The organism is Variovorax paradoxus, assembly GCF_040544635.1.
In the GTDB taxonomy this organism is placed as follows: Bacteria; Pseudomonadota; Gammaproteobacteria; order Burkholderiales; family Burkholderiaceae_C; genus Variovorax; species Variovorax paradoxus_R.
In genome coordinates this window covers 110632-775110 of the sequence record NZ_JBEPKJ010000001.1, presented here as the reverse complement: position 1 = coordinate 775110, position 664479 = coordinate 110632, and the positions used below count along the sequence as shown (strand labels likewise).

Genomic DNA, 664479 nt, shown 5'->3' with positions numbered 1-664479 from the left:
GGTTGGGCGTCCTGAGTGGATTGGGTGTTTGGCGACTTCCAGTCTCTCAAACCCAATCCGGATGAACACCGGATACAACCTATTGAAGCTTCACACCTAGCCAGGCCAGCCCGGTGCGAGCCGGGATCGCCCTCTTTTTGCGGCAGCGCACAACGCGCGCTGCCGTAAAACATTGCCCTGCCCCGTTTGTGGGGCAGTGCACATACGCTAGAGTGTCCTCATAAGAGTCAAAAACGGGGACTGACATGGCCAAGAAGGCGCCACGCCGCACAGCGCAACGCATCCTCGAAGCCGCACTGGAGCTGTTCAACCGCTTCGGGGAGCCGAACGTCTCCACCACGCTGGTGGCGGGCGAGCTCAACATCAGTCCGGGCAACCTGTACTACCACTACCCCGCCAAGGAAGAGCTGATCAACAAGCTCTACGAAGGCTACGAGGCCGAGCTCAACGAGCTCCTGCATGCCAGCGAGGGCGTGCACGATGTGGAAGACGCCTGGTTCTTCATGCACAGCCTGTTCGAGCTGATCTGGCGCTACCGCTTTCTTTACCGTGACCTGAACGACCTGCTCAGCAAGAACCGGCATCTCGAGACGCAGTTCCAGCTCGTGCTCAAGAACAAGGCGCGCGCCATCCGCGTGCTCATCGCGGGGCTGAGCCGGGCCGGGCACCTCGACATCGATGCCCACGAAGTCGACACGCTGGCGCAGAGCATGGTGGTGGTGCTGACCTACTGGCTCAGCTATGAATACGTGCGCAACCCGCGCGAGGCGCTCGAACCCGCGCATGCCCAGGGCGCACTGATGCGCGGCGGCCAGCACACGCTGCACCTGCTCGCGCCCTACTTGGGACGCGAGCAGCGGAGGCATTTGCTGACACTCAGCAACGCTTACAGCGGCGAAGATCCCGCAAACGCGCCGCCGCCGCCGGTTGCTCCCCTCGATCTGGCGGCCTAGATGACCATGCCCCATCCAGACTTCAAACCGCTTTCGCTGATGTCCGCCAGTCCGGTTGCCGCGGCAGGAGCAGCAGCGGAACCCTGGACGCCGCTGCCCTACGTGGACGTGCCGCGCTACGACGCGCACACCGTGCAGTCGCAGTGGCCGCGCCTGCATGCCGGCCACCCCATGCCGCCCCCGGCCCGGGAACATCCGCTGGCCGACGGCTGGGCGCTGTACCACAGCGGCGAGTTCGAGCGCGCCGCCGCGCTCGGCCTGCTGCACGGGCCGGACGGCCTGGTGCTGGCCAACCAGGCCACCGCGATCTACGCCAACTACCTCGAGCCCCGCGAGGCGGTGCGGCTTTCGATGTTCCGCCAGATCATCGAACGCGCCGGTGCGCAGGCCACCACCGAACCCGACAACTGCCAGGCGCTTTACTGGCAGGCCTACGCCCTCGGCCGCTACAGCCAAGGCATCAGCGTGGCGCGCGCGCTGGCGCAGGGCCTCGGCAGCAAGCTCAAGGGCGCGCTCGAACGCGTGATCGAGCTGCGGCCGGACCACGCCGACGCGCACATCGCACTGGCCGCCTTCCACGCCGAGGTGATCGACAAGGTGGGCGCGCTGGTCGGGCGCATGACGTATGGCGTGCGCGCCGAAATGTCGGTCGAGCTGTTCGAGCGCGGCCTCGAGCTGCACCCCCACTCGCCCAGCGCGCTGATGGAATACGGCCGTGCGCTGCTCATGCTGCACGGCGACGCGCGCATGGGCGAGGCAACGCAGCTGTACGAAAAGGCCGCGGCGCTGGAGCCGGTGGACGCGAAAGAACGGCTGGACGTGGAACTGGCCCGCGCGGGGTTGTCGGACTGAGGCCCCCGATGGGCAAGGCCGGTACTCCCGGCTACCGCGCGCATCTAAGATGCGCGCTGTCTGCTTTTTCTTCAATTCTTGACCGCCATGTCCGACCTCAACGCCCAATTCGAAGCCGCCCAAGCCAATTCAAAGCTGCTGGCCGAGCGCCCCGACAACCCGACGCTGCTCAGGATCTACGGCCTCTTCAAGCAGGCCACCGAAGGCGACAACGCCGCCAAGAAGCCCAGCTTCAGCGACATCGTCGCGCGTGCCAAGTGGGACGCGTGGACCACGCAAAAGGGCCTCGGCGCCGATGAGGCCAAGCAGAAGTACATCGACCTGATCGAATCGCTGCGAGGCTGACCTCCACCCTTCAGCCGACGATCCCGCGCTCGTGCAGCGCGGCGATCTGCTCGGCGCTCAGGCCGATCTCCTTCAAGACCGCGTCGGTGTCCGCGCCCAGAGCGGGCGCGTTGTACCGGTGGCTGGCCGGGGTGAGCGACAGCTTGGGCACGAAGCCGGGCACCGCGAGCGTGCTGCCGTCCGCCATCCGCACCTGCTGCAGCATGCCGCGCGCGGCGTAGTGCGGGTCGGCCGCAATGTCGGCGATGGTGTAGATGCGGCCGGCCGGCACGTGCGCCGCATCGAGCGCGGCAAGCACTTCGTCCACGGTATGCGCGGCGGCCCAGTCGCCGATGGCGGCATCGAGCATTTCCACCTGCGCCACCCTGCCCGTGTTGCCGGCCAGCGCCGGATCGGCGGCGAGGTCGGGCCGGCCGATGCATTCCATCAACCGGCGGAAGATGCTGTCGCCGTTGCCCGCCACGATGGCATAGCCGCCGTCGGCGCAGCGGTAGGCATTGGTGGGCGCAATGCCGGGCAGCGCGCTGCCGGCCGCCTCGCGCACCGCCCCGAAGGCGCTGTACTCGGGCAGCAGGCTTTCCATGCAGTTGAAAACGGCCTCGTTAAGCGCCACGTCCACCACTTGCCCCCTGCCCTTCGGATATTCGGGGCTCACCGTGGCATGGCGGTGCTGCATGGCCATGAGCACGCCGATCACGCCGTGCAATGACGCCAGCGTGTCGCCGATGGACACGCCCACGCGCACCGGCACGCGGCCCGGTTCGCCCGTGAGGTGGCGCAGCCCGCCCATGGCCTCGGCCACCACGCCGAAACCGGGGCGGTCGCGGTAGGGGCCGGTCTGGCCATAACCGCTGATGCGCAGCATCACGAGCGCGGGGTTCGCGGCCAAGAGCTCACCGGGGCCCAGGCCCCAGCCTTCCATCGCGCCGGGCCGGAAGTTCTCGATCAGCACATCGGCCTCGGCGGCAAGCTGCCGCACGATGGCCTGGGCTTCGGCCTGGCGCAGGTCGAGCGCAAGCGAACGCTTGTTGCGCGACTGCACCTGCCACCACACCGAGGTGCCGTCTTTCAGCAGCCGCCAGGTGCGCAGCGGATCGCCCGCGCCGGGCGGTTCGATCTTGATCACCTCGGCGCCGAAATCGGCCAGCGTGCGTGCCGCGAAGGGCCCGGCAATGAGCTGGCCGAGCTCGACGACCTTGAGGCCGGCCAAGGGGCCTGCGACGGCTGGCTCGGCAGCGAAAGAAGAAGTGTTCGTCATGGCGCCAGAGTGTGCCGTGGCCTTGCCGTGGTTCCGGGCAGCCCTTGTGGGGCGGGAAAACACCTATGAATTCTTGACCTGACGTTTTCGGTTCTTTCCGCAGTGCAGCATTCGCCCAGCCAGGTGCCCTCTCTCCCGAGGAGAAAGCGGTTTGCTGCATCGCAATGTCCTCGTCCAGCCGCTTGCATGAAGGTCAAAAAAGTATCAGTTTCGGGGCTCAACTCTGGTTGTGGGCGTCCGGAGCGATTCGTACAGTCCCCCCCACGCCGTCATGCGGCACCGAGCAGAACGAAGAGACAAGGAAAAAGGAACGTCCATGCAACCCGATCTGGAAATCGTCGAAGTCCGCGGGGACGAATCGTTCACCGCCTGGGCGCACGGCTATCCGTATCGCACGGTGCGTTGGCACTTCCATCCCGAGTACGAGATCCAGCTGATCGTCGAAACGCGCGGCGTGTATTTCGTGGGCGACCACGTCGGCCACTTCGAGCCGGGCAATCTCGTGCTCATGGGCCCCGACCTGCCGCACAACTGGATCAGCGACGTGCCCGCAGGCCAGAGCGTCGAGCGGCGCGGCATCGTGATCCAGTTTCCGGCCGGGCTGGTGGACAGGATGGCGGGCACATTTCCCGAATTCGCCCGCATCGGCCCGCTGCTGGCCGAGGCCGGTTCGGGCCTGCTCTTCTCGGCCGAGACGGCGGAAACCGCCAAGCCGATGATGGAAGCGCTGCTCGAGGCGCGCGGGCTGCGCCGCGTGATTCTGCTGATGTCGCTGCTCGAACTGCTGGAGGGCAGCAACGACCGCCAGCGGCTCGCGAGCCCGGCGTTCAGGCCCGACCCCAAGGCGTTCATGTCGCACGCCATCAACAACGTGCTGGCGCACATCGCAGCCAACCTGGGCGACGACTTGCGCGAGCCGATGCTGGCCGAGCTGGTGGGCCAGAGCCCGAGCGCCTTCTCGCGCTCGTTCCGCAAGCACACGGGCCAGTCGTTCGTGCGCTATGTGAACCGCCTGCGCATCAGCCGCGCCTGCGAGCTGCTCACCAACAGCGAAAAACCGGTGCTCGACGTCTGCATGGACGTGGGCTTCAACAACGTGTCGAACTTCAACCGCCAGTTCCTGCTGCACAAGCGCATGCCGCCGACGAAGTTCCGCAGTTTCCACCGCATGCAGGCCGCGGCCTCGCGTGCCGCCAGCCCGCCGTAGCGCGCTTTTCGAGTTCCCCATGCCGTCACCGGCGCGGCGCTTCGGGCGCCGTGCGGGGCGAGCCTTTGCCCGCGTTTTTTCACGACAGCCATAAACCCAGGAGACACAGCCACCATGAAGAACCTTCTCAAAGCCACTGCCATCGTTGCCGCATTGGTCTGCGGCGCCTCCGCCGCGCAGGCGCAAGCCCCCAAGCAGCCGCTGCGCATCGGCATGACCTTCCAGGAACTGAACAACCCCTACTTCGTGACGATGAAGCAGGCGCTCGAAGAAGCCGCGGCCAGCATCGGCGCGACCGTGGTCACCACCGATGCGCGGCACGACGTGGCCAAGCAGATCGGCGACGTGGAAGACATGATCCAGAAGAAGATCGACATCCTGCTGCTGAACCCGACCGATTCCACCGGCGTGCAGTCGGCGGTGCGCTCGGCCAAGAAGGCGGGCGTGATCGTGGTGGCGGTGGATGCCAACGCACAGGGGCCGGTCGATTCCTTCGTGGGCTCGAAGAACACCGACGCGGGCCGCCTCGCCTGCGAATACCTGGCGAAGAACATCGGCGAAAAAGGCGATGTGGCCATTCTCGACGGCATTCCGGTCGTGCCGATCCTGGAGCGCGTGAAGGGCTGCCGCGAGGCGCTCGCCAAGTACCCCGGCATCAAGGTGGTGAGCACGCAGAACGGCAAGCAGGAACGCGCCACCGCGCTCACCGTGACCGAGAACATCCTGCAGGCCAACAAGGGCCTGAAGGGCATCTTCAGCGTGAACGACGGCGGCTCGATGGGCGCACTCGCCGCCATCGAGGCCAGCGGCAAGGACGTGAAGCTCGCGAGCGTGGACGGCGCGCCCGAAGCCATCAAGGCCATGCAGAAGCCGAACTCCAAGTTCATTGCCACCACCGCGCAGTACCCGCGTGACCAGATCCGCCTGGCCATCGGCATTGCGCTTGCGAAGAAGTGGGGCGCGAACGTGCCGGCCGCGGTGCCGGTGGATGTGAAGCTGATCGACGCCGAGGGCGCGAAGACCTTCACCTGGTAACCCGCATTGGCCATGACCTCCTCCGCAGAAGAGATGCTCCGGCTGGAAGGCGTGTCCAAGCGCTTTCCGGGCGTGAAGGCGCTCTCGGGCATCGACCTTTCGATCCGCAAGGGCGAGGTGCACGCGCTGCTCGGCGAGAACGGCGCGGGCAAGTCGACGCTGATGAAGATCCTCGGCGGCATCTACCAGGCCGACGAGGGCCGCATCTTCATCGACGGCCGCGAGCGCGAGTTCGCGGGCTACAGCGACGCGATCGCGGCGGGCGTCGGCATCATCTTCCAGGAGTTCAGCCTCATTCCGTACCTGAACGCGGTGGAGAACATTTTTCTGGGCCGCTATCTGAAGAACCGGTTCGGGCTGCTCGACAGGGCCGCCATGAAGCGCTCGGCGCAGGCGATTTTCGAGGAGCTGGGTGTGCAGATCGACCTCGGCGTGCCGATCTGCCGGCTCTCGGTGGCGCAGCAGCAGTTCGTGGAAATCGGCAAGGCGCTGTCGCTGAAGGCGCGCCTGCTGGTGCTCGACGAACCGACCGCCACGCTCACGCCTAACGAGGCCGGGCATCTGTTCAAGATCATGCGGGAGCTGCGCGCCAAGGGCGTGGCGATGATTTTTATCTCGCACCACCTGGACGAAATCTTCGAGGTGTGCGACCGCATCAGCGTGCTGCGCGACGGCGCCAATGCGGGGCACGCGGAGGTGGGCGCGACCGATGTGAACGCGCTGGTCGAGATGATGGTCGGCCGCAAGATCGAGCACAGCTTTCCGGCCAAGCCGCAGCCTGCACCGCGCGGGCGCAAGGTGCTCGAGGTGCCGGAGATCCAGCTCGCCAAAGGCGGGCCGATCAACAGCTTCGACCTGCACGAGGGCGAGATCCTTGGCTTTGCGGGGCTCGTGGGCTCGGGCCGCACCGAACTGGCGCTGGGAATGATGGGCGCCGACCGCGTGCACCGCAAGACCGTGCTGCGCAACGGCAAGCCCGTGCGCCTGAACGACCCGACGCAGGCGCTGGAGAACGGCATCGGCCTGCTGCCCGAGAGCCGCAAGGTCGAGGGGCTGATCACCGACTTCACGATCCGCTTCAACATCTCGATGAACAACCTCGGCAAGCACAAGAGCGCCGGGCTGGTGAGCCAGAAGTCGGAAAAGCAGTCGGCCGCCGAACTCTCGAAGCGTGTGGGTGTGAAGGCACCGAGCGTCGAGACGCGCGTGGCCACGTTGTCGGGCGGCAACCAGCAGAAGGTGGTGATTGCGCGCTGGCTCGACCACGATTGCGAAGTACTGATCTTCGATGAGCCCACGCGCGGCATCGACGTGGGTGCCAAGGCGGAGATCTACAGCCTGATGCGTGAGCTCACACAGCAGGGCAAGTCGATCATCATGATTTCGAGCGAGCTGCCCGAGATCGTGGGCATGTGCGACCGCGTCGCTGTGTTTTCGGGCGGGTCCATCGTGGCCACGCTCGAGGGCGACTCCATCAACTCCGGCGACATCATGCGCCACGCAACGACAGGGGGCCCGCAATGAATGCAACCGCCATCCACCCTACACCGCCCACACCCGACGGCGGGTTCTTCACCCAGCTGCGCCGCTCCACGGCCCTTCTGCCGCTGGTCGGCCTGGTTGCGATCTCGGTCTTCATGATCGTCGCGACCGACAACTTTCTCTCGTGGGGCAACCTGCAGAACATTGCGCTGCAGTCGTCGATCAACGCGATCATCGCGGTGGGCATGACAGCCGCCATCCTCACCGGCGGCATCGATCTCTCGGTGGGCGCGGTGGTGGCGCTCTCGGGCACGCTGGCCTCGGGAATGATGGTGCAGTTCGGGTTGCCGCCGATGCTCGCCGTGCCGCTCGGGCTGGCGGTGGGCGTGGTGATCGGCCTCTTCAACGGCTACTGCGTGGCTTACCTGCGCATGCCGCCGATCATCGTGACACTGGCCACCATGGGCATCGCACGCGGCATTGCGCTGATCTACACCGGCGGCTATCCGATCGACGGGTTGCCCGACTCGTTCGCCTTTCTCGGCGGCGGCGTGCTCGCGGGCATCAAGGTACCGATCCTCATCATGCTGGCCGCGTACCTCGTGGCGTATGTGCTGCTCAACATGGCGCCGTTCGGCCGCTATGTGTATGCCATCGGCGGCAATGAGGAGGCGACGCGGCTCTCCGGCGTGCGCGTGTCGCGCTACAAGCTGCTCGTGTATGCGCTGAGCGGTTTCACCGCAGCCGTCGCCGGCATCGTGCAGGCGGCGCGCGTCACGAGCGGGCAACCCGGCGTGGGCGTGGGCTTCGAGCTCGACGCCATCGCGGCGGTGGTGATGGGCGGCACGTCCATCGCCGGTGGGCGCGGCGCCATCGTGGGCACGCTGGTCGGCGCGCTCTTGCTGGGGGTGCTGAACAACGGGCTCAACATGATCGGCGTTTCGCCGTACCTGCAATTGATCATCAAGGGCGGAATCGTGCTGCTTGCGATCTTCATCAGCCGAGAAGCCAAACGCTGACTCCCCTGTCTTGCTCCTTCCCCCTCTGGGGGAAGGCTGGGATGGGGGCAGGCAGAGCGTGGCCATTGGTGACGCCGCTTGCCCCCACCCCTGCCCTCCCCCAGAGGGGGAGGGGGAAAAACCAAACCCAACACAACCTCTGACCACAAGGATCCCATGTCGTACCAAAAACTCCAGCCCGGCGCATCGGGCGCCATCGGCGACCTCGCCGCCATGCAGGCCGTCGTCTGCCACGGCCCGAAGGACTACCGCCTCGAATCCGTGCCGATGCCCGCCATCGGCCGGAACGAATTGCTCATCTCCATTGCGGCCTGCGGCATCTGCGCCTCCGATTGCAAATGCCACTCGGGCGCGAAGATGTTCTGGGGCGGCGACGGCCAGCCTTCGTGGGTCAAGGCACCCGTCATTCCGGGCCACGAATTCTTCGGCTATGTCGAAGCGCTGGGTGAAGGCGCGGCCGAGCACTTCGGCGTGGAGAAAGGCGACCGCGTGATCGCCGAACAGATCGTGCCCTGCGACAAGTGCCGCTTCTGCACTTCGGGCAAGTACTGGATGTGCGAGGTGCACAACATCTTCGGCTTCCAGCGCATCGTGGCCGACGGCGGCATGGCCGACTACATGCGGCTGCCGCCGACCTCGCGCGTGCACAAGATTCCCGACGGCATTTCGCTCGAAGACGCGGCCATCATCGAGCCGCTCTCCTGCGCGATCCATACGGTGAACCGCGGCGACATCCAGCTCGACGACGTGGTGGTGATCGCGGGTGCCGGCCCGCTGGGCCTGATGATGGTGCAGGCCGCACACTTGAAGACGCCGAAGAAGCTGATCGTGATCGACCTCGTGCCCGAACGCCTCGCACTCGCGAAGCAGTTCGGTGCCGGCGTGACGATCAACCCGAAGACCGAGAACGCCGACGCCATCGTCAAGGGCCTGACCGAGGGCTACGGCTGCGACGTGTACATCGAGACCACGGGCGCGCCCATCGGCGTGACGCAGGGGCTGGACATGATCCGCAAGCTCGGCCGCTTCGTCGAGTTCAGCGTGTTCGGTTCGGAGACGAGCGCGGACTGGTCGATCATCGGCGACCGCAAGGAGCTCGACGTGCGCGGCGCGCACCTGGGGCCCTACTGCTACCCGATTGCCATCGACCTGCTGGCGCGCGGGCTCGTCACCTCGAAGGGCATCGTGACGCACGACTTTCCGTTGACCGAGTGGGAGCGCGCCTTCACACTGGCCAACTCGCTCGATTCCATCAAGGTGCTGCTCAAGCCGCAGCCCCGATCCTGAAAGACGGTGTTGCCATGAAATACGTGATCGGCGTCGACATCGGCACGCAGAGCACCAAGTGCCTGCTGGTCGGCATCGACGGCAAGGTGCTTTCGCAAAGCAGCGTGGCCTACCAGCCGGAGACGCCGAAGCCGCTGTGGGCACAGCAAGATTGCGAGGTGTGGTTCGACGCGGTGTGCGAGAGCGTGCGCGCCTGCGTCGCGAAGAGCGGCGTCGCGCCATCCGATATCGCGGCGATGTGCGTGAGCAGCCTCTACGGCGGCGCGGGCATCCCGGTCGACAAGGCGATGCAGCCGCTGCACCCGTGCCTGATCTGGATGGATCGCCGCGCCACGGCAGAGGTCGATGCGGTGAACGCGACGGTCGACGTGGCGCGCTTGCAGGCCATCACCGGCAACGGCGTCGACAGCTACTACGGCTTCACCAAGATGCTGTGGATTCGCGAGCACCTGCCCGATGTGTGGGCAAAGACGCGCTACTTCCTGCCGCCCAACAGCTATGTCAATTGGCGGCTCACCGGAGAGCTCGCGGTCGACCACAGTTCGGCCGGCAACATCGGCGGCGTGTACGACGCGGCGCAGCGCAGCTGGTCGGAAGAAGCACTCGGCATGCTCGGCATTCCGGCGCGCATGATGCCGCCGCGCCTGATCGAATCGAGCGGCGTGGTCGGCGGCCTGAACGCCGAGTGGACCGCGAAGCTCGGCCTCGCCGAAGGCATGCCGCTGATGGCGGGCGGCGTCGATGCGGCGGTGGCCACTTTCTGCGCGGGCGTGACCGGCAGTGGCGACCACGTCGCGATGATCGGCACCAGCATGTGCTGGGGCTTCGTGAGCCCGACGGTGGATGCGCGACACAGGCTCGTCACCATGCCTCATGTGTACCGCGGCGCGGACCGCAGCTACGTGTTCGGCGGCGCCATCACCGCGGGCGCGGCCGTTACGTGGTTTCGCGAAACCTTCTGCCAGGCCGAAATGGCCGAGGCCGCGCGCACCGGCGAAGACGCGCACGCACTCATCGAGCGCAAGGCCGTTGAGGTGCCGCCCGGTGCGGAAGGCCTGGTCTTTCTGCCCTACATGATGGGCGAACGCAGCCCGATATGGGATGCGCAAGCCAAGGGCGCGTTCATCGGCCTCTCGCTCGCGCACAGCCGCGCGCACCTGTATCGCGCGGTGCTCGAAGGCGTGAGCTTCGCGCTGCAGCACAACATCGAGGCTGGCCGGCAAAGCGGGCAACCGCTGGACGACCGGCTGATCGTGGTCGGTGGCGCCGCGCATTCGGATCTCTGGATGCAGATCGTGGCGGACATCACGGGCTACCCGGTGTTCACCATCGAGGAAGAAGTCGAGGCGGCTCTCGGTGCTGCAATGCTCGCGGCGCTTGGTGCGGGTCTGGTGGATGCGGCGGCTGCGGAGCGCGGCTGGGTCACGCTGGTGGAACGCGCTCGGCCGCAACCTGAAGCGCAGGCTATCTATCGCAAGCGCTTCGAAATCTACAAATCTCTTTACCCCGCATTGCGTGATGCGATGCATGGGCTGACGTGAAATCTTGCTCTTCGGTTTGTTGCGTTGGGGGGCATGGGCATTCAGGGCGCGCACCCGCCGACGGGGTACCTTGCTCCGCGAATGTCCCCCGGCCTGCGGCCTCCTCCTTTGTTTCGCTGCGCAAGGCACCCCATCGACGTGAGCGTTGTTCAGAGCGGTCGTTGATCGAACGGAACAAACGCAGCGCCCAGTGTGCACAGGCCATCGGGTACTCCCCGCAGCGAAATAAAGGAGGAGCCGAAGGCGGGGGACATTCGCGGAGGGGAGTACCCGGTGGCCTGTGCACGCGCCCCGAATGCATTCCAGCGCACGCCATGCCACCACAGTAAACAACCAACATGAAAACATCCTTCGACTTCTCCACCAAACGCGCACTCGTCACCGGTGCCAGCAGCGGCATCGGCCGCGCAGTCGCAGTCCGGCTCGCGCAATCAGGCGCGGCGGTAACGGCCGTGGGCCGCAATGCCCCAGCACTCGACGCCCTGCACACAGAAGCCGGCTGTACCCCACTGGTGATCGACGTCGAAAACGCGGCCGCACTGGAACGAGAACTCGCAACGTTGCCAGCCTTCGATCTCGTGGTGAACTGCGCCGGCATCGCACTGCTCGAATCGGCGTTCGACTTCCAGCCCAAAAACTTCGACGCCGTGATGGCCGTCAACGCGCGCGCCGCGGCGCTGGTGGCCTCGCGCTGCGGCAAGGCGATGGCATCGGCCGGCGTGCGCGGCAGCATCGTCAATGTGTCGAGCCAGGCTTCGCTGGTCGCGCTCGATGCGCATCTTTGCTACTGTGCGTCGAAGGCCGCCATGGACGCGATCACGCGTTCGCTCTGCCTTGAATTCGGGCCGCACGGCATTCGCGTGAACAGCGTGAACCCGACCGTCACGCTCACGCCCATGGCCGAACAGGCCTGGGTCGATCCTGCCAAGAGCGCCGCGGCGCTCAGGAATATTCCGCTCGGGCGGTTTGCGCAGGTCGATGAGGTGGTGGCGCCGATCTTGTTTCTGCTCTCCGACGGCGCTTCGATGATCAGCGGTGCGGCGCTGCCGGTGGACGGCGGCTACACCATCGTCTGAAGCTGCCGCGGCGAAGCGTCGTCAGGCAAAGCGGCTTTTGCCACCCGGCGCATCGAGCAGCGCGTCGAGGTTCTTCGCGATCTTCTGCTCGATCTGGTCGCTGAAGCTGCTGAACAGAAAACCCAGCGTGGCTTCCAGCGTGAGCGTGTTGGCCGTGACCTCCACGGTGCCGTCGATGCCCGCACGGCTGAACTGCGCAACGTCGCTGGTCTCGCCCTCGGTGTAGGTGCATTCCAGGCCGTAGTCCTGCTCGACCTGTTGCATCCATTGGCGTGCGACTTCGCGTGCGCCGGCAATGCCCAGCGCGTGGTTTCGTTCGATAAGGATGTCAGGCACCGTGATCTCCGTGGTTGTCTTGGTTCTTGTGGATGGATTTCTTCGTCTGCAGGATACCGGTGGCCGTTTGCAACGCGTGGCGCCGCTCCTCCATCGAGGGCAGCGCGGCAATGCGGCGCACCTCCTTGTAGAAGCGCGGCCAGTTGCGGCCCTCGCGCTCGAACAGCGCCTCGAAACCCGGAACCAGGTCGTCATACGCACCCTGGGCTGCGAAAGTCGCATTGTTGGCGCGTGCCACCCAGAGGTCGTAAGCACCCTGGCGCGGGCCCAGCCATTCTGCGCGCAGCCTTGCGTAGCGTTCGCGGAAATCGTCCATCGCCGCCTTCTTCATGGCGTCGACCGTCGCCCACTCGCCGGCCTTGGCCTGCGTGGATTCGTACACCTGGTTGAGCGCACGTCGCGTAGTGAGGGCCAGGGCGCGAAACTGCTGGCGCTGCGCATCGAAGCGCGCGTATTCGCTTCGCGCGGCGTCGCTGGCCTCGCGCTGCAGCCACAGCGCGCCGCCGATGCGCTCCACCGCCGTGGCGTACGACTCGTTGAAGACCGTGTCGCCGGGCACGTAGAGCACCTGGTGCGCGAGTTCATGAAACACGATGCGCGCCAACTCGCCTTCGGGGTACCCGATGAAGGTGGAAAGCAGCGGGTCGCCGCCGGCCCAGTTCATCCAGCCCAGGGTGGAATACGCCGGCACGGGGTAGACGGCGGTCTCCAGGCCCTTGGCGCTCTGCGCCTCGGCTTCGGCCTTGGCCGCGGCCTCGTCGTAGTAGCCGCGATAGCCCACGCAGCCAGCCACCGGAAAGCACCAGTTCTTGAGCGTGAGCGAATATGGCGGCGCGGCCACCACGTTCCACACCGCCGCGCGGCGGCGCAGGTCGGCGTAAGAGGTGTAGCTCGGGTTGTCGGGCAGCGCCAGTTCGGTCACGGCAAAGCGGCGGATGCGCTGCGCGAGCTCGAGCTTGGCTTTCAGCGGCTCGGAAACCGCCGGGTCGGCCAGCCACTCGGGCACCGGCTTGGCGGCCCGCATGATGCCGATGTGGCCGCTGGCCGACTGCCAGTAGTAGCCGAGGTCGGCGCAACCGCCGAGCAACAGCAGCGCGGCGGCCAGGGTGAATGCGGGGGCAGCCCTCACTCCAACCCTGTTCCGGAGGGTGAGGGAACCGCACGTTCGACTTGCACCAGGCAGTCGTAGAACGTTGGCCCCCGGCCGATGTCCGTCAGGTGCTGGCTGGTGAGCTGGTTGACGTTGGTGCCGTCCATGCCGAGCTTGCGCCACCAGATGCCCATGCCGTGCACCACGCCGGGCCGCGCGCGGCGCGAGACTTCGGCGCGGCAGCGGTGCTCGCCGCGGCTGTTGAAAACGCGCACCGTGGCGCCGTTCTCGATGCCGCGGGCGGCGGCGTCCGCCTCGTGGATCTCGAGCAGCGGCTCGCCTTCGATGGCGCGCAGGCTCGTCACGTTGACGAAGGTCGAATTGAGGAAATTGCGAGCCGGCGGCGAGATCATTGCCAACGGAAACTCGGTGGAGCCGCCCGCGGGTTCGTAGTTGGGCACGTGGTCGGGCAGCCCGTCCATGCCTTGCGCCTGGAGCCGTGCGCTGAAGAATTCGCAACGGCCCGAAGGCGTCGGAAACTTGCCGTCGGCAAAAGGCGCTTCAGGCAGCGGCAGGCTGGTGAAGCCTTGCGTGAGCAGCTCTTCGTAGTCGATGGCGCCAGGCGCAAAAGCGGTGCGGCACAGCGTCTCGTCGTCTTCGGAGAAACAGGGTTCGTCGAAGCCCATGCGGCGCGCCAGCTCACGGAAGATCCAGGCGTTGCTGCGCGCCTCGCCGCGCGGCGCCACCGCAGGGCGGTTCAGCAGCACGTCGGTGTGGCCATAGCTGCAGTGGATGTCCCAGTGCTCGAGTTGCGTGGTGGCGGGCAGCAGATAGTCGGCGTAGTCGGCGGTGTCGGTCTGGAACTGCTCCAGCACCACGGTAAAGAGGTCTTCGCGCGCAAAGCCCGCCACCACCTTGCCCGATTCGGGCGCCACCGCGACCGGGTTGCTGTTGTAGACCACGATGGCCTTTACCGGCTTGGCTTCGTCGAGCAGCGCGTCGCCGATGGTGCTCATGTTGACGGTGCGCGGCCGGCGCCCGGCGAGCAGATCGGGCCGCTGCAGCGCGGCGCGATCGGCCGGAAAGTGGCCCGAACTGCTCAGCAGAAGCCCACCCGCGCGGTCGCGCCAGGCGCCCACCAGCGCGGGCAGGCAGGCAATGGCGCGCGCCGCATTGCCGCCGCCGCGCACGCGCTGCATGCCGTAGTTCAGGCGAATGGCGGCGGGTTTGGTGGTGCCGTAGGCCTGGGCCAGCGCGACGATCTGCGCCTCGGGCACGCCGCACACGGCGGCGGCGCGCGACGGCGGCCATTGCAATGCACGCTCGCGCAACTGCTCCCAGCCGAGCGTGTGGTTTTCGATGTAGTCGTGGTCGAGCCAGTCGTGCACGATGAGTTCGTGCATCAGCGCCAGGGCCAGCGCGGCGTCGGTGCCGGGCAGCAAGGCGATGTGCTCGTCGCATTTGTCGGCGGTTTCGGTCTTGCGCGGGTCGATGCACACCAGCCGTGCCCCGGCGCGCCGGGCGGCCTGGGCATGGCGCCAGAAGTGCAGGTTGCTGGCAATGGAGTTGCTGCCCCAGATCAGGATCAGCTTGGCCTCGGCGAAAAACTCGATCCGCATGCCGATCTTGGCGCCCAGGGTGTAGACCATCGCCTCGCCGCCGGCCATGGAGCAAATGGTGCGGTCCAGCAACGTGGCGCCCAATTTGTGGAAAAAACGCCGATCCATGGACTCGCCCTGCACAAGACCCATGGTGCCTGCGTAACTATAAGGCACAATTGTTTCCGGATCTGTCTGCAATGCACGGAGATGCGCGGCGATGTCGTCAAGAGCGGCGTCCCAGCTTATGGGTTCGAACTGGCCGCTGCCCTTGGGTCCGGTGCGTTTCATGGGCTGCACGAGGCGCTCGGCATGGTCGTTGCGCTCGATGTAGCGCGAAACCTTGGTGCAAAGGACGCCGCCAGTGTGCGAATGGGCCGGATTGCCCTGCAGCTTTACGGCCACGCCGTCTTTGACGGTGGTGACCAGAGCGCAGGTGTCCGGACAGTCGTGCGGGCAGGCGCCCAGAACCGTGGAAGTTTCGGTGGGGAGAACAGCAGTTGTAGAGACCGGGGCATCGTCCATCCGGCAAGTCTAAAGTTTTCCAGGTAGTGCGCGGCATTGCGCAAAAGAGGTTTTCACCATGATGAATCGCAGACATTTTTCACTGGCCACCGGCGCGGCAGCGCTGGGTGGCTTCCAGCTGGCCAGGGCACAGGGCGACACGCCGCTGGTGCTGGGTCAATCGGCCCCCTTCACCGGCCCGGCCGCTCAGCTCGGCATCCAGTTTCACCAGGGCGCCAAGCTGTTCCTGGACCAATACAACGCCCAGCCCGGCCGCCGCCAGGTGGTGATCAAGAACCTGGACGACGGCTACGAGCCCGACCGCTGCGCCGCCAACACCCAGAAGCTGATCGACGAAGACGTGTTCGCGCTGTTCGGCTACATCGGCACGCCCACCAGCATGGCGGCGCTGCCGCTCGCGGTGAAGGACAAGGTGCCTTTCATCGCGCCGTTCACCGGTGCGATGTCGCTGCGCGAGCCGTTCCAGAAGAACGTGTTCCACCTGCGCGCCTCGTACAACGACGAGACCGCGCTCATCGTGAAGCAGCTGACGCACCTGCACCTGAAGAAGATCGCGGTCTTCTACCAGAACGACGCCTACGGCAAGGCCGGGCTCGACGGGGTGACCCTGGCGCTGTCGCAGCAGGACCTCAAGCCGGTGGCTCTGGCCACGGTGGAGCGCAATTCGGTCGAGGTGGCTTCGGCCGTGAAGAGCATCGTGGCGGCACGCCCCGATGCGGTGGTTCAGGTGGGCGCCTACAAGGCATGCGCGGCCTTCATCCGCGAGGCCCGCAAGGCAGGTTACGGCGGCACTTTCTTCAATGTGTCTTTCGTGGGTACCCAGGCGCTGGCCGACGAGCTCGGCAAGGGCGGCGCGGGCGTGATGGTGACCCAGGTGGTGCCTTCGCCCTACAACCCCGCCAACGCGATCACGCGCGAGTTCAGCGATGCCGTGAAAAAAGCCGGCGCCGCGGCGAGCGCCAATTTCTCGAGCATGGAAGGCTACCTTGCGGCCAAGGTGCTGACCGAAGGCCTGCGCCGGGCACCGGGCAAGGCCTCGCGCGACGGCCTCATTGCAGGGTTGGAGAGCATCGACCGCCAGCAGTTCGGCGGCTTCGAGGTGTCGTTCTCGGCCAAGAACCACGTCGGTTCGAAGTTCGTCGAGCTGTCGATGATCACCGCGGACGGCAAGATCAGGACCTGACCGCCCTGACCGGGCGGTATCAGCCGCTCAAGCCGTCCACCGCCTGGAACATGGCCTGGCGGGCCTGGCTGACGACCTGGCCGCGCCAGGCGTCGGTGTCGGTATAGAAGGCGTCGCGCATCTGCGTGCGAATGCCGTCGGCCAGGTCGGCCGGTGCTTCGGGGTGCTTGTGCAGCCAGTGGTCGGCGCGCAGGGCGCCCAGAACTTCCAGCATCGGCAGCGTGCCGTATTCGAGCGCAATGCCGGTGTACTCGGCCTGCGGACACTCCTGGTACACCGCTTCGCATATCAGGCCGCGCAACGGGGCCGAGGTGGACGAACCGTCGTAGATCGAGGTCACAGGCGCCGCGGGCGCGCCCCACCAGGCGTTGGCGCGCGCGTAAGCTGCCTTGTCGTCCCTGCCGGCGAAGATGCGTTCGCCGATGCCGTTCGGGCCGAGCCCCGTGTGCAGGTCGATCCAGGCCAGCCGTCGCGCGCTGCCCGCGTGGCGGCGCAGCACGTTGCGAAGTGTCCTGTTGCTCCAGGTTGGCGCCTTGCCGCCGAAGAACAGCCCGTCGTCGAACTGGTATTGCCCGCCGGTCACGGCCGCCTGGAATGCGGCGGCGCCGTGCTTGTCGATCCATTTCTCGACGGCGGCCTGGTTCTCCGGCGTGGGCGGCCAGCTGTCGGGCAAGAGCAGCGGATGCAGCTTGGCATAGGCTTCGTTGACCGGCAACGGCTGCGAGAAATCGACGAAATTGCGGTTCAAGTCGACGTTTTCGTGCGTGACGCGCCGGCCGTAGGAAAAGCCGTGCGGATTGAGCGCGTGCACGTACAGCACCGCAACACCCTGCGCCTTGGCTTTCTCGCGCCACTCGGCGTCGTGCAGCGCGAACACCTGCACGCCGCTGCCGCAATGGCCTTCGGCGCCATGGCAGGCACTGGAAACGATCAGCAGGCGTTCGGCGTTGGCATTGCCGTCGAGCGCCACATCCATCGAAAGCTCTTCGCCGCCCTGCCCCTTGGCCGGATGCGCGTGCGGCTCGACCGTCAGGCCCGCGCTCACGCAGGCCTGCAGGAACTTCTGGCGCGCCTGGGCGTAACGCGGCGAAAACGCCTCGCCGATGCCGATCAAGGCGCGGTTCCTCCGGGCTTCAGGAACTGCTCGGCCAGTTGCACCCAGCAGGTGGCGCCCAGCGGGATGAGGTCGTCGTTGAAGTCGTAGCTCGCGTTGTGCAGCGTGCACGGCCCTTCGCCGTGGTGCACGTCGCGGTGCGAACCGTCGCCGTTGCCGATGAAGGCATAGGCGCCGGGCTTGGCCTGCAGCATGAAGGCGAAGTCTTCCGAGGTCATGGCGGGTTCCTGCCGCAGCACGTTCTCGGCGCCGACGATGCCGCCCATCACGCGGCGCGCGAAGTCGGCCTCGGCCTCGGTGTTGATGGTGGGCGGGTAGTAGCGCTCGAAGCGGAAGTCGCAGGTGGCGTCGTGCGCCGCGCAGATGTGGTCGGCAATCTTCTTCATGCGCGCTTCGATCATGTCGAGCACCTCGATGGAGAAGGTGCGCACGGTGCCCGTCAGCTCGCAGTTGTCGGGAATCACGTTGTTGGCTTCGCCCGCGTGGATGGTGGTGACCGAGATCACGGCCGAATCGGTCGGCTTCATCTTGCGCGTGAGAATGGTCTGGAAGGCCTGCACGATCTCGCAGGCGACCGGCACCGGGTCGATTCCGGTCTGCGGCAGCGCGGCATGGCCGCCCTTGCCGATGACGTTGATATAGAACTTGTTGCCCGACGCCATCACCGGCCCCGGGCTCACGGCGAACTGGCCGGCCTTCATGCCGGGCCAGTTGTGCATGCCGAACACGGCGTCCATGGGGAACTGCTCGAAGAGCCCTTCCTTGATCATTTCGCGTGCGCCGCCGCCGCCCTCTTCGGCCGGCTGGAAGATCAGGTACACCGTGCCGTCGAAGTTGCGGTTCTTCGCGAGGTGCTGGGCGGCCGCGAGCAGCATCGCCGTGTGGCCGTCGTGCCCGCAGGCGTGCATCTTGCCGTGGTGCTTGCTGGCATGGGCGAAGGTGTTGAGCTCGGTCACCGGCAGCGCATCCATGTCGGCGCGCAGGCCGACGGCGCGGTTGCTGGTGCCGTTCTTGACAATGCCCACCACGCCGGTGGTGCCCAGGCCGCGGTGAATGGGAATGCCCCATTCCGTGAGCTTGCCTGCCACCACATCGGCGGTGCGGACTTCTTCGAAGCAGAGTTCGGGATGGGCGTGGAGGTCACGTCGCACGGCGGCGATGCCGGCCGCCTGCGTGACGAGCGAATCGATGAGTTTCATGGGGCACAGTCTAGGCTTTGCGGAAATCGCCGCAAAGACTGTGCCGGGCAAACCCCCAGGCAGCGTTCAGGAAACCGGTCAGCGGCCGAGGCTCTTCAGGTACTCGGCGCGGGCGGCCACGGCGGTGTCCGTGAAATCGGTGAAAACGCCGTCCACGCCGAGCTTGTAATAGATCGCGTACTCGTTCTTGCCGTCCTTGTTGTAGTCGGCCGCCAGGCGGCGCGACTCGTTGCGGAAGGTGAACGGGTGCACGAACAGGCCGGCCTTGTGCGCGTCGGCGATCAGCGTGGTGGGCGAGACCGAGGTGGCGTCGGCGTCGTTGATCTTGCCGTCCTGGTTCACGTCGATCGGTTTGCCGTCGGCGCCCACGCTGCCCTTCACGCTCACGATGTAGCGCTTCCACGGGCCGATGCCGTCGGCATAGGTCTTGATCTCGGCCAGGCCCGCGGGCGTGACCATGACGTCGAAGTTGCGCTTGTCGCCCGCCTTGGTCCATTCGTAGGGGCGGTCGACCGGCACGGCATAGGTCATGGCGCCGGTCTTCATGTCGATGCCGTCGCCGTCGATCAGCTGGATGAGCCGGGTGTTCAGGCCCTTGGCTTTCATGTACTTGAGGCTGCCGGGCTCGAACGATTGCACGTAGATGGGCGCGGTCTTGCTGTTCCAGCCTGCGGCGTTGATGGCCGCGATGACCTTGTCTTCCATCGGCAGGCCCAGGTCGCGGAAGTAGGTCGGGTTCTTGGTCTCGGGATAGATCGCGATGGTGCGGCCGGTTTCCTTCGTCTTGGCCTTGGCGAAATCGATGATCTCCTGGAAGGTCACGACCTTGAACTTGCCGTTGAACTCCTGCGGCCGCTCGGGGTCGGTCGAAATACCGCCCAGCGTCTTGATTTCGGCCAGCGTGAAGTCGTTGCTGAACCAGCCGGTCTGGGTTTCGCCGTCGACCTTGATGGTCTTCTTGCGCGAGGCGAAACGCGGGTGCTTGGCCACGTCGGTGCTGATGGCCAGGTTGGGGTCGTGGCGGGCGATGAGCACGCCGTCCTTGGTGGAGACCAGGTCCATCTCGATCACGTCGGCGCCGAGCTCGATGGCGCGCGCATAGGCTTCGAGCGTCTGCTCCGGCAGCAAGCCCGATGCACCACGGTGCGCAATGACCAGCGGCGGCTGGCCGTCGAGCGTCAGCAGCTTGTGGGATGAACCGGGGCCGGTGGTACCGCAGGCCACAAGGCAGAGGGTGGCGGTCGCGGCAAGGGCGAAGTGAAGTCTGCGCATCGTCTTTTTCTCCATCCAAAAGAGGCGCAGCGTACCCGCTTCGCATGACACCCGGCGACAACCGCCGGCGCATGGCGCCGACTTCTTGGACAATGTGTTGCATGCTCCATACGCTTTCCCCTCAAAGCCTCGCACTGGCCCAGGCGCTGGTGCGCATGAACACCGTCAGCGCGAACAGCAATCTCGAACTGATCGACCTCGCGCAGAGCCACCTGGCCGCGCTAGGCGTGAAAAGCCGCATCACCTACAACGCCGAGCGCACCAAGGCCAACCTGTTCGCCACTCTCGGCGAAGGCAAGCCGGCCGGCGTCATCGTTTCGGGCCACACCGATACGGTGCCCTGGAACGGGCAGGAATGGAGCGTCGACCCGCTCTCCGCCGTGGTGCAGAACGAGCGCCTCTACGGGCGCGGTTCGGCCGACATGAAGAGCTTCATTGCCATCGCCTTGTCCAATGCCAGGCGCTTCCTGGAAAGCGACTCGCCCTTCGCGGTGCACTTCGCCTTCAGCTACGACGAAGAAATCGGCTGCTTCGGCGTGAGGGAACTCATTGCCGACATGCGCGACGCGGGCATCAAGCCGCTGGCTTGCATCGTGGGCGAGCCCACCAACATGGTGCCGGCCATCGCGCACAAGGGCGTGTACCGCTACAAGTGCTGCGTGCGCGGCAAGGAGGCGCATTCGTCGCTCACGCCGCACTCGGTCAACGCCATCGAGATGGCGGCGCGCCTGGTCGGCAAGGTGCGCGACATGGCCGAAGGCTTCGAGCGCAGCGAGCCGCGCTACGAGGGCTTCGACGTGCCCTTCAGCACCGCGAGCGTGGGTCAGTTCCACGGCGGCATTGCCGACAACGTGGTGCCGCGCGACGCCGAGTTTCGCTATGAATTCCGCGACCTTCCCACGGCCGACGCGAAGCGCATGCAGGCCGACGTGCTGGCCTATGCCGCGAGCATCGAGCCCGCGATGAAGAAGGTGGCGCCGGATGCGGGCTTCAAGTTCGAGACCATCTGCGAGATCCCGAGCTTCCTGGGCGCGGCCGACGACCCGGTCACGCGGCTGGCCCAGCGCCTCGCGAACGAAGAGCGCACCACGCTGGTGGCCTTCGGCACCGAAGCGGGTATTTTCAAGAATGCCGGAATCCCCACCGTGGTGTGCGGCCCGGGCAGCATCAACCAGGCGCACCAACCCGACGAATTCGTGAGCCTGGAGCAATTGGCGCGTTGCGAACTGTTCATGGAGCGCCTCGCGGCCACGCCGACCATTGGCTGAAGACAACCACGGCAGCAGTGCGCTGCAGCAGATGAAGCGCGTCGCGCTCGGCCTGCTGTGCGCCGCGGCGCTGCTCTATGCGCTGGCCAGCGCGCTGCACGGGCAGCATCCGGCCTGGGGCTACGTGGCCGCCTTTGCCGAAGCCGCGATGGTCGGCGCCATCGCCGACTGGTTTGCGGTGGTGGCGCTGTTCCGGCACCCGCTCGGCCTGCCGATTCCGCACACCGCCATCATCCCGAGCAACAAGGACCGCATCGGCGCCAAGCTGGCCGGCTTCATCTGCAACAACTTCCTGAGCACCGCGCAGGTGCTTGCCAAGCTGCGCGAGTTCGACGCGGCCGGCCGCATCGCCGACTGGCTGGCGCGGCCCGCCAGCGGCGAGAAGCTGGGCGAATGGGGCGTGGCCGCCGCGCGCTACGGGCTCGGCGCCTTCGACGACGAGCGCGTGCGCGACTTCATGGGCCGGGCCGCCGCGGCCGGCCTCGAGAAGATCGATCTCTCGCGCCTCACCGGCCAGGCGCTCGATGCCCTCACGGCCGGCGGGCGCCACCAGGCGCTGCTCGACGACGTGCTGCAGCAGGTGGCCGGCCTGCTCGAAGGCGAGGAGGTTCAGGCGCACATCACGGAAGCCATTGCGCGCGAGATAAAAACGCTGCGCTACGTGGGCCTGGACCAGATGGCGGCCAAGCTCGCCACGCGCAAGATCGTGGCGGCGGTGGCGCGCACCATCGGCGAACTGGCGGCCGAGCCCGGCCATCCGATGCGCAAGCGCTTCGACCACTTTGTCGACGACTTCGTGGTGCGGCTCAAGCTCGACCCCGAGTTCCAGCAGCGCGGCGAACAGATCCGCGCCGAGCTGATGGCCCACCCGGCCCTGGGCGACTACCTGCACGGGCTCTGGGGCGAACTGCTGGCCTGGCTGCATGACGATCTCGGCCGGGGCGACTCGACGATCCGGCGGCGCATCGCGTCGATGGCGGGCGCGCTGGGCACGCGGCTGCAGGCCGACGAGGCGATCCGCCGCTGGATCAACGAGCAGATCGAGGCGGCCGCGCCGCTGGCCATCGAGCGCTACCGCGAGGACATCCGCCGCTACATCGAGGAGCGGGTCGCCGAATGGAACGCCGAGGAAATGACCGTGGAGCTCGAGCACCACATCGGCCGCGACCTGCAGTTCATCCGCATCAACGGCACGCTGGTGGGGGGGCTGGTGGGGCTCCTGATTCACACGGTGACGCAGCTGCTGCGCGGGTGAAGGGCCCCGCGCCCATTCCTTTTCCCGCGGGTAATCCGCAGCGGACGAAAGTCCACATGTCGCGGGAGAGACTGCGCCACATCCCCTTCCTCCTTCTAGACTGCGCGCGCATCCACCCGAAGGAGAAGACATGCCCCGTCGCCCGCTCCGCGCCGCCGCAGCGCTGATCGCCACGCTCGCCCTGCTGGGCGCTTGCAGCACCATCGCGCCGCCGCCACCGTCCACGCGTCCTGTCTCGTGGGCCGCGCCCGAGGTGCTAGTGCCGCCGTCTTCATTCTCGGGCGTGCACGGCGTGGCTATCGATGCCAAGGGCCGGCTGCTCGCCGGCTCGGTGCTCGGCAACACGCTGTGGGAGGTCGACCGCACCACCGGCGCGGCCAAGGTGCTGATCGACGCGCCCGAAGGCCAGGCCGACGACATCGCGGTCGGCCCCAAGGGCGAACTGGCGTGGACCAACTACCTCATGGGCATGCTGCGCTACCGCGAGAGCGACAGCGCGCCGATGCGCGTGCTCGCCAAGGACCTGCCCGGCCTCAACTCGCTCGATTTCGACCGCCGCAACAACAAGCTTTATGCCTCGCAGGTGTTCCTTGGCGACGCGCTCTGGGAAATCGACCGCGAAGGCCAGAAGCCGCCGCGGCTCATCAAGAAGGACATGGGCGGCTTCAACGGCTTCGAGGTCGGGCCGGACGGCATGCTCTACGGGCCGCTGTGGTTCAAGGGCCAGGTCGTGAAGATCGATCCGGCCAACGGCCAGATGACCGTGATTGCCGACGGCTTCAAGATTCCCGCCGCGGCCAACCTCGACGGCAAGGGCAACCTCTGGGTGGTCGATGCGCGCAGCGGCGAGCTGGTGCGGGTGGACCTGGCCACCGGCCGCAAGACCGTCGCAAAGCAACTGCGGCCGTCGCTCGACAACCTCGCCATTGCGCGGGACACGCCCGACGGCACGATCTACATCTCGAACATGGCCAACAACGAGATACAGGCCTTCAACCCCGCCACGGGCGCGCTGCGCACGCTCACCAGCGGCAAGCTCGCGGCGCCGGCGGGTCTCAAGATCAACGGCCACACGCTCTGGGTGGCCGATGTGTTCGGCTTCCGGCAAGTGGACGTGCGCAGCGGCGAAGTGCGCGACGTGTTCCGCATGCAGCGCGACCCCGAGCTCGACTACCCTTTCGCCATCGGCCTGTCGGGCAAGCTGTTTGCGCTGACCTCGTGGTTCACCGGCACCATTCAGCTGGTCGATCGCCAGACGCTCAGGACCGTCGAGACCCTCCACGGCCTGAAGGCGCCCTTCGACGCCATGCCCATGGACGACGGCAGCGTGATCTATGCCGAAATTGCCACCGGCGGCATCACGCGCGCCAAGGGCCCCAAGTTTGCCGAGAAGCAAGTGCTCGCTAGCGGCCTGGGCGGCCCAGTGCAGATGATCATCGGCCAGGACGGCGCACTCTACGTCACCGAGGCGGCGGGCAAACTGACCCGCATTCCGCTCGATGCCAGCGCACCGCTGCGCGCCATTGCGGAGGGCCTGGCGCTGCCGGAAGGCGTGGCGCAAACGCCGTGGGGCAGCTTCATCGTGGCCGAAAGCGCGGCACGCCGGCTGGTGGAAATCGACCCCGCCGACGGTACGCGCCGCACCGTGGCGGAAAACCTGCCGATCGGGCTGGCCGCGGGCCCGGGATTGCCGCCGCCTTATGTGGTGACAGGCGTCGCCGTGGGGGGCGACGGGACCATCTACATGGCAGCCGATCGGAACAACGCGATCTATCGGATTCGCCCCAAACGGTGAGCCGCAAGGATGTAAACAGAACCAAACCGAATTCCGTTTACTTTTAAAAACAATCATTACAAACTGGTCGGCGAACGACTCGTTACAACCCTTTCGACACCCGAATCACGGTGCGAGTCGTTCTTTTCCAAGGAGAAGAAAAGTATGACTCCCCTCGTTGTTGGCCAGTTGCTGTCGCCCGAGTATTCGCTGGGGCTGGTGGCGCTCTCGTTTCTCATCTCGTTCGCGGGTTCCTTGGTGGCGCTGATCTGCGCGGGGCGCATGGTCGGTGCCGACGGCAAACCCAACCTCGCGGTCGTCGCATGCGCCGCCGTGGCGCTGGGCGGCATCGGCATCTGGTCGATGCACTTCATCGGCATGCTGGCTTACCGCCTGCCGGTCGGCATTTCGTACAACGTGCCGCTCACCATCGTGTCCCTGGTGGCGGCCATCCTCATCTCCGGCATTGCGCTGTACCTGGCGGGCGGGCGGCGCAAATTCAGCAAGTCCGGCTGGCTGGCCGGCAGCCTGCTGGCGGGCCTGGGTGTTTGCGTGATGCACTACATGGGCATGTTCGCGATGAACATGCGCGCCTCGATGGATTTCGACTCCAACGTCGTGGCGCTGTCGGTGGCCATTGCCATTACCGCGGCCGGCGCGGCCCTGTGGCTGGCCTTCAACCTGCGCCGGCTCAGCCACCAGATCGCGGCGGCGGCCGTGATGGGCGTGGCGGTCTGCACCATGCACTACGTGGGCATGAGCGCTGCCAGCATGATCTGCATTGCGGCCGCGCCCACCGATGCGCTCGCCATCGGCGGCAGCTACATGGGCCTTACGGTGTTCGGCACGGCCGGCGCCGTGCTGATCTTCATTTACTGGGTCATCACGGGAAGCAGCCTGGACGCACCCGCTGCGGCGCGCCGGGTCCGCACCAGCTAATTGGCGCAAGCCGGGCGCGCGGCGGCGCCCTAGAGTCGGTGCAGAGCGAAAGCCATCTGCACTGACTCCTCCATGCCCGTCATCGAATCCCGGCTGCACGCGGCCAGCGAATCCTTCCAGGCCCACCGCGCCGGCATGCTGGCGTTGCTCGGGCAGGTGCGGGCGCACGAGGCCCGCTCGGCGGCGGCCTCGAATGCCTCGGCCGAGCGCTTTGCCAGGCGCGGCCAGTTGCTGCCGCGCGAACGGCTCGCGCTGCTGCTCGACACCGGCGCGCCTTTTCTGCCGCTGGCCTCGCTCGCGGGGCTGGGCCACGACAACGAAGACCTCGGCAAGAGCGTGCCCGGCGGCGGCGTGATCGCGGGCATCGGCCAGGTCTCGGGCGTGCGCTGCATGGTGAGCGCATCCGATTCGGGCATCGACGCCGGCGCGCTGCAACCCATGGGGCTCGACAAGCAGTTGCGCGTGCAGGAGATTGCGCTCGAAAACAGGCTGCCCTACGTTCAGCTGGTGGAAAGCGCGGGCGCCAATCTCATGCAATACCGCGTGCAGGACTTCGTGCGCGGCGGCGGCATCTTCCGCAACCTGGCACGGCTCTCCGCCGCGGGGCTGCCGGTGGTGACGGTGACGCACGGCTCTTCGACCGCGGGCGGCGCGTACCAGACGGGGCTTTCGGACTACATCGTGATGGTGCGGGACCGCACCCGCGCTTTCCTGGCGGGCCCGCCGCTGCTCAAGGCGGCCACCGGCGAAATCGCCACCGAGGAAGAGCTGGGCGGCGCCGTGATGCACACCCATGTCTCGGGCCTCGGCGACTACCTGGCGGAAGACGACCGCGATGCCATCCGCATCGCGCGCTCGATCCTGGGCGGCATCGACTGGGCGCGCGGCGAGGCGACACGCCAGTTCGCCCCACCGCTCTACCAAGCCGAAGAGCTGCTCGGCATCATGCCGGGCGACGGACGGCAGCCGGTCGACATGCGCGAGGTGATCGCGCGCATTGCCGACGGCTCCGAGTTCCTCGAATTCAGCGAGCACTACGGCAGCGCCACCGTGTGCGGGCACATCCGGCTCGAAGGCCACGCGGTGGGCATCGTCACCAACAACGGCCCCATCGACTCCGACGGCGCGACCAAGGCCACGCATTTCATCCAGGCCTGCTGCCAGTCGCGCACGCCCATCGTCTACCTGCAGAACATCACGGGCTACATGGTGGGCCGCGCGCACGAGGAGGCCGGCATCATCAAGCACGGCGCCAAGATGATCCAGGCCGTGACCAGCGCCACGGTGCCGCAGATCACACTGCATTGCGGCGCCTCGTACGGCGCGGGCAACTACGGCATGTGCGGCCGGGGCTTCGCGCCGCGCTTCTGCTTTTCGTGGCCCAACGCGCGCACCGCGGTCATGGGCGGCGAGCAGGCGGCGAAAACCATGGCCATCGTGATGGAGGCGGGCATGGCCAGAAAGGGCACGGTCGACCGCACGAAGATCGACACCATGCAGCAGCAGATCGTCGAACGCTTCGAGCGGCAGATGAGCGTGTTCACCACCAGCGCGCTGCTGCTCGACGACGGCGTGATCGACCCGCGCGACACGCGTGCGGTGCTGGCGGAAGTGCTTTCGGTGTGCCGCGACGCCGATGCGCGCGTGCCGCAGGCGATGCAGTTTTCGGTGGCAAGACCATGAGCTTCAGCAAGATTCTTGTGGCCAACCGCGGCGAAATCGCGGTGCGCGTGATGCGCACCGCGCGCGCCATGGGCTACCGCACGGTCGCCGTGTATTCGAGCGTGGACGCCGATGCCGAACATGTGCGCCACGCCGACCAGGCGGTGTGGATCGGCGAGCCGCTGCCCGCGCAAAGCTATCTGAACATTGCCGCCGTCGTCGAAGCCGCGCGCTCGAGCGGCGCGCAGGCGGTGCATCCCGGCTACGGCTTCCTGGCCGAGAACGCGGAATTCGCGCAGGCCTGCCGCGATGCGGGGCTGGTGTTCATCGGGCCGTCGCCCGAAGCCATTCGCGCAATGGGCGACAAGGCGGGCGCCAAACGGCTGATGCAAGCGGCCGGCGTGCCTTGCATTCCGGGCTATGAAGGCGCCCGGCAAGACCCCGCCACGCTCGCTGCCGAAGCCGCGCGCATCGGCTGGCCGGTGATGATCAAGGCAACGGCCGGAGGCGGCGGGCGCGGCATGCGGCTCGTGCCCTCGGCCGAGGCTTTTGCCGATTTGCTGCAAGGCGCGCAATCGGAAGCGCTCCACGCCTTCGGCGATGCAACGGTGATTTTGGAACGTGCCATCGCCGCGCCGCGCCACATCGAGATCCAGCTGTTCGCCGACCGGCATGGCCACGTCATCCACCTTGGGGAGCGCGACTGCTCGGTGCAGCGGCGGCATCAGAAGGTGATCGAGGAATCGCCCTCGCCGGCGGTGTCCGCGGCCTTGCGCGAACGCATGGGAGCCACCGCCGTGGCGGCCGCGAAAGCCATCGGCTACGAAGGGGCGGGCACGCTCGAATTCCTGCTCGATGCCGAGGGGCGGTACTGGTTCATGGAAATGAACACGCGGCTGCAGGTGGAACACCCGGTGACCGAGGCCGTGACCGGCCTCGACCTGGTCGAACTGCAATTGCGCGTCGCGGCCGGCGAGCCGCTGCCGCTGACGCAGCAGGAGGTGCGCATCAGCGGCCACGCCATCGAAGTGCGGCTTTGCGCAGAAGATCCGCAGCAGGGCTTTCTGCCGCAAAGCGGCACGCTCGCCAGGTGGCGCCTTGCTCCAGCCCTGCGCACCGAACACGCGCTGCGCGACGGTGCTTCGGTGCCGCCCTTCTACGATTCGATGATTGCAAAGCTCGTGGCGCACGGCCGCACGCGCGACGAAGCCCGGCAGCGGCTGCTCACGGGCTTGCAGGACACGGTGGCGCTGGGCGTCGCGACGAACCAGCAGTTGCTGCAACGCGCATTGGCGCATCCGGTGTTCGCGAGCGGCGGGGCGACCACCGCTTTCATCGCCGAACAGCTCGACGGCCTGCTCGCACCCGACGCCGCGGCTGAAGCCCGCGCCTCGCTGCTGGCCGCGCTGCTGCTTCAACTCGGAGACCGAGGCTGGCCTTCGCCGCTCGCGCACAAGCTGCCGAATGCGCTGCGCTTCGCGCTCGGCGGCACGCCTCACGCGGCACGCGTTCAGCCTCTGGGTGCGTGTGGCTTCGACATCGCCCTCGGCGACCGGCCGCCGGTACGCATCGAACTGCTTGCGCTGCCCGGTGACGGGCATGTGCGCTTCTCCTGCGATGGCTTGGCCGAACAAACCGTGGTGGCGCGCGAGTCGGCGAACCGCCTCTTCTTTCACTTTCGCGGCCGGGCCTTTCAGCTCGACAACCTCACGCACGTTGCGGTCGCGCGAGACGACGCCACCGCCGGCGACGGGCTGCTGCGCGCCTCGATGAACGGCCGCGTCATCGCACTGCTGGCGGCGGAAGGCGACACCGTGGCCGCCGGCCAACCGCTCGTCACGCTCGAAGCGATGAAGATGGAACATATGCACTGTGCGCCGCGCGGCGGCCGGGTGGCCGCGTTGCATGTGGCCGTGGGCACGCAGGTGGCCGCGCGCCATGTGATGGCGGAAATCGCCGACGCATGACGATGCCGCACTTGCGACGATATTTTTCGAAAGCCGTCCGATGAACGCTTCTTCCCGGTACCGCTCCGTTTTCTCCCCCGGCCTGTTCGCCGGCCAGGTGATCGTCGTCACGGGCGGCGGCTCCGGCATCGGCCGCTGCACGGCACACGAACTCGCGTCTCTCGGTGCGCACGTGGTGCTGGTCGGCCGCAACCTCGAAAAGCTCGAGGCGGTGCAAGCCGAAATCGCCGGCGACGGCGGCAAGGCCGGCACGCAGGCCTTCGATATCCGGCAGGAAGAAGCCGTGCGCAGCGCGGTGGCCGCCATCGTGGCCGCGCACGGGCGCATCCACGGGCTGGTGAACAACGCGGGCGGCCAGTACATCACGCCGCTCGCGGCCATTTCGGCCAAGGGCTGGGAGGCGGTGATCCACACCAACCTCACGGGCGGCTTCCTCGTGGCGCGCGAGTGCTTTCTGCAGAGCATGCAGGCGCACGGCGGCGCCATCGTCAACATCGTGGCCGACATGTGGGGCTCGATGCCCAACATGGGCCACAGCGGCGCCGCGCGCGCCGGCATGGTGAGCTTCACCGAGACCGCGGCGCTCGAATGGGCCGCGAGCGGCGTGCGCGTGAATGCCGTGGCGCCGGGCTACATCGCATCGAGCGGCATGGACCACTATCCGCCCGAAGCCGGCGACATGCTGCGCGCCATGCGCAACACCGTGCCCGCGGGCCGCTTCGGCAACGAGGCCGAGACCTCCGCCGCCATCGCCTTCCTGCTGAGCCCGGCCGCGAGCTTCATCAGCGGCAGCGTGCTGCGCGTGGATGGCGCGCGCCCGCAGGTGCGCATGGGCTGGCCGATGGCACTGCCCGATGCGCAGGCGCAACAGCGCGCGGCGGTGCGGCCTTTCGACGGCTTTCACCTCGCGCAGACGCCGCGCGTTTTCAAGAACGGCGACGAACCGAACGACTGACTGGAGACAACCGCATGCAGTACACCCACGAGCATCTCGAAATACAGAAGACGCTGCGCCGCTTCATCGACGACGAGATCAATCCGCATGTCGACGAATGGGAAGAAGCCGAGATCTTTCCCGCGCACGAGGTCTTCAAGAAGCTCGGCAACCTCGGCATGCTGGGCCTCAACAAGCCCGAGGCCTTCGGCGGCGCGGGCCTCGATTATTCGTATGCCATGGCCATGGCCGAGGCGCTGGGCCACATCAGCTGCGGCGGGGTGCCGATGGCCATTGGCGTGCAGACCGACATGTGCACGCCCGCGCTTGCGCGCTTCGGCAGCGACGAGCTGCGCCGCGAGTTCCTGGCGCCCGCCATTGCGGGCGATATGGTCGGCTGCATCGGCGTGAGCGAGCCCGGCGCGGGCAGCGACGTGGCGGGCCTCAAGAGCCATGCGCGCAAGGACGGCGACGACTACCTCGTCAGCGGCCAGAAGATGTGGATCACCAACAGCCTGCAGGCCGACTGGATGTGCATGCTGGTCAACACCAGCGATGGGCAGAGCGCAGCGGGCTATAGCCCTCACCGCAACAAGTCGCTCGTGATGGTGCCGATGGACAGCCCTGGCATCGAGAAGGCGAAGAAGATCCGCAAGATCGGCATGCATTCGAGCGACACCGGCCTGATCTATTTCGACAACGTGCGCGTGCCCCAGCGCTATCGCATCGGCGAGGAAGGACAGGGCTTCGTCTACCAGATGCAGCAGTTCCAGGAAGAACGGCTGTGGGCCGCCGCGAGCTCGCTCGAACCGATGGAAGACTGCATTGCGCAGACCATCGGATGGGCGCAGGAGCGCAAGATGTTCGGCGCCACGCTGGCCGACCAGCAGTGGGTGCAGTTCAAGCTGGCCGAGCTCAAGACCGAGGTGGAAGCGCTGCGCGCCCTCACCTACCGCGCCTGCGACCTGCATGTGCAGGGCGAAGACGTGCTCGAACTGGCCTCGATGGCCAAGCTCAAGACCGGCCGGCTCACGCGGCAGGTGGCCGACACCTGCCTGCAGTTCTGGGGTGGCATGGGCTTCACGCTCGAGAACCGCGTCTCGCGCCTGTACCGTGACGGCCGCCTCGGCTCGATCGGCGGCGGCGCGGACGAAGTGATGCTCGGCATCCTCGCCAAGACGATGGGCATCGCCAAGCGGCCACCACGCGGCTGACGGCGGCTGAAGCGCACATGGATGCCGAACTGCAAGCCGACCGCGCGGCGCTGGCCGACACGGTGCGGCGCTTTGCCGAAAGCGAGATCGCGCCGCACGTGCAGGCCTGGGACGACGCCGGCGAGTTTCCCCGTGCGCTGTATGCACGCGCCGCGGAACTGGGCTTGCTCGGCCTCGGCTACCCCGAGGCGCTGGGCGGCACGCCGGCCCCGTATTCGCTGAAGCTCCCCGCATGGATCGCGCTCGCGCGCCACGGAAAAAGCGGCGGCGTGCTCGCGAGCCTGTTCTCGCACAACATCGGACTGCCGCCCGTGGTGCTGCATGCGAGCGATGCGGTGCGCGGCGAAGTGGTTCCGCCTGTGTTGCGCGGCGAGAAGATCGCGGCCCTCGCCATCACCGAACCCGGCGGCGGCTCCGATGTGGCGGCGCTGCGCACCACGGCAAGGCGCGACGGGGCGCACTACGTGGTGAACGGCGAGAAGACCTTCATCACCTCGGGCATGCGCGCCGACTGGATCACGGTGGCGGTACGCACCGGCGAGGAACGCGGTGCGGGGGGCATCTCGATGCTGCTGGTGCCCGGCGATGCGGCCGGCCTCACGCGCACACGCCTCGCGAAGATGGGCTGGCTGTGTTCCGACACCGCGGCTCTGCATTTCGACAACGTGCGCGTGCCCGTGCGCTACCTTCTTGGGAACGAAGGCACAGGCTTCCGCATGGTCATGGGCAACTTCAACGGCGAGCGCATCGGCCTTGCAGCCGGCGCGCTCGGGTTTGCGCAAGCCTGCCTCGACGAAGCGCTGGCCTGGGCGCGCGAGCGCAAGACCTTCGGCGCCGCGCTCATCGAGCACCAGGCGGTGCGGCACAAGCTCGTGGACATGCAGATGCGCATCACGTCCACCGAAGCGTGGCTCGAAGCCGTATCGGCCGAAGGCGATGCGCACGAAGCGGCCGGCCGCTTCAATGCGCCCGAATGGGTCGCGCAGGTCTGCATGCTGAAGAACCACGCCACGCAGACCATGCAGTTCTGCGCCGACCAGGCCGTGCAGATCCTGGGCGGCATGGGTTTCATGCGCGGGACGGTGAGCGAGCGCGTCTACCGCGAAGTGAAGGTGATGATGATCGGCGGCGGCGCCGAAGAAATCATGAAGGAGTTGGCTGCGCGGCAGATGGGCTGGCTTTAGACCCTAGGCCCCGGCGGTCAGTCGTTCTGCTCGCTCTCGCCTTGCCGGCCCGCAGCGAGTGCATTCGCCGCGCGCAGCTTGTCCTTCTTGCTCGGCCGCTTGCCCTTGATGCCGCCGGTGCCCGAGGCATCGACCATCGGCGCGGGGGCCTCGGTCGGCTCGAAGCCTTCGATGCGCTCGCGCGGCAGGCTGAGGCCCTGGCGTTTCTCGATCAGGCGAAAGTGCGCCTCGGTGGCCGCGCTCACGAAGCTGATCGCCAGCCCGCTTTCGCCGGCGCGGCCGGTGCGGCCGATGCGGTGGATGTAGTCGGTGGGCGAGCGCGGCAGGTCGTAGTTGATCACCACGGGCAGCTGCGCAATGTCGATGCCGCGCGCCGCAAGGTCGGTGGCAATCACCACGTCCCAGCGGCTTTCCTTGAACTGCGCGAGGATGCCGGTGCGCGTGCCCTGTGCAATGTCGCCATGGAACGGTACGGCATACACGCCGTTCTTGTAGAGCTTTTCGGCCACGATCTGCGCCGAATGCTGCGTGGCGACGAAGACCAGCACGCGCTCCCACTCGTTTTCTTTCAGCAGGTGGCGCAGCAACTGCGTGCGGCGGTTCGCGTCGACTTCGATCACGCGCTGCACGATGGCGGGCTCGGTGCCGGGCTCGCCCTGCACGTCGATCACCGCCGGGTCGCGCAGCGTGCCGTCGGCCAGCGCCTGGATGGCGGGCGGGAACGTGGCTGAGAACAGCAGGTTCTGGCGCTGCGCCGGCAGCAGCGCGAGGATGCGGCCCAGTTCTTCGGCAAAGCCGAGGTCGAACAGGCGGTCGGCCTCGTCGAGCACGAGCATGGACACTGCGCCGAGCTTCAGCGCGTTGTGGTCCACCAGGTCGAGCAGCCGGCCCGGTGTGGCCACCACGATGTCGGCCCCGCCGCGCAGGCTCATCATCTGCGGGTTGATCGACACGCCGCCGAAGGCAATCGCGATCTTGAGCCGTTCGGGCAGGTGCTGCGCCAGGCTGCGCATGGTTTCGCCCACCTGGGCCGCGAGTTCGCGCGTGGGCACGAGCACCAGCGCGCGCACGCGGCGCGGCGTCCCTGCGGCTTCACCGGCCAGGCGCTGCAGCAGCGGCAGGGAAAATGCGGCGGTCTTGCCGGAGCCGGTCTGCGCCGAGCCCCGCACGTCGCGGCCCTGCAGAATCGCGGGAATGGCCGCAGCCTGGATGGCGGTCGGCGCGGCATAGCCGCTTTCGGCGGCAGCCTGCACGAGCGCGGGGGCCAGGCCCAGTGATTCGAATGGCATGTGAACAGACAGAGAAAAATGAACCGAGAGACAGTAAAAACGAAGCGATGAAGAAGAGATCGACCGAATGGCAACGATGAAAAACAATCAGGCCAGCGCCCTGGTGTACTCCACCGAGGCCGGCGGCCGCATGTGCCCCGAATGCCGCGCGCCGATGGCGCAGTGCCGCTGCAAGGCAGCGAACGCACGCATTCCGGCCACCGATGGCATTGTGCGTGTATCGCACGAGACCAAGGGCCGCAAAGGCAAGGGCGTGACGGTGGTCAAGGGCCTGGCGCTCGATGCGGCGGCGCTCGCGGCCATGGGCAAACAGCTCAAGACGGCCTGCGGCTCGGGCGGCACGGTGAAGGACGGCACCATCGAGATCCAGGGCGATCACCGCGAACTGGTGATCGCGGCACTCACGAAGCACGGCCACGTGGTCAAGCGCGCCGGAGGCTGAACCCCATGAAACCCGAAGACCTGCAGCGTCTCGTCACACTCGAAATGCCTTTCGGCAAGCACAAGGGCACGTTGATTGCCGATTTGCCGGGCAATTATCTGAATTGGTTCGCACGCGAGGGTTTTCCCGCGGGTGAGATCGGCAGGCTGCTCCATTTAATGCATGAAATAGACCACAATGGGCTTTCCGGCCTGCTCCAACCGTTGCGAAATCGCCCGCCCAGACGTGATGTTTCGTAATAACCGCGAATTTCGGCACGCTTTTGCCGGATCGGATTGATAATCGAGCCTACGTGTCTGTGAGCTTGTCTCCCGTGCACGTAATTCGGTGATCGGTCAGTTTCGCGCCACAGCGCATTTGTTTGTTGTGATTCTGGGACTCCATCGCTTTGTCTTGTTGGTTTGAATTAGGAGTCCCTCAATGGGCAAGAAACTCTACGTAGGCAACCTCGCCTACTCTGTGCGTGACAACGACCTGGAACAGGCTTTCGGCGAGTTCGGCTCGATCGTCAGCGCCAAGGTCATGATGGAACGCGACACCGGTCGCTCCAAGGGCTTCGGTTTCGTGGAAATGGGCACCGACGCTGAAGCGCTGGCTGCCGTTGAAGCCATGAACGGCCATTCGCTCCAGGGCCGCGCCCTGACCGTGAACGAAGCACGTCCGATGGAAGCTCGTCCCCCCCGTACCGGTGGTGGCGGCTACGGCGGCGGCGCTGGCGGTGGTGGCGGCGGCTACGGTGGTGGTGGCGGCGGCGGCTACGGTGGTGGCGGCGGCGGCGGTGGCCGCAGCGGTGGTGGCGGTGGTTACGGCGGCGGCGGCGGTGGTCGCGGCGGCTACTAAGCCCTTCCCCCGAGACTTCGCTCTCAAATAAAAAAGCTCCTTCGGGAGCTTTTTTCGTTTCTGCCCTCCTCGTCTTTTTTGCGCGAGGCCCTGGGAGCACCCTTGTACGCATTTGTCCTTACCGCGCCGGTCAGCCAACGGTCAGCCGCGGGCGACGACCCTCACCCGTCCAATCAAGAGGGTCGAGACAATGCGTATAAAGAGTCAGGCTGACTTCTTTTCGGGAGTCATGTTCACATCAGTAGGCGGTGCCTTCGCCATCGGTGCCACCACCTACACCATCGGCGACGGTGCCCGCATGGGCCCCGGCTACTTCCCGCTCATGCTGGGCATCCTGCTGGCCGTGCTCGGGGCATTCATCATGTTCCAGGCGATGGTGGTCGAAACCGCCGGCGGAGATCCGATCGGCAAATGGGCCTGGAAGCCATTGGCTTTCGTGCTCGGCGCCAATCTGGCTTTCGGCGTGCTGCTCGGCGGGCTGCCGAGCATCGGGTTGCCCGCCATGGGGATGATCGTCGCGATCTACGCGCTCACCATCATCTCAAGCATGGCCGGCCAGCATTTCAAGCTGCGCGACGTGCTGGTGCTGTCGACCATCTTGGCGGCCGGCAGCTACGTGGCCTTCATCTGGGCGCTCAAGCTCCAGATCCAGGTCTGGCCTACTTTCATTTCGGGTTGAGGAGCACACCGCCATGGAACTGTTCCACAACCTCGCGACCGGCTTCGGCGTCGCCTTCACTTTCACCAACCTGCTGTATTGCCTGGTCGGCTGCATCTTGGGCACGCTGATCGGCGTGCTGCCGGGCATCGGCCCGGTCGCGACCATCGCGATGCTGCTGCCCGCCACGTACGCGCTGCCGCCCGTGTCGGCGCTGATCATGCTGGCCGGCATCTACTACGGCGCACAGTACGGCGGCTCGACCACCGCCATTCTGGTGAACCTGCCGGGGGAATCGTCTTCCGTGGTCACCTGTATCGACGGCTACCAGATGGCAAGGCAGGGCCGCGCGGGCCCCGCGCTCGCCGCCGCGGGCCTGGGCTCGTTCTTTGCGGGCTGCGTGGGCACGCTGATCCTGGCTGCCTTTGCGCCACCGCTCACCGAGCTGGCCTTCAAGTTCGGCCCGGCCGAGTACTTCTCGCTGATGACGCTGGGCCTGATCGGCGCGGTGGTGCTGGCTTCGGGTTCGCTGCTCAAGGCCGTGGCCATGATCGTGCTCGGCCTGCTGCTCGGCATCGTCGGTACCGACGTCAATTCGGGCGTCGCGCGCTTCAGCTTCGACATTCCAGAGCTCACCGACGGCATCGGCTTCGTGGTGATTGCCATGGGCGTGTTCGGCTATGGCGAAATCATCGGCAACCTCTCTCAGCCCGACGACGAGCGCGAAGTTTTCACGCACAAGGTGAAGGGCCTGTGGCCCACCAAGGAAGACTTCAAGCGCATGACGCCCGCGGTGCTGCGCGGCACCGCCCTGGGTTCGGCGCTCGGCATCCTGCCCGGCGGCGGCGCGCTGCTGGCGGCCTTCGCGGCCTATGCGCTCGAGAAGAAAATCAAGATGCGTCCCGGCGAAGTGCCCTTCGGCAAGGGCAACATCCGCGGCGTGGCATCGCCCGAATCGGCCAACAACGCCGGTGCGCAGACCTCCTTCATTCCGCTGCTCACCCTGGGCATTCCGCCCAACGCGGTCATGGCGCTGATGGTGGGTGCGATGACCATCCACAACATCCAGCCCGGCCCCCAAGTGATGACCAGCAACCCGGAACTCTTCTGGGGGCTGATTGCCTCGATGTGGATCGGCAACGCCATGCTGATCGTGCTGAACCTGCCGCTGATCGGCATGTGGATCAAGCTGCTGACGGTGCCCTACAAGTTCCTGTTCCCCGCCATCGTGCTGTTCTGCGCGATTGGCGTGTACTCGACCAACAACAACACCTTCGACATCTGGATGGTGGCGGCCTTCGGCTTCATCGGCTACCTGTTCATCAAGCTGAAGACCGAGCCCGCGCCATTGCTGCTGGGCTTCATCCTCGGGCCGATGATGGAAGAAAACCTGCGCCGCGCGTTGCTGCTGTCGCGCGGCACATGGAGCGTGTTCGTCACGCGGCCCCTGTCGGCGGGCTTGCTGGTCGCGGCGGCGTTGCTGCTCGGCATCGTGCTGCTGCCGTCGATCAAGGCAAAACGCGAAGAAGCCTTCGTCGAGGAATAGGCCCGCCCCAAGCCGTCAGCGCATGAGCAGTTGCCAGGCCATGCCTGCGAGTGCCGATGCGAGCACTACCGGAATCACGCCGGCCTTGAAGCGAAAGAGCGCGATGGCCGCGAGCGCGCCGATGACGGCGGAGGGAAACTCGAAGGGCCCTGACAAGCCCTTCGGCCAGAGCACGTGGTACGCGAAGAAGACCGCCAGGTTGACGATCACGCCGACCACGGCCGCGGTGATGGCGGTCAGCGGCGCGGTGAATTTCAGGTTGCCGTGGGTCGACTCGATGAAAGGGCCGCCCAGCAGGATGAACAGGAACGACGGCAGGAAGGTGAAGAAGGTCACCACCGTCGCGCCTGCAACGCCCGCCGCGAACAACGCATTTGGGCCGAACAGCGCCTGGCCCCAGGCGCCGACGAAGCCCACGAACGAAACCACCATGATCAAGGGGCCGGGCGTGGTTTCCCCCAGCGCCAGCCCGTCGATCATCTGGGTGGCGCTGAGCCAGTGGTAATGGTCGACCGCGCCCTGGAACACATAGGGCAGCACCGCGTAGGCGCCGCCGAAGGTCAGCAGTGCCGCCTTGGTGAAGAACCAGGCCATCTGCGTGAGCGCGCCGCTCCATCCGTACAACGCCGTGAGTGCGCCCAGGGCGCCGAGCCACAGCAGGAAAAACACCACCAGCACGCGCGCGAAGCGGCCCCAGCCAAAAAGCGCGTGCGGCGGCGTCGGCGTGTCGTCGCCGATCAACGCCGGGCCGTCCGATGCCGCGGCGCCGCCGTGCCCGCCGCCCGGTGCGAAGTACGCCGGCGCAAAACGGCTGCCGAAGTAACCGATGGCGCCGGCGGCCAGCACGATCAGCGGAAACGGTAGCCGCAACGCGAAGATCGCGACAAAGGCGGCAACGGCAATCGCCCAGAGCCATGCATTCTTGAGCACCCGCGAGCCGATGCGCCAGGCGGCGAACAGCACGATGGCCGTGACCGCGGGCTTCACGCCATAGAGCAAGCCCGCCACCGCCGGCACGTGGCCGTACGCCATGTACGCCCACGACAGCCCGATCAGGATGAAGAGCGAAGGCAGCACGAAGAGCACGCCCGCCGCAATGCCGCCCCAGGTGCGGTGCATGAGCCAGCCGATGTAGGTGGCGAGCTGCTGCGCTTCGGGGCCGGGCAGCAGCATGCAGTAGTTGAGCGCATGCAGAAAGCGTTTTTCCGAAATCCAGCGCCGGCGCTCCACCAGTTCCTGGTGCATGAGCGCAATCTGCCCCGCCGGGCCGCCGAAGCTGATGAAGCCGAGCTTGAGCCAGTAGCCGAAGGCCTGCCAGAAGCTGACGGGTGCGGGGGGACCAACGGGCTCTGGCGCTGCCATGAAATGGGACTTTCTCGTTTGGCTATTTCAGGAATGCGTCATAGGCCGTCTTCAGGATCAGCGCGCTCACCACGACGATGAACACCCCCCGCACGAAGCCGGCCCCGTGCTTCAACGCAACACGCGTACCCAGCAGGCTGCCGGCCACGTTGGCCACGGCCATCACCAGCCCATAGTGCCACCAGACATGCCCCTTGAGCGCGAGCAGCAGCAGGGCCGCGGCGTTGGTGAGCGTGTTGATGATCTTGGCCGAGGCCGAGGCGTTCAAGAAGTCGTAGCCCATCCAGCGTACGAACAGAAAGACCAGGAAGCTGCCCGCCCCGGGGCCGAAGAAGCCGTCGTAGAACCCGATCGAAAGCCCGATGGCGCAGGCCGCCAGCGTTTCGGCGCGCCCGCTGAAACGCGGAACGTGGTGGCGGCCAAGATCCTTGCGCGCGAGCGTGTAGAGCAGCACGCCCAGCAGCACGATGGGCAAGGCCCGGCGCAGGAAGTCGCCCGGAAACAGGGTGACGCCCCAGGCGCCGAGCATCGAACCCGCGAAACCGAGCACGGCGGCCGGCCAGAGTGCGCCCCAGCGCATCTGGACCCGCTGGCTGAACTGGGCAGCCGCGGCGGCCGTGCCCCAAATGGACGCACTTTTGTTGGTGCCCAGCAACGTGGCCGGCGGCGCGCCTGGAAAGACGGCAAAGAGAGCCGGCACGAGGATCAAACCGCCGCCGCCCACGATCGAATCGACAAAACCCGCGAGCAGAGAGGCGCCCGTGACCACCAGCATTTCCATGCCGTGATTGTCGCATCGGCATTGCTACCAAAACAGGAGCATCAGACAGAGACAGGATGAGGCAGAACTGCTGTCTTCAAGCGGGGAGAAATGTCTGGATCGCGTTTGTGGGGCACATAAAAAAGGCGCCGACCAGCGGCGCCTTTCAAGTTCAAACACGGCTTCTCGAACGGAAGCCTTGAAGAATTTTTCTTGTAGACCGAATTTTGTCTCCTCGGACCCTCGGCAGCACGAGCTTGGCCCGTTCGCGAGTGGGCAGACTTTAGGCGGTGCACCGGGTCAGTGCATTGGGAATTACCCGCTTTGCCTTACCTGCGAAGACCTGTTGACAAGCAAAAGTGTTTCGGAGCGTTAACAACACGACTCCGAGGTGGCACGACTTGTGCACGCAAGCGACTGAGCCATCCGTGGAGGGACCGTGCCATGTCCATGTCCGAAAGCGAACGCATTGCCCTTGCCGCGCGCCTGCACGTGGCGCTGCGGCGAAAGCACGGGCGCGTGACCGACACCGAATGGATGGCCACCAATGCCGAGTACGCCACCGAGATCGTGCGCATGACGCGTGCACATGCCGCGGAGACCAAGGACGAAGATCTCTACCTGCTCGCCACCCGCCTCGAGCAGGCCATGGAGCCGTTGGCGCGCGCCGCAAGGCTGGCGGCGCGTGCGCCCAACGGCAATCCGCCGAACCCGCTGGCGCGCTACGTGGGCCGCCTGCGCTGATTCTTTCCCCGCTCGGCGTTCAGAGTGGGGGATGCAAGGCACGCCGTCGGCGGGATCGCGCCACACCCCGCAACTTAACCCGCAGCGAGCGCCGCCTTGCGGATGGACTGCAGCGTGCTCGCGGGCGTGATGGCTTCCGGATCGAGCAGGCAATGCAGGATTGCGGGCTTGCCGCTCGCGCGGGCGCGGGCCAGCGCAGGACCGAACTCTTCCGTGCGGGTCACGCGCTCGCCGTGGCCGCCGAACACTTCGGCATAGCCGCGGAAGTCGGGGTTCTTGAGCTGCGTAGCGCTCACGCGGCCGGGATAGTGCTTTTCCTGGTGCATGCGGATGGTGCCGTACATGGCGTTGTCGAGCAGCACCACGATGATCGGAAGCCCGTACTGCACGGCAGTGGCGAACTCCTGCCCATGCATCATGAAGTCGCCGTCGCCCGCAAACACCACCACCTCGCGCTGCGGCCACAGCCGCTTGGCGCCCACGCCGGCCGGAAGGCCATAGCCCATCGATCCGCTGGTCGGCGCCAGCTGGCTTGCGAACGCGCGGAACGGCCAGAAGCGGTGCACCCATGTGGCGAAATTGCCCGCGCCGTTGCAGAAGATGGTGTCGGCCGGCAGCACTTCGCGCAGGTGCTGCATGACCTCGCCCATCTGGAGCGGGCCCGGAATGCGGATCGGCGCCGGATCGCTCCAGCGCAGGAAGTCCTCGCGCGCGGTTTTCGTCTCGGCCTGCCAGGCCGGCGGTGAAGCCGGGCGCAATGCAGCTACCGCCTCGGCAAACGCCTGCGGCGTGGCGTGAATGCCCTGCGCCGGGCGGTAGAGCTTGCCGAGTTCGTCGGCATCGGCATGCACATGCACCAGCGCCTGCCTGGGCTGTGGAATGGCGAGCAGCTCATAGCCCTGCGACGGCACCTCGGACATGCGACCGCCGACCAGCAGCACCAGGTCGGCATTGCGGATGCGTTCGAGCATGCGCGGATTCGCGCCCAGCCCCAGGTCGCCCGCATAGCAGGGATGCTCGGCCGACAGCAGCATCTGGCGGCGAAACGAGCAGTACACCGGCAGCGAGAACGCCTCGGCGAAACCCGCGAACTGCCGGGTTGCGGCTTCTGACCAGCGGCTGCCGCCGAGGATGACCACGGGCCGCTGCGCTTGCGACAGGCGCTGCTGCAATTCAGCCATCTGCGCCGCGCCCGGATAGGTTTCGGTCACGGCATAGGGCTGCGCATCGGCCACTGAAGCGGCTTCGGTCAGCATGTCTTCCGGCAGCGCAATCACCACCGGCCCGGGCCGGCCCGAGGTGGCGACGTGGAAGGCACGCGAGACCAGCTCGGGCACGCGCGCCGGATCGTCGATCTGCACCACCCACTTGGCCATGGTGCCGAACACCGCGCCGTAGTCCAGCTCCTGGAAGGCTTCGCGGCCGAGGGCCTCACGCGCGACCTGGCCCACGAAGAGCAGCAGCGGCGTCGAATCCTGGTGCGCAATGTGCACGCCGGCCGCCGCGTTGGTGGCGCCCGGCCCGCGCGTGACGAAGCACACGCCGGGTTGGCCCGTGAGCTTGCCCTGCGCCTCGGCCATCATCGCGGCGCCGCCTTCCTGGCGGCACACCGTCACGTCGATGGATGCATCGTGCAGCGCGTCGAGCACGGCCAGAAAGCTTTCGCCCGGCACGCAGAAGAGCTGCTTGACGCCGTGGGTGATGAGCTGGTCGACCAGGATCTGGCCGCCGGTGCGGGGAGAAGTCATGCTGTGTCCAATCAGAAATTCATTCGAGAGCTTCGCATGCCGCGGCAATCCGTGCACACGCCTCTTCGAGCTGCGCCATCGACGTCGCATACGAAATGCGGAAATACGGCGCCAGCCCGAACACGCTGCCCGGCACCACCGCCACTTCGTAATCCTGCAGCAGGTAGCTGCAGAAGTCGCTGTCGGTCTGCAGCAGGGCGCCGCTCGCCGTGCGCCGTCCGAGCACGCCGGCACAGCTCGCAAAGGTATAGAAGGCGCCTTCGGGCACGCGGCAATGCAGGCCCGGCGCGCGGTTCAATGCGGCCACCACGAAATCGCGGCGTGACTGGAAGTCGTCGCACCGTTCGGCCACGATGTCTTGCGGCCCCGTGAGCGCCTCGATCGCGGCCGCCTGGCTCACCGACGACGGGCACGAGGTCGACTGGCTCTGCACTACCGCCATGGCCGCGATCAGCGCGCGCGGCCCGGCCCCGTAGCCTACGCGCCAGCCCGTCATTGCATAAGCCTTCGACACGCCGTTCACGGTGAGCGTGCGTTCGCGCAGCCGCGGCTCCACGGCCGCCGGCGTGGCAAACGCCAGGCCGTCATAGAGGATGTGCTCGTAGATGTCGTCCGCCAGCACCCACACCGCGGGATGCCGCAGCAGCAGCTCGCACAACGGCGCGAGCTGCGCCGCGCTGTAGGCCGCGCCACTCGGGTTCGATGGCGAGTTCAAGAAGAGCCAGCGCGTGCGCGGCGTGATGGCCGCCTCGAGCTGCGCGGTATCCAGCCGAAAGCCCTGCGCCTCGCTGCACGGCACGCTCACTGGCACGCCGCCGCAGATCTGCACGATGTCGGCGTAAGAGGTCCAGTAGGGCGCCGGCAGAATCACCTCGTCGCCCGGATTCAGGCTGGCCATCAACGCATTGAAGATGACCTGCTTGGCACCCGCGCCCACGCTGATTTCATTCAACGCAAAGTCCAGCCCGTTGTCGCGCTTGAACTTGAACTGCACCGCGGCCTTCATGGCCGGGCTGCCGTCGAGCACGGTGTAGCGCGTGTCGCCGCGCTCCATGGCACGGGCCGCGGCGGCGCGAATGTGTTCGGGCGTGTCGAAGTCCGGCTCGCCCGCGCCCAGCACGATCACCGGCCGGCCGGCGCGCTTCAACGCGTTGGCATGGTCGGTGATGCGCAGGATTTCCGACACCCCGATGGCGCGCACGCGCTGCGCGGGCTCGAACGCGGAAGCAGTCGAACAAGAAGGCGCGGAATCGAGAACGGTGGATGTCACTTCGCGTAGGCCTCCAGCGGCTTGTCGTTGGGTTCGGCGAAGAGCTGCTTGAGCGCCGCGCTCATCGGCAGGTTCAGGCTGGTGTTCTTCGGCGGAATCGGCGCGACGAACCACTTGGTATAGATCTTCTCGAGCTCTCCGCTCTTCATGAGGCGGCGCAGCGCGTCGTCCACCGCGGCCTTGAAGGCCGGGTCGTCCTTGCGGAACAGCAGCGCGATCGGCTCGGAGCCCAGCGCATCGCCGACGATGCGGTAGGCCGCGGGGTTCTTCGAGTTGGCGATGATCCCCGCGAGCAGGTTGTCGTCGAGCACGAAGGCATCGGCGCGGCCCGACTCCATCAGCAGGAAGCTCTCGAGGTGGTCTTTGCCGAGCATCGTGTTGATGGTGGTGTTCTGCGCCCGTTCGCGCTTGCGCAGCAACTGCACGGCAGTGGTGCCGGTGGAGGCCGACACGGTGCGGCCCGCCAGCTGGTCGAGCGAGGTGATGCCCGAATCGACCTTGGTCGCCATGCGCACTTCGCTCACATAGGTGGTGAGCGCAAAGGCGACCTGCTGCTGGCGCGCGGTGTTGTTGGTGGTGGGGCCGCAGCCGATGTCGAGCGTGCCGTTCTGCACCAGCGGAATGGTGTTCTGCGCGGTGACGGCCATGTATTCGAGCTTGGCGGAGGGCGCGATGTCCTTCAGCACGCGCTCGCAGAGCTCGACGTGGTAGCCCACGTATTTCTCGTTCGCGCCCAGCATGTAGGCCATGGGCGGCGAGGCCTCGCGAACGCCGAGCACGGCCTTGCCGCTGCTCTTGATCTTGTCGAGCGTGCCGCCGGCCGGAGCCTGCTGCGCGGCCGCGCCGAATGCGAGCGCGAGCAGCGCTGCGGCGGTGAGGGTCTTGAATCGCATCTTCATGTTCTCTGTCTCCTGGTGGTTTTTCTGTGAAAGGGCGCGGCACGTCCTGCCAGCACGGCATGCTTTTTCGTGGGACATCGCGGAACCGGCTTCGCCGGGCCGCAGATGTCGCCCCCGGTAGGGGGTTGGAGAAGCGACACGAAGTGCGCGGAGCCTGGGGGCGAGCCTCAATCTCCGATGTCGAAGGTGACGCCCTGCGCGAGAGGCAACGCCGTCGAGTAGTTGATAGTGTTGGTGGCGCGGCGCATATACGCCTTCCAGCTGTCGGAGCCGGCTTCGCGGCCGCCGCCGGTTTCTTTTTCGCCACCGAAGGCGCCGCCGATTTCGGCACCGCTCGGGCCGATGTTGACGTTGGCAATGCCGCAGTCGGACCCCGCGCTCGACAGGAAGCGCTCGGCCTCGCGCACGTTGAGCGTGAAGATCGACGACGACAGCCCCGCGCCCACCGCGTTATGCCATTCGATGGCGTCGTCGAGCGTGCTGTAGCGCACCACATAAAGAATGGGCGCGAAGGTTTCGCGCAGCACCGGGCCGTCGTGCGACTTCAGCTCCACCAGCGCCGGACGCACGTAATAAGCGTCCTGCGTGCCGATGCCTTCAACGCGCTGGCCGCCATGCACCGTGGCGCCGATTTCGCGGCTTTCGCCGAGCGCCTTCTGCATGCCGTCGAACGCGGCGCGGTCGATCAGCGGCCCGACCAGCGTGCCGGCCTTGCGCGGGTCGCCGACCTGCACGTTGCCGTACACCTTCGCAAGCTTGGGCACGAGCGCGTCGTACACGCTGTCGTGCACGAAGAGCCGCCGCAACGTGGTGCAGCGCTGGCCGGCCGTTCCCATCGCCGAGAACGCGATGCCGCGCAGCGTGAGGTCGAGGTCGGCCGAAGGCGTGACGATGGCGGCGTTGTTGCCGCCGAGTTCGAGAATGGCACGGGCGAAACGAGCGGCCAGCTTCGGCCCCACCTGCCGGCCCATCGCGGTGGAGCCGGTGGCCGAGAGAATCGGCACGCGGCGGTCGTCGACCAGCACTTCGCCGATGTCGCGCTGTCCCACCAGCAGGCCGAGCAGGCCTTCGGGCGCATCGCCGAAGCGCGCGATGGCGCGCTGCGCAATGGCATGCACGGCCAGCGCGGTGAGCGGTGTTTTTTCCGACGGCTTCCACACCACCGAATCGCCGCACACCAGTGCCAGCGCCGCATTCCACGACCACACGGCCACCGGAAAGTTGAAAGCCGAGATGACGCCGCACACACCCAGCGGATGCCAGGTTTCCATCATGCGGTGCTCGGCGCGCTCGGTGGCCAGCGTCAGGCCGTAGAGCTGGCGCGAGAGGCCGACCGCGAAGTCGCAGATGTCGATCATTTCCTGCACTTCGCCGGCACCTTCGCTCGGGATCTTGCCGGCTTCGAGCGTGACGAGGCGGCCGAGGTCGGCCTTGGCGGCGCGCAGTTCTTCACCCAGCAGGCGCACCAGTTCGCCGCGGCGCGGCGCGGGCACGTTGCGCCAGGCCTTGAAGGCTTCATGCGCCCGGCCGATGGCCGCTGTCGCTTCGGCGGCGCTGGTCTGCGGCACCTGCGCGATGACCTCGCCCGTGACCGGCGAACGCACCGTCAGCTCGCCGCCGGTGCAGGCGCTGCGGGGCACGCCCAGTCGCTGCAGCAGCTGTTCGACTTCGGTGGGGAGGGAGAGAGGGGCTTGGGCTTCGGGCATGGGCGCGCTCCGGGAAGGAGGAGAGAAGGAAAACAGGGGGGGGCGGGAAACCCGGCCAATATCTGCGAATCCTGCGCGGTTGCCTAGTGAAAAATTGGAAGGACCTGATGCGTTTGCGGAATGAACCGGGCCTCCGCCCCGTACGCGACGGGCTGCGCGCCTACGCGCAAGGCGCCGCCCGGCGCTGAAGATCCGCACCCCGGTGTGCCCCGTGCGCGGCCCCCGGGAGCCCGAACCACCGCACGCTCAATCGCCATACCGCCATGAAAGTGATCCACACCCTCTACGCCGCGATCCACGCGTTGATGGCGCTTGCCTTCGCCATCGCCTCACTCGTCCTGATCGTGATCGCAGCGCGCGCCGGTTGGGGCGCGGTGATGCAGGGCCTCGATCTTCCAGCGGCGGAGGCCATCATCGAAGCAGTGGGTCTGCTCGCCGCCGGGGTGGTGGCACTTCAGATCTCGCAGACCGTGCTGGAAGAGGAAGTGGTGCGCGACGCGCACATCGGCGCGCCGACGCGGGTGCGCAGGTTCCTCTCGCGGTTCATGGTGGTGATCGTGGTCGCCGTCGCGGTCGAAGGGCTGGTCGCGACGTTCAAGGCGCGCGAGGCGCCCGAACTGATGCTGCACGCCGCCGCCATGCTCGGTGCCGTGGGGCTGCTGATGGCGGGCTGGGGCCTCTTCATCCGCCTCAACCGCTATGCCGAGGAGTTGGAGCCCGAGGCAATGGCGGAAGCCAAGAGCGAAGACAGGAAGCTGAAATGAATCCGGCCGCCGCCGCCGCCGCGCCTATGCCGGGCCCGGCGCATCGGGCAACGGGATCTTCTGCCCTGCCGGCGACCCCGCCAGGCTCTGCGCAGGCCTTCTGAGCGTTGCATCGAAGGGATTGATCTTCGGCCCGATGGCCGCTGCCTCGCGCTTGAGCAGCTCGACCACGGTGGGCATGCGGTCGGCATTGAGCCGGTCGGCAATCGTGCCCACGCTCAGCGCGGCCACCGCGCGGCCTTCGCGGTCGAGAATGGGCACCGCCACGCCGGCCATGCCTTCGAGCAGGCCCGTGTTGCGCCCCGCATAGCCGGCCTGGCGCACGCGCTCGATCTCGGTGCGCAGATAAACCTCGTCGTACACGCCGTACTCGCGCACGCGCGAGAGGTTGAAACGGATCACTTCCTCGCGTTCGGCCTCCGGCAGAAAGGCCAGGATCGCGAGCGCGCCCTGCCCCACGCCCAGCGCAATGCGCCCGCCGATGTCGCCCGTGAACGAGCGGATCGGAAACGGCCCTTCGCTGCGGTCGAGGCAGATTGCGTCGAAGCCGCTGCGCGCCAGCAAGAAGATGCTGTCGCCCAGGCTCGCGCACAGGCGCAGCAGAACGGGGCGGCAAATGGAGCGCAGGTCGCCGGGGTTGCCTGCACTGGCGGCCAGCGCGAAGAAATCGATGCTCAGCCGGTAGAGCTTGCTGCGCTCGTCTTGCTCGACCATGCCCTCGGCCATGAGCGACTGCAGCAGGCGGTGCGTGGTGGCCTGCGTAAGGCCCACCGAACGTGCGATTTGCGTCACGCGGCCGCCCTCGGCCTGCACCGCGCCGAGCGCGCGGATCACCGAAAAGACACGCGGCACGCCGCCGCTGGCCGCCGAGGGGGTTTCCATACCTTGCTCCTGTGGAATTCTTGAGATCGCTTCCTCTCATGATATTCCGTTGAACGGAATAAATCAGAGAAATATTCTGATTAATGGAATACCCGAGGCGATCTGGCGCAATCGTTGCAATAGAGTGAATTGAAAGTTCTCTCTTGTCCGTCGCGTGCACCAAGGTGCTGCACGCCATTCACGACCGCGCAGAAAGGCCCTTCCATGTCATTCCTACGGCTCACCGACGTGACCAAGTTCTACGGTGCCACGCGCGCCGTGTCGGCGATGAACCTCACGGTTGAGAAGGGCGAGTTCGTCTCGCTGCTCGGCCCTTCGGGCTGCGGCAAGACCACGACGCTGCAGATGATCGCGGGCTTCGAAGCCGTGTCGAGCGGGCGCATCGAGCTCGCGGGCAAGGACATCACGCATGCCAAGGCGAACACGCGCGGCCTGGGCATCGTGTTCCAGACCTACGCTCTCTTCCCGCACATGACGGTGGCCGACAACGTGAGCTTCGGCCTCGAGATGCGCAAGATGCCGAAAGCCGAACGCGCTGAAAGAGTAAAGCAGGCGCTCGCGCTCGTTCATCTCGAAGCGCACGCCACGCGCTACCCGCGCGAGCTCTCGGGCGGCCAGCGCCAGCGCGTGGCACTGGCCCGCGCGCTGGTGATCGAGCCGCCGGTGCTGCTGCTGGACGAACCGCTCTCCAACCTCGACGCCAAGCTGCGCGAGGAAATGCAGTTCGAGCTGCGCCAGATCCAGCGCAAGGTCGGCACCACCACGGTCATGGTCACGCACGACCAGAGCGAGGCCATGTCGATCAGCGACCGCGTGGTGGTGATGGAAAGCGGCTGCGCCACGCAGATCGACCATCCGCACCGCGTGTACGAGCACCCGAGCACGCGCTTCATTTCCACGTTCGTGGGCAAGGCCAACCTGCTGGACGCCCGCGTCGTCGCCTGCGGCGCGCGCAGCTGCCATGTCGAGGTCGGTTCGCTCACGGTCGAGGTCGACGACACCGGCTACAAGCCGGGCGACCCGGTGCTGATGAGTGTGCGCCCCGAAAAGCTGCAGCTGGTGGAGGCTGGCCGCGGGCGTCTCGACGGCACGGTACGGGAACGCTTCTTCCTGGGCAGCCAATGGCTCTACCGCCTGAGCACGCCCGCCGGAGACCTGACGGTGCTGAGCCCCAACGACGGCCGCGAGGCGCTCGACGAAGGCAATGCCACCGGCATCGACTGGCCCGCGCATTGCACGCGCCTGTTGCCGGCCGAGGCGGCGGTGGCGGCCGCATGAGCGGAATGAAGAACAAGGCCACGCCATGGTGGCTGTCGGGACCTGCGCTGCTGCTGTTCGCTGCCTTGCTGGTGGTGCCGCTCGCGCTCACCGCCGTGCTGTCGTTCAACGTCTACGACCCGGCCACCGGGCCGAAGGCCGGCGAGTTCACGCTCGAGCATTACACGCATGTGTTCACCGACTCGTACTACCACGGCATCTTCTGGCGCACCTTCTGGATCTCGGGCGTCGTCACGCTGATCTGCGTGCTCATCGGCGCACCCGAGGCCTATGTGCTGAGCCGCATGCGCAACCCCTGGCGCTCGGTGCTGCTGCTGGTGGTGCTGGCGCCGCTCTTGGTGTCGGTGGTGGTGCGCGCTTTTGGCTGGAGCATGCTGCTCGGGCCCGAAGGCGCGGTGAACGGGCTGCTCCGGCTGGTGGGCATCGGGCCGGTGAAGATGCTCTACACCGAGATCGCGGTGATCGTGGCGCTGGTCCACGTGATGCTGCCCTTCATGGTGATTCCGGTCTGGACCTCGCTGCAGAAGCTCGACCCCGGCGTGGAGAACGCAGCGCTTTCGCTCAAGGCCTCGCCCTTCACCACGCTGCGGCGCATCGTGCTGCCGCAGGTGATGCCGGGCATTCTCTCGGGCAGCCTGATCGTGTTCGGCCTGGCCGCGAGCTCGTTCGCGATTCCGGGGCTGCTCGGCGGAAGGCGACTGAAGATGGTCGCGACGGTGGTCTACGACGAGTACCTGCACGAACTCAACTGGCCGCTCGGCGCCGCCGTCGCGTTGGTTCTGTTGGTGGCCAACCTCATCGTGATGCTGAGCTACAACCGCCTCGTCGAAGGCCGCTACAAGAAAGCGCTGGGGTAGTCAGATGACCAAGAACGGCCCCCTCGCCCTCGCGTTCAACGCGCTCGTCATCACCTTCATGCTGGCGCCGCTCGTGGTGGTGTGCATCGTCGCGTTCACGCCCGAGAACACGCTGACGATTCCCACCACGCACTTCTCGCTGCGCTGGTTCAAGGCGGTGTTCGCGCACCCCGACTTCATGCAGTCGTTCTGGAACAGCCTGTGGCTCGCGCTGGCCTCGGCCACCATTGCCACGCTGCTCGCGGTGCCGGCTGGCATGGCGATCACGCGCTACGAGTTTCCGGGGCGCGACTTCCTCAATGGCCTGTTTCTCTCGCCGCTGATCATTCCGCACCTGGTGCTGGGCGTGGCGCTGCTGCGCCTCTTCGCGCTGGTGGGCGGCACGGGCAGCTTCGGCTGGCTGGTGATGGCGCACGCGCTGATCGTCACGCCCTACACGCTGCGCCTCGTGGTGGCTGCGCTGGTGGGCTTCGACCGCAGCGCCGAACAGGCCGCGCTCTCGCTGGGCGCAAGCCAGGCCACGATGTTCCGGCGCATCACGCTGCCGATGATCCTGCCGGGCGTCACGGGCGGCTGGTTGCTGGCTTTCATCAACAGCTTCGACGAAGTGACGATGTCGATCTTTGTCACCTCGCCCAGCACGGTGACGCTGCCGGTGCGCATGTACATGTATGCCACCGAGTCGATCGATCCGCTGATGGCGGCCGTGTCGGCGCTGATGGTGGCGGTAACGGCCATCGCCATGGTGGTGCTCGATCGCGTCTATGGGCTGGACCGCGTGCTGGTGGGGCGCCGATAGATGAGCTTGCCAAAGCTTCAACCGCTGCTGCATCGCGTGGCCGAAACCGGCCGCGCCGCGGTGCCCTTCACGCTCGACGGCGAGCCCGCCTCCGCGCTCGCGGGCGACACGGTGCTGACCGCGGTGCTCACGCAAGCCACCCAGTTGCGGCGCAACGAATTCAGCGGCGCACCGCGTGCGGGCTTCTGCATGATGGGCGCCTGCCAGGATTGCTGGATCGCCACCGAGCAAGGCGAGCGGCTGCGCGCCTGCTCGACCTTCATTGCGCCGGGCATGGCACTGGTCACGGGAAGGAGCACCGCATGACGGCCTCTTCCGCGTTGCAGCCGGTGATCGTTGGTGCGGGGCCGGCCGGCGTGCGTGCCGCAGAGGCGCTGGTGGCGCACGGCCTGCGGCCCGTGGTGATCGACGAAGCTTCGCGCGCCGGTGGCCAGATCTATCGGCGCCCGCCCGCAAGCCTGGTCCAACGCACCGCGCAAGCACTCTACGGATTCGAGGCCCGCCGCGCCAACGCCGTGCACGCCGCCTTCGACGCATTGCGCGAACGCATCGACTACCGCCCCGACAGCCTGGTGTGGAACGCGCAGGGCGGCCGGCTCGACGTGCTGCACGGCCCCACGCGCAGCACGGCCAGCGTGCCTTACGGCCAACTGATCGTCGCCACCGGCGCCACCGACCGCGTGCTGCCGGTGCCGGGCTGGACATTGCCCGGCGTCTACACGCTGGGCGGCGCGCAGGTGGCACTCAAGTTCCAGGGCTGCACCATCGGCGAGCGCGTGGTGTTCATGGGCACCGGCCCGTTGCTCTATCTGGTGGCCTATCAATATGCAAAGGCAGGCGCAAAGGTGGCCGCGGTGCTCGACACGGCACGGCTCGCCGACCAGGTGGCGGCAACGCCCGCGATGCTGCGGCAACCGACGGTGTTCGCCAAGGGCGTGTATTACGTGGCCTGGCTGCGCGCGCATGGCGTGCCGCTGCACAGCGGCGTTCGCCCGTTGCGCGTGCGCGGCGATGCACAAGAAAGCCGCGTCACCGGCGTGGCGTGGCACGACGGGCGCGAAGAGCGCACGCTGTCCTGCGATGCCGTCGGCTTCGGCTATGCGCTGCGCTCCGAAACCCAACTGGCCGACCTGCTCGGCTGCCGCTTCGAATTTGCGCCGCTGCACCGCGCCCATCTCCCGGTGCGCGACGCGGCCGGCCGCTCCAGCGTGCGGGGCGTGTACCTCGCGGGCGATGGCGCCGGCATCATGGGCGCCGATGCCGCCGAATGGGCCGGCGAACGCGCCGCGCTCGCGCTGCTGGCCGACCATGGCGTAGCCGTCGACACCGCGCGCACCGAAGTGCTCGAACGCAAGTTCCACAAGCTCTCGGGATTCCGCGAGGGGCTGGAGCGCGCCTTCCCCGTGCCGGACGACTGGGCCGCGCATGCGCCCGACGAGCTGGTGGTCTGCCGCTGCGAGAACATCACGGCGGGCACGCTGCGCCAGACCGTCATCGAGAACGGCGCCGACGAAATGAACCGCCTGAAAGCGCTCTCGCGCGTGGGCATGGGCCGTTGCCAGGGCCGCATGTGCGGCGTAGCCGCAGCCGAGATCCTGGCGCACGCCACCGGGCAGCCGCTGCAGCAGGTGGGCCGGTTGCGCGGGCAGGCACCGATCAAGCCGATTCCGATTCACCTGGCCGCCGCGCCATCCGCCGAAGGAGCCGGCGAATGACCGGGCGCAAGACATTGCGCACCGATGTTGCCATCGTCGGCGGCGGCATCGTCGGCGCCTCCGCCGCACTCGCATTGCGGCAGATGGGCATCGGCGTCGCGCTGCTGGAGCGAGACCTCTGCGGCTCGCGCTCCAGCGGCGTGAACTACGGCGGCGTGCGCCGCCAGGGCCGGCCGGTGAGCCAACTGCCGCTGGCGCAACGCGCGCACCGCATCTGGGGCCGCCTGCGCGAAACGATCGGCACCGACGGCGAGTACCTGCGCTCGGGCCACTTCAAGATCGCGCGCAGCGAAGCCGACATGGCGTCGCTCGAGCAGTACCGCGCGCAAAGCCTCGACTTCGATCTGGGGCTCGAACTGATTTCCGATACCCGCCTGCGTGAGCGCTGCCCCTGGCTCGGCACGCGCGCCGTCGGCGGCTCGCTGTGCGCGGAAGATGGGCAGGCGAACCCGCGGCTGGTGTCGCCGGCCTTCGCGCTCGCGGCACAGCGCGCAGGCGCGCAAATCTTCGAGCGCCACAAGGTCGACGAAGTGGCGCACGACGGCACGAAATTCATACTTCGATCGGGCAATGCGCTCGAAGTGCTTGCGCCGGCGCTGCTCAATTGCGCGGGCGCATGGGCCGGTCCCGTGGCCACGTATTTCGGCGAAGCCGTGCCGCTGCAATCGGGCCATCCCGCGATGGCAGTGACCGAGCCGCTGCCCTTCTTCATGAACTGGAGCCTCGGCGTCGAAGGCGGCGGCATCTACTGCCGCCAGGTGGCGCGAGGCAACCTCGTGCTGGGCGGCGGCGGCGCGGGCGTGGCGCTCGATGCCGATCGCGCGCGCTCCGACCGCGACGCGATCGCCTCGCTCTCTGAGCAAGCCATCGAGCTGCTGCCCGCGCTACGCCATGCGCACTTCATCCGCACCTGGAGCGGCACCGAGGGCTACCTGCCCGACCGCCAGCCGGTGCTCGGCCCGAGCCGCACCACGCCGGGCCTGTTCCACGGCTTCGGCTTTGCGGGCGCGGGCTTCCAGATTGGCCCAGCCGCCGGCGAGGTACTGGCCGAACTCGTGCGCGATGGCCGCAGCAGCACGCCGATCGAGGCCTTCTCGATCGAACGCTTCTTTCCCGAAGAAACCACCACCAGCCCACCCTGAAAGGAAAACACCATGTCCCGTTTCCAGAAGATTTTTTTCTTCTCTCTTCGCCGGACCGTGCTCGGTGCGGCGGCGGTTGCCGCGCTCGCGGCCAGCGGCGCGGCCGGCGCGCAGACCAAGACGCTCTACATCGGCATGAACGGCGGCACCATGGAGAAGGCGTACACGCAGTACGTGTTCCCCGCCTTCGAGAAGCTGCATGGCGCCAAGGTGGTGGTGGTGCCGGGCACCTCGTCCGACATCCTCGCGAAGGCACAGGCCAACAAGGACCGCCCGCAGATGCACGTGATGTTCCTGGACGACGGCATCATGGTGCGCGCCATCGGCATGGGCCTGTGCCAGAAGCAGCGGCCCAACCCCTCGCTGGCCGAGATCTACCCGGCCGCGCGCTTCAAGGACGACATGGCCAGCGGCGTGAGCCTGGGCATGACGGGCCTGGCCTACAACGCGAAGATGTTCAAGGAAAAGGGCTGGGCGGCGCCCACCTCGTGGATGGACCTGGCCGACCCCAAGTACAAGGGCAAGGTGGTGTTCCAGTCGATGTCGTCATCGTCGTTCGGGCTGCACGGCTTTTTGATGTTCAACCGCATCCAGGGCGGCAACGACAAGAACGTGGAACCGGGCTTCAAGGCCTGGCCAACCACCGTCGGCCCGAATGTGCTCGAGTACATCCCGAGCTCGGCCAAGTTGTCTGAAATGGTGCAGACCGGCGAGGCCGCGATCTTCCCGCTGACGCCCACGGCCGTGGCAGCGCTCAAGACCAAGGGCATTCCGGTGGAATACGCGCCGCCGAAGGAAGGCGCCGTGGTGCTGATGGTGGGCCAGTGCGTGATTGCGAACAACAGCGAGCCGGAACTGTCGCAAAAGCTCGCCGAGTTCTTGCTGAGCCCGCTGGCTCAGGCCAATGTGTTGCAGTATGGCGCGCAGATCCCCACCAACCCGAAGGCACCTGCCGTGGGTGACGGTGTGCAGCAGGTAGCCGATATCAACAAGTGGATGAAGACTGCGGTCACCATCGACTGGGACAGCATCAATGCGAACCGTCCTGCTTGGAATGCGCGTTGGAACAAGACTATCGAGAAGTGATTAGTACGTGAGTGTTAGGGCCGTGGCGTTCGGGACGCGCACCCGCCGACGGGGTACCTTGCTCCGCGAATGTCCCCCGGCCTGCGGCCTCCTCCTTTATTTCGCTGCGCAAGGCACCCCGCCAGCGGGTGCGTTATACGGAGCGGTCGTTGATCAGCGGAACACCCAGAGCGTGTCCAGGTGCACAGGCCACCGGGTGCTCCCCGCAGCGAAATAAAGGAGGAGCCGAAGGCGGGGGACATTCGCGGAGGGGAGTACCCGGTGGCCTGTGCACTCGCCCTGGACAGCAGCGCCTCGAACACACAGCCCCAACAAGCAAACGCCTCAGCGATTCGCTTCCAGAATCCACCCCGCAGCCTTCTCGGCCATCATCAACGTCGGGCTGTTCGTGTTGCCGCTCGTGATGGTGGGCATGGCGCCCGCGTCGACCACGCGCAGCCCCTGCACGCCGCGCACACGCAGTTTCGAATCGAGCACCGCCATCGGGTCGCCGTCGGCGCCCATCTTGGTTGTGCCCACCGGATGGAAGATGGTGGTTGCGATATCGCCGGCCAAGCGCGCCAGGTCTTCGTCGCTCTGGTACTGCACGCCGGGCTTCCATTCCTCCGGCTTGTACTTGGCGAGTGCGGGTTGCGACGCTATGCGGCGCGTCACGCGCAGCGAATCGGCGGCCACCTTGCGGTCCTCGTCCGTGCTCAAGTAGTTGGGCGCAATGGCGGGCGCGTCCTGGAAGCGCGGGCTCTTGATGCGCACGGTGCCGCGGCTCGTCGGATTGAGGTTGCACACGCTCGCCGTAAAGGCCGGAAAGCTGTGCAGCGGTTCGCCGAAGGCGTCGAGCGACAGCGGCTGCACGTGGTACTCGAGGTTGGGCCACTCGTGCTCGGGCGAACTGCGCGTGAAGGCGCCGAGCTGCGAAGGCGCCATGCTCATCGGCCCGCTGCGCTTCATCAGGTATTCGAGACCGATCTTTGCCTTGCCATACATCGACGAGGCCAGCACGTTGAGCGTGGGCGCGCCGTTGATCTTGTAGACCGCGCGAATCTGCAAATGGTCTTGCAGGTTGGCACCCACGCCGGGCGCGTCGACCACCACATCGATGCCGTGCTGGCGCAGCAGCTCGGCCGGGCCGATGCCCGAAAGCTGCAGGATCTGCGGCGAGCCGATGCTGCCGGCACACAGCACCACTTCGCGCGTGGCATGCGCGGTGATCATCTCGTGGCCGTCCCACACCTGCACGCCGGTGCAGCGCTGGCTGCCGTCGGGCTGGGTCTCGATGATCAACTTGGTGACGTGCGCGTTGACCCACATCTCGAAATTGGGCCGGCCATAGCACACAGGCCGCAAGAAGGCCTTGGCCGTGTTCCAGCGCCAGCCGTTCTTCTGGTTGACCTGGAAATAGCCGACGCCTTCGTTGCTGCCGCGGTTGAAGTCGGTGCTGTGCGGCACACCGGCCTCCACGGCGGCTTCGGCGAACGCGTCGAGGATGTCCCAGCGCAGCCGCTGCTTCTCCACGCGCCATTCACCGCCGGCGCCGTGCAGCTCGTCGGCGCCGAGGTAGTAGTCCTCGTGCTTCTTGAAGTCGGGCAGCACGTTCTGCCACTTCCACCCATCGTCGCCCGTAAGCTGCGCCCACTGGTCATAGTCGCGCGATTGGCCGCGCATGTAGATCATGCCGTTGATGCTGGAGCAGCCGCCCAGCGTCTTGCCACGCGGATAGCGCAGCGTGCGCCCGTTCAGGCCCGCATCGGGCTCGGTGCTGTAGAGCCAGTCGGTGCGCGGATTGCCGATGCAGTAAAGGTAGCCCACCGGAATGTGGATCCAGTGGTAGTCGTCCTTGCGGCCGGCCTCGATCAGCAGCGTGCGCTGTTGCGATTTGCGGGTCAGCCGGTTGCACATCAGCGCACCGGCCGTGCCGCCGCCGATGACGATGTAGTCGAATGTGTTGTCGCTCATGGCGCCTGCTTGTCTCCGGGGAACGATATTTTTGATGCTCATGGGCCCTCCGCGGGCCTGTTGGGCAAGTTTCGCCCAAGCTGCCGGCAAAAAGCCAATGATTTTGGCGCGATTGGCTTATAAATCGCTCTTATATGACTGCCGCCGCCTTGGACCTCCAGATTCTGCGTGCCTTCGTTCTCGCGGCGCGCGAGGGCAGCGTGTCGCGCGCGGCCGAGCGGCTGCACCTCACGCAGCCGGCGGTGAGCCTGCAACTCAAGCGCCTGGCCGAAGAAACCGGGCTCCAGCTCTTTACACGAACGCCGCACGGGCTGGCGCTCACGGCCGACGGAGCCGCGCTGCTACCGCAGGCCGAGCGCGTGCTCTCGGCCGTGGGCGACCTGCAGCAGGCCGCGCGCAACCTGCAGGGCACGGTGCGCGGGGCGCTGCGCATCGGCACCATCCTCGACCCGGAGTTCACCCGGCTCGGCGTGTTCCTGCGCGAGCTCGTCGAATCCGCGCCGCAGATCGAAACCGAGTTGCGCCACGGCATGAGCGGCACGGTGATGGCCCAGGTGCTGCGCGGCGAGCTCGACGTGGGCTTTCATCTCGATACGGACGACGACGGCGATGCCGCCACGCCGCCGCTGCTCGCGGCGCGCACGCTCACCCGCTTCACCTACCGCGTGGTCGCGCCCGCGGGCTGGGGCCCACAGGTGCTGGGCCGCGACTGGAAGACGCTGGCGGCATTGCCCTGGCTTGCCACGCCGCCGGAGTCCGCGCACCACCGGCTGCTCGGCAAAGTGTTCGGCCCCCTCGGGCTTTCGCCGCGCCGCGCGGCGCTGGTGGACCAGGAAGCCTCGATGCTCGACTTGCTGAAGTCAGGCGTGGGCCTGAGCCTCTTGCGCGACTCCATCGCCATTCGCGAGAGCCAGTCGCACGGCCTGGTGATGGCCGACCGCGTACAGCTGGACTGCGCGCTGCGCTTCGTCTCGCTGGCAGCGCGGCGCAACGAGCCGGTGATCGCGAGCGCATGGAACGCGCTGGCGCGGGCCTGGAATTGATCGGAACAGGGCCGCAAATGATCGTTCGGACGGCGTTCCGCCCTACGCAAAGCGAAGGCGCAGCGTACGGAAAAAGACGATTCATCCGGTTACGATGCGCCCTTTCCGACCGCTTCTTTTTTCTTACTCCGCCCTGCCCCGCCGCACCATGCCCATAGCAACTTCGCCTGCCGACGACGCATCCGCCGCCGGCAGCGTGTTGCCGCGCATCGAGCAGCGCGAGCAGGACGGCCGCAGCTGGACCGTGGCCAGCGGCCGCTGGACCACGCTGGCCATGTCGTCGCGGACCGCGTGGCAGGCCCTCGAGAAAGACCTGGCAGGCGCACCGCCCGCGGACGACCGCGCCTGGGACCTTCGCCCCATCGAGCAGCTCGACCACATCGGCGCGCAGTTGCTGTGGGAACACTGGCGCCACAACTGGCCGGCCACGCTCGAGATGTCGCCGCAGCACAAGGCGGTGCTCGACCAGGTGGCCCAGTACACGGTCGGAACGCCCGAGGAGCCGCCGCCCACGCTGGCCGAGCGGGTGCGGCATTTCTCGCACACCGGCGCGCGCGCGCTGGAAGTGATGCGCGATTTCGTAGGGCTTGTCGGCCAGCTCGCACTCGACGTGGGCACGCTCCTGCGCGCGCCGCATCGCGCGCCCTGGCGCGATTTTTCGGGCCACCTCTATCAGTTCGGCGCCACGGCGCTGCACATCACGGCGCTGGTCGGCCTTCTGATCGGCGTGGTGCTGGCCTACCTCATCTCGCAGCAGTTGCGCCAGTACGGTGCCGAGGCGTTCGTGGTCAACATCCTCGGGCTGTCGCTGATCCGCGAGCTCGGGCCGGTGCTTGCCGCGGTGCTGATCGCGGGGCGTTCCGGGTCGGCCATCACGGCGCAGATCGGCGTGATGCGCGTGACCGAAGAACTCGACGCCATGCGCGTGATGGGCATTCCGCACGGCTTCAGGCTGGTGATGCCGCGGGTGCTGGCCCTGGCCATTGCGATGCCGCTGATCAGCCTGTGGACGTCGATGGCGGCGCTTGCGGGTGGCATGTTGGCGGCTGATGCCGCGCTTGACATTTCACCCGCCTACTTTCTATCGGCCCTCCCTCGCGCGGTGCCGATCGTCAATCTTTGGCTCGCACTCGCCAAGTCGGCGGTGTTTGGCATCTTGATTGCGCTGATCGGCTGCTACTTCGGCATGAAGGTGAAACCCAACACCGAGAGCCTGGGGCGCGGCACGACCTCGTCGGTGGTGACCTCGATCACCGCGGTGATCCTGGTGGACGCGCTGTTCGCGGTGCTGTTCAAGGGCGTGGGGTTTAGAGCATGAGCGATTCGAACAGCGTGGTCGATATCCGCAAGCTCTGGACGGTATTCAAGAGCGCCGACGGCGAGGTCGTGGTGCACCGCGACCTCGAGCTGCGCATCGAGCGCGGCGAAGTGCTGTCGCTGGTCGGCGGCTCGGGCACCGGCAAGACCGTGCTGCTGCGGCAGATTCTCGGCCTTGAAAAACCCTCGAAGGGCACCGTCGAGGTGCTGGGCCGGGCACCCGGCGAGCTCAGCGCCAAGGGCGCGGCCAACGTGGGCATGCTGTTCCAGCACGGCGCGCTGTTCTCGGCCTTCAGCGTGCTCGAGAACATCGCCTTTCCGCTGCGTGAGCTCAAGCTGCTGCCCGACGAGCTGATCCGCAACGCGGCACTGGTCAAGCTGCAGATGGTGGGCCTGGAGCCCCGGCACGCCAACATGAGCCCCGCGGACCTGTCGGGCGGCATGATCAAGCGCGTGGCGTTGGCGCGCGCGCTCATCATGGACCCGCCGCTGCTGCTGCTGGACGAACCCACGGCGGGCCTCGATCCCGAGGCCTCCGACAGTTTTTGCGACCTGCTGCGCGGCCTGCACCGCGAACTGGGCCTGACGGTGGTCATGGTCACGCACGACCTGGACACGCTGTTCGACCTGAGCACGCGCATCGCGGTGCTGGCCGACCACAAGGTCATCGTCAGCGGCTCGGCGCGCGAAGTCATCGCGTATCCGCATCCGTTCATTCACGAATATTTTCTGGGAGGGCGCGGCCAGCGCGCCCTGGAGGCCCTTCATGACAAACCCTCCAACGCCCCGCCGCCATCCGCCGGCGCGGCCCACTGAAAGGTAGCCACACATGGAAAACAAAGCCCATGCCCTCGCCGCCGGCGCCTTCGTGCTCGGCCTCATCGCCGTGCTCGTGGGGCTGGTGGTCTGGTTCACGCGCGACAACACCGTGCGCAACATCTACGAGCTCTCCACGCGCGACGCGGTCAGCGGCCTGCAGCCGCAGGCCATGGTGCGCTACCGGGGCATCGCGGTCGGCAAGGTGACCTCGATCGACTTCGACCCCAAGACCCGCGGCAATGTGCGCGTGCGCATCACGGTCGACCAGCGCGTGCCGCTCACCACCTCGAGCTTCGCCACGCTGAGCTACCAGGGCGTGACCGGCCTGGCCTTCATCGCGCTGGACGACAAGGGCGAATCGAGCGTCGCGCTCGCGCCGAACAACGACGATCCGCCGCGCATTCCGCTCAAGCCCTCGATGCTGGCGCAACTGCAAGACCGCGGCGAAGCCATCATCAACCAGGTCGACGAGGCGACGAAGCGCGCGAACCGGCTGCTCGGCGACGACAACCAGAAACGCGCAGCCGAGGCACTGGAGAACATCGCGGCAGCCTCGGCCAGCGCCAACACGCTCCTGAAGCAACTCGACAACACCGTGAAGACCGGCCTGAATCCGACGCTCGCCGCGCTGCCCGGCACGCTGTCTTCGGTAAAGACGGCGGCGGGCGACGTCTCGCGCGTGGCCAACAACTTCAACACCACCGTGGGCCGCCTGAATGCGCCGGATGGCCCGATCGAACGCCTGGGCGACGGCACCAAGGCGCTGGCGCAAGCGGTCGATTCGTTCAACTCGGCCACGCTGCCGCGCGTGAACCGGGTGGCCGACGACACCTCCCGCGCCGTGCGCCGGCTCGGCCGTGCGGCCGACGGCATCAACGACAACCCGCAATCGCTGCTGTTCGGCAACGGTGGCACCGCCGCGGGACCCGGCGAGCCGGGCTTCTCCGCGCCGCCCGCCACCACGTCCCTCGGACGCCCCTGAAGTGATGACCATGAAGAACGCCATTCACCCCCGTCCGCTCCTTGGTTCTGGTCTCGGTCTCGGCTTGGGTCTCGGCCTTGCGCTGCTGCTCGCCGGCTGCGGCGCGCTGCCCGACAAGCCCGCGCGCGCCACGCTGTACGACTTCGGGCCCGGCCTTGCCGCATCGGCCACGGCCAATCCGCCCGCAACCGCATTGCCCACGCTCGCGCTGGCCGAAATCGAGAGCAACACACGGCTCGACGGCACGCAGATTCTTTACCGGCTCGGCTATGCGGATGCCAACGAACTTCGTCCCTACGGGCAGTCGCGCTGGAGCCTGCCGCCGGCTCAGCTGCTGCGCCAGCGGCTGCGCGATGCGCTCACCGAGCGGCGCACCGTGCTCGGCCCGGAAGAAAGCGCGACCATCGCGCGCACCGAGGGCCGGGTGCCCGACACGCTGCGCATTTCGCTCGACGAGTTCAGCCACTATTTCGAATCGGCCGGCAGCAGCGTGGGCCTGGTCCGCCTGCGCGCCACGCTGATTCGCGGCACCACGGCCGGTGACCGCGTGCTGGGCCAGCGCACCTTCACCGTGCGCCGGCCGGCACCGAGCGCCGATGCACCCGGCGGCGTGAAAGCGCTCGCCGCGGCCACCGATGCCGCCGTGGCCGACGTCGTGCAATGGGTGGATCAGTTGCCGCGGCAGTAAGCTCTGCTTCGGCTCGACAGTGCCCTACCAACAACCCCGAGGAGACCTCACCATGAACGCAACACGCATCGCCGGCATCCTGCTCATCGTGGCCGGTATCGCGGGCCTCGGGCTCGGGGGCTTCAGCTTCACGAAGGAAACGCACCAGGCCAAACTCGGCCCGCTGGAGTTCTCGGTGAAGGAGAAGCAGCAGGTCAACTTCCCCGCCTGGGCGAGCGTGGCCGCCATCGTGGTGGGCGGTGCGCTGGTGCTGTTCGGCGGCAAGAAGAGCTGATCGACCCCTAGGGCGGCGAGCCGCCGAGCCCCGCCAGCAACTGCGGCAGCAGGGTTTCGGATGGCCCGCGCAAGACCACTGCCGCCGCATCGTCCAGATGCGGCAACGGCTCCATGTTGAGCGTGATCAGTTGGCAGCCGTGCGCCATCGCCAGCTGCGGCAGTTCGGCCGCCGGATAGACGATGGCCGTGCTGCCGACCACCATGAACACGTCCGACTCCTGCGCCGCCGTCTGCGCATCGAGCAGCACGCCGTGGTTCAGCATTTCTCCGAACATGACCACGTCCGGCCGGGCCCGCGAGGCGCAGCGCATGCAGCGGTGAAAGGGCCAAGGCCCCTGGCGGTTGCCGCAGTGGTCGCAGCGCCACCGGCGCAGCGAGCCGTGCAGTTCGAGCACGTCCAGCCCGCCGGCCAGCGTCAGCAGGCCGTCGACGTTCTGCGTGACCAGGCGCGTGGCGGGACGCAGCCGCTGCAGCAGCGCGAGCGCGGTATGCCCCGGGTTCGGCGCCGCATCTTCTACGGTGGAAAGCCGCTGGGCCCAGAAGCGCGTGAAACCCGCCGGATCGCGCTGCAAGTCTTCGGCGTGCGAATACTGCAGCGCGTTCTGGTTCATCCAGAGACCGTCGGTGTCGCGGTAGGTCGGAATGCCCGAAGCCCTGGAAAGGCCCGCGCCGGAGAACACGACGATGCGTCGGGCGGCGCCCAGCAGGGCAATGGCGGATTCGATGGGGGGTGTGGAAAAAGCAGTGCCCAGGGTCATGGATCCAGATGTGCGGAAGCGTTCCTTCCGGCCGACGTTGCACCCAGCCGCTCGGAGACCGTGCCCGCGCAGGCCTTGAGCGCGCGTGCGATTTCGCCGTCCCAGGCGGTGTCGAAGATGGCCGCCGGGCCGATGGCCGTGACCGACAGCACGATGGCGCCCGTGTGGTCGAATACCGGCGCCGACATGGCGCTGACGCCCTCGATCACCTCGCCTTCCGAGCGGCTGATGCCATGCGCCCGCACTTCCTGCAGCTGGCGCTCGAACTCGCTCCACGAAGGCAGGGGCGGTTGCGGCGGCATGCCGGCTTCTGCGGGCTGCTCGCCGGCCTTGCGCTGCTTCTGCCGCTGGCGCTCGGCGTCGAGCAGTTGCCGCACCGTTTCGGCGTCGAGGTAGGCGGCGAACACGCGGCCCGAGGCCGTGTTGGTGAGAGAGAACACCGTGCCGTGCCGCATGTTCACATGCACCGGCGACGGCGACTCGGCCGTGCGGACGATGGTTGCGCCGCGCGCCCCCCAAACCGCCAGCGCCACCGTATGGCCGATGCGCTGGGCCACCTCGGCGATGAGCGGCGTCGCAATGTGCACCGGGTCGGCCTGCTGCAGGCTGATGAGCCCCAGTTGCAAGGCCAGCGGGCCGAGCAGATAGTGGCCGCTGGCGCGGTCCTGCTCGATCAGGCCCAGCCGCCCGAAGCTCACCATGTACGGGTGAGCCTTGGCGGCCGTCATGTCGGCTTCGCGCGCCAGGTCTTTCAGCGCCATCGGCCGGCCGTGGTGCACCAGCGCGCGCAGCAGCTGGCCACCCACTTCGATGCTCTGGATGCCGCGCTGGGCGGCGCGGTCGGTGTCATTGGCTGCCATGGCCCGCCTTGGCGTCTGATTGTTCGTTCATGAAGAAGGGATTAGACATTAACCGATCTCGGGTTTACACTTCGATGATTCGTTAACCGCGAATTCATTTGCTTTAGACGAATCAAAATTTCGATCCACCGACGGAGACACACGATGAGCCAAGCCAAGAAGTTCGCCAGCCAGGCCGACCTGGAAGAAAAGAAGATCACCTTCAGCCAGATCTCGGAGCACGCCTGGGCCTACACGGCCGAGGGCGACCCGAACACCGGCATCGTCATCGGCGACGATTGCGTGCTGGTGGCCGACACCCAGGCCACCCCCGCCATGGCCGCCGACGTGGTGCGCCGCATCCGCGAGGTGACCGACAAGCCGATCAAGTACGTGGTGCTGACGCACTACCACGCGGTGCGCGTGCTGGGCGCGGCCGGGTATTTCGAAAAGGGCGCCGGGCACATCCTGGCCAGCCAGGACACGCGCGACCTCATCGTGGAGCGCGGCGAACAGGACAAGGCCAGTGAAATCGGCCGCTTTCCACGCCTGTTCCAGAACGTGGAAACGGTGCCGCCAGGCCTGACCTGGCCCACCATGACCTTCACCGGCAAGATGACGCTGTGGCTCGGCAAGCTCGAGGTGCAGCTGATCCAGCTGGGCCGCGGCCACACCAAGGGCGACACGGTCGTCTGGCTGCCCGAGGAGCGCACGCTGCTGTCGGGCGACCTGGTCGAGTTCGGCGCCACGCCGTATGCGGGCGACGCCTACTTCCAGGACTGGCCGCAAACACTGGACAACATCGCGGCGCTGAAGCCCGCCGCGCTGGTGCCGGGCCGCGGCGCCGCACTCACCACCCCGGCCGAAGTGGCCGAGGGCCTGACCGGCACGCGCAACTTCATCTCCGACGTGTACGCCAGCGTGCAAGAGGGCGTGAAGGCCGGCCGCGACCTGAACACGGTCTACAAGGACACCTACGCCAAGCTCAAGCCCAAGTACAGCCAGTGGGTGATCTTCGACCACTGCATGCCGTTCGACGTGAGCCGCGCGTACGACGAAGCCTCGGGCCATGCCGACCCGCGTGTGTGGACGGCCGAGCGGGACGTCGAGATGTGGAAGGCGCTGGAAGGCTGATCGGTTTTTCTCCCTCCCCTTCCGGGGGAGGGTTGGGGTGGGGGCACGCGGCGCCAATTTCGAGCGCAGCCAGCCCCCATCCCAACCTTCCCCCAGCGGGGGAAGGAGCAATACAAAGACACGGAGACAAAACGTGATCGACTATCAAAGCCTGCGCTTCGACTACAAGCGCCACGCCGACCAGGACGCGGCCACGCCCGCCCACCACCCGGTGGTCGTCGTCGGCGCCGGCCCGGTCGGCCTCACGCTGGCCATCGACCTCGCGCTGCGCCAGGTGCCGGTGGTGCTGCTCGACAACGACAACACCCTCTCCAGCGGCTCGCGCGCGATCTGCTTCGCCAAACGCACGCTCGAGGTGTTCGACCGCCTGGGCTGCGGCGACCGCATGGTCGACAAGGGCGTGTCGTGGCACGTGGGCAAGGTGTTCTTCCACGACGAGCAGGTCTACCGCTTCGACCTGCTGCCCGAGCCTGGCCACGAGCGGCCGGCCTTCATCAACCTGCAGCAGTACTACGTCGAGGGTTATCTCGTCGAGCGCGCCGCGGCGCTGCCGCTGATCGACTTGCGCTGGAACAACAAGGTGACGGGCATCGAGCAGCGCGACGACGGCGCCGTTCTCAACGTGGAGACGCCCGAGGGCGAATACCGGCTGCAAGCCGGCTACGTTGCCGCCTGCGACGGCTCGCGCTCCAACCTGCGCCAGCTGCTGGGCCTCGAAGCCAAGGGCCGCGTGTTCCGCGACCGCTTCCTGATTGCCGACATCACCATGGACGCGCAGCTCCCGACCGAGCGCCGCTTCTGGTTCGACCCCTCGTTCCACCCCGGCCAGAGCGTGCTGCTGCACAAGCAGGCCGACGGCATGTGGCGCGTCGACTTCCAGCTCGGTTGGGACGTCGACCCGGTGGAAGAACGCAAGCCCGAGAACATCACGCCGCGCGTGCGCGCGCTGCTCAACAGCATCGGGTTCGAGGGCGTGCAGTTCACCATCGGCTGGGCCAGCGTCTACACCTTTGCCTGCCAGCGCATGGAGCGCTTCCGCCACGGCCGCGTGCTGTTCGCGGGCGACTCGGCGCACGGCGTGTCGCCCTTCGGCGCGCGCGGCGCCAACTCGGGCGTGCAGGATGCGGACAACCTCGCGTGGAAGCTCGCGGCCGTGCTCGAGGGCGAGGCACCCGATGCCCTGCTCGACAGCTACGCGAGCGAGCGCGAATTCGCAGCCGACGAGAACATCCGCCACTCCACGCGGGCCACCGACTTCATCACGCCCAAGAGCGACGTGAGCCGCCTGTTCCGGGATGCGGTGCTGGAGCTGACGAAACGCCATGCCTTCGCGCGCACGCTGGTCAACAGCGGGCGGCTCTCGGTGCCCGCTGTGCTGCGCGATTCGCCGCTCAACACGCCCGACGCCGATGCCTTCGCCGGGGCGATGGTGCCCGGCGCCGCGGCGGCCGACGCGCCCATCGTGCGCGCCGACGGAAGCACGAACTGGTTGCTGCGCGAATGCCATGCGGTGCAGTTCACTGCGCTGGTGTTCGGCACCGGTGACGCGGCCGAGCGCAGTGTGCAGGCGCTGAAGGCATGCGACTTTCCGCTGCACATCGTGCGCGTGGAAGCCGCAACGTCCGGAGGCGAATTCGCCATGCGGCGCTACGACGCACAGCCCGGCACCATCTACCTGCTGCGGCCCGACCAGCATGTGTGCGCGCGCTGGCGGCACCCCACGGCGGCAAACGTTCGCGCCGCCATCGACCGAGCACTGGCAAAAAAGGGATGAACCGTACCATGCAACAACACCTGATCACCGCGCCGAACCTCGAAGCGCCCGACGACTTCTACGAGGCGCTCATCGAGGCCCACCAAGGGCTTTCCACCGAGGAAAGCCACGCCTTCAACGCACGGCTCGTGCTCGTGCTGGCCAACCACATCGGCTCGCCGGCCGTGCTGCGCGAGGCCTTCGAGGCCGCGCGCAGCAATTGAGCGCCGCACGCCATCCAACCTCATCGCGCTTTTCGAAAGAGAACACCATGACCCAAGCTTCCGCCAACGACGATCGGCGCTACCTGAGCGGCTTCGGCAACGAGTACGCCTGCGAAGCCGTTCCAGGCGCCCTGCCGCAGGGCCGCAACAACCCCCAACGCGGGCCGTTCGATCTCTACACCGAGCTGCTCTCAGGCACCGCCTTCACCGCGCCGCGCCACGAGAACCGCCGCACCTGGCTCTACCGCCGCCAGCCTTCGGTGGTGTCGGGACGCTACCAACCCTACGCCCAGCCGCATTGGACGACCGGCGCCGACCGCGGGATCGCGCTGCCGCCCGAGCCCCTGCGCTGGCACCCGATGCCGCTCGACGGCGCGGCCGAAGTGGACTTTATCGACGGCATGCACACGGTGGCCGCCAACGGCGATGCCGAATCGCAGGTCGGCATCGGCTCGCTGATGTACCTTGCGGGCCGCTCGATGGAACGCCGCGCCTTCGTCAATGCCGACGGCGAGATGCTGCTGGTGCCGCAGCAGGGCCGCCTGGTCATCACCACCGAACTGGGCGTGCTCGACGTGAAGCCCGGCGAGATCGCGGTGCTGCCACGCGGCATGGTGTTCAAGGTGGCATTGCCCGACGGAATCTCGCGCGGCTATGTCTGCGAGAACTACGGCGCGCATTTCCGCCTGCCTGAACTGGGACCCATCGGCTCGAACGGCCTGGCCAACGCACGCGACTTCCAGGCGCCCGTGGCCGCTTTCGAGGAAAACGGCGGTGCCTATGAACTCGTCAAGAAATTCGGCGGCCGCTTCTGGAAGGCACCGACGAAGCAGTCGCCCTTCAACGTGGTCGCATGGCACGGCAACCTGGCGCCGGTGAAGTACGACACGGCGCACTTCATGGCGATCGGCTCCATCAGCTTCGACCATCCCGATCCCTCGATCTTCACCGTGCTGACCTCGCCCAGCGACACGCCGGGCACCGCGAACTGCGATTTCGTGATTTTCCCGCCGCGCTGGATGGTGATGGAAAACACCTTCCGTCCGCCATGGTTCCATCGCAACCTCATGAGCGAATTCATGGGCCTGGTGCTCGGCGAGTACGACGCCAAGCCGGGCGGCTTCAAGCCTGGCGGCGCGAGCCTGCACAACTGCATGGTGCCGCACGGGCCCGACGAGGAAGCCTTCGACAAGGCCACGCATTCGGACCTGAAGCCGCACAAGCTCGACAACACGCTGGCCTTCATGTTCGAGAGCCGCTACCGCTTCATTCCGACGAACTTCGCGCTGCAGAGTCCTGCGCTGGACACGGACTACGCCGATTGCTGGGCCGGCCTTAAAGACCAGTTCAAGCCCTGACGGCCGACGAGCAGACGCCACACCTAAAGAAAGACATTCCATGACCGCACTCAACGCCACCCATGACCCGAAGCTGCGCAGCTGGGTTGCCTCGGCCAATGAAGCCGGCTGCGACTTCCCGATCCAGAACCTGCCTTTCGGCCGCTTCCGCGCGTCGGGCAGCAGTGAGGCTTTCCGCATCGGCGTGGCCATCGGCGACCAGGTGTTGGACCTGAAGGCTACAGGCCTCGTCGATCCCGACGACATGAACGTGCTGATGAGCGCGAGCGTGAAAGACCGCCAGGCCCTTCGCGCCGCAATTTCGATGGGCCTCGCCGAAGGCAGCGACAAGCAGGCCGCGTGGGCGAAGGCGCTGCTGCCGCAGGCCCGGGCCGAGCTCACCGTGCCCTGCCGCATCGGCGACTACACCGACTTCTACACCGGCATTCACCACGCCACCACCATCGGCAAGCTGTTCCGCCCCGACCAGCCGCTGATGCCCAACTACAAGTGGGTGCCCATCGGCTATCACGGGCGCGCCTCGTCGATCGGCGTGAGCGGCCAGGTCTTCAAGCGCCCGCAGGGGCAGACCAAGGCGCCGGATGCGGCCGAGCCCAGCTTCGGCCCTTCGAAGCGGCTGGACTACGAGCTGGAACTGGGCTTCTTCATCGGCCGCGGCAATGCGCTCGGCGAGCCGATTGCCCTTGGCGAGGCCGAAGACCACCTGTTCGGCGTGACGCTGCTCAACGACTGGTCGGCGCGCGATCTGCAGGCTTGGGAATACCAGCCGCTCGGCCCCTTCCTCTCGAAGAACTTCGCGAGCACGCTCTCGCCGTGGATCGTGACGATGGAAGCGCTGGCGCCGTTCCGCGCCAGGTTCGAGCGGCCCGCGGGAGACCCGCAGCCGCTCGCGTACCTCGATGCGCCGTCGAACCGCGAAAACGGCGCGCTCGACATCACGCTCGAGGTGCTGCTGCAGACCGCGAAGATGCGCGCCGCAGGTGAGGCGCCCGCACGCCTCACACGCGGCAACACCACCGAAGCCGTCTACTGGACCGCCGCGCAGCTCGTCACGCACCACACGGTGAACGGCTGCAACCTGCAGCCCGGCGACCTGCTGGGCTCGGGCACGCTCTCGGGCCCCAAGCCCGACGAAGCCGGCTCGTTGATCGAACTCACGCTGGGCGGCAAGCAGCCGATCACGCTGCCCAATGGCGAGAAGCGCACGTTCCTTGAAGACGGCGATACGCTGGTCATGCGCGGCTACTGCGAGCGCGCGGGCGCGGTGCGCATCGGCCTGGGTGAAGTTGCCGGAACCGTGATCGCCTGAGGTCTGCGTGTTGTCCCCTCTCCCTCTGGGAGAGGGAGAAAAACCGTCATGGCGCGGTCGCGGCGGTGCCGGCTGCCGGCCACGCCACTTCGCTCGCCACGCGCGGCTTGCCGATCGGCGCGCCGGCCTTGCCGATCCTGACGGCGGCCATGTCGGCCTCGCTCGGGTACTGGTCCATCAAGACATAGTCGAACACCCGGCGCGCAATGGGCGCCGCGGCGCCGGCACCCCAGCCGGCGTTCTCGACGATCACCGCAAGGGCGATCTTCGGGTTGGTGGCAGGTGCAAAAGCCATGAACAGCGCGTGATCGCGCTGGTGCTCTTCGAGCGCACGGGCGTTGTACCTGGTGTTCTGCGCTTGCGTCACCGCCTGCGCCGTGCCCGTCTTGCCCGCCGCCTGGTAGCCCGCACCGGCAAACACGCTGCGCGCGGTGCCGCTGGTCACCACGCTGGTGAGGCCTTCACGGATCACCGCGACGTTGGCGGCGGTGTAGCCGAGGTTCTCGGCCGGCGGCTGCGGCAGCGGCGCCACCTCCCCGCTCACCGTGTTGCGCGTGGCCAGCACCAGATGCGGCTTGTGCTTCATGCCGCCGTCGGCCACGATGGCCGTAGCCTGCGCGAGCTGCAGCATGGTGAAGGCGTTGTAGCCCTGGCCGATGCCCAGAGAGATGGTCTCGCCCGCATACCATTTCTTCTGCTCGGGCCGCTTGTAGGCGTTGCGCTTCCATTCGGTGCTCGGCAGCACGCCGCGCACTTCGCCGCCCAGGTCGATGCCGGTGATCTGGCCGAAGCCGAGCGGCTTCATGAAGTCGTGGATCAGGTCCACGCCCATCTCGTTGGCCAGCGAGTAGTAATAGATGTTGCTCGACACCTGGATCGAGCGCCGCATGTCCACGCCGCCCAGGTTGCCTTCGGGGCTGCCGAAGCGGTGGCCGCCGAAATTGAAGTAGCCGGGGTCGTTCACCACCACGCTGGCGCCGCGCTTGCCGGTTTGCAGGGCAGCCATGGCCATGAAGGGCTTGTAGGTCGAGCCGGGCGGGTAGGTGCCGCGCAGGGCGCGGTTGAGCAGCGGCTTGTCGAGCGATTCGCTGAGCTCTTTCCAGCTCTCGGTGTCGATGCCTTCGACGAACAGGTTGGGGTCGAAGGTGGGCTTGCTCACGAAGGCCAGCACCTCGCCGGTCCTGGGGTCGATGGCGACCAGCGCGCCGCGGCGGTCGCCGAACATGTCTTCCACCAGCTTCTGAAGCTTGATGTCGAGCGACAGCATCACGGTATTGCCCGGCGTGGCCGGATGGCTCGCGAGCCGGCGCACGGCGCGGCCGCCGGCCGAGGTTTCCATCTGCTCGACGCCGGTCTGGCCGTGCAGCGTCTTCTCGTAGCTTTGCTCGATGCCGAGCTTGCCGATGTAGTCGGTGCCCTTGTAGTTGGCCTGGTCTTCCTCGGCCCAGTCTTCCATCGCGGTCTTCTCGCGCTGGTTGATGCGGCCGATGTAGCCGAGCACGTGCGAGGCGATCTCGCCGTGCGGATAGTTACGGAACAGCCGCGCCTTGATTTCCACGCCCGGAAAGCGATAGCGCTGCGCCGCGAAGCGGGCCACTTCCTCGTCGCTCAGGCGGGTGCGGATCGGAATGGAGTCGAAGCTGCGCGAATCCTCGCGCAGGCGCTTGAAGCGGCGGCGGTCGCGCGGCGAGACCTCGAGCACCTGCGTCAGGCTTTCGATCGTTTCCTCGACATCGCCCACCTTGGAAGGCGTGATTTCCAGCGTGTAGGCCGAATAGTTCGAGGCCAGCACGATGCCGTTGCGGTCGAGGATGAGGCCGCGGTTGGGCACCACGGGCACGATGGCCGTGCGGTTGCTCTCGGCCTGTTCCGCCAGGTCTTCGTGCCGCACCACCTGCAGGTAGAACAGCCGCGAGCCGAGCAAACCGAAGGCGAACAGCACCACCATGCCGATCACGATCACGCGGCGCTTGAAGCGCGCGAGGTCGGCGGCAACGTTGCGGATTTCAGTCATGGCGGCGTGAGCTTAGGCGCGTGCAAGTGCTTTTGGCAAATGCGAGGCTGGGCCTTATAGGGGACGGTTCTCGTCCGGTTCCGGGGTGCGCAGCTGCGGCGCGAGCAGCAGCGCCGTCGCCAGCGGCCACAGCGCGGCCTCGATGGCCGGCGAGATGAGCACCGTCCAGCCCGGAAACACGCCGCCGCCGATCATCCGCGTGACCACCTCGATCAATTGGGACAGCGCAAAGAGCGGCAGCACCTGCAGCGCCTGCGACGCCACCGGGTACCAGAGCAGGCGACGGTGGATGGTGATCGCGAAGAAGCCCAGCGTGGTGTACGAGAGCGCATGCTGGCCCAGCATGGAGGCCTGGTGCACGTCCATGCACAGGCCGAACACGAAGGCTGCGCCAATGCCCACGCGCATCGGCTGGTGCACGCCCCAGAACACGATGGCCAGCGCGAGCAGGTCGGGCATCCATGCGGCACGGCCGATCGGAATCATGTTGATGAGCAGCGCCACGACGAGGCTCGACCACATGAAGAGCGGGCTGACGGGCAGCAGAAGCTGCTGCTGGCCGGGACGTTTGATCATCGGGCGCGCTCCGCGGCTTTCTTCTCGGCCTTGTCCGCCTTGTCCGTCTTGGAGGTGGGCTTGGACTCGGGCTTCTTGCGCCCCGCCGCAGCGGGCGCCGCAGGCGGTGCCGCGGGCGCTCCCGTGGGCGCCAGAACCAGCACGTAGCGCGCGGCCGTCACGTGGGCCAGCGGCACGCAGTAGATGCGCGCAAAGGCCGAATCGGCGCGGCGCTCGATGCGCTCGATCTTCGCGACCGGCAGGCCGGGCGGATAGACGCCGTCGACACCGCTGGTGGAGAGCAGATCGCCTTCCTGCAGGTCGGCATTGGCGGCCATGAAGCGCAGCTCAAGTCCGGCGCTGTGCGCCGACGCGTCGCCGAAGGCCACGCTGCGCACGCCGGTGCGGGTGTTCTGCACGGGAATGGAAAGGTCGCGGTCGATGACCAGCGTGACCTCGCTCGTGAAGGGCTGCACCTGCGTCACCTGGCCGAGCACGCCGTAGGCGTCGATCACCGGCGAACCGGCGGCCACGCCCTGCGTGAGCCCCTGGTCGATGACGATCTTGCGCGTGTACGGGTCGGCGGCGTCGTAGAGCACCTCGGCCGCGCGGCCGGGCGCCTGGGTGGTCTGGCGCAGCTCGAGCAGCGCACGCAGGCGCGCGTTGTCCTCCGCGAGCGTGTCGGCCTGGCTCGCGCGCTCCGCCTGCAGCATGAGCGCCTTGCGGGCTTCCTGCTCACTGTGCTGGGCCGCCTGCAGGTCTTCGAAGTAGCGGCTGCCGCCGACCACCATCTGCACCGGCTTGAGCGCCAGCCACTGCACCGGATAAAGCACCGCGCCGACGGCCGCGCGTATCGGCTGCACGAGATGGAAGCGCGCATCGGCCACCATCAGGAACAGGGCCAGCGCACCGAAGAAAATCAGCTTGCTCAGGGCCGACTGCCCCTGGTTGAACAGGGGTGGGGCTGTGCGATCGAGCGTGCCCAAGGGCATGGTTCAGACCTGGCTGCGCAACGTCAGATGGCAAAAAGGCCGGCCTGCACACGCAGAGCCGGCCGATGATGGCGGTAGCGCATTCACTCGCTCGTGAAGATGCTTCCCAAGCGGTCCATGCGCTCGAGAGCAATGCCGCAACCGCGCACCACGCAGGTCAGCGGGTCTTCGGCCACCAGCACCGGCAGGCCGGTTTCCTCGGCCAGCAGGCGGTCCAGGTCGCGCAGCAGCGCGCCGCCGCCGGTCAGCATCATGCCGCGCTCGGCGATGTCGGCGCCCAGCTCGGGCGGCGTTTGCTCCAGCGCGTTCTTCACGGCCGAGACGATGTTGTTGAGCGGATCGGTCAGGGCTTCCAGCACTTCATTGCTGCTGATGGTGAAGCTGCGCGGCACGCCTTCGGAAAGGTTGCGGCCCTTGACTTCCATCTCCTTGACCTCGGAGCCCGGAAAGGCCGAGCCGATGTTCTTCTTGATGACTTCGGCCGTCGGCTCGCCGATCAGCATGCCGTAGTTGCGGCGGATGTAGTTGATGATGGCTTCGTCGAAGCGGTCGCCGCCGACGCGGACCGAGCCCTTGTAGACCATGCCGCCCAGGCTGATGACGCCCACTTCGGTGGTGCCGCCGCCGATGTCGACCACCATCGAGCCCGAAGCCTCGCTGACGGGCAGGCCGGCGCCGATGGCCGCGGCCATGGGTTCTTCGATGAGGTAGACGGAGGTGGCGCCCGCCGCCTCGGCCGCGTCCTTGATGGCGCGGCGCTCGACCTGGGTCGAGCCGCAGGGCACGCAGATGATGATGCGCGGGCTCGGCGTGAGCAGCGTGCGCGGGTGCACCATCTTGATGAACTGCTTGATCATCTGCTCGGTGATCACGAAGTCGGCAATCACGCCGTCCTTCATCGGGCGGATGGCCTCGATGTTGCCCGGCACCTTGCCCAGCATGGCCTTGGCTTCGCGGCCGACGGCCTGGATCACCTTCTTGCCGTGCGGACCGCCCTCGTGGCGGATGGCGACCACGGAGGGTTCGTCCAGCACGATGCCCTTGTTACGGGCAAATATCAGTGTGTTGGCGGTGCCGAGATCAATCGCAAGGTCGGTGGAAAAGTACCGACGGAAAGCTCCAAACATGTGCGGAATCCTCTGGAGCACGCCTGCGCATCGGCAGGTCGTCGCTCTGTTTTTGGTCGTTTGACGGGGTGAATTGATCGTTTTTGGCGCAAAAGCCGGCGCGTTCGCGGGGGTTGCGGCAAAGGCGGGATAATACCCGAATCCCCTCTGAATCCCGTGTTAGCACCCCTTCCGGCGTGCGATTACTTCCGGTTTTTTAGCCGGTTCGACCCATGTCACTTTCCGCTTCAGATATTGCACGCATTGCCTCGCTGGCAAGGCTACAGCTTGCTTCCGACGAAAGCGAGCGCATGCTCAGCCAGATTAACGGCTTCTTTGATTTAGTCGAACGTATGCGTTCGGTCGACACCGCCGGCGTCGAGCCGCTGGCGCATCCGGTGGCCGCCATCGAGGACATCACGCTGCGTTTGCGCGACGACGTGGTGAGCGAGCCCAATAACCGCGAAACCAACCAGAAGAGCGCCCCGGCCGTCGAAGCCGGCCTGTTTCTCGTGCCGAAGGTGATCGAATGAGCGGCGAATTGCATCAAATGGGCGTGGTCGCCCTGGCCAAGGCTTTGGCCGACCGCAAGGTTTCCGCCGTCGAAACCGCGCAGGTTTTCCTCGGCCGCATGAACGCCCACCAATCGCTTGGTACTTTTGTCGACGTGAACGAGGAAGTCACGCTGGCACAGGCCCGCGCGGCCGACGCGCAGCTTGCCGCCGGCAATGCCCCAGTGCTGGCCGGCGTGCCGATTGCGCACAAGGACATCTTCGTTACCACCGATTTCGCCACCACCGCCGGCTCGAAGATGCTCGCGGGCTACCGCTCGCCCTTCGACGCCACCGTGGTGCGCCGCCTGGCCGAGGCCGGCGCGGTCACGCTCGGCAAGCTGAGCTGCGACGAGTTCGCGATGGGCTCGGCCAACGAGAACGTCGCCGTGCCCGCCGTGGGCCACGACAAGGCCGTGCCGGTGCAGAATCCCTGGAACCGCGAACGCATTCCCGGCGGCTCGTCGGGCGCCAGCGCGGCCGCCGTTGCGGCGCGCCTGGCTCCCGCGGCCACCGGCACCGACACCGGCGGCTCGATCCGCCAGCCGGCCTCGTTCTGCGGCGTGACCGGCATCAAGCCGACCTACGGCCGCGCCTCGCGCTACGGCATGGTGGCGTTCGCATCGAGCCTCGACCAGGCCGGCCCCATGGCCCGCTCGGCCGAAGACTGCGCGCTGCTGCTGTCGGCCTTCTGCGGCCCCGACCTGGACCGCGACTCGACCTCGCTCGACAAGCCCGCCGAGAACTTCGGCCGTTCGCTGAACGATTCGCTCGAGGGCCTGCGCATCGGCGTACCGAAGGAGTTCTTCGGCGAAGGCGTGGCGCCCGGCGTGCGCGCCGCCATCGATGCGGCGCTATCGCAGTACGAGAAGCTCGGCGCCAGGCGCGTCGAAGTGACGCTGCCGCTCACCGAGCTGTCGATTCCGGTGTACTACATCCTCGCCGCGGCCGAAGCCTCGAGCAACCTGAGCCGCTTCGACGGCGTGAAGTTCGGCCACCGCGCAAAGCAGTACAAAGACCTGGGCGACATGTACGAGCGCACACGCGCCGAAGGCTTCGGCGACGAGGTGAAGCGCCGCATCATGATCGGCACCTACGTGCTCTCGCACGGCTACTACGACGCCTACTACCTGCAGGCGCAGAAGGTACGCCGCATGATCGCCGACGACTTCCAGCAGGCCTTCAAGCAGTGCGACGTGATCGCCGGTCCGGCCGCGCCGACCACCGCATGGAAGATCGGCGAGCACGGCGGCGACCCCGTGGCCGACTACCTCGCCGACATCTTCACGCTACCTGCATCGCTCGCAGGCCTCCCGGGCATGAGCGTGCCCGCAGGCTTCGATGACAGCGGCATGCAAGGCTCGAAGCAGGGCATCGGCAAGCCGATGCCCGTGGGCCTGCAGCTGATCGGCAACTACTTCGGCGAAGCGAAGCTGTTGAACGCGGCCCACCGCTTCCAGCAAGCCACCGACTGGCACATGCGCACGCCGGAGGGCTTTTGAGATGAGCGAACCCGTGAACACATTCGAAGCACAACAACAGGGCCGCCCGACCGGCCCGCTGGTGCGGGGCTATGAAGTCATCATCGGCTTCGAGACGCACGCGCAACTGTCGACCGCGAGCAAGATCTTCAGTCGCGCCTCCACCGCCTTCGGCGCCGAGCCCAACACGCAAGCCTGCGCGGTGGACATTGCGCTGCCCGGCACGCTGCCCGTGATGAACAAGGGCGCGGTCGAACGCGCCATCAAGCTGGGCCTCGCGCTCGGCTCGCACATTGCGCCGCGCAGCGTGTTCGCGCGCAAGAACTATTTCTACCCCGACCTGCCCAAGGGCTACCAGATCAGCCAGTACGAGATTCCCGTCGTGCAGGGCGGCTCCGTCTCGTTCTTCCTCGGCGAAGAAAAGAAGACCGTGCGCCTGGTGCGGGCCCACCTCGAGGAAGACGCGGGCAAGTCGCTGCACGAAGACTTCATCGGCCAGAGCGGCATCGACCTGAACCGCGCCGGCACGCCATTGCTCGAAATCGTGACCGAGCCCGACATGCGTTCCACCGCCGAAGCCGTGGCCTATGCGCGCGAGCTGCACAAGATCGTCACCTGGATCGGCATCTGCGACGGCAACATGCAGGAAGGCAGCTTCCGCTGCGACGCCAACGTGTCGGTGCGCAAGCCCGGCGAGAAGCTCGGCACGCGGCGAGAAATCAAGAACCTGAACAGCTTCAAGTTCATGCAGCAGGCCATCGACTACGAGATCAACTCGCAGATCAACGAGCTGGAAGACGGCCGCAAGATCGAGCAGGCCACCGTGCTGTTCGACCCCGACACCGGCGAGACGCGCACCATGCGCACCAAGGAAGACGCGGCCGACTACCGCTACTTTCCCGACCCGGACTTGCCGCCGCTCGCCATCGAACCCGAATGGATCGAGCGCGTTCGGGCCACCATGCCCGAACTGCCGCGCGCCATGGCCGAGCGCTATGTGCGCGACCACGGCATGTCGGAATACGACGCGGCACAGCTCACGCAGAGCCCCGCGCTCGCACGCTACTTCGACGACGCGGTGAAAGCCGGCGCAACGCCCAAGCTCGCCAGCAACTGGATTACCGGTGAGATGGCGCGCCGCCTGAATGCACAAGAAATCGGCATCGAAGCGGCACCGGTCACGGCGCAGCAGCTGGCGCAGATGGTCGGGCGCATTGCCGACGGCACGCTGCCCAACAACGCGGCGCGCCAGGTGTTCGATGCGCTCTGGACTGGCGAAGGCAGCGATGTCGACGCCATCATCGAAGCCAAGGACCTGAAGCCCATGAGCGACGCCGGCGCGCTCGACAAGATCCTCGACGACGTCATCGCCAAGAACCAGAAGAACGTCGACGAATACCGCGCCGGCAAGGAAAAGGCCCTGAACGGCCTCGTGGGCCAGGTGATGAAGGCCAGCGGCGGCAAGGCAAACCCCGCGCAGGTCACCGAACTCTTGAAAGCCAAGCTGGCCTGACCGGCGCCCGCCGGCGGCGGGCTACTTGCCGCCGCCGTTCTGGGGGGACCAGATCTGCTTGAGGCGCGAGCGCTCCTCGTCGAAGCGCGCATTCACGCGCTTCTTCTCGTCTTCCTGCTCGCCGATGAAGCGGTTCTGCACCGCCACGCTCTGCGCGTTGTCCTCGAGCTTGCGGCGCACCGCGCCCGGCGCCTTGCTGACGTCGTGCTTGTAGAACTCGAGTTCCTCGTCGATCTTCTTGCGGTCTTCAGCGAGTTCGGCCAGACGCTTCTGTGCGGCCTGGATCACTGCGTCGACCTGCACCAGCGCCTCCTTGCGCTCCCGTTCGTGCACGGTCACGTTGGGGTAGCGCACCAGCAATGCACGCTCGCGCCGGCGCTCGTCGATCAGGCGCGTGGCCTGCAACGCCGCCTCGCGGGCCCGGTCTTCGCGCTCGGCCAGTTCGCGCGCGGTGTACGTCGGCTCGATCTTGCGTCGCGTGGTGCCGCTCGGGCTCAGCTCGCGCTGCTCGCGGTCGATGCATTCGGCAATCGGCCGGTCGGCCGTGAGCGTGCGGCCGCGGGCGTCGGTGCAGGAATAGATGGCGGGCGGCGCCGGCGCGGGCGCGGGCTGTGCCGGCGCTGCGGCAGGCAGCAGCGCCACCATCAGCAGCAACAGCGGCGGCGGCGCCCAGATGGCCGCGAAGGGCCGGGCCGTCTGATCGAGCTTGCGCACAGGCATGAGATGGGTCTCAGTTGGCGCCATAGCGGGCGCGGTAAGCGAGCACGCGCTCACGGTGCGCCCCGAGGTCGGCGGCGGCGTTGCCAGACAGGTAGTTCAAGAGGTCGTCGAGCGTGGCAATGGCGACCACCTTCAGGCCCAGCTGGTTGCGCACGTACTGCACCGCGCTGTGGTCCACGTCCACGCCGTTCTCGGTCGCTTTCTCCTGCCGGTCGAGCGCAATGGACACTGCGTGCGGGGTAGCGCCGGCGGCTTCGATGGCCGCAATCGATTCGCGCACCGCGGTTCCGGCCGACATCACGTCGTCGACGATGAGCACGCGGCCCTTGAGCGGCGCGCCGACCAGGTTGCCGCCCTCGCCGTGGGCCTTGGCTTCCTTGCGGTTGTAGGCAAAGGGGTAGTTGCGCCCGCGCCGGGCCAGTTCGGCTGCCACCGTGGCGCCCAGCGGGATGCCCTTGTAGGCGGGGCCGAAGATCATGTCGAACTCGACACCGCTCTCGATCAGCCGGTCTGCATAGAATCCGGCGAGACGCGCGATCTTGGCGCCGTCGTCGAAGAGGCCCGAATTGAAGAAGTAGGGGCTCAGGCGGCCGGCCTTGGTCTTGAACTCGCCGAAGCGCAGCACGCCTGCGTCGAGTGCGAACTGGACGAAATCCTGCGCCACCGCACTGCTTTCCACACCATCTACAGCCATCGGAATTTCCTTGTGTTCAAACTGACCAGCCTCAATCTCAATGGCCTGCGTTCGGCCGCCACGAAGGGGGTGGCGGACTGGGTGGCCGAACTTGCGCCGGATTGTATTTGCATGCAGGAGATCCGGGTGCAGGCGAGCGACATCGAGGGCCGCTTCGAGGAAATGGCCGGTCTCAAGGGCCATTTCCATTTCGCCGAGAAAAAAGGCTACGCCGGCACCGCCATCTACACGAAGCATGCGCCAAGCGCCGTGGTGGTGGGCTGGGGCGACGCCGAATTCGACGCCGAGGGCCGGTACCTCGAACTGCGCTTCGACACGCCCAAGCGCAAGCTCTCGATCATCAGCTGCTACTTTCCGAGCGGCAGTTCGGGCGAGGAGCGCCAGGAAGCCAAGTTCCGCTTCCTGAAGGGATTCTTTCCGCACCTCACCGCGCTCAAGAAGGAGCGTGAATTCATCCTCTGCGGCGACATCAACATCGCGCACAAGGAAATCGACCTCAAGAACTGGCGCGGCAACCAGAAAAACAGCGGCTTCCTGCCCGAGGAACGCGCCTGGATGACCCGCCTGCTCGACGCCGGCACCGACGGCGCGGGCTTGGTGGACGTGTACCGCACGCTCAAGCCCGACACCACGGCCGAGGCCTACACCTGGTGGAGCAATCGCGGCCAGGCCTACGCCAACAACGTGGGATGGCGGCTCGACTATCACCTGGCCACGCCGGCGCTCGGCGCGCTGGCGCGCACCGAGCAGATCTACAAGACCATCAAGTTCTCGGACCACGCGCCGATCACGGTGGACTACGACTTCACGCTCTGATTGCCCTGTCAGCGTGACAGCGCGGGCAGCGCCTTCTCCAGCGTCGCGACGAAGGCCTGTATCGCTTCGGTCTCGTGCGCACCGCGCTTGGCGATGCGGTAGAAGTCCAGCCCCACCTTCGGCTTGACCAGCACGTCGGTGCACACGCGGTGCCTGCGGCAGGCTGCGAGCGCGAAGGTCGGCATCACCGCGGTGCCGAAGCCGGCCTCGATCATCGAGATCAGCGTGCCGAAGAAATTGAAGGCGGGCCGCTGCGCATCGGCACGGCCAATGGTGGCCAGGTGCCGGTCGATCACCTTCTGGATCGGGTTGCCCGGCGGCAGGCCGATGAGTTCGGCCGTGCGCAGCGCGGACCACGGCACGGTGCCGATGGCCGGTGTTTCATCGGCCTCCTTTGCAGACGGCGCCACGCGCATCAGGTGAAAGCGCCCGACCGGCGTGCGCTCCAGACCCGCCGCCGCCTTGAAAAAGAAGCCGAGACCCAGATCGGCATCGCCGGCCGCGACCATGGCCTCCACATCGCGCAGGTCCGCATCGAAGAGACGCAGGCTCACTTGCGGATTCGCTTGCCGGAAGGTGCTGAACACCTGCGGCAGCAGGTGCGACGACACCAGCGGCGTGGCCGCGATGCGCAAGGTCTGGCGCGCCTCGTCGCCCTCCGCGCCGAGCTGCGCGGCCACGTCGTCGAGGTCGGTGACCAGCCGCTCCACCACCGGCAGCAAGCGCCGCCCCGAGGGCGTGAGGCTCACCATGCGCGTGGTGCGATCGAAGAGGCGGCAGCCCAGTTGTCGCTCCATCTCGCGGATCAGGATGCTCAGCCCCGCCTGCGTGATGTGGGCCTGCTCGGCCGCACGCGTGAAGTTGCCCAGCCGTGCCACCTGCAGGAAAGCGCGCATCTGGCGGGTCGAGAGGTTCATAAGGATTCATGATAAATCCATAGCACATCTAAATTTCACAAATGATGAACTTCCGTTCCCAATACGGCTGGAGACAAACGGAACCCCCGGAACCATTTCAAGAGCCATGAACGACAACCCAGTGATCATCCTCGGCGCCGGCATCGGCGGCCTGACCCTCGCGCTGAGCCTGCACCAGGCCGGCATTCCCTGCCGCGTGTACGAGGCCGTGCCCGAACTGAAGCCGCTGGGCGTGGGCGTGAACCTGCTGCCGCACGCGGTGCGCGAGCTGACCGAGCTCGGCCTGCTGCCGCAGCTCGATGCGGTGGGCGTGCGCACGAAGGAATCGATCTTCTTCACCGAACACGGCCAGCTGATCTTCCGCGAAGCAGCGGGCGAGCACGCGGGCTACGACTGGCCGCAGTTCTCCATTCATCGCGGCGACCTGCAGACGGTGCTGCTCGAAGAAACCCTCAAGCGCCTGGGCCCTGACAGCGTGGTCTGCAACCACCGCTGCACCGGCGTGACGCAGGACGCGGACGGCGTCACCGTGCACTTCGCCGGCGGGGCCGCCGTGCAGGATGTGCGAGGAGCCGTGGCCATCGGTTGCGACGGTATCCACTCGGCGCTGCGCAAGCAGCTCTATCCCAACGAAGGCGCGCCGCGCTACTCGGGCGTGAACATGTGGCGCGGCACCGCGCGCTGGAAGCCCTTTCTCTCGGGCGCGAGCATGGTGCGCGCGGGCTGGCTCGCAGTCGGCAAGATGGTGATCTACCCGATCCGCAACGACATCGACGCCGAAGGCCGCCAGCTCGTGAACTGGGTCGCCGAGATCCACGCGCCCCAGCCCGCGATGCGCGACTGGAGCCGCGCCGGCCGGCTCGAAGACTTTCTCCCCGCGTTCGCCGACTGGCATTTCGACTGGCTCGACGTGCCGGCGCTGATCCGCGCCTCGGACACCATCCTGGAGTACCCGATGGTCGACCAGGACCCGCTGCCGCGCTGGACGCACGGCCGCGTCACGCTGCTGGGAGACGCCGCGCATCCGATGGTGCCGCGCGGCTCCAACGGCGCGGGGCAGGCGATCATCGATGCGCGCTTCCTCGCAGGCGCGCTCAAGGACCTGGGCGTGGGCACCGCGGCGCTCGAAGACTACGACCGCATTCGCGTGAAGGCCACCACCGACGTGGTGCTGACCAACCGCATCAACCCGCCCGACGCGATCCTGCGCGAGGTGTTCGAGCGCTCGGGCGGCCAGCGCTTCGGGCAGATCGAGGACGTGGTGAGCCAGGCCGAGCTGCAGGCCATCTCGGACAACTACAAGCGCGTGGCTGGCTACGACCCGGTGGCGCTGAAGGCGCGTGCCTCGTACCTCTGAGCGCCGATCCTTCCTTCACAGAACAAGACGGAGACAACCCATGCGATTCATTGCCAAGACCCTCACCACCCTGCTCGTCGCAGCAAGCGCTGCAGCCGCCCATGCCTGGCCCGACCAGCCGATCACGCTCGTCGTGCCCTACACGCCGGGCACCGGCATCGACCTTGTCGCGCGCCAGCTCTCGGCCCGCCTTCCCGCGTTGCTGGGCCAGCCGGTGATCGTGGAAAACCTCGCCGGCGCCAGCGGCAACATCGGCAGCGAAAAGGCCGCGCGCGCCAAACCCGACGGCTACACGCTGCTGGTGCAGGTCAACACGCTGGTGATGAACCGCAGCCTCTACAAGTCGCTTGGCTACGACCCCGTGGCTGACTTCGCACCGGTGTCGCTCACCTCGTGGGGCACGCTGCTGCTGGTGACCAACCCGAACGTGCAGAAGGCGGCTTCGGTGGCGCAGATGGTGAGCACGGCCAAGGCGGAGCCGGGCAAGCTGACATACGCCACGCCCGGCGTGGGCACGCCGCATCACCTGTCGATGGCACTGCTGATGCAGGGCAGCGGCACGGAGCTGATGCATGTGCCCTACAAGGGCACGGCCGGCGCGGTGACCGACCTGCTGGGCGGACGCATCGACTACATGTTCCTGCCGGTGCACGTGGCGCTGCAGCACATCCAGGCCGGCAAGCTCAAGGCCATTGCCACGGGCAGCAGCAAGCGCCTGCCACAGCTGCCCGAGGTGCCGACGCTGGCCGAGGCCGGCGTGACCGCCGACAACGTGGACATGTGGTACGGCGTGCTCGCGCCCAAGGGCACGCCGCCAGACGTGGTGGCGCGGCTCAACAAGGAGATTGCAGCGGTGCTGAAGCAGTCCGAGGTGGCAAAGTCGTTCGAATCGCAGGGCATGGTGCCGGCGAGCTCGACGCCGGCCGAATTCGGCGCGCTGGTGAAGAAGGATGCGGACCGCTGGGCGGGCGTGGTCAAGCGCGGCAACATCACCGCGGACTGAGTTCCTTCAGCGCGGCGCTGTCTTGCCCGCGTGCCGCGCCAAGTGCACCTGGTGCAGCGTGATCTTGCGCACCTCCGCCTGGCTGGTCTCGATGTGCGCGCGCAGCAGCATCGCGGCCTGGTCGCCGCGGTTGGCGCGCACAGCCTTGAGGATCTTGGCGTGCTCCTCGTAGGTGGCGTCGATGCGCGGCTGCTGGGTGAAGTCGAGCCGCCGGATGATGCGGATGCGCTCGGTCACGTCGCTGTGAACGCGCGCCATCTCGGCGTTGCCCGCGGCAGCCACGAGCGCGCAATGAAAAGCCTCGTCCCATTGCGCCACCTGCGCGGTGTCGCTGCTGCGCTGGGCCGCGGGCACGAGCCAGATCTCGGCCAGCGCGTCGAGCAGGCTGCGGTCGACGCGGCGGTCGGCTTCGCACAGGCGATGCACGGCGGTGGTCTCGAGCACCATGCGCAGGTCGTAGAGCTGCTCGAACTGGTCGAAGTCGAACGGCAGCACGCGCCAGCCGCTGCGGAACAGCACCTCGACGAACCCTTCCTGCTGGAGGCGGAACAGCGCCTGCCGCACGGGCGTGCGCGAAACGCCGAGCCGCTCGCTGATTTCGTTCTCGGTGAAGCGGTCGCCCGGAACGAGGATGAAATCGGCCACGTCGCGCTTGAGCTGCGCGTAGACCTCGTCGGCGCGTGTACGAAAAACGGTCGCGTCGGCGGCGGGAACGGCAGATGCGGGCGAAGCGGAGCGGGAACGAACGGTAGGCACGTGTGGAATGGTAGTCGCTGTCATCGCCCGCCGCGCAGCGCCGCCAGCAGCGCGGTGCTCGGCGCGGTCCAGCCGACGATGCCGCCCTGGGCGCAGACCATCTCGAGCGTGGCGGCCTTGAAGGCCGGAAAGTAGCTCTCGGTGCAGTCTTCGAGCAGCAGGCAGTCGTAACCGCGGTCGTTGGCTTCGCGCATCGAGGTCTGCACGCAGACTTCGGTGGTCACGCCGCCGAACAGCAGGTGCGTGATACCGCGCTGTTGCAGCAGTTCGTGCAGGCCGGTGGCATAAAACGCGCCCTTGCCGGGCTTGTCGATGACGATCTCCCCGCCGACGGGTGCCAGCGCCTCGATGATCTGGTTGCCCGGTTCGCCCGCCACGAGAATGCGGCCCATCGGGCCTTCGTCGCCGATGCGCAACGCAGGGTTGCCGCGATCGCGCTTGGCGGGCGGGCAATCGGAGAGGTTAGGCTTGTGCGCCTCCCGGGTGTGCACCACGAGGCCGCCGGCTTCTCTCCAGCCCTGCAGCGCTACCTGCGTGGCAGGAACGATCGCTTCCAACAACGAAACATCGTTGCCCAGCGTTTCGCCGAAGCCGCCAGGTTCGATGAAGTCGCGCTGCATGTCGATGAGGACCAACGCGGTGTTTTTTATCTCGAACTCGTAGGGGAAGGGAATGGCTTCTTCTATGCGCATTTTGTTGCTCGCTTGTTCAACGGGTGCATCCGAGGGCAAACACCCCACCGCAAACCGGGCGGCCTCCCAATCGACAGCAGGGCACTCATGCCACAGCCTCTACAGGCTCATGGTGCCCGCCACCCATGTGTGCCCCGATCACATGCCTTTCAGCGCCCGCCGCCGAAGTCTCGAACACGATGCGGCCCTCGCTCATCACGACGATGCGGTCGGCCAACTCCAGCAGCTCGTCGAGGTCTTCGCTGATCAGCAGCACCGCCCCGCCCTTCTCTCGCACCTGCACGATGCGCTCGTGGATCTCGGCAACCGCAGCAAAGTCGAGGCCGAACACGGGATTGGCCGCGATCAGCACATTGATGTCGCCCGCGAGTTCGCGCGCCAGCACCGCGCGCTGCACGTTGCCGCCCGAAAGGCTGCGAATCGCAGCGCCCTCGCCCTGCGTCTTGACGCCGTATTCCGCGATCCACTCGCGCGCCCGATTGCGCCAGAAGGGAAAGTTCAACACGCCGCCGCGTGACAAAGGCGGCCTGTCGAAATCGCGCAGTGCCATGTTCTCCGCCACGCTGAGGTCGCCCACGCAGGCGTTGCGCAGCGGCTCCTCGGGCAGGCTGCGCACCTTGAGACTGCGGTTCTCGCTCCGGCGTGCGCTGTAGGGCTGGCCCATGACCGTCACGCGGCCGGCCAGCCGCGGGCGCTGCCCGACCAGGGCCTCGACCAGCTCGCGCTGCCCGTTGCCCGAAACGCCCGCCACGCCGAGGATTTCGCCCGCGCGCACGAAAAGGCTCAGATCGTGCAGTGCCAGCGTGCCGCGGTCACCTTGCGCCTTGAGGCCTTCGACCCTCAACGCGACGGGCACCGCCTCGGGCACGGTCTTTCTGGCAGCAGGCGATGCCGCCGGCGCAGACGACATCGCAGCCTGGCCGCCCATCATGGCCTGTGCCAATTGCGCAGGGCTCGTGTCCGCCACGCGGCAGTGGTGCACCGCCTTGCCGCGGCGCAGCACCGTCACGCTGTCGGCATAGGCCATCACTTCGCGGAACTTGTGCGTGATGATGAGCACGGTGCACAAGCCGCTTCGCGCGAATTCACGCACGTGGCCGAGCACCTCGTCGGCCTCCTGCGGCGTGAGCACCGAGGTCGGTTCGTCGAGGATCAGCAGGCGCGGCTTCAGGTAGAGCTGCTTCAGCAGTTCGAGCTTCTGCTTTTCGCCCGCCGCGAGCTCCGATGGCCGCACATCGAGATCGAGGCTGAAGGGCGTGGTCCCCAGAAAGGCCTTGAGCTCGGCCCGCTTCGCCTTCCAGTCGATCAATGCCGGCGTCTTGCCGCCCGCGAGCAACAGGTTCTCGGCCACCGTCATGCCCGGCGCCAGTGTGAAATGCTGGTACACCATGCCGATGCCGAGCGCGCGCGCCACGATGGGGTTGGCAATGTCCTGCTCGCGGCCGTCGATCAGGATGCTGCCTTCTTCCGCGCGCTGGAAGCCCGCGACGCATTTCACCAGCGTGCTCTTGCCCGCGCCGTTCTCGCCGAGCAGCGCATGCACCGTGCCAGGCTCGACGCGCATCGTCACGCGGTCCATCGCAGTGAAGGCGCCGAAGCGCTTGGTCAGTTCGTACGTGTCGAGCGCGAGGGCGCCGCTGCCCGCAGGCAGTGCGCCGATGGCATGGGACGTGTCGGCCATGCGTTCGTCAGTCCAGCGCGGCCAGCAGCGCCTGCGACGTGGCGTGGGCGCCGAACACGCCACCCTGCATCGTGATCATCTTCAGCGCCGCAAGGTGGTTGCCGTGGTCGGTGGCGGCGGTGCAATCGGACAGCAGCAGGCATTCGAAGCCGCGGTCGTTGGCGTCGCGCATGGTCGTGTGCACGCACACGTCGGTGGTGATGCCCGCGAGGACCAGGTTCTCGATGCCGCGTGTGCGCAGGATCAGCTCCAGGTCGGTGGCGTAGAACGAGCCCTTGCCGGGCTTGTCGATCACCACCTCGCCGGCGAGCGGCGCCAGTTCGGGAATGATCTCCCAGCCCGGCTCGCCGCGCACCAGGATGCGCCCGCACGGCCCGTCGTCGCCAATGCCCACGCCGTTGGCGCCGATCTGCCGCGATCGCCAGCGCTTGTTGGCGGGCAGGTCCGCCAGGTCGGGCCGATGGCCTTCGCGCGTGTGGATGATGTGAAAGCCCAGTGGCCGCAGCGCCGCGAGCGTGCGTGCGATCGGCTGGATCGGTGCCTGCACCAGCGAGAGGTCGTAGCCCATCACGTCGACGTATCCGCCCTTGCCGCAGAAGTCGGTCTGCATGTCGATCACGATCAGCGCGGTGTTGTCGGGCCGCAATGCGCCGTTGTAGGGCCAGGCATAGGGCTCGCCGGCAACGTGGCGGATGGGTGTCGTTGTCATGGCGTTCAGTTCCTTGTCGATGAAAGTTCGCCGGGGCTTCCGACCGCCGTGCTGCCGGGCCTGCAGGTAAGCACCAGAATGACCAGTGTGAGCACGTAGGGCACGGTGTTGAACAGGTGGTAGCCCCAGCCGATGCCGATGGACTGCAGCGCGGGCCCGATGGCACCCGCACCGCCGAAGAGAAACGCAGCGCCCACGCAGCGCAGCGGGCTCCACCGCGCGAAGATCACGAGCGCTACCGCAATGAGGCCCTGGCCGCTGGAGATGCCTTCGTTCCAGCTGCCTGGATAGAACAGCGTGAGCGACGCGCCGCCGAGCCCCGCAATGAAGCCGCCCGCCGTCGTCGCCGCAATGCGCAGGCCCGACACCGAATAACCAAGCGCGCGCGTCGCCTGCGCCGAATCGCCCGCCATGCGTACCAGCAGGCCGGCGCGTGTGCGCGCAAAGCCCCACCAGAGCAGCACGGCCAGCACCACGCCCAAGGGCACGAGCGCGTTCAGCTGCAAGGCGGAGCTCACCACCGGGTTGTCGCTCCAGAAGCCGAGAGGTATCGCGGGAATCTGCGGCGCCTGTGGCTGGATGAGCGGCTTGCCCAGGTAGAACGCCAGGCCGGTACCGAGCAGCATGAGTGCGATGCCGGTCGCCACGTCATTGACGCGATCGAGCGAACACAGCAAGCCGTGCAGCAGCGCAAGCAATGCGCCCGCCACCGCGCCGATGAGCACGCCGAGCCATGCCGAATCGGTGAGATACGCGCCGCCGAAGGCCGCCATGGCCGAGAGCACCAGCACGCCTTCAAGCCCGAGGTTGATGCGGCCCGATTTCTCGGTGAGGCATTCGCCCAGGCTCACGAACAGGAATGGCGCGCCGACGCGCAAGGCGCCGCCGACGATGCCGGCCACGAGGGCGATCCACTGGTCCGCGGTCATGGGGCGGCCTGCGCGCCGCGCGCTGCGGCATTCGCCTTGGGCGCGGCCCTTCGGCTCAAGGCCTTCCAGTCGACCGTGCGCAGCCCCTCGCTCGCAAGAATGAGCACGAAGGCGATGCCCTGCAGCACCAGCACCGACGCATCGGGCAGCCCGAGACGGCGCTGCAGCAGGCTGCCCGCCGCGCCAAAGCCGCCGAAGAGAATGGCAACCGGCACGATGGCCACCGGGTTGTGCCGCGCGATGAACGACACCAGGATGCCCGCATAACCGTAGCCCGCGATCAGCGAGGCGTTGGCGTTGGTGTGCACCGCCGCCACCTCGACCGCACCCGCGAGCCCCGCGCAGGCGCCGCCGAGTCCGCAGGCGCCGAGGATGAGCCGCGTGGCCGGCAGCCCGACGAGTTGCGCGGTGCGCGGATTGCCACCCACCACGCGCACCGAAAAGCCCGAGGCCGTGGCACGCAGCCACCACCCGAGGCCCAGGCAAGCCACCACGCCGATGGCAAGGCCCCAGTGCACGTCGGAACCACCGATGCCGCCGATCAGCAAGCCGGCGTCGAGCGCATAGGTCGACGGCTTGTTGAGGCTCGCCGGATCGCGCAGCGGCCCTTCGACCAGGTGCTTGAAGATGCCGATGGCGATGTAGGCCAGCAGCAGGCTGCTGATGGTTTCGTTGATGCCGCGGTACTGGCGCAGCCAGCCCGCAAGAGCGATCCACAGCGCACCGGCCACCGCGCCGGCGAGACAGACCACCACCGTGCCCAGCACGTTGCCGGGAAGCGGCAGCGCATGCGCGAGCGCGGCCGAGGCCAGACCGCCCAGCACCAGCGCGCCTTCGCCGCCAATGACGATGAGCCCGACGCGCGCCGGCAGTGCCACGCACAGCGCGGTGAGCATCAGCGGCGCGGCGCGCTGCAGGGTGTTCTGCCACGAGAACCAGTCGCCGAACGCGCCCTTGAAGAGCGTCGCCCAGACCTCCACCGGATCGACCCCGGCAAAGGCCACCAGCACGCCGAACAACAGCAGCGCCGCCGCAATGGCGAACACCGGCAGGGCGAATTCCTTGAGCGCGTGGCGCATGGTGAGGATGAACCCGGAATCAGGCCGAGCCGATGACGCCTTCGACCAGGTAGTTCATCTTTTCCAGCTCCAGGTCGGTCTGCTTCAGCACCTTGCCCGCCGGCACCACGACGGCGCCCTTGTTGTCCTTGATGCCGTCCTTGAAGATGTCGAAGGTGCCCGCGATCATCTTGGCCTTGATTTCGTCGGCCTGCTTCTTCGCGGCGTCCGGCACCATGGGGCCGTAGGCGGACATCTTCACGTAGCCTTCCTTCAGACCTCCGCGCAGAAAGTTGGGGTGCGGCTTGCCGCTTTGCGCCGCCTCGATCGCGGCCTTGTAGGCCGTGAGCCAGTTCCACTCGGCACCGGTGAGGTACGCGTTGGGCGCGAGCTTGGCCTGGCTCGCGTGGTAGCCGCAGACCATCTTGCCGCGCTTGGCCGCCGTCTCGACCACCACCTTGGGGCCATCGACGTGCATGGTGAACACGTCGCAGCCCTGGTCGGCCAGGCTGTTGGTGGCTTCCGCTTCCTTCACGGCCATCGACCAGTCGCCGGTGAAGATCACGCTGCAGGTGATGCCGGGCTTGACCGAGCGCGCGCCGAGCGTAAAGGCGTTGATGTTGCGCAGCACCTGCGGAATCGGTTTGGCGGCAACGAAGGCGATCTTGTTGCTCTTGGTCATGTGCGCCGCGATCACGCCGTTCAGGAACTGGCACTCGTCGATGTAGCCGAAGAAGCTGCCGGCGTTCTTGGGGTGCTTGCCCTCTGTCCAAAGGCCACCGCAGTGCGAAAAGCGCACGTCGGGGTTCTTGGGCGCCACGGCAAGGATGTGCGGATCGAAGTAGCCGAACGACGTGGGAAACAGCAGCTTGGCGCCGTCCTGCGAGATCATGCCGGCCATGGTCTTCTGCACGGCGGCGGTCTCGGGCACGTTCTCTTCCTCGACCACCTTCACTCCGGGCAGCTTCTTGACCTCGGCCGCGGCCATGGCGTGCGCCTGGTTGTAGCCGTAGTCGTCGCGTGCACCGACGTAGATCACGCCAACGGTGAGCGGCTTGGCCTGTGCGCCGGCAAGGGCGCTCCAGCCTCCGAGGGTGCCAGCGGCGCCGAGCGCGGCCAGGGATTTGAGGGACTCGCGGCGATTCAGGGGGCTGGTCATGGCGTTCTCCGGTCTTGGATACAAGGTGGGGTGCAAAAAATGTGCCTGCGTGTTCAGCCGATCAGGCTCACGTGGGCGGCGGCCACGCGCCAGCCATCGGCGGTGCGCAGCCAGGTCTGGCTCTGGCGGCCGGTCTGGCGGCTGCCTTCGCGGCGGAACTCGACGTTGGCGGTCGCAAAGTCGCGGCCATAGGTGGTGATGACGGTCCGCAGCAGCTCGCGCGGCGGGCTCTGCACCGGCAGCGACGCGCGAAAGGCGCTGATGGCTGCATGGCTGTAGTGGTTCTCGGCGTAGCCGTAGCGCAGCGTGTGCGAACTGTTCCAGAACAGCTCGTCGAGCACATCACGGCGGTTGGCCAGCAGCGCCTCTTCGTACCGCGCAAAAACTGCGCTCACCTCGGCCAGCACTTCGGGGATGTTGATTTCCAGGGTCATCTGCGAACCTCACGTTGAAAGATGTCGAGACTGAGTTTCTTCATTGCGACAAAGCTCTCGGTGCTCAGCGTCTCTACCGTGCGCGGCCGTGCATCGCCGTAGCGCAGGATCTCGGCCACCTTGGTGGGCCGCTTGGTCAAAAGCAGTACCTCGTCGGCCAGGTACACGGCCTCTTCCAGGTCGTGCGACACCAGCAGCATGGTGGTGCCGGTCTGCATGAACACCTCTTGCAGCTTCTCTCGGATGAAGAGCGTCATCTCGAAGTCGAGCGCCGAAAACGGCTCGTCGAGAAACAGCACTTCGGGGTTGGGTGCGAGAGCCCGCATGATCGAAGCGGTCTGCTGCTGGCCGCCCGAGAGTTCGTAGGGAAAGCGCTTCAGGTCGAACTTGACGTCGAACGACGCCACCAGTTCTTCCATGCGCCGGTCGACCTCGGCCTTGCTGCGGCCTTCGAGCTTCAGCGGATAGGCGATGTTGTCGATGGTGCGCATCCACGGGAACATCGCCTCGCGGTAGTTCTGGAACACGTAGCCGATCTTGGTGTCCTTGCGCTGCTTGCCGTCGAACAGGATCTCGCCCGAGTCGATGGGAACCAGCCCCGCGATCATGTTGATGAGCGTGGACTTGCCGCAGCCATTGGGGCCGAACACCGAGACGATCCTGTGCTTGGGAATGTCGAGGTCGAAGTTCTCGTACAGCGGCCAGCCCGCAAAGTACTTGGTCAGGCCGCGAATGGTGATGTGCGTGCCGGCCGGGCCGGGCTTGAAGACGGGCTTGGGCACGTCGGCATACACGGGGCCGTTCACGACGATGTCTTGCGTGGCTTTCATCGGCCGCTCCAGTGCACGATGCGGCGCTCGGCCACAAGAAAAAGAATGTTGAGCGCATAGCCCAGCGCACCGGCGGCAAGAATGGCCGCGTACATGCTCTTCACGTTGAGCACCTGCTGCGCATCGATGATGCGGTGGCCGAGGCCGGTGTCGGAGCCGATGAACATCTCGGCCACGATGACGATCACCAATGCCATCGACACCGCCGAGCGCAGGCCCACGAAGCTGGGCTGCAGGCTTTCCCACACCAGCACGTCCTTGAAGATCTGCCAGCGCGAGGCGCCCATGACGCGTGCCGCCATCACGCGCTGCTTGCGCGCATTGATCACGCCATAGGCGCTGTTGAACACCACGATCAGCAGCGCGCCGAAGGCTGCGATGGCCACCTTGTTGACGTCCGACACGCCGAAGATCAGGAGGAACAGCGGAATCAGCGCGGACGAGGGCGTGGAGCGGAAGAAGTCGATCAGGAATTCGACGCTGCGGTAGGCCTTTTCATTGCTGCCGAGCAGCACGCCCAGCGGCACGCCGACCACCGCCGCAATCAGAAAGGCCTGCAGCGTGCGCCACACGGTCATTGCAAAGTCGGTGAGCAGCGGCCCGCCCGCGAGCCCCGTGATCAGCGCCGCGACGGTGTCGGCGGGCGTGGGCAGCAGGATCGGCTTGATGAAACCGAGCCGCACCGCCAGGTCCCACACGATGAACAGCACCACGGGTCCGATGAAGGGCAGCAGCCGGTCGCGCAGCGGGGGCTTGGGCATTGCCGCTGCCGTGGCTCCGGCGGCCGGCGGCGTCCACGGCGCGGCCGTGGTCGTGCTTGCGTCGGCCATGGTCATGCCTTGTAGAGGAGGCCGTCCACCAGCACCTTCTTCTCGAAGATGCCCTTTTCGGTGAACAGGTCGTAGAACTTCTGGAAGTACGCCACGTCGCTCGGCTTGAACTCGTTGTAGAGCATGTACGAGGCGAGCGGCACTTCGGCCGTGAGCTTGCCCTCGATGGCGGTGTAGCCCTTCATGTGCTGGCGCGCATCGTCGGGTTTGCTGCGCACCAGTTCCACGCCGCGCGCGTAGGCGGCGATGTACTTCCTGGCCACTTCGGGGTTCTTCTTGATGAACTCGCTGGTGAGGCTGGCGGCGCCGCCGTGCCACGGCGCCATCGGATCGCCCAGGATGTACTTGGCGACCACGCCGGCCTCGATGACGCGCGTGGTGCCGTTCATGCGGCCCACAGTACCGGTGGGCTCGAGCGTGTAGCAGGCGTCGACCTGGCCCGCAACGAGCGCGGCCACGTGCTGGCCGATGGGAAGCTCGCTCACCGTGGCGCCCTTGGCGCCGGCGCGTTCGAGCATGGTCTTGCACAGGGTCACGTTCTGGATGCCGGGGCCGGATGCGATCTTCTTGCCGGCCAGCTCGGCCATGGTCTTGATCGGGCTGTCCTTGGCGACGATGAATTCGTCAAGTACGAACTTGGCGTTGCTCGGGTTGGTGCAGAAGATCTTGAAGAGGCCCGGCTGCGCGATCTCGCCGATGGCAAGGTTGGCCGAGCCCGTGCCGTTGGAGCTGCCGTCGCAGCGGCCCGCGAGCATGCCTTCCATGACCTGCTGGGCGCCCGCGAACTTGAGCGGCTCCACATCGAGCCCTGCTTCCTTGAAGTAGCCGCGGTCGACCGCGGCAAAGAAGGGCAGGCCCGCGGCCACGGGCCAGAAGCCGATGCGGATCTTCGGTGCCGCTTGCGCACGCACGATGGCCGGTGCGGCCAGCACGGCCAAGCCCGCTGCGCCGGCCTGCAGCACGTGGCGGCGCGACGCGGTGGCGGTCAATTTTTCAGGGATGCTCATGAAGACTCCTCGATCGGTCAGGTTGAAATGGCTTGGGAAGAAGCGGTGCGGCTCGCGATGTAGGCACGCCAGCCGCCGTGGTGGCTCACGTCTTCGGCGTCGGCCAGCGCGTGGCCTTCGCAGATGAAGCCGTGCACCCAGCTGCCGTCGGCAAGCTCCACGCTGCCGAGCCCCAGCGGAGGCGGAATCAGGGCCAGGAAGCTTCCGACCTGCGCAACCGGAACCGACCACACTTCGAGCGCGATGGCCGTACCGCCCATGGCACTGCTCTGCAGCCCCGGCTTGGGCGGCACGGTGCCGGGCAATGCATGAAGCCGGTAGTGCGGCGCGGTGGTCGTGGCACGCAGCAGCGTGGCGCCGCGTTCTGTGAGCTGGCTGTTGAGCGGCATGCCCGAAAGGTGCGCGCCGACGACCGCGATGGACATGGTTTGCACTTGCGAAACGCCCAGGCGGGGAATGGCGCGCGGCTCTGGCAGCGGCAAACCAGTGGCCCCCTGTGGCAAGCCCGTGGCGTGGTGATAGCGCTGGCCCAGATCGGCCAGCGCAAGGTCGCTGCCGCAAGGGCCGATCAGCGTGATGCCGAACGGCAGACCATCGGCGCGCAATGAACTCGGCACCGAGATGGCGGTGTAGTCCAGCAAGTTGACGAAGTTGGTGTATGCGCCGAGGTTGCGGTTGAGCACGATCGGGTCGGCGCGCATCTGGTCGCGCGTGTAGTGCGTGGGAGCGGTCGGCACCAGCAGCACGTCGATGCCGCGCCACATCGGCTCGACCTGTTGCGCGAGCGCGCGCAGTCTTGTCTGCGCCTCGAACACATCGGCGGCGCTGTACCCGCGCCCGCTCTCGAGAATGCCGCGCACCGGTTCGATCACCTGGGAGCCGTGTGCATCGAAGAACTCGCGCACCGCGGCATAGCGCTCGGCCACCAGTGCGCTTTCATAGAGCAGCGCGGCGGCCTCGGCCAGCGGGGCGAAGGGAATCGTCACAGGCGTGCCGCCGAGCGCGACCAGCCGCGCCTGTGCGTCGCGGAAAGCCTTTTCGGCTTCGGCATCCCCGAAGAAGCTCAGCGTATCGGGCACACCGAATCGGAATGCCGACGGAAAGGGGTCGCTGCGCAAGGCGAGCTCCCGCGAATAGGGGTCGCGCGCATCCGGACCCGCCGCCGCAAGAAGCACATCGACAGCCAGGCCGACCGTGCGCGCAAAGATCGACACGCAGTCCGCGCTCTGTGCCGCGGGCACCACGCCGAAGGCGCTCAGCAGCCCGCGCGAAGGCTTGATGCCGACGATGTTGTTGAGCCCGGCGGGCACGCGGCCCGAGCCGGCGGTGTCGGTGCCAAGCGCGAAATCGACCTCGCCGGTGGCCACCACGTAGGCCGACCCGGAGCTGGAACCGCCCGAGACGTAGCGCGCGTCGAAGGCATTGGGCACTTCGCCATAAGGAGAGCGCGTGCCGTTCAGGCCGCAGGCGAACTGGTCGAGGTTGGTCTTGCCGAGCAGCGATGCTCCGGCATCGAGCAGCTTCTGCACCACCGCTGCATGTGCCGAGGGTTTGCGGTCGAAGGCCGGACAAGCGGCCGTGGTGGGCACGCCGGCCACGTCGATGTTGTCCTTGACGGCAAAGCGCAGGCCGGCGAGCGGGCTGTTACCGGAAGCCGCGCCGGGCACGGGCTGCGCCAGGCGTGCAATCCACGCCGCGGCAGTCGATCCGTTTTCTTCATGCACCATTTCAAAGCATCCAAACTTGTGTACAAGATGAGATGCAAGCAATGTGCCAGGGCGATCGGAGGTCGCCCTTCAGGGAATTTCTGCTCGGGGTTTTGCCCCCTCTCCCTCTGGGAGAGGGAGTAAGACCTCAGCTGCGCTTGGCTTCCCTGTAAAGCTTCTCTACCTTCGGCAGATTGGCTTCGAGCTTCTGGATGCGGTCCGGCCCGCTCGGGTGGGTGGAAAGGAAACTCAGCCCGCCCTGGTTCTTCGATGCCGTGGCCATCTTCTTCCAGAGCGACACCGAAGCCTGCGGGTCGTAGCCCGCCCGCGCCGCGAGTTCCAGGCCCACCAGATCGGCCTCGGTTTCATCGCTGCGGCTGAACTTGAGGGTGATCAGCTGCGTTCCCGCGCGCGCGGCCAAGTCGCCCATCTGGCCGAGCCCCAGCAGTTGCGCACCGATGGAAAGCGCGGCGCCGGTGCCGGCGCTCTTGGCCAGGCGGGCGCGCGCATGCTCGCGCAGCGCATGGGCCATCTCGTGCCCCATCACCATCGCGACTTCGTCATCGCTGAGCTTGAGCTGCTCGAGGATGCCGGTGAAGAAGGCGATCTTGCCGCCGGGCATGCAAAAGGCATTGATCTGCTTGCTGCCGATGAGGTTGACCTCCCATTTCCAGTCGCGCGCCCGCGTGTTCCAGGGCGTGGCGAACGGAATCAGGCGGTTGGCGATGGTGCGCAGCCGCTGCAGCTGCGCATTGCCGTCGCCCGCGAGCGCGCTCTTGGCGCGCGCCTGCGCGAGCAGTTGGCCGTATTGCTGCACGCCGGCGGCCTCGATCCGGTCGGCCGGCACCAGGTTGCGCGCCATCGATGCATTGCCCACGCTCACCTGCGCCAGTGCCGGTCCGGTCAGCGCCACGCCGGCCGCGGCAAGCAGAAAGGCCCGCCGCGGCTGCCAGGCCGAGGAGCTGGATGGTGAAACCGCGGAAGGGTCGAGAAGCTCGCATCGTGTGCACATGCGCGGATCATAGGAACAATTGCCGACAAAAAGACGGCTCGGCGCACGCCGCGCCCTCATGGACAATCCGGGGTTCATGTCTGCCCAGCCCGCCGAAACTCCCACCGCCTCTTCCCTGCCCTGGCGCGACGCGCTGAAGGTCTATCTCGAGCCTGCCACCCTGCGCATGCTGGCGCTCGGCTTTTCCGCCGGCCTGCCGCTGCTGCTGGTGCTGGGCACGCTGAGCTTCCGCCTGCGCGAGGCGGGCATCGACCGCACCACCATCGGCTACCTGAGCTGGGTGGGCCTGGCCTACGGCTTCAAATGGGTCTGGGCGCCGCTGGTCGACCGGCTGCCGCTGCCGCCGCTGACCACGCTGCTCGGCCGCCGGCGCGGCTGGCTGCTGCTGGCGCAGGGGTTGGTGATCGCGGGGTTGATCGGCATGGCGCTGAACGACCCGCGCCAGGGCCTCGTGCCGCTGATCTGGTGCGCACTGCTGGTGGCCTTCGGTTCGGCCACGCAGGACATCGCGCTCGACGCTTTCCGCATCGAATCGGCCGAAACCCGCAAGCAGGCTGCGCTCGCTGCCGCCTATCAAACCGGCTACCGGCTCGCGATGATCTGGGCCGGTGCCGGTGTGCTGTGGGTCGCGGCCTGGGCCGAGGTGGTGCCGGCGGCCGGCGTCACGGGCGCGGCGGCGTACCAGAACGCGGCCTGGAAAACGGCCTACCTGGTCATGGCCGCCTCGATGGCGGTGGGGGTGCTCACGGTGCTGCTCTCGCCCGAACCCGTGCGCCGCGTGCTGCCCAAGGCCAGGAATGCGGCCGAGTGGCTGCAAAGCGTGCTCATCGAGCCCTTCGCCGACTTCATCCGCCGCTACAAGTGGCAGGCCGCGCTGATCCTTTCGCTGATTGCCATCTACCGCATCAGCGACGTGGTGATGGGCATCATGGCCAACCCTTTCTATGTGGACATGGGCTTCACCAAGGACGAGGTGGCCACGGTCAGCAAGATCTACGGCGTGATCATGACGCTGGCCGGCGCCTTCGTGGGCGGCGTGCTGTCGATGCGCCTGGGTGTGATGCGCGTGCTGATGCTGGGCGCGGTGCTCAGCGCCGCCAGCAACCTGCTGTTTGCCTGGCTGGCCTCGCGCGGGCACGACCTGACGGCGCTGATTGCGGTGGTGTCGGCCGACAACCTGGCCGGCGGCATCGCCTCGGCGGCCTTCATTGCCTACTTGTCGAGCCTGACGAACATCAGTTATTCAGCCACGCAGTACGCCTTGTTCAGCTCGCTGATGCTGCTGCTGCCGAAGTTCATCGCCGGCTACTCGGGCGTTTTTGTCGATGCCTACGGCTACGCCCCGTTCTTTACCGCCACCGCCCTGCTGGGCGTGCCGGTGCTGCTGCTGGTGGCGCTCGCCGCCCGCATCACCACGACCACAGGCCCCGCAGAGCGTCAATAGAGCACGGGCCCTATAGGAAAACAGCTGACGCTGCGCGGCCCGCGCAACTGGTAGGCTGTCACTTTCTGGTTACCTTTCGCATCGCTTTCAAAGCGTTTACTTTCGCCCCCGCAACCCACAAGCAACGTGCCGCCCCGCATTTCCCCCCTTCAGATCAGCGCCTTCACGGCCACCTCGGCCGTCGGTGTCGGCAAGGAGCCGCTCGCCGAAGCGCTCGAGCATTCGCGCAGCGGCCTGCGCGCCAACGATTTCGGCGACGCACCACTGCCCACCTGGATCGGCCGGGTCGACGGACTCGAAGACATTCGCCTGCCCGAAACTCTGGCCTCGTGGGATTGCCGCAACAACCGGCTCGCCTGGCTGGGCCTGCATGCAGACGGGTTCCCCGAAGCCGTGGCGGCCGCGCGGGCCAAGTACGGGCCGTCCCGCATCGCGCTGATCCTGGGCACATCGACATCCAGCATCGGCGAAACCGAACTGGCCTACACCCAGCTCGACGCCGAAGGGCTCTTTCCCCAGAACCAGCGCCGCCCGGCCGTGCACACGCCGCATTCGCTGGCCATGTTCGTGCAGCAGGTGCTTGGGCTCACCGGCCCCAGCGAGACGATTTCCACCGCCTGCTCGTCGAGCGCCAAGGTGTTCGCCTCGGCCGAGCGGCTGATCCGCCTCGGGCTGGCCGACGCCGCCGTGGTCGGCGGGGTCGACACGCTGTGCGGCAGCGTGCTGTTCGGCTTCAATTCGCTCGAACTGGTGTCCAGCGAGCCGTGCCGGCCCTTCGACGCCGGCCGCAAGGGCATCAGCCTCGGCGAGGCGGCCGGCTTCGCGCTGGTGGAGCGCGTGCAGGACGATGCCGGCCTGCCGCTTCGGCTGCTCGGCTACGGTGAAGCCAGCGACGCGCATCACATGTCGACGCCGCACCCCGAAGGCCTGGGCGCCGAACGCGCGCTCGACGAGGCGCTGGCGCGCGCGGGCCTTGCGCCCGAGGCCATCGACTACATCAACATGCACGGCACGGCGAGCCAGAAGAACGACGAGGTCGAAGGTGCCTTGGTGGCGCGCCGCTTCCCCGCCACCACCCACGCCAGCTCGACCAAGGGCTTCATGGGCCACACGCTGGGCGCGGCGGGCATCGTCGAATCGGTGATCAGCCTGCTGGCGATCGAGCGCGGCCTGATGCCCGGCACCGTGAACACGAACGAACTCGACACGGGCTTCGGGCCGCAGATCAAGCTGCAGCCCGCGCATGGCGAGGTTCGCTACGCGCTGACCAACTCCTTCGGTTTCGGCGGCAACAACTGCTCGCTGGTCTTCGGCAAGGCCGCCCAATGACCGCCGCGAACCAGGCTCCGAAGCCGCCCACGCTCTACATCGAAGGCCCGGCCTTCTGGACGCCGACCCTGCCCGGCTGGGACGCCGCCCGCGCCGCCTTCCGCGGCGAAGGCACGCTCACCGACCCGCCCGCCAAGCGCCCGTCGCCGCAGGTGCTGGCGCCGGCCGAGCGCCGCCGCGCGCCCGACACCGTGGCCTTGGCGCTCGAGGTGGCGGCCGCATCGATGGCGGGCGCGGGCCGCAACGCGGCCGACGTACCCTGCGTGTTCGTGTCGGCGCATGGCGATCTCTCGATCAACGACTACATGTGCAGCACGCTCGCCACCGACCCCACGGTGCTGTCGCCCACGCGCTTTCACAACTCGGTGCACAACGCGGCCGTGGGCTACTGGACCATCGGCACCGGCTGCATGGCGGCCAGCAATTCGGTCTCGGCCTACGAAAACAGCTTTGCGGCCGGCCTGCTCGAAGCCGCGGTGCAATGCGCGGCCGACCAGTCGCCAGTGCTGCTGGTGGGCTACGACACGCCCACCGTGGGTGCGCTGACCTCGGTCACCGACAGCCAGGGCCTCCTGGCCGTGGCGCTGGTAATTGCACCCGAGCGCACCGAGCGCACCGTGGCGTCTTTCGACTGGTCGCTGGAGAACGGCAGCGGCACCATGCCGGCGCCGCTTTCCGACGCCGCGAAGACGCTGGCGCATATCAACCCGATGGCGCATGCGCTCGGCCTGTTCGAATCGCTGGCGCGCGTGGCGGACGACGACCCGCCCGCGCCGCTCGACCTGCCGCTTTCTTCCACCCTGGCGCTGCGGCTGCAACTGCAGCGGGTCCGGGACTGACGCTCCATGACCGGCACTGCGCATACGTGTGACGCAGTGATCATGGGCGGCGGGCTCGCGGGCCTCACCTTGGCGCTGCAGCTCAAGCAGCGCTTTCAGGACATCGACGTGCTGGTGCTGGAGCGGCGCAAGCACCCGGTGCCGCACGCGGCCCACAAGGTGGGCGAGTCGTCGGTGGAAATCGGTGCGCACTACTTCGACACAGTGCTCGGCCTCAAGCCCCACATGGACGGTGCGCAGCTGCGCAAGTTCGGCTTCCGCTTTTTCTTCAGCGAGGGCCGGCGCGACATCGACCAGGTCACCGAAATCGGCGCCAGCCGCTACCTGGCGGTGCCCAGCTACCAGATCGACCGCGGTATTTTCGAGAACTATCTCGCGCAGGAAGCCGTTCGGCGCGGCGTGCGCTTCGACGATGCCGCGCTGGTACGCCATGTCGACCTGGCCGAGGATGCCGACGCGCCGCACCGCCTCGAATGGTCGCGCGGCGGCGAAACCCACAGCGCCGAGGCGCGCTGGATCATCGATGCCTGCGGGCGCGCCGGGCTGCTCAAGCGCAAGCTGGGGTTGGCCGAGCCCAATGCGCACGACGTCAACGCGGTGTGGTTCCGCATTGCCGATCGCATTGCCATCGACGACTGGAGCGACAACGCCGACTGGCAGGCGCGCTGCGATCCCCGCGCGCGCTGGCTTTCAACCAATCACTTGTGCGGCGCCGGGTACTGGGCGTGGCTGATTCCGCTGGCTTCGGGCTCGCATTCAGTAGGCATCGTGGCCGACCCCAAGCTGCATCCGCTCGACACCTTCGACACGTTCGAGAAGGCGATGCAGTGGTTCGCCACCTACCAGCCGCGGCTGTACGACGCGCTCGACGGCAAGCGGCACCTGCTGCAGGACTTCGCGTTCCTCAAGCACTTCTCGCACGGCTGCAAGCAGGTGTTCTCGGGGCACCGATGGGCGCTGACGGGCGAGGCCGGGTTGTTCCTCGACCCGTTCTATTCGCCGGGCAGCGACTTCATCGCGATGAGCAACACCTACATCACCGATCTGGTGGCGCATGACCGCGCGGGCCGTTCGCTCGAGGCCCGCGCGCAGCTCTACGACCAGATCTATCACTCGTTCTACGAGAGCACCCTGGCGCTCTACCAGGACCAGTACCCGCTCTTCGGCGACCCCGAGGTACTGCCGGTGAAGGTGATCTGGGACTACGCCTATTACTGGGGCGTGCTGTCGCAGATTTTTTTCCAGCAGCGGCTCACCGACCTGATGCTGCTCGGCAGCCTGAAGGAAGAGCTGCAGCACTGCCAACGCCTGAACCTGGCGGTGCAGCAGCTGCTGCGCGCCTGGTCCGCCGCAAGCGCCAGGCGCAACGCCGCGGTCCTGCTCGACCAGGCCGCAATGCCGTGGTTCGCCGAACTCAACCAGAGCCTGAAAGGCCCGCGGCTGGACGATGCCGGGTTCAAGGCGCGCATCCGGGCCTCGACCGCCCAGCTGCGGCAGCTCGCCCGCGAAATCCTCGCGCGGGCCCGGGCGGACAATGCGGACCTGAGCGGCTCCGCCCTTCCCTCGATCCTCGGAGAAAACATGAGTTCGCCGCCCGCCAACGCGGAAAGCGGCGCTATGCTTTTCGCAGCACTTCCGGTTGACGCCCGGAAGCCGCGTTTACCCAACTTTACGGAGCGTTCAAGCCCCGTTGCCCCCCGTGCACGACCATGAAGCGCATGAGCACCCCCCAACTCCTGATGATCGAAGACGACGCCCGCCTGGCGCAGATGGTGGGCGAATACCTGACGCAGTCGGGTTTTCTCTTCACCCATGCCGGCGACGGCGCCAGCGGCCTCGAGCAGCTGCAGCAGCACGCGCCCGACCTGGTCATCCTCGACCTGATGCTGCCCGACACCGACGGCCTTGAAATCTGCCGCCGCATCCGGTCGCTGCCGCCTCCGGCTTCCAAGGTGTCGGTGCTGATGCTCACCGCCAAAGGCGACCCGATGGACCGCATCATCGGCCTGGAGATCGGCGCCGACGACTACCTGCCCAAGCCCTTCGAGCCGCGCGAACTGCTGGCGCGCATTCGCGCGGTGCTGCGCCGCCGCAGCGAGAACGCCACTGACACGGAAGCCAGCACGGTGATGCGTTTCGGCACGCTCGAGATCGACCGCAACGCACGCACCGTGTCGGTGGGCGGGGCGCTGGCCGACCTCACCTCCTACCAGTTCGACCTGCTGGTCGCGATGGCCGAGCGCGCGGGCCGCGTGCTCACGCGCGACCAGATCATGGAAGCCGTGCGCGGCCGCGAACTCGAAGCCTTCGACCGCTCGATCGACGTGCACATGGGCCGCATCCGCGCCGCCATCGAGGTCGATGCCAAGAACCCGAAGCGCATCCTTACCGTTCGCGGCGTGGGCTACGTCTTCGCCAAGCAGCAAGACTGATGCTTCGAAGCCTGTATTCGCGCCACCTCTACGTCCGCATCTGGCTCGCGGTGGTGGGCGGCGTCGTCATCCTCACGCTGATGGCCAACTGGATCGTGCGCGAAGCCGCGGAGGCCGAGCGCGAGCGCCTGGCGCCGGTGCCGCGCAACGTGGTGGTGCTCGACGCGCAAGACCGCACCATCGGCACCGGCAAGGCCCTGCGCGTGCCGGGCCAGGGGCTGGAATTCGACGTGACGCTCGGCGACGGCAAGGCCATCACTCTGCGCGTGGCGCCGCGCGACCGGCCCTCGGGCACCGGCGGGTTCGCGCCCTGGCGCACGCCTTTCGGGCTCGGCTGGATGATCGCGCTCGTGGGCATTGCCGTGGCGCTGGGCGTGTACCCCATCGTGCGGCGGCTCACGCAGCGGCTGGAGTCCCTGCAGCGCGGCGTGCAACGCTGGGGCGAAGGCGATCTCTCGGTGCGCGTGATCGAAGAAGGGCAGGACGAAGTGGCTGATCTCTCCAAACGTTTCAACGCCTCGGCCGAACGCATCGAAAAGCTGGTGCGCTCGCACAAATCGCTGCTGGCCAATGCATCGCACGAGCTGCGCTCGCCGCTCACCCGCATCCGCATGGGCCTGGAACTGATGGGCGAACGCCCGAGCCCCGCGGCGCGCGACGAGATCTCGCGCAACATCGGCGAGCTCGACCAGCTCATCGACGAAATCCTGCTGGCCAGCCGGCTCGACGCGAGCGAGGCCGACGTGGGCACCATCGAGGCGGTCGACCTGACCGGGCTCGCGGCCGAGGAGTGCTCGCAGGTGAATGCCGAGCTCGACCTGGTGGAAGGCACCGACAACGCGAAGCTCACCGTGCCCGGCGTGTCGCGCCTGCTGCGCCGCGCCATCCGCAACCTGCTGGAGAATGCGCGCCGTTACGGCGCGGGCGAAATTTCGGTGGAGCTCGGCAGCGCCAACGGCTTTGCCACGGTGCGCGTGAATGACCGTGGGCCCGGCGTGCCGGCCGCCTTGCGCGAACGCATCTTCGAGCCCTTCTACCGGCTGCCCGGCGCCAGCGAGCGCAACGGCGGCGTCGGCCTCGGGCTGGCGCTGGTGAAGTCGATCGCCGAGCGCCACGGCGGCACCGTGCGCTGCGAAGAGCGACCGGGCGGAGGCGCCAGCTTCGTCATCCGGTTGCCGGCGGCCAGCCGAAGCTGACCGCACGGCGGGGCCGAAGTCAGGCTGGGGCCTGTCGGCCCCACCTAAAATCCCGCCCCTATGCAGAGATCGCACATCGTCAGGCCCGCGGCCATGTTCTGGGGGCTGGTGGTGTTCATGCCCGTCGGCGTCACCTACCTTTCGGCCCTGCTGTTGCTCGCCACCATGGGGCTCGCCGGCGGGTACCGCGAACGCTTCGCGCGGCTGCGCTCCAACCCGCTGTGGTGGCCCGTGGTGGCATACCTGGCCTGGACCTTCATCGTGCTGGCCTTCGGGCCGCACTACCCCGAAACCGGCTCGAACCTGTTCCACGGGCTGCGCATCGGCCTCACGATATTGATGGCGATGGCGCTCACGCGCGAAGAAGCGATCTGGGCGCTGCGCGGCTTCCTGCTGATCGCGGCGCTGAACGTCCTGCTGATCGTGGGCTTCTACGCCATCGGCTTTCCGATCTGGTCGCCGCTGCGCGCGGTGGTCATGGAAGTGGGCAACAAATCGATCAGCAACGCACTGCTGTTCAGCGTGGTGGCGTCCACGGCCGCCGTGTGGGGCATTGCCCAAATCGCCGCGCACAGGCCGCTGCGCGCCATTCCCGCCTTCGTGCTGGTGCTCGGCCTGGGCCTGGTGGTGGCGCTGCCGCTGACCTCGCGCACCTCGGTGCTCGCGCTGATGCTGGTGATTCCGGTGGTGTGCATCCACCAATGGCGCAGCCACCTGAAGATGCTGGTGAGCGCGCTGGTGCTGGGGGCCGTGGTGCTGGCGGCCGGGCTCTATCAGTTGCCGCAGCTCCAGCACAAGGTCGAGACCGGCATCGAGGAAATCGAGAAGGCGCAGGCCGGCGCGGTCTTCAAGGGCAGCTGGGTCATCCGCTACTACATGTACCGCGACACCGGCCTCATGATCGCCGACCGGCCGCTCGCCGGCTGGGGCATCGGCGGCTGGACCAACCAATGGCACAAGCGCGGCCCGGCGCTCTTTGCAGATTCGAACATGCCGCACAACGACTTCCTGTGGGTCGGCGCGCAGGGCGGCCTGCCGGCGTTGCTGAGCCTGCTGGTCATCATGGTCGGCGCCGTCTGGCAGGCGTGGAAGCGGCCCGACATTGCGGGCCGCTATGCGCTCGCCGCCACGCTGATTGCGCTGATCGCGTCGAGCGTGAACTCGGCGGTGCGCGACGCGCAGATTGGCCTGGCGCTGTTGTGGATTGCCATGGTGTACCTGCGGCTTGCGCAGGAACCCCGGAGCACCCAGCCCTGGAACGACCTGTGGCCGGGAAGCCGCATTGCAGCGGTGCCAGAGGCTCCCGCTTCCAGTTAGAGAGCTAGCCGCTAGAGGCTAGCTACCCGATAGCGGCCCCGCTCAGTGCCGCGACGACACCGTCTCACCCGCCTTCAGGCGGTAGACGGTGCCGCAGTACGGGCACTTGGCTTCACCGGTGCGCGCCACGTCCAGGTACACCTTGGGATGGGTATCCCAGAGCTTCATGTCCGCCTTGGGGCTGGGGCAGAACACGCCGCCCTGGTGGTTGAGCTCCCTGGCCAGGAGTTCTACGACTGCGTTGGTAGGCATGGGTTCTCTCAGACTTTCGTGAGCCAGTGGGCGTATTTGGGGTTCTTGCCGTTCACGATGTCGAAGAAGGCAGCCTGGATTTTTTCGGTGATCGGGCCACGCGAGCCTCCGTCGCCGCGGTTGCCGATCTCGATGCGGTCGAGTTCGCGGATGGGCGTGACTTCGGCGGCAGTACCGGTGAAGAAGGCTTCGTCGGCAATGTAGACCTCGTCGCGCGTGATGCGCTTCTGCACCAGCTCGATGCCGAGGTCCTTGCACACGTGCAGGATGGTGTTGCGGGTGATGCCGTTGAGCGCGCCGGCCGACAGGTCGGGCGTGTAGACCACGCCGCCCTTGACCACGAAGATGTTCTCGCCCGCGCCTTCGGAGACGAAGCCGCTCGCGTCGAGCAGCAGCGCCTCGTCGTAGCCGTCGTCCAGCGCTTCCATGTTGGCGAGGATCGAGTTGGTGTAGTTGCTCACCGACTTGGCCTGCGTCATCGTGATGTTGACGTGGTGGCGGGTGTAGCTCGAGGTCTTCACGCGGATGCCGCGCCGCATGCCCTCTTCGCCCAGGTAGGCGCCCCAGGACCAGGCCGCGACCATGGCGTGGACTTTGTTGCCCTTGGGGCTCACGCCGAGCTTTTCGGAGCCGATCCAGATCAGCGGGCGCAGGTAGCAGCTTTCGAGCTTGTTCTCGCGCACGACCTGTTTCTGGGCCTCAATGAGCTGTTCCTGCGAGAAGGGGATCTTCATGCGCAGGATCTTGGCGCTGTTGAACAGGCGCTCGGTGTGCTCGGCCAGGCGGAAGATGGACGTGCCGCCATCTGCCGTCTTGTAGGCGCGCACGCCCTCGAAGGCGCCGCAGCCGTAGTGCAGCGTGTGGCTCAGCACGTGGATCTTGGCGTCGCGCCAGTCCACGAGTTCGCCGTCCATCCAGATCTTGCCGTCACGGTCGTCCAGCGAGGGGGGGATCGAGCTCATTTCCTGATTCCTTTGGGAGCTGTGTAGGGAGCGACCGGGGGAAGTCGCAAAAGCTTTCGATTTTACGGTGGCCGCCGGAACGGCGTGCCCGACAATGGCCGGTTGTGCAAACCAGTGGAAAAAGGGTTTCCGTGTCCGTATTCAAGAACGTCATCGTCTATCGCATCGAACCTGCCTGGTCCCAGACATTGACCGAGGCAGAAGAAGGGCTTGGCAAGCAGCGCTTCGAGCCCTGCGGCCCCTCGCAGGAAAAGTCCGCCGGCTGGGTGGAGCCCCGCGGCGAGGCCAACGGCCCGCTGGTCGAATCCATCGGCGGCCAGTGGCTCGTCGAATACATGATCGAGAGCAAGGCAGTGCCCGGCTCCGTGGTGCGCCGCAAGCTCGACGAGCGTTGCGCGCAAATCGAAGCCACCACCGGCCGCAAGCCCGGCAAGAAGGAAAAGAAGGAACTCAAGGAGGACATCACCCTCGAGCTGCTGCCGATGGCCTTCACCCGCAGCGCCCGCGTGGCCGTGTGGATTGACCAGGCCGAACGCCGCCTGGTGATCAACAGCGCCAATGCCGCGCGCGCCGACGAAGTGGTGACCAGCCTCGTGAAGTCGCTCGACGGCTTTGCCGTGGCCCTCATCAACACGCAGGTGGAACCGGCCGCCGCCATGGCCAACTGGCTCCTGACGCAGGAACCGCCGGCCGGCTTCACGATCGACCGCGAGTGCGAGCTCAAGGCTTCGGACGATTCCAAGGCCGTGGTGCGCTACGCCAAGCACCCGCTCGACATCGAGGAAGTGCAAAAGCACATCACCGATGGCAAACGCCCCACGCGCCTGGCACTCACCTGGGACGACCGCGTGTCTTTCGAGCTGACGCACGGCATGCTGATCCGCAAGATCGTGTTCCTCGAAGGCACGGGCGACGGCGCTTCGGGCGGCAAGAAGGAAGACAATTTCGACGCCGACGTGGCCATTGCCACCGGCGAGCTCGGCCAGCTGGTGCCGGCGCTGCTCGATGCGCTGGGTGGCGAAGCGGCCTTCAGCGGCGCGCCAACGGATGCAGCACCCAAGGCTGCAGCTGAAGCGCCCACGACCACCACCTCGGCGGACGCCGAGGTCGAGGAAGACGCGCCGTTCTGATCTGACGGCGCCCCGCGGCCGCTCAGCCCGCCGCGTTTTCTTCGGAAGGCGGAGCGTTGTCGGGCTCCGCTTCGGGGCGCGTCAGCGTCCAGCTTTGCAGCTTGCCGCCGTTGAACACAGCGTCGACATACGAGCCGCCCGTATCGGTCCACCGATAAAGCTCGGGCTGCTCGTTTTGCGGCGAGCGCAGTTCGCCAAGCGCGCGCGTCATCGCGATCACGTGCATCAGCGTGACGCCCTTCTTGAGCTTGGCATTGAGCATCACCGAGCTTGCGACATAGCCGACCGGGCGATCGGCCGCCCGCTTGAGCACCTGCATGGCACGGGTGAAGTGCATCAGCAGGAACATCACGATCACGCCGCCCGCCAGGGCGACGCCGCCCCATCCGCCGCTGCGCCAAGCCAGCCCGAGAAGGACGATGGCGCCCACGGGCACCAGCAATTTCTGGAAATTCATGGGGCGCATTGTCGCCGCGCGACGGCCCCCGCCTTGCCGGCGTCATTCGAAAGTACGCATCTGGATAGCGGGCACTTTCTTGCCGCCCCCGGCAAGGCAGGCGGCAGTAGCGGCCGTGGCTACCGCCGGGCGCGCGGCGCGGTACTCGCCTTGAAAAGCACGTGGCGCGGGGGCGCCAGCCGGCACATTTCATCTCACGGGCATCAGCCCGGGCCACTGAAAAGCGTATGAGTATTCCCCGATCCGTCACATTCGTTCGTCTCAGCCTTTGCGCCGCACTCACGGCCGCCGCACTCAGCGGTTGCTACGTGGTGCCGCTCGGACAACCCGCTCCCGCAGCGCCGCCTTCGCAGGCCTATGCCGTGGCACCGGGCCCGGTGGCGCAGAGCTTCAGCGCGCGGCTGTATCCGTCGAACGCCGAAGCGGCGCGCTACGGAACCATTGCGGGCACGGTGACCAACGACATGAACGGACGCGGACGCTTCAATACGGTGATCGGCAATGAGCAGTTTCAGGGAGAGGCGACCCGGGTTGCGGGCTCGCGAGGTGCCGGCCTGGCGAATGCCAGCGGCAATCGCGGCGGCAACCTGAGTTGCCAGTACACGATGAACTCGGCCACGTTGGGTAGCGGCCAATGCGTGCTCAACGGCGGACCGGCGTTCACGATGCACATCGGGGGGTAGGGAGGGTAGCCCGGCGCGCCTGTGGTGCGCCGGGCATTTTTTCCCCGGCAATCAATCAATCGAGGCGGCGGACCACGTCCATCGCCTCTTCGATGCGTTCGACGGCGTGAATGGTCAGGCCTTCGATTTCCTTCGTGCCCTTGCGCGGCGCATTGGCCTTGGGCACCACGGCCACGCTGAAGCCCAGCTTGGCCGCTTCGCGCAGGCGCTCCTGCCCACGTGGCGCGGGGCGCACTTCGCCCGCCAGCCCCACTTCGCCGAACGCGATGAAGCCCTTGGGCAGCGGCTTGCCGCGCAGGCTGGAGGTAATGGCCAGCATCACGGCCAGGTCGGCCGCCGGTTCGCTGATGCGCACGCCGCCCACCGCGTTCACGAACACGTCCTGGTCCATGCAGGCCACGCCCGCATGGCGGTGCAGCACGGCCAGCAGCATCGCGAGGCGGTCGCGATCCAGGCCTACCGAAAGGCGGCGCGGGCTTGGCCCGCCGTTGTCGACCAGCGCCTGGATTTCCACCAGCATCGGCCGCGTGCCTTCGAGCGTGACCAGCACCACGCTGCCGGGCACCGGCTCGGCATGCTGGCTGAGGAAAATCGCGCTCGGGTTGGTCACGCCCTTCAGGCCGCGCTCGGTCATGGCGAACACGCCGATTTCGTTCACGGCGCCAAAGCGGTTCTTGATGGCCCGCACGAGGCGAAAGCTCGAATGCGTGTCTCCCTCGAAGTACAGCACCGTGTCGACCATATGCTCGAGCACGCGCGGGCCCGCGAGCGCGCCTTCTTTGGTGACGTGGCCCACCAGCACCACCGCAGTGCCGCTGGTCTTGGCGAAGCGCGTGAGGTGGGCCGCGCATTCGCGCACCTGCGCCACCGAGCCCGGGGCAGAGGTGAGCTGGTCGGAATACACCGTCTGGATGGAATCGATCACCGCAATGGCGGGCCGGTTGGCATCGAGCGTGGCGATGATTTTTTCGAGCTGGATTTCGGCCAGCACCTGCACCTGCGAGTGGTCGAGCCCGAGCCGCTTGGAGCGCAGCGCCACCTGCGCGCCGCTTTCCTCGCCGGTGACGTAAAGTGCGTTCTGCCCCGCGCGCTGCAGCGCATCGACGGCCTGCAGCAGCAGCGTCGACTTGCCGATGCCTGGGTCCCCGCCGATGAGCGTGACGCCGCCCGACACGATGCCGCCGCCCAGCACACGGTCGAGCTCGTCGAGCCCGGTGGGCGTGCGCGCGACGTCGGTCGCTTCTATTTCAGAGAGGGTTGCGAGTTCTGACACGCCCGCGAGCGCGGCGTACTGCGTGCCGAAGCGGTTGTTGGCCGGGCCGCTGTTGCTGCCCGCCACCTGCTCGATGAGTGTGTTCCAGGCGCCGCAGCTCGGGCATTTGCCGAGCCACTTGGGGCTGGTGCCGCCGCATTCGCTGCAGACGAAGAGAGATTTTTCCTTGGCCATGCAAGGAGTTTAGGTGTCCGCACAAACCCTGATGGAAAACGGCTTGGAAAGAAATTCCCAATCATTTAACATGTTAACTAATTCGCCGAACTAGAACCGTGGCCAGCACCTTTACCCACCGCAACCTCCCGCGCCTGCTGCTGCAGGCCCGTGAAGCCGTCATGGCTCACACGCGGCCCAGCCTGCGCGAGCACGCGCTGTCCGACCAGCAGTGGCGTGTGCTGCGCGTGCTGGGCGAGCACGGCGCGGTGGAAACCGGCCGCGTGGCGCGCGAGGCGTTCATCCTTGGGCCCAGCCTTACCGGCGTGCTCGCGCGCATGGAGCGCGACAACCTCATTGCCCGCAGCCGCGACCCCGAAGACCAGCGCCGCACCGTCGTCGAAGCCACTGCGCATGGAATGAAGCTAGTGAAGAAGCTGTCCTCAAGCATTGAGGCGCACTACCAGTGGTTGGAGCAGTCGCTGGGCAAAACCAAGCTGACGCAGCTGTATGGGCTGCTGGACGAACTGATCGCGCTGGAGCAGCCTGAATGACCCCCTCTTCTTTCGTGCCCACCGGCACTGTCTACGGCACGCTGCTGAACTTCCGCGCGGAAGTGGAAGCGCTCGCGCAGCAGATGACGCAGCCGCCCTACAAGGCGCCACCGAAGGCGCCCGTGCTCTACGTGAAGACAGCCAACACCTGGAGTCCGCACGGCAGCGCGATTGCGGTGCCTTCATCCGTGCCGGAGGTGGAGATCGGCGCCAGCATCGGCATGGTGATCGGCGCCGAGGGCGACATCGAAGGCTTCGTGCTGATGAACGACCTCTCGATTCCGCATGCGAGCTTCTTCCGCCCACCGGTGAAGTTCAAGTGCGTCGACGGCTTCCTGGGCATCGGCCCGGCGCTGCGGGACGCGCAAGAGGTCGCCAACCCGGCGAACTTTCGCGTCGAGGTGCGCATCAACGGCGTGCTGAAACAGTCGATCGACTTCTCCCAGCTCGTGCGGCCGGCGCAGCAACTGCTCGCGGATGTGGGCGAATTCATGACGCTCGCGCACGGCGACATATTGCTGCTGGGCTGCGACGCCGGGCGGCCGCTGGCGCGCGCGGGCGACCGCATCGAAATTTCCTCTCCGGGCTTCGAGACATTGATCAACACGCTGGTGCAGGAGACCACCGCATGAAGCACGCACGCGTCATCTACGAAGGCCGCGAACACACCGGCATCTCTCACGAGTTCAACGGCCAACCCGACGCGGCTGTGCGCCTGGACGACGGCCGCATCGTGCCGCAAGAGCAGCTCACCTGGCTGCCCCCGCTCGCGCCCACCGCGCGACCGCGCACCATCCTCGCACTTGGCCTCAACTACGCCGACCATGCCAAGGAGCTCGAGTTCAAGGCGCCCGAGGAACCGCTGGTGTTCGTCAAGGGCCAGAGCACGCTCATCGGCCATCGCCAGCACACGCACCGCCCGGATGGCGTGCAGTTCATGCACTACGAATGCGAGCTCGCCATCGTGATCGGCAAGACCGCGAAGAACGTGAAGCAGGGCGACGCCTACGACTTCATCGGTGGCTACACCGTGGCCAACGACTACGCCATTCGCGACTATCTCGAGAACTGGTACCGCCCCAACCTGCGGGTGAAGAATCGCGACACCTGCACGCCGCTCGGCCCGTGGTTCGTCGACGCGGCCGACGTGCACAGCCTTCCGGGCGGACCGATGGCGCTCGCACTGCGCACCACCGTCAACGGCACCGTCACGCAGCAGGGCAGCACGCGCGACATGATCTTCGACGCGCCTTTTCTCATCGAGTATTTCAGCCACTTCATGACGCTGTCGCCGGGCGACCTGATCCTCACGGGCACGCCTGACGGCGTGGTCGATTGCAAGCCGGGCGACGTGGTCGTCTGCGAGATCGAGCGCATTGGCGCGCTGGTCAACACCATCCAAGGAACAGCATGAGAGTCGATCACCTGATCGCCGGCAAGCGCGTGGCCGGCACCGATTACTTCGAGACCGTCAATCCCGCCACGCAAGAAGTGCTGGCCGAGGTTGCCTCAGGCGGTGAAGCCGAAGTGAACGCGGCCGTGGCCGCCGCCAAGGAAGCCTTTCCGAAGTGGGCCGGCATGCCCGCACCCGAACGCGCGAAGCTGGTGCGCAAGCTGGGCGACCTGATCGCCAAGCACGTACCCGAGATCGCGCAGACCGAGACCGACGACTGCGGCCAGGTCATCTCGCAAACCGGCAAGCAGTTGATCCCGCGCGCGGCCGACAACTTTTATTACTTCGCCGAGATGTGCACGCGGGTGGACGGCCACACCTACCCCACGCCCACGCACCTGAACTACACGCTGTTCCATCCGGTGGGCGTGTGCGCGCTCATCAGCCCGTGGAACGTGCCCTTCATGACAGCCACCTGGAAGGTCGCGCCCTGCCTGGCCTTCGGCAACACTGCGGTGCTGAAGATGAGCGAGCTCTCGCCGCTCACGGCCGCACGGTTGGGCGAGCTCGCGCTCGAAGCCGGCATTCCGCCGGGCGTGCTGAACCTGGTGCACGGCTACGGCAAGGAAGCCGGCGAGCCGCTGGTGGCACACCCCGACGTGCGCGCGATTTCGTTCACCGGCTCCACCGCCACGGGCAACCGCATCGTGAAGAGCGCGGGCTTGAAGAAGTTCAGCATGGAGCTGGGCGGCAAGAGCCCGTTCGTGATCTTCGAAGACGCAGACCTCGACCGCGCGCTGGACGCGGCGGTGTTCATGATCTTCAGCAACAACGGCGAGCGCTGCACAGCGGGCTCGCGCATTCTGGTGCAGCGGTCGATCTACGCCGACTTTGCCGCGAAGTTCGCCGAGCGTGCGAAGCGCATCGTGGTAGGCGACCCGCTCGACGAGAAGACCATCGTCGGCCCGATGATTTCGCAGGCTCACCTGGCCAAGGTACGCAGCTACATCGAGCTCGGCCCGAAGGAAGGCGCGACGCTCCTGTGCGGTGGCCTCGAGGTCCCGGGCAACTTGCCGGACCGCGTGAAGAAGGGCAACTACGTGATGCCTACCGTGTTCGCCGACGTCGACAACCGCATGCGGATAGCGCAAGAGGAAATCTTCGGCCCGGTCGCCTGCCTGATTCCGTTCAAGGACGAGGCCGATGCGATCCGTCTGGCCAACGAGATCGAGTACGGCCTCTCGAGTTACGTGTGGACCGAGAACATCGGCCGCGCGCACCGCGTGGCGGCCGCGGTAGAGGCCGGCATGTGCTTCGTCAACAGCCAGAACGTGCGGGACCTGCGCCAGCCCTTTGGCGGCACCAAGGCCTCGGGCACGGGCCGCGAAGGCGGTACCTGGAGTTATGAAGTGTTTTGCGAACCGAAGAACGTTGCGGTGTCGATGGGGTCGCACCATATTCCGCATTGGGGTGTGTGAGATGAACACGGAATACCGTCCTGGGCGCGCTCCCGCCGACGGGGTACCTTGCTCCGCGAATGTCCTCCGGCCTTCGGCCTCCCCCTTTATTTCGCTGCGCAAGGCACCCCATCGACGTGAGCGTTGTTCAGAGCTGTGGTTGATCGGGCGGAACAAGCGCAGCGCCCGGTGTGCACAGGGCATCGGGTGCTCCCCGCAGCGAAATAAAGGAGGAGGGGCGCAGCCCCGGGGGACATTCGCGGAGGGGAGTACCCGGTGGCCTGTGCACACGCCCTGAACAACGACACAGAGCAATTGCAATGAGCCTCTACGCCATGCAGAAATTCCTGTTCGTCCTCAACCGCGACACAGACGTGCAGCGCCGCTATGCAGAAGGCGGCGGCACGCGCAAAGCCTTGCTGGCAGCCTATGATTTCAACGACGAAGAGCGCGAAGCCATCGACAAGGGTGACATCGGCAAGCTCTACGTGCTCGGCTGCAACGGACAGCTCCTGATGCACTTCGCACCACTGCTAGGCATCGCATGGGCCGACTACCTCGAAGCCATGCGCGAAGGCGTGCGCAAATACGGTCCGGTGCGCGCAGGCATCTATGCGATGACGACCGGCACAGACGAAAAGGTGGCAGGCGTATGAGTTTGGTTTTTGCAGGCGTTTGCAGCCACGCCCCCGGCATCACCGGCCGCGCGCACCTCGCCGATCCGGCGGTGAAGGACGAATTTCACGCGCAGTTTCATCGCTTCGGCGAAGCGATGCGCGCGACGAAGCCCGATGCGGTGATCGTGGTCGCGGCCGAGCACTTCGCGAATTTTTTCATGAACAACATGCCGGCCTACGCCATCGGCATGGCCGACAGCTACGAAGGGCCGATCGAAGACCCGAAGTGGCTCGGCATCGAGAAGACCAAAGTGCCGGGCGACGCCGCGCTCTCGCAGCGCCTGATTCGCGAAGTGATGCAGACGGTAGACGTGGCCTACGCGGAAGAATGGAAATTCGACCACGGCATCATGGTTCCGCTGCACTTTCTCACGCCGAAGTTCGACACCAAGATCATCCCCGTGAACATCAACTGCCAGGGGCCACCGCTCACGCCGCTGCACCGTGCATGGGCCTTTGGCGAAGCCTTGCGCCGCGCCTGCGACAAGGCGCCCGAACGCATTGCGCTGGTGGGCACAGGCGGCATTTCGCACTGGCCGGCCACGCCCGATTCGGGCAAGGTGAACGCCGAGTGGGACGCCGAGTTCATGCGTCGCTGGTGCGCGAACGACCGCGACGCATTGCTCTCGCAGGCCGAGTACAACGACGAAGCCACTTACCGCGAAGCGGGCCAGGGCGGCTTCGAGATCCGCACCTTCCTGAGCGTGGCAGCCGCTGCGCGCGGCAAGGGCGAGATCCTGCATATGAAGGCCATCCCCATCTTCGCGGTGACATGCACCGCCGCCACGATGTCGATCGAAGAATGAACGGAACACCGCCATGCCTCATCTCGTGATCCTGTACACGCCCAACATCGAAGCCGAAACCGACATGTCGGCCCTCTGCCGCACGCTGGCCGACACCATGCTGAAGCAGCACGACGAGGCCGGCAAGCCGGTGTTCCCCGTCGGCGGCACGCGCGTGCTGGCCTACCCGGCCGCGCACTACGCGGTGGCAGACGGCAAGGCCGACTACGCCTTCGTGTACCTCAACATCCGCATGGCAGGCGGGCGCTCCGAAGCCGTGAAGAAAAAAGCCGGCGACGATCTGCTGGCCGACGTGCGCACGCATTTCGAGCCCATCTTCGACAAGCGCCACATCGGCATCACGCTGCAGATCGACGAAAGCCCGGGCCAGGTGTATGACGGCAAGCACAGCAACCTGCATCCCCTCTTCAACAAATAACCTCATGCTCACTTCCGACACCATCGCCAGGCTTGCGGCCGAACTGCACGAGAGCGAGAAGTCGCGCGTGCAGGTCGAGCACTTTTCCAAGCGCTTTCCCGAAATGACGGTGGAAGACGGCTATGCCATCTCGCGCGAGTGGGTCAAAGCCAAGATCGCCGAAGGCCGCACGGTGAAGGGCCACAAGATCGGTCTCACCTCGCGCGCCATGCAGCTCTCCAGCCAGATCGACGAGCCCGACTACGGCACGCTGCTCGACGACATGTTCTTCGAGCAGGGCGATATTCCCTTCACGCGCTTCATCGCGCCGCGCATCGAGGTGGAGCTGGCCTTCATCCTCGGCAAGAAGCTGCAGGGCCCGAACGTCACGATCTTCGACGTGCTGGCCGCCACCGACTACGTGGTGCCCGCCATCGAGATCATCGACGCGCGCATCGAGCAGTTCGACCGCCACACAAAAGCGCCGCGCAAGGTGTTCGACACCATCGCCGACAACGCGGCCAATGCGGGCATCGTGCTCGGCGGCCGGCCGGTAAAACCCGACGCGGTCGACCTGCGCTGGGTGAGCGCGCTGCTCTACAAGAACGGCGTGATCGAGGAATCGGGCGTGGCCGCGGCCGTGCTCAACCACCCGGCCACAGGCGTGGCCTGGCTCGCGAACAAGCTCGCGCCGTGGGACGAACACCTCGAAGCCGGCGAGGTGGTGCTCGGCGGCTCGTTCACCCGGCCGACCACCGCCCTGCCGGGCGACACATTCCATGCCGACTACGGCCCGCTGGGCAGCATCGCCTTCCGTTTCGCTTGAAAGACTTCCATGCAAACACCGCTCAACACCTTCAAGCAGGCCATGCAGGCCGGCGAACAGAAAATCGGCCTCTGGGTTGGCCTGGCCGACGGCTACGTGGCCGAGATCCTGGCCGGCACCGGATTCGACTGGCTGCTGGTCGACGGCGAGCATGCGCCGAACGACGTGCGCTCGGTGCTTGCGCAGTTGCAGGGCATTTCGAGCACATGGTCGGCACAGCCCGAGTCGGAGCGCTCGCATCCCGTGGTGCGGGTTCCGGTCGGCGACACCACGCTGCTCAAGCAGTACCTGGACATCGGCGCGCAGACCCTCCTGGTGCCGATGGTCGACAACGCCGAGCAAGCGGCACGCATGGTGCAGGGCATGCGCTACCCGCCTGAGGGCATCCGCGGCATGGGCAGCGCATTGGCGCGTGCCTCGCGCTGGCAGGCGTACCCCAACTACCTGCACGAAGCCAACGCGCAGACCTGCCTGCTGGTACAGGCCGAGACGGTGGAAGCCATGAAGAACCTCGACGCCATTGCCGCCACGCCGGGCGTGGACGGCGTGTTCATCGGGCCGGCCGACCTGTCGGCGTCGATGGGCTTCGTGGGCCAGCCGAACCACCCCGAGGTGCAAGCCGTGATCGCCGACGCCATCGCGCGCATTCGCAAGGCCGGCAAAGCGCCGGGCATTCTCTCGACCACCGAGGAACAAGCGCGCAAGTGGCTGGCCGCAGGCGCGCAGTTCGTGGCCGTGGGCGTGGACACCATTCTGCTCACAGGGGCGGCGAAGCAGCTGGCGTCGAAATACAAGAACGCCGCGAGCGCCGTGACACCCAGCGGCTACTGATAGATCCATTCATTCATTCTCTTTCGCACCGGAGCACCTTTGATGCAACGCGCCACGCTTGCGGCCATTTCCACGGCCGCCACCCTGTTCCTCGCCGCCTGCGCCCCCATGGGCACCGGCAAGCCGCAAGCCACCACCGCCCAGCAGGAAACCAACCGCCAGACGGTGCTCGCGTTCTACGAAAAGGGCCTCAACCAGAAGGACGCTGACGCGGCCCTGCAATACGTGGGCAACCGCTACGTGCAGCACAACCCCACGGCGGCCGACGGGCCCGAGGGCTTTCGCAAGTTCATCGCCTTCCTGCGCGAGAAGTTTCCGAACTCGCGCAGCGACATCAAGCGCAGCTTTGTCGACGGCGACTACGTGATCCTGCACGTGAACGCGGTGCGCGAGCCGGGCACGCGCGGCAGCGCCATCGTCGACATCTTCAAGCTGGAGAACGGAAAGATCGTCGAGCACTGGGATGTGGTGCAGCCCGTTCCCGAGACCGCCGCCAACAAGAACGGCATGTTCTGACGCCTCATCCTTCATCCACGAGCCAGCCCACGCCAGCCGAATGACCACGCCCAAAGATTCCCCGCCGCGCTTTCGCTCAGCCACCATCCGCGAGGGCACGATCCGCGCCACCACGCGCAGCTTTCTCCATGCGCTGGGCCAGGACGACGAGGACATCGCGCGCCCGCACATCGGCGTGTTCCACACCGGCGGCGAGATGAGCCCGTGCAACCTGAACCTGCGCGAGCAGGCGCAGCACGCCAAGACCGGCATCTACGCCGGCGGCGGCACGCCGCACGAATGCCCGGTGGTGTCGGTGAGCGACGGGCTCACCATGGCGCATTCGGGCATGCGCTTCTCGCTGATCTCGCGCGAGCTGATTGCCGACAGCGTGGAGGCTTCCACGCGCGGCCACCAGTGGGACGGCATCTTCGCCATCGGCGCCTGCGACAAGAACCTGCCGGGGCTGATGATGGGCATGGTGCGCTGCAATGTGCCGAGCGTGTTCGTGCATGGCGGCTCGGCGCTGCCGGGGCAGATGCTCGGGCCCGATGGCCGCGACCTCAACGTGGTCGACACCTACGAGACCATCGGCAAGGTGCTGGCCGGCACCGCCACGCACGGCGAGCTCGACGCCATGAGCCGCGCCTGCCTGCCCACGGCGGGTGCCTGCGCGGGCCAGTTCACGGCCAACACCATGGGCATGGTGTCCGAGGCGCTGGGCCTTGCGCCCATCGGCTCGAGCATGGTGCCGGCGGTGTTCAGCGAACGCGCGCCCCTGATGCGCCGCGCCGCGAAGAACCTCATGAAGGCGGTAATGGGAGACAGCCCCTTGCCGCGCGACATCGTCACGCGCAAGGCGCTCGAAAACGCCTGCGCCGTGGTCTCGGCCACGGGCGGCTCGACGAATGCCGCGCTGCACCTGCCGGCCATCGCGCACGAGGCGGGCATCAAGTTCCACCTGGACGACGTGGCCGAGATCTTCGCGCGCACGCCGCTCATCGCCGACCTTCGCCCGGGCGGCCAGTACCTGGCGCGCGACGTGTTCTACATCGGCGGCGCGGGCGTCATTCTTCGCACGCTGATGGAGCAGGGCTTTTTGCACGGCGACGCGCTCACCTTCACCGGCCGCACCATGGCCGAAGAGCTGGCCGATGCCGCCGCGCCCGACGGCCGCGTGGTGCGCGCAGCCGGCAACCCGATCACGCGCGACGGCGGCCTGGCCGTGCTCAAGGGCAACCTCTGCCCCGACGGCGCGCTGCTCAAGACCGCGGGCCTGCAGACGCTGGTGCACCGCGGCCCGGCGCGCGTCTTCAACTCCGAAGAAGAAGCCCAGGCGGCGGTGCAGAACCGCCGCTACCAGCCCGGCGACGTGATCGTGATCCGCAACGAAGGCCCCAAGGGCAGCCCCGGCATGCGCGAAATGCTGGGCATCACCGCCCTGCTCTACGGCCAGGGCATGGGCGACAAGGTGGCACTGCTGACCGACGGGCGCTTCTCGGGCGCCACACGCGGCCTGTGCATCGGCTATGCGGGGCCCGAGGCAGCCGACGGCGGGCCGATTGCGGTGCTGCGCGACGGCGACGTGGTGGCCATCGACGCGCGCGCCGAGGCGCGCAGCATTTCAGTGGAACTGACGGCGGAAGAAATTGCGCTCCGGCTCTCCCAACGTGAGGTAAACGCGGGGGTCCCGCACCGCGGCTTGCTGGAAAAATATGCACTCACCGTGCGCCCTGCCCACCAGGGCGCAGTGACCCATTCGGGCGCAGTCACCTGGCTGCGCGACGAGTCGTGAACCGCAACCAACCACCAACACCCGGAGACAGACCATGACATTCACCCGCCGCCACATGCTGCAGACCACCGGCGCCTCGGCGCTGCTCGCGAGCCTGGGCCAGCACGCCTTCGCGCAAGCGTCGCTTGAAACCGCCACCATCGTCACCGGCTTTGCGGCCGGCGGCACCTCGGACACCACCTGCCGGCGCATCGCGCAGAAGCTCAGCCCCGACTACGCCAAGTCGGCCGTGGTCGAAAACCGCACCGGCGCGGGCGGCCAGATCGCGGTGAGCTACGTGAAGGGCCGCCCGGCCGACGGCGCCACCATCCTGCAGACGCCGACCTCCATCCTCACGATCTACCCGCACATCTACAAGAAGCTGCCCTACGACCCGATGGTCGACCTCACGCCGGTCAGCATCGCCTGCATCTTCGACTTCGGCTTTGCAGTCGGCCCCTCGGTGCCGGCCACCGTGAAGACGGTGCCCGATTTCCTCGCCTGGGCCAAGGCCAACCCGACCGGCGCCAACTTCGGTTCGCCCGCCGCGGGCTCCACGCCGCACTTCATCGGCGCGCTGCTGGGCAAGAAAGGCGGCGTCGAACTCAAGCATGCCGCCTACCGCGGCACGCAGCCGGCCATGCTCGACCTGCTGGGCGGCAACATCTCGGCCGTGTCGGGGCCCATCGGCGACATCACGCAACACCTGGCCTCGGGCAAGGTGCGCATCCTCGGTGTTTCGGGTTCCAAGCGCAGCCGCTTCGCGCCCGACGTACCCACCTTCGGCGAGCAGGGCATCCAGGACATGGCGCACAGCGAATGGTTCGCCTTCTTCCTGCCCGCCAAGGCCTCGCCGGAGCTGGTGGCGCGGCTGAACGCCTCGATGAAGACCGCGCTGGCGCACAAGGACGTGATCGAAGGCCTCGGCAACTTCGGACTGGAGGCGATGTCTTCCACGCCGGGCGAGCTGACCGACCTGCTCAAGAAAGATACCGCCAAGTGGGCGCCGATCGTCAAGGAAGTCGGCTTCACCGCGGAGGGATAACCCATATGAAGGAACTGCAATGAACACACTCGCCACCCGCGTGCCGCCGTCGGCACCGGTCCATCCCTCGATCCATCCGGACGAACGCGCCGCACGCGAAGAGCTTGCGGCCTGCTACCGCGTCTTCGCGATGCTGGGCTGGACCGAGATGATCTACAACCACATCACGCTGCGGCTGCCTGACAGCGTGACGGGGGGAGAAAAGCAGTTCCTCATCAACCCCTTCGGGCTGCACTACAGCGAAGTCACGGCCAGCAACCTGGTGAAGATCGACCTGCAGGGCAAGGTGCTCGACGGTTCGACCTACCCGGTGAACCCGGCCGGCTTCACGGTGCATGCCGCCATTCACGACGGCTTGCCCGGCGCGCACTGCGTGATGCACACGCACACCACGGCAGGCGTGGCCGTGGCCTGCCTGCAGGGCGGCCTGCAGCAGACCAACTTCTATACCGCCCAGTTGCACGACATGGTGGCGTACCACGACTTCGAGGGCATCACCATCCATGCCGACGAAGGTCCGCGCTTGCTCAAGAGCATCGGCAACCGCAACGCGGTGATCCTGCGCAACCACGGCCTGCTGGCCTGGGGACAAACGCTGCCCCAGACCTTCGCCATTCTGTGGACCTTGCAGCGCGCCTGCGAAGTCCAGATGGCAACGTTTTCCATGGGCGCGGCCATTCCGGTGAGCGAGGACATCGCGCAGCGCTGTACGCGCGATGCGCTGCAGTTCAGCCCCGAGCACGGCGCGGGACAGGACGTATTCGATGCCCTGATCCGCCAGGTGGACCGCATCGACCCCAGCTACCGCAACTGAAGCGATCGATTCCATGAAGATTTGCATTTACGGCGCCGGCGCGATCGGCGGATGGATCGGTGCCGGCCTCGCGCAGGCCGGCGAACGCCTCAACGTGGTGGCACGCGGCGCCACGCTCGAGGCATTGCAGCAGGGCGGCCTGTCTCTGATGCGCGGCGACGTGCGCACGCGCATGCCCGTCAACGCGGTGGCCGACCCCGAATCGCTGGGCGTGCAAGACCTGGTGGTCATCGCCGTGAAGGCACCCGCGCTGGCCGGTGTGGCCGAACGCATCGGGCCGCTGATCGGGCCTGACACCATCGTGCTGGTTGCGATGAACGGCGTGCCGTGGTGGTTCCTCGAGGGCGGCTTCGGCGGCGCCATCACCGGCCATCGGTTGGCGGCGGTGGACCCCGACGGAGCGATTGCCAGGGCCATTCCCGCCCGCAACGTGATCGGCTGCGTGGTGCACGCGAGCTGCTCGCTCGATGCGCCCGGCGTGGTGCGGCATCACTTCGGCAACGGGTTGATCGTGGGCGAACCTTCGGGCGAAGCCACGCCGCGCGTGAAGAAGCTGGTCGAATTGCTCAAGAACGGCGGCTTCGACACCACGCTGTCGCCGCAGATCCAGAAGGACGTGTGGTTCAAGCTCTGGGGCAACATGACGGTGAACCCCATCAGCGCGCTGACGGGCGCCACCACCGACCTGATCATGGGCGACGACTACGTGCGCGGCTTCATCTCGGCCGTGATGCTCGAGGCCAAGGAAATCGGCCGCCGCATCGGTATCGAGATCACGCAGAGCCCCGAAGACCGGCACGCGGTGACGATGAAGCTCGGCGCGTTCAAGACCTCGATGCTGCAGGACGTGGAAGCCGGACGATCGGTGGAGCTGGACGCGCTGGTGACCGTGGTGCGGGAACTGGGCGAACTGACGGCGGTGGCCACGCCGTTCACCGATGCGCTGCTGGGATTGGCCCGGTTGAGGATGCGGCAGCTCGGCCTGTATTGATTGGGCGCTCTACGTTCATCCTCAACCCATCACAGGTTTTCGCGGCATCGTCACCCACCAGGCCGTCACCACGATCAGCAATCCACCGGCCCACCCCCACGGTCCGATTCGCTCGCCGAACCCGAACACCGCGATCAACGCGCCGAACACCGGCTCGCTTCCCATCAGCAGCGACACCCGGCTCGGGCTCGAACGCGAGGCCGCATGGTTCTGCGCGAAGAAAGCGAAGACCGTGCACAGCAGCACGAGGTAAGCCATGCCCCACCAGAAGGAGGCCGTGGCAGGCGGCATGTGCCACGCGCCCTTCGACACAGCGAGCGACAGCGCCATCGCGCCGAGCGCCATCACACCCGATTGCACGGCGGTCAGCGTGAGTGCCGGCATCGAATGGCGGCCGGCAAGCCTTCGCGTCATGCAGACCATCACGGCGCGCAGGAAGGCGGCGATCACCATCAGGCCGTCGCCCCACCCTACCGAGATGTCCGCGGGCGAAGTGGCCGACAGCATCGCGGCGCCCACCGCCGACAGGCCCGCCGCCCAGAACATGCGCCGCGCCGGCCGCTGCCCGAGCAGCCACCATTCGACAAAAGGCGTGAGCGCCACGCACAGGCTGATCAGGAACGCGGCGTTGCTCGCCGTGGTGAGCGACACGCCGAAGGTCTCGCAGACGAAGATCGCCAGCAGGTTGGCGCCGAGCAGGCCGCCCACCGCAACGCCTTGCCGCCATTGCGCGTTGAAGAGCGGCTTGAGCGCCGGCAGCAGCACGACGAAGGTCAGCCCGAAGCGCAGCGCGATGAACTCCAGCACGGGCAACTGCTGCGTGGCCTGCTTGGCCACCGCATAGCTGCCGCCCCACACGGCCGCCACGAGCAGCAGCATGACCTCGGCGGCGCCGATGCCGGCCCACTTTCTCCCGCCCCATGCGCCCGGGGCAATGCCGCGCACCTGCTTTGAATCCATACTGTCGACCCGCCGTCCTGAACAACAAAGAAAAGAATTGTTCCGGGCATCACACGGGCCGAACAGCCGTCGGCCGGAACAGGACCCTTGCGCCGTGGGAACGAATTCATTTCTCAAAGTACTGCCGGAGATGGTGACCTTCCTGCGGGTCGCCGAGCTGGGCAGCTTCTCCGCGGCCGCCGATCTGCTGGGCATGACGCCGTCGGCCGTGAGCCGGCAGGTGAAGCGCCTGGAAAAGGAAATCGGCGTGCAGTTGCTCCAGCGCACCACGCGCCAGCTGCGGCTGACCGAGCCCGGCGTCGAAGCCTTCGCACGGTGCCGCGAACTGGTGCTGGCGGCGCAGGGCACGATGGACATCGCGCAGCAGTTCTCGAAGAAGCCGAGCGGGCTGGTGCGCATCAGCGCACCGAAGGCCTTTGCGCGGCGCGTGCTGCATCCGCACATCCTCGAGTTTTTGCAGCGCCATCCCGAGGTCGACGTGCAGCTCATCGTGGACGACCGCGACATCGACCCGATTCGCGAAGGCGTGGACCTGGTGGTGCGGCTGACGACGAAGCCGCCCGAAGGGCTGGTGGCGCGGCCGCTGATGCCGGTCGCGCACATCCTGTGTGCTTCGCCGCGCTACCTGGCAGAGGGCGCTGCCATCGAACACCCGCGCGACCTGCTCGCGCACAGCTGCCTCTCGCTCGGCGAGCACGAGCGCGACAACCATTGGCGCTTCAGAAAAGGCGATGAAGATGAAGGCGAAACCGAGGTCGTGGTGCGAGGCCGTTATGTCTCCAACCACAGCGAGGTGCGGCTCGAAGCCGCGCTCGCGGGACTGGGCGTGGCCTGCGTGCCGGCCTTCATGGCGCAAGAGGCCTTGAAGGACGGCCGCGTCGTGCGGGTGCTGGCCGGCTGGGAGTTCCAGGGCAACTACCGCGGGCACGCGTACATCCTTTATCCGCCCAGCCGCTTCACCGTGCCCAAGTGCCGGGTGCTGATCGACCACCTGCTGGAGGCGCTGGCCACCCAGGACGGCAGCCGGAAGAAGCTCAGTGCTTCTTCAGCAGGGTCCGCACGGCCTCGGGCAAGGAGTTGACCTGAGGCATGAAGTGGTCGAGCACGGCGCCGAGGGCGACGGCGCAGACCACCGCGCCGAGCAGCGGCTTCCAGGTGAGCCGCACGGCGGCCATCAACCAGCCCTCGCGCGCCACGCGCACGGCAGCGCGGGCCGATACGTACGAGAACGCCACCTCGACGGCCACGGCCAGTAGCGCGTCCCAGCTGAAATACAGCAGCACGAGTGAGCCGGCACCGAGCACGATGGCCACGCAGATCAGGAAGATGGCGACCACGGGCACCACGATGATGGCGCCTTCGTCGGCGCCACCTGCGACCTCGAGCGCGCCGCTGGCTGCATCGGAAAGCACGCCACCTTCGTCAGCGGTGCCGGTGGCGGATGGATGATTGTGCGAACCGCCGCCAAGGTCGATGTCGGGCGCATCGACGTCGAAGTTGGCGCGGCGTCCCTCGACCAATCGCCTGGCCCACCAGCGCAGCACCAGCAGGTAGCCGAGATATCCCACGCCCAGCGTGAGGAAATAGCGCACGGCCAGCGACTGCACGTCGAACACATGCATCTGCAACGCCGACACGCCCCACATCAGCAGCAGCGTGAAGGTGCCGATCAGGATGCCGTGCGTGCGCAGGCTGTAGTTGCGATGCAGGTCGCGCTCGAGCTGCGTTTCCCAAAGGCGCACCGAACGCCAGTTGGAAAGAACCTTCATTCGTCGGCGGGAGCGAACGGCACGCGCGGCGCCACCGCGCACATGAGTTCGTAGCCGACGGTGCCGGCCGCCTGCGCGACCTCGTCGATAGGCAGCACCGCGCCGGTCACCGCCGAGCGGCCCCACAGCGTGACCTCGGTGCCGAACTTCGCGTCGGGCACGGGCGTGAGGTCGACGGTGATCATGTCCATGCTCACGCGGCCCACCATGCGGGTGCGCACGCCGTTCACCAGCACCGGCGTGCCAGTGTTGCAGTGGCGCGGATAGCCGTCGGCATAGCCGACCGCCGCCACGCCGATGGTGAGCGGCCCGTCGGCCGCGAAGTTGGAGCCGTAGCCGATGGTGTCGCCGGCCTTCAGCGTCTGCACCCCGATCAGCTTGGTCGACAGCGTCATGGTGGGCTGGAGCTGCCAGTGCGCCGCATCGTGCTGCGGAAAGTCGGGGGCGCTGCCATACAGCACGATGCCGGGGCGCACCCAGTCGCCGCGGGTCTGTTTGGCGTGGCGCAAGGTGGCGGCGCTGTTCGCGATGGAGCGCTCCCCCGGCAGGTCGTGCGTCACGCGCTCGAACACCGCCAGCTGGTGCGCAATGCCGCGCGCGCCGTCGGCGTCGCTGAAATGCGTCATCAGCGAAATCTCGTCGACCTGCGGCAGCGCGTTCAGGCGCGTCCAGGCCGAGCCGAAGCGCTCGGGCGCGAAGCCCAGGCGGTTCATGCCGGAGTTCATCTTGAGGAACACGCGCTGCGGCTTGAGCGTCTTGTGGGCCGCGAGCATGTCGATCTGCTCGTCGCAATGCACCGTATGCCAGAGGTCGAGGCGCGAACACAGCTCCAGGTCGCGTGCGTCGAACACGCCTTCGAGCAGCAGCACCGGGCCCCGCCATCCGAGCGCGCGCACGCGTTCGGCTTCGGCCAGGTCGAGCAGCGCAAAGCCGTCGGCGCCGCGCAGGCCCTCATACACACGCTCGATACCATGGCCATAGGCGTTGGCCTTGACCACGGCCCAGACGCGGGCATCGACCGCGGCGCGCCGGGCCCGGTCAAGATTGTGTCGAAGCGCGGCGGTGTGGACAGTAGCGAGAATGGGGCGCGGCATGGGAAAACATCGAATGGTGAATAGACGGGTTTTAGCATCATCGCGAGCAGGCCCGTCCAGGGTAGCAACGCTGATTTCGCGGCCGTACCCCCATGCTATAACCGCCCATTCGCCAAAAGACGCGACACTTTTTCACTACTGCCAGCACCCTCCTGGCCAGCCAGCCCATCGATGAAGCGCGGTTTCTACACGATCATGTCGGCCCAGTTCTTTTCGTCGCTGGCCGACAACGCGATCTTTGTCGTGGCGGTCGAGCTCATGCGAAGCTCGGGAGCGGCCGAATGGCAGAGAGCGGCGCTGGTGCCGATCTTTGCCGTTTTCTACGTGGTGCTGGCGCCGCTGGTGGGCGCTTTCGCAGACGCCCTGCCCAAGGGGCGGGTGATGTTCATCAGCAACGCGATCAAGGTGATCGGCTGCCTGATGATGCTGTTCGGCTCGCATCCGCTGCTCTCGTACTCGATCGTGGGGCTTGGCGCCGCGGCCTATTCGCCGGCCAAATACGGCATCCTGACCGAGCTGCTGCCGGCTTCGCAGTTGGTAAAAGCCAACGGATGGATCGAAGGGCTGACGATCGCATCGATTCTTCTGGGCATCGTGCTCGGCGGCTCGCTGGTGGGGCACGCCGTGTCGAGCCAGCTGCTGTCCTTCGACATGCCGCTGATCAACACCGGCGTCGATTCACCGGCCGAGGCGGCCATTTCGGTGCTGATCTTCGTCTACGCGCTGGCCGCCTGGTTCAACACGCGCATTCCGCACACCGGCGTCGAGATGCGGCCACTGCGCGCCATTCCGGAGCATGGCCTGGCGCGCAACATGCTGGCGCTGCTGCCCGACTTCTGGCACTGCAACGCACGCCTGTGGCGCGACAAGCTGGGGCAGATCTCGCTCGCCACCACCACGCTGTTCTGGGGCGCCGGCGCCAACCTCAAGTACATCGTGCTGGCCTGGGCCTCGCTGGCGCTCAACTACAACACCACGCAGGCCACGGCGCTCACCGGCGTGGTCACCATCGGCATGGCGGTGGGCGCCATCGTCGCGTCGATGCGCATGCGCCTGGACATGGCGACGCGCGTGATTCCCATGGGCATTGCCATGGGCCTGCTGGTGATCAGCATGAACCTGATCGGCAACGTCTGGATCGCCGTGCCGTTCCTCATCCTGCTGGGCGGGCTGGGCGGCTTCCTGGTGGTGCCGATGAACGCGCTGCTGCAGCACCGCGGCCACAACCTGATGGGCGCGGGCCGCTCCATTGCGGTGCAGAACTTCAACGAGCAGGCCTGCATCCTGCTGCTCGGCGGCTTCTACAGCGCCTGCACCGGCCTGGGCCTGTCGGCTTATGCGGCCATCGGCGCCTTCGGCGGCGTGGTGGCGGGCTGCATGTGGCTCATTCAGCGCTGGCATCATCACAACCTGCGCAAATACCCCGAAGAAGTCGAGCACCTGCTCGCCATCGCCCGCAGCGATAAGCACCACTAGCCCCGCCGCTGCGGCCTTTTGCTTTCACCAGAAACACCGCGGAACCGGCTTTGCCGGGCCGCTGGTGTTGCCCCCGGTAGGGGGTTGGCGAAGCGACACGAAGTGCGCGCAGCTTGGGGGCGAGCAATATTTTTTATGGCCGCTCTTGCACTGATCTTCAACGCCTTTGTGTGGGGCGTTTCGTGGTTTCCGTTCCGGCAGATCGAAAGCCACGGGCTGCACCCGGTGTGGACCACCTGCCTGATCTACGTGGCCATTTCACTGGCGATGGGCTTCTTTCGCCGGCACGCCTGGCGCGGTTTCGCGGCGTTCCCGATGCTGGTGGCGCTGGGGCTGGCGGCCGGTTTTACCAACCTGGGTTTCAACTGGGCCGTGACGCAGGGCGACGTCGTCCGCGTGGTGCTGCTGTTCTACCTGATGCCGCTGTGGAGCGTGCTGCTGGGCTGGGCCGTGCTGGGCGAGCGGCCCACGGCGGGTGCGCTCGCACGGGTGGCGCTGGCGCTCACCGGCGTGGTGGTGGTGCTCAAGGCCCCGGGCGTCGACTGGCCCGTGCCTTCGAGCCTGCCGGACTGGCTGGGCGTGGCGGCCGGCTTCAGCTTTGCCGTGACCAACATCCTGCTGCGCCACCTGCACAACGCGCCGGGCGAATCGCGCGCCCTGGCCATGTTCTGCGGCTGCGCGCTGGTGGCCGGCATCGCCGCGGCGAGCGGCACCCTGGCCGGTGCGTTCGCCTCTCCCCTGTCGGCCGCGCCGGGCTGGATCGGATGGGCCGCATTGCTGGGCGTCGGTTTCGTGGTGGCCAACGTCTGCCTGCAGTACGGCGCGGCCCGGCTGGCGGCCAGCGCCACCGCGGTCATCATGCTGTCGGAGGTGCTGTTCGCCAGCGTTTCGTCGGTTGCGCTGGGCGCGGCCGACATGAGCCCGCGCATCCTGGCCGGCGGCGCGCTGATCGTGCTGGCAGCCGTGTGGTCGGCATTTGCACGAACACCGACACAGGGCGATGATCGTCTTTCGTCTCCCACCACCTAAGGTACACCCATGACCGGCATCTACGACTTCGAAGCCAACCAGATCGACGGCAAGAACGTGAAGCTCTCGGACTTCCGGGGCAAGGTGCTGCTGATCGTCAACACGGCCAGCCAATGCGGCTTCACGCCGCAATTTGCGGGGCTCGAGGCGCTGTACGAAAAGTATGCCGCCCAGGGACTCGTGGTGCTGGGCTTTCCATCGAACCAGTTCGGCTCGCAAGACCCGGGCACCAACGAGGAAATCGGCGCGTTCTGCACCACGAACTACGGCGTGAGTTTTCCGATGATGGAAAAGATCGACGTCAACGGCAGCAACGCCGCGCCGCTCTACCAGTGGCTGGCCAAGGAGAAGCCGGGGCTGCTGGGCAGCACGGCCATCAAGTGGAACTTCACCAAGTTCCTGGTCGGGCGCGACGGGCAGGTGCGCAAGCGCTATGCGCCGCTCGACACGCCCGCCTCGCTCACGCGCGACGTCGAGGCGGCGCTGGCGGCCGCCTGAGGCCTTCGCTCAGAAGCGGAAGCTGGCGGTCTTCGAGCCGCCGCCCACCGTCACCGCCTGGCTCTTGACGTTGCCGCCGCTCATGGCGGCCTCGACGGTGTAGCGGCCCGCCGGCAGATCGACCAGGCAGACCGGACCATTGGCGCGCAGCGCCAGCGAAGGCGCGCCGTCGGCGCCCTTGATGTCGACCTGGACATCCGCCAGGTAGGCCCCGTCGGAGCGCGCGAAAAGCAGCGCCAGCGGATGCTCTTTCATGGCGGCACGCATCGCGTTGGATTCGTCCGAGCCGATGCCGCCGCAGACATAGCGCACCGCACCCTCGCCCTTCCATTGCGGCATGGCGGACTGGGCTTGCGCACCACCGGCAGCGCCCACCGCGCACGCAAACGCCAGCAAGGCACGCCGCAAGTTCTTCGGGGCGATGAAAGAAGCTTGAACGGAAGACATGAGGCTTGCTCCTTGGAAAATCGGTGCCTCGATGATGCGGCGCGAAAGTCTCCCGCGCGAGTCGGACCAGAGCGCTCTTGCGTGTGCGATCAGGCCGCCGCCAGCGCCGCGTCGAGCAGCTCGACCCAGTGGCGCACGGGCGTTTCCTGGCTGCCGCTTTGCAGGTGCGTGATGCAGCCGATGTTGGCGGAGGCAATGACGCTCGGCTGCAGCTGCCGCAGGTGGCCGAGCTTGCGGTCGCGCAGCGGGTAAGCCAGTTCGGGCTGCAATACCGAGTAGGTGCCGGCCGAGCCGCAGCACAGGTGCGATTCGTTCATGGCCACGCGAACGTCGAAGCCGAGCGCGCGCAGATGCGTCTCGACGCCGCCGCGCAGCTTCTGGCCGTGCTGTAGCGTGCAGGGCGGGTGGTAGGCCACCACACCCTCCGGTGCGCGCACGCGGGCCTTCAGCGCCGGAACCAGATCGGGCAGCAGTTCGCTCAGGTCGCGTGTCAGCTCGCTGATGCGTGCCGCCTTGGCGGCATAGGCCGCGTCGTGCTGCAGGATGTGCCCGTACTCGCGCACCGTGACGCCGCAGCCCGAGGCGTTCATCACGATGGCTTCGACTTCATTGCGTTCGACCTGCGGCCACCAGGCATCGATGTTGGCGCGCATCTGCGCCTTGCCGCCTTCCTGGTCGTTGAGGTGAAACTTGACGGCGCCGCAGCAGCCGGCCTCCTTCGCGATCATGGTCTGGATACCCGCCGCGTCGAGCACGCGCGCCGTCGCGCTGTTGATGTTGGGCATCATCGACGGCTGCACGCAGCCCGCGAGCATCAGCACCTTGCGCGCATGCGTGGCGGTGGGCCAGGCGCCCTCCTCCTGCCTGGCGGGAACCTTGGCCTTGAGCGCATCGGGCAGCAGGCCGCGCACCGCTTGGCCGAGCTTCATCGCAGGACCGAAGAGCGGCGACGGCAGGCCTTCCTTGAGCAGCCAGCGCGTGGCCGATTCCATGGCGGGGCGCGGCACTTTCCCGTCGACGATCTTGCGGCCGATGTCGACCAGGTGGCCGTACTGCACGCCGCTCGGGCAGGTGCTCTCGCAGTTGCGGCAGGTCAGGCAGCGGTCGAGGTGCAGCTGCGTGCTGCGCGTCGGCGCCTTGCCTTCGAGCACCTGCTTGATCAGGTAGATGCGCCCGCGCGGGCCGTCGAGCTCGTCGCCGAGCAGCTGGTAGGTCGGGCAAGTGGCCGTGCAGAAGCCGCAGTGCACACATTTGCGCAGGATGGCTTCGGCCTCGCGGCCGTCGTCGGTGTCGCGGAATTCGGGGGCGAGTTCGGTTTGCATCGCGGGTGGGGTGTCGTTTGTCTTTATTCGGCTGCGAAGAGCCGGCCGCGGTTGAAGATGCGGTGCGGATCGAACTCGTGCATCAGCGCGCGGTGGATGCGGGCCACGGGGGCGCTCAATGCATCGAAGCGCGGAACGTCCCCACCCGCTGCACGGGAAGCGGGCATCCTGAACAGCGTGGCGTGTCCGCCGGCCGCATGCGCAATGTCGCGGATGCGTGCGGCGTGTTCGGCTGGCGCCTTGTACCAGCGCTGTCCGCCGTGCCATTCGACGAGCGGCGCGTTGCCGTCGATGGCGAGCACCGGCGCGGTCTGCGGCACCGACAGGCGCCAGAGCGCCATGGCGCCTTCGTCGGCGGCGAACCAAGGGTGCTGTTGGTCGCGCAGCAATCGCCATTCAACGGCAGCGAGCGCGTTCTCCTTGCGCTCGCCGCCCAGGTGCGCGCAGGCCGCCTCCACCGCCGCGACCGCGCCGCGCAGGCGCAGGTACAAAGTGCCGACGCCTGCTTGTTCGAACCAGCAGCTCGCATTCAGCGGCAGCGGCCGGCCACCCCACTCGTTGAGCAGGCGAAGTGCGTCCGCCTGGTTGCAGGTGAATTCGAGCGTGGCCTCGGCAGGCGCGACGGGCAGCACCTTGAGGCTCACCTCGGCAATCACGCCCAGCGTACCGAGCGAGCCCGCCAGCACGCGCGACACGTCGTAGCCGGCCACGTTCTTCATCACCTGGCCGCCGAAGGTGAGCACCTCGCCGCGGCCGTTGACCAGCGTGGCGCCGAGCACGTAGTCGCGCACCGCGCCCACGCTGGCGCGCGCGGGGCCGCTGAGGCCCGCGGCGACCATGCCGCCCACGGTGCCGGCTGCGGCGTTTTCGCCGAAGTGCGGCGGCTCGAAAGGCAGGCACTGCCCTTTCTCGGCCAATGCGGCTTCGAGTTCAGCGAGCGGCGTGCCGGCGCGCACGGTGACGACCAGTTCGCTCGGCTCGTAGCTCGTGATGCCTGTCAGCGCGGCGGTGTCGAGGACGTCTCCTTGCAGCACCTCGCCGTGGAAGTCCTTCGTGCCGCCCCCGCGAATGCGAAGCGGCGTGGCGTCGGCGGCCACGGCGCGGATGCGCCGGGCGATCTGGCTGAGGGCTTGATCCATGGTCTCTTTTGTTTTTTCAGAAGCGCGGCAGATCGGGGTGCGGGAGTTGTCCGCCGCGCACCACCTGCTTGCCGTACTCGGCGCAGCGCTGCAGCGTCGGAATGACCTTGCCGGGGTTCAGCAGCCCCGCCGGATCGAAGGCGCGCTTCACGCCGAACATCTGCTCGTTTTCGGCCGCGGTGAACTGCACGCACATGCTGTTGAGCTTTTCCACGCCCACGCCATGCTCGCCCGACACGGTGCCGCCCATGGCCACACTGGTCTCGAGAATGTCGGCGCCGAAAAGCTCGCAGCGGTGCAGCTCGTCGGGGTCGTTGGCATCGAACAGCACCAGCGGATGCAAGTTGCCGTCGCCGGCGTGGAACACGTTGCAGCAGCGCAGGTTGTATTTTTTCTCCATCTGCTGGATGGCGAGCAGGATGTCCGCGAGCCGCTTGCGCGGAATGGTGGAGTCCAGGCACATGTAGTCGGGGCTGATGCGGCCCGAAGCCGGAAAGGCGTTCTTGCGGCCGCTCCAGAACTTCATGCGCTCGTCTTCGCTGGTGCTCACCGCAATGGCGGTGGCGCCGGAAGCACGCAGCACGGCGGTCATGCGGCCGATCTCTTCTTCCACCTCCTCGGGCGTACCGTCGGATTCGCACAGCAAAATCGCGGCCGCATCGAGGTCGTAGCCCGCGCGCACGAAGTCTTCGACCGCGGCGGTCATCGGCTTGTCCATCATCTCGAGCCCCGCGGGAATGATGCCGGCCGCAATCACCGCAGCCACCGCATCGCCCGCATTGCGCACGTCGTCGAAGCTGGCCATGATGCAGCGCGCCAACTGCGGCTTGGGCACGAGCTTGACGGTGACCTCGGTGGTCACGGCCAGCATGCCTTCGCTGCCGATGACCAGCGCGAGCAGGTCGAGGCCGGGTGCATCGAGCGCCTCGCCGCCGAACTCGATGGGCTCACCTTCGGCCGTGAAGCCGCGCACGCGCAGCACGTTGTGCAGCGTGAGGCCGTATTTCAGGCAATGCACGCCGCCCGAGTTCTCGGCCACGTTGCCGCCGATGGTGCAGGCGATCTGGCTCGATGGATCGGGCGCGTAGTAAAGATTGAAAGGTGCGGCGGCTTCGCTGATGGCGAGGTTGCGCACGCCGCACTGCACCACGGCCGTTCGGCTCACCGGGTCGATCTTCAGGATGCGGTTGAACTTGGCGAGCGAGAGCGTCACGCCCAGCGCATGCGGCATGGCGCCACCCGAGAGCCCGGTGCCCGCGCCGCGCGCCACCACGGGCACGCCGAGCCCGTGACAGGTCTTGAGCACGGCCGCCACCTGCGCCTCGGTTTCGGGCAGCGCCACCACGAGCGGCCGCTGCCGGTAGGCGGTGAGGCCGTCGCACTCGTAGGGCGTGGTGTCTTCGGTGTGCCAGATGAGTGCATGCGCCGGCAGATGGACCTGCAGGGCGCGCACGATCTGCGACTGGCGTTCGGATTTCTGCAGCGAATCTTGCTGGACGGCGGTGAGCGGCGCGTTCATGCGGAAGCCTCTCTCTTCTTCTCTTCGGGCGAAAGTTGTCTCGTGGTGTACCGCACTCTACGGAATTGCGGAGCCGCTGGGTTGAAGCTTTTTTGCGCGGCGCTTGAAAGAACTTTGCCGTGCGGCCCCTTTTTTTTCTTCTTCAGCGCAGGCTCTGCACCAGCCAGTCGACAAATGCAGCGCATTCCCAGCGATCGAGCGTGCCGGGCTGCCAGCAAATGGTGTGGCGGTGCGGCGAGGGCACGGGCCGGTCGGAAAGCGGCACCAGCCGGCCCGATTCGAACCAGGCGGCACCCATTTTCAGGCGCACCAGCGCCACGCCGAAGCCGCTGGCGGCGGCGTCGTAGACCAGGCCCAGGTCATTGAACTGGGAGCCGACGTGCGGCTCGGGCTGGTCGATGCCGCAGCTCGCGAACCAGGTGCCCCAGGGTTCGAGCGGGCTGCGGATCAGCCGCGCACTGGCAATTTCGGCCGCGGTGCGAAAGCCGTCGAACGGGCCGAATTCGTTGAGGAAGCTCGGGCTGCAGGCGGGCACCACTTCTTCTTCGAGCAGCAGGCGGTGTTCGCAATCGGCGTACGCACCGGTGCCGTAGCGCACTTCGAGATCGGCCTGCTCGGCCGTGACGTCGAGCAACGGAATCGACACCTGCAGCACCAGCTCGATGTCCGGATAGATGTTGCGGAACAGCTCGAGCCGGGGCATCAGGAACTGGCGGCTGAAGGTGGGCGTGACAGCGATGCGCAGGCGCGTCGCGCGTTGTTGCGCTGCGTTGCCGGTGGGTGTGGCTTGCAGCGCCGCGAGGCCGGTGCGCACATTGGCGAGGTAGGCCGCACCGTCGGCCGTCAGGCTGAAGTCGCTGCGACCGAACAGCTTGAAGCCGACATGCGATTCGAGTTGGCGGATGCGGTGGCTTACCGCGCTGGGCGTTACGCACAGTTCATCTGCCGCACGGCCCGCATGCCGCAGCCGGGCCACGGCTTCGAAGGTCAGCAGGCACTGGATCGGGGGGATGTGCTGGAGGGCCATGTCTTTACCCTCTTGTGTCTTGTTCTTGGCGCTGCTGTTCAGGGCGCTGCTGTTCAGGGCGCTGCTGTTCAGGGCGCGTGCAAAGGCCACCGGGTACTCCCCTCCGCGAATGTCCCCCGGCTTCGCCTCCTCCTTTATTTCGCTGCGGGGAGCACCCGATGCCCTGTGCACCAGGGCGCGCAGCTGGTGTACGACCGATCAACGACCGCTCTGAATAACGCTCACGTCGATGGGGTGCCTTGCGCAGCGAAATAAAGGAGGAGCCCGCAGGGCGGGGGACATTCGCGGAGCAAGGTACCCCGTCGGCGGGAGCGCGCCCTGAATGCCCCATCTCAGTCCTCAAAGAAGCTGACAGGCAACCCAGGCACATCGACGCGCATCGAAATCACTGTGCCCGATGCCGGCTTCTGCTCGATCTCCGCGGCAGGCCGGCCCTTGCGTCCGCTGGTGACGAACATCGTCTTCAGGTCGTCGCCACCAAAGCAAGGCATGGTCGGGCACTGAACAGGAACGGAGACAGACGCCACGATTTCACCCGTTGGCGCGAAGCGCAGCAGCTGGGCGCCTTCGAACATTGCAACCCAGTAGTGGCCTTCCGAATCGATCGTGGCGCCATCGGGCCGGCCTTCATAGCGCACGGGCGACCCGGGTGTCCAGCCTTCGGGCTTGGCCTCGAACTGGTGGAACACGCGTGCATGCGAAAGCGAATTGGCCTCGGCATCCCAGTCCCAGGCGCACACCACATGCGCGGCGGTGTCGGCCCAGTAGAGGGTGCGGGCATCGGGCGAGAACGCGAGGCCGTTGCCGGTGGTGGACTCGTTGGCCATCTGCGTCAATGTGGGCGCCACGTCGGTGTCTGTGCGCGCGTCGAAGCAGTAGAGCGCGGCGTTGGCCCGGTCCTTGGCCTCGTTGAGCGAACCGCCCCAGAAACGGCCCAGCGCATCGCATTTGCCATCGTTGAAGCGCATGGTGCGCACGTCGTGCTCCACGCGCGCCATCGCGACCAGTTCACCGCCCCATTCGCGGGCCCGGTAGATGCCGTCGCGCAGTGCGATCACGAAACCGCCGCTCCTGGCCGGCGCTATGCAGCCGGGCTCGGTGGACAAGGACCAGCGCTCCACCCTGGCGGCCGGCGTGCCGATTTCGCCGCGCGTGCGCAACACGGCACGACCGGGAATGTCGAGCCAGTAGAGCGAGCGTTCGTGCGGATGCCAGAACGGCGACTCGCCGAGCTCGCAAAGGCTGTCTTCGAGGGTGGTCCACATGATGATCGGATTGTGCATCCGACCCAGACAAAAAAAAGCCCGCTGACGCCGAAGCGCTCGCGGGCTGAACATCCAAAGGAGACCTTGCTGAAAAATTCGTTCCTGTTTTTCTTCTTGTCACCAGCAGCCCGCGCACCACATGCCTTCTTCGTGGAACACCGCGGAACCGGCTTTTCCGGGCCGCTGGTGTTGGCGAAGCGACACGAAGTGCGCGAAGACTGGGGGGTTACCTATTGCTTGGGGTTTACCTGTTGTATGCGGTTTCGCCGTGCGAGGAGATGTCGAGGCCTTCGCGCTCTTCTTCTTCCGACACACGCAGGCCGATGGTGAGGTCGGCGATCTTGAAGGCGATGAACGCCACCACGCCCGACCAGACGATGGTCAGCAGCACGCCCTTGAGCTGGATCCAGACCTGGGCGCCGATGCCGTTGGACACGATGCCGGCCGTGACCCAGTCGCCCACGAGGCCGGGGCCGCCGAGTGCCTGGGTGTTGAACACGCCGGTGAGCAGCGCGCCGACGATACCGCCGACACCGTGCACGCCGAACACGTCGAGCGAATCGTCCGCGCCGAGCAGCTTCTTGAGACCGTTCACGCCCCAGAGGCAGGCGAAGCCGGCAACGAAACCGATCACGAGGGCGCCCATCAAGCCGACGTTGCCGGCCGCGGGGGTGATGGCCACCAGGCCTGCCACGGCACCCGAAGCGGCACCCAGCATCGAGGCCTTGCCGCGCATCAGCGCTTCACCGATGCACCATGCGAGCACGGCGGCGGCGGTGGCCGAGAAGGTGTTCATGAAGGCGAGCACGGCGCTGGTGCCGGCTTCGAGGGCCGAACCTGCGTTGAAGCCGAACCAGCCGACCCACAGCAGCGAGGCGCCGACCATGGTGAGCGTGAGCGAATGCGGCGTGAAGGCTTCCTTGCCGTAGCCGACGCGCTTGCCGATCACGAAGGCACCGACCAGGCCTGCAACGGCTGCGTTGATGTGCACCACGGTGCCGCCCGCGAAGTCGAGCGCGCCCCACTGCCAGATCAGGCCGGCCTTGGCGTTGTTGGCATCCACCACGTTGGCGGCGGTGTAGGCATCGGGGCCGAGCCAGAACCAGACCATGTGGGCCAGCGGCGCGTAGCTGAAGGTGAACCAGATCACCATGAACAGCAGCACGGCCGAGAACTTGGCGCGCTCGGCGAAGGCACCCACGATCAGGCAGCAGGTGATGCCGGCGAACGTGGCCTGGAAGGCAGCGAACAGCAGCTCGGGGATGTAGACGCCCTTGCTGAAGGTGGCGGCGGGCGCGAACACGCCGGTGGCCGGATCGAAGATCCCCTTCATGAAGAGCCGGTCGAATCCGCCGAAGAAGGCATTCCCTTCGGTGAACGCGATGCTGTAGCCGTAGATGAGCCACAGCACGACGATCATCGAGAAGGTGACCATCACCTGCATCAGCACCGACAGCATGTTCTTGCTGCGCACCAGGCCGCCGTAGAACAGGGCCAGGCCGGGAATGGTCATCATGATGACGAGCAGCGTGGACAGCATCATCCAGCTGGTGTCACCCTTGTTGAAGGAAGGAGCGGGAGCCGCGGCGGGCGCTGCTTCGGCAGCAGCGGGCGCGGCGGCAGGTGCCGCAGCCGCAGGGGCGGCCGCGGGAGCCGGGGCGGTTGCAGCCGGTGCCGTGGTGGCAGCCGGCGCTTCGGCCGCCGGCGCCTGTGCGAAGGAGGCGGTGCCGGCAGCGAGCACGCTCAAGCCGAGCGCAAGAGAAACAAGCAGTTTTTTCATGGTTGTTTTTTTCCGGGCTGATCAGAGGGCTTCGCGGCCGGTTTCACCGGTGCGGATGCGAACGACCTGCTCGAGGTTGTAGACAAAAATCTTGCCGTCGCCGATCTTGCCGGTGCGGGCCGCGCCTTCGACGGCTTCGATCACGCGGTCGACGAGGTCGTCGGACACCGCCGCTTCGATCTTGACCTTGGGCAGGAAGTCGACCACGTACTCGGCGCCGCGGTACAGCTCGGTGTGGCCCTTCTGGCGACCGAATCCCTTGACCTCCGTGACCGTGATGCCTTGCACGCCGATGGCCGACAGTGCTTCGCGCACCTCGTCGAGCTTGAACGGTTTGATGATGGCTGTGACCAGCTTCATGATGACTTTCTCCTTCTTGGATGGAATGAATGGTGCGGCAGCTTGGGCCGCACCTTGTTCTTGTGCCTGCTTACAGGGTCTTGCTGAGCGTAACGATGAAGCGCGCCTTGTTGGGCGAGTAGTACTGCTCGCCGATGGGGCCGAAGCCGAAGTCGACGCCCGGGTTGCTCAGCGCGAGGTAAGAGCTCTTCTTGTTGGCGCCCTGCACCGAGCCGGCCAGTGCCAGGCCGTTGCCGAAGTCATACGACACGCCCACGTTGTAGTCCACGTAGCTCTTGTAGCCCAGGCTGCGGATGTCGCTGGACATGTGGGTGTAGCCCACGGCGGCCTTCAGCGTGAGCTTGGGCACGATTTCCTTGCTGTAGGCCAGGTTCAGGTAGCCGGTGTTGCGGCCCTTCAGGCCCGAGCCCGACTTGTAGCCGGCGTAGCCGAAGTAGTCCTTGGAAACCGTGTGCGAGTACTTCAGGGTGAACGAGCCGATGGCTTCGTCGGCCCAGGTGCCCGCGCCGTAGAGCTCGGTGGTGTTGCCGATGGAGTTGCCCGGGTAGATGTAGGTGAGCGCGCCCACGTCCAGGTCGAACGGGCCGGCCTTGAACTTGTAGCCGCCGTAGAGGTCGCTCTCGATGCTGTTGCCCTGCAGCCAGTTGACGCTGGAGTTCCAGTTGCCGATGTAGAAGCCGCTTTCGCCGAACGCGTAGTCGAAGCCGCCCTGGATGGCGGGCTTGAAACTCTTGGTCTTGGCGTAGTCGTTGTTCCCGATCATGTCCTGGTCCTGGCCGCGGAACTTGTAGTTGCTGGTCAGGGCCACATTCCCCGTGAGCTGAGCGCTCGCCAGCATCGGCAGGGCTGCAAGGGCGACCATGGCCACTGCCTGGGCGAATTTACGGTGCATCATCGAGACTCCTCGGAGTTGGTTGGATTGTTGGGGGACACCGTTTCATAGCAGGGAGCGTGCCAAAGTGCTCGTTCCGCCCTGCTGTGTGGCCATGGCCCCTGTCTCCGCAACCCGATTGAAAAGTTACAAGAGTGTTCAGGTGCGGCGCCCCTTCGGGCACCGCGGTGCATAAGTCCGACCAAAAACGGGCGCACCATATTGGGGAGAGGTAGAAGAATGAGCTTGTCTTTGGTGCAAAGCCGCGCTTTGCTTGGGCTGGAAGCGGCCAGTGTCACGGTCGAGGTGCATCTGGCGAACGGCCTGCCGAGCTTCACGCTCGTCGGCTTGGCGGAAACCGAGGTCAAGGAAGCGCGCGAGCGCGTGCGCTCGGCCATCCAGAACGCCGGCCTCGAGTTTCCCAATAACAAACGGATCACGGTCAACCTGGCGCCCGCAGACCTGCCCAAGGACTCCGGCCGCCTCGATCTGCCCATTGCGCTCGGCATCCTCGCGGCCAGCGGGCAGATACAGTCCGCCCGGCTGGCGGGGCATGAGTTCGCCGGCGAGCTCTCCCTTTCAGGCGAACTTCGGCCCGTGCGCGGTGCGCTGGCCATGGCGCTCGCCCTGCACACCCGCGGCATCGCGACACGCCTGGTGCTGCCCACCGAAAGCGCAAAAGAAGCGGCTCTGGTGCCCGGCGGCGAGGTGTACGGCGCCAGGCACCTGCTGGACGTGGTGCAGCGCTTCATGGCGGAAGACGCCGAACTGCCTCAAACCGAGCCGCCCAGCGCGGATGGCTGGGCCCGGGTCCATGCCGCCACCGCGGCGCCCGCGCCCCTGTATGCCGACCTGGCCGACGTGAAGGGACACGCGGGTGCCAAGCGCGCCCTCGAAATCGCCGCCGCAGGCGGCCACAGCCTCCTGATGGTCGGCGAGCCGGGCTCGGGCAAGTCGATGCTGGCGCAGCGCTTTGCAGGGCTGCTGCCGCCGATGAGCATCGACGAGGCGCTGGAGACCGCGGCGGTGGCGAGCCTGGGCGGAAGCTTCTCGACCGACCGCTGGATGAACCGGCCGACCTCGGCGCCGCACCATACGTCGAGCGCGGTGGCACTGGTGGGCGGCGGATCGCCCCCGCGGCCGGGGGAAATCTCGCAGGCGCACCACGGCGTGCTTTTCCTGGATGAATTCCCCGAGTTCGCGCGCTCCGCCCTCGAGGCGCTGCGCGAGCCGCTCGAAACCGGCACCATCACCATCGCGCGGGCGGCCCGGCGTGCCGAGTTTCCTGCGCGCTTCCAGCTCATTGCGGCCATGAACCCCTGCCCCTGCGGTTACCAGGGCTCGGCGCTGAAGGCCTGTCGCTGCACGCCGGACCAGATATCGCGCTACCAAGGCAAGCTGAGCGGCCCGCTGCTCGACCGCATCGACCTGCACATCGAAGTGCCAGCGGTCTCGGCACAGCAGCTGCTCGATGCGCCGGCCGGCGAGGCGACCGGCAGCATCCGCACCCGCGTGGTCGCCGCGCGCGAGTTCGCGCTGCGGCGCCAGGGCAGCCCCAACCAGGCGCTGCAGGCCGGCGCCATCGACCGGCACGCCGCGCTGGACGACGCCGCACGGCAGTTCATGGTCAACGCCGCCGCCAAGCTCGGCTGGTCGGCGCGCAGCACCCACCGCGCGCTCAAGGTGGCGCGCACGGTGGCCGACCTGGCCGGCGCCGAATCGGTGCAGGCCGTGCACGTGGCGGAGGCGGTGCAGTACCGTCGGGGGTTGCGAAACTGATTGCTGATCGGCAGTGAACTCCCCCGCGCCCGCGCTCTACAACCACCGCATGGTGGGCTGGCTTTCGCTCGGCCAGCTCATCACCTGGGGCAGCGTCTTCTACGCCTTCGCGCTGCTGATGGAGCCGGTCGAACGCGAGCTGGGGCTGAGCCGGGCGCAGTCGTCGCTGGCCTTCAGCCTCGCGCTGCTGGCCGAAGGCGCGCTGGCGTGGCCGGTCGGCCGCTGGATCGACCGTGGGCATGAGCGGGCGGTGATGACGGGCGGCTCGCTGGTCATCACGGCCGGCCTGCTGCTCCACAGCGTGGTGCACAGTGCCCTCGGTTTCTACGGGGCCTGGATGCTGCTCGGCGCGGGGCTGGCGGCCACGCTCTACAGCCCCGCGTTCTCCATCGTCACGCGGCGCTTTCCCAACGACTTTCGCCGCGCGATCATCACGCTGACTTTTCTCGGCGGGCTGGCCAGCACGGTGTTCATTCCGCTGGTGGCCTGGCTCATTGCGCAGCTGGGCTGGCGGCATGCGCTGTGGGTGCTGGCGGCCATTCACCTGTGCATCTGCGCGCCGCTGCATGCGCGGGTGCTGCGGCATGCGCCAGCATCCGCTGCCGCCGCAACGACCACAGCCGGGAGGTCCCGGGCCAGCGCATCGGCCGCCGTTGCCCCCGCGAGCCACTACATGCGCACCGCCCCCTTCCTGCTCGTGGGTGTTTTCACCGTGCTGCTGATGGCCGTGACGGCCGCGCTGCCGCCGCACATGGTGAGCCTGCTGCGGGGCGCGGGTCTCAGCGAATCGTGGGCCATTGCCGTGCCCGCGAGCATCGGGCTGGTGCAGGTGCTGGGGCGGGCGCTGCTGTATTTCTTCGAGCACCACTTCGACCTGCATCTGGCGAACCGGCTGATTCCCTGCCTGATTCCGCTCGGCCTCCTCGCGCTGCTTGCGGGCGCCGGCCATCCGGGCGCCGCGCTGCTGTTCGTGTTTTTCTACGGCATGGGCAACGGCATGCTCACGATCGTGAAGGGCACCGCCATTGCGCAGTATGTGAACCGCGACCACGTGGCTACGCTCAACGGCGCGCTGGGCCTGCCGAGCGCCATCGCCCGCGCCCTGGCGCCATTGATGCTCGGCGTGCTGTGGCAGCCGGAGGCCGGCTACACGCCCGGCCTCTGGGTGCTGCTGGCGGCCAGCGTCGCCGCGGTGCTGGCGCTGGTCGGCGCCCAGCGCTGGCGCCGGGTGCCCCGCACGCCTACTTGAACTCGTGGCTGACCACGGGTGCCGAGCGGCTGTCCTGCACCGTGATGCGCTGCCGGTACACATCGAGGTCGCCGTTGCGCACTTCGATGTTGTAGATACCCGGCCGAAGCGACAGCGACTTGAGCGGCGGGCTCACGCCGCGGTCCGCACCATCGACGAAGACCTGGCCCCAAGGCCGGATGTTGAGCACCACGCGGCCATTGCCGGGCGGAGCGGCAGGCGATGCGGGCGGCGGCGTGGCGCCGCCGGCCACCACGGTGGGCACGGCGTTGGTCGGGCTCGTGCCGGGTGCCGCGGGCACGGTCGGCGAGAGCCGGTTCAGTTCGGCGATGGCATTGCGTGCCTCGCGCGCATGCAGGCCGCGCCGGTACCGGCGCAGGTAGGCCTCGTAGCCTTCGCGCGTGTTCTCGGCCTGGGCCAGGTTCCAGTCCTCGACTTCGGAGGTGGCGAGGGCGGCCTCCGGCGGTGTGGCCGGCGTCGGTGTTGTCGGCCCCGGTGGCACTGCCGCGGTGGCCGGCGCTGCCGGGTTGGGTGCGATCACCGGCACGTTGTCCAGCGGCGTCAATGACCCGGCGGGCGCACTGGCCGCTGCCGCGGGAGGCGTGGCCCCGCCGGGCGCTGCCGCCACGTTGCCGCCTGGGGCGCTTTCACCCGGCGGCACGGCAGCGGGAGGAGGTGCGTTGGTGGACATCGGCCCCGAAGGCGGAGGCACCGGTGCCATGGCGGTCGAGGTCTCCTGCTGGCCCGAACTCAGGCGAAGGCCGATCCAGCCGCCCACGGCCACCAAGGCGATCACCAGCACGCCCACCAGCTTCCACGGCGGGCGCGACGACGACGGCTTCCTGGCGGACATCGGCTGCTGCTGCTTGCCTGCGGCCGATGGCGCGCGCGCCGGCGCGGTCGCCTCGTGCGGTGCGGCGGCCTTGGGCGCTGGCGCCGGAACCGGCTCCGGGCTGGCCGCCGGCTGGGTCAGGGGTTTGGGCTTGGCCGTTTCGGGGGCGGCGGCCTTGGCCTGCGCAGCGGCGGCCGATGCAGCAGCTTCCCGCACCGCGGCGGGCTTCGGAGGTGTCGACGCCGCTGGTGCTTGCTGCGGTGCCGGCGCCAACGCCGGCGCGGCTTTGGAAGCCGCTGGAAGAATGACCGTCGGTGCCCCCAGCCCGCTCACATAGGTGTCGCCGAGCTTGGCCAGACCCAGTTCGGCCGCGAACGCGGCCACGGTCTGCGTGCGGTCCTTGCTGTGCACGGCCAGCGTGTGGTCGACCGCCGCGCAGAACGCCGGGCTCAGGTCGCCGCGGCCGAGCGAAGACAACGGCACGTAGGCGTCCTGCACGCTGCGCACCACGGCCGAGGGCGGCGGATGGCCGGTGACCGCGCGGTACAGCACGGCCCCCAGCGCATAAAGATCGGTCCACGCGCCCTGCAGCAGCGTGTTGTCGTCGGCGTACTGCTCGATGGGCGAATAGCCCGACTTCACCATCACCGCCACTTCATCGACCAGGTCGGCAATCGACTTGCGCGCCGCGCCGAAGTCGAGCAGCACCGGCAGGTCGTCTTGCTGGATGAAGATGTTGTCGGGTGCGATGTCGCGGTGAAAGCACTGGCTGCGATGCAGGGTTTCGAGCGCGCCGAGCAGCGGCCCCAGCATGCCGAGCAGCCAGGCTTCGGTAATCCTGGTCGGCTCTTCTTCGGCCAGGCGGCGCAGCGTGCGGCCGCGATACAGCTGGATCGCCATGTAGGCGGTGGAGTTCGCCTCCCAGAAACGGTGCACCCGCACCAGGGCCGGGTGGCTGAACTGCGCGAGCGTGCGCGCTTCGTTGATGAAGCTGCGCAGGCCCGCCTGGAAGGTGGCCGTGAGCCGGTCGGAACGCACATGCACGCTGTTGTCGCCCACGCGGCGCGCGAGCATCGACGGCATGTATTCCTTGACGGCCACCTCGCGCTGCAGCGAATGGTCGTAGGCGCGATAGACGATGCCGAAGCCGCCTTCACCGATCACTTCGAGCAGCTCGAACTCGTCCAGCCGGTGGCCGGTCTCCAGCGGATGGGGCCGCTCCTGCGGCTCGGGCGGCGCGCTGCTGCCATGGCTGCTGCTGGCGTTCGTCGTCATGCATCTCCTCCCGCGGCGGGGGTCTGTTTACTCATGCCCATGGCACATGCCCCTGTGAAAACAACTTGGAAAACAACGGCGTGTTGAGGCCCCCGCCGTGGGCGGCGGTGCGCAGCGGCGAGCCGTCCGCCTGGTTGGTCCACCAGTAGCTGGTGCTTCCGAATGCATCGAAGCACAGCGGAAGCTCGGGCCAGCCGAGGCGCTGCTGGGCACCCGCGCCGGCGCTCCCGGCCGCGGGCCCCAGGATCGACAGGATGTCGTCCGAGCCGCCGCTCGCGGTCTGGAAACCGCCATGCGCCGCGGCCAGCACCTGGTGGTCGAACTGGTCGGGTGCCACGCTGTGGCGAATGGCCTGCAGCAAGGCGGTGCCGCACTGCCAGTACCACGCGGCGGAGCCTTCCAGCATGGAAGGCCGGTAGTTCGATGCCGCGACCTGCAGCGTCACGCACACGGGGTAGTAGCGCCCCACGCGATCGCAACTGGGTGCAATGCAACCAAACTGCACCGCGTCCACACCCTGCGTTGCCGGAATCGCAAAGTTCCAGACCGGCGCGACGACGTAGTGCCGCGTCATGGCATCGGGCCAGCGCTTGAAGGAACCGAGCCCGTTCTGCATCCAGCGGTCCCACCAGGCCTGGAGCTCGCGCGGCATGCGGCGATAAAGAAAGTCGCCGGCCGAAGGCAGCTTGCCGTACCAGCCGATCTGCTCGTCGGTCGGCACCCACACGCGCGTCGAAGGAATGCCGCTGTTCATGTCAGGATTTCCCCGGGCACGAGAAGCCGTTCATCTGTTGCAGGCGCAGCGGGTTGTAGACGCTGTTCGCAGTCACCGCCAGCACCACCTTCTTGCCTTGCATGTCGAAGGTTGCGTTGAACGATTCGGGCGAACTGCCCGCCGAGACCGAGGCCTTGTCGAAGAGCCGATGCAGCGCCCACGGCCCTTCGGTCACGATGCCGCCGGCCGGCGTGCCGTTGGCAGTGGTGACCTGCAGCCGCACCTGGTTGCTGTTGCGCGGGCCGGGCCACTTCACGGTGCTTGGAGCCTGCGGGCCGTGCGCGTAGCGCACCGTCTGCCCATCGATGTCGAGCGTGAACTGGCTGATGGCGGCGTCCATGTCCTCGGGCCGCAGGTCGATGGTGAACGACGGCGTGCGCCCGCCGGCCATGCCGGTAAAGAACACGTCGCGGATCGCCTGCGCCTTCTGGAATGAATCGAGATACGCCGAGCGTCCCGGTGAGCTGCCGTCGACGCCCTTCTTGAAGGCCCAGGGGTTGACGGAGGTGTCGACCTGCGAGGCGAGGTTCTTCTGGAAGAAGTCGTCCATCATGCCGCCCGGCGCGAACAGCTGCGCGAAGTCGCCGGCCGCCACGTCGCGGTTCGAACCGCGCGAGAACGGATAGCGCCCCGCAATGGCCTGGTTGCAGAACTGGCCGATGGTGGCGGCCGCGCTCTGCCCGATGTTCTGGCGCGTCACCGCCGCCGCCTTGGACGACGCGGTGGCCGAAAGGTCGTTCAGCATGCCCTGGAACGGCACCGGCAGCCGGCCCGCCTCGGCCTGCACCTTGGTGACCGCATCGCTCGAAGGCGGGATGTTGCCGCTGCGCAAGGCCGTGTCGGTGGCGGTAAGGAAGGTGTAGAGCTCGTTGATGAGCGCGGCGGTGGCGTCGATGGGCGCCTGACCGCCGGCCTTGGGCGCGGTCACCATGCGGCGCAGCGGCGCAAAGTGGTTATCCACCAGCGACTCGGGCCGGTCCGGCGCGGTGTTGCGGCGCTGGCTGCCGTCGGGCTGACCGATGAGTTGTTCGATGCGCTCGCGCGTGCTGGCCACGCGGTTCTGCGCCTGGTCGAGCAGGCTGCGCGTGGCCTCGTCGTGGTTGCGCAGCAGGTCGGTCTCGCGCGCGGCACCGCGAATGAGGCGCGACATCGGCGACTCCGAGGTCGAGAGCACGCGCGTCATCTGGATGCTCTGCAGCAGCGAGCGGCTGTCGGCCAGGCGGACGTCGGCCAGGTACTCGTCCCAGATGCGGATGTAGTCGGTGAGATAAAGCCGGCGCACCTCGCGCAGCAGCAGCTCACGCGACGTGATGTCGGTCATGCCCGGCGCGCGGATCTGCAGCACCCAGCGGTCTTCCTGCTCGAGCGCGAGCGTGGTCTCCGCCATGCGCTTGTCGAAGATGTCCCAGTAGCCGCGGTAGGTGAACAGCGTCGGGATGCCGTCGGTCAGCGGCTTGCCGCTTGCGCGCTTGATGACCAGCGCCGACTCGGCCCCCGCCGCCTCCGCAATGCTGAAGGCGTTGGGCGGGCTGGTCTGCAGCAGGATGCGCCGCAGCCGCGCATAGGAGCGCTGCGCCAGCGGCACGCCGGCCAGGCGGTCGCGCGTCTGGACCACGAGCCGGTCGTCCTTGGCGAACGGCGACGTGACCACGCGCCCCGCGAACAGCGCCTGCAGATGCGTCTCGAGGTTGGTGCGCTGCTCGCGCGTGAGCGCGGCGCCGATCTTGCGGTCCACGTCGGTCAGCAGCCAGGCCTGCAGAAAGTCGGCGTCGTAGCGCTCCGCGTCGTACAGCATGAGGTAGGCCTTGAGCGCCTCGTAGCTGTATTCGGCATCGGTCTTCGAGGCTTCGCGCAACGCCTGTTCCACGCGTTGCGCCGCTTGCGGCAACAGCACGCTTTCGAGCGCGCGCTGGTAGACGCCATCGGTCGCCGCCTGCAGCTTCTCACCCTGGTAGAGCCCGAAGCGGTAGCTCACCGGCGGATCGCCGATGTCGAACTGGCTCGACTTGGGCAGGTCGCGCAACCGGTCGAGCACCAGCAGCGAGCTGGCGAGATCGCTGTTCGAATCGACCACCGTCGGCAGCTCGCCGCGCGCCGCGGCCTTGTTGAAGGCCTTGGCGTTGTTGTCGACCTCGGCCACGTAGTCGCGGTTGTTGCGCCAGCTGTTGATGCCCGCACCCAGCAGCACGACCAGCAGCAGCCCGATGAGGCTGTAGCCCGCCAGGTCGATGGCCCGCTTGCGCCGGTACCAGCGCAGGTTGGTGCCGGCCACGCCCGCGTCGCGGAAGATCACTTGCTGCAGCAGCTCCTTCAGGAAGTAGCTCTTGCCCGGACCCGGCGGCGGCGCGGGCGGCGCGTTGACCTGCAGGTAGCGCTTGATGGCGCCCATCACGCGGTCGAAGGCCGTGCCCTCCTGCGTGCCGCTCGTGAAGTACACGCCGCGCAGCATCGGCGCGACTTCGAACTTCGAGGGGTTGAACACATCGGCCAGGAAGGTGCCCAGGATGTCCTCGAAGCTCGCGAACTGCTGCGGCAGCAGGTAGGCCTGCGCGCGGCGCATCTGGTCGGGCTCGGCCGCCAGCAGCTCGGGCAGGCGCTCGTCCAGGCGCTGGTGCAGCAGCTTGTATTCCTGGTGGAAGCGTTCGCGCAGGTCGGCCTTGGCCGGGTCCGCCGGGTTGGCGTCGATCGGAAAGGTAAAGCCCCAGACCTGCGAACGCTCGGCCCGGCCCAGCGAGCCGAAGTACTCGTTGAAGCCGGCCAGCAAGTCGGTCTTGGTGACCAGCACGTACACCGGAAAGTTGATGCCCAGATCGTTGCGCAGTTCGAGCAGCCGCTTGCGCAGCGCCATGGCGTGGCGCGCGCGCTGGGCGTCGTCGGCCAGCGGCAGATCGGCAATGCTGATCGTAAGGATCGCGCCGTTGATCGGCTGGCGCGGGCGGAACTTCTTCAGCAGGTCGAGAAAACCCTTCCACTCGCTTTCGTCGGTTTCGCGGTTGCTCTCGTGCGTGGTGTAGCGCCCGGCTGTGTCGATCAGCACCGCCTCGTTGGTAAACCACCAGTCGCAGTTGCGCGTGCCGCCGATGCCGCGCACCGCGGCCTTGCCGAGCTGGTCGGCCAGCGGAAAGTCGAGGTCGGAGTTGACCAGCGCCGTGGTCTTGCCCGAGCCCGGCGCGCCGATGAAGATGTACCAGGGCAGCTGGTACAGGTACTGCCGGTCGAACACCGCGAAGCGGCCCGCGGCCTTGCCTTCGGCGCCCGAACCGAAGCGCATGTTCTTCAGGATGGCGGTGGCGTCGGTGAAGCCGCTTTGCAGCTCCTTGATCTCGGGTGCGTCTTCGGGCTTGGCGGCCTTTTCTTTCGTGGACGGCGTGCGCAGCTGGTTGAGCAGCTGCGCGTTCAGGCGCCGCTCGCGCCATTTGCGGTACAGCACGCGCGCAATCCAGATCGCGAACATCAGCGCGATGACCACGATGCGGACGAACTCGCTTTCGAGCGGCCGGTAGCGGCCCACAGCGATGACGGGGCCGATGACCCAGATCAGGAACGCAAGCGCCAGGAGCCCGAAAAAGACCCACAGGTCGCGGCTCACGAGAAAACGGAAAATCGCGCGCAGCATCAGCGGGTTCCTCCCTGTGGCTGCGGCTGCGGCGCGGCTGCGGCCACGGGGGCCACCAGCAGCGTCACTTCGACACGCCGGTTGCGCGCGCGGTTGGCCGGCGAATCGTTGGGCACCAGCGGATCGGCATCGCCTCGGCCTTCGGCGCGCAAGCGCTCGGGCCGGGTGACGCGCGTAGCAATCATTTTCTTGACGGCATCGGCACGCGCCTGCGAGAGCTGCCAGTTGGACGGGAAGCGCACGCTGCGAATCGGCTGGTCGTCGCTGAAGCCGCTGATGAGCACGTTGCCCTCCACCGAATTGAGCGCGTCGGCCACGCGGGCGAGCACGGGCGCATAGCGGTCGAGCACGCGGTCGGAGCCCGAGCCGAACAGCCCGTCGCCGCGCAACACCACCACGCTGCGGTCGGCCTCGTCGCGCACCGTCAGCAGGCCGTCGCGGATCTCGGGTTCGAGAAAGCGCTGCAGCCGCGGCTGCGGCGCCGGCGCAACGGCCACGGCGCGCTGCGTCTGCGGCAGGCGCACCGCATTGACCGCGGCGAACGCGCCGTCGGAGCGGCCGGCCAGGCTGAACGTGAGCACCCCGAACACCAGCACCAGCAGCACCGCCGCCACGGCGCCCACGGCCCACAGCGGCAGCCAGTTGCGCGTGCGGCGCACCGGCGCGCTCGCATCCTGCCAGTGCGGCGACAGCGGCACGGCAATTTCGCCGCGCGTTTGCCGAATGATCTGCAGCAGCCGCTGCTTGAGCGTTTCGAGTTGCGTGCGGCCGTTGTCGATGACGCGGAAGCGCCCTTCGAAGCCCATGGCCAGGCAGAAATAGATGAGCTCGATCAGCTGCAGGTGCTGCTGCGGGTTCTGCACCAGTCGCGACAGCAGCTGAAAGAACTTCTCGCCGCCCCAGGTCTCGTTGTGGAACATCACGAGCAGGCTCTGCGACGACCAGATGCTGCCGCCCCAGGGCGTGAGCGCAGCCGCTTCGTCGACGGCGGTGCACAGGCAGTAGCGCGCGCCGATGATCACCTCGGGCGCAATGCCGCTTTGCTGCGCGCGCGTTTCGAAGCGTCTGACCTCGTCGACCAGGTGCTCGCGCAATTGCGCGGGCGCATCGTGGTGGCCGGTGGCGCGAATCTGCGGAATCAGGTCGAGCAGCGGATTGGCCGCCGCCACGAGCGGGTTGTTGCCGGCCAGCGCCGTGTCGCCCGCATGCGGACGGCGTGCGTCGTGCCATGCGGTGAACGACTGGGGTTGCTGGCCGAGGCCGCGCGACGCCTGGGGCATGCCCGCCGGATCGCCGTTGCCGCCATTGCCGTTGTTGCCGCCGCCCGGGTTCGGAGGCACGAAGCCTCCCGGACCGACGGCCATGTCGTTGACACCGTTCATAGGGTCCCTCACGGACGAATTGCCCAGAACTCCATGGCCAGGCCCGGAAAGTCGCCGGCCAGGTGCATCGCAACGCCGCCCGATTTTTCGAGCTGGCGCCACATGTCGCCGCTCTTGTCGAGTTCGAAGTAGTGATAGCCCGCGTTGTACGGAATCTGCCGCGGAGCGACCGGCAGCGGCCGCACCGTCACGCCGGGCAGCTGCAGTTGCACCAGGTCGCGAATGCGTTCGACCGAACCGATCTTGACCTGCGTCGGAAAGCGCTGCTGGATGGCATCGGCGGGCAGGTCGGCATGCACCGCGAGCACGAAGCCCGCGTTGCGCACCAGCACCGGATCGGGCATGCGGCCCACGCGCACGCCGTGGCTGCGCTCTTCGAGCTCGATGGCGATGGCGCTCTGCTCGAGCACCGCCGACAGCGAGCGCCGCAGCTCTTCCATCAGCGGCCGGATGCTCTCGTTGAGGTTGTCGTGGTCGTACACCGGCCACACCACGGGGCGCCGCGTGGGCGAGGTGTGCGTGGCCAGATGGCAGGCCAGCTTGAGCCAATCGGTGAACAGCTGCTCCGGGTGCACCTGCACCGCCTGCTGTGCATGCCAGGTCGTTGCAAGATAGCGATTGACGAGTTCGAGCAGAAGAAAGTCGGAGACCTCGCTCACGCCGCCGCGGCCTGGCTGCGAGAGCCGGGAAGCCAGTGCCTCCGAACGCTGCGTGAGCAAGCCGTGCAGCTCGGCGATCATGCTGCGCAGCATGGCGTGCGCCGACGCATCGAGCACCGGCGGAATGTAGTTGGCATCGACCACCAGCTTGTGGTCGGTGCGGCGCTCGATCACGCGCACCGCGCCAATGGCCTGCCACTCCGCCGTGAGCGACGATGCGCGCGCAAGACGCAGCCGCGGCTTCGCCAGCTGCAGCACCGCGGGGCCGAGCGCCACCGCATTGCCGTCGGCCACCTCGCGTTCGATCACGCCGAAGCGCGCGGCCGAACCTTCGTCTTCCGAGAAGATGACTTCTTCGCTGCCGGTGCGGCGCAAAGGCAATGCAAGCACGATCAATTCATCGGTCAGGTCGCTCGGCACTTCATAGGGCAGCGGCGCATCTTCGGCGCCGAACGAGAACGGCGTGCCATCGGGCAGCACACCGGCACCGCCGAGCAACGACACCCGGCCGAGCGCATAGGCATCGCGGTCGATGTCCAGGTGAAGCCATCCCCAGTAGGCGCCTTGCAGGCCCGCGGTACGGCGCGTGACGTATTGCTCGACATAGCGCTCCAGTTGCTGGAAATGCTGGGGCCGCAGGTACATGCCTTCGGACCACACCACGCGATTCGCCAATGCCTGCGGATGGGCGCCCTGTCTGCCAGCGCCCGGGTTGCGAACTGTCACCAAAGAACCTCCTGGGCGGTGCCCACACTGAAGCGGGAGGTGTTTGTTAACGACCTCCTGATTGATTCGATTTTTTTTCTCTGATGCTACACGGCGCTTCTTACGTTTTGCACCGAATTTCGCGTGCGGATTGCTCGCACTTTTTAGCTACAACGCCGAGAAATTAACGACTTGGTAGTAACTCGATGCCGGTCTTGCGAATCGCGATGCGCACGGTTTGCTCGCTCGGCGAAAACTGCCATACCTTGTAGAGGTTGGTTTGCTTTGGCTCCTTGAGCGGCAATACGATGCGCCAGCGCGAAACCTCGAGCTTGCGGTAGCCGGCGATGATGCCGATGGCGCGCGAGTCGAGCCCCGCCTCGCGCTTGAAGACGCGCTCGTCGCCGCTGCGCAAGATGGCTTGATCGGCGTTCACGAGTTCCGTCGAAAGCGTCTCGCGATCGCGATCCTGTAGTGCAAAGTAGTCTGCCGTCTCGAAGTTACCGGAAGATTTCAGTTCGAAGACTTTGACGAGAATGGGCGCCGGCTGGCCCCGCCCGTCGGGGTTGACGCCATCGTCGATGCGAATGGTGACGGCGTACGGTGTGGGCAACGACTTCGCAGTCGATGCGCATCCACTGAGGCCGCCAAACAACGGTGCGGTTGCAAGTGCGCCTTGAAGCAAGGTTCGTCGATGCATGAGATCTCCCTCAGAGGTTCGCGGCCTATATTATCGAAGTCGTGCACACGAACCGTGTCGCATCGCGTGCCTGTCGCATGACAGCGGCACACTATCGCAAGCATTGCCTTTTGCAAGGTAGGAGAGAAGATTGAAATCATGTCTGCCTGCTTTGGCGTTCGCGTTATTTCTGGTTGCTGGTTGCACGACCACGCCAGCGCCCGATCCGCAACCCGAACGCCTGAGCCAGCAAGTGGCGCGCACCACGCTCGAACGCGCGCAACAGGCGTATGACGAGGGCGACTATGCCAAGGCCATTACCACGCTCAAGAGCGGCGGCGTGTCGGTGTTCGAAGCCGCGGAGCCCGGCACGCGGCTCGATGCAATGAAGCTCGAGGCATTCAGCTACTGCGTGGCCAACCAGGTGCCCGAATGCCGCACGCAGTTTCGCAAGATCCTCGATACGTTTCCCAACTTCGACCTGAGCGTTGCCGAACGCAAGCACCCGGTGTGGGGCCCTGCCTTCGAAGCCGCCAAGCGAATGAAGCGTTGAATGCCGCGGTCGAGATGAGCCGCGGCTCGACATGAACATGGAGATGCCATGCGTTGGACGGTGATCGAACATGCCGGCAGGCCGGTGACGTCGGGGGCCTCGGCGCTTCTCGCGGCGCCCGGTGGAACGATTGGACGCAGCCCCGACAACCACCTTGTGCTGCCCGACGAACAGCGCCAGATCTCGCGCCTGCAGGCCACCGTGCGCTTCGACGACAAGGGTGTGGCGGTGCTGCGCAACATGAGCGCGGTGCTGCCCATCGGCGTCAACGAACGCACGCTGCAGCACGAGCAGGAATCGCCGGTGGCCGACGGCGACCGCGTCACCATCGGAAGCTATGTGCTGGAAGCGGCAAGCGGCCATCGCGCTGCCACCGTCGCACCACCGGTCGCACCCGTCGTGTCGACGCCGCCGCAGCAGCCTGCCACGCCTTCGCGTGATGTCCCCTTTGCGAACGCAACGGCGCAGACGCAGACGCAAGCGCCCATGGGCTCGTTGCCGCCGGACGCACCGGTCTCCGATGTGTTCTCCGACCTCTTCGGCGCGGGCGCGCTGCCCATCGGCGATGCGCAGCCCGTCACCGTGGCCATGCCGGCGCCGGTATCGGCACCGCCGCGCGTCGAAGCTTCTGCGGCCGCGCCGGCATTCGCGCCGAAAGAACAGGCAGCACCGCCTGTACTGGCTCCGCCGCCAGCGCCGGTGCCAGCGCCGCCAGCAAGCGCTCGAACGAGTGCATCGCAGATTCCCTCCGCGGCTGACTGGGACGCCATCCTCGCCAATGCGCCGCGCCGCGAAAAGAGCGCACCCGAGCCCATGCCCGACCCCATGGCGCACCAGCCCTTCGAGCTGCCCTCGCAGGCGAGCAGGAACCCGGTCGATCCGCTGGCCGAACTGAACCCGCATGCGGCGAGCGACATGTCCGACGTGGCGCTGAAGCGCGGCGTGGACCCGCTCTCTTTCTTTGCCGCCGACAGCAACGCGCCCTCGCCGCTTTCCGATCCGCGCCCGACCTCGCTGACCCACGAAGACCCGCTCAGCGACGTGCATCCCGCCCTCGATCTGCTGGCCAAGCCGGCCGCGCCGCAAGGGCACAGCCATTCGAACCACGCACGCGAAGTTTCTGCGCAGTTCAGGCCGCCGAACCCGGTGCCGTTCGATCCTGCGCCCGTTGCAAAGCCGATGAAGGCAGAGGTGGCGGCTGCGCCTGCGGAACCACCGCCACCGGTTCCGGCCGCCCGCGTGGAGTTGGCACCGCCCGTGGAGGTAGCACCGCCCGTGAAGGCCGTGCCACCCGAACCGGCCGCGCCGGAACCGCAGCCTGTTGCGCCTCCGCCGGCGGCCGCCGCGGCGGCTCCACTGGCATCGCCGGCCTCCTCCTCGGACGAACTCTTCAAGGCCTTTCTCGAAGGTGCCGGCGTGCCCGACGTGGCCGGCCAGCAGCCGCTGGACGCCGATGCCATGCGTCGCCTCGGCCGGCTCATGCGTGCGTTCACTGACGGCACCATCGAGCTGCTCTCGTCGCGCGCCATGCTCAAGCGCGAGGTGCGCGCCGAGATCACGATGATCGTCGACGAGGAAAACAACCCCTTCAAGATTCTTCCCAACGGCCGCGCCGTGCTGATGCAGATGTTCGGCGCGCGCATGCCCGGCTTCCTGGCGCCCGAAGCCGCCGTGCACGACGCGCTCGGCGACCTGCAATCGCACCAGCTCGGCATGGTGGCCGGCATGCGCGCCGCGCTGCTCACGGTGCTGAAGCGCTTCGACCCCACGGCGCTGAACACCGCCACGCCGCACGACGGCGGACTGGGCGAGAAGCTGCTGCCCGGCGGCCGCGAGGCGCGCTTGTGGCGCCAGCTGCAGAAGCTGCACGCGGAAACCACAGCGGCTGTCGAGGACGATTTCCAGGCCGTCTTCGGCCGGGCCTTCCAGCAGGCCTACGACAAGGAGATGGAGCGACTGAAGGAGGCACGCCGTGCTTGAAACCACCCCCCGTGCTTTCGCGGTTCCCATTTCCACCTCGCAGTTCTCCTGCGTGGGCGAGCGCAGCGGCAACCAGGACGCCATCGGCTACCACCTCGACGAATACAACGCCTGCTTCGTCGTGAGCGACGGCGTCGGCGGCAACGCGGGCGGCGAACTGGCCGCGCGCATTGCTGTCGACACCGCGCTCAACACCTTCGTCCGCAACCCGTCGGTGGAGAAAGAGGATATCCAGCACGCCGTGACGGTAGCCAACGACGCCATCCTCGCCAAGCAGCGGGAGCTCGCCGACCAGAGCCGGATGAGCGCGACCATCGTCTCGCTCTTCGTCGACCGCACCAGCGGCCAGGCCTGCTGGGCCCACGTGGGCGACAGCCGCCTCTACTGGTTTCGCCGCGGCGCGCTGATGCAGCGCACCGAAGACCACAGCCTGTCGGAACGCTCGGGCGAAGCCGCCATGGACAACGGTGTCAATGGCGGCGAGCGGCTTGTGAAAACCAATTTGCTGTACCGCGCGCTCGGTGCAAGGGCGACGGCGGAAACCACTGTGTCAACGCCACAGCGGCTCGCCGACGGCGATGCATTTTTGCTGTGCACCGACGGGTTGTGGCAGCTCATCTCCCAGCAGGTGATGGAGCGCTCGCTGCAACTGGCCGACAGCGCCGAAGAATGGCTCGCACTGCTGCGCCGCGCGGCCGAAGCCAAGGCCGACGAGTCGCGCGACAACTACTCGGCGCTGGCGGTGTGGGTGGGGTTTCCGCAGCAGGTGACGCTGGCGGGGACGGCGACCGTGCGCGCTGCCGCCTAGAGTGACCAGTCAGGGCGCGAGGACCAGCACCTTGAATTGGCTCGGGATCAAACGCATGCCAACGATATTCATGCGGTTTTGCAAAGACACGCTGGTTACCCGCGTCGTGGGAAGCGCCTTCGTCAGAACCGTGAACGCGCCGGTGATGTGGCGCGACTGCTGCATGAACGTCTGCGAAATGATGCCTCCCAGAACGCCCGGCTGATCACCCAACGTGATGGGCGTGACAGTTCCCAGGTTGTGGGCAGGCATGGCCATGAGCAGGATGTTGGGAACGTTCGGAATCGCCATGGGCCCCAGTGCCACGTTGGGAAAGGGCACGGGGACTGGCGTCTTGCACACATCGGGAAACGCGAGGTCCATTCCCATCAACTGACAATTTGCGAACATGGGATCTCCTGTGGATTGAGTGGGTCCGGGGCCTGTCAGCCCATGTGGATCTGTGCACTGTCGACCTTGACCAGGTCCTGCCCCGTGACCACGGTGTGCCTGCCGTGGACACGCACTGTTTCTCTGGCTTCATGGTCCACGTGTCCTGCGCGCAACTGGTCCGTCTCATCGACGATGCGCAGTGCCGTTCGGGCCATGTGCACCATGCGATCCACCACGGACTCCAGGGCCTTCCCGAAGAATCGCAGGTGCCCGACGCTGGCCTCGGTCGACTGTGCGCAGAAGTCCATCTCGGTCACGGCACAGGTGGCCTTGGAGGCCGCCAGGTTCAGCATGCGCCCGCCATGCAGTCGCAGTTCCGAACTGCTTTCAAGGCTGACCCGCCCGCCTGTCATGGCGGTCAGGGTGACATCGCCGGCGGCCTCGATGCAGCTTGCCGAGGCCTCCGCCTGTTCGACCACGGCGATCAGGTACAGCCGATAACGATCCGGTCCCGACACCAGCACCGTGTCCCCCGGCTCGGGTCGAAGCAGGCAGCTCGCGGCCCGGCGGCAGGTCCAGGTCGCGCCGCTTTCATCGACGACCGTCCACTGGCCGTCGGGCGTGCTGCCCAGGAGATGCCCCAGGACGTGGACCGAGGATGGTTCCCTCGGCGGATTCGGATGCAGTGATACGACGTTCATGGCTGTCCCTTCTGAATAAAGTCCGGATGTCCTCGCATGCCCTATTCGGGTCACGTACGTGAGGCCGACCATTGCTGCGCCTTGTGCAAGCCCTCGTCGACCTCGATGATTCCACTGCGCGCGGAAAGCAGCGCCCCTGCCATCCGGGCATGGTGCATGCGGGTTCGCTGGAAGATCGCGCCTCGCAGATTGCAGTCCCTCAGGTCCGCGTACGAAAAGTCCGCATCGGACAGGCTGGCACGCTCGAACACGGCGGCGTGGCATCGGGTCCGGTGCAACGCGGAGAGATCGAGCTGCGCCTGAGTGAAGTCTGCCCCTTCGAGGCATGCCCCGACCCACACGGATCGCGGAAACCTGGCGCCTCGGCAATTCGCGCCCCGGAGGTCGGCCTCGGGAAACAACGCAGCCTCCCCGTGGGCATCGGCGAGCTGGACGGACTGCATGGCCGCCCCCTTGAAGTTGCTCTGCGTGAGCACGGCGCGGGACAGGTCGACGCCCTGCAACCGGCTCCCGGTGAACTGGCAGCGCACCAGTGTGCGACCCGAAAGATCCATGCCTTCCAGAACGCACTCGTTGAACACGCAGCTGTCGCATGAACCGCCGTCCCAGGCCATGGCACGCAGATCGGACTTCATGAAGACGCAGAAGCTCATCTGCACGTCGGACAACCTGGCGCCATCGAGGGTGGTCTCGAAGATCGCCATCCGGTCGCAACGGCCGAAGTTCAACACCGCATCCTTGGCCGTGCATTTGTAGAAGGCGCTTCCGGAGACATCCGCCCGATTCAGCATGGCACCCTCCAGATTCGACTCCGAGAACTGTGCGCCCGACAGGTTCGCAGCCTCGAGGCGAGCGCCGGCAAGCCCGCAGCGCACGAAACGCACGTCCTTCAGGAGCGCGCCGGACATGTCCGCCTGCGACAGACTGCAACCGATCAGGCTGGCATCCTCCAGGTTCACGCCGGCCATCCTCACCTGCATGAGGTTGACGCCCTGCATCTGCGCACCCGAGAGATCAAGCCCTTCGAGGTTCTCACCGCCGAGATCCACATTGAGCAGGGGTATGCCATTGCGAATGCGATCCAGCAACTGCTCGCGCGTCATGCACCTGCCTCTTCACGACGTTTCGGCCACTGCTTGGCGTGCTGCGTGTAGGCGCCTGCGAGCAAGGTCGTGGCATCGATCCATGCCTGTGAAACGTCGGCCCGATAGAGGTTGGCCCCCTCGAGGTTCGCGAACCTCAGATCGGCCTTGGCCAGGCTGGCATCGATCAGATCCGCCCCTTTCAAGGAAGCGGCGGTCAGGTTGGCGCGGATAAAGAGGCTCTCCCCTCCCACCAGTCCGTCCAGACGCGCGCGCGTCAAATCGCACTCGGAGAAATCGCAATTCTCCAAGCACGCGCCCGTGAAGTCGGCGCCTTCCAGCCGCGTCGTCCTCAAGCCGCACTGCTTCAGGCGAGCACGCTGGAATATCGCAGCCGGCATGACCGTGCCATGCGCAAAGCTGCAGGCCTCGAGAGAAGCGTCACTGAAATCCACGCCTGCGCTGGCGTCGGTCGTGATGAAACCGCAGCTGTCCAGCCGCGCGCCCACAAAGGCCACCTGATCGAATGCGCATTCGATCCATATCACCTGCTTGAACTGCGCCGCATCGAAGCGCAGGTGCTCAAGACGAACCTTCCAGAAGACCAGGTTCGACCAGTGGGACTCGCGCAGATCGCAACGGCACCACTGGCTGTCTCGCAATTCGTTGGCATGGAACCGGGCCTGCCGAAACACCGCTTCGTCGAACATGGCGCCCTGGCAGTTCGTGCCGTCCATGCTCGCGCCCGTGAAGTCGGCGCGTGTGCAATGGGCCTTGGCGAGACTGGCGCCATCCAGCCGCGCATTGACCAGGCTCACCTGCGCCAGGGTCGCGCGCGCCAGGACCGCGCCGCACAGGTTGGCCCCGTCCAGCCGCGCCTGGGTGAGATCGGCGCTCTCGAGGTTGGCATGCGACAGGTCGTAGCCCCGCAGGTCCATGTCCGAGAGGTCCACGCCGCACAGGTTGGCGCCCACGAATTGCTTCGCTCCGTCGCGCGCTCGGTCCAATCGGCGACGCCATTTGGCGGAGCGGAAGCTCGTCGCCTTCGGGGGCGCCGGCTGCAGGTGCGCCATGTGCCGGTGAGACTCGCGGATCCGCTGCACCTGGGCCTCGTCCTGCGCGGCCTGTCTTTGGGCATCGTCGGGGGAGCGGGTTTCGACACCTGCCTCCGCTGCACGGCGCGCGCGCAGACGTTGGATGGTTTCGCCGGGGTCAACCCTGGCGCCGCCGTCGGGCATCTGCGCGAGCAGGTCTTCGTCCATCGCGGGCGCAGCGACGGCCGCAGACTGCGAACCCGACGCTACGGATGGCTTCTGTTGCGCGCCGTCGGCGCCAACGCCACCCACTGCGCCTTTGGCGCGCCGGAGGTCTTCGAACTCCCGCTTCAATCGCTCCTGGTACAGGGGCAGGTCATCTAGATCGGGCAACGTCTCCGACTCCGCGAAAGGCGGCAGATGAACCTCAGGGTCGAGTCCCCGCTGGAGGAGCACCTGCTTCCTCTGCTCATACGCGCGGCGCGCCCCCGCCCTCGCGTTGCGTACCGAGGGTCGTTCCGCGGCCCGCAACTGTTCGTCCAATTCCAGGGCGCCCAGGATCGACTTGGGGGCCAGGTCACTGTCGCGAACCGCATGGATCGCGGTTTCGGGGTTCAGGCGTTTGGCCAGCACCGGCGCATAGTGGTCCATCGTCCGCGGCGCATCCGGCATCTCGATGGCCGCCATCAGATGACGGACATCGGCCGCGTCGTCTTCAATGATCGAGAAAACACCGTGCCAGATCAGCACGGCCCGTTCAAGGTGCGGAAAGAACCAGACCGTGGTCAGCCGCAAGCCGGCTTCCTTCAGCGCGCTGCCGTCCTTGTTCCAGCTGGCGAAGGCACGCACGCGCCAGTCTGGAAGGCATCCCCGCAGAACGGGCTGGGCTGGATGCATGTTCCAGAGTTCGTAGGGCAAGCCTGCCGGCACTTCCTGCAGCCCCTCCCACCGCTGATCGACAGGCGCAGCATTGAAGTAGCGCCAGTCTGCGTCGCGTGCCAGTCCGGGGAAGTCCTGCTCGCGCCATTGCTCGCCATAGTCGCTGCCGAGCAGACGCAGGCGCTGCGGCCAATCCGGCGGGATGCCGCCGAAGCCCGAAGGGCGGACGGCATCGCGCGGTGAACGCATGCGCTGGTGCGGCGCCTCCACATTGGGCAACCGACGGGTGCGCACACCGTTGACCCGTTCCTCCTCGGCGCCTGTGCCGAGCGGATTCTCCGGAATGCCGGGGCCGCCGAACGCGCGCGTCCAGTCCAGGGGCATGCGATCGAATGCCTGCGGTTCCGTCGCCCGGCCATCCAGCCAGTACCGATCGCCGGAAACGATCAGCGACTTCTCCAGGCTACCGACGCGCACCTGCACGGCGCAGGTCGTCTTGTCGGCCTGATGGGCAGTATGGCCATAGCCGCTCAACAGCCATTCCGGCACCAGCTTCGGCAAGCCCAGATCCAGGACACCGCCTGTGCCGATTTCCTCGGACGCGATTCGCCAGAGATCCTGTTCCGAGTAGAGCTTGGGTTCCGGCTCAAGGCCCACAAGGCCGAGCGCCGCCACACCCAGGTAATTCCTTCCGGCCTGCGCATAGGGGCGATTCAGCAGACTCAGCCGCAGAGGCTTGATGGTCTTCATGGTGCGTCGCTCACCGGCGTGCCTGGTCCACGGCCACCTCGTGCGTCCCTGTGTCCACGCGGACCTTGATCGTGCGTCCCGGCGAGAACTCAGCCTGCTTCACGGGACTGATCGGCGTGGTGATCGTCGTCTCGAAGCTACCGGTCGAACCATCCACCCGAAGCGTCAGCCGGGTCAGGATGAAGTACCTCGCGACGCGGTTGCCCGTATCGTAGGTATCCAGGACCACCGCCGTCGCAGGCTCACCCCTCTTGCGCACTTCGTCGGCTTTTCTCTCTCCGGCAAGCTTGCGGACCACTGCTCTCTGGAGGACGAAGAACGCCGCCAAGGCTGCCAAGGCAAGAGCGACCCATTTCATCGCCTCTAGCATTTCGCTTCTTCGCCTTTTCAATGGGTGTGATTCAGCCACGCCTAAGTGATCAACTTGAGGATTGGCGCTTCCAAATCCATGCCTTGGTTCGAGAAATGGAAGAACGACTGCGTTGTCGTGAATCCAGCAAAGGTGACGGAAGTCGTAGCCCATGTAAAGGAATGGATATAGGTGAAATCCGCTTTTGCCCAGCTATAGGCCATCTGCCTGTCGTTGTGAAACTCGGCATAACCGTTGTACAGCTCCATGGAGCCATTCTTCGACCAGCTCAGGCCCGTGGTTTCCGTCTCTCGCGAAGGCGCGGTGTCGATCACGTGTGTGCGGTTCGTCCGCCTGACGTTGTCGCCTTCGAGCAGCACATCCCCTGCGGAAACGATGTTGATGTCACCCTCGGTGGACTCGATACGGATGCTTGTGGCTTTGCCCACGTAAGGGCCGGTGACCGTGGAGTTGTGAAAGCTATGGATGGTCTCCTCCAGTCCACCTGTCACGTCGTCCTTGCCGCCACCGCCCAGGATTTTCCGATCCCACCCGGTCTCGTAGCGCTCCCACCGCTTCCCCGCCCAGGTTTCCAGCCGCGAGTCGCCTGTCCTGACGTGCTCGGTCATTCCCTCCTTCACGTCCACATGCAGGGCCTTGTCGAAGGTTTCCTGGCGCAACCCAGCCTTGACCTCAACCGTTGAAGTGCCGGTTTGCACGGTCTCCGTGGCACCCTTGTCGGTCGTGATCTCGATGCCATCCCTGAAAAAATGCTCGGTCAATCCGCCCGACACCTCGAGCTTCGAGCCGGTTTGGTACTTCGCATGGTCGAGGCCCGCTTTGACTGTCGTGGTGCGCGCCTCCCCAACGGTCAGCGTTTCGTTTCCGGTGATCGTGGTCGTGCGATCGCCGGCGATGGTGTCCCTCTCGTCCGCTTCCACATCGAGTTCAAAATCCTTCTCGGCATGAATCCGCACCAACTCACAGCCCGGCGCATCGTCCAGGATGAACTCGTTGGCATTTGCCGGCGTGCCGTCCTGGCTGCGGCTCACAAAGCCACTCACGGTGACCTTCGCCGGCAACTCGAGCGGCGGCATCTGGTCGGAGTTGTAGACGCGGCCGATGATGATTGGCCGGTCAGGATGGCCGCCGATGAAATCGACGATCACTTCCTGGCCCTTGCGCGGATGATTGACGGCGCCGTAGTTCGAGCCTGCCCAGGCACTGGAAACGCGCACCCAGCAGGAGCTGTTCTCGTCGCTCTTGCCGTAGCGGTCCCAGCGAAACTGCACCTTCACGCGGCCGTACTGGTCGACCCAGTACTCCTGGCCCGCCTTGCCCACCACGGTGGCGGTCTGCGGTCCGTTGGTTCGGGGCATCGGCGTCACGCGGGGCGGGCGGAACGCGTAGGAGGTCGGCTGTACCGCGAAGCTGAAGCTGTAGTGGCTGTCGGCCGCACCGCTCTCGTAACCGCCTTCGCGCAGTGAATAGGCCACCGACACGATCAGGTATTCGCGGTTGTCGTCCTGCCGCGGACAGTTCTGCATGGTGAAGCGGTAGCCCGGCGCCATTCCGCGCACGCTGCAATGGCCGACGTCGCGCTCGGCTTGCGACTGCGCCTCTTCGAGCCGGATGCGCGAGTAGTGATCGCCCTGCTCGGCCTCGCTGAAGCCGCCCAGCCATTCGTAGATCTCATAGGTGTCGTGCGGATTTCCGCGCGGCTGGCTGCGCATGCCCATGAGGTCGGCCTTCGACTTCTTGAAGTCGTAGTCGTCCACCACGTAGGTGCCGGGGCGGATTTCCTCGGTCACCTGCCATTGGTCGATCACTTCCTGGAAAGGTTCCGGGTCGCGGTCCGCCGCAAGATAGCTGATCTTGGGATAGCCCGGCAGGGTTTCGTGCGCGCCGATGTCGTCCGCGAGCACCAGCGTGTGCTGGTTCTTCTCGTGCTTGAAGTAGTAGTAGATGCCCTCGTGTTCCATGAGGCGGCTCACGAATGCGAAGTCGGTCTCCTGGTACTGCACGCAGTACTCCCACTGGCGGTAGGTTCCGCTGAGCTTCTTCTCGAATGCGAAGTTGTAGTCGGCGAACACTTCCTCGAGGATGTCGACGACCGACTTGTTCTGGAAGATCTTGCAGTCGCTGGTGCGCGTCAGGTACCAGAGCCAGGGCCGCACGGTGGCGCGGTACAGCACATAGCGCGAACTGCCCGCCTCCTTGCCGACCATGGTGAAGCGAACGATCTGCCCATTCAGGAAGCGAGGCTCGCCGGCCGTCAGTATCTCAAGCGAGAGCGGCTTGCCCAACACCGACTTCATGTCGAGGGATACGCTCGGGCTCACCAGGTCCACCTCGAACTCGAACAGCTGCGACAACCCCTCGGCGCCATGCATCGAGCGGAACATCAGCTGGTCTTCTGCCAACGGCGTGTGGGCTTTGACAACTCTGGTGGCCATGGCTTACTCCCTTTCTTCGCTTAGCGTTCGGAAAATTCGTACTGGAAGTCGTCACCCGCTGCAGACAGCCGCACGCCGGCGAGCTTGCGCGCGCTGACCGTGGCTCCGATGACTTCTTCGCTCAACCGCGGAAGGATGGTGTGCGTGAGGATCGCATCGATCATCCGTCCGCCCGACTCTATGGCTGTACAACGGCGTGCCACCAGTTCGACGGCGCTGTCGTCGTAGTCCAGCGCGATGCCGTGGTTCGCATCGAGGCGAGCGGCAATACGGTCGAGCTGAAGGCGAATGATGCGATGCAATGCATCGGCGTGCAACGGGTAATAAGGCACTACAACCAGCCGGCCCAGCAGCGCCGGCGCAAACACCTTGAGCAGCGGTTCGCGCAGCGCGGCCGCCAGCGGCTCGGGGTCGGGGCGCAGGGTCGGGTCTTCGCACAGCTGCATGACCAGGTCGGTGCCGACGTTGGAGGTCATGATGATCACGGTGTTGCGAAAGTCGATGTGGCGGCCCTCGCCGTCTTCCATCCAGCCCTTGTCGAACACCTGGAAGAAGATCTCGTGCACGTCGGTGTGCGCCTTCTCGATCTCGTCGAGCAGCACCACGCTGTAGGGCCTGCGGCGCACGGCCTCGGTCAGCACGCCGCCTTCGCCGTAGCCCACGTAGCCGGGCGGCGCGCCCTTGAGCGTGGAGACGGTGTGCGACTCCTGGAACTCGCTCATGTTGATGGTGACGAGGTTCTGCTCGCCACCGTACAGCGCTTCCGACAGCGCCAGCGCGGTCTCGGTCTTGCCGACACCCGAAGGGCCGCACAGCAGGAACACGCCCACCGGCTTGTTCGGGTTGTCGAGCCGCGCACGCGCGGTGCGGATGCGCCGCGAAATGGTCTCCAGCGCATCGGGCTGGGCCACCACGCGAGCCGAAAGAATCTCGCCCAGGCGCAGCACCGACTGCGCGTCGTCACGCACCATGCGGCCGATGGGAATGCCGGTCCAGTCGGCCACCACGGTGGCGATGGCCTGCGCATCGACGGCAGCGAGGATGAGCGGCGATTCGCCCTGCAGCTGCACGAGCTTGTCCTGCGCCTCGTTGAGTTCGGCGCGAATCTCTTCGGGTGGCCGCTCAGGTTCGGACAGCACGACCTCGGCCTGCGCCGATGCTTCGACATCGTCGCCTTCCACCTCGCTTTCCGCTCCGTCATCCGGTGCGGCCTCTGCCTGCACCGGCACGGCCGCGGGCGACAGCAGCTTGCGCAGTGCCACGATGCGTTCGACGAGCACGCTTTCTTCCAGGCGCCGCTGCTCCAGCAGGTCGAGCTCGGCCTGCGCCGCAGCCACCTGGGCCGCGATGTCTTCGACGCGCTGGTGCTCACCCACGCCGATGGCCGCCTCGCGCCCGGCAATGCCCGATTCGATGCCGAGCACCTCGATGCGGCGTTGCAGGTCTTCGATGGCGGCGGGCAGCGCATGCTGGCTCAGGGCCACGCGCGCGCAGGCGGTGTCGAGCAGGCTCACGGCCTTGTCGGGCAGCTGGCGCGCGGGAATGTAGCGGTGCGAGAGGCTCACGGCCGCCTCGAGCGCGGCGTCGAGAATGAGCACGCCGTGGTGTTTTTCCAGCTCCGCCGAAATGCCGCGCAGCATGATCACCGCCTTGGGCTCGGTGGGCTCGTGCACCTGGATGGTCTGGAAGCGCCGCGTGAGTGCCGGGTCTTTCTCGATGTACTTCTTGTACTCCGACCACGTGGTCGCGCCGATGGTGCGCAGCCGCCCGCGCGCAAGCGCCGGCTTCAGCAGGTTGGCCGCATCGCCGGTACCGGCCGTGCCGCCCGCGCCGACCAGTGTGTGCACTTCGTCGACGAACAGCACGATGGGCTTGGGGCTTTTCTCGACTTCGTCGATCACCTGGCGCAGGCGTTGCTCGAACTCGCCCTTCACGCCCGCGCCGGCCTGCAGCAGCGTGGGGTCGAGCACCCACAGCGACACATCCTTGAGCGACGGCGGCACGTCGCCAGCGGCAAGGCGCGAAGCCAGGCCCTCGACCACGGCCGTCTTGCCCACGCCGGCTTCGCCAGTGAGCAACGGATTGTTCTGGCGCCGGCGCATCAGGATGTCGATGATCTGGCGGATCTCGTCGTCGCGACCGTAGACCGGATCGAGCTCGCCCGCGCGCGCCTTGGCCGTCAGGTCGCTCGCATACTTGGCAAGGGCCGAGCCGCCCGCCGGAGCGCCGTCGCCCTGATGTGCAGCCGCCGGTGCGCCGCCGCCCGCGCCCACGCTGCTTGCGGCATCGAAGTCGTCCTCGGGCGAACCTTCGGTCCACGCGGGGAGCTGGGCGATGAGAACGTCGGGCACGATCTTGTCGAACTCGCGCGAGATGCCTGAAAGCACCTGCCGCAGCCCCGGTGTCTTCACGATGCCCGCGAGCAGGTAGGCCCCGCGGATCGAGGTGGCTTCGAAGCGCAGGCTGGCATACACCCAGGCGCGTTCGACGGCGTTGTCGACATGCTCGGAGATGTCGCTGATCGACGTGGCGCCATGCGGCAGGCGGTCGAGCGCGCGCACGAGGTCCTGCTCGACCGCATCGATGTTCAGGCCCGCGCGCTTGACGATGCGCAGCATGTCGCTGTCCTGCAGCTGCAGGATCTGGTGCAGCCAATGCACCAGCTCCACATACGCATTGCCGCGCAGTTTGGCGAACGCGGTGGCGGTTTCCAATGCCTTGTAGAGCATCGGGTTCAATTTCGAGAAAAGAGAGACGCGGCGAATATCGGTCATAAGGCCAGGGAAGAAGATTCAGCCGCCACGGAAGCTGCCGATGCGGAACGGGAAAACAGTGCTTCGGGCTGGAACAGCATGTCGCCGGCATCGGTGTCCGAGAGGCGCGTGCCGAGCCAGCTGCCCCAGCCCAGGCGCTGGTCGCTGCTCAGCTGCATGCCGCGGGCTTCCTGCTTCTTGAGCACGAGCCGGAGCTCCCAGGCAAACTCGATGCCGATGTATTGCCGCACCCAGTCGACCACCTGCTGGAGCCGCTTGCTGCCCGGCAAAAACTCGCGGAACTCGTCCTGCGAAAGCGGCCCCAGTTCGAGGCGGAACTTGCTTTGCGCATCGCGCACCGCCAGGCCGATGGTGGCACCGCCGCCGAGCTTGTGGTTGCGCCCGAAGAGGCCAAGGCGGCTCACCTGCCGCTCATCGATCATCACCCAGTCGCTCACGAACTCATCGACGCGCACCGGCACGTCGAAGTACAACTTGAGGATCTGGATCAGGCCTTCCGGGTTGCGCGTCTGGCGCACGAGGTGCCCGGCCATGAAGGTGCGCGCATGGTCGGCGATGCGGTCGCGCTCCTTGAGGCCCGGCTGCCCCATGTTCATGAGGCTGGCCACGTAGTCGACGAAGCGATGGCCGTCGGGGCGGTCGAGGCTGTTGACCGACTGCGCATCGGCCCAGGCCCGGTAGAACAGCAGGATCAGCCGGTGATGGAACAGGTCGGCAAAGGCGCTGAGCGTGTCGTCGCTGTGGTGCCGCTTGCGCTCGCGTGCGTACTCGGTCAGGTGCAGCGGCAGCGGCCCGTTGGGACCGAACAGGCCGAAGCCGTAGATCGAGATACGCGGCGGGCCGTCGCCGTCGACATCGACACCGGAAACATTCGACGGCGCAAACGCCATCGACGGCTCTTGCCCGAGGCGCAGCGGCTCGTCGAGCGGGCGCGGCGCGCGGCCCAGCAAGGGATGGCCGCCTTGCGCATCGAGCCGGCGCAGCAGCATGAAGAGGTCGTGCTCGAAAGGCTGGTCGACGAGGCCGGCCCACAAGACAGGGTCGGCCTCCGGTGCGCCGCGCCGCGCCGTGTTGACAGGCGCGCCTGGTGGATCGGTCACCGCCGGCGGCGCCGGTGAATCGTCGGTGAAGTCCAGGGCACTCATACGGCGGGGCGGCGTCCAATGCGCGGCATCCACCGCGCGATTTCTCCGCGCTGCAGGCTGGAGAGCGCGAACTCGGTGAACGCGTTGAGCGACACATGCCGGCTGAAGAACTGCTCCAGCACGGCGCCGAAGAGATAAGGACTCGAACCCGAGAAAGCGACCTCGTCGATCTTCAGCGCAATTTCCACGCCGCGCCCGAAGACGATCGGGCCCGGCTCGGGCAGTCGCCGGAACACGGGCGCCAACGCCATCGAACGCACGCCCTGGATCTGCCGGCGCACCGACGGCTCGGCCAGGTTGCCGTACAGGTCGAGCATCTCGCGCAGGGCAGCCGCGCCTTGGTTGGCATCGACGTCGGTCAGGCTCAGGTAGTTGAGCCCGAGGTGGCTGATCAGGCGCCAGGTGAGCGCGCCTTCCGCCAGCGCGGGGTACGGCCGCGACGGGCCGCGCAGTATGCGCACGGCGCGCACGGGCGCGGAAACGCGCAATGTGAAATCGGACTCCAGCCCGGTCGGCAGCAGCAGTGGCAGGTCGCGGTTGGTGCACAGCGCATCGATCGTGATGTGCCTCAGGCTGTGCGGAAAGGGCGCGTCGTGCTGGTCGACCAGCGACACGTACACCTCGCTGCCGGTGTAGCTGGTGCGCGTGCCCTGCGCGCGTGCGCGGTCGGACACCAGGCGCGGCTCGCGGCGCAGCGAGAAGTACGAACCGAAGTCGCCGTCGTCGGCCGCGAACGATCCCAGGAAGGGCCTGAACTCCCGCTCTTCCGAACCGCTCGCCATGTGACCCGTGACGCGCTCGACGGTGAATATCTCGAAGTCGCGCGGGCGCGTGCGGTCGATCACCGCATGGTGCTCGTGCTGTCCGGGCCCGACCGGAATGCGGTCGCTTCGGCGCGGCACCAGGTTGATGATGGGCGTGCAAAACAGCGAGAAATGCCGCGCATCGACGAGCCGCTCCAGGTCGCCGTCGGCGCGGTCGAGCAGGATCACGATTTCCATCGTGGTGCCGCTCATGGCTGCGGCCGCGGCGCGCAGGTTCTTCACGCTGAAGAACAGGTAGCGGTCGGGAAAGGCGAAGTACTCGTGCAGCAGCCGGTAACCCTGGAACGAACGCGCGTCGTAAGGCAGCAGCGACTGGTCGGGATCGAAGCCTTCGTGGCGAATGGCCTCGTCGCCCAGCGGCACGATGCGCGCCGTGCTGCCCGGGCCGCTGCGGCACACGGTGCCCACGCTGTGGTGCACCGCCAGTTCGAGCACGCGCAGCGCATGCAGTTCGGCGCCTGAAAGAAAGAACTCGAGCCGGTCGAGCGGCATCTCGGCAAACCTGGCGCCGCCCACCGCTTCGAGCTTGATGGTGATCGCGCTCTTGGCCTGCCGCGCAACGGCCGGCATGGCGTGTGCGATTTCCGCCGGCACGGGGCCGATGCTCGCCTCGGTGATCTTGATGGGCCACAGCGTGACCGCGTGGCCGGTGCGAAATTCACAGGCCGTCTGCTCGCCCTTGATCATGCGGCCGCGCAGGATGGTGTGGCGCGGCAGTTCGTAGCCGGCCTTCAGCGAGCCTTCGTTGAGGTTGCCGTCGATCTGCACCACGCCCATCGCGGGCAGCGGCGCAAGAAAGTTCGGGTACACCACCTCCAGCAGCCGCTGCGAGAAGCGCGGAAACTCCGCATCCATCTTGAGTTGGATACGCGCCGTAAGAAAGCTGAAGCCTTCGAGCAGCCGCTCCACATAGGGGTCGCTGACCTCGATGCCGCGCATGCCCAGCCGCCCGGCAATCTTCGGGTAGCGCTGCGCGAACTCGGCGCCGAGCTCGTGCATGTAGGTGAGCTCGCGGTTGTAGTAGTCGAGCAGCCGCGCGTCCATCAGAGCCCTCCCGTCGGGCGCAGGATCATGTGGCCGCTTTCGAGATCGAGCTCGGAGCGCAGGATGAATTCGATGGGGTAAGGCACCGACCACAGCGTGCCGCGAATCTCGAGCGCGAGCAGGTTGTGGTGCTCCAGGTCGGTGGCATCGGTAACGCAGCGCACGTCGATGCTGTCTTTCATGATGCGCGGCTCGAAGTCGATGATGGCGGCGCGGATGGCGGCCTCGACGTCCGTGAAGTCGACCTCCGACATGCGTCCGCCGGCCCAGCCGCGCACGCCGTAGTTGACCACCGAGCGCCGCGCACGAGGCATGGCGTTGATGGTGTGGTCGGCGCCGAAATTGGTGGTGTTGAGCAGCCATTGCAGGTCGCGCAGCACAGAATCGCGCAGCAGCTTGCCGCTCATCAGGAACGCACCCGCGCGCTCCTGGCGGCTTTGCGGCTGCTTGTCGGTCAGGCGGTCGAGCAGCACCGGCTGCAGGCGGTCGCGTGCAACGCTCTCTTGCTGGTCGCCGTCGGCGATATCCATGGCCGAACGGCTGGCGGGCAGGAGGGAACTCACTGCGCAACATCCTCCGCGGCGGCGAACTCGACAAGCCGGATGTCGAGCAGCGAATGGTCGCCGGCTTCGCTGATCAGCGTGCGCTGGCCTGTGCCGGCGTACTGCTCTTCGCCGGCCAGCGGCTGCCAATCGGTGCGGCGGCCCAGCATTGTTTCGTCGTCCAGCGCCTCGAGCGCGCCGGGGTAGCGGACCGGCACCAGGCCGTTGAGTCCACGGCCGTCGTGCAGCACGATCTCGGCCGGCGCCCAGAGCAGGTCGACCAGGTGCTGCGGACGGGAAAACTTCAGGCGCCGCACCGCCGGCAGCGGCAGCCACGCATAGCCCGAAGGCGTGAGGAGCTCGAGCACGGCGCCAATGCGCACGTCGCCATCGCAGAGCCAAGCGAACTCGCTGCTCTCCACCGGCTCGCCGTCGATCGCCTGCACGGCGCGGGAGTCCGATCGGTCGACGCAGCTCAAGGTGCCTTGCAATGCAGGCGCGGCCTGCCGCGCGTCTTCGCGCAGGTCGGCCGCTTCGGCGGCCTGGGCGACCGGCAGCGCCGCGGCGGCAATCAGCCCCGCGACCCAATCGGCCTGGCCGGCAATGACGGTCGGCGCACGGCCGCCGTTCCAGAATTCGGTTCTGTGACGCTCGGCGGCCAGGGCCATCGCACAGGTGGCACTGGCCGGAGCGAAGGAAGGATCGATCTTCGCGGCGAGCTTGAGCTGGTCTTCAGCCCGCTGCCACTCGCCCCGCAGCGCGAGAAAGTGGCACAGGGCAAGCCGCAGGCTGGCGTTCTGGGGACTCGCGCGGATCTGCCGCTGTACCCATTCGGTGTGCTCGGCCACGGAGCGCTCGCCCAGCACTGCAAACCCATCGCCCATGAAACTTCCTCATTGACTCGCACACGGCCCTCGGGCCGTCGGTGAATATTTGCGGGCGACCGGCCCGCGGCACGCCGCAATGCGGCGCGCGCGGGTCCGGTCGGACACCACAGGAAAATCAGGATTCCTTGTTTTCCTTGATGTTCCAGGCCAGCACGGTTTCAGCGCCCTTGCCGCCCTTGTCGGTCTGTTCCCAGTACTGCTGCTTGACCTTGGCGGCCTGGAATGCGAACTGCACCAGCACCGCATCGCTGCCCTGCTCGGCCGTGTACTGCACCGAGGTCACCAGCACTTCTTCCAGCGTGACGCGCGTGTACTCGATCTGCGAGCCGCCCGCCTTGCACACCGACACTTCGACCTTGCTCAGGTGCTTGCCGCTGGCGCAGTTCTTCATGACGGACGGGGCCGCCTTGTCGATGCGCGCAAGAACCTGCAGGTCGTTGAAGCTCGCCTTGCCCACACCGCCGCCACCGCCGCTGACCATGTTTCCAGGCTGCGTCGCTCCCCATGCAAACGACTTGATATCCGTCCAGTCCTTATGGTTCGAGTCCTTGGATTCGCCGTTTGCGCCCTCAACGCGCATGAACATGTCTACTGCCATGATTAACCCCCAAAGTTATATATGCCCGATTGCGGGACACCGTTGAACTAGCTGCTGTCCTTCTTGTTGGATGGCAGCTTCGAAACCAGCCGCAACGACACCGTCAGCCCTTCGAGCTGATAGTGCGGCCGGAGAAAAAACTTGGCGGCGTAGTAGCCCGGGTTGTCCTCGATGGCCTCCACCTGGACTTCCGCCGCCGCCAGCGGCTTCATTGCCTTCGTATCCTGGGACGACGTGCCTGGGCTGCCGTCCACGTAATTCATGATCCAGTCGTTGAGCCAGCGCTCCATGTCCTCGCGCTCGCGGAACGAACCGATCTTGTCGCGCACGATGCACTTCAGGTAGTGCGCAAAGCGGCAGCATGCGAACAGGTACGGCAGGCGCGCCGCCAGGTTGGCATTGGCCGTGGCGTCCGCGTCGTAGTACTCGGCCGGCTGCTGCAGCGACTGCGCGCCGATGAAGGCCGCAAAGTCGGAGTTCTTGCGGTGCACCAGCGGCATGAATCCGTTCTTGGCGAGCTCGGCCTCGCGCCGGTCGCTGATGGCGATCTCGGTCGGGCACTTCATGTCCACGCCGCCGTCGTCGGTCGGGAAGGTATGGGTCGGGAGGTTCTCGACCGCACCGCCCGACTCCACGCCGCGAATGGACGTGCACCAGCCGTACTGCTTGAACGAGCGGTTGATGTTCACACCCATGGCATAGGCCGAGTTGGCCCAGGTGTAGCGGTTGTGCAGGGCCGAATCGGTTTCTTCCTCGAACTCGAACTCGTCGACCGGATTGGTGCGCGCGCCATACGGCAGGCGCGCCAGGAAACGCGGCATGGCCAGGCCGATATAGCGCGCGTCTTCCGATTCGCGCAGCGAACGCCATGCGGTGTGCTCGGTGTTCTGGAAGATCTTGGTCAGGTCGCGCGGGTTGGAGAGTTCCTGCCACGAATCCATCTGCATCACGGTGGGCGATGCACCGGCAATGAAGGGGCAATGCGCGGCCGCGGCGATCTTCGCCATTTCGCCGAGCATCTCGACGTCGGGCGGGCTGTGGTCGAAGTGGAAGTCGCCGATGAGCGCACCGAAGGGCTCACCGCCGAACTGGCCGTATTCGTGTTCGTAGATTTTCTTGAACAGCGGGCTCTGGTCCCAGCCTATGCCCTTGTGGCGCTTGAGCGAGCGCGCCACTTCGCGCTTCGACGCGCACATCACGCGGATCTTGAGCTGTTCGTCGGTCTCGGTGTTGTTGACCAGGTAGTGCAGGCCGCGCCATGCGCCTTCGAGCTGCTGGAAGTCTTCGTGGTGAAGAATCTGGTTGATCTGCTCGGACAGCTTGCGGTCGATCTCGGTGATGATCGCCTGCACGGTGCGGTAGGCATCGTTCGAGATGGTGACGGTGCTTTCGAGCGCCTGCACCGCCAGGGTCTTGACGGCGCTTTGCACCGCCTCGCGGGCCTGGTCGGTCTTGGGCTTGAACTCTCGCTGCAGCAGGTCGGAGAACTCGTTGGGCGCCAGCGCATCGATGGTGACGGTCTGCGCGCGCGCTGTCTGTTTGGGTGCGGTGCTCATGATGGAGGTCCTGTCGGCTTACTCGGAAGACGTGCCGGGGGCGCCCGACTTTTCGTTCGCCGCTTCCACCGCCTTGGCAACGGCGGGATTGGGCGCAGACGCGAGCGACTTGAGCAGCTCCGGGTTCTGCAGCGCCTGGGCAATCAGCTGCTCGGCGCCGTTCTTGCCGTCCATGTAGGACAGCAGGTTCGAAAGCTCGGTGCGCGCTTCGAGCAGATGCTGCAGCGCGCCCACCTGGCGGGCAATGCGCGCGGGCGAGAAGTCGTCCATGCTGTCGAAGGTGATGTCGACGTTCATCTGCCCTTCGCCCGTGAGGGTGTTGGGCACCTGGAAGGCCACGCGCGGCTTGATCGACTTCATGCGGTCGTCGAAGTTGTCGATGTCCACGGCCATGAAATCGCGATCGGCCAGGTCGGGCATCGGATCGACCTGCTTGCCCGCGAGATCGGCGATCACGCCCATCACGAAGGGCAGCTGGATCTTGCGTTCGCTGCCGTAGATCTCGACGTCGTACTCGATCTGCACGCGCGGCGCGCGGTTGCGCGCGATGAACTTCTGTCCACTGTTTCTGACACGGTTGTCTGCCATAAGCTTCCTCTTGAATCTCTATGCGTGTGGGTCGGAGCTGACTCTGTCTACATTTGAACCTGCGTCTCGCGCTGTCTTGCCTGCCTTGCTATCGGGCGGTACCTCTACTCGGCGCCATTGCTCAGGGGTCGCCCCGCCAGGCTTTCAATCTTCTGCAAGCCCTCGGGCACGAGTTCTTCGATGATCTGGAAGAAGTTGAGGTCCAGCAGCCTTTGCGCTCTTCGGATGAGCATCGGTGCCGGGTGGCTGGGCTCGGTGCGCTCCATGTACTGGCACGCCTTTTCCAACAACACCTGCACATCATCACGATTCGATATTTCAATATCTTTAATGCTTGCCGGCCGCTGGCCGCCGGACGTGCCGTTTGCGTTTGCGTTTGCAGCACCTGCGGCGCTTTGGCCCGCTGACGCTGAAGCGGGTTGCGCCGTGTCATGGCCATCGGCAGCCTGCAACGCTTCGGCCGCCGCCGGCCGGGCCTGTTCGGGCAGCAGCTGGGCCACGGTGCGAAGAGAGCGCTCGAGCCTCGAAAAATCGGGCGCCCAGCTTTGTCCGAGCGCTCGCTCCGAGGTCTCGCGAATTCGCTGCAGCAACTCCAGCGCCGCGTGCAATGCCATCACCGGCGGCGCCGATTTCTCCTGCGCGCGGCGCGCCGCCTCCCGCAGCCGGCCGATGCCGCCGGGGTAATCGATCTGGTCGGCCTTGCTCGAATCGAGCAGCGCCTCGATCTGCCGCAGGCTCATCGACGCACCGGCGTCTTCGAGCAGGCGCGCATCGCGCACGCTGCGCCCGAGTCCCTCGGCTTCGGCCAATGCGGCCAACGCATTCATGCGTGGCAGCGGGTCTTCGAAACCCTCATCGACAACGCGCGGATGCACGTCGTCCCAAAACTTTTGCAGAACGCCATCGACCAGCCGCAGCCCGTCGACGTAGCCGGACAGCCCTCGGTTTTCGGTCCACGCCAACGTCAATGGAACCAGCACGCGCAGATCACGCGTGCGCTGGCACAGCTGCTTCGCAATGCGTTCGACGCGAGCCCAGTCGGGCGGCTCGGCAGGGATGATGGTGGAGCCGAACTGCTGCTCCCGTTTTCCGGTCGTTGCTTGCTGCAACGCCATGAAGTCGGGGTCGTATTCGAGGTCTTCGCCGCACGGAAGCGGGCCTTCAACAGGCGACTGCAGTAGTTCGATCTCGCTCGGCGACAACCCCATCTCCCTTTTATTAACAACCATCAACAATGGTTATCTTGAGGGGAACGCGAAGCGCGGTCAACAGCAACACATTGCTACGTGCTGCCTATGAATTACAAAGGAGTACAACTCCTCTTAAAGCGTAGAAAGAACGGTTACAGCAATCCGCGCCCACCAAGATTGCGCATCAGTGCGCTTAACCCAAAAGTCCACCGGGGCGCCTGATCCGAATGGACCACGCGATTCACGAGAGCGCCGAGTTCCGGTGCGGCGATGCGTACGCGGTCACCGACGACATGGGTGAATCCTTGCCCAGGACCGTGACGGTCTTGTGTCGGCGCGAACATCGTGCCCAGAAACAACATGAGGCCGTCGGGGTAGTCGTGGTGCACGCCAATGGCCTGCGAAACCAGGTCGAGCGGGTCGCGGCTGATCTTCGAGAGCGAGCTCGAGCCTTCGAGCTTGAAGCCTTCGGGGCCCGTGACTTCGAGCGCCACCGTGATGCGGCGCACGTCGTCGATGCCGAAGTGCGCATCGAACAAACGGATGAACGGACCGATGGCGCAGGAAGCGTTGTTGTCCTTCGCCTTGCCGAGCAGCAGCGCACTGCGGCCTTCGAAGTCGCGCAGGTTGACGTCGTTGCCGAGCGCCGCGCCCAGCGTTTGGCCGCGGCTGTTGACTGCAAGCACGACTTCGGGCTCGGGGTTGTTCCACACTGAAGCGGCATGAATGCCGATGTCGGCGCCAGTGCCCACCGAAGAGAGAACCGGAGCCTTCGTGAAGATCTCTGCGTCGGGGCCGATGCCCACTTCGAGGTACTGCGACCATGCGCCCTGCGCCAGCAGCACCTCCTTCACCTTTGCGGCCTCGGCCGATCCCGGCACGATGCCCGCAAGGTTGTCGCCGAGCACGCCGCCGAGCGCCGCGCGCGTGGCTTCGGCGCGCGACGCATCGCCGCGCGCCTGCTCTTCGATCACGCGCTCGAGCAGGCTCTCGACGAAGGTCACGCCGCTGGCCTTGATGGCCTGCAGGTCGCAGGGCGCCAGGAGCCAGGGCTTCGCTTCGTCGCGCGCGGTTGCGTCGCTGTTGGCAATGGCCTCGTCGAGCGAGGCGATGCGCGGGGCCTGGCCGCCCTGCAGCGCGCGCCGCACCGCGTCGGAGGGCGATTCCTTCGCTTCGAGCAGGTCGCTCATCGTGGGCGCAAGCTGGGAAAGGTCGTGCAGCCCGCCCTCATGGACGGCCACCAGCACCGGCCCGACGCCGGGTTGCCAAAGGCGGCCGACCAGCGTGGCACGCGCGGCGTCTTGCGGGAGGCTCGAGGAGGTGTCGAGGTTCAGCGGCATGGAGTTGTCTCTCTTCGGTATGTAAGTAGGTGATCGTAGCGCCGGGCTTCCACAGGAAGGCGGTAGCGATATTGATTACAACCCCCGTCTCGGCGCTTTTTGCAGCAGTTCCGCAAGCTGCGCCTTCCACCACGTCGCCTGGCCCGTGGTTCCGTGCCCGGTGGTTCGGTCGCTGGCCGGAATCAGGTAGTAGCGGCCATTTTTCACGCGCTTCATTTCACGTTCCATGATCCCGGTCTCAGGAGGATTGCGCTCGTCGTCGGCGGCGTTGATGGCGAGCACGGCAGCCTGAATGCGTTCCAGCCCGGGGGATGGGTTGTAGTCGGCGGACGCTTCCCATTGGTAAAGGATGTCGTTTGCATCCGCAGTGAAGGGCGCACCCAGGCGCGTCTCCAGCAGCTTGTCCGCCTGGGCTCGCGTCGGCGCGGCCTTGTACATCGCCAGGTTGCCGCCGTTGGTGGCGGTGGCGAAGAACACGGAGGCAAACTGCGCGCTGCGAGGCTGAGTGGTGTAGTTGCCGTTGTTCCACTCCGGATCCCTGCGGATGGACTCCGTCAGCAGCCGGCGCGTCATCCAGTTGCGGCTGGACATTTCGGTAGGCTGGCACGCCATCGGCACCAACGCGTCCATCGCACCAGGGTACTTCGCGCCCCACATCCAGGCGTGCATGCCCCCCATGGAATTGCCGATGATCGCTCGGAGGTGCTTGACGCCAAGGTGCTCGGTGACGAGCCGGTACTGTGCGTCCACCATGTCGTCGTAGTTGTAGCGGGGAAAGCTGGCGCGCAGGCCATCTGACGGGCGGGCCGACTTGCCCGTTCCCAAACCGTCGGGAATGATGATGTAGTAGCGGGTGGCATCCAGCGGCTGGCCCACGCCGAACAGCTCGCCGGCAAATGCGGGTGTCAGCATGCTTGCTGCCGAGCCGGTGGTTCCATGCAGGATCAGCACCGGCTCGCCGCTGGGCGCGCCAATGGTGACGTAGTTCAGGCGCAGTTCCGGCATGACTTGGCCGGTGTGAAAGCGAAAGTCCTTGGCGATCCAGCTGCCCTCCTTGGGCGCCGGGTAATCGGCGGCCCGGCTCGTCAACGCGAGCATCGCCAGGCAGGAGTACAAGGCGGCTCGCAAGGCGAACCGGTTGAAGTGTGGAACAGTGGGCATGCCGGTCGTCTCCTGTGGTTTGAGCACAATTTACCGCGAAAGCCACATCTGCCGCACCACGAAGGGCGTCGGTCCTCGCCGCCGGCCGGCCGGATTCAGCCGACCGTGTATGGCGTTTCGGGCACCTGCATGTGGAAGCTGGCATTGAGCATGTTCCACGAGCGTATGGCGCAGACCGCGAACGTGAGGTCCGCGATCTGCGCATCACTGAAATGCCGCTTCACTGCATCGAAGTCCGCGTCGCTGGGCGTGCGCTGCGGCACCGCATTGACGGCCTCCGCCCAGTTGAACGCGGCGCGCTCGGCTTCGCTGAAGAAGCGTGCCGCCTCACGCCAACCGGCGACAGCGTTGACATGGCGGGGATCCATGCCCTGCTTGACCAGGTCGGCCCAATGCATGTCGATGCAGAAGGCACAGCCGTTGATCTGGCTGATGCGCAAGTTCACCAATTCACGCAGGCGCTTGTCCAGCGTGCTGCCGGCGGCGTGGGAAAACTGGGCGCCGGCGCGCGCTGCGGCGGGCGCGAGGGCGTGGTAGTCGAGTCGGGCTGAGGACATTGTGAGCTCCTTGTAGCTTGAGGGTTGGGGGAAACACCTCTTAGACGCGCAGGCACATCGTTTTGTGACAGGCGGCGGCAATCTTGACGCAGGTCAAGAGTTTTTCCTGCGATCGCCCGGACATTGCCCCTTCGGATCGATCGCACGCGAGTGCGGCGATTCGATGGCTTTCCACAACTACAGACTCCACAAAGAGACAAAGGAAAGGTTCTTCTCATGATCCCTCAGCCCAGGGATGGCACGCCTTCGCGCGCAGCCATCGCCACCACCCCCCACGCGGCCGCCACGGCCACTACTACCACCACCACAACCGCCCCGAGCAGTTCGTTGCGCTGGGTGCAGCTCGCACTGGGCATCGTCTGCATGGCGATGATCGCCAACGTCCAATACGGCTGGACCCTGTTCGTCGCCCCGATGGAAGCCAAGCATCACTGGGGCTTGGGCGCGATCCAGATTGCCTTCTCGATCTTTGTCGTGGTGGAGACCTGGCTGGTGCCCGTCGAAGGCTGGCTTGTCGATCGCTTCGGCCCCCGCCCAGTGGTGGCCTCCGGCGCGGTGCTCGCCGCACTGGGCTGGATTCTCAATGCCTATGCCGACGGGCTGCCCATGCTCTATACGGCCGCCGTGATCTCCGGCGTTGGCGCCGGTTGCGTTTACGGCACCTGCGTAGGCAACGCGTTGAAGTGGTTCCCTGACAAGCGCGGTCTGGCCGCGGGCCTCACGGCGGCCGGGTTCGGTGCCGGCGCGGCGCTCACCGTGATCCCGATTGCGAACATGATCCAGAGCACGGGCTACGAACACACCTTCGTGTACTTCGGCATCCTGCAGGGAGGCTGCATCCTCGTGCTCGCGATGTTCATGGCGAAGCCCTTTGCGCCCAAGGGCGTGGCCGCGCAAACCCGCCTGGTCATGACCAAGGTCGACTACACGCCCGCGCAGATGATGAAGACGCCTGTCTTCTGGCTCACCTATCTGCTGTTCGTGCTGGTGGCCGCCGGCGGACTCATGGCGACGGCAGAGATCGGCCCGATCGCGAAGGACTTTCACATCGACAAGTTGCCGATGCACTTCCTCGGCATGTCGATGCCGCTGCTGACCATGACGCTTGCCATCGACAACCTGGCGAACGGCTTCACCCGGCCGCTGTGCGGCTTCGTCTCGGACAGGATCGGTCGAGAGAACACGATGCTGCTGGTCTTCGTCGGCGAAGGGTTGGCGCTGCTCGGCTTGAAGCTGTACGGCCATCAACCTGCGGCCTTCATGACCTTCGCGGCGCTCGTGTTCCTGTTCTGGGGCGAGATCTACTCGATCTTTCCGGCGCTGGTGGCCGATACCTTCGGGGGCAAGAATGCCGCCAGCAACGCCGGCACCATGTACACGGCCAAGGGCACCGCGTCGCTGTTCGTGCCGCTCGGTTCGGTACTCGCCGCGGGCGGCAATTGGGACCGCGTATTCCTGGTGGCTGCCGTGGTGTCGATCGGCGCTGGCATTGCCGCCAAGCTGCTCCTCGCACCGATGCGCCGGAGGACGATCGAGGCGGGGAATGAGAACATGATGGGACGAATGCCTGACACCAATCGGCCAAGTGCGGTGGAGAAATAGAACCGAAACTTCGTTGCTTTGAATGAGTGCTGTCGGCAGCGGAAGCGGACGGTCAGACCTGTGGCAGGATTCAAAGATGCCGCCTCGCATCATCAAAGAATTGAACCAGGAGCTTCACGATGTCGCTTGTTCTTGACGGTGGCTGCCTCTGCGGAGCGGTCAGGTTCCACGTCAAACAGGCGCCGCTTAGAACCCTTGTTTGTCACTGCACTTTCTGTCAGCGGATGACGGGCTCCTCGTTCTATGCCAACTCCGTGTTCCCCATTGAGGCAGTCGAGTTCAACGATGGGGAGGTACGCAAGTACAAGCACACATCGGATGCAAGCGGGAGAAGCGTCTACGTTGAATTCTGCCCAACTTGCGGAACGACCATCGGCCTTACCTTTGAGCGCTGGCCCAATCTCCGCGCAGTCTCGCGGGGTTGCTACGACAACCCCAATGCAGTGGAGGTAGCAGCGAACATCTGGACCCGCTCGGCGCAGTCGGGAGTCGCCCTGCCTGCCGAGATTGACTGCTTTGCGAAGGCAAGGCTGACCCCTGAAGGGCAGCCGGAGCATCCTGCCAGGTACCCAGCACCAGTCATGGCCCGGTAGCAACTCAACGATGCTCAACGTCTCGACGATCTGCCGGCCGTAGCATCTGACTACAGCCGACCAGGACCGGTCATCCGAACGAGCCCTTCACTTTGCACACCGCGATGCCACGGAAGAACAACATCATCGTGTCGCTTGACTTCGACTCGGCCGGTGAAGCACTGGAGTTGGTGGAGGAGCTCGGACCGCCGGCACAGTTCTACAAGGTCGGCCTTCAACTGCTGACTGCGGTGGGCCCGGCCGTGGTCCGAACGCTGATTGCAGGCGGCAAGGAAGTCTTTCTAGACTTGAAGCTCCACGAAATACCCACGTCAGTGGCCGGTGCGGTGGCGGCGGCCGGTGCTTTGGGGGCGTCGATGGTCACCGTTCATGCATCTGGGGGCTCTGCTGTGCTGCAGGCCGCGGTGGAAGCTGCTCGCCCATACCCCCAATTGAAAGTCCTGGCACTGACGGTCATCACGAGTTTGCGAGACGAGGACCTCACGGAACTGGGCTTGAACGCTACGGTCCGAGAGCAAGTCGTTCGACTCGCCAAGCTGGCGGCCGCGGCCGGCTGCCACGGCGTGGTCGCTTCAGCCCAAGAGGCGCTGCTGCTCCGCGGCCTTCTCCCGGCGGAAATGCTCATCGTTACCCCGGGCACGCAACTGCGAACCGATGCAAAGAATGACCAAGCACGAATGGCTACGCCTTTCGACGCAGTACGTTGGGGCGCGAGCCACATCGTCGTCGGACGTTCCATCTCTCGCTCGGTGAGTCCGTCTCAGACGTTCGCGGTCATCCAGGCGCAGGTGGATGAAGCCGCCTCCTCGTGACCGCTGCAGCAGCGAGGCATGACTCTTCCGGGCTCTCAAGCTCTGCCGGTCGCAACCGGCACAGTCGGCCACAACCGGACCTTCCGGCACATCGCCGCCTGTTGAATACCATCAGGCCATGGCGATATCCGCGTTTGCTGTCAAAGTGCCCTCGGCCGAGCCGCTCGTCGGTGATCTTCGGAAGCGCTTCGACGCGACGACGAAGCTGGGCGTGCCAGCGCATATCACTGTGCTTGTGCCGTTCATGGACCCTCAGCACATTACGCCTGCCGTACTGGACCGAGCGCAACACGCATTGAATCGAGTCGCCGCTTTCTCCTTTTCGCTGGACAGGGTGGCGCGCTTTCCCGCGACCGCGTATCTCGCGCCGGAACCTCCCGAGCCGTTCATCGCCATGACCAAGGCGCTCGTGGACGTCTTTTCAGATTTTCGGCCGTACGGAGGAGAGCACGAAGGAGTGGTTCCGCACCTTACTGTTGCGCATGGGAATCCATCCGAGGCCGATGCAGCCGCTGCTGAGTTGCAAGGGCGATTAGATGCATCTGGAGGGATCAAGGCGGATTGCGCCTCCGTTGTGCTGATCGAAAACTCAACAGGCCGCTGGGAAGAGATGCATGTCTTCCACCTGGCGGCAGCCGATGCATAAGTCGTTCTTTTCGGTGGAGACGATAGGACAGAATGCGGCCAGGAGCGGAGCTTCGAAGCAAGGCAGAATTCTCCGTCGAGCCGGCATTCAAACTGCGCCACCGGGGATTTGATTTGACGCGCGTTTACCCTTTCCCTCTGCCACCCGGGGCGCTACTCGCCGCGTACGCGAAAAACGGCGCATACACGGACTGCTACGCAGCCGATTCAGCCACTTCAGTTTCACAGGCGCGGTTCGTCGAGGCGTTCTACACCAGCGGCGTATTCAAGTTAGAGCGAGCGCTGATTGGGATTTTCCTTTCCAGGGCCTCCACGGATGCGCAGGCTCGCCAGCTTGCGCGAGGTGAGATTGGAGAGTTCGCCGCATGGCGGATCGAGGAACAGACGACGACCCAGTTGCTCATGTGCGATCTCGCCGGTCAGACGCGGTCGTGGCTTATGGTCGAGCCTACCGCGGCAGGTACCAAGCTCTTCTTCGGCTCCGCCGTAGTCCCTTCGGTCGACCGAACCACCGGCGAGCGGCGAATGAGCTTCCCGTTCAAGGCTCTGCTCGGATTCCACAGGGTTTATTCGCGCGTGCTATTGAGCTCGGCCTGCTCCCGGTTGGCAGGCGCTGGTGGAGCCCAGTAGTGACTCAGCCATCGCGGCGGTATTCAGAAGCAGAAACTGCGGCTTCCAAAGTCATTCACCCGGACCGGACCGAAGATTCACTTGACCCGGCCCCAGTGGCCGCCTTTACAAAGACAGGACTTCGTTCAACCATGAGGTGATTCTTGAACTCGTCCGTTCGCTTCCTGAGTCCTGCACAAGCCGCTGCCCGGCTTGGCGTCTCTGCCAAGGCCCTGCGCCTGTACGAGCAGCGCGGCCTTGTCGCCCCAGCGCGTAACGCGGCCGGATGGCGGTCCTATGGCCCAGGGGAAATGCAGCGCGTCACTGAGATCGTTGCCCTGCGCGCGCTCGGCCTCAGCCTTGCGCAAGTGGCGCGGGTGTTGAAGGGCGAGGCTGAGGATTTGGAGCCCATCCTGGCCGCCCATCAATCTGTGCTTGAAGCTAACGTTCGTCAACTCGCAGGCACCATCGAGAGAGTGCGAGGCCTGCGGGCCAATCTCGAACGAGGTCAGAAACCAACGGTCGAAGAGCTGACGCGCTTGCGGGATTCGGCCACTGAGCTCGGCATTGAATTTGAACTTCCGTGGCCCTGGGGTGGCGAGCTATTCAAGCTGCGCGAGATGCGGCCACTGAACTACATCGTCGGCCCTTTAGGCAGCGGCAAGACCCGGCTGGCCCTGCGGCTGGCCGAGGTTCTGCCGGCTGCGGCCTTCCTGGGTCTCGAGCGGCGAGTTGGAGACGACGGCGCCGCGGCGCGGCTCGACGCTGACCCGGCCCTCAGATCGCGGGTCGATCAGACGCTAGCCTGGCTCGTCGAGGACGGCGCTACCGTGTCCGACGCCTTGGTCGCTTTGGTTGCCGGATTGAAAGCCGAAAGCCCGGCCATCCTGATCGTCGACATGGTGGAGCAAGGGCTGGATTCAGCGACACAGCAGGCCATGGTCGCTCATCTGCGTCGCCGCATGACCGATAGACGCCCGCTCTTCCTGATCACGCGCTCCTGTGCGTTCCTGGACTTGGCAGCCGTAGGGGCTCACGAGGCCATCATCCTCTGCCCTGCCAATCACAGCCCGCCGACTTGGGTCGCGCCATACCCGGGTGCTCCCGGTTACGAGGCAGTCGCCACTTGTCTGGCTGCGCCCGAAATACGGGCTCGGACGGAGGGCATCGTCGCTTGGCGTCCTGTGCGTCGTGAAGGTCTCAAAAGCGCGCCCGTACCGTGAGAGGCTACAGCCAGGAGCGAACATTCGCCTGCCGGCACAATGCAGCGAGAAACGGCGTTTGGAACAAATCAGACATGAGCACTCATTTGCATACTGATGCAGAGGAAGAGTTAAAAGCTCTTCCGGCCTCACCTCTGAAAGACGAAGCGCTTGCTGTGCTCAAGGACATCCGCGAGTCCAAGGAGCGCGTAAATGCGTCCATTGAGAGGTCGGAAGGGACCCGGTCTCCTTCACAACGCGAGCAATGGTTCTCTCGGATGCTTCCCTGGCTCGCTCGCCTACTGGCAATCGCGGCCTTAGCCATTGGAGTCGAGGCGATTTGGACATCGGAGTATTGCTCGTGGGGACGAACTTCGGTGCGTTGTACCCATGGCTTGAAAGCGCAATTCGAAGGCGGCGCCACAGTCGCCATCGGATTTCTCCTTGCCACGATTCCGGTGCAGCCTTCCCTCTGGAAGCGGCTGGCCGCAGCTTTCCTCGGCGTTCTCACCTATGGTCTCGTGATTGCGTCGCTTCTCAGCTAGGTCGCATCGCATCTCATTCGAAAACTGCTTCTGGCGCGTCCGGTAGCGTCATCGCCCCGATGCCGCCCGCACGCGTGCCACCTGCGCCTGCAGGTCGGTCCATGCCGGCTCTTGCGGTGCGAAGCGCGCGCGCATGTAGCCGGCGAGCTCGGCGATCTGCCGGTCGTCGAGCGCATCGCGGAACGCGGGCATGAAGCCGATGTCGCGGCTCGCGGGCGCGCGCACGCCGTCGAGGATGGTGCGCAGCAGGTTGTCGGGTCGCGCGCTCGCGAGGTTGCTGTTGAGTGCAAGCGGCGTGTTCACGCCGAGCAGCGTGGGGCCGTCGCCATCGTGATGGCACGATGCACATGCGCTGTCGAACATGCGCTGCGCGGGGCCGAGCAACTGGCCCTGCGTGCGCGCGGCGGTGTCGACAACCTGTTGCGCCACGGCCTGTGGCTCGGCCATCGGCGCCGGGTTGAATGACGCGAGGTACGTAGCCATCGCGCGCACGTCGGCGTCGGGCACTTGTGCAAGTTCACGCACCACCTCCGCCATGGGGCCGCCCGCCATGCCATGGCGCTGCGTGTGGCCCTGTCGCAGGTATCGGTACAGCTCGTCGGCGTCCCATGGCACGGCCGACTTCGACAGGCCGGTGAGCGCGGGGGCTTCCCAGCCGTCGATCATTGCGCCCGAAAGAAATGCGCTGCCGCCCTGCTCCGCACCGAGCGCGTTGCGCGGCGTGTGGCATGCGCCGCAATGGCCCAGGCCGTTGACCAGGTAGGCGCCGCGGTTCCATTCGGCGCTTTGCGCGGCCACCGGCTGCAGCGGTGCCGGGTCGTGGAAGAGTGCGTTCCAGCCGGCCATCAACGGCCGCATGCTGAACGGAAACTTCAGTTCGGCCTTCAGCGTTTCGGCGCGCACTGCGGGCATGGACATGAAGTACGCATAGAGCGCCTGCAGGTCATCGTCGCTCGTCTTGGCGAATGCCGTGTACGGAAACGCCGGGTACAGGTGATGACCGTCGCGCGAGACGCCTTCGCGCATCGCGCGCTGAAAAGCGCTGAACGACCAGCGGCCCAGGCCCGTGTCGGCATCGGGCGTGAGGTTGGTGGTGTAGAGCGTACCGAACGGCGTTTCCATCGCGCGGCCACCCGCACTGGGCGCGCCGCCCGGTGCGGTGTGGCACACGGCGCAGTCGCCGAGCGCGGCGAGCACACGGCCGCGTTCGATGGTGGCTTCGCTGTAGACCGGTGCAGTGAGCGAAACCGGCGCGATGGCGGAGCGCCAGCCGAGCAGGCCGGCGATGAGGCCGATGCCGCCGATGAAGAGGGCGGCGCCGGTGGCCCAGAGGCCTTTGCGTTGGGGCCAGGCTGCATCCGTCTTGCGCCTTCCCCTTCCGGGGGAAGGTTGGGATGGGGGCACGGCAGCGTCACCACTCAAGCGCCGCTCGCCCCCACCCCCGCCCTCCCCCAGAGGGGGAGGGAGAAACTCCCGATTCAACGCAGCCAGCACCTTCTCCGGCGTGAACGGCGGCTCGCGAAACCGCACCCCCGTCGCGTCGAAAATCGCATTCGCAATGGCCGCAGTCCCCGGCACCGAAGACGATTCGCCCGCCCCCAGGGAAGGCTCGCCGGGCCGCGGCATGTGCATGATCTCGATCACCGGCACTTCGCGGAAGTTGATGATCGGGTAGCTGCCCCACTCGCGGCTTGCGACCACGCCCGAAGGCAGTACGCCGGGCAACTGCGCGCCACCATTCCAACCCGTGCCTTGCTGTTGCTGCGGCGCGAATTGCACTTCTTCCTTCAACGCGCGGCTGGTCGTCTGGATCACGTTGCCGTGCACCTGGTGCTCGACCCCCGCGGGGTTGATCATCAGCCCCGCGTCGTGCCCCACCACCACGCGGCGCACATGTACTTCACCGGTCTTGCGGTTGACCTCGACGTCGGCCACCCATGCGGCCCAGGCGGCGCCGAAGCCCGGCCACTTGCTGTGGATGTAGCGCGCGTACGCAAAGCCCTGGCCGAAGAGGATGTCGCCGCCCTCGCCCAGCCCGTCGTTGGAGTTCTCCTGCGGGCCGGTGCGCATACGCCAGCCGGCTTTTTGCGCTGTGGCCTGCACGAGCTCGACGGCGCGCGGATCGTGCAGGTGGCGCAAGCGGAACTGCACCGGATCGACGCCCGCCGCGCTCGCCAACTCGTCGATGTAAGACTCGTGCGCGAAGGAGCTCGGCAGCGCCGACACGCCGCGCAGCCACGAGGCGCGCACGATCGGCGCCATGTCGTTGACCTTCACGCGCAGGTTGTCGTAGCTGTAAGGCGGACGCGCCGTGCGGTCGCCCATCTCGAAGGCCTGAGCCGCCGGTTCGATGGTGCGCGTGAGCAGCAGCGCGAGCGTGGGCGCGCCGTTGGACGGGTACGAGGTTTCGAAGTCGTAGGCCGCAATGCGGCCATCGGCCATGAGGCCGCCATCCACTTCCATGAGTTGCGCGGCGCCCTTGGGCTCCCAGGCGTGCTCCTGCTCGCGCGTGAGTTGCACGCGCACCGGCGCGCCCACGGCGCGCGCGAGCAGTGCCGCATCGGCGGCCACGTCATCGGCGCCGTTGCGGCCGTAGCAGCCCGCGGCTTCCATGCGGATGACGTCGATTTGCACGTCGTCCACCTCCATGAGCCTGGCGAGATCGGCGCGCAGCACATGCGGGTTTTGCGAACCGGCCCAGCAACGAAGCCGCACGCCACTGTCATCCTGCGGCAGCCATTCGGCCAGCGCGCATGAAGGGCCGATGGACGCGTGCATCTGGTAGGGCCACACATAGGTGCGATGCATCGGCTGGGCGGCCGCGGCAAGCGCGCCATCGACATCGCCTTCATCGACCAGCAGGCGCTGCGTCGACGGGTTGTCGCGCAAGGCCTGCGCCAGGTCGGAGAGGTCCGGCATGCCGGGCCAGGGCTTCCACGTGACGCGCATTTCGCGCAGCGCCTGCTCCGCGTGCTCTTCGCGCTCGGCCACGATGCCGACGAAGTCGCGGATCACGACCACCGCGCGAATGCCCGGAATGTGCGCAATGGACGACTCGTCCACCGACTCGAGCGTGTTGCCGATGAACTCGCCGTGGTCTGCGCCGGCGTACGGCGGGCGCACCACGCGGCCGTGCAGCATGCCCGGCACGCGCATGTCGTGCACGAACACGCTCTCGCCCGCGAGCTTGGCGGGAATGTCCACGCGCGGCTGGCGTGTGCCGACGATGCGGTAGTCGGCGGGGTTCTTGGGTTGCGCGCCGGGGTCGAGCCGCAGCACGGTGCGCTGCCCCGCCACCAGCTCGGCGTAGTTCAGGTGGCGGTCCGGCGCCTCGGCCACGCGTACCACGCCGTTGCGCACCTGCAGTGCGTCCGTGGCAACCCCGAGCCGCTCGGCCGCGCGCGCCAGCAGCCATGCGCGCGCCTGCGCGGCGGCCAGGCGCAGCGGCTGCGAGTGGATCTGGATCGAGGCGCTTGCAATCGTCGCGCCCTGGTTGGGCGTGCGCGCGGTGTCGCCGAGCATCATGCGCACGCAGGGCATGCCAAGGTCGAGCTCCTCGGCCACGATCTGCGCGAGCGCGGTCTGGATGCCGGTGCCGAGATCGACGTGGCCGTTGAGTGCCGACGCGCTGCCGTCGTCCCACACGGCGAGCAGGATTTCATCGCCTTCGATGGGGTTGCCGGCTACGGCTGTGGGCTGGCCCTTGGCGGGTGGAGGGGCTGGTGGTGTTTCGCGCACCACCAGCAGCACGCCGTCGGCAGCGAGAAACTCTGCGCGCGTCAGCGGCAGATCGGCGCGCCGTGTCATGGTCTTTGCTCCCTCTCCCTCTGGGAGAGGGGATAAGACGGGCGGCTCACCGGTTTGCCTCCGCGCGCATGCGCACGGCAGCCCGCTGCACCGCGTCCAGAATTTCAATATGCGTTCCGCAGCGGCACAGGTTGCCCGACAGCTCGCTGCGGATGCGCGCCTCGCTCGCATGCGGATCACGCGCGAGCAGCGCCGCGGCCTGCATCACCATGCCGTTCAGGCAATAACCGCACTGCGCGGCCTGTGCGTCTTCGAAGGCCGCCTGCACTGGATGCCAGCGGCCACGCGTGCCGAGGCCCTCGAGCGTGGTGATGGCGCGGCCCGTCACCCCATGCGCGGGAATCACGCAAGCACGTGCCGCCACGCCGTCGACATGCACCGTGCAGGCGCCGCATTGGCCCAGGCCGCAGCCGTACTTGGGCCCGTTCAGGCTCAGGTCGTTGCGCAGCAAGTGCAGCAGCGTGGCCTCGCGCGGCACGCCCGGAAACGAACAGGCTTGCCCGTTGACCTGCAGCTGCAGCAGCTCAACGCCGCAACTGGCCGTCACGGGTGTACATCTCCAGGTCCACGAACGTCGAGCCGTTGTGGTTCTTCGCGCTGTACTCGACCGGGAAATCGCCGAAGCGCGTGTTGCCGATGCTCTCCAGGCCCGCGATGAAGCTGTCGCGCGTGAGTGTCTTGCCCCCGCGGCGCAGGCCTTCGACCATCACGCGCGAAGCAATGTAGCCCTCGAGCGTCGTGTAGCCGTCGATCTTCTCACCGAACTCGGCGCGGTCGCGCTGGTAGTCGGCCACGATGGGCACGCGCAGCGCCTCGGGCGGCGGCACGATGCTGGCCGTGACCAGCCCCGCGAGCTTGCCCTCGAGCCGCTTGGCGGAACCCGGTGCATCGGTAATGCCGACCGACAGCGTGTAGAGCGGCGCCGCCCCGCCGTTCGCACGGTAGTCGCGTATGAAGACCTCGACCATGCGCCCCGCCATGATCATCACGACCGCGCCGGGCTTGACCTCCGCCAGGCTGGCGACCACCTGCTTGGCGTCTTCGGCGGTAATGGCCAGCGGCAACGCCTTCACGACTTGCACCTTGTAGTCGGCGGCGAGCTGCTCGCAGGTGGCAAGGTTCGACTTGCCGAAGGCGCTGTCCTGGTAGACCACCGCGATCGACGAGAGGCTGATGGTCGAGAGATGGCTGATGATCTTGCGCAACTCCACGTCGTAGCCGGCGCGCACGTGGAACAGCAGGCGGTTGACCTTGGCACGGAACGAGCTGGTGCCCACCAGCGGTGCGAACATGGGCACGCCGGCCTTCTCGGCCAGCGGCATCGCGGCCACGAGGTTGCCGGTGGCCACGAAGCCCGCGAGCGCGAAGACCTTGTCCTCGTCGATCAGCTTGGCCGTGTTGACGGCCGTCTTCGCGGGATCGTAGGCATCGTCGTACGAGACGAGTTCGATCTTGCGGCCGTTGATGCCGCCGGACTTGTTGACGCGGTCAAAGTAAAGCTTGATGCCCGCGCGGTAATCCACGCCGAAGTCCTTGGCCGGGCCGCTGAATACGGCCGACTGGCCGATGCGGATGATGCTGTCGGTTACGCCGTTCTCCGCGCGTGCAGAACGGAGAAGTCCGGGGCCCATTGCCAGGGCTGCGCCGCCCGCCACGAGGGTGCGCCTCGAAATAGAAGTCTTCATGCGTATCGTCAGTCCGTTGTCGTTGTTGTCGTGCGAGGGAACGCGGTGGCGGTGTATGTGCTCAGGCGGTCTGGATGTCGCCTGACTGGATGCGCTTGACGCCCTTGGCGGTCATCTGCTTCCATGCCGCGGCGAGCGAGCCGTTGAGATCGATGGCGCGCGTGGCGTCTTCGATCACGTACACCTCGAAGCCGGCCTTGCGCGCATCGAGCGCAGTCCAGGCCACGCAGAAGTCGGTGGCAAGACCAACCACATAGACCGTCTTGATGCCGCGCTGCTTGAGATAGCCGCCCAGGCCGGTGGCGGTCTTGCGGTCGGCCTCTTCGAAGGCGGAATAGCTGTCGACGCCCTTGTTGAAGCCCTTGCGGATGATGACCTGCGCGGTGGGGAGTTTCAGGTCCTTGTGCAGCGCCGCATCGTCGGTGCCCTGCACGCAGTGGTCGGGCCAGAGCACCTGGTTGCCGTACGAGAGCTTGATGCTGCTGAACGGCTTCTGGCCGGCATGCGCACTCGCGAACGACGCATGGCCTTGCGTGTGCCAGTCTTGCGTGACCACGATGTTCTGGAACGAGTCGGCCAGCTTGTTGATCACCGGCACCACCTCGGCGCCGCCTTTGACGGGCAGCGTGCCGCCATCGACGAAACAGTTCTGCACGTCGATGACGATCAGCGCGGACTTGTCGTTCGGCTTGATCTTCGACGCCGCGAACAATGTTCCGGTCGCACCGAGCAAGCTCAATGCAGCCGTGGATTTGAGGAGTGATCTGCGGTGCGCGTCGTGCATGGTGTGTGCTCCGGTGGTTGAAGAAAAAAAGCGAAGCGCCCGTGGGCTGGCTAGACGCTCAGGTAGGCGCGGCGCACTTCCTCGTTGGCCGCGAGCTCTGCCATGGTGGCGTGATAGCGGATCTGGCCCTTCTCGAGCACATAGGCGCGGTCGGACACCAGCTCGGCGAAGTGCATGTTCTGTTCCGACAGCAGGATGCTCACGCCCTGCGCCTTGAGCTCCAGGATCATGTTGGCCATCTGCTCGACGATGACCGGCGCCACGCCCTCGGAGGGCTCGTCGAGCAGCACCAGGTACGGGTTGCCCATGAGCGTGCGCGCCACGGTCAGCATCTGCTGCTCGCCGCCGCTCATTCGCCCGCCCGGGCGGTTCGGCATTTCGCCCAGATTCGGAAAGAGCTTGAACAGCCGCTCGGGCGTCCACAGCGGCGCTTCGGTGCCGTCGGCCCAGCGGCGCGGCGGCTGCTTGCCGACCTCGAGGTTTTCCATCACCGTGAGGTCGGTGAACACGCGGCGGTCTTCAGGCACGAAGCCCAGACCGAGCTTCGCCGCGTGATGAGGCTCGCTCTTCGAGATGTCGTGGCCGAGAAAGCTGACGTTGCCCTTGCGCTTGGCGAGCATGCCGATCAGCGTCTTGAGCGTGGTCGACTTGCCGGCGCCATTGCGGCCCATGAGCGCGACGACCTCGCCGCGCCGCACTTCAAGATCGACGTCGTACAGGATCTGCGCGGCGCCGTACCAGGCGCACAGCGCGTTGGCCTTCAACAGTGTTTCATGCGTGCTCATGCTGTTGCTGCTCCCACGGCCGCGTTCACTTCGGCGGCTTTCTCTGCAATCTTCTCGAATGTCTTGCCGCTGCCGAAGTACACCTCCTGCACCTTCGGGTGGTCCCGGATCTCGAGCGGCTTGCCCTGCGCGATGAGGCGGCCGCGGGCCAGCACGATCATGCGGTCGGCGTACGCGAACACCACGTCCATGCTGTGCTCGGTGAAGAGCACCGCCAGGCCGCGCTGGACCACGAGTTCCTTGGTGAGCGCCATCAGCGAATTGCGCTCCTTCGGCGCCATGCCGGCGGTGGGTTCGTCCATCAGCAGCAGCTTCGGCGCGTTGGCCATCGCAATCGCGAGTTCGACACGCTTGACGTCGCCATACGCAAGCTCGCTGCAGGGCCGGTCGGCCTGCGCCTTCATGCCGACCTGGTCGAGCAGGGCCAGCGCCTCGTCGCGCTTGTGATCCGCCGCGCGGCGCCACATCGAGAACAGCTTGCCGTCGTGCGAGAGCATGGCCATCTGCACGTTCTCAACCACGGTGAGCGATGCAAAGGTTTCGGCGATCTGGAAAGTACGGCCCACGCCCAGGCGCCAGATGGCGCGCGGCTTCTGGCCCACGAGTTCATGGCCGTCGAACACGATCGAGCCCTGGTCGGCCTTGAGCTGGCCGTTCACCATGTTGAAAGTGGTCGACTTGCCGGCGCCGTTCGGGCCGATGAGGGCCAGCAGCTCGCCTGCCTTGAGCTCGAAGCTGATGCCGTCTACGGCTTTGACGCCGCCGAAGGACTTGCCTAGGTTGTCTACTTTGAGGAGGGTCATTTGGCTTTACTCCCTCTCCCTCTGGGAGAGGGTTGGGGTGAGGTCTAGCGGCTCTTGAACTGTGCCAAGACGTTGCTTCCCGAGGCCGGGTCTCGCCCCGGCGGGCGACCTACTTTTCTTTGCTTCGCCAAAGAAACGTAGGCAAAAGAAAGGCGACCCCACTGTCTGCGACCCCTGCGCTTCGCTACGAGGCAACCTGCGGTGCTCGCGTTTCGCGGGGGTCGGGATTGGCTGTTGGTCTTGGGGCCGAGCGAAGCGATGGCCTGTCGGCTCCCGCCCCTTCTGTATGTGCCGAGGAGCGCAGATGGAGGCGGGATCAGGGCCGCAGCTGTTTGAGCGAAGCGAGTTCTGCGGACCCCCGCCGGAGTCGAGCACCGCAGGTTGCCCGTAGCGCAGCGAAGGGACGCAGACAGTAGGGGTCGCCTTTCTTTGCTTACTTTCTTTGGCGAAGCAAAGAAAGTGAGTCGCCCGCCGGGGCGAGACCCGGCCTCGGGAAAAAACAAAACCCCTGCCAGACGAAAGACAACCAGCCCTCACGTCCGCTTCTCCTTCAAACCAACATCCACTTCCTGACGGCGACGCCCCCGCAACAAGCGTTCACTGAGCTGCTTCGCAAACCCCGCAATCCCCTGCGGAAACAACAACACCAGCAGCAAGATGATCGCCCCAAGCGTAGCCCGCCAGTAATCCGTATTGCGCGCCACCGTGTCATGCAGCCAGCTGAAAGTCACAGCCCCCACCACCGGCCCCGCCAGCGTCTGGATCCCCCCCAGCAGCACCATCACCAGCCCATCGACCGACTTGTCCACACTCAGGCTTTCAGGCGAGATGCTGCCCTTCGAAAAAGCATAGAGCGACCCGGCCAACCCGGCCGCCGCGCCCGCGACGACGAAAGCAGTCCATTGCATGCGCTTGACGTCGATGCCGATCGCATCGGCGCGCAGCACCGAATCGCGCCCCGCGCGCAACGCATAGCCGAACGGCGAGAACAGCACGCGGCGCAGCATCAAGATGCCGGCCGCCACGAGCACCAGCGTGAGCCAGTAGTAAGTGCGCTTGTCCGACAGCCACTCCGAAGGCCAGACACCGGTGAGCCCGTTGCTGCCGCCGGTGAACGAATCCCATTGGTAGACCACGGCCCAGGTGATCTGCGCGAAGGCCAGCGTGAGCATGGCAAGGTACACGCCCGAAAGCCGCACCGCGAACCAGCCGTAGACGAAAGCGCCGACGGCCGCGACCAGCGGCGCGACGATGAGCGCCAGCTCCATCGGCATGCCGCTCGCGCGTACCAGCAAAGCGGCGCCGTAGGCACCCAGGCCGAAGTAGGCCGCATGCCCGAACGAATGCATGCCGGCCGGGCCCATGATGAAGTGCAGGCTGGCCGCGAAGAGTGCCGCAATCAGCAGGTCGATCATCAGCACCGTGGTGTAGGGCGAATCGGCGGTCAGCAGCGGCATGGCCATGAGCACCACGCCGAGCGCGGCAACGAGCCACAGATAGCCCTTGCTCGCGCGCCGCAGCGGCTCTTCCTGCATGCCCACGTAGCGGCTGGGCGCCTGCGGCCGGCCGAGCAGGCCCCAGGGTCGCCACACCAGCACGATGGCCATCACGATGAAGTCGACCACCAGCGTGAGCTTGGAGAACGACACGCTGTAGCCGAAGATGTCGACCACGCCGAGCCAGATGCACACCGCCTTGATTTCGGAGAGCAGCAGCGCCGCCACGTACGCGCCGGGAATCGAGCCCATGCCGCCCACCACCACCACCACGAAAGCCGCGCCGATGGTGTTGAGGTCCATCGCCAGCGTGGCCGGCTCGCGCGGCAGCTGCAGCGCACCGCCGAGAGCCGCCAGGGTTGCGCCGAGCGCGAACACGGCCGTGAACAGCCAGGCCTGGTTCACGCCCAGCGCGCTGACCATCTCGCGGTCTTGCGTGGCGGCGCGCACCAGCGTGCCCCAGCGGGTGCGCGTGAGCAGCAGCCACATGAGGCCGAGCACGACCGGGCCGACGACGATCAGGAACAGGTCGTAGGTCGGAAACTGCCGGCCCAGGATTTCGACCGAGCCCGAGAGGCCCGGTGCACGCGGGCCGAGCAGTTCGTCCGGCCCCCAGAAATAGAGCACCGCGTCCTTGATGACGAGCACCAGTGCAAAAGTGGCCAGCAGCTGGAACAGCTCGGGCGACTTGTAGATGCGGCGCAGCAGCGCCATTTCGATCAGCGCGCCGATCACGCCCACCGCGAGCGCGGCGATCAGCACGGCCGGCCAGAAGCCGAGCGTGCCGAGCTTCTCGACCAGCGTGTAGGCGAGGTAGATGCCCACCATGAAGAAGGAGCCATGCGCAAAGTTGACGATGCGCGTGACGCCGAAGATCAACGAAAGGCCGGCCCCCACGAGGAACAGCGACGAAGCCGACGACAGCCCGGTGAGGAACTGAAGCAGCAGGGACGAGAGGCTCATGGGTGCAAGCGTTCCGGGGAGAAGAAAAGATCAGTCTGCGGCGCGGGACTTCTTCACGTCGGCGGCGCTCGGCTGGAACTTGGCGCCGTCGAAGTACGTGTAGTCGACCATCACGCCCTTGCCGTTGTCGTTCTTGGTCTTGCCGACGAAGGCGCCCATGGTCGACTGGTGGTCTTCGGCGCGATAGCTGATCTTGCCGAAGGGCGAGTCGACCTGCAGGCCCTTGAAGGCGGCAATGAGCTTGGGCGTCTCGGTGCTCTTTGCTTTTTCGATGCCGGCCGCCACCGACTTGATCATGGTGTAGCCAACCACCGAGCCCAGGCGCGGGTAGTCCTTGTACTTGCCGTGGTACGCGAGGAAGAAGGCCTTGTGCTCGGGCGTCTGGATGCCGTACCAGGGGTAGCCGGTCACGATCCAGCCGTTGGGCGTTTCGTCCTTGAGCGGGTCGAGGTACTCGGGCTCGCCGGTCAGCACGCTCACCACCGTGCGGTCCTTGAAGAGGCCGCGGGTGTTGCCTTCGCGCACGAACTTGGAAAGGTCGGCGCCAAACAGCACGTTGAAGACCGCATCGGGCTTGGCATCGGCCAGCGCCTGCACCACGGCACCCGCATCGACCTTGCCGAGCGGCGGCGCCTGTTCGGCGACGAACTCCACATCGGGCTGCGCGGCCTTCAGCAGCGTCTTGAACGCGGCCACGGCCGACTGGCCGTATTCGTAGTTGGGATACACGACGGCCCAGCGCTTCTTCTTGAGCTTGGCCGCTTCGGGCACCAGCATCGCGGCCTGCATGTAGGTGCCGGGGCGCAGGCGGAAGGTGTATTCGTTGCCGCCCTGCCAGGTCATCTTGTCGGTCAGCGGTTCGCCGGCCAGGAAGAAGATTTTCTTCTGCTTGGCGAAGTCGGCCACGGCCAGGCCGGTGTTCGACAGGAAGGTGCCGGTGAGCACGTCGATCTTCTCGCGCGCCACCAGCTCCTCGGCCACGCGCACCGCGTCGCCGGGGTTGGCGTTGTCGTCGCGCGTGATGAGCTCGACCTTGCGGCCGTTGACGCCGCCCTTGGCGTTGATTTCTTCCACGGCCAGCTCCATGCCCTTCTTGTAGGGCTCGAGGAAGGCGGGCTGGGCCTTGTAGCTGTTGACCTCGCCGATCTTGATCACGCCCTGGGCATGGGCAGGAACGAGGGCAGTGGCCAGCGTGACAACTGCTGCGGCGCTGAAGACGTGACGCAATGGGTTCATGGTGAAACTCCTGGGATCGAGAAAGAGAGGGAGAAAAAAGAAAGAGCGTGGAGATGGAAGCGCGTGAACGATGAGTGGATTTAACGCAGCCCGTCTTCACCCTTGATTTCACTGGCCTGCAGCCCGCCGATACGGGGCAGCGGACGGCCGCTGTCGGTGACGGCCACGGCCACCACGATCTCGTTGGCGCGCGGCGCGTCGGACACGCGGGCCTCGATGGCGTCGAAGTGGCTGCGCACGAACGCGGCGTCCTTGTGGCCGAGCGGCACGTCGATGGCCGTGCCCAGCGTGCCCCGCTTCTTGGCCGAAGGCACGAGCGCCGCACCCTTTTCAACGGCCACGCGCAACGGCGCGCCGAGCTTGGGGTGCAGGATGGCGGCCGCATGCTCGAGCTCGCCGTTCTCGCCGACGATGGCGGCCTTGCCGTAGCTCTGCGCCTGGCCGGGCTCGATGCCGAGTGCCTTCACGGCCTTCTGGCCCAGCAGCGCGCCGAGCTCTTCGCCGATGGCGATCAGCTCGTCGAGGTTCTCGCTGAAGCGGCCCGCATAAGGGTTCTCGATCACGGCGATGGCCACCGCGCGGCGCGTGGGCGGCGTGATGTCGCGGCCCATTTCCTTGCGGGTTTCGTCGACCTGGATGACGAGCTTGCGGATGTTGGCGGTCATGTCTTGTGTTCCTTCTTGTCTCTGTAGGGCCGGCTCAGCGCAGGCCGTCCCATTTGCTGATGTCCTTGGCGAGCAGCCCGCCCACGCGTGCATGCACCCGGTAGCCGGTGCTCATGGCCAGGATGAAGACGATCTCGTCGGCGGCCGGCGCGCCGGGCACGCGCACTTCGATGGCATCGAACTGGCCGCGCACGTAGCTGGCGTTGATGTTGGTGAGCGGCACGTCGAGCGCGGCGCCGGGCGGACCGACCTTCTTGGTCGAGGGCACGATGGACAGCGCGTTGCCGGGCTGGCCGGTTTTTTCTTCGCCCTTGCCCGCGGTGTAGGCGGCGCGGCTTCCCTTCCAGCCGAGCAGTTCGCGCATGGCATAGCCGCCGGGCACGTGCCAGAGCGCACAGTGCTCCAGTTCGCCGCCGGCACCGACGATGGCGCCCTTGCCATAGGTGGCAATCTGCTCGAGCGGCACGTCCATGGCGGCGTGCAGCCTGTGCGCCATGTCGACGCCCACCGGGTCGAGCAGCGCCATCATTGGCAGGATGTCGGGCTCGTAGCGGCCCGCGAACGGATTGGTCAGCACCGCGCCGATGGCACCGCGCACCAACGGTGTGTCGGCGCGCGGGCCGAACTCGTGGTGGATGTGCTCGACATGGGTGAAGACGCGGCGTATATCGATCATGAAAAAGAACCTTGCTTTTCGTTAAGCAAATACTGAACCAACTGCATCGGGACGCGCTGTCGGCAGCGCCTTCGAGCATAAGGGTTCAATAAGTCGCCACTGCCCCTGGCAAACGAGCAGGGCGGCCCAGACGAGCCCCCCCTTCTGCAGCACCTTGGCGCAGATGGCCCCCGTATCGAGGGCGCTTTTCACCTGCGAAGGCGCCAGCGGCGGCACGTCGACCGTGACCGGGATGTCGCCCAGATCGCTATCGTCCTTGCATTCGTTCGCCGGGCGCCGTTGGATGGCGGCATCGTCCACGTCGACAGCGTTGGCAATCACGGTGGCGGCGGCGTCGGCCTGCGCGGCGGTGGCGGCGAGAACCGTCACGCTGTCGGCAATGCCCAGCGAGAAGCTGCGCCCGCGCCAGCCGCTGGTGGCCACGCCCCGCACCGGCTGCTCGGCCTTGATTTCGAACTGGCCGTCGGTGGTGAGGATGCCGCCTTCACCATCGACATGCTTGCGCCAGTCGAAGCGCGCCAGGTCGGCGTACACACCCACGCGCGCCGACTGGCCCGGCGCGAGGTGCAGCGCGATGTCGCCACCGTTGTTGATCCAGGCACGCTCGATGCCGGGGCGGTCGTAGAACGCAATGAGTTCCTCGGCCACGGACCCGGCCACGGCCGCCATGGGCGTGATGAACATCGGCGAGAACGCGGCGCACGCGTTCCACATGCGTCTGGCGACCACGCCCCGCGGGCGGATGTTGTCGCTCGCGGGCAGGCGCAGCAGCGGCAGCTCGCGCACCAGCTCGTCGAGCACGTGAACGAAGCGTGCCCATGCCGCGTCATGCGCGGCGGCGACGGCGTAGGGGTCGCCGTACGCCTCGGCCACGATGTCGATCGGACCATGGTTGAAGTGCCAGCGGTTCTTGTCGAGCGCGGCGCGTTGGGCGGTCATGGGTCAGCCCAGCATGGGGGCATGGCCGAGCGGCCACGGGTTGGCTGCGTCCATCGCGAGCCACTGGCGCGCCAGCGGTGCGCCGTCTTCCTGCCACGCACCGCGCGCGAGCGCCTGTTCGAGCGAGAAGATGTGTTCCATGTGGCCGCCGAGCGCTGCGTAGTCGTCCCGCCGCATGCTGAACTCGATGGGCGCCACGATGGCCGGCGTGGGCACGGTGCCAAAGCTGTTGTCGGGCATGCGCATGACGTCCGCCATTACGGTAATGCCGCCGCCGGGCCACACATAGGCCGGCGCGCCGCCGCAGGTGACGTTGACGAGCGCGCGCTTGATGGCGCGCGTCAGCAGCACGGGGTTCTCGGTCACGCCCGCGCGCAGGCTGCCGCCCGCGCCGCCGAGGAACAGCACGGTGCACAGCGACGGTTCGCAGTTCTCGCCGATGCGCTCGACGATGCGCTTCACCTCGGCGGGCATCTCCTGTTCGACGGGCTTCAGCGCCTCGTCGAGCACGTACCACTGCGCATGCTCGCCGGTGGTCGATGTCATCAGGAGGCGCAGGCCCGGGCGCGCAACGCCCTCTTCCCAGCCTTCGATGATCGAGAGCGGATCGGCGATGTCGGTGCCGCCCCAGCCGTTGCCCGGGTTCGCCACCTGGAAGTAACGCCCCGGCGTGGACTTGCGCCCCAGCATCTGGATGCCCGAAGGCGCCATGTCGAGGCAGCGACCGGCCTGGTGCTCGGTGAGCACGCCGGTGATGTGGTCGTCGACCACCACCACCTCATCGGCCACGCCCGCGAACTGGCGCGCGAAGATGCCGACCGCCGCCGAGCCGCAGCCCACGCGCATGCGCTGCTCTTCCACCCCGTTGACGATGGGCGCCTTGCCGGCCTGGATGACGAGGGTGGAGCCGCCGTCGATGGTGCACTCCACCGCCTTCTTGTTGCCCAGCAGCTGCATCAGCTCGGCCGTCATGCGGCCTTCCTTCTTGCTGCCGCCGGTGAGGTGGTGCACGCCGCCGAGCGAGAGCATCTGCGATCCATATTCGGCCGTGGTGACGTGGCCGACCACTTCGCCGCGGTAGCGCACGTTGGCCTGTTCGGAACCCAGGAAGCGGTCGGTGTCGATCTTCACCTTGAAGCTGCAGTAGCTGAAGATGCCCTCGGTGACGACGGTGACCATGTCGACGCCCTGGGCTTTCGAGGCCACGATGAAGGGGGCCGGCTTGTAGTCGGGATAGGTGGTGGACGAGCCCACGCCGGTGACGAAGACTTCGTCGGCGCGCAGCAGGTCGCCGTTCCAGTCGGGGGTGCCCGCCTCGGCGGCCTCTGTCTTTTCGGCGGCCGGCCGGTCGAAGGGCACCAGCGTGGGCGCTTCGCTCGCGATCTCGCGGCGCAGCAGCACCACGGGGTCGACGCGCACCAGCACGCCCTCCCGGTTGGCATAGCGGTCGCAGGCGCCGGTGCGGCCGTCGGAGATCTGGCACAGCACCGGGCAGGCGTTGCACTCGACCTTGGCGGTGCTCATGCGCTCGTTGCGCGGCGGCGCCTTGCCGAAGGCGCTGCCGCCGGCTTCGGCGACCACCGGCATGTCCATGCCGGGCATTCCGTCTGTCTTGGTGTGTTCGGTCATCGGGGCGATCTCGTGGGCAGTGTGTGCAGGGGGCCAGTCGTTGCGGTGGGGTTTGCAACAAACGTGCCGTCTGCCCGCTTGTGCGCCGTGTTCCGTTTGTGTAGCATTCCCTACACGTTCATGTTGCGTTCACTACATTCGCGGTCAATGTAGCAAACAGGCCCGATGCTTGCAATGGTGTTTTCTCGCGGTGTTCATCGGGGTTTTTCCGACCAACGACAATGGAGGGTTCGGAGCCGGCCGACGGCTTGCGCCCCAAAGGCGTGCATTTCGGCTCAGCCACCTTCCCCAGTTACCAACCAACTCTTGAGTTCCGTATGAGTGCATTCAGCGAAGAACGCGTCCTGAGCGTCCACCACTGGACCGACCGCCTGTTCACCTTCACCACCACGCGCGATCCGGCGCTGCGTTTTTCGAACGGCCATTTCACGATGATCGGCCTGAAGGTGAACAACAAGCCCCTGTTGCGCGCCTACAGCATCGTGAGCCCCAACTACGAGGAGCATCTCGAGTTCCTGAGCATCAAGGTGGAAGAAGGCCCGCTCACCTCGAAGCTGCAGCACATCCAGGTGGGCGACACCATCATCGTTGGCCGCAAGCCCACCGGCACGCTGCTCATCGACTACACGCTGCCGGGCAAGCGCCTGTACCTGTTCGGCACGGGCACGGGCCTCGCACCGTTCATGAGCATCATCCGCGACCCGGACACCTACGAGAAGTTCGAGCAGGTCATCCTGGTGCACGGCGTGCGCCAGGTCGACGAGCTGGCCTATCACGACCTCGTGATCGACCACCTGCCGAAGCACGAATTCCTCGGCGAGATGGTCGCCAAGCAGCTGCTCTACTACCCGACGGTCACGCGCGAAGAATTCCGCAACCAGGGCCGCATCACCGATCTGATCTCGACCAACAAGCTCACCGACGACCTCGGCCTGCCCCCGATCAACGCCGCGGAAGACCGCGTGATGCTGTGCGGCAGCCCCGGCCTGCTGGTCGACCTGAAGCACATCCTCGAGGCACGCGGCTTCAAGGAAGGCAACACGAGCACGCCGGGCGACTTCGTGGTCGAACGCGCCTTCGCCGAGAAGTAAGGCCCGAGACGCTGCGCGCACGATGGCCGACAGCCGCTCCATCCCAAAGCCCAAGCCCCAGCGCCGCACCGGCGTGCGCGAGGCGGCGGCGCAAGCCACGCGCGACAGCATCCTGAAGGCGGCGACCAAGGTATTCGCCAAGTACGGCTACGACGGCGGCAGCGTGGAGAAAATCTCCAAGGCCGCCAAGTCGTACGACCGGATGATCTACTACTACTTCGGCAGCAAGGAAGGCCTCTTCATCGCGGTGCTCGAAGGCATCTACCAGCGCATGGACGACGCCGAGGCCGCCATTGCGCTCGACGCCTCGCGGCCCGTGGAGGCGCTCACCGAAGTCATCCGCTTCGTGCTGGGCTACTACCGCAAGAACCCCGAGTTCGTCACGCTGCTGAACACCGAGAACCTGCACAAGGGGCGGCACATCTCGAAGTCGCTCAGGGCGCGCGAATACTCGTCGCGGGCGGTGGCCATCATCTCGGAGATCCTCGCGAGCGGCGCAGCCCAGGGCCTGTTCCGCAAAGATCTCGTGGCACGCGACATCTACCTGCTGATTGCGTCCACCGGCTACTTCTACACCTCCAACCGGCACACGCTGACCGCCTTCCTGGGCGAGCCGCTGGAGTCGCCGGAGGCGATCACGCACTGGGAAGACTTCGTGATCGAGACCGTGCTGCGCACCGTGCGCTCGGACGACATACAAGACAACACCCCACCCCACGAGGACACCACGAAATGGCAGAAATCGCAGCCGGCGCAAAGTCGGGCAAGGTCGTCATAAAGAACATCGGGCTGCTGCTCTCGGGCAACATCGACAAGCCCATTCTCGATGCCGACACCATCGTGGTGAACGACGGCCTGATCGTCGCGGTCGGCAAGGAAAAAGATTGCGACCTCGAAGGCGCGCAGACCGTCATCGACGCAAAGAAGACCTGCGTGGCGCCCGGCCTGATCGACAGCCACGTGCACCCGGTGTTCGGCGACTGGACACCGCGCCAGGGTCAGATCGGCTGGATCGACTCCACCATGCACGGCGGCGTGACCACGATGATTTCCGCGGGCGAGGTGCACCTGCCCGGCCGGCCCAAGGACATCGTGGGCCTGAAGGCACTGGCCATCACGGCGCAGCGCGCGTTCGACAACTTCCGCCCCGGCGGCGTGAAGGTGCTGGCGGGCGCGCCGGTCATCGAAAAGGGCATGGTCGAGAGCGACTTCAAGGAGCTTGCAGAAGCCGGCGTGGGCCTGCTCGGCGAAGTGGGCCTGGGCTCGGTGAAGGCCGGCTACGAGGCCAAGGAAATGGTGGCGTGGGCGCGCAAGTACGGCATCCAGAGCACCATTCACACGGGCGGCCCGTCGATCCCGGGCTCGGGCCTGATCGACAAGGACGTGGTGCTCGAGGCCGACGCGGACATCATCGGCCACATCAACGGCGGCCACACCTCGCTGCCCGAGGCGCATGTGTGCGAGCTGTGCGAGAAGAGCTCGCGCGCCATCGAGATCGTGCACAACGGCAACGAGAAGGTGGCCATTGCAGCGGCCAAGGCGGCGCTCGAACTCAAGTGCCCGCACCGCGTGATCCTCGGCACCGACGGGCCGGCCGGCTCGGGCGTGCAGCCGCTGGGCATCCTGCGCATGGTGGCCATGCTGTCGTCCATTGCGAACATTCCGGCCGAGCTGGTGTTCTGCTTTGCCACGGGCAACACGGCGAAGATCCGCAAGCTCAACTGCGGGCTGATCGAAGTGGGCCGCGATGCCGACTTCGTCTTCATGGACCGCGCGCAGCATTCGCCCGCGCCGGGCCTGCTCGAGAGCGTGCAGCTGGGCGACATCCCGGGCGTGGGCATGGTGATGATCGACGGCATCGTGCGTTGCGGCCGCAGCCGCAACACGCCGCCGGCGACCGAGATTCCGGTGGTGGTGTCGGGCGCGCACTGAGCGCCAGCGCTTTTCTTTCTCCTTCCCCCTCTGGGGGAAGGTCGGGATAGGGGCAGGCAGAGCGCCTGATGGATGCGCCGCGTGCCCCCACCCCAGCCCTCCCCCAGAGGGGGAGGGAGCAACACGGCTACTTCGCGCGAAACACCAGATAGCGCGCGGACAAGAAGTTCACGACAAGCCCCGCACAACTGCCCAAGGCCACGCCGGCCGCGGGCGCCCAGGGGCCCGTCACCCAATGCAGCACGAGTACATACGCGCCGTAATTGACGACCGCACCGCCCAGCATCGTCACCAGGTAGCCGAGGTACTCGCGCAGCACGGAGGCATTGGCGCTTCGGGCGTTGAAGGTGTAGCGGCGGTTCAATGCCCAGGTGGCCGTTGCGGCCGCCAGGAAAGACACCACCCGCGCCCCGTACCAGCCCAGCAGCGGTGCCATCAGATACAGCACGGTCACGTCGACCACGAAGCCGATCGCACCCACCACGGCGAACGACAGGAACTCCCGGCCGAGCTTCATTTCGCGGCGCAGTGGCGCACGCCCGGTGTCGCCAGGTAGCGCAGGCGCTTGGCCTCGCGGCGGCCGAGCCGGATGGCGTGCATCACGACGCCGCAAACCATCGACAGCATCGCGGCCAGCATGGCGCCGGTCGCCAGCACCGCCGTGGGGAGCCGGGGCACCAGGCCGGTGTTCATGTAAGTGAGCAGCAGCGGAATGACCAGCGCGATCGCGCCCGCCGCGAGCAGCATCGCAATGATCGAGAAGAACTGCAGCGGCCGTTCGCTGATGAACAGCTTGCAGATGGTCTTCAAGATGCGCCAGCCGTCACGGTAGGTCGAAAGCTTGCTGTGCGAACCCTCGGGCCGCGTGCTGTAGACAGTGTCGAGCTCGGCATAGGGCATGCGCAGTTCCAGCGCGTGCACCGTGAGCTCGGTCTCGATCTCGAAACCGTGCGAGAGTGCCGGAAACGACTTGGCATAGCGCCGCGAGAACACGCGGTAGCCCGAGAGCATGTCGGTCAGGCTGCCGCCAAACAGCTGCGCCACGGCGCCGGTGAGCAGCCGGTTGCCGAAGCGGTGGCCGGCGCGGTAGGTGAGCGCGTTCTGCCCGTCGTCGACGCGGCAACCCACCACCATGTCGAGGTTGCCCGCCACCAGTGCATCCACCAGGCGGCGCGCGCTGGCCACGTCGTAGGTAGCGTCTCCGTCGACGGTAACGTACACGTCGGCTTCGACATCGGCAAACATGCGCCGCACGACGTTGCCCTTGCCCGGTGCGGCCACGTGCGTCACGAATGCGCCGCTCGCACGCGCGATGGCCGCGGTGTCGTCGGTCGAGTTGTTGTCGAAGACGTGGATCTCGGCTTCGGGCAGCGCCGCACGAAACTGCGCGACCACTTGTGCAACGGACAGCGCCTCGTTGTAGCAGGGGATCACCGCCGCGATGCGCATCGGCGCGCGGGCTGCCGCGGATTGGTCGAAGTCGGTCATGGTGCAGGGGGAAGAATACGGTAGACCCGGCTGCCGTCTTTCTCGTACTGCAGGGTGAAATATTTGTCGAAGTCGGTTCGGCCGCTGAACACCGGCACCACCGCATCCGGAAGAACGACAGCCACGAAACCCAGGCCGCCGAGCTTGCGCGCCAGGTCTGCGCCGGACAAGCGCCCGAAGTCGGTGTAGCGCCATGGCCCGAGGGTGTCGCCCCAAATGGGGTTGGGGCCGTAGTAGATCGCCTCGTTCAGGTTGATCTGGTAGACGCGGCCGGTGGCCGTGCGGCGCAGGTAGTCCATCACCGCATAGCCCGGCACGTGCTGGCGCAGGAAGGCCTCGCGCTGCTCCTGTGTGGGCGAGATCATCGCGACCTTGGCAGCAGTCTGACGAACGGACACGGCAGCCAGCACGGCCAGCAGCAGCACGGCCACCCAGTCGCCGACAAGGCCGGCGCGGCCGGAAGAGGCTTCGACGGGTACAGCGACGGAGTCAGCGCCCTGCCCGGCCTTGAGGCCGAACAGGCGGCGCAAGCCCGTGGCGATCCAGCCGAACAGCACCTGCCAGCCGATCGCCGCCGTGAACGCGAGCAACGGAAACGAGGCCGTGAGGTAGCGCGGATAGCGCGAGGTCACCAGCCACACCGCCACGGAGTAGAAGCAGAACCAGCCCGCGGCGCGCACCGCGGCGGAGCGCTTCCACATGACGCTGAAGGGCACCAGCACCACCGACCAGATCAGCACGTTGGGGCGCGCGGCGTGGTCGCGCACGTCGGCCAGCTGCTGCACGTAGTCGGCCGGAATCCAGTCGGTAAAGCCGAACACGCGCGCGCCGATCGGGTTGAACGGGTCGCCGGTCATGACAGCGTTGCGCGCATACCAGTACACGCACGGAAGCAGGAAGCAGAGCAGCGCCAGCGCCCAGGCCTTGGGACGGCGCTCGTGCCAGACGACGAACAGCGCCACCAGCGGCAGGAAGGTGAGCGCCTGGTACTTCGAGCCCGCGGCCACGCCGAGGCAGAACGCCGCCACGCCGAGCCACCGCATGCCACCGTGCACCGGCTCCGATTCGCGCCACCACCACAGCGCCACGCATGCACTCAGCACGAAGAGCGCCACGCCCATGTCGATGAGCGCATTCGAATAGTCGCCGATGCCGAGCCAGATGGCCGCGCCGATGCAGGCGGTGAGCCGGTTGGCATGCTGCATGCCGAGGCGGAAGACCATCACCACCGACAGCGCCCCCGCCAGCGCATTGAGAAAGTGCGGCAGCACGTCGTCGCCCACCTGCAGCGCGGCGGCATAGAGCAGGTTGTAGTTGTATGGGAACCAGGGGTAGCGCAGCCACTCGTGGATGCCCAGGAAGCCCTGCTCCGCCACCTGCCGCGCATAGGGCAAGTGGTACATCAGTTCGTCGAAGGCGGCGGGCGGCGCGAGCGGTGCGACCAGCGCAGGCAACGCGACGAGGGCCAGTGCCATCGTCGCGATCTTGTCGGCGCGGGTCCACGGCGCCGCGGCGTTCGCCCCGGCGGCAGCTGCGCGAAGCGTGCGCAGCTCGCGCAGCCAGGGCCGCAGCTGCAGCGCGGCCGCCACCACGCCGGCGGCAATCAGCGCGACGGTGGCACCCACCTTGAAGGCACCGAAGATGGCCAGCGCCTGGAAGGCGCAGATGAAGAGGCCCACGCCCAGGGCCGCGGCCATGGCCGCTTCGAGCCAGGCATCCCGGCGCGTCGGCGGTGCGAGACGCGCGAGCAGCGCGCGTCCGAAACCCCAGCAGCCGACGACAAAGATCGCCAGTGCCGCGTAGTGCGCGGCGGCAAATATCAACTTCTGAATAACAACTCCCGGCGCCGGTCGGCCATGCCGGCCGGCAGGTTCAAAGGTTCGGCGCCAGCAGGCGCTCGAGATCGGATTCGCTCTCCTTGCGCCGCACCGCCTGGTCCTGCAATTGATCGTGCCCGATCTTGCCGACGTTGAAGTACGTCGACTCCGGGTGGCTCAGGTAGAAGCCGCTCACGCTGGCGGCGGGCATCATAGCGAGGCTTTCAGTCAGCGTCATGCCAATGTCCGCGCAACCCAGAAGGTCGAACATCGGGCCCTTCACGCTGTGGTCGGGGCAGGCCGGGTAGCCGGGCGCGGGACGGATGCCGCGGTATTTCTCCGCGATCATGTCTTCGTTGCTCAGGCCCTCGTCGGGCGCATAGCCCCAGAGGTCGGTACGCACGCGGTGGTGCAGCGCCTCCGCAAAGGCCTCGGCCAGCCGGTCGGCCAGCGCCTTCAGCATGATGGCGGAGTAGTCATCGAGGTCGTCGATGAAGTACTTCTCCTTCTTCTCGACGCCCAGGCCCGCGGTGACCGCGAACACGCCCACGTAGTCCGCGAGGCCGCTGTCTTTCGGCGCGACGAAGTCGGCCAGGCAGCGGCTGGGGCGCATCACACCGTCGATCACCTGCTTCTCGGTTTGCTGGCGCATGCCGTACCAGGTGAGCGCGACTTCGCTGCGCGTCTCGTCGGTGTAGAGCTCGATGTCGTCGTCGTTCACCGTGTTGGCGGGCCAGAAGCCGACCACGCCGCTGGCGCTGAGCCAGCGGCCTTCGATCAGGCGCTTGAGCATGCGCTGGCCGTCGGCGTACACACGCACGGCCTCGGTGCCGACGACTTCGTCTTTCAGGATGGCGGGGAACGGGCCCGCCAGGTCCCAGGTCTGGAAGAAGGGGCCCCAGTCGATGTACTTGGCGAGTTCGGTCAGGTCGAAGTTCTTGAACAGGCGCCGGCCGATGAACTTGGGCACCGGCGGCAGGTAGTTCGCAAAAGCGACCGGCGTCTTGTTGGCGCGCGCGCGGGCCAGGCTCCACATCGGCACCTGCTTCTTGTTGGCGTGCTGCGTGCGCACCTTCTCGTAGTCGGCGTTGATCTCGTCGATGTATGCGCTGGCCTGGTCGGACAAGAGGCTCTGCGCCACGCTCACGCTGCGGGAAGCGTCGGGCACGTAGACCACCGGGCCTTCATAGTGCGGCGCAATCTTGACGGCCGTGTGCACGCGGCTGGTGGTCGCGCCGCCGATGAGCAGCGGAATCTTCTTGATGCGGAAGTGGTCGTCCTTCTGCATCTCGCCGGCCACGTACTGCATTTCTTCCAGGCTCGGCGTGATGAGGCCCGAGAGGCCGACGATGTCCGCGCCCTCGACTTTCGCCTTGGCCAGGATCTCGTGGCACGGGACCATCACGCCCATGTTCACCACTTCGAAGTTGTTGCACTGGAGCACGACGGTGACGATGTTCTTGCCGATGTCGTGCACGTCGCCCTTCACGGTGGCGATGATGATCTTGCCCTTGGTGCGCACGTCGCGGCCCGCGGCCTCGTCCTGGCGCTTTTCTTCCTCGATGTACGGAATGAGGTGGGCCACGGCCGACTTCATCACGCGCGCCGACTTCACCACCTGCGGCAGGAACATCTTGCCCTGGCCGAACAGGTCGCCCACGATGTTCATGCCGGCCATCAGCGGGCCTTCGATCACGTGCAGCGGGCGGCCGCCCTTGGCGAGGATCTGCTGGTAGGCCTCTTCGGTGTCTTCGACGATGAAGTCGGTGATGCCGTGCACCATGGCGTGCGAGAGGCGCTGGTTGACGTGCACGGGGTTTTCCGGCGTGCCGCGCCATTCGAGCTTCTTGCTGTCGTCCTTGGCGCCGCTCTTGGCGGTTTCGGCCACTTCGACGAGGCGCTCTCCCGCAGTCATGACGGGCTCGCCTTCGGCGATCCGTGGCCGCCGGTTGAGCACCACGTCTTCCACGCGCTCGCGCAGGGTCGGCTCCAGGTCGTCGTACACGCCCACCATGCCGGCGTTGACGATGCCCATGTCCATGCCCGCCTGAATCGCGTGGTACAGGAACACGGTGTGGATGGCTTCGCGCACCGGGTCGTTGCCGCGGAAGCTGAAGCTCACGTTGCTCACGCCGCCCGACACCTTGGCGCCCGGCAGGTTCTCTTTGATCCAGCGCACCGCGTTGATGAAGTCGACCGCGTAGTTGTCGTGCTCCTCGATGCCGGTGGCAATCGCGAAGATGTTGGGGTCGAAGATGATGTCCTCGGGCGGAAAGCCCACTTCGTCCACCAGGATGCGGTAGGCGCGCTCGCAGATTTCGATCTTGCGCTCGTAGGTGTCGGCCTGGCCCTTCTCGTCGAAGGCCATGACCACGGCGGCGGCGCCGTAGCGCTTCACCAGCTTGGCCTCGTGCTTGAACTTGTCGACGCCTTCCTTCATGGAGATGGAGTTGACGATGCCCTTGCCCTGGATGCAGCGCAGGCCGGCCTCGATCACTTCCCACTTGGAGCTGTCGACCATCACCGGCACGCGCGCGATGTCGGGCTCGCTGGCAATCAGGTTCAGGAAGCGGACCATCGCGGCCTTGCTGTCGAGCATGGCCTCGTCCATGTTGATGTCGATGACCTGTGCGCCGTTCTCGACCTGCTGGCGTGCCACGGCCAGGGCCTCTTCGAACTGGCCGTTCAGGATCATCCGCGCGAAGGCCTTGGAGCCGGTGACGTTGGTGCGCTCGCCGATGTTGACGAACAGCGACCCGGAATCGATGGCCACCGGTTCGAGGCCGGACAACTTCATCGGGGGAACGGAGGGCGTGGACATGGAGCTCACCTGTGCAGGAAAAAACGTCAGGTGAGCGTCGTTTGCGGCTTGCGCCCCGGCTAACGGGGCGCCTTCCAAGCCTGACGGCGGGCCTCTTGATGTGGGCCGCCGCTGCAACGCTCCTTGGAAGGGAGCGCAATTTTACCGGCTGCGGCAAGGGCCGCGGCCGTTGGGGATGTTCAGGCCCCCTGCCCGGCCGCCCTGGCCGGCCTGATGGGTGCGGCCGAAGCCGGCAGGCCGAACACCCGGTCGAAGGCCCAGTTGAAGACGAAGGTGTAGACCAGGAAGAACACCACGAGCCCCAGGTCCATCACCAGCGCCTGCCACAGCGACACGCCCAGGCCCCAGGCGAACAGCGGCACCAGGAATGCGATCAGCCCGCCCTCGAAGCCGATGGCATGCGCAACGCGCCGGCGCACGCTGCGCCCGCGCACCGCCTGGCGCGACTCCCAGCGCTCGAACAGGGCGTTGAAGACCAGGTTCCAGATCACCGCGATGACCGAGGCGGCCACCGCCAGTACGCCGGAGTGGCCCAGCCCGGCGTCCGTCATCAGCGCCAGGCCGGCACTGGCGGCCACGATGGCAATCCCTTCGTAAAGGGTGATGTAGACGACGCGACGCTGAAACCCCTGCATGAATATTTCCTCTGGCAAATGAAGGTGATGGCTGGACTTTATTTGCCTCGTGCTGATATAAAAAGTTAAGTTATTTCAATTTAATTGATAGATCGGAGCGGCTGAATGGCTTTTTCCAGCGACACCGTCGAAGTCTTCCTGTCCGTGATCGACCACGGCTCCTTTTCGGCGGCAGCACGCGCGCTGCACAAGGTGCCTTCGGCCGTCAGCATGGCCATTGCCAATCTCGAAGCCGAACTGGCCCTGCCCCTCTTCGACCGCAGCGGCCGCGAGCCGCAGCCGACCGCCGCCGCCCGCTCGCTGGAGCCGCAGGCGCGGCTCTTGGCGGCCCAGTTGAAGCAGCTGCAGGTGCAGGCGCTGGCGCTCACGCAGGGGCTGGAAAACCGCCTCACGCTGGCCATTGCGCCCGAGTTGCTGGCCGCGCCCTGGAGCGGGCCGCTGGCCGCGCTGGCCGAGGAATATCCGCTGCTGCAGGTCGAGGTGCTGGCCGCGCCGCAGGCCGACGCGCTCGCGCTGCTGCACAGCGGCCGCGCGCAACTGGCGCTGGTATTCGAGCGCCCGAGCCTCGATGGCCGCGAAGGTTTCCAGGAAGTCGGCAGCGACACCATGGTGGCCGTGATGGCGCCGAACCATCCCGTGCTGCTGGCCGCCGCTGGCGAGCGCCTGCGCGAAGAACATCTTACGAACACGCGGCAGATCGTCGTGGCTGGGCGCGACCTGGCCACCAGCGACCCGCGTTTCGTATTCGCGCGCCATGTCTGGCGCACCGACAACGCGCTGGCCGCGCTGAGCCTGATTACCGCCGGGCTGGGTTGGGGCTGGCTGCCCCGCAACTTCGCCAAGCCCCACGTGGCCGCCGGCGCGCTGGTCGAGATTCCGTTCGAAAACCTCAGCAACGGACTCGACCTGTGGGTCGACGTGGTGTGGTCGCGCGAGCGGCCGCTGGGGCTGGGGGCGCAGCGCTTCGTGGCGCTGATTGCGCGCGACCGGCAGGCTGCCGCGGGCATCCCTCCCGCGAGCTAGCTAGTCGCGGTGGCCGTGCCCGCCGCCCTTGCCACCGCCGTGGCCTCCGCCCTTGCCGCCTCCTCCATCATCCCCGCGGTGCGGGCGGCCGCGCCCCTCGCCACCGCCTCCGCCACCCCCGCCGGGTCGTCCGCCCCCCGGATGCATTTGGGGGGTGCCGGGCAATGGCCCGGGCCGGAAAGCCGGCTGGGGCCGGGGCGGCTTGAAGCCCGGGTCGGCCGGCGGCCGATAGCCCGGCCCCGGCTGCGGTGGGCGATAGCCCGGTCCGGGTTGGGGGCGGACGCCAGGGCCTGGCGCCGGCTTGAACCCCGGGCCCGGCCAGGGCTTGGGTTGCCAAGCCGGCCGCACGGGCGGCGGCGGACGCCAGCCGGGCATCGGCGGAGGCGGTGGCCGGCTGCCCCACCAGCGCCGTTCGCCGTACCAGGGGCGGTCGCGGTAGTAGTCGGCCCAGTAGCTGCCGATCACGAAAGTCACGACGGGAACGCCGATCACCGCGGCGTAGGTTGCCAGCGGCACGCGCCGCTCCTGGTAGGCGTAGTCGAGGCTCCTCGCCCAGACCCAGCCGCGTCCGCCGTCGGGCAGCACCACGTCGCACCAACTGTAGCCGCCGGTGCAGCCGATCACGTCGAGCGGCTGGCCGGGCCCGAGCCGCGCCACCAGCGGGTAGTCGCCCGAGGGGCCGGCGCGCATATTGACGGTGCCGCGCGTGAAGGCCTGCTGCGCCGCGGCAGCGAGCGGCACAACCAGGGCCATCGCGCCGACGCCGATCCAGCGTATGAAGGGTTTGTTGTTCATGATGAGGCTTCCTTTGCGCAGCCAGCGTAGGCGGCGGCATTGGGGCCGTCAATCAGCCGAGGACGCGAAGCCCCGGGGCGCCGCGGCTACGCTGCTTCGCGGTAGAAGCGGGCGTTGCTGTTCAACAAGCGGCCGGGCACTGGCGCCACGGCCTGGCCGATGGCCGCAATGTGGTCCGGCGTGGTGCCGCAGCAGCCGCCGACGATGTTCACCAAGCCTTCGGCCGCAAACTCGTGCAGCAGCCGCGAGGTGACGTCGGGCGTCTCGTCGAAGCCGGTTTCGCTCATCGGGTTGGGCAGGCCGGCGTTCGGGTAGCAGCTGATGAAGGTGTCGCCCGCCACCTTCGCCAGTTCCTGGATGTAGGGGCGCATCAGCGCCGCGCCCAGCGCGCAGTTCAACCCGACGGCCAGCGGCTGCGCATGGCGCACGCTATGCCAGAACGCGGTCACGGTCTGGCCGCTGAGGATGCGGCCCGAGGCATCGGTCACGGTGCCGCTGATGATGAGCGGCAGGCGATGGCCGCTGTTGTCGAAATACTCGTCCACCGCGAACAGCGCGGCCTTGGCGTTGAGCGTGTCGAAAATCGTCTCGACCAGGATCACATCGGCGCCGCCCTCGACCAGCGCCTCGGTCTGCTCGTAATAGGCCGCGCGCAGCTGCTCGAAGTCGACGTTGCGCGCGCCCGGGTCGTTCACGTCGGGGCTGATGCTCGCGGTCTTGGGCGTCGGGCCCAGGGCGCCAGCCACGAAGCGCGGCTTGTCCGGCGTGCTGAACTTGTCACAGGCGGCGCGTGCGAGCTTGGCCGATTCGAGGTTCATCTCGCGCGCAAGATGCGCCATCTTGTAGTCCTCCTGAGCGATGGTGGTCGCGCCGAAGGTGTTGGTCTCGATGAGGTCTGCGCCCGCCGCGAGGTAGCCCTCGTGGATGTCGGAGATCACGTCGGGCCGCGTCAGCGAGAGCAGCTCGTTGTTGCCCTTCACGTCGCGCTCGAAGTCCTTGAAGCGCTCGCCGCGGTACTGCGCCTCGGTGAGCTTGAAGCGCTGGATCATCGTGCCCATGGCGCCGTCGAGGATGGCGATGCGCTTTTCGAGGATGCCGGCGAGTGCCTGGCCGCGGGTGTAGACAAGGGGCTTCATAGCCCCTGATTGTAGGAAGCGGGGCTGCCCTTGGCGGCCGTCGGTGCTTTAGCGGCTTTCGACGAATGCCAGCACCGCCTCGATCATGCGCCGCACATGCGGCTGCACGCCGGCCGCCACCTCGGGCAGGTAGTCGAAGGGCAGCTTCTCCTGCATGTAGCTCGACTGCGTCATTTCCAGCTGCACCGCGTGCACACCGGCGGCGGGGTTGCCGTACTGGCGTGTGATGTAGCCGCCGGTGAAGCGACCGTTGAGCACGCCGGTGTAGCCCGTGGCCGATTCGGCAATATCGAGCAGCGTGGTGGCCAGCGCCGGGTCGCAGCTCGTGCCCTTGCCGGTGCCCAGGTTCAGGTCGGGCAGCTTGCCTTCGAAGAAGCGCGGCAGCACGGAGCGGATCGAATGCGCGTCCCACAGCGCGATGGTGCCGTGCGCGGCCTTCAGGCGGTCGAGTTCGGCCTGCAGTTGCTGGTGGTACGGGCGCCAGATCGCCTCGCGCCGCGCGGCGACTTCTTCGTCGTTCGGCAAATCTTCGCTGGATGCGTAGACCGGCGTGTCGTCGAAGGTGTCGACCGGGCACAGGCCGGTGACGCTCTGGCCCGGGTAAAGGCTGGCGCCGTCCGGCGGACGGTTCAGGTCGATCACGTAGCGCGAATGCGTGGCAACGAGCACCGAGGCGCCGAGTGCATCGGCGAAGTCGTAGAGGCGTTCGAGGTGCCAGTCGGTGTCGGGCACGTGGCGCGCCTCTTCGGTGAAGCGGGCGGCGAGCGCGGGCGGCACATGGGTGCCGACATGCGGCATGGAGATCAGCAAGGGACGCGTGCCCTGGCGAAAGCGGAATGCGGGTTCGGTGGTGGTGAAACTCATGGGCTCAATTGTCCGAAAGAAGTTGAGTGCGCGCCGCGACGAAAGCGGCGGCGGCCTCGTTATGCAATGCGTGGCGGCCCGCCACGACACGCGGCCGGCCGCACACCCAGACGGTGTCGATGGCCGACGTGCGGTGGCTGGCAAAGACATGCGACGAAAGCATGTCGGGCGCGCCGAGGCCCTGCAGCGCCAGCTGCGCGGCATCGAGCACGACGAAGTCGGCTTGCTGCCCCGCAGCCAGGCCGCCGATGGCCCGGCCCGAAGCCTGCGCGCCGCCGCGCACTGCTTCGAGCGTGAGCGCGGTGGCCACGTGCGGCTGCGCCGTGGTCGCACCGACGTTGCGCTGCCGTTTGCCCAGGCGCTGGCTGTACTCGAGCATCAGCAGTTCTTCCGCGGCATTGACGGTGGCATGGCTGTCGGAGCCCACGCCCCAGGCGCCGCCATGGTGGCGCCAAGCGGCGAAATCGAAGATGCCGTCGCCAAGGTTCGCTTCGGTGGTCGGGCACAGGCCGGCGACCGCGCCGCTCTTTGCGCCGCGCTCGTATTCGGCGGTGTCCATGTGCGTGGCATGCACCAGGCACCAGCGCGCATCGACCGGCGCATGGTCGAGCAGCCAGGCCACCGGGCGCTGGCCGCTCCAGGCCACGCAGTCGTCGACCTCCTTGGTCTGCTCGGCGATGTGGATGTGAATCGGCGCGCCGGGGTCGATGGCTTCAAGTCCCGCCACGGCTTCGCGCAGCGCGTCGGGGGGCACGGCGCGCAGCGAATGCGGTGCGAGGCCCAGGCGGGCCGAAGGACCGCCTTGCGGTCCGGGCGCGCCCTGCGCATCGCACACGGGCTTCAGCGTGTCGAGCAGGCGCAGCATCGAATCGGTCGAGCGGATGAAGCGGCGCTGGCCTTCGGTGGGCGGCAGGCCGCCGAAGCCGCTGGTCTGGTAGAGCACGGGCAGCAGCGTGAAGCCGATGCCCACCTTCTGCGCGGCACGCAGCAATGCGAGGCTCAGCGTCGCATCGTCGGCATAAGGGCGGCCGTCGATGTCGTGGTGCACATACTGGAACTCGCAGACGCTGGTGTAGCCCGCTTCGAGCATCTCGGCGTAGAGCCAGGTGGCGATGGCCTCCATGTGCTGCGGGCCGAGGCGCGCGGCAAAGCGGTACATCAGCGTGCGCCAGCTCCAGAAGCTATCGTGCTGCTCGGCGCGGTGCTCGGTAAGGCCCGCAAAGGCGCGCTGGAAGGCGTGCGAATGCAGGTTGGGCATGCCGGGAATCACGGGGCCGTTCGCTACTTGCGCGCCGGCAGCAGGCTGAGCAGCGGACTGCACCTGCGTGAGCTGGCCGGCCTCGTTCCACGACAAGAGGACGTTCTTCGCCCATCCGCCGGGCAGCAATGCATCGGCCGCGAACAGTGTGCGCGTCATGCTGCGGCTCCCACGGCGATTCGGCCCTGGCGCACGACGGTGCGCGCCGGGCGCTGGCCGAACCAGTACGCAAGCTCGGCCGCTTCGCGCACGTTCCACAGCACGAAGTTGGCGGGCATGCCTTCGGCGATCGCGCCGTGTGTTTGTTGAAGGCCCAGCGCGCGGGCCGCATGCACCGTGACGCCGGCCAGTGCCTCGGGCACGGTCAGGCGAAACAGCGTGCATGCCATGTTCATCATCAAGAGCAGGCTCAGCGCCGGCGAGGTGCCGGGGTTGTGATCGGTCGACACCGCCATCGGCACGCCTGCGGCGCGCAGCGCCTCGATGGGCGGCAGGTGCGTGTCGCGCAGCGTGTAATACGCACCGGGCAGCAGCACGGCCACGGTGCCGGATTGCCGCATGGCCTCGATGCCTTCGGCCGACAGATGCTCGATGTGGTCGCACGAAAGCGCGCCGTAGCGCGCGGCCAGCGCGGCGCCACCCATGTCGGAGAGCTGCTCGGCATGCAACTTGACCGGCAGGCCCAGCGCTTTCGCGGCCTTGAAGACCTGCTCGGTTTCAGCCAGCGAAAAGGCGATGCGCTCGCAGAACACGTCCACCGCATCGACCAGCCCTTCGGCCGCGAGCGCGGGCAGCATCTCGCCGCACACAAGGTCGATGTAGTCGCCGCTGCGGCCGGCGTACTCGCGCGGCAGCGCATGAGCGCCGAGAAAGGTGGTGCGCACGGTGACGCCGTAGGCTTCGCCCAGGCGCCGCGCCACGCGCAGCTGCTTGCGCTCGTGTTCGAGGGAGAGGCCATAGCCCGACTTGATCTCGATGGCGCACACGCCGTCGGCCAGCAACTGCTCGAGCCGGGGCGCGGCTTGCGCAAAGAGCGTGTCTTCGTCGGCCTCGCGCGTGGCCCGCACCGACGCGACGATGCCGCCGCCGGCCTTTGCCACTTCTTCGTAGGTGGCGCCGGCGAGCCGCATCGCGAACTCGTTGGCGCGCTGGCCGCCGTAAACCAGGTGGGTGTGGCAATCGACCAGGCCGGGCGTGACGAGTGCACCGCCGCCGTCATGCGGTGCGAGGGCGGCAAATTCGCTGGGCAGTGCGTGGCGGGCGCCGACCCAGCGAATCGTGCCCTCTGCCACCACAATGGCCGCTTCGGTATCGGCTTCCAATGCGATGCCGGGCGCCGCACCGGGCGCCAGGCGCAGGCCGGTCCAGAGGCCGTCGGCCGATGGAAATGGGTGTGCGGATGTCATGGTTTTCTTTCCGGTTTCCGCAGCTTACGCCGGCACGACGCGAACCACAGCCAGCCGCGCGCCTTCACCTTCGGGCACGGCCTGCCACGCTTGCGCGGCGTCGGTCCAGTACAGGCCTTCGCCTTCGCGGCAGGTCTCATCGTCGAGCCGCCACGCGCCGCGCAGCACAAGCAGCACGCCGTGCGGCGCGGGCTCGATGGCCGATGCGTCTGCGAGCACCCACGCATCGGCACGCCATTGGCCTCGCCGCGTCATCACGTTGAAATCGTTCGAAGCGCCGCCGAGCAGCGTGCAATCGATCGCGTCGTCGCCGCTGAATGCGAACGGGCGATGCGGCGCGTCGAGCACATGGCTCACTCGCCCGTCCTGCGTGAACAGCCGCACGCCGTCGCCTTCCAGCAGCATGATGCTGCGATCGACGTCCGCGAAAACCGAGAACGGTCCCGCCGCCGCAATGGTCGCGATGCTCGCGCGCCAGCCGAAGCTGCCGAGCCCCGCGCCAGGGGGCCAGCTGACGATTTCCTGCGTGGTGCCGCCGCCGTTCTTCCAGGGCATGGACGGCAGCGCGGCACGAGAAAAGCGAATCACGCTCATCGCATCAACCCGCCCTGCCGCAGCTTCTGCTCGAAGTGCCGGAGAACCAGCGTCATCGTGCCCGTGAGCACGAAGTACACGAGTGCGATGGCCAGGTAAACCTCCAGCGAGCGGTACGACACGCTGATGATCTTCTGCCCCTCATGCATCACGTCGTGAATCGTGAGCAGCGACACCAGCGCCGAGTTCTTGATGAGCGCAATGAACTCGTTGCCCAGCGGCGGAATCATGCGCACCACGGCCTGCGGCAGCACGATCTCGCGCATCGCCACACCGGGCGTCATGCCCAGCGACTGCGCCGCCAGGGTCTGGCCCCGGTCGATCGACTGGATCGCGCCGCGCACGATCTCCGACACATACGCACCCGAGTACACGCCCAACCCCAGCACGCCGCACAGGAAAGCCGGAAGCAGGATGCCGAAGTGAGGCAGGCCGAAGAACAAGATGAACAGCTGCACCAGGAGCGGCGTGCCGCGAATCGCCGCCACGTAGGCCGTGCACAGGCCATAGAGCCAGCGCCGTTTCGGGTTGAGGCGCCCGATGCCAACCACCAGGCCCAGCACGCAGCCGAGGGCGAGCGCGCAGGCGGTAATTTCCACCGTGACCAGCGCGCCGCGCAGCAGGTCGGGCCAGCCTTGCCAGACCGGCGAAAAGTCGAGATCCATGAGCCGGCCGGGTTACTTCGCGTTCGCGCTGAACCACTTGGCGACGATCTGCGCATAGGTGCCGTCGGCCTTGAGCTTCTCGATGGCGCCGTTCACGGCCTTGGTGAGCTCGGGCGTGTCCTTGCGAATGGCCATGCCGTATTCCTCGGTGGTGATCTGCTCCGGCAGCACCTTCAGGCCGCCGCGCGTGCGCACGTATTGGTAGGCGGCGGGCTTGCCGGTGACGGCAGCATCGGCGCGGCCGATGTCGACGAGGTTGAACATTTCCTGGTTCTTCTCGACTTCCATCAGCTGCACCTGCGGGAATTTTTCCTTGGTGTAGGAGACCGACTTGGTGCCCACCTGCACGCTGACCTTCTTGCCGTTGATGTCGGCCGGCGTCTTGATGGCGGTGTTGCCGTCCTTCACCATCACGACCAGGCCGCCCGCGTAGTAGGGCACGGTGAAGTCGACGACCTTCTTGCGCTCGTCGGTGATGTAGATGGCCGACACGGCCATGTCGAAGCGCTTGGAGATCAGGCCCGGCACGAGGCCCTTGAAGTCGATGTCGATCCATTCGATCTTGCGGCCCAGCGTCTTGCCGATGGCCTCGACCAGTTCCACATCGAAGCCCGTGCGCTTGCCGTTCTCCACGTATTCCATCGGCGGAAAGGTGGCGTCGGTGGCCACGCGCAGCGGCTCGCCCTGCGCTTGCGCGGTGGCGGCGAAGCCGAAGAAGGCCAGGCTGGAGAGTGCGGCGGCAACGAGGGTGCGGCGGGTGTTCATGTGAAAGCTTCCGTGGGTTGAAATGGATGAATGAAAGAAAGATGCGCGGGCGGCGGGCTACTGCAGCGCGCGGGAAATGCGCGCCGCCGTGACGACGGTCATGTGGAGCAATGCAGCTTCCATGCCTTCGACGCGCGTGAGCGGCGCCATGAGCGTGATCGCGCCGCGCAAGCGCCGGCCCGCGGCCAGCACCGGTGCGCTTGCGCCCCAGACACCGGCGTCGACCTCGCCATGGGTCACGGCATGGCCGGCCTCGCGGATGGCATCGAGCTCGGCGGCACGTTCGGCGCGGCGCTCGGGGCTTTCATCGAAGCCGTCCAGCAAGGCGTCGCGCTGGTCGACCGGCATGTGGGCCAGCAGGCACTTGGCGCTGGCGCCGTCGCGGGCCGGGACGCTGCGGCCCCGGTCGAACGAACAGCGCAGCGACTGCTCGCTGTCGATCATCTCGAGACACACCACGCGGTCGTTCACGGCCGTGACCAGCGCCACGCTTTCATGGCTCTGCTGCGCGAGCGCCCGCATGTCGGCGCGCGCCGCCATCACGAGGTCGGAGTTGCCGTCGAAGCCGCTCGCCAGCTGAACGCTCACCGGACCGGGCGAGTAGCGCCCTTCGGACTCCATCACGAAGCCCCAGCGCCGCAGCGTCGCGATCTGCCGGTACAGCGTGCTCTGCGACAGGCCGGTCGCCTGCATGAGCCCCGCCGCCGACATCGCCACCTTGCTCTGCGCCAGCACCGACAGCACCAGCAGGGCACGGTCGTTGTGGGCGGAAGCTTCGGGAGGCGTCGTCATCGAGGGCAATCGCGGGGGGTCGAAAGTGGATGCGGCGTGCAGTATCTTGCGCGCCGTTCTCACCTCCAAGCCTTGATTCCCACTGAATGGGAATGAGCGCGTTTTTCTGTCAGCGCACCATCGGCAGCTTGAGGCCCTGCTTCTTCGCGGTGGCGACGGCAATGTCGTAGCCCGCATCGGCATGGCGCATGACGCCGGTGGCCGGGTCGTTCCACAGCACGCGCTCGATGCGCTTCGCCGCCGCGTCGGTGCCGTCGCACACGATGACCACGCCCGAGTGCTGCGAATAGCCCATGCCGACGCCGCCGCCGTGGTGCAGGCTGACCCAGGTGGCGCCACCCGCCGTATTGAGGAGCGCGTTGAGCAGCGGCCAGTCGCTTACTGCATCGGTGCCGTCCTTCATCGCTTCGGTCTCGCGGTTGGGGCTGGCCACGGAGCCGGTGTCCAGGTGGTCGCGGCCGATGACGATGGGCGCCTTGAGTTCGCCGTTCTTCACCATCTCGTTGAAGGCCAATCCGGCGATGTGGCGCTCGCCCAGGCCGAGCCAGCAGATGCGCGCGGGCAAGCCCTGGAAGGCGATGCGCTCGCGTGCCATGTCGAGCCAGCGGTGCGTGTGGGTGTTCTCGGGGAACAGTTCCTTGATCTTGGCGTCGGTCTTGTAGATGTCTTCCGGGTCGCCCGACAGCGCCACCCAGCGGAACGGGCCCTTGCCTTCGCAGAACAGCGGGCGGATGTAGGCCGGCACGAAACCCGGAAAGTCGAACGCGTTCTTCACGCCTTCATCGAACGCGACCTGGCGGATGTTGTTGCCGTAGTCGACCGTGGGAATGCCCATGGCCTGGAAGTCGAGCATGGCCTGCACGTGCACGGCGCACGATTTGGCGGCCGCGGTCTTGAGAGCGTCGTGCTGCGACGGGTCCTTCATCGCGGCCTGCCATTGCGGCACGGTCCAGCCCGAAGGCAGGTAGCCGTTGATGAGGTCGTGCGCGGAGGTCTGGTCGGTCACGAGGTCGGGCTTGATACCGCCGGCCTTCGCGCGCTTGACGAGTTCGGGCAGGATGTCGGCCGCGTTGCCGAGCAGCGCGATCGACACGGCTTCCTTCGCATCGCAGTGCTGTTGGATAAGCTCGAGCGCATGGTCGATGTCACGCGCCTGCTTGTCGACGTAGCGCGTGCGCAGGCGAAAGTCGATGCTGGTCTGCTGGCACTCGATGTTGAGCGACACCGCACCCGCGAGCGTGGCCGCGAGCGGCTGCGCGCCGCCCATGCCGCCGAGGCCGGCCGTGAGGATCCACTTGCCCGCGAGGCTGTTGCCGTAGTGCTGGCGGCCCGCTTCGACAAAGGTTTCGAAGGTGCCTTGCACGATGCCCTGGCTGCCGATGTAGATCCAGCTTCCAGCCGTCATCTGGCCGTACATGAAGAGGCCCTGGCGGTCGAGTTCGTTGAAGTGCTCCCAGTTGGCCCATTTCGGCACGAGGTTCGAATTGGCGAGCAGCACGCGCGGTGCGTTCTCGTGCGTCTTGAAAACGCCGACCGGCTTGCCCGACTGGATGAGCAGCGTCTCGTCGTCGTTCAACTCTTTCAGCGATGCAAGGATCTGGTCGTAGCAGGCCCAGTTGCGCGCGGCGCGGCCGATGCCGCCGTACACCACGAGGTCTTGCGGACGCTCGGCCACCTCGGCGTCGAGGTTGTTCTGCAGCATGCGGAACGGCGCCTCGGTGAGCCAGCTCTTGCAGTTGAGCGTGCTGCCGCGCGGGGCGCGAATCACGCGCGTCGGGTCATGGCGCGGGTCGGTGTTTTGCAGCGGGAGCTTTTCGGGTGCGTTCATGGCGAGGTTCTCCTTGATCGGTGTTCAGGCGTGGCTGGGCAGGATGTTCAAGAGCGCGGCCGGCAATTCGGCCTTCAGCGCCCACTGGCGCATCGCTTCGATGTCGGGCGCGAGGTAGCGGTCGCGTTCGAGGAAGGCGACCTTCCGGCGGATGTTGGCGAATTCGGCTTCGACCAGCGGGGAGCTCTTGAGGCCACGTTTTAATTCGATGCCTTGCGCCGCGGCCATCGCCTCGATGCCAACGACGACGGCCGTGTTGTTGACCATGTCGCCGAGCCGGCGCGCCGCGAAGGTCGCCATCGACACGTGGTCTTCCTGGTTGGCCGAGGTCGGCAGGCTGTCGACGCTCGCGGGATGCGCGAGCGACTTGTTCTCCGACGCGAGGGCCGCGGCCGTGACCTGCGCGATCATGAAGCCGGAGTTCAGGCCGCCGTCGCGCACCAGGAACGGCGGCAGGCCCGAGAGGCCGGTGTCGAGCAGCAGCGCGATGCGGCGCTCGGCAATAGCGCCGACTTCGCTCACGGCCAGCGCGATGATGTCGGCCGCGAAGGCGACGGGCTCGGCGTGGAAGTTGCCGCCTGAAATCACTTCACCGGTGTCGCAGAACACCAGCGGGTTGTCCGATGCGGCATTGGCTTCGATCACCAGCACGCGCGCGGCGTGCGCGAGGTTGTCGAGGCAGGCGCCCATCACCTGCGGGATGCAGCGCACCGAGTACGGGTCTTGCACGCGGCCGCAGTCGGCATGCGAGGGCACGATCTCGCTGCCCTCGAGCAGCGTGCGCACCGCGCCCGCCACTGCAATTTGTCCCGGCTGTCCGCGCGCGGCGTGAATGCGCGCATCGAAAGGCTTGATCGAACCCTGGATGGCTTCGAGCGAGAGCGCACCCGACATCAACGCCGAAGCGAACACGTCTTCGGCACCGAACAGGCCGGCAAGCGCGAGCGCGGTCGACACCTGCGTGCCGTTGAGCAGCGCCAGGCCTTCCTTGGGGCCGAGCACGAAGGGCTCCAGGCCGACGAGGCGCATGGCCTCGGCACCGCTGACCACCGTGCCCTCGGCCGTGGTGGCTTCGCCTTCGCCGATCAGCACGCAGGCCATGTGCGCGAGCGGGGCGAGGTCGCCCGAGGCGCCGACCGAGCCCTTGCACGGAATGCGCGGCATGACACCCGCATTGAACAAGGCCAGCAGCGCATCGACCAGCGCGGGCCGCACGCCCGAATGGCCGCGCGCCAGGCTCACGGCCTTGGTGGCCAGCACCATACGCACGACAGGCGCGTCCAGCGGCTCGCCCGTGCCCACGCTGTGCGAGAGCACGAGGTTGCGTTGCAGGTCGGCCAGGTGGTCGTTGCCGATGCGCGTGCTTGCGAGCTTGCCGAAGCCGGTGTTGATGCCGTAGACCACCTGGTCGTTGTCGACGATGTGGCGCACCGCCGCTTCGGCGCGCGCCATGCCCTCTTGCACCGAGGGGTCGAGCGCCAGCCGCACGCCGCCGGCCTGGATGCGGCGCAGCATCGCAAGGTCCACCTTGCCGGGCGTGAGGGTCAGGGTGGTGGCGGTGTGTTTGCTTGTTGGCATGTGAACCTGTCTATACAAGTGGTTGCGAGAGAAAACCTTCGGTTTCCGTAGCGAAAAAATTCAGCCGAAGCTGGGGTTGCCGTCGGCTTTGAAGCGGCTGCCCAGGCTGTAGCGCGAGGCGGGGTGCAGGCAGCGCACCCAGGTGACGGGCGTGTTGCGTGTCCAGGTGCGGCGCGTGAGCAGCAGGCAGGGGTCGGTAGGCTCCATTGCGAGCCGGCTCGCCTGTTCGGCGGTGGGCAGCACGGCATCGACGACATGTTCGATCTGGTCGAAGGGCACGTTGCGCACCAGGTACTCGCTGGGCGGGACGGCGGCAAAGTCTTGCTCGAGGTAGTCGGGCACGACCAGCGGATTGACGTAGCGTTCTTCGAGCTGCACCGGCGTGTCGTTCTCCATGTGCAGGCAGACGCTGTGGAACACCGAGGTGCCCGCGCGCATGTCGAGCCAGGCGGCCACGTCGGGCGAGGCGGACAGTCGTTCGACCGCGAGCATCTCGCAGCGGTAATCGTGTCCGCGCTGGCGGATTTCGCTTGCGATATTGGCAATCTGCAGCAGCGTGGACTGCGGCTTGTTCTCGGCCACGAAGCTGCCGACGCCGGCCGTGCGCACGATGCGGCCCTGCTCCATGAGCTCGCGCAGCGCGCGATTCACCGTCATGCGCGAAATGCCGAACTGCGTGACCAGCTCGCTCTCGGAAGGCAGACGGTGACCGGGCGGCCAGGTGCCGTCCTGGATCTTGCGGGAGATGTGATCCTTGACTTGTGCGTAGAGCGCAAGGGTGGGGAGGTCGCGTTTCATGTCGGGTTTCCAACGCGATGGGGCTTTTGTTTTTGCTCTTGTTCGGGGCGCGTGCAAAGGCCACCGGGTACTCCCCTCCGCGAATGTCCCCCGCCTTCGGGAGCGCGCCCTGAACAGCAGCGCCCCGAACAACGCACCAAACGCAAACCGCGATGAACTGAAAACCCGGCCTTCATCCTAGTGCTCCGCAGCAGCCATCGACTCCGCGCGAATTTCTTCCGTCAACCGCGCCTTGATGTCCATGAACTCCGGCGACGTCTTGATGGTGTAGCTGCGCGGATGCGGAAAGTCGACCGCGATCTCGGTCTTGATGCGACCGGGCCGCGCGCTGAACACCGCCACGCGGTTGGCCATGAAGATCGCCTCGTCGATGTCGTGCGTGACGAACAGCACCGTCTTGCGCGCCGACTCCCAGATGCCGAGCAGCAGCTCCTGCATCAGCACGCGCGTCTGGTTGTCGAGCGCGCCGAAGGGCTCGTCGAGCAGCAGCATCTTGGGGTCGTTGGCGAGCGCGCGCGCAATCGCGGTGCGCTGCTGCATGCCGCCCGAGAGCTGCTTCGGAAAGTGATTCTCGAAGCCGCGCAGGCCCACCTTGGCAATGAAGAACTCGCTGCGTTCCTTCTGGTCGGCTTCGCTCATGCCGCGTTCGCGGAGGCCGAAGCGGATGTTCTGCGCCACCGTGAGCCACGGAAACAGCGTATAGCTCTGGAACACCACGCCGCGGTCGGCGCCCGGGCCTTCGATGCGCTCGCCGTCGAGCATCACCTGGCCGGTGGTCGGAAAGTCGAGCCCCGCGACGATGCGCAGCAGCGTCGACTTGCCGCAGCCCGAGGGGCCGAGGATGGTGACGAAGTCGTTCTCGCGCACCTCGAAGTCGATGGGCAGCAGCGCTTGCGTGCTTTGCCCCTTGGTGCCGGTGAAGATGCGCGACACGCCCTGGATGGAGAGTTGGTTGTTGTTCGTCATCATCACAGTGCAGCCCAGGCAAACATGCGGCGGTTGAGCGCCTTGAAGGCGAAGTCGGACACCAGCCCGATGACGCCGATCACTATGATCCCGAAAATGATCTGCCCGGTGTTCAGCAATGCCTGGCTGTCGGTGATCATGTGGCCGATGCCCGAGGAGGAGCCGATGAGTTCCGCCACGATCACATACGTCCAGGCCCAGCCGAGCACGAGGCGCAGTGTTTCGGCAATGCCGGGTGCGGCACCCGGAATGAGCACGCGCGCCACGATGCCGCGGCTGTTGGCGCCGAGCGTGTAGGCGGCCTCGACGAGATCGCGCCGCGCGCCACCCACGGTCACGGCCACCATCAGCACGATCTGGAAGAACGAGCCGATGAAGATCACCAGCAGCTTCTGCATCTCGCCCAGCCCCGCCCACAGGATGAGCAGCGGAATGAACGCGGAGGCCGGCAGATAGCGGCAGAACGAGACGAAGGGCTCGAAGAAGGCCTCGACCGTTTTCCACGTGCCCATCGCAATGCCCAGCGGCACCGCGAACACCGCGGCCAGCAGGAAGCCGCCGAACACGCGCCACACGGTCATGCCGATGTCGCCGATGAAGCCGTACTCGGTGAAGAGCAGCCAGCCTTCCTTGACCATGGTGGGCGGGCTAGCAAGGAAGGTCGGCGACACGAAGCCGCCGAGCGTGGCCATGGCCCACACCAGCACGAACACGACGAAGAAGCCGAGCCCCAGCAGCACGCGCGCACGGGCACCGATGGGTTCGAGCGGCGCGAACACGCGGCGCCGCGCGGGTGCCACGGTCTTGGATGAGACGGCGGGCGCCGATGCAGCCAGCGGCTGCACCTGCGGCAGGGCCTTACTTGACGAAGCTTGCATCGAAGGTTGCTGCATAGTCTTCAGGCGCCTTGCGGATCACGCCGGCCTCCAGCAGGATGGCCGTGGCTTCCTTCATGAAGGTGGTGAGCTCGCCCGCGAAGAACTTCTGGTTGGCGGCCTTGTCCTGCCAGCGCAGGTAGGCCGACGACTTGGCGAACTGTTCGCCGCTCTGCTTCACGGCCGAGCCCATGATCTCGTTGGCCTTGGCCGGGTCGGCCTTGATCATGTCGAGCGCCTCGAAGTACGACTGCGTGAGCGCCTGCGCGGCCTTGGCGTTGGCCTTGAGCCAAGTGGGCGCGCAGCCGACGGTGTCCATCACCATCGGGTAGTCGAGCGTGGTGGCCAGGATCTTGCCGGCAGCGGGGTTGGCGCGCACGGTCGAAAGATAGGGCTCGTAGGTCATGGCGGCGTCGTTCTGGCCGGCCACGAAGGCCTGGGCGGCGGGCTGCGGCTCGAGCGAAACCACCTTCACGTCCTTCAGCGTCATGCCGTTCTTGTTGAGCATCCAGGCCAGGCCGAAGTAAGGCGCGGTGCCGGGCGCGCTCACGCCGATGGCCTTGCCCTTGAGGTCGGCAAAACTCTTTACGTCGTTGCGCACCGCGAGGCCGTCGGCGCCGTAGGACTTGTCCATCTGGAAGATCTGCACGATGGGCACGCCGTTGGCGTTCCAGGCCACGTGCGTTTCCACGGTGGTGGCCGCGCACTGGATGGCACCCGAGGCCAAGGCCAGGTGGCGGTCCTTCTGCGGGATCATCTTCAGTTCGACGTCCAGGCCGTTCTTCTTGAAGATGCCGGCCTTGTCGGCCAGCGAAAGCGGCGCGAAGCCGGTCCAGCCGGACATGCCGAGCGCAATTTTTGTTTCCTGCGCGGCGGCCGTTCCAGCCATGCCCGCTGCACATGCGCCTGCGGCCAGCAGGGAGGCGAATTTCACAACTACCGTCTTGACCATGGGTACTCCTGGTTCTGTTCTCTGGAAAAAGGCATCGGCGATGCACCCGAAGTCGGGCTGCGCACGCCTCGCATTGTTGCCAAGCGCCCCAACTTGTATATACAGGATAACCCGAGAGGCCTCTTTCGGTGCATCTCTTCAGGAAAATGCACCAGATTGCTGTCTATACAGGAAGGGTGGCGGGACGGGCTTCACCTTTGCAAACCTCGTGCCACAGTCATACGCGGGTTGGTGGGGGACAATCGACGTCTCCCCTCCTTCTTGCCCATCCCCGCCCTTCGCATCCGCTGCCTGTGTCCTCGCTCGCTCCCCTCCCCCTCGACGCCCCCGGCAGCAGCAGCGCCCCCGCCGACATCCTTCACGAAGTCTTCGGCTACTCGCAGTTCCGCGGGCCGCAGCAGGACATCGTCGACCACGTGGTGGGCGGCGGCGACGCGCTGGTGCTGATGCCTACCGGCGGCGGCAAGTCGCTGTGCTACCAGATCCCGGCCATTGCGCGGCAACGCGCGGGCCGCGGCGTCTCGGTGGTGGTGTCGCCGCTGATCGCGCTGATGCACGACCAGGTCGGCGCGCTGCACGAGGCCGGCGTGAACGCGGCCTTCCTGAATTCCACGCTCGACTGGGAGCAGACGCAGGACGTGGAGCGCCGCATGCTGCGCGGCGAGATCACGCTGCTGTACGCGGCGCCCGAGCGCGTGAACACGCCGCGCTTTTTGTCGCAGCTCGATTCGCTGAAGGAGCGCGGCAAGCTCTCGCTGTTCGCGATCGACGAGGCGCATTGCGTGAGCCAGTGGGGCCACGACTTCCGGCCCGAATACCGTGCGCTCACGGTGCTGCACGAACGCTACCCGGGCGTGCCGCGCATCGCGCTCACGGCCACGGCCGATGCGCTCACGCGCGCCGACATCGTCGAGCGGCTGCAGCTCGAGGAAGCGCGGCAGTTCGTCTCCAGCTTCGACCGGCCGAACATCCGCTACACCATCGTCGAGAAGAAAGACGCGACCACGCAGCTGCTGCGTTTCATCGAACGCGAGCACGAAGGCGATGCGGGCGTGGTCTATTGCCAGTCGCGCAAGCGCGTGGAAGACCTTGCGGCGACGCTGCAGGGTGCGGGCGTCAACGCCCTGCCCTATCACGCGGGCCTCGACGCCGCGGTACGCCAGAAGCACCAGGACCGGTTCCTGCGCGAGGAAGGCATCGTGATGGTCGCGACCATCGCCTTCGGCATGGGCATCGACAAGCCCGACGTGCGCTTCGTCGGCCACCTCGACATGCCGAAGAACATCGAGGGCTACTACCAGGAAACCGGCCGCGCGGGCCGCGACGGTGCCCCCGCCGACGCCTGGATGACCTACGGCCTGAATGACGTGGTGAACCAGCGCCGCATGATCGACGAGAGCCCGGCCGGCGAAGAGTTCAAGCAGGTGATGCGCGGCAAGCTCGATGCGCTGCTCTCGCTGGCCGAGGCAAGCGACTGCCGGCGCGTGCGGCTTCTGGGCTACTTCGGCGAGAAGAGCACGCCTTGCGGCAACTGCGACAACTGCCTGAACCCGCCGCAGGTGTGGGACGGCACCGATGCCGCGCGCAAGCTGCTCTCCACCATCTACCGCGTGCAGCAATTGAGCGGCATCAGCTTCGGCGCAGGCCACATCATGGACATCCTGCGCGGCAAGGAGACCGAGAAGGTCAAGCAGTTCGGGCACGAGCGCATCAGCACCTTCGGGTTGGGCGCGGAGTTCAGCGAAGTGCAGTTGCGCGGTGTGCTGCGCCAGCTCATCGCCACGGGCGCGCTGGCCGTCGATGCGGAAGCCTTCAACACGCTGAAGCTCACCGAAGGGTCGCGCGCGGTGCTCAAGGGCGAATCGAACGTGACGCTGCGCGAATCCATCTCGTCACCGGCGGAGCGCAAGCCCCGCCGCGAGAAGGTCGCCAAGGGCGCGCCGTCACCGGCTGCCGCCAAGCTCGACGACACCGGCAAGAAGCGTTTCGAGGCGCTCAAGGCCTGGCGCGCCGAGGTGGCCAAGGAGCACAACCTGCCGGCCTATGTGATCTTTCACGACGCCACGCTGGCGTCGATTGCCGAGCGCGCACCGGCGACGCTTGAAGACCTGCAGGGCATCAGCGGCATCGGCACCAAGAAGCTCGAGGCTTACGGCGCCGAAGTGCTGCGGGTCTGCAAGGCGTTCTGACACGGGCGCGGCCATGGACACCCGCCAGATGCGCTGCATTGTCGCGGTCGCCGAGGCGGGCAGTCTCACACGGGCGGCCGAGCGGCTCGGCCTGGCACAGCCGGCGCTCACGCAAACGCTGAACCGGCTGGAGCAGGAGATCGGCACGCGCCTGTTCACCCGCACGCGCCGCGGCGCCACGCTCACGGAGGCCGGCCTCGCGGTGATCGACGACCTGCGCGCCAGCCTCGCCTACAGCGACACGGCGGCCGAGCGCGCGCGGGCCATGGGCGCCGGGCGTGCGGGCCGGCTGACCGTGGGTTTCGTGACGCATGCGGTCTACGAGGTGCTGCCGAACGCACTGCGCCGGCTGCGCGCCGAACATCCGCAGCTGGACGTGGTGCTGCGCGAGATGAGCAATGCCGAGCAGGTGGCGGCGCTGGAGGGCGGCCGCATCGACATCGCGCTGCTGCACCCGCCGGTGTCGGTCACCGCCCGGGTGCACGAATTGCGGCTGGGCGAGGAGGCGATGGTCGCCGCGCTGCCGGCCGACTGGCCGCTGGCCGACGACGGCTGCGTGTCGCTCGCCGAGATCGCCCGGCACGGGCTGGTGTGGTTTCCGGAAGAGCAGATTCCCGCCCTGCGCGCCCAGTTGCTCGGCGCGCTGCGCCGCGCGGGCCACGAGACACGGGTGGTCCAGGACGCCAACCGCACGCTGACGGTGCTGGCCTGCGTGGCGGCGGGCCTGGGCTGGTCGCTGCTGCCGCGCTCGGTGCGCGCGCTGCGGCACGAGGGCGTGCGCTATGCCGAGGTACGCGACGGCGCCGGACTGCCGGCCTTCGAGTTGTCGGCACTGTGGCTGGCGCGCTCGCGTCCGACGTTCGCCGACGCTTTCGCCGCCTTGCTTGGGAGCGGCCCGGCGCCGGCCTAGTTGACCCCCACGCTCCGGCACTTCGTGTCCTCGCTTCCCCCCGAGGGGGCCGCAGGCCTGCTTGGGAGCGTCCCGGCGCCGGCCTAGTCCACCTGGATCTTGTTGTCCTTCGCGAGCCGGGTCCACTTGGCGATCTCCGCACGGCGGAAGCTGTCGAGCTCGGCCGGGCTGGAGCCGATCACCTCGGCGCCAAGCGCTTCGAGCCGGGTGCGCACCTCGGGGTCCTTGAGCGTGGCGGCGAACTCCTTCGACAGGCGCTCCACCACGGGCGCGGGGGTGCCGGCCGGCACGAACACCGCATTCCATTCGTAGACCTCGTAGCCGGGCAGGCCGGCTTCGGCCACTGTGGGCAGCTGCGGCAATGCAGGCGAATGCGTCTTGCCGGTCACGGCCAGCGCGCGCAGCTTGCCGCCCTGGATGAAGGGCAGGCTGGACGCCAGGCTGGCGAAGAACACGGGGACATGCCCCGACATCACGTCGGTGAGCGCCGGACCGCCGCCCTTGTAGGCCACGTGCGTGATCTGGACGCCGGCCATCGAGGCGAACAACTCGCCGGCCAGATGCTGCGCCGAACCATTGCCCGACGAGGCGTAGTTGATGCCGCCCGGCTTCGCCTTGGCCTGGGCGATCAGGTCGGCGACGCTCTTCATCGGCGCCGACGGATTCACCACCAGCACGTTGGGCACCTTCACCAGCAGCGACACCGGCGCCAGGTCTCGCAATGTGTCGAAGGGCATCTTGCGCAGCGCAGGGTTCTGGGCGTGGTTGGAGGCGTCGAGCATCACGGTGTAGCCGTCGGGCGCGCTCTTGGCGACCAGGTCGCCGCCGATGGCACCGCCGGCGCCGCCGCGGTTGTCGATCACCACTGGCTGGCCGAGCTTCGCCGAGAGCTTGGGCGCGATGATGCGCGCCACCGCATCGACGGTGCCGCCCGGCGGATAGCTCACGACCAGCCTCACGGGCTTTTCCGGCCACGCGCCGGCATGCGCCGAAAGCCCGGCCAGCAGCAGGGCCGCGCCCGCAAGGGCACGGGGAATGGCGCGCAGCAGGCGTGCGCGCGAGAGCTCATTGGTCGTCATTGATGTCTCCGGTTTTGAACTTGAACAATTGCGCGGGCGTGTCGACCAGGATGCGGCGGCGTGCCGTTTCGTCGGGCACCCAGTCGGCCAGCGCCGCGTAGGTGGGGGCATAGCTCGCGACGTCGCGGTGCTGGGTGTGAGGCCAGTCGCTGCCCCACACCAGGCGCCCGGGGCCGAAGGCTTTCAGCAGCGCCCGGACGGCATCGCGCGCGGCGGTGCCGTCCGTTGCCGCGGGCCAGTTCCGGTAGGCGGCCGACAGCTTGACCCAGATGCGCCCGCTGGCTGCGGCGCCGAGAAGCCAGGCAAAGCCTTCATCGGCGATGGCGGGCGCCGACGCAGGCCGGCCGAAATGGTCCACCACCAGCGCGCATCCGGCATCGAGCACGGCCTGCGCTGCGAGTGCCAGGTCGTGGGATTCGCGGTGCAGTTCCACATGCCAGCCGAGCGCCCGCGCGCGGGCGAAAAGCCGGTGCCACTCGGGCCTGGAGAAATCGGGGAGCGGCAGGCCCACGAGGTTGAGGCGGATGCCGCAGATACCGGCCTCGGCCATGGCATGCAGCATGGCGTCGTCCGCTGTCGGGTCGACCACCGCCACGCCCCGCAGCCGCCCGGGGCAGGCGCGCAGCGCGCCGAGCAGGAAGCTGTTGTCCAGGCCCAGGAAGCTGGGTTGCACCAGCACGCCATGCGAGACGCCGTGCGCGTCGAGCAGCGCCAGGTATTCGGCCAGCGTGGCCTCGTAGTCGGGTGCATGCCGGCGCGCCGCCGCCAGGGGCAGGCCATGCGCGAACACGTGGGCATGGCTGTCGACGGCTGTGATGGCGGCGGGGGACACGGTGTTTGTCTCGGTCGGAATCGTTGTGCGTTCGGAAGCGAACGTGGGCGAGTATCCGCAAGGCAAAACCTGTTGGGAATGCGTCTCCTGGTTGCGTTTGGATAAGCGCGGCTTATGACGCTCAGTTCGCCGCGGCGGGCAGCGCGATCGGCACCGGCCGCGTGAGCAGGTCGATATACAGGTTGAAGAAGCGCGCGTTGTCGAACTTCTTCACCACCGTCATCTTCTGCAGCGCCGGCCCCGCGGGCTGCGAGGCGTAGCCGATGGAGCGGCCGTTGTCGGCGGCGCCGGGCTTGGCGACCACGTCGACATAGCGCTCCACCGTTTGCGTGGCGTAGCTCGGATCGATGAGGTAGGCGAGCGTGAGCGTGTCCCAGATGTTCTGCGTGTAGTCCGGGTTGTTCTCGAAGCCGTTGGTGCCGCTGAAGCCGTAGCCGTTGAGCTGCCTGAACACCTCGGTCACGGCGGTCGGCTTGGCTGGATGCGCGATGCGGTCGTAAACCGGCTTGGTGAGAAAGACGGTGTCGGTCACGTCGAGCGGCACCACCACCTGCGGAATCGGCAGGCGCACCACGAACTGCGCGGCCTCGGGGTCGAACCACCAGTTGAATTCGGCGAACTTGGTGGTGTTGCCCGCCACTTCGATGGCGCCGCCCATGTAGATGATTTTCTTGATGAGCGGGACGATCTCGGGGTTCTGCTTCACCGCGAGCGCAATGTTGGTGAGCGGGCCGATGGCGAGGATGGTGATCTCGTTCGGGTTGGCCTTCACGGTGTCGACGATGAAGTCGACCGCGCTCTTGCGCTGCAGCACCGTGCGGGTGGCAAAGCCATCGGGCGAGGGCTTCAGGTCGGCATCGGTCTTGGGCTCGGGCGAGCTCCAGGCGCCCAGGTAGCCGTCCCCGCCGGAACCGGCGGCCATCTCGGCCTCGATGGTGGCGTAGTCGTGGTTGAACGCGTAGTTCGCGCCGGCATAAATGCCGATGCGGTCGCCCACGCCGAGCCGCTCGACGGACATCAGCGCGTCGGCCACGCCCTGCTTGAGCCACTGGTTGCCCGACACCACGCTGATGCCCATGACCCGCACCTTGCCTTCGGCCTGCAACTGCGCGGCCATGACGCCGAGCTGGCCGTCGTCGCTCATGGTGTTGTAGTCGCTGTCGATGATGATCTTCTGCGCGGGAGGCGGGGCGGCGCCGTACCCCGGGGCGAGCCCGATACCGCCGCTGCCGCCATCACTCCCGCCGCCGCAGGCCGAGAGCACTGTGGCGAGCAAGGCCGTGGCCATCCATTTGCGGCGTTGAATCTGAATCTTCATCCCGGGCTCCTTCTGAGCGGCTCTCGCCATATAGAACTAAATGCCAAACGATTGCGCAAACGTTTGCTTGGACTCTAATGGGCGAGCCACGGGCGTGGCGAAGGGCAAGGTTTCAAGCGGTAACCGCGAGGCCGCCGAAGCGGCTCAGCCCGGTGAGGGGGCGGCTTCGAGCAGGCGGATTTCGCGCAGCGGTGTGCGATGGAGCAGGTAGGGCTGCTCGCCGGCCGCTTCGGACTTCTCGAGCCCCGGCAAGGCCTTGGCCGAAGCTGTTGCAGGGCATGCGCCGCCGCTGCGCATTGCCAGTGCAGCCGCCAGCCGTGCCTCGGCCGGATCGCCGAGCGCATGGTCGAAGTCGTCGGCCACGGTGCAAGTGGGCGCGAAGCCGTCGCCATAGTCGCCGAAGTTCTTGGCATTGACGCCCTGGAACTGGATGGCGAAGTAACTCGTGCCGCAGTTGTCCTGCGGAGAAAAACCGTAGGGCTTGCCGCAGGTGGCACCGCCGACGAGGTTGACCTGGACGTCCACGCCGCGCAGGCTGTTGATGACCGACTCGCTGGCCGAGCAGGTGTCGGGGCCGACCAGCACCGTCACCTGCGAAAGATCGAGCCTTGGCAGCGTCACGCCGGCGCGGCTGGTGGCATGGAACGGAATGATCGTTTGCGCCGGCGTCAGGTGGAACGGGTTCTTGTCGTTGAACACAAGGCGCTCGAAAGTCTTGCCCGAGGTGGCGGTGGACGAGGCCACCATGGTGGCGAGCCGGCTGGCGATGTTGAGCTGGCCGCCGCCGTTGTAGCGCATGTCGAGCACCAGGTCTTGCACGCCGTCCTGCTTGAGCTGGTTCACGGCGTTGATGAGCTGCGTCTCCGAGGTCGTGATGTGATCGTTGAAGAGCAGGTAGCCCACGCGGCCGCTGGCGGTGTCGATGCTCTTCACGTTCTGCACCGGCGTGCGCGTGATGCTCGCCGCCGCCAGCGTCACGGTACGGGTCGCGGTGCCTTCCTGCAGCTTGAAGGTGTGCGATTCGCCGATGGTGGTGGGTGAGATGCCGCGGTTGATGGTGGCGGTGTCGGTGCCTGCTATCACGTCCACACCGTCGACTTCGAGCACCTTCGCGCCGCGTGCAATGCCTGCACTGGCCGCGGGCGAACCGGGTTCGGTGAACGCGATGCGCAGGTCGCGAGGACGCGAGTTGCGCACGAACGCGAACTCCATGCCGTAGCCGGGCGCCACGCCATTCTGCGAAAGCTGCCGGTACCGCTCGGTGTCGTACACGTAGTGAAAGCGGTCCTTCGCGCGGCCCGAGGCGGTGACGGCCGGGCTCTTGAGCACGCTGAAATAGGCGACCGGCGTGGCGTAGTCGGCCGCCTTCAGGGTGGCCGGCACCTCGCCGTACCAGAGGTAGGTTTCGTCGATCCAGCCGCGCACCCAGCGCTTCTCGTCGGTGAGCGTGCCGGCCTTGTCCGGATAGGCGGCACCGGTCTCGGGGTTGGTACCCGTGCGCGGGGCGGCGCAGAGGCCGGCCACGGTGGACGAGGCAACGATGGTGTCGTCATTGCCGCCACTGGCCGGGGGCGTGGTGGTGGGCGGCAGGAAGACGGGCAGCCCACCGCCGCCCCCTCCTCCTCCGCCGCCGCCGCAGCCGGCCAGGACGAAGGCTGCGCAGGCCAGCACGAATGCGGCCGGGGTGAATGCGGTGGAGCGCGGCGTCTCCCACGCGTTCGCGTCGAATGAATTCATCGAGCCCCTCCTCGTGTCCGCCGCGACGGACGGTTTTTCTTGTCTGCCGCGTTCCGGTGGCTTGGCTTGTTACTGCACGAAACCCATGCCGCGCGATTCGCGCACTTCGGGCTTGATGCGGTGCTCGGCCTCGAGCTGGTCCAGGAATTCGGCGGCCGAGAACTCGACCGCGAGAATATCCGTTTGCCGTTTCACGGCCGCGAAATCCCCCGGGCACAGCTGCCCCAATTGCGCCAGGCGCGTCTTGATCTCGCCGGTGAGCAGCGCGGCATCGCCGGCCAGCGCCTCGGTCACGAACATATGTTCACGCTGCACGGCGGTGAGCGGCATGAACTTGATCTTGAAGGTGAAGCGCCTGAGCGCCGCCTGGTCGAGCCGGTCGAGCAGGTTGGTGGTGCAGATGAAGACACCATTGAAGCGCTCCATGCCCTGCAGCATCTCGTTGACCTCGGTCACTTCATAGGTGCGCTGCGCACCGCGCCGGTCTTGCAGAAAGCTGTCGGCCTCGTCGAGCAGCAGCACGGCTTTTTCGGCCTCCGCTTCCTTGAACATGGCCGCCATGTTCTGTTCGGTCTCGCCGACGTACTTGCTCATGAGGTCGCTGGCCTGCTTGATGATGAGCGGCCGGCCGACGGCCTTGGCAATATGCTCGGCCAACGCGGTCTTGCCGGTGCCGGGCGCGCCGTAGAAGCACAGCGTGCCGTGGCCGCGCGCCTTGATCGCCGCCACGATGCGCGGAATTTCGAAGCGGGTCTCGACATTGAGCATGTCGAGGTCGTAGGTGGTCACGCTGCGCCGCACACCCAGGCCGGTGTCGAGCGTGCCCAGGGCGAGGTCGGCGTTCTTGAGCTGCCGCTCGATCAGCGCCTCCATCGATGCGCCGTCGGTCTGCGCCAGCCCCGCAAAGCGCACCGCAGTGCGAATCTGTGCGGGCGTGAGGCCCTTGCGCTCGGCCAGCTTGGCGGTGAAGGCTTCGGACACCACGATGCCGTCGAGCGTTTTCTTGATCAGCTGCTCGCGCGCGCCGGGCGGCGGCGACTTGAGCTCGAGGTGATACGCGAAGCGGCGCCGGAACGCCGGGTCGATCTGCTCGATGCGGTTGGTCACCCACAGCGTGGGCACCGGGTTGGCTTCGAGAATCTGGTTGACCCAGGCCTTGCCACTCACGCTGCCGCTGGTGGGCGCCGGAATCTGCTCGGCGCGCGCCATGAACTGTGCGGCTTCGGTGCTAATGGGCGGAAACACGTCTTCGACCTCGTCGAACAGCAGCGCGGCTTGCGCGCTGCCCTTGAGGAACACCTGCGCAATCTGCAGCGAGCGGTAGCGGTCGCGGCCACTCAGCGAGTTGCCGTCGCGGTCGGCGTATTCGACCTCGAACAGTTCGAGCCCCGCCGCTTGCGCCACCACCTTGGCGAGCTCGGTCTTGCCGGTGCCGGGCGGCCCGTAGAGCAGCACGTTGACGCCGGGTTCCTTGCGCGCCACCGCGGCCTGCAACAGCGTGACGAGCATCTGCGCGTCTTCCTCGACAAAGGAAAAGTCATGCGTGGTGAGCGCGCTCTTGGCGGAGGGCCGCGTGAACACGGCCATGAGTTCGTTGTGGTCGCGGTATTCGCGCATCAGCACCGGCGGCAGCTTTTCGCTGACCTTCATCAGGTCGGCCAGGTCAGTGATGTTGTGCTCGGAGATCAGGTTCTCGACGAGCCCGATGCGCTCCAGCCGCGAGCCCGCGCGCAAGGCTTCGCCCACCTCGGTGGCATTGACGCCCGCGATGTCGGCAATGGCGGCATAGGCCTCGGGCGCGTTGTTGACCTTGAACTCGACCAGGAGCGAACGCAGGTCGCGCTGATAGCGCGCGAGCGTGCCGTAGAGCAGCAGCGCGCGCTCGGCCTTGTTGAGCTGCAGCAGGCCCGCGAGTGCATCGATGTTCTTCTCGACCAGCGTCGACTGCTTGCGCAGCGCATGCGTGAGCCAGTCGCGCGTGACGGACAGCACCGAGAGCAGGTCCTTGGGATAGTCCTTGGCGTATTCGTCGAGATAGAAGAACAGCGTGCCTTCCTCATACGGGCCGCGCCACACGCCATGCCGCTCGAGCAGTGTGCGGCCGTCGAAATTCTCGACGCCCTTCCAGGCCTCGTTGCCGGCGCAGCGGCGGCCGAGGAATTCGCGCAACCGCTGCAGCACCGCGGCCGGCCACACCAGGTGGCGGCCGGTGAGCGAGAGCAGGCCGTTGATGTCGCGGCGCACATTGAAGCGCGGCCCCTGCTTGGCGGCGAGCGTGAGCACGAAGTGCGAGCACATCAGTTCGAGCACCGGCGCGCCCTTGAGCCCAGGCGACGGCAATGCCTGCCCGCGCACCGCAGCAGCCACGACATCGACACCCGCACGCTTGACCATCAGACAGCCTCCAGACGAGGAATTTCCTGGAGCGACCATAGCGCAGACTTTTGGCTTCGGGAAGACGCTGGAACGGTAAAAACCCTGATGGTGCGATTCCAGCCACAATGCCCGCCATGGTCGGAATCGAAGAAATCCGGCGCGCCGCGGCGCGCCTGCAGGGTCAGGTGCTCAATACGCCCTGCGTCGAGTCGCGCACGCTCTCCGAGATCGTGGGCGCGCAGGTCTACCTGAAGTTCGAAAATCTGCAGTTCACCTCCTCGTTCAAGGAACGCGGGGCGTGCAACAAGCTGGTCGATCTTTCGGAAAACGGACCGCAGGGCGACGGCAAGGAAACCACGCGGGGCGTGGTGGCCATGTCGGCCGGCAACCATGCCCAGGGCGTGGCCTATCACGCGCAGCGGCTCGGCCTGCGCGCGCTCATCGTGATGCCGCGCTTCACGCCCGGCGTGAAGATCGAGCGCACGCGCGGCTTCGGCGCCGAAGTGGTGCTGCACGGCGACACGCTCGACGCGGCGCGTGCCCATGCGCTGGAGCTGGCCGAACGCGAAGGGCTGACCTTCGTCCACCCCTATGACGACGAGGCGATCATCGCGGGCCAGGGCACGGTGGCGTTGGAGATGCTCGACGCGGTGCCCGATCTCGACATGCTGGTGGTGTCGGTCGGCGGCGGCGGGCTGATTGCCGGCATGGCGATCGCGGCGCGCGACCGGAAACCGGGCATCGAGATCGTCGGCGTGCAGACCACGCGCTTTCCGGGCATGGTGAATGCCGTCAAGGGCACGCAGCACCTGCAAGGCAAGAGCACCATCGCCGAAGGCATCGCGGTCGGCACGCCGGGCGTGCTGACGCGGGAAATCATCGCCAAGCACGTCGACGACCTGCTGCTGGTCGACGAAGGCGACATCGAACAGGGCGTGCTGATGCTGCTCGAAATCGAGAAAACCCTGGTCGAGGGCGCCGGCGCGGCCGGCCTTGCGGCGCTGATCCGGCATCCGGAGCGCTTCAAGGGCAAGCGCGTGGGGCTGGTGCTTTCGGGCGGAAACATCGATCCGCTGCTGCTCGCGGCGATCATCGAGCGCGGCATGGTGCGCGCCGGCCGGCTGGCGCGCGTGCGGGTCAGCGCACGCGATGTGCCGGGCTCATTGGCCCAAATCACGGCCACTGTAGCGGAAGCGGGCGCTAACGTCGATGAAGTGCATCATCAACGTGCCTTTACCATGCTGGCAGCGCAGAATGTCGATATCGAGCTGGTGCTGCAGACCCGCGGACGGGCGCACCTGGCCAGCGTGCTGGGCGCGCTGCACGACGCCGGCTTTGAGGCCGAAGAGCAGCACTGAAGGGGGCTCGCAAGCCCCTAGACCGTGCGGCCGGGCCCCATCGGTAAAATGCCCGCAGTTTTTTTGTATTTGTGTATTCGAGGTACTTTCAATGTCAAACCCTTCCCCCGTCGAGCCGCATCACGCGGCCGCCGTTGAAAAAGACGCCGTCGAATCGGTTGTTCACCTGATGCCGCTCGTCCTGCCGCTGGCCGGCGGCGTGCTGATGCTGCTGCTCGCATCCATCGCCGTCTACTTGGCCTGACAGCCATTTGCGTCTTCGTCCGCGGGCTTTGCGGCCCGCGTTGACGCAGTCTCCCCAAGGCGAAACGTTTTCTCAAACGGACCTCCGTGCCATTGCCGGCGCGGCGTCCCGTTCGGAAAGACGATTTTTCAACTTAGGAGATTTCCGATGAACGCACCCACGATGCAGGGCCTCGCCATTCAGGCGCCCTCATACGTCAAGAACGCAAAACTGATTGCCTGGGTGGCCGACATGGCCGCGCTTTGCAAACCCGAGGCCATTCACTGGTGCGACGGCAGCAAGGAAGAGTACGACCGCCTGTGCCAGCAACTGGTCGACGCGGGCACCTTCAAGAAGCTCAACCCGGCCAAGCGCCCCAATTCGTTCCTCGCGGCCTCCGACCCGAGCGACGTGGCGCGCGTCGAAGACCGCACCTTCATCTGCTCCGAAAAGAAGGAAAACGCCGGCCCCACCAACAACTGGATGGCCCCGGCCGAAATGCGCGCCACGCTGCAGCCGCTGTTCGACGGCTGCATGAAGGGCCGCACGATGTACGTGGTGCCTTTCAGCATGGGCCCGCTCGGTTCGCCCATTGCGCACATCGGCATCGAGCTTTCCGACTCGCCTTACGTGGCAGTCAACATGAAGATCATGACCCGCATGGGCAAGGCCGTGTACGAGGTGCTCGGCGCCGACGGCGAGTTCGTGCCCTGCGTGCACACCGTGGGCGCGCCGCTCGAGGCCGGCCAGAAGGATGTGACCTGGCCCTGCAACAAGACGAAGTACATCGTTCACTACCCCGAAACCCGCGAAATCTGGAGCTACGGTTCGGGCTACGGCGGCAACGCGCTGCTGGGCAAGAAGTGCTTCGCGCTGCGCATCGCCTCCACCATGGGCCGCGACGAGGGCTGGCTGGCCGAGCACATGCTGATCCTGGGCGTGACTTCGCCCGAGGGCAAGAAGTACCACGTGGCCGCCGCGTTCCCCTCGGCCTGCGGCAAGACCAACTTCTCGATGCTGGTGCCCCCGGCCGGCTTCGACGGCTGGCAAGTGACGACCATCGGCGACGACATCGCCTGGATCAAGCCCGGCAAGGATGGCCGCATGTACGCCATCAACCCCGAGGCGGGCTACTTCGGCGTGGCCCCCGGCACCAACCTCAAGACCAACCCCAACTGCCTCAAGAGCCTGGACCGCGACGTGATCTTCACCAACGTGGCGCTCACCGATGACGGCGACGTCTGGTGGGAAGGCCTCGAAGACGACGTGCCCGGCAAAAAGCTGCCCGAGCACCTGATCGACTGGCAGGGCAAGGACTGGACGCCGCAGATCGCCAAGGAAACCGGCGCCAAGGCCGCGCACCCCAACTCGCGCTTCACCGTGGCCGCCACCAACAACCCGGCGCTCGACCCGGCTTGGGACGATCCGGCGGGCGTGCCGATCGACGCCTTCATCTTCGGCGGCCGCCGCTCGACCACGGTGCCGCTGGTGACCGAAGGCCGCAACTGGACCGAAGGCGTCTACATGGCCGCCACCATGGGCTCGGAAACCACCGCCGCCATCGTCGGCCAGGTGGGCGTGGTGCGCCGCGACCCGTTCGCCATGCTGGCTTTCATGGGCTACAACATGAGCGACTACTTCCAGCACTGGCTCGACCTGGGCAAGAAGGTCGAGGCTTCGGGCGCGAAGCAGCCGCGCATCTACACGACCAACTGGTTCCGCAAGGGCCCGGACGGCAAGTTCGTCTGGCCCGGCTACGGCGAGAACATGCGCGTGCTGAAGTGGATCATCGATCGCATCGAAGGCAAGGCCGAGGGCGTGGACCATGTCTTCGGCGTGAGCCCGCGCTACGAAGACCTGAACTGGACCGGCCTGGATTTCAGCGCCGAGCAGTACGCCACCGTCACCAGCATCGACAAGGCCGCGTGGCAGGCCGAGCTGAAGCTGCATGCCGAGCTGTTCGAGCAGCTGGCGCACCACCTGCCGAAGGAACTGCCGGCAACCAAGGCGGCCATCGAGCAGCGCCTGGCGGCCTGACGCTCCCCCTGTGCGGCCGCGAGCCGCACCAACGGAAAAAGCCGCCCAAGGGCGGCTTTTTCATGACTCGGCTGGCGGATCGATCGGTCGATCAGTAGTAGCGCGAGCTGTTCATGCGGCGCATTGCTTCATAGAGCGTCGGCATGCGGGCATCGGCGGCACGTGCGGCCTTGCTGCGGGCCAGCGCGTCCACCTTGGCCACGGTGGCGGCGGGAGCCTTGCCTTCCGACTGCTGGCGCCAGACGGCGGCTTGCAGTTCCTGCATCACGCGCGGGTCGCTGTGCGCGGTGGCAAGAAAGCGGGCGTCGGCGCGGTCGGCGGCGCGGCGCTGGGCTGCTGCATTCCAGAGGCCTGCAACCTTGGCGGCTGCGTTGCGCAGCGAGCCGGCAAACAGCGCGATGCCGGCGAAAACGGCGCCGCAGAGCACAGCCCAGGCGGCGAGCAGAGCGCCTTCGTCCCAGGTGGAAACGAGCTTGTCGCCCACCACCAGCACCGCCGCGACCACCGCGACGACGAGCAGGGCGATCAGCGGACGCGAACCGTTCGCGCCGGCGCGTGCGGCCTTGATCTGGCCGAACAGGATCTCGGCGCGCTGGACGCCGGGATGGACAGTAGGTTGGTCAACGTGGACAAAGCTGGTCATGGTGATCCCTCCGTGGGATAAGTGGCTGATGCCGATGAGGGAATATTAGGGGTTACCCTAGTGTTATGCCACTTTATCTTTCTGATGTTTATCATTCACAACACTGATGGACGTCAACTTTCGCACACTCGACCTCAACCTGCTCCGCGTCTTCGACGAGGTGATGGCGGAGCGCAACCTGACACGGGCGGCGCGCAACCTGTCGATCACCCAGCCCGCGGTGAGCAATGCGTTGCGCCGTCTGCGCGACGTGCTCGGCGACGAGCTGGTGAGCCGGGCCGGCGCGGGCGTGGAGCCGACGCCGCGCGCGCTGGCACTCTGGCCCACGGTGCGGGACGCGTTGCGGCAGCTGCAGCACACGCTGGCGCCGGGTGAGTTCGACGCGGCTGTCGCCGACACCACCTTCCTGCTGGCCATGGCCGACGCCACCGCCGCCGAACTCATTCCGGGGCTCGTGCAAATCGTGGAGAAGGAAGCGCCCGCTATCTCGCTGCGCGTTCTGCCGCTTACTACTCGCGATCCGCGGCGCATGCTCGAGCAGGAAGAAGTCGACATGGCCGTCGGCTACTTTCCGGCCGTGATCGCCAGCCTGGCGGCGCGCGGGCAGTCGGGCGTGGGGGTGGCGTTCGAGACCCAACGGCTCTACCTGGGCCAGTATGTGTGTGTGATGCGGCGCGGCCATCCGCTGGCGGATGCACCGCTCACGCTCGACGACTACTGCGCCGCCCGGCATCTGCTCGTGAGCTTTTCGGGCCGTCCGTACGGTTTTATCGACCAGACGCTGGGCGCCCTGGGGCGTGAGCGGCGCATCGTGGTCACGGTCAACCAGTTCTTCACGGCCGGGCGCGTGGTCGCGAATTCAGACCTGCTCACGGTGCTGCCACGGCATTTCGTGACCGTGACCGGCATCGACGACCAGCTGGTGCTGCGCGACCTGCCCTTCGACCAGCCGATGGTGCACGTCGACGCCATCTGGCATCGCCGCGCGCAGCATGGGCATGCGCATGAATGGCTGCGCACCGCGCTGCTGCGCTCCGCCGCGGCGGCTTTCGCGGATTCGGTCCTCGGGCAGAAGGTGCCCAAGTGACCTGGGCTTTTCAGCGAACGACCGAGAGCCAGGCGCTGGCTGCGACGCGCAGTTCCTGAGCCTGGTAGGCGTCGAGACCGGCACGGGCATCGGCGCTTTCCATCAGCGTCGCGGCATGGCTGGCCGGGGCGTTGTTATTGGAAGAACGGAAGAAACGGGCCACTTGGGCAATGAGGCTGAACATGACAGTGCGCTGCTTTTGGCTGCGCTGGAGTGGTTGATGTACCAAGAATAGGGGTTATCCCTAATATTGGAAGCCCTGCTTTATGCGCTTTATGCATGGGCTGATTCCCGAGGGCCTGTCAATGCCATTTCTGGGGTCGCGAAGGCCAGCCGCAGCGGGCCAATCAAGGCGCGCTCCTTGCGTCCAGCCCCTTGGCCGGGCAACGCGATCCCCAGAAATGGCATTGACAGGCCCTAGACTGAGTGGACGATGAAGTTGCAACTGCTTTCCGACCTGCATCTGGAGTCCCATCCCCGCTTCCACGCCGAGCCGGCGCCCGGGGCCGACATGCTGGTGCTGGCGGGCGACATCGGCTCCTACCAGGAAGGCTCCCGCCTGACGGACCCCGACTTCGGGCTGGGCCGCTTCTCGCCCCGCAACGGCTGGCCGGGGCCCGTGATCTACGTGCCCGGCAACCATGAGTACGACAACACCGATTTCGACGAAACCCACGAGCGCCTGCGCGCGCTTTGCAAGGAACTCGACATCCTGTGGCTGGAACGCGAGACGACTGTCATCGGCGGCATCCGCTTCATCGGCACCACGCTCTGGGCCGACTTCGACGCACTGGTGACCCCCACCGACGGCCTGGCCGACGCGCTCAAGAAGCGCGGCAAGGCGATGCGGGCAGCCGACTTCTACCTGGAGAAGGCCGCCACGGTGCGCCACGGCCAGCCGTTCATGGCCGGCGCGATGCGCGAACAGGGCCTCGCATGCCAGGCCTGGCTCGAGCAGGCGCTGGCCGAGCCTTTCGACGGCACCACGGTCGCCATCACGCATTTCGCGCCGAGCCTCGCAAGCGCCGATCCGCGCTACGGCCTCACGCCGGGCACCGCGGGCTTCTGCAATTCGATCGACGCGCTGCTTCCCCGCGCCCAGCTCTGGCTGCATGGCCATCTGCATTGCCCGTTCGACTACGTGAAGGACGGCTGCCGCGTGGTCGCCAATCCGCTCGGCTACAAGGGCAAGGGCGAACAGGAAGGCTTCCGGCCGAACCTGCTGGTCGAGGTGGTCTGAGTGCGCACTACAGCAGCTCTTCGCCCACGATCGGCAGCAGCAGCCAGTTCTTGAAGCGCAGCCAGAGAAACTCGCCGGGCTCGTCCTCATGCACGATGTCGCCGCCGGCATCGTCGTATTCCAGCCATTGCACGCGGCGGCCATTGGGTGCGAGCCGCAGCCGGTAGCCCAGGCTCACGCGCCCCTTGCTCAAGAGATTTTCATAGTCGGCCACCAGTTCCGGGCTGTCGATCACGAGCCCCATCTCGGTGTTCACCGCCGCGGAGCGGTGGTCGAGGTTCATCGAGCCGATGAAAAAACGCTCGTCGTCGATCACCGCGATCTTGGCGTGCAGGCGGCTGATCGACTGGCCGAAGTCGCCGAAGTGCCCTGAGCGCCCGGAGAGCATCGGCGCAATCTCGTAGATGCTGACGCCGATCTTCAGCATGTCGGCGCGATAGCGTTCGTAGCCCGCGTAGGCCAGTGGCTCGTCGGTGGCGCCCAGCGAGTTGGTCACCACGGTGATGCGCCCTCCACGCGCGATGGCCGCCTTCATCATGGCCATGCCGCGCGCGCCGGGAATGAAGTACGGCGAAGCGATCTTGACTTCATGCCGGGCCGAATTGATGACGCCCAGCGCACCCTCGTTCACGCTGCCCGCATAGGCCGCCACGGGCGCGCGCGTGATCTTCGCGGGGTCGTCCACGAACAGCGAGCACGGCGCCCAACGCAGGTCGATCTTGCCGGTGGTGAGCTGCTCGCCCACCGGCGACCTGTCCATCACGTCGCGCTGGCGAATCGGCACGTCGGGCTGCGCCGTGCTGGCGATGGCGTCGAAGCGCTTCTGCGCCTCGTCCACCGTCATGCGCAGCGGGGCAATGCGCTCGATGGGCCACGCATGCTCGCTGTTCCAGTAGCGATCGAAGCCTTCGGACATCTGGCGCACCACCGGGCCGCTGGAAAGCACGTCCATGTCGATGAAGTTCGCCGCCGTGCCGCGCATGAAATATTCGTTGGCGATGTTGCGCCCGCCCGAGACGGCAAAGCTGTTGTCGGCCACCAGGAGCTTGTTGTGCATGCGGTGGTTGATGCGGCCGAAATCCGCGATCGAGAACAGGAGCCGCAGCGCGAGCGAGCCGGCCCGCGAAGGCAGCGGATTGAACAGCCGCACCTCGACGTTCGGAAAGGCCGAGAGCGTGCCGAACACCTCGTCCTCGCCGGCGGTGTAGAGGTCGTCCACCAGGAGGCGCACCCGGACGCCGCGCAACGCCGCGTCACGCAGCTCGCGCAGCAACAGAAGGCCGACGTCGTCGTTCTGGATCAGGTAGTACTGCACGTCGAGCGACTTCTCGGCATGCCGCGCAAGCGAAATGCGGGCATCGAAGGCAAAGGCCGCCTCCGGCAGCAGCCGAAAGCCCGACTGCGATGCCGCCCCGCCGGGGGCGCCCGGCCGCACCAGCTGGCCGAGCGCAGTGCCGGCCACGTCGGTGATGGCCGCAGTCGGCGTGCGCGGCTGCGGCGGCGGCAGGCCCGCGCAGCCCGCCAGCCACGCCGAGGCCATGGCGGCCCACACCAGGGCCGCAAGCCGGCGGATCAGGAAAGAGGCTGCCATGGCCCGCACTGTAGCTCGCGGCGGGCGCCAGCGGAGCCCTATGATCGACGCCACAAAAAAGGGAAAGAACACGCGTGCTCAACGGCTTGTGGCTGGGTTTCTTCGGGATGGCGATGCTGGCGGCGCTCGGGCGCTGGCTGGTGGGCGACGACCCGGCCGTTTTCGCGGCCATCGTCGAGAGCCTGTTCGCCATGGCGCGGCTCGCGGTCGAGGTGATGGTGCTGCTGTTCGGCACGCTCACGCTGTGGCTCGGCTTCTTGCGCATCGCCGAGGCGGCAGGGCTCGTCGGCTGGCTCGCGCGCGTGCTGGGGCCGCTGTTCCGGCGGCTCATGCCGGGCGTGCCCGCTGGCCATCCGGCGCTGGGGCTCATCACGATGAACTTCGCGGCCAACGCGCTCGGGCTGGACAACGCGGCCACGCCCATCGGGCTGAAGGCCATGCGCGAGCTGCAGCGGCTGAACCCCGACCCGGTCACGGCCACCAACGCGCAGATCCTGTTCCTGGTGCTCAACGCTTCGTCGCTCACGCTATTGCCGGTGACGATCTTCATGTACCGCGCGCAGCAAGGGGCGAGCGATCCGACGATGGTGTTTCTGCCGATCCTGCTGGCGACCAGCGCATCGACGCTGGTGGGCCTTCTCTCGGTGGCCGTGGCGCAGCGCCTGCGGCTGTGGGACCCGGTGGTGCTGGCTTATCTGGTGCCGGGTGCGTTGCTGCTCGGCGGCTTCATGGCGCTGTTGGGCACCCTGTCGGCCGCGGCCATCGCCTCGCTCTCGTCGCTCATGGGCAACCTCGCGCTGTTCGGCGTGATCATCGTGTTCCTGCTGGCCGGCGCAATCCGCCGCATCAAGGTCTACGAATGTTTTATCGACGGCGCGAAGGAAGGCTTCGACATTGCGAAGAACCTGCTGCCCTACCTGGTCGCGATGCTGTGCGCCGTGGGCGTGCTGCGCGCCTCGGGCGCACTCGACTTCGTACTCGGCGGGCTGCGCTGGCTGGTCGACATGGGCGGCTGGGATTCGCGTTTTGTCGACGCCATGCCCACCGCGCTGGTCAAGCCCTTCTCGGGCAGCGCGGCGCGTGCGATGCTGATCGAGACCATGAAGACCCAAGGCGTGGACAGCTTTCCCGCGCTCGCAGCCGCCACCATTCAAGGCAGCACCGAGACCACCTTCTACGTACTGGCCGTGTACTTCGGTGCCGTGGGCATCCAGCGCGCACGGCACGCGGTGGCCTGCGCGCTCCTGGCCGAACTGGCCGGCGTGGTGGCGGCCATCGCGGTGTGCTACTGGTTCTTCGGATGAACGCCGCAGAACCAGCCCTTGCGAGCGGGGCGATGCGGCGCGCCAAGCAGCCGTGCGTGCGCTGAGCCAGAATAGTCCTTCGCCTTCCAACGCTCAGCCTTTTTCGTGACCACTTCCCGCCGGGCCAAGCCCCCTACCTTTTCGCCTGCGGAATTCCGCGAGGCGCTCGGCATGTTCGCCACGGGCGTGACCATCGTCACGGCGCGTTCGGCCGAGGGCGTGCTGGTCGGCCTCACGGCGAATTCGTTCAACTCGGTGTCGCTCGCGCCGCCGCTGGTGCTGTGGAGCCTGGCGCGCGCGGCGGGCTCGATGCCGGCGCTCAGCACCGGCTCGCACTACGCCATCAACATCCTGGCCGCCAACCAGAAGCAGTTGGCCGAGCGCTTTGCCACCAAGAACATCGACCGCTGGGCCGACGTGGCCTTTACCGAAGGCCTAGGCGGCGCGCCGGTGCTGGCGGGCGCGGCGGCGAGCTTCGAGTGCTTCAACCGCAGCCGCTACGACGAGGGCGACCACGTGATCTTCGTCGGCGAGGTGGAGCGCTGCACGCACAACGCGGGCGCCTCGCCGCTGCTGTTTCATGGCGGGCGCTTCTACACCGAGCATCCGCTCTGATCCTACGAATGATCCAGCGCAAGACCCATCTCGACTCCCTCGCCATCGGCCTTCTCATCGCATGCTGCGCGTTCTGGGGGCTGCAGCAGATTCTCATCAAGACCACCGTCACCGAAGTGCCGCCGCTCTGGCAGGCGACGATCCGCATGGTGGGCGCCGTTGTGCTGCTGTGGCTCTGGTGCGTGTGGCGCCGCGTGCCGCTCTTCGAGCGCGACGGCACGCTGCCGGGCGGCCTGCTCGTGGGGCTGCTGTTCGCGGGTGAGTTCGCCTGCATCTACCTGGGCCTGCAGCACACCTCGGCTTCGCGGCTCACGGTGTTTCTGTACACCGCGCCGTTCTGGGTGTCGCTGCTGCTGCCGCGCTGGGTGCCGGCCGAGCGCCTGCGCGGCCTGCAGTGGCTGGGTCTCACCATCGCTTTTGCGGCCGTGGTGTTCGCGTTCAGCGAAGGCTTCGGGCATTCGAGCTCGGGCCAGCTGCTCGGCGATGCGATGGGCCTCATGGGCGGCATGCTCTGGGGGCTGACCACATTGGCGCTGCGCACCACGCGGCTCGCCACCGCGAGTGCCGAGAAGGCCTTGTTCTACCAGGTGGGGGTGACCGCGGCGGTCTGCCCGGTGCTCTCGCTGGTGCTGGGCGAAAAGTGGGGCTTCTCGTATTCGGCCTGGGCGTGGACCTCGATCGGCCTGCAGACCGTGATCGGCGCCTTCGCGAGCTATCTCACCTGGATGTGGCTGCTGCGGCACTATCCCGCCACGCAGATGTCGTCGTTCAGTTTTCTGACACCGCTGTTCGCGCTGGTGTTCGGCGTGGTGCTGCTCAGCGAACCGCTCACGCTGCAACTGATGCTCGCGCTGGTGGGTGTCGGCCTGGGCATCGTGATGGTCAACCGGCGAAAGGCACGGCCATGAAAGACGCAGACTTCCAGCCGGTGCTCGACGACATCGTCGCCACCCTGCGGCCGCTGCTGGGCAAAGCCGGCACGGTGGCCAGCTACATTCCCGCGCTGGCCAGCGTCGACCCGCGCCAGCTCGGCATTGCGCTGCGCACGTGCGACGGCACCGAAGCGGCCGCCGGCGACGCCGAAACCCCGTTCTCGATCCAGAGCGTGTCGAAGCTCTTCACGCTCACGCTGGCCATGCAACGCATGGGCGACGCGCTGTGGGAGCGCATCGGCCGCGAGCCCTCGGGCAACCCCTTCAACTCGCTGGTGCAGCTGGAGAACGAGCACGGCAAGCCGCGCAATCCGTTCATCAATGCGGGCGCCATCGCCGTGGCCGACCGGCTCGTGAGCCAGGCGCTGCAAGCTGGCGGCAGCGCCAAGGCCGACATCCTTGCGTTGATGGGCAGCCTGTGCGGCGAGCCGATCTCGTTCGACGACGAAGTGGCACGCTCCGAAGCCGCGACCGGTTTCCGCAACATCGCGCTCGCCAACTTCATGAAGAGCTTCGGCAAGATCGACAACGACGTGGCGGTGGTGCTCGACACCTACTTTCACCAATGTGCCTTGCGGATGAACTGCCGCCAGCTCGCGCGGGCGGCGGCCTTCCTGTGCCGCGACGGCGCGCATCCGATCGACGGCCAGGCCGAGGTCACCGGCGAGCGGCAGACGCGCCGCATCAATTCGCTGATGCTCACCTGTGGAACCTACGATGCCGCGGGCGACGTGGCGTTTTCGATCGGCCTGCCCTGCAAGAGCGGCGTGGGCGGCGGCATCGTGGCCGTGGTGCCCGACCGGCTCACGCTGTGCGTCTGGTCGCCCGCGCTGGACGCCACGGGCAACTCGCTGCTCGGCATGAAGGCGCTGGAGCTCTTCGTCGCGCGAACCGGGCTGTCGGTCTTCTGAGCGCCCATTCGCTGGCGCAGGCGAAAATGGGCCGCGCACGAATCCACGCCCTCACAAGCATCCGAATGACCGAAGCCACAGATTCCACTGACTCCGACGACACCCTCCCCCTTCAGGAACCTCGCCTCTGGCGCGACGGCCAATGGACCGCCCGCGTCATCAAGAACGAAGAAGACGACGGCTGGGCCGTCGAGATGACCCGCCACGGCGACCCCGAGCCGGCGCTGGTCGGCCCCTGGACCATGGGCCGCGACAAGAAAAACCCGAAGCCGCTCGACGGACCCGCCTTCTCCACGCTGGTGAAGACCGCCGCCGAAGTCATCCGCCGCCATGAGCAGCAACTGCACGCCACGCTTAACAAGAGCGTGACCGTCACCGCGCGCAACGACCAGCGCGTGCGCGTGTCGCTCGCCATCGTGCCCGACGAAGACAGCCCCTCCGCCACGCTCACCGCGCATGACGACGCGGACGACACCGAGCTTGCCAGCGTCAGCGTCTCGCCCGCCTTCAGGCTCACCACGTCCAGCGCCACGGCCTGGATCGAATCCGATTACGCGCGGCCCCGCTGAACGCCCCCGCCGCAATCAGCGAAATGACGTATGGGCAGCCCCCGCTGAGTTGAGAACAATCGGCTTCGACGACACCAACCCGCCGCACCGCAGACAAGCCCGAATCGGTTGAAAACCGGCTCGGGCTTTTTGTTTTCTTCTTGTTTCTCAACCATCCTTCAGGAGCAGCGTCATGCGACATGGTGATATTTCGAGCAGCAACGATTGCGTGGGCGTCGCGGTCGTCAACTACAAGATGCCCCGCCTGCACACCAAGGCCGAGGTGCTGGACAACGCCCGCAAGATCGGCGAGATGCTGGTCGGCATGAAGAAGGGCCTGCCGGGGATGGACCTGGTGATCTTTCCCGAATACTCCACCCACGGGATCATGTACGACGAAAAGGAGATGTACGACACCGCCGCCACCGTGCCCGGCGAGGAGACCGCCATCTTTGCCGACGCCTGCCGCCGCGCCAACGTGTGGGGCGTGTTCTCGCTGACCGGCGAGCGCCACGAGCAGCATCCGGACAAGGCACCCTACAACACGCTGATCCTCATGAACAACCAGGGCGAGATCGTCCAGAAGTACCGCAAGATCATGCCGTGGGTGCCCATCGAGGGCTGGTATCCGGGCGACCGCACCTACGTGAGCGAAGGTCCCAAGGGCATGAAGATCAGCCTCATCGTCTGCGACGACGGCAACTATCCCGAGATCTGGCGTGACTGCACCATGCGCGGCGCCGAACTCGTCATCCGCTGCCAGGGCTACATGTACCCGGCCAAGGAGCAGCAGATCCTGGTCTCGAAAGCCATGGCCTTCATGAACAACACCTACGTGGCGGTGGCCAACGCGGCGGGCTTCGACGGCGTGTACTCGTACTTCGGGCATTCGGCCATCATCGGCTTCGACGGCCGCACGCTCGGCGAATGCGGCGAGGAAGAAATGGGCATCAACTACGCCGAGCTTTCCATGGGCCTGATCCGCGACGCGCGCAAGAACGGCCAGTCGCAGAACCACCTCTTCAAGCTCATGCACCGCGGCTACACCGGCGTCATCAACTCGGGCGACGGCGACAAGGGCGTGGCCACCTGCCCGTTCGACTTCTACAAGCAGTGGATCGAAGACCCTGAAGCTGCGCGCAAGCAGGTGGAGTCGTTCACGCGCAGCACCATCGGCACCGCCGAGTGCCCGATCGAAGGCCTTCCGAACGAGGCTACGCGCAGCTGAAATCAGAGCTGGCGAAACTCCGTCAGCACCTTCAACACGCTCAGCGTGGCGCCGTCTAACGTAGCGCGGTGCCGGTGTGCAATGCCGAGGCGGCGCGTGAGCTTGGGCGTGACCGGCAGGATCTGCATGCGCTCGTTCAGCGCCGCGTCGGTGGACTGCTGCAGCGGCAGCAGCGCGGCGCCGTATCCGGCCGCCACCAGGCTGCGGATGGCCGCGTCGTAGTTGAGCTCGATGCGTGCGCGCGGGGCGAAACCCGCCGTCGCAAACCACTCCATCGTGAGCCGGTACATGTGGGTGGTGGCCTCGTTGAAGATCAGCGGCTGCGCCGCCAACCAGGCCGGCGTCACGCGTTTGGGCGCCTTCCAACGTTGCGGCACGAAAGCCATCATGGCCTGGTCGCGCCATGGTGTGACGACCAGGTCGCGCAGCGGCGGCTGCGGTACGGCCACCAGCCCGATGTCGAGCGTGCCCGCGGCCAGGCGTGCCATCGCCTCGTTGGAGCCGAGGATGCTGACATCGACATCGATGCCCGAATGTCCGACACCCAATGCTTCGAGCACCTGCGGCAGCAGGTCGACCACGACGCCGGTCGACGTACCGAGCCGCACGCGGCCCGTGCGGCCCTCGGCCTGGCGCTTGACGGCTTCGACGGCATCGTCGGTGTCGCGCAGCAGCTTGCGTCCGCGTTCGACCAGTGCCGCGCCAGCCGCCGTGGGCGTGACGCGGCGATTGCCGCGCACCACCAGCGAAGTGCCCAGCCGCGACTCGAGTTCGCTGATGTGCAGGCTCACCGTGGGCTGCGCAAGGTGCAGCGCCTTGGCGGCCGCCGAGAAGGTGCCGAGGTCCGCAATGGCGATGAGCGTGCGAAGCTGGTCGAGGTTGAGTTGTCGCATCAGGAATGCTGATTGAAGGTGTCAGAAATCTCAACTTCCACAATAGCATGCATCGCCGCAAGATGAGCGCTCCCCAACAAGGAGCCCATCGTGACAGCGCCCTCGCACTCGCCCTTTCATCAACGCCTGATGCATGCCCTGCGCAGCTGGCGCCGCCGCGCCGCGGAGCACCGCCGCCGCCGCGCCGACTCGCAGCACCTGGCCGGCATGAGCGACCACGAGCTGCGAGACCTGGGCATCGGGCGCAGCCAGGTCAACGCGCTGCTGGAGCGGGACAAGTACTGAAAGAAAACGGCCACGGCCTTCAGACATCGCCGCGTAATTTGAGGTTCAATCCGGGGCGTGCCCAAATCCGCTGCCCCCGCCCCGCTTTCCATCGAACTCACCTCGCCGCAATCGGTCGATGGCCGGCGCGCGGCCTTCCAGTCGCTCTGGCTGCTCGCGCGCATGAAGCACGCGCACGATGCCGAAGGCGGCCTCGTGCGACTGGCCGACCTGCGCGGCGAAGTCTCCGATGCGAGCACGCTGCGCATGGTCGTGAGCCGCGCGTTCCGCGACTTCAAGGCCTGGAGCATCGACGTCGGCTGGGGTGAAGACACGCAGCGCGAGCCGCGCTTCCTGAACGACGAGCGGCGCAGCCAGGGGCCGTTCTGGCTGCCCGCGGCGGAGGCGAAGCGCGTGCGCCTGCTGGTGGGTGGCCGCGCAGCCACGGCGATCGAGGTGGCTTCATTCCTTGGGCTGCGTTCGCGCAAGATGCGTTCAGCGGAGCCCGGCTCGCCGACGCCACCCGATGCCGTCCATCTGCAAGACGCCGCATTCTGGAAGCAGCTGGTCGCCTCGCAACAGGCGGCAAGACAAGGCAGGCTCATGGCCCCGGTGGCAGGTGGCGGCGCGGTCGGCCAGCCGGCCAGCGCGCTGGAGTCGATCCGCCTGGCCGGCACGCTGGCCGCCACCGACTTTCAACGCGCGCTGGTCACGCTCAACGAAGCCATGCTGTGGCGCCGGCTCGGCGACAACGAGCAGGCGCGCCGGCGGCTGCAGGCGCTCAAGAAACAGCGCCTCGCCCACCATGTGGCGGGCAACGACTATCTGGGCGCGATGGAATGCATCGTCTCGGCATGGTGTGCCTACACCGCGCGCGACCTGCCGCTGGCGCAATCGCTGCTGGGCGGCATGGCCGACGATGCGGTGCGCGGCCTGGTGCTGCGCCACCACCCCGACGTGCGCTTCGAGTGGTGCAACCTCTGGGCGCTCGTGTGCCGCTCGCGCGCGCTGGGGCTCGCAGCCGACGACAAGCCGGCCGCCGCGGCGCTCGCCGAAGAAGCGCTGCGCCGCTTCGGCGAAGCACTGGCCGCGGCCTTCGAATCGCACTCCTTCGACGCGGCGCAGCACGTGGCCGCCAACATGGGCATGGCCGCATGGCTGTTCGACCGCGTCGGCCTCTCCGATCTGCCCGCCCTTGCGCACGACGGCAACGCCGACACCACGCGCCGCGCGGTGCAGTGGATTGCTTTCAGCGAATGGCTCTGCGGCCACACCGACGGCCAGGGCCGCTCGGCCTGGAACGCGATCTACCTGATGCGCATCGCGCGCGGCCATTGCCGTCCCGAGCCGCAAGCCACGCTCCCGCAATTCCGCGCGCAGAAGCCGCTGGACCCTGCCGCGATATCGACGCTCGCCGGACCGCTTGCGGATGCGTTCGACGCGGCGCACTGGCCCGCGCGCTGGGTCGAGGTGGCGCAGGCGCGGTTGGCCGATCACCAGGCCGGGCGCCGGCGCTACCCCGGCCTGCAGCATTGCAGCTTGTTGTTCGAGCACGCCTGGTATGCGGCGCATGCAGGCGACCTGAAGGCGGCCGAGCAATCATTGCGCCTGCTGCGCGAAGCGCTGCCGCAGCTCGTGCCGAGCGACCGCGCCTACTTCACCGAATCGTGGAACGACACGCTGCCGGCCGAACTGGTGCTGGAGACAAAGCCGCCACGGCGACCCGCGGCGCGGAAGAACGCCGTTCGCAAGACCGGCTAACCGGTGTTCCTCAGCGCATGCCGCACGCGCTCGCGCAGCACCGGCAGCACGTCGCGTTCGAACCACGGATGGTGCTTGAACCAGCCCGTGTTGCGCGGCGACGGATGCGGCAGCGGAACGAAGCGCGGCGCGTATTCCGCAAAGGCCTCGACGGTTTCGGTCACGCTGCCCTTGCGGGCATTGCCGAGGAAGTGGCGCTGCGCATACTGGCCGATGAGCAGCGTCAGTTCGATGTGTTTCATCTGCGCGAGCAGGCGTTCGTGCCAGAGCCCGGCGCATTCCCTGCGCGGCGGCAAGTCGCCGCTGCTGCCGCGGCCCGGGTAGCAATAGCCCATCGGCATGATCGCCACGCGCGCCGCGTCGTAGAACACCTCGCGGTCGATGCCGAGCCAGCGGCGCAATTGCTCGCCGCTCTTGTCGTTCCACGGCACGCCGGTGGTGTGCACCGTCATGCTGGGCGCCTGGCCGACGATGAGCAGCCGCGCGCCGGCACTGGCCTGCACCACCGGCCGCGGACCCAGCGGCAGGTGGGCGGCGCATGCACGGCAGCCGCGGATTTCCGCGAGAAGCGCATCCATGGTCGAGCAGCCAGACTCGGCGCTGTGCCTACCTACCTACCTTTTGCCGAACGGACGAAAGAATCCGTCGAGTTCGTTGCCCGTGGCCGCGCCCGCAAACCCGTCGAAGCGCCCCTCTTCTGCCAGCGTGCGCGCGGCGCGGATGAATCCGCCCCAGGCCGCGCGCGCAAGTGCGCCGCCCACGCTCACGCGCCGCACGCCGAGTTCGGCAATGTCCTGCATGGTGAACTCGCTGGTCGAGCCGACGAGCAGGTTGACCGGCTTCGGCGCCACCGCCGCGACCACTGCGGCGATTTGCTCGCGCGTCTTGATGCCCGGCGCGTAGAGGCAGTCGGCGCCGGCCTCGGCATAGGCCTTGAGCCGCGCGATGGTGTCGTCCAGATCGGGCCGGCCCGCGAAGAAATTCTCGGCACGGCCCACCAGCAGCGTGTCGCCGCCCGTCGCATCGATGGCTCGTCGCGCAGCACGCAGCCGCTCCACGGCCACATCGATGGGGAAGAGCGGATTCGCGGCATCGCCGGTCGAGTCCTCGATGGAGAGGCCGGCCACGCCGGTCTCGACGGCGAGCCGCACGCTTTCGGCAACGCCTTGCGCGTCGGCGGCAAAGCCGTTCTCGAAGTCGGCATTCACCGGCAGGTCGGTGGCCGCGACCAGCTCCCGCAGATGGTCGAGGATCAGCCCGCGATCGAGCGCGCCGTCGGCCTTGCCGTGCGACCATGCGAAGCCTGAACTGGTGGTGGCCAGCGCCTTGAAGCCCAGGCCTTCGAGGTAGCGCGCGCTGCCTGTGTCCCAAGGGTTGGGAATGACGAAGCAGCCCTGCTCGTGAAGGGCGCGGAAGTCGGCGCGTTTTTGCGCGATGGTGCGGGTCATCGAAGCCTCGTCTTTCTTTCTTGCGTGCGAAGGATGGAGTTTTAACGCAACAGCGCGGACATTGCGCGCCGGCACCTTTCGGTGTTCTGATCGGGCCCCATGCCCCACGTCATCCTGCTTTTCATTCATCTTCTCGCCGCCGCCTTCTGGGTAGGCGGCATGGCCACCCTGCACTTCGCGGTACGCCCCGCCGCCGTCGCCACGCTGGAGCCGCCATTGCGGCTGCGCACGATGGCCGCCGCGCTGCGGCGCTTCTTCGTCGGCGTGGATGCGGCGGTCACGCTGCTGTTCGTGACCGGCGTGGCCATGATCCTGCTGACGGGCGGTTTCCGCGGCGTGCACTGGCGCGTCGAGGCGATGATGAGCATCGCCATCGTGATGGCGGGCATCTATGTGTACATCCGCGCCTCGGTGTTCAAGGCCTTGCGGCGCGCAGTGGACGAAAGCGCGTGGCCTGTTGCGGCCGGGCGACTGGACATGGTGCGCAAACTGGTGAGCCTGAACCTCGCGCTCGGCGTGGTGGTGTTCGGCGTGGCGATCGTCGGGCGTTCCGGCTAAGAGCCTGTGGTGGTTGCTCGTTGGGGTCGCTGCTGCTCCAGGGCGCGTGCAAAGGCCACCGGGTACTCCCCTCCGCGAATGTCCCCCGCCTTCGGCTCCTCCTTTATTTCGCTGCGGGGAGCACCCGATGCCCTGTGCACACTGGGCGCTGCGTTTGTTCCGTTCGATCAACGACCGCTCTGAACAACGCTCACGTCGATGGGGTGCCTTGCGCAGCGAAGTAAAGGAGGAGGCCGCAGGCCGGGGGACATTCGCGGAGCAAGGTACCCCGTCGGCGGGAGCGCGCCCCGATCAAAGGCACCCCACGTGGCCGCATGGATCGTAGAAAAGCTCCAGGCAGAGAATCGACCGTCAGTGCTCGCCCAGCACCGCGCCGTCCACCGGCTTCAGCAGCCACTGCGCGATGTCCTCGCCCAGCTTGTAGGTCACGACACCGACCATGCTGCAGGTGCTGCGCGGCATGCCGAAGTAGATGAACATCTGGCGCTGCGCGGTGAACTTCGCGGGCGCATCGCCTTGGCGCTCCAGCGTGCCGCGCAGCTGAACGATCTTGGGGCCGCCGTAGAGGCCGCCCGCGTTCGCCAGCAGGTCGGTAATTTCCAGCTTCAGCACGGGCGCGGCCTGCGCGTTGGCGGGTGCCGGCGGCGTGAGCAGAAATTCGTAGGGTTCAAGCAGCTGATCCTGCACGGCTTGCCGCAGCGAGGCAGGCACATCGCACGCGTCGTCGGCCTTCGACAGTTGCACGCCCTTGGTGGTGGTGCCGTAGGCGATGGCGGGCATGACGACGCTGTTGCGCGGTGTGGCGGTCGCGGGCGGTGGTTCGGGCGTGGCCGGTTGGCGCGAGCCGCAGGCGGCCAGCAGTGTGGCGACGGCCAGCGCGGACATGGCGACGGACAGTCGCGCGGTGGCGCGCGCGGCAGATGAATGTTCGGACATTGAAAAGCTCCCTTGAAGAATCGTTGTGTGCGCGATGGCGCGCGCCGATTCTCCGCGAAGCTCAACGGGCGGAGCGGTAGTCGAGGTGCGGGTGCATTCGGGGAGGGTGCATTCAGGGCGTGTGCAAAGGCCACCGGGTACTCCCCTCCGCGAATGTCCCCCGCCTTCGGCTCCTCCTTTATTTCGCTGCGGGGAGCACCCGATGCCCTGTGCACTGGGGCACGCTCTGGGTGTATCGCTGATCAACCACCGCTCTGTGCAACGCTCACGTCGATGGGGTGCCTTGCGCAGCGAAATAAAGGAGGAGGCCGCAGGCCGGGGGACATTCGCGGAGCAAGGTACCCCGTCGGCGGGTGCGCCGCCCTGAACGAACAGCAGCGCCGACCCTAAAACCGCGGCAGACAGAATCAGCCCGCCGCGCCCTTGAGTTCGATGCCGTTGCCGTCAGGGTCGGTGATGTAGATCGAGGGCCCGTCGCCTTCGGCACCGAAGTTATTCTGCACTTCGCCGTTTACCGGCACGCCGTGCCGCGCCATCAATGCACGGATCGCCGCTTCGTCGAAGGGCTCGATGCGCAAGCAGATGTGGTCGACGTTGCGGCCTTCCTTGCCGGCCAGGGCGCCGCCCTGCTTGCCGAGCGGGCCATCGAGCGTGACGAGGTCGATGAGGTTCGTGCCGGCGCGCAGGTGCACGAGCCCCAGGTTGTCGCGGCGCCTCTCGACCGCGCAGCCGAGCACGTCGCGGTAGAAGGCAATGGCGCGCTCTACGTCCTTCACGCGCAGCACGACATGGTCGATGCGCAGCACCGAGAACGGTGGGCTGTGTATCGGGTCCGTCATGGCTCGCTCTCCTTGCTTGCTTAAACCACGCCCGCCGCGCGCAGAGCGTCGAAACGCACGGCGTCGATACCGAACTCGGCCAACACCTCGCGCGTGTGCTGCCCGAGCGCCGGCGGCGCATGGCGCAGCACGGGCGGCGTGGCCGTCAGGCGCAGCGGGCTCGCCACGCCGGTGATGCTTTCGATGCCGTCGCCTGCATCGCGCGGCAGCGTCACGGCCAAGCCGCGGGCCTTGACCTGCGCATCGTCGAAGGCCTGCGCAATGTCGTTGATCGGGCCGCAGGGCACGGCCTTGTCTTCGAGCAGCGCGACCCAGTCGGCGGTGGTGCGGGTGCGTGTGAGCTCTTCCATCATCGGAATGAGCACGCCGCGGTGCTTCACGCGCAGCGTGTTGGAGGCAAAGCGTGCATCGGCCGCCCATTCCGCGTGGCCGGCCGCTTCGCAAAAACGCGCGAACTGGCCGTTGTTGCCGATGGCCAGCAGCATCGAACCGCCCAGCGTCGGAAAGTCCTGGTACGGCGCCAAGCTCGGGTGCGTGTTGCCCTGTCGCTGCGGCGCCGTGCCGGTGTTGAGAAAAGCGCTCGCCTGGTTGGCGAGGATGGCCATGCCCACGTCGAGCAGCGCCATGTCGATGTGCTGGCCTTCGCCGGTGCGGTCACGCACCTGCAGCGCCGCGAGGATGGCGGTGCTCGCATAGACACCGGTGAACAGGTCGGTGAGCGCCACGCCCACGCGCAGCGGGCCGCCGCCTGGCACGTCGTCGGGACGGCCGGTGATGCTCATCATGCCGGTCATGGCCTGGATCATCAGGTCGTAGCCCGCGCGCTCGGCATAAGGGCCGTCGTGGCCGAAGCCGGTCACGCTGCAATAGATAAGGCGCGGGTTGACCGCGCGCAGGCTCTCATGGTCGAGCCCGTATTGCTTCAGGCCGCCGGTCTTGAAATTCTCGACCACGATGTCGGCCTGCGCCGCCATCAGCTTGAGCAGCGCCTGCCCATCGGGCGTGGCCATGTCGACCGTGACCGAGCGCTTGTTGCGGTTGCAGGCGGTGAAGTAGCTGGCCTGGTCGGTGTCGTTGCCGTTCGCGTCCTTGATGAAGGGCGGGCCCCAGGTGCGCGTGTCGTCGCCCACGCCGGGGCGCTCGATCTTGATGACATCGGCACCCAGGTCCGCGAGGATCTGCGTGCACCACGGGCCCGCGAGCACGCGGGACAGATCGAGGACCTTGATGCCGTCGAGTGCTGCGGGCTTGGCCATGCGTGCTTAGTTCGCGAAGGCTGCAATGCCCGTGATGGCGCGGCCCAGGATCAGCGCGTGGATGTCGTGCGTGCCTTCGTAGGTGTTCACCACTTCGAGGTTCACCAGGTGGCGGGCCACGCCGAATTCGTCGCTGATGCCGTTGCCGCCCATCATGTCGCGCGCCAGGCGGGCAATGTCGAGCGCCTTGCCGCAGTTGTTGCGCTTCATGATCGAGGTGATCTCGACCGAGGCGGTGCCCTCGTCCTTCATGCGGCCCAGGCGCAGGCTGCCTTGCAGGCCCAGCGTGATTTCGGTCTGCATGTCGGCCAGCTTCTTCTGGATGAGCTGGTTGGCTGCGAGCGGGCGGCCGAACTGCTTGCGGTCGAGCGTGTACTGGCGGGCGCGGTGCCAGCAGTCTTCGGCGGCACCGAGTGCGCCCCAGGAGATGCCGTAGCGTGCGCTGTTCAGGCAGGTGAAGGGGCCCTTCAGGCCCTGCACTTCGGGGAACGCGTTTTCTTCGGGGCAGAACACGCCGTCCATCACGATCTCGCCGGTGATGCTGGCGCGCAGGCCGACCTTGCCGTGGATTGCGGGGGCCGAGAGGCCCTTCATGCCCTTCTCGAGCACGAAGCCGCGGATCGGGCCGACCGTGCCGCTTTCGCTGACTTCCTTGGCCCACACCACGAACACATCGGCGATGGGCGAGTTGCTGATCCACATCTTCGCGCCGCTGAGCGAGTAGCCGCCCGGCACCTTCTTGGCGCGGGTGACCATGCTGCCGGGGTCGGAGCCGTGGTCGGGTTCGGTCAGGCCGAAGCAGCCGATCCATTCGCCGGTGGCGAGCTTGGGCAGGAACTTCTGCTTTTGCGCCTCGGTGCCGAATTCGAAGATGGGCACCATCACCAGCGAACTCTGCACGCTGGCCATCGAGCGGTAGCCCGAGTCGACGCGCTCCACTTCGCGGGCGATCAGGCCGTAGGCCACGTAGTTGAGTCCGGGGCCGCCGTACTGTTCCGGAATCGTGGGGCCGAGCAGGCCGAGCGCGCCCATTTCGCGAAAGATGGCGGGGTCGGTTTCACCGCTGCGAAAGCCCTCGATGACGCGGGGCGCCAGGCGCTCCTGGCAGTAGGCATTGGCCGCGTCGCGGATCATGCGTTCTTCGTCGGTCAGTTGCTGGTCGAGAAGAAGAGGATCGTCCCAGTGGAATTGCGCTTTGGCGGCCATGTGCTGTCTCCGGAATAGGGGAAAAAAGAGAAAAGAGGGGGAATGGGTCGATCCTAGCCACGCGAGGGGCCGGGCGCAAACGATGAATCCTCACCCAGATATGCGGATGAAGAATGTCTTGCAAGATGTTGGCAGGGCCTTTTCATTGATAAGCAGGCGTTTCCAGTCATACACTCCCGGCATACATGCGCCGCAAGATCCCGCCCCTGCAGACCCTCGTGTGCTTCGACGCCGCCGCGCGCCACGAGAGCTACACCCGCGCCGCGCAGGAACTCGCGCTCACGCAAAGCGCGGTGTCGCGCCAGATCGGCACGCTCGAAGCCTTTTTGGGCGTGGCGCTGTTCCGCCGCACCCGCCACGGCGTGGCGCTCACGGCGAGCGGCGCGGCCTATGCGCGGCAGATCACCAAGCGGCTCGAGGCCATGGAGCGCGACACGCTCGACGCCATGGCGCACCAGGGCGAAGGCGGCTCGCTCTCGCTGGCGGCCGTGCCCACCTTTGCCACCCGCTGGCTGATGCCGCGCCTGAAGGGCTTTGCGGCACTGCAGCCCGACGTGGTGGTGCACATCGAGACCCGCACCCGGCCTTTTCTTTTTGCCGATGCGGAATTCGACGCCGCGCTGTACGCCGGCACGCCCGCGCAGGTCGAGAACTGGGCCGGCACGCATGCGCTGCTGCTGATGCACGAAGACGTGGTGCCGGTATGCAGCCCGTCGCTTCTGCCGCGCGGCAAGCCGGTGGCGCCAGCAGCCATTGCGAAGATGCCGCTGCTGCAGCAGAGCACGCGGCCCGACGGTTGGCGCCAATGGTTCGACGCACAGCAGATCGACGCGCCCAACGCGCGCGGCGGCCCACGCTACGAGCTGTTTTCCATCCTGGCCGCGGCCGCTTCGCACGGCTTGGGCGTGGCGCTTATGCCGACCATGCTGGTGGCCGACGAGCTCGCCCGAGGCGAACTGGTGGTGGCCTGCGCGCGGCCGCTGTCGGGCGAGCGCAACTACTACCTCGTGACGCCCGAACGCGCCGACCAGCGGCCGCTGCTCAAGTTCTTCAGCGACTGGCTGCTGACCGAGGCACGGCGCGACTCATCCTGAGACGCTGCCGATATGATGGCCTGAACCACCAGGCGGGCCGTCTTCCACCTCTTCCGCCTTTCACACCATGCTGAACAACCTCGCCCCCTTTCTCGTGCACTTGGCCATCACAGCGCTGTCGCTGTGGGTCGCAAGCCTGATCTTCCGCGGCCTCAAGTTCGAGAGCACTTCGGCACTGGTGATCTCGGCCCTGCTGCTCGGCCTGGCCAATGCCGTGGTCAAGCCGCTCCTGATCGTGCTCACGCTGCCGCTGACGCTGCTGACCTTCGGCCTCTTTTTGCTGGTGATCAACGCGCTGATGATCATGCTGGTGGCCGCGCTGGTGCGCGGGTTCAAGCTCTCGGGCTTCTGGACCGCATTCTTCGCAAGCATCTTCATTTCGCTGCTGAGCATTGCGATCGGCGCGCTGGTGAGCGGCAGCGACCCCGCGACGAACATCCAGATGCCCACGGGCAGTGGCAAGTGGCTGTAGGGCAGGGGTAAGCACGCCGGAAGTCGTGTCCGGAAACGGCGAGCGCTGCCGCCACTCCGAAAGGACACTGACGGCATGCAAACCTCTCCCGCACCAACAAGAAAAGTCGACGCCCTCGACTGGCCCCGCATCGAAACCGAACTCGCCACGCGCGGCTGCGCCACGACAGACGTGCTGTTCAGCCCCGAGGAATGCAGCGCACTGGCCGCGCTCTACGACGAAGCCGGCCATTTCCGCAGCCGCGTGGTGATGCAGCGCCACGGCTTCGGCCAGGGCGAGTACCAGTACTTCGCCAACCCGCTGCCTCCCTCTATCGCCTCATGGCGCAGCGCGCTTTACGAGCGCCTGGCGCCGCTCGCGAACGCATGGGCCGTGGCGATGGGCCAGCCGGCCGACTACCCGACCGACCACGCCTCGTACCTCGCGCGCTGCCATGCGGCGGGCCAGCTGCGCCCCACCCCGCTGCTGCTGCGCTACGACGAAGGCGACTACAACTGCCTGCATCAGGACCTGTACGGCGACCTGCAGTTTCCGTTGCAGCTCACGGTGCTGCTGAGCCGGCCGGGCGAAGACTTCACGGGCGGCGAATTCGTGCTCACCGAGCAGCGGCCGCGCATGCAGTCGCGCGCCGAGGTGGTGGCGCTCGCGCAGGGCGAGGCGGTGATCTTCGCGGTCAACCAGCGGCCGGTGGCGGGCACGCGCGGCACCTATCGCGTCACCATGCGTCACGGCGTGAGCCGGGTGCGCGCGGGGCGGCGGCACACGCTGGGCATCATTTTCCACGACGCACGCTGACCCGAATAGTTCCCTTGCGCCGCTGAAGTGTTGCAGCGGCCGCGAAATTCTGCACACCTCGGTCGAAAACTTCTGTGCGTTAGTAGCGCAATGCACACTTACGCCGACACCTGTTAACGCACCCACCGCAAAATGACCGCTGCATTCATCGACGGCGCAGTCCTCTTTTGCTTTTGTGGAGACAACACCAACACCGCCAGGGCCCACGGGCCCGTATCGCAAGCCGCGCCGCTTCAGGGTGGACGTGGGCACCGTCGTCAGCGCCGTTGCCCTGAGCCAGTCGCTGCTGCTGGTGGCGCTGGGCTACTGGGGCTCGCAGCAACTGGTCTCCAGCATCGGCCAGTCGGCCCACAAGGCAAACCACGACCGCACCGAAGACAAGGTGCTGGCCTTCCTCGCCAAGACCGAATCGGTGGTGGGCGCCATCAGCGACTCGCCCAACCTGCGTCCCGCGGGTGACAACGCCGGCCAGACCGCCGAGCTTTTGTGGACGCTGCTGCAGCAATCGCCGGAGCTCGACAGCACCTACGTGGCCAACAACGACGGTCAGATGCTGATGGTGTTGCGCTACCCGGCGCTCGCCGTAAGGCAGATTTCGCGCGGACCGGCTTTCACCACTGAAACATGGCAGTACAAGCCCGCCGCCAACACGCCCGGCGACGTGCGGCAACGCTACGGCACGACGCACATCGAGGCTTACCGCAGCAGCTACGACCCGACGAAGCGCAGTTGGTACATGCAGGCCCGCCGGGCCAAGGGCCCGATCTGGACCCAGCCCTACGTTTTTGCCGCCGCGCAGGAGCTGGGCGTGACCTATGCGCTGCCCAGCAAGCCGGGCCTGGCCGAAGGCAGCGATGCGGCCATGGTCGTCGCAGGCGACGTGTCGCTGGGGCGGCTGTCCGAGTTCGTGCGCCTCTTCAGCAGCAGCAGCGGCCAGGGAAACAGTGCATTGCTGAGTGCCGAGCACCAGGTGCTCGCGCGCAGCGACGTTCCGGGCGTGGTCCGCGAACTGGCCCCGGCCAGGGGCGGCGTGCTCGGCGCGCTGCACGAGCACATGGGTGCCGACGGCTTCGCGGCCGGCCTGCTCGACACCAGCTTTTCCATTGCCTTCGAAGGCAAGCGCTACCTGGTGCAGACCTCGCGCATTCCGTCCACCGGGTGGCAGCTGGTCAGCTGGGTTCCCGAAGACATGCTGCTGGGCGGCCTGCGGCGCGCGGTGCTGTGGGGGCTGCTGCTGGCGCTGCTGTTCCTGGTTGCGACGCTGCTCCTCTCGCTCAGGCTCTCGAAGCTGGTGACGTCGCCGGTCGAGAACCTGTCGCACATCGCGCGGCGCATCGGTTTGCTGGAACTGGACAACCTGCCGCGCGAGCCGAGCCGGGTGCTCGAGATCCAGCACCTGGACCAGGCGCTGGACGAATCGGCGCGCAGCCTGAAGGCATTCAGCAAGTTCGTGCCGGTGGACGTGATCAACCGGCTCATCGCCGAAGGCCATGCGCTGGCGCCCAGCGGTTCGCCGCGGCGCATTACCGTGATGTTCACCGACGTCGAGGGCTTTACCCGCATCTCCGAATCGCTCGATGCCAACGTGATGGTGGGCATGCTGACCGACTACTTCAATCTTGCGGCGCGCGTGTTCGCACAGCACGGCGGCGTGATCGACAAGTTCATCGGCGACGGCATCATGGTGCTGTGGGGCGCACCGGCGGACCTGCACGACGCGGAGTACCAGGCCTGCACGGCGGCCCTTCAGCTCCATGCCGAAATGAGCGCCCTCAATCGCAAATGGCGCGCCGAAGGGCTGCCCGAATTCCGCACGCGCATCGGCATTCACACGGGCGTGGTGATCGCGGGCGTGCTCGGGTCGAACGACCGCCTGGCCTACACCGCCTTTGGCGACGCGATCAACGTGGCGAGCCGCATCGAAGGCATCAACAAACAGCTGGGCACGCAGACCCTGGTGTCGGAAACCACGTTCGAGGCGCTGGGCGGGCGGCTGCCTACGCGCCGCATCGAGGAGCAAGCCGAGCTGCGCGGCCGGCAGACGCGCATGGTGCTTTACGAGTTGCTGGCCTGAGCGGCGCGCCGTGCTGCAAAAGCCACGTACCAGTCGAGACTGCCGGGGTTGGCCATGGCTTCGCGGTTGACCACTTTTTCAATCGGCTGGCCCAGCAGCAGCTTCTTGATCGGCAGCTCCTGCTTCTTGCCCGAGAGCGTGCGCGGAATCTCGGCCACCTGGAAGATGTCGTTGGGCGCAAAGCGCGGCGAGAGCGAAGTCTTGATGGCGTTGTTGATCTTGGCGCGCATGGCGTCGTCGAGCGCCACGCCGGGGCGCAGCACCACGAACAGCGGCATGTAGCTTTCGCGGCCGAGGTATTCGAGGTCGACCACCATCGAGTCGAGCACTTCGGGCAGCCCCTCGACCGCGCTGTAGATCTCGCTGGTGCCCATGCGCAGGCCCTGGCGGTTGATGGTGGCGTCGCTGCGGCCGTAGATGACGCAGCCGCCGTCTTCGCCGATCTTGATCCAGTCGCCGTGGCGCCAAACCGCAGGTTTTCCATTTCTGCCGGGGTAGTCGTGCTCGAAGTAGCTCGACAGGTAGCGCGCATTGCCCTCGTCGCCCCAGAAGTACAGCGGCATCGATGGAATGGCCTTGGTGCAGACCAGCTCGCCCACTTCGCCGATGACGGGCTTGCCGTCTTCGTTCCATGCCTCGACCGAATGGCCGATCTGCCGACACTGCATCTGGCCGGGCACTTCGGGCAGCTCGCGGTTGCCACCGACGAACGCGCCGCAAAAATCGGTGCCGCCCGAGATATTGCACCACCACACGCTGTCGGCGCCCGCGGCCAGCAGTTGCGCCGTGCCCCAGCGCTGCACGTCTTCCGACAGTGGCGAGCCGGTGCTGCCGAGCGCGCGCACGCGTGAGAGATCGCCGCATTCGGCTGCGACCACGCCGGCCTTCATGCAGTTGGTGAAGTAGGCCGCGCCGGCGCCGAAGAAGGTGATGCGGTGCTTCGCAGCGAAGCGCCACAGCACGGCCCAGTCGGGCTTCTCCTTGCTGCCGGCCGGATGCCCGTCGTAGATGACGATGGTGGCGCCGAAGGCCAGGCCCGAGAGCTGGCAGTTCCACATGACCCAGCCCGTCGAGCTGTACCAGTGAAAGCGCTCACCGAAGTTGTTGCCGCCGTAGCTCGCGCCGACGTCGTTGTGCAGGCCGCAGGCATACATGGTCATGACGATGCCGCCCTGCCCGTGCACGATGGGCTTGGGCAGGCCGGTGGTGCCGCTCGAATAGACGATCCAGATCGGATGATCGAAGGGCAGCCACTCGGGCTCGAAGGCCGCCACCTCGGCGTCGTTGCGCGCGATGGCGCTTTGCCAGTCGGCATCGGCGGCGAGCTGTTGCGCCGCATGCGGCGTTCGGAGCAGCAGCAGCTTCTGCACGGTGGGCAACGCGCCGCGCAGTTCCTGCACCACGGCGCTGCGGTCGATGGGCTTGGCGCCGTAGTGCACGCCATCGGCGGCAATCAGCAGCTTGGGTTCGATCTGGCGGAAGCGGTCGACCACCGCGGCCGTGCCCATGTCGGGCGCGCACACGCTCCACACCGCGCCGATGCTCGAACACGCGAGAAACGCCACCATGGTCTCGGGCACGTTGGGCATGTAGGCGGCCACGCGGTCCCCGCGCTGCACGCCGAGCGATCGCAGCGTGAGCGCGACCGAGGCAACCTGGCGGCGCAGTTCGGGCCATGACATCTCGCGCACTTCACCCAGTTCGTTGTCGCTGATGATGGCGGGCATGCCGGCCGCATGCGCCGCATCGGCATGGCGCAGCACTTCGCGCGCGTAGTTGACCTGCGCACCCGGAAACCACCTGGCGCCGGGCATGTGCGCATCGGCCAGCACCGCGGTGTGCGGCGTGGGCGACTGCATGCCGGCGTAGTCCCAGATGCTTTGCCAGAAGGCGTCGAGGTCCGTCACGGACCAGCGCCACAGCGCGTCGTAGGTGTCGAAAGACAGGCCGCGCTTCTCGCGCAGCCAGTTCTGGTACAGGCGGATCTGGGGGATGTTGGGGGCGGGCATGGTTCGAGCGTAATGCCGCATTCCGTACCGCTCAATCGGGGTTGACCTCAGGGTTTGTACGTGTGTTCAACAGATTTGTACAAGCGTTCAATACGCTCGATGAACGCCCGTACCCCGCCCGTCAAACGCAGCGCCCACCGGGCCGCGGCCATCAACGCCGAGGCGGCCCGGCCCGACCGGCGCCACGCGATCCTGCTGGCGGCGGAAAAGCTTTTTGCGCAGCACGGCTATCACGCGGTCACCATTCGCCAGATTGCCGAGGAAGCAGGCGTGCCGCTGGCGCTGGTGGGCTACTACTTCGGGCCGAAGCACGAGCTCTTTCATGCCATCTTCGAGCACTGGAGCCACTCCATCGAGCAGCGGCTCGCAGGCCTCAAGGCGGTGAACAACGACCCCGACGACGCACGCACGCTGCCGCGCATCATCGAGGCCTTCACCGGGCCGGTGCTGGCGCTGCGCGCGAGCGCCGAGGGCGAGTACTACGCGCTGCTGGTGGCGCGCGAGCTCTATCACGCCACCGAGGAAGCCGACCGCGTGCTGCGCGGCTACTTCGATCCGCTGGCCGAGGCGTATATCGACGCGCTGCATGTCGCGCTGCCGCATGCCACGCGCGGCCAGGCTGCCTGGGGCTACCAGTTCTCGCTCGGTGCGCTGCTTCACCACCTGAACGACAGCCGCATCGAACGGCTTTCGCGCGGAGAGAACCAGCGCAGCGATCCGGCCGTGGCGCCGATGCTCGTGAATTTCATTGTCGGCGGGTTGCGTGCCGCGCTGCCGCGACCGAAGGCCTCGCAAAAGAAAACCACCCCCAGGAGACAAAAGACATGATGAAACGACGAACCCTGCTGTCGGTGCTGGCCGCCGCATCGGCCGCCACGGCCCTGCCTTCGCGTGCGCAGCCGAACCCGAAGATCGTGTTCGGCTACACCGCCGTGTCCGACTTCGCCTCGGTCTTCGTGGCCGCCGAAGAGGGCTATTTCAAGAAGCGCAATCTCGAGGTGGAGCTCAAGTTCATTCCGCTCAACTCCACCATTCCCGCGGCGCTGCAGTCCGACTCGCTGCAGATCGGCGGGCCCACGCCTTCGGTGTTTCTGCAGGCGGTGGACGGCGGGCTCGACCTGGTGCTGGTCGCGGGCGGCGGGCTCACCTCGAAGACGATCACGGGCTTCGGCCTGGTGGCCCGCGCCGGCTCGGGCATCAAGGGGCCGCAGGACTGCGTGGGCAAGAAGATCGGTGTGCCCGGGCTCGGCGCGTTTCTGCACGTGACGTTTCGGGCCTGGCTCAAGGACAGCGGCGTGGACTACCGCAAGGTCAACTTCGTCGAGGCCTCGTTCCCGCAGCACGCCGACCTGCTGCGCGGCGGCTCGGTCGATGCGGTGGTGTCGGCCGACCCGTTCATGAGCCGCATCACCGAAAGCGGCGCGGGGTACGTGGCTTCGTATTACTCCACGTTCCTGCCGGAGAACAACCAGACCATCGTGCATGCGGCCAAGCGCGAGTGGGTGGCAAAGAACCCGGGCGCCGCGCGCGCGTTCCGCGAATCTCTGGTCGAGGCCGCGGCCTTCATGCAGCAGCCGAAGAACGATGCCAAGGTGCGCGCCGCCATCGGCAAGTACATCAAGCTGCCGCCCGAGGTGCTCGCGAAGATCCAGATCTCGCCGCCAGGCGCCACGGTGAACGAGAAGCAACTGGGCTACTGGGTCGGCCTGATGAAGGACCAGGACATGCTGAAGACCCCCATCGACGTCGCGAAGTTGATCGCCAAGTGAACGCTGCCGTCGACTTCCTTCGCTTCGACGGCGTCGCGATCCGGCTCGGCGGGCGCGAGATTCTGTCGCCCACCTCGTTCGATGTGGCGCGTGGCGAGTTCGTCTGCATCGTCGGCCCGAGCGGCTGCGGCAAGACGACGCTGCTGCGCGCGGCCAGCGGCCTCGTCACCGCCAGTGCCGGCGAAGTGCGCCGCAACGGCGTGAAGATGACCGAGCCTTCGCGCGAAGTCGCGTTCGTGTTCCAGGACTACGGCCGTGCATTGCTGCCGTGGCGCACGGTCGAAGGCAACGTGAGCCTGGCGCTCGAAGCGGCCGGCGTGCCTGCTGCAGAGCGCGCGCCGCGCATCGCCGACGTGCTGGGCAAGGTCGGCCTTGCGAAGCATGCGCAGAAATTTCCGGCGCAGCTTTCGGGCGGCATGCAGCAGCGGGCGCAGATTGCCCGCTGCCTGGCGCAGAAGCCCGAGCTGATGATGATGGACGAACCCTTCGGCGCGCTCGATGCGCTCACGCGCCAGAGCCTGCAGGACGAACTGGCGCGGCTGGTGCGCGACGACGGGCTGACGGTGCTGTTCGTCACGCACGACCTGGAAGAAGCCATCTACCTCGGTGACCGCGTGATCGCGCTGCAAGCCAACCCCGGATCGGGGCGGCCCAGCCTGGCGCGAATGATCGACGTGAAGATTCCGCGACCGCGCGACCAGCTCACGACCAAGGAGCATCCGGAGTATCTGCGGCTGCGGCGCGAGCTTTTCGCCTTCATCGAGCAAGGCCATGACTGAGAGCCGCCTGCTTCGTTGGATGCGGCCGTGGGTATTTCCTGCGTTGCTCATCGGCGCGTTCGAGTGGTATGCGCGGCGTGCGGCGGCACTGGGCAGCGATGCGCTCGCGCCACCGAGTGCCGCAGCAAAGGCCTTCGTGGGCGCGGCACTCGATGGTTCGCTCTGGCAGGCCACGGGCTTCACGCTCGGCACGGCCGCGCTCGGCCTGCTGCTGGGCGCGGTGTTCGGCATCGCACTCGGCCTGGTGCTCGGACTCTCGCACCGCGCGGCGCAGCTCGGTTCGCTTTCCATCGAAGTGCTGCGGCCCGTGCCCTCGGTCGCGCTGATTCCGCTCGCCATGCTGACCTTCGGCTTCGGCGTGCGCATGGAGTTGGCCATCGTCGCCTTCGCCACCTTCTGGCCGCTGCTGGTGCTGGTGCAATCGGCGGTGCAGCAGATCGAGCCCCGGCTGCTCGAAGTGAGCCGCGTGCTCGGCCTCTCGGCGCGCGAGCGCGCCTTCAAGATCGTGCTGCCGGCCATCGTGCCGCGCCTGTTCGTCGCGCTGCGGCTCGGCGTCGCGGTGGCGCTGGTGGTGGCCGTCACGGTGGAGATTGCGGCCAACCCCAACGGCATGGGCTACGCGATGATGATCGCGCAGCAGAGCTTCGACCCCGCGCTGATGCTCGCGTGGCTCGGCTGGATCGGCGTGGTGGGCTTTGCGGTCAACGCGGGCATGGTGGCGCTGCAGCGCGCGGTCGCGCGGCGCATGGGGGTGCAGCCATGAACGGCAATGCCCAACGCCGCCTTGGCATGATGAACTGGCTCGGTTCGTTCGCCGTGCTGTGCGCGCTCATTGCGCTCTGGTGGGTTGCGAGCAACGCGGGCTGGGTGAGCCGCGTGTTCCTGCCGACACCGCAAGCCACCTTCGCGAGCCTGCTCGAAGGGCTCAATCTCTCGGGCAGTTCGGGCAACGGCGAGCTGCTTGCCTTCACGCAGGCCACGGTCGGCCGCATGGTGCAGGGCTGGCTGCTGGCCTCGCTGTTCGGGGTGGTGCTGGGTGCGGCCATCGGCGTGTCGCCCGCGGTGCGCGCGTGGGTGCAGCCGACGCTCGAATTCATTCGCCCCCTGCCCGCGTCGGCGCTGCTGCCGCTTGCCATTTCGATCTTCGGCCTGAACCCCGGCATGGTGCTGTTCGTGGTGGCGTTCGGCGCAATGTGGCCGGTGCTGCTGGCCACGGTGCACGGTTTCGCGGCGGTGGAGCCGCGCTTGTCGGAAGTGGCACGCTGCCTGCAGATGTCGCGCGCCGCGTACATCTGGAAGATGGGCCTGCCCAACGCCATGCCCGACATCCTGGCCGGCATGCGGCTCGCACTGACCATTGCACTCATCGTCGCGGTGGTGGGCGAAATGATCGCTTCGCAAAGCGGGCTGGGCCAGGCCATTCTTCTCGCGGCGCGCGCGTTTCGCGCCAGCGACCTTTTCGCCGGCATCGTGCTGCTCGGGCTCATCGGCTTCATGAGCAACGCGCTGCTGGCTTTCGCCGAGAAGCGGCTGCTGCGCTGGCAGCAGCCCTGAACCCTTCACGCCAACATCAATACTCACAAGGAGCCCCGCCATGCCACGCAAGTTCGTCGACCTCTCGATCTTTCTCGAAAACGATGTGCTCTCCGATCCGCCCGCCTTCGCGCCGAAGATCCAGTACTTCACGCACGAGCAGACCTACGAGCAGATCGAGCCCTTCTTCCCCGGTTTGAAGAAGGAAGACCTGCCCGACGGCGAAGGCTGGGCCGTGGAACTGGTGCAGCTTTCCACGCACAACGGCACGCACCTCGACGCGCCCTATCACTTCCACTCCACCATGGACAAGGCGCTGGGCGAGAAGAAGCCGGCCATTGCCATTCACGAGGTGCCGCTCGAATGGTGCTTTCAGCCGGGCGTGAAGCTCGACTTCCGCCACTTTGCCGACGGCTATGTGGTCACGGCCGACGACGTGGAGGCCGAGCTCAAGCGCATCGGCCACACGCTGAGCCCGCTGGAGATCGTGGTGGTGAACACGCGCGCGGGTTCGCGCTACGGCCACCCCGACTACGTGTCGGCCGGCGCGGGCATGGGCTATGAAGCCACCATGTACCTGCTGGAGCGCGGCGTGCGCCTCACGGGCACCGACGCATGGAGCTGGGACGCGCCCTTTGTGCACACCGCCAAGAAGTACGGCGAGACGCACGACGCCTCGCTGATCTGGGAAGGCCACAAGGCCGGGCGTGACATCGGCTACTGCCACATCGAGAAGCTGCACAACCTCGAGGTGCTGCCGCCCACGGGCTTCTTCATCAGCTGCTTTCCGCACAAGATCCGCGGCGCATCGGCGGGCTGGACGCGCGCGGTCGCGATCTTCGACGATGCGCTGATGGCGTCGGTCTGAACCCGGGGCACCGAGACCCATGATTGCGCTCAACCACACGCACGACGCCGGCGCCAGGAGCTGGATCGACACGGCCAACGCCGCAGGAACCGACTTCCCGATCCAGAACCTGCCGTACGCGATGTTCCGCCGCATGGGCAGCCCGGAGCCGTTTCGCGGCGGCATAGCCATTGGCGACCAGGTGCTCGACATGGCGGCGCTTTCCGCGCGCCAGTTGCTCGACGGGCTCGCACTCGATGCGGCCCGCGCCGCCGCGCTGCCGGCACTGAACGATTTCTTCGCGCTCGGCGGCGCCGCATGGCAGGCGCTGCGCCACGCGGTGTTCGCCCTGCTGCGGGGCGACGCGCCGGAAGCCACAGTGCGCGCCGTGCGCGAATGCCTGGTGCCGCAAGCCGAGGTCGAATACACCGTGCCCGCGCGCATCGGCGACTACACCGACTTCTACACCTCCATCGATCACGCGCTCAACATCAGCCGGCTGATGAACCCCGATGGGGACGTGACGCCCAACTTCCGCTGGATTCCCACGGCGTACCACGGGCGCGTGTCGACCATCGGCGTGAGCGGCCAGCGCTTTCATCGCCCGATGGGGCAGACGATGGCGCCGGGCGCCAAGGCGCCGACGTACCACGCCTGCGCGCGGCTCGACTACGAGCTCGAGCTGGGCGTGTGGATCGGCGAAGGCAATGCGGCCGGCGAGCCCATTCCGCTCGCGCATGCGGAAGAGCACATCTTCGGCATCTGCCTGCTCAACGACTGGTCGGCGCGCGACATCCAGTTCTGGGAAATGGCGCCGCTCGGGCCTTTTCTTGCAAAGAACTTCGCGACCACCGTCTCGCCGTGGATCGTGACGATGGAAGCGCTGGCGCCGTATCGCCAGGCCTGGACGCGGCCCGCGAACGAGCCCCAGCCGCTCGACTACCTGGAAAGCGAAGCGAACCGCGAAAGCGGCGCCATCGACATCCGGCTCGAGGTCTGGCTCGAAAGCGGGAAGGCGCGGAGCGACAAGAGCGGCCCTTCCCGCCTGTCGCGCACGAGCTTCAAGCACCAATACTGGAGCGTCGCGCAGATGGTCGCGCACCACACCGTGGGCGGCTGCAGCCTGAACCCGGGCGACCTGTTCGGCAGCGGGACCATCTCGGGGCCGGGGCCCGGCGAGGCCGGCGCCATCATCGAGCTGACGCGTGCCGCGCAAAGCCCGGTCACGCTGGCCAACGGCGAACAGCGCGGCTTTCTGGAAGACGGCGATGCGGTGCTGCTGCGCGGCTGGTGCGAGAAGCCGGGGCATGCGCGCATCGGGTTCGGCGAAAGCCGCGGGACGGTGTTGCCGGCGAAGGGCTGAACACGCGTTCCAAAAGAAAAGGCCACCGGTAAGGTGGCCTTTTGCATGAAATGTGGAGCGGGAAAAGAGTCTCGAACTCTCGACCTCAACCTTGGCAAGGTTGCGCTCTACCAACTGAGCTATTCCCGCATTTCAGGAGTCGAATTATAGAGGGATTTTGGGGCCGTTTCGGCGGGGTCAGGTTTCGAACACCAACGACCTGTGCAGCGACACCCCCGCCATCACGCCGTCGGCGGACGCCAGCGTGGCGTTGTGCATCAGCATGGCCGCGTCGCCCGCGGCGAACACGCCGGGCACAGTGGTCATCTTCATCGCGTCGGTGCGGATGATCGGGCCGAACGGGCCATCGTCGAAAGCGCAACCCAGGTGTTCGGCCAGCGGGCTGCCCGGGCGTGTGCGAGGCGCCAGAAACAGCGCATCGAGCGGCACGAGGCGGCCGCCTTCGAGGCGCACGGCGGACAGCTCCTGCCCCGGCCCTTCCAGCGCCGCGATGCGCCCCGGCTCGATGGCCACGCCGCGCGCCTGCAGCTTGGTGCGTACTTCGTCGTCGACCGTGTTGCTGCCGTTCAGGAACAAGGTGGCTGGGCCCCACTCTGCAATCAGCATCGCGTGCTCTGGCGCGTGCGGGCTCTCGAGCAGGATGCCCAATTGCCGGCCGCTGAATTCATAGCCGTGGCAATAAGGGCAGTGCAGCACGCTGGTGCCCCATCGTTCGCGCACGCCGGCGATGTCCGGAAAGCCGTCTTGCACGCCGAACGCCAGAACGATCCTGCCCGCCGACAGCTGCTGGCCGCCGCCCAGCGACGCGGTGAATCCGTCAGTTCCATCGGCGTGGGCGCCCACCACGCTGCCCTCGATGAAGGTGACGTTCGGGTACGCGAGCACCTTGGCGCGCGCATCGGCAATCATCTTCAGCGGCGGCGTGCCGTCCTGGCCGAAGAAGCCGTGCGAGGCGGCGGCAAAGCGATTGCGCGGCGCGCCCGCATCGACCACGCACACCTTCTTGCGCGCACGGGCAAGCTGCATCGCAGCGGAGAGGCCGGCAAAACTGCCGCCCACGACAAGAGCGTCATAGCGCATGTTCGATGTCCTTGTGAGTGAAGCCGCCGCCCGTCATGCGGCGATGAAAGTCCTTCGAGAGATCGGCCAACGTGATGCTGTTGAAACGCTTGAGCAGCAAAGCCTCGGCTTCCTCGCAGGCGCCGTCGAGCGCCGCATTCACCGCCTGCTCGACCACGCAGCCGGGGCTTTCGGTGCGGTTGCCCATGGCCAGCAGCGCGGGCGAACCGACGGCGTTGTGGATGTCGCCCAGCGTGACCGCGGCCAGCGAGCACGACAGCACCCATCCGCCGCCATGGCCCTTGGCCGAGCTCACGAAGCCCGCTTGGCGCAGGCCGGCCATGACTCGTCGCACCACGACCGGATTGGTGTGCATCGCCACGGCCAGCGATTCGGACGTGGCGGGCCCGTCCATCTCGGCCATGTGCAGCAGCACGTGAAGAACTGCGGAAAGCTTGCTGTCTCGTTTCATGCAACATTATTAGTTGCATGACTTTCCGGACGCCGGAGAGGAGATCGATTGGCCCTACCGGCAAAACGGTCGTGCGTCTGCCTGCTGATTTGTTGCACGCCGTTTTACGAAGCGGAATGCGCGGCCTAACGCACGAGCCCCTGTTTTCGCCGACGGAGGTGTCCCACGCGAGCGAGCGGCTGCTTCGCACACGGCGACATAGGCCGACGTGGTCACGGTAGCGACCGAACTGGCCCAAAGCCGGTTCTGGTCATCCGACCATTCACTCGAAAGGAAAAGTTACCTATGAAGCAGCAACAACACAAGTCCATCATCGTCGGCGCCTTGCTGGCAAGCCTGCTCGCAATGAGCGGCTTCGCACAGGCACAAGGCGTAGGCGTCGGTGCAGGCGTGAATGCCGATGTCAACACGTCGGGCGCGGTCAAGACCGCGCCGGCCCAGGGAAGTGCAGGCGCAGGGGCAGGAACCGCCGCAACGGCCGGTACGTCCGCCAACGGCAATGCCAGCGGCGGCACCGGCAGCGCAGCGGGCGGCCTGGGCAACACGGTCGGGGGCGTGGTCGGTGGTGCAACGGGTGCCGTGGGCAATGCGACCAACACGGTCGGCGGTGCCACCGGGGCTGTGAGCGGTGCCACGGGCGCCGTGGGTGGCGCAACCAATGCGGCGGGCGGTGTGACCAACACGGTCGGCGGCACGCTGAACAGCGCGACGGGTGCGGTGGGTTCGGCCGGCGGGGCGGTGAAGCCTTCGGGCACCGGCGTGGGCGCCAAGGCCAGCGGCAAGGCCAAGGGCTCGGGCGCCGTCGACCTCACGAAGTAAGGTACTTCGGCTGTAGTGGCCCGCAAGTAACGGCCACGGAAGCCCGCAGCGCTCGCGCGTTGCGGGCTTTTTTTCACGGAACGTCAGCCGGTTGCTTCGAGCCTGAAAAGACTCGTCACTTCCACATCGAGCACCATCAGCTCGCGCTGGTTGAAGAGCCGCCAACGCCAGCGCAAGATGCCGAGCGTGGGCCGCTTCTCGGAGCGCCGCACCTCGATGACGTCGGCCACGAGCCGCAAGGCATCGCCTGGCCGCACCGGATGAGGCCAGCGCACATGCTCGAGCCCCGGCGATGCGAATGACTCCGAGCCCCTGAGCGCGGCATCGACCACGAGACGCATGGCGATGGAACAGGTGTGCCACCCGCTCGCGATGAGTCCGCCAAAGGCGCTGTCCGCTGCGGCCTCGGGATCGGTGTGAAACCATTGCGGGTCGTACGCTTGCGCAAACCCGATCAGCTCGGCTTCGGAAACGACATAGGGCCCGGCCTCGATGGCCTGGCCCGCATGGAAGTCGGCGAACTGCATTCGCCGCAGCTTAGTACGTTTCGAGGTGCAAGCGGCCTTCGCGCTTCAATGCGGCACCCACGGTGTCCCAGTCGAGTCCGGCTTCCTTTGCGACGTCGCGCAATGCGAGCACCACGCCTTCTTCCATGCTCTTGAGGCCGCACACGTAGAAGTGGCTCGCACCGTCTTTCAGCAGCGCAGCCAGGTCGGCGGCGCGCTCGCGCATCAGGTCCTGCACGTAGCGCTTGGGGCTTCCCGGCGTGCGCGAGAACGCGAGGTTGATGTCGATGAAGTCCTTGGGCAACGACTGCAGCGGGCCGAAGTACGGCAGCTCCTGCTGGGTGCGCGCACCGAAGAACAGCATGAGCTTGCCGCCTTCGAACTTGCCGCTCTTGCGCAGGCGCCGGCGCCATTCGGTCATGGCGCGCATGGGTGCGCTGCCGGTGCCGGTGCAGATCATCACGATGTGCGACTTGGGGTGGTTCGGCATCAGGAACGAGGAACCGAAGGGCCCCACCACCTGCACCGTATCGCCCACCTTCAGGTCGCAGACGTAGTTGGAGCACACGCCGCGCACCGGGTCGCCCTGGTGGTCTTCGGTCACGCGTTTCACAGTGAGCGACACGTTGTTGTAGCCGGGCCGCTCGCCGTTGCGCGGGCTGGCCACGGAGTACTGGCGCGCATGGTGGCGTTTGCCGATGGCATCGACACCCGGCGGAACGATGCCGATCGACTGGCCTTCGAGCACCGGGAACGGCACCACGCCGAAGTCGAGCACGATGTGGTGCGTCTCGCTGTCGAAACCGGCCTCGGTGCAGTTGAAGTTGCCGACCACGGTGGCGGTGGTCGGCGTCTTCGGCGGAAAGAGGTTGGTGTAGGCGTGCGCGGCCGACCAGGGCGGTACGGTAGCGCCATATTGGGCCGAATTGAAGACCGGCTCGACGGATTCGGCGGCGGCCTGCGCTTGCGTCAGCGCGGGCGCGGCAGCCGGCGCGGCTTCGTCGCTGCTGTCGGCGGCTACGCCAGCGGCTTCCAGCTCTTCGGGCGAGAGCTCCGCGGGCAGCGATTCCCAGGTGAACTGCTCTTCAATGGAGTAGGCGCGCACCACCGGCATCGTGCGCCAGTTGTCGATCGAGCCCGTGGGGCATGGCGAGATGCAGGCCATGCAGCCATTGCAGATGTCCGCGCGAACGACGTAATTGTTGTCGTCGTGCGTGATCGCGTTGACGGGGCAGGTGGCCTCGCAAGTGTTGCAGCGGATGCAGATCTCGGGGTCGATCAGGTGCTGCTTGATGACCCCGGCTTCAACGGCCATGTCCATGTTGTTCTCCTAACCTGAAGCCCTCCCCTTCCGGGGGAGGGTTGGGTGGGGGCACGCGGCGCTTGTCGTGGTCACGCCGCTTGCCCCCATCCCTGCCTTCCCCCAGAGGGGGAAGGAGCAATACCCAAATACCAATCAGCCGAAACGCACGTATTCGAAATCCACCGGCTGGCGGTTGATACCCATCACCGGCGGCGAGATCCAGCCGGCGAACTTGCCCGGCTCGACCACGCGCCCCATCAACGATGCCACGAAAGCAAAGTCTTCGGTGCTCGGCAGCCATTCGTTCTTCTTCGCGGCCCATTCGACCTCGTTCACCACGCGGCCTTCGGGCGACATCTTGATGCCGGCGAGCGCGCCGATCTGGCGGTTGAATGCCTTGTGCGGCACCACCAGGCGGGTCGGAATGCCGGCCTTCTCGAGCACCTTGTTCCAGCGGCCGACGCCGGCCACCGAGTCCTTGATGAAGTCGTCGCGCAGCACTTCGTTCAGCGCGTTGAGCATCGGCACGTCCTTTTCGAGGAGCTGGCCGTCCTTCACCTCGAGCACCTTGTAGGTCTGGCCCTTGAGGACGTGGTCGTCGCCTCGCTTGCCTTCTTCGTAGCGGCCCTTCAGGCCCGAGCTGTAGAAGATGGCGGCGTTGCTCGACTGGTCGGCGCCGAACAGGTCGATGGTCACGCTGTAGTGGAAGTTCAGGTAGCGCTGGATGGTGCCCAGGTCGATGGCACCGGCCGCGCGCACTTTCTGCGCGTCGTCGGTCTTCAGCTCGTTCATGACCTGCGCGGTGCGCGCCAGGACGCGCGACACGCCGCTTTCGCCCACGAACATGTGGTGCGCTTCTTCGGTGAGCATGAACTTCGTGGTGCGCGCGAGCGGATCGAAAGCGCTCTCGGCCAGGGCCGAGAGCTGGAACTTGCCGTCGCGGTCGGTGAAGTAGGTGAACATGAAGAACGCGAGCCAGTCGGGCGTGCGCTCGTTGAAGGCACCCAGGATGCGCGGGTTGTCCACGTCGCCCGAAGTGCGCTGCAAAAGCGCCTCGGCTTCTTCGCGGCCGTCGCGGCCGAAGTGCTTGTGCAGCAGGTAGACCATCGCCCACAGGTGGCGGCCTTCTTCCACGTTGATCTGGAACAGGTTGCGCAGGTCGTACATGCTCGGCGCCGTGAGGCCCAGGTGGCGCTGCTGCTCGACCGATGCAGGCTCGGTGTCGCCCTGCGTCACGATGATGCGGCGCAGGTTGGCGCGGTGTTCGCCGGGCACGTCCTGCCAGGCCTTCTCGCCCTTGTGGTCGCCGAAGTGGATCTCGCGGTTGGCGTCGCCCGGGTTAAGAAAAATGCCCCAGCGGTAGTCGCGCATCTTCACGTGGCCGAACTGCGCCCAGCCCTGCGGATCGACGCTCACGGCCGTACGCAGGTACACGTCGTAGTTGGTCGAGCCATCCGGACCCACGTCGTCCCACCAGTTGATGAAGTTGGGCTGCCAGCCTTCGAGCGCGCGCTGCAGCGTGCGGTCTTCGCCGAGGTTGACGTTGTTGGGGATCTTCTCGCTGTAGTTGATCGTGCTCATCGTTGTTCCTTGGGTTGTGCGGACTGCGGGTTCAAACGCGGTTCAAGTCGAAGCCGGCCTTTTCGCCGGTGCCGTAGACCTTGAGCGCGCCCTTTTCGCCGACGGCGTTGGGGCGGTTGAAGATCCAGTTCTGCCAGGCGGTGAGCCGGCCGAAGATGCGGGTGGCCATGTTCTCCTTGCTGGCGAAGCGCAGGTTGGCTTCCAGGCCGGTGAGCGCGTCGGGCGACATGGCGGCACGCTCTTCGATGACCATGCGGATCTCGTCGTCCCAGTCGATGTCGTCAGGCGCGGCGGTCACCAGGCCGAGCTTCAGTGCGTCGTCGGCGTCGAGCGGCTTGCCGGCCGCGGCGCGGGCGGCTTCGAGCGGAGGAGCTTCTTCATAGAAGCGGCGTTGCAGCCGGCTCTGGTCGTTCACCATCGGGAAAAAGCCGAAGTTGAACTCGTTGAGCGTGAGCCTGGGCGCGCGCTTGGCATCGTCGGGCAGCGCGAGCATGTAGGTGCGGTCGGCCGCAAAGGCCAGTTCGGCCAGCGTGCCGGCGAAGCAGGAGCCTGCTTCAACCAGGGCGAACAGGCTGCGCGACGACACGTCCAGGCGCGCCAGCGTGCGGCGCAGCGCGCCGATGGTTTCGCGCACGAGCCAGTGGTCCTTGTGGGCAAGCATCACGGCGTCCGATGCGAGCACGGCCTGTGCATCGCCTTCGGTCTTGAGCAGCCAGGTGCCGATGTCCAGCTCGTTGGTGCGCAGGTTGAGGATGGCGTCGTCGAGCTGGCGGCACATGGCGAGCGGCCACCAGGCGGCACCCGCGGCTTCGATGGCGGCGATGTCCGCGGGCTGGGTGCCGGTGGGCGCCTTGATGGTGATCGTGGCGGTGCGCTTGCTGCGGTCGATCTGGATGTCGACATGCGAGTAGCTGAGGCTGTCGGCGGTCTCGTTGCGCTCGAGACGCGTCAGCGCCACGCCCTTGCCGCCCGCGGGGCGATCGCTGCCGGCTGCGAGTTGCGAGGCGCGGTCCTGCACGGCGGCGGCGAACTGCGCCGGCTTGGCCACGGCATCGACCAGCCGCCACTCGACCGCGCGCTGGCCGCGCACGCCTTCGACGCTGGTGCAGAAGATGTCGGCGAGGTCATGGCGCACATGGCGCTTGTCGGTCACGCGGGTGAGGCCGCCGGTGCCGGGCAATACGCCGAGCAGCGGCACTTCGGGCAGCGACACGGCCGAGGAGCGGTCGTCCACCAGCAGGATTTCGTCGCAGGCCAGCGCCAGTTCGTAGCCGCCGCCGGCGCAGGCGCCGTTCACGGCTGCGATGAACTTCAGGCCCGAATGCTTCGACGTATCTTCGATGCCGTTGCGCGTCTCGTTGGTGAACTTGCAGAAGTTCACCTTCCAGGCGTGGCTCGACACGCCCAGCATGAAGATGTTGGCACCCGAACAGAAGATGCGGTCCTTGCCGCTGGTGACGATCACGCTGCGCACTTCGGGGTGCTCGAAGCGCACGCGGTTGAGCGCGTCGTTCAGCTCGATGTCCACGCCCAGGTCGTAGCTGTTGAGCTTGAGCTTGTAGCCGGGGCGAATGCCGCCGTCTTCCGCGATGTCGAGCACCAAGCGCGCCACGGCACCGTCGAAGCTGAGCTTCCAGTGCTTGTATTGCGTGGGTTCGATGCGGTAGTCGACGCGCGGGGGCGCCTGAAGGGTCGTGGTCTCGGTCATACGGAAGTCTCCTGTGGGCCAGATGCAAACCGGAAGAATAATGCATCTTCTGGTTCCGATGACATGCATCATGCTGCATGCAAACAGGCAAGTCAATGCCTGTATCGCTTTTTTTCAAAACTTCAGGTCAGGCGCCCAGGCCCATCGACTGGCGGGCGACGGCGCGCAGGGCCTGGAAGCTCTGCGCAAGGCTCTTGCCGCTGGTGTCCACGGAGAGATCGGCCTTCGAATAGAAGGCCGCGCGGCCGTTCAGGATGCGGCGCAGGTCTTCCATGGCTTCCTTGCTGGCGGCCATGGGGCGGGTGTCGCCCTGCGCGGCCACGCGGCCCATGTGCTCTTCGGGCGCGGCCTGCAGCCACACGGTGGTGCAGTGCGCGAGCAGTTCGTTGAAGGTGGCGGGGTCGGACACGATGCCGCCCGGCGTGGCAATGACCACCTCGCTGTAGATCTGGATGCTTTCCTCGAGCGCGCGGCGCTCGTAGCGGCGGTAGGCGTTGGTGCCGTACAGGTCGTGGATCTCGCGCACGCTGCAGCCCGCAAGCTTCTCGATCTCGCGGCTCAGTTCCACGAACGGCAGGTCGAGGTCGTCGGCCAGCATTTGCCCGAGCGTCGACTTGCCGGCGCCGCGCAGGCCCACGAGCGCAATGCGGCGGTGCCGCGCCGGATCGACCGAAGCCGTACCCAGCAGCTCGCCCAGCGCCAGGCGCACGCGGCGCAAGTCGGTTTCACTGCGGTTCTCGAGCAGCTCGCGAATCAGCAGCCACTCGGGCGAACTGGTGGTCACGTCGCCGACCAGTTCGGCCAGCGAGCAGTGCAGCGCACCCGCCACCTGCTGCAGCACCAGGATCGACGCATTGCCGATGCCGTATTCGAGATTGGCCAGGTGCCGCTCGGACACGCCGGCCGCAATGGCCACGGCCTTGCGCGTGAGGCCGCGCTGCGCGCGCAGGTTGCGCACGCGGTCGCCCAATGCGGCCAGCAATGGGTGCCTGGGCTCCCCGGCCGATGTGGCTGCTGCTGCGTTGTTGGCGTGGTTGCCATCGGGCGCGGTGGACAGCACCGCGTCTACATGCTCGTTCATGCAAGTCCTCGTTCTTGGCCGGGATTGTGCGCGCTCAGGGTAAACACCATATATGCACTATATTGCTTGACACCTGATGACTCGGTGCTTATTGTTCGACCACAAGCAAGATACTGCACGCGCAACGATCCTGCAATGTAGTTCATAAGTTCGCTGCGGCGCCACCCCTGCCAGCCAGCCTCCAAAAGGAAGCCCGCCAATGTCCAGCAAGGAAGCATTTCACCAGTTGATTGCCGGCCTGACCGCCGAAATTGCCGGCCGGCCGCTCGACGAACGACTCGACCAATGGCTGAACGCGACGCACGGCGCGGGCAGCGCCAGCTTTGAAAAGCTGCGCCAGGCCTGCATCGGCGGCGTGGCCGAAGGCTGGCTGTGCGAGCGCGAGGGCGGCGGCATTCGCTACGGCCGCGTGTTCAAGGCTGAAGACGCATTGCACCGCTTCTCTGTCGACGTGGTCGACATGCAGGACATCGCCGGGCCGCACCACACGCACCCGAATGGCGAGATCGACCTGATCATGCCGCTCGAAGGCAGTGCCGACGCCACCTTCGACGGCCGGCCCGCGGGCTGGTGCGTTTACGGCCCCGGCACCGCGCACCGTCCGACCGTGGCGCAAGGCCGCGCGCTCGTTCTCTACCTCTTGCCCGAAGGGCAGATCAAGTTCACCCCATGACCGAGCTCCTTTCCAATTACGTCGCAGGCCGCTGGCAAAGCGGATCGGGCGCCGGCACGCCTCTTTTCGACCCGGTGCTGGGCACCGAGCTCGCGCGCGTCGACGCCACCGGCCTCGACCTGCCCGCGGCCTTTGCCTTTGCACGCGAACAGGGCGGCAACGCGCTGCGCGCCCTCACCTACCGCCAGCGCGCGGCCTTGCTCGGCGCCGTCGTGAAGGTGCTGCAGGCCAACCGCGATGTCTATTACGAGATTGCGACGGCCAACTCCGGCACGGTGAAGAACGACTCGGCCGTCGACATCGACGGCGCGATCTTCACGCTCAGCCAGTACGCGAAATGGGGCGATGCGCTCGGCGACGTGCGCGCGCTGCGCGACGGCGACGCCGTCAAGCTCGGCAAGGAGCCGGTATTCCAGTCGCAGCACCTGCAGGTGCCGACGCACGGCGTGGCGCTCTTCATCAACGCCTTCAACTTCCCGTCGTGGGGGTTGTGGGAAAAGGCCGCGCCCGCGCTGCTCTCCGGCGTGCCCGTGATCGTGAAGCCCGCCACGGCCACCGCCTGGCTCACCCAACGCATGGTGAAGGACGTGGTCGATGCGGGCGTACTGCCCGCGGGTGCGCTCTCCATCATCTGCGGCAGTTCGGCCGGCCTGATGGATGCGCTGCAGCCCTTCGACGTGGCCTCGTTCACCGGCTCGGCCGAAACCGCGGCGCTGATCCGCTCGCACCCCGCTGTCATCGAGCACTCGGTGCGCGTGAACATCGAGGCCGACAGCCTCAACAGCGCCCTGCTGCTGCCCGGCGCCGCGGCCGGCAGCGACGCCTTCAACCTGCTCGTGCGCGAAGTGGTGCGCGAGATGACGGTGAAGTCGGGCCAGAAGTGCACCGCCATCCGCCGCATCCTCGTGCCGGCCGAGGTGTACGAAGCCGCGGCCGAGGCCATTGGCGCCAAGCTCAAGGGCGTGACGGTGGGCAACCCGCGCAACGAGAGCGTGCGCATGGGTTCGCTCGTGAGCCGCGCGCAGTTGAACGCGGTGAGCGAGGGCCTGGAAGCGCTGTCCACGCAGACCACCGTGCTGTACGACGGCCGCAACACGCCGCTGATCGACGCCGAGCCGGCCGTGGCCGCCTGCATCGGCCCCGTGCTGCTGGGCGCGCGCGATGCCGACGCGGCGCAGCGCGTGCACGACATCGAAGTGTTCGGCCCTGTCGCCACGCTGCTGCCCTACCGCGATATCGCACACGGCATCGCGCTGGCGCATCGCGGCCAGGGTTCGCTGGTGACGTCTCTCTACGGCAGCGACGACGCGGCACTGGCGCAAACCGCTGTGGCCGTCGCACCGGGCCACGGCCGCGTGCACGTGGTCACGCCCGAGGTCGCGCAGGCCCACACCGGCCATGGCAACGTGATGCCGATGTCGCTGCACGGCGGCCCGGGCCGCGCGGGCGGCGGCGCCGAACTCGGCGGACTGCGCGCGCTGGACTTCTATCATCGCCGCAGCGCGGTGCAAGCGAGCCCTGCCGTGCTCGCGCAGCTCGGCCTCTGAAGAACAGAACACGGCCCAAGGAGACCACGATGAGCCCGCCCGCACGATTCAACTTTGCCGAACACCTGTTCGCCCTCAACCGCGGCCGCGCCGAACGCATCGCCTACATCGACGACCGCGGCACGCTGAGCTACGGCCAGCTCGAAGACCGCGCGCGCCGCCTGGCCGCCGCGCTGAAGGCCGCCGGTGTGCGGCGCGAAGAGCGCGTGCTGCTGCTCATGCTCGACAGCAGCGACTGGCCCGTGAGCTTTCTGGGCTGCCTCTATGCCGGCGCGGTGCCCGTCGCGGTCAACACGCTGCTCACGCCCGAAGACTACGCCTACATGCTCGACCACAGCCGCGCGCAGGCGGCGCTGGTGTCGGGCGCGCTGCTGCCTGGCCTGCAGGAAGCAATGAGCCGCGGTGCGCATGAACTGCACACGCTGATCGTCTCGCAACCAACGGGCGCGCTGCCTGGAGGCGCGCTGGAGTTCGACAGCCTGATCGCCGCCGCCGAGCCGACGGCACCGGCCGCACCCACAGCTTCCGACGACCCGGGTTTCTGGCTGTATTCCTCCGGCTCCACCGGCAAGCCCAAGGGCACGGTCCACACGCATGCCAACCTCTGGTGGACGGCGGAGCTCTACGGCAAGCCGGTGCTCGGACTCACAGAGAACGACGTGTGCTTCTCGGCCGCGAAGATGTACTTTGCGTATGGCCTCGGCAATGCGCTGACCTTTCCGCTCTCAGTGGGTGCCACGGTGGTGCTGATGGCCGAGCGCCCCACGCCCGACGCCACCTTCCGCCGCTGGACCGAGCACAAGCCGACCGTCTTTTTCGGCGCGCCCACGGGTTTTGCCGGCATGCTCGCCTCGCCGAAGCTGCCGGCGCGCGAGCAGGTGGCATTGCGCATGTGCTCTTCCGCCGGCGAGGCGCTGCCGGGCGAGATCGCACAGCGCTTCAAGGCGCACTTCGGCTGCGAGATCATCGACGGCATCGGTTCCACCGAGATGCTGCACATCTTCCTTTCCAACCGCCCCGGCGACGTGCGCTACGGCACCACCGGCAAGCCGGTGGAAGGCTACGAAGTCGAGCTGCGCGGCGAAGACGGCCGCCCGGTGCCCGACGGCGAGGTGGGCGACCTCTACATCCGCGGCCCGAGCGCGGCGCTCATGTACTGGTGCAACCGCGAGAAGTCGCGCGAAACCTTCCAGGGCGGCTGGACCAAGAGCGGCGACAAGTACACGCGCGATGCCGACGGCTACTACACCTACGCGGGCCGCAGCGACGACATGCTGAAGGTCAGCGGCATCTATGTGTCGCCGTTCGAAGTCGAGGCCACGCTGATGCAGCACCCCGCCGTGCTCGAGGCCGCGGTCATCGGCAAGGACGACGCGGACGGGTTGACCAAGACCAAGGCTTTCGTCGTGCTGAAAGATGGCCAGTCGGTCACGGACGAGGAATTGAAGGCGTTCGTGAAGGAGCGTCTTGCACCGTACAAGTACCCGCGCTTTCTGGAGTTCGTGCAGGAGCTGCCGAAGACGGCGACGGGGAAGATTCAGCGGTTCAGGTTGCGCGAGCGGGAGAGGGAGCAACAGCTATGACACCCGACTTCGCCTCCATCAATTGGCGCAACCACGCAGTGCGCATCGAGTGCCAATGGATCGCCCCCGAGCGCACCGATGCCCCCCTCATCGTCTTCCTCCACGAAGGCCTCGGTTCCGTCGCCATGTGGAAGGACTTCCCCGCCCAGGTCTGCGAAGCCGCCAACGCGCGCGGCCTGGTGTTCTCCCGCCCCGGCTACGGCCGCTCCACCCCGCGCGAAGAAAACGAAATCTGGGACGTCGACTTCATGCACCGCCAGGCGCACGAAGTGCTGCCCGCGCTGTTTGCAGCCTTGAAGCTCGGCGACGAAAAGCCCTGGCTCTTCGGCCACAGTGACGGCGGCTCGATCAGCCTGCTGTATGCCTCGCGCTTTCCGGACAGCGTGCAAGGTCTGGTGGTCCTGGCGCCGCACATCTTCGTGGAAGACGTGACCGTCGCGAACATCGAGCAGGCCCGCACCGCCTACCTGGGCACCGACCTGCCGAAGAAGCTCGGCCGCTACCACGACAGCGCCGACTCGGCCTTCTGGGGTTGGAACCGCATCTGGCTGCACCCGCCTTTTCGCGAATGGAACATCGAGGCCAAGCTCGACGCCATCCGCTGCCCGGTGCTGGCCATCCAGGGTATCGACGACGAGTACGGCACGCTCGCGCAGATCCACGGCATCGCGGCGCGCGTCAGTGGATGCGAGCTGCTCGAAATCCCTGAATGCGGGCATTCCCCGCATCGCGATCAGCCGGATCGTGTCATCGTCGCGACCACTTCTTTCATTGCCAAAAACAGGAGACAAACACCATGACCCCATTCACCCCAATTCGCACCGCCCGCCTCGCGCTCACCGCGATTGCATTCGCCGCCCTGGCATCCGCCGCCGGCGCCCAGGGCACCGGCAAACTCAAGGTCGGCCTGATGCTGCCCTACAGCGGCACCTTCACCGCGCTGGGCGTGGCCATTGAAAATGGCTTCAAGCTCTATGTCGATGAAAACGGCGGCAAGCTCGCCGGCCGCGAGATCGAATACTTCAAGGTCGACGACGAGTCCGACCCCGCCAAGGCCACCGACAACGTCAACAAGCTCATCAAGCGCGACAACGTCGACGTGATCGTGGGCACCGTGCATTCGGGCGTCGCCATGGCCATGGCCAAGGCCGCGAAGGAAAGCGGCACCGTGCTCATCGTGCCCAACGCCGGCGCCGACGCGGTCACCGGCCCGATGTGCGCGCCCAACATCTTCCGCAGCTCGTTCAGCAACTGGCAGCCGGCCTACGCCATGGGCGAGGTAGCGGCCAAGCAGCAGGGCAAGAAGAAGATCATGACCATCACCTGGAAGTACGCGGCCGGCGAGGAGTCGGTCAACGGCTTCAAGGAAGGCTTCGAGAAGGCCGGCGGCAAGGTCGACAAGCAGCTCACGCTGCCGTTCCCCAACGTCGAGTTCCAGGCGCTGCTGACCGAGATCGCCGCGGCCAAGCCCGATGCGGTGTATGCCTTCTTCGCGGGCGGCGGCGCAGTGAAGTTCGTCAAGGACTACCAGGCCGCGGGCCTCAACAAGACCATTCCGCTCTACGGCCCGGGCTTCCTGACCGACGGCACGCTCGACGCGCAGGGCGACGCCGCGCAAGGCATGCTGACCACGCTGCACTACGCCGACGGCCTGAATACCGCGCGCGACAACGCGTTCCGCGTGGCGTATGCCAAGTCGTTCAAGCTGCAGCCCGACGTGTATGCGGTGCAAGGCTATGACGCGGCACAGATGCTGGGCGTGGGCCTTGCCGCCGCCAAGGGCGACATCGGCAAGAAGGCCGAGTTCACGGCCGCCATCGAGAAGGCGAAGATCGACAGCCCGCGCGGCGCGTTCACGATGAGCAAGTCGCACAACCCGGTGCAGGACATCTATCTGCGCAAGGTGGAAGGCAAGGAGAACAAGCTGGTGAGCATCGCGATCAAGGGTCTGACGGACCCGGCGCGCGGCTGCAGGATGTGATTGACCCACCCCCGTCCCTCGCTCACTTCGTGTAGCTCGACTCCCCCCTCAAGGGGGCGACACCAGCGGCCCGGCAAAGCCGGTTCCGCGGTGTCCCCCGAACAGTCGCAGGCGCCCGGCGCCTGCTCCTCCCAGCCCAACCGGGGATGATTTCAACGTGGATTTCGGCACCTTTCTCGTCCAGTGCCTGAACTCGGTTCAGTACGGACTCCTGCTCTTCCTGGTGGCCTCGGGGCTCACGCTGATCTTCGGGATCATGGGCGTGATCAACCTCGCCCATGGCAGCTTTTACATGATCGGCGCGTACATGGCGTTCACGCTCGCACCGCTGTTCGGGGACCAGTTTCTGTTGATGCTGGTGGCCGGCGTGGTGCTGGCGGCCATCTTCGGCTACGTGCTCGAATGGGCCTTCTTCAGCTACCTTTACCAGCGCGACCACCTGCAGCAGGTGCTCATGACCTACGGGCTCATTCTGGTGTTCGAGGAGCTGCGCTCCATCCTCGTGGGCAACGACGTGCACGGCGTCAAGGTGCCGGCATGGCTCGACGGCAGCTTTGCGCTCGGCAATGTCATGAGCTACCCGTGGTACCGGCTCTTCGCCTCGGCGGCGTGCATCGTGCTCGCGGTGGCGCTGTACTGGGTGGTGAACCGCACGCGGCTGGGCATGATGATTCGCGCCGGCGCAAGCAACCGCGACATGGTGCGCGGCCTGGGCATCGACGTGAAGCGGCTCTACCGCATCGTGTTTGCGGCCGGCGTGGCGCTTGCGGCGCTGGCCGGGATGATTGCGGCGCCGATGTCTTCGGTGTATCCGAACATGGGCGCGAGCGTGCTCATCATCTGCTTCGTGCTGGTGGTGATCGGCGGCATCGGCTCGATCACGGGTGCCCTCGTGGCCTCGCTGCTGGTGGGCTTCGTCGACACCTTCGGCAAGGTGTTCTTCGCGGACCTCGCCGGCATCGGCATCTACCTCCTGATGGCCATCGTGCTGATATGGAAGCCTGAAGGGCTGATGGGGAGGCGGCCATGACCCAAGTCCACACTTCTTCCATGCGGCGCGGCGCGTTCCTCGTGCCGGTGGTCTGCGCCATTGCCATCGCCGTGCTGGGCCCGCTGATGGGCAACTACGTCTCTGACTTCGTCGTCAAGGTGATGATCCTGTCGATCTTCGCGCTGAGCCTCGAACTGCTCGTCGGCATGACCGGGCTCGTGAGCCTGGGCCATGCGGCGTTCTACGGCATCGGCGCGTATGTCACGGTGCTGGCTTCCGGCAACGAGGGCGGCAACCTCGCGCTGCTGCTGCCGGCGGCCATGGGCGCGGCGGCGCTCTATGCGTTGTTCGTGGGCGCACTGAGCCTGCGCACGCGCGGCGTGTACTTCATCATGGTGACGTTGGCCTTCGCGCAGATGGCCTTCTTCGTGTTCCACGACACCAAGGTAGGCGGCGGCAGCGACGGCATCTACATGTATGTGCGACCCGCCATCGGCAAGCTCGACTTGGAGAACCGCATGGTGCTGTTCTACGTGGTGCTCGCATCGCTGGTGTTCACCTACGGGCTCCTCGCCCTGGTGCGACGCTCGCGCTTCGGCGCGGCGCTCGCGGGCATCCGCGTGAACGAGCAGCGCATGCGCGCGGCGGGTTTTCCGGTGTACGGCTACAAGCTCGCGGCCTTCGTGCTGGCAGGTGCGCTCGCCGGGCTCGCGGGCTTTTTGCTGGCCTCGCGCGACGGCGTGGTCAACCCCGAGCTGATGGCATGGCACAACTCGGGCGAGGTGCTGCTGATGGTGATCCTCGGCGGCCTCGGCCATTTGCGCGGCGCGGTCATCGGTGCCATTGCGTTCACGCTGCTGAAGGAGATCTTCTCGACGCATGCGGTGATGGGGCCCCTGGCGGACCACTGGCAGTTGACGCTGGGGATTGCGATCATCGTGTTCGTGGCATGGCTGCCGAAGGGGCTGATCGGTCTTGTGAAGCGTATCTCGCCCAAGGAGTCCGCATGACCCGCCTCCGTCTTCTGTCTTCCTCCCTCCCCTTCCGGGGGAGGGCCGGGGTGGGGGCACGCGGCGCCACCATCGGGCACTCTGCCTGCCCCCATCCCAACCTTCCCCCAAAGGGGGAAGGAGCAACACCATGAACGCCACCGCTCTTCTTTCCGTTCAAGGCCTCACACGCCGCTTCGGCGGCCTCACCGCCGTCAACGCCGTCACGCTCGACCTGCACGTCGGCGAAGTTCATGCGGTGATCGGCACCAACGGCGCGGGCAAGTCGACGCTCATCAACATGCTCTCGGGTGAGATCGAGGCCTCCGAAGGCCGCATCACGCTCGACGGCGCCGACGTCACGCAGCGCGCGCAATGGCGCCGCGCACGCGCCGGCGTGGGCCGCAGCTACCAGCGCACGACCATCTTCCCGGAGTTCAGCGTGCACGAGAACTGCCGGCTCGCGGCACAGGCCGCCACGGCGCGGCCATGGACGGTGTGGCAATCGTCGCAGCGCTGCGCGGCCAGCAATGCGGCGGCCGATGCGGCACTGGAAGCGGCGGGCCTTTCGAACGAAGCCCAGCGCATTGCCGGCACGCTGAGCCACGGCGCGCAGCGGCAACTCGAAGTGGCGATGTGCCTTGCCACCAAGCCCCGCGTGCTGCTGCTCGACGAGCCGCTCGCGGGCATGGGCGCCGAGGAAACCGACCGCATGCTCACACTGCTTGCGCGGCTGAAGGCCACGCACGCCATCCTGCTGGTGGAGCACGACATGGATGCGGTGTTCCGCGTTGCCGACCGCATCACGGTGATGGTGAACGGTACGGTCATCGCCACCGGCGACCCTCGGTCGATCCGCGAGAACCCCGAAGTGCGCACCGCCTACCTCGGAGAGGACCACTGACATGCTCGTCGTCCGCGATCTCAACACCTACTACGGCAACAGCCACATCCTGCGCGGCGTGCATGCCGGCATACCGGCCGCCACGTCGGTGGGCCTGCTCGGGCGCAACGGCATGGGCAAGACGACGCTGATCCGCAGCATGATGGGCTATGTGCGTCCGGCCTCGGGCGAAGTGCAGGTCGACGGCCGCACCGTGACCGGCTGGCCGCCCGAAAAAATGGCGCGCCTGGGCATCGGCTACGTGCCCGAAGGCCGCGGCATCTTTCCGAACCTCTCGGTGCGCGAGAACCTCGTGATGAGCGAACGCGCGGGCATCGACGGCCGCCGCGCCTGGACCTTCGACCGCGTGATGGCCACCTTTCCGCGGCTGGCCGAGCGGCTCTCGCATGGCGGCCAGCAGCTCTCGGGCGGCGAGCAGCAGATGCTTTCCATCGGCCGCGCGCTCATGACCAATCCGCGCCTGCTGATCCTCGACGAGGCCACCGAAGGGCTCGCACCGTTGATCGTGGCCGAGATCTGGCGCGTGATCGGCGAGATCCGCGCAACCGGCATCGCCACGCTGATCGTCGACCGCGACTACCGCAAGGTGCTTGCGCATACCGATCTGGCGGTGGTGATGGAGAAGGGCCAGATCGTGCGGCATGGGGCATCGGCCGACTTGCTGGCCGAGCCGAAGGCGCTCGAGGAACTGCTGGGCGTGTAGAGCGGGATGTAGAAAGAGCGCATGGCGATGGCACGCGAGATCAGCCTCCTCGACCTTTCGGGCAAGCCCGTGCGCTTCGACGGCAGGATGCTGATGAACGCGGCCGCCACGCCATGGCAGGGCTTTGCGCTGGAGGTGCGCGCCATGCACGGCGACGGCGAAAACCCGGCCTGCTACAACCCGCATCCGCTGCTCGCCTTCTGCATGCGCGGCCATGTGAAATCCGCAATGACCACAGGGCGCCGCACCAGCCACGTCGAGAGCCGGCCCGGCAGCGTGTGCATCTTCGACCAGGGCTACGAGGTCGACCGCGTGACGTGGTCCGGCCAGTGCGACGAAGTGATCGCGCTGGAGATCCGCCCCGAAACCCTGCGCGGCCTGATGCCCGAAAGCGATGGCGAGCTGCACCTGCAGACGCATCTCTCGACCACCGACGCCACGCTGACCTCGCTCGCCATTGCCATGCGGGACGAGGTGGAGCGCGGCTGCACATCGGGCCGCATGCATGCGCAGGGCCTGTCCATGGCATTGGTGAGCTACCTGCAAAGCCGCTACGGCGGCGCGCGCAACGCGAAGCGCGCGCCGGGGCGGCTTTCGCAGGCGGACCTGCGCAAGGTGTACGACTGGGTGATGCAGCACCTGGGCGAAGACTTCGGCATCGACGAACTCGCGGCCGAACTGAACATGAGCGCGGTGCACTTCACGCGCCTCTTCAGGGCCAGCACCGGCTCGACGCCGTACCGCTATGTGATGGAGCAGCGCGTGCGCCACGCACTCACGCTGCTGGAGGGCCGGTTGTCACTCGCCGAGATCGCGCACACGGTCGGGTTCTCGAGCCAGGCGCACTTCACCCAGGTGTTCAAGCAGCTGGTGGGCACCACCCCCGCGCGCGCACGGCTCGGGTAAGTCCCGGTGCGAGGTGAATGGATCCCGCAAGCGATGATCGCTTGTCGATAGACCGGGACGCAGGCGAAAGGCAAATTCGATCTCCACACAACAGGAGACAAGAAGATGCCCCGAACGACCCTGCGCCCCGGACAAAACCCGCGAACCCCTTCCCGCACCGCGGCCCCGGCACTGGCCGCCCTGTGCATGGGCATGTGCGCCGCCGCGGCGCTCACGGCGTGCGGCGGCAGCGGCTCCTCGGGGCCCTCGCTGCCTTTCATTCCCACATCGCCGCCGCCCGCAGGCCCCACAACGCCCACGGCGCTGGCCTGCGACGAAAGCCTGAAGACCGCGTTCAAACCCGATGCGAACACCACCGTCACCGTGGTGAAGCAGTTCAAGCAGGGCGATGACCTGAACCTGGACGGCACGACCTCGGGCAACGTGGCGGCCAGCGACGTGTGCATGGTCAAGCTCAATGTGGGGCCGGGCCATGCGGGGCCTGCGGACGCGCCATCGACCTCGCCGGGCATCGGCATCGAGGTGTGGCTACCCGCAACGGCCAAATGGAACAACCGCCTGCGCGTGCTCGGCGGCGGCGGCTTCGTGGGCGATGCGGGCATCAGCGCCAAGACGCAGATCGGCGGGGCCGGCGCGGCCGCGATTGCGGCGGGCGAAGGTTCGGTGAGCGCAGTCACCGATGCGGGGCATGCATCGAAATCGCCCATCCCCGTGGTGGACGGCTCGTTTGCAATGAACCCCGACGGCACCATCAACACCACGCTCTGGACCGACTTCGCGAGCCGCGGCATCCACGAGATGGCCGTGAAGACCAAGGCGCTCGCGGCCGGCTTCTACCAGCGCGACGCAAAGTACGCCTATTGGGACGGCTGCTCGACCGGCGGCCGGCAGGGCCACATGCAGGCGCAGGTGAACCCCGACGATTTCGACGGCATCCTGGCGGGCAACAGCGCGATCAACTGGACCACCTTCATCACCGCCGAGCTGTACCCCCAGGTCGTGATGCAGCGCGACCTCGGCGGCACGCCGCTCACGCCAGATCAGATGACGCTGGTGTCGTCCGCCGCGGTGAGTGCCTGCGACAGCACGCTCACCGGCCAGCATGAAGGCTTCATCAGCGACCCCGCCGCCTGCAAGTACGACCCCACGCAGGACACCGCCGTGCTGTGCACCGGCAGCGGCGGCAGCAATGCAACGGCCGCCTGCCTGACGACCGTGCAGGCGCAGGCCGTCAACAAGATCTGGTACGGCCAGACGCGCGACGGCAGCGCACCCGTGCCCGCAAGCGACATTGGCTACGGCAGCACGCTGGCGTCGGGCCAGCTCTGGTATGGCCTCACGCGCGGCACCGCGCTCAACAGCCCCGGCATGCCGGGGTTCTCGCTCGCGGATTCCACGGGCGGCGTGCCCAACCCGTTTCCGATTGCGGCGCACCAGGTGGCGCTGAACCTGCAAGACCCGACGATTGCGACGCCCGATTTCATCAATGCAACAGGCAACGGCGCGAACAACTGGAAGGCGCTGTCGTATGCACAACTGGCCAACGCCAGCGATCGCGGCAAGGCGCTGCAAGCGGCCTTCGCGAACATCAACGCCGACAACCCCGACCTCGCCAGGTTCCGCGACCGCGGAGCCAAGCTGCTGACGTATCACGGCCTGGCCGACCAGCTGATCCCGAACTCGGGCACGGCCAACTACTACGAGCGCGCGGCCAAGGCGATGGGCGGCATCGATGAGACGCAGAAGTTCTACCGCTATGTCGAGATTCCGGCGATGGGGCACTGCGCGGGCGTGGGCTCCGTGAACGGTCTGGCCGGCGTGAGCCCCGCGGCGAACCCACCGCTGCCGGCACCGAACCAGTTGTTCGCCGCGCTGACCGATTGGGTCGAGAAAGGCGTGGCGCCCGACAACCTCGTGCTGCAGAACACGGACAAATCGCTCGCACGGCCGCTGTGCACCTATCCGAAGAAGCTTGCGTACCTTGGCGGCGATGTGAAGGCGGCAGCCAGCTTCGCCTGCCGCTGAGCCTTCAGCCCGGCCGCTGCGCCATCAGGAAATCGATGAACACCCGCATGCGCAGCGGCACGTGGCGCCCGTCCGGATACAGCAACGTGTAGGGGCGCGAGCGACCGGCAAAGGGCTTGAGCACTTCGACGAGCGTGCCGTCGGCCAACTCTTTTTCCACCACGAAGCGGTAGGTCTGGAAGAGCCCGGCGTCGCTCTTGGCAAGCGTGACGCCGCCGAGCACGTCGTCGGAGCAGCTGTAGGCGCTATCGGCGAAGACCTCGCGGTCCTTGCCGTTCTCCTTGAAGAGCCATGAGATGCGGCGGCCGCTGCTGGGCAGCTCGAACTGGATGCACTCGTGCGCGGCAAGGTCGTCCAGCGTGCGCGGCGTGCCGGCCTTCTTCAGGTACTTGCGGGTGGCGACCACGACCAGGCCGGCATCTTCCAGGTGCCGCGCGATCAGTGTGGAGTCGGGCTGGGCGCGCACACGCACGGCCATGTCGTAGCCCTCTTCGACGAAGTCGATGTTGCGGTTGCTCAGGTGCACGTGCAGCCGGATGTCGGGAAAGCGTTCGCGGAACGCCGGCAGCAGCGGCAGGATGCGGTGGTGGCCGTAGGTGGTGGGCACGCTGATGCGCAGCGTGCCCGAAGGCTGCGCCTGCTGGCCCATGACCTCTCGCTCGGCCTCGGCGAGCTGTGCGAGCGCCTGGCGGCATTGCGCGAAGTAGGAGCGGCCCGCGTCGGTGAGCCGCACGCTGCGCGTGGTGCGCACGAACAGGCGCAGGCCCAGCCGCTTCTCGAGCCGCGAGATCGAGCGGCTCACGGCCGCCGGTGTCACGCCCGCCGCGAGCGCCGCCGACGTGAAGCCGCCCGTTTCCGCCGCGAGGCAAAACAACTCGATGCTGCCCAGAAGGATGTCGCCGAACTGCCGTTGCATGGTTTGATTACCTCATGTATCAATTGAAGTGCGAGTCTAGTGATTTATCTATGTCTGCGTCATCAATACAGTTCTCCCCACGTCATCAACTTCTGGAGAACCCGACATGCAAGACAGCAGCACTTCATCCACGGTCGTCATCACCGGCGCCTCGAGCGGCATCGGGCTGGGCCTGGCCGAGGCCTACCTCGAACGCGGCTTCAACGTGGTCGCCAATGCACGCACCGACGAGCGGCTCGCGGCCACGGCAAAGCAGCTCGGCAACCCGGCGCGCTTTCTCGGCGTCGCCGGCGACATCGGCCAGCGCGCGACCGCGCAGCAGCTCATCGACCGCGCCGTGGAGCGCTTCGGCCACGTCGACGTGCTCATCAACAACGCGGGCATCTTCAACGCCAAGCCCTTCGTCGAGTACACCGAGGAAGAGCTGGACCAGCTGGTGGCCACCAACCTCAAGGGCTTCGTCTACGCCTCGCAGGCCGCCGCGAAGCACATGGTCGCGCGCCGCCGGGGCCACATCGTGAACATCACCGCGAGCATCGCGCTGCAGCCGAACCAGCAGGTGCCGGCCCTGCTGCCGGTGCTGATCAAGGGCGGCATCAACGCCGCGACCCGGGCGCTGGCGCTCGAGCTTGCGCCGCACAACGTCAAGGTGAATGCAGTGGCGCCCGGCATCGTCGACACGCCGCTGTACACGCCCGAGCAGCACGGCTTTCTCAACGGCCTGTCGCCCTCGGGCCGCATCGCGCAGGTGCGCGAGATCGCCGACGCGGTGCTCTACCTCACGAACGCCGATTTCACGACGGGCGTGGTGCTGCCGGTGGACGGCGGCATGAGCACGGGCAAGTGGTAACCCCCTCGTTCATCCATCCATCCAAGGAGCACACCATGCCTTTCATCAACCTGAAGATCACCCGCGACGGCGTCACGCGCGAACAGAAAACCCAGGTCATCGCCGAGTTCACGGAAACGCTTGAACGCGTGCTGAACAAGCCGCCCGAATGGACGCACATCGTCATCGAGGAGATCGATACCGACGACTGGGGCTTCGCAGGCCTGACGACGACCGAGTACCGCAAGCGGTTGGCGGAAAAGGCGAAGCCGGCGAAGTGAAGGTTCCGGCGCGGCGCGCCTATTCGATGAACCGCCGCAGCCCTTCCAGGTCGATCACGGTGATGCCGCCGTACTCGATGCGCAAGAACCCGGCTTCCTTCAGCCGGTTCAACGCCGCATTGCACCGCTGCCGCGACACCCCCGAAAGATTGGCGATCTCCTCCTGCGAGGTCTGCAGATGCAGCTCGCTGCCCGGATACAGCCACGGATGGAACAGCCCCGCCAGCGCGCGGGCCACCAAGCTGTCTGCGTCGAGCAGCCGGTGCGCCGCGTAGTTGCCCATGAACCAGTGCAGCCGCTCGTTGAGCTGCTGCAGCAGAAAGTGATCGAAGCCGCGCTGCGTGCGGTGCAGCCACTCGAAAGTCTCCAGCGGTATTTGGGCCACACGGCTGGGCCGCAGCGCAATGACGTCGGCCGATCGCGGAGCGGCGCGCAGCAGCGTGCCTTCGCCGAACCAGCAGCCGACCGAGAGCCCCCCGAAGGTGACCGAGCGGCCGTCGCTGGAGGTAATGGACCACTTGAGCAAGCCTTCGAGCGTGCCGTACCAGTGCAGCGGCGTATCGCCGCGACGGCACAGCGCGGCGCCGGCCGCGACTTCGACCTCGCGGATTTCGTCGAGCACGCGCTCGCGCGCCGCTTCGTCGAGCAGCGGAAACCAGGCCGAGCGCTGAAGCAGCTGTGGAACCGTCAGCGATGCCGCCTTGATGGCCGGCTTCGTCGTGGACATGAAAAGAAAGCTCCTGATGGCGTGGAAATGGGGCCGCGCCGCGTAAACCCTGACTCCAAATGTCGTCGCAATGACTGAGTGTGCCTGCCCCTCCAAAAAATAATAGCGCGCCCCTCATGAACGAAGACACCAGGAGACCCGGAGCATGTCGTCGAAGCGCAAAGTGATCGTGACCATCGCCCCCACCGGCGGCATGGCGCACAAGTCGCAGAACCCCCACCTCCCCACCCAGCCCGACGAAATCGCGGCCGACGTGCTGCGCTGCTGGAACGCCGGCGCCAGCGTGGCGGCCATCCACGCACGCCGCCAGGACGACGGCGCCACCTGCGACGCCGACGTGTACCGCGACATCAACAGCCGCATCCGCGCGGGCGGCTGCGACATCGTCATCAACAACTCCACGGGCGGCGGCGTGCACGGCGACATGGTGAAGCCGCTGGCGGGCGACCGCTGGGAAATTGCCTGGGAAGAGCGCATCAAGGGCATGGACGCCGGCGCCGAGATGTGCACGCTGGACGCCACCACGCTGAACCTGAGCTTCGAGGGCAAGCAGATCCTGATGGACACGCCCATTACCCGCGGCCGCGAACTCGCCGCCGGCATGAAGGCGCGCGGCATCAAGCCCGAGTGGGAGGTGTTCAGCCCCACGCACATCCTGCAGGACACGACCACGCTGATCGAAGAAGGCCACGACGACGAGCCCTACTTCATCAACCTGGTGATGAACGTGCACCGCAACTTCCAGAACGCGATGCCGTACTCGCCGCGCTTCCTGCAGATGATGGTCGACACCTTGCCCAAGGGCAGCATCTTCGGCGTGAGCGGCATCGGCACCTCGCAGCTCGAAGCCAACGTGACGGCGCTGCTGCTGGGCGGGCATGCGCGCGTGGGGCTGGAAGACAACCTTTATTTCCGCCACGGCGAGCTCGCCACCAACGTGCAGCTGACCGAACGCATCGTGCGCGTTATCCGCGAGCTCGATATGGAAGTTGCCACACCGGCCGAAGCAAGGTCCATGATGGGGCTCCCCCGCAGAGGTGGCCCGCGTCCCGAATTCGCGCCGCGCTGAAGCGGCCGATCAATCCCGCAGAAACCCGCCAGAAACCTCGGCAGAAAAACAGGAGACATCCCATGAACACCCGCCGCCACTTCCTCCACACGCTGGGCGCAGCCACTGCGCTGGGCGCCCTCTCGCCGCTGGCCGCGCTGGCCCAGGCGCTCGAGCAGGTCAAGATCTACTACGGCTTTCCGGCCGGCAGCGCCGGCGACAGCGTGGCGCGCCGCGTGGGCGAAAAGCTCGCGGGCTCGGCCTATACCCGCAACATGGCCGTGGTCGAGAACAAGCCGGGCGCCGGCGGCCGCATTGCGCTGGAAACCCTCAAGAGCGCGCCGGCCGACGGCAGCGTGCTGGCGCTGTCGCCGTTCTCGTGCACCTCGATCTACCCGCACATCTACAGCAAGCTCAGCTACGACCCGAGCAAGGATTTCGTGCCGGTGTCGATTGCCGCCGTCATGCACCACGGCCTGGCGGTCGGACCGCTGGTGCCGCCCGAGGTGCGCACGGTCAAAGACTTCCTGGCCTGGGCCAAGGCCAACCCGAACCAGGCCAGCTACGGCTCGCCGGCGGCCGGCTCGACGCCGCATTTCATCGGCGCGCTGCTGGGCCTGAACAACGGGGTCGAGCTGAAGCACGTGCCCTACCGCGGCTCCATTCCCGGCGTGACCGACGTGGTGGGCGGGCAGATCGCCGCCATGGTCACCCCCAGCGGCGACTTCATTCCCAACCACAAGGCCGGCAAGCTGCGGCTGCTGGCCACCTCGGGCAAGGCGCGCTCGCCCTTCTCGCCGGAAGTGCCGACCTTTGCCGAACAGGGCTTCGGGGAGCTGACCACCGAGGAGTGGTTCGGCTTCTATGCACCGGCCAAGACGCCCGCCAGCGTGGTGGCAACGGCCAATGCGGCGATCAACGCGGCCATCAAGGAAAAGGTGGTGACGGACAGCCTGGCCGTGGTGGGCCTGATTGCCCAGGGCTCCACGGCCGAGGAAATGGCGCGCTCGCAGCGGGCCGAAGCTGACCGCTGGGGTCCGCTGGTGAAGAAGATCGGCTTCACAGCAGACTCCTGAGGCCATGCGGATGGAACCGACTCCGAAACGCGTGGCGGTGGTCGCCACCGGCGTCATCGGCGCCAGCTGGGCCGCCTTTTTCCTGGCGAAAGGACTGGACGTGGAGGCCACCGATCCCTCGCCCGAGGCCGAGGCGCGCCTGCGCGCCGCCGTGGCCGCGCACTGGCCGACGCTCGAACGCTTCGGCCTGGCCGCGGGCGCGTCGGCCGGGCGGCTGCGCTTTCACGCACAGCTGGAGGACGCGGTGGCGCAAGCCGACTTCGTCCAGGAGAGCGGCCCCGAGCGGCTGGACTTCAAGATCGACCTGTTCCGGCGCATGGACGAAGCCGCGCCGGCCCACGCCATCCTGGCGTCGAGTTCCTCGGGGCTCGCCATCAGCGCGGTGCAGGCCGAGTGCAAGCACCCGGAACGCGTGGTGCTGGGCCATCCGTTCAACCCGCCGCACCTGATTCCGCTGGTGGAAGTGGTCGGCGGCGAACGCACCTCGGCCGGGACCATCGAACGCACGATGGCCTTCTATGCGGCCATCGGCAAGCGGCCGATCCACGTGAAGCGCGAGGTCAAGGGCCACATCGCGAACCGGCTGCAGGCCGCGCTGTGGCGCGAAGCCTTTCACCTGGTCAACGAAGGCGTGGCCAGCGTGGCCGACATCGACACCGCCATTGCGCACGGCCCCGGCCTGCGCTGGGCGGTGATGGGGCCGTTCATGAACCTGCACCTCTCGGGTGGCGCGGGCGGCATCGAACATGTGCTCGCGCATCTGGGCGGGCCGATCGAGGACTGGTGGAAAGACCTCGGCGCACCGTCGATGACGGAAGAACTCAAAGAGAAGGTGGCCAAGGGCGTGGCCGAAGAACTGGGTTCGCGGCGCGTGGCCGACCTCGAAGCCGCCCGCGACATCCTGCTGTTGAACCTGATTCGCGCCAAAGCCGATACCGGCAGACTCGACTAGAAATGACTGCCCCCCGGCTTGCCACTTCGTGTGCTTCGCCACCCCCCGTGGGGGAGGCGCGGTTCGCTTTGGGGCGGCCCGGCAGCGACCGCATATGACCGACGACAACTTCCTCCTGGACGAAAGCCAGATCGCCCCGCCCCGCACGGTGCGCATCGACTTCGACGATGGCTCCTTCGCGCTGCGTTCGCCGATGGCGCTCAAGCCCTATGCACGCTGCATCGGCGAATGGATCGAGCGCTGGGCGCGCGAAACGCCCGATGCGCTGGCTTTCGCGGAACGCGACGAGAGCGGCGAAAGCTGGCGCAAGCTCGACTACCGCGCGCTGCGCCAAGCCGTGGGCGCGGTGGCGCAGGCGCTGCTCGACCTGGAGCTGCCGGCGGGCAAGCCCATCGCCATCCTTTCGGACAACGCGATCGACCATGTGGTGCTGATGCTCGCGGCAATGCATATCGGCCGCACGGCGTGCTCCCTCTCGAGCGCGTATTCGCGCATGGCGAAAGATCCGTCGCGGCTGCACGGCATGCTGCAGGCGCTGCAACCGGCATTGATCTATGCATCGGATGCCAAGGTGTACGGCGGTGCGCTCGCGGGCTGCGGCGTGGAGGCGGTTGCCGTGTTCAGCCGCAATGCCGACGCGCACGCCGGCGCCCTGCCCTTCGCGCACCTGCTGCAGGCCAGCGAAACGCCGGCCGTGATGCAGGCCTACGAAGCCGTGCTGCCCGACACCCACGCCAAATACCTGCTGACTTCAGGTTCCACCGGCAAGCCCAAGGTGGTGATCAACACGCACCGCATGCTGTGCGCCAACCAGCAGATGATGGCGCAGACCTGGCGTTTCCTCACGCAGGAAAAGCCGGTGCTGGTCGACTGGCTGCCCTGGAGCCACACCTTCGGCGCCAACCACAACCTGAACATGGTGCTGTGCCACGGCGGCGCGCTCTACATCGACGAGGGCCGGCCCGCGCCCGGGCTCATCGAAAAGACGGTGCGCAACCTGCGCGAGGTGAAGCCCACGCTGCTGTTCAACGTGCCGCGCGGCTTCGACATGCTGCTGCCTTTTCTCGAAGCCGGCGATGCGCTTGCCGCCGAGGTGTTCTCGCGCCTGCGGCTGGCCTTCTATGCGGCCGCGGCGCTCGCGCCCTCGACCTGGCAGCGGCTCGAAGCCGTGGCCAAGCGCGTGCGGCCCGAGCGCCCGCTGTGGCTCACCACCTCGTGGGGTGCAACCGAGACATCGCCCGCCATCACTTCCGCGCACTGGAAGCTGGACGGCGCGGGCTGCATCGGCGCACCGCTCCCGGGGCTCGAACTCAAGTTCGTGCCCAACGGCAGCAAGCTCGAGATGCGCGTCAAGGGCGTGTCGGTGTTCCCGGGTTATCGCCATGCGCCGCGCGAAACGGCGGAGGCATTCGATGAAGAAGGCTACTACCGCATCGGCGACGCGGGCTTTCTTGCGAATCCCGCCGAGCCCGCGCAGGGCGTGATCTTCAACGGCCGCGTGGCCGAAGACTTCAAGCTCTCCAGCGGTACCTGGGTTTCGGTGGGCACGCTGCGCGTCAAGCTGGTGTCGATGCTGGCGCCGCATGTGCAGGACCTGGTGCTCACGGGCCATGACCGCGACGAGATCGGCTTGCTGGTCTTTCCCGGCCCGCAGGCCGCGCCTCAGGCCCTGGCGACGCGGATCGCCGACGTGCTGCGCACCCTGCGCGACGAGGGCGCGGGTTCTTCGCAATGCCCAGCGCGCGCGCTGGTGCTCACCGAGCCGCCGAACCTGGACGCGGGCGAGATCACCGACAAGGGCTACATCAACCAACGCGCGGTGCTCACGCGGCGCGCGGCCGACGTGGCACGGTTGCATGCCGGCGCGCACCACGACTTGCAGGTGATACGCCCGCGCGATTGAAACGTGTGGAGCCGGTTTGAACCGGCTTGAAGCGCCGCAGGAGAGGCCCCGCGCCAGGTCAGCGCACCGCCGGTGGCTTGGTGGTCCGCGGAGGCGGGGCCTTTTTCTTCTTCGCGGGCGGTTCGGCGCCGAACAGCTTTTCCACCTGCTGCCCCACACGCGCGCCGATCGCCGTGCCCACGCCCGGTAGCACCGCGGTGCCGACCGCCGCGCCGGCCAGCGCGCCGCCGGTCAGCGAGATCTCGGGGTTGCTGGCGGTGCCGCCGATCTTGAGCGGCATGCCCACCACGCCATCGACGAGGTCGACCGCCACGTCCCCATCCAGCTTGCGGTTGAAGGACTTCAGGTTGCCGCTGGCGGTGAGCACGCCCGAGCGCGCCTTGAGGCCGGTGTAGCGCAGCACGATGCCCTCTTCGGTGCCCTGGGTGTCGAGAGTGCCCGTGAGCTCGTCGAGCGGCGTGGTGCCGCTGCGGTCGGTGCCCGCGGTGAGCACCGTCTTGGCAAGGTCCAGGCCGGTGAGCGTTGCGGGCCGCACCGAGAAGGTGGTGCGGGTATGAAGGCTGCGAATCAGCGCGCCCACGTCGCCGGCCTCGGCCACCAGCCTGGAATAGCCGGAAACCTTGCCGGCCACGGCGGTGCGCCGGCCGAAGGCCTGCACCAGGCCTTCGATGTCGACCTGCCGCGGCTCGAGTTCGGCCGACACGCGCAGTCTGTCATCCGGCAGCGCCTCGAACAGGGTGACGCCGTTCCACGTGCCGCCGCCCACGTCGATGCGGGTGCGCCAGCGGTCCTGTCCGGCGGCGCGGTCCAGGCGCAGCCGGGCCGGAGGCGACGCCCCGGCGCGCTCGACCCGCGCCTGGCGCGGACGCCAGTTGGCTTCGAAGCTGATCTCGCCGTCATAGGCCAGCGCGATGTCTCGCCGGTCGATCCACACCACGTCGCGCCAGCGCACCTTTTCGAGCGGAACGGGTGCCAGCGTCCACGGTGCGGGCAGCGCGACGATGTTGCCGCCCTCGTTCGGCTTGGGGGCCTTGCCGCGAAACGCGCGCACCGACTCGCGCGGCAGCACCAGGCTTTCGATCTCGGCCTCGTCGATGGCGATGACCCGGCGCAGCAGCAACTCCCTGAGCTTGAGCTGGACGGTGATGCGGCGCAAAGTAATCGGGCGGGGCTGGTCGGTAGCAACGCTGGAAAGCACGAGCACCGGCGACGGCAGCAGCGCCCAATGGGCACCGCCCACCTTCAGGCCGACGCCGAAGCGCTTCTCGAAGGCTTCGGAAATCCGCACGGCCACCTCTTCGTCGCTGGGCAAGCGGGTGCTCACCACCCACACCAGTGCGCCGGCCCCGAGCAGCAGGACCGCGGCAATGCCGGCAAGCCAGGTTCTGAGGAGGTGCTTCATCGCGGCAAGGTAGCACGCAAAGGCGACTGCCGTTGTCAGCCGCCATCGCTATAGTTTCCGGAACACCCGTACCGGAGAAAACGAATGCGCATCTGGAAGAAAGACATCTCGGTCGAAGAGCTGACCCGCAACCACGTGGGCACCGCCGTTTCCACGCTGGGCATGGAGTTTCTGGAGGTGGGCGACGACTTCATCCGCGCCCGCGTGCCGGTGGACGAGCGCACCCGCCAGCCCTACGGCATCCTGCACGGCGGGGTGTCGGTGGTGCTGGCCGAAACGCTGGGCTCCTGCGGCGCGCACTACTCGGCCCCGGAGGGCGACCGGGCCGTGGGCCTGGACATCAACGCCAACCACATCCGCGCCGCCACCAGCGGCTGGGTCACGGGCACCGCGCGGCCGGTGCACCGCGGGCGCACCACGCAGGTGTGGCAGATCGACATGACCAACGACGCGGGCGACTTGACCTGCGTCTCGCGCATCACAATGGCGGTGCTGCCGCAGCGCTAGCGAAAGAAGAAATCCGCCCGGGACCCGGGCGGCAGCGGGCCGGGAGAAGCGGCCGGAAAAGGGCCCAATAAGCGGCCGGAAGAAGCCCACCAGGCACATAACTACCGAGGAGATAACAACTCATGAGCAATCTATTCAGCTGGCGCGAAGTCGCCGCCACCGAGGGCAGCGTGGTCGCGCCCGACGAACGCCTGCCCTGGCTGCAGACCGGCGCCATGGGCGTGCAGCACGTCATCGCGATGTTCGGCGCCACGGTGCTGGCGCCCATCCTCATGGGCTTCAACCCGAACATCGCGATCCTGATGAGCGGCATCGGCACGCTCATCTTCTTCCTGGTGACGGGCGGCAAGGTGCCCAGCTACCTGGGCTCGAGCTTCGCGTTCATCGGCGTGGTCATCGCGGCCACCGGCTATGCGGGCAAGGGGCCCAACGCCAACATCGCAGTGGCGTTGGGCGGCATCGTGGCCTGCGGGGTGATCTACATCCTCATCGGCGCCATCGTGCAGGCCGTGGGCACCGGGTGGATCGAGCGCTTCATGCCGCCGGTGGTCACCGGCGCCGTGGTGGCGGTGATCGGGCTCAACCTGGCGAGCGTGCCGGTCAAGAACATGGCGGCCGGCAACTTCGACGCCTGGATGCAGGCCGTGACCTTTCTTTGCGTGGGGCTGGTGGCGGTGTTCACGCGCGGCATGCTGCAGCGCCTGTTGATCCTGGTCGGGCTCATCCTGGCCACGGTGGTCTATGCGGCGTTGACCAACGGCATGGGCCTGGGCAAGCCGGTGGACCTGAGCGGCATCGCCAACGCGGCCTGGTTCGGCTTGCCGACCTTCACAGTACCGGTGTTCACGGCCAATGCCATGCTGCTGATCGCCCCGGTGGCGATCATCCTGGTGGCGGAAAACCTCGGCCACCTGAAGGCCGTCACGGCCATGACGGGCCGCAACCTCGACCCCTACATCGGCCGCGCCTTCATCGGCGACGGCATTGCCACGGTGGTGAGCGGCGCCGCGGGCGGTACCGGCGTGACCACCTATGCCGAGAACATCGGCGTGATGGCGGCCACGCGCATCTATTCGACGGCGGTGTTCGTGGTGGCGGCGGTCATTGCGCTGGTGCTCGGCTTCAGCCCCAAGTTCGGCGCGCTGATCCAGGCGATTCCCCTGCCGGTGATGGGCGGCGTGAGCATCGTGGTGTTCGGCCTCATTGCCATTGCGGGCGCCAAGATCTGGGTCGACAACCGGGTCGACTTCTCGCAGAACAAGAACCTGATCGTGGCCGCGATCACGTTGATCATCGGCACCGCGGACTTCACCTTGAAGTTCGGCGACTTCGCTCTCGGCGGCATCGGAACTGCCACTTTCGGCGCGATCATTCTTTACGCACTGCTGGGCCGATCGCGCAACGCCTGAGCCTTTTAAAAGTGAAACGTCGTGCAAGAAGTGTTGTGGCGGGTGATTGATGCGGGGGCCGGTCGCCGGCCCGAAGCCCGCGCCCGTTAGACTCCAACGCTTTTCGCACCGACGTTTTCCAATGGCCGATGTCTCCGCCGCGCGCACCAAGGCGGTTTTCGAATTCAAAAGCGCCACGCTGCCGCTGATTGCAGTGATCCTCAAGACGGCCGACCTGGCCGTGCTGGCCGAGGCCCTCGATGCCCAGCTGGCCGACTCGCCCGATTTCTTCGAGCAGGAGCCGGTGGTCATCGATCTCTCGCAGCTGCAGCCCGACGAAGAGAGCGGCGAGGAACCCGCCGAGCTCGACTTCGCGGCGCTGCGCGGCCTTCTGGCGCGCCACCAGACGCAACCCATTGCGGTGCGCGGGGGCAACGACGCCCAGAATGCCGCGGCCCGCGCCGCCGGCCTCTCGCTGACGGCCATGCCGGTGGCGCCCGCGCCGCGTTCCCCGGCACCGCCGGCCGCCGCGCCAGCGCCCGCCAGCGACGCGCCACAAATCGTGCGTGAAGTGCCGGTACCGGCCAACGGCACCCTGGTGATCGACAAGCCGCTGCGCTCGGGCCAGCAGGTCTACGCCCGTGGCGGGGACGTGGTGGTAACCGCGGTGGTGAGCTTCGGCGCCGAAGTCATCGCCGACGGCAACGTGCACGTGTATGCACCGCTGCGGGGCAAGGCGATTGCCGGCGCGCGGGGCAATACCGAGGCGCGCATCTTCTCGACCTGCATGGAAGCGCAGCTCGTGGCCATTGCGGGCATCTATCGCACCAACGAAGTGGCGCTGCCGGACCCCGTGCTCGGCAAGCCTGCGCAAATACGCCTGGACGGCAAAAAACTAGTGATCGACGCGATTCCCTGACGGGCCGCGGCGAATCTTAAAAACCAACAACCGAATCGAAACAAGAAGGAATGGCCATGGCCAAAATTGTGGTGGTGACCTCAGGCAAGGGCGGCGTCGGCAAGACCACGACGAGCGCCAGCTTTGCGTCGGGCCTCGCGCTCGCGGGCAAGAAGACGGCGGTGATCGACTTCGACGTGGGCCTGCGCAACCTCGACCTGATCATGGGCTGCGAGCGCCGCGTGGTGTACGACCTGATCAACGTGATCCAGGGCGAAGCCAACCTGAGCCAGGCGCTCATCAAGGACAAGCAGTGCGACAACCTCTTCGTGCTGGCTGCCTCGCAGACGCGCGACAAGGAAGCCCTGACGCAAGAAGGCGTGGAAAAGGTGCTGAACGACCTGGCCGCCATGGACTTCGACTACATCGTGTGCGACTCGCCCGCGGGCATCGAAACCGGCGCGATGATGGCCATGCACTTTGCCGACGAGGCACTGGTGGTGACCAACCCCGAGGTATCCTCGGTGCGCGACTCCGACCGCATCCTGGGCATGCTGAGCAGCAAGACCAAGCGGGCGAAGGAAGGCGGCGACCCCATCAAGGAGCACCTGCTGATCACCCGCTACAACCCCAACCGCGTGGCCGGCGGCCAGATGCTTTCGCTGGAAGACATCCAGGACATCCTGCGCATCAAGCTGATCGGCGTCATTCCCGAATCCGAAAGCGTGCTGCAGGCGTCCAACCAGGGCGTGCCCGCCATCCACGACAAGGAAACCGACGTGGCCAAGGCCTACAGCGACGTAGTGGCACGCTTCCTGGGCGAAGACAAGCCGATGCGTTTCGTCGACGCGGAAAAGCCGGGCTTCTTCAAGCGAATTTTCGGAGGCAAGTAGGCCATGTCCTTTTTCTCGTTCCTGCTCGGCGAAAAGAAGAAGACGGCCAGCGTCGCCAAAGAGCGGCTGCAGATCATCCTCGCGCACGAGCGGTCCAGCCTCAGCGGCAAGAAGCGCCCCGACTACCTGCCCGACCTCCAGCGCGAGCTGATGGCGGTGATTTCGAAATACGTGAAGATCAATGCCGAGGACATCAAGGTTCACCTGGAAAAGCAGGACGACCTGGAAGTGCTCGACATCAAGATCGAACTGCCCGACGCCTCGCCCACGCCGGCGCGCTGAGCGCGGCAGGCGGGCGGCCCAGCCCACACCGCCTCTGGCTTTCGGTCAGTCCCCACGCGCAATGAAGCGCGTCACCTGCTGGATCACGCCCTCCTCCTTGAGGATGCGGCGGTGCCCCAGCCCCTGCGTGGCCAACAGCTGCGCCCCCTTGATCGCATCGCGGTAGGCCTCCGCATCGGCGAACCGGTTCACGCGGTCGTCGCGGTCATGCACGATGAGCGTCGGCTGCACGATGCGCGGCCCCACGGCGGCCGGTTCGAGCTGCGCCATCAAGAAGCCTTCCTGCGCCTCGAACAGCCGCTGCATGGCGAGCCGCGTCTTCTCGCTCAGCCCGAAGGTGTGCGTGAAGTAGCGCGTGAATTCGCGCGCCGACGCCGGAGGTGCGAGCAGCACCAGCCGCTCCGCGCGCAGGCCCTGCGCGGCGGCTACGCCGAGCGCGTTGGCGCCCATCGAATGCGCCACAGCGGCGCGAAGGGTATGGCCGTCCGCCACGAGCCTTGCCACCACGTACGAGATGGCACGGGCGAACTGCGGCGCGTTGCTCATCATGCCGGCGCTCCGGCCATGGGCCGGCAGCTCGAGCAGCACCGGCCGCAGGCCCGCACCGGCAATAGCCTCCGCCAGCGTCAGCATCTGGCCCGCATGCCCGCCCCAGCCGTGCACCAGCAGCACGACGGGCGCGGATTCGGCGCCTGAATCCTGCGTGGCGAGGTGATAGAGCCCGAGGCTCGCGTTCTCGAAGCTCCAGCCTTCGCGCCGCCATCCTGCGCCGGGTGCCTGCGCGCGGTAGAGCCACTTGAGCGGCAGCGGCGTGCCGAAGATGCGATGGGCCGCACGCACGCCCAATGCGGGCCAAAGGCGCTCCGAAGTGGTCAGGCCGAGGCGCACTGCGCGCATCAGGCGGCTGGGGCGGTAGTAGTTCGATTGCGCGGTATGTGCTGCCGCGGACGATGAGGTACTGCTGGTGCTTGTCATTCAATGGGCTCCCGCGTTCAGAACCAGACCCAGTCGTCGTTGCTGCGCGGCAGGCTGCGCAGCGCATCGCGGACGGTTTCGGCGCCGATGGCGGCGACATAGACAACGAGGCAGAGGGCAATGATCAGCATGGTGCTGCTCCTTTTTATCGCACGGTTGTGCGAAATTAATTCAAAGAATGACGAAAGAAACGAACGGCCCGCCCGATGGCTCAGGCGCGGTAGCTGGAAAGAAGCCGCTGCCAGGTGCGCATGGCGCGGTCGGCGGCTTGTGGATCGCGCAGAAAGCGCGCGTCATGCAGGAGGCCGATGATGACGCCGTTGATTTCGCTGACCACCTGCGCGGCATCGGTGTCGGCCCGGAACTCGCCGGTTTCCACCGCCTGCAGCACGGTACGGCGCAGCGCGGCGCGCCAGCGCGTGACCTCGCTGAACAGCAGGTCGCGCAGCTCGCCTTCGCGGTCGTCGTACTCGAACGCGCCCGCCGTGTAGATGCAGCCGGTTTCGGCTTCGATGTCGCGGGTGCGGGCGATCCAGCGGTCGACGATGTCGTTGAGCCGTGCAAGGCCCTTGGGCTTTTGCATGGCGGGCACGAACACGTCGGCAAGGAAGCGGCGGCCGTACTCTTCGATCACCGCCTTCTGCAACGCCTCGCGCGAGCCCACGCGGGAGAACACGCCGCTCTTGGAGAGCGCCAGGCGGCTGGCCACGGCCTGGAGCGTGATGGCTTCCAGGCCATCGGTCAGGGCGAGGTCCATCGCCGCACCGATGATGGCTGTGCGGGTGAGTTCGCTTTTCTGGGTCTTGGCGTCCATGAATCGAACTTTAGCACAATCGTGCGAAATTGCAAATCGACCCGCGCTTCCAGCAAGCGCTGGCCGGCAAAGATGATTTGCTCATGTGAAACCAACAAACGCATCGTTCCCCGCATAAGCGCTTCTGCCGAGAATCGCCGGGCGGCCCTCTCCAGGGCCTGTCACCGTCTTCCCTCCCCTTCCTCTCCCGGATCCCTTCGCGCCAGATGAACTTCCAACAACTGCGCTCGGTACGCGAGGCCGTTCGTTGCGGCTTCAACCTGACCGAAGTCGCCAACACGCTGCACACCTCCCAGCCGGGCGTGAGCCGGCAGATCCGCGAGCTGGAGGAAGAACTGGGCATCGAGCTCTTCGTGCGTGCGGGCAAGCGGCTTACCGGGCTTACGGAGCCGGGCGGCCATGTGCTGCCGATCATCGAACGCATGCTGATGGAGAGCAGCAACCTGCGGCATGCGGGGCAGGAGTTCGTGGCGCAGCAAAGCGGGTTGTTGTCGGTGGCGGCCACGCATTCGCAGGCGCGCTATGCCATGCCGGTGGCGGTGCAGGAATTTCGCGCGCAATTTCCCAACGTAAAGCTGCACCTGCACCAGGGCTCGCCCAAGCAGATTGCGCAGATGCTGATCGACGGCGAGGCCGACGTGGGCATTGCAACGGAAGCGCTCGGCGACTATCCCCAGCTGGTCGCCCTGCCCTGCTACCGCTGGACGCACTCCGTGGTGGTGCCGCCGGGCCATGCGCTGCTCGATGCACCGCTGACGCTCGAGGCGCTGACGCGCTATCCGCTCATCACCTACGACACCGGCTTTACCGGGCGCTCGCGCATCGACGAGGCCTTTGCACAGCGCGGTCTCGCGCCGAACATCGTGCTGGCCGCCATGGACGCCGACGTGATCAAGACCTACGTGCAACTGGGCATGGGCGTGGGCATCGTCGCGGGCGTGGCCTACGAAACCGAACGCGACACGCAGCTGCGCGCGCTCGATGCGGGCCGCTTGTTCGGCATCAACCTGACCAAGCTCGCGGTGCGACGCGGCAACTATCTGCGCAAGTACGTCTATGCGTTCATCGAATCGTTCGCACCCACCTTGACGCGAGCCGTCGTCGAAAAGGCTCTGGGCGGCGAAGCGAAGGGGTCGCACTACGAAATCTAGCGCGGATGCAACGTATTCGACGCTTGCAGCAACAGGTTTGAAAAAGAAGCATGCCGCTTCACACAGGGAGCGTACATTCGGGTTAATTCCTTGGCTTCCCGGAACGGATCAGCAATGGCATCGACCCCGCAGCAGCAACAGCAAACCAGGGCCGCCCTGAAGGCCGCCGACGCCGCCGAACGGCGCGAGCGACTGAGACGGGCATTGCCCGCCACCGTGGAGTTGCTGCAGAGCCGCCAGGCCGACCGCATCGACGACAGCGACATCGACGCGTATGTGAGCCTTAACTGGCTCGAATGGCACGGCGGCGGCTTGAGGCTCACCATCACGGGGCGCAATGTGTGCGCCCAGTCGCTGCCCACCGTGGCAGCCTGAGAGCTTCGCTCCCCACAAAAACAAAAGACCGCCGCAGAAACCCTGCGGCGGTCTTCAAGCCTGCGCGTAGCGGCCTGCTGGGCGCCTGGCGCCTTACTGGTTGCCCACGATGATCTGGGCGATCAGGCCAGTGGCAATGGCTGCGAGCACATAGTCGCCGCCCACACCCACCCACTGGTAGCCACGGGGCGGTGCCTGCAGCTGGTAGGCGCGATAGTCGTTCACCACGTAGTTGCGGCCACGGTACTCGTTGGGCACGCGTCCACCGCGGCGCCATTCGGCATGCGGCTGGGGGTAGCCACGGCGATCGAACTGGCGGCCCGGCCGATAGTCTTCACGGCTGTAGCGGTCGCTGCGCCGGTTGTCGTGCCGATCGAACTCACGATGCTTTTGTTCATAGCGGCCATTGCCTCGATCGTCACCGCGGTCATGACCGCGATCGTGGCCACGGTCTTGTGCGAAGGCGCTTCCCGCGGCCATGCACATCGCGAGCGCCGCAGCAGCGACGGCCATGCTCTTTGACTTGATGATCATCTGGAACTCCTTCGTGTTGATGACGAGTCCATTGTCAGTGGCGCTTGTGTCTGCTCGGAACACATCAGGTCGCCGTCAGGTGAAATGAGGTAAGCGCTGGTATCGGGGCGGCGTGTTGTCCTTCAATACGGGGCTTTGCGAAGCTGATTTGCGGCGGGTCTGAGGCTTTGGGGACAATGCGCATACAGACCATCGGGCGTTGGAGGCGCCATCAAATCACTATGCGCGACAAGATCATCGGTGCCATCGGCGTTCTTTGGGGTGGAGGCATGCTCCTGAGGTGGTTCATGGCGGGCCCGCCTGCTGGCGTGGGCGGCTACGAGGGCGGCCAGACGGCCGTCGCGTTCTTGGGCGCCGTCATGGTGGTTGCCGGCCTGTACAGGTTCTTCAAACGTCCCGATTGAATAGGGCGGCGCAGTTCGCATTCCTAGACTGCGTTTAAGCTCGCGCGCAGCATGAAGCGACGACACCTCCTCCACCTGCTGGCCGGTGTGCCCGCAGCCGCCCTCCTGGCCGCCTGCGGCAAGCGCAAGCCGTCCGCCGCCGCGTTGAAGCCGGATGCCCGCGTGCTCGCGCTGGGCGACAGCCTGACCTTCGGCTACGGCGCACCGCCCAGTGCGGCATGGCCGGTGAAGCTGGGTGAGCTCACCGGCTGGCAGATCGAGAACGAAGGCCTCAATGGCGACACCTCGGCCGGGGCGCTGGAACGCCTGACGGCGCTACTGGCCGCGGGCAGCTACGACGCCATCCTGATCGGTATAGGTGGCAACGACATGCTGCGCGGCGTGTCGCCCTCTGCCACGCGCGAAAACCTCGCCTCCCTCGTCAGCCAGGCCCGTGCGCACACGCCCTACGTTGCGCTGCTGGCCACGCCGGCGCCCGACGCCATGCGCGCGGCCGTCGGTTCGCTCAGCGATGCCCCGTTCTACGAGGAAATCGCGAAGTCGGGGCAGGCGCTGCTCGTGGCCAATGTGTATTCGAGCGTGCTGTCGGACGCATCGCTGCGCTCCGACCGCATCCATGCCAATGCCGAGGGCTATGCCCGGGTTGCACAACAGCTCGCGGAGCAGCTCAAGGCCGCGGGCTGGCGCTGACAGCGAGGCTCAGGCGGCCTGCAGCAGGTCGACGTAGGCGCCCTGCACGAGCTGGTCGGACGCAATGCCCAGTTGCGTCATGAGCGCATGTGCTTCCGCCGCACCGGCCTCGGCGGGCTCATCATCTTTCAGCACCACCTCGAGTTCGAGAAACTCGCCAAGCCCTTCGACACGGTCGAGGTGCACGCGCGTGCGGCCCACGATGAACAGCCGCCGCTGCTTGCGCACGCGGCCGGCCTGGCCCCAGGCGAGCGTGAGCGATTCGCGCAAGGTGTCGGGCGTGGTGGTGGGCGAGATCAGGTAGAACGATTCCTTCGGGCCGCTGCTGTTCGCGCGGCGATAGAAGATCAGCTCGGCACGGTCGGGCGCGAAGGTACGCAGCTTCAGGCGGTCGGCGCTGTTCCCGCAGTGGAAGAAGGTCTCGTCTTGTGCGATTTCGACGGGGCCTGAGTCGGCGAGCTTCGCGGCAATGAGTGCCACGCGTTCCACGCTGTCGATGCGGGCCTTGATCTCTATGTTTCTTGCCATCTCTGTCTCGCTGTTTTTGAGGGTTCGGGGGCTTTCTTGTTCAAGCGCCTTTGTTCGGGGTGTTGTTGTTCAGGGCGCGTGCAAAGGCCACCGGGTACTCCCCTCCGCGAATGTCCCCCGTCGGCGGGTGCGTGCCCTGAACAAAGCGCATCGCACAACCCATCAAGCCAAAGCCGCTCCAGAAGGAGCTTCAATCAGGGCGCGTTGCCTTGTGGTCCCACAGGCGGCGGTGCTGCGCGCCCACTGGACCCCGGCGCGAGCTTGCGTCCGAAAGATTCGCCCACGTTGCGCACCGGCCGGCTGGCTTTTTCCGACACGTTGTTGACCCCGCGCCGTGTCGCGCCTTCGGCGCGGTCGATGCCGCGGCCTGCGGCATTGGTGCCGCGCTGCACGCCGCTCACGACCTTGCTGTTGCGCGGCGGCGGCTTGAGCGTGTGGGCGGGCTCTGCCTTGGGCGGGTTGTCCGCGCTTTGCGCATGCACGGCGGGCATGGGCAGCAGCAGGGCCGTTGCTGCAGCAACGGCAAGGGCGTGGGCATGCATCTTCTTCATGATGGGCTTCCTTCGTCTTTGGCATCGGCGGCCGCAGCACGCGCCATGCGCTCGCTCTTCCAGTACACGTCGTCGCCGCCGTTCATGCGGTTGAGCACACGTGCGAGCACAAAAAGCAGGTCGCTGAGCCTGTTGAGATATTGCCGCAGTGCGTCGTTGAGTTCGGCCGTTGCGCCGAGCGCCACCACCGCACGCTCGGCCCGGCGCGCCACCGTGCGGCACACGTGCGCCAGCGAGGCCGCGCGCGTGCCTGCCGGCAGAATGAATTCAGCGAGGCGCGGCAAGGCGGCGTTGTGCTCGGCCAGCGCGTTGTCGAGCTGCAGCAGCGCATCGGCCTTCAGCAGCGTGTAGCCCGGCATCGAAAGCTCGCCGCCGAGGTTGAAGAGCTGGTGCTGCACGTCGACCAGCAGTTCGCGCACGGGCTCTGGCATGGGCTCGCACAGCAGCAGGCCGATCTGCGAGTTGAGTTCGTCCACGTCGCCCATTGCATGCACGCGCAGATGGTCCTTGGGCACGCGGGTGTTGTCGCCGAGGCCTGTGGTGCCGTCGTCGCCGGTGCGGGTGGCGATCTGTGAAAGTCGGTTGCCCATGGGCGCTCCTGCTTTGTGTTTATGTAGCGACTGTCGACGCGTCGATCTTCCCGAGCAGCCACTGCAGACCCGCAAGATGTTGCTGGTCGTGACTGCAAAGGTAGTGAATCAGGCTGCGCATGGTGAGCGGCCCATAGCCCTCGAACACGGCCGTGCGCGCGAGTTGCGCGTCGCTCAGCTGCGAGATGATTTCCATGGTCCGCGTGCGTGCGATGCGGAACTCGGCCAGCACCTGTGCCGCGTCGGCCTTGCCGTAGGCGCGTTCGATGGCGAGCGGCTCGCTGTCGATCGATGCCAGTGTCGGATTGTTTTCTTCCAGCGTGCGGCGAAAACGCACGTGGTAGCCCTCGATCTCGATGTCGCGCACATGGCAAAGCTGCTCGATGGCCGTGAAGGCCTCGCTGGGCACGCCCTCCCACGATGGCGGGGCCCAGTGGCGGTACGCCTCAGGAATGATCGCGTAGTGGGCTTCGAGCAGCGAAGGAAATGCCGCAAGGGCAGCGAGCGTCGTAGGGTTCATGGCTTTTCCGAAGCGCATTATGGTGCTCGCTCCGTAAAATGACCGAACAAAGCCCCCGCACCCATTTCATCCCAGGAGACGCCCGATGAACGCCCCGACTCAAACCTCGCACCTGCTGCCGGAGCTTCATCTGCGCGACGTGCCCGACAGCCTCATCGACGGGCTGAAGGCGCGCTTCGGCGCCAACTGTTCCACGGCCATGGCGGTGCGCACGCAGCATGGCCGCGACGAGTCGTCGTTCGACGCCCCGCCCCCTTCGGCCGTGGTATTTGCCGAGAGCACGCAGGACGTGGCCGATGCCGTGAAACTCGCGAGCGAGCACAGCGTGCCGGTCATTCCCTTCGGCGTGGGTTCATCGCTCGAAGGCCATCTGCTGGCGGTGCAGGGCGGCATCAGCATCGACGTGTCGCGCATGAACAAGGTGCTGTCGGTCAACGCCGACGACCTCACGGTCACGGTGCAGCCCGGTGTCACGCGCAAGCAGCTCAACGAAGAGATCAAGAGCACGGGCCTGTTCTTCCCCATCGATCCGGGTGCGGACGCCTCCATCGGCGGCATGACAGCCACGCGCGCGAGCGGCACGAACGCGGTGCGCTACGGCACCATGCGCGAGAACGTGCTGGCACTCGAGGTGGTCACGGCCAGCGGCGAGGTCATTCGCACCGGCACGCGCGCCAAGAAATCTTCCGCCGGCTATGACCTCACGCGCCTGATGGTGGGCAGCGAAGGCACGCTGGGCGTGGTGACCGAGGTCACGCTGCGCATCTACCCGCTGCCCGAAGCCGTATCCGCCGCGATCTGCTCGTTCCCGAGCATCGAAGCCGCGGTGCGTACCACCATCGAAACCATTCAGCTCGGCGTGCCGATTGCGCGCGTGGAACTCATCGACGTCAACACGGTGCGCATGGTGAACGCCTACGCCAAGCTCAACCTGCGCGAAGAGCCGATGCTGCTGATGGAATTCCACGGCTCGCCGGCCGGCGTGAAGGAACAGGCCGAGACCGTACAGGAACTCGCAAGCGGCCACGGCGGCAACGCCTTCGAATGGGCCAGCACGCCGGAAGAGCGCACCCGCCTGTGGACCGCGCGGCACAACAGCTACTTTGCGGCCGTGCAGTCGCGCCCCGGCTGCCGCGTGATCTCCACCGACACCTGCGTGCCCATTTCGCGCCTGGCCGACTGCCTGCTCGACTCGGTGGCCGAGGCCGATGCCAGCGGCATCCCCTACTTCCTCGTGGGCCACGTGGGCGACGGCAATTTCCATTTCGGCTACCTGCTCGACCCGAACATTCCCGAAGAGCGCGTGAAGGCCGAGAAGCTCAACCACGACCTGGTGAGCCGCGCGCTGGCGCTCGAAGGCACCTGCACCGGCGAGCACGGCGTGGGGCTGCACAAGATGGACTTCCTGGTGACGGAAGCAGGCGTGGGTGCCATCGACATGATGCGCACGATCAAGCGCGCGCTCGATCCCAAGAACATCATGAATCCCGGAAAGATCTTCGCGCTCTGATCTGTTCGAGGACCCGATAAAAAAGCCCGGGGCTCTTGCGAGCCGCCGGGCTTTTTTATTGGCAACTTCCGCGAGTTACCTGCGGCGGCGGGCCGGTTGCTCCGCGGGTGCCGAGGTCTGCGATGGCGCAGCGCCGCCGTCCACACCCAACCGGCCACCGCCGCCGAGACCCTGGCCGCGCACCGTCTGTGCCTTGTAGTTGCGCAGCGAGCGGACCATCTGGTTGAAGGCGTCCATGAACGCCGCGGCAATCACCTTGCCTTGCGCCGTGTTGGTATAGCCGCCGAGCCCGCCGGCGGCACGGCCGCCGAACGCCGCACCGAAAGCGCCAAAGTCGGTCTTGGAAGCGCTGCCTTCCGAAGCAGCCACCTGCACGCCCGAACGATTGTCGATGAGCGTCAACAGTGCGCTGGCTTCCTTGGTCTGCATGCTGCCGCCAACGGCCGCCAGGGCACGGCCACGGCCGCCGCCCACCAGGCCGCCCAACGCACCGCCAATGCCGCCCGCATCGCTGTTGCTGAACACGATTTCCGGCGAAAGCCCGTAGTCGGAAGCCACCATCTGGCCGCGTCCGAAGTTGCTGCCGCCGCGCATTTCGCCCGACTGCTGCAATGCGCGTTCGCGCGTCATGGCATTCATGCCGGCCGCGCCGCGCTCGACCACCACGAAGCAGTTCGATTGCTGCACCAGCAGGCGCAGCAGGTTGGCCGTGGGCGGCAGGCGGTATTCGCCGGTAAGGATGGTGTACCAGCCGGAGTTCACGTTCTCGATCAGCGAGACGGTGCCGAGCGGCGATTCGCAGCGCTCGAGCTGGCCGCTTTCGCCGGCGGTCGCCGAGCCGGCGGCGCTGCCCGTGGCCATGGTCTTGGCGGACTGGCTGCCCATCTGCATGTCGGTGGTTGCGCAGCCGGTCAGCAGCAGTGCGCCCACGGCCACGGCCGTGACCGGAAACTTTGTAATCTTCATGATGGACTCCCTCTCCTCGAGGTCTGCGGTTGAAATGTCACCGGCGAGGATACGCGTAAAAGATTGCAAGAATCAATCACGCAAACGTCCGAGCCACAGCCCGCTGCCTAGGCCGTTTGGCGGATGCGCTCGATCAGTCCGTTAAGAGCCTCGATGGAGCCGAAGTGAATGGCCAGCTCCCCGCTTTCCTCGACCTTGCCGCCGCGCTTGCTGCGCTTTTTGATGCGGACTTCGACCTCGGCGGTGAGCAGGTCGGCCAGCTCTTCTTCGACGCGCTGAAGGTCGCGCGATTTTTCGCCGTCGTTGCCGCGGCGCGACGGGGTGAGCGTGAACTCGGCTGCGAGCCGCTTCACCAGCGACTCGGCCTCGCGCACCGACATTTTCTTGGCGGCGATCTGGTTGGCGGCGGTGATCTGCGTGCCGCGGTCCAGCGACAGCAGCGCGCGGGCGTGGCCCATGTCGATGTCGCCGGCCATCAGCATCTGCTGCGCGGGTTCGGCCAGGTTCAGCAGACGCAGCAGGTTGCTGGCGGCGCTGCGCGAGCGGCCGACGGCCTGCGCGGCAGCTTCGTGAGTGAGCCCAAACTCCGAGACCAGACGTTGCAGGCCTTGGGCTTCTTCGAGCGGGTTGAGGTCTTCACGCTGGATGTTCTCGATCAGCGACATGGCCGCCGCGGCCTCGTTGGGCACGTCGCGCACCAGCACCGGCACGCGGTCGAGGCCGGCCAGCTTGGCGGCGCGGAAGCGGCGCTCGCCCGCGATGATTTCGTATTCTGCGTTCTTGGCGGCGGCCGATGCCTCGTCGAGCCGGCGCACCAAAATCGGCTGCATGATGCCCTGCGCCTTGATGCTCTCGGCCAGTTCGTACAGCGCGCCTTCGTCCATGCGGGTGCGCGGCTGGTAAACGCCGGCGACCATCTGGTCGAGCATCAGCGTGTTCGGGTTCTGCGCCGCGGCGCCCTCTTCCGTTCCATTGTTGTTGTCGGCGGAGGGTGCGGCCGTCGGGCCGAGCAGCGCTTCGAGGCCGCGCCCCAGGCCCTTGGGTTTCTTGGTCGCCATCAGTGCTTGTCTTTCGAGATTTCGTTCAATAGTTGCCGGCCTTGGGGCCAGTCGCCCAGGCCGGACTCGGCGTTCAGGTGGCCGCCCGCGCCCGCGTCGACGAAGCGCGCGCCCCAATCGGCAGCCATCTGGGATGAGCGCTTGGCGTCGCAGTAAGGATCGTCGTTGGCGGCAATCAACACCGACGGGAACGGCAGCGGCTTGCGTACGATGGGCGCCCAACCGGGGATCAACTGACGCAGATCGTCGCGTTCCAGGTCACCCGGCGCGACCAGCAGCGCGCCGCGCACCTTGTGCGTGTTGCGCGAATGCGCGGCCCAGGCCGCCACCAGGATGCAGCCGAGGCTGTGCGCCGCAAAGACGACGGGGCCGGGCGCGGCCAATACTTCTTCCTCGAGCCGTGCGGACCAGTCGCCGCGCAGCGGGCGCATCCAGTCATGCTGCTCGACGCGGTGATCGCCGTACAGCGACTCCCAACGGGTTTGCCAATGGCCGGGGCCGCTGTTCTGCCAGCCCGGCAGCAACAGGATGCGGGAGATTGTCATTTGCTGCTATGAATTGGAGAGCACGCGTCCATGGCGGACGGCGTCAGATGCTTTTTTCGGAATCGGGCGCGGCCGCCGGAGCCAGCACGTCGTCGGGAATCGCCAGGTCGGGCGCGGCCGGGGCGACCGGCGCCACCTCTGCGATAGGAGGCGCCACCGCGCCGGATGCGAATGCGCTGGCCGGCGGCATCTTCTCGACCAGTTCCTTGGCAAAGGCAATGAAGGCCTGGCTGCCGCGGGCGGCCGGATCGAACACCACGCCGGGCAGTCCGTAGCTCGGTGCCTCGGCGAGCCGGACGTTGCGCGGAATGACCGTGTCGAACACCTTGTCGCCAAAGTGGGCCTTGAGCTGCTCGCTCACCTGCTGCTGCAGCGTGATGCGCGGATCGAACATCACGCGCAGCAGACCGATGATCTGCAGGTTCTTGTTGAGATTGGCATGTACCTGCTTGATGGTGTTGACCAGGTCGGTCAGTCCTTCGAGCGCGAAATACTCGCACTGCATCGGCACGATCACGCCGTGGGCGGCGCACAGGCCGTTGAGCGTGAGCAGGCTCAGGCTGGGCGGGCAGTCGATCAGCACGAAGTCGTACTCGGCGCCGACAGCTGCCAGTGCGGTGCGCAAGCGCTTCTCGCGGCGGTCGAGCGCCACCATTTCGACTTCGGCACCAGCCAGTTCGCGGTTGGCGCCCAGCACGTCGTAGCCGCAACCACCCTCCACCAGCTTGTCGGCCTTGACGCGCGCCTCGGCCACGGAGGCCGATTCGAGCAGCACGTCGTACACCGTCATTTCCAGCTGGCGCTTGTCGATGCCCGAACCCATGGTCGCATTGCCTTGGGGGTCGAGGTCGATCATCAGCACCCGCTGGCCGACCTTGGCCAGACCGGCGGCAAGATTGACGGTGGTGGTGGTCTTGCCGACTCCGCCCTTTTGGTTGGCAACGCAGAAAATCTTGGCCATGGGGGGATCAGCGAGAAATGGCGAGTTTGACGCCGAAGGCAATCAGGAAGACACCCGCGAGCTTTTCGAGAGTGCCCGAAATACGCGGATTGGCGCGAATGCGTTCGGCCAGAAAGTGTGTGAGCAGCGTCGACGTCAGGCCATACAGGAAGGTCAGCACGGCAATCGTCACCGCCATGGCGCCGAAAGTGACCACGCCTTGATGGTGCGCAGGGTCGACGAACAGGGGGAAGAAGGCCATGTAGAACACGATTGCCTTCGGGTTGAGCAGGGTGATCATGAGTGCCTGGCGCAGGAAATGGCTGGGGCGAATGTTGAGGATGGGTGCTGCACCGGGCTTGGCGAGCAGCATCCTGAAGCCGAGCCACGCCAGGTAGCCAGCGCCCAGCCATTGCACCGCCGTGAACGCGGTCGGGTAGGCGGCCAGCACGGCAGACACGCCGGCCACCGCCGCCCACATGAGGAACTGGTCGCCAATGATCACGCCCAGCGTCGCTGCCAGTCCGCCACGAATTCCGCCTTTGCTGGTCGAGGTGATCAACGCAAGGTTGCCCGGACCGGGAATCAGAAGAAAGAGGACGATGGCGGCGACGAATGCGCCGTAGTCAGCAATGCCGAACATGGGATTTGCCTCGAAAAAGAGAGCCAGGGGGAGGCGTCGAGTCTAAGCGAGGCCGGCGCTACAGAGAGCGTTCGGCCCCGGCTTTCATCGGCGCCGTCGCTTCTTTTTGTCGATTCAGGCAGCCTCTTTGCGCGCCCAGACGATGCAGCGTTCTGCATCCAAGCCAGGAACCGTCAATTGTTCCACGTGAAACACTGCAATGCCTTCGGGCAAGACAGCGAGTTCGTCGCTCGGCACTTTGCCCTTCATGGCCAACCAGACACCGCCCGGCGCGAGCAGGTGCTTCGATCCATTGAAGAAATCCGGCAGTGAAGCAAAGGCGCGGGAGCTGATGACTTCATAGCTACCGGTGAGCGATTCGACCCGGGCATGCAGTCCGCGCAGGTTGGGCAACTCCAGTTCGGCAGCCACCTGCTGAACGAAGGCTGCTTTCTTGGCGACGGCATCGAGGCAGCTCACCTCGAGGTCCGGCCGCATGATGGCAATCACCACGCCCGGCAGGCCGCCTCCGGAACCCACATCGAGCAACTTGCCCTTCCCTGCCCACTCGCGCTGCAGCGGCATCACCGCGGCCAAGCTGTCGAGCAGATGGTGCGTCAGCACACTGGCCGGGTCTCGCAATGCCGTCAGGTTGTAGACCTTGTTCCACTTGAGCATGAGCGTGCCATAGGCCAGCAGCTGTTCCGCTTGCGTGTCGGACAAGGCAGTGCCCAGGAGGGCCGCGCCTTGGCGCAGCGTTTCAATGGGCGCGTTCATTGGGCAGGCTGCGATTCTGTGGTCGCTTCCGTGGCGGCATCACGGTTGAATGCCTTGTGGCCGCCTTTTCGCAAATGGATCATCAGCAGGGAAATTGCAGCGGGCGTCACGCCCGAGATGCGCGAAGCCAGGCCCAAGGTTTCGGGCCGGTGCTTGTCGAGCTTCTGGCGAACCTCGAAACTCAGCGCCTTGACCTGGCTGTAGTCGAAGTCCGCCGGCAGGCGCAGGTTCTCGAAGTGCGCGGCGCGCTCTACTTCGTCGTGCTGGCGCTCGATGTAGCCGGAGTATTTGGCCGAGATTTCGATCTGCTCGATCTCGGTTTCGCTGAGCGCCGTTGCGGCGCTGTACTTTCCACCGTCCAACGACATCAGCGTCTGGTAGTTCACATCGGGCCGGCGCAACAGGTCGGCCAGGTTGTATTCATGCTCGATCGCCTTGCCAAGCACACGCTCCGACTCGGCCGCAGGCAGGTTGCGCGGATTCACCCAGATCGACTTGAGTCGCTGTGTTTCACGTGAAACAACGTCGCGCTTCCGGCTGAAAGCGTCCCATTGCTCGTCGCCGACCAGCCCCAGCTTGCGCCCTGCTTCGGTCAGGCGCATGTCGGCATTGTCTTCGCGCAGCTGCAACCGGAACTCGGCGCGACTGGTGAACATGCGGTACGGCTCGGTCACGCCCTTGGTAATCAGGTCGTCGACCAGAACGCCGAGGTAGGCTTCGTCGCGGCGCGGCAGCCAGGCATCTTCGCCGCGGCATTGAAGCGCGGCATTGATACCGGCAAACAAGCCTTGGGCCGCGGCTTCTTCGTAGCCGGTGGTGCCGTTGATCTGCCCCGCAAAGAACAGCCCCTTGATCGAGCGGGTTTCGAAACTGCTCTTGAGTTCGCGCGGATCAAAGTAGTCGTACTCGATCGCGTAGCCCGGCCGCAGGATGTGGGCGTTTTCCAGCCCCGGCATCGAGCGCACGAGTTGGTATTGAATATCGAACGGCAGGCTGGTCGAGATTCCGTTCGGGTAGTACTCGTTGGTCGTCAGGCCTTCGGGCTCGAGAAAGATCTGATGGCTTTCCTTGTCGGCAAAGCGGTTGATCTTGTCTTCCACGCTCGGGCAGTAGCGCGGGCCGACGCCATCGATCTTGCCCGTGAACATCGGACTGCGGTCGAAGCCCGACCGAATGATGTCGTGCGTGCGCTCGTTGGTGTGGGTGATCCAGCACGCCATTTGCTGCGGGTGCATGTCGGCCCTGCCCATGAAGCTGAACACCGGCATCGGCCCTGCCCCGCCCGGCATGCCGTCACCCGGCTGTTCGGTGCACTTCGAAAAATCGATGCTGCGGCCGTCGAGGCGTGGCGGCGTGCCGGTCTTGAGCCGGCCTTGGGGCAGCTTCAGTTCCTTGAGCCGCGCCGACAGGCTGATGGCCGGCGGATCGCCCGCGCGCCCGGCCTGGTAGTTGTCGAGCCCGACGTGGATGCGGCCGTCGAGAAAAGTCCCGGCGGTGAGCACCACGGTGCGCGCGCGAAAAGCAATGCCCACTTGCGTGACGGCACCCACCACGCGGTCGCCCTCCACCATCAGGTCGTCGACCGCTTGCTGGAACAAGCTCAGGTTCGGCTGATTTTCCAGGCGGCGGCGAATCGCGGCCTTGTACAGGACGCGGTCGGCCTGCGCACGCGTCGCACGTACGGCCGGGCCCTTGCTCGAATTGAGAATGCGAAACTGGATGCCCGCCTCGTCGGTGGCAATGGCCATGGCACCGCCCAGCGCATCGACTTCTTTCACCAAGTGTCCCTTGCCGATGCCCCCGATCGACGGATTGCAGCTCATCTGCCCCAGCGTCTCGATGTTGTGGGAGAGCAGCAGCGTCTTGGCGCCCATGCGGGCAGCAGCAAGCGCGGCTTCAGTGCCGGCATGGCCACCACCGACGACGATCACATCGAATTCTTCGGGATACAGCATGAGAGAGGGGGCGCACTGACGCGTGCGCTGCGCAAAGGGGGCACCAATTTTAATCGGGGGTGCTGCTTTGCGCCCAGAATGGGGGCAACGTGGTTAATCGCTTGAAAAAACCGTCAACCCAGCGTCCATCTTGAATGGAATGCTATTATTTTAATAGCAAACTATCGAGCCAGTGCACGGCCTATTCGGCTGCGGCAACCAACTCCACGACGGGCACCGGTTTTTCGATGCCGACCAACGCCCCCGAGGGTTCGGGCTCGGCCGGCGGCGCCAGGCTCTCGTCCTGCAGTTCGCGAACCACCAGCGTCTTGCCCGTCATGGCCACGGCGCCGAATATCGTGCAGAAGGCCACGTCCTTGGCGTCGCGCCCCGTGCCCACACGCACCAGCCGGTCGACCGGTGCCATGCGGGTGGCATCGAACAGCACCCATCGTCCGCCGAGCCAGGCTTCGAACACGGCGTGGAAATCTTGCGGCGGCTCGTCGAACCACACGTAGCCCACCACCAGCCGCGCCGGAATGTTCAATGCGCGGCAGAAGGTAATGCCCAGGTGCGCAAAGTCGCGGCAGACGCCCGCGCGTTCCACGAAGACCTCGCGCGCAGTCGTCGTCGAGTCGCTGCTGCCGGGTTCATAGGCAATGCTGTCATGAATCCAGTCGACGATGGCCTGCACCCTGCCGATGCCCGGCGCCAGATCGCCGAAGAGCTGCTGCGCACAACGCGACATCAGGTCCGATTCGCAGTAGCGCGACGGCATCATGTAGTGAAGGATTTCGTTCGGCACCCGATTGACCGGCACCTCGGGCAAGTCGAGCGGCACGTCGACCTGCCTGCGCTGCACGCTCGCCTTGTAGCGGATTTTCAGTGGACCGGGGCGGGCGTCGAAACGCACGAAGCGGTTGCCGCTCGATTCGTCGCAATAGACCTGCACTTCCGTCGGCGGCTCGATGGCCAACGCTTCGCTGATCACGGCTTGCGAACCCGCTTGTGCAGCCTCGATGTTGAGCAGCATGTGCGCAGGCGCCTGGACTTCGTAGCCGAGCTCCGCCTCGATGTGAGAGATGTGCATGCGCGCCTTGCCTTGTTTGTCAATTCTTCATGCGCGCCGCCGGCGCGAGCGATGTTCCGGAAGCTGCCAATGCATCTGCGTGACGAGCAGAACCCGCATCACGCGGTGAGCGGGGCTTTGCAGCAGCAAACCGAGCGGCCGCGCGCGCGGCCACCGCGGAGCAAGGCGATGCATCAATCGATGGCCTTTTTCACCGCACCGATTCCCAATGCCGCGAGCACCACGAACACCACCGCCAGTACCAGGAACAGGCCGAACAGCAGCTTCGCAATGCCGGCCGCACCGGCGGCAATGCCGCCGAAGCCCAGGACCCCGGCCACCAGCGAGATGACCGCAAAAATAATTGCGTACTTCAACATCTGAAACTCCTTGCAGCGGGCCTCCCCACCGTTGCGGCGAGCTTAGAAAAGGGCCGGCGCCGGACCGATAGTCGGCGTGCGCGAGCCGCCGTAGGACAAAACGCGCATCGTGCAAACCCGCTAGCATGCACCTCGGTCCAAAGATCATTTCCCGCTATCCACATCCCTCGGAGATTCTTCGCATGAAGTTGTATTACTCGCCCGGCGCCTGCTCGCTCTCGCCCCACATCGCGCTGCACGAAGCAGGAATTGCTTTCGAACCCGTGCTGGCCAGCACCAAGAGCCACAAGCTGCAGGACGGCACCGACTACTACGGCATCAACCCGCTGGGCTATGTGCCCATGCTCGAACTCGACGACGGCACGCGCCTGCGCGAGGGCCCGGCCATCGTGCAGTACATCGCCGATCTCGCACCCACCAAGAACCTCGCGCCGGCCTCCGGCACGATGCAGCGCTACCGCCTGCAAGAGTGGCTGACCTTCATCGGCACCGAGATGCACAAGACCTACAGCCCGCTGTTCAATGCGGCCATGCCGGACGAAGCCAAGAACCTTTTCAAGGACAAGCTCAAGTCGCGTTACGAATGGCTCGATAGCCAGCTCGCCGACAAGCAGTACCTGATGGGCGAACACTTCAGCGTGGCCGACGGCTACCTGTTCACCGTGACCAACTGGGCCAAGCCCACTGGTCTCGACATTTCCGGCTTCGCCCATCTGCAGGCCTGGCATGCGCGCGTTGGCGCCCGGCCTGCCGTTCAGAGCGCGATGAAAGCCGAAGGCCTGCTGAAGTAAGAAGAAGCTCGCCGAAAGCGACGAAGCGGTCCGGTTGATCCAAGGGAAAACCCGGGTCGCTTCAGCCACAAGCCGCATGTCGCGGCTTTTTTTTTGGGCCACGCTACGGGTCGAACTCCAGACCCTCCGAAGCGAAGGACCCGACGATGGCCGAAGCCTCTTCCCTCCAAGAACTGCGCGAGGAAATGCGCGGGCCCGTGATGTGGCTCACCATCGACCGCGAAGAGCGCCGCAACGCCATCAACGCCGGCGTGCTCTCGGCGCTGTCGAATGCGCTGGCGCGCGCCAACCAGGACCGCGCGGTGCGTGCCGTGGTCCTCACCGGCAGCGGCACGCGTGCCTTCTGCGCCGGGGCCGATCTGCAAAGCGGCACCTCCTTCAAGTTCGACTACGCGGAGCCCCATCAAGGCTTTGCGAATCTCTTTCGCCAGGCCCGGCAATCGACCGTGCCGCTGATCGCTCGCGTCAACGGCGCCTGCATGGCGGGCGGCATGGGAATCATGGGCATGTGCGACATGGCGGTTGCCGGCAGCCACGCCGTGTTCGGCTTGCCCGAGGTCAAGGTGGGCCTCTTCCCCGCGCAGGTGCTCAGCGTGCTCGGCAACCTGCTGCCGCAGCGCGTGCTGGCCGAGATGTGCATTACCGGCGAACCCATCACCGCCGCCCAGGCGCTCGAGTACCGGCTCGTCAACCACGTGAGCGACGACCTCGATGCCAGCGTCGACTGGCTGCTCGGCCGCGTGCTCGACAAATCGCCCGCTGCCATACGCCGCGGCCTGTACACCATGAAGAAGATCGAAGCCATGGCCTTCGAAGAATCGATGGCGTTCACCGAAAGCCAGATCGGCCTCTTCGCGCTGACGGAGGATGCGGCCGAAGGCCAGCTCGCCTTCCGCGAAAAGCGCCAGCCGCAGTGGAGCGGCCGATGAACGGCACCGGCAGCGACCAGCAACGCATCGTGCGCATCGGCGGCGCCTCGGGCTTCTGGGGCGACAGCAGCGTGGGCGCGCCGCAGCTGGTGGCCAGCGGGCAGATCGACTACCTGGTGTTCGACTACCTGGCCGAACTCACGATGTCGATTCTCGCGGGGGCGCGGCTCAAGAAACCGGAGCTGGGCTACGCAACCGACTTCGTCTCGGTCGCGATGAAAGCGGTGCTGAAGGACGTCGTGCAGCAAGGCATCCGCGTGGTGAGCAACGCGGGCGGCGTCAATCCGCAGGGCTGCGCCGATGCGCTGGCCGCCCTCGCGGCCGAGCAAGGCATCGCATTGAAGATTGCGGTGGTGAGCGGCGACGATGTGCTGCCGCTGCTGCCGCAACTGCGCCAGGCGCAACCGCCGGTGCGCGAACTGCAAAGCGGCGCGCCGCTGCCCGAGCGCGTGCTCACGGCCAATGCCTATCTCGGTGCGCGGCCCATCCAGGCGGCTCTGGATGCAGATGCGCAGGTGGTCGTCACCGGCCGATGCGTCGACTCCGCCGTGACGCTCGGCGTGTTGATGCATGAATTCGGCTGGCAGCCCGGCGACCACGACCTGCTCGCGGCCGGCAGCCTTGCCGGACACATCATCGAATGCGGCTGCCAGGCCACCGGCGGCCTGCACACCGACTGGGACACGGTGCCCGACTGGCCGAACATCGGCTACCCGATCGTCGAATGCCGTGCCGACGGAAGCTTCGTCGTCACCAAGCCCGCGGGCACCGGCGGCAAGGTAACGCCGGCGGTCGTGGGCGAGCAGATGCTGTACGAAATCGGCGATCCCTCCGCCTATCTGCTGCCCGACGTGGTGGCCGACTTCACGCAGGTGCGCATCGAACAGGCCGGCGAACACCGCGTGCGCGTGCACGGCGCCCGCGGCCGCCCGGCCACGGCCAGCTACAAGGTGTGCGCCACCCATGTGGATGGGTTCAAGACCGCGGCACAGCTCACCATCGTCGGCTTCGATGCGGTCGCGAAGGCGCGCCGTACCGGCGAGGCGATTCTTTCTCGCACGGGCACGCTGTTCGCGCAGCATGGTTTCGGCGCGTACACCGGCACGCAGCTCGAGGTGCTCGGCGCGGAGTCCTGCTACGGACCGCACGCACGCGCCACGCAGACGCGCGAAGCCGTGCTCCGGCTCGCGGTCACGCACTCGCGCAAGGAGGCACTGGAGCTCTTCGCACGCGAGGTGGCTCCGGCTGGCACCTCGTGGGCACCAGGCACCACGGGCGCGGGCGGCGGGCGTTCGTCGGTTTCGCCGTCGATCCGCCAGTACGCCTTTCTGCTCGACAAGTCGAAGGTCGAGCCGGGCGTGACGATCGACGGGCAGCGCATTGACGTGCCGCGCGATGCAGCGTCTCCGGTGGGTGCCAATGCGCATTCGTCGAGACGCGTGGAAGACACTGCGGAAACTCCTTCATCCATTGATTCCGAAGCCGATGCCGATGCCATCGAAGTACCGCTCATCCGCCTCGCCTGGGCCCGCAGCGGCGACAAGGGCGACACCTCGAACATCGGCGTCATCGCGCGCCACCCGGCCCTGCTGCCGCTGCTGCGCGAGCAGCTGACCGAAGCGCGCGTGGCCGAATGGCTCGCGCATCTCGTCAAGGGGCCTGTCGCGCGCTATGAAGTGCCGGGCATCGGTGCCTTCAACTTCGTCTGCGAACAGGCACTGGGCGGCGGCGGCATGGCGTCGCTGCGCAACGATGCGCTCGGCAAGGGCATGGGGCAGATCCTGCTCGCGATACCTGTGCGCGTGAGCGCGGCATGGCTGGCCACGGTGGAGTCCGGAACCTGGCACGCCGCGCAGAACGCCTAGCAGCAACCGGACAACCGTGCGACAGCAGGGTTGGCCGCGCAGGTTTAGCCTCGCGCCTCTGTCCCACTTTTCCGGCACTTTTCCGGCTTACGCAATGCCCTCCCTTTTCAACCCTGTACAAGCCGGCGACCTGCAGCTCGCCAATCGCATCGTGATGGCACCGCTCACGCGCAACCGTTCGCCCAACGCCATTCCACAGGACATTGCCGCTACCTACTACGCGCAGCGCGCCACCGCCGGCCTGCTCATCACCGAAGCCACTGCCATCAGCCACCAGGGCCAGGGCTATGCCGACGTGCCGGGCCTCTACGGCACCGAACAGCTCGACGCCTGGAAGCGCGTGACCGATGCGGTGCACGCCAAGGGCGGCAAGATCGTGGTGCAGCTCTGGCACGTGGGCCGCGTGTCGCACACCGAACTGCAACCGGGCGGCGGCAAGCCCGTCGCGCCCTCGGCCATCACCGCCAGGACCAAGACCGTGCTCATCAAGGACGGCGTGCCGACTTTTGTCGAAACCTCCGAGCCTCGCGCGCTCGACGCCGAAGAGCTGCCCGGCATCGTCCACGCCTACGCCGCTGCGGCGCGCAACGCGGTGGAAACCGCCGGCTTCGACGGCGTGGAACTGCACGGCGCCAACGGCTACCTGCTCGACCAGTTCCTGAAAGACGGCAGCAACAAGCGCACCGACGACTACGGCGGCAGCATCGAGAACCGCGCCCGCCTGTTGCTCGAAGCCACGCGCGCCGTGGTCGATGCGGTCGGCGGCGGCAAGACCGGCATCCGCCTGTCGCCCGTCACGCCGGCCAACGATGCGCACGACTCCGATCCGCAGCCGCTCTTCACCCATGTGGTGAAGCAGCTCGCGCCGCTCGGCCTGGCCTACATCCACATCATCGAAGGCGCCACCGGCGGCCCGCGCGAAATCGAAGACCGTCCCTTCGACTACGAGGCACTCAAGGCCGCCTACCGCCAGGCCGGCGGCAAGGGCGCATGGATGGTCAACAACGGCTACGACAAGCCGCTGGCCGATGAAGCCGTCAAGGAAGGCGACGACCTCGTGGCCTTCGGCAAACCCTTCATCGCCAACCCCGACCTGGTGCGGCGCCTGCGCGAGAACGCACCGCTCAACGAGGTGGACAAGGCCACGATGTATGGCGGCGGCACCAAGGGCTACACGGACTACCCGACGCTGGACTGAGGAGCCTGCGCGGCGCGGGCCATGGCAAGATGCGGCGGCGCATCCACCCCCACCGGAGAGAAACGCCATGGCCCGCATCGAACAGCGACTCGCAACCCTCGGCCTCGTGCTGCCGCCGCCGGTCACGCCCCCGCCTGGCGTGGTGCTGCCTTTCGATTTCGTGCGCATCGTCGGGCGTCGCGCGCTCATCTCGGGGCATGGCCCGCTGAACGCCGACGGCACCCTCGCCGAGCCGTTCGGAAAGCTGGGACGCGAGCTGACCGTGGAACAAGGCTATGCAGCGGCACGGCTCACCGCGCTTGCCGTGTTCGGCAGCCTTCAGCGCGCGCTCGGCGACCTGGATCGCATCACCGCCTGGACGCGCGTGTTCGGCATGGTTGCTTCGGCGCCCGGCTTCGACAAGCAGCCTGCGGTCATCAATGGCTTCTCGGACCTCGTGCTCGAACTCTTCGGGCGGGAGATTGGCGCGCACTCGCGCAGCGCCGTGGGCATGGCCGAGCTGCCCTTCAACATCCCGGTCGAGATCGAGGGCGAGGTGGAGTTCGACGCATGAGCTGCGCCGTCGAGGCCTTCCGGCACTACATTCCGCGCCTCGCCCTCGCGCAGCGCACCCGCGTCTTCCTGCGCAAGCCATTGAGATGACCCCGATGCAGGTGGCCCGCATTCACCACGTCGCCATCATCTGCGCCGACTACGCGCGGTCGAAGCGCTTCTATACCGAGGTGCTCGGCCTGCGCGTGATCGCCGAAAACTACCGCGTCGCGCGCGATTCGTACAAGCTCGACCTCGCGCTGCCCGACGGTTCGCAGATCGAGCTGTTCTCGTTTCCCGAAGCACCTGCGCGCCCCACGCGGCCCGAGGCACAGGGCCTTCGGCACCTGTCCTTCGAAGTGCACGACGTGCGGGCCGCGGCCGACGAACTCGCGGCGCAAGGCATTGCGGTGGAGCCGCTGCGCATCGACGAGTACACGGGCCGGTGCTTCACTTTCTTCGCCGACCCCGATGGTCTTCCGCTCGAACTCTACGAAGCGGCGGCGGCCGAAGACATCGACGCGCTGCTGCTCAAACTCGAAGGCGCATTGCACCTGCGCGAGGTGCGGGCAAGTGCCGCGCAACTCGAAGAACTGCTCGACGAGGGCTTCCGTGAACTTGGCATCTCGGGCACCGAATGGACCCGGCCCGCGATCATCGAAGCGCTGCGCGACGAAGCCTTCTCGGAGCGAACGATCTCGGACTTCCGCGTGCAACGCATGGCGCCCGACATCGCACTGGTCACCTACCGCGCGCACCGTGCCGCGATACCTGGACGCCCCGAGGCCGATTCGCTTCGCAGCTCGCTGTGGCGCCTGCGGCGCGGCAGGTGGCGCATGACGTTCCACCAGGGCACGCCGCTTCAGATGCGGACCTAGGCCACTTCGCCGAACACCACGCTCACCCGCAGTCCCGAGGGTTCGGCGGCATCGAGCCGCAGCTCGGCGCCCAGCAGTTCCGCATAGCGCGCCACGATCGACAGGCCCAGCCCCGAGCCCTGCCCCAGCTTCTGGCCCGCGGGGCCTTGCGCCCAGCGCTGCATCAGGTCGCGCTGCGCCTCGAGCGGAATGCCGGGGCCGTCGTCGATCACGCTCAGGGTGCGGTCCGCCAGTTCGACCGTGATGGTGCGCCCGCCGTAGCGCAGTGCGTTGTCGATCAGGTTGTCGAGAATGCCCTCGACCAGCGCTTCGTTCGCCAGCACCGTCACGCGCTCATCGAGGCCGCGCGCACCCAGGTCGACACCGCGTGTATCGGCGCGGGCCAGGTGCCGCAGCACCGTTTGCTCGGCGAGCACGTCGAGCCGCACCGGTTCGCGCGCAAGGCCGGTGCGCGCCTCGTCGGCCAAGGCCAGCGCCAGTAGCTGGTCGATGAGGTGGCTCGCGCGGGCCTGCCGTTCAGACACGCGCGCCAGCTGCTCGCGCCATACCGTGGAGTCGTTCTGCGCAAGCCCGTACTCGGCCAGTGCGCGGATGCCCGCGAGCGGCGTGCGCAACTCGTGCGCCACATTGCCGACGAACTCGCGTTGTGCGCGCACGCTGTGGTTCAGCCGCTCGAACAGCGCGTTGACCGCATTGCCCAGGCGCTGCACTTCGCGCGAGGTCTCGGCCACCGCCACCGGTGAAAGGTCGTACACGTCGCGGCGGTCCAGTGCCTGCTGGAGTTCGCCGAGCGGACGCAGGTCGCGCCGGATGCCACGCCAGAGCCATACGGCGAGAAGAACCAGCAGCAGGGCCTGCGGCGTGAGCGCAAAACCGAGCAGCTGCCGCACCAGCGCCGCGCGGCTGAGCGTGGTCTGCGCAATCACCACGCGGTAGGGCATGAGCAGGCCGGGGTCGGTGTCATGCTCGAGCACCACCGCGCGCAGGACCTTGCCGTCGTAGTCCACATCCGAGAAGCGATAGCGCGCGCCCTCCGCCGGCAGCGGCGCGTTCAAGCCCGCCTGGCCGGAGATCAACGTGCCGTCCAGCCGCTGCACCGCGAAATACACCTGGTCGACCTGGTCGAACAGCACCGTGGCCACCTCCCGCGGCGACAGCAGCAGCTCGATACCGCGTTCGCCCGCCTGCACGTTGGCCGAGAGTGCATAGGCATCGTCGAGCATGCTGCGGTCGAAGGCCTGCTCGGAAAAATAGTTGGCGATGACGAGCGCGATCACCGCGCCCAGCATCCAGGTGAGCGCCAGCGGCACCAGCACATTGCGCAGCACGCGCCGCGTGAGCGAAGGCGCGGCCTTGTGCCGGCGCGGCGCGGCGGGTGCAGTGCGGCTCACACTTCCGCTTCGAGCAGGTAGCCGATGCCGCGCAGCGTGCGAATACCCGCGCCCGAACCGACCAGCTTCTTGCGCAGCCGCGAGATGAAAGCCTCCAGCGCGTTGTCGCCCAGCGATTCGTCGAAGCTGGAGAGCTTGTCGGACAGCGCGCGCTTGCTCACCGTGCGGCCCGGCGGGCTCATCAGTTCCCACAGCACTTCGAACTCGCGCGCCGGCAGGTCGAGCGGCCCGTTCGCGGTCGAAAAGCGGCGTGCCTTGCGGTCGAGCTTGAGATGGCCGAGCAGCACGATGTCTTCGGTGCCCTTGGCGCGTCGCACCAGCGCACGCAGGCGGGCTTCCACTTCCGCAAGATCGAAAGGCTTGCCCAGGTAGTCGTCGGCGCCGGCGTCGAGGCCCGCAATGCGTTCCTCGGTGCGGCCGCGCGCCGTCAGCACCAGCACCGGCGTGCGATCGCCCCGTGCGCGCGCCTGGCGCAAGGCGTTGAGCCCGCTCGCCAGGCCGCTCGTGGGGCTTGCCGTGGCAGGCAGGTTCAGGTCGAGCAGCACGGCGTCGAAGGGCTGCACGCGCCAGAGGTGGTCGGCGTCCTCGACATTGGTCGACACGTCGACCCGGTGACCGGCGTCCGCAAGGCTGCGCAGCATCACGTCGCGCAGTACGGCATCGTCTTCGACAAGCAGGATTCGCATGGTGTGTGTGGTGGGTTGAGATGCCTATTCTTGCGCGAAGGAGGGTCAGCGGCCGGTCAGTGCGCCCCGGCGATAAACGCGCCATGAGCATACGACAGCAACCTGCGGCACGGGCCCCTTTCCAGCCCCTTGCAACGCGATGAGCGCCCGCGATCCCTCCGACCTGCTGAGCGTGGTGCACCCCGCGGTGCGCCGCACGGCCGTCGTGCTGCTGCATGGTTTATGCAGCACACCTGACGAGCTCCTGACCGTGCAATCGGCCTTGCGCGGCAGCGGGTATTCGGTGCACCCGATGCGCGTCGACGGCTACTCCTTCGATGCGGCCGCATCGGTGCAACGCGCCATGCCCTGCGAGCGCTGGATCGACGCCATCGAAGCACACGTCAAGGTGCTGCGCATGCAGCATGACCGCGTGATGCTGGTCGGCATCTCGGCCGGTTCATCTCTCGCGCTCGGCGCGGCCATCCGCTGCGGCAGCGATGTCGATGCGCTGGTGCTGATGTCGACCACGCTGCGCTTCGACGGCTGGGGCATTCCGCGCACGCATGTGCTGCTGCCGCTGGCGTTCTACACACCGCTCGGCCGGCTCTGGCAGTACCGCGAGCGCCCGCCCTACGGCGTGAAGAACGAACGCGTGCGCGCCTGGATAGAGCGCGAACTGCGCCAGCGCAAGGTGTCGCGTGCCGGCAGCGCGTTGATCGGCGTCGGCCACCTGCGCGAGCACGACCGGCTGATCCGCCATGTGAAGCGCAACCTCCACCGCGTGCAATGCGACAGCGTGCTCGCGCTGCATGCCCGGCAAGACGAAGTGGCCGGCGTGGCCAACCTCGACATCCTCGCGCGCGGCCTTCGCTGCAAGGCATTCCGCAGCGTGGTGCTGACCGACAGCTACCACATGATCACGATCGACAACGACCGCCATCAGGTGGCGCGCGAAACGGTCGCCTTTGCCGATGCCGTGGCGCACGGCATGCCGGGCACTTCCTCCGCTGCGCCGTCCGCACGCAGATCCATGGCCTGAAAGAAAACACCCATGTCCTCTCCCTTGTCTTCACTCATCTTCAACAGCATCACGGCCATTCTGGTGAGCAAGTTCGACGTCGAGCCAAGCTCCGTCACGCCCGACATGGCTCTGTCCGAACTCGGCCTCGACTCGCTCGGGCTGATGGAATTCGTCTTCGCGGTGGAAGACGCCTTTCATCTCCGCCTTCCCGAAGACCGGCTCGATCCGCGCGAAGCGGGCATCACGCTCCAGCGCCTGTGCGAGGCGATCGAAGCGCAGATCAGGTGCGATGCCGAATCGCCGATGACTGCACACGCGTGAGCGGCGGCACAGCCCGTTCGATGCGCGGGGCCTGTGCGCCTGTGCTTGTCACGGGTCTCGGCTTCATCACGCCTCTGGGCCGCACCATCGAGTCATTCGACGAGGCGCTCTTCAACGGACGTTCCGCGGTGCGCGCGCAGACACTCGACATCGAAGGCCTCGGTGCGATCGAACTTGCCGTGGCCGCCTGCGCGTTCGACTCGACCGACGTTCGCAGCAGCTCGCGCCTCCCGCTCGACCGCGGCACCGCGATGGCGCTTGCGGCGGCACGCGACGCCGCTGGGCAGGCCCGGCTCCACGCCGGCAACATCGATCCCGAGCGCCTGGGCATCTTCTGGGGCAGCGGCCTGGCCGGTGCCGCGACCTTCGACGACACCACGCGCGCACTTTACGGCGAGCAGCGCCGCATGCGGCCGACGACGGTGCTCACCGTGATGCCCAACGCGGCGGTGGCGGAGCTTGCATTGCAGTTCGGCGCCCAAGGCGCCGCCATTGCATACGCTTGCGCCTGTGCCTCCTCGGCCGTGGCCATCGGCGAAGCGATGCGCGCCATTCGCGGCGGCTGGATCGATGCAGCCATCGTCGGCGGACACGACGCCATGCTCACGCCGGGCGTGATGGCCAGCTGGCATGCGATGCGCGTGACGGCACCGCTGCCGCCCGGCGCACCCGAGGGCGCCTGCAGGCCGTTCTCGAACGACCGCGCAGGCTTTGCACTCGGCGAGGGCGCAGCCGCACTGGTGCTCGAATCGGAAGCGCACGCCTTTGCACGCGGTGCGGCCGACGGTTCGACGCTCGCTCTCGCAGGCTATGCCACCAACTGCGATGCCATGCACATCACCAACCCCGACCCTGCCGGCCAGGTGCGTGCCATGCGCGCAGCGCTGCGCGATGCCGGCATCGAGGCTGCGCAGATCGGCCACATCAATGCCCACGGCACCGCCACCGTGGCAGGCGATGCGGCCGAGGCTGCTTCCATTCGCGAGGTGTTCGGCAACGCCACGCCGGTGAGCGCCACCAAGGCCATCCATGGCCATGTGCTCGGCGGCGGCGGTGCGATGGAACTCGTGGCCGCATTGCGAACACTGGCGCGCGGGATGCTTCCGCCTACCGCCAACCTGCGGGTGCCCGATCCGGCCTTCGATCTCGACCTTGTGCGAGGCGATGCACGTGAAGCGGGAAACCTCCGCTATGTGCTTTCCAACTCGTTCGCGTTCGGCGGCACCAACGCCGTGCTGATTGCCGGCCGCGCGGCGGACCGCTGAAGAACGAACGGAGCGGTACGTGCACCGTGGGCGCGCAAGCAGGCCCGGACTGGGTATGCTGGCGCCCTCATCGCATCCGCAGAAAAACCCGTTCCCATGCGCAGGCTCGCCACACCCCAGGACCTCGAAGCGGTCTTCTCCATCTACATGCATGAACAGGTCGTGCCGTTTCTCGGCTACGACCCGATGCCGCTCGACGAATTTCGCGCCATCTACAAGGAACTGGTCGACAGCCGCAGCTTCTACATCTACGAAGCCGATGGCCGCGTCGCCGGCTTCTACCGCGCAACGCGCTATCCCGGCCGCGCACGGCACGTCGCCTGCTTCGGCACCCTGGCGGTCGACCCGGCGTTGCACGGCAAGGGCATTGCGCAGGCCATGGTGAGCGATGCCATCGAGCATCTCAAGGCCGACGGCGTGAAGCGCATCGAGCTCTATGCCGAAAGCGACAACGCGCCCGGGCTGCGCTTCTACAGGAAACTGGGTTTCGAATACGAAGGCACGCTGCGCAAGTTCTACAAGCGGGCCGGCGAAGCCGAGTACATCGACGACCAGCTGCTCGCGCTGCTGATCGACTGAGCCGGACAGCAAGTCTTCAAGGCCTCAGGGCTTCCAGCGCCGCAGCAGCAGCGCATTGGCCATCACGCTGACGCTCGACAGTGCCATGGCCGCACCCGCCACCACCGGGCTCAACAGCCCGAAGGCGGCAAGCGGAATGCCGGCCACGTTGTAGGCAAAGGCCCAGAACAGGTTCTGCCGGATCTTCGCCACCGTGCGTGCAGAAAGTTCGAGCGCCTCGGCCACCAGCGCCAGGTCGCCGCGCATCAGCGTGATGCCTGCGGCTTCCATCGCCACGTCGGTGCCGCCGCCCGAGGGCGCCATCGCAATGCCCACGTCGGCGGCGGCCAGTGCGGGTGCATCGTTGGCGCCGTCGCCGACCATCGCGACCACATGGCCGTCTTTCTTCAGTGCGCTGACCTGCGCCGCCTTGTCGGCTGGCAGCACGTCGGCGCGCACGTCCTCGGCCGCAATACCCAGCCGGGCCGCCATCGCTTGCGCCGCACGCAGGTTGTCGCCCGAAATCATCACCACGCGCAGGCCCCGCGCACGCAACGCAAGAACGGCCTCTGCAGCCTCCGGCTTGGGCTCGTCGGCGAAAGCGAGCAGTGCCTGCACCTGCGCAGCGCCCGCCGCATCGAAGCGCAGCAGCGCCGACACCGTGGCACCCTGCGCATACAGGCTCTCGATCTGCGCGGCATCGGGAACGACGCCGAGTTCCGCACACCAGCGCAGGCTCGCGATGGCCCAGGTCTCGCCATTCACCTCGCCGCGCACGCCGCGGCCCGGCATCGCCTGCATGGCGCCGAGGGATGGCACTTGCAGCCCACGTTGCGCAGCCGCCGTCGACACGGCACGCGCCAGCGGATGCTCGCTGCCGCCTTGCAGGCTGGCGGCAATGGCGAGCAGTTCGGCTTCATCGCTGAGGCCAATTGCGGGTACAGCGGGCATCAGCGCCGTGAGCACCGGTCGGCCCAGCGTCAGCGTGCCGGTCTTGTCGAAAGCCACGGTACCGACGCGATGCGCGAGCTCTAGCGCGCGCGCATCCTTGATGAGAATGCCGCGGCGCGCCGCAACGCCGGTTCCGGCCATGACCGCGACCGGCGTCGCAAGACCCAGCGCACAAGGACAGGCGATGACCAGCACCGCCACGGCATGGATCATGGCCACCTCGATGCCGGCGCCCGCAAACAGCCAACCCGCCAGCGTGGCCAGTGCAATCAACAGCACCACGGGCACGAACACGGCCGCAACCTGGTCCACCAACCGCTGAATCGGCGCCTTCGCAGCCTGCGCGTCCTCGACCAGCCGGATGATGCGCGCGAGCACGCTTTCTGCGCCGACTGCGCTCACCTCGACGACCATGCGGCCATCACCGTTGACGGCGCCGCCTGTCAACGCATCGCCCGGCCCTTTCGGCACCGGCAGCGGCTCGCCGGTGAGCATCGATTCGTCGACTTCGGACTGCCCTTCGATCACGCGCGCATCGGCGGGCACGCGTTCGCCCGGTCGCACCGCGAGCCTGTCGCCCACCATCACCTCGGCCAACGGCACATCGCTTTCGCCCCGCGGCCCCATGAGATGCGCGACCTCGGGCCGCAGTTGCTGCAGCGCCCGGATGGCCGAGGTGGCCTGCCGCTTGGCGCGCGCCTCGAGCCACTTTCCGAGCAGCACCAGCGTGATGACCACGGCCGAGGCCTCGAAGTAGAGGTGCGGCACGGCACCGTGCCCCGCGTGCCCGCCCGTGGCCGCGCGCCACCAGAGCCAGAGCGACAATCCGAAGGCCGCGCTGGTGCCGAGCGCCACCAGCAGATCCATGTTGCCGGTGCCGGCCTTCGCCGCATGCCAGCCCGCGCGATAGAAACGCGCGCCGAGCCAGAACTGCACCGGCGCCGCCAGCAGCAGCTGCACCCAGGGCGCAAGCATCCAGTCCTGGTCGAAAGGTTGTCCGAGCATCGGCGCCAGCAGCGGTATCGACAGCAAGAGACCGATGCCCACCGGACCGAAACCGTGCCAGGGCGATACCGCCGCAGCTTCGTCCGCCGCGTTGCCGGCTGCGCGCGGCTCGTAGCCCGCGGCGCGCACGGCACGGCGCAGGCGTGCATCCATGTCTTCGCCGCCTTTCGCCACCACGCGAGCCGATTCGGTGGCGAGGTTCACGCTCACGTCCTGCACGCCGGGCACGCTTTTGAGCGCACGCTCCACGCGCATCACGCACGAGGCGCAGGTCATGCCGCCGACAGAAAGATCCAGGGTGCTCATGGGGTTCAAGGGAGAGTGCTGCAGATTTTCCATGCACCGAGGCTAAAGTCTTACATGATGGCAAGGTCAAGCCGAAAACGCAGTGTCCCTGCGCTGGACGTTGACATCGTGAGAAGGTTCAAACTGACAGCCTTCTTCATTCAACTTCAACAGGAGCAAGCACGATGAGCCAGAAATTCCAGGTCTCGGGCATGAGCTGCGGCCATTGCGTGAGCGCAGTGCAAAACGCGGTGCAGACCGTCGATCCCGAAGCGCAGGTCACTGTCGATCTCGAAACGGGCCACGTCGACGTGCTGAGCACGCAACCTCGCCAGGACATCGTCGCCGCGATCGAAAACGCCGGATACAGGGTGCAATGAGCAGTTTCGGTACCGTCAGCATCGGTGAGGCCGCGCGGCTCTCCGGGGTTTCGGCGCGCATGGTGCGGCACTATGAAGGCCTGGGCCTCCTGCCTGCGGTGGCGCGCACCGAAAGCGGCTACCGCCAGTATGGCGATGCCGACATCCACACGCTGCGCTTCATCAAGCGTTCGCGCGACCTGGGTTTCTCGATGGAAGAAATCGCCGAGCTCGTGGGGCTGTGGCACAACCGCCGGCGTACGAGCTCGAGCGTGAAGCGGGTGGCGCAGAAGCACCTGGGCGAACTGGAGCAGCGCATTGCCGACATGCAGTCGATGCGCAACACGCTCGCGCACCTGGTGCATTGCTGCCACGGCGACGCGCGCCCCGACTGCCCCATTCTCGACGACTTGGCGAAATAGGCTCGCCCGAAAAGATCAGGCCCCTCTGACCAGCGACAGCACTTTGCCGGCATCCAGGGTGCGGGCCTTTTCCTGGATGGCCGGGAGGTACTGGGTCTGCAGGCTCTTGCCTTCCTGCACCACGCCCGAAAAAGTGTCTTTCAGCATCTGCGCCGAGAGCGTGCGGCCGCCGGCGTAGTAGCGCTTGGCCACGTGCCCGAGCGCATAGGTCGAGGCGAAGCTCATGCCCGAGCTCACCGCCTGGTTGCCGAGGCCGCGCAACATGCCGCCGCCCATTTTTCCGAGCAGCCCGCCGAGGAGCTTGCGCCCGGCCTGTTCCAGGTACTGCGAGGTCAGGCCCACGCCGACCGTGGCCAGAAAATCCTTGACGTGGCCGCTGTCGAGCTCATAGCCGTGGGCTTTGCCGATGCGGTAGACCAGCTTCATCTGCAGCGGAATGATCGCCATGGTCGAGAGCGTCTCGGGCAGCAACTCGAGCGCGCCGTTGAGAATGGCCGCATTGAGAATCGACTTGTCGAGCTCGGCGCTGTCGGGCGATTGCACGGCAGCAGGCGTCAGTGCCACCGCTGCACCGGTGGCCGCCACCGGAACCGCGGCAATTTCCTCCGCCTGCCGGGAAAACTGCGCCGCCGAGGCATCGAGCCCGAGCGAAGTGCGCACGTCGGCCAGGAACATGCGCTCCGCCTCCGATTGCGTGCCGTCGGCATCGCACACGCACACCGCCATTTCATAGGCCAGCTGCTTCGATTCGGTGCTTGGCAACTCGCCGGCCACCGAGGCCAGCGAGACACGCTTCATCAAGACGTCCTGGTAGAGCGTCGGCAGATTCACGCCGTCGGCCTGCGAAAGGCCTTCGGCAATGCGCTTGATTTCCGCGCGTTCGCGCTCGTGCTTTTCGCCGTCGACGAAGGCGGCCAGAAGGCTGAGCGTCACGATGGCCTTGGTTTCGGTAGGTGTCACGTTGGAAATTCCACTGATTGAAGGACCAAGTTCGTTCGGCATCGCGCGCGAAGGTTCCGCCGCGGGTTCTCCCCACAAAGCTTGAGCAACTCTGTGGATAACACAGGCACTTCCTTGTAGGAGAACGCTAAGTCCTTGATCTACAAGGTAAATCTACAGTCTGCCTAAATAAACGGCAATGAATTTCTTGCGTCGAAAACCGTCTTTCGCAGATTTGCGGAACCCTGTCAAAGGACAACTCTGGGGAGAGTTCTGGCACAAGCAGGCGGTTATCCACAGGGCGGACGCGCCGGGCAATGTTGTTCCTTTTGGCGCGACAGCTCGGAAGCGCAGCTGCGCACAGTGACAGAGGTATGACAAGTGACTGTCACGCAAGGGAAAAACCGGCATGTCCACAGACTGGTGCCGCCCTTATCTACTACTACTAATTTGAATAAGAGAGATAAGAAGAAGATACGGAGTCAAAGCTGCGCCCGAAAAAAAGGCCGTGAACGGCCGCGCCGTGTTCGTGGCACCACGAACGAAAACCAGCCTCGCCGAACGGCGCCCCCTCGCTAACATCCGGGGATGAGTTTCAAACCCCGGATCCTGATCGCCGAAGACGAATCGGGCATTGCCGACACGCTGCAGTACGTCCTGAAGAGCGATGGCTTCACGCCGGTCTGGTGCGCAACAGCCGAGGAAGCCATCGCGCAGTTCGCGCAGGAGCCGCCGGCGCTGGCCATCCTGGATGTCGGCCTGCCCGACCTCAACGGCTTCGAGCTGTTCAAGCGCCTGCGCGCGCTCAACCAGTCGCAAGGCGGCGCCGAAGTGCCGATGCTGTTTCTCACCGCGAGAAGCGACGAAATCGACCGCGTGGTGGGGCTGGAGCTCGGTGCCGACGACTACATCGCCAAGCCCTTTTCTCCACGCGAACTGGTGGCGCGGGTGCGCACCATCCTGCGGCGCAGCGCACGAGCGGCCCCTGGAGGTCCCGTGGGGACGAACAACGGGGGTCCCCCTCAAAATCCGGGCGCGGCGGCTCCAGCGAGCTCTCAACCCCCCGCAATGCCGTTTGCGCTGGACAACGAGCGCATGCAGATCCGCTACTACGGACGCCTGCTCGAGCTCTCGCGCTACGAATACGGGCTGCTCCGGCTGCTGGTGCAGCGGCCGGGCCGCGTTTTCACGCGCGACGAACTGCTGCAGCTGGTCTGGGATGACGCGAGCGACAGCTTCGACCGCACCGTCGATGCACACGTGAAAACCCTGCGCGCCAAGCTCAAGGCCGTGGCGCCCGACGTCGAGCCGATCCGCACGCTGCGCGGTACCGGCTATGCGCTGAACGAAGAACTGCCTCTCAGTGCGTCGTGAGCCGGCGCACACGAATCTTCATCGGCATCCTGCTGATCTACACGGCGGGCATCGCGTTCCTGCTTTACCGCGTGGTGTCGGACATCGATCCGCGCTACCGCGAATCGGCCGAAGAGTCGCTGGTCGAAACCTCGCAACTCATCGCCAGCCTGGTCGAGCAGGACGTGATCGCGGGCGCCATCAACACCGCGCGGCTCGAGCCGCTGTTCCGCTCCGTGTACGCACGCGAGTTTTCGGCCCAGATCTACAACCTGCACAAGAACCGGGTCGAACTGCGCGTGTACGTGACCGACCGCAACGGCCGCGTGATGTTCGATTCGCTCGGCAGGCACCTGGGCGTCGACTATTCGCAGTGGAGCGACGTGAACCGCACGCTCGCCGGGCTTTACGGCGCGCGCACCTCGCGCGATGTCGACGGCGACCCGCGCACCTCGGTGATGTACGTGGGCGCGCCGATCCGCTGGAACAACGAAATCGTCGGCATGGTCAGCGTCGGCAAGCCGGTGCAGAGCTTCGGCCAGTTCGTGGAAGACGCACGCGCCCGCACCCTGTGGGTGGGCGTGGGTTCGGGCCTGGCGCTGCTGCTGCTGGCGGTGATCGTCTCGGTCTGGCTGGTGCGGCCGTTCGGGCTGATTTCGGACTACTGGAAATGGGTGCGCGCCCAGCGCACCCTGAGCCTTTCGCGCATGGCGCGGCGCGCGGTCGATGCGGTGCGTACCGGCTTCAGCGAAATGCGCGATGCGCTCACCGGCCGCAACTACGTGGCCGACTACGTGCAGACCTTCACGCATGAAGTGAAGAGCCCGCTTTCGGCGATTCGCGGCGCCGCCGAGCTGCTGCAGGAACCCTCGATGCCGCACGCGGAGCGCGAGCGCTTCCTGAAGAACATCGAGCGCGAAACGCAGCGCATCCAGGAAATCGTCGACCGCATGATGGAGCTCACCGCGCTGGAAACCCGCCACGGGCTCGACCGCACGGAGCCCGTGGCGCTGGCTTCGCTGATCGAGGACATCGCCCTCAGCGCGCAGCCCGCGGCGGCCAAGCGCAACATCGGCGTGCAAGTGAACATCCGTACCGAGGCCAGCACCGAGGGCGATCCGTTCCTGCTACGGCGCGCCATCAGCAACCTGCTCGACAATGCCATCGATTTTTCACCGGAGGGCAGCGAGGTGCTGCTCACGCTGGAGACCACCTCGAAGCTTGCGCGCGTGACGGTGCGCGACCGCGGTCCAGGCATTCCGGAGTACGCGCAGGAAAAAGTCTTTCAGAAGTTCTATTCGCTGGCGCGGCCGCACAGCCAGAAGAAGAGCACCGGGCTTGGGCTGGCCTTCGTGAAAGAGATTGCCGCGCTGCACCGCGGACGCATCGAGCTCGGCAATGCGGCCCGCGGCGGCGCGGTGGCCACGCTCACGCTGCCGCTTCTGTCGTCACATCACTGAGCAGAGGCTGCGGCGCGGGTTACCGGCCGATGAGCACGCCGTACGCCCTGCGCGTTCCGGGGCTCACCGCATCGAGCAGTTGCTCGTAAGAGGTCTTGTGCCGCGCCAGCATGCGCGCCGACGCCACGGTTTTCGATTTGCAGAACCAGTGGCAGGTGTGCTGCATGAGGAACAGTTCGGCCGACATGGTGAAGGCCTTGGCCTTCGGCGTGCGGCCCGATTCGTTGTGCATCACTTCGGCAATGCCACGCGCATGGATCACCAGCGCTTCCCGCAGGTCGAAGGTGGCGGCCGGGAACAGCTGGTGCGCGAAGGGAATGGCGAACGGCAGCTTGCTCACGCGTGCATCCGCCGCGCTGACGCGTGCGAACTCGGCGGCAAAGCTGTCGAACTGGCCCGAGAGCTTTTCCTCGGTGGAATCGAGCAAGCTCCAGATCTGCTGGCGCCGCTCGGCGTCGTCTTCGCCGAGGCAGCGCAGGTACCCCTGGGTGAGGGTCTCCATCAGGTTTTCGATCTGGTACTTGCCGAGATGGCTTCCGAGCAGCGCGATGCGCCGGCGCTGGTCCCTGGAATTGAGGATGTAGGCGCCGATGACGAGCAACGTCACCAGGGTAAGAATTTCCATGAGAGCGTGGAGAAGGTGAAGCGAAAGGCAGCACCGAGTGTAGAGACCCGGAACCGCTCCGCTTCATCCCACCTTCGCAACGCGCTGTTCTGCGCTGCGGCACCTCATCCCTGCCCCCGCTCGGCTATCGGAAGAATTCGAGGATGCGGTTGCGCTCCTCGGGCGGCGGCGGCGGGCCCAGCGGCACGCCGGAGAGTTCTTCCGCCGGTGGCGGCGGTGCCTCGGTGTTCTCCAGGCCCAGGCTCGCCACGCTGTGTCCCGGCGTGAAGTCGTCGAAGTACCACTCGCCGTCGATATTGACGACACCCGCCGGCTCCGGAATCTTGCTGACCGGCACGCCCTTGAGCGCCGTCTGCATGTAGCCGATCCAGATCGGCAGGCTCAGGCTGCCGCCGGTTTCGCCGCGCACGCCGAGCTGGCGCGGCGTGTCGTAGCCGATCCATGCAATGCCCACCGTCGTGGGCTGGAAGCCCGCGAACCAGGTGTCGAACGAATCGTTGGTGGTGCCGGTCTTGCCGAACAGGTCGTCGCGCTTGAGCGCCTGGGAGGCACGCGCGGCGGTGCCGCCCTTCACCACGCTTTGCAGCAGCGAATCCATGATGAAGGCATTGCGCTCGGGAATGGCACGGCGGGTTTCGTCGAGCACCGGCGGTTCGGTTTCGAGCAGCACCTTGTCCCGCAGGTCGGTCACGCGCGTGACGAGATACGGATTGACGCGGTAGCCGCCGTTGGCAAACACCGAGTAGGCGGTGGCCATCTGCATCGGCGTGACCGAGCCCGCGCCGAGCGCCATCGGCAGGTAGGCGGGATGCTTGTCCTTGTCGAAGCCGAACTTCGTGATCCAGTCTTGCGCATACGGCGCGCCGATGGATTGCAGCAGCCGAATCGTCACCAGGTTCTTCGATTTCATCAATGCGGTGCGCAGCGGCATCGGCCCTTCGAAGCCGCCATCGAAATTCTTCGGTTCCCAAGGCTGGCCGCCCGGCGTGCTCGGCTCGAAGAACAGTGGCGCGTCGTTCACGATGGTCGCCGGCGCGAAGCCTTTCTCGAGCGCGGCCGAATAGATGAACGGCTTGAAGCTGGAGCCCGGTTGGCGCCAGGCCTGTGTGACGTGGTTGAACTTGTTCTTGCCGAAATCGAAGCCGCCCACCAGCGACTTGATGGCACCGGTGCGCGGGTCCATGGCGATGAACGCACCTTCGACCTCGGGCAGCTGCGTGATTTCCCAGGTGTTTTTGGGCGTCTTCGCCACGCGGATCACCGCGCCGCGGCGGATCTTGATGTGGGGCGGCGCCTTCGCGGCAAGGCCCGATTGCGCGGGCCGCAGGCCTTCGCCGGTGATCTGCACGGTTTCGCCGTTGGCGCGCACCGCATTGATCTCCTTGCTGTTGGCCTCCAGCACCACCGCAGCCATCACGTCGCCGTTGTCGGGGTGCTCGGCCAGCGCATCGTCCACCGCCTCGTCGGCTTCCTTCTGATCGTTCGGCAGATCGACGAAACGCTCGGGCCCGCGATAGGGCTGGCGCCGCTCGTAGTCCATGATGCCCTTGCGAAGCGACCTGTAGGCTGCGGCCTGGTCGGCTGCGACCAGCGAGGTGTAGACCTTCATGCCGCTGGTGTAGATGCTGTCGCCGTATTGCGCGTACATCATCTGGCGCACCGTCTCGGCCACGTACTCGGCATGCAGCCGGTTCGGGTCGGCGGCATCGCGCAGGTGCAACTCTTCCTTCTTGGCTTCAGCCGCCTGCTCGGCGGTAATGAAGCCGGTTTCCTGCATGCGGTCGATCACGTACAGCTGGCGCGCGCGGGCACGGCGCGGGTTGGCCACCGGATTGTTGGCACCGGGCGCCTTCGGCAGGCCGGCCAGCATGGCGGCTTCGGCCATGGTGATGTTCTGCAGCGGCTTGCCGAAATACGCCTCGGAGGCGGCCGCAAAACCATAGGCCCGGTTGCCGAGATAGATCTGGTTCAGGTAGATCTCGAGAATCTGATCCTTCGTGAGTTGCTGCTCGAGCCGCAGGGCCAGCAAGATTTCATAGGTCTTGCGGCTCAGCGTGCGTTCCGAGCTGAGGTACACATTGCGCGCTACCTGCATGGTGATGGTGGAAGCGCCCTGCTTGCGGCCGCCTTTCAGGCTGGCCACCGCTGCACGCACGAAGCCCTTGTAGTCGACGCCGCCATGGCCATAGAAGCGCGCGTCTTCCACGGCCAGCACGGCGTCTTTCATGACCTTCGGAATGTTGGCAAAGGGCGTGAGCGTGCGGCGCTCTTCGCCGAATTCGCCGATGAGCGTGCCTTCGACCGAATACACGCGCAAAGGCAGCTTGGGCCGGTAGTCGGCAAGCTCGGAAATGTCGGGCAGCCGCGGATAGATGATGGCCACCGCCACGCCGGCGGCCACCAGCAGCACCAGCGCGGCGGAACCGCCCACGATGGCGCTCCACCGCGCAATGCGCCGCAGCCGCATCGAACGCTCGGAGCGCGCCGGTTCGGTGGAAGGAGAGGAATCGTCCATGGAGATCAATAAGTAAGGAAAAAAACAGTCCGTAGCGTCGGTTACACGGACGCGGCCGCATCGGGTAAGACCGGCTCGGGCGTTCGGGGGTTCCCGGCCGACAGCGCATACCAGTCGACCTTGCGCGTGGCGAGCATCAGCACCGTCAGCATGCCGAATGTCAGCAGGGCGCCGAGCAGGAGGGCATTGCTTTCCGATGCCAGCAGGCCGTAGAGCGCGCCATAGAGTACCGCGACATAGGCCCCGAAGCCCGCTCCGCGTTTCCAGCTTTGCAAAACCGCGCTGAAATAAATACCGAGCAGCAGCACGCTTGCGCCGGCCGCACTGGCATAGGCCAGCCAGAAGGCCAGCTTCTCGGACAAGGCCAGCAGCAGCAGGAAAAACAGCGCGATCGACAGGCCGACCAGGCCGTATTGCACCGGGTGCATGCGCTGCCTGCGGAACAGCTCGAACATGAAGGCGGCCATGATCACCAGGCCGATGAAGAGCGCACCGTACTTGCCGGCGCGCGTGCTCATCGAATACACGTTGATGGGCTGTGCGAGCGACACGTCGAAGGTCTGCAGCGGGCCGAGGTTGCGCGGCGCATGGCCGACTGTTGCCGCGGCGGCCGTGGCAGCAGCAGTGGCGGTGGCAGCGGCGCTGCGATCGTCGCGGTCCGACAGTCCGGCGCGCACCTGTTCGCGCGCCGAGGTCACCAGCGACGACACGCGCCAGTGCGCATCGAAGCCCTGCGGTGTCACCGCGCGCTGGGTGGCGAGAAAGCGGCCGCCGAAACTCGGGTGCGCCCATGGCGAGATGAGGTGGGCGGTGGTTTCTTCGGCAATCGGCACCATCGAGAGCGTGTCCTGGCCCACGAGGCCGAGCTTCATCTCGAAAGGCAGCGGCGCCTTCGATTCCCATGCGGCGAGCGCGGCGCCGGTGAGCGGTGCGTGGACGCCATCGGCCAGCCAGCTGTCGTCCCCCAGGCCGGGCACGCGCTGCTTGAAACGCAGGCCCTCGCCGTTCATCGCGATGGAAGGCGAACCGTCGAGCCCGCGCAGGTCGCTCACGTAGAACACGACGAAAGGTGCCTTGAACTCGATGCGGGAATCGGCTTCGCTGTGCGCCACGGACTTGGGGTCGAAGGCTGCAAAACCGCCGCCGAGCGTGGCGTTGAGCGTGTAGAACGGAATCTTGAAGATGCCGCGATAGCGCTCGTGCGGCGTCATCGAACCTTCGATGTGCAGCTTGTCGGGAAACACCGCGTGGGCCATTTCCTTGCTGCGCGCCTCCTGGCCGATCACCTTGCCTTGCGCATTGCGCAGCGGCTCCATCCAGCGCTCCACATACGGCACCAGCAGCACCGGGCCGACCATGGTCTGCGCGCTCGCATAGGTGGCGGCAAGCTCCTCGGCCGCCTCGCGCTGGCTGCGGCCGCGCTCGCGGTTGATCGAATTGATCTCGGCCAGCGGAATGCACAGCAACAGCGTGAGCATCAGCAGCCCGGCCACCCTGACCAGCATGGAACTCTGCAGGGCCTTGAACAACTGGAACATGTTTTTCTCCTCTTCGATAACGAAGCGGCGATGCTCGCCGCGCGACCCGAAGGCTGTGTGAAGCGGGGCCGCCGGCGGACTTCACACAGGCTTCACACAAGGCTGCAACCGGGGTGCCGGACTTCAAGCAGCCTTCCAATTTCCTTCTCGCGCGGCGGTGACAGTTGCGGCTGTGCAAGTTCGCACGGACACCCACCCCACACCGCCATGGACGCCCAAATCTCCACCCGCCCCGGCCGCTGGCTCTGGCTCGCTACCGTGAGCCTGGCCACCGCGGGCTTCGTCGCGCTCAGCGTGCACCCCGTGCATGCGCAGGAAGCACCCGGCCCGCGTCTGAAGACCGAGAGCCCGTATTTCTTCGTGAAGAGCGACGACCCCTCGGTCGACCGCCTGCCGCTCAAGGGAACTGAAGTGGCAGTGAAGATCTCGGGCGTCATTGCCGACGTGACCGTGACGCAGACCTATCGCAACGAAGGCCAGCGTGCGATCGAGGCGAAGTATGTTTTCCCCGGCTCGACCAAGGCTGCGGTGAGCGGCCTCAACGTGCGCCTGGCCGATCGCCTGATCACCGCGCAGATCCGCGAGAAGCAGCAGGCGCAGATCGAATACGACACCGCCAAGAAGGAGGGCAAGACGGCCGCGCTGCTCGAGCAGCACCTGCCCAACGTGTTCCAGATGAACGTTGCCAACATCCTGCCCGGCGACGAGGTGAAGGTGGAACTGCGCTACACCGAGCTGCTGGTACCGCAGTCGGGCAACTACGCGTTCGTGTTTCCCACGGTGGTGGGGCCGCGCTACAACAGCCCGCAGTCGGAGAACGCCCAGGCCAAATGGGTGGCGCAGCCCACGCTGCGCGCGGGCGTGGCGCCGAACACCGGCTTCAGGCTCAAGGCCAGCATCGACACGCCCATGGGCCTGAAGGAGGTGCGCTCGTCCACCCACGCCATCGAGGTGAAGAAGAGCGATGAAGACCGGCATGCCGACGTCGTGCTCACGGCCGACGGCCGCCCCGCGGACAACCGCGACTTCGTGCTCGACTACCGCCTTGCGGGCGAAAAAATCGAATCGGGCCTGATGCTCTACAAGGGCCAGGGCGAGAACGCAGAAAACTTCTTCCTCGCGATGGTCGAGCCGCCGAAGGCGGTGGCCGCCAGCGCCATTTCGCCGCGCGACTACATCTTCGTGGTCGATATCTCGGGCTCGATGCACGGCTTTCCGCTCGACACCGCCAAGACGGTGCTCGAGCGCCTGATCGGCGGGCTGCGGCCGAGCGACACCTTCAACGTGCTGCTGTTCTCGGGCAGCAACAAGATGCTCTCGCCCAAGTCGGTGCCGGCCACGCGCGCCAACATCGAGCAGGCGCTCGCCACCATCCAGAACTACAGCGGCAGCGGTAGCACCGAACTCATTCCTGCGCTCAAGCGCGTCTACGCCGAGCCGAAGGAAGAGAACGTGTCGCGCACCGTGGTGCTGGTGACGGACGGCTACGTGAGCGTGGAACGCGAGGCTTTCGAGCTGGTGCGCAAGAACCTCTCCAAGGCCAATGTGTTTGCCTTCGGCATCGGCTCGTCGGTGAACCGCAGCCTGATGGACGGCATTGCACGTGCCGGCATGGGCGAGCCCTTCATCATCACCGACCCGATCCAGGCGCCTGAGCAGGCCGCGCGCTTCCGCCGCATGGTGGAGTCGCCCGTGCTCACGAACGTGAAGCTCACTTTCGGCGGGCTGGACGTGTACGACGTGGAACCCCAGGCGCTGCCCGACGTGCTCGGCGAACGCCCGGTGATCGTGTTCGGCAAGTGGCGCGCGGATGCCGAAGGCAAAGCCCGGGGCCGCGTCATCGTCGAAGGCCAGGGCGCCAGCGGCCCCTACCGCCAGGAACTGCGCATCGACCCGCAGTTGCGCCAGGACACCGCCGCGCTGCGCACACTGTGGGCGCGCCACCGCATCCAGAGCCTGAGCGACCAGGAAACGCTCGAGGGCGGCACCGCCTTCAAGGAACGCATCACCGAGCTCGGCCTGAAGTACAGCCTGCTGACGCAGTACACCAGCTTCATCGCCGTCGACAAGGTGGTGCGTAACCTCGCGCCGCAAAACAGCGTGGACGTGAACCAGCCGCTGCCGTTGCCGCAAGGCGTGAGCGAACTCGCGCTCGGTGCCGAGGTGCCGAGCACGCCGGAGCCTGAAACCCTGGGCGCCATTGCCGTGGTGCTGTCGATGCTCGCCATGCTGCGCCGCCGCGCACGGCGCCACGATCCGCGCCGCTTCACGGCCTGAGCGTGCGAGAAGGAAAAAGAAATGTCATTGGCCGCACTTGCCCACCGCCATCCGCGCATCGTGGATTGGGGCATTCACATCGACCGCGCACCGGCCGCCTTCTGGCTCGCACTGCAGTTCGCCGCGCTCGCGCCGACGTGGGCCTGGATGGTCCAGCGCATGCGCGATGGCTCCGACGATCCACTGGGCCTGCTGGCATTGGCCGCATTGGCTGCGCTGGCCTGGCAGCGGCGGCGCGAGCTGCGCGCCGCGCCGCGGCTGGGCTGGCTGGCTTTGGCGGGCGCCGGCACCTTGCTGGCGACGCTGCTGCGCACCGGGCTCGGCGCCTTGCCTGCCCTGCCCCCGCTCGCGGCGGGCCTGGTGGCGGTGCTGGCGCTGGCGTGCGGCTTGCTGGCCTTCCTGCCGCGGCGCGTGGCCGCATTGCCGGTCGTCGGGCTCGCGGTGCTGGCCTTGCCGCTGCTGTCGTCGCTGCAGTTCTATGCGGGCTATCCGCTGCGCGTGGTCACGGCCGAAGCGAGCCGCTGGCTGCTGGCCCCGGGCTTCGACGTGGCGCGCGAGGGCAGCAGCCTGGTGGTCGACGGGCGGCTGGTCATCGTCGATGCGCCGTGTTCGGGTGTGCAGATGGTGTGGCTCGGCTACTTCACGGCCTGCGCGGTGGCGCTCTGGGCCCGGCGCAGCGACCGCAGCTTTCTGCGCCGGCTGCCGATGGTCGGCCTGCTGGTGCTGGGCGGCAACATCCTGCGAAACAGCGTTCTGATCGCGTTCGAAGGCGCGGGCCAACCGCTGGCGCCGTGGGCGCACAACACGTTGGGGCTGCTGGTCCTGGCCGTCGTGTGCGGCGCCATCGCCCGCCTGATGGTGCCGGAACGCACGGTTGCCGGCTTTGCCGACCAACCCATTCCCGGAATGATCACTGTGCAGGGAGGCCGCCATGTCGACACGGTTCTTTGAAAGCTTTTTCGCTAATCACTTCATCAACCGCATCGGCTACAAGACGGCGTTTGCGCTCGCGATGCTGTTGTGCCTGCTGTGGTCGACCGCCGCCGCGCTGCGCGCGCCGCAAGAACCCGTGGCGGCCGCGGCATCGCATGAATGGCCGCGCGAATGGGACGGTGTTCCGCTGCGGCCGATGGCGCTCGGCGAAGTCGAGCAGCGCTTTGCAGACCGCTTTCCGGGCGCCATCGGCCGCATGACCGATGGCGCGCAGATGATCGTGATGCGCGCGGTGAATACGCCAACGCGCATGCTTCATCCGGCCGCCGACTGCTACCGCGCGCTCGGCTATCGCATCGAGCAGGCGCGGCTGGAACGCGATGCGCAGGAGCGTTTGTGGCGCTGTTTTGTTGCGCAACGGCACGGTGCGCAAAAGTTCCGGGTTTGTGAGCGCATCGTCGATGCCGAAGGCACGGCTTTCACCGACACTTCAGCTTGGTACTGGGCGGCGGCCAGCGGGAAGTCGACCGGTCCGTGGCAAGCCGTCACGGTGGCGAGACCCTTGTGAGAGTTGTGTGAACAAGATCCTGCGTTCTTTGATGTATGCGCTGTTGGCCCTCGTAGCGACAGCATGTCTGGCTATCTTTTTGATAGTCAAATTCGGGCTTGCACCCGCGGCGGGCGAGTGGGCCGGCACCGTCAAGATCGGTCCATGGCGCCTGGAGGTCGGCGTACCCACGGCGGTGCGCCTCGCCACCTCTCCCTGGCTCGCACCGCGGCTCGACGGGCACTCTCTCGACACCCGGTTCGGCACCGTTCATTTCGCCTGGAAGGACGCCGGCGGCATGCTCGAAATGCGCTGCGCGCCCTGCAGCGTGGAAATTCCGGCGCTCGGCACCCAGCCCATCCAGGTCGAAGGCCTGGTCGCCACCGTGAGGCGTGACGGCAACACGCTGGCCGGCACCATCGCGGCCACGCCTCGCAATGCCGGGGCCGACGCCGTAATCCAAGGCCAGTGGGAAGGACGCCTCGCGCCCAAGGGCCTGCAGCTCAGTGCCGACATCAAGGACGCGCCCATCGCCCGCTGGTATGCGGTGCTCGCGCCCGACCTGCCCGAACTGCAGCGCGCCCGCATCGGCGGCACGCTGGCGCTGCGTGGGCACATCGCGCTGCCCGAAGCCACGTTCGCGGTCATTCCCACTGTCAGCCAGTTCACCGTGGAAGGGCTGGGCACCGAAGCCATGCTCGGCGCGCGCACCAGTTGCGGCGCGCCCTCGAAGCTGGCCAACGACAGCTGGCTGACGCGGGCCGTCATCGCGGCCGAGGATCAGCGCTTCTTCACCCACCCCGGCTACGACCTGACGGAAATCGTCGCTTCGATCGACAACAACCAGAAAGACGGCCAGACCAAGCGCGGCGGCAGCACGCTGACGCAGCAGCTCGCCAAGATGCTGGTAACCGGCAGCGACCGCACAGCGGAACGCAAGCTGCGCGAACTGCTCTACGCAGTCGAAATGGAGCAGACCCTGGGCAAGGCGCGCATCCTGCAGCTTTATCTCGACAACGCACCCTGGGGCGGCAACCTGTGCGGCGCCGAAGCCGCCGCGCGGCGCTATTTCAAGCGGTCGGCGCGCAACCTGGAGCCCGCGCAGGCCGTGTGGCTCGCGGCCATGCTGCACAAGCCGCAAGCGGTGCTCGAGCAATGGCGGCGCGACGGCCGCATCGACCCCGACCGCACCAAGTGGGTGGCCGAGAGCGTGCGCGGCATCAGCCGCAACCAGCGCGAGTCGCTGCTCAAGGGCGTGGCGGCGGCCAGGTTCACGGCGCCGGAGGCCGTGCCATGAACGAGGTCGAGGCCATCGAGCGCGCCACGGTCGCCGCCGTGTCGCCCCTGGCCGTCGAGGAGCTCGACGGCTGGCTGCTCCCCTTCGACGACGGCACCGTCAAGCGCGCCAGGTCGGCCGTTCCGCTGCACCGCGAAGCGGTGAGCGACAGCACCCTCGACCGCATCGAAGACCGCTACGACAGCCATCATGTCGTGCCCGCATTTCGCCTGGCCGACCTGCCCTGCTTCGATGCGCTGCGGGCCGAGCTGGAGCAGCGGCACTACATGGGAGATTCACCCACCTGCGTACAGCTCGGCACCGCACGGCGCATGCGCCAGGTGGCGGCGGCCGATGCAGCGTTGGCCGATGTCGATCCCGCGCCCGACGACGCCTGGGCCACGCTGTTCCTCGGAGAGGGCTTCGATCCGGTGGACGGTGCCCACCGCGTGCGGGCGCTGTCCCGCGCCAAGGGTTCGCTCTATGCCAGCGTGCGCGAGGGCCGTCGCACCGTTGCGGCAGGCGCCATGGCCTTCGGCCATGGATGGGCCAGCGTTCACGGCATGCGAACCGAGCAGTCGCAGCGCGGACGGGGCCTGGCCGGGCGCGTGCTGGCCGGCCTGGCGCAGGCCGCGCTCGAACGCGGCTTCGAAAGCGTGTTCCTGCAGGTCGATGCACACAACATGCCGGCCCATGCACTCTACCGGCGAGCCGGGTTTTCCACGCAGTGGCAGTACCGCTACTGGCAGCGGCAGCAGTGGCCGCGCTGACTGCGCTAACCTAAAACCTGCACCCCCACGGGTGGCGCGGTCGGGTCGTTAGTGCCACCATGGCTGCATGATGAACGCAAACCACCACGCCAACCACCCCACAGATCCCGTGGCCACGCCGCGCGGCATCGACCACATCGTGGCCGGTGTTTCCACCAGCGATGGCGACGGCGTCAAACTCACCCGCGTGCTGCAGCAGCCGCTGCAGAAAAGGCTCGACCCCTTCCTGATGCTCGACTCCTTCGGCAGCGACAACCCGGGCGACTACGTCGGCGGCTTTCCCAACCATCCGCACCGGGGCTTCGAAACCGTGACCTACATGATCGCGGGCCGCATGCGCCACCGGGACAGCGCGGGCCACGAGGGACTGCTGCAAAACGGCGGCGTGCAATGGATGACGGCCGGCCGCGGGCTGGTTCACAGCGAGTTGCCCGAACAGGAAGAAGGCCTGATGGAGGGCTTTCAGCTCTGGCTCAACCTGCCGGCCAAGGACAAGATGCGCGAGCCCTGGTATCGCGACATCCAGAGCGAAGAAATTCCCGAATACACCACCGCCGCGGGCGTGCACGTGCGCGTGATCGCCGGCGAAAGCCACGGCATCGAAGGCGCGGTGCGGCGCGAGCACACCGAACCCCTCTATCTCGACATCAGCCTGCCGCCCGGCGCCGAGTTTGCCCAGCCCTTGCCGGACGATCACAACGCGCTGGTGTACGTGTACCGCGAATCGCTGTGGGTTGCCGGCAGCGAGGTGCCCACGCGCCGCATGGCCATTCTTGCGAACGACCTGGGCAGCGACGGCCTGGTGCTGCGCGCGGGTGCGACCAACCACAGCCCGGCGCGCGCGCTGCTGATTGCCGGCAAGCCGCTGGGCGAGCCCATCGCGCAGTACGGGCCCTTCGTGATGAACACGCAGGAAGAGGTGAAGCAGGCCGTGCACGACTTCCAGAACGGCAAGTTCGACGGGTAGCGGTAGCGATTGGGTTTGCGACGGACCGGCATGTAGTCGCAGGCCTACCGAAAATCGGCACCGTGCGCAGGTCACAGGCGGGAACGCGGCGCATAGATTGACGGCCATGCCCTCCAGCACGCCCCGCCACAAAACGCCAACGACCAAGGCCCCTCTAATCCGCAAGGGACAGGCACCTGACACGTTGAAGCGCGACCAGTTTCACGAGCGCTTCATGCAGCCTTTCCAGGACCCGGCCTTCGAAGCCGAAAAAGACGCGCTGCAGCGCGTCGAACTCATTGCGTGGGAGGCCTACCAGCAGGGCCGCAAGGCGCCCGTCACACGCAAGGCCGGTCCCGGCTATGCCGACCCCGAATACGAGCTGTCCGTCGACTGGCTCGAAGCCAAGGCGCGCATCGATGCGGCAGAGGCCGCGTGGCGCAGCCCGCAGACGCGCTCGCGCGTGCTGCTGGTCAACGGCTCGCCGCGCAACGACGGCACCTGCCCCGGCGAAATATCGAAGACATGGCGGCTGGTGCAGCTTGCGCGCGAGGTGCTCGAAAGCTGCGGCATCGAGGCCGACGTGCTCGACCTGAGCCTGCTCGCCTCCGACTACGGGCGCTACATCCACCCCTGCAAGGGCTGCGTTTCCACCGCCATGCCGCTGTGCCACTGGCCCTGCAGCTGCTACCCCAACCATTCGATGCGCCAGACCGGCGACTGGATGAACGAGATCTACGAGCGCTGGGTGGCCGCGCACGGGGTGATCGTGTTCACGCCCACGCACTGGTACCAGGCGGCCAGCCCGCTCAAGCTCATGATCGACCGGCTGGTGTGCGCCGACGGCGGCAACCCCGACCCCACCAGCACCCATGGCAAGAAGCCCGAGGAAGCCAAGGCGCTCGAGCTCGAGGGCTGGGGCTATCCCAAGCACCTCGACGGCCGCGTCTACGGCGTGGTGGTGCACGGCGACGTGGCCGGCACCGAGAGCCTGCGCCGCAACCTGTCGGACTGGCTCGACTGGATGGGCCTGGTCGATGCGGGCCCGCAGGCCCGGCTCGACCGCTACATCGGCTACTACGAGCCCTATGCCACCAGCCATGACGCGCTCGACGCCGACGCCGACTTGCAGGAAGAAGTACGCAACGTGGCACGCGCCGTGGCGCTGGCGGTCGGCGAGCTGCGTGCCGGCAAGCTGCAGCCGCCCGATCGCGGATTGAAACGTCCCAGGCCCAAATAAGTCACGCTGCGAGCGGCGCGGCGCCAACGCTGTTCATGATTCTTTACGCACGCTCACTTCCGGCTCACCTGGGAGATACAGAGGTCTTCCACACTTCGTCTCACCTGCTGCCCATTGGCGGCGGGCTTCTTCGAAAGGAAGCACTTTTCATGATCTCTCTTCGCCAACGCATCGTCTGGGCCAGCCTTCTCGGTTCGGCCGCCCTTGCCTCTTCGGGCGCTTTTGCACAGGCCCCCGCTGCGCCGAGCACTTCTTCCACCCCGCCTGCCGCCGTTGCGCAGGCCGACGGCGCGGCGCCCAAGGCGCAGCACAAGCGCACGGACCCGGCCCAGCGCATGGAGCGCATGCAAGAGCACCGCGCCAAGCGCCTGGTCGCGCTGAAGGAAAAGCTCAAGCTGAGCCCCGCGCAGGAAAGCGCATGGACCAGCTTCGCATCGGCCAGCCAGCCGCCGGCCGGCGCCCGCCCGCAGCGCATGGACCGCGCGGAATTCGCCAAGCTCACCACGCCTGAGCGGCTGGAGCGCATGCAGGCCCGCCAGGCTGAACGCAGTGCAAGGTTTGCCAAGCGCGCCGAAGCCACGAAGACCTTCTATGCCGCGCTGACGCCCGAGCAGCAGAAGACCTTCGACGCCGAAACGGTGCATGCCGGCATGCACGGGCATCGGGGCCACCGCGGTCACCATGGCCATGGCGGTCCTGACCATTCCGCCGCGCCTGCCAAGAGCTGACCCGGTCCAACGCGTCTGAATGCAGCGCCTGAAAAGGCGAATGCATGAAAAAGCCCGCAATGCCTCGTGCATCGCGGGCTTTTTTCGTACAAAGGAGCTTATTTACTGAGGCGTGCCGGTCTTCTCGGTCGGGTTCGTCGGCACGTCCGGACGCTCGCCGCGCTGGCCGAACTGGGGCTTGGTCTTGCGGGCCTGCTGGCTGACCTCCGCACGCGACATTTCGCCGGTGGGTTGCGGCATGGCGTTGGGCTGCGCGTTCACTGTGGTGCTCGCTTCACCCTTCGGCACCAGGTTGTTGGCGTTGTTGCGGTTGTGGGCGCGCGCCTCGGCCTTCACGGCCTCGCGGGAGTTCGGCATGCTGTTGTCGGGGCGCTGCGGCGGATTGGGCACGCCCGAAGGCGTCTGCGTACTGGCCTGGCCGCCCACCGCCGGGTCGGGCTGGGCGGGTATCGATGTGGCTTGCGCCATGGCGGCGCCGGCGGCGGCCATCAGGCCGGCCAGCAGCGTGGCGTGAAAGATTCCGTGCTTCATGGTGTGTTCCTTTGCTTGTCTCGTCGGACGAAATGAATGAAGGGAGAAAGGCGGACCACTTCCTTGGGCCCTGAAATCACCGTAGGAGGCCCGAAATGGCATCTGTGTCGGGGTGTGGCAGGCCTGCCTGTAGGAGCCGACCGCCCTGCGGCGAAGGGCGCGGCAAAGGCGGTGAAAGAAGGTGGCGCGTTCCTACAGGCGCGGGCGGCCCGGCAACGTACAACCACAGCACAGATGTCTTCTTCCCCGATTCCACTCGCTGCCACGGCGCCGACCTCGCTCAAGGTGATGACCGTGAACACCCACAAGGGCTTCACCGCACTCAACCGAAAGTTCATTCTTCCGGAGTTGCGGGACGCGGTGCGCACCGTGGGTGCCGACGTGGTGTTCCTGCAGGAAGTGCTCGGCACCCATTCGCGCCATTCGCGCAAGGTCAACAATTGGCCCGAGGCGCCGCATTACGAATTTCTGGCCGACACCATGTGGCCGCAGTTCGCCTATGGGCGCAACGCCGTGTACCCGAGGGGCCATCACGGCAATGCGGTGCTGTCGAAATTTCCGATCGTGCATTACCGCAACCACGACGTGTCAGTGGCCGGCCCTGAAAAGCGCGGCCTGCTGCATTGCGTGCTGCGCCTGCCCGGCCGCACCGTCGATGTCCATGCGATCTGCGCCCACCTCGGCCTGGCGGAGACGCACCGGCAGCAGCAGCTGGAGCTGCTGTGCCACATCGTGCGCGACGAGGTGCCGGCCGATGCGCCGCTGATCGTGGCGGGCGACTTCAACGATTGGCGCGGTCGCGCCCACCAGGTGCTGGAAGAAGGCGCCGCGCTGCGCGAAGTGTTCGTTCATGCGAACGGATCGGCCGCCAAGACCTTTCCGGCGCGCTTTCCCCTGCTGTCGCTCGACCGCATCTATGTGCGCAACGCAGGCGTGCATGCGCCCGTGGTGCTGCCGCGCAAGCCCTGGTCGCATCTGTCGGACCATGCGCCGCTGGTGGCGAACATCGACCTCTGAAGATGGACCACGCCCATGCCTTGCGCAGTTCGCCCCGCGCCTTGGCTTCCATCGAACAGGCCGGTGGGGCCTGAAGGCGGTTGCCATGAATAACAGCGGCCAATGGGTCGGCGGCAACCGCATTGCGCTGCTCGAAAACGGCGAGGAGTTCTTCCCGCGCGTGTTCGAGGCCATCCGCCAGGCGAAGCGCGAGGTGATCATCGAAACCTTCATCCTGTTCGAGGACAAGGTCGGCTCGGCGCTGCATGCCGCCATGCGCACGGCAGCCCAGCGCGGCGTGAAGGTCGACATGCTGGTCGACGGCTTCGGCTCGCCGGATCTTTCGCGCGAATACATCGAGGGGCTGAGCTCGGTTGGCGTGAGGGTGCGTGTGTTCGATCCGGGCCAGCGCATCCTCGGCCAGCGGCTGAACGTGTTCCGCCGCATGCACCGCAAGATCGTGGTGGTCGACGGCGAGCTTGCGTTCGTCGGGGGCATCAACTATTCGGCCGACCATCTGCTGGACTTCGGGCCCAAGGCCAAGCAGGACTACGCGGTCGAGCTTCGCGGGCCGATCGTGGCGCCGATCCACCAGTTCGTGCTGCGCGCCATTGCGCTCGGCGACAAGGGGCCCGGCTGGTTTCGCCGCCGCCTCAAGCAGGCGCCGCCGGCGGCCCGGGAGCCCGTCGGCGAAGTGGAAGCGATGTTCGTCACGCGGGACAACCGCCGCCACACCAACGACATCGAGCGCCAGTACCTGGCCGCGATCCGTGCCGCACGCCGGCGCATCGTGATTGCCAATGCGTATTTCTTTCCGGGCTACCGGCTCATCAAGGAACTGCGGCGCGCAGCACGGCGCGGCGTGGACGTGCGGCTCATTCTGCAGGGCGAGCCCGACATGCCGATCGTCAAGACGGCCGCGAGCATGCTGTATCACCACCTGCTGCATGCGGGCGTGCGCATCTACGAATACTGCGACCGGCCGCTGCACGCGAAGGTTGCGCTGGTCGACGACGACTGGACCACGGTCGGCTCGAGCAACCTCGACCCGCTGAGCCTGTCGCTTAATCTCGAGGCCAACGTGATTGCGCGCGACAGGGCATTCAACCAGCTGCTGTGGCAACGCATGGACACGCTCATGTGCAAGAGTTGCAAGCAGATCGGCGAAGCCGACCTGGAGAACGGATGGAGCGGCTGGCGGCTGGTGCGCAGCTTCTTCATCTTCCACTTCTTGCGCTGGTATCCCTCGTGGCTGGGCTGGTTGCCGCGCCAGGTGCCGCGCCTGACGCTGGCCGAAGCCACCGAGCTTGCCGAAAAGCGTGAGCAGCGCGAGAAGGCCGGCGAGAACGGTGCCACCCAGACGACGGAAGCAGCATGAACCGCCAGGCTGCTCCCAGGGCTAGGTAAGCGGACTGCACAGCGGCTTTCCTATGAGCACCATGAGCCTCGCGCATCGCCCCTGGTGGCCCTGGCTGCGCCGCATCGCGGTCTGGGGCTTTTTCGGCCTCATCGCGTGGCTGCTCGTGAACCAGGCGCGCGCCATCGATTGGCAAGAGGTGTTCGACGCCATGCGCGCGCTGCCCGTGGCCACGCTGCTCCTGGCGGGCTCGCTTGCCGCGAGCAGTTTTGCGACCTACAGCACATACGACCTGCTGGGCCGATATCTCACCCGGCACCCGCTGCGCGCAGGCACGGTGATGGGCGTGACCTTCATCAGCTATGCCTTCAACCTCAACCTCGGTTCGCTGGTGGGCGGCGTGGCGTTTCGCTACCGGCTCTATTCGCGCCTGGGCCTTTCCAACGACACCATCACGCGCGTTCTCGGCTTCAGCATGCTGACCAACTGGCTCGGCTACTTGGTGGTGGCGGGCGCGGCTTTCTGCTTCTGGCCGATGGTCTTGCCAGACGAATGGAAGATCGACAACGGAGGCCTCCGCATTCTGGGCGCGGTGCTGTTGCTGCTGGCTGCGGCTTATCTTGTGCTGTGCGCGGTGGCCAGCGGGCGCGTCTTTCGCATACACCGCTATCTGTTCAAGGTGCCGAAGCTGCGCATGGCGCTGCTCCAGCTGGCCATGTCGTGCCTGAACTGGTCGCTGATCGGTGGTGTGATCTGGGTCTTGCTGCAAGGCCAGGTGGCGTATCACCAGGTGCTCGCGGTGCTGCTGGTGGCCGCGGTGGCGGGCGTCATCACGCACGTGCCGGCGGGGCTCGGCGTGCTGGAGGCGGTGTTCATTGCCCTGCTCTCGCACCAGGTACCGCAAGGCAAGCTCCTGGGCGTGCTGCTGGTCTATCGGGGGCTCTATTACCTCTTGCCGCTGGCCGTGGCCACCGTGGCTTACTTCGTCACCGAATTGCGCACCCGGCGCCTACGCACCAGAACGCGCTGAGCGTTCTCGCCGAAGCTGCGTCCCACGCCCAGCACCTCGGTGAACTGGCCGCCCTCGAAGTAGATGCCGCGCGCTGTCTTCGAACGCGTGAGCTTTCATGATGTGGGTTTTGAACGCAAATGATGGGAAGGGTGAGGAAATAATTACTTTCCGGCCCCTTCCTCGCCTTGCGTCGAGCTATTGCCATGTCGAAAGGTAGGACTTGTTCAACAAAATTGCAGAAAAGGTTTTGTTGCAGTGCAGCAATTTACATGGCCGCGGCCTATAGTGGTGTTCATTCATCCTCATAGATCGGCCGTCGTCCCATGTCGTCTCTCACCTCTGCCGCCCGTTTGGCCAACCCGCTGATGCTGTGGGCCGACGTGGCCCTGAAGACCCAGGAAATGCTGCTGTCTTCCGGCTCCGTGATCCAGATGCGCACCGAGCGCATGGCCAAGGCGGGCCTCACGCCCAGCCCCGTCGATCTCGCCGAATTCCAGCTCATGGGCAATGAAAAGCTCGCCGCGGCAGGCGAATCGGGCGTTGCCATGGTCAAGCAGTGGCACAGCAGCCATGTTTCATTGGCGAACCGCGCACTGCAGCAGTGGCTTCTCAGCGCAGGGGCTTTTCTGTCGATGGCCGGCAGCATCACGCCTGCGCAGGCGGCGGTGCGAGGCGATGCCTTCGTGAAGGCGACCACCCGCGCGGCGAGCACGGCCGGCCAGCTTTCCGGTGCGGCCGTTCGCATTGCCCGCGAAGGGCTGAAGCCGATTCACGCCGCGGCCACCTCGAACGCCCGGCGCCTGGCCGAGTTGCGCGCCTGAGCGAGGCGCGTCAGCCGCGCGCCGGCACCAGCGTCACCAGCGTGATTTCCGAAGGCGCGCCAAAGCGCTTCGGCGGTCCCCAATAGCCGGTGCCGCGGCTCACGTAGATCCACATGTCGTGCAGCCGGTGCAGGCCCGCGGTGAAAGGCTGCTGCATCGGCACGAACAGGTTCCACGGAAAGAACTGGCCGCCATGCGTGTGGCCCGACAGCTGCAGCTGGTAGCCGGCCTGCGCTGCCAGCGGCGCACTGCGCGGCTGGTGCGCGAGCAGCACGCGCGTGTGCACCAGCGGCGGTGCATCGAACAAGGCAAGGTGCGGATCGCTTGCATGCGCGGGGTCGAAATGGCCGGCGGTGAAGTCGGTCACTCCGGCCAGCACCAGCTGGCTCTCGAACAGCTCTTCGTCGTTTTGCGCGCCGCGCACATTGCGCGTCTGCAGCACCACGTGCTCGTTGAGCAACACCTTCAGGCCGAGCCGGCGCAGCTCGTCGATCCATGCGTGTGCGCCGGCGTAGTACTCGTGGTTGCCCGTAACGACGAAAGTACCGTGCCGTGCACGCAGCCCGGCCAGCGGCGCGATGTGCTCGCGCAGTTCGGCCACGGTGCCGTCCACCAGGTCGCCGGTGATCGCGATGGCGTCGGCGCCGAGCCGGTTCACCGCTTCGACGATGCGCTGGATGTAGGCGCTCCTGATCGTCGGGCCGACGTGGATGTCGCTGAGCTGCGCAATCGTGAAGCCCTCGAGCGCGGAGGGCAGCCCTTGAATCGGAACCTCGACGCGCTTGATGCTCGCGGTGCGGCGCGCATTGAGAAAGCCCAGGAAAGACGCCAGCGTTGCCACTGTCAGCACGGCCATTGCGCTCCACGGCAGCGCCGCGTTCCAGTGCACCTGCATGCCCGCCAGGGCGCTGGCCAGCCAGGTGAGCAGCAGGCCCGCGTCGCGCGCCAGCGTCAGCACGAACATCGAGGAGAACCAGCCCATGCTGATCAGCCCGGTCCACTTGAGCGCGTCCTTCAAGGAGGCGTTGCGCTCGGAGCGGCGGGCGATGAAAGGCAGCGGGATCGTGAAGGCCGAAATGGCGAGGGCGACGAGCGCCAACGGCCAGGCCGGAGTGAGCATGGCCAACGCGGGCACCAGGCGCAGCGCCATGTAGACATGCAGGAGCACGGTCAAGACGCTCAGGGGACGTATCGGCATCGGGGCAATGGGAACGGGCACTGCCCGGGATACCACATGTGCAAGGCGCATGCCGCGCATTCAAGGCACCCGCTGAATTGCTGTTCGCTATTTTTTCTATAGCGCCCGGCGCCCGGATAGCAGGTGTTGTGAGCGAGGCGGGCTCCAAAGCCGGCAGCCTGGCAGGTCGTTTCCGGAGCGGGCGTGCGCACTACTGCACCGTGCGCGTGCCGGCCGAGGCCATGTCGGTGCCTGCGGGCCACAGAAACGCCACCCGGCTGGGCGTGCCGGGCAAGACATGCAGTGTCTGCTTGAGCGTGTTTCCAAGCAAGCGAGCCTCCACTTCGTAGGTGCCCGGGTCAAGACGGGCCACCATGAACGGGCCGCCCGACACCACGTTGTCGATCAGCGCCGTGCCGCTGCTGTCGCGCACCGTGACGTGAACGTCGGCCGCGAATTCGGCGCCCTTGTGGTCCTTGATGGCAAATTCGAAAGTGGCCGGCCAGCGCGGCGCAACGGTTTCCATCAGCTTGGCCTCGTCGCTGCCGATGCCGCCGCTCATGTATTCGATGCCGTGTGTCATGTGGATCGGCGGGTTGACCGCCGCATGCGCCGAAGAAAGCGCCGCGAGAAGAACGGCGCCGCAGAGCGTGGCGGCCGCTGCGGACCGCGTGGGCAATGAAATCCGGGTGGTCATGGTCTGAATCCTTTCTTCCTTGTCTGCGTGGCGGGACGCCACGGCGCCACTGTGCGGCGCACGGCTTAGACAAGGCTTAACAGGAAAGGACCAGCGTCTGCCCCGGGCCAAGGGCGGGGAGAAAAAAACGGCGCCTAGCGGGCGGCGGAAGTCTGCGCGAGCGCCTGCGTTTGCGGCGGCGGTGGCATCACCGAAGCCATGTCGAAGTTCGACGGCCACATGAAGACCGCGCGGGCCGGTACGCCGGCAATCACGGTCAATGTCTGCGTGATCGTGAGGCCGCCGAGCGTCACGTTCACGTCGTAGGCGCCAGGATCGAGCCGGGCCAGCATGTAGGGGCCTTGCGACTGCGCTTCCATGATGGGACGCCCCGTGTACTTTTCGCGCACCTGAACCGCCGCGCGCGCCGGGAAATTGCCCTTCTGCGTGCTGTCGTTGACGCCGAACTCGAGCGTGGCCGCCCAGCGCGGCGACACCATCTGCATGAACGCCGCCTCGTCCTTGCCGGTGCCCCCGCACATGTATTCGACGCCTTGCGCCATCTGTATGGGCGGGTTCGAGAACGCATGGGCCGATGTCGTCATCGCCCCGAAGAATGCTGCTGTGCCGCCCAATACCAACGCAGCCATCGGCTGCCGGAGACGCATAAGGTTCATTGCTTCGATGTCCTCGATCATGGGTGACGTGAATCCGTCGAGGATTTTGCTTAGCAAGAGTCGGGCTAGATATAGCGTTTACGAGGAACGATCCTCGCGAACGGATTGAGCGCTATTGTTTTAATAGCTGATGACGTCAGTGTGACGGGACTCTCCGCCATTTTTAACCTTCCTCTATGTGAAAACCCTGAGAACGGGTGCCCGTACGCCCGATTCGGCCCGTGGCACGTGACCAGCGCCTACACCGGTGCATCGCCCCGCTTGTTATGAAGAAGTTCGTACAGAAAAGGAGCTTCCAATGAACATCCGATCCAAGATCGAAGCAGTCCAGAAAATGGACGCGCAGCGGCCGGACTTTCCGGGTGAGCACCTCGCGGTTCTGGGCGCGGGCGTGTTGCTGCTGTTGACCGCGGGACGCAGCCGCTCGCTGGGGCGCCGCGTGCTGGCCGGTGCTGCCGGCGGCGCTCTCGTCGGTCGCGCGGCAAGCGGCACCGGTGGGTTGGCACGTGTCGCACGGCTGTTGCAGGGCGGTATGGGTGGTGGGCGCCGGTCGATGCGGGTGCCTTAGTAGCGGACCACGCAGGATCCGGCGCGTTTACCAGTCGACGGTAAGTTTCGATGCCGCCATTGATTGAATTCAATTCAATTCAATGTAAAAAATATTCACCCGAATTGGACGTTGAAGCGATCGCCGTAATTCCATCGAATTTGAACCGTGAACGATCTCTCGATATCGATTCAAAATCAACGGAGCTGCATGCTCGCACCAGCGGCGCAAAAGCGAATCTAGACTCGCCTGGGCTTATCAATTCAGATGCCCTTCGCGCCGCTTTCGCGGCTTTCCGAGACAGTCAGAGCTGGCCGCAAATCTCCCGTTTGCAGGCCCCGCTTCGTGGAGATTTTCTTGACGATCAGTCGACGTACTTCAATGCAGCCGGATCATTTTTTTCAGTCCTGATCGTTGCAGGTTGCGGAGATTAAGGAGGCGGCGGAGCCGGCAACGGCGCTTGGCCTGCAAATTCTCCGGCTGCTCCCAAGACCGAGACCTCCGGGTTCGTTTCCGTGAACGGGAAAAACCTCTATCACGTGCGCCTGGGAAAAGGAATTCCGGTCGTCTTCCTGCACGGCGGCTTGGGCCTGGATCATCAATATTTCCGCCCTTTCATCGATCCGCTTGCCGACAACGCCCGGATCATCTGCTACGACCAGCTGGGGCAAGGAAAATCAGAGCGGCCGGCCAGTTTTGACGAGCTGACCTTCGAACGCCTGAGCTCCAATTGCAACGCCTTGACCAAGGCGCTCGGCATCGACAAATTTGTTCTTGTCGGCCACTCGTACGGCGGATTTATCGCGCTCGACTTTGCGCTTCGGTTTCCCCATCGTCTCGCAGGCCTGGTGTTGTCGTATGCCGCGCCGGACACCTTCCTTCGTTCAGCGCAATCCGTTGGGTGGAACGCCTGCCCAGCAGGCAGCCTTGGGGCAATTGCTGATGGCTCCGGCCAGCAGTGATGAGGATCTTCGTAAAAAATGGACCGAGGTGGCGCCCTTGTATTACAACAATGCGAACCCGCCCGCCGGGGGTCATTGCAGATGTCGACCAAAGGACAATTTATTCCGCCGCGGCATTCAACCGCGGCAATCAGCTTCTTGCCAGCTACAACCTTGTTTCGCAGCTGCCGTCGATCAATGTTTCCACCGCCGTTCACTACGGCGCGGGCGATATCTGGCGTTTTGGGGACGATGAGAAGCTGGCAAAGAATATCCGGGGTGCGACCCTGAAGTACTTCGCCAACAGCGGGCACTGGCCGTTTCAGGAAGAGCCGGCGGAGTTCATCCGCTACATGCGCAGTTTTATTGCGAGCTTGCCGGGCTGAGCCTGCCGGACGATTCGGTCGGGGTCATCAGAATTAGGCGTCTGCTGAGCCTGTTGGGATTCGAATTCGTTGGATGAACGGCAGCCGAGCGTTCTGCGTGACTACCGTTCACCTGGCCCTTCGTCGGATGGGGGCAGGTTTCGGGCCGATGATGACGGAGGAGTTCTCGCTGTCGTAGACGCAGGCGCGGTTTTTTTTGACGAGATCGAGCTCCATCACGAGTTACCCGACCTTGCACCCCAAGGCTGCGATTTTTGCTTCGCAGTCGGTGGCACCCCGGCAACGCCTGCCTACACGTCGATATTCGCAGCCCGCAGCGCGTTCTGCTCGATGAACTCGCGCCGCGGTTCCACCTCGTCGCCCATCAGCATCGTGAACACGCGGTCGGCTTCGATGGCGTCGTCGATCTGCACGCGCAGCAGGCGGCGCACGGTCGGGTCCATGGTGGTTTCCCACAGCTGTGCGGGGTTCATTTCGCCCAGGCCCTTGTAGCGCTGGCGCGAGGTGGCGTTTTCGGCCTGGCCGATGAGCCACTTCATCGCAATGCGGAAGTCGGCCACTTTTTCTTCCTTGGCGCGCTCGCCTTCGCCGCGGCGGACGATGGCGCCCTCGCTGCTCAGCAGGTTGCGGAAGGTGTTGGCGGCTTCGGCGAGCGCGGCGTAGTCGGCGCCGTGCACGAAGTCTTGTGTGATCACGCTGCTCTTGATGTTGCCGTGGTGACGGCGGCTGATGCGCAGCAGGGGCTTGTCGGTGCGGGCGTCGAACTCGTTGCTCACCTCGGCCGGCACGCCGGTGGTGTTGAGCTCGCGCAGCTTGGCCTGCAGCGCCACGGCCGAGGCTTCGGCCGCAGGCGTGGTGTCGAGGTCGAGCGCCACGCCGTCGGCAATGGCGCGCAGCGCCTCGGCGTCCATGAAGTTGCGCAGGCGTGCAATCACGGCTTCGGCCAGCTGGTGCTTGCGCGCCAGTTCGGCCAGGGTGTCGCCGGCCAGCGTGGTCGAGCTGGTGCCGCCGGTCTCGATGCTCGCGTCTTTAAGCGCCACCTTGAGCAGGAAGGCGTCCAGCGCGGGGCCGTCCTTCAGGTACTGCTCTTCCTTGCCGACCTTGACCTTGTACAGCGGCGGCTGCGCGATGTAGATGTGGCCGCGCTCGACCAGCTCCGGCATCTGCCGGTAGAAGAACGTGAGCAGCAGCGTGCGGATGTGCGCGCCGTCGACGTCGGCGTCGGTCATGATGATGATGCGGTGGTAGCGCAGCTTGGCGACGTTGAAGTCGTCCGCCCCGCCGCCCGCACTGGTGGCGCCGGCGCGGCCGATGCCGGTGCCCAATGCCGTGATCATCGTGAGAATTTCGTTGCTGGTGAGCAGCTTCTCGTAGCGCGCTTTTTCCACGTTCAGGATCTTGCCGCGCAGCGGCAGGATGGCCTGGAACTTCCGGTCGCGACCCTGCTTGGCGGAGCCGCCGGCGGAGTCACCCTCCACCAGGTACACCTCGCAAAGCGCCGGGTCCTTTTCCTGGCAGTCGGCCAGCTTGCCGGGCAAGCCCATGCCGTCGAGCACGCCCTTGCGGCGCGTCATTTCGCGCGCCTTGCGGGCGGCTTCGCGGGCGCGGGCGGCCTCGACGATCTTGCCGCAGATGATCTTGGCGTCGTTCGGGCGCTCTTGCAGGTAGTCGGTCAGCAGGCGGCCGACGATGTCTTCCACCGGCGCGCGCACTTCGCTGGACACCAGCTTGTCCTTGGTCTGGCTCGAGAACTTGGGCTCGGGCACCTTCACGCTCAGCACGCAGCACAGGCCTTCGCGCATGTCGTCGCCGGTGACTTCGACCTTCGCCTTCTTGGCGAATTCGTTTTCTTCGATGTACTTGTTGATGACGCGGGTCATCGCGGCGCGCAGGCCCGTGAGGTGGGTGCCGCCGTCACGCTGGGGAATGTTGTTGGTGAAGCACAGCACCTGCTCGTTGTAGCCGCTGTTCCACTGCATGGCCACTTCCACGCCGATGTGCGTGCCGGGGATGCCGCCGTAGGTGTCGGCCGGCTTTTCGCCCGCTGCATAGAACGAGTTCGGATGCAGGACGGTCTTGCCCTTGTTGATGAATTCCACGAAGCCGCGCACACCGCCGGCGCCGGAGAAGTCGTCTTCCTTGCCGGTGCGTTCGTCGAGCAGCCGGATGCGTACGCCGTTGTTCAGGAAGCTGAGCTCGCGCAGGCGCTTGCTCAAGATCTCGTAGTGGAAATCGTTGTTTTCCTTGAAGATTTCCGTGTCGGGCAGGAAGTGGACTTCGGTGCCGCGCTTGTCCGTTTCGCCGATGATCTTCATGGGCGAAACCTCGAAGCCGTTCACGGTTTCGAGCAGGCGGTTCTGCACGAAGCCGCGGCTGAATTCGAGTTCGTGGATCTTGCCTTCGCGGCGCACGATCAGGCGCAGCTTCACGCTCAGCGCGTTCACGCAGCTCACGCCCACGCCGTGCAGGCCGCCCGACACCTTGTAGCTGTTCTGGTTGAACTTGCCGCCGGCGTGCAGTTCGGTAAGCGCAATTTCGGCCGCCGAGCGCTTGGGCTCGTGCTTGTCGTCCATCTTCACGCCGGTCGGGATGCCGCGGCCGTTGTCGGTGACGGAAATCGAGTTGTCGCTGTGAATGGTCACGACGATGTCGTCGCAATGGCCCGCCAGCGCTTCGTCGATGGAGTTGTCGACCACTTCGAACACCAGGTGGTGCAGGCCCGTGCCGTCGGAGGTGTCGCCGATGTACATGCCGGGGCGCTTGCGCACCGCCTCGAGCCCTTCGAGGATCGTGATCGAGCCTTCGCCGTAGCTGGTGTCGGCGGGCGTGATCTCGATCGGCACCGCACTCTCGATCTCGGGCGTGTAGACCGGTTCGGTGTGGGGTACTTCGGGCTTGTTTTCTTCTGCACTCATTCGGATATTCCTCTATCTCTCACGGCATTCACGGGATTTTTCGGGCCTTGGCGGCCTGCTTTTCCTGCCTCTTGAAAGCGCAAACCCGCGGAAGGCCGCGGGCTGTCTGCGCAAGGCGCTGTGTTTTCTGTCTTCTAGATTCGCATCGGCATCACGACATATTTGAAGGATGCGTTCTCGGGGATGGTTAAAAGGGCCGAGCTGTTGGAGTCGGCCAGGTCCAGCTTGACCATGTCCTGGCCCATGTTGGCCAGTGCGTCGATCAGGTAGGTCACGTTGAAGCCGATTTCGATGGCGTCGCCGCCGTAGTCGATGTCGAGTTCGTCCTGCGCTTCTTCCTGCTCGGCGTTGTTCGATGCAATGCGCAGGGTGCCGGGCTCGATGTTCAGGCGCACGCCCTTGAACTTCTCGCTCGTCAGGATGGCGGTGCGCTGCAGGCTGGCCAAAAGCGGGGCGCGGCCGAGCGTGACGCTGTTCTTGTGGTTCTTGGGAATCACGCGGTTGTAGTCGGGGAACTTGCCCTCGACCAGCTTGGTGACGAACTCCATGCCGCCGAAGCTGAACTTGGCCTGGTTGTTCGCGAACTGCATCTCGATGGCGCCTTCGGCATCAGACAGCAGGCGCTGCATTTCGAGCACGGTCTTGCGCGGAAGAATGACTTCCTGGCGCGGCACTTCGACGTCGAGCGTGGCCGACGAAAACGCCAGGCGGTGGCCGTCGGTGGCCACCAGGCTCAGCTGCTTGCCTTCGGCCACGAACAGGATGCCGTTGAGGTAGTAGCGGATGTCGTGCACGGCCATGGCGAACGAAACCTGCGAGAGCAGGTCCTTCAGCGTCTTTTGCGGCACGCTGAACACGGGGCCGAAATTGGCGGCTTCCTGCACCAGCGGAAAGTCTTCGGCCGGCAGCGACTGCAGCGTGAAACGGCTCTTGCCGCCCTTGAGCACCAGCTTGCTCGCGCTCGATTCGAGGCTCACGGTCTGGTCGGCCGGCATGGTGCGCAGGATGTCGATCAGCTTGCGCGCGCCGATGGTGGTGGTGAAGTTGCCTTCATCGCCGCCGAGCTCGGCCGTGGTGCGGATCTGGATCTCGAGGTCGCTGGTGGTCAGCTGCAGCTGGCCGCCGGTCTTGCGGATCAGCACATTGGCCAGGATGGGCAAGGTATGGCGCCGTTCCACGATGCCTGCCACCGACTGCAGCGCGGCGAGGACTTTGTCTTGGGTTGCCTTCAAAACGATCATGTCTTCTTCCTCTTCTCTTATCTCTTTGAATCCGCTTGTAAGACGCCATTCTCCGCTGTTGCGGGTGGCTTTCTTGATGACATCCGGGGTCAGCCCTTGAGCGTTTGTTCGAGCACGTGGAGCTGCTGGTTGAGTTCGGTGAGCTGCTGGCGCTCGCCCGAAATCTTGCGCACCGCGTGCAGCACCGTCGTGTGGTCGCGCCCGCCGAACAGCTCGCCGATTTCCGGCAGGCTTTTCTGGGTGAGTTCCTTGGCCAGGTACATCGCGATCTGCCGTGGCCGCGCAATGCTGGCCGGGCGTTTCTTGCTGTACATGTCGGCGACCTTGATCTTGTAGTAGTCGGCCACCGTCTTCTGGATATTTTCGACCGAGATCTGCCGATTCTGGATCGACAGCAAGTCGCGCAACGCCTCGCGCGCCAGGGCGATCGAGATTTCTTTCTGGTTGAAGCGCGAGTACGCCAGGATCTTGCGCAGCGCGCCTTCGAGCTCGCGCACGTTGGATCGCACGTTCTTGGCGACGAAGAACGCGACTTCCTCGGGCATTTCGGCCGATTCGGCGCGCGCCTTGTTGATCAGGATGGCCACGCGCATTTCGAGCTCGGGCGGCTCGATGGCGACCGTGAGGCCCGAATCGAAGCGCGACACCAGCCGCTCGTGAATGTCGGCCAGGCCCTTCGGATAGGTGTCGCTGGTCATCACGATGTGCGACTTCTTGGCCAGCAGGGCTTCGAACGCGTTGAAGAATTCTTCCTGCGTCCGGTCCTTGTTGGCGAAGAACTGCACGTCGTCGATCAGGAGCAGATCGAGCGAGTGATAGCGCTCCTTGAACTCGTCGAAGGTCTTGCGCTGATAGGCCTTGACCACATCCGAGACGAACTGCTCGGCATGGATGTAGAGAACTTTGGAATCGGGCCGGTCGGCGAGCAGCCGGTTACCCACAGCGTGCATCAGGTGGGTCTTGCCCAGGCCGACGCCGCCGTAGATGAACAGCGGGTTGTACAGGTGGCCCGGCATGCCGGCCACGTGCATGGCCGCGGCGCGCGCCATGCGGTTGGCCGTACCCTCCACCAGGGTGTCGAAGGTCAGCCCCGAATTCAGGCGATTCTTGAAGCCCGCCGCCGCCGGCTCTTCGCCCGGCCCGGCCACGTCGCGCGGCACATCGGTTTCTGCCATGACGGCAACCGGTGTAGAGCGCACGGGTGCTTCGCGAGGAGCGAGCGCTAACTCTACCGCCACCGGCTGGCCGTACATCTTCTCGGCCATGGCGGCGATCTTGCCGGCATACTGGGCCCGGATCCAGTCGAGCTTGAAGCGGTTGGCAACGAACACCGTCATGCGCGAAAGGTCGTCGGTGACCTGCGCCGTCAGGGGTTTGATCCAGGTGTTGAATTGCTGCTCGGACAGCTCCTGCGCGAGCTGGTCGACACAGGCCTGCCAGAGGCTCTCACCGATGCCGTCAGTCGACATGGGTGCTTGAAAAAGTGGTGTGTCCCTCGTCCATTTTTTTGGTATATGTATTGTGGATATTCTCTGCTGCAAGGCGGTCCGCATTCTAACTTGTCAAAACCTTATCCACATCCCCCGGGCCACCATGCAAAGGCCCGCAAACTTACTCGATGTTTGGTGTTGGGCCGAATGTTTGCGATAATTGCGGGTTTCCCTGAAAACCTCATTGCGTCTTTCGGGGGTCATCCGAAAAACGCTCCCAGCGCCCGCGTGTCCCATATCGCCCTTCCGGGCTTCATGGGGCATCGTGGATATCGGGGGAATCAGCAGGAAATCTCATCATGAAACGCACTTACCAAGCATCCAAAGTCCGCCGCGCCCGTACCCACGGCTTTCTGGTCCGCATGAAGACCCGTGGCGGCCGTGCCGTCATCAACGCACGCCGCGCCAAGGGCCGCAAGCGCCTGGCCGTCTGACGGCAGCCCCTCTGCCGTTGCCAGCAGCCGACCCGCCAGCGCCAGCTTCTTCAGCCAGTGCTTCTGGCGTGTCCGGCCCGGCTCCGATGCAGCGGCTCAAGACCCGCGCGCAATTCCAGGCCGTCCTCGCAGGTGCCACCGTGGCGCGCACTGCTCATTTCGCATTGCATCGTTGCGCACTCGATTCAACATCGAGCGCGCAGCCCTTGTTCGCGTCCGACGATGTCTGGCTGGGCGCCATGGTGCCCAAGCGCTGGGCGCGCCGCGCGGTCACGCGTAACGCCATCAAGCGCCAGATCTACACCGTGAGCGCCGCGCCCGACGCCGGCCTGCCCCGTGCGGCGCACGTGGTGCGGCTGCGCGCGGCTTTTGACCGCAAGGAATTCGTGAGCGCCAGCTCGGACAAGCTCAAGGGCGCCGTTCGTGCCGAGCTCCAGCAACTGCTGGCGCGGGCCGCGCGCTCCTCCGCATCCTCGTCATGAAACGCCTGCTGATCGGCCTCGTGAAGGGCTATCGCCTGTTGCTGAGCCCATGGCTTGGCCAGTCGTGCCGCTTCGAGCCGACCTGCTCGCTTTATTCGATCGAGGCGCTGGAAGTTCACGGCGCTCTCAAGGGCAGCTATCTCACCCTGCACCGCATCGTGCGCTGCCAACCCTGGTGCCAGGGCGGGCACGATCCGGTTCCACCGGCATCACAGTGTCGCACTGACAAGTCAGGCTCGCTGTTTTCGTCTCTCCTTTCCTCCGACAAGAAGTCTTCGTCATGAACGATATACGCCGCACGATCCTGTGGGTGATTTTTGGTTTCTCGCTGGTGTTGCTGTGGGACCAATGGCAGGTCTTCAACGGCAACAAGCCCACCTTCCTGCCGTCGAGCAAGCCGGCTGCCGTGGCCACCGCGCCGGCGGGCAGCACGCCGGCCGCCGGCAACGGCGTACCGACCGCGTCCACCGCCGGTGGCAGTGCAGCAGCCGTGCCCACGCAAGCCGCGCCGGTCGCCCCGCGTGAGCAGGTCAGCGTCACCACTGACCTCTTCAAGGCGGTGATCGACAGCGAAGGCGCCACGGTCAACTACCTCGAACTGCTGAAGTACGAAGAGGCGGACCGCACGAAGCACGTGGTTCTGTTCGAGAACGACTCTCCCGCCACGCGCTACCTGGCGCAAACCGGCCTGCTGAGCCAGACCGGCGAAGCCTTTCCCAACCACCTGACGCAGATGACGCCGAAGGCCGGTCCGCGCGAAATGGCCGAAGGCCAGAACACGCTCGAAGTGAGCTTCGAAAGCGCGCCCTCGGGCGGCCTCAAGTACGTCAAGACCTATGTCTTCAAGCGCGGCGACTACACCATCGGTGTGCGCCACGAAGTCGTCAACGTGAGCGACCAGCCGCGCGACGCGCAGCTCTACATGCAGCTGCTGCGCCACGGCACGGTGGCGGCGGGCACGATGTTCGGCACCAACACCTTCACCGGTCCCGCGGCATACACCAACGAAAAGAAGTTCCACAAGCTCGACTTCTCGGACATTGCCAAGGGCAAGGTCGAGCCGCCACCGGCTGCCAACGACGGATGGATTGCGATGGTGCAGCATTACTTCGTGTCGGCCTGGCTGCTCAAGGGCGACCCGGCGAGCGAACAGCTCAAGCGCGAATTCCGCGTGAAAGACCTGGGCAGCAACCTCTTCACCGTCGCGATGGTGGCCACGCTGCCGAAGATCGCCCCGGGCCAGACCCAGGTGGTCAACAGTGCGCTGTTCGCCGGCCCCGAAGAAGAAAAGAAGCTCGAAGCCATTGCACCGGGCCTGGACCTGGTCAAGGACTACGGCATCTTCGCGATCATCTCCAAGCCGCTGTACTGGCTGCTGAACCAACTGCACGGCATTCTGGGCAACTGGGGCTGGGCCATCGTGGCGCTGGTGGTGCTGCTGAAGGCGGCCTTCTACTGGCTCAACGCCAAGGCGTACGCCAGCATGGCCAAGATGAAGGCCATCAACCCCAAGATCATGGAAATGCGCGAGCGGCTGAAGGACAAGCCGCAAGAAATGCAGCAGGAGATGATGCGCATCTACAAGACCGAGAAGGTCAACCCGATGGGCGGCTGCTTCCCGATCGTGATTCAGATTCCCGTGTTCATCGCGCTCTACTGGGTGCTGCTGTCGTCGGTCGAAATGCGCCATGCGCCGTGGATCGGCTGGATCACCGACCTCTCGGCACCCGACCCCTGGTACATCCTGCCGATCGTGATGACGCTCACCTCGCTGTTCCAGACCTGGCTGAACCCGACGCCGCCCGATCCGATGCAGGCCAAGCTGATGTGGATCATGCCGCTCGCATTCAGCGTGATGTTCATCTTCTTCCCGGCCGGCCTGGTGCTGTACTGGATCACGAACAACGTGCTGTCGATTGCGCAGCAGTGGTTCATCAACAAGCGGCTGGGCGTGCTGGGCAAGTAAGCCGCAGGGGCTTCCGCCTCACCGCAAACACCAGCAAAGGGCCGCATCCGCGGCCCTTTTCCTTTTTGCTGAAAGAATCGCGCTTCCATGACCTTCGCCCGCACCACCGATCCCATCGTCGCCATTGCCACCGCCTCGGGGCGTGGGGCTGTGGGCATCGTGCGTGTCTCGGGTGCGCGGCTCGCGCCGCTGATCGACGCGCTCTGCGGCCGGTCGCTGAAACCGCGCGAAGCCACCTACCTTCCCTTCCGCGATGCGGCCGGCGAGCCGGTCGACCACGGCCTGGCGATTCACTTTCCCTCGCCGCATTCGTTTACCGGCGAAGACGTGCTCGAGCTGCAGGCCCACGGCGGCACGGTTGTGCTGCAGCTGCTGCTGGCGCGTTGCCTCGAGGCCGCCGCCGAGCCCGATCCGGTCACCGGCCGGCCGCGGCTGCCCGGCCTGCGCGTGGCCGAGCCGGGCGAGTTCAGCCAGCGCGCCTTTCTCAACGGCAAGATCGACCTGGCCCAGGCCGAAGCCATTGCCGACCTGATCGACGCCAGCACCGAGGCGGCCGCGCGCAGTGCAGGCCGATCGCTCTCGGGCGCCTTCTCGCGCGAGATCCATACGTTGCGCGACGCGCTGATTCACCTGCGCATGCTGGTCGAGGCGACGCTCGACTTTCCGGAAGAGGAAATCGACTTTCTTCAAAAAGCCGATGCGACCGGGCAGCTGGTGAGATTGCAGGCGCAACTGGCAGCGGTGCAGCAGCGCGCGAAGCAAGGGGCGCTGCTGCGCGAAGGCATCAAGGTTGTGATTGCGGGCCAGCCCAATGCAGGCAAAAGTTCGCTGCTCAATGCGCTGGCCGGCGCCGAACTGGCCATCGTGAGTGCGGTGGCGGGCACGACGCGCGATGTGGTCTCGCAGACCATCCAGATCCACGGCGTGCCGCTGCATGTGGCCGACACCGCGGGCCTGCGCGACAGCAGCGACGAGGTCGAGCAGATCGGCGTTGCGCGCGCCTGGGGCCAGATCGAGAGCGCCGATGCCGTGCTGTTCCTGCACGACCTGACACGTGCCGGCCTGCCCGACTATGCCGCCGCCGACGCGGAGATCTTGCGCAGCCTGCGGCAGAAGCTGCCCGCGAGCGTGCCGGTGCTCGATGTCTGGAACAAGCAGGACGCCGCGCCGGTAGCCGGCATACCCGCCTCGGCCCAGGGCATCGCCCTTTCCGCCAAGACCGGCCTCGGGATCGAAGCGCTGCGCGAACAACTGCTGGCCATGGCGGGCTGGCAGTCGGTGCCCGAAGGCGTTTACCTGGCACGGGCGCGCCATGTGCAGGCGCTGGGCCGCGTCCAAACCCACCTGGAGTTGGCTGCAAGCCACTTGGCGGCGCAAGCCCAGTTGCTCGATCTGCTGGCCGAGGAGTTGCGCCTCGCGCAGAACGCTCTCAACGAAATCACCGGCGAATTCGGCGCGGACGACCTGTTGGGTGTCATCTTTTCGCGCTTCTGCATCGGCAAATAGCGACAGCTGCAACGAAAAACGTAAAGAGTTGTAGCCGAAACCCGCGGCCTTCGCGGATACTTCGGCACAGATGCGGGGGTTGAGAAAAGCATGTCCATCCAGAACCTGAGCCGCGCCATCGCGGACAACAACAGCAACGACGCCTTCGCGTTGACGCTCAACGTACAGCAGTGGGAAACGCTGGCGGGCTACCTGCAGCCCATCGATACCAGCGTTGGCGACGTTCTCATCGAACAAGGTACGCACGACCGCTCGGTGTATTTCCTCGAGGGCGGCGCCATCAGCGTGCATCGCGTGAGCAGCAAGGAGCAGATGAAGCTGGCCGTGCTCATGCCGGGGGCGGTGGTGGGCGAAGGCTCTTTCTTCTCGCGTGAGCCGCATTCGGCCAACGTGGTGGTCACCGGCGCGGGCCGCGTGTGGCGCCTCACGGCGATCCGTTTTGCGGAAATGTCGAATCGGCAGCCCAACCTGGCCCTCGAAATCGCCATGGGGCTCGGGGCGGTGATCGCCAAGCGCATGGCGCACCGGACCAAGCGCGTCGCAGTGACCTGAACGTCCATCGGATCAGCTCCGCAATTCGGGCCCGGACGGCTCTTCGCAGCCAGTTTTTGAAATCGTTTTCCTAGAAGTCAGTCGTCATGGCCTTGATCTGTCCGGTGTGCAACGCGGAGAACCGCGAAGGCGCAAATTTCTGCAGGAGTTGCGGCGGCAAGCTGGCGCCCGCAGCGCCTGCGCCGATGGCGCCGCCCCCCGCCCCCGACAGCCGGTCGCAGCGCGAATGGGCCGCTACGGCGCCCGCGCAATTGCGCGCACCCACGATTCCCGGCGGGCTTTTCGACGGCAGCTTGCCGATCGCTTCTCAAGCCGCCTACGCGCATGCCGGCTCGCTGGCCGATGAGAAGACCGTCATCGTCGGGGCGGGTCGCTCCAAGCGGCCGCCCTCGCCGCCGCGCGAGCCCCGGGCCAAGAAGGCCTCGAGGCCTCGGACACCGCGCCCTGCCGGCGCGGAGGTGCGCAACAAGCCGCCGCGTATGCGCGGCATCCTGCTTTGGCTGGCGTTGCTGGCCGCGGGGCTGCTCATGATCGTCGCCGGCTGGTACGGCTACGGAAAGGGCACGCCGACCGAACAAGCCGAAGCAGCGTCGCCCGCTGCGCCTGTTGCCGCGCCCGCCGTGGCGCCTGTCCCTGCATCGCCGGCCTCCGAGGCCGCGCCGCTCGCCTCGCCGCCCACCGAGCCGGCGGCTGCAGCAGACGCGGAAATCGCCGCGACAGCCTCGCCCATGCCGGCCGCGGCAACCTCGAAGCCGCCGGCTGCCGCGGCCAAGCCCCGCAAGCCGGCGCCAGCGCCGCCGTCGCAGCCCGGCGCGCCCGAGGCCGCACCGGCAATGGCCGCCGCGCCCGCGCCGCAGCCCGTTGCGGCGGGGCCGGCCGATCCGATGTCCATCTGCGGCGACCGCAATTTCATCGCGAAGGCGCAGTGCATGGCTGCGCAGTGCCTCAAGCCCGAATTCAAGCCGCACGCGCAATGCGAGGCGGTGCGCCGGCAGCAGCGAATCGAAGAAGAAAAGCGCAATCCCACGCTGGTCAACTAACTCGCCTCCAGGCTGACGCGCACGCCGGCCGGCGGAGCTTGCGCTACCCCTTTTGCAGGCGCTCTATGGCAACGGCCAGGGCGGTGGGCTTGCCAGACAGCACCAGCGTGTCGCCGTCCATCAGGACCGTTTCGTCGGTGGGTACCTGGGGCTGGCCGTCGTGGCGGCGCAGCCCGGCTACGCGCACACCCAGTGTTTCCAGCGCCATTCGCGCCATGGTCTGGCCGACAGCGCGGGCGCCGGGCGTGAGGGTGAAGGTGTTGAGCCGCTCGTGATCGAGCTCGTCGGCGTTGTCGTCGTCGGCACCGTGGAAGTAGCCGCGCAGCAGGTTGTAGCGCGCATCGCGCTGGTCTTGCACCACGCGGATCACGCGCCGCATCGGCACGCCAACCAGCGCGAGCGCATGGCTCGCGAGCATCAGCGAACCCTCGATGGCCTCGGGCACCACTTCGGTCGCACCGGCCGCCTGCAGTTTCTCGAGGTCGTGGTCGTCCTGCGTGCGCACGATCACCGGCACCTGCGGCGCGTGGGCGCGGGTGTTGGCCAGCACCTTCATGGCGCCGGGCACGTCGAGATAGGTGACGACCACGGCGCTGGCGCGGGCCAGGCCCGCCGCCATCAGCGCCTGCAGCCGCGCCGCATCGCCGAACACCACCGAATCGCCGGCGGCGGCGGCCTGGCGCACGCGGTCGGGGTCGAGGTCCAGCGCCATGTAGGGAATGCCTTCGCGTTCCAGGATGCGCGCCAGGTTCTGGCCGCAGCGCCCGTAGCCGCAGATGATCACGTGCTTCGCGGTGTTGATGGTCTTGCGCGCGATGGACGTCATCTGCAGCGATTGCTGGAGCCAGTCGCTCGCCACCAGCTTGCGCACGATGGCGTTGGTGTACATCACGATGAACGGCGTGGCGAGCATCGACAGCACCATCGAGGCCAGCACCGGGTTGGCCAGCCACGGCGGCAGCAGGCTGCGCTCCTGCGCGAGCGTCAGCAGCACGAAGCCGAATTCGCCCGCCTGCGCCAGATAGAGGCCGGTGCGCAGCGACACGCCCGAGGTGGCACCCAGCACCCGCGCCAGCACCGTCACCAGGACGAGCTTGAAGGCCAGCGGGACCAGCAGCAGCACACCCACCAGCGCCCAGCGTTCCACCACGATGTGCCAGTCGAGCGACATGCCCACCGTGATGAAGAACAGCCCCAGCAGCACGTCGTGGAACGGGCGGATGTCGGTTTCGACCTGGTGCTTGTATTCGGTCTCCGAAACCAGCATGCCGGCGATGAAGGCGCCCAGCGCCAGGCTCAGGCCGGCCAGCTCGGTGAGCCAGGCCAGGCCGAGCGTGACCAGCAGCACGTTCAGGATGAAGAGCTCCTCGCTGCGCCGCCGCGCCACGAGCGTGAGCCACCAGCGCATGATGCGCGGGCCGCCATAAAGCAGGACCCCGATCAGCAGGACGGCCTTTACCGTCGCGAAGCCGAGTGCCTTGGCCAGGGCTTCGGGCGGGGCGCCCAGTGCGGGAATCAGCACCAGCAGCGGCACCACCGCCAAGTCCTGGAACAGCAGCACGCCCATCACGCGCTTGCCGTGCTCGCTTTCGAGCTCGAGCCGTTCGGCCATCAGCTTGACCACGATGGCGGTGCTGCTCATCGTGAGCGCGCCCGACAGCGCCAGCGCCGTTTGCCAGCCGAGCCGCCAGGCCGGCGGCAGCTGGGAGGCGATCAAGAGTGCGCCGGCGGTGGCGAGGGTCATCGTCAGCAACACCTGCAACAGGCCGAGTCCGAACACGTGCTTGCGCATGGCGCGCAGCTTGGGCAGGCTGAACTCCAGCCCGATGACGAACATCAGGAACACCACGCCGAACTCGCCGAGGTGGCGAATGCCTTCGGAGTTCTGCGCCAATGCCAGCGCATGAGGGCCGATCAGCACGCCGGCCGACAGATAGCCGAGCATCGGCGGCAGCTTCAGCGAACGGCAGACCACGACGCCGATGACCGCGGCAAGCAAATACAACAGCGTGAGATCGAACGAAGACATGGCTGGATGCTAGAGCAATGTCCATGCCTCGCGCGCGCCGCTTTCGCCCGATGACGGGAGATGCCGGTCGGCCCGTAAAATCCGGCGATGAGTTCAGCTCCCCTGCCCCCCGTGGTCAACGCCGACGCGATACTCGCGCGGGCCCGCGCCACCTTCGACATCGAGTCCGATGCCGTACTCGGCCTCAAGTCGCGCGTGGGCCCGAGCTTCGCCGACGCTGTGCGCAAGATCCTCGAGGTACGCGGCCGCGTGGTCGTCATGGGCATGGGCAAGAGCGGCCACGTCGGCCGCAAGATTGCCGCCACCCTGGCCTCCACCGGCACGCCGGCCATGTTCGTCCACCCGGCCGAGGCCAGCCACGGCGATCTCGGCATGATCAAGTCGGTCGACCTGGTGCTGGCCATTTCGAACAGCGGCGAGGTCGACGAGCTCACCGTGATCCTGCCGGTGGTCAAGCGCCAGGGCGTACCCCTGATCGCGATGACCGGCCGCCTCGATTCCACCCTGGCGCGCCATGCCGACATCGTGATCGACGCCGGCGTTGCCAAGGAGGCCTGCCCGCTCAACCTTGCCCCCACCGCAAGCACCACCGCCCAGATGGCGATGGGCGACGCGCTGGCGGTCGCGCTGCTCGACGCGCGCGGCTTCGGCTCCGAAGACTTCGCGCGCTCGCACCCCGGCGGCGCGTTGGGCCGCAAGCTGCTCACCCATGTGAGCGATGTGATGCGCTCGGGCGACGATGTGCCGCGCGTGGCGCCCAACGCAACACTCAGCGAATTGATGCGCGAGATGAGTTCCAAGGGCCTGGGCGCCACCGCCGTGGTCGACGCCGATGGCCGCGCCGTCGGCATCTTCACCGACGGCGACTTGCGCCGGCAGGTCGAGACCGGCGGCGACCTGCGCGGCCTGACCGCCGCCGATGTGATGCATCCCGGCCCGCGCACACTGCGCGCCGAGGCGCTGGCGGTCGAAGCGGCCGAGCTGATGGAAGAACACCGCATCACCAGCGTGCTCATCGTCGATCCCGCGGGGCTTTTGATCGGCGCGCTCAGCATCAACGACCTGATGCGCGCGAAGGTCATCTGATGCCGCTCGACTTTCAGGCCGAAACCTTGCTCGCCGCGCAGGATGTGCGCGTCGCCTTCTTCGACATCGATGGCGTGCTGACCGACGGCGGGGTTTACTTCACCGAGCACGGCGAAACCCTCAAGCGCTTCAGCATCCTCGACGGTTACGGCCTGAAGCTGCTGCGCCTGGCGGGCATTACGCCGGCGGTGATTACCGGGCGCGATTCCAAGCCGCTGCGCGTGCGGCTCGAAGCGCTCGGCATCCAGCATGTGCGCTACGGCACCGAAGACAAGCTGCCCGCGGCCGAAGCCATGCTCCAACAACTGGGCTTCGGTTGGCCTCAGGCGGCGGCCATCGGCGACGACTGGCCCGACCTGCCGGTGCTGGCGCGCGTCGGCTTTGCGGCAGCGCCCGCCAATGCCCACGCCGAAGTGCGCGATGCGGTCCACTACGTCACCCGCGCGCGCGGCGGCGAGGGTGCGGCGCGCGAGTTCTGCGACCTGCTGCTGACGGCCTGCGGCCAGTACAGGCGCCTGCTCGATGCGGCACGAGGCCCGACGCAATGAACCGTGCCTGGAACCTGCTGCGCAACGCCCTCGATCGCGCCACGATCTACCTGCCTATCATCCTGACGGCGGCCGTCGCGCTCGGTACCTACTGGCTGGTGCGCAACGCGCCCAAGCTGCTCGAGCCCACCGCCAAGGCTGCGCCCACCCACGAGCCCGACTACTTCATGCGCGGCTTCGTGATCAAGAACTACCTGCCCAATGGCGACTTGCGCAGTGAACTCCATGGCAAGGAAGGCCGGCACTACCCCGACACCGACACCACCGAAGTCGACCAGGTGCGCGTGCGCTCCGTCTCGCCGCAGGGCTACACGACCCACGCCACGGCCAACCGCGGCTTGTCGAATTCCGACGGCAGCGAGATCCAGCTCTTCGGCAATGCCATCGTCATTCGCGATCCTGTCGTCGGCCCCGACGGCAAGGCCACGCCGCGTCTCGAGTTTCGCGGCGACTTCCTCCATGCCTTTCTCGACACCGAGCGCGTGACGTCCAACAAGCCCGTCACCCTCATTCGCGGCACCGACCAGTTCACCGCCGACCACCTCGACTACGACAACCTGAGCGGGGTCGCCAACCTGACCGGGCGGGTGCGCGGCGTCCTCATTCCGTCGGCGGCTGCCCCAGGCGGCAAACCGCGCTGAAGAAGACATGATTCAGACGCCGCCGCGCCCATGAGCACATCTCCGCTTGTCTTCATCACCGGTGCATCCAGCGGCATCGGCCAGGCCCTGGCCGCGAGTTTCTACGACGCGGGCTATCGGCTGGCGCTGGTCGCGCGGCGCACGGCGGAGACCGAAACCTGGGCAAATACCCGCAAACTGGACCCGGCCCGCTACCAGATCTATAGCGCAGACGTCGCGCAGACAGACAGCATCGTGGCCGCCGGCGCCGCCTGCATCGAGCGCCAGGGCCTGCCCGACGTGGTGATCGCCAACGCCGGCATCAGCGTCGGCATCGACACGGCGGAGCGTGAAGACATCGACGTGATGGCGCAAACCTTCGCCACCAACAACGTGGGCCTGATGGCCACCTTCCACCCTTTCGTGGCAGCGATGAGGCAGCGCGGCAGCGGCCGGTTGGTCGGCATTGCGAGCGTCGCCGCCATTCGCGGCTTGCCGGGGCATGGTGCTTATTGCGCCAGCAAGGCGGGCGTGGTCGCGTACTGCGAGAGCTTGCGCGGTGAGCTGCACAAAAGCGGCGTCGAGGTCGTCACCCTCTGCCCCGGCTACATCGACACGCCGCTGACCCAGGGCAACCGCTACGGCATGCCCTTTCTCATGAAGGCTGAAGATTTTGCGGACCAGGCGCTGCGCGCCATCGAGGCCGGCACCAGCTACCGCGTGATTCCCTGGCAGATGGGCGTGGTCGCCAAGCTGATGCGCATGCTGCCGAACGCCGTGCTCGACCGTGCCGTGCAGGGCCGCGCCCGCAAGAAACGCAGCGGCGAAAGCTGAATCTCAGCGGTCGGTGCCGCCATCCGTGCGGCTTTTTCGCAAGCACCAGCAATGAAAAAGGCTCCCGAGGGAGCCTTTTGCCTGTGTGCCTGGAATGCAGGGCTCAGTAGCCGCTGTTCCCGCCGCCGTAGCCGCCACCACCGCCGGAACGACCACCACCGCCGCCACGAGGGCCAGCGCCGTAGGGGCTGCGGAAACCGCCATCGCCGCCACCACCGCCGCCGCCACTGCGGCCACCACCACCGCCGTAGCCGCCGCCACCGCCCGAACGGCCACCGCCGCCGCTGCGATCGCCGCCGCCACCACCGTAGCCACCACCACCGCCGCCGTAGCCTCCGCCACCACCACCGCCATAACCCCCACCACCGCCGCCGTAGCCGCCACCACCGCTGCGCGGGGGACGTGCTTCCATCGGACGTGCTTCATTGACGACGACGCTGCGGCCGCCCAGGGGCTGGCCGTTCATGCCGTTGATTGCTGCCTGCGCTTCCGCGTCGCTGCCCATCTCGACGAAGCCGAAGCCCTTCGAGCGGCCCGTGTCGCGTTCCATCATGACCTTTGCACTGGTCACCGAGCCGAATTGTCCGAAAGCCTGTTCGAGATCACCGTCGCGCACCGAGTAAGGCAGGTTGCCGACATACAGTTTGTTGCCCATCAAGGGACTCCTATAAACACATAGCAAGAAAAGCGATGGAGTCCCGAAAGCATCACTCAACCAAAGAGCTGTCGAGTCGCGCGAAACTGACCGATCACCGAACTGCCGCCCCGGCAAAATGAAGAGGGAGGCTCGTGCATTATGGGTGAAATACACGAAATGCAAGCAGGAATTTGCTGCTTCCTGTGGGGCCTCCAAAAATTAAGAAAAGCTAGCGCCCGCTTACAAGGGCCGGGGCGGGAGGGCCGGGATGCCGCAGGTAGAATCCTCCCCGTCATTGGGGAGTAGCCGCCTTCCACCACGAGAAGGGCCCGCGTCAACAGACTTGTCCTGCCCCACACCGGACATGGCGCGTGCAGTGATTCACCTGGCGAGACCTTTGACCGTGCAACTTCGGGAATATGGCCGAAGGTGTTGCACGGTCAATTGCGTCCTTCGGCCCAAGGAACCCCTGCTCTCATGGAAGCTTTTCTCGTTGCAACCGGCGTGGTCGGGCTCGCCGAAATGGGCGACAAGACCCAGTTGCTGGCCCTCCTGCTGGCCGCCCGTTTCAGAAAACCCTGGCCGATCGTGCTCGGGATCTTCGTCGCCACGGTCGTCAACCATGCCCTGGCCGGTGCCGTCGGCAACTGGATCACGCACTGGCTCGGCCCCGACGTGCTGCGCTGGATCCTGGGCGGCTCGTTCATCGCCATGGCCGCCTGGATGCTGATTCCCGACAAGCTCGACGAAGACGACGCTCCCGCAGCCTCGCACTACGGTGTCTTCGGCACCACGCTCATTGCGTTCTTCCTGGCCGAAATGGGCGACAAGACCCAGATCGCCACCGTCATGCTCGCCGCCCGCTTTACCGACGCCTACGTCTGGGTGGTCGCAGGCACCACGCTCGGCATGATGCTGGCCAATGCGCCGGTCGTCTGGCTGGGCGACAAGATCGTGAAGCGGGTGCCGATCACGCTCGTGCACGGCATTTCGGCGGCGATCTTCCTCGTGCTCGGCATCGTGATGATCGTCGGCTGGTAATCCGGCAGGGCGATATACTGCTTCTTGCGCCGATTTGCTTCAGCTTGCGGGCGCTTTATAAATTCAGCTAAAGACAGTCAGTTGGCGAACAACCCGGCTCGTTTTTGGCGAGGCCGGGTTTTTTATTGATGTCGTCACCTTCTTTGGTCGTCTCTTCGCAGTCGATGCAGTTCGCGGGCCCGCTGGCCTTGCGCAGCGGCGCCTCGCTCGGCGACTACACGCTCGCCTACGAAACCTACGGCACCCTGAATGCCGAGCGCAGCAATGCGGTGCTGGTGTGCCATGCGCTCAATGCCTCGCACCATGTCGCCGGCGTCTACGAAGGCCAGGCCAAGTCCGAAGGCTGGTGGGACAACATGGTGGGCCCGGGCAAGCCGGTCGACACCAACCGCTTCTTCGTGATCGGCGTGAACAACCTCGGCTCCTGCTTCGGCTCGACCGGGCCGATGCACGTCAATCCCGCGACGGGCCGCGTCTACGGCGCCGATTTTCCGGTGGTCACGGTCGAAGACTGGGTCGATGCCCAGGCCGCGCTGCTCGACGCGCTCGGCATCCGCACGCTCGCGGCCGTGATGGGCGGCAGCCTGGGCGGCATGCAGGCGCTTTCGTGGACGCTGCAGTACCCCGAGCGCGTGCGCCACGCCGTGGTGGTGGCCAGCGCGCCCAACCTCACGGCCGAGAACATTGCCTTCAACGAAGTGGCGCGGCGCGCGATCGTCACCGACCCCGACTTCCATGGCGGCCACTTCTACGAGCACGGCGTCATTCCGAAGCGGGGCCTGCGCATTGCGCGAATGATCGGCCACATCACCTACCTGAGCGACGACGTCATGAACGAGAAGTTCGGACGCATCCTGCGCAGCGCGGTCGAAGGCGAGGCGGCGGCGCTGGACTACCGCTACTCCACGCAGGAAATCGAGTTCCAGATCGAAAGCTACCTGCGCTACCAGGGCGACAAGTTCAGCGAGTACTTCGACGCCAATACCTACCTCCTGATCACGCGCGCGCTCGACTACTTCGACCCGGCACGCTCCCACGGCGGCAACCTCAGCGTGGCGCTTGCGAGGGCCACCGCCAAGTTCCTGCTCGTGAGCTTCAAGACCGACTGGCGCTTTTCGCCCGCGCGCAGCCGCGAACTGGTGAAGGCGTTGCTCGACAACCGGCGCAACGTGAGCTACGCCGAAATCGACGCGCCGCACGGCCACGATGCCTTCCTGCTCGACGACGTGCGCTACATGGGCGTGGTGCGGTCCTATTTCGAGCGCGTGGCGCACGAGATCCGTGCCGAAGGGAGCGTCACCCAATGAGCGACATCGAAACCCAGCGCCTCATCGCCAATCTCGTGCCCGAAGGCGCGCGCGTGCTCGACCTCGGCTGCGGCGACGGCGCCCTGCTCGACCTGCTGCAGCGCGAGCGCGGCTGCACCGGCTACGGCGTGGAAATTGCCGACGGCAACGTGCTGCAGTGCATTCGCCGCGGCGTCGACGTGATCCAGCTGAACCTCGACGAAGGCCTGGCGGTGTTCGACGACGCCACGTTCGACGTGGTGCTGCAGATCGACACGCTGCAGCACCTGCGCAATGCCGAGGTCATGCTGCGCGAAACCGCGCGCGTAGGCCGCATCGGCATCGTGGCGTTTCCCAACTTCGCTCATTGGCCGAACCGCATCAGCATCGCGCGCGGCCGCATGCCGGTGACCCGCCGCCTGCCCTACCAGTGGTACGACACGCCCAACATCCGGGTCGGCACCTTCAAGGATTTCGAAGTGCTGGCGCAAAAGAACAGCCTGCGCGTGCTCGATGCCTTCGGCGTGCAGGAAGGCCGCAGCGTGCGCTGGCTGCCCAACGCGCGGGCGGGCACGGCCGTGTTCAAGTTCGAGCGGGAGCGCTGAGCGCTTTCACGCCCGAAAAGAAGAAGACAGGCGGCGGGCCCATGGGCTTCACGCTCTCGCAACCGGCGCACAGCGAGCTGCTGGTCAAGAAAAGCCGCTTCATCGGTTGCGTGCAGCCCGTGGCCGACCGCGCTGCGGCGCTCGCCGTGGTGGCCTCGCTTCGCGACGAGCACCCCGCCGCCGCGCATGTCTGCTGGGCATTGATGGCGGGCGGTCAATCGGCGGCCAACGACGACGGCGAGCCGGGCGGCACCGCCGGCCGGCCGATGCTCGAGGTGCTGCGGCATCAGCAGCTCGAAGGCGTGCTCGCCACCGTGGTCCGGTACTTCGGCGGCATCAAGCTGGGCGCGGGCGGTCTCGTGCGGGCCTACACCGATGCCGTCGCGCAGGCCTGCCTCGAAGCGACGCTGGTGCCGCTGGTGCGCCAGCGGCAGCTGCAATGCACGGTGCCCTATGCGCTGGAAGGACTCGTGCGGCGCGAGATTGCCGCGGCGGACGGCGCCGCGCTGGTGGAGGTGCGGCACGGCGATGCGGTGGACTTCACGTTCACGCTGCCTGAGCCCGACGCGAACGCCTTCATCGCCCGCCTCGACGATGCTGCGCAAGGGCGCGCCGTCTGGCAGCAGGCGTAAGCCGCCGCGCGGGAACCGCTGGCGCCGAGGGCGCCGTCATCGCCAGCACGCCCCGCGGCGCGAACGCCACAGGCGCCTCATCGTCGCCCGGACCGCGCCGCGCCATTTCGGCGGTGACGATGCCCGTCGGCACCGCCAGCACGCCCCAGCCCAGCAGCATCATCACGGAGGCAATGGCGCGGCCGAGATCGGTCTTGGGCACGAGGTCGCCGAAGCCCACCGTGGCCATGGTCGAGATGGCCCAGTAGATCGCCACCGGAATGCTGGTGAAACCATGCACCGGCCCTTCCACCACGTACATCAGCGTGCCCATCACCAGCACCACGAGCATCACGAAGCCCACGAACACCGTGATCTTCCGGCGGCTCGCGGCCACGGCCGAGACCAGCGCGCGGTATTCCACCGAGTAGCGCGACAGCTTGAAGATGCGGAACACGCGCAGCAGCCGCAGAACGCGCACGTCGATGAGGTAGGCGAGTTCGGGCGCAAACGCCACCAGGTAGGTCGGCAACAGCGCGAGCAGGTCGATCACGCCATAGAAGCTCAGCGCATAGCGCATCGGCTTGTTCACGCAGGCGAGCCGCGCGATGTATTCGAGCGTGAAGAGAATGGTGAACCCCCATTCGAACGCATTGAACAGCGGCCGCCATTGATCGCGAATCGCCTGCACGCTGTCGAGAATGACCACCAGCACGCTGGTCACGATGATGGCGATCAACGCAAGGTCGAAGAGCAGCCCGGCGCGCGTGTCGGCCTCGAAGATCACCGTGAACAGCCGGCGCCGCCAGCCGCTTGCCGGCTTGTCGAAGCGCGCATCGATGGTCGAGGAGATAGCCAGGGTCCGGGCAGCGGGAGCGGTGTTCGTTCGGGTCATCTTGCGGGCCGGGAGGTCACGGAAGGAGTCATTGTCCGGCTCTGCGGGATTTATTCGGTTACGTTTATTGCGTAATGAAGTGCCGCAGGCCACGAGGGGGTTCTTACGATAGCCCCTTTGTTGAGGAGCTCCCCATTGGCTACACAGTCCCCATTTTTCGGCAAGCGTGATCGTGACACCGACTCGTTGACCTCCCGCCCCGCGCCGCTGGTGGGCTCGGGTACCAATCTCTCGGGTTCGCCCGTCAATCCTTCTTCTCTGACCGCGCAGCAAGGTGGCTTGTCCGCGGCGGCTGCGCCAGTTGCCAAGGAAGGCGGCAGCAAACTCACCGTCGGCCCGAACATCAAGCTCAAGGGCGTTGAAATCACCGACTGCGACACGCTCGTGGTCGAAGGCCTGGTCGAAGCAACCATGGATTCGCGCCTGATGCAGATCGCCGAACAAGGCGAATTCAAGGGCTCGGCCGAAATCGACATCGCGGAAATCCGCGGCATTTTCGACGGCAGCCTCACGGTGCGCGAAAAGCTCGTGATCCATTCGACCGGCAAGGTCACCGGCAAGATCCGCTACGGCAAGATCGTGATCGAAGAAGGCGGCCAGCTTTCCGGCGAAATCAGCTTCGGCGCCAAGCAGTCGCTGCAAGCCGCAGCCTGATCCTCCGCTCCTAGGCCGCCTCTTCGGGCGGCTTCCAACCCAGGCGCTCCAGCAAGGCACCGGCCGCGGCCGGTGCTTTTTCTTTGGCGCCGTTGATGAAGTAGACGAACACGTCGCGTTTCTTGGGCGATTCGGCCCATTGGTGCGCGCGTCCGGCCCAGCTGTCGAGCGCTTTCGGCGCGTAGCCGGCCTTGAGCTTGGCGTCGGCCATCATGAGCCGCGCATAGGCGAAGTCGCCTTCGGGCTCCTCGAACGACGGAAACTTGTCGGCGTCGGTGAACACGGTCGACACCTTGTGCTTTTTCGCGAGCGCCTGGTAGGCGGGCGTGATGAAGCTTTCGTGCCGCACGTCCATCACGTGGCGCAATGCGCGGCTGCCTTCCTTCTTCGGCAACAGCTGTAGAAAAGCCTCGAAGTCTTCGGCATCGAACTGCTTCGTGGGCATGAACTGCCAGACGATCGGCCCGAGCTTGTCGCCGAGCTCGCTCACGCCGCTGTCGATGAAGCGCCCGATCGAGTCTCCCGCGGTGGCCAGCACCTTGCGATTGGTGGCGAAGCGCGAGGCCTTCATCGAGAACATGAAGTCTTCCGGCACCTCGTCGTGCCACTTGCGGAAGGTCTCGGGCTTGAAGGTGCTGTAGTAGGTGCCGTTGATCTCGATGGCGCTCACCTTGCGGCTCGCGTAGCGCAGCTCCTTCGCATGCGCGAGCCCCTTGGGATAGAAGTTGTCGCGCCAGGGCTCGTAGGTCCAGCCGCCGATGCCCACCTTGATATTCACTGGGGTCCGAGTCGATGTTGCCTTGCTCACATTGCACTCCGGGTTGAGATCGCCCGCACTCTACGCGGGGTCGCCGCGAGGCGCAAAATGCGATTTTTCGTCACCCGCGGAGAACCCACCGATGAACGCCCCCCTGCACCGCGAAATGCCCGCCGGAACGCTCGATGCCGAGCGCGCCCTCTCCGATGTCAGCGCCCAATGGGACGGCGACATCGTCAGGCAACTCACCGACTACATCGCCATTCCCGCCAAGTCGCCCGGCTTCGACAAGGACTGGTCGGCCAACGGCTACCTCGAAACCGTGCTGCGCAACGCAGCCGCCTGGGTCGAGGCCCAGAAGGTCGAGGGCCTGAAGCTGGAAATCGTGCGGCTCGAGGGCCGCACGCCGGTGCTGTTCTTCGAAGTGCCGGCCACCGGCACCGACATGAGCGAGACCGTGCTGATGTACGGCCACCTCGACAAGCAACCCGAATTCACCGGCTGGCGCAACGACCTCGGCCCCTGGACGCCCAAGTATGAGAACGGCCTGCTCTACGGCCGTGGCGGCGCCGACGACGGCTATGCGGTCTACGCCAGCATCGCCGCGCTGCAGGCATTGAAAAGCCAGGGCGCGGCGCATCCGCGCATCGTCGGGCTGATCGAGACCTGCGAGGAAAGCGGCTCCTACGACCTGCTGCCGTATGTCGATGCGCTGCGTCCACGCCTCGGCAATGTGGAGTTGGTGATCTGCCTCGACTCCGGCGCCGGAAACTACGACCAGCTGTGGCTCACAACCTCGCTGCGCGGCATGGCCAGCGGCACGCTCAAGGTCGAAGTGTTGACAGAGGGCATCCACTCCGGCGACGCCTCCGGCCTCGTGCCCTCGAGCTTCCGCATCATGCGGCAGGTGCTCGACCGGCTCGAAGACAGCGCTACCGGCCGCCTGCTGCCCGCGAGCTTCCATTGCGAAGTGCCGGCCGATCGCCTGGCGCAGGCCAGGGCCACCGCCGCGATCCTCGGCGAAGAGGTCTACAAGCGCTTTCCGTGGGCGCACTACGACTGCGGCGGCTCGACCATGTTCGCGCTGCCGACCACCACCGATCCGGTGGAGGCACTGCTCAACCGCACCTGGAAGCCCACGCTGTCAGTCACCGGCGCCGAAGGCTTTCCGGCGCTGAAGGATGCGGGCAACGTGCTGCGCCCCTACACCGCGTTCAAGCTGTCGCTGCGCCTGCCGCCGCTGGTCGACGCGGCCGAGGCGGTGCAGAAGCTCAAGGCGCTGCTCGAAGACAACGCGCCCTACCAGGCGCGTGTCACCTTCGAAAGCGGCGGCGGCGCCACCGGCTGGAACGCGCCGACGATCACGCCCTGGTTCGAAGACGCGCTCAACAAGGCCTCGCAGGCGCATTTCGGCGCGTCCTGCGGCTACATCGGCCAGGGCGGCACCATTCCGCTGATGAACATGCTGAGCGCCGGCTTCCCCAAGGCGCAGATGATGGTCTGCGGCGTGCTCGGCCCGAAGAGCAATGCGCACGGTCCCAACGAATTCCTGCATGTGCCCTATGCGAAGAAACTGACGGCCGCCGTGGCCGAGGTGATCGCGGCGCTGCCGGCCGCGCACCGCGCCGCTGCTGCGGAGCCGGTGAACGCTTGAACGGACCGGCGCCGCGGCCACCTTTGCCGCAGCGCGTTTCACTGTCCACGCCGGACGGTGAGACGCTGGTGCTGCGCCGTCTTCCGGCGGCCGGTACATCGCGCGCCGTGGTGCTGCTGGTGCACGGGCTCGGTGAGCATGCCGGGCGCTACCACGAGCTCGCCGAGCAGCTGCATGAATGGCGCTTTGCCGTGTGGGCGCACGACCATCACGGCCACGGCGAGTCGTCGGGAGCACGTGGCGGCCTGCCAAGCGAGCTGCGGCTGGTCGATGACCTTGCGCTGGTCATCGACGATGCGCGCCGCGAGAACCCCGGCTTGCCGCTGGTGTTGCTGGGCCACAGCCTGGGCGGACTCGTTGCGGCCAGCCTCGTGGCACGCGGCGTGCGGCCCGTCGATGGGCTGGTGCTGTCTTCGCCGGGGCTCGATCCCGGCCTGAACGCATTCCAGAAGGCGCTGCTCGCGGTGCTGCCGCGCATCGCGCCGAACCTGCGGGTCGGCAACGGGCTCGACGACAACTTTCTTTCGCACGACCGCGCCGTGGTGCAGGCGTATCGCGACGATCCGCTCACGCACGACCGCATCGGCGGCCGGCTGGCGCGTTTTCTCGCGTACGAAGGGCGCACCGTGCAGCAAGCGGCGGCGCGTTGGCCGGTGCCCACGCTGTTGATCTATGCCGGCGACGACCATCTGGTGAAGCCGGCCGCCAGCCGTGCCTTCGCGGCGGCGGCCGCACCCGGCGGCATGGTCGAAGCGCATTGCTTCGAAGCGCTGTACCACGAGATATTCAACGAACTCGATGCCGGGCCCGTGTTCGCCGCATTGCAGCGGTGGCTCGACAAGCGCTTTCCGCCGGGCTGACGGGATGCGTCAGGCGTTCGCAGCGGCCTCGCGCCGGCGCGTCCGTGCAAGCCACAGCAGCGCAGCGCCGGTGAGCACCACCGGCACCAGCGAGCCGTAGTTCAACAGCTGCCAGCCCTGTGTCGTGACCAGCACGCCCGAGGCGAACGAGGTCAGTGCCACCGTCGCGAACACGCAGAAGTTGAGGGCGCCCTGCGCCCGGTCGCGCTCTTCCGCCGTGTAGGCCGTGAGCGAAAGCGTCGTGCTGCCGGTGAACAGGAAATTCCAGCCCACGCCCAGCAGGCACAGCGCCACGAGAAAGTGCTGCAGTTCCACGCCCGACAGCGCCACGGCAATGCAGCAGAAGTTGAGCACCAGCCCCACGCCCATCACCGGCAGCGCGCCGAAGCGGCGAATCAGGTGGCCGGTAAAAAAGCCGGGTGCGAACATGCCGATCACGTGCCATTCGAGCACCAGCGCTGCATCCGAGAAAGGCAGGCTGCAGATCTGCATGGCAATCGGCGTGGCCGCCATCAGCAGGTTCATCACGCCAAAGCCCAGTGCACCCGCCGCGGCTGCCACGAAGAAAACCGGCTGCCGCACGATCTCCGACAGCGGCCGCCCGCCCAGCGCCTGTTGGCGAGTCAGCGCGGCGGGAAACTCGATGAAGCGCATGACCCCCATCGACAGCAGCGCCACCGCCGCCAGCGCGATGTAGGCGCCAGCGAATGGCACGGCGAACATTTCGCGCGTGGCGGCCGCGAGGTTGGGCCCCGCCACGGCGCCGATCAACCCGCCGGCCATGACCAGCGACACCGCCTTCTCTCGCCACGCCGGTGCCGCGAGTTCGGCGGCTGCAAAGCGGTAGAGGCCCGCATTGGCGTTGTAGTAGCCGGCCACCACCGTGGCGAAGCACAGCAGCCAGAAATTCTTCGAGATTGCCGCGAAAGCGCACAGCAGGGCCGCCCCCAGGGCGACGGCCAAACCGATCTGGAATGAGCCGCGCCGGCCGAAGCGCTGCTGCGTGCGAGCCACCAATCCGGTGGTGAGCGCTCCCCCCACCACGTAGCCCATGACCGGCAGCGTGGCCATCCAGCCGCGCGGCGCAATGCTCAAGCCCACCAATCCGTTGATGGCGATGAAGGTGACGTTGTTGGTCAGGAACAAGCCCTGGCAGATGGCAAGCAGCCAGAGATTGCGATTCATGAGGAGAAGGTGGCGGAAGCGGGTTGCGGCATGGAGGCTGAGGTTCTACGTGATTCGCCTTCGATGCGCCAGTCGAAATGCGTCAGCCAAAAAAAAGCGCCCTCGCGGGCGCCGGAATTCTTGTGAGCAAATTTGCTTACAGCTGCTTGTTCTGCAGCAGGCCGCTGAGCGAACTCAGGAGGTCGTTCGAGTTGTCCAGACCTTGCTCAGGCACCTTGCCTTGCGGCGTGAGCTGATCGATGAGGGTCGGCAACATGGCGGCCAGCATGGGCAGCAGCGTTTGTGCATTGATGCCGAGCTTGGATGCGATGTTGGCGATGGTGTCGCTGCCCAGTGCGTCTTGCAATTGGCCGCCGGAGACCGGCTGGTTTTCTCCCTTGCCGATCCATGAGCCGATCACGTCGCCCATGCCGGCCTGTTCGAATTTCGAGACCAGCCCTCCCAGGCCCCCCTGGCCGCCGCTGTTGGCGAGCAGGCCGCCCAGCGCGCCAGCCAGGCCGCCGAGGTCTCCCATGCCGCCGCCCTGTGGTTGCTGCTGCTGGGCAGCGCCGCCGAGAACTTGGCCGAGTACTGAATCGAGCATTCCCATGGACGTTTCCTTGGTGTGTGACAGAACTGCTGGCATTGTCCCAGCGCGATGGGCCGCGAGCGAAAGGGGTCGCCCACTTTCGAACTCGCAGTGTGACAAATTACTTGGTGCGCGCCGCGCGTTTCGGCAGCAATGCGGGGCTCACCCCTTGCACGCCGACCAGCCCCAGCACTGTCACGAGCGAATTCTGCGCGCCTTTCCAGGCATCTGTCACGTCGATCGATTCGCTCAGGGCGTGAAAGCCGGCGGACTTGCCGCCGCCGCCGATGATGATGGCCGGAATGCCATACGACATCGGCACGTTGGCGTCGGTGCTGCCGCCGCGCAGCAGCGTCTTGTGGCCGAAGGCGGTGTTCGAGCGGATGGCCGCTTCCACGATCACCGAGTCGGACGGCGTGCGGCCGCCGGGCCGGTCGCCGATGAGCCTGTTGCTGGCGCTCAGCGTGGTCACGTTCCAGCGCTTGTTCTCCTCGGCCACCGCTTCGTCGATGGCCGCGAGGATCTTCTTCTCGGTTTCGAGCAGCGACGCCATGTCGTCCGAGCGGATGTCGATCGCCATGCGGGCATCGGGCGAAATGGTGTTCACCGAAGTGCCGCCGCCCACCGTGCCGACCGTGAAGGTGGTCTTCGGAAAGCTCGGCGTGCGAACCTCGGCGATCTTGGCGATGGCGCGGCCCATGCCGTGGATGGCGCTGGGTACCTGGCCGAAGGCGGCGAAACTGTGGCCGCCCGGCCCCTTGAACGTGACTTCGTAGCGGTGGCTCGCCGTGCCGAGAATCAGCACGTTGCCATCGGGCGAGGGCTCCAGCCCCACCATGCCGTCGATGTCGAGGTTGTCGCGAAAGACAGCCTTCATGCCGCGCAGGTTGCCCAGCTCTTCCTCGCCGACATTGGCGACGAACAGCAGGTCGCCCACCGTCTGCACCTTGTTGTCGTTGAGCACCTTGAGCCACGACAGCAGCACCGAAAGCGCGCGGGTGTCGTCCGAAATGCCGGGTGCGAAGAGCTTGCCGTCGCGCTCCTTCACCTTCACGTCGGTGCCTGCGGGGAACACGGTGTCGAGGTGGGCCGAGATCAACAGCTTGGGGCCGTTCCCCGTGCCCTTGCGCAGGCCGATCACGTTGCCTTCGGCGTCGATCTTCGCGTCGGCGAGCCCGAGCGCCTTCATGCGTGCAAGAAAGGCTTCGGCGCGCTTCTGCTCCTTGAACGGAGGCGCCTCGATCTCGGTCAGCATCTTCAGGTCTTCAACCGAGCGCTCGTGATCGGCCTTGACCGCGTCGAGCAGCTTTTGAATCGAAGGCGCCGCCGTTAGCTGGGTAAAAACCTTGTCTACCTCGGGAGCAACTTGCGTCGGCGTCGGTGCCACGGCGGTGTTCTGGGCCTGCGCACCTTGGGCGGCGAAGAGCATGGCCAGAACAAGGGGAGCGAGGGGTGCAAATCGGAGCGCGCGTGGCGAGCGAAGCATGGCGTGAAGATCCTTCTCTGGTCGTGATGAACGGGACGAAGCAAACATTGTTCCGCAACTTGCAGCCCTGCACCGGCTAGATTCCGGCCAGCGACACCAGTGCGGCAAGCGCCGCGGTTTCGGCGCGCAGCACGCGCGGCCCGAGCGTGACCGGTGCAAAGCCGCATGCGAGCGCTTCCTGCTCTTCGGCGCTGCTCAAGCCGCCTTCGGGTCCGCTCAGCACCAGCACGCTGCGGTCGGCCGGCGCCGATGCGGTGGCGTCGGCGAGGCGCCGCGTGCCTTCGGCAAGGCTCAGGATGAGGCGCAGTGCGCCTTCGCCCGCGGCCGCATCGTTCCACGCCGAGGGGCTCGAGAAAGACCGCACCGGATGAATCACCGGCACGCGGTTGCGGCCACATTGCTCGCAGGCCGCAATGGCAATGGCTTCCCAGTGCGCCCTCTTCTTCTCGGCACGCTCGCCCGAAAGACGCAGCACGCCGTGGGCCGTGGCCAGCGGCTGGATGCTCGCGACACCCAGTTCGGTGGCTTTTTCGACCAGCCAGTCCATGCGTTCGTTGGCCGGCATGCCGACCGCCAGATGCACCGCGCGCGCGGCTTCGCGCTCCGCCGGCGCATGGGCGCCGATCGCTACCGAAACTTCGCTGCGCCCCATGCGCTCGACGGTGGCCGCGTATTCGCCGCCCGAACCGTCGAACAGCGTGAGCGCGTCGCCGGGCTGCATCCGCAGCACCTGCACGTGGCGCGCGGCGCCGGGCGGCAGCGCCAAGGTGACGCCGGCAGCCAGCGGCACCGAGCAGTGAAAGCGGGGCATCTAGACCCTGCCGTAGGCGAAGCCGGTGAGTGCCGAGCTGCCTTCGATTTCGTCGATCACGCGCAGCAGTGGGGTCAGCTCCATGTAGCGACTGGCCGTGGAGCGGATGTAGGCAATGAAACGCGGCGTGTCGGCCAGGTAGCGCGGCTTGCCGTCCCGCAGCGTGAGGCGGGCGAAGATGCCGGCCACCTTGAGATGGCGTTGCAGCCCCATCCACTCGACCGAGCGATAGAAGGCGCCGAAATCCGCGTCGACCGGCAGCTTGGCCTTGCGGGCGGCCTCCCAGTAGCGGATCGTGATGTCGAGCACGAACTCTTCGTTCCAGCTCAGGAAGGCGTCGCGCATCAGGCTGGCGATGTCGTAGGTGATGGGGCCGTAGACCGCGTCCTGGAAGTCGAGCACGCCCAGGTTGGCAGCCGAGCCGCCGCCGGGCCGCCCCAAGGCGGCGAGCGCCCCCTCGGGGGGCAGCGAGGACACGTCAGTGCCGAGCGTGGGGGCCACATTCACCATCAGGTTGCGCGGCATGAAGTCGCGGTGGACGTAGACACTGGGCGAGGCCAGGTTGCTCTCGACGATGAGCTTGAAGCTGCGCTCCAGCCGCTCCTTGAGCTTGCCCTCGACGGCAATGCCGCGGTGGCGCCCGATGTACCACCCGGGGAAAAGCGCCAGTTCCCGCTCGAGCAGCGCCCGGTCGTACGGCGGCAGCACGCCTGGCCTGGAGGCCAGTTGCCAGCGGATCAGCGCGTCGATTGCCTGGTCGTAGAGCGGACGGCTCGCGTCCGGCTGAGCCGGATCGATCACGTCGAGCATGGTCTGGTGGCCCAGGTCGTCGAGCAGCAGAAAGCCGTTGGGCCGGTCCCATTCGAGCACCCGCGGCGCGGTCACGCCGGCCTCGGCCATCAAGCGGGCGACTTGCACGAACGGGTCGCTGTTCTCCTTGTCCGGCGGCGCATCCATCACGATGCGGGTGCCGGCGGTCTCTGTGGTGTCGACGCGGAAGTAGCGGCGAAAGCTCGCATCGGCCGACGCGAGGCGCACGGTGCCGGGCAGCAGGCGGTGCGCAGTGGAGACGCCGGCAAGCCAGCCTTCGAACACCGCGGCGCGCTGCGGATCGGCCCAGAGAACGGGGTTGGCAGGGGGTGCGGGCTCGATGGCCGGGGACGAGGGTGCTGTCATGGATAATCGATTCTACAAATCCGCCTGGCGCGGCAACTCCTGCGGTCCTCCCTGGTCGAACAGAGTTGCCGCCGGCTCCTGCAACCTGCCGGCCTGCCGCGCCGTCCTCCCGACGATCCTTCGTTCCTGACCGATGCCTACGATCCAAAGCTCCCACGTTTGGCACCTTGTGCACTCGCAGCCCTCCTCGGGGAGACTGCGGTCCTTCTCCGGAACGATTCGGCGGGAGGCTTGATGAGCCGACGTGCTGCCGCCTTGCGGCGTTCCGGCCCGCCGCTGCCACTGGCGTTGTTGTCGCTTGCGCTGCTGCATGCGCATGGCGCCTCCGCGCAACCCGCGGGAGGCCTGGACGGCCCGCTGGTGCTCAAGCGCACGCCGCAGCTGACCGAAACACTGCCCCCCGCCGAGCGCAGCCAGCTGCCGAGCCTCATCACCGGCGACCGCCTGTCGGGCCGCCAGGATCTCGAAACCGTGGTCGAAGGCAATGCCACGCTGCGACGCGGCGAAGTCGCCATCACGGCCGACCGGCTCGAGTATTACCAGCCCGACGACCGCGCCAAGGCGCGGGGCAACGTGCGTGTCAACCAGGCCGGCAATGTGTACGAAGGCCCCGAACTCGAACTCAAGCTCGAGACTTTCGAGGGTTTCTTCAACAATGTGCGCTACAGCTTTCTCGCCACCGGTGGGCACGGCGAGGCGCAGCGCATCGATTTCGTCGACAGCAGCGTGTCGGTGGCCCGCAGCGCCACCTACACCACCTGCCGCCGCGAAGACTACCCGGGCTGGATGCCCGCCTGGCTGCTGACCGCGGCGACCATGACCACCGACACCGAGGAAAACATCGGCGTGGCCACCAATGCGCGGCTGAGCTTCATGGGCATCAGCACGCCGCCGCTGCCGAGCGTGAGCTTTCCGCTGTCGAGCGAGCGCAAGAGCGGCCTGCTGCCGCCCACCATCGGCATCGACAACACCAACGGCATCGAGATTTCGCAGCCGTATTACTGGAACATCGCACCCAACCGCGATGCCACCTTCACGCCGACGCTGATGAGCAAGCGGGGGCTCAACCTGGGCTCGGAATTCCGCTATCTCGAGAAGGAATACAACGGCACCATCCGCCTCGACTTCATGGGCAGCGACCGCCTGGTGGGCCAGCGCTACAACGAGCTGCGTGCCAGCCAGCTCCAGCAACTGGCCAACGGGGAAATCCAGGCCAAGGACCTGACCGCGGCGCCCAACAGCAGCAAGCGCTGGGGCATCTGGGGCACCCATCACCAGGAGTTCAATGCCAAGGCGCTGGGCCTGGATTCGCTGTCGGCCAACATCAACATCAACCGGGTCAGCGACGACGACTACTGGCGCGACTTCACGCGCACCCCCACGCTGGCGCAGCGCCAGTTGCCGAACGAAGCGGCGCTCAACTGGGGCAAGGGCGACTGGACCGGCATTCTGCGCACCACGCGCTACCAGACGCTGCAATACAACCTGTCGCCGATCGTGCCGTCCTATGACCGGATGCCGCAGATCACCGCCAACTATGCCAAGTACGACTGGCACGGCTTCGACGTGGGGCTGAACCTCGACTACACCCGCTTCCGGGTCAACAGTATCCTGAGCGGGCAGCCCGGCTTCGACGTGAACCAGCAGTCGCAGCCCGACGGGGACCGCGCCTTTGCGCAGGCAACGATCAGCCGGCCGTTCATCACGCCGAGTTCCTTCGTCATTCCGAAGCTGCAACTGCACGCGACTTCGTACAGCTACTACCTGCCGCAGGCGGACATTCCGAAGCTCACCGTCAACGGAATCACGTACGTCAATGGCGTGCCCTACAACCCGAGTTCGCTGTATTTCTTCCCGACCTCGAGCAACCGGACGGTGCCGACCTTCAGCCTCGACAGCGGCCTGATCTTCGAGCGCGACGCCAACTACTTCGGCCGAGCTTTCCGCCAGACGCTGGAACCGCGCGCTTACTACGTCTATACGCCGTACCGCAACCAGAGCATGCTGCCGAACTACGATTCGGCGGCCAACGATTTCAGCTTTGCGACCATCTATACCGAGAACGCGTTCTCGGGCAACGACCGCATCTCCGACACCAACACGCTCACGCTCGGCGTGACGTCCCGCCTGATCGACCCCGCCACGGGTGTCGAAGCAGCGCGTTTCGGCATTGCGCAGCGGCTGCGTTTCAGCGACCAGAAAGTCACTCTGCCGGGTGGCATCCCGGTGACCGACCGTGCGAGCGACCTGCTGGTCGGTGCCCAGATCAACTGGACGCCCAAGTGGAGCCTGGACACCGTCGTCCAGTACAACCCCGACACGCAAAGGTCCACGCGCTCGGCCATCAGCGCGCGCTACAACCCCGAGCCGTACCACAACCTGAGCGCCGCCTTCCGCTACCAGGCGCCCAGCACCCCGACCGCCACCGACGGCAACAAATCGTTCGACGTGGGCTGGCAATGGCCGCTCAACGACCTGTGGGGCGACAAGGGCAAGGATCTCGGCCCGGGCAAGGGCCAGGGCGGCGGGCGTTGGTATGCCGTGGGCCGGCTCAACTACAGCCTGCAGGACAAGAAACTCACGGACGGCGTGCTCGGCTTCGAGTACGACGGCTGCTGCTGGATCGGGCGCGTGGTGCTTCAGCGCGTGACGACCGGGCAGGTGACGGCCAACACCCGCATCATGTTCCAGCTCGAATTCGTCGGATTTTCCAGCATCGGATCGAGTCCTATGCAGGCCCTGCGGCAAAACATCCAGCGCTACCAGCCCCTGCGCGAGCCCACCGAGGCGCCGAGCCGCTTCACCAATTACGACTGAGACGATTGAGCAAAGCCATGAAACACATCCGTTCCATCCTTACCCTGAGCTGCCTTGCGGCGCTGGCCGCAACGTCCGGCGCGCAGGGCCTGCGTCCCAGCGGCGGCGGCATCACGGACATCATGCGCGCCGGCCCGCGTCTTGCGCCTCCGGTCCCGCGTACCGCGCCTTCCACCGCGGCGCCGGTGCAGCGTTCGGCCGAGTACATCGTCGCGCTGGTCAATTCCGAGCCCATCACCAACACCGAGGTGCAGTCGCGCGTCACGCGCCTCGTGAGGGAAAACGCCGAAGCCGAGCGCGTGCCCCGCGCCGAGCTCACGCGCCTCGTGCTCGAGCGCCTGATCTCCGAGCGTGCCCAGCTCCAGCTGGCGAAGGAAAACGGCATCAAGGTGGACGACGTGGCGATCGACCAGGCTGAACAGACGGTGGCACGCCAGAACCAGCTCAGCGTCGAAGAACTGCGCCGCCGCGTGGCAGCCGAAGGCATTGCGCCGCGCGAATTCCGCAACGATCTGCGCGACCAGCTGCTGCTCACGCGCCTGCGCGACCGCGAAGTCGAATCGAAGGTCAAGGTCAGCGATTCCGAGGCCGACGAATACCTGCGCGACCAGCGAAACTCCCCCACCAAGGATGCGGCCCTGCAGAACCTCAATCTCGCGCAGCTGCTCGTCGCCGTGCCCGAGAACGCCACCCCCGCGCAGGTCGCCACGCTGCAGCAGAAGGCCCAGGGCCTCGCGCAGCGCGCCCGCTCTGGCGAAGACTTCGCCAAGCTGGTGCAGGAAAACTCCGATTCGCCCGACCGCGCCAACGGCGGCGCCATCGGCATGCGCAGCGCCGACCGCTATCCGTCGCTGTTCGTCGAAGCGACGCAATCGACGCCCGTCAACGGCATTGCGGGCCCCATCCGCTCGGGTGCGGGCTTCCACGTGCTGAAGGTTCTGGCCAAGGCTCAGTTGGGCGCGATGGACGCAACCGTCACCCAGACCCAGGTGCGCCACATCCTGCTGCTCAACGACTCCAAGCGCACGACCGCGCAAGCGGTTGCGCAGCTGGCGGAATTCAAGCGCCGGCTGCAAGCCAACTCAGCCGACTTTGCCGGTCTGGCGCGCGACAACTCGCAGGACGCGAGCGCCAAGGAAGGCGGCGACCTCGGCTGGTCTCGCCCGGGCCAGTTCGTGCCCGAGTTCGAGGAGGCCATGGACCGGCTCGCACCTGGCCAGATCAGCGACCCCGTGGTGTCGCGCTTCGGCGTTCACCTGATCCAGGTGGTCGGCCGCCGTGAATCCAAGCTCACGCAGACCGAGCAGCGCGAAGCCGCACGGGCTGTGCTGCGCGAGCAGCGGGTCGAAGAGGCCTTCACCACCTGGGTGCAGGAAGTGCGGGCGCGCGCCTACGTCGAATACCGCGAGCCGCCCCAGTCCTGATGGCACATATCGCCAGGAAACGGTTCGGACAGCACTTCCTGTCCGACGGGGGCATCATCGATGCGATCGTGCACGAGATCGCGCCGCAGCCTGGCGACGCCATGGTCGAGATCGGTCCGGGGCTGGCGGCGCTCACGCAGCCGCTGGTCGAGCGGCTCGGGCGCCTCACGGTTGTCGAGCTCGACCGCGACCTGGCCAAGCGGCTGCGGGATCACCCCCAGCTCGACGTCATCGAGTCCGATGTGCTCAAGGTCGATTTCGCCGAACTGGCCGCCCGGTTTCCGACGCCGCTGCGAGTGGTCGGCAACCTGCCCTACAACATCTCGACGCCCATCCTGTTCCATCTGCTGGGGTTCGCCCACCTGATTGCCGACCAGCATTTCATGCTGCAGAAGGAAGTGATCGATCGCATGGTCGCCAAGCCGGCCACCTCCGACTACAGCCGCCTGAGCGTGATGCTGCAGTGGCGCTACCGGATGGAAAACGTGCTGTTCGTGCCGCCCGAGAGCTTCGACCCCCCGCCACGCGTCGACAGCGCCGTGGTGCGGATGGTGCCGCTGGCCCAGCCGCCGGCCGTCGATGCAGCCCGGCTCGGTGAAATCGTGCAGGTCGCCTTCAGCCAGCGCCGCAAGATCATGCGCCATACCCTGGGCAAATGGCTCGAGGAACACGGCTTCACTGGCCAGTTCGATGCCCAGCGCCGGGCCGAAGAAGTGCCCGTGGCCGAATACGTGGCCCTGGCGCAGGCCGTTCCCCCCGAACCCCAATAAAAAAAGCCCGTCGAAACGGGCTTTTTTCTTGCGCCTGGGGCGAGAGCTTTACGCTGCCGCCAGCCAGTAGCCCGCATTGAAGGGGCTGCTCATGCGCAATGCGAGCGGCGAAACGTCGACCAGTTTATCGGTCGGCATTTTTTCGCCTTCCGGCTCCGTGCCGGCTGCTGCGGTTGCGGTGTTGCTGTTGATTTCGATGCCATCGAGTGCTGCGCCGTTCGGCTGAGCCTCGTTCGCCCGTTCTGCTTGGCTGGTGTGTGCAGAACGGGCTACAGAAAAGAATAGAAGCACCGGAACGGGACCTTCCGGTCGCCCCAGTAGTCGGAGGCGTCGCGGAAGATGTCGAGCAGCTGCTCGCGCGCTTCCTTGTCGAACTTGGCGTTGGCCGGAATCTGTTCGAGCACGATGACAAAACCGGGCTGCGGGCCCGATTTATGCAACGGGTCGGTCATGCAGTCGTACAGCGCGTCAAAATTCTTGCCGAAGTGCGCCGGAAAGGTGAACTGCTGCGCGATGAGGTCGAGAACGTCCTGCTTGGTCTGGGCATTGCCCAGGTTGGCGTACAGGAAGTGCTGGCCTGCTGCGTTGGCGGCTTCCTGCAGGTCGTTCACGCGGAACGCACGAATCGATTGCACGATGTTCGGGCGTACGGCACGAAGGGATAAGGTCATCTCCGCTGGTCTTTCCATAGTCATCATCATTTCTTCGGGGCGCTTCGGGGCGCCGCTCAAGTCGTTGTCATCGCTCATGGTGCAATCCGTCTGAAACTCGCGTAATGGTCTGCCGTGTACCAGCAGGCCTCAGGTGTTGTGCGCTGCTCACCGCCGCAGACAATGCGCCGTGCGCCGCGATCGCGCGAGCCGGGTGTTGCCACCGTGTACTCGCGGTAATGACCGCGCCGCGCTGGCGGCAAAAGACGCTCGCGATTGCCAAATACCGTGCCGTCCTTTTCGTATCGGAAGGGGCCGCCACTCAGGATGGCTTCGTAGGTTCGCTGGCCCTGAACCGGCAATTCGGACAGTGCGATCGATTCCTGGGCGGGCTTTCCGGTGCCGAACCACTCGCGGCGGGCCTCGGCCCCCGTCGCCAACGCCGCCAGCACAAAGCCGGTGAGCGCAAACTTAGTGACAGAGGACGTGATCGAGGCGTAAGCCGCCATGGGGCACCACAAGAAAAGAGCGGGGGTTCCAAATTGGCGGGCAAACCTTGGGGTTAACCCGCAAATTCAAGCCCGCGAGTGTGCACCACGCTGGCGAAAATAGCAAGCGACTGCCCAAAGTTTGAGCAGTGCGAAGGGGTGGAGAGTGGCGGCCTAAGTGGGCAGCCACTCTCGCCAAATGACTTATCGCTCCGCGTTTGCGTCAGCGACTGTCAAGGCTGTCATGTTCACGATGCGCCGAACAGTTGCGCTGGCCGTGAGAATGTGCACAGGTTTGGCGGCACCGAGCAGCACCGGGCCGATTGCGATATTTCCGCCTGCCGCGGTCTTGAGCAGGTTGTAAGAAATATTGGCTGCATCGATGTTCGGAAAAACCAACAGATTGGCGTCGCCCGCCAGCGCGCTGTGCGGCATGACGACCGCGCGCTGCTTGCTGTCGAGCGCCACGTCGCCGTGCATTTCGCCGTCCACTTCGAGCCAGGGCGCCTGCACGCGCAGCAGGTCGAGCGTCTTGCGCATCTTGACCGCGCTGGGCTCGTTGCTGGTGCCGAAGTTGGAATGCGACAGCAGCGCAGCCTTGGGCTTGAGGCCGAAGCGCATCATTTCCTCGGCCGCCATGGTCGTGATTTCGGCCAGTTCCTCGGGAGAGGGGTCGTAGTTGACGTGCGTGTCGACCAGGAACACCTGGCGGTCGGGCAGCAAAAGGCCGTTCATGCAGGCGTACACCGGCACGTCCTGCGGGGTGCTTTCGCAGCCGCCCGGGCGCTTGCCGATCACCTGGTCGATGTAGTGCAGGTGGATCAGCGTGGTGCCCCAGGTGCCGCAGATCATGCCGTCGACCTCGTCCTTGTGCAGCAGCATGGCGCCGATCAGCGTCAGGCGGCGGCGCATCTCGATCTTGGCGGTTTGCACCGTCTGGCCCTTGCGTTCCGTCATGCGGTGGTAGGTCTGCCAGAAGTCGCGGTAGCGGTGGTCCTGCTCGACGTTGACGATGTCGTAGTCGAGCTCTTCCTTCAGGCGCAGGCCGAACTTCTCGATGCGCTGCGCAATGATGGCCGGGCGGCCGATCAGCGTGGGGCGGGCAATGCCTTCGTCGACCACGATCTGCGCGGCGCGCAGTACGCGCTCTTCCTCGCCTTCGCAGTACGCCACGCGCTTCTTCTGGGCTCGCTTGGCGGCGTCGAAGATCGGCTTCATCGTGGTGCCCGAGGCATAGACGAAGCTCTGCAGGCGGTCGCGGTAGGCGTCCATGTCCTTGATGGGACGCGTGGCCACGCCGCTTTCCTCGGCGGCCTTGGCCACTGCGGGCGCGATCTTCATCATCAGCCGCGGATCGAAGGGCTTCGGAATCAGGTATTCAGGGCCGAAAGACAGCTTTTCGCCGACGTAGGCGGCAGCCACGCGCTCGCTCTGCTCGGCCTGGGCGAGGTCGGCAATGGCGCGCACCGCGGCAATTTCCATCTCGTCGGTGATCGTGGTGGCGCCCGAATCGAGCGCGCCGCGGAAGATGTACGGGAAGCACAGGACGTTGTTGACCTGGTTCGGGTAGTCGGTACGCCCCGTGGCCATGATCACGTCAGGGCGCACCGCATGGGCGTCTTCGGGCGAGATTTCCGGGTTCGGGTTGGCCAGCGCGAAGATCACCGGGCGGGGGGCCATCTTGGCCACCATGGCGGGCTTGAGCACCCCGCCGGCCGACAGGCCCAGGAACACGTCGGCACCGTCGATCACCTCGGCCAGCGTGCGGGCCGTGGTTTTCTGCATGTACTGGCGCTTGTCGTCGTCCATGAGTTCTTCGCGGCCTTCGTAGACCACGCCGGCCAGGTCGGTCACGAACACGTTTTCGCGCTTCAGGCCCACCTTCAGCAGCAGGTTCAGGCAGGCCAGCGCCGCGGCGCCCGCGCCGGAGGTGACCAGCTTGACCTCGGTGATGTCCTTGCCTGCCACCTTCAGGCCGTTGAGCATGGCCGCCGCCACGGTAATGGCCGTGCCGTGCTGGTCGTCGTGGAACACCGGGATCTTCATGCGCTTGCGCAGCTCGCGCTCGACGTAGAAGCAGTCGGGGGCCTTGATGTCCTCGAGGTTGATGGCGCCGAAGGTCGGCTCCAGCGCGGCGATGATCTCGACCAGCTTGGCCGGGTCTTTCTCGTCGATCTCGATGTCGAACACGTCGACACCGGCAAACTTCTTGAAGAGAACGCCCTTGCCTTCCATCACCGGCTTGGAAGCCAGCGCGCCGATGTCGCCCAGGCCCAGCACCGCGGTGCCGTTGGTGATCACCGCCACCAGGTTGCCGCGCGCCGTGTACTTGAAGGCGTTGGCCGGGTCCTTGACGATTTCCTCGCAGGGCGCGGCCACGCCGGGCGAATAGGCCAGCGACAGGTCGCGCTGGTTCACCATCTGCTTGGTGGCGGCGATGGCAATCTTGCCCGGCACCGGAAGCTCGTGGTACTCGAGGGCGGCGCGCCGCAACTCGGCGCGCTTGTCTTCGGGCGTAGGGGTCGATGAGGTCGTCAAATCGGACATGGGCCGTTGCTCCTGGTGGCGCTTCTTCTGGGGGCGCCGATTGTAGACCTCGGCCCATGACGCCATAGGCCGCATGGCGGGGCAGGGGGCTGCCAAAAGCATGACGGGCCGTCAAGACGATGTGGCAATATGTACGTTCCGGAAAAAATAGACGAGGAGCGACCATGGCCCTGATGGATTTCATCAAGAAACAGTTCATCGACATCATCCAGTGGACCGAGACTGGCGACGGCACGCTGGCCTGGCGTTTCCCGATGGCGGAGATGGAAATCCAGAACGGCGCCTCGCTCACCGTGCGCGAGTCGCAGGTGGCGGTGTTCGTCAACGAAGGCCAGGTGGCCGACGTGTTCGGCCCCGGCATGTACAAGCTCACGACGCAGACGCTGCCCGTGCTCACGTACCTGAAGAACTGGGACAAGCTTTTCGAATCCCCCTTCAAGAGCGACGTCTATTTCTTCAGCACGCGCCAGCAGGTCGATCAGAAGTGGGGCACGCCGCAGCCCATCACCATCCGCGACAAGGACTTCGGCGCCGTGCGCCTGCGCGCCTTCGGCAACTACAGCTTCCGCATCGGCGATGCCAAGCTGTTCCACACCGAGATCTCGGGCACGCGCGACATCTACAGCGTGGCCGACCTCGACGGCCAGCTGCGCGGCCTGGTGCTGCAGAACATCAGCAACGCCATTGCCTCCAGCGGCGTGCCCTTTCTCGACCTTGCGGCCAACCAGATCCAGTTTGCGCAGGCGCTGGCCGCGCAACTCGTGCCCGAGTTCGAGAAAATCGGCATCAAGCTCGAGAACATCACGGTCCAGAACGTCTCGCTGCCCGAAGAGCTGCAGAAGATCCTCGACCAGAAGATCGGCATGGGCATGGTCGGCAACGACATGGGCAAATTCATGCAGTACCAGACGGCGCAGGCCATTCCCAAGTTCGCCGAAGGTGCGGGCAGTGGCGGTGGCGGTGGCGGTATCGCGGGCGATGCCATGGGCCTCGGTGCCGGCGTGGCGCTCGGTCAGGTGCTGGCGCAAAACCTCGCGCAGGGCCTGAGCCCGAGCGCAGCGGCCCAGGCCGCGGCGACCCAGCAGCAGCCGGCCGTGGCCGTGGTGAGCCCGGTGGATGTAATGACCACGCTCGAGAAACTCGGCGAGCTCAAGACCAAGGGCATCCTCACGCAGGAAGAGTTCGACGCCAAGAAGGCGGAGCTGCTCAAGAAGCTGGTCTAAGCACCGGCAATGGCTGAGCTACCAGGCGCCCAGCGCGCCTACCGTGCGCCCTGCCCCGGTTGCGGCGCGCCGGTCGAATTCCGTTCGGCGCAATCGACGCATGCGGTGTGCCCGTACTGCCAGAGCACCGTCGTGCGCCAGGGCGAGACGCTCGCGCGCATCGGCAAGATGGCGGAGTTGTTCGACGATTTCAGCCCGCTGCAGCTGTTTGCCGCCGGCCGCATCCAGAACCAGCCGTTCACCATCGTCGGGCGGCTGCAATACAGCAATCCCGGCGGGCGCTGGACCGAATGGATCGCCGCGCTGGATGGCGACCGCACCGGCATCCTGAGCGAGGACAACGGCGCCTACGTTTTCGCGCTGCCCTTCGAGCTGCAGCGCGATGCACCGCCGCCGGTCGACCTGCGCGTGGGTGCCACCAGCGCTTTCAACGGCCAGAGCTACACCGTTTCGTCGAACGAACAGGTGGCGCTGCTTTCCGCGCAGGGCGAACTGCCGCACCTGCCCGAGCTGGGCCGCTCGTTCCCCATGGTCGAGCTGCGCAGCGACAAAGGGCTGGTGCTCAGCATCGACTACAGCACGCAGCCTCCGGGGGCGTACCTGGGCCGCTCCGTACAGCTGGAAGATCTGCAGCTCACCGGCCTGCGCGACGAATCCGCCAAGGACGAAAAGGGCCGGGCCTTCAACTGCCCCAATTGCGGCGCGCCCATCACGGTCAACCTGGCCGACAGCAAGAGCATTGCCTGCGGCTCATGCAACAGCATCATCGACCTGTCGCAGGGCATTGGCGGGGAGCTGAAGCACGCGGAGCAGAACGAACCCGTTCGCCCGCTCATCGCCATCGGGAGCATCGGCCAGCTGCAGGGCGCGCAATGGCAGGTGGTGGGCTTCCAGCATCGCATGGGCGTGGAGCCCGGCGACGACGAGCACTTCGGCTGGAACGAGTACCTGCTGTACAACAAGAAGCGCGGCTTCAGCTTCCTGGTCGACGCCGAAGACGGCTGGAGCATGGTCAAGCCGACCACCGGCGCACCGGTCATGGCCGAGAACGGCAGCAGCGCCACCTATCTGAACAAGCGCTACACGCAGCAGTACGCCTACAACGCCGAAACCACCTACGTGGCCGGCGAGTTCTACTGGCAGGTCGAGCGCGGGCAGAAAACCTTCAACCGCGACTTCGCCGACGGCAATGCGCTGCTCTCGATGGAGCGCTCGGCGAACGAGCTGACCTGGTCCTCGGGCAGCAAGCTCGACAGCGGCCTGGTGTCCGCTGCGTTCAAGCTCGACGACAAGAAAGACATGTTCGTGCGCGGCGATGCGTCGCCGGTCAGTGCCGCATCGGGCCTGGGCTGCGGCACCATCATCTTTATCGTGATCGCCATCATCGTGGTGCTGGTCATCCTGAGCACCTGTTCGTCGCGCTGCGACCCGCGCGTGCAAAACTGTTCGACGTCGCGCAGCACGGGCGGCTCGTACGGCGGCTACTCGAGCGGCGGCGGCCACAAATGACGGCGGAGTTTCGCGCGATGTCTTCTTCTCTCACTACTGCTACGACTGGAGGTCCCCATGGGATTTGAATGGCTGAAACCGGGCGTGGTCCTCGGATCGCTCGTGTATGCGCTGCTTGGCGTGCTGATCTTCTGGCTCTGCTTCCTCATCATCGACAAGCTCACGCCCTATGACCTGTGGGGTGAAATCGTCGAGAAACAGAACGTGGCACTGGGCCTGGTCGTCGCGGCGATGAGCCTCGGCATCTGCGTCATCGTGGCGGCGGCAATTCATTAGCGCTTCCTTGGCTCCCGTGGACGCTCCTGCCAGTCCGGCGCGGCCGGCCAAGGGGCCGCAGCCGGTTGAAATCGCGCTGCTCGCCAGCGTGTTCGTGGTGGCCGCCTGCGGCCTGGTCTACGAACTGACCGCGGCCGCGCTGAGCTCCTATCTGCTCGGCGATTCGGTGCTGCAGTTCAGCACCATCATCGGCACTTATCTGTTTGCCATGGGCGTAGGCTCGTGGCTCTCGCGCTATTTCGAGCGGCAGCTGCCGGCGCATTTTCTTCGCATCGAACTGCTGGTGGCGCTCGTGGGCGGCGCCCTGCCGGCCATTCTTTTCCTTGCGAATGCGTACGTACCCGGCGCGTTCCGCTTGCTGCTGTACGGCCTCGTGATGGTGGTCGGCACGCTGGTGGGGCTCGAAATACCGCTGGTGATGCGCATCCTCAAGCGCAACATCCAGCTCAAGAATCTCGTGTCGCAGGTACTCACCTTCGACTACCTCGGTGCGCTGGCGGTCTCGGTCGCCTTCCCGCTCATCCTGGTGCCGCAACTCGGGATGATCCGCACCGGCCTGCTGTTCGGCTTCATGAACGCCGCCGTGGCCGTGTGGGCGCTGTGGCTGTTTCGCCATGAGCTGCGCCGCATCGGTGTCCATGCGATGGCCTGCTTTCTTGCGCTCGCGGCGCTGCTTGGCGCCTTCGTGTGGGCCGACCACATCACCACGTTGGCCGAAGACAAGTTCTACCAGGACCGCATCGTGTTCAGCGCCACTTCGCCCTACCAGCGCATCGTGGTCACGCGCGGGCAACTCGGCCATCGTCTTTTCCTGAACGGCAATCTCCAGTTCGCCGAGCGCGACGAATACCGCTACCACGAGGCGCTCGTTCATCCGGTGATGGCCGCCCAGGGCGCACCGAAGAAGGTGGCGGTGCTCGGCGGCGGAGACGGCATGGCGGTGCGGGAGATTCTCAAGTACCCGTCGGTCGAATCGGTCACGCTCGTGGAGCTCGACCCGAACATGACAAAGCTCTTCACCGGGCATGAAACGCTGGCGGCACTCAACGGCCATGCGCTGTCTTCGCCCAAGGTGAAGGTCGTCAATACCGATGCCTTTCAGTGGCTGCAGCAGCCTGGTGACATGTTCGATGTGATCGTGGTCGACTTTCCCGACCCGACCAACTTTGCCATCGGCAAGCTCTACACCAGCAGCTTCTATTCGCTGCTCGAAAAGCGCCTCTCGGCAAGCGGCTACGCGGTGATCCAGACCACTTCGCCATTGGTGGCGCGCAAGAGCTACTGGACCGTGGCAACGACCATCGAATCCGTCGGGCTCAGGGCCACGCCGTACCACGCGCACGTGCCTAGCTTCGGCGAGTGGGGCTACATCATCGCGAGCCGCCGGCCCTATCGCATGCCCGATGCGCTGCCTCCGGACCTGCGCTTCCTGACTCCTTCGACGTTGCCACTGATGTTCGACTTCCCGCTCGACATGGCGCGCGTGCCGGCGGAGGTCAACCGCCTTTCGAACCAGACCCTCGTCACCACTTATGAGCAGGAGTGGGGCAAGGTGATGACGCACTAGCCCTGGCATGCAACGGCGCGACTTCCTCGGCGTGGCAGGTGCGGCGGGCGCCCTGGCGCTGGCTGGGTGCGAGACGCCGCCGCCCATCGAAGGCGGCTTCACGGGCATCGACATGGCGCGCGGCCATGCAATGCGCGACGGCGCGCTCAAGAGCCAGGCACCCGCAACCGTGAAGCGCACGCGCGTGGTGATTGCCGGAGGCGGTGTCGCGGGCCTTGGAGCCGCGCGTGCGTTGCGTCATTCGGGCGTCGAAGACTTCGCGCTGCTCGAACTCGAAGACGCAGCCGGCGGCAACTCCCGCGGCGGCATCGTCAACGGCATTGCCTGCCCGCTTGGTGCCCATTACCTGCCGGTGCCGGGCGACGACGCGCGCGAAGTGCAAGACCTGCTGGAGGAACTGGGCCTGCGCCGCCGCGTGGCGGGCCGCTGGGAATACGACGAGCGCAACCTTTGCCACAGCCCGCAGGAGCGCCTGTTCTTTCGCGGCGAGTGGCAGGACGGCCTCCTGCCCGTGCACGACGTCGGCGAAAGCACCCATGCGCAGTACCGCAAGTTCGCGCAGCGAATCGACGCGCTGCAGCATGCGGCGCATTTCGCCATTCCCACGCTCAAGGTGGCCGCGACGCCCGAGTTGCTCGCGCTCGACGCCCTTCCGTTCGAGCGCTGGCTCGACAGCGAAGGCTTCAGCGATCCGCAGTTGCGCTGGTACCTCGACTACTGCTGCCGCGATGACTACGGCGCCGGCATCGAGCAAGTGTCGGCCTGGGCCGGCATTCACTACTTCGCAAGCCGGCACGGATTTCACGCCCCGGGTTCGTCGGGCAGCGGCGCGGATTCGAACCCCGAGCGCGACGGTGTGCTTACCTGGCCCGAGGGCAACGGCTGGCTCACGAAGCGCATGGCCGAGCCGCTCGGCGACCGGCTGCACACGAGGCAAGTCGTCACGCGCATTGCCGATCTGCGCGGCGGCGTCGAGGTCGATGCATGGGACGCCGAAACGAAATCGCTGGTGCGCTGGCAGGCCGAGCATTGCATCGTCGCGCTGCCGGTGTTCATCGCGGCGCGCGTGGTCGAGAACGCGCCGGAGGTTTTGAAAAACGCCGCCGCGCACCTGCGCTATGCCCCCTGGCTGGTCGCCAACGTGCACCTGAGCGGACCGTTCGCCGACCGCGCCGGCGCAGCGTCGAGCTGGGACAACGTCGTGTATGGCACACGCGGCCTGGGGTACGTCGATGCGCGTCACCAGGCGCTCGACCCCACGCCGCGCGGCACCGTCATCAGCTGGTACCGCCCGCTCGGCCCGAGCCGCTACGACGCCGATGGCGGCCGCCGCCTGCTGCAGGACCGCCCCTGGACCGGATGGCGCGACGACCTGCTTGCCGAGCTCTCGGTGCCGCATCCCGACCTGCCGGCGCTGGCCACGCGCATCGAGATCACCCGCTATGGCCACGCCATGGCCATTCCCGCGCCGGGCCTGCTGGCGCGGATTGGCGCCGCGCCGGACCCTGCGCATCGCGGCCGCGTTGCCGCCGGCCGTCTCTCGTTCGCGCATGCGGACTGGTCCGGCTATTCGATCTTCGAAGAAGCCTTCACGCGCGGCCACGTCGCGGGCATGGGCGTCTCATGAAAATCCTGGTGCTCGGCGGCTACGGCAACTTCGGCGCGCGCATCTGCCGCGCGCTGGCATCGGATGCCGGCATCGAACTGATGATCGGCGGGCGCGACCTGCCGCGCGCCACCGGTTTCGCGCAGTCGCTGGGCGGTGCGGCGCGCGGCGTGCGCATCGACGTCCAGGCCGGCGACCTTGTCGAAAACCTGCGCAGCTTCGGCGTCGAACTCGTCATTCACACCGCGGGCCCTTTCCAGAACCAGGACTATCGCGTGCCGCATGCCGTGGCGGCAGTCGGCGCGCACTACATCGACCTGGCCGACGGGCGGCGCTTCGTCTGCGACTTTCCCGCTGCACTCGACCCGGCCTTTCGCAGCGCGGGCCGCACGGCCATTGCCGGCGCCAGCACCGTGCCGGCACTGTCGTCGGCGGTGGTGGACCATCTCACCGCAGGATGGCGCAGCATCCGAAGCATCGACACCTGTATTGCGCCGGCCCAAGGCGCACCGCGCGGCGAAGCCACGCTTGCGGGCGTGCTCGCCTACTGCGGCGAGCCGATCCGGGTCTGGCGCGACGGCGGATGGACCGACAAGCCAGGATGGGCCAATCCCACCGCAGTGCGGTTCGCGCGCATGAAGCCGCGCCGCGGCGCGCTCTGCGACATCCCCGATCTCGAGCTTTTTCCGGCGCGCTATGCCGGCGTCCAGTCCGTCATGTTTCGCGCGGCGCTCGAGGTCGGCTTGGCGCAGCGTGCGTTTGCCTTCATGGCATTCATGCGGCGCATGGGCCTGCTGCCATCGCCGGCAAGACTTGCGCCGCTGTTGCATTCGGCGGGCCGCGTGTTCGACGCTTTCGGCACGGCGCTGGGCGGCATGGTGGTGCGCGTCGAAGGCATCGATGCGCGCGGCATGGAAGCGCGGCGCGCCTGGCATATCGCCGCCGACGACAACCACGGCCCCGAAATTCCCTGCATGGCCGCCATCCTGCTGGCACGCCGCCTGGCACGCCGCCTGGCACGCGGCGACGCGCTGCCCCTCGGCGCGCATGCCTGTGCCGGCTTGCTCGCCTTGAGCGAGTTCGAAACCGAGTTTGCGCGCTGGGGCATGGTGACAGACATCGTCGATGAAGTGCCGGGCGCCGCCGCATGACTCGCGCTGCCGAAGACGATCGCCTGCTGCGCCTCAGCCTTGTCGCGGTGTGGCTGCTCACGGCATTTGCCAGCATCGCGGAACTCGACGGCCAGAGCTCGCGGGTGCTCGCCGAGGCCGGCGTTGCTTCGCCGCGCTGGTTGGTTCGGTGCCTGATCATCGGCGGCGCGGCGGCAGACCTCGTCATCGGTCTCGCTCTGTGGTGGCGGCCGGGCCGTATGAGCTACCTCGCGGCTCTGGCTCTGCTGTTGGTCATGACGGCGGTAGCGACCTTCCTCCAGCCGAGCTTGTGGATGCACCCGCTGGGCCCGCTGCTGAAGAACCTGCCCATCGCCGCGCTGCTTTGGCACCTGTACCGGCGCATCACGCCATGAACACCTATCTCGTTCTCAAATGGCTGCACATCGTCTCGAGCGTGCTGTTGGTCGGCACCGGGCTGGGCTCGGCCTTCTACATGTTCTTTGCCAACCGCAGCGGCAGCGTGGCCGCACAGGCCGTGGTGAGCCGGCTCGTAGTGCGGGCCGATTGGTGGTTCACCACGCCGACGGCCATCCTGCAGCCGCTGACCGGCTTCGCCCTGGCCCACATGGCGGGATGGCCGCTTTCCACGCCCTGGCTTTCGCTCTCGCTGCTGCTGTTCGTTTTTGCCGGCGCCTGCTGGCTGCCGGTGGTGTGGCTGCAGATCCGCATGGCCTCCATGGCCACGCAGGCGCACCGCAACGCGGCGCCGCTGCCGGCGCTCCATGCACGTTACCAACGCTACTGGGAGCTGTTGGGATACCCGGCGTTCGTCGCCATGGTGCTCGTGTTCTATCTGATGGTGAACAAGCCTTCGCTCCAGCTCTGAAGGCTGCATGTCATGGCGGCGTCACGCGAAATCGGCATGGTCTCGCGTTTCGGCTGAAACCTTTCTTCTTGCTCTCATGACGCGCCTCGCCTCCCTCTCCTTCATCGCCCTTGCCGCCGCGCTCGCCTGCGGCAGTGTCGCCGCGCAGACCGCTTTTCCCGCCACACTCGCCGGCCATGCCATGCTGCCCGCGCAGAGCTTCGTGCCCGCTCCCAAGGATGCGCCGGCCGATCTGCAGGCGAGCGGCAAGTTCACTTCGGGCAAGCGCGTGGAGGCGCTGGGCACGGTCGAAGGCCTTTCGGCCGGCCGCGGCACGGGCGTTTCGGTGCCGTTCAAGGGCCAGCCGCTGCAAGGCCATTCAGGCATCAAGAAGATGGACGACGGCTCGTTCTGGATCCTCACCGACAACGGTGCCGGGGCCAAGGCCAACTCGCCCGACTTCATGCTCTACCTGAACCACTACAAGGTGGACTTCAGGAGCGGCCAGCTCAACCGCCTGAACACCGTCTTCCTGCACGACCCCGACAAGAAGGTGCCCTTCCGCATCGTTCATGAAGGCACGAAGCAGCGCTACCTGACGGGTTCCGACTTCGACCCCGAGAGCCTGCAGTTTGCCGGCGGTGCGATGTGGATCGGCGACGAATTCGGTCCCTTCCTGATCAAGGCCGACCTCAAAGGCAAGGTGCTCGCGGTGTTCGATACGCTGGTCGACGGCAAGGCTGTTCGCTCGCCCGACCACCCCTCGGTCACCACGCCGGCTGCGCCCGGCGGTGCGGTCGATTTCCAGGTGAGGCGCTCCAAGGGCTTCGAGGGCATGGCTGCGTCGAAGGACGGCAGCAAACTGTATGCGCTGCTCGAAGGCCCGGTGTGGAACGCCGAGACGAAGGATTACGAGAAGCTGGACGGCAAGGAAGCGCTGCGCGTTCTGGAGTTCGACGTGGCGTCCGAGAAGTGGACGGGCCGCCATTGGAAGTACCCGCTGGAAGCGAACGGCCACGCCATCGGCGACTTCAACATGATCGACGCCACCACGGGCCTCATCATCGAGCGCGACAACGGCGAAGGCACGAGCGACAGGGCCTGCCCCGAAGGCCAGAAGCGCACCGACTGCTTCCACGACATCGCCAAGTTCAAGCGCGTCTACAAGGTCGAGTTGAACGATGCCAACGTGGGCGGCGCGGCGCGCAAGATCGGCTACATCGATCTGCTGAACATCGCCGACCCGGCCAAGCTCGCGCGCAAGCCGCTGAACGACGGCGTGCTCAAGTTCCCGTTCTTCACCATCGAGAACGTCGATGTGGTCGACGCCACGCACATCGTGGTCGGCAACGACAACAACCTGCCGTTCTCCAGCAGCCGCGAGCCGAACAGGGCGGACGACAACGAACTGGTGCTGCTCGAAGCGGGAGCGCTGCTGCAGGCCAAGTAGCCCCGGTCCTGATAATCGGGGCATGTCGCCCGAACTGCTTCCCGCCATTGCCGCCTTCGCACGCGTTGCGCACCACGCCAGCTTCACGCGGGCGGCGGAAGAACTGGGTGTATCGCCTTCGGCCCTGTCGCAAACCTTGCGCACGCTCGAGCGGCGGCTGGGCGTGCGCCTGCTCGACCGCACCACGCGCCGCGTGGGCGTGACCGAACTGGGCCAGCAGTTGCTGAAGGGCGCGCAGCCGGCGCTCGCCGCGCTCGCGCAAACGGTCGAAAGCATCAACGAGGCGCGCGACAAGCCGGCGGGGCTGCTGCGCCTCAACGTCGCGCGCGTGTCGGCCGAATTGCTTCTGTATCCGCACTTCGCCGACTTTGCCGAAGCCTTTCCCGACATCACGCTGGAGCTGGTCTGCGACAACCGCATGGTCGATCTGGTCGAAGGCGGTTTTGATGCCGGCATCCGGCTTGGCGAGAGCCTGGCGCAAGACGTGGTGGCCTTGCCGGTAGGCGGGCCGCAGCGCATGGTGACCGTCGCATCGCCGCGCTATCTTGCGAAGCGCCGGCTGCCGAAGACGCCTGAAGACCTGCGCGAACACCAATGCCTGAACTACCGGCTGACCACCGGCGGCCTCTATCGCTGGGAATACGCGCAGGACGGCCGCGTGCTCGATGTCGAAGTGGCCGGCCCGTTGATCAGCAACGATGGCGACGTGCTGCTGGCCGCCGCGCGCGACGGCGCGGGCATCATGGTGGCTTTTGAAGGCGTGGTGCGCGGCGATCTGGACAACGGCCGGCTGGTGCCGCTGCTCGAGCCCTGGTGGCCGACCTTCCCGGGTTTCTACCTCTATCACCCGAGCTCCGCGCAAATACCGCGCAAGCTGCGGGTCTTCATCGACTTCCTGCAGGCACGGCATGCGCCGCCGCCGGTGTCCCAGCGAGCGGTCAAGCTCGCATCAGTGCCTCGATCTCGTCCGCCTTCACCGGCACGCCGCGCGAAATAAGTTCGCAGCCCGTGGCCGTGACGATGGCATCGTCCTCGATGCGAATGCCGATGTTGTGGAACTGCTCGGGCACGCCGTCGGCGGGCCGCACGTAGATGCCCGGTTCCAGCGTCAGCACCATGCCCGGATGCAGGATGCGGCTCGGCCGGTTCTTGATGACCTCGTTCGACAGCGGATCTTTTCGCTCGCTCACCTCGCCCACCTGCGTAGGCTCGACGTAGCTGCCGCAGTCGTGCACGTCCATGCCCAGCCAGTGGCCGGTGCGGTGCATGTAGAACTGGAAGTAGGCGCGCGAGTCGATCACGTCGTCGACGCTGCCCACCTTGTTGGGATCGAGCAGGCCCAGGTCGAGCATGCCCTGGGCCAGCACCTTCACGGCCGCATCGTGCGGGTCGTTGAAGCGGTTGCCGGCCTTGGTGGCTGCGGCCGATGCGTCCTGGCTGGCCAACACCAGGTCGTACAGCGCGCGCTGCGGGCCGCTGAACTTGCCGTTGGCCGGAAAGGTGCGCGTGATGTCGCTCGCGTAGCCGTCGAGCTCGCAGCCCGCGTCGATCAGCACCAGTTCGCCGCTTCGCACCGGCGCCGCGTCGGCGCGGTAGTGCAGCACGCAGGCATTGGCACCGGCCGCCACGATGGAGCCGTAGGCGGGGTACTGCGAGCCGCTCAGGCGGAATTCGTGCAGCAGTTCGGCGTCGAGGTGGTACTCGCGCACGTCCTTGCCCTCGCGCAGCATGCGGGCCGAAAGCTGCATCGCGCGGATGTGGGCACGCGCGCTGATCTGCGCGGCGCGGCGCATGATGTCCTGTTCGTGCGCGTCCTTGAAGAGGCGCATTTCGTCCAGCGGGCCGCACAGGTCGTGCTGCTCCTGGGGGCACAGCGCGCCGTAGCGCACGCGCGCGCGCACCGATTGCAGCCAGCCGTCAATGCGGGTTTCGAGCCCCTTGTGGATCGCGAACGGAAACCACACGGTCGACCTGTTCTCGAGCAGCTTCGGCAGCGTGGCGTCGAGGTCGTTGATGGAGAAGGCCTCGTTCACGCCGAGCGCCTCGGGAGCCGCGTCGGGGCCCAGGCGAAAACCGTCCCAGATCTCGCGTTCCAGGTCCTTGGGCGCGCAGAACAGCGTGCTGCGGCCATCGCCCGCGAGCACCAGCCAGGCGTTCGGTTCGGTGAAGCCGGTCAGGTAATAAAAGTAGCTGTCGTGCCGGAACAAAAAGTCGCTGTCGCGATTGCGCTGGCGCTCGGGCGCTGTCGGGACGATGGCGATGCCGTCCTTGCCCAGTTGCGAGGCGAGGCGCGCGCGGCGCTCGGCGTAGATCTTGTTGTCTTCTGAGGTCATCTTGGCGTGTTCAGTTGAAGAAGCCGTTCGGGCGTCCCCACATCGGTCCAGGGGCCGGTGTAGAGCTCGGCGCTCACGAGTTCATTGTCCATCGCGGCGCGCAAGATAGGTGCCAGCGGGGCTTTGAGGCCTGCCGGGTTGCCGGCGGGAATGCCGCAGTAAGGCGGCGCGAACAGTGCGGCGCGGTACAGGCCGATGGTCGAGAAGGTGTATTTCTCGCCCGCCGAATTGAGCGCCAGACCCTCTGCCGAGAGGCCAAAATCGCCCTTCAGGTTGTGCGTCGGGTTCGGCACCAGCCACAGGTGCGCCAGCTTGCCGCTGGCCACGAAGCGGTCCACCGAGGCCTGCGTGAAGGCGAAATCCGGCACGAACACATCGCCGGCCGCGACCCAGAAAACCCCGCCGAGCCGGGGCAGCGCGCGCGCGATGCCGCCCGCCGTTTCCAGCGCTCCACCGAAGTCGCGGCCTTCGTCGGAATATGAAATTGATAGCGCACCGTGCTTGCCAAGCAAGGGCTTGGAGCCGAAGCGGCCGGAAATCTGCTCGCCGAGCCAAGCGGTGTTGACCACCAGTTCGGTAAATCCGCCGGCAGCCAGTGCCTCTATCGGCCATTGCATCAGCGGCTTGCCGCGTACTTCGAGCAGTGGCTTGGGCGTAGCGTCGGTCAGCGGCCGCATGCGCTCGCCACGCCCGGCCGCGAGGATCATCGCCGGCACGGAAGTTGGGGTGCTGCTCACGCTGCCACCTGGCCGCGCAGCAGCTCGTTGCGTTCGCTGTGGGCGGGTTGGAACAGCGCCACCAGGCATTCCATCAGCGCATGCGCCTTGGCCGAATGGTCGCCGCCGAAGTTGCACACATACACGTCGAGCGTGGCGCCGCGCTGTTCGGGCCAGGTGTGAATGCACAGGTGCGATTCGGCCAGCAGCACCGTGGCCGTGACGCCGCCCGGCCCTTCAGGCGTGGCCGGAAATCCGTGGACCAGCGTGCCCACCGGCTGCAGCCCGGCGGCCGTTACCGCCTTGATGCAAACGGCGCCGAGCGCCTCTTTGTCGGTCAGCCATTGAAGGCCGCATCGGCAGTCGTGGAGATCGGCGGTGAGGTGCAGCCCATGCATGGGTGGCAACTCTAGCAGTCCGGCTGTCGCCAAAGAACATCAGTCGGGTGTTCAGCCCGTATCGGAGGGGGTTGGAGCGAGCCCGGTAAAATCGCGGGTTCCCCCCAATCCACATTCCCCGAAAGCCCACCGCCCATGGCAAACCAAGCCCTGATGGCCAACGCGATTCGCGCGCTGGCCATGGATGCCGTCCAACAAGCAAACTCCGGACATCCGGGCGCACCGATGGGCATGGCCGACATGGCCGTCGCACTCTGGGGCGAGCACCTGCGCTACAACCCCGCGAACCCGCACTGGTTCGACCGCGACCGCTTCGTGCTCTCGAACGGCCACGCCTCGATGCTGCTGTATTCGGTGCTGCATCTCACGGGCTACGACCTGCCCATTGGCGAGCTCAAGAACTTCCGCCAGCTGCACAGCAAGACCGCGGGCCACCCTGAAGTCGACGTGACCCCCGGCGTGGAAACCACCACCGGCCCGCTGGGCCAGGGCATTACCAACGCAGTGGGCTTCGCGCTGGCGGAGAAGCTGCTCGCGGCCGAGTTCAACCGCAAGCACCACGCCATCGTCGACCACCACACCTACGCCTTCCTGGGCGACGGTTGCATGATGGAAGGCATCAGCCACGAAGCCTGCGCGTTGGCCGGCGCCTGGCACCTGAACAAGCTGATTGCGCTGTACGACGACAACGGCATCAGCATCGACGGCCAGGTAAAGCCCTGGTTCATCGACAACACCGAAGAACGCTTCAAGGCCTACGGCTGGAACGTGATCGGCCCGATCGACGGCAACGACGCCAAGGACGTGTCCAAGGCCATCGCCAAGGCGAAGAAAGAAGATTCGAAGCCCACCCTCATCATCTGCAAGACGCAGATCGGCAAGGGCAGCCCGAACCGCGCCAACACCGCCAAGGCCCACGGCGAGCCGCTGGGCACCGAGGAAATCACCCTCACCCGCGCCGCGCTGAACTGGCCTTACGCCGCCTTCGAAGTGCCGGAAGAAGTCCGCGCCGACTGGGACCACAAGGCCGAAGGCGCCAAGACCGAAGCCGCCTGGAACGACAAGTTCGCCGCCTACGCCAAGGCCTTTCCCGAACTCGCCGCCGAGTTCACCCGCCGCATGCGGGGCGAGCTGCCCAAGAACTTCCACCAGGTGGCGTTCGACACCGTGGTGGCCGCCCACACCAAGGGCGAAACCGTGGCCAGCCGCAAGGCCAGTCAGCTCGCGCTCGAGGCCTTCACCGCCGCGCTGCCCGAAATGCTCGGCGGCAGCGCCGACCTCACCGGCTCCAACCTCACCAACACCAAGAGCACGGCCGCCCTGCGCTTCGACGCGAAGACCGGCGCCGTGGTCATGGACGTGCCCGTCCAGCAGCCGAACCAGGGTGCCGAAGACGAAGCTGCGCCCGAGAGCACCGCCGACAATGCCGAACCGCCCCACGGCGTAGTCGGCCGCCACATCAACTACGGCGTGCGCGAGTTCGGCATGGCGGCCATCATGAACGGCGTGGCGCTGCATGGCGGCTTCATTCCCTACGGCGGCACTTTCCTGACCTTCAGCGACTACAGCCGCAACGCCATCCGCATGGCTGCGCTCATGAAGCGCCGCGTGGTGCACGTGTTCACGCACGACTCCATCGGCCTGGGCGAAGACGGCCCCACGCACCAGTCGATCGAGCACGCCGCGTCGCTGCGCCTGATTCCGAACCTCGACGTCTGGCGTCCGGGCGACACGGCCGAAACCGCCGTGGCCTGGGCCGTGGCGCTGCAGAACCAGTCGCGCCCCACCGCGCTGCTGCTGAGCCGCCAGAACATCGCCTATGCGCCGAAGGGCGACCTCGGCGACATCAGCCGCGGTGCGTATGTGCTGTCGGAGCCCGAAGCCGTCGGCCTCAAGAGCAAGAAGACCGCCGCGGTCATCATCGCCACCGGCTCCGAAGTGCAATTGGCCCTGGCCGCGCAGAAATTGCTGGCCGAGAAGAAAATTGCCGTGCGCGTGGTGTCGATGCCCTCGACCACCACCTTCGACCGCCAGGACGTGGCCTACAAGAAGAGCGTGTTGCCGAAGAAGCTGCCGCGCATCGCCGTCGAAATGGGCTGCACGGGCGGCTGGTGGAAATACGGCTGCGCGGCCGTCGTGGGCATCGACAGCTACGGCGAGTCGGCACCCGCACCAGCGCTGTTCAAGCATTTCGGTTTCACGGCAGAGAACGTTGCCGCCACCGTCGAAGCCGCCCTGCGCGACTGAGCCGGCAGCAAGGCGTTTCATCTTTCCGTTCGATCACAAAGTTTTTCAACCTTAGGAGCAAATCAGATGGCTATCAAACTCGGTATCAACGGCTTCGGTCGCATCGGTCGCAACGTGCTGCGCGCAGCGGTGCAGAACTTCAAGAACGACATCGAAATCGTCGCCATCAACGACTTGCTCGAGCCCGACTACCTGGCCTACATGCTCCAGTACGACTCGGTGCACGGCCGCTTCAAGGGCGAAGTCACGGTTGAAGGCAACACGCTGATCGTCAACGGCAAGAAGATCCGCCTCACGCAGGAGCGCGACCCGTCGCAGCTGAAGTGGAACGAAGTCGGCGCCGACATCGTGCTCGAGTCGACCGGCCTCTTCCTCACGAAGGAAACCTGCCAGAAGCACCTCGACGCGGGCGCCAAGAAGGTGATCATGTCGGCACCATCGAAGGACGACACCCCCATGTTCGTCTACGGCGTGAACGACAAGAAGTACGCCGGCGAAGCCATCGTGAGCAACGCCAGCTGCACCACCAACTGCCTGGCCCCGCTCGCCAAGGTGCTGAACGACAAGTGGGGCATCAAGCGCGGCCTGATGACCACCGTGCACGCTGCCACCGCCACCCAGAAGACCGTCGACGGCCCGAGCAACAAGGACTGGCGCGGCGGCCGCGGCATTCTGGAAAACATCATTCCCTCGAGCACCGGCGCCGCCAAGGCCGTGGGCGTGGTAATTCCCGAGCTCAACAAGAAGCTCACGGGCATGAGCTTCCGCGTGCCGACCTCCGACGTGTCGGTGGTCGACCTCACGGTCGAGCTCGAGAAGGAAGCCACGTACAAGGAAATCTGCGCCGAAATGAAGGCGCAGAGCGAAGGCGCGCTCAAGGGCGTGCTGGGCTACACCGAAGACAAGGTGGTGGCCACCGATTTCCGCGGCGACCCGCGCACCTCGATCTTCGACGCCGAAGCCGGCATTGCGCTCGACAGCACCTTCGTGAAGCTCGTGAGCTGGTATGACAACGAATGGGGCTACTCGAACAAGTGCCTCGAAATGGTGAAGGTCGTTTCGAAGTAAGGCTTCGACGCTTCAATGAAAAACGCGCCCTCGGGCGCGTTTTTTTATATCGGGCTCGCGGAGAAGGGAGTCGAGTCAAGGAGTCGAGTCAGCGCAGCTTCTCGTTCCTTCGAATTTCGCTGCTGAGCTGCGACGTCAACCGCGTGGCCGCGCGCCGGGCGGCCAGCCCGTAGTCGCCGTTGAACTCGCCGAACTCGGCCGTGCCGTTGCCCACCGCGCGCACACGCGTGACCTCGGCGCCCGCGGTATCGCTCACCACGCAGCTCACCTCGGCGGTGAAGGCCGTGGGCGGCCAGGTGATCCAGGAAGACGAACTCGAATCGGTCTTGATCTGCGGCGTGAACACCAGCGACACGCCCGCCGCCTCGTTGACCTTTGCATCGCCCGCGGCTCGCAGCACGACCACGTCGCGGTACACCGCGCGCAGCGCATCGCGAATCGACTTTTCGAGATCGCGGTAGGGGTAGTAGCTCACGCGGTCGCCGCTGCCGCCGGCGGTCGTCACCTGCTGGTCGCGCTGGGCGTCGGTCATCACGTAGGCCACCTTCTTCGGAATCAGGTGGGCCATCGACCGCGGCGGCGCGGTCTCGGTGATCATCGTGATCGGATGCGAGCAACCTGCCAGCACGGCGGCCAGGGCTGCGGTGGCAAACAGGCGGGCGGCCGAAGAAAAAGGAAACGGCATGGTGCTGCTTTCTCCGGGTCTAGGGTGCAATGGCCGCGATGAACTGCGGGTCGGCATACATCTGGCGCAGCAGCGCGCGCACCAGCCTCGGGTATGCGGCCTGACCGGCCGGCACGGCCACGATGTTCGCGTAGCTTGAGTCGAAGGCAATCTCGCCGCGGTAGGTTTTGCGTAACCTCTGCACGGTTGCGCGCGTTACCACCACTTCCACGTCCATGCGGCCGGTGCCGTTGATCACGCCGAGGTCGAGTTCGTTCACCAGTATTCGCGCCGCGATGCGCGTCGGTGCCTTGGGGTCGTAGGCCGATATCTCGCCCAGGTCGCGCATCAGCGCGTCTTCCAGGTATTGCGCGAAGGTGCCGCTGGGCGACAGCAGTTTGGCGCGGCGCAGGTGGAGGGTGTTGATGCTGTCGTTCGGGTCGGTCGGCTGAACTTTCGCCACCGCCACCATGCCGGGGCGCGTGGCTTCGAGCCGGTCGAGCGCCTCGTAGTCGGCTGCGTAGGGCGGTGCGCCCAGTTGTGCGCAGCCAGCCGACAGCACCAGCGCGGCCAGTGCGCAGAGCCTTGCGGCGGAAGCGCGCACGCGCAGACCGTGCGGTCTGAAGAAGATCGCCATGCCTTGAGTCCCTCCTCGGGATGCCTGATCCCGGCGCGAGGGTAGCAGGCATTGCGCCGCGCGCGAAGGCCTGCGGCCAGGCCTCTCAGACCGGCTCGAGCACGTGAATCAGCTTGCTCTCGACCAGCTCTTTCGTCTTTGCGCCGTGCGCCGCCATGTGCGGTGCCACCGCATGGGCCTGCAGGTGAGCCAGCGTTTCCCACTTTTCGATGACCACGAAGGTGTCTGGTCCGAAGCTGGCCTTCGACGTCGGGACGCCTTGCGCATCGATGGTGGCGCCGTACTCGATGCAGCCCTCTTCGGCCAGCACGGCCGCGCGGTTGGCGGCAAAGGCTTCGAGCAGCTTGGCGCGCTGGCCCGGCTTGGCGGTGATGACGGCGACGACGTGAATCATGGAAAGAGGCTCCGGTGTAGTTGTGGATTGTGATCGCCGAATCTAAAAGATCCGTCGCTTCGGCGGGGGTCTCGCGCGCGACCAGACCACGCCTCAGCGGTCGGCTGCGTCTTTCCACAGGTGCACCAGCGCCTCCGGTGCCTCGTTCTCGGGCACTTCGAAGCTGATTGAACCTGAATGGGTGGTGGCGCTCTCCACCACCACTTCCACGCGGTAGAAGCGCTGGTCGCCACCCGGCGAACCGGGCCCGTCGCGCTGCTCCGCATGCGGCGCGGCGCTTTGCAGCGCCTCGCCGATCTGCTGGCGCAGTTCCGCGCTGCAGTTGCCCAGTTGGTAGCTGCGTGGCCGCGAAAGGCCCGGCAGGTAGGCAACGCCGCCCTCGCGCGTCACGCGCACGACCGAAGCCTGGTCCAGAGGCGGAAGCTGAATCATGATGGTGCGACCCCCACGGTGTTCCATGCGGCGCCGATGGCCTTGTGCGCCGCGCTGTTGGCGCCGAAGCGCTTGGCCGCATTCTCCACGCTCAGCTGCGCGAAGGCCAGGAAATCGGCATCCTGGCGCAGCCGCCTGTCGCACACCGTGTCGTACCAGACGCGCCCCGCCGTCTCCCAGGCCGGGCCCTGGATGGCCGTGGCAGCGAGATGAAAGGCGCGATTCGGAATGCCGGAATTGATGTGCACGCCGCCATTGTCCTGCTGCGTGACGACCAGGTCTTTCATGTGGGCAGGCTGCGGATCTTTGCCCAGCACCGGATCGTCGTAGGCGGTGCCCGGCTCGGCCATCGAGCGCAGCGCGCGCGCCGCCACCTTGTCGGTGAAAAGCCCCGCGCCCACGAGCCAGTCGGCCTGTTGCGCCGTCTGCTTCAGCAAGTGCTGCTTCACCAGTACGCCGAACACGTCGCAGATCGATTCGTTCAGCGCACCCGACTGCCCTTGGTAAACCAGGCCCGATTCATGATCGATGACGCCGTGCGTCAGCTCGTGTCCGATGATGTCCACCGCAATGGTGAAGCGGTTCATGACCTCGCCGTCGCCGTCGCCGAACACCATCTGCTTGCCGTTCCAGAACGCGTTGTCGTAGTCGTTGCCGTAGTGCACGCTGCCCGTCAGCGGCATGCCCGCGCCGTCGATGGAGTCGCGCTCGTAGATGTCGTGATACAGCCGATAGGTGGCGCCGAGATAGTCGTAGGCCTCGTCGGCCGCGATGTCGCCGGTGGATGCCTGCCCTTCGGCGCGCACCGGCCGGCCGGGCAGCACCATGGTGTGTTCAGCGTCGTGAACTGCGCGCGCGGGCGAGTTGTGCCGCACGTAGCGCGGTGGCGGCTCCGACGACACGCCGTGGCTCGCAATTGCCTCGCGAAGCCCACGCTGCTGGCGGTCGATCATCAGCGTTTGTGCCGCGCGCGCGCTGGCATGGGCGCTGGCACGCTCCGCCAGTCGGTCCAGCAGGTAGGGCGGTACGAAACTGGGTGGCAAAAAATGCGGCGACCGCAGCGGCATGAACGACTCCCCTGAGCAGTTGAAGGCAATGAAAAAGACGGTAGCAGAAGCTGCAAAACATGGATCACTCCGTTACTTCTCGTGTCACGGAATGCCCACGGTTCACGCCATAGGATTGGAAGTTCCAGATTCACTTTGCCGCCTTCGCCCATGTTCATCGTCACTCTCACCTACATCCGTCCGCTTGAAGAGCTCGATGCGTTGATGGATGGGCACATGGCCTGGCTGCGAAAGCACTACGCAAGCGGCCTCTTCGTGGCCTCGGGCCGGCAGGTGCCGCGCAAGGGCGGCGTGATCCTCGCGCGTTCGGGCGACCGGGCCGCGCTCGACGCGGTGCTGGCGCGCGACCCGTTCGTGCAGAGCGGCGTGGCAAGCACGCACGTGATCGAGTTCGTGCCGAGCATGACCGCACCCTCGGTCGAGCTGCTTAAAACTTTTTGATTCGCTCTGAGCCAGGGCTGCGTTCTTATGTTCCTGTTCAGGCCTCCGGCTTTTCTTCGCGTCCGCCCGGATGCCGCGCAAAACGCGCCGCGTCGCGGCCGTGCACCGGTGCCGAATCGCTCCAGGGCCAACCGCCGAACTGCGTGCGGCGATAGTCGGCCAGCGTCTGGCTGATCTCGGCCTGCGTGTTCATCACGAAGGGGCCGTACTGCGCCACCGGCTCGGCAATCGGGCGTCCTTGCAGCAGCAGGAATTCGCTCGCTTCCTCATTGCCATTGAGCAGCTCCACGGCCGCATCGGCAAGCAGCTCGATGGCCGCTGGGCCTTCCACGCGCTGGCCCGCAATGTGCAGGGCGGCGCCCTTGAAGAAGTACAGCATGCGCCGCGTGCCCTCGCCCACGGCGGCGGGCAGCGTCCATTGCGCGCCGGGCGTCATCTTCAGCGTCCAGATCGCCACGTCGGCATCGGCCTGCGCGGCCCATGAATCGGGTGGCGGCGCCAGCGGAGCGATGGACGCCTGTCCTGCGTTGTCCGCGGCATCGCCGAACCGGCCCGCGATCACCGCGACCTCGGTGCGGCCGCCCTTCGCGTCGTCGGACGCAAAGCGCGGTATCGCTTCCGACCAGAACATCGTGAAGTGCGGGTCGGCCATCTTGCTCGTGGCCGGCAGGTTGAGCCAGATCTGGAACAGCTCCAGCGGGTTCGGCGCGTTCGCATCGAGCAGCGGAAACATCTCCGAATGCACGATGCCCTTGCCGGCCGTGAGCCACTGCACGTCGCCGCCGCCGAAGCGCGCGGTGGCGCCCAGCGAATCGGAATGGTCCACCAGCCCCTTGCGCACGATGGTCACGGTTTCGAAGCCGCGGTGCGGGTGCGAGGGAAAGCCCGGCACCGTGTCGCCGTGGTACATGCTCCAGCCGTCCTTGCGGCTGAAGTCCTGGCCGATCTGCCGGCCCGCCAGCGGTGCCTCGGGGCCCATCTGCGCGTTGGCCTTGGGATAGGCATCGTCGTGATAGACGCAGAACAAAAACGGGTCGATCGTCTGCCATGGGAAGCCGAGCGGGCTTACCTGCAGCACGGGGCTGCGGCCTTCTTCATTGCTGTTGTTGCTGGACACCTCGGTATTCCTTTCCGTTGATCGCGCCGCGGAACGCGCGGCAGCATTGTTCTTCGGAATATCGGGGCGAACCTGCTTTAAGGAAGATGCCTTCCGTGCAACAGTGAAGAGCGCATATGGAACGATGGGCATCGTTCTTGTTCTCTTCGGCCGTGCCTTACTGCGGGGGCATTTCGGCGTTCGGGTCCATGTAGCTCAACTCCCACAAGTGGCCATCGATGTCCTGGAAGCCGTGGCCGTACATGAAGCCGTAGTCCTGCGGCTCGCGCGGCACCGTACCGCCCGCGGCCACCGCCTTGGCCACCATCTCGTCGACCTCGGCGCGGCTTTCGCACGAAAGGCACAGCAGCACCTCGGTGCTCTTGCTGGTGTCGGTGAGGCTCTTGTCGGTAAAGGTCTTGAAGAAGTCTTCGACCAGCAGCATGGCGTGAATGCTGCCTTCCTGGATGACCATGCAGGCGGCGTTGGCGTCGGTGAATTGCTCGTTGAAGGTGTAGCCCAGTGCGGCAAAGAAAGCCTTGGACTTTTCCAGGTTCTTGACGGGGAGGTTCACGAAGATTTGCTTGTTGGCCATGGTTGTCTTCCTGTTTCGATGAAGAGTGGATCGGAATGGTTTGCCGGTGTGTTGTGTACACCGTCCACAAAAGATATCAAAGAAAATGGACGGCGTCCACATCTTTTTCAAGCATCGATTTCGGCCAGCTGATCGGCCAGGGCGATGGTGCTCCGGTCCTCGAAATGCGGACCGACGATTTGCACGCCGAGTGGCAATCCGTTCGACGTGCGGCCCGCGGGTGCGACCGTGGCGGGCAGTCCACCCAGGCTGGCCAGTCCAACCCAGGCGCCCTGCGCGCCGTACGGCGTCTGAACTCCATCGATGGTGAGCGTACGCTTGCTCCAGTCTTCTTCGGTCACGTGTTCGAAGGCCGCGCAGCCGACCGCGGGGCACAGCACCGCGTCGAACTGCGCGAACAGCGTGCGCAATTGCGCTCGGATGCGCGTGCGCGTGGCGAGAAGGTCGAACCAGACGTGCAGCGACATCGGCGACTGGCCGCCCGGCTCGGCGTGCGCGAGCACGGCTTGCACGATCTGGTTGTAGGTGTCGCTGATCTCGGCCATATCGGGCAGCAGGCCGGATGCATCAACCACCGAGGCGCCCGCCCTTGCCAGCCGCTGGCCCGCGCCTTCGACCGCCGCGCGCACATCGGCGGCCACCGCAGCCTGTGGATGCGCCGTGACCACCAGCACGTGCCAGTCCTTCGTGGCTGTGTGGCGCGGCGCCGGCAACGCGAAGCGGCCTTCCGTAAGGTGGGCCGCATCAGGCCCGGCCAGCACATCGAGCGCCAGCGAGAGGTCCGCCGCACAGTGGCCGATCGGCCCGATCACCGAGGGCAGCCCGGCCGGCGCCTCTTCGGTGCCCGGAAACGCAAAGCCGCGCGTCGGCAGGAGGCCAAGGCTCGGCTTGTGCGCATACACGCCACAAAAGCTCGCGGGAATGCGCAGCGAGCCCATCAGGTCGCTGCCCAACTCCAGCGCCACCATGCCCGTGGCCACCGCCACCGCAGCGCCACCGGATGAACCGCCCGGCGTGCGCCTGGGGTCGAGCGGGTGCACCGTCCGGCCGTAGACCGGATTGGCGCATTGCCAATCGGCCAGCGCGGACGGCACATTGGTCTTGCCGAGAACCACCGCGCCTGCCGCCTTCAGGCGCTGCACCGCCACTGCATCCTCCCTCGGCATGAAGCCGCGAAACGGCGGCAGGCCCCAGCTGGTTGGCAGGCCGGCGACGTTGAAGGCTTCCTTCACCGTCATCGGCACGCCGAGCAGCGGCCGGCGCTCGCCGCTCGCGAGGGCCGCATCGGCTTCTGCGGCCTGGCGGCATGCGCGGTCGAAGTCGCGCACCACCACCGCGTTGAGCGGGCCGTCGAGCGCTTCGATGCGGGCGATGGCGGCTTTGCACAGATCCATCGCGCTCACCTCTCTGGCGGCCAGCGCCCTGGCCGACTGTGCTGCGCCCGCGGCCAGCAAGGCGATGGGATCGAGCGACGTCGTGGCCATGGAGACCTTTCTTGCCGCCTATTGGCAGCGGCAGATAGCAATGTGCACGCAAGACGGGGCATCATGGCCGTCATGGAAGTCGAATTCAAGTTTCATATTCCCGCAGAGCGCCTGAAAGCAGTCGAGGCCGCCATGCGCCGCGGCACCGTGGTGCGCACCCGCCTGCAGGCGCGCTACTTCGACACTGCCGACCAGGCGCTGGCCGCGCAAGGCATCGTGCTGCGGCTGCGCAAAGAGGGGCGGCGCTGGGTGCAGACAGCCAAGGCCACGGGCGACAACGCGCTGCACCGGCTCGAACACAACGTCGACCTTGGCGCGGCGGTGGGCAACTCATCACCGGCCATCGACCCGCAGCGCCACCAGGGCACGCCCGTGGGCGACCGGCTCGCCAAGATTCTGGCCGAGAGCGGTGCGCCGCTGGTCGAGCGCCAGTCCACAGACATTGTTCGACTGACACGCGACGTGCGCACCACGGGAGCCGGTGCCGCGGTGGTGGAGTTGGCGCTCGACCTCGGCAAGGTCGTCGCTCATGCGGGCACGCCCGAGCAACGCGAATCCCCTGTGTGCGAACTGGAGCTCGAACTCAAGCGCGGCGACGTGCAGGGACTGGTCTCGCTCGCGCGCCGTTGGTCGCAGCAGCACGGCCTGTGGTTCAGCACCGTTTCCAAGGCCGAACGCGGTGCGCGCCTGCTGGCAAAGCTCGAGGTCGTGCCGGCCGTCAAGGCAGAGACGCCCCGCTTTGCCGAAGAGAAAGAAGACAAGCTCGACGGCCGCGCCATCCAGCAAGCCGTGGTCGCGTCTTGCCTCGCTCAGATGCTGCCTAACGCCAGCGAGATCGCGGCGGGCAGCACCGACGAAGAACAGATCCATCAATTGCGCATCGGCATCCGGCGGCTGCGCACCGCATTGCGCGAACTCGCGGGGCTCGATGCGAGCGCGGGTTTTTTCGACGCGGCCGAATGGGAGCCGCCGCTCGTTGAAGCCTTTCGCGCACTCGGCACACTGCGCGACCGCGAGCAGGTCGTGAAACTGGCGCAGCCGCAACTGCGCGACGCCGGTGCACCGGAGTTCGATCCGCTGGCTGATGATGAAGCAGCGGCCAACGCGCCGTCGCCCAGCGACATCGTGCGCGCCGCGGCATTCCAGTCGGTGCTGGTCTCGCTCATCGGCTTTACCGCGGCGGCAATGCCTGCGGAAGCGGAGAAAGCCAAGGAAGCCGCGCCAGAAGAACAACCGGCGCCGCTGAATGCCGGCGATGCCCGCCGCCTCCTGCGCAAACGCCTGCAGCGCTTGCACAAACAGATCGTGCGCGACGGCCAACGCTTCGAGTCCCTGAGTGTTGAAGAACAGCACCGCACGCGCAAGCGCCTCAAACGCCTGCGTTATCTGGCGGAGTTCGTGACGCCGCTGTTCGCCGACGATGATGGAAAAAAGTCAGCTGCCGGGCGCTACCTGAAGCGGCTGCGCCCCGCACAAGACGCGCTGGGCCAATTCAACGACGAAGCCGTGGCAATGGCGCTCTACCGCGAAGCCGCCGAGCGCGACGCGCGCGCATGGTTTGCCGTCGGCTGGTTCAGCGCGCGCCATGCGGCCGGCGCGAAGGCCTGCCGCAAGGCGCTCGGCAAGATCGAGAAGGCGCCGCGGTTCTGGGCAAAGAAGTAAGAAGCGGGCCGGGAGGCCGGACGATCGAACGACCGGTCAGTGGTGGTGCCCGTGCGCCCCATGCACGTGGCGGTGCTCGATCTCCACCGGCAGTGCCGCGCGCACGTCCGTCACCTGGAGGCTGAAGCGCAGCGCCTTGCCCGCCCACGGGTGATTGCCGTCGAGCAGCACCACCGGGCCCTTGATCTTCGTCACGGTGAAGAGGTGCTCGCGCCCGTCGTCGAGCCTTCCTTCCAGCTGCCCGCCGACTTTCACGCCCGGCGGAAAGTCGGCCTTGGGAATGCTGCGCACCAGCGATTCGTCGCGCAGGCCGAAGGCGTCTTCAGGCGCGAGGTGCAGCGTGGTCTGGAAGCCCTTTTCCTTGCCATCGAGCGCTTCCTCGATCTTGGGCAGCGTGTTCTCGTACCCGCCATGCAGGTAGGCCATTGGCTCGGGGCTGGCTTCGATGACCTTGCCCTGGGCGTCGGCGACCTTGTACTTGAGGGTGACGACGGTGTCTTTTTCGATTTTCATAAAGGCATTTTCTGTGGAAATTGATTGGCCGGTGGAGCTAGGTCTTCGCCACCCGCAGCATCTCCGGCAACGCCTCCACCGCACTCAGCTTCTCCACCACCATCCCGACAAACGCCGAAACCGCCAGCGGCAGGTGCTTGCGGCTCGGGTACAGCACGCTCAGCCCCTGCCCTGTGCGCTGGTATTGCGGCAGCACCGGCACGAGCTGGCCGGCATCGAGGTCGAGCCGGGCCATGGTGGGCGGCAGAAGTGCGACGCCAAGGCCGGCGAGCGCGGCCTTGCGCAGCGCCTGGGCGGTGTTGCCGCTGAAGCGGCCCGCCACCTGCACTTCTTCTTCCGCGCCATCGGGGCCGGTCAGGCGCCAGAGGGTGCGGCCGCTGGGATGGGGCGAGGTGACGCAGTCGTGATTCGCCAAGTCCTGCAAGGTGGCGGGCGCACCACTCGCGGCGATGTAGGCGGGGCTGGCCACCATGCCGTCGGTTCGGGCGTTCAGGAGCTTGCGGGCGACGTAGCCTGAGTCGGGCAGCGCACCGCCGCGAAACGCGATGTCGATCTGCTCGGCGATCAGGTCGGCCTTGGCATCGCTGAGCACGAAGTCGATGCGCACCAGCGGGTGCGCGGCCAGAAAGTCGGCGACCCACTCCATGGGAAAGAAGTCGAAGAAATCGGCAGTTGCGGCCACTCGGATCAAGCCACTGGGTTCCCGGCTACCGGTAATCAGCTCTTGCCCGGCCTCGACCAGTCCGTCGACCGCGCCCGCGCAGCGCTCATGAAAAGCTTGGCCGGCGCTCGTGAGCGTGAGCTTGCGGGTGGAGCGCTGCATCAGCCGCGTGCCCAGCTGCGACTCCAGCTGCTGGATGCGCCGGCTCACGGTGTTGGGCGGCAGGCCCAACCGGCGCGCCGCCCCGGCAAAGCTGCCGTAGCGGACCACCTGCACAAACATGGCGATGTCGTTGAGGTCGAGCACGACGGGGATTCCTTCTGTTGGTGGACGAGTGCAATCCGATTCTGCCGTCTAGTCGATCAATGGGTGCCGCCCTAACCTTGTGCCCATGACTTCTTCACTACTTGTTTCCCCGACCCAGCGCCGCATCGTCTGGGGCATTCGCATTCTTCTGGCGCTGGCTTTCGGTGCCGCCGGCCTCGCCAAGCTGGCTGGCGCGCCGCAGATGGTCCAGGTGTTCGAGGCGGTCGGCTTCGGCCAGTGGTTCCGCTACGTGACGGGCGTGGTCGAGGTCGGCGGCGCATTGCTGCTGCTGGTGCCGGCGACCGGCTTCATCGGCGGCTTGCTGCTGACCGTGACCATGGCCGGCGCCGTGGCCACGCACCTCGTGCTGATCGGCGGCAATCCGGCGCCGGCCATCGTGCTGGCGCTGCTCTCGGCCTTCGTGACCTGGCGCCTGCGGCCGATGCCTCGGCCGACGGCCAGGGTGGCCTGATCTTTTTTCTTCTTCTCTTCTTCTTCCATCGGTTCAGGAGCCTCCCATGACCACCGCCGTTGCCACCACCACAACAGAAGCCCGCGCCATCGTCTACCGCACGTTCGGTTCGCAGCATGGGCCGATCACGCGGCTCATGAGCCCGGGCGACCTGGGCGAATTTCTCAAGCCCTTCGTGTTTCTCGACCTCTTCGGCTTCGACATTACCGGCGGGCGCAAGGGCTTCGGCATGCACCCGCATTCGGGCATTGCGACGCTGACGTGGCTGATCGAAGGCGACACGCAGTACGAAGACACGACCGGCGAGCAGGGCGTGCTGCCGGCCGGTGGGGTCGAGTGGATGCGCGCCGGCAACGGCGTGTGGCACGACGGCGCACCCGCGCCGGAGACGAAGCGTGTGCAGGGCTTCCAGCTCTGGGTGGCCCTGCCGGCCTCGGAAGAAAACGCGCCGGCGCAAAGCATCTACCTCTCGCCTTCGCAGGTGCCGAGCGAAGGCCCGGCGCGCGTGCTGCTCGGCCGCTACGGCGCGGCGCAAAGCCCCATTCCGGCACCGGCGCCGATGAACTACTTGGCCGTGCAGCTGAAAGACGGCGAGCACTGGCGCTACACGCCGCCCGCCGGTCACACCGTGGGCTGGGTGGCAGTGAGCTCGGGCCGGCTCGGCACGGCGGCCGCCGGCGAACCCATCGGCACTGGCGAACTGGCGGTGTTCGAGGAGTCCGGCGCAGCCATCGACTTCGTGGGTCGCGGCGACACGTCCTTTGTATTGGGCTCGGCCGTGAAGCATCCGCATGAACTGGTGATGGGCCACTACTCGGTACATACGAGCAAGGCCACGCTCGACCAAGGCGAGGCCGAGATCCGCCGCATCGGCGCGCGGCTGCGCGAGGAAGGGCGCCTGCGCTGAGAGCCCATCACGGTGCATCCGGCGCTTTCATGGCGCAGGAATGACGCACGAAAGGCCTCATCCGACCTCATCCGGCCACATCCGCCGCGCGCACTTTCCCCAGTGCGCGCGGCTTTTTTCTTGGCGCTCGCCCTTTGCCGGCGGGCCTTTCCCCGCTTCAAACCATTCCACCAAGGGCTTACCCCATCACGCGGGCCTGCATATTGCTTAAGACTGTCGTTGGTTGACTGTCGACAGTTTGCACAGTCGATCCGAAGACCCCGAACGAGGCGCCGGCGGTTTCCGCTGGGCCTGAAAAAAGGAACGCGATATGCAATTGCACGCAGTGGACCGCAAGGCCCCACCCGTTTCCGACGCCGAGCGCCAGGTGCGCGAGGATCTTGCCGCCGCCTACCGCCTGGTCGCGTACTACGGCATGGACGACAGCATCTACACCCACATCTCCGCGCGGGTGCCGGGCACCGAGGGGCAATTCCTCATCAACCCCTTCGGAATGCTGTTCAAGGACATCACGGCCTCGTCGCTGGTGAAGATCGATCTGGACGGCCGCATCCTCGACGACTCGCCCTACGACGTGAATCCGGCCGGCTTCACCATTCACAGCGCGGTGCATGCGGCACGCCATGACGCGGCCTGCGTGCTGCACACGCACACGGTGGCGGGCGTCGCGGTGTCGTCGCTGGCGGGCGGGCTGCAGCCATGCAACCAATGGGCGCTGCAGTTCTACAACCGGGTGGTCTATCACGACTTCGAAGGCATTGCGCTCGATGCCGACGAGCGCGAGCGCCTGGTGGCCGACCTGGGGCCGACGGCGCGTGCGCTCATCCTGCGCAACCACGGGCTGGTCACGCTCGGGCGCACGGTGTCGGAGGCTTTCATCCTGATGCTGAACCTGGAGCGCGCCTGCCGCGTGCAGGTAGCCATCGCCTCCAGCGGGCAGCCTGTGTACCCCGTGCCGCACGAGGTCTGCGAGAAGACCGCGCAGCAGTACGAAAGCGGCGACAGCGTGCGCGAGCCGGGCCAGCCCGACCCCAACGCGCGCGAGTGGCGCGCACTGCTGCAGCGCATCGATCCGCTTCCCGCCACGTCGTACCGCGACTGAACGCGGCGCCGTGCGCGGCGCCCGCGTTCTTCCGTTCCCGTTTCTTCGTCCCCACCCGCTCGCACAGAGCCACAAGGAGTTTCCGCACATGAAACGTCGCAACCTCATCCAGATGGGCGCCGCTGCCACCGCCGGCCTGACACTGGCAGGCGTCCCCTTGCACCTGCTCGCCGCGGGCAAGAAAGGCGGCGTGATCAACGCCGTCGTGCAGCCCGAGCCGCCGGGGCTGATGCTGGGCATCACGCAGAACGGCCCCACGCAGATGATCTCGGGCAACATCTACGAGGGCCTGCTGCGCTACGACGAGAAGATCAACCCGCTGCCCTCGCTGGCCACCTCGTGGGTCGTCAACAAGGAAGGCACGCTCTACACCTTCAAGCTCAAGCCCGGCGTCACCTGGCATGACGGCAAGCCCTTCACCTCCGCCGACGTGGTTTTTTCGGCCGACGTGTTTTTGCGCAAGACGCATGCGCGGCTGCGCGCCAACCTGGCCGCGGTGGAAAGCATCAAGGCCATCGATCCGCTCACGGTCGAGTTCAAGCTCAAGTACCCGTTCGGTCCGTTCATCGGCATCTTCGAGGTCGGCAGCATGCCGATGCTTCCGAAGCACATCTACGAAGGCACCGACTTCGCGACCAACCCGGCCAACGCCACGCCCATCGGCACCGGGCCGTTCAAGTTCAAGGAATGGGTCAAGGGCTCGTACATCCAGCTCGTGGCCAACGACAAGTACCACGTCAAGGACGTGCCGCTGGTCGAAAGCGTGTACTTCCATGTGATTCCCGATGCGGCCTCGCGCGCGGCGGCGTTCGAGTCGGGCAAGGTCGACCTGGTGCCGGGCGGCGCGGTCGAATACTTCGACGTGCTGCGGCTCTCCAAGCTGCCGGGCGTCGCGGTCACCACCAAGGGCTGGGAGTTCTTCGCGCCGCATTCGTGGCTGTGGCTCAACAACCGCAAGGCGCCGATGGACAACGTCAAGTTCCGCCAGGCGGTGATGTACGCGATAGACCGCGAAGCCATGGCGAAGATCGCGTGGCAGGGCTTCGCCAAGCCCGCGACCGGCCCGTTCAACAGCAACATCAAGTTCTACAGCGCCGACGTCGCCAAGTACCCGCGCAACGTGGCCACCGCCAAGAAACTGCTGGAAGAAGCCGGTTACAAGGGTGAGACGCTGCGCCTGCTGCCGCTGCCCTACGGTGAGACGTGGACGCGTTCGGCCGAAATCCTGCGCCAGAACCTCGCGCAGGCCGGGATCAAGGTCGAGCTGGTGGCCACCGACGTGGCCGGCTGGAACCAGAAGCTCAACGAATGGGACTACGACCTTGCCTTTACCTACGTGTACCAGTACGGGGACCCGGCGCTGGGCGTGGCGCGCAACTACACCAGCAGCAACATCGCCAAGGGCTCGCCCTTCAACAACGTCGAGGGTTACTCGAATCCGAAGGTCGACGAGCTCTTCGATGCCGGCGCGAAAGAGGCCGACCCAGAAAAGCGCAAGGCCATCTACCTGCAGGTGCAGAAGATCCTGCTCGACGAGGTGCCCGTGGCCTGGCTGCACGAGCTCAACTTTCCGACGCTGTACCGCACCAAGCTTGGCAACCTGATCACATCCGGCATCGGCCTGAACGACAGCCTCGGTACCGCAACGCTCGCATGACGGCCAGCCTGCTGCACATGCAATTCCACAGGAGCCGCCGATGAAACGTACGCAGTTCATGCTGGGCCGCGTGATGCAGGGCTTGTTGGCAATCTTGCTGATTGCCACGGTCAACTTCATGCTGGTGCGCGCGGCGCCGGGCGATCCGGTGTCGGTACTCGCGGGCGAGGCGGGCGCGTCCGATCCGCAGTTCGTGGCGCAGCTGCGCGCGCAGTTCGGGCTCGACCAGCCGATCACGACGCAGCTTGCCACCTATGTCGGCAAGGTGGTGCAGCTCGACCTGGGCTTCTCGTACCGGCAGCAGCAGCCTGTGCTCGAGCTCATCATGGACCGGCTGCCGGCCACGCTGCTGCTCACGGGGACGGCCTTTGCGTTGTCGCTGCTGTTCGGCATCACGCTCGGGGCGCTGGCCGCGCGGCGCGCCGGCACCTGGGTCGACAGCTCGATCACCGTGGTGGCGCTCATCTTCTATGCCACGCCGCTCTACTGGCTCGCGCTGATGGCGGTGCTGGTGTTCACGGTGCAGCTCGACTGGCTGCCGGGCTTCGGCTTCAGCACCGTGGGCTCCGGCGCCACAGGCCTGGCGCTGGCCTGGGACATTGCGGGGCACTTGGTGCTGCCGGCGCTGACGCTCGCGCTCTTCTACATGGCGGTGTATGCGCGCATGACCCGCGCCGCCATGCTCGAGGTGGCGCAGATGGACTTCGTGAAGACCGCGCGCGCCAAGGGCGTGAAGCCCGGCCGCATCTTGCGCGCGCACGTGCTGCGCAACGCGCTGCTGCCGGTGGTCACGCTCGCGGGCATCCAGGCCGGCGGAATGATCGGCGGCGCGGTGCTCACCGAAACCGTGTTCGCCTGGCCCGGCATCGGCCGCCTGATGTTCGACGCGCTGCTGCAGCGCGACTACAACCTGCTGCTCGGCGCCTTCCTGGTGACCGCGGCCATGGCCGTGCTGTTCAACCTCATCACCGACCTCGTCTACACGCTGGTCGATCCGCGGATAGAGCTATGACATTGCTGCAAAGTCCATTCTGGCGGCGCTTCTGCCGCAACAAGGGCGCCGTGCTCGGCATGGCCGTGCTGGTGCTGGTAGCCGTGGTGGCCATCATCGGCCCGTGGGTTGCGACCAACGATCCGTGGAACATGGTCGAGCAGCCGTTCCTGCGGCCGTGGACCGAGCCGGGCTTTGCGCTCGGCACCGACACGCTGGGCCGCGACATCCTCTCGGGCGTGATCTACGGCGCGCGCATCTCACTGTTGATCGGGCTGGTGTCGACCGTGGTCGCGCTGCTCATCGGCGTGACGCTTGGCGCCATTGCGGGCTACTTCGGCGGCTGGATCGATGCGGCGCTGATGCGTTTTACCGAGCTGTTCCAGGCCGTGCCGAGCTTCGCGCTCGCCATTGTGCTGGTGGCGATTTTCCAGCCCTCGGTCAACTCGATCGTCGTGGCCATTGCCATCGTCTCGTGGCCGCCGGTGGCGCGGCTGGTGCGCAGCGAATTTCTCACGCTGCGCCAGCGCGACTTCGTGCAGGCCGCGCTGCTCGCGGGCCAGTCGACGCCACGCATCATCCTCACGCAGATATTGCCCAACGCCATGTCGCCCATCATCGTGATGGCCTCGCTCATGACGGCCACGGCCATCCTGCTGGAGTCGAGCCTGAGCTTTCTCGGCCTGGGCGACCCGAACCAGATGAGCTGGGGCTACATGGTGGGCGCCGCGCGCACCGTGCTGCGCCAGGCCTGGTGGATGGCGCTGTTCCCCGGACTGGCCATCGTGCTGACCGTGCTCGCGCTCAACCTGGTGGGCGAAGGCCTGAGCGACGGGCTCAACACCCGGCTCGACGGGAGGGGCAAATGAGCGCCACCGTCACACCCATGAAGCCGGTGCAACCGGTGCTCGACGTCGTCAATCTGGGCATCCGCCTGCCCAAGGGCGCGGACCGTGCGCTGGCTGTCGACGGCGCTACGCTGTCGGTGCTGCCGGGCCAGACGCTGTGCGTGGTCGGCGAATCGGGCTCGGGCAAATCGATGATCGCCAACGCCGTGATGGGCCTGCTGCCCCGCCCGCACGTCGAGCCCGTGGCCGGGCAAATCCTGTTCGAGGGCCGCGACCTGCTGCAGCTCACCGAGCCGCAGATGCGCGAGCTGCGCGGGCGCCGCATCGGCATGGTGTTCCAGGAGCCGATGACGGCGCTGAATCCGGTGATGCGCATCGGCGAGCAGATCGGCGAAGTCTTCGATGCGCACGGCAGCGTGCCCGCGGCCGAGAAGCGGCGGCGCATCCTGGCCGCGCTGGCCGACGTGGGGCTGCCCGACCCGGAGCTGCTGATCGACGCCTATCCGTTCCGCCTTTCGGGCGGCCAGCGCCAGCGCGTGATGATTGCCTGCGCGCTGGTACTCGAGCCCGTGCTGCTGATTGCCGACGAGCCGACCACTGCGCTCGACGTAACCACGCAGGCGCAGATCCTCGCGCTCATTCGCGAGCTGCAGCAGCGCCGCGGCACGGCGGTGCTGTTCATCACGCACGACTTCGGCGTGGTGTCGGAGATCGCCGACCACGTGGTGGTGATGCAGACCGGCAAGGTGGTCGAGGCCGGGCCGGTGCGCCAGGTGCTCGATGCGCCGCAGCACCCCTACACGCGCAAGCTGATCGCAGCCATTCCCACCGGCAACGCCGAGCGCGACACCCCAACCGGCGAGATCGTGCGCGTGCTGCAGGTGCAGGACCTGTGCAAGACCTACACCTCGGGCAACGGCCTCTTCAAGCGCGGCCGCTCGGTGCAGGCCGCGAAGAACGTCAGCTTCGAACTGCGCCGCGGCGAAACGCTGGGGCTGGTCGGTGAATCCGGCTCGGGCAAGTCGAGCGTGGGCCGTTGCCTGGTGGGGCTTTCGCCGTTCGACAGCGGCCGCATCCTCTTCAAGGGCCGCAGCCTTTCGCAAGGGCCTGCGTTCCGCCGCGAGGCCGCGGGCAGGATCCAGATGGTGTTCCAGGACCCGTACGCATCGCTGAACCCGCGCCACCGCGTAGGTGCGGCCATCGCGGGCGGTCCTATTGCGCAAGGCGTGGGCAAGACCGAAGCCATGGCGCGCGCGATGGAGCTGCTGAAGCTCGTGGGCCTGGGCGCCGATGCGGCCGAGCGCTATCCGCACGAGTTTTCGGGCGGGCAGCGCCAGCGCATCGGCATTGCGCGTGCGCTGGCCATGCAGCCCGAACTGCTGGTGGCCGACGAGCCGGTGTCAGCGCTCGACGTGTCAGTGCAGGCGCAGGTGTTGGAACTCTTCGCGCAGGTGCGCGAGCAGTTCCAGCTCGCCATGGTCTTCATCACGCACGACCTGCGCGTGGCCGGCCAGATGTGCGACCACATCGCGGTAATGCAGCGCGGCGAGGTCGTCGAATACGGCGAGACGCACAAGGTGCTCGGCGATCCGAAGCACGCCTACACGCGCAAGCTGATCGAGGCGGTGCCGCGGCTGGTGTCCTCCGCGTCGCCGGCCGAGGCGCTGGTCGCGTGATGGCGGCGCCGGACGACGACAAGGGCAAGAGCGGCACGCCCTGCGTGGCGATCCTGAGCGCGGTGCTGGACATGGAATACCTCGCCGTGGCGTTTCGCGAGGCCCATCCGGGCATCGACCTGCGCTTGGGCGAAGAGCTCGGCGCGCTGGACGAAATCGAAGCGGCCGTCTGCTGGTTTCCGCCGCATGGCCTGCTCGCGCAGTTGCCGAAGCTCCGGCTCGTGCAGTCGCTGGCTGCGGGCATCGAGCACATCACGGCCGATGCGGAACTGCCGCGCCACCTGTCGCTCTGCCGCATCGTCGACACCGGCATGGCCGCCGGCATGAAGGCGTACGTCTGCTGGGCCGTGGTGCAGCAGCATCGTGGCATGCGCGCGTACGTTGCGAGTTCCGCGGCCGGCCGGTGGGAAGAGCAGCCGATCGAATCGCCGCGCCACCACCGCGTGGGCATCGCCGGCCTCGGCACCCTGGGCATGGCCTGCGCCGAGGCGCTTGCCGCCATCGGCTACCAGGTGCGCGGCTGGAGCCGCGGCCCCAAGGAAGCCTTGCCGGCCGGCGTCGTGGGATTTCATGGCGCGGCGCAGCTCGACGAATTTCTTTCGGGTTGCGACACGCTGGTGTGTCTGCTGCCGCTCACCGCCGAGACGCACGGCTTTCTCGATGCCGCGCTGTTCGCAAGGCTGCCGCGCGGCGCGCACCTGATCAACGTCGGCCGCGGCGACCACCTGGTCGAGGCCGACCTGCAGCCGGCGCTCGATGCGGGCCAGCTGTCGGCGGCCACGCTCGATGCCTTCTCGCAGGAGCCGCTGCCGCCGGAGCATCCGTTCTGGGGCGACCCGCGCATCCTCGTCACGCCGCACATCGCCACGCGCACCGACAGCCTCGTGATCGCGCGCCAGACGCTCGACAACCTCGCGTCGGTGCGGCAGGGCCGGCGCCCTGCGAACCAGGTCGACCTGGCGCGCGGCTATTGATTGAACTCCCTACACAACGGAACCGCCTTCATGAACGCCAGCACGCACGCAGAGAACGCCGCCAACGACATCGCCGCGCACCTGCATCCCTTCACCAACCTCGCGACCCATCCGCAGCTCGGCCCGCTGGTGATCCAGCGCGGCGACGGCATCTTCGTGGAGGACGACCAGGGTCGCCGCTATCTCGAGGCGATGTCGGGCCTGTGGTGCGCCTCGCTGGGCTTCAGCAACGCACGCCTGGCCAAGGCCGGCAGCGAGGCGCTGCACGGGCTGCCGTACTACCACACGTTCAATGGCCGCTCGAACCCGGCCGCGATTGCGCTGGCCGAAAAACTGATTGCGCTGGCGCCGGTGCCGATGTCCAAGGTGTTCTTCGCCAACTCCGGTTCGGAGGCCAACGACTCCGCGGTCAAGCTGGTCTGGTACTACCACAATGCCATCGGCAAGCCCGGGAAGAAGAAGATCATCGCGCGCCGCAACGCGTACCACGGCGTGACGGTCGCGGCTGCGAGCCTGAGCGGCCTGGTGCCGAACCACCGCGACTTCGACTTGCCGATCGACCGCATCCTCCATGTCGATTGCCCGCACCATTTCCGCTATGCCGAAGCCGGCGAGAGCGAGGAAGACTTCGCGACGCGGCTGGCCGCTGCGCTCGAGCAGCGCATCCTCGATGAGGGCCCCGAGACGGTCGGCGCCTTCATCGCCGAGCCCGTGATGGGCGCGGGCGGCGTGCTGGTGCCGCCGGCCACCTACTTCGACAAGGTGCAGAAGGTGCTGGCGAAGTACGAGGTGCTGCTGATCGCCGACGAGGTGATTTGCGGCTTCGGCCGCACAGGCCAGATGTTCGGCTCGGCCACCTTCGGCTTGAAGCCCGACATCCTGACCGCAGCCAAGGCGCTCTCGTCGGGCTACGTGCCGATCTCGGCCGTGATGGTCAACGAGAAGGTGCATGCGGCCGTCGCCGCCAACAGCGGAAAGATCGGCACCTTCGGCCACGGCTTCACCTACTCGGGCCATCCGGTAGCCTGCGCCATTGCGCTCGAGACGCTCAAGGTGTACGAGGACGAGAACATCCTCGCGCACGTCCAGTCGCTGGCTCCGCAATTCCAGCAAGGGTTGCAGAGTTACGCCGGGCGCAAGTACGTCGGCGAGGTGCGCGGCGTGGGGCTCATCGGCGCGATCGAGCTGTATGCCGACCCCGCGAAGCGTACGCCCTTCGATCCCGCGCAGAAGGCCGGCGCACGCCTCGCTGAACTCGCGCTGGCGCAGGGGCTCATCGTGCGCGCGATGGGCGATTCGATTGCCTTCTGCCCGCCGCTCATCATCACGGCGCAGCAGATCGACGATATGTTCGCGCGCTTCGGCCGCGCCATGGCGATCTTCGAAGAGAGCTTCGTGTGAAGGCCTTCTTCACCGACGAGCAGCTGCTGCACGATCCGCAGCAGTTCATGCGGCTGGGCCGCATCTGCAAGCCGACGGACCTGCCGAGCCGCGCGCATGCGCTGCGCGATGCGCTGGCCCTTCGCGGCATTGCACTGGCCGAGCCGCACGACTACGGTCGCGCGCCGCTCGAAGCCGTGCACAGCGCCGACTACCTCGACTATCTTGAAACCGCCTACGCGCTGTGGCGCGAGCTGAAGGTGCCCGGCGTGGAGCCCGGCATCGAAGTGCTGCCGAATCTCTCGCCCTATTACAACGGCACGCCGGGCCTGGCACGCCCGCCCTGCCCCTCGCCCTCGCTGGTGGCACGCACGGGCTACTACATCAGCGACCTCTCGTGCCCGCTTGGCCCGCACACCTGGCGCTCGATATTGCGCTCGGCCCACACCGCGGTGGCCGCCGCCGACGCGGTGCTGGAAAGCGGCGACGCAGCCTATGCGCTGTGCCGTCCCTCGGGCCATCACGCGCACCGCGATCGCGCGGGCGGTTTCTGCTACATCAACAACAGCGCCATCGCGGCGCAACGGCTCTGGGAGCGGCACGGACGCGTGGCGGTGTTCGATGTCGATGCGCACCACGGCGACGGCACGCAGAACATCTTCTATGCGCGCAATGATGTGCTGACCGTATCGACGCATGCCGACCCCGCGGGCTACTACCCGTTCTACACCGGCTATGCGCACGAGCGCGGCGTGGGCGCCGGAGAAGGCTTCAACCTGAACCTGCCGCTCGCGCACGGCGCGGACAACACGGTTTTCCTGCAGGCGGTGGACCAAGGCGCGGCCGCGCTGCGCGACTTTGCGCCCAAGGCACTGGTGCTCGCGCTCGGCTTCGACAGCTACAAGGACGACCCCATCAGCGTGCTGAAGCTCGACCTCGACGCCTACCGCCACATCGGCGAGCGCGTCGGCGCGCTGAAACTGCCTACCGTGGTGGTGCAGGAAGGCGGCTACATGGTCGAGGCCATCGGCCCCGCGCTCGACAATTTCCTGCGGGGCTTCCAGGCCGCCCGATGAGCACCGCCGCGACTGCCCTCGCCCTGCGCCCGGCGGGCTCGAAGAGCGCCGGCGTGGCGCTGTTCTTCTGCGCGCTGGTGGCCTTCGCTTCCTACGACGCGTTCTGCAAGCACATGCTGCAGTTCTACCCGGCGCCCTTCGTCAACGTGATGCGCTACATCGCGGTAAGCGGCATTGCCTTTGCGATGCTGCTGCGCCACGGCGACCTGCGCATGTGGCGCACGCCGCAGAAGCCCTTGCTGCTGCTGCGCGGGCTGATGCTCGCGACGGTGGCCACCTGCTTCATGACGGCGCTCATCTGGATGCCGCTGGCCGAGGCCACGGCCATCTACTTCACCGCGCCGCTCCTGATGGTGGCGTTGTCGCCCTGGCTGCTTGGCGAGCAGGTGCGGCTCAGCCGCTGGGTGGCCGTGACGGTTGGCTTCGGCGGCATGCTGCTGATCGTGCGGCCGGGCGCCGACCTACCCCTGCTCGGCACGGTGCTGATGGCCGTTGCAGCCGTCTGCTACGCGATCTTCCAGCTGCTCACGCGGCGGCTCGCGGGCTTGGTCGCAGGGCCGGTGCAATACGCTTGGACCGCGCTGGTCTGCTTCATCGTCACACTGTTGCCCGCGCCCTTCTTCCTGCCAGCCCACCAGCCGCCCTGGGGCGACGTGGCGCTGTTGCTCGCGGGCGGCGCCTGCAGCGCGGCGGCGCAATGGCTGTTGCTGGCCGCCTTCGAGCGCGTCGAAGCCTCCACGCTGGCGCCGCTCAACTACTTCCAGCTGCTGCTGGCCGTCGCCTTCAGCACCTTCTGGTTCCGCAGGCCGCCCGACGCGATTGCGATGGCCGGCATCGCGCTGATCATGGCGGCGGGCCTCTACCTGGCGCGCGCGGGGCGGGGCCTGAAGACCGTGCAGGCCGCGCCAGATGCCATCCGGTGAAGAATCGCCCCTGGCGCATACCAATGACGAGACAAGCAACATGGCAACTTCCGTAATTTCTCCTCCTCCTTCTGCCGACGCGGCCCTGTTCGAGTCGGTCGAGTCGACCGATCTCGTCGGCCTGGTCGAGGCCCAGCTGACGCGCGCCATCGTCGAAGGCCGCCTGGCGCCCGGCAGCCGCATCGTCGAGGCGGACATCGCACGCCGCATGGGCGTGAGCCGCGCGCCGGTGCGCGAGGCGGCGCGGCGGCTCGAACGCCAGGGCGTGCTGGTCGCAAAACCGCGCCACGGCTTTGCGGTGCGGACCATCAGCGTGCAGGAGATCGACGACCTGTTCGAGGTGCGCCTGAGCCTGGAGCTCACCTCCATCGAGCTGGCCTGCCGCAAGGCCGACGACGCGGGCATCGCGCGCGTGCAGGCGCTGGTCGAGGCCATGGTGCGCGAGGCCAACACGCAGCCGCAGCATCACCGCATCGCCAATGACCTGGCGCTGCACACGCTGATCTGCGAGCTCTCGGGCAATGCGCACCTGCACCGCATCTTCATGAACACGCAGACCGAGATGCAGATGATCATCGCGCTGATCGATGCGGTCTATCACGACCCCACCGCCATGGCCGAGACCCACCGCCCCATCGTCGACGCCCTGGTGCGCCGCGACCCCGAGGCCGCCAAGGCCGCGATGCGTGTGCATCTGGAAGACGCCTGGCAGCACGTGCGCGCGCTGTTCGTGAAGCAGCACGGCGCCGCGCCCCTTCCCGCCAATGCCTGAGACCGGAGAAACACGCCGATGAAAGTCGTCTACAGCGACACGCACAAGGACCACGACCCGCAGCTCTTCATGGTGCGCGGCAAGCTCAAGCGCAGCAACGAGCAGCCCGAGCGCGCGTTCCGCCTGCTGAAGGCGGTCGAGCAGGAGGGCCACGAGATCGTTGCCACGCGTGACTTCGGCGCCGGCCCGCGCGCCGCGATCCACACGCCCGAGTACCTGCGCTTTCTTGAAACCGCCTACGCGCGCTGGCAGTTGCTGGACGATCCGTCCGAAGAGGTGATGCCCAACATTCATCCCTTCCCGGGCCAGCCCTGCACCTACCCCGACAGCGTGGTCGGCCAGGCCGGTTTCCACATGGGCGATAACGCCTGCTCCATTGGCGCGCGCACCTGGGAGGCCGCCATCGCCTCGGCGAACATGGCGACGCATGCGGCGCAGCTCGTTCTCGACGGCGAGCGGGCCGCTTATGCGCTGTGCCGCCCGCCGGGCCACCACGCGTACGCCGACCGCGCCAACGGCTTCTGCTACCTGAACAACGTGGCGATTGCCGCACAGCACCTGCGCGGCGTGCATGACCGCGTGGCCATTCTTGATATCGACGTGCACCACGGCAACGGCACGCAGGGCATCTTCTACCGCCGCGCCGACGTGCTGACCATTTCGCTGCACGGCGATCCGCGCAACTTCACGCCCTTCTTCATCGGCCATGCGCACGAGCGCGGCGAAGGCGAAGGCCTGGGCTACAACATCAACAAGCCGCTGGCGTTGGGCACCGACATCGACGGCTACCTGCCCGCGCTGCGCGATGCCTGCGACAGCGTCCGCGCCTACGCGCCCGGCGCGCTGGTGGTGGCACTGGGGCTCGATGCGCACGAGCGCGACCCGTACAAGGGCATGAAGATCCAGACCGCCGGCTTTGCGGTGCTGCTGGCCGAGATCGCGCGCCTCGGGCTGCCCACGGTGCTGGTGCAAGAAGGCGGCTACCTTTCCGACGACCTGGGGCCCAACATCGCGAGCGCGCTGCGCGGGTTCGAGAGCGCCGCATGACGAATGCAGAGTTCGCCGACGCGCAGGTGCTCAGCGAAGGCTCACCCCCGCTCGACGACGCCTGGGTGCGCCAGCTGACACAGGAGCGCTACGGCATCGAGGGCGAGATGAAGCCGCTGACCGGTGAGCGCGACCGCAACTACCGGTTCGAGCGCGCCACCGACGGCGCCCGCTTCATGCTGAAGATCTCGCACCCGGCCGAGACCGCGCTGGTGGCCGACTTCCAGACCCAGGCCCTGCTGCATCTCGCGGCCACAGACCCCGGCCTGCCGGTGCAGCGCATCGTGCCGACGCAGGATGGCGCCGCCTCCTTCGTGTGCGGCCCGGGCGACGGCTTGCCGCGCGTGGTGCGCCTTTTCACCTACCTGCCCGGCCTGCCGCTGCCCGAGGCGACGCGCACACCGTTGCAACAGCAAAACCTCGCGCGCATGCTGGCCCGGCTCGACATTGCACTCGCAGGCTTCGACCACCCGGCCGGCGACCTGCCGCTGCCCTGGGACCTGCAGCGCGCCGACAGCGTGCGCGGCCTGCTCGCGCACATCGCCGAGCCGGAACGCCGCGCGCTGGCCGCCGCCGCGCTCGACCGCTTCGAGCGCGACGCCAAGCCGGTGCTGCGCATGCTGCCCGCGCAGCCGATCCACAATGACTTCAATATCTACAACGTGCTGGTCGATCCGGCCGACACCGACCGCATTGCCGCGATCCTCGACTTTGGCGACATGGTGCGCGCGCCGTGCATCAACGACCTGGCCGTGGCCGCCGCCTACCAGGCCGGCACCGGCGACGACCCGCTCGCGGCCGTCGTGCCGCTGGTCGCCGCGTACCACGCGGTGCGGCCGCTATCGCCGGCCGAGGTTGGCGTGCTGTTCGACCTGATTGCGGCGCGGCTCGTGATGGTGGTGGCCATCAGCGGTTGGCGTGCCGCGCGCTATCCCGAGAATGCGCCCTACCTGCTGCGCAACAACCCGCTGTCGTGGGCGCGGCTGCAGGCCTGCGAGCGCATCGGCACCAAAGTCGCAACCGCCGCCTTCCGACGCACGTTGAACCTCTGAGAGATCGCCCATGACCACCTTCGCCCCTTCGACCCAGGCACTCGTCGAGCGTCGCGCGCGCGTGCTCGGCCCGGCCTATCGCCTGTTCTACGACACGCCGCTGCACCCGGTGCGTGGCGAGGGCGTGTGGCTGTACGACGCCGACGGCAAACGCTACCTCGATGCCTACAACAACGTCGCCTCGGTCGGCCATTGCCATCCGCATGTGGTCGAGGCCATCGCGCGGCAGGCCGGCGTGCTCAACACCCACACGCGCTACCTGCACGAAGGCGTGCTCGACTACGCCGAGCGGCTGCTCGCCACCATGCCGGCCGAGCTCGCGCACGCCATGTTCACCTGCACCGGCAGCGAGGCCAACGACCTCGCGATGCGCATCGCACGCGCGCACACCAAGGCCGAGGGGCTGATCGTCACGCGCTTCGCGTACCACGGCGTGACCGCGTCGATCGCCGAGGCCTCGCCATCGCTCGGCAAGTTCGTGCAGCTCGGCGACGCGGTGCGCACCGTGCCGGCGCCCGACAGCTATCGCATCGCGCCCGGCGAACTGGGCCGCGCGTTTGCGCAAGGCGTGCGCGAAGCCATCGCCGACCTGAAGGCGCACGGCATGCGCCCAGCCGCATTGATGGTCGACACCGTGTTTTCGAGCGACGGCATCTTCACGGACCCGCCCGGCTTCATGGCCGAGGCGGTGGACGCGGTGCGCGAGGCCGGCGGCCTCTTCATCGCCGACGAAGTGCAGCCCGGTCTCGGCCGCACCGGCGATGCGTTCTGGGGCTTCCAGCGGCACGGCGTGGTGCCCGACATCGTCACCATGGGCAAGCCGCTCGGCGCCGGGCATCCACTGGCGGGCCTCGCCGTGCGGCCCGAGGTGCTGGCCGCCTTCGGCCGCGAGTGCCGCTATTTCAATACCTTCGGCGGCAATCCGGTGTCGATGGCCGCCGGCATGGCGGTGCTCGACGTGATCGAACGCGAAGGCTTGATGGCCAATGCGCGGCGTGTCGGCAGCTACCTGCGGGCGCAAATCGCGAAGCTCGCGGAGCGCCATGCGCTGATCGGCGACGTGCGCGGCGCGGGCCTGTTCGTGGGCGTGGAGCTCGTCACGGACCGCCAGGCGCGCACGCCCGCCACCGCGGAAACCGCGCGCATCGTCAATGGCCTGCGCGAGCGGCAGGTGCTGCTGAGCGCCACCGGAGAAAACGCCAACACGCTCAAGATCCGCCCGCCGCTGGTGTTTGCCGAAGCCCATGCCGACCTGCTGGTCGAGACGCTCGACCAAGTGCTGGCCGGCCTCTGACCGATTGGCTCGCCGCCGCGCATGGCGCTGCGCGCCGCCTTGCGCCAGAATCGTTCGCCCCTACGACCACTTGCCACCATGAACATCGTCGATTCCTTTGCCAACAGCGTTTCCCGCTTCGTCGATATCCGACGCGACATTCACGCCCACCCCGAACTCGGTTTCGAAGAGCATCGAACCTCCGAAAAGGTGGCGAGCCTGCTCGCCGAATGGGGCATCGAGGTGCACCGCGGCATTGCCGGCACCGGCCTCGTCGGCGTGCTGCGCAAAGGCACCGGCACACGCACCATCGGCCTGCGCGCCGACATGGACGCGTTGCCGTTGCACGAGGCCAACGAGTTCGCCCACAAGTCCACCCACGCCGGCCGCATGCACGCCTGCGGCCACGACGGCCACACCACCATGCTGCTGGCCGCAGCCTGGCACCTGTCGCAGCAGGGGCCGGATGATTTCGACGGCACCGTGCATTTCATCTTCCAGCCCGCCGAGGAGATGGGCAAGGCCGGCGCCAGGAAGATGATCCAGGACGGCCTGTTCGACCGCTTCCCGTGCGACGCGGTCTTTGCGCTGCACAACTTCCCGGTCGGCGACGTGGGCCGCTTCGCGCTCAACGAAGGCGCACTGATGGCGTCGAGCAATACCTACAAGATCACGGTGCGCGGGCGCGGCACGCACGCCTCGATGCCTCATACCGGCATCGACCCCGTGGCCGCGGTGATCACCCTTGCGCAGCAGCTGCAGACCATCGTGCCGCGCACCATTCCCAGCACCGAGCGCGCCCTGCTCGCAGTCACGCAACTGCAGGGCTCCGATGCACCGAACGTGATTCCCGATGTGGCCACGGTCGGCGGCACCATCCGTACCTTTTCGATCGAAGCCATCGACAAGATCGAGGCGCGGCTGCGCGAAGTGGCCGCCGGCGTGGCCGCGGCGCATGGCTGCACGGCGGAGGTTTTCTTCAACCGCTCTTCGCCGCCGGTGGTCAACCACGTGGCCGAGGCGCGCTTTGCCGCGGGCGTGATGCGCGAGGTGGTGGGCGACGACATGGTGACTGACAACTTCCCCGCCGTGATGGGCGCCGAGGATTTCGCCCACATGCTGCTCGCGCGGCCCGGCTGCTACGCCTTCCTGGGCAATGGCGACGGCGACCACCGGCTCGACGGCCACGGGCCCGGCCCTTGCATCATCCACAACACCTCGTTCGACTTCAACGACGAGATCATTCCGATTGGCGCCAGCTACTTCGTGAAGCTGGTGCAGCGCTGGCTGCCGTCGGGTGCCTGAATTTTTTTACTGCCAATGATGATGAAAGCGGCCACTCCGATGACCTCCACCCTGTTCACCCGGCGTTCGCTGGCTGCGCTTGCAGCCGCCGCGACGCTCGGCGCCCTCGTGCTGCCCGTCCACGCGCAGCAGCGCGTGATCCACATCGTCGTGCCCTTCGGCACCGGCGCGGTGCAGGACACGGTAGCGCGCGCCTTCAACGCCGAGCTGGGCGCGGCGCTCAACGCCAGTGCCATCGTCGAGAACCGCGCGGGCGCCGGCGGCACGGTGGGCGCGGCAGCCGTGGCCAAGGCGCCGGCGGACGGCAGCACGCTGGTGCTCGCGGCTGCGAGCCACAACATCGCGGGCTTTCTGTACAGCAAGCTCTCGTACGACCCGCTGAAGGATTTCGTGGGCGTGGCCAACATCGGCAACGCGGGCTATGTGCTGGCGGTGGCGAGCGGGCTCAACGTCTCGAACACGGCGGACTTCATCAAGGAGGTCAAGGCCAACCCGGGCAAGTACAACTACGCCTCGGCGGGCAACGGCAGCGCCACGCACCTTGCAATGGCGTCGTTCCTTGCCAAGGCGGGGCTGGAGATGACGCACATTCCGACCAAGTCGACCGGCGAGGCGGTCAACGAGGTACTCGCGGGCCGCGTGCAGGCCGTCATCTCCTCGAGCATCGGCGTGATGGGTTTCCAGGCGGACCCGCGCATGAAGCTGCTCGCGTCCACTGGCAAGGCGCGCAGCCCGTTCCTGCCAAATTTGCCGACCGTGGCCGAGAGCGGTCTGCCGGGCTACGCCTTCGATTCATGGATCGGCCTGCTCGCGCCCGCCGGCACGCCCAAGGCCGAGGTCGAGCGGATCAACGCGGCCACGAACAAGGTGCTGGCCGATCCGGCGATCCAGGAGCGCTTCAAGCGCCTGGGCGTGGAGCCGCGCACGCAAAGCGCCGAAGAGTTCCAGAAGCTGCTGCGCGCGGACTGGGATGCAATGGGGGCGGTCGTGAAAGCATCGGGCGCGAAGATCGATTAGGTGTAAATTACAAGCCATACCTTGTTTCTGGAAAATAAAAGCCCAGGCTTGTATTTGGTAAAAATATGCCAAATCTTGTATGTTGACAAAATAAGCTAAGGCCGATATCTTGCTTGCAAGATGGACTATCCCCTTCGCTTCGTCGACCAGTTGCGGCCCCACCTGAAGGCGCTACGGAAAAAACGCGGCCTGACACAGGCGCAAGCGGGTGCGCTCGTCGGCGTTAGCCAAGCACGTATCGCGGAGATTGAGGCGAATCCCGGGGCTGTCGGTCTCGAGCAACTGGCGAAGCTTCTGTCGGTGTTGGGCGCGTCCTTCTACCTGCGGGAAGAAGCGCCTTCAAGCGGCCCCGTGTACGCCATGGAGGAGCGCTCGAAATACGAGTCGCCTCAGGACACGGCCGTGAACGTCCCAGCGGGACCATGGACGACCCGAAAGATGAGTGGCGGCTCCGTGCTGGTAACGCTGTCTCCCGGGGAGGCGGACGCTCCAGCGCTCCAATCGACCGGGGACGGGTCGGCTCAGGCTCAATCGACCGCGCCGGGTGCATTGCTCCGCCAGCTTCAAGCCCTGAACCCGGGCAAGGACGTCAAGCCCACGTCGCGCCGCAGCTTCGTCATCCGGCCAAAGACGGGCTCCTGGTAATGCAGGCGCTGAATGCGTGGATGAACGGGGAGCTGGTCGGCACCTGGTCTGTCGATCGCGACTCGCACACTTTCCGGTATCACCCCGGATGGCTGGAATCGCCGCGGCAGCGATCGCTGTCGCTGTCGATTCCGATCAACAGCACGCTCGAAGTCCGGGGCGACGTGGTCAGGAACTACTTCGACAATCTGCTGCCCGACAACATCGGGATCCGGGTGCGTCTGGGCCATCGTTTCAAGCTCAAGGACATCAATACCTTCGACCTGCTCGAAGCCATCGGGCGCGACTGTGTCGGTGCGGTGCAGCTGCTGCCCGAAGGTGCCGAGCCCGAAGGCTGGAGGGCCATGAACTGCGAGCCCCTTGGCCACAAGGAAATCGCCGAGCTGCTGCGGGCCGTGCCGTCCGACGCCACCCCCGAAAGCATGCGCGACGAGGACCTGTTTCGCATCTCCCTTGCCGGCGCCCAGGAGAAGACCGCCCTGACCCGCTGGAACGGCGCATGGTGCCGCCCGCACGGCGCCACGCCCACCACGCACATCATCAAGCTGCCGCTCGGACTCATCGGCGGCTCCAGGCGCGTGGACGCATCCGACTCGGTGCAGAACGAATGGGTTTGCGCGCAGATCGTCGAGGCGCTCGGCTTGCTTGTGGCGCCTACATCCATGGCGACCTTCGAGGGCCAGACTGTCCTGGTGGTGGAGCGTTTCGATCGCGAGTGGATGGACGGCGGCACATGGATCGCGCGCCTGCCGCAAGAAGATTTTTGCCAAGCCATGGGGCTGCCGTCGACCAAGAAGTACGAGCAAGACGAAGGCCCCGGCATGCCCAATTGCCTGCAACTCCTGCAAGGAAGCCGGAGCGCCGACGACCGCACCCGGTTCCTCCTGACCCAGCTGGCCTTCTTTCTGCTGGCCGCAACAGACGGCCACGCCAAGAACTTTTCGGTCCGCCTGTACCAAGGCGACGTCTACGACATGACGCCGCTCTACGACATCATTTCGATGTGGCCTTATTTCGGCAACGGGCCCAACCAGTTCCAGCCGCGCAAGGCGGGGCTGGCCATGGCGGTTCGTTCCAAAAACAAGCACTACGTTTTCCACACCATCCAGACGCGCCATTGGCATCAGCTGGCAATGAAGAACGGCGGCACCGGCGTGTGGAACGCCATGCTGGAGATGGTGGAGTCGCTGGACGAGGCATTGGGTGAAGTCGAGGCCCTGTTGCCGGACGACTTCCCCGCCCGGACCTGGGAAGCCATTTCGCGGGGCATGCGAAGCGAAGCCGAGCGCTTCCGTTCGGGCCTTGCCGACATCGGCAAGGCCGGCGCGCCGCGCGCCGAATAAGACCTAACACGCAAGACGTGGGCGAGCCGGCCTCGTGCCACCGCTGCGGCAAAGCAAAAATGTCTTGACGATATATTATTAATATATTTAAAGTGCGCCTGATTTCCACCGCACACATCAGGAGCACCATCCGTGACCAATCCCCGCTGGCAAGGCATCTTCCCCGCCATTACCACCAAGTTCCACGCCGACGAAAGCATCGATGCCGAGGGCACCGCACGCCACATCGACTTCCAGATCCGCAACGGCATCCACGGCCTGGTCACCTGCGGCTCGCTGGGTGAAGCGAGCACGCTCACGCTCGAAGAGAAGCTGCAGGTCGCGAAGATCGCACTGGAAGCGGCCGACGGCCGCATCCCGGTGTTGGCGAATGTCTCGGAAACCAGCACTCGCGAGGCTCTGCGCTATGTGGACGGGGCCAACAAGCTGGGCGTGGCGGGCTTCATGGTGATGCCCTCGGTGATCTACGTGGCCGATGCGCGCGAGGCAATGCTCAATGTGCGCACCATCGCCAATGCGGCGCAGAAGCCGATCATGGTCTACAACAACCCGGTGGCCTACCGCGTGGACCTGAAGCCCGAGCACATGGTGGAGCTGGCGGACTGCGAGTGGATCGCGGCAATCAAGGAGAGCACGGACAACATCCGCCGCATCACGGACTTGCGCAACACGGTGGGCACCCGCTACCAGCTGTTCCTGGGGGTGGACGACCTGGCGTACGAAGGCTTGGCGCTGGGCGCGGACGGCCTGCTGGCCGGGGTGGGCTGCTCGTTCCCCCGCGAGACGGTGGCGCTGTACGACCTGATGAAGGCCGGCAAGTTCGCCGAGGCACTGAAGCTGTACCAGTGGATGACGCCGATGCTGCACCTGGATGTGTCGACCAAGCTGGTGCAGAACCTGAAGCTGATCGATGCGCTGGTGGGCGTGGGCAGCGAGCACATGCGCCGCCCGCGGCTGCCGCTCATCGGCGAGGAGCGCGCGGCCGTCGAGGCGATCGTGAAGAAGGCGCTGGCCACGCGGCCTGCGCAGTACCAGTCGGTTATGTAATAACCGCTCTTTTCGTCGTTCCCAACCTAGGAAGAAGCATGAAGACAAAAGTAGGCATGGTTCCGTTCATCGGCCTCGTGGGCCTCGCTGCCCTCACCATCGCAGGCCATGCCAATGCGCAGGAGCAGGTCGTCAAGATCGGCCACAGCGGCCCGCTCTCGGGCCCCAACGCATTCGCGGGCAAGGACAATGAAAACGGCGTGCGCCTCGCCATCGAAGAGCTCAACGCAAAGAAGATCACCGCCGGCGGCAAGACGCTCAAGTTCGAGCTGGTCTCCGAAGACGACCAGTGCGACGCCAAGTCCGGCGTGAGCGTGGCGCAGAAATTCGTGGACGACGGCATCAAGTACGTCATGGGCCCGTATTGCTCGGGCGTGGCCATTCCGGCTTCGCGCATCTACGCCGATGGCGGCACCATGGTCTCCACCGTGGGCACCAACCCGAAGGTGACGCAGGGCGGCTACAAGAACCTGTACCGCATCATCGCGAGCGACAACCAGATCGGCTCCAGCATGGCGGTGTACGCGGCCAAGGTGCTCAAGGTGACGAAGGTGGGCGTGATCGACGACCGCACCGCCTTCGGCCAGGGTCTGGCGGAAGAGTTCACCAAGGAAGCCAAGAAGCAGGGCCTCACCATCGTCGGCCAGGAGTTCACCACCGACAAGGCCGTGGACTTCACCGCCATCCTCACCAACATGAAGGCCAAGGCGCCCGAAGCCATCTTCTTCGGCGGCTATGCACCGCAGGCCGCACCCATGGCGCGCCAGATGAAGCAGCTCGCCGTGCCCGGCAAGCTCCTGGGCGGCGATACGGTGTGCAGCCCGGCCACCGGCAAACTCGGCGGCGATGCGGTCAACGACCTCGTCTTCTGCGCGCAGGGCGGCTCCATTCTCGAAAAGGCGCAAAGCGGCCCGGCCTTCAAGGCGAAGTTCAAGAAGCGCTTCAACGTCGATGCAGACGCGTATGCGGCTTCGTACTACGACCAGGTGCTGTTCATCGGCGAGTCGATGCAAAAGGCCAACTCCATCGACCCCGACAAGGTGGGCGCCGAGCTCTACAAGACGACCTACAAGGGCGTGGCCGCAACCTACAGCTACGACGACAAGGGCAATATGAAGCAGGCGCCGATCACGGTGTTCACCTTCAAGAACGCAGCGCCCGTTCCCCTCGCCAGCTACTGAGCCGAAGGAAGACATGCAACGCATCCAGATCGTCGATTCGCACACGGGCGGCGAGCCCACGCGCCTGGTCATCGGCGGATTTCCCGATCTGGGCGGCGGCAGCATGGCCGAGCGCCGCGCCCTCTTGGCCGGGCAGCACGACAAATGGCGTGCCGCCACGGTGCTCGAGCCGCGCGGCAGCGACGTGATCGTTGGCGCTCTGCTGTGCGAGCCGGTGTCGAAAGATGCAGCGGCCGGCGTGATCTTTTTCAACAACACTGGCTACATCGGCATGTGCGGCCACGGCACCATCGGGCTGGTCGCGAGCCTTGCGCATATCGGGCGCATCGCCGTGGGCGAGCACCGCATCGAGACGCCCGTGGGCACCGTCACCACCACGCTGCATGCCGATGGTTCGGTGAGCGTGCGCAACGTGCCGGCATACCGGCACCTGCACCAGGTGGCGGTCGATCTGCCGGGCCATGGCACCGTGCGAGGCGACGTGGCCTGGGGCGGCAACTGGTTCTTCCTGGTCAGCGAACACGGCCAGCGCGTGGCGAGCGACAACCTCGCGGCGCTGACCGGCTACACCACGGCGCTGCGCAAGGCCTTGGCGGCGCAAGGCATCACGGGCGCCGACGGCGCGGAGATCGACCATATCGAGCTCTTCGCCAATGACGACAGCGGTGCGGACAGCCGCAACTTCGTGCTCTGCCCAGGCAACGCCTACGACCGCTCGCCGTGCGGCACCGGCACCAGCGCCAAGATCGCCTGCCTCGCGGCCGACGGCAAGCTCGCGCCGGGCGAGGTGTGGACACAGGCCAGCGTGATCGGCAGCCGCTTCGAGGCCAGCTACACGCTGGACGACGGCAAGGTCATTCCAACGCTGCGCGGCCGTGCGCACATCAGCGCCGAAGCCACGCTGCTGATCGACGACAACGATCCTTTCGGGTGGGGAATCCGGCTCTGACGCCGGCGGGCATGGACGCAGACGTCATCGTCATCGGCGCCGGCATCGTCGGGGCCGCCTGCGCGCACGCGCTGGCGCTGGCTGGCCGCCGGGTGCTGGTGCTCGACGCACGCATCGGCGGGGCCACCGGCGCCGGCATGGGGCATCTCGTGGTGATGGACGACAACCCGGCCGAACTTGCATTGAGCCGCCATTCGACGGCGCAATGGCGCGCCCTGGCGCCGCGCATGAGCGAAGACTGCGCATACAGTGCCTGCGGCACGTTCTGGGTTGCCGCGAACGAAGAAGAAATGGCCGAGGCCGAGCGCAAGCAGCAGCGGCTGCGCGCGCACGGCATCGAATGCCGGTTGCTCGACGCCGCCGCGTTGGCGCACGCCGAGCCGGCCTTGCGCAAGGGCCTCGCAGGTGCGCTCGAAGTGCCGGGCGACGGCATTCTCTATGCGTCGAATGCAGCGCGCTGGCTGCTCGCGCAGGGCGGAGATTCGGTCCGCGTCGAACATGCGAAGGTCGATGAGATTGAAAGCGACGGCACGCTGCGGCTTGCTGGCGGCAACCGTCGCACCGCGCCGCAGATCGTGCTCGCGAACGGCATCGAGGCTACGACCCTGTGTCCCGAACTCCCGATCCGCCCCAAGAAGGGCCATCTGCTGATCACCGACCGCTATCCCGGCACCGTGCACCACCAGCTCGTCGAGCTCGGCTACGTCACCAGCGCGCACCACAGCGACGGCGACTCGGTCGCGTTCAACGTGCAGCCGCGGCCCACGGGGCAATTGCTGATCGGTTCCTCGCGGCAGTTCGACACCACCGATCCGGCCGTCGAAGCGCCGATGCTCGCGCGCATGCTGCAGCGCGCGCTCGACTACCTGCCGGCGCTCGCGGACCTCACCGCGGTCCGCTCCTGGACCGGCATGCGCGCCGCGACGCCCGACGGTCTGCCGCTGCTGGGCAAGCACCCCTGGCGCGAAAAGCTCTGGCTCGCCGTCGGCCACGAAGGCCTGGGCGTGACCACCGCGCCGGGCAGCGCACACCTGCTCGCGGCGCTGATGACCGGCGGTGATCCCGAATTCGACGCGGCGCCCTATGCGCCGCGCGGCCTGCTGGAGCCAGCATGAGCGGCACTACCCTGCTGCACATCGACGGCCGTCCGGTCCGCGTGAAAACGGGCAGCTCGGTCGCCGCGGCGCTACACGTGAACGGCGGCATGGGCGTGGCGCGCATCTCCGTCACGGGCCAGCCGCGCGGACCGTTCTGCGGCATGGGCGTGTGCCAGGAATGCCGCGTGCGGGTCGACGGGCGGCGCATGCTCGCGTGCCAGACGCTGTGCGCTGAAGGCATGCAAGTGGAGACCGCGGAGTGAGCGCCATGCCGCTGGAACACTGCGATCTGTTGATCGTCGGCGCGGGCCCTGCGGGCATGGCCGCGGCGGTGGCGGCCGCACCCAGCGGCGCGTCCATCGTCGTCATCGACGACAACCCCGCGCCCGGCGGGCAGATCTGGCGCGATGGCCCCGGCGCAGCACTGCCGCCGGCCGCGCGCAAGTGGCGCGAAGCACTCGAACGCCACGCCAACATCCGCGTATGCAGTGGCACGCGCGTCGTCGCGGCGCCCTCGCAGAGCGAACTGCTGCTCGAAGACGCCGATCGCGGCTGGCGCATGCGGTGGAAGAAACTGATTCTTTGCACCGGTGCACGCGAGTTGCTGCTGCCCTTCCCGGGTTGGACATTGCCCGGCGTGACCGGCGCCGGCGGCCTGCAGGCGCTCATCAAGGCCGGTCTCCCGGTCGAGGGCGAACGCATCGTGATCGCGGGCAGCGGGCCTCTGTTGCTCGCGGCCGCAGCCACGGCACGCGCAGCGGGTGCGAAGGTCGTGCGCGTCGCCGAGCAGGCCGCGTTCGCGGCGGTTGCGGGTTTTGCCGCCAACCTGCTGCGCTGGCCGGGCAAGGCTGTTCAGGCGCTGACGCTGAGCGATGCGCAGTACCGCACCTCGTCGCGCATCGTCTCCGTTCAGGGCGACGCGCACGTCGAATCGGTCCGGCTCCGCCAAGGCAGCCGCGAAATGGAAATCGAATGCGAGCGTGTGGCCTGCGGCTTCGGCCTCACGCCCAACACGCAGCTCGGCCGGTTGCTGGGCTGCGCCCTCACGTCCGCCGATGCCGGTGCGCAGGCGCTGGCGGTAGATGCGCTGCAAGCCACCAGCCTGCCCGACATTTACGCCGCCGGCGAATGTACCGGCTTCGGCGGCAGCGAACGCGCCCTGGTGCAGGGCACCATCGCCGGCCACGCAGCAGTCGGCAACGAACGCGCCGCAGGGCAGCACGAACGCGAGCGTGCCCGCTGGAATGCCTTTGCCGCGCAGTTGCACCGCAGCTTTGCGCTGGCCCCCGGCCTCCGGCAGATGCCGCAGTCCGACACGCTCGTGTGCCGCTGCGAAGACGTGCCGCTTTCCGCGCTCACCGGATGCAGCGGCTGGACCGACGCCAAGCTCCATCGCCGCTGCGGCATGGGCGCCTGCCAGGGCCGCGTGTGTGGCGATGCGGCACAGTTCCTGTTCGGCTGGACGCCGCCCGTACCCCGGCCGCCGCTTTCGCCGGCGCGCATTGCAACCCTGGCCGGCCTCGCGGCTCATGATGATGTGGACCGACAATGAAGCCGAAGCAGCAGCAGAAAAAAACCATGGCCCCTCCGAAGACCGTGCCCCGCCCCCAGCCCAAGCGCCGGGCTGCCGACCTCGCCTATGACGCGATCGAGACGCTGCTCTCCACCATGCAGCTGGAGCCCGGCAGCCAGGTCGTCGAAGCCGACCTGGCCGAGCGCACCGGCCTTGGCCGCACGCCCGTGCGCGAGGCGCTGATGCGCATGGTGTCGATCGGCCTCATCGTGCAGCAACCGCGCCGCGGGCTCCTGGTGTCGGCCATCGACCTCGCCGACCACCTCGACGTGATCCAGACCCGGCGCGTGCTCGAGCGGCTGATTGCGGCCTGCTCGGCGCGCCGCGCGACCGCGCTGCAGCGCAAGGAAATCGTGCGCTGCGCCGAGGAGATGGTCGAGGCCGCGGGCCGCGGTGACCTCACCGGCTACATGCGTGCCGACCATGCGCTTGATCTCGTCAACCACCAGGCCAGCCACAACGACTCGGCCGTGAAGGCGGTGATTCCTCCGATCGTGCAGTGCCGGCGCTTCTGGTACGCGTACCAGCACGAAGGCGAGATCGTCGAGGGCGCAAATGCCCACCTGGAACTGGCGCAGGGCATCGCGACGGGCAACGAAGCAGCGGCGGTCGCGGGTGCCGAGCGACTGATGGATTACCTCGAGCTTTTTGCCCGCAAGATCATCGACAAATAGGCCAAAGGGCCTCGTCCGCCGCACCGGGGAACTACGCGTGATCTGCCGCGGCCAACGGCGCATACTGGCCCGATGGCCGTCGCACCCCGCGCCCAACCCGAGGACTTCTTCAGCACCGAAGAGTGGCAATCGCTCACCAGCCGTTCGTCATGGAAGGGCCTCTGGCTGGTGGCGCACTGCTGGGGCGTCATCGGCGCCGCGATGCTCGCGGGCATTGTGTGGCCGTGGACCATTCCGCTCATGGTGCCGATCGTCGGCGCGCGGCAGCTGGGGCTCTTCATCCTCATGCACGATGCGGCGCACGCAGGCCTGCACAGCAACCGCAAGGTCAACGATTGGGTGGCGTACTGGCTGTGCTCGTACACGCTGCGCGACTACCGCCCCTATCACCTGCAGCACCACCGCTTCGTGCAGCAGACCGAAGACCCGGACCTCGTGCTTTCGGCGCCCTTTCCGATCACGCGTGAATCGATGTGGCGCAAAGTCGTGCGCGACCTGAGCGGTCAGACGTTTTACAAGCAGCGCTTCGGCCATGTCGCCGAAGGCATCCGAAATCGTGCGCCGGGTGAATCGGCGCTGAAGGCTTTCGGGCGCGAGCTGTCGAAAGACCGGCGCTTCCTGATTGGCAACGGGTTGGGCTTTCTGGCCTTCGCGCTGGCCGGCGTTTGGTGGGCCTGGCTCCTGATGTGGCTGCTGCCCATGGCCACCTGGCTGCCGCTCGTGAGCCGCGTGCGCAACATCGCCGAGCATGCACTGGTGGCGCAGAACGAAGCCGATCCGCTGCGCCAGGCGCGCACCACGCATGCCGGCTGGCTGGAACGTGCGCTGGTGGCGCCCTACTGGGTCAACTACCACTGCGAGCACCACATGTTCACCAGCCTGCCCTGTTGGAGCCTGCCGAAGGCGCACCGGCTGTTGCAGCGACGAGGCGCAACCGCGCGCATGGAGGTGCAGTCCGGCTATTTGAGCCTGCTGAAGCGCGCCGCGCCTCAGTTCTCGGCCGGCAACGGTTCCGGTCCGGGCCAGCCCAGCAGTTCGGCCAGCCGCTGAACGATCCACCCGGCCTCGGCCGCCGACACGCCGGATTCGGGCGTGGCCAGCCCCGCGTGGATGCGCCGCAGGATCTCGCTCTCGACCGGCACCTCGGTGTGGTGCTGGATCTGCGCATGGCCCACGAGGTGACCGGCGAGGTCTTCGCAGATCTCGTAGCGCGCGCGCACCACGTCGATCGGCTCGCGCAGGCGCTGGCGCGCGTCGCTGTAGACCGCGAAGAACGAGGGCGGGATGTAGATCTGGTTGTCGTCGGACATGGCGGCCTTGTTTGTAGCGGGCCCAATGACAAAACGCGCCCGGGGGCGCGTTCGTCGTGGCTCCGAAGAAAGAGCCGCGGAGGCTGGATCAGCCGCCCTTGGTCGGGCGCTTGCCCGGGTTCTTCTTGCTGCGCGTGGCGGTGCCGCGCTCGAGGCTGACCTTCTGGCCGCCACCGGTGCGAGGCGCGGTGTAGCCGGGCATGGGGGTCGGCTTCGGGCTGGCAAGACGGTCGGCTTCGGTACGGATTTTCTTGGGCATGGAAAGCTCGGATAAAAAGGATGTTCGACCCCCGATTAGGCCACATCGGCAGATTTCATCTGCCGAGCGCCGAAACGAGGGGCCATGGGAGGGATGTCAGGTGGACTGCGGTGTCAGCAGGCGCACCCTGACGCTCTTGCCTTTCACGCGGCCGTTGTCGAGCTTGCGTGCGGCTTCTTCGGCAATGCTACGGTCCACCGCAACATAGGTCGAGTACTCGTTGACGTTGATCTTGCCAACCTGCTCCTTGGCATAGCCGCAGTCGCCGGTCAGCGCGCCCAGCACGTCGCCGGCGCGGATCTTTTCCTTGCGCCCGCCCACGATCTGCAGCGTGGCCATCGGCGGTGTGAGCGGCGCGCCCTGGGCGGGCGTGAGCTCGGCCAGGTCGTGCCATTCGGATTCGCGGCCTTGCAGCTGTTCGATCTTGCCGACGCTGCCCATCTCGTCCATGCTGGCCAGGTTCAGGGCGAGGCCTTCGGCGCCGCCTTGCTGGCCCACGCGACCGGTGCGGCCGACGCGGTGGATGTGAATTTCGGAATCGGGCGTCACTTCGACGTTGATCACGGCTTCGAGGTGCGAGATGTCGAGCCCGCGGGCCGCCACGTCGGTCGCCACCAGCACCGAACAGCTGCGGTTGGCAAACTGCACCAGCACCTGGTCGCGCTCGCGCTGCTCCAGCTCGCCGAACAAGGCCAGCGCGCTGAAGCCCTGGGCTTGCAGCACCTCGACGAGGTCGCGGCACTGCTGCTTGGTGTTGCAGAAGGCCAGCGTGCTCACGGGGCGGAAATGGTCGAGCAGCAGGCTTACGGCGTGCAGCCGTTCGCTTTCCTTCACCTGGTACCAGCGCTGGCGGATCTTGCTGCCTTCATGCTGCGCCTGCACCGTGATCTGCTGCGGGCTCTTCATGAACTGCTGCGCGAGCTTGGCAATGCCTTCGGGGTAGGTGGCCGAGAACAGCAGCGTCTGGCGCTCTTTCGGGCACTGGCGCGCCACCTTCACGATGTCGTCGAAAAACCCCATGTCGAGCATGCGGTCGGCTTCGTCGAGCACCAGCGTGTTGAGCGCCTCGAGGTTCAGGTTCTCGCGCTCCAGGTGGTCCATGATCCGGCCCGGCGTGCCCACCACGATGTGCGCGCCGTGCTCCAGGCTGGCAATCTGCCCGCGCAGCGCAACGCCGCCGCAGAGCGTGACCACCTTGATGTTTTCTTCTGCGCGCGCCAGGCGGCGGATTTCGGTCGTGACCTGGTCGGCCAGCTCGCGCGTGGGGCACAGCACCATCGCCTGGATGGCGAAGCGGCGCGGGTTCAGGTTGGAGAGCAGCGCGAGGGCAAAGGCGGCGGTCTTGCCGCTGCCGGTCTTGGCCTGGGCGATCAGGTCCTTGCCGAGCAGCGCCGGCGGCAGCGCGGCGGCCTGGATCGCCGTCATCTGCGTGTAGCCGAGCTGGGTGAGGTTGGCCAGCATCTGGGGCGAGAGCGCCAGCGTGGCAAAGCCGTTGTCGACCTGGGAGTCGCCGGCTGTTGGATTGGGTGTGGTCATCGTTCGACAGCCGGAAGACCGCAACAAAAACAAAGGCCTTGCCAAGCGCCCGTCGCGGGGCGCTTGCCAAGGCCCTTCGTCAGTCGCAGATCAGCGGCGAGGTGCGTTGTTGTTGCCGGAGTTGGTCGGCGGCGGGCCGCGACGCTCCAGGTGACGGAAGGTGATACGGCCCTTGGTCAGGTCGTAAGGCGAGAGTTCGAGCGACACCTTGTCACCCGCCAGGATGCGGATGTGGTGCTTGCGCATCTTGCCGCCGCTGTAGGCGATCAGCTGATGGCCGTTGTCGAGCGTCACGCGGTAGCGCGAGTCGGGCAGGACTTCGGTCACTGCGCCGTTCATTTCGATCAGTTCTTCCTTGGGCATGTGTGATTACCTCTGAATTCTCGTTCGATGTGTGTTGGATATGAAAATGGGCGTAATTGTTTCAGCCTGCGCACGAAAGCGCGAGCAGGGCAGTGCTACGCGGGCTGCTGCTTTCGCGCACCCAGCAAAGGCCCTCGTCGACGGCATAGCGCACCGCGGCGGCGTGGCTGGCAAAGCGCGGCGTGAAACGCATCACGCGGTCGTGCATGCCGCTGCCGCGACCGGAGCGGATCGAGACGGACGCGGCGAAGTTGCCATCGTCCTGGTGGCGAATGAGCGGGGAAACAAGATACTTGCCCACCGCGATACTGTGTTGAATGATGTCCATGAAGCCTTGGCACCCTGCGCGAAAAGTGTGCGCAAAATGCCGAAAAAATAATTGAAAACGGGCGTGGGCCGGCCGGAATGGCGCGGCGGACGCGCTATTCGCTTCAACAAGAACGAAGGCAGTGGTGGCAATCATGGGCGCCCGGTCTGGCGCTCCAACACACTGTGAAGCCGGCTTGAAAATGAGAGGCCTGAAAAATCCAAGGGACGGTGCAGGTCAGCCGGCGGAGTGACGAAGTGCTTCGTCGTGGTATCGAAACGAACCCGACATTATAGCGCGCAGGGCATGACAGTTGCTTGTCTTAAAAACAACGCATTGGTGAAATCGGCGCCAAACACCCGCCGGCCAGCTGTTTGACGCTATCAAAAATATAGCTGAAGGGCGCCTCAGCCGATTCCTAGCATCCGCTTGTTGGCGGCGACGTCGACGCCGCCCGCCGCAAAATCGTCGAACGCCCGCTCGGCCACGCGAATGATGTGGTCGGCAATGAAGGCCGCGCCCTCGCGTGCGCCGTCTTCGGGGTGCTTGATGCAGCACTCCCATTCCAGCACCGCCCACCCCGGAAAGTCGTATTGCGCCATCTTCGAGAAGATGGCCTTGAAGTTCACCTGCCCGTCACCCAGCGAGCGGAAGCGGCCCGCGCGGTTGATCCAGCTCTGGAAGCCGCCGTACACGCCCTGCTTGCCGGTCGGGTTGAACTCGGCGTCCTTCACGTGAAAGATCTTGATGCGCTCGTGGTAGTGGTCGATGTACGCCAGGTAATCGAGCTGCTGCAGCATGAAATGGCTCGGGTCGTACAGCAGGCAGGCGCGCGGATGGTTGTTCACGCGCTCCAGGAACATCTCGTAGCTCACCCCGTCGTGCAGGTCTTCGCCCGGATGAATTTCATAGCCCACGTCCACGCCCGCCGCGTCGAACGCATCGAGGATCGGGCGCCAGCGCCGCGCGAGCTCGTCGAAGGCTTCCTCGATGAGTCCCGGCGGGCGCGGCGGCCATGAGTAGAGATACGGCCACGCCAAGGCGCCCGAGAAGGTCGCGTGCGCCGTGAGCCCGAGGTTGGCCGAGGCCTTCGCCGCGAAATGCAGCTGCTCCACGGCCCAATGCTGGCGCCGCACCGGGTCGCCGCGCACCTCGGGCGCCGCAAAACCGTCGAAGCCTGCGTCGTAGGCCGGATGCACCGCGACCAGCTGGCCTTGCAGATGGGTCGACAGTTCGGTGATCTCGAGCCCGTGCTTTGCGAGCGTGCCCTTGACCTCGTCGCAGTAGGTCTTGCTCTCGGCGGCTTTCTTGAGGTCGAACAGGCGCGCGTCCCAACTCGGGATCTGCACGCCCTTGTAGCCCAGGCCGGCGGCCCAGCCGGCAATGGCGTCGAGCGAGTTGAACGGGGCTTCGTCTCCTGCGAACTGGGCCAGAAATATGGCCGGGCCCTTGATCGTTTTCATGGCTTGTCTTCCTTCTTGGTCGTGGCGGCGTTGAAAGCATACTTGGCGTGTCGTCCGACCCCGTGCGAGAGGCCAAAGCGCCACAATGGACTTTCCTTTTCGCACAGCACGTCCTGCCAGTCCCGCGATGCCACAACCCGTCTCCGCCCGGCTGAAAATCGGCTTGTCTGCCTGCTTTTCCCACGCAGACCCGGCGCGCTCGCTGTTCACCAACAAGACGCTGCAATACGTCGAACAGTCGATCGCGCACTGGCTCATGTCGGCCGGCGCCATGGTGGTGATGGTGCCCTGCCCCACGGGCGAAACCGCGCGCGGCGACACCAAGCTCTCGCATTACGCCGAATGGCTCGACGGCGTCGTGATGCACGGTGGCGCCGACGTGTGGCCCGGCAGCTACGGCGAGGTGCCGCTCAAGGATGCATGGGTCGGCGACCGCATTCGCGACCTGTACGACCTGGCATTGGTCGAGGCCTTCGAACAGGCCGGCAAGCCCATCTTCGGCGTGTGCCGCGGGCTGCAGCTGATCAACGTTGCGTTCGGCGGCACGCTGTACCAGGACATCGAGGCGCAGCACCATCACCCCGAAACCGTCCGGCACCGCGACCCGGTGACCTACGACCAGAATTTTCACCAGATCGAGCTCGTGGAGGGCACGCGCCTGGCCAAGCTTTACCCCGAGGTGAAGACCGCCAAGGTCAACAGCATTCATCACCAGGGCGTGAAAGACCTCGCGCCGGGTTTCGAAATCGAGGCCTGGAGCCTGCCCGATCGCGTGCCCGAGGCCATACGGCGCCGCTCCGACAAGGGCCGCAGCTACATCGCCGCCACGCAGTGGCACCCCGAGTTCCATAAGTACGGCAGCACCGAAACCGTGGACGACACGCCCATCCTGCACGACTTTCTGTGGGCCTGCGCCACCGCGAAGGTGGCGCCCCGCACCGCCGCGCCGGACGCCGGGCCCGGCCGGATCCGTGACCGTGCAGCGCGGGTGCTGCGCCAGGCGCTGCTGCGGCGCTGACGCAACCGGCCGGCTGGCGCTACTAGCGCCGTTCGGAACGGTTCGTGCTGCCGCTGACGCCGGCGTCGATGGTGCCGAACACCGTGACGCCGCTGCCGGACGACGAAGTGGCGCGGTCGCTGTTGCTGCTTGCCGACCCCGTGCCGGCGCAGCCCGCCGCCAAGGCGCCTATTGCAATGGCAAGAACAACTGCAATGAATGGCTTCACGGAAAACTCCAGGCAATGGTGAGACTTGCGGTCACTATAGGCCGGGGCTTTTCCGGCCCTGCAGCAACACACCTGCCGCCGGCAGGGTTGTTGATCAGCGCGGATCGGTGGCCAGCAGCATCTCGACCAGCGACCTCAGGTGCTCCTGCAGCCGCGCTGCGCCCGCTTCGTCGAGCGCCAGGGTGGCCTCGTCCATGTAGAGCTTGCGGTTGATCTCGATCTGGATGCTGTGCCGGTTCTCCGCCGGCCTGCCGTGGCGGCGCACCAGCTCCACGCCCTTGTACGGATGGTTGTAGTCCACGCTGTAGCCCTGCTCGCGCAGGTGTTCGCAGATTTTTTTCGACAGCGCCGGATCGGCCGTACTGCCGTCACGGTCGCCGATCACGAAGTCCGCATGCGCAAGGCCCGGAAAGTCCGTGGCATGGCTGCCCGCAATCGCCGGCATCGAGTGGCAGTTGATGTGGATGCTGTAGCCGTGACGCGCGTGCGCGTCATCGATGGCCTGGGCCACCGCGGCGTGGTATGGCCGCCAGCAGCTGTCGATGCGCCCGCGCACCTCGTCCACGGTGAGCAGCCGGTCGTAGATCGGCAGGCCCTCGTCGGTGAGCTTCCAGACCAAGCCCTTGCCGAGCCGCACCTTGGAAAGCACGCGCGGGTCGTCCGAAAGCGGCTCGGTCCAGGGGCCGTCGAGCAGCGCGGTGTCGAGCTCGGTGGTGTCGCGGTTGGCGTCCAGGTAGCTGCGCGGAAAGTGCGCCTCGATCCACGCTGCGCCCATGGCGGGCGCGAAGGCATAGAGCTTCTCGACGTGCGTGTCCTCGGCCCGGCGCAGCGTGGCGATGTCGCACACGGGCCGGAAATCCTCGGGGTAGACGGTGCCGCTGTGCGGCGAATCGAGCACCAGCGGCGTGTGCCCGGCGACGCTCGTCACCTGGGCGCGGGTTTGGATCAGTTTCAGGACAGGATGCATAGGCGGCCGGGGTCAATCCAATCGGATGCGGGCAAAGGCCGCGACTTTCTTCATCTTCTCGATCTCGCTGTCGATCTGCTTGGCGAACTCGGCGGGCGTGGTGCCCGACGCATAGAGCCCCTGCAGCGCCAGGCGTTCGCGCACCGAGCTGTCCTTCAGCGCGGTGGCCACGGCCTGCTGCATGCGCAGCGCGATGTCGGCCGGCGTGCCGGCGGGCGCCACCAGCCCGAACCACGACGGATCGTTGTTGGCCGGGTAGCCGAGTTCGCGATACGTCGGCACTTCGGGCAGCACGTCGAGCCGGCTGCTCCAGGACACGGCCAGTGCCTTCAGCTTGCCCGCCTTCACGTGCGGCAGCGAAGAAGCCACCTGATCGAAATACACCGGCACCTCGCCAGCGAGCACGTCGTTGATGGCCGGGCCCGCACCGCGATAGGGGATGTGCACCATCGAGGTTCCGGTGCTGCTCTTGAAGAGCTCGCCCCACATGTGGCCGATGGTGCCGTTGCCCGGTGACGCATAAGACACCTTGCCCGGGTTCGCCTTCAGGTACTTCACGAGTTCCGCGAAGCTGTTCACCGGCAGCACCCGCGGGTTGATGACGACCACGCCCGGCGCCTTCACCAGTTCGGTCACCGCCACGAAGCCCTTGATCGGGTCGTACGGCAGCTTCTGGTACACGGCCGGATTCACGCCGTGGGTAGAGAGCGTGGCCACGCCGAAGGCGAGGCCGTCCGGCGCGGAGCGGGCCACCTCGGCCATGCCGATCGAGCCGCCGGCACCGGCGCGGTTGTCGATGACCACGGGCTGCTGGAGGATCCTGGCCAGCGGCTCCGACAGCACGCGCGCCGTGATGTCGGTGGCGCCGCCGGGCGGGAAGGGCACGATCATGCGGATCGGCTTGCCTTGGGCAAAAGATATTCCTGGAGCGACAGAAACGGCGGCCAGGGCGGAAAGAAGATGACGACGTTGCATGGGGGCTGTTCCAATGAGGCAGAGGGTAATGAAGCAAAAGTTGCTGCATCACTTCAAGCAAAGGATAGACCAGCTAACATTCTGATCTGGAATGTTTTAATGGGCTTCAGCCATGTCGCTCCGCCGCCTCAACCCGCCCCTGAACCTGCTGCGCGCTTTTTCCACCGTGGTGCGCTTCGGCGGCGTCTCGCGCGCCGCCGAGGCGCTGCACCTGACGCAGGGCGCGGTCAGCAAGCAGGTTCAGGAGCTGGAGCGCTGGATCGGCGTGCCGCTCTTCGAGCGCAGCCGCAAGCGGCTGGCGCTCACGCCTGCGGGCGAGCGCTACGAGAAATCCGTGCGTGCCGTGCTCGCGCAGCTGGAGGCCGCCACGCTGGAGTTCATTACCAGCGGCGACGGCGGCGGCGCGCTGCACCTGTCCACCCTGCCGACCTTCGGTGCCAAGTGGCTCATTCCGCGCCTGCCCGACTTCCAGCGTCGCCATCCCCAGATCACGCTGCATTTCGTGCCCTACACGCATGGCTACGACTTCGAGCGGCCCGAGCTCGATTGCGCCATCCTGTTCGGCGACGGCCACTGGCCCGGGGCTCGTTCGCACTACCTGGCGGGGCAGGACGTGGCGCTCATCGCGCCGCGTGCCGGCCAGGCCGAAGTCGCCATTCGCACGCCGCAGGACGTGGCGCGCTGCACCTTGCTGCGCCACGTGACCGTGCCTCAATCGTGGCTGCAATGGAGCGAAACGCACGGCGTGCGCGGGCTCGATCCGCTGGCCGGCCCGCAGTTCGACCAGTTCCAGACCATGATCCGCGCCGTGATGGTGGGCATGGGCGTGGCGCTGGTGCCGCGCTGCCTGGTGCAGGACGAAATCGCTTCGGGGTTGGTGGACGAGCCGCTGCCGGGCGGCGGCTACCGCGGCAACGAGGGCTACTGGTTCTGCTACCCCGAGGGCCGCGGCCAGCTGGCCACGCTCGACCACTTCCGCCGCTGGCTGCTGGCGGAGGTCGATCGCAACGCGCAGACTCCCGAGGCCCCGGCCTTTCCCTGACCGGCGCGGAGAAGCTCCGCCGCCGGCGCGCGATGGGTCGGGTTATTCGGGCTTGGCGCCCGATGCCTTCACCGCGCCGCCCCAGCGCTGGATTTCGTTCGCCACGAAGCGGTCGAACTCGGCACCCGTGGTGGGCGCGGGCTCGGAGCCCCGGTCGCGAATGAAGCGCCCCATCTGCTCGCTCTTGAGGATTTCCGTCACTTCCTGGTTCAGCCGCGCCGTGATTTCGGGCGGCGTGCCGCGCGGCGCCATCAGGCCGAGCCAGCCCACGGCTTCGAAGTCTTTGGTGCCGGCCACGCCGCTTTCGCGCACGGTGGGCACCTCGGGCAATTGCGAGGAGCGCCGGGCCGAGGTCACCGCCAGCGCAATCGCCCTGCCCGACTTGATGTGCGGCAGCGCTGCCGTCACCGAATCGACCATCAGCGGCACCTGGTTGCCCAGGAAATCCGCCTGCGCCGGCCCGCTGCCGCGGTACGGAATGTGGGTGATGAAGACGCGCGCCGCCGATTTGAACATCTCGCCCGAGAGATGCTGCGTGCCGCCGATGCCGGCGCTCGCGTAGCTCAGCCTGCCGGGCTCGGCCTTGGCGCGCGCGGCCAGGTCGGCCATGCTGCGGATGCCGCTTTCTGGCGTGGCAAGGAACACCAGCGGAACCGTGGCGATGAGCGAAATGCCCACCAGGTCCTTGCGCGGATCGAAGCTCGGCTTGGCGTAGAGCGTCTGGTTCACCGCCATGGCGCTGCCGGCCACCACCAGCGTGTAACCGTCTGCCGGTGAGCGCACCACGAACTCGGTGCCTATGTTGCTGCCGGCGCCGGCCTTGTTGTCCACGATGACTGGCTGGCCCAGCCGCTTGCCGAGCTGCTCGGCCAAGGCGCGCGCGAAGATGTCGGTGGCCTGCCCGGGCGGGAAGGGCACCACCAGCTTCACGGGCCTGTCGGGCCACGCAGCGGCCTGCGCCAGGCCGGCCGCGCCGCCAAGCAGCAGTGCCGCGCCGGCAGCAGCCAGTCCCTTGTTGAAACGCCTGCGGCCCGCCGTCATGGCGCCGAGAGGTGCTTGCCCACGATGCCCGCGAGTTCGAACATCGTCACCTGGTCCTTGCCGAACACCGGCTTGAGCTTGGCGTCGGCATTGATCGCGCGCTTGTTGGTCGCGTCCTGCAAGCCGTTGGCCTTGATGTAGTCCCACAGCTTCTTGATGACCTCGGTGCGCGCCACCGGTTCGGCGCCGATCACCGCGGCCAGCGAGTCGCTCGGCTTCAGGCCCGCGCCGGGTTTGCGCGGCGCGGCGGCTTTCTTCGCGGCCGGCGCCTTCTTGGCGGCGGGGGTCTTCTTCGCCGCCACTTTCTTGGCTGCGGCGGTCTTGCCCGCCGGCGCTGCCTTGCCGAAGGTCTTGCGCGGCGGGAACTTGCTGCCGCCTTCGCGCGGCGCGAACTCGAAGGTCACCTTGCCCTCTTCGGCGTTCCAGGTCAGGAAGGCCTTGAAGGCGCGGCGCGTGCGCATGCTCACGAACTTGTCGAGCAGGTCGGTCTTGCCGGTGGCGAGCAGCTTTTCCATCTGCGCGCGCTCCACTGGCTGCTGCAGGATGATCTTGCCGGTCTTGAAGGTGCAGGTCGGCGTCGGTTGTGCGTTGGTGGGCACCGACTTCTCGCAGACGTAGTTGCTGCCGTGCTCGAACACCGGCGCGCCGCAGACCGGGCACGGGCCCACGGTGTCCTGCTCGCTGAAATCGACGATTTCGCCGGTGTCGCCGTTCTTGTCGTCGCCGAAGTCGAACTCCAGCTTCCAGTTCTTCGCTTCCTCGTCGAACTTCAGGACGATCTCGGAGGTGAAGGGCCAGCCGGCCTTGGAGCGGAAGCCTTCCAGCGGGCCGATGTGCTTGTCGCGCAAGAGCACTTCCGCCTCGGCCACCTCGAAAGTGCGCCCCGCCGGCGACTTGCCGAACGAGAAGCCGCAGGGTTCCCGCCCCGGCTTGCCGGTGCAGCTGTAGCGGCGGTAGTTTTCCTTCACTACGCCGCCGCAGTTGGGGCAGGGCGTGTCAAGCGTGGCGTAGTCGCCGGGCACGGTGTCGCGGTCGTATTCCTTGGCCTTCTTGACGATGTGCTGCGTCATCTCGGCAATTTCGCGCATGAAGGCGTCGCGGCTCAGCGCGCCCTTTTCCATTTGCGCGAGCTTGTATTCCCATTCGCCCGTGAGTTCGGCCTTGGAGAGTTCCTCCACGCCGAGGCCGCGCAAGAGCGTCATGAGCTGGAAGGCCTTGGCCGTGGGGATGAGCTCGCGGCCTTCGCGCAGCATGTATTTCTCGGTGATCAGGCCTTCGATGGTGGCGGCGCGCGTGGCTGGCGTGCCGAGGCCCTTTTCCTGCATGGCCTCGCGCAGCTCGTCGTCGTCGATGGTCTTGCCGGCGCCTTCCATGGCGCCCAGCAGCGTGGCTTCCGAATAGCGCGCCGGCGGCCGGGTCTTCAGTGCCTTCAGGTCGGCCGATTCGGTCTTCACCGTTTCGCCGGGCTTCACCACCACCAGGTTCTTGCCGTCCTTCTCGTCGTCGTCGTTGATGGCTTCCTTGCCCCAGATGGCGAGCCAGCCCGGCTTGACCAGCACCTTGCCGTCGCTGCGGAACGGGTACTTCTTGCCGCCGGCCTCCACCGTGCTGATGCGGGTGGTCACCTGGAATTCGGCGCTCGGGAAGAATACCGACATGAAGCGGCGCACCACGAAGTCGTAGAGCTTCTGCTCGGCGTCGGAGAGGCCGCTCGGCGCCTGCAGCGTCGGAATGATGGCGAAGTGGTCCGACACCTTGGCGTTGTCGAAGATGCGCTTGTTCGGCTTCACGTAGCTGCCGTCGACCGCCTGCTGAGCGAAGGGCGCGAGATGCTTCATGCCGCTGGTGGCGAGCATCTTCATCGTGTCCTTCACCACCGGCAGGTAGTCCTCGGGCAGTGCGCGCGAATCGGTACGCGGGTAGGTCAGCGCCTTGTGGCGTTCGTACAGGCTCTGCGCCAGCGCCAGCGTGGTCTTGGCCGAGAAACCGAAGCGGCCGTTGGCCTCGCGCTGCAGTGAGGTCAGGTCGAACAGCATCGGCGAGGCCTGGGTGGTGGGCTTGCTTTCCTCCGTCACCGTGGCGGGCTTGCCGCGCGCCGCATCGGCGATTTCGCTCGCTTCGCGCTCGCTCCACACGCGGTCGGCGCGAATCTCCGCGTCGGCCGTGCCGTCGGGGCCCGGCGGCGGCTTCTTGAAGTTGGCGTCGAACCACTTGCCGGGGTACTGGCCGGCCTCGGCCTGGAACACGCCGTGGATTTCCCAGTAGTCGCGGCTCACGAACTTGCGGATTTTTTCCTCGCGCTCGACCACCACCGAGAGCGTGGGCGTCTGCACGCGGCCCACGGTCGTCAGGAAGAAGCCGCCGTCGCGCGAATTGAAAGCCGTCATGGCGCGCGTGCCGTTGATGCCCACCAGCCAGTCGGCCTCGGAGCGCGAACGCGCGGCGTCGGCCAGGCCCTGCATCTGCTTTTCGGTGCGCAGCGCATCGAAGCCGTCGCGAATGGCCTGCGGCGTCATCGACTGCAGCCACAGGCGCTTCACCGGCTTGTTCAGGCCGGTCTTGCCGCCCGCGTACTGCTCGATCAGGCGGAAGATCAGCTCACCCTCGCGGCCCGCGTCGCAGGCGTTGATGAGCTGCGTCACGTCCTTGCGCTTGGCCTGCTTGACCACGGCGTTCAGGCGCGTCTTTGTCTTGTCGACCGGCTTCAGGTCGAAGTGGGGCGGAATCACCGGCAGGTTCGCGAAGCTCCACTTGCCTCGCTTGACGTCGAACTCCTCGGGCGCCTGGATTTCGACCAGGTGGCCGACGGCGCTGGTCACGACGTAGCTTTCGTTCTCGAAATGCTCGTCGTGTTTGTCGAACTTGCCGGCCACCGGCGTGAGGGCGCGGACGATGTCCTGTGCCACCGACGGCTTTTCTGCAATTACCAAAGTCTTCATCAACATTCCTAAAAGAGTTCCCAGGCCGGCGCCGAGCCGCCTCAAGGCGGCCTGCGGCCCCCTTCGGGGGGCAGCGACGACACGCAGTGCGAGAGCGTGGGGGCCACATACAATCTGCGGCTTCCCGCGTGTGCGCACGCGCACACGCGCATGTGTGCATATTCAACCTAACAGACTTCGGCGATGCCTTCCAAATCCCCACAATTCGCCGGCCGCCGCATTCAGATGCGGCGTTCGGATGTCCACGGCAACGGCGTGTTCGCCGTGGACAACTTGGCCGAAGGCGAGACGCTGATCGAATACAAGGGCGAGGTCATCAACTGGAAAGAGGCGCTGCGCCGCCATCCGCACGACCCGGCCCAGCCGAACCACACCTTCTACTTCCACATCGACGACGGGCGCGTGATCGACGGCAACGTCAAGGGCAACGCCGCCCGCTGGATCAATCATTCGTGCGAGCCGAATTGCGAGGCCGATGAGGTCGATGGGCGCGTTTATATCAAGGCGCTGCGCAACATCGCTGCAGGAGAAGAGCTCAACTACGACTACGGCCTGATCATCGACGAGCCCTACACGCCGAAGCTTCTGTCCGAGTTTCCGTGCTGGTGCGGCTCCGAGAATTGCCGCGGCACGCTGCTGACGCCCAAGGACGAAGAAGAAGAAAAGAAAAAGAAGAAAAAGGCCAAGAAGAAGGCTGAAAAGAAAAAAGCCGCGAAACAGGCCGAGAAGCAGGAAGCCAAAAAGGCGGACAAAAAAGCCGAAAAAAAGGCTGAAAAGAAGTCGGAAAAAAAGAAGTCCAGGAAGGACGAGGCCGACAAGGGCTGAATGAGCATGAGCACCCAGGCTGGCTGGTTCGAAGACCGGATCGCCGCGGCGGTGGCGCCGCTGCTGCCCGGCTTTGCGGTCGAGGCCGTGGCCGAGATCGATTCGACCAACACCGAGCTGATGCGCCGCGCGCGAGCCGGCCACACCCCGCCAGTCCTGCTGGTGGCCGAGCGCCAGACCGCCGGGCGCGGCCGGCTCGGCCGGCCGTGGCAGAGCGCGCAGCAGAGCGAAGAAAAGACCGCCGCCTCCCTCACCTTCTCGCTGGGCCTGCCGCTCGCGCCGCGCGATTGGTCGGGTCTTTCGCTGGCCGTAGGCGTCAGCGTGGCGGAAAGCCTCGATCCCTCGGGCGACGCGAAGGTTGCGCTCAAGTGGCCCAACGACCTGTGGGTGAACGACCGCAAGCTGGCCGGCATCCTGATCGAAACCGCCATGCCGCACGCTGGACGTGCCGACGTGCCGGCCCCTCCGCGCTACCTGGTGATCGGCATCGGCATCAACATCGGCCCCCGCGAAGCGGAGGGCATGCGCACGCCGCCGGCATGGTTGCGCCAATGGCGCCCCGATGCCACCGCGCCCGACGTGCTCGCCGAACTGGCCGCGCCGCTGGTGCGCAGCGTGCAGACCTTCGAGGCGCAAGGCTTCGCGCCCTTTGCCGAACGTTTTGCCGCGCGCGATGCGCTGCGCGGGCGCGAGGTTCAGCTCAGCGACGGCAGCTTCGGCCTGTGCGAGGGCGTGGCCTGGGGCGGCGAACTGCAGGTGCGCACGGCCGAGGGCTTGCAGATGATCTCCAGCGACGAAGTCAGCGTGCGTCCACGCGGCATGGCTTTTGAAGGTCCGCGATGAAGCTGCGTCTTGTATTGATTGTTCTTCTTCTCGCCAATGCGGGCTACTGGCTGTGGGCGCGCGGCGATCTGGCCGGCTTCGGGCTGGTGCCGGCAGGCATCACCGAGCGAGAGCCGCAGCGCCTCTCGCGCCAGGTTCATCCGGAGTGGCTCCAGATCCGCAAGGATGGCAAGAGCGGCAACGGCACCACCACCGCCGCGCCCTGAACGCCTTGCGGCTCAGGGCACAAGCTCTTCGCCCTCGAAGCGCACAGTGAAACGCGCGCCCGGCGGTTGCCGGCCCGGGTGTGCATCTTCGAGCTTCACCTGGGCATGGTGCTGGTTGGCGATCTCCCGCACGATCGGCAAGCCCAGCCCCGAACCGTCGGCCTCGTTGCCGAGCACGCGGTAGAACGGCTCGAACACCAGCTCGCGGTCCGATTCCGCGATGCCCGGACCGTTGTCTTCCACCTGCACCAGCACCACGTGGCCGAAAGGGTCCGCCAGCACGCGCGCGGTGATCACGCCCGGCCGCTCGGGGGTCGACGGCGTGTAGTTGATGGCGTTGTCGACCAGGTTGCGTATCAGCTCCTTCAGCAAGGTCGGGTTGCCTTCGAGCACCACGCCCGGCGCGCCCGCTTCGGCGCCGTCGTAGCCGAGGTCGATGCGCTTTTCGATGGCACGCGGCACGGCTTCGCGCACCACTTCGATGGTGAGCCGCGCCAGGTCGCAGGGCTGGCGGCCGGTGCCGGCGCCGGTGCTTTCGGCGCGCGCGAGCGAGAGCAGCTGGTTCACCGTGTGGGTGGCGCGCACGCTGGCGCGGCCGATCTGCTTGAGCGACTGCTTGAGCTCGTCGGCGTTGGCGCCTTCGCGCTGCGCCAGGTCGGCCTGCATGCGCAGGCCCGCGAGCGGTGTCTTGAGCTGGTGCGCCGCATCGGCAAGAAAGCGCTTTTGCGTGTGGATCGAATCGTTGAGCTTGTCGAGCAGCTCGTTGACCGACGAGACCAGCGGCACCACTTCGAGCGGCACCGACGATTCGTCGAGCGGGCTCAGGTCGCCCGGCCGGCGCTCGCGGATGCGCGCCTCCACCACCGACAGCGGCTTGATGCCGCGCACCAGCGCCAGCCAGATCAGCAGCACCGCGAGCGGCAGGATCGCGAACTGCGGCAGCAGCACGCCCTTGATGATTTCGGTGGCCAGCACCGACTGCTTCTCGCGCGTTTCGGCCACCTGCAGCAGCGCGGGCGCCGAGTCGTCGCCGCCGTCGGCCAGCCAGAGCGAGGCCACGCGAACCGGCTTGCCGCGCATCTCGCCGTTGCGAAGCAGGACCACGCCCGTGTCCGGCGGCTCGTCGGTGTTGGGGTGCGGCACGTCGGCTTCGCCACTCAGGAGCTTGCCGTGGCTGTCGAGCACCTGGTAATAAACGCGGTCGGCATCGTCGGCGCGCAAGATCTCGCGCGCCGGCTGCGGCAGCACGAACTGCGTCTGGCCCTGTTGCACCGTGACGAGCCGCGCCAGCGTCTGCACGTTGTATTCGAGCGCGCGGTCGAAGGGCGCGTTGGCAATGCCCTGTGCCACCAGCCACGTGACGCCGATGCTCACCGGCACCAGCAGCAGCAGCGGCGTGAGCATCCAATCGAGGATCTCGCCGAACAGGGAGCGCTGCGCGCGCTGAAACAGTTTCAAGGCTTACGGCCTCCGATGCCGCCGGGCACGCCCGGACGTCATTGCTGGATTTTTTCGAGGCAGTAGCCGAGGCCGCGAACCGTGGCGATGCGCACCGGCCCCTTCTCGATCTTCTTGCGCAGGCGGTGGATGTACACCTCGATGGCGTTGAGGCTCACTTCCTCGCCCCATTCGCACAGGCGCTCCACCAGTTGGTCCTTGCTCACCAGGCGGCCGGCGCGCTGCAGCAGCACCTCGAGCAGGCCGAGTTCGCGCGCCGAGAGCTCGACCATCTTGCCGTCGATGGTCGCCACCCGGCCGGCCTGGTCGTACACCAGCGGGCCGTGCTTGATCGTGTTGCTGGTGGCGCCCATGCCGCGCCGCGTAAGCGCCCGCACGCGCGCTTCGAGCTCCTGCAGGCTGAAGGGCTTGGCCATGTAGTCGTCGGCGCCGTGGTCCAGGCCCTTGACGCGTTCTTCCACGCTGTCGGCCGCGGTGAGCACCAGCACCGGCAGTTGCGAGCCGCGCGCACGCAGGCGCTTGAGAATCTCGATGCCATGCAGGTTGGGCAGCCCGAGATCGAGAATCAGCAGGTCGAACTCGCTGTGCGTCATGAGCGCGGTGTCGGCCTGCGAGCCGTTCGCCACGTGGTCGACCGCCGCGCCCGAAGTGCGCAGGCTGCGCAGCAGGGCATCGGCCAGCACCTGGTCGTCTTCGGCAATCAGAATCCGCATGAGCCACCTCCGGCCGGTTCGGGCGCCGCGCCGGCGCCGTTCACATTTGTCTCTCCCAGCCGAGTCTAGCCCCCTGTGTAGGCTTCCAGACCGATGGTTACCACGGTGGCGACGTCGTTGCCGACGCTGGCGCGGAATTCGCGCTCGGCCTGCGTCACCGCGCTGCGGAAGGCGTCGAGCCACGCCAGCCCGTCGGCGGTGAAAAGCACGCGCCGCGCCCGCGCGTCGAGCGGGTCGGGCCCGCGCGTGACCAGGCCCCAGGCCTCGCACTGGTCCACCAGCGCGCCCATGGCCTGCTTGGTCATGCCGGCGCGCTCGGCCAGTTCGGTCAGGCGCGAACCCTCGCGCGCCAGGTGCCGCGTGATGTGGATGTGCGCGGCGCTCACCTGGGCCCGCGCGGCGAGGTTCGACAGCGCCAGCGGCACGTCGATATCGTGCGCCATGAGTTCGAGCACGCGCTCGTCGAAGCGGCGCATCGCATGGCCCAGCAGGCGGCCCAGGTGGGTTTGCCGCCAGGCGTCGGGGTCGGTCGGAAAAGCGGTTTCGGCCATCCGCCAATAGTAAAGCAAACTGACCAAAAAATGGGTTTACTCAAACCCATGAGCCCCTACACTACTGTTCAAGCATCCAGCCTGTGATTAAAAGCAGATGGATGGCAGTCACACACAAACCGTTGATTTTCAAGGAGATTTCCACATGGACGCAGTCGTCAAGGGCGCAAGCATCTCGGTCGCCAACAGTGAAAAGGCCAAGGCCCTGCAGGCCGCGCTGGCCCAGATCGAAAAGCAGTTCGGCAAGGGCACGATCATGCGGCTCGGCGAAGGCGAGGCGCTCGAAGACATCCAGGTGGTCTCCACCGGCTCGCTCGGCCTGGACATTGCGCTGGGCGTCGGCGGCCTGCCGCGCGGCCGCGTCATCGAAATCTACGGCCCGGAATCGTCGGGCAAGACCACGCTCACCTTGCAGGTCATCGCCGCCATGCAGAAGCAGGCCGGCACCTGCGCTTTCGTCGACGCCGAGCATGCGCTCGACGTGCAATACGCCCAGAAGCTCGGCGTGAACCTGTCCGACCTGCTGATCAGCCAGCCCGACACCGGCGAGCAGGCGCTTGAAATCGTCGATTCGCTGGTGCGCTCGGGCGCCGTCGACCTGATCGTCATCGACTCGGTCGCCGCGCTCACGCCCAAGGCCGAAATCGAAGGCGAAATGGGCGACTCGCTGCCCGGCCTGCAGGCCCGCCTGATGAGCCAGGCGCTGCGCAAGCTCACCGCCACCATCAAGAAGACCAACTGCATGGTCATCTTCATCAACCAGATCCGCATGAAGATCGGCGTGATGTTCGGCTCGCCCGAAACCACCACCGGCGGCAATGCGCTGAAGTTCTACGCCTCGGTGCGCCTGGACATCCGCCGCATCGGCACCATCAAGAAGGGCGACGAAGCCATCGGCAACGAAACCAAGGTCAAGGTGGTGAAGAACAAGGTCAGCCCTCCGTTCAAGACGGCCGAGTTCGACATCCTGTTCGGTGAAGGCATCAGCCGCGAAGGCGAAATCATCGACATGGGCGTGACCGCCAAGATCCTCGACAAGGCGGGTGCCTGGTACGCCTACAACGGCGAAAAAATCGGCCAGGGCCGCGACAACGCACGCGAGTTCCTGCGTGAGAACCCCGAGCTGTCGCGCGAAATCGAGAACAAGGTGCGCGAGTCGCTGGGCATTCCGCTGCTGGCGGCCGATGCCGACACCCCCGCGACCGAAAAAGCCGAGAAGCCCGCGAAGGCAGCCAAGGCCGAGAAGGCCGACAAGGGCGAGTAAGCAAGGGCAGCGCGGCCTCCTGCGGGGCCGCGCGAGTGCGACCCACATGGCTTTCGGTGCCCCCTCTCTCAAAGGCCGCGCATTGCGGCTCCTGAGCCAGCGCGAACATTCGCGCGCGGAGCTGGAGCGCAAGCTGGCCAAGCACGAAGAAGAACCCGGCACGCTGGCCCGCGCGCTCGACGAACTGGCCGCCAAGGACTTCATCAGCGAGCCGCGCGTGGTGGCTTCGGTGCTGAACCAGCGCGCGGCCCGGTCGGGCGCATTGCGGGTGCGGCAGGAGCTGCAAGCCAAGGGCATCGCGCCCGAGGCGATTGCAGAAGCCGTGGCCAGCCTGCAGGACACGGAAGTGGAGCGCGCCACGGCCCTGTGGCGCCGCCGTTTCGACGCACCGCCCGCCGATGCGAAGGAGCGCGCCAAGCAGATGCGGTTTCTGCTGGCACGCGGCTTTTCGGGCGCAGTGGTGGCCAAGGTGCTCCGGAGCGATTTCGACGGCAACGACGAACAAGGCGGATGACGCCTGCCGCATCGCCGCACGCCTGCCGACGTTGCGGCCGCCAATGGCATGATCGGCCCCGGCCGGTCCCGCACGAGGACCGCCTTCATAAAACTTCGGAGGAGGAAATCTCATGTCTTCAGGACCTGCAGGCCAGCCGTCGCTCGTGCGCACGGGCGCCAAGGCCGGCGCCGCTTTTGTCGGATCGGTGGTCAAGGGCGGCTTGCTCTCGCTCATCCTCGGCGGCGGCGCCTTCTTCTACTACGTGAGCCAGTTGCAGGGCCCCGGCAACGCCGCGGCGCGCGCGGGCGGTGCGGGCGCCGCACTCGCGCTGATCACCTCGCCGCCGCTGCTGGTGGCCGTCTTGCTGGGGGCGTTCGTGGTCGTGTACGTGATGCTGGGCGTGGCGCAGGGCCGCGCACGTGCCATGCAGCACCTCGTGGCGGCACGCGGCGAGGCTGTTTCACAAAAGCTGGGTGGCGCGATCGCGGGGCGTATCGAGGCCATGCCGCGCACCCACGGCACGCTGCAGCGCGCGGCCGACTGGTTGTCGGTCGATGCCCTGAGCAAACAACTCGCGCCGGTGCTGGGTGAAGGCAAGGCGGTGCGCTCGGTGGTCGGCTTCGTGCTGAACCGGCTGCCGCTGAGCGACATGCTCGCCGAATGGCAGCAAGGCCGCGCAGCGCATGGTGAGCCGGCGGCAGGAGAAGAGGGCGCCGTGCAAGACCCCGCACTGCGCGCTCTGCTCACGCGCCGCATCAACGAAACGCTGCAGGAAATGTCGACGCCTTCACGCAAGCCGCTCTACATCGCGCTGGGCGCGCACGCGGTGCTGCTGGGCGTCGGCCTCTGGCTCGTCAGGTGAACTGAGAACGATGGCTGGCGCTCAGAGCGCCAGCATCAGCTTCAGGTTCTGCACCGCGGCGCCGCTGGCGCCCTTGCCCAGGTTGTCGAGGCGCGCAATCACCACGGCATGGCGGTGGTCTTCATTCGGGAACACGCGAATCTCGAGCTGGTTGGTGTCGTTGAGTGCCAGCGCGTCGAGCTTGCCGTCGTCGGTGGGCGGCAGCACTTTCACGAACTGTTCGGGCGTGTTGCTCTTGGCGTAGTGCGCGGCCAGCGCGTCCTGCAAATCGCCCGACTTCGGCTTGCCGGGCAGCAGGTCGAGGTGCAGCGGCAGTTGAACCAGCATGCCCTGCTTGAAATTGCCCACCGAAGGAATGAAGACCGGCCGGCGGGTCAGGCCGGTGTACTTCATGATTTCGGGGATGTGCTTGTGCTTGAGGCCGAGCGCGTAGGTTTCGAAAAGCGGCGCCTGGCCTTTTTCGTAGTCCTCGATCATGGCCCGTCCGCCACCCGAATAGCCGCTCACCGAGGGTAGCGAAATCGGAAAATCGGCCGGCAGCAGGCCCGCATCGACCAGCGGACGCACCATGGCGATGGCGCCCGTGGCGTAGCAACCCGGGTTGCCGACGCGGTCGGCCGCGGCCACGGCCTGCCAGTGGCCTTCCGCCAGTTCAGGGAAACCGAACACCCAGCCGGGCGCCACGCGGTGCGCGGTGGAGGCGTCGATGATCTTGGGCTTCTTGCCCGGCAGCTGGTCGATCAGCGCGACCGACTCGCGGGCCGCGTCGTCGTGCAGGCACAGCACCACCAGGTCGACGCCGGCCATCAGCTCGCGCTTGGCGTTCACGTCTTTTCGCAGCTCGGGCGCAATGCTCACGAGTTCGATTTGCGGCATCGTCTGGAGCCGCTCGCGAATTTGCAAGCCGGTGGTACCGGCTTCGCCGTCGATGAAAACCTTGGCCATATCGGAGTATCCGTGGGGTGGCTAGAAGAAAGTACGTATTGACCGCAAGGTCACGTCGAGTATTGGTGCGCCGCACCATGATACAGTCCGCGGTTGTTCGCCGCCCCCAGCCGTCAGGTTGCCGTCGCCCGCGAACAACAGAGCCAAAGACGCCTCAGACCCCAGACCTCCCGTTCTCAACTTCCTCCTTCCGAGAGACATCCCTCATGAAGATTCACGAGTACCAAGGCAAGGAAATTCTTGCCAAGTTCGGCGTGCCGGTGCCGCGCGGCATTCCGGCCTATACGGTTCAGGAGGCGGTCGAGGCCGCCCAGAAACTTGGAGGCCCGGTCTGGGTCGTCAAGGCCCAGATCCACGCGGGTGGCCGCGGCAAGGGCGGCGGCGTCAAGGTCGCCAAGTCCATCGAAGACGTCAAGAAGCTCGCCGGCGAAATCCTCGGCATGCAGCTCAAGACCCACCAGACCGGCCCCGAAGGCCAGAAGGTGCGCCGCCTCTACATCGAAGATGGCGCCGACATCAACAAGGAATACTACGTCTCGGCCGTGACCGACCGCGCAACGCAAAAAATCGCGTTCATCGCTTCGAGCGAAGGCGGCATGGACATCGAGGAAGTGGCCCACTCCACGCCCGAGAAGATCATCACGGTCTACGCCGACCCTGCAGCCGGCCTGACCGACGCGCAAGCCAAGGAAATCGCCGACGGCATCGGCATGCCGGCCGATTCGACCGCGCAAACGGTCGACATCCTGAAGAAGCTCTACGCCTGCTACATGGAGACGGATGCCTCGCTGGTCGAGATCAACCCGCTCAACCGTGACAGCAAGGGCAACGTCATGGCGCTGGACGCCAAGTTCAACTTCGACAGCAACGCGCTGTTCCGCCACCCCGAAATCGTGGCGCTGCGCGACCTCGACGAAGAAGACGCGGCCGAAGTCGAAGCCTCGAAGTTCGACCTCGCCTACATCTCGCTCGACGGCAACATCGGCTGCCTCGTGAACGGTGCCGGCCTGGCCATGGCCACCATGGACACCATCAAGCTGTTCGGCGGCGAGCCGGCCAACTTCCTGGACGTGGGCGGCGGCGCCACCCCCGAGAAGGTCACCGAAGCCTTCAAGATCATGCTGAAGAACAAGAATGTCGAGGCCATCCTCGTCAACATCTTCGGCGGCATCATGAAGTGCGACACCATCGCCACCGGCGTGATCGCAGCCTGCAAGGCCGTGAACCTGCAAGTGCCGCTGGTCGTTCGCATGAAGGGCACCAACGAAGTCGAAGGCAAGAAGCTGCTGGCCGATTCGGGCCTGCCGATCATCAGCGCCGACACCATGGCGGACGCGGCCCAGAAGGTCGTCGCAGCAGTCAAGAAGGCCTAAGGAACAAGTCATGTCGATCTACATCAACAAAGACACCAAAGTCATCACGCAAGGCATTACCGGCAAGACCGGTCAGTTCCACACCGAGAAGTGCCAGGAATACGCGAACGGCAAGAACGCCTTCGTGGCGGGCGTGAACCCGAAGAAGGCCGGCGAGTCGATCTTCAACATCCCGATCTTCGGTTCGGTGAAGGAAGCCGCGTCGCAAACCGGCGCCACCGTGTCGGTGATCTACGTGCCGCCGGCTGGCGCGGCCGCCGCCATCTGGGAAGCCGTCGAGGCCGACCTGGACCTGGCGATCTGCATCACCGAAGGCATTCCGGTTCGCGACATGCTCGAAGTGCGCAACAAGATGAAGGCCAAGGAAGCGGCCGGCGGCAAGAAGACCTTGCTGCTGGGCCCCAACTGCCCCGGCCTGATCACGCCCGACGAAATCAAGATCGGCATCATGCCCGGCCACATTCACCGCAAGGGCCGCATCGGCGTGGTCTCGCGCTCGGGCACGCTCACGTATGAAGCCGTGGCGCAACTCACCGAAATCGGCCTCGGCCAGTCGTCGGCAGTCGGCATTGGCGGCGACCCGATCAACGGCCTGAAGCACATCGACGTGATGAAGGCTTTCAACGACGATCCGGACACCGACGCGGTCATCATGATCGGCGAAATCGGCGGCCCCGACGAAGCCGACGCAGCCCGCTGGTGCAAGGAACACATGAAGAAGCCGGTGGTCGGCTTCATCGCCGGTGTTACCGCTCCTCCCGGCAAGCGCATGGGCCATGCCGGCGCGCTGATCTCGGGCGGTGCCGACACCGCCGATGCCAAGCTCGCCATCATGGAAGAGTGCGGCTTCACGATCACGCGCAACTTCTCGGAGCTGGCAAAGCTGCTCAAGGCACAGCTCTAAAACGCAGCAGCTCTCCTCTCCTGCACACCACGCAAAAAGAAAAAAGCGCCCGCAAACCCTGCGGGCGCTTTTTTCACTACAACACAGTGGAACAGAGACATGGAACTCCTTCAAAGCACCGATTTCTGGATCGGCCTGGTCAAGATTGTCTGGATCAACATCATTCTTTCGGGTGACAACGCCGTGGTGATTGCCATGGCTGCCCGTTCGCTGCCGCCCGCGCAGCAGCAAAAAGCCGTTCTGTTCGGCTCGGGCGCAGCCGTGGTGCTGCGCATCGTGCTGACCATCGTGGCCGCCAAACTGCTGGCGCTGCCCTACCTGCAGATACTGGGCGGCCTGCTGCTGCTGTGGATCGGCCTGCAGCTGCTCGGCGAGGAAGAAGAGGGTGATGGCGAGGCCAAGGAATACGGCAGCATGCTGGCGGCCGTGCGCACCATCTTGCTTGCGGACCTGGTCATGAGCCTGGACAACGTCATTGCCGTGGCGGCCGCCGCGCAGGGCAGCATGGTGCTGCTGGTGCTCGGCCTGGCCATCAGCATTCCGCTGGTGATTTTTGGCAGTACGCTCATGATCAAGCTCATGGAACGTTTTCCGATCATCGTCATGCTGGGCGCCGCACTCATCGGCTGGGTCGGCGGCGAGACCATCGTCAACGACGTGTCGCTGCATGGCATGCTCGCGGCCAACCCCTGGCTGCACTATGCGGCCGCGGCCGCCGGTGCGTTTTTCGTCGTGGCCGCGGGCCGCTTGCTGCAACAGCGCGCCCGCGCTGCTGCCGGGCGCTGAACGCCGCGCGCCCCCGCTAGTACACCATGGCGAGTGTCGGCGCATCCCTCTTTTCCAATCGGCCCCCGCTGTCCTGGGAGTTCGCCGCGCTGACGGATGTCGGCCGCGCGCGCGCCCACAACGAGGACGACCTCCATGTCGATGCGGCGCTCGGCCTTGCCGTGCTGGCCGACGGCATGGGAGGCTACAAGGGCGGTGAGGTGGCCAGCGCCATGGCCGTGTCGCTGGTGCATGCCAGCTTTGCCCGATGGTTCGCGCAGGCCGGGCCGCAAGCCCCCGCGCGGGTGATCCGGCGTGCCCTGCAGGCCGCCACCGACGAGGCGAATTCGGCCATTCTCGAAGCCGGCATTGCCAATGACGAGCTGCAGGGCATGGGAACGACCCTGGTGCTGGCGGCTTTCCGGCCTCAACGGGTGCTGGTCGGCCACATCGGCGATTCGCGCTGCTACCGGCTTCGCAACAACAAGCTCGAGCAGCTCACCCGCGACCATTCGCTGCGGCAACAGCAGCTCGACGCCGGCGCGATCACCGCCGAGGAAGCCCTGCATTCGCCCCATCGCAACCTCGTGACCCGCGCGGTCGGCGTAGAGGCACAAGTTGTGCTTGAAATGCACGAACACACCGCGAGACCTGACGATCTGTATATGCTGTGCTCCGACGGGCTCAGTGAGATGATCTCGGATGCGCAGCTTTTCACGCTTTTGAATCACGATGTCGAGCTTCAGCAGAAAGCAGCACTTTTGGTTGCAATTGCAAACGACAATGGCGGTCGGGATAACATTTCCGTTGTCCTGGCGAAAGCGCGCGTCGGTGACGCGCCTGGCGCCGCCTACTAGTAGTTGCAGGCACGGACGACCAACCGTCGTTCCGCTTGTCATCAATCAATTTCTGCACTTGGGAAGTCGGCAATGCCGAAAATGATCATTTCGATCGATGGCGTTGTCATCGAGCAAGTGGCGCTCGCCAAAGACCGGACCACGCTGGGGCGGCGCGCCTACAACGACATCGTCATCGACAACCTGGCGGTGAGCGGCGAGCATGCCGTGCTGCACATGCGCGGCGGCGAGGTCGAAATTGAGGATCTCAACAGCACCAACGGCACCTACATCAATGCGCTCGTCGTCCAGAAGCAGGTGCTCAAGGACAACGACGTCATCGAACTCGGTGGCTGCCGCATTCACTTTCGCGCCCGCAGCAGCCTGCAAATCGGCCCAGGCTCGCCGCGCAACGGGACCGACGATTTCGATCCCTCCATTCCCCTGTCGGCCGCACCCACCGAAGCTGGCGCGCTGGTCGAGCTCGGGATCCCCATGCTGCGCGTTCTCTCCGACACCCACGGCGGACAGGACGTGCCGCTGCAGAAGGTTGTCACCACCATCGGCAAGCCCGGCGTTGCCGTGGCGGTTGTCACGCGCCGCCGGCAAGGCTACGTGGCGGCCAGCGTCATGGGCGAGGTCACGCTCAACGGGGCTCCGCTCGGCTCCGACGCCGTCGGTCTGCAGGAACGCGACGTGCTGGAACTCGGCGGCGCCACACGCATGCAGTTCGTGCGGGTCTGACCTCGAAGCCCGCGAGGGGCCGACGCCATGAATGCGCTCAGGCGGCATTGGCCACGCATTGTCATCACCCTGCTGCCGGTCTTGCTGGCGCTGGCGCACGCCACCGGTGCCTGGCGCCTGGGTGCGCTCGACCGCCTCGACCACTTGATTTACGACACGCGCCTGCGTGCCACCATGCCGGGCACGCTCGATCCCCGCATCGTGATCGTGGACGTCGACGACGCCAGCCTGGCGAGACAGGGGCAATGGCCCTGGGCGCGTGACAAGCTGGCCCGGCTGACCACCGAGCTCATGGGGCGCCAGCAGGTGGCGGTGCTGGGCTTCGACGTGATGTTCGTCGAGCCGGACCGGAGCTCCGGCCTCGACAAGCTGCGCCAGATTGCGCGCGGGCCGCTGCGCGACATGCCGGGCCTTGCCGGGGAAATCGAACGGCTCGCGCCCGTGCTCGACAACGACGCCACCTTTGCCAGGGCCATGGAAGGCAAGCGCGTAGCGCTCGGCTACTACTTCACGCGAACCGAAAAGCCCGGCGCCAAGGGGCAACTGCCGGCGGCTGCGCTGTTGCCGCCCGAAGCCTTTCCGGCGGGCCATGGCTACGCCACCGGGTGGAACGGCTTCGGTGCCAACCTGCCCGTACTGGCAACCGCCGCGCCCGCGTCGGGTTTTCTCAACACGCTGGTCACGTCGAGCGGCGACGGAGTGATTCGTACCGTGCCGCTCATCGCCCGCTATGAAGGCGACAAGGGCCGGCCCGGCTACTACGAGTCGCTGGGGCTCGCCGTCTACAGGCTCGCCAACGGCTCGCCCCCCGTGCTGCCGGCCTTTGCGCCGGGCGGCGCCGTGCCCCGGCTCCAATCGCTGATCGTCGGCGGCCTGCGCCTGCCGGTCGATGAAAGCGCCAGCATGCAGGTGCCGTTTCGCGGCCCGGGCGGCGCGGACGGCGGCTCGTTCCGCTACGTGCCGGCCGGCGACGTGCTCGAGGGCCGGCTCGCGCCGGGCGAACTGAAGGGGCGCATCGTACTCGTGGGCGCCACCGCGCCGGGCCTGCAAGACCTGCGCGCCACGCCCGTGGGCGCCGCATTCCCCGGCGTCGAGGTGCATGCCAATGTGGTGTCGGCCATGCTCGACCGTCGCCTGCTCGCCGTGCCCGACTACGCGCCCGGCTACGAAGTGCTGAACGTGCTGGCCGCGGGGTTCGTGCTCGCACTGGGCCTCACGCTGCTGCCGGCGCCGCGTGCCGTTGTGCTGGGCATCGTCACGGTCGGGGTGCTGGTCGGCGTGAACGCCTGGCTCTATCAGAACCACAACCTCGTGCTGCCGCTGGCCTCGGTGCTGGCCATGGTGGCGCTCGCTTTTGTCTTCAACATGGGCTGGGGCTACTTCATCGAGTCACGCGCGCGGCGCGGGCTGGTGCGGCTCTTCGGCACCTACGTGCCGCCGCAGCTGGTCGACGAAATGCTCGTGACCCCCGGCCGCTACAGCATGCGCGCCGAGAGCAAGAACATGACCGTGATGTTCTGCGACATGCGCGAGTTCACCCGGCTCTCGGAGCAGATGACCCCGGCCGAACTGCAGGCCTTCCTCAACACCCTGTTCAGCCGGCTCACCAACGTGATCAGCGCGCACCGCGGCACCGTCGACAAATACATGGGCGACTGCGTCATGGCCTTCTGGGGCGCGCCCATCGACACCCCCGACCACGCCACGCTCGCCGTGCGCGCCGCGCTCGAAATGGCCGAAGCCGTGCGCGACGTCAACAAGGCGCACGGCGCCGACGGGCGCCCCCAGATCAGCGTGGGCATCGGCATCAACAGCGGCGTGATGAGCGTGGGCGACATGGGCTCGGCCGCGCGGCGCAGCTATACCGTTGTCGGCGACGCGGTCAATCTCGCGTCCCGGCTCGAAGGCCTGAGCGCGCACTACGGCGTCGAGATCATCGCCAGCAGCGCTACCCGCGACCTCGCGCCCGGCTTCCTCTGGCAGGAGCTCGACAGCGTGCTCGTCAAAGGCAAGGCCCAGGCCGTGGCCGTGTTCACCCCGCTGGCCCCCGACACCGGCACCCGGACGCCCGCCGCACAGCAGCAGCACGAGCAATTGCGGCGCTGGGCCGATGTGCTTGCCGCCTATCGCCGGCAGGATTGGGCCGCAGGCCGCAACCTGCTGGACCCGCTGCTCGCCGCAGATGCCAAAAAAGTCCTTTACCAGCTCTACGCCCAGCGTTTAGCCTCCATGGCAATGCGGCCGCAAGACCCTGAATGGGACGGCGCAACCCGGTTCGAAACCAAATGACGACAGGCACAAGCAAGGGGTCTTTCACAATGCAGGTTCGTGTGCTGGGTTGCTCAGGCGCCATTGCCAAGGACTGCCGGACCACGTCGTTCCTGGTCGACACAGACCTGCTCGTCGACGCAGGCACCGGCGTGGGCGACCTCACGCTCGACGAAATGGCCGCCATCGACGACGTGGTGCTCACCCACTGCCACCTCGACCACATTGCCGCGCTCCCCCTCATGCTCGACGCCGTCGGCGGCCGCCGCACCCGCCCCCTGCGCGTGCACGCCCTGCGCGCCACCATCGAGGCGCTGCGCGCCCACATATTCAACAACGTCATCTGGCCCGATTTCGAGAGCATTCCGAGCCCCCATGCGCCCTTCGTGAGCTTTCACGACATCACCGTCGGCCAGGTTCTGCAACTGGGCAGCGCCACCCCCAAGCGCGTCGAGGTGCTGCCCGCCGTCCACACCGTGCCGGCCTGCGGTTTTGCCGTGTGCCGCGCCGAGGGAGGCGCCAATTGGGTTTTTACCGGCGACACCGAACGCAACGCCCCCTTCTGGGACCGCGTCAACGCCCTCGACGTGGCCATGCTCGTCATCGAGACTGCCTTCAGCAACCGCGAGCAGGCCCTGGCCGAACGCAGCCTGCACCTGTCGCCCCGCGTGCTGGCCGACGAGCTGGCGCATATCGATCCGGGCAAGCAATACCCGATCTACATCACCCACATCAAACCGGCCGAAACCGAAGAAATCATGAGCCAGATCCAGTTGCTGGCCGGGCATCAGGTGGCGGGGCTGGCGCAGCGGGATATTCGCTGGTTGAAGGCGAATGGGGTGCTGACTTTTTGAGGCGCCGAGCGGTTGGCATGACAAATTTGTCACGGTTTGTCGCGCCTCGAAGCGGTTTTTGTCACTCGATGTAACTTCTGTACTGGTGAAGTGACCAGATTCGTCGGCGCAAGGCGCCAGACGGGGTGGCACAGATGCTGCGGTAGGTACTCCGCTCCGGGCTGGTTCCCGGGCTGTACAAACCAACCTGGAGTTTTTGAATGAACCGTCGTTCTATCGCACGCAACGTGCAAAAGGGTTTCACCCTTATCGAGTTGATGATCGTTGTGGCGATCATTGGTATCTTGGCTGCTATTGCTCTCCCCCAGTACCAAACGTACATCGCCAAGTCGCAAATGTCGCGTGCGATGAGCGAATCGGGTAGCGTGAAGACCGCTGTTGAAAACTGCGTGGTCGAAGGCCGCACCACTGGTGCCGTTCATTCCAACTTGCCCGCCGGCACGGCCTTGGCTGCTGGCGCATGCTCGCTCGACGCAACCGCCTCCTCCATCCTGACGGGCACCGTCCAAGGCACTGGTACGGCTGCTCCGGCTGGCACGGGCTACCCCACCACGACGGACCCGCTGGGCGCTACGCCAGTCATCACCGCCACGCTTGGCAACGGCGCCGCTACGGTCCTGGCCGCTGGCACTGTGACCTGGACCCGCTCGGCCGAAGGTTCCTGGACCTGCGCCACGACAGGCATCGATGCCAAGTACGTGCCGCGCGGCTGCCAATAATCTACTGCGCTCTGCTCAAGCCGCCTTCGGGCGGCTTTTTTTATACCCAAACCATCTCGAGCATTCTTATGAGCGCCTCAAACACAGAAGTTCGCGGCTTCACGCTGATCGAGCTAATGGTTGTAGTTGCCATCGTCGGCATACTCGCGGCGATCGCAATTCCTCAGTATCAGACCTTTGTCTACAAATCCCAGGTGCAGCGCGTGGTAGGCGAATCCGGGGCCCTCAAAACGGCGTTGGAGACCTGTCTTTCAAGCGGCAGGTTCAATGTTGGAAACCCGGCCACGGCCGGAAACTGTGATCCTCAAGCGTCCGGCTCGAGTCTCCAGGCGACGGCTGGCAACGCGGCGCCAACAGTTGCAGATCCTTGGGTGTCAGCAGGCACGGGCGTTCCGCAAGTTGCCATGTCCGCAACAACTCCTTCGACAATCGTGGCGACATTCGGAAATCTTGCAGGAGGGCCGCTGCAAGGCACTCCCGCTGGGACTGTCACGTGGGAGCGAGACCTGCGCGGAAGCTGGAGTTGCAGGGTTGCCAACATAGACCCCAAGTACGTTTCCTCAGCATGCCCCCTGTAGGTAGGCACGGCGTTCACGTCAGATTGCCGGTTTGCCGCAAGTCATGCTCTGAGTGACCTGCCAGCAGGCCACGCAGGCAGAACATGTGCCGAGTCCTTGCTGCTGCTTGCTGCCGATCGAACCAAGAAAGCAACGCTGCACCTGTGGGCGCGAGAGCTTGCCTCGCAGGAGCGCTTTTTGGGTCTTTTCTACCCGGAGTTCAGGTCCTCGGTGCAAGCTCAGAGTTGATGCTCTAGTTGCACGGGCTAGCTCATCGCGCCGGTTCTTCGGCATCTGAGCCGGTGCGGCCGTCTTGTGAGCAAAGATCGACATTGCGCCGGGCGTAGCGCTTTGACCTCATCTAACACTGTGCAGCGTGTGCCACGCTGGAGCCTCGAGTAATCGCTTCCTCAGGTCTGCGGCAAGCAGCCGCAGCCTTGACCCAGAGCATCGGCCTGGCTCAACTCCTGATGTTCGTCGGCACAACCTTATGCATGCGCAAGAACACGGGATGAGCCTGCGCTGCATAGCAGCTGTTGCAGAGCAAAAAAATGCGGTGCGAACGAATCACACCGCATCTGAGTTCTCGGCTCTTAATCCGCCGTCGGCACTTCCCGCCAGTTCACCAGCCGCAGCCCGCTACCGGGCGGAGGGTTGAACCCGATCTTGTCCAGGTTGCCGCGCACGTCGCCCGAGATCAGGCGCACGGTACCGTCCACGCCCACGAACTTGAGGTCGGTGATCGCGGTGGTGGACTGCACGAACGCGGCGCCGCTGGCCAGGGCCGTGCGGCCGGTGTTGTAGTCAATGGCGTAGATCCGGCTCTGGCCCGATGGGCTGCAGGCATCGCCGCTGGTCAGCAGCGACGAGAACGCCACGATGCCGTTGAAGGCGACCGGGCTCGCCACCATGCGAAGGCCGATGCCGCCTTGCGTGCCCAGGTCGAGGTACCAGCCGCGCGAATCGGCGGGAACGACGGTGCCGCCCACGAGATCGGTGATGGCGGTGAGCCCGCTGCGGGTCACGGGCATGGTGCTGTCGGCCGGCTTGAAGACCGTGGCGGTTCCGTCGATCACGGCATAGAAGCTCTGCGTCGCGGCGGAGTTGATGTCGCTGGAATCGAGCAACTGGCCGGTGCCGACCATCACGTAGCGCTTGCTCGTCGTGGGCTGGATCTGCACCAGTGGGCGCGAAGTGATGGGCTGGGCCACCGGGGTGGTTGCGCCGTCGGTGAAGAGGGCGATCTTGGCCGGCGCCGGGTAGGCCGTGGTCGTGCCCGCGGGCGCGGTCACGTCGAAGCGCCAGAGCTGGCCGTTGAGATCGCCGACGTAAATTGCGTCAGCCGTGCCGTCGCTCAGGTCGGAGATGAAGGCGGTGGCATGGGTCATGCCGTTGGCCGTCGCGCCGGTGCTTACCTTCTGCAGCAGCGCGCCGGTTTCCGGATGCACGAAGTAGAGGTAGCCGTTGCGATTGGTGTTGTCGTTGTGATAGCCCGAGGTCAGCACCACCACCCAGCCGTAGCGCTTGGTCTTCAGAACCAGGGGTGCGCCGTAGCTGAACCCCATGTCCGTATCGGTGAACTCCCACAGCACCTTGCTTGCGAGGATGGTTTCGTCGGTGATTGCGCCGGGATCGGTCACGTCGAGGGCGTAGAAGCTCTTGCCGCCCTTGCCGAGGCCGCCGACGAGCAGCGAGCGCCAGTCGGAGCCGGTGGCCGCAAAGGTGCCGCCGGCGCGGTCGAAGTCGACGTCGACCACCTCGGGTGTGGCATCGACGTAGTACTTGTGCAGGTAGTTCGGGTTGCCGAGCTGGGCCAGGCCGTCCGCGGCCGGTGAGGCCGGGGTGCTCGGGCCGTTGAAGAGGGCGCTCGGCACGTAGGCGAACTGTTCGCGGCCGGCGTCGGTGCCGGTGAGTTCACCACGGAATGCATGCAGCATGCCGTCGTTCGCGGCGGCGTAGACCATGGTCGGGCGCGTGGCCTTGGCCGTCTTGAAGGCGGCGTAGCCGCGGTTCACCGCGTCGGAGTAGGCCGAGGCGGGCGGGCCGACGGGCTTCACCTTCGAGTTGACGATGTCTCCCAGCAGCTTGCTGCGAAGCCGGTAGGGCTTGGTTCCGTCGCTTGCCGTCTTCTCCTGGCTGCGATCGCCGCGCAGGTAGTTCAGGTAGTTGGCGCTGTCGTCGCCGGTGACGTAGAGCGTGTCGAGCGCGGTCGCCTGACTGCCCGTTCCGGTGGTGAGATTGCCGATACGGAAGGCCACGCCGGCCGTTCCGTTCCAGGTGGCAATGCGCCGGTCGGTGTTCCAACCGGTGCCCGCGAACTGGGTCGCGAGCTTGGTGGTGCTGTTCCATGCCGCCGTGAGCGAAGGCGTACCGTCGGTGGCAAAACTGATGCTGCTCGCACTCACCACGCCGGTCCAGTCCTGTGCGTCGTATTGCGAGGCATACGAAGCCGAGCCGGTGGCCGAAACCTGCAGGGCCGAGAGCGAGAACGAGGTGGTGTACGCCTGGATGGCATTCACGATGCGCTCGAAGGCTTGCGTCAGGCCTCTCACCAGCGTGTCGGGCTGGCCTGCGGCAAAGTAATTGTCGGGTCGCGGTTGCGTCAGGTTCGCGGCACGCGCGTCGGTCAGCGTCTCGCCGCTGGTCGACCACCAGTCCAGCGGAATGGTGCCGGCGAAGGTGTAGGGGTCGAAGTCGGCGGGCAGCTTCTTCTGGTCCAGTCCACCGAACTTGGCAGCGAGGTAGAACTGGTTGTTGAACTGGAAGGGCTGCTCCAGCACGTCCACCCAGTAGGTGCTGACCGTCTGCTTGCCGATGGTGTTCGCCTGTCCTGCCACATCAGGACGGATGTCCTTGGTGTTGGAGTCGAACGCAAGGCCCGCAATGTAGGCGGAGTTGTCGCGGCCGCTGTAGCTGTTTGTGTTGCCCAGATTGCCCAGGCCTTGGAGTGCGCCCACGCGGTTCGTGGCCGTTACCGCGTTGACGGTGTTGTCGTTCGCCACCTCGGTCTGCATAGCGGGCTCACGGGTGCGGTAGGCGGTGTTGCCGGCCACATTCTTGTCGACGTGGGTGTAGATGTCGCCAATGCCCAGCACGAAGTTGCGCTGGCAAGAGTACTGGATCGGGTCGCCCCAGTTGGTGATCACCGGGAAACCGTCGACCCAACTGGTCTTCGTTGCGGCGTCGGCAGTGCCCATCGAACTCCAGGCCGCAACGTTGTCGAGGTTCTTGTAATACCGGATGACCGCGTAGTACAGCTCGCTGACCGGGTCGTAGTTCTTGTAGTCGCCCGGAAGGATCTGGCCGAACTTGTTCAGGTAGTTCATCACGCCGCTGTCCGCGATGGCCACGCCGGTCGCCGTCGTGGTTGCGGTCGCATCGATGGCGTCGGGATTGCGGATGAAGGTGCCGTCCGTCTCGCTCCACTCCTTGTTCGCGTTGGTCGCGGGCGCCTGGCCGGGGGTCGGCGCGGTTGGCCCGACGAATTTCTGCCGGGCGCGCAGCACGCCGCCGTCGCGCTGGTCGCTGCTGTCGTTCAGGTAGCCGAAGGCGCTGAAGCGCATCTTGTCGGCGTACTTCTGGATCAGCCCTTCGGGCTTGTAGTTGGAACCGTAGGCCTTGCAATTGGCTTCGAGTCCACCGGCCGCGGCTGAAGGGTCGCACACCTTCACGCGCATGGTGTAGTCACGGTCGACCGGCCCGGCATCCGAGAACGGGACGAAGGTGTTGTTCGACGAGGGCGTGCGCCAGTGGAACTGCATCACTGCGCCGCCGCCGCCTTCGTAGTACTCGATCTGCACGCTGAACGTCTCGCCCGCGGTGAGCGAGATAATCTCGGAGTCGTTGGTGGTCGCGCCGTGGTCGGTCCAGTTGTTGATTCGCCGATTGCCGTTGGTGAAGTTCTGACCACCGTTGCCGCTCTTATTGACCCAGAGCCGCACACCGTCGTCGCTGATGGTGCGGAAGACGTAGTCGCCGGTCTCGGGTGCCGTGTAGGTACCGACGAATCGCGCCGAGAAGTTGTCGGCATTCACGCCGTTCACGGGAGCGGCGGTGCCCCAGTCGTGGTTGGCGGTGTCCTCGGTGACGACGGCGATTGCCGTGCCGTTGAGATTGACGTTGTTGAAGTACCGCGCCGTCATCGTGCGGCCGCCCGCGCCGCCCGTGGTGGTCACGCGCATCTTGAAGCCGCGGTTGGTGATGCTCGTTCCCAACGCAGTGGCGCTATTGAACGGCGTGGCGCCTGCAATGGCCGCCGCCGGGAGCGTGCGGTCGGGGAACAGGCCGCGGTTGCCGTGCCAGGCTTTTTCCAGGATGGTGGTGGTGGCCGTGTCGACCACGCGCCGGCCGCCGGTCATGGCCCAGCGGAAGGGGTCGATGGTGGCGGTGGAGGCCCAGTTCAGGAAGTTGCCGCTCCACTTGTCGTTGTTGTCACCCGTGCAGGTGCGGTTGGTGGCGGCACCCGCCGGGTAGAAGTAGCTGGAATCACCCTTGTCGGTGGTGCTGACGCCATTGGCCGTGGCGTCGACCTGGTACAGGTAGCACTTGGCCGGATCGAAGTAACCCAGGTAGTTGGTGTCGCTGGAGTAGTTGCCGACGTGGGCCGTGCGCGATGCCGTGGGCCATTCCACCGAGAGCGCCAGTGCCAGGTTGCCAGGAACCTCCGAGGTCGAGAACACGGGCTGGTTGGCGAGCGGAATCGCTGACGCGACCATGGCGCTGCCGAGCGCCAGGCCGAGGCCGGTGGCGATGGTCGCGCGGCATACCGCGCGAACGGACGAACGAATTCTTGTTTTCATGATTCGCCTGTGCCCTATTCGGGCTTGGTGAAGGAGGCTTGCAGAAACACCTGCGTGTCGCGCGGACCATCGACGCGAACCGACACGCGGTAGATGGGCGGGCTGGGAATGGACGGGCCGGGCGTGGGCATCTGGCTCTGGTCGCCACCTGGCGTTTCGGTTTTGGACGGCGAGTACACGCAGCCGCTTTTGCCGATGCTCGCGAAGGTGCCGGTGGCATTGCACATGCGGTCGATCACGTAGCGCACGGTGGAGCCGCCGCTGCCCGAGATGGGGGTGCCGGTTGGCGTGAAGGCGTTGCCCAGCACATCGGGCCCGCTCAGATCGGTCTTCTTCAGCAGCACCTCCGGAATGCCCTGGGCATTGGTGGCGAGCTGGATCGCGCTGTAGTTCGCCGTGGCCACGTTGTTTGAAGTCGCCCCCGCCGCGGCGAGCGCGCCGCTGGGATTGAACTCCCGCATGGCTTTTGCGATGGCGAGTTCCCCCTGGTTCACCAGGTCGCGCTTGAAAGCGAGGTTGCCGGCCCCGGCCAGCGAGGTGTCCATCGAGCGCATGACGGCCACGCCGCCCGCGAGCAGCACCACCAGGATGATCAGGCAGAACAGTAGAACCACGCCGCGCTCGCGCGCCGGGCCGTGCATTTTGGAAAGTGTCTTCATGGGAAAGGCAGCAACAGCATGTTGCGAAGCGGGATGGTGGTGTCGATGACGCGGTGGCGGTACCTCCGGTCGTCGGTCGCAATGGTCAGCGTGCGATGGCGATCTGTCGGGAGGTCGCTGAAGATGGCCAGGTCGCCTGTCATGACGGGTTCCTTCTCCAGCAGGCTGCTTTTCATGACCAGCACAACACGCGCCGCCACGATGTGGCGCATGGTGTCGGGCGCGAGCATCAGGGTTCCGATGGCATAGCCCGCGGCGGCAGGATCGATCCATGTGTCCGCGGTGCCGTTGCTGTCGGTATCGACGCCGTACACCGCGTACAAAGCGACGATGCCGTCGGCCAGCGCCGTCATGGCAGATGCGTCAGTGCCCTCGTCGCTATCGGCGCCGGCCGCTCGCAGCAGGTCGTAGGCGACCAGCGTGCGATTGGCATTCACGCCGACCAGCTGGAACTGCAGGTTGTTGGCACCTACATTGCCCAGCGGCGAGAAGAGCGACGTGCCGTCCGCCGCGAGCGTGGCAAGCGACGTGGTGGCGCCGGTGGAGGTGAAGTAGCGCCCTCCCAACCCCAGCACTTCATTGCCGGCCGTAGCCAGTTCCGCGTTCGTGGAACTGACCTGCTCGAGCAGGCAGTCGGCCGTGCCTTCCTTGCTCACCAGCCCGATGTCGCCGTTGCGCAGACCGATGGTGTTGTCCAGCCGCAGGTTGTTGTTGTCGGGAAATCCGGAGCGGATGCGGCGCGGCACGTCGCCCGCCGCCGCGTTGCCGCCCATGACCACAAGGGTGTCCGAAGCGCCGTCGGCGCCCTTGGCAATCAGAAACGGTGCGAGCCGCAGGTTGCCCGCTGCGGCGGCCCCGGAGCCGCCGAGCAGCGTATCGAAGGGCGCCGGAAACGCGGACGTGGTGCGCGGCAGGATCGTGGTGGCCGTGCCGCCGATGAGGCGCGAGGCGCTCAACTTGCAGCCGAACAGCCCGCGCGTGCCGGTCTGTGCAAAGCCGGAGCCGGCGCTTCGCAGCAGGCGGTCGATCATGTAGGCGGCATAGGTGCCGCTCTGGTTCATGTCATTGGTTGATGTGGTGCTGCGCTTGTGCGCCTCGCCGACGGTGACCGCGCTGGTCACGGCGAGCACCACGACCAGGCCGATGACCATGGCCACCAGCAGTTCGATCAGCGTCAGGCCGTGCTGCGCGGCGCGGAGAAAGGGGTTGGAGCGGGCGTTCATGGCGAGGGCGGCAGCGTGACGCGCGTGGTGAGGCGGCTTTTCGGCTCGGTCGCCCGCTGGGAGGGGCGCCAGGTGATGACGATGTTGGCGGTGTTGGTCGCGGCGTCCGATTCGATCTCGACCTCGCCGTCGGGCAGGCCGCCGGCTCGCGGGTTGCTGGCGCGGGTGGTCCAGGCTGCGGCGTCGATCACCACGGTGCGAGTGGTCCACATGGTGGCAGCGATGTCGTTGGCGATCAGGGCGGCGCGGTTGCGGTCTTCCGCATCGATCGACAGGTTGATCGCCCGTGCCTGAAGACCGATCAGGCCAAGCATGCCCAGCGAGAAGAGCAGCACTGAAATGAGGACTTCGAGCAGGGCAACGCCGGCTTGGCCGCGTCGAGAGGAGTTGGCGGGGCGTTTCATGGCGCGGCGGCGGGGCAGCCGTCCGGTTGGCTGTCTGAAAGGGTTCTGGCCGGGTCGCACAGGCGCAGCTGTCCACCCAGGGCGACAGTGACTCGCAGAGGGCGATCACCCTCGACCACATCACTCATTTGAATGTCGTACGAATACCCGGCCGCCGGTGGCGCGTCGCAAACAGCGCTGGTCACGCCCGGCGAGGGGTTGGGGACAAGGCGCCCGAGCGAGTTGAAGCAGATTGACTTTGGCCCAGAGATCGTGACGTTGGAGCCGACGTCTAGAAGGATGCCGGCTTCGACGAATGCGCTGGTTTCGCCATCGGTCATCAGCGTCACGGTGTTGATTGCCCAGTTGCTGCCATTGGCCACGGCCGTGTAGCCGCTGCCCGTGGGCTTGTTGTTGGTCAGCGAGAACACAACCTGCCGGTTGCGGCGCGTGGCTTCCGTCTGCGCGAGGCGCAGGCCGTTCTGCAGCGAATCGCTGACCGTGCGCATCTTGTTGTTCCGAACCCACCCGATCATCGACGGCGTGGCGAGGGCGGCGAGGATCGCCATGATCGCGACGGTGACGATCAGCTCGACCAGGGTGAAGGCCCTTTGACGCCGACAGGGGCCCTGCAGCATCAGCACGCCTGCCCCTTTTTCACGATCCAGGAGGAGATGCAGGGGCTGGTCCAGCCCGACCAACCCGACGGCATCCCCTCTGTAGCGCGCACGTTCCGGTGATCGATCGTGTAGATGGCACCATTGGCAGGACCGGTTCCCGTGGCCCTGAGCTTGTACTCAGTAGCCGTAGGAACCGGGTCGGTGCAGCTCACAACGAAATTGCCGAAAGTACGCTTGTTGGTGTCACTTACGGCGCAAGGCGTCGTCAGCGGGTCCAATGTGGCGTAGGTCCGGTTATCCTGGAAATAGCGCTCCATGTCGGCACGCACGGTCGCTAGCGCATTGGTGCCGTCCACCACATAGCCGCGCCGTACATAGTCCTGGTAGCTCGGAATGGCAATAGCCGCCAGCACACCAATGATGACCACGGTGATCATGATTTCGATCAGCGTGAAGCCACGTGAACCGCTTCGATTTCTCAGGGTTTGACGCGGAACCGAATGTTGTTTCATTGACACCTTTCGCGCTCGGCCAAACCTCGTTCAAAGGCGCCGGGCAACAGTTGCAGACAGTTGTCAAAGAATGTCTCTAATTGTGTTTTTTTGCAAAACCGCTCGTCTCCCATTCGCTGCCATTCGTCGGCCCGGCCGGTCGGCACAATCGGCGGAATGACTTCCCGCGCAGCGCCCCTCGAGGCCGCCGCCCTTCCTTCGAAAGCAGTCGGCGCCTTGCGGGCCGGGCTGGTCGCGTTCCCGTTTCTCTGCCCGCTCGTGGCCGGCCCGTCGGTCCAGGCTTGGCAGCTGTTCGCAACCTGGGTCTGCGTTGCAGCACTGCTTCTCGCGGTATCTCCCGGCGTGCCGGCGCGCGGCATCTGGGCTTGGCTGGCGACCGGAATGGCTGCGGTCGTGCTTTCCTCGCATGGCTCGCCCGCTCTGTGGCTGCCCGCTGCGGTGGTGCTGGGCGCCATGGCTGCCGCGGCCTGCGTGGGGGTGGGCATGGCGCGGGGCGGGCCATCCGCTGCGGCGGTGCTGGCGACGGGCATCCTTGCGGCCGGCCTCGTCAGCGCGGTTCTGGGCCTGCTCCAGTACTACGGCCTGGCCGAACCGCTGGTTCCTTGGACGACCACGCCCGCGCTGGGTCAGGCGTACGGCAACCTGCGCCAGCGCAACCAGTTCGCCACGCTGATCAGCATGGCGCTGGTGGCGGCGCTGTGGATCCACGCCACGCAGCCGTTGGTGCGCACCAGGCGCTGGCTGGTGGCGGCTGCCTTGTTGCTGCTGGTGGCCGCTGCGGCGTCTACGTCGCGCACCGGCCTGCTTCAGCTGCTATCGATCGTGGGCGTTGCCACCCTGATCGCATGGCGGGAGCGCCGTGGCGCGCCCGAAGAAGGCACCGGCGTCCACTTCCGCCTGCCGCCGCCGCTCATGCTTGTGGCCATGGTCCCGGTCTATTTCGCCATCGCCTGGGTGCTGCCGCAGCTCACCGCAAGCGAGGTCGAGGGCATGATGCGCCGGCTGCAGGAAGGCGCCCCGGGCGACCACACGCGGGTGATTCTCTGGCGCAACGTGCTCACGCTCATTGCCGAACATCCCTGGACGGGGTGGGGCTGGGGTGAACTGAGCTTTGCGCACTACAGCACGCTGTATGCGGGAGCGCGGTTTCCCGAGATTCTGGACAACGCACACAACTTGCCGCTGCACCTGGCCGTGGAGCTGGGTATACCGGCCTCGGTGCTGATCTGCGGCGGGTTCATCTGGATGGTGCTCGCGGCAAGACCCTGGCGCGAACGCGATCCGGCGCGGCTCATGGCGTGGGGCATGCTGGGCGCGATCGTCCTGCACAGCCTGCTGGAATATCCGCTCTGGTACGGGCCCTTTCAGCTGGTGTTCGGGTTGTGCCTGGGAATGCTGTGGCCGGCCAGGCGCGCCCGCGCCGGCGCCCAGTTCGCCTCGTCGGGGCAACGCTTCATGGCCAGGTGGCTTCAAGCGCCTGTCTTGCCTGCGGTGGCGGCAGCCGCGCTGACGACGGTGGTCAGCTATGCCACCTGGGACTACATCCGCATCAGCCAGATCTACCTGCCGCGCGACGAGCGTTTGCCGGCCTATGAAGACGACACGCTGGCCAAGGCCAGGAAGTCCTGGCTCTTTGCAAGGCAGGTGGGTTTTGCCGAACTGACGCTCACCAGGGTCACCGCCGCCAACGCCGCCGAGATGCATTCGCTGGCCGGGCGCATGCTGCATTTTTCGCCTGAGCCACGCGTGATCGTCAAGCTGATCGAGAGTGCCGAGCTGACGGGGCGAGGCCAGGAAGCCTGGGAACAGGCGGAGCGCTTCCGCATCGCCTTTCCGGTGGAATACGAACGGTGGCTGAGGGGGCAGCCGGTCGACGCGCGAGAACCTAGTCAGCCAGCGACGTAGCTTCCCGACTTGCCGCCGTGCTTCTCCAGCACATGCACATCGGTGATCCGCATCCCCCGGTCCACGGCCTTGCACATGTCGTAGATGGTGAGCAGCGCCACCTGCACGGCGGTCAGCGCTTCCATTTCGACACCCGTCGGCCCCACGGTTTCGACGGTCGCGGTGCACACCACCTGGGGCGCATTGCCCTTTTCCGCCAGTGCAAACGCCAGCGCCACGCGCGTGAGCGCCAGCGGGTGGCACAGCGGAATCAGGTCGCTGGTTTTCTTGGCCGCCTGGATGCCCGCAATGCGGGCGATGCCGAGCACGTCGCCCTTCTTTGCGGTACCCGATTCGATCAGCGCCAGCGTTGCTGGCTGCATCTCGATGCGGCCTGTGGCCACGGCCACGCGATGGGTGGCGGGCTTGGCCGCGACGTCGACCATGTGGGCCTGGCCCTGAGCGTCGAAATGGGTGAGGGAGCTCATGTGTGAACGTTCGGTGTGAAGGTGCATCATACGAGCCCGAGCCATGGACGAGGAATGCCGCGCTTGACTCCTTCCGCTGAGAAAAAAAGTTCTGCCACACCCGCGTTGCGGTCGTTGTGCGCTACCGTTTTAATAGCGTGCCAGGTTTTGTTGCCGGTACCTGCCCGTGCGCAGCTGCAAGTGCTGCCGGGCCTGGGCGACGGCGGCGAAATGACGGCCAGCGCCGAGCGCCAGCTGGGCGACCAGATCGCGCGCGAGCTCTACCGCGACACCGACTACATCGACGACCCGGTGATCGGCGCCTATGTGCAGGAGATCTGGCAGCGCCTGTTGGCCGCCGCACGCCAGCGCGGCGAACTCACGCCCGAGCTCGACGAGCGTTTTGCCTGGGTCGTTCTGCTGGGGCGCGACCGCAACATCAACGCTTTCGCGCTGCCGGGCGGTTACCTGGGCCTGAACATGGGCCTGATCGCCACAGTCGGCAGCCGCGACGAACTGGCCACGGTGCTCGGGCACGAGCTGTCGCACGTCACGCAGCGCCACATCTCGCGCATCATGAGCAAACAGGGCAAGCAGATGCCGCTGATGCTGGCTGGCCTGATCCTCGGCATGATCGCCGCCAGCAAGAGCCGCAACGCCGATGCGGGGCAGGCCGTGGTCATGGGCAGCCAGGCGCTTTTCATGCAGAACCAGCTGAGCTTCTCGCGCGACATGGAGCGCGAGGCCGACCGCGTCGGCTTCGGCGTGATGACCCAGGCGGGCTTTGCACCGCAGGGTGCGGCGACCATGTTCGAAAAGCTGCAGTACGCCTCGCGCCTCAACGACAACGGCTCCTACCCCTATCTGCGCAGCCACCCGCTCACGTCCGAGCGCATCTCGGACATGCAGGGGCGGTTCCAGTTCAACATCGACGCCGCTCCGGCCATGCCGCTGGTCATGGACCACGCCATGATCGCCGCGCGCGCCCGCGTGCTCACGCGGCCGGGTGTCGATGTGCTGCGCCTCTGGGTCGACGCCGCCTCGAGCGGCGAGTTCGCCAGGAGCAGCCCGGCCCAGCAGGCCGGCACGCTCTACGCGGCGGCCCTGTCGGCCAAGGAACTGCGCGATTTCAAGTCGGCACGCGCATTGGCCGAGCGGCTGACGGCGCGCACCGCCGAAGACGCATCCGCCGCCAAGCTGGCACGCTGGCTCAACGCCGAGATCGAACTCGCCGGCGGCGGTGCTCCCAAGGCCGCCACCCTGCTCGACGTGAAATCCAGGGAGCGGCCGGAGATGCTGCTCGCGGCCGATGCCGCCGTGGCCACGCGCCAGCCCGCGCCGATGGTGCCGGTGCTGCGCGACTGGGTGGCCACGAATCCGCGCGACGCCACCGCCTGGCGGGCACTGGCCAATCTTTACGGCGCGCAGAACGACACCGCGCGCGCGGTGCGTGCCGATGCGGAGGCGAACGTGGCCATCCTCGACTACCCGGCCGCCCGCGACCGCCTCAAGGCTGCGCAGGAGCTGATGCGCAAGCCGGGCGCGCCCATCGACCACTACGAAGCGTCGATCATCGATACCCGCGCGCGGGCCGTGGAAGCGCTGGTGAAGCGGCAGGCCGAGGAGCCGCCGCTCAGGTGAGGTGAAGAGAAGAATCCGAGGGCGGCTCAGCGCTTGGAGAGAAGCCCGCCCAGCGCGGCCTCGATGACCAGGCCCAGCAGCGAATAGATCAGCGAGCCGATCAGCGCCGCCACGAAGCCGCTGACCTGAAACCCCGCGAGCAGGCCCGATGCGGCCCAGAACAGCAGTGCGTTGATCACGAACAGGAACAAGCCGAGCGTGACGATGGTGACCGGCAGCGTCAGCACCACCAGCACCGGCCGGACGATCATGTTGAGAAGGCCGATGACCGCGGCGGCAATCAGCGCGGAGCCGAAGCTGTTGACCTGGACACCGCTGTAGAGATAAGCCACCGCCAGCAGCGCCACGGCGCTGAGCAGCCATTTGATGATGATGCGCATGCGCCGCAGGATACCCCAGCGACCCCAAAACGACGAGCCCCGGTGCGTTGCCGCACCGGGGCTCGTCAGGGAAGCGTTGTCGCGCTGACTCGCCAGTTCCGGCAGTTACTCGGCCAGCTCGTTCGCGAGCACCAGCAATGCGCCCATGCCCATCACGGCACCGGGAAAGGCCCAGCCCGACTGCCGCGGCGGCGTCTGCTCGGGCGTGACCGGCTCGAGGTCGACGCCGATCTTCGGGCGGCGCGCATCGACCACATGGGTGGCCGCATGCTCGCGCTTGAGCTGCTGCGTCAGTTCGGCCAGCGGGCCCTTGGCAAGCACCGGCGTCACCTGGCCTCCATTGCGTTCGAGCAGGGGCAGCAGCTGCGCCTGCACCTTGCTGAACCACTTGGCGCGCCAGTTTTCGCGTGCGCTGTGGCTCACCCACTTGCTGATGCGGTGCGTCATGCGCGGAGCGCAGGCCACCAGTACCCAATGGCGCGCCACGACGCTGCCGGCATCCGGTGCGAGCTCTGCGAACTGCTCGGCGGCATAGCCAGCGTCGTCGACATAGAGAATGATCTTTTCCATGAGGCGCTCCTTCAAGTAGTTAGAGTGGCAGAGACTGTTCCATAGAGGAAGAGCATTTTCTCCGATGGCGGCTGCAGGCGATCAGCTCGTCGTGGCGGCTTCTTCGGCGGCCTTCGGGCGGCGCATGGCCACCAGCTTGCCGATGACCAGCACCAGCAGCGCACCGGCAACGCCGGCGGCGTACCTGACCGTGTCGGTCTGCGGCACCTTCGGCGCCCATGTCCAGGCCGCGGTGTTCGACAGCGCGGGATCGGACACCGCCATGGTGCCGGCAATCCAGCCCAGCAGCATGCCGCCGACCGTGATGATGATCGGGAAGCGGTCCATCAGCTTGATGACCAGCTGGCTGCCCCAGACGATGATCGGGATGCTCACCAAGAGGCCGAAGATCACGAGCGGCATCTGGTGGCCCTGGCCGGCGCCCTGAGCGGCACCGGCAATGGCGATCACGTTGTCCACGCTCATGACCAGGTCGGCCACGATCACGGTCTTGACGGCGGCCCACAGCTTGTCGCTGCCCTGGATGTTGCCGTGCGCGTCGTCATGGTCGGGCGCCAGCAGTTTGACGCCGATCCACACCAGCAGCGCGGCGCCGACCAGCTTGAGGAACGGAATCGCCAGCAGCGTGAGCGCGAAGAAGATCAATATCACGCGCAGCACGATGGCACCGGCGGTGCCCCAGAGAATGCCTTTGGTGCGCTGCGCAGGCGGCAGCTTGCGGCAAGCCAGGGCGATGACGACGGCGTTGTCGCCACCGAGAAGGATGTCGATCATGATGATCTGACCGACCGCGACCCAAAATTCCGGGGCCATGAACTGTTCCATAGGTTCCTCTTGTCTTCGCGCGCCATTCGGCCATCCATCCTAAGAGGAATGGCGGCAGTTTGGCGCATTCGTTCGTTTCGATTCATCCCGCGCGGGCTGTTCGAAGCATGACGAAGACCGGTGGTGGAACCGGGAATTCAGGAACGCTTCGATCAAACCTGCGCAGGTTCAAATCGAAGGTCTTGCTCGACAGCGCATACCGGCAGGCACGCGTTGCCCGACAGGCCGGAAGTGTTGTGCTTCGTATTGACGACCTGGCGTTTTCCGCCGTCGTGGACGGCAGTCGGGAGCTACTCCCCTTCGTAGGGGGATTAGAGCATCGAGCCCCCCGCCCTGGCAACCAAAAGTTTTCTGCAGATTCGGGAGGCTGCCCGCTGGGCCTCGTTTCCACGGGCACGGGCGCTACGTTTTTTGTAGCCTCTATAACCTTCCGCAGCCGTGGGGCATTGCCGGACTATGATCGCCGCTCGCTGCTTTTTCTCTCCCATGGCCGCCATTCACATCACCGACATCGAGGCCGCCATCAACCATTGGCGCGAGAAGAGTCCCTCGCCCGACGGCATCACCCTGGCGCCCGAATTGCGCGCGCTTGCCGAGGTTTACGCGCTCATGGTGTTCCACCATGAAGACGAGGTCGACGAGACCGGCTTCCCCGAAAAAGCCTGGGCCGCCTGGCTCGACTGGTACCACAGCACGCCCGACACCCCCTGCATTGCCATCTGCTCCACCAGCCAGGGCGACGACCAGTGCAAAGGCTGCGGCCGCAGCTTCGACGAGGTGCAGCACTGGCCCGCCATGTCGCCGGCCGAAAAACGCGTGACCTGGCGCCGCATCACCATGGAAGACACGGCCTGGCGCTTCAACAAGTACGCCGAAAGGGCGCGCGAGGCCGAGCCGCCGAAATGGCCCGACGACCCCGCCGAGCCCCTCGGCCCCGACGACACCCCCTGAACGAGGCCACCGCATGCGCCGCCTCGCCCAAGCACCGAACCTCGCGATCGCGACCTTATGGGTGCATGCGCTGCGCGAGGAGGGCGTCGAGGCAACGGTTCAGCGTGAATTTCTCGGCGCCGTGATGGGCCAGCTGCCGCCCGACCAGTGCCTGCCGGAAATCTGGATCGACGACGAAACCCAGTTCGAGCGCGCGCAGCAAGTGCTGCATGCGGCGCAGCACCGGCCTCAGCGCAACTGGCAATGCGTGTGCGGCGAGCGGATCGAAGGCGGCTTCGAGCAGTGCTGGCACTGCGGCGAAATGATGCCGCAGGCCTAGGGCCTGTTAACGCTACTTCCAGCGCAGCAGCTCGACGTCGATGCTGTTCGTGCCGTCGCCCAGCGTCAGCGTGTTTTCCTGGATGGTCGCCTGCAGCTGCATGCTGCGCTGCGCCAGCGCGGCCAACGCTTGCGAGGCTTCCGTTGGCACGCGATAGACAGACAGGTTCTGCGGCCGTGCGAGCTTGTTCTCGATGCCGCGCCACCAGATCTCGGCGGCGTGGTTGAAGCAATAGACGATCACCTCGTCCGACTTGCCGCAGGCCTTGATGACGGGCTTGTCTTCCGGCTGGCCGACCTCGATCCACAGCTTGGTCTCGCCCGTGAAATCGCGCAGCCAGACATCGGGCTCCTCGACGTTCGACAGACCCGCGCCGAAGGCCAGCGTGCCGTCGCCCTTGCACACGTCCTGCAGCTTGTACGCGTTGAGCGCAAGCGCGACGAGCCGGATCATCATCCGCTCGTCGGTCTCGCTCGGGTGGCGCGCCAGGGTCAGCGCATGGTCGGCGTAGTAGCCGTGGTCGATGTCGGCCACCGCGAGGGCGGCCTTGAAGATGGTGGATTTGAGGGCCATGGGTGCGCGAGTGTATGCGCCTCCATGGGGTTCGTCAGAACGCCACCGAGGCCTGCATGTACAGCGTGCGCGGCTGGCCCACGTACTTGCCGCCGTTGTTGTCGACCGAGCGGTTGTAGTAGCGGCGGTCGAACAGGTTCTTGATGCCGACGGCCAGCTTCAGGTTGCTCATCGAAGGGCCGAAGTCGTAGCCCGCACGCAGGTTCATGGTGGCGTAGCCCGGGATGTCGCCGAGCCGGCCGGTTGAATCTTCCAGCGTGATGTACCGCGCGCCGTCGTCGGGCGAACCCGGCGAACGCTGCTTCGATTGCGCGTACACGTCGGCGTTGAAGGTCCACGGCCCGCGCTCGTAACGCGCGCCGAGCGTTGCCACCTGGCGCGAGTAGAAAGGCAGGTCGCGGCCGGCAAAGGCGCCCGCCTTGGAGGTGGCCTGCGTGTACGTGTAGGTCGCGGACAGCGACAGGCCCTTGAGCGAATCGCTCAGGCTGCCCATGTCGTAGCGCAGGGCCGATTCCAGGCCGCGGTGCCGCGTGGCGCCCAGGTCGGTCCACTGTCCGACGTCGCCGGTGATGGAGCGCGCCAGCTGCAGCTCCTTGTCGAAATTGATGTTGAACAGCGTCAGCTCGCCGCTCCAGCTCTCGCCCTTGTAGTGCGTGCCGATTTCGTAGGTCTTGGCCTTCTCGGGGTGCAGGCCGCTGGTGGACTGCGCGAGCTGGGCGTACTGCTGCGGGCCGAACGACACGCCGGCATTCGCGAACACCGACCAGCGCTCGCTCATGCGGTAGAGCACCGACAGCGTCGGCAGCACCTCGTTCGAATCGATCTTCGGATAGATCGCGCCCGTCACCCGGTTGTTCGCCACGGTGAAGACGTCGTTGTGCGAGCGGATCGACTCGTAGCGCACGCCGGGCGTGATCGTCCAGTTGCCGAAGTCGATGCGGTCGTCGATGTAGACGGCATGCGCGGTGGTGCCGCCCTTGCTGGCCTGGTACGCCGGCTGCGCGCGGGTGTAGGCGTTGTAGCCGGGCGTGGGCGTGTAGTAGCTGCTGCGCGTTGCCACCTCGGAGGCTTCTTCCTTGAGGTAGCGCAGGCCCACGCTCACTTCCTGCACCACGCTGCCGGAATCGATCAGGCGCGAGTAGCGGGGCTCGATGGCAAAGGTCTTGTAGTCGCGCGGAGCCGTGGTGAGCCGGCGCTTGCCGGTGTTGGCGCCGGTGCCTTCCTGCTCGAGGTAGCTGCTGCGGTATGAGTCCGTGTAGTAGGTCAGCATCTCGAACTTGTTCACGCCGTCGTTGTGCGTGTACTTGATCGAGCCGTCGGTGCGGCGTCCGGAAAATTCGTCGAAAGGGCGGTCCGACTGGAACGGGTTGGCCGCAAACTGCGCCGTCGTCAGGCCGCCCGGCATGCGGCCCTTGCCTTCAAAGTGATGCAGCGACACGGCGATGTCGTCGGTCTTCGAGATGCGATACGCGCCCTTCAGCATCAGGTCGTCGATGCTGGTGTGGTCGTTGCTCTGGCGGAAGCCGTCGCCGTGCGTGCCCGAATACAGCAGCGCCAGGCCGAGGCCGTTCTCGTTGGTGCCGCCCACGAACAGCGTGGGCGTGGTCTTGAGGCCGCCGCCGTGGCTGGCGCTTTCAACGCCCACACCCACTTCGCCCGCGAACTGCTTCGGAATCGCCCGCGTCACGAAGTTGATGATGCCGCCCACGTTCTGGGGGCCGTAGCGCACGGAACCCGCTCCCCGCACCACGTCGACCGCTTCCAGGCTGCCGAGCGACAGAGGTGCCAGCGAGAGCTGCGGCTGGCCGTAAGGTGCGTAGGCCAGCGGCACGCCGTCCAGCAGGATGGTCGAGCGCGGCGACAGCCGCGAGGTGAGCCCGCGCACGCCCACGTTGAGCGAAATGTCGCTGCCGCCCGTGCCGTTGCTCTCTTGCACCTGCACGCCGGGAACCTGGCGCAGCACGTCGCGCACGCTGGTCGAGCCGCTTTCCTGGATCTGCTTGCGTTCGATGATGCTGCGCGCGCCCGGGTGTTCGAGCACCTTGGTTTCGCTGGGCGTGCCGAGCCAGTCGCCGGTGACGGTGACCGCCTCGAGCGATTTCGCGCCGGACGCGGCATCAGCCGGTTCCGCGTCGGCGGCAAAGCTCTGGAAGCTGATGGGGAACAGCGCCATGACGAGCGCGGCGCATTTCTTTTGTTTGAACAAGGCTTCTCCTCGAATATCAGGAAATCGAAAGCGGCAACGTCCCGCTCAGGACATCGTGCGGTTGTTGTGGGCAAGTGATGCGCTGTGGCGCGCCGCTGCGGCCGCCGCCGCACGGCGCCGCCACCAGAGCCAGATGCCGCTCAGGCCCAGGCCGCCGAGCGCAAGGCCGAGCAGCACCGTGATGGCCTGGTGCACAGGCCCGCCGAGCACGCCGGTGTGCAGCGGGTAAATCACCACCACCGCGCCGTTGCCGGCGTCCAGGTCTTGCCAGCGGCGCACGGCCAGCACCTCGCCCGTCAGCGGATGCAGCCACACCGAGCCGATGCCGTTCGGATGCGGATCGTCGGGCAGCCGGAAGCGCACGCGCAGCGGCCGGTCCGGTTTGGCGGGCACCTGGACATAGCCGATCGGCTGGCCCGGAAACACCTGCTGGGCGCGGGCGACGAGCTCGTCGAGCGAAAGCCGGGGGCCCGGCGCGGCTCCCTTCGGAACCACCGGCGGCTTGACCTGTTGTTGCCCGACTGCGGCTGAAATGAAGTTGCCGAGCGGCCGCCAGGCCATATAGGCGCCCGTGAAGATCGACACCGCAATCAACAGCCCGAGCACCGCGCCGCCGGTCCGGTGCAAATCGAACAGCCCGCGCAACAGGCCGCGGTTCAGCACGATGCGCAGCGAAGGCGGCCAGCGCGTGGGCCACCAGAGCACCACACCCGTGACCAGCAGGAAAAGGTAGGCCAGCGCCACGAAAGCCAGGATGCCCTTGCCCGTGTCTTCCAGCAGCAGGCTGCTGTGCAGCTCGAACAGCAGGTTGTAGGCGCCTTCGTGCGACCCGCGCCGGCCTTGCTCAGCGCCGGTTGCCGGGTCGAGGTAAAGCGTGCCCTCCCAAGGGCCCCGCACATACACCCAGAGCGTCTCGCCGGGTTGGCGCGGCGGTCGCAGCGTGAAGTTGGTGGTGGGGCCGAACTCGGCCAGCATGCGCTGGCGCAGCGGCTCGAGCGGCAATGCGGGCGCGGCCGTTCCTGTGCCCGCCCCAGCCGCGCCATGTGCGACGAAGAACGCGGGGTGCGCGTAGCGATCGATCGGCAAGGCCACCACCAGCACGGCGCCAAGCAGCGCCGTGAGGGCAAGTACCGGTCCGAGCGAAAGGCCGATCCAGCGGTGAATCTTGAGCCAGAGGCGTCTCAGGGGGGCGCGCATGAACAACGGGGACTTCGAAGCGTCCCGTCACGGTTGTTGGCTGGCGCGCCGGTCACGGCGCGTTGGCTGGAGATTTCGGCAGAAAACGGAGAGCGAAAGCGCGAAGCGAACAGCCGCCCTTGGGCGGCTGGTGCATCGGTGCGGGAAGCCTCAGATTCTACTGGCGAGCTCCGCAGCCTTGCCCACGTAGCTCGCCGGCGTCATGGCGAGGAGCCGCTCTTTTTCCGCTTCGGGAATCTCGAGCGAGCGGATCAGGCCATGCAGCGCCTCGGCCGTGACCGTCTTGCCGCGCGTCACTTCCTTCAGTTGCTCGTAGGCGCCCTGAACGCCGAAGCGGCGCATCACAGTCTGGATCGGCTCGGCCAGCACTTCCCACGAGGCGTCGAGGTCTTCGGCCAGCGCTTCTTCGTTGAGCTCCAGCTTGCCGAGGCCCGTGGCCAGGCTTGCATAGGCCAGCGTGGCATAGCCGAAGGCCACGCCGATGTTGCGCAGCACCGTGCTGTCGGTCAGGTCGCGCTGCCAGCGGCTGATCGGCAGCTTCTCGCTCAGGTGGCGCAGTACCGCGTTGGCCAGGCCCAGGTTGCCCTCGGCGTTTTCGAAGTCGATCGGGTTGACCTTGTGCGGCATCGTCGAAGAGCCGATTTCGCCCTTCTTGAGCCGCTGCTTGAAGTAGCCCAGGCTCACGTAGCCCCAGATGTCGCGCGAGAAGTCCACCAGGATGGTGTTGGCGCGCGCCACCGCATCGAACAGCTCGGCCATGTAGTCGTGCGGCTCGATCTGGATGCTGTACGGCTGGAAGCTCAAGCCCAGGCCCAGGGGCGCCGGCGTCTCGATGACCTTGCGGCTGAACGCCTCCCAGTCGAAATCGGGCCAGGCTGCGAGGTGGGCGTTGTAGTTGCCCACGGCGCCGTTCATCTTGCCGAGCAGTTGCACCGCGGCAATCTGCGCGCGGGCCTTCGACAGGCGCACCGCGACGTTCGCGATTTCCTTGCCCACCGTGGTGGGGCTCGCGGTCTGGCCGTGCGTGCGCGACAGCATCGACACGCCAGCGAACTGGTGCGCCATTTCGCGCAGCTTGGCAATCAGCCCGTCGATGGCCGGCAGCACCACTTTCTCGCGGGCGGCCTGGATCTGCAGCGCATGGCTGGTGTTGTTGATGTCTTCGCTGGTGCAGGCAAAGTGCACGAACTCGGCGGCTGCGAGCAGCTCGGGCCGGGCTTCGAACTTGGACTTGATCCAGTATTCGACCGCCTTCACGTCGTGGTTGGTGGTCTTCTCGATTTCCTTGATGGCCAGTGCGTCGGCCTCCGAGAAGTGGGCAACCAGGCCCAGCAGGTACTTGCGCGCACCGCCCGTGAGTGGCTTGAATTCAGCGAAACCGCAGTCGGACAGCGCAATGAACCACGCCACCTCGACTTGCACGCGCCGGTGCATGTAGCCCTGTTCGCTCATGAGCGGGCGCAATGCCGCGAGTTTGGCCGCATAGCGGCCGTCCAGTGGGGAGAGGGCGGAAACGGTGGAAAAGCTCATGCCCGAATTTTAGGCGGCCTGCGCCGACACCCGTTCGCGACACATCGGAGCCGGCCTTTTTCAGCGTTCCCCTAAAATAGGGATGAACAAACGTTATCAAAGCAAAGGGAGAGAGCCTTCATGAAACTGATCGGATCGGCCGCCAGCCCTTATGTGCGCAAGGTGCGCGTGGTGCTGGCCGAGAAACGGCTCGACTACCAGTTCGTGATCGAAGATGTCTGGGCTGCCGACACCACCATCGCCCACTCCAACCCGCTCGGGAAGGTGCCCTGCCTCATCATGGAAGGCGGCGACGCGATGTTCGATTCGCGCGTGATCGTCGAATATCTCGACACGCTGTCGCCCGTGGGCAAGCTCATTCCGCAGCAGGGCCGCGAGCGCGCCGAGGTCAAGACCTGGGAAGCGCTGGCCGATGGCGTCATGGACGCCGGCGTGCTCTGGCGCCTGGAAGCCACCTGGAGCGGCCGCGGCGACGGCGAACGCAGCACCACCTGGATCGAGCGCCAGCGCGCCAAGGTCGAGGGCGGCATTGCCGCCATGGCCAAGGGCCTGGGCGACAAACCCTTCTGCAGCGGCATTCACCTGAGCCTGTCGGACATCGCGGTCGGCTGCGCGCTGGGCTGGGTGGGGTTTCGTTTTCCCGAAATCGACTGGCGCGGCGAGCACCCCAATCTCGTGAAGTTGTACGACAAGCTGATGCTGCGGCCCAGCTTCATCGACACGCAACCATGAAAAAAGGCGCCTCAGGCGCCTTTTTCAATTCCGGAGCGCTTCATGTCGCGCTCCGCCCGTTCCCGGGAAATACAAAAATGCTGCGAGGCGCCCCGACGCGAAGGAGGGAGGGAGGGAGGAGGAGAAGAATCACCTCGGGATTTCGACCAGACGGGAGACGCCTGGAAGACCTCGCAACATGAAAACCGGAGGGCATTTGCTACCCATGCCCTTATGAGGACAGTGTGCCAGCGCGGTTCCCGGTCCAGTGGTAAACGTTTGTGACGATCGGTTCACACGTGTACTGCAAGCGGCCCTTCGAGAAACGCGCCCGGCGCAGCCTCCGGTCAGTTTGCAGCGAGCTGGCTTTCCACGACCTTCACGAAGGCGGCCTCGTCGGGCGCGGTCATGCTCGACCACGCCTGGACCACCTTGCCGTCCCGGCCGATGAGATATTTGTAGAAATTCCACTTCGGCGTGGTGCCCGAGGCCAGCGCCAGCTGCTTGAACAGCGGGTTGGCGTTGGCTCCGCGCACCGACGATTTCGCAAACATCGGAAACTTCACGCCGAAGGTGCTTTCACAAAAGTCGGCAATTTCCTTGTTGGAACCCGATTCCTGCGAGAAATCGTTCGACGGAAAGCCCAGCACCACCAGTCCGCGCGAGCGATATTTGCTGTCCAGCGCCTCCAGCCCCTTGTATTGCGGAGTAAAGCCGCAGAAGCTCGCGGTGTTGACCACCAGCACCACTTTGCCGGAGTACTGGCACAAAGACTGGGGTTTTTCGTCCTGCAGCCGCGGGAAGGTGTGTTGCAGTGTGGGGGGGCAGGCTGTGGCGGTGCCATCGGCAGGGGCCGCGGTTGGCGTGCCGGCTGGGGCGGGAGTGGCGGGAGTAGGGGCCTGGGCACCCGCCGTACCGGCGGCAAGCAGGCATGCTGCCAGGGCGGCGGCCGGTGCACAGCGCCTGGGCGCCGAGAATCGGGTGGGGGTTCGCATAGGGGCTCCTGGTACAAAAAGGGGGGCGTGCATTCGTGCCGTCAGGGCACGCATGGCCGCATCATCGCGCGTCTGTCACGGACGCGCCAAGCAGGCCGACTAAAATCGGCGGCCTTAGAAAGACTTAGATGCTTTATCCGGAACTCTTCAGACAACTCGAATCTGTCCGCTGGGACATGGACAAGGACATTCCCTGGCAGTCGTTCGATGCTTCGCTGCTGTCCGAAGAACAGGCGCAAACCATCAAGATGAACGCCATTACCGAGTGGGCGGCGCTGCCGGCCACCGAGATGTTCCTGCGCGACAACCGCCACGATAGCGATTTTTCCGCTTTCATGTCGATCTGGTTCTTCGAGGAGCAGAAGCATTCGCTGGTGCTCATGGAGTACCTCAAGCGCTTCAGCCCCCAGCATGCCCCCACCGAGCAGGAACTGCACGAGGTGCGCTTCGATTTCGACCCGGCGCCGCCGCTCGAAACCCTGATGCTGCATTTCTGCGGCGAAATCCGCCTCAACCACTGGTACCGCCGCGCGGCCCAGTGGCACACCGAGCCGGTCATCAAGCACATCTACACCACGCTGAGCCAGGACGAAGCCCGCCACGGCGGCGCCTACCTGCGCTACATGAAGCGCGCCCTGGAAAAGTTCGGCGACGAGGCCCGCGCCGCGTTCACCAAGGTCGGCGTGCTGATGGCCAGTGCGCGGCGCACCGCGCAGGCGCTGCACCCGACCAACCTGCACGTCAACAAGGCGCTGTTCCCGAACGACACCATACAGAGCCGCATGCCCGACCCTGACTGGCTCGAGCACTGGCTCGACAAGCAGATCAAGTTCGATGCCGCCTGGGAAGGCAAGGTCGGCGAGCGCATCCTGCACAACCTGAGCCTGCTGATGAACCGCAGCTTCAAGACCGTGCAGGAGCTCAACCGCTACCGCAAGGAAGTCTCCGCCAACCTCGGCCCCAAGGCCGAGTACCAGGGCGCATAAAGCCCGTTGTCACAAACGCGGTTGGTTGTCCGTCTTGTGACCATGGACGCCGCCACCCTTACCTTCGACAGCCACCGCCGCCGCCTGCAGGGCATCGCCTACCGCATGCTCGGCACCGTCTCGGAGGCCGAAGAGGTGGTGCAAGACGCCTGGCTGCGCTGGCACGAGGCCGATAAGGCCGGTTTCGACAGCGCCGAGGCCTGGCTGGTCACCGTCGTCACGCGCCTTTCCATCGACCGGCTGCGCGCCGCCAAGGTCCAGCGGGAGCACTACATCGGGGCCTGGATGCCCGAGCCGACGCTCACCGATGCGCCCGCCACGCCAGAGCAGCTGCTCGAGCGCGCCGACAACGTGTCGGTCGCTTTCCTCGCCGTGCTCGAGCGCCTGGCGCCCGAGGCGCGCGCCGCTTTCCTGCTGCGCGAGGTGTTCGACGCCGACTACGAAGAAGTGGCGCGCACGCTCGGCAAGAGCGAAGCCGCCTGCCGCCAGCTGGTGCACCGCGCCAAGGCGCAGGTGCAGGAGGCACGCCCGCGCTTCCAGGTCTCGCGCGAAACCCACCAGCGCCTGCTGCGCGCCTTTGCCGATGCGGCCGCGCGCGGCAGCCTGCAGGACCTGAAGGCGCTGATGGCCGAAGACGTCGAACTCATCGGCGACGGCGGCGGCAAGGTACAAAGCTTCAGCAAGATCTTGCGCGGCAGCCAGCGGCTGGCGCAGCTCTATTTCGCGCTCTGGCGCCGCATGGGCGCCTCGGTGCGCATGGAGCTGGTCGACATCAACGGCGAGCCGGGACTGCTGCGCTTTTTCGACGGCCAGCTCGAATCGGCCCAGACCTTCGAGATCGAGGGCGAGCGCATCGTGCGCATCCGCGCCCAGCGCAACCCTGACAAGCTGGCGCGCATCGCGCAGCTTTTTTCTTCGAAATAGTTCGCGCGGTGTGTCACAGGGCCGGGAGCTGGCCCGTCTTCAGTGGGTAGGAAGCAGATTTTCAACCCACCCACTGGAGCATTCTCATGAACACGACCCCCCGCCTGAACTGGTTCAAGACCATTCCCAAGACGTTCGAGGCCATCCTGGCCGTCAGCGCCAGCATCGATTCGAGCACCGTCGGCAAGACGGTGCTCGATTTCGTCTTCGCACGCGTCTCGCAGATCAATGGCTGCGCCTACTGCCTCGACATGCACGTGCGCGACCTGCGCAAACAGGGCGAAGGATGGCAGCGCATCAACAGCCTGGCCACCTGGCGCGAAGTGAGCTTTTTCAACGAGCGCGAACGCGCGGCGCTGGCGTGGGCCGAATCGCTCACTCGGCTGGCCGACCACCACGACGAGCGCGAAGCCGAGTTCGCGGCCCTGAAGGCGCAGTTCAGCGATGTCGAGATTGCCGAGCTCACCGTGGCCGTGGCGCAGATCAATACCTGGAACCGCATCAACGTGGGCATGCGCGTGCCCGTCGCCGTCAAGGAACTGGCCTGAGGTTTGTTCTTCAGCGGCGCTCGAGCACCATCGGTGCAATGCGCAGGCTCTCGCGCAATTGCGTGACGGCCTCGCCGGCCTCGTTGCGCGACGCAAAGGGCCCGGCCTGCAGCCGGTGCGTGCCGGCCTCGCTGAACACGCGCAGTTGCGGTGCCAGTGAAGGCAGGCCGCGCGCCGCCTGGCTGCGCAGGCTTTCCGCGCCATCGCGCTCGCGGAAGGCGCCGAGTTGCACCCAGAAGCCCGCCACTGCGGTGGAAGACGGCGCGGTGGACGGCGATGCAGTTAGGGGTGTGGCTGGCGCAGTCGGTGCGCTTGGCGCGGACATGGGCGCCATCGGTGCAAGGTCGGTCACCACCATGGGCTGGCGCGGCGGCGGCCCCCCGTCCGGCTCGAGGGCCGGCGGCGCCGTTTGCGCCACGGTCTCTGTCGGCGTCATCGGCGTCATCGGCGTTTGCGGCACGACCGGCATCGTCGAGGCCTCCGGCGCATTCATCGCCACCGGCGCCACCCAGGTCGAAGGCACGGCCACCGGCGCCGCCGCTGCGCGCCGCGATGGCGGTGGTGGAGGCGGCGCTGCGGCATAGGCGGTTCCTGAATCGCGCCGCCAGGCACCGGTGCGGATGTCTTCGTTCGTGATGCGCTCGATCTCCACCGGCGCCACGCCGCGCAGCAGGTCGAGCTTCAGCGCGGCCGTGTAGCTCAGGTCGATGATGCGGCCGTCGACAAACGGGCCGCGGTCGTTCACCCGCACGATCACCTCGCGTCCGTTGGCCGGGTTGCGCACCCGCACGTAGCTCGGCAGCGGCAGCGTCTTGTGCGCGGCCGTCATGGCGTACATGTCGTAGGGTTCTCCGCTCGCGGTCGATGCGCTGTGAAACTTGCGGCCGTACCAGGAGGCGATTCCAGATTCACGGAACGGCCGGTCGTCGGTGATCGGCTGGTAGGCCCGGCCCAGCACCGTATACGGCTTGCTGGTGCCGCCGCTGCCGCGGATGGCTTCGATGCGGGGCTCGGCATCGGGCACCCGGTCGAGGTCCGACGGAATGTTCGTGCCCGGGCCGTCGCGGCCGCTCAGCGCGCCGCCGCCGCTGCTGCGCGTGCCGCTCGCGCAACCTGCGAGAAGGACGGCGACGGCAACCGCGCAGGCAGCCAGCGCGGTGGGGGAGTGGGCGCGGGCCCGCTCAGCCAAACACGGCCTTCCACAAGGCCAGCATGGCATCGCGCTCGGCGGCCAATGCGGGCGGGGTGACCTGGGTCGGTTCTTCATTGAGGCGCGCGCGATGCTGCACGCGCCGCAGCGCGCGGTAAGCCGCGGCGGCATTGCGGCCGACCCCGGCGGGCAGCAGGCCGGCTTCTTCCGCGCGCACCAGCAGCGCGATGTTGCCGACATTGGGAATCAGCTCCGGATGCTCGCCCGACGACGACAGCACCAGGAACTGCACCGCGAACTCGGCATCCACCATGCCGCCCGGGCTGTGCTTGACGTCGAAGCGGTCGGCCTTCACCGGCCGTGCGCCGCGCAGCTTGTTGCGCATGGCGATGATCTCGGCCTTCAGCGCCTCGCGGTCGCGCGGAGCGACCAGAACGGCGTTGCGCACCTGGTCGAAGCGCTCGCCGAGCTCGGTGCTGCCCGACCCGTCGCCGGGCCGCGCCCCCTCGGGGGGCAGCGAGGACACGTCAGTGCCGAGCGTGGGGGCCATACTGATGAAGCGTGCGCGCGTCATGGCCTGGTGCTCCCAGGTCCATGCGGTGTTGCTGCCGCGTCCGAGCTGATAGCGCTCATAGGCTTCGAAGCTGGTAGTGAGCAGGCCCGAATTGCCGTTCGGCCGCAGGGCGGTGTCGATCTCGAACAGATCGCCCTCGCGCGTCTTCACCGTCAGCCAGTTGATCAGCTTGCGCACATAGGCCGCGTACACCTCGCCCGCGCGCTCGTCGTCATCGTCGTAGACGAACACGATGTCCAGGTCGCTGCCGTAGCCCAGTTCTTTTCCGCCCAGCTTGCCGTAGCCGATGATGGCGAACTGCGGTACCTCGCGGTGGCGGTTGCGCACATGCGGCCAGCACCAGCGGGCCGTCACGCGCAGCGTGGTGTCGGCCAGCGCGCTCAGGTCGTCGGCCACCTGCTCCACGGTGATGCGGCCGTCCACGTCGCGTGCCAGCGTGCGGAACACCTCGGCATGGTGGGCATGGCGCAGCAGGTTCAGCAGGCGCTCTTCGTCGGCTTCGCCGGTGCGGCTGAGCGAGGCGTGGCGCGCTTCGAGCTCGCGTTCGAACTCGGCCGCCACGAAGCGGCCCGAGAGCATTTCGTCGCTCGCGAGTTCGTCGATCACGCCCGGGTGCTGCATGAGGTAGCGCGCCGGCCACTTCGCGGCGCCCAGCAGCCGCAGCAGCCGCTCCTGGACCGCGGGCCGCTCGACCAGCAGCGCCAGGTAGCTTTCGCGCCGCAGCAGCGGTTCGATCCAGTCGGCCCAGCGCAAGGCGGCGTCCGCATGGCGCGGCGTCTGCCCCGGGCCGTCGCCGTCGGGCTCCTTCAGCCACTGGCCGGTGCGTTGAACCAGCTGGCGCAACCGTGCCCGCGTTTCTTCACGCAGGGCAAGCACGCGGGGCTGCTCGCACCAGTTGCGAATGCGTTCGGCAAAGGCGGGGGGCAAATCGTCGAGCAGATCGGCCAGGTCGGCGGGCGCGGCGGCCTTCTTGCCGTTGCACTTGCCGCTGCAGGGTTTTTCGCCGCCGAGCAGCTTGTCGAACTCCTGCGCCACCAGTTCGCGGTGCGTGTCGAGCTGCTCGAGAAAGGGGCAGCAATTGGCGTAGCCCATGGTCTGGGCAATCCAGCGCAGGTCGTCGTCCGCTACCGGCAGCATGTGGGTCTGCTGGTCGTCCAGGTACTGGATGCGGTGCTCCACGCGGCGCAGGAATTCGTAGGCCGAGGCCAGCGCATCGGCGGTTTCCTGCGGCATCAGGCCGGCGCGCGCCAGGCGCTGCAAGGCGTCGAGCGTGGGCCGGGTGCGCAGTTCGGGGAACTGCCCGCCGCGCACCACCTGCAGCAGCTGCACGGTGAACTCGATTTCGCGGATGCCCCCGCGCGACAGCTTCACGTCGTTCGCGCGTTCGGGCCGTCCCGCGCTGCGCCGTGCCGACTGCTCGCGAATCTGCCGGTGCAGCGTGCGCAGCGAATCGAACACGCTGTAGTCGAGATAGCGGCGGAACACGAAGGGCAGCACCGTGGCGCGCAGGCCTTGCGCACGGCCTTCGGACACGATGTCGCGCGGCGCCACCACCCGGCTCTTCATCCAGGCAAAGCGCTCCCACTCGCGGCCCTGCACCTGGAAATATTCTTCCAGCGCGTCGAGCGACACCACGCTCGGCCCGGAGTTGCCGTTCGGCCGCAGCGCCAGGTCGACGCGGAACACGAAGCCGTGCTCGGTGATGTCGCCCACCAGCGCGTAGATGCGCTTCACGGCGCGCGAAAAATACTCCTGGTTCGACAGGCGGCCGCGGCCGTCGGCATCGCCGCGGGTTTCGCCGTCCAGGTCGTACAGGTAGATCAGGTCGATGTCGCTCGACACGTTGAGCTCGCGCGCGCCGAGCTTGCCCATGCCCACCACCCAGAGTTGCGCGCGCTGGCCTTCGGGGCCGAGGGGCGCGCCGTGCACCGCGTCGAGTTCCTGGCAGGCGTCGCGGCAGGCGATGTCGAGCGCGAATTCCGCGAGCTCGGTCACGGCGGTGGTCACCACGGCCAGCGGCGCCTGGGCATCGCAATCGAGCGTTACAAGCCGTTCCATCACGAGCTGCCGCACAATGCGCAGCGCATCGCCGACGCTGTCGCCGCGTTCGCGCAATGCCTCGTAAGCCTTTGACATCGACTCGCGCAGCGGCGCGCCAGGGAGAAGCAATGCAAGCTCGGCCGCATACCTGCGGCGCAGACGCTGGACGAAGCGCGAATAAGAAGAAAACGCGACCTCGATCGCGATCGGTAGTGGTGTGGCTGGCAACTGGTTCACACTGATATTGGTTTCCGTGGAACCCCTCTGAATGCTGGCGGTCATAATTCCGGACACAGCGCGATCCTCAATGAACGACACGGCGTCTCCCCCTTCACGTCTGCTCAAGATCACCGCTGCGACGGCGCGCTGGCTGTTGGGTTTACTGATCGCTGCATGGCTTCTGCTTGCACTGTCAGTGGTTGTCCTACACGCGTGGATTGTGCCGCGAATCGGCGATTACCGTAGTGCCCTGGAGGCACAAGCCAGCAAGGCCATCGGGGTACCTGTGCGCATCGGGTCGATCACCGCCCGTTCCGATAGTCTGTTTCCCGTCTTCGAACTGCGCGACGTCGTGCTGCATGATGCCCAGAAGCGCGAAGCCCTGCGCCTCGTGCGGGTGGTGGCGAGCGTGTCGCCGCGCTCGTTGTGGCGCCTCAATTTCGAGCAGCTGTACATCGAGGGGCCGCAGGTCGACGTGCGCCGCGATGTGTTCGGCAAACTGCACGTGGCCGGCCTCCACATGTCCAACGACACCACCGGAGAGACCCGTGCCGCCGACTGGTTTTTCGCCCAGCGCGAGCTGGTCGTCGAAGGCGGCACCGTACGCTGGACCGACGAGCAGCGCCAGGCCGAGCCTCTGCTGCTGACCGACGTGCGCTTTGTCGCACGCAACAGCGCCCGCCGCCATGGCCTGCGGCTCGATGCCACCCCGCCGGTCGGCTGGGGCGAGCGCTTCACCCTGCGCGGCCAGTTCCGCCAGCCCTTGCTGTCGGTGCGTTCCGGCCGCTGGCAGACGTGGGACGGCCAGATCTACGCCGACCTGCCCTACATGGACGTGACCCGCCTGGGCCGCTATGTCTCCATCGACGCGCGCATCCGCGAAGGCAGCGGCGCGCTGCGCCTCTGGGCCGACGTGAAAGACGGCCAGATCGTCGGCGGCGCGGCAGACCTCGGACTCACCCGCATCGATGCCTCGCTGGGCCGGGGACTGCAGCCGCTGGTGCTGCGCTCGGTCACCGGCCGGCTCGCCGGCCAGCTGAACGAGGAAACCCTCGAATTCTCGACCGCCGCCCTGCAGTTCGACACGGCGGACGGCATGCGCTGGCCCGGCGGCAACCTGTGGCTGCAGCACTCGCCCGCGCGCGGCCGCACGCCGGAGCACGGCGCCTTGCGCGCCGACCGGCTCGACCTGGCCGCGCTGGCCCTCATTGCCGACCGCCTGCCGCTGGGCGACGCCACGCACCGCGTGCTCGATGCCTATGCGCCGCGCGGGCTGGTCGAGCGCATCGACCTGAACTGGCAGGGTTCGCTGGGCGCGCCCGAGCGCTACCAGGCAAAAGGGCGGGTCAGCGGCCTGCGCGTTGCGTCGCAGCCGGCCCCGCCGCAGACAGCCGCCAATCCGCCTGCCACTGGCACCACTGGCACCACTGGCACCGCCACCACCGCCCACCACCATCCCGGCTCGCCCGGCCTGAGCGGCGCCACGGTCGAATTCGACGCCACACACACCGGCGGCACTGCGGCCCTGTCGCTGGCGCAGGGCACGCTCGAGTTTCCGGGTGTGTTCGAGGAGCCGGTCATCCCCGTCGACCGGCTCTCGGCCCAACTCCAGTGGAAGCTCGACAACGGCCGTGCGCAGCTGCAGGTTTCCAAGCTGCGCTTCGCCAACGCCGATGCCGAAGGCGAAGCCGAAGCCAACTGGCGCACCAGCGACCCCGCCGTGTCCGCGGGCCGCGCGCGCTACCCCGGCGTGCTCGATCTGCAGGGCAAGCTGACCCGCGCCGACGGCACGCGCGTGTTCCGCTACCTGCCGCTCGACATTCCCCAGCACACGCGCGACTACGTGCGGCATGCGGTCACCAAGGGCACCGCCAGCAGCGTCGACTTCCGCGTGCGCGGCGACCTGCACGACATGCCGTTCATGGATCCGAAGCGGGGCGAGTTCCGCATCGTGGCCAAGGTGTCCGACGTCAACTACGCCTATGTGCCGCCGACGTCTGCCATTGCGGCATCCACGGCCTCGAAGGCAGCCGCCACGGCCCGCCCCGGCACGCCCGCGCCGGTCTGGCCCGCCCTCACCGGCGTTTCGGGCGAGCTGGTGTTCGAGCGCGCCGGCATGCTGGTGCGCAATGCGCGCGGGCGGCTGGCCGGTGCGACCGGCATCGAGGTGACCAAGGCCGAGGCGCAGATTGCCGACATGTCGCACCACGCCTCGCTGCTGCGTGTCGATGCCCAGGCCAAGGGGCCGCTCGGCGAGCTGCTGCGCGTGGGCGCGCCGCTGGCCGGCGAAACCGGCCAGGCGCTGTCCCGGGCGCGCGCCACGGGCTCGGCCGACTACCGGCTGCACCTCGAACTGCCGCTCGAGGCGTTGGATTCCGCCAAGGTCCAGGCGAGCATCGCGCTCTCCGACAACGAACTGCAGTTCGTGCCCGAGGCGCCGTCTTTCACCCAGGCCAAAGGCACGGTCAGTTTTACCGAAACGGGCTTTTCGCTGGCCGGCGTCCAGGCCAGGCTGCTCGGCGGCGACATTCGCATCGAAGGCCGCGGCCGCTTCGCTGGTGCCAACCGCGAAGTGGCGTTGAAGGCACAAGGCACGGCAACGGCGGAGGGCCTGCGCGGGGCGCGCGAAGCCGATTGGCTGGCCCGGCTCGCGGCCAAGGCAACCGGCAGCACGCCCTACGCGGCCACCTTCTCGATGCGCGACGGTGCACCCGAGTTCTCCTTCACCAGCACGCTGCAGGGCCTGGCCTTGCAAATGCCCGCGCCGCTCGTGAAGACGGCCGACGAACAGATGCCGCTGCGCATCGAAAAGAAGGTGCTGCAGCGCGAAACCCGCGCGGGCGTTTCAGTTGCGGTGCAGGACGAACTCTCGCTCGAACTCGGCCGCATCGGCGCGGCGCAGTATGTGCGCGACATCTCCGGCGCCGAAGCGCGCGTGCTGCGAGGAAGCATCGGCATCGGCCTGGCCGCGGGCGAAACCGCCAGCGTGCCCGACAGGGGCGTGCTGGCCAACGTCAACATCGCCAAGTTCGACATGCCCGCATGGAAAGCCCTGGTCGGCGCTGCCGCGGCCGGTGCAACCGAGGCGGGCGGCGACGAGCGGCCCGAAGACGCGGCCATGGGCTACCTGCCCACGCGCATCGCGGTGCGCGCGCAGGAGCTCGCCATTGAAGGCCGCACGCTGCACAACGTGGTGCTCGGCGGCACGCGCGACGGGTCGCTCTGGCGCGCCAACATCGACGCCACCGAACTCAGCGGCTACGCCGAGTACAGCCACTCGCAGTCCGGGCGCCTCTATGCGCGGCTCGCGCGGCTCAAGATTGCGCCGACCGAGGCCACGCAGGTCGCAACGCTGCTCGACGAGCAACCGGGCACGCTGCCCGCGCTCGATATCGTCATCGACGACTTCGAGCTGCTGGGCAAGCGGCTCGGCCGCGCCGAAATCGATGCCGTCAACCGCGGCGGCGCGGGCCGCGAATGGCTGCTCAACAAACTGAGCTTCACCATGCCCGAAGCCAGCTTCGCGGCCAAGGGCACCTGGGCCGCCGCGCCCGGCGGCAGGCCCGGGCGCGCCGAGCAGCGCCGCACGGCCATGACCTTCAGGCTCGACATTGCCGACGCCGGCGATCTGCTCGCGCGCTTCGGCATGCCCGGCGTCCTGCGGCGCGGCAGCGGCCGGCTCGAGGGCGAGGTCAACTGGCGGGGCTCGCCGTTCTCGCTCGACTACCCGAGCCTGGGCGGGCAACTGCAGATCAACGTGGGGTCGGGCCAGTTTCTCAAGGCCGACCCCGGCCTTGCCAAGCTGCTCGGCGTGCTGAGCCTGCAGGCGCTGCCGCGCCGGCTCACGCTCGACTTCCGCGACGTGTTCAGCCAGGGCTTCGCTTTCGACTTCATCCGCGGCGACGCGAAGATCACGAACGGCATTGCGAGCACCAACAACCTGCAGATGAAGGGCGTCAACGCCGCCGCGCTGATGGACGGCTCGGCCGACATCGTGCGCGAAACGCAAGACCTGCGCGTGGTGGTGGTGCCCGAAATCAACGCCGGCACGGCCGCGCTGGTGGCCACCGCCATCAACCCCGCCATCGGCCTGGGCACCTTCCTGGCGCAGTGGGTGCTGAGCAAGCCGCTCGCAGCTGCCGCCACGCAGGAGTTCCACATCGAAGGCACCTGGGCCGACCCCAAAATAGCCAAGGTGCCACGATCCATCCTGCCGAATAGCTCGAACCTTCCCGCACCCACGGCGCCGACTGCGGCGGAAGGCAAGAAAACGGAGACCACGCAATGAAAGTCGCAGCCATCCAGATGGTGTCGGCCATCGCCCGCGAAGCCAATCTCGCACGCGCCCACGACCTGCTCGCGCAAGCAGCGGCGGCGGGCGCCGAGCTGGCGGTGCTGCCCGAGTATTTCTGCATGATGGGCGCGCGCGACACCGACAAGCTGGGCCTGCGCGAAACCGCCGGTGCCGGCACGGTGCAGGGCTTTCTCGCCGATGCGGCGCGCGAGTTCGGCCTGTGGATCGTCGGCGGCACGCTGCCCATCGAGAGCAACGATGCGGAGCACGTGTTCAACAGCTCGCTGTGCTATTCGCCCGAGGGCCAGTGCGTGGCGCGCTACGACAAGATCCACCTGTTTTATTTCGACAACGGCACCGAACGCTACGACGAGCGCCGCGTCATCGCACCGGGCGCCGAGCCCGTGGTGTTCGACCTGCCCTCGCGCGACGGCCACCGCTGGCGCGTGGGCATGAGCGTCTGCTACGACCTGCGCTTTCCCGAGCTGTACCGGGCGCTCGCGAGGCAAGGCGCCGACCTGCTGCTGGTGCCCAGCGCCTTCACCCGCACCACGGGCGCCGCGCACTGGGAGGTGCTGCTGCGCGCGCGCGCCATCGAAAACCTGGCCTGGGTGGTCGCGCCCGCGCAAGGCGGCACGCACGAGAACGGCCGCCACACGTGGGGCCAGTCAATGGTCGTCGACCCCTGGGGCACGGTGGTGGCGCAACAGGCCCGCGAAGAAGGCGTGGTGCTGTTCGACGTCGATGCCGGGCAGACCGGGCGCATGCGAGCCCAGCTTCCTGTGCTCTCGCACTGCGTGCTCTAGATGCAGGATGTGCTGACCGCCGCATCGCCACGGTGGGCGCTGTCGGCGTTCGCGCGCCTGCGCTCGCTGTGGCAGCGGTGGTTTCTGTGGCTGCTCCTGGCCCTTCTGGTGTCCGCGTTGCTGATCACCGTGGTGTGGCTCGCGGGACGGCATGAGGTGGAGCAGGTGCAGGCCGCGCTCGATCGCGACACGGCCGATGCGGTTTCCGACCTTCGCATCGGCTTGCAGCGCAACGCCCAGAGTTTGCGCGCCACGCAGGCTTCGGGCCTGGACCGCACGCATTGGCCCGAGGCCGCGGCCTCGCTGCTGAGGGAGCATCGCGAGTGGCTCCGGCTCGAATGGCGCGATGCCGCGCTGCGTCCGCTGGAAGCGGCCAACACGCCCTACCGCATGCGTCTCATCGCGGAGGAGAGCCGCGGCACGGACCAACCCGATGTGGCGCTTGCCTGCACGGCTGCGCGCAAGCTCGGCGCGCCGGCCTATTCGCCGAGCCACTTCGTGCCGGTGCTCGGCGGAGGCGGTGTCGAGGTGATGGAGCTCTGCGTACCCATCGACGCGGGCGGTTTCCTGGTCGCGAGCTACTCGCTGCGCGACACGCTCATCGAGCTGGTCGGCCCTACGCTCACGCGCGGCCAGGAGGTGGCCTTTACCGAAACCGACGGCACGCGGCTGGTGGCGCTCGGCACCTCGCGCCGCACCGGAACGCGCGTTTTCACCTCGCAGCAACTCATCGACTTGCCTGGTGCCGCGCTGATGCTGCGCGTCGACGGCTGGCGCGCGGCGCCCGATCTTTTTCCGAACGTGCTGACGGCGCTGGTCACCGGCATTTCGATCGCGCTGGTGTCGGTGCTGGTGCTGCTGGCGCGCGACACGCGCCGGCGCCTGCGCGCCGAACGCGACCTGGCCGACGCGCTCGCCTTTCGCAAGGCGATGGAAGATTCCGTCATTACCGGGCTGCGCGCGCGCGACCTGCAGGGGCGCATTACCTACGTCAATCCCGCGTTCTGCGAAATGGTCGGCTTCAGCCCTGAGGAGCTGATGGCCAACAGCGGCGAATCGCCCGAGGTGCCTTACTGGCCCACCGAGCTGGCACACGAATACCAGCAGCGGCAGGTCCGGCGGCTGGCTGGCGGCATGCCGCCGCGCGAGGGCTTCGAGTCGGTCTTCATGCGCAAGGACGGCACGCGTTTTCCGGTGCTCATCTTCGAAGCCCCGCTGATCAACGCGCAGCGCGTGCAGACCGGCTGGATGAGCGCCTTCATCGACATCAGCGAGCAGCGCCGCATCGAAGAACTCTCGCGCGCCAGCCAGGAGCGTCTGCAGGCCAGCGCGCGGCTCGCCACCGTCGGCGAAATGGCCTCGCTTTTGAGCCACGAACTCACGCAGCCGCTGGCCGCCATTGCCAGCTACGCCACCGGGTCGCTCAACATGCTCGGCCCGCATGCCAAGGGCGAGCAGGCCGAAGTGGCCATGGCGGTGCGGCGCATTGCCGAGCAGGCCGATCGCGCAGGCCAGGTGATCCGCAGCGTGCACGACTTCGTGCGCCGGCGCGACCGTACGCGCGAAGCCGTGGCGCCGCAGGCGCTGATCGATGCGGTGTTGCCGCTGGTGCGGCTGCAGGCGCGCAAGCTCGGCGTGATCATCGAGGTGGTGCTCGAAGACCGCCTGCCGCAGGCCATGTGCGACCGCACGCTGGTCGAGCAGGTGCTGCTCAACCTGGCGCGCAATGCGATGCAGGCCATGGACACGCCGGACAATGCCGGGGAACGGGTGCTGCGGCTGCGCGTGGCGCGGGCCGTCGCGGTGGGCGGCACCGGCGCGGAAGACGCGCGCCGCTGGCTCGAGTTTTCGGTGGCCGACCTCGGCAGCGGCATCAGCGAAGAGGTGGCGAGCCGCCTCTTCACGCCTTTCTTCACCACGCGTGCCGACGGCATGGGGCTTGGCCTCAGCCTGTGCCGCACCGTGGTGGAGCAGCACGGCGGCGTGTTGATGTTCGAGCCCAACCGGCCTCGGGGCACGGTGTTCCGGTTTACCCTGCCGGCGGCATGACCCTTGCAGGTTTGCCGCGGCCATATTTTTGAAACGACTGACATGCAACCGCTGATCGACGGCCTCATTTTCATCGTGGACGACGACGCCAGCGTGCGCGAGGCATTGGCCTGGCTGCTGCGTTCGCGCCGCCTCGAGAGCGAGCATTTCGCGAGTGCCGAGGCCTTCGAGCAGCGCCTGGCCGAAGGGCCGTTGCCCCAGCAGCCGCTGTGCCTGTTGCTGGATGTGCGGATGCCTGGCACCAGCGGGCTGGTGCTGTTCGACCGGCTCGCGGAACGCGGCCTGCTGGCCGCCATGCCGGTCATTTTCTTGACCGGCCACGCCGACGTGCCGACGGCCGTCGACGCTGTGAAGCGCGGCGCTTTCGACTTTTGCGAGAAACCGTTTTCGGACAACGCGCTGGTCGACCGCATCGAGCAGGCGCTGGGTGCTTCGCTTCGGGCACTCGAAGTGCAGCGCGTGCGGCGCAGCCTGGTCGACCGCATTGCCGAACTTACCGACCGCGAGCGCGACGTGATGCGGCTCGTGGTCGAAGGCCTGCCGAACAAGCTGATTGCCGATCAGCTGGCCATCAGCGTGCGCACGGTGGAAGTCCACCGCGCGCGCGTGTTCGAAAAGATGGAAGTGAAATCAGCGGTCGAGCTGGCCAACCGCTTGCGGGATCTCTAGCGCCTTAACGCTCGAGCGCCCTCCGCCGTCTCAGGCCTTTTCCGCCACGAAGATTTCAACGCGGCGATTCTGGGCGCGGCCTGCGGGCGTGCCGTTGTCGGCCAGGGGCTCGCGCGAGCCGCGGCCGTCGGTGGTGATGGCCGTGGTCGAAACGCCGCGGGCCACGAGGTGGTTGCGCACGCTGTCGGCGCGGCTCACCGAGAGGCGCTCGTTGCCTTCTTCGCTGCCGGTGTTGTCGGTGTGGCCCACCACGCGCACGCTGGCCGCGGTGGCGCTGCGCAGGCCTTCGGCGACCTTGTCGAGCACCTGGGCGAGATTGCGCTTCACATTGGCGCGACCCACGTCGAACGAGAGTTCGTTGGGAATCACGAGGTGCAGCTGGTTGTCCGCGGTTTGCTCGATCACCACGCCCGTGCCCTTGGTGGAATTTTCCAGCTCGGTCTTGAGCGACGCCAGGCGCGCGGTCCAGCTGTTGGAAGGCGCGGCCGACTGTGCCGCCGGTGCGGTCGCAGAACCCGGCGCAGGCGATTGCGAGGCGCACCCCGCAACGAACAATGCGGCCGCAGCCGCACCCGAAACAACAAACTTCCTCATGAATTTTTCCCTCTTCTTGGTTGACATTGAAACGATAGCGATGGGTGCCGGCCGCTCCCGCCCGGCCGGCTTTTTCTTTTTTATCTGTATTTATCTTTTATCGGTCGATCCGGTCAGCCTCGCGGCGCGCGCTCGCCCACATAGATTTCGACGCGGCGGTTCTGCGCCCGGCCGGCATCGCTGTTGTTGTCGGCCACCGGCTCGTGCGAACCGCGGCCTTCGATGCGGAAGGCCGCTGCGCTCACGCCGCGCGCCACGAGGTAGTCGCGCGTGCTGGCGGCGCGATCGACCGACAGCGGATTGTTGATGGCGTCGGAGCCGGTGCTGTCGGTATGGCCGATGATGCGCACCTCGGCGTTCGGGTTGTTGCGCAGGCCGCCCGCGAACTGGTCGAGCACCGGCGCGAAGTTGGGCTTGATGTTGGCGCGACCCACGTCGAACGACACGTCGCTCGGAATGGCGAGCTTGAGTTCGTTGTTCGGAGTTTGCGTCACGGCCACGCCGGTGCCCTGCGTGGCGGCTTCCATCTGGCGTTTCTGGTTTTCCATGCGCTGCGACCACAGGTAGCCGCCGAGCGCGCCGGCTGCGGCACCGACCACGGCACCGGTGCCGATGGCGCCGCGGTTGCCGCCGGTGGCCGAGCCGATGGCTGCACCGCCCAAGGCGCCGATGCCGGCACCGATGCCGGTGTTGCGCTGGGTGTCGGTCATGCCGCCGGCACATCCGGACAGGACGAGAGCGGCGGCGGTGGTGGCGAGTACGAATTTTTTCATGGCATTCCCTTTCAAGGATGAATCAGGCGGGCCACAGCTTAGCTTCGGCAAGCATGCGATGGTACGACCTTCCCGATCTCTGGAAAATAAGAAAACCTTCGGCTATGCCGATGAATACTGCGATGATTGCTACTAAAGTAATAGCTAATGGCTTCTTCTCCGACATACCGCGACGGCTTCGGGCTACGCAACAAGCTCACTGTTTTGGCGGGGTGTGCCGTTCCGCGGATTCGTCGTCATCGGCGGCTTTGTCTTCGTCGTGCAGTTCACCCTTTTTTCGACCGGAAAACATGGTCCACCAGACGATCAATATGAGCACGAGCCCCGCCCCGAGGGCTTCAAGCAAAATCAATCCCATGAGAAATGGACTCCAGTGGCTGGTAGGGCTCGCGATCGTAGCAACGATGGCGGGCTGCTCGCTCAGCCCGCGCGCGCCGGAAACGCCGGCACGCCCCACCGTGACGCCTCCGCGCGACCTCGGCCCCCTGACCGGATCGCTGGCGCACCCCAAGAGCCGATGGGTGCCCGTTGGCTGGTCGGAGCTTCCGGGCTTCGGCGACGATCCGCTGCACGAAGCCTGGATTGCGCTGCTTGCCAACTGCGCGCGCCCCAATGCCGCCTTTGCACCGCTGTGCCGCGACGTGCGCCAGCTGGCCATTGCCACGCCGGAAGAGCAGCGCCAGTGGATGACCGACAGGCTCCAGCCTTACCGGGTCGAGTCGCTCGCAGGCTCGAGCGAAGGCAAGCTCACGAGCTACTACGAGCCGGTGTACGACGCCTCGCGCGTGCCCAGCGCCACCTTCAGCATTCCGATCTACCAGGCGCCCGAAGGGCTGGTGCCGCGCCGTCCCTGGTACACCCGGCAAGAGATCGAAACCCTGCCCGAAGCCCAGGCCGCCCTGCGCGGCCGCGAGATCGCATGGATGGCCGACCCCATCGACGCGCTCATGCTGCACATCCAGGGCTCGGGGCGCCTTCGCATCACCGAAGCCAACGGCGTGCAGCGCACCGTGCGCGTGGCGTTTTCGGCCACCAACGAGCAGCCCTACAAGAGCGTGCAGCAATGGTTGATTTCGCAAGGCGTGGCCAAGGTCGGCAAATGGCCGGACGACACCAAGGCATGGGCCGCGCAGAACCCGCAGCGCGTGTCGCAATTGCTGTGGAGCAATCCGCGTTATGTGTTCTTCCGTGAAGAAACCATGAGCGAGCTCGATGCGGCGTTCGGTCCGCGCGGTGCGCAGGGCGTGCCGCTGACGGCGGGGCGCTCCATCGCGGTCGACCGCGAGAGCATTCCGTACGGCACGCCGGTGTGGCTCGCGTCGAGCGGCCCCGCTGCGCAGTTGCAGAAGCTGGTGGTCGCGCAGGACACCGGCAGTGCCATCGTCGGCGCCGTGCGTGCGGACTACTTTGCGGGCACCGGCGCGGACGCCGGCCGGCTGGCTGCGAGCATGAACCAGTCGCTGCGCCTGTGGGCCCTCTGGCCGAGGCAAATGCCGGCGCCCTGACTGGCTGTCAGCTGCCGGTCGGAGGGTGAGTGAGCGCGGCTGACCGGAGGCTGAGCGTTTCACGCGGGTGTCATGCGAACTGACTACCTTCGCGGGTTGATTTCTTGTTCAACCCACGAAAGATATTGCGCATGACCGCAAACTCCCGCAGCGACGATCCTTCGATCGATCTCGACGACATCGGCACCAACCCCACTTCGAATCCCTCTTTCACCGACCTGATCGCGTCGCGCCTGAGCCGCCGCCACCTGTTCGGCCTGGGCGTCGGCACGGCCGGCACCGCGTTGCTGCAGGCATGCGGCGGTGGTGGCGGCGGCGGGGGCGTCGGCTTCCCTGTGCTGCCTCCTGCACCGGCTCCCGCACCACCGGCACCGCCGCCGCCCGCACCCGCTCCGCCGGCACCGGCGCCTGCAGCGCTCAAGCTCAACTTCAATGCCGTGGCGAAGAGCCTGGACGACGTGGTGAGCGTGCCTGCCGGCTACACCGCCAGCGTGCTTTATCGCCTGGGCGACCCGATTGCAACCGGCGTGCCGGCCTATGCCAACGACGGCACCGATGCCCCGGCCACCTATGACCGCCGTGCCGGCGACCACCACGACGGCATGACCTTCTTCGGCATGGACGGCGCGAACAAGTGGGCCCCGGCCAGTGCCACGCGCGGCCTGCTCACGATGAACCACGAAGCCATCACGCCGCTGTTCCTGCACCCCACGGGCCAGACCATCGTCGGCACGGGCAACGCGGCCGTTCGCAGCGTGGCGGACGAAGTGCTGCGCGAGTTCTATCTGCACGGCGTGAGCGTGATCGAGGTCAACAAGAACGGCAGCGCCTGGAGCTACAAGCAGGACTCGAACTTCAACCGCCGCGTTCACACGCTCACCGAAATGGCGTTCTCGGGCCCGGCCGCCAAGACCGACTCCCTGAAGACCAAGTATTCGACCGACGGCAGCAAGACCCGCGGCACGCTCAACAACTGCGCCAACGGCACCACGCCCTGGGGCACCTACCTGACCTGCGAAGAGAACTGGGCCGGCTACTTCCGCCGCATTGCCGCCACCGACAACCCCAACCGCACGGCGAAGGAAATCACCTCGTTCGCCCGCTACGGCGTTGCCAGCACCGGGCGCGAACTGTGGGCCACCGTCACGCCCGACACGACCGACAACATCTACGGCCGCTGGAACACCCAAGTGACCGGCGCCACCGCCACCGACGACTTCCGCAACGGTGCCAACACCTACGGCTGGGTGGTCGAGATCGATCCCTTCGCTCCGGCCAGCACGCCCAAGAAGCGCACCGCGCTCGGCCGCTTCGGCCACGAAGGCGCCTGCCTCGGCCCGGTCGTGGTCGGCAAGCCGCTGGTCTGGTACATGGGCGACGACTCGCAGAACGAGTACCTCTACAAGTTCGTTTCCGCCAAGGCCTGGGACGCGGCCGACATCGGCGGCGGCATTGCGGCCGGCGACAAGTACATGGACGACGGCAAGCTCTACGTCGCGCGCTTCAACGCCGACGGCACCGGCAACTGGCTGGAACTCTCGCTGGGCGTGAACGGCATCACCTCCGGCAACGCGACCTACGCCTTCGCCGATGCGGCCGACGTGGTGATCAACGCGCGCCTCGCGGCCGACGTTGCCGGTGCGACCAAGATGGACCGCCCCGAGTGGACCGCCGTCAATCCGAAGAACGGCGACGTGTACCTCACCCTCACCAACAACGCCGCGCGCACCATCAGCACGACCGATGCCGCCAACCCGCGCTACTACAACGACCCCAAGGGCGTGGCCCAGACGGCGCAGAAGGGCAACCCGAACGGCCACGTCGTTCGCTTTGCCGACGCTGGCGGCGACCCTGCGGCCGTCAGCTTCAACTGGGACGTCTACCTGTTCGGTGCGCGCTCGACGGCATCGGCCGACGTCAACCTGTCCAACCTGGTTGCCGACAACGACTTCTCCAGCCCCGACGGCATGTGGTTCAGCCATGCGACAGCCGGCCTGCTGTGGCTGCAGACCGACGACGGCAAGTACACCGACGTGACCAACTGCATGATGCTCGCGGCACTGCCGGGCCAGGTGGGAGACGGCGCGGCGAAGACGATCACCAACGTCGACGGCGCCACCAGCGCGACGCAGGCCACCTTCGTCGGCAAGGCGCCCGGCACCGACGGCCTGCGCCGCTTCCTGGTCGGCCCGAAGGACTGTGAGATCACCGGCATCGCCGAATCGGGCGACGGCCGTGCGCTGTTCGTCAACATCCAGCACCCGGGTGAAACAACTGCTGCGGCGAACATCAGCGACCCGACCAAGTTCGGCAGCCACTGGCCTGAAGGCGGCACCGCCCGCCCGCGCTCGGCCACGGTCGTCATCACCAAGGACGACGGCGGCCTGATCGGCCTCTGATCGGTTGCGCTGACCGCTACCCCGGGTTGCATGCAACCCGGGGTAGCCCAGCGAGCTAGCGGGGCAACGGCAGCGCCGTTTTGTACCGCACCTGCTTGAGCGCAAAGCTCGAGCGGATCTTTTCGATGCCTGGAATCGGCGTGAGCTGTTCCAGGATGAATTTCTCCAGCGCCGCCATGTCGGCCACGGCGATGCGAATCAGGTAGTCGCTGTCGCCCGTCATCAGGTAGCACTCCATCACTTCGTCGTGCTCGGCAATGCGCTGCTCGAAGTCGGCGAGCGACTGCTTGCTTTGCGTCGTGAGGCTGATCGAGATGAACACATTGAGGCCCAGGCCCAGCGCCTTCGCGTTCGCGAGCGCCACGTAGCGGTCGATCACGCCGGTAGTTTCCAGCGCCTTCACGCGTGCGAGGCAAGGCGAAGGCGACAGCTGGACGCGGCGCGCCAGCTCCACATTCGACAGCGCGCCGTCGCGTTGCAGCTCGTCGAGAATGCGCAGGTCGATGGTGTCGAGTTGCATGAAATGCGGCTTCCGGTTGAATTTGCGGAATTTTATGCTGCGCTGCCGCCATGGATATGCCCGCACCCGTAGCTAATTCTTGTCGTTGCGGCCTAAAGTGCCGGCATGAACGCCCCGATTTCATCCGACCAGATGCGCGCATTGCTGCTCGACACGCCGCTCTCGCACGACCCCGATCCCGCAGAGACCGCCGAATGGCGCGATGCCTTCCTGGCGCTGGCGCAAACGCACGGGCCGCAGCGTGCGCGACAGATGCTGGTGGAGCTCGCCCGGCTTGCGCGGCAGCAACGCATCGGATGGCAGCCCGAACTCGCGACGCCGTACGTCAACACCATTGCGGTGGAAGACCAGCCGCCGTTCCCGGGTGACCTGGCCGTCGAGGAGCGCCTGGCTTCGCTGATGCGTTGGAACGCGCTCGCGATGGTGGCCAAGGCCAACCAGGCGTACGGTGAACTCGGCGGCCACATCGCCAGCTATGCCAGTGCGGCAGACCTGTTCGAGACCGGCTTCAATCACTTCTTCCATGCGCGCAAGGACTCGGGCGTAGGTGCGCACCGCGGTGACCTCGTGTTCTTCCAGCCGCACAGCGCGCCCGGCGTGTATGCCCGCGCGTACCTCGAAGGCCGCCTCGGCGAAGAAGACCTGAAGCACTACCGCCAGGAACTGACCGCACCCGCCTTCACGCAGGGCAGCGGCGCACGCGGCTTGAGCAGCTATCCGCATCCCTACCTGATGCCGGACTTCTGGCAGTTTCCCACCGGCTCGATGGGCATCGGCCCCATCAGCTCGATTTACCACGCGCGCTTCATGCGCTACCTCACGCACCGCAACCTGCTCGACTGCGAGGAAGGCCGCAAAGAGGATGGAACACCCGTCGACAAGCGACGGGTGTGGGGCGTGTTCGGCGACGGCGAGATGGACGAGCCCGAATCGATGAGCGCGTTGACGCTTGCCGCGCGCGAGAAGCTCGACAACCTCGTGTGGGTCGTCAACTGCAACCTGCAGCGCCTCGATGGCCCGGTGCGCGGCAACGGCCGCATCATCGACGAGCTCGAAAAGCTCTTTGCCGGCGCGGGCTGGAACGTCATCAAGCTGGTGTGGGGCAGCGACTGGGACGGCCTGTTCGCGCAGGACGTGAGCGGCGCGTTGGCGCGCGTGTTCGCCCACACCGTCGACGGCCAGATGCAGACCTTCGCCGCCAAGGACGGCCGCTTCAACCGCGACAACTTCTTCGGCCAGAACCCCGAACTCGCGCGCCTGGCCGAAGGCATGACCGACGAGCAGATCGACCGCCTGAAGCGCGGCGGCCACGACCTCGTGAAGATATACGCCGCCTATGCCGCGGCGGCCGCGCACAAGGGTCAACCGACAGTGATCCTCGCCCACACCAAAAAGGGCTACGGCATGGGCAGCGCCGCGCAGGGCAAGATGACCACGCACTCGCACAAGAAGATGGGCGACGTCGACCTGCTCGAATTCCGCGACCGCTTCAACCTGCCGCTGACCGATGCGCAGGCCATTGCGATGGACTTCTACCGCCCGCCCGAAGACAGCGCCGAGATGCAATACCTGCGCAGCCACCGTGCCGCGCTCGGCGGCGCCATGCCCCGCCGCGAGACCGCATGCGACGTCGTGCCCAAGCCCGACATCGCAAGCTACGCGCAATTCGCGACAGCGGCGGCCGGCAAGGAAATGAGCACCACCATGGCCTTCGTGCGCATGCTCGGCAACCTGCTGAAAGACAAGGCCTTGGGCCCGCGCATCGTGCCCATCGTGGCCGACGAGGCGCGCACCTTCGGCATGGCCAACCTGTTCAAGCAGGTCGGCATCTATTCGAGCGTGGGCCAGCGCTATGCGCCCGAAGACATCGGCTCGGTGCTGAGCTACCGCGAAGCCACCGACGGACAGATTCTGGAAGAAGGCATCAGCGAAGCCGGCGCCATTGCCAGCTGGACGGCAGCCGCCACCAGCTACAGCGTGCACGGCCTGGCGATGCTGCCCTTCTACATCTACTACTCGATGTTCGGCTTTCAGCGCGTGGGCGACGCCATCTGGGCCGCGGCCGACCAGCGTGCGCGCGGCTTCTTGCTCGGCGCCACCTCGGGCCGCACCACCCTCGGCGGTGAAGGCCTGCAGCACCAGGACGGCAGCAGCCACCTCGTGGCCGCGACCATTCCCAATTGCAAAGCCTATGACCCGGCCTATGCGGGCGAGATGGCGGTCATCGTCGATGCGGGCATCCGCGAAATGATGGTCGAGCAGAAGGACGTTTTCTATTACGTCACGCTCATGAACGAGAACTACGCGCAGCCCGATGTGCCCGAGGGTGCGGAGGCGGACATCTTGCGCGGGTGCTATCGATTCGGCGTGTACGCGCCGGCTGCTTCAAGCAAGTCGAAAACGAAGAAGGTCGTCACGCTCATGGGCTCGGGCGCCATCCTCACCGAGGTTGTCAAGGCTGCGCAGCTGCTGGCCGACGAAGGCATCGAGGCCGAGGTGTTCAGCGTGACGAGCTGGAGCGAACTTGCGCGCGATGGCTTGGTTTGCGAGCAGCGCGCGATCGCGGGTGAAAAAGATGCTGGTGTGCCGTTCGTCGCGCAGCAACTTGGTGCCGGACAGGGCCCGATCATCGCCGCCACCGACTACGTGCGCGCCGTGCCCGAGAGCGTGCGTGCCTTCCTGCCCGAAGGCCGCCGCTATCTCACGCTGGGAACGGATGGATTCGGTCGCAGCGATACGCGGGCGGCGCTGCGGGAGTTCTTTGGGGTAGATGCGGGGAGCATTGCGCGGGCGGCGCGGTATGCGTTGGTTTCTACGTAGCTGGAGAGAGTTCGGCGGCCCAGGACGTCTGCGAAGGTCCCGGGCTGAGCGCGCCTGACGCGCTTGCATTTGAATTCACGTCGTCGCGGGCATGTAGTAGGTCAGGCGAACGCGCTCGGAGAACGTCAGATAGAGCGTCCAGATGAGCGTCGGAAGAAGAGCGCGGATGGCGGGGCCGAAAAATTCTGAAAGAGGGAGTTGCGCTACGGCTGCTTTCCCGAAAAAAATTGCAGGCAATCCAAAGGTCAGTACCGCGAAGGTGACTGGTCCCAAGAGCCAGAGAACGAAAATTGCCCCACGGACAGCCCTTGGTTGCCTTGACTTCCAAAGCCCCAGTCCCGCCAAAACACTTGCTGTCATCGATACCAACACAAGGCCCCAGTGCCACTGCTTGTACGTGGCCCATACAGATATGGTGCGGAGAATGGGATTGGCATTTTCGACGATCCCCAGTTCGTTGAAATTCATCAACACGCCGAACACTGGAGTGATCAACGTGAGGTTCACCACGAGGAACATGAGCCACCCGCCCACCCCATCTTTGGGTTCATCGGGAGGAGGTCGAACAATAGTCACCATGGCTTTTCCTGCAGGTTGCGGTTGATGGATTCGTGCCTGTAACACTGAACATCACTGGCTATCGCGCTCGACTTCAAAGCGCGTGAATACGGAAGAATAAGATCCAGTAAGAGACGACTCCGCCGCCAGATCGAAAACGATGCCGAGGTCTTCGATGAATGCCTTGGTGTTTGTCCTGCTACTGAGCCCGTCGATTCGCATGCAAGCGGAACCACCTTGCCAGTCAACGTGGGGAATATCTTGCTGGCGTCATAGCGGTCTTTGGCTTCGCACTTCCACGAAAAGTGCATCGGCGCGTCCCCGACTCGCTTTGGAACGTACTCGGCGTCTGTCGAGAAATTGATCACGGAGCCCGGTTGAAGGGTAGCGGGCAGAGGCAGTTTGAGGTTTCTGGCAACGTACACCCGCCCATCGGAATAGGCATTCATTCGGGACTTCAGGTTCACAAGCTGAGCGAGCATGAGCCGCTGGACATTGAAGGTCGAACTGTAGATTTCGCGGGTGCGCAGCAAACCATCTTTCTGTGCGTCCAGTTCCACGGTGGTTTCCGACTCTTTGAACTTCGAAGATTTATTTTTCGTCGTGTAGACGATTCTCTTGAACTTCGGGCGCCAGAGTTCATTGCTGCCGCGGGCTTCATCGAGCGATGCGCCGACACCGGTGCGGACGGTGCGGCCTGAGGGCGCTGGTCGACGGTGCGCTCGTTCTGCTCGCGCAAGGCCCGTTCGCGTTCCTGCTGGCGTTGCTGTTCGACGAAGGGTTGGGGGTGGTGGAGGACTGGGCCCATGAATAGGGTGATAGTCCAATGAGGCAGGTAATCCAAACGCCCTCCACGGCAACAGGGATGCCTACTTGATTGCATCTTTTTAATTCCCCTCCCACTTAACATTTTATTTCACAAAACAAACCTTAGGAAAACCCAGGAAAAATAGAATCAGATTTCTGGTTGAGTTGGGAATTTATTCCTCATAATAAATCTCATTCACAACAAATGTCTTGCAAATAAAGGAGTAGTCTCGAATCTGCCGAACTTCCTCTTCGGCAAGCCAACTGGTGGGCGTCAGTTCAAGCTTCTTCAACACCCACTCAAGATCTGCGACTGCCTGCCCGAAGACGGGGAACTGCAAGTAGTCATCACGCGAAAGGGATTCCCATCCCATTTTTTGCGTTGTAAGAGACTCAACTTTGCCGCCGACTCCATCATGGACGACAAAAAAGAGCTGCTTCCAGTCGCCGCGACCCAGGAAGAAGGAGAATCCCGAGATAAACGCGAAGACGGAAGATCGGAAAACAGAGTCAACGGGATTGGGCTTGCCGATGGATTCGGGGTAGGAATAGATTTCATCCATCAATGAAATCATTCCATCCTCCATGCTCTGATAGTCAAAACTGAGTGTGACCTTCTTTTTGATCAACTGATCCCACAGGTCCGCCAGCTGCTCTTTTAGATCGATCCTTTTCGGGAAATCGACCTCTTCGATTCGGATCTCAATATTCCTATAGAACACCTGTGCGCAAAAGGTGGCGAATACCATCTGTCGCTCCACAGGGAGCAGAGACAGTCGCTTGAAAATTTTCTCAAGCTCCGTGTTTCTCTTGATCTGAATCAACATTCATTGCCCGCGAGCGCTGCGCCAACCAGCATGGGCGCCAGAGTTGCGGCACCGGCGGCGAATGCACCGCTTGCAATGGTGGTGGCCTTGGAAGAGCCCCGGCCCGTGCTCTTGGCCGTTTCTTGAACGACCATGCGCAGCCCGCGCTTCGCATTGAACACAATGCGGTGCAAATTCTTGTTCATATCGCTCTTCCCTGATCTCTCTGCGTGACAGCAATGCACGCCGCTTCGGAAGGCGTGCTGATCCGTCGGCACTGGCGCCGACGAGTGTGGATTTTCTCGTTACAAAGAGTTAACGAATGTCAAAATCAATGGAAACGTGCAGATTGGGAGAGGAATCGTCAGATTTTTCACACGTCCAAGGAGCGCCAGAACAACACTCGTCAATGATGTGTAACCCTTAAGTTTTAGGAGTTCAGCGCAGGGGCCTGCGTTAGAGTCGCAGCCCACCGCCACACGCGTTCATGACCGCACGTTTTCAATCCGTCGCCCCCACCGTCCGCCTTGCCGACCAGGTGGCCGATGCGTTGGCGGCCGAGGTGCGCAGCGGGCGCCTGTCGGAAGGCGACCGTCTGCCGACCGAGGCCGCGCTGGCCGAACAATTCGGCGTGAGCCGCACCGTGGTGCGCGAAGCGGTTTCGCGGCTCAAGTCGCTGGGGCTGCTCGATTCGCGCCAGGGCAGCGGCGTGTATGTGCGCGCGGCCGGCGTCGAGCCGCTGCGCTTCGAGATGCCGCATGTGGCCTCGCGCGAGGCGGTGATCCAGATGGTCGAGCTGCGCCGCGCGCTCGAAGCCGAAGTGGCCGCGCTGGCCGCCGAGCGGCGCACGCCTGAAGACGTGCAGCGCATCCGCAATGCCATCGAGGCGTTGCATGCCGCGGTGGCGGCGGGCGGTAACGGTGCCGACGAAGACGTGCGCTTTCACCGCGCCATCGCCGAGGCTGCGCGCAATCCCTTCCTGATCGGCACGCTGCAGTACCTGCGGCAGTTCCTGCATGGCGCCACGCGTGTCACGCGCGCCAACGAAGCGCGCCGCGCAGACTTTGCGCGCGAGGTTGCGCAAGAGCACGCGCAGATCGTGGAAGCCATCGAGGCCGGCGACCCGCTGCGCGCCCGGGAGGCCGCCAAGTCCCACATGGACAACGCCATTCGCCGCATCGAGCAGGCCGACCCCGCCTTCTGGCAGCAGGAGGGCGCGCAACTCGCGCGGCCGCTGGTCGAAGGCTGGCCCGCGGGCAAGTAGAGAAGAGAAATAAGAAAAGGAAACGAGGTGTAGCTTGCGGGTTTACCCGAGGAAAGTAGGTCGACTCAGATTTGTATGATGACCTGACAAATCAAAGGGCGGTGCCGCAGAAGCAATCCGCACCACCCCGGTTCCTCATTCAAACGGACCTTCCAATGAATTCAACACTCCAGGCACCCTTGGTTGCCACTGCCGACATGCAGGCCGACGTTGCGCTCGAGAAGCGCGCCTACGTCAAGGTGTTCTGGCGCCTCGTTCCCTTTTTGATGCTCTGCTACGTGGTCGCGTACCTCGACCGCGTGAACGTGGGCTTTGCCAAGCTGCAGATGGGGCAAGACCTCGGCTTCAGCGAAACGGTGTTCGGCCTGGGCGCCGGCATCTTCTTCCTCGGCTACTTCCTGTTCGAAGTGCCGAGCAACCTGCTGCTCAACCGCGTGGGCGCGCGCATCTGGATTGCACGCATCATGATCACCTGGGGCCTGCTCTCGGCCTGCTTCGTGTTCGTGGAAACGCCCACCAGCTTCTACATCCTGCGCTTCCTGCTCGGCGTGGCCGAGGCGGGCTTTTATCCCGGCGTGATCCTGTATCTCACCCACTGGTATCCGGCGCATCGGCGCGCGCGCATCATCGCGGTTTTCATGTCGGCCATTCCGGTGGCGGGCATCTTCGGCAATCCGCTTTCGGGCTGGATCATGGATGCCTTCCACGGCGTGTCGTCGATGGAAGGCTGGCAGTGGATGTTCATCATCGAAGCCATTCCGGCCGTGATCGTCGGCGTCATGGTGCTGGTCTACCTGGACAACGGTATCCAGCATGCGCGCTGGCTCTCGCCCGAGGAAAAGAGCCTGCTGCAGCGCGAGGTCGAGCGCGACCAGGCGCACGGCGCCAAAGGGCCGCACTCGGTGGGCGCCATGTTCCGCGACGCGCGGGTGTGGTGGATGGCGCTGATCTACTTCGCCTTCGTCATGGGCCAATACGCGCTGACCTTCTGGCTGCCCACGCTGGTGAAGGCGACGGGCGTGAAGGGCAACCTGCACATCGGCCTCCTGAGCGCCATTCCGTTCATCTGCGCCATCGTCGCGATGAACCTCTTCGGCCGCAGCGCAGACCGCCGGCAGGAGCGCCGCTGGCACCTGATCGTGCCCGCGCTGATGGGCGCCATCGGGTTCACCGTCGCAGCCTCCTACACGCAGAACACGGTCGTGTCGCTCGCGTTTCTTTCGCTCGCCGCAGCCGGCGTGCTCACCTGCGCGCCGCTGTTCTGGTCGTTGCCCACCGCTTTCCTTTCGGGCACGGCCGCGGCAGCGGGCATTGCGGTCATCAATTCGGTAGGTAACCTTGCGGGCTTCGTAAGCCCCTACCTCATCGGCTACCTGAAAGATCTCACCGGCAGCACGCAAATCGGCATGTACGTGTTGGCCGCGGCGCTGGTGCTCGGGGCCATCGGCGTGTGGTTCACGCCCAAGCAGCTCGTCAATCGCTGATCGGAGAACGGCAACATGACAAACAACACCAACACCCCCATCGTCGGCGTCGTAGGCCTCGGCGCGATGGGCAGCGGCATGGCGCAATCGCTGCGCCGCGCGGGCTATGAGCCGCACGTATTCGACGTGCGGCTCGACGTGGCCCACGCCTTTGCGCGCGACGGCGGCGTGGCCTGCGAGACGCTGGCAGCGCTCGGCGGGCAGTGCGACATCGTGGTTTCCGTGGTCGTCAATGCGGCGCAGACCGAGTCGGTGCTGTTCGGCGACGGCACCACGCCCGGCTGCGCGGCGTCGATGAAGCCCGGCAGTCTGTTCGTGATGTGCTCCACGGTCGATCCGAACTGGTCGGTCGCGCTCGAGGCGCGCCTGGCCGCGCAGGGCATCCTGTACCTCGACGCGCCGATCTCCGGCGGCGCCGCCAAGGCCGCGAGTGGGCAGATGACGATGATGACCGCCGGCACCCCGGCGGCTTATGAAAAAGCCGGCGCCGTGCTCGACGCCATGGCGGCCAAGGTTTATCGTCTCGGAGAGCGCGCGGGGGCGGGCAGCAAGGTCAAGGTCATCAACCAGTTGCTGGCCGGCGTGCACATTGCCGCGGCGGCCGAGGCCATGGCGCTGGGCCTGCGCGAAGGGGTGGACCCGGCCGCGCTGTACGAGGTGATCACGCACAGCGCGGGCAACAGTTGGATGTTCGAAAACCGCATGGCGCACGTGCTCGCTGGCGACTACACGCCGCTCTCGGCCGTCGACATCTTCGTGAAGGACCTGGGCCTGGTGCTCGACGTGGCGCGCGCCAGCAAGTTTCCGTTGCCGCTCTCGTCCACTGCGCACCAGATGTTCATGCAGGCCTCTACCGCGGGTTTTGCGCGCGAGGACGACAGCGCGGTCATCAAGATTTTCCCCGGCATCGAACTGCCGGCTGCCGACAAGAAAGCCTGAAGAAAGAAGACAAGCACCATGAACATTCTCATCACCGGAGGTTGCGGTTTCGTCGGCGCACGGCTCGCGCGCACGCTGCTCGCAAGCGGCCCGCTGGCGCTGGCCGGCGGCGTGGCCCAGCCCGTCGCGCGCATCACGCTGGCCGACCGCGTGCCGCCGCCGGCCGATCTGCAGGCCGACGCCCGCGTGCAGTTCGTGCAGGGCGACTTGCACGAGCAGGCTGTCAACGGCGCGCTGCCGCTGTCCGATACCCACGCCGTGTTCCACCTCGCTGCCGCCGTGAGCGGCGAATGCGAGGCCGACTTCGACCTTGGCATGCGCAGCAATCTCGACACTACGCGCGCCCTGCTTGATGCCTGCCGCCGCGCGGGCCATGCGCCGGTGTTCGTGTTCTCCAGTTCGGTGGCGGTATTTGGCGATTCGCCCGAGCAGCGCCTGCCCGCGGTGATCGAAGACACCACGCTGCCGACGCCGCAGAACAGCTACGGCATCCAGAAGTTCATCGGCGAGCAGCTCGTGGCCGATTTCACGCGCAAGGGTTTCGTGCAGGGCCGCAACGTGCGGCTCATGACGGTGTCGGTGCGGCCGGGCCGGCCCAATGGCGCGGCCTCCAGCTTCCTGAGCGGCATGCTGCGCGAGCCGCTGGCCGGCGAACGTGCGCGCTGCCCGGTGGCGCCCGAGACAGCGGTCGCCCTCGCATCGCCCGGCAACACGGTCGCGGGCATCCTCCGCGCGGCCACGGCCAGCGCTGCCGAGTGGGGGGCGCGCACCGCAGTCAACCTGCCCGCGCTGACGACCACCGTGCGCGAAATGGCAGAGGCACTCGAACGCATCGCCGGCAAAGAAGCCACGGCGTTGATCGACTGGGAGCCCGATGCGAACATCGCCAAGATCGTGACCAGCTGGCCCAGCCGCATTCATGCGGCGCGCGCCGAGGCGCTGGGCCTGAAGGCGGACGCGAGCTTCGACGCCATCCTGCGCGACTACGTGCGCGAGAACCCGCAGGCCGTGAAGCTGGCTGTGGCAGCAAAGGACTGAGCAATGCCCAAGCTGCTGCTCGGTTGCATTGCCGACGATTTCACCGGCGCGACCGACCTTGCCAACAACCTCGTGCGCGCCGGCATGCGCGTGGTGCAGGCCATCGGTGTCCCCACAGCGCCGCTCGATGCACAGGTCGATGCAGTAGTGGTCGCGCTCAAGTCGCGCACCATCGCACCGGCCGAAGCCATCGCAGAGTCGCTCGATGCGCTGCGCTGGTTGCAGGCCCAGGGTGCGCAGCAGATCTACTTCAAGTACTGCTCCACTTTCGACAGCACGCCGCAGGGCAACATCGGCCCGGTGACCGAAGCGCTGATGGAAGCGCTGGGCTGCGATTTCACCATTGCCACACCCGCCTTCCCGGACAACAAGCGCACCGTGTTCAAGGGCTACCTGTTCGCGGGCGACGTGCTGCTCAACGAGAGCGGCATGCAGAACCATCCGCTCACGCCGATGACCGATCCGAACCTCGTGCGCGTGCTGCAGGCGCAGTGCAAGCGCAAGGTGGGGCTCATCGACCATGCGGTGGTGGCGCGCGGCGCGGCGGCCGTCACGGAGCGCATCGAACAACTGAAAGGCGAGGGCGTGTCGATCGCCATCGTCGATGCGGTGTCGAACGACGATCTGCTGCGCCTCGGTCCGGCGATCGCGAAGATGCCATTGGTCACCGCAGGTTCGGGCGTCGCCATCGGGCTGCCGGCCAACTTCGGCCTTGCGCCGTCGTCGCAAGCCAGCGCATTGCCACCGGCCGGCGGTTTGCGCGCGGTGGTGTCGGGCAGTTGCTCGCTCGCCACCAACCGCCAGGTGCTCGACTTCATCCAGCGCGGCGGCGCGGCGCTGGCCATCGATCCGCTGCGCATCGCCGCGGGTGTGGATGTCGCTGCGGAAACCTTGGCGTGGGCAACGCCGCTCGTCGACAAGCAACCGGTGCTGGTCTATTCCACGGCCGAGGCCGGTGCGGTCAAATCGGTGCAGGGCAGGCTCGGCGTCGAAGAGGCCGGCGCGATGGTGGAGCGCACCATCGCCGCCATTGCGCGCGGCTTGGTCGAACGCGGTGTGCGCCAGCTCGTGGTGGCAGGCGGCGAAACCTCGGGCGCGTGCGTGCAGGCGCTGGGCATTGCGCAGATGCAGATCGGTCCGCAGATCGACCCCGGCGTGCCGTGGTGTCATGCGCGCACCGATGTTGCGCAGGGTACGCCTGTGCACATTGCGCTCAAGTCCGGCAACTTTGGGGGCGACGATTTCTTCACCAAGGCATTTACAGGGCTTGCATGATGTTCAAACTCAGCGTTCGAGCACGTTCGTGGCGCGCTCCCGCCGACGGGGTACCTTGCTCCGCGAATGTCCCCCGGCCTGCGGCCTCCTCCTTTATTTCGCTGCGCAAGGCACCCCATCGACGTGAGCGTTGCAAAGAGCGGTGGTTGATTGGCGGTACACCAGCAGCGTGCCCCAGTGCACAGGGCATCGGGTGCTCCCCGCAGCGAAATAAAGGAGGAGGCGAAGCCGGGGGACATTCGCGGAGGGGAGTACCCGGTGGCCTGTGCACCCGCTCTGGACAACAACGCCTCGAATACGGCCCAACCGCAGCGCACAAAAAGAACTGACATGAAAGAAAAAGAAGCCCGCGAAGAAATCTGCCGCGTCGGCCGCAGCCTGTTCGAACGCGGCTATGTGCATGCGACGGCAGGCAACATCAGCGTGCGGCTCGACGACGGCTTCCTTATCACGCCGACCGATGCCTGCCTTGGCTTTCTCGACCCGGCGCGCCTGGCCAAACTCGACACGCAAGGCCAGCAGACCAGCGGTGACCGCGCCAGCAAGACCATCGCGCTGCACACGCGCATCTACGCTGCCGCACGCAAATTCGATGCAAACACGGCCTGCGTGATCCACACGCACAGCACGCACTGCGTTGCGCTCACGCTGAACGCACAAGGCGACGAACTCCTGCCCGCCCTCACCCCGTATTTCGTGATGAAGGTCGGCCACGTGCCGCTCATTCCTTATCACCGCCCCGGCGCGCCCGAAGCGGCCGAACTGGTGGCACAAGCCATCGAACGCCACGGCGCGGCCGGCACGCCGATTCGCGCCGTGATGCTCGAACGCCTCGGTCCCAACGTGTGGCATGAGACGCCGGCCACCGCCATGGCCGTGCTCGAGGAACTCGAAGAAACCGCGAAGCTCCACCTGCTCACCGGCACAGTCAAGCCTGAGCCGCTGAACAACGAACAGATCGATGAACTGCGCCGCACATTCGGTGCGCGCTGGTAGTAGTAAAAACACGCCATGCCTCAATTCGCCGCCAACCTCTCGATGCTCTATCCGGAGCTCGACTTTCTTGACCGCTTCGAAGCCGCCGCGAAAGACGGCTTCAAGGCAGTCGAATATCTTTTCCCCTACCCCTACGAGCGCCGTGAACTTGCAGCCCGCCTGAAGCACAACGGCTTGCAGCAGGTGCTCTTCAACGCCCCCCCGGGCGACTGGGACGGCGGCGAGCGCGGGCTGGCCTGCCTGCCGGGCCGGGATGCCGAATTCCGCGAAGGCATTGCCACGGCCATCGACTACGCCGCGGCGCTCGACTGCCCGCGCATCCACATCATGGCGGGCCTCGTGCCCGAAGGCCTGGAACGCGAGGCCGTGCAGCCCGTGTACGTGGACAACCTGCGCTGGGCCGCGGCCGAGGCGGCCAAGGCCGGTCGCGACGTGCTGATCGAGCCGATCAACACGCGCGACATTCCGCGCTTCTTCCTCAACCGGCAAGACCACGCGCACGAAATCGTCGACATGGTGGGCGCGCCCAATCTCAAGGTGCAGATGGACCTGTACCACTGCCAGATCGTCGAAGGCGATGTGGCCATGAAGATCCGCAAGTACCTGCCCACCGGCCGCGTCGGCCACATCCAGATTGCCGGCGTGCCCGAGCGCCACGAGCCCGACATCGGCGAACAGAACTATCCGTACCTGTTCGACCTGATCGACGAGGTGTCGGCGCAATGCGGCTGGCAGGGCTGGGTCGGTTGCGAATACCGGCCGCGCCGCGGCTCGGAGCCCGGCGGCACCTCGGCCGGATTGGGCTGGCTACGGGCATTGCAACAGCGCGCATGAAGCTCGAGTCGCTGCGCATTCCGCCGCGGCTGCGAGGCTTTGCCGCCGGCGGTGCGCAGGTCTTCGACGTCACGCTTTCCGGTGACCGCGTGCAGGCCATCGCGCCGAGCGCATCGCAGGCGCATGCACGCGGCACCTTGCTGAGCGCGCTGGTCGAGGCGCACGCGCACATCGACAAGAACTACACCGTGCAGGAAGTGGGCGCGGCGCAGGGCAACCTGTTCGCGGCCATCGAGCGCATGGACAAGCACCGCGCGGGCTGGACCGGTGAAACGCTTCGCCCGCGCATGGAGCGCGCGCTGCACGAGGCCTGGCAGTCGGGCACGCGCGCGCTGCGCACGCACATCGATTGGGTACAGGGCGAGCCGCCTGCCGCGCTGGCGGTGTTCGAGGCGCTGCGCGAAGAATGGCGCGGCCGCATCGAACTGCAATTCGTCTCGCTCACGCCGTTGGATCTGTTTGCGGACCTTGCTGCCGGCGAGCGCATTGCACGCGAGGTCAAACGCGCGGGCGGTACGCTGGGCGCTTTCGTGTATCGCAACGAAGGCCTGGTGCACAAGCTGGGCCGCGTGTTCGACCTGGCGCAAGACCATGGCCTGGGCCTCGACTTTCATGTCGACGAAGGTCTCGATGCCGACGCGAGCGGCCTGCGCAGCATCGCGCAACTGATGCGTGCGCGCGAGTTCCGGCGCGGCGTGGTCTGCGGCCACTGCTGCTCGCTGGCCATGCAGGACGATACGGTGGCCAACGAAACGCTGGCGCTGTGCGCCGGTGCCGGCCTTCACATCGTTGCGCTGCCGACCACCAACCTTTATCTCCAGGGCGCCTGGGGCCGCACGCCCGTGCCGCGCGGCATCACGCGCATTCACGAGGCGGCGGCACGGGGCTTGCGTGTGAGCCTGGCAACGGACAACGTGCAGGACGCCTTCTATCCCTATGGCAGCTACGATCTTCTCGAAACCTTCGGTCTCGGCGTGCAGATGGCGCACCTCGCGCCCGCTGGCGAATGGTTCGATGCAATCACCGTCAGCCCCGCGAAGGCGCTCGGTCTCTCGTGGGACGGCCGCATCGCGCCGGGCTGCCCCGCCGACCTGGTGCTGCTCGCGGCCACCGATGAGCATGAGCTCATCGGCCCGCGCGGGCGCCGACGCACCGTGATCCGAGCCGGCCGAATTCTGGAGCAAACACAATGAGCATGGGCAAGCCAATGGCCAACTACGCCGCCGCCAAGCGCGTGGGCGATTTCGTTTTCATGAGCGGCGTGGTCGCGGTCGATCCGGCCACGCGACGCGCGGTGGCCGGCTACGACGCCATTCCCGAGGAAGCCCGCACGGCCTTGCAGGGCGTGGGCTACGCCACGGGCCAGATGTCGGTCGACATTTTCGAAGCGCCCATCGTCGCGCAGAGCTGGTTCGTGCTCGAACGCATCCGCCAGATTGCCGCCGAGCATGGCGGCACGATGGAAGACGTGGTGAAGCTGGTGCAGTACTTCCGCCACCTGCCGCACTACGCGTTCTACAACCGCGTGCGCGGGCTGTTCTATCCGGGCGAACCGCCGGTCAGCACGGTGGTCGAGGTGTCGCGCTTCCTGCCGGGCGACGAAGTTCTGGTGGAGGTGGAAGCCACCATGTACCTGCCGCAGCACCGCGCTATTTGACCCCCGCGCCTTTGAGCAGGAACCCGGTCACCTGCTCGATCAGGTAGCGCCGGTCCTTGTCGTCGCCGTCTTGTGCGGCATTGCGGAAGTAAGCCGCCTGCGTGGCGTGGTCGGCGTAGAACTGCGTCACCGCCCAGATGTGGAACAGCACCAGCATCGGGTCGGCCTTGTCCATCAGGCCCTGGTTCATCCAGTTCTGGATCACCGCGGCGGCCTGGTCGGTGCGCTGCTTGCTCGTGTCCATCATGCTGCCCAGCACCGGCGCGCCGCGCATCATTTCGGCGGTGAAGATGCGCGAGCGCAAAGGGTGCTCGAACGAGAACACCATCTTGCGACGGATCAGGTCGCCCAGCACCTTGCGCGGGCCGAAGGCCTCGTCGGCAAAGCCGAACACCACGATCCAGTCGTTGAGGATGTCCTGCAGCACCTGCCGGTAGAGCGCTTCCTTGCTCTCGATGTAGTAGTGCAGCTGCGCCTTCGAAAGCCCGGCCTTGTCGGCAATCGCCTGCGTCGATGCACCGGCCAGTCCCTCGCTCGCGAACACTTCGATGGCCGCCTGGTTGATGAGGCCGAGCACCTGGGTGTACTTGCGCGAACGGCCTCTCGTGGCGGGGGCTTCGCCGTCGCCTTCTTCGGTGCCGATGGCGGGCCGCGCGTTCACAGCTGAAGCACCAGTTCCTGTCCCTTGGCGCGCGAGCAGCACAGGGCCACTCTCGTGCGCCGCTCGGAGCCCGTAAGGCAGAAGTCGCGGTGCTCCGCGCCTTCGCCGTCGCCTTCGACCACGCAGGTGCCGCACAGGCCCTGCTGGCACGACACCGGAATGTCGATGCCGACTTCATGCAGCGCGTCGACGGCGGTCTGGTCGGCCGCCACGGGCACCGTGATGCCGCGCTGTGCGAGCCTGAGCGTGAAGGGCAGGCCGGTGCCCGTGTGCGCATCCGTCGGCGCGGCGAAGTATTCCGCATGCAGCGCATCTTCGGGCCAGCGCGCGGCCGCGTCGCGCACGGCCTTCATGAAGCCGCCGGGGCCGCAGACGTAGAGGTGCGTGTTCGGCGTGCGTTCGGCCAGCAGCGCGCGCAGGTCGATGTGTTGGGTGGCATCGCCCTGATCGAGATGCAGGCGCAGGTGGGGCGCCAGCGCGGGGTCGCGCAGTGCGTCGGAGAAGGCCAGATGCTCTTCGCTGCGCGCGAACACACACAGCGTGAAGTCCGCGCCGCGTGCCGCGAGCGCCTGTGCCATGGCCAGCAGCGGCGTCATGCCGATGCCACCGGCCACCAGCAGGTGGTGCCGAGCCTCCTCGCGCAGCGGAAAGGTATTGCGCGGCGCGCTGATCGCCAGCAGGTCGCCCTCGCGCACGCGCTTGTGCATCGAAGCCGAGCCGCCGCGGCTCGCGGCCTCGCGTTTCACGCCGATCACATACGAGGCGGCATTCGACGGCGCATTCGAAGTCCATCGTGCCAGCGAGTACTGGCGCGAAAAGCCGCCGGGCATGTGCACGTCGATGTGCGCGCCGGCCTCGTAGCCCGGCAGCGCGCGGCCCCACGGATGCGTCAGCTCGAAGGCGAGGATCTCCGGTGTCTGCCGCGAGATGCGGGCGACGCGGACGGTGAGCGTGCGTTCGAGGCTCATGGTGTGTCTCCGTGGCTAGATGCTCTGCAGCTTGCGCGAAACGCGCTCGATGAAATGCGTGCGGTCGCGTTCGGTGACGGCGTTCATGTCGTGCAGTTGCAGCCACGTCACCTTGCAGCGCCACGCGAACAGCGCCCGCAATGCGCGCGTGAAAAGCCGGCGGCCCGGGTCGCCGATCATCATCACGAACCAGCGGGGCGAGCCGCCCGTGGTCACCACGGTGAGTCGCCGGATGTGCCGCATGCCGGACTTCGCGATCTGCCCCTTGCGCTCCGCGGGCAGAAACGCAACGCCCGGCAGCCACACCCGCTCGAGCCAGCCCTTGAGCATCGACGGCGGTCCGTGGAACCAGGTGGGGTAGACGAACACCAGGTGCTCTGCCCACAGCAGGGCTTCGACATGGGGCTTCACGCGTTCGCGAATGAGTTCGGGGTTTTCGAGGTAGGCGATGCGCTCTTCGCGGGTGAGCGTGGGGTCGAAGCCCTCGGCATACAGGTCGATGGCCTTGACGGGATGCCGCGGTTCGAGCGCTTCGAGAGCGGTGCGGTAGAGCGCGTGGTTGAAGCTGTCAGGGTTCGGATGGCAGTGGACGACGAGCGTTTTCATGAAAGAGGGCCGGTTCGCCTGTCGGCGAGACGGGGTCAGAGCCCAAGAGGAGAAGGGCCGCGCAGTGCCTTATGGCAACCCAGGCGCCGGCATCTGACCCCGGCGCAAGCCCCGCGCGGCCCGCGGGAAAACTGCGAAGCTGTTACTTTCCAGCGAGCTTCTTGCGGACGTCGACACCGACGCCCTTGTTGACGAACTGCGTGGTGACGACCTTCGAGAGATCGATCTCGCCGGGCTTGTACAGGCCGGCCTTCACCATCTTGTCGTAGAAGTCCTTCACGCGGGCTTCGTCCATCGCGCCGATGCCCTTGGTGAGCGATTCGCCGCTGTCGACGATGCCCATCTTCTTCATCAGCTCGATGGAGCCTTGCGATGCGGCAACCGGCGAATCGGGGTTGATCTTGGCGATCATCTCGTTGGCCGCCTTGTTGTCGCCGTAGAGGTAGTTGTTCCAGCCGATGATCGAGGCCTCGACGAACTTGCGCACGGTTTCGGGCTTGGTCTTGACGAGGTCGGCGCGCGTCTCGATGGTGGTCGAATAAGTCGAGAAGCCGCTGTCGGCCAGCAATTGCACCACCGGGTCGAAGCCGGCCTGCGCCTTGATCGACAGCGGCTCGGAGATGGCGTAGCCCTGCTGGATCGACTTCTTGTCGGCCAGGAACGGGCCGACGTTGAAGGTGTAGGGCTTGAGCTGCGAATCCTTGAAGCCGTGCTCCGACTTCATCCACTGCCAGAAGCTGAACTGGCCGTCCTTGCCGATGAAGGCGACAGGCGCCTTGGCCATGTCCTTGAAGGTGTCGAAGCCCTGGCCCGGGTGGGCGAACATGGCCTGCGGGTCTTTCTGGAAGAAGGCCGCGACCACCACCGTGGGCACGCCGTTCTTCACATTGTCGAAAGACTGCAGCAGGTTGCCGGTCATCAGAAAGTCGACCTTGCCGGCCGGCAGCATGGGCCGGTTGTTGACCATCGGGCCGCCCTGCTGAATGTCGACGTCCAGGCCGTACTTCTTGTAGGTGCCATCCACCAGCGCCTGGTAGAACCCGCCGTGGCCAGCCTGCGCCTTCCAGTTGGTGGCGAACACTACTTTTTCCTGCGCCTGTGCGGCGAAGGCGGCGGCTGCGAGGGCAAGGCCGAGAGCAAGCGGACGGATGGTCAGAGCGGGAACGCGCATGGCAGTGGACTCCTGGGTTGAATGCTGCGGGGGATTTTCATGTCAGCGGGCATGTGATGGAACGAACTTTTGGGGAGCTGTTGTTTCGGGCGTCGTTGTTTCGGGCGCTGTTTTTCAGGGCGTGTGCACAGGCCACCGGGTGCTCCCCTCCGCGAATGTCCCCCGCCTTCGGCTCCTCCTTTATTTCGCTGCGGGGAGCACCCGATGCCCTGTGCACACTGGGCGCTGCGCTTGTCCCGCCCGATCAACCACCGCTCTGTGCAACGCTCACGTCGATGGGGTGCCTTGCGCAGCGAAATAAAGGAGGAGGCCGCAGGCCGGGGGACATTCGCGGAGCAAGGTACCCCGTCGGCGGGAGCGCGCCCCGAACAGCGGCGCCTAGAAAACCGAAGAGCGCGACGGGTGGCAAAGCAGCGTTTCATCTCAGCGCTCAACAGCCATGTCGGCTGTCCACCCGCGCGTCTTTCCAGGGTTCATCAAACCCATCGGATCGCTGCGCTTCTTGAACTCGATCTGCTGCGTGTCGATGGTCTTCATTCCGCCATCCTCGATGGTGAAGACGTGCGGATTGAAGATCTGGCAACCGCCCTGCGACTCGATCTCGCGGATGACTTCGTACTGGTGGGCCTCACCCTTCCAGCGCACGAGCAGGATGCCGAAGGTGCCGCATTGGCCGCCGGCTCGCGCAAAGTCCTGGTGCTGCAGCACGTCGTCGCCGAAGATTTGCAGGTGGCGCTCGACAACCGCCGGGTCGAACGGCTGGGCGTAAGCAACTTGCAGATAAGTCCAGCCGCGGTCGGCCTTCAGCGCCTGCAGGGTCGTGTGGTTGAACGCGCATTCGTAAGCGGGCGGCAGGCCCTCGGCGAGCAATTCGGCCTCGGTGCCGGCGACGGAGATGGTGCCGCCGTGTGCACCGGCGAGCGCGCGGAAGTCGGCCATCGATTCGGGCGAGACCATGCTGAACACCGCATGCCGGTTCGGCGGAAAGCGGTCGCGCATCGCCGTGTAGTAGGGCGAGAAGCGCGCCTCGACCGTCGAGAGCAGAAAAATGTCGAGTGTTGGCGTTTGCGCCGCAATGCCGAAGTCCAGCGCGCCGCGGTACGTCTCGAACAGCACCGTGCAGTGCACCCAATCGACGGCGGGGCTCAGCGCCACTTCCACATCGAGGATCACGCCGTTGGTGCCGTAGGCATGGTGCACCTGCTGGATCTCGTCGCCGTGCAGTTCGATGATGCGCGGCTCGCGCTCCACCGTCATCACGCGCGCGCGCAGCAGGTTGCCGGGGTCGCGCAGGATGCCGTGGCGGAACGAGCCGATGCCGCCGAAGCCGCCCGCGATAAAGCCGCCGATGGACGCCACATGCCAGGTCGAGGGCCACATGCGCAGCGCCTGCCCGGTTTCGCGCGCGGCAAGGTCGATGTCGTGCATGCGCGCACCGGCCTCCACGCGCATGCGGCCTGGCTGGATGTCGAGCACGCGGCACATCTGCGTCACGTCGAGCACGATGCCGCCTGCTAGCGGCACGCACTGGCCGTAGTTGCCGGTGCCGCCCGCGCGCACTGTGAGCGGCAGCTTCCACTTCGCGGCCACCGCCGCCACCTGCCGCACGTCGTCCTCGGTGCTCACCTTGACCACCAGGTCGGCCACGCAGCCCGCGAGCTGTGCGGTGAGGATCGGGCTGTACCAGTAGAAGTCTTTGGAGAGCTGCTTGCGCTGGCTCGGCGCGGTGACGAGGTTGAGGCCGCACAGGTCTTCGCGCACGGCGTCCCAATCGGTGGCGGTGTGCATCGCCCTAGCGTTCACGGCGCATCTCGCTTTCGTGCCAATGACCTAGAACCAATCGCGACAACGCAGCGAACACGATGAAGATCACGATACCGAGCAGAGACACCAGCAGCAGCGCCGCGAACATCATCGGAATCTCGGTGCGAAAGCTCGATTCGAGAATGCGCGAGGCCAGCCCCGTTTCCTTGCCCGCGGTGCCGGCCGTGAATTCCGCCACCACCGCGCCGATCAGGCTCAGCCCGCCCGCGATCTTCAGCCCCGCCATGAAGTACGGCAGCGCACTCGGCGCGAGCAGGTAGCGGAAGGTCTGCCACGGCGAGGCCTTGTAGAGCTGGAACAGGTCGCGCAGGTTGCTGTCGGCGCTTTTCAGTCCGACGACGGTGTTCGACAGGATGGGAAAGAAGGCCACGATCCATGCGCACAACAGCAACGCCGCGGTGGTGCTCGACACGTAGATCAATATCAGCGGCGCAATCGCGATGATCGGTGTCACCTGCAGGATCACCGCAATCGGGAACAGCCCGATCTCCACCCACTTGAAGAGCGCGAACGCAATCGCCAGCAGCACGCCGCCGACGATGGCGGCGCCGAGCGCGAGCAGCGTGAGCTTTACCGTGAACCACAGCGCGCTGGAGAGCGAGGCCCAGTTGTCGAACAGCGTGCGCAGGATGAGCGAGGGTGCGGGCAAGATGTAGTGCGGAATGTTGTTGGCGCGAACCATCCATTCCCATGCCAGCAGCAGCGCAAGGACGATGCCCGCCGGCACCACGATACGCAGCATCGACTCGCGCCGGCGCAGCCTGTCTTCATGCGCGCGCAGCATCGCCTCCGAGGGCGCGACATCCGCCGCATCCATCGGAACCGCGGCCGGCACGGCGGGCTCAGTGATCGATGTCATGCAGCGCTCCGTGCAGGGATTGCGACACCGCCGTGCAGTGTGCGTTGTAGCGGCTCGAGGTACGGAATTCTTCGCCGCGCGGGTACGGCTCGTCGATGCGGATCTCGTCGATCACACGGCCCGGGCGCGCCGCCATCACCACGATGCGGTTCGAGAGATACACCGACTCATAAACACTGTGCGTGACGAACACCACCGAGAAGCGGTGCTCGCGCCAGATGGCGAGCAGGTCGTTGTTGAGCTTTATGCGCGTCATTTCGTCGAGCGCGGCAAAGGGCTCGTCCATCAGCAACAGGCGCGGGTGCGTGACCAGCGCGCGCGCAATCGACACGCGCATCTTCATGCCGCCCGAGAGCTCGCGCGGGTACACGTCGGCGAAGCGCGAAAGGCCGACCATCTCCAGCACCTGCTGAACGACGGGCGCGGCCGCATCGCGGCTCATGCCGGCCAGCTTGAGCGGCAGCCACACGTTGTCGAACACCTTGGCCCACGGCATGAGCGTGGGCTCCTGGAACACGAAGCCCAGGTCGCGGTCGCTTCGCGTCTTTCCGGTGTTGGCGCCGGACCAGTGCATGTCGCCCGAGCTGAGCCGGGTGAGCCCGGCAATCAACCGAAGCGCAGTGCTCTTGCCGCAGCCCGAGGGGCCGAGAAAGCTGATGAAGTCGTGCTCGCCGATGTCGAGCGTCATGCCCTGCAATGCGAGCGTGCCGTTGGCAAAGCGCTTGCTGACGTGGCGCAGACTGACCAGCGGGGGCGTGGGGGTGGACGTCATTTCCAGGCGGGCTCGTTGGCGAGGCGCGAGAGCGGGAAGCGGTCGACCTCTTGCAGCAGTTCCACGAAGCGGCGGCCCACGTGGTCGAGCACCGCGGCGCCCTTCTCGGCGGTGGCGCGCGTGGCGTCCCCGGCTGCGCCCGAAGGGTTGATGTCGTGCATCTGCCAGCCGAGCTTGCCGCTGGGCGCGATGGAGAGGAACTTGTTCTCGGCGGCCAGCTGCTCGGTCATCGAGCTGAAGTTCTGGAACTGGTCGCGGCGAACGTAGTCGGGCGTGAGGTGCAGCATCACCGAGCTTTCGAGGTCGCCGGCGTGGATGCCGTGCCTGCCTTCGTGCGCGGTGAACAGGCCTTCGGGCAGGCCCAGCGTGTACCAGTTGGCGGCGACCACCATCATGTCGTGCTCCTCGCGCAGGTCTCGCGCGACGATGTCCATCACGCTCATCTGGCCGCCGTGGCTGTTGTAGAGCACCAGCTTGCGCACCCCGGCCTTTGCGACGCAGGCGCCGATGTCCTTCCACAGCGAGATCAGCGTGGTGGCAGAGACGGTGAGCGTGCCCGGGTAGCGCGAGTGTTCGTTGCTCTTGCCGTAGGCCACGGTGGGCAAGAAGAGCACCGGCAAGTCGTCGGGCAGGTGCGGGAGGGTGGCGCGCACCATGCCGTCGATGGTGGCGGTGTCGGTCGACATCGGCAGATGGGGCCCGTGCTGTTCGGTGGCGCCCACCGGCAGCACGGCGATGAGCCGCTCACGGTCGAGGCGGGAGAACTCTTCGCTGGTCAGGTCGGACCAGAAGCGGCTGCGCAGGGGGACCGGGTTCATCGTGGCGTACCTCGTGGTGGCGGGCAATCAGGGCGGGATGATGATCTAAATTATCCAATCGGTCAAAAAAAGCAGATGGGCAGTTACCCCATGTCGCTGCCGCGTGCAATGCGGCACCTACTTGATGACGGCTCTCCTTGGGCATATAAGTCGTTCATGGTTCCTTGACTCGTCGCAAGACGGAAAGGGGGATGCTATGAAGAGACGCATCTACTGGCTGATGCCGGACCTGGCGAGCGCCAGGCGGGCGATGGACGATCTGGTGCGGGCGCGCGTCGACGTTGCGCACGTTCATTTCGCCGGACCGGAAGGCATGGACATGAACGGGCTCCATGCGGCCAATGTGTGGCAAACCTCCGACCTCGTCCACGCGGCCAAGACCGGATGGGCGGTCGGCAGTGCCTGCGGCATCGTCGTCGGCCTTGCGGCCGCGCTGCTGTTCCCGATCGTCGGCGACGCCCCCCAATGGGAAGTGGCTGTGCCGGTGGCCATTCTGGGCGGCGTGATCGGCGCCTGGTCGGCCAGCATGATCGGCATTTCCATCCCGAGTCCCAGGCTGCAACGCTTCGAGGGCGCCATCGCGCAGGGGCAGATCCTGCTGATGGTGGACTTGCCGCGCTCGCGCGTGCGGGACATCGAGGCGATGCTGCAGTCCGCGCATCCCGAAGCCCGGTTCGAGGGCGAAGAGCCGCAGGTCCCGGCGTTTCTCTGACGCGCGCATGAGCACCGAACCCATGGCGAGCCGAGGGAACGCACATGATCATGGCCGTCGCCCTGCTGCTCATCGTGCTCGGCTCGGTGCTGTTTCACTTCTTCAATCCATGGTGGACGACGCCCCTCGCTTCGAACTGGCGGTGGATGGACGACACCCTGACCATCACGCTGGTGATCACGGGCATCTTCTTCATCGTCATCAATGTGTTCGTCGCCTACATGCTGGTGCGCTTTCGCCATCGCGAGGGCCACCGTGCGGCGCATGAGCCTGAAAACAAGAAGCTCGAGCGCTGGCTGATCGGCGGCACCACCGTCGGCATCATGGCGCTGCTGGCGCCCGGCCTCGTGGTGTATGCCAACTATGTCAGGGAGCCGCACGATGCCCTCGTGCTGGAAGTGCTGGCCCAGCAATGGCAATGGCGCTTCCGCTTTCCGGGCGCAGACGGCAAGCTCGGCGCGACCGATGCGCGCTTCTTCAGCGCCACCAATCCGTTCGCGATCGACCCGGTCGACCCGGCCGGGCAGGACGATCTGCTGATCGCCGGCGACGAGGTGCATCTGCCGCTCGGCAAGCCGGTGCTGGTGCTGATGCGTTCGAACGATGTGCTGCACGACTTCTTCGTGCCGAACTTCCGCGCCCGGATGAACACGGTGCCGGGGCAGGTCAGCCGTTTCTGGTTCACGCCGACCGTCGCGGGCCGCTACGAAGCGCTTTGCGCGCAGCTGTGCGGCGTGGGTCATCCGAACATGCGCGGCTACGTGGTGGTGGAAGACCCGGTGGACTACCGGGCCTGGCACGCGGCGCTGCCGACCTTCGCCAAGTCGCAGGTGAAGGCATCCGAGGCCCCGGCCGGTGCCGTGGCGGCCGGCGGCGACGCACGCGTGCAGCAGGGGCGCGCGCTGGCGGACAGCAAGGGCTGCGTGGCCTGCCACACGATCGACGGCAGCCCGCGCGTGGGACCGACCTGGAAGGGCCTGTACGGCAAGACCGAAAACATGGCGGACGGCTCCACCGCGCTGGTCGACGAAGCCTTTTTGCGCGGCTTCATCCGCGATCCGCAGGCCCGCCATGTGAAGGGCTTCCCGCCGGTCATGCCCAAAGTCGAGTTGACCGAAGAAGAGCTGGCCGCGCTGGTGGCCTATATCCAGAGTCTGGGCAGCCCGCCGGCGCAGGCTACCGCCGAACAGAAGGCGCCGCGATGAACCCTTCCTCGCCCACAGGGCACGCCGTGCCTCATGCCGATGACGACGCCGGGCACCCCGCGCCGCAGAGTTTCCTGACCCGCTACGTCTGGAGCCAGGACCACAAGGTGATTGCCATCCAGTACGCCTGCACCGCCATCGCGGTGGGCGTGGTGGGCGTGGTGCTGTCCAACCTGATGCGGCTGCAGCTCGGCTTTCCCGGCCAGTTCGAGTTCATCAACGCCGAGCGCTACTACCAGTTCGTGACCATGCACGGGATGATCATGGTGATCTACCTGCTCACGGCGCTGTTCCTCGGCGGCTTCGGCAACTACCTGATCCCGCTGATGGTGGGCGCGCGGGACATGGTCTTTCCCTACCTCAACATGCTGAGTTTCTGGGTCTACCTGCTGTCGGTGGTGGTCCTGATGGCGAGCTTCTTCGTCGCGGGGGGGCCTACAGGCGCGGGCTGGACGCTGTATCCACCGCAGTCGATCCTGCCCGGCACGCCGGGCCATGCGGGCGGCATCGTGCTGATGCTGGTGTCGCTGCTCATCTTCATCGTGGCGACCACGATGGGCGGCCTCAACTACGTGACCACCGTGCTGCAGGCGCGCTGCGAAGGCATGACGCTGCTGCGCATGCCGCTCACGGTGTGGGGCATCTTCGTTGCCACCATCCTGGCGCTGTTCGGCTTCCCTGCGCTGTTCGTCAGCGGCGTGATGCTGCTGCTCGACCGGACGCTGGGCACCAGCTTCTTCATGCCGGCGCTGGTGTCGATGGGCCAGGTGACGGGCTACAAGGGCGGCAGCCCGCTGCTATTCCAGCACCTGTTCTGGTTCTTCGGCCATCCCGAGGTCTACATCGTGGCGCTGCCGGCCTTCGGCATCGTGTCCGACCTGATCAGCGTGCACGCGCGCAAATGCATCTTCGGCTACCGCATGATGGTGTGGGCCATCGTGGCCATCGGCGGACTCAGCGTAGTGGTCTGGGCGCACCACATGTTCGTGAGCGGCATGAACCCCTACTTCGGCTTCTTCTTCGCGACCACCACGCTGATCATCGCGGTGCCCACCGCGATCAAGGTCTACAACTGGCTCCTGACGCTGTGGCGCGGCGATATCCACCTGACGGTGCCGATGCTGTTCGCGCTGGCCTTCCTGTGCACGTTCCTCATCGGCGGGCTGACCGGTCTCTTCCTCGGCAACGTGAGCGTCGACATCCCGCTCTCGGGCACCTATTTCGTGGTGGCGCACTTCCACATGGTGATGGGCGTGGCGCCGCTGCTGGTGGTGTTCGGCGGCATCTACAACTGGTTCCCCAAGGTCACCGGCCGCATGCTCGACGACCGGCTCGGCCAGTTGCATTTCTGGATCACCTTCCTTGGCACCTACGCGATCTATTTCCCGATGCACTACCTCGGTGTGCTGGGCATGCCGCGGCGCTACTACAACTTCGACGGCTACAAGTTCATTCCGCCCTCGGCGTTCACCATGAACGAGTTCATCACCGTGGTTGCGCTGATCGTCGGCGTGGGGCAGCTGCTGTTCATCTTCAATCTTGCCTGGAGCGCCTGGCGCGGCCGGCCGGCCGACGCCAATCCGTGGCGTGCCGCCTCGCTCGAATGGCAGACGCCCGCCACGCCGCCGGGACACGGCAACTGGGGGCCGCGGCTGCCGGTGGTCTACAGGTGGGCCTATGCCTATGGCGAGCCGGGTGCGGCGGAAGACTTCATTCCGCAGAACGCGCCGCCGGAAGCGGGGCCCGGGGAGTCCGAGCCGGAGGGCCAGAGCGAGGTCCGGGGAGCGCCGGCATGAATGCGGCCACTGTATTGGGCCTCGGCGGCCAGCCTCGCGATGCGCACGCGAGCGCGGCCGGCATCGGCCTGTGGGTCTTCATGGGCGTGGTCACCGCGTTGTTTTCCCTCTTCATCGTGGCCTACCTGATGCGCATGAGCGGCGGCGATGCGATCACCATCGCGCTGCCTTGGCAGCTCTGGCTCAGCTCGGCGCTGCTCGTGGCGGGCAGCGTGGCGCTGCAATGGGCCGGCGGCGCATCGCGCAGCGCCGACCCGGTGCGGGCCCGTCGCCTGCTGCTGGCCGGCGGTCTCTGCGCAGTGGGCTTCCTGGGCGTGCAGCTGTGGGCCTGGCAGGCGCTGCTGAGCGCGCAGGTGATGCCGGCCGGTAATCCGGCGGGCAGCTTCTTCTACCTGTTGACCGCCATGCACGGCCTCCACCTGGCGGGTGGGCTGGTCGGCTTGGCATGGACGGCGCGCGCCGCGTGGCCCGATCCGGCCAGGGCCGCATGGCGCATCGCGCTGTGCGCGCGCTACTGGCATTTCATGCTGGCGGTGTGGCTGGTGCTGTTCGCGCTGCTGGGCTGGGTGACGCCAGAGGTGGCGCGCTTCATCTGCGGCACATCCTGAGGAGACGTCTCATGAACAACACCGCAACGATCGCAGCAACGCCGTTGAATCCGACCATCGCCGCAAGCGGCTGGCGCGGGTTGATTGCCGACTGGTCTTCCGATCGCCAGGCGTTCCACGTTTCGTGGGGCAAGGCGATGATGTGGATCTTCCTGCTCAGCGACACCTTCGTCTTCAGCTGCTTCCTGACCGGCTACATGATGGTGCGCGTCTCGACCACCGTGCCGTGGCCCAACCCGAGCGAGGTGTTCGCGCTCCATGTGGGGGGCGCCGACATCCCGTTGCTGCTGATTGCGATCATGACCTTCGTGCTCATCACCAGCAGCGGGACGATGGCCATGGCCGTCAACTTCGCCTACCGCGGCGACCGCGTGAACGCCGCCACGCTGATGCTGGTGACCGCGACCTTCGGCGAATTCTTCGTCGGCATGCAGGCCTTCGAGTGGTCCAAGCTGATTCTCGAAGAGGGCGTGCGGCCCTGGGGCAACCCGATGGGGGCGGCGCAGTTCGGCTCGGCCTTCTTCATGATCACGGGCTTTCATGGGCTGCACGTGTCGGCCGGCGTGGTGTTCCTGTTCGTCGTGGCCTTCAAGCTGATGCGCGGCGACTATGACAAGGCCGGCAACTACCAGATCGTCGAGATTGCCGGCTTGTACTGGCACTTCGTGGACCTGGTGTGGGTGTTCATCTTTGCGCTGTTCTATCTCTGGTGAGGACGATCATGAACCCCGGCACAGGCCAACAACATCCGATCAGCCTCTATCTGAAGATCTGGGGGCTGCTGTTCGTGCTCAGCGCGATGTCGTACATGGTCGACTATTTCCATGTCGAGGGTTATCTGCGCTGGACCCTGATCATCACCTTCATGCTGCTGAAGGCGGGGCTGATCGTCGCGGTCTTCATGCACATGGCCTGGGAGCGGTTGTCGCTGGTCTATGCCGTTCTGCTGCCGCCCTTGTGCCTGCTGGTCCTGGTCTGGCTGATGGCGGCGGAGGCCGGCCATACCTTCCTGACGCGGCTGCAGTTCTTCCACTGAAGGCGTGGCGGGCCGCTCAGCGCCGCACGATGTAGCGCGTGACAACCGGCTGTGCTTCGCCGATGTGGAATGCGAGCCGGCGCTCCCGCAGCGCCATGTCGCTGGCGGTGGCGCGGTTGAAGCGCCGCAGGTGGTCGGTCCACGAGTCGTCGACGATCTGCTCCACGTAGCGGCTCGGCTGCGCGATGTCGTGCAGCAGCTCCCAGCCGATGGCGCCCTGGCTCAGGCGCGCGCGGCGCGTCTGCTGCATCACGAGGTGGAAGGCCGCCGCGCGCGCCGGCTCGATGAGGTATTCGACCGTGATCACCACGCGGCCGTCTTCCTGCGGTGCTTCGGCCGGCGGGCCGGCGGCCCAGCCGGCTTCGGCGGGGCGGGTGTCGTCTTCCCCGGCGCCGTCGGTCACCCAGCGCAGCGCCACCAGCATCAGCAGCGTGCCGCTGACGGAGGCGATGGCAAGGCTCAGGTGCAGCGCCGTGACCGTGGCCACCTGGCCCCAGAGCGCCGCGCCGATCGCGCTCGCGCCCATGATCGCCATCTGGTAGGTCGACATGCCGCGCGCCCGCACCCAGTCGGGCAGCGCGAGCTGCGCCGACACCGAGAGCGAATTGGCCACCGTGATCCAGGCCATGCCGCCGAAGAACATCGCGGGCACCGCCACCCATGCGTTGGGCGCAACGGCCATCACCGCGGTGGCGAGCGACTGCAGCACCGTGCCGCGCAGCACCAGCTGGTCGCGCCCCAGCGCCTGGCGCAGCCGCGGCAGAAACAGCACCGCGATGATCGCGCCCGAGCCCATGGCGGCCAGCAGCAGCGTGAAGGTGCCGGCGCCGCCGCCCTCGAGGTTGCGCGCCAGGAGCGGCAGCAGCGCGAGCAACGCGGTGGAGTGAAAGAAGAAGATCGTGATGCGAGAGAGCACGGCGCGCATGCGCTGCGACTGCCAGACGAACTGCACGCCCACGCGCATCGCGCTGATGAGCTTCTCGCGGCCCAGCGGATTGGGCGTGTGCTCGCGCCGCCAGCGCAGCACCACGAAACCCGAGGCCACCGACAGCACCGCGTTGAGCGCAAACACCCAGACGCTGCCCGCGCTGGCAATGAGCATGCCGGCCGTGAGCGGGCCGATGATGCGCGAGGCGTTCATCGCAATGCCGTTGAGGCCCAGCGCCGCCGGCAGCTGGGCCCGGGGCACCAGTTCGGGCACGATGGCCGAGAACACCGGCCAGCGCAGCGCCAGTCCGATGCCGTTGGCGAAAGTGAGCGCCAGCAGCAGCGGCGCGGTCATCATGTCCAGCGCAATGGCCGCGCACAGCACGATGGCCGTGCCCGCCAGCCAGAACTGCGTAGCCACCAGCCAGCGCCGGCGGTCCAGGATGTCGGCCAGCGCCCCGCTGGGCAGGCCCAGCAGGAACACCGGCAAGGTGGAGGCCGACTGCACCAGCGCCACCCAGATGGGCGAGGTGGTCAGCGAGGTCATCATCCACGCCGCCGCCACGTCGCTCATCCACATGCAGATGTTGGCGATGAGCCAGGTGCTCCACAGCATGCGGAACACGGGCAGCTTGAGCGGCTCCAGCGCCGCGAACTTCGGCGGCTGCGGCCGGGCCGGGGGAATGGGTGTCTCTTCGGGGGAAATCGGTGGCATGTGGCCCGATTGTGCCTATCCCCTGTCGCTGCGCGCCAGGCGGTGTTCGAGCCGCCGCAGCATCGTGGTGAGCACGAGCGTCATCACCCAGTACACCACCGAAATCGCGAGGTACGGCTCCCAATAGCGCGCATAGGCGCCCGCCACGGTGCGCGCGGCGTAGGCCAGCTCGGCCAGCCCGATGGCCGAGACCAGCGAGGTGTCCTTCAGCAGCGCGATGGCGTTGTTGCCCAGCGGCGGCAGCATGCGGCGGAAGGCCTGCGGCAGGACCACATAGCGCATGACCTGCATGGGCGTGAAGCCGATCGACCGGCCGGCGTCGAACTGTCCGCGCGAGATCGACTGGATGCCGGCGCGGAACACCTCCGAGATGTACGCCGCCGAATTGAGCGTGAGCGCCACCACGCCCGAAATGAGCGCGCCATGCTCTTGCTTGAGCGTGCGCGCCAGGTCGCCATCGATCAGCAGGCCCGTGCTGGGGTGGATGAACACCGGCATCACCGCGAAGTGGATCAGCAGGATCTGCACGAAAAGCGGCGTGCCGCGGAAGAAGCTCACGTACACCGTGGCCGGCCAGCGCAGGAAGAACCGCGCAATCCAGGTCCACGGCGCATGGCGCGGCTGGGCGAGCCGCGCGAGCGCAAGGCACAGGCCCCAGCTCGAACCCAGCAGCACGCACACCACCGTCATGCGCAGCGTCATCCAGGCGCCTTGCCAGAACAGGTCGCTGTACTCGACCAGGATGTCCCAGCGGAACCATCCGAACAACAGGATCGGCTGTTCCATTAGGGCTCCCTCGCGCTCGAACCGGACGCGCCGCTCATCGGGCGTTCGGGTCCTTGTTGAACCACTTCTTGTAGATGGTGGCGTAGCTGCCGTCAGCGCGAACCGCGGCGAGGCCGGCCGTGAGCTTGTCGAGCAGCGCCTTGTCGCCCTTCTTCACGACGATGCCGAAGCCTTCCTCGGGGAAGGACTTGTCGTCGAGGGTCTTCAGTTCGGGGTGTTGCGCCACGCGGTAGGCGATCACGCCGTTGTCGCCCATGGCGGCATCGACGCCGCCACCGGCCAGCTCGGAAATGATGAGCGGCGTGCTCTCGAAGCGGCGGATGTTGGGGTTGGTCTTGCCGAACTCGCGCGAGGCGATGTCGTCGGCGGTGGAGGCGCTCACCACGGCAATCTTCTTGCCGGCGAGGTCCTTCAGCGAGGCGACCGTGCTGCCCTTGGGCAGCGCGATCAGCTGGCGCGCCGCGAAGTAGGGCGGCGTGAAGTCGTAGCTCTGCTTGCGCTTCTCGTTGATGGTGACGCCCGAGATCACCAGGTCGACGTCGCCGTTGTTGAGCGCGCCGAAGATGCCGGTGAATGGCGTGTTGACGACCTTGATCTTCAGGCCTTGCTGCTTGGCAATGGCGTTGATGATGTCGATGTCGAAGCCGACGATCTGCTTGTCCTTGTTCTCGAAGGCGAAGGGCGCGTAGGTGGCGCTCGAGGCCACCGTGAGTTCACGGTTCTGGGCGTGGGCACCGAAGGCGAGCGTGGCGGCGGCAAGGCCGAGTGCCAGGGCGCGGCGGATGGGGTTCATTCGAGGGTCCTCTTTTTTTCCGCAGAAGGCGGTAGGTGGTGGGCAAAGATTTTAGGCCGGCGCTATCGGCCGTCTCCTGGCGAGCTTGGCCGTGTGGGCGAGCTAACTAAGGTTCTCCGGGAGAGACCGGGGGCATAGAGCGGCAGCCGTGGCTTGCTGACTAGCATCCGGGCATTCCCATTCCGGAGCCTCGCATGACCCAGCGGCTTGCCCTTCCTCGTCTTCTTTGCGGCATCGGCCTCGCATGGAGCGCCGCCGGCGCGCTGGCGGCCGATGATCCGGCGCCGCGCTTCGATCCGCAGCGCCTGTCGCAGATCGTGAAGACGATCTCCGCCGATGACTTCGAAGGCCGCGCGCCGGCCACGCCGGCGGAGGCGAAGACGGTCGACTATCTCGTGGCCCAGTTCAAGGCCGCGGGCCTCGCGCCGGGCGGCGATCTCGAAGGCGGCCGGCGCGGCTGGACGCAGTCGGTGCCGCTGGTGAAGACCGAGTTCCGCGGCACGCCGCAGTTCACGCTCCAGGTGGGTTCGCAGCGCGATGCGCTCGCGCAGGGCGAGCAGATCGCGGTGCGCGCCGCGCTCGACGGCTCGACCACGGTCGCAATCCAGCAGGCGCCGCTGGTCTTCGTGGGCTACGGCGTCAGCGCGCCCGAGCGGCGCTGGGACGACTACAAGGGCATCGACCTGAAGGGCAAGATCGCCGTCGTGCTGGTGAACGACCCCGATTTCGAAACCGGTGCGGACGGCACTGGCGATTTCGGCGGCAAGGCCATGACCTACTACGGCCGCTGGACCTACAAGTTCGAAGAGGCCGCGCGCCGCGGCGCGCTGGGCGTGCTGATCGTGCACGAGACCGCGCCGGCCGCCTACGGCTGGGCCACGGTCAAGAACTCCAACACCGCGACCATGCTCGACATCGAGCGCGACCAGCCGGCAGCCGTGCATCCGAAGCTGGAGGGCTGGATCCAGCGCGACGTGGCGGTCGATCTGCTGCGCCGCGCGGGCCTGGACTTCGAGGCGCAGAAGAAGCTCGCGCAGACGCGCGAGTTCCAGCCGCAAGTGCTCAAGGACGCGAGCCTGTCGGCCGAGTACGCGATCGACCGGCAGGTGATCGTCTCGAATAATGTGGTGGGCCGCATCGAAGGCAGCAAGCGCCCCGGGGAGACCGTGATCTACAGCGCCCACTGGGACCACCTGGGCGTGGGCGCACCCGACGCCAGGGGCGACAGGATCTACAACGGCGCGGTCGACAACGGCACCGGCCTGGCGGCGCTGATCGAGATGGGCCGCGCCTTCGCGAGTGCGCCCAAAAAGCCCGAGCGCTCCGTCGTCTTCCTGGCCGTGACGGCCGAGGAGCGCGGCCTGCTGGGCTCCGAGTACTACGGGGCCAAGCCGCTGTACCCGCTGGCGAAGACCGTGGCCGTGATCAACATGGACGCGCTCAGCCCCGAAGGCCCGGCGCGCAATTTCAGCACCTCGGGCAGTGCGGCCTCGCAATTGCAGGACCTTCTGGTCGAACAGGCCAAGGGGTTCGGCCTGGCCTACACGCCAGACCCGCACCCCGAGGCCGGCTATTTCTTCCGCTCCGACCATTTCTCCTTCGCCAAGCGCGGCGTGCCGGCGCTGTCCTTCGCCTCCGGCAACGACTGGGTGGAAGGCGGCCTCGCGGCCGGCGAAGCGGCCAGCAAGGCCTACACCGCCGGGCGCTACCACCAGCCGGCCGACGAATGGCGCGCCGACTGGTCCTTCACCGGCATGGCGCACGATCTGCCGCTGCTCTACCGCGTGGGCGAGACGCTGGCCAACAGCCGGCGCTGGCCCGAGTGGGGGCAGGCGTCGGAATTCCGCGCAACCCGCGACGCGAGCCGCGGCGATCGGCGTTGATGGCAGGCACTCATCGGGTCGCCTCCGCGCTACGCGTCGCGGCTCGCGCGGCGCGTGGTGGGGCCACCGAGATGGGTCAGCGGCAATGCGCTGCTCGCCTTCACCTCGCCCAGCGAAAAGCTGGTGTGCAGGTCTTTCACGTTGGGCAGGTTCATGAGGTGCTGGCGCGCGAAGGCCGAAAAGCTGTCCAGGTCCTGCGCCACCACCTGCAGTTCGAAGGTGCCGGTGCCGCTGATGTAGTGGCAGGCCACCACTTCGGGCAGCTTGCGGATCGCGTCCTCCAGCTTCCGGGTGGCGTCGTTGGTGACGCGTTCGGTGTCCACGCGCACGAAAGCGAGCACGCCGAGCCCTATCTTGTGACGGTCGATTTCGGCGTGATAGCCCTTGATGAAGCCGGCTTCTTCCAGCGCACGCACCCGGCGCCAGCAAGGCGCGGCCGAGAGCCCCACGCGCTGCGCAAGCTCGGCATTCGTAAGGCGGCCGTCGGCCTGCAGTTCTTGCAGGATTAAGAGGTCGAACTTGTCTATGCTTTCCATAAGTGGCAATCTTAAGCAAGATTCTTTCTGAAAGCCGGTTTTCAGGGGCACAGAACGCAAACACCTGTCGCGGACCCCGGCATACACTTTGCGTGATCATGGGCTCGCGCCCTACCCGGGCACAGACCCACACGCCATCAGCCAGGCCCACGAGGCCCTGCCACACGGAGACAGACAAACATGAACGCACCGCTGCCCGAGCACATTCGCAAGGCCCTCGAGACGGTCACGCTCGACGACAAATACAGCCTCGACTACGGCCGGGCCTTCATGAGCGGGGTGCAGGCGCTGGTCAAGCTGCCGATGCTGCAACGCCTGCGCGACAAGCAGGCCGGCAAGAACACCGCGGGCTTCATCAGCGGCTACCGCGGCTCTCCGCTCGGCGGCTACGACCAAGCGCTATGGAAGGCCAGCAAGTTCCTGAAGGAACAGAACATCGTCTTCCAGCCGGGCGTGAACGAAGAACTCGCCGCCACGGCGCTCTGGGGCACCCAGCAACTGGGCTTCTCGCCCGCGGGCACCAACAAGTTCGACGGCGTCTTCGGCATCTGGTACGGCAAGGGCCCGGGCGTGGACCGCTGCTCCGACGTCTTCAAGCACGCCAACATGGCGGGCACCACCGAGTGGGGCGGCGTGATCGCGGTGGCGGGCGACGACCACATTTCCAAGAGCAGCACGGCCGCACACCAGAGCGATCACATCTTCAAGGCCTGCGGCACGCCGGTGTTCTTTCCGACCAACGTGCAGGAAATCCTGGACCTGGGCATTCACGCCTTTGCGATGAGCCGCTTCTCGGGCATCTGGTCGGGCATGAAGACGATCCAGGAAATCGTCGAGTCGAGTTCCACGGCCATGATCGACCCGGACCGCGTCGAGATCGTCATTCCCACCGATTTCCAGATGCCGCCCGGCGGCCTGCACATCCGCTGGCCCGACCACGCGCTGGAGCAGGAAGCGCGCCTCATGCACTACAAGTGGTATGCCGCGCTGGCCTACATCCGCGCCAACCGGCTGAACCACAACGTGATCGAGGGCCCGAACGACCGCTTCGGCATCATGGCCAGCGGCAAGGCCTACAACGACACCCGCCAGGCCCTGATCGACCTGGGCCTGGACGACGCCACCTGCCGCCAGCTGGGCATCCGGCTGCACAAGGTGGGCGTGGTGTGGCCGCTGGAGGCGCAGCTCACGCGCGACTTCGCCACCGGCCTGCAGGAAATTCTGGTGGTGGAAGAAAAGCGCCAGGTCATCGAATACCAGTTGAAGGAAGAGCTCTACAACTGGCGCGCCGACGTGCGCCCCACCGTGCTGGGCAAGTTCAACGAGCTCGACGGCGATTTCTCCGGCGGCGAATGGGCCATGCCCAACCCCACGGCCAACACGCTGCTGCGCGCCAACGCCGACCTGAACCCGGCGCTCATCGCCAAGGCCATTGCGCAGCGCCTGCGCAAGCTGGGCATCCTGGAGCAGGCCGGCGCCGACATGCGCGCGCGCATCGATGCGCAAATGGCCATCCTCGAAGCCAAGGAGCGCTCGATGGAAGTGCTCAAGGTGGGCGGCGTGCAAGGCGCCGACCGCCAGCCCTGGTTCTGCTCGGGTTGCCCGCACAACACCAGCACCGTGGTGCCCGAGGGCTCGCGCGCCATGGGCGGCATCGGCTGCCACTTCATGGCGACCTGGATGGACCGCTCCACCATCGGCTTCACGCAGATGGGCGGCGAGGGCGTGCCGTGGGTGGGCCAGCAGCCCTTCACCACCGACCAGCACATCTTCGCGAACCTGGGTGACGGCACGTACTTCCACAGTGGCCTGCTCGCCATCCGCCAGAGCATTGCCGCGGGCGTGAACATCACCTACAAGATTCTCTACAACGACGCGGTGGCCATGACCGGCGGCCAGCAGGTCGGCGAGCGGCCCGAAGGCCACTCGGTGCTGCAGATTGCCGAAAGCCTGCATGCCGAAGGCGCGAAGAAGGTCGTCATCGTGACCGACGAGCCCGAGAAGTACGAGGGCGTGACCATCCCCGGCGACCATGTGGCGGTGAAGCACCGCGACCTGCTCGACGAGATCCAGCGCGAGTTCCGCGCCATCCCGGGCACCACCGCCATCATCTACGACCAGACCTGCGCCACCGAGAAGCGCCGCCGCCGCAAGCGGGGCACGGCCGTCGATCCGGCCAAGCGCGTGGTCATTAACGACCTGGTCTGCGAAGGCTGCGGCGACTGCAGCGTGCAGAGCAACTGCCTGTCGGTCGAGCCGCTCGAAACCGAGTTCGGCCGCAAGCGCACCATCAACCAGAGCAGCTGCAACAAGGACATGAGCTGCCTGAAGGGCTTCTGCCCCAGCTTCGTCACGGTCGAAGGCGGGCAGCTCAAGAAGAAGACGAAGAGCAAGGCCGATACGCCGCTCGAACTCGGTCCGCTGCCCGAGCCGGCCGTGCCGGTGCTGGCGCAGGGCCAGGTGTGGGGCATCGTGGTGGCCGGTGTCGGCGGCACGGGCGTGATCACCATCGGCCAGCTGCTGGGCATGGCGGCGCACATCGAGGGCAAGGGCATCGTCACGCAAGACGCGGCCGGCCTCGCGCAAAAGGGCGGCGCCACCTGGAGCCATGCGCTCATCGGCGAATCGCAGGACGCGATTCGCACCACGCGCGTCGGCACCGCCGCGGCCGACCTCATTCTGGCGGCCGATCCGCTGGTGGCCGTCAACGCCGAAACCCTGGCGCGCATGCGCGAAGGGCGCACGCACGTGGCGCTCAACACGCACAGCACGCCAACGGCCGCCTTCGTGCGCAATGCCAACTGGGTGAATCCGCAGGACGACTGCGCGAACGAGATCGCGCGCGCCGTGGGCGTCGACGGCCTCGGCACCTTCGACGCCGATGCCGCCGCCACCACGCTCATGGGCGACAGCCTCTACGCCAATCCGATGCTCTTGGGCTTTGCCTGGCAAAAGGGCTGGATTCCGCTGGCGCTCGAGTCGCTGATGCGCGCCATCGAGCTCAACGCCGTGGCCGTCGAGAACAACAAGGCCGCCTTCGCATGGGGCCGCCAAGCGGCCGCCAACCCGGCCGCGCTGCAAAAGCGCGTGCGCCCGGGCCAGGTCGTCGAGTTCAAGAAGCGCGAGACAGTCGAAAGCCTGGTGGCGCGCCGGGTCGAATTTCTCACGGGCTACCAGAACGCGGCTTACGCCGACGAATACCGGCAGTTCGTGGGCAAGGTGCAGCAGGCCGAATCGGCACTGGGCAAGACCGCGCTGACCGAGACGGTCGCCCGCTACCTGTTCAAGCTCATGGCGTACAAGGACGAGTACGAAGTTGCCCGCCTGCATACCGACCAGGCTTTCCTCGCCCGGGTCGAAGGCATGTTCGAGGGTGAAATGGGCAAGGATTTCAAGCTCAACTACCACCTCGCGCCGCCCATCATCGCCAGGAAGAACGCCAAGGGCGAGCTGCAGAAGCAGAAGTTCGGCCCCTGGATGCTCTCCGGCTTCAGGCTGCTGGCCCGGCTCAAGGGCCTGCGCGGTACGGCCTTGGACATCTTCGGGCGCACCGAAGAGCGCAAGACCGAACGCGCGCTCATCGGCGAATACCGCGCGAGCATCGAGGAGGTGATTTCCGGCCTGCGCGCCGAGAACCACGCCCTGGCGCTGGAGATTGCCAGCCTGCCCGAGCAGATCCGCGGCTACGGCCACGTGAAGGAGCGCAACCTCGCCGCTGCCCGCACCCGCTGGAGCGAGCTGCTCGCCAAGTGGCGCAACCCGCAGCCGGTGCAGCGCGCGGCGGCCTGATTTTTTGGGAGCAGCCGGCCTCCGGCTGCTCCTTGCTCCCGAAAAGATAGCGCCAGACGCGCGCCCCAAGCCCTGGAAAGCCCTGCCCGGCGCGCCGGATAAGCGCGCGGGGCAGGGCATTGCCACGAATACAATGCCCGCTGCTGTGCGCGGCCGATGCCGCTTCACGCTCTGACTCGCGGCCTTTTCCACGGGGCTGCGGAACCGCGGGCCCGTTCCGCGCTTCTGACATTCCTCTTCTCTCTGCTGGAGACTCTCTTGTTCATTTCCTCTGCTTTCGCCCAAACCGCGCCCGCTGCTTCCGGCGGTGGCGACATGTTGTCTTCGCTCGGCAGCATGCTGCCCCTGGTGCTGATGTTCGTGGTGCTGTATTTCGTGATGATCCGTCCGCAAATGAAGCGCCAGAAAGAAGCCCGCGCCATGATCGAAGCGCTGGCCAAGGGCGACGAAGTGGCCACGGCCGGCGGCGTGCTCGGCAAGATCACCTCGCTCGGCGACCAGTACCTCGGCCTTGAAATCGCCAATGGAGTGGAGATCAAGATCCAGCGCAGCGCTGTGGTCCAGGTCTTGCCCAAGGGTGCGGTCAAGTAGCAATAAACGCGAGGCGGGGTCTTGCGCTTTGCGGCGCCGGGCCTCAAGTCACGCCGTGTTCCCGTTTCTGAAAAGCGCTTTCTCATGAACCGTTATCCGGTCTGGAAGTACACGATCATCGTGATCGTGCTGCTTGTGGGGTTGATCTATTCCCTGCCCAATTTCTTCGGCGAGGCGCCTGCCGTGCAGGTGTCCGCGGCCAAGTCGACCGTCAAGGTCGACGCAGCCACCCAGAGCCGGGTCGAGGAGGCGCTGAAAACAGCCGGGCTCACGCCCGACCTGCTCGCGATCGAGGGCACCTCGCTGCGCGCGCGTTTCGCCACGACCGACGACCAGCTCAAGGCACGCGATGCGGTGCAACGCGCGCTGGTGCCCGATCCGGCAGACCCGCCTTATGTGGTGGCATTGAACCTGGTTTCGCGTTCGCCGGCCTGGCTCGCATCGCTGCATGCGTTCCCGATGTACCTCGGCCTCGATCTGCGCGGCGGCGTCGACTTCCTGCTGCAGGTCGACATGAAGGGCGCCATCGACAAGAAGGCCGAATCGTTCGCGAGCGACCTGCGCACCACCTTCCGCGACAAGGGCATTCGCGGCACCTCGGTGAGCCGCAACGGCCAGACCCTGGAGGTTTCGTTCCGCGATGCGGCCGCGCAGCAAACAGCCAAGCAACTGATCCAGGACCAGTTCCCGGATCTCGCGACCACCGAGACGCAAGAGGGCAGCAACTGGCGCCTCACGGCCACCATCAAGCCCGAAGCCGCGCGCCGGCTCCAGGACGCGGCGCTCAAGCAGAACATCACCACCCTGCACAACCGGATCAACGAACTCGGCGTGGCCGAGCCGGTCATCCAGCAGCAGGGCCTCGATCGCATCGTGGTGCAGTTGCCCGGCGTGCAGGACACGGCCAAGGCCAAGGACATCCTGGGCCGCACCGCCACGCTCGAAATGCGCCTGGTCGACGAAAGCGCCGAAGGCCGCGCGGCCGAACTGGGCGGCGGACCGGTGCCCTTCGGCTCCGAGAAATTTCTCGAACGCAACGGCCGCCCGGTCATCGTGAAGAAGCAGGTGCTCGTCACCGGCGAAAATCTCACCGACGCGCAACCCGGCTTCGACCAGCAGACCAACCAGCCCAAGGTCGACCTGACCATGGACGCCAAGGGCGGCCGCATCATGCGCGACGTGAGCCGCGAGAACTACAAGAAGCGCATGGCCATGCTGATCTTCGAAAAGGGCAAGGGCGAAGTGCTCACGGCCCCGTCGATCAACGGCGAGCTCGGCAACCGCTTCCAGATCTCGGGCTCGATGACCGTATCCGAAGCCGCCGACCTTGCGCTGCTGCTGCGCGCCGGTTCGCTGGCCGCGCCGATGGAAATCATCCAGGAGCGCACCATCGGTCCGACGCTGGGTGCCGACAACATCGAAAAAGGCTTCAAGAGCGTGATGTACGGCTTCATCGCGATCATGGTCTTCATGTGCGCGTACTACGCACTGTTCGGCCTGTTCTCGTCGATTGCGCTGGCCGTCAACCTGATGCTGCTGGTGGCCATTCTCTCGATGCTGCAGGCCACGCTCACGCTGCCCGGTATCGCGGCCATGGCGCTGGCCATCGGCGTGGCCATCGACTCGAACGTGCTGATCAACGAACGCGTGCGCGAAGAGCTGCGCAACGGCGCCTCGGCGCAGGCTGCCATTCATGCCGGATACGACCGCGCCTGGGGCACGATTCTCGACTCCAACGTGACCACGCTGATCGCCGGTATCGCCTTGCTGGCCTTCGGCTCGGGCCCGATCCGCGGTTTCGCGGTGGTGCACTGCATCGGCATCGTCACCTCGATGTTCTCCGCCGTGTTCTTCTCGCGCGGCCTCGTGAACTTCTGGTACGGCCAGAAGAAGAAGCTCAAGACCGTGTCGATCGGCACGGTGTGGCGGCCCAAGACCGACGGCACCGCCGTGGCTGACGGCAAGTAAAGGTCAAGGACAAGCGCCATGGAATTCTTCCGCATCCACAAGACCATCCCGTTCATGCGCCATGCATTGGTGCTGAACATCATTTCCTTTGCCACCTTCGCACTGGCGGTGTTCTTCCTGCTGCACCGCGGGCTGCACCTGTCGGTGGAGTTCACGGGCGGCACCGTGATGGAGGTCGCCTACCAGCAGTCGGCCGACATCGGCAAGGTGCGCGAGGCCGTCAGCAAGCTCGGGTATCCCGAAGTGCAGGTGCAGAGCTACGGCACTTCGCGCGACGTGCAGATTCGCCTGCCGGCGCAGAAGGGCATGAACTCCGACCAGCAGAGCGCGCAGGTCATGCAGGCGCTGAAGTCGGTCGACCCGTCGGCCACGCAGCGCGGCATCGAGGTCGTGGGCCCGCAGGTGGGCGACGAGCTCACCACCAACGGGCTCAAGGCGCTCGGCATGGTGGTGGTCGGCATCATGATCTACCTGGCGGTTCGCTTCGAGTGGAAGTTCGCCGTGGCAACCGTGCTGGCCAACCTGCACGACGTCATCATCATCCTGGGGTTCTTTGCCTTCTTCCAGTGGGAGTTCTCGCTCGCGGTGCTCGCGGCGGTGCTCGCGGTGCTGGGGTATTCGGTCAACGAATCGGTCGTGATCTTCGACCGGGTGCGCGAGAATTTCAGGCGCTACCGCAAGATGAGCACGGTCGGGATCATCGACAACGCGATCACCTCGACCATCAGCCGCACCATCATCACCCACGGCTCGACGCAGCTGGTGGTGCTCTCGATGTTCTTCTTCGGCGGACCGACACTGCATTACTTCGCGCTCGCGCTGACCATCGGCATCTGCTTCGGCATCTACTCGTCGTGCTTCGTGGCGGCGGCGATTGCCATGTGGCTCGGCATCAAGCGCGAAGACCTGATCAAGGGCCCGCCGGTCAAGCGCGATGGCGATTCCGAGGACGACCCGAACGCCGGCGCCGTGGTCTGACGGCATCGAATCGAAGGGAAGCGCCGCGGGAAGTCAGCAACGCCGAAGAACCTGATGCACACTTGTGCGGTTGATCTTCCCGATGCAAGCTCTCGGTTGTTGCCGACAATAGAGCCCTACTGGCCTTCCCGATCTTTCAATGAGTATTGCGCGGTCCGCCTCTTTCCCACAGCTCGCACGCGAGACGCGTGAGCGTTTCGTCCTGGCGACAGAGGGCGTCATCGTTCCCTTGGCGCAGGCCATCCGGGACCGCCTGACGAGGCAGGCTTCGGAGATCGGCAACGCGCGCGCCATGCAGGAAAGCCGCGACGACTTCGTGGCATTCCAGGGGCAGGCCACGCAATGGGTGTCGCTCGCCCAGACCGGTTGGCGCAAGGCGGTGAATACCTCTGGCGCGGCGGCCGGAACATCGTCCACCGGCGGGCTGCGGCTCGAGCTGATCGGCGACGATGTGATGGAAAGCAACATTCTTTCCTCGCGCCTCGCGCAGGCGATCCAGGACAAGGCCAGTTTCGAACTCAGCGACCTGCGGCTGCGCATCCAGCACCTCGAGGGCACCAGCGAACTGGACGCCCACGACGTGCTCAGGCCCGAAACGCTGGCCAAGCTGCTGGTGGACCAATGGCTGGCGGCCGGCTTGAGCCGATCGCTCTGGGCCCGCGTGCAGGACACCGTGCAGCAGCAACTGGTCGGCGTGGTCGTCAAGGCTTATGAAGACGCCAACGCGTTCCTGGTCTCCAAGGGCGTGATGCCGGAGATCGATCTCAAGAGTTTTGTGCGCCGCACGGGCGCTTCCGGCAGCGGACCGGCGACGGTGCCGGGGTCGCCGTATGCCGGCGGCACTGCTGCCCAGGGCCCGGGCTCCGCACAGCGGCAGGGCTCCGATACGTCGCAGCAAACGCGGGCTTTTGCGCCGTCGGCGCCGCTCGCAACGACGGGCGGCTCGCCGTTGATGCTCGCTCGCCAACGCGCGCAGACGGCGTTGCTGAGCCTCAAGCGCTTTGTCGCCGCTCGCATCGGCGCAGCAGACATGTCGTCCACCATGTCTTCACCGCAATCGATGACCGGGATGGACGGCCGCGCGCCGAGTGCCGGGGCCGGGGGCGGTGGCGGTGGCGGTGGCGGTGGCGGCACCTCGCGGGCTTTTTCCAACACCTTTGCGGGCGTGATCGCCGATGCCGAAGCCGCCTACAGGATGGCCGCCACGCAGTACATGCAGGCCTCCGGGGAGGAGGCCACCATCATCCAGCAGGCCTCGGTCGACCTGCGGCGGCGCAGCGCGGAAATCAAGAAGCGGGCGCCCACCACCGCCGACAAGGCCACGGTCGAGATCGTGGCGCTCATGTTCCAGGCCATCCTCGCGGAAGAGCGCATTCCTTTTTCGGCGCGCGTCTGGTTTGCGCGCCTGCAGATGCCCGTGCTGCGCGTGGCCATTGCAGAACCCGAGTTCTTCGGCACGCTGCAGCATCCGGCGCGCATGCTGATCGACCGCATGGGCTCCTGCGTGATGGGCTTCGACGCCGCGGCCATCTCGGGCAGCGCGCTCGAAGGCGAAATCCGCCGCGTGGTGCAGGTGATCGAGCAGTATCCGGAAACCGGGCAACGCGTTTTCAAGCTGGTGTTCGATGAGTTCGTCGCCTTCCTCGGCCGCTATCTCACGCAAAGCGACGCCACCCAGCGCGTCATGAGCGTGGCGCAGCAGGTCGAGCAAAAAGAAACGATGGCCATCCAGTACACCATCGAGTTGCGCAAGATGCTCAACGACATGCCGGTGCGCGACGAGATCCGCGAGTTTCTCTTCAAGATCTGGGCCGAGGTGCTGGCCATTGCCGCACTGCGCTACGGCGCCCAGGGCGAGCAGACCGTCATGCTCAAGCGCGTGGCCTCCGAGCTGGTGTGGGCCGCAAGCGCCAAGCCCAACCGCGCCGACCGCGCGCGCGTGATCCAGGACCTGCCCCAGCTGCTCCAGCGCTTGCGTCTGGGCATGAACCTGCTGGGCATCATCGACGAGCCGCAGGAAGCCCACATCAAGACCATCGGCGCGACCTTGTCCGATGCCTTCCTGTCCAAGACCGAGGCCATTCCCCCGGCCAAGATCGAAGCCATGGCCGAGCGCCTGGCACACCTGGAAGATTTCGTGAGCGACGACGGCGGCGCCTCCAACCTGCCCCTCGACGCGAACAGCATCGAACTGCTGCTGGGCGTGGATGCGGCCTCGATCGAGGTCGTGGCCGATGCCCCCGGCGGCGTTGCGGCCGAAGACATGCTGGAGTGGGCCCATGAACTGCAGGTGGGCAACTGGTTCATGCTCGACCACAACGACCGCGTGAGCCAGGTGCAGTTCGTCTGGCGCAGCGACCGCAAGCAACTCCACCTGTTTGCCTCGGCCGACGGCCGCAGCTTTCTCATCCAGGTCGGCCGGCTGGCCAACTACCTGCAAGCCGGCCTCCTGGTGCCGGCCGAGGAAGAAACGCTCACCGTGCGCGCCACGCGCGAGGCGCTTGCCAAGCTGGACGCGAATCCCGAGCGCCTCCTGAACTAGCAGCCGGCTCGGGCGCTAGTGCGCGACGCGCCCTTCGCGGCTCTCGCAGAGCTCGTCGAGCACCAGCGCATCGGGCTCGATGCCCGTGCTCCAGTGCACCATCAGCACGATGATCTTGAGCTCGTCGAGTGCCACGGGGTCACCCGGCGCCGCCATGGCCCGCTCGATGACGATCTCGCGCAAACCGCAAGACAGCACATTCGACGATTCGAGAAAACGGATGAAGCCGAGGCAGTCGGCGCCCAGATGTTCCTGCTCGGCCTGGGAATAGACCCGCATGGCGTTGTCCGACTGGGGCAGGGCCGCTTCGGGGGCGCTCCGCAGCGTGACCGTGGCGACGGCATCGTCGTCGGCGCTTCGCTCGAACTGCATGCCTTGCGTCGCCAGGCTCAGGCCGTCGAGCCAGTTGAGCGCATCGCGGATTTCTTCTGCCTCGAAACCGTGTGCGCTGAGCTTGCGGCCCAGTTGTTCGGGTTCGGGGCAGGCATCGCCGCGCCAATAGTTTTCGTAGACAAAAACAAGCACTTCGAACATGAGCCCAATATAGCCGAAGCTTGTTGCTAGCTCCCGGGCTTCATGTCACTTCTTCGCCCCTTTTTGGGGGGAGGAAAATACTAGGCCGCTGCCGTTCTCTGGAAGAGCCCGCCGGGCAGGCGTGCCACGTGGCCGTCGAGCTCGAGTTCGAGCATCCTGGCCTGCAGAGCGGCCGCGCTCCAGCCGGTGCGCGCACTCAGCGCATCGAGATTCACGGGATCGAAGCCGAGGGCCTCGAGCAGCGGATCCTCGGCCTGCGAAGAGGACGGGTTGTCGGCGGCGCCCGCATCCCCGAAAAGCCCCCCGTTCGCGCCGGCTGCGCGCAGGTCGGGCAATTCTTCGAGGATGTCGTTCACCGACTCGACCAGCTTTGCGCCCTGGCGGATCAGGGCGTGGCAGCCTCGCGATTGCGGCGAATGGATCGAACCCGGAATGGCGAACACTTCCTTGCCCTGTTCCGAGGTAAGACGGGCGGTGATCAGCGAGCCCGATTGCAGCGCGGCCTCAACCACGAGCGTGCCGCGCGCCAGGCCGGCAATGAGGCGGTTGCGCTTCGGAAAGTTCTGCGTGAGCGGGGGCGTGCCGAGCGGCAGCTCGCTCACGATCAATCCCTGCAGCGTGATGCGGTGCGCCAGGTCGCGGTGCCGGGCCGGATAGACGCGGTCGAGCCCGGTTCCCACGATGGCCACCGTGGCAAGCCGCGGTGCATCGCCGGCCGCATCGAGCGCGCCCTGGTGCGCGGCGCCGTCGACGCCGAGCGCCAGTCCCGACACCACCGGCAAGCCGGCTTCGCCCAGCGCCCGTGCAAAGGCGCGGGCATTGGCGGCGCCCTGCGGCGTGGGGTTGCGGCTGCCCACCACCGCAATGCTGTTTGCGAGCTGGGTCAGGTCGAAATCCGCCGCGCCGAGCACGTAGAGCATCAACGGCGGGTCGACCATTTCGAGCAACGACGCGGGGTAGCCCGCATCGCCCAGCGTCACGATGCGGCGCTTGGTGCCGTCACCCTGGCCGGATTGCAGCCACTGCCAGGTCAGGTCGAGCTGGGCCTGGAGACCGCCGGGTTGCTGCTGCAAGGCGTCGGCCTGCGCCAGCGACACGACCTGCCGCAGCGCGGCGCCGGTTTGCGCAAACACGCCCTCGGGCAGGCCGAAGGCGGCCAGCAGCCGGCGTGCGGCACCGTCGCCGATACCCGGCGTCAGTGAAAGCCGTAGCCAGCCTGCGAGTTCTGCGCGTTCCAAACGAAAGCTGAAAGGAAGCGGAAAGCGTCAGGGATTGACGAGGAAGTCGCCGGCGCGCGGGGTGTCGGTGATTTCGAGCACCAGCGCGTACGAGACCTTTTCGAAGGGCCGGAACACCATCAGCAGGCCGATGCGTTCGTTCGGAAGCTTGATCGTTTCCTTGCGCTCGCCGGTCCGGTCGAGAATGGTTTCGCCGTTCTTCAGAATGGCCAGCACGTGGCCGCTGTCGATGCCGTCGCGGGTGCCCTTGTTGATGGCCACCACCTGGTTCTGGGCCGCGAACTGCACCGCATTGCCGTAAACGGAAATGATGCGGCCTTCGACTTGCGTGGAAGGCGCGCGCGGCACGTAGCTCAGCAGCTGGCGCGGCGGTTCCGGCAGCAGGCGGTCGCCGGCGCGGATTTCCTCGCGCGCCGCGATGATGTCGATGCTGGCCGGCACCACGGTGATGACGTCCTTGTCCTTCTCGGTCTCGACTGTTGTCGATTCGCCACGCTTGAGCTGGGCCTTGCCCAGATATTGCGCCTCGTAGCCGAGGATTTCGCCCGTTCCCGGGTCCTTGAGCGGCGTGGCGCTGCGGAACACGCGGAAGTTCTTCAGCGGGCCCGGCGCTTCGAGCAACGGCGTATCGGCATTGCCGCGCGCATAGGCACGGTCGCCGCGCGACAGCAGAACCCGGCTGTCGTTGCCGGCGACGATGCGCGGCGCGCCTTGCAGCGTGTCGGCATCCACCACGATCGGCTCGCTGAGGAAGGGCTCGATGATGCTCGGGTTGAGTGTCGGCAGGGCCATGCCGGCCAGCGAATCGAAGCGCGTGCGCGGCGACAGCTTGATGGTGCCGCCGTCCCCGCTGCCGCCCGCGCCGCGGCGCGTGGTCAGCCGTGCACGACCGCCCGTCTTGTCCAGATAAAGAACCTGGCCCGGGTAGATGCGGTGCGGATTCGCGATCTCATTGATGTTCATGCCCCACAACTCCGGCCAGCGCCAGGGACGCAGCAGGTAGAGGCGCGAAATGGCCCACAGCGTATCGCCGGGCTTGACGGTGTATTCGTCCGGCGCACTGGGCGACAGTTCGCTCAGCGGAACGCCGGTCTGGGCGGTTTGCTGCGCGGTGGCGCGTTGCTGCGGCGTGACGGGATAGTTCTGCGCCCACGCGGTCGTGCCGCTGCTGATCACCGCAAGGGTTGCCAACGTGGCGAAAAGATGCGGGCGCTGGCGGACAGTGATTCGGAGCTGCTTTTTCATGTCTGGATGGGTGAGCGCATCAAAGTATCGGTGCGCATACGAATCTCACAATTTGCTACGAATTCTGCGCCCGAAGCCCTTTAAAGGGCAACGTTTTCAGGCGATCCGAGCTCATCGCGTCGCGGAATTGGCGAAAATAGCCACAACTTTCCCCCTGTTTCATGGCCAAACGAATCATTCTGAGTTACCCGGACAAGCGTCTGCACACGGTCGCCAAGCCGGTCCAGGGCGTCGATGCGCGCATCAAGGCCCTGGTTGCCGACATGCTGGAGACCATGTACGACGCCAGCGGCATCGGGCTGGCCGCCACTCAGGTCGACGTGCACGAGCGCCTGGTCGTCATCGACGTTTCCGAGGAGCGCAACGAGCCGCTGGTGCTTATCAACCCCGAAATTATCTGGGCCAGCGACGAAAAGGTGCTGAACGAAGAGGGTTGCCTCTCGGTGCCGGGTATCTACGACGGCGTCATGCGCTCCACGTCGGTCAAGGTCCAGGCGCTGGACGAGAACGGCGAACTGCGCACCATCGAGGCCGACGGCCTGCTGGCGGTGTGCATCCAGCACGAGCTCGACCATCTGCTGGGCAAGGTGTTCGTCGAATACCTGTCGCCGCTCAAACGCAACCGCATCAAGAGCAAGCTGCTCAAGCAGCAGCGGGAAGACGCCAAGGAAGGCCGGGCTTGAGAATGCGCCTCCATTGGCCGAGCACTTTCGTTGTTGCCGCCGGGCTGTTGCTGGCCGGCTGCGCCAGCGAACCCACGCGCATCGCGCCGGGCACCACGGCCGCTGAAACCCTGCAGCGCCTGGGCGCACCCACGGGCCGCTATCCGCTCACCGGCGGGGGCGAGCGCCTCCAGTATTCGCGCATGCCTGCGGGTTACGAGGTCACCGACATCGACGTCGATGCCTCGGGCAAGGTCGTCTCCGTGACGCAGGTGCTCAGCGAGGCGCGCTTCGGCCACGACATCAAGGTCGACCAATGGCGCCAGAACGACGTGCTCGCCTTTTACGGCCGGCCTTATGAAACCAGCCGCGTCAGTTCGTTCGACGGCGTGGTCTGGACCTGGCGCTACAAGGCCGTGAACGAGCGCCGCATGCTCTATATCTACATCGACCCCACCGGCGTGGTTCGCCGTTATCACACGGGGGATGACCTCGAACTCGATCGGGTCCGGGATTGACCCCGCTCAAGGTCGTTTTCGCGGGCACGCCCGAGTTCGCGCGCGTCGCGCTCGAAGCCATTGCCGCCGCGGGCCATGAAATCGTGAGGGTGCTGAGCCAGCCCGACCGGCCCGCCGGCCGCGGCATGAAGCTGCAGGCATCTCCCGTCAAGCAATGCGCCGTTGCCAACAACTGGCCGGTGGCGCAGCCGCGCAGCCTGCGGCTCGACGGCAAATACCCGGAAGACGCTTCAGCCGCGCGAGAGACCCTTCTGGCGGCCAAGCCCGATGTGATGGTGGTCGCGGCCTACGGGCTCATCCTGCCGCAATGGGTGCTCGATTTGCCCGTGCATGGCTGCCTCAACATCCACGCCAGCCTGCTGCCGCGCTGGCGCGGCGCGGCACCGATCCACCGCGCCATCGAGGCCGGGGATGCACAGACCGGCATCACCATCATGCAGATGGACGCCGGCTTGGACACGGGCGACATGCTGCTGCGCGAAGCAGTCGATATCGGCGATGACAACACCGCCCGCCTGCACGACCGGCTGGCTGAACTCGGCGGCCGCATGATCGTCGAGGCGCTGGCCCATATCGGCAACTTGGCGCGCACCCCGCAGCCGACCGAAGGCGTGACCTACGCCAACAAGGTCGAAAAGCACGAAGCCCAGATCGACTGGAACCAGCCTGCCGACGCCATCGTGCGACGCGTTCGGGCCTTCGACCCCTTTCCGGGCGCCAACAGCCCGCTCAACGGCGAGACCATCAAGCTCTGGACGGCGTACGCCGTGCCCGCGGAGCAATCGGCCGCGCCCGGCACCATCCTCGCCGTGACCGACACCGGCATTGCGGTGGCCGCGGCCGGCTCGACCGTAGTGATCACCGAACTCCAGCGCCCCGGCGGCAAGCGCCTGGCCGTGGCCGATTTCCTGCGCGGCTTCGAGCTGAAGCCCGGGCAGGCGTTCGGCTGATGTTCCTCTCTGCAGCCATCCGCCGCCGCCCCGAATTCCGTACGGGCATCCGCGACATGTCCTCGGCCGCGCTGGGCATCGGTGCCTGGGGGCTGATGACCGGCGTTGCCATGGTCAAGTCGAACATGAGCGTGCTGGAGTCTGTGGCCATGACGCTGCTGGTCTATGCCGGCAGTTCGCAACTCGCGGCCATTCCGCTGCTGTTCGCGGGCGCGCCGGCCTGGGTGATCCTGGCCACGGGCTTTTGCGTCAACCTGCGCTTCGTGGTCTTCAGCCTGCACCTGCGGCCGTACCTCATGCACATGCCGCGCTGGCGCCGCATGACCCATGGTTATCTCACGGCCGACCTCAGCTACGCGCTTTTCACCCGGCGCTACGCGTCGCCGCCGGTTGGCCTCGATGAGCAGAAGGCCCAGGAGGCCTACCTCACCGGCAACTACTTCGTGACCTGGTGCTCCTGGATGGGCATGAGCCTGTTGGGCATCGCGCTGGCCAACTTCATTCCGCAGAACTGGGGCCTCGGTTTTGCCGGCGTGCTGAGCCTGGTGGCCATCGTCTGCTCGATGGCGACGACGCCGCTGCGCCTGCTGGCCGCGCTGATCGCCAGCGTTACCGCCGTGGCCGCTTATGCCTTGCCGCTCAAGCTCAACATCGTGGTGGCCATCGGTGCGGCGGTGCTGCTGTGCTTCTGGCTCGAGAAGCAGCTCGGGCTCGACCCGGATGCGGAAGACAACAAATGAGCGGCACCACCGATTTCTGGACGCTCGCGATCATCGTCGGACTGGCGGGGGTCACCGTGCTCACGCGGTGCTTCTTCTTCATTCTCGACCGCCCCTGGGGCTTGCCCGACTGGGCGCACCGCGCGCTGCACTACGCGCCGGCCGCGGCATTGGCAGGCGTGATCGCGCCCGAAATCGTGATGACCCAAGGCCACCTGATCACCACGCTGCACGACGCCCGCCTGTATGCGGCGGTGGTCGGTGCCGCTTATTACTACTGGCGGCGCGGCGTGCTCGGCACGATGCTGGCGGGCATGGCGGTGTACCTGCCCTTGCACCTCGGGCTGGGCTGGTAGCGGGCGGCCCCTCTTTTCAGTCCAGCTTCACGCCGGCGGCCTGGATGATCTTGCCCCAGCGCTCGCTCTCGGCCCGCGACAGTTTGTAGAACTCCTGCGGCGTGCCCGGCAGCGGCTCGAAGCCGAACTCCGAGAACAGCTTCACCACCTTGGGTGCCTTCATCGCCTTCTGGAGCTCGCTGTTGATGCGCGCGACCGCCTCGGGCGGCATGCCGGCCGGGCCGATCAGGCCGTGAAAGGCATAGGCGTTCACGTCGCTGAACCCGGCTTCGACGAAGGTCGGCACTTCGGGCAATGCGCCCGCACGCTGCGGCAGCGCAATCGCGAGCACCCGCACCTTGCCCGCCTTGATGATCGGCAGGCCCGAAGCCAGGTCGAGCATCATCGTCGGCACCTGGCCGCCCATCACGTCGGTCATCGCGGGCGCGGCGCCCTTGTACGGCACGTGCGTGATGCTGATTCCGGCCTTCTGCTTGAAGAGTTCCATCGCCATGTGGTGCGGCGAGCCGTTGCCGGGCGAGGCGTAGCTCACCTTCTCGGGGTTGGCCTTCACGTATCGCACGAACTCGGCCACATTCTTCACCGGAAAGTCCGGGTGCACCACCAGCGCCACCGGAAAGCGGCCAATGGTGCCGATGTAGGTGAAGTCGCTCGCGGGCTTGTAGGGCAGCTTGGCGAACATGTGCTCGTTGAAGAGAAGCGCCGCGTTCTCGGCCTGCATGATCGTGTAGCCGTCGGGCTTGGCCTGCATCAGCACCGACACGCCGATGTTGGTGGATGCACCGGGCCGGTTGTCGATGATGAGCGGTTGCCCGAGCGAAGGCTGCATGGCCTCGGCCAGCGAGCGCGCGAGGTTGTCGGTGCCTCCGCCGGCCACGTAGGGCACGATCCATTTGACGGGTTGGCTCGGGTAACCCGCCTGTTGAGCGGATGCAAAAGGCGCGGCGGCCAGCGCGAGGGTTGCGGCCAGCAGGGGAAGAAATCGTTTCATCGTTCGTGTCTCCGTTGCTTGTTTTGAAAAATCGGTAGCGGGTCAGTCCCCGCGAAGCGTCTGCCAGAGCTCGCGGTCGCGCTCCGCCGTCCACACCACGGGGTGTTCGATGCCGCGCAGCTCGTCATAGGCGCGCGACACGTCGAAAGGCAGCACGTGCTGAAACACGGGCCATGCGCCGAAGCGCGGCGTCATCGCCGCTTCTGCGCGCGCGAAGCAGTCCCTGAGTGTTTCGCCTGCAGCAATGCCGGCGCTCACGCTGTCGAGCAAGGTCCCGAGAAAGGCCTGGGTGAGTCCGATGGCCTCGGCGCAGGCGGCTTCGTCCGGCAGCACGGCGCCGCGGCCCGGCACCAGCACGCGGGGCTTCAGTGCGCGCACCGCGTCGAGCGTGCCGGTCCAGTCGCCGATGTAGGCGTCGCCCGCGTACACGCCGCAGTGGTTCTCCACCACGTCGCCGGAGAACAGCACGCCGCAGTCGGGCAGCCACGCAACCGTGTCGCCACTCGAATGGCCGCGGCCCAGTGCCATCAGGCGAAGTTCACGGCCCAGGCCGGGACGCGGACCGAGCCACAGGCTCATCTCGCGCTCGAAGCTCATCGTCGGAAAGGTCAGGCCCGGAATCTCTTCCACGCCCGCGAAGAGGCGCGGAAAGCGGCCGACCTCCGAATCGAAATCGGCCTGTCCGCGCGTGCGGATCCAGTCGAGCGTGCCGTTGCTGGCGATGATGGCCTCGACCTCGTCGAAGGCGCTTGCGCCCATCACGCGCACCGCGTGATAGTGCGTGAGCACGATGGTCTTGATGGGCTTGTCGGTCACTGTGCGAATGGCGGCGAGAAAGTAGCGGGCCATGCGCGGCGTGGGCCGCGTGTCGATCAGCACCACCTGCTCGTCGCCGACGACGAAACCGCAGTTCGGATCGAAGTCGCTGATGTAGCCGTACACGCCGGGCGCAAGTTCGCGCAGCTGCGGTTTTTGTTCGCGGGTGTCGGAGGCAGAGGCGAAGGAGACGTTGGCGTTCATGGGGCTTGAAGGGTCGTGAGGTCTTCGGCGGCTGCGCGGACGCAGTCGAGCAGCACGGCCTGGTCGCCGCACTGGTTGGCCAGCAATAGCACGAGGCGGGCATTGAGGTCGGCGCTCTGCGCGTCGCTCAAGCCTTCGTGGGCTGCGAGCAAGGCGGCGTAGAAGCCATCGGGGTCGGGGATGCGGGGCTCGGTGATCATGGGGTGGTGTTCCGGGCAAGCGCTGTGCGCAGTGCGGCAACGATGACTGCGGGCGTGGCGCGGGGCAGCGTCGCGGCGTGATAGGCATCGGGACGCACGAGCACGAAGCTGCCTGTGTCACGCAGGCCAAGGTGGTTCGTGAGCCGGTCGTCGGCCTGCAGCGTCGGCAGGCCGCTGTTGCCGCCGATGGCCAGCAGGCGCAGCGGCAGCAATGCGGTCGCCTCCGTTGCTGCATCGGCTTCGGCGCGCGTCGGCGCCAGCCACAGCCCGATGCACTGCGTGCCCTCGGCCAGCAGCTGCATCAGCGTCGTGTCGCTTCCGTCGGCCCAGCGCAGCGGCAAGTTCTGTACGCTGCGCCCACCTTCGGGCAATTGCGGCGCGGGTGGATAGTCGTTCGCAACCGACATGCGGCCCGTGTTCACCAGCGCCCGTGCAAACGGGTAGCGCGCCGCCAGCGACACCACGGCGCGCCGCAGCGCGTGCTCGGCCGGTGAACGCGGTGCGAGGAAGCGCGCCGAGCGGCTCGTCACCCGCAGGTTCTCTTGCGCGGCGGGCTGGCGTTCAGCGTCGTAGCTGTCGAGCAGCGAATCGTCCGCCCGGCCTTGGGCAACGAGCGCGAGCTTCCAGCCGAGATTCGCCGCATCCTGGATGCCGCTGTTGCCGCCGCGCGCCCCGAACGGGCTCACCACATGCGCTGCATCGCCGATGAAGAACACGTTGCCGTGGCGAAAGCTGTCGAGCAGGTGGTCGCGGTAGCCGTACGGGCCGATCCACACGAACTCGAACTCCACGCCCGGCCCGAGCTGTTCGCGCAGCCGCGCGCCTGCCACTTCGGGCTTGCTGATGTAAGCCGTGTCGCAGTCCTCGGGCATCTGGTAGTCGATGCGCCACACGCCGTCGGCCATCAGGTGCTGCCACACGCCGCGGCCTTCGTTGAAGGGGGCGTCGACCCAGGTCCAGCGCTCGGTGGGCAGCGGCTTCTTGAAGCGCACGTCGCTGATGCACCAGCGGTCGGTGCTGCGCGACGAATGCGCATCGATGCCGAGCTGCGCGCGGATCGGGCTGTTGGCGCCGGTCGCGTCGATCAGCCGATCGGCCTCGATCGTGTATCGCCCCGCGGGTGTCTCGACCTCGATGCGCACGCCGTCACCCAGCTGCTCGACCTCGGCCACGCGATTCTTCCAGCGCACATCGGTCAGCCCCAGTTCCAGGATGCGCTCGACCAGGAACCACTCGACATAGAACTGCTGCAGGTTGATGAACGGCGGCTGCCTGGAGACGCTGTTCGCCTGCAGGTTGAAGTTGTAGACCTCCTGCTCGCCCGAGAAGGTGCGCCCGAAAGACCAGGTGATGCCCTTGGCCGCCATGCGCTCGTAGATGCCCAGGCGCTCGAAGATCTCCAGGCTCTTTTGCGCATAGCAAATGCCGCGCGACGAAGCGCCGCGTACGCCGACCGTGTCGTCCTCGTCGAGCAGCACGGCATGCACGCCGCGCTGTGCAAGGTCGCAGGCCAGCGTGAGGCCGGAAGGGCCTGCGCCGACGATCACGATCGGGTGGCGAACGATCTTCGTGCCGCCCAGTTCAGGCGGCGGTGTGAAAGGCCAGCTCGGCAGCTCGTAGGCCGGCGCAAATGCGAAGGTTTCCATGTCCGGTCTACGGTCTACAGCGCGTGGGCAAATTCGGCAATTGCATCCGCTGCCTTCGGAACCAGCCCGGGCTGCCCTGCGAGATAGTGGTTGCCCCCGACGATGTCGACATTGCGGATGCGCGATCCACCGGCGGCCATCCACGCATCGCGCGTGCTCGGGAAGGTCGACTGGTCGCCCGTGTAGGTCAGCAGCAGCTTGGGCACCGCGGTGCGTGCCAGGTTGGCCGGTCCGTCGGCCTGCGAGCGCGACGACCATTGCGAAAGGAACGCCGTGAGCGAGGTGGTGCGCCCCATCGCATTGGCCGAGTAGTTCACCTGCCGCGCATCGCCCCACACGCTCCCTGGCAACCGGTCGTTCGCATCGAGCGAAAGGTCCACGCAGCGCGGATCGGCATGGGTACGGTAGGCGACGAAGGTCTGGTCGCGCGGCGCACCTGGTGTGCTGCGCAGCAGCGCGAGCCGGTCGACGCACCACTGCTCGATGCGGTCCAGCCGCGCTTTCTGCGCCGCGCTGAAGCGCTCGAGAAATTCGGGTTCGTAGGGCACGCGGTGGCGTGGGTCGTACATGTCGAGCTCGGGGTCTACCGAAAGCGGGTCGTGCTCGTCGGTCACGGACGGATCGATCCAGTCGCGCATCAGGCGCGTGCGGCCCAGGTGCGCCGCGCACAGCGCGATGCCGTCCACAGGCGGCAGATCGCTCGGGTGCAGATGCGTCGGGTCGCCGTCGGGCAGGTGCGTGGCCGTGAGCTTCTCGGCTTGCGCCTGGTAGAAGCTGGCGAGCGCAGCGCCGCCCGAGTTGCCGACGAGAAACACCTTCTCGTAGCCGGCCGCGCGCAGGTACTGCACGCCGGCGCCCAGGTCTTGAATGGCGCGCTCCATCAGCAGCACCGTGTCGTTGCCCACGTAGCGCGAGTTCAGGCCCATGCAGCAGATGCCGCGCTCGGCCAGCGGGCCGATGAGGTAGTGGCCCATGAAGTTGCTGGTCGGGTGCATCACGATGGCCGCGATCTTCTTCAGACCCTGCGGCGCGCGAAAAGCGCCGTAGATGCGCGGGCGCAGCATCTGCAGGCCCGACTGGCTTTCCATTGCCGCACCAGGCTTCACGTCGATGACGGCGAGTTGCAGCTCAGACATTCGCCATGCCTTTCGCTGCGCGCAGCTCGGCCTTGCGCACGGTCCAGGCATCGAGATCCGCACGGGCGCGCAGCGCATGCGCTTCCATCTCGGCCTGCGGCACAGTGGGCGTGGTCAGCTCCACGCGAATGCCGTTGGGGTCGAAGAAGTAGATCGACTCGATGATGTGGTGGTCGGTCACGCCCAGCACTTCGACGCCCGCGGCTTCGAGCCGCGCCTTGGCGGCGAGCAGGTCGTCCACCGAATCGACCCGCAGCGCGATGTGGTTCACCCACGAGGGCGTATTCGGCGAAGGCAGTGCGGCGATGTCGTCGCCCAGGTCGAAGAAGGCGATGTACGAGCCGTCGCGCATCTGGAAAAAGATGTGCACATAAGGGCAGTACTCGCCCGTGCTCGGCACATGGTCGCTCTTGATCACATGCGCGAGCGGCAGGCCCAGCAGGTCTTCATAGAAGCGGCGGGTCTCCTCGCTGTCGCGGCAGCGCCAGGCGAAGTGGTGCAGCCCGCGCACGGGTGGTGGGGTCGAGGGTGCCGTGTGGGCAATCGTCGGCATGGCTTTGTCTCCGGTGAGCCGTGATTGGGCGATGCCGCGTCTTATGATGCAATCGAAATTAATTCATCGATTGATGAAATAGTCATATGAATCTGACCCTGCGCCAGTTGCGCGCCTTTGCTGCCGTGTCCGGGACCGGCAGCTTCACCGCCGCGGCCCAACAGCTGCACCTCACGCAGTCGGCGCTCAGCGTGCTGGTGCGCGAACTCGAGCGCGAAATGGGCGTGCAGCTGCTTGACCGCCACACGCGGCGCGTGCAGCTTTCCGAAGCGGGCCGCGAGTTCCTGCCCTCCGTGCACCGATTGCTCGGCGACCTGACGCGAGCGGTGGCCGGCGTGACGGATTTACGTGACAAGAAGAAAGGGCTGTTGCGGCTTGCAGCGCCGCAACTCATGGCCTGCACGCTGATGCCGCGCGTGATTGCGCTCTATCGCGAGGCGTACCCGGATGTCGACGTGCGCCTTGCAGACACCCTGCCCGAACACCTGCTCGCCGGCGTGATGGCGGGCGACGTGGAGCTCGCCGTGGGGCAAGACGTGGCCGTGGACGGCGCCGTCGAGCGGCGGGCGCTGCTGCGCGACCGGCACTGGCTGATCTGCCCGCCCGGCCATGCCTTTGCCAGGCGCCGCAAGGTGCGCTGGCATGAGCTCGATCCATACACCTTCATCGCGCCCACGCGCGACTTCCGCCAGCGCGTGCTGCCTGAACTGGCCCCGTCGGACCGCGACTACATGCTGCGCCCGGGTACACAGGAGGTGTCGTACATGACCACCGCGCTCGGCATGGTGGCTTCGGGGCTGGGCCTCACCGTGTGCCCGACCTATTCCGCGCCGCTGGTGCGCGCCTATGGCCTGCAGATGGTGCGGCTCGAGTCCCCCGATTTTCACCGCGAGGTGTGCGTCTACAGCGCCGCGCGCCGTACTCTGTCGCCCGCCGCCGTGAGCTTTGTCGAGATTCTCGAACGCTTCGCCACGGCGCAGCCAAAGGGCTGATGAAAAGCATCGGAAAGCCGCAAGAGGCGCGTAGAGCGCCCGCGGGGCGAAACCTACAATGCAAGGCGACTTGTCTTCCACTACACACAGACCCATGAACGTCATTCGATTCACCGACCTCTGCGCGCAGGGCAAGGCCGCCGGCCAGCGCGTCTTCATCCGTGCCGACCTCAACGTGCCGCAGGACGACGCAGGCAACATCACCGAAGACACGCGCATCCGCGCCTCGGTGCCCTGCATCCAGCTGGCGCTCGATTCCGGCGCCGCCGTCATGGTCACCTCGCACCTGGGCCGCCCCACCGAGGGCGAGTTCAAGCCCGAAGACTCGCTGGCCCCCGTGGCCAAGCGCCTGGGCGAGTTGCTGGGCCGCGACGTTCCGGTGGTGGCCAACTGGGTCGACGGCGTCGACGTGAAGCCCGGCCAGCTCGTGCTGCTCGAGAACTGCCGCGTCAATAAGGGCGAGAAGAAGAACGACGAAGCGCTGGCCCGCAAGCTGGCCGCGCTCACCGACATCTACGTGAACGACGCCTTCGGCACTGCCCACCGCGCCGAAGCCACCACCTACGGCATCGCGCAGTTCGCCAAGATCGCCGCGGCCGGCCCGCTGCTCGCAGCCGAGCTGGACGCCATCTCCAAGGCGCTGGCCCTGCCCAAGCGGCCGCTGGTGGCCATCGTGGCGGGCTCCAAGGTGAGCACCAAGCTCACCATCCTCAAGAGCCTGTCGGCCAACGTCGACCAGCTGATCGTCGGCGGCGGCATTGCCAACACCTTCATGCTCGCGGCTGGTCTCAAGATCGGCAAGTCGCTGGCCGAACCCGACCTGATCGACCAGGCCAAGGCGGTGATCGAATCCATGCGCGCACGCGGTGCCGACGTGCCGATTCCGGTGGACGTGGTCACCGCCAAGACTTTTGCGGCCGACGCGCCCGCCACGGTGAAAGATGCGAACGACGTGGCCGACGACGACCTGATTCTCGACATCGGCCCCAAGACGGCGGCCCAGCTCGCCGCGCAGCTGCGCGAAGCCGGCACCATCGTCTGGAACGGCCCGGTGGGCGTGTTCGAGTTCGATGCCTTCGCGGGCGGCACCAAGGCCATTGCGCAGGCCATTGCCGAAAGCAGCGCCTTCTCGATTGCCGGCGGCGGCGACACGCTCGCGGCCATTGCCAAGTACGGCATCGAAAAGCAGGTCGGCTACATCTCGACCGGCGGCGGCGCCTTCCTCGAGGTGCTCGAGGGCAAGACGCTCCCTGCGTTCGAAATTCTTGCCAAGCGTGCCGCAGGCTGATTTTTCGCGCCCGCGCCGCGGTGCCCGCTTCCTGTAGTCACACAAAGTGTATACAGTAGCGGATACAAAAATGGAGACAAGCTCAATGATCACGGATCGCCTTCCCCGCCACGCCACCAAGATCGTCGCCACGCTCGGCCCGGCGTCCAATACGCCCGAGCTGCTGGAGCAGATGATCCTGAACAAGGTCAGCGTGGTGCGGCTCAATTTCAGCCACGGCACGGCGCAGGACCACATCGATCGCGCCGCCATGGTGCGAGAGGCCGCCCGCAAGATCGGCCGCGAGGTGGCGATCATGGCCGACCTGCAGGGCCCCAAGATCCGCGTCGGCAAGTTCGCGCAGGGCAAGGTCTGGCTCGAGCCGGGCGCCAAGTTCGTGCTCGACGCCTCGCGCACCGAGCCCGGCGACGCCGATGCCGTCGGCCTCGACTACAAGGACCTGCCGCGCGACGTGCGCCCCGGAGACAAGCTGCTGCTGAACGACGGCCTCATCGTGCTCACGGTCGACGGGGTGCGCGGCGAAGCGGTGCACACCACCGTGAAGCTGGGCGGCGAGCTCTCCAACAACAAGGGCATCAACAAGCAGGGCGGCGGCCTCACGGCGCCGGCGCTCACGGCCAAGGATATGGAAGACATCAAGACCGCGATGAGCTTCCAGGCCGACTACGTGGCGGTGAGCTTTCCCAAGAACGCCACCGACATGGAAATGGCGCGCCAGCTGTGCAATGTGGCCGCGGCCGAATACGGCCACAAGCCCGGGCTCATCGCCAAGATCGAGCGCGCCGAAGCCATTCCCAAGCTGGAAGAAATCCTGCGCGCAAGCGACGGCATCATGGTGGCGCGCGGCGACCTGGCCGTTGAAGTCGGCAACGCCGCCGTGCCCGCGCTGCAGAAAAAGATGATCCGCATGGCGCGCGACATGGACAAGGTGGTGATCACCGCGACCCAGATGATGGAGTCGATGATCACCAACCCCGTGCCCACCCGCGCCGAGGTGAGCGACGTGGCCAACGCCGTGCTCGACGGCACCGACGCCGTGATGCTCTCGGCCGAAACCGCCTCGGGCCGCTACCCGCTCGAAACCGTGCAGGAGATGAGCCGCATCTGCGAAGCCGCCGAAGCGGCCGAAGACAAGACGCTCGACGCCGACTTCAGCGGCAAGAACTACAGCCGCATCGACCAGTCGATTGCCATGGGTGCGCTGTTCACCGCCCACCACGTGGGGGCCAAGGCCATCGTGGCGCTGACCGAGTCGGGTTCCACGCCGCTGTGGATGAGCCGCCACCGCGCGCACATTCCGATGTATGCGCTGACCTCGCGCCTTGCCACGCAGCGCAAGATGGCGCTCTACCGCAACGTGCGCCCGCTGCTGATGGATTCGGAGAGCGACCGCGACACAGCGCTCGAGCAGGCCGAAGCCCACCTGAAGAAGCGCGGCATCGTGCAGACCGGCGACGTCTACGCCATTACCTGCGGCGAGCCGATGGGTGCCCCCGGCGGCACCAACATGCTCAAGATCTGCCGCGCAAGCTGATCGATCGGGTATCGACGATGTCTCGACCGCCGGAAGGGCGGGGGACATCAAATGGGGAATTGCTACATCCAAGGCGATGCTGCCGGCCTTGCTGACGGCGCTGTCCGTTGCAGGGTGCGGCGTTCCGCCGGGTGTGTCGAATTTCAATCCTTCCAACGCATAGACGTCGATAAGTTCACGATCAACGGGAAAAGGCGCGTTGGTTTTGAACCGACCCCAAGAAATCCTGCGTAACACTGGCGGATGTGATCGGGGCATCCGGAAGGGGCAGGACATCAATGAAGCAATTGCACGCATTCAAAGCGGTGCTGCTGGCCTTGGCGACGGCGGTGTCCGTTGCAGGGTGCGGCGTTCTGCCGGGGGGATCGAATTTCAACTCCTCCACGGCAGCGTCATGCGCGGTTCAGAGCGCCGAAGCTCGGCCGCCGAAACACCCCATCGTCGAACTGGCCTGGTGCATCGCGCGGACGGATGATCTTTCCGATCCAAACCGCCTGCTTCATGAGACGCTGGAGATCAAGAACGACCGGGACTACAGCGAGTCCAGAAACGTCCCTTGGCGAATCTCGGCGGGGGCGGGGAATGCAGAAGAGCTTCGACATTTGCCAGCGGGGGTCGGCAACTTTTACTACACGCGTGCGGATGACGACAGACCAAGAATTGGGGGGAAAAGGTACTTCAGCTTTGCCATCGACATCAGGAAATCATGCGTGACACTGGCGGATGTGATCGCCACCTTCGGCGATGGCTTCACCGTCTCGCCACACCGTCCCGTAGCGCCTGCTGTGGCGCTGCCAGGGGTGGTGCCATCGCCTCCCTTTCAAACAGGAAAGCTCCAGGGCATCTTCTATGTCACTCCGCGCTTTTTCAAGGGGCATAGCGACGGTCAGGTCGAGTTTGATTTCAGCTACTACGAATGCGTGGGACACATTACCGTGCAACGCGACCTTGAATCATTGAAAGATCCGAGAGTGGAGCGCAAGAAATGAGCACGTTTGCCACAGCCCTCACAGCGGAATGGTTGGCTGACGAAAAGAACAAATTCAAGGCGTACAGCATTTCGCCCGAAGCGCTGGCGATGATCAACAGGTCGGAAACGCTCAAGGCCGACATGCGCGCTTATGCATCCAGCGACTACACCGCCGATGGAAGGGTCAACCCCAAAGCCGGGGCGGGCGAGTACAGCACCCCAACTGGGAAAATCAAGGGCTACCTCCACCTCGCCTCCGACCGCTTCACCACCCCCGAAGGCACAGTCAGCATCCTGGCCCACGAACTCGGGCACTTCCGCGTCGAAGAACCCAATGCCGCCATCGCGACCGTGCGCGCCAACGCCCTGACGGGAAAAGACAAGGCCGCTTACGAGAGCGCCTGCCACCTGACCGAAGGCTACGCCCACTACAACGAAGTCAAAGTGCGCGAAGAAATCCTGGAAACCAATCGCTTGGCCGCTGAGCTCGAGCAACGGCCCCTTACGGAACAGGAAGTTCAACTGGAATCCCGCTGGCGCGGTGAAGGGGTGCACGGCAGCCGCGGCGAAGGCCAGGACCATCTGATCGCCCAACGCATTGCCGATGCCGCACGGGAAGAATCCGGCCACATGACGGCCACTCAGGTCATGGAGGCGGCCGCCTTTGCGCTGGCTCAGAACAACAGGGGCAACATCACATCGAACACCAAGCAAACCTACGGCCAATTCTGTGAAGTCGAGGCGAGCCGCATGCTGCCTGGCGCCGCGCCTGCAGGAGCAATAGGCGAAGCGCAACGCACGCCGCAGACGCCATCCAAGGAGCCCTCACCCACTGACGACCTGTCCGCATTTCTGGACCGCATGCTGAGCGCCGATGACGCCACCTTCAGAAGAATGCAACAGACGTTGGCGGACCTGCCGCCGGGCCGAGAGGTGATTGCAGAGGGAATTGCGGAAGTGAATCGCCAGGAGCAATGGGTTGCGCAACAGCAGGCGCAAGCGCAGCAGCAGCCTGCAATGGATGCACCTGTGATGGTCATGCGCCATTGAACGCGTCCATGCGCGGAACAGGCGAGGCAAATAAAAGTGAACGATCAAACCATGCTGGCCTTGGCCAGCAAGATGAGCGCACTGGTCGAAAAGTTCGAGCGCCGATGCGAGCAATCCGGCTCGGAACTGCAGAGGCTTTCCCAACAGGTGCCGGCCGTGGTGCGCCAAGCCGCCAACGAACAGCTGGGCCGGCTGCCAGAGGTGGTGCTTGCAGATGTTCGCGGCGGCATCGAGCGGCCGGTTTCCGACTATGAACGGCGCCTGCGCGAAGCAGGCGAACAAATCCATCAGTCTTCTCTTGCCTTGAGCGCGCAGCTCCGACGTGCCGAGGCGTTGCACCGCCACCTGATCTGGAAGGTTGCAGGCATCACGCTGGGCAGTCTGATGTTGATGCTGGCGGGCAGTGTCTGGTTATCGAGTCACTACTACGACGAGATCGCAAAGAACCAAATCTCCGCCGCATTGCTCAAGGCCTACAACGAGGCCGACGTCACGCTGTGCGACGGACACTTGTGTGTCAGGGCGGACAAGTCTGCCAAGCCCTCCGGGGAGTATGTGCGCGTCAAACCACGATGACGGATCGAGGCAAATCGTCGAAACGATAGGTGGGCTGAGCGGGTGCCTGCATGACGGAGATCTGCCGCGCGAACTGAGGTTGTTCAGCCGTTCCTGAAAAGAAAGCTGTAGGCGTTCAGCGCGGGCACGCCGCCCAGGTGCGCATACAGCACCTTCGAGCCGGCCGGAAACTCGCCCAGGCGCACCTTCTCGATCATTCCGTGCATCGACTTGCCCTCGTAGACGGGGTCGGTCAGCATGCCTTCGAGGCGCGCGCAGAGGCGAATCGCTTCCAGCGTGCCTTCGTTGGGCAGCCCGTACTCGGGGCCGCCGAAGCGGCGGTCGAGCACCACGTCCTTGTCGGTGATGTCGCGGCCTAGTTCGACCAGTTCGGCCGTGCCCTTGGCAATGCGCACGATCTGCTCGAAGGTCTGCTGCGGCTTGGCCGAAGCGTCGATGCCGATCACACGGTCGGCGCGCCCATCGGCCGCAAAGCCCACCACCATGCCGGCCTGCGTGCTGCCTGTGACCGAGCAGGTCACGATGTAGTCGAACTTGAAACCCAGTTCGGCCTCCTGCTGCCGCACCTCCTCAGCGAACCCCACGAAACCCAGGCCGCCGCGCGGATGCTCCGAGCAGCCGGCCGGAATGGGAAAAGGCTTGCCGCCGCCCTTGCGCACGTCGTTCATCGCCTCTTCCCAGCTCTTGCGAATGCCGATGTCGAAGCCCGCGGCGTCGAGCCGTACGTCGGCGCCCATGATGCGTGACATCTCGATGTTGCCGACCCGGTCGTACACCGCATCGGAGTAGTTGACCCAGTTCTCCTGCACCAGCACGCACTTCAGACCCAGGTGCGCGGCCACGGCCGCCACCTGCCGGGTCTGGTTCGACTGGATGCCGCCGATCGACACCAGCGTGTCGTAGCCGCCCTCGAGCGCCTCGGGAATCAGGTACTCGAGCTTGCGCGTCTTGTTGCCGCCGAAGGCCAGGCCGCTGTTGCAGTCCTCGCGCTTGGCATAGAGCTCGACCTCGCCGCCCAGGTGGGCGCTGAGGCGCTTGAGCGGATGAATCGGCGTGGGGCCGAAGGTGAGTGCGTGGCGGGGAAATTTCTTCAGGTTCATCGATGCGCTCCAGCGGAAATAGAAATATGGAAAGGAGGAATGACATCGATCGTAGAAAGAAGCCGCCGAAACGTGGTTGCAAACTTTGGTGGAAATACGAGCTAAAAAAAGACAAGATCGCCGGATCGACGACTTAAAGTTTGCAAAGGAAAAGATGAGCACAATAAAATTGCGTGCCACGCCGGCGTCCGCACAAGCGGCCGATGCGGCGCAGGAACTCGACCGAACCGACCGCGCCATTCTTCGCGCCCTGCAGCGCGATGCGTCGGTGTCGAACGTGGCGCTGGCCGCCAAGGTCAATCTCAGCGCGCCTGCATGCTTGCGCCGCGTGGAGCGGCTCAAGGCCGCGGGGCTCATCAAGGGCATCGTGGCGCTGCTCGATGCCGATGCGCTCGAACTCGGCATGCTGGTGATGATCGGCGTGGTGCTCGACCGGTCGACGCCCGACTCGTTCGCCGACTTTGAAAAGGCCGCACAAAAGGTGTCCGGCTGCCTCGAATGCCACGTGGTCACGGGCGAGTTCGACTACTTCATGCTCGTGCGCACGCGCGACAACGACAGCTTCAATCGCCTGCACGCGGAGCAGCTGCTGTATTTGCCGGGTGTGCGGCAGATCCGGACTTTCGTGGTGCTCAAGCAGGTGCTGTCGACCACGCAATTCCCGATCTAGAGGCGCCCGCCACTGCCGGGCTCATTCGCTTGAGGTACCTGTCAGTGCCGTCCCACAAGGGGGCTCGATAGAATTGCGGCAGTTTTCTCTCGTCTTTCCGCCTTCTTCTTCCCCTATTTTCGCGAGGTATTTCTCATGGCACTCGTCTCGATGCGCGAACTGCTGGACCACGCAGCCGCCAACGGCTACGGCATTCCGGCCTTCAACGTCAACAACCTCGAACAGGTCCAGGCCGTGATGGAGGCCGCCAAGGAAACCGGCGCGCCCGTCATCCTGCAAGCCAGCGCGGGTGCCCGCAAGTACGCCGGCGAAGCCTTCATCAAGCATCTGATCCAGGCCGCGATCGAGCAGTACCCGAACATCCCGCTGGTGATGCACCAGGACCACGGCCAGAACCCCGACGTCTGCAAGGGCGCCATCGACCTGGGCTTCAGCTCGGTCATGATGGACGGCTCGCTCGAGGCCGACGGCAAGACCATTGCCAGCTACGACTACAACGTGGACGTCACCAAGAAGGTGTCGGACATGGCCCACCGCCTGGGCGTGACCGTCGAAGGCGAACTCGGCTGCCTGGGCTCGCTGGAGACCATGAAGGGCGACAAGGAAGACGGTCACGGCACCGACGACACCATGACGCGCGAACAGCTCCTCACCGACCCCGAGCAGGCCGCCGACTTCGTCAAGCGCACGCAGATCGACGCGCTGGCCATCGCCATCGGCACCAGCCACGGCGCCTACAAGTTCACGCGCGAGCCCACCGGCGACATCCTGGCGATCGATCGCATCAAGGAAATCCACCGCCGCATTCCCAACACCCACCTGGTGATGCATGGCTCGTCGAGCGTGCCGCAGGAGCTGCTGGCCATCATTCGCCAGTACGGCGGCAACATGAAGGAAACCTACGGCGTGCCCGTGAAGGAAATCCAGGAAGCCATCAAGCACGGCGTGCGCAAGATCAACATCGACACCGACATCCGCCTGGCCATGACCGGCGCGGTGCGCAAGTTCCTGGCCGAGAACCCCGAGAAGTTCGACGCCCGCGAATGGCTCAAGCCGGCGCGCGAAGCCGCCAAGCTGATCTGCAAGCAGCGCTACATCGAGTTCGGCTGCGAAGGCCAGGGCGCCAAGATCAAGGGCGACACGCTGCAGGTTGTCGCTGCCAAGTACGCCAAGGGCGAACTCGCGCAAGAAGTGGTCTGAAGAAGAAACTTTTTTCGCGTTTCGCAGGCCACCGTTCGCGGTGGCTTTTTTCTGCGCGCACAATCCGTTTTCCCCGTCACCCGTTTCCGCACAGCATCGCCTCATGACCACCGTCCACACCTCCTCCATCCAGAGCCTGCCCCTGCTTGCGCGCGGCAAGGTGCGCGACAACTACGCCGTCGGCGAAGACCGCATCCTGATGGTTGCGAGCGACCGGCTCAGCGCCTTCGACGTGATCATGGGCGAGCCGATTCCGGGCAAGGGCGAAATCCTGACGCAAATGGCGCTGTGGTGGTTCGACCGGCTCGGCCAGCTCTGCCCCAACCACCTGACCGGCGAGGCGCCCGAGAGCGTGGTCACCGCCGAAGAAGTGCCGCAGGTCACCGGCCGCTCGATGCTGGTCAAGCGGCTGACACCGATTCCGGTCGAGGCGGTGGTGCGCGGCTACTTGGCCGGCAGCGGCTGGAAGGAATACCAGGAAGGCCGCTCGGTCTGCGGCGTGCCGCTGCCCGAAGGGCTCACCAACGCGAGCAAGCTGCCGCGCCCGATCTTCACGCCTGCCGCCAAGGCTGCGGCCGGCGAGCACGACGAGAACATCAGCTACGACCGCGTGGTCGAGATCGTCGGTCCCAAGCTGGCGCAGCAGATTCGCGAGACCAGCCTCGAGATCTACGAAACCGCCGCGCAGATCGCTCTCACCAAGGGAATGATCATTGCCGACACCAAGTTCGAGTTCGGCCTCGACGAAGCCGGCACGCTGGTGCTGATGGACGAGGTGCTCACGCCCGACAGCTCGCGCTACTGGCCGGTCGAGGGCTACCAGGCTGCGCTGGCCGCGGGCGCCAATCCGCCGAGCTACGACAAGCAGTTCGTGCGCGACTGGCTCGAAGCCACCAAGATCAACGGCAAGCCCTGGGACAAGACGCCGCCGGCCCCGCGCCTGCCGGCCGAAGTGATCGAAAAGACCGCGGCCAAGTACCGCGAGGCGCTGGAACGCCTCACCGGCTGAGGTCGCTGGCCCCCCGGCTTTTCACTTCGCTTCGCTGCGTGTAATTCGCCACCCCCCGAGGGGGAGGCGCGGCCCGCCTTGGGGCGGCCCGGCGGCGGCCGCATTGGCCCCCGCCGCCTCAGCGGCTGACTGAGTTCAGCGTCGCCACGGTCCGCCCGGTCGCGTCGAGCAGCGCGAGTTGTCCCGGCCCGGCGAGCCGATAGCTCGCGGTGGTCTGCAGCGCCGAAATGAACTGCGCTTCGTTGGCACCGCGCACCGGGTCCGTGCAGGCCATGCGGGTCGACGCCAGCTGGCCTATGCGCAGCGTGATGCCGCTGCGGGTGAATGAACCCGACACGCGGTTGCACCCGCCCGATCCGCTGACGCGGCCGCTGTTGCGGTCGAACTGGACCTGCGCTTCGCCGCCGGGTGCCACGGGCTCGCCGCCCAGTTGCACGAGGCGCCACACCGGCCCCTCGATCGGCTCGTCGAGGCTGATGCCGCTGCCGCAACCGGACAGTGCGGCGCCCAGCATGACGGTCGCGAAAACGGGAAGCGCGAGGCGGGCGCGGTGGCGGGCGAGGAAACGCATGGCCGGTTTTTCCTTCTTCTCAATTGCAACAAGTTGAATCGTCGCCATCGTATTCGACGCCGGCCTAGCTCGCCAATGCCGTGCCGCCCGCCAAACGGGCGCGAACGCAGTTCCGTACGCTGGCCGGCGTGGCCTCGTCGTCGAGCAGCGCGGGCCATTCGGCCTGCGCCTGGCGCACGGTGTCGCGCGCGATGGCCATGAGCCGGGACGGGCGCAGCAGCCCGGCCGCGCGCAGTAGCGCTTCGAGCGCTGGCCAGTCGAAGGCGCGCAGGCGCCCATCGATGGCGCGGTTGACCGCGTAGTCGACCGCCGGCACGTCTTCGAAGAAAGCCGCCACGCACACCGGGTCGTAAAGCGGGGCCAGCACCGGCGCCACGCCGTCGGGATAGCGCAATGCCCAATTCTTCAAATGGGCGTCGCTGTTGCCGAGCAGGATGAAGGCGACGATGCGCCGCACACACTCGCGCACGTCGGCCACCGGATTGGGCGAGAGCCGGTCCAGCACGCGAAGCATGGCGGGCCAGTCGACGTTGAGGCCGCGGCCGTATTTTTGGCGCGGTTCGTACTGCAGCACCTGGGCGAACTCTTCCATGTGGATGCGGCCGCCATCGGCCGTGCGGTCGAAGCGGCGCACGGCCAGAATCTGCCCGAACGGCACCTGCTCGGGCAGGTCGGCATCGGCGCGTTCGATCACGCTGGCTTCGGCGCAATCGAGGCCGAGTGCGCCGCACAGGCGATAGCCGGTGTACTCGTTGGCCACCAGGTCGGGGTGGCGTGTGGTGGGCAGCTTGAGAATGAAGGAGCCGGCCGCACCGTGGCGCCGCACCACGTAGCGCCGGCCGTCCTGCACGGCCGAGAACTTGGTCACCACGCCTGGGATGGCGGCCGCGTCTTCCACCGGCAGTTCGACGAAACCGGGTTCGAGCACGTCGAGGCCGAGTGCGGTGTGCCAGTGCCGGACCGTGTCGGGAATGCCTTCGGCCGTGGGCACGGGCTCGACCTCGAGCGCGCCCATGAGGTCGTGGCCGGCGGCGGCCAGCAGCTCGAACTCGTCGTCCGCGCTGCAGCCGCGCTGCAAGGCCAGGCGTTCGCGGTTGTGGCCTTCGGGCAGCAGGTTCTGGAAATAGCTCGGCCAGTGGCCGTCGCTGCGCGACACGCGGGCGTCGCGGGCCGAAGCCAGGATGGCCCGGGTCGCGGCCTCGTCGGCCCCCCGGTAGGCCAGCGAGAGCGTGGGGCGCGCCGGATCGGCGATGTAGGCTTCGTCGAACGACACGCGAAGAATGTCGCCGTACTGCGAGAGATAGCCGATGGCCCGCCGCCCGCCCGCGGCCTGCGCATTGCCGCCGGGCGCATGCAGGTACATCCGCAGATAGCGGATGCCGGTGTTGAACGCGGCACTGGTGCTCACCGGCCTTCGTCAGCCAGGCTCTGTGCAATGGAGGGCGGTGCGCCCGCGCCCGCGGGCTGGCCGAGCAGCCGGCCGCCCGATCGCACGAAGTCTTCCAGTTGCGGTCGCAGCGCGGCGGGCACCGTCATGAGTTCGAGCCCCAGCACGCGCGCCATCTCGAGCAGCGTTGAAAGCCGCGGATCGATCTGGCCGCTTTCGATGCGCTGCACCGTCATGCGCGAAAGACCGGCCCGGGTAGCCAAGGCCTCTTGGCTCAGGCTGGCTGCCTTGCGGGCTTTTTCGAGTTCTTCGGTAAGTTGGATCATTAGCGTACGCTTTTATGTGATATTGAGTAGCAATGATATCTATGTGGGGTCGGGTTGGGCAATAAAAAAGCGACTCTCGAGTCGCTTTATTATTCAATTGCTCATTGAAATGCGCAATTTCTCGTTCAACTCAACACAATACTGCTGAGGCGGCGACGGTACGTGGCCACCACCGGGTCATCCGGCGGAATCTGTCCGTCCGCGACCTTCACTTTCGGCGGCTCGATGAGATCGAGGATCGCGATGTAGGTCTTGCGCGCGAGTTCTTCGTTCCAGCTCTTGTCGCGCATGAGGATTTCGAGCAGCTCGTCCATGGCATCGGTCCAGCGCTGCTCGGCCATCAGCAAGCGGGCGCGGCCGAAGCGGGCGTCGAAGTCGCGCTTGCCGGCGGCAATTTTGGCGTCGAAATCGGCCAGCGTGGGCGCGGGTCCCGAGACCGGCGCCGCAAAATCGATGGCGTCCATCCAGCGCTGCAGCGAATCGAAGCGGCGCACCAGCGTGGTCTTGGCGATGACGGGGGCGAAAGCCACCTTGGCATCGTCGATGCGGCCCTCCTGCAGCAGCAGCTTGATGTAGTCGAAGCGCGCGTCGTCGTTGGCCGGGTCGGTGGCCACCGCATGCTGCAGCCGCTCGAGCGCGCCTTCGGTATCCCCTTCGGCCAGCGCTTCCTGGGCCGCAGCCTCTTCCGAAGCCGCCTCGACCTCTTCGGCGCCGGGCACGTGCTTGTCCAGGAATTCGCGGATCTTGTCGGCCGGAATGGCGCCGACGAAGCCGTCGACCGGCTGGCCGTCCTTGAACATCACGCAGAACGGAATGCTGCGCACGCCGAACATTTCGGACAGCTGCGACGAAATCTGCGGCACCTTGTCGGCGTCGAGCTTGGCCAGCGTGAAGCGGCCGGCGTACTCGGTTTCGAGCTTTTCGAGCACCGGGCCGAGCTGTTTGCACGGTCCGCACCATTCGGCCCAGATGTCCAGCAGCACCGGCGTGGCAACCGAGCCTTCGACCAGTTCGGCCTGAAAATTTTCGAGAGTGATGTCGATCATCGGAACCAGCTGGGGGTGAAACGTAAAATTGAAACCATGAACGAAACCATTCAGGTCGGTGTAGTGATGGGCTCGAGCTCCGATTGGGAGACGATGCGCAACGCGGTCGAGATTCTCCAGCAATTCGGAATCAAGCACGAAGCGAAGGTGGTCTCGGCCCACCGCATGCCCGATGCGCTCTTCGCGTACGCCGAAAGCGCCGCCGGGCGCGGGCTCACCGCCATCATCGCGGGCGCGGGCGGCGCGGCGCATCTGCCGGGCATGCTGGCCTCCAAGACCACCGTGCCGGTGCTGGGCGTGCCGGTGGCCAGCCGCCACCTGCAGGGAGTCGATTCGCTCTACAGCATCGTGCAAATGCCCAAGGGCGTTCCGGTGGCGACCTTTGCCATCGGCAATGCGGGAGCGGCCAACGCGGCGCTGTTCGCCGTGGCGATGCTGGCGGTGAACGATCCGGCGCTGCGCGCCCGACTCGACGCCTTCCGCACCGCGCAAACCGCCGCGGCCGAGGCCATGACGCTGCCGCCTCCAGTGGCGGATGCCGGCGCCGTATCGCCTTTTTCGCCGCAAGGCGGGGGTGCCCTGTGAGCAAGAACGACCTTCCCATCCTTCCCGGCGCCACGCTCGGCGTGCTCGGCGGCGGCCAGCTCGGCCGCATGTTCGCGCACGCCGCCCAGCGCATGGGCTACTTCACGGCCGTGCTCGACCCCGACGCCGACAGCCCGGCGGGCCGCGTGAGCCACCACCACATCCATACCGACTACGCCGACGTCGACGGCCTGGCGCGGCTCGCAGGCCTGGCCGACGCGGTGACGACCGAGTTCGAGAACGTGCCCGCGCCGTCGCTCGACAAGCTGTCGGTTGCCCGGCCCGTGGCGCCCGATGCCGCTGCCATTGCCATCGCGCAGGACCGCATCGCCGAAAAGGCGCATTTCACGCGCTGCAGCGTCGCCTGCGCACCCTATGCGGTCATCGAAACCGCGGCACAGCTTGCCGCCGGTGAAGACGGCCTGCTGCCCGGCATTCTCAAGACCGCTCGCCTCGGCTACGACGGCAAGGGCCAGCAGCGCGTGTCCACGCGGGCCGAACTGATCGATGCCTGGCAAGCCTCGGGCTGCGTGCCGTGCGTGCTCGAAAAGTTATTGCCGCTCGAATTCGAATGCTCGGTGATCGTGGCGCGCGGCCGCGACGGGCAGCTGGTGCACTTTCCGCCGCAACGCAACCTGCACCGCGGCGGCATCCTGTTCATGACCGAGGTGCACGCGCAGAACATGCCCAAGACCGTGGCGCAGGCGGCCGTCAATTCGGCGAAGAGCATCGCGACCGGGCTGGATTACGTGGGCGTGCTGTGCGTCGAGTTCTTCGTGCTGACCGACGGCTCGCTGGTGGTGAACGAAATGGCGCCCCGGCCGCACAACAGCGGCCACTACACGATGGAGGCCTGCGACGTGTCGCAGTTCGAGCTGCAGGTGCGCACCCTTGCGGGCCTGCCGCTGGTCGCACCGCGCCAGCACAGCCCGGCGATCATGCTGAACCTGCTCGGCGACCTGTGGTTCACCGCCGAAGACGGCGACAAGCCGACCGCGCCGCGCTGGAGCGACGTGCTCGCGCTGCCCGGCGCGCACCTGCATCTCTACGGCAAGGTCGAACCGCGCCGCGGCCGCAAGATGGGGCACCTGACTTTCACCGGCGCCACGCTCGAAGGCGTGCGCGCCGCGGCCTCCCAGGCCGCCACGCTGCTCGGCCTGCCGGCGCTTACGGCGGCCGATTTCGCATGATTCTCGACGGCCAGTCTCCCCAGGCCATTGCCGAGGCCGTGCGCGTGCTGCGGGCGGGCGGGCTGGTCGCGTTTCCGACTGAAACCGTCTACGGGCTGGGCGCCGATGCCACCAGCGACATGGCGGTGGCCGGCATATTCAAGGCCAAGGGCAGGCCTTCGGACCATCCGCTCATCGTTCATGTGGCGGCCGGCATCAAGGGCACCGAGGCGCTGTCTCGCTTTGCGCAGCCGCTTCCGCCCTTTGCGCAGAAACTGGTGCAGGCCTTCTGGCCCGGTCCGCTGACCTTGATCGTCACGCGCCAGCCCGGCGTTGCGGCCGCGGCGGCGGGCGGGCAGGACACCATCGGTTTGCGCTGCCCTTCGCATCCCGTTGCGCAGGCGCTGCTCGAAGCCTGCGCCGAGCAGGGCGTGCCGGGCCTCGCGGGGCCCAGCGCCAACCGGTTCGGCCGCGTGAGCCCGACCACCGCCCAGCATGTGCTCGACGAATTCGGCGATTCGGTGCCGGTGCTCGACGGCGGCGCCTGCGAGGTGGGCATTGAATCGACCATCATCGATTGCAGCCGCGGCGCGCCCGTGCTGCTGCGTCCGGGCGTGATCACGCGTGCTCAGATCGAGGCCGCCCTGGGCGAGCGCCTGAGCGACCGCGAAGTGCTCGAAACGCCTGACCCGCGGGCTCCTGGCACGCTGGAGGCGCACTATGCGCCCAACGCCAAGCTGCGGTTGATGGACGCCAAGGCCATCCAGACCGGCCTCGACGTACTTGGCGCGGGCGCGGCGAACATCGCGGTGTGGTCGCGCACCGAGGTGCGCAGCCATTCGCAGCGCGTGCTGCAGCGGCGCATGCCGGACGATGCGGTGGCCAGCGCGCACCAGCTGTTCGCGGTGCTGCGCGAGTTCGACGCGCAGGGCGTCAAGCTGATCTGGGTGGAAACGCCGCCGGACACGCCCGACTGGGAAGGCGTGCGCGATCGCCTCCAAAGAGCGGCAATGGGCTAGCCCCCAGAGGTTGGCGGCCGGTTAGCCGCCGGCGGCCAAAACGCCCTGGAAGAAGCCACGCGCGGAAGCCAGGCAGAACGGCGGCGCCAGCGTGCCGTGATAGGCCAGCGTGACCGCCTGCGCCTTGTCGGCGTCGCTGCCGGGGGTGTTTTGCGCGAGGGTGCTCTTGGCTTGCGCAAAGCCGGCGCGCGCGGCGGAATAGGCGTCGGTGGTGGCGGTGTCTTCCAGGTCGACCACCGTCAGCGCGGCCGTGGGCATGCCCCGTGCGCGGAAGTAGCCCGCCGTGGCGTGGGTGCTCAGGAAGTTCACGGTCGGGTCGTTGGCACCGCCGCACATGAGCACGGGCCGGGTCGGCAGCCAGTTGCGCAGGTCGTTGGCGCGCGCGGCCCTGCGGAAGCCGACAGCCGGCCTGCAATCGAGCGGCGAGGTAGTGCTCAGCGAACCGGCCGTGGGAGGCAGCGCATTGCCAGGGCAGGGATTCGCCTGGATGTCGCCGGCGGCCTGCGTCAGGTAGCTCTGGCGGATCAGGTTGTTGGCGCCGTAGAACAGCGACAGTTCGGGGCTCACCGGCCCCGGCGTTGCGCCGGCCGGGAACAGCGCGAGTTGCGGCAGCTTGCCATTGGCGAAAAGCGTGGTGATGGGCGTCAGGCTCGGCAGCAGGGTGTCGATGCCGGCGGCGTACTGCGACTCGTAGATGTCGCTGGTGCTGCCGTACACGTCGCCGAACTGCTGCTGCCAGCTGGCCGAGAGCAGCGGCACGAAGAGCGTGCTGCCGAGGGCCGGCCAGCCCTGGAAGGTGTAGTCCGCCAGCAGGCCGATGGCCGAAGGGGCCGAGAGCGGCGCCGACGCCGTCACCGCCTTGCCCGTGGCCTGCATTTCGCGGTGCGCCGCCATCGCCACGTAGCCGCCCTGCGAATAGCCGGTGATCAGCAGCGAGCCCGCGTCGGTCGCGTTGATGCCCGAGAACGTCTTGCGCGCCGCCGTGAGCGCATCGACCATGTCCTTGCCCTGCTGGTCGCCATTGAGGTACGGGTGATAGGGCAGCGTCGACTTGTCGTAGCCCGCGTAGTTGGGCGCGACCACGATGTAGCCCTGCGCCGCGAACATGGCGGCCACCGTGAGCCCTTCGCCGGCCGCGGGCTGGGTGGAGTCGGTCCACCTGGCAAGGTTGTAGTTGCGAGCGGCGGTGGTGCCGTGCGCATACAGCACCACCGGTCGCGGCCCGTTGCAGGCGACGTCCGCGCCTGACGGCAGCATGATTGCGGCCGTCGCGTTGGTGGCCTCGCTCTTCGCGCCCACGGTGCGGTATTCGAGGTAGCGCACCTCGACCCCGCACTTGGGCGTGCCGGCCACCTGCAGCAATGCCTTGCCCTGGTCGCTGGCCTGGAGGCTGGCCCTGAACTGGTCGGCCGACAGCTTCGCGGTCTCCTCGGGCGGGCTCGTGACGACCGAGCCGCGGCCGGTGTCGGTCGCGGGCGGCGGAAGACCGATGCCGATACTGCCGCCCCCACCTCCTCCTCCGCCACCGCAGGCCGCAAGCAGCAGCGTGACGCCGGCGAGCGCCGCAACCTTGTGAAGCGGAGGGGCGGGTTGTTGTTGTTCTTGCGGCTTTTTCAAGGCGTGTCTCCTGCGTGTTGTTGTCGAATCGAACGGGCGTCCGATTCTGTGCAGCGCCCCAGCCGCGCGCAAGCGGCTATCACCTACAGACGTTTTCAGTACACGGTGCGGCCGGCCAGGCGACCAGGCGCCTAGTTGTCCTGGTAAGCCCAGTCGACCAGCGCGTCGAACGCCGCGCGCGCCGCGCCCGCGTTCTCGCCGTTGGCAATGGCCACCAGCACGTAGCGCCGCCCGCTTGCGCCATGCACGTAGCCGGCCACGCCGGACGAGTCGCGCAGCGTGCCTGTCTTCAGGTGCGCCGCGCCGCCCGAGCGCAGCGCGCGCCGCTTGAGCGTGCCGTCCACCCCCGAGGCGGGCAGCGACGACACCAGTTCCGGCATGACCGGCGAGCGCCACGCGACCTGCAGCATCTTGCCGAGCGCCGCGGCGCTGATGCGCTCGTCGCGCGACAGGCCCGAGCCGTTGTCGAACACCGGCTGCCCCTCGCCCGTGCCGATGCGGTCGCGCCACCACTGGCCCAGCGCGTTGCGCGAAGCTTCGAAAGTGCCGCGGTTCTTCTGCGTGAGGCCCAAGGTGAGGAACACCTGCTGCGCCATCACGTTGTTGCTGTACTTGTTGATGTCGCGAACCACCTCCGCCAGCGGCGGCGAACCGAATTCGAAGGCCGGCTTGAGGCCCGGCGGCACCCGGCCGTCGCGCATCTGTCCGCCGACGCGGCCGCCCATTTCGGCCCACATGCCGCCGACGGCGCGCAAGCCGTAGGTGCGCGGGTCGGCATAGGCCACGGCCCAGCTTTTCTCGCCGCAGGCGGCCGGAAGACTGCCGTTGAACCGGATGCGGTTCGGGTCGCTGAAATCGGGCTTGAGCGCTGCGCGCCAGTCGCCGCATTCGCCGGGCGCCAGCGCAATCGTGGGCTGCATGGACACGCTGGCAAGCGGGGGCTCGTAGTTGATGCGCGCCAGCTGCCCGCCGCGCTCGGGCGTGAAGGTCATGTTGACCGACTTGAAGTTGACCAGCAGCGCATCGGGTGAGGCGTTGTAGGGCCGCAGCGGTTCGCCGTCGAAGGCGGCCGGGTCGTTCTCGATCGTGTTCTCGAAGGCGCTGCGGTCGAGCACGATGTCGCCGCTCACGGTGGTAATGCCCAGGCCCTGCACGCGCCGCAGCAGCAGCCAGACGCGTTCCAGCACCAGCTTGGGATCGCCCTGGCCCTTGATGTAGAGGTTGCCGTTGAGCACGCCGTTGCTCACCGTGCCGTCGACGTAGACCGGCGTGTTCCAGCTGTAGGCCGCACCGAGCAGGTCGAGTGCGGCGTAGGTGGTGACCACCTTCATGATCGACGCCGGGTTCACCGGCACCTGCGAACGCCAGGCCAGCCGCGGCGGGCGCACGCCGTCGGCGTCGGCCACCAGCATCGTCACTGAGTCGCGGGGCACCTTGGCGCGCGCGAGGGCATTCTCAACTTCGGTCGGAAAGGCTTGCTGCGCAAAGGCGGTCGAGGCAACCAGCGCGGCGAGGGACAGCGCGCAAGCGGGCCGAAGGAAGGAGAGACGAAGAAGAACCATCAGCCGATTATCCCGGCCGGAAAACATGCAGCTGCGCGTGATACAGCAGCATCACTGTCTTGGCGTCGGCGATGCGCCCGTCCGCCACCATGGCCAGCGCCTCGTCGATGCCGAGTTCGAGCACCTCGATGTCCTCGCCCTCGTCGGCCAGGCCGCCGCCATCGCCGACGCGCATCGAAGGCTCGTACTCGGCGATGAAGAAGTGCAGCTTCTCGGTCACCGAGCCCGGGCTCATGAAGGTCTCGAAGATCTTCTGCACCGCGCCGAGCCGATAGCCCAGTTCTTCTTCCACCTCGGCGCGAATGCGCTCCTCGGGCGCAGCGTTGTCCAGCAGGCCGGCGGCGGCTTCGATCAGCAGGTCGTCGTGGCCGTTGACAAAAGCCGGGTAGCGGAATTGCCGCGTCAGCAGCACCGTGCGCTGCGCCAGGTTGTATGGAAGCAGCGTGGCGCCGTTGCCGCGGTCGTAGGTTTCGCGGTGCATGCGCTGCCACTGGCCGTCGTTGCGCCGCCAGTCGAAGGCGGTGGTCTTCAGCGTGTACCAGTTGTCGGAAAGCAGGGTGGCTTCGTGCACCCGGACGCGGTCTTGAAGGGTCATGGTGCAAAAGCTTATGCGTAAATTCGTGCAGAAACAAGAAAATTCGTGCAATCTCCGGTTCGGCCGGATACGATCGCCCGATGCTCACCCGCCAGCGCAAGCAACACATCCTCTCGGTCTTGCAGCGTGACGGCAACGTTGTCGCGAAGTCGCTCAGCGAGGAGCTTGCGCTGTCGGAAGACACCATCCGCCGCGATCTGCGCGAGCTGGCCGCCGAAGGGCTGCTGCAGCGCGTGCACGGCGGTGCGCTGCCGCTTGCCAGGGCCGAAGCCGACTTCGCGGGCCGCCAGCAACTGGCAACCGCGGAGAAGGTGGCCATCGGCCGCGCCGCCGCGCGGCTGGTACGGCCGGGGCAGGTGACGTTCATCGACGGCGGCACCACGGCCGTGCAGATGGCGCGGCACTTGCCAAGGAACCTGCGCGCCACCGTGGTCACGCACAGCCCGTCGGTGGCGGTCGAGTTGGTCGGCCACGCCGACATCGAGGTGGTGCTGATCGGCGGGCGCCTTTTCAAGCACTCGATGGTGGCGGTGGGCGCCGCGGCCATGGACGCCATCTCGCGTATCCATGCCGATACCTGCTTCCTGGGCGTGACCGGCGTGCAGGCCGAGGCCGGCCTGACGACCGGCGATGTCGAGGAGGCCGCGATCAAGCGCGCGCTCATGGCGGCTGCGGCCGAGACGGTGGTGCTGGCCTCGTCGGAAAAAATCGGCGCCGCTTCGGCCTGGGTGATCAACCCGGTTTCGGCGGCCGCCGGCCTCCTGGTGTCGCCGGAAGCGCCGGCCCCCGCGCTGGCGGCCCTGCGCAAGGCGGGGCTGGCCATCTTGCGCAGCGACGGCGCCTGACGGGCGCCGTCACACCAGATTTGCCCGATTCGCCCCTGACCGGCGGGGCGGCGGCGGGCCCTCGATAATCGGGGGATGCCTGCCACGCCCCGTTTTTCGCCCCGCACGCTCGGCATCGGCGCGGCCGTGGTCACCGTGCTGGTCTGGACCGCCTTCATCGTCATCGCCCGGGCCTCGGCCGGCCGCTCGCTCACGCCTTTCGACTTGGCCCTGGCGCGCATCTGCGGCGCAAGCATGGTGCTGGTTCCATGGGGGGCGTGGCTGGTCATGAAGAGTCGGCGCGAGCAGCAAGGCGGCACGGCCTCGTCACTGTTCGGACTCTCCCCTCTTTCTCTGCGCGTGACCGCCACCGCCGGCGTCTTCGGCGGCCTGGCCTATGCGATGCTGGCCTACAGCGGCTTCTTCTTCGCGCCCGCGGGCCACGCCGCGGTGCTGATGCCGGGCAGCCTGCCGCTGTGGACCACGCTGCTGGCCGCCCTGGTGCTGCGCGACCGCATCACGCCGGGCCGCGCTTTCGGCCTTGCGCTGATCGTCGCCGGAGACCTCATGGTCGGCGGGCGCAGCCTGCTGCACGCCTTCGAGGGCGGCGAGGTCTGGAAGGGCGACCTGCTCTTCATGGGCGCGGCGTTCTGCTGGGCCTGCTACAGCGTGGTGGCGCGCCGCCATGGGCTCGACGCGGTGCGTGCGACCATCGCCATCACCGTGTTTGCGCTGCTGACCTATGTGCCCGTGTACAGCCTGCTGGTGGCGGGCGGCGCGGTCGTGAGCCACATCGGCTCCGCGCCGTGGGGCGAGGTGGCGTTCCAGATGCTGTTCCAGGGCATCGGCTCGGTGGTGATCTCGGGCATTACCTTCACGAAAATGATCCAGTACTTCGGACCGGTGCGCAGCACCATGATCACGGCGCTGGTGCCCGGCCTCTCGGCCTTTGGCGCGGTGATCTGGCTCGACGAGCCGCTGTACTGGAACCTGATTGCCGGCCTGCTGCTGGTGACTGCCGGCATCCTGTTCGGCGGGCAGAAGGCGGCCGGGGCGCGCAATACCGCAATGCCCGCGGTGCCTGCCACCGCCGCCCTGGGGCGCCGCGATGCATAAGCTCCTGGCCTTCGACACCAGCACCGAACACCTGTCGGTCGCGGTGCGCCACGGCGAGCGCCTGTTCACGCACAGCGGCGCAGGCGGCGCACAGGCGTCGAGCACGTTGATCCCGCTCATCCTGCAACTGCTGGCCGAGGCCGGGCTCGAACTGGCCGCACTCGACGCCATCGTCTTCGGCCGCGGCCCGGGTTCCTTCACGGGCCTGCGCACCGCCTGCTCGGTGGCGCAGGGGCTGGCCTTCGGTTCCGGCGTGCGGTTGCTGCCGGTCGACACGCTGCTGGCCGTGGCCGAGGAGGCGCGCCATGCCTTCGGCGCCCGCCAGGTGGTTGCGGTGCTCGACGCGCGCATGGACCAGCTGTATGCCGCCCGGTACGACTTCGACGGCGGGGGCGAACTCGGTGCGCTGCAAGGCAAGGACGACGAGCCGCTGCTGCTCGCGCCCGAGGCGCTCGAAGTACCCGCCGGCTGGTCGCTCGTCGGCAACGCCTTTGCCGCGTATGGGCCGCGCCTGGCACCGGCCGCGGCGCGCCACGAAGTGCTGCCGACCGCCTCCGCCATGCTTCGGCTGGCGCCGGCGCTGCTGGCCGCGGGGCGCACGGTCGATGCGGCACATGCCTGGCCGCTCTATGTTCGCGATAAAGTGGCGCAAACCACCGAGGAGCGTGCCGCAATCAAGGCGGCCGCGGTTGCGATTTCACCCGTTACCAAACCATGAGTGCCGTTCTTCAGCCCGTCGAAGCCCGCCTCGAACCGCTCACCGTCGAGCGGCTCGAGGCTGTCTGCGCGGTCGAGCAGACGGCTTACAGCCATCCCTGGACCCGGGCGAACTTCATCGATTCGATGGCCGTCGGCTACCAGTGCCAATGCCTGCTCGCGCCGGTCTCGCTGCCGCACCTGGCCACGCCGGTCACCAGCCTCGGCGAAACGCTGATCGGCTACTACGTCGCCATGAAGGGCGTCGACGAGGTGCATTTGCTGAACATCACCGTGGCGCCGGCTTTCCAGCGCCAAGGCTGGGCGCCGTTGATGCTCGAGGCGCTGTCCGGGTGGTCGCGCGGCGAAGGCGCGCAGTGGCTCTGGCTTGAAGTGCGCGAAAGCAACCAGCGTGCGCTCGAGATCTATGTGCGCCAGGGTTTCCGAAGCGTCGGCGTGCGCAAGGGCTATTACCCGGCGCACGAAGGCAAGCGCGAAGACGCCGTGGTCATGAGCTTGAGATTGAACGAATCAGGCTCCGCCTGGGGAGCATTGCGATGAGCGCGGTACAGACATTGAAGCTCGATGCGCGCCAGCGCGCAATGCTCGACGAAATGGGCGTGAAGGTCTGGTGGCCGATGCCCGAAGTTGCCGAAGCGGCACCCGTTGCCGCAGAGGCACAAGCGGTTGTTGCGGAGCCGCCGCCCGTTGACGAGCGCGAACCGTACGTTGCCGAAACGCCCGTGGCCGCGCCCGCGCATGCACCGGCCGCAAGGCCCGCCGCGGCACCGGCACCGGTCGCTCGCCCAGCAACCGCACCCGCGGCATCGCTGGCCCATGGCGCCGCCGTGCTGGCCGAAACGCCGTGCCGCCTGTACGCCGAGGCCAGTGCTGGATCGGCCCAAGGCGGCTGGCTGGTCGTGGCCGACATGCCGCCCGAAGCCGACGGCCGCCACGGCGAGCCCTTTGCGGGCGACGCCGGCAAGCTGCTCGACAACATGCTGCGCGCCCTTAAGCTGCACGACGGCAAGATGCCGGTGCACCTGATGCGCACGCACCGCGGCGTGGCCGCCGGACAGCCCGGCAGCCCGCGCCCCATGGCCGAGGCCTTCGAGGAACATGCCGCCGCGCTGGCGCCGAGCCTGGTGCTCGCCATGGGCCCCTTGGCGGCGCAAAGCCTGATGCAAAGCACCGACCCGCTCGGCAAGCTGCGCGGCCGGGCCGTGCCGCTGCCATCGGTCAACGGCGTGCCGGTGGTGGCCACCTACCACCCGGCCTACCTGCTGCGAAACCCCGCCGACAAGGCGCGCGCCTGGGCCGACCTGTGTCTGGCGGCTGACCAGCAAACGCAGTCGAATTAAGCGGCGGCTGGCGGGTCCTTAAAATCGGGCCCCATGACTTTCCTCGACAAGCTGGCCACCGCACAGCAAAAAAACGGTTCGTTGCTCTGCGTGGGGCTCGATCCGGAGCCAGCCAAGTTCCCGGGGCAGCTCAAGGGCGACGCGGGCCGCATCTATGACTTTTGCGCGCGCATCGTCGACGCGACGGCCGATCTGGTCATCGCCTTCAAGCCGCAGATTGCCTATTTCGCGGCCCACCGCGCCGAAGCCCAGCTCGAACAACTGATGGAGCACATGCGCCGCAACGCGCCCCATGTGCCCGTCATCCTGGACGCCAAGCGCGGCGACATCGGCTCCACCGCCGAGCAATATGCCATCGAGGCCTTCGAGCGCTATGGCGCCGACGCGGTCACGCTGTCCCCCTTCATGGGCTTCGATTCGGTGGCGCCGTACCTCAAGCACGAAGGCAAGGGCGCCTTTTTGCTGTGCCGCACCAGCAACCCCGGCGGCTCCGACCTGCAGGGCCAGCGCCTGGCGGACATCGAGGGCCAGCCCTTTCTCTACGAGCACGTTGCCAAGCTCGCACAAGGCCCGTGGAACCTCAACGGCCAGCTCGGCCTCGTGGTGGGCGCCACCTACCCGGCCGAGATCGAACGCGTGCGCGAACTCGCGCCCACGGTGCCGCTGCTGATTCCGGGCGTCGGCGCCCAGGGCGGCGACGCGGTGGCCACGGTGCGTGCCGGCTGGCGCGCCGATGCGCCGATCGTCGTGAATTCGTCCCGCGCCATCATCTACGCCTCCTCGGGCGACGACTTCGCCGAGGCGGCCCAAAAGGCCGCGCGCATTACGCGCGACGCACTCGAAGCTGCAAAGCCCTGAGATTCAGGCTCTGCGAAGGCGCGTGAACGCTTCGAACTCCCAGTTCCGCATCCCCAGCAGCAGCGTGTAGCCCTCGCGGTCCTTGGCCGAGAGCTTCTGGTCCGTCTGGTGCTGCTGCGCAAAGTCTTGCGCCACGCGCTGCAGGCGCTCCAGGAACGCCGGCGCCAGTGAGCGGCTGATGGAGCCGTGCACCAGCAGCAGCCCTTCGGCCGGGCCGTCGAAACCGCCGCGGTAGTAGTCGAGCACCACGTTTTCGCGAAAGAACTCCATCACCGGGCCATGCGGCCGCCAGCGGAAGGTCTTGGCCAGCTTCAGCCGGTAGCGGTTGAGCGGGCGCAGCTCGATGATGCCGATGCGGTCCAGCTGCGCCAGGAAGCCGATGCATTCCGCCTCGGTGATCCGGTACGAAGCCACGATCTGCTCCAGCGTCCACTGGCTCAGCACGCTGATGGCCACCAGCAGCAGCTTCTTGTCCTTGACCACCGCCTTTTCCTGCTCCTGCGTGAGCTCCTTCAGGAGCGGCTGGGCGTCGGCCACGCGGCGGGCCAACTCGGCAAAGTCGATCTTGAGCGCACGGCAGATCGCGTCGACCCGCGACAGCGGCATGTCGCTCTTGGCCAGCATGCGCTTCACGCTCGATTCGGCCATGTCGAGCGACCGCGCCAGGTCGGCGTAGGTCATGCGGGCGCTCTTGAGTTCGTTCTTGAGGGCTTGAACAAGGTCGACGGTGGTGCTCATGGAAGATGGTTTGCCAGGAAGAGGTATCGAAAAAGGATACCGAAAGGTGTGAATTAATGCCTCGTATCGATTCTCGATGCCTGTAGAGAGGCTGGCAACTAAATTCCGCGACTCGTACCACCCACCCAACGAGGACCGCCATGCTCCTGCCCACCCTCAGCCGCCGCGAACGCGGACTGCTCTTCACCTTTGCGCTGCTTGCGCTGGTGGCCCTCTTCGGTCCCGTGCTGCCCGCGGCCGACGTGGCGATTGCCTCGGTGTTCGCCGACGACCGCAGCTGGCACGGCCTGCCCAACGCGATGGACGTGCTGAGCAACCTGCCCTTCCTGCTGATCGGCGCCTGGGGCCTGTACCGGCTCAACCGGATCGACCGGGCCCATCAACAGGCGCTGGCCCAGTTCCCGCTGGCACCGCCGGCCAGCGATCCGCCGGACAACACGCTCGATTGCGCCTGGCTCTTCTTCGCGGGCCTGATCGCCACCGCCGCGGGCTCGGCCTTCTATCACCTGATGCCCGACGCCCCCCGGCTCGCGGCCGACCGCGCCGGCATGGCCGTGGCCTTTGCGGGCCTGATCGGCATCGCGGTCTGCGAGCGCGTGAGCCAGCGCGCCGGCTGGCCGGCCGCCTGGTTCGTGTTGACCGCAGGCCTCCTTGCGGCCGAGGTGGTCCAGGAAACCGGCAATGTCCTGCCCTGGGCCATCGTGCAGTTCGGCGGCATGGCGCTGGTGCTCACGCTCGCCCTGGCCACGCCGATGCGCGGCGCGGTCGGCCTCAAGCTCGGCTGGGTGATCTTCTTCTACGCGGTGGCCAAGGCCTTCGAGCTGGCGGACCACCAAGTCTACGAGGCCTCCGGGCACATGATCTCCGGCCACAGCCTGAAGCACCTGGTGGCGGCGCTCGCGGGCTTGCCGGTCCTGGTGGCGCTCCGGAAGCTCGATATGGGCTGGCGGGCCACGTTGCTGCGGCACAATCCCGACGCAGCCGTCGTAACGGCCTGAGGAGAATTCTTCGAATGACAACCCCCGCCGCTGCTGCGACTGCCGCCACCGCGCCCCACGAGGCGAACGCGCACGCCAACCAGTTCGCTCTTCTCAAGCAGCGGCGCTTCGCGCCTTTCTTCTGGACCCAGTTCGCGGGCGCGGCGAACGACAACCTCTTCAAGTTCGCCTTCACCGTCATGGTGACCTACCAGCTCCAGCTGAGCTGGATGCCGCCGGCCATGGCGGGCCTGGTGATCGGTGCGCTGTTCATCCTGCCGTTTCTGCTGTTCTCCGCCACGGCGGGGCAGCTCACCGACAAGTTCGACAAGACGAAGATCATCCGGTTCGTGAAGAACTTCGAGATCGCGATCATGCTGATTGCGACATGGGGCTTCATGCGCGCCGATGCGGTGGTGCTGCTGGGCTGCGTGTTCCTCATGGGCCTGCATTCCACGCTGTTCGGCCCGGTCAAGTTCGCCTACCTGCCGCAGGTGCTCGACTCGCGCGAGCTCACGGGCGGCAACGGCATGGTCGAGATGGGCACCTTCGTCGCCATCCTGCTCGGGCAAGTGGCGGGCGGGCTGCTGGTGGCGCTGCCGCAGATCGGCCACACCACGGTGGCGGTGGCCTGCGTGTTGCTGGCACTGGTCGGACGCGGCGTGGCGCAGGCCATTCCGCAGGCACCGGCCACCGACCCGGGGCTGGTGATCAACTGGAACCCGTTCAGCGAGACGTGGCGCAACCTCAAGCTCGCACACGGCAACATCGTGGTGTTCCGCTCGCTGCTGGGCATTTCGTGGATGTGGTTCTTCGGCGCCGTCTTTCTGAGCCAGTTTCCCAGCTTTGCGAAGGAAGTGCTGCATGGCGACGAGCAGGTGGCCTCGCTGCTGCTGGTGGTGTTCTCGGTGGGCATCGGCATCGGCTCGCTGCTGTGCGAGACGCTGAGCCGCCGGCAGGTGGAAATCGGCCTGGTGCCGCTGGGCGCCATCGGCATGAGCGTGTTCGCGATCGACCTGTACTTTGCATCGCGCGCGCTGGCGCCTTCCGCCGGCATGGGGCTGGGCGCCTTCATGAGCCAGGCCGCGCACTGGCGCGTGATGGCCGACCTGGCGCTGCTGTCTCTCTTCGCGGGGCTGTACAGCGTGCCGATGTATGCGCTGATCCAGCTGCGCAGCCAGCCCACGCACCGCGCGCGCATCATCGCGGCAAACAACATCCTCAACGCGCTGTTCATGATCGGCAGCTCGGTGCTCGCGGGCGCATTGCTCGGCGCCGGCTTCACGATTCCGCAGATCTTCCTGTTCACCGGCATCGCCAACGCGGTGGTGGCGTTCTACATCTTCATGCTGGTGCCGGAGTACCTGCTGCGCTTCATCGCCTGGATGCTGTCGCACTTTGTCTACCGTTTCGAGATCAAGGGCGACGAGCACATTCCCACCGAAGGCGCGGCGGTGCTGGTGTGCAACCACGTGAGCTTCATCGACGCGATCTTGCTGATGGCGGCGAGCCCGCGGCCGATCCGCTTCATCATGGACCACCGGATCTTCAAGGTGCCGGTGCTCGGCTGGCTGTTCAAGCTGGCCAAGGCGATTCCGATTGCGCCGCAAAAGGAAGACCCGGCCGCCTATGAAGCCGCCTTTGCCCGGGCACTGCAGGTACTGCGCGAAGGCGACCTGCTGGCGATCTTCCCCGAAGGCGCCATTACCCGCGACGGCACCCTGCAGCCCTTCAAGGGCGGCGTGATGAAGATCATCGAAAGCGCGCGCGCCGAAGGCATCGAGCCGCCGGTGATCCCGATGGCGCTGACCAATCTCTGGGGCTCCTACTTCAGTCGCATCGAGCTGCGCGGCGGCCAGAACGTGGCCATGGCCAAGCCGTTCCGCCGCGGTTTCTTCAGCCGCGTGGGGCTCAACGTCGGCCATGCGGTGCCGCCGGTCGACGTGCAACCCGAGGCGTTGCAGCAGCGCGTGAGCGGATTGCTGGCAGCCTGATGGCGCACAGCCTTGCCGGTGCGCAAGGCGCCGGAAGGTATCTTCCAGGGATACTGGAAGCGGCTCAAACCGGAACTGGTTGAAGCATTTGAGCCTCGCGGAGCGGGAGCGAACCATCATTCGCTCACCTTCACTACGCCGCGAGGCATTCATGCAACCCTTCCCTTCCACCACTGTTTCGATCCAGCGCGATACGCGGGCCTGGCAACTCCAGGTCTGGGCTTCTTTCGCAGTCGCCGTGTTCCTGTGCGCCACCGGCTTGAGCTGGCTGCCGGGCGAGGCGCTGGACCGTGCGTTCATGGTGATGGGCTACGTGTTCTGCCTCAGCACCGCCTTCATGCTCGCCAAGTTCATCCGCGACAACCAGCATGCGGACGCCGGCGCCGCCACGGGCCGCGACGTGCCGATGTGGCGCCTGGTGGTCTGGGGCAGCTTCTTCACCGCCATGGGCCTGACCGGCTGGGGCCTGGTGCGCATGGAGATCAACGACGCCTACAAGGCCTTCCTGGGCGTGAGCTGGCTGTTCCTGATCAGCTCGGCCTTCACGCTGGCCAAGACGCTGCGCGACCGCCACGAAGCCGACCTGGTCGAAGCGCGCCTGCAAGGCCGCCGTGCCGCCCGCCAGGAAGCCGCTGCATCCGGCTCGGCCGAGTGAGCGCCGCTTCTTCGCCTTGTTTTGACCCACATCTCAACCAACGAAAGACCGTCATGAAAAAGTCGATTGCCGCTCTTCTGGTCGCTGCCTGCACCGCGTTCGCAGGTGCCGCGCTTCCCCTTCATGCCCAGGCCCAGAACCACGCTTCCGAGGCTTCGGCCGCACTCTCGCTGCTGCCAGTGGCCTCGGTGGTGGGGGCCGCATCCGCCGTGGGAGCTTCCGTCACGGCGGTGGTCGCGGTGCCCGCTGCGCTTTCGGTGGGTGGCTCGGTGCTCACCGTGGTGGCGGTCGAAGCTTCGGCCGACGGCACTGTCTACGTGCTGGAGCGCGCTTCGGACGGCGCACGCGCCAGCGTCAAGGTCATGGGGCGCGCCGCCAACGGCTTGTCCGCCTCCGTCGGCACCAGCGTGCTGGTCAGCGTGATCGGCACCGGCATCGTGCTGTCGGCCGCGGGCGAGGTGCTGGCCTTCGTGCCCAATGCCATCGGCCGCGCGCTGTTGCACAACGAGAGGCTGTCGTGAACCACGCGCTCTTTCCGGCGCTCCTCCCGGCACTTCTGGTGCTTGCAACGGCTTTGCCGCTGCAGGCGCAGGCCGGCCGCTCCTGCGAGCAGGCCAAGCCGACCGCCGAGTTGATCGTCAAGGGCATGCAGCTGGCCGAGCGCACCTCGCAGCAACTGGATGCGAGCGGCGCCCGCGTCGTGCTGCTGGCGCGGGCCGGGCAAGACCTGAGCAAGTACGGCCTGCGTTATTCGCACCTCGGCATCGCCTACAAGACCGAGCAAGGCCCGTGGCGCGTGGTGCACAAGCTCAACCAGTGCGGCACGGCAGTGGCTGCGGTCTATCGGCAGGGGCTCGGCGAGTTCTTCCTGGACGACCTGTGGCGCTACGAGGCGGCCTGGGTGGTGCCGACGCCGCAGGTGCAGACGCAGCTGCTGGCCGCGCTGCACGAACCGCCGTCGCGCATCACGCGGCTGAACGTGGCGCCCTACAGCATCGTGAGCTACGTCTGGGGGCAGAAGTACCAGCAGTCGAACCAGTGGGCCGTGGAGACGCTGGCCGCGGCCATGGAGCCCGCCACCATCGGCAACCGGGGACAGGCGCAGGCGTGGATGCAGTTCAAGGGCTACGAGCCGACGACGCTGCGGCTCGGCCCGCTCACCCGCCTGGGCGGCCGCGTGGGGTCGGCCAACGTGGCTTTCGACGATCACCCGAACGACAAGCGGTTTTCGGACCGCATCGAAACGGTCACGGTCGATTCGCTGTTCGCATGGCTGCCGCGCGCGGGGCTGGGTGCGGCGCCGGTGGCTTTCAAGCTGTAAGGCCGTGAAAAAGCAGGCGCCCGATTCGGCGACGCACGGCGGCCGCGACATCCCGCTGTCGCGGCGCACGCTGCTCGCGGCGGCGATGGCCGGTGCAGGCCTGCTGCTCGTCGCACCCGCGAGAGTTGTTAGTGAGGCAACGCCGCTCTCCGTCGAAAACGCGACGCGCCTCTACACCGTGAAGGTGGCCCGCATCGTCGCGCCCCGTTCGTGCGAAGAGGTGCGCCGCGCGGTGCGCGACTGGCCGGGCGACATCGCCGTCGGTGGCGCCCGCTATTCGATGGGCGGACAGGTGGCGATCGCGCTGGGCCTGCACATCGACATGCGCCAGATGAACCGCCTGGTGTGGCTGCGTCCCGAGACGAGGACGGTGCGTGTCGAGGCGGGCATGCGCTGGCGCGACCTGCAGGACCACATCGACGGCCACCAGCTCTCGGTGCGGACCATGCAGAGCTTCGCCAATTTCACCGTCGGCGGCGCGGTGTCGGTCAATGCGCACGGCCGCTATGTCGGCCACGGACCGGTGGGGCATTCGGTGCGCGCGCTGCAGATGGTGCTGGCCGATGGGCAGGTCGTGGAAACCGACCGGCAGACGCGCCCCGAGCTGTTCCGTGCCGCCATCGGTGGCTACGGCGCCATCGGGGTGATCACCGAAGTCGAGCTCGACCTCGACGACAACGCGCGCATCGAGCAGCGCATGACGAAGATGCCGCTGCGCGATTACCCCGCCTGGTTCGAGCGCGAGGTCCGGCCGCCGGAGAAAGCCTGCCTGCTGCACAACGCCGACCTGCTGCCGCCGGCCTTCGACGAAGCCTGGGCCACGAACTGGTGCTTCTCGGACAAGCCGGTGACGGTGCCCGAACGGTTGATTCCGCGCGACCGCACCTACCGCACGGAACAGAGCCTGCTGTGGGCCGTGTCCGAGCTGTCGAACGGCGACGCGCTGCAGCGCAAGTACGTCCGGCCCGCGCTCTTCGGCAAATCCGATGTGGTGTGGCGCAACCACGAGGCGAGCCTGGATGCGCGCATGCTGGAGCCGGCGAGCCGCGACGCGTCGACCTATGTGCTGCAGGAGTACTTCATTCCTGCCGCGCAGTGCCTCGCCTTTGCGGCCGACATGGCTCAGGTCATTCGCACGCATGGCGCGAAGGTGCTCAACGTGTCGATCCGGCATTCGCCACGCGACGAGGTCTCGATGTTGCCGTGGGCCCGCGAGGAGGTGTTCTCTTTTGTCGTCTACTACAAGCAAGGCACGGATGCCGCGGCGAAGGAAGCCGTGGGCCAGTGGACGCGGGAGATGATCGATGCCGCGCTCAAGCACGGCGGCACCTACTACCTGCCCTATCAATTGCATGCGAGCGCTGCGCAATTCGCCGCGGCTTATCCGCAGGCCGAGGCCTTTCGCGCGGTGAAGCGCACGGTGGATCCGCAAGGGCGGCTGAGCAATTCGCTCTGGCAGCGGTACCTCTGAATCTGGTTGGAAAAACAAAGGAAAAATAGAAATGAGCAAGTCTTTGCGTCTGTCTGAAAAATGGTTCCGCCGCGGCCTGTGGCTGGTGGCGCTGGTGTTCGCGAGTTTCCTGATCGGGCTCGGCGGCACCGTCGTGGGCGACCTGCCGCGGGTCGAGCGGGCGCTCGAACTCGACGATTTCATCGATCGTGCCGCGGCCGCGCCGCTGCGCGACGCGATCAAGGCGGCGGAAAAGACCGAACGGGCTGCGTCACGGGAGCTCGACCAGATCGGCCTGCAGCTCAGTGCCGCGCAGCAAGCCAGCGCCAACGCCCGCGAGACCTTCGGCAACTGGATCGCCACGCGGCGCGCCACCGCGCAGCCCGACCAGGACACCGAGCTCATCGCGCGCACCAAGGCGCTCGACGCGCTCAAGAACAAGGAAGACGTGGTGCAGCGCAAGGTGGATGCGCAGCACCAGATCGTGCTCGATGCGCGGCAGGGCGAGCAACGTGCCCGGGAATCGCTCGCGGTGCTGGAGCGCGCCGCCCAGGACAAGCTGGACGCCGAGTACCGCCGCGTCGAGCTGCGCGTGTTCGGCTACAGGCTTGCGCTCACGCTGCCCCTGCTGGCGGTGGCGGGCTGGTTGTTCGTGAAGAAGCGCAAGGGCACCTACTGGCCTTTTGTCTGGGGCTTCATCTTCTTTGCGCTGTTCGCTTTCTTCGTCGAGCTGGTGCCCTACATGCCGAGCTATGGCGGCTACGTGCGCTATGTGGTGGGTATTCTGGTCACGGTGCTCGTGGGGCGCTATGCCATCGTCGCGCTGAACCGCTACCTTGCCCGCCAGAAGCTGGCCGAGCAGCAGCCCGACCAGGTGCGGCGCGAAGAGCTCAGCTACGACACCGCGCTCACGCGGCTCGGCAAGAACGTGTGCCCCGGCTGCGAGCGGCCGGTGGACCTGAAGAACAACGAGATCGACTTCTGTCCGCATTGCGGCATCGGCCTGTTCGACCATTGCGGCCAGTGCGACACCCGCAAAAGCGCGTTCTCGAAGTTCTGCCACGCCTGCGGGACTTCCGCTGCGCCGCACGTGCCGCTCGCATCTGCCGCGGAGTCTGCGAATTCGTTCACATCCGGCGGGGCGGTTCAGCCTGCGGTGTAGCGGAAGCGCCGAGGGCCGTGCTACAACGTCCGGCTGCGACACAACTGTTGCCGCAGGTTTTCAGTTTTCAACATTGACGGAGCACACGCATGAGCATTTTCGGCAGCATTCTTTCCAAGATCTTCCCGTCCGCGAACGCCGCCACCGCACCTGCTGCTCCGGCAGCACCGGCGCCCGCGGGTGCGCCCGCCGCAGCGGCACCGCCGCCCGCCATCACCGTGGTGGACGTCGAAGCCCTGCTCGACGGCATGCCCGGCGCGAGCAGCTTGAACTGGCGCACTTCCATCGTCGACCTGATGAAGCTGCTCGGCCTGGACAGCAGCCTCGACGCGCGCAAGCAACTCGCCGGCGAACTCAGCTACGGCGCGGACACCAGCGACAGCGCCAAGATGAACATCTGGCTGCATCGCCAGGTGATGACCAAGCTGGCGGCCAACGGCGGCAAGGTGCCGGCCGAGCTGCGCGACTGATCGGTTCGCCCTCGGCTCACAAAAAAGCCCGGCATGCCGGGCTTTTTTTCTTTGAACGGGCAGCGAACGGCAGGGCTTCAGGTCCAGCCGGCGTCGACCACGAAGTCTTGTGCGGTGCACATCTTCGAATCGTCGGCGGCGAGGAACAGCGCCATCGCGGCAATGTCCTCGGCCATCACCCGCCCTGGCAGGCACTGCGCCGCATCGATCTCCGCGCCGGACTCGGGCTTGACCCACAGCTTGATCTGCCGCTCGGTCATGACCCAGCCCGGCACGATCGAATTGACGCGGATGTTCTCTTTGCCCAGGTCGCGCGCGAGCGAACGCGTGAGGCCGCGCGCCGCTGCCTTGCAGGCCTGATAGACCGGATAGCCCCGGCCCTTGATCATCCAGCTGATCGAGCCGAAGTTGATGATGGAGCCGCCGCCCAGCGCGCGCATGTCGTCGGCCACGGCCTGCGCGGCGAAGAACTGGTGCTTGAAGTTGACGGCCACCATGCGATCGAAATCTTCGCTGGTCACATCGGCCATTTCATGGCGGCGGTCGTTGGCCGCGTTGTTCAGGAGCACGCCGATCGGACCGCACTGCGCGCGCACCGCGGCAATCGTCGCGGTGAATGCCGCGGTGTCGGTCACGTCGCATTCGCAGAACAGCGCCGGGTTGCCGCCCTGAAGCTGAGCCGCGAGTGCACGGCCAGCGGCGGCGTCGAGATCGCAGAAGCCGACTTTCGCGCCTTGGGCGTGGAATGCCCGCACCAGCCCTTCGCCGATGCCGGTGGCGCCGCCCGAGATGAACACGGTGCGGCCGACCAGCGAGGGATAGCGGGCGGTGTATGCAGTAGGTGGTGAAGAAGAAGCGGTGGTCATGGCGTTGAGCGTAGCGGATGAAGGCGTTGAAGCCCACCCGGTTTACTCCTGCATACCTCCGGTGTACCCGGCGTGTGGGCAACGGAGGCGGCTATACGCCGCGTGCGCGGTCTGCCTTGAAGCGGGCCCTGAATGCTGTGAAGCTGTCCGCCTCGAGCGATTCGCGGATTTCGCGCATCAGGTTCAGATAGTAGTGCAGGTTGTGGATGGTGGTGAGCATCGGCCCGAGCATTTCGGCGCAGCGGTCGAGGTGATGCAGGTAGGCACGGCTGAAGCCTTCGCGCCCGCCGTCGTTCCACGAGACGCCCGACGTGCCCGCGCAGGCATGGCAGGTGCAGCTCGGGTCGATGGGCTGCGGGTCGTTCTTGTGGCGCGCGTTGCGCATCTTCAGGTCGCCGAAGCGCGTGAACAGCGTGCCGTTGCGCGCATTGCGCGTGGGCATCACGCAGTCGAACATGTCGACGCCGTCGGCCACACCCTGCACCAGGTCTTCGGGGGTGCCCACGCCCATCAAATAGCGCGGCTTGTTCGCGGGCAGCCGGTGCGGCGTGTGGCCCATGATGTGCAGCATTTCTTCCTTGGGCTCGCCCACGCTCACGCCGCCGATGGCGTAGCCGGGAAAGTCCATGTCCACCAGCGCGGCGAGAGATTCCTCGCGCAGGTTTTCGAACATGCCGCCCTGCACGATGCCGAACAGCGCGTTCGGGTTTTCGAGCCGCGCGAATTCGTGCTGGCAGCGCTTGGCCCAGCGCAGGCTCAGCTCCATCGAAGTGCGCGCCTCGGCCTCGGTCGTGATGTGGCCCTTGGTGTCGTAGGGCGTGCACTCGTCGAACTGCATCACGATGTCGCTGTTGAGAATGGTCTGGATCTGCATCGAGACCTCGGGCGTGAGGAACAGCTTGTCGCCGTTGACGGGCGACGCGAACTTCACGCCCTCTTCGCTGATCTTGCGCATGGCTCCCAGCGACCACACCTGGAAACCGCCCGAATCGGTGAGGATGGGCTTGTTCCATTTTTCGAACTGGTGCAGCCCGCCGAAGCTGGCCATGACGTCGAGGCCGGGACGCATCCAGAGGTGGAAGGTGTTGCCCAGGATGATCTGCGCACCCATTTCTTCCAGGCTGCGCGGCATCACGCCCTTGACGGTGCCGTAGGTGCCCACGGGCATGAAGATCGGCGTTTGCACCACGCCATGGTTGAGCGTGAGCGTGGCCCGGCGCGCGTGGCTGTCGGGATCGGTCTTGAGAAGTTCGAACTTCAGGCGTGGCAGGGGCGTGGTGTCGGTCATTTCTGGGTGACGGCGCCGGCGTCCGGCAGCAGCATCAGGATGGTACGGTTGAAGTCTTCGACGGCGAGCAGGCGGCCCTGCCGGTCGACGGTGATGCCGGTGGGGCGGCCCATCGGGCGCACGCCGGGCTTGGGGTTCCAGCCGGCGAGCCATTCGATCGGTTTGCCGGAGGGCAGGCCCCGCGCATCGAGCTTGTAGCCCACCACGCGGTGGCCGGGCGCCTGGTGGCCGCGCCACGCCACCAGCAGCTGGCCGGCGAAGCGGCTGCCCGCAGGGCCGACGATCATCTGCAGCGGTGCGACGTGCGCGGGCCAGAGCATCAGCGGAGCCTCGGTGGCCTTGCAGTCATGCCGGTTCTCGTAGCCGCGCGCGGGCCGGCGGTTGCCGACGCAATAGGGCCAGCCATAGTCGCGCCCGGCTTGCAGCCAGTTCAACTCCTCGGGGGGCTGGCCCACGTCTTCGTAGTCGATGGAGTTCTCGCCCTGCAGCACCGTGCCCTTGGCCGGGCCGTCCGGCAGCACGGTCAATGCGACCGAGTTGCGCAGGCCCGTGGCAAAGGGCTTGAAGCTCTGCAGCTTGTAGTCCGGCCCCGCGAGCACGGCTTCGTACACCGTGGCGCGCGGCTTCGGTCCGGCCAGGTCGGGGCAGGGCAGCGGGTATTGCTTCGACGACGTATCGCGGCAGGCATCGGAGTCGGAGCCGACGTTCACGTAAAGACGCCCGCCGGGTCCGAACGCCAGTTCCTTGAGCGGATGCGTACCGTCGCCCGGCACTCCGTCGATTACCGTTTCGCGCTGCAGTGCGCCGCCGGGCGCGGGAATAGCCGTGCGCCAGACCGTGCCCGATTCGCCGATGTAGATCTTGCCGTCAGGTCCGGCAACGAGTCCCAGCGGCCGGTCGAGCTGCTCGGCCAGCACGCTGAAGCGCGCGCGCCGCGGCGCGGGACCATCGGCAGGCAGCACCATTTCGAGCAGGCGGCCGCGGCGCGGTTCCCACGACCCCATGTCGACCACCCAGTAGCGGCCGGGCGCGACCTCGAGGATGCGCCGGGGCGCTCGCAGGCCCTGTGCTTCGTCGGCCAGCAGCGCGACGCAGGTGCCTACGGGGCTGCCGATGTCGAGCCGCGCATAGTCGCCGCAGAGCCCCTGCGGCGTGTAGCCGCGCGCATGGCCGGCCGTCGGCAGCAGCATCGCGCATCCGAGTGCGGCGAGCCAAAGGCGAGAGGCTTTGATCTTCATGTGGCAGAGCGCGCCAGCAGCATGGAGTCGCCGTAGCTGAAGAAGCGGTATCGATGGGCAATGGCGTGGGCATACAGTGCCATCACGCGCTCGTAGCCCGCAAAGGCCGAGACCAGCATCATCAGCGTGCTCTTCGGCAAATGGAAGTTGGTCACCAGCACGTCGACGTGCTCGAAGGTGAAGCCCGGCGTGATGAAGATGCGCGTGTCGCCCGAGGCTTCACCGCTTTTGGCCCAGGATTCGAGCGTGCGCACCGTGGTCGTGCCCACCGCGACCACGCGGCCGCCGCACGCCTTGCACTCGGCAATGGCGCGCTGCGTGGCTTCGGGCACTTCGTAGCGCTCGGCGTGCATCGTGTGCTCGGCGATGTTCTCGGTTTTTACCGGCTGGAAGGTGCCGGCGCCCACGTGCAGCGTGACGTTGGCGCGCTGCACGCCGCGGGCTTCGAGTTCGTCCAGCAGGCCCTGGTCGAAATGCAGCGCCGCCGTAGGCGCGGCCACCGCGCCGGGCACGCGCGCGAACACGGTCTGGTAGCGGCTCTCGTCGTCGGCCGAATCGGTGTGGGTGATGTAGGGTGGCAGCGGCACGTGGCCGCAGCGGGCCATCAGCGCATACGGGTCTTCGCCCGCGTCGCTTTCAAAGCCGAAACGGAACAGCGCGCCCTGCTCATCGGGCCAGCGGCCCAGCAGCGTCGCACGGAAGCCGCCCACCATCTCCAGCGTGGTGCCGACCGGGGGCTTCTTGCTGACCTTCATGTGCGCGACCACCTCGTGGCCCTGCAGCACACGCTCGACCAGCAGCTCGAGCTTGCCGCCGGTCGGCTTCTCGCCGAACAGGCGCGCCTTGACCACGCGCGTGTCGTTGAAGACCAGCAGGTCGCCCGCGCGCAGCAGCGAGGGGAGGTTTTTGAAGATGCGGTCGACCGGAGCGTCGCCTGTGCCGTCGAGGAGGCGGGAGGACGTGCGTTCGGTGGCCGGGTGTTGCGCCACCAGTTCGGGCGGCAAGGCGAAATCGAAATCGGAAAGCGTGAAGGCGCGCATGGTGCTTGAGGGCCGGACGGGCCCGTGCCAAGGAGGCGTGGGAGAAATTAAACGGGAAGCGGACGGAATTGTCCCATGCCCCGAAAACCGGCGCGTCCGGCCGGGTTGCCGAGGCAGAATCGGCGAATGGTTGATTCACTTGCCGCGCGCGTTTCGGTCGGGCCCGGTCCCTCCGAAGGCGAGCTCTTCAAAAAGATACTGGGCAGCGCCTGGCAGGGGCTTCATCCCGACATACGCCGGCGCTTCGGCAAGAATCCGTCGCCTGGGAAGGCATTGCATTACCTTGGTGCGTTGAGCGAACTGCGCTGCTCGCGCTTCGGAAAACTGCTCGGACACCTGACGCAGCCGCTGATTCAGGGTGCGCTGATTCCCTACAGCGACACCAATTTTCCGGTCGAGATCCGGGTCTATGCGAAGCCGCAGGACCCGTCCATCTACAAGCAGCGCATCTACCGCCTGCATGGCCGCAAGCCGATTCAGTTCACAAGCTTCATGCGCGAGAGCAAGCGCGGCGAAGTGCTGGAGTACGTGGGCATGGGCCTCGGCATGAAGCTGGTGTTGAGCGTGGAGAACGGCAGCCTGCATTTCCAGAGCGACGGTTATTTCTGGGAGGTACTGGGCTGGCGCATTCCTCTGCCGGGCTTGTTCACGCCGGGAAAGACCTTTCTCTGGCACCACAACGAGACGCCCGAGCGCTTCAACATCCGCATCGAGATACGCCACTGGCTGATGGGCACGACCTTCACGCAGGTCGGCGTGTTCGAGGAAGCGGCCGAACCGAAAGCGGTTGCCGCGTGACCGATGCGCATCCGTTGGCGTTGCTGCAGCGCGCGGCGGCCCCCGGGAGTGCCTTGACGGATCTTTGCAGACCGCGCTAGAAGCCTTGCCCGTGCCCGCCAAGAAAGCCCCGTCTCCTCCTTCCACCGGCGCCGCACCGCCGCAGCCGCCGGGCGTCGGCCTGAGCCTCGTGCAGCGCGCGCTGCGCAAGCTCGGGCTCGTGCGCGATATCGACTTCGCGCTCTACCTCCCGATGCGCTACGAGGACGAGACCCGCATCGTGCGGCTGGCCGACACGCGCGACGGCGACCTGGCGCAGGTCGAAGGCGTGGTGACCGAGTGCGAGGTCGTGTACCGTCCGCGCCGCCAGCTGCTCGCGACCATCGACGACGGCAGCGACACCTGCCAGCTTCGCTTCTTCAATTTCTATCCGTCGCAGCAGAAGCAGCTCGCGGTCGGCGCGCGGGTGCGCGTGCGGGGCGAGGTGCGTGGCGGATTCGTCGGGCGGCAGATCATGCATCCGACCGTCAAGGCGGCGGGTACCGCTCTGCCCGAGGCGCTCACACCCGTGTACTCGACCGTGGCCGGCCTCGCTCAGCCGGTGCTTCGGCGCGAGGTGCGTTCGGGCCTGGCGCGCGCGGTGCTCGACGAGACGATTCCGGTTCAGATCGGATTGCGCGGCGCCTGGGACCTGCGAAGTTCGCTGACTTTTCTGCACTACCCCACGCCCGATGTGGCGATGGCGACGCTCGAAGACCACAGCCATCCGGCCTGGCAGCGCATCAAGGCCGAGGAACTGCTGGCGCAGCAGCTCTCGCAATTGCAGGCACGGCTGGAGCGCGCGGCGCAGCGCGCACCGGTGCTGCCTTCTTCGATCGAGCCGGAGCCGACTTCGCTGCATGCGCAATTGCTCGCGGTGCTGCCCTTCGGCCTCACCGGGGCGCAGCAGCGCGTGGGCGAAGAAATCACGCGCGACCTGGGCCGCGAGATTCCGATGCACCGCTTGCTGCAGGGCGACGTGGGCTCGGGCAAGACAGTCGTGGCGGCGCTCGCTGCTGCGCGGGCGATTGACGCGGGCTTTCAGTGCGCGCTGATGGCTCCGACCGAAATTCTTGCCGCCCAGCATTTCGGCAAGCTGGTCGGCTGGCTCGATCCGCTGCTGGCCGAGCGGGGTTTGCGCGTGGCCTGGCTCACGGGCAGCCAGAAGAAGAAGGAGCGTGACGCCATGTCGGCCGCGGTCGAGAGCGGCGAGGCGGCGCTGGTGATCGGCACCCATGCCGTCATTTCGGAAAAAGTGCGCTTCAAGAACCTGGCATTGGCGATCATCGACGAGCAGCATCGCTTCGGCGTGGCCCAGCGGCTCGCGCTGCGCGGCAAAGCCGTTGGCCATCTCGAGCCGCATCTGCTGATGATGAGCGCTACGCCCATCCCGCGCACGCTGGCGATGAGCTACTACGCCGACCTGGATGTGTCTACGCTCGACGAGTTGCCGCCGGGCCGCACGCCCATCGTCACCAAGCTGGTGGCCGACCATCGGCGCGACGAGGTCATCGATCGCATCCAGGCGCAGATCGGGCAGGGCCGACAGGTGTACTGGGTCTGCCCGCTGATCGAGGAGAGCGAGGCCGTCGACCTGCGCAACGCCACCGAGACGCGCGACGAACTCGCGGATTCATTGGGCCCGGCGGTCAACGTCGGGCTGCTGCATTCGCGCATGCCCACGGCCGAGAAACAGGCCGTGATGGCGGCTTTCACCGCCAACGAAATCCAGGTGCTGGTGAGCACCACGGTGATCGAGGTGGGCGTGGACGTGCCGAACGCCTCGCTGATGGTGATCGAGCATGCCGAGCGCTTCGGCCTTTCGCAGCTGCACCAGCTGCGCGGCCGCGTGGGCCGCGGCGCAGCGGCCTCGGCCTGCGTGCTGCTCTATGCGCCGGGCGACAGCGGCAGGGTCGGCGAGGCGGCGCGAGCCCGCCTCAAGGCCATGGCCGAAACCGGCGACGGCTTCGAGATAGCGCGGCGCGACCTCGAGATTCGCGGCCCCGGCGAATTCCTGGGCGCGCGCCAGTCGGGCGCGCCGCTGCTGCGCTTTGCCGACCTGACCACCGATGTGATGCTGCTCGACTGGGCCCGCGAGCTGGCGCCGGTCATGCTCGAAAAGCACCCGGACCTGGCCCAGCGGCATATCGACCGCTGGCTTGGCACCAAGGCCGAGTACCTGAAGGCGTAGGCCTGTTTGCGGCGCCGGCGGGTCCCGATGCGGCCCCATTGCCCGAAAGGCGACCCCAGACAGTGCCCGGTCACAGACCCTTGCGCATAATTGACGCAAGCTATGACTCTCACAGAACTCAAATACATCGTCGCAGTAGCCCGCGAACGGCACTTCGGCAAGGCGGCCGAGGCCTGCTACGTCTCCCAACCGACTCTCTCGGTGGCCATCAAGAAGCTCGAGGACGAGCTCGAGGTCAAGCTCTTCGAGCGCAGCGCGGGCGAAGTCACCGTCACGCCGCTGGGCGAGCAGATCGTGCAGCAGGCGCAGAGCGTGCTCGACCAGGCTGCCAGCATCAAGGAAATTGCCAAGCGCGGAAAAGACCCGCTGGCCGGCCCGCTGAACCTCGGGGTGATCTACACCATCGGTCCGTACCTGCTGCCCGACCTGGTGCGCCAGGTGATTGCGCGCACGCCGCAGATGCCGCTGGTGCTGCAGGAGAACTTCACCGCCAAGCTGCTCGAGATGCTGCGAGCCGGCGAGATCGACTGCGCGATCATGGCCGAGCCTTTTCCCGACACCGGCCTGGCGATGGCGCCGCTCTACGACGAGCCCTTCATGGCGGCGCTGCCCACGAAGCATAAGTTCGCCGACCGCGAATCAATCACTTCCGACGAGCTGCAGAACGAAACCATGCTGCTGCTCGGCACGGGCCATTGCTTTCGCGACCACGTGCTCGAGGTGTGCCCCGAGTTCGCGCGCTTCTCGAGCAATGCCGAGGGCATTCGCAAGAGCTTCGAAGGCTCGTCGCTCGAGACCATCAAGCACATGGTGGCTTCCGGCATGGGCGTGACGCTGGTGCCGCGCCTGTCGGTGCCCGCCGAGGCGCTCAAGCCCAAGGTGAAGGGCCGCAAGGAGCCCGAGCAGATGGTGCGCTACCTGCCGGTGCGCGACGCGCACGACCGCGACCCGCCCACGCGGCGCGTGGTGCTGGCCTGGCGCCGCACCTTCACGCGCTACGAGGCGATTGCCGCGTTGCGCAACGCCATCTATGCGTGCGAGCTGCCGGGCGTCAAGCGGCTGTCATAAAGAAATTCGCGAGTTTGGCCTACGCGGCGGGCGTTCGAATTCATTCATCGCCGGGATAGAGTGACGCTGTTGCGAAGCCGCGGGTCGGCTTTCAGAATAACTACGTCTCGCAAAACCTGAAGAAAGAGTTTCACGCCATGGCCAAACCATCGAAGAAAACATCGTCGTCCTCTTCGTCGGGCAAGGTGCCCAAGAAGGGCGGCGCCCTGGTGGCGCAAGAGTCCGGCAGCCGCAATGCGCCCATCATCAACATCGGCATCGAGCGGCAGGACCGCGCCGCGATTGCCGAGGGCTTGAGCCGCGTGCTGGCCGACACCTACACGCTCTACCTTACGACGCACAACTTCCACTGGAACGTGACGGGGCCGCACTTCAACTCGCTGCATGCGATGTTCATGGGCCAGTACACCGAGCTCTGGGGCGCCACCGACGTGCTGGCGGAACGCATTCGCGCACTGGGCCACTACGCGCCCGGTTCGTACGCCGAGTTCAGCAAGATCGCGACCGTGCCCGACGTTCCGCAGACCCCGCCAAAGGCGATGGAGATGGTGCGCATTTTGGTCAAGGGCCACGAAACCGTGTCGCGCATCGCGCGCGAGTTCATCCCGGTGGCCGAAGAAGCCGGCGACGACCCGACGGCCGACATGCTGACCGCGCGCTGCACGGTGCACGACCAGACCGCCTGGATGCTGCGTTCGCTGCTCGAAGACTGAGCGAGCGCGCGAATCCGGAACCCGAGAGCGGCACAATGGCCGCTCTTTTTTTGCCTGCCGCATGCTCGCCCGCCGTTTTGCGCTTTATCTCGACCTGATTCGCTGGAACCGCCCCGCGGGCTGGCTGCTGCTGCTCTGGCCCACGCTGGGGGCGCTCTGGTTTGCGGCCGAGGGCTGGCCCGGCTGGCATTTGCTGATCGTGTTCGTGCTGGGCACCATCCTGATGCGCAGCGCGGGCTGCTGCGTCAACGACGTGGCCGACCGCGACTTCGACCGCCACGTGAAACGAACCGCGCAGCGGCCGGTGACCAGCGGCGCGGTTTCGGTCAGGGAGGCGCTGGTGCTGGGCGGGGTGCTGGCGCTGCTGGCCTTCGGGCTGGTGCTCACGACCAATCGGCTCACCATCCTGTGGTCGTTCGCGGCACTGGCCATCACGCTGATTTATCCGTTCGCCAAACGCTTCGTGTCGGTTCCTCAGGCGGTGCTCGGCATTGCCTTCAGCTTCGGCATTCCGATGGCTTTTGCGGCGGTGCAATCCACGGTCCCGGTGTTTGCCGCCTGGTTGCTCGCCGGCAATCTGTTCTGGGTCTTGGCCTACGACACCGAGTACGCCATGGTCGACCGCGACGACGACCTCAAGATCGGCATGAAGACCTCGGCCATCACCTTCGGCCGCTTCGATGTGGCGGCCGTGATGGCGAGCTACGCCCTGTTTCTGGCCGTCTGGGCGTGGGCCGGCGCGAGCCGGGGGCTGGGCGCCGTGTTTTTCGCGGCCATTGCCGTTGCCGTGGCGCAGGCGGGCTGGCATTGGCGGCTGATTCGCGACCGCGGCCGCGACGGCTGCTTCAAGGCCTTCCGGCTGAACCACTGGCTGGGCTTCACCGTCTTTGCCGGCATCGCGGCCGGCTACGCGCTGAAATAGATCGAGCGATCGGCGAGCCGCTCAGGCCTTGCCGAATTCGTCGCCCAGCTCGGCGGCGCGCTTCTGCGCCGCGCGAATGGCGGTCTTGAACTTCGCCTTGACGTCGGCGCCCTCTAGCGACGTGAGGGCCGCATAGGTCGTTCCGCCCTTCGAAGTCACGCGTTCGCGCAGCACCGATGGCGGCTCTGTGGCGCTGTGCGCGAGCGCCGAGGCGCCGGTGAAGGTGCCGATGGCCAGCCGCTGTGCCTGGTCGGGCGACAGGCCCATTTCGACGCCGGCCTCGGTCATCGCCTCGATGAAATAGAACACGTAGGCGGGGCCCGAGCCGGACATGGCCGTGACCGCGTCGAGCGCCGCTTCGTCGTCGACCCAGAGCAGTTCGCCGGTCGGCGCGAGCAGTTGCCCGACCAGTACGCGGTCGGCGGCGTCCACGCCGGCTCGCGCATAGAGGCCAGTCATACCCTGGCCGACCAGCGCGGGCGTGTTGGGCATCGCGCGCACCACGCGCTCGCTGCCGAGCCAGCGCGCAATGCTGGTCGACGGAATGCCTGCCGCGACGCTCAGGTGCAGGGCGTTTTCGGCGAATGCGCGCACCGGGCGGGCGGCTTCCGCAAAAGTTTGCGGCTTGACCGCCCACACCACCACCGCGCAGCGCGACAGGGCCTCGCCGGCCTCCGCATGCGCGGTGATGCCGAAGGACTGCACCAGCTTCTTGCGGGCTTCTTCGAAGGGCTCCACCACCTCGAACGCGTCGGCAGGCGTGCCCTGCTTGATCAGGCCGCCGATGATGGCGCTGGCCATGTTGCCGCCGCCGATGAAGGCGATCGGAGGGAGAGGTGCCGGCGCGGTGCGGGGCAGAAAAGTGACTGCGATGGTCATGGTTGGTCGGTGTATTCGAATGCCGCGAACTGGGTTGTCTGCAGTGGGTTGAAATTGTCGTCGCTCACGACCACCAGCATGCGCTTGCCGTCCGGCAGCGCCGGTCCCCAGCACATGCCCTCGGTGTTGTCGAGGCGAGAAAGGCCGAGCGAGGCGAAGTCGGCGACCAGCGTCTTCCGGGCTGGAGGATGGTTGCCCGCGGCGAGCATGTCGACATTCAGCACATCGGTGGCGTCGCGGGTATTGATTTCGTAAAGGCGCAGCGAATTTCCGATGCCGGTGGCGTAGGCACGCTCGAGCACCAGCATGCGGTCGGCGTCGAGCATCAGGATCTCGCTGATGCCGTTGTCGGCATAACTGCCGGGCACGATTGGGCGCAGCGGAATCGCATCGGGAACATAGGCGATCTGGCGCGTGGCATGGCCATTCTCCAGGTCGATCAGCGTCAGCCGGCAGGGGCCACCCGCCGCGCTGGTGGTGGGAGCCGGGCCGTCCTGGATCAACGCGTTTTCCATGGCCAACCAGGCGTGGCGGCCATCGGGCGTCGGCGCCAGGCCCTCGAAGCCCAGGTTGTCGCGCGGGCCGCGGCGCCGAGCCGGATCGGGGGCGAACATGGCCGGGAGAGCGAATTCACGCAGCAGGCGCCCGTCGCGCGCCGATTCATGGAACGCGGGCCCGAACCCGCGCACCACGTCGCCCTCGCTCGTCCAAAGCAGGGTGCCGACGCCCGGCCGAAGGCGCAGCGATTCGGGGTCCGGAACAGGAAGGCCAGGCTCAGCGGCGCGGCGTGCTGGCCAGGAAAGGTCGCCTGGGCGTTGCAGCTGAACCACAGATTTGGGTTCTGGTGGCTCGGCCCACGGCGCAGGCCAAGAGGCGGTGTAGAAGCGGACGGGATCCAGGTCTGACCGGTCATCGCTCAGTAGCAAGTATTCACTTCTCTCTGCGTCGTAGTCGATGCCCGAGACGCCGCCCGCCGTCGTGCCTTGTATATTGAGCCGGTGCGGCCAGTATGCCTCCGCAAGGCGGCGCAGCCGTCCCGCCCCCGGCAACGGCAGTGCCGGACTTCCGCAACCCCCCGATCCCGGGCCTCCCCATCCCGTAAAGGCGGCGGCCACGCCGGCCAGCAGCAGCCTGCGGCGTGGCGTTGGCGGGGACTTCCGCGGGGCTGAAACAAGGGTGTGCACCCCGCCAAGTCTAGTTCCGGTACATTTCTCGGTCAGAAGGCAGTTGACGTGCCTTTGGCTTCGTGCCACAATCGCAGGCTTCGCTTCAAAAAAGGCGAAGCTTTCAGCCCAAAGCGGAAGTGCCTCGAGTGGTTCGAGGTGCAGACGACGGGCCCAAGACTGACCGCAGCGTTTCCCTCCCGGAGGCGCATCGGTACAAGTTGGGAACTACTAGCAATGATCCAAACTGAATCCCGGCTCGAAGTGGCCGACAACACAGGCGCGAAGTCCGTCCTGTGTATCAAGGTGCTCGGTGGCTCCAAGCGGCGTTATGCCAGCGTGGGCGACGTCATCAAGGTGAGCATCAAGGAAGCCGCTCCGCGTGGTCGCGTCAAGAAGGGCGAGATCTACAGCGCAGTGGTGGTCCGCACCGCAAAGGGCATCCGTCGCGCCGACGGTTCGCTCGTCAAATTCGATGGCAACGCAGCCGTGTTGCTCAACGCCAAGCTGGAGCCGATCGGCACCCGCATCTTCGGACCGGTGACGCGCGAGCTGCGCACCGAAAAGTTCATGAAGATCGTGTCGCTGGCCCCCGAAGTTCTCTAAGGACAACAACGCCATGAACAAGATTCGCAAAGGCGACCAGGTCATCGTGTTGGCCGGGCGCGACAAAGGCAAGCGCGGCGTCGTCTCGCTACGCAAGGATGATTCGCACCTCGTCGTCGACGGCGTGAACATCGTCAAGAAGCACGCTAAGCCGAACCCCCTCAAGGGTACGACCGGCGGCATCGTCGAGAAGACCATGCCCATTCACCAATCCAACGTGGCGATCTTCAATGCCGCGACCGGCAAGGCCGATCGCGTGGGCATCAAGATCACCCAGGGTGCTGACGGCAAGCGCGTGGCTGTTCGCGTCTTCAAGTCCAGCGGCGACGAAATCAAGTTCGCCTAAGAGGTACTCACATGGCACGTCTCCAACAACACTATCGCGAAAAGATCGCGAAAGACCTGACGGAAAAGTTCGGCTACAAGTCGCCGATGCAGGTCCCCCGCCTCACCAAGATCACGCTCAACATGGGCGTGGGTGAAGCTGTCGCCGACAAGAAGGTTCTCGACAACGCTGTCGCCGACCTGACCAAGATCGCCGGCCAGAAGCCCGTGGTTACCAAGTCGAAGAAGGCCATCGCCGGTTTCAAGATCCGCGAAAACCAGCCGATCGGCTGCATGGTCACGCTGCGTGGCGTGCAGATGTACGAGTTCCTGGATCGTTTCGTGACCATCGCGCTGCCGCGTGTTCGCGACTTCCGCGGCATCTCCGGCCGTGCGTTCGACGGCCGTGGCAACTACAACATCGGCGTCAAGGAACAGATCATTTTCCCCGAGATCGAATACGACAAGGTCGATGCCCTGCGCGGTCTCAACATCAGCATCACGACGACGGCCAAGACCGACGAAGAAGCCAAGGCGCTTCTCGCTGGTTTCCGTTTCCCGTTCAAGAACTGAGGCGAACCGTGGCTAAACAATCCCTGATCCAACGCGAACTCAAGCGCGACAAGCTGGTCGCCAAGTACGCTGCGAAGCACGCGGAACTGAAGGCAATTTCCAACGACCTGAAGAAGAGCGACGAAGAGCGCGCTGCTGCCCGCCTGGGCCTGCAAAAGCTCCCGCGCAACGCGAACCCCACGCGTCAGCGCAACCGTTGCGAAATCACCGGCCGCCCACGTGGCACCTTCCGTCAATTCGGTCTGGCCCGCGCCAAGATCCGCGAACTGGCTTTCAATGGCGACATCCCCGGTGTCACCAAGGCCAGCTGGTAAGCCAGGCAGGAGCAAACAACATGAGCATGAGTGATCCCATTGCCGACCTGCTGACGCGTATCCGTAACGCGCAGATGGTGGCGAAGCCCACTGTGTCGGTCCCGTCTTCCAAGGTGAAGATCGCGATCTCGCAAGTCCTGAAGGACGAGGGCTATATCGACGGCTTCCAGGTCAAGACCGAAGACGGCAAGACCGAACTCGTCATTACCCTGAAGTACTACGCTGGCCGTCCGGTCATCGAGCGCATTGAGCGCGTGAGCCGCCCTGGCTTGCGCGTCTACAAGGCCAGTGCTTCCATTCCGCAAGTCCAGAACGGCCTCGGCGTTGCGATCGTCACGACCCCCAAGGGCGTGATGACGGACCGCAAGGCGCGCGCTACCGGTGTCGGTGGCGAAGTGCTGTGCTACGTCGCCTAACCGAGACATCGAGGAGTAACTGAAATGTCCCGAGTAGGAAAAATGCCGATCACCATCCCCGCAGGCGTGGATGTGTCGATCAAGGAAGACCAGATCAGCGTCAAGGGTACGGGCGGCACGCTCAACCTGGCACGCAACGCACTGGTCAAGATCGTCAGCAATGACGGCAAGCTGAATTTCGAACCCGCCAACGAGTCGCGTGAAGCGAATGCGATGAGCGGCACGATCCGTCAGCTGGTGAACAACATGGTGGTTGGCGTGACCAAGGGCTTCGAGAAGAAGCTCAACCTGGTCGGCGTCGGCTACAAGGCTGCAGCGTCCAACAACAAGTTGAACCTGCAAGTCGGTTACTCGCACCCGGTCAACATCGACATGCCGCAAGGCATCACGGTGGCCACTGCGACCCCGACCGAAATCGTGATCAAGGGTGCTGACCGTCAGCGCGTTGGTCAAATCGCCGCTGAGATCCGCGCTGTTCGTCCGCCTGAGCCTTACAAGGGCAAGGGCATCCGTTATTCGGACGAGAAGATCGTGATCAAAGAGACCAAGAAGAAGTAAGGGGCAGCAAAATGATGTTGACCAAAAAAGCACAGCGTCTTCGCCGCTCGCGCCAGACCCGCATTCGCATCGCGACGCAGGGCGTGGCCCGTCTGACGGTGAACCGCACCAACCTGCACATCTATGCCACCGTCATCTCCGACGACGGCACCAAGGTGATCGCCACCGCATCGACGGCCGAAGCCGAAGTGCGCACGGCACTCGGCGGCTCGGGCAAGGGTGGCAATGCCGCCGCTGCAACGGCCATCGGCAAGCGCATCGCTGAAAAGGCGAAGGCTGCCGGCGTCGAGAAGGTCGCCTTCGACCGCGCAGGTTTTGCGTACCACGGCCGCGTCAAGGCGCTGGCCGATGCGGCTCGCGAAGCCGGTCTGCAGTTCTAACCGGACACGAGATTCAAAATGGCAAAGATTCAAGCAAGAACGCAGAACGAAGGCCCTGAAGACGGTTTGCGCGAGAAGATGATCGCGATCAACCGCGTCACCAAGGTGGTGAAGGGTGGTCGTATCCTCGGTTTCGCAGCACTCACGGTCGTGGGCGACGGCGAAGGCCGCGTCGGCATGGGCAAGGGCAAGTCGAAGGAAGTGCCCGCTGCAGTGCAAAAGGCGATGGAAGAAGCCCGTCGCAACCTGGCCAAGATCTCGATCAAGAACGGCACACTGCATCACCGCGTGACGGGCCATTGGGGCGCTGCCTCGGTGGTCATGATCCCGGCCCCGAAGGGTACCGGCATCATCGCTGGCGGCCCGATGCGCGCCGTGTTCGAAGTCATGGGCATCACCGACATCGTGGCCAAGAGCCATGGTTCGTCGAACCCCTACAACATGGTTCGCGCCACGCTCGACGGGTTGAAGAACTCGACGACCGCGTCCGAAGTGGCTGCCAAGCGCGGCCTGACCGTCGAAGAAATCTTCGCCTGAGCGCAAGCTCTCGCAAGGCTGAAGGAAGCATTCAAATGACGACGCAACAACAAACCCTCAAGGTGCAATTGGTCAAGAGCCCGATTGGCACCAAGGAATCGCATCGCGCGACCGTGCGTGGCCTCGGCCTGCGCAAGCTCAACAGCGTGAGCGAGCTGCAAGACACCCCGGCGGTGCGCGGCATGATCAACAAGATCAGTTATCTGGTCAAAGTTCTGTAAGAGAGACTGATATGGAACTCAATGGCATCAAGCCGGCAGCCGGCGCCAAGCACGCCAAGCGTCGTGTTGGCCGCGGTATCGGCTCCGGTATCGGCAAGACCGCAGGTCGCGGTCACAAGGGTCAGAAGTCGCGCGCAGGCGGTTTCCACAAGGTCGGCTTCGAAGGCGGTCAAATGCCGCTGCAGCGTCGCCTGCCGAAGCGTGGCTTCAAGTCGCACCTGCTGAAGTTCAACGCCGAAGTCACGCTGACTGCTCTCGAGCAGCTCGGCCTGGCCGAAGTCGATGTCCTGGCGCTCAAGCAAGCCGGCCTCGTGGGCCAGCTCGCCAAGGTCGTCAAGATCATCAAGACCGGTGAACTCACCAAGGCCGTCAAGCTGACGGGCGTGGGCGCAACCGCTGGTGCCAAGGCTGCTATCGAAGCAGCCGGCGGCAGCATCGCCTGATCACACTGGACTGAAAGAAGTTCTTCGTGGCAACTAACGCGGCAACGATCGCAAAAACAGGCAAGTTCGGCGACCTCCGCCGTCGGCTCGTCTTTTTGCTGCTCGCGCTCGTGGTCTATCGGATCGGCGCGCACATTCCTGTGCCGGGCATCAACCCGGACCAGCTGGCTGCGTTGTTCCAGGGCCAGCAGGGCGGCATTCTGAGCCTGTTCAACATGTTCTCGGGCGGGGCGCTGTCGCGCTTCACCGTGTTCGCGTTGGGGATCATGCCGTACATCTCGGCGTCGATCATCATGCAGTTGATGACCTACGTGGTTCCTACCTTCGAGCAATTGAAGAAGGAAGGCGAGGCTGGCCGCCGCAAGATCACTCAGTACACGCGCTACGGCGCGCTGGGCCTGGCATTGTTCCAGTCGTTCAGCATCGCAGTGGCCCTCGAATCGTCGGCCGGTCTGGTGAACTCCCCCGGTTTCGGCTTCCGCCTGACCGCGATGGTGAGCCTGACGGCAGGTTCGATGTTCCTGATGTGGCTCGGCGAGCAGATCACCGAACGCGGCCTGGGCAACGGCATTTCGATCCTGATCTTTGCGGGTATCGCGGCCGGTCTGCCGAGCGCCATTGGCGGCCTCGCTTCGCTGGTGACCACCGGTGCGATGAACCCGATCATTGCGCTCTTCATCATCGCGATCGTGGTGCTGGTCACCTACTTCGTGGTGTTCGTCGAACGCGGCCAGCGCAAGATCCTCGTGAACTATGCGCGGCGCCAGGTCGGCAACAAGGTCTATGGCGGCCAGTCGTCGCACCTGCCCTTGAAGCTGAACATGGCCGGTGTGATTCCGCCGATCTTCGCCTCGTCGATCATCCTGCTGCCCGCAACGGTGGTCGGCTGGTTCAGCACCGGTGAAGGTGGCTTCCGCTGGATCAAGGACATTGCCGGCGCGCTGCGTCCGGGCGAGCCGATCTACGTGCTGCTGTACGCTGCCGCGATCGTTTTCTTCTGCTTCTTCTACACGGCACTCGTGTTCAACAGCAAGGAAACGGCCGACAACCTGAAGAAGAGCGGTGCATTCATTCCGGGCATTCGTCCGGGTGACCAGACCGCTCGCTATATCGACAAGATTCTGGTTCGCCTGACGTTGGCCGGCGCGGTGTACATCACCTTCGTCTGCCTGCTGCCCGAGTTCCTGATCCTGAAGTACAACGTGCCGTTCTACTTCGGTGGTACCTCCCTGCTGATCATCGTGGTCGTCACGATGGACTTCATGGCCCAGGTGCAAAACTACATGATGTCCCAGCAGTACGAATCGCTGCTGAAGAAGGCTAACTTCAAGACATCGTAGGGCTGTGAGTTTCAGTATTGAGAATATTGGGTGTGGGCGGTGTACCGCCACGTTAAACAGTTTTAGGAGAATGAAATGAGAGTTTCGGCTTCGGTCAAAACCATCTGCCGTAATTGCAAGGTCATCCGCCGTAAAGGTGTGGTGCGTGTGATTTGCACCGACCCGCGCCACAAGCAGCGCCAGGGTTGATTGAAGAGTATTAGAGGACGCACATGGCACGTATTGCTGGCATCAACATTCCGCCGCACAAGCACGCTGAAATCGGCCTGACCGCCATCTTCGGCATCGGTCGCACCCGCGCCCGTCAAATCTGCGAAGCGAGCGGCATCGAATATTCGAAGAAGATCAAGGACCTGACTGACGCCGATCTCGAAAAGATCCGCGACCAGATCGCCTTGTTCACCATCGAAGGCGATCTGCGTCGCGAGACGACGATGAACATCAAGCGTTTGATGGACATCGGCTGCTATCGCGGCTTCCGTCACCGTCGCGGCCTGCCGATGCGCGGCCAGCGCACGCGCACCAATGCCCGCACCCGCAAGGGTCCGCGCAAGGCTGCGCAGTCCCTGAAGAAATAAGGATAGACCAGCATGGCTAAAGCACCTGCAAACAACGCCGCACAGCGCGTTCGCAAGAAGGTTCGCAAGAACGTTGCGGACGGTATCGCCCACGTGCATGCCTCGTTCAACAACACCATCATCACGATCACCGATCGCCAGGGCAACGCCCTGTCGTGGGCTTCGTCGGGTGGCCAGGGCTTCAAGGGCTCGCGCAAGTCGACGCCGTTCGCTGCGCAGGTTGCTTCCGAAGTGGCCGGCCGTGCTGCTGTCGAACAAGGTATCAAGAACCTCGACGTCGAGATCAAGGGCCCCGGCCCCGGTCGCGAATCGTCGGTGCGCGCACTGGCTGCGCTCGGCATCCGGATCAATTCCATTGCCGACGTGACGCCCGTTCCGCACAACGGCTGCCGTCCCCAGAAGCGTCGCCGCATCTGATCGTCAGTCCGCAAGGCGCAGCCGGCTTTTGAGCGGCTGCGCATTTGTTTTTTTACTAAGCCCACCGCCATCCGCGTCCTCGCCGATGGCTCCCGCAGGCAACTGCGGCAGATGACACAAAGGAAAACTCGTGGCACGCTACCTCGGCCCCAAGGCCAAACTCTCCCGCCGTGAAGGCACCGACCTGTTCCTGAAGAGCGCCCGCCGCTCCATTCAAGACAAGGCCAAGTTCGACTCCAAGCCTGGCCAGCACGGCCGCACTTCGGGTCAGCGCACATCCGACTACGGTCTGCAGCTGCGTGAAAAGCAGAAGGTCAAGCGCATGTACGGCGTGCTCGAGAAGCAATTCCGCCGCTACTTCGAAGAAGCCGACCGTCGCCGTGGCAACACCGGCGCCAACCTGCTGTTCATCCTCGAATCGCGCCTGGACAACGTCGTCTACCGCATGGGCTTCGGCTCGACGCGCGCCGAAGCACGCCAGCTCGTGTCGCACAAGGCGATCACGGTGAACGGCCAGTCGGTCAACATTCCGTCGTACCTGGTGAAGACCGGCGACGTGATCGCCGTGCGCGACAAGTCGAAGAAGCAGACCCGCATTGCCGAAGCGCTCCAGCTGGCCCAGCAAGTCGGTATCCCGGCTTGGGTCGAAGTGAACGCCGACAAGGCCGAAGGCACCTTCAAGAAGGTCCCCGATCGCGACGAATTCGCAGCCGACATCAACGAATCGCTGATCGTCGAACTGTACTCGCGTTAAACAGAGACGATAACGAGCCGCTTCGCGGCTCGAACTTGTATTTTTTGTTCCCGTCAAGAGACATTCTTGACGGGTGCTTCACCAGCCTTACCGGTGTAACGAGCCGGGGGTATTGAGAGGAAGTCTGCATGCAAACCACCCTGCTGAAACCCAAGACCATTCAGGTCGAGCAACTTGCCGCCAACAAGGCCAAGGTCACGCTCGAACCTTTCGAGCGCGGCTACGGCCACACGCTCGGCAACGCGCTGCGCCGCGTTCTGCTGTCGTCGATGGTCGGTTATTCGGCCACTGAAGTCACGATCGCCGGCGTTTTGCACGAGTACTCGTCGATCGACGGCGTGCAGGAAGATGTCGTCAACATCCTGCTGAATCTCAAGGGCGTGGTGTTCAAGCTCCACAACCGCGACGAAGTCACGCTGAGCCTGCGCAAGGACGGCGAAGGCCCGGTCCTGGCGTCGGACATCCAGACCCCGCACGACGTCGAGATCATCAACCCCGACCACGTGATCGCGCACCTGTCGCAAGGCGGCAAGCTCGACATGCAGATCAAGGTTGAAAAGGGTCGCGGCTACGTGCCTGGCACGATGCGCCGCTACGCCGACGAGCCGACCAAGTCGATTGGCCGCATCGTTCTGGACGCATCGTTCTCGCCCGTGAAGCGCGTGAGCTACACGGTCGAAAGTGCCCGTGTCGAACAGCGTACCGACCTGGACAAGCTGCTGGTTGAAATCGAAACCAACGGTGCGATCACCGCCGAAGACGCCGTGCGCGCCTCGGCTAAAATCCTGGTTGAGCAGCTTGCAGTGTTCGCACAGCTCGAAGGCGGCGAACTGGCTGCATTCGATGCCCCGGCACCGCGCAGCGCACAGCAATTCGACCCGATCCTGCTGCGCCCTGTCGACGAGCTCGAACTCACCGTGCGCTCGGCCAACTGCCTGAAGGCCGAAAACATCTACTACATCGGTGACCTGATCCAGCGCACCGAGAACGAGCTGCTCAAGACCCCGAACCTGGGTCGCAAGTCGCTCAACGAAATCAAGGAAGTCCTCGCTTCGCGCGGCCTGACCTTGGGTATGAAGCTTGAAAGCTGGCCGCCGGCCGGCCTCGACAAGCGTTGATTTTTTGAAGAATTGAGCCCATGAGGGCTCGTGCCCGGGCAGTACCTGATACGGCTGCCTGTTTAATAAAGTAAAGGAAAAGCACCATGCGTCACGGACACGGACTCCGCAAACTCAACCGCACCAGCTCGCACCGCCTTGCGATGCTGCAGAACATGATGAATTCGCTCATCGAGCACGAAGTCATCAAGACCACGGTCCCCAAGGCCAAGGAACTGCGCCGCGTCATCGAACCGATGATCACGCTCGCCAAGAAGCCGACGCTCGCCAACAAGCGCCTGGCCTTCGACCGCCTGCGCAGCCGCGACAGCGTCGTCAAGCTCTTCGCCGATCTGGGCCCGCGTTTCGCGGCACGTCCGGGCGGCTACACGCGCATCCTGAAAATGGGTTTCCGCGTGGGCGACAACGCGCCGATGGCTCTGGTCGAACTGGTCGACCGTCCTGAAATTAAAGAAGCAGATGCCGAGCAAGGCGCTGCTGAATAAGGTATAATTCCATCTTGCCGCGCGATGGAGCAGCCTGGTAGCTCGTTGGGCTCATAACCCAAAGGTCGCAAGTTCAAATCTTGCTCGCGCAACCAATTTAAAAGGCCCTTTGAATTTCAAAGGGCCTTTTTTCTTTGGCCGGTGAATTCAAATAAAAGCCCTCGTGAAGAGGGCTTTTTTATTTGGCGGGCCCTCGGGCGCACTTCCCTTGGCTTCGCTCAGTCCGGAATGACCGCCGTCACCTCGATCTCGACCTTCGCGCGGTGCTCGACCAGCGCAGCTACCTGCACGCAGGTCATGGCCGGAAAGTTGCGTCCCATGGCTTCGCGGTACACGGGACCGAGTTCGGCCAGCCGCCGGCTGTATTCGTCGCGGTCGGTCACGTACCAGGTCATGCGCACCATGTGCTCGGGGCCGGCGCCGGCTTCGCGCAGCACCTCGGCGATGTTGCGCAGCGCCAGGCCGCACTGGTCGATGAAGTCGTCCGATTCGAACTGCTGCTGCGCATTCCAGCCGATCTGGCCGCCGACGAACACCATGGTGCCGCGCGCGGCCACGCCATTCGCATAGCCCTTGGGAGGTAGCCAGCCCGGTGGCTGCAAGAGTTTGTTCATCATGATGTGGTGTCGTTGTCGAGTTGTCTCAGTTTGAATCGCTGGAGCTTGCCGGTCTCGGTGCGCGGCAGCACCGTCACGAACTCGATCTCCCGCGGATATTTGAACGGCGCGATGCTGGCCTTCACGTGGTCCTGCAGCGCCTTGACGAGCGCAGCATCGCCTTCATGGCCGGGCTTCAGTACGCAGAAGGCTTTGACGATCATGCCCCGATTCGCGTCGGGCTTGCCGATGACGCCGCACTCGGCCACGGCCGGATGCTTGAGCAGCGCATCTTCCACTTCGGGACCGCCGACGTTGTAGCCGGCGGTAATGATCATGTCGTCGGCGCGCGCCTGGTAGAAGAAGTAGCCGTCGTCATCCTGCACGAACGAATCGCCGGGGTAGTTCCAGCCGTTTTTCACGTAGTCGGCCTGGCGCGGATCATCCAGATAGCGGCAGCCCACCGGCCCCTGCAGCGCCAGCTTGCCGACCGTGCCGCGCGGCACCTCGTTGCCCTGGTCGTCCACCACCTTTGCCGTGAAGCCGGGCACCGCCTTGCCGACCGCGCCGCGGCGCACCTGGTCGCCCGCGGCGGAAATGTAGATGTGGAACACCTCGGTGCCGCCGATGCCGTCGAGCATCTCGATGCCGGTGGCTTCCTTCCACAACTGACGCGTCGCATCGGGCAGCGCCTCGCCGGCGCTCACGCAGATGCGCAAGCTGGGTGCGCCATGCTGCCGAACGAAAGGCGCCATCTGGCGATAGAAGGTGGGCGCGGTGTAGCAGATGGTCGCGCCGACTTCATTGATGAGCTTCACGAGGCCTTCGGGCGTGAACGGCGCATCGGCAAAGTACACCGAAGCGCCGGCCCACATCGGAAACACCAGCAGCCCGCCGAGCCCGAAGGTAAAGGCGAGCGGCGGCGAGCCAATCACGATGTCGTCGCTTCGCGCCTGCAGCACGTGGCGCGGCCAGGTCTCGCACATCGCGAGCACGTCGCGGTGCGTGGTGACCGGGGCCTTCGGCTTGCCCGTGGTGCCCGAGGTGAATGCGAGCAATGCAATGTCGTCCGATGCCGTGGGGCATGCGGTGAACACGCCGCTTTTGGCTGCGGCACGTGCCGACAGCGAATCCGGCGCATCGGGCTTGTTGAAGGCAACCACCGTGGCGAGCACCGGATGCTCCCGCTGCGCAACCGAGAGTTCGTCGAGCAGCCGGCCGTCGCACAGCGCCGCCACGGGACGCGCCTTCTCGATGATGTCGCCCAGCTCCTTGGCGCGCAGCAGCGGCATCGTCGCCACCGCGATCAATCCGGCCTTGACCACCGCGAGCCAGGACAACGCCATGGCCACCGAATTGCCACCGCGCAGCAGCACGCGGTTGCCGGGCACCAGGCCCAGGTCTTCGGTCAGCACCTGCGCGATGCGGTTGACCTCGACGGCTGCTTGCGAATACGTCAGCGTACCGGTCGGCGAGCGCAGCATCGGCTTGTCGCCGAAGCCCTTGGCAGTCGCCTTGTCCAGAAGCTCTTCGACCAGGTTCAGCTGCTCGGGCAGCTGCAGCTCCGGAAGGTCGTAGCGGAAGACCGGCAACTGCTCGACGGGCGGCAGGCGGTCATGAACGAAGCGGTCGACTTGGGCAGACACGGTATTTATCCCCGCAGAACGGATTTGCCAATGATCAGTTGTTGAACCTCCGTCGCGCCTTCGTAAATGCGCAGCGAGCGGATGTCGCGGTAGAGGCTCTCAATCTTCGTGCCAACCTTCACGCCGAGGCCGCCGTGCATCTGCAGCGCCATGTCGATCACTCGGCTCGCGTTCTCGGTGGCACACATCTTGGCCATGGCCGCGGCGGCCGATACATCGCCCACAGCGGGTGCACCGCGCTGTTCGGCGTCGTCGCGCATCCATGCGGCGCGATAGGTGAGCAACGCGGCGCTGTCGATCAACGCGGCCATTTCGCCGAGCTTGGCCTGCGTGAGCTGGAAGTCGGCGAGCGTCTGGCCGAACATGCGGCGGCCCTTTGCATGCGCGATCGCCTCGGCGAGTGCGCGGCGGCCCATGCCGAGTGCCGCCGCCGCAACCGATGCACGAAAGATGTCGAGCGTGCGCATCGCGAGCTTGAAGCCGCCGTTGAGCTCGCCGAGCTGCGCCGTGCGCGGCACGACGCAGTTCTCGAAGCGCAAGGTGGCCAGCGGATGCGGTGCCATCACATCGATGTGCTCGGAGGTGTCCAGGCCGGCCGTGTTCGCATCGATGATGAAAGCGGTGATGCCGCGCGTGCCGGCTGTCGGTTCGGTCTTTGCGAACACGCAATAGAAGTCGGCAATGCCGCCGTTGCTGATCCAGGTCTTTTCGCCGTGGAGACGCCATCCGTCGGCCGTGGCCTCGGCGCGCATGGCCATGGCGGCCACGTCCGAACCTGCCTCGGGTTCGCTGAGCGCGAAAGCCGCGATCTTGCCGCCCTTGCCCACGGCGGTGAGGTACTGCGACTGCTGCTCGGGCGTGCCCGCGAGCGTGATCGCACCGCTGCCCAGCCCTTGCATCGCAAAAGCGAAGTCGGCGAGCGGCGAGTGGAAGCCGAGCGTTTCGCGCAGCAGCACGAGCGCGCGCGAATCGAGGCGCTCCAGCGCGCCACCCGCGCTGCCGGGCACCGCATAGCGCAGCCAGCCGCCATCGCCCAGGCGGCGCACCCATTCGCGGCAGGCCGCGCGGTCGTCGCGCTCATCGATCTCTTGCGCTGCGCACCAGGGCAACAGGTCGCGCGCGAGCGAGCGATGGGCTTCGTCGAAGAAGGGCAGCGCGAGGTGCGCCGTCGAAGGCGGTGCGGGAATCTTCGTCATCATGGCGTCAGTCCCCACCGAACACCGGCTTGCGCTTGGCCGCGAAAGCCTCGTAGGCGCGCTTGAAGTCTTCGGTTTGCATGCAGATGGCCTGCGCCTGCGCTTCGGCCTCGATGGCCTGGTCGATGGTCATCGACCATTCCTGCGAGAGCATGGTCTTGGTCATGCCATGCGCGAAGCTCGGGCCTTCGGCCAGTTCGCGCGCCACCTTGGTGGCGGCCTCGAGCAACGCATCGCTTTCGTGCAGTGCGTTGAAGAAGCCCCAGGCGTGGCCTTCCTGCGCCGTCATCGCGCGACCAGTAAACAGCAGCTCCGAAGCGCGGCCCTGGCCGATCACGCGCGGCAGCAGCGCACAGGCGCCCATGTCGGCGCCGGCAAGACCCACGCGCGTGAACAGGAATGCCGTGCGCGTCGACGGAGACCCGTAGCGGAGATCGCAAGCCAGCGCGATCATGGCACCCGCACCGGCGCACACGCCGTCAATGGCGCCGACGATCGGCTGCGGGCAATGCCGGATGGCCTTGACCAGGTCGCCCGTCATGCGCGTGAACTCGAGCAGCTCGGGCATGCGCATCGTGGTGAGCGGACCGATGATTTCGTGCACGTCGCCGCCCGAGCAGAAGTTGCCGCCGGCGCCGGTCACCACGATGGCCTTCACGTCGGTGGCATAGGTCAGCGCGCGGAACAGGTCGCGCAGCTCGGCGTACGAATCGAAGGTGAGCGGGTTCTTGCGCTCGGGCCGGTTCAGCGTGACGGTGCCGACACCGGCCTCGTAGTTCCATGCAAAGTGCCTGGCCTCGTAAGGCGCCTTGGCCTCGAATTGCGCGCGCATGGGATTGCCCGCGCCGATGTAGTGCTTCATTCGGCCTCCGCCATCTGGCTGTGTGAGTGTTGCTTGACCTTGCCGAGCAGCTTGTGCAGCTGCGCGATCTCCTTGGCGCTGAGGCCCGCGAAAGCGTCGACGATCCAGTCTTCGTGCTGCTGCGCCATTTCGTTGAAGAGCTTGCGGCCACGGGCCGTGAGCCGTACGCGCCAGGCGCGGCGGTCGCCCTCGACATCGACGCGTTCCACCAGCCCTTCGGTCACGAGCTGGTCGGTGATGCCGGTCACGTTGCCGCCCGTCACCATCATGCGGCGCGAGAGCTCGTTCATCTTGAGGCCGTCGGGTGAGCGCTCGAGCTGCGACATCAGGTCGAAGCGCGGTAGCGTGGTCGAGAACTGCGAGCGCAGTTCGTTGCGTACCTGCTTTTCGATCAGCTGGGTGCAGGTAAGGAGCCGCAGCCAGAGGCGCAGGGCTTCGGGATGTTCGCTGTGCGCGCGCGCTTCGAGGTCCATGTCAGTGTGTTTCCTCGGAGCTGGGTGCAGCAGCGAGCGCGGCGTTGGCCGCGGCAATCTGCTGCTGCTTGGCGATTTCGCGGTACATCTGGTCGCGCCCGCTCAGGTACTGCTTGGGCCAGTCGACATCGCGGCTTTGCAGCTTGGCGGCTTCGTGCAGCGTCCAGGCAGGGTCGGCGAGATGAGGGCGCGCGATGGCGCAGAGGTCTGCGCGCCCCGCCGCAATGATGCTGTTCGCCTGGTCCGCATCGGTGATCGCACCCACAGCAATGGTCGAGATGCCGACCTCGTTGCGGATGCGGTCCGAGAACGGCGTCTGGTACATGCGGCCGTACACCGGCTTGGCGGCGCGCGTGGTCTGACCGGAAGACACGTCGATGAAATCGGCGCCGGCCTCCTTGAAGAGGCGCGCCACCACGACCGCTTCCGCGTCGGTATTGCCGCCGGGTGCCCAGTCGTGGGCCGAGACGCGCACGCTCATCGGCTTGTCTTCGGGCCAGGCCGCACGCATTGCGCGGAACACCTCGAGCGGATAGCGGCACCGCGCCTCGATGTCGCCGCCGTATTCGTCGGTGCGCAGATTCGTCAACGGGCTGATGAAGGCCGACAGCAGGTAGCCGTGCGCGCAGTGCAGCTCGAGCCAGTCGAAGCCGCATTCGGCGGCGCGGCGGGTGGACTCCACGAACCGCTCCCGCATGTCGTCCATCTGCTCGCGCGTCATCGCGGCCGGCAGCTGGTTCTGCTCGCCATAGGCCACCGCGCTGGCGGCCAGCAGCCGCCAGTTGCCACTCTCGAGCGGCTCGTCCGTGCCTTCCCAACCCACGCGAGTGGAGCCCTTGGGCCCGCTGTGGCCGAGCTGCATGGCGATCTTCGCGCTCGATTGCGTGTGCACGAAATCGACGATGCGCTTGAACGCCGCTTGCTGCGTGTCGTTGTAGAGGCCGGTGCAGGCCGGCGTGATGCGGCCTTCGGGGGTTGGGCTCGTCATTTCGACGCACACCATCGCGGCGCCGCCGAGTGCGCGCGCACCCAGGTGCACCAGCAGAAAATCCTGCGGCACGCCGTCGACCGCGCTGTAGGTGGCCATCGGCGACACCAGGATGCGGTTCTTCAGCGCCAGGCCGCGCACCTGGAGCGGCATCAGCATCGGCGCCACGGGCTTGCCCCCCGCGAGCCACCGCTCGTAGCCGCCGAGCCATTCGGTGTCGCGCACGCGCAGGTTCTCGTGGCTGATGCGCTGGGAGCGCGTGAGCAGCGAGTAGGCGAACTGCTCGATCTGCATGCCGGTGTAGCGCGGCACGTTTTCGAACCATTCGGTCGAATTGCGCGCCGCGTTCTGGATCTTCAGCACCTCGACGCTGCGGCGTGCTTCGTAGCCTTCGAGCACATGGTCGACCGTGCCGCCCTGCGCGAATTCATTGGCCAGGTCGATGGCGTCTTCCAACGCGAGCTTGGTACCCGAGCCGATCGAGAAGTGCGCTGTGTGCGCCGCATCGCCCATCAGCACCACGGGCACCGAGCGGCCCTGCACATCGATGCGGTGCGTCCAGCGCTCGCACACCACGCGCGGAAAGCGGATCCAGTTGGCCGAACCGCGCAGGTGCGTGGCGTTGCTGATGAGCGGATGGCCGCCCAGGTACCTGGCAAACAGCTTTTCGCAGAAGGCGATGGCCTCGGGCTGCTCCATCTGGTCGAGGCCATGGGCCTTCCACACTGCTTCGGGCGTTTCGACGATGAAGGTCGAGGTCTTGTCGTCGAACTGGTAGGCGTGCGCCTGGAACCAGCCATGCTCGGTCTGTTCGAAGGCGAAGGTGAAGGCGTCGAAAGTCTGGTGCGTGCCGAGCCACACGAAGCGGCAGTTGCGCAGGTCGATGTCGGGCTTGAACACATCGGCATAGCGCTGGCGAATGCGGCTGTTGAGGCCGTCGCTGGCAATCACCAGGTCGGCGTTGTACTGCGCGGCCATCGCCTGGTCGTCGGTGGCGTCGGTTTCGAAGACCAGATTCACGCCGAGCGCGAGGCAGCGCTCCTGAAGGATGTTCAAGAGACGCTTGCGGCCGATGCCGCAAAAGCCATGGCCGCCCGAGCGCACCTGCCGGCCCTTGAAAAAGACCTGGATGTCGTCCCAGTGATGAAACTCGTGGCCGATGAGCGCCGCGGTTTCCGCATCGGCCGCGGCCAGGTTGGCGAGCGTCTGGTCGCTCAGCACCACGCCCCAGCCGAAAGTGTCGAAGGGGCGGTTGCGCTCCACCACCGTGATGTCGAGCGCCGGGTTGCGCGCCTTCATCAGCAGCGCGAAATACAGGCCCGCGGGCCCACCGCCGATGCACAGGATGCGTTGGAGGTCCATGGCGGGGGCGGCGGAAAGGCCGGCGGTGAGGCTGTTCATGGTTGAATAGTTTAGACATAAACAATCCGATGTCAACGGGTTCACCACCACCACTGGGACCTCATGTGTTGCGAGGTGTCAAGCAGAAAGTCCAAAAAATCAATACCATGGCGCCACCATGCAAAGCTTGATACCAAAGATCGAGTCGCAGCTTGCGTCGCTGCCCGTGCCCATCGCGCTGGAGTTGCCTGATGGTCGAAGAGTTGCCAAGCCGGGTTTCCGCGTGACCTTGGCGTTCAGCGAGTGGTCGGGGCTGGCCAAGCTGGCGGCGCACCAGGTGGGCGCCATTGGCGAGGCTTACGTGGAGGGCAGGGTCCAGATCGAGGGCGCGATGCGCGACCTGATCGACGCAACGGTCGGCATGCTGCCTGGCAACCCCGCCGAAACAGACACCACTTGGTGGACCCGCCTGGCGCGGCTGGCCAAGTCCCGCGGTTCGCATTCCTTGAACAAGGATGCGGAGCAGATCCAGTTTCACTACGACGTTTCCGACGACTTCTACGCGCTGTGGCTCGATCCGCGCCGGGTTTATTCGTGCGCCTACTTCCGTACCCCGGAACTGACGCTTGCCCAGGCGCAGGAAGCCAAGCTCGACCACATCTGCCGCAAGCTGCTGCTGAAGCCCGGCGAGCGTTTCCTGGACATCGGCTCGGGATGGGGCGGGTTGCTGATGTGGGCCGCCGAGCACTACGGCGTGGACGCCACCGGCATCACGCTGTCGAAGAACCAGCATGCGCATGTTCAGAGCCTTATCGAGGAAAAAGGCCTGCAGGGCCGGGTGCGCGTAGAGCTGCGCGACTACCGCGAGCTCTCCGCCGACGCACCCTTCGACAAGATCGCATCCGTCGGCATGTTCGAGCATGTGGGCGCGGCCAACATGCCGACCTACTTCCGCAAGATCCATTCGCTGCTGAAGCCCGGCGGCCTGGTGCTGAACCACGGCATCACCTCGGGCCAGCTCGACTACCGCCAACTCGGCGCGGGCATGGGCGATTTCATCGAGAAGTACATCTTCCCCGGCGGCGAATTGCTGCATGTGACCCACGTGCTGCGCGAAACGGCCGCCGCGGGCCTGGAGATGGTCGACACCGAAAGCCTGCGCCCGCACTACGCGCGCACGCTCTGGGCCTGGTCCGACGCGCTCGAGGCGCAGCTCGGCACGGCACGCGAGGTGCTCGAGCGCACCGGCGGGCCGCAAAGCCGCAACGCCGAGCGCATTCTGCGGGCCTATCGCCTCTATCTGGCGGGCTCCGCCATGAGCTTCGAGCAGGGCTGGATCTCACTGCACCAGATGCTTTCCACCAAGCCCGACGGCAAGGTGGAGCATGGTGTTTTGCGCGGTTCGCAATCGGTGTACCCTTTTGCCCGTGACTACATCTACAAGTGAGTAAAAAAAACCATGCTGTATCGATTCCAGTCCCGGGCTTCTCCTGACTTCGTGATGCTGGAGGTGCATGCACGCCAGCTGCTCGACATCGTCGGCAAGCCGGCCGCGCCCCAAGGCATCATCACCGTCGAGCAGATCCCCGCCGCCATTGCGGCGATCGAATCCGCGCTGGCACGCGAAGCCAGCAATCCCCACAACCACGACGACCACGTTGTCGAAGGCCACGACCACGACGCCGAAAAGCAGCACGTGGGCCTGCACCAGCGCGCAGCGCCCCTGCTTCACATGCTCAGGGATTCCCTGGCCGAAGAAAAAGACGTCACCTGGACGACATGACCAGGCCAGTCACACGCTTTTCCTGAGGCACCGCGGATCCGGCTCGGCCGGTCCGCCGATGCGGTGAAGCGCCTAGCCCGAGGTCAGTCGACCTTTGCGCCGGAGTCCTTCACCACCTTGGCCCACTTCACGTGCTCGCTGGCAATCAGCTTGGTGAAGTCGGCGGGTGAATTGCCGCTTGGAATCGCGCCCTGGGCGAGCATCTTTTCCTTGATGGCGGGCGTGCTGAGCGACTTGGCCACTTCCTGCTGAATGCGGTTCACGATGTCGGGCGAGGTGCCGGCCGGTGCCAGCAAGCCGAACCACGAGCTCGCCTCGAAGCCCTTGAGCGCCGGGCCACCCGCTTCCTCCACCGTCGGAATGTCGGGCAGCGCCGGCGAGCGCTTCGCGCTGGTCACGGCCAGCGCCGTGAGCTTGCCGCCCTTGATCTGCGCCATCGACGAGGGCAGGTTGTCGAACATCACGTCGGCATTGCCGCCCACCATGTCCAGCAGCGCCGGCCCCGAGCCCTTGTACGGGATGTGCGCCATGAAGGTGCCGGTCATGCTCTTGAAGAGCTCGCCCGCCAGGTGGATGGAGGTGCCGCTGCCGCTCGACGCCATGTTGAGCTTGCCCGGGTTGGCCTTGGCGTACTTGATGAAGTCCTGCACGTTGTGGATGTTCAGCGCCTTGGCCTTGTCGGCGTTCATTTCCATCACGTTGGGCACGGCCGCCACGAGCGTGATCGGCACGAAATCCTTGATGGGGTCGAACGGGAGCTTGGGGTAGAGCGCGCGGTTGATGCCGTGCGTGCCCACGGTGCCCATCAGCAGCGTGTAGCCGTCGTTCGGTGCGCGCGCCACGATCTCGGCGCCCACGTTGCCGCCCGCGCCCGCACGGTTGTCGACGATGAACTGCTGCCCGAAGGCCTTCGACAGCTCGGGCGCGACGGCGCGCGCCAGGATGTCGGTGGTGCCGCCCGCCGCGAAAGGCACGACGATGCGAACCGGCTTGTTCGGCCAGGTGTTCTGGGCCCAGGAAGGGGTGGCCGCGAGGGCGATGGCTGCGGCGGAAGCGGCCAGCGCGGCGCGGCGGTTCGTCTTGAAAGTTGAAGAAGTCATGCGGGCGTTTGTACAGGGGAACCGCCGCGCGCGTGGCGGGTAAAAACCCCGTGGGAACGCCGGTTATGCCACCTGCATCCGCTCTGCGAAGCGCTCGCTGCGAAACCGCTCCAGCACGAAGTCGATGAACACCCGCGTCTTCGCGGGCAGCAGCTTCTTGCTCGGGTAGTAGAGCCAGACCGCGCCTGCATCAAAATGCCAGTCGGGCAGCAGGCGCACCAGCTCGCCGCTGCGGAGCCCGCGTTCGACGAAAGGCATCGGCAGCATGGCCACGCCGAGGCCCATCAGCGCGGCATGGGCGATGGCTTCCGGGTCGTTGAAGATCGCGCGCGGCCGGGGCAGCTCCACGGTGGTCTGGTCGCCCTTGGCATGCTGCAGTGTCCAGCTGCGCAGCCGGCCCGTGGGCGACGAGCGGCGCAGCAGCGCATCGAACTGCGCCAGCTCCACCGGATGCAGGGGCGGCGCGCGGCCCGCCAGGTAGCCCGGCGCCGCCACCGCCACCACATGAATGCGCGCCAGCTCTCGCGCCACCATGCCGGGCGACAACTCGATGCCGCCGCCAATGGCCGCGTCGAAGCCCTCGCCCACCAGGTCCACCTGGTGGTTGTCGAAGTGCCAGTCGGGCAGGATCGACGGGTAACGCGCAAGAAAGTCGCCCATCATGGGCAATACATGCTCGCGGCCGAACGCCTGGCCCATGCTCACCTTGAGCGTTCCGGCGGGCTGGCCGTCGTCCTTCGAAATATCGGCCACCGCGTCTTTCAGTGTCGCAAGTGCCCCGCCGATCTGCCCCAGAAAGCGCTCGCCGCCCTCCGTCAACGTCAAGCGGCGCGTGCTGCGCTGGAACAGCCGAACGCCCAGCCGGGCCTCGAGCCGGGCGACGTTCTTGCTGACCGCCGCGGGCGTGAGCCCGAGCCGCCGGGCGGCGGCCGAGAAGCTGCCGCTTTCCGCACTCTGGACAAAAGACTCGAGGTGATTGAGCGGTTCCATGCGTTCATTTTCAACCATTGGTTGAATTTGATTGCACCAATTGATGACTACCGGAGAGGTAATGAAATCTTCACACTGAAGGCTTTCCACCTCACAACCGATAGGAAACCACATGGCCTCCACCCGACAAAACTCTCCCGCGCTGACCGGCAAAGTCGCTTTCGTGACCGGCGGTTCGCGCGGCATCGGCGCCGCCATCGTGCGCCGCCTGGTGCAGGACGGCGCCGCCGTCGCCTTCAGCTACGCGAGCTCCGGCGCCCCGGCCGACGAACTCGCACGCACCATCGAAGCCGAAGGCGGCCGCGCGCTCGCGCTGAAGATCGACAGCGCCGACGCCGCCGCGCTCACCGCCGGCATCGACGAAGCGGCCCGCACGCTCGGCAAGATCGACATCCTGGTGAACAACGCCGGCGTATTCCTCGGCGGCAGCCTCGACGACTTCTCGCTCGAGGACTTCGACAAGACGCTCGACGTCAACGTGCGCGCCGTGTTCGTCGCGGCCAAGGCGGCCTCGCGACACATGGGCGAAGGCGGCCGCATCATCAACATCGGCAGCACCAACGCCGAGCGCATGCCCTGGCCCGGCGGCAGCGCCTATGCCATGAGCAAGTCGGCGCTGAAGGGGCTGGTGCAGGGCCTCGCGCGAGATCTCGGCCCGCGCGGCATCACGGTCAACAACGTGCAGCCGGGCCCGGTCAACACCGACATGAACCCGGTCGACGGCCCGAACGCCGCCGCGATGCACGGCTTGATGGCCCTGGCCCGCCATGCGCGTCCCGAAGAAATCGCCGGCATGGTGGCGTACCTGGCCAGCCCCGAAGCAGCTTTTGTCACGGGCGCCAGCCTCAACATCGACGGCGGCTTTGCGGCCTGATGGCTACCCGGCGCGCTGGACGGCGGCAATGAGCTTGTCCAGCGTGGCATCGAGGCGGGCGAGCTCGTCGGCATCGATGCCCTCGAACAGCGCGGCCTCGCGTTGCCGGCCCAGCGTGCCGACGGTTTCGTGCAGCGCCTTGCCTGACGCCGTGAGATAGAGCCGGCTGCGGCGCCTGTCCGTGGGGTCGTCATGGCGCTGCATGCGCTTGTGGCGTTTCAATCCGGCCAGCGCGCGGCTTACCGCCATCTTGTCCAGGCCGGTGAGCTCGGCGATCTGCGTGGCCGTGAGTCCCGGTTGCGCACCGAGCACCGCCATCGCCCGCCATTCGTTGAGCGTGAGGTGGTGCTCGCGGCCGACCTTTTCGTGAAAGGGCCGCGCCGTGAGGTTGACCACCCGCACCAGCTTGAAGAACAGCGGGTCCATGGCGCGCCGGCTCAGTCCAGCAGTTTTCTCGCAGCGGCCGCAACGGCTTCGGCGCCGATGCGCGACTGCGCCTCCAGCACCGGCGCATAGCCGACCGGAATGCGCGGCGCACCGAGCCGCGCTACCCGGCATCCCGTGGCCTCGGCGGCGCTGGCTGCGATCTCGGCGCCGAAGCCCGCCACCTGCACCGCCTCGTGCACCACCAGCAGCCGCTGGGTGCGCGCACACGAGGCAAGCACCGTCTCGCGGTCCCAGGGCCAGAGCGTGCGCAGGTCGATCAGGTCGACCGCAATGCCTTCCGCCGCCAGCACATCGCAAGCCGCAGCGCACGCCTGCATCTGCTTGCTCCAGCTCACGAGCGTGAGCGCGTTGCCTTCGCGCACGCGCCGCGCCTTGCCGAGCGGCACGGCCAGGTCGTCGTTCACTTCGCCGCGCAGGCCCCACAGCGTCTTGTGCTCGATGTAGACCACCGGGTCGCCGCACTGCAGCGCGGCACGCAGCAGGCTGTAGTTGTCCTGCGGCGTCGAGGGGCTCGCCACCACCACGCCCGGCAGGTGCGCGAACCAGGCTTCGAGCGACTGCGAATGCTGCGCCGCCGATGCATCCCAGATGCCGCCCGGCATGCGCGCCACCAGCGGCACGCGGCCCTGCCCACCGAACATGAAGCGGTTCTTGGCGGCCTGGTTCACCAACTCGTCCATGCCGCAAAGCGCGAAGTCGACCACGCGCATCTCGACCACCGGGCGCAGGCCCGCGAGCGCCATGCCCACGCCGGCGCCCATGATCGCCGCCTCGCTGATCGGCGTGTCGATCACGCGTTCGGCGCCGAAGGTCTGCTGCAGGCCCTTGTACTGGCCGAAGATGCCGCCGCGGCCCACGTCTTCGCCGAGCACCACCACGCGTGCATCGGCTTCCATCTCGCGCTGGATCGCGAGCACGGCGGCTTCGGCGTAGCTGAGTTCTTTCGTCATCAATGCCATTGCCCCGCTCCGACGGTCTGCACGTCGGTGAAAGCGGCACTGGCGTCGGGCCAAGGCGCGGCATCGGCCACGGCCAGGGCGGTGTCCACCTCGTCGCGCGCCGCATTCTCTATCGCGTCGAGCGTGGCCGCGCTCACGCCCTGCGAGAGCAGATGTCCGCGTGCCCGCGCGATCGGATCCGTTTCGAGCGCGGCGGCCAGTTCGGCGGCGTCGCGGTACGCCGCGAGGTCGACCGACACATGCCCCTTCACGCGGTAGGTCAGTGCATGCAGCAGGCGCGGCCCGCCGCCGCTGCGCACTTCGCGCACCAGCCGTGCGGCGGTTTCGTACACCGCGAACACATCGTTGCCGTCGACCTGCGTGGCCGCGATGTCCATCGATGCGGCGCGTGCCGACGCGCCTTCACCGGCCGTCATCGGCCCGCTCGCGGTGGTGGCGCTCCAGCGGTTGTCCTCGCAGACGAAGAGCACCGGCAGGTCGTACACGCGTGCCCAGTTCAGCGCCTCGAGAAACGGCCCGCGGTTGATTGCCCCGTCGCCGAAAAAGCAGACCGTGATGTCACCGGTTTTCTGGAGCACCTTTTGCGCATGCGCCGCGCCCACGGCAATCGGCAGCCCCGCCGCCACCACGCCGTTGGCGCCCAGCATGCCGACCGAAAAGTCCGCGATGTGCATCGAGCCGCCCTTGCCGCCGTTGAAGCCGGTTGCCTTGCCGAACAGCTCGCACATCATGCGGGCCAGGTCCGCGCCCTTGGCCAGCGTGTGGCCGTGGCCGCGGTGCGTGGAGGTGAGGTAGTCGGTCGCCCGCAAATGAGCACACACGCCCGCCGGCACCGCCTCCTGGCCGGTCGAAAGGTGCAGCGGCCCGCGCACCTTGGCGGAACCGGCGGCCTGCTGGCCATAGGCGCTCACGCCGCCCTGGCTGGCCGTTTCGGCGGCGTTTTCGAAGGCGCGGATGCGCACCATGGTGCGGTACAGCGCCTCGCCGGCGCGGTTTGAATTGCTCGAATCCATCTTGTCTCCAACGCTCGTGAAGCGGGCGCTTTGGCAAAAATCGTATCAAGCGTGACGACATGGCCTCACAGTGCTTACCCCTGCTGCCCTTTCGCCGGGTTGGCTTGAGAATGATTCTCAAGTGCATCGGTAGAATGGTGCCCCCTCCGCACGATTCTTTTCCGGGTACTGCACGCTTTGGTCGATGCAGTGCCCGCCCCCTGCTTTCCCATGCACAAGCTTTTTCTGGCAACGCCTCTCGCGCTCGCGGGAACCTTCTCTCACGCACAAACCCCTGATTCCGCCCCCGATGCGCGCGGGCAACTCAACACCATCACGGTGGAATCGAGCGCAGCCGCCGGGTTCGTCGCCAATACCGTGGAGGCCGGCACATTCCGCGGCGCCAACATCATGGACGTGCCCGCGACGGTCAACACCGTCACGCGCGACGTGCTGGAGCTGCAGGGTGCGGCCAGCATCTATGAGGCGCTGCGCAACACGGCCGGCGTAACACGCCAGCAGAACGGCGGCGACACCTTCGACCAGCTCGTGATCCGCGGCATCGCGGTCGAGAACCGCACGAACTACCGGCTCAACGGCTCGCTCGCAATTCCCAACATCTCCGAGATTCCCATGGAGAACAGGGAGCGTGTGGAGGTGCTGAAGGGCGCATCTGCGCTCTACTACGGTTTCACCACGCCGGCGGGCATCGTCAACCTCGTCACCAAGCGCGCCGGCAGCACGCCCGTGAGCACCGTGGGTCTCACGCTCGACGACCGCGGCTCGGCGCAGGCGCTGGTCGATCTCGGGCGCCAGTTCGGCGACCAGAAGCAGTACGGCGTGCGAATCAACGCGGCCGGCGGGCGCATCGGCTCCAACATCGACGACCTGGACGGCAACCGCAGGTTCGTGTCGGCCGCGTTCGACTGGCGCGTCAACAGCCGGCTCACGCTCAAGGCCGACATCGAGAACTACCGCAAGCGCATCACGGAACAGGCCGGCATCACCCGGCTCGCGGCCGTCAATGGCGTGATCGCGCTGCCCGCCCTGCCCAACCCGGACAAACTGCTCGGGCCGCCGTGGGCGGTGTTCGATGCCGAGGTCACCAACACGCAACTGCGCGCCGACTATTCGCTCAGCGACAACTGGGCGCTCACCGTGGAAGCCGGCCACTCCGACGCCGAACGTGACCGCAGGCTTGCAAGCTTCAGCAACTACAACGTGCGGACCGGTGCCGGCCGCATCACCGGCAACGACCAGAGCCTGAAGCAGACCTCAGACCTGTTGCGCACCGAACTGTTCGGTACCTTCTCGACCGGCAGCGTGCAGCATGAACTCACGCTCGGCGCCGCGCGCACCAAGAAAACACAGAACCCGATCTTCCAGCGCAACTACGGCGGCGCAAGCACCGCGCAGAACCTGTACAACCCGGTTCCCATCGGTTACTTGCCGCTGACGGCGCGCCCGACCCGGCCCACCACCGGCGCCCAGGAGAGCGAGGAGCTGGGCCTTTACGCGCTCGACCGCATCACTTTCTCGCCGCAGTGGCAGCTGGTGGTCGGCGTGCGCCGCACCCACTACGAGAGCACGCAGGGCGCCAGCGCCACGATCCCGTCGATTGCATACGACGTGCGCAAGACCACGCCGCTTGCTGCGCTGAGCTACAAGTTCACCCCCGCGCTGGTGGGCTATGTCTCCTATGCGCAAGGCGTCGAAGAAGGTGAGATCGCACCCGCCGGCACCGCCAACCAGAACGCCCACATGCCGCCCGGCGTGAGCAAGCAGAAGGAAATCGGCCTGCGCTGGCTCACCGATGGCGGCATGCTGCTGTCGGGCGCCTTGTTCGACATCGAACGCCCCGGCGCCTATACCAACAGCGCCAACACCTTCGTGGCCGACGGGCGCCAGCGCTATCGCGGGCTCGAAGTTTCGGCGCAGGGCCGCCTGACGCGCGAGCTCGCCTGGCAACTGTCGGCCCAGTCGCTCGACGCCGAGTTCCGCGGCATCAACGCGCAATACAACGGGAAGATGCCCGAGAACACGGCCAGGCAAACGGCCGGCGCTTTTCTCTCATACGACATTGCCGCCGTGCCGGGCCTCTCGATCAACGGCGGGGCGTACTACACCGGGCGCCGCCCGGTGGACGACCTGAACCAGGCCTTCATCGGCGGCAACACCATCTTCGGCCTGGGCGCACGCTACGTCACGCAGCTGTTCGGCAAGCGCACCCTGTGGCAGGTGAATGTCGACAACGTGGCCGACAAACGCTACTGGGCGGCGGCCGGCACGCGGCTTGCGGTCGGCGCACCGCGCAGCGTCAAGGCGACGCTCAAGATCGACCTCTGAAACGAACGACGACGCAGCCGCACCTCCCTGGCGGCTCTTTTTTACTTTTTGCTTTTATCTCCATGGCTCTCCTGAGGCGCGTCTGGTTCCAGATCCACTGGTTCATCGGCATTACCGCCGGATCGGTGCTCGTGCTCATCGGGTTGACCGGCGCAGTACTTTCCTTTCGCGCCGAGATCGTCGACGCGATCAACCCCGAGCTGCGCCACGTCTCCAACCCGGCCGGCGCGGCGGCGCTGCAGCCCGCGGCGCTGATGGAACATCTGCAAGCGGCGCACCCGACCCGCCGGATCGCCGCGCTCACGGTGTTCGCCGAGCCCGGGCGGCCCGCGCGCGTCAATTTCGCGCCACCGGAAGGCCAGCGCCAGGCAGAGGTGCGGCTGGTCGATCCCTGGACCGCCGAGCTGTTGCCCGAACCGAAGGGCGATGCCTTCTTCGAGTTCGTCGAGCACCTGCATCGCTGGCTGCTGCTGCCTCGCGATGCGGGCAAGCCTGTCACGGGGACCTTGGCCGTGGGGCTGCTGATTCTTGCGCTGTCGGGCCTCTACCTGCGCTGGCCGCGCCGGCCGCTCGCCTGGCGGGCCTGGTTGAAGCTGGACTTCGCGCTCACCGGCCGCGCGTTCCTCTGGAACCTGCATGCCGTGTTCGGCACCGTCGCGTTGCTCGCGTACCTGGCCTCGAGCCTGACGGGCATTTACTGGGCCTTCGATGCCGTGCGCTCGACGGTCGACAACGCCGCCGGCGAAGGCCGCATGGTTCGCACGCAACGCATGCAGAACGGCAGCGCGCCACCCGCCCAGGCCGCGGCAGCGCCCAGGCCCGACCTGCAGCGGGTGTGGCAATCGTTCCTCGAAGAAACCGGCGGCGATTGGAGCCAGGCCACGCTGCGCTTGCCGGCGCGCAATGCATCGCAGGTCGAAGCGACCTACCTGCGCACCCAGCCCGAGCACGAGCGCGCACGCAATCGCCTCTATCTCGATGCGGTCACCGGCGAAGCCACGCGGCATGAGCGCTATGCGGAAAAGCCGCTGGCCGGCCGGCTGGTCAACAGCATCTATCCGATGCACATGGGCACCTACTGGGGCTTGCCGGGCCGCATCGTGATGCTGCTCAGCAGCCTGGGGCTGGCGCTGTTCGCGATCACGGGGTGGATGCTCTACCTTGGGCGCCGGCGCACCAAGCGGGCCATGCGCGACGAGCGCGCGCGGCTGAACCCCGCGCTGCAACCGGCCGGGCCGGGCGCCGAACAAGTGCTGCTCACCTTTGCGAGCCAGACGGGCCAGGCGGAACGCATCGCGCTGCAGACGGCGGCGGTTCTGCAATCGGCCGGCATTGCAGTGGTGCTGCAGCCGCTGGTCCGACTGAGCGTGGACGCACTGCGGCACTACCGCAAGGTGCTGCTGGTGGCCAGCACCTTCGGCGACGGCGATCCGCCGGACAGCCTGCGCGCCTTTGCGCGCCAGTTCGCGCGGCAAACCGGGTCCGGCCTGCAGCATGTGCATTACGGCCTGCTCGCACTGGGCGACAGGCACTACGCCAACTTCTGCGGCTTCGGCCGGGCACTGGACCACAATCTGCGCGGCCATGGCGCCCAAGCGCTGTTTCCGATGATCGAGGTGAACAACGGCGATGCCGGCGCCATCGCACAGTGGCAACAGTCGTTGGCCCACGCGTTCGAAGTGCAGTCCGGCGCATGGCAAGCGCACGAACCGAAGGTGGCGCCCTTCGAGCCCTGGCGTCTTGCGCGCCGGACTTTGCTCAACGCGGGTAGCCAAGGCGATCCGCTCTTCGAGCTCGAGCTCACCCGCCCCGGCGCTGCCGCCTGGGTACCCGGCGCTGCCGCCTGGGTACCCGGCGCGCTCGTCGAGCTGCTGCCGCGTCAGCCCGGCCATGCCGTCGAACTGTTCCTGCGCCGCACCGGGCTCGACGGGCATACGCTCGTACAGTGGGGCGGGCATGAGCGCGCGCTCGAAGATGCCGTGGCTCGCAGCATGCTTCCCGCCGCGCCGGTTCCGGCTGCAACCGCGCAGGCGTTGGCGGACACGCTGCAGCCGCTGGCGCCGCGACGCTACTCGGTCGCATCGACCACGGCCGAAGGCTGCGTGCAATTGCTGGTGCGCCAGGCCCGCCACGGAAGCGAATGGGTGTCGCGTCGGGCTGGCTGACCGCCTGGGCGCCCGCGGATGCATCGGTCGAGCTTCGTCTGCTGCCCAATCCGGGCTTTGCGCTCGTCGATGACGAGGCGCCCTGCATCTTCATCGGCAACGGCTCCGGTTTTGCCGGCCTGCGCGCGCACCTTCGCGAGCGCGTGCGGCGAGGGCACAGGCGCAACTGGCTGATATTCGGCGAGCGGCAGGCCGCGCACGACGCCTTCTGCGCCGCTGAAGTTGCGCAATGGCAAGCGGCCGAGGCGCTGGAGCGCGCCGACCTGGTGTTCTCTCGCGACCAGGTGCGGCGCCTGTATGTGCAAGTCCGGCTGCGCGAGGCGGCCGACGTGCTGCGCCAATGGGTCGCCGCCCATGCCGTGATCTATGTCTGCGGCAGCCTCGAAGGCATGGCGCCGGGTGTCGACGAGGCGTTGCGCGACGTGCTGGGTTTGCCGGTGTTCGACAACCTGGTTGCACAGGGCCGCTACCGGCGCGATGTCTATTGAGCCGCCGCCGCCGCGTCTTGCAGGCACTGCGCAAACCGCCCGACGATGGGTGGACTGGCCCGCGGCTTGCGTTGAAGAAGACCCACTTCCCGATAGAACGTGAGCTCGCCGAGCGAGAGCATGCGAACGCCGGCAGGAAGGGGAAGGTGGGCCTCCACCAGCGGCACGAGTGCAACGCCCAGCCCCTTGGACGTCATGTGGATGAGGCCGGGTATCTCGTCGACTTCGATGGAATCCTTGACCGAAATACCTTCACGCCGGAGAAATCTTTCCACCATGCGTCCGCCGAATGACGCGCGGTCGTAGCGCAGGAACGGCTGCTCCTGGATGAGCGCGCGCCAATCTTTTCCCGGCATCTTCTTGGGCGCGATGAGCACGTACGGTTCGTGCACCAGCGACTGCCACGTCAGATCCGGAAGGATTCCGAAAGGGGGCCGGATGATCACCGCCGCATCGATCTTGCCGGCGTCCAGGTCGTCCATCAGCCGCATCGAGACGCCGGGCGAAACGTGGACGCGCAGCAGCGGAAGCTCGTTGCGCAGCTTGGCAAGCGCACGCGCCACCAGTGTCGATTGGGTCGAGGCGATTGCGCCGATCCGCAGCAGCCCGCCACGGGCCGCGTCGTCCGGAAGCTCGCCGAGCTTTGCATAGAGGGCGCAGATCTCCTCCGCGCGCGCCAGCGTCGTTTCGCCGGCTGCATTCAAGTTGGCCGACCGCCCCGTTCTGTCGAAGAGCTCGAAACCCAGGGCTTCCTCGAGCCGCTTGATCTGGCTGCTGACGGCCGATTGCGTCAGGCCGATCCGCTCTCCCGCCGCGGCGAAGGTGCCATGGCGGCAGACGGTGATGAAAGTTCTGAGCTCGTTGATCATGACCCGAGCATCTCAAGAATCGATGCCTGGATCAATGACTCATCACGCCTGGTCATGCATGCGGGGCCGCACTATCGCGCTTCGTACGCTTCCATCGGCTTGTCGGTGGGGTTGGTCCAGGCGGCTTTCGTCAAGGCGCTCGCCGGCAGGCCGACCTTCGAGTTGTGAGGCGGAATAGGCTGCATGAACCACTTGTCATAGATTCGCGCAGCCTCTCCGCTCCTGGCCAACGACATCACGCTTTGGTCGACGAGCTTCTTGAACGCGTCGTCGCCCTTCGGAAGCATGATCGCAATCGGCTCGACGCTGAGCACCTGGTCGAGCAGCTTGTACTGCGCCGGCTCCCTGCTCTTGGAAATCAGCGTGGCAAGGATCTGCCCGTCGGCCGCGAAGCCGTCCACCCGACCCGACTCGAGCAGCAGGAAGCCCTCGCTGTTGTCCTTGGCCAGCATTTCCGAAATTTCGCCTGCACCATCGCGCTTGAGCTTTCTCAGCAGCTGGACGGACGTGGTGCCCGTTGTCGCGGCCACGGCCTTGCCGGCGAACTGCGCCGGAGACACGATGCCGGAGGCCGCCTTGACGGCGATGCGAACGCCTTCGACGTAGAGCGTAGGCGCGAACGCCACATCTTTCTGGCGCGCCGCGTTGTTGGTCGTGGTGCCGCACTCGATGTCGACCGTTCCGTTCTGCACCAGGGGAATGCGGTTCTGCGGCGTGACCAGCTGGTACTTCACGTTGATTTTTTCGAGCTGCAGCGCCTTCCTGATGTCTGCAATGACACGCTCGCAGACCTCGACATGAAAGCCCGTATAGCTGCCCGGCCCGAGCGTGAAGGACATGGCGCCCGAAGCGTCGCGCACGCCCATGGTGATGGCGCCGGACTCCTTGATCTTCTTCAAGGTATCGGTTTGCGCGGAAGCATTCCCGAACGACAGCAGGAGCGCCGCCGCAGTGGCGCCGGCGACAAGAAATTGTGTTTTCACGCGAGCGCTTTCAGACGGCGAACAGCGAGTCGAGATTCGTGAACGACTTCATCTCGATGGCATTGCCCGATGGGTCGAGAAAGAACATCGTCGCCTGTTCGCCCGGCTCGCCCTTGAAGCGGATGTAGGGCTCGATCACGAATTTGGTTTGCCGCGCGACGAGCTTGTCGGCCATCGCCTGCCATTTGTCCATTGGAAGAATGGCGCCGAAATGGCGCACCGGCACGTCGTGGCCGTCTACCGCGCTGCTGGCCTTGTGGCCGCATTCATCGGGTGCGAGGTGCGCCACGATCTGGTGGCCGTAGAAATCGAAGTCGACCCACTCGGGCGCGCTGCGGCCCTCCGGGCAACCCAGCAGCTCGCCGTAGAAGGCGCGGGCTTCGGCGATGTCACGCACGGGAAAAGCCAGGTGAAAAGGAATTCTTGTGAAGGGAGCATTCATGGCGGCAGTTGTATCGATGGGTTGAGGATGCGCAAACTTTAAGCAGTGAATCTCATAACCGAAAACGATATATTTTCTTGCTGAGCATCAATTATTTCGATGAGTCGAAATGCTTTGCCGCGCATGGCAGCGGCTTGCACTTTGAAACCAGCGCTCGGGAATTCCCGGATGCCCATCGCTCCACCGCAATGGGATAGTTAGTTCGCCCTTCAAACTAACTAATTTCTTACACGGCCTTTTTGCCGGGCACCACCATCACAGGAGACATCGATGCAACTCAAGCACACCCTGGCCGCCATGGCCTTTGGCCTCACGGCAGTGAGCGCACTGGCCCAGACCGTGGTCGGCGTGAGCTGGTCCAACTTCCAGGAAGAGCGCTGGAAGACCGACGAGGCTGCCATCAAGGCGCAACTCGAGAAGCTCGGCGCCAAGTACATCAGCGCCGACGCGGGCGGCTCGCCTGAAAAGCAGCTGGGCGACATCGAGGGGCTGATGTCGAAGGGCGCCAAGGCGCTCATCGTGCTTGCGATGGACAAGGACGCGATTCTTCCCGCCATCACCAAGGCCACGCGCCAGAAGGTGCCCGTGGTGGCGTATGACCGGTTGATCGAGGCGCCCGGTGTTTTCTACATCACCTTCGACAACGTCGAGGTCGGCCGCATGGAGGCGCGCGAGGTCTTCAAGGTCAAGCCCAAGGGCAACTACGTGATCATCAAGGGCTCGCCGAGCGACCCGAACGCCGACTTCCTGCGCGCGGGCCAGCAAGAGGTGCTGGACGCCGCCGTGAAGAAGGGCGACATCAAGATCGTCGGCGACGAATACACCGAAGGCTGGAAGCCCGAGGTGGCCCAAAAGAACATGGAGCAGATCCTCACCAAGGTCGGCAACAAGGTCGACGCGGTGGTGGCGGCCAACGACGGCACGGCCGGCGGCGCGGTGGCCGCACTCACGGCCAAGGGCCTGCGCGGCATCCCGGTGTCCGGCCAGGACGCGGACTTTGCGGCGCTCAACCGCATTGCGCTGGGCACGCAGACCGCCACCATCTTCAAGGACTCGCGCGAGCTCGGCCGCGAAGCCGCCAGCGCCGCCATTGCGCTGTCGCAAGGCAAGCCGGTCGAGAAGGCCGCGCCCTGGAACTCCGGGCCGAAGAAGATCTCGCTGTCGTCGCGCCTGCTCACGCCGGTGCCGGTCACGCGGGACAACCTCGACGTGGTGGTGAAGGCCGGCTGGATCAAGAAGGACGAGCTCTGCAAGGGCGTTCCGGCGGCCAGCGCGCCCGCGGCCTGCAAGTAACAACAGCAGCAACAACGACGGCTGCGAGCACAACCGCTCGCTGTTGATCCGCGCAGCACTGCGCCGGCCGGCCCGCGGGCCCGGCCGGAGAGCCGCCGCGCACCCGTACCTTCGAGAGGGCAAAAAAATGAGCAACCAAACACCAGGCTGGTGGCGGCGCACCGGCGTCGACCTGCGGCTGCTGTTGATGAGCGTGCTGCTGATCGCGATGGGCGTGGTCTTCAACGTGATGTCCGGCGGCGTGTTTCTTTCGCCCGAGAACCTCTACAACGTGGCGCAGCAGACGGCCGTGGTGGGCATCGTGTCGACGGTGATGGTGCTGGTCATCGTCGCGCGCCACATTGATCTCTCAGTCGGTTCGGTCATGGGCTTCGTCGGCGTGCTGATCGCCTACCTGCAATACACCTCGGGCTGGTCGTGGCCCACGGCCTGCCTGGCGGGCCTTGCGGTGGCGCTGCTGGTGTCCATCTACCAGGGCTGGCTCACGGCCATGCTGGGCGTACCCTCGTTCGTGGTCACGCTGGGCGGCCTGATGTCGTTTCGCGGCGCGGCCTTCCTGGTGGCCGACGGCAAGACACAGCCGGTGAACGACGAGTTCTTTCAGAGGCTCGGCGGAGGCTACGACGGCGGCATTGGCACCACGGCAACCTGGGCCATCGCTGCTTTCGTGGCACTGGTGCTGTTCGCCCGCATGCTGCAGAAGCGCCGCGCCCGCGCCCATCATGAAATGCCCAACGAGCCGCTGTGGATGGAGGTGCTGCTGACGGCGGTGCCCGCAGCTGTGGTGTTCGTCTTCGCGGCGGTGATGAACAACTACCAGATCGCCTCGAAGGACGAGCCGCAGGGGCTTCCGATCCCGGTGCTGATCTGGGCCGTGGTGGCCATCGTGCTGTCGTTCATCGTGCACCGCACGCGGTTCGGCCGCTACGTTTTCGCGATGGGCGGCAACCCCGATGCGGCGGCGCTGGTGGGCATTCCGGTAAAGCGGGTCACGCTGATGCTGTTCGCGTTGCTCGCGGTGCTGGTCACGGTGGCGGCCATCGTGTCGATTGCACGCCTCAATGCCGGCACCAACTCGCTGGGCACCGGCATGGAGCTGTACGTGATTGCGGCGGCCGTCATCGGCGGCACCGCACTCGCGGGCGGCACCGGCTCCATCTTCGGCTCGGTGCTGGGCGCGCTCATCATGCAGTCGCTCGACAGCGGCATGCTGCTGCTCGACGTGCCCATCGGCAAGCGCATGGTGATCATCGGGCAGGTGCTGATCGTGGCGGTAGTGTTCGACGTGCTGTATCGGCGCAAGTTTGGGGAGAACTAGATGAACGCGCGTTGTTCACGGCCTGGTTCGCGGCGCGCACCCGCCGACGGGGTACCTTTCTCCGCGAATGTCCTCCGGCCTGCGGCCTCCCCCTTTATTTCGCTGCGCAAGGCACCCCGCCAGCGGGTGCGTTGCACAGAGCAGTGGTTGATCAGCGGAACACCAGCAGGGTGTCCCGGTGCACAGGGCATCGGGTGCTCCCCGCAGCGAAATAAAGGAGGAGGGCGAAGCCCGGGGGACATTCGCGGAGGGGAGTACCCGGTGGCCTGTGCACGCGCCCTGAACAACAGCGCCCAACCCGCGAAAGCAAAGTCTCAGCAACACGGCGCACTGCGAAAGAAATTCAAATGACCACAGCGGAGACATCAAAGCCATTGGTCGAACTGCGCGACATCCGCAAAGCCTTCGGCGGCGTGAAGGCCGTAGACGGCGTGAGCGTGAACCTCTATCCCGGCGAAGTGGTCGCGGTGCTCGGCCACAACGGCGCCGGCAAGTCCACGCTCATGAAGATGCTCGCGGGCGCCTACCCGATCGATTCGGGCGATACGCTGATTGCGGGCGAAAAGGTCCACATCCGCACGCCCGCCGAGGCGCAGGCGCAGGGCATCGAGACCATCTACCAGACGCTCGCGCTGGCCGACAACCTCGACTCCGTGTCCAACCTCTTTCTCGGCCGCGAGAAGATGACGCGCTGGAACACGCTCGACGATCATTTCATGGAAGTGCAGGCGCGCAAGGTGTTCCAGCGCCTCAACAAGAACTTCACCAACATCCGCATTCCGGTGCGCAGGCTTTCGGGCGGCCAGCGGCAGGTGGTGGCGATTTCGCGCGCGTTGTACTTCAACGCGCGCATTCTCATCATGGACGAGCCCTGCGCCGCCCTCGGCCCCGAAGAAACCGCGATGGTCGGCGGGCTCGTGAAGCAGCTCAAGTCCGACGGCGTCGGCATCTTCCTGATTACGCACGACATGCCCGATGTGTTCTCGCTGAGCGACCGGGTTGCCGTCATGAAGAACGGCAAGCTCGTCGGCACCTACCGCACCGCGGACGTCACCGAAGACGAAGTGCTCGGCATGATCATCGCCGGCAAGCGCCCCGAAGGAAAAGAGCAGGCGCACAGGTGAACGTGGTCTCGGTTCATGCGCCTGGGGTTGGTTCATGACCATCGGCGACCAGCAACTGCTCAAGCGAATGAACCGCAGCGCACTGCTGCGCTTGCTGCGCGCGCGGCCCGGCTTGTCGCGGGCGCGGTTGGCGAGCGAAAGCGGCCTTACCAAATCGACCGTGAGCCTGCTGGTGCGCGAGCTGCTCGACGAGGGCTGGCTCAGCGAGGCAGGCGCCACAGTTGCCGACGGATTGGGACGGCCTTCGACGCCGCTGCAGATCAACGTCGGCGTGCGCGCATTGATGGGCGTCGAGATTGCTGTCGAAACGGTGCGCCTCGTTTGCGTTTCCCTGCAGGGCGAGGTGCTCCATGCCGACACGCATGCGCTGGCCGACGGCACGCCCGCGGGCGTTTGCGCGCAGGTCGCGCGCATGGCCGCGGCGGCGCATGTGCAGTTGAAAAGCCTGGGACTGCGCCTGTCCAGCATCGGCGTTGGCGTGCCAGGCGCGGTGGACGATTGCACCGGGGTGGTCCGCTTTGCACCCAACCTCGGCTGGCGCAATGTGAGCCTGTTGCCTGCGCTCGAAAAAGCCTTTGCTGCTGCGGGCCTGCCGGGCGTTACCGTGCAACTGCAGAACGATGCCGATGCGGGTGCGCTCGGCGAATACGAATTCTTCGGCAGCGAAGGCGGAGACCCTTTGATCTTCGTCAGTTGCGACGTGGGCGTGGGTGCCGGCGTGGTGCTGAACGACCGCCTCTTCACCGGCGCGCAGGGCATGGCGGGCGAGATCGGCCACACCATCCTGCAGATCGACGGACCGCTGTGCTCGTGCGGCCGCCGCGGCTGCGCCGAAGCCTTCTTCGGTTCGCACGCGCTGGAGCGCGAGGAGCCCGGCATGGCGCACGCGGCCGCTTTCCTCGGTGTGCTGCTGCAGAACCTGTGGGTGACCTTCGATCCGCGTGCCATCGTGCTCGGCGGCAAATCGTGCACCAACCATCCCGGCCTGTTGCAAGCAGCCTTCGAGGTGGTCAAGCACCAAGCCGACGCGGCCGGCATGCCCGCGCCCGATCTGCGCCTTGCGCGCTACGGCGAGCTTGCGGCTGCTGTCGGTGCTGCGGCGCTGGCGCTGCATGAATACCTGCGGCCGCTCCAGCCCGATGCGCGCACGCGCCGTGCCCGTGCCGCGCGCGCAGACCGAGTACCTTCGAACTAAAAGACTCTCTTCAAAGCGGCATCGCCACCGCCATTGCACGGCCACATGCGCAAACCGCCTACGCGCGTCGCCGCGGCCTTGGCCTAGGTTCTTGACTTCGCAGTCTCCAAGAACCCAGAAACAACCAGGAGCTTCGTGCCATGCCCGATGCCACCGCGCGCCTTCGTGCGCCTTCTTCCACGCTGCTGACCGTCACCGCCGTGGTCATCGGCCTTGCGGGTCTGGCCCTGGGTGCGGCGGGCGCGTGGCTGGTGGTGCTCGGCGGCTCCTGGTATTACCTTGCCGCGGGGCTCGGGCTCATCCTTGCCGCGGTGCTGTTGCCGCGCGGCGGCGGTGCAGGCCTGTGGGCCTATGCGCTCGTGGTGGCTTTCACATTGGCGTGGGCCTTGTGGGAGGTGGGGCTCGATTGGTGGCCGCTGGCGGCGCGCGGCGATGTGTTCTTCGTGATCGGCGTGTTCCTGCTCACACCCTGGGTGGCTCGCGCGCTCGTGCGCCGCAACGCCGCGGGCGTGGCGCCTGCTCGCGGTTTTCTCGGTGTGGTGCTGCTGGCCTTCCTGCTCGCCGCGGTGGTCTCGTGGACCCGCGATCCGACCCGCGTGGAAGGCACCGTGCCAGCACCCACGACACCCACGGCACCTGTCGCCGCTGCCGCAGGCGCAGCACCGGCGAGCCCGGCGCCTCCGAAGGAAGACTGGACCGCCTATGGCGGCAACGGCATGGGCCAGCGCTATTCGGCACTCGACCAGATCACCCCGGGCAACGTCGGCCAGCTTCAGGAAGCGTGGCACTTTCGCACCGGCGACGTACGCGGACAAAGCGGAGACCCCGAGGAGACGACCTTCGAGGTCACGCCCTTGAAGATCGGCGACAGGCTTTTTCTTTGCACGCCGCACCAGTCGGTGGTGGCGCTGAACGCGACCACCGGCGAGCAGCTCTGGCGCTACACGCCCGAGATACGGCGCCCGCTGGCATTGCAGCACCTGACCTGCCGCGGCCTTTCGTATGACCCGGGCAGCGCGGTCCGCCCCGCGGTTGCTTCCGCTGCTTCACCTGCTGCGCCCGCGGCGCCCGCAACTCCCGCTTCGCCGGCACCCGCCGCGGGCGGCGATTGCGATGCCAAGCTCTTCATGCCCACCGCCGACGGCCGCGTCATCGCGCTCAACCCCGAAAGCGGCAAGCCCTGTATGCGCTTCGGCGGCGGCACCGGCCAGATCGACCTCTGGAAGAACATGCCCAACGTGAGGCCCGGCGCCTACTACTCGACCTCGCCCGTGGTGGTGACGCGCTCGCTCA

General features: G+C 66.5%; 638 protein-coding genes, 2 tRNA genes, 1 pseudogene and 2 riboswitches (1 of these 643 only partly in view). Of the genes and pseudogenes, 358 read left to right on the top strand and 283 right to left on the bottom strand.

Translation table 11 applies throughout. The features are described 5' to 3' along the window. The first annotated feature begins 245 nt into the window (after window positions 1-245). From ABIC94_RS03735 to ABIC94_RS03725, 3 genes are all read left to right on the top strand, one after another. Window positions 246-953: a TetR/AcrR family transcriptional regulator gene (locus ABIC94_RS03735; RefSeq protein WP_354371392.1), complete on the top strand. Its 708-nt coding sequence runs from the start codon at window positions 246-248 to the stop codon at window positions 951-953. A gap of 6 nt (window positions 954-959) precedes the next feature. Then, window positions 960-1805: a tetratricopeptide repeat protein gene (locus tag ABIC94_RS03730; protein WP_354371391.1), complete on the top strand. Its 846-nt coding sequence runs from the start codon at window positions 960-962 to the stop codon at window positions 1803-1805. An 87-nt stretch (window positions 1806-1892) separates the two neighbouring features. After that, window positions 1893-2150, top strand: a complete 258-nt coding sequence (locus tag ABIC94_RS03725) for an acyl-CoA-binding protein (RefSeq protein WP_354371389.1) — start codon at window positions 1893-1895, stop codon at window positions 2148-2150. 10 nt (window positions 2151-2160) lie between these two features. Here the strand turns inward: ABIC94_RS03725 and ABIC94_RS03720 are convergent, their stop codons facing one another. After that, window positions 2161-3408 (bottom strand): CaiB/BaiF CoA transferase family protein, encoded by a 1248-nt coding sequence (locus tag ABIC94_RS03720; RefSeq protein WP_354371387.1) that lies wholly within the window; start codon window positions 3406-3408, stop codon window positions 2161-2163. A 316-nt stretch (window positions 3409-3724) separates the two neighbouring features. Between ABIC94_RS03720 and ABIC94_RS03715 the strand changes: the two genes are divergently transcribed. The 7 genes from ABIC94_RS03715 (at window position 3725) to ABIC94_RS03685 (ending at window position 12055) form a co-directional block, all read left to right on the top strand. After that, on the top strand, window positions 3725-4615 hold the full coding sequence (locus ABIC94_RS03715; RefSeq protein WP_354371386.1) for an AraC family transcriptional regulator: 891 nt from the start codon (window positions 3725-3727) through the stop codon (window positions 4613-4615). A gap of 114 nt (window positions 4616-4729) precedes the next feature. Beyond that, window positions 4730-5650 carry an ABC transporter substrate-binding protein gene (locus ABIC94_RS03710; RefSeq protein WP_354371384.1) on the top strand — a complete coding sequence of 307 codons (921 nt, stop codon included), beginning with the start codon at window positions 4730-4732 and terminating at the stop codon, window positions 5648-5650. Between the two features lie 12 nt (window positions 5651-5662). Then, the gene (locus tag ABIC94_RS03705; protein WP_354371383.1) at window positions 5663-7174 is read left to right on the top strand and encodes a sugar ABC transporter ATP-binding protein; all 1512 of its coding nucleotides are present in this window, start codon (window positions 5663-5665) and stop codon (window positions 7172-7174) included. Beyond that, a complete protein-coding gene (locus ABIC94_RS03700; protein WP_354371382.1) occupies window positions 7171-8151 on the top strand; it encodes an ABC transporter permease in 981 nt (326 codons plus the stop codon). Before ABIC94_RS03705 ends, ABIC94_RS03700 begins: the two co-directional genes overlap by 4 nt. A gap of 156 nt (window positions 8152-8307) precedes the next feature. Beyond that, window positions 8308-9438 (top strand): alcohol dehydrogenase catalytic domain-containing protein, encoded by a 1131-nt coding sequence (locus ABIC94_RS03695; protein ID WP_354371380.1) that lies wholly within the window; start codon window positions 8308-8310, stop codon window positions 9436-9438. Window positions 9439-9452: 14 nt separating this feature from the next. Then, the gene (locus tag ABIC94_RS03690; RefSeq protein ID WP_354371379.1) at window positions 9453-10979 is read left to right on the top strand and encodes an FGGY-family carbohydrate kinase; all 1527 of its coding nucleotides are present in this window, start codon (window positions 9453-9455) and stop codon (window positions 10977-10979) included. Between the two features lie 338 nt (window positions 10980-11317). Further along, the gene (locus ABIC94_RS03685; RefSeq protein WP_354371378.1) at window positions 11318-12055 is read left to right on the top strand and encodes an SDR family oxidoreductase; all 738 of its coding nucleotides are present in this window, start codon (window positions 11318-11320) and stop codon (window positions 12053-12055) included. Window positions 12056-12076: 21 nt separating this feature from the next. Here the strand turns inward: ABIC94_RS03685 and ABIC94_RS03680 are convergent, their stop codons facing one another. The 3 genes from ABIC94_RS03680 to ABIC94_RS03670 are packed head-to-tail and all read right to left on the bottom strand — an operon-like array spanning window position 12077 to window position 15604. Further along, a complete protein-coding gene (locus tag ABIC94_RS03680) occupies window positions 12077-12391 on the bottom strand; it encodes a polyhydroxyalkanoic acid system family protein (protein WP_337320343.1) in 315 nt (104 codons plus the stop codon). Further along, complete coding sequence (locus tag ABIC94_RS03675) at window positions 12384-13520, bottom strand: aminopeptidase (RefSeq protein WP_354371377.1); 1137 nt, start codon at window positions 13518-13520, stop codon at window positions 12384-12386. Before ABIC94_RS03675 ends, ABIC94_RS03680 begins: the two co-directional genes overlap by 8 nt. Continuing rightward, window positions 13517-15604 carry a molybdopterin-containing oxidoreductase family protein gene (locus tag ABIC94_RS03670; RefSeq protein WP_354371376.1) on the bottom strand — a complete coding sequence of 696 codons (2088 nt, stop codon included), beginning with the start codon at window positions 15602-15604 and terminating at the stop codon, window positions 13517-13519. The genes ABIC94_RS03675 and ABIC94_RS03670 overlap by 4 nt, the downstream gene beginning before the upstream one ends. 58 nt (window positions 15605-15662) lie before the next feature. Between ABIC94_RS03670 and ABIC94_RS03665 the strand changes: the two genes are divergently transcribed. After that, window positions 15663-16787: an ABC transporter substrate-binding protein gene (locus ABIC94_RS03665; RefSeq protein WP_354371375.1), complete on the top strand. Its 1125-nt coding sequence runs from the start codon at window positions 15663-15665 to the stop codon at window positions 16785-16787. 19 nt (window positions 16788-16806) lie between these two features. On the opposite strand, the gene ABIC94_RS03660 is transcribed toward ABIC94_RS03665, so the two are convergent. The 3 genes from ABIC94_RS03660 to ABIC94_RS03650 form a co-directional block, all read right to left on the bottom strand. Beyond that, entirely contained in the window at window positions 16807-17901 is a 1095-nt protein-coding gene (locus ABIC94_RS03660; protein ID WP_354371374.1) for a M14 family metallopeptidase, read from the bottom strand. Then, entirely contained in the window at window positions 17898-19100 is a 1203-nt protein-coding gene (locus tag ABIC94_RS03655; RefSeq protein ID WP_354371373.1) for a M20 aminoacylase family protein, read from the bottom strand. The genes ABIC94_RS03660 and ABIC94_RS03655 overlap by 4 nt, the downstream gene beginning before the upstream one ends. Window positions 19101-19178: 78 nt before the next feature. Beyond that, window positions 19179-20372, bottom strand: coding sequence for a glycerophosphodiester phosphodiesterase (locus ABIC94_RS03650; RefSeq protein WP_354371372.1), 1194 nt, complete (start codon window positions 20370-20372; stop codon window positions 19179-19181). A 101-nt stretch (window positions 20373-20473) separates the two neighbouring features. Here ABIC94_RS03650 and argE point away from each other — a divergent pair, with 101 nt between their 5' ends. The 9 genes from argE to ABIC94_RS03605 all read left to right on the top strand — a co-directional run bounded on the left by argE (window position 20474) and on the right by ABIC94_RS03605 (window position 32569). Further along, window positions 20474-21640 carry an acetylornithine deacetylase gene (argE, locus tag ABIC94_RS03645; RefSeq protein ID WP_354371371.1) on the top strand — a complete coding sequence of 389 codons (1167 nt, stop codon included), beginning with the start codon at window positions 20474-20476 and terminating at the stop codon, window positions 21638-21640. Next, window positions 21633-22895: a DUF445 domain-containing protein gene (locus ABIC94_RS03640; RefSeq protein WP_354371370.1), complete on the top strand. Its 1263-nt coding sequence runs from the start codon at window positions 21633-21635 to the stop codon at window positions 22893-22895. Before argE ends, ABIC94_RS03640 begins: the two co-directional genes overlap by 8 nt. Window positions 22896-23025: 130 nt before the next feature. Further along, a complete protein-coding gene (locus ABIC94_RS03635) occupies window positions 23026-24690 on the top strand; it encodes a hypothetical protein (RefSeq protein WP_354371368.1) in 1665 nt (554 codons plus the stop codon). A gap of 144 nt (window positions 24691-24834) precedes the next feature. Then, window positions 24835-25608 carry an MHYT domain-containing protein gene (locus tag ABIC94_RS03630; protein ID WP_354371367.1) on the top strand — a complete coding sequence of 258 codons (774 nt, stop codon included), beginning with the start codon at window positions 24835-24837 and terminating at the stop codon, window positions 25606-25608. Window positions 25609-25680: 72 nt separating this feature from the next. After that, a complete protein-coding gene (locus tag ABIC94_RS03625; protein WP_354371366.1) occupies window positions 25681-27291 on the top strand; it encodes an acyl-CoA carboxylase subunit beta in 1611 nt (536 codons plus the stop codon). After that, entirely contained in the window at window positions 27288-29237 is a 1950-nt protein-coding gene (locus tag ABIC94_RS03620; RefSeq protein ID WP_354371364.1) for an acetyl/propionyl/methylcrotonyl-CoA carboxylase subunit alpha, read from the top strand. Before ABIC94_RS03625 ends, ABIC94_RS03620 begins: the two co-directional genes overlap by 4 nt. Before the next feature lie 40 nt (window positions 29238-29277). Then, entirely contained in the window at window positions 29278-30192 is a 915-nt protein-coding gene (locus ABIC94_RS03615) for an SDR family oxidoreductase (RefSeq protein WP_354371363.1), read from the top strand. 14 nt (window positions 30193-30206) lie between these two features. After that, window positions 30207-31385 (top strand): acyl-CoA dehydrogenase family protein, encoded by a 1179-nt coding sequence (locus ABIC94_RS03610; protein ID WP_354371362.1) that lies wholly within the window; start codon window positions 30207-30209, stop codon window positions 31383-31385. 17 nt (window positions 31386-31402) lie between these two features. Then, window positions 31403-32569, top strand: a complete 1167-nt coding sequence (locus ABIC94_RS03605) for an acyl-CoA dehydrogenase family protein (RefSeq protein ID WP_354371361.1) — start codon at window positions 31403-31405, stop codon at window positions 32567-32569. 17 nt (window positions 32570-32586) lie between these two features. Here the strand turns inward: ABIC94_RS03605 and ABIC94_RS03600 are convergent, their stop codons facing one another. Then, entirely contained in the window at window positions 32587-33858 is a 1272-nt protein-coding gene (locus ABIC94_RS03600) for a DEAD/DEAH box helicase (RefSeq protein ID WP_354371359.1), read from the bottom strand. Between the two features lie 67 nt (window positions 33859-33925). On the opposite strand from ABIC94_RS03600, the gene ABIC94_RS03595 reads away from it, so the two are divergent. From ABIC94_RS03595 to ABIC94_RS03575, 5 genes are all read left to right on the top strand, one after another. Beyond that, window positions 33926-34300 (top strand): translation initiation factor Sui1, encoded by a 375-nt coding sequence (locus ABIC94_RS03595; RefSeq protein WP_354371357.1) that lies wholly within the window; start codon window positions 33926-33928, stop codon window positions 34298-34300. Between the two features lie 5 nt (window positions 34301-34305). Beyond that, the gene (locus ABIC94_RS03590) at window positions 34306-34539 is read left to right on the top strand and encodes a DUF3820 family protein (protein ID WP_126747804.1); all 234 of its coding nucleotides are present in this window, start codon (window positions 34306-34308) and stop codon (window positions 34537-34539) included. A 181-nt stretch (window positions 34540-34720) separates the two neighbouring features. After that, window positions 34721-35140: an RNA recognition motif domain-containing protein gene (locus ABIC94_RS03585; protein WP_354371356.1), complete on the top strand. Its 420-nt coding sequence runs from the start codon at window positions 34721-34723 to the stop codon at window positions 35138-35140. 190 nt (window positions 35141-35330) lie between these two features. Beyond that, on the top strand, window positions 35331-35819 hold the full coding sequence (locus tag ABIC94_RS03580; RefSeq protein WP_354371355.1) for a tripartite tricarboxylate transporter TctB family protein: 489 nt from the start codon (window positions 35331-35333) through the stop codon (window positions 35817-35819). 13 nt (window positions 35820-35832) lie between these two features. Next, window positions 35833-37344: a tripartite tricarboxylate transporter permease gene (locus tag ABIC94_RS03575; RefSeq protein WP_354371354.1), complete on the top strand. Its 1512-nt coding sequence runs from the start codon at window positions 35833-35835 to the stop codon at window positions 37342-37344. 15 nt (window positions 37345-37359) lie between these two features. Here ABIC94_RS03575 and chrA read toward each other — a convergent pair whose 3' ends face one another. Beyond that, a complete protein-coding gene (gene chrA / locus ABIC94_RS03570) occupies window positions 37360-38706 on the bottom strand; it encodes a chromate efflux transporter (RefSeq protein WP_354371353.1) in 1347 nt (448 codons plus the stop codon). Window positions 38707-38728: 22 nt separating this feature from the next. Then, on the bottom strand, window positions 38729-39487 hold the full coding sequence (locus ABIC94_RS03565; RefSeq protein ID WP_354371352.1) for a sulfite exporter TauE/SafE family protein: 759 nt from the start codon (window positions 39485-39487) through the stop codon (window positions 38729-38731). 423 nt (window positions 39488-39910) lie between these two features. Here ABIC94_RS03565 and ABIC94_RS03560 point away from each other — a divergent pair, with 423 nt between their 5' ends. Further along, window positions 39911-40210, top strand: a complete 300-nt coding sequence (locus ABIC94_RS03560; protein WP_354371351.1) for a hypothetical protein — start codon at window positions 39911-39913, stop codon at window positions 40208-40210. 74 nt (window positions 40211-40284) lie between these two features. On the opposite strand, the gene ABIC94_RS03555 is transcribed toward ABIC94_RS03560, so the two are convergent. From ABIC94_RS03555 to amaB, 4 genes are all read right to left on the bottom strand, one after another. Beyond that, on the bottom strand, window positions 40285-41958 hold the full coding sequence (locus tag ABIC94_RS03555; RefSeq protein ID WP_354371349.1) for a thiamine pyrophosphate-binding protein: 1674 nt from the start codon (window positions 41956-41958) through the stop codon (window positions 40285-40287). A 19-nt stretch (window positions 41959-41977) separates the two neighbouring features. After that, window positions 41978-43228, bottom strand: a complete 1251-nt coding sequence (locus tag ABIC94_RS03550) for a pyridoxal phosphate-dependent aminotransferase (protein ID WP_354371348.1) — start codon at window positions 43226-43228, stop codon at window positions 41978-41980. Continuing rightward, window positions 43225-44127: an amino acid ABC transporter substrate-binding protein gene (locus tag ABIC94_RS03545; RefSeq protein WP_354371347.1), complete on the bottom strand. Its 903-nt coding sequence runs from the start codon at window positions 44125-44127 to the stop codon at window positions 43225-43227. Before ABIC94_RS03545 ends, ABIC94_RS03550 begins: the two co-directional genes overlap by 4 nt. Before the next feature lie 167 nt (window positions 44128-44294). Next, complete coding sequence (gene amaB, locus ABIC94_RS03540; protein WP_354371346.1) at window positions 44295-45833, bottom strand: L-piperidine-6-carboxylate dehydrogenase; 1539 nt, start codon at window positions 45831-45833, stop codon at window positions 44295-44297. Between the two features lie 263 nt (window positions 45834-46096). Between amaB and ABIC94_RS03535 the strand changes: the two genes are divergently transcribed. After that, window positions 46097-46597, top strand: coding sequence for a hypothetical protein (locus ABIC94_RS03535; protein ID WP_354371344.1), 501 nt, complete (start codon window positions 46097-46099; stop codon window positions 46595-46597). Window positions 46598-46621: 24 nt separating this feature from the next. On the opposite strand, the gene ABIC94_RS03530 is transcribed toward ABIC94_RS03535, so the two are convergent. Further along, window positions 46622-47479, bottom strand: coding sequence for an IclR family transcriptional regulator (locus tag ABIC94_RS03530; protein ID WP_354371342.1), 858 nt, complete (start codon window positions 47477-47479; stop codon window positions 46622-46624). 204 nt (window positions 47480-47683) lie between these two features. Here ABIC94_RS03530 and ABIC94_RS03525 point away from each other — a divergent pair, with 204 nt between their 5' ends. From ABIC94_RS03525 to ABIC94_RS03495, 7 genes are read left to right on the top strand one after another with little or no spacing between them, the layout of a single operon-like run. Then, window positions 47684-48757 carry an ABC transporter ATP-binding protein gene (locus ABIC94_RS03525; RefSeq protein ID WP_354371341.1) on the top strand — a complete coding sequence of 358 codons (1074 nt, stop codon included), beginning with the start codon at window positions 47684-47686 and terminating at the stop codon, window positions 48755-48757. After that, the gene (locus ABIC94_RS03520) at window positions 48754-49614 is read left to right on the top strand and encodes an ABC transporter permease (RefSeq protein ID WP_354371339.1); all 861 of its coding nucleotides are present in this window, start codon (window positions 48754-48756) and stop codon (window positions 49612-49614) included. The genes ABIC94_RS03525 and ABIC94_RS03520 overlap by 4 nt, the downstream gene beginning before the upstream one ends. 4 nt (window positions 49615-49618) lie before the next feature. Next, the gene (locus ABIC94_RS03515; RefSeq protein ID WP_354371338.1) at window positions 49619-50413 is read left to right on the top strand and encodes an ABC transporter permease; all 795 of its coding nucleotides are present in this window, start codon (window positions 49619-49621) and stop codon (window positions 50411-50413) included. Next, window positions 50414-50719, top strand: a complete 306-nt coding sequence (locus ABIC94_RS03510; RefSeq protein WP_354371337.1) for a (2Fe-2S)-binding protein — start codon at window positions 50414-50416, stop codon at window positions 50717-50719. After that, a complete protein-coding gene (locus ABIC94_RS03505; protein ID WP_354371336.1) occupies window positions 50716-52128 on the top strand; it encodes an NAD(P)/FAD-dependent oxidoreductase in 1413 nt (470 codons plus the stop codon). The genes ABIC94_RS03510 and ABIC94_RS03505 overlap by 4 nt, the downstream gene beginning before the upstream one ends. Further along, complete coding sequence (locus ABIC94_RS03500; protein WP_354371334.1) at window positions 52125-53270, top strand: NAD(P)/FAD-dependent oxidoreductase; 1146 nt, start codon at window positions 52125-52127, stop codon at window positions 53268-53270. The genes ABIC94_RS03505 and ABIC94_RS03500 overlap by 4 nt, the downstream gene beginning before the upstream one ends. 12 nt (window positions 53271-53282) lie before the next feature. Further along, window positions 53283-54356 (top strand): ABC transporter substrate-binding protein, encoded by a 1074-nt coding sequence (locus tag ABIC94_RS03495; protein WP_354371332.1) that lies wholly within the window; start codon window positions 53283-53285, stop codon window positions 54354-54356. Between the two features lie 324 nt (window positions 54357-54680). Here the strand turns inward: ABIC94_RS03495 and ABIC94_RS03490 are convergent, their stop codons facing one another. Continuing rightward, the gene (locus ABIC94_RS03490) at window positions 54681-56309 is read right to left on the bottom strand and encodes a GMC family oxidoreductase (RefSeq protein ID WP_354371330.1); all 1629 of its coding nucleotides are present in this window, start codon (window positions 56307-56309) and stop codon (window positions 54681-54683) included. A 134-nt stretch (window positions 56310-56443) separates the two neighbouring features. Here ABIC94_RS03490 and ABIC94_RS03485 point away from each other — a divergent pair, with 134 nt between their 5' ends. The 6 genes from ABIC94_RS03485 to ABIC94_RS03460 all read left to right on the top strand — a co-directional run bounded on the left by ABIC94_RS03485 (window position 56444) and on the right by ABIC94_RS03460 (window position 61432). Continuing rightward, the gene (locus ABIC94_RS03485; RefSeq protein WP_354371328.1) at window positions 56444-57352 is read left to right on the top strand and encodes a LysR family transcriptional regulator; all 909 of its coding nucleotides are present in this window, start codon (window positions 56444-56446) and stop codon (window positions 57350-57352) included. 148 nt (window positions 57353-57500) lie between these two features. Beyond that, a complete protein-coding gene (locus ABIC94_RS03480; RefSeq protein ID WP_354371327.1) occupies window positions 57501-58670 on the top strand; it encodes an MlaE family ABC transporter permease in 1170 nt (389 codons plus the stop codon). Then, window positions 58667-59485, top strand: a complete 819-nt coding sequence (locus ABIC94_RS03475) for an ABC transporter ATP-binding protein (protein WP_354371326.1) — start codon at window positions 58667-58669, stop codon at window positions 59483-59485. The genes ABIC94_RS03480 and ABIC94_RS03475 overlap by 4 nt, the downstream gene beginning before the upstream one ends. Before the next feature lie 13 nt (window positions 59486-59498). Then, window positions 59499-60470, top strand: a complete 972-nt coding sequence (locus tag ABIC94_RS03470; protein WP_354371324.1) for an MlaD family protein — start codon at window positions 59499-59501, stop codon at window positions 60468-60470. Between the two features lie 10 nt (window positions 60471-60480). Then, window positions 60481-61158, top strand: a complete 678-nt coding sequence (locus tag ABIC94_RS03465) for an ABC-type transport auxiliary lipoprotein family protein (protein ID WP_354371322.1) — start codon at window positions 60481-60483, stop codon at window positions 61156-61158. Between the two features lie 52 nt (window positions 61159-61210). Beyond that, window positions 61211-61432, top strand: a complete 222-nt coding sequence (locus ABIC94_RS03460) for a hypothetical protein (RefSeq protein ID WP_157611485.1) — start codon at window positions 61211-61213, stop codon at window positions 61430-61432. A gap of 7 nt (window positions 61433-61439) precedes the next feature. Here the strand turns inward: ABIC94_RS03460 and ABIC94_RS03455 are convergent, their stop codons facing one another. After that, the gene (locus tag ABIC94_RS03455) at window positions 61440-62192 is read right to left on the bottom strand and encodes an SIR2 family NAD-dependent protein deacylase (RefSeq protein ID WP_354371321.1); all 753 of its coding nucleotides are present in this window, start codon (window positions 62190-62192) and stop codon (window positions 61440-61442) included. Next, the gene (locus ABIC94_RS03450) at window positions 62189-63052 is read right to left on the bottom strand and encodes an IclR family transcriptional regulator (RefSeq protein WP_354371319.1); all 864 of its coding nucleotides are present in this window, start codon (window positions 63050-63052) and stop codon (window positions 62189-62191) included. Before ABIC94_RS03450 ends, ABIC94_RS03455 begins: the two co-directional genes overlap by 4 nt. A gap of 144 nt (window positions 63053-63196) precedes the next feature. Here ABIC94_RS03450 and ABIC94_RS03445 point away from each other — a divergent pair, with 144 nt between their 5' ends. From ABIC94_RS03445 to fahA (ABIC94_RS03425), 5 genes are all read left to right on the top strand, one after another. Then, window positions 63197-64165, top strand: coding sequence for an MBL fold metallo-hydrolase (locus ABIC94_RS03445; protein ID WP_354371318.1), 969 nt, complete (start codon window positions 63197-63199; stop codon window positions 64163-64165). Window positions 64166-64298: 133 nt separating this feature from the next. Beyond that, the gene (locus tag ABIC94_RS03440; protein WP_354371317.1) at window positions 64299-65939 is read left to right on the top strand and encodes an FAD-dependent oxidoreductase; all 1641 of its coding nucleotides are present in this window, start codon (window positions 64299-64301) and stop codon (window positions 65937-65939) included. 8 nt (window positions 65940-65947) lie between these two features. After that, window positions 65948-66142, top strand: a complete 195-nt coding sequence (locus ABIC94_RS03435; RefSeq protein ID WP_354371315.1) for a DUF2783 domain-containing protein — start codon at window positions 65948-65950, stop codon at window positions 66140-66142. 47 nt (window positions 66143-66189) lie between these two features. Next, on the top strand, window positions 66190-67500 hold the full coding sequence (gene hmgA, locus ABIC94_RS03430; protein ID WP_354371314.1) for a homogentisate 1,2-dioxygenase: 1311 nt from the start codon (window positions 66190-66192) through the stop codon (window positions 67498-67500). Between the two features lie 40 nt (window positions 67501-67540). Next, entirely contained in the window at window positions 67541-68809 is a 1269-nt protein-coding gene (fahA, locus tag ABIC94_RS03425; RefSeq protein WP_354371312.1) for a fumarylacetoacetase, read from the top strand. A 46-nt stretch (window positions 68810-68855) separates the two neighbouring features. Here the strand turns inward: fahA (ABIC94_RS03425) and mrdA are convergent, their stop codons facing one another. The 4 genes from mrdA to ABIC94_RS03405 all read right to left on the bottom strand — a co-directional run bounded on the left by mrdA (window position 68856) and on the right by ABIC94_RS03405 (window position 73497). Continuing rightward, on the bottom strand, window positions 68856-70823 hold the full coding sequence (gene mrdA / locus ABIC94_RS03420; protein WP_354371310.1) for a penicillin-binding protein 2: 1968 nt from the start codon (window positions 70821-70823) through the stop codon (window positions 68856-68858). Between the two features lie 54 nt (window positions 70824-70877). Then, window positions 70878-71399, bottom strand: coding sequence for a rod shape-determining protein MreD (mreD, locus tag ABIC94_RS03415; RefSeq protein WP_354371308.1), 522 nt, complete (start codon window positions 71397-71399; stop codon window positions 70878-70880). Then, window positions 71396-72370, bottom strand: a complete 975-nt coding sequence (gene mreC, locus ABIC94_RS03410; RefSeq protein ID WP_354371306.1) for a rod shape-determining protein MreC — start codon at window positions 72368-72370, stop codon at window positions 71396-71398. The genes mreD and mreC overlap by 4 nt, the downstream gene beginning before the upstream one ends. Before the next feature lie 83 nt (window positions 72371-72453). Next, the gene (locus ABIC94_RS03405; protein WP_007833435.1) at window positions 72454-73497 is read right to left on the bottom strand and encodes a rod shape-determining protein; all 1044 of its coding nucleotides are present in this window, start codon (window positions 73495-73497) and stop codon (window positions 72454-72456) included. Window positions 73498-73709: 212 nt separating this feature from the next. On the opposite strand from ABIC94_RS03405, the gene gatC reads away from it, so the two are divergent. From gatC to gatB, 3 genes are read left to right on the top strand one after another with little or no spacing between them, the layout of a single operon-like run. After that, a complete protein-coding gene (gene gatC, locus ABIC94_RS03400) occupies window positions 73710-74009 on the top strand; it encodes an Asp-tRNA(Asn)/Glu-tRNA(Gln) amidotransferase subunit GatC (protein WP_354371304.1) in 300 nt (99 codons plus the stop codon). Beyond that, window positions 74006-75529 carry an Asp-tRNA(Asn)/Glu-tRNA(Gln) amidotransferase subunit GatA gene (gene gatA / locus ABIC94_RS03395; protein ID WP_354371302.1) on the top strand — a complete coding sequence of 508 codons (1524 nt, stop codon included), beginning with the start codon at window positions 74006-74008 and terminating at the stop codon, window positions 75527-75529. The genes gatC and gatA overlap by 4 nt, the downstream gene beginning before the upstream one ends. Before the next feature lies 1 nt (window position 75530). Beyond that, a complete protein-coding gene (gatB, locus tag ABIC94_RS03390; protein WP_354371300.1) occupies window positions 75531-77021 on the top strand; it encodes an Asp-tRNA(Asn)/Glu-tRNA(Gln) amidotransferase subunit GatB in 1491 nt (496 codons plus the stop codon). Between the two features lie 21 nt (window positions 77022-77042). On the opposite strand, the gene ABIC94_RS03385 is transcribed toward gatB, so the two are convergent. Together ABIC94_RS03385 and pyrE are read right to left on the bottom strand one after the other, a co-directional pair. Continuing rightward, complete coding sequence (locus ABIC94_RS03385) at window positions 77043-77741, bottom strand: DUF4124 domain-containing protein (RefSeq protein WP_354371299.1); 699 nt, start codon at window positions 77739-77741, stop codon at window positions 77043-77045. A 10-nt stretch (window positions 77742-77751) separates the two neighbouring features. Further along, on the bottom strand, window positions 77752-78435 hold the full coding sequence (gene pyrE / locus ABIC94_RS03380) for an orotate phosphoribosyltransferase (protein ID WP_354371298.1): 684 nt from the start codon (window positions 78433-78435) through the stop codon (window positions 77752-77754). Between the two features lie 12 nt (window positions 78436-78447). On the opposite strand from pyrE, the gene ABIC94_RS03375 reads away from it, so the two are divergent. Continuing rightward, entirely contained in the window at window positions 78448-79251 is an 804-nt protein-coding gene (locus ABIC94_RS03375; RefSeq protein WP_354371297.1) for an exodeoxyribonuclease III, read from the top strand. Between the two features lie 8 nt (window positions 79252-79259). On the opposite strand, the gene ABIC94_RS03370 is transcribed toward ABIC94_RS03375, so the two are convergent. Continuing rightward, window positions 79260-80168 (bottom strand): LysR family transcriptional regulator, encoded by a 909-nt coding sequence (locus tag ABIC94_RS03370; protein ID WP_354371295.1) that lies wholly within the window; start codon window positions 80166-80168, stop codon window positions 79260-79262. 106 nt (window positions 80169-80274) lie between these two features. Here ABIC94_RS03370 and ABIC94_RS03365 point away from each other — a divergent pair, with 106 nt between their 5' ends. Together ABIC94_RS03365 and ABIC94_RS03360 are read left to right on the top strand one after the other, a co-directional pair. Further along, a complete protein-coding gene (locus tag ABIC94_RS03365) occupies window positions 80275-81525 on the top strand; it encodes a flavin-dependent oxidoreductase (RefSeq protein WP_354371294.1) in 1251 nt (416 codons plus the stop codon). A 40-nt stretch (window positions 81526-81565) separates the two neighbouring features. Further along, window positions 81566-82528: a tripartite tricarboxylate transporter substrate binding protein gene (locus ABIC94_RS03360; RefSeq protein ID WP_354371293.1), complete on the top strand. Its 963-nt coding sequence runs from the start codon at window positions 81566-81568 to the stop codon at window positions 82526-82528. Between the two features lie 6 nt (window positions 82529-82534). Here ABIC94_RS03360 and ABIC94_RS03355 read toward each other — a convergent pair whose 3' ends face one another. The 13 genes from ABIC94_RS03355 to ABIC94_RS03295 form a co-directional block, all read right to left on the bottom strand. Continuing rightward, complete coding sequence (locus tag ABIC94_RS03355; RefSeq protein ID WP_354371291.1) at window positions 82535-83308, bottom strand: GntR family transcriptional regulator; 774 nt, start codon at window positions 83306-83308, stop codon at window positions 82535-82537. Further along, entirely contained in the window at window positions 83305-83976 is a 672-nt protein-coding gene (locus tag ABIC94_RS03350; protein ID WP_354371289.1) for a cysteine hydrolase family protein, read from the bottom strand. Before ABIC94_RS03350 ends, ABIC94_RS03355 begins: the two co-directional genes overlap by 4 nt. Window positions 83977-84061: 85 nt before the next feature. After that, window positions 84062-85657, bottom strand: a complete 1596-nt coding sequence (locus ABIC94_RS03345) for an ABC transporter ATP-binding protein (protein WP_354371287.1) — start codon at window positions 85655-85657, stop codon at window positions 84062-84064. Between the two features lie 7 nt (window positions 85658-85664). Beyond that, entirely contained in the window at window positions 85665-86366 is a 702-nt protein-coding gene (biuH, locus tag ABIC94_RS03340; RefSeq protein WP_354371286.1) for a biuret amidohydrolase, read from the bottom strand. 5 nt (window positions 86367-86371) lie between these two features. Then, a complete protein-coding gene (locus ABIC94_RS03335; protein ID WP_354371285.1) occupies window positions 86372-87295 on the bottom strand; it encodes an ABC transporter permease in 924 nt (307 codons plus the stop codon). Next, window positions 87292-88374: an ABC transporter permease gene (locus ABIC94_RS03330; protein ID WP_354371283.1), complete on the bottom strand. Its 1083-nt coding sequence runs from the start codon at window positions 88372-88374 to the stop codon at window positions 87292-87294. Before ABIC94_RS03330 ends, ABIC94_RS03335 begins: the two co-directional genes overlap by 4 nt. Window positions 88375-88393: 19 nt before the next feature. Further along, the gene (locus ABIC94_RS03325; protein WP_354371282.1) at window positions 88394-89512 is read right to left on the bottom strand and encodes a BMP family ABC transporter substrate-binding protein; all 1119 of its coding nucleotides are present in this window, start codon (window positions 89510-89512) and stop codon (window positions 88394-88396) included. Between the two features lie 53 nt (window positions 89513-89565). Beyond that, window positions 89566-89946 carry an oxalurate catabolism protein HpxZ gene (gene hpxZ / locus ABIC94_RS03320; protein WP_354371281.1) on the bottom strand — a complete coding sequence of 127 codons (381 nt, stop codon included), beginning with the start codon at window positions 89944-89946 and terminating at the stop codon, window positions 89566-89568. Further along, entirely contained in the window at window positions 89943-90776 is an 834-nt protein-coding gene (locus ABIC94_RS03315; protein ID WP_354371280.1) for an ABC transporter ATP-binding protein, read from the bottom strand. The genes hpxZ and ABIC94_RS03315 overlap by 4 nt, the downstream gene beginning before the upstream one ends. Continuing rightward, window positions 90773-91606 (bottom strand): ABC transporter permease, encoded by an 834-nt coding sequence (locus ABIC94_RS03310; protein ID WP_337296605.1) that lies wholly within the window; start codon window positions 91604-91606, stop codon window positions 90773-90775. The genes ABIC94_RS03315 and ABIC94_RS03310 overlap by 4 nt, the downstream gene beginning before the upstream one ends. A 2-nt stretch (window positions 91607-91608) precedes the next feature. Beyond that, entirely contained in the window at window positions 91609-92613 is a 1005-nt protein-coding gene (locus ABIC94_RS03305; RefSeq protein ID WP_354371279.1) for an ABC transporter substrate-binding protein, read from the bottom strand. A gap of 17 nt (window positions 92614-92630) precedes the next feature. Further along, on the bottom strand, window positions 92631-94340 hold the full coding sequence (atzF, locus tag ABIC94_RS03300) for an allophanate hydrolase (RefSeq protein WP_354371278.1): 1710 nt from the start codon (window positions 94338-94340) through the stop codon (window positions 92631-92633). Between the two features lie 127 nt (window positions 94341-94467). Further along, the gene (locus tag ABIC94_RS03295) at window positions 94468-95331 is read right to left on the bottom strand and encodes a M48 family metallopeptidase (RefSeq protein WP_354371277.1); all 864 of its coding nucleotides are present in this window, start codon (window positions 95329-95331) and stop codon (window positions 94468-94470) included. 58 nt (window positions 95332-95389) lie between these two features. Here ABIC94_RS03295 and ABIC94_RS03290 point away from each other — a divergent pair, with 58 nt between their 5' ends. The 7 genes from ABIC94_RS03290 to ABIC94_RS03260 all read left to right on the top strand — a co-directional run bounded on the left by ABIC94_RS03290 (window position 95390) and on the right by ABIC94_RS03260 (window position 103888). Next, window positions 95390-96775: an AmpG family muropeptide MFS transporter gene (locus tag ABIC94_RS03290; protein WP_436317925.1), complete on the top strand. Its 1386-nt coding sequence runs from the start codon at window positions 95390-95392 to the stop codon at window positions 96773-96775. A gap of 126 nt (window positions 96776-96901) precedes the next feature. Further along, complete coding sequence (locus ABIC94_RS03285; RefSeq protein ID WP_354371274.1) at window positions 96902-98104, top strand: beta-ketoacyl-[acyl-carrier-protein] synthase family protein; 1203 nt, start codon at window positions 96902-96904, stop codon at window positions 98102-98104. Further along, the gene (locus ABIC94_RS03280) at window positions 98101-98943 is read left to right on the top strand and encodes a beta-ketoacyl synthase chain length factor (protein WP_354371273.1); all 843 of its coding nucleotides are present in this window, start codon (window positions 98101-98103) and stop codon (window positions 98941-98943) included. Before ABIC94_RS03285 ends, ABIC94_RS03280 begins: the two co-directional genes overlap by 4 nt. 6 nt (window positions 98944-98949) lie before the next feature. Beyond that, window positions 98950-100656 (top strand): NAD(P)/FAD-dependent oxidoreductase, encoded by a 1707-nt coding sequence (locus ABIC94_RS03275; protein ID WP_354371272.1) that lies wholly within the window; start codon window positions 98950-98952, stop codon window positions 100654-100656. Continuing rightward, complete coding sequence (locus ABIC94_RS03270; RefSeq protein WP_354371270.1) at window positions 100653-101375, top strand: response regulator transcription factor; 723 nt, start codon at window positions 100653-100655, stop codon at window positions 101373-101375. The genes ABIC94_RS03275 and ABIC94_RS03270 overlap by 4 nt, the downstream gene beginning before the upstream one ends. Beyond that, on the top strand, window positions 101375-102571 hold the full coding sequence (locus tag ABIC94_RS03265; RefSeq protein ID WP_354371269.1) for an ATP-binding protein: 1197 nt from the start codon (window positions 101375-101377) through the stop codon (window positions 102569-102571). The genes ABIC94_RS03270 and ABIC94_RS03265 overlap by 1 nt, the downstream gene beginning before the upstream one ends. Window positions 102572-102631: 60 nt before the next feature. Next, window positions 102632-103888 (top strand): O-antigen ligase family protein, encoded by a 1257-nt coding sequence (locus ABIC94_RS03260; protein WP_354371268.1) that lies wholly within the window; start codon window positions 102632-102634, stop codon window positions 103886-103888. Between the two features lie 42 nt (window positions 103889-103930). Here ABIC94_RS03260 and ABIC94_RS03255 read toward each other — a convergent pair whose 3' ends face one another. Then, window positions 103931-104140 carry a zinc-finger domain-containing protein gene (locus ABIC94_RS03255; protein ID WP_012745419.1) on the bottom strand — a complete coding sequence of 70 codons (210 nt, stop codon included), beginning with the start codon at window positions 104138-104140 and terminating at the stop codon, window positions 103931-103933. 8 nt (window positions 104141-104148) lie between these two features. Beyond that, window positions 104149-105102 carry a branched-chain amino acid transaminase gene (locus ABIC94_RS03250; RefSeq protein WP_354371267.1) on the bottom strand — a complete coding sequence of 318 codons (954 nt, stop codon included), beginning with the start codon at window positions 105100-105102 and terminating at the stop codon, window positions 104149-104151. Between the two features lie 131 nt (window positions 105103-105233). Between ABIC94_RS03250 and ABIC94_RS03245 the strand changes: the two genes are divergently transcribed. Further along, complete coding sequence (locus ABIC94_RS03245; RefSeq protein WP_354371266.1) at window positions 105234-106232, top strand: recombination-associated protein RdgC; 999 nt, start codon at window positions 105234-105236, stop codon at window positions 106230-106232. Window positions 106233-106254: 22 nt separating this feature from the next. Here ABIC94_RS03245 and ABIC94_RS03240 read toward each other — a convergent pair whose 3' ends face one another. Then, entirely contained in the window at window positions 106255-106698 is a 444-nt protein-coding gene (locus tag ABIC94_RS03240) for a glycerate kinase (protein WP_354371265.1), read from the bottom strand. 218 nt (window positions 106699-106916) lie between these two features. Between ABIC94_RS03240 and ABIC94_RS03235 the strand changes: the two genes are divergently transcribed. Beyond that, window positions 106917-107372: a hypothetical protein gene (locus ABIC94_RS03235; RefSeq protein WP_281149176.1), complete on the top strand. Its 456-nt coding sequence runs from the start codon at window positions 106917-106919 to the stop codon at window positions 107370-107372. Between the two features lie 55 nt (window positions 107373-107427). Here the strand turns inward: ABIC94_RS03235 and radA are convergent, their stop codons facing one another. Next, on the bottom strand, window positions 107428-108819 hold the full coding sequence (gene radA / locus ABIC94_RS03230) for a DNA repair protein RadA (protein WP_354371264.1): 1392 nt from the start codon (window positions 108817-108819) through the stop codon (window positions 107428-107430). 98 nt (window positions 108820-108917) lie between these two features. On the opposite strand from radA, the gene hpaR reads away from it, so the two are divergent. From hpaR to ABIC94_RS03160, 14 genes are all read left to right on the top strand, one after another. After that, a complete protein-coding gene (gene hpaR, locus ABIC94_RS03225; RefSeq protein WP_258503442.1) occupies window positions 108918-109352 on the top strand; it encodes a homoprotocatechuate degradation operon regulator HpaR in 435 nt (144 codons plus the stop codon). Further along, window positions 109349-109984, top strand: coding sequence for a fumarylacetoacetate hydrolase family protein (locus ABIC94_RS03220; protein ID WP_354371263.1), 636 nt, complete (start codon window positions 109349-109351; stop codon window positions 109982-109984). Before hpaR ends, ABIC94_RS03220 begins: the two co-directional genes overlap by 4 nt. Next, on the top strand, window positions 109981-110766 hold the full coding sequence (locus ABIC94_RS03215; protein ID WP_354371262.1) for a fumarylacetoacetate hydrolase family protein: 786 nt from the start codon (window positions 109981-109983) through the stop codon (window positions 110764-110766). The genes ABIC94_RS03220 and ABIC94_RS03215 overlap by 4 nt, the downstream gene beginning before the upstream one ends. Beyond that, a complete protein-coding gene (hpaE, locus tag ABIC94_RS03210; protein WP_354371261.1) occupies window positions 110763-112223 on the top strand; it encodes a 5-carboxymethyl-2-hydroxymuconate semialdehyde dehydrogenase in 1461 nt (486 codons plus the stop codon). Before ABIC94_RS03215 ends, hpaE begins: the two co-directional genes overlap by 4 nt. Before the next feature lie 299 nt (window positions 112224-112522). Then, complete coding sequence (locus ABIC94_RS03205; RefSeq protein WP_354371259.1) at window positions 112523-112858, top strand: aromatic ring-opening dioxygenase subunit LigA; 336 nt, start codon at window positions 112523-112525, stop codon at window positions 112856-112858. Then, window positions 112855-113685, top strand: a complete 831-nt coding sequence (locus ABIC94_RS03200) for an extradiol ring-cleavage dioxygenase (protein ID WP_354371258.1) — start codon at window positions 112855-112857, stop codon at window positions 113683-113685. Before ABIC94_RS03205 ends, ABIC94_RS03200 begins: the two co-directional genes overlap by 4 nt. 13 nt (window positions 113686-113698) lie before the next feature. Then, window positions 113699-114103: a 5-carboxymethyl-2-hydroxymuconate Delta-isomerase gene (locus tag ABIC94_RS03195; RefSeq protein WP_354371256.1), complete on the top strand. Its 405-nt coding sequence runs from the start codon at window positions 113699-113701 to the stop codon at window positions 114101-114103. Window positions 114104-114107: 4 nt separating this feature from the next. Then, complete coding sequence (gene hpaH, locus ABIC94_RS03190; protein WP_354371255.1) at window positions 114108-114908, top strand: 2-oxo-hept-4-ene-1,7-dioate hydratase; 801 nt, start codon at window positions 114108-114110, stop codon at window positions 114906-114908. Between the two features lie 9 nt (window positions 114909-114917). Continuing rightward, the gene (hpaI, locus tag ABIC94_RS03185; protein WP_354371253.1) at window positions 114918-115739 is read left to right on the top strand and encodes a 4-hydroxy-2-oxoheptanedioate aldolase; all 822 of its coding nucleotides are present in this window, start codon (window positions 114918-114920) and stop codon (window positions 115737-115739) included. Between the two features lie 42 nt (window positions 115740-115781). Then, window positions 115782-116255 carry a nuclear transport factor 2 family protein gene (locus ABIC94_RS03180; protein WP_354371252.1) on the top strand — a complete coding sequence of 158 codons (474 nt, stop codon included), beginning with the start codon at window positions 115782-115784 and terminating at the stop codon, window positions 116253-116255. Between the two features lie 40 nt (window positions 116256-116295). Then, window positions 116296-118029, top strand: coding sequence for a dihydroxy-acid dehydratase (ilvD, locus tag ABIC94_RS03175; RefSeq protein ID WP_354371250.1), 1734 nt, complete (start codon window positions 116296-116298; stop codon window positions 118027-118029). Between the two features lie 34 nt (window positions 118030-118063). Continuing rightward, window positions 118064-119053, top strand: coding sequence for a Bug family tripartite tricarboxylate transporter substrate binding protein (locus ABIC94_RS03170; RefSeq protein WP_354371248.1), 990 nt, complete (start codon window positions 118064-118066; stop codon window positions 119051-119053). 19 nt (window positions 119054-119072) lie between these two features. After that, a complete protein-coding gene (locus ABIC94_RS03165) occupies window positions 119073-119867 on the top strand; it encodes a class II aldolase/adducin family protein (protein ID WP_354371246.1) in 795 nt (264 codons plus the stop codon). A 13-nt stretch (window positions 119868-119880) separates the two neighbouring features. Further along, window positions 119881-120858: a 2-dehydropantoate 2-reductase gene (locus ABIC94_RS03160; RefSeq protein WP_354371245.1), complete on the top strand. Its 978-nt coding sequence runs from the start codon at window positions 119881-119883 to the stop codon at window positions 120856-120858. A gap of 21 nt (window positions 120859-120879) precedes the next feature. Here the strand turns inward: ABIC94_RS03160 and ABIC94_RS03155 are convergent, their stop codons facing one another. Beyond that, window positions 120880-121818: a DMT family transporter gene (locus ABIC94_RS03155; protein ID WP_354371243.1), complete on the bottom strand. Its 939-nt coding sequence runs from the start codon at window positions 121816-121818 to the stop codon at window positions 120880-120882. A gap of 94 nt (window positions 121819-121912) precedes the next feature. On the opposite strand from ABIC94_RS03155, the gene ABIC94_RS03150 reads away from it, so the two are divergent. Beyond that, the gene (locus tag ABIC94_RS03150; RefSeq protein ID WP_354371242.1) at window positions 121913-122899 is read left to right on the top strand and encodes a LysR family transcriptional regulator; all 987 of its coding nucleotides are present in this window, start codon (window positions 121913-121915) and stop codon (window positions 122897-122899) included. Here the strand turns inward: ABIC94_RS03150 and ABIC94_RS03145 are convergent. After that, window positions 122853-123587, bottom strand: a complete 735-nt coding sequence (locus tag ABIC94_RS03145; protein WP_354371240.1) for a hypothetical protein — start codon at window positions 123585-123587, stop codon at window positions 122853-122855. The two genes, ABIC94_RS03150 and ABIC94_RS03145, sit on opposite strands and share 47 nt — an antisense overlap. Further along, window positions 123584-124681 carry an alanine racemase gene (alr, locus tag ABIC94_RS03140; RefSeq protein WP_354371238.1) on the bottom strand — a complete coding sequence of 366 codons (1098 nt, stop codon included), beginning with the start codon at window positions 124679-124681 and terminating at the stop codon, window positions 123584-123586. The genes ABIC94_RS03145 and alr overlap by 4 nt, the downstream gene beginning before the upstream one ends. Window positions 124682-124852: 171 nt before the next feature. Between alr and lplT the strand changes: the two genes are divergently transcribed. The 3 genes from lplT (at window position 124853) to ABIC94_RS03125 (ending at window position 127684) form a co-directional block, all read left to right on the top strand. Further along, on the top strand, window positions 124853-126157 hold the full coding sequence (gene lplT / locus ABIC94_RS03135; protein ID WP_354371237.1) for a lysophospholipid transporter LplT: 1305 nt from the start codon (window positions 124853-124855) through the stop codon (window positions 126155-126157). A gap of 135 nt (window positions 126158-126292) precedes the next feature. Then, complete coding sequence (locus ABIC94_RS03130) at window positions 126293-127186, top strand: DMT family transporter (protein ID WP_354371236.1); 894 nt, start codon at window positions 126293-126295, stop codon at window positions 127184-127186. Window positions 127187-127195: 9 nt separating this feature from the next. Further along, window positions 127196-127684, top strand: coding sequence for a glutathione peroxidase (locus ABIC94_RS03125; RefSeq protein ID WP_354371235.1), 489 nt, complete (start codon window positions 127196-127198; stop codon window positions 127682-127684). A 9-nt stretch (window positions 127685-127693) separates the two neighbouring features. On the opposite strand, the gene ABIC94_RS03120 is transcribed toward ABIC94_RS03125, so the two are convergent. From ABIC94_RS03120 to ABIC94_RS03080, 9 genes are all read right to left on the bottom strand, one after another. Continuing rightward, on the bottom strand, window positions 127694-128131 hold the full coding sequence (locus tag ABIC94_RS03120; protein WP_354371234.1) for a carboxypeptidase regulatory-like domain-containing protein: 438 nt from the start codon (window positions 128129-128131) through the stop codon (window positions 127694-127696). An 89-nt stretch (window positions 128132-128220) separates the two neighbouring features. Beyond that, on the bottom strand, window positions 128221-129453 hold the full coding sequence (gene glcF / locus ABIC94_RS03115) for a glycolate oxidase subunit GlcF (RefSeq protein WP_354371233.1): 1233 nt from the start codon (window positions 129451-129453) through the stop codon (window positions 128221-128223). A 23-nt stretch (window positions 129454-129476) separates the two neighbouring features. Continuing rightward, window positions 129477-130592: a glycolate oxidase subunit GlcE gene (gene glcE, locus ABIC94_RS03110; protein WP_354371231.1), complete on the bottom strand. Its 1116-nt coding sequence runs from the start codon at window positions 130590-130592 to the stop codon at window positions 129477-129479. A 16-nt stretch (window positions 130593-130608) separates the two neighbouring features. After that, the gene (locus ABIC94_RS03105; RefSeq protein ID WP_354371230.1) at window positions 130609-132111 is read right to left on the bottom strand and encodes an FAD-linked oxidase C-terminal domain-containing protein; all 1503 of its coding nucleotides are present in this window, start codon (window positions 132109-132111) and stop codon (window positions 130609-130611) included. Window positions 132112-132253: 142 nt separating this feature from the next. Beyond that, the gene (locus tag ABIC94_RS03100) at window positions 132254-133138 is read right to left on the bottom strand and encodes a LysR substrate-binding domain-containing protein (protein ID WP_354371419.1); all 885 of its coding nucleotides are present in this window, start codon (window positions 133136-133138) and stop codon (window positions 132254-132256) included. Window positions 133139-133470: 332 nt separating this feature from the next. Next, window positions 133471-134403 (bottom strand): SMP-30/gluconolactonase/LRE family protein, encoded by a 933-nt coding sequence (locus ABIC94_RS03095; protein WP_354371229.1) that lies wholly within the window; start codon window positions 134401-134403, stop codon window positions 133471-133473. 244 nt (window positions 134404-134647) lie between these two features. After that, on the bottom strand, window positions 134648-136183 hold the full coding sequence (gene amt, locus ABIC94_RS03090) for an ammonium transporter (protein WP_354371228.1): 1536 nt from the start codon (window positions 136181-136183) through the stop codon (window positions 134648-134650). 21 nt (window positions 136184-136204) lie between these two features. Then, a complete protein-coding gene (gene glnK, locus ABIC94_RS03085) occupies window positions 136205-136543 on the bottom strand; it encodes a P-II family nitrogen regulator (protein WP_007833403.1) in 339 nt (112 codons plus the stop codon). Between the two features lie 70 nt (window positions 136544-136613). Then, on the bottom strand, window positions 136614-137438 hold the full coding sequence (locus ABIC94_RS03080) for a TorF family putative porin (protein WP_354371227.1): 825 nt from the start codon (window positions 137436-137438) through the stop codon (window positions 136614-136616). A gap of 216 nt (window positions 137439-137654) precedes the next feature. On the opposite strand from ABIC94_RS03080, the gene ABIC94_RS03075 reads away from it, so the two are divergent. Both ABIC94_RS03075 and ABIC94_RS03070 read left to right on the top strand, forming a co-directional pair. Beyond that, a complete protein-coding gene (locus ABIC94_RS03075) occupies window positions 137655-139193 on the top strand; it encodes a YifB family Mg chelatase-like AAA ATPase (RefSeq protein ID WP_354371225.1) in 1539 nt (512 codons plus the stop codon). 13 nt (window positions 139194-139206) lie between these two features. Continuing rightward, window positions 139207-140442 carry an MFS transporter gene (locus tag ABIC94_RS03070; RefSeq protein WP_354371224.1) on the top strand — a complete coding sequence of 412 codons (1236 nt, stop codon included), beginning with the start codon at window positions 139207-139209 and terminating at the stop codon, window positions 140440-140442. On the opposite strand, the gene ABIC94_RS03065 is transcribed toward ABIC94_RS03070, so the two are convergent. From ABIC94_RS03065 to tssJ, 6 genes are all read right to left on the bottom strand, one after another. Then, window positions 140435-142549 (bottom strand): serine/threonine protein kinase, encoded by a 2115-nt coding sequence (locus tag ABIC94_RS03065; protein ID WP_354371222.1) that lies wholly within the window; start codon window positions 142547-142549, stop codon window positions 140435-140437. The two genes, ABIC94_RS03070 and ABIC94_RS03065, sit on opposite strands and share 8 nt — an antisense overlap. Window positions 142550-142580: 31 nt before the next feature. Further along, window positions 142581-143303 carry a type VI secretion system-associated protein TagF gene (gene tagF, locus ABIC94_RS03060; RefSeq protein ID WP_354371221.1) on the bottom strand — a complete coding sequence of 241 codons (723 nt, stop codon included), beginning with the start codon at window positions 143301-143303 and terminating at the stop codon, window positions 142581-142583. A gap of 1 nt (window position 143304) precedes the next feature. Further along, window positions 143305-146940, bottom strand: coding sequence for a type VI secretion system membrane subunit TssM (gene tssM, locus ABIC94_RS03055; protein ID WP_354371219.1), 3636 nt, complete (start codon window positions 146938-146940; stop codon window positions 143305-143307). Beyond that, window positions 146940-148322 carry a DotU family type VI secretion system protein gene (locus ABIC94_RS03050; protein ID WP_354371218.1) on the bottom strand — a complete coding sequence of 461 codons (1383 nt, stop codon included), beginning with the start codon at window positions 148320-148322 and terminating at the stop codon, window positions 146940-146942. The genes tssM and ABIC94_RS03050 overlap by 1 nt, the downstream gene beginning before the upstream one ends. Before the next feature lie 8 nt (window positions 148323-148330). Beyond that, complete coding sequence (tssK, locus tag ABIC94_RS03045) at window positions 148331-149710, bottom strand: type VI secretion system baseplate subunit TssK (protein ID WP_354371217.1); 1380 nt, start codon at window positions 149708-149710, stop codon at window positions 148331-148333. 160 nt (window positions 149711-149870) lie between these two features. Next, window positions 149871-150386 carry a type VI secretion system lipoprotein TssJ gene (gene tssJ, locus ABIC94_RS03040; RefSeq protein WP_354371215.1) on the bottom strand — a complete coding sequence of 172 codons (516 nt, stop codon included), beginning with the start codon at window positions 150384-150386 and terminating at the stop codon, window positions 149871-149873. Between the two features lie 130 nt (window positions 150387-150516). On the opposite strand from tssJ, the gene ABIC94_RS03035 reads away from it, so the two are divergent. Genes ABIC94_RS03035 through ABIC94_RS03025 form a run of 3 tightly spaced genes read left to right on the top strand, consistent with a single transcriptional unit; the run spans window position 150517 to window position 153706 of the window. Next, window positions 150517-150918 (top strand): TssQ family T6SS-associated lipoprotein, encoded by a 402-nt coding sequence (locus tag ABIC94_RS03035; protein ID WP_354371214.1) that lies wholly within the window; start codon window positions 150517-150519, stop codon window positions 150916-150918. Between the two features lie 48 nt (window positions 150919-150966). Next, on the top strand, window positions 150967-152898 hold the full coding sequence (tagH, locus tag ABIC94_RS03030; protein WP_354371212.1) for a type VI secretion system-associated FHA domain protein TagH: 1932 nt from the start codon (window positions 150967-150969) through the stop codon (window positions 152896-152898). Continuing rightward, window positions 152891-153706, top strand: a complete 816-nt coding sequence (locus ABIC94_RS03025) for a PP2C family protein-serine/threonine phosphatase (RefSeq protein WP_354371211.1) — start codon at window positions 152891-152893, stop codon at window positions 153704-153706. The genes tagH and ABIC94_RS03025 overlap by 8 nt, the downstream gene beginning before the upstream one ends. Window positions 153707-153715: 9 nt before the next feature. On the opposite strand, the gene ABIC94_RS03020 is transcribed toward ABIC94_RS03025, so the two are convergent. From ABIC94_RS03020 to ABIC94_RS02935, 18 genes are all read right to left on the bottom strand, one after another. After that, a complete protein-coding gene (locus ABIC94_RS03020) occupies window positions 153716-154096 on the bottom strand; it encodes a DUF4150 domain-containing protein (RefSeq protein WP_354371209.1) in 381 nt (126 codons plus the stop codon). A 35-nt stretch (window positions 154097-154131) separates the two neighbouring features. Continuing rightward, a complete protein-coding gene (locus ABIC94_RS03015; protein WP_354371208.1) occupies window positions 154132-154779 on the bottom strand; it encodes a DUF3540 domain-containing protein in 648 nt (215 codons plus the stop codon). A 50-nt stretch (window positions 154780-154829) separates the two neighbouring features. After that, on the bottom strand, window positions 154830-155882 hold the full coding sequence (locus ABIC94_RS03010; RefSeq protein WP_354371206.1) for a pentapeptide repeat-containing protein: 1053 nt from the start codon (window positions 155880-155882) through the stop codon (window positions 154830-154832). Beyond that, complete coding sequence (locus ABIC94_RS03005) at window positions 155879-158524, bottom strand: DUF2169 family type VI secretion system accessory protein (protein WP_354371205.1); 2646 nt, start codon at window positions 158522-158524, stop codon at window positions 155879-155881. The genes ABIC94_RS03010 and ABIC94_RS03005 overlap by 4 nt, the downstream gene beginning before the upstream one ends. 10 nt (window positions 158525-158534) lie before the next feature. Continuing rightward, on the bottom strand, window positions 158535-158882 hold the full coding sequence (locus ABIC94_RS03000; protein WP_354371204.1) for a hypothetical protein: 348 nt from the start codon (window positions 158880-158882) through the stop codon (window positions 158535-158537). A 53-nt stretch (window positions 158883-158935) separates the two neighbouring features. Beyond that, window positions 158936-161329, bottom strand: a complete 2394-nt coding sequence (locus ABIC94_RS02995; RefSeq protein ID WP_354371203.1) for a type VI secretion system Vgr family protein — start codon at window positions 161327-161329, stop codon at window positions 158936-158938. Window positions 161330-161349: 20 nt separating this feature from the next. After that, complete coding sequence (tssH, locus tag ABIC94_RS02990; protein ID WP_354371202.1) at window positions 161350-164103, bottom strand: type VI secretion system ATPase TssH; 2754 nt, start codon at window positions 164101-164103, stop codon at window positions 161350-161352. Next, entirely contained in the window at window positions 164100-165248 is a 1149-nt protein-coding gene (gene tssG / locus ABIC94_RS02985; protein ID WP_354371201.1) for a type VI secretion system baseplate subunit TssG, read from the bottom strand. Before tssG ends, tssH begins: the two co-directional genes overlap by 4 nt. Next, window positions 165245-167116, bottom strand: a complete 1872-nt coding sequence (tssF, locus tag ABIC94_RS02980; protein ID WP_354371200.1) for a type VI secretion system baseplate subunit TssF — start codon at window positions 167114-167116, stop codon at window positions 165245-165247. Before tssF ends, tssG begins: the two co-directional genes overlap by 4 nt. Next, a complete protein-coding gene (gene tssE, locus ABIC94_RS02975) occupies window positions 167116-167646 on the bottom strand; it encodes a type VI secretion system baseplate subunit TssE (RefSeq protein ID WP_354371417.1) in 531 nt (176 codons plus the stop codon). The genes tssF and tssE overlap by 1 nt, the downstream gene beginning before the upstream one ends. Window positions 167647-167675: 29 nt before the next feature. After that, window positions 167676-168542, bottom strand: coding sequence for a type VI secretion system accessory protein TagJ (locus ABIC94_RS02970; protein ID WP_354371199.1), 867 nt, complete (start codon window positions 168540-168542; stop codon window positions 167676-167678). Window positions 168543-168660: 118 nt separating this feature from the next. Next, a complete protein-coding gene (locus ABIC94_RS02965; protein WP_354371198.1) occupies window positions 168661-169143 on the bottom strand; it encodes an Hcp family type VI secretion system effector in 483 nt (160 codons plus the stop codon). 47 nt (window positions 169144-169190) lie between these two features. Further along, window positions 169191-170699 (bottom strand): type VI secretion system contractile sheath large subunit, encoded by a 1509-nt coding sequence (gene tssC / locus ABIC94_RS02960; RefSeq protein WP_354371197.1) that lies wholly within the window; start codon window positions 170697-170699, stop codon window positions 169191-169193. An 18-nt stretch (window positions 170700-170717) separates the two neighbouring features. Continuing rightward, entirely contained in the window at window positions 170718-171287 is a 570-nt protein-coding gene (gene tssB, locus ABIC94_RS02955; RefSeq protein ID WP_354371196.1) for a type VI secretion system contractile sheath small subunit, read from the bottom strand. Between the two features lie 104 nt (window positions 171288-171391). Continuing rightward, entirely contained in the window at window positions 171392-172495 is a 1104-nt protein-coding gene (gene tssA, locus ABIC94_RS02950; RefSeq protein WP_354371195.1) for a type VI secretion system protein TssA, read from the bottom strand. Window positions 172496-172629: 134 nt separating this feature from the next. After that, on the bottom strand, window positions 172630-173817 hold the full coding sequence (locus ABIC94_RS02945; RefSeq protein ID WP_354371194.1) for a fumarylacetoacetate hydrolase family protein: 1188 nt from the start codon (window positions 173815-173817) through the stop codon (window positions 172630-172632). A 75-nt stretch (window positions 173818-173892) separates the two neighbouring features. Further along, on the bottom strand, window positions 173893-174978 hold the full coding sequence (locus ABIC94_RS02940) for an alpha/beta fold hydrolase (RefSeq protein WP_354371192.1): 1086 nt from the start codon (window positions 174976-174978) through the stop codon (window positions 173893-173895). A gap of 95 nt (window positions 174979-175073) precedes the next feature. Continuing rightward, complete coding sequence (locus tag ABIC94_RS02935) at window positions 175074-175535, bottom strand: carboxymuconolactone decarboxylase family protein (RefSeq protein ID WP_354371190.1); 462 nt, start codon at window positions 175533-175535, stop codon at window positions 175074-175076. Window positions 175536-175751: 216 nt separating this feature from the next. Here ABIC94_RS02935 and oxlT point away from each other — a divergent pair, with 216 nt between their 5' ends. From oxlT to ABIC94_RS02915, 4 genes are all read left to right on the top strand, one after another. Beyond that, a complete protein-coding gene (gene oxlT, locus ABIC94_RS02930) occupies window positions 175752-177137 on the top strand; it encodes an oxalate/formate MFS antiporter (protein ID WP_354371188.1) in 1386 nt (461 codons plus the stop codon). A gap of 119 nt (window positions 177138-177256) precedes the next feature. Further along, a complete protein-coding gene (locus tag ABIC94_RS02925) occupies window positions 177257-177730 on the top strand; it encodes a GFA family protein (protein ID WP_354371186.1) in 474 nt (157 codons plus the stop codon). A gap of 104 nt (window positions 177731-177834) precedes the next feature. After that, window positions 177835-178542, top strand: a complete 708-nt coding sequence (pyrF, locus tag ABIC94_RS02920; protein ID WP_354371185.1) for an orotidine-5'-phosphate decarboxylase — start codon at window positions 177835-177837, stop codon at window positions 178540-178542. A gap of 118 nt (window positions 178543-178660) precedes the next feature. Next, on the top strand, window positions 178661-179188 hold the full coding sequence (locus tag ABIC94_RS02915) for a 2'-5' RNA ligase family protein (protein ID WP_354371184.1): 528 nt from the start codon (window positions 178661-178663) through the stop codon (window positions 179186-179188). A 269-nt stretch (window positions 179189-179457) separates the two neighbouring features. On the opposite strand, the gene ABIC94_RS02910 is transcribed toward ABIC94_RS02915, so the two are convergent. After that, window positions 179458-179748, bottom strand: a complete 291-nt coding sequence (locus tag ABIC94_RS02910) for a hypothetical protein (protein ID WP_354371183.1) — start codon at window positions 179746-179748, stop codon at window positions 179458-179460. A gap of 212 nt (window positions 179749-179960) precedes the next feature. On the opposite strand from ABIC94_RS02910, the gene ABIC94_RS02905 reads away from it, so the two are divergent. Further along, window positions 179961-181019 carry a MerR family transcriptional regulator gene (locus ABIC94_RS02905; RefSeq protein WP_354371181.1) on the top strand — a complete coding sequence of 353 codons (1059 nt, stop codon included), beginning with the start codon at window positions 179961-179963 and terminating at the stop codon, window positions 181017-181019. Window positions 181020-181093: 74 nt separating this feature from the next. Then, on the top strand, window positions 181094-181543 hold the full coding sequence (locus ABIC94_RS02900) for a hypothetical protein (RefSeq protein WP_354371179.1): 450 nt from the start codon (window positions 181094-181096) through the stop codon (window positions 181541-181543). A gap of 48 nt (window positions 181544-181591) precedes the next feature. Here the strand turns inward: ABIC94_RS02900 and ABIC94_RS02895 are convergent, their stop codons facing one another. From ABIC94_RS02895 to ABIC94_RS02840, 12 genes are all read right to left on the bottom strand, one after another. Next, window positions 181592-185350, bottom strand: coding sequence for a molybdopterin cofactor-binding domain-containing protein (locus ABIC94_RS02895; protein WP_354371178.1), 3759 nt, complete (start codon window positions 185348-185350; stop codon window positions 181592-181594). Between the two features lie 46 nt (window positions 185351-185396). Continuing rightward, window positions 185397-185897: a (2Fe-2S)-binding protein gene (locus ABIC94_RS02890; RefSeq protein WP_354371176.1), complete on the bottom strand. Its 501-nt coding sequence runs from the start codon at window positions 185895-185897 to the stop codon at window positions 185397-185399. Continuing rightward, window positions 185875-187035, bottom strand: coding sequence for an ABC transporter substrate-binding protein (locus tag ABIC94_RS02885; protein ID WP_354371174.1), 1161 nt, complete (start codon window positions 187033-187035; stop codon window positions 185875-185877). The genes ABIC94_RS02890 and ABIC94_RS02885 overlap by 23 nt, the downstream gene beginning before the upstream one ends. A 61-nt stretch (window positions 187036-187096) precedes the next feature. Next, complete coding sequence (gene pncA / locus ABIC94_RS02880; protein ID WP_354371173.1) at window positions 187097-187819, bottom strand: bifunctional nicotinamidase/pyrazinamidase; 723 nt, start codon at window positions 187817-187819, stop codon at window positions 187097-187099. Between the two features lie 50 nt (window positions 187820-187869). Then, window positions 187870-188604, bottom strand: coding sequence for an ABC transporter ATP-binding protein (locus ABIC94_RS02875; protein WP_354371171.1), 735 nt, complete (start codon window positions 188602-188604; stop codon window positions 187870-187872). Continuing rightward, on the bottom strand, window positions 188601-189407 hold the full coding sequence (locus tag ABIC94_RS02870; RefSeq protein WP_354371170.1) for an ABC transporter ATP-binding protein: 807 nt from the start codon (window positions 189405-189407) through the stop codon (window positions 188601-188603). The genes ABIC94_RS02875 and ABIC94_RS02870 overlap by 4 nt, the downstream gene beginning before the upstream one ends. A gap of 533 nt (window positions 189408-189940) precedes the next feature. Then, a complete protein-coding gene (locus tag ABIC94_RS02865) occupies window positions 189941-191866 on the bottom strand; it encodes an ABC transporter permease (RefSeq protein ID WP_354371169.1) in 1926 nt (641 codons plus the stop codon). Between the two features lie 30 nt (window positions 191867-191896). Continuing rightward, on the bottom strand, window positions 191897-193102 hold the full coding sequence (locus ABIC94_RS02860) for an ABC transporter substrate-binding protein (protein WP_354371168.1): 1206 nt from the start codon (window positions 193100-193102) through the stop codon (window positions 191897-191899). An 80-nt stretch (window positions 193103-193182) separates the two neighbouring features. Beyond that, window positions 193183-193767, bottom strand: coding sequence for an amino acid synthesis family protein (locus ABIC94_RS02855; RefSeq protein ID WP_354371167.1), 585 nt, complete (start codon window positions 193765-193767; stop codon window positions 193183-193185). A 34-nt stretch (window positions 193768-193801) separates the two neighbouring features. After that, window positions 193802-194443, bottom strand: a complete 642-nt coding sequence (locus tag ABIC94_RS02850; RefSeq protein WP_354371166.1) for an amino acid synthesis family protein — start codon at window positions 194441-194443, stop codon at window positions 193802-193804. A gap of 21 nt (window positions 194444-194464) precedes the next feature. Beyond that, window positions 194465-195382, bottom strand: a complete 918-nt coding sequence (locus tag ABIC94_RS02845; protein WP_354371165.1) for a UPF0280 family protein — start codon at window positions 195380-195382, stop codon at window positions 194465-194467. A 3-nt stretch (window positions 195383-195385) separates the two neighbouring features. Beyond that, a complete protein-coding gene (locus ABIC94_RS02840) occupies window positions 195386-197011 on the bottom strand; it encodes a 6-hydroxynicotinate reductase (protein WP_354371164.1) in 1626 nt (541 codons plus the stop codon). Window positions 197012-197328: 317 nt separating this feature from the next. Between ABIC94_RS02840 and ABIC94_RS02835 the strand changes: the two genes are divergently transcribed. Genes ABIC94_RS02835 through ABIC94_RS02825 form a run of 3 tightly spaced genes read left to right on the top strand, consistent with a single transcriptional unit; the run spans window position 197329 to window position 200034 of the window. Then, a complete protein-coding gene (locus tag ABIC94_RS02835; RefSeq protein ID WP_354371163.1) occupies window positions 197329-198102 on the top strand; it encodes a ferredoxin--NADP reductase in 774 nt (257 codons plus the stop codon). A 22-nt stretch (window positions 198103-198124) separates the two neighbouring features. After that, window positions 198125-198880 (top strand): TetR family transcriptional regulator, encoded by a 756-nt coding sequence (locus ABIC94_RS02830; RefSeq protein ID WP_354371162.1) that lies wholly within the window; start codon window positions 198125-198127, stop codon window positions 198878-198880. Further along, a complete protein-coding gene (locus ABIC94_RS02825; protein ID WP_354371161.1) occupies window positions 198835-200034 on the top strand; it encodes an amidohydrolase family protein in 1200 nt (399 codons plus the stop codon). The genes ABIC94_RS02830 and ABIC94_RS02825 overlap by 46 nt, the downstream gene beginning before the upstream one ends. Window positions 200035-200161: 127 nt before the next feature. Here the strand turns inward: ABIC94_RS02825 and ABIC94_RS02820 are convergent, their stop codons facing one another. From ABIC94_RS02820 to ABIC94_RS02800, 5 genes are all read right to left on the bottom strand, one after another. After that, a complete protein-coding gene (locus ABIC94_RS02820) occupies window positions 200162-200551 on the bottom strand; it encodes a GtrA family protein (protein ID WP_354371159.1) in 390 nt (129 codons plus the stop codon). Further along, window positions 200548-201522, bottom strand: a complete 975-nt coding sequence (locus ABIC94_RS02815) for a glycosyltransferase family 2 protein (protein WP_354371158.1) — start codon at window positions 201520-201522, stop codon at window positions 200548-200550. The genes ABIC94_RS02820 and ABIC94_RS02815 overlap by 4 nt, the downstream gene beginning before the upstream one ends. Next, complete coding sequence (locus tag ABIC94_RS02810) at window positions 201519-203342, bottom strand: ArnT family glycosyltransferase (protein WP_436317924.1); 1824 nt, start codon at window positions 203340-203342, stop codon at window positions 201519-201521. The genes ABIC94_RS02815 and ABIC94_RS02810 overlap by 4 nt, the downstream gene beginning before the upstream one ends. A 52-nt stretch (window positions 203343-203394) precedes the next feature. Beyond that, complete coding sequence (gene metH / locus ABIC94_RS02805) at window positions 203395-206160, bottom strand: methionine synthase (RefSeq protein WP_354371156.1); 2766 nt, start codon at window positions 206158-206160, stop codon at window positions 203395-203397. A gap of 25 nt (window positions 206161-206185) precedes the next feature. Next, a riboswitch (S-adenosyl-L-homocysteine riboswitch) is annotated at window positions 206186-206291 on the bottom strand. A gap of 48 nt (window positions 206292-206339) precedes the next feature. Further along, complete coding sequence (locus tag ABIC94_RS02800) at window positions 206340-206795, bottom strand: PACE efflux transporter (RefSeq protein WP_354371155.1); 456 nt, start codon at window positions 206793-206795, stop codon at window positions 206340-206342. A 105-nt stretch (window positions 206796-206900) separates the two neighbouring features. Here ABIC94_RS02800 and ABIC94_RS02795 point away from each other — a divergent pair, with 105 nt between their 5' ends. Further along, complete coding sequence (locus ABIC94_RS02795; RefSeq protein WP_354371154.1) at window positions 206901-207818, top strand: LysR family transcriptional regulator; 918 nt, start codon at window positions 206901-206903, stop codon at window positions 207816-207818. Here the strand turns inward: ABIC94_RS02795 and ABIC94_RS02790 are convergent, their stop codons facing one another. The 15 genes from ABIC94_RS02790 to ABIC94_RS02720 all read right to left on the bottom strand — a co-directional run bounded on the left by ABIC94_RS02790 (window position 207819) and on the right by ABIC94_RS02720 (window position 223090). Then, window positions 207819-208613 (bottom strand): SH3 domain-containing protein, encoded by a 795-nt coding sequence (locus tag ABIC94_RS02790; RefSeq protein ID WP_354371152.1) that lies wholly within the window; start codon window positions 208611-208613, stop codon window positions 207819-207821. Window positions 208614-208699: 86 nt separating this feature from the next. Next, window positions 208700-209749 (bottom strand): homocysteine S-methyltransferase family protein, encoded by a 1050-nt coding sequence (locus ABIC94_RS02785; protein WP_354371151.1) that lies wholly within the window; start codon window positions 209747-209749, stop codon window positions 208700-208702. Between the two features lie 48 nt (window positions 209750-209797). Further along, window positions 209798-210613 (bottom strand): N-formylglutamate deformylase, encoded by an 816-nt coding sequence (gene hutG / locus ABIC94_RS02780; protein WP_354371150.1) that lies wholly within the window; start codon window positions 210611-210613, stop codon window positions 209798-209800. 4 nt (window positions 210614-210617) lie between these two features. Next, window positions 210618-212030: a formimidoylglutamate deiminase gene (locus tag ABIC94_RS02775; RefSeq protein ID WP_354371149.1), complete on the bottom strand. Its 1413-nt coding sequence runs from the start codon at window positions 212028-212030 to the stop codon at window positions 210618-210620. Further along, on the bottom strand, window positions 212027-213277 hold the full coding sequence (hutI, locus tag ABIC94_RS02770) for an imidazolonepropionase (protein ID WP_354371148.1): 1251 nt from the start codon (window positions 213275-213277) through the stop codon (window positions 212027-212029). Before hutI ends, ABIC94_RS02775 begins: the two co-directional genes overlap by 4 nt. A 24-nt stretch (window positions 213278-213301) precedes the next feature. Next, window positions 213302-213871 carry a HutD/Ves family protein gene (locus tag ABIC94_RS02765; protein ID WP_354371147.1) on the bottom strand — a complete coding sequence of 190 codons (570 nt, stop codon included), beginning with the start codon at window positions 213869-213871 and terminating at the stop codon, window positions 213302-213304. Beyond that, on the bottom strand, window positions 213868-214536 hold the full coding sequence (locus ABIC94_RS02760; RefSeq protein WP_354371145.1) for an amino acid ABC transporter permease: 669 nt from the start codon (window positions 214534-214536) through the stop codon (window positions 213868-213870). Before ABIC94_RS02760 ends, ABIC94_RS02765 begins: the two co-directional genes overlap by 4 nt. Before the next feature lie 12 nt (window positions 214537-214548). Next, window positions 214549-215301 (bottom strand): transporter substrate-binding domain-containing protein, encoded by a 753-nt coding sequence (locus ABIC94_RS02755; RefSeq protein ID WP_354371144.1) that lies wholly within the window; start codon window positions 215299-215301, stop codon window positions 214549-214551. Between the two features lie 57 nt (window positions 215302-215358). Then, window positions 215359-216093 (bottom strand): IclR family transcriptional regulator, encoded by a 735-nt coding sequence (locus ABIC94_RS02750; RefSeq protein WP_354371143.1) that lies wholly within the window; start codon window positions 216091-216093, stop codon window positions 215359-215361. Between the two features lie 109 nt (window positions 216094-216202). Further along, the gene (hutU, locus tag ABIC94_RS02745; RefSeq protein ID WP_354371141.1) at window positions 216203-217921 is read right to left on the bottom strand and encodes a urocanate hydratase; all 1719 of its coding nucleotides are present in this window, start codon (window positions 217919-217921) and stop codon (window positions 216203-216205) included. A gap of 24 nt (window positions 217922-217945) precedes the next feature. Beyond that, a complete protein-coding gene (gene hutH / locus ABIC94_RS02740; protein ID WP_354371140.1) occupies window positions 217946-219499 on the bottom strand; it encodes a histidine ammonia-lyase in 1554 nt (517 codons plus the stop codon). 60 nt (window positions 219500-219559) lie between these two features. Continuing rightward, window positions 219560-220297 (bottom strand): histidine utilization repressor, encoded by a 738-nt coding sequence (hutC, locus tag ABIC94_RS02735; protein WP_354371139.1) that lies wholly within the window; start codon window positions 220295-220297, stop codon window positions 219560-219562. A gap of 177 nt (window positions 220298-220474) precedes the next feature. After that, window positions 220475-221263: an ABC transporter ATP-binding protein gene (locus ABIC94_RS02730; protein WP_354371138.1), complete on the bottom strand. Its 789-nt coding sequence runs from the start codon at window positions 221261-221263 to the stop codon at window positions 220475-220477. A 2-nt stretch (window positions 221264-221265) separates the two neighbouring features. Next, on the bottom strand, window positions 221266-222141 hold the full coding sequence (locus ABIC94_RS02725; RefSeq protein ID WP_354371137.1) for an ABC transporter permease: 876 nt from the start codon (window positions 222139-222141) through the stop codon (window positions 221266-221268). Further along, complete coding sequence (locus ABIC94_RS02720) at window positions 222122-223090, bottom strand: ABC transporter substrate-binding protein (protein WP_354371136.1); 969 nt, start codon at window positions 223088-223090, stop codon at window positions 222122-222124. Before ABIC94_RS02720 ends, ABIC94_RS02725 begins: the two co-directional genes overlap by 20 nt. Before the next feature lie 293 nt (window positions 223091-223383). On the opposite strand from ABIC94_RS02720, the gene recQ reads away from it, so the two are divergent. Then, entirely contained in the window at window positions 223384-225279 is a 1896-nt protein-coding gene (recQ, locus tag ABIC94_RS02715) for a DNA helicase RecQ (protein ID WP_354371135.1), read from the top strand. Window positions 225280-225292: 13 nt separating this feature from the next. Then, entirely contained in the window at window positions 225293-226189 is an 897-nt protein-coding gene (locus ABIC94_RS02710; RefSeq protein ID WP_354371134.1) for a LysR family transcriptional regulator, read from the top strand. Between the two features lie 83 nt (window positions 226190-226272). Here ABIC94_RS02710 and ABIC94_RS02705 read toward each other — a convergent pair whose 3' ends face one another. The 5 genes from ABIC94_RS02705 to ABIC94_RS02685 all read right to left on the bottom strand — a co-directional run bounded on the left by ABIC94_RS02705 (window position 226273) and on the right by ABIC94_RS02685 (window position 233549). After that, on the bottom strand, window positions 226273-227268 hold the full coding sequence (locus tag ABIC94_RS02705) for a tripartite tricarboxylate transporter substrate binding protein (RefSeq protein ID WP_055806911.1): 996 nt from the start codon (window positions 227266-227268) through the stop codon (window positions 226273-226275). After that, a complete protein-coding gene (locus tag ABIC94_RS02700; protein ID WP_354371133.1) occupies window positions 227255-228100 on the bottom strand; it encodes an amidohydrolase family protein in 846 nt (281 codons plus the stop codon). The genes ABIC94_RS02705 and ABIC94_RS02700 overlap by 14 nt, the downstream gene beginning before the upstream one ends. A gap of 121 nt (window positions 228101-228221) precedes the next feature. After that, window positions 228222-229418 (bottom strand): nucleoside hydrolase, encoded by a 1197-nt coding sequence (locus ABIC94_RS02695; RefSeq protein ID WP_354371132.1) that lies wholly within the window; start codon window positions 229416-229418, stop codon window positions 228222-228224. A gap of 144 nt (window positions 229419-229562) precedes the next feature. Further along, window positions 229563-231155, bottom strand: coding sequence for a S41 family peptidase (locus tag ABIC94_RS02690; protein WP_354371131.1), 1593 nt, complete (start codon window positions 231153-231155; stop codon window positions 229563-229565). Window positions 231156-231224: 69 nt separating this feature from the next. Then, window positions 231225-233549 (bottom strand): ATP-binding protein, encoded by a 2325-nt coding sequence (locus ABIC94_RS02685; RefSeq protein ID WP_354371129.1) that lies wholly within the window; start codon window positions 233547-233549, stop codon window positions 231225-231227. A gap of 116 nt (window positions 233550-233665) precedes the next feature. Here ABIC94_RS02685 and ABIC94_RS02680 point away from each other — a divergent pair, with 116 nt between their 5' ends. The 3 genes from ABIC94_RS02680 (at window position 233666) to ABIC94_RS02670 (ending at window position 237149) form a co-directional block, all read left to right on the top strand. After that, on the top strand, window positions 233666-234889 hold the full coding sequence (locus ABIC94_RS02680) for a threonine ammonia-lyase (RefSeq protein ID WP_354371128.1): 1224 nt from the start codon (window positions 233666-233668) through the stop codon (window positions 234887-234889). Between the two features lie 91 nt (window positions 234890-234980). After that, a complete protein-coding gene (locus tag ABIC94_RS02675) occupies window positions 234981-235133 on the top strand; it encodes a hypothetical protein (RefSeq protein WP_354371126.1) in 153 nt (50 codons plus the stop codon). Between the two features lie 147 nt (window positions 235134-235280). Next, on the top strand, window positions 235281-237149 hold the full coding sequence (locus ABIC94_RS02670; RefSeq protein WP_354371125.1) for a phosphoenolpyruvate carboxykinase (GTP): 1869 nt from the start codon (window positions 235281-235283) through the stop codon (window positions 237147-237149). Window positions 237150-237240: 91 nt separating this feature from the next. Here ABIC94_RS02670 and ABIC94_RS02665 read toward each other — a convergent pair whose 3' ends face one another. Continuing rightward, entirely contained in the window at window positions 237241-237792 is a 552-nt protein-coding gene (locus tag ABIC94_RS02665) for a hypothetical protein (RefSeq protein ID WP_354371124.1), read from the bottom strand. Between the two features lie 106 nt (window positions 237793-237898). Here ABIC94_RS02665 and ABIC94_RS02660 point away from each other — a divergent pair, with 106 nt between their 5' ends. Continuing rightward, on the top strand, window positions 237899-238879 hold the full coding sequence (locus tag ABIC94_RS02660; RefSeq protein ID WP_354371123.1) for a LysR family transcriptional regulator: 981 nt from the start codon (window positions 237899-237901) through the stop codon (window positions 238877-238879). A 10-nt stretch (window positions 238880-238889) separates the two neighbouring features. Here ABIC94_RS02660 and ABIC94_RS02655 read toward each other — a convergent pair whose 3' ends face one another. After that, the gene (locus ABIC94_RS02655; RefSeq protein WP_354371122.1) at window positions 238890-239063 is read right to left on the bottom strand and encodes a hypothetical protein; all 174 of its coding nucleotides are present in this window, start codon (window positions 239061-239063) and stop codon (window positions 238890-238892) included. Between the two features lie 249 nt (window positions 239064-239312). Between ABIC94_RS02655 and ABIC94_RS02650 the strand changes: the two genes are divergently transcribed. Continuing rightward, a complete protein-coding gene (locus ABIC94_RS02650) occupies window positions 239313-240119 on the top strand; it encodes a metallophosphoesterase (protein ID WP_354371121.1) in 807 nt (268 codons plus the stop codon). Window positions 240120-240126: 7 nt separating this feature from the next. On the opposite strand, the gene ABIC94_RS02645 is transcribed toward ABIC94_RS02650, so the two are convergent. Beyond that, window positions 240127-241710: a phospholipase D family protein gene (locus ABIC94_RS02645; RefSeq protein WP_354371120.1), complete on the bottom strand. Its 1584-nt coding sequence runs from the start codon at window positions 241708-241710 to the stop codon at window positions 240127-240129. A 74-nt stretch (window positions 241711-241784) separates the two neighbouring features. Here ABIC94_RS02645 and ABIC94_RS02640 point away from each other — a divergent pair, with 74 nt between their 5' ends. From ABIC94_RS02640 to ABIC94_RS02615, 6 genes are all read left to right on the top strand, one after another. Beyond that, window positions 241785-243014, top strand: coding sequence for a nucleoside recognition domain-containing protein (locus tag ABIC94_RS02640; protein ID WP_354371119.1), 1230 nt, complete (start codon window positions 241785-241787; stop codon window positions 243012-243014). Between the two features lie 105 nt (window positions 243015-243119). Beyond that, window positions 243120-243629, top strand: coding sequence for a flavin reductase family protein (locus tag ABIC94_RS02635; RefSeq protein ID WP_354371118.1), 510 nt, complete (start codon window positions 243120-243122; stop codon window positions 243627-243629). 8 nt (window positions 243630-243637) lie between these two features. Then, window positions 243638-244537 (top strand): DMT family transporter, encoded by a 900-nt coding sequence (locus ABIC94_RS02630; RefSeq protein WP_354371117.1) that lies wholly within the window; start codon window positions 243638-243640, stop codon window positions 244535-244537. Then, a complete protein-coding gene (locus ABIC94_RS02625; RefSeq protein ID WP_354371115.1) occupies window positions 244534-245472 on the top strand; it encodes a glutaminase in 939 nt (312 codons plus the stop codon). The genes ABIC94_RS02630 and ABIC94_RS02625 overlap by 4 nt, the downstream gene beginning before the upstream one ends. 65 nt (window positions 245473-245537) lie before the next feature. Further along, window positions 245538-246041 carry a hypothetical protein gene (locus ABIC94_RS02620; protein ID WP_354371113.1) on the top strand — a complete coding sequence of 168 codons (504 nt, stop codon included), beginning with the start codon at window positions 245538-245540 and terminating at the stop codon, window positions 246039-246041. A gap of 172 nt (window positions 246042-246213) precedes the next feature. After that, window positions 246214-247248: an aliphatic amidase gene (locus ABIC94_RS02615; protein WP_354371111.1), complete on the top strand. Its 1035-nt coding sequence runs from the start codon at window positions 246214-246216 to the stop codon at window positions 247246-247248. Window positions 247249-247250: 2 nt separating this feature from the next. Here the strand turns inward: ABIC94_RS02615 and ABIC94_RS02610 are convergent, their stop codons facing one another. After that, window positions 247251-248141, bottom strand: coding sequence for a LysR family transcriptional regulator (locus ABIC94_RS02610; protein ID WP_354371110.1), 891 nt, complete (start codon window positions 248139-248141; stop codon window positions 247251-247253). Window positions 248142-248231: 90 nt separating this feature from the next. Here ABIC94_RS02610 and ABIC94_RS02605 point away from each other — a divergent pair, with 90 nt between their 5' ends. Beyond that, the gene (locus ABIC94_RS02605; protein ID WP_354371108.1) at window positions 248232-248426 is read left to right on the top strand and encodes a DUF1127 domain-containing protein; all 195 of its coding nucleotides are present in this window, start codon (window positions 248232-248234) and stop codon (window positions 248424-248426) included. Window positions 248427-248483: 57 nt separating this feature from the next. Further along, window positions 248484-250166, top strand: coding sequence for a hypothetical protein (locus tag ABIC94_RS02600; RefSeq protein ID WP_354371107.1), 1683 nt, complete (start codon window positions 248484-248486; stop codon window positions 250164-250166). On the opposite strand, the gene ABIC94_RS02595 is transcribed toward ABIC94_RS02600, so the two are convergent. Both ABIC94_RS02595 and ABIC94_RS02590 read right to left on the bottom strand, forming a co-directional pair. Further along, window positions 250163-250744 carry a uracil-DNA glycosylase family protein gene (locus tag ABIC94_RS02595; RefSeq protein ID WP_354371106.1) on the bottom strand — a complete coding sequence of 194 codons (582 nt, stop codon included), beginning with the start codon at window positions 250742-250744 and terminating at the stop codon, window positions 250163-250165. The two genes, ABIC94_RS02600 and ABIC94_RS02595, sit on opposite strands and share 4 nt — an antisense overlap. Window positions 250745-250780: 36 nt before the next feature. Beyond that, window positions 250781-251614 (bottom strand): isocitrate lyase/PEP mutase family protein, encoded by an 834-nt coding sequence (locus ABIC94_RS02590; protein ID WP_354371105.1) that lies wholly within the window; start codon window positions 251612-251614, stop codon window positions 250781-250783. Window positions 251615-251713: 99 nt separating this feature from the next. Here ABIC94_RS02590 and ABIC94_RS02585 point away from each other — a divergent pair, with 99 nt between their 5' ends. Continuing rightward, a complete protein-coding gene (locus tag ABIC94_RS02585) occupies window positions 251714-252172 on the top strand; it encodes a CopD family protein (protein WP_354371104.1) in 459 nt (152 codons plus the stop codon). A 351-nt stretch (window positions 252173-252523) separates the two neighbouring features. Here ABIC94_RS02585 and ABIC94_RS02580 read toward each other — a convergent pair whose 3' ends face one another. The 4 genes from ABIC94_RS02580 to ABIC94_RS02565 form a co-directional block, all read right to left on the bottom strand. Continuing rightward, window positions 252524-253108, bottom strand: a complete 585-nt coding sequence (locus ABIC94_RS02580) for a hypothetical protein (protein ID WP_354371103.1) — start codon at window positions 253106-253108, stop codon at window positions 252524-252526. Between the two features lie 407 nt (window positions 253109-253515). Continuing rightward, window positions 253516-253947, bottom strand: a complete 432-nt coding sequence (locus ABIC94_RS02575; RefSeq protein WP_354371101.1) for a VOC family protein — start codon at window positions 253945-253947, stop codon at window positions 253516-253518. 20 nt (window positions 253948-253967) lie between these two features. Then, on the bottom strand, window positions 253968-255203 hold the full coding sequence (locus tag ABIC94_RS02570) for a CaiB/BaiF CoA transferase family protein (protein ID WP_354371100.1): 1236 nt from the start codon (window positions 255201-255203) through the stop codon (window positions 253968-253970). A gap of 6 nt (window positions 255204-255209) precedes the next feature. Continuing rightward, complete coding sequence (locus tag ABIC94_RS02565) at window positions 255210-256409, bottom strand: acyl-CoA dehydrogenase (RefSeq protein WP_093435448.1); 1200 nt, start codon at window positions 256407-256409, stop codon at window positions 255210-255212. Between the two features lie 185 nt (window positions 256410-256594). Between ABIC94_RS02565 and ABIC94_RS02560 the strand changes: the two genes are divergently transcribed. The 4 genes from ABIC94_RS02560 to ABIC94_RS02545 all read left to right on the top strand — a co-directional run bounded on the left by ABIC94_RS02560 (window position 256595) and on the right by ABIC94_RS02545 (window position 260844). Beyond that, the gene (locus tag ABIC94_RS02560; RefSeq protein ID WP_354371099.1) at window positions 256595-257503 is read left to right on the top strand and encodes a LysR substrate-binding domain-containing protein; all 909 of its coding nucleotides are present in this window, start codon (window positions 256595-256597) and stop codon (window positions 257501-257503) included. 67 nt (window positions 257504-257570) lie between these two features. Further along, entirely contained in the window at window positions 257571-257975 is a 405-nt protein-coding gene (locus tag ABIC94_RS02555) for a phage holin family protein (protein WP_354371097.1), read from the top strand. Window positions 257976-258050: 75 nt separating this feature from the next. Then, complete coding sequence (locus tag ABIC94_RS02550; RefSeq protein ID WP_354371096.1) at window positions 258051-258770, top strand: 2OG-Fe(II) oxygenase; 720 nt, start codon at window positions 258051-258053, stop codon at window positions 258768-258770. A gap of 244 nt (window positions 258771-259014) precedes the next feature. Then, on the top strand, window positions 259015-260844 hold the full coding sequence (locus ABIC94_RS02545) for an adenylate/guanylate cyclase domain-containing protein (RefSeq protein WP_354371094.1): 1830 nt from the start codon (window positions 259015-259017) through the stop codon (window positions 260842-260844). On the opposite strand, the gene ABIC94_RS02540 is transcribed toward ABIC94_RS02545, so the two are convergent. Then, the gene (locus ABIC94_RS02540) at window positions 260826-262853 is read right to left on the bottom strand and encodes an acetoacetate--CoA ligase (RefSeq protein WP_354371093.1); all 2028 of its coding nucleotides are present in this window, start codon (window positions 262851-262853) and stop codon (window positions 260826-260828) included. The genes ABIC94_RS02545 and ABIC94_RS02540 overlap by 19 nt on opposite strands. 99 nt (window positions 262854-262952) lie before the next feature. On the opposite strand from ABIC94_RS02540, the gene ABIC94_RS02535 reads away from it, so the two are divergent. The 7 genes from ABIC94_RS02535 to fahA (ABIC94_RS02505) are packed head-to-tail and all read left to right on the top strand — an operon-like array spanning window position 262953 to window position 269144. Continuing rightward, window positions 262953-263681 carry a TetR family transcriptional regulator gene (locus ABIC94_RS02535; protein ID WP_354371091.1) on the top strand — a complete coding sequence of 243 codons (729 nt, stop codon included), beginning with the start codon at window positions 262953-262955 and terminating at the stop codon, window positions 263679-263681. Beyond that, entirely contained in the window at window positions 263678-264622 is a 945-nt protein-coding gene (locus ABIC94_RS02530) for an ABC transporter substrate-binding protein (RefSeq protein ID WP_354371090.1), read from the top strand. Before ABIC94_RS02535 ends, ABIC94_RS02530 begins: the two co-directional genes overlap by 4 nt. Then, window positions 264619-265401 carry an ABC transporter ATP-binding protein gene (locus tag ABIC94_RS02525; protein WP_354371089.1) on the top strand — a complete coding sequence of 261 codons (783 nt, stop codon included), beginning with the start codon at window positions 264619-264621 and terminating at the stop codon, window positions 265399-265401. Before ABIC94_RS02530 ends, ABIC94_RS02525 begins: the two co-directional genes overlap by 4 nt. Next, entirely contained in the window at window positions 265394-266164 is a 771-nt protein-coding gene (locus tag ABIC94_RS02520) for an ABC transporter permease (RefSeq protein WP_354371088.1), read from the top strand. Before ABIC94_RS02525 ends, ABIC94_RS02520 begins: the two co-directional genes overlap by 8 nt. After that, the gene (locus tag ABIC94_RS02515) at window positions 266161-266955 is read left to right on the top strand and encodes an ABC transporter permease (protein WP_354371087.1); all 795 of its coding nucleotides are present in this window, start codon (window positions 266161-266163) and stop codon (window positions 266953-266955) included. The genes ABIC94_RS02520 and ABIC94_RS02515 overlap by 4 nt, the downstream gene beginning before the upstream one ends. Window positions 266956-266995: 40 nt before the next feature. Next, window positions 266996-267802 carry a cyclase family protein gene (locus ABIC94_RS02510; RefSeq protein WP_354371086.1) on the top strand — a complete coding sequence of 269 codons (807 nt, stop codon included), beginning with the start codon at window positions 266996-266998 and terminating at the stop codon, window positions 267800-267802. Between the two features lie 19 nt (window positions 267803-267821). Then, window positions 267822-269144, top strand: coding sequence for a fumarylacetoacetase (gene fahA / locus ABIC94_RS02505; protein ID WP_354371085.1), 1323 nt, complete (start codon window positions 267822-267824; stop codon window positions 269142-269144). Window positions 269145-269197: 53 nt separating this feature from the next. On the opposite strand, the gene ABIC94_RS02500 is transcribed toward fahA (ABIC94_RS02505), so the two are convergent. The 3 genes from ABIC94_RS02500 to ABIC94_RS02490 form a co-directional block, all read right to left on the bottom strand. After that, window positions 269198-269273, bottom strand: a tRNA-Gly gene (locus ABIC94_RS02500). A gap of 48 nt (window positions 269274-269321) precedes the next feature. Then, a complete protein-coding gene (locus tag ABIC94_RS02495; protein ID WP_354371083.1) occupies window positions 269322-270224 on the bottom strand; it encodes an NAD(P)/FAD-dependent oxidoreductase in 903 nt (300 codons plus the stop codon). Then, window positions 270214-270675 carry an RrF2 family transcriptional regulator gene (locus ABIC94_RS02490; RefSeq protein ID WP_354371082.1) on the bottom strand — a complete coding sequence of 154 codons (462 nt, stop codon included), beginning with the start codon at window positions 270673-270675 and terminating at the stop codon, window positions 270214-270216. Before ABIC94_RS02490 ends, ABIC94_RS02495 begins: the two co-directional genes overlap by 11 nt. 285 nt (window positions 270676-270960) lie before the next feature. Between ABIC94_RS02490 and ABIC94_RS02485 the strand changes: the two genes are divergently transcribed. Next, window positions 270961-271494 carry an adhesin gene (locus tag ABIC94_RS02485; protein WP_354371081.1) on the top strand — a complete coding sequence of 178 codons (534 nt, stop codon included), beginning with the start codon at window positions 270961-270963 and terminating at the stop codon, window positions 271492-271494. Window positions 271495-271577: 83 nt separating this feature from the next. Here the strand turns inward: ABIC94_RS02485 and ABIC94_RS02480 are convergent, their stop codons facing one another. From ABIC94_RS02480 to ABIC94_RS02460, 5 genes are all read right to left on the bottom strand, one after another. Continuing rightward, window positions 271578-272021, bottom strand: a complete 444-nt coding sequence (locus ABIC94_RS02480; RefSeq protein ID WP_354371080.1) for a MaoC family dehydratase — start codon at window positions 272019-272021, stop codon at window positions 271578-271580. Between the two features lie 10 nt (window positions 272022-272031). Then, window positions 272032-273321: a benzoyl-CoA 2,3-epoxidase subunit BoxA gene (boxA, locus tag ABIC94_RS02475; RefSeq protein WP_354371079.1), complete on the bottom strand. Its 1290-nt coding sequence runs from the start codon at window positions 273319-273321 to the stop codon at window positions 272032-272034. Window positions 273322-273456: 135 nt separating this feature from the next. After that, window positions 273457-274884: a benzoyl-CoA 2,3-epoxidase subunit BoxB gene (gene boxB / locus ABIC94_RS02470; protein WP_354371078.1), complete on the bottom strand. Its 1428-nt coding sequence runs from the start codon at window positions 274882-274884 to the stop codon at window positions 273457-273459. 31 nt (window positions 274885-274915) lie between these two features. Beyond that, complete coding sequence (gene boxC, locus ABIC94_RS02465) at window positions 274916-276592, bottom strand: 2,3-epoxybenzoyl-CoA dihydrolase (RefSeq protein WP_354371076.1); 1677 nt, start codon at window positions 276590-276592, stop codon at window positions 274916-274918. 127 nt (window positions 276593-276719) lie between these two features. Further along, window positions 276720-277673 (bottom strand): helix-turn-helix transcriptional regulator, encoded by a 954-nt coding sequence (locus ABIC94_RS02460; protein ID WP_354371075.1) that lies wholly within the window; start codon window positions 277671-277673, stop codon window positions 276720-276722. Between the two features lie 199 nt (window positions 277674-277872). Between ABIC94_RS02460 and ABIC94_RS02455 the strand changes: the two genes are divergently transcribed. From ABIC94_RS02455 to ABIC94_RS02405, 11 genes are all read left to right on the top strand, one after another. Then, window positions 277873-278346, top strand: a complete 474-nt coding sequence (locus ABIC94_RS02455) for a 4-hydroxylaminobenzoate lyase (RefSeq protein WP_354371073.1) — start codon at window positions 277873-277875, stop codon at window positions 278344-278346. After that, entirely contained in the window at window positions 278343-279893 is a 1551-nt protein-coding gene (locus ABIC94_RS02450) for a 3,4-dehydroadipyl-CoA semialdehyde dehydrogenase (RefSeq protein ID WP_354371072.1), read from the top strand. Before ABIC94_RS02455 ends, ABIC94_RS02450 begins: the two co-directional genes overlap by 4 nt. 29 nt (window positions 279894-279922) lie before the next feature. Further along, window positions 279923-281476: a benzoate-CoA ligase family protein gene (locus tag ABIC94_RS02445; RefSeq protein ID WP_354371070.1), complete on the top strand. Its 1554-nt coding sequence runs from the start codon at window positions 279923-279925 to the stop codon at window positions 281474-281476. After that, on the top strand, window positions 281473-282276 hold the full coding sequence (locus ABIC94_RS02440) for an alpha/beta fold hydrolase (protein ID WP_354371068.1): 804 nt from the start codon (window positions 281473-281475) through the stop codon (window positions 282274-282276). Before ABIC94_RS02445 ends, ABIC94_RS02440 begins: the two co-directional genes overlap by 4 nt. Beyond that, on the top strand, window positions 282273-283457 hold the full coding sequence (locus ABIC94_RS02435) for an ABC transporter substrate-binding protein (RefSeq protein ID WP_354371066.1): 1185 nt from the start codon (window positions 282273-282275) through the stop codon (window positions 283455-283457). Before ABIC94_RS02440 ends, ABIC94_RS02435 begins: the two co-directional genes overlap by 4 nt. A gap of 157 nt (window positions 283458-283614) precedes the next feature. Further along, window positions 283615-284487, top strand: coding sequence for a branched-chain amino acid ABC transporter permease (locus ABIC94_RS02430; protein ID WP_354371065.1), 873 nt, complete (start codon window positions 283615-283617; stop codon window positions 284485-284487). Continuing rightward, entirely contained in the window at window positions 284484-285458 is a 975-nt protein-coding gene (locus ABIC94_RS02425) for a branched-chain amino acid ABC transporter permease (protein ID WP_354371064.1), read from the top strand. Before ABIC94_RS02430 ends, ABIC94_RS02425 begins: the two co-directional genes overlap by 4 nt. Before the next feature lie 130 nt (window positions 285459-285588). After that, complete coding sequence (locus tag ABIC94_RS02420; protein ID WP_337298368.1) at window positions 285589-286341, top strand: ABC transporter ATP-binding protein; 753 nt, start codon at window positions 285589-285591, stop codon at window positions 286339-286341. Window position 286342: 1 nt separating this feature from the next. Next, the gene (locus tag ABIC94_RS02415; RefSeq protein ID WP_126746614.1) at window positions 286343-287044 is read left to right on the top strand and encodes an ABC transporter ATP-binding protein; all 702 of its coding nucleotides are present in this window, start codon (window positions 286343-286345) and stop codon (window positions 287042-287044) included. Window positions 287045-287065: 21 nt separating this feature from the next. Beyond that, on the top strand, window positions 287066-287950 hold the full coding sequence (locus ABIC94_RS02410; RefSeq protein WP_354371061.1) for a helix-turn-helix domain-containing protein: 885 nt from the start codon (window positions 287066-287068) through the stop codon (window positions 287948-287950). Window positions 287951-288055: 105 nt separating this feature from the next. Then, window positions 288056-289975 carry a tannase/feruloyl esterase family alpha/beta hydrolase gene (locus ABIC94_RS02405; RefSeq protein ID WP_354371060.1) on the top strand — a complete coding sequence of 640 codons (1920 nt, stop codon included), beginning with the start codon at window positions 288056-288058 and terminating at the stop codon, window positions 289973-289975. A gap of 4 nt (window positions 289976-289979) precedes the next feature. Here the strand turns inward: ABIC94_RS02405 and ABIC94_RS02400 are convergent, their stop codons facing one another. Then, window positions 289980-290891, bottom strand: coding sequence for a LysR family transcriptional regulator (locus ABIC94_RS02400; protein ID WP_354371059.1), 912 nt, complete (start codon window positions 290889-290891; stop codon window positions 289980-289982). Window positions 290892-290997: 106 nt separating this feature from the next. Between ABIC94_RS02400 and ABIC94_RS02395 the strand changes: the two genes are divergently transcribed. Together ABIC94_RS02395 and ABIC94_RS02390 are read left to right on the top strand one after the other, a co-directional pair. Next, the gene (locus ABIC94_RS02395) at window positions 290998-291741 is read left to right on the top strand and encodes an SDR family NAD(P)-dependent oxidoreductase (RefSeq protein WP_354371057.1); all 744 of its coding nucleotides are present in this window, start codon (window positions 290998-291000) and stop codon (window positions 291739-291741) included. A 35-nt stretch (window positions 291742-291776) separates the two neighbouring features. Further along, window positions 291777-292001, top strand: coding sequence for a tautomerase family protein (locus ABIC94_RS02390; RefSeq protein ID WP_157611192.1), 225 nt, complete (start codon window positions 291777-291779; stop codon window positions 291999-292001). Between the two features lie 19 nt (window positions 292002-292020). Here the strand turns inward: ABIC94_RS02390 and ABIC94_RS02385 are convergent, their stop codons facing one another. Beyond that, window positions 292021-292728, bottom strand: a complete 708-nt coding sequence (locus ABIC94_RS02385) for a Crp/Fnr family transcriptional regulator (RefSeq protein WP_354371054.1) — start codon at window positions 292726-292728, stop codon at window positions 292021-292023. Between the two features lie 145 nt (window positions 292729-292873). Between ABIC94_RS02385 and ABIC94_RS02380 the strand changes: the two genes are divergently transcribed. The 4 genes from ABIC94_RS02380 to ABIC94_RS02365 all read left to right on the top strand — a co-directional run bounded on the left by ABIC94_RS02380 (window position 292874) and on the right by ABIC94_RS02365 (window position 297707). Then, a complete protein-coding gene (locus tag ABIC94_RS02380; protein ID WP_354371052.1) occupies window positions 292874-293797 on the top strand; it encodes a 3-keto-5-aminohexanoate cleavage protein in 924 nt (307 codons plus the stop codon). Between the two features lie 62 nt (window positions 293798-293859). After that, window positions 293860-294852, top strand: a complete 993-nt coding sequence (locus ABIC94_RS02375) for a Bug family tripartite tricarboxylate transporter substrate binding protein (RefSeq protein ID WP_354371051.1) — start codon at window positions 293860-293862, stop codon at window positions 294850-294852. Window positions 294853-294862: 10 nt separating this feature from the next. Then, entirely contained in the window at window positions 294863-295804 is a 942-nt protein-coding gene (locus ABIC94_RS02370) for a 3-hydroxyacyl-CoA dehydrogenase NAD-binding domain-containing protein (protein WP_354371049.1), read from the top strand. A 94-nt stretch (window positions 295805-295898) separates the two neighbouring features. Beyond that, on the top strand, window positions 295899-297707 hold the full coding sequence (locus ABIC94_RS02365) for a feruloyl-CoA synthase (protein ID WP_354371047.1): 1809 nt from the start codon (window positions 295899-295901) through the stop codon (window positions 297705-297707). Window positions 297708-297765: 58 nt separating this feature from the next. Here ABIC94_RS02365 and ABIC94_RS02360 read toward each other — a convergent pair whose 3' ends face one another. Then, window positions 297766-299109 (bottom strand): hypothetical protein, encoded by a 1344-nt coding sequence (locus tag ABIC94_RS02360; RefSeq protein WP_354371045.1) that lies wholly within the window; start codon window positions 299107-299109, stop codon window positions 297766-297768. 84 nt (window positions 299110-299193) lie between these two features. On the opposite strand from ABIC94_RS02360, the gene ABIC94_RS02355 reads away from it, so the two are divergent. The 5 genes from ABIC94_RS02355 to minE all read left to right on the top strand — a co-directional run bounded on the left by ABIC94_RS02355 (window position 299194) and on the right by minE (window position 303077). Beyond that, complete coding sequence (locus tag ABIC94_RS02355; RefSeq protein WP_354371043.1) at window positions 299194-299616, top strand: hotdog fold thioesterase; 423 nt, start codon at window positions 299194-299196, stop codon at window positions 299614-299616. A 122-nt stretch (window positions 299617-299738) separates the two neighbouring features. After that, window positions 299739-301025: a solute carrier family 23 protein gene (locus ABIC94_RS02350; protein WP_354371041.1), complete on the top strand. Its 1287-nt coding sequence runs from the start codon at window positions 299739-299741 to the stop codon at window positions 301023-301025. Window positions 301026-301146: 121 nt separating this feature from the next. Continuing rightward, window positions 301147-301923, top strand: coding sequence for a septum site-determining protein MinC (minC, locus tag ABIC94_RS02345; protein WP_354371039.1), 777 nt, complete (start codon window positions 301147-301149; stop codon window positions 301921-301923). Window positions 301924-301979: 56 nt separating this feature from the next. Next, the gene (gene minD, locus ABIC94_RS02340) at window positions 301980-302795 is read left to right on the top strand and encodes a septum site-determining protein MinD (protein WP_354371037.1); all 816 of its coding nucleotides are present in this window, start codon (window positions 301980-301982) and stop codon (window positions 302793-302795) included. A gap of 3 nt (window positions 302796-302798) precedes the next feature. Then, window positions 302799-303077, top strand: coding sequence for a cell division topological specificity factor MinE (gene minE, locus ABIC94_RS02335; protein ID WP_126746603.1), 279 nt, complete (start codon window positions 302799-302801; stop codon window positions 303075-303077). A 45-nt stretch (window positions 303078-303122) separates the two neighbouring features. Here the strand turns inward: minE and ABIC94_RS02330 are convergent, their stop codons facing one another. Continuing rightward, a complete protein-coding gene (locus ABIC94_RS02330; protein WP_354371035.1) occupies window positions 303123-304052 on the bottom strand; it encodes an alpha/beta hydrolase in 930 nt (309 codons plus the stop codon). A gap of 211 nt (window positions 304053-304263) precedes the next feature. Beyond that, on the bottom strand, window positions 304264-304866 hold the full coding sequence (locus tag ABIC94_RS02325; RefSeq protein ID WP_354371033.1) for a TetR/AcrR family transcriptional regulator: 603 nt from the start codon (window positions 304864-304866) through the stop codon (window positions 304264-304266). A 206-nt stretch (window positions 304867-305072) separates the two neighbouring features. On the opposite strand from ABIC94_RS02325, the gene ABIC94_RS02320 reads away from it, so the two are divergent. Beyond that, window positions 305073-306017, top strand: a complete 945-nt coding sequence (locus ABIC94_RS02320; protein ID WP_354371031.1) for a CysB family HTH-type transcriptional regulator — start codon at window positions 305073-305075, stop codon at window positions 306015-306017. Between the two features lie 114 nt (window positions 306018-306131). Further along, window positions 306132-306392, top strand: a complete 261-nt coding sequence (locus ABIC94_RS02315; protein ID WP_354371029.1) for a hypothetical protein — start codon at window positions 306132-306134, stop codon at window positions 306390-306392. Window positions 306393-306485: 93 nt separating this feature from the next. Here ABIC94_RS02315 and ABIC94_RS02310 read toward each other — a convergent pair whose 3' ends face one another. Next, entirely contained in the window at window positions 306486-306926 is a 441-nt protein-coding gene (locus ABIC94_RS02310; RefSeq protein ID WP_354371027.1) for an RcnB family protein, read from the bottom strand. Window positions 306927-307147: 221 nt separating this feature from the next. Here ABIC94_RS02310 and ABIC94_RS02305 point away from each other — a divergent pair, with 221 nt between their 5' ends. After that, entirely contained in the window at window positions 307148-307330 is a 183-nt protein-coding gene (locus tag ABIC94_RS02305) for a hypothetical protein (RefSeq protein ID WP_354371025.1), read from the top strand. Window positions 307331-307381: 51 nt separating this feature from the next. Further along, window positions 307382-308020, top strand: coding sequence for a GDSL-type esterase/lipase family protein (locus ABIC94_RS02300; protein ID WP_354371023.1), 639 nt, complete (start codon window positions 307382-307384; stop codon window positions 308018-308020). A gap of 9 nt (window positions 308021-308029) precedes the next feature. Here the strand turns inward: ABIC94_RS02300 and ABIC94_RS02295 are convergent, their stop codons facing one another. The 4 genes from ABIC94_RS02295 to ABIC94_RS02280 form a co-directional block, all read right to left on the bottom strand. Continuing rightward, window positions 308030-308548: a class IV adenylate cyclase gene (locus ABIC94_RS02295; RefSeq protein ID WP_354371021.1), complete on the bottom strand. Its 519-nt coding sequence runs from the start codon at window positions 308546-308548 to the stop codon at window positions 308030-308032. Between the two features lie 194 nt (window positions 308549-308742). Then, window positions 308743-309099, bottom strand: a complete 357-nt coding sequence (locus tag ABIC94_RS02290) for a hypothetical protein (RefSeq protein WP_354371019.1) — start codon at window positions 309097-309099, stop codon at window positions 308743-308745. Then, the gene (locus ABIC94_RS02285; protein WP_258503190.1) at window positions 309096-309689 is read right to left on the bottom strand and encodes a cob(I)yrinic acid a,c-diamide adenosyltransferase; all 594 of its coding nucleotides are present in this window, start codon (window positions 309687-309689) and stop codon (window positions 309096-309098) included. The genes ABIC94_RS02290 and ABIC94_RS02285 overlap by 4 nt, the downstream gene beginning before the upstream one ends. Window positions 309690-309708: 19 nt before the next feature. Continuing rightward, window positions 309709-310209, bottom strand: a complete 501-nt coding sequence (locus ABIC94_RS02280) for a DinB family protein (RefSeq protein WP_354371016.1) — start codon at window positions 310207-310209, stop codon at window positions 309709-309711. Between the two features lie 85 nt (window positions 310210-310294). Here ABIC94_RS02280 and ABIC94_RS02275 point away from each other — a divergent pair, with 85 nt between their 5' ends. Continuing rightward, window positions 310295-311719, top strand: a complete 1425-nt coding sequence (locus tag ABIC94_RS02275; RefSeq protein WP_354371014.1) for an FAD-binding oxidoreductase — start codon at window positions 310295-310297, stop codon at window positions 311717-311719. Between the two features lie 75 nt (window positions 311720-311794). On the opposite strand, the gene ABIC94_RS02270 is transcribed toward ABIC94_RS02275, so the two are convergent. From ABIC94_RS02270 to ABIC94_RS02230, 9 genes are all read right to left on the bottom strand, one after another. Then, window positions 311795-312685: a CsgG/HfaB family protein gene (locus ABIC94_RS02270; RefSeq protein ID WP_354371012.1), complete on the bottom strand. Its 891-nt coding sequence runs from the start codon at window positions 312683-312685 to the stop codon at window positions 311795-311797. A gap of 107 nt (window positions 312686-312792) precedes the next feature. After that, window positions 312793-313743, bottom strand: coding sequence for a ParB/RepB/Spo0J family partition protein (locus ABIC94_RS02265; RefSeq protein ID WP_354371010.1), 951 nt, complete (start codon window positions 313741-313743; stop codon window positions 312793-312795). Beyond that, window positions 313743-314288 carry an RBBP9/YdeN family alpha/beta hydrolase gene (locus tag ABIC94_RS02260; RefSeq protein WP_354371008.1) on the bottom strand — a complete coding sequence of 182 codons (546 nt, stop codon included), beginning with the start codon at window positions 314286-314288 and terminating at the stop codon, window positions 313743-313745. Before ABIC94_RS02260 ends, ABIC94_RS02265 begins: the two co-directional genes overlap by 1 nt. A gap of 43 nt (window positions 314289-314331) precedes the next feature. Continuing rightward, window positions 314332-315249 carry a ParA family protein gene (locus tag ABIC94_RS02255; protein WP_354371006.1) on the bottom strand — a complete coding sequence of 306 codons (918 nt, stop codon included), beginning with the start codon at window positions 315247-315249 and terminating at the stop codon, window positions 314332-314334. A 7-nt stretch (window positions 315250-315256) separates the two neighbouring features. Continuing rightward, window positions 315257-315871 (bottom strand): LysE family transporter, encoded by a 615-nt coding sequence (locus ABIC94_RS02250; RefSeq protein ID WP_354371004.1) that lies wholly within the window; start codon window positions 315869-315871, stop codon window positions 315257-315259. Between the two features lie 114 nt (window positions 315872-315985). Next, window positions 315986-316627 carry a 16S rRNA (guanine(527)-N(7))-methyltransferase RsmG gene (gene rsmG, locus ABIC94_RS02245; protein ID WP_354371002.1) on the bottom strand — a complete coding sequence of 214 codons (642 nt, stop codon included), beginning with the start codon at window positions 316625-316627 and terminating at the stop codon, window positions 315986-315988. Beyond that, on the bottom strand, window positions 316624-318582 hold the full coding sequence (gene mnmG / locus ABIC94_RS02240; RefSeq protein ID WP_354371000.1) for a tRNA uridine-5-carboxymethylaminomethyl(34) synthesis enzyme MnmG: 1959 nt from the start codon (window positions 318580-318582) through the stop codon (window positions 316624-316626). Before mnmG ends, rsmG begins: the two co-directional genes overlap by 4 nt. Before the next feature lie 181 nt (window positions 318583-318763). After that, window positions 318764-319651, bottom strand: coding sequence for a transglutaminase-like domain-containing protein (locus tag ABIC94_RS02235; RefSeq protein WP_354370998.1), 888 nt, complete (start codon window positions 319649-319651; stop codon window positions 318764-318766). Window positions 319652-319824: 173 nt separating this feature from the next. Continuing rightward, window positions 319825-320010, bottom strand: a complete 186-nt coding sequence (locus ABIC94_RS02230) for a DUF1328 family protein (RefSeq protein WP_354370996.1) — start codon at window positions 320008-320010, stop codon at window positions 319825-319827. A gap of 182 nt (window positions 320011-320192) precedes the next feature. Here ABIC94_RS02230 and gstA point away from each other — a divergent pair, with 182 nt between their 5' ends. From gstA to gloA2, 6 genes are all read left to right on the top strand, one after another. Then, a complete protein-coding gene (gstA, locus tag ABIC94_RS02225; RefSeq protein WP_354370994.1) occupies window positions 320193-320801 on the top strand; it encodes a glutathione transferase GstA in 609 nt (202 codons plus the stop codon). 146 nt (window positions 320802-320947) lie between these two features. Next, window positions 320948-321730 carry an enoyl-CoA hydratase-related protein gene (locus tag ABIC94_RS02220; protein WP_354370992.1) on the top strand — a complete coding sequence of 261 codons (783 nt, stop codon included), beginning with the start codon at window positions 320948-320950 and terminating at the stop codon, window positions 321728-321730. Then, entirely contained in the window at window positions 321727-323595 is a 1869-nt protein-coding gene (locus ABIC94_RS02215) for an acyclic terpene utilization AtuA family protein (protein ID WP_354370991.1), read from the top strand. Before ABIC94_RS02220 ends, ABIC94_RS02215 begins: the two co-directional genes overlap by 4 nt. Before the next feature lie 94 nt (window positions 323596-323689). Next, entirely contained in the window at window positions 323690-324793 is a 1104-nt protein-coding gene (locus tag ABIC94_RS02210; RefSeq protein WP_354370989.1) for an alkene reductase, read from the top strand. A gap of 67 nt (window positions 324794-324860) precedes the next feature. Then, window positions 324861-325346 (top strand): RidA family protein, encoded by a 486-nt coding sequence (locus ABIC94_RS02205; RefSeq protein ID WP_354370988.1) that lies wholly within the window; start codon window positions 324861-324863, stop codon window positions 325344-325346. Between the two features lie 85 nt (window positions 325347-325431). Next, the gene (gloA2, locus tag ABIC94_RS02200) at window positions 325432-326202 is read left to right on the top strand and encodes an SMU1112c/YaeR family gloxylase I-like metalloprotein (protein WP_354370987.1); all 771 of its coding nucleotides are present in this window, start codon (window positions 325432-325434) and stop codon (window positions 326200-326202) included. Here the strand turns inward: gloA2 and ABIC94_RS02195 are convergent. Beyond that, window positions 326199-327593 carry a sensor histidine kinase gene (locus ABIC94_RS02195; RefSeq protein ID WP_354370986.1) on the bottom strand — a complete coding sequence of 465 codons (1395 nt, stop codon included), beginning with the start codon at window positions 327591-327593 and terminating at the stop codon, window positions 326199-326201. The two genes, gloA2 and ABIC94_RS02195, sit on opposite strands and share 4 nt — an antisense overlap. Next, the gene (locus ABIC94_RS02190) at window positions 327590-328279 is read right to left on the bottom strand and encodes a response regulator transcription factor (RefSeq protein WP_309955934.1); all 690 of its coding nucleotides are present in this window, start codon (window positions 328277-328279) and stop codon (window positions 327590-327592) included. Before ABIC94_RS02190 ends, ABIC94_RS02195 begins: the two co-directional genes overlap by 4 nt. A 139-nt stretch (window positions 328280-328418) precedes the next feature. Between ABIC94_RS02190 and ABIC94_RS02185 the strand changes: the two genes are divergently transcribed. The 4 genes from ABIC94_RS02185 (at window position 328419) to ABIC94_RS02170 (ending at window position 331447) form a co-directional block, all read left to right on the top strand. Then, the gene (locus tag ABIC94_RS02185) at window positions 328419-329300 is read left to right on the top strand and encodes an alpha/beta hydrolase (protein ID WP_354370984.1); all 882 of its coding nucleotides are present in this window, start codon (window positions 328419-328421) and stop codon (window positions 329298-329300) included. 12 nt (window positions 329301-329312) lie between these two features. Next, on the top strand, window positions 329313-329603 hold the full coding sequence (locus ABIC94_RS02180; RefSeq protein WP_354370982.1) for an acyl carrier protein: 291 nt from the start codon (window positions 329313-329315) through the stop codon (window positions 329601-329603). A 20-nt stretch (window positions 329604-329623) separates the two neighbouring features. After that, window positions 329624-330868, top strand: coding sequence for a beta-ketoacyl-[acyl-carrier-protein] synthase family protein (locus ABIC94_RS02175; protein WP_354371416.1), 1245 nt, complete (start codon window positions 329624-329626; stop codon window positions 330866-330868). Window positions 330869-330964: 96 nt separating this feature from the next. Beyond that, window positions 330965-331447: a GNAT family N-acetyltransferase gene (locus ABIC94_RS02170; RefSeq protein ID WP_354370980.1), complete on the top strand. Its 483-nt coding sequence runs from the start codon at window positions 330965-330967 to the stop codon at window positions 331445-331447. A 24-nt stretch (window positions 331448-331471) separates the two neighbouring features. On the opposite strand, the gene ABIC94_RS02165 is transcribed toward ABIC94_RS02170, so the two are convergent. Next, on the bottom strand, window positions 331472-333721 hold the full coding sequence (locus ABIC94_RS02165; protein WP_354370978.1) for a heavy metal translocating P-type ATPase: 2250 nt from the start codon (window positions 333719-333721) through the stop codon (window positions 331472-331474). Between the two features lie 131 nt (window positions 333722-333852). Between ABIC94_RS02165 and ABIC94_RS02160 the strand changes: the two genes are divergently transcribed. Both ABIC94_RS02160 and cueR read left to right on the top strand, forming a co-directional pair. Next, on the top strand, window positions 333853-334047 hold the full coding sequence (locus tag ABIC94_RS02160; RefSeq protein ID WP_354370976.1) for a heavy-metal-associated domain-containing protein: 195 nt from the start codon (window positions 333853-333855) through the stop codon (window positions 334045-334047). Next, window positions 334044-334448, top strand: a complete 405-nt coding sequence (cueR, locus tag ABIC94_RS02155; protein WP_354370975.1) for a Cu(I)-responsive transcriptional regulator — start codon at window positions 334044-334046, stop codon at window positions 334446-334448. Before ABIC94_RS02160 ends, cueR begins: the two co-directional genes overlap by 4 nt. Before the next feature lie 15 nt (window positions 334449-334463). On the opposite strand, the gene ABIC94_RS02150 is transcribed toward cueR, so the two are convergent. Next, complete coding sequence (locus ABIC94_RS02150; protein WP_354370974.1) at window positions 334464-335408, bottom strand: YcjF family protein; 945 nt, start codon at window positions 335406-335408, stop codon at window positions 334464-334466. A 567-nt stretch (window positions 335409-335975) separates the two neighbouring features. On the opposite strand from ABIC94_RS02150, the gene creB reads away from it, so the two are divergent. Continuing rightward, window positions 335976-336761, top strand: a complete 786-nt coding sequence (gene creB / locus ABIC94_RS02145) for a two-component system response regulator CreB (protein WP_354370973.1) — start codon at window positions 335976-335978, stop codon at window positions 336759-336761. Continuing rightward, on the top strand, window positions 336758-338200 hold the full coding sequence (gene creC / locus ABIC94_RS02140; RefSeq protein ID WP_354370971.1) for a two-component system sensor histidine kinase CreC: 1443 nt from the start codon (window positions 336758-336760) through the stop codon (window positions 338198-338200). The genes creB and creC overlap by 4 nt, the downstream gene beginning before the upstream one ends. A 19-nt stretch (window positions 338201-338219) precedes the next feature. Here creC and ABIC94_RS02135 read toward each other — a convergent pair whose 3' ends face one another. The 3 genes from ABIC94_RS02135 to creD all read right to left on the bottom strand — a co-directional run bounded on the left by ABIC94_RS02135 (window position 338220) and on the right by creD (window position 342878). Next, window positions 338220-338825: a hypothetical protein gene (locus ABIC94_RS02135; RefSeq protein ID WP_354370969.1), complete on the bottom strand. Its 606-nt coding sequence runs from the start codon at window positions 338823-338825 to the stop codon at window positions 338220-338222. A gap of 124 nt (window positions 338826-338949) precedes the next feature. Beyond that, entirely contained in the window at window positions 338950-341340 is a 2391-nt protein-coding gene (locus ABIC94_RS02130; RefSeq protein ID WP_354370967.1) for a penicillin-binding protein 1A, read from the bottom strand. A 41-nt stretch (window positions 341341-341381) separates the two neighbouring features. Continuing rightward, entirely contained in the window at window positions 341382-342878 is a 1497-nt protein-coding gene (creD, locus tag ABIC94_RS02125; protein WP_354370965.1) for a cell envelope integrity protein CreD, read from the bottom strand. A gap of 207 nt (window positions 342879-343085) precedes the next feature. On the opposite strand from creD, the gene ABIC94_RS02120 reads away from it, so the two are divergent. The 8 genes from ABIC94_RS02120 to ABIC94_RS02085 all read left to right on the top strand — a co-directional run bounded on the left by ABIC94_RS02120 (window position 343086) and on the right by ABIC94_RS02085 (window position 351595). Continuing rightward, complete coding sequence (locus tag ABIC94_RS02120; protein WP_354370964.1) at window positions 343086-345155, top strand: VIT and vWA domain-containing protein; 2070 nt, start codon at window positions 343086-343088, stop codon at window positions 345153-345155. Window positions 345156-345176: 21 nt separating this feature from the next. Further along, window positions 345177-346106 carry an exosortase Q gene (gene xrtQ / locus ABIC94_RS02115; RefSeq protein ID WP_354370962.1) on the top strand — a complete coding sequence of 310 codons (930 nt, stop codon included), beginning with the start codon at window positions 345177-345179 and terminating at the stop codon, window positions 346104-346106. Then, window positions 346087-346656 (top strand): hypothetical protein, encoded by a 570-nt coding sequence (locus ABIC94_RS02110; RefSeq protein WP_354370960.1) that lies wholly within the window; start codon window positions 346087-346089, stop codon window positions 346654-346656. Before xrtQ ends, ABIC94_RS02110 begins: the two co-directional genes overlap by 20 nt. Before the next feature lie 79 nt (window positions 346657-346735). Continuing rightward, a complete protein-coding gene (locus ABIC94_RS02105) occupies window positions 346736-347932 on the top strand; it encodes a biosynthetic peptidoglycan transglycosylase (RefSeq protein ID WP_354370958.1) in 1197 nt (398 codons plus the stop codon). Continuing rightward, window positions 347929-348681, top strand: coding sequence for a GNAT family N-acetyltransferase (locus ABIC94_RS02100; RefSeq protein ID WP_354370956.1), 753 nt, complete (start codon window positions 347929-347931; stop codon window positions 348679-348681). The genes ABIC94_RS02105 and ABIC94_RS02100 overlap by 4 nt, the downstream gene beginning before the upstream one ends. Before the next feature lie 67 nt (window positions 348682-348748). After that, a complete protein-coding gene (locus ABIC94_RS02095) occupies window positions 348749-349648 on the top strand; it encodes a pirin family protein (RefSeq protein ID WP_354370954.1) in 900 nt (299 codons plus the stop codon). A gap of 106 nt (window positions 349649-349754) precedes the next feature. Further along, window positions 349755-350867: a flavodoxin family protein gene (locus tag ABIC94_RS02090; RefSeq protein WP_354370952.1), complete on the top strand. Its 1113-nt coding sequence runs from the start codon at window positions 349755-349757 to the stop codon at window positions 350865-350867. Between the two features lie 149 nt (window positions 350868-351016). Further along, a complete protein-coding gene (locus tag ABIC94_RS02085; protein ID WP_354370951.1) occupies window positions 351017-351595 on the top strand; it encodes a Spy/CpxP family protein refolding chaperone in 579 nt (192 codons plus the stop codon). 102 nt (window positions 351596-351697) lie between these two features. Here the strand turns inward: ABIC94_RS02085 and ABIC94_RS02080 are convergent, their stop codons facing one another. Further along, complete coding sequence (locus tag ABIC94_RS02080; protein ID WP_354370949.1) at window positions 351698-352126, bottom strand: serine/threonine protein kinase; 429 nt, start codon at window positions 352124-352126, stop codon at window positions 351698-351700. 234 nt (window positions 352127-352360) lie between these two features. On the opposite strand from ABIC94_RS02080, the gene ABIC94_RS02075 reads away from it, so the two are divergent. From ABIC94_RS02075 to ABIC94_RS02060, 4 genes are all read left to right on the top strand, one after another. Further along, a complete protein-coding gene (locus ABIC94_RS02075) occupies window positions 352361-353143 on the top strand; it encodes an endonuclease/exonuclease/phosphatase family protein (protein WP_354370947.1) in 783 nt (260 codons plus the stop codon). 85 nt (window positions 353144-353228) lie between these two features. Next, window positions 353229-354500 (top strand): cardiolipin synthase ClsB, encoded by a 1272-nt coding sequence (clsB, locus tag ABIC94_RS02070; RefSeq protein ID WP_354370945.1) that lies wholly within the window; start codon window positions 353229-353231, stop codon window positions 354498-354500. Between the two features lie 52 nt (window positions 354501-354552). Further along, window positions 354553-355509 carry a lysylphosphatidylglycerol synthase domain-containing protein gene (locus tag ABIC94_RS02065; protein WP_354370944.1) on the top strand — a complete coding sequence of 319 codons (957 nt, stop codon included), beginning with the start codon at window positions 354553-354555 and terminating at the stop codon, window positions 355507-355509. Window positions 355510-355814: 305 nt separating this feature from the next. After that, the gene (locus ABIC94_RS02060) at window positions 355815-356312 is read left to right on the top strand and encodes a polyhydroxyalkanoate granule-associated phasin (protein WP_354370942.1); all 498 of its coding nucleotides are present in this window, start codon (window positions 355815-355817) and stop codon (window positions 356310-356312) included. A 10-nt stretch (window positions 356313-356322) separates the two neighbouring features. Here ABIC94_RS02060 and ABIC94_RS02055 read toward each other — a convergent pair whose 3' ends face one another. The 3 genes from ABIC94_RS02055 to ABIC94_RS02045 form a co-directional block, all read right to left on the bottom strand. Beyond that, window positions 356323-357570, bottom strand: a complete 1248-nt coding sequence (locus ABIC94_RS02055; protein WP_354370941.1) for a metallophosphoesterase — start codon at window positions 357568-357570, stop codon at window positions 356323-356325. A 130-nt stretch (window positions 357571-357700) separates the two neighbouring features. Then, window positions 357701-358186 carry a hypothetical protein gene (locus tag ABIC94_RS02050; RefSeq protein WP_354370939.1) on the bottom strand — a complete coding sequence of 162 codons (486 nt, stop codon included), beginning with the start codon at window positions 358184-358186 and terminating at the stop codon, window positions 357701-357703. Window positions 358187-358320: 134 nt separating this feature from the next. Continuing rightward, entirely contained in the window at window positions 358321-358842 is a 522-nt protein-coding gene (locus ABIC94_RS02045; protein WP_354370938.1) for a hypothetical protein, read from the bottom strand. Window positions 358843-359140: 298 nt separating this feature from the next. On the opposite strand from ABIC94_RS02045, the gene ABIC94_RS02040 reads away from it, so the two are divergent. The 4 genes from ABIC94_RS02040 (at window position 359141) to ABIC94_RS02025 (ending at window position 360716) form a co-directional block, all read left to right on the top strand. Beyond that, the gene (locus ABIC94_RS02040) at window positions 359141-359410 is read left to right on the top strand and encodes a hypothetical protein (protein WP_354370936.1); all 270 of its coding nucleotides are present in this window, start codon (window positions 359141-359143) and stop codon (window positions 359408-359410) included. 50 nt (window positions 359411-359460) lie between these two features. Next, window positions 359461-359823, top strand: a complete 363-nt coding sequence (locus tag ABIC94_RS02035; RefSeq protein WP_354370935.1) for a hypothetical protein — start codon at window positions 359461-359463, stop codon at window positions 359821-359823. An 81-nt stretch (window positions 359824-359904) separates the two neighbouring features. Beyond that, the gene (locus ABIC94_RS02030; protein ID WP_354370933.1) at window positions 359905-360351 is read left to right on the top strand and encodes an alpha/beta fold hydrolase; all 447 of its coding nucleotides are present in this window, start codon (window positions 359905-359907) and stop codon (window positions 360349-360351) included. A 50-nt stretch (window positions 360352-360401) separates the two neighbouring features. After that, entirely contained in the window at window positions 360402-360716 is a 315-nt protein-coding gene (locus tag ABIC94_RS02025) for an alpha/beta fold hydrolase (RefSeq protein WP_354370931.1), read from the top strand. A gap of 290 nt (window positions 360717-361006) precedes the next feature. Here ABIC94_RS02025 and gyrB read toward each other — a convergent pair whose 3' ends face one another. The 3 genes from gyrB to dnaA form a co-directional block, all read right to left on the bottom strand. After that, complete coding sequence (gene gyrB, locus ABIC94_RS02020; protein ID WP_354370930.1) at window positions 361007-363631, bottom strand: DNA topoisomerase (ATP-hydrolyzing) subunit B; 2625 nt, start codon at window positions 363629-363631, stop codon at window positions 361007-361009. Between the two features lie 134 nt (window positions 363632-363765). After that, on the bottom strand, window positions 363766-364872 hold the full coding sequence (gene dnaN / locus ABIC94_RS02015; protein WP_157611122.1) for a DNA polymerase III subunit beta: 1107 nt from the start codon (window positions 364870-364872) through the stop codon (window positions 363766-363768). A gap of 89 nt (window positions 364873-364961) precedes the next feature. Next, on the bottom strand, window positions 364962-366341 hold the full coding sequence (gene dnaA, locus ABIC94_RS02010) for a chromosomal replication initiator protein DnaA (protein WP_354370929.1): 1380 nt from the start codon (window positions 366339-366341) through the stop codon (window positions 364962-364964). 320 nt (window positions 366342-366661) lie between these two features. Between dnaA and rpmH the strand changes: the two genes are divergently transcribed. From rpmH to ABIC94_RS01975, 7 genes are all read left to right on the top strand, one after another. Then, entirely contained in the window at window positions 366662-366796 is a 135-nt protein-coding gene (gene rpmH / locus ABIC94_RS02005; protein ID WP_007834827.1) for a 50S ribosomal protein L34, read from the top strand. An 86-nt stretch (window positions 366797-366882) separates the two neighbouring features. After that, window positions 366883-367278 carry a ribonuclease P protein component gene (locus tag ABIC94_RS02000; protein ID WP_354371414.1) on the top strand — a complete coding sequence of 132 codons (396 nt, stop codon included), beginning with the start codon at window positions 366883-366885 and terminating at the stop codon, window positions 367276-367278. Then, window positions 367275-367562 (top strand): membrane protein insertion efficiency factor YidD, encoded by a 288-nt coding sequence (gene yidD / locus ABIC94_RS01995; protein WP_126749322.1) that lies wholly within the window; start codon window positions 367275-367277, stop codon window positions 367560-367562. The genes ABIC94_RS02000 and yidD overlap by 4 nt, the downstream gene beginning before the upstream one ends. Next, window positions 367559-369244 carry a membrane protein insertase YidC gene (gene yidC, locus ABIC94_RS01990; protein WP_354370927.1) on the top strand — a complete coding sequence of 562 codons (1686 nt, stop codon included), beginning with the start codon at window positions 367559-367561 and terminating at the stop codon, window positions 369242-369244. The genes yidD and yidC overlap by 4 nt, the downstream gene beginning before the upstream one ends. Window positions 369245-369331: 87 nt before the next feature. Then, on the top strand, window positions 369332-370750 hold the full coding sequence (mnmE, locus tag ABIC94_RS01985; RefSeq protein WP_354370925.1) for a tRNA uridine-5-carboxymethylaminomethyl(34) synthesis GTPase MnmE: 1419 nt from the start codon (window positions 369332-369334) through the stop codon (window positions 370748-370750). A gap of 90 nt (window positions 370751-370840) precedes the next feature. Next, window positions 370841-371302: a Crp/Fnr family transcriptional regulator gene (locus ABIC94_RS01980; protein WP_354370923.1), complete on the top strand. Its 462-nt coding sequence runs from the start codon at window positions 370841-370843 to the stop codon at window positions 371300-371302. Window positions 371303-371388: 86 nt separating this feature from the next. Then, entirely contained in the window at window positions 371389-372342 is a 954-nt protein-coding gene (locus ABIC94_RS01975) for a zinc ribbon domain-containing protein (protein WP_354370922.1), read from the top strand. A 43-nt stretch (window positions 372343-372385) separates the two neighbouring features. Here the strand turns inward: ABIC94_RS01975 and ABIC94_RS01970 are convergent, their stop codons facing one another. Further along, window positions 372386-374371, bottom strand: a complete 1986-nt coding sequence (locus tag ABIC94_RS01970; protein WP_354370921.1) for a monovalent cation:proton antiporter-2 (CPA2) family protein — start codon at window positions 374369-374371, stop codon at window positions 372386-372388. A gap of 87 nt (window positions 374372-374458) precedes the next feature. Between ABIC94_RS01970 and ABIC94_RS01965 the strand changes: the two genes are divergently transcribed. The 4 genes from ABIC94_RS01965 to ABIC94_RS01950 are packed head-to-tail and all read left to right on the top strand — an operon-like array spanning window position 374459 to window position 377459. Further along, window positions 374459-375457: a KpsF/GutQ family sugar-phosphate isomerase gene (locus tag ABIC94_RS01965; RefSeq protein ID WP_354370920.1), complete on the top strand. Its 999-nt coding sequence runs from the start codon at window positions 374459-374461 to the stop codon at window positions 375455-375457. Continuing rightward, window positions 375457-376005 carry a KdsC family phosphatase gene (locus ABIC94_RS01960; protein ID WP_354370919.1) on the top strand — a complete coding sequence of 183 codons (549 nt, stop codon included), beginning with the start codon at window positions 375457-375459 and terminating at the stop codon, window positions 376003-376005. The genes ABIC94_RS01965 and ABIC94_RS01960 overlap by 1 nt, the downstream gene beginning before the upstream one ends. Beyond that, window positions 376002-376646, top strand: a complete 645-nt coding sequence (gene lptC / locus ABIC94_RS01955) for an LPS export ABC transporter periplasmic protein LptC (protein ID WP_354370918.1) — start codon at window positions 376002-376004, stop codon at window positions 376644-376646. The genes ABIC94_RS01960 and lptC overlap by 4 nt, the downstream gene beginning before the upstream one ends. A gap of 30 nt (window positions 376647-376676) precedes the next feature. Continuing rightward, window positions 376677-377459 (top strand): SDR family oxidoreductase, encoded by a 783-nt coding sequence (locus ABIC94_RS01950; protein WP_354370917.1) that lies wholly within the window; start codon window positions 376677-376679, stop codon window positions 377457-377459. A gap of 103 nt (window positions 377460-377562) precedes the next feature. Here the strand turns inward: ABIC94_RS01950 and ABIC94_RS01945 are convergent, their stop codons facing one another. Further along, complete coding sequence (locus ABIC94_RS01945; RefSeq protein ID WP_354370915.1) at window positions 377563-378114, bottom strand: RNA recognition motif domain-containing protein; 552 nt, start codon at window positions 378112-378114, stop codon at window positions 377563-377565. Between the two features lie 267 nt (window positions 378115-378381). Further along, a riboswitch (yybP-ykoY riboswitch) is annotated at window positions 378382-378564 on the top strand. Window positions 378565-378573: 9 nt separating this feature from the next. Here ABIC94_RS01945 and ABIC94_RS01940 point away from each other — a divergent pair. The 4 genes from ABIC94_RS01940 (at window position 378574) to ABIC94_RS01925 (ending at window position 381660) form a co-directional block, all read left to right on the top strand. Continuing rightward, a complete protein-coding gene (locus ABIC94_RS01940) occupies window positions 378574-379137 on the top strand; it encodes a TMEM165/GDT1 family protein (RefSeq protein ID WP_354370914.1) in 564 nt (187 codons plus the stop codon). A gap of 128 nt (window positions 379138-379265) precedes the next feature. Next, window positions 379266-380444, top strand: a complete 1179-nt coding sequence (metX, locus tag ABIC94_RS01935) for a homoserine O-succinyltransferase MetX (protein ID WP_354370912.1) — start codon at window positions 379266-379268, stop codon at window positions 380442-380444. Continuing rightward, on the top strand, window positions 380441-381028 hold the full coding sequence (metW, locus tag ABIC94_RS01930; protein WP_281148909.1) for a methionine biosynthesis protein MetW: 588 nt from the start codon (window positions 380441-380443) through the stop codon (window positions 381026-381028). The genes metX and metW overlap by 4 nt, the downstream gene beginning before the upstream one ends. A 41-nt stretch (window positions 381029-381069) precedes the next feature. Continuing rightward, complete coding sequence (locus tag ABIC94_RS01925) at window positions 381070-381660, top strand: IMPACT family protein (RefSeq protein ID WP_354370910.1); 591 nt, start codon at window positions 381070-381072, stop codon at window positions 381658-381660. Here ABIC94_RS01925 and ABIC94_RS01920 read toward each other — a convergent pair. Beyond that, window positions 381605-382534: an ion transporter gene (locus tag ABIC94_RS01920; RefSeq protein WP_354370909.1), complete on the bottom strand. Its 930-nt coding sequence runs from the start codon at window positions 382532-382534 to the stop codon at window positions 381605-381607. The two genes, ABIC94_RS01925 and ABIC94_RS01920, sit on opposite strands and share 56 nt — an antisense overlap. Window positions 382535-382669: 135 nt before the next feature. On the opposite strand from ABIC94_RS01920, the gene ABIC94_RS01915 reads away from it, so the two are divergent. Continuing rightward, the gene (locus tag ABIC94_RS01915) at window positions 382670-383188 is read left to right on the top strand and encodes a bactofilin family protein (RefSeq protein ID WP_354370907.1); all 519 of its coding nucleotides are present in this window, start codon (window positions 382670-382672) and stop codon (window positions 383186-383188) included. Window positions 383189-383198: 10 nt separating this feature from the next. Here ABIC94_RS01915 and ABIC94_RS01910 read toward each other — a convergent pair whose 3' ends face one another. After that, window positions 383199-383996: a DUF72 domain-containing protein gene (locus tag ABIC94_RS01910; RefSeq protein ID WP_354370906.1), complete on the bottom strand. Its 798-nt coding sequence runs from the start codon at window positions 383994-383996 to the stop codon at window positions 383199-383201. A gap of 91 nt (window positions 383997-384087) precedes the next feature. On the opposite strand from ABIC94_RS01910, the gene ABIC94_RS01905 reads away from it, so the two are divergent. Then, window positions 384088-385599, top strand: a complete 1512-nt coding sequence (locus ABIC94_RS01905) for a M20 family metallopeptidase (protein WP_354370905.1) — start codon at window positions 384088-384090, stop codon at window positions 385597-385599. Continuing rightward, window positions 385596-386459 carry an alpha/beta hydrolase gene (locus ABIC94_RS01900; protein WP_354370903.1) on the top strand — a complete coding sequence of 288 codons (864 nt, stop codon included), beginning with the start codon at window positions 385596-385598 and terminating at the stop codon, window positions 386457-386459. Before ABIC94_RS01905 ends, ABIC94_RS01900 begins: the two co-directional genes overlap by 4 nt. 9 nt (window positions 386460-386468) lie before the next feature. Here the strand turns inward: ABIC94_RS01900 and ABIC94_RS01895 are convergent, their stop codons facing one another. The 5 genes from ABIC94_RS01895 to ABIC94_RS01875 all read right to left on the bottom strand — a co-directional run bounded on the left by ABIC94_RS01895 (window position 386469) and on the right by ABIC94_RS01875 (window position 391685). Further along, entirely contained in the window at window positions 386469-387644 is a 1176-nt protein-coding gene (locus ABIC94_RS01895; RefSeq protein ID WP_354370902.1) for an MFS transporter, read from the bottom strand. 136 nt (window positions 387645-387780) lie between these two features. Further along, a complete protein-coding gene (locus ABIC94_RS01890) occupies window positions 387781-388233 on the bottom strand; it encodes a YidB family protein (protein ID WP_354370901.1) in 453 nt (150 codons plus the stop codon). Window positions 388234-388333: 100 nt separating this feature from the next. Next, window positions 388334-389698, bottom strand: a complete 1365-nt coding sequence (locus ABIC94_RS01885; protein WP_354370900.1) for a M20/M25/M40 family metallo-hydrolase — start codon at window positions 389696-389698, stop codon at window positions 388334-388336. A 76-nt stretch (window positions 389699-389774) separates the two neighbouring features. Then, window positions 389775-390509 carry a 16S rRNA (uracil(1498)-N(3))-methyltransferase gene (locus ABIC94_RS01880; RefSeq protein ID WP_354370899.1) on the bottom strand — a complete coding sequence of 245 codons (735 nt, stop codon included), beginning with the start codon at window positions 390507-390509 and terminating at the stop codon, window positions 389775-389777. Beyond that, window positions 390510-391685, bottom strand: coding sequence for an aminoglycoside phosphotransferase family protein (locus ABIC94_RS01875; RefSeq protein WP_354370898.1), 1176 nt, complete (start codon window positions 391683-391685; stop codon window positions 390510-390512). Between the two features lie 234 nt (window positions 391686-391919). Between ABIC94_RS01875 and ABIC94_RS01870 the strand changes: the two genes are divergently transcribed. The 3 genes from ABIC94_RS01870 to rsmA are packed head-to-tail and all read left to right on the top strand — an operon-like array spanning window position 391920 to window position 396696. Beyond that, a complete protein-coding gene (locus ABIC94_RS01870) occupies window positions 391920-394502 on the top strand; it encodes an LPS-assembly protein LptD (protein ID WP_354370897.1) in 2583 nt (860 codons plus the stop codon). A 17-nt stretch (window positions 394503-394519) separates the two neighbouring features. Further along, the gene (locus ABIC94_RS01865) at window positions 394520-395926 is read left to right on the top strand and encodes a peptidylprolyl isomerase (protein ID WP_354370895.1); all 1407 of its coding nucleotides are present in this window, start codon (window positions 394520-394522) and stop codon (window positions 395924-395926) included. Further along, a complete protein-coding gene (gene rsmA, locus ABIC94_RS01860; RefSeq protein WP_354370894.1) occupies window positions 395926-396696 on the top strand; it encodes a 16S rRNA (adenine(1518)-N(6)/adenine(1519)-N(6))-dimethyltransferase RsmA in 771 nt (256 codons plus the stop codon). The genes ABIC94_RS01865 and rsmA overlap by 1 nt, the downstream gene beginning before the upstream one ends. 269 nt (window positions 396697-396965) lie before the next feature. Here rsmA and ABIC94_RS01855 read toward each other — a convergent pair whose 3' ends face one another. The 3 genes from ABIC94_RS01855 to ABIC94_RS01845 all read right to left on the bottom strand — a co-directional run bounded on the left by ABIC94_RS01855 (window position 396966) and on the right by ABIC94_RS01845 (window position 400381). Next, a complete protein-coding gene (locus ABIC94_RS01855) occupies window positions 396966-397391 on the bottom strand; it encodes a barstar family protein (protein WP_086012221.1) in 426 nt (141 codons plus the stop codon). A 50-nt stretch (window positions 397392-397441) separates the two neighbouring features. Further along, complete coding sequence (locus ABIC94_RS01850; protein ID WP_337297294.1) at window positions 397442-397855, bottom strand: ribonuclease domain-containing protein; 414 nt, start codon at window positions 397853-397855, stop codon at window positions 397442-397444. 183 nt (window positions 397856-398038) lie between these two features. Beyond that, on the bottom strand, window positions 398039-400381 hold the full coding sequence (locus tag ABIC94_RS01845; protein ID WP_354370892.1) for an NADP-dependent malic enzyme: 2343 nt from the start codon (window positions 400379-400381) through the stop codon (window positions 398039-398041). A 164-nt stretch (window positions 400382-400545) separates the two neighbouring features. Here ABIC94_RS01845 and ABIC94_RS01840 point away from each other — a divergent pair, with 164 nt between their 5' ends. From ABIC94_RS01840 to ABIC94_RS01795, 10 genes are all read left to right on the top strand, one after another. Continuing rightward, window positions 400546-401604 (top strand): SPFH domain-containing protein, encoded by a 1059-nt coding sequence (locus ABIC94_RS01840; RefSeq protein WP_354370891.1) that lies wholly within the window; start codon window positions 400546-400548, stop codon window positions 401602-401604. Window positions 401605-401613: 9 nt separating this feature from the next. Beyond that, window positions 401614-403113, top strand: coding sequence for a DUF4178 domain-containing protein (locus ABIC94_RS01835; RefSeq protein ID WP_354370890.1), 1500 nt, complete (start codon window positions 401614-401616; stop codon window positions 403111-403113). 57 nt (window positions 403114-403170) lie between these two features. Next, window positions 403171-403389, top strand: coding sequence for a DUF350 domain-containing protein (locus ABIC94_RS01830; RefSeq protein WP_015868006.1), 219 nt, complete (start codon window positions 403171-403173; stop codon window positions 403387-403389). A 16-nt stretch (window positions 403390-403405) separates the two neighbouring features. Then, window positions 403406-404956 (top strand): polyamine aminopropyltransferase, encoded by a 1551-nt coding sequence (locus ABIC94_RS01825; RefSeq protein WP_354370888.1) that lies wholly within the window; start codon window positions 403406-403408, stop codon window positions 404954-404956. Between the two features lie 7 nt (window positions 404957-404963). Next, window positions 404964-406583: an FAD-dependent oxidoreductase gene (locus ABIC94_RS01820; RefSeq protein ID WP_354370886.1), complete on the top strand. Its 1620-nt coding sequence runs from the start codon at window positions 404964-404966 to the stop codon at window positions 406581-406583. Continuing rightward, on the top strand, window positions 406580-407713 hold the full coding sequence (locus ABIC94_RS01815) for a saccharopine dehydrogenase family protein (RefSeq protein ID WP_354370885.1): 1134 nt from the start codon (window positions 406580-406582) through the stop codon (window positions 407711-407713). Before ABIC94_RS01820 ends, ABIC94_RS01815 begins: the two co-directional genes overlap by 4 nt. Continuing rightward, window positions 407710-408087 carry a DoxX-like family protein gene (locus ABIC94_RS01810; RefSeq protein ID WP_354370883.1) on the top strand — a complete coding sequence of 126 codons (378 nt, stop codon included), beginning with the start codon at window positions 407710-407712 and terminating at the stop codon, window positions 408085-408087. Before ABIC94_RS01815 ends, ABIC94_RS01810 begins: the two co-directional genes overlap by 4 nt. Then, the gene (locus tag ABIC94_RS01805) at window positions 408084-408560 is read left to right on the top strand and encodes a DUF2269 family protein (RefSeq protein WP_354370882.1); all 477 of its coding nucleotides are present in this window, start codon (window positions 408084-408086) and stop codon (window positions 408558-408560) included. The genes ABIC94_RS01810 and ABIC94_RS01805 overlap by 4 nt, the downstream gene beginning before the upstream one ends. Before the next feature lie 76 nt (window positions 408561-408636). Then, a complete protein-coding gene (locus ABIC94_RS01800) occupies window positions 408637-409989 on the top strand; it encodes an esterase-like activity of phytase family protein (RefSeq protein ID WP_354370880.1) in 1353 nt (450 codons plus the stop codon). A 22-nt stretch (window positions 409990-410011) separates the two neighbouring features. Further along, complete coding sequence (locus tag ABIC94_RS01795; RefSeq protein ID WP_354370879.1) at window positions 410012-410986, top strand: LysR family transcriptional regulator; 975 nt, start codon at window positions 410012-410014, stop codon at window positions 410984-410986. Here the strand turns inward: ABIC94_RS01795 and ABIC94_RS01790 are convergent. Genes ABIC94_RS01790 through speD form a run of 3 tightly spaced genes read right to left on the bottom strand, consistent with a single transcriptional unit; the run spans window position 410928 to window position 413436 of the window. After that, window positions 410928-412322: an aminopeptidase P N-terminal domain-containing protein gene (locus tag ABIC94_RS01790; RefSeq protein ID WP_354370878.1), complete on the bottom strand. Its 1395-nt coding sequence runs from the start codon at window positions 412320-412322 to the stop codon at window positions 410928-410930. The genes ABIC94_RS01795 and ABIC94_RS01790 overlap by 59 nt on opposite strands. After that, a complete protein-coding gene (locus ABIC94_RS01785) occupies window positions 412319-413029 on the bottom strand; it encodes a nucleotidyltransferase family protein (protein WP_354371413.1) in 711 nt (236 codons plus the stop codon). Before ABIC94_RS01785 ends, ABIC94_RS01790 begins: the two co-directional genes overlap by 4 nt. A gap of 26 nt (window positions 413030-413055) precedes the next feature. After that, window positions 413056-413436 (bottom strand): adenosylmethionine decarboxylase, encoded by a 381-nt coding sequence (gene speD, locus ABIC94_RS01780; RefSeq protein ID WP_354370876.1) that lies wholly within the window; start codon window positions 413434-413436, stop codon window positions 413056-413058. Between the two features lie 135 nt (window positions 413437-413571). On the opposite strand from speD, the gene ABIC94_RS01775 reads away from it, so the two are divergent. Continuing rightward, window positions 413572-415683 (top strand): transketolase family protein, encoded by a 2112-nt coding sequence (locus ABIC94_RS01775; RefSeq protein WP_354370874.1) that lies wholly within the window; start codon window positions 413572-413574, stop codon window positions 415681-415683. A 66-nt stretch (window positions 415684-415749) separates the two neighbouring features. Then, complete coding sequence (gene gap, locus ABIC94_RS01770; protein ID WP_354370873.1) at window positions 415750-416751, top strand: type I glyceraldehyde-3-phosphate dehydrogenase; 1002 nt, start codon at window positions 415750-415752, stop codon at window positions 416749-416751. Between the two features lie 88 nt (window positions 416752-416839). On the opposite strand, the gene ABIC94_RS01765 is transcribed toward gap, so the two are convergent. The 5 genes from ABIC94_RS01765 to ABIC94_RS01745 form a co-directional block, all read right to left on the bottom strand. After that, entirely contained in the window at window positions 416840-417436 is a 597-nt protein-coding gene (locus tag ABIC94_RS01765) for a hypothetical protein (protein ID WP_354370871.1), read from the bottom strand. A 19-nt stretch (window positions 417437-417455) separates the two neighbouring features. Beyond that, window positions 417456-418052: a hypothetical protein gene (locus ABIC94_RS01760; protein WP_354370869.1), complete on the bottom strand. Its 597-nt coding sequence runs from the start codon at window positions 418050-418052 to the stop codon at window positions 417456-417458. An 85-nt stretch (window positions 418053-418137) separates the two neighbouring features. After that, entirely contained in the window at window positions 418138-418446 is a 309-nt protein-coding gene (locus ABIC94_RS01755) for a putative quinol monooxygenase (protein WP_354370868.1), read from the bottom strand. Window positions 418447-418539: 93 nt separating this feature from the next. Then, window positions 418540-418878, bottom strand: a complete 339-nt coding sequence (locus ABIC94_RS01750; protein ID WP_354370867.1) for a protealysin inhibitor emfourin — start codon at window positions 418876-418878, stop codon at window positions 418540-418542. Further along, window positions 418875-419945, bottom strand: a complete 1071-nt coding sequence (locus tag ABIC94_RS01745; protein ID WP_354370865.1) for a M4 family metallopeptidase — start codon at window positions 419943-419945, stop codon at window positions 418875-418877. The genes ABIC94_RS01750 and ABIC94_RS01745 overlap by 4 nt, the downstream gene beginning before the upstream one ends. Window positions 419946-420095: 150 nt before the next feature. On the opposite strand from ABIC94_RS01745, the gene ABIC94_RS01740 reads away from it, so the two are divergent. Beyond that, window positions 420096-420386, top strand: coding sequence for a YciI family protein (locus ABIC94_RS01740; RefSeq protein ID WP_354370864.1), 291 nt, complete (start codon window positions 420096-420098; stop codon window positions 420384-420386). A 37-nt stretch (window positions 420387-420423) separates the two neighbouring features. Here the strand turns inward: ABIC94_RS01740 and ABIC94_RS01735 are convergent, their stop codons facing one another. From ABIC94_RS01735 to ABIC94_RS01725, 3 genes are all read right to left on the bottom strand, one after another. After that, window positions 420424-421635 carry a pirin family protein gene (locus ABIC94_RS01735; protein ID WP_354370863.1) on the bottom strand — a complete coding sequence of 404 codons (1212 nt, stop codon included), beginning with the start codon at window positions 421633-421635 and terminating at the stop codon, window positions 420424-420426. Between the two features lie 25 nt (window positions 421636-421660). Further along, on the bottom strand, window positions 421661-422077 hold the full coding sequence (locus ABIC94_RS01730; protein WP_354370862.1) for a VOC family protein: 417 nt from the start codon (window positions 422075-422077) through the stop codon (window positions 421661-421663). A 107-nt stretch (window positions 422078-422184) separates the two neighbouring features. Beyond that, complete coding sequence (locus tag ABIC94_RS01725; protein WP_354370860.1) at window positions 422185-423561, bottom strand: amidase family protein; 1377 nt, start codon at window positions 423559-423561, stop codon at window positions 422185-422187. 63 nt (window positions 423562-423624) lie between these two features. Here ABIC94_RS01725 and ABIC94_RS01720 point away from each other — a divergent pair, with 63 nt between their 5' ends. Then, on the top strand, window positions 423625-425223 hold the full coding sequence (locus tag ABIC94_RS01720) for a CYTH and CHAD domain-containing protein (protein ID WP_354370859.1): 1599 nt from the start codon (window positions 423625-423627) through the stop codon (window positions 425221-425223). A gap of 36 nt (window positions 425224-425259) precedes the next feature. On the opposite strand, the gene ABIC94_RS01715 is transcribed toward ABIC94_RS01720, so the two are convergent. Then, window positions 425260-425736 (bottom strand): FKBP-type peptidyl-prolyl cis-trans isomerase, encoded by a 477-nt coding sequence (locus ABIC94_RS01715; protein WP_354370858.1) that lies wholly within the window; start codon window positions 425734-425736, stop codon window positions 425260-425262. Between the two features lie 37 nt (window positions 425737-425773). Continuing rightward, the gene (locus ABIC94_RS01710; RefSeq protein WP_354370856.1) at window positions 425774-426703 is read right to left on the bottom strand and encodes a LysR family transcriptional regulator; all 930 of its coding nucleotides are present in this window, start codon (window positions 426701-426703) and stop codon (window positions 425774-425776) included. Between the two features lie 85 nt (window positions 426704-426788). On the opposite strand from ABIC94_RS01710, the gene ABIC94_RS01705 reads away from it, so the two are divergent. The 27 genes from ABIC94_RS01705 (at window position 426789) to ABIC94_RS01575 (ending at window position 454734) form a co-directional block, all read left to right on the top strand. Further along, window positions 426789-427175 carry a DoxX family protein gene (locus ABIC94_RS01705; RefSeq protein WP_354370855.1) on the top strand — a complete coding sequence of 129 codons (387 nt, stop codon included), beginning with the start codon at window positions 426789-426791 and terminating at the stop codon, window positions 427173-427175. Between the two features lie 46 nt (window positions 427176-427221). Beyond that, entirely contained in the window at window positions 427222-428082 is an 861-nt protein-coding gene (locus ABIC94_RS01700; RefSeq protein ID WP_354370854.1) for a pirin family protein, read from the top strand. Window positions 428083-428392: 310 nt separating this feature from the next. Beyond that, window positions 428393-429184 (top strand): class II aldolase/adducin family protein, encoded by a 792-nt coding sequence (locus ABIC94_RS01695; protein WP_354370852.1) that lies wholly within the window; start codon window positions 428393-428395, stop codon window positions 429182-429184. A gap of 88 nt (window positions 429185-429272) precedes the next feature. Beyond that, complete coding sequence (locus ABIC94_RS01690) at window positions 429273-430841, top strand: ABC transporter substrate-binding protein (RefSeq protein WP_354370850.1); 1569 nt, start codon at window positions 429273-429275, stop codon at window positions 430839-430841. Between the two features lie 40 nt (window positions 430842-430881). Next, window positions 430882-431853 carry an ABC transporter permease gene (locus tag ABIC94_RS01685; protein ID WP_354370849.1) on the top strand — a complete coding sequence of 324 codons (972 nt, stop codon included), beginning with the start codon at window positions 430882-430884 and terminating at the stop codon, window positions 431851-431853. Then, entirely contained in the window at window positions 431850-432701 is an 852-nt protein-coding gene (locus tag ABIC94_RS01680) for an ABC transporter permease (RefSeq protein ID WP_047784595.1), read from the top strand. The genes ABIC94_RS01685 and ABIC94_RS01680 overlap by 4 nt, the downstream gene beginning before the upstream one ends. Continuing rightward, window positions 432698-434356, top strand: a complete 1659-nt coding sequence (locus ABIC94_RS01675; RefSeq protein WP_354370848.1) for an ABC transporter ATP-binding protein — start codon at window positions 432698-432700, stop codon at window positions 434354-434356. Before ABIC94_RS01680 ends, ABIC94_RS01675 begins: the two co-directional genes overlap by 4 nt. Further along, window positions 434356-435330 carry a 2-hydroxyacid dehydrogenase gene (locus ABIC94_RS01670; RefSeq protein WP_354371412.1) on the top strand — a complete coding sequence of 325 codons (975 nt, stop codon included), beginning with the start codon at window positions 434356-434358 and terminating at the stop codon, window positions 435328-435330. The genes ABIC94_RS01675 and ABIC94_RS01670 overlap by 1 nt, the downstream gene beginning before the upstream one ends. Before the next feature lie 30 nt (window positions 435331-435360). Then, window positions 435361-436731, top strand: a complete 1371-nt coding sequence (locus tag ABIC94_RS01665) for an aspartate aminotransferase family protein (RefSeq protein WP_354370846.1) — start codon at window positions 435361-435363, stop codon at window positions 436729-436731. Continuing rightward, a complete protein-coding gene (locus ABIC94_RS01660) occupies window positions 436728-437786 on the top strand; it encodes a histone deacetylase family protein (RefSeq protein ID WP_354370845.1) in 1059 nt (352 codons plus the stop codon). The genes ABIC94_RS01665 and ABIC94_RS01660 overlap by 4 nt, the downstream gene beginning before the upstream one ends. Continuing rightward, window positions 437783-438709, top strand: a complete 927-nt coding sequence (locus ABIC94_RS01655; protein ID WP_354370843.1) for a DMT family transporter — start codon at window positions 437783-437785, stop codon at window positions 438707-438709. Before ABIC94_RS01660 ends, ABIC94_RS01655 begins: the two co-directional genes overlap by 4 nt. Further along, window positions 438696-439481, top strand: coding sequence for a GntR family transcriptional regulator (locus ABIC94_RS01650; protein ID WP_354370841.1), 786 nt, complete (start codon window positions 438696-438698; stop codon window positions 439479-439481). The genes ABIC94_RS01655 and ABIC94_RS01650 overlap by 14 nt, the downstream gene beginning before the upstream one ends. Before the next feature lie 18 nt (window positions 439482-439499). Beyond that, entirely contained in the window at window positions 439500-440528 is a 1029-nt protein-coding gene (locus ABIC94_RS01645) for a histone deacetylase family protein (RefSeq protein ID WP_354370840.1), read from the top strand. After that, window positions 440525-441580: a phosphotransferase gene (locus ABIC94_RS01640; RefSeq protein WP_354370839.1), complete on the top strand. Its 1056-nt coding sequence runs from the start codon at window positions 440525-440527 to the stop codon at window positions 441578-441580. Before ABIC94_RS01645 ends, ABIC94_RS01640 begins: the two co-directional genes overlap by 4 nt. 10 nt (window positions 441581-441590) lie before the next feature. After that, window positions 441591-442874: an aspartate aminotransferase family protein gene (locus ABIC94_RS01635; protein ID WP_354370838.1), complete on the top strand. Its 1284-nt coding sequence runs from the start codon at window positions 441591-441593 to the stop codon at window positions 442872-442874. A gap of 78 nt (window positions 442875-442952) precedes the next feature. Then, window positions 442953-444158 carry a M20 aminoacylase family protein gene (locus ABIC94_RS01630; RefSeq protein ID WP_354370837.1) on the top strand — a complete coding sequence of 402 codons (1206 nt, stop codon included), beginning with the start codon at window positions 442953-442955 and terminating at the stop codon, window positions 444156-444158. A gap of 39 nt (window positions 444159-444197) precedes the next feature. Continuing rightward, window positions 444198-445175 carry a tripartite tricarboxylate transporter substrate-binding protein gene (locus tag ABIC94_RS01625; protein ID WP_436317911.1) on the top strand — a complete coding sequence of 326 codons (978 nt, stop codon included), beginning with the start codon at window positions 444198-444200 and terminating at the stop codon, window positions 445173-445175. Between the two features lie 120 nt (window positions 445176-445295). Further along, window positions 445296-445820 (top strand): helix-turn-helix domain-containing protein, encoded by a 525-nt coding sequence (locus ABIC94_RS01620; protein WP_354370835.1) that lies wholly within the window; start codon window positions 445296-445298, stop codon window positions 445818-445820. Continuing rightward, window positions 445820-447163, top strand: a complete 1344-nt coding sequence (locus tag ABIC94_RS01615) for a type II toxin-antitoxin system HipA family toxin (protein ID WP_354370834.1) — start codon at window positions 445820-445822, stop codon at window positions 447161-447163. The genes ABIC94_RS01620 and ABIC94_RS01615 overlap by 1 nt, the downstream gene beginning before the upstream one ends. Before the next feature lie 132 nt (window positions 447164-447295). Beyond that, the gene (locus ABIC94_RS01610) at window positions 447296-448210 is read left to right on the top strand and encodes a dihydrodipicolinate synthase family protein (protein WP_354370833.1); all 915 of its coding nucleotides are present in this window, start codon (window positions 447296-447298) and stop codon (window positions 448208-448210) included. Window positions 448211-448248: 38 nt separating this feature from the next. Next, entirely contained in the window at window positions 448249-449391 is a 1143-nt protein-coding gene (locus ABIC94_RS01605) for a branched-chain amino acid ABC transporter substrate-binding protein (RefSeq protein ID WP_354370832.1), read from the top strand. Between the two features lie 13 nt (window positions 449392-449404). Continuing rightward, a complete protein-coding gene (locus ABIC94_RS01600) occupies window positions 449405-450340 on the top strand; it encodes a 4-hydroxyproline epimerase (protein WP_354370830.1) in 936 nt (311 codons plus the stop codon). An 11-nt stretch (window positions 450341-450351) separates the two neighbouring features. Then, entirely contained in the window at window positions 450352-451455 is a 1104-nt protein-coding gene (locus ABIC94_RS01595) for an NAD(P)/FAD-dependent oxidoreductase (RefSeq protein WP_354370828.1), read from the top strand. After that, window positions 451452-451700 carry a (2Fe-2S)-binding protein gene (locus tag ABIC94_RS01590; protein WP_354370826.1) on the top strand — a complete coding sequence of 83 codons (249 nt, stop codon included), beginning with the start codon at window positions 451452-451454 and terminating at the stop codon, window positions 451698-451700. Before ABIC94_RS01595 ends, ABIC94_RS01590 begins: the two co-directional genes overlap by 4 nt. 5 nt (window positions 451701-451705) lie before the next feature. Continuing rightward, window positions 451706-452989 carry an FAD/NAD(P)-binding oxidoreductase gene (locus ABIC94_RS01585; RefSeq protein WP_354370824.1) on the top strand — a complete coding sequence of 428 codons (1284 nt, stop codon included), beginning with the start codon at window positions 451706-451708 and terminating at the stop codon, window positions 452987-452989. Further along, complete coding sequence (locus ABIC94_RS01580) at window positions 452986-453684, top strand: GntR family transcriptional regulator (protein ID WP_436317910.1); 699 nt, start codon at window positions 452986-452988, stop codon at window positions 453682-453684. The genes ABIC94_RS01585 and ABIC94_RS01580 overlap by 4 nt, the downstream gene beginning before the upstream one ends. A gap of 72 nt (window positions 453685-453756) precedes the next feature. Then, window positions 453757-454734, top strand: coding sequence for a fatty acid desaturase family protein (locus ABIC94_RS01575; RefSeq protein ID WP_354370821.1), 978 nt, complete (start codon window positions 453757-453759; stop codon window positions 454732-454734). Here the strand turns inward: ABIC94_RS01575 and ABIC94_RS01570 are convergent. The 6 genes from ABIC94_RS01570 to ABIC94_RS01545 form a co-directional block, all read right to left on the bottom strand. Then, window positions 454674-454994 (bottom strand): hypothetical protein, encoded by a 321-nt coding sequence (locus ABIC94_RS01570; RefSeq protein ID WP_354370820.1) that lies wholly within the window; start codon window positions 454992-454994, stop codon window positions 454674-454676. The two genes, ABIC94_RS01575 and ABIC94_RS01570, sit on opposite strands and share 61 nt — an antisense overlap. Before the next feature lie 88 nt (window positions 454995-455082). Continuing rightward, window positions 455083-455253 (bottom strand): hypothetical protein, encoded by a 171-nt coding sequence (locus tag ABIC94_RS01565; protein ID WP_180288607.1) that lies wholly within the window; start codon window positions 455251-455253, stop codon window positions 455083-455085. Window positions 455254-455349: 96 nt separating this feature from the next. Then, entirely contained in the window at window positions 455350-456789 is a 1440-nt protein-coding gene (gene dbpA, locus ABIC94_RS01560; RefSeq protein WP_354370819.1) for an ATP-dependent RNA helicase DbpA, read from the bottom strand. A 90-nt stretch (window positions 456790-456879) separates the two neighbouring features. Next, window positions 456880-457152: a translation initiation factor IF-1 gene (gene infA, locus ABIC94_RS01555; RefSeq protein ID WP_015867950.1), complete on the bottom strand. Its 273-nt coding sequence runs from the start codon at window positions 457150-457152 to the stop codon at window positions 456880-456882. Between the two features lie 61 nt (window positions 457153-457213). Further along, window positions 457214-457480 (bottom strand): hypothetical protein, encoded by a 267-nt coding sequence (locus ABIC94_RS01550; protein WP_354371411.1) that lies wholly within the window; start codon window positions 457478-457480, stop codon window positions 457214-457216. Window positions 457481-457866: 386 nt separating this feature from the next. Beyond that, on the bottom strand, window positions 457867-458922 hold the full coding sequence (locus ABIC94_RS01545; protein WP_354370818.1) for a sugar phosphate isomerase/epimerase family protein: 1056 nt from the start codon (window positions 458920-458922) through the stop codon (window positions 457867-457869). A 127-nt stretch (window positions 458923-459049) separates the two neighbouring features. Between ABIC94_RS01545 and ABIC94_RS01540 the strand changes: the two genes are divergently transcribed. Beyond that, entirely contained in the window at window positions 459050-459940 is an 891-nt protein-coding gene (locus ABIC94_RS01540) for a gamma-glutamyl-gamma-aminobutyrate hydrolase family protein (protein WP_354370817.1), read from the top strand. Window positions 459941-459962: 22 nt separating this feature from the next. On the opposite strand, the gene ABIC94_RS01535 is transcribed toward ABIC94_RS01540, so the two are convergent. The 3 genes from ABIC94_RS01535 to ABIC94_RS01525 form a co-directional block, all read right to left on the bottom strand. Then, complete coding sequence (locus ABIC94_RS01535; protein WP_354370816.1) at window positions 459963-460148, bottom strand: hypothetical protein; 186 nt, start codon at window positions 460146-460148, stop codon at window positions 459963-459965. A gap of 94 nt (window positions 460149-460242) precedes the next feature. Continuing rightward, a complete protein-coding gene (locus ABIC94_RS01530) occupies window positions 460243-461115 on the bottom strand; it encodes an N-formylglutamate amidohydrolase (RefSeq protein ID WP_354370815.1) in 873 nt (290 codons plus the stop codon). 12 nt (window positions 461116-461127) lie between these two features. Then, window positions 461128-462090 carry a tripartite tricarboxylate transporter substrate binding protein BugE gene (locus ABIC94_RS01525; RefSeq protein WP_354370814.1) on the bottom strand — a complete coding sequence of 321 codons (963 nt, stop codon included), beginning with the start codon at window positions 462088-462090 and terminating at the stop codon, window positions 461128-461130. Window positions 462091-462202: 112 nt separating this feature from the next. On the opposite strand from ABIC94_RS01525, the gene ABIC94_RS01520 reads away from it, so the two are divergent. After that, the gene (locus ABIC94_RS01520) at window positions 462203-463132 is read left to right on the top strand and encodes a LysR substrate-binding domain-containing protein (protein WP_354370813.1); all 930 of its coding nucleotides are present in this window, start codon (window positions 462203-462205) and stop codon (window positions 463130-463132) included. A 42-nt stretch (window positions 463133-463174) separates the two neighbouring features. Here ABIC94_RS01520 and ABIC94_RS01515 read toward each other — a convergent pair whose 3' ends face one another. Further along, window positions 463175-464173, bottom strand: coding sequence for a tripartite tricarboxylate transporter substrate binding protein (locus ABIC94_RS01515; RefSeq protein WP_354370812.1), 999 nt, complete (start codon window positions 464171-464173; stop codon window positions 463175-463177). After that, on the bottom strand, window positions 464170-467112 hold the full coding sequence (locus ABIC94_RS01510; protein ID WP_354370810.1) for a DNA topoisomerase III: 2943 nt from the start codon (window positions 467110-467112) through the stop codon (window positions 464170-464172). The genes ABIC94_RS01515 and ABIC94_RS01510 overlap by 4 nt, the downstream gene beginning before the upstream one ends. A gap of 183 nt (window positions 467113-467295) precedes the next feature. Between ABIC94_RS01510 and ABIC94_RS01505 the strand changes: the two genes are divergently transcribed. From ABIC94_RS01505 to ABIC94_RS01495, 3 genes are read left to right on the top strand one after another with little or no spacing between them, the layout of a single operon-like run. Beyond that, window positions 467296-467937: an SET domain-containing protein gene (locus ABIC94_RS01505; protein WP_354370809.1), complete on the top strand. Its 642-nt coding sequence runs from the start codon at window positions 467296-467298 to the stop codon at window positions 467935-467937. Continuing rightward, on the top strand, window positions 467938-468780 hold the full coding sequence (locus ABIC94_RS01500; protein ID WP_354370808.1) for a biotin--[acetyl-CoA-carboxylase] ligase: 843 nt from the start codon (window positions 467938-467940) through the stop codon (window positions 468778-468780). It begins immediately after the preceding gene. After that, window positions 468777-468986 (top strand): sporulation protein, encoded by a 210-nt coding sequence (locus tag ABIC94_RS01495; RefSeq protein WP_354370807.1) that lies wholly within the window; start codon window positions 468777-468779, stop codon window positions 468984-468986. The genes ABIC94_RS01500 and ABIC94_RS01495 overlap by 4 nt, the downstream gene beginning before the upstream one ends. Before the next feature lie 12 nt (window positions 468987-468998). On the opposite strand, the gene ABIC94_RS01490 is transcribed toward ABIC94_RS01495, so the two are convergent. The 3 genes from ABIC94_RS01490 to ABIC94_RS01480 form a co-directional block, all read right to left on the bottom strand. Further along, entirely contained in the window at window positions 468999-470444 is a 1446-nt protein-coding gene (locus tag ABIC94_RS01490) for a sensor histidine kinase (protein WP_354370806.1), read from the bottom strand. A gap of 38 nt (window positions 470445-470482) precedes the next feature. Next, entirely contained in the window at window positions 470483-471157 is a 675-nt protein-coding gene (locus ABIC94_RS01485; protein WP_354370805.1) for a response regulator transcription factor, read from the bottom strand. Between the two features lie 65 nt (window positions 471158-471222). Beyond that, on the bottom strand, window positions 471223-471708 hold the full coding sequence (locus tag ABIC94_RS01480) for a MarR family winged helix-turn-helix transcriptional regulator (protein WP_354370803.1): 486 nt from the start codon (window positions 471706-471708) through the stop codon (window positions 471223-471225). Window positions 471709-471853: 145 nt separating this feature from the next. Here ABIC94_RS01480 and recA point away from each other — a divergent pair, with 145 nt between their 5' ends. From recA to ABIC94_RS01465, 3 genes are all read left to right on the top strand, one after another. Further along, window positions 471854-472972: a recombinase RecA gene (recA, locus tag ABIC94_RS01475; RefSeq protein WP_354370802.1), complete on the top strand. Its 1119-nt coding sequence runs from the start codon at window positions 471854-471856 to the stop codon at window positions 472970-472972. Window positions 472973-473018: 46 nt separating this feature from the next. Continuing rightward, entirely contained in the window at window positions 473019-473486 is a 468-nt protein-coding gene (recX, locus tag ABIC94_RS01470) for a recombination regulator RecX (protein WP_354370801.1), read from the top strand. Window positions 473487-473598: 112 nt separating this feature from the next. Continuing rightward, entirely contained in the window at window positions 473599-474330 is a 732-nt protein-coding gene (locus ABIC94_RS01465) for a hypothetical protein (protein WP_354370800.1), read from the top strand. A 21-nt stretch (window positions 474331-474351) separates the two neighbouring features. On the opposite strand, the gene argC is transcribed toward ABIC94_RS01465, so the two are convergent. Next, window positions 474352-475275, bottom strand: coding sequence for an N-acetyl-gamma-glutamyl-phosphate reductase (argC, locus tag ABIC94_RS01460; RefSeq protein WP_354370799.1), 924 nt, complete (start codon window positions 475273-475275; stop codon window positions 474352-474354). 206 nt (window positions 475276-475481) lie between these two features. On the opposite strand from argC, the gene sucC reads away from it, so the two are divergent. The 9 genes from sucC to ABIC94_RS01415 all read left to right on the top strand — a co-directional run bounded on the left by sucC (window position 475482) and on the right by ABIC94_RS01415 (window position 484316). Further along, a complete protein-coding gene (gene sucC, locus ABIC94_RS01455) occupies window positions 475482-476648 on the top strand; it encodes an ADP-forming succinate--CoA ligase subunit beta (protein WP_354370798.1) in 1167 nt (388 codons plus the stop codon). A 10-nt stretch (window positions 476649-476658) separates the two neighbouring features. Next, on the top strand, window positions 476659-477552 hold the full coding sequence (gene sucD, locus ABIC94_RS01450; RefSeq protein WP_354370797.1) for a succinate--CoA ligase subunit alpha: 894 nt from the start codon (window positions 476659-476661) through the stop codon (window positions 477550-477552). Window positions 477553-477651: 99 nt separating this feature from the next. After that, window positions 477652-478338: a YjbE family putative metal transport protein gene (locus ABIC94_RS01445; RefSeq protein WP_354370796.1), complete on the top strand. Its 687-nt coding sequence runs from the start codon at window positions 477652-477654 to the stop codon at window positions 478336-478338. Window positions 478339-478364: 26 nt separating this feature from the next. After that, window positions 478365-479174 carry a Stp1/IreP family PP2C-type Ser/Thr phosphatase gene (locus ABIC94_RS01440; protein ID WP_354370795.1) on the top strand — a complete coding sequence of 270 codons (810 nt, stop codon included), beginning with the start codon at window positions 478365-478367 and terminating at the stop codon, window positions 479172-479174. 72 nt (window positions 479175-479246) lie between these two features. Next, window positions 479247-479897 carry an FHA domain-containing protein gene (locus ABIC94_RS01435; protein ID WP_354370793.1) on the top strand — a complete coding sequence of 217 codons (651 nt, stop codon included), beginning with the start codon at window positions 479247-479249 and terminating at the stop codon, window positions 479895-479897. A gap of 27 nt (window positions 479898-479924) precedes the next feature. Further along, window positions 479925-482186, top strand: coding sequence for a CHASE2 domain-containing protein (locus ABIC94_RS01430; RefSeq protein WP_354370791.1), 2262 nt, complete (start codon window positions 479925-479927; stop codon window positions 482184-482186). 29 nt (window positions 482187-482215) lie between these two features. Beyond that, a complete protein-coding gene (locus tag ABIC94_RS01425; protein WP_354371409.1) occupies window positions 482216-483019 on the top strand; it encodes a 3',5'-cyclic-nucleotide phosphodiesterase in 804 nt (267 codons plus the stop codon). 200 nt (window positions 483020-483219) lie between these two features. Next, on the top strand, window positions 483220-483738 hold the full coding sequence (locus tag ABIC94_RS01420; protein WP_354370790.1) for a pilin: 519 nt from the start codon (window positions 483220-483222) through the stop codon (window positions 483736-483738). A 68-nt stretch (window positions 483739-483806) separates the two neighbouring features. Further along, entirely contained in the window at window positions 483807-484316 is a 510-nt protein-coding gene (locus ABIC94_RS01415; RefSeq protein ID WP_354370789.1) for a pilin, read from the top strand. Between the two features lie 572 nt (window positions 484317-484888). On the opposite strand, the gene ABIC94_RS01410 is transcribed toward ABIC94_RS01415, so the two are convergent. From ABIC94_RS01410 to ABIC94_RS01385, 6 genes are read right to left on the bottom strand one after another with little or no spacing between them, the layout of a single operon-like run. Then, a complete protein-coding gene (locus ABIC94_RS01410; protein ID WP_354370787.1) occupies window positions 484889-489094 on the bottom strand; it encodes a PilC/PilY family type IV pilus protein in 4206 nt (1401 codons plus the stop codon). A 14-nt stretch (window positions 489095-489108) separates the two neighbouring features. Next, complete coding sequence (locus ABIC94_RS01405; protein ID WP_354370785.1) at window positions 489109-489753, bottom strand: pilus assembly PilX family protein; 645 nt, start codon at window positions 489751-489753, stop codon at window positions 489109-489111. Continuing rightward, window positions 489750-490976: a PilW family protein gene (locus ABIC94_RS01400; protein WP_354370784.1), complete on the bottom strand. Its 1227-nt coding sequence runs from the start codon at window positions 490974-490976 to the stop codon at window positions 489750-489752. The genes ABIC94_RS01405 and ABIC94_RS01400 overlap by 4 nt, the downstream gene beginning before the upstream one ends. Next, window positions 490973-491380 (bottom strand): type IV pilus modification protein PilV, encoded by a 408-nt coding sequence (pilV, locus tag ABIC94_RS01395; protein WP_354370783.1) that lies wholly within the window; start codon window positions 491378-491380, stop codon window positions 490973-490975. The genes ABIC94_RS01400 and pilV overlap by 4 nt, the downstream gene beginning before the upstream one ends. Beyond that, complete coding sequence (locus ABIC94_RS01390) at window positions 491377-491997, bottom strand: pilus assembly FimT family protein (RefSeq protein WP_354371408.1); 621 nt, start codon at window positions 491995-491997, stop codon at window positions 491377-491379. The genes pilV and ABIC94_RS01390 overlap by 4 nt, the downstream gene beginning before the upstream one ends. Beyond that, the gene (locus ABIC94_RS01385; RefSeq protein ID WP_354370782.1) at window positions 491997-492491 is read right to left on the bottom strand and encodes a type IV pilin protein; all 495 of its coding nucleotides are present in this window, start codon (window positions 492489-492491) and stop codon (window positions 491997-491999) included. The genes ABIC94_RS01390 and ABIC94_RS01385 overlap by 1 nt, the downstream gene beginning before the upstream one ends. Window positions 492492-492647: 156 nt before the next feature. Between ABIC94_RS01385 and ABIC94_RS01380 the strand changes: the two genes are divergently transcribed. After that, entirely contained in the window at window positions 492648-494396 is a 1749-nt protein-coding gene (locus ABIC94_RS01380; protein ID WP_354370781.1) for a PglL family O-oligosaccharyltransferase, read from the top strand. On the opposite strand, the gene moaC is transcribed toward ABIC94_RS01380, so the two are convergent. Next, window positions 494381-494863 carry a cyclic pyranopterin monophosphate synthase MoaC gene (gene moaC / locus ABIC94_RS01375; protein ID WP_307580509.1) on the bottom strand — a complete coding sequence of 161 codons (483 nt, stop codon included), beginning with the start codon at window positions 494861-494863 and terminating at the stop codon, window positions 494381-494383. The two genes, ABIC94_RS01380 and moaC, sit on opposite strands and share 16 nt — an antisense overlap. A 54-nt stretch (window positions 494864-494917) precedes the next feature. On the opposite strand from moaC, the gene ABIC94_RS01370 reads away from it, so the two are divergent. After that, window positions 494918-496483 carry a M48 family metalloprotease gene (locus ABIC94_RS01370; RefSeq protein ID WP_354370780.1) on the top strand — a complete coding sequence of 522 codons (1566 nt, stop codon included), beginning with the start codon at window positions 494918-494920 and terminating at the stop codon, window positions 496481-496483. A gap of 26 nt (window positions 496484-496509) precedes the next feature. On the opposite strand, the gene ABIC94_RS01365 is transcribed toward ABIC94_RS01370, so the two are convergent. The 3 genes from ABIC94_RS01365 to ABIC94_RS01355 form a co-directional block, all read right to left on the bottom strand. Then, window positions 496510-496863, bottom strand: a complete 354-nt coding sequence (locus ABIC94_RS01365; RefSeq protein WP_307703774.1) for a phage holin family protein — start codon at window positions 496861-496863, stop codon at window positions 496510-496512. 105 nt (window positions 496864-496968) lie between these two features. Then, window positions 496969-497433 carry a hypothetical protein gene (locus ABIC94_RS01360; RefSeq protein WP_354370779.1) on the bottom strand — a complete coding sequence of 155 codons (465 nt, stop codon included), beginning with the start codon at window positions 497431-497433 and terminating at the stop codon, window positions 496969-496971. An 81-nt stretch (window positions 497434-497514) separates the two neighbouring features. After that, window positions 497515-498258 (bottom strand): TerC family protein, encoded by a 744-nt coding sequence (locus ABIC94_RS01355; RefSeq protein ID WP_354370778.1) that lies wholly within the window; start codon window positions 498256-498258, stop codon window positions 497515-497517. Window positions 498259-498744: 486 nt separating this feature from the next. On the opposite strand from ABIC94_RS01355, the gene ABIC94_RS01350 reads away from it, so the two are divergent. After that, complete coding sequence (locus ABIC94_RS01350; RefSeq protein WP_354370776.1) at window positions 498745-499209, top strand: DUF3717 domain-containing protein; 465 nt, start codon at window positions 498745-498747, stop codon at window positions 499207-499209. Window positions 499210-499222: 13 nt separating this feature from the next. Beyond that, window positions 499223-499528: a putative signal transducing protein gene (locus tag ABIC94_RS01345; RefSeq protein WP_354370775.1), complete on the top strand. Its 306-nt coding sequence runs from the start codon at window positions 499223-499225 to the stop codon at window positions 499526-499528. Between the two features lie 12 nt (window positions 499529-499540). Here ABIC94_RS01345 and ABIC94_RS01340 read toward each other — a convergent pair whose 3' ends face one another. From ABIC94_RS01340 to purB, 4 genes are all read right to left on the bottom strand, one after another. Then, window positions 499541-500101 (bottom strand): YaeQ family protein, encoded by a 561-nt coding sequence (locus ABIC94_RS01340; RefSeq protein WP_354370773.1) that lies wholly within the window; start codon window positions 500099-500101, stop codon window positions 499541-499543. 34 nt (window positions 500102-500135) lie between these two features. Next, complete coding sequence (locus tag ABIC94_RS01335) at window positions 500136-502274, bottom strand: TonB-dependent receptor family protein (protein WP_354371406.1); 2139 nt, start codon at window positions 502272-502274, stop codon at window positions 500136-500138. 78 nt (window positions 502275-502352) lie between these two features. Beyond that, the gene (locus tag ABIC94_RS01330) at window positions 502353-503504 is read right to left on the bottom strand and encodes a PepSY-associated TM helix domain-containing protein (RefSeq protein ID WP_354370772.1); all 1152 of its coding nucleotides are present in this window, start codon (window positions 503502-503504) and stop codon (window positions 502353-502355) included. A 150-nt stretch (window positions 503505-503654) separates the two neighbouring features. Then, a complete protein-coding gene (gene purB, locus ABIC94_RS01325) occupies window positions 503655-505034 on the bottom strand; it encodes an adenylosuccinate lyase (RefSeq protein ID WP_354370771.1) in 1380 nt (459 codons plus the stop codon). Window positions 505035-505154: 120 nt separating this feature from the next. On the opposite strand from purB, the gene ABIC94_RS01320 reads away from it, so the two are divergent. Then, window positions 505155-505766 (top strand): glutathione S-transferase N-terminal domain-containing protein, encoded by a 612-nt coding sequence (locus ABIC94_RS01320; RefSeq protein WP_354370769.1) that lies wholly within the window; start codon window positions 505155-505157, stop codon window positions 505764-505766. A gap of 326 nt (window positions 505767-506092) precedes the next feature. On the opposite strand, the gene ABIC94_RS01315 is transcribed toward ABIC94_RS01320, so the two are convergent. Then, a complete protein-coding gene (locus ABIC94_RS01315) occupies window positions 506093-506740 on the bottom strand; it encodes a glutathione peroxidase (protein ID WP_354370767.1) in 648 nt (215 codons plus the stop codon). Between the two features lie 128 nt (window positions 506741-506868). Here ABIC94_RS01315 and ABIC94_RS01310 point away from each other — a divergent pair, with 128 nt between their 5' ends. The 3 genes from ABIC94_RS01310 (at window position 506869) to ABIC94_RS01300 (ending at window position 509198) form a co-directional block, all read left to right on the top strand. Further along, the gene (locus tag ABIC94_RS01310) at window positions 506869-507726 is read left to right on the top strand and encodes a ferritin-like domain-containing protein (RefSeq protein ID WP_354370766.1); all 858 of its coding nucleotides are present in this window, start codon (window positions 506869-506871) and stop codon (window positions 507724-507726) included. A gap of 42 nt (window positions 507727-507768) precedes the next feature. Beyond that, window positions 507769-508650, top strand: a complete 882-nt coding sequence (locus ABIC94_RS01305; protein WP_354370764.1) for an RNA polymerase sigma-70 factor — start codon at window positions 507769-507771, stop codon at window positions 508648-508650. Between the two features lie 86 nt (window positions 508651-508736). After that, a complete protein-coding gene (locus ABIC94_RS01300; RefSeq protein ID WP_354370762.1) occupies window positions 508737-509198 on the top strand; it encodes a carboxymuconolactone decarboxylase family protein in 462 nt (153 codons plus the stop codon). 10 nt (window positions 509199-509208) lie between these two features. Here the strand turns inward: ABIC94_RS01300 and ABIC94_RS01295 are convergent, their stop codons facing one another. Further along, the gene (locus tag ABIC94_RS01295) at window positions 509209-510387 is read right to left on the bottom strand and encodes a septal ring lytic transglycosylase RlpA family protein (protein WP_354370760.1); all 1179 of its coding nucleotides are present in this window, start codon (window positions 510385-510387) and stop codon (window positions 509209-509211) included. Continuing rightward, window positions 510380-513244: a bifunctional [glutamate--ammonia ligase]-adenylyl-L-tyrosine phosphorylase/[glutamate--ammonia-ligase] adenylyltransferase gene (glnE, locus tag ABIC94_RS01290; RefSeq protein WP_354370759.1), complete on the bottom strand. Its 2865-nt coding sequence runs from the start codon at window positions 513242-513244 to the stop codon at window positions 510380-510382. Before glnE ends, ABIC94_RS01295 begins: the two co-directional genes overlap by 8 nt. Window positions 513245-513269: 25 nt before the next feature. Between glnE and ABIC94_RS01285 the strand changes: the two genes are divergently transcribed. Genes ABIC94_RS01285 through ABIC94_RS01270 form a run of 4 tightly spaced genes read left to right on the top strand, consistent with a single transcriptional unit; the run spans window position 513270 to window position 520999 of the window. Then, entirely contained in the window at window positions 513270-517469 is a 4200-nt protein-coding gene (locus ABIC94_RS01285; RefSeq protein WP_354370758.1) for a YhdP family protein, read from the top strand. Further along, window positions 517466-518281, top strand: coding sequence for a carbon-nitrogen hydrolase family protein (locus ABIC94_RS01280; protein ID WP_354370756.1), 816 nt, complete (start codon window positions 517466-517468; stop codon window positions 518279-518281). Before ABIC94_RS01285 ends, ABIC94_RS01280 begins: the two co-directional genes overlap by 4 nt. Further along, complete coding sequence (locus ABIC94_RS01275) at window positions 518282-520330, top strand: two-component system sensor histidine kinase NtrB (protein WP_354370754.1); 2049 nt, start codon at window positions 518282-518284, stop codon at window positions 520328-520330. A 42-nt stretch (window positions 520331-520372) separates the two neighbouring features. Beyond that, a complete protein-coding gene (locus tag ABIC94_RS01270; protein WP_354370753.1) occupies window positions 520373-520999 on the top strand; it encodes a response regulator transcription factor in 627 nt (208 codons plus the stop codon). A 30-nt stretch (window positions 521000-521029) separates the two neighbouring features. On the opposite strand, the gene ABIC94_RS01265 is transcribed toward ABIC94_RS01270, so the two are convergent. The 3 genes from ABIC94_RS01265 to ABIC94_RS01255 form a co-directional block, all read right to left on the bottom strand. Then, window positions 521030-521593 (bottom strand): OmpA family protein, encoded by a 564-nt coding sequence (locus ABIC94_RS01265; protein ID WP_354370752.1) that lies wholly within the window; start codon window positions 521591-521593, stop codon window positions 521030-521032. Between the two features lie 113 nt (window positions 521594-521706). Further along, window positions 521707-522366, bottom strand: a complete 660-nt coding sequence (locus ABIC94_RS01260; protein WP_354370750.1) for an OmpA family protein — start codon at window positions 522364-522366, stop codon at window positions 521707-521709. Window positions 522367-522562: 196 nt separating this feature from the next. Beyond that, window positions 522563-522724 carry a hypothetical protein gene (locus ABIC94_RS01255; RefSeq protein WP_354370749.1) on the bottom strand — a complete coding sequence of 54 codons (162 nt, stop codon included), beginning with the start codon at window positions 522722-522724 and terminating at the stop codon, window positions 522563-522565. On the opposite strand from ABIC94_RS01255, the gene mltA reads away from it, so the two are divergent. Together mltA and ABIC94_RS01245 are read left to right on the top strand one after the other, a co-directional pair. Next, entirely contained in the window at window positions 522723-523871 is a 1149-nt protein-coding gene (gene mltA / locus ABIC94_RS01250) for a murein transglycosylase A (protein WP_354370748.1), read from the top strand. The two genes, ABIC94_RS01255 and mltA, sit on opposite strands and share 2 nt — an antisense overlap. 131 nt (window positions 523872-524002) lie before the next feature. Next, on the top strand, window positions 524003-526270 hold the full coding sequence (locus tag ABIC94_RS01245) for a PhoX family protein (RefSeq protein ID WP_354370746.1): 2268 nt from the start codon (window positions 524003-524005) through the stop codon (window positions 526268-526270). 55 nt (window positions 526271-526325) lie between these two features. Here the strand turns inward: ABIC94_RS01245 and ABIC94_RS01240 are convergent, their stop codons facing one another. Continuing rightward, window positions 526326-526790, bottom strand: a complete 465-nt coding sequence (locus ABIC94_RS01240) for an Lrp/AsnC family transcriptional regulator (protein ID WP_354370745.1) — start codon at window positions 526788-526790, stop codon at window positions 526326-526328. 105 nt (window positions 526791-526895) lie between these two features. Between ABIC94_RS01240 and mdeB the strand changes: the two genes are divergently transcribed. Next, on the top strand, window positions 526896-529610 hold the full coding sequence (gene mdeB, locus ABIC94_RS01235) for an alpha-ketoglutarate dehydrogenase (protein ID WP_354370744.1): 2715 nt from the start codon (window positions 526896-526898) through the stop codon (window positions 529608-529610). Between the two features lie 75 nt (window positions 529611-529685). Here the strand turns inward: mdeB and ABIC94_RS01230 are convergent, their stop codons facing one another. Both ABIC94_RS01230 and ABIC94_RS01225 read right to left on the bottom strand, forming a co-directional pair. After that, window positions 529686-530189, bottom strand: a complete 504-nt coding sequence (locus tag ABIC94_RS01230) for a DUF2569 family protein (protein ID WP_354370743.1) — start codon at window positions 530187-530189, stop codon at window positions 529686-529688. Beyond that, window positions 530183-530728, bottom strand: a complete 546-nt coding sequence (locus ABIC94_RS01225; protein WP_354370742.1) for a hypothetical protein — start codon at window positions 530726-530728, stop codon at window positions 530183-530185. The genes ABIC94_RS01230 and ABIC94_RS01225 overlap by 7 nt, the downstream gene beginning before the upstream one ends. A 107-nt stretch (window positions 530729-530835) precedes the next feature. On the opposite strand from ABIC94_RS01225, the gene ABIC94_RS01220 reads away from it, so the two are divergent. Further along, window positions 530836-530982 carry a hypothetical protein gene (locus ABIC94_RS01220; RefSeq protein ID WP_354371421.1) on the top strand — a complete coding sequence of 49 codons (147 nt, stop codon included), beginning with the start codon at window positions 530836-530838 and terminating at the stop codon, window positions 530980-530982. Window positions 530983-531148: 166 nt separating this feature from the next. On the opposite strand, the gene ABIC94_RS01215 is transcribed toward ABIC94_RS01220, so the two are convergent. Continuing rightward, window positions 531149-531802 (bottom strand): hypothetical protein, encoded by a 654-nt coding sequence (locus ABIC94_RS01215; protein ID WP_354370741.1) that lies wholly within the window; start codon window positions 531800-531802, stop codon window positions 531149-531151. Continuing rightward, window positions 531796-531987 (bottom strand): ESPR-type extended signal peptide-containing protein, encoded by a 192-nt coding sequence (locus ABIC94_RS01210; RefSeq protein WP_354370740.1) that lies wholly within the window; start codon window positions 531985-531987, stop codon window positions 531796-531798. The genes ABIC94_RS01215 and ABIC94_RS01210 overlap by 7 nt, the downstream gene beginning before the upstream one ends. A 281-nt stretch (window positions 531988-532268) precedes the next feature. Here ABIC94_RS01210 and ABIC94_RS01205 point away from each other — a divergent pair, with 281 nt between their 5' ends. The 9 genes from ABIC94_RS01205 to ABIC94_RS01165 all read left to right on the top strand — a co-directional run bounded on the left by ABIC94_RS01205 (window position 532269) and on the right by ABIC94_RS01165 (window position 541268). Beyond that, on the top strand, window positions 532269-533045 hold the full coding sequence (locus ABIC94_RS01205; protein ID WP_354370739.1) for a FadR/GntR family transcriptional regulator: 777 nt from the start codon (window positions 532269-532271) through the stop codon (window positions 533043-533045). A gap of 155 nt (window positions 533046-533200) precedes the next feature. Next, window positions 533201-534529: an MFS transporter gene (locus ABIC94_RS01200; protein ID WP_436317909.1), complete on the top strand. Its 1329-nt coding sequence runs from the start codon at window positions 533201-533203 to the stop codon at window positions 534527-534529. Between the two features lie 15 nt (window positions 534530-534544). After that, window positions 534545-535468 carry an L-threonate dehydrogenase gene (ltnD, locus tag ABIC94_RS01195; protein ID WP_354370738.1) on the top strand — a complete coding sequence of 308 codons (924 nt, stop codon included), beginning with the start codon at window positions 534545-534547 and terminating at the stop codon, window positions 535466-535468. Window positions 535469-535486: 18 nt separating this feature from the next. Further along, the gene (gene denD / locus ABIC94_RS01190) at window positions 535487-536506 is read left to right on the top strand and encodes a D-erythronate dehydrogenase (RefSeq protein WP_354370737.1); all 1020 of its coding nucleotides are present in this window, start codon (window positions 535487-535489) and stop codon (window positions 536504-536506) included. 3 nt (window positions 536507-536509) lie between these two features. Further along, complete coding sequence (gene otnK, locus ABIC94_RS01185) at window positions 536510-537781, top strand: 3-oxo-tetronate kinase (protein WP_354370735.1); 1272 nt, start codon at window positions 536510-536512, stop codon at window positions 537779-537781. Window positions 537782-538111: 330 nt separating this feature from the next. After that, a complete protein-coding gene (locus ABIC94_RS01180; protein WP_354370734.1) occupies window positions 538112-538777 on the top strand; it encodes a class II aldolase/adducin family protein in 666 nt (221 codons plus the stop codon). 15 nt (window positions 538778-538792) lie between these two features. Next, window positions 538793-539611: a 2-oxo-tetronate isomerase gene (gene otnI / locus ABIC94_RS01175; protein ID WP_354370732.1), complete on the top strand. Its 819-nt coding sequence runs from the start codon at window positions 538793-538795 to the stop codon at window positions 539609-539611. Next, window positions 539608-540804, top strand: coding sequence for an amidohydrolase family protein (locus ABIC94_RS01170; RefSeq protein WP_354370731.1), 1197 nt, complete (start codon window positions 539608-539610; stop codon window positions 540802-540804). Before otnI ends, ABIC94_RS01170 begins: the two co-directional genes overlap by 4 nt. After that, a complete protein-coding gene (locus ABIC94_RS01165; protein ID WP_354370729.1) occupies window positions 540801-541268 on the top strand; it encodes a RidA family protein in 468 nt (155 codons plus the stop codon). The genes ABIC94_RS01170 and ABIC94_RS01165 overlap by 4 nt, the downstream gene beginning before the upstream one ends. Here the strand turns inward: ABIC94_RS01165 and ABIC94_RS01160 are convergent. The 8 genes from ABIC94_RS01160 to ABIC94_RS01125 all read right to left on the bottom strand — a co-directional run bounded on the left by ABIC94_RS01160 (window position 541261) and on the right by ABIC94_RS01125 (window position 548947). Beyond that, window positions 541261-541929: a TetR family transcriptional regulator C-terminal domain-containing protein gene (locus ABIC94_RS01160; protein WP_354370728.1), complete on the bottom strand. Its 669-nt coding sequence runs from the start codon at window positions 541927-541929 to the stop codon at window positions 541261-541263. The genes ABIC94_RS01165 and ABIC94_RS01160 overlap by 8 nt on opposite strands. After that, window positions 541926-542897, bottom strand: a complete 972-nt coding sequence (locus ABIC94_RS01155) for a PDR/VanB family oxidoreductase (protein WP_354370726.1) — start codon at window positions 542895-542897, stop codon at window positions 541926-541928. Before ABIC94_RS01155 ends, ABIC94_RS01160 begins: the two co-directional genes overlap by 4 nt. Before the next feature lie 15 nt (window positions 542898-542912). Continuing rightward, entirely contained in the window at window positions 542913-543503 is a 591-nt protein-coding gene (locus ABIC94_RS01150) for an NAD(P)H-dependent oxidoreductase (RefSeq protein WP_354370725.1), read from the bottom strand. Window positions 543504-543645: 142 nt separating this feature from the next. Beyond that, on the bottom strand, window positions 543646-544674 hold the full coding sequence (locus ABIC94_RS01145; protein WP_354370724.1) for an ABC transporter substrate-binding protein: 1029 nt from the start codon (window positions 544672-544674) through the stop codon (window positions 543646-543648). Between the two features lie 423 nt (window positions 544675-545097). Beyond that, complete coding sequence (locus ABIC94_RS01140; protein WP_354370723.1) at window positions 545098-546462, bottom strand: FAD-binding oxidoreductase; 1365 nt, start codon at window positions 546460-546462, stop codon at window positions 545098-545100. 4 nt (window positions 546463-546466) lie between these two features. Continuing rightward, entirely contained in the window at window positions 546467-547357 is an 891-nt protein-coding gene (locus ABIC94_RS01135) for an ABC transporter permease (RefSeq protein WP_354370722.1), read from the bottom strand. Continuing rightward, window positions 547341-548129, bottom strand: coding sequence for an ABC transporter ATP-binding protein (locus ABIC94_RS01130; protein ID WP_436317908.1), 789 nt, complete (start codon window positions 548127-548129; stop codon window positions 547341-547343). The genes ABIC94_RS01135 and ABIC94_RS01130 overlap by 17 nt, the downstream gene beginning before the upstream one ends. Further along, complete coding sequence (locus tag ABIC94_RS01125; RefSeq protein ID WP_354370721.1) at window positions 548126-548947, bottom strand: creatininase family protein; 822 nt, start codon at window positions 548945-548947, stop codon at window positions 548126-548128. The genes ABIC94_RS01130 and ABIC94_RS01125 overlap by 4 nt, the downstream gene beginning before the upstream one ends. Before the next feature lie 196 nt (window positions 548948-549143). On the opposite strand from ABIC94_RS01125, the gene ABIC94_RS01120 reads away from it, so the two are divergent. The 6 genes from ABIC94_RS01120 to ABIC94_RS01095 are packed head-to-tail and all read left to right on the top strand — an operon-like array spanning window position 549144 to window position 554304. Further along, window positions 549144-549659 (top strand): DUF1269 domain-containing protein, encoded by a 516-nt coding sequence (locus tag ABIC94_RS01120; RefSeq protein ID WP_354370720.1) that lies wholly within the window; start codon window positions 549144-549146, stop codon window positions 549657-549659. A 44-nt stretch (window positions 549660-549703) separates the two neighbouring features. Next, window positions 549704-550864, top strand: a complete 1161-nt coding sequence (locus tag ABIC94_RS01115) for a cytochrome c oxidase subunit II (RefSeq protein ID WP_354370719.1) — start codon at window positions 549704-549706, stop codon at window positions 550862-550864. Next, entirely contained in the window at window positions 550861-552660 is a 1800-nt protein-coding gene (locus ABIC94_RS01110) for a cytochrome c oxidase subunit I (protein ID WP_436317907.1), read from the top strand. The genes ABIC94_RS01115 and ABIC94_RS01110 overlap by 4 nt, the downstream gene beginning before the upstream one ends. Continuing rightward, window positions 552657-553268 (top strand): cytochrome c oxidase subunit 3, encoded by a 612-nt coding sequence (locus tag ABIC94_RS01105; protein WP_354370718.1) that lies wholly within the window; start codon window positions 552657-552659, stop codon window positions 553266-553268. Before ABIC94_RS01110 ends, ABIC94_RS01105 begins: the two co-directional genes overlap by 4 nt. Window positions 553269-553279: 11 nt before the next feature. Continuing rightward, window positions 553280-553981, top strand: coding sequence for a heme-copper oxidase subunit III family protein (locus tag ABIC94_RS01100; protein WP_354370717.1), 702 nt, complete (start codon window positions 553280-553282; stop codon window positions 553979-553981). 8 nt (window positions 553982-553989) lie between these two features. Beyond that, on the top strand, window positions 553990-554304 hold the full coding sequence (locus tag ABIC94_RS01095) for a cytochrome C oxidase subunit IV family protein (RefSeq protein ID WP_354370715.1): 315 nt from the start codon (window positions 553990-553992) through the stop codon (window positions 554302-554304). Between the two features lie 16 nt (window positions 554305-554320). Here the strand turns inward: ABIC94_RS01095 and ABIC94_RS01090 are convergent, their stop codons facing one another. The 3 genes from ABIC94_RS01090 to ABIC94_RS01080 are packed head-to-tail and all read right to left on the bottom strand — an operon-like array spanning window position 554321 to window position 557525. Then, on the bottom strand, window positions 554321-555946 hold the full coding sequence (locus ABIC94_RS01090; RefSeq protein WP_354370714.1) for an MFS transporter: 1626 nt from the start codon (window positions 555944-555946) through the stop codon (window positions 554321-554323). A 15-nt stretch (window positions 555947-555961) separates the two neighbouring features. Next, window positions 555962-556732, bottom strand: coding sequence for an amino acid ABC transporter permease (locus ABIC94_RS01085; protein WP_126748586.1), 771 nt, complete (start codon window positions 556730-556732; stop codon window positions 555962-555964). 34 nt (window positions 556733-556766) lie between these two features. Further along, window positions 556767-557525: a basic amino acid ABC transporter substrate-binding protein gene (locus ABIC94_RS01080; RefSeq protein ID WP_354370712.1), complete on the bottom strand. Its 759-nt coding sequence runs from the start codon at window positions 557523-557525 to the stop codon at window positions 556767-556769. 194 nt (window positions 557526-557719) lie between these two features. Between ABIC94_RS01080 and ABIC94_RS01075 the strand changes: the two genes are divergently transcribed. Continuing rightward, a complete protein-coding gene (locus ABIC94_RS01075; RefSeq protein WP_354370711.1) occupies window positions 557720-559408 on the top strand; it encodes a M28 family metallopeptidase in 1689 nt (562 codons plus the stop codon). Between the two features lie 29 nt (window positions 559409-559437). Here ABIC94_RS01075 and ABIC94_RS01070 read toward each other — a convergent pair whose 3' ends face one another. Beyond that, window positions 559438-559944 carry an Lrp/AsnC family transcriptional regulator gene (locus ABIC94_RS01070; RefSeq protein WP_354370709.1) on the bottom strand — a complete coding sequence of 169 codons (507 nt, stop codon included), beginning with the start codon at window positions 559942-559944 and terminating at the stop codon, window positions 559438-559440. A gap of 180 nt (window positions 559945-560124) precedes the next feature. Between ABIC94_RS01070 and ABIC94_RS01065 the strand changes: the two genes are divergently transcribed. The 5 genes from ABIC94_RS01065 to ABIC94_RS01045 all read left to right on the top strand — a co-directional run bounded on the left by ABIC94_RS01065 (window position 560125) and on the right by ABIC94_RS01045 (window position 569812). After that, window positions 560125-563733, top strand: a complete 3609-nt coding sequence (locus ABIC94_RS01065) for an indolepyruvate ferredoxin oxidoreductase family protein (RefSeq protein WP_354370708.1) — start codon at window positions 560125-560127, stop codon at window positions 563731-563733. Window positions 563734-563991: 258 nt separating this feature from the next. After that, complete coding sequence (yajC, locus tag ABIC94_RS01060; protein WP_126748582.1) at window positions 563992-564324, top strand: preprotein translocase subunit YajC; 333 nt, start codon at window positions 563992-563994, stop codon at window positions 564322-564324. 84 nt (window positions 564325-564408) lie between these two features. Next, the gene (gene secD / locus ABIC94_RS01055; RefSeq protein ID WP_354370707.1) at window positions 564409-566292 is read left to right on the top strand and encodes a protein translocase subunit SecD; all 1884 of its coding nucleotides are present in this window, start codon (window positions 564409-564411) and stop codon (window positions 566290-566292) included. Between the two features lie 18 nt (window positions 566293-566310). Next, complete coding sequence (gene secF / locus ABIC94_RS01050; RefSeq protein WP_354370705.1) at window positions 566311-567270, top strand: protein translocase subunit SecF; 960 nt, start codon at window positions 566311-566313, stop codon at window positions 567268-567270. 139 nt (window positions 567271-567409) lie between these two features. Continuing rightward, the gene (locus tag ABIC94_RS01045; protein WP_354370704.1) at window positions 567410-569812 is read left to right on the top strand and encodes a DUF1631 family protein; all 2403 of its coding nucleotides are present in this window, start codon (window positions 567410-567412) and stop codon (window positions 569810-569812) included. A 15-nt stretch (window positions 569813-569827) separates the two neighbouring features. On the opposite strand, the gene ABIC94_RS01040 is transcribed toward ABIC94_RS01045, so the two are convergent. The 3 genes from ABIC94_RS01040 to ABIC94_RS01030 all read right to left on the bottom strand — a co-directional run bounded on the left by ABIC94_RS01040 (window position 569828) and on the right by ABIC94_RS01030 (window position 572829). After that, window positions 569828-570346, bottom strand: coding sequence for a DUF494 family protein (locus ABIC94_RS01040; protein ID WP_354370703.1), 519 nt, complete (start codon window positions 570344-570346; stop codon window positions 569828-569830). Window positions 570347-570426: 80 nt separating this feature from the next. Further along, window positions 570427-571584 (bottom strand): DNA-processing protein DprA, encoded by a 1158-nt coding sequence (gene dprA, locus ABIC94_RS01035; protein WP_354370702.1) that lies wholly within the window; start codon window positions 571582-571584, stop codon window positions 570427-570429. Window positions 571585-571611: 27 nt separating this feature from the next. After that, the gene (locus ABIC94_RS01030) at window positions 571612-572829 is read right to left on the bottom strand and encodes a LysM peptidoglycan-binding domain-containing protein (protein ID WP_354370700.1); all 1218 of its coding nucleotides are present in this window, start codon (window positions 572827-572829) and stop codon (window positions 571612-571614) included. Window positions 572830-572990: 161 nt separating this feature from the next. Here ABIC94_RS01030 and def point away from each other — a divergent pair, with 161 nt between their 5' ends. From def to ABIC94_RS01005, 5 genes are read left to right on the top strand one after another with little or no spacing between them, the layout of a single operon-like run. Beyond that, on the top strand, window positions 572991-573512 hold the full coding sequence (def, locus tag ABIC94_RS01025) for a peptide deformylase (RefSeq protein WP_354370699.1): 522 nt from the start codon (window positions 572991-572993) through the stop codon (window positions 573510-573512). A 2-nt stretch (window positions 573513-573514) separates the two neighbouring features. Then, entirely contained in the window at window positions 573515-574009 is a 495-nt protein-coding gene (locus ABIC94_RS01020) for a hypothetical protein (protein ID WP_354371399.1), read from the top strand. Continuing rightward, the gene (gene fmt, locus ABIC94_RS01015) at window positions 574006-574959 is read left to right on the top strand and encodes a methionyl-tRNA formyltransferase (protein ID WP_354370697.1); all 954 of its coding nucleotides are present in this window, start codon (window positions 574006-574008) and stop codon (window positions 574957-574959) included. Before ABIC94_RS01020 ends, fmt begins: the two co-directional genes overlap by 4 nt. Next, complete coding sequence (locus ABIC94_RS01010; protein ID WP_354370696.1) at window positions 574959-575699, top strand: AzlC family ABC transporter permease; 741 nt, start codon at window positions 574959-574961, stop codon at window positions 575697-575699. The genes fmt and ABIC94_RS01010 overlap by 1 nt, the downstream gene beginning before the upstream one ends. Continuing rightward, window positions 575696-576034, top strand: a complete 339-nt coding sequence (locus tag ABIC94_RS01005; RefSeq protein WP_354370694.1) for an AzlD domain-containing protein — start codon at window positions 575696-575698, stop codon at window positions 576032-576034. Before ABIC94_RS01010 ends, ABIC94_RS01005 begins: the two co-directional genes overlap by 4 nt. Before the next feature lie 16 nt (window positions 576035-576050). On the opposite strand, the gene ABIC94_RS01000 is transcribed toward ABIC94_RS01005, so the two are convergent. Genes ABIC94_RS01000 through ABIC94_RS00975 form a run of 6 tightly spaced genes read right to left on the bottom strand, consistent with a single transcriptional unit; the run spans window position 576051 to window position 581580 of the window. Further along, window positions 576051-577025, bottom strand: coding sequence for a Bug family tripartite tricarboxylate transporter substrate binding protein (locus ABIC94_RS01000; protein WP_354370693.1), 975 nt, complete (start codon window positions 577023-577025; stop codon window positions 576051-576053). 42 nt (window positions 577026-577067) lie between these two features. Then, window positions 577068-578045 (bottom strand): MBL fold metallo-hydrolase, encoded by a 978-nt coding sequence (locus ABIC94_RS00995; protein WP_354370691.1) that lies wholly within the window; start codon window positions 578043-578045, stop codon window positions 577068-577070. Beyond that, window positions 578042-578245 (bottom strand): DUF2783 domain-containing protein, encoded by a 204-nt coding sequence (locus tag ABIC94_RS00990; RefSeq protein WP_354370690.1) that lies wholly within the window; start codon window positions 578243-578245, stop codon window positions 578042-578044. The genes ABIC94_RS00995 and ABIC94_RS00990 overlap by 4 nt, the downstream gene beginning before the upstream one ends. Continuing rightward, complete coding sequence (locus ABIC94_RS00985) at window positions 578242-579891, bottom strand: FAD-dependent monooxygenase (RefSeq protein WP_354370689.1); 1650 nt, start codon at window positions 579889-579891, stop codon at window positions 578242-578244. The genes ABIC94_RS00990 and ABIC94_RS00985 overlap by 4 nt, the downstream gene beginning before the upstream one ends. A 14-nt stretch (window positions 579892-579905) precedes the next feature. After that, on the bottom strand, window positions 579906-581027 hold the full coding sequence (locus ABIC94_RS00980) for an alpha/beta hydrolase family protein (RefSeq protein ID WP_354370688.1): 1122 nt from the start codon (window positions 581025-581027) through the stop codon (window positions 579906-579908). Next, on the bottom strand, window positions 581020-581580 hold the full coding sequence (locus ABIC94_RS00975) for a VOC family protein (protein WP_354370686.1): 561 nt from the start codon (window positions 581578-581580) through the stop codon (window positions 581020-581022). Before ABIC94_RS00975 ends, ABIC94_RS00980 begins: the two co-directional genes overlap by 8 nt. Before the next feature lie 86 nt (window positions 581581-581666). Between ABIC94_RS00975 and ABIC94_RS00970 the strand changes: the two genes are divergently transcribed. From ABIC94_RS00970 to ABIC94_RS00945, 6 genes are all read left to right on the top strand, one after another. Continuing rightward, entirely contained in the window at window positions 581667-582572 is a 906-nt protein-coding gene (locus ABIC94_RS00970) for a LysR family transcriptional regulator (RefSeq protein ID WP_354370685.1), read from the top strand. A gap of 94 nt (window positions 582573-582666) precedes the next feature. After that, window positions 582667-583860: a phosphoglycerate kinase gene (locus ABIC94_RS00965; protein ID WP_354370684.1), complete on the top strand. Its 1194-nt coding sequence runs from the start codon at window positions 582667-582669 to the stop codon at window positions 583858-583860. Window positions 583861-583945: 85 nt separating this feature from the next. Continuing rightward, a complete protein-coding gene (gene pyk / locus ABIC94_RS00960; RefSeq protein WP_354370682.1) occupies window positions 583946-585394 on the top strand; it encodes a pyruvate kinase in 1449 nt (482 codons plus the stop codon). 278 nt (window positions 585395-585672) lie between these two features. Beyond that, window positions 585673-586383, top strand: coding sequence for a hypothetical protein (locus ABIC94_RS00955; protein ID WP_354370681.1), 711 nt, complete (start codon window positions 585673-585675; stop codon window positions 586381-586383). Beyond that, entirely contained in the window at window positions 586380-587414 is a 1035-nt protein-coding gene (locus ABIC94_RS00950; RefSeq protein ID WP_354370680.1) for a hypothetical protein, read from the top strand. The genes ABIC94_RS00955 and ABIC94_RS00950 overlap by 4 nt, the downstream gene beginning before the upstream one ends. 36 nt (window positions 587415-587450) lie before the next feature. Beyond that, window positions 587451-587990, top strand: a complete 540-nt coding sequence (locus ABIC94_RS00945; protein WP_354370679.1) for a hypothetical protein — start codon at window positions 587451-587453, stop codon at window positions 587988-587990. Window positions 587991-588073: 83 nt separating this feature from the next. On the opposite strand, the gene ABIC94_RS00940 is transcribed toward ABIC94_RS00945, so the two are convergent. Beyond that, window positions 588074-589090 (bottom strand): 1-aminocyclopropane-1-carboxylate deaminase, encoded by a 1017-nt coding sequence (locus tag ABIC94_RS00940; RefSeq protein WP_126748561.1) that lies wholly within the window; start codon window positions 589088-589090, stop codon window positions 588074-588076. A 154-nt stretch (window positions 589091-589244) separates the two neighbouring features. On the opposite strand from ABIC94_RS00940, the gene ABIC94_RS00935 reads away from it, so the two are divergent. From ABIC94_RS00935 to ABIC94_RS00925, 3 genes are all read left to right on the top strand, one after another. Then, a complete protein-coding gene (locus tag ABIC94_RS00935; protein WP_354370677.1) occupies window positions 589245-589760 on the top strand; it encodes an Lrp/AsnC family transcriptional regulator in 516 nt (171 codons plus the stop codon). Window positions 589761-589895: 135 nt separating this feature from the next. Continuing rightward, window positions 589896-590960 carry a class II fructose-bisphosphate aldolase gene (fba, locus tag ABIC94_RS00930; RefSeq protein ID WP_013544161.1) on the top strand — a complete coding sequence of 355 codons (1065 nt, stop codon included), beginning with the start codon at window positions 589896-589898 and terminating at the stop codon, window positions 590958-590960. A gap of 103 nt (window positions 590961-591063) precedes the next feature. After that, window positions 591064-591969, top strand: coding sequence for a phosphoribosylaminoimidazolesuccinocarboxamide synthase (locus ABIC94_RS00925; RefSeq protein WP_354370676.1), 906 nt, complete (start codon window positions 591064-591066; stop codon window positions 591967-591969). A 118-nt stretch (window positions 591970-592087) separates the two neighbouring features. Here ABIC94_RS00925 and ABIC94_RS00920 read toward each other — a convergent pair whose 3' ends face one another. The 4 genes from ABIC94_RS00920 to ABIC94_RS00905 form a co-directional block, all read right to left on the bottom strand. Continuing rightward, window positions 592088-592540, bottom strand: a complete 453-nt coding sequence (locus ABIC94_RS00920; protein WP_354370675.1) for an META domain-containing protein — start codon at window positions 592538-592540, stop codon at window positions 592088-592090. Window positions 592541-592604: 64 nt separating this feature from the next. After that, complete coding sequence (locus tag ABIC94_RS00915) at window positions 592605-593903, bottom strand: type II toxin-antitoxin system HipA family toxin (protein ID WP_354371397.1); 1299 nt, start codon at window positions 593901-593903, stop codon at window positions 592605-592607. 41 nt (window positions 593904-593944) lie between these two features. Beyond that, window positions 593945-594253 (bottom strand): helix-turn-helix domain-containing protein, encoded by a 309-nt coding sequence (locus tag ABIC94_RS00910; protein WP_354370674.1) that lies wholly within the window; start codon window positions 594251-594253, stop codon window positions 593945-593947. A gap of 125 nt (window positions 594254-594378) precedes the next feature. Then, complete coding sequence (locus tag ABIC94_RS00905) at window positions 594379-595299, bottom strand: tetratricopeptide repeat protein (protein ID WP_354370672.1); 921 nt, start codon at window positions 595297-595299, stop codon at window positions 594379-594381. Between the two features lie 36 nt (window positions 595300-595335). Between ABIC94_RS00905 and purE the strand changes: the two genes are divergently transcribed. The 3 genes from purE to ABIC94_RS00890 are packed head-to-tail and all read left to right on the top strand — an operon-like array spanning window position 595336 to window position 598072. Further along, window positions 595336-595884, top strand: coding sequence for a 5-(carboxyamino)imidazole ribonucleotide mutase (gene purE, locus ABIC94_RS00900; RefSeq protein WP_354370671.1), 549 nt, complete (start codon window positions 595336-595338; stop codon window positions 595882-595884). Then, window positions 595881-597074: a 5-(carboxyamino)imidazole ribonucleotide synthase gene (locus ABIC94_RS00895; protein WP_354370669.1), complete on the top strand. Its 1194-nt coding sequence runs from the start codon at window positions 595881-595883 to the stop codon at window positions 597072-597074. Before purE ends, ABIC94_RS00895 begins: the two co-directional genes overlap by 4 nt. After that, the gene (locus tag ABIC94_RS00890) at window positions 597071-598072 is read left to right on the top strand and encodes an L-threonylcarbamoyladenylate synthase (protein ID WP_354370667.1); all 1002 of its coding nucleotides are present in this window, start codon (window positions 597071-597073) and stop codon (window positions 598070-598072) included. The genes ABIC94_RS00895 and ABIC94_RS00890 overlap by 4 nt, the downstream gene beginning before the upstream one ends. 21 nt (window positions 598073-598093) lie before the next feature. Here the strand turns inward: ABIC94_RS00890 and ABIC94_RS00885 are convergent, their stop codons facing one another. The 3 genes from ABIC94_RS00885 to ABIC94_RS00875 form a co-directional block, all read right to left on the bottom strand. Continuing rightward, window positions 598094-599689, bottom strand: coding sequence for an alpha/beta hydrolase family protein (locus ABIC94_RS00885; RefSeq protein WP_354370665.1), 1596 nt, complete (start codon window positions 599687-599689; stop codon window positions 598094-598096). Window positions 599690-599820: 131 nt separating this feature from the next. Then, the gene (gene dacB / locus ABIC94_RS00880) at window positions 599821-601251 is read right to left on the bottom strand and encodes a D-alanyl-D-alanine carboxypeptidase/D-alanyl-D-alanine endopeptidase (protein ID WP_354370664.1); all 1431 of its coding nucleotides are present in this window, start codon (window positions 601249-601251) and stop codon (window positions 599821-599823) included. 7 nt (window positions 601252-601258) lie between these two features. Next, window positions 601259-601846, bottom strand: a complete 588-nt coding sequence (locus ABIC94_RS00875; RefSeq protein ID WP_354370662.1) for a GDP-mannose pyrophosphatase — start codon at window positions 601844-601846, stop codon at window positions 601259-601261. An 80-nt stretch (window positions 601847-601926) separates the two neighbouring features. On the opposite strand from ABIC94_RS00875, the gene ABIC94_RS00870 reads away from it, so the two are divergent. The 6 genes from ABIC94_RS00870 to pyrF (ABIC94_RS00845) all read left to right on the top strand — a co-directional run bounded on the left by ABIC94_RS00870 (window position 601927) and on the right by pyrF (ABIC94_RS00845) (window position 606701). Next, on the top strand, window positions 601927-602691 hold the full coding sequence (locus ABIC94_RS00870; RefSeq protein WP_354370661.1) for a DeoR/GlpR family DNA-binding transcription regulator: 765 nt from the start codon (window positions 601927-601929) through the stop codon (window positions 602689-602691). A gap of 75 nt (window positions 602692-602766) precedes the next feature. After that, window positions 602767-603786 carry a DMT family transporter gene (locus ABIC94_RS00865; RefSeq protein ID WP_354370659.1) on the top strand — a complete coding sequence of 340 codons (1020 nt, stop codon included), beginning with the start codon at window positions 602767-602769 and terminating at the stop codon, window positions 603784-603786. Next, window positions 603779-604504 carry a tRNA (adenosine(37)-N6)-threonylcarbamoyltransferase complex dimerization subunit type 1 TsaB gene (tsaB, locus tag ABIC94_RS00860; RefSeq protein ID WP_354370657.1) on the top strand — a complete coding sequence of 242 codons (726 nt, stop codon included), beginning with the start codon at window positions 603779-603781 and terminating at the stop codon, window positions 604502-604504. The genes ABIC94_RS00865 and tsaB overlap by 8 nt, the downstream gene beginning before the upstream one ends. Next, complete coding sequence (rimI, locus tag ABIC94_RS00855; RefSeq protein WP_354370655.1) at window positions 604501-605043, top strand: ribosomal protein S18-alanine N-acetyltransferase; 543 nt, start codon at window positions 604501-604503, stop codon at window positions 605041-605043. Before tsaB ends, rimI begins: the two co-directional genes overlap by 4 nt. Next, window positions 605040-605843: a uracil-DNA glycosylase family protein gene (locus tag ABIC94_RS00850; RefSeq protein ID WP_354370654.1), complete on the top strand. Its 804-nt coding sequence runs from the start codon at window positions 605040-605042 to the stop codon at window positions 605841-605843. The genes rimI and ABIC94_RS00850 overlap by 4 nt, the downstream gene beginning before the upstream one ends. A 33-nt stretch (window positions 605844-605876) precedes the next feature. Beyond that, complete coding sequence (pyrF, locus tag ABIC94_RS00845) at window positions 605877-606701, top strand: orotidine-5'-phosphate decarboxylase (protein ID WP_354370653.1); 825 nt, start codon at window positions 605877-605879, stop codon at window positions 606699-606701. A 3-nt stretch (window positions 606702-606704) separates the two neighbouring features. Here pyrF (ABIC94_RS00845) and ABIC94_RS00840 read toward each other — a convergent pair whose 3' ends face one another. Continuing rightward, a complete protein-coding gene (locus ABIC94_RS00840; RefSeq protein WP_281147219.1) occupies window positions 606705-607439 on the bottom strand; it encodes a helix-turn-helix domain-containing protein in 735 nt (244 codons plus the stop codon). 140 nt (window positions 607440-607579) lie between these two features. Between ABIC94_RS00840 and ABIC94_RS00835 the strand changes: the two genes are divergently transcribed. From ABIC94_RS00835 to ABIC94_RS00800, 8 genes are all read left to right on the top strand, one after another. Next, window positions 607580-608437, top strand: coding sequence for a hypothetical protein (locus ABIC94_RS00835; protein WP_354370652.1), 858 nt, complete (start codon window positions 607580-607582; stop codon window positions 608435-608437). Window positions 608438-608451: 14 nt separating this feature from the next. Then, window positions 608452-610410 (top strand): MFS transporter, encoded by a 1959-nt coding sequence (locus ABIC94_RS00830; protein ID WP_354370650.1) that lies wholly within the window; start codon window positions 608452-608454, stop codon window positions 610408-610410. A 151-nt stretch (window positions 610411-610561) separates the two neighbouring features. Beyond that, window positions 610562-611065, top strand: coding sequence for a YiaA/YiaB family inner membrane protein (locus ABIC94_RS00825; RefSeq protein WP_354370648.1), 504 nt, complete (start codon window positions 610562-610564; stop codon window positions 611063-611065). Window positions 611066-611118: 53 nt separating this feature from the next. Next, window positions 611119-611586: a hypothetical protein gene (locus ABIC94_RS00820; protein WP_354370646.1), complete on the top strand. Its 468-nt coding sequence runs from the start codon at window positions 611119-611121 to the stop codon at window positions 611584-611586. Then, window positions 611583-612386, top strand: coding sequence for a DUF2145 domain-containing protein (locus tag ABIC94_RS00815; RefSeq protein WP_354370644.1), 804 nt, complete (start codon window positions 611583-611585; stop codon window positions 612384-612386). Before ABIC94_RS00820 ends, ABIC94_RS00815 begins: the two co-directional genes overlap by 4 nt. 4 nt (window positions 612387-612390) lie before the next feature. Then, complete coding sequence (locus ABIC94_RS00810) at window positions 612391-613857, top strand: FAD-binding oxidoreductase (protein ID WP_354370643.1); 1467 nt, start codon at window positions 612391-612393, stop codon at window positions 613855-613857. 31 nt (window positions 613858-613888) lie between these two features. Further along, window positions 613889-614998, top strand: a complete 1110-nt coding sequence (locus ABIC94_RS00805) for a zinc ribbon domain-containing protein (RefSeq protein ID WP_354370641.1) — start codon at window positions 613889-613891, stop codon at window positions 614996-614998. An 89-nt stretch (window positions 614999-615087) separates the two neighbouring features. Next, the gene (locus ABIC94_RS00800) at window positions 615088-615468 is read left to right on the top strand and encodes a DUF3597 domain-containing protein (protein WP_354370639.1); all 381 of its coding nucleotides are present in this window, start codon (window positions 615088-615090) and stop codon (window positions 615466-615468) included. Window positions 615469-615545: 77 nt separating this feature from the next. Here the strand turns inward: ABIC94_RS00800 and ABIC94_RS00795 are convergent, their stop codons facing one another. The 4 genes from ABIC94_RS00795 to queA all read right to left on the bottom strand — a co-directional run bounded on the left by ABIC94_RS00795 (window position 615546) and on the right by queA (window position 619900). Beyond that, on the bottom strand, window positions 615546-616334 hold the full coding sequence (locus ABIC94_RS00795; protein WP_354370637.1) for an SDR family NAD(P)-dependent oxidoreductase: 789 nt from the start codon (window positions 616332-616334) through the stop codon (window positions 615546-615548). Window positions 616335-616425: 91 nt separating this feature from the next. Continuing rightward, window positions 616426-617622, bottom strand: coding sequence for a tRNA guanosine(34) transglycosylase Tgt (tgt, locus tag ABIC94_RS00790; protein ID WP_354370636.1), 1197 nt, complete (start codon window positions 617620-617622; stop codon window positions 616426-616428). Beyond that, window positions 617619-618860, bottom strand: a complete 1242-nt coding sequence (locus ABIC94_RS00785) for a PQQ-dependent sugar dehydrogenase (RefSeq protein ID WP_354370634.1) — start codon at window positions 618858-618860, stop codon at window positions 617619-617621. Before ABIC94_RS00785 ends, tgt begins: the two co-directional genes overlap by 4 nt. After that, window positions 618857-619900, bottom strand: a complete 1044-nt coding sequence (queA, locus tag ABIC94_RS00780) for a tRNA preQ1(34) S-adenosylmethionine ribosyltransferase-isomerase QueA (RefSeq protein ID WP_354370632.1) — start codon at window positions 619898-619900, stop codon at window positions 618857-618859. Before queA ends, ABIC94_RS00785 begins: the two co-directional genes overlap by 4 nt. A 126-nt stretch (window positions 619901-620026) precedes the next feature. Between queA and ABIC94_RS00775 the strand changes: the two genes are divergently transcribed. The 5 genes from ABIC94_RS00775 to ubiA all read left to right on the top strand — a co-directional run bounded on the left by ABIC94_RS00775 (window position 620027) and on the right by ubiA (window position 625610). Then, a complete protein-coding gene (locus tag ABIC94_RS00775) occupies window positions 620027-620698 on the top strand; it encodes a DUF4166 domain-containing protein (RefSeq protein ID WP_354370630.1) in 672 nt (223 codons plus the stop codon). 91 nt (window positions 620699-620789) lie between these two features. Continuing rightward, complete coding sequence (gene recG, locus ABIC94_RS00770; RefSeq protein WP_354370628.1) at window positions 620790-622907, top strand: ATP-dependent DNA helicase RecG; 2118 nt, start codon at window positions 620790-620792, stop codon at window positions 622905-622907. A gap of 102 nt (window positions 622908-623009) precedes the next feature. Next, the gene (locus ABIC94_RS00765; protein ID WP_354370627.1) at window positions 623010-623975 is read left to right on the top strand and encodes a LysR substrate-binding domain-containing protein; all 966 of its coding nucleotides are present in this window, start codon (window positions 623010-623012) and stop codon (window positions 623973-623975) included. A 137-nt stretch (window positions 623976-624112) separates the two neighbouring features. Continuing rightward, a complete protein-coding gene (locus tag ABIC94_RS00760; protein WP_354370626.1) occupies window positions 624113-624688 on the top strand; it encodes a Dps family protein in 576 nt (191 codons plus the stop codon). A 61-nt stretch (window positions 624689-624749) separates the two neighbouring features. Then, window positions 624750-625610 carry a 4-hydroxybenzoate octaprenyltransferase gene (gene ubiA / locus ABIC94_RS00755; protein ID WP_354370625.1) on the top strand — a complete coding sequence of 287 codons (861 nt, stop codon included), beginning with the start codon at window positions 624750-624752 and terminating at the stop codon, window positions 625608-625610. Between the two features lie 21 nt (window positions 625611-625631). Here ubiA and proC read toward each other — a convergent pair whose 3' ends face one another. Together proC and ABIC94_RS00745 are read right to left on the bottom strand one after the other, a co-directional pair. After that, window positions 625632-626489, bottom strand: coding sequence for a pyrroline-5-carboxylate reductase (gene proC / locus ABIC94_RS00750; protein WP_354370623.1), 858 nt, complete (start codon window positions 626487-626489; stop codon window positions 625632-625634). Then, entirely contained in the window at window positions 626486-627619 is a 1134-nt protein-coding gene (locus ABIC94_RS00745) for an esterase-like activity of phytase family protein (protein ID WP_436317922.1), read from the bottom strand. The genes proC and ABIC94_RS00745 overlap by 4 nt, the downstream gene beginning before the upstream one ends. A gap of 270 nt (window positions 627620-627889) precedes the next feature. Between ABIC94_RS00745 and rplN the strand changes: the two genes are divergently transcribed. The 18 genes from rplN (at window position 627890) to ABIC94_RS00655 (ending at window position 636811) form a co-directional block, all read left to right on the top strand. Then, the gene (gene rplN / locus ABIC94_RS00740; protein ID WP_009124801.1) at window positions 627890-628258 is read left to right on the top strand and encodes a 50S ribosomal protein L14; all 369 of its coding nucleotides are present in this window, start codon (window positions 627890-627892) and stop codon (window positions 628256-628258) included. Window positions 628259-628271: 13 nt separating this feature from the next. Further along, entirely contained in the window at window positions 628272-628604 is a 333-nt protein-coding gene (gene rplX / locus ABIC94_RS00735) for a 50S ribosomal protein L24 (protein WP_307703873.1), read from the top strand. An 11-nt stretch (window positions 628605-628615) separates the two neighbouring features. After that, entirely contained in the window at window positions 628616-629155 is a 540-nt protein-coding gene (gene rplE, locus ABIC94_RS00730) for a 50S ribosomal protein L5 (protein ID WP_013544114.1), read from the top strand. Between the two features lie 8 nt (window positions 629156-629163). After that, on the top strand, window positions 629164-629469 hold the full coding sequence (gene rpsN / locus ABIC94_RS00725) for a 30S ribosomal protein S14 (protein WP_015867798.1): 306 nt from the start codon (window positions 629164-629166) through the stop codon (window positions 629467-629469). Window positions 629470-629489: 20 nt separating this feature from the next. Next, a complete protein-coding gene (gene rpsH, locus ABIC94_RS00720) occupies window positions 629490-629885 on the top strand; it encodes a 30S ribosomal protein S8 (protein WP_015867797.1) in 396 nt (131 codons plus the stop codon). Between the two features lie 24 nt (window positions 629886-629909). Then, the gene (rplF, locus tag ABIC94_RS00715) at window positions 629910-630443 is read left to right on the top strand and encodes a 50S ribosomal protein L6 (protein ID WP_009124809.1); all 534 of its coding nucleotides are present in this window, start codon (window positions 629910-629912) and stop codon (window positions 630441-630443) included. 14 nt (window positions 630444-630457) lie between these two features. Next, window positions 630458-630823 (top strand): 50S ribosomal protein L18, encoded by a 366-nt coding sequence (rplR, locus tag ABIC94_RS00710; RefSeq protein WP_038111818.1) that lies wholly within the window; start codon window positions 630458-630460, stop codon window positions 630821-630823. Window positions 630824-630841: 18 nt separating this feature from the next. Beyond that, entirely contained in the window at window positions 630842-631360 is a 519-nt protein-coding gene (rpsE, locus tag ABIC94_RS00705) for a 30S ribosomal protein S5 (RefSeq protein ID WP_028258414.1), read from the top strand. Between the two features lie 35 nt (window positions 631361-631395). Further along, window positions 631396-631581, top strand: a complete 186-nt coding sequence (gene rpmD / locus ABIC94_RS00700; protein ID WP_009124818.1) for a 50S ribosomal protein L30 — start codon at window positions 631396-631398, stop codon at window positions 631579-631581. 11 nt (window positions 631582-631592) lie between these two features. Next, window positions 631593-632024: a 50S ribosomal protein L15 gene (rplO, locus tag ABIC94_RS00695; protein ID WP_013544108.1), complete on the top strand. Its 432-nt coding sequence runs from the start codon at window positions 631593-631595 to the stop codon at window positions 632022-632024. A 26-nt stretch (window positions 632025-632050) separates the two neighbouring features. Further along, window positions 632051-633364: a preprotein translocase subunit SecY gene (secY, locus tag ABIC94_RS00690; RefSeq protein WP_354370621.1), complete on the top strand. Its 1314-nt coding sequence runs from the start codon at window positions 632051-632053 to the stop codon at window positions 633362-633364. A 75-nt stretch (window positions 633365-633439) separates the two neighbouring features. Further along, window positions 633440-633553 carry a 50S ribosomal protein L36 gene (gene rpmJ, locus ABIC94_RS00685; protein WP_013544106.1) on the top strand — a complete coding sequence of 38 codons (114 nt, stop codon included), beginning with the start codon at window positions 633440-633442 and terminating at the stop codon, window positions 633551-633553. Between the two features lie 23 nt (window positions 633554-633576). Next, window positions 633577-633942: a 30S ribosomal protein S13 gene (gene rpsM / locus ABIC94_RS00680; protein ID WP_013544105.1), complete on the top strand. Its 366-nt coding sequence runs from the start codon at window positions 633577-633579 to the stop codon at window positions 633940-633942. A gap of 12 nt (window positions 633943-633954) precedes the next feature. Continuing rightward, window positions 633955-634359: a 30S ribosomal protein S11 gene (gene rpsK, locus ABIC94_RS00675; protein ID WP_009124825.1), complete on the top strand. Its 405-nt coding sequence runs from the start codon at window positions 633955-633957 to the stop codon at window positions 634357-634359. Window positions 634360-634489: 130 nt separating this feature from the next. Beyond that, window positions 634490-635113 (top strand): 30S ribosomal protein S4, encoded by a 624-nt coding sequence (gene rpsD, locus ABIC94_RS00670; RefSeq protein ID WP_013544104.1) that lies wholly within the window; start codon window positions 634490-634492, stop codon window positions 635111-635113. Window positions 635114-635241: 128 nt separating this feature from the next. Next, entirely contained in the window at window positions 635242-636231 is a 990-nt protein-coding gene (locus tag ABIC94_RS00665; RefSeq protein WP_009124827.1) for a DNA-directed RNA polymerase subunit alpha, read from the top strand. A gap of 86 nt (window positions 636232-636317) precedes the next feature. Beyond that, window positions 636318-636716: a 50S ribosomal protein L17 gene (rplQ, locus tag ABIC94_RS00660; RefSeq protein WP_337310008.1), complete on the top strand. Its 399-nt coding sequence runs from the start codon at window positions 636318-636320 to the stop codon at window positions 636714-636716. 18 nt (window positions 636717-636734) lie between these two features. After that, window positions 636735-636811: transfer RNA gene (locus tag ABIC94_RS00655), tRNA-Met, on the top strand. A 123-nt stretch (window positions 636812-636934) separates the two neighbouring features. Here the strand turns inward: ABIC94_RS00655 and ABIC94_RS00650 are convergent. Genes ABIC94_RS00650 through ABIC94_RS00625 form a run of 6 tightly spaced genes read right to left on the bottom strand, consistent with a single transcriptional unit; the run spans window position 636935 to window position 643839 of the window. Continuing rightward, window positions 636935-637333 (bottom strand): RidA family protein, encoded by a 399-nt coding sequence (locus ABIC94_RS00650; protein ID WP_126748520.1) that lies wholly within the window; start codon window positions 637331-637333, stop codon window positions 636935-636937. Continuing rightward, on the bottom strand, window positions 637330-638958 hold the full coding sequence (locus ABIC94_RS00645; RefSeq protein WP_354370619.1) for an AMP-binding protein: 1629 nt from the start codon (window positions 638956-638958) through the stop codon (window positions 637330-637332). The genes ABIC94_RS00650 and ABIC94_RS00645 overlap by 4 nt, the downstream gene beginning before the upstream one ends. A gap of 5 nt (window positions 638959-638963) precedes the next feature. Beyond that, window positions 638964-640157, bottom strand: coding sequence for an acyl-CoA dehydrogenase family protein (locus tag ABIC94_RS00640; RefSeq protein ID WP_354370617.1), 1194 nt, complete (start codon window positions 640155-640157; stop codon window positions 638964-638966). A gap of 4 nt (window positions 640158-640161) precedes the next feature. Continuing rightward, a complete protein-coding gene (locus ABIC94_RS00635; RefSeq protein ID WP_354370616.1) occupies window positions 640162-641016 on the bottom strand; it encodes an enoyl-CoA hydratase family protein in 855 nt (284 codons plus the stop codon). After that, window positions 641013-641489 carry a MarR family winged helix-turn-helix transcriptional regulator gene (locus ABIC94_RS00630; protein ID WP_354370615.1) on the bottom strand — a complete coding sequence of 159 codons (477 nt, stop codon included), beginning with the start codon at window positions 641487-641489 and terminating at the stop codon, window positions 641013-641015. The genes ABIC94_RS00635 and ABIC94_RS00630 overlap by 4 nt, the downstream gene beginning before the upstream one ends. A 1-nt stretch (window position 641490) precedes the next feature. Further along, window positions 641491-643839, bottom strand: coding sequence for a bifunctional salicylyl-CoA 5-hydroxylase/oxidoreductase (locus ABIC94_RS00625; protein ID WP_436317921.1), 2349 nt, complete (start codon window positions 643837-643839; stop codon window positions 641491-641493). Between the two features lie 157 nt (window positions 643840-643996). Here ABIC94_RS00625 and ABIC94_RS00620 point away from each other — a divergent pair, with 157 nt between their 5' ends. Then, the gene (locus tag ABIC94_RS00620; protein ID WP_354370613.1) at window positions 643997-645265 is read left to right on the top strand and encodes a cyclopropane-fatty-acyl-phospholipid synthase family protein; all 1269 of its coding nucleotides are present in this window, start codon (window positions 643997-643999) and stop codon (window positions 645263-645265) included. Window positions 645266-645277: 12 nt separating this feature from the next. Then, window positions 645278-645601: a DUF1840 domain-containing protein gene (locus ABIC94_RS00615; protein WP_354370612.1), complete on the top strand. Its 324-nt coding sequence runs from the start codon at window positions 645278-645280 to the stop codon at window positions 645599-645601. An 83-nt stretch (window positions 645602-645684) separates the two neighbouring features. Here ABIC94_RS00615 and ABIC94_RS00610 read toward each other — a convergent pair whose 3' ends face one another. After that, window positions 645685-646701: a Bug family tripartite tricarboxylate transporter substrate binding protein gene (locus ABIC94_RS00610; protein WP_354370610.1), complete on the bottom strand. Its 1017-nt coding sequence runs from the start codon at window positions 646699-646701 to the stop codon at window positions 645685-645687. A gap of 63 nt (window positions 646702-646764) precedes the next feature. Continuing rightward, the gene (locus tag ABIC94_RS00605; RefSeq protein ID WP_354370609.1) at window positions 646765-647691 is read right to left on the bottom strand and encodes a LysR family transcriptional regulator; all 927 of its coding nucleotides are present in this window, start codon (window positions 647689-647691) and stop codon (window positions 646765-646767) included. Window positions 647692-647803: 112 nt separating this feature from the next. Here ABIC94_RS00605 and ABIC94_RS00600 point away from each other — a divergent pair, with 112 nt between their 5' ends. Further along, window positions 647804-648565: an SDR family oxidoreductase gene (locus ABIC94_RS00600; RefSeq protein WP_354370607.1), complete on the top strand. Its 762-nt coding sequence runs from the start codon at window positions 647804-647806 to the stop codon at window positions 648563-648565. A gap of 3 nt (window positions 648566-648568) precedes the next feature. Here the strand turns inward: ABIC94_RS00600 and ABIC94_RS00595 are convergent, their stop codons facing one another. The 3 genes from ABIC94_RS00595 to ABIC94_RS00585 are packed head-to-tail and all read right to left on the bottom strand — an operon-like array spanning window position 648569 to window position 650984. Then, complete coding sequence (locus ABIC94_RS00595; RefSeq protein ID WP_354370606.1) at window positions 648569-648991, bottom strand: MarR family winged helix-turn-helix transcriptional regulator; 423 nt, start codon at window positions 648989-648991, stop codon at window positions 648569-648571. 11 nt (window positions 648992-649002) lie between these two features. Beyond that, entirely contained in the window at window positions 649003-649971 is a 969-nt protein-coding gene (locus ABIC94_RS00590; protein WP_436317906.1) for an alpha-ketoacid dehydrogenase subunit beta, read from the bottom strand. After that, window positions 649962-650984 (bottom strand): thiamine pyrophosphate-dependent dehydrogenase E1 component subunit alpha, encoded by a 1023-nt coding sequence (locus ABIC94_RS00585; protein ID WP_354370603.1) that lies wholly within the window; start codon window positions 650982-650984, stop codon window positions 649962-649964. The genes ABIC94_RS00590 and ABIC94_RS00585 overlap by 10 nt, the downstream gene beginning before the upstream one ends. A gap of 210 nt (window positions 650985-651194) precedes the next feature. On the opposite strand from ABIC94_RS00585, the gene ABIC94_RS00580 reads away from it, so the two are divergent. Next, on the top strand, window positions 651195-653309 hold the full coding sequence (locus ABIC94_RS00580) for a TonB-dependent siderophore receptor (RefSeq protein ID WP_354370602.1): 2115 nt from the start codon (window positions 651195-651197) through the stop codon (window positions 653307-653309). Window positions 653310-653371: 62 nt separating this feature from the next. Next, window positions 653372-655962, top strand: a pseudogene (locus ABIC94_RS00575) (PepSY domain-containing protein). Here the strand turns inward: ABIC94_RS00575 and ABIC94_RS00565 are convergent. From ABIC94_RS00565 to ABIC94_RS00555, 3 genes are all read right to left on the bottom strand, one after another. Then, window positions 655956-656831 carry a LysR family transcriptional regulator gene (locus tag ABIC94_RS00565; protein WP_354370598.1) on the bottom strand — a complete coding sequence of 292 codons (876 nt, stop codon included), beginning with the start codon at window positions 656829-656831 and terminating at the stop codon, window positions 655956-655958. The pseudogene ABIC94_RS00575 and the gene ABIC94_RS00565 overlap by 7 nt on opposite strands. A gap of 71 nt (window positions 656832-656902) precedes the next feature. Beyond that, the gene (locus ABIC94_RS00560) at window positions 656903-657814 is read right to left on the bottom strand and encodes an amino acid ABC transporter substrate-binding protein (protein WP_354370597.1); all 912 of its coding nucleotides are present in this window, start codon (window positions 657812-657814) and stop codon (window positions 656903-656905) included. Window positions 657815-657824: 10 nt separating this feature from the next. Further along, a complete protein-coding gene (locus tag ABIC94_RS00555) occupies window positions 657825-658256 on the bottom strand; it encodes a VOC family protein (RefSeq protein ID WP_354370596.1) in 432 nt (143 codons plus the stop codon). Between the two features lie 270 nt (window positions 658257-658526). On the opposite strand from ABIC94_RS00555, the gene xylF reads away from it, so the two are divergent. From xylF to ABIC94_RS00530, 5 genes are all read left to right on the top strand, one after another. Continuing rightward, entirely contained in the window at window positions 658527-659549 is a 1023-nt protein-coding gene (xylF, locus tag ABIC94_RS00550) for a D-xylose ABC transporter substrate-binding protein (RefSeq protein WP_258502824.1), read from the top strand. Window positions 659550-659676: 127 nt separating this feature from the next. Further along, window positions 659677-660867 carry a sugar ABC transporter permease gene (locus ABIC94_RS00545; RefSeq protein WP_354370595.1) on the top strand — a complete coding sequence of 397 codons (1191 nt, stop codon included), beginning with the start codon at window positions 659677-659679 and terminating at the stop codon, window positions 660865-660867. A 347-nt stretch (window positions 660868-661214) separates the two neighbouring features. After that, a complete protein-coding gene (locus ABIC94_RS00540) occupies window positions 661215-661991 on the top strand; it encodes an ATP-binding cassette domain-containing protein (protein WP_354370594.1) in 777 nt (258 codons plus the stop codon). A 34-nt stretch (window positions 661992-662025) separates the two neighbouring features. After that, window positions 662026-663186, top strand: coding sequence for an ROK family transcriptional regulator (locus ABIC94_RS00535; RefSeq protein WP_354370593.1), 1161 nt, complete (start codon window positions 662026-662028; stop codon window positions 663184-663186). Window positions 663187-663326: 140 nt separating this feature from the next. Continuing rightward, window positions 663327-664479, top strand: the start of a protein-coding gene (locus tag ABIC94_RS00530; RefSeq protein WP_354370591.1) for a membrane-bound PQQ-dependent dehydrogenase, glucose/quinate/shikimate family. The gene runs 1337 nt beyond the window's last position; the window shows 1153 of its 2490 coding nt (coding positions 1-1153); the start codon lies at window positions 663327-663329; the stop codon falls past the right edge of the window.

Bases quoted from the DNA above. Each gene is read 5' to 3' on its own strand.
- ABIC94_RS02690 (WP_354371131.1), bottom strand. From the start codon at position 231,155: ATGAATTCATTCGACGCGAACGCGTGGGAGACGCCGCGCTCCACCGCA.
- ABIC94_RS03295 (WP_354371277.1), bottom strand. From the start codon at position 95,331: ATGTGCACACGATGCGAGCTTCTCGACCCTTCCGCGGTTTCACCATCC.
- ABIC94_RS02580 (WP_354371103.1), bottom strand. From the start codon at position 253,108: ATGTCCGAACATTCATCTGCCGCGCGCGCCACCGCGCGACTGTCCGTC.
- ABIC94_RS03005 (WP_354371205.1), bottom strand. From the start codon at position 158,524: ATGAAGACCATCAAGCCTCTGCGGCTGAGTCTGCTGAATCGCCCCTAT.
- ABIC94_RS03290 (WP_436317925.1), top strand. From the start codon at position 95,390: ATGGACAATCCGGGGTTCATGTCTGCCCAGCCCGCCGAAACTCCCACC.
- ABIC94_RS03620 (WP_354371364.1), top strand. From the start codon at position 27,288: ATGAGCTTCAGCAAGATTCTTGTGGCCAACCGCGGCGAAATCGCGGTG.
- ABIC94_RS03450 (WP_354371319.1), bottom strand. From the start codon at position 63,052: ATGGCAGCCAATGACACCGACCGCGCCGCCCAGCGCGGCATCCAGAGC.
- pncA (WP_354371173.1), bottom strand. From the start codon at position 187,819: ATGCACGACGCGCACCGCAGATCACTCCTCAAATCCACGGCTGCATTG.
- ABIC94_RS03730 (WP_354371391.1), top strand. From the start codon at position 960: ATGCCCCATCCAGACTTCAAACCGCTTTCGCTGATGTCCGCCAGTCCG.
- ABIC94_RS02825 (WP_354371161.1), top strand. From the start codon at position 198,835: ATGGCAGAAATCGCAGCCGGCGCAAAGTCGGGCAAGGTCGTCATAAAG.
- ABIC94_RS03130 (WP_354371236.1), top strand. From the start codon at position 126,293: ATGGCCGCTCTTGCACTGATCTTCAACGCCTTTGTGTGGGGCGTTTCG.
- ABIC94_RS02705 (WP_055806911.1), bottom strand. From the start codon at position 227,268: ATGACGACCAATGAGCTCTCGCGCGCACGCCTGCTGCGCGCCATTCCC.
- ABIC94_RS02040 (WP_354370936.1), top strand. From the start codon at position 359,141: ATGAACATCCGATCCAAGATCGAAGCAGTCCAGAAAATGGACGCGCAG.
- ABIC94_RS01280 (WP_354370756.1), top strand. From the start codon at position 517,466: ATGAAAGTCGCAGCCATCCAGATGGTGTCGGCCATCGCCCGCGAAGCC.
- hpaI (WP_354371253.1), top strand. From the start codon at position 114,918: ATGCAAACACCGCTCAACACCTTCAAGCAGGCCATGCAGGCCGGCGAA.
- ABIC94_RS02205 (WP_354370988.1), top strand. From the start codon at position 324,861: ATGGCCCGCATCGAACAGCGACTCGCAACCCTCGGCCTCGTGCTGCCG.
- ABIC94_RS01720 (WP_354370859.1), top strand. From the start codon at position 423,625: ATGGCCGTCATGGAAGTCGAATTCAAGTTTCATATTCCCGCAGAGCGC.
- ABIC94_RS01550 (WP_354371411.1), bottom strand. From the start codon at position 457,480: ATGGACATCATTCAACACAGTATCGCGGTGGGCAAGTATCTTGTTTCC.
- ABIC94_RS02075 (WP_354370947.1), top strand. From the start codon at position 352,361: ATGTCTTCTTCCCCGATTCCACTCGCTGCCACGGCGCCGACCTCGCTC.
- ABIC94_RS02380 (WP_354371052.1), top strand. From the start codon at position 292,874: ATGTCGTCGAAGCGCAAAGTGATCGTGACCATCGCCCCCACCGGCGGC.
- ABIC94_RS00820 (WP_354370646.1), top strand. From the start codon at position 611,119: ATGAAAAAGTCGATTGCCGCTCTTCTGGTCGCTGCCTGCACCGCGTTC.
- ABIC94_RS01890 (WP_354370901.1), bottom strand. From the start codon at position 388,233: ATGGGAATGCTCGATTCAGTACTCGGCCAAGTTCTCGGCGGCGCTGCC.
- ABIC94_RS01665 (WP_354370846.1), top strand. From the start codon at position 435,361: ATGAACGCCAGCACGCACGCAGAGAACGCCGCCAACGACATCGCCGCG.
- rimI (WP_354370655.1), top strand. From the start codon at position 604,501: ATGAGTGCCGTTCTTCAGCCCGTCGAAGCCCGCCTCGAACCGCTCACC.
- ABIC94_RS00865 (WP_354370659.1), top strand. From the start codon at position 602,767: ATGCCTGCCACGCCCCGTTTTTCGCCCCGCACGCTCGGCATCGGCGCG.
- ABIC94_RS03490 (WP_354371330.1), bottom strand. From the start codon at position 56,309: ATGAGCGACAACACATTCGACTACATCGTCATCGGCGGCGGCACGGCC.
- ABIC94_RS02455 (WP_354371073.1), top strand. From the start codon at position 277,873: ATGTCCAGCAAGGAAGCATTTCACCAGTTGATTGCCGGCCTGACCGCC.
- ABIC94_RS02090 (WP_354370952.1), top strand. From the start codon at position 349,755: ATGCCCTCCAGCACGCCCCGCCACAAAACGCCAACGACCAAGGCCCCT.
- infA (WP_015867950.1), bottom strand. From the start codon at position 457,152: ATGCCCAAGGAAGAACTGATCGAAATGAACGGCGCAGTGACCGAAGTC.
- ABIC94_RS02685 (WP_354371129.1), bottom strand. From the start codon at position 233,549: ATGGTCAAGCGTGCGGGTGTCGATGTCGTGGCTGCTGCGGTGCGCGGG.
- pilV (WP_354370783.1), bottom strand. From the start codon at position 491,380: ATGAAACGCCCCGCCAACTCCTCTCGACGCGGCCAAGCCGGCGTTGCC.
- ABIC94_RS01800 (WP_354370880.1), top strand. From the start codon at position 408,637: ATGACGCGCCTCGCCTCCCTCTCCTTCATCGCCCTTGCCGCCGCGCTC.
- ABIC94_RS01575 (WP_354370821.1), top strand. From the start codon at position 453,757: ATGGCCGTCGCACCCCGCGCCCAACCCGAGGACTTCTTCAGCACCGAA.
- ABIC94_RS02575 (WP_354371101.1), bottom strand. From the start codon at position 253,947: ATGACGGACCCGATACACAGCCCACCGTTCTCGGTGCTGCGCATCGAC.
- proC (WP_354370623.1), bottom strand. From the start codon at position 626,489: ATGACCATCGCAGTCACTTTTCTGCCCCGCACCGCGCCGGCACCTCTC.
- ABIC94_RS02425 (WP_354371064.1), top strand. From the start codon at position 284,484: ATGACCCAAGTCCACACTTCTTCCATGCGGCGCGGCGCGTTCCTCGTG.
- ABIC94_RS03465 (WP_354371322.1), top strand. From the start codon at position 60,481: ATGAAGAACGCCATTCACCCCCGTCCGCTCCTTGGTTCTGGTCTCGGT.
- ABIC94_RS01515 (WP_354370812.1), bottom strand. From the start codon at position 464,173: ATGACGGCGGGCCGCAGGCGTTTCAACAAGGGACTGGCTGCTGCCGGC.
- ABIC94_RS03650 (WP_354371372.1), bottom strand. From the start codon at position 20,372: ATGCGCAGACTTCACTTCGCCCTTGCCGCGACCGCCACCCTCTGCCTT.
- ABIC94_RS02830 (WP_354371162.1), top strand. From the start codon at position 198,125: ATGGCCGACAGCCGCTCCATCCCAAAGCCCAAGCCCCAGCGCCGCACC.
- alr (WP_354371238.1), bottom strand. From the start codon at position 124,681: ATGCCGCGCCCCATTCTCGCTACTGTCCACACCGCCGCGCTTCGACAC.
- ABIC94_RS01075 (WP_354370711.1), top strand. From the start codon at position 557,720: ATGACCCAGCGGCTTGCCCTTCCTCGTCTTCTTTGCGGCATCGGCCTC.
- xylF (WP_258502824.1), top strand. From the start codon at position 658,527: ATGCAACTCAAGCACACCCTGGCCGCCATGGCCTTTGGCCTCACGGCA.
- ABIC94_RS01855 (WP_086012221.1), bottom strand. From the start codon at position 397,391: ATGACTATGGAAAGACCAGCGGAGATGACCTTATCCCTTCGTGCCGTA.
- ABIC94_RS02590 (WP_354371105.1), bottom strand. From the start codon at position 251,614: ATGACCCGCACCATCGCGCAAAAACGCGCCGACTTCCGCGCCCTTCAC.
- ABIC94_RS01650 (WP_354370841.1), top strand. From the start codon at position 438,696: ATGCCATCCGGTGAAGAATCGCCCCTGGCGCATACCAATGACGAGACA.
- ABIC94_RS01830 (WP_015868006.1), top strand. From the start codon at position 403,171: ATGGGATTTGAATGGCTGAAACCGGGCGTGGTCCTCGGATCGCTCGTG.
- ABIC94_RS03545 (WP_354371347.1), bottom strand. From the start codon at position 44,127: ATGAAGATGCGATTCAAGACCCTCACCGCCGCAGCGCTGCTCGCGCTC.
- recX (WP_354370801.1), top strand. From the start codon at position 473,019: ATGGCTTTCGGTGCCCCCTCTCTCAAAGGCCGCGCATTGCGGCTCCTG.
- ABIC94_RS01590 (WP_354370826.1), top strand. From the start codon at position 451,452: ATGAGCGGCACTACCCTGCTGCACATCGACGGCCGTCCGGTCCGCGTG.
- ABIC94_RS01975 (WP_354370922.1), top strand. From the start codon at position 371,389: ATGGCCTTGATCTGTCCGGTGTGCAACGCGGAGAACCGCGAAGGCGCA.
- ABIC94_RS01960 (WP_354370919.1), top strand. From the start codon at position 375,457: ATGCCGCTCGACTTTCAGGCCGAAACCTTGCTCGCCGCGCAGGATGTG.
- cueR (WP_354370975.1), top strand. From the start codon at position 334,044: ATGAGCAGTTTCGGTACCGTCAGCATCGGTGAGGCCGCGCGGCTCTCC.
- ABIC94_RS00615 (WP_354370612.1), top strand. From the start codon at position 645,278: ATGCTGTATCGATTCCAGTCCCGGGCTTCTCCTGACTTCGTGATGCTG.
- ABIC94_RS01255 (WP_354370749.1), bottom strand. From the start codon at position 522,724: ATGGGATTGATTTTGCTTGAAGCCCTCGGGGCGGGGCTCGTGCTCATA.
- ABIC94_RS01145 (WP_354370724.1), bottom strand. From the start codon at position 544,674: ATGCGCGTTCCCGCTCTGACCATCCGTCCGCTTGCTCTCGGCCTTGCC.
- glcE (WP_354371231.1), bottom strand. From the start codon at position 130,592: ATGGATCAAGCCCTCAGCCAGATCGCCCGGCGCATCCGCGCCGTGGCC.
- minD (WP_354371037.1), top strand. From the start codon at position 301,980: ATGGCCAAAATTGTGGTGGTGACCTCAGGCAAGGGCGGCGTCGGCAAG.
- moaC (WP_307580509.1), bottom strand. From the start codon at position 494,863: ATGAGCTCCCTCACCCATTTCGACGCTCAGGGCCAGGCCCACATGGTC.
- ABIC94_RS00905 (WP_354370672.1), bottom strand. From the start codon at position 595,299: ATGATCGACATCACTCTCGAAAATTTTCAGGCCGAACTGGTCGAAGGC.
- ABIC94_RS02410 (WP_354371061.1), top strand. From the start codon at position 287,066: ATGGCGATGGCACGCGAGATCAGCCTCCTCGACCTTTCGGGCAAGCCC.
- ABIC94_RS02325 (WP_354371033.1), bottom strand. From the start codon at position 304,866: ATGGACGCCAAGACCCAGAAAAGCGAACTCACCCGCACAGCCATCATC.
- glcF (WP_354371233.1), bottom strand. From the start codon at position 129,453: ATGCAAACCGAACTCGCCCCCGAATTCCGCGACACCGACGACGGCCGC.
- speD (WP_354370876.1), bottom strand. From the start codon at position 413,436: ATGCATGGGCTGCACCTCACCGCCGATCTCCACGACTGCCGATGCGGC.
- argE (WP_354371371.1), top strand. From the start codon at position 20,474: ATGCTCCATACGCTTTCCCCTCAAAGCCTCGCACTGGCCCAGGCGCTG.
- ABIC94_RS02520 (WP_354371088.1), top strand. From the start codon at position 265,394: ATGACTGAGAGCCGCCTGCTTCGTTGGATGCGGCCGTGGGTATTTCCT.
- ABIC94_RS03580 (WP_354371355.1), top strand. From the start codon at position 35,331: ATGCGTATAAAGAGTCAGGCTGACTTCTTTTCGGGAGTCATGTTCACA.
- ABIC94_RS01135 (WP_354370722.1), bottom strand. From the start codon at position 547,357: ATGACATCGATCACTGAGCCCGCCGTGCCGGCCGCGGTTCCGATGGAT.
- rpmD (WP_009124818.1), top strand. From the start codon at position 631,396: ATGACGACGCAACAACAAACCCTCAAGGTGCAATTGGTCAAGAGCCCG.
- sucD (WP_354370797.1), top strand. From the start codon at position 476,659: ATGTCGATCTACATCAACAAAGACACCAAAGTCATCACGCAAGGCATT.
- ABIC94_RS02940 (WP_354371192.1), bottom strand. From the start codon at position 174,978: ATGCCCACTGTTCCACACTTCAACCGGTTCGCCTTGCGAGCCGCCTTG.
- ABIC94_RS00635 (WP_354370616.1), bottom strand. From the start codon at position 641,016: ATGAAGCACTACATCGGCGCGGGCAATCCCATGCGCGCGCAATTCGAG.
- ABIC94_RS03710 (WP_354371384.1), top strand. From the start codon at position 4,730: ATGAAGAACCTTCTCAAAGCCACTGCCATCGTTGCCGCATTGGTCTGC.
- ABIC94_RS02250 (WP_354371004.1), bottom strand. From the start codon at position 315,871: ATGTTCGGCATTGCTGACTACGGCGCATTCGTCGCCGCCATCGTCCTC.
- mdeB (WP_354370744.1), top strand. From the start codon at position 526,896: ATGAACGCCCCGATTTCATCCGACCAGATGCGCGCATTGCTGCTCGAC.
- ABIC94_RS03700 (WP_354371382.1), top strand. From the start codon at position 7,171: ATGAATGCAACCGCCATCCACCCTACACCGCCCACACCCGACGGCGGG.
- ABIC94_RS01010 (WP_354370696.1), top strand. From the start codon at position 574,959: ATGTTCCTCTCTGCAGCCATCCGCCGCCGCCCCGAATTCCGTACGGGC.
- ABIC94_RS03350 (WP_354371289.1), bottom strand. From the start codon at position 83,976: ATGCGCATAGAAGAAGCCATTCCCTTCCCCTACGAGTTCGAGATAAAA.
- ABIC94_RS01880 (WP_354370899.1), bottom strand. From the start codon at position 390,509: ATGCCCCGCTTTCACTGCTCGGTGCCGCTGGCTGCCGGCGTCACCTTG.
- ABIC94_RS01240 (WP_354370745.1), bottom strand. From the start codon at position 526,790: ATGCAACTCGACACCATCGACCTGCGCATTCTCGACGAGCTGCAACGC.
- hpaE (WP_354371261.1), top strand. From the start codon at position 110,763: ATGAGAGTCGATCACCTGATCGCCGGCAAGCGCGTGGCCGGCACCGAT.
- ABIC94_RS01365 (WP_307703774.1), bottom strand. From the start codon at position 496,863: ATGCGCATCATCATCAAATGGCTGCTCAGCGCCGTGGCGCTGCTGGCG.
- ABIC94_RS02765 (WP_354371147.1), bottom strand. From the start codon at position 213,871: ATGAGCGTGATTCGCTTTTCTCGTGCCGCGCTGCCGTCCATGCCCTGG.
- ABIC94_RS03555 (WP_354371349.1), bottom strand. From the start codon at position 41,958: ATGACTTCTCCCCGCACCGGCGGCCAGATCCTGGTCGACCAGCTCATC.
- ABIC94_RS02485 (WP_354371081.1), top strand. From the start codon at position 270,961: ATGAAGCAGCAACAACACAAGTCCATCATCGTCGGCGCCTTGCTGGCA.
- ABIC94_RS03725 (WP_354371389.1), top strand. From the start codon at position 1,893: ATGTCCGACCTCAACGCCCAATTCGAAGCCGCCCAAGCCAATTCAAAG.
- ABIC94_RS01615 (WP_354370834.1), top strand. From the start codon at position 445,820: ATGCAGGCGCTGAATGCGTGGATGAACGGGGAGCTGGTCGGCACCTGG.
- ABIC94_RS01670 (WP_354371412.1), top strand. From the start codon at position 434,356: ATGGCGGCGCCGGACGACGACAAGGGCAAGAGCGGCACGCCCTGCGTG.
- ABIC94_RS03215 (WP_354371262.1), top strand. From the start codon at position 109,981: ATGAAGCACGCACGCGTCATCTACGAAGGCCGCGAACACACCGGCATC.
- ABIC94_RS02995 (WP_354371203.1), bottom strand. From the start codon at position 161,329: ATGGCCACCAGAGTTGTCAAAGCCCACACGCCGTTGGCAGAAGACCAG.
- ABIC94_RS03505 (WP_354371336.1), top strand. From the start codon at position 50,716: ATGACGGCCTCTTCCGCGTTGCAGCCGGTGATCGTTGGTGCGGGGCCG.
- ABIC94_RS02210 (WP_354370989.1), top strand. From the start codon at position 323,690: ATGCCCTCCCTTTTCAACCCTGTACAAGCCGGCGACCTGCAGCTCGCC.
- ABIC94_RS01500 (WP_354370808.1), top strand. From the start codon at position 467,938: ATGAGCATGAGCACCCAGGCTGGCTGGTTCGAAGACCGGATCGCCGCG.
- ABIC94_RS02055 (WP_354370941.1), bottom strand. From the start codon at position 357,570: ATGCGCGGCATGCGCCTTGCACATGTGGTATCCCGGGCAGTGCCCGTT.
- ABIC94_RS02165 (WP_354370978.1), bottom strand. From the start codon at position 333,721: ATGGAAAATCTGCAGCACTCTCCCTTGAACCCCATGAGCACCCTGGAT.
- ABIC94_RS01130 (WP_436317908.1), bottom strand. From the start codon at position 548,129: ATGACGTCCACCCCCACGCCCCCGCTGGTCAGTCTGCGCCACGTCAGC.
- tssE (WP_354371417.1), bottom strand. From the start codon at position 167,646: ATGGATATCGCCGACGGCGACCAGCAAGAGAGCGTTGCACGCGACCGC.
- clsB (WP_354370945.1), top strand. From the start codon at position 353,229: ATGAATAACAGCGGCCAATGGGTCGGCGGCAACCGCATTGCGCTGCTC.
- ABIC94_RS01270 (WP_354370753.1), top strand. From the start codon at position 520,373: ATGCAACCGCTGATCGACGGCCTCATTTTCATCGTGGACGACGACGCC.
- ABIC94_RS03195 (WP_354371256.1), top strand. From the start codon at position 113,699: ATGCCTCATCTCGTGATCCTGTACACGCCCAACATCGAAGCCGAAACC.
- tssC (WP_354371197.1), bottom strand. From the start codon at position 170,699: ATGAGCACCGCACCCAAACAGACAGCGCGCGCGCAGACCGTCACCATC.
- ABIC94_RS01120 (WP_354370720.1), top strand. From the start codon at position 549,144: ATGAAGAGACGCATCTACTGGCTGATGCCGGACCTGGCGAGCGCCAGG.
- ABIC94_RS02450 (WP_354371072.1), top strand. From the start codon at position 278,343: ATGACCGAGCTCCTTTCCAATTACGTCGCAGGCCGCTGGCAAAGCGGA.
- ABIC94_RS03270 (WP_354371270.1), top strand. From the start codon at position 100,653: ATGAAGCGCATGAGCACCCCCCAACTCCTGATGATCGAAGACGACGCC.
- denD (WP_354370737.1), top strand. From the start codon at position 535,487: ATGAACATTCTCATCACCGGAGGTTGCGGTTTCGTCGGCGCACGGCTC.
- ABIC94_RS01640 (WP_354370839.1), top strand. From the start codon at position 440,525: ATGACGAATGCAGAGTTCGCCGACGCGCAGGTGCTCAGCGAAGGCTCA.
- ABIC94_RS01070 (WP_354370709.1), bottom strand. From the start codon at position 559,944: ATGGAAAGCATAGACAAGTTCGACCTCTTAATCCTGCAAGAACTGCAG.
- ABIC94_RS02595 (WP_354371106.1), bottom strand. From the start codon at position 250,744: ATGGATGCGCTTCTCGCGGAAATCCGCGGCTGCCGTGCATGCGCCGCC.
- ABIC94_RS02835 (WP_354371163.1), top strand. From the start codon at position 197,329: ATGAGTGCATTCAGCGAAGAACGCGTCCTGAGCGTCCACCACTGGACC.
- ABIC94_RS01680 (WP_047784595.1), top strand. From the start codon at position 431,850: ATGACATTGCTGCAAAGTCCATTCTGGCGGCGCTTCTGCCGCAACAAG.
- ABIC94_RS00920 (WP_354370675.1), bottom strand. From the start codon at position 592,540: ATGCGTTTCCTCGCCCGCCACCGCGCCCGCCTCGCGCTTCCCGTTTTC.
- ABIC94_RS01530 (WP_354370815.1), bottom strand. From the start codon at position 461,115: ATGCATCCTGTCCTGAAACTGATCCAAACCCGCGCCCAGGTGACGAGC.
- ABIC94_RS02295 (WP_354371021.1), bottom strand. From the start codon at position 308,548: ATGGCAAGAAACATAGAGATCAAGGCCCGCATCGACAGCGTGGAACGC.
- ABIC94_RS02555 (WP_354371097.1), top strand. From the start codon at position 257,571: ATGCTGAACAACCTCGCCCCCTTTCTCGTGCACTTGGCCATCACAGCG.
- ABIC94_RS03280 (WP_354371273.1), top strand. From the start codon at position 98,101: ATGACCGCCGCGAACCAGGCTCCGAAGCCGCCCACGCTCTACATCGAA.
- ABIC94_RS03520 (WP_354371339.1), top strand. From the start codon at position 48,754: ATGAGCGGAATGAAGAACAAGGCCACGCCATGGTGGCTGTCGGGACCT.
- ABIC94_RS00625 (WP_436317921.1), bottom strand. From the start codon at position 643,839: ATGGACCTCCAACGCATCCTGTGCATCGGCGGTGGGCCCGCGGGCCTG.
- ABIC94_RS03615 (WP_354371363.1), top strand. From the start codon at position 29,278: ATGAACGCTTCTTCCCGGTACCGCTCCGTTTTCTCCCCCGGCCTGTTC.
- ABIC94_RS03435 (WP_354371315.1), top strand. From the start codon at position 65,948: ATGCAACAACACCTGATCACCGCGCCGAACCTCGAAGCGCCCGACGAC.
- ABIC94_RS00935 (WP_354370677.1), top strand. From the start codon at position 589,245: ATGAGCACAATAAAATTGCGTGCCACGCCGGCGTCCGCACAAGCGGCC.
- ABIC94_RS02435 (WP_354371066.1), top strand. From the start codon at position 282,273: ATGACCCCATTCACCCCAATTCGCACCGCCCGCCTCGCGCTCACCGCG.
- ABIC94_RS03365 (WP_354371294.1), top strand. From the start codon at position 80,275: ATGAACGACAACCCAGTGATCATCCTCGGCGCCGGCATCGGCGGCCTG.
- ABIC94_RS01865 (WP_354370895.1), top strand. From the start codon at position 394,520: ATGAAACACATCCGTTCCATCCTTACCCTGAGCTGCCTTGCGGCGCTG.
- ABIC94_RS01155 (WP_354370726.1), bottom strand. From the start codon at position 542,897: ATGAGCCTCGAACGCACGCTCACCGTCCGCGTCGCCCGCATCTCGCGG.
- ABIC94_RS01765 (WP_354370871.1), bottom strand. From the start codon at position 417,436: ATGCCGTTTCCTTTTTCTTCGGCCGCCCGCCTGTTTGCCACCGCAGCC.
- xrtQ (WP_354370962.1), top strand. From the start codon at position 345,177: ATGTCATTGGCCGCACTTGCCCACCGCCATCCGCGCATCGTGGATTGG.
- ABIC94_RS02355 (WP_354371043.1), top strand. From the start codon at position 299,194: ATGCGCATCTGGAAGAAAGACATCTCGGTCGAAGAGCTGACCCGCAAC.
- ABIC94_RS01445 (WP_354370796.1), top strand. From the start codon at position 477,652: ATGGAACTCCTTCAAAGCACCGATTTCTGGATCGGCCTGGTCAAGATT.
- ABIC94_RS00990 (WP_354370690.1), bottom strand. From the start codon at position 578,245: ATGATCACCGAGCCCCGCATCCCCGACCCCGATGGCTTCTACGCCGCC.
- ABIC94_RS03000 (WP_354371204.1), bottom strand. From the start codon at position 158,882: ATGAAATGGGTCGCTCTTGCCTTGGCAGCCTTGGCGGCGTTCTTCGTC.
- ubiA (WP_354370625.1), top strand. From the start codon at position 624,750: ATGCTCGCCCGCCGTTTTGCGCTTTATCTCGACCTGATTCGCTGGAAC.
- ABIC94_RS02360 (WP_354371045.1), bottom strand. From the start codon at position 299,109: ATGAAGCACCTCCTCAGAACCTGGCTTGCCGGCATTGCCGCGGTCCTG.
- ABIC94_RS03345 (WP_354371287.1), bottom strand. From the start codon at position 85,657: ATGGCCGACACGTCCCATGCCATCGGCGCACTGCCTGCGGGCAGCGGC.
- ABIC94_RS03315 (WP_354371280.1), bottom strand. From the start codon at position 90,776: ATGAAAGCCACGCAAGACATCGTCGTGAACGGCCCCGTGTATGCCGAC.
- ABIC94_RS03385 (WP_354371299.1), bottom strand. From the start codon at position 77,741: ATGCCTGTGCGCAAGCTCGATCAGACGGCCCGGCCCTTCGCGGCCATC.
- ABIC94_RS02260 (WP_354371008.1), bottom strand. From the start codon at position 314,288: ATGACAATCTCCCGCATCCTGTTGCTGCCGGGCTGGCAGAACAGCGGC.
- ABIC94_RS01485 (WP_354370805.1), bottom strand. From the start codon at position 471,157: ATGCGGATTCTGATTGCCGAAGACGACCAGGTGCTGGCCGATGCCCTG.
- ABIC94_RS02885 (WP_354371174.1), bottom strand. From the start codon at position 187,035: ATGAAGACTTCTATTTCGAGGCGCACCCTCGTGGCGGGCGGCGCAGCC.
- ABIC94_RS01000 (WP_354370693.1), bottom strand. From the start codon at position 577,025: ATGAAACGATTTCTTCCCCTGCTGGCCGCAACCCTCGCGCTGGCCGCC.
- mltA (WP_354370748.1), top strand. From the start codon at position 522,723: ATGAGAAATGGACTCCAGTGGCTGGTAGGGCTCGCGATCGTAGCAACG.
- ABIC94_RS03095 (WP_354371229.1), bottom strand. From the start codon at position 134,403: ATGTGGACCACCCTCGAAGACAGCCTTTGCGAGCTCGGCGAGTCGCCG.
- ABIC94_RS00870 (WP_354370661.1), top strand. From the start codon at position 601,927: ATGCTCACCCGCCAGCGCAAGCAACACATCCTCTCGGTCTTGCAGCGT.
- ABIC94_RS00765 (WP_354370627.1), top strand. From the start codon at position 623,010: ATGACTCTCACAGAACTCAAATACATCGTCGCAGTAGCCCGCGAACGG.
- ABIC94_RS01095 (WP_354370715.1), top strand. From the start codon at position 553,990: ATGAACCCCGGCACAGGCCAACAACATCCGATCAGCCTCTATCTGAAG.
- ABIC94_RS00950 (WP_354370680.1), top strand. From the start codon at position 586,380: ATGAGCACGTTTGCCACAGCCCTCACAGCGGAATGGTTGGCTGACGAA.
- ABIC94_RS01730 (WP_354370862.1), bottom strand. From the start codon at position 422,077: ATGGCCAACAAGCAAATCTTCGTGAACCTCCCCGTCAAGAACCTGGAA.
- ABIC94_RS03530 (WP_354371342.1), bottom strand. From the start codon at position 47,479: ATGGAAACCCCCTCGGCGGCCAGCGGCGGCGTGCCGCGTGTCTTTTCG.
- ABIC94_RS03455 (WP_354371321.1), bottom strand. From the start codon at position 62,192: ATGACCCTGGGCACTGCTTTTTCCACACCCCCCATCGAATCCGCCATT.
- fba (WP_013544161.1), top strand. From the start codon at position 589,896: ATGGCACTCGTCTCGATGCGCGAACTGCTGGACCACGCAGCCGCCAAC.
- rplR (WP_038111818.1), top strand. From the start codon at position 630,458: ATGTTGACCAAAAAAGCACAGCGTCTTCGCCGCTCGCGCCAGACCCGC.
- ABIC94_RS03170 (WP_354371248.1), top strand. From the start codon at position 118,064: ATGACATTCACCCGCCGCCACATGCTGCAGACCACCGGCGCCTCGGCG.
- ABIC94_RS00875 (WP_354370662.1), bottom strand. From the start codon at position 601,846: ATGACCCTTCAAGACCGCGTCCGGGTGCACGAAGCCACCCTGCTTTCC.
- ABIC94_RS01565 (WP_180288607.1), bottom strand. From the start codon at position 455,253: ATGCCCAAGAAAATCCGTACCGAAGCCGACCGTCTTGCCAGCCCGAAG.
- ABIC94_RS02645 (WP_354371120.1), bottom strand. From the start codon at position 241,710: ATGGCAGCCTCTTTCCTGATCCGCCGGCTTGCGGCCCTGGTGTGGGCC.
- ABIC94_RS01580 (WP_436317910.1), top strand. From the start codon at position 452,986: ATGAAGCCGAAGCAGCAGCAGAAAAAAACCATGGCCCCTCCGAAGACC.
- hutG (WP_354371150.1), bottom strand. From the start codon at position 210,613: ATGAGTTTCACCACCACCGAACCCGCATTCCGCTTTCGCCAGGGCACG.
- ABIC94_RS01210 (WP_354370740.1), bottom strand. From the start codon at position 531,987: ATGAACAAGAATTTGCACCGCATTGTGTTCAATGCGAAGCGCGGGCTG.
- ABIC94_RS01150 (WP_354370725.1), bottom strand. From the start codon at position 543,503: ATGAAAACGCTCGTCGTCCACTGCCATCCGAACCCTGACAGCTTCAAC.
- pyk (WP_354370682.1), top strand. From the start codon at position 583,946: ATGATCACGGATCGCCTTCCCCGCCACGCCACCAAGATCGTCGCCACG.
- ABIC94_RS02300 (WP_354371023.1), top strand. From the start codon at position 307,382: ATGAAGCGACGACACCTCCTCCACCTGCTGGCCGGTGTGCCCGCAGCC.
- ABIC94_RS00775 (WP_354370630.1), top strand. From the start codon at position 620,027: ATGGTTGATTCACTTGCCGCGCGCGTTTCGGTCGGGCCCGGTCCCTCC.
- ABIC94_RS01140 (WP_354370723.1), bottom strand. From the start codon at position 546,462: ATGCACACCGCCACCGATTGGGACGCCGTGCGCGAAGACCTGTGCGGC.
- ABIC94_RS02655 (WP_354371122.1), bottom strand. From the start codon at position 239,063: ATGTTCAGCCTCATTGCCCAAGTGGCCCGTTTCTTCCGTTCTTCCAAT.
- ABIC94_RS00910 (WP_354370674.1), bottom strand. From the start codon at position 594,253: ATGATCCAACTTACCGAAGAACTCGAAAAAGCCCGCAAGGCAGCCAGC.
- tgt (WP_354370636.1), bottom strand. From the start codon at position 617,622: ATGACCGACACCACGCCCCTGCCACGCCTGAAGTTCGAACTTCTCAAG.
- ABIC94_RS00650 (WP_126748520.1), bottom strand. From the start codon at position 637,333: ATGATGAACAAACTCTTGCAGCCACCGGGCTGGCTACCTCCCAAGGGC.
- ABIC94_RS01200 (WP_436317909.1), top strand. From the start codon at position 533,201: ATGAATTCAACACTCCAGGCACCCTTGGTTGCCACTGCCGACATGCAG.
- ABIC94_RS02305 (WP_354371025.1), top strand. From the start codon at position 307,148: ATGCGCGACAAGATCATCGGTGCCATCGGCGTTCTTTGGGGTGGAGGC.
- ABIC94_RS03515 (WP_354371338.1), top strand. From the start codon at position 49,619: ATGACCAAGAACGGCCCCCTCGCCCTCGCGTTCAACGCGCTCGTCATC.
- dbpA (WP_354370819.1), bottom strand. From the start codon at position 456,789: ATGACCACACCCAATCCAACAGCCGGCGACTCCCAGGTCGACAACGGC.
- gyrB (WP_354370930.1), bottom strand. From the start codon at position 363,631: ATGAGTGCAGAAGAAAACAAGCCCGAAGTACCCCACACCGAACCGGTC.
- ABIC94_RS03595 (WP_354371357.1), top strand. From the start codon at position 33,926: ATGGCAACGATGAAAAACAATCAGGCCAGCGCCCTGGTGTACTCCACC.
- ABIC94_RS01305 (WP_354370764.1), top strand. From the start codon at position 507,769: ATGGACGCCGCCACCCTTACCTTCGACAGCCACCGCCGCCGCCTGCAG.
- ABIC94_RS01585 (WP_354370824.1), top strand. From the start codon at position 451,706: ATGCCGCTGGAACACTGCGATCTGTTGATCGTCGGCGCGGGCCCTGCG.
- ABIC94_RS02220 (WP_354370992.1), top strand. From the start codon at position 320,948: ATGGCCGAAGCCTCTTCCCTCCAAGAACTGCGCGAGGAAATGCGCGGG.
- tssM (WP_354371219.1), bottom strand. From the start codon at position 146,940: ATGCTGCGCGCGATTTTCCGTTTTCTCGTGAGCCGCGACCTGTGGGTC.
- ABIC94_RS03065 (WP_354371222.1), bottom strand. From the start codon at position 142,549: ATGACGACGAACGCCAGCAGCAGCCATGGCAGCAGCGCGCCGCCCGAG.
- ABIC94_RS02285 (WP_258503190.1), bottom strand. From the start codon at position 309,689: ATGGGCAACCGACTTTCACAGATCGCCACCCGCACCGGCGACGACGGC.
- gloA2 (WP_354370987.1), top strand. From the start codon at position 325,432: ATGACCCCGATGCAGGTGGCCCGCATTCACCACGTCGCCATCATCTGC.
- ABIC94_RS00830 (WP_354370650.1), top strand. From the start codon at position 608,452: ATGACAACCCCCGCCGCTGCTGCGACTGCCGCCACCGCGCCCCACGAG.
- ABIC94_RS02480 (WP_354371080.1), bottom strand. From the start codon at position 272,021: ATGCAGTTCGCCGACTTCCATGCGGGCCAGGCCATCGAGGCCGGGCCC.
- ABIC94_RS03635 (WP_354371368.1), top strand. From the start codon at position 23,026: ATGCCCCGTCGCCCGCTCCGCGCCGCCGCAGCGCTGATCGCCACGCTC.
- ABIC94_RS01600 (WP_354370830.1), top strand. From the start codon at position 449,405: ATGCAACGCATCCAGATCGTCGATTCGCACACGGGCGGCGAGCCCACG.
- lptC (WP_354370918.1), top strand. From the start codon at position 376,002: ATGAACCGTGCCTGGAACCTGCTGCGCAACGCCCTCGATCGCGCCACG.
- ABIC94_RS02255 (WP_354371006.1), bottom strand. From the start codon at position 315,249: ATGGCCAAGATTTTCTGCGTTGCCAACCAAAAGGGCGGAGTCGGCAAG.
- ABIC94_RS03480 (WP_354371327.1), top strand. From the start codon at position 57,501: ATGCCCATAGCAACTTCGCCTGCCGACGACGCATCCGCCGCCGGCAGC.
- ABIC94_RS03125 (WP_354371235.1), top strand. From the start codon at position 127,196: ATGACCGGCATCTACGACTTCGAAGCCAACCAGATCGACGGCAAGAAC.
- biuH (WP_354371286.1), bottom strand. From the start codon at position 86,366: ATGACAACGACACCCATCCGCCACGTTGCCGGCGAGCCCTATGCCTGG.
- gstA (WP_354370994.1), top strand. From the start codon at position 320,193: ATGAAGTTGTATTACTCGCCCGGCGCCTGCTCGCTCTCGCCCCACATC.
- ABIC94_RS01080 (WP_354370712.1), bottom strand. From the start codon at position 557,525: ATGAACCCCATCCGCCGCGCCCTGGCACTCGGCCTTGCCGCCGCCACG.
- purE (WP_354370671.1), top strand. From the start codon at position 595,336: ATGAACGAAACCATTCAGGTCGGTGTAGTGATGGGCTCGAGCTCCGAT.
- ABIC94_RS01870 (WP_354370897.1), top strand. From the start codon at position 391,920: ATGAGCCGACGTGCTGCCGCCTTGCGGCGTTCCGGCCCGCCGCTGCCA.
- ABIC94_RS01105 (WP_354370718.1), top strand. From the start codon at position 552,657: ATGAATGCGGCCACTGTATTGGGCCTCGGCGGCCAGCCTCGCGATGCG.
- ABIC94_RS02320 (WP_354371031.1), top strand. From the start codon at position 305,073: ATGAACTTCCAACAACTGCGCTCGGTACGCGAGGCCGTTCGTTGCGGC.
- ABIC94_RS02170 (WP_354370980.1), top strand. From the start codon at position 330,965: ATGCGCAGGCTCGCCACACCCCAGGACCTCGAAGCGGTCTTCTCCATC.
- mreC (WP_354371306.1), bottom strand. From the start codon at position 72,370: ATGCCCTTGGGCACGCTCGATCGCACAGCCCCACCCCTGTTCAACCAG.
- ABIC94_RS02680 (WP_354371128.1), top strand. From the start codon at position 233,666: ATGGTCGGAATCGAAGAAATCCGGCGCGCCGCGGCGCGCCTGCAGGGT.
- ABIC94_RS01570 (WP_354370820.1), bottom strand. From the start codon at position 454,994: ATGTCCGACGACAACCAGATCTACATCCCGCCCTCGTTCTTCGCGGTC.
- ABIC94_RS02065 (WP_354370944.1), top strand. From the start codon at position 354,553: ATGAGCACCATGAGCCTCGCGCATCGCCCCTGGTGGCCCTGGCTGCGC.
- ABIC94_RS03260 (WP_354371268.1), top strand. From the start codon at position 102,632: ATGCAGAGATCGCACATCGTCAGGCCCGCGGCCATGTTCTGGGGGCTG.
- boxB (WP_354371078.1), bottom strand. From the start codon at position 274,884: ATGAGCACGATCAACTACAGCGAGAAGATCCCCAACAACGTCAACCTC.
- ABIC94_RS01345 (WP_354370775.1), top strand. From the start codon at position 499,223: ATGCGCCGCCTCGCCCAAGCACCGAACCTCGCGATCGCGACCTTATGG.
- ABIC94_RS02760 (WP_354371145.1), bottom strand. From the start codon at position 214,536: ATGGATCTCGACTTTTCGCCGGTCTGGCAAGGCTGGCCCGACCTGCTG.
- ABIC94_RS02710 (WP_354371134.1), top strand. From the start codon at position 225,293: ATGGACACCCGCCAGATGCGCTGCATTGTCGCGGTCGCCGAGGCGGGC.
- hutH (WP_354371140.1), bottom strand. From the start codon at position 219,499: ATGCCAACAAGCAAACACACCGCCACCACCCTGACCCTCACGCCCGGC.
- fahA (WP_354371085.1), top strand. From the start codon at position 267,822: ATGATTGCGCTCAACCACACGCACGACGCCGGCGCCAGGAGCTGGATC.
- ABIC94_RS03010 (WP_354371206.1), bottom strand. From the start codon at position 155,882: ATGACGCGCGAGCAGTTGCTGGATCGCATTCGCAATGGCATACCCCTG.
- ABIC94_RS00590 (WP_436317906.1), bottom strand. From the start codon at position 649,971: ATGGCATTGATGACGAAAGAACTCAGCTACGCCGAAGCCGCCGTGCTC.
- ABIC94_RS01635 (WP_354370838.1), top strand. From the start codon at position 441,591: ATGACCACCTTCGCCCCTTCGACCCAGGCACTCGTCGAGCGTCGCGCG.
- ABIC94_RS02035 (WP_354370935.1), top strand. From the start codon at position 359,461: ATGCCGCCATTGATTGAATTCAATTCAATTCAATGTAAAAAATATTCA.
- ABIC94_RS02265 (WP_354371010.1), bottom strand. From the start codon at position 313,743: ATGGCGACCAAGAAACCCAAGGGCCTGGGGCGCGGCCTCGAAGCGCTG.
- rpmH (WP_007834827.1), top strand. From the start codon at position 366,662: ATGAAACGCACTTACCAAGCATCCAAAGTCCGCCGCGCCCGTACCCAC.
- ABIC94_RS03460 (WP_157611485.1), top strand. From the start codon at position 61,211: ATGAACGCAACACGCATCGCCGGCATCCTGCTCATCGTGGCCGGTATC.
- ABIC94_RS01245 (WP_354370746.1), top strand. From the start codon at position 524,003: ATGACCGCAAACTCCCGCAGCGACGATCCTTCGATCGATCTCGACGAC.
- ABIC94_RS01775 (WP_354370874.1), top strand. From the start codon at position 413,572: ATGGCAAACCAAGCCCTGATGGCCAACGCGATTCGCGCGCTGGCCATG.
- ABIC94_RS02790 (WP_354371152.1), bottom strand. From the start codon at position 208,613: ATGAACAACAAACCCTTCATACGCTGGATCGGCGTCGGCGCGATGGCC.
- ABIC94_RS03470 (WP_354371324.1), top strand. From the start codon at position 59,499: ATGGAAAACAAAGCCCATGCCCTCGCCGCCGGCGCCTTCGTGCTCGGC.
- ABIC94_RS03405 (WP_007833435.1), bottom strand. From the start codon at position 73,497: ATGTTTGGAGCTTTCCGTCGGTACTTTTCCACCGACCTTGCGATTGAT.
- ABIC94_RS01165 (WP_354370729.1), top strand. From the start codon at position 540,801: ATGAGCATGGGCAAGCCAATGGCCAACTACGCCGCCGCCAAGCGCGTG.
- ABIC94_RS02620 (WP_354371113.1), top strand. From the start codon at position 245,538: ATGACCGAAGCCACAGATTCCACTGACTCCGACGACACCCTCCCCCTT.
- ABIC94_RS02695 (WP_354371132.1), bottom strand. From the start codon at position 229,418: ATGAAGATTCAGATTCAACGCCGCAAATGGATGGCCACGGCCTTGCTC.
- tsaB (WP_354370657.1), top strand. From the start codon at position 603,779: ATGCATAAGCTCCTGGCCTTCGACACCAGCACCGAACACCTGTCGGTC.
- ABIC94_RS01005 (WP_354370694.1), top strand. From the start codon at position 575,696: ATGAGCGGCACCACCGATTTCTGGACGCTCGCGATCATCGTCGGACTG.
- tssH (WP_354371202.1), bottom strand. From the start codon at position 164,103: ATGACCGATATTCGCCGCGTCTCTCTTTTCTCGAAATTGAACCCGATG.
- ABIC94_RS02515 (WP_354371087.1), top strand. From the start codon at position 266,161: ATGAACGGCAATGCCCAACGCCGCCTTGGCATGATGAACTGGCTCGGT.
- ABIC94_RS02795 (WP_354371154.1), top strand. From the start codon at position 206,901: ATGGCTTTTTCCAGCGACACCGTCGAAGTCTTCCTGTCCGTGATCGAC.
- pyrF (WP_354371185.1), top strand. From the start codon at position 177,835: ATGCCACGGAAGAACAACATCATCGTGTCGCTTGACTTCGACTCGGCC.
- sucC (WP_354370798.1), top strand. From the start codon at position 475,482: ATGAAGATTCACGAGTACCAAGGCAAGGAAATTCTTGCCAAGTTCGGC.
- tssA (WP_354371195.1), bottom strand. From the start codon at position 172,495: ATGGGGTTGTCGCCGAGCGAGATCGAACTACTGCAGTCGCCTGTTGAA.
- ABIC94_RS00595 (WP_354370606.1), bottom strand. From the start codon at position 648,991: ATGGACCCGCTGTTCTTCAAGCTGGTGCGGGTGGTCAACCTCACGGCG.
- ABIC94_RS02045 (WP_354370938.1), bottom strand. From the start codon at position 358,842: ATGAACCTTATGCGTCTCCGGCAGCCGATGGCTGCGTTGGTATTGGGC.
- ABIC94_RS01330 (WP_354370772.1), bottom strand. From the start codon at position 503,504: ATGCGCGCCCCCCTGAGACGCCTCTGGCTCAAGATTCACCGCTGGATC.
- ABIC94_RS03235 (WP_281149176.1), top strand. From the start codon at position 106,917: ATGAGTATTCCCCGATCCGTCACATTCGTTCGTCTCAGCCTTTGCGCC.
- ABIC94_RS02815 (WP_354371158.1), bottom strand. From the start codon at position 201,522: ATGACCGACTTCGACCAATCCGCGGCAGCCCGCGCGCCGATGCGCATC.
- ABIC94_RS01205 (WP_354370739.1), top strand. From the start codon at position 532,269: ATGACCGCACGTTTTCAATCCGTCGCCCCCACCGTCCGCCTTGCCGAC.
- ABIC94_RS02895 (WP_354371178.1), bottom strand. From the start codon at position 185,350: ATGACACGGCGCGCCGATCTGCCGCTGACGCGCGCAGAGTTTCTCGCT.
- pyrE (WP_354371298.1), bottom strand. From the start codon at position 78,435: ATGGCTGTAGATGGTGTGGAAAGCAGTGCGGTGGCGCAGGATTTCGTC.
- boxC (WP_354371076.1), bottom strand. From the start codon at position 276,592: ATGACCGAGACCACGACCCTTCAGGCGCCCCCGCGCGTCGACTACCGC.
- ABIC94_RS01605 (WP_354370832.1), top strand. From the start codon at position 448,249: ATGAAGACAAAAGTAGGCATGGTTCCGTTCATCGGCCTCGTGGGCCTC.
- ABIC94_RS01430 (WP_354370791.1), top strand. From the start codon at position 479,925: ATGAATGCGCTCAGGCGGCATTGGCCACGCATTGTCATCACCCTGCTG.
- metX (WP_354370912.1), top strand. From the start codon at position 379,266: ATGTCGTCACCTTCTTTGGTCGTCTCTTCGCAGTCGATGCAGTTCGCG.
- yidD (WP_126749322.1), top strand. From the start codon at position 367,275: ATGAAACGCCTGCTGATCGGCCTCGTGAAGGGCTATCGCCTGTTGCTG.
- ABIC94_RS01965 (WP_354370920.1), top strand. From the start codon at position 374,459: ATGAGTTCAGCTCCCCTGCCCCCCGTGGTCAACGCCGACGCGATACTC.
- otnK (WP_354370735.1), top strand. From the start codon at position 536,510: ATGCCCAAGCTGCTGCTCGGTTGCATTGCCGACGATTTCACCGGCGCG.
- ABIC94_RS02630 (WP_354371117.1), top strand. From the start codon at position 243,638: ATGATCCAGCGCAAGACCCATCTCGACTCCCTCGCCATCGGCCTTCTC.
- ABIC94_RS01125 (WP_354370721.1), bottom strand. From the start codon at position 548,947: ATGAACCCGGTCCCCCTGCGCAGCCGCTTCTGGTCCGACCTGACCAGC.
- purB (WP_354370771.1), bottom strand. From the start codon at position 505,034: ATGAGCTTTTCCACCGTTTCCGCCCTCTCCCCACTGGACGGCCGCTAT.
- ABIC94_RS01040 (WP_354370703.1), bottom strand. From the start codon at position 570,346: ATGTTCGAAGTGCTTGTTTTTGTCTACGAAAACTATTGGCGCGGCGAT.
- ABIC94_RS01835 (WP_354370890.1), top strand. From the start codon at position 401,614: ATGGCTGAGCTACCAGGCGCCCAGCGCGCCTACCGTGCGCCCTGCCCC.
- rplX (WP_307703873.1), top strand. From the start codon at position 628,272: ATGAACAAGATTCGCAAAGGCGACCAGGTCATCGTGTTGGCCGGGCGC.
- chrA (WP_354371353.1), bottom strand. From the start codon at position 38,706: ATGGCAGCGCCAGAGCCCGTTGGTCCCCCCGCACCCGTCAGCTTCTGG.
- ABIC94_RS02875 (WP_354371171.1), bottom strand. From the start codon at position 188,604: ATGAGCACGCATGAAACACTGTTGAAGGCCAACGCGCTGTGCGCCTGG.
- ABIC94_RS00975 (WP_354370686.1), bottom strand. From the start codon at position 581,580: ATGCCGACGATTGCCCACACGGCACCCTCGACCCCACCACCCGTGCGC.
- minE (WP_126746603.1), top strand. From the start codon at position 302,799: ATGTCCTTTTTCTCGTTCCTGCTCGGCGAAAAGAAGAAGACGGCCAGC.
- ABIC94_RS01415 (WP_354370789.1), top strand. From the start codon at position 483,807: ATGAGCGCCTCAAACACAGAAGTTCGCGGCTTCACGCTGATCGAGCTA.
- ABIC94_RS02375 (WP_354371051.1), top strand. From the start codon at position 293,860: ATGAACACCCGCCGCCACTTCCTCCACACGCTGGGCGCAGCCACTGCG.
- ABIC94_RS01275 (WP_354370754.1), top strand. From the start codon at position 518,282: ATGCAGGATGTGCTGACCGCCGCATCGCCACGGTGGGCGCTGTCGGCG.
- rpsK (WP_009124825.1), top strand. From the start codon at position 633,955: ATGGCTAAAGCACCTGCAAACAACGCCGCACAGCGCGTTCGCAAGAAG.
- ABIC94_RS02540 (WP_354371093.1), bottom strand. From the start codon at position 262,853: ATGCCCGCCCCCAACATCCCCCAGATCCGCCTGTACCAGAACTGGCTG.
- ABIC94_RS02495 (WP_354371083.1), bottom strand. From the start codon at position 270,224: ATGCGCTATGACGCTCTTGTCGTGGGCGGCAGTTTTGCCGGCCTCTCC.
- ABIC94_RS02720 (WP_354371136.1), bottom strand. From the start codon at position 223,090: ATGGTCAAGACGGTAGTTGTGAAATTCGCCTCCCTGCTGGCCGCAGGC.
- ABIC94_RS03655 (WP_354371373.1), bottom strand. From the start codon at position 19,100: ATGAAACTCATCGATTCGCTCGTCACGCAGGCGGCCGGCATCGCCGCC.
- hpaH (WP_354371255.1), top strand. From the start codon at position 114,108: ATGCTCACTTCCGACACCATCGCCAGGCTTGCGGCCGAACTGCACGAG.
- ABIC94_RS01840 (WP_354370891.1), top strand. From the start codon at position 400,546: ATGGCCCTGATGGATTTCATCAAGAAACAGTTCATCGACATCATCCAG.
- ABIC94_RS02315 (WP_354371029.1), top strand. From the start codon at position 306,132: ATGGCATCGACCCCGCAGCAGCAACAGCAAACCAGGGCCGCCCTGAAG.
- ABIC94_RS01725 (WP_354370860.1), bottom strand. From the start codon at position 423,561: ATGGCCACGACGTCGCTCGATCCCATCGCCTTGCTGGCCGCGGGCGCA.
- ABIC94_RS02190 (WP_309955934.1), bottom strand. From the start codon at position 328,279: ATGCGAATCCTGCTTGTCGAAGACGATGCCGTACTGCGCGACGTGATG.
- ABIC94_RS03560 (WP_354371351.1), top strand. From the start codon at position 39,911: ATGTCCATGTCCGAAAGCGAACGCATTGCCCTTGCCGCGCGCCTGCAC.
- ABIC94_RS01100 (WP_354370717.1), top strand. From the start codon at position 553,280: ATGAACAACACCGCAACGATCGCAGCAACGCCGTTGAATCCGACCATC.
- ABIC94_RS01620 (WP_354370835.1), top strand. From the start codon at position 445,296: ATGGACTATCCCCTTCGCTTCGTCGACCAGTTGCGGCCCCACCTGAAG.
- ABIC94_RS01340 (WP_354370773.1), bottom strand. From the start codon at position 500,101: ATGGCCCTCAAATCCACCATCTTCAAGGCCGCCCTCGCGGTGGCCGAC.
- ABIC94_RS01950 (WP_354370917.1), top strand. From the start codon at position 376,677: ATGAGCACATCTCCGCTTGTCTTCATCACCGGTGCATCCAGCGGCATC.
- ABIC94_RS02400 (WP_354371059.1), bottom strand. From the start codon at position 290,891: ATGCAACGGCAGTTCGGCGACATCCTTCTGGGCAGCATCGAGTTGTTT.
- glnK (WP_007833403.1), bottom strand. From the start codon at position 136,543: ATGAAGCTGGTCACAGCCATCATCAAACCGTTCAAGCTCGACGAGGTG.
- ABIC94_RS03105 (WP_354371230.1), bottom strand. From the start codon at position 132,111: ATGAACGCGCCGCTCACCGCCGTCCAGCAAGATTCGCTGCAGAAATCC.
- ABIC94_RS02310 (WP_354371027.1), bottom strand. From the start codon at position 306,926: ATGATCATCAAGTCAAAGAGCATGGCCGTCGCTGCTGCGGCGCTCGCG.
- hutU (WP_354371141.1), bottom strand. From the start codon at position 217,921: ATGAACGCACCCGAAAAGCTCCCGCTGCAAAACACCGACCCGCGCCAT.
- ABIC94_RS03200 (WP_354371258.1), top strand. From the start codon at position 112,855: ATGAGTTTGGTTTTTGCAGGCGTTTGCAGCCACGCCCCCGGCATCACC.
- argC (WP_354370799.1), bottom strand. From the start codon at position 475,275: ATGGCCAAGGTTTTCATCGACGGCGAAGCCGGTACCACCGGCTTGCAA.
- yidC (WP_354370927.1), top strand. From the start codon at position 367,559: ATGAACGATATACGCCGCACGATCCTGTGGGTGATTTTTGGTTTCTCG.
- ABIC94_RS02460 (WP_354371075.1), bottom strand. From the start codon at position 277,673: ATGAACGAGCATGTAGACGCGGTGCTGTCCACCGCGCCCGATGGCAAC.
- ABIC94_RS01735 (WP_354370863.1), bottom strand. From the start codon at position 421,635: ATGCCCATCGTTCCATATGCGCTCTTCACTGTTGCACGGAAGGCATCT.
- rplN (WP_009124801.1), top strand. From the start codon at position 627,890: ATGATCCAAACTGAATCCCGGCTCGAAGTGGCCGACAACACAGGCGCG.
- ABIC94_RS01085 (WP_126748586.1), bottom strand. From the start codon at position 556,732: ATGGAACAGCCGATCCTGTTGTTCGGATGGTTCCGCTGGGACATCCTG.
- ABIC94_RS01360 (WP_354370779.1), bottom strand. From the start codon at position 497,433: ATGGAAAAGATCATTCTCTATGTCGACGACGCTGGCTATGCCGCCGAG.
- ABIC94_RS02280 (WP_354371016.1), bottom strand. From the start codon at position 310,209: ATGAACCCTACGACGCTCGCTGCCCTTGCGGCATTTCCTTCGCTGCTC.
- ABIC94_RS01400 (WP_354370784.1), bottom strand. From the start codon at position 490,976: ATGAACGCCCGCTCCAACCCCTTTCTCCGCGCCGCGCAGCACGGCCTG.
- ABIC94_RS01980 (WP_354370923.1), top strand. From the start codon at position 370,841: ATGTCCATCCAGAACCTGAGCCGCGCCATCGCGGACAACAACAGCAAC.
- ABIC94_RS01630 (WP_354370837.1), top strand. From the start codon at position 442,953: ATGAACATCGTCGATTCCTTTGCCAACAGCGTTTCCCGCTTCGTCGAT.
- ABIC94_RS02820 (WP_354371159.1), bottom strand. From the start codon at position 200,551: ATGAAGCTCGGCCGGGAGTTCCTGTCGTTCGCCGTGGTGGGTGCGATC.
- ABIC94_RS01285 (WP_354370758.1), top strand. From the start codon at position 513,270: ATGAACGACACGGCGTCTCCCCCTTCACGTCTGCTCAAGATCACCGCT.
- ABIC94_RS02755 (WP_354371144.1), bottom strand. From the start codon at position 215,301: ATGAACACCCGCCGCACCCTCGTTGCCGCCGCACTCTCCAGCCTGGCC.
- ABIC94_RS03600 (WP_354371359.1), bottom strand. From the start codon at position 33,858: ATGCCATTCGAATCACTGGGCCTGGCCCCCGCGCTCGTGCAGGCTGCC.
- ABIC94_RS02945 (WP_354371194.1), bottom strand. From the start codon at position 173,817: ATGCCGCTGAACCTCGACACCTCCTCGAGCCTCCCGCAAGACGCCGCG.
- ABIC94_RS00565 (WP_354370598.1), bottom strand. From the start codon at position 656,831: ATGATCAACGAGCTCAGAACTTTCATCACCGTCTGCCGCCATGGCACC.
- ABIC94_RS03255 (WP_012745419.1), bottom strand. From the start codon at position 104,140: ATGCCTACCAACGCAGTCGTAGAACTCCTGGCCAGGGAGCTCAACCAC.
- ABIC94_RS02850 (WP_354371166.1), bottom strand. From the start codon at position 194,443: ATGATCGATATACGCCGCGTCTTCACCCATGTCGAGCACATCCACCAC.
- ABIC94_RS02535 (WP_354371091.1), top strand. From the start codon at position 262,953: ATGAACGCCCGTACCCCGCCCGTCAAACGCAGCGCCCACCGGGCCGCG.
- def (WP_354370699.1), top strand. From the start codon at position 572,991: ATGGCCAAACGAATCATTCTGAGTTACCCGGACAAGCGTCTGCACACG.
- atzF (WP_354371278.1), bottom strand. From the start codon at position 94,340: ATGGTGCATGAAGAAAACGGATCGACTGCCGCGGCGTGGATTGCACGC.
- rpmJ (WP_013544106.1), top strand. From the start codon at position 633,440: ATGAGAGTTTCGGCTTCGGTCAAAACCATCTGCCGTAATTGCAAGGTC.
- ABIC94_RS01260 (WP_354370750.1), bottom strand. From the start codon at position 522,366: ATGAAAAAATTCGTACTCGCCACCACCGCCGCCGCTCTCGTCCTGTCC.
- ABIC94_RS01320 (WP_354370769.1), top strand. From the start codon at position 505,155: ATGAAACTGATCGGATCGGCCGCCAGCCCTTATGTGCGCAAGGTGCGC.
- ABIC94_RS03335 (WP_354371285.1), bottom strand. From the start codon at position 87,295: ATGACCGCGGACCAGTGGATCGCCCTCGTGGCCGGCATCGTCGGCGGC.
- ABIC94_RS01595 (WP_354370828.1), top strand. From the start codon at position 450,352: ATGGACGCAGACGTCATCGTCATCGGCGCCGGCATCGTCGGGGCCGCC.
- ABIC94_RS03050 (WP_354371218.1), bottom strand. From the start codon at position 148,322: ATGAACGGTGTCAACGACATGGCCGTCGGTCCGGGAGGCTTCGTGCCT.
- gap (WP_354370873.1), top strand. From the start codon at position 415,750: ATGGCTATCAAACTCGGTATCAACGGCTTCGGTCGCATCGGTCGCAAC.
- ABIC94_RS01335 (WP_354371406.1), bottom strand. From the start codon at position 502,274: ATGGCGCTGTTCCCCATCAGCTTCCAGAGCTTTGCCGCCGACGCGGAA.
- ABIC94_RS01885 (WP_354370900.1), bottom strand. From the start codon at position 389,698: ATGCTTCGCTCGCCACGCGCGCTCCGATTTGCACCCCTCGCTCCCCTT.
- ABIC94_RS03370 (WP_354371295.1), bottom strand. From the start codon at position 80,168: ATGAACCTCTCGACCCGCCAGATGCGCGCTTTCCTGCAGGTGGCACGG.
- ABIC94_RS03310 (WP_337296605.1), bottom strand. From the start codon at position 91,606: ATGGCCGACGCAAGCACGACCACGGCCGCGCCGTGGACGCCGCCGGCC.
- ABIC94_RS02570 (WP_354371100.1), bottom strand. From the start codon at position 255,203: ATGGCCAAGCCCGCAGCACTCGACGGCATCAAGGTCCTCGATCTGTCC.
- ABIC94_RS01420 (WP_354370790.1), top strand. From the start codon at position 483,220: ATGAACCGTCGTTCTATCGCACGCAACGTGCAAAAGGGTTTCACCCTT.
- ABIC94_RS01385 (WP_354370782.1), bottom strand. From the start codon at position 492,491: ATGAAACAACATTCGGTTCCGCGTCAAACCCTGAGAAATCGAAGCGGT.
- ABIC94_RS02565 (WP_093435448.1), bottom strand. From the start codon at position 256,409: ATGGCCGCCAAAGCGCAATTCCACTGGGACGATCCTCTTCTTCTCGAC.
- amt (WP_354371228.1), bottom strand. From the start codon at position 136,183: ATGAAAAAACTGCTTGTTTCTCTTGCGCTCGGCTTGAGCGTGCTCGCT.
- ABIC94_RS01875 (WP_354370898.1), bottom strand. From the start codon at position 391,685: ATGACAGCACCCTCGTCCCCGGCCATCGAGCCCGCACCCCCTGCCAAC.
- ABIC94_RS02275 (WP_354371014.1), top strand. From the start codon at position 310,295: ATGAACGCCCCGACTCAAACCTCGCACCTGCTGCCGGAGCTTCATCTG.
- ABIC94_RS02330 (WP_354371035.1), bottom strand. From the start codon at position 304,052: ATGACAAGCACCAGCAGTACCTCATCGTCCGCGGCAGCACATACCGCG.
- ABIC94_RS02135 (WP_354370969.1), bottom strand. From the start codon at position 338,825: ATGGAAATTCTTACCCTGGTGACGTTGCTCGTCATCGGCGCCTACATC.
- ABIC94_RS01785 (WP_354371413.1), bottom strand. From the start codon at position 413,029: ATGATCCTCGCGGCCGGGCGTGGCGAGCGCATGCGGCCGCTGACCGAC.
- ABIC94_RS00640 (WP_354370617.1), bottom strand. From the start codon at position 640,157: ATGATGACGAAGATTCCCGCACCGCCTTCGACGGCGCACCTCGCGCTG.
- ABIC94_RS00805 (WP_354370641.1), top strand. From the start codon at position 613,889: ATGAGCAAGTCTTTGCGTCTGTCTGAAAAATGGTTCCGCCGCGGCCTG.
- ABIC94_RS03155 (WP_354371243.1), bottom strand. From the start codon at position 121,818: ATGGATTCAAAGCAGGTGCGCGGCATTGCCCCGGGCGCATGGGGCGGG.
- ABIC94_RS03165 (WP_354371246.1), top strand. From the start codon at position 119,073: ATGAACACACTCGCCACCCGCGTGCCGCCGTCGGCACCGGTCCATCCC.
- ABIC94_RS02235 (WP_354370998.1), bottom strand. From the start codon at position 319,651: ATGCACATCTCTCACATCGAGGCGGAGCTCGGCTACGAAGTCCAGGCG.
- ABIC94_RS02130 (WP_354370967.1), bottom strand. From the start codon at position 341,340: ATGGACGATTCCTCTCCTTCCACCGAACCGGCGCGCTCCGAGCGTTCG.
- ABIC94_RS03120 (WP_354371234.1), bottom strand. From the start codon at position 128,131: ATGTCTTCCGTTCAAGCTTCTTTCATCGCCCCGAAGAACTTGCGGCGT.
- ABIC94_RS02180 (WP_354370982.1), top strand. From the start codon at position 329,313: ATGTCCTCTCCCTTGTCTTCACTCATCTTCAACAGCATCACGGCCATT.
- ABIC94_RS01370 (WP_354370780.1), top strand. From the start codon at position 494,918: ATGCCGCGCTTGACTCCTTCCGCTGAGAAAAAAAGTTCTGCCACACCC.
- ABIC94_RS01180 (WP_354370734.1), top strand. From the start codon at position 538,112: ATGAAAGAAAAAGAAGCCCGCGAAGAAATCTGCCGCGTCGGCCGCAGC.
- ABIC94_RS01030 (WP_354370700.1), bottom strand. From the start codon at position 572,829: ATGAAAAAGCAGCTCCGAATCACTGTCCGCCAGCGCCCGCATCTTTTC.
- ABIC94_RS01315 (WP_354370767.1), bottom strand. From the start codon at position 506,740: ATGCGAACCCCCACCCGATTCTCGGCGCCCAGGCGCTGTGCACCGGCC.
- mnmG (WP_354371000.1), bottom strand. From the start codon at position 318,582: ATGCTGTATCCCGAAGAATTCGATGTGATCGTCGTCGGTGGTGGCCAT.
- ABIC94_RS02385 (WP_354371054.1), bottom strand. From the start codon at position 292,728: ATGTCCACGACGAAGCCGGCCATCAAGGCGGCATCGCTGACGGTTCCA.
- ABIC94_RS01675 (WP_354370848.1), top strand. From the start codon at position 432,698: ATGAGCGCCACCGTCACACCCATGAAGCCGGTGCAACCGGTGCTCGAC.
- ABIC94_RS02845 (WP_354371165.1), bottom strand. From the start codon at position 195,382: ATGACCGCCCAACGCGCCGCGCTCGACAAGAACCGCTGGCACTTCAAC.
- ABIC94_RS02800 (WP_354371155.1), bottom strand. From the start codon at position 206,795: ATGCAGGGGTTTCAGCGTCGCGTCGTCTACATCACCCTTTACGAAGGG.
- ABIC94_RS03275 (WP_354371272.1), top strand. From the start codon at position 98,950: ATGACCGGCACTGCGCATACGTGTGACGCAGTGATCATGGGCGGCGGG.
- ABIC94_RS02965 (WP_354371198.1), bottom strand. From the start codon at position 169,143: ATGGCAGTAGACATGTTCATGCGCGTTGAGGGCGCAAACGGCGAATCC.
- ABIC94_RS02585 (WP_354371104.1), top strand. From the start codon at position 251,714: ATGCCCCACGTCATCCTGCTTTTCATTCATCTTCTCGCCGCCGCCTTC.
- ABIC94_RS00555 (WP_354370596.1), bottom strand. From the start codon at position 658,256: ATGAATGCTCCCTTCACAAGAATTCCTTTTCACCTGGCTTTTCCCGTG.
- ABIC94_RS00600 (WP_354370607.1), top strand. From the start codon at position 647,804: ATGGCCTCCACCCGACAAAACTCTCCCGCGCTGACCGGCAAAGTCGCT.
- ABIC94_RS01690 (WP_354370850.1), top strand. From the start codon at position 429,273: ATGAAACGTCGCAACCTCATCCAGATGGGCGCCGCTGCCACCGCCGGC.
- ABIC94_RS03630 (WP_354371367.1), top strand. From the start codon at position 24,835: ATGACTCCCCTCGTTGTTGGCCAGTTGCTGTCGCCCGAGTATTCGCTG.
- ABIC94_RS03535 (WP_354371344.1), top strand. From the start codon at position 46,097: ATGAAAGTGATCCACACCCTCTACGCCGCGATCCACGCGTTGATGGCG.
- ABIC94_RS01525 (WP_354370814.1), bottom strand. From the start codon at position 462,090: ATGCAACGTCGTCATCTTCTTTCCGCCCTGGCCGCCGTTTCTGTCGCT.
- ltnD (WP_354370738.1), top strand. From the start codon at position 534,545: ATGACAAACAACACCAACACCCCCATCGTCGGCGTCGTAGGCCTCGGC.
- ABIC94_RS00585 (WP_354370603.1), bottom strand. From the start codon at position 650,984: ATGGATTCGAGCAATTCAAACCGCGCCGGCGAGGCGCTGTACCGCACC.
- rpsE (WP_028258414.1), top strand. From the start codon at position 630,842: ATGGCAAAGATTCAAGCAAGAACGCAGAACGAAGGCCCTGAAGACGGT.
- ABIC94_RS02935 (WP_354371190.1), bottom strand. From the start codon at position 175,535: ATGTCCTCAGCCCGACTCGACTACCACGCCCTCGCGCCCGCCGCAGCG.
- ABIC94_RS01510 (WP_354370810.1), bottom strand. From the start codon at position 467,112: ATGAAGACTTTGGTAATTGCAGAAAAGCCGTCGGTGGCACAGGACATC.
- ABIC94_RS00580 (WP_354370602.1), top strand. From the start codon at position 651,195: ATGCACAAGCTTTTTCTGGCAACGCCTCTCGCGCTCGCGGGAACCTTC.
- ABIC94_RS01480 (WP_354370803.1), bottom strand. From the start codon at position 471,708: ATGGCCGAAACCGCTTTTCCGACCGACCCCGACGCCTGGCGGCAAACC.
- minC (WP_354371039.1), top strand. From the start codon at position 301,147: ATGGCCGATGTCTCCGCCGCGCGCACCAAGGCGGTTTTCGAATTCAAA.
- ABIC94_RS03605 (WP_354371361.1), top strand. From the start codon at position 31,403: ATGGATGCCGAACTGCAAGCCGACCGCGCGGCGCTGGCCGACACGGTG.
- ABIC94_RS01970 (WP_354370921.1), bottom strand. From the start codon at position 374,371: ATGTCTTCGTTCGATCTCACGCTGTTGTATTTGCTTGCCGCGGTCATC.
- ABIC94_RS03100 (WP_354371419.1), bottom strand. From the start codon at position 133,138: ATGGCCCTCCAGCACATCCCCCCGATCCAGTGCCTGCTGACCTTCGAA.
- ABIC94_RS02365 (WP_354371047.1), top strand. From the start codon at position 295,899: ATGACCGACGACAACTTCCTCCTGGACGAAAGCCAGATCGCCCCGCCC.
- rplQ (WP_337310008.1), top strand. From the start codon at position 636,318: ATGCGTCACGGACACGGACTCCGCAAACTCAACCGCACCAGCTCGCAC.
- ABIC94_RS02370 (WP_354371049.1), top strand. From the start codon at position 294,863: ATGGAACCGACTCCGAAACGCGTGGCGGTGGTCGCCACCGGCGTCATC.
- ABIC94_RS02440 (WP_354371068.1), top strand. From the start codon at position 281,473: ATGACACCCGACTTCGCCTCCATCAATTGGCGCAACCACGCAGTGCGC.
- ABIC94_RS03265 (WP_354371269.1), top strand. From the start codon at position 101,375: ATGCTTCGAAGCCTGTATTCGCGCCACCTCTACGTCCGCATCTGGCTC.
- ABIC94_RS02080 (WP_354370949.1), bottom strand. From the start codon at position 352,126: ATGAAGCACGGAATCTTTCACGCCACGCTGCTGGCCGGCCTGATGGCC.
- ABIC94_RS02615 (WP_354371111.1), top strand. From the start codon at position 246,214: ATGCGACATGGTGATATTTCGAGCAGCAACGATTGCGTGGGCGTCGCG.
- ABIC94_RS03020 (WP_354371209.1), bottom strand. From the start codon at position 154,096: ATGTTCGCAAATTGTCAGTTGATGGGAATGGACCTCGCGTTTCCCGAT.
- ABIC94_RS03670 (WP_354371376.1), bottom strand. From the start codon at position 15,604: ATGGACGATGCCCCGGTCTCTACAACTGCTGTTCTCCCCACCGAAACT.
- ABIC94_RS03250 (WP_354371267.1), bottom strand. From the start codon at position 105,102: ATGAGCTCGATCCCCCCCTCGCTGGACGACCGTGACGGCAAGATCTGG.
- ABIC94_RS03715 (WP_354371386.1), top strand. From the start codon at position 3,725: ATGCAACCCGATCTGGAAATCGTCGAAGTCCGCGGGGACGAATCGTTC.
- rsmA (WP_354370894.1), top strand. From the start codon at position 395,926: ATGGCACATATCGCCAGGAAACGGTTCGGACAGCACTTCCTGTCCGAC.
- ABIC94_RS02215 (WP_354370991.1), top strand. From the start codon at position 321,727: ATGAACGGCACCGGCAGCGACCAGCAACGCATCGTGCGCATCGGCGGC.
- ABIC94_RS02860 (WP_354371168.1), bottom strand. From the start codon at position 193,102: ATGAACCCATTGCGTCACGTCTTCAGCGCCGCAGCAGTTGTCACGCTG.
- ABIC94_RS02270 (WP_354371012.1), bottom strand. From the start codon at position 312,685: ATGAAGATTACAAAGTTTCCGGTCACGGCCGTGGCCGTGGGCGCACTG.
- ABIC94_RS00970 (WP_354370685.1), top strand. From the start codon at position 581,667: ATGAATCTGACCCTGCGCCAGTTGCGCGCCTTTGCTGCCGTGTCCGGG.
- metW (WP_281148909.1), top strand. From the start codon at position 380,441: ATGAGCGACATCGAAACCCAGCGCCTCATCGCCAATCTCGTGCCCGAA.
- otnI (WP_354370732.1), top strand. From the start codon at position 538,793: ATGCCTCAATTCGCCGCCAACCTCTCGATGCTCTATCCGGAGCTCGAC.
- rplF (WP_009124809.1), top strand. From the start codon at position 629,910: ATGTCCCGAGTAGGAAAAATGCCGATCACCATCCCCGCAGGCGTGGAT.
- ABIC94_RS00665 (WP_009124827.1), top strand. From the start codon at position 635,242: ATGCAAACCACCCTGCTGAAACCCAAGACCATTCAGGTCGAGCAACTT.
- ABIC94_RS01045 (WP_354370704.1), top strand. From the start codon at position 567,410: ATGAGTATTGCGCGGTCCGCCTCTTTCCCACAGCTCGCACGCGAGACG.
- rplE (WP_013544114.1), top strand. From the start codon at position 628,616: ATGGCACGTCTCCAACAACACTATCGCGAAAAGATCGCGAAAGACCTG.
- ilvD (WP_354371250.1), top strand. From the start codon at position 116,296: ATGACCACGCCCAAAGATTCCCCGCCGCGCTTTCGCTCAGCCACCATC.
- ABIC94_RS02025 (WP_354370931.1), top strand. From the start codon at position 360,402: ATGCGAACCCGCCCGCCGGGGGTCATTGCAGATGTCGACCAAAGGACA.
- ABIC94_RS02785 (WP_354371151.1), bottom strand. From the start codon at position 209,749: ATGAAGCCCCTTGTCTACACCCGCGGCCAGGCACTCGCCGGCATCCTC.
- ABIC94_RS01020 (WP_354371399.1), top strand. From the start codon at position 573,515: ATGCGCCTCCATTGGCCGAGCACTTTCGTTGTTGCCGCCGGGCTGTTG.
- ABIC94_RS02510 (WP_354371086.1), top strand. From the start codon at position 266,996: ATGCCACGCAAGTTCGTCGACCTCTCGATCTTTCTCGAAAACGATGTG.
- ABIC94_RS01425 (WP_354371409.1), top strand. From the start codon at position 482,216: ATGCAGGTTCGTGTGCTGGGTTGCTCAGGCGCCATTGCCAAGGACTGC.
- mrdA (WP_354371310.1), bottom strand. From the start codon at position 70,823: ATGACTGAAATCCGCAACGTTGCCGCCGACCTCGCGCGCTTCAAGCGC.
- ABIC94_RS01895 (WP_354370902.1), bottom strand. From the start codon at position 387,644: ATGAATCGCAATCTCTGGCTGCTTGCCATCTGCCAGGGCTTGTTCCTG.
- ABIC94_RS03695 (WP_354371380.1), top strand. From the start codon at position 8,308: ATGTCGTACCAAAAACTCCAGCCCGGCGCATCGGGCGCCATCGGCGAC.
- ABIC94_RS03180 (WP_354371252.1), top strand. From the start codon at position 115,782: ATGCAACGCGCCACGCTTGCGGCCATTTCCACGGCCGCCACCCTGTTC.
- ABIC94_RS01755 (WP_354370868.1), bottom strand. From the start codon at position 418,446: ATGATTCACGTCGTCGCCGTCATCACCGCCAAGCCGGGCCAGCGCGCC.
- dnaN (WP_157611122.1), bottom strand. From the start codon at position 364,872: ATGATCGTTTTGAAGGCAACCCAAGACAAAGTCCTCGCCGCGCTGCAG.
- ABIC94_RS00630 (WP_354370615.1), bottom strand. From the start codon at position 641,489: ATGGACCTCGAAGCGCGCGCGCACAGCGAACATCCCGAAGCCCTGCGC.
- ABIC94_RS03685 (WP_354371378.1), top strand. From the start codon at position 11,318: ATGAAAACATCCTTCGACTTCTCCACCAAACGCGCACTCGTCACCGGT.
- ABIC94_RS03610 (WP_354371362.1), top strand. From the start codon at position 30,207: ATGCAGTACACCCACGAGCATCTCGAAATACAGAAGACGCTGCGCCGC.
- ABIC94_RS03590 (WP_126747804.1), top strand. From the start codon at position 34,306: ATGAAACCCGAAGACCTGCAGCGTCTCGTCACACTCGAAATGCCTTTC.
- ABIC94_RS02625 (WP_354371115.1), top strand. From the start codon at position 244,534: ATGAAAGACGCAGACTTCCAGCCGGTGCTCGACGACATCGTCGCCACC.
- ABIC94_RS01355 (WP_354370778.1), bottom strand. From the start codon at position 498,258: ATGGAACAGTTCATGGCCCCGGAATTTTGGGTCGCGGTCGGTCAGATC.
- creD (WP_354370965.1), bottom strand. From the start codon at position 342,878: ATGTTCCAGTTGTTCAAGGCCCTGCAGAGTTCCATGCTGGTCAGGGTG.
- gatC (WP_354371304.1), top strand. From the start codon at position 73,710: ATGTCACTTTCCGCTTCAGATATTGCACGCATTGCCTCGCTGGCAAGG.
- ABIC94_RS02100 (WP_354370956.1), top strand. From the start codon at position 347,929: ATGAACGAGGTCGAGGCCATCGAGCGCGCCACGGTCGCCGCCGTGTCG.
- tssB (WP_354371196.1), bottom strand. From the start codon at position 171,287: ATGGCAGACAACCGTGTCAGAAACAGTGGACAGAAGTTCATCGCGCGC.
- ABIC94_RS03075 (WP_354371225.1), top strand. From the start codon at position 137,655: ATGAGCTTGTCTTTGGTGCAAAGCCGCGCTTTGCTTGGGCTGGAAGCG.
- ABIC94_RS00955 (WP_354370681.1), top strand. From the start codon at position 585,673: ATGAAGCAATTGCACGCATTCAAAGCGGTGCTGCTGGCCTTGGCGACG.
- ABIC94_RS01700 (WP_354370854.1), top strand. From the start codon at position 427,222: ATGACCACCGCCGTTGCCACCACCACAACAGAAGCCCGCGCCATCGTC.
- ABIC94_RS01540 (WP_354370817.1), top strand. From the start codon at position 459,050: ATGCCACAACCCGTCTCCGCCCGGCTGAAAATCGGCTTGTCTGCCTGC.
- ABIC94_RS01645 (WP_354370840.1), top strand. From the start codon at position 439,500: ATGAAAGTCGTCTACAGCGACACGCACAAGGACCACGACCCGCAGCTC.
- ABIC94_RS02095 (WP_354370954.1), top strand. From the start codon at position 348,749: ATGATGAACGCAAACCACCACGCCAACCACCCCACAGATCCCGTGGCC.
- ABIC94_RS02060 (WP_354370942.1), top strand. From the start codon at position 355,815: ATGTCGTCTCTCACCTCTGCCGCCCGTTTGGCCAACCCGCTGATGCTG.
- ABIC94_RS03705 (WP_354371383.1), top strand. From the start codon at position 5,663: ATGACCTCCTCCGCAGAAGAGATGCTCCGGCTGGAAGGCGTGTCCAAG.
- ABIC94_RS01815 (WP_354370885.1), top strand. From the start codon at position 406,580: ATGAAAATCCTGGTGCTCGGCGGCTACGGCAACTTCGGCGCGCGCATC.
- ABIC94_RS00620 (WP_354370613.1), top strand. From the start codon at position 643,997: ATGCAAAGCTTGATACCAAAGATCGAGTCGCAGCTTGCGTCGCTGCCC.
- ABIC94_RS02870 (WP_354371170.1), bottom strand. From the start codon at position 189,407: ATGACCCTCCTCAAAGTAGACAACCTAGGCAAGTCCTTCGGCGGCGTC.
- ABIC94_RS01850 (WP_337297294.1), bottom strand. From the start codon at position 397,855: ATGGCGGCTTACGCCTCGATCACGTCCTCTGTCACTAAGTTTGCGCTC.
- ABIC94_RS02840 (WP_354371164.1), bottom strand. From the start codon at position 197,011: ATGACCGAACACACCAAGACAGACGGAATGCCCGGCATGGACATGCCG.
- ABIC94_RS02120 (WP_354370964.1), top strand. From the start codon at position 343,086: ATGGACGCCCAAATCTCCACCCGCCCCGGCCGCTGGCTCTGGCTCGCT.
- ABIC94_RS03160 (WP_354371245.1), top strand. From the start codon at position 119,881: ATGAAGATTTGCATTTACGGCGCCGGCGCGATCGGCGGATGGATCGGT.
- rpsH (WP_015867797.1), top strand. From the start codon at position 629,490: ATGAGCATGAGTGATCCCATTGCCGACCTGCTGACGCGTATCCGTAAC.
- ABIC94_RS02160 (WP_354370976.1), top strand. From the start codon at position 333,853: ATGAGCCAGAAATTCCAGGTCTCGGGCATGAGCTGCGGCCATTGCGTG.
- ABIC94_RS01940 (WP_354370914.1), top strand. From the start codon at position 378,574: ATGGAAGCTTTTCTCGTTGCAACCGGCGTGGTCGGGCTCGCCGAAATG.
- ABIC94_RS02445 (WP_354371070.1), top strand. From the start codon at position 279,923: ATGAGCCCGCCCGCACGATTCAACTTTGCCGAACACCTGTTCGCCCTC.
- ABIC94_RS03325 (WP_354371282.1), bottom strand. From the start codon at position 89,512: ATGACCAGCCCCCTGAATCGCCGCGAGTCCCTCAAATCCCTGGCCGCG.
- ABIC94_RS01805 (WP_354370882.1), top strand. From the start codon at position 408,084: ATGAACACCTATCTCGTTCTCAAATGGCTGCACATCGTCTCGAGCGTG.
- ABIC94_RS02660 (WP_354371123.1), top strand. From the start codon at position 237,899: ATGGACGTCAACTTTCGCACACTCGACCTCAACCTGCTCCGCGTCTTC.
- gatA (WP_354371302.1), top strand. From the start codon at position 74,006: ATGAGCGGCGAATTGCATCAAATGGGCGTGGTCGCCCTGGCCAAGGCT.
- ABIC94_RS01790 (WP_354370878.1), bottom strand. From the start codon at position 412,322: ATGACCTCAGAAGACAACAAGATCTACGCCGAGCGCCGCGCGCGCCTC.
- ABIC94_RS02730 (WP_354371138.1), bottom strand. From the start codon at position 221,263: ATGACGAACAACAACCAACTCTCCATCCAGGGCGTGTCGCGCATCTTC.
- ABIC94_RS00800 (WP_354370639.1), top strand. From the start codon at position 615,088: ATGAGCATTTTCGGCAGCATTCTTTCCAAGATCTTCCCGTCCGCGAAC.
- ABIC94_RS00965 (WP_354370684.1), top strand. From the start codon at position 582,667: ATGAACGTCATTCGATTCACCGACCTCTGCGCGCAGGGCAAGGCCGCC.
- ABIC94_RS00535 (WP_354370593.1), top strand. From the start codon at position 662,026: ATGACCATCGGCGACCAGCAACTGCTCAAGCGAATGAACCGCAGCGCA.
- ABIC94_RS01265 (WP_354370752.1), bottom strand. From the start codon at position 521,593: ATGAGGAAGTTTGTTGTTTCGGGTGCGGCTGCGGCCGCATTGTTCGTT.
- ABIC94_RS02185 (WP_354370984.1), top strand. From the start codon at position 328,419: ATGAGCGCCCGCGATCCCTCCGACCTGCTGAGCGTGGTGCACCCCGCG.
- ABIC94_RS00980 (WP_354370688.1), bottom strand. From the start codon at position 581,027: ATGTCTGAGCTGCAACTCGCCGTCATCGACGTGAAGCCTGGTGCGGCA.
- creB (WP_354370973.1), top strand. From the start codon at position 335,976: ATGAGTTTCAAACCCCGGATCCTGATCGCCGAAGACGAATCGGGCATT.
- ABIC94_RS00850 (WP_354370654.1), top strand. From the start codon at position 605,040: ATGAGCGCGGTACAGACATTGAAGCTCGATGCGCGCCAGCGCGCAATG.
- ABIC94_RS02670 (WP_354371125.1), top strand. From the start codon at position 235,281: ATGAACGCACCCACGATGCAGGGCCTCGCCATTCAGGCGCCCTCATAC.
- ABIC94_RS02050 (WP_354370939.1), bottom strand. From the start codon at position 358,186: ATGACCACCCGGATTTCATTGCCCACGCGGTCCGCAGCGGCCGCCACG.
- ABIC94_RS03720 (WP_354371387.1), bottom strand. From the start codon at position 3,408: ATGACGAACACTTCTTCTTTCGCTGCCGAGCCAGCCGTCGCAGGCCCC.
- ABIC94_RS02175 (WP_354371416.1), top strand. From the start codon at position 329,624: ATGCGCGGGGCCTGTGCGCCTGTGCTTGTCACGGGTCTCGGCTTCATC.
- ABIC94_RS02865 (WP_354371169.1), bottom strand. From the start codon at position 191,866: ATGAGCCTCTCGTCCCTGCTGCTTCAGTTCCTCACCGGGCTGTCGTCG.
- dnaA (WP_354370929.1), bottom strand. From the start codon at position 366,341: ATGTCGACTGACGGCATCGGTGAGAGCCTCTGGCAGGCCTGTGTCGAC.
- glnE (WP_354370759.1), bottom strand. From the start codon at position 513,244: ATGACCGCCAGCATTCAGAGGGGTTCCACGGAAACCAATATCAGTGTG.
- tssJ (WP_354371215.1), bottom strand. From the start codon at position 150,386: ATGCATCGACGAACCTTGCTTCAAGGCGCACTTGCAACCGCACCGTTG.
- ABIC94_RS00605 (WP_354370609.1), bottom strand. From the start codon at position 647,691: ATGGAACCGCTCAATCACCTCGAGTCTTTTGTCCAGAGTGCGGAAAGC.
- ABIC94_RS01695 (WP_354370852.1), top strand. From the start codon at position 428,393: ATGCAATTGCACGCAGTGGACCGCAAGGCCCCACCCGTTTCCGACGCC.
- ABIC94_RS01380 (WP_354370781.1), top strand. From the start codon at position 492,648: ATGACTTCCCGCGCAGCGCCCCTCGAGGCCGCCGCCCTTCCTTCGAAA.
- ABIC94_RS01465 (WP_354370800.1), top strand. From the start codon at position 473,599: ATGTCTTCAGGACCTGCAGGCCAGCCGTCGCTCGTGCGCACGGGCGCC.
- ABIC94_RS01745 (WP_354370865.1), bottom strand. From the start codon at position 419,945: ATGCCGCTGCGGTCGCCGCATTTTTTGCCACCCAGTTTCGTACCGCCC.
- ABIC94_RS02350 (WP_354371041.1), top strand. From the start codon at position 299,739: ATGAGCAATCTATTCAGCTGGCGCGAAGTCGCCGCCACCGAGGGCAGC.
- ABIC94_RS01750 (WP_354370867.1), bottom strand. From the start codon at position 418,878: ATGATTCAGCTTCCGCCTCTGGACCAGGCTTCGGTCGTGCGCGTGACG.
- ABIC94_RS00915 (WP_354371397.1), bottom strand. From the start codon at position 593,903: ATGTACCTGCATGCGCCCGGCGGCAATGCGCAGGCCGCGGGCGGGCGG.
- queA (WP_354370632.1), bottom strand. From the start codon at position 619,900: ATGCGCGCCTTCACGCTTTCCGATTTCGATTTCGCCTTGCCGCCCGAA.
- ABIC94_RS00760 (WP_354370626.1), top strand. From the start codon at position 624,113: ATGGCCAAACCATCGAAGAAAACATCGTCGTCCTCTTCGTCGGGCAAG.
- ABIC94_RS03220 (WP_354371263.1), top strand. From the start codon at position 109,349: ATGACCCCCTCTTCTTTCGTGCCCACCGGCACTGTCTACGGCACGCTG.
- ABIC94_RS01435 (WP_354370793.1), top strand. From the start codon at position 479,247: ATGCCGAAAATGATCATTTCGATCGATGGCGTTGTCATCGAGCAAGTG.
- ABIC94_RS03735 (WP_354371392.1), top strand. From the start codon at position 246: ATGGCCAAGAAGGCGCCACGCCGCACAGCGCAACGCATCCTCGAAGCC.
- ABIC94_RS02900 (WP_354371179.1), top strand. From the start codon at position 181,094: ATGAGCACTCATTTGCATACTGATGCAGAGGAAGAGTTAAAAGCTCTT.
- ABIC94_RS00985 (WP_354370689.1), bottom strand. From the start codon at position 579,891: ATGGAAACCTTCGCATTTGCGCCGGCCTACGAGCTGCCGAGCTGGCCT.
- ABIC94_RS02395 (WP_354371057.1), top strand. From the start codon at position 290,998: ATGCAAGACAGCAGCACTTCATCCACGGTCGTCATCACCGGCGCCTCG.
- rplO (WP_013544108.1), top strand. From the start codon at position 631,593: ATGGAACTCAATGGCATCAAGCCGGCAGCCGGCGCCAAGCACGCCAAG.
- ABIC94_RS01545 (WP_354370818.1), bottom strand. From the start codon at position 458,922: ATGAAAACGATCAAGGGCCCGGCCATATTTCTGGCCCAGTTCGCAGGA.
- ABIC94_RS02290 (WP_354371019.1), bottom strand. From the start codon at position 309,099: ATGAAGAAGATGCATGCCCACGCCCTTGCCGTTGCTGCAGCAACGGCC.
- ABIC94_RS02855 (WP_354371167.1), bottom strand. From the start codon at position 193,767: ATGACCGCCAACATCCGCAAGCTCGTCATCCAGGTCGACGAAACCCGC.
- ABIC94_RS02420 (WP_337298368.1), top strand. From the start codon at position 285,589: ATGAACGCCACCGCTCTTCTTTCCGTTCAAGGCCTCACACGCCGCTTC.
- secF (WP_354370705.1), top strand. From the start codon at position 566,311: ATGGAATTCTTCCGCATCCACAAGACCATCCCGTTCATGCGCCATGCA.
- mnmE (WP_354370925.1), top strand. From the start codon at position 369,332: ATGACCTTCGCCCGCACCACCGATCCCATCGTCGCCATTGCCACCGCC.
- ABIC94_RS01945 (WP_354370915.1), bottom strand. From the start codon at position 378,114: ATGGGCAACAAACTGTATGTCGGCAACCTGCCTTACTCGGTGCGCGAC.
- ABIC94_RS03565 (WP_354371352.1), bottom strand. From the start codon at position 39,487: ATGGAAATGCTGGTGGTCACGGGCGCCTCTCTGCTCGCGGGTTTTGTC.
- ABIC94_RS01230 (WP_354370743.1), bottom strand. From the start codon at position 530,189: ATGGTGACTATTGTTCGACCTCCTCCCGATGAACCCAAAGATGGGGTG.
- ABIC94_RS03205 (WP_354371259.1), top strand. From the start codon at position 112,523: ATGAGCCTCTACGCCATGCAGAAATTCCTGTTCGTCCTCAACCGCGAC.
- ABIC94_RS03575 (WP_354371354.1), top strand. From the start codon at position 35,833: ATGGAACTGTTCCACAACCTCGCGACCGGCTTCGGCGTCGCCTTCACT.
- ABIC94_RS03305 (WP_354371279.1), bottom strand. From the start codon at position 92,613: ATGAGCATCCCTGAAAAATTGACCGCCACCGCGTCGCGCCGCCACGTG.
- ABIC94_RS02665 (WP_354371124.1), bottom strand. From the start codon at position 237,792: ATGACCAGCTTTGTCCACGTTGACCAACCTACTGTCCATCCCGGCGTC.
- ABIC94_RS00545 (WP_354370595.1), top strand. From the start codon at position 659,677: ATGAGCAACCAAACACCAGGCTGGTGGCGGCGCACCGGCGTCGACCTG.
- ABIC94_RS02550 (WP_354371096.1), top strand. From the start codon at position 258,051: ATGCAAACCTCTCCCGCACCAACAAGAAAAGTCGACGCCCTCGACTGG.
- ABIC94_RS01845 (WP_354370892.1), bottom strand. From the start codon at position 400,381: ATGTCCGATTTGACGACCTCATCGACCCCTACGCCCGAAGACAAGCGC.
- ABIC94_RS01065 (WP_354370708.1), top strand. From the start codon at position 560,125: ATGAACGCACCGCTGCCCGAGCACATTCGCAAGGCCCTCGAGACGGTC.
- gatB (WP_354371300.1), top strand. From the start codon at position 75,531: ATGAGCGAACCCGTGAACACATTCGAAGCACAACAACAGGGCCGCCCG.
- ABIC94_RS02415 (WP_126746614.1), top strand. From the start codon at position 286,343: ATGCTCGTCGTCCGCGATCTCAACACCTACTACGGCAACAGCCACATC.
- ABIC94_RS01390 (WP_354371408.1), bottom strand. From the start codon at position 491,997: ATGCTGCAGGGCCCCTGTCGGCGTCAAAGGGCCTTCACCCTGGTCGAG.
- ABIC94_RS01495 (WP_354370807.1), top strand. From the start codon at position 468,777: ATGAAGCTGCGTCTTGTATTGATTGTTCTTCTTCTCGCCAATGCGGGC.
- oxlT (WP_354371188.1), top strand. From the start codon at position 175,752: ATGATCCCTCAGCCCAGGGATGGCACGCCTTCGCGCGCAGCCATCGCC.
- ABIC94_RS02230 (WP_354370996.1), bottom strand. From the start codon at position 320,010: ATGTTGAAGTACGCAATTATTTTTGCGGTCATCTCGCTGGTGGCCGGG.
- metH (WP_354371156.1), bottom strand. From the start codon at position 206,160: ATGTCCACGCCCTCCGTTCCCCCGATGAAGTTGTCCGGCCTCGAACCG.
- hpxZ (WP_354371281.1), bottom strand. From the start codon at position 89,946: ATGACCCTGGAAATCAACATCCCCGAAGTGCTGGCCGAGGTGAGCGCA.
- rpsM (WP_013544105.1), top strand. From the start codon at position 633,577: ATGGCACGTATTGCTGGCATCAACATTCCGCCGCACAAGCACGCTGAA.
- ABIC94_RS02085 (WP_354370951.1), top strand. From the start codon at position 351,017: ATGATCTCTCTTCGCCAACGCATCGTCTGGGCCAGCCTTCTCGGTTCG.
- ABIC94_RS03475 (WP_354371326.1), top strand. From the start codon at position 58,667: ATGAGCGATTCGAACAGCGTGGTCGATATCCGCAAGCTCTGGACGGTA.
- ABIC94_RS02110 (WP_354370960.1), top strand. From the start codon at position 346,087: ATGTCGACACGGTTCTTTGAAAGCTTTTTCGCTAATCACTTCATCAAC.
- ABIC94_RS01905 (WP_354370905.1), top strand. From the start codon at position 384,088: ATGAACGCCCCCCTGCACCGCGAAATGCCCGCCGGAACGCTCGATGCC.
- ABIC94_RS02610 (WP_354371110.1), bottom strand. From the start codon at position 248,141: ATGCGACAACTCAACCTCGACCAGCTTCGCACGCTCATCGCCATTGCG.
- ABIC94_RS01685 (WP_354370849.1), top strand. From the start codon at position 430,882: ATGAAACGTACGCAGTTCATGCTGGGCCGCGTGATGCAGGGCTTGTTG.
- ABIC94_RS01215 (WP_354370741.1), bottom strand. From the start codon at position 531,802: ATGTTGATTCAGATCAAGAGAAACACGGAGCTTGAGAAAATTTTCAAG.
- ABIC94_RS03665 (WP_354371375.1), top strand. From the start codon at position 15,663: ATGATGAATCGCAGACATTTTTCACTGGCCACCGGCGCGGCAGCGCTG.
- ABIC94_RS02000 (WP_354371414.1), top strand. From the start codon at position 366,883: ATGCAGCGGCTCAAGACCCGCGCGCAATTCCAGGCCGTCCTCGCAGGT.
- ABIC94_RS03445 (WP_354371318.1), top strand. From the start codon at position 63,197: ATGAGCCAAGCCAAGAAGTTCGCCAGCCAGGCCGACCTGGAAGAAAAG.
- ABIC94_RS01810 (WP_354370883.1), top strand. From the start codon at position 407,710: ATGACTCGCGCTGCCGAAGACGATCGCCTGCTGCGCCTCAGCCTTGTC.
- ABIC94_RS01300 (WP_354370762.1), top strand. From the start codon at position 508,737: ATGAACACGACCCCCCGCCTGAACTGGTTCAAGACCATTCCCAAGACG.
- ABIC94_RS00940 (WP_126748561.1), bottom strand. From the start codon at position 589,090: ATGAACCTGAAGAAATTTCCCCGCCACGCACTCACCTTCGGCCCCACG.
- tagH (WP_354371212.1), top strand. From the start codon at position 150,967: ATGCGTTGGACGGTGATCGAACATGCCGGCAGGCCGGTGACGTCGGGG.
- ABIC94_RS01310 (WP_354370766.1), top strand. From the start codon at position 506,869: ATGCTTTATCCGGAACTCTTCAGACAACTCGAATCTGTCCGCTGGGAC.
- ABIC94_RS00540 (WP_354370594.1), top strand. From the start codon at position 661,215: ATGACCACAGCGGAGACATCAAAGCCATTGGTCGAACTGCGCGACATC.
- ABIC94_RS03015 (WP_354371208.1), bottom strand. From the start codon at position 154,779: ATGAACGTCGTATCACTGCATCCGAATCCGCCGAGGGAACCATCCTCG.
- ABIC94_RS02530 (WP_354371090.1), top strand. From the start codon at position 263,678: ATGATGAAACGACGAACCCTGCTGTCGGTGCTGGCCGCCGCATCGGCC.
- ABIC94_RS02775 (WP_354371149.1), bottom strand. From the start codon at position 212,030: ATGACGCGCACACTGTTCGCGGCCGATGCATTGCTGCCCGGCGGATGG.
- ABIC94_RS01405 (WP_354370785.1), bottom strand. From the start codon at position 489,753: ATGAAGACACTTTCCAAAATGCACGGCCCGGCGCGCGAGCGCGGCGTG.
- ABIC94_RS01925 (WP_354370910.1), top strand. From the start codon at position 381,070: ATGGGCTTCACGCTCTCGCAACCGGCGCACAGCGAGCTGCTGGTCAAG.
- ABIC94_RS00825 (WP_354370648.1), top strand. From the start codon at position 610,562: ATGCAACCCTTCCCTTCCACCACTGTTTCGATCCAGCGCGATACGCGG.
- tagF (WP_354371221.1), bottom strand. From the start codon at position 143,303: ATGAACAGCGGCATTCCTTCGACGCGCGTGTGGGTGCCGACCGACGAG.
- ABIC94_RS00610 (WP_354370610.1), bottom strand. From the start codon at position 646,701: ATGACTTCTTCAACTTTCAAGACGAACCGCCGCGCCGCGCTGGCCGCT.
- ABIC94_RS03625 (WP_354371366.1), top strand. From the start codon at position 25,681: ATGCCCGTCATCGAATCCCGGCTGCACGCGGCCAGCGAATCCTTCCAG.
- ABIC94_RS02490 (WP_354371082.1), bottom strand. From the start codon at position 270,675: ATGAAACGAGACAGCAAGCTTTCCGCAGTTCTTCACGTGCTGCTGCAC.
- ABIC94_RS01115 (WP_354370719.1), top strand. From the start codon at position 549,704: ATGATCATGGCCGTCGCCCTGCTGCTCATCGTGCTCGGCTCGGTGCTG.
- fahA (WP_354371312.1), top strand. From the start codon at position 67,541: ATGACCGCACTCAACGCCACCCATGACCCGAAGCTGCGCAGCTGGGTT.
- ABIC94_RS02650 (WP_354371121.1), top strand. From the start codon at position 239,313: ATGAAGTTGCAACTGCTTTCCGACCTGCATCTGGAGTCCCATCCCCGC.
- hutI (WP_354371148.1), bottom strand. From the start codon at position 213,277: ATGACATCCGCACACCCATTTCCATCGGCCGACGGCCTCTGGACCGGC.
- ABIC94_RS03495 (WP_354371332.1), top strand. From the start codon at position 53,283: ATGTCCCGTTTCCAGAAGATTTTTTTCTTCTCTCTTCGCCGGACCGTG.
- ABIC94_RS00835 (WP_354370652.1), top strand. From the start codon at position 607,580: ATGCTCCTGCCCACCCTCAGCCGCCGCGAACGCGGACTGCTCTTCACC.
- ABIC94_RS01625 (WP_436317911.1), top strand. From the start codon at position 444,198: ATGACCTCCACCCTGTTCACCCGGCGTTCGCTGGCTGCGCTTGCAGCC.
- ABIC94_RS01410 (WP_354370787.1), bottom strand. From the start codon at position 489,094: ATGAAAACAAGAATTCGTTCGTCCGTTCGCGCGGTATGCCGCGCGACC.
- dacB (WP_354370664.1), bottom strand. From the start codon at position 601,251: ATGGTTCTTCTTCGTCTCTCCTTCCTTCGGCCCGCTTGCGCGCTGTCC.
- ABIC94_RS01760 (WP_354370869.1), bottom strand. From the start codon at position 418,052: ATGGCGATCTTCTTCAGACCGCACGGTCTGCGCGTGCGCGCTTCCGCC.
- lplT (WP_354371237.1), top strand. From the start codon at position 124,853: ATGAAGCGCGGTTTCTACACGATCATGTCGGCCCAGTTCTTTTCGTCG.
- hutC (WP_354371139.1), bottom strand. From the start codon at position 220,297: ATGAAACGCGACCTCCCCACCCTTGCGCTCTACGCACAAGTCAAGGAT.
- ABIC94_RS01170 (WP_354370731.1), top strand. From the start codon at position 539,608: ATGAAGCTCGAGTCGCTGCGCATTCCGCCGCGGCTGCGAGGCTTTGCC.
- ABIC94_RS01220 (WP_354371421.1), top strand. From the start codon at position 530,836: ATGCGCCGACACCGGTGCGGACGGTGCGGCCTGAGGGCGCTGGTCGAC.
- ABIC94_RS03145 (WP_354371240.1), bottom strand. From the start codon at position 123,587: ATGAAGGTTCTTTCCAACTGGCGTTCGGTGCGCCTTTGGGAAACGCAG.
- ABIC94_RS01505 (WP_354370809.1), top strand. From the start codon at position 467,296: ATGCCTTCCAAATCCCCACAATTCGCCGGCCGCCGCATTCAGATGCGG.
- amaB (WP_354371346.1), bottom strand. From the start codon at position 45,833: ATGCCCGAAGCCCAAGCCCCTCTCTCCCTCCCCACCGAAGTCGAACAG.
- ABIC94_RS02915 (WP_354371184.1), top strand. From the start codon at position 178,661: ATGGCGATATCCGCGTTTGCTGTCAAAGTGCCCTCGGCCGAGCCGCTC.
- ABIC94_RS01740 (WP_354370864.1), top strand. From the start codon at position 420,096: ATGTTCATCGTCACTCTCACCTACATCCGTCCGCTTGAAGAGCTCGAT.
- ABIC94_RS01795 (WP_354370879.1), top strand. From the start codon at position 410,012: ATGTCGCCCGAACTGCTTCCCGCCATTGCCGCCTTCGCACGCGTTGCG.
- hmgA (WP_354371314.1), top strand. From the start codon at position 66,190: ATGACCCAAGCTTCCGCCAACGACGATCGGCGCTACCTGAGCGGCTTC.
- ABIC94_RS01715 (WP_354370858.1), bottom strand. From the start codon at position 425,736: ATGAAAATCGAAAAAGACACCGTCGTCACCCTCAAGTACAAGGTCGCC.
- ABIC94_RS03485 (WP_354371328.1), top strand. From the start codon at position 56,444: ATGACTGCCGCCGCCTTGGACCTCCAGATTCTGCGTGCCTTCGTTCTC.
- ABIC94_RS01820 (WP_354370886.1), top strand. From the start codon at position 404,964: ATGCAACGGCGCGACTTCCTCGGCGTGGCAGGTGCGGCGGGCGCCCTG.
- ABIC94_RS00795 (WP_354370637.1), bottom strand. From the start codon at position 616,334: ATGACCACCGCTTCTTCTTCACCACCTACTGCATACACCGCCCGCTAT.
- ABIC94_RS00890 (WP_354370667.1), top strand. From the start codon at position 597,071: ATGATTCTCGACGGCCAGTCTCCCCAGGCCATTGCCGAGGCCGTGCGC.
- ABIC94_RS00925 (WP_354370676.1), top strand. From the start codon at position 591,064: ATGACCACCGTCCACACCTCCTCCATCCAGAGCCTGCCCCTGCTTGCG.
- ABIC94_RS03355 (WP_354371291.1), bottom strand. From the start codon at position 83,308: ATGACAGCGACTACCATTCCACACGTGCCTACCGTTCGTTCCCGCTCC.
- ABIC94_RS02750 (WP_354371143.1), bottom strand. From the start codon at position 216,093: ATGACGACGCCTCCCGAAGCTTCCGCCCACAACGACCGTGCCCTGCTG.
- ABIC94_RS01110 (WP_436317907.1), top strand. From the start codon at position 550,861: ATGAACCCTTCCTCGCCCACAGGGCACGCCGTGCCTCATGCCGATGAC.
- pyrF (WP_354370653.1), top strand. From the start codon at position 605,877: ATGACTTTCCTCGACAAGCTGGCCACCGCACAGCAAAAAAACGGTTCG.
- ABIC94_RS01350 (WP_354370776.1), top strand. From the start codon at position 498,745: ATGGCCGCCATTCACATCACCGACATCGAGGCCGCCATCAACCATTGG.
- ABIC94_RS00840 (WP_281147219.1), bottom strand. From the start codon at position 607,439: ATGAGCACCACCGTCGACCTTGTTCAAGCCCTCAAGAACGAACTCAAG.
- ABIC94_RS02925 (WP_354371186.1), top strand. From the start codon at position 177,257: ATGTCGCTTGTTCTTGACGGTGGCTGCCTCTGCGGAGCGGTCAGGTTC.
- ABIC94_RS00785 (WP_354370634.1), bottom strand. From the start codon at position 618,860: ATGAAGATCAAAGCCTCTCGCCTTTGGCTCGCCGCACTCGGATGCGCG.
- rsmG (WP_354371002.1), bottom strand. From the start codon at position 316,627: ATGAACGCGCCCATTGAAACGCTGCGCCAAGGCGCGGCCCTCCTGGGC.
- ABIC94_RS03510 (WP_354371337.1), top strand. From the start codon at position 50,414: ATGAGCTTGCCAAAGCTTCAACCGCTGCTGCATCGCGTGGCCGAAACC.
- ABIC94_RS03360 (WP_354371293.1), top strand. From the start codon at position 81,566: ATGCGATTCATTGCCAAGACCCTCACCACCCTGCTCGTCGCAGCAAGC.
- tssF (WP_354371200.1), bottom strand. From the start codon at position 167,116: ATGGACGCGCGGCTGCTCGACTACTACAACCGCGAGCTCACCTACATG.
- tssG (WP_354371201.1), bottom strand. From the start codon at position 165,248: ATGAGTGCCCTGGACTTCACCGACGATTCACCGGCGCCGCCGGCGGTG.
- ABIC94_RS03500 (WP_354371334.1), top strand. From the start codon at position 52,125: ATGACCGGGCGCAAGACATTGCGCACCGATGTTGCCATCGTCGGCGGC.
- ABIC94_RS01655 (WP_354370843.1), top strand. From the start codon at position 437,783: ATGAGCACCGCCGCGACTGCCCTCGCCCTGCGCCCGGCGGGCTCGAAG.
- ABIC94_RS03330 (WP_354371283.1), bottom strand. From the start codon at position 88,374: ATGCGCCACGCGCTCAAGGAATTCGCCCTGCCGGTGTTCGCCATTGCG.
- ABIC94_RS01920 (WP_354370909.1), bottom strand. From the start codon at position 382,534: ATGACCCGAACGAACACCGCTCCCGCTGCCCGGACCCTGGCTATCTCC.
- ABIC94_RS02560 (WP_354371099.1), top strand. From the start codon at position 256,595: ATGCGCCGCAAGATCCCGCCCCTGCAGACCCTCGTGTGCTTCGACGCC.
- ABIC94_RS03525 (WP_354371341.1), top strand. From the start codon at position 47,684: ATGTCATTCCTACGGCTCACCGACGTGACCAAGTTCTACGGTGCCACG.
- ABIC94_RS03690 (WP_354371379.1), top strand. From the start codon at position 9,453: ATGAAATACGTGATCGGCGTCGACATCGGCACGCAGAGCACCAAGTGC.
- ABIC94_RS02675 (WP_354371126.1), top strand. From the start codon at position 234,981: ATGTCAAACCCTTCCCCCGTCGAGCCGCATCACGCGGCCGCCGTTGAA.
- ABIC94_RS03080 (WP_354371227.1), bottom strand. From the start codon at position 137,438: ATGATGCACCGTAAATTCGCCCAGGCAGTGGCCATGGTCGCCCTTGCA.
- ABIC94_RS03585 (WP_354371356.1), top strand. From the start codon at position 34,721: ATGGGCAAGAAACTCTACGTAGGCAACCTCGCCTACTCTGTGCGTGAC.
- ABIC94_RS01520 (WP_354370813.1), top strand. From the start codon at position 462,203: ATGTCGCTCCGCCGCCTCAACCCGCCCCTGAACCTGCTGCGCGCTTTT.
- ABIC94_RS03240 (WP_354371265.1), bottom strand. From the start codon at position 106,698: ATGCGCCCCATGAATTTCCAGAAATTGCTGGTGCCCGTGGGCGCCATC.
- boxA (WP_354371079.1), bottom strand. From the start codon at position 273,321: ATGGACATGGCCGTTGAAGCCGGGGTCATCAAGCAGCACCTGATCGAC.
- ABIC94_RS00995 (WP_354370691.1), bottom strand. From the start codon at position 578,045: ATGAACGCCAACGTCTCCTTCGCCTCTGCCTCCGACACCCGCGAACAA.
- ABIC94_RS02405 (WP_354371060.1), top strand. From the start codon at position 288,056: ATGCCCCGAACGACCCTGCGCCCCGGACAAAACCCGCGAACCCCTTCC.
- ABIC94_RS01440 (WP_354370795.1), top strand. From the start codon at position 478,365: ATGGCGAGTGTCGGCGCATCCCTCTTTTCCAATCGGCCCCCGCTGTCC.
- ABIC94_RS02725 (WP_354371137.1), bottom strand. From the start codon at position 222,141: ATGCAAGCTTCGTCAAGTAAGGCCCTGCCGCAGGTGCAGCCGCTGGCT.
- ABIC94_RS02970 (WP_354371199.1), bottom strand. From the start codon at position 168,542: ATGGGCGATGGGTTTGCAGTGCTGGGCGAGCGCTCCGTGGCCGAGCAC.
- mreD (WP_354371308.1), bottom strand. From the start codon at position 71,399: ATGATCAAACGTCCCGGCCAGCAGCAGCTTCTGCTGCCCGTCAGCCCG.
- recA (WP_354370802.1), top strand. From the start codon at position 471,854: ATGGACGCAGTCGTCAAGGGCGCAAGCATCTCGGTCGCCAACAGTGAA.
- secD (WP_354370707.1), top strand. From the start codon at position 564,409: ATGAACCGTTATCCGGTCTGGAAGTACACGATCATCGTGATCGTGCTG.
- ABIC94_RS02390 (WP_157611192.1), top strand. From the start codon at position 291,777: ATGCCTTTCATCAACCTGAAGATCACCCGCGACGGCGTCACGCGCGAA.
- ABIC94_RS01090 (WP_354370714.1), bottom strand. From the start codon at position 555,946: ATGCCACCGATTTCCCCCGAAGAGACACCCATTCCCCCGGCCCGGCCG.
- ABIC94_RS01705 (WP_354370855.1), top strand. From the start codon at position 426,789: ATGACTTCTTCACTACTTGTTTCCCCGACCCAGCGCCGCATCGTCTGG.
- radA (WP_354371264.1), bottom strand. From the start codon at position 108,819: ATGGCCAAGGAAAAATCTCTCTTCGTCTGCAGCGAATGCGGCGGCACC.